This is a genomic window from Klebsiella sp. 1SOBk10mer, assembly GCF_046602535.1.
In the GTDB taxonomy this organism is placed as follows: Bacteria; Pseudomonadota; Gammaproteobacteria; order Enterobacterales; family Enterobacteriaceae; genus Klebsiella; species Klebsiella quasipneumoniae.
In genome coordinates this window covers 57,672-866,010 of sequence record NZ_JBKIUP010000002.1, presented here as the reverse complement: position 1 = coordinate 866,010, position 808,339 = coordinate 57,672, and the positions used below count along the sequence as shown (strand labels likewise).

General features: G+C 58.4%; 738 protein-coding genes, 18 tRNA genes, 2 rRNA genes, 2 other RNA genes, 7 pseudogenes, 1 riboswitch and 1 other annotated feature. Of the genes and pseudogenes, 374 read left to right on the top strand and 393 right to left on the bottom strand.

Annotated features, from left to right (window positions below; translation table 11 throughout):
- The 4 genes from ACLH1I_RS09900 to dkgB form a co-directional block, all read left to right on the top strand.
- Window positions 1-197: ribosomal RNA gene (locus tag ACLH1I_RS09900) — 23S ribosomal RNA — on the top strand; the annotation flags it as partial.
- Window positions 198-291: 94 nt separating this feature from the next.
- A 5S ribosomal RNA gene (gene rrf, locus ACLH1I_RS09895) occupies window positions 292-407 on the top strand.
- 57 nt (window positions 408-464) lie between these two features.
- Window positions 465-541, top strand: a tRNA-Asp gene (locus tag ACLH1I_RS09890).
- A gap of 164 nt (window positions 542-705) precedes the next feature.
- The gene (gene dkgB, locus ACLH1I_RS09885; protein WP_114506522.1) at window positions 706-1,509 is read left to right on the top strand and encodes a 2,5-didehydrogluconate reductase DkgB; all 804 of its coding nucleotides are present in this window, start codon (window positions 706-708) and stop codon (window positions 1,507-1,509) included.
- A 32-nt stretch (window positions 1,510-1,541) separates the two neighbouring features.
- Here dkgB and yafC read toward each other — a convergent pair whose 3' ends face one another.
- Window positions 1,542-2,447, bottom strand: coding sequence for a DNA-binding transcriptional regulator YafC (yafC, locus tag ACLH1I_RS09880; RefSeq protein ID WP_004204612.1), 906 nt, complete (start codon window positions 2,445-2,447; stop codon window positions 1,542-1,544).
- Window positions 2,448-2,551: 104 nt separating this feature from the next.
- Here yafC and ACLH1I_RS09875 point away from each other — a divergent pair, with 104 nt between their 5' ends.
- The 3 genes from ACLH1I_RS09875 (at window position 2,552) to ACLH1I_RS09865 (ending at window position 5,502) form a co-directional block, all read left to right on the top strand.
- On the top strand, window positions 2,552-3,742 hold the full coding sequence (locus ACLH1I_RS09875) for an MFS transporter (RefSeq protein WP_043521489.1): 1,191 nt from the start codon (window positions 2,552-2,554) through the stop codon (window positions 3,740-3,742).
- Window positions 3,743-3,844: 102 nt separating this feature from the next.
- Window positions 3,845-4,642: an endonuclease/exonuclease/phosphatase family protein gene (locus tag ACLH1I_RS09870; RefSeq protein WP_002889629.1), complete on the top strand. Its 798-nt coding sequence runs from the start codon at window positions 3,845-3,847 to the stop codon at window positions 4,640-4,642.
- 89 nt (window positions 4,643-4,731) lie between these two features.
- Window positions 4,732-5,502 carry a class I SAM-dependent methyltransferase gene (locus tag ACLH1I_RS09865; RefSeq protein WP_017901307.1) on the top strand — a complete coding sequence of 257 codons (771 nt, stop codon included), beginning with the start codon at window positions 4,732-4,734 and terminating at the stop codon, window positions 5,500-5,502.
- A 59-nt stretch (window positions 5,503-5,561) separates the two neighbouring features.
- Here the strand turns inward: ACLH1I_RS09865 and mltD are convergent, their stop codons facing one another.
- Both mltD and gloB read right to left on the bottom strand, forming a co-directional pair.
- Window positions 5,562-6,929, bottom strand: coding sequence for a murein transglycosylase D (gene mltD / locus ACLH1I_RS09860; RefSeq protein WP_004204616.1), 1,368 nt, complete (start codon window positions 6,927-6,929; stop codon window positions 5,562-5,564).
- 71 nt (window positions 6,930-7,000) lie between these two features.
- Entirely contained in the window at window positions 7,001-7,756 is a 756-nt protein-coding gene (gloB, locus tag ACLH1I_RS09855) for a hydroxyacylglutathione hydrolase (protein WP_198079537.1), read from the bottom strand.
- Window positions 7,757-7,788: 32 nt separating this feature from the next.
- On the opposite strand from gloB, the gene ACLH1I_RS09850 reads away from it, so the two are divergent.
- Window positions 7,789-8,511, top strand: coding sequence for a class I SAM-dependent methyltransferase (locus ACLH1I_RS09850; RefSeq protein WP_004204619.1), 723 nt, complete (start codon window positions 7,789-7,791; stop codon window positions 8,509-8,511).
- Here ACLH1I_RS09850 and rnhA read toward each other — a convergent pair.
- On the bottom strand, window positions 8,508-8,975 hold the full coding sequence (rnhA, locus tag ACLH1I_RS09845; RefSeq protein WP_004204620.1) for a ribonuclease HI: 468 nt from the start codon (window positions 8,973-8,975) through the stop codon (window positions 8,508-8,510). The two genes, ACLH1I_RS09850 and rnhA, sit on opposite strands and share 4 nt — an antisense overlap.
- A gap of 64 nt (window positions 8,976-9,039) precedes the next feature.
- Here rnhA and dnaQ point away from each other — a divergent pair, with 64 nt between their 5' ends.
- Together dnaQ and ACLH1I_RS09835 are read left to right on the top strand one after the other, a co-directional pair.
- Window positions 9,040-9,771: a DNA polymerase III subunit epsilon gene (dnaQ, locus tag ACLH1I_RS09840; RefSeq protein WP_004204621.1), complete on the top strand. Its 732-nt coding sequence runs from the start codon at window positions 9,040-9,042 to the stop codon at window positions 9,769-9,771.
- A gap of 133 nt (window positions 9,772-9,904) precedes the next feature.
- A tRNA-Asp gene (locus ACLH1I_RS09835) sits at window positions 9,905-9,981 on the top strand.
- 59 nt (window positions 9,982-10,040) lie between these two features.
- Here ACLH1I_RS09835 and ACLH1I_RS09830 read toward each other — a convergent pair.
- Window positions 10,041-10,922 carry a LysR family transcriptional regulator gene (locus ACLH1I_RS09830; RefSeq protein ID WP_012968890.1) on the bottom strand — a complete coding sequence of 294 codons (882 nt, stop codon included), beginning with the start codon at window positions 10,920-10,922 and terminating at the stop codon, window positions 10,041-10,043.
- Window positions 10,923-11,025: 103 nt separating this feature from the next.
- Between ACLH1I_RS09830 and eamB the strand changes: the two genes are divergently transcribed.
- Window positions 11,026-11,616: a cysteine/O-acetylserine transporter gene (gene eamB, locus ACLH1I_RS09825; RefSeq protein WP_004204623.1), complete on the top strand. Its 591-nt coding sequence runs from the start codon at window positions 11,026-11,028 to the stop codon at window positions 11,614-11,616.
- Window positions 11,617-11,644: 28 nt separating this feature from the next.
- Here eamB and ACLH1I_RS09820 read toward each other — a convergent pair whose 3' ends face one another.
- From ACLH1I_RS09820 to fadE, 3 genes are all read right to left on the bottom strand, one after another.
- On the bottom strand, window positions 11,645-12,745 hold the full coding sequence (locus ACLH1I_RS09820; RefSeq protein WP_043521487.1) for an AI-2E family transporter: 1,101 nt from the start codon (window positions 12,743-12,745) through the stop codon (window positions 11,645-11,647).
- Between the two features lie 249 nt (window positions 12,746-12,994).
- A complete protein-coding gene (locus tag ACLH1I_RS09815) occupies window positions 12,995-13,765 on the bottom strand; it encodes an amidohydrolase (RefSeq protein WP_004204628.1) in 771 nt (256 codons plus the stop codon).
- 178 nt (window positions 13,766-13,943) lie between these two features.
- Complete coding sequence (gene fadE, locus ACLH1I_RS09810; RefSeq protein WP_023319786.1) at window positions 13,944-16,388, bottom strand: acyl-CoA dehydrogenase FadE; 2,445 nt, start codon at window positions 16,386-16,388, stop codon at window positions 13,944-13,946.
- Window positions 16,389-16,627: 239 nt separating this feature from the next.
- Here fadE and lpcA point away from each other — a divergent pair, with 239 nt between their 5' ends.
- The gene (lpcA, locus tag ACLH1I_RS09805; RefSeq protein WP_004145825.1) at window positions 16,628-17,209 is read left to right on the top strand and encodes a D-sedoheptulose 7-phosphate isomerase; all 582 of its coding nucleotides are present in this window, start codon (window positions 16,628-16,630) and stop codon (window positions 17,207-17,209) included.
- A gap of 74 nt (window positions 17,210-17,283) precedes the next feature.
- Window positions 17,284-18,051, top strand: coding sequence for a class II glutamine amidotransferase (locus ACLH1I_RS09800; RefSeq protein WP_004204630.1), 768 nt, complete (start codon window positions 17,284-17,286; stop codon window positions 18,049-18,051).
- Here the strand turns inward: ACLH1I_RS09800 and dpaA are convergent.
- Window positions 18,022-18,762, bottom strand: coding sequence for a peptidoglycan meso-diaminopimelic acid protein amidase (gene dpaA, locus ACLH1I_RS09795; protein WP_032455591.1), 741 nt, complete (start codon window positions 18,760-18,762; stop codon window positions 18,022-18,024). The two genes, ACLH1I_RS09800 and dpaA, sit on opposite strands and share 30 nt — an antisense overlap.
- 411 nt (window positions 18,763-19,173) lie before the next feature.
- On the opposite strand from dpaA, the gene ACLH1I_RS09790 reads away from it, so the two are divergent.
- The 7 genes from ACLH1I_RS09790 to nqrM are packed head-to-tail and all read left to right on the top strand — an operon-like array spanning window position 19,174 to window position 25,234.
- Window positions 19,174-20,517: a Na(+)-translocating NADH-quinone reductase subunit A gene (locus tag ACLH1I_RS09790; protein ID WP_048323069.1), complete on the top strand. Its 1,344-nt coding sequence runs from the start codon at window positions 19,174-19,176 to the stop codon at window positions 20,515-20,517.
- Window positions 20,518-20,520: 3 nt separating this feature from the next.
- Entirely contained in the window at window positions 20,521-21,759 is a 1,239-nt protein-coding gene (locus ACLH1I_RS09785; protein WP_198079539.1) for an NADH:ubiquinone reductase (Na(+)-transporting) subunit B, read from the top strand.
- Window positions 21,752-22,546: a Na(+)-translocating NADH-quinone reductase subunit C gene (locus tag ACLH1I_RS09780; protein WP_198079540.1), complete on the top strand. Its 795-nt coding sequence runs from the start codon at window positions 21,752-21,754 to the stop codon at window positions 22,544-22,546. The genes ACLH1I_RS09785 and ACLH1I_RS09780 overlap by 8 nt, the downstream gene beginning before the upstream one ends.
- The gene (locus ACLH1I_RS09775; protein ID WP_002889716.1) at window positions 22,539-23,177 is read left to right on the top strand and encodes an NADH:ubiquinone reductase (Na(+)-transporting) subunit D; all 639 of its coding nucleotides are present in this window, start codon (window positions 22,539-22,541) and stop codon (window positions 23,175-23,177) included. The genes ACLH1I_RS09780 and ACLH1I_RS09775 overlap by 8 nt, the downstream gene beginning before the upstream one ends.
- 6 nt (window positions 23,178-23,183) lie before the next feature.
- Window positions 23,184-23,780 carry an NADH:ubiquinone reductase (Na(+)-transporting) subunit E gene (nqrE, locus tag ACLH1I_RS09770; RefSeq protein ID WP_004177335.1) on the top strand — a complete coding sequence of 199 codons (597 nt, stop codon included), beginning with the start codon at window positions 23,184-23,186 and terminating at the stop codon, window positions 23,778-23,780.
- 12 nt (window positions 23,781-23,792) lie between these two features.
- Window positions 23,793-25,016 (top strand): NADH:ubiquinone reductase (Na(+)-transporting) subunit F, encoded by a 1,224-nt coding sequence (gene nqrF / locus ACLH1I_RS09765; protein ID WP_004204637.1) that lies wholly within the window; start codon window positions 23,793-23,795, stop codon window positions 25,014-25,016.
- A gap of 2 nt (window positions 25,017-25,018) precedes the next feature.
- Window positions 25,019-25,234 (top strand): (Na+)-NQR maturation NqrM, encoded by a 216-nt coding sequence (gene nqrM / locus ACLH1I_RS09760; protein ID WP_004204638.1) that lies wholly within the window; start codon window positions 25,019-25,021, stop codon window positions 25,232-25,234.
- Window positions 25,235-25,470: 236 nt separating this feature from the next.
- Here nqrM and ACLH1I_RS09755 read toward each other — a convergent pair whose 3' ends face one another.
- The gene (locus tag ACLH1I_RS09755; protein WP_198079542.1) at window positions 25,471-26,331 is read right to left on the bottom strand and encodes a glycerophosphodiester phosphodiesterase family protein; all 861 of its coding nucleotides are present in this window, start codon (window positions 26,329-26,331) and stop codon (window positions 25,471-25,473) included.
- A 159-nt stretch (window positions 26,332-26,490) separates the two neighbouring features.
- On the opposite strand from ACLH1I_RS09755, the gene dinB reads away from it, so the two are divergent.
- Together dinB and ACLH1I_RS09745 are read left to right on the top strand one after the other, a co-directional pair.
- The gene (dinB, locus tag ACLH1I_RS09750; RefSeq protein WP_004204641.1) at window positions 26,491-27,546 is read left to right on the top strand and encodes a DNA polymerase IV; all 1,056 of its coding nucleotides are present in this window, start codon (window positions 26,491-26,493) and stop codon (window positions 27,544-27,546) included.
- A 2-nt stretch (window positions 27,547-27,548) separates the two neighbouring features.
- Entirely contained in the window at window positions 27,549-27,995 is a 447-nt protein-coding gene (locus ACLH1I_RS09745) for a GNAT family N-acetyltransferase (protein WP_023319792.1), read from the top strand.
- Between the two features lie 48 nt (window positions 27,996-28,043).
- Here ACLH1I_RS09745 and pepD read toward each other — a convergent pair whose 3' ends face one another.
- Window positions 28,044-29,501 (bottom strand): cytosol nonspecific dipeptidase, encoded by a 1,458-nt coding sequence (gene pepD, locus ACLH1I_RS09740; protein ID WP_004204643.1) that lies wholly within the window; start codon window positions 29,499-29,501, stop codon window positions 28,044-28,046.
- Window positions 29,502-29,758: 257 nt separating this feature from the next.
- Between pepD and gpt the strand changes: the two genes are divergently transcribed.
- The 3 genes from gpt (at window position 29,759) to crl (ending at window position 32,023) form a co-directional block, all read left to right on the top strand.
- Entirely contained in the window at window positions 29,759-30,217 is a 459-nt protein-coding gene (gene gpt, locus ACLH1I_RS09735; protein ID WP_002889733.1) for a xanthine phosphoribosyltransferase, read from the top strand.
- Between the two features lie 105 nt (window positions 30,218-30,322).
- The gene (gene frsA, locus ACLH1I_RS09730; RefSeq protein ID WP_004204644.1) at window positions 30,323-31,567 is read left to right on the top strand and encodes an esterase FrsA; all 1,245 of its coding nucleotides are present in this window, start codon (window positions 30,323-30,325) and stop codon (window positions 31,565-31,567) included.
- Between the two features lie 57 nt (window positions 31,568-31,624).
- Entirely contained in the window at window positions 31,625-32,023 is a 399-nt protein-coding gene (crl, locus tag ACLH1I_RS09725; protein WP_002889793.1) for a sigma factor-binding protein Crl, read from the top strand.
- Between the two features lie 82 nt (window positions 32,024-32,105).
- Here crl and ACLH1I_RS09720 read toward each other — a convergent pair whose 3' ends face one another.
- From ACLH1I_RS09720 to glaH, 18 genes are all read right to left on the bottom strand, one after another.
- Window positions 32,106-32,627 carry a serine acetyltransferase gene (locus tag ACLH1I_RS09720; RefSeq protein ID WP_004204645.1) on the bottom strand — a complete coding sequence of 174 codons (522 nt, stop codon included), beginning with the start codon at window positions 32,625-32,627 and terminating at the stop codon, window positions 32,106-32,108.
- Between the two features lie 11 nt (window positions 32,628-32,638).
- A complete protein-coding gene (locus ACLH1I_RS09715; RefSeq protein ID WP_048326252.1) occupies window positions 32,639-34,054 on the bottom strand; it encodes a DUF4832 domain-containing protein in 1,416 nt (471 codons plus the stop codon).
- Between the two features lie 7 nt (window positions 34,055-34,061).
- Entirely contained in the window at window positions 34,062-34,475 is a 414-nt protein-coding gene (locus ACLH1I_RS09710; protein WP_023319795.1) for a hypothetical protein, read from the bottom strand.
- Between the two features lie 11 nt (window positions 34,476-34,486).
- Entirely contained in the window at window positions 34,487-35,587 is a 1,101-nt protein-coding gene (locus tag ACLH1I_RS09705; RefSeq protein WP_043521483.1) for a glycosyltransferase family 4 protein, read from the bottom strand.
- A complete protein-coding gene (locus tag ACLH1I_RS09700) occupies window positions 35,584-36,798 on the bottom strand; it encodes a glycosyltransferase family 4 protein (RefSeq protein ID WP_048294205.1) in 1,215 nt (404 codons plus the stop codon). Before ACLH1I_RS09700 ends, ACLH1I_RS09705 begins: the two co-directional genes overlap by 4 nt.
- A complete protein-coding gene (locus ACLH1I_RS09695; RefSeq protein WP_004204650.1) occupies window positions 36,779-37,804 on the bottom strand; it encodes a glycosyltransferase family 2 protein in 1,026 nt (341 codons plus the stop codon). The genes ACLH1I_RS09700 and ACLH1I_RS09695 overlap by 20 nt, the downstream gene beginning before the upstream one ends.
- On the bottom strand, window positions 37,797-39,179 hold the full coding sequence (locus ACLH1I_RS09690) for a hypothetical protein (protein ID WP_023319798.1): 1,383 nt from the start codon (window positions 39,177-39,179) through the stop codon (window positions 37,797-37,799). Before ACLH1I_RS09690 ends, ACLH1I_RS09695 begins: the two co-directional genes overlap by 8 nt.
- Window positions 39,170-40,387, bottom strand: coding sequence for a lipopolysaccharide biosynthesis protein (locus ACLH1I_RS09685; RefSeq protein ID WP_048323077.1), 1,218 nt, complete (start codon window positions 40,385-40,387; stop codon window positions 39,170-39,172). Before ACLH1I_RS09685 ends, ACLH1I_RS09690 begins: the two co-directional genes overlap by 10 nt.
- Before the next feature lie 5 nt (window positions 40,388-40,392).
- A complete protein-coding gene (locus tag ACLH1I_RS09680) occupies window positions 40,393-42,480 on the bottom strand; it encodes a GumC family protein (protein WP_080935961.1) in 2,088 nt (695 codons plus the stop codon).
- A gap of 1 nt (window position 42,481) precedes the next feature.
- Window positions 42,482-43,036, bottom strand: a complete 555-nt coding sequence (locus tag ACLH1I_RS09675) for a polysaccharide biosynthesis/export family protein (RefSeq protein WP_004204655.1) — start codon at window positions 43,034-43,036, stop codon at window positions 42,482-42,484.
- Window positions 43,033-44,319, bottom strand: coding sequence for an outer membrane beta-barrel protein (locus ACLH1I_RS09670; RefSeq protein WP_032426060.1), 1,287 nt, complete (start codon window positions 44,317-44,319; stop codon window positions 43,033-43,035). The genes ACLH1I_RS09675 and ACLH1I_RS09670 overlap by 4 nt, the downstream gene beginning before the upstream one ends.
- The gene (locus ACLH1I_RS09665) at window positions 44,309-45,712 is read right to left on the bottom strand and encodes an undecaprenyl-phosphate glucose phosphotransferase (RefSeq protein WP_023319801.1); all 1,404 of its coding nucleotides are present in this window, start codon (window positions 45,710-45,712) and stop codon (window positions 44,309-44,311) included. Before ACLH1I_RS09665 ends, ACLH1I_RS09670 begins: the two co-directional genes overlap by 11 nt.
- Before the next feature lie 299 nt (window positions 45,713-46,011).
- A complete protein-coding gene (gene csiR / locus ACLH1I_RS09660; protein WP_004204660.1) occupies window positions 46,012-46,704 on the bottom strand; it encodes a DNA-binding transcriptional regulator CsiR in 693 nt (230 codons plus the stop codon).
- Between the two features lie 45 nt (window positions 46,705-46,749).
- The gene (gene gabP / locus ACLH1I_RS09655; RefSeq protein WP_004204661.1) at window positions 46,750-48,150 is read right to left on the bottom strand and encodes a GABA permease; all 1,401 of its coding nucleotides are present in this window, start codon (window positions 48,148-48,150) and stop codon (window positions 46,750-46,752) included.
- Between the two features lie 135 nt (window positions 48,151-48,285).
- A complete protein-coding gene (gabT, locus tag ACLH1I_RS09650; RefSeq protein WP_151628451.1) occupies window positions 48,286-49,569 on the bottom strand; it encodes a 4-aminobutyrate--2-oxoglutarate transaminase in 1,284 nt (427 codons plus the stop codon).
- Window positions 49,570-49,581: 12 nt separating this feature from the next.
- Window positions 49,582-51,030, bottom strand: coding sequence for an NADP-dependent succinate-semialdehyde dehydrogenase (gene gabD / locus ACLH1I_RS09645; RefSeq protein WP_004204664.1), 1,449 nt, complete (start codon window positions 51,028-51,030; stop codon window positions 49,582-49,584).
- A gap of 23 nt (window positions 51,031-51,053) precedes the next feature.
- Window positions 51,054-52,322, bottom strand: coding sequence for an L-2-hydroxyglutarate oxidase (gene lhgO, locus ACLH1I_RS09640; RefSeq protein WP_130946059.1), 1,269 nt, complete (start codon window positions 52,320-52,322; stop codon window positions 51,054-51,056).
- Window positions 52,323-52,349: 27 nt separating this feature from the next.
- Window positions 52,350-53,327 (bottom strand): glutarate dioxygenase GlaH, encoded by a 978-nt coding sequence (glaH, locus tag ACLH1I_RS09635; protein WP_004204667.1) that lies wholly within the window; start codon window positions 53,325-53,327, stop codon window positions 52,350-52,352.
- Window positions 53,328-53,790: 463 nt separating this feature from the next.
- Here glaH and ACLH1I_RS09630 point away from each other — a divergent pair, with 463 nt between their 5' ends.
- Together ACLH1I_RS09630 and ACLH1I_RS09625 are read left to right on the top strand one after the other, a co-directional pair.
- Window positions 53,791-54,048, top strand: coding sequence for a YjhX family toxin (locus tag ACLH1I_RS09630; protein ID WP_151628452.1), 258 nt, complete (start codon window positions 53,791-53,793; stop codon window positions 54,046-54,048).
- A 57-nt stretch (window positions 54,049-54,105) separates the two neighbouring features.
- Complete coding sequence (locus ACLH1I_RS09625; protein ID WP_017901319.1) at window positions 54,106-54,855, top strand: SAM-dependent methyltransferase; 750 nt, start codon at window positions 54,106-54,108, stop codon at window positions 54,853-54,855.
- A gap of 40 nt (window positions 54,856-54,895) precedes the next feature.
- Here the strand turns inward: ACLH1I_RS09625 and ACLH1I_RS09620 are convergent, their stop codons facing one another.
- From ACLH1I_RS09620 to ACLH1I_RS09565, 12 genes are all read right to left on the bottom strand, one after another.
- Complete coding sequence (locus ACLH1I_RS09620; protein WP_048323085.1) at window positions 54,896-55,534, bottom strand: glutathione S-transferase family protein; 639 nt, start codon at window positions 55,532-55,534, stop codon at window positions 54,896-54,898.
- A gap of 217 nt (window positions 55,535-55,751) precedes the next feature.
- Window positions 55,752-57,014, bottom strand: coding sequence for a PTS galactitol transporter subunit IIC (locus ACLH1I_RS09615; protein WP_004204671.1), 1,263 nt, complete (start codon window positions 57,012-57,014; stop codon window positions 55,752-55,754).
- Between the two features lie 88 nt (window positions 57,015-57,102).
- The gene (locus ACLH1I_RS09610) at window positions 57,103-58,098 is read right to left on the bottom strand and encodes a 2-hydroxyacid dehydrogenase (protein WP_048294211.1); all 996 of its coding nucleotides are present in this window, start codon (window positions 58,096-58,098) and stop codon (window positions 57,103-57,105) included.
- Window positions 58,099-58,114: 16 nt separating this feature from the next.
- Window positions 58,115-58,876 carry an SDR family NAD(P)-dependent oxidoreductase gene (locus ACLH1I_RS09605; protein WP_004204674.1) on the bottom strand — a complete coding sequence of 254 codons (762 nt, stop codon included), beginning with the start codon at window positions 58,874-58,876 and terminating at the stop codon, window positions 58,115-58,117.
- An 11-nt stretch (window positions 58,877-58,887) separates the two neighbouring features.
- Window positions 58,888-60,426, bottom strand: coding sequence for an FGGY-family carbohydrate kinase (locus tag ACLH1I_RS09600; protein ID WP_040215249.1), 1,539 nt, complete (start codon window positions 60,424-60,426; stop codon window positions 58,888-58,890).
- 20 nt (window positions 60,427-60,446) lie between these two features.
- The gene (locus tag ACLH1I_RS09595) at window positions 60,447-60,998 is read right to left on the bottom strand and encodes a glycerol-3-phosphate responsive antiterminator (RefSeq protein WP_002889866.1); all 552 of its coding nucleotides are present in this window, start codon (window positions 60,996-60,998) and stop codon (window positions 60,447-60,449) included.
- A gap of 14 nt (window positions 60,999-61,012) precedes the next feature.
- Window positions 61,013-61,804: a class I fructose-bisphosphate aldolase gene (locus ACLH1I_RS09590; protein WP_032455606.1), complete on the bottom strand. Its 792-nt coding sequence runs from the start codon at window positions 61,802-61,804 to the stop codon at window positions 61,013-61,015.
- Window positions 61,805-62,314: 510 nt separating this feature from the next.
- On the bottom strand, window positions 62,315-62,566 hold the full coding sequence (locus ACLH1I_RS09585; RefSeq protein WP_004204679.1) for a zinc ribbon domain-containing protein: 252 nt from the start codon (window positions 62,564-62,566) through the stop codon (window positions 62,315-62,317).
- Window positions 62,567-62,742: 176 nt separating this feature from the next.
- A complete protein-coding gene (gene lpdA / locus ACLH1I_RS09580; protein ID WP_151628453.1) occupies window positions 62,743-64,140 on the bottom strand; it encodes a dihydrolipoyl dehydrogenase in 1,398 nt (465 codons plus the stop codon).
- Window positions 64,130-65,665: a 2-oxo acid dehydrogenase subunit E2 gene (locus ACLH1I_RS09575; protein WP_151628454.1), complete on the bottom strand. Its 1,536-nt coding sequence runs from the start codon at window positions 65,663-65,665 to the stop codon at window positions 64,130-64,132. Before ACLH1I_RS09575 ends, lpdA begins: the two co-directional genes overlap by 11 nt.
- A 3-nt stretch (window positions 65,666-65,668) precedes the next feature.
- A complete protein-coding gene (locus ACLH1I_RS09570; RefSeq protein ID WP_017901010.1) occupies window positions 65,669-66,688 on the bottom strand; it encodes an alpha-ketoacid dehydrogenase subunit beta in 1,020 nt (339 codons plus the stop codon).
- An 11-nt stretch (window positions 66,689-66,699) separates the two neighbouring features.
- Window positions 66,700-67,659, bottom strand: a complete 960-nt coding sequence (locus tag ACLH1I_RS09565; protein ID WP_151628455.1) for a thiamine pyrophosphate-dependent dehydrogenase E1 component subunit alpha — start codon at window positions 67,657-67,659, stop codon at window positions 66,700-66,702.
- Between the two features lie 254 nt (window positions 67,660-67,913).
- On the opposite strand from ACLH1I_RS09565, the gene ACLH1I_RS09560 reads away from it, so the two are divergent.
- Entirely contained in the window at window positions 67,914-70,679 is a 2,766-nt protein-coding gene (locus ACLH1I_RS09560; RefSeq protein WP_151628456.1) for a LuxR C-terminal-related transcriptional regulator, read from the top strand.
- A gap of 473 nt (window positions 70,680-71,152) precedes the next feature.
- Here ACLH1I_RS09560 and ACLH1I_RS09555 read toward each other — a convergent pair whose 3' ends face one another.
- The 7 genes and pseudogenes from ACLH1I_RS09555 to proB form a co-directional block, all read right to left on the bottom strand.
- The gene (locus tag ACLH1I_RS09555) at window positions 71,153-72,244 is read right to left on the bottom strand and encodes a hypothetical protein (RefSeq protein WP_074186541.1); all 1,092 of its coding nucleotides are present in this window, start codon (window positions 72,242-72,244) and stop codon (window positions 71,153-71,155) included.
- Window positions 72,245-72,358: 114 nt separating this feature from the next.
- Window positions 72,359-72,925: a hypothetical protein gene (locus tag ACLH1I_RS09550; RefSeq protein ID WP_048981064.1), complete on the bottom strand. Its 567-nt coding sequence runs from the start codon at window positions 72,923-72,925 to the stop codon at window positions 72,359-72,361.
- On the bottom strand, window positions 72,909-73,997 hold the full coding sequence (locus ACLH1I_RS09545) for a hypothetical protein (protein ID WP_064150628.1): 1,089 nt from the start codon (window positions 73,995-73,997) through the stop codon (window positions 72,909-72,911). Before ACLH1I_RS09545 ends, ACLH1I_RS09550 begins: the two co-directional genes overlap by 17 nt.
- A gap of 500 nt (window positions 73,998-74,497) precedes the next feature.
- A pseudogene (locus tag ACLH1I_RS09540) lies at window positions 74,498-74,760 on the bottom strand (Arm DNA-binding domain-containing protein); the annotation flags it as partial.
- A 166-nt stretch (window positions 74,761-74,926) separates the two neighbouring features.
- A tRNA-Thr gene (locus ACLH1I_RS09535) sits at window positions 74,927-75,002 on the bottom strand.
- Between the two features lie 113 nt (window positions 75,003-75,115).
- Window positions 75,116-76,369 carry a glutamate-5-semialdehyde dehydrogenase gene (gene proA / locus ACLH1I_RS09530; RefSeq protein WP_004147253.1) on the bottom strand — a complete coding sequence of 418 codons (1,254 nt, stop codon included), beginning with the start codon at window positions 76,367-76,369 and terminating at the stop codon, window positions 75,116-75,118.
- A gap of 10 nt (window positions 76,370-76,379) precedes the next feature.
- Entirely contained in the window at window positions 76,380-77,483 is a 1,104-nt protein-coding gene (gene proB, locus ACLH1I_RS09525; protein WP_008805306.1) for a glutamate 5-kinase, read from the bottom strand.
- A gap of 289 nt (window positions 77,484-77,772) precedes the next feature.
- Between proB and phoE the strand changes: the two genes are divergently transcribed.
- Window positions 77,773-78,825 carry a phosphoporin PhoE gene (gene phoE, locus ACLH1I_RS09520; RefSeq protein ID WP_004204700.1) on the top strand — a complete coding sequence of 351 codons (1,053 nt, stop codon included), beginning with the start codon at window positions 77,773-77,775 and terminating at the stop codon, window positions 78,823-78,825.
- A 44-nt stretch (window positions 78,826-78,869) separates the two neighbouring features.
- Here the strand turns inward: phoE and ACLH1I_RS09515 are convergent, their stop codons facing one another.
- Window positions 78,870-79,436: a C40 family peptidase gene (locus tag ACLH1I_RS09515; RefSeq protein ID WP_032426068.1), complete on the bottom strand. Its 567-nt coding sequence runs from the start codon at window positions 79,434-79,436 to the stop codon at window positions 78,870-78,872.
- A 411-nt stretch (window positions 79,437-79,847) separates the two neighbouring features.
- On the opposite strand from ACLH1I_RS09515, the gene ACLH1I_RS09510 reads away from it, so the two are divergent.
- On the top strand, window positions 79,848-80,717 hold the full coding sequence (locus ACLH1I_RS09510) for a DMT family transporter (protein WP_060656922.1): 870 nt from the start codon (window positions 79,848-79,850) through the stop codon (window positions 80,715-80,717).
- A 95-nt stretch (window positions 80,718-80,812) separates the two neighbouring features.
- Window positions 80,813-81,478, top strand: coding sequence for an HAD family hydrolase (locus tag ACLH1I_RS09505; protein WP_049002969.1), 666 nt, complete (start codon window positions 80,813-80,815; stop codon window positions 81,476-81,478).
- 583 nt (window positions 81,479-82,061) lie between these two features.
- On the opposite strand, the gene phnE (ACLH1I_RS09500) is transcribed toward ACLH1I_RS09505, so the two are convergent.
- The 4 genes from phnE (ACLH1I_RS09500) to phnC form a co-directional block, all read right to left on the bottom strand.
- Window positions 82,062-82,946 carry a phosphonate ABC transporter, permease protein PhnE gene (gene phnE, locus ACLH1I_RS09500; protein WP_198079544.1) on the bottom strand — a complete coding sequence of 295 codons (885 nt, stop codon included), beginning with the start codon at window positions 82,944-82,946 and terminating at the stop codon, window positions 82,062-82,064.
- Window positions 82,943-83,815, bottom strand: coding sequence for a phosphonate ABC transporter, permease protein PhnE (gene phnE / locus ACLH1I_RS09495; RefSeq protein ID WP_017900974.1), 873 nt, complete (start codon window positions 83,813-83,815; stop codon window positions 82,943-82,945). Before phnE (ACLH1I_RS09495) ends, phnE (ACLH1I_RS09500) begins: the two co-directional genes overlap by 4 nt.
- Before the next feature lie 66 nt (window positions 83,816-83,881).
- A complete protein-coding gene (gene phnD, locus ACLH1I_RS09490; protein WP_032426081.1) occupies window positions 83,882-84,820 on the bottom strand; it encodes a phosphonate ABC transporter substrate-binding protein in 939 nt (312 codons plus the stop codon).
- A gap of 22 nt (window positions 84,821-84,842) precedes the next feature.
- The gene (phnC, locus tag ACLH1I_RS09485; RefSeq protein ID WP_004204921.1) at window positions 84,843-85,685 is read right to left on the bottom strand and encodes a phosphonate ABC transporter ATP-binding protein; all 843 of its coding nucleotides are present in this window, start codon (window positions 85,683-85,685) and stop codon (window positions 84,843-84,845) included.
- An 838-nt stretch (window positions 85,686-86,523) separates the two neighbouring features.
- Between phnC and ACLH1I_RS09480 the strand changes: the two genes are divergently transcribed.
- The 6 genes from ACLH1I_RS09480 (at window position 86,524) to ACLH1I_RS09455 (ending at window position 93,316) form a co-directional block, all read left to right on the top strand.
- Window positions 86,524-87,066, top strand: a complete 543-nt coding sequence (locus ACLH1I_RS09480) for an ECP biosynthesis operon DNA-binding transcriptional regulator EcpR (protein ID WP_004144585.1) — start codon at window positions 86,524-86,526, stop codon at window positions 87,064-87,066.
- A 73-nt stretch (window positions 87,067-87,139) separates the two neighbouring features.
- Window positions 87,140-87,727, top strand: a complete 588-nt coding sequence (gene ecpA, locus ACLH1I_RS09475; RefSeq protein ID WP_004204919.1) for a common pilus major fimbrillin subunit EcpA — start codon at window positions 87,140-87,142, stop codon at window positions 87,725-87,727.
- Between the two features lie 57 nt (window positions 87,728-87,784).
- Entirely contained in the window at window positions 87,785-88,453 is a 669-nt protein-coding gene (locus tag ACLH1I_RS09470; RefSeq protein ID WP_108450660.1) for a hypothetical protein, read from the top strand.
- Window positions 88,454-88,478: 25 nt separating this feature from the next.
- The gene (locus ACLH1I_RS09465; RefSeq protein WP_042939289.1) at window positions 88,479-91,004 is read left to right on the top strand and encodes a fimbrial biogenesis outer membrane usher protein; all 2,526 of its coding nucleotides are present in this window, start codon (window positions 88,479-88,481) and stop codon (window positions 91,002-91,004) included.
- Window positions 90,994-92,637 (top strand): fimbrial adhesin EcpD, encoded by a 1,644-nt coding sequence (gene ecpD / locus ACLH1I_RS09460; RefSeq protein WP_004204915.1) that lies wholly within the window; start codon window positions 90,994-90,996, stop codon window positions 92,635-92,637. The genes ACLH1I_RS09465 and ecpD overlap by 11 nt, the downstream gene beginning before the upstream one ends.
- Window positions 92,606-93,316 (top strand): fimbria/pilus periplasmic chaperone, encoded by a 711-nt coding sequence (locus ACLH1I_RS09455; protein WP_032455613.1) that lies wholly within the window; start codon window positions 92,606-92,608, stop codon window positions 93,314-93,316. Before ecpD ends, ACLH1I_RS09455 begins: the two co-directional genes overlap by 32 nt.
- 3 nt (window positions 93,317-93,319) lie before the next feature.
- On the opposite strand, the gene ACLH1I_RS09450 is transcribed toward ACLH1I_RS09455, so the two are convergent.
- Genes ACLH1I_RS09450 through ACLH1I_RS09435 form a run of 4 tightly spaced genes read right to left on the bottom strand, consistent with a single transcriptional unit; the run spans window position 93,320 to window position 96,377 of the window.
- Entirely contained in the window at window positions 93,320-94,009 is a 690-nt protein-coding gene (locus tag ACLH1I_RS09450) for an amino acid ABC transporter permease (protein ID WP_004204913.1), read from the bottom strand.
- Window positions 93,999-94,751 (bottom strand): amino acid ABC transporter permease, encoded by a 753-nt coding sequence (locus ACLH1I_RS09445; RefSeq protein WP_004204911.1) that lies wholly within the window; start codon window positions 94,749-94,751, stop codon window positions 93,999-94,001. Before ACLH1I_RS09445 ends, ACLH1I_RS09450 begins: the two co-directional genes overlap by 11 nt.
- A complete protein-coding gene (locus ACLH1I_RS09440) occupies window positions 94,748-95,566 on the bottom strand; it encodes an amino acid ABC transporter ATP-binding protein (RefSeq protein WP_004204909.1) in 819 nt (272 codons plus the stop codon). The genes ACLH1I_RS09445 and ACLH1I_RS09440 overlap by 4 nt, the downstream gene beginning before the upstream one ends.
- A 1-nt stretch (window position 95,567) precedes the next feature.
- A complete protein-coding gene (locus ACLH1I_RS09435) occupies window positions 95,568-96,377 on the bottom strand; it encodes an ABC transporter substrate-binding protein (protein ID WP_151628461.1) in 810 nt (269 codons plus the stop codon).
- A gap of 334 nt (window positions 96,378-96,711) precedes the next feature.
- Between ACLH1I_RS09435 and ACLH1I_RS09430 the strand changes: the two genes are divergently transcribed.
- Window positions 96,712-96,882 (top strand): hypothetical protein, encoded by a 171-nt coding sequence (locus tag ACLH1I_RS09430; protein WP_002890108.1) that lies wholly within the window; start codon window positions 96,712-96,714, stop codon window positions 96,880-96,882.
- 116 nt (window positions 96,883-96,998) lie between these two features.
- Here the strand turns inward: ACLH1I_RS09430 and ACLH1I_RS09425 are convergent, their stop codons facing one another.
- The 5 genes from ACLH1I_RS09425 to ACLH1I_RS09405 are packed head-to-tail and all read right to left on the bottom strand — an operon-like array spanning window position 96,999 to window position 101,530.
- Complete coding sequence (locus tag ACLH1I_RS09425; RefSeq protein ID WP_004204908.1) at window positions 96,999-97,694, bottom strand: ABC transporter ATP-binding protein; 696 nt, start codon at window positions 97,692-97,694, stop codon at window positions 96,999-97,001.
- Window positions 97,687-98,469 (bottom strand): ABC transporter ATP-binding protein, encoded by a 783-nt coding sequence (locus ACLH1I_RS09420; RefSeq protein WP_017900983.1) that lies wholly within the window; start codon window positions 98,467-98,469, stop codon window positions 97,687-97,689. Before ACLH1I_RS09420 ends, ACLH1I_RS09425 begins: the two co-directional genes overlap by 8 nt.
- Window positions 98,456-99,505 (bottom strand): branched-chain amino acid ABC transporter permease, encoded by a 1,050-nt coding sequence (locus tag ACLH1I_RS09415; protein ID WP_002890127.1) that lies wholly within the window; start codon window positions 99,503-99,505, stop codon window positions 98,456-98,458. The genes ACLH1I_RS09420 and ACLH1I_RS09415 overlap by 14 nt, the downstream gene beginning before the upstream one ends.
- Window positions 99,505-100,404, bottom strand: coding sequence for a branched-chain amino acid ABC transporter permease (locus tag ACLH1I_RS09410; RefSeq protein WP_002890128.1), 900 nt, complete (start codon window positions 100,402-100,404; stop codon window positions 99,505-99,507). The genes ACLH1I_RS09415 and ACLH1I_RS09410 overlap by 1 nt, the downstream gene beginning before the upstream one ends.
- 19 nt (window positions 100,405-100,423) lie before the next feature.
- Window positions 100,424-101,530, bottom strand: a complete 1,107-nt coding sequence (locus ACLH1I_RS09405; protein ID WP_198079545.1) for an ABC transporter substrate-binding protein — start codon at window positions 101,528-101,530, stop codon at window positions 100,424-100,426.
- Between ACLH1I_RS09405 and ACLH1I_RS09400 the strand changes: the two genes are divergently transcribed.
- Window positions 101,523-101,666, top strand: a complete 144-nt coding sequence (locus ACLH1I_RS09400) for a hypothetical protein (protein ID WP_032426080.1) — start codon at window positions 101,523-101,525, stop codon at window positions 101,664-101,666. The genes ACLH1I_RS09405 and ACLH1I_RS09400 overlap by 8 nt on opposite strands.
- Before the next feature lie 426 nt (window positions 101,667-102,092).
- On the opposite strand, the gene eutC is transcribed toward ACLH1I_RS09400, so the two are convergent.
- From eutC to eat, 3 genes are read right to left on the bottom strand one after another with little or no spacing between them, the layout of a single operon-like run.
- The gene (gene eutC / locus ACLH1I_RS09395; protein WP_004204903.1) at window positions 102,093-102,869 is read right to left on the bottom strand and encodes an ethanolamine ammonia-lyase subunit EutC; all 777 of its coding nucleotides are present in this window, start codon (window positions 102,867-102,869) and stop codon (window positions 102,093-102,095) included.
- Window positions 102,866-104,254 (bottom strand): ethanolamine ammonia-lyase subunit EutB, encoded by a 1,389-nt coding sequence (locus ACLH1I_RS09390; protein ID WP_064150622.1) that lies wholly within the window; start codon window positions 104,252-104,254, stop codon window positions 102,866-102,868. Before ACLH1I_RS09390 ends, eutC begins: the two co-directional genes overlap by 4 nt.
- A 9-nt stretch (window positions 104,255-104,263) precedes the next feature.
- Complete coding sequence (gene eat, locus ACLH1I_RS09385) at window positions 104,264-105,643, bottom strand: ethanolamine permease (protein ID WP_004204901.1); 1,380 nt, start codon at window positions 105,641-105,643, stop codon at window positions 104,264-104,266.
- Window positions 105,644-105,705: 62 nt separating this feature from the next.
- On the opposite strand from eat, the gene ACLH1I_RS09380 reads away from it, so the two are divergent.
- From ACLH1I_RS09380 to tauD, 7 genes are all read left to right on the top strand, one after another.
- Window positions 105,706-105,834, top strand: a complete 129-nt coding sequence (locus ACLH1I_RS09380) for a hypothetical protein (RefSeq protein ID WP_161992934.1) — start codon at window positions 105,706-105,708, stop codon at window positions 105,832-105,834.
- Between the two features lie 82 nt (window positions 105,835-105,916).
- On the top strand, window positions 105,917-107,326 hold the full coding sequence (gene mmuP / locus ACLH1I_RS09375) for an S-methylmethionine permease (RefSeq protein ID WP_004204899.1): 1,410 nt from the start codon (window positions 105,917-105,919) through the stop codon (window positions 107,324-107,326).
- The gene (gene mmuM / locus ACLH1I_RS09370; RefSeq protein WP_017898951.1) at window positions 107,313-108,245 is read left to right on the top strand and encodes a homocysteine S-methyltransferase; all 933 of its coding nucleotides are present in this window, start codon (window positions 107,313-107,315) and stop codon (window positions 108,243-108,245) included. The genes mmuP and mmuM overlap by 14 nt, the downstream gene beginning before the upstream one ends.
- Window positions 108,246-108,485: 240 nt before the next feature.
- Window positions 108,486-109,448 (top strand): taurine ABC transporter substrate-binding protein, encoded by a 963-nt coding sequence (gene tauA / locus ACLH1I_RS09365; RefSeq protein ID WP_151628462.1) that lies wholly within the window; start codon window positions 108,486-108,488, stop codon window positions 109,446-109,448.
- Window positions 109,449-109,459: 11 nt separating this feature from the next.
- Window positions 109,460-110,227 carry a taurine ABC transporter ATP-binding subunit gene (tauB, locus tag ACLH1I_RS09360; RefSeq protein ID WP_151628463.1) on the top strand — a complete coding sequence of 256 codons (768 nt, stop codon included), beginning with the start codon at window positions 109,460-109,462 and terminating at the stop codon, window positions 110,225-110,227.
- Window positions 110,224-111,051: a taurine ABC transporter permease TauC gene (tauC, locus tag ACLH1I_RS09355; RefSeq protein WP_008805332.1), complete on the top strand. Its 828-nt coding sequence runs from the start codon at window positions 110,224-110,226 to the stop codon at window positions 111,049-111,051. Before tauB ends, tauC begins: the two co-directional genes overlap by 4 nt.
- Window positions 111,048-111,899: a taurine dioxygenase gene (gene tauD / locus ACLH1I_RS09350; protein WP_042939275.1), complete on the top strand. Its 852-nt coding sequence runs from the start codon at window positions 111,048-111,050 to the stop codon at window positions 111,897-111,899. The genes tauC and tauD overlap by 4 nt, the downstream gene beginning before the upstream one ends.
- Window positions 111,900-112,073: 174 nt before the next feature.
- Here the strand turns inward: tauD and ACLH1I_RS09345 are convergent, their stop codons facing one another.
- From ACLH1I_RS09345 to ampH, 4 genes are all read right to left on the bottom strand, one after another.
- Entirely contained in the window at window positions 112,074-113,792 is a 1,719-nt protein-coding gene (locus ACLH1I_RS09345; protein WP_198079547.1) for a lysophospholipid acyltransferase family protein, read from the bottom strand.
- A gap of 178 nt (window positions 113,793-113,970) precedes the next feature.
- The gene (locus ACLH1I_RS09340; protein ID WP_074384370.1) at window positions 113,971-114,462 is read right to left on the bottom strand and encodes an REP-associated tyrosine transposase; all 492 of its coding nucleotides are present in this window, start codon (window positions 114,460-114,462) and stop codon (window positions 113,971-113,973) included.
- Window positions 114,463-114,718: 256 nt separating this feature from the next.
- Window positions 114,719-115,693, bottom strand: a complete 975-nt coding sequence (gene hemB / locus ACLH1I_RS09335; RefSeq protein ID WP_004204887.1) for a porphobilinogen synthase — start codon at window positions 115,691-115,693, stop codon at window positions 114,719-114,721.
- A 106-nt stretch (window positions 115,694-115,799) separates the two neighbouring features.
- Window positions 115,800-116,960, bottom strand: a complete 1,161-nt coding sequence (ampH, locus tag ACLH1I_RS09330) for a D-alanyl-D-alanine-carboxypeptidase/endopeptidase AmpH (RefSeq protein ID WP_004204886.1) — start codon at window positions 116,958-116,960, stop codon at window positions 115,800-115,802.
- A gap of 219 nt (window positions 116,961-117,179) precedes the next feature.
- Here ampH and ACLH1I_RS09325 point away from each other — a divergent pair, with 219 nt between their 5' ends.
- The 3 genes from ACLH1I_RS09325 to ACLH1I_RS09315 all read left to right on the top strand — a co-directional run bounded on the left by ACLH1I_RS09325 (window position 117,180) and on the right by ACLH1I_RS09315 (window position 120,155).
- On the top strand, window positions 117,180-117,692 hold the full coding sequence (locus tag ACLH1I_RS09325) for an isochorismatase family protein (protein WP_072096510.1): 513 nt from the start codon (window positions 117,180-117,182) through the stop codon (window positions 117,690-117,692).
- 117 nt (window positions 117,693-117,809) lie between these two features.
- Window positions 117,810-119,030, top strand: coding sequence for a peptide antibiotic transporter SbmA (sbmA, locus tag ACLH1I_RS09320; protein ID WP_004204884.1), 1,221 nt, complete (start codon window positions 117,810-117,812; stop codon window positions 119,028-119,030).
- Window positions 119,031-119,048: 18 nt separating this feature from the next.
- Window positions 119,049-120,155, top strand: a complete 1,107-nt coding sequence (locus ACLH1I_RS09315) for a DUF1615 domain-containing protein (RefSeq protein WP_017898945.1) — start codon at window positions 119,049-119,051, stop codon at window positions 120,153-120,155.
- Here the strand turns inward: ACLH1I_RS09315 and ACLH1I_RS09310 are convergent.
- Window positions 120,152-120,454 carry a YaiY family protein gene (locus ACLH1I_RS09310; protein WP_017898944.1) on the bottom strand — a complete coding sequence of 101 codons (303 nt, stop codon included), beginning with the start codon at window positions 120,452-120,454 and terminating at the stop codon, window positions 120,152-120,154. The two genes, ACLH1I_RS09315 and ACLH1I_RS09310, sit on opposite strands and share 4 nt — an antisense overlap.
- 252 nt (window positions 120,455-120,706) lie before the next feature.
- On the opposite strand from ACLH1I_RS09310, the gene ACLH1I_RS09305 reads away from it, so the two are divergent.
- On the top strand, window positions 120,707-120,910 hold the full coding sequence (locus ACLH1I_RS09305; RefSeq protein WP_004204881.1) for a DUF2754 family protein: 204 nt from the start codon (window positions 120,707-120,709) through the stop codon (window positions 120,908-120,910).
- A gap of 32 nt (window positions 120,911-120,942) precedes the next feature.
- Here ACLH1I_RS09305 and ddlA read toward each other — a convergent pair whose 3' ends face one another.
- Window positions 120,943-122,040, bottom strand: a complete 1,098-nt coding sequence (gene ddlA / locus ACLH1I_RS09300; RefSeq protein WP_004151348.1) for a D-alanine--D-alanine ligase — start codon at window positions 122,038-122,040, stop codon at window positions 120,943-120,945.
- A 99-nt stretch (window positions 122,041-122,139) separates the two neighbouring features.
- Between ddlA and ACLH1I_RS09295 the strand changes: the two genes are divergently transcribed.
- From ACLH1I_RS09295 to ACLH1I_RS09275, 5 genes are all read left to right on the top strand, one after another.
- On the top strand, window positions 122,140-122,823 hold the full coding sequence (locus ACLH1I_RS09295) for an extensin family protein (RefSeq protein WP_198079549.1): 684 nt from the start codon (window positions 122,140-122,142) through the stop codon (window positions 122,821-122,823).
- A 169-nt stretch (window positions 122,824-122,992) separates the two neighbouring features.
- Window positions 122,993-124,192, top strand: coding sequence for a multidrug efflux MFS transporter (locus ACLH1I_RS09290; RefSeq protein ID WP_004204877.1), 1,200 nt, complete (start codon window positions 122,993-122,995; stop codon window positions 124,190-124,192).
- A gap of 301 nt (window positions 124,193-124,493) precedes the next feature.
- Window positions 124,494-124,754, top strand: coding sequence for an anti-adapter protein IraP (gene iraP / locus ACLH1I_RS09285; RefSeq protein WP_004204875.1), 261 nt, complete (start codon window positions 124,494-124,496; stop codon window positions 124,752-124,754).
- Window positions 124,755-124,843: 89 nt separating this feature from the next.
- The gene (phoA, locus tag ACLH1I_RS09280) at window positions 124,844-126,274 is read left to right on the top strand and encodes an alkaline phosphatase (RefSeq protein WP_025999123.1); all 1,431 of its coding nucleotides are present in this window, start codon (window positions 124,844-124,846) and stop codon (window positions 126,272-126,274) included.
- Between the two features lie 91 nt (window positions 126,275-126,365).
- The gene (locus ACLH1I_RS09275) at window positions 126,366-126,683 is read left to right on the top strand and encodes a PsiF family protein (protein ID WP_004204873.1); all 318 of its coding nucleotides are present in this window, start codon (window positions 126,366-126,368) and stop codon (window positions 126,681-126,683) included.
- A gap of 67 nt (window positions 126,684-126,750) precedes the next feature.
- Here ACLH1I_RS09275 and proC read toward each other — a convergent pair whose 3' ends face one another.
- A complete protein-coding gene (proC, locus tag ACLH1I_RS09270; RefSeq protein ID WP_004204871.1) occupies window positions 126,751-127,560 on the bottom strand; it encodes a pyrroline-5-carboxylate reductase in 810 nt (269 codons plus the stop codon).
- Between the two features lie 116 nt (window positions 127,561-127,676).
- Here proC and ACLH1I_RS09265 point away from each other — a divergent pair, with 116 nt between their 5' ends.
- Complete coding sequence (locus ACLH1I_RS09265) at window positions 127,677-128,135, top strand: YaiI/YqxD family protein (protein WP_004204870.1); 459 nt, start codon at window positions 127,677-127,679, stop codon at window positions 128,133-128,135.
- On the opposite strand, the gene ACLH1I_RS09260 is transcribed toward ACLH1I_RS09265, so the two are convergent.
- A complete protein-coding gene (locus ACLH1I_RS09260; protein WP_004204868.1) occupies window positions 128,132-128,833 on the bottom strand; it encodes a DUF2076 domain-containing protein in 702 nt (233 codons plus the stop codon). The two genes, ACLH1I_RS09265 and ACLH1I_RS09260, sit on opposite strands and share 4 nt — an antisense overlap.
- A gap of 329 nt (window positions 128,834-129,162) precedes the next feature.
- On the opposite strand from ACLH1I_RS09260, the gene aroL reads away from it, so the two are divergent.
- The 4 genes from aroL to ppnP all read left to right on the top strand — a co-directional run bounded on the left by aroL (window position 129,163) and on the right by ppnP (window position 131,251).
- Complete coding sequence (gene aroL / locus ACLH1I_RS09255) at window positions 129,163-129,696, top strand: shikimate kinase AroL (RefSeq protein WP_023319827.1); 534 nt, start codon at window positions 129,163-129,165, stop codon at window positions 129,694-129,696.
- Window positions 129,697-129,767: 71 nt separating this feature from the next.
- A complete protein-coding gene (locus ACLH1I_RS09250; protein ID WP_002890278.1) occupies window positions 129,768-129,959 on the top strand; it encodes a YaiA family protein in 192 nt (63 codons plus the stop codon).
- A gap of 249 nt (window positions 129,960-130,208) precedes the next feature.
- On the top strand, window positions 130,209-130,889 hold the full coding sequence (locus tag ACLH1I_RS09245) for an AroM family protein (RefSeq protein ID WP_072096489.1): 681 nt from the start codon (window positions 130,209-130,211) through the stop codon (window positions 130,887-130,889).
- A gap of 77 nt (window positions 130,890-130,966) precedes the next feature.
- Window positions 130,967-131,251, top strand: coding sequence for a pyrimidine/purine nucleoside phosphorylase (gene ppnP, locus ACLH1I_RS09240; protein ID WP_004204865.1), 285 nt, complete (start codon window positions 130,967-130,969; stop codon window positions 131,249-131,251).
- Window positions 131,252-131,323: 72 nt separating this feature from the next.
- On the opposite strand, the gene rdgC is transcribed toward ppnP, so the two are convergent.
- The gene (gene rdgC, locus ACLH1I_RS09235) at window positions 131,324-132,235 is read right to left on the bottom strand and encodes a recombination-associated protein RdgC (protein ID WP_002890285.1); all 912 of its coding nucleotides are present in this window, start codon (window positions 132,233-132,235) and stop codon (window positions 131,324-131,326) included.
- Between the two features lie 91 nt (window positions 132,236-132,326).
- On the opposite strand from rdgC, the gene mak reads away from it, so the two are divergent.
- Window positions 132,327-133,241, top strand: a complete 915-nt coding sequence (gene mak, locus ACLH1I_RS09230) for a fructokinase (RefSeq protein ID WP_004204864.1) — start codon at window positions 132,327-132,329, stop codon at window positions 133,239-133,241.
- A gap of 199 nt (window positions 133,242-133,440) precedes the next feature.
- Here mak and sbcC read toward each other — a convergent pair whose 3' ends face one another.
- Both sbcC and sbcD read right to left on the bottom strand, forming a co-directional pair.
- Window positions 133,441-136,584 (bottom strand): exonuclease subunit SbcC, encoded by a 3,144-nt coding sequence (sbcC, locus tag ACLH1I_RS09225; protein WP_198079550.1) that lies wholly within the window; start codon window positions 136,582-136,584, stop codon window positions 133,441-133,443.
- Window positions 136,581-137,786, bottom strand: a complete 1,206-nt coding sequence (gene sbcD, locus ACLH1I_RS09220; protein WP_135731589.1) for an exonuclease subunit SbcD — start codon at window positions 137,784-137,786, stop codon at window positions 136,581-136,583. Before sbcD ends, sbcC begins: the two co-directional genes overlap by 4 nt.
- Before the next feature lie 182 nt (window positions 137,787-137,968).
- Between sbcD and phoB the strand changes: the two genes are divergently transcribed.
- From phoB to malZ, 5 genes are all read left to right on the top strand, one after another.
- Window positions 137,969-138,658 (top strand): phosphate response regulator transcription factor PhoB, encoded by a 690-nt coding sequence (gene phoB, locus ACLH1I_RS09215; protein WP_004204861.1) that lies wholly within the window; start codon window positions 137,969-137,971, stop codon window positions 138,656-138,658.
- A 21-nt stretch (window positions 138,659-138,679) separates the two neighbouring features.
- Window positions 138,680-139,975, top strand: coding sequence for a phosphate regulon sensor histidine kinase PhoR (phoR, locus tag ACLH1I_RS09210; protein WP_017898936.1), 1,296 nt, complete (start codon window positions 138,680-138,682; stop codon window positions 139,973-139,975).
- Between the two features lie 414 nt (window positions 139,976-140,389).
- Window positions 140,390-141,709, top strand: a complete 1,320-nt coding sequence (gene brnQ / locus ACLH1I_RS09205; protein ID WP_004204859.1) for a branched-chain amino acid transporter carrier protein BrnQ — start codon at window positions 140,390-140,392, stop codon at window positions 141,707-141,709.
- A gap of 86 nt (window positions 141,710-141,795) precedes the next feature.
- Window positions 141,796-143,169 carry a proline-specific permease ProY gene (proY, locus tag ACLH1I_RS09200; protein WP_151628466.1) on the top strand — a complete coding sequence of 458 codons (1,374 nt, stop codon included), beginning with the start codon at window positions 141,796-141,798 and terminating at the stop codon, window positions 143,167-143,169.
- A 151-nt stretch (window positions 143,170-143,320) separates the two neighbouring features.
- A complete protein-coding gene (gene malZ, locus ACLH1I_RS09195; protein ID WP_048294242.1) occupies window positions 143,321-145,138 on the top strand; it encodes a maltodextrin glucosidase in 1,818 nt (605 codons plus the stop codon).
- On the opposite strand, the gene ACLH1I_RS09190 is transcribed toward malZ, so the two are convergent.
- Window positions 145,135-146,037, bottom strand: a complete 903-nt coding sequence (locus ACLH1I_RS09190) for a LysR substrate-binding domain-containing protein (RefSeq protein ID WP_004204855.1) — start codon at window positions 146,035-146,037, stop codon at window positions 145,135-145,137. The genes malZ and ACLH1I_RS09190 overlap by 4 nt on opposite strands.
- A gap of 265 nt (window positions 146,038-146,302) precedes the next feature.
- On the opposite strand from ACLH1I_RS09190, the gene ACLH1I_RS09185 reads away from it, so the two are divergent.
- The 3 genes from ACLH1I_RS09185 (at window position 146,303) to ACLH1I_RS09175 (ending at window position 149,566) form a co-directional block, all read left to right on the top strand.
- The gene (locus tag ACLH1I_RS09185; protein WP_002890357.1) at window positions 146,303-146,944 is read left to right on the top strand and encodes a hydrolase; all 642 of its coding nucleotides are present in this window, start codon (window positions 146,303-146,305) and stop codon (window positions 146,942-146,944) included.
- Between the two features lie 183 nt (window positions 146,945-147,127).
- Window positions 147,128-147,673: an antibiotic biosynthesis monooxygenase gene (locus tag ACLH1I_RS09180; protein ID WP_004204853.1), complete on the top strand. Its 546-nt coding sequence runs from the start codon at window positions 147,128-147,130 to the stop codon at window positions 147,671-147,673.
- A gap of 24 nt (window positions 147,674-147,697) precedes the next feature.
- Complete coding sequence (locus ACLH1I_RS09175) at window positions 147,698-149,566, top strand: amidohydrolase (RefSeq protein WP_053810711.1); 1,869 nt, start codon at window positions 147,698-147,700, stop codon at window positions 149,564-149,566.
- Window positions 149,567-149,624: 58 nt separating this feature from the next.
- Here ACLH1I_RS09175 and fba read toward each other — a convergent pair whose 3' ends face one another.
- From fba to ACLH1I_RS09150, 5 genes are all read right to left on the bottom strand, one after another.
- Window positions 149,625-150,479: a class II fructose-1,6-bisphosphate aldolase gene (fba, locus tag ACLH1I_RS09170; protein ID WP_074186558.1), complete on the bottom strand. Its 855-nt coding sequence runs from the start codon at window positions 150,477-150,479 to the stop codon at window positions 149,625-149,627.
- Window positions 150,480-150,514: 35 nt separating this feature from the next.
- Complete coding sequence (locus ACLH1I_RS09165) at window positions 150,515-151,477, bottom strand: carbohydrate kinase family protein (protein WP_151628467.1); 963 nt, start codon at window positions 151,475-151,477, stop codon at window positions 150,515-150,517.
- A gap of 65 nt (window positions 151,478-151,542) precedes the next feature.
- The gene (locus ACLH1I_RS09160; protein WP_004204848.1) at window positions 151,543-152,934 is read right to left on the bottom strand and encodes a PTS ascorbate transporter subunit IIC; all 1,392 of its coding nucleotides are present in this window, start codon (window positions 152,932-152,934) and stop codon (window positions 151,543-151,545) included.
- A 20-nt stretch (window positions 152,935-152,954) separates the two neighbouring features.
- The gene (locus ACLH1I_RS09155; RefSeq protein WP_017898931.1) at window positions 152,955-153,242 is read right to left on the bottom strand and encodes a PTS sugar transporter subunit IIB; all 288 of its coding nucleotides are present in this window, start codon (window positions 153,240-153,242) and stop codon (window positions 152,955-152,957) included.
- Window positions 153,243-153,247: 5 nt separating this feature from the next.
- Window positions 153,248-153,691 carry a PTS sugar transporter subunit IIA gene (locus ACLH1I_RS09150; protein WP_004204845.1) on the bottom strand — a complete coding sequence of 148 codons (444 nt, stop codon included), beginning with the start codon at window positions 153,689-153,691 and terminating at the stop codon, window positions 153,248-153,250.
- Window positions 153,692-153,746: 55 nt separating this feature from the next.
- Between ACLH1I_RS09150 and ACLH1I_RS09145 the strand changes: the two genes are divergently transcribed.
- Window positions 153,747-153,869, top strand: coding sequence for a hypothetical protein (locus ACLH1I_RS09145; RefSeq protein WP_192796514.1), 123 nt, complete (start codon window positions 153,747-153,749; stop codon window positions 153,867-153,869).
- Window positions 153,870-154,037: 168 nt separating this feature from the next.
- On the opposite strand, the gene ACLH1I_RS09140 is transcribed toward ACLH1I_RS09145, so the two are convergent.
- Both ACLH1I_RS09140 and acpH read right to left on the bottom strand, forming a co-directional pair.
- Window positions 154,038-154,640 carry a peroxiredoxin gene (locus ACLH1I_RS09140; RefSeq protein ID WP_004178733.1) on the bottom strand — a complete coding sequence of 201 codons (603 nt, stop codon included), beginning with the start codon at window positions 154,638-154,640 and terminating at the stop codon, window positions 154,038-154,040.
- A gap of 127 nt (window positions 154,641-154,767) precedes the next feature.
- Window positions 154,768-155,349 (bottom strand): ACP phosphodiesterase, encoded by a 582-nt coding sequence (acpH, locus tag ACLH1I_RS09135; protein WP_128336022.1) that lies wholly within the window; start codon window positions 155,347-155,349, stop codon window positions 154,768-154,770.
- Between the two features lie 88 nt (window positions 155,350-155,437).
- Between acpH and ACLH1I_RS09130 the strand changes: the two are divergent.
- The 8 genes and pseudogenes from ACLH1I_RS09130 (at window position 155,438) to ACLH1I_RS09095 (ending at window position 162,354) form a co-directional block, all read left to right on the top strand.
- Window positions 155,438-155,553: pseudogene (locus tag ACLH1I_RS09130) on the top strand (hypothetical protein).
- 64 nt (window positions 155,554-155,617) lie between these two features.
- On the top strand, window positions 155,618-156,682 hold the full coding sequence (gene queA, locus ACLH1I_RS09125) for a tRNA preQ1(34) S-adenosylmethionine ribosyltransferase-isomerase QueA (RefSeq protein ID WP_004204841.1): 1,065 nt from the start codon (window positions 155,618-155,620) through the stop codon (window positions 156,680-156,682).
- Window positions 156,683-156,792: 110 nt separating this feature from the next.
- On the top strand, window positions 156,793-157,920 hold the full coding sequence (tgt, locus tag ACLH1I_RS09120) for a tRNA guanosine(34) transglycosylase Tgt (protein ID WP_002890395.1): 1,128 nt from the start codon (window positions 156,793-156,795) through the stop codon (window positions 157,918-157,920).
- A gap of 22 nt (window positions 157,921-157,942) precedes the next feature.
- Window positions 157,943-158,275 (top strand): preprotein translocase subunit YajC, encoded by a 333-nt coding sequence (yajC, locus tag ACLH1I_RS09115; RefSeq protein ID WP_002890398.1) that lies wholly within the window; start codon window positions 157,943-157,945, stop codon window positions 158,273-158,275.
- Between the two features lie 26 nt (window positions 158,276-158,301).
- A complete protein-coding gene (gene secD / locus ACLH1I_RS09110) occupies window positions 158,302-160,149 on the top strand; it encodes a protein translocase subunit SecD (protein WP_004204840.1) in 1,848 nt (615 codons plus the stop codon).
- Between the two features lie 10 nt (window positions 160,150-160,159).
- Window positions 160,160-161,131 carry a protein translocase subunit SecF gene (secF, locus tag ACLH1I_RS09105; protein WP_004204839.1) on the top strand — a complete coding sequence of 324 codons (972 nt, stop codon included), beginning with the start codon at window positions 160,160-160,162 and terminating at the stop codon, window positions 161,129-161,131.
- 137 nt (window positions 161,132-161,268) lie between these two features.
- On the top strand, window positions 161,269-161,634 hold the full coding sequence (locus tag ACLH1I_RS09100; RefSeq protein ID WP_004204838.1) for a VOC family protein: 366 nt from the start codon (window positions 161,269-161,271) through the stop codon (window positions 161,632-161,634).
- A gap of 24 nt (window positions 161,635-161,658) precedes the next feature.
- Window positions 161,659-162,354 carry a helix-turn-helix transcriptional regulator gene (locus ACLH1I_RS09095; protein WP_048294246.1) on the top strand — a complete coding sequence of 232 codons (696 nt, stop codon included), beginning with the start codon at window positions 161,659-161,661 and terminating at the stop codon, window positions 162,352-162,354.
- A 42-nt stretch (window positions 162,355-162,396) separates the two neighbouring features.
- Here ACLH1I_RS09095 and ACLH1I_RS09090 read toward each other — a convergent pair whose 3' ends face one another.
- Window positions 162,397-163,281, bottom strand: a complete 885-nt coding sequence (locus ACLH1I_RS09090; protein ID WP_004204836.1) for a nucleoside-specific channel-forming protein Tsx — start codon at window positions 163,279-163,281, stop codon at window positions 162,397-162,399.
- A 300-nt stretch (window positions 163,282-163,581) separates the two neighbouring features.
- Window positions 163,582-164,121: a DUF3251 domain-containing protein gene (locus ACLH1I_RS09085; protein ID WP_004204835.1), complete on the bottom strand. Its 540-nt coding sequence runs from the start codon at window positions 164,119-164,121 to the stop codon at window positions 163,582-163,584.
- 147 nt (window positions 164,122-164,268) lie between these two features.
- Between ACLH1I_RS09085 and nrdR the strand changes: the two genes are divergently transcribed.
- The 6 genes from nrdR (at window position 164,269) to pgpA (ending at window position 168,361) form a co-directional block, all read left to right on the top strand.
- A complete protein-coding gene (nrdR, locus tag ACLH1I_RS09080) occupies window positions 164,269-164,718 on the top strand; it encodes a transcriptional regulator NrdR (protein WP_002890417.1) in 450 nt (149 codons plus the stop codon).
- Between the two features lie 3 nt (window positions 164,719-164,721).
- On the top strand, window positions 164,722-165,825 hold the full coding sequence (ribD, locus tag ACLH1I_RS09075) for a bifunctional diaminohydroxyphosphoribosylaminopyrimidine deaminase/5-amino-6-(5-phosphoribosylamino)uracil reductase RibD (RefSeq protein ID WP_004204834.1): 1,104 nt from the start codon (window positions 164,722-164,724) through the stop codon (window positions 165,823-165,825).
- An 87-nt stretch (window positions 165,826-165,912) separates the two neighbouring features.
- Window positions 165,913-166,383: a 6,7-dimethyl-8-ribityllumazine synthase gene (gene ribE, locus ACLH1I_RS09070; RefSeq protein ID WP_001021161.1), complete on the top strand. Its 471-nt coding sequence runs from the start codon at window positions 165,913-165,915 to the stop codon at window positions 166,381-166,383.
- A 19-nt stretch (window positions 166,384-166,402) separates the two neighbouring features.
- A complete protein-coding gene (nusB, locus tag ACLH1I_RS09065) occupies window positions 166,403-166,822 on the top strand; it encodes a transcription antitermination factor NusB (protein WP_004204833.1) in 420 nt (139 codons plus the stop codon).
- A 71-nt stretch (window positions 166,823-166,893) separates the two neighbouring features.
- Entirely contained in the window at window positions 166,894-167,865 is a 972-nt protein-coding gene (gene thiL, locus ACLH1I_RS09060; RefSeq protein ID WP_004204831.1) for a thiamine-phosphate kinase, read from the top strand.
- Entirely contained in the window at window positions 167,858-168,361 is a 504-nt protein-coding gene (pgpA, locus tag ACLH1I_RS09055; RefSeq protein ID WP_004177266.1) for a phosphatidylglycerophosphatase A, read from the top strand. Before thiL ends, pgpA begins: the two co-directional genes overlap by 8 nt.
- A gap of 45 nt (window positions 168,362-168,406) precedes the next feature.
- Here pgpA and ACLH1I_RS09050 read toward each other — a convergent pair whose 3' ends face one another.
- The 4 genes from ACLH1I_RS09050 to xseB are packed head-to-tail and all read right to left on the bottom strand — an operon-like array spanning window position 168,407 to window position 172,465.
- Window positions 168,407-169,381: an aldo/keto reductase gene (locus tag ACLH1I_RS09050; protein ID WP_017898927.1), complete on the bottom strand. Its 975-nt coding sequence runs from the start codon at window positions 169,379-169,381 to the stop codon at window positions 168,407-168,409.
- Between the two features lie 60 nt (window positions 169,382-169,441).
- A complete protein-coding gene (gene dxs, locus ACLH1I_RS09045) occupies window positions 169,442-171,304 on the bottom strand; it encodes a 1-deoxy-D-xylulose-5-phosphate synthase (protein ID WP_151628468.1) in 1,863 nt (620 codons plus the stop codon).
- An 18-nt stretch (window positions 171,305-171,322) separates the two neighbouring features.
- Window positions 171,323-172,222 carry a (2E,6E)-farnesyl diphosphate synthase gene (gene ispA, locus ACLH1I_RS09040; protein ID WP_048323157.1) on the bottom strand — a complete coding sequence of 300 codons (900 nt, stop codon included), beginning with the start codon at window positions 172,220-172,222 and terminating at the stop codon, window positions 171,323-171,325.
- Complete coding sequence (xseB, locus tag ACLH1I_RS09035) at window positions 172,223-172,465, bottom strand: exodeoxyribonuclease VII small subunit (protein ID WP_004204824.1); 243 nt, start codon at window positions 172,463-172,465, stop codon at window positions 172,223-172,225.
- 181 nt (window positions 172,466-172,646) lie between these two features.
- On the opposite strand from xseB, the gene thiI reads away from it, so the two are divergent.
- Window positions 172,647-174,095, top strand: a complete 1,449-nt coding sequence (gene thiI, locus ACLH1I_RS09030) for a tRNA uracil 4-sulfurtransferase ThiI (RefSeq protein WP_004204823.1) — start codon at window positions 172,647-172,649, stop codon at window positions 174,093-174,095.
- Window positions 174,096-174,161: 66 nt separating this feature from the next.
- On the opposite strand, the gene ACLH1I_RS09025 is transcribed toward thiI, so the two are convergent.
- Genes ACLH1I_RS09025 through panE form a run of 3 tightly spaced genes read right to left on the bottom strand, consistent with a single transcriptional unit; the run spans window position 174,162 to window position 176,157 of the window.
- Window positions 174,162-174,638: an SRPBCC family protein gene (locus tag ACLH1I_RS09025; RefSeq protein WP_048323159.1), complete on the bottom strand. Its 477-nt coding sequence runs from the start codon at window positions 174,636-174,638 to the stop codon at window positions 174,162-174,164.
- Between the two features lie 51 nt (window positions 174,639-174,689).
- Window positions 174,690-175,283, bottom strand: coding sequence for a protein deglycase YajL (gene yajL / locus ACLH1I_RS09020; RefSeq protein WP_004204820.1), 594 nt, complete (start codon window positions 175,281-175,283; stop codon window positions 174,690-174,692).
- On the bottom strand, window positions 175,246-176,157 hold the full coding sequence (gene panE, locus ACLH1I_RS09015) for a 2-dehydropantoate 2-reductase (RefSeq protein WP_065803018.1): 912 nt from the start codon (window positions 176,155-176,157) through the stop codon (window positions 175,246-175,248). The genes yajL and panE overlap by 38 nt, the downstream gene beginning before the upstream one ends.
- Window positions 176,158-176,375: 218 nt before the next feature.
- On the opposite strand from panE, the gene ACLH1I_RS09010 reads away from it, so the two are divergent.
- On the top strand, window positions 176,376-176,867 hold the full coding sequence (locus ACLH1I_RS09010; RefSeq protein WP_002891465.1) for a YajQ family cyclic di-GMP-binding protein: 492 nt from the start codon (window positions 176,376-176,378) through the stop codon (window positions 176,865-176,867).
- Window positions 176,868-176,909: 42 nt separating this feature from the next.
- Here the strand turns inward: ACLH1I_RS09010 and ACLH1I_RS09005 are convergent, their stop codons facing one another.
- The 8 genes from ACLH1I_RS09005 to ACLH1I_RS08970 form a co-directional block, all read right to left on the bottom strand.
- Window positions 176,910-178,274 carry an MFS transporter gene (locus ACLH1I_RS09005; RefSeq protein WP_004204817.1) on the bottom strand — a complete coding sequence of 455 codons (1,365 nt, stop codon included), beginning with the start codon at window positions 178,272-178,274 and terminating at the stop codon, window positions 176,910-176,912.
- 159 nt (window positions 178,275-178,433) lie between these two features.
- Window positions 178,434-179,612, bottom strand: coding sequence for a Gfo/Idh/MocA family protein (locus ACLH1I_RS09000; protein WP_004204816.1), 1,179 nt, complete (start codon window positions 179,610-179,612; stop codon window positions 178,434-178,436).
- A 331-nt stretch (window positions 179,613-179,943) separates the two neighbouring features.
- Complete coding sequence (locus ACLH1I_RS08995) at window positions 179,944-181,305, bottom strand: MFS transporter (RefSeq protein WP_017898923.1); 1,362 nt, start codon at window positions 181,303-181,305, stop codon at window positions 179,944-179,946.
- Window positions 181,306-181,315: 10 nt separating this feature from the next.
- Entirely contained in the window at window positions 181,316-182,134 is an 819-nt protein-coding gene (locus tag ACLH1I_RS08990; RefSeq protein ID WP_017898922.1) for a sugar phosphate isomerase/epimerase family protein, read from the bottom strand.
- A 58-nt stretch (window positions 182,135-182,192) separates the two neighbouring features.
- The gene (locus ACLH1I_RS08985; protein ID WP_048294249.1) at window positions 182,193-183,884 is read right to left on the bottom strand and encodes an FAD-dependent oxidoreductase; all 1,692 of its coding nucleotides are present in this window, start codon (window positions 183,882-183,884) and stop codon (window positions 182,193-182,195) included.
- Between the two features lie 10 nt (window positions 183,885-183,894).
- Window positions 183,895-184,215, bottom strand: coding sequence for an NIPSNAP family protein (locus ACLH1I_RS08980; RefSeq protein WP_004204812.1), 321 nt, complete (start codon window positions 184,213-184,215; stop codon window positions 183,895-183,897).
- A gap of 13 nt (window positions 184,216-184,228) precedes the next feature.
- Entirely contained in the window at window positions 184,229-185,905 is a 1,677-nt protein-coding gene (locus ACLH1I_RS08975; RefSeq protein ID WP_411302771.1) for an FAD-dependent oxidoreductase, read from the bottom strand.
- Window positions 185,902-186,723 (bottom strand): shikimate dehydrogenase family protein, encoded by an 822-nt coding sequence (locus ACLH1I_RS08970; RefSeq protein ID WP_004204809.1) that lies wholly within the window; start codon window positions 186,721-186,723, stop codon window positions 185,902-185,904. The genes ACLH1I_RS08975 and ACLH1I_RS08970 overlap by 4 nt, the downstream gene beginning before the upstream one ends.
- A gap of 152 nt (window positions 186,724-186,875) precedes the next feature.
- Between ACLH1I_RS08970 and ACLH1I_RS08965 the strand changes: the two genes are divergently transcribed.
- A complete protein-coding gene (locus ACLH1I_RS08965; RefSeq protein ID WP_004204808.1) occupies window positions 186,876-187,634 on the top strand; it encodes an IclR family transcriptional regulator C-terminal domain-containing protein in 759 nt (252 codons plus the stop codon).
- Between the two features lie 38 nt (window positions 187,635-187,672).
- Here the strand turns inward: ACLH1I_RS08965 and ACLH1I_RS08960 are convergent, their stop codons facing one another.
- From ACLH1I_RS08960 to ACLH1I_RS08925, 8 genes are all read right to left on the bottom strand, one after another.
- Complete coding sequence (locus ACLH1I_RS08960) at window positions 187,673-188,005, bottom strand: hypothetical protein (protein WP_135711676.1); 333 nt, start codon at window positions 188,003-188,005, stop codon at window positions 187,673-187,675.
- Between the two features lie 248 nt (window positions 188,006-188,253).
- Window positions 188,254-189,141, bottom strand: a complete 888-nt coding sequence (gene cyoE / locus ACLH1I_RS08955) for a heme o synthase (RefSeq protein WP_002891629.1) — start codon at window positions 189,139-189,141, stop codon at window positions 188,254-188,256.
- An 11-nt stretch (window positions 189,142-189,152) separates the two neighbouring features.
- A complete protein-coding gene (locus tag ACLH1I_RS08950) occupies window positions 189,153-189,482 on the bottom strand; it encodes a cytochrome o ubiquinol oxidase subunit IV (protein WP_002891634.1) in 330 nt (109 codons plus the stop codon).
- Window positions 189,482-190,093, bottom strand: coding sequence for a cytochrome o ubiquinol oxidase subunit III (locus ACLH1I_RS08945; RefSeq protein ID WP_002891635.1), 612 nt, complete (start codon window positions 190,091-190,093; stop codon window positions 189,482-189,484). The genes ACLH1I_RS08950 and ACLH1I_RS08945 overlap by 1 nt, the downstream gene beginning before the upstream one ends.
- Window positions 190,083-192,074: a cytochrome o ubiquinol oxidase subunit I gene (gene cyoB, locus ACLH1I_RS08940; protein ID WP_004204804.1), complete on the bottom strand. Its 1,992-nt coding sequence runs from the start codon at window positions 192,072-192,074 to the stop codon at window positions 190,083-190,085. Before cyoB ends, ACLH1I_RS08945 begins: the two co-directional genes overlap by 11 nt.
- A gap of 19 nt (window positions 192,075-192,093) precedes the next feature.
- Window positions 192,094-193,038, bottom strand: coding sequence for a cytochrome o ubiquinol oxidase subunit II (cyoA, locus tag ACLH1I_RS08935; RefSeq protein WP_004204802.1), 945 nt, complete (start codon window positions 193,036-193,038; stop codon window positions 192,094-192,096).
- A 479-nt stretch (window positions 193,039-193,517) separates the two neighbouring features.
- Window positions 193,518-194,993 carry a muropeptide MFS transporter AmpG gene (ampG, locus tag ACLH1I_RS08930; RefSeq protein WP_048323172.1) on the bottom strand — a complete coding sequence of 492 codons (1,476 nt, stop codon included), beginning with the start codon at window positions 194,991-194,993 and terminating at the stop codon, window positions 193,518-193,520.
- A gap of 43 nt (window positions 194,994-195,036) precedes the next feature.
- On the bottom strand, window positions 195,037-195,615 hold the full coding sequence (locus ACLH1I_RS08925) for a lipoprotein (RefSeq protein ID WP_004204800.1): 579 nt from the start codon (window positions 195,613-195,615) through the stop codon (window positions 195,037-195,039).
- A gap of 302 nt (window positions 195,616-195,917) precedes the next feature.
- Here ACLH1I_RS08925 and bolA point away from each other — a divergent pair, with 302 nt between their 5' ends.
- The 9 genes from bolA to ACLH1I_RS08880 all read left to right on the top strand — a co-directional run bounded on the left by bolA (window position 195,918) and on the right by ACLH1I_RS08880 (window position 206,474).
- Complete coding sequence (bolA, locus tag ACLH1I_RS08920; protein WP_002891649.1) at window positions 195,918-196,235, top strand: transcriptional regulator BolA; 318 nt, start codon at window positions 195,918-195,920, stop codon at window positions 196,233-196,235.
- A 345-nt stretch (window positions 196,236-196,580) separates the two neighbouring features.
- The gene (tig, locus tag ACLH1I_RS08915) at window positions 196,581-197,879 is read left to right on the top strand and encodes a trigger factor (protein WP_198079551.1); all 1,299 of its coding nucleotides are present in this window, start codon (window positions 196,581-196,583) and stop codon (window positions 197,877-197,879) included.
- A 308-nt stretch (window positions 197,880-198,187) separates the two neighbouring features.
- Window positions 198,188-198,811, top strand: a complete 624-nt coding sequence (clpP, locus tag ACLH1I_RS08910) for an ATP-dependent Clp endopeptidase proteolytic subunit ClpP (protein WP_002891804.1) — start codon at window positions 198,188-198,190, stop codon at window positions 198,809-198,811.
- 249 nt (window positions 198,812-199,060) lie between these two features.
- Window positions 199,061-200,335, top strand: a complete 1,275-nt coding sequence (clpX, locus tag ACLH1I_RS08905; RefSeq protein ID WP_002891807.1) for an ATP-dependent protease ATP-binding subunit ClpX — start codon at window positions 199,061-199,063, stop codon at window positions 200,333-200,335.
- 183 nt (window positions 200,336-200,518) lie between these two features.
- Complete coding sequence (gene lon, locus ACLH1I_RS08900) at window positions 200,519-202,873, top strand: endopeptidase La (protein ID WP_004151336.1); 2,355 nt, start codon at window positions 200,519-200,521, stop codon at window positions 202,871-202,873.
- A 209-nt stretch (window positions 202,874-203,082) separates the two neighbouring features.
- On the top strand, window positions 203,083-203,355 hold the full coding sequence (gene hupB, locus ACLH1I_RS08895; RefSeq protein WP_002444653.1) for a nucleoid-associated protein HU-beta: 273 nt from the start codon (window positions 203,083-203,085) through the stop codon (window positions 203,353-203,355).
- 214 nt (window positions 203,356-203,569) lie between these two features.
- The gene (ppiD, locus tag ACLH1I_RS08890) at window positions 203,570-205,444 is read left to right on the top strand and encodes a peptidylprolyl isomerase (protein ID WP_017898913.1); all 1,875 of its coding nucleotides are present in this window, start codon (window positions 203,570-203,572) and stop codon (window positions 205,442-205,444) included.
- A gap of 148 nt (window positions 205,445-205,592) precedes the next feature.
- On the top strand, window positions 205,593-205,961 hold the full coding sequence (locus ACLH1I_RS08885; protein ID WP_048294255.1) for a helix-hairpin-helix domain-containing protein: 369 nt from the start codon (window positions 205,593-205,595) through the stop codon (window positions 205,959-205,961).
- Between the two features lie 111 nt (window positions 205,962-206,072).
- On the top strand, window positions 206,073-206,474 hold the full coding sequence (locus ACLH1I_RS08880) for a YbgC/FadM family acyl-CoA thioesterase (protein WP_048323174.1): 402 nt from the start codon (window positions 206,073-206,075) through the stop codon (window positions 206,472-206,474).
- Between the two features lie 128 nt (window positions 206,475-206,602).
- Here the strand turns inward: ACLH1I_RS08880 and queC are convergent, their stop codons facing one another.
- Together queC and ACLH1I_RS08870 are read right to left on the bottom strand one after the other, a co-directional pair.
- Entirely contained in the window at window positions 206,603-207,304 is a 702-nt protein-coding gene (queC, locus tag ACLH1I_RS08875) for a 7-cyano-7-deazaguanine synthase QueC (protein ID WP_032421067.1), read from the bottom strand.
- Window positions 207,305-207,370: 66 nt separating this feature from the next.
- The gene (locus tag ACLH1I_RS08870; RefSeq protein ID WP_048323175.1) at window positions 207,371-209,068 is read right to left on the bottom strand and encodes an SgrR family transcriptional regulator; all 1,698 of its coding nucleotides are present in this window, start codon (window positions 209,066-209,068) and stop codon (window positions 207,371-207,373) included.
- A 127-nt stretch (window positions 209,069-209,195) separates the two neighbouring features.
- Here ACLH1I_RS08870 and cof point away from each other — a divergent pair, with 127 nt between their 5' ends.
- On the top strand, window positions 209,196-210,014 hold the full coding sequence (cof, locus tag ACLH1I_RS08865; protein WP_017898908.1) for an HMP-PP phosphatase: 819 nt from the start codon (window positions 209,196-209,198) through the stop codon (window positions 210,012-210,014).
- A gap of 44 nt (window positions 210,015-210,058) precedes the next feature.
- Here cof and ACLH1I_RS08860 read toward each other — a convergent pair whose 3' ends face one another.
- Window positions 210,059-211,111 (bottom strand): PLP-dependent cysteine synthase family protein, encoded by a 1,053-nt coding sequence (locus ACLH1I_RS08860; protein ID WP_023319850.1) that lies wholly within the window; start codon window positions 211,109-211,111, stop codon window positions 210,059-210,061.
- 115 nt (window positions 211,112-211,226) lie between these two features.
- Here ACLH1I_RS08860 and ACLH1I_RS08855 point away from each other — a divergent pair, with 115 nt between their 5' ends.
- The 5 genes from ACLH1I_RS08855 (at window position 211,227) to amtB (ending at window position 217,173) form a co-directional block, all read left to right on the top strand.
- Window positions 211,227-211,685, top strand: coding sequence for an Lrp/AsnC family transcriptional regulator (locus ACLH1I_RS08855; RefSeq protein ID WP_004204786.1), 459 nt, complete (start codon window positions 211,227-211,229; stop codon window positions 211,683-211,685).
- A gap of 42 nt (window positions 211,686-211,727) precedes the next feature.
- Window positions 211,728-213,500 (top strand): SmdA family multidrug ABC transporter permease/ATP-binding protein, encoded by a 1,773-nt coding sequence (locus ACLH1I_RS08850; RefSeq protein WP_004204785.1) that lies wholly within the window; start codon window positions 211,728-211,730, stop codon window positions 213,498-213,500.
- Window positions 213,493-215,271, top strand: coding sequence for a SmdB family multidrug efflux ABC transporter permease/ATP-binding protein (locus ACLH1I_RS08845; protein ID WP_004204783.1), 1,779 nt, complete (start codon window positions 213,493-213,495; stop codon window positions 215,269-215,271). Before ACLH1I_RS08850 ends, ACLH1I_RS08845 begins: the two co-directional genes overlap by 8 nt.
- Window positions 215,272-215,514: 243 nt before the next feature.
- Window positions 215,515-215,853: a P-II family nitrogen regulator gene (gene glnK, locus ACLH1I_RS08840; RefSeq protein ID WP_002891893.1), complete on the top strand. Its 339-nt coding sequence runs from the start codon at window positions 215,515-215,517 to the stop codon at window positions 215,851-215,853.
- A 33-nt stretch (window positions 215,854-215,886) separates the two neighbouring features.
- On the top strand, window positions 215,887-217,173 hold the full coding sequence (gene amtB, locus ACLH1I_RS08835; RefSeq protein ID WP_004204781.1) for an ammonium transporter AmtB: 1,287 nt from the start codon (window positions 215,887-215,889) through the stop codon (window positions 217,171-217,173).
- Between the two features lie 51 nt (window positions 217,174-217,224).
- Here amtB and tesB read toward each other — a convergent pair whose 3' ends face one another.
- Window positions 217,225-218,088: an acyl-CoA thioesterase II gene (tesB, locus tag ACLH1I_RS08830; RefSeq protein WP_151628470.1), complete on the bottom strand. Its 864-nt coding sequence runs from the start codon at window positions 218,086-218,088 to the stop codon at window positions 217,225-217,227.
- 216 nt (window positions 218,089-218,304) lie between these two features.
- Between tesB and ACLH1I_RS08825 the strand changes: the two genes are divergently transcribed.
- On the top strand, window positions 218,305-218,796 hold the full coding sequence (locus tag ACLH1I_RS08825) for a YbaY family lipoprotein (protein ID WP_002891903.1): 492 nt from the start codon (window positions 218,305-218,307) through the stop codon (window positions 218,794-218,796).
- A gap of 38 nt (window positions 218,797-218,834) precedes the next feature.
- On the opposite strand, the gene ACLH1I_RS08820 is transcribed toward ACLH1I_RS08825, so the two are convergent.
- Window positions 218,835-219,146, bottom strand: a complete 312-nt coding sequence (locus tag ACLH1I_RS08820; RefSeq protein WP_004204778.1) for an MGMT family protein — start codon at window positions 219,144-219,146, stop codon at window positions 218,835-218,837.
- A gap of 66 nt (window positions 219,147-219,212) precedes the next feature.
- Window positions 219,213-219,620, bottom strand: a complete 408-nt coding sequence (locus ACLH1I_RS08815; RefSeq protein ID WP_017898905.1) for a hypothetical protein — start codon at window positions 219,618-219,620, stop codon at window positions 219,213-219,215.
- Window positions 219,621-219,861: 241 nt separating this feature from the next.
- On the opposite strand from ACLH1I_RS08815, the gene ffs reads away from it, so the two are divergent.
- From ffs to ACLH1I_RS08800, 3 genes are all read left to right on the top strand, one after another.
- Window positions 219,862-219,958: signal recognition particle sRNA small type (gene ffs, locus ACLH1I_RS08810), an RNA gene on the top strand.
- 311 nt (window positions 219,959-220,269) lie between these two features.
- A complete protein-coding gene (locus ACLH1I_RS08805) occupies window positions 220,270-220,527 on the top strand; it encodes a hypothetical protein (RefSeq protein WP_004204776.1) in 258 nt (85 codons plus the stop codon).
- Window positions 220,524-220,739, top strand: a complete 216-nt coding sequence (locus tag ACLH1I_RS08800; protein WP_004142688.1) for a hypothetical protein — start codon at window positions 220,524-220,526, stop codon at window positions 220,737-220,739. Before ACLH1I_RS08805 ends, ACLH1I_RS08800 begins: the two co-directional genes overlap by 4 nt.
- A gap of 134 nt (window positions 220,740-220,873) precedes the next feature.
- Here the strand turns inward: ACLH1I_RS08800 and ACLH1I_RS08795 are convergent, their stop codons facing one another.
- A complete protein-coding gene (locus ACLH1I_RS08795) occupies window positions 220,874-222,301 on the bottom strand; it encodes a PLP-dependent aminotransferase family protein (RefSeq protein ID WP_064794533.1) in 1,428 nt (475 codons plus the stop codon).
- 88 nt (window positions 222,302-222,389) lie between these two features.
- On the opposite strand from ACLH1I_RS08795, the gene ACLH1I_RS08790 reads away from it, so the two are divergent.
- A complete protein-coding gene (locus ACLH1I_RS08790; protein WP_198079552.1) occupies window positions 222,390-223,004 on the top strand; it encodes a YczE/YyaS/YitT family protein in 615 nt (204 codons plus the stop codon).
- Window positions 223,005-223,048: 44 nt separating this feature from the next.
- On the opposite strand, the gene ACLH1I_RS08785 is transcribed toward ACLH1I_RS08790, so the two are convergent.
- A complete protein-coding gene (locus ACLH1I_RS08785) occupies window positions 223,049-223,876 on the bottom strand; it encodes a nickel/cobalt efflux protein RcnA (RefSeq protein ID WP_151628471.1) in 828 nt (275 codons plus the stop codon).
- A 164-nt stretch (window positions 223,877-224,040) separates the two neighbouring features.
- Here ACLH1I_RS08785 and ACLH1I_RS08780 point away from each other — a divergent pair, with 164 nt between their 5' ends.
- The gene (locus ACLH1I_RS08780; protein ID WP_004204767.1) at window positions 224,041-224,313 is read left to right on the top strand and encodes a metal-sensing transcriptional repressor; all 273 of its coding nucleotides are present in this window, start codon (window positions 224,041-224,043) and stop codon (window positions 224,311-224,313) included.
- Window positions 224,314-224,375: 62 nt separating this feature from the next.
- On the opposite strand, the gene ACLH1I_RS08775 is transcribed toward ACLH1I_RS08780, so the two are convergent.
- Together ACLH1I_RS08775 and ACLH1I_RS08770 are read right to left on the bottom strand one after the other, a co-directional pair.
- Window positions 224,376-225,935 (bottom strand): EAL domain-containing protein, encoded by a 1,560-nt coding sequence (locus ACLH1I_RS08775; protein WP_064178010.1) that lies wholly within the window; start codon window positions 225,933-225,935, stop codon window positions 224,376-224,378.
- A 235-nt stretch (window positions 225,936-226,170) separates the two neighbouring features.
- Window positions 226,171-227,280 (bottom strand): ABC transporter ATP-binding protein, encoded by a 1,110-nt coding sequence (locus tag ACLH1I_RS08770; RefSeq protein WP_043521496.1) that lies wholly within the window; start codon window positions 227,278-227,280, stop codon window positions 226,171-226,173.
- 354 nt (window positions 227,281-227,634) lie between these two features.
- On the opposite strand from ACLH1I_RS08770, the gene ACLH1I_RS08765 reads away from it, so the two are divergent.
- From ACLH1I_RS08765 to ACLH1I_RS08740, 6 genes are all read left to right on the top strand, one after another.
- Window positions 227,635-228,867 (top strand): maltodextrin ABC transporter substrate-binding protein, encoded by a 1,233-nt coding sequence (locus ACLH1I_RS08765; RefSeq protein WP_017898899.1) that lies wholly within the window; start codon window positions 227,635-227,637, stop codon window positions 228,865-228,867.
- Between the two features lie 62 nt (window positions 228,868-228,929).
- On the top strand, window positions 228,930-230,237 hold the full coding sequence (locus tag ACLH1I_RS08760) for a carbohydrate ABC transporter permease (RefSeq protein ID WP_017898898.1): 1,308 nt from the start codon (window positions 228,930-228,932) through the stop codon (window positions 230,235-230,237).
- A 10-nt stretch (window positions 230,238-230,247) separates the two neighbouring features.
- Window positions 230,248-231,099, top strand: a complete 852-nt coding sequence (locus ACLH1I_RS08755; RefSeq protein WP_004204761.1) for a sugar ABC transporter permease — start codon at window positions 230,248-230,250, stop codon at window positions 231,097-231,099.
- Between the two features lie 4 nt (window positions 231,100-231,103).
- Entirely contained in the window at window positions 231,104-232,306 is a 1,203-nt protein-coding gene (locus tag ACLH1I_RS08750; RefSeq protein ID WP_048294262.1) for an arabinogalactan endo-beta-1,4-galactanase, read from the top strand.
- Between the two features lie 30 nt (window positions 232,307-232,336).
- Window positions 232,337-234,394, top strand: a complete 2,058-nt coding sequence (locus ACLH1I_RS08745; protein WP_004204758.1) for a beta-galactosidase — start codon at window positions 232,337-232,339, stop codon at window positions 234,392-234,394.
- Between the two features lie 65 nt (window positions 234,395-234,459).
- A complete protein-coding gene (locus ACLH1I_RS08740) occupies window positions 234,460-234,774 on the top strand; it encodes a glucose PTS transporter subunit EIIB (protein WP_004204757.1) in 315 nt (104 codons plus the stop codon).
- 136 nt (window positions 234,775-234,910) lie between these two features.
- Here ACLH1I_RS08740 and ACLH1I_RS08735 read toward each other — a convergent pair whose 3' ends face one another.
- Entirely contained in the window at window positions 234,911-236,182 is a 1,272-nt protein-coding gene (locus ACLH1I_RS08735) for a maltoporin (protein ID WP_004204756.1), read from the bottom strand.
- Between the two features lie 270 nt (window positions 236,183-236,452).
- Between ACLH1I_RS08735 and ACLH1I_RS08730 the strand changes: the two genes are divergently transcribed.
- The 3 genes from ACLH1I_RS08730 (at window position 236,453) to ykgO (ending at window position 238,043) form a co-directional block, all read left to right on the top strand.
- Window positions 236,453-237,523, top strand: coding sequence for a LacI family DNA-binding transcriptional regulator (locus tag ACLH1I_RS08730; RefSeq protein ID WP_004204755.1), 1,071 nt, complete (start codon window positions 236,453-236,455; stop codon window positions 237,521-237,523).
- 116 nt (window positions 237,524-237,639) lie between these two features.
- Window positions 237,640-237,903, top strand: a complete 264-nt coding sequence (locus ACLH1I_RS08725) for a type B 50S ribosomal protein L31 (RefSeq protein ID WP_004204754.1) — start codon at window positions 237,640-237,642, stop codon at window positions 237,901-237,903.
- Window positions 237,903-238,043: a type B 50S ribosomal protein L36 gene (ykgO, locus tag ACLH1I_RS08720; protein WP_002892018.1), complete on the top strand. Its 141-nt coding sequence runs from the start codon at window positions 237,903-237,905 to the stop codon at window positions 238,041-238,043. Before ACLH1I_RS08725 ends, ykgO begins: the two co-directional genes overlap by 1 nt.
- Here ykgO and ACLH1I_RS08715 read toward each other — a convergent pair.
- The gene (locus ACLH1I_RS08715) at window positions 238,040-238,738 is read right to left on the bottom strand and encodes a GNAT family N-acetyltransferase (protein ID WP_004204753.1); all 699 of its coding nucleotides are present in this window, start codon (window positions 238,736-238,738) and stop codon (window positions 238,040-238,042) included. The two genes, ykgO and ACLH1I_RS08715, sit on opposite strands and share 4 nt — an antisense overlap.
- 100 nt (window positions 238,739-238,838) lie before the next feature.
- On the opposite strand from ACLH1I_RS08715, the gene ACLH1I_RS08710 reads away from it, so the two are divergent.
- Entirely contained in the window at window positions 238,839-240,296 is a 1,458-nt protein-coding gene (locus tag ACLH1I_RS08710; RefSeq protein ID WP_151628472.1) for a PLP-dependent aminotransferase family protein, read from the top strand.
- Here the strand turns inward: ACLH1I_RS08710 and ACLH1I_RS08705 are convergent.
- The gene (locus ACLH1I_RS08705; RefSeq protein WP_049093338.1) at window positions 240,265-240,735 is read right to left on the bottom strand and encodes a YlaC family protein; all 471 of its coding nucleotides are present in this window, start codon (window positions 240,733-240,735) and stop codon (window positions 240,265-240,267) included. The genes ACLH1I_RS08710 and ACLH1I_RS08705 overlap by 32 nt on opposite strands.
- A gap of 42 nt (window positions 240,736-240,777) precedes the next feature.
- Here ACLH1I_RS08705 and ACLH1I_RS08700 point away from each other — a divergent pair, with 42 nt between their 5' ends.
- A complete protein-coding gene (locus ACLH1I_RS08700) occupies window positions 240,778-240,900 on the top strand; it encodes a hypothetical protein (protein WP_053087189.1) in 123 nt (40 codons plus the stop codon).
- Here the strand turns inward: ACLH1I_RS08700 and maa are convergent.
- From maa to acrA, 5 genes are all read right to left on the bottom strand, one after another.
- Entirely contained in the window at window positions 240,872-241,438 is a 567-nt protein-coding gene (gene maa / locus ACLH1I_RS08695; RefSeq protein WP_049093337.1) for a maltose O-acetyltransferase, read from the bottom strand. The two genes, ACLH1I_RS08700 and maa, sit on opposite strands and share 29 nt — an antisense overlap.
- A gap of 157 nt (window positions 241,439-241,595) precedes the next feature.
- Entirely contained in the window at window positions 241,596-241,814 is a 219-nt protein-coding gene (locus tag ACLH1I_RS08690) for an HHA domain-containing protein (RefSeq protein WP_002892050.1), read from the bottom strand.
- 26 nt (window positions 241,815-241,840) lie between these two features.
- The gene (gene tomB / locus ACLH1I_RS08685) at window positions 241,841-242,215 is read right to left on the bottom strand and encodes an Hha toxicity modulator TomB (protein ID WP_002892066.1); all 375 of its coding nucleotides are present in this window, start codon (window positions 242,213-242,215) and stop codon (window positions 241,841-241,843) included.
- Between the two features lie 484 nt (window positions 242,216-242,699).
- Window positions 242,700-245,846: a multidrug efflux RND transporter permease subunit AcrB gene (gene acrB / locus ACLH1I_RS08680; protein WP_017898892.1), complete on the bottom strand. Its 3,147-nt coding sequence runs from the start codon at window positions 245,844-245,846 to the stop codon at window positions 242,700-242,702.
- A 22-nt stretch (window positions 245,847-245,868) separates the two neighbouring features.
- Window positions 245,869-247,062, bottom strand: a complete 1,194-nt coding sequence (gene acrA, locus ACLH1I_RS08675; protein ID WP_004204747.1) for a multidrug efflux RND transporter periplasmic adaptor subunit AcrA — start codon at window positions 247,060-247,062, stop codon at window positions 245,869-245,871.
- Window positions 247,063-247,204: 142 nt separating this feature from the next.
- Here acrA and acrR point away from each other — a divergent pair, with 142 nt between their 5' ends.
- Together acrR and mscK are read left to right on the top strand one after the other, a co-directional pair.
- Window positions 247,205-247,855, top strand: a complete 651-nt coding sequence (acrR, locus tag ACLH1I_RS08670) for a multidrug efflux transporter transcriptional repressor AcrR (RefSeq protein WP_004204746.1) — start codon at window positions 247,205-247,207, stop codon at window positions 247,853-247,855.
- Between the two features lie 128 nt (window positions 247,856-247,983).
- Entirely contained in the window at window positions 247,984-251,331 is a 3,348-nt protein-coding gene (mscK, locus tag ACLH1I_RS08665) for a mechanosensitive channel MscK (RefSeq protein ID WP_198079554.1), read from the top strand.
- A 35-nt stretch (window positions 251,332-251,366) separates the two neighbouring features.
- Here mscK and ACLH1I_RS08660 read toward each other — a convergent pair whose 3' ends face one another.
- From ACLH1I_RS08660 to priC, 3 genes are all read right to left on the bottom strand, one after another.
- Window positions 251,367-252,278, bottom strand: a complete 912-nt coding sequence (locus ACLH1I_RS08660; protein ID WP_198079555.1) for an Rpn family recombination-promoting nuclease/putative transposase — start codon at window positions 252,276-252,278, stop codon at window positions 251,367-251,369.
- A 67-nt stretch (window positions 252,279-252,345) separates the two neighbouring features.
- Window positions 252,346-252,519 (bottom strand): pleiotropic regulatory protein RsmS, encoded by a 174-nt coding sequence (rsmS, locus tag ACLH1I_RS08655; protein WP_004204742.1) that lies wholly within the window; start codon window positions 252,517-252,519, stop codon window positions 252,346-252,348.
- Between the two features lie 12 nt (window positions 252,520-252,531).
- A complete protein-coding gene (gene priC / locus ACLH1I_RS08650) occupies window positions 252,532-253,059 on the bottom strand; it encodes a primosomal replication protein N'' (protein WP_004204741.1) in 528 nt (175 codons plus the stop codon).
- 69 nt (window positions 253,060-253,128) lie between these two features.
- Here priC and ACLH1I_RS08645 point away from each other — a divergent pair, with 69 nt between their 5' ends.
- The 9 genes from ACLH1I_RS08645 (at window position 253,129) to ACLH1I_RS08605 (ending at window position 262,515) form a co-directional block, all read left to right on the top strand.
- Window positions 253,129-253,506 carry a DUF454 family protein gene (locus tag ACLH1I_RS08645; RefSeq protein ID WP_004204740.1) on the top strand — a complete coding sequence of 126 codons (378 nt, stop codon included), beginning with the start codon at window positions 253,129-253,131 and terminating at the stop codon, window positions 253,504-253,506.
- A 150-nt stretch (window positions 253,507-253,656) separates the two neighbouring features.
- Entirely contained in the window at window positions 253,657-254,208 is a 552-nt protein-coding gene (gene apt / locus ACLH1I_RS08640) for an adenine phosphoribosyltransferase (protein ID WP_004204738.1), read from the top strand.
- 92 nt (window positions 254,209-254,300) lie between these two features.
- On the top strand, window positions 254,301-256,208 hold the full coding sequence (gene dnaX, locus ACLH1I_RS08635) for a DNA polymerase III subunit gamma/tau (protein ID WP_049117061.1): 1,908 nt from the start codon (window positions 254,301-254,303) through the stop codon (window positions 256,206-256,208).
- Window positions 255,541-255,605: a sequence feature (DnaX frameshifting element), on the top strand. It overlaps the preceding gene by 65 nt.
- A gap of 57 nt (window positions 256,209-256,265) precedes the next feature.
- Window positions 256,266-256,598 (top strand): YbaB/EbfC family nucleoid-associated protein, encoded by a 333-nt coding sequence (locus ACLH1I_RS08630; protein WP_002892173.1) that lies wholly within the window; start codon window positions 256,266-256,268, stop codon window positions 256,596-256,598.
- Window positions 256,598-257,203 carry a recombination mediator RecR gene (recR, locus tag ACLH1I_RS08625; RefSeq protein WP_002892177.1) on the top strand — a complete coding sequence of 202 codons (606 nt, stop codon included), beginning with the start codon at window positions 256,598-256,600 and terminating at the stop codon, window positions 257,201-257,203. Before ACLH1I_RS08630 ends, recR begins: the two co-directional genes overlap by 1 nt.
- Window positions 257,204-257,314: 111 nt before the next feature.
- Entirely contained in the window at window positions 257,315-259,189 is a 1,875-nt protein-coding gene (htpG, locus tag ACLH1I_RS08620; RefSeq protein ID WP_004177228.1) for a molecular chaperone HtpG, read from the top strand.
- A gap of 222 nt (window positions 259,190-259,411) precedes the next feature.
- Window positions 259,412-260,056 carry an adenylate kinase gene (gene adk, locus ACLH1I_RS08615; RefSeq protein WP_002892184.1) on the top strand — a complete coding sequence of 215 codons (645 nt, stop codon included), beginning with the start codon at window positions 259,412-259,414 and terminating at the stop codon, window positions 260,054-260,056.
- A 128-nt stretch (window positions 260,057-260,184) separates the two neighbouring features.
- The gene (gene hemH / locus ACLH1I_RS08610) at window positions 260,185-261,147 is read left to right on the top strand and encodes a ferrochelatase (protein ID WP_198079556.1); all 963 of its coding nucleotides are present in this window, start codon (window positions 260,185-260,187) and stop codon (window positions 261,145-261,147) included.
- Window positions 261,148-261,210: 63 nt separating this feature from the next.
- The gene (locus ACLH1I_RS08605; protein WP_032455647.1) at window positions 261,211-262,515 is read left to right on the top strand and encodes an inosine/guanosine kinase; all 1,305 of its coding nucleotides are present in this window, start codon (window positions 261,211-261,213) and stop codon (window positions 262,513-262,515) included.
- A gap of 34 nt (window positions 262,516-262,549) precedes the next feature.
- On the opposite strand, the gene ybaL is transcribed toward ACLH1I_RS08605, so the two are convergent.
- Together ybaL and ACLH1I_RS08595 are read right to left on the bottom strand one after the other, a co-directional pair.
- Window positions 262,550-264,226, bottom strand: coding sequence for a YbaL family putative K(+) efflux transporter (gene ybaL, locus ACLH1I_RS08600; RefSeq protein WP_004204732.1), 1,677 nt, complete (start codon window positions 264,224-264,226; stop codon window positions 262,550-262,552).
- Between the two features lie 225 nt (window positions 264,227-264,451).
- A complete protein-coding gene (locus tag ACLH1I_RS08595; RefSeq protein ID WP_004204731.1) occupies window positions 264,452-265,672 on the bottom strand; it encodes an MFS transporter in 1,221 nt (406 codons plus the stop codon).
- Window positions 265,673-265,940: 268 nt separating this feature from the next.
- On the opposite strand from ACLH1I_RS08595, the gene ushA reads away from it, so the two are divergent.
- Complete coding sequence (gene ushA, locus ACLH1I_RS08590) at window positions 265,941-267,593, top strand: bifunctional UDP-sugar hydrolase/5'-nucleotidase UshA (protein WP_004204729.1); 1,653 nt, start codon at window positions 265,941-265,943, stop codon at window positions 267,591-267,593.
- Window positions 267,594-267,698: 105 nt separating this feature from the next.
- Here the strand turns inward: ushA and ybaK are convergent, their stop codons facing one another.
- The 3 genes from ybaK to copA all read right to left on the bottom strand — a co-directional run bounded on the left by ybaK (window position 267,699) and on the right by copA (window position 271,807).
- Complete coding sequence (gene ybaK / locus ACLH1I_RS08585; RefSeq protein ID WP_048294272.1) at window positions 267,699-268,178, bottom strand: Cys-tRNA(Pro)/Cys-tRNA(Cys) deacylase YbaK; 480 nt, start codon at window positions 268,176-268,178, stop codon at window positions 267,699-267,701.
- A 201-nt stretch (window positions 268,179-268,379) separates the two neighbouring features.
- Window positions 268,380-269,174 carry a TraB/GumN family protein gene (locus tag ACLH1I_RS08580; protein ID WP_023319864.1) on the bottom strand — a complete coding sequence of 265 codons (795 nt, stop codon included), beginning with the start codon at window positions 269,172-269,174 and terminating at the stop codon, window positions 268,380-268,382.
- Window positions 269,175-269,305: 131 nt separating this feature from the next.
- A complete protein-coding gene (gene copA / locus ACLH1I_RS08575) occupies window positions 269,306-271,807 on the bottom strand; it encodes a copper-exporting P-type ATPase CopA (RefSeq protein WP_151628474.1) in 2,502 nt (833 codons plus the stop codon).
- Between the two features lie 106 nt (window positions 271,808-271,913).
- On the opposite strand from copA, the gene cueR reads away from it, so the two are divergent.
- Window positions 271,914-272,324, top strand: a complete 411-nt coding sequence (cueR, locus tag ACLH1I_RS08570; RefSeq protein ID WP_004204725.1) for a Cu(I)-responsive transcriptional regulator — start codon at window positions 271,914-271,916, stop codon at window positions 272,322-272,324.
- On the opposite strand, the gene ACLH1I_RS08565 is transcribed toward cueR, so the two are convergent.
- Both ACLH1I_RS08565 and ACLH1I_RS08560 read right to left on the bottom strand, forming a co-directional pair.
- Entirely contained in the window at window positions 272,321-272,779 is a 459-nt protein-coding gene (locus ACLH1I_RS08565; protein ID WP_151628475.1) for an NfeD family protein, read from the bottom strand. The genes cueR and ACLH1I_RS08565 overlap by 4 nt on opposite strands.
- A complete protein-coding gene (locus tag ACLH1I_RS08560) occupies window positions 272,776-273,693 on the bottom strand; it encodes an SPFH domain-containing protein (protein WP_004204723.1) in 918 nt (305 codons plus the stop codon). Before ACLH1I_RS08560 ends, ACLH1I_RS08565 begins: the two co-directional genes overlap by 4 nt.
- 140 nt (window positions 273,694-273,833) lie before the next feature.
- Between ACLH1I_RS08560 and fetA the strand changes: the two genes are divergently transcribed.
- Together fetA and fetB are read left to right on the top strand one after the other, a co-directional pair.
- Window positions 273,834-274,511, top strand: coding sequence for an iron efflux ABC transporter ATP-binding subunit FetA (gene fetA, locus ACLH1I_RS08555; RefSeq protein WP_004204722.1), 678 nt, complete (start codon window positions 273,834-273,836; stop codon window positions 274,509-274,511).
- Window positions 274,498-275,280 (top strand): iron efflux ABC transporter permease subunit FetB, encoded by a 783-nt coding sequence (fetB, locus tag ACLH1I_RS08550; RefSeq protein WP_004204721.1) that lies wholly within the window; start codon window positions 274,498-274,500, stop codon window positions 275,278-275,280. Before fetA ends, fetB begins: the two co-directional genes overlap by 14 nt.
- A gap of 107 nt (window positions 275,281-275,387) precedes the next feature.
- Here fetB and ACLH1I_RS08545 read toward each other — a convergent pair whose 3' ends face one another.
- The 3 genes from ACLH1I_RS08545 to tesA are packed head-to-tail and all read right to left on the bottom strand — an operon-like array spanning window position 275,388 to window position 277,723.
- The gene (locus ACLH1I_RS08545) at window positions 275,388-276,242 is read right to left on the bottom strand and encodes a co-chaperone YbbN (RefSeq protein WP_004204720.1); all 855 of its coding nucleotides are present in this window, start codon (window positions 276,240-276,242) and stop codon (window positions 275,388-275,390) included.
- 58 nt (window positions 276,243-276,300) lie between these two features.
- Complete coding sequence (locus ACLH1I_RS08540) at window positions 276,301-277,110, bottom strand: SDR family oxidoreductase (protein ID WP_162922366.1); 810 nt, start codon at window positions 277,108-277,110, stop codon at window positions 276,301-276,303.
- Entirely contained in the window at window positions 277,100-277,723 is a 624-nt protein-coding gene (tesA, locus tag ACLH1I_RS08535; RefSeq protein WP_025999119.1) for a multifunctional acyl-CoA thioesterase I/protease I/lysophospholipase L1, read from the bottom strand. Before tesA ends, ACLH1I_RS08540 begins: the two co-directional genes overlap by 11 nt.
- On the opposite strand from tesA, the gene ybbA reads away from it, so the two are divergent.
- Window positions 277,694-278,380, top strand: a complete 687-nt coding sequence (gene ybbA / locus ACLH1I_RS08530) for a putative ABC transporter ATP-binding protein YbbA (protein WP_004146399.1) — start codon at window positions 277,694-277,696, stop codon at window positions 278,378-278,380. The two genes, tesA and ybbA, sit on opposite strands and share 30 nt — an antisense overlap.
- Window positions 278,377-280,791 carry a putative ABC transporter permease subunit YbbP gene (ybbP, locus tag ACLH1I_RS08525; protein WP_411302769.1) on the top strand — a complete coding sequence of 805 codons (2,415 nt, stop codon included), beginning with the start codon at window positions 278,377-278,379 and terminating at the stop codon, window positions 280,789-280,791. Before ybbA ends, ybbP begins: the two co-directional genes overlap by 4 nt.
- On the opposite strand, the gene ACLH1I_RS08520 is transcribed toward ybbP, so the two are convergent.
- On the bottom strand, window positions 280,753-280,881 hold the full coding sequence (locus tag ACLH1I_RS08520; protein ID WP_032426074.1) for a hypothetical protein: 129 nt from the start codon (window positions 280,879-280,881) through the stop codon (window positions 280,753-280,755). The genes ybbP and ACLH1I_RS08520 overlap by 39 nt on opposite strands.
- A gap of 91 nt (window positions 280,882-280,972) precedes the next feature.
- On the opposite strand from ACLH1I_RS08520, the gene ACLH1I_RS08515 reads away from it, so the two are divergent.
- Entirely contained in the window at window positions 280,973-282,118 is a 1,146-nt protein-coding gene (locus tag ACLH1I_RS08515; protein WP_151628477.1) for a porin, read from the top strand.
- 108 nt (window positions 282,119-282,226) lie between these two features.
- Here ACLH1I_RS08515 and mnmH read toward each other — a convergent pair whose 3' ends face one another.
- The 6 genes from mnmH to ppiB all read right to left on the bottom strand — a co-directional run bounded on the left by mnmH (window position 282,227) and on the right by ppiB (window position 286,751).
- On the bottom strand, window positions 282,227-283,303 hold the full coding sequence (mnmH, locus tag ACLH1I_RS08510; RefSeq protein WP_048323211.1) for a tRNA 2-selenouridine(34) synthase MnmH: 1,077 nt from the start codon (window positions 283,301-283,303) through the stop codon (window positions 282,227-282,229).
- A gap of 111 nt (window positions 283,304-283,414) precedes the next feature.
- Window positions 283,415-284,482, bottom strand: coding sequence for a 5-(carboxyamino)imidazole ribonucleotide synthase (gene purK, locus ACLH1I_RS08505; protein WP_004204712.1), 1,068 nt, complete (start codon window positions 284,480-284,482; stop codon window positions 283,415-283,417).
- On the bottom strand, window positions 284,479-284,988 hold the full coding sequence (gene purE / locus ACLH1I_RS08500) for a 5-(carboxyamino)imidazole ribonucleotide mutase (RefSeq protein WP_004204711.1): 510 nt from the start codon (window positions 284,986-284,988) through the stop codon (window positions 284,479-284,481). Before purE ends, purK begins: the two co-directional genes overlap by 4 nt.
- Before the next feature lie 96 nt (window positions 284,989-285,084).
- Complete coding sequence (locus tag ACLH1I_RS08495; RefSeq protein ID WP_017898880.1) at window positions 285,085-285,423, bottom strand: hypothetical protein; 339 nt, start codon at window positions 285,421-285,423, stop codon at window positions 285,085-285,087.
- A 107-nt stretch (window positions 285,424-285,530) separates the two neighbouring features.
- Entirely contained in the window at window positions 285,531-286,253 is a 723-nt protein-coding gene (gene lpxH, locus ACLH1I_RS08490; RefSeq protein ID WP_004204708.1) for a UDP-2,3-diacylglucosamine diphosphatase, read from the bottom strand.
- Between the two features lie 3 nt (window positions 286,254-286,256).
- Window positions 286,257-286,751 (bottom strand): peptidylprolyl isomerase B, encoded by a 495-nt coding sequence (gene ppiB / locus ACLH1I_RS08485; protein WP_004151319.1) that lies wholly within the window; start codon window positions 286,749-286,751, stop codon window positions 286,257-286,259.
- Between the two features lie 175 nt (window positions 286,752-286,926).
- On the opposite strand from ppiB, the gene cysS reads away from it, so the two are divergent.
- Window positions 286,927-288,312, top strand: a complete 1,386-nt coding sequence (cysS, locus tag ACLH1I_RS08480; RefSeq protein WP_135731637.1) for a cysteine--tRNA ligase — start codon at window positions 286,927-286,929, stop codon at window positions 288,310-288,312.
- A gap of 45 nt (window positions 288,313-288,357) precedes the next feature.
- Here the strand turns inward: cysS and ybcJ are convergent, their stop codons facing one another.
- Both ybcJ and folD read right to left on the bottom strand, forming a co-directional pair.
- Complete coding sequence (ybcJ, locus tag ACLH1I_RS08475) at window positions 288,358-288,570, bottom strand: ribosome-associated protein YbcJ (protein WP_004143016.1); 213 nt, start codon at window positions 288,568-288,570, stop codon at window positions 288,358-288,360.
- A gap of 1 nt (window position 288,571) precedes the next feature.
- The gene (gene folD / locus ACLH1I_RS08470; protein ID WP_004143017.1) at window positions 288,572-289,438 is read right to left on the bottom strand and encodes a bifunctional methylenetetrahydrofolate dehydrogenase/methenyltetrahydrofolate cyclohydrolase FolD; all 867 of its coding nucleotides are present in this window, start codon (window positions 289,436-289,438) and stop codon (window positions 288,572-288,574) included.
- Window positions 289,439-289,777: 339 nt separating this feature from the next.
- Between folD and ACLH1I_RS08465 the strand changes: the two genes are divergently transcribed.
- Window positions 289,778-289,854, top strand: a tRNA-Arg gene (locus ACLH1I_RS08465).
- Between the two features lie 15 nt (window positions 289,855-289,869).
- On the opposite strand, the pseudogene ACLH1I_RS08460 reads toward ACLH1I_RS08465, so the two are convergent.
- Window positions 289,870-290,007, bottom strand: a pseudogene (locus tag ACLH1I_RS08460) (integrase); the annotation flags it as partial.
- A gap of 298 nt (window positions 290,008-290,305) precedes the next feature.
- Between ACLH1I_RS08460 and ACLH1I_RS08455 the strand changes: the two are divergent.
- Both ACLH1I_RS08455 and uraH read left to right on the top strand, forming a co-directional pair.
- Window positions 290,306-290,599, top strand: coding sequence for a hypothetical protein (locus ACLH1I_RS08455; protein WP_135731633.1), 294 nt, complete (start codon window positions 290,306-290,308; stop codon window positions 290,597-290,599).
- Window positions 290,600-290,991: 392 nt separating this feature from the next.
- Window positions 290,992-291,393, top strand: a complete 402-nt coding sequence (gene uraH, locus ACLH1I_RS08450; RefSeq protein WP_087774527.1) for a hydroxyisourate hydrolase — start codon at window positions 290,992-290,994, stop codon at window positions 291,391-291,393.
- Window positions 291,394-291,471: 78 nt separating this feature from the next.
- Here uraH and ACLH1I_RS08445 read toward each other — a convergent pair whose 3' ends face one another.
- On the bottom strand, window positions 291,472-291,642 hold the full coding sequence (locus ACLH1I_RS08445) for a hypothetical protein (RefSeq protein WP_023319874.1): 171 nt from the start codon (window positions 291,640-291,642) through the stop codon (window positions 291,472-291,474).
- Between the two features lie 303 nt (window positions 291,643-291,945).
- Between ACLH1I_RS08445 and ACLH1I_RS08440 the strand changes: the two genes are divergently transcribed.
- Complete coding sequence (locus ACLH1I_RS08440; protein WP_032425838.1) at window positions 291,946-292,086, top strand: hypothetical protein; 141 nt, start codon at window positions 291,946-291,948, stop codon at window positions 292,084-292,086.
- A gap of 45 nt (window positions 292,087-292,131) precedes the next feature.
- Window positions 292,132-293,436, top strand: coding sequence for a citrate synthase (locus ACLH1I_RS08435; RefSeq protein WP_023319875.1), 1,305 nt, complete (start codon window positions 292,132-292,134; stop codon window positions 293,434-293,436).
- Between the two features lie 72 nt (window positions 293,437-293,508).
- Here the strand turns inward: ACLH1I_RS08435 and ACLH1I_RS08430 are convergent, their stop codons facing one another.
- The gene (locus tag ACLH1I_RS08430; protein WP_004202384.1) at window positions 293,509-294,375 is read right to left on the bottom strand and encodes a GNAT family N-acetyltransferase; all 867 of its coding nucleotides are present in this window, start codon (window positions 294,373-294,375) and stop codon (window positions 293,509-293,511) included.
- Window positions 294,376-294,883: 508 nt separating this feature from the next.
- Between ACLH1I_RS08430 and ACLH1I_RS08425 the strand changes: the two genes are divergently transcribed.
- From ACLH1I_RS08425 to lysS, 7 genes are all read left to right on the top strand, one after another.
- Entirely contained in the window at window positions 294,884-295,804 is a 921-nt protein-coding gene (locus ACLH1I_RS08425; RefSeq protein ID WP_017898813.1) for a Kdo(2)-lipid IV(A) acyltransferase, read from the top strand.
- Window positions 295,805-295,904: 100 nt separating this feature from the next.
- Window positions 295,905-296,177, top strand: coding sequence for a DUF1471 domain-containing protein (locus ACLH1I_RS08420; protein ID WP_004202387.1), 273 nt, complete (start codon window positions 295,905-295,907; stop codon window positions 296,175-296,177).
- Window positions 296,178-296,466: 289 nt separating this feature from the next.
- Window positions 296,467-298,035 carry a lysine decarboxylation/transport transcriptional activator CadC gene (gene cadC / locus ACLH1I_RS08415; protein WP_017898812.1) on the top strand — a complete coding sequence of 523 codons (1,569 nt, stop codon included), beginning with the start codon at window positions 296,467-296,469 and terminating at the stop codon, window positions 298,033-298,035.
- A 365-nt stretch (window positions 298,036-298,400) separates the two neighbouring features.
- Window positions 298,401-299,735: a cadaverine/lysine antiporter gene (gene cadB / locus ACLH1I_RS08410; protein WP_004202389.1), complete on the top strand. Its 1,335-nt coding sequence runs from the start codon at window positions 298,401-298,403 to the stop codon at window positions 299,733-299,735.
- Between the two features lie 82 nt (window positions 299,736-299,817).
- The gene (gene cadA / locus ACLH1I_RS08405; protein WP_002892486.1) at window positions 299,818-301,965 is read left to right on the top strand and encodes a lysine decarboxylase CadA; all 2,148 of its coding nucleotides are present in this window, start codon (window positions 299,818-299,820) and stop codon (window positions 301,963-301,965) included.
- 59 nt (window positions 301,966-302,024) lie between these two features.
- Window positions 302,025-303,500 (top strand): dipeptide permease DtpD, encoded by a 1,476-nt coding sequence (gene dtpD, locus ACLH1I_RS08400; RefSeq protein WP_004202391.1) that lies wholly within the window; start codon window positions 302,025-302,027, stop codon window positions 303,498-303,500.
- Between the two features lie 319 nt (window positions 303,501-303,819).
- Window positions 303,820-305,337, top strand: coding sequence for a lysine--tRNA ligase (gene lysS / locus ACLH1I_RS08395; protein ID WP_108450641.1), 1,518 nt, complete (start codon window positions 303,820-303,822; stop codon window positions 305,335-305,337).
- Between the two features lie 131 nt (window positions 305,338-305,468).
- Here the strand turns inward: lysS and ACLH1I_RS08390 are convergent, their stop codons facing one another.
- On the bottom strand, window positions 305,469-305,894 hold the full coding sequence (locus ACLH1I_RS08390) for a hypothetical protein (RefSeq protein ID WP_025999107.1): 426 nt from the start codon (window positions 305,892-305,894) through the stop codon (window positions 305,469-305,471).
- Between the two features lie 573 nt (window positions 305,895-306,467).
- Between ACLH1I_RS08390 and iolE the strand changes: the two genes are divergently transcribed.
- From iolE to ACLH1I_RS08375, 3 genes are read left to right on the top strand one after another with little or no spacing between them, the layout of a single operon-like run.
- Window positions 306,468-307,388, top strand: a complete 921-nt coding sequence (gene iolE, locus ACLH1I_RS08385) for a myo-inosose-2 dehydratase (RefSeq protein ID WP_023319878.1) — start codon at window positions 306,468-306,470, stop codon at window positions 307,386-307,388.
- Window positions 307,385-308,557, top strand: coding sequence for a Gfo/Idh/MocA family protein (locus tag ACLH1I_RS08380; RefSeq protein WP_004202397.1), 1,173 nt, complete (start codon window positions 307,385-307,387; stop codon window positions 308,555-308,557). The genes iolE and ACLH1I_RS08380 overlap by 4 nt, the downstream gene beginning before the upstream one ends.
- Before the next feature lie 9 nt (window positions 308,558-308,566).
- Window positions 308,567-309,598: a Gfo/Idh/MocA family protein gene (locus ACLH1I_RS08375; RefSeq protein ID WP_023319879.1), complete on the top strand. Its 1,032-nt coding sequence runs from the start codon at window positions 308,567-308,569 to the stop codon at window positions 309,596-309,598.
- A 242-nt stretch (window positions 309,599-309,840) separates the two neighbouring features.
- Here ACLH1I_RS08375 and ACLH1I_RS08370 read toward each other — a convergent pair whose 3' ends face one another.
- On the bottom strand, window positions 309,841-310,848 hold the full coding sequence (locus tag ACLH1I_RS08370; protein WP_130947775.1) for a Gfo/Idh/MocA family oxidoreductase: 1,008 nt from the start codon (window positions 310,846-310,848) through the stop codon (window positions 309,841-309,843).
- Window positions 310,849-310,951: 103 nt separating this feature from the next.
- Here ACLH1I_RS08370 and ACLH1I_RS08365 point away from each other — a divergent pair, with 103 nt between their 5' ends.
- From ACLH1I_RS08365 to ACLH1I_RS08345, 5 genes and pseudogenes are all read left to right on the top strand, one after another.
- Complete coding sequence (locus ACLH1I_RS08365) at window positions 310,952-311,971, top strand: LacI family DNA-binding transcriptional regulator (RefSeq protein ID WP_198079557.1); 1,020 nt, start codon at window positions 310,952-310,954, stop codon at window positions 311,969-311,971.
- Window positions 311,972-312,400: 429 nt separating this feature from the next.
- Window positions 312,401-313,324: a sugar ABC transporter substrate-binding protein gene (locus ACLH1I_RS08360; protein WP_002892597.1), complete on the top strand. Its 924-nt coding sequence runs from the start codon at window positions 312,401-312,403 to the stop codon at window positions 313,322-313,324.
- 32 nt (window positions 313,325-313,356) lie between these two features.
- On the top strand, window positions 313,357-314,841 hold the full coding sequence (locus tag ACLH1I_RS08355; protein ID WP_004202401.1) for a sugar ABC transporter ATP-binding protein: 1,485 nt from the start codon (window positions 313,357-313,359) through the stop codon (window positions 314,839-314,841).
- A 19-nt stretch (window positions 314,842-314,860) separates the two neighbouring features.
- Entirely contained in the window at window positions 314,861-315,883 is a 1,023-nt protein-coding gene (locus ACLH1I_RS08350) for an ABC transporter permease (protein ID WP_025999105.1), read from the top strand.
- A gap of 184 nt (window positions 315,884-316,067) precedes the next feature.
- Window positions 316,068-316,671 (top strand): annotated as a pseudogene (locus ACLH1I_RS08345) (hypothetical protein).
- 53 nt (window positions 316,672-316,724) lie between these two features.
- Here ACLH1I_RS08345 and ACLH1I_RS08340 read toward each other — a convergent pair.
- The 5 genes from ACLH1I_RS08340 to ACLH1I_RS08320 all read right to left on the bottom strand — a co-directional run bounded on the left by ACLH1I_RS08340 (window position 316,725) and on the right by ACLH1I_RS08320 (window position 323,239).
- Window positions 316,725-317,735 (bottom strand): LacI family DNA-binding transcriptional regulator, encoded by a 1,011-nt coding sequence (locus ACLH1I_RS08340; protein WP_017898803.1) that lies wholly within the window; start codon window positions 317,733-317,735, stop codon window positions 316,725-316,727.
- Window positions 317,736-317,758: 23 nt separating this feature from the next.
- A complete protein-coding gene (locus tag ACLH1I_RS08335; RefSeq protein WP_049117075.1) occupies window positions 317,759-319,159 on the bottom strand; it encodes a sucrose-6-phosphate hydrolase in 1,401 nt (466 codons plus the stop codon).
- A complete protein-coding gene (locus ACLH1I_RS08330; protein ID WP_004202407.1) occupies window positions 319,159-320,529 on the bottom strand; it encodes a sucrose-specific PTS transporter subunit IIBC in 1,371 nt (456 codons plus the stop codon). Before ACLH1I_RS08330 ends, ACLH1I_RS08335 begins: the two co-directional genes overlap by 1 nt.
- Before the next feature lie 104 nt (window positions 320,530-320,633).
- Entirely contained in the window at window positions 320,634-322,151 is a 1,518-nt protein-coding gene (locus ACLH1I_RS08325; protein WP_004202408.1) for a carbohydrate porin, read from the bottom strand.
- A 164-nt stretch (window positions 322,152-322,315) separates the two neighbouring features.
- A complete protein-coding gene (locus ACLH1I_RS08320; RefSeq protein ID WP_151628481.1) occupies window positions 322,316-323,239 on the bottom strand; it encodes an aminoimidazole riboside kinase in 924 nt (307 codons plus the stop codon).
- A gap of 238 nt (window positions 323,240-323,477) precedes the next feature.
- Between ACLH1I_RS08320 and ACLH1I_RS08315 the strand changes: the two genes are divergently transcribed.
- The 3 genes and pseudogenes from ACLH1I_RS08315 to ACLH1I_RS08305 all read left to right on the top strand — a co-directional run bounded on the left by ACLH1I_RS08315 (window position 323,478) and on the right by ACLH1I_RS08305 (window position 325,742).
- Complete coding sequence (locus tag ACLH1I_RS08315) at window positions 323,478-324,119, top strand: Crp/Fnr family transcriptional regulator (RefSeq protein WP_004202412.1); 642 nt, start codon at window positions 323,478-323,480, stop codon at window positions 324,117-324,119.
- A 137-nt stretch (window positions 324,120-324,256) separates the two neighbouring features.
- Window positions 324,257-324,601, top strand: coding sequence for a DUF3302 domain-containing protein (locus tag ACLH1I_RS08310; protein WP_004202413.1), 345 nt, complete (start codon window positions 324,257-324,259; stop codon window positions 324,599-324,601).
- Window positions 324,601-325,742: pseudogene (locus ACLH1I_RS08305) on the top strand (HlyD family secretion protein). The gene ACLH1I_RS08310 and the pseudogene ACLH1I_RS08305 overlap by 1 nt, the downstream one beginning before the upstream one ends.
- A 41-nt stretch (window positions 325,743-325,783) precedes the next feature.
- Here ACLH1I_RS08305 and ACLH1I_RS08300 read toward each other — a convergent pair.
- Genes ACLH1I_RS08300 through ACLH1I_RS08290 form a run of 3 tightly spaced genes read right to left on the bottom strand, consistent with a single transcriptional unit; the run spans window position 325,784 to window position 328,785 of the window.
- Window positions 325,784-326,581, bottom strand: a complete 798-nt coding sequence (locus ACLH1I_RS08300) for an ABC transporter ATP-binding protein (RefSeq protein ID WP_017898796.1) — start codon at window positions 326,579-326,581, stop codon at window positions 325,784-325,786.
- Window positions 326,578-327,606 (bottom strand): FecCD family ABC transporter permease, encoded by a 1,029-nt coding sequence (locus ACLH1I_RS08295; RefSeq protein WP_198079581.1) that lies wholly within the window; start codon window positions 327,604-327,606, stop codon window positions 326,578-326,580. The genes ACLH1I_RS08300 and ACLH1I_RS08295 overlap by 4 nt, the downstream gene beginning before the upstream one ends.
- A gap of 60 nt (window positions 327,607-327,666) precedes the next feature.
- Complete coding sequence (locus tag ACLH1I_RS08290) at window positions 327,667-328,785, bottom strand: ABC transporter substrate-binding protein (protein ID WP_032455661.1); 1,119 nt, start codon at window positions 328,783-328,785, stop codon at window positions 327,667-327,669.
- Between the two features lie 269 nt (window positions 328,786-329,054).
- On the opposite strand from ACLH1I_RS08290, the gene ACLH1I_RS08285 reads away from it, so the two are divergent.
- Together ACLH1I_RS08285 and ACLH1I_RS08280 are read left to right on the top strand one after the other, a co-directional pair.
- On the top strand, window positions 329,055-329,444 hold the full coding sequence (locus ACLH1I_RS08285; RefSeq protein ID WP_002892699.1) for a hypothetical protein: 390 nt from the start codon (window positions 329,055-329,057) through the stop codon (window positions 329,442-329,444).
- Window positions 329,445-329,622: 178 nt separating this feature from the next.
- A complete protein-coding gene (locus ACLH1I_RS08280) occupies window positions 329,623-330,078 on the top strand; it encodes an RcnB family protein (protein WP_004202428.1) in 456 nt (151 codons plus the stop codon).
- Window positions 330,079-330,138: 60 nt separating this feature from the next.
- Here ACLH1I_RS08280 and ACLH1I_RS08275 read toward each other — a convergent pair whose 3' ends face one another.
- Window positions 330,139-330,726, bottom strand: coding sequence for a YSC84-related protein (locus tag ACLH1I_RS08275; RefSeq protein WP_151628482.1), 588 nt, complete (start codon window positions 330,724-330,726; stop codon window positions 330,139-330,141).
- Window positions 330,727-330,959: 233 nt separating this feature from the next.
- Here ACLH1I_RS08275 and ACLH1I_RS08270 point away from each other — a divergent pair, with 233 nt between their 5' ends.
- The 3 genes from ACLH1I_RS08270 (at window position 330,960) to ACLH1I_RS08260 (ending at window position 334,016) form a co-directional block, all read left to right on the top strand.
- On the top strand, window positions 330,960-332,138 hold the full coding sequence (locus tag ACLH1I_RS08270) for a M20 aminoacylase family protein (RefSeq protein ID WP_004202432.1): 1,179 nt from the start codon (window positions 330,960-330,962) through the stop codon (window positions 332,136-332,138).
- 19 nt (window positions 332,139-332,157) lie between these two features.
- Complete coding sequence (locus tag ACLH1I_RS08265) at window positions 332,158-332,934, top strand: lysine/arginine/ornithine ABC transporter substrate-binding protein (protein WP_048323240.1); 777 nt, start codon at window positions 332,158-332,160, stop codon at window positions 332,932-332,934.
- Window positions 332,935-333,062: 128 nt separating this feature from the next.
- The gene (locus ACLH1I_RS08260) at window positions 333,063-334,016 is read left to right on the top strand and encodes an aldo/keto reductase (RefSeq protein ID WP_008805510.1); all 954 of its coding nucleotides are present in this window, start codon (window positions 333,063-333,065) and stop codon (window positions 334,014-334,016) included.
- Window positions 334,017-334,678: 662 nt separating this feature from the next.
- On the opposite strand, the gene ACLH1I_RS08255 is transcribed toward ACLH1I_RS08260, so the two are convergent.
- The 4 genes from ACLH1I_RS08255 to ACLH1I_RS08240 form a co-directional block, all read right to left on the bottom strand.
- Window positions 334,679-335,470, bottom strand: coding sequence for a MoaF C-terminal domain-containing protein (locus ACLH1I_RS08255; protein ID WP_048323242.1), 792 nt, complete (start codon window positions 335,468-335,470; stop codon window positions 334,679-334,681).
- Between the two features lie 25 nt (window positions 335,471-335,495).
- Window positions 335,496-336,272 carry an SDR family NAD(P)-dependent oxidoreductase gene (locus ACLH1I_RS08250; RefSeq protein WP_004202438.1) on the bottom strand — a complete coding sequence of 259 codons (777 nt, stop codon included), beginning with the start codon at window positions 336,270-336,272 and terminating at the stop codon, window positions 335,496-335,498.
- A gap of 86 nt (window positions 336,273-336,358) precedes the next feature.
- On the bottom strand, window positions 336,359-338,092 hold the full coding sequence (locus ACLH1I_RS08245) for an arylsulfatase (RefSeq protein ID WP_004202439.1): 1,734 nt from the start codon (window positions 338,090-338,092) through the stop codon (window positions 336,359-336,361).
- A gap of 45 nt (window positions 338,093-338,137) precedes the next feature.
- On the bottom strand, window positions 338,138-339,325 hold the full coding sequence (locus ACLH1I_RS08240) for an anaerobic sulfatase maturase (protein WP_117137613.1): 1,188 nt from the start codon (window positions 339,323-339,325) through the stop codon (window positions 338,138-338,140).
- Between the two features lie 425 nt (window positions 339,326-339,750).
- On the opposite strand from ACLH1I_RS08240, the gene ACLH1I_RS08235 reads away from it, so the two are divergent.
- The 3 genes from ACLH1I_RS08235 to ACLH1I_RS08225 all read left to right on the top strand — a co-directional run bounded on the left by ACLH1I_RS08235 (window position 339,751) and on the right by ACLH1I_RS08225 (window position 342,856).
- Window positions 339,751-340,434 (top strand): response regulator transcription factor, encoded by a 684-nt coding sequence (locus ACLH1I_RS08235; RefSeq protein ID WP_043519408.1) that lies wholly within the window; start codon window positions 339,751-339,753, stop codon window positions 340,432-340,434.
- A gap of 117 nt (window positions 340,435-340,551) precedes the next feature.
- A complete protein-coding gene (locus ACLH1I_RS08230; protein ID WP_117137612.1) occupies window positions 340,552-341,724 on the top strand; it encodes an MFS transporter in 1,173 nt (390 codons plus the stop codon).
- Window positions 341,725-341,740: 16 nt separating this feature from the next.
- On the top strand, window positions 341,741-342,856 hold the full coding sequence (locus ACLH1I_RS08225) for a class II histone deacetylase (RefSeq protein ID WP_048323248.1): 1,116 nt from the start codon (window positions 341,741-341,743) through the stop codon (window positions 342,854-342,856).
- A 6-nt stretch (window positions 342,857-342,862) separates the two neighbouring features.
- On the opposite strand, the gene ACLH1I_RS08220 is transcribed toward ACLH1I_RS08225, so the two are convergent.
- The 4 genes from ACLH1I_RS08220 to ACLH1I_RS08205 all read right to left on the bottom strand — a co-directional run bounded on the left by ACLH1I_RS08220 (window position 342,863) and on the right by ACLH1I_RS08205 (window position 347,046).
- Entirely contained in the window at window positions 342,863-343,456 is a 594-nt protein-coding gene (locus ACLH1I_RS08220; RefSeq protein WP_151628483.1) for a DUF3156 family protein, read from the bottom strand.
- Complete coding sequence (locus ACLH1I_RS08215; protein ID WP_002892820.1) at window positions 343,434-344,933, bottom strand: APC family permease; 1,500 nt, start codon at window positions 344,931-344,933, stop codon at window positions 343,434-343,436. Before ACLH1I_RS08215 ends, ACLH1I_RS08220 begins: the two co-directional genes overlap by 23 nt.
- A gap of 432 nt (window positions 344,934-345,365) precedes the next feature.
- Complete coding sequence (locus ACLH1I_RS08210) at window positions 345,366-345,731, bottom strand: cupin domain-containing protein (RefSeq protein ID WP_002892824.1); 366 nt, start codon at window positions 345,729-345,731, stop codon at window positions 345,366-345,368.
- 13 nt (window positions 345,732-345,744) lie between these two features.
- On the bottom strand, window positions 345,745-347,046 hold the full coding sequence (locus ACLH1I_RS08205; RefSeq protein ID WP_065802293.1) for an NAD(P)/FAD-dependent oxidoreductase: 1,302 nt from the start codon (window positions 347,044-347,046) through the stop codon (window positions 345,745-345,747).
- A 159-nt stretch (window positions 347,047-347,205) separates the two neighbouring features.
- On the opposite strand from ACLH1I_RS08205, the gene ACLH1I_RS08200 reads away from it, so the two are divergent.
- The 5 genes from ACLH1I_RS08200 to ACLH1I_RS08180 all read left to right on the top strand — a co-directional run bounded on the left by ACLH1I_RS08200 (window position 347,206) and on the right by ACLH1I_RS08180 (window position 353,898).
- Window positions 347,206-348,690: an aldehyde dehydrogenase family protein gene (locus ACLH1I_RS08200; RefSeq protein WP_017900837.1), complete on the top strand. Its 1,485-nt coding sequence runs from the start codon at window positions 347,206-347,208 to the stop codon at window positions 348,688-348,690.
- 246 nt (window positions 348,691-348,936) lie between these two features.
- Window positions 348,937-350,313 (top strand): phenylalanine transporter, encoded by a 1,377-nt coding sequence (gene pheP / locus ACLH1I_RS08195; RefSeq protein WP_032455670.1) that lies wholly within the window; start codon window positions 348,937-348,939, stop codon window positions 350,311-350,313.
- Between the two features lie 187 nt (window positions 350,314-350,500).
- On the top strand, window positions 350,501-351,706 hold the full coding sequence (locus tag ACLH1I_RS08190; protein ID WP_192796515.1) for an MFS transporter: 1,206 nt from the start codon (window positions 350,501-350,503) through the stop codon (window positions 351,704-351,706).
- 16 nt (window positions 351,707-351,722) lie between these two features.
- Window positions 351,723-352,745, top strand: coding sequence for a sugar phosphate isomerase/epimerase family protein (locus ACLH1I_RS08185; protein WP_004202459.1), 1,023 nt, complete (start codon window positions 351,723-351,725; stop codon window positions 352,743-352,745).
- A gap of 1 nt (window position 352,746) precedes the next feature.
- A complete protein-coding gene (locus ACLH1I_RS08180) occupies window positions 352,747-353,898 on the top strand; it encodes a Gfo/Idh/MocA family protein (RefSeq protein ID WP_151628485.1) in 1,152 nt (383 codons plus the stop codon).
- Window positions 353,899-353,916: 18 nt separating this feature from the next.
- Here the strand turns inward: ACLH1I_RS08180 and ACLH1I_RS08175 are convergent, their stop codons facing one another.
- Window positions 353,917-354,333, bottom strand: a complete 417-nt coding sequence (locus tag ACLH1I_RS08175) for an Exc2 family lipoprotein (protein ID WP_004202462.1) — start codon at window positions 354,331-354,333, stop codon at window positions 353,917-353,919.
- Window positions 354,334-354,581: 248 nt separating this feature from the next.
- Here ACLH1I_RS08175 and ACLH1I_RS08170 point away from each other — a divergent pair, with 248 nt between their 5' ends.
- Window positions 354,582-355,562 carry a LacI family DNA-binding transcriptional regulator gene (locus ACLH1I_RS08170; RefSeq protein ID WP_004202470.1) on the top strand — a complete coding sequence of 327 codons (981 nt, stop codon included), beginning with the start codon at window positions 354,582-354,584 and terminating at the stop codon, window positions 355,560-355,562.
- Window positions 355,563-355,564: 2 nt separating this feature from the next.
- On the opposite strand, the gene ACLH1I_RS08165 is transcribed toward ACLH1I_RS08170, so the two are convergent.
- The gene (locus tag ACLH1I_RS08165) at window positions 355,565-356,809 is read right to left on the bottom strand and encodes a mechanosensitive ion channel family protein (RefSeq protein ID WP_004202471.1); all 1,245 of its coding nucleotides are present in this window, start codon (window positions 356,807-356,809) and stop codon (window positions 355,565-355,567) included.
- Between the two features lie 70 nt (window positions 356,810-356,879).
- A complete protein-coding gene (locus tag ACLH1I_RS08160) occupies window positions 356,880-358,307 on the bottom strand; it encodes an MFS transporter (protein WP_065802290.1) in 1,428 nt (475 codons plus the stop codon).
- Between the two features lie 108 nt (window positions 358,308-358,415).
- On the opposite strand from ACLH1I_RS08160, the gene ACLH1I_RS08155 reads away from it, so the two are divergent.
- The 3 genes from ACLH1I_RS08155 (at window position 358,416) to ACLH1I_RS08145 (ending at window position 363,678) form a co-directional block, all read left to right on the top strand.
- Window positions 358,416-359,285 (top strand): helix-turn-helix transcriptional regulator, encoded by an 870-nt coding sequence (locus ACLH1I_RS08155; protein ID WP_004202474.1) that lies wholly within the window; start codon window positions 358,416-358,418, stop codon window positions 359,283-359,285.
- A gap of 532 nt (window positions 359,286-359,817) precedes the next feature.
- Entirely contained in the window at window positions 359,818-360,852 is a 1,035-nt protein-coding gene (locus ACLH1I_RS08150; RefSeq protein WP_049004319.1) for a hypothetical protein, read from the top strand.
- Window positions 360,853-360,948: 96 nt separating this feature from the next.
- Window positions 360,949-363,678: a sigma 54-interacting transcriptional regulator gene (locus ACLH1I_RS08145; protein WP_151628486.1), complete on the top strand. Its 2,730-nt coding sequence runs from the start codon at window positions 360,949-360,951 to the stop codon at window positions 363,676-363,678.
- Between the two features lie 52 nt (window positions 363,679-363,730).
- Here ACLH1I_RS08145 and ACLH1I_RS08140 read toward each other — a convergent pair whose 3' ends face one another.
- The 9 genes from ACLH1I_RS08140 to ACLH1I_RS08100 form a co-directional block, all read right to left on the bottom strand.
- Window positions 363,731-364,717, bottom strand: coding sequence for an SIS domain-containing protein (locus ACLH1I_RS08140; RefSeq protein WP_004202478.1), 987 nt, complete (start codon window positions 364,715-364,717; stop codon window positions 363,731-363,733).
- A 64-nt stretch (window positions 364,718-364,781) separates the two neighbouring features.
- Entirely contained in the window at window positions 364,782-365,843 is a 1,062-nt protein-coding gene (locus ACLH1I_RS08135) for a glutamine--fructose-6-phosphate aminotransferase (RefSeq protein WP_064150539.1), read from the bottom strand.
- A gap of 16 nt (window positions 365,844-365,859) precedes the next feature.
- A complete protein-coding gene (locus ACLH1I_RS08130) occupies window positions 365,860-366,714 on the bottom strand; it encodes a PTS system mannose/fructose/sorbose family transporter subunit IID (RefSeq protein WP_004176976.1) in 855 nt (284 codons plus the stop codon).
- Window positions 366,715-366,716: 2 nt separating this feature from the next.
- Window positions 366,717-367,460, bottom strand: coding sequence for a PTS mannose/fructose/sorbose/N-acetylgalactosamine transporter subunit IIC (locus ACLH1I_RS08125; protein WP_004202480.1), 744 nt, complete (start codon window positions 367,458-367,460; stop codon window positions 366,717-366,719).
- 14 nt (window positions 367,461-367,474) lie between these two features.
- The gene (locus ACLH1I_RS08120; protein WP_004202482.1) at window positions 367,475-367,945 is read right to left on the bottom strand and encodes a PTS sugar transporter subunit IIB; all 471 of its coding nucleotides are present in this window, start codon (window positions 367,943-367,945) and stop codon (window positions 367,475-367,477) included.
- On the bottom strand, window positions 367,938-368,372 hold the full coding sequence (locus ACLH1I_RS08115; protein ID WP_002893017.1) for a PTS sugar transporter subunit IIA: 435 nt from the start codon (window positions 368,370-368,372) through the stop codon (window positions 367,938-367,940). Before ACLH1I_RS08115 ends, ACLH1I_RS08120 begins: the two co-directional genes overlap by 8 nt.
- Before the next feature lie 247 nt (window positions 368,373-368,619).
- The gene (gene nfsB, locus ACLH1I_RS08110; RefSeq protein WP_004202485.1) at window positions 368,620-369,273 is read right to left on the bottom strand and encodes an oxygen-insensitive NAD(P)H nitroreductase; all 654 of its coding nucleotides are present in this window, start codon (window positions 369,271-369,273) and stop codon (window positions 368,620-368,622) included.
- A gap of 119 nt (window positions 369,274-369,392) precedes the next feature.
- Window positions 369,393-369,761, bottom strand: a complete 369-nt coding sequence (locus ACLH1I_RS08105; protein WP_004202487.1) for an MmcQ/YjbR family DNA-binding protein — start codon at window positions 369,759-369,761, stop codon at window positions 369,393-369,395.
- Window positions 369,761-370,342 (bottom strand): TetR/AcrR family transcriptional regulator, encoded by a 582-nt coding sequence (locus ACLH1I_RS08100; protein ID WP_114506107.1) that lies wholly within the window; start codon window positions 370,340-370,342, stop codon window positions 369,761-369,763. Before ACLH1I_RS08100 ends, ACLH1I_RS08105 begins: the two co-directional genes overlap by 1 nt.
- 179 nt (window positions 370,343-370,521) lie before the next feature.
- On the opposite strand from ACLH1I_RS08100, the gene ACLH1I_RS08095 reads away from it, so the two are divergent.
- Together ACLH1I_RS08095 and ACLH1I_RS08090 are read left to right on the top strand one after the other, a co-directional pair.
- A complete protein-coding gene (locus tag ACLH1I_RS08095) occupies window positions 370,522-371,637 on the top strand; it encodes an MBL fold metallo-hydrolase (RefSeq protein ID WP_025999133.1) in 1,116 nt (371 codons plus the stop codon).
- 30 nt (window positions 371,638-371,667) lie between these two features.
- Window positions 371,668-372,009 (top strand): RamA family antibiotic efflux transcriptional regulator, encoded by a 342-nt coding sequence (locus ACLH1I_RS08090; RefSeq protein WP_004202492.1) that lies wholly within the window; start codon window positions 371,668-371,670, stop codon window positions 372,007-372,009.
- A gap of 17 nt (window positions 372,010-372,026) precedes the next feature.
- On the opposite strand, the gene ACLH1I_RS08085 is transcribed toward ACLH1I_RS08090, so the two are convergent.
- Window positions 372,027-372,275: a DUF1158 domain-containing protein gene (locus ACLH1I_RS08085; protein WP_002893037.1), complete on the bottom strand. Its 249-nt coding sequence runs from the start codon at window positions 372,273-372,275 to the stop codon at window positions 372,027-372,029.
- Between the two features lie 501 nt (window positions 372,276-372,776).
- Between ACLH1I_RS08085 and ACLH1I_RS08080 the strand changes: the two genes are divergently transcribed.
- The 3 genes from ACLH1I_RS08080 to ACLH1I_RS08070 are packed head-to-tail and all read left to right on the top strand — an operon-like array spanning window position 372,777 to window position 379,738.
- Window positions 372,777-375,500 carry a cation-transporting P-type ATPase gene (locus tag ACLH1I_RS08080; RefSeq protein ID WP_017899015.1) on the top strand — a complete coding sequence of 908 codons (2,724 nt, stop codon included), beginning with the start codon at window positions 372,777-372,779 and terminating at the stop codon, window positions 375,498-375,500.
- A 52-nt stretch (window positions 375,501-375,552) separates the two neighbouring features.
- Entirely contained in the window at window positions 375,553-376,632 is a 1,080-nt protein-coding gene (locus ACLH1I_RS08075) for an efflux RND transporter periplasmic adaptor subunit (protein ID WP_004202498.1), read from the top strand.
- A gap of 13 nt (window positions 376,633-376,645) precedes the next feature.
- On the top strand, window positions 376,646-379,738 hold the full coding sequence (locus ACLH1I_RS08070; RefSeq protein WP_151628487.1) for an efflux RND transporter permease subunit: 3,093 nt from the start codon (window positions 376,646-376,648) through the stop codon (window positions 379,736-379,738).
- Window positions 379,739-380,086: 348 nt separating this feature from the next.
- On the opposite strand, the gene ACLH1I_RS08065 is transcribed toward ACLH1I_RS08070, so the two are convergent.
- Window positions 380,087-380,806, bottom strand: a complete 720-nt coding sequence (locus tag ACLH1I_RS08065) for a phosphodiester glycosidase family protein (RefSeq protein ID WP_004202500.1) — start codon at window positions 380,804-380,806, stop codon at window positions 380,087-380,089.
- Between the two features lie 47 nt (window positions 380,807-380,853).
- Entirely contained in the window at window positions 380,854-381,969 is a 1,116-nt protein-coding gene (locus ACLH1I_RS08060; protein ID WP_004202501.1) for a YbdK family carboxylate-amine ligase, read from the bottom strand.
- A 326-nt stretch (window positions 381,970-382,295) separates the two neighbouring features.
- Here ACLH1I_RS08060 and ACLH1I_RS08055 point away from each other — a divergent pair, with 326 nt between their 5' ends.
- The 6 genes from ACLH1I_RS08055 to ACLH1I_RS08030 all read left to right on the top strand — a co-directional run bounded on the left by ACLH1I_RS08055 (window position 382,296) and on the right by ACLH1I_RS08030 (window position 389,235).
- A complete protein-coding gene (locus tag ACLH1I_RS08055) occupies window positions 382,296-383,963 on the top strand; it encodes an ABC transporter substrate-binding protein (protein WP_151628488.1) in 1,668 nt (555 codons plus the stop codon).
- A gap of 18 nt (window positions 383,964-383,981) precedes the next feature.
- Window positions 383,982-384,935 carry an ABC transporter permease gene (locus tag ACLH1I_RS08050; RefSeq protein WP_017899019.1) on the top strand — a complete coding sequence of 318 codons (954 nt, stop codon included), beginning with the start codon at window positions 383,982-383,984 and terminating at the stop codon, window positions 384,933-384,935.
- A 2-nt stretch (window positions 384,936-384,937) separates the two neighbouring features.
- Window positions 384,938-385,831 (top strand): ABC transporter permease, encoded by an 894-nt coding sequence (locus tag ACLH1I_RS08045; protein WP_032455678.1) that lies wholly within the window; start codon window positions 384,938-384,940, stop codon window positions 385,829-385,831.
- 3 nt (window positions 385,832-385,834) lie between these two features.
- A complete protein-coding gene (locus ACLH1I_RS08040; protein ID WP_151628489.1) occupies window positions 385,835-386,872 on the top strand; it encodes an ABC transporter ATP-binding protein in 1,038 nt (345 codons plus the stop codon).
- Window positions 386,862-387,872 carry an ABC transporter ATP-binding protein gene (locus ACLH1I_RS08035; protein ID WP_017899022.1) on the top strand — a complete coding sequence of 337 codons (1,011 nt, stop codon included), beginning with the start codon at window positions 386,862-386,864 and terminating at the stop codon, window positions 387,870-387,872. Before ACLH1I_RS08040 ends, ACLH1I_RS08035 begins: the two co-directional genes overlap by 11 nt.
- 94 nt (window positions 387,873-387,966) lie before the next feature.
- The gene (locus ACLH1I_RS08030; RefSeq protein WP_032455679.1) at window positions 387,967-389,235 is read left to right on the top strand and encodes a Zn-dependent hydrolase; all 1,269 of its coding nucleotides are present in this window, start codon (window positions 387,967-387,969) and stop codon (window positions 389,233-389,235) included.
- Window positions 389,236-389,341: 106 nt separating this feature from the next.
- On the opposite strand, the gene ACLH1I_RS08025 is transcribed toward ACLH1I_RS08030, so the two are convergent.
- Window positions 389,342-390,250 carry a DMT family transporter gene (locus ACLH1I_RS08025; RefSeq protein WP_198079583.1) on the bottom strand — a complete coding sequence of 303 codons (909 nt, stop codon included), beginning with the start codon at window positions 390,248-390,250 and terminating at the stop codon, window positions 389,342-389,344.
- A 124-nt stretch (window positions 390,251-390,374) separates the two neighbouring features.
- Here ACLH1I_RS08025 and ACLH1I_RS08020 point away from each other — a divergent pair, with 124 nt between their 5' ends.
- On the top strand, window positions 390,375-391,709 hold the full coding sequence (locus ACLH1I_RS08020; protein ID WP_049116888.1) for a PLP-dependent aminotransferase family protein: 1,335 nt from the start codon (window positions 390,375-390,377) through the stop codon (window positions 391,707-391,709).
- On the opposite strand, the gene ACLH1I_RS08015 is transcribed toward ACLH1I_RS08020, so the two are convergent.
- The gene (locus tag ACLH1I_RS08015) at window positions 391,706-393,169 is read right to left on the bottom strand and encodes a PLP-dependent aminotransferase family protein (RefSeq protein WP_048323295.1); all 1,464 of its coding nucleotides are present in this window, start codon (window positions 393,167-393,169) and stop codon (window positions 391,706-391,708) included. The genes ACLH1I_RS08020 and ACLH1I_RS08015 overlap by 4 nt on opposite strands.
- 240 nt (window positions 393,170-393,409) lie before the next feature.
- On the opposite strand from ACLH1I_RS08015, the gene ACLH1I_RS08010 reads away from it, so the two are divergent.
- The 4 genes from ACLH1I_RS08010 to ACLH1I_RS07995 are packed head-to-tail and all read left to right on the top strand — an operon-like array spanning window position 393,410 to window position 396,384.
- On the top strand, window positions 393,410-394,261 hold the full coding sequence (locus ACLH1I_RS08010; protein ID WP_023319919.1) for a transporter substrate-binding domain-containing protein: 852 nt from the start codon (window positions 393,410-393,412) through the stop codon (window positions 394,259-394,261).
- Window positions 394,262-394,308: 47 nt separating this feature from the next.
- Complete coding sequence (locus ACLH1I_RS08005; protein WP_002893187.1) at window positions 394,309-394,950, top strand: amino acid ABC transporter permease; 642 nt, start codon at window positions 394,309-394,311, stop codon at window positions 394,948-394,950.
- A 14-nt stretch (window positions 394,951-394,964) separates the two neighbouring features.
- Window positions 394,965-395,630 (top strand): amino acid ABC transporter permease, encoded by a 666-nt coding sequence (locus tag ACLH1I_RS08000; protein ID WP_004885631.1) that lies wholly within the window; start codon window positions 394,965-394,967, stop codon window positions 395,628-395,630.
- Window positions 395,623-396,384: an amino acid ABC transporter ATP-binding protein gene (locus ACLH1I_RS07995; RefSeq protein ID WP_004151676.1), complete on the top strand. Its 762-nt coding sequence runs from the start codon at window positions 395,623-395,625 to the stop codon at window positions 396,382-396,384. Before ACLH1I_RS08000 ends, ACLH1I_RS07995 begins: the two co-directional genes overlap by 8 nt.
- Before the next feature lie 53 nt (window positions 396,385-396,437).
- Here ACLH1I_RS07995 and ACLH1I_RS07990 read toward each other — a convergent pair whose 3' ends face one another.
- Entirely contained in the window at window positions 396,438-397,202 is a 765-nt protein-coding gene (locus tag ACLH1I_RS07990; RefSeq protein WP_048323300.1) for an SDR family NAD(P)-dependent oxidoreductase, read from the bottom strand.
- Between the two features lie 180 nt (window positions 397,203-397,382).
- Here ACLH1I_RS07990 and ACLH1I_RS07985 point away from each other — a divergent pair, with 180 nt between their 5' ends.
- Window positions 397,383-398,720, top strand: a complete 1,338-nt coding sequence (locus ACLH1I_RS07985; RefSeq protein WP_069603286.1) for an aspartate aminotransferase family protein — start codon at window positions 397,383-397,385, stop codon at window positions 398,718-398,720.
- A gap of 428 nt (window positions 398,721-399,148) precedes the next feature.
- Here ACLH1I_RS07985 and ACLH1I_RS07980 read toward each other — a convergent pair whose 3' ends face one another.
- From ACLH1I_RS07980 to ACLH1I_RS07960, 5 genes are all read right to left on the bottom strand, one after another.
- The gene (locus ACLH1I_RS07980) at window positions 399,149-399,853 is read right to left on the bottom strand and encodes an ABC transporter ATP-binding protein (RefSeq protein WP_004885642.1); all 705 of its coding nucleotides are present in this window, start codon (window positions 399,851-399,853) and stop codon (window positions 399,149-399,151) included.
- Window positions 399,840-400,676, bottom strand: coding sequence for an ABC transporter ATP-binding protein (locus ACLH1I_RS07975; protein ID WP_023319923.1), 837 nt, complete (start codon window positions 400,674-400,676; stop codon window positions 399,840-399,842). Before ACLH1I_RS07975 ends, ACLH1I_RS07980 begins: the two co-directional genes overlap by 14 nt.
- A complete protein-coding gene (locus ACLH1I_RS07970) occupies window positions 400,669-401,502 on the bottom strand; it encodes an ABC transporter permease (protein ID WP_004885647.1) in 834 nt (277 codons plus the stop codon). Before ACLH1I_RS07970 ends, ACLH1I_RS07975 begins: the two co-directional genes overlap by 8 nt.
- Window positions 401,502-402,524, bottom strand: a complete 1,023-nt coding sequence (locus ACLH1I_RS07965; protein WP_043521729.1) for an ABC transporter permease — start codon at window positions 402,522-402,524, stop codon at window positions 401,502-401,504. Before ACLH1I_RS07965 ends, ACLH1I_RS07970 begins: the two co-directional genes overlap by 1 nt.
- A gap of 120 nt (window positions 402,525-402,644) precedes the next feature.
- Window positions 402,645-404,213: an ABC transporter substrate-binding protein gene (locus ACLH1I_RS07960; protein ID WP_087771307.1), complete on the bottom strand. Its 1,569-nt coding sequence runs from the start codon at window positions 404,211-404,213 to the stop codon at window positions 402,645-402,647.
- Between the two features lie 205 nt (window positions 404,214-404,418).
- On the opposite strand from ACLH1I_RS07960, the gene ACLH1I_RS07955 reads away from it, so the two are divergent.
- Window positions 404,419-405,114 (top strand): GNAT family N-acetyltransferase, encoded by a 696-nt coding sequence (locus ACLH1I_RS07955; protein WP_049004473.1) that lies wholly within the window; start codon window positions 404,419-404,421, stop codon window positions 405,112-405,114.
- A 53-nt stretch (window positions 405,115-405,167) separates the two neighbouring features.
- On the opposite strand, the gene ACLH1I_RS07950 is transcribed toward ACLH1I_RS07955, so the two are convergent.
- The 3 genes from ACLH1I_RS07950 to ACLH1I_RS07940 form a co-directional block, all read right to left on the bottom strand.
- Complete coding sequence (locus ACLH1I_RS07950; protein WP_151628490.1) at window positions 405,168-405,386, bottom strand: YgdI/YgdR family lipoprotein; 219 nt, start codon at window positions 405,384-405,386, stop codon at window positions 405,168-405,170.
- 623 nt (window positions 405,387-406,009) lie between these two features.
- Window positions 406,010-406,810: a PhzF family phenazine biosynthesis protein gene (locus tag ACLH1I_RS07945; protein WP_004885659.1), complete on the bottom strand. Its 801-nt coding sequence runs from the start codon at window positions 406,808-406,810 to the stop codon at window positions 406,010-406,012.
- A complete protein-coding gene (locus ACLH1I_RS07940; protein WP_151628491.1) occupies window positions 406,800-407,468 on the bottom strand; it encodes a transcriptional regulator in 669 nt (222 codons plus the stop codon). Before ACLH1I_RS07940 ends, ACLH1I_RS07945 begins: the two co-directional genes overlap by 11 nt.
- 201 nt (window positions 407,469-407,669) lie before the next feature.
- On the opposite strand from ACLH1I_RS07940, the gene ACLH1I_RS07935 reads away from it, so the two are divergent.
- Window positions 407,670-408,026: a hypothetical protein gene (locus ACLH1I_RS07935; RefSeq protein WP_151628492.1), complete on the top strand. Its 357-nt coding sequence runs from the start codon at window positions 407,670-407,672 to the stop codon at window positions 408,024-408,026.
- A 63-nt stretch (window positions 408,027-408,089) separates the two neighbouring features.
- Here ACLH1I_RS07935 and betA read toward each other — a convergent pair whose 3' ends face one another.
- The 3 genes from betA to betI are packed head-to-tail and all read right to left on the bottom strand — an operon-like array spanning window position 408,090 to window position 411,841.
- Window positions 408,090-409,754: a choline dehydrogenase gene (gene betA, locus ACLH1I_RS07930; protein ID WP_017899036.1), complete on the bottom strand. Its 1,665-nt coding sequence runs from the start codon at window positions 409,752-409,754 to the stop codon at window positions 408,090-408,092.
- 13 nt (window positions 409,755-409,767) lie between these two features.
- Entirely contained in the window at window positions 409,768-411,240 is a 1,473-nt protein-coding gene (gene betB, locus ACLH1I_RS07925; RefSeq protein ID WP_004885669.1) for a betaine-aldehyde dehydrogenase, read from the bottom strand.
- A gap of 13 nt (window positions 411,241-411,253) precedes the next feature.
- Window positions 411,254-411,841 (bottom strand): transcriptional regulator BetI, encoded by a 588-nt coding sequence (betI, locus tag ACLH1I_RS07920; protein WP_017899038.1) that lies wholly within the window; start codon window positions 411,839-411,841, stop codon window positions 411,254-411,256.
- Between the two features lie 128 nt (window positions 411,842-411,969).
- Between betI and betT the strand changes: the two genes are divergently transcribed.
- A complete protein-coding gene (betT, locus tag ACLH1I_RS07915; protein ID WP_004885674.1) occupies window positions 411,970-414,003 on the top strand; it encodes a choline BCCT transporter BetT in 2,034 nt (677 codons plus the stop codon).
- A gap of 45 nt (window positions 414,004-414,048) precedes the next feature.
- Here betT and ivy read toward each other — a convergent pair whose 3' ends face one another.
- Window positions 414,049-414,495, bottom strand: a complete 447-nt coding sequence (ivy, locus tag ACLH1I_RS07910) for an Ivy family C-type lysozyme inhibitor (RefSeq protein ID WP_017899040.1) — start codon at window positions 414,493-414,495, stop codon at window positions 414,049-414,051.
- Window positions 414,496-414,720: 225 nt separating this feature from the next.
- On the opposite strand from ivy, the gene ACLH1I_RS07905 reads away from it, so the two are divergent.
- On the top strand, window positions 414,721-415,977 hold the full coding sequence (locus ACLH1I_RS07905) for a mechanosensitive ion channel family protein (RefSeq protein ID WP_004885681.1): 1,257 nt from the start codon (window positions 414,721-414,723) through the stop codon (window positions 415,975-415,977).
- Here ACLH1I_RS07905 and ACLH1I_RS07900 read toward each other — a convergent pair.
- Window positions 415,974-416,867, bottom strand: coding sequence for a LysR substrate-binding domain-containing protein (locus ACLH1I_RS07900; RefSeq protein WP_004885684.1), 894 nt, complete (start codon window positions 416,865-416,867; stop codon window positions 415,974-415,976). The genes ACLH1I_RS07905 and ACLH1I_RS07900 overlap by 4 nt on opposite strands.
- A 253-nt stretch (window positions 416,868-417,120) precedes the next feature.
- Here ACLH1I_RS07900 and ACLH1I_RS07895 point away from each other — a divergent pair, with 253 nt between their 5' ends.
- Complete coding sequence (locus ACLH1I_RS07895; protein ID WP_004885688.1) at window positions 417,121-417,726, top strand: glutathione S-transferase family protein; 606 nt, start codon at window positions 417,121-417,123, stop codon at window positions 417,724-417,726.
- A gap of 62 nt (window positions 417,727-417,788) precedes the next feature.
- Here ACLH1I_RS07895 and ACLH1I_RS07890 read toward each other — a convergent pair whose 3' ends face one another.
- The 4 genes from ACLH1I_RS07890 to ACLH1I_RS07875 are packed head-to-tail and all read right to left on the bottom strand — an operon-like array spanning window position 417,789 to window position 422,529.
- Window positions 417,789-419,288 carry an FGGY family carbohydrate kinase gene (locus tag ACLH1I_RS07890; protein WP_004885691.1) on the bottom strand — a complete coding sequence of 500 codons (1,500 nt, stop codon included), beginning with the start codon at window positions 419,286-419,288 and terminating at the stop codon, window positions 417,789-417,791.
- A gap of 14 nt (window positions 419,289-419,302) precedes the next feature.
- The gene (locus ACLH1I_RS07885; protein WP_151628493.1) at window positions 419,303-420,721 is read right to left on the bottom strand and encodes an L-fucose/L-arabinose isomerase family protein; all 1,419 of its coding nucleotides are present in this window, start codon (window positions 420,719-420,721) and stop codon (window positions 419,303-419,305) included.
- Between the two features lie 34 nt (window positions 420,722-420,755).
- On the bottom strand, window positions 420,756-421,706 hold the full coding sequence (locus ACLH1I_RS07880) for a transketolase family protein (RefSeq protein WP_044521532.1): 951 nt from the start codon (window positions 421,704-421,706) through the stop codon (window positions 420,756-420,758).
- Window positions 421,699-422,529, bottom strand: a complete 831-nt coding sequence (locus tag ACLH1I_RS07875) for a transketolase (protein WP_004885699.1) — start codon at window positions 422,527-422,529, stop codon at window positions 421,699-421,701. The genes ACLH1I_RS07880 and ACLH1I_RS07875 overlap by 8 nt, the downstream gene beginning before the upstream one ends.
- 311 nt (window positions 422,530-422,840) lie before the next feature.
- On the opposite strand from ACLH1I_RS07875, the gene ACLH1I_RS07870 reads away from it, so the two are divergent.
- Entirely contained in the window at window positions 422,841-423,791 is a 951-nt protein-coding gene (locus ACLH1I_RS07870) for a sugar-binding transcriptional regulator (RefSeq protein WP_004885703.1), read from the top strand.
- Here ACLH1I_RS07870 and ACLH1I_RS07865 read toward each other — a convergent pair.
- From ACLH1I_RS07865 to fepA, 7 genes are all read right to left on the bottom strand, one after another.
- Window positions 423,781-424,764 (bottom strand): Rpn family recombination-promoting nuclease/putative transposase, encoded by a 984-nt coding sequence (locus ACLH1I_RS07865; protein ID WP_048296995.1) that lies wholly within the window; start codon window positions 424,762-424,764, stop codon window positions 423,781-423,783. The genes ACLH1I_RS07870 and ACLH1I_RS07865 overlap by 11 nt on opposite strands.
- Before the next feature lie 153 nt (window positions 424,765-424,917).
- On the bottom strand, window positions 424,918-426,006 hold the full coding sequence (locus ACLH1I_RS07860) for an ABC transporter permease (protein WP_048323328.1): 1,089 nt from the start codon (window positions 426,004-426,006) through the stop codon (window positions 424,918-424,920).
- Window position 426,007: 1 nt separating this feature from the next.
- On the bottom strand, window positions 426,008-427,534 hold the full coding sequence (locus ACLH1I_RS07855) for a sugar ABC transporter ATP-binding protein (RefSeq protein WP_044521535.1): 1,527 nt from the start codon (window positions 427,532-427,534) through the stop codon (window positions 426,008-426,010).
- Window positions 427,534-428,142 (bottom strand): DUF2291 family protein, encoded by a 609-nt coding sequence (locus tag ACLH1I_RS07850; protein WP_004885712.1) that lies wholly within the window; start codon window positions 428,140-428,142, stop codon window positions 427,534-427,536. Before ACLH1I_RS07850 ends, ACLH1I_RS07855 begins: the two co-directional genes overlap by 1 nt.
- A gap of 10 nt (window positions 428,143-428,152) precedes the next feature.
- Complete coding sequence (locus ACLH1I_RS07845) at window positions 428,153-429,094, bottom strand: D-ribose ABC transporter substrate-binding protein (RefSeq protein WP_004178959.1); 942 nt, start codon at window positions 429,092-429,094, stop codon at window positions 428,153-428,155.
- 117 nt (window positions 429,095-429,211) lie between these two features.
- Complete coding sequence (gene entD, locus ACLH1I_RS07840; RefSeq protein ID WP_411302767.1) at window positions 429,212-429,871, bottom strand: enterobactin synthase subunit EntD; 660 nt, start codon at window positions 429,869-429,871, stop codon at window positions 429,212-429,214.
- Between the two features lie 66 nt (window positions 429,872-429,937).
- Window positions 429,938-432,166, bottom strand: a complete 2,229-nt coding sequence (gene fepA / locus ACLH1I_RS07835; RefSeq protein ID WP_151628495.1) for a siderophore enterobactin receptor FepA — start codon at window positions 432,164-432,166, stop codon at window positions 429,938-429,940.
- Between the two features lie 259 nt (window positions 432,167-432,425).
- Between fepA and fes the strand changes: the two genes are divergently transcribed.
- Genes fes through entF form a run of 3 tightly spaced genes read left to right on the top strand, consistent with a single transcriptional unit; the run spans window position 432,426 to window position 437,757 of the window.
- Window positions 432,426-433,634, top strand: a complete 1,209-nt coding sequence (gene fes, locus ACLH1I_RS07830) for an enterochelin esterase (RefSeq protein ID WP_151628496.1) — start codon at window positions 432,426-432,428, stop codon at window positions 433,632-433,634.
- Between the two features lie 27 nt (window positions 433,635-433,661).
- The gene (locus ACLH1I_RS07825; protein ID WP_004885723.1) at window positions 433,662-433,865 is read left to right on the top strand and encodes an MbtH family protein; all 204 of its coding nucleotides are present in this window, start codon (window positions 433,662-433,664) and stop codon (window positions 433,863-433,865) included.
- Between the two features lie 10 nt (window positions 433,866-433,875).
- The gene (entF, locus tag ACLH1I_RS07820) at window positions 433,876-437,757 is read left to right on the top strand and encodes an enterobactin non-ribosomal peptide synthetase EntF (RefSeq protein ID WP_198079559.1); all 3,882 of its coding nucleotides are present in this window, start codon (window positions 433,876-433,878) and stop codon (window positions 437,755-437,757) included.
- A gap of 64 nt (window positions 437,758-437,821) precedes the next feature.
- Here the strand turns inward: entF and fepC are convergent, their stop codons facing one another.
- From fepC to fepD, 3 genes are read right to left on the bottom strand one after another with little or no spacing between them, the layout of a single operon-like run.
- On the bottom strand, window positions 437,822-438,616 hold the full coding sequence (gene fepC / locus ACLH1I_RS07815; protein ID WP_151628498.1) for an iron-enterobactin ABC transporter ATP-binding protein: 795 nt from the start codon (window positions 438,614-438,616) through the stop codon (window positions 437,822-437,824).
- Window positions 438,613-439,605: an iron-enterobactin ABC transporter permease gene (gene fepG, locus ACLH1I_RS07810; protein ID WP_004147521.1), complete on the bottom strand. Its 993-nt coding sequence runs from the start codon at window positions 439,603-439,605 to the stop codon at window positions 438,613-438,615. Before fepG ends, fepC begins: the two co-directional genes overlap by 4 nt.
- Entirely contained in the window at window positions 439,602-440,609 is a 1,008-nt protein-coding gene (fepD, locus tag ACLH1I_RS07805; RefSeq protein ID WP_004885733.1) for a Fe(3+)-siderophore ABC transporter permease, read from the bottom strand. Before fepD ends, fepG begins: the two co-directional genes overlap by 4 nt.
- A 112-nt stretch (window positions 440,610-440,721) precedes the next feature.
- Between fepD and entS the strand changes: the two genes are divergently transcribed.
- Window positions 440,722-441,963: an enterobactin transporter EntS gene (entS, locus tag ACLH1I_RS07800; protein WP_023288782.1), complete on the top strand. Its 1,242-nt coding sequence runs from the start codon at window positions 440,722-440,724 to the stop codon at window positions 441,961-441,963.
- A 131-nt stretch (window positions 441,964-442,094) separates the two neighbouring features.
- Here entS and fepB read toward each other — a convergent pair whose 3' ends face one another.
- Entirely contained in the window at window positions 442,095-443,054 is a 960-nt protein-coding gene (fepB, locus tag ACLH1I_RS07795; RefSeq protein ID WP_004885740.1) for a Fe2+-enterobactin ABC transporter substrate-binding protein, read from the bottom strand.
- A 188-nt stretch (window positions 443,055-443,242) separates the two neighbouring features.
- Here fepB and entC point away from each other — a divergent pair, with 188 nt between their 5' ends.
- The 7 genes from entC (at window position 443,243) to ACLH1I_RS07760 (ending at window position 450,884) form a co-directional block, all read left to right on the top strand.
- Complete coding sequence (gene entC / locus ACLH1I_RS07790; protein WP_004885741.1) at window positions 443,243-444,418, top strand: isochorismate synthase EntC; 1,176 nt, start codon at window positions 443,243-443,245, stop codon at window positions 444,416-444,418.
- 9 nt (window positions 444,419-444,427) lie between these two features.
- Entirely contained in the window at window positions 444,428-446,035 is a 1,608-nt protein-coding gene (entE, locus tag ACLH1I_RS07785) for a (2,3-dihydroxybenzoyl)adenylate synthase EntE (RefSeq protein ID WP_151628499.1), read from the top strand.
- 13 nt (window positions 446,036-446,048) lie between these two features.
- Window positions 446,049-446,900: an enterobactin biosynthesis bifunctional isochorismatase/aryl carrier protein EntB gene (entB, locus tag ACLH1I_RS07780; RefSeq protein WP_017899057.1), complete on the top strand. Its 852-nt coding sequence runs from the start codon at window positions 446,049-446,051 to the stop codon at window positions 446,898-446,900.
- 8 nt (window positions 446,901-446,908) lie between these two features.
- Window positions 446,909-447,655, top strand: coding sequence for a 2,3-dihydro-2,3-dihydroxybenzoate dehydrogenase EntA (gene entA / locus ACLH1I_RS07775; RefSeq protein ID WP_198079585.1), 747 nt, complete (start codon window positions 446,909-446,911; stop codon window positions 447,653-447,655).
- Window positions 447,656-448,069 (top strand): proofreading thioesterase EntH, encoded by a 414-nt coding sequence (gene entH / locus ACLH1I_RS07770; protein WP_017899059.1) that lies wholly within the window; start codon window positions 447,656-447,658, stop codon window positions 448,067-448,069. It abuts the gene before it with no gap.
- 407 nt (window positions 448,070-448,476) lie between these two features.
- Window positions 448,477-450,582, top strand: a complete 2,106-nt coding sequence (gene cstA / locus ACLH1I_RS07765) for a pyruvate/proton symporter CstA (protein WP_198079560.1) — start codon at window positions 448,477-448,479, stop codon at window positions 450,580-450,582.
- Between the two features lie 104 nt (window positions 450,583-450,686).
- Window positions 450,687-450,884 (top strand): YbdD/YjiX family protein, encoded by a 198-nt coding sequence (locus ACLH1I_RS07760; RefSeq protein ID WP_004885759.1) that lies wholly within the window; start codon window positions 450,687-450,689, stop codon window positions 450,882-450,884.
- Here the strand turns inward: ACLH1I_RS07760 and ACLH1I_RS07755 are convergent.
- The 4 genes from ACLH1I_RS07755 to ACLH1I_RS07740 all read right to left on the bottom strand — a co-directional run bounded on the left by ACLH1I_RS07755 (window position 450,881) and on the right by ACLH1I_RS07740 (window position 453,635).
- Entirely contained in the window at window positions 450,881-451,285 is a 405-nt protein-coding gene (locus ACLH1I_RS07755) for a helix-turn-helix domain-containing protein (RefSeq protein ID WP_023319945.1), read from the bottom strand. The two genes, ACLH1I_RS07760 and ACLH1I_RS07755, sit on opposite strands and share 4 nt — an antisense overlap.
- Window positions 451,260-451,562, bottom strand: coding sequence for a type II toxin-antitoxin system RelE family toxin (locus ACLH1I_RS07750; RefSeq protein WP_151628501.1), 303 nt, complete (start codon window positions 451,560-451,562; stop codon window positions 451,260-451,262). The genes ACLH1I_RS07755 and ACLH1I_RS07750 overlap by 26 nt, the downstream gene beginning before the upstream one ends.
- 183 nt (window positions 451,563-451,745) lie before the next feature.
- A complete protein-coding gene (locus ACLH1I_RS07745; RefSeq protein WP_023288792.1) occupies window positions 451,746-452,489 on the bottom strand; it encodes an SDR family NAD(P)-dependent oxidoreductase in 744 nt (247 codons plus the stop codon).
- Between the two features lie 57 nt (window positions 452,490-452,546).
- Window positions 452,547-453,635 (bottom strand): oxidoreductase, encoded by a 1,089-nt coding sequence (locus ACLH1I_RS07740; RefSeq protein ID WP_048323352.1) that lies wholly within the window; start codon window positions 453,633-453,635, stop codon window positions 452,547-452,549.
- A 163-nt stretch (window positions 453,636-453,798) separates the two neighbouring features.
- Here ACLH1I_RS07740 and ACLH1I_RS07735 point away from each other — a divergent pair, with 163 nt between their 5' ends.
- The 4 genes from ACLH1I_RS07735 (at window position 453,799) to ACLH1I_RS07720 (ending at window position 458,751) form a co-directional block, all read left to right on the top strand.
- Window positions 453,799-455,301, top strand: a complete 1,503-nt coding sequence (locus tag ACLH1I_RS07735) for a sugar ABC transporter ATP-binding protein (protein WP_004885779.1) — start codon at window positions 453,799-453,801, stop codon at window positions 455,299-455,301.
- Window positions 455,298-456,296, top strand: a complete 999-nt coding sequence (locus ACLH1I_RS07730) for an ABC transporter permease (protein WP_004885781.1) — start codon at window positions 455,298-455,300, stop codon at window positions 456,294-456,296. Before ACLH1I_RS07735 ends, ACLH1I_RS07730 begins: the two co-directional genes overlap by 4 nt.
- Before the next feature lie 20 nt (window positions 456,297-456,316).
- Complete coding sequence (locus ACLH1I_RS07725) at window positions 456,317-457,381, top strand: sugar ABC transporter substrate-binding protein (RefSeq protein ID WP_004885784.1); 1,065 nt, start codon at window positions 456,317-456,319, stop codon at window positions 457,379-457,381.
- 128 nt (window positions 457,382-457,509) lie between these two features.
- Window positions 457,510-458,751 carry an LVIVD repeat-containing protein gene (locus ACLH1I_RS07720; RefSeq protein WP_151628502.1) on the top strand — a complete coding sequence of 414 codons (1,242 nt, stop codon included), beginning with the start codon at window positions 457,510-457,512 and terminating at the stop codon, window positions 458,749-458,751.
- A 413-nt stretch (window positions 458,752-459,164) separates the two neighbouring features.
- Here the strand turns inward: ACLH1I_RS07720 and mtnK are convergent, their stop codons facing one another.
- Entirely contained in the window at window positions 459,165-460,364 is a 1,200-nt protein-coding gene (gene mtnK, locus ACLH1I_RS07715) for an S-methyl-5-thioribose kinase (RefSeq protein ID WP_004151657.1), read from the bottom strand.
- A 101-nt stretch (window positions 460,365-460,465) separates the two neighbouring features.
- On the opposite strand from mtnK, the gene mtnA reads away from it, so the two are divergent.
- Window positions 460,466-461,494 (top strand): S-methyl-5-thioribose-1-phosphate isomerase, encoded by a 1,029-nt coding sequence (mtnA, locus tag ACLH1I_RS07710; protein ID WP_080841217.1) that lies wholly within the window; start codon window positions 460,466-460,468, stop codon window positions 461,492-461,494.
- 54 nt (window positions 461,495-461,548) lie between these two features.
- On the opposite strand, the gene ACLH1I_RS07705 is transcribed toward mtnA, so the two are convergent.
- From ACLH1I_RS07705 to codB, 7 genes are all read right to left on the bottom strand, one after another.
- On the bottom strand, window positions 461,549-462,817 hold the full coding sequence (locus tag ACLH1I_RS07705) for a histidine phosphatase family protein (RefSeq protein ID WP_004885793.1): 1,269 nt from the start codon (window positions 462,815-462,817) through the stop codon (window positions 461,549-461,551).
- A 26-nt stretch (window positions 462,818-462,843) separates the two neighbouring features.
- On the bottom strand, window positions 462,844-464,202 hold the full coding sequence (locus tag ACLH1I_RS07700; RefSeq protein ID WP_023319949.1) for an MFS transporter: 1,359 nt from the start codon (window positions 464,200-464,202) through the stop codon (window positions 462,844-462,846).
- A gap of 110 nt (window positions 464,203-464,312) precedes the next feature.
- The gene (locus tag ACLH1I_RS07695) at window positions 464,313-465,122 is read right to left on the bottom strand and encodes an inositol monophosphatase family protein (RefSeq protein WP_017899069.1); all 810 of its coding nucleotides are present in this window, start codon (window positions 465,120-465,122) and stop codon (window positions 464,313-464,315) included.
- 121 nt (window positions 465,123-465,243) lie between these two features.
- Window positions 465,244-466,194, bottom strand: coding sequence for a LacI family DNA-binding transcriptional regulator (locus ACLH1I_RS07690; RefSeq protein ID WP_075205470.1), 951 nt, complete (start codon window positions 466,192-466,194; stop codon window positions 465,244-465,246).
- A gap of 145 nt (window positions 466,195-466,339) precedes the next feature.
- On the bottom strand, window positions 466,340-467,578 hold the full coding sequence (gene codA, locus ACLH1I_RS07685) for a cytosine deaminase (RefSeq protein ID WP_032455710.1): 1,239 nt from the start codon (window positions 467,576-467,578) through the stop codon (window positions 466,340-466,342).
- Entirely contained in the window at window positions 467,575-468,810 is a 1,236-nt protein-coding gene (locus ACLH1I_RS07680; protein ID WP_017899072.1) for a PucR family transcriptional regulator, read from the bottom strand. Before ACLH1I_RS07680 ends, codA begins: the two co-directional genes overlap by 4 nt.
- Window positions 468,807-470,069, bottom strand: coding sequence for a cytosine permease (codB, locus tag ACLH1I_RS07675; protein WP_198079561.1), 1,263 nt, complete (start codon window positions 470,067-470,069; stop codon window positions 468,807-468,809). The genes ACLH1I_RS07680 and codB overlap by 4 nt, the downstream gene beginning before the upstream one ends.
- Window positions 470,070-470,520: 451 nt before the next feature.
- Here codB and ACLH1I_RS07670 point away from each other — a divergent pair, with 451 nt between their 5' ends.
- The 3 genes from ACLH1I_RS07670 to ACLH1I_RS07660 are packed head-to-tail and all read left to right on the top strand — an operon-like array spanning window position 470,521 to window position 473,663.
- The gene (locus ACLH1I_RS07670; protein WP_008805607.1) at window positions 470,521-471,129 is read left to right on the top strand and encodes a methylthioribulose 1-phosphate dehydratase; all 609 of its coding nucleotides are present in this window, start codon (window positions 470,521-470,523) and stop codon (window positions 471,127-471,129) included.
- 12 nt (window positions 471,130-471,141) lie between these two features.
- Window positions 471,142-472,638 carry an FGGY-family carbohydrate kinase gene (locus ACLH1I_RS07665; RefSeq protein WP_151628505.1) on the top strand — a complete coding sequence of 499 codons (1,497 nt, stop codon included), beginning with the start codon at window positions 471,142-471,144 and terminating at the stop codon, window positions 472,636-472,638.
- Window positions 472,635-473,663 carry a 2-hydroxyacid dehydrogenase gene (locus ACLH1I_RS07660; RefSeq protein WP_004885809.1) on the top strand — a complete coding sequence of 343 codons (1,029 nt, stop codon included), beginning with the start codon at window positions 472,635-472,637 and terminating at the stop codon, window positions 473,661-473,663. Before ACLH1I_RS07665 ends, ACLH1I_RS07660 begins: the two co-directional genes overlap by 4 nt.
- Window positions 473,664-473,705: 42 nt before the next feature.
- Here ACLH1I_RS07660 and ACLH1I_RS07655 read toward each other — a convergent pair whose 3' ends face one another.
- The 5 genes from ACLH1I_RS07655 to ACLH1I_RS07635 are packed head-to-tail and all read right to left on the bottom strand — an operon-like array spanning window position 473,706 to window position 479,173.
- The gene (locus ACLH1I_RS07655) at window positions 473,706-474,647 is read right to left on the bottom strand and encodes a carbohydrate kinase family protein (protein WP_064178066.1); all 942 of its coding nucleotides are present in this window, start codon (window positions 474,645-474,647) and stop codon (window positions 473,706-473,708) included.
- An 11-nt stretch (window positions 474,648-474,658) separates the two neighbouring features.
- A complete protein-coding gene (locus tag ACLH1I_RS07650; RefSeq protein ID WP_017899077.1) occupies window positions 474,659-475,663 on the bottom strand; it encodes an ABC transporter permease in 1,005 nt (334 codons plus the stop codon).
- Complete coding sequence (locus ACLH1I_RS07645) at window positions 475,660-476,649, bottom strand: ABC transporter permease (RefSeq protein ID WP_049115721.1); 990 nt, start codon at window positions 476,647-476,649, stop codon at window positions 475,660-475,662. Before ACLH1I_RS07645 ends, ACLH1I_RS07650 begins: the two co-directional genes overlap by 4 nt.
- A complete protein-coding gene (locus tag ACLH1I_RS07640; RefSeq protein WP_170921477.1) occupies window positions 476,646-478,148 on the bottom strand; it encodes a sugar ABC transporter ATP-binding protein in 1,503 nt (500 codons plus the stop codon). The genes ACLH1I_RS07645 and ACLH1I_RS07640 overlap by 4 nt, the downstream gene beginning before the upstream one ends.
- 44 nt (window positions 478,149-478,192) lie before the next feature.
- Window positions 478,193-479,173, bottom strand: a complete 981-nt coding sequence (locus ACLH1I_RS07635; protein ID WP_004885820.1) for a sugar ABC transporter substrate-binding protein — start codon at window positions 479,171-479,173, stop codon at window positions 478,193-478,195.
- Between the two features lie 408 nt (window positions 479,174-479,581).
- On the opposite strand from ACLH1I_RS07635, the gene ACLH1I_RS07630 reads away from it, so the two are divergent.
- Window positions 479,582-481,891, top strand: a complete 2,310-nt coding sequence (locus ACLH1I_RS07630; protein WP_198079562.1) for a molybdopterin-dependent oxidoreductase — start codon at window positions 479,582-479,584, stop codon at window positions 481,889-481,891.
- 126 nt (window positions 481,892-482,017) lie between these two features.
- Here the strand turns inward: ACLH1I_RS07630 and ACLH1I_RS07625 are convergent, their stop codons facing one another.
- On the bottom strand, window positions 482,018-482,560 hold the full coding sequence (locus tag ACLH1I_RS07625) for a 1,2-dihydroxy-3-keto-5-methylthiopentene dioxygenase (RefSeq protein WP_004885825.1): 543 nt from the start codon (window positions 482,558-482,560) through the stop codon (window positions 482,018-482,020).
- Window positions 482,557-483,246: an acireductone synthase gene (gene mtnC / locus ACLH1I_RS07620; protein ID WP_151628507.1), complete on the bottom strand. Its 690-nt coding sequence runs from the start codon at window positions 483,244-483,246 to the stop codon at window positions 482,557-482,559. Before mtnC ends, ACLH1I_RS07625 begins: the two co-directional genes overlap by 4 nt.
- A gap of 141 nt (window positions 483,247-483,387) precedes the next feature.
- On the opposite strand from mtnC, the gene ACLH1I_RS07615 reads away from it, so the two are divergent.
- Window positions 483,388-484,533 (top strand): pyridoxal phosphate-dependent aminotransferase, encoded by a 1,146-nt coding sequence (locus ACLH1I_RS07615; RefSeq protein WP_192796516.1) that lies wholly within the window; start codon window positions 483,388-483,390, stop codon window positions 484,531-484,533.
- On the opposite strand, the gene ACLH1I_RS07610 is transcribed toward ACLH1I_RS07615, so the two are convergent.
- The 4 genes from ACLH1I_RS07610 to dsbG all read right to left on the bottom strand — a co-directional run bounded on the left by ACLH1I_RS07610 (window position 484,534) and on the right by dsbG (window position 488,343).
- Entirely contained in the window at window positions 484,534-485,160 is a 627-nt protein-coding gene (locus ACLH1I_RS07610; RefSeq protein WP_004885834.1) for an IbrB-like domain-containing protein, read from the bottom strand.
- Window positions 485,145-486,368 carry a phosphoadenosine phosphosulfate reductase gene (locus ACLH1I_RS07605; RefSeq protein ID WP_017899082.1) on the bottom strand — a complete coding sequence of 408 codons (1,224 nt, stop codon included), beginning with the start codon at window positions 486,366-486,368 and terminating at the stop codon, window positions 485,145-485,147. The genes ACLH1I_RS07610 and ACLH1I_RS07605 overlap by 16 nt, the downstream gene beginning before the upstream one ends.
- 113 nt (window positions 486,369-486,481) lie before the next feature.
- Window positions 486,482-487,414, bottom strand: a complete 933-nt coding sequence (citR, locus tag ACLH1I_RS07600) for a DNA-binding transcriptional repressor CitR (RefSeq protein WP_004885842.1) — start codon at window positions 487,412-487,414, stop codon at window positions 486,482-486,484.
- Between the two features lie 179 nt (window positions 487,415-487,593).
- Window positions 487,594-488,343, bottom strand: a complete 750-nt coding sequence (gene dsbG / locus ACLH1I_RS07595) for a thiol:disulfide interchange protein DsbG (RefSeq protein ID WP_198079563.1) — start codon at window positions 488,341-488,343, stop codon at window positions 487,594-487,596.
- Between the two features lie 410 nt (window positions 488,344-488,753).
- Between dsbG and ahpC the strand changes: the two genes are divergently transcribed.
- Together ahpC and ahpF are read left to right on the top strand one after the other, a co-directional pair.
- The gene (gene ahpC / locus ACLH1I_RS07590) at window positions 488,754-489,317 is read left to right on the top strand and encodes an alkyl hydroperoxide reductase subunit C (RefSeq protein WP_002894394.1); all 564 of its coding nucleotides are present in this window, start codon (window positions 488,754-488,756) and stop codon (window positions 489,315-489,317) included.
- A gap of 242 nt (window positions 489,318-489,559) precedes the next feature.
- Window positions 489,560-491,125 carry an alkyl hydroperoxide reductase subunit F gene (gene ahpF, locus ACLH1I_RS07585; protein ID WP_017899084.1) on the top strand — a complete coding sequence of 522 codons (1,566 nt, stop codon included), beginning with the start codon at window positions 489,560-489,562 and terminating at the stop codon, window positions 491,123-491,125.
- 77 nt (window positions 491,126-491,202) lie between these two features.
- Here ahpF and uspG read toward each other — a convergent pair whose 3' ends face one another.
- The 4 genes from uspG to dcuC form a co-directional block, all read right to left on the bottom strand.
- Window positions 491,203-491,631, bottom strand: coding sequence for a universal stress protein UspG (gene uspG / locus ACLH1I_RS07580; protein ID WP_002894401.1), 429 nt, complete (start codon window positions 491,629-491,631; stop codon window positions 491,203-491,205).
- 188 nt (window positions 491,632-491,819) lie between these two features.
- Window positions 491,820-492,230 carry a nucleoside diphosphate kinase regulator gene (rnk, locus tag ACLH1I_RS07575; protein ID WP_151628509.1) on the bottom strand — a complete coding sequence of 137 codons (411 nt, stop codon included), beginning with the start codon at window positions 492,228-492,230 and terminating at the stop codon, window positions 491,820-491,822.
- Between the two features lie 178 nt (window positions 492,231-492,408).
- Window positions 492,409-493,206, bottom strand: a complete 798-nt coding sequence (gene rna, locus ACLH1I_RS07570) for a ribonuclease I (protein ID WP_004885850.1) — start codon at window positions 493,204-493,206, stop codon at window positions 492,409-492,411.
- 92 nt (window positions 493,207-493,298) lie between these two features.
- Entirely contained in the window at window positions 493,299-494,672 is a 1,374-nt protein-coding gene (gene dcuC / locus ACLH1I_RS07565; protein ID WP_151628510.1) for an anaerobic C4-dicarboxylate transporter DcuC, read from the bottom strand.
- A 337-nt stretch (window positions 494,673-495,009) separates the two neighbouring features.
- Here dcuC and pagP point away from each other — a divergent pair, with 337 nt between their 5' ends.
- Together pagP and cspE are read left to right on the top strand one after the other, a co-directional pair.
- Window positions 495,010-495,528: a lipid IV(A) palmitoyltransferase PagP gene (gene pagP, locus ACLH1I_RS07560; RefSeq protein WP_004885852.1), complete on the top strand. Its 519-nt coding sequence runs from the start codon at window positions 495,010-495,012 to the stop codon at window positions 495,526-495,528.
- A 194-nt stretch (window positions 495,529-495,722) separates the two neighbouring features.
- Window positions 495,723-495,932, top strand: a complete 210-nt coding sequence (gene cspE / locus ACLH1I_RS07555) for a transcription antiterminator/RNA stability regulator CspE (RefSeq protein ID WP_002439184.1) — start codon at window positions 495,723-495,725, stop codon at window positions 495,930-495,932.
- A 67-nt stretch (window positions 495,933-495,999) separates the two neighbouring features.
- On the opposite strand, the gene crcB is transcribed toward cspE, so the two are convergent.
- Window positions 496,000-496,383 carry a fluoride efflux transporter CrcB gene (gene crcB / locus ACLH1I_RS07550; protein ID WP_002894459.1) on the bottom strand — a complete coding sequence of 128 codons (384 nt, stop codon included), beginning with the start codon at window positions 496,381-496,383 and terminating at the stop codon, window positions 496,000-496,002.
- Between the two features lie 89 nt (window positions 496,384-496,472).
- On the opposite strand from crcB, the gene ACLH1I_RS07545 reads away from it, so the two are divergent.
- Both ACLH1I_RS07545 and tatE read left to right on the top strand, forming a co-directional pair.
- A complete protein-coding gene (locus ACLH1I_RS07545; protein ID WP_043521639.1) occupies window positions 496,473-497,261 on the top strand; it encodes a deaminated glutathione amidase in 789 nt (262 codons plus the stop codon).
- Between the two features lie 242 nt (window positions 497,262-497,503).
- Window positions 497,504-497,710 carry a twin-arginine translocase subunit TatE gene (gene tatE / locus ACLH1I_RS07540; protein WP_004885862.1) on the top strand — a complete coding sequence of 69 codons (207 nt, stop codon included), beginning with the start codon at window positions 497,504-497,506 and terminating at the stop codon, window positions 497,708-497,710.
- A 180-nt stretch (window positions 497,711-497,890) separates the two neighbouring features.
- On the opposite strand, the gene lipA is transcribed toward tatE, so the two are convergent.
- From lipA to leuS, 15 genes are all read right to left on the bottom strand, one after another.
- Complete coding sequence (gene lipA, locus ACLH1I_RS07535; RefSeq protein ID WP_004885864.1) at window positions 497,891-498,856, bottom strand: lipoyl synthase; 966 nt, start codon at window positions 498,854-498,856, stop codon at window positions 497,891-497,893.
- 180 nt (window positions 498,857-499,036) lie between these two features.
- Entirely contained in the window at window positions 499,037-499,996 is a 960-nt protein-coding gene (locus ACLH1I_RS07530; RefSeq protein WP_017899088.1) for a YbeF family transcriptional regulator, read from the bottom strand.
- A 130-nt stretch (window positions 499,997-500,126) separates the two neighbouring features.
- Window positions 500,127-500,771 (bottom strand): lipoyl(octanoyl) transferase LipB, encoded by a 645-nt coding sequence (gene lipB / locus ACLH1I_RS07525; RefSeq protein WP_117246404.1) that lies wholly within the window; start codon window positions 500,769-500,771, stop codon window positions 500,127-500,129.
- Window positions 500,772-500,875: 104 nt separating this feature from the next.
- Window positions 500,876-501,139, bottom strand: coding sequence for a DUF493 family protein YbeD (gene ybeD / locus ACLH1I_RS07520; protein ID WP_002894474.1), 264 nt, complete (start codon window positions 501,137-501,139; stop codon window positions 500,876-500,878).
- Between the two features lie 112 nt (window positions 501,140-501,251).
- Window positions 501,252-502,451, bottom strand: coding sequence for a D-alanyl-D-alanine carboxypeptidase DacA (dacA, locus tag ACLH1I_RS07515; RefSeq protein WP_002894539.1), 1,200 nt, complete (start codon window positions 502,449-502,451; stop codon window positions 501,252-501,254).
- Between the two features lie 139 nt (window positions 502,452-502,590).
- The gene (gene rlpA / locus ACLH1I_RS07510; RefSeq protein WP_004885873.1) at window positions 502,591-503,733 is read right to left on the bottom strand and encodes an endolytic peptidoglycan transglycosylase RlpA; all 1,143 of its coding nucleotides are present in this window, start codon (window positions 503,731-503,733) and stop codon (window positions 502,591-502,593) included.
- An 11-nt stretch (window positions 503,734-503,744) separates the two neighbouring features.
- Window positions 503,745-504,857, bottom strand: coding sequence for a peptidoglycan glycosyltransferase MrdB (gene mrdB, locus ACLH1I_RS07505; RefSeq protein WP_004885876.1), 1,113 nt, complete (start codon window positions 504,855-504,857; stop codon window positions 503,745-503,747).
- Window positions 504,857-506,758: a peptidoglycan DD-transpeptidase MrdA gene (gene mrdA, locus ACLH1I_RS07500; protein ID WP_004885880.1), complete on the bottom strand. Its 1,902-nt coding sequence runs from the start codon at window positions 506,756-506,758 to the stop codon at window positions 504,857-504,859. Before mrdA ends, mrdB begins: the two co-directional genes overlap by 1 nt.
- Before the next feature lie 27 nt (window positions 506,759-506,785).
- The gene (rlmH, locus tag ACLH1I_RS07495) at window positions 506,786-507,253 is read right to left on the bottom strand and encodes a 23S rRNA (pseudouridine(1915)-N(3))-methyltransferase RlmH (RefSeq protein ID WP_002894620.1); all 468 of its coding nucleotides are present in this window, start codon (window positions 507,251-507,253) and stop codon (window positions 506,786-506,788) included.
- A gap of 3 nt (window positions 507,254-507,256) precedes the next feature.
- Window positions 507,257-507,574 (bottom strand): ribosome silencing factor, encoded by a 318-nt coding sequence (rsfS, locus tag ACLH1I_RS07490; RefSeq protein ID WP_002894623.1) that lies wholly within the window; start codon window positions 507,572-507,574, stop codon window positions 507,257-507,259.
- Between the two features lie 223 nt (window positions 507,575-507,797).
- Window positions 507,798-508,427 (bottom strand): adenosylcobalamin/alpha-ribazole phosphatase, encoded by a 630-nt coding sequence (locus ACLH1I_RS07485; protein WP_080935909.1) that lies wholly within the window; start codon window positions 508,425-508,427, stop codon window positions 507,798-507,800.
- A gap of 72 nt (window positions 508,428-508,499) precedes the next feature.
- Window positions 508,500-509,150 carry a nicotinate-nucleotide adenylyltransferase gene (gene nadD, locus ACLH1I_RS07480; RefSeq protein WP_017899090.1) on the bottom strand — a complete coding sequence of 217 codons (651 nt, stop codon included), beginning with the start codon at window positions 509,148-509,150 and terminating at the stop codon, window positions 508,500-508,502.
- Window positions 509,143-510,174 (bottom strand): DNA polymerase III subunit delta, encoded by a 1,032-nt coding sequence (gene holA, locus ACLH1I_RS07475; RefSeq protein ID WP_080935908.1) that lies wholly within the window; start codon window positions 510,172-510,174, stop codon window positions 509,143-509,145. Before holA ends, nadD begins: the two co-directional genes overlap by 8 nt.
- Entirely contained in the window at window positions 510,174-510,764 is a 591-nt protein-coding gene (gene lptE / locus ACLH1I_RS07470; protein ID WP_004885890.1) for an LPS assembly lipoprotein LptE, read from the bottom strand. The genes holA and lptE overlap by 1 nt, the downstream gene beginning before the upstream one ends.
- 14 nt (window positions 510,765-510,778) lie before the next feature.
- A complete protein-coding gene (leuS, locus tag ACLH1I_RS07465; RefSeq protein ID WP_151628511.1) occupies window positions 510,779-513,361 on the bottom strand; it encodes a leucine--tRNA ligase in 2,583 nt (860 codons plus the stop codon).
- A 226-nt stretch (window positions 513,362-513,587) separates the two neighbouring features.
- Between leuS and ACLH1I_RS07460 the strand changes: the two genes are divergently transcribed.
- Window positions 513,588-514,070, top strand: coding sequence for a zinc ribbon-containing protein (locus tag ACLH1I_RS07460; RefSeq protein ID WP_004885892.1), 483 nt, complete (start codon window positions 513,588-513,590; stop codon window positions 514,068-514,070).
- A 78-nt stretch (window positions 514,071-514,148) separates the two neighbouring features.
- On the opposite strand, the gene ACLH1I_RS07455 is transcribed toward ACLH1I_RS07460, so the two are convergent.
- From ACLH1I_RS07455 to miaB, 11 genes are all read right to left on the bottom strand, one after another.
- Window positions 514,149-515,942, bottom strand: a complete 1,794-nt coding sequence (locus ACLH1I_RS07455; protein ID WP_198079586.1) for a filamentous hemagglutinin N-terminal domain-containing protein — start codon at window positions 515,940-515,942, stop codon at window positions 514,149-514,151.
- A 67-nt stretch (window positions 515,943-516,009) separates the two neighbouring features.
- Window positions 516,010-517,680 (bottom strand): ShlB/FhaC/HecB family hemolysin secretion/activation protein, encoded by a 1,671-nt coding sequence (locus tag ACLH1I_RS07450; protein ID WP_048323401.1) that lies wholly within the window; start codon window positions 517,678-517,680, stop codon window positions 516,010-516,012.
- A 372-nt stretch (window positions 517,681-518,052) separates the two neighbouring features.
- Window positions 518,053-518,778 carry an amino acid ABC transporter ATP-binding protein gene (locus tag ACLH1I_RS07445; protein ID WP_004885898.1) on the bottom strand — a complete coding sequence of 242 codons (726 nt, stop codon included), beginning with the start codon at window positions 518,776-518,778 and terminating at the stop codon, window positions 518,053-518,055.
- Window positions 518,778-519,452 carry a glutamate/aspartate ABC transporter permease GltK gene (gene gltK, locus ACLH1I_RS07440; RefSeq protein ID WP_002894707.1) on the bottom strand — a complete coding sequence of 225 codons (675 nt, stop codon included), beginning with the start codon at window positions 519,450-519,452 and terminating at the stop codon, window positions 518,778-518,780. The genes ACLH1I_RS07445 and gltK overlap by 1 nt, the downstream gene beginning before the upstream one ends.
- Window positions 519,452-520,192 carry an amino acid ABC transporter permease gene (locus tag ACLH1I_RS07435; protein ID WP_002894709.1) on the bottom strand — a complete coding sequence of 247 codons (741 nt, stop codon included), beginning with the start codon at window positions 520,190-520,192 and terminating at the stop codon, window positions 519,452-519,454. The genes gltK and ACLH1I_RS07435 overlap by 1 nt, the downstream gene beginning before the upstream one ends.
- Before the next feature lie 164 nt (window positions 520,193-520,356).
- On the bottom strand, window positions 520,357-521,268 hold the full coding sequence (locus ACLH1I_RS07430; RefSeq protein ID WP_004885900.1) for an amino acid ABC transporter substrate-binding protein: 912 nt from the start codon (window positions 521,266-521,268) through the stop codon (window positions 520,357-520,359).
- Window positions 521,269-521,622: 354 nt separating this feature from the next.
- Window positions 521,623-523,161, bottom strand: a complete 1,539-nt coding sequence (lnt, locus tag ACLH1I_RS07425) for an apolipoprotein N-acyltransferase (RefSeq protein WP_080847240.1) — start codon at window positions 523,159-523,161, stop codon at window positions 521,623-521,625.
- Window positions 523,162-523,288: 127 nt separating this feature from the next.
- The gene (corC, locus tag ACLH1I_RS07420; protein ID WP_004197606.1) at window positions 523,289-524,167 is read right to left on the bottom strand and encodes a CNNM family magnesium/cobalt transport protein CorC; all 879 of its coding nucleotides are present in this window, start codon (window positions 524,165-524,167) and stop codon (window positions 523,289-523,291) included.
- Window positions 524,168-524,313: 146 nt separating this feature from the next.
- Window positions 524,314-524,787 (bottom strand): rRNA maturation RNase YbeY, encoded by a 474-nt coding sequence (gene ybeY, locus ACLH1I_RS07415; RefSeq protein ID WP_002894722.1) that lies wholly within the window; start codon window positions 524,785-524,787, stop codon window positions 524,314-524,316.
- Complete coding sequence (locus ACLH1I_RS07410) at window positions 524,784-525,830, bottom strand: PhoH family protein (RefSeq protein WP_198079564.1); 1,047 nt, start codon at window positions 525,828-525,830, stop codon at window positions 524,784-524,786. The genes ybeY and ACLH1I_RS07410 overlap by 4 nt, the downstream gene beginning before the upstream one ends.
- Before the next feature lie 153 nt (window positions 525,831-525,983).
- On the bottom strand, window positions 525,984-527,408 hold the full coding sequence (gene miaB, locus ACLH1I_RS07405; protein WP_004885906.1) for a tRNA (N6-isopentenyl adenosine(37)-C2)-methylthiotransferase MiaB: 1,425 nt from the start codon (window positions 527,406-527,408) through the stop codon (window positions 525,984-525,986).
- Window positions 527,409-527,587: 179 nt separating this feature from the next.
- Here miaB and ubiF point away from each other — a divergent pair, with 179 nt between their 5' ends.
- On the top strand, window positions 527,588-528,763 hold the full coding sequence (gene ubiF, locus ACLH1I_RS07400; RefSeq protein WP_151628513.1) for a 3-demethoxyubiquinol 3-hydroxylase: 1,176 nt from the start codon (window positions 527,588-527,590) through the stop codon (window positions 528,761-528,763).
- A 119-nt stretch (window positions 528,764-528,882) separates the two neighbouring features.
- Here ubiF and ACLH1I_RS07395 read toward each other — a convergent pair.
- From ACLH1I_RS07395 to nagB, 12 genes are all read right to left on the bottom strand, one after another.
- Window positions 528,883-528,957: transfer RNA gene (locus ACLH1I_RS07395), tRNA-Gln, on the bottom strand.
- Between the two features lie 76 nt (window positions 528,958-529,033).
- A tRNA-Gln gene (locus ACLH1I_RS07390) sits at window positions 529,034-529,108 on the bottom strand.
- A gap of 47 nt (window positions 529,109-529,155) precedes the next feature.
- Window positions 529,156-529,232 (bottom strand) — tRNA-Met (locus ACLH1I_RS07385).
- Window positions 529,233-529,255: 23 nt separating this feature from the next.
- Window positions 529,256-529,330 (bottom strand) — tRNA-Gln (locus ACLH1I_RS07380).
- Between the two features lie 36 nt (window positions 529,331-529,366).
- Window positions 529,367-529,441: transfer RNA gene (locus ACLH1I_RS07375), tRNA-Gln, on the bottom strand.
- A gap of 23 nt (window positions 529,442-529,464) precedes the next feature.
- Window positions 529,465-529,549, bottom strand: a tRNA-Leu gene (locus tag ACLH1I_RS07370).
- Window positions 529,550-529,558: 9 nt separating this feature from the next.
- Window positions 529,559-529,635: transfer RNA gene (locus ACLH1I_RS07365), tRNA-Met, on the bottom strand.
- Between the two features lie 238 nt (window positions 529,636-529,873).
- Window positions 529,874-531,538, bottom strand: a complete 1,665-nt coding sequence (asnB, locus tag ACLH1I_RS07360; protein ID WP_004885914.1) for an asparagine synthase B — start codon at window positions 531,536-531,538, stop codon at window positions 529,874-529,876.
- A 278-nt stretch (window positions 531,539-531,816) separates the two neighbouring features.
- On the bottom strand, window positions 531,817-532,569 hold the full coding sequence (locus tag ACLH1I_RS07355) for an HAD-IIA family hydrolase (RefSeq protein WP_004885918.1): 753 nt from the start codon (window positions 532,567-532,569) through the stop codon (window positions 531,817-531,819).
- A gap of 119 nt (window positions 532,570-532,688) precedes the next feature.
- Window positions 532,689-533,909 carry a DNA-binding transcriptional regulator NagC gene (locus ACLH1I_RS07350; protein ID WP_004885919.1) on the bottom strand — a complete coding sequence of 407 codons (1,221 nt, stop codon included), beginning with the start codon at window positions 533,907-533,909 and terminating at the stop codon, window positions 532,689-532,691.
- Window positions 533,910-533,917: 8 nt separating this feature from the next.
- Complete coding sequence (gene nagA, locus ACLH1I_RS07345; protein ID WP_004885928.1) at window positions 533,918-535,066, bottom strand: N-acetylglucosamine-6-phosphate deacetylase; 1,149 nt, start codon at window positions 535,064-535,066, stop codon at window positions 533,918-533,920.
- Between the two features lie 113 nt (window positions 535,067-535,179).
- The gene (nagB, locus tag ACLH1I_RS07340) at window positions 535,180-535,980 is read right to left on the bottom strand and encodes a glucosamine-6-phosphate deaminase (protein ID WP_002894749.1); all 801 of its coding nucleotides are present in this window, start codon (window positions 535,978-535,980) and stop codon (window positions 535,180-535,182) included.
- Window positions 535,981-536,295: 315 nt separating this feature from the next.
- Here nagB and nagE point away from each other — a divergent pair, with 315 nt between their 5' ends.
- From nagE to chiQ, 4 genes are all read left to right on the top strand, one after another.
- Window positions 536,296-538,251: a PTS N-acetyl glucosamine transporter subunit IIABC gene (nagE, locus tag ACLH1I_RS07335; RefSeq protein ID WP_017901426.1), complete on the top strand. Its 1,956-nt coding sequence runs from the start codon at window positions 536,296-536,298 to the stop codon at window positions 538,249-538,251.
- Between the two features lie 178 nt (window positions 538,252-538,429).
- The gene (gene glnS, locus ACLH1I_RS07330; RefSeq protein WP_004885933.1) at window positions 538,430-540,097 is read left to right on the top strand and encodes a glutamine--tRNA ligase; all 1,668 of its coding nucleotides are present in this window, start codon (window positions 538,430-538,432) and stop codon (window positions 540,095-540,097) included.
- A 437-nt stretch (window positions 540,098-540,534) separates the two neighbouring features.
- Window positions 540,535-541,938, top strand: a complete 1,404-nt coding sequence (gene chiP, locus ACLH1I_RS07325; RefSeq protein WP_004885937.1) for a chitoporin ChiP — start codon at window positions 540,535-540,537, stop codon at window positions 541,936-541,938.
- Window positions 541,939-541,985: 47 nt separating this feature from the next.
- Complete coding sequence (gene chiQ / locus ACLH1I_RS07320) at window positions 541,986-542,318, top strand: ChiQ/YbfN family lipoprotein (protein WP_065904975.1); 333 nt, start codon at window positions 541,986-541,988, stop codon at window positions 542,316-542,318.
- 51 nt (window positions 542,319-542,369) lie between these two features.
- On the opposite strand, the gene ACLH1I_RS07315 is transcribed toward chiQ, so the two are convergent.
- The 8 genes from ACLH1I_RS07315 to ybfF all read right to left on the bottom strand — a co-directional run bounded on the left by ACLH1I_RS07315 (window position 542,370) and on the right by ybfF (window position 550,028).
- Complete coding sequence (locus ACLH1I_RS07315; protein WP_065904972.1) at window positions 542,370-543,665, bottom strand: MFS transporter; 1,296 nt, start codon at window positions 543,663-543,665, stop codon at window positions 542,370-542,372.
- A gap of 55 nt (window positions 543,666-543,720) precedes the next feature.
- The gene (gene tcuB / locus ACLH1I_RS07310) at window positions 543,721-544,860 is read right to left on the bottom strand and encodes a tricarballylate utilization 4Fe-4S protein TcuB (RefSeq protein WP_004885947.1); all 1,140 of its coding nucleotides are present in this window, start codon (window positions 544,858-544,860) and stop codon (window positions 543,721-543,723) included.
- The gene (gene tcuA / locus ACLH1I_RS07305) at window positions 544,847-546,250 is read right to left on the bottom strand and encodes an FAD-dependent tricarballylate dehydrogenase TcuA (RefSeq protein WP_017901423.1); all 1,404 of its coding nucleotides are present in this window, start codon (window positions 546,248-546,250) and stop codon (window positions 544,847-544,849) included. Before tcuA ends, tcuB begins: the two co-directional genes overlap by 14 nt.
- Window positions 546,251-546,347: 97 nt before the next feature.
- Window positions 546,348-547,274: a tricarballylate utilization LysR family transcriptional regulator TcuR gene (gene tcuR, locus ACLH1I_RS07300; protein WP_151628515.1), complete on the bottom strand. Its 927-nt coding sequence runs from the start codon at window positions 547,272-547,274 to the stop codon at window positions 546,348-546,350.
- Between the two features lie 127 nt (window positions 547,275-547,401).
- The gene (gene fur / locus ACLH1I_RS07295; protein WP_004885952.1) at window positions 547,402-547,854 is read right to left on the bottom strand and encodes a ferric iron uptake transcriptional regulator; all 453 of its coding nucleotides are present in this window, start codon (window positions 547,852-547,854) and stop codon (window positions 547,402-547,404) included.
- 291 nt (window positions 547,855-548,145) lie between these two features.
- The gene (fldA, locus tag ACLH1I_RS07290) at window positions 548,146-548,676 is read right to left on the bottom strand and encodes a flavodoxin FldA (RefSeq protein WP_002894765.1); all 531 of its coding nucleotides are present in this window, start codon (window positions 548,674-548,676) and stop codon (window positions 548,146-548,148) included.
- A 151-nt stretch (window positions 548,677-548,827) separates the two neighbouring features.
- Complete coding sequence (gene ybfE / locus ACLH1I_RS07285) at window positions 548,828-549,121, bottom strand: LexA regulated protein (RefSeq protein ID WP_004885954.1); 294 nt, start codon at window positions 549,119-549,121, stop codon at window positions 548,828-548,830.
- 133 nt (window positions 549,122-549,254) lie between these two features.
- Entirely contained in the window at window positions 549,255-550,028 is a 774-nt protein-coding gene (gene ybfF, locus ACLH1I_RS07280; RefSeq protein WP_032455726.1) for an esterase, read from the bottom strand.
- 183 nt (window positions 550,029-550,211) lie between these two features.
- Between ybfF and seqA the strand changes: the two genes are divergently transcribed.
- The 3 genes from seqA to ACLH1I_RS07265 are packed head-to-tail and all read left to right on the top strand — an operon-like array spanning window position 550,212 to window position 552,925.
- Window positions 550,212-550,760 (top strand): replication initiation negative regulator SeqA, encoded by a 549-nt coding sequence (gene seqA, locus ACLH1I_RS07275; RefSeq protein WP_017901421.1) that lies wholly within the window; start codon window positions 550,212-550,214, stop codon window positions 550,758-550,760.
- Between the two features lie 32 nt (window positions 550,761-550,792).
- The gene (gene pgm, locus ACLH1I_RS07270) at window positions 550,793-552,433 is read left to right on the top strand and encodes a phosphoglucomutase (alpha-D-glucose-1,6-bisphosphate-dependent) (protein WP_002894773.1); all 1,641 of its coding nucleotides are present in this window, start codon (window positions 550,793-550,795) and stop codon (window positions 552,431-552,433) included.
- A 54-nt stretch (window positions 552,434-552,487) separates the two neighbouring features.
- Window positions 552,488-552,925, top strand: a complete 438-nt coding sequence (locus ACLH1I_RS07265) for a hypothetical protein (RefSeq protein ID WP_004885958.1) — start codon at window positions 552,488-552,490, stop codon at window positions 552,923-552,925.
- On the opposite strand, the gene kdpE is transcribed toward ACLH1I_RS07265, so the two are convergent.
- From kdpE to kdpF, 6 genes are read right to left on the bottom strand one after another with little or no spacing between them, the layout of a single operon-like run.
- Window positions 552,907-553,584, bottom strand: a complete 678-nt coding sequence (kdpE, locus tag ACLH1I_RS07260) for a two-component system response regulator KdpE (protein ID WP_002894776.1) — start codon at window positions 553,582-553,584, stop codon at window positions 552,907-552,909. The genes ACLH1I_RS07265 and kdpE overlap by 19 nt on opposite strands.
- Window positions 553,581-556,268 (bottom strand): two-component system sensor histidine kinase KdpD, encoded by a 2,688-nt coding sequence (kdpD, locus tag ACLH1I_RS07255; protein WP_064150456.1) that lies wholly within the window; start codon window positions 556,266-556,268, stop codon window positions 553,581-553,583. The genes kdpE and kdpD overlap by 4 nt, the downstream gene beginning before the upstream one ends.
- A complete protein-coding gene (gene kdpC, locus ACLH1I_RS07250; protein ID WP_004885963.1) occupies window positions 556,269-556,844 on the bottom strand; it encodes a potassium-transporting ATPase subunit KdpC in 576 nt (191 codons plus the stop codon).
- A gap of 10 nt (window positions 556,845-556,854) precedes the next feature.
- Window positions 556,855-558,903 carry a potassium-transporting ATPase subunit KdpB gene (kdpB, locus tag ACLH1I_RS07245; protein ID WP_004885966.1) on the bottom strand — a complete coding sequence of 683 codons (2,049 nt, stop codon included), beginning with the start codon at window positions 558,901-558,903 and terminating at the stop codon, window positions 556,855-556,857.
- Window positions 558,904-558,923: 20 nt separating this feature from the next.
- Window positions 558,924-560,603: a potassium-transporting ATPase subunit KdpA gene (gene kdpA, locus ACLH1I_RS07240; protein ID WP_004885967.1), complete on the bottom strand. Its 1,680-nt coding sequence runs from the start codon at window positions 560,601-560,603 to the stop codon at window positions 558,924-558,926.
- Entirely contained in the window at window positions 560,603-560,692 is a 90-nt protein-coding gene (kdpF, locus tag ACLH1I_RS07235) for a K(+)-transporting ATPase subunit F (RefSeq protein ID WP_020323459.1), read from the bottom strand. Before kdpF ends, kdpA begins: the two co-directional genes overlap by 1 nt.
- 305 nt (window positions 560,693-560,997) lie before the next feature.
- On the opposite strand from kdpF, the gene ACLH1I_RS07230 reads away from it, so the two are divergent.
- Window positions 560,998-561,207 carry a DUF2517 family protein gene (locus tag ACLH1I_RS07230; RefSeq protein WP_004142243.1) on the top strand — a complete coding sequence of 70 codons (210 nt, stop codon included), beginning with the start codon at window positions 560,998-561,000 and terminating at the stop codon, window positions 561,205-561,207.
- 183 nt (window positions 561,208-561,390) lie between these two features.
- Window positions 561,391-562,833, top strand: a complete 1,443-nt coding sequence (gene phrB / locus ACLH1I_RS07225; RefSeq protein WP_094309561.1) for a deoxyribodipyrimidine photo-lyase — start codon at window positions 561,391-561,393, stop codon at window positions 562,831-562,833.
- Here phrB and ACLH1I_RS07220 read toward each other — a convergent pair.
- Window positions 562,805-564,283, bottom strand: coding sequence for an MFS transporter (locus ACLH1I_RS07220; protein WP_004885969.1), 1,479 nt, complete (start codon window positions 564,281-564,283; stop codon window positions 562,805-562,807). The genes phrB and ACLH1I_RS07220 overlap by 29 nt on opposite strands.
- A gap of 267 nt (window positions 564,284-564,550) precedes the next feature.
- On the opposite strand from ACLH1I_RS07220, the gene ACLH1I_RS07215 reads away from it, so the two are divergent.
- The 6 genes from ACLH1I_RS07215 to nei are packed head-to-tail and all read left to right on the top strand — an operon-like array spanning window position 564,551 to window position 569,114.
- The gene (locus ACLH1I_RS07215) at window positions 564,551-565,294 is read left to right on the top strand and encodes a type 2 GTP cyclohydrolase I (protein ID WP_004885970.1); all 744 of its coding nucleotides are present in this window, start codon (window positions 564,551-564,553) and stop codon (window positions 565,292-565,294) included.
- A gap of 14 nt (window positions 565,295-565,308) precedes the next feature.
- Window positions 565,309-565,965: a 5-oxoprolinase subunit PxpB gene (gene pxpB / locus ACLH1I_RS07210; RefSeq protein WP_017901415.1), complete on the top strand. Its 657-nt coding sequence runs from the start codon at window positions 565,309-565,311 to the stop codon at window positions 565,963-565,965.
- Window positions 565,959-566,891 carry a 5-oxoprolinase subunit PxpC gene (gene pxpC, locus ACLH1I_RS07205; protein ID WP_004885976.1) on the top strand — a complete coding sequence of 311 codons (933 nt, stop codon included), beginning with the start codon at window positions 565,959-565,961 and terminating at the stop codon, window positions 566,889-566,891. The genes pxpB and pxpC overlap by 7 nt, the downstream gene beginning before the upstream one ends.
- Complete coding sequence (pxpA, locus tag ACLH1I_RS07200) at window positions 566,881-567,633, top strand: 5-oxoprolinase subunit PxpA (protein WP_017901414.1); 753 nt, start codon at window positions 566,881-566,883, stop codon at window positions 567,631-567,633. Before pxpC ends, pxpA begins: the two co-directional genes overlap by 11 nt.
- A gap of 29 nt (window positions 567,634-567,662) precedes the next feature.
- Window positions 567,663-568,307 carry a pyroglutamyl-peptidase I gene (gene pcp / locus ACLH1I_RS07195; RefSeq protein WP_049116011.1) on the top strand — a complete coding sequence of 215 codons (645 nt, stop codon included), beginning with the start codon at window positions 567,663-567,665 and terminating at the stop codon, window positions 568,305-568,307.
- A gap of 15 nt (window positions 568,308-568,322) precedes the next feature.
- Window positions 568,323-569,114, top strand: a complete 792-nt coding sequence (gene nei / locus ACLH1I_RS07190) for an endonuclease VIII (protein WP_023319990.1) — start codon at window positions 568,323-568,325, stop codon at window positions 569,112-569,114.
- An 89-nt stretch (window positions 569,115-569,203) separates the two neighbouring features.
- On the opposite strand, the gene gltA is transcribed toward nei, so the two are convergent.
- On the bottom strand, window positions 569,204-570,487 hold the full coding sequence (gene gltA, locus ACLH1I_RS07185) for a citrate synthase (RefSeq protein WP_004885983.1): 1,284 nt from the start codon (window positions 570,485-570,487) through the stop codon (window positions 569,204-569,206).
- A 640-nt stretch (window positions 570,488-571,127) separates the two neighbouring features.
- Between gltA and sdhC the strand changes: the two genes are divergently transcribed.
- The 27 genes from sdhC (at window position 571,128) to ACLH1I_RS07050 (ending at window position 592,180) form a co-directional block, all read left to right on the top strand.
- A complete protein-coding gene (sdhC, locus tag ACLH1I_RS07180) occupies window positions 571,128-571,532 on the top strand; it encodes a succinate dehydrogenase cytochrome b556 subunit (RefSeq protein WP_004142216.1) in 405 nt (134 codons plus the stop codon).
- Window positions 571,526-571,873, top strand: coding sequence for a succinate dehydrogenase membrane anchor subunit (sdhD, locus tag ACLH1I_RS07175; protein ID WP_002894949.1), 348 nt, complete (start codon window positions 571,526-571,528; stop codon window positions 571,871-571,873). Before sdhC ends, sdhD begins: the two co-directional genes overlap by 7 nt.
- Window positions 571,873-573,639, top strand: coding sequence for a succinate dehydrogenase flavoprotein subunit (gene sdhA, locus ACLH1I_RS07170; RefSeq protein WP_004179067.1), 1,767 nt, complete (start codon window positions 571,873-571,875; stop codon window positions 573,637-573,639). The genes sdhD and sdhA overlap by 1 nt, the downstream gene beginning before the upstream one ends.
- Window positions 573,640-573,654: 15 nt before the next feature.
- Window positions 573,655-574,371 carry a succinate dehydrogenase iron-sulfur subunit SdhB gene (gene sdhB / locus ACLH1I_RS07165; RefSeq protein WP_002894954.1) on the top strand — a complete coding sequence of 239 codons (717 nt, stop codon included), beginning with the start codon at window positions 573,655-573,657 and terminating at the stop codon, window positions 574,369-574,371.
- A 440-nt stretch (window positions 574,372-574,811) separates the two neighbouring features.
- The gene (sucA, locus tag ACLH1I_RS07160) at window positions 574,812-577,619 is read left to right on the top strand and encodes a 2-oxoglutarate dehydrogenase E1 component (protein ID WP_032455733.1); all 2,808 of its coding nucleotides are present in this window, start codon (window positions 574,812-574,814) and stop codon (window positions 577,617-577,619) included.
- Window positions 577,620-577,633: 14 nt separating this feature from the next.
- Window positions 577,634-578,860: a 2-oxoglutarate dehydrogenase complex dihydrolipoyllysine-residue succinyltransferase gene (gene odhB / locus ACLH1I_RS07155; protein WP_004885986.1), complete on the top strand. Its 1,227-nt coding sequence runs from the start codon at window positions 577,634-577,636 to the stop codon at window positions 578,858-578,860.
- 103 nt (window positions 578,861-578,963) lie between these two features.
- Window positions 578,964-580,130, top strand: coding sequence for an ADP-forming succinate--CoA ligase subunit beta (gene sucC, locus ACLH1I_RS07150; RefSeq protein ID WP_002895039.1), 1,167 nt, complete (start codon window positions 578,964-578,966; stop codon window positions 580,128-580,130).
- Entirely contained in the window at window positions 580,130-580,999 is an 870-nt protein-coding gene (gene sucD / locus ACLH1I_RS07145; protein WP_004885990.1) for a succinate--CoA ligase subunit alpha, read from the top strand. Before sucC ends, sucD begins: the two co-directional genes overlap by 1 nt.
- A gap of 819 nt (window positions 581,000-581,818) precedes the next feature.
- Entirely contained in the window at window positions 581,819-583,387 is a 1,569-nt protein-coding gene (cydA, locus tag ACLH1I_RS07140; RefSeq protein WP_032455734.1) for a cytochrome ubiquinol oxidase subunit I, read from the top strand.
- A 15-nt stretch (window positions 583,388-583,402) separates the two neighbouring features.
- Window positions 583,403-584,542, top strand: a complete 1,140-nt coding sequence (gene cydB / locus ACLH1I_RS07135; RefSeq protein ID WP_004885993.1) for a cytochrome d ubiquinol oxidase subunit II — start codon at window positions 583,403-583,405, stop codon at window positions 584,540-584,542.
- 15 nt (window positions 584,543-584,557) lie between these two features.
- On the top strand, window positions 584,558-584,674 hold the full coding sequence (cydX, locus tag ACLH1I_RS07130; RefSeq protein ID WP_002895051.1) for a cytochrome bd-I oxidase subunit CydX: 117 nt from the start codon (window positions 584,558-584,560) through the stop codon (window positions 584,672-584,674).
- The gene (gene ybgE / locus ACLH1I_RS07125) at window positions 584,674-584,964 is read left to right on the top strand and encodes a cyd operon protein YbgE (RefSeq protein ID WP_002895053.1); all 291 of its coding nucleotides are present in this window, start codon (window positions 584,674-584,676) and stop codon (window positions 584,962-584,964) included. The genes cydX and ybgE overlap by 1 nt, the downstream gene beginning before the upstream one ends.
- 149 nt (window positions 584,965-585,113) lie before the next feature.
- Window positions 585,114-585,518 carry a tol-pal system-associated acyl-CoA thioesterase gene (ybgC, locus tag ACLH1I_RS07120; protein ID WP_002895056.1) on the top strand — a complete coding sequence of 135 codons (405 nt, stop codon included), beginning with the start codon at window positions 585,114-585,116 and terminating at the stop codon, window positions 585,516-585,518.
- Window positions 585,515-586,207, top strand: coding sequence for a Tol-Pal system protein TolQ (gene tolQ, locus ACLH1I_RS07115; RefSeq protein ID WP_004152221.1), 693 nt, complete (start codon window positions 585,515-585,517; stop codon window positions 586,205-586,207). The genes ybgC and tolQ overlap by 4 nt, the downstream gene beginning before the upstream one ends.
- Before the next feature lie 3 nt (window positions 586,208-586,210).
- Window positions 586,211-586,639: a colicin uptake protein TolR gene (gene tolR, locus ACLH1I_RS07110; RefSeq protein WP_002895061.1), complete on the top strand. Its 429-nt coding sequence runs from the start codon at window positions 586,211-586,213 to the stop codon at window positions 586,637-586,639.
- A gap of 99 nt (window positions 586,640-586,738) precedes the next feature.
- A complete protein-coding gene (gene tolA, locus ACLH1I_RS07105) occupies window positions 586,739-588,079 on the top strand; it encodes a cell envelope integrity protein TolA (RefSeq protein ID WP_004885996.1) in 1,341 nt (446 codons plus the stop codon).
- 132 nt (window positions 588,080-588,211) lie between these two features.
- A complete protein-coding gene (tolB, locus tag ACLH1I_RS07100) occupies window positions 588,212-589,504 on the top strand; it encodes a Tol-Pal system beta propeller repeat protein TolB (protein ID WP_004885999.1) in 1,293 nt (430 codons plus the stop codon).
- A 34-nt stretch (window positions 589,505-589,538) separates the two neighbouring features.
- A complete protein-coding gene (pal, locus tag ACLH1I_RS07095) occupies window positions 589,539-590,063 on the top strand; it encodes a peptidoglycan-associated lipoprotein Pal (RefSeq protein WP_002895068.1) in 525 nt (174 codons plus the stop codon).
- Window positions 590,064-590,072: 9 nt separating this feature from the next.
- Window positions 590,073-590,867, top strand: coding sequence for a cell division protein CpoB (cpoB, locus tag ACLH1I_RS07090; RefSeq protein ID WP_004886003.1), 795 nt, complete (start codon window positions 590,073-590,075; stop codon window positions 590,865-590,867).
- Window positions 590,868-591,028: 161 nt separating this feature from the next.
- Window positions 591,029-591,104: transfer RNA gene (locus tag ACLH1I_RS07085), tRNA-Lys, on the top strand.
- Between the two features lie 125 nt (window positions 591,105-591,229).
- A tRNA-Val gene (locus tag ACLH1I_RS07080) sits at window positions 591,230-591,305 on the top strand.
- Between the two features lie 2 nt (window positions 591,306-591,307).
- Window positions 591,308-591,383 (top strand) — tRNA-Lys (locus ACLH1I_RS07075).
- A gap of 52 nt (window positions 591,384-591,435) precedes the next feature.
- Window positions 591,436-591,511: transfer RNA gene (locus ACLH1I_RS07070), tRNA-Val, on the top strand.
- 3 nt (window positions 591,512-591,514) lie between these two features.
- Window positions 591,515-591,590 (top strand) — tRNA-Lys (locus tag ACLH1I_RS07065).
- 146 nt (window positions 591,591-591,736) lie between these two features.
- Window positions 591,737-591,812: transfer RNA gene (locus ACLH1I_RS07060), tRNA-Lys, on the top strand.
- A 134-nt stretch (window positions 591,813-591,946) separates the two neighbouring features.
- Window positions 591,947-592,022: transfer RNA gene (locus tag ACLH1I_RS07055), tRNA-Lys, on the top strand.
- 22 nt (window positions 592,023-592,044) lie between these two features.
- A non-coding RNA gene (locus ACLH1I_RS07050) (RtT sRNA) lies at window positions 592,045-592,180 on the top strand.
- A gap of 59 nt (window positions 592,181-592,239) precedes the next feature.
- Here the strand turns inward: ACLH1I_RS07050 and ACLH1I_RS07045 are convergent.
- Window positions 592,240-592,402: pseudogene (locus ACLH1I_RS07045) on the bottom strand (hypothetical protein).
- A 69-nt stretch (window positions 592,403-592,471) separates the two neighbouring features.
- Here ACLH1I_RS07045 and nadA point away from each other — a divergent pair.
- Both nadA and pnuC read left to right on the top strand, forming a co-directional pair.
- Entirely contained in the window at window positions 592,472-593,515 is a 1,044-nt protein-coding gene (gene nadA, locus ACLH1I_RS07040; protein WP_017899604.1) for a quinolinate synthase NadA, read from the top strand.
- Between the two features lie 35 nt (window positions 593,516-593,550).
- Window positions 593,551-594,270, top strand: coding sequence for a nicotinamide riboside transporter PnuC (gene pnuC, locus ACLH1I_RS07035; RefSeq protein WP_004151689.1), 720 nt, complete (start codon window positions 593,551-593,553; stop codon window positions 594,268-594,270).
- Here pnuC and zitB read toward each other — a convergent pair.
- Both zitB and ACLH1I_RS07025 read right to left on the bottom strand, forming a co-directional pair.
- Complete coding sequence (gene zitB, locus ACLH1I_RS07030; RefSeq protein ID WP_004886012.1) at window positions 594,267-595,211, bottom strand: CDF family zinc transporter ZitB; 945 nt, start codon at window positions 595,209-595,211, stop codon at window positions 594,267-594,269. The two genes, pnuC and zitB, sit on opposite strands and share 4 nt — an antisense overlap.
- Before the next feature lie 118 nt (window positions 595,212-595,329).
- Window positions 595,330-595,707, bottom strand: coding sequence for a YbgS-like family protein (locus ACLH1I_RS07025; RefSeq protein WP_017899606.1), 378 nt, complete (start codon window positions 595,705-595,707; stop codon window positions 595,330-595,332).
- A 316-nt stretch (window positions 595,708-596,023) separates the two neighbouring features.
- Here ACLH1I_RS07025 and aroG point away from each other — a divergent pair, with 316 nt between their 5' ends.
- A complete protein-coding gene (gene aroG, locus ACLH1I_RS07020; protein ID WP_017899607.1) occupies window positions 596,024-597,076 on the top strand; it encodes a 3-deoxy-7-phosphoheptulonate synthase AroG in 1,053 nt (350 codons plus the stop codon).
- Window positions 597,077-597,148: 72 nt separating this feature from the next.
- On the opposite strand, the gene gpmA is transcribed toward aroG, so the two are convergent.
- The 7 genes from gpmA to modE form a co-directional block, all read right to left on the bottom strand.
- Window positions 597,149-597,901 (bottom strand): 2,3-diphosphoglycerate-dependent phosphoglycerate mutase, encoded by a 753-nt coding sequence (gene gpmA / locus ACLH1I_RS07015; protein WP_002895089.1) that lies wholly within the window; start codon window positions 597,899-597,901, stop codon window positions 597,149-597,151.
- A 290-nt stretch (window positions 597,902-598,191) separates the two neighbouring features.
- On the bottom strand, window positions 598,192-599,235 hold the full coding sequence (gene galM / locus ACLH1I_RS07010) for a galactose-1-epimerase (protein ID WP_017899608.1): 1,044 nt from the start codon (window positions 599,233-599,235) through the stop codon (window positions 598,192-598,194).
- Window positions 599,229-600,377 carry a galactokinase gene (galK, locus tag ACLH1I_RS07005; RefSeq protein WP_025999183.1) on the bottom strand — a complete coding sequence of 383 codons (1,149 nt, stop codon included), beginning with the start codon at window positions 600,375-600,377 and terminating at the stop codon, window positions 599,229-599,231. The genes galM and galK overlap by 7 nt, the downstream gene beginning before the upstream one ends.
- A 2-nt stretch (window positions 600,378-600,379) precedes the next feature.
- Complete coding sequence (gene galT / locus ACLH1I_RS07000; RefSeq protein WP_004886023.1) at window positions 600,380-601,426, bottom strand: galactose-1-phosphate uridylyltransferase; 1,047 nt, start codon at window positions 601,424-601,426, stop codon at window positions 600,380-600,382.
- 9 nt (window positions 601,427-601,435) lie between these two features.
- Window positions 601,436-602,452: a UDP-glucose 4-epimerase GalE gene (gene galE, locus ACLH1I_RS06995; protein ID WP_017899610.1), complete on the bottom strand. Its 1,017-nt coding sequence runs from the start codon at window positions 602,450-602,452 to the stop codon at window positions 601,436-601,438.
- A 209-nt stretch (window positions 602,453-602,661) separates the two neighbouring features.
- Window positions 602,662-604,134, bottom strand: coding sequence for a molybdate ABC transporter ATP-binding protein ModF (gene modF / locus ACLH1I_RS06990; RefSeq protein ID WP_198079566.1), 1,473 nt, complete (start codon window positions 604,132-604,134; stop codon window positions 602,662-602,664).
- 67 nt (window positions 604,135-604,201) lie between these two features.
- Window positions 604,202-604,990 carry a molybdenum-dependent transcriptional regulator gene (modE, locus tag ACLH1I_RS06985; protein WP_017899612.1) on the bottom strand — a complete coding sequence of 263 codons (789 nt, stop codon included), beginning with the start codon at window positions 604,988-604,990 and terminating at the stop codon, window positions 604,202-604,204.
- A gap of 152 nt (window positions 604,991-605,142) precedes the next feature.
- On the opposite strand from modE, the gene ACLH1I_RS06980 reads away from it, so the two are divergent.
- The 4 genes from ACLH1I_RS06980 (at window position 605,143) to modC (ending at window position 607,958) form a co-directional block, all read left to right on the top strand.
- Window positions 605,143-605,292 carry an AcrZ family multidrug efflux pump-associated protein gene (locus tag ACLH1I_RS06980; protein ID WP_002895156.1) on the top strand — a complete coding sequence of 50 codons (150 nt, stop codon included), beginning with the start codon at window positions 605,143-605,145 and terminating at the stop codon, window positions 605,290-605,292.
- 142 nt (window positions 605,293-605,434) lie between these two features.
- Window positions 605,435-606,208 (top strand): molybdate ABC transporter substrate-binding protein, encoded by a 774-nt coding sequence (modA, locus tag ACLH1I_RS06975; protein ID WP_004886031.1) that lies wholly within the window; start codon window positions 605,435-605,437, stop codon window positions 606,206-606,208.
- Window positions 606,208-606,897: a molybdate ABC transporter permease subunit gene (gene modB / locus ACLH1I_RS06970; RefSeq protein ID WP_004886033.1), complete on the top strand. Its 690-nt coding sequence runs from the start codon at window positions 606,208-606,210 to the stop codon at window positions 606,895-606,897. Before modA ends, modB begins: the two co-directional genes overlap by 1 nt.
- A gap of 2 nt (window positions 606,898-606,899) precedes the next feature.
- Window positions 606,900-607,958, top strand: coding sequence for a molybdenum ABC transporter ATP-binding protein ModC (gene modC, locus ACLH1I_RS06965; RefSeq protein WP_004886036.1), 1,059 nt, complete (start codon window positions 606,900-606,902; stop codon window positions 607,956-607,958).
- Here modC and ACLH1I_RS06960 read toward each other — a convergent pair whose 3' ends face one another.
- Window positions 607,959-608,777, bottom strand: a complete 819-nt coding sequence (locus tag ACLH1I_RS06960) for a pyridoxal phosphatase (RefSeq protein ID WP_004886041.1) — start codon at window positions 608,775-608,777, stop codon at window positions 607,959-607,961.
- A 227-nt stretch (window positions 608,778-609,004) separates the two neighbouring features.
- Between ACLH1I_RS06960 and pgl the strand changes: the two genes are divergently transcribed.
- Window positions 609,005-610,000, top strand: coding sequence for a 6-phosphogluconolactonase (gene pgl / locus ACLH1I_RS06955; protein WP_017899615.1), 996 nt, complete (start codon window positions 609,005-609,007; stop codon window positions 609,998-610,000).
- A 109-nt stretch (window positions 610,001-610,109) separates the two neighbouring features.
- Here pgl and ACLH1I_RS06950 read toward each other — a convergent pair whose 3' ends face one another.
- From ACLH1I_RS06950 to ycgZ, 3 genes are all read right to left on the bottom strand, one after another.
- On the bottom strand, window positions 610,110-610,376 hold the full coding sequence (locus tag ACLH1I_RS06950; protein WP_004886050.1) for a biofilm development regulator YmgB/AriR family protein: 267 nt from the start codon (window positions 610,374-610,376) through the stop codon (window positions 610,110-610,112).
- A 51-nt stretch (window positions 610,377-610,427) separates the two neighbouring features.
- Entirely contained in the window at window positions 610,428-610,733 is a 306-nt protein-coding gene (locus ACLH1I_RS06945) for a hypothetical protein (RefSeq protein ID WP_023320000.1), read from the bottom strand.
- Between the two features lie 124 nt (window positions 610,734-610,857).
- Complete coding sequence (gene ycgZ, locus ACLH1I_RS06940) at window positions 610,858-611,103, bottom strand: regulatory protein YcgZ (RefSeq protein WP_004151693.1); 246 nt, start codon at window positions 611,101-611,103, stop codon at window positions 610,858-610,860.
- A gap of 327 nt (window positions 611,104-611,430) precedes the next feature.
- On the opposite strand from ycgZ, the gene ACLH1I_RS06935 reads away from it, so the two are divergent.
- Both ACLH1I_RS06935 and ACLH1I_RS06930 read left to right on the top strand, forming a co-directional pair.
- The gene (locus ACLH1I_RS06935) at window positions 611,431-612,642 is read left to right on the top strand and encodes a diguanylate phosphodiesterase (RefSeq protein ID WP_017899618.1); all 1,212 of its coding nucleotides are present in this window, start codon (window positions 611,431-611,433) and stop codon (window positions 612,640-612,642) included.
- 154 nt (window positions 612,643-612,796) lie between these two features.
- Complete coding sequence (locus ACLH1I_RS06930; protein WP_004886056.1) at window positions 612,797-613,531, top strand: MerR family transcriptional regulator; 735 nt, start codon at window positions 612,797-612,799, stop codon at window positions 613,529-613,531.
- A 41-nt stretch (window positions 613,532-613,572) separates the two neighbouring features.
- Here ACLH1I_RS06930 and ACLH1I_RS06925 read toward each other — a convergent pair whose 3' ends face one another.
- The gene (locus tag ACLH1I_RS06925; RefSeq protein WP_049114933.1) at window positions 613,573-614,127 is read right to left on the bottom strand and encodes a helix-turn-helix transcriptional regulator; all 555 of its coding nucleotides are present in this window, start codon (window positions 614,125-614,127) and stop codon (window positions 613,573-613,575) included.
- An 82-nt stretch (window positions 614,128-614,209) separates the two neighbouring features.
- On the bottom strand, window positions 614,210-614,422 hold the full coding sequence (locus ACLH1I_RS06920; RefSeq protein ID WP_004886058.1) for a biofilm development regulator YmgB/AriR family protein: 213 nt from the start codon (window positions 614,420-614,422) through the stop codon (window positions 614,210-614,212).
- A 370-nt stretch (window positions 614,423-614,792) separates the two neighbouring features.
- On the opposite strand from ACLH1I_RS06920, the gene ACLH1I_RS06915 reads away from it, so the two are divergent.
- Complete coding sequence (locus tag ACLH1I_RS06915; protein WP_165718679.1) at window positions 614,793-615,089, top strand: hypothetical protein; 297 nt, start codon at window positions 614,793-614,795, stop codon at window positions 615,087-615,089.
- 53 nt (window positions 615,090-615,142) lie between these two features.
- Window positions 615,143-615,649, top strand: a complete 507-nt coding sequence (locus ACLH1I_RS06910) for a hypothetical protein (RefSeq protein WP_004886059.1) — start codon at window positions 615,143-615,145, stop codon at window positions 615,647-615,649.
- A 16-nt stretch (window positions 615,650-615,665) separates the two neighbouring features.
- Here ACLH1I_RS06910 and ACLH1I_RS06905 read toward each other — a convergent pair whose 3' ends face one another.
- The 3 genes from ACLH1I_RS06905 to ACLH1I_RS06895 are packed head-to-tail and all read right to left on the bottom strand — an operon-like array spanning window position 615,666 to window position 620,779.
- Complete coding sequence (locus ACLH1I_RS06905) at window positions 615,666-616,589, bottom strand: acyltransferase (protein ID WP_074186554.1); 924 nt, start codon at window positions 616,587-616,589, stop codon at window positions 615,666-615,668.
- A gap of 38 nt (window positions 616,590-616,627) precedes the next feature.
- Complete coding sequence (locus ACLH1I_RS06900; RefSeq protein WP_049093526.1) at window positions 616,628-619,693, bottom strand: efflux RND transporter permease subunit; 3,066 nt, start codon at window positions 619,691-619,693, stop codon at window positions 616,628-616,630.
- Window positions 619,694-620,779, bottom strand: coding sequence for an efflux RND transporter periplasmic adaptor subunit (locus tag ACLH1I_RS06895; protein ID WP_048294404.1), 1,086 nt, complete (start codon window positions 620,777-620,779; stop codon window positions 619,694-619,696). It abuts the gene before it with no gap.
- A gap of 534 nt (window positions 620,780-621,313) precedes the next feature.
- Between ACLH1I_RS06895 and ACLH1I_RS06890 the strand changes: the two genes are divergently transcribed.
- Window positions 621,314-621,745: a universal stress protein gene (locus ACLH1I_RS06890; protein ID WP_004886076.1), complete on the top strand. Its 432-nt coding sequence runs from the start codon at window positions 621,314-621,316 to the stop codon at window positions 621,743-621,745.
- A 51-nt stretch (window positions 621,746-621,796) separates the two neighbouring features.
- Window positions 621,797-624,484 (top strand): cation-transporting P-type ATPase, encoded by a 2,688-nt coding sequence (locus ACLH1I_RS06885; RefSeq protein ID WP_049116087.1) that lies wholly within the window; start codon window positions 621,797-621,799, stop codon window positions 624,482-624,484.
- Between the two features lie 76 nt (window positions 624,485-624,560).
- Here ACLH1I_RS06885 and ACLH1I_RS06880 read toward each other — a convergent pair whose 3' ends face one another.
- Window positions 624,561-625,844 carry a putative acyl-CoA thioester hydrolase gene (locus tag ACLH1I_RS06880; RefSeq protein WP_004886081.1) on the bottom strand — a complete coding sequence of 428 codons (1,284 nt, stop codon included), beginning with the start codon at window positions 625,842-625,844 and terminating at the stop codon, window positions 624,561-624,563.
- Between the two features lie 214 nt (window positions 625,845-626,058).
- Here ACLH1I_RS06880 and hutI point away from each other — a divergent pair, with 214 nt between their 5' ends.
- From hutI to ACLH1I_RS06850, 6 genes are all read left to right on the top strand, one after another.
- Window positions 626,059-627,318 carry an imidazolonepropionase gene (gene hutI, locus ACLH1I_RS06875; protein ID WP_072421935.1) on the top strand — a complete coding sequence of 420 codons (1,260 nt, stop codon included), beginning with the start codon at window positions 626,059-626,061 and terminating at the stop codon, window positions 627,316-627,318.
- The gene (hutG, locus tag ACLH1I_RS06870) at window positions 627,315-628,271 is read left to right on the top strand and encodes a formimidoylglutamase (protein ID WP_080935899.1); all 957 of its coding nucleotides are present in this window, start codon (window positions 627,315-627,317) and stop codon (window positions 628,269-628,271) included. The genes hutI and hutG overlap by 4 nt, the downstream gene beginning before the upstream one ends.
- A 57-nt stretch (window positions 628,272-628,328) precedes the next feature.
- The gene (locus ACLH1I_RS06865) at window positions 628,329-629,054 is read left to right on the top strand and encodes a histidine utilization repressor (protein ID WP_017899626.1); all 726 of its coding nucleotides are present in this window, start codon (window positions 628,329-628,331) and stop codon (window positions 629,052-629,054) included.
- A 142-nt stretch (window positions 629,055-629,196) separates the two neighbouring features.
- Window positions 629,197-630,885, top strand: a complete 1,689-nt coding sequence (gene hutU, locus ACLH1I_RS06860; RefSeq protein WP_004886099.1) for a urocanate hydratase — start codon at window positions 629,197-629,199, stop codon at window positions 630,883-630,885.
- The gene (gene hutH / locus ACLH1I_RS06855; protein WP_032455741.1) at window positions 630,882-632,417 is read left to right on the top strand and encodes a histidine ammonia-lyase; all 1,536 of its coding nucleotides are present in this window, start codon (window positions 630,882-630,884) and stop codon (window positions 632,415-632,417) included. The genes hutU and hutH overlap by 4 nt, the downstream gene beginning before the upstream one ends.
- A 98-nt stretch (window positions 632,418-632,515) precedes the next feature.
- Window positions 632,516-633,898, top strand: a complete 1,383-nt coding sequence (locus ACLH1I_RS06850; protein WP_004886104.1) for an amino acid permease — start codon at window positions 632,516-632,518, stop codon at window positions 633,896-633,898.
- A 252-nt stretch (window positions 633,899-634,150) separates the two neighbouring features.
- Here ACLH1I_RS06850 and ACLH1I_RS06845 read toward each other — a convergent pair whose 3' ends face one another.
- Both ACLH1I_RS06845 and bioA read right to left on the bottom strand, forming a co-directional pair.
- The gene (locus tag ACLH1I_RS06845) at window positions 634,151-634,627 is read right to left on the bottom strand and encodes a kinase inhibitor (RefSeq protein ID WP_064183015.1); all 477 of its coding nucleotides are present in this window, start codon (window positions 634,625-634,627) and stop codon (window positions 634,151-634,153) included.
- A 70-nt stretch (window positions 634,628-634,697) separates the two neighbouring features.
- Window positions 634,698-635,987: an adenosylmethionine--8-amino-7-oxononanoate transaminase gene (bioA, locus tag ACLH1I_RS06840; protein ID WP_116397369.1), complete on the bottom strand. Its 1,290-nt coding sequence runs from the start codon at window positions 635,985-635,987 to the stop codon at window positions 634,698-634,700.
- Between the two features lie 85 nt (window positions 635,988-636,072).
- Here bioA and bioB point away from each other — a divergent pair, with 85 nt between their 5' ends.
- The 4 genes from bioB to bioD are packed head-to-tail and all read left to right on the top strand — an operon-like array spanning window position 636,073 to window position 639,721.
- Window positions 636,073-637,113, top strand: a complete 1,041-nt coding sequence (gene bioB, locus ACLH1I_RS06835) for a biotin synthase BioB (RefSeq protein WP_004886109.1) — start codon at window positions 636,073-636,075, stop codon at window positions 637,111-637,113.
- Window positions 637,110-638,267 carry an 8-amino-7-oxononanoate synthase gene (gene bioF / locus ACLH1I_RS06830; protein WP_198079568.1) on the top strand — a complete coding sequence of 386 codons (1,158 nt, stop codon included), beginning with the start codon at window positions 637,110-637,112 and terminating at the stop codon, window positions 638,265-638,267. The genes bioB and bioF overlap by 4 nt, the downstream gene beginning before the upstream one ends.
- Window positions 638,251-639,006, top strand: a complete 756-nt coding sequence (gene bioC, locus ACLH1I_RS06825; protein ID WP_004886115.1) for a malonyl-ACP O-methyltransferase BioC — start codon at window positions 638,251-638,253, stop codon at window positions 639,004-639,006. Before bioF ends, bioC begins: the two co-directional genes overlap by 17 nt.
- Window positions 638,999-639,721, top strand: a complete 723-nt coding sequence (gene bioD / locus ACLH1I_RS06820) for a dethiobiotin synthase (RefSeq protein ID WP_023320010.1) — start codon at window positions 638,999-639,001, stop codon at window positions 639,719-639,721. The genes bioC and bioD overlap by 8 nt, the downstream gene beginning before the upstream one ends.
- On the opposite strand, the gene ACLH1I_RS06815 is transcribed toward bioD, so the two are convergent.
- Both ACLH1I_RS06815 and ACLH1I_RS06810 read right to left on the bottom strand, forming a co-directional pair.
- Window positions 639,663-640,385, bottom strand: coding sequence for an ABC transporter ATP-binding protein (locus ACLH1I_RS06815; protein WP_017900923.1), 723 nt, complete (start codon window positions 640,383-640,385; stop codon window positions 639,663-639,665). The two genes, bioD and ACLH1I_RS06815, sit on opposite strands and share 59 nt — an antisense overlap.
- A gap of 86 nt (window positions 640,386-640,471) precedes the next feature.
- Entirely contained in the window at window positions 640,472-640,684 is a 213-nt protein-coding gene (locus ACLH1I_RS06810; RefSeq protein ID WP_032431208.1) for a hypothetical protein, read from the bottom strand.
- Between the two features lie 410 nt (window positions 640,685-641,094).
- On the opposite strand from ACLH1I_RS06810, the gene uvrB reads away from it, so the two are divergent.
- Both uvrB and ACLH1I_RS06800 read left to right on the top strand, forming a co-directional pair.
- Complete coding sequence (gene uvrB, locus ACLH1I_RS06805; protein WP_004886127.1) at window positions 641,095-643,116, top strand: excinuclease ABC subunit UvrB; 2,022 nt, start codon at window positions 641,095-641,097, stop codon at window positions 643,114-643,116.
- 49 nt (window positions 643,117-643,165) lie between these two features.
- Window positions 643,166-643,390: a hypothetical protein gene (locus ACLH1I_RS06800; protein WP_162489144.1), complete on the top strand. Its 225-nt coding sequence runs from the start codon at window positions 643,166-643,168 to the stop codon at window positions 643,388-643,390.
- On the opposite strand, the gene pmrB is transcribed toward ACLH1I_RS06800, so the two are convergent.
- The 4 genes from pmrB to yvcK form a co-directional block, all read right to left on the bottom strand.
- A complete protein-coding gene (pmrB, locus tag ACLH1I_RS06795) occupies window positions 643,369-644,466 on the bottom strand; it encodes a two-component system sensor histidine kinase PmrB (RefSeq protein ID WP_023288917.1) in 1,098 nt (365 codons plus the stop codon). The genes ACLH1I_RS06800 and pmrB overlap by 22 nt on opposite strands.
- Before the next feature lie 3 nt (window positions 644,467-644,469).
- The gene (pmrA, locus tag ACLH1I_RS06790; protein ID WP_004886130.1) at window positions 644,470-645,141 is read right to left on the bottom strand and encodes a two-component system response regulator PmrA; all 672 of its coding nucleotides are present in this window, start codon (window positions 645,139-645,141) and stop codon (window positions 644,470-644,472) included.
- A complete protein-coding gene (eptA, locus tag ACLH1I_RS06785) occupies window positions 645,141-646,781 on the bottom strand; it encodes a phosphoethanolamine transferase EptA (RefSeq protein ID WP_004886132.1) in 1,641 nt (546 codons plus the stop codon). The genes pmrA and eptA overlap by 1 nt, the downstream gene beginning before the upstream one ends.
- Before the next feature lie 103 nt (window positions 646,782-646,884).
- Entirely contained in the window at window positions 646,885-647,790 is a 906-nt protein-coding gene (gene yvcK, locus ACLH1I_RS06780) for a uridine diphosphate-N-acetylglucosamine-binding protein YvcK (protein ID WP_004886135.1), read from the bottom strand.
- 208 nt (window positions 647,791-647,998) lie between these two features.
- Window positions 647,999-648,137: riboswitch (molybdenum cofactor riboswitch) on the top strand.
- On the opposite strand from yvcK, the gene moaA reads away from it, so the two are divergent.
- The 6 genes from moaA (at window position 648,125) to ACLH1I_RS06750 (ending at window position 651,587) form a co-directional block, all read left to right on the top strand.
- The gene (gene moaA, locus ACLH1I_RS06775; RefSeq protein WP_017900173.1) at window positions 648,125-649,114 is read left to right on the top strand and encodes a GTP 3',8-cyclase MoaA; all 990 of its coding nucleotides are present in this window, start codon (window positions 648,125-648,127) and stop codon (window positions 649,112-649,114) included. Its footprint overlaps the riboswitch before it by 13 nt.
- Before the next feature lie 23 nt (window positions 649,115-649,137).
- Window positions 649,138-649,650 (top strand): molybdenum cofactor biosynthesis protein B, encoded by a 513-nt coding sequence (moaB, locus tag ACLH1I_RS06770; protein ID WP_004886139.1) that lies wholly within the window; start codon window positions 649,138-649,140, stop codon window positions 649,648-649,650.
- A 3-nt stretch (window positions 649,651-649,653) separates the two neighbouring features.
- The gene (gene moaC, locus ACLH1I_RS06765) at window positions 649,654-650,142 is read left to right on the top strand and encodes a cyclic pyranopterin monophosphate synthase MoaC (protein ID WP_004886142.1); all 489 of its coding nucleotides are present in this window, start codon (window positions 649,654-649,656) and stop codon (window positions 650,140-650,142) included.
- Window positions 650,135-650,383, top strand: a complete 249-nt coding sequence (gene moaD / locus ACLH1I_RS06760) for a molybdopterin synthase sulfur carrier subunit (protein WP_004886145.1) — start codon at window positions 650,135-650,137, stop codon at window positions 650,381-650,383. Before moaC ends, moaD begins: the two co-directional genes overlap by 8 nt.
- A gap of 1 nt (window position 650,384) precedes the next feature.
- The gene (gene moaE / locus ACLH1I_RS06755) at window positions 650,385-650,837 is read left to right on the top strand and encodes a molybdopterin synthase catalytic subunit MoaE (protein WP_004886150.1); all 453 of its coding nucleotides are present in this window, start codon (window positions 650,385-650,387) and stop codon (window positions 650,835-650,837) included.
- 45 nt (window positions 650,838-650,882) lie between these two features.
- A complete protein-coding gene (locus tag ACLH1I_RS06750; RefSeq protein WP_057214080.1) occupies window positions 650,883-651,587 on the top strand; it encodes a Bax inhibitor-1 family protein in 705 nt (234 codons plus the stop codon).
- 298 nt (window positions 651,588-651,885) lie between these two features.
- Here the strand turns inward: ACLH1I_RS06750 and ACLH1I_RS06745 are convergent, their stop codons facing one another.
- From ACLH1I_RS06745 to ACLH1I_RS06735, 3 genes are read right to left on the bottom strand one after another with little or no spacing between them, the layout of a single operon-like run.
- On the bottom strand, window positions 651,886-652,851 hold the full coding sequence (locus tag ACLH1I_RS06745; protein WP_017900169.1) for a YbhN family protein: 966 nt from the start codon (window positions 652,849-652,851) through the stop codon (window positions 651,886-651,888).
- On the bottom strand, window positions 652,848-654,092 hold the full coding sequence (gene clsB, locus ACLH1I_RS06740; protein ID WP_004886156.1) for a cardiolipin synthase ClsB: 1,245 nt from the start codon (window positions 654,090-654,092) through the stop codon (window positions 652,848-652,850). Before clsB ends, ACLH1I_RS06745 begins: the two co-directional genes overlap by 4 nt.
- Window positions 654,089-654,850 (bottom strand): endonuclease/exonuclease/phosphatase family protein, encoded by a 762-nt coding sequence (locus ACLH1I_RS06735; RefSeq protein ID WP_017900168.1) that lies wholly within the window; start codon window positions 654,848-654,850, stop codon window positions 654,089-654,091. Before ACLH1I_RS06735 ends, clsB begins: the two co-directional genes overlap by 4 nt.
- A gap of 131 nt (window positions 654,851-654,981) precedes the next feature.
- On the opposite strand from ACLH1I_RS06735, the gene ACLH1I_RS06730 reads away from it, so the two are divergent.
- On the top strand, window positions 654,982-655,392 hold the full coding sequence (locus ACLH1I_RS06730; protein ID WP_012542390.1) for a YbhQ family protein: 411 nt from the start codon (window positions 654,982-654,984) through the stop codon (window positions 655,390-655,392).
- Here ACLH1I_RS06730 and ACLH1I_RS06725 read toward each other — a convergent pair.
- From ACLH1I_RS06725 to ACLH1I_RS06700, 6 genes are all read right to left on the bottom strand, one after another.
- Window positions 655,354-656,460 carry an ABC transporter permease gene (locus ACLH1I_RS06725; protein WP_004886162.1) on the bottom strand — a complete coding sequence of 369 codons (1,107 nt, stop codon included), beginning with the start codon at window positions 656,458-656,460 and terminating at the stop codon, window positions 655,354-655,356. The two genes, ACLH1I_RS06730 and ACLH1I_RS06725, sit on opposite strands and share 39 nt — an antisense overlap.
- A 130-nt stretch (window positions 656,461-656,590) precedes the next feature.
- The gene (locus tag ACLH1I_RS06720) at window positions 656,591-657,724 is read right to left on the bottom strand and encodes an ABC transporter permease (RefSeq protein WP_004886164.1); all 1,134 of its coding nucleotides are present in this window, start codon (window positions 657,722-657,724) and stop codon (window positions 656,591-656,593) included.
- On the bottom strand, window positions 657,714-659,453 hold the full coding sequence (locus ACLH1I_RS06715; RefSeq protein WP_004886165.1) for an ATP-binding cassette domain-containing protein: 1,740 nt from the start codon (window positions 659,451-659,453) through the stop codon (window positions 657,714-657,716). Before ACLH1I_RS06715 ends, ACLH1I_RS06720 begins: the two co-directional genes overlap by 11 nt.
- Entirely contained in the window at window positions 659,446-660,441 is a 996-nt protein-coding gene (gene hlyD / locus ACLH1I_RS06710; RefSeq protein WP_017900166.1) for a secretion protein HlyD, read from the bottom strand. The genes ACLH1I_RS06715 and hlyD overlap by 8 nt, the downstream gene beginning before the upstream one ends.
- A complete protein-coding gene (cecR, locus tag ACLH1I_RS06705) occupies window positions 660,441-661,115 on the bottom strand; it encodes a transcriptional regulator CecR (RefSeq protein WP_085956527.1) in 675 nt (224 codons plus the stop codon). Before cecR ends, hlyD begins: the two co-directional genes overlap by 1 nt.
- A gap of 57 nt (window positions 661,116-661,172) precedes the next feature.
- Window positions 661,173-662,096 (bottom strand): LysR substrate-binding domain-containing protein, encoded by a 924-nt coding sequence (locus ACLH1I_RS06700; RefSeq protein ID WP_049004033.1) that lies wholly within the window; start codon window positions 662,094-662,096, stop codon window positions 661,173-661,175.
- On the opposite strand from ACLH1I_RS06700, the gene ACLH1I_RS06695 reads away from it, so the two are divergent.
- The 8 genes from ACLH1I_RS06695 (at window position 662,088) to ybiB (ending at window position 671,412) form a co-directional block, all read left to right on the top strand.
- Window positions 662,088-662,225 carry a hypothetical protein gene (locus ACLH1I_RS06695; RefSeq protein WP_032431308.1) on the top strand — a complete coding sequence of 46 codons (138 nt, stop codon included), beginning with the start codon at window positions 662,088-662,090 and terminating at the stop codon, window positions 662,223-662,225. The genes ACLH1I_RS06700 and ACLH1I_RS06695 overlap by 9 nt on opposite strands.
- Before the next feature lie 288 nt (window positions 662,226-662,513).
- Window positions 662,514-663,848, top strand: a complete 1,335-nt coding sequence (locus ACLH1I_RS06690; RefSeq protein WP_017900163.1) for an MFS transporter — start codon at window positions 662,514-662,516, stop codon at window positions 663,846-663,848.
- 50 nt (window positions 663,849-663,898) lie between these two features.
- Complete coding sequence (locus tag ACLH1I_RS06685) at window positions 663,899-664,648, top strand: SDR family NAD(P)-dependent oxidoreductase (RefSeq protein ID WP_411302753.1); 750 nt, start codon at window positions 663,899-663,901, stop codon at window positions 664,646-664,648.
- A gap of 13 nt (window positions 664,649-664,661) precedes the next feature.
- Window positions 664,662-665,507: a transketolase gene (locus tag ACLH1I_RS06680; RefSeq protein WP_017900161.1), complete on the top strand. Its 846-nt coding sequence runs from the start codon at window positions 664,662-664,664 to the stop codon at window positions 665,505-665,507.
- On the top strand, window positions 665,507-666,499 hold the full coding sequence (locus ACLH1I_RS06675) for a transketolase family protein (protein WP_017900160.1): 993 nt from the start codon (window positions 665,507-665,509) through the stop codon (window positions 666,497-666,499). Before ACLH1I_RS06680 ends, ACLH1I_RS06675 begins: the two co-directional genes overlap by 1 nt.
- Before the next feature lie 215 nt (window positions 666,500-666,714).
- Window positions 666,715-668,070 (top strand): ATP-dependent RNA helicase RhlE, encoded by a 1,356-nt coding sequence (gene rhlE / locus ACLH1I_RS06670; RefSeq protein ID WP_017900159.1) that lies wholly within the window; start codon window positions 666,715-666,717, stop codon window positions 668,068-668,070.
- 192 nt (window positions 668,071-668,262) lie between these two features.
- On the top strand, window positions 668,263-670,419 hold the full coding sequence (gene dinG / locus ACLH1I_RS06665) for an ATP-dependent DNA helicase DinG (RefSeq protein ID WP_017900158.1): 2,157 nt from the start codon (window positions 668,263-668,265) through the stop codon (window positions 670,417-670,419).
- A gap of 27 nt (window positions 670,420-670,446) precedes the next feature.
- Entirely contained in the window at window positions 670,447-671,412 is a 966-nt protein-coding gene (ybiB, locus tag ACLH1I_RS06660) for a DNA-binding protein YbiB (RefSeq protein ID WP_004886183.1), read from the top strand.
- A gap of 109 nt (window positions 671,413-671,521) precedes the next feature.
- Here the strand turns inward: ybiB and ybiJ are convergent, their stop codons facing one another.
- The 4 genes from ybiJ to ACLH1I_RS06640 form a co-directional block, all read right to left on the bottom strand.
- Window positions 671,522-671,782, bottom strand: coding sequence for a DUF1471 family protein YbiJ (gene ybiJ, locus ACLH1I_RS06655; RefSeq protein WP_004176772.1), 261 nt, complete (start codon window positions 671,780-671,782; stop codon window positions 671,522-671,524).
- A 285-nt stretch (window positions 671,783-672,067) separates the two neighbouring features.
- Entirely contained in the window at window positions 672,068-672,334 is a 267-nt protein-coding gene (locus ACLH1I_RS06650; protein WP_002895824.1) for a DksA/TraR family C4-type zinc finger protein, read from the bottom strand.
- Window positions 672,335-672,354: 20 nt separating this feature from the next.
- The gene (locus ACLH1I_RS06645; RefSeq protein ID WP_025999233.1) at window positions 672,355-672,615 is read right to left on the bottom strand and encodes a DUF1471 domain-containing protein; all 261 of its coding nucleotides are present in this window, start codon (window positions 672,613-672,615) and stop codon (window positions 672,355-672,357) included.
- A 140-nt stretch (window positions 672,616-672,755) separates the two neighbouring features.
- Entirely contained in the window at window positions 672,756-673,370 is a 615-nt protein-coding gene (locus ACLH1I_RS06640) for a flavin reductase family protein (RefSeq protein WP_004886190.1), read from the bottom strand.
- Between the two features lie 96 nt (window positions 673,371-673,466).
- On the opposite strand from ACLH1I_RS06640, the gene rlmF reads away from it, so the two are divergent.
- Entirely contained in the window at window positions 673,467-674,381 is a 915-nt protein-coding gene (gene rlmF / locus ACLH1I_RS06635; RefSeq protein WP_017900155.1) for a 23S rRNA (adenine(1618)-N(6))-methyltransferase RlmF, read from the top strand.
- Here rlmF and ybiO read toward each other — a convergent pair whose 3' ends face one another.
- The 6 genes from ybiO to rhtA all read right to left on the bottom strand — a co-directional run bounded on the left by ybiO (window position 674,382) and on the right by rhtA (window position 680,982).
- A complete protein-coding gene (gene ybiO, locus ACLH1I_RS06630; protein ID WP_004886194.1) occupies window positions 674,382-676,577 on the bottom strand; it encodes a mechanosensitive channel protein in 2,196 nt (731 codons plus the stop codon).
- A gap of 110 nt (window positions 676,578-676,687) precedes the next feature.
- A complete protein-coding gene (gene glnQ / locus ACLH1I_RS06625; RefSeq protein WP_004212183.1) occupies window positions 676,688-677,410 on the bottom strand; it encodes a glutamine ABC transporter ATP-binding protein GlnQ in 723 nt (240 codons plus the stop codon).
- The gene (glnP, locus tag ACLH1I_RS06620; protein ID WP_002895837.1) at window positions 677,407-678,066 is read right to left on the bottom strand and encodes a glutamine ABC transporter permease GlnP; all 660 of its coding nucleotides are present in this window, start codon (window positions 678,064-678,066) and stop codon (window positions 677,407-677,409) included. The genes glnQ and glnP overlap by 4 nt, the downstream gene beginning before the upstream one ends.
- 125 nt (window positions 678,067-678,191) lie before the next feature.
- Window positions 678,192-678,938 carry a glutamine ABC transporter substrate-binding protein GlnH gene (gene glnH / locus ACLH1I_RS06615; protein WP_004886198.1) on the bottom strand — a complete coding sequence of 249 codons (747 nt, stop codon included), beginning with the start codon at window positions 678,936-678,938 and terminating at the stop codon, window positions 678,192-678,194.
- 415 nt (window positions 678,939-679,353) lie between these two features.
- Window positions 679,354-679,857 carry a DNA starvation/stationary phase protection protein Dps gene (gene dps, locus ACLH1I_RS06610; RefSeq protein ID WP_004886200.1) on the bottom strand — a complete coding sequence of 168 codons (504 nt, stop codon included), beginning with the start codon at window positions 679,855-679,857 and terminating at the stop codon, window positions 679,354-679,356.
- 237 nt (window positions 679,858-680,094) lie between these two features.
- Complete coding sequence (gene rhtA, locus ACLH1I_RS06605; protein WP_004886203.1) at window positions 680,095-680,982, bottom strand: threonine/homoserine exporter RhtA; 888 nt, start codon at window positions 680,980-680,982, stop codon at window positions 680,095-680,097.
- A gap of 351 nt (window positions 680,983-681,333) precedes the next feature.
- Here rhtA and ompX point away from each other — a divergent pair, with 351 nt between their 5' ends.
- Window positions 681,334-681,846 (top strand): outer membrane protein OmpX, encoded by a 513-nt coding sequence (gene ompX, locus ACLH1I_RS06600; protein ID WP_004886207.1) that lies wholly within the window; start codon window positions 681,334-681,336, stop codon window positions 681,844-681,846.
- Window positions 681,847-681,942: 96 nt separating this feature from the next.
- Here ompX and ACLH1I_RS06595 read toward each other — a convergent pair whose 3' ends face one another.
- Window positions 681,943-683,523 (bottom strand): phosphoethanolamine transferase, encoded by a 1,581-nt coding sequence (locus tag ACLH1I_RS06595; RefSeq protein ID WP_004886211.1) that lies wholly within the window; start codon window positions 683,521-683,523, stop codon window positions 681,943-681,945.
- Between the two features lie 268 nt (window positions 683,524-683,791).
- Window positions 683,792-683,917 (bottom strand): manganase accumulation protein MntS, encoded by a 126-nt coding sequence (gene mntS, locus ACLH1I_RS06590; protein WP_004886214.1) that lies wholly within the window; start codon window positions 683,915-683,917, stop codon window positions 683,792-683,794.
- Window positions 683,918-684,102: 185 nt separating this feature from the next.
- Here mntS and mntR point away from each other — a divergent pair, with 185 nt between their 5' ends.
- The 4 genes from mntR to ACLH1I_RS06570 all read left to right on the top strand — a co-directional run bounded on the left by mntR (window position 684,103) and on the right by ACLH1I_RS06570 (window position 688,016).
- Window positions 684,103-684,576, top strand: coding sequence for a manganese-binding transcriptional regulator MntR (gene mntR / locus ACLH1I_RS06585; RefSeq protein ID WP_004886216.1), 474 nt, complete (start codon window positions 684,103-684,105; stop codon window positions 684,574-684,576).
- A complete protein-coding gene (locus tag ACLH1I_RS06580) occupies window positions 684,573-685,685 on the top strand; it encodes an anion transporter (protein WP_023320026.1) in 1,113 nt (370 codons plus the stop codon). The genes mntR and ACLH1I_RS06580 overlap by 4 nt, the downstream gene beginning before the upstream one ends.
- A 170-nt stretch (window positions 685,686-685,855) precedes the next feature.
- On the top strand, window positions 685,856-687,232 hold the full coding sequence (locus tag ACLH1I_RS06575) for a glycoside hydrolase family 1 protein (RefSeq protein WP_004886222.1): 1,377 nt from the start codon (window positions 685,856-685,858) through the stop codon (window positions 687,230-687,232).
- 67 nt (window positions 687,233-687,299) lie between these two features.
- Window positions 687,300-688,016, top strand: coding sequence for a GntR family transcriptional regulator (locus ACLH1I_RS06570; protein ID WP_004886227.1), 717 nt, complete (start codon window positions 687,300-687,302; stop codon window positions 688,014-688,016).
- Between the two features lie 130 nt (window positions 688,017-688,146).
- Here ACLH1I_RS06570 and ldtB read toward each other — a convergent pair whose 3' ends face one another.
- Window positions 688,147-689,061 carry a L,D-transpeptidase gene (gene ldtB, locus ACLH1I_RS06565; protein ID WP_004886230.1) on the bottom strand — a complete coding sequence of 305 codons (915 nt, stop codon included), beginning with the start codon at window positions 689,059-689,061 and terminating at the stop codon, window positions 688,147-688,149.
- A 177-nt stretch (window positions 689,062-689,238) separates the two neighbouring features.
- Window positions 689,239-690,154: pseudogene (locus tag ACLH1I_RS06560) on the bottom strand (tyrosine-protein phosphatase).
- Between the two features lie 48 nt (window positions 690,155-690,202).
- On the opposite strand from ACLH1I_RS06560, the gene ACLH1I_RS06555 reads away from it, so the two are divergent.
- Window positions 690,203-691,795 carry an ABC-F family ATPase gene (locus ACLH1I_RS06555; protein ID WP_004886235.1) on the top strand — a complete coding sequence of 531 codons (1,593 nt, stop codon included), beginning with the start codon at window positions 690,203-690,205 and terminating at the stop codon, window positions 691,793-691,795.
- Between the two features lie 376 nt (window positions 691,796-692,171).
- On the opposite strand, the gene ACLH1I_RS06550 is transcribed toward ACLH1I_RS06555, so the two are convergent.
- Both ACLH1I_RS06550 and ACLH1I_RS06545 read right to left on the bottom strand, forming a co-directional pair.
- Complete coding sequence (locus ACLH1I_RS06550) at window positions 692,172-694,535, bottom strand: glycoside hydrolase family 31 protein (RefSeq protein WP_064794456.1); 2,364 nt, start codon at window positions 694,533-694,535, stop codon at window positions 692,172-692,174.
- A gap of 15 nt (window positions 694,536-694,550) precedes the next feature.
- On the bottom strand, window positions 694,551-695,852 hold the full coding sequence (locus ACLH1I_RS06545) for an MFS transporter (protein ID WP_004886240.1): 1,302 nt from the start codon (window positions 695,850-695,852) through the stop codon (window positions 694,551-694,553).
- A 300-nt stretch (window positions 695,853-696,152) separates the two neighbouring features.
- Here ACLH1I_RS06545 and ACLH1I_RS06540 point away from each other — a divergent pair, with 300 nt between their 5' ends.
- Entirely contained in the window at window positions 696,153-697,226 is a 1,074-nt protein-coding gene (locus ACLH1I_RS06540; protein ID WP_004886244.1) for a LacI family DNA-binding transcriptional regulator, read from the top strand.
- Here the strand turns inward: ACLH1I_RS06540 and ACLH1I_RS06535 are convergent.
- The 6 genes from ACLH1I_RS06535 to moeA form a co-directional block, all read right to left on the bottom strand.
- Window positions 697,223-698,488 (bottom strand): DUF1479 domain-containing protein, encoded by a 1,266-nt coding sequence (locus ACLH1I_RS06535; protein ID WP_017900150.1) that lies wholly within the window; start codon window positions 698,486-698,488, stop codon window positions 697,223-697,225. The two genes, ACLH1I_RS06540 and ACLH1I_RS06535, sit on opposite strands and share 4 nt — an antisense overlap.
- A 140-nt stretch (window positions 698,489-698,628) precedes the next feature.
- Window positions 698,629-699,444, bottom strand: a complete 816-nt coding sequence (locus ACLH1I_RS06530) for a Cof-type HAD-IIB family hydrolase (RefSeq protein WP_064794454.1) — start codon at window positions 699,442-699,444, stop codon at window positions 698,629-698,631.
- A 179-nt stretch (window positions 699,445-699,623) separates the two neighbouring features.
- Entirely contained in the window at window positions 699,624-702,056 is a 2,433-nt protein-coding gene (locus ACLH1I_RS06525) for a formate C-acetyltransferase/glycerol dehydratase family glycyl radical enzyme (RefSeq protein WP_004886253.1), read from the bottom strand.
- Between the two features lie 4 nt (window positions 702,057-702,060).
- Window positions 702,061-702,960 carry a glycyl-radical enzyme activating protein gene (locus ACLH1I_RS06520; RefSeq protein WP_064794453.1) on the bottom strand — a complete coding sequence of 300 codons (900 nt, stop codon included), beginning with the start codon at window positions 702,958-702,960 and terminating at the stop codon, window positions 702,061-702,063.
- Window positions 702,961-703,116: 156 nt separating this feature from the next.
- Window positions 703,117-703,872, bottom strand: a complete 756-nt coding sequence (gene moeB, locus ACLH1I_RS06515) for a molybdopterin-synthase adenylyltransferase MoeB (protein WP_064794452.1) — start codon at window positions 703,870-703,872, stop codon at window positions 703,117-703,119.
- Window positions 703,872-705,107, bottom strand: coding sequence for a molybdopterin molybdotransferase MoeA (gene moeA, locus ACLH1I_RS06510; protein ID WP_049115005.1), 1,236 nt, complete (start codon window positions 705,105-705,107; stop codon window positions 703,872-703,874). Before moeA ends, moeB begins: the two co-directional genes overlap by 1 nt.
- 235 nt (window positions 705,108-705,342) lie before the next feature.
- Here moeA and iaaA point away from each other — a divergent pair, with 235 nt between their 5' ends.
- The 5 genes from iaaA (at window position 705,343) to gsiD (ending at window position 711,641) form a co-directional block, all read left to right on the top strand.
- Window positions 705,343-706,284, top strand: coding sequence for a beta-aspartyl-peptidase (gene iaaA / locus ACLH1I_RS06505; RefSeq protein ID WP_023320035.1), 942 nt, complete (start codon window positions 705,343-705,345; stop codon window positions 706,282-706,284).
- Window positions 706,285-706,301: 17 nt separating this feature from the next.
- Window positions 706,302-708,161, top strand: coding sequence for a glutathione ABC transporter ATP-binding protein GsiA (gsiA, locus tag ACLH1I_RS06500; protein WP_198079570.1), 1,860 nt, complete (start codon window positions 706,302-706,304; stop codon window positions 708,159-708,161).
- 32 nt (window positions 708,162-708,193) lie between these two features.
- Entirely contained in the window at window positions 708,194-709,735 is a 1,542-nt protein-coding gene (gene gsiB / locus ACLH1I_RS06495) for a glutathione ABC transporter substrate-binding protein GsiB (protein ID WP_032455764.1), read from the top strand.
- A 72-nt stretch (window positions 709,736-709,807) separates the two neighbouring features.
- Window positions 709,808-710,728, top strand: a complete 921-nt coding sequence (gene gsiC / locus ACLH1I_RS06490; RefSeq protein ID WP_004886274.1) for a glutathione ABC transporter permease GsiC — start codon at window positions 709,808-709,810, stop codon at window positions 710,726-710,728.
- Window position 710,729: 1 nt separating this feature from the next.
- Window positions 710,730-711,641: a glutathione ABC transporter permease GsiD gene (gsiD, locus tag ACLH1I_RS06485; protein ID WP_004886276.1), complete on the top strand. Its 912-nt coding sequence runs from the start codon at window positions 710,730-710,732 to the stop codon at window positions 711,639-711,641.
- A 586-nt stretch (window positions 711,642-712,227) separates the two neighbouring features.
- Here the strand turns inward: gsiD and rimO are convergent.
- Complete coding sequence (gene rimO, locus ACLH1I_RS06480; protein ID WP_004141985.1) at window positions 712,228-713,553, bottom strand: 30S ribosomal protein S12 methylthiotransferase RimO; 1,326 nt, start codon at window positions 713,551-713,553, stop codon at window positions 712,228-712,230.
- A 235-nt stretch (window positions 713,554-713,788) separates the two neighbouring features.
- Entirely contained in the window at window positions 713,789-715,030 is a 1,242-nt protein-coding gene (locus ACLH1I_RS06475) for an oligosaccharide MFS transporter (protein WP_049116963.1), read from the bottom strand.
- A gap of 377 nt (window positions 715,031-715,407) precedes the next feature.
- On the opposite strand from ACLH1I_RS06475, the gene bssR reads away from it, so the two are divergent.
- Complete coding sequence (bssR, locus tag ACLH1I_RS06470) at window positions 715,408-715,791, top strand: biofilm formation regulator BssR (protein ID WP_004201285.1); 384 nt, start codon at window positions 715,408-715,410, stop codon at window positions 715,789-715,791.
- A 115-nt stretch (window positions 715,792-715,906) separates the two neighbouring features.
- Entirely contained in the window at window positions 715,907-717,016 is a 1,110-nt protein-coding gene (locus ACLH1I_RS06465) for a PQQ-dependent sugar dehydrogenase (protein ID WP_004201287.1), read from the top strand.
- 2 nt (window positions 717,017-717,018) lie between these two features.
- Here ACLH1I_RS06465 and ACLH1I_RS06460 read toward each other — a convergent pair whose 3' ends face one another.
- Complete coding sequence (locus tag ACLH1I_RS06460; RefSeq protein WP_017900142.1) at window positions 717,019-717,645, bottom strand: glutathione S-transferase family protein; 627 nt, start codon at window positions 717,643-717,645, stop codon at window positions 717,019-717,021.
- Between the two features lie 255 nt (window positions 717,646-717,900).
- Between ACLH1I_RS06460 and dacC the strand changes: the two genes are divergently transcribed.
- Entirely contained in the window at window positions 717,901-719,103 is a 1,203-nt protein-coding gene (gene dacC / locus ACLH1I_RS06455) for a serine-type D-Ala-D-Ala carboxypeptidase (RefSeq protein WP_004201290.1), read from the top strand.
- 39 nt (window positions 719,104-719,142) lie between these two features.
- On the opposite strand, the gene deoR is transcribed toward dacC, so the two are convergent.
- A complete protein-coding gene (gene deoR, locus ACLH1I_RS06450; RefSeq protein ID WP_048294430.1) occupies window positions 719,143-719,901 on the bottom strand; it encodes a DNA-binding transcriptional repressor DeoR in 759 nt (252 codons plus the stop codon).
- A 102-nt stretch (window positions 719,902-720,003) separates the two neighbouring features.
- Window positions 720,004-720,597, bottom strand: coding sequence for an undecaprenyl-diphosphate phosphatase (ybjG, locus tag ACLH1I_RS06445; protein WP_004201292.1), 594 nt, complete (start codon window positions 720,595-720,597; stop codon window positions 720,004-720,006).
- Window positions 720,598-720,923: 326 nt separating this feature from the next.
- Between ybjG and kdeA the strand changes: the two genes are divergently transcribed.
- On the top strand, window positions 720,924-722,156 hold the full coding sequence (gene kdeA, locus ACLH1I_RS06440) for a multidrug efflux MFS transporter KdeA (RefSeq protein ID WP_043522168.1): 1,233 nt from the start codon (window positions 720,924-720,926) through the stop codon (window positions 722,154-722,156).
- Window positions 722,157-722,194: 38 nt separating this feature from the next.
- Here kdeA and ACLH1I_RS06435 read toward each other — a convergent pair whose 3' ends face one another.
- Both ACLH1I_RS06435 and ACLH1I_RS06430 read right to left on the bottom strand, forming a co-directional pair.
- Window positions 722,195-723,007 (bottom strand): Cof-type HAD-IIB family hydrolase, encoded by an 813-nt coding sequence (locus ACLH1I_RS06435; RefSeq protein WP_017900140.1) that lies wholly within the window; start codon window positions 723,005-723,007, stop codon window positions 722,195-722,197.
- Window positions 723,007-724,209, bottom strand: coding sequence for an MFS transporter (locus tag ACLH1I_RS06430; protein WP_017900139.1), 1,203 nt, complete (start codon window positions 724,207-724,209; stop codon window positions 723,007-723,009). Before ACLH1I_RS06430 ends, ACLH1I_RS06435 begins: the two co-directional genes overlap by 1 nt.
- Before the next feature lie 82 nt (window positions 724,210-724,291).
- Here ACLH1I_RS06430 and ACLH1I_RS06425 point away from each other — a divergent pair, with 82 nt between their 5' ends.
- A complete protein-coding gene (locus ACLH1I_RS06425; RefSeq protein ID WP_004201296.1) occupies window positions 724,292-724,855 on the top strand; it encodes a TetR/AcrR family transcriptional regulator in 564 nt (187 codons plus the stop codon).
- A gap of 178 nt (window positions 724,856-725,033) precedes the next feature.
- Here ACLH1I_RS06425 and ACLH1I_RS06420 read toward each other — a convergent pair whose 3' ends face one another.
- The gene (locus ACLH1I_RS06420; protein WP_198079572.1) at window positions 725,034-726,719 is read right to left on the bottom strand and encodes an aspartate:alanine antiporter; all 1,686 of its coding nucleotides are present in this window, start codon (window positions 726,717-726,719) and stop codon (window positions 725,034-725,036) included.
- A 267-nt stretch (window positions 726,720-726,986) separates the two neighbouring features.
- On the opposite strand from ACLH1I_RS06420, the gene ybjM reads away from it, so the two are divergent.
- Complete coding sequence (gene ybjM, locus ACLH1I_RS06415) at window positions 726,987-727,370, top strand: inner membrane protein YbjM (protein WP_004201325.1); 384 nt, start codon at window positions 726,987-726,989, stop codon at window positions 727,368-727,370.
- A 6-nt stretch (window positions 727,371-727,376) separates the two neighbouring features.
- On the opposite strand, the gene ACLH1I_RS06410 is transcribed toward ybjM, so the two are convergent.
- Window positions 727,377-727,640, bottom strand: a complete 264-nt coding sequence (locus ACLH1I_RS06410) for a GrxA family glutaredoxin (protein WP_002896352.1) — start codon at window positions 727,638-727,640, stop codon at window positions 727,377-727,379.
- A gap of 202 nt (window positions 727,641-727,842) precedes the next feature.
- Here ACLH1I_RS06410 and ACLH1I_RS06405 point away from each other — a divergent pair, with 202 nt between their 5' ends.
- From ACLH1I_RS06405 to ACLH1I_RS06350, 12 genes are all read left to right on the top strand, one after another.
- Entirely contained in the window at window positions 727,843-728,130 is a 288-nt protein-coding gene (locus ACLH1I_RS06405) for a YbjC family protein (RefSeq protein ID WP_004201326.1), read from the top strand.
- The gene (gene nfsA / locus ACLH1I_RS06400; RefSeq protein ID WP_004201327.1) at window positions 728,114-728,836 is read left to right on the top strand and encodes a nitroreductase NfsA; all 723 of its coding nucleotides are present in this window, start codon (window positions 728,114-728,116) and stop codon (window positions 728,834-728,836) included. The genes ACLH1I_RS06405 and nfsA overlap by 17 nt, the downstream gene beginning before the upstream one ends.
- A gap of 114 nt (window positions 728,837-728,950) precedes the next feature.
- On the top strand, window positions 728,951-729,853 hold the full coding sequence (gene rimK / locus ACLH1I_RS06395) for a 30S ribosomal protein S6--L-glutamate ligase (protein WP_004201328.1): 903 nt from the start codon (window positions 728,951-728,953) through the stop codon (window positions 729,851-729,853).
- Window positions 729,854-729,941: 88 nt separating this feature from the next.
- A complete protein-coding gene (locus ACLH1I_RS06390; RefSeq protein WP_017899416.1) occupies window positions 729,942-730,421 on the top strand; it encodes a YbjN domain-containing protein in 480 nt (159 codons plus the stop codon).
- Between the two features lie 348 nt (window positions 730,422-730,769).
- On the top strand, window positions 730,770-731,882 hold the full coding sequence (gene potF, locus ACLH1I_RS06385; protein WP_004201329.1) for a spermidine/putrescine ABC transporter substrate-binding protein PotF: 1,113 nt from the start codon (window positions 730,770-730,772) through the stop codon (window positions 731,880-731,882).
- 161 nt (window positions 731,883-732,043) lie between these two features.
- Entirely contained in the window at window positions 732,044-733,177 is a 1,134-nt protein-coding gene (gene potG / locus ACLH1I_RS06380; protein ID WP_048326271.1) for a putrescine ABC transporter ATP-binding subunit PotG, read from the top strand.
- 10 nt (window positions 733,178-733,187) lie between these two features.
- Complete coding sequence (gene potH, locus ACLH1I_RS06375; protein ID WP_017899417.1) at window positions 733,188-734,141, top strand: putrescine ABC transporter permease PotH; 954 nt, start codon at window positions 733,188-733,190, stop codon at window positions 734,139-734,141.
- Entirely contained in the window at window positions 734,138-734,983 is an 846-nt protein-coding gene (gene potI / locus ACLH1I_RS06370) for a putrescine ABC transporter permease PotI (RefSeq protein ID WP_002896372.1), read from the top strand. Before potH ends, potI begins: the two co-directional genes overlap by 4 nt.
- A 57-nt stretch (window positions 734,984-735,040) precedes the next feature.
- Entirely contained in the window at window positions 735,041-735,529 is a 489-nt protein-coding gene (locus ACLH1I_RS06365) for a YbjO family protein (protein WP_004201332.1), read from the top strand.
- Window positions 735,530-735,570: 41 nt separating this feature from the next.
- Complete coding sequence (gene rlmC, locus ACLH1I_RS06360) at window positions 735,571-736,698, top strand: 23S rRNA (uracil(747)-C(5))-methyltransferase RlmC (RefSeq protein ID WP_017899418.1); 1,128 nt, start codon at window positions 735,571-735,573, stop codon at window positions 736,696-736,698.
- 78 nt (window positions 736,699-736,776) lie between these two features.
- Window positions 736,777-737,493, top strand: a complete 717-nt coding sequence (locus tag ACLH1I_RS06355) for a response regulator transcription factor (protein WP_017899419.1) — start codon at window positions 736,777-736,779, stop codon at window positions 737,491-737,493.
- The gene (locus ACLH1I_RS06350; protein WP_004201335.1) at window positions 737,490-738,962 is read left to right on the top strand and encodes an ATP-binding protein; all 1,473 of its coding nucleotides are present in this window, start codon (window positions 737,490-737,492) and stop codon (window positions 738,960-738,962) included. Before ACLH1I_RS06355 ends, ACLH1I_RS06350 begins: the two co-directional genes overlap by 4 nt.
- Before the next feature lie 83 nt (window positions 738,963-739,045).
- On the opposite strand, the gene artJ is transcribed toward ACLH1I_RS06350, so the two are convergent.
- The 7 genes from artJ to yahO all read right to left on the bottom strand — a co-directional run bounded on the left by artJ (window position 739,046) and on the right by yahO (window position 744,097).
- Window positions 739,046-739,777, bottom strand: coding sequence for an arginine ABC transporter substrate-binding protein ArtJ (artJ, locus tag ACLH1I_RS06345; protein WP_004201336.1), 732 nt, complete (start codon window positions 739,775-739,777; stop codon window positions 739,046-739,048).
- Window positions 739,778-739,960: 183 nt separating this feature from the next.
- On the bottom strand, window positions 739,961-740,629 hold the full coding sequence (artM, locus tag ACLH1I_RS06340; RefSeq protein ID WP_004201338.1) for an arginine ABC transporter permease ArtM: 669 nt from the start codon (window positions 740,627-740,629) through the stop codon (window positions 739,961-739,963).
- Window positions 740,629-741,345, bottom strand: coding sequence for an arginine ABC transporter permease ArtQ (gene artQ / locus ACLH1I_RS06335; protein ID WP_023288989.1), 717 nt, complete (start codon window positions 741,343-741,345; stop codon window positions 740,629-740,631). Before artQ ends, artM begins: the two co-directional genes overlap by 1 nt.
- Before the next feature lie 6 nt (window positions 741,346-741,351).
- Complete coding sequence (gene artI / locus ACLH1I_RS06330; RefSeq protein ID WP_002896390.1) at window positions 741,352-742,083, bottom strand: arginine ABC transporter substrate-binding protein ArtI; 732 nt, start codon at window positions 742,081-742,083, stop codon at window positions 741,352-741,354.
- Window positions 742,084-742,103: 20 nt separating this feature from the next.
- Window positions 742,104-742,832, bottom strand: coding sequence for an arginine ABC transporter ATP-binding protein ArtP (gene artP / locus ACLH1I_RS06325; protein ID WP_004201340.1), 729 nt, complete (start codon window positions 742,830-742,832; stop codon window positions 742,104-742,106).
- A 226-nt stretch (window positions 742,833-743,058) separates the two neighbouring features.
- Entirely contained in the window at window positions 743,059-743,574 is a 516-nt protein-coding gene (locus ACLH1I_RS06320; protein ID WP_064794450.1) for a lipoprotein, read from the bottom strand.
- A gap of 250 nt (window positions 743,575-743,824) precedes the next feature.
- Complete coding sequence (gene yahO, locus ACLH1I_RS06315) at window positions 743,825-744,097, bottom strand: DUF1471 family periplasmic protein YahO (RefSeq protein ID WP_004201342.1); 273 nt, start codon at window positions 744,095-744,097, stop codon at window positions 743,825-743,827.
- 360 nt (window positions 744,098-744,457) lie between these two features.
- Between yahO and ACLH1I_RS06310 the strand changes: the two genes are divergently transcribed.
- Window positions 744,458-745,597, top strand: coding sequence for a GGDEF domain-containing protein (locus ACLH1I_RS06310; protein WP_004201344.1), 1,140 nt, complete (start codon window positions 744,458-744,460; stop codon window positions 745,595-745,597).
- 31 nt (window positions 745,598-745,628) lie between these two features.
- Window positions 745,629-746,459, top strand: a complete 831-nt coding sequence (locus ACLH1I_RS06305; RefSeq protein WP_004201345.1) for an N-acetylmuramoyl-L-alanine amidase — start codon at window positions 745,629-745,631, stop codon at window positions 746,457-746,459.
- Here ACLH1I_RS06305 and ACLH1I_RS06300 read toward each other — a convergent pair.
- The 4 genes from ACLH1I_RS06300 to poxB form a co-directional block, all read right to left on the bottom strand.
- Window positions 746,456-747,469, bottom strand: coding sequence for an NAD-dependent epimerase/dehydratase family protein (locus tag ACLH1I_RS06300; RefSeq protein WP_002896399.1), 1,014 nt, complete (start codon window positions 747,467-747,469; stop codon window positions 746,456-746,458). The two genes, ACLH1I_RS06305 and ACLH1I_RS06300, sit on opposite strands and share 4 nt — an antisense overlap.
- An 87-nt stretch (window positions 747,470-747,556) precedes the next feature.
- Window positions 747,557-748,999: an SDR family oxidoreductase gene (locus ACLH1I_RS06295; protein WP_064794449.1), complete on the bottom strand. Its 1,443-nt coding sequence runs from the start codon at window positions 748,997-748,999 to the stop codon at window positions 747,557-747,559.
- Window positions 749,000-749,009: 10 nt separating this feature from the next.
- On the bottom strand, window positions 749,010-750,011 hold the full coding sequence (ltaE, locus tag ACLH1I_RS06290; protein WP_064794448.1) for a low-specificity L-threonine aldolase: 1,002 nt from the start codon (window positions 750,009-750,011) through the stop codon (window positions 749,010-749,012).
- Window positions 750,012-750,049: 38 nt separating this feature from the next.
- Entirely contained in the window at window positions 750,050-751,768 is a 1,719-nt protein-coding gene (gene poxB, locus ACLH1I_RS06285) for a ubiquinone-dependent pyruvate dehydrogenase (RefSeq protein WP_023320052.1), read from the bottom strand.
- Between the two features lie 151 nt (window positions 751,769-751,919).
- Here poxB and ACLH1I_RS06280 point away from each other — a divergent pair, with 151 nt between their 5' ends.
- Window positions 751,920-752,354, top strand: a complete 435-nt coding sequence (locus tag ACLH1I_RS06280) for a DoxX family protein (protein ID WP_049092393.1) — start codon at window positions 751,920-751,922, stop codon at window positions 752,352-752,354.
- A gap of 206 nt (window positions 752,355-752,560) precedes the next feature.
- On the opposite strand, the gene hcr is transcribed toward ACLH1I_RS06280, so the two are convergent.
- The 4 genes from hcr to aqpZ all read right to left on the bottom strand — a co-directional run bounded on the left by hcr (window position 752,561) and on the right by aqpZ (window position 757,045).
- Window positions 752,561-753,529 (bottom strand): NADH oxidoreductase, encoded by a 969-nt coding sequence (hcr, locus tag ACLH1I_RS06275; RefSeq protein WP_064178110.1) that lies wholly within the window; start codon window positions 753,527-753,529, stop codon window positions 752,561-752,563.
- Window positions 753,530-753,539: 10 nt separating this feature from the next.
- Window positions 753,540-755,192 carry a hydroxylamine reductase gene (hcp, locus tag ACLH1I_RS06270; RefSeq protein WP_004201352.1) on the bottom strand — a complete coding sequence of 551 codons (1,653 nt, stop codon included), beginning with the start codon at window positions 755,190-755,192 and terminating at the stop codon, window positions 753,540-753,542.
- Between the two features lie 143 nt (window positions 755,193-755,335).
- On the bottom strand, window positions 755,336-756,235 hold the full coding sequence (locus tag ACLH1I_RS06265; protein ID WP_004201354.1) for a lysine exporter LysO family protein: 900 nt from the start codon (window positions 756,233-756,235) through the stop codon (window positions 755,336-755,338).
- A 114-nt stretch (window positions 756,236-756,349) separates the two neighbouring features.
- Window positions 756,350-757,045 (bottom strand): aquaporin Z, encoded by a 696-nt coding sequence (aqpZ, locus tag ACLH1I_RS06260; protein ID WP_004201355.1) that lies wholly within the window; start codon window positions 757,043-757,045, stop codon window positions 756,350-756,352.
- Window positions 757,046-757,464: 419 nt separating this feature from the next.
- On the opposite strand from aqpZ, the gene ACLH1I_RS06255 reads away from it, so the two are divergent.
- The 3 genes from ACLH1I_RS06255 to macB all read left to right on the top strand — a co-directional run bounded on the left by ACLH1I_RS06255 (window position 757,465) and on the right by macB (window position 762,322).
- Window positions 757,465-759,123 (top strand): ATP-dependent endonuclease, encoded by a 1,659-nt coding sequence (locus tag ACLH1I_RS06255; RefSeq protein WP_023320055.1) that lies wholly within the window; start codon window positions 757,465-757,467, stop codon window positions 759,121-759,123.
- Between the two features lie 146 nt (window positions 759,124-759,269).
- Entirely contained in the window at window positions 759,270-760,385 is a 1,116-nt protein-coding gene (gene macA / locus ACLH1I_RS06250) for a macrolide transporter subunit MacA (protein ID WP_198079573.1), read from the top strand.
- Window positions 760,382-762,322 carry a macrolide ABC transporter ATP-binding protein/permease MacB gene (macB, locus tag ACLH1I_RS06245; protein WP_064794447.1) on the top strand — a complete coding sequence of 647 codons (1,941 nt, stop codon included), beginning with the start codon at window positions 760,382-760,384 and terminating at the stop codon, window positions 762,320-762,322. The genes macA and macB overlap by 4 nt, the downstream gene beginning before the upstream one ends.
- A gap of 76 nt (window positions 762,323-762,398) precedes the next feature.
- Here macB and cspD read toward each other — a convergent pair whose 3' ends face one another.
- Window positions 762,399-762,620 carry a cold shock-like protein CspD gene (cspD, locus tag ACLH1I_RS06240; RefSeq protein ID WP_002896516.1) on the bottom strand — a complete coding sequence of 74 codons (222 nt, stop codon included), beginning with the start codon at window positions 762,618-762,620 and terminating at the stop codon, window positions 762,399-762,401.
- A gap of 325 nt (window positions 762,621-762,945) precedes the next feature.
- Between cspD and clpS the strand changes: the two genes are divergently transcribed.
- Together clpS and clpA are read left to right on the top strand one after the other, a co-directional pair.
- Window positions 762,946-763,263: an ATP-dependent Clp protease adapter ClpS gene (clpS, locus tag ACLH1I_RS06235; RefSeq protein WP_002896520.1), complete on the top strand. Its 318-nt coding sequence runs from the start codon at window positions 762,946-762,948 to the stop codon at window positions 763,261-763,263.
- 30 nt (window positions 763,264-763,293) lie between these two features.
- On the top strand, window positions 763,294-765,573 hold the full coding sequence (gene clpA / locus ACLH1I_RS06230) for an ATP-dependent Clp protease ATP-binding subunit ClpA (RefSeq protein ID WP_198079575.1): 2,280 nt from the start codon (window positions 763,294-763,296) through the stop codon (window positions 765,571-765,573).
- A gap of 123 nt (window positions 765,574-765,696) precedes the next feature.
- Here clpA and infA read toward each other — a convergent pair whose 3' ends face one another.
- The 5 genes from infA to trxB form a co-directional block, all read right to left on the bottom strand.
- Complete coding sequence (infA, locus tag ACLH1I_RS06225) at window positions 765,697-765,915, bottom strand: translation initiation factor IF-1 (protein WP_001040187.1); 219 nt, start codon at window positions 765,913-765,915, stop codon at window positions 765,697-765,699.
- Between the two features lie 350 nt (window positions 765,916-766,265).
- Window positions 766,266-766,970 carry a leucyl/phenylalanyl-tRNA--protein transferase gene (aat, locus tag ACLH1I_RS06220; RefSeq protein ID WP_053810603.1) on the bottom strand — a complete coding sequence of 235 codons (705 nt, stop codon included), beginning with the start codon at window positions 766,968-766,970 and terminating at the stop codon, window positions 766,266-766,268.
- A 39-nt stretch (window positions 766,971-767,009) separates the two neighbouring features.
- Window positions 767,010-768,731: a heme ABC transporter ATP-binding protein/permease CydC gene (gene cydC, locus ACLH1I_RS06215; protein ID WP_198079577.1), complete on the bottom strand. Its 1,722-nt coding sequence runs from the start codon at window positions 768,729-768,731 to the stop codon at window positions 767,010-767,012.
- Window positions 768,732-770,498, bottom strand: a complete 1,767-nt coding sequence (gene cydD, locus ACLH1I_RS06210) for a heme ABC transporter permease/ATP-binding protein CydD (protein WP_017899437.1) — start codon at window positions 770,496-770,498, stop codon at window positions 768,732-768,734.
- Between the two features lie 114 nt (window positions 770,499-770,612).
- Window positions 770,613-771,581, bottom strand: a complete 969-nt coding sequence (gene trxB, locus ACLH1I_RS06205; protein ID WP_004201366.1) for a thioredoxin-disulfide reductase — start codon at window positions 771,579-771,581, stop codon at window positions 770,613-770,615.
- Window positions 771,582-772,113: 532 nt separating this feature from the next.
- Here trxB and lrp point away from each other — a divergent pair.
- The 9 genes from lrp to ACLH1I_RS06160 all read left to right on the top strand — a co-directional run bounded on the left by lrp (window position 772,114) and on the right by ACLH1I_RS06160 (window position 786,032).
- Complete coding sequence (gene lrp / locus ACLH1I_RS06200) at window positions 772,114-772,608, top strand: leucine-responsive transcriptional regulator Lrp (protein ID WP_000228469.1); 495 nt, start codon at window positions 772,114-772,116, stop codon at window positions 772,606-772,608.
- Window positions 772,609-772,743: 135 nt separating this feature from the next.
- Window positions 772,744-777,009, top strand: coding sequence for a DNA translocase FtsK (ftsK, locus tag ACLH1I_RS06195; protein ID WP_064794445.1), 4,266 nt, complete (start codon window positions 772,744-772,746; stop codon window positions 777,007-777,009).
- 122 nt (window positions 777,010-777,131) lie between these two features.
- Complete coding sequence (lolA, locus tag ACLH1I_RS06190; RefSeq protein WP_004201368.1) at window positions 777,132-777,743, top strand: outer membrane lipoprotein chaperone LolA; 612 nt, start codon at window positions 777,132-777,134, stop codon at window positions 777,741-777,743.
- An 8-nt stretch (window positions 777,744-777,751) separates the two neighbouring features.
- Window positions 777,752-779,095 carry a replication-associated recombination protein RarA gene (gene rarA / locus ACLH1I_RS06185; RefSeq protein WP_004201370.1) on the top strand — a complete coding sequence of 448 codons (1,344 nt, stop codon included), beginning with the start codon at window positions 777,752-777,754 and terminating at the stop codon, window positions 779,093-779,095.
- Window positions 779,096-779,186: 91 nt separating this feature from the next.
- Complete coding sequence (gene serS / locus ACLH1I_RS06180) at window positions 779,187-780,479, top strand: serine--tRNA ligase (protein ID WP_004201371.1); 1,293 nt, start codon at window positions 779,187-779,189, stop codon at window positions 780,477-780,479.
- Between the two features lie 198 nt (window positions 780,480-780,677).
- Window positions 780,678-783,116, top strand: coding sequence for a dimethylsulfoxide reductase subunit A (gene dmsA / locus ACLH1I_RS06175; protein WP_032455782.1), 2,439 nt, complete (start codon window positions 780,678-780,680; stop codon window positions 783,114-783,116).
- Window positions 783,117-783,126: 10 nt separating this feature from the next.
- Window positions 783,127-783,744: a DMSO/selenate family reductase complex B subunit gene (locus tag ACLH1I_RS06170; RefSeq protein ID WP_064794444.1), complete on the top strand. Its 618-nt coding sequence runs from the start codon at window positions 783,127-783,129 to the stop codon at window positions 783,742-783,744.
- 1 nt (window position 783,745) lies between these two features.
- Window positions 783,746-784,609, top strand: a complete 864-nt coding sequence (locus ACLH1I_RS06165; protein ID WP_064794443.1) for a dimethyl sulfoxide reductase anchor subunit family protein — start codon at window positions 783,746-783,748, stop codon at window positions 784,607-784,609.
- A gap of 274 nt (window positions 784,610-784,883) precedes the next feature.
- The gene (locus ACLH1I_RS06160; protein ID WP_064794442.1) at window positions 784,884-786,032 is read left to right on the top strand and encodes an MFS transporter; all 1,149 of its coding nucleotides are present in this window, start codon (window positions 784,884-784,886) and stop codon (window positions 786,030-786,032) included.
- A gap of 158 nt (window positions 786,033-786,190) precedes the next feature.
- Here the strand turns inward: ACLH1I_RS06160 and pflA are convergent, their stop codons facing one another.
- From pflA to ycaO, 4 genes are all read right to left on the bottom strand, one after another.
- Window positions 786,191-786,931, bottom strand: coding sequence for a pyruvate formate lyase 1-activating protein (gene pflA / locus ACLH1I_RS06155; protein WP_002898145.1), 741 nt, complete (start codon window positions 786,929-786,931; stop codon window positions 786,191-786,193).
- Between the two features lie 191 nt (window positions 786,932-787,122).
- Window positions 787,123-789,405 carry a formate C-acetyltransferase gene (gene pflB, locus ACLH1I_RS06150; protein WP_004201379.1) on the bottom strand — a complete coding sequence of 761 codons (2,283 nt, stop codon included), beginning with the start codon at window positions 789,403-789,405 and terminating at the stop codon, window positions 787,123-787,125.
- A 51-nt stretch (window positions 789,406-789,456) separates the two neighbouring features.
- Complete coding sequence (gene focA / locus ACLH1I_RS06145) at window positions 789,457-790,314, bottom strand: formate transporter FocA (protein ID WP_004201380.1); 858 nt, start codon at window positions 790,312-790,314, stop codon at window positions 789,457-789,459.
- Between the two features lie 385 nt (window positions 790,315-790,699).
- Complete coding sequence (gene ycaO, locus ACLH1I_RS06140; RefSeq protein ID WP_025999161.1) at window positions 790,700-792,460, bottom strand: 30S ribosomal protein S12 methylthiotransferase accessory factor YcaO; 1,761 nt, start codon at window positions 792,458-792,460, stop codon at window positions 790,700-790,702.
- A 115-nt stretch (window positions 792,461-792,575) separates the two neighbouring features.
- Here ycaO and ACLH1I_RS06135 point away from each other — a divergent pair, with 115 nt between their 5' ends.
- The 13 genes from ACLH1I_RS06135 (at window position 792,576) to ACLH1I_RS06075 (ending at window position 807,540) form a co-directional block, all read left to right on the top strand.
- Window positions 792,576-793,268 carry a DUF421 domain-containing protein gene (locus tag ACLH1I_RS06135; protein WP_004201382.1) on the top strand — a complete coding sequence of 231 codons (693 nt, stop codon included), beginning with the start codon at window positions 792,576-792,578 and terminating at the stop codon, window positions 793,266-793,268.
- A 188-nt stretch (window positions 793,269-793,456) separates the two neighbouring features.
- Window positions 793,457-794,545 carry a 3-phosphoserine/phosphohydroxythreonine transaminase gene (gene serC, locus ACLH1I_RS06130; RefSeq protein ID WP_004201383.1) on the top strand — a complete coding sequence of 363 codons (1,089 nt, stop codon included), beginning with the start codon at window positions 793,457-793,459 and terminating at the stop codon, window positions 794,543-794,545.
- Window positions 794,546-794,618: 73 nt separating this feature from the next.
- Entirely contained in the window at window positions 794,619-795,902 is a 1,284-nt protein-coding gene (gene aroA / locus ACLH1I_RS06125; protein WP_017899443.1) for a 3-phosphoshikimate 1-carboxyvinyltransferase, read from the top strand.
- Window positions 795,903-796,076: 174 nt separating this feature from the next.
- Entirely contained in the window at window positions 796,077-796,760 is a 684-nt protein-coding gene (gene cmk / locus ACLH1I_RS06120) for a (d)CMP kinase (protein ID WP_004201385.1), read from the top strand.
- A gap of 134 nt (window positions 796,761-796,894) precedes the next feature.
- Entirely contained in the window at window positions 796,895-798,568 is a 1,674-nt protein-coding gene (gene rpsA / locus ACLH1I_RS06115; RefSeq protein ID WP_002898162.1) for a 30S ribosomal protein S1, read from the top strand.
- 151 nt (window positions 798,569-798,719) lie between these two features.
- Window positions 798,720-799,007 (top strand): integration host factor subunit beta, encoded by a 288-nt coding sequence (ihfB, locus tag ACLH1I_RS06110; RefSeq protein WP_002898165.1) that lies wholly within the window; start codon window positions 798,720-798,722, stop codon window positions 799,005-799,007.
- A gap of 202 nt (window positions 799,008-799,209) precedes the next feature.
- Entirely contained in the window at window positions 799,210-801,474 is a 2,265-nt protein-coding gene (locus tag ACLH1I_RS06105) for a ComEC family protein (RefSeq protein WP_411302738.1), read from the top strand.
- Window positions 801,475-801,510: 36 nt separating this feature from the next.
- Window positions 801,511-803,259, top strand: coding sequence for a lipid A ABC transporter ATP-binding protein/permease MsbA (gene msbA / locus ACLH1I_RS06100; RefSeq protein WP_004201387.1), 1,749 nt, complete (start codon window positions 801,511-801,513; stop codon window positions 803,257-803,259).
- Window positions 803,256-804,236, top strand: coding sequence for a tetraacyldisaccharide 4'-kinase (lpxK, locus tag ACLH1I_RS06095; protein WP_017899445.1), 981 nt, complete (start codon window positions 803,256-803,258; stop codon window positions 804,234-804,236). The genes msbA and lpxK overlap by 4 nt, the downstream gene beginning before the upstream one ends.
- 54 nt (window positions 804,237-804,290) lie before the next feature.
- A complete protein-coding gene (locus ACLH1I_RS06090) occupies window positions 804,291-805,520 on the top strand; it encodes a winged helix-turn-helix domain-containing protein (protein WP_064794440.1) in 1,230 nt (409 codons plus the stop codon).
- 63 nt (window positions 805,521-805,583) lie between these two features.
- Window positions 805,584-805,766: a protein YcaR gene (ycaR, locus tag ACLH1I_RS06085; protein ID WP_004201390.1), complete on the top strand. Its 183-nt coding sequence runs from the start codon at window positions 805,584-805,586 to the stop codon at window positions 805,764-805,766.
- Window positions 805,763-806,509: a 3-deoxy-manno-octulosonate cytidylyltransferase gene (kdsB, locus tag ACLH1I_RS06080; protein ID WP_004201392.1), complete on the top strand. Its 747-nt coding sequence runs from the start codon at window positions 805,763-805,765 to the stop codon at window positions 806,507-806,509. Before ycaR ends, kdsB begins: the two co-directional genes overlap by 4 nt.
- Before the next feature lie 137 nt (window positions 806,510-806,646).
- A complete protein-coding gene (locus tag ACLH1I_RS06075; protein WP_004201393.1) occupies window positions 806,647-807,540 on the top strand; it encodes a YcbJ family phosphotransferase in 894 nt (297 codons plus the stop codon).
- On the opposite strand, the gene elyC is transcribed toward ACLH1I_RS06075, so the two are convergent.
- On the bottom strand, window positions 807,517-808,296 hold the full coding sequence (gene elyC, locus ACLH1I_RS06070; protein ID WP_004201396.1) for an envelope biogenesis factor ElyC: 780 nt from the start codon (window positions 808,294-808,296) through the stop codon (window positions 807,517-807,519). The two genes, ACLH1I_RS06075 and elyC, sit on opposite strands and share 24 nt — an antisense overlap.
- Window positions 808,297-808,339 lie beyond the last annotated feature (43 nt).

Genomic DNA, 808,339 nt, shown 5'->3' with positions numbered 1-808,339 from the left:
GGCACTGCCCGGTAGCTAAATGCGGAAGAGATAAGTGCTGAAAGCATCTAAGCACGAAACTTGCCCCGAGATGAGTTCTCCCTGAGACTTTAAGTCTCCTGAAGGAACGTTAAAGACGATGACGTTGATAGGCCGGGTGTGTAAGCGCAGCGATGCGTTGAGCTAACCGGTACTAATGAACCGTGAGGCTTAACCTTACAACGCCGAAGATGTTTTGGCGGTTTGAGAAGATTTTCAGCTGATACAGATTAGTCGATGCGTCCGCAGGACGTGTTGATAAAACAGAATTTGCCTGGCGGCACTAGCGCGGTGGTCCCACCTGACCCCATGCCGAACTCAGAAGTGAAACGCCGTAGCGCCGATGGTAGTGTGGGGTCTCCCCATGTGAGAGTAGGGAACTGCCAGGCATCAAATTGCAGTAAGCCGGGGTGACAACCGGTGGTCATAAAGCGAAAAAATTCGGTGGAGCGGTAGTTCAGTCGGTTAGAATACCTGCCTGTCACGCAGGGGGTCGCGGGTTCGAGTCCCGTCCGTTCCGCCACCTAATAAGAGCCCTGAGCATTTGCTCAGGGCTTTTTTGTTTCATCTGTTCCCGATTATTGCTAAATCAGCAAAAATCCTCTGCATTAATCGCTCTTTTTCCCCTCCACACCATCCGCCATAATTTCATCCGTTAACCGAAATGAACAAATAACGAGGAAAAACATGGCAATCCCTGCATTTGGTCTTGGCACCTTCCGTCTGAAAGATGATGTTGTTATCGCATCCGTAAAAACCGCGCTGGAGCTGGGCTATCGTACTATCGACACCGCGCAAATCTATGACAACGAAGCCGCGGTGGGTCAGGCCATCGCCGAAAGCGGCGTGCCGCGTGATGAGTTGTTCATCACGACCAAAATCTGGATCGAGAACCTGAGCAAAGACAAACTCATCGCCAGCCTGAAAGAGAGCCTGCAGAAGCTGCGTACTGACTATGTTGATCTCACGCTGATCCACTGGCCGTCACCGAACGATGCGGTGGCTGTTGAAGAGTTTATGGCCGCTCTGATGGAAGCGAAGACGCTCGGCCTGACCCGTCAGATCGGTATCTCCAACTTCACTATTCCACTGATGGAGCGCGCGATTGCCGCCGTTGGCGCTGAAAACATTGCTACCAATCAGATTGAACTCTCGCCGTATCTGCAAAACCGTAAAGTCGTCGATTGGGCGCGTGAGCACGGTATCCATATCACCTCTTATATGACCCTGGCCTACGGTAAGGCACTGAAAGATGAGGTGATTGCCCGTATCGCGGCGAAACATAATGCGACTTCGGCGCAGGTTATCCTGGCATGGGCGATGGGCGAGGGGTACGCGGTAATCCCGTCCTCGACGAAGCGTGAGAACCTGGCCAGCAACCTGAAGGCGTTGGATCTGCAGCTGGATGATGAAGATCGCCAGGCGATCGCTGCGCTGGATTGCAACGATCGGCTGGTGAGCCCGGAAGGTCTGGCGCCGCAGTGGGATTAATCTCCCGCTTCCGGCATGCCCATAAGAGGGTACTACGACAGCTCCTTCGGGAGCTGTTTTACGTGTTCGCTTAGAAAATCAATAAACGCCCTGATACGTGTACTGACGGCTCTGTCGCTGTAGTACACCGCACTGAAGGGCATCTCCACCGGCAAGCGTTTGTCGGCCAGTAGTTCAACAAACTCCCCGCTGGCTATCTCTTTATCCACCATATAATCCGACAGACAGGCAATACCGTTGCCGGTCAGACACAGTTGTTTGAGGGTTTCCCCACTGTTTGATGACACCGCCGCCTCAATCTCTAACAACTGACCATCGCAACAGGAGACTGGCCAGGTGTTCAGAGAGACGGGTTCAGTGAAGCCCAGACACTGATGTTGTTTCAGATCTGACGGATGCTGCGGCACACCGTAGCGCGAGACATACGCTGGCGAGGCGACGATCTTACGATAGCTGGTGAACAGCGGTCGGGCGCGCAGGCTGGAATCCGTTAAGGTTCCGGCCCGTATCGCTACATCCACTTTCCGTTCAATCAGGTTAATAAACGTCTCTGAAGAGACGAGCGACAGCGTCATTTCCGGGTAACGCTCGCGAAACGGCTTCACCAGCGGCATGAGAAAATGCAGCATCACCGGCGTCGCGGCATCCACCCGCAGCAAGCCCCGCGGCGTCGTGCGCGTTTCCAGCAAGTCATTTTCTGCCGCCGCCATCTCCTGCAATACCACCTGCATCCGCCGAAAATAGCGCTCGCCTTCCTCTGTCAGACTGAGCTGGCGGGTGGTCCGATTAAGCAGGCTGACACCAAGCTTTGATTCGAGCTTTTTGACTGCCCGGCTGACGGCAGAGTTGGCCTGACCCAGCTGTTCGGCTGCCCGGCTGAAACTCCCGCTTTCCACTACCGCCACAAAGATGGCGATCTCCTCGGATGTGGCTCTCATTATTGCACCTGTAGCAAAATTCTATTGATACTTTGATAGTTTTTGTTATTTATACAACCCTTCATACTACGTGTCATCTTAATCCTGATGCTACGGAGTAAATTATGCCACTAGCGCTATTTGCCTTAACCATCGGTGCCTTTGCAATTGGCACCACTGAATTCGTGATTGTCGGCCTGGTCCCGACGATTGCCCAACAACTCTCTATCTCTCTACCTTCTGCGGGACTGCTGGTCTCTATCTACGCGCTGGGCGTGGCGATCGGCGCCCCGGTGCTGACGGCATTAACCGGGCGTATGCCGCGTAAACAGCTGCTGCTGGCGTTGATGGTCCTGTTTACGGCGGGTAATGTGCTGGCCTGGCAGGCTCCAGGCTATGAAACGCTGATCCTGGCGCGCCTGCTGACCGGCCTGGCGCACGGCGTGTTCTTCTCTATTGGCTCGACAATCGCCACCAGCCTGGTGGCAAAAGAGAAAGCAGCCTCGGCCATCGCCATTATGTTCGGCGGCCTGACGGTCGCGCTGGTGACCGGCGTTCCCTTTGGCACCTTTATTGGCCAGCATTTCGGCTGGCGGGAAACCTTCCTCGCGGTATCGATTCTCGGGGTGATTGCGCTAATCAGCAGTCTGATTCTGGTGCCGAATAATATTCCGGGCCGCGCCAGCGCCAGCCTGCGCGATCAGCTTAAAGTCTTAACCCATCCGCGCCTGCTGATGATCTATGCCATTACCGCGCTGGGCTATGGCGGCGTGTTTACCGCTTTTACCTTCCTTGCGCCGATGATGCAGGAGCTGGCCGGCTTCAGCCCCTCAGCGGTGAGCTGGATCCTGCTGGGCTATGGCGTCTCGGTGGCTATCGGCAACGTATGGGGCGGCAAACTGGCCGATAAGCATGGCGCCGTCTCCGCGCTGAAGTTTATCTTCGCCGCGCTGGTTGTGCTGCTGCTGGTGTTCCAGCTGACCGCCAGCGTTCACTATGCCGCGCTGGCAACGGTGCTGGTGATGGGCGTTTTCGCCTTCGGCAACGTGCCGGGTCTGCAGGTCTATGTGGTGCAAAAAGCAGAGCAGTATACCCCGGGGGCTGTCGACATCGCTTCCGGTCTGAATATCGCCGCCTTCAACGTCGGCATCGCGCTGGGATCGATCGTCGGCGGACAGACGGTCGAGCGGTACGGTCTGGCGCAGACGCCGTGGATTGGCGCGGTGATTGTGCTGGTCGCTTTGCTGTTGGTGGTTCTGAGCGGGCGTTTAGATAAATTGCCGCGCCGTTCGGCAGCGCTTTCTCCCGAAGGCTAAGGGTTTCTCGCAAATTGCATTGAAAGTGTATGGGAAAATCCCTATAACAGAAGAACCAGTCGTCGTCGGGCTGGTTTCTGTTATCGAGGATTAATGCCCAAATTGCGAAAGAACACCTACGCCATGCGCTATGTCGCCGGACAACCTGCGGAGAGAATATTGCCTCCGGGGGCGTTTGCGGGCGTGAGTCCGGTTTATCCCGCCGGCACGCCGTTAAGCAGCGATGAGAAGATCCGCGTGCTGGTGTGGAATATCTTCAAGCAGCAGCGTGCAGAGTGGCAGTCGGTCCTCAAAAATTTCGGCAAAGATGCGCATTTGGTCCTGTTGCAGGAGGCGCAAACCACCCCAGAACTGGTCAGGTTCGCGACTTCAAACTATCTGGCCGCCGATCAGGTGCCGGCGCTGGTATTGCCGCAGCATCCTTCCGGCGTGATGACGCTGGCCTCCGCTCACCCCATCTATTGCTGTCCGCTGCGCGAGCGCGAGCCTATTTTGCGATTGCCGAAATCGGCCTTAGTGACTGTCTATCCGCTGCCCGATGCGCGGTTGTTAATGGTGGTCAATATCCATGCCGTCAATTTCAGCCTTGGCGTCGACGTCTACAGCAAACAGCTGCTGCCGATTGGCGATCAGATTGCCCATCACAGCGGGCCGGTGATCATGGCCGGCGACTTCAATGCCTGGAGCCGCCCGCGGATGAACGCCCTGTACCGCTTTGCACGCGAGATGTCGCTGCGTGAAGTTCGTTTCTCTGACGACCAGCGCCGCCGCGCGTTTGGTCGCCCGCTCGATTTTGTGTTCTACCGTGGGTTAAGCGTGCACGATGCTTCCGTGCTGGTAACCCGCGCCTCGGACCACAACCCGCTACTAGTCGAATTCAGTCCCGGCAAGCCTGATTAATTTAAGGTTGGTCAGGCCTGCCATGGGGCAGGCCTGCGCATGCATGGTGCTGCCTTTTATTACTCAAAAAACCGTAAGGACAAGACAACATGACAACACGCTCTCACCATGACAACGTTGAAAAGCAGTTCAGCTCCCAGGCCAGCGCCTATCTGACCAGCGCCGTACACGCCTCTGGTCGCGATCTGCAGCGGCTGGCGGAACGTCTGGCTGATTTTCCGCAGGCGAAAGTGCTGGATATGGGCTGCGGGGCAGGGCACGCCAGCTTTACCGCGGCGGGACAGGTTGCCGAGGTGACCGCCTATGATTTATCGAGCCAGATGCTGGAGGTCGTTGCCGCCGCGGCACAGGAAAAAGGTTTTAGCAATATCGTGACCCAGCAGGGGTATGCCGAAACGCTGCCGTTCGCTGATGCCAGCTTTGATATCGTTATCAGCCGCTATTCCGCGCACCACTGGCATGATGTCGGCCAGGCGCTGCGCGAGGTGAAGCGTGTTCTCAAGCCGGGCGGGGTGATGATCGTGATGGACGTGATGTCGCCGGGTCATCCGGTGCGTGATGTCTGGTTGCAGACCGTGGAAGCCCTGCGCGATACCTCGCACGTGCGTAATTATTCCAGCGGCGAGTGGCTGACGCTGGCGACGGAGGCGGGGCTGGTGATTAATCGGCTGTTGACCGATCGCCTGCCGCTGGAATTCAGTTCGTGGGTGGCGCGGATGCGTACCCCTGAGCCGCTGGTGGAGGCGATTCGTTTATACCAGCAGAGCGCCTCGGCGGAGGTGAAAGCCTACTTTGAGTTACAGCAGGATGGTTCCTTTACCAGCGATACCATCATGTTTGAAGCGCATAAAGCGGTTTAATACGGACAACAAAAAAGGCACCGGGGGAAGTCGGTGCCTTTTTATCGAACCCTGACGTATCAGGACTCTGGTCGATCGCTGTTTTTCACAAACAGGGTTAGCTGATCGCCAGGCCGCAGATTGTCGGTATCGCTGTTCCAGCGCATGACGTCGCGAATATTAACGCCATGACGTTTGGCGATGCTCGACAGCGAGTCACCTTTGCGAACGCGATAGGTGATGCTATCGCTGTTATTCGCCAGACGCTGCGCGCTGCTGCCGGCGCCGATAACCAGGTTCTGTCCAACCTTCAACCCAGAGCCGCGCAGGTTATTCCACTGCTGCAGATCGCGGGTCGTCACACCGAGACGGGAAGCAATCCCGGAAATGGTGTCGCCGGAACGCACCTTATAGCTTCGGCTGGTCAGCGGCGTATTGTCCGCGAGCTGCGTCGGCTGTACGGCGGCAATGTCGCCAGAGGCCAGCGATTCACGCAGTTGGGCTGCGTGCTTCTGCGGCACCATGACGTACTTTGGCCCGCTAGCGCCCAGCGTTGACCCCTTTACGCCGGCGTTGAAGGTCTTCAGCTTGCTGACCGGCATACCGGCCATATCCGCGAGCTGAGAAATCTCAACCGGACTGTCGAGGCGAACGCGCGCCAGCGCACGGCTTTCATCAGCCGTAGGCAACTTTACGCCGTAACGTTTGCTGTTTTTGAGGATGTCGCTCAATGCCAGCATTTTCGGTACGTAGACTTTCGTTTCATGCGGCAGAGACAGCGACCAGAAATCGGTGGGTTTGCCACGCGAACGGTTCGCTTTCACTGCCTTCATGACCCGACCTTCGCCGCTGTTATATGCCGCGACCGTTAACAACCAGTCGCCGTCGAACATTTTGTTCAGACGTTGCATCATGTCCAGCGCCGCGGTTGTCGATGCGACAACGTCACGACGCGCATCGTAACTGCGGGTCTGTTTTAAACCATAATTGCGCCCTGTGCTCGGAATGATCTGCCAGATGCCTGCGGCATTGGCGCCAGACGTCGCGTGTGGGTCAAAAGCGCTCTCCACTATGGGTAGTAATACCAGTTCCATTGGCATGTTACGTTTCTTAACCTGCCCGGCTATCCAGTACATATACGGCTCTGCCCGTAAAGTTACATCGTGGAGATAGCTCTTATTTCTCAAGTACTTCTGTTTTTGCTCGCGAATCCGGGGGTTATCCGGTATTCCCATCTTTAGCTCGTCGCCTATGGAAGTCCACAGATCCTGGTCTTGCGCGTAGAAGGTTCCATCATCTAACCAGCGCGCTTGACTTGTGAACTTGCCTGCTTCCCCTTGACCAGCCGCAGAAAGGCTCTGTGCTCGCTGTTCGACGGTGCCATCGTGCTTAGACGCCTGGCACCCCACCAGCAGGACAGAGGCGAATAATATCGCTCGTGCCTTCATGTGTGTGTCAATAGTTGCTTAAAAGACGACCAAGGATAACGGCGAAGTTAGCCGATGACAAGAATTAAATGTCAGAATTCGTCTTTCTTTGACCTTAACCACGCAAATCGCGCCACAGAGTGTTGCAATTTTGTTTCTTTGTTAATTTTATCAATTAAATCAACATCATTTACGCGTAAAAATAAATTTATACGCCGCTCGTTTTTCAGAATTACGGGTAGTGTCTTTTGTTTTTTTGCACGTAACTCATTAACTTTATGATAGTAATCGTTTATGTCCCTATCATCAGGCAGGATACTTAACGCAAACTTCATATTCGCTAACGTATATTCATGTGCGCAACATATAATGGTTTCTGCAGGAAGGGCGTTAATTTTCATAAATGATTGATACATTTGCTCTGCGGTGCCTTCGAACAGCCTTCCGCAGCCGCCGGAGAACATTGTGTCGCCGCAAAACAGATAAGGTTCGCTGTAGTAACAGATATGTCCTAATGTGTGACCTGGCGTGGAGAAAATGGAAAAATCGTGACCCAGAATTGACAACCGATCGCCATCGTCTACTACCTGAGTAACCCCCTTATCCTGGGTTTCTGCCGGCCCGTAAACCACCACAGAGGGGAATTTTTCACGTAATTGTTTTACGCCGCCGACGTGATCCTGATGGTGATGGGTCAGTAAAATGGCCTCGGGCTGCCACTGGTTTTCCTCGATTGCCGCCATGACCGGCGCGGCCTCGCCCGGGTCAACGATGATGCAGCGGCCGTGATTCTCAATGAGAACCCAGATGTAGTTGTCCTGAAACGCGGGAATACTGATAAGATTCATAAATTACCTCTAAAGCGTAGCGGAAGGTGGCAATGAAGCCGGCAAGGATACCTCATACAGTGACAGCGCCTGAGCATTGGTCCAGTATGCCGTGGGGCGAATACTATCGCGAAACGCTTGAACAGCAGATGAAGCCATGGCTGGCTAAATTATATGGCTTTCATCTGCTTAAGATTGGCAATCTGAGCGCGGAAATCAATACCGAAGCTTGCGCCATCTCGCACCAGGTGAATGTCTCGCTGGCGGGAAACCCAATGCAGGTCCGGGCCGACCCGCTGCATTTGCCCTTTGCCGAAAAGTCCGTCGACGCCTGCCTGCTGGCGCATACCCTGCCGTGGTGCAGCGATCCGCATCGCCTGCTGCGGGAGGCCGATCGCGTCCTGATCGATGATGGCTGGATGATCCTGACCGGGTTTAATCCGGTGAGCCTGATGGGGTTGCGTAAACTGGTGCCGGTCCTGCGCAAAGGCACGCCGTACAACAGCCGTATGTTTACGCTGATGCGCCAGCTGGACTGGCTGTCGCTGCTCAACTTTGAAGTGCTGCATTATGGGCGTTATCAGGTTTTACCCTGGTCGCGGCATGGCGGCAAACTGCTGAGCACCCATCTGCCAGCGCTGGGCTGTTTGCAATTGATTGTCGCCCGCAAACGGACCATTCCGCTGACGCTCAATCCGATGAAATCCGGTAAAGCGAAAACCCAGCTGCGGCCGGCAGTCGGCGCCACCCGGCAGTGGCGCAAGGGGCAGAATTAGCTCTCCGGCTGGTAGCCGATGTCGTCCTGAGTGGGATGGGAGGCCGCCGCGCGGGCCAGCTCGTCGCAGCGTTCGTTTTCTGGATGGCCGGCGTGGCCCTTCACCCACTCCCATTTGATCTTATGCTGGCCAAGCGCGGCGTCCAGCCGCTGCCAGAGGTCGACATTCTTTACCGGTTTTTTCTCTGCCGTTTTCCAGCCGCGCTTTTTCCAGTTGTGGATCCACTGGGTGATCCCCTGGCGGACATATTGGCTGTCGGTGCTGAGCACCACTTCGCAATGCTCTTTTAACGCCTCGAGAGCGACGATTGCCGCCATCAGTTCCATGCGGTTATTGGTGGTCAGACGGTAGCCGGCGCTAAAGGTTTTTTCGTGCTGGCGGTAGCGCATGATGGCGCCGTAACCGCCGGGTCCTGGATTTCCCAGGCAAGAGCCGTCGGTGAAAATTTCTACCTGTTTGAGCATCTCTGGTAGACTTCCTGTAATTGAAATCGATTTGTAAACGATAAGTCTGACATAAATGACCGCTATGAGCACTGCAATTACGCGCCAGATTGTTCTCGATACCGAAACCACCGGTATGAACCAGATCGGGGCGCACTACGAAGGACACAAGATCATTGAGATCGGCGCGGTGGAGGTGATCAACCGCCGCCTGACCGGTAACAATTTCCACGTCTATCTGAAGCCCGATCGGCTGGTGGATCCGGAGGCGTTCGGCGTGCACGGGATCGCCGATGAATTCCTGCTGGATAAACCCACCTTTGCCGATGTGGCTGATGAGTTTATGGATTACATCCGCGGCGCGGAGCTGGTGATCCATAACGCCTCGTTCGATATCGGCTTTATGGATTATGAGTTCGGTAAGCTGAACCGCGGCATCGGAAAAACCGAGACCTTTTGTAAAATCACCGACAGTCTGGCGCTGGCGCGGAAAATGTTCCCCGGCAAGCGCAACAGTTTGGATGCGTTATGTTCGCGTTACGAAATAGATAACAGCAAGCGCACGCTGCACGGGGCATTACTCGATGCCCAGATCCTTGCCGATGTCTATTTGATGATGACCGGCGGCCAGACGTCGATGGCGTTCTCTATGGAAGGCGAAAGCCAGCAGCAGGCGGGAGAGATGGGCATTCAGCGCGTCGTCCGCGCCGCCAGCCAGTTACGGGTAGTTTATGCCTCTGATGAAGAACTGGTGAACCATGAATCCCGCCTCGATCTGGTACAAAAGAAAGGCGGAAGCTGCCTGTGGCGTGCCTGATAACCACTAAAATGGATTAAAAGTAGGCGGTTGGGCGATTTTTGCAGCAAACGATTCAAAACGGTAGAAAAAGCGTTGACGGGGTAGAGGGGAATCCGTAATATTCGCCTCGTTCCCAACGGAACAACAACGCGGAGCGGTAGTTCAGTCGGTTAGAATACCTGCCTGTCACGCAGGGGGTCGCGGGTTCGAGTCCCGTCCGTTCCGCCACTATTCAGAAAGCCTGAATCAGCAATGATTCAGGCTTTCGTCGTTTTCGTCGCCGAATTTCAGCGCGCCTCTTGTTCCTCCTGCATACACTGCATGAATACCCGCATCGCAGGACTGATTGCTTTCCCGGCGTGATGGGCGCAGAGCGCATGGATCGTCAGCGGCGTCTCGCTGAACGGCAGCTCGACCAGCGTCCCGCGTTTGAGTTCCTCCTCTACCGCAAAGCGCGGCAGGAAGCTCACCCCAAGATTGCCCGCCACGCACTGTTTGATGCTTTCAATGCTCCACAGTTCGATGGTGTTCTCCATGGTAATGCCGCGCTGGCGCAGGGTACTTTCAAAAATCTGCCGGAACACGCACTGGGGCTCGTTGATGATAAAGCTCAATGGGATATGCTGCCGCGGGCGCAGGAAGTCGACCGGCGCCTGATCGACTGACGCGACCAGCGCCAGCGGCTGCGGGCCAAGTTCCATCATGGTGAGTGCATCATCGTTGCCAACCCGGTAAAACACCCCCAGGTCGACTTCGTCAGCGAGCAGCGCATCACGGATGCTGTAGCAATTGAGCGACTGCAGTGACAGGCGGACCTTCGGGGCGCGTTGCTTAAAACGCTGCAGCACCGGCGGCATTTTGTACGCCAGCAGGGTTTCACCAGTGGCGACGCGAAGTTCGCCGCCGGGTTCATCGTCCTGGCGCGCCGCCTGGCGAATCGACGCCATCACTTTGGTCAGATCGTAGACGTGCGGCAGGACATTCTTACCCGCGGCGGTGAGACACATCCGCCGGCCAATTTTCTCAAACAGCGGGATAGCAAGCTCCTGCTCAAGCTGCTGGATATGAAAGGTTACGGTGGACTGGGTGCAGCACAGTTTCTGCGAGGCGCGCAGAAAGGATCCTTCTTCGACAACCGTTTTGAAGGTGATAAAGCGTCGCAGATCCATATTTCCTCTTTATATCGACATTCTCGAATCCAGAATGAAAAAACATTCATTTTTTTAAATTATCAGCTTCGGGTACTGTCTGCCAGTCAAGAGGAGAAAACACGTGACACCTACCCTGATTAGCGCCTTTTTAACTTACACCCTGATCACCGCCCTGACGCCCGGGCCGAATAATATTCTGGCGCTGAGCAGCGTCACCGCGCACGGCTTTCGACGGAGCATGCGGGTTCTGGCCGGCATGAGCCTGGGGTTTGTGATCATCATGCTGATTTGTGCCGGGCTGACGTTCACTCTCGTTACCCTGGATGAGGGGATAACCTCCCTGCTACGCTGGGTCGGCGCGGGGTATATCCTGTGGCTGGCCTGGCACATTGCGCGCAGCGACCCGGCCAGCGGTGGGCAGGAGGAGCGGCCTGTCAGCTTCTGGGCCAGCCTGGGGCTGCAGTTTGTGAATGTAAAAATTATCCTGTACGGCATCACGGCCCTGTCGACCTTTGTTCTGCCGGTGACTCGCGAGCCATTCTGGCTGGTGATGATAAGCCTGTTGCTATCAGTAATAGGCGTTGCCGGCAATCTTTGCTGGGCGCTGGCCGGTCATCTGTTTCAGCCGGTGTTCGAACGCCATGGAAGAGGGTTAAATCTGCTGCTGGCGCTGCTGCTGGTCTGGTGCGCGGTACGAATGTTTATGGAATGAATTAAGGGAGCGTAACGCTCCCCTGCGGTTATTTATCCTGCGGCAGGGCGGGTTGCCCTTCATTTACCCAGGTCATGAAGATCCGATAACCGATGGCCAGCAGGGTGGCGCCGAGGAACATACCGAGAATGCCGTTAGAGGCCATTCCACCGAGGGCGCCCAGCAGCACCACCGGCATTGGCGCATCGACTCCGCGCCCCAGCAGCAGAGGTTTGAGGACGTTATCGGCCATACCGGCGACGATCAGCAGGATGGTGTAGAAGATATCCATTCCGGTACTGTGGGTGCCGAGACTCCACATCAGTGCGATGGCCGGGGCCGTCACCAGGATCACCGGCACCTGTGCAATGCCGAGGATCAGGGCAAGTATAAAGAAGATCCCGACGGCGGGAATGCTGGCCATCAGCATGATCACACCCACCAGCAGCGCCTGGATCAATGCCACCCCGATGACGCCCTGGGCGACCGCGCGGATGGTGCTGGTACACAGGCGGGTGAGGGTCACGCCTTTATTTTCATCGGTAATACGGATGGCAATACGCTGGGCGCTGATGGCGCCCGCGGCGCCCCAGGCCATCATAATGCCCGAGACGATAAACGAAATAATAAAGCCAATCAGTCCGCCGCCCATGCTGGCTAATATGCTGAGGAACTGTTTGGCAATATCGCCGATTTGCGAACGGTAATTGCTGAGCAGTCCCGGGAGATCCACGGAAGCCCGCATCCACAGGGCGCTAAGCCGCTCGCCAACGATCGGTAAAGAGGCAATTCGTGAAGAGGGCGGGGGAATGGTAAAGCTCTGGCTACCCATCTTGTCAATCATGGCGCTGGCGCTTTCCGCCAGCGAGGTGATCATTAGCACCGTGGGGATAACAATCAGTAAAATACCTAACAGCACCAGCACCACCGACGCCAGTCCCTGTTTGCCCGCTAACAGTCTGGCAAAATACTGATGTAAAGGATAGAGCGCCACGGCCAGAATCAACGCCCAGAGCATCATATTGACGAAGGGAGAAAAGACGGTAAAACAGAATGAGGCCAGCGCCAGAATAAGACCGAACCGAATAAACATATCGAGAAAGCGGGTGACCAGCCGTTTTTCTATTAACTGAAGATTATTATTATCCATTTTCCATTACGCTCATTAAATATTCATACGCCAACGCTCAGCCGGGTTCAACAAAACAAGCTGGCAATAGAAAACTCATGATTTACAAAGCAGAAGTGAATTGAAAATGATCTCCGCCCGTTTGGTTGTGGGGTCTTTTAATGAGTGTAGAACAGAAATGAAAGGCGCCCTGTAAATATTCTGTTGGGCGCTGCAAGAGGAAATTCCGCTTTCTTTTCCCGCAGAAGGGGGGAAGAAAGCGGAGGGGGATTAATCCAGAGTAAAAGGATCGGCATCGCGCCAGGCGGGGAATTTTTCACGATATTCCTGGAGGGCGCTCAGCGACAGTTCGGCGTCAAGACGAGTGGCCTGATGCGGATCGGCGGTGGCGACAATCTCCCCCTGGGGACTGATAACCCGGCTATCACCGCGGTAATGATGACCGTTGCCGTCGGTGCCGACCCGGTTACAGCCGGCGACGTAGGCCTGGTTCTCAATCGCGCGGGCGACCAACAGCGACTGCCAGTGCAGCGAGCGCGGCGCCGGCCAGTTCGCCACATACAGCGCCAGATCATAATCGTTAAGGTTACGCGACCATACCGGGAAGCGCAGGTCGTAACAGACCAGCGGCAGGATCCGCCATCCGCGCCATTCAAAGACCACGCGCTTGTCCCCGGCCTCATAGTGATGGTGTTCATCCGCCATACGAAACAGGTGCCGTTTATCATAATGATGAACTGTGCCGTCAGGCTCGACCAGCAGGAAGCGGTTAACGGCCCCGCGCTCAGTTTGCAGCGCGGCGCTACCGGCGATCAACGCCTGGGTTTGCGCCGCCCGGGCATGCATCCACGCCACCACCTCGGCCTCGGGTAAAGACTGTTTTGCCGCTTCCATCGCAAAGCCGGTGGTAAACATCTCAGGTAAAACAATGATATCGCGCCCGACAATCCCTTCCAGTTGGCGATCAAAATGGCGCAGGTTAGCAGGGCCGTCCATCCAGACCAGCGGTTGTTGCAACAGCGTAATTTTCAGGCCAGGCACAATGGTCAACTCCATTCTCATGAGGGGGTTAGGTTAACTGTAACACCTTATCAGCCTCGCGGCGGTCCGCGGAATATTTTGTTAAAAAAATGCTACTAACAGGAACCACGGGTGAAGGCGAGACGAAAAAAAGGCGGGGAAAATTCCCCGCCCGGCCTGTGATGTGGTTGTTGTTTTATTATGCGGCTTCAACGTTGCGAACTTTTTCCGGCAGCTTTACCGGCTGGGTTGCCAGCTCCTCTGGCGCAAAGTCGTCGACGTTAATGCTGCGCAAGCGACTGTGCTCTGCTCGGGTCAGAATGGCGGCTTCATCCTGATTAATTAAGCCTTTCGCCAGGGCATGGGTGGCCAGTTCGTCGAGACGGGTGAACGGCAGATTTTTACCCAACTCTTTACAGATACGCTGGTGGATAGGATCGGCCGCCATCACTTCCAGCAGCGCCTCTTCCAGCAGGCCGACCGGGTTATGCTCGCTCGGCGTCAGGTACTGACCGCGACCGATGCGGGAGCGGGTGGCGCTGGGCACCTGCAGAATTTTAGCGACTTTATGGTCCAGCTTATCCGACGGCGCATGATGATGACGACCGGTCGGGAAGATGACCAGCCGCATTGCGCCAGCCACCAGACGGTTGGGGAAGTTTTTCAGCAGATCGTCAATGGCCTGCTCGGCCTGATGCAGCGCATCCTGCACCCCCCAGTGAACCAGCGGCAGATCGGCTTCGTTGCGTCCTTCATCGTCATAGCGTTTCAGCACCGCCGAGGCCAGGTACAGTTGGCTTAACACATCCCCCAGACGCGCGGAGATACGTTCGCGACGCTTGAGACTGCCCCCCAGCACCGCCATCGAGACGTCTGACAGCAGCGCCAGGTTAGCGCTCAGGCGGTTCATTTGCTGATAGTAGCGGCGAGTGACGTCGCGGGTAGGCGCGCTGCTGGTGCGTCCGCCGGTCAGGCCCAACCAGAAACTCCGTACTTTGTTACTACCGACGTGGCCGATATGTTTGAACAGCAGCTTGTCATAGGCGTTCAGGTCGTTGTTCTGCGCGGCAGCCATCTCCTCCAGCACGTATGGATGGCAGCGGATCGCACCCTGACCGAAGATCATCATGCTGCGGGTCAGAATGTTCGCCCCTTCCACGGTGATGGCGATAGGCGCGCCCTGATAGGCCCGGGCGAGGAAGTTGCCTTCGCCCAGCATAATGCCTTTCCCGCCGGTAATATCCATTGCGTCGATAATGGAGCGCTGGCCGCGGTGGGTGCAGTGATATTTCACGATCGCGGAGAGCACCGCCGGTTTCTCGCCGAGCATAATGCCGTAGGTGATAAGCGACGCCGCAGCGTCCATTACATAAGCATTACCGGCAATGCGCGCCAGCGCCTCTTCAATCCCTTCCATTTTACCGATCGAGATTTTGAACTGGCGGCGAATATGGGCGTAAGCCCCGGTAGCCATAGCCACCGATTTCAGGCCGCCGGTGGAGTTGGACGGCAGAGTAATACCGCGTCCCACCGACAGACATTCAACCAGCATGCGCCAGCCCTGACCGGCCATCCCCGGCCCACCAATGATGTAATCGATCGGCACGAAGATATCTTTGCCGCGGGTTGGGCCGTTCTGGAACGGGACGTTAAGCGGGAAGTGACGACGGCCAATTTCCACGCCCGGGGTGGAGGTCGGGATCAGCGCGCAGGTGATGCCCAGCTCTTCTTCTCCCCCCAGCAGACGATCCGGGTCAGAAAGTTTAAACGCCAGTCCCAGCACGGTGGCGATAGGCGCCAGCGTAATGTAGCGTTTGTTCCATGTCAGGCGCATACCCAGCACCTGCTGGCCCTGCCAGTCACCCATGCAGACCACGCCGGTATCCGGGATGGCGCCGGCGTCAGAGCCCGCTTCCGGGCTAGTGAGAGCGAAGCAGGGGATCTCCTGCCCGCGCGCCAGACGCGGCAGATAATGGTTTTTCTGCTCTTCGGTACCGTAATGCTGCAGCAGCTCGCCCGGCCCCAGTGAGTTCGGGACGCCGACGGTGATCGCCAGAATGCCGGAGACGCCAGAGAGCTTCTGCAGCACCCGCGACTGGGCATAAGCGGAGAACTCAAGCCCGCCATACTCTTTCTTAATGATCATCGCGAAGAAGCGATGCTCTTTCAGATACGCCCACAGCTCCGGCGGCAGATCGGCCATTTCGTGGGTGATGGCGAAGTCGTTGGCCATCCGGCAGGCTTCTTCCACCGGGCCGTCGAGGAAGGCTTGCTCTTCGGCGGTCAGACGCGGCTGCGGATAGTTATGCAGCTTGTGCCAGTCAGGGTTGCCGCGAAACAGATCCCCTTCCCACCAGGTGGTCCCGGCGTCGATGGCTTCTTTTTCAGTACGCGACATCGGCGGCATCACCTTGCGGAAAGCGCGAAACGCCGGTGCGGAAATCATGGATTTACGCATAGGCGCAAAGTTAAACGGCAACAGAATGATCGCCAGCGGCAGCAGCAGCCAGATATTCCACAGACCGGCCGCGCCGAGCGCTGCGGTCCAGGCGAGCAAGATCACGCTGCTGAGCAGCAGGCTGACCCGGTGATAGAAGAGCGCACCGAGTAAAACAACGGTTGCAACAATACTCAAAATCATCATAGAGAAATGCTCCCTGCGCTTGTAGGAGGTCTGACCACTTGTGATGTATTGGTTGTAGTGCATGCTTTTTTATTTAGCAATGTGTTTACAAAATAATTACAACCTTGCTCACATTGTTGTATGCAAAAGCGGCACATAAAATCAAAAGGGCGGGGGATAACGCTGCCTGCTGCTTCTCGCTTCGGCGGCTATCCGGTACACTGCCAGGGTTATTCCACTCATACTGAAGGATTATCCTCATGTACCAGGATCTTATTCGTAACGAACTGAACGAAGCCGCGGAAACGCTGGCTAACTTTCTGCAGGACGAAGCCAATATCCATGCTATCCAGCGTGCCGCTGTCCTGCTGGCGGATAGCTTTAAGGCGGGTGGTAAAGTGCTGTCCTGCGGTAACGGCGGTTCCCATTGCGATGCGATGCATTTTGCGGAAGAGCTGACCGGACGTTATCGCGAAAACCGCCCGGGTTATCCGGCCATTGCGATCTCCGACGTCAGCCATCTCTCCTGCGTGAGCAATGATTTTGGCTATGAGTATGTATTCTCCCGCTACGTTGAATCCGTCGGCCGCGCGGGCGATGTGCTGCTTGGCATCTCCACCTCCGGCAACTCCGGCAACGTTATCAAGGCCATTGAAGCCGCCCGGGCGCAGGGGATGAAAGTGATCACCCTGACCGGTAAAGACGGCGGTAAAATGGCCGGTAGCGCCGATGTTGAAATTCGCGTGCCGCACTTTGGCTACGCCGACCGCATTCAGGAGATCCACATCAAAGTGATCCATATCCTGATTATGCTGATCGAAAAAGAGATGGCGAAAGGCTAACAGGCAGGTGAGTGTGTACTGTTGACGGCGGCCTCGCTTTGGCGCCGTCGTGATTTGTGATGGTGAGGTGATCTATGTGCGAACTGCTCGGGATGAGCGCCAATGTGCCAACAGATATCTGTTTTAGCTTTACCGGGCTGGTACAGCGCGGAGGCGGGACGGGGCCGCATAAAGACGGCTGGGGCATCACCTTCTATGAAGGCAAAGGCTGTCGCACATTCAAAGATCCGCAGCCGAGCTTTCAGTCGCCGATCGCGAAACTGGTCCAGGATTACCCGATTAAGTCCTGTTCCGTCGTCGCGCATATCCGTCAGGCCAACCGCGGGATGGTGGCCCTGGAGAATACGCATCCGTTCACCCGCGAGCTGTGGGGGCGCAACTGGACCTACGCGCACAACGGGCAGCTCAAAGGCTATAAATCGCTGAAAACCGGCAATTTCCACCCGGTAGGTGAAACCGACAGTGAAAAGGCCTTCTGCTGGCTGCTGCACCGCTTAACCGAGCGCTACCCGCGTACGCCGGGCAATATGCTGGGCGTATTTAAGTATATCGCCACCCTGGCGGGGGAGCTGCGTGAGAAAGGGGTGTTCAACATGCTGCTGTCGGACGGACGCTATGTGATGGCGTTCTGCTCGACCAACCTGCACTGGATCACCCGGCGGGCGCCGTTCGGCGTGGCAAAACTGCTGGACCAGGATGTGGAGATCGACTTTCAACGCGAGACCACACCCAACGATGTGGTCACGGTTATCGCCACGCAGCCGCTGACGGCCAATGAGACCTGGCATAAGATCATGCCAGGCGAGTGGGCGTTATTTTGTCTCGGGGAGCGTATAGTTTGAGGCCAGCTGCGGCTGGACAACCTCGTGGCTGAGCGGCTTGCTCACCACATAGCGGCCGTCGGTCACTGATACGATCGGCGGTTTGTGGGTCTGCTGGAAATAATCATAGCCAGGCTTTAGCTGTTTCCAGAAATCCGCATAGTAGGAGTATTTGTGGCGTTCCATATTGGCGTTGGTCATGCGGAACGGATAGATACTCACCTGCACGCTTGGCTGACCGAAGACTAAGGCGCCGGTCACGAACTGGAAGATCTCATCGATCCCGCGGTCGGTCATGGCGTAGCAGCCGATAGAGACGCAGTCGCCGTGGATCATCAGGTATTTCCCTTCATAACCATGGGCGCGATCGTAGGCGTTCGGGAAGCCGATATTAATCGCTTTATAGAAGCGGCTGTCGGGTTTGAGCTGGCTGCGGGTGACGTTATAGAACCCTTCCGGGCTCTTGAAATCGCCCTGGCGCTGTTTCGGGCCCAGGCCACCGGAGTAGTTGCAGATCCGATAGCTGTCGAGGAGCTGGTAGGTCTCACCCATTTTGACGTAAAGGTCGAGCATGCGCTCTTCTTTAAAGATCTCAATGTAAACCGGTGAACCCATTAATTGCTGCTTATATTCTTTGCTAACCGGCGTCGTCGGGCTGTTGCTGCTGAGCAGCCCGGCAAATGACACGCACGGCAGCAGAAGCATCGCAATAAATAATGCGATTTTGCGCATACTGCTTGTTCCTTGATAAAACAAAATAGCCACATTGCCAGGACGGCAAGAGAGACCCGAAATCAGAGTTTTCTGGATTTAGAGCGCTCACATTAGCATCACGGCATTTTTTCGCAAGGGCGACGTGGCGGCGTTTACAATTCAGCCTCACTTTATACCCTGACGGCGACGAAAACACAGTGAGAACTTTGCGCAATAGCTCGCATTTTAGAAGCACTTATCGCCCCTTGCGCTACAGCCGCCGCTCACGAAATGTTACACTTGCGCCGGTTCATCACCAGAGTAAGAAAGGATGCTTCTCTTCCGTCCTGAGCGCTACTGGCGCCGTTTTGCCCTTTCTTCTCTACCATTCTGTCAATAAGCTGGCCCCGGCCTGCGTCGGGGTTGAGGTTACGGATACCTGCTAACGATATGATTAAAATCACGAAAGGGCTGGATTTGCCCATAGCTGGCATGCCATTACAGCAGATTTCTTCCGCGCCAGCGGTGAAGCGCGTCGCGCTACTCGGCGAAGAGTACGTCGGCATGCGTCCCGCCATGGCGGTCAAAGAAGGCGATCGGGTCAAAAAAGGTCAGATCCTGTTCGAAGATAAAAAGATCCCCGGCGTCTGCTTTACCGCCCCGGCGAGCGGGGTCGTCAGCGCGATCCACCGCGGTGAACGGCGCGTGTTGCAGTCGGTGGTGATTGATATCGAGGGCAATGACGCGGTGGCGTTTACCCGTTACGCCGCGGACGCGCTGGCTGAACTGCCGCGCGACACCGTGCAGCAGCAGCTGTTGGCGTCGGGCCTGTGGACGGCGCTGCGCACCCGGCCATTCAGTAAAACACCGCGCCCGGGCAGCGTGCCGGCTGCTATCTTTGTTAACGCCATGGATACCAATCCGCTGGCGGCGGAGCCGCAGCCGATTATTCTGGCCGAACGGGCCGCTTTCGACGCCGGCCTTACCGTGCTGACGCGTCTGACCGACGGGAAAGTCCACGTCAGCCAGCCCAGCGGCGGCAAGCTGGGCGGTCATCCAGCCGGCCAGGTCTGTTTTAACCAGTTCACCGGGCCGCACCCGGCGGGGCTGCCGGGAACGCATATTCACTTTCTGGAGCCGGTGAGCCTGAATAAGCAGGTCTGGCACCTCAATTATCAGGACGCGATCGCCATTGGTAAGCTTTTCCTTGAAGGTGAGTTGAACTGCGAGCGGGTGATTGCGCTCGGCGGCCCGCAGGTGAAGTCGCCGCGGCTGGTTAAAACGACGCTCGGCGCCAGCCTGGACGATCTGCTGGCTGGCGAGCTACAGGAGGGGGAAAACCGCGTCATTTCCGGCTCGGTACTTAGCGGTACCCGCGCCCACGGCCCCCACGCCTTCCTCGGGCGTTTCCATCTGCAGGTGAGCGTGGTTCGCGAAGGTCGGGAAAAAGAGCTGTTTGGCTGGGTGATGCCGGGCAAAGAGAAGTTCTCGATTACCCGCACTACGCTTGGCCATTTCTTCAAGCGCAAGCGCTTTCATTTCTCCACCGATACCCACGGCGGCGAGCGGGCGATGGTGCCGATCGGCAACTACGAACGGGTGATGCCGCTGGATATCCTGCCGACCATACTGCTGCGCGATCTGCTGGCCGGGGACACCGACAGCGCTCAGGCGCTGGGCTGTCTGGAGCTGGATGAAGAAGATCTGGCGCTCTGCACCTACGTCTGCCCCGGGAAGTATGAATATGGCCCGGCGCTGCGCAGCGTTTTAACCCGGATTGAGCAGGAAGGATAAGAGATGGGCTTAAAGCATCTGATTGAAAAACTTGAGCCGCATTTCACGCACGGCGGCAAGCTGGAAAAATATTACCCGCTGTATGAGGCGGCGGCGACCATCTTCTACACTCCAGGCCAGGTCACCCGCGGCGCGGCGCACGTGCGCGACGCCATCGACCTCAAGCGGATGATGATCCTCGTGTGGTTTGCCGTATTCCCGGCAATGTTCTGGGGCATGTACAACGTTGGGCTGCAGACCATTCCGGCGCTGCATAAGCTTTACGGCGCCGAACAGCTGCAGCAGGCGATCGCCAACAACTGGCACTACAGCGTCGCCCAGTGGTTAGGGGTGAGCTTCAGCGCCGACGCCGGCTGGCTGAGCATGATGACCTTAGGCGCGGTCTTCTTCCTGCCTATCTATATCACCGTCTTTATCGTCGGCGGCTTCTGGGAAGTGCTGTTCGCTATCGTGCGCAAACATGAGATCAACGAAGGCTTCTTTGTCACCTCGATTCTGTTTGCGCTGATCGTCCCGCCCACGCTGCCGCTATGGCAGGCGGCGCTGGGGATCTCCTTCGGGGTGGTGATCGCTAAGGAGATTTTCGGCGGCACCGGGCGCAACTTCCTCAACCCGGCGCTGGCGGGGCGCGCGTTCCTGTTCTTCGCCTATCCGGCGCAGATCTCCGGCGACCTGGTGTGGACGGCGGCGGACGGTTTCTCCGGCGCGACGCCGCTCTCCCAGTGGGCCAGCGGCGGCGGTGAAGCGCTGGTTAACGTCGCTACCGGCATCCCGGTGAGCTGGATGGACGCCTTCCTCGGCAATATTCCGGGCTCGATTGGCGAAGTTTCAACGCTGATGATCCTGATTGGCGGCGCGATCATCCTCTTTAGCCGCGTCGCGTCCTGGCGCATCGTCGCCGGGGTAATGATCGGCATGATCGCCACCGCCACCCTGTTTAACGTTATCGGCTCCGACACTAACCCGATGTTCGCTATGCCATGGTACTGGCATCTGGTACTCGGCGGCTTCGCTTTCGGCATGATGTTTATGGCGACGGACCCGGTATCCGCCTCATTTACTGATAAAGGGAAATGGAGTTACGGCGTGCTGATCGGCGTGATGTGCGTGCTGATCCGCGTGGTGAACCCGGTTTATCCGGAAGGGATGATGCTGGCGATCCTCTTCGCCAATCTCTTCGCACCGCTGTTCGATTACCTGGTGGTGCAGGCCAATATTAAGCGGAGGAAGTCGCGTGGCTGAGAAGAAAAGTAACGATAGCATCGGCAAAACGCTGCTGGTGGTGCTGGTGCTTTGTCTGGTCTGCTCCATTGTGGTAGCGGGCTCGGCCGTGGGGCTGAAATCCCGCCAGCAGGCGCAGCGGGCGCTGGATAAGCAGCGTAATATCCTGGCGGTGTCCGGCCTGATGCAGCCCGGCATGGATGCTGATGCGGTCGCCGACACCTTCGCGGCGCGCATTTCGCCGCGACTGGTGAATCTGGCGACCGGTGAGCTGCTGGAGAAAGACCCGTCAAAATTCAATCAGGCCCAGGCGCTGAAGGATCCGCAACAGAGTATGGCGCTGGACGCCAGCCAGGATCCGACCGGGATAAAACGCCGCAGCAACCTGGCGGAAATCTACCTGGTGCGTGACGCGCAGCAGAAGATTGAGCAGGTGGTGTTGCCCATTTATGGCAACGGCCTGTGGTCGATGATGTACGCCTTCGTAGCGCTGGATGTCGATGGCCGCACGGTGAAAGGCATTACCTACTATGACCAGGGGGAGACTCCGGGGCTGGGCGGCGAAGTGGAGAACCCGAACTGGCGCCAGCAGTTTGTCGGCAAGCAGGTGCTGGATGACAACGGCATGCCGGCGCTGAGAGTGGTCAAAGGCGGCGCGCGCGCTGGTGACCTGCATGCGGTTGATGGCTTATCGGGCGCCACGCTGACGTCAAATGGCGTACAGCACAGCTTCGATTTCTGGATGGGTGAACTGGGCTTTGGTCCGTTCCTGAAAAAGGTGCGTGAAGGAGGGCTGAACAATGGCTGAACAGAGCGATATGAAAGAGGTGAAGCGCGTGCTGGTGGGCCCGCTCATTGCCAATAACCCCATCGCCCTGCAGGTGCTGGGCGTCTGTTCCGCGCTGGCGGTCACCACTAAACTGGAAACCGCCTTCGTGATGACCATTGCGGTAACCCTGGTGACGGCGTTCTCCAGCATGTTTATCTCGATGATCCGCCACCACATTCCCAACAGCGTGCGCATCATCGTGCAGATGGCGATCATCGCCTCGCTGGTTATCGTGGTGGATCAGCTACTGCGGGCTTTCGCCTATGAGACTTCCAAGCAGCTGTCGGTATTCGTCGGGCTTATCATCACCAACTGCATCGTGATGGGCCGCGCCGAAGCTTACGCCATGAAGTCGCCGCCGCTGGCCAGCTTTATGGACGGTATCGGCAACGGTCTCGGCTACGGCGCGATCCTGATTATCGTCGGCTTCCTGCGCGAGCTTATCGGCAGCGGCAAGCTGTTCGGGATCACGGTGCTGGAGACGGTGCAGAACGGCGGCTGGTATCAGCCGAACGGCCTGTTCCTGCTGGCGCCGAGCGCGTTCTTCATTATCGGTTTACTGATTTGGGCCCTGCGTAGCTGGAAGCCTGAACAGCAGGAAAAGGAGTAATCGATGATGGCTCATTACATTAGCCTGTTTGTCCGCGCGGTGTTCGTTGAAAACATGGCGCTGGCCTTCTTCCTCGGGATGTGTACCTTCCTCGCGGTGTCGAAAAAGGTCTCCACCGCCTTCGGCCTCGGCGTTGCGGTGACGGTGGTGCTGGGTCTTGCCGTACCGATCAACAACCTGGTGTATAACCTGGTGCTGCGCGACGGCGCGCTGGTGGAAGGGGTGGACCTCAGCTTCCTGAACTTCATCACCTTTATCGGGGTGATCGCCGCGCTGGTGCAGATCCTCGAGATGATCCTCGATAAGTACTTCCCGGCGCTATACAACGCGCTGGGGATCTTCCTGCCGCTGATTGCAGTTAACTGCGCGATTTTTGGCGGTGTGTCGTTCATGGTGCAGCGTGATTACAACTTCCCGGAATCCATCGTCTACGGCTTCGGCTCCGGTATCGGCTGGATGCTGGCGATCGTGGCGATGGCGGGGATCCGCGAAAAGATGAAGTACGCCAATGTGCCTGCCGGCTTGCGCGGGTTAGGGATCACCTTTATCACCACCGGGTTGATGGCGCTGGGCTTTATGTCCTTCTCCGGCGTGCAGCTATAAGGGCGAATAAGTATGGAAATTATTCTTGGCGTCGTGATGTTCACGCTGATTGTGCTGGTGCTATCGGGGCTTATCCTGGCAGCGCGCTCAAAGCTGGTGAACGCAGGCGACGTGGTTATTGAGATCAATAACGAAGCGGATAAGCAGATCCGCACCCCGGCGGGGGATAAGCTGCTGAACACGCTGTCGAGCAACGGGATTTTTGTCTCCTCCGCCTGCGGCGGCGGCGGCTCCTGCGGCCAGTGTCGGGTGACTATCAAAGAGGGCGGCGGCGATATCCTGCCGACCGAGCTTTCGCATATTACCAAACGTGAAGCAAAAGCCGGCTGCCGTCTGGCTTGCCAGGTCGCGGTGAAGCAGAACATGAAGATTGAGCTACCGGAGGAAATCTTCGGTGTGAAAAAATGGGAGTGCGAAGTTATCTCCAATGATAACAAAGCCACTTTCATTAAAGAGCTCAAGCTGCGGATCCCGGAGGGGGAGGTGGTGCCGTTCCGCGCGGGGGGCTATATTCAGATCGAATGCCCGCCGCATAAAGTGGCCTATGCTGACTTCGATGTTCCGGATGAATACCGCTCGGACTGGGACAAGTTCAACCTGTTCCGCTACGTCTCTGAGGTGAAAGAGCCGACCCTGCGCGCCTACTCGATGGCTAACTATCCGGAAGAGAAGGGTATCATTATGCTCAACGTGCGCATTGCGACGCCGCCGCCGAAGGTGCCGGATGCCCCGCCGGGGATCATGTCGTCCTATATCTGGTCGCTGAAGCCGGGCGATAAGGTGACGATTTCCGGGCCGTTCGGCGAGTTCTTTGCCAAAGAAACCGACGCTGAGATGGTGTTTATCGGCGGCGGCGCCGGGATGGCGCCGATGCGTTCGCATATTTTCGACCAGCTCAAGCGCCTGCACAGCACACGCAAAATCAGCTTCTGGTACGGAGCGCGCTCGCTGCGCGAGATGTTCTACGATGATGAGTTTGAACAGCTGGCGCGGGATAACCCGAACTTTACCTTCCACGTCGCGCTCTCCGATCCGCTGCCGGAAGATAATTGGACGGGGCATACCGGCTTTATCCATAACGTTCTGTACGAGAACTATCTGCGCGATCACCCGGCGCCGGAAGACTGCGAGTTCTACATGTGCGGGCCGCCGGTAATGAATGCCGCGGTGATTAAGATGCTGAAGGATCTGGGCGTCGAGGACGAGAATATTCTGCTCGACGACTTTGGAGGCTGACGATGCTGACGGTGTTTGTCGCAACCTTTGTGATTTTTGCGTTGGTGATCCTCGGGATGTCGCTGGGCTACCTGGTGAAGCGCAAGAGCATTCAGGGCAGCTGCGGGGGGATCTCCTCGCTGGGGCTGGAGAAAGTCTGCGACTGTCCTGAGCCCTGCGACGCGCGTAAGAAACGTCTCGCCCGCGAGGCGCAGCGCCAGCAGCGGCGTATTTTGTAATCTTTGGCCATTTTGGCCCGGAGGCGCTGCGCTTACCGGGCCTGCTGCTTCGGTTTTGTAGGCCGGGTCAGGAGCAGCCGCCACCCGGCATAAAGCGGCTCCGTGCCCGGTGGCGCTGCGCTTGCCGGGTCTGCTGCTTCGGTTTTGTAGGCCGGGTAAGGCGCCAGCCGCCACCCGGCAACAACATGCCAGCAATGTGAGGCCGCTTTCGCGGCCTTTTTTCTCCCTTTGCGCCCTTACTGCCAGCTTTTCGCCTGCGCCGGGGAATCAACCATCACGCCGTCAGCGCCCAGCGCCTTCGCCGTGCGGTAATCTTCCGCACTGTTGATGCCGAAGAAGATAATGTGCGCTTTGCCCTGCGAGCGGAAGCAATCCATCGCCTCTTTATCCCAGGTGAGCGTCGCCGGGGAGATCCCTTCTCCAAAGGTGAATTTCTCCACCACCTCTACCTTGCGCTTCAGCTCCAGCCCATACCACTGTTCGCCTTCGCGCTGGCTGGCAGGTTGGCACTGATGGCTGAGCGAAATACTGGCGAGCCTGGTGCGGGTTTCGCTACGGGTGACGAAGCGGGGAATAGCCGGCGGCAGCGCGGCGATATAGCGGTCTTCGGTGGAATAGACCCGTACGCGATTGAGGCTGTGCGTGGCTTTTAACACCGCAAGCAGGCGCTCGCCCATCACGGTCGGGTCGGCATCAGGAGATTTAATGTCGATGTAGAAGAATGTGTGCGGCCATTGCTGCAAAACGGCTTGCAGCGTGGGAATGGTGGCCAGCTTGCCACGCCAGGGGTGGCTGTCATCACCCCATTTCCAGCCGGCATCGACTTTCGCCAGCTCGGCGGCGGTCAAACTGGAAACTTTGCCCTCGCTATTGGTCAATGCGGAAAGATCGCTTGACCGGTAGAGCACCGGCACGCCGTCGCGGCTTAACTGCACGGTGACCCAGATGGCCTCAGCGTTATTCTCCAGCGCCAGCTTGATCGCTGGCAGGGTATTTTCCGGCGCATCGCCGGTGCCGCCGCGGTGGGCAATCAGCTGTGGGGCTGCCCAGGCGCCGGCGGTGGCCAGCAGGCAAAGTGCGGTAAGTATTTTCTTCATGATTACACCTTCCAGATTCATTGGTTAACTTTATGAAAATAAACATAATTCATTGCATTTTTATGTTTTGACCGCTTTTTTAGCCGATGAAATAAAAAAAGCATCAAATTCGCAGCGAGTTTTGCTATGCTGTATGGGTATACAGTGTTGAGTCTGACGATGCGTAAAATTATCCATGTCGATATGGACTGTTTCTTTGCGGCGGTGGAGATGCGCGACAACCCGGCGTTGCGCGATATCCCCCTCGCAATAGGCGGCAGTCGGGTACAGCGTGGCGTGATTAGTACCGCGAACTATCCTGCGCGCAAGTTTGGCGTGCGCAGCGCTATGCCGACGGCGACAGCGCTCAAGCTGTGCCCGCATCTCACACTGCTTCCCGGCCGCTTCGATGCCTACAAAGAAGCCTCGAACCATATCCGCGAAATTTTCTCCCGCTACACCTCGCGCATTGAGCCGCTGTCGCTGGATGAAGCCTATCTTGACGTCAGCGACAGCGTGCATTGTCACGGGTCGGCCACCCTGATAGCCCAGGAGATCCGCGAAACCATTGAACGGGAGCTGCGCCTCACCGCCTCGGCGGGGGTCGCGCCGGTAAAGTTTCTTGCCAAAATCGCCTCTGACATGAATAAACCCAACGGCCAGTTCGTTATCGCTCCCCATCAGGTGGCTGAGTTTGTGCGGGCGCTGCCGCTGGCGAAAATACCCGGCGTCGGGAAGGTATCGGCAGCGAAGCTGGAAAATATGGGCCTGCGTACCTGTGGCGATGTGCAGAACAGCGATCTGGCCATGCTGCTTAAGCGCTTCGGTAAATTTGGCCGTATTTTGTGGGAGCGCAGCCACGGGATTGATGAGCGGGAAATCCATAACGACCGCCAGCGCAAGTCGGTGGGCGTGGAGCGCACCCTAGCGGAAGATATTCACGAATGGCCGGAGTGCGAAGCGATAATCGAAAACCTCTACCCGGAGCTGGAGCGCCGGCTGGCGAAGGTTAAACCGGACCTGCTGATCGCCCGTCAGGGGATTAAACTGAAATTCAATGACTTCCAGCTGACCACCCAGGAACACGTCTGGCCGCGGCTGAACAAAGCGGATCTGATTGCCACCGCGCACAAGGCCTGGGATGAGCGCCGTGGCGGACGTGGCGTGCGTCTGGTTGGGCTCCACGTAACGCTGCTCGATCCGCAGCTGGAAAGGCAGCTTTTATTAGGGATTTAACCATGCACATTCGCCCTTACCACGACAGCGATTTACCACTGCTCTGCCAGATCTTTCTGCGCGCGGTGCGGGAAACGGCCAGCCGGGACTATACCCCGGCGCAGATTGCGGCCTGGGCGCAGGTGGATGAGACGCGATGGCGGCAAAAGCTGGCTGATTCAATCGGGCTGGTGGCGGAAGTAGAGCATCAACCGGTTGGCTTTATCACCGCCATCGGGACGCATATCGATTTACTCTTCGTCTCGCCGGATCATGGCCGGCAGGGTATCGGCGGCGCGCTTATCGAGGCGCTCTGCGCTCAGTATCCTGCGCAAATCCTGACGGTGGACGCCAGCATTACGGCAAAACCCTGTTTTACAGCCCATGGCTTTAAGGTGGTGGCTGAGCAGCGGGTAGCGGCGCGCGGAGAGTGGTTTATTAACTACCGGATGGAAAGCGCGGGTCGCTAAGGTGAGGCGGGTGAAAAACCGGCGGCGGACTGCCGCCGGTGGTGGTGCTTATTTAGCCGGAATGGCTTTCAGCAGCTCGGTCAGCAGCGTCCAGTACTGGCCGACGCTTTCGATATGTACCTGCTCATCCGGAGAGTGCGGACCGGTAATGGTCGGCCCGATGGAGACCATGTCCATTTCCGGATACGGTTTTTTGAACAGGCCGCATTCCAGACCGGCGTGGATGATCTGGATGTTCGGCGTCTTGTTGAACAGACGCTGATAGGTCTCGCGCACCAGGTGCATCACCGGCGAATTGGCGTCCGGTTGCCAGCCAGGGTAAGCGCCTTTGGCTTCGGTTTTCGCCCCCGCCAGCTTACCCAGAGAATCCAGCATGCTGACCACGTAGTCTTTGCCGCTGTCGATCAGCGAGCGGATCAGGCAGTGGATCTGTACGTTGTCATCGGTCATGGTGACGACGCCGACGTTCAGCGAAGTTTCCACTACGCCTTTCGCCACGTCAGAGTTGCGGATAACCCCGTTCGGCGTGGCGTTCAGCAGACGGATGAAAGTGTCGCGGGAAGCCTGAGTCAGCGCCGCTTTGTCGTTATCGACCGCTTCCACGAGCACCACCAGGTTCTTCTCTTTGGCCTCCAGCTCGTTTTTCAGCAGCGCCTGGTAAGTATTCACCAGCGCTTTCAGCGCATCGGCTTTATCCGCGGCGACGGCGACAGTAGCGTAAGCTTCACGCGGGATGGCGTTGCGCAACGTGCCGCCGTTGAAATCGACCAGACGCAGATCCAGCTCATCGGCGTGGCCGGCGAGGAAGCGCGACAGCAGCTTGTTGGCGTTACCCAGACCAAGGTGAATATCACCGCCGGAGTGGCCGCCTTTCAGCCCTTTTAAGGTGACTTTAAAGCTCTGGAACCCGGCCGGAATCGCTTCGCGGGTCAGCGCCAGGTTAGAGGTGAAATCGATCCCGCCGGCGCAACCCATGTAGATTTCGCCTTCTTCTTCGGAGTCGGTGTTGATCAGGATATCGGCCTGCAGCCAGTTGGCCTGCAGACCGAAGGCACCGTCCATGCCGGCTTCTTCGGTCATGGTCAGCAGCACTTCCAGCGGGCCGTGAGCGACGCTGTCGTCGGCCAGTACCGCCAGTGCGGACGCCATCCCGATACCGTTGTCCGCGCCCAGCGTGGTGCCGCGCGCTTTCACCCATTCGCCGTCAATGTACGGCTGAATCGGATCTTTGGCGAAGTCGTGGACGGTGTCGTTATTTTTCTGCGGCACCATATCGAGGTGCGCCTGCAGCGCTACCGGCTTACGGTTTTCCATACCGGCAGTCGCGCCTTTACGAATCAGAATGTTGCCAACCTGGTCGCGTTCCGCGTGTAAGCCTTTTTCTTTTGCCCAACCCATAATGTGCTCGGCGAGCTGTTCTTCGTGATAGGACGGGTGCGGGATGGAGCAAATCTTGGCAAAAATATCCCAAAGCGGCTGCGGGGATAGTTGAGACAGTTCAGACACGGTAAGTCTCCTTACAGACTCCTGCATACAGCGGTTGCAGGACGAGGGTTAGCGTTAAAATACACAACAAGCCCGGGCTTGCGCGATGGGGTTGAGAATACCACTTTCCACCGCCGCAGGTAGTGTAAACAACGCAAAAAGCGTTGCGCAAACCGCTTAACACTGGTTTTTAGTGCGTCAGATCTCTATAATCTCGCGCAACCATTTTCCCCCTCGAACATTATTTAAGCCGTATTACACAGGCTGGGACACTTCACATGAGCGAAAAATACGTCGTCACCTGGGACATGTTGCAGATTCACGCCCGCAAACTGGCCAGCCGTCTGCTGCCGGTTGAGCAATGGAAAGGCATTATTGCCGTTAGCCGCGGCGGACTGGTACCGGGAGCGTTACTGGCGCGTGAACTGGGCATTCGTCATGTTGATACCGTATGCATCTCCAGCTACGACCATGATAACCAGCGCGAGCTGAAAGTGCTGAAACGTGCGGAAGGCGATGGTGAAGGCTTTATCGTTATCGACGATCTGGTGGATACCGGCGGGACCGCTGTGGCGATCCGCGAAATGTATCCCAAAGCGCACTTTGTCACCATTTTCGCCAAACCGGCAGGCCGTCCGCTGGTGGATGATTACGTGGTTGATATTCCGCAGGATACCTGGATTGAACAGCCGTGGGATATGGGCGTGGTGTTTGTACCGCCTATCGCAGGTCGTTAATTCTTCAGGACAGTGCTATTTACCACGCCCGGCTTGCCGGGCGTGGTTTTTTTTATCCTTTAGCAGGTTACAATATCCGTAGTGGCACTACGACGGAGACTGCACATGTCACAGGCTAACCTTAGCGAAACGCTGTTTAAACCTCGCTTCAAACATCCCGAAACCTCTACGCTGGTGCGCCGGTTTTCTGCCGGAAAACCCCAGGCGATGCAGTCAGCGCTGAGCGGCAATCACGTCGATCACTGGTACCGTCTGATCAATCGCTTAATGTGGATCTGGCGCGGCGTAACCCCGCAGGAGATCCTCGATGTCCAAGCGCGCATTGTGATGAGCGAGGCCGAACGAACCGATCCCGAGCTGTTCGATACCGTTATCGGCTATCGCGGCGGCAACTGGATTTTTGAGTGGGCGAAAGAAGCCATGCAGTGGCAGCAAAAGGCCGGGCAGGAAGCCGATCCTTTGCTGAGCGGCCGCCACTGGCTGCATGCTTCGAACCTGTACAGCATTGCTGCTTATCCGCATATCAAAGGCGATGAGCTGGCGGAACAGGCGCAGGCTTTAGCCAACCGGGCGTATGAAGAGGCCGCCCAGCGGCTGCCTGGCGCCCTGCGCGAGCTGGAGTTTACTATCCCTGGCGGCTCGCCGATAACCGGCTTTTTGCATATGCCGAAAGGCGAGGGGCCGTTTCCGACGGTGCTGATGTGCGGGGGGCTGGACTCGCTGCAGACCGATTATTACAACCTGTATGAAAACTACTTCTCACCGCTCGGCATTGCCATGCTGACCATTGATATGCCCTCCATCGGCTTCTCATCAAAATGGACGCTGAATCAGGACACCAGCCTGCTGCATCAGCACGCGCTGCGCCATCTGGAAAATGTGCCGTGGATTGACCATACCCGGGTCGCCGCCTTCGGCTTCCGCTTTGGCGCCAATATCGCGGTGCGTCTCGGTTACCTGGAGCCGCAGCGGCTGAAGGCCGTAGCCTGTCTGGGGCCGGTGGTCCACGGTCTGCTGGTGGATCCCCTGCATCAGGGGCGCGTGCCGGAGATGTACCTCGACGTGCTGGCCTCGCGGCTGGGCATGCATGACGCATCCGATGAAGCGCTGCGCGTGGAGCTCAATCGCTATTCGCTCAAAACCCAGGGACTGCTGGGGCGCCGTTGCCCGACGCCGATGCTCTCCGGCTTCTGGAAGGATGATCCGTTCAGCCCTGAAGAGGAGTCGCGGTTAATCACCTCGTCATCTGCCGATGGCAAACTGCTGGAGATCCCGTTTAACCCGGTGTATCGCAATTTTGATCACGCATTGCGACAGATCGCCCGCTGGATCAATCATAGATTTGGTTAATTTATTGCTAAATTCTATTGGTTTGGTAAAACAGTTGCATCACTAAAGGAGATCGCAATGACGTTACCGAGTGGACACCTGAAAAGTAAGTTGATCAAGAAATTCACGGCGCTAGGGCCTTACATTCGCGAAGAGCAGTGCCATGACAACCGTTTCTTTTTCGATTGCCTGGCAGTTTGCGTCAATGTTAAGCCCGCGCCGGAGAAGCGTGAATTCTGGGGCTGGTGGATGGAAATGGAAGCACAAGAGTCACGTTTCACCTATAGCTACCAGTTTGGTCTGTTCAATAAAGAAGGGTCATGGCAGGCGGTCGACATTGACGACCCGGAAGTGAGCGACAGACTGGAAAAAACGCTGCGCGAGTTTCACGAGCGCGCGGCAGCGCTGCTGACCACCTTTAATCTGAAGCTGGAACCGGCCGACGATTTCAGCGAGCCGGTTCGTCTGCGGGCGTAGGCTATACTCTGGTATCCGCTTCCTGTCCCGGGAAGCGGATGACTCCTCCGAACGTTACGTTGCTGTTACGGTTTACGTACCGTCATTCTTGCATTTCGCGATGAGATGACAACACCCTGAATGGCTGGCCGACCACTACCTGACCGGCGGCCAGATCTTTCGTCACCACGGTCCCCGCGCCAATTTTGACATTATCACCCAATGTTACCGGACCGATGACCACCACGTGGGCGCCGAATTCGACGTTATTGCCAATCACTGGGCTTGGTCCCTCGCGGCCTTCGCTATCCGTCAGGCTGCCAATGGTGGCTCCCTGACGCAGGATACAGTTTTCACCGATTACGGTACCTCGGTTGAGGACGATGCAGTGCGGGTGATACAGCTTCAGCCCATAGCCAATCCGCGTTTGCCAGGGTAGCTCGACGCAAAACAGGCATTCGTTAATCAGTTTATTGAGAATAACGAATGGAATGCCGAGAAGCTTGTAAAACGGATTTCGGCTGCGATACAGCGTCGCGAGGCGATAGAGTAGAATCGCGATTTTCGCCTTCATACTGCCGGTATGTTTGATCTCGCGGCGTACCTGACTGATGGCATTAGACATGAATTCTCCGTTTACTTAATGGAAAAGGTGGTCAGTTGATACCAGCCGTCGGCGGTTTTGCCTTGGTTGGCCAGCAGGAGCCGCGGCTTGCCCTGAGCATCGGTAATGGCTGTCTGCAGCGCGTAATCGCCGGCGGGCAGCGAGGTGGGTAGCGTCAGAGTGACAGTGCTTTGCATATCCCCCGGCAGCCAGCGGCGCACATCATCCTGCGTTTTTAACTGGGTAACCGTAGCGCCGGCAGCGTTGACCACGCGCCACTGTACCAGGTAGAGCAGATAGGCAGGGGCGACGCCATCATTACGCCAGGTGACATTGATCGTTAATGGATTACCTGCCTTAATCGGCGTCGCAAAGGCGAGCTTGTTGACCCGGAAACGGTAGCCGATTCGCAGCAAGGCTTTATCGACAATGTCGCGATATTCCGCCGGAATGGGTCGTGATTTCAGGTTCAAAGTGCTGGCGTGCTGCTGCAGCGCCCAGTCGAAGGTGGCCTGGACCTCTTCGCGAGTGTAGTGCTGCACGCTCTGCCATTCGCTCATGTAACCGCAGATCTCAAGGCTGACCGGCGCGCGTTTCCAGCTATCGACAAACCCCGGTGACTCAGCCTGGGCGGCGGCAAGGCGCTGTGGATAATCATCGCGCATATGGCTCCAGTCGCTGGAGAAGTTATGCCAGTCGCCCCAGCAGTCCGCCCGCCAGCCGGCGCCACGGCGGCTGGCCCATGCCAGCGAATCACCACCGCTAATCAGCATGACTTTCGGCGTTTTCGGGAAGCTATCGAAATGCATATCAACATAGCGATTGAGCTGATCCGGCGTGTATTTCTCCATTAACGGCGGAATATCGCTAAAGTTGGAATTGTGCCATTCGCCCCAGGATCCGACGATACCGATATCGATGAAGGCCAGCTCAGGATTGCCGTCGTAACGCTGACCAAGGGCTTTCAGCAGCCTCTGCGCATAGGTGATAAAAGTTGGATCGCTGAGATCCGGAACGAAGGTTTTGCCGTCGGCTACCCACTGGCCTTTGATCCCTTTGGCGATCAGCCAGTCGGGAATTTTCGATCCCGTTTGCGGATCGTCGAGCACCATCACCCTCAAACCAACGTTCATTGCTGGCTGATGGTTGGCGGCGACGCTAAAGGCGTTATCGATCAGATCGAAATTGTAGACCCCTTCCTGTGGCTCAAGCTCGCTCCAGTAGAAGCGATCGTACTCAAAACCGGTATCGGGGTACTCGGCTCGGGTCGGTTTTTCACCATAGCCATTATGAAAGCTGGCGACGCCGATGCCCGGATTGATCAACAGGCCATCGAAGGGGGGCGGCGTGATGACCATGGGTTGCGCACTCACGGACGCTGTCGAAAAAGCGCTGATCAGTAGCAGAGTGCGAATCCAGGGAGCTCTACGCAGAGATGATATCGCCATACTCATTTCACTTTGTCATGTGGTCATGAAGACTAACAAACCACGTCCAGATACCGACGTGGAAATTCTTAAACACATCAATGCCTAATGCTGATTTCAGCATATAGAGCGCCAGCAGGATCGACAGCAGGCCAAACACCACGCCAAGCGTAATCAGCAGGGTCGCGAAGATGCGCCCGAACAGGGTGCTCTCGCGCGAGACTTTGCGCAGATCCCGACCAAAAAGAAACACCACGAAATAGCGGCGATGCAGGAACGGAAAGCTATGGCGAAAATCGATTCGATGGCGCGATGCCAGATTGGCGCGAACCAGCGCCTGTTCGATTCCGCGTTTTTGCTCCGCGGTTAATGAGGTTTCCACCTCCTCGTCAAGCGCAGCATAGAAGCGCTCAACCACCAGTTCAGATGTAGATTTCGGCACGAGTACCCTGCTTACGTTAAGCGCTGATAGACTTGCGCGGTTTGTGCCGCAATTTCCGGCCAGCGGTACTTCGGCATAAACTGGCTGTAGTCCGCTTTTTGTCCCGCCACCCAGTGTTGCAGTTTTTGCGTCAATGCCGGAACGCTGCCGACGGGGAAGTAGTCCGCTGGCGGCAGGCCTATTTCAAGGTTGGCCGGAATGTCGCTCACCACCACTGGCAGCGACCACGACATGGCTTCCAGCAATGCGATTGGCAATCCTTCATGATAAGAGGGCAGCACGAATAGCCCGGCCTGCGAGAACAGCGTATGCAGCGGCGCGCCGCTGATAAAGCCGGTGAGGATGACGTTTGGCGTCGCAGCAGCCTGCTTTTTCAGGCGTTCGCTATATTCATCGGCGTGGTCGGCATCGCCAATCAGTACCAGCGGTACCGAACACCCGGCGGCGGCATAGGCGGCAACGAGATCGTGCAGCCCTTTCTCTTCGACAAAACGGGCGACGGCAACAATATACTGGCCCGGTTTTAGACCGTACTTATCGAGGATCGCCGCCTGCCGTTTAGCAGGCGGCAGTTCGACCTGGCGCACGCCGTTGTAGATAACATGGGCGTTATGTCGGCCGTGCTTGTGCTTAATCAGATTATTGATAACTTCGGAAATAACGATCACTTCATTGGCGTATTTCACCGCCCATTTTTCGCCAAGGCGCAGCATCTCTTTGGCCATCCGGCCCCATTTCTGTCGATCGTAATCTGGACCATGATGGGTAAAAACGACGCGTTTTCCCAGAAAGCGAAGCAACGGCACCACCAGACCGGGGCCGACGGCGTGAACGTGCACCACGTTCGATCCATCAAATAAAGTACTGAACGCCGCCAGCGTAGAATGGATAATGGCCTCGAATTTACGGCTTTTCGGCGCCCACAGGCTTTTGAGTTTGACGCCCTGATATTCGCTGCGGCGGTAATTCACATACGGCGAGCGGGCAATCACGCAGATGTCCGTGCTGCCCTGGCGATAGATTTCCGGGTATAAGTTCTGGCAATGGGTTTCGACGCCCCCCTGTACATCAGGGATCCCGCGAGTGCCTAACACCGTTACTTTGATAGTCATTTTGTCTCCCCGACAAGTTGCTGATAAAGCGCCTGCAGCACCTGCATGTGGCGGGCGAGATCATATTTTTCTTCCAGCCGCTGGCGGGCGTTAATTCCCATTCTGCGAGCCAGCTCAGGGTCTGCAGCCAGTTTGTCCATTAGTTGTGCCAGCGCGTCGCTATTGCCGGGTTCAACCAGATAGCCGTCGACGCCGTCACGAATCTGTTCCGGAATGCCGCCAATATTGCCGCCGATCACCGGGCGACCAAAAGCCATGGCTTCGAGCACCGACATAGAGCAGTTTTCATAATATTCGGAGGGGACGACCACCGCGCGGGCCCCACGTATGAGGTTATTCAGCTCCTCACCGTGTTTCATGTAGCCGAGGAATTGTGGCCCACTGAAACGCGTGCGCAGATCTTTGCCCAATGGGCCGTCGCCGACAATCTTCAGCGGCATCGTCTCCTGCATTTTCTGCTGTGCCTGCGCCAGCGTCGGCACGCCTTTTTCCCGACTCAGGCGGCCAATATAGAGAAAATAGTCGCCCGCAGTTTCGCCGGGCACGGTGCTATTGGCATCAATACCGTTGACGATCACTTCAATGCGGGCGTCGGGCAGCTTACGCAGCAGAGTCTGGCGCATAAATTCGCTTGGGGCGATGATACAGTCGAGCATGGCGTAATTTTTGGCGAACTTCTGCCAGTAGGCTTCCAACGATAGCAGCAGACTTTTGAAAGTATCGCCCTGCTGGCAGCGGTGACGAAAAGCGTTGATCACTGACCCGGTAAGGCACTCTTCACAGACATGACCATCGCGCAGCATGGTGTACGAAGGACAGACGATTTTGTAATCGTGGGCGGTGAGTACCGTTTTGCAGCCAAAACGTTTCGCCACGCCGATAACGGCAGGCGTAAGCTGGTGATAGATATTATGAAAATGCACAATGTCCGGCCGCTCTCGCAGCAATAGGGTGTTGAGCTTTGCGCAGGCCTCGGCATTATAAATAAAGTCTACTCCGGCTTTGATTTTGCTCATCAGGCCGTGACTGTCGTGATAATCGACGTTATGGACGAAAAATTCCTCCCACGGCGACGGTTTATTTTCTGCGTGCTGCATACTGAAGTCGACCACCTGGTAGCCGGCTTGCAGCATCGCGTCGCGCTCCTGAAAATAAACGGTTTCCGCGCCGCCTTTGATAAAGAAGAATTTGTTAACGAAGAGAATTTTCATTTTCAGTATCAATATGCTGTGGATTCGAGACGGTCACCGCCGGGCGTTTCATCGGATCGCGCACTGAATTCATCACCCCGCGCAGCAGCCCCGCAGAAAATAGCGATAAGTTAATGGCGCTCTGCACGCCATCGCGCAGCGATTTATTTTTAATGGCCTTCAGGCCGATAAACGCCAGCAGCGGCAGCAAAGCAATGGCGATGACTTTGCCGTTAAAGGTGAGCAGGCAGACCAGTAAAACCAGAAGATAGAGAGTGAAGATCAGTTCATTACGCACAATCCGCAGCGCTGCCGGGAAATGGGCTTTCCCCCAGCAGTTACGCAGCAATTCGCCCGGAGCCCACAGGAAACCGTTCTTCCAGCGGTAGGCCAGCATTTTGAAGGTCGGCATGGTGTAAGAGGCGTGGCTGAAGTAGGGCGCCGCCAGGCGATGCAGCTTGTAACCCGCCGCCTGCAAACGAATTCCCAGCTCCGCTTCTTCGTAGCCGTGCAGGTTGAGATTGGTCAGGTAGCCGATTTTCTCGATCGCTTCTCGGCGATACAGGCCGCCGCCGCCCAGATGGTCGGTATCGCCTTGCGGATAGATCAGATGCAGGCGCTGCTTGCGCGATTTGAACTCGTAGTTAGAGGCATCATCCATCTCGACGCTGCCGGCGACGCCCGCGTACTCGGGATGTGTCTCCAGAAATCCGACCGCGGTATCCAGAAAGCCCGGTTCCAGCTCCATATCGCCATCCAGCAGCAGCAGATAATCGCCTTCACTATACAGCCAGCCCAGTTGGTGGCCGATACCGCAGCAGCGGTCGGCGGCGTTATCCAGGCATACCACCATCGCGCCTTTCGCGATAGCCAGTTCGCGGGTGTTATCCGTTGATAAACTGTCGGCGACGATAATTTGATGCGGATACGGTTGCAGCTGTTTGCGCACGCTATCGATCGTTTTCTCGATGCCCTGCGCTTCGTTCAGAGTCTTGATGCTGACGGTAATGGATGGCGTTTTATTCATAGTGGGTACCGGAGTTAAGACGGACAGCGCGGTGGATGACAATCAGCGCCCCAAGGGATAACCATAATAAAAACTGTAGCATGGGAATGATCATCAGGATCTGGCTGTACGGCAGGCTGAGAAGGCAGCCAATGACGAAGACATAGAATGCCGGGGCTGAGCTAAGCAGCTGGAGATCCTCAAGCTTAAGATCGTGGCGCGAAAAGGTCTCTTTAGGCCGCATCGCGACCAGTATTGAGACGATGGTGCCAATGAACAGAATGATGCCGATAATCCCCACTTCCCACAGCAGCATGCTTAGGGCGGTGGAGTCGAGGATCAGGTGATACCAGACGCCGATATAGCCCGGCGAGACGGTGCTGCCGCTGTTGGTGGCGTTAAGGCCGTAACCAAACAGCATGCCGCCCGGGCCGAATAGTTCGTTATGCTGCAGCCAGAAGAAAAGGGTGGTGAACCGTCCCAGCTCGCCGCTTGGCATAATGTAGTTGGTATCGAAAATGTATCCTAGCGAATCGATAAACACCGACAGCGCGCTTTTCGTCGGGTCGCCGCCGAAGGCCGCTGAGTAGTTTGAGGCCAGCACGGTGATAGCGACAAAAATCAACAGCGCCATGCCGGCGGCGATGATCAATAGCGATCGCAGGCTGACTTTACTCACGCCGCTGACGTAGCCGGGCAGGATCCACAGCAGAGCCAGCAGGAACGGTGACAACAGGATGACGAATTTCACTTCGCCGACCACGCAAAGGAAGAACCCGAGTGCGATGTGAATCACCAGCGATTTTAATGAACAGATGCCGTGCTTAAATTCCGACACTTTCAGCAGCATGATTAACAGGCAGAACATGCCCATCGCTGCGGTGTTGCCACCGCCCATCGGATCACCGCCAAAAGTGCCGACCACCGAGTCCCACTTCTCATCTTCGCCGCGAAACGCCACTCGTTTAGGCACGACGAAAATCACCTGATAAATAGCGACCGGGATCTGCACGTAGTAAATCCAGTAGAAAAGCCGGGTCAAACGGTACAGCTGTGATTCGCTAAACATGCCCAGCAGCATGCAGAACATTAACAGCGATAGCGCCAGCTCGTTTTTAAAGCCGACGATGGCGGTCACGATCCCTGACTGCAGCACCGTTGAAACCAGTCCGAGAAGGATAAAGGTGAGATATAGCGCCAGAATCAGCTTTTCACGTCCTGTGAGGACCAGGGGGTGCTGTCGGCTCTGCATCAGGAGCAGTACCGCCATCACCAGTACCAGAAAAAATGGCAGCCACAGCACAGCCGAGATACCGGTGAAATACTGGACCGTACCGCAGAACACCAGCGTCATCAGGGCATAGGCTTCAAGATAGCGGCCGGTGTTTAGCTGCATATTTTCTGCTCCTGTAAAGAAAGCGTTTTCGCCCGCTGATTCATTTTTAGCAAAATGAATAAGTACCGCGCGAAGGTCAGGAACGAGAACGTCAACAGGGCGATTTCATAAGTGACGCCAAAGTACGGCAAGGCGATAAAGGCGATGACGATAATGAGTAACTGCTCAATCTGAATGCGCAGGAAATAGCGGCGGGAACCAAAGATCAGTTCGATCACCGTGAGCGGGCTGACCGCCAGCGCAGCGAACAGATAAGGTAGCATGTAGCGCGAGGTGGGAATCGAATTCAGCCACTCCTCACTAAAGCCAAGGCGCATTACCAGCGGATAGAAAATCCAGATGCCAAGGATGCATACCGCGGCGGCGCCCAGCAGCAGCAGGCGAACCTTTTTATATTCCGGATAGTTAAAGGTGTGGTTGCGGAAATCCATCGACCATTTAGAGAAGATGGAGTTACGCACAGCGTTGCCGATAATCATCACCGGCGACAGGCAGAAACGGCTGACCACCGAAAAGTATCCGGCGACCAGCGGCGAGAACCAGACGTTAATCAGCATTGTCGGCAGATTATTACTGGCCATCGCCAGCACCTCGGCGCTGCCGACGCGGCTGATATGCTGCCAGTGCTCGCGTATAAAACGCAGATTCACTGCAGGTGAAAAGTGGTGCAACGTTAAGCTGCGAAAGTTGAACAGGCGAACCAGGCAGGCGACCAGCAGCAGCAGGATCCCGACCATCCACGCCAGATAAAACAGCGTAGGGTTCGGCATCACCAGCAGCGCGATGGCGACCACCAGCGACACCGCAATGCGCTGGAAGGTGAGGAAAGGATAGTTGCCGCCGCGCAGGGAAAGGTTTTCCGCCACCAGAACCAGCGCATAGCCAAAGGTGAGCAAATAGAGAAAGGCGATATTGAGGTCAAAAATGAGCCCGGTAATCACCGCCCACGGGATCGCCATCAGCAAGCTTTGCAGCAGGCAAAATACCACGTTTTGCTCCAGTTCATGATCCTCCTGGCGAGGAATCAATAGCTGCGAAGCAAAGGTACAGACCTGTGCGCCGATCAGCACATTGCTATAGATCATCGCGTAATGACCGACTTCCGCCATTCCATAACGATGCGAGATAAGCCAGACCGAAAAGGCGCCAATCAGCTGCGAAAGCACTGATGAGCTGGCGATGGATGAAATACTCTTAATCAGATTCATAGGCGCTATTTCGGGGAAATGAGTTCGCGCATCTGGCGATCGAGCAGACGCTTTCCTTCCTGCGTTTCCAGCTGCTCTTCCTGAACCTGGTTGAGTACGCTCGCCACCAGGAGCTCGCCTGTACCTTGCAGACGATGCTCCGCTTCGCGGATGCGTGCCGCCTGCTCGCCGGCTTTCACTACCAGCAGACAGATATCGCTCTGCGCCGCCAGCAGCAAGCTATCCTGTGCCTGGCTGAGTGCCGGGGTGTCGATGATCAGCGTATCGTAACTCTGATGCAGATTGGCCAGTAGATCAGGCAAGCGCTGGGCGGTCAGCAGCAGCAGCGATGATTCCTGAAGATCGCCGCGCGGCATAAAATCCAGTTGCTCATCGAGCTTGACGATTGCCTGTTCTGGCGTACAACAATTATTGAGCAGCTGGCTGAAGCCTTTTTTGTGCTGCGGATACTTCGCGGACAGGCCCTGAGCAGTTTGATAGTCGAGATCAATCAGCAGCGTTTTACGCGATTTACTGGCAGACCAGGCGAGAAGTTCTGAGATTAGCGAACTGCCGGACTGAGATTGCACCGAGGTCACCAGAATGGTAGCGGGTTTGTCGCGCTGATTAAGCAATGCCAGCCGCAGGCTGTGGATCATGTCGGCATAAAGGACGTTATGGGAAACCTGCTTCACACTCTCCAGTTGCGTCAGACGCGGGAATTCTCCACTGGCTTTGAGCCCAGTTTTCGCTTTCAGCTCGCTGAGGCTGTTGACTGATTTATCCAGGGCGGTACTGACGATCAGGTACATGATATACAGCGCGAGGGCCATCATGGTGATCATCACGATCAGCAAACCACGCTGTGGTTTTGAGGGGCGGTCCGGCGGCACCGCGGCGTCATAAATGACCTCATCCGGCACTGAAAAACTCTCTGATAATTTCTGTTCGTTGGCGCGCTGATACAGGGATTTATACAACTCTTCAGTTTTATTCAGCGCGGTGGTCATAGTGTTATACTGGTCGCGCTTAGCACCAAGTGCCTGAAAGTTCGCCTTCTGGTCGTTAAGCAATTTCTGGTAATGCTGCTCATCGTCGAGAGCGATTTGATACTGCTGGCGCAGGCCGTTAAAAAGCTCCCCCAGTACCTGGCCTAGCTGTACGTTGACCGCCTGCAACTGGGCTTGAGCCTGCAAATATTTTGGATGTTGCGGCCCATAATGCTTAGCCGCTTCAGAAAGATTACGCCGGGTCTGAATAAGCGCAATCCGTAAGTCCTGTATTTGTGGGTGCCCGGATATTTCCGGCAGTGAGATAATCTGCTCTACTGGTTTACCCTGCTCGCGACGAACTTTATCCCACACCGTCTGAGCCTTCAGGCGACGCTGGGTGGCGTCGGCAAGATGGTTAATGACGATTCCCATGCGCTCGGTCTCATAGCCATCCATGCTGCGGAACGTCAGCAATCCATTCTGCTTAAGGAAGTTGTCGATGTCCGCCTTTTGCTGATCCATTTTGTGCTTAAGGTCGTCCATCATTTTTTCGTTCCAGCCCTGGGCCTGAAGCAAGGTGTTTTGCTTCTGTTGTAGGCTGTAATCGATAAAGGCCTGGGCAACGCCGTTAGCGATATCGGCAGCCTTTTGCGGCGATTTTGCTTCCATCGACACGGATACCAGTTGGGTAGTACGTACCCCCGATATTGTCAGGCCTCTTTCCAGCGCCTGAATGGCATTATGGATGCGTGTGGCTTCGTCGAGCTTATCACCGCCGTTAAATTCCGCGTCCTGATACAGCTTTAATTTGCGCACGGCGGCATCAAGTACTACTCGTGAACCCATGAGCGCGTACTTGGTTTCATAGTAATCGCTGCGCGTGGAGTCGTAGTTTTCAAGCCGCGGAAGGGGAGAAATGTCTTGTGATTGCGCTTTAAACAGCACGGTAGCAGTCGCTGTATAGCTTGAGGACATAAAGCGCGTCAGGATAAATGATGCCACCGCGGCAACAATAACCACTACCAGGCACCAGATCAGCTTGTGCTTAATTTTGTTGAAATAGGGCGCAAAGTCGATAAAGCCCTCTTTCTTTTTTGCATTTTCGACCAATGAAATTGCCATATCAGAAGAAACTCATGCCAATAATGATAGTGTCTCCAGCCTGAACGGAGGAGTCGGCGGCGACGTTTTCCAACAGCTTACCGCCGTGGGCCTGTCGAATACGAATATCATGACGGTCGGCGCGATCGGTGAAACCACCCGCCAGGGCGATGGCCTTTTCCGCCGTTAAGCCCGGCTCCCAGGCGTAGCCGTCGGGTTTTTTCACTTCCCCCAGTAAATAAATCTTGCGGTATTCAGCGATGCTCACGGTGACCATCGGCGCCTGCAGATAATTGCCGCGCAGCTTATCGGCGATTTCATTGCTCACCTGTTCAGGCGTTTTGCCTTTTAACAGCAGCGATCCGATATAGGGGTAATCAATGCTGCCGCTGTTGTCTATTTTTACCCGCATGGTCAGATCCTGCTCCCCGGAAACGGCAATATTGATTTCATCGCCCTGGTCGAGAAGATAGACAGCATCCGGTGGCGTTTTGATCGTCTGCGGCGGCGTGGAGCAGCCAGCCAGCAGTAGTGCAAGCAGCGGAAGCATCGCCAGTTTTTTATTGAAAAGGATCATATCTGTACCTGCGTCATAAAAATAATGGCCGAATCGTCGTAGCCCAGGGTGCGGTCAACCGCATGCGAGTAGTCAGGGCCAATATAAAAAGTATCCGTATCTTTATTTGAATGCATGGTGTTCCACTGCAGCTTCAGCTTAAAGTTAATCGAGGGACGGAAATCGTAGTTAAAAGTCAGCGACAGAAGATTGCTCTGGTCTTTGCGTTTATTGCTCTGATGCTTATAGTCTTCAGTGATATATGAATAATCGACCAGGGTTGAGAATCGATCCACCAGCCAGTGATGTTCATAGCCAACGCCAAAATTAGATACCAGAATGTAGCCCCCGGAGTCGGTCGGATCCTTAATGCGCTGCGAGCTGTGTAAGTTAAACTTCATCTGCTCCAGCGGTTTCCAGTCGGCGGTGATATCCCAGTTCAGGCCGTTGAAACCCTGGGAGTCCGGGTTATGGATAAAGTCTTTGTACAGCCAGGCAACGTTACCATTGATCTCGGTTTTTCCCGACAGGCGGTTTTTCATGCCAAACAGTAGATAATATTCATTGCTGTCTTTTAGCGGGTTGAGCTCGTAACGGCGCTGGTTTGTGATAAAGCTATAGCGGTAGCGCAGCGTTTTCGCTTTCTGATCGAACAGCTCTGCCACCAGGCTGTTTTCATTCCATTCCTGGTCGTGCATGTAGTAATCAAAGTCATCGCTGGCCGCTTTAATACTATCAAGGTCGCGAAAGCGCAACTGCTTACGCAGTAACGCGACCTCCACTTTACCGCGTCCCTCCGGGGCGCCATAGCTGTAGCGTAGCTCGCTGTTGAAAAAACGGGTGCCGATAGGTTTTTTGATACCAAACTCTTTAAACTGCTCGGGCAAAAAGCCTTCGGTCGTATCCTGACCGCGTTCTTCGTGGCCTAACGTCTCATCAAGATCCAGCGAGAGGCCATGCATTTTGCCGAAGCGCCATTTGCCATTGAACATAAAAAAATGGTTATTACGATTATCCGCGCTATCGTTGGCATAGTTGCGGTAATCGCCGGAGTACATCAGCAGATAGCGGTCTTCATAGCGTTCACCAATGGCTTTAACGATCGGCTTTATGTTCTGGTAGCTGGATCCTATTCTATTCTGGCCATAGCGCTGCCAGGTCACGTTGTCGTTGTAACCGATGTCATAGCCTAGCTGGCTCTCGAAATCGATACCAGCAATACCGGTATGCGCTTTCCCCTGCAGGTCGGCATGGACCCAGGGTATATAAAGCAACACCGTTAGAGCCACCCCTTTAGAACGCATTTTTGCCCACAAAGCCACGGAAGAAAGTCAGAAAGATGATTTTTAAATCCAGTAACAGTGACCACGACTGAATATATTGCAGATCAAACTGGATACGTTTTTCCATTTTATCGAGTGTATCTGTTTCGCCGCGAAAACCATTAATTTGCGCCAGCCCGGTAATGCCAGGCTTAACTTTATGGCGAATCATGTAGTTCTCGACGAGTACGCGATACTGCTCGTTATGTGCGACGGCATGTGGACGCGGGCCGACAATAGACATTCGTCCTTGCAGGACATTAATAAACTGGGGCAGTTCATCAAGTGAGGTTTTCCGCAAAAAAGCGCCGAATTTGGTGATTCGTGGATCGTTACGCGTGGCTTGCGTGACCACCGCGCTGTTCTCCATCACCCGCATGGTTCGAAATTTCCACACCTGGATCTGTTTACCGTTGAGACCGTAGCGGTTTTGTTTAAACAACACTGGTCCTGGCGAAGTGAGCTTAATACCTATCGCCACAAACAGCATCACCGGAAGGCTAAGCAAGGTAAAAAAGAGACCAAGAATAATATCTTCAATACGCTTGAGTACCGCGCCTTCACCTTCAAACGGTGAGGTGAAAATACTGATAGTTTGAATGTTGCCAAACATGCGTAACTGGGAAATGTGTGCACTGTACGAGAAAAGATCCGGCACCAGAAAAACATCCACCGTGGTATCGGAAAATTCGTTCAAAAACTGGCGAATACGCTGTTGGGCCACCATTGGCAGCGCAATGTAAACTTCATCTACCTCACCTTTTTTTGCCAGCGCCAGCAGATCTCGTGAGTTACCCGCCTTATCAATATTGATAAGGCGGCTGTCGCGTTGCACCGCCCGGTCCTCATAGAAACGAATGTCGATACCTTCAGCTGAGAATTCTTTATGCAATTCCTGCAGGATAGCCAGCCCTGCTGGCGTTATGCCCAGAATGGCGACCCTGCGTTTGCTCTTAAAGAAATAGCGACTGGTCACAACACGGATGAAAAACATGCTGATGAAAACAGCAACCGAGCATAGTGCAATGGTTTTGGCTAATACCAGGTGGTGAATCGACAGGGGGCGACTGGCAAGTTGTTCAGCGATAACGATCAATAGGAAAGATAGCAAGCCTCCCAGACACGCGCTTATAAACAGCTTCACGAGAATGGACAAGTATCTACCTTTCATTTGTCCAGAATAGAGCTGAAAATACTCGTTGGTACGTATAAATATTAATGAATAAATAATCCCAAGTAATATAGAAGAAGGGGTAGGAACAAGGTTAAGAACGATAAGATAGACGTAGATAAAGATGTTAACGGAGAAAAAATCCAGCAATTTCATTATGTTGCTATAGCGTGTGCTATAAATTTTAATTTTGCTATCTGTCATTTTTCGCTCATTTTATCGCCAATTAAATAACGTTTTCTTAATATTTAGTTGAGATATAGAAAAATTATTTATTGACATGATTTTGAATAAACTTCCTGTAACTATAGATGAAATGTTATAGGTTGTCGACGTGATAGTTAAAAATATATAGATTTATCAATGAATAAAATAACCATGGATATTGCACTGTTTTGCACTATTTATGGGGCATATTCCAATGTTTATGCAATCCAGGAACGTCGGTTGAGAAAGTGAAACCTTCCTGGCTGCGGCCAGAGTAGCAATCTCCACCGCCTGACTCACACTACCTGCGGCTGCAGCTTGCCGGCCATCGCCTGCTGAATAATCGGGATCGGAGTCAGTAAGTGCTCGCGCATCAGCGCGCTGGCCTGTTCAGCGTCGCGCGCCAGAATAGCGTCCACCAGAGTCTGATGCTGGACATGCTTATCTTCCAGCATCTCCACCGACAGCACAGTGGTGCGCAGCCAGATGAAGCGGTAGCGGGCCGCCAGGTCGAACAGCCGTTCGCGCATCTGCAGCAGATACTGCGAACCGCAGCCGGCGACGATGGCGGTGTGAAATGCCTGATGGCGCTGGTCCCATTCATCGAGTAAGTGCTCACTCGCTTCGCACGACTCCAGCTTGTTGAGCAGATGGGCGCGAGCCAGCAGCTCGGCTTCCCACTCATCGCCGCCGCGCTCAATGGCGAGGCGCACCAGCATGGCTTCCATGTTGGCGCGCGCGTCGAAGATATCGAGAAGCTCCTGTTCCGACATGGGCGCTACCCGATAGCCTTTCTGATTGACCACCGTCACCAGCCGCTCGGCCACCAGCTGCGAAAGCGCCTCGCGCAGCGGACCGACCCCCAGGGCATAGCGCGAGGTCAACAGGCTCATCCGCAGCTTCTCATCGGGTTGGTAGACCCCGCGGATGATGTCGTTTTTTAACCAACGGTACCCGTCAATGGCCGTCGCCTGGGAAATGGCGGTCATGTTCTTACTCCTGAATACTCTTCCCGGCGGGCGCCGGGAAGAGGGTTAACGCGTATTTTGCAGCGGCAGTTTTTGCCACAATACCAGCTTTTTCCAGCGCGACATAATCGGTACCGTACAAATAATTCCCAATGCTAACAGGCCGGTAGAGATCACCTCCAGCTGCTGCGCCGGACGGAACAGCATCACCACCAACACGAAGGTGATAAAGGCGATCACCAGCCAGGTCAGATACGGATAGAGCCACATTCTGAGACGGATCTCGCCGCCTTGCGCCTGAAGGATTTTGCGCATCCGCAGTTGCGAAACGGCGATCACCAGATAGACCAGCAGGGCTATGGCGCCGGAGCTGTCGATGAGGAATTTAAACACCTTGGCAGGCGCGTAGTAGTTCACCACCACGGTGAGGAATGCCGCGCCGGTGGAGAGCAGCACCGCCACGTACGGCGTTTTGCTGCGGTTGGTCCGCCCCATGATGGCCGGCGCATCGCCGCGACGGCTCAGGGAGTAGAGCATCCGCGAAGCGGTATACAGCGCCGAGTTCAGACAGCTGGTGACCGACAGGAGGATCACGCCGTCCATAATCAGCTTGGCATAGGGAATATGCAGCAGCTCGAGCACCGAGCGGTAGGAGCCGATGCTCTTCAGCCCCGGCATATTCCACGGGATGAGGGCGACGACGATAAAGATCGAGCACAGATAAAAAATAGAGATACGCCAGATCACCGAGTTGGTGGCGCGCACGATATGTTTATCCGGAGTATCTGATTCGGCGGCGGCAATGGTGACAATCTCCGCGCCCATAAACGAGAACATGGTGATCAGCATCGCGCTGAGCACCGCGCCGAAGCCGTTGGGCATAAAGCCGCCGTGATCCCACAGCCGCGAAATGCCGCTCACCTCGGCATAGGGATAAAAACCGGTAATGGCGACCGCGCCAAGTACGATAAACGCCAGAATAGCGACCACTTTGCACAGCGCCAGCCAGAACTCGAATTCGCCGTAGTTTTTGACGCTCAGCAGGTTACTGCCGGTGAGGGCGAGGGTGATGACCAGGGAGAACAACCACACCGGGACGCCCGGCACCCATGAATGCAAAATAATCGCCGCGATATTGGCTTCCAGCGGAATAACCAGGACCCAAAACCACCAGTACAGCCAGCCGATGGTATACCCCGCCCAGCGGCCGATGGCTTTATCGGCGTAGGTGGAAAAGGAGCCGGTATCCGGCGTGGCGACCGCCATTTCGGCCAGCATACGCATAATCATCACCACCAGCAGCCCGGCAAACAGATAGGCCAGCAGCACCGCCGGGCCCGCCTCGGCAATGGCGACGCTGGATCCGACAAATAAACTCGCGCCGATCACCCCGGCGATAGATAACATTGTGACGTGGCGCGACTTCAGTCCCGCCCCTAAATCCTGTGATTGCGACAGTTGCCCCATCATTTACCCTCTCGAAGTGTGTCACCTGGGAGAGCGCCCCGACATTCCCGCGCCGGGGCACGCGTATAATTATTGTTTTGCAGGTCTCGTCTTCATTCCCTTACTAACGTACTTCGTGTCCGCATATCTGTTGTTTTATGCCTGTTTCGCCTCGGTAAAGCAGTCGGCGATGATCTTCAGCCCCTGCTCGATCTGCGCCTCTTCGATGGTCAGTGGCACCAGGATGCGCAGTACGTTGTAGTACGGCCCGCAGGAGAGCAGGATCAGGCCTTTGTCGCGCGCGCGGGCGACGATATCCGCCGTGAGTCTTGCATTCGGTCTGCTGTGGTCGCCCTCTTCAAACAGCTCGATGGCGATCATCGCTCCCAGACCGCGGACATCGCCGATCTCCGGATGATTTTCAGCGATCGCCAGCAGGCCCTGGCGCAGGGTATCGCCGAGCTGGTTGGCTTTTTCCAGCAGGTTTTCCTGCTCGAAAATCTGCAATACCGCCAGGGCGGCGGTGCAGGCGATGGGGTTGCCAGCGTAGGTGCCGCCCAGTCCGCCGGGGGAGATGGCGTCCATCACTTCCGCGCGGCCGGTGACGCCCGCCAGCGGGAAACCGCCGGCGATGGATTTGGCGAAGGTGGTGATATCCGCCGCGACGCCCATCTGCTCCATGGCGAACAGGGTACCGGTGCGGCCCGCGCCGCTCTGAACCTCATCGGCGATGAGCATAATGCCGTGCTCGTCGCACAGGGCGCGCAGGCGCTGCATAAAGGCCGGGGAGGCGGCATAGAATCCGCCTTCACCCTGCACCGGCTCGATAATGATGGCGGCGATATCTTCCGGCGCGGCATCGTTTTTGAAGATGCGATGGATGCTGGCGATCGCCTCGTCATCGCTGACGCCGTGCAGCGCGCACGGGTAGAGGGCGCGATAGACGTGGCCCGGCATTAAGCCCATACCGGCGGAGTAAGGGTTCACTTTGCCGGTCAGCGACAGGGTGTAGTGGGTACGGCCGTGATAGGCGCCGGTGAAGGCGATAGCGCCGCTGCGCCCGGTTGCCGCGCGGGCGATCTTCACCGCGTTCTCCACCGCTTCCGACCCGGTGGTGACCAGCAGGGTTTTCTTGGCGAAATCACCTGGCACCTTCTGGTTCATCTTTTCGCACAGCGCCAGGTAGGGCTCGTAGGCCAGCACCTGGAAGCAGGTATGGGACAGCTTTTTCAGCTGGTCCTCCACGGCGGCGACAATCTGCGGATGCAGGTGGCCGGTATTGAGCACCGCGATACCGCCGGCAAAATCGAGATATTCCCGCCCTTCGACGTCCCACACCCGGCAGTTCTCCGCGCGCTCGGCGAAGATAGGATGGATCTGGCCGACGCCGCGCGGGACCGCGTCGCTGCGACGCGCCATTAATGCTTTATTGCTGTTCATCCGACACTCCTGTTAAAGGCCAATACACATGTATTTGATTTCTAAGTAGTCTTCGATACCGTACTTCGACCCTTCGCGGCCGAGGCCGGAGGCCTTAACGCCGCCGAACGGGGCGACTTCGGTGGAGATAATGCCGGTATTGATGCCGATGATGCCGTACTCCAGCGCTTCGCCGACGCGGAACACGCGGCTCAGATCGCGGGCGTAGAAATAGGCGGCGAGGCCGAACTCGGTATCGTTGGCCTGGGCAATGACGTCGGCTTCATCTTTAAAGCGGAACAGCGGGGCCAGCGGGCCGAAGGTCTCCTCTTTCGCCACTTTGGCGCTGTCGGGAACGTTGACCAGGATGGTCGGCTGGAAGAAGTTGCCGCCCAGGGCGTGCGGTTTGCCGCCGGTGACCACCTTCGCGCCTTTGGCGATGGCGTCGGCAATGTGTTCTTCAACTTTGGCGACTGCTTTCTCGTCGATCAGCGGGCCGGTGGTGACCCCGTCCTGCAGGCCGTCGCCAATGCGCAGTTTTTCCACCGCCTGCTGCAGCTTCTCGGCGAAACGGTCATATACCCCATCCTGGACGTACAGGCGGTTGGCGCAAACGCAGGTCTGCCCGGCGTTGCGGAACTTCGACGCCAGCGCCCCCTCGACGGCTTTGTCGAGGTCGGCATCGTCGAAGACGATAAACGGCGCGTTGCCGCCCAGCTCCAGGGAGACTTTTTTGATGTCTTTCGCGCACTGCTCCATCAGCTGGCGGCCAATCTCGGTCGAGCCGGTAAAGGAGAGCTTGCGCACCAGCGGGTTACTGGTCAGTTCGCCGCCGACCGCGCCGGCTGAGCCGGTGACGACGTTGAACACCCCGGCGGGGATCCCGGCGCGATTGGCCAGTTCGGCCAGCGCCAGCGCGGAAAACGGCGTCTGGCTGGCCGGTTTCAGGACCATGGTGCAGCCCGCAGCCAGCGCCGGGCCCGCTTTGCGGGTGATCATCGCCGCCGGGAAGTTCCACGGGGTGATGGCGGCGGTAACGCCGATGGGCTGCTTAATCACCAGCAGGCGCTTGTCGGCCTGGTGGCCAGGAATGGTGTCGCCGTAAATGCGCTTACCTTCTTCGGCGAACCACTCAATAAAGGAGGCGGCGTAGCTGATTTCACCTTTGGCTTCCGCCAGCGGTTTCCCCTGCTCGAGGGTCATCAGACGAGCGAGATCGTCCTGATTCTCCATCATAAGATCGAACCAGCGGCGCAGAATGTTCGCCCGCTCTTTGGCGGTGAGGGCACGCCAGGCGGGAAGGGCGCGGTTAGCGGCCTCGATCGCTTGTCGGGTTTCGTCGGCGCCCATTTTCGGCACGCTGCCGAGCTGCTCGCCGTTGGCCGGGTTGGTCACCGCAATCACGTCGCCGTTGGGCGCATCGCGCCACTGACCATCAATCAGCGCCTGCTGGCGAAACAGAGTCATATCGTTGAGTTGCATAATCGCTTCCTGTCTTCAGGGGGTTAACGGGTAAAAGCGGCGTGTAGTGTCTCCACGCTACGTGCCGCACGCAGCGTGCGTCCGGGATTGCTCTGGCTGGCCAGCAGGGTCTGCACCTTGCTGACGATATGCGCGCCGATCGGGATAGCCGACGTCGCCGCCGGCGACGGCGCGTTACAGGTGTGAATGGAACGCGCGGTGGTGACAAAGAGAAAATCGTCGATCAGTTTGCCCTGCGGCGACACCGCCTGCGCCCGCACGCCGGCCGGCCACGGGCGTAAATCGCTGAGCGTCAGGCTCGGGCAGTATTTCTGCACCAGCCGCAGATAGCCGCTTCTGCACAGCGAATTCTTCATTTCGCCCAGTCCGGAGCGCAGGTTGTTTTGCAGCACCCGGCGGATGCCGGGCGAGGTGAGGATCTCCAGGGTATCGGCCAGCGAGATATCACGCTTGCGATAGCCTTCGCGCTTCAGGGCCAGCACGGCGTTGGGGCCGACGGTGACGCTGCCGTCGATCATGCGGGTCAGGTGGACGCCGAGGAACGGCATCGCCGGATCGGGGATCGGATAGATCAGATGGTTGACGATCTGATTGTGCTGCGGGGCAAGCTGGAAATATTCCCCGCGGAACGGGCAGATGATAAACCCGGGATCGACGCCGAGCATTTTCACCAGCCGATCGGCCATCAGCCCGGAGCAGGTAATCAGCGTCGAGGCCTCATACTCACCGCCCTGACGGGTACGGATCACCACGCCGCTGGCGTGTTCTTTCAGGGCGCTGACTTCGGCGTTGTAGACGATGGCGCCGCCTTTCGATTCGAAGTTCTTCGCCATCGCCGCCGCCACGTCGCGGTAGCTGACGATGCCGCTGGAAGGGACGAATATCCCGCCGAGCCCGGTTATGTTCGGTTCGCGCTCGCGCAGCTCCCCGGCGCTCAGCCATTCCCGCTGCAGGCCGTTGGCGGCGGTGCGATCCCACAGGGCGCGCATCCGCTCCATCTCCAGCGGCGAGGTGGCGACCAGCATCTTGCCGCAGACGTCATAGCGGATGCCGTTCTGCTCGCAAAAGGCCTTGGTAGCGCGGTTGCCGGCGAGGCAAAACTGCGCCTTGAGGCTGCCGGGGGTGTAATACACCCCGGCGTGGATCACGCCGCTGTTGTGGCCGGTCTGATGGCAGGCCGGGCCGGGCTCTTTTTCCAGCAGCGCAATGCGGGCGTCCGGGTAAATCTCAATTAACTGCATGGCGGTCGACATGCCGATGATGCCGCCGCCGATAATCACGAAATCATACATCCGCTCAATTCCTTCGCCTGAAAACCCTTATTGATGAGTCTGGTAATGATTCGTGGAATACGCAAAGTAGCCGCGCTGGCGCATCAGCTCGCGGCGCAGGTCCGGGTGCGGCGTAAAGCGGTCGCGGCCGTGCAGCCAGAACAGGTTGTTAATCAACAGAAATTTGCCTACCGGCACCGGTATAGAAAGAATGTTTTTGCTGGTCTCCAGCGCGTCGGAGAGGCGGCTCAGCCAGGTGCCTTCTTCGAAATCTTTCGGCTGGACGAACTGGTCGATATAGCGCATCACCGGGCGACCCAGCTGGTCGACGTCGAACACCGGGTGGAAAACATCTTTGCTGACGTTTTTGCTCGGCGGCGCGGCCCAGCGCATCGGGCGGCGGGCGAGCGGGTCGCGGAAGAATTCGTCGAGGTGCTCCCAGTCGTCGAGATGCAGCAGCAGGGAATTACCGCCCTGCATGTTCTGCTCGTCGATCTTCATCATCAGCACGTAGTCGGTTTGCTCTTCGACGTAGGTACCGTCGTTGTGCAGCTCCATCACCCGGTGCGGCTGGCGCAGGTAGCTGTCGGAATTATCGACGTTTTTCACCACGAAGCGGGCGTAATACTGGCCGCTCATGGCGTCGAAGTTGGAACGGCCAATCAGGTGGGCGACGGCGGTGGCCAGCTTGACCATCTCTTCGGCCTGGCTGACGTTATCGATCCCTTCGCCGTTGATCAGCAGCGCGCCTTCCGCGCGATCGAGCAATGTTTTGATCAGCAGCGGCTGCAGCTGGTTGCCGCACAGATCGTCGAGGATCTTGCCCACCTGGAAGCGTAAGAAAGATTTGTACTCCAGCGCCTGCACCGGCCACTGCTCGACCTGCTGCAGAAACTGGGTGGTGGTGTCCGCGGAAAAGGTGAGCTCCAGCAGGCGCGGCGACTGGGCGGAAGGGGAGACGGTAAAGCCAGGGTATTGCTGGGCTAACGGCGCGGGTGTCGGTTTTACTGCGGTCAGGGCGTTCATCAGGATCGTTCCTCGCTGTAAGGTCAGGGTGATGTTCATTTCGTAGCCATAAATTAAAAATATCTACATTTTTATAAAATGCGTACGAAATGGCCTTTTTGTTTCCATTTTGTGATCTGACAACAATTATTTAACAATGCGGGAGGGGGATAAGGTGGTGGTGAAAGTTGAGGAGCAGAGCGAGCGGCGGATAGCGCAAAAAATGGGGGGTAGGCTGACGGGAAATCGTAATACCGGTCACAGTTTTTAATCTGCACAATACCCTTACCAGATGAAGGTGTTAATATTCAGCCGGTAAATACCTTTCAATGCTCACCGAGGCTTCGATGCTGGAGAATGTCATTATCAGATAATCAGCTTCCCGACCTGCCCAGGCCGGACTGATTATCGCTGCGCTTAAACCTTACGCACACACCTGCGGGTGTAGGCATGTTTTCGCACATGATAATGAACAGGTTTCAGTATGAATTTATCCCGTCAGGAACAACGGACCTTACACGTACTCGCCAAAGATGGCCGTATTGCGCACGTCCGCGATACCTCCGGCCGCATTACCGCCGTCGAATGCTACACCCGGGAAGGGCTGTTGCTGAGCGACTGTACCCTCGCGGTCTTCAAAAAGCTCAAAACCAAAAAGCTGATTAAGTCGGTGAATGGCCAGCCGTACCGGATCAACACCACCGGTTTGAATAACGTTCGCGCACAGGCGGACAACCGCTGATACAGCGACCCGGGCAGGGTCGCTGCCCGGGCGTATGGCTCTCAAGGAGAAACACCCATGATCGATATCCCTCGCATTTTTACTATCAGTGAAAGCGAACACCGTATTCATAACCCTTTTACCCCGGAAAAGTACGCCACGCTGGGACGGGCGCTGCGAATGGCGCCGGGCACCACCATTCTTGACCTCGGCAGCGGCTCCGGCGAGATGCTCTGTAGCTGGGCGCGCGATCATCAGATCGTCGGCACCGGGGTGGACATGAGTCTGCTATTCAGTCAGCAGGCGGCCGCCCGGGCAGAAGCGCTCGGGGTGAGCGACCGGGTGACTTTCATACACCAGGATGCCAGCGGGTATGTCGCCAGTCAGCCGTGCGATATTGCCGCCTGCGTGGGGGCAACGTGGATCGGCGGCGGAGTGGCAGGCACGATTGCGCTACTGAAGCAGAGTCTTAACCCAGGCGGCATGCTGCTTATCGGCGAGCCATGGTGGCGCAAACGCCCCGCCACGGCGGAAGAGGCGGTTGCCTGCGGCGCGCAGTCACCCGATGACTTCCTGACGCTGCCGGCGCTGGTCGCTCACTTTGGCGAACTGGGCTATGACGTGGTGGAGATGGTACTGGCCGACCAGGAGGGCTGGGATCGTTATGAAGCGGCGAAATGGCTGACGATGCGCCGCTGGCTGGAGGCCAATCCGCACGATGACTTCGCGCCGGAGGTTCGCCAGCAGTTGACCACTGCGCCGCTACACCACGTCACCTGGACCCGGGAATATCTCGGCTGGGGCGTGTTTGTCCTGATGGCGCGTTAACCGGTATGTCGGTAGCGTCAGGAGGCGCTACCGACCATTTTCAGACCTTCAGCTCGTCGTAGCTGACCATGACGTGCTGGCGAAAGGCGGGCCGTGCGGTTAGCCGTGCATAATACGCCGCAAGGTGGGGGAGGGGACGACGGGTGATATCGATGGCAAAGTAGCGGTACAGCACATGACCAAACTGGATATCGGCCAGGGTGAAGGTATCGCCCACCAGATAGCGACTGCCGGCGAGACGTGCCTCGGCAATCGCCAGCTTTTGCTCCAGGGCCGTCACCGCCGCGGCGATGGCCTGCGGATCCCGCTCGGCGGCGGGCGTGCGCACCACGCGCCAGAACACCGGCGCCGTAAAGCCGAGGGCGATATTCTGCTTTGACCACTCGGCCCAGCGATCAACCTCAGTACGAGCCAGCAGTTCGCCCGGCCAGAAGGCGTCGTCGGCGTAGCGACTGGCTAAATAGCGAAGGATCGCGCCGGTTTCCCACAGCGGCGGATTTTCGTCATCCTGCAGCACTGGCACCGTACGATTGGGATTGAGCTGATAAAACGCCTCGCTGTCGGTACCGCCATAGCGATGCCCCACGTCGAACCGGAGATAGTCCAACCCAAGCTCGCCAACACACCACATCAGCGCCTGCACGTTAGAGGAGGTTTTTCGGCCCCAGATGGTCAACATCGGGATCTCCAGAGAATAATGAAAGAAGGAGCATAGCAGGTTGGGTTGAAAACGTGAGGGGGCACAAAAGAAATGAACCACCTCGCCGCGCAGGGGGCGGACGCGCTGGTCAGATGTTCAAACCAGGGGCGTAGCTGAGCCAGCTATTCAGTGCACAGTATAAGAGGAAGAAACAGAGGGCAGCAGTTTGCCCTCTGTTTACTTGTGTGGTCTTGTACTAAGGTGTGGCGCTAAAAAACTCGCCAAACTTGACTGCCAGCCAGCCGACAGGCGTCGTGGCGCCGCCGACGATATTGGTGATCTCGGCCATCCCTTCCGGCACTGGAATATGCGAGTTCACCGCCGCCTGAGTGTATTCTTGCGAAATGTCCGTCCCGACATACAGGATGCAGGTCACGATCAGGGTTCCGGTTATGAACATGCGGAACATATTTCGTTTACAGAACGGCGTGACCATTGCCAGCAGGAACATTAATGAAGCCAGATCGACAAAGGGCAGTACGCGGTTGCCGGGCAGAATGATAGACAGCACCACAGCCATAGGGATTAACAGCAGACCGGTCGCCAGTACCGAAGGTTCACCGATCAGTAACGCCGTATCCATCCCGATGTAAAAATCGCGCCCCGGGAATTTAGCCTTCAGTTTTGCTTCAGCGGCATCACGGACAATCAACAATCCCTGCACCAGAATTTCAATCATTTTAGGCAGTAGCAGCATGGCGGCTGAAACCTTAATGGCCAGTGAAACGGCAGCAGAAACGTCATATCCCGCCAGGAAGGCCAACAGCAGTCCCAGCACAAATCCCAGGGTAAGAGGCTCGCCAAAAACGCCGAATTTTTTATTAATACTTTCCGGATCGAAATTGATTTTATTGATAAGCGGGATCTTATCAATGATGTAATTACAGGCAATGCCAAACGGCACGTAAGCTATACAGGTAAGATGTGGGAATGATATCCCTTTAAGATTATAGTTTTTTTGTAAATATGGAGCCGTTAAATCTGCCGCCAATAGCGTCAACACAAAAATAGCGAATGTAATACCGACCGAAAGCCAGTAATTTCCCGTTCCGGCATAGACCACAGACCCCATGATCAGGAAAATCCAGTAGTTAAAAATATCGATATTCACCGTTTTGGTTAATTTCAACAGAAGCATAGCCAGGTTGATGACGATAAAGCCCACCACGACGGGCAGCATCAGTGGCGAACCCCAGCCAATGGTCGATGCGGTAGGCCAACCGGTATCAACGACCGTTAACTGCAGGCCGATACGCTCAACCATCGCCTGCGATGCGGGGCCCAGATTTGTCAGCAGCAGGCCAATCACCAGCCCCACCCCTTCAAAACCAATGCCTACCAGCATTCCTGCTTTAAATGCCGTACCGATTTTAACACCAAAGCAAAGCGCGATAATAAAGAATATTACTGGCATCATTACTGATGCCCCCAGACTAATAATGCTGTTGATAATATCCATAATGATTCCTTAAAAGGCGGGCGAATTGGGCACGAGTTAACCCGTGCCCATTGGGCCCTGTTAATACCTTTAATGGTTCTTTTAGTATTTAACTGAGTTTCTTTAAAAGGATCTCAGCGAAGAGTTTGGGCGAATTACTGAATGCGTCAATGGTACTCCCGGCAATATGCGGCGTAATGGTCACGTTATTCAGTGTATAGAATGCACTGTCGTCAGGGAGTGGCTCGTCATCAAAGGTATCAAGCGCGGCGCCCATGATTTGCCCGGATCTGAGCGCATCAATCATCTCTTTTTCATTGATTAACCCGGAGCGTGCCGTGTTAACAATGATGGCACTGCGCTTCATCAGCGCGAAATGGTGTGCGTTAATCAGATTTTCGGTTTCCGGCGTCAGGCGAGCATGTAACGAGATAACGTCGGCGCGTTGTACCAGTTCGTCCAGAGAATCGACTTTCTCATAACGTTCATGGCCTGCAACGTACTTATCGTAAAAGATAATCTCCGTGCCAAAGCCGCTGAGAAATCCCGCGACCAGTTGGGCAATATGACCGAGGCCAACCAGCCCCACGACTTTTCCGCCAAGTTCCGGGATCGCCTGATGGTTCGGACTGTCTTTACGCCAGTATTTGTCACGCAGGGCATCGTGTGAACGGGCGATATTGCGCATTTCCGCCAGGATCATGCCGACCGTGAATTCGGCGACGCTGCGAGCGTTACGCCCCGGTGTGTTTATCACCTCAACGCCCCGGGCGTTCGCCACCTGAAGATTCACGTTTTCCACGCCACCGCGGAGCACGCCTACATATTTCAGCTTTGGTAGTTTATCGAACACCGCAGTATTGACGGGGGCAAACTGAGTGATCAGGATGTCAATATCATCCGTTCCCTGAAGCAGCGCTTCCGGTAAGGCCACCGCTTCTGCTCCTTCCTGTTCAACCCGCAGATTATCTTCCTGAAGTTTCTCAACGGAGTCATGTGACCACTCGCGTATTTCCACTTCAATTCCCTTATCCCTGAGCGCTTTCAGGCCTGATTCCATCATCGCTGCATTGATAAACAGATCGGCAATTGCCAGACATTTCATAATGATTCTCCCTAGATTAACGCATCAACATACCGCCGGTAACGTCCAGAGTTGCTCCCGTCATATAGCTGGTCTTAGGAGAAACCATGAAGACTCCGATGTCGGCAATTTCTTGCGGCTGGGCCACGCGGCCCACCGGAATACGACTGACGTAATAGTCAGGGTTTTGCTCAATGTTCTTACGGATCATCGCAGTATCCATGATCCCGACGGCGATATTGTTCACATTGATTTTTTGTTTGGCGACTTCCCGCGCCAGAGAGATAGCAAAGGCGACCAGGCCGGCCTTACTTGCCGCGTAGTGCGCATGTCCCGTCGTGGAGCCGTGGAACGCGGCCTGCGAGGTAATATTCAGAATGCTGCCCATCTGGTCATGCTGCAGGCAGTGATTTACAAACAGCTGGCTGAGATGGAAGATGGCTTTCAGATTGACATTCATCACCAAATCCCAGTCCTGCGGGCTGATCTCGGTGACGTAGCCGCTCAGCCAGATCCCGGCGTTATTCACCAGAATGTCGGCTTTGCCCAGTCTGTCGATACAGGTGGCAAACAGATTTTCCCGGCTCTGCTCGTCAGAGAGATCGGTTTTGACCGCGATGATCTCTACGTTCGCGCTGGCCTTCACCGTTTCGATCAGCCGTTCGGGATGCTCTTCCTCACGCATATAGGTAAAGCAGATATTGACGCCTTCTTTGGCGAGAGAAAGAACAAACTCTTTCCCCAGGCCGGTTGCGCCGCCTGTCACGATGGCCGTACGATTCGTTAAATTCAGATCCATTTTTTCCTCACTTAGTGCGCGATGTAGTTGCTGCAGCTTTTCCACGGCGACTGCATTTCTGATAACAGGTTTTTATAAAGCTGGTATTTGGTCTGGTAGACCCGGTGGTTTTCCGGATTAGGGGAGACGGTGCGTGAGACATGGACCATGTCGTTTGAGGCCGCAAATACCTCTGCAAACCAGCCCACCATAACGGCGGCGGTCATCGCGGTACCCAGGGTCCCGTGCTCTTTGACGTCAACGATTTCCAGCGTGGCCTGGAAGATATCGGCGAATATCTGCAGCCAGACCGGGGAGTTCGTGACGCCGCCAGCAATACGAATAGTGCGGCTTAACTTCGGGTTAATATTGCGTAAGCGCTCGGTGTGGTAGAGATGGCTGAAGGCCACGCCCTCATAAATCGCCCGCAGAAAATGGGCTTTTTTATGGAAACTGTTGACACCGATAAAGCCGGCCGAGGCGTCGGGAATGGTGTTAGAGCCAAACACGAACGGAAAGAACAGCAGGTGACTTTCATCCGGCGTCGTTGATGAAACCAGCTTATTGCACAGGTCATAGACCGACGATCCTTGTTCGGCGGAGGTTTTCCGATCGCTCTCCATAAAGTTGTTAATAAACCACTCCAGGTTGCTCGCGGAGGTGGGGCTGGCCTCGGTGATGAGCCATTTACCTTCAATGGGATAAATGGAGGTCATAAACAGATCTTTATCAATAACCGGGTGGTCGGTAACGTATTCGTTTATGCTCCAGGTGCCGGTGACGATCGCCATCTTATCGAGACTGTTAATCCCCGAGGCAATGGAAGAGGCCGAGATATCAAACACCCCGCCAGAAACCGGCGTACCTGCGCATAAACCGGTCAGACGGGCCACGTCGTCAGTGATTTTTCCGCAGCATTCTGTTGAGCGTTTGATGGGGGGCAATTTGTCCCGCAGTTCATCAAGTCCCCACCATGCCAGTAGTTCATCGTCATACTGGCAGTCACGTACGTTGATCAGGTTGGTCCCTGAGATATCGGTCAGCTCAAGAAAAGCCTCTCCGGTCAGGTAAAAACGGATCAGGTCCTTGACCATAAAAATATAACGCGCTTTTTGCAGCGTCTCGGGCTCGAACTCCTTCAGCCATGCCAGCAGGGCGACAGGTTGTCCGGCCCAGATGGACTGCATTGTTTTTGGCAAAATGTCGGTAAGGAATTCTGGCGAGCGTTGCCATCTCTCAACGTACTCTTTTGCCCGGCTATCGGTGGATATAATGCCGTTACGCACCGGGTGACCTTCTTCGTCGACCAGATACAGACCGTTACCATGACCGGTGACGGCCACTCCTTTTATCTGGCTGGCGTCGATACCTGATTGCGCAATCGCTTTTTTAATCACTTCGACATTAGCGGCCCACAGCTCATCGATACTGCGCTCTGTGTGGAATTCCCTGGGTGTCAGCATCTGTGTGGATTTTGAGGCGATGGCGAGCACCTGTCCTTTACGGTCATAGATGGCTGCCTTGGTGACGGTTCCACCATTGTCGATGCCCATGACGTATTCATCTTTCATTCGCGTGGACTCCTTATTGGTTACCATAAGCCGGGCTCGCTGGTGGTTATCCCTTTAAATCCGGCATGGAATATTTTATCTACAAGGTATTTGCGCTTAACAAAGCCTCCGGCGATGAATACCACATCAAAGCCTTTCAAATTTCGGCTAATCAACTCCAGACACTGGCAGGCATATTCAGCAGGTAAGATTTCAATTGCGTCCGGTGGACTGTGTTTAACAATATCGAGCGACTGATCAAGCGATCGCGAATCGATAAGTAAAACCCGATATACGGTCAGCAATCCCTCCTTTTTGGCGTAGCGTAGCGCGGAGAGATTGGAAGAAATAACACCATCAACCTTGTAATAATTTTTCAGCAGATTGATCCCCGCCTGATCCGGTTTAAAGCCGCCCAGTAATTCAAGGTGAACGAGGACCTTCTTACCGCTTTGATGGCATTTGCCAATCAGCGACTGCAGATTGCCGATATTCGCTTCGGATAGCAGCACATATTCTGACTGGCAGGATAATGCTTTTTCAAAGTATTTATACTTCCTGATGGAAGGGATGATGGTGTTATTCGAAATCATATTAATTTCCGATGTTATTTAGCCATGTAGAGGCTGTATGCATCTTCCGCTGTTGCGTTTTCATGGATGATGGCATTCAGGCCTGCTACCACTTTCGCCGGCTGCGGATCCTGGGTAATGTTTCGTCCCACAGCCACGCCTTTCGCACCCATCTGCATACAGTGCTGAACAAATTTGAAGTAACCGTCGATGCCGGTTTTTGGCCCTCCTAAGGCAAGCACCGGCACGCCAGCAGCTTCAACGATCAGTCGGTCCTCTGGTGAACCGGTAAAACGCGTTTTGATGACGTCCGCGCCCAGCTCCACCGCTGCGCGGGCCGATGCAGCGATGATGGCCGGATTGTTAGAATCATCGCTGGTGACGGGATAACCATACGGGAGCGATTCGACAATCAGCGGTACGTTCCAGCGATCCGCTGCCTGCGCGAGTTGCATCGCCATAATGTGGGTTTTTTCTTCATTGAAGGCGCCGGGGAAGGTCATGCAGACCACGCCCTCGGCAGCGACTTTAAGCGCATCTTCGACGGAAAAAACGGGGGTAGTATCGGGAACGGTATTGTCAAAGATACTGACCGTGCTGTCGACGCGTAAGACAACGGGAACGCTGTTTAATGCTTCCCGATAATTCTTCAACATGCCGTACGTGACGAGCGCACAATCCAGGCCGTGTTCCACCAGAGCAGGGAGCTGATTTATCGTATTATCAATACCATTTGTTTTCGTGGAAAAATAGTAGCCATCCAGCGCTAAGGTCACGGATTTACCATCTTTTGCGAATATTCTTGCGAGACGACGTTCTTTAGACATTTATTTACTCCTGAGATAAAAAAACAAAAAAAAGCCCTCAGAGACTCGCGTCTCTGAGGGCTTTCTGTTCACATACCCTTTTGATAATGGTTCGGGATTCCAAAGCATTATCAATGCAATTTTTTAGCAAAGTGAGAAAGGTTTAACTTTTTTAAATTAAATCTGTTCTCTTGCGTGATTAAATAACTAACACACGCGATAACTTATTGTCCAGTTGGTATCGTTGAAATGAGAGATTCATCACATCAATATGTTGTATTCCATGAGAAGTGCCGGGTTAAATACAGAAACAGAACCTTTAAAAACCAGGCAATAACGCATCCGGTCAAGGGTGAGAACGCCAGGCGTTTATTTCATCCGCATGAAGATCGCATCCATGCATGCCTATGCCTGCAGGTCGTCATCTACAACGCGCATTTATTCCTGTCCGGATGGCGTACAAAAACGCTATAGCAATGTTGTCGGCATGGCGATCTGTCCTTACTGATTTCATCCTGCCGCCCGGGCAAATTACTCGTCCGCTTTGTGCGCCCAGGCAGGCATCGCCGTCAGATAACGTTTTGCCCGTTTCCGTGATTCCGCTACGCCCACCTTTTGCCAGGAGTCGAGAAAAGCCGCCAGACCGGATACGGCCTCTTCCCAGGATTTCAGATTACCGTCGCTGTCGCTGCAATACGCGCAATATTTATCGCTGGCCCCTTGCGCATCAGGTGCGGACATCGGCATTCCGCAGGCCTGGCAAAAACTTTCGTGCTGTGTCATAGATCGCCCCTCCTGTCGTTTGGTTGTCTACTAAACATACAGAATTTACGCATGGCGCTTAGCGTTTCAGATCAATAGATCCTGCCGTAACCGTTGTTGGGGATCTTCTGCCGGGGAGTGCGGGAGGGATAACGGGAACTTACTCCGTATCGCACAGCTATCGCCTCCCTTATTTTTTATTGATGCAACGGTTGATCGCAGGCCGCGAGTATGGATTCATGCATCGCTTCGGAAAGTGTCGGATGCGCAAAGATCATCGACAGGAGACTTTCGTCTGTGGCCTCCAGGTGACGGGCGATGCCAAAGCCCTGGATCTGTTCCGTGACCTGTGCGCCAACCATATGCGCGCCCAGCAACTCGCCGGTTTCAGCATCGAAAATCGTCTTCACAAAACCCTCTGTCTCGCCGCTGGCCAGCGCCTTACCATTGCTCTGATAAGAGAACTTACCGATCCTGACGGGCCGTCCCCTGGCCAGGGCCGTCGATTCCGTCAGGCCCAGACTGGCAACCTGAGGCCGGGCATAAGTGCAACCGGGCACATAGTCGCGATCAAGCGGATGGGCGCCTTCGACACCGGCCAGTGTCTCAACGCAGATCACGCCTTCGTGGCTGGCCTTGTGCGCCAGACACGGCGGGCCGGCTACATCGCCGATGGCATAAAGCCCGAATACGTTAGTGCGACAAGCCGCGTCCGTCTTGATAAAACCGCGGTCTAACTCAACGCCCAGCGCTTCCAGCCCCAGATCTTCAATATTCGGCTGTACGCCGACCGCCAGCAGCACACGTTCGACATCCTGGGAATATTCGCCGCCGGTGTTTTTCAGTGTGCAGCGCACCCCGGTATCGGTGAGCTGTACTTGCGTCACCAGGGTCTGGGTATGGACCTGAATACCGCGTTTTTCGAATGACTTACGCACTGCTGCAGACACCTCGGCATCTTCCACTGGCAAAATCTGCGAAGCTAGCTCGACCAGCGTCACTTTACAGCCCAGATCGTTATAAAGGCTGGCGAACTCGACGCCAATCGCCCCTGAACCGATGATTAAGAGCGATTTGGGTAATAGCTTAGGCCGCAGCGCCTCGAAATAGGTCCAGATATATTCGCCATCTGGCGTGATGCCTGGTAATGCGCGTGGCCGGGCGCCGGTTGCCAGGATCACGTGATCGGCCCGGTAATCGCGCGCTTCACCGCGTGCATCCTCGACCGTGATTTGCCCCTTGCCGCGCAGCCGCGCGGTGCCATCAATGACCTGCACGCCATTTTTCTTCAACAGGTACGCAACCCCTGCGGTGAGCTGTTGCGATACGGTACGGCTAAATTGCACCAGTTTTTGCAGATCGACGTTCACCTCGCCCACGCTGATGCCCAGCTGACTGGCATGGGTGATAGTGTGCGCAACCTCAGCGCCATGCAGCAGCGCCTTGGTTGGAATGCATCCCCAGTTCAGGCAGATGCCGCCCAGATGCTGTTTTTCCACTAATGCGGTACGAAGCCCTAGCTGACCGGCACGGATGGCGGCAACGTATCCCCCAGGACCACCGCCGATGATCAGCACATCGTATTTATCGTGCATAGCTCGTCTCCTGGATAAACATCAAGGTCGGGATTTCAATCAGTCGCTTGAGTTCCCGGAGAAAAGCCGCACCTGCCGCGCCATCGATGACCCGGTGATCGCAGGATAGCGATACCGTCATTTGCTGGCGCGCGACGATTTGCCCGTCGCTTACTACCGCCCGGAGCTCGCCGGCGCCAATGGCGAGGATTGCGCTTTGCGGTGGATTGATGATGGCGTCAAACTGCCGGACGCCGAGCATTCCCAGATTTGACACGCTAAAGGTCCCGCCCTGGAACTCTTCCGGCTTCAGCGTGCCCGCTTTGGCTCTGGTCACCAGCGAGTGAATTTCGTTCGATATGTCGCTAATCGATTTCCGGTTCGCCGAGCGAACAATAGGGGTAATTAGCCCGGCAGGCAGCGCAACGGCCACCGAAATGTCGGCATCCGCAAAGCGGCGGATACTTTGTGTCGCTTCATCAAACTGGATGTTGACGTCAGGCACGGCCACCAAAGCCAGGGCGCAGGCCTTCACCAACAGGTCATTAACCGAAATCTTGACGCCGGGTACTTCGCGGTTAATGTCCTGACGTAACGCTAACAGTCGTTCCAGATCGAGATCGACGTTCAAACGGAAGTGGGGAGACTGTTGCTTGGACGTTTGCAGGCGAGAAGCGATAGCCCGCCGCATACCGGACATCGGGATGCTCTCAAAGGGTGCCGGGGCACTCTCCTGCACAGGGCTGGTCTGCGGTTGCTCGTCGAGTAACAACGCTGCGGCCAGCACATCATCGCGACTCACTCGACCGCGTGAACCGCTGCTTCGGCAGTCATGTAAGTTGATACCCAGTTTGCCGGCCAGACGGCGCGCCAGCGGGGTGGCCGATACCTGGCTATCATCGGCATGCGAGCGGGGCGCTTTGCTGCGACGAACGGGAGGCGTCGGAGAGGCCAGACGACCGCCGGCGGCAACGATCGCGCTTTCCAGATCAGAAACAGAGATACGATCCCCGCGCCCGCTGCCGCGGACTTTTTTCAGGTCGACACCCCAGCGGGCAGACAGTCTTAACGCATGGGGCGTGGCATTAACCTGAGTCACATCGGTCACGCCTTGCAGACTGACGGGGATATCGGTCTGCCCAACAAGGGGCTCGGGGCTGTTGGATGGCGGGGAAACAACGGAAGCTGGCTTAGCGCCTGCCTGTGCCGCTACGCCCGGCGCGGCAGACTCCGGGCCAGGGGCTGCGGGTTTCGCCGAAGCCAGGCTGGCAGCAAATTCGTCCAGTTCAGCATCGCTGACCGACGCGTCAGCCGCCAGGGCCAGCACGGCGCCTACCTGAAGCGTCTCACCCTCGCGGGCGATTATCCGACGTAACGTACCAGCAAAGGGTGCCTCCAGCACATTAACGATTTTACTGGTTTCAATCTCACAGATTTCCTGCCCTGGGGTGAAGCTGTCACCCTCCTGGATTGCCCACCGAGCGAGCAAGCCTTCCTCCATGGAAAGCCCCCACTTTGGCATTTCAAGCGTCTTGATTTCGCTCATCGGTTAATCCTCCAGCACTTGACGAACGGCGGCTTCGATACGTTCTACGCCAGGGATCCAGAGTTTTTCGAGAGCAGGGGAGAACGGGACCGGCGTGTGTGGCGGCGTCACCAGCAGAACGGGCGCTTTGAGGAAATGGAATGCCTGGGACGCAATCAGCGCCGCGACATCATGAGCAAAACCGAAGCGTGCCGCGGATTCGTCGACAATCACGACCCGCCCCGTGGAAGCCACCGATTCCAGAATCCCTTCCTCATCCAGCGGCGAAATGGTTCGCGGGTCGACCACCTCGACCGAGATCCCCTCTTTGGCCAGCTTGTCCGCCACCTGGTTGGCTTTATGCACCATTGCCGACAGCGCAATGATGGTGACGTCCTCTCCTTCGCGGGTATAGTTGGCTACACCTAGCGGGATGGTATAGCTCTCGTCCGGTACCTCGCCCTTGAGGTCGTACAGCATTTTATGCTCGCAGAATACCACCGGGTCGTCGTCGCGAATGGACTGGATTAACAGACCCTTGACGTCATAAGGCGTCGAGGGCACCACCACCTTCAGCCCTGGGGTGGTGGCAAAGATATTATAGGGTGACTGTGAATGCTGGGCCGCGGCGGAAAACCCCGCGCCGATCATCCCTCGCATCACCAGCGGGGCTCTGGCTTTGCCACCAAACATGTAGCGGAACTTAGCCGCCTGGTTGTACAGCGCATCGTGACTCACGCCAAAAAAATCCATGAACATCAATTCCGCGACCGGCCGCAGACCCGTCGCTGCGGCGCCCGCCGCCATACCGATGATGGCCGACTCGGTAATGGGCGTATCGATCACCCGATCGGAGCCGAACTGCGTCCACAGCCCTTTAGTGACGCCGAGCACACCGCCAAAGGCTTCTATCTTCGCCTCTTCGGGCGCATTTCCGCCATGACCGCCACGCAAATCTTCACCGATGAGCACCACGCGTTCATCGCGTTCCATTTCCTGGGCCAGGGCTTCCTTGACCGCTTCACGATAGGTTTTAATCGCCATAGTTATCACCCTCAGTATGAGACGTACACGTCTGTCAGCAGGTTTTCCGGAGCCGGATAGGCAGCGGCGCGGGCCTTCAATACCGCATCGTTGACAAGGGCTTCTACTTCCTCGTCAATCGCCGTTAGTTCTTCCGGGGTGATATGCTGTTTGACCTTAGCGGTGAAAATCTTCAGCGGATCATGTTGTTCACGCAGGCGTTGCACTTCACCTTCCGCGCGGTATAGCGCGGGATCCCCCTCAAAATGACCGTGCCAGCGGAAGGCTTTGGCCTCAATGACGCTTGGGCCACCGCCTTCTCGCGCACGTTTGACCGCCTCTGAAGTGGCCTCATAAACGGCAAAGAAATCGGTGCCATCAACGGTCACTGCCGGCAGGCCGAAGCCAGCGGCGCGTCGGGCGATATCACGCCCACCCACGGCGTAGTCATGACCGGTCCCTTCGCCGTAACCGTTGTTTTCGAAAATAAAGACGGCCGGAAGCTGGAGCACGACGGCCATATTGATGGCTTCAAAGACCAGGCCCTGATTAGAACCCCCATCGCCCGTAAAAGAGACACCGACGTTGCCGGTTTTTAGCGTCTTTGCCGTTAGCGCGGCGCCGATGGCCAGGGGAGGGGCTCCCCCAACGATAGCGTTCGCTCCCAGCATTCCTTTCGACAGATCGGCAATGTGCATCGACCCGCCCTTACCGCGACATAACCCGCTGTCCTTACCGAATATTTCGGCCATCATGCCGTGAATGTCACAACCTTTAGCAATACAGTGGCCATGTCCACGGTGTGTTGAACCAATGAAATCTGCGCTCGTTAAATTTTCGCAGACCCCCACCGCGATGGCTTCCTCGCCGGTGTAAAGGTGAATGAAGCCCGGAATATCACCGCTGGTATTTTCCTGATGCAACCGCTCTTCAAAGGTCCTGATCTCCCGCATCTTGCGGTAAGCCTGCAATAACGCCTGTTTGCTGAGCATCGTTTAATTCTCCTCAATAAAGGTCACCCAGGCGGGGCCAACAGACAGGGCGGATAACCCTGGCCACACCCATGCAATGAATCTACGAGCGGTTAAAGGGAGTGCGAAGCCACCTTCATGGGGGGGTAGGTGGGGGTTTTCATGCTTGAGGTCAAACTTTCTAAATTTTGTGTAGTAATAAAGTTTGGCTGTCCCATGTCATCCCGGGGGCTGGCGTACAATTGAAAAAAAACAAAGCGAGTAGATAACCACGGATGAAGCCATCGGATTTAGAAAGTCGCCAATCACCCTCACTGGTCTCCGGGCCATTGCGGCTGACGCGAGGCTTGCCGCTAATCCTGACCAAATTCGTCCCGCCTCGCTCCTCGATACAATTGCTGGAGCGCCCCCGGCTGCTTCAGCTTCTCAGTCCCGTTCAGCAGTGCCGGCTGGGCGTCGTCTGCGCCGGCGCTGGATTTGGCAAAACCACGCTGTTGGCGCAATGGCATCAGCAGATGGTCGCCCAGGGCGAACGTATCGCCTGGCTGAGCCTCGATGAGGATGATGATGACGTATGGCAGTTTATTCCTTATCTGCTGCAAGCATTGCGTCCACTCTATGCTGACTGGGACGCCGATTTCTGGCGTGACATGGAAGAACAGAAGCTCTCCAGCTCCGAGCAACTGCTGGCCGGGCTCATTAACCAGCTACACTACTGCCCGCATGACGTGTACCTGATTATCGACGACTTCCACGTGATTAACGATCGTGGGGTCTATGAAGCCCTGGGGTATTTAATCAAGCATGCGCCTGCCGCCTTGCATCTGATCATTGGCAGCCGTTTCCACCCGAATCTTGCGCTGAGCCAGCTGCAGGCCCAGGACCAACTGGTGGAGATCTATGATCGAGACCTGCAATTCACGCTCGAAGAAACAAAACACTATTTTAGCCGTACGGTTGCGCTACCCCTCAGCAACCACCATGCACAGCGGCTACAGTCCGTGACAGAGGGCTGGATTGCAGGGATGAAGATCGCTTCATTGTCGGCAGAATTACAGCATGATCCCGAGCATCTGTTGCGCAATATGCATGGAGGAACACGGTCCATTGCCCGCTATCTGAAAGAGGTGGTACTGGACCCGCTACCGGAAGAGGTTCTCGATTTCCTGGTAAAAACGTCCTTCCTCAGCCGGTTAAATGCCGAACTATGCAATGCAGTGACTGGACGTGATGACAGTCAAGCGATGCTGGCATGGATTGAGCGACACAACCTTTTTTTGTCAGCCCTTGACGAACAGGGCTACTGGTTTCGCTACCATCCTCTGTTGCAGGAAAATCTTCGGGCCATGCTGCAGCAGAACAACGCTATTGATCGCAAACAGCTACATGAATTAGCCAGTCATTGGTTCGTCGAACAGAAGCTGTGGTCTGAGGCGGTACGCCATGCGCTCAGCGCAGGCAAGCCGGTGCATAGCCCCGTGCAGGATGGCGCAAGCGCTCAGTCACTGGCGGAAGAAGGGGATATCGATACCCTGATCTCATGGATGCATCATTTACCGCCCAGCACCGATCCTTCGCGCATTGACCTGCAAATTAACCTGGCCTGGGCACTGGCGCATTATTTCCACTTTGATGAGTCGAGGCAGCTGCTTGATAACCTCGATCAGATGGTACTTCATCATCGTGAGGATTTAACTCGCAGCACCTGGTGTAAATTGCGCGTTGTGCGGGCAATTTGCGAAGCCTTTGCGGAAAACATCCCGGAGAGTCTGGCTATTGTTCAGCCGTTGCTGGCCGAAGTGCCCTGCGGCGACACCTGGGTTGATGGTCTGATATGCAATATTCTCAGCTATTGCCATGTTGTTAACCAGCGCTATCACGACGCGCTGGAGGTTCAACAGCATATGCCCTCTCCGGAAAGTCCTTTAGATAATCTGTTTGTCTCGGTTTATCGCGCGTTTATCATTGCCCAGTGCCATCTTTGTCAGGGCGATCTGGGAAAAGCCGGGTGGTATGCAGAGAAAACGTTGCGCCAGGCTGAATGTTATACCGGTACCCAGTCGACCAGTGGCGCGACGCTGGCGCCGCTGCTGGCGGAGATAGCCTATGAATGTCAGAGGGGGGACTCGCCCGAGCATCTGTTAGCCGATCGGCTCGAATTCATCGACCGATTCAGTCCACCCGACGCGCTGAGTCGTTGCTATACCTATCTCGCGCGTCAGGCTCTGGATGGCGATATGCCGTATGAGGCCGAGCGATTGCTGGAGCATGCGCAGCGTCTTGCGGTGTCTCGCGGCTGGCAACGGCTCCAGGCCATGATGTTAGCCGAGCAGGTGAGGGTGCGACTGCAGGGCGGCAATTTCACAGGCGCAGAGCAACTGCAGCGACAGCTTGAACAAATGTCCGCCAGCTTCAGAATGGATGCCGAACATCCCTGCCAACGCGCTATCGTTATGTCTGCATCCCTTAGCCGCAGCCGGCTTCTTCTCGCCAGAGGCCTGGCGCCGCAAGCCTGCATTCTACTGGCTGAGATGGTCTCCGATCAGGAAAGCCGGGGGGACAGGTTAACCGCAGCGCGTCTGCGTACGCTCTGGTCATTAGCCTTGTGGAACAGCGGCAAAACTGCCGCTGCGCGCACGACATTTCAGCCAGTCGTGCAGCTGGCTGAACAACAGCATCTCAAGGGCCTCTTTCTTGACGCTGGCGATACCTTGCAACCTTTGCTTGCCGGTATGAATGAATCCTCTTCGGCTTGGACAGAGGAAAGGGGAGTGCAGGAACCCTGGGCAGACAAGCGCTGGCCTGCAGACAGAACACCGTTTAATAGTGGAAGCCCCGATATTCCTGGGGAGCTCAGCGAGCGAGAGTTTCAGATATTACAGCTGATCGCTGAAGGTCAGATGAACAAAGAAATCGCTCGCTCCCTCGCTATTTCTGCCGAGACGGTCAAATGGCATATCAAAAACATCTACGCGAAGCTTAAAGTGAATAGCCGCACTCAAGCGATGAGTCGGGCGCTGGAGATGAAATTACTGGATTAACGGTTTGAACAGGGGGGGCTGGATACAAAATATTATTAAGACGAGCCACTTTCTTAACGGGGCTATGAGCTATGGATAATCGTGGTACTTGTAAGTCCATGGGGCGCTATCTCTGAACGGTGATGGCTGTTTTGATGCCCTGGCTCAGCGATATGAACATTGGTTTTAAGGAGGCGACGCCAGGGGAAAGTCATCCCAGAGAGGCTTTTGGGGAGTGTTGTCTGTAACGTTTTGATTGAGGTGGTGCGATAATAGGAATCATACTCACACCACAACCACATGAATTTAAAGTGCTTATTGGCGTTTTATTTTTAAGATACCCCCAAAAGTACCCACAAACATGCTTCTAAGATTAAATTCCAATAGCAACTTTCAAAGTTGAAGAATCGAAAAAGATGAGCAACGGCCATTAGGCCACTTGCGAGCTAGTGCTCCCGTAGATGTTGATTGTCAAAGTAATAACTTAGTGAAAATCAGTCATCGTCTTCAGGCCAGGTTTCTCGGTGGCCATCGCAGAAACTACAGCCAGTCATTCCGCTAAACTCATCAACACTAGTACTGTGATAAGAACAATATTCACACTGCTCGACATTTTCGAAAATTCCAAAACAGTAAGTGCATAGGTATTTTTCTCCGAACTCACAGACAGTATCGTTCTGCTCACACTCTGAACATCCTGCAGGGACAGATAAAGTGCAATATTCATCCGGTGAAAAACTACTCGTATCAAAAAGCTCATAACGAGAAGCGGTATGTTGGCACTTACTACATTCAAAGTCCGATTCTTCCCAAGCCTTCAGTATTTGATTTTCATCGCATGCAGGGCATGAAAATTCAACCAATCCGTCCTGTGTAGTACTACATACAAGACAGGAAGATGACTTAAACGAATACTCTTCAAATTCAAACGTGGTTTTAAGAGGTACAGCAACTTTCTTGCATAAATGACATTCAATAACTCGACCGCCCTTACTGACATGTTCCTCTAATATTTTCTTAACCTGCTGAAATTTAATATCTGCATAATAACTGTTATTTATGAGTAATTGAGTTTCTTGACTTGCAAGATAATGACCCAATGCTCCTTCAAAGAGAGATTTCCAATCTTCACGCATCAACCGATTCAGGGCGAACCAAGCATCAGCCTGCTCAATCAGTAGCTTCTCCTTGGCTTGGTCATTTAATGCATCGTGATAAAAATGAACAACTCGATTTCTATGCTGCCTAATTATATCAAATGATGACACAGTGGAAGTATGTAGAGGTTTCTCGAGAACATCCCTCAACCGGTCACATGTCTCTGAAAAAGTTATTGACTGGAAATCACCAGTAAGATATTTCGAACGTATGATTTTTTTTCCGCTACAAACAAGCGACCAATGTTCATGTGCAAGCGGAACTTTGAGTAACAATTCTACAGCCGTCCAAAAACTAACAATAGAATGTGTTGGAGACGTTGCGAATTCGGTCTGAGCCTTTTTTAAAAAATCCATTCCATTATCAAGCAGACCTCTAACTTCCGGTGAAAGCTCAAGCACTTCTCCTTTAAGTGATCGAATAGTCATTAATTTGGCCTTGTAAAAAATTTAATTTCTGATAAAAGATAACGATACATAATTACTCGTCCAATCTAATATCACTTAATATAAAAAACAAAATGCTAACTAACGTCACTTACGCTATTCATCCTTGTTATAATGATTAAAATATTCCTTTTCTTTGTCACTGAATTTATCATCAGCATTCAGCAGCTTGAGTAAAGCTTCTTTCTCTGCATTTTTCTTTCGTCTTATGATTATTGCAGCTTTCAACTCAGAAAGTGATATATCAAAATCACGTAAGGAAATAAATGATAATACTGCTATGAATAACAATGCTATCGTCAGTGATGCTAAGTATCTTGCATATTCAACATCATCCTTAAACACCTGAAGTAGAAAAATAACTCCAGCACTAAAAACGTAAAATAGCATCCAATATCCAATCTTTCTTATAAAGACTGAAATACTTCTACTTAACCTGTCAGTTTGAACCGAATTCAACCCTTCACTTTCAAGAAGCTTTTCAAATTTTGACTTTAGACTCCAAGCGTAGGTAACCAAAGGTGTCAAAACTCCCCCGCCTATAATCAAATGTAACCAACCACTTAAGTTATTTATCCTTTCAGGCTCAGAAAAATAATAAAATGAGCCTGAAAAGATTATTATGGTCAGTATAAACCTGAAAACATTATTCAGCTTCAGCATCTAATTCGCCTAACCGGATTTGTTCAACTAACCATTCTCTAATCTTCATATACATCTCTTCTGGATCTGCTATTCCATTAATAAACTTAAGTTTAATTTTCTTAGAAATAACTAAACTATCACCTTTGATTTTTCCCACCTTATCAAGTGTTAATTCAACATCATCTGGATGGCTATGTCTTAATGCTTGGCTGATATTATTAATTATTGCTTGGGAGGTTTTTTTGGCTTTGTAATTATAGCTTATTTCCACCGAAACGTTAATATTACCTTTATCAATAGCATCACCTGAGAAGACATCATCTGTAAGCCCATAGTTTTCGCGCTCTCTATCAGTAAAAAGAACTTTAATGATATCCAGCCCCAACCCCTTCGGAGTTACTTTAACATGATTTGTTTTTATTGCTTCTGATGTTATCGTTTCTCTTGCGTTCTCAATAGGCATATTACTAAGCGTATCTACCAAAGGCGTACCGATTCTAACCTTCTTGGTATTATTATTCATTATTTTGTCTCTTTGCTGCTTTGGTAACTCAGCATTGAGCATTACAGAACCTTGGGTAATTACCCCTGCTTTTTTTAATAACCACGTAATGTATTTTTCCAACTCTCGAGTTCTTAGAACTGGTGACTGAATTACCACCACATGGTTTCTAAGAAATGCCATGTGCATTATTGAATCAAGAAATTCACGTCTTTTACCATCTACAGAAACCGGCGGCGCTATTTGGTCTATTGATAAGAAAGAAGCGCTTTCATCAATAGTTATAATATTTTTATTTGCGCCATCACTATAGCGAACTAATTCATTGAATAATATACTCCATCTCTCTATTTTATTATTCAAAAATTGCCTTGCCTGTTGAACATCACCATCTTCGCCATCATGGCTGTCAACACTTACAGTCTGGTAACGGTCTTTAACCGCAGAAAGACGATTCAGAGCAACCGCAATCATCTCTTGTAAGGTTTGATCCACATTCTCGCCGATGACTTTTGCAATACGATAATGAAGAGTTTTGTCCTTGTACTCAACCACCGGCTCTTTGATTGCTGTAATTTTTTGAGACATTGAGAAAATCCTTGTTTTTTTCTAAAGAAGTTACTACAAACATGGAAAATCACAACCTTTCTAGAGCTATTAATCCTTATAAACGTTACAACGATAGCAACTTAAGGAAGCAACTGTAACTTAGAGCGCCTACAGCCAAAAATCCCCGCTGGCGGTGCCGGTGAGTGACAAGTTTTGCAGATACATCCAACGAGCTGAACCTGAAGTTTTCTAATGTGATAGCGGTTGACGCTTTACCCTAGTTTTCCCTAGTAAGACATAACAAACCATAACAGGCTGACACCTGCCTTGCTTCGCATCAGGACTAACAAAAGCAAACCGCCGGGCTCAACAAATCTCAACGCCAGCCTTTTACACTTCCGCTGCAACAGCTGTTCGTGGGCGTCAGGATCCGTTAGGTTGGGTTGATACTTTTACCTGTTTCTCGCGAAAAAGTGTCAAGTTTGAGGTGCTGGGGGTTTACAGTTTTTCGCCGTCCAGCAGGCAGAGCGCCCTTAATTCTCTTCCCGTTTTGCTTCCATACGATCGATATCCCCTGCGATACCCCTTTTGGCCTCTTCACGTTTTGCCTGTGTATCGGCTAATGTGACTTCAGGATACACACCCAGCGTTAATAGCTTCTCTTTGCCGGCTACACGATACTTGAGCCGCCAGTATTTGCCATCATCAGGTTTGAGCAGGAGATACAGACCACCACCATCAGCCAGCTTGTAAGACTTCTTTTAGGCTTGCCGGCGTCTACCTGCCGGGCGTTAAGTTTCAATTGCGTGGGAACTCCTTTAGGCCGAACAGCAAACACCCCCATAAGCCCCTCAAACGAATGTAGATTTTAGGGAACTTTAGTAGACGTAGAAATAATAAAAGGGGTGGTAAAACGCAGATTATGAGGGGATTCAGTGAGCTTTAGTAGCCTTGGGGAGACGTTAGAATGGTGCCGATAATAGGAGTCGAACCTACGACCTTCGCATTACGAATGCGCTGCTCTACCAACTGAGCTATATCGGCCCTGCAAGAGGTGTTCACGAGCGTGAATCACGAGGCAAAAGGTTAGAACTTAGCGGGCGATGCGTCAATAGCCAGTGGAATCAACTGCCTATTTTTGCATCGCCCGCTCTCATTTACGCACGAATGGTATCGTCGCCGAAACCAATCCACTTATAGGTGGTTAACGCTTCCAGCCCCATCGGGCCGCGGGCGTGCAGCTTCTGGGTGCTGACCGCCACTTCCGCGCCGAGGCCGAACTGGCCGCCGTCGGTGAAGCGCGTGGAGGCGTTCACATATACCGCGGAAGAGTCCACTTCATTGATAAAGCGGTTGGCGTTACGCAGGGTGCGGGTCAGGATGGCGTCGGAGTGCTGGGTACCATGCTCGCGGATATGGGCGATAGCCTCATCCATATCAGCCACCACTTTGACGTTCAGATCCAGCGACAGATATTCGTCGTCATACTGCTCCGCCTTCACCGGCTCGACCTTCGCAGGGCCGTTTTGCAGCGCGGGGAGCGCGGAAGGGGCGGCGTGCAGGGTGACGCCGCTCTCGGCCATCTGCTTGCTTAACGCCGGCAGGAAGGTGTCGGCGATGTTGCGGTGCACCAGCAGCGTTTCAACGGTATTGCAGGTGCTCGGCCGCTGGGTCTTGGCGTTGACGATGATCTTCAGCGCGGGGGCGATCTCGGCGGTTTCATCAACGAAGATATGGCACACGCCAATCCCGCCGGTGATCACCGGGATCGTGGATTGCTCGCGGCACAGCTTGTGCAGGCCCGCGCCGCCGCGGGGGATCAGCATATCGATGTATTTATCCATCTTCAGCATTTCGCCCACCAGCGCGCGATCCGGGCTCTCAATGGCCTGTACCGCGGCGGCCGGCAGACCGCACTCCTGCAGCGCCTGCTGGATCACTTTCACCGTGGCGGCGTTGGTGCGCCAGGTCTCTTTCCCGCCGCGCAGGATCGCCGCGTTGCCGGTTTTCAGGCACAGGGAGGCGACGTCGACCGTCACGTTGGGACGCGCTTCATAAATGACGCCGATCACCCCCAGCGGGACGCGGCGACGTTCAATACGCAGACCGCTGTCCAGCAGCCCGCCGTCGATCACCTGGCCGACCGGGTCGGCCAGATTGCACACCTGGCGCACATCGCTGGCGATGCCGCTCAGACGCGCCGGGGTCAGCGCGAGGCGATCAAGCATCGCTTCGCTCAGACCATTGGCGCGAGCTTCGGCTAAATCTTCCGCGTTAGCGCGCAGAATATCGTCGGTCTGCGCTTCCAGATAATCGGCGATCTTTTCCAGCACCTGGTTCTTTTCCCGGCTGGAGAGTAACGCCAGCTGCCAGGAGGCCGCTTTGGCGGCAATGCCCATTTGTTCCAGCATTTTCAGCTCCTTAACGGATGATCATATCATCGCGGTGGACGGCCACCGGGCCGTATTCGTAGCCCAGAATGGCATCGATTTGCTGCGAGTGCTGGCCGGCGATAAGGCGCAGCGCATCGCTGTTGTAGCGGCTGACGCCGTGAGCGATGTCGCGTCCTTCGCTATTGCGGATGCGGATCACTTCGCCGCGGGAGAAGTTGCCGCTGACGATTTTGATGCCTTTTGGCAACAGCGAGCTGCCTCTTTCGAGGATCGCCTGGGTCGCGCCCGCATCGACGGTCAGTTCACCGGCCGGCGGCGCGCCGAAGATCCAGCGCTTACGGTTCTCCAGCGGAGACTCCTGGGCGTGGAAGCAGGTGCCTACCGGCAGGCCTTCCATCGCGTGGCCGATGACGTCCGGGCGGTTGCCGGCGGCGATGATGGTATCAATTCCCGCGCGGCAGGCGACGTCCGCGGCCTGCAGCTTGGTGCCCATGCCGCCGGTGCCGAGTCCGGAGACGCTGTCGCCGGCGATGGCGCGCAGCGCGTCGTCGATGCCGTAGACGTCTTTAATCAGCTCCGCCTGCGGGTTGCTGCGCGGGTCGGCGGTGAACAGGCCAGGCTGGTCGGTTAACAGCAGCAGCTTATCCGCCCCGGCGAGGATCGCGGCCAGCGCGGAGAGATTGTCGTTATCGCCCACTTTGATTTCCGCGGTGGCGACGGCGTCGTTTTCGTTAATGACCGGGACGATGCTGTTATCCAGCAGGGCGCGCAGGGTGTCGCGGGCGTTGAGGAACCGTTCTCTGTCTTCCATGTCGGCGCGGGTCAGCAGCATCTGGCCAACGTGAATGCCATAGATAGAAAACAGCTGTTCCCACAGCTGGATCAGACGGCTTTGTCCCACCGCCGCCAGCAGCTGCTTGGAGGCGATGGTGGCGGGCAGTTCCGGGTAACCAAGGTGCTCGCGCCCGGCGGCAATGGCCCCGGAGGTCACGATGACAATACGGTGTCCCATGGCGTGCAGCTGTGCGCACTGGCGCACGAGCTCGACGATATGGGCGCGGTTCAGGCGACGGGACCCGCCTGTTAAAACACTGGTGCCCAGTTTTACCACCAGCGTCTGGCTTTCACTCATGATTCTCTGCCGTTCAAAAGGAATATCGATATCGAGCTGATGTTGTAGCAGGAGTCGGCCCGCTTGCCAACACCCGGGGCGGCGGGCGCGCCATTTTATTGCGCGGGATCGGGCATTATGGAGAGGGAATGTGACAAAAATATGTCAGATACATTTAAATACCCTTTTTTATAAAAAGTTCCATCTTGTCATAAATATTTAATCTTCCGGCGTTAAAAAACCTCCAGTTTTTGATGGGCAAGCGCCCGCAATTGAATAGCGCGTATAAATAAATCACCAGGACTGAATAATGAAAAAGAGTACTCTGGCATTAATGATGATGGGCTTTGTGGCTTCAACGGCGACGCAGGCAGCGGAAGTTTATAATAAGAACGCGAACAAGCTGGATGTGTACGGCAAGATCAAAGCCATGCACTACTTCAGCGATTATGACAGCAAAGATGGCGATCAGACTTACGTGCGTTTCGGTATTAAAGGCGAAACGCAGATTAACGAAGACCTGACCGGCTATGGCCGTTGGGAATCTGAATTCTCGGGTAACAAAACCGAGAGCGACTCGAGCCAGAAGACTCGTCTGGCGTTCGCTGGGGTGAAGCTGAAGAACTACGGTTCTTTCGACTACGGCCGTAACCTTGGCGCCCTGTACGACGTGGAAGCCTGGACCGATATGTTCCCGGAATTCGGCGGCGACTCATCCGCTCAGACCGATAACTTTATGACCAAGCGCGCCAGCGGCCTGGCGACCTACCGCAACACCGACTTCTTCGGTCTGGTGGATGGCCTGGATCTGACCCTGCAGTACCAGGGTAAAAACGAAGGCCGTGAAGCGAAGAAACAGAACGGCGACGGCGTCGGCACCTCGTTAAGCTATGATTTCGGCGGCAGCGACTTCGCCGTCAGCGCAGCCTACACCAGCTCCGACCGTACCAACGATCAGAACTTGCTGGCCCGCGGCCAGGGTTCGAAAGCGGAAGCCTGGGCGACCGGCCTGAAATATGACGCCAACAATATCTACCTGGCGACCATGTACTCTGAAACCCGCAAGATGACCCCGATCAGCGGCGGCTTTGCCAACAAAGCGCAGAACTTTGAAGCGGTGGCCCAGTATCAGTTCGACTTCGGTCTGCGTCCGTCCCTCGGCTATGTGCTGTCGAAAGGGAAGGATATCGAAGGGGTGGGGAGCGAAGATCTGGTTAACTACATTGACGTGGGCCTGACCTACTACTTCAACAAAAACATGAACGCCTTCGTGGATTACAAAATCAACCAGCTGAAAAGCGATAACAAACTCGGCATCAACGATGACGACATCGTCGCGCTGGGCATGACCTACCAGTTCTGATTAACCGCAGAACCACCTGCCGCAGCCCTGGCTGCGGCTTTTTTTTAGCGGCGATTCTTTGCCAGATGTAGGGTGTCGCTGTTCATGGTGATCTGCGCGTTATACTCCTTCGGCAGACGGCGCGCCTGATAGAACGCGGATTCCCAGTAAGGGTTGTCCAGCGAAGAGCGCATCACGCCCTGGCTGCTCGAGGCGTGAAGGAAATTATGATCGGTATCGTAAAAGCCGACGTGCATCCCAGCCCGAGTGCGGAAGAAGACCAGATCGCCGGGGCGTAAATCACGCTTATCGACCCGCACGCCCATGTGCAGTAGCTCGCGGGTGGTGATCCGCTCCATCGGCAGGTTAAAGCGATCCTTCAGCGTGCGCCAGACGAAACCCGAGCAGTCGACGCCGCTTTGTTCAGTACCGCCCCATTCATAGGGGGTTCCCTGCCAGGTGTGCATCTGATCATGCAGAGCCGCCACCACCGGGATCAGATCGTCCGATCCACCGTCAATGGTCATATCCGCATGAGATTTTGTATGTTTTGCCTGTTTCGGTGAGGAGGAGCATCCTGCCAACAGCAAAAAAGGAATTAACAAGAGAGCATGCTTCAGTTTTGGCTTCATATCGTTATTTTCGAAGTAGCAAGCAGACTGCTTTGTTTTATAGCCGATTAAAAAGAACGGCTAAATAAGCTGATGCCGCCTTTACGTTTATTTACGATTAAAAATAAACAACGATGGGATGGATCAGCCATAAAGGGCAGTTGTCACTTCGCAACAGTCTGTGCCAGGATTCTGTCATCAACATCTCACGAGGCATTCCATGACGCATAACGCCATCGCCACCGAGACTTTACCCGGCGCCGCTTTCGACGCGGGGTGGATGACGTCTGCGCCTCATCATTGCTTCGCCACGCTCTGCCCACCGCCTCCCCCTCCAGACCGGGTTGTTTTCGGCGCTTAACGCCGTCTTTCCAGGCGCTTACCTGCCGGTATGACGCTTGATACCTTGTGTTTGACGTTCGGGAGCATGCTATGCACGTTCGCTATTCTCTGCTCGCCTCGCAGGCGACAACGGCCATTTTTGTGCTGCTGTGGGGCAGCGCGGCCATTTTCACCCGCTGGGGACTGGACAATGCCTCGCCGATGGCGCTGCTGGTCTTTCGTTTTCTGATTGCCCTGGTCGCGCTGGCGCCGCTGGCCATCGTCCGTCGGCGCTGGCTGCCCGCACCGGGCACCCGCCTGCAGACCGCGGCCACCGGCCTGATGCTGATTGGCGGCTATTCGGTCTGTTACTTCGAGGCGATGGCCAACGGCGTGACGCCGGGACTTATCGCCACCATGATGGGGATCCAGCCCATCCTCACGCTTTGCGTGGTGGAGCGCCGCCTGCAGGGGCGGCGGCTGCTGGGGCTGCTGCTTGCCCTGGCGGGGCTGGTGCTGCTGGTATGGCGCAGCCTGGCGGCGTCGCCCATGGCGATGGCGGGGATCCTGTTTGCGCTGGCGGCTTTGCTGCTGATGACTTTTGGCGCGCTGTGGCAAAAGCGCAGCCGTCAGTCGCCGGCGGATGTCCTGCCGCTGCAGTACGCCGTGAGTCTGGGGCTGTGCCTGTTGATCGCCCCGGTCAGCGGCTTCCGGTTTACCGTTAACGTCGGGTTGATTATTCCGGTGCTGTTTCTCGGGCTGCTGATTTCGGTGGTCGCCCAGCTGCTGCTGTATCGTCTGCTGAGCGCGGGAAATATCGTCAATGTCACCAGCCTCTTTTATCTGGTGCCGGCGATCACGGCGCTGCTGGATTATCTGCTGCTGGGCAACCGGCTGCCGGCGGCGGCGATGGTCGGTATGGTGGCGATCGTCGGCGGGATCGTATTGGTGTTCCGCACCGGCAAGGTCCGCGCCGGCTGACGACGAGCCGGGCGCTGCGGCGTCCGGTTCATTTTCCTGTCATCTTTTTTACGCATGCTCCCGGCAGCTTATTTTGACCAGTAAGGGAAAGTACCATGGGCAACACGCTGACGATTTTTGATCTCGATAACACCCTGATACAGGGCGATAGCAGTACGGTCTGGAGCCAGTTTATGGTTCGCGAAGGGCTGGCGACGCAGAAGGGGTATCTTGCCCGCGAGGCGCAGCTGATGGCGGATTATGACCGGGGAGAGATGAATATCGCCGATTATGTGGCCCTGATCCAGGCGCCGCTGGCCGGAATACCGAAATCGGACGTTGATGCGCTGGTGGCCCGCTGCGTCCGCGAGGCGATCCTGCCCCGGGTCTATCCGCAGGCGTGGGAGCTCATTCGTCGTCTGCGGGCCGAGGGGGAGCAGATGCTGATTATCTCCGCCTCGGTTAGCCTGCTGGTGCAGGCGGTGGCCGCCGCGCTGGAGATCGATCAGGCGCTGGGCATTGACGTGGCGATGGTCGACGGCGGCTACAGCGGGGTCATTGCCGGGATCCCCAGCTATCAGCAGGGGAAGGTGGCGCGTCTGGCGCAGTGGCGCGAGGCGCATCCGCAGTATGACGGCGAGGTGACGTTCTATACCGATTCCATTAACGATCTGCCGCTGTGCCTGCATGCGGATCGCGTGCGGCTGGTCAATCCCTGTCCGCAGCTGCAGGCGGCGGGTGCCGGATACGGCTGGCCGGTGCTGAGCTGGCGGCTGGAATAGCGGAGCGGATAAATGTTTCTTCGGGTTCAGTCGTTCCAGACCGGATAAGGCGTGTGCCGCCATTCGGCATACAGGCGGCTCCGTGCCGGCGGTCATTGCCCGGCGGCGCTGCGCTTGCGCGGGCCTACGGGGTGTGAGCCTGTGAGAGGGCCCTGTAGGCCGGGTAAGGCGCAGCCGCCACCCGGCGGAATATCGGCGCAACCGGAAATGTCCCTGCTCGCCCTGCGTTTAGCAGGGCTACCACTCCTGGGCTTTTTCCGGGCAGATTGCGCTCCCCATATTTTTTCTGCGCTATGTCACTCATGGTGCCTGGAGCGCACAGGGGGCGGCCAGTCGCCGCCGCCCCCTGTACCTCCGGGCTCCGGCCAGCACCGGCAGTTTCAGTTGCGCAAGTGGGTAAATTAATGACTGGTTGCTCGGGCCGTAGGCCGGGTAAGGCGCAGCCGCCACCCGGCATAAAGCGGCTCCGTACCCGCTGTCATCGCCCGGTGGCGCTGCGCTTGCCGGGCGTACGATGTGTCAGCCAGTGAGAGGACCCCGTAGGCCGGGTAAGGCGTGAGCCGCCATCCGGCACAAAGGTGCGCTAGCGTTCGTCTTGATACAGCGGCACCACGGCGCCGCCGATATAGCGACGGCGCAGCCAGGCGGAGAGGGTATCCATGATCATCACCACCGCCACCAGCAGCAGGGTGATAAACATCACCACATCCCAGTTCCACAGGCGCATATTCTCGGCATAGATAAGCCCAATACCCCCGGCGCCGACGAAGCCCAGCACCGCCGCGGAGCGGGTGTTGGATTCAATCTGATACAGGCTCAACGCGAGGAAGGTCGGGAACGACTGGATAAAAATGCCAAAGCGATGCTTTTGCAGGCCGTTCGCGCCCACGGCGGTCAGTCCGCGCCCGGGGGAGCGGTCCACCGCTTCGTGGCCTTCCGCGTACAGCCGTCCCAGCAGGCCGGTGTCCTGCATGATGATCGCCAGCACCCCGGCCAGCGGCCCGAGGCCTACCGCGCGCACGAATATCAGCCCCCAGATAGCCATGTCGATCCCGCGCAGCACATCAAACAGGCGGCGCATCAGCAGGGCGAGGGTCCCCAGCACCACGCCGCGCATGATGTTGCGGGCGGCGAAGAAGGAGAGCAGCAGCGCCAGCACCGTGGCGGTGAGCGTCCCGGCGAAGACGATAGCCAGAGTGATGCCGATTTGCGTGAAGTAATAGCCGAACGGCCAGTTCCAGAAGTCGTGCCAGACGAACATCCGCGCCAGATAGCGGCCAATCTGCTGTAGGCCGGTGGTCAGCTGTTCGCCGCTGATGCCGAACTGCAGAAAAAACCAGACGTAATAGAGCAGGCAGGCCAGCGCCACCAGTCCGACGTAGCGCAGGTAGCGCCCCTGGACCTGATAGAGCTGCTTATGCTGCCGCCGGCTGGCGGCGAGATCCGGTTGCATGTGCCAGACGCTCATTTCTTACCCTCCAGTACCCACAGGCGCAGACGACCGGACAGCATGTCCAGCGCCGACACCACCAGAATGATCAGCAGCAGGGTGATGCTCACCTGATCGTAGCGGTCGAGCTTGATGTTGGTCATCAGCTCCTGGCCGATGCCGCCCGCGCCCACCAGCCCGAGAATGGTCGACGAGCGGAAGTTGATTTCAAGCCGCATAAAGCCATAGGAGAGAAACAGAGGTTTCACCTGAGGCCACAGGGCGAAGCGAATTTTCTGCAGCGGGGATGCGCCGCAGGCCGCCAGGCCGCGTACCGGTTTGTTTTGCGCGCTTTCCACCGCCTCGTAGAACAGTTTGGTCAGGCTGCCGACGGTATGCAGCATGAGCGCCAGAAAGCCCGGAATCGCGCCGATGCCGAACGCCATCACAAAGATCACCGCCCACGCCAGCTCGGGCATGGTGCGCAAAAACGCCACCAGCACGCGAATGGCAAAGCGCACCGGCGCCGGGGACCAGGCGTTATTGGCGGCAAGAAACGCGAAAACCGTGGCAATGGCGACGGCCACCAGGGTTGAGGCCAGCGCCAGCTGCAGAGTTTCCCAGATCAGCGGCAGCTGGATCGGCAGGCGATAGCCCCACCAGGCCAGCGAGCCTTTGGTCTGCACGTCGGCGAACAGGTTGCCGGCGCTCAGGGGCGGAATGGTCTCTGCCATATAGTCAAAGAAATGGGGCAGCGAGTGCCAGATAGTCAGCAGATTAAATTCCGCGGCGCTGCCGGCGGCAAAATAGAGCGCCAGCAGCAGCAGCGACCAGCAGACGGCATCGCGCTTTTGCCGCGAGCGTACCTGCTGGTAATAGTGTTCAAATTCGGTGTGGGTCGTCTTCATGCGTCGGGGATCTTCAACGTAGCGCCGCCGCTTACCCTGGGGCAAGCAGGCGGCGTTGAGGCAGGATTAACGCGCGCTCACCAGCTCGCGTTTCATATCAATAATCTGCTGGAAGTCAGCCACGCTGCCCGGGCCGATGTGCTGAGTACCGCCCATCGCTTTGATAAAGCAGGCGTGATCCTCAGTATCCAGTTTTTTCACCGCCGCCACGACCTTCGCTTTAAAGTCCGCTGGCAGCGCATTGCTCACCAGGATCGGGCCGTTCGGGATCAGCGGCGATTGCCAGATAATGCGGATCTGCTTCATCAGATCCGGATGATCCATGCGAATCAGGCGGTTGAACGCGCCGGTGGTGTAGCCGGTGTTGTAATCGCCCACCATCGAGGCCCAGGTGACCGCGCCCGCGAACTGGCCATTCAGCACGCCGAGGATGTCCTGCTCGTGGCCACCGGAGAAGGTGACGCTGGAGAAGGTGTTGTTGTATTTGTTGTCGGCGTTACCGCCAAATTTTTCTTTAAACGCATGGTTAGGGATCAGATACCCGGAAGTGGAGTCCGGGTCGGCGAAGCCGAAGGCTTTGCCTTTTAAATCGTCCAGCGTTTTATACGGGGAGTCAGCTTTGACAATCACCACCGAGTGGTAGCCGCGAGACTGATCTTTGTCGTCCACGGCGATACCGACGATATCCACCGCTTTGGGGTTATTAAGATAAACCGAGGCGTAAGAGGAGGGAGACATGCTCAGCACCACGTCGACTTTCCCTCCCAGCAGACCCTGGATCACCCCGGAATAGTCGGAAGAGTTGCGCAGTTTGGTGTCCACGTTCAGCTCTTTATCGAGGAAGGCCTTCACGCACTGGTTATCGCCGATTTGCTGGGTGGCGTTCTGTCCGCCGAGAATGCCCAGATTCAGCTCTTTCGGCTGCGCCGCCGCTGCCTGCCATGCCATCATCATGCCCGCGACCATTGCGGATAAACGAACTGCGCCAGTCATAGATTTTTTCATTATGTTGCCCGTGTGAGTGAAATTAATGCAATTGGCTAACTTCATCGCCGTACAGCCGCTGCAGCACATCCTGCGTCAGCCGGGAGGGGTGATCGTCAAAAATAAGCTGGCCGCTGGCGACGCCGATAACCCGGGTGCAGTAGGTCTTCACCAGCTCTACCGAATGCAGGTTTACCATTACGCTGATGCCCTGCTCGCTAATTTCGCGCAACACATCCATGATGCGCTGGGTGTTTTTCGGATCCAGCGAGGCGACAGGCTCGTCGGCCAGCAGGATGCCGGGGTTTTGCATCAGCGCCCGGCAGATCGCCACCCGCTGCATCTGCCCGCCGGAGAGGTTCTCCGCCCGCTGCAGCGCGTGCGGCAGCATGTTCATCCACTCAAGCAGCGCAATGGCGCGCGCCCGGTCGGCTTCAGGAAAGATTTTAAACAGCGATTTCAGGGTTGAAGTCTGGCTGAGGCGGCCCAGCAGGACGTTGGTGAGCACATCGAGACGGGGCACCAGGCAGAAGTCCTGAAAAATCATTCCGCAGTGGCTGCGCCAGGCATTGAGCGCGCGGCCTTTCAGCCGGGAGACATCGTGCGGGGTACCGACTTCCGGGTAGCTAAGAATTTCGCCGCCGCTGGCGCTGTGGGTGCCGTTGAGGACATGCAGGAGCGTCGATTTACCGGCGCCGGAGCGGCCTATGATGCCAACCATTTCGCCAGCGTGCAGATCAAAGCTGATGCCGTCCAGCACCTTGTGCTGGGCTTGATAAGCTTTACTCAGATTACGCACGCTTAAGACCTTCCGCTGCCGGCCGGCATTGAGTTCGGTGAACGGCTGGAAATCAGTTTCGGCCACCGCGGCAAGAGAGCTGTTCATAAGAGTGTCCAGGTTCGTCATTAACTGGCCACTATTAATAGGTCTTTATGTGAAATTTCGATGACGGTATTGCGAACAAACCGTGAACAGGCGGGAAAGGGCGGCGGTGAGCGGTTCACCGTGCGTGGTACGCTGGCGAAGCGCCGAAAAGCGGCTATGCTTTCGGGAACGCGGAGACTGGCGTCCCCGTGACGGCAGGAACCCATCGGCAAAACTCGTTTTATCTTGCTAATGAGGTCTGTTTAATCGAATAGATAATGCTTCTGCCTTTGTTTAGCATTCATCATTCCGCAAAATTAACATATATATAACTATTTTGTGCGGCAGGTTAATCTATTTATGAGTCTTATGTATTGGTGAATCATCCTGGTTATTGCTGATTTTTAGACTTATATTCTTTATTTTTGAATAAATTTGGTTTATTTGACAACTGCATTCTGCCCTTCATTAAGAATATTCCTAACATAATAGGGTGAAGATCCTGGGTAATATAAAATTCAGCTAAGAATTGAGGGTTATATTGCTAATAACCTTATGAAAATAAATACCTTTTTCTTGCGCTCAAAAATGAGATATTTTCAGTTTTTGTAAATATTGACCTGGGCGCGAAATTCATTGCCTTCCCGCATGTTGACACTCCATAGGAAAAAACTTAAATTCAACGCCAAGCAGAAAATAATTATAGTTTAACCCCGCTTATTCAATATTGATAAGTAATGCGTGTCTTATTTAATGGCGATTTACTAAAGGAATCGAATACGCCAGTAAACTTTATAGGCCTGGCAAGCAGTGACGTTTTAAAAATGATTACTTCAAGGACTATGAGGTTAAAAACTATATGGAATATAAAAGCTGTTCCGATAAGTATATTTGGTCTGCCGATGACTCCTACTTCTATAAAGGATTGTCTGAACTGATTGTAGATATCGACGAGTTAATTTATCTGTCGCTAGAGAAAATCAGAAAAGATTTCGTGTTTATCAATCTCAATACGGCTTCGTTAAACGAGTTTATCAGGCGCGACAGCGAATGGCTATCCGCGGTAAAGGGGAAACAGGTCGTATTAATTGCGGCCAGGAAGTCAGAAGCCTTAGCGAATTACTGGTATTACAATAGCGATATTCGCGGCGTGGTATATGTTGGCCTGAGTCGCGATATTCGAAAAGAGCTGGCCTATGTGATTAATGGCAGGTTTCTCCGTAAAGATATTAAGAAAGATAAAATTACAGACCGGGAAATGAAAATTATCCGCATGACCGCCCAGGGCATGCAGCCGAAATCGATCGCCAGAATTGAAAATTGTAGCGTGAAGACAGTATATACCCATCGGCGCAATGCCGAGGCCAAGCTGTATTCCAAAATATACAAATTAGTTCAGTAACACCCAGGTAAGTTAATTTTTGAATGGTTCACCGGGACATCATGTCCTTAATTCAACTCAGGAAGAAAAAGCGATGAAAAAAAAGGTTCTGGCAATAGCTCTGGTAACGGCGTTTACCGGTATGGGCGTGGCGCAGGCTGCTGACGTAACGGCTCAGGCTGTAGCGACCTGGTCTGCGACCGCCAAAAAAGACACCACCAGCAAGCTGGTGGTCACCCCGCTCGGCAGCCTGGCGTTCCAGTATGCCGAAGGCGTGAAAGGTTTTAACTCACAGAAAGGTCTGTTTGACGTGGCGATTGAGGGTGACGCAACGGCGACCGCCTTTAAGCTGACCTCGCGTCTTATCACCAACACCTTAACCCAGCTGGATACCTCCGGCTCCACGCTGAGCGTGGGCGTGGATTATAACGGCGCAGCGGTGGAAAAAACCGGTGATACCGTGATGATCGATACCGCCAACAACGTTCTGGGCGGCAACCTCAGCGCGCTGGCTAACGGCTACAACGCCAGCGGCCGTACCACCGCGCAGGATGGTTTCACCTTCTCGATCATCAGCGGCACCACCGACGGCACCACCGCCGTGACCGATTACAGCACCCTGCCGGAAGGGATCTGGAGCGGCGACGTCAGCGTACAGTTCGACGCCACCTGGACCAGCTGATCCTTGTGATGCGCCAGCAGGGGGGCTCCCCCTGCTTTTTTCACGGACGGAATTGTTATGAAAAAGCACCTTCTGGCCCTCGGGCTGCTGCTTGCCGGAGTATCGCCGGCGCAGGCGCTGGATGTCGGCGATATCTCATCGTTTATGAACAGCGGCAGCAGCACACTGAGCAAAACGATCAAGAACAGCACCGACAGTGGCCGCCTGATCAATATCCATCTCGAAAGGCTCTCTTCCCCGCTGGACGACGGACAGGTTATCCCGATGGATAAACCGGATGAGGTGCTGCTCACTCCCGCCAGCCTGCTGCTACCCGCCCAGGCCAGCGATGTGATCCGCTTCTTCTACAAAGGCCCGTCGGATAACAAAGAGCGCTACTACCGCATTGTCTGGTTCGACCAGGCGCTCAGCGATGCCCAGCGCGATAACGCCACCCGCAGCGCGGTGGCCACCGCTTCCGCTCGCATCGGCACCATCCTGGTGGTGGCGCCCCGGCAGGTGAACTACCGCTTTCAGTATGCCAACGGCTCCCTGACCAACACCGGGAATGCGACGCTGCGGATCCTCGCCTACGGCCCCTGCCTGAAGGCCGCCGACGGTAAGGAGTGCAAAGAGAACTACTACCTGATGCCGGGTAAATCGCGCCGTTTTACGCGCGTGGACACGGCGGATAAAAAAGGACGGGTTGCGCTTTGGCAGGGTGAGCAGTTTGTTCCCGTGAAATAGACAGCTGTGCAGATGGATAACGACGATGCCTCTACAACGGATTTCCCCAGGACTGAAAACGCGGCTTGCCTTCGGCATGTTTTTTTTGTTCGTTCAGCCCGACGCCAGTGCGGCGGCCCCAGGCGCGCAGCAGATTGGCGGGGTGATTATTCCGCAGGCCTTCAGCCAGGCGCTGCAGGACGGCATGAGCGTTCCTCTTTATATTCATCTTGCCGGCAGCCAGGACACCCGGGACGATCAGCGGATCGGCAGCGCCTTTATCTGGCTGGATGGCGGCCAGCTGCGCGTTCGGCAGATCCGGCTGGAGGACAATGAGGGTAACGCCAGCGTCAGCGAACAGACCCGACAGCAGCTGATCGGCCTCGCCAACGCCCCGTTCAGCGAGGCGCTCACCATTACTCTGACCGAGAGCGCGCAGCTGGATCTCAGCCTGCGCCAGCTGCTGCTGCAGCTGGTGGTCAAGCGCGAGGCGCTGGGCACTGTGCTGCGCTCGCGCAGCGAAGACATCGGCCAGTCGAGCGTCAACGCCCTGAGCAGTAACCTGAGCTATAACCTCGGCGTCTATAACAACCAGATGCGCAACGGGGGAAGCAACACCTCCAGCTACCTGTCGCTGAACAACGTCACGGCGCTGCGTGAGCATCACGTGGTGCTCGACGGCTCGCTGTACGGCATCGGCAGTGGTCAGCAGGACAGTGAATTATATAAAGCCATGTATGAACGCGATTTCGCCGGCCACCGCTTTGCCGGCGGGATGCTTGACACCTGGAACCTGCAGTCTCTGGGACCGATGACCGCTATTTCGGCGGGCAAGATTTACGGCCTTTCCTGGGGGAACCAGGCCAGCTCCACCGTCTTCGACAACAGCCAGTCCGCCACGCCGGTGATTGCCTTTTTACCGGCGGCGGGCGAGGTGCATCTCACCCGCGACGGCCGGTTGCTGAGCGTCCAGAACTTCGCCATGGGCAACCATGAAGTGGATACCCGCGGCCTGCCGTACGGTATTTACGACGTGGAAGTGGAGGTGATCGTCAACGGGCGGGTGGTCAGCAAACGCACCCAGCGGGTCAATAAGCTGTTCAGCCGGGGACGCGGCGCCGGCGCGCCGCTGGCGTGGCAGGTATGGGGCGGCAGTTTTCATATGGATCGCTGGTCGGAGAGCGGAAAAAAGACCCGACCGGCGAAAGAGAGCTGGCTGGCGGGCCTCTCGGCCTCCGGGTCGCTCAGCACCCTGAGCTGGGCGGCAACGGGCTATGGCTACGACAACCAGGCGGTGGGAGAAACTCGCCTGACGCTGCCGCTGGGCGAGGCGATCAACGTTAACCTGCAAAACATGCTGGCCAGCGACAGCTCGTGGAGCAGCGTCGGCAGCATCAGCGCCACGTTGCCGGGGGGCTTTAGTTCAGTGTGGGTCAACCAGGAGAGAACCCACATTGGCGATCAATTGCGGCGCAGCGATGCCGATAACCGGGCGATCGGCGGCACCCTCAACCTGAACGCGCTGTGGTCGAAGCTGGGAACGTTCAGCGTGAGCTACAACGATGATCGCCGCTACAACAGCCATTACTACACCGCGGATTACTATCAGACGGTCTACAGCGGCGCCTTTGGCTCGCTTGGCCTGCGGGCGGGGATCCAGCGCTATAACAATGGCGACAGCAGCGCCAACACCGGGAAATATATCGCCCTCGATCTGTCGCTGCCGCTGGGCAACTGGTTCAGCGCCGGGATGACCCATCAGAACGGCTACACCATGGCTAACCTCTCAGCGCGTAAACAGTTTGATGAAGGCACCATTCGCACCATCGGCGCCAATCTGTCGCGGGCCATCTCCGGCGATACCGGGGATGACAAAACCCTCAGCGGCGGGGCGTATGCCCAGTTCGACGCCCGCTACGCCAGCGGCACGCTGAACGTCAACAGCGCAGCGGACGGCTACGTCAACACCAACCTCACCGCCAGCGGCAGCGTCGGCTGGCAGGGCAAAAATATCGCCGCCAGCGGACGAACCGACGGCAACGCCGGGGTGATCTTCAACACCGGGCTGGAGGACGATGGTCAAATCAGCGCCAGGGTCAACGGGCGGATCTTCCCGCTCAGCGGTAAGCGTAACTATCTGCCGCTCTCGCCTTATGGCCGCTATGAGGTGGAGCTGCAGAACAGCAAAAACTCGCTCGACAGTTACGACATCGTCAGCGGGCGCAAGAGTCATCTGACTCTCTATCCCGGCAACGTGGCGGTGATTGAGCCAGAGGTGAAGCAGATGGTCACCGTCTCCGGTCGTATTCGGGCGGAAGACGGCACGCTGCTGGCGAATGCGCGGATTAACAACCATATCGGCCGTACCCGCACCGATGAAAACGGCGAGTTTGTTATGGATGTGGATAAGAAATACCCCACGATCGATTTCAGCTACGGCGGCAATAAAACCTGCGAAGTGGCGCTGGAGCTCAGCCAGGCGCGCGGCGCCGTGTGGGTGGGGGATGTGGTTTGCAGCGGCCTCTCGTCGTGGGCGGCGGTGCAGCAGACAGGAGAAGAGAATGAAAGTTAACCCATTAATCGCCCTGGCGATCCTCGCGCTGCTCTGGCCGGCGGCTGCGCTCAGGGCGGCGGTGACCAAGACCACCTGGTCGGATGCGCCGGCGCGCGAGTTTGTGTTTGTGGAAAACAACTCCGACGACAACTTTTTCGTCACTCCCGGCGGGGCGCTGGATCCGCGCATGACCGGCGCCAACCGCTGGACCGGCTTAAAATACACCGGCTCCGGGACCATCTATCAGCAGAGTCTCGGCTATATCGATAACGGCTACAACACCGGGCTCAATGCCAACTGGAAGTTTGATATGTGGCTGGAAAACTCGCCGGTTTCGCACCCCTTAACCGGCCTGCGCTGCATCAACTGGTACGCCGGGTGCGATATGGCCACCAGCCTGATCCTGCCGCAGACCACTGACGCCAGCGGGTTCTATGGCGCGACGGTGACCAGCGGCGGCGCGAAGTGGATGCACGGTATGATGTCGGACGCGTTTTATCAGTATCTGCAACAGATGCCGGTCGGCGGCAGCTTCACGATGACCATCAATGCCTGTCAGACCTCGGTGAACTACGACGCCAGCAGCGGCGCGCGCTGTAAGGATCAGGCTTCCGGCAACTGGTATGTGCGCAACGTCACCCACACCAAAGCCGCGAACCTGCGGTTGATTAACACCCACTCGCTGGCGGAGGTGTTTATCAACAGCGATGGCGTGCCAACCCTTGGGGAAGGGAACGCCGACTGCCGGACGCAGACCATCGGCAGCCGTTCAGGATTAAGCTGTAAGATGGTCAATTATACCTTGCAGACCAATGGGTTAAGCAATACGTCGATCCATATTTTCCCGGCGATCGCCAACTCGTCGCTGGCCTCGGCCGTCGGGGCGTATGATATGCAGTTCAGCCTCAACGGCAGCTCATGGAAGCCGGTGAGCAATACCGCCTATTACTACACCTTCAACGAGATGAAGAGCTCAGATGCGATCTATGTGTTCTTCTCCAGCAACTTCTTTAAGCAGATGGTGAATCTCGGGATCAGCGATATCAATACCAAGGATCTGTTCAACTTTCGCTTCCAGAACACCACCTCGCCGGAGTCAGGCTGGTATGAGTTTTCCACCTCCAATACGCTGATTATCAAGCCCCGTGATTTCAGCATCAGCATTATCTCTGACGAATATACCTCGGCGCCGTCGCGGGAGGGGTATGTCGGCAGTGGTGAACCGGCGCTCGATTTCGGCTACATCGTCACCACCAGCGGTAAAACGGCCGCCGACGAAGTGCTGATCAAAGTGACCGGACCGGCACAGGTGATTGGTGGGCGCTCCTACTGTCTCTTCAGCTCCGATGACGGTACGGCGAAAGTGCCGTTCCCGGCGACGCTCTCTTTTATCACCCGCAGCGGCGCGACGCAGACCTACGACGCCGGGTGCGATGACAGCTGGCGGGATATGACCGATGCGCTGTGGCTGACCACGCCGTGGACCGATATCTCCGGCGAAGTGGGGCAGATGGATAAGACCACGGTGAAATTTTCGATTCCGATGGATAACGCCATTTCGCTGCGGACGGTAGACGATAACGGCTGGTTTGGCGAAGTCAGCGCTTCAGGAGAGATTCATGTCCAGGCGACGTGGCGCAACATTAACTAAGGCCCTGCTGACGCTGGGCTGCCTGCTGGCGGCGCCGCTGGCGCAGGCGATCTCGGTCGGCAATCTGACCTTTTCCCTGCCGGCTGAAGCGGATTTCGCCAGCAAACGGGTGGTCAATAACAATAAAAGCGCGCGGCTGTACCGCATCACCGTCAGCGCCATCGACCGCCCTGGCGGCAGCGAAGTGCGCTCCCGGCCGGTGGATGGCGAACTGCTGTTCGCCCCCCGCCAGCTGGCGCTGCAGGCCGGGGAGAGCGAATATTTCAAATTTTATTATCATGGGCCGCGGGATAACCGCGAGCGCTACTATCGGGTCTCGTTTCGTGAAATTCCCACCCGTAACCTGACGAGGCGCAGCCCGACCGGCGGCGAAGTCAGCATGGAGCCGGTGGTGGTGATGGATACCATTCTGGTGGTGCGCCCGCGCGAGGTGCAGTTTAAATGGTCTTTCGATAAGGCGGCCGGGACGGTGAGCAACACCGGCAATACCTGGTTTAAGCTGCTGATTAAACCCGGGTGCGATTCGACCGAAGAGGAGGGCGACGCGTGGTATCTGCGTCCCGGGGACGTGGTTCGCCAGCCGGCATTGCGCCAGCCGGGGAACCACTATCTGGTCTATAACGACAAATTTATTAAGATCAGCGATACCTGTCCGCTGAAGCCCCGCCCCGCGGAGTGAGCCTTATCCGGCGGTCGCGCGGCGGGTAAAGCGCCGGCTGGCCAGCAGGCTCAGACCGCAGCACAGCAGGTAGTACACCGCGCCGGTGAAGACGAAGATCGCCAGGGGATAGATTTGCACCCGGTTGTTGACCTGGCCGGCCACGGTGGTCAGCTCCGGGACGTTGACGATAAATGCCAGCGAAGTGTCCTTCAGCAGGCCGATAAAGATCCCCACCAGCGACGGCTGAACGTTGCGCAGCGCCTGCGGGAGCAGCACCAGGCGCAGCGTTTGCCAGGGGGCGAACCCCTGGGTCAGCGCCGCCTCATACTGTCCTTTCGGCAGCGACTGCAGCCCGGCCAGCACCGAATGCATCACCGAGGCGGCGGTAAACCACGCCAGCGCCAGGGTCACGGTCACCGCGCCGGGCAGATCGCCGCCGGTCAGCATCGGCAGCAGATACCACAGCCAGAAGATGACAAATATCAGCGGGATGCCGCGGATAATTTCCGCCCACAGGAACAGCAGACGTCGCGTCAGCCCGCCGTAGCGCCAGGCCAGCCCCGCCAGCGCAATGCCTCCCGGCAGCGCCAGCAGGGTGGCGCCGATGGCCATCAGCAGGGTCAGGGCCACGCCGCCGGGCTGGCCCTCCGCCAGCCGGCCCCACAGCAGGTAATCAAGATTATCGGCGATCACCGCCAGATTAGCGTTCATGTTGGGCGCTCCGTTGCAGTTTTCTTCCCGGGCCGAGACGCGTTAGCGCCACGCCCATCGCCACCCCCAGCGCCAGATACAGCGCGGTGCCGACGGCAAACGCCTCCAGGGCGTGCGCGTTATAGCTCTCAATCTGCCGCACCTGATAAGTCAGTTCCGCAAAGCCGATGCCGCTGGCCAGCGATGAGAGTTTCATCAGGTTGAGATACTGGCCGACAATCGGCTGCCAGGCGTTGGCCAGTCCCTGCGGCAGGAGGATAAAGCGCAGCTCCTGCCATGGGGTAAAGCCCTGCGACAGCGCGGCTTCCCGCTGCCCGTGGCTGACGGCGCGCAGTCCGGAGACGATCTCTTCCACCAGAAAGGCAGAGGTAAAGACCCCCAGCCCCCACATCGAGCAGAGGAACTCCGGCGTCAGCCACCAGACGTTGCCCGGCAGAATGGACCAGGCGTGCTCGTCGTTTACCACGTCCTTCACCGCCAGCGGCAGCAGGTTCCAGGCGGCAAAGTACCAGAACAGCAGCTGGACCAGCAGCGGAGTATTGCGAAACAGCGAGACCCACGCGGCCACCAGCCCGCGCCCCACGCGGCCGCCGCCGAGACGCAGGGCCAGCAGCAGGACCGCCAGCGCAGTGGCGAGCAGGATCCCGGCGACGCTGACCCAGACGGTGGTGAGAAAACCAGAGATAATCCATTGCAACGGCTGTCCGCTCAGGACGCCGTGCCAGTCAAGCATCGGCGTCACTCGAGGCTCTCCTGGTGCAGCGGATCCAGCACCTTCTGCAGAAAACGCCGCGCGCGGGCATGCTGCGGATGGGCGAAAAACTCAGCCGGCGGGGCGACCTCGAGAATGTCGCCGCCGTCGATAAACACCACCCGGTCGGCAATTTCGCGGGCAAACTGCATCTCGTGGGTCACCACCAGCATGGTGATCCCACTGTGGGCGAGGTTTTTCATCACCTGCAGCACTTCGCCGATCATCTCCGGGTCGAGGGCCGAGGTGGGCTCGTCGAACAGGATAATCTGCGGCGAGGAGGCCAGAGCGCGGGCGATGGCCACCCGCTGCTGCTGGCCGCCGGAGAGCTGCGCCGGCATCTGCTGCGCTTTCTCCTCCAGCCCGACCTGGCGCAGCAGCGCAAGCGCCCGCTCCTGAGCCGCGCTTTTTCCCCAGCCGTGGACGCGCTCCAGCGCCAGCGTGATGTTCTCCTGCGCCGTCAGGTGGGCGTAAAGGTTGAACTGCTGGAAGACAAAGCCGACGCGGCTACGCAGCTGGCGCAAGGCGCTGCCGCTCAGCCGGCTGGTGGGTTTACCGTCGATCAGGATCTCGCCGCCGCTTAAGGATTCGAGCTGGTTGATCAAGCGGATCAGCGTCGATTTTCCCGATCCGGAAGGACCGAGGATCGCCACCACTTCGCCGGGCTCGACCTGCAGGTTGATGGCGTTAAGCACCTGATGATCGCCGTAGCGCTTGGCCACCTCACGAAACGTTATGCTGGCGCGCTGCAGACGTGAAAAATCCGCGGCCGGGGCCGCGGAGTGGGAGAATAAACCCGAGAACATATTATTTCGCTTCTATGGTAAAGGCGCGCGGCTGCGGCGTTTTAGTGGCAGGGCCAAACCAGACATCGTAAATTTTCGCGGCTTCGCCGGTTTTCTCCAGCTTCACTAGCTCATCGTTGACGGCCTTCAGCAGGGCCGGTTCGCCTTTCTTCACGCCCACGCCAATCTCTTCTTTGCTGAGCAGGTCGGGCAGAATTTTAAACTTGGCTTTATCCGGCGCTTCCGCCAACAGACCGGCAAGGATAGTGCTGTCCTGGGTGATGGCCTGGACGTTGCCGTTGCGCAGGGCGGTCAGGGCCAGCGGAATATCGTCATAGGAGAGGACGCGAGCCTGCGGGAAACGCTGGTGCAGGGCCTGTTCGCCGGTGGTGCCTTTCACCGCGCCGATGCGCGCTTTGCTGTACTCATCAAGCTTATCCGGAGAACCGGCCGGCACGAGGAACTGCTGGCCGGTGACGAAATACGGCGTTGAGAAATCAATAACCTGGGCCCGCTCCGGGGTGATGGTAATGTCGGCGACGATCAGGTCGGCTTTGCCGGTCTGCAGCAGCGGAATACGGTTGGCCGGGTTAGTGGCCACCAGCTCGAGTTTGACGCCGAGCGCTTTCGCCAGCGCCTGGGCAAAGTCGACGTCGTAGCCGACGATATGGTGGGTTTTGGCGTCTACGGAGCCGAACGGCGGGTTGGCGTCAAAGGTGGCGACTTTCACGACGCCAGCGGCTTTGATGTCAGCCAGCTGGTCGGCCTGCGCCTGCGAGGCGAGCAGCAGCATACCCAGCGCCAGTGCGATTTTTGTGGTTTTGTTGCGCATAGTTTTTCCCCTGAATCCCTGTTTTGTTTTGTGGACATCACGCTCCCATAAATTGCCCATCGGCGGCAAAGAAGAAAAAATTCTTATCTATAACCAAAAAGAACTTAACAAACCTGTGGGTATTCTTTATGCGCCGCTGGCGTTTTCCCGGTGCGACAACGACCGCCGAACGGTTCCCTCTCCCTCAGGGAGAGGGTTAGGGTGAGGGGAAAAGGACCGGGGGTAATATGCGCCAGCCAGGATTGCAAATTCGGAATTAATATTTCCCGCGCCCGGCCAACTGTGGTTGAAATAGACCCAGGCGATACGCTTCCCGACAGAGGAGAAAACGAAAGTGGCATTGTGGCAACGGTTAACGGGCTGGCTGGCTTTTTTGTCCAACGGTGAAGCCGGACAGCAAGATACCCAACGCGTCATGGAGGCGATCCTGCCGGTGGCCAGCCTTTACGGCGTGGACATTGGCAACGTGGAAACCCGGTGGTTCCGTCATGATAAGACATACTGAGCGCCGCAGGACGCGAGAAGCCTACTGGAACGAGGTGTGCTTTGTGTAGCAAGAGACTGCCTGAGGTTGCGGCCTCGCAGGAGGCGCCGCCGCAGCCCAGGCAGTTTTGACCATGCCTATCCCCCCAGATACATCCGCTTAATTTCCGGATTAGTCAGCATCTCCCGCGCCGCGCCTGACAAGGTGATCCGGCCATTCTCCAGGACATACGCTCGATCGGCGATCGCCAGCGCGGCCGTCGCATTCTGCTCCACCAGCAGCACCGTCATATTCTCTTCGCGCAGTTGCTTAATGATGCCGAACAGCTCGCCGACAATTTTCGGCGCCAGTCCGAGGCTCGGTTCATCCAGCATCAATAACACCGGCTCGCTCATCAGCGCCCGGGCGATGGCCAGCATCTGCTGCTCGCCGCCGCTCATGGTGCCAGCCATCTGATGGCGCCGCTCCTTGAGCCGTGGAAAGAGGGCGTACATGCGATCGCGCAGGCGGGTGTAGCCGGCGAGATTATTGTAAGCGCCCATGCGCAGGTTCTCTTCGATGGTCAGGTTGGTAAAGACCCGGCGTCCCTCCGGCACCAGCGCAAGCCCGCGGCGCACGATCTGGTGGGTCTGGCTGCGCGAGATATCGTCGTTAAGGAAGCTGACGCGCCCGCTGGAGCGCACCAGGTTGACGATCCCATTGAGGGTGGAGGTTTTACCGGCGCCATTGCTACCGATCAGGGTGACGATCTCCCGGTCATAGACGTCGATATCGACGCCCTTCAGCCCCTGGATCACGCCGTAAAAAACCTTAAGTTCCCGGGCGTTAAGCATAATTGGCTTCTCCCAGATAAGCGGAAATGACGTCCGGATGCTGGATCGCCTCGGCCATCAGGCCGCTGAACAATGGCTTACCATACTCCAGGACCATCACCCGTTCGCACAGGCGGTTGACGAAGGGCATATCGTGCTCGATTAACAGGACGCTGAGCTGATAGTCATGGCGCATGCGGAAGATCAGCTCCGCCAGATCCTCGGTCTCCTTTGGGTTCATCCCGGCAGCCGGCTCATCGAGCAGCAGCAGCTTCGGCGCGGTGGCCAGCGCGCGGGCGATCTCCACTTTGCGCTGGTTGCCATAGCTCAGGTTCGTGGCCTGCATATGGGCGAAGTGGGCGATGCCGATATCCTCCAGAATGGCCATCGCTTTGGCCTTCGCCGCCCGCTCGGCCGGAAAGTAGCGGCCAATGTGCAGGGCCGCCTCCAGCAACGAATAGCGGCTGGCCCGGTCGAGCCCGACCATCACATTCTCCAGCACCGTCATAGAGTTAAACAGCCGGATATTCTGGAAGGTGCGAGCGATCCCGGCGTTCACCACCTGGTTGGGCTTCAGCCCCTTCAGCGAGGCGCCCGCGAGGGTGACGCTGCCGCTGGTGGGCTTATAGTTGGCGGTGATGACGTTAAACAGGGTGGTCTTACCCGCGCCGTTCGGGCCGATAAGGCCAAAGATCTCCGCCTCGTCAACATGGAAGCTGACGTTGTCGATGGCCCGCAGGCCGCCAAACTGCATGGTGACGTCCTGCACCTGCAGGATGATTTTATTTTCCGCCATAGCCGCCGCTCCTTCTTCCGGTCTGCCAAATCTCTTTTTTCCCCAGCAGCCCTTCGCGGGCGAAGAGCATGATAATCAGCAGCAGCAGGGAGAAGACCACCATTCTCAGGCCCGGATAGGCGCCGAGATCGTGACCGAAGAACTGCAGCGGCTGGTCGAGAAAGCGCAGCCACTCGCCGCTGCCGACCACCAGCACGGTGCCGAGCAGGGCGCCGGTGGTGCTGCCGAGTCCGCCGAGGACGATAATAATCAGCAGCTGGAAGGTGAGCATAAAGTCGAACAGCCCCGGGGAGATGGTGGTCAGCAGGGAAGCCAGCAGACCGCCGCCGATCCCTTCGAAGAAGGCGCTGGTGGCGAAGGCGCAGGTTTTAATGCGGAAGGTGTTGACCCCCATGGCGATCGCCGCATCTTCGTCGTCGCGAATAGCTTTCATCATCCGACCATACTTCGACCACACCAGCTGAAGGATCATGCCGGTGGCCAGCAGGGCGAACAGCCCGCACCAGAACAGAAGATGCGGCTGCTGCGGAATATCGTTCAGCCCGATGGCGCCGTTGGTGATTTGCGGGTTGTTAATGGCGAGGATCTTGATGATAAACCCGAAGCCGAGGGTGACGATGGCCAGGTAGTCGCCCCGCACCCGGAAGACCGGTACGGCGAGGCACACCGCCAGCGCCGCCGCGCACAGGCCGCTTATCAGCAGGGCGGGGAGGAAACCCGCGTGCAGGCTGAGGATCCACGGGCTGGGGGCGGCCATTTCAAACATGTCTACCTTGCTGTCGCTGGAGAGGATCAGCAGGGCGGTGACGTAGGCGCCCACCGCCACGAAGCCGTTCGGCTCCAGCGACAGCTGGCCGGTCACGCCGTTGATCAGGTTGTAGCTGACCGCGAGGATCATAAAGATAAAAATGGTGCTGATGACGCGAACAATGTAGTCATTGAAAACCACGTTGATTCCGGCCAACAGCGCGATACAGATGACAATAATGGCCAGGTTGCGCAGCTGCGCCCCGGCGGTCGTCGTCGCGTTGAGCATCAGAAACGGCTCCTTTCCAGACGTTCGTCGCCCATAATGCCGACCGGGCGGAACAAGAGGACCAGAATCAAGAACAGGAAGGCGAAAGCATCTTTATAGCCGCCCAGTTCGGGGAAGATCGCCACCGCGACCACTTCGGTAAAACCGAGGATAAAGCCGCCCAGCACCGCGCCGGTGACGCTGCCGATCCCGCCCAGCACGGCGGCGGCAAAGGCCTTCAGGCCGATAAGCACGCCCATCAGGGGATCGATCGTCGGGTAGCTGATAGAGTAGAACACGCCGCCGAGCGCCGCGAGGCTACTGCCGAGGGCGAAGACCAGAGAGATGATCCGGTTGGCGTCAATGCCCATCAGGCGCACGGTGTTGACGTCAAAGGCCACCGCGCGGATCGCCATCCCATAACGGGTGCGGTACAGCAGCCAGAGGATCGCCAGCAGCAGCAGGACGGTGATCAGCGGCACAATCCACGCCACGTTGGTAATGATGACGCTGCCAAAGGCCCGGGTCTGGTTGAAAAAGTCCGGGGCGGAGAAGAAGCGCGAGCTGCCGCCGAACAGCACGTTAAACAGGTTTTCGAGGAAGAAGCTGACGCCGATGGCGGTGATCAGCATGGAGATTTTCGAGGCCTGACGCAGCGGACGATAGGCGACCCGGTCAATTAGCATACCAAACAGGCCGCACAGCCCGAGGGTCAGGAAAACGGCTACCCCGAAGGGTAGCCCAACCGAAGAAAATAAAAACAGCGTACTAAACGCGCCGACCATCATCACGTCCGCATGGGCGAAGTTGATCAGCCGCAGCACGCCATAAACCATCGTATAACCGATGGCAATCAGGGCGTACATGCCCCCAAGACTCATTCCATTGACCACTTGCTGGAGAAAAATGGCGCCGTCCATTTTGTAGCCTCGTCACAACTTAAGGGTTAACCACGGTACGAAACGCCAGCTTGCCATCTTTCACTTCGTTGATGACCGCGCTGCGAATGGCATCGCCGTTCTGTAAGGTCAGCGTGCCGGTCACGCCCTGGAAATCTTTGGTGGCGCGGATTTTTTCATTTACGCAGACCCGATCGTGGGGATCGCTGCACTGGTTCATGGCGTTGACGATGACGTTATAGGCATCCGCCGCCATTGCGCCCCAGGTATGGGTCGGCTGCTGGTATTTGGCTTCCCAGGCTTTGATGAAGGTTTCCCCCGCCGGGGTCTGCTCTTTGGCGTTCGGCGAGTAATAATCGGTGGTCATATAGCCGTTGACCGCGTCTTTACCGACATCGAAGAAGACCTGATCCGCGGCCAGTCCATCGCCGCCCACCACCGGTTTGTTGAGCCCCAGCTGTTTAGACTGCACGGCAATCAGCGCCCCTTCGGTGTAGTAGATCGGCATGTAAATCATGTCGACATTCTTCGCCTTGACGCTCGCCAGCTGGGCTTTAAAGTCCTTGCTGCCGCCCGGGGCCTGGACCTCGATGGGAATGGTGCCGCCGTTTTTCAGGAACTGGGTGCGGAACGCTTTCGCCAGGCCGACGGAGTAATCGTTGCTGCTGTCAAACACGATGGCGGCGGTTTTGGCTTTCAGATCGCGGGAGGCCAGATTGGCCCCGACCACCCCCTGGAAGCTGTCCGAGAAGCAGACCCGGCTGACGTAGGGATGGTTGCGGGTGACGCGGTCGTTGGTGGCGGTGGAGGAGACCAGCGGCGTTTTGCTGTCATCGGCGATCTTGGTCATCGCCAGGGTGTTGGAGGAGGTGACTTCCCCGATAACGGCATCCACTTTATCGCTGGAGACCAGGCGCTGCATGGCGTTGGCCGCTTCGACTTTGTCGCTTTTATCATCGATGACGATAAGCTTGATGGTATCGCCATTTTTTAACGTCGGGGTGATGGCCTGAATAATGTCCAGACCTTTCTGCGACGGCTGGCCATAGCCGCTGAGGGCGCCGCTCAGGGGTAATACCACCCCGATTTTAATTTCCGCTGCCTGCGCGCTGCTGGCGCCGACCAGCGCGGCAACCAGCTTGGCCATTAAAGACGCTTTCCCGGAAAACGATTTCATGGGTATTTCTCCGTCGGTCGATTATTTATCTTTAACCATCAATGACTGCATAACATTGAGGAATAATGCGCCAGCTTATCCGGCGAATTATTGGCTGTTATGTTGAATAGATAACGAGATATATACCCTAAATAATTCGAGTCGCATGAAGGCGGCAAGTGAGCGAGTCCCCAGGCGCTTACAGAAGTAAGTGACTGACAGCCAACGCACATGCAACTTGAAGTATGACGGGTATTTTTAATGCGCTGAATTACCTTACAACGTCCGTTTCGTTTTTACTCATGCAATATTCTTATTACCTGCAGGCAAGGGCATAAGGCTGGCGACCACACGGTTTTTGATACGGTGAACGCATTTTGCCGGGTGGCGACAGGCGCCTTACCCGGCCTGAAAACAGGCAATATACCGGTTAAACGGTTTTCGTCGGCCCGCGCAAGCGAAGCGCCGCCGGGAAATTTCAGCGTGCACCCGAATATAATATTCAGGTGCGCCCGGTAATATTAACAATGTATTCTGCTGCTCACGTGACTTATTATTTTAAAGGGGGCAATGGTTTTATTTTCCCATGCAGCGCCGGATTATCGCTTTCATCTTTCAGGCGCACTCCGGTAAGCCGTCGTAAAAAAGCCTGCTCCAGCAGCCAGGCCAGTTTAAAGGCGGCGGCGTCATGGCTCAGCCCTTCCGGGCGAATATTGGAGATACAGTTGCGCTCCGACTCCAGCCGCTGCCGATGCGGCTGCCAGGTGAGGTAGACGCCGAGGCTGTCCGGTGAGGAGAGACCCGGTCGTTCGCCAATCAGGATCGCCACCGCGCGGGCTTTCAGGGTTTCGCCAATATCATCCCCCAGCGCCACCCGTGACTGATGCGCCAGCACCACCGGCGCCAGGCCGATACCCAGCGTCTGCAGATAGGGCAGCAGGGCGCGGATCAACGGCACCGCCTGGCGCTCTACCGCCCATGAAGAGAGGCCGTCGCCGATCACCAGCAGCAGGTCGGCGGGGCGGACGCCGCTGGCGGCGAGGTCGGCGCGGCTTTCGTCGGCAAGCTGCCTTCCGAGATCCGGACGCCGCAGATAGGTGTGACGGTCCGGCGCGGCGCTGTGCACCGTCAGAGCGTCGAGGCCGAGCGCCGCCAGCGGCGCCACCAGCTGCTGGCTGGCGAACGGCTGATGAATGGCGTCCCGCGCTCTGGCGTGGGCCAGACCAAAGTTGAGGACTTCGCGGGTCGGCAGGCTGGCGCCGCTGCGCCCCAGGGCAATCCGCGCATCGGTAAATTCACGCAGCGGGTTCCAGGCGTCGGGACGGTTCATACGGGGGCTCCTTGCGGCAGGACGGACAGCAGCGGATGGCGGGCGTCGGTGAGCCGCAGCGCGCCGTGCGGATCGATAATTTGCATCTTCGCCAGCCAGTCGGCGAACTCCGGGGCATGCTTTAAGCCCAGCAGGCGACGGGCGTACAGTGCGTCATGGAACGAGGTGCTCTGGTAATTGAGCATGATATCGTCCGCCCCGGGCACGCCGATCAGGAAGGTGAGCCCGGCGGCGCACAGCAGGGTCAGCAGGGTGTCCATATCATCCTGATCCGCTTCCGCGTGGTTGGTATAGCAGACGTCGCAGCCGATCGGCAGGCCCATCAGCTTGCCGCAGAAGTGATCCTCCAGCCCGGCGCGAATAATCTGCTTGCCGTCGTAGAGATACTCCGGACCGATAAAACCGACCACCGTATTGACCAGCAGCGGTTCAAAGTGACGGGCGACGGCGTAGGCCCGCGCCTCACAGGTCTGCTGATCGACGCCGTGGTGGGCGTTGGCCGACAGGCAGCTTCCCTGGCCGGTCTCAAAATACATCACATTGTTGCCGAGGGTACCGCGCCTGAGGCTCAGGGCCGCCTCGCGGGCCTCCTGCAGCATGGCAAGATTGATGCCGAAGCCGCTGTTGGCCGCTTCGGTTCCCGCCACCGACTGAAACACCAGATCCACCGGCGCGCCGCGCTCAATCAGCTGCAGCGTATTGGTGACGTGGGTCAAAATGCAGGACTGGGTGGGAATGGCGAAGCGCTGGATAATATCGTCCAGCATCACGTTCAACTGCGCCAGCACCGGTAAGCTGTCGCTGGCCGGGTTGATGCCGATCACCGCGTCCCCGGCGCCGTACAGCAGCCCGTCGAGCATACTGGCGGCAATGCCTTTCAGGTCATCGGTGGGATGGTTGGGCTGCAGGCGTACGCTGAGGTGGCCGGGCAGGCCGATGGTGTTGCGAAAGCGCGTCACCACCTGACATTTGCTGGCGGCAAGGATCAGATCCTGATTGCGCATTAGCTTGCTTACCGCCGCCGCCATCTCCGGGGTGATGGCGCGGGCGACCCGCTGCAGCGTGGCGGTATCGGTGGCATCGTCCAGCAGCCAGTCGCGGAAATCGCCGACCGTCAGGTGACGCAGGGCGGCAAAGCCCTGCGCATCGTGGGTGTCGATGATCAGGCGGGTCACTTCGTCCTGCTCGTAAGGGATAAGCGGATTGTCGAGGATGTCGGTCAGCGGCACCTCGGCGAGGGTCATTTTCGCCGCCATCCGCTCTTCGGCTGAGTGGGCGATAACCCCCGCCAGGGCGTCGCCGGAGCGGGCCGGCGACGCTTTCGCCATCAGCGTTTTCAGACTATCAAAGCGCCATACCTGGCCCGATAGCGTGGTTTTATACATGCCGCCTCCTCAGGAGACCGTTCGCAGTTGAGGATCCACTGGCGCCCGTTCACGGGCCGCTGCGGTTTTGCGAAACCACAGGTAGCCGCCGAGCATCATCGCCGCGAAAATCAGCGCCAGCAGCAGGTTATACCAAACCATCGCCACCAGGCAGAGCAGCGCCATGCCGAGGGCAAAGGCCGGCGCCAGCGGGTAGAGCGGCGCGCGGAACGGACGGATCAGCTTCGGCTCGCTACGGCGCAGTTTGAACAGCGCCGCCATGGAAGTGATATACATAACAATAGCCCCAAATACCGACATGGTGACGATGCAGGCGGTCAGCGGCATGCCGCTGATGGTGATCAGCGAGTCGGAGAAGATCGCGGCGATGCCCACCACGCCCCCGGCAAGGATCGCCAGATGCGGAGTGCGGGTGCGGCGATTGAGGGTGGCCAGACCGGCGGGCAGATAGCCGGCGCGGGCGAGGGAGTAGATCTGCCGCGAGTAGCCCATAATGATGCCGTGGAAGGAGGCGACGAGGCCAAACAGCCCCAGCCACACCAGCATATGCAGCCAGCCGCTGCCGTTGCCCACGACCGTCTTCATCGCCTGGGGCAGCGGATCGTTAATATTGGACAGCGCGCGCCAGTCGCCGACGCCGCCGGCGAAGACCATCACCCCAATCGCCAGCACCGTCAGCGTCAGAATGCCGCCGCCCAGGGCGCGGGGAATGGTGCGCTGCGGATCTTTGGCCTCTTCGGCGGCCATGGAAGCCCCCTCAATGGCGAGGAAGAACCAGATAGCGAACGGAATGGCGGCGAACATACCCGGCAGCGCCAGGCCGCTAAAGCTTTCCGCGCCCGCCCAGCCGTTAGTGGTGAAATGGCTCCAGGAGAAGCCGGGGGCGACTACGCCCATAAACACCAGCAGCTCGAAGATGGCCAGCAGGGTGACGATCAGCTCGAAGGTGGCGGCGATGCCGACGCCGAGGATATTGAGCGTCATAAAGATCACGTAGGCGCCGCAGGCGACCCATTTCGGATCCAGCGCCGGAAACTGCACGTTGAGGTAGGCGCCGATGGCCATGGCGATGGCCGGCGGGGCGAAGACGAATTCAATCAGAGTGGCAAAACCGGCGATAAAGCCGCCGGTGGGCCCGAAGGCGCGGTAGGCATAGGCGAAAGGGCCGCCAGCGTGCGGGATGGCGGTGGTCAGCTCGGTAAAGCTGAAAATAAAGGCGCAGTACATGGCGGCGACCGCGAGGGCGACGACCATAAACCCCATCGTGCCCGCCTGCGACCAGCCGTAGCTCCAGCCGAAGTACTCCCCGGATATCACCAGTCCGACGGCGATCCCCCATAAACGAAAACTGCCGAGCGTTCTTTTTAAGGTGGTGGTGTGCTCTGTCATACGTGTTGCCTCGCCAGATAGAAAGGTTCTGAACGACAGGCTGCAAAGAGAGTGCCAGAACGTTGTCCGTCGCGATGAGGCGCCAGTTCGGGGAGCGCCCGTCGGCGCTGCGCAAAAATGGGGCAGGCTGCACGCTGTCGGCGCGCGACCTGGTGCAGCGGCTTTGCTTTTTCAGCGGCGGCACGGTATAACACTTCTTCTTTTGGATGTTTAGATGTCTATACGTTTATACGCATCATGACCCGGGCAAGCGGGCTGGCGTGAGAAAATAAAATGCAAAGCACAACACAACAACAAGGTGGGCAACTGAAGCGCACCATGAAAACGCGTCATCTGATCATGCTGTCGCTCGGCGGCGTGATTGGCACCGGCCTGTTCTTTAATACCGGCTATATCATCTCCACCACCGGCGCGGCCGGGACGCTGCTGGCATATCTGATTGGCGCCCTGGTGGTCTGGCTGGTGATGCAGTGCCTCGGCGAACTGTCGGTAGCGATGCCGGAGACCGGCGCTTTCCACGTTTACGCGGCGCGTTACCTTGGCCCGGCGACGGGCTATACCGTGGCGTGGCTCTACTGGCTGACGTGGACGGTGGCGCTGGGTTCGAGCTTTACCGCCGCTGGCTTCTGTATGCAGTACTGGTTCCCGCAGGTGCCGGTCTGGATCTGGTGCGTGGTGTTCTGCGCGGTGATCTTCGGCCTTAACATCATTTCGACCCGCTTCTTCGCCGAAGGCGAGTTCTGGTTCTCGCTGGTGAAAGTGATCACCATCATCGCGTTTATTATTCTCGGCGGCGCGGCCATTTTCGGCATCATTCCGATGCAGGATGGCTCCCCGGCGCCGGGCCTGCGCAATATCACCGCCGAAGGCTGGTTCCCGCACGGCGGCCTGCCGATCCTGATGACCATGGTGGCGGTGAACTTCGCCTTCTCCGGGACGGAGCTTATCGGCATTGCCGCCGGGGAGACGGAAAACCCGCATAAGGTTATTCCGGTCGCCATCCGCACCACCATCGCCCGGCTGATTATTTTCTTTATCGGCACCGTATTTGTGCTGGCGGCGCTGATCCCGATGCAGCAGGCGGGGGTGGAGAAAAGCCCCTTCGTGCTGGTGTTTGAAAAGGTGGGTATCCCTTACGCGGCGGATATTTTCAACTTCGTGATCCTGACGGCGATCCTCTCGGCGGCCAACTCCGGCCTGTACGCTTCCGGGCGGATGCTCTGGTCGCTGTCGAACGAGAAGACGCTGCCGGCCTGCTTTGCCAAAGTCAATAAACGGGGCGTGCCGGTGACCGCGCTGTCAGTGAGTATGCTGGGCGGCGTGCTGGCGCTGTTCTCCAGCGTGGTGGCGCCCGACACGGTGTTTGTGGCGCTGTCGGCGATCTCCGGTTTTGCGGTGGTGGCGGTGTGGTTGAGCATCTGCGCCTCGCACTTTATGTTCCGCCGCCGCCATCTGCAGCAGGGTAAGGCGCTGAGCGACCTGCAATATCGCGCCCCCTGGTATCCAGTGGTGCCGATTCTGGGCTTTGTGCTGTGCCTGGTGGCCTGCGTGGGCCTTGCTTTTGACCCGAGCCAGAGAATTGCGCTGTGGTGCGGGATCCCCTTTGTGGCCCTGTGCTATGGTGCCTGGTATCTTACTCGTTCACGGAAAATGACTCAGGAGCCCCAACATGTCGCAGACTAATCCGTTTACCGCCCTGCTTGCCGCCCAGCCTTTCGTGCTGCTGGACGGCGCTATGGCCACCGAGCTGGAGGCCCGCGGCTGCGATCTGGCTGACAGCCTGTGGTCGGCGAAAGTGCTGCTGGAGAACCCGCAGCTGATCCGCGATGTGCATCTCGACTACTTTCGCGCCGGGGCGCAGGTGGCGATCACCGCCAGCTATCAGGCCACCCCGGCGGGTTTTGCCGCACGCGGGCTGGATGACGCGCAGTCCCGGGCGCTGATCGGCAAAAGCGTCGAGCTGGCGCGCAAAGCGCGCGAGGCGTACCTCGCCGAGAACCCGCAGGCCGGCACGCTGCTGGTCGCCGGTTCGGTGGGGCCGTATGGCGCGTTTCTTGCCGACGGCTCGGAGTATCGCGGCGATTATCAGCGCAGCGCGGCAGAGTTCCAGGCCTTCCACCGGCCGCGCGTCGAAGCGCTGCTGGATGCGGGCGCCGACCTGCTGGCCTGTGAAACCCTGCCGTCATTCGCCGAGATCCAGGCCCTGGCGGCCCTGCTGCAGGAGTATCCCCGCGCTCGCGCCTGGTACTCCTTCACACTGCGCGACGCCGAACATCTCAGCGACGGCACGCCGCTGCGCGAGGTGATGGCCGCCCTGGCGGATAACCCGCAGGTGGTGGCGGTGGGGATCAACTGTATCGCGCTGGAAAATACGCCCGCGGCGCTGGCGCATTTGCACAGCCTGACGGCGCTGCCGCTGGTGGTCTATCCTAACTCCGGCGAGCATTATGATGCGGTGAGCAAGACCTGGCATCATCATGGCGAAGCCTGCGCCAGCCTGGCGGATTATCTGCCGCAGTGGCTGGCGGCCGGGGCGAAGCTGATCGGCGGCTGCTGCCGCACCACGCCGAAGGATATTGCTGAGCTTAACGCGAAGCGCTGAGTTTTTTGCCGGGTGGCGCTGCGCTTACCCGGCCTACACCTTGCGCGATCCGTAGGGCGGGCAAGGCGCAGCCGCCACCCGGCGCCAACCATTTGCCACCAACCCACCGCTCAAAATCAACTATCCTTTCCCGCTTTTGTTCTAAAAACGATTCGCTATTAGCCAGAATTTTTAATTACTTCATCTCCATCCTGATGCCGGAAATACTGCACCTATAACAACTCAGGGGAAGCAGACATTATGGCATTCACATCGCGAATTACTCTTCTGGCGGCGCTGGCCGTCGCCGCCTTCCAGGCGCAGGCGGTCAACGTTACCGTGGCGTATCAAACCTCCGCTGAGCCGGCGAAAGTCGCCCAGGCGGACAACACCTTCGCCAAAACCAGCGGGGCGACCGTCGACTGGCGGAAATTTGACAGCGGCGCCAGCGTGGTGCGCGCTCTGGCCTCCGGCGATGTGCAGATCGGCAATATCGGCTCCAGCCCGCTGGCGGTGGCCGCCAGCCAGCAGGTGCCGATTGAAGTGTTCCTGCTCGCTTCAAAGCTCGGCAACTCCGAAGCGCTGGTGGTGAAGAAAAGCATCACCAAACCGGAAGATCTGATCGGCAAGCGCATCGCCGTGCCGTTTATCTCCACCACCCACTATAGCCTGCTGTCGGCGCTCAAACACTGGGGCATCAAGCCGGGCCAGGTGCAGATTATTAACCTGCAGCCGCCGGCGATTATCGCCGCCTGGCTGCGCGGGGATATCGATGGCGCTTACGTCTGGGCGCCAGCGGTTAATGAACTGGAAAAAGAGGGCAAGGTGCTGACCGATTCCGCGCAGGTTGGGGAGTGGGGCGCGCCGACCCTCGACGTCTGGGTGGTCCGTAAGGACTTCGCCGAGCAGCATCCGGAGATTGTCAAAGCGTTCGCTAAAAGCGCCATCGACGCCCAGCAGCCCTACATCGCCAACCCGGAGGCATGGCTGAAACAGCCGGACAACATCAGCAAGCTGGCGCGCCTGAGCGGGGTGCCGGAAGCCGATGTCCCGGGGCTGGTGAAGGGCAATACCTATCTCACCGCCGCTGAGCAGGCGCAGGCGCTGAACGGGCCGGTCAATCAGGCCATCGTGGATACCGCGCGCTTCCTGAAAGAGCAGGGCAAAGTGCCTGCGGCGGGAACCGATTATCGTCAGTACGTGACTGACCGCTTTGTGAAGTAAAGGAGGCGGCGATGCTGCAAATCTCGCATCTTTCCGCCGACTACGGCGGTAAACCGGCGCTGGCGGATATCAACCTGACGCTGGAGAGTGGGGAGCTGTTGGTGGTGCTGGGGCCCTCGGGCTGCGGTAAAACTACCCTGCTGAACCTGATTGCCGGATTCGTGCCCTATCAGCACGGCAGCATCACTCTCGAAGGTCAGCGGGTGACCGGGCCGGGCGCAGAGCGCGGCGTGGTCTTCCAGAACGAAGGTCTGCTGCCGTGGCGCAATGTGCAGAATAACGTGGCGCTGGGTCTGCAGCTGGCGGGCGTGGATAAAGCGCAGCGCCGGCAAGCGGCGGCGCAGATGCTGAAGAAGGTGGGTCTCGAAGGGGCGGAAAAACGCTTTATCTGGCAGCTGTCCGGCGGTCAACGCCAGCGGGTGGGCATCGCCCGGGCGCTGGCGGCGAATCCGCAGCTGTTGCTGCTGGATGAGCCCTTCGGCGCGCTTGACGCTTTTACCCGCGAGCAGATGCAGACATTGCTGCTGAAACTGTGGCATGAGACCGGCAAACAGGTGCTGCTGATCACTCATGACATTGAAGAGGCCATCTTTATGGCCACCGAGCTGGTGCTGCTGTCGCCGGGGCCGGGACGGGTGGTGGAGCGGCTGCCGCTTGATTTCAGCCGTCGCTTTGTCGCGGGCGAATCCTGCCGCAGCATCAAATCCGACCCGCGGTTTATTGAACAGCGGGAATACATTTTGAGCCGGGTGTTTGACCAACGGGAGGCTTTCTCATGAGCGTGGTACTGAACGACAAACCGCGTCAGACGACGCTGAAATGGCGCTGGCCGCTCTCCCGTCAGCTTACCCTCAGCGTGGCGACCCTGGCGGTGCTGCTGGCCGTCTGGTGGGCGGTCGCGGCGCTGCAGCTGATTAGCCCGCTGTTTCTGCCGCCGCCAGGACAGGTGTTGCAGAAGCTTATCACCATCGCCGGGCCGCAGGGCTTTATGGATGCGACGCTCTGGCAGCACCTGGCGGCGAGCCTGACGCGGATCGTTATCGCGCTGCTGGCGGCGGTGCTGATCGGCGTACCGGTGGGGATCGCCATGGGGCTCAACTCAACGGTGCGCGGGATCCTCGATCCGCTGATCGAGCTTTATCGTCCGGTGCCGCCGCTGGCCTACTTACCGCTGATGGTGATCTGGTTTGGCATTGGTGAAACGTCAAAGATCCTGCTGATCTACCTGGCGATTTTCGCCCCGGTAGCGATGTCGGCGCTGGCGGGGGTGAAAAGCGCGCAGCAGGTGCGGATTCGCGCCGCCCGTTCGCTGGGCGCCAGCCGGGCGCAGGTGCTGTGGCTGGTGATCCTGCCCGGCGCGCTGCCGGAGATCCTCACCGGGCTGCGCATTGGTCTCGGGGTGGGCTGGTCAACGCTGGTGGCCGCTGAGCTGATCGCCGCCACCCGTGGGTTAGGGTTTATGGTGCAGTCCGCCGGCGAGTTTCTCGCCACCGATGTGGTGCTGGCGGGGATCGCAGTCATTGCCATTATCGCCTTTTTACTGGAACTGGGGCTGCGCGCGCTGCAGCGCCGCCTGACGCCCTGGCATGGAGAAGTACAATGAGTGAACGTCTGAGCATTACCCCGCTGGGGCCGTATATTGGCGCGCTGGTGACCGGGGCGGATTTAACCCGTCCGCTGAGCGACAACCAGTTTGAGCAGCTGTATCACGCGGTGCTGCGTCATCAGGTGGTATTCCTGCGCGAACAGAATATCACCCCGGCGCAACAGCGCGACCTGGCGCTGCGGTTTGGCGACCTGCATATTCATCCGGTCTACCCTCACGCCCCTGGCGTGGAAGAGATTATCGTCCTCGATACCCACAACGATAATCCGCCGGATAATGACAACTGGCATACCGATGTCACCTTTATCGACACGCCGCCCGCCGGCGCCATTCTGGCGGCGAAAGAGCTGCCGGCGACCGGCGGGGATACTCTGTGGACCAGCGGCATTGCCGCCTGGGAAGCGCTGTCAGAACCCTTCCGGCAGCTGCTGAGCGGCCTGCATGCGGAACACGATTTCCGTAAATCGTTCCAGGAGTATAAGTACAACCACACGGAAGCCGAGCATCGGCGCTGGCAGGAGGCGGTGGCGAAGCATCCGCCCCTGCTGCACCCGGTGGTGCGTACCCACCCGGTGACCGGCAAGCAGGCGCTGTTCGTTAATGAAGGCTTTACCACGCGGATTGTCGACGTGACCGAGAAAGAGAGCGCGGCGCTGCTGAGCTTCCTGTTTGCCCATATCACCAAACCGGAGTTTCAGGTGCGCTGGCGCTGGCAGCCGAACGATGTCGCTATCTGGGATAACCGGGTGACGCAGCATTACGCCAACGCCGACTATCTGCCGCAGCGGCGGATCATGCACCGGGCGACGATCCTCGGCGATAAGCCGTATTACCGGGCGGGGTAAGGCTTGTAGCCGGTTAAGGCATCAGCCGCGAGCCGCGGAGAAAAGCGGATGCTGCATTGCCCGTAGCTTCCCGGAGGCGGCGCCTGACGCGCCTTTTCCGGGCTACCGATCCGTCGGAAACGGTGAACCGTAGCCCGGCTAAGGCGCAACGCGCCGCAAGCCGGGAAAAAGCTTTTATGCCGATTTTTGCGCACCCAGATGCGCGCCAATATAGCGCTGATAGCGGTTCGCTTTCAGATAGGTCAAATCCACCAGCACCAGACCATCCACGCAGTTATTGAAATCCGGATCGCTGCCGAAATCGATAAACTGCACGCCGCCCGGCTCGCACACTTCCGAGTACTGCTTATACAGCGGCGGGATCGCGCAGCGGAGGTTGCCGAGCAGGGACTTCAGCCGGGCCAGGTCGTCGTTGTAATCCTCCCCGCCAAACTGCGCCAGCACGTCGGGCAGCGAGGCCGGATAAGGGCGACGGGACTCCGCCAGCGGGTGCGTCGCCGGGAACCACAGCCGGTAGAACGCCACCAGCAGATCGCGAGCGGCGGGCGGCAGCCCACCAGAAATCGATACCGGGCCAAACAGATAGCGATAGTGCGGGTAGCGCGCCAGATAAGCGCCGATGCCGGACCACAGGTAGTCCAGCCCGCGTCTACCCCAGTAGCGCGGTTGGATAAAGCTGCGCCCCAGCTCAATGCCGTGCTGCAGGATGTCGTCCATTCGCCCGTCGTAGTGGAACAGACTGGAGCTGTAGATCCCCTCCAGGCCGCGCTTTGCCAGCTGTATGGCCGTCGGCATAAAGCGGTAAGCGCCGACGATCTCGAGGTCTTCTTCATCCCACAGGATCAGATGCAAATAGTCGTCATCATACCCGTCGATATCCCGCCGTTTGCCGCTGCCTTCGCCAACCGCGCGGAAGGCGATTTCCCGCAGGCGTCCCAGCTCGCGCAGCAGCGGCGCCTCCTCCTGACCGTTGCGCTGCCAGAGGTAAATCACTTTGCCATCGGCGGTGCGGCCCAGGCATTCGGCCTTGTGCAGTTCGCGTTTGAGCCGCGCCCGATCTTCCGGGCGGGCGATGGCGCTTTCAGTTTTGAACTGCCCGGGCAGCCCTTTGCGCAGCTGTTCAAGGTGCTGATAGCAGCGGCCGGTAAGTTCGCGAGCGCTGGACTGGGCATCGAACCAGCTCGACCAGGGGATCTGCTGGCCGATACGCACCGGCAAGCTGCTGTTGCGCCGGCGAAACATCTGCTGCATCAGCAGGAGCAGCGGCAGGTTGTCGGAGACCAGGGTGCTGGCGTAAAACAGGGCGCTGTTGTGGGCATGAATCCACGCCGGCAGCAGCGGGGCGCGATATTTCGCCGCCAGCTTAATAAAGCCCGAGTGCCATTTTTTATCGCGAATGCCGCGACGGGTAAGGCGAGAGACTTCCCCCGCCGGGAAGAAAATCAGTACCCCACCGGCCTGTAGCTGCTGGTCCATCTGCTGCAGCGCCGTTTTAGCGGTGCGGCCATGAATATTATCTACCGGGATAAACAGCGAGCTCAGGGGCTCAAGGTGGGTGAGCATGCGGTTGGTGACCACTTTGACGTCGCGTCGCACGCGGGATACCGCATACAGGAGCGCCAGGCCGTCGAGGGTGCCGGTGGGGTGGTTGGCGATAATGACCAGCGGGCCATATTCGGGGATTTGTTCGAGATCGTGCGCCGGGATGGCGCAGCGGATATTGAGGTATTCCAGCACCTGTTCGACCGTATCAAGCCCCTTCAGGTGGCGGTGACGGTCGGCAAATTGTTGAAACTCTTCCTCATAAAATAGCTTTTTTAACAGTTTCTTTTGCCAGGGTGCGGGCCTCGCCTGAGGCCACAGGTCATCGAGTACGTTGTCGAGACTAAACATAGTGGCTCCTCCTCCGTCCTGCCCAGACAGTAGAAGGTAGAGATGTCGTTCAGATTACAGTTGGGTGAAGATTCGGTCGCAGCAAGCGAGGTTTCCCGGATAGCGGCTAACGCCTCATCCGGGCTACGGTTGGCGCCGATTTGTAGCCCCGGTAAGCGTCAGCGCCACCGGGGAGAGGCTATCGGCGTTCACCGCAGCTAAGATCAAAGCTATCGCCAGCCCAATTTGGGGGATATAGCCCGCGCTGGACATCGCGATGAAAGGTTGAAAATGGCCAATCGATCACTCGGGTGACCCAGCCATGCTTAAGTGGATTGATATGGATGTAATCAACGTGTCGGCGGTAATCATCTTCATCGCGTATGGCATGCTCCCAAAAGCGAGGTTGCCAGAGGGGGTGTCGTTTTAACGTTCTGGTAAAACAGCCTTTGATATCTCTCCAGCGTGAAGAAAAATCGTCATCATTATGAGGTAGTGTCCAGATGCAATGCAGATGTTCAGGCAACACCACCCAGGCATCAATAATAAAGGCGCGATGTTGTTTAACTACGGCGACAGAGTAGCGCAATAATTCTATGTTTTCAGTTAGGTGCATGCTTCTACGGTCTTTAAGGTTAACGGTGAAGAACCAGGTTCCCCCTTTAATGTAATAACGTCGATAAGCCACCACAGGATCTCCTGGAATTCGGTATTTATGATGTGGTTTAACACGTTAGAAGGCGAAATCCGGTACGCCAAGAAGAACGCGCAGAAGATGGAAAGCGGCGTGCAAAATTTTAGCTACAGATATTGTTTAGCGCCTGTCCCCGGATAGCGGCGCAAGCGCCTTATCCGGGCTACGGTGTGGTGGTCGCGATAAATACAGCGCACCGGAGATGAGGTTTGGTAGCCCCGGTAAGCGTCAGCGCCACCGGGGAGAGGGAGGCTTAACGGAGGATGTTTTTCTCGGCCAGGTCGAGGGCGAAATAGCTGAAGATCAGATCGGCGCCCGCGCGTTTGATAGCGCCGAGGCTTTCCAGAACCACTTTCTCTTCATCGATAGCGCCCGCCTGGGCGGCGAATTTGATCATCGCGTACTCCCCGCTGACCTGGTACGCGCCGAGCGGCAGATCGCTGCGCTCGCGGATATCGCGCAGAATATCCAGGTAGGCGCCCGCCGGTTTCACCATCAGGCAGTCGGCGCCCTGGGCTTCATCGAGCAGCGACTCGCGAATGGCTTCCCGGCGGTTCATCGGGCTCATCTGATAGGTTTTACGATCGCCCTTCAGCGCGGTACCGGCCGCTTCGCGGAACGGGCCGTAGAAGGAAGAGGCGAACTTGGTCGAATAGGACATGATCGCCGTATTGGTGAAGCCGGCGGCGTCCAGCGAGCGGCGAATCGCCTGCACCTGACCATCCATCGCGGCGGAAGGGGCGATGAAATCCGCGCCGGCGGCGGCAGCGACAACGGCCTGTTTGCCGAGGTTTTCCAGGGTCGCGTCGTTATCCACCCCGTGGTCGCACAGCACGCCACAGTGGCCGTGGGAGGTGTATTCGCAGAAGCAGGTATCGGACATGACGATCATCTCCGGCACCGTGGACTTACAGATCCGCGACATACGCGCCACCAGACCATTTTCATTCCAGGTATCGCTGCCGGTGGCATCGGTGTGATGAGAAATACCAAAGGTCATCACCGAGCGAATGCCGGCATTGGCGATGCGTTCGATCTCGCGCGCCAGATATTTTTCCGGAATGCGCATCACCCCGGGCATCGCCTCGATCGCTTTGTAATCATCAATTTCTTCTTCAACAAAGATCGGCAACACCAGGTCGTTCAAACTCAGTGTTGTCTCTTCAAACAGGGCGCGCAGCGCAGCGGATTGACGCAGGCGGCGGGGGCGAGTGATTAAATCTGTCATGGTTTGCCTGATTTTGTGAAATGAAAGAGGGTAGTGTAACTGAAATGGCATCAGGATGTTTCGCCAAAACGATCGTTATGTCGCATCGGCGAAACCTCCCCCGGGCTTACTGACTGGCCGTCTGCATGTTGGGCTGCATGCCGCTCAGCTCGCTGACCAGATCGTTGATGCCATCGCTCATATTGTTGAAACGGGTTAACGGCGAGCGGGTCACCACCACAAAAGCGCCGACGTTAGCCTGCGGATTCATCGCCATATAGGTGATAAACCCGCCGCCGCCGCCGGTTTTCTGAATAATCCCCGGATGGCCATTCTTCGGCTTCATATACACCCAGCCAAGCCCCAGCGCGTCGGCGCGGCCAGGCACGTCCATACCGATCACCCGAGTCAGCTGGTTACGCTGATAAATCAGCGTCTGCATCCGGTCGGCCTGCTGGCTGCGGGTATAGAAATCGGATGACAGGAACTGCTGCATCCAGCGCATCATATCCCCCGGCGTCGAGTAGACGCCGCCGCTGCCGATCGCCGCCAGAGTGTTGTTACACGGGCTGGCGCCTTTCTCCGGGATCATCAGCCGCTGGCACTGATCCGGCGATGGGGTAAAAGTAGTGTCCTTCATCCCCAGCGGCCGGGTGATCTGCTCTTCAAACAGCTGCGGATAAGGTTTGCCGGCGGCGGTGGAGAGCGCGTCCGCCAGTAAATCGAAGGCCAGATTGGAGTAGGCTGCCTGTGAGCCCGGCGCGGTCTTCAGGGTGGCGGTTGAGAGCCAGTTCCAGCGCTGCTGGCGGGTTGGCCAGACAAACACCGGACGATGAGCGGCGCCGCCAGGCTGCTCGCGCGGCAGGGCGCTGGTATGGGTCGCGAGATTCACCAGAGTGATTGGTTTTCCCTGCCAGTCAGGCACTCGGGCGCCCGGCGGAGCGTATTTGCTCAGCGGATCGTTGAGTTTCACCACCCCCTGGTCGAGCAGCTTCACCAGCATCTCGCTGGTCATCAGTTTGCTGAGGGAGGCGATACGGATCACCGAGTCGAGCTGCGGGTGTTGATTATTCCCCGGGCGGGTTTCGCCAAAGCTGCGAAACACACGCTGATTGCCATCGATCACCACCAGCGCCATGCCGGTGGCGCCGCTGCCGTAGTAGATATGATTGGCGTAACGATCGACCACATCCGAGGCGAAAACCGGGTCAACGGTAGGCTGTGCGGCCTGCGCCGAGGTCCACGACGCCGCGCACAGCGCAGCAAAAATGAGCAAACTACGTTTCAACGGAGATCATCCATTAAATAAATAAAAAAGAAGAGGGTATTTATACTACGAAGTGGCGCAGAACAAAGCGGGATTCACGACATTCCTGCAGGAAAAAGGTAACGGTGCGTAAAAAAGACTTTTTTACGCTTTCGGATACCGGCTTTTTTCGCCGGCGCGTATGATGACCGTTTGGCTGAAGGTTTGCGGGAGAAAACAATGGCGGCTCAACGGGTAGTGATGGTCGTGGATATGCAAAACGGCGTGTTCGCCACGCCGCGTCTGGCGCGCGAGCGCTGCGTCGCGCAAATTAATCGTCTGGTGCGCGCGGCGGATAAAGTGATTTTTATTCAGCATGATGAGGCCGGCGGCCTCGAAGCCGGCAGCGAAGGCTTCGCCCTGCTCCCTGAGCTGGAACAGCCGGCCGGCGCGCTGTATGTCACCAAAACCGCCTGCGACGCCTTCTACCACACCTCGCTGGAGCAGGTGCTGCGGGAACACGACATTCAGCAGTTCGTCATCTGCGGTTGCGCCACCGACTACTGCCTCGACACCACCATTAAAAACGGCGCCAGCCGCGGGTACGGCATTGTTATCGCGGAAGATGCCCACACCACCGCCAACCGCCCCGCCGCGCAGGCCGCGACGCTGATCGCCCACTACAATGAGGTGTGGCGTACGCTGACCGTTCCTGGCAATCCTTTACAGGTGAAACCCACAGAAACAATTCTGCACGCCTGGCAGCAGAACTAAGCTGTTGATATCCGGTCTTATCATCCGTCTTCCCCGCGAGAGCGCTTTCACGCGGCGGCCGACGTATGCGTCGTATACAGCAATAGCAGAACGATAAGAAGTTAGCAGGAGACAATGATGTTTAAATCTTTTTTCCCCAAACCGGGGCCGTTTTTTATTTCTGCCTTTATCTGGTCGCTGCTGGCGGTGATCTTTTGGCAGGCGGGCGGCGGCGACTGGCTGCTGCGGGTCACCGGGGCATCGAAGGATGTGGCGATCAGCGCGGCGCGCTTCTGGTCGCTCAACTATCTGGTGTTCTACGCTTACTATCTGTTTTGCGTCGGCGTGTTTGCGCTGTTCTGGTTTGTCTACTGCCCGCATCGCTGGCAGTACTGGTCGATTCTCGGCACGTCGCTCATCATCTTCGTCACCTGGTTTCTGGTGGAAGTGGGGGTGGCGATCAACGCCTGGTATGCGCCGTTCTATGATCTGATCCAGAGCGCGCTGGCCACCCCGCATAAGGTCAGTATCAACCAGTTTTATCATGAGATCGGCATCTTTCTCGGCATCGCGCTCATCGCGGTGATCATCGGCGTGATGAACAACTTTTTCGTCAGCCACTACGTCTTCCGCTGGCGCACGGCGATGAACGAACACTACATGGCCCACTGGCAGCATCTGCGCCATATCGAAGGCGCCGCGCAGCGTGTGCAGGAAGATACCATGCGCTTTGCCTCCACCCTGGAAGATATGGGCGTGAGCTTTATCAACGCGGTGATGACCCTGATTGCCTTCCTGCCGGTGCTGGTGACGCTCTCCGAACACGTTCCCGACCTGCCCATCGTCGGTCACTTGCCGTATGGCCTGGTGATTGCCGCGATCGTCTGGTCGCTGATGGGGACCGGCCTGCTGGCGGTGGTGGGGATTAAGCTGCCGGGTCTGGAGTTTAAAAACCAGCGCGTGGAAGCGGCCTATCGTAAAGAGCTGGTCTACGGCGAGGACGATGAAACCCGCGCCACGCCGCCGACGGTGCGCGAGCTGTTCAGCGCGGTGCGTCGCAACTATTTCCGTCTCTATTTTCACTATATGTACTTCAATATTGCCCGCATTCTCTATCTGCAGGTGGATAACGTTTTCGGCCTTTTCCTGCTGTTTCCGTCGATCGTTGCCGGTACGATTACCCTTGGGCTGATGACGCAAATTACCAACGTTTTCGGCCAGGTGCGCGGTTCGTTCCAGTACCTGATCAGCTCGTGGACGACGCTGGTGGAACTGATGTCCATCTACAAACGTCTGCGCAGCTTTGAGCGCGAACTGGACGGCAAGCCGCTGCAGGAAGCGATCCCGACATTACGTTAATCAAGACAAGGAAGCAGGATGGCCGCACGTTTATCGCGCATTATACCCGGTTCATTGACGCTGCTGGCGGCCGTGGTGCTCAGCGCCTGTACCAGCCAGCAGGCGCCGGTGCTGAAAGAGGGTGAGAAGCCCGTTGACGTGGCGTCGGTGGTGCGGCAGAAAATGCCCGCCAGCGTCAAGGATCGGGAGGCCTGGGCGCAAGCCATCGCCACCGCCTTTGACAGCCAGAAGCTGGCGCCGACGGAAGAGAACGTCTGCTCGGTGCTGGCGGTCGCGCAGCAGGAGTCCAATTATCAGTCCGATCCGGTGGTGCCGGGGCTGAATAAAATCGCCTGGCAGGAGATCGACCGCCGGGCGGAAAAAATGCACATTCCGCTGTTTCTGGTCCATACCGCGCTGAAGATCACCTCGCCAAACGGCAAAAGCTACAGCGACCGTCTGGACAACGTGAAGACGGAAAAGCAGCTGAGCGCTATTTTTGATGACTTTATCGGGATGGTGCCGATGGGGCAGAAGCTGTTCGGCTCCCTGAACCCGGTGCACACCGGCGGCCCAATGCAGGTCAGCATCGCCTTTGCTGAGCAGCATACCTCCGGCTACCCGTGGAAAATGAACGGTACGGTGCGCCAGGAGGTCTTCAGCCTGCGCGGCGGCCTGTGGTTTGGTACCTATCATCTGCTGAACTACCCGGCCAGCTACAGCGTGCCGTTGTACCGTTTTGCCGACTTTAACGCCGGCTGGTATGCCAGCCGTAACGCCGCCTTCCAGAACGCGGTGGTGAAAGCCAGCGGGGTGAAACTGGCGCTCGACGGCGACCTTATCCGCTATGACAGCGATGAGCCGGGCAGCACCGAGCTGGCGGTACGTCGCCTGGCGGGCCAGCTGGGGATGAGCGACAGCGAGATCCACAGCCAGCTGAAAAAGGGCGACAGCCTGGCGTTTGAGAAGACCGACCTCTATCAACAGGTTTTCCGTCTCGCTGATAAAAAAGCGGGCAAAACCCTGCCGCGGGAGATGTTGCCGGGGATCCAGCTTGAGAGTCCGAAAATCACCCGTAATCTGACGACGGCGTGGTTTGCGAAACGGGTCGATGAGCGGCGGGCAAGCTGTATGGCGCGGCGTTAACGGCGCCGACGCCAGCGTACAATGATCGCCAGCAGCCCGATGAACGCGCAGCCGACCAGGAAAGGGATCAGGCCAAAGAGGGTGCCAACGGCGAGACTGATGTCGACCTGCGGACGGCTGGCGTCCTGGGCCTGCATCAGGCGCTCAAACACCCCCGGGGCGTGGATCAGCATGCTGAGCATCTGCGCGCCGGCCCAGCAGCAGATCAGCACGAACAGCCCGTAGGCGACATGGCTGCCGGTCAGCGCCCCTCTTTTTTTATTTCCCAAAAGCGATTTTGAAAAACTGAATTCAGCCATAGGCCCTCCCACCTCTGTACTGCTGGTTTTTTCTCCAGCTCTATGGCAGGTATTCTGGCAGTGCGACGCCGTCGCCAGTATCAGATTGCTGGTAATTGCCCTCCAGGAATAATCCTGTTTTCGCCGTTGTGTTAACCGCGCCACAGGAAGGGAAAAGGGAGACCGGCGTCGCAATCCAGCAACATTCTCCATATCGCTACAGACCGCCGCGGGCGGCTATGCGAAGATGCGTTTTTTGCTGTTGGAGGCCGCATGAAGCTCACTGATAAAATTCGCCGCGACTGGCACTACTACGCGGTGGCGCTGGGGTTAATTTTTATTCTTAATGGCGTGGTGGGGCTGCTGGGGTTTGAGACGCAGGGCTGGCAATCCTACGCCGTCGGTCTGGTCACCTGGGTGATAAGCTTCTGGATTGCGGGCTTTGTGATCCGCCGCCGCCCGGCAGAAGAGGCCTGAGGCCGCCGCTGCCAGGCGGGGTAAAACGCGTTTTAGTTCATGGAGGTTTTCAGCGCCCGGTCCGCGGCATGGCGCTCCAGCGCCAGCTCAATCAGGCGGGTGATCAGACTGGTGTAATCGAGGCCGCTGGCCTGCCACAGCTTCGGATACATACTGATATTGGTGAAGCCCGGCAGGGTGTTGATCTCGTTGATCACCACCTCGTTGTCGGCGGTGAGGAAGACGTCGACGCGGGCCATGCCGCTGCAGCCCAGGGTCTGGTAGGCCTGCACCGCGATAGCGCGGATCTTGTCGTTGATCTCCGGGGCGATAGCGGCCGGGACCACCACCTGCGCGCCCTGGTCGTCGATATACTTGGTGTCGTAAGCGTAAAACTCGCTGTTGAGGACAATTTCACCGCAGGTGCTGGCCTGCGGATGGTCGTTACCCAGCACCGCACACTCAATTTCCCGCCCTTTAATGCCTTGCTCCACCACCACTTTATGGTCAAATTCAAAGGCCAGGGCCACCGCCTGATGGTACTGCTCTTCGTTTTTAACTTTGCTGACGCCAACCGACGATCCCTGGTTGGCCGGCTTAACGAACAGCGGCAGGCCCAGCTTCGCTTCGACATCGGCAAAGCTGAACTGCGCGCGGTTGGCGCGGGTCAGGGTGATAAACGGTGCGACGGCGAGACCGGCGTCGCGCAGCAGGCGTTTGGTCACATCTTTGTCCATACAGGCCGCAGAGCCCAGCACATCGGATCCGACGAAAGGCAGATTGGCCATGCGCAGCATCCCCTGCAGGGAACCGTCTTCGCCCAGCGTGCCGTGGACGATGGGGAAAATTACATCGATGGCCGCCAGCGGCTGACCGCTTTCGGCGTTAATCAGTTGCTGCGCCTCGCGGCCCGGGATCTGCGCCAGGGTCACCGTTGAAGGGCGCAGGGCGATGCGGGCAGGATCCTGAGCGTTGAGCAGGTAGTTGCCGGCGTCGTTGATGTGCCATAGCCCCTGTTTATCAATCCCCAACAGAACCACATCGAAGCGTGATTTATCAATCGCTTCCACGATATTCTTCGCTGACTGCAGCGACACTTCATGCTCTGCCGACTTACCGCCAAAAACGATCCCAACCCTCATCTTTGCCATTTCAACTTCCATCCAGATTACATCAAAGGGCATAACATACCATGTGAAACCGCCGCCTGCCTGCCATAATATTTACCTGATCAATTGACGGGAGCGGGCGTGAGAGGAAAGACGCTGCTGGTGCTGGCCGGGCTGCTCGGCGCGGGCCTTGTGGGATATCGTTATCTGCCGCCACACCTGAATCCGCTGGCGCCGATGGCCCTTGACGATCCCCCGGGCTGGCTGACGTCGTTCAAGCTGCGCAGCCTGACGGCCGACCAGTGCGCCTCCCTGCTGGCGGAGGCCAACCGCCGGCGGCTCATCGCCAGCCAGCCGGTGGCCGACAGCGAGGGCGCCTGCCCGCTGCGTAACGTGGTGCGGGTGGCTAATTTTGGCTCGGTGCAGTTGAGCAGTAGTTTCCTCGCCAGCTGCCCGCTGGCGCTCAGCAGCGCGCTGTACGTCGAGCAACAGGCGAAGCCGCTAACCCGTCAGCTGATGGCCAGCGATCTGCGCCAGATCGATCATCTCGGCAGCTTCGCCTGCCGCAATATCTACCATCGGGAACAGGCGCGGCGTAGTGAACACGCGACGGCGGATGCCCTTGATGTTAGCGGCTTCCGCCTGACGGACGGCAGACGCATCAGCGTCCTGCAGGGCTGGCGCAGAGCTCGCTCTCACCCCTGGCTGGCGGCGCTGTTAAGCAACAGCTGCCCTTACTTCGGCAACGCGCTGGGGCCGGAGTACAACGCGGCGCACGCCAACCATTTTCACTTTGGAATGCGCGGGCAGGGCTTCTGCTTTTGAGCATAAAGCCCTGTGAGCAGCCTGAATGACCAGAAAATGCTTCGTCAGCCTCTCATGCGCAGTCATAAAACACCAAACTCACCGCCAGCGCATCTATGGTAGTACACCAGTGCAATGAAATTGCTAAGCTAGGTAATAATTGGCAAATCATTAATGTATACGCGTAGTTATGGAATCCTGGAAGGTTAATCTTATCTCCGTCTGGTTTGGTTGCTTTTTTACCGGCCTGGCGATCAGTCAAATTCTCCCCTTTTTACCGCTCTACGTCTCCCAGCTGGGCGTCACCTCGCATGAAGCGCTGTCGATGTGGTCGGGGCTGACCTTCAGCGTCACCTTCCTGGTCTCGGCGATCGTCTCGCCGATGTGGGGGAGCCTGGCGGACCGCAAAGGCCGCAAGCTGATGCTGCTGCGCGCCTCGCTGGGAATGGCGATTGCCATTTTACTGCAGGCCTTCGCCACCAACGTCTGGCAGCTGTTTATCCTGCGGGCGATCATGGGCTTAACCTCCGGTTATATCCCTAACGCCATGGCGCTGGTGGCCTCCCAGGTGCCGCGCGAGCGCAGCGGCTGGGCGCTGAGCACCCTGTCGACGGCGCAAATCAGCGGCGTGATCGGCGGGCCGCTGCTGGGCGGCTTCCTGGCGGACCACGTCGGGCTGCGAATGGTCTTTTTTATTACGGCGATCCTGCTGACCATCAGTTTTCTGGTGACCCTGTTTCTGATTAAAGAGGGCGTTCGCCCGCAGGTCAGCAAAAGCGATCGTCTCACCGGGAAACAGGTCTTTGCCTCCTTGCCCTATCCGGGGCTGGTAATCAGCCTCTTTTTCACCACTCTGGTGATCCAGTTGTGCAACGGCTCAATCGGCCCGATTCTGGCGCTGTTTATCAAGTCGATGGCGCCGGACAGCAACAATATCGCTTTTCTGGCCGGGATGATCGCCGCGGTGCCCGGGGTGTCGGCGCTGATCTCTGCGCCACGGCTGGGTAAGCTTGGCGACCGCATCGGCACCTCACGGATCCTGCTGGCGACGCTCTGCTGCGCGGTGGTGATGTTCTTCGCCATGTCCTTTGTCACCACCCCGCTGCAATTAGGTACGCTGCGTTTTCTGCTCGGCTTTGCCGATGGCGCGATGCTTCCGGCGGTGCAGACCCTGCTGCTGAAATACAGCAGCGACAGCGTCACCGGGCGCATCTTTGGCTATAACCAGTCGTTTATGTATCTTGGCAACGTCGCCGGGCCGCTAATTGGCGCTTCCGTATCAGCGATGGCCGGCTTCCGCTGGGTGTTTATTGCTACCGCCATTATCGTTTTCATTAACCTCTGGCAACTGGCATGGATGCTGCGCCGTACCCGCCGGGCGAATGCCTGAACCTCTGCTGACGGTATTTAACGCAATACCGTCAGCGTTATTCAACGTCGGTCGATTTACCATTACTTTTTGTTATCGCCATTGCGTGAGCGCTATTCCATTTTATTATTTCCGACATCATTTAGTTATAAACAGCCCCGGTTGTGATTAAACAATACTATTTATAGTGGTATTTTGTTGTGGTAAAACGTTTCGCTGTATATTGGGTGTTGCGACGATTCTTATTTTAAGTAATTCTGGGGTCCGTCATCAGGTATGACATCTCAATCGAAAAACAGGCCTCGCATAAGGAACTGGTGCTATGAAGAATCTCATTGCTGAGTTACTGGTTAAACTGGCGCAAAAAGAAGAAGAAGCAAAGGAACTGACGGTGCAGGTTGAAGCGCTGGAGATCGTGGTCACCGCATTATTGCGCCATATGGAGCACGATGCCCAGCAGGCATTGATTCAGGATATTGAGCAGGCGATAGACCAGGTGACGCCTTGTCCGCCGGTCAACGACCAGGATGCCATCCTGCTGCAGCAATATCTAAAGAAGCTGTTGCGGCATCCTCGTAGCTAATCTTTGCGACGCGACAAGGATGCCGTCATTTTTCTGTCATCTCCCTTTTATAAAGTCTCCCACGTTTTGTTTTTTTAAGTATTTTTTACATGGAGATGACAAAAGTGAAATTAAGCGCCCTGTTTATTGCCCTGCTGCCTCTGCTGGGCTCGCCGGTTATTCATGCGGAAACCACGACCGCGCCGGTTCTGGAAAATCGCGCTGCCCAGGGAGATATCACCACTCCCGGCGGCGCGCGTCGTTTAACGGGCGATCAAACCGAAGCGCTGCGCGCCTCGATAATCAATAAGCCGGCCAAAAACATTATCTTGCTGATTGGCGATGGGATGGGCGATTCTGAAATTACCGCTGCGCGAAATTATGCGGAAGGGGCGGGCGGTTTCTTTAAAGGCATTGACGCCCTGCCGTTAACCGGGCAGTACACGCACTATTCGCTGGATAAAAAAACCGGTAAACCGGACTACGTCACCGACTCGGCGGCCTCCGCCACCGCCTGGACCACCGGCGTGAAGACCTATAACGGCGCGCTGGGCGTCGATATTCATGAGAACGCGCATCAGACCATCCTCGAACTGGCGAAAGCGGCGGGACTGGCCACCGGCAACGTTTCCACCGCCGAGCTGCAGGACGCTACCCCCGCGGCGCTGGTGGCGCATGTGACATCGCGTAAATGCTACGGCCCTACGGTTACCAGCGAAAAATGCCCCAGCAATGCGCTGGAGAAAGGGGGCAAAGGCTCCATTACCGAACAGCTGCTGAACGCCCGGCCGGATGTCACCCTGGGCGGCGGCGCGAAGACTTTTGCCGAAACGGCGACGGCGGGCGAGTGGCAGGGCAAAACCCTGCGTGAGCAGGCGGAAGCGCGCGGCTACCAGATTGTGACCGACGCGGCCTCTCTTGCCGCCGCGACGGAAGCCAGCCAGGATAAACCGCTGCTGGGACTCTTCGCCGACGGCAATATGCCGGTACGCTGGGAAGGGCCCAAGGCGTCTTATCACGGTAATATCGATAAGCCGCCGGTAACCTGTACCCCAAACCCGAAACGCGACGCCTCGGTGCCGACGCTGGCGCAGATGACGGAGAAAGCGATTGACCTGCTGAGCCGCCACGAGAAAGGCTTCTTCCTGCAGGTGGAAGGTGCCTCCATCGATAAGCAGGATCATGCGGCGAATCCGTGCGGCCAGATCGGCGAAACGGTTGATCTCGACGAGGCGGTGCAGAAGGCGCTGGAATTTGCCAAAAAAGACGGCAATACCCTGGTGATCGTCACCGCCGACCATGCGCACGCCAGCCAGATCATCCCGGCGGATAGCAAAGCCCCGGGCCTGACTCAGGCTCTGAATACTCACGATGGCGCAGTGATGGTCATGAGCTACGGCAACTCAGAGGAAGAGTCGATGGAGCACACCGGCACCCAGCTGCGCATTGCGGCCTACGGTCCGCATGCGGCTAACGTCGTCGGCCTGACCGATCAGACCGACCTCTTCTCAACTATGAAAGCTGCCCTGAGTCTGAAATAAGTCGCTGCCGGTGGCGAAATCGCGTCACCGGCTGGTTTTTTTTCTATCTGCGTCCAGACTTACAACGATCCACTCACAGAAGGATGGTGCGATGAAAATAACCTTACTGATGACCCTACTGTTTGGCTTGATCTTTATCAGCGCGGTTGGCGCGGCAGAAAAAACGCCCACTCCTCAGCAGCAAAGGATGACGGACTGCAATCAGCAAGCGTCAGCCAAAACGCTGAAAGGGGAGGAGCGCAAAACCTTTATGAGTCAGTGCCTCAAAAAAGAGACCACGACCTCGCAAGGAAAGCCCCTCACGCCCCAACAGCAGAAGATGAGCGACTGCAACAAAGCGGCTTCGGCAAAATCACTGAAGGGCGATGAACGCAGTACCTTCATGAGTAGCTGCCTGAAGAAAGCCTGAAAAAAAGGGAGCGCACGCGCTCCCTTGTTCTTTGACCTCTCAGGGCTTGCAGCCCGCCAGCTCAGCTTCAGGAGCGGCTCAGCTTCTCTGATTTTTCCATGCACTGGCTGATGGCTTCGATCACCGCGGAGCGGAAGCCTTTTTCTTCCAGCACGCGCACGGCTTCGATGGTGGTCCCGCCAGGAGAGCAGACCATATCTTTCAGCGCTCCCGGATGCTCACCGCTCTCCAGCACCATTTTGGCAGAGCCCATCACCGCCTGCGCGGCGAATTTGTAGGCCTGGGCGCGCGGCATCCCGCCGAGGACGGCGGCATCGGCCATCGCTTCGATAAACATGAAGACATAGGCCGGCGCGGAGCCGCTCACACCCACCACCGGATGGATCATCGGCTCGGCAATTTGCTCCGCCTGGCCAAAGCAGCGGAAAATGGTCAACACTTCGGCCACATCTTCGCTGCTCACCAGCGCGTTTGGCGTAACGGAGGTCATGCCGGCGTTAACCAGCGACGGGGTATTGGGCATCGCGCGAATAATTTTGCGATCGTGGCCGAGCGCGCGCGCCAGCTGGTCAAGCGTGACGCCGGCGGCGATGGAGACCACCAGCGACTCTTTATTCAGGCTGGAGGCGATATCGCCCAGCACTTTGGTCATGATCCCCGGCTTCACCGCGCCGAAGACGATATCGGCAATTTGCGCCACTTCCTGGGCGCTATCGGCGGCGTTGATGCCGTACTGGTCGCGCAGAGCCGCAACCTTGTCCGGCGACGGGGTGTAGACCCAAATTTGTCCCGGCTGTACCTGGCCGCTGGCGATCAGTCCACCCAGAATGGCCTTACCCATATTGCCGCAGCCGATAAAGCCAATTTTCTTATCCATCACCATTCCCCTCTGCTTTTTTCGTTACGATCTGATTAGCTTATCATCCTGGCGCTTTCATGGGGGAGAAAAGCAGGTAACATTGGCGACACTTATTGCAGGTAACAGGAGCTGGCATGGCCATTTGGGTGGATGCAGACGCGTGTCCGAACGTGATTAAAGAGATATTGTTCCGCGCGGCAGAGCGGACCCAGACGCCGCTGACGCTGGTGGCGAACCAGCCGCTGCGCGTACCGCCGTCGCGTTTCATCCGCACCCTGCGGGTTGAGCAGGGTTTTGACGTGGCGGATAACGAAATCGTCCGTCAGTGCGCGGCGGGGGATTTAGTGATCACCGCCGATATTCCGCTGGCTGCGGAGGTGCTGGCGAAGGGCGGGGCGGCGCTCAATCCGCGCGGAGAGCGCTACAGCGAAGCGACGATCCGCGAGCGGTTGACGATGCGGGATTTTATGGAGACATTACGGGCCAGCGGCGTTCAGACCGGCGGCCCGGATAGTTTATCGCAGCGCGATCGGCAACAGTTTGCCGCCGAGCTGGAGAAGTGGTTGCTGGCGGTTAAACGTCAGCAGGGTTAAACCCAACTGTCGTCATCGCTGCCAATATCATCATCGCCAAAGCCGGCGTCGAAGTCGTCGTTCCAGGTGTTGTCGGCAAGGAACTGATCGTCTCCCTGACGGAACGGATCGTCACCCGCGGCGGTCTCCTGTGCGGCGGGGGCGTCAGCATCAGGCTGCGGCTTCTCTTCGATGATATTCACAATCTCCTGCGGGTGCGAGCCGCTGAACATACTGGTCAGCATATTGCCCAGCACCACCCCGCCCGCTACGCCTGCGGCCGTTTGCAGCGCGCCCGCCATAAAGCCGCCGCCGCGTGCGGCAGCCTGCGGGGCATAGCTCTGCTGCTGCTGTGGGGCATACTGCGGCTGTGAGCTGGCCTGCGGGCGACCGTATTGCTCCGCGCCCGGGATCGGGTCAGAACCGCGTGACGAGCCGCCGCCGCCAAACAGGCCGGAGAGGAAACCGCCGCTGCTGGGCTTCGCCGCCTGCAGCTGGCTGACCTGGCTCTCCAGCGCCTGGATGCGATCGTTGAGCTGTTTAATCGCGGCTTCCTGGATAAGGATGGTTTGCGCCATATAGTAGGGGGCAGCCGGCTGCGCGCTCACGTGTTGGGCAATCCGCTCCTCGGCGCTGGCATCGCGCGATGCACTGTGCGCCTCAGCCTCTTTCAGCCGGGAAAACAGTCCATCAATAAGGCGTTGTTCTTCAGATTGCATGTTACATTCCTCTGTCACACTGTCGAATAGGCATCAGGGTGCGTCTGAAACACGATGTTGTAAATATGTTGCTTCGTAAAGCTATGCATAAATGTGTTACCGTTTACGCCAGCAGTGGATAAAAAATAACGCCAGGCAGAAAAGTAAAGCTGGTTAAACACCAAATGCAATGATAAGTTTACATCAAGAGCCCTTTGCCTCACTGCGGTGATGGGGTGTAAAGAAGTTGTGTAACGTTTTATTTACGAATACGTTGCGGAACAGACAGCGATAATACGTTCTTTCGTTTTCCTTTTTTTGCGACAGACGGAACCAGGGGGTCTTCGGTTATGACACAGCCAATCTTTCTCATCGGGCCACGCGGCTGCGGTAAAACCACCGTCGGCCATGCGCTGGCGCGAGCGCGACATTTTCAGTTCTCCGATACCGATCATCGGCTGCAGGCCCATGAGCAGCGGACGGTGGCGGAGATCGTGCAGGCGGAAGGGTGGGCGCGCTTTCGCGAGCTGGAGACCCTGTCGCTAAAGGCCGTGACCCTGCCGAATACGGTGATCGCCACCGGCGGCGGCATCATCCTCGCGGAATGTAACCGTCAGTTTATGCGGGAGAATGGCGTGGTGATTTATCTTCAGGCGTCGGTGTCGGCGCTGATTGACCGTCTGGAAGCCTACCCGAAAGCCGAACAACGGCCGACGCTCACCGGGAAACCGGTGCGTGAGGAAGTGGGCGAGGTGCTGGCGCAGCGTGAAGCGTTATACCGTGATGCTGCCCATCATATTGTCGATGCTACAGCCTCCCCGGATCGGGTGGTGGAGCAAATTATGACCATGCTGTGCGGCGCGACGGCAGCTCCGGTAAGTTAAGAATTTACTTACATTAAGGCGGCGAGGGGCGCCTATACTTGATAGTTCTGATACCGGAAGAAGGAAGAACTATGCCAAACAGACCCCCATATCCGAGAGAAGCGCGCGTGGTTGCGGTAGAGAAAGGTCCTCAGGGTCAGACGGTGACCTGGTATCAACTCCGCGCGGACTATCCTGAGCCCGATTCGCTAATCAGCGAACATCCTACCGAGCAGGAAGCCGTGGATGCCAAGCGGCGTTATGAAGATCCCGACAAGTCTTAACCCCTGAGCCCGGATTGCCTGTCCTGCGGGCAATATCGGGCGTATCTCACATTTTTTATTTATCAGTCGTACTAATGAATTTCTAACACACGGATTTTTCAGGCACGCCGCCGCTGCCCGGTAATCTTTACATTCAACCGCGGCGTGGAGCTGCTACGCTTCTCGACGGTTGATTTTTACTCACCAAGGGGGCGAATGCTGTGTGTGGTAAGCCTGTGTTGAAGCAGTGGTAGTGAAAAGGTACATGATATGAGTAGTGCAACGATGGCAATTTTGACCATCGGCGTTGTGCCGCTGGCGGGAGTATTACCGCTCCTGACCGAACATATCAGGGAAGAACAGATCGCTCACATCAGCCTGCTGGGCGAGATGACGCGTGACGACGTGATGGCAGAGTACGCCGTGGGTGACGGCGAACAGGGTCTGTTGACCTTGCTCAGCGATAACCAGCTGGTGATGGTGTCGCGACAAAAAATTGAACGTGATGTTCGCAGCGTGATCGCCATGCTGGATCGACAGCATTTTGATGTGATCCTGCTGCTCAGCTCCGAACAGCTGACCGGTTTTACCACCCACCACGCGATCCTCCTCGAGCCGCAGCGGATCATTCCGCCGCTGGTGGCGTCGATCGTCGATGGGCACCAGGTCGGGGTGATCGTGCCGGTGGAAGAGATCATGCCCATGCAGCGACAAAAGTGGCATTCACTGGAGAAGTCACCGTACTACGCGTTGGCCAACCCGTTTACCGGTAGCGACAGTGAGCTGTTAACCGCCGGTAAAGCGCTGCTGGAGCAGGGGGCCGACGTGCTGGTCCTCGACTGTCTCGGTTACTATCAGCATCATCGCGATGTGTTACAAAAAGCCCTTGATGTCCCGGTTTTGCTGTCGAATGTGCTGGTTTCCCGACTGGCGGCAGAACTATTAGTCTAATGTGTTAATTTCACGTGACAGGGGCAAGGAGCGCCCCCTATATTGAGCCTTTCAACGACGATCAGAAGGGCTTGTTTATGCTTCAAAGCAATGAATACTTTGACGGAAAAGTGAAATCCATTGGCTTCACCAGCAGCAGTACCGGTCGCGCCAGCGTTGGCGTGATGGCGGAAGGGGAATACACCTTTGGTACGGCGCAGCCGGAAGAGATGACGGTGGTCAGCGGGGCGCTGAATGTCCTGCTGCCGGGTGAGACTGAGTGGAAAGTTTACGCCGCCGGCGAAGCCTTCAATGTGCCAGGCAACAGCGAATTCCATCTGCAGGTGGCTGAGCCAACCTCCTATCTGTGCCGCTATCTGTAAGTCAGCGTAACGCCCGGCGCTTGCCGCCGGGTTGTATTTTTCTTTCCTGCCAGGCAGGAAAGAAAGCGGCGCTTAGCGCTGCGCTTCGCCGCCGAGCCCTTCCACCAGGCTTTGGATCAGGGCAGCCAGTTCGCCGGTCATTAAGATAAAGTCGGCGTCAAAGCGCTGGGCGAAATCTTCCCGATCGATATCTTCGTTTTGGTCGCGTAATTCATCGCAGAACTTGAGGCGCTTAATTGACGCGTCGTCGCAGATCACAAACTGAATACGCTGCTGCCAGTCCAGCGCCAGCTTGGTGACGACCTTCCCGGCCTCAATGTGCACAGCGATTTCGTCGCTGACCAGATCCTGCTTCTTGGCGCGGATCACGCCGCCATCTTCCAGCATCGCTTTCAGCTCGGCTTCGTCCAGCAGCTGGAAGCCCTGCGCTACGGTGCCGGAGCGGACCCACTCGGTCAGCGTCAGCTCGATCGGATTCTCCAGGGTCAGCGGCACCACCGGCAGCGAGCCGAGGGTTTTACGCAGCAGGGCCAGGGTATCTTCCGCTTTCTTCGCGCTGGCGCAGTCCACCATGATCAGGCCGTTGACGGTGTCGATCCACATCATCGTCTGGCTGAAGCGGCTGAAGGCGCGCGGCAGCAGCGAGTGCAGCACTTCATCTTTCAGGGAATCTTTCTCAGTCTTCTTCAGCTTGCGCCCCTGATCGGCTTCGAGCTTCTGGATCTTCGCCTCCAGCGCCTGCTTGATCACCGGCGACGGCAGGATCTTTTCTTCTTTACGCGCGCAGATAATGATCTGGCCGTTCGCCGTATGCGTCAGCGCGTCGCTGTGCGATCCCATCGGCGATACCCAACCGGTTTTCGCCATATCCTGGCTGCCACAAGGGGTAAATGTCAGCTCGGCCAGCTGTTTTTCCATCTCCTCGGCGCGCAATTCGATATCGCGGCTGAGACGGTAAACCATTAAATTTTTGAACCACAGCATGATAATTTCCACGGCTTTGTCGTTAAATCAGGCGGGCATGATAGCGAATTGTCGCTATGCTTGCATTGTTAATCGGGGTGAGGAGCTGAGCGTGCGTATTGGTATTGATTTAGGTGGTACAAAAACCGAAGTGATAGCCCTGAGCGACCAGGGAGAGCAGTTGTTTCGCCATCGGTTACCCACGCCGCGGGAGGATTACCGGCAAACCATCGAGACTATCGCTACCCTGGTGGCGATGGCCGAGCAGGCGACCGGACAGCGTGGCACCGTGGGGATGGGGATCCCGGGCTCGATTTCGCCCTATACCGGGGTAGTGAAAAACGCCAACTCGACCTGGCTCAACGGCCAGCCCTTTGACAAGGACCTCAGCCTGCGCCTTGACCGCGAAGTTCGGCTGGCTAACGACGCCAACTGTCTGGCGGTGTCGGAAGCGGTGGACGGCGCGGCGGCGGGGGCGCAAACGGTGTTCGCGGTTATTATCGGCACCGGCTGCGGCGCGGGCGTAGCGCTCAACGGGCGGGCGCATATCGGCGGCAACGGTAACGCCGGCGAGTGGGGACATAACCCATTGCCGTGGATGAACGACGATGAGCTGCGCTACCGTGCGGAAGTGCCTTGCTACTGCGGTAAACAGGGGTGTATCGAAACCTTTATCTCCGGCACCGGCTTTGCCACTGACTATCAGCGGCTGAGCGGCAAGGGGTTAAGCGGCAGCGAGATTATGCGCCTGGTGGGTGAAGGTGACGAAAAAGCCGAACTGGCGCTGAGCCGCTATGAACAGCGGCTGGCGAAATCGCTCGCCCACGTGGTGAACATCCTCGATCCGGACGTCATCGTGCTGGGCGGCGGGATGAGCAACGTCGAGCGGCTTTATCAGACGGTGCCGGACCTGGTGAAACAGTGGGTCTTCGGCGGCGAGTGTGAAACGCCGATCCGTAAAGCGATGCACGGCGACTCCAGCGGAGTACGCGGCGCGGCATGGCTGTGGCCGCTGCAGGGGACCTGAACCACTCCCCTCACCCCGGCCCTCTCCTGGAGGGAGAGGGGGAAGGCGGCGTCGGTGGTTGGGGGTGTGGCAGGAACCCCCGGTCTCTTGCGGGGAGAGGGGTAATCGCAACAGCGTACGAAACGGAAAACCAGCGCCGGACGGTTCCCTCTCCCCCCGGAGAGGGTTAGGGTGAGGGAACATCGTAATGACTCAGACCTCACTCCACCGCAAACGCTCTATCCAGCCGACTGTAGCCCAGGCCATTTATCTTCTTCACTTTGATCTGCACCGGAATGCGATCTTTCATCGCCTCCACGTGGCTGATCACCCCGATAATCTTGCCGCTGGCGTTGAGGGCATCCAGCGCGTCCAGCGCCGTGTCCAGCGTTTCGCTGTCGAGGGTGCCGAAGCCCTCATCAAGAAACAGAGAGTCAATCCGCGTCTTATGGCTCACCAGGTCTGACAGCGCCAGGGCCAGCGCCAGGCTGACGAGGAAACTTTCGCCGCCGGAGAGGGTGCGGGTGTCGCGCACGGCGTCGGCCTGCCAGGTATCGACCACCTCCAGCTCCAGCGCTTCGCTGGCTTTGCGCTGCAGCAGATAGCGCCCGTGCAGGCGGTTAAGCTGCTGGTTTGCCAGCCAGACCAGATTATCCAGCGTCAGCCCCTGGGCGAATTTGCGGAACCGATCGCCGGTGCTGGAGCCGATCAGCGAGTTGAGATAGCCCCAGTCATCCGCCAGCTGCGCCGCCTCTGCAATCTGCCGCCCCAGCGCCTGCTGATGCTGACGGCTCTCTGCGTCCTGCCTGAGCTGCTGACGGATCTCGCCCTGGCGGGTGGTGTTGTCCCGCAGCCGCTGGGCCAGGTCGTGCAGCTGAGTTTGCAGGGCGGGGATGTCCGCGTCCGTCCCTTGCGGACGCAGCGCCAGGTGCGCCTGCTGCTGCCGGGTCGCCTGCTCGCAGAGCGCCGTCGCCTGCTGAAGCTGCTGCTCCAGCGTCTGTTTTAACTGCGTCAGCCGCTGGGCGGTCTCGTCGTCCAGCAGCGCGGCGAGGAACGCCTGCCGATCGTTAAAGCGGCTGGCGGCCAGGGCGGCGGTAAATTGCGCCTGCGACTGGTCCAGGCGCGCCTTCTCTTCGGTCTCCAGCTGCTGCTGGGCGACAAGCTGGCTGTGCAACGCCAGGCACTCTTCGTGGATCGCGCGCCAGTTGTCGGGGATCGCCGGTTCCGCTTCAGCTTCAGCCTCTGCTTCGTCGCTGGCTGGCAACGTCTCCAGCAGCGGCTGCAGGGCGGCAATCTGCTCCTGAATGGCGCCATGCCGGGTCTGTTGCGCCTGCCACTGGGAAAATTCGCTTTCGCGAGCGTTCAGCCAGGCGGATTCTGTCCCTTCTTCCGGTAGGGTCAGCGTCAGGGCCTGCAGGGCGCTCTCCAGCCCCTGGCGCGTGGCCGTCAGCTGCTGCAGAGCCTGGCGCTCCAGCGCCTCCTGATCGTTGAGCTGGCTCTGCAGCATCAGGCGCTGGCTGAGCTGGTAGAGCTGTTGCTCGTAGCGCTCCTGCTCCTGGATCCAGTCGTTTATCTCTTGCGCAATATCCCGCGTGACCTGCAGAGAGGCGCAGGTTTCCTGCCATGCTTTAGTGAGCGCTTGCTCTTCCTCAGCGAGCCGCCCGGCCGCTTCGGTCTCACGCTGGAGCTGCTGCGTCAGGGCGTTGACCTGCCCGAGGATCAGCAGACCTTCTTCTTTTAGCGCGGCGACCTCTTTTTCCAGCGCATCGCGGCGGCGCTGATTATCCGTGACTGTTAGCGAGGCGTATTGCTCAATCGCCGGATGTTCACAGGAGCCGCACAGCGGGCAGGGCTTACCCGCCTCAAGCCGGGCGCGGTAATCTTCCAGATCTTTAATCGTTTCTTCCCGCTGGCAGAGCGCTTTCAGGTCGAGATAGTGCTGGTTTTTGTCTTTGTACTGCGCCCGGCGTTGCGCCAGGGTAGCGTTGAGTTTTGCCTGCTCCGCCTGCGCCTGCTGTACGCTTTCGGCGTTCTGGCGCAGACGCTTGCGCAGCAGCTGATGCTGTTCATGCAGGGAGAGCAGCCGCTGGCGCAGCGGTCGCGACTGGGTTTGCTGCGCTATCGCCGCCGCAACGTCATCGGCGCTCAGCGACAGAGGACTGGCTGGCAGCGCGGTCAGCTTCTGGCGCAGCGCGGCCAGGCGGCTGGTCTGGGCCGTCAGCTGCTGTTTATCCCGCGTTAGCTGCGAAAATTGCGCCCGCCAGCCGGCAATCTCCTGGCCCCACAAGCGGAATCGCTCATGGGCCGCCAGCCACTGCGCCAGATCGGTCAGTTCAGCCTGCCGCTGCTGCTGGGCGTGCAGGGCGCTGCGGCGGATGCGCGCGCGCAGCGCCGTGCTGGCAAGTAAGCGAGCATTTACTTCATTGATTCGCTGGCGGGTTTGCTCCAGGCCTGCCGCGTGCTCCTGATGGCGCTCCCACAGGGGGCGCAGCTTGGCGGCGGGCTGGGCCAGCTCAAGCTTCGCCAGCGCCGGCGCGGCGTCGGTCAGCGCCTGGCGGGCCTGCTCCTGGCCGCTGACCGCCTGCTGCTGCTGCTGCGCCAGCTCGTCGCGGCGCGTTAGCCACTGGAGCTGCTGCTGCTGGTTTTGCTGCTGCGCCAGCAGGCCTTTCTCTTCGTCAGTAAGCACCTGCAAACTTTCCTGCAGCGCCTGCTGCTGGGCCTCCGTCAGCAGGACGATGCCCGCCGCCTGGGCTTCGAACTTCTCCAGCGTATGGCGAGCGGTTTTGTGCTGCTCATAGACCATCGCCGAAATCTGACCGTAGATTTCCGTGCCGGTCAGCTCCTCCAGCAGCTCCGCGCGATCGCTCGGCTTCGCGTTCAGGAAGGCGGCAAATTGTCCCTGGGAGAGCAGCATCGAGCGGGTGAAGCGGCCATAGTCGAGGCCGGTGAGCGTCGCGGTTTGCTCCAGCTTATCCGAGACCTTATCGGCGAGGATTTTGCCGTCGGCGCAGCGCGCCAGCTCGACGCGGGGCGCCTGCAGGTTGCCATCCGGCTGGTTACGCGCCCGGTTCTGGCTCCAGAAGGCGCGGTAGGCGATGCCCTTCACTTCAAACTCCACCTCCGCCAGACACTCGGCGGTATCGCGGGTCATCAGGTCGTTTTGCGACTGGGAGACTTTATTCAGGCGCGGCGTCTCATGATAGAGCGCCAGGCAAATGGCGTCGAGCAGGGTGGTTTTCCCGGCGCCGGTGGCGCCGGTAATGGCGAACAGGCCGTTGCTGGCGAACGGCTCGGCGGTAAAGTCTATCTTCCATTCCCCTTTCAGGGAGTTGAGGTTTTTCAGACGCAGACTGAGGATTTTCATGCGTTTTCGTCCTCCGCGGTGAGCGTATGCAGCGTATGGGCGAACAGCTCGTGCAGCCGGGCGCGCTTCTCATTGTCAATCTCGGTCAGCGCCAGCCGGCGCTCGAACACCTCTTCCACCTTCAGTTCGCTGAGGGTCTCCCGCTGGGCGTTGAGCAGTATTTTCTCGCGCTGCTCGCGGCTGCGGCGCACCAGCAATACTTCCACCGGCAGATCCTCCGTCAGCGCCTGAATTTGACGCTGAATATCGTGCAGGTACTCCTCGGTGGTGATTTCGATATCCAGCCACACCGGCGGGTCCTGTTCAACGCCGCGCCACTGCTCCAGCTGGGCGGTGATACCGGCCAGATCGCCTTTGATGATCGCCAGCGGCTGGGTGACGGGCACCTCGAGGGTTTCCACGGCGCTGAGTCGCCCATCGCTAAAGCTCACCAGATGCACCGATTTCGCTTTGCCGGTTTCATCAAAGCTCAGCGGCAGCGGCGAGCCGCTGTAGCGGATGTGCTCGCAGCCGCCGACCACCTGCGCCCGGTGAATATGGCCAAGCGCAATGTAGTCGGCAGGGGGGAAGTGCTGCGCCGGGAAGGCATCCAGCGTGCCGATATAAATGTCGCGAACGGCATCGCTTTTGCTGGCGCCGACGGTGGTCAGATGGCCGCTGGCAATGACGGGCAGCGGGCGATCGCCGCGCAGCGCGCAGGCCTGCTGATACTGTTCCTGATAATAGTCGCTGATGGCGTGCAGCAGCTGCTGCTGTTTTTCCCGACCGGAGTGGCCGGCCTGGCTGATGACCAGCTCGCGCGGGCGTAAAAACGGCACCGGGCAGAAGATAGCCCCAGGGGTGCCGTCGCGCCGCGGCAGCTCAATGGGCGGGCAGCCGGCGTTCGCCACGACGGTGGTGTGTAAAAAGGCGAGGATATCGCGGGATTCATTGAGCATCGCCACCGAATCGTGGTTGCCCGCCAGCACCACCAGGCGACAGCCGGTCTGCTGCAACTGGACGACAAAGCGGTTATACAGTTCGCGAGCGTAGCTCGGCGGCGATCCGGTATCAAAAATATCGCCGGCCACGATGATGGCGTCGACTTCATGCTCCTGCGCGCGGGCCAGCAGCCAGCTCAGGAAGGCGTCATGTTCGGCCGCACGGCTTTTGCTGTAAAAATTCTGGCCCAGGTGCCAGTCGGAGGTGTGAAGGATGCGCATAAATCTTCCCTAGCGAAAAAAGCATGAGCGGCAGTATATCATTTGTCGGAGAGGGGTAAGTCCGCGTCATGCTTCAAAATACCCGATCATCAGACGGTCATTTTTTTCATAAATCTGTCACAAAAGTGACGCATAATGACGCCGCACTTCTATACTGATGGCTAAAAAACACAGGGTAAATAATGGCGAGAAGAATTCTGGTCGTTGAAGATGAAGCTCCAATCCGCGAAATGGTCTGCTTTGTTCTGGAGCAAAATGGCTTTCAGCCTGTCGAAGCGGAAGATTATGACAGCGCGGTGAATCAACTCAATGAACCCTGGCCTGATTTGATTCTCCTTGACTGGATGCTGCCGGGCGGTTCGGGGCTGCAGTTTATTAAGCTGCTCAAGCGCGAGGCGATGACCCGTGATATTCCGGTGGTGATGCTGACCGCGCGCGGAGAAGAAGAGGATCGCGTTCGCGGCCTGGAGACCGGGGCGGACGACTACATTACCAAGCCTTTCTCACCGAAGGAGCTGGTGGCGAGAATCAAAGCGGTGATGCGCCGTATTTCGCCGATGGCGGTGGAAGAGGTGATTGAAATGCAGGGGCTGAGCCTCGATCCCTCATCGCACCGGGTGATGACCGGCGAAAGTCCGCTGGACATGGGGCCAACGGAATTTAAATTATTGCATTTCTTTATGACCCATCCGGAGCGGGTGTACAGCCGCGAGCAGCTGCTGAACCACGTTTGGGGAACCAACGTCTATGTGGAAGACCGCACGGTGGACGTCCATATTCGTCGCCTGCGCAAAGCGCTGGAACACAGTGGCCATGATCGGATGGTGCAAACGGTTCGCGGCACGGGGTATCGTTTCTCCGCCCGTTTCTGAATTTTGACAGGAGTGTGACCCGTGCTGGAACGGCTGTCATGGAAAAGGCTGGCGCTGGAGCTCTTTTTAGCGTGTATTCCGGCCCTGATTCTGGGGGCGTTTGTGGGTCATTTGCCGTGGTTTTTACTGGCGGCAGTGACCGGTTTGCTGATCTGGCATTTCTGGAATTTGATGCGCCTGTCGTGGTGGCTGTGGGTGGACCGGAGCATGACCCCTCCGCCCGGCCGCGGCAGCTGGGAGCCGCTGCTGTATGGTCTGCACCAGATGCAGATGCGTAATAAAAAGCGTCGACGTGAGCTGGGAAGCCTGATTAAACGCTTCCGCAGTGGAGCGGAATCGTTGCCGGACGCGGTGGTCCTGACCACGGAGGAGGGAGCCATTTTCTGGTGTAATGGCCTGGCGCAGCAGATTTTAAACCTGCGCTGGCCGGACGACAGTGGGCAAAACATTCTTAACCTTCTGCGCTATCCTGAATTCGCCACCTACCTGAAACAGCGTGATTTTTCAAAACCGCTCAATCTGGTGCTGAATAATGCCCGTCATCTGGAAATTCGCGTGATGCCCTACAGCGACAAGCAGTGGCTAATGGTGGCGCGCGACGTGACGCAGATGCATCAACTGGAAGGGGCGCGGCGTAACTTCTTCGCTAACGTCAGCCATGAGCTGCGCACCCCGCTGACGGTGCTGCAGGGCTATCTGGAGATGATGCAGGAGCAGGTGCTGGAAGGGGCGACCCGTGAAAAGGCCCTGCACACCATGCGTGAGCAAACCCAGCGTATGGAGGGGCTGGTGAAGCAGCTGCTCACGCTGTCGCGTATTGAAGCCGCGCCGGCGCTGGCGATGAATGACCGCATCGACGTGCCGATGATGCTGCGGGTGGTGGAGCGCGAGGCGCAGACCCTCAGCCAGGATAAGCAGACGCTGTTTTTTACCGTCGATGAGCAGCTCAAGGTGCTGGGCAACGAGGAGCAGCTGCGCAGCGCCATTTCTAACCTGGTTTATAACGCGGTGAACCACACCCCGCCGGGCACTGAAATTCGCGTCAGCTGGCAGCGAACGCCGCAGGGGGCGCTGTTCAGCGTCGAAGATAATGGGCCAGGCATTGCCCCGGAGCATATTCCTCGTCTGACCGAGCGTTTCTATCGGGTGGATAAAGCCCGCTCCCGGCAAACGGGGGGCAGCGGCCTGGGGCTGGCGATTGTCAAACACGCGGTTAACCATCATGACAGCCGACTGGAAATAGAGAGTACGGTGGGCAAGGGAACCCGTTTTAGCTTCCTGCTCCCGGAACGATTAATTGCCAGAAACGACACCTGAGCGGCGCACTGTCAGCTTATCTTGCCAATGACCAGCTTCGGCTGGTCATTTTCATTGGCAGTCATTTTCCCCTCGCCTATTTAATGAACGTGCGCTGCTTTTTTGTTCGCATGATAAGCCACGGGTTTTCCATCAATATGGTAAATGATTCTGGTGTGAAAAGGATAACCAGCATAATCATCTGCTTTTGCGATCGTGCCTTGCTTTAAAACGTTATAAGCGTTTAAATTGCGCCTGCGCAGTCGATGACAGACTGCTTTTGCGTGGTAATACCAAAAACAATTCTTTCCCACGCCGCTTCGGGAGCATATCTCGCTGAGTTTACCGGCAATCGCCGCTGTATCGTCCCTGAGAGGGTAGCGCGGTATTTTTCCATTTTTTTACAACACCACATCCACAGGCAGTAATGAATTTATGACCCATCAGTTAAAATCTCGCGACATCATAGCGTTGGGCTTTATGACCTTCGCGTTGTTCGTTGGCGCAGGCAATATTATTTTCCCTCCGATGGTTGGCTTACAGGCGGGCGAGCACGTCTGGACGGCGGCGATCGGCTTCCTGATCACTGCGGTGGGTCTGCCGGTGCTGACGGTGGTGGCGCTGGCGAAAGTCGGCGGCGGCGTTGAAAGCCTGAGCACCCCGATTGGTAAAGTGGCGGGTATCCTGCTGGCGGTGGTGTGTTATCTCGCGGTAGGACCGCTGTTCGCGACCCCGCGCACCGCGACCGTCTCTTTTGAGGTCGGGATTGCGCCGCTGACCGGCGACGGCCCGCTGCCGCTGCTGATCTACAGCGTTATCTACTTCGCGCTGGTGATCCTGGTCTCACTCTATCCGGGCAAACTGCTGGATACGGTGGGAAATTTCCTTGCGCCGTTGAAAATTATCGCCCTGATTGTGCTGGCGGTCGCCGCGGTTGTCTGGCCGGCGGGCCCGATCAGCGACGCGATGGAAGCGTATCGTACCGCGCCATTCTCCAATGGCTTCGTCAACGGCTACCTGACCATGGACACCCTCGGCGCGATGGTGTTCGGGATCGTGATTGTCAATGCCGCACGCTCCCGCGGCGTCAGCGAAGCGCGTTTGTTGACCCGCTACACCGTCTGGGCGGGCCTGATGGCAGGCGTCGGTCTGACCCTGCTGTATCTGGCGCTGTTCCGTCTGGGCTCTGATAGCGCCACCCTCGTGGACCAGTCCGCTAACGGCGCGGCAATCCTCCACGCTTACGTGCAGCATACCTTCGGCGGGGCGGGCAGCTTCCTGCTGGCAGCGCTGATCTTCATCGCCTGCCTGGTGACGGCGGTGGGTCTGACCTGCGCCTGCGCTGAGTTCTTTGCCCAGTATCTGCCGTTCTCCTATCGCACGCTGGTCTTCATCCTCGGCCTGTTCTCGATGGCGGTCTCCAACCTTGGTCTGAGCCACCTGATTCAGGTGTCGATTCCGGTGTTGACCGCTATCTATCCGCCGTGTATCGCACTGGTTGTATTAAGCTTTACCCGCAGTTGGTGGCATAATTCGTCACGTGTTATCGCGCCGGCCATGTTTATCAGTCTGATGTTTGGTATCATTGACGGGATTAAGTCATCGGCGTTTGCCGCTATCCTGCCGGCCTGGACCGCGCGTCTGCCGCTGGCGGAGCAAGGTCTGGCCTGGCTGATGCCGACCGCCGTGATGGCAATCCTCGCGGTGATCTGGGACCGTGCCGCCGGACGTCAGGTGACCTCCAGCGCGCACTAACCGGCGTTGAGGACAAGCGTTTAACCACGGGACTTCGGGTTCCGTGGTTTTTTATTTTTTGTGTTAAACGGCATTGAAAAACCACGATGGAAAGTAGTAACAAGCTTAAGCGCGGGCTAAGCACCCGGCACATCCGCTTTATGGCCCTGGGTTCCGCCATCGGCACCGGGCTTTTTTACGGTTCAGCCGACGCGATTAAAATGGCCGGACCCAGCGTACTGTTGGCCTACATTATCGGCGGCGTCGCGGCATATATCATTATGCGCGCGCTCGGTGAGATGTCGGTGCATAACCCTTCCGCCAGCTCATTCTCTCGCTATGCTCAGGAAAACCTCGGCGGACTGGCGGGCTATATCACCGGCTGGACCTACTGCTTTGAAATCCTGATCGTCGCCATCGCCGACGTCACCGCCTTCGGTATCTACATGGGCGTCTGGTTCCCGACGGTGCCGCACTGGATCTGGGTGCTCAGCGTGGTGCTCATCATCTGCGCCGTCAACCTGATGAGCGTCAAGGTGTTTGGCGAGCTGGAGTTCTGGTTCTCGTTCTTCAAAGTGGCCACCATCATCATTATGATCCTCGCCGGGTTCGGCATCATTATCTGGGGGATCGGCAACGGCGGCCAGCCGACGGGCATTCATAACCTCTGGAGCAACGGCGGCTTCTTCAGCAACGGTTGGCTGGGAATGGTGATGTCGCTGCAGATGGTGATGTTCGCCTACGGTGGTATCGAAATCATCGGCATTACCGCCGGTGAGGCGAAAGATCCGGAGAAATCCATTCCACGCGCTATCAACTCGGTGCCGATGCGCATTCTGGTGTTCTATGTCGGCACGCTGTTTGTCATTATGTCTATCTATCCGTGGAACCAGGTGGGTACCGACGGCAGCCCCTTTGTCCTGACCTTCCAGCATCTGGGCATTACCTTCGCGGCCAGCATTCTTAACTTCGTGGTCCTGACGGCCTCGCTGTCGGCGATTAACTCCGACGTGTTCGGCGTGGGCCGTATGCTGCACGGCATGGCCGAGCAGGGGAGCGCGCCGAAGGTGTTCGCTAAAACCTCGCGTCGCGGTATTCCGTGGGTGACGGTGATGGTGATGACCATTGCGCTGCTGTTTGCGGTATACCTCAATTACATCATGCCGGAAAACGTCTTCCTGGTGATCGCCTCGCTGGCCACCTTCGCCACCGTGTGGGTTTGGATTATGATCCTGCTGTCGCAGATTGCCTTCCGCCGCCGTCTGTCGCCGGAGGAGGTCAAAGCCCTGAAATTCAAAGTCCCCGGCGGGGTGGCGACCACGGTTGTCGGCTTGGTGTTCCTGGCGTTTATTATCGCCCTGATCGGCTATCATCCGGACACCCGCATCTCGCTGTACGTCGGTATGGCGTGGGTTGCGCTGCTGCTGCTGGGCTGGGTCTTTAAGACCCGTCGTGAGCGCCGCCTGGCGCAGGCACAGTAATCAACATCGCCCCGGTCAGCATCGCGCGACCGGGGCGGCTTGCCGACCCGCGTCCTCCCCCGTTATCCTCCCCCAAAAAATCCTGTGACGATGAGTTCTGCGCCTGACGGCTATGGCAAGGTGTGCCCATTCTGCACAATGAGGATTCACGATGTTGAAGGCATGGCACCTTCCGGTTGCACCCTTTATCAAGGTGCAACAGGACCGACTGTTTATTACCCTGTGGTTGAGCGGTGAGTCGCTGCCGCAGCGGATCACGCTGCGCGCGGAAGAAGATAACGAAGAGCTGTCGCTGCCGATGCAGCGCCTCCGCCAGGCGCCGAGGCCGGGTGTAGTGGCATGGCGCGGTGAAATCCATCTCGCCAGCGGTCAGCCGCGCCGCCGCTACAGCTTTAAGCTACTGTGGGCCGACCATCAGCGCTGGTTTACGCCGCAGGGCTTCAGCCGTTTCCCGCCGGCCAGGCTGGAGCAGTTCGCCGTCGACCTGCCGGACGCCGGCCCGCAGTGGGTGGCCGATCAGGTTTTCTACCAGATTTTCCCCGATCGCTTTGCCCGCAGCGCTGCGCGTGACGCCGAACAGGATGCGGTCTATTACCATCACGCGGCGGGACGGGAGATTGTGCGCAAGGCGTGGGACGAACCGCTTACCGGCGAGGCGGGCGGGTCGACGTTCTACGGCGGGGATCTCGACGGCATCAGCGAAAAACTGCCTTACCTGAAGCAGCTCGGCGTCACCGCCCTGTATCTGAACCCGGTCTTCGCCGCCCCCAGCGTGCATAAATACGACACCGAGGATTATCGGCGCGTCGATCCGCAGTTTGGCGGCGACGCGGCGCTGCTCCGCTTGCGCCACAACACCCAGCGGGCGGGGATGCGCATGATCCTCGACGGCGTGTTCAACCATACCGGCGATTCCCATCCCTGGTTCGATCGCCACCAGCAGGGCAGCGGCGGCGCCGGCCACCATCCGGACTCCCCGTGGCGCGACTGGTTTACCTTCTCCGGGGAGGGGCAGGCGCACAACTGGCTGGGCTATGCCAGTCTGCCGAAGCTCGACTATCGGTCGACCAGCCTGGTCAACGAGATCTATGCCGGCGAGGACAGCATCGTACGCCACTGGCTGAAGGCGCCGTGGAGTATGGACGGCTGGCGTCTGGACGTGGTGCATATGCTCGGCGAAGGCGGCGGGGCGCGGAATAACCTGCGGCATATCGCCGGCATCACCCAGGCGGCGAAACAAACGCAGCCGGAAGCCTTTGTCTTTGGCGAACATTTTGGCGACGCGCGCCAGTGGCTGCAGGCGGATGCCGAAGATGCGGCAATGAACTACCGCGGCTTCACCTTCCCGATCTGGGGATTCCTCGCCAATACCGATATCTCTTACGATCCGCAGAAGATAGACGCCCAGACCTGTATGGCGTGGATGGATAATTATCGCGCCGGGCTGTCGCATCAGCAGCAGCTGCGGATGTTCAACCAGCTCGACAGCCATGATACGGCGCGTTTTAAATCTCTCCTTGGCAAAGACGTAGCGCGTCTGCCGCTGGCGGTGGTGTGGCTGTTCAGCTGGCCCGGGGTACCGTGTATCTACTACGGCGATGAGGTGGGCGTAGATGGCAATAACGATCCGTTCTGCCGCAAACCGTTCCCGTGGGATCCGGCGCTGCAGGATACCCAGCTGCTGGCGCTGTATCAGCGAATGGCGAAACTGCGTAAAGCCCACCAGGCGCTGCGCTACGGCGGCTGCCAGGTGATTTACGCCGAGGATAACGTGGTGGTGTTTGTCCGCGTCTACAAACAGCAGCGGGTACTGGTGGCGATTAACCGCGGCGAAGCCTGCGAAGTGGTTATCGAGGATTCGCCGCTGTTGGACGTGGGAGCCTGGACGCTGCAGGAGGGCGCCGGCGCCTTCCATGACGGGGTACTGACGCTCCCGGCTATCTCCGCCTGCGTCTGGTCCGGTCGTTAACGATAGAGCTGGCTCAGCAGGTCGTCGCGGAGGAGCGCCTCCCGCCACCAGCGCTGAGCCAGCCCGTCATTCCCGCTGCGCCAGGCCATGTAGGTGATATCTTTTTCCCGCCAGCCGGCGACGCTTTTCTCCACCAGACAGCCTTTTTCCAGCCACGGGCGGGCGATATGACGCGGCAGAAAGCCGCAGCCCAGCCCGGCGCACAGCAGTTCGACTTTGCTGGCGAAATCATCGACGCCGATTTGCGGCTGTTCATCAAGCAGATTGCTGTTCAGCGGATGGCAATAGCGGGCGCTGTCGCGGATCACCACCGCCCGGTGCTGGCTGAGCTGCTTATTGCTGAGCGGCGTTTCCGCTCCGGCCAGCGGGTGGGCCGGGGCGACCACGAAAATGTTATCCAGCGCGCCGAGGGTTTGCCATGACCACTCGGCAGAGGTGGGCGGCTCATTGATGGCGCCGAGGATAATATCCGCGCCATGGTGGGTCAGCTCTTCCCATGAACCGGCGAGGGTGTGATGACTGAAGTTCAGCCGGGTCTGCGGGTTTTGCGCGTAGAACTCGGCGATCAGCGGCAGCAGGGCCGAAAAGGGAAACGAGGCGTCGAGGGCGATCGCCAGCTCTCGCTCCCAGCCCGCGCTCAGCTGCTGGGCCTGCTTTTCCAGATCTCTGGCGGCGCTTAAAAGCTGTCGCCCCTTCTCCAGCATCAGCCTCCCGGTATCAGTAAATTTTGCCCGATGGCCGGAACGATCCAACAAGACGATCTCCAGATCGCTCTCCAGCTTCTGGATCATATAGCTCAGAGCGGCGGGGGTTTTATACAGCGACTCTGCGGCGGTGGCGAAGGATCCGTGTCGGTCCAGCGCATCAAGGATCATCAGAACATCAAAGTTTACGCGCATCAGGAGTTTCCATTCATTAATTTCCCCTTGTTGTACCTAAGCGCAATAATCAATGCCAGTGAATAAATCAGAACAGTTTGCCGTAAAATTTTGATGAACGCTGGCATGAGTAAATACTAACCGCTGACAAAATATAAACCACAAAAAAACTTTAATAACTTGTTAGAAATAACTGGCTATACTCACCATGCTTTATCAGTCAGGATCTACACGACGCATTAACCATCATGTCATCTTTTTAACTAATTGATTAAGAAGGTATTTAATGTCTATTCGTGAACTGCTCGATCCCACTAATTCCGCCCTTATCTTTATTGATCATCAGCCACAGATGTCATTTGGCGTGGCGAATATCGATCGCCAGACCCTCAAAAATAACACCGTGGCGCTGGCTAAAGCCGGCAAAATTTTTAATGTACCGGTGATTTACACTTCCGTAGAGACCAAAAGCTTCAGCGGTTATATTTGGCCGGAATTATTGGCCGTGCATCCTGACGTCAAGCCGATTGAGCGTACTTCAATGAACTCCTGGGAAGACGATGCCTTCGTCGCGGCGGTGAAAGCGACCGGCCGTAAAAAGCTGGTGATCTCCGCTCTGTGGACCGAAGTTTGCCTGACGTTTCCGGCGCTGATGGCCCTGGAGGCGGGATACGAAGTGTATGTGGTCACCGATACCTCCGGCGGTACCTCTGTCGACGCCCATGAGCGCTCCATTGACCGGATGGTGCAGGCGGGCGCGGTGCCGGTGACCTGGCAGCAGGTGCTGCTGGAGTACCAGCGCGACTGGTCGCGCAAAGCGACTTACGATGCGGTGATGGACCTGGTGCGCGAACACAGCGGCGCCTACGGGATGGGCGTGGATTACGCTTATACCATGGTGCATGGCGCGCCAGAGCGTAAAGCTTAAATACACTTCACCCTTCAGGCTGCCTCTTTGTTAGCTGGGTTTGCCCGCCCCGGTCACTGACTGATGTCAGCTCCCGGGACGTGCCGGCTTGCCGCCTCGACGCAGCATGAATGACGTTGTGTATGGTCATCTATGGCTAATGGCGAGAATCATCCTGCCATTCCCCTGAAGCAAGGAATCTTTATGGCGCAGCAAAAATCGGTGACCCTGGTCATCAGCCATCTGCTCGATCCGCAACACGGCCAGCGCTACGAAGAGTGGCTCGGCAAAATCATGCCCATCGCGGCTGAGTTTCCCGGCCATCTCGGGGCGAATGTGATCCGGCCCGCCGCAGGGCAGAATCTGTGGAGCGTGATTATCCGCTTCGACACCCTGGAGCATCTCTATGCCTGGACGCAGTCGGAAACCCGTCGTCAGCTGGTGGCGGAAATTGCCCCGCTGCTGACGGAGGGCGATCGGACGGAGGTGCGGACCGAACCGGCCTTCTGGTTTACCCCGCCGGTCGCGAATGTGCGCCAGCCGCGGCGCTGGAAACAGTTTCTGATCACCCTGCTGGTGATTTTCCCCAGCACCAACCTGGTGCCGACGGTGACCGGCATGCTGTTGCCGTCGCTTAAGGGGAGCCTGCTGCTGCACCTGATCAATGATGCCTGCGTGGTTGCGCTGGTGGTCTGGTTCTGGATGCCAATCGTGACCCGCCTGTTTGCTGGCTGGTTGAAGAAAAACTGAGTCAGCCTCCCCAAGGAGTGTGTTATGTCGCAAACTGCCACACTGATTCTGACCCACGGCCAGATTCATACCCTCGATCGTGCGAATCCGCTGGCGGAAGCCGTGGCCATCGCCGACGGAAAAATTGTTGCCACCGGAAGCCACGATCGGATCATGAGCTTTGCCGCCGAGGGAACGCAGATCGTCGATCTCAAAGGGCATACGGTGATCCCGGGCCTCAACGATTCTCACCTGCATCTGATCCGCGGAGGGTTGAACTACAACCTTGAGCTCCGCTGGGAGGGCGTGCCCTCTCTGGCCGATGCCCTGCGAATGCTTAAGGATCAGGCGGATCGCACACCGTCGCCGCAGTGGGTGCGGGTGGTCGGCGGCTGGAGCGAATTTCAGTTCGCCGAACGACGGATGCCGACCCTGGAAGAGCTAAACGACGCGGCGCCCGATACGCCAGTGTTTGTGCTACATCTCTACGATCGCGCACTGCTGAACCGCGCGGCGCTGAAAGCCGTGGGGTATACCAAAGAGACGCCGGATCCGGTGGGCGGAGAGATCGTCCGCGATAGCCACGGCAACCCGACCGGGATGCTGATTGCCAAACCAAACGCCATGATCCTCTACGCCACCCTGGCCAAAGGGCCGAAGCTGCCGCTGGATCTGCAGGTGAACTCCACCCGTCAGTTTATGCGCGAGCTGAACCGACTGGGGCTGACCAGCGCCATCGACGCCGGGGGCGGTTTCCAGAACTACCCGGAAGATTACGAAATTATCGAGCAGCTGCACGCAAAAGATCAGATGACCGTGCGCATCGCCTACAACCTGTTTACCCAGCGACCGAAGCAGGAGCTGGAGGACTTCGAGCGCTGGACCGATATGCTGAAGCCGGGGCAGGGAACCGATTTCTATCGCGCCAACGGCGCCGGCGAGATGCTGGTGTTTTCGGCGGCGGATTTTGAAGATTTCCTGCAGCCGCGGCCGGATTTGCCGCAAGGCATGGAAGATGAGCTGGAGCGGGTGGTGCGCCATCTGGTGGAACATCGCTGGCCGTTCCGCCTGCATGCCACCTACGACGAGTCCATCAGCCGGATGCTGGACGTGTTTGAGAAGGTGAACCGTGACATTCCGTTTAATGGCCTGCACTGGTTCTTCGATCATGCCGAGACCATTACCGAGCGCAACATTGAGCGGGTGAAGGCGCTGGGGGGCGGCATTGCGGTGCAGCACCGGATGGCCTTCCAGGGCGAATATTTTGTCGATCGCTACGGCAAAGAGGCGGTGAAACATACGCCGCCGGTAGCGAAAATGCTGGAGCTGGACGTACCGGTAGGGTTAGGGACCGATGCCACCCGCGTCGCCAGCTATAATCCATGGACCGCGCTGTACTGGCTGGTCTCCGGGCGCACCGTTGGCGGGATGGCGATGTATGACGACAACAACCGCCTGCCGCGCGATGTCGCGCTGGAGCTGTGGACGGCGGGCAGCGCCTGGTTCTCCAGCGAGCAGGGTAAAAAGGGCCGTCTGGCCGCCGGTCAGCTTGCCGATCTGGTGGTGCTGTCGAAGGACTATTTCAGCGTCGCGGAAGAGGAGATCAAAGGCATTGAGTCGGTGCTGACGGTGGTTGATGGCAAAGTGGTGTACGCCGCCGGTCACTTCTCGCCGCTGGCGCCGCCGCCGATCCCGGTGCTGCCGGAGTGGTCGCCGGTGGTGAAGGTCCCGGGCCATTACCGTTCCGCTCCGCCAGCGGCGGCCAAAATTGGCGCCATAGTGCAGATGCACCAGTGCTGCGGTAGCTGCGGTGTCCACGGCCATCAGCATGATATCGCGCGAAAATCGTCGATCCCGGTCTCCGACGAGCAGGCCTTCTGGGGCGTGCTGGGTTGCTCCTGCTTTGCCTTCTGATGCCTGACGCCTCCGCCCCGGTTGCTAAGGGGCGGAGGTCTCAGCCACCTTTCACGCATCAATAGCGCTGCTGTGAGCCAAAAAGCGCCATGCGGCGGGCAATCATTTCGCGTACTGGCTGCAGTCCCTGGGCGATCACTTTCCGCGGATCGTTCACATCGTGCCCGGTATCGGCAGCAAAGATCGCCTTCACCTGCTGGCACCAGGCGTACATATTTTCGGTATTAACGTTAATCTTGGCGGTGCCGCAGGCAATCGCCCGGCGCATATCCTCATCGGCAATACCGGTGCCGCCATGCAGCACCAGCGGAACCTTCACCCGCTCGGCAATGGCTTTCATCTCGGTAAATCCCAGTCGGGCTTTGCCTTTATACAGGCCATGGGTGGAGCCCAGCGCGGCGGCGAGGCAATCCACCTGGGTTTCTGTCACCAGGGTGTAGCACTCCTCGGGATCGGCGTAGATGACTTCGGAATTGACAATGCCGTCTTCACTGCCGGCGATAGTCCCCAGTTCGGCCTCAACAGAGATACCTTTGCTGTGCGCCAGCGTCACCAGATGGCGAGTAATGGCCAGGTTTTCCCTGAACGGCAGATGCGAGCCATCAAACATAATGGAACTGAAGCCGGCGGCGATCGCCGCTTCGCAGGCCTCCCGGGAGGTGCCATGATCCAGATGCAGCGCCACCGGAACATCAATATGCAAATACTCCATGGCGTTAACTACGATGTCATGAATACATTTTAACCCGAGCATATGCTTAACCGTGCCGCCGGACACGCCCAAAATAACCGGTGAGCGGCACTGCTGGGCAGTGCTTAATACGGCGCCGACCCATTCCAGATTATTAATGTTGAACTGACCGACGGCGTAGCCGTCCCGCAGGGCATGCTGAAGCATGTCCTTCATCGACACTAACATATTCACCTCTTGATATTTATTAAATGCAGTTATTCTTCAAAATATTGCTTTAAGTTTCTCTCGTAGCTATTTAACGAGTGGTGGACGACCGCCAGGTCCGGCATAGATTCCCGTACCCCTTTTTTCTCAATAGAAATGGCGGCGGTCAGGCTGGCAAATAAAATAATATTATCTATGTGCCATGAGTAGTGGACGCCATAGGTGAAGGCGCCGTGAAATACATCCCCGGCTCCGGTGGTATCAACGGCATTGCACAGCCAGGAAGGAACGATCTGCAGCATACCGCTTTTTAAAAAAGCGCAGCCTTTTTCGCCAAGGGTAATAAATGCTTCACCGCGGCAAATTTTATTCAGCTCAATCAGCGCCGCTTTAATTTCTGCTTCGGTGCTCAAAGAGCGATAGCTCATATAATCGCGGGCAAAATGTTCGCTCACTACAAAATAGTCGGTCCAGGCTGCGAGTTTTATATTGCTGGCGCGCAGTGACCCGCCGTCCATCACCACTCTGGCGTTGGGCAGTTTCTTAATTAAATATTCACTGATTTCCGGCTCATGGCCGTCAATTAAAATGGTGACCGGATCCTCGGCGGCAATCAGTCGTTCGGCGAGGTCGTCCAGTTTGAGCTTTTGATCGTAGGTCAGGGAAGGCGGTGTCTGCATCTTGCGGGTAATAATCGTCCGCGAACCCGTTAAGCGATTGACCAGCACCGAGGCCAGCGGGGTGATCATGTCATCGGAGAAAACCACCTGGCTGGTATCCACCCCCGCTTCGGCAAACTCATCGATAATGCGCTGACCGTAAAGGTCCTGATGCAGATGGCCGATGTAATAGACCTCCTCACCCCATAATCCCAGCAGCCAGGCTGCATTGGCCGCCGGGCCGCCGCCGCTTTCTATAAAATCATGACAAAAGTTTTTGGTATTCTCCTTGGGCCATTCATTGAGAAAGAAAAACTGATCGAAACAGGCAAATCCAATGGACAAAATAGCCATAACCACTCCTGATTATTTGTCAGCGGCGGGAAGCGTGACCTTCCCGCAGGGAAAAATGACCTCGCTTATTCATTTTTCTGCTTGGCAGTAAGCTCCTCATAGCTGAGCGTGTTGCCCACTACCCGTACTTGACGGAAGCAGAAAGGCACCAGCAGCGCGACGAGCAGCGCCAGACAAATCAGGTAGATAGTGACCTGGCCAAACTGGGTGAACGCGTTACCAATAATGATGCCCCATACTGCGAAGTCGAAATCGGCGAAGGTGCTGTTTTCAAACCCGAGGTTGCCGAGCGCCGGCAGCAGCATCGCCGGCAGGAAGGCGAGGAAGATCCCGCCGATAAAGGCGGCGATGATACACCCGCGCTTACCGCCCAGCTTGTCGGCAAAGACCCCGGAGGTGCCGCCGCAGAAGAAGTGCGGCACCATGCCGGGAATAATCAGCGCCATGCCCAGTCCGCCGAGCATGAGCATCCCGACCAGACCGCCTACAAAGGAGCTGATGAATCCCACCACCACCGCGGTGGGGCTAAAGGTAAAGAACACCGCGCAGTCAACGGCCGGGATGGAGTCCGGGATCAGTTTCTGGCTGATGCCCTGGAATGCCGGCACCAGATCGCCGAGGATCAACCGCACGCCGTTGTAGACAATGGCTACGCCAACGGCGAACTGCAGACCGGTCAGCACGGAGAAGATCAGCATATTCTGGTCGGTGATGGTGCTCAGGTACGCCGATCCGGCGACAGCGCTGCAGATGAAGTAGATAACAAACATCACGATACCGGTGGTGACGGTGGTATCGCGCAGAAAACCCCATTTTTCTGAAATTTCGGTATCGGCGAAGGAGTTTGCCGGATTGCCGGTCCGGCTGGCGATCCACGCCGAGAGGTAGTAGCCCAGGGAGCCGAAATGGCCCATGGCGATCCCGCCGTCTTCGGTTACCTGCCTGGTGTAACGCTGGCCAATGGCCGGGGAAATGGCCGACCATGAGCCCAACAGGAATCCGCCGATCAGGATCAACATCCAGCCCTGGAACTCCGCCGCCTGCAGGACGGCGGAGAACAGGCAGGCGAGAAAGAACGAATGATGGCCGGTGAGAAAGATATATTTATATTTGGTGCAGCGGGCTATGATCAGGTTGAAAATAAAGCCCAACAGCAAAATACTCATGGTTTCCACGCCCAGCATTTTCTGGGCGACGGAGACAATGGCTTCATTGTTAGGAATAACGCCGCGGATATTAAATCCAGCTTCGATAATACCTCCCAGCGGGTTGAGATTGGCAACGATAACGCCTGCGCCAGCGCTCAGCATCAAATAGCCTAAAATCGGCTTTAATGTGCCGGTAAGGAGTTTGTTGCCGGGGGAGCGCAGCGCCACTAAGCCAACGAAGGCGATAAGCCCCATTAAAAAAGCGGGTTGACTGAATATTTCCGTTAAGAAACTAAGAATAGCCTGCATGGTCGTTCCCTCTATGCTGATTAAGAGTGAGTCGCAGCAATTTTCATCAGCGCGTCGGTAATATCCTCGGCGATTTTTGCTTTATGGACGTAGCTGCGAATAATGGCGACATGACAGTGGGCCGGAAATTGATTTGCCAGTTCTTTGATCGTGACGTAAAGGTCGGCTTTTTCCCCGACGGCGTTAGCAAAATCGACCGAAGCGACGTCCGCTTTGATACCTAATTCTTCACAGATCTTCTTCACATTATTCGCAGCCATCAATGAACTGCCAATACCGTTACCACAAACCGTTCTGATAACTAACATAATGACTACTCCATTTGTTTTTGGATGAAATGTAAGACTGAATTCACGTCATTTTCCTGCTGAAGAAAAGTCACGATATCTGACTCGATCAGCGAGGCAATCAATTGGATCATTTTGATATGACTGTCAGCATCGGCGCCGGCGATCGCGATGACGACGGTAACCGGATCGAACTCATCGTGGCCGAAGGTCACTGGCGTGGCGGTGGTGACAAGCGAAAATCCGGTCTGCAATGCCCCTTTTTCCGGGCGGGCGTGCGGCATGGCAATCCCGTCATCTATCACGATGGCGGCGCCAAAATCCTCGTATACTGTCAGCATCTCGTTGACATATTCGGCGCTGCAAATCTGGCGCCTGGCGAGTAATGAACCCGCCAGTTCGATGGCCTCCTCCGCATGGGAAATATTCTGCTTCAGGGCGATTAACGTCGGGTCAAAAATAATATCCATTCTCTTCTCCTGAACGTATTCCTGTTCATGAGTAAAATCATGAGCAAATACATTGATAAAAATGATGGATGGGATCACATCCGCGGTTTTAAATATTGATGGCGATCACATCGACGGCAAAGTGCTGGCTGAAAATCATATAAATAATTTATTTGTTTTTCAGTGTGTTATGAAATGATTGAGATTTAACGCTGAAATTTGACAGAGAAAAAATGAGAGGCAGAGCGAAATTTATCAGCAGAAGTGTATTGCTGGTCACAAATATCAGCGGGTCATTTTCTTAAATTTTGACGCCGCTAACAAAAAAGGCCCGCTTGAGCGGGCCTTTTATAAAAACGTGTGCCGATTACAGGCTGGAGACGTTTTCGGTCAGGTATTTTGCCACGCCTTCCGGAGAGGCAGCCATACCTTCTTTTCCTTTTTCCCACTGCGCCGGGCAGACTTCGCCGTGCTCTTCGTGGAACTGCAGCGCGTCAACCATGCGCAGCATTTCGTCGATGTTACGGCCCAGCGGCAGGTCGTTAACCACCTGGTGGCGAACCACGCCGTTGGCGTCGATCAGGAAGGAGCCGCGCAGCGCCACGCCTTCGTCCGGATGCTCGATACCGTAAGCTTTCTGGATTTCACGTTTGATGTCGGCAACCATCGCGTATTTAACCGGGCCGATACCGCCCTGGTCTACCGGGGTATTACGCCATGCGTTGTGCACGAACTCGGAGTCGAAGGAAACGCCAACCACTTCCACGCCGCGTTTCTGGAATTCTTCGTAACGTTTGTCGAACGCGATCAGCTCAGACGGGCAAACGAAGGTGAAGTCCATCGGCCAGAAGAACAGAACGGTAGGTTTACCGTTGGTGTGCTGTTTGAAATTGAATTTCTCAACGATCTCACCATTACCCAGCACAGCGGCTGCAGTAAAATCCGGCGCTTGACGAGTGACCAGAACCATTTGATTCTCCTGTAATTACTAAGGTTATTTGGAACGCAACGCGGGCAAGTATAGAGCCTGTCCGCCAATAACACAAAGAGGCGCTGACAATCGTTCAGCCAGCTTTTACCTATCAATGTCGCAGCGATTACAGCTGTTTGTTTTTCGCCTGACGCATCATCTGCGGATAAAAGCGCCAGAACTGCTCCTCCAGCCGGTCGTAGTGAGTATCCAGATCCTGCCAGGAGTCGCGCAGCGCCTCGAGACGCGGGCGGCGGCTGGCCATGCCATTGAGCACGCGCTGAATAAAATCCATCTCCTGATAGCGCTCCAGCCAGCGCTCCGACCACAGGTATTGATTGAGATTGACGAAGCGGGGCGGCGAGTCGGGCAGGATCGGCACGATCTGCCGCTCGGCGTAGCGCACGAACTCGTCCAGCGGCAGGTCAGGGGAGAGTTGCGCCCAGTGCTGCGACAGGAAATGATCCCACATGACGTCGAGGGTGATGGGGGCGACGCGGCGGGTCTGCGGGCGAAACCACTCCCGCGCCTCTTTGACTTCCGCCAGGTTGTCAGTCAGCACGTCAATTCGCCGATGCATATAGATGCCATCGACGATCGCCGCCGGATAGTCGCCCTGCGGGTTGCCGCGCACAAAGTCGGCCATCAGATTGCCGGGCAGCGAACTGTCGGCGAGATGGGCCAGGTGCAGGTGGGCGAGAAAATTCATAGCGACGACATCCTTTAAATACTTTATGGCGAGCAGAGTGAGCGGTGTAGCGCTGCGCGTCGCCCTGAACGGCAGCCCCGGTGCCCGAATGGCGTGCTGTCTGGCCGCGCGCGGCCCTCTGCCACCGGTGATGCATTCGGCTGCCGCATGGCGGCATTCGGAATGATTTGGAATATAGATTATGTCATTCGTCCGGAGGGGTAAAGGTTGCAGGCAGAACGCCCCGGCACTAGACTACCCGCCTCTTTATTCAGTCTGAGTTACCGTCATGCGCGTTACCGATTTTGCTTTTGAACTACCCGAATCTCTGATCGCCCACTATCCGATGCCTGAGCGCAGCAGCTGCCGCTTACTTTCCCTGGACGGGCCGACGGGCGCGCTGACGCATGGCACCTTCACCGACATCCTCGATAAGCTCAATCCCGGCGATCTGCTGGTGTTTAACAACACCCGGGTGATCCCGGCGCGTCTGTTCGGTCGTAAGGCCAGCGGCGGCAAGATCGAAGTGCTGGTGGAGCGGATGCTGGATGATAAGCGCATCCTCGCCCATATTCGCGCCTCGAAAGCGCCGAAGCCGGGCGCCGAGCTGCTGCTGGGCGACGACGAGAGCATTCAGGCCACCATGCTGGCGCGTCACGGCGCGCTGTTTGAAGTGGAATTTAACGACGAGCGCCCGGTGCTGGAGATCCTTAACGGGATTGGCCATATGCCGCTGCCGCCCTACATTGACCGCCCGGATGAAGACGCTGACCGCGAGCTCTATCAAACCGTCTACGGCACCAGGCCGGGCGCGGTAGCCGCCCCGACCGCTGGTCTGCACTTCGACGAACCGCTGCTGGATAAACTGCGCGCCAAAGGCGTTGAGATGGCGTTTGTCACCCTGCACGTGGGCGCGGGTACCTTCCAGCCGGTGCGCGTCGACAGCATTGAAGAGCACACCATGCACTCTGAATATGCGGAAGTGCCGCAGGAGGTAGTCGATGCGGTGCTGGCGGCTAAGGCGCGCGGCAATCGCGTGATCGCGGTGGGCACCACCTCGGTACGCTCGCTGGAGAGCGCGGCGCAGGCGGCGAAAGACGCCCTGATTGCGCCGTTCTTCGACGATACGCAGATTTTCATCTACCCGGGTTATCAGTACCAGGTGATCGATGCGCTGGTAACCAACTTCCATCTCCCTGAATCCACATTGATTATGCTGGTGTCGGCGTTTGCGGGTTATCAGCACACCATGAACGCCTATAAGGTAGCGGTGGAGCAGAAATATCGCTTTTTTAGCTACGGGGATGCGATGTTTATCACGTACAATCCGCAGGCTATTTCTGAGCGTCCCTGAAGAGGCCGGCCCGCCGGCTTTTTGGACGCCATGACGCATTTTTTTAGCCACGGAATCATTCCGTGGCGAGTATGAAAACGTCGGACTGTTTTTCTGACGCAGGAGCAAGCATGAAATTTGAACTGGATACCACCGACGGTCGCGCCCGCCGCGGTCGCCTGGTGTTTGAGCGCGGCGTGGTGGAAACACCGGCCTTTATGCCCGTTGGCACCTACGGCACCGTCAAAGGGATGACGCCGGAAGAGGTGGAAGCCACCGGCGCGCAGATTATTCTCGGCAACACCTTCCACCTGTGGCTGCGCCCGGGTCAGGAGATCATGAAGCTGCACGGCGATCTGCACGATTTTATGCAGTGGAAAGGACCGATCCTGACCGACTCCGGCGGCTTCCAGGTGTTCAGCCTTGGCGATATCCGTAAGATCACCGAGCAGGGCGTGCATTTCCGCAACCCGATCAACGGCGATCCGATTTTCCTCGATCCGGAAAAATCCATGGAGATTCAGTACGATCTCGGCTCTGATATCGTGATGATCTTCGACGAATGTACGCCGTATCCAGCGGACTGGGATTACGCCAAGCGCTCAATGGAGATGTCTCTGCGCTGGGCGAAGCGCAGCCGTGACCGTTTCGATAGCCTTGGCAATAAAAATGCGCTGTTCGGCATCATTCAGGGCAGCGTTTACGAAGATTTACGTGATATCTCGGTGAAAGGTCTGGTAGAGATTGGCTTTGATGGCTACGCTGTCGGCGGTTTGGCGGTCGGCGAGCCGAAGGAAGACATGCACCGTATTCTGGAGCACGTCTGCCCGCAGATCCCGGCCGATAAACCACGATACCTGATGGGCGTCGGGAAGCCGGAAGATCTGGTGGAAGGGGTACGTCGCGGTATCGATATGTTCGACTGCGTCATGCCGACGCGCAACGCGCGTAACGGCCACCTGTTCGTCACCGACGGCGTGGTGAAAATCCGCAACGCGAAGCACAAAAGCGATACCGCGCCGCTGGACGCCGAGTGTGATTGCTATACATGTCGCAATTATTCACGCGCTTACTTGCATCACCTTGACCGTTGCAACGAAATATTGGGCGCGCGTCTCAATACCATTCATAACCTGCGCTACTATCAGCGTTTAATGGCTGGTTTACGCAAGGCTATCGAAGAGGGTAAATTAGAGAGCTTCGTGACCGATTTTTACCAACGTCAGGGGCGCACCGTGCCTCCTTTGAACGTTGATTAATTTTAATAATGAGGGAATTTCAATGAGCTTTTTTATTTCTGATGCGGTAGCGGCAACGGGTGCACCGGCGCAGGGCAGCCCGATGTCTCTGATTCTGATGCTGGTGGTGTTCGGTCTGATTTTTTACTTCATGATCCTGCGTCCACAGCAGAAGCGCACCAAGGAACATAAGAACCTGATGAACTCCATCGCCAAAGGTGATGAAGTGCTGACCAACGGCGGTCTGGTCGGTCGCGTGACCAAAGTAGCGGAAACTGGCTACATTGCTATCGCGCTGAACGATACCACTGAAGTGGTTATCAAACGTGACTTCGTTGCTGCCGTTCTGCCGAAAGGCACCATGAAGGCGCTGTAATCTAACTTTTCCCAAAGGGAACTGCCGTGTTAAACCGTTATCCTTTGTGGAAGTATGTCATGCTGGTCGTCGTCATTGTCGTCGGCCTGATCTATGCGCTTCCCAACCTGTATGGTGAGGATCCGGCTGTTCAAATCACTGGCGCGCGCGGCGTCGCCGCCAGTGAGCAAACGCTGATCCAGGTCCAGAAAACTTTACAAGAAGAAAAAATTACCGCGAAGTCTGTGGCACTGGAAGAGGGCGCTATTCTTGCGCGCTTCGACACCACTGATACCCAGCTGCGCGCGCGTGAAGCGCTGCTTACCGTGCTGGGTGACAAATACGTCGTGGCGCTAAACCTTGCTCCGGCAACCCCACGCTGGCTGGCGGCACTCTATGCCGAACCGATGAAGCTGGGTCTTGATCTGCGCGGCGGCGTGCACTTCCTGATGGAAGTCGACATGGACACCGCGTTAGGCAAACTGCAGGAACAGAACATCGATAGCCTGCGCAGCGAGCTGCGCGACAAAGGCATTCCTTACGCGACCGTGCGCAAGGAAGACAACTACGGTCTGAGCATCGTCTTCCGCGACAGCGCGGCGCGCGACCAGGCTATCTCTTATCTCAGCCCTCGCCATCGCGATCTGGTGATCTCCTCTCAGGGTGACAACAGCCTGAAAGCGGTGATGACCGATGAGCGCCTGAAAGAAGCCCGTGAGTACGCGGTTCAGCAGAACATTAACATTCTGCGTAACCGTGTGAACCAGCTGGGCGTCGCCGAACCGCTGGTTCAGCGTCAGGGCGCTGACCGCATCGTCGTTGAGCTGCCGGGTATCCAGGATACCGCGCGGGCGAAGGAGATCCTTGGCGCGACCGCGACCCTCGAGTTCCGTCTGGTCAATACCAACGTTGACCAGTCCGCCGCCGCCTCTGGCCGCGTACCGGGCGACTCGGAAGTGAAGCAGACGCGTGAAGGCCAGCCGGTGGTGCTGTACAAGCGGGTGATCCTGACCGGTGACCATATCACCGACTCGACCTCCAGCATGGATGAGTACAACCAGCCGCAGGTCAACATCTCGCTGGACAGCGCGGGCGGTAACATCATGTCCAACTTCACCAAGGACAATATCGGCAAGCCGATGGCGACCCTGTTCGTGGAGTATAAAGACAGCGGTAAGAAAGACGCCAACGGTCGGGCTATCCTGGCGAAAGAGGAAGAGGTGATTAACATCGCCAACATCCAGTCGCGTCTGGGTAACAGCTTCCGTATTACCGGTATCAGCAACCCGAACGAAGCGCGCCAGCTGTCGCTGCTGCTGCGTGCCGGCGCGTTGATTGCGCCGATTCAGATCGTCGAAGAGCGGACTATCGGCCCAACCCTTGGTATGCAGAACATCAAGCAGGGTCTGGAAGCCTGTCTGGCCGGCCTGGTGGTCTCCATCCTGTTCATGATCCTCTTCTATAAGAAGTTCGGTCTGATTGCGACCTCGGCGCTGATTGCCAACCTGGTGCTGATTGTCGGCATTATGTCCCTCATCCCGGGGGCGACGCTGACCATGCCGGGCATCGCGGGTATCGTGTTAACCCTTGCGGTGGCGGTCGATGCTAACGTTCTGATCAACGAGCGCATCAAAGAAGAGTTGAGCAACGGGCGTACCGTTCAGCAGGCGATTGACGAAGGTTATCGCGGCGCGTTCAGCTCGATCTTCGACGCCAACGTGACGACGCTTATCAAAGTGATCATCCTGTACGCGGTCGGTACCGGTGCCATTAAAGGGTTTGCGATTACTACCGGTATCGGTATCGCGACCTCAATGTTTACCGCTATCGTCGGCACCCGTGCCATCGTGAACCTGCTGTACGGCGGCAAGCGCGTTAAAAAGCTGTCTATCTGAGGAGTGCGTTGTGGCACAGGAATATACTGTTGAACAATTGAACCACGGCCGTAAAGTCTGGGACTTTATGCGCTGGGACTACTGGGCCTTCGGCATTTCAGGTTTTCTGCTGATTGTGTCGATCGCCATCATCGGCGTCCGCGGCTTTAACTGGGGTCTCGATTTCACCGGCGGTACGGTGATCGAAATTACCCTTGAGAAGCCGGTCGATCTCGACCAGATGCGCGATTCCCTGCAAAAAGCGGGCTTTGAAGAGCCGCAGGTGCAGAACTTTGGCAGCAGCCGCGACATCATGGTACGTATGCCGCCGGTGCATGACGCCAACGGCAGCCAGGAGCTGGGCAGTAAGGTCGTGACGGTGATTAACGAATCGACCAGCCAGAACGCAGCGGTGAAGCGCATTGAGTTTGTCGGCCCGAGCGTCGGTGCGGACCTTGCGCAAACCGGCGCCCTGGCGCTGATTGCCGCGCTGGTCTGTATCCTGATCTACGTCGGCTTCCGCTTCGAATGGCGTCTGGCGGCGGGGGTGGTTATCGCCCTGGCGCACGACGTGGTGATCACCATGGGCGTGCTGTCGCTGTTCCATATCGAAATCGACCTGACCATTGTGGCCTCGTTGATGTCGGTTATCGGCTACTCGCTGAACGACAGTATCGTGGTATCGGACCGTATCCGTGAAAACTTCCGTAAGATCCGCCGCGGTACGCCGTACGAGATCTTCAACGTGTCGTTGACCCAGACGCTGCACCGTACCTTGATCACCTCCGGGACCACCCTGATGGTGATCCTGATGCTGTTCCTGTTCGGCGGCCCGATTCTGGAAGGCTTCTCGCTGACCATGCTGATCGGTGTTTCCATCGGTACGGCTTCTTCTATCTACGTCGCCTCCGCGCTGGCGTTGAAGCTGGGCATGAAGCGCGAGCATCTGCTGCAGCAGAAGGTGGAAAAAGAAGGGGCGGACCAGCCGTCAATTCTGCCGTAATACGGTTCAGTTGAAATGAAGCAATCCCGGCCCAGGCGGCCGGGATTTTTTTTGCCCGCGACAAAACCTGCTGACAGTATGCTGTCAGGAGCCCTCCCATACACTCCTTTTGAACTCAATAACGAGCAGGAGGAAGTATGAATAACGTGATTAATTGGTTTGAAATTCCGGTCGCCGATATGGATCGCGCCGTCGCGTTTTATGAGCCGGTGATGCAGGTGACGCTGCGTCGCGAAACCATGGACTGCGCCGAGCTGGCGGTGTTCCCGCATCAGGACCCGGCCCCCGGCGGCGCGCTGGCCAAATTTGAGGGTATCGCGCCTTCAGCGCAGGGCGCTATTATTTACCTGCATACAGACCATCTTGCCGCCACACTCGACCGCGTCGCCTCGGCGGGTGGGGCGTGTGTTTTCGGGCCGCTGACGCTGCCGAATAATATTGGCACCATCGCGCTGTTTACTGACAGCGAGGGCAACCGCGTCGGCCTGCACCAACCGGCTTAACCTGAACTTTTTGTGAATTGAAACATGACCCGACGCGCCGACCGTTTATTTCAGATTGTGCAGATCCTGCGCGGCAGGCGGCTCACCACCGCCTCGCTGCTGGCGGAGCGGCTGGGCGTGTCGGAGCGCACCGTGTATCGCGATATTCGCGATCTCTCCCTCTCCGGCGTGCCGGTGGAGGGGGAGGCGGGTAGCGGCTACCGGCTGCTGGCGGGCTACGATCTGCCGCCGCTAATGCTGACCACCAAAGAATCCGAAGCGCTGATCGCCGCGATCCGGCTGCTGAAAACCTGGGGCGGCGAGGCGCTGTCGCAATCGCTGGAATCCGCACAGGAGAAGATGCTGGCGATCCTGCCGGAGGCGCGCCGACGCCAGGCGGAGCAGACCCGCCTGTTTGCCCCCGATCTCGGCGCCCATCGCTATGCCAAAACCTTCTTTGACATCATTCATCAGGCGGTCTCCGGCCAGCAGGTGCTGGCGTTGCGCTATCAGGATGAGTCCGGTCGGGTGACCGAGCGCGACGTGCTGCCGCTGGGGCTGTTTTTCTGGGGGGAGCGCTGGCTGCTGGTAGCCTGGTGTGAGCTGCGCAATGATTATCGCAACTTTCGCCTCGACCGCTGTCTGGCGGTCAGGGCGACCGAGCGTCGATTCAGCGAGTGCGCCGACCGCTCGTTAAGCGATTTTCTGCGCAAGGTCCGGTGCGACGTGTGGGAGAAATAAAAACGCCCGGATGGCCCGGGCGCTGTCTTGCCGTTTCAGCAATTAGAAGTTGTAACCAACCACGAAGTAACCACCCCAGCCGGTTGAGCGGACGCTGAAATCGCCATCGCCGAAGTTCAGCTTGGCATCGTCAGCCCACTGGCCGCCGTTATGGAAGTAACGGGCCACTACCGAGTAGTGCCAGTGCGCGTAGTTCAGCGCCAGGATGTGGCTGGAGGCGATGGAGTTGCTGGTGCGCGCGTGCTTCCCGTTCAGATCGTAGAAGTTGTCATCGCCGAGGTCAGAACCCCAGTCGAAGTTGGTGAAGCCGATGTAGCTCAGCGAACCGCCCCACAGGTCGGTCAGCGGCACAAAGTATTTCACTTTGAAGCGGTAGCCGTCCCACTCGTTCTCATTGGACGCGCCGTAGTTCTGCCACTGGTATTTGGCGTAGACGTTCAACGACAGGCTCATCGGCAGGCCGGTGTCGATATCGGTACCCAGACCCATATACCAGGTGCTCTGCTCCTGGGAATCATTGCGGCCCATATCGTAGATATAGTTGTTCGCGAAATACCACTCTTTGAACGGCCCAAAGCTCAGATCGGTGTTGGTCAGCTTGTCGATAGAGAAGCGCGGTTCGATCTCCATAAACAGCGGAGAACCGTTGTTCCAGATACCTTTTGCCGTGCTATTGCCGCCGAAGAACACCGGAGCATCGATATAGCCGTAAAAATCAAACCAGTCTTTTTTGGCGAACGCTTCGTATTCCAGATAGGTATCGTTACGGATCTGCGGTCCGAAACGGGTGTGGTAGCTACCTACCACGTTAACACTCTGGTGCCACCAGTCAGACAGATACTGCGGTTTGTCGTTTTCTGCCGCGCCCGCGGTAAAAGAAGTGGAGAGCGCCACAACCGCACCCGCTGCCAGTAATGTTTTTTTCATAGTAATGCCACTGTTTAAATTGAGCCTGAAGGCGTTAAAAGAAGTGCCGAAGCGTTTCTAAATATTTCGTCTTTCTGTGGGGGTCTATTATAGGAATCATTGCTCACAAAAATACGTGTTGTTTCACATAACCAGAACATGCGTAATCGATTGCGTTCACGATTCTATGCATTTCTTGACAAAATGCTACTGAAAATCGCGATGCAGAACGATTTCTAATGAACTCTTGTGAAAAGTTGTAAGTGGAGAAGAATGACGGGGCAGGATGTCGCCGGGCAGGGGAAAGCCCGGCGCAAAGGCTTACTGTGCGGCGGCGGGCTGGATATCGTGGACGCGAATAAAACCGACTTTGTCCGGCGTCACGTTCAGGCGCAGCGGGATGTTGACATCGCTGGGTGCGAGGATGCTGGCCGGGGCGCTGATCAACTGATCCTGAACATTTACTTCCTGGTAGCTGTGGGTAGTGCCGGTGATCTGTCCGGAGGCGACGGTGGCGGTAAAGGCCGGCAGCGGATCGTTGGATTCGCCCTGAATACGCAACGTCAGGCGTGACCCGTCGCCATCCGGCGTAATGCTCGCCACCGACATGCGCAGGGTGCCGATCTGGCTCTCCAGCCGCGCCGGGGTTTTCGCCTCCGGCAGCAAATAGACGCCGCGGGTAGATTTCGCGTTCAGCGCGTTTTGCTGGGTAATTTTGATCGTTTGCTGATTGAGCTGGGTCATCTCCTGGCTCAGGGTGCTCACGCTCTGGTGCATCTGGCGGATTTCGCTTTGCTGGGCGCAGGCGGTAAGGGTAAACAGGCTGCCCGCGATGGCGAGTTTCAGGTAACGTCTTGTCATGGTCAGGATTCCGTTTGCAGAGGATGCTTAATGGTAGCCAAACCGCCTGTCTCTCCCATAGATCCTTTGTCTCAAAAGCTCTTTCTTTGTAGTCAGGTCACTTCGCGGTAAACTACCCTTCAGTTTAACTACCTGTCAGGACGCGCTATGCATTGCCCTTTCTGTTTCGCCGTGGATACCAAAGTGATTGACTCTCGTCTGGTGGGGGAAGGCTCTTCCGTGCGTCGCCGTCGGCAGTGTCTGGTCTGTAATGAGCGCTTTACCACCTTCGAAGTGGCGGAGCTGGTGATGCCCCGGGTGGTGAAGAGTAACGATGTGCGTGAACCCTTCAACGAAGACAAGCTGCGCAGTGGGATGCTGAAAGCGCTGGAGAAACGTCCGGTCAGCGCCGATGACGTCGAAATGGCGGTCAACCATATCAAAACCCATCTGCGCGGCACCGGCGAGCGCGAAGTGGCCAGCAAAATGATCGGCAATCTGGTGATGGAACAGCTGAAAAAACTGGATAAAGTCGCCTATATTCGCTTCGCGTCGGTCTATCGCAGCTTCGAAGATATCAAAGAATTCGGCGAAGAGATCGCCCGCTTACAGGACTAAGCCATGCAGGACGAAATGTACATGGCGCGTGCGCTTAAGCTCGCCGCCCGCGGTCGCTTTACCACCCATCCTAACCCTAACGTTGGCTGTGTCATTGTAAAAGACGGCGAGATCGTCGGCGAAGGGTTCCACTATCGCGCCGGCGAGCCGCACGCCGAAGTGCACGCCCTGCGGATGGCGGGGGAACAGGCGCGAGGCGCCACCGCCTATGTCACCCTTGAGCCCTGCAGCCACCACGGCCGTACGCCGCCGTGCTGCGATGCGCTGATTGCCGCCGGCATCAGCCGCGTGGTCGCCGCGATGCAGGATCCGAACCCGCAGGTGGCGGGGCGCGGCTTGTACCGTCTGCAGCAGGCCGGTATTGAAGTCAGCCACGGGCTGATGATGAACGAGGCGGAAGCGCTGAACAAGGGCTTCCTGAAGCGGATGCGCACCGGTTTTCCCTGGGTGCAGCTCAAGCTGGGTGCTTCGCTGGACGGCCGCACGGCGATGGCCAGCGGCGAAAGCCAGTGGATCACCTCCCCGCAGGCGCGACGCGACGTGCAGCGTCTGCGCGCACAGAGCCATGCCATTCTGACCAGCAGCGCCACCGTACTGGCGGACGATCCGGCGCTGACCGTGCGCTGGCAGGAGCTGAGCGCCGATACCCAGGCGCTGTATCCCCAAGAGAATTTGCGCCAGCCGCTGCGCGTCGTGATCGACAGTCAGAACCGCGTCACGCCTGAGCATCGTATTGTGCAGCAGGCGGGGGAAACGCTGTTTGCCCGCCTGGGCGCCGATGAGCGCCAGTGGCCGGACAGCGTGCGCACGCTGCTGGTTCCGGAACATAACGGCCATCTCGATCTGGTGCTGCTGATGATGCTGCTTGGCAAACAGCAGATCAACAGCGTCTGGGTGGAGGCGGGGGCCACGCTTGCCGGGGCGCTGCTGCAGGCGGGGCTGGTCGACGAGCTTATCGTCTATATTGCGCCTAAACTGTTAGGCAATGCGGCGCGTGGATTATGCGCGCTGCCGGGGCTTGAAGAACTGAGCCAGGCGCCCCATTTTAAATTCAATGAGATACGTCAGGTTGGCCCGGATGTCTGCCTGCATTTAACCACTGCGTGAGGCTTTCCTGATTATTAGGAAGCAGCGCTCAGAATAATATGATAAAATCCGCCCCCCTTGCGGGGCACATGAACCCGAAGGAAGAGTATGAACATTATTGAAGCTAACGTTGCTACCCCGGACGCTCGCGTCGCCATCACCATTGCGCGTTTCAACAACTTTATCAATGACAGCCTGCTGGAAGGTGCGATTGACGCCCTGAAACGCATTGGTCAGGTAAAAGATGAAAACATCACCGTTGTTTGGGTTCCAGGCGCGTATGAGCTGCCGCTGGCGGCTGGCGCACTGGCGAAAACCGGTAAATATGACGCGGTGATCGCGCTGGGTACGGTGATTCGCGGCGGTACCGCCCACTTTGAATATGTGGCAGGCGGTGCCAGCAATGGCCTGGCGCACGTCGCTCAGGACAGCGAAATCCCGGTAGCCTTTGGTGTTCTGACCACTGAAAGTATTGAACAAGCCATTGAGCGCGCTGGCACCAAAGCCGGTAACAAAGGCGCAGAAGCTGCGCTGACCGCGCTGGAAATGATTAACGTATTGAAAGCCATCAAGGCCTGATTTTTGTAAGGGGAATTCCGTGAAACCTGCTGCTCGTCGCCGCGCCCGTGAGTGTGCCGTTCAGGCGCTCTACTCCTGGCAGTTGTCCCAGAACGACATCGCTGATGTCGAATACCAGTTCCTGGCGGAACAGGACGTAAAAGATGTTGATGTTCTGTATTTCCGCGAACTGCTGTCCGGAGTGGCGACTAACAGCGCGTACCTCGACGGCCTGATGAAGCCCTACCTGTCCCGTCAGCTGGAAGAGCTGGGTCAGGTGGAAAAAGCGGTGCTGCGTATCGCGCTGTTTGAGCTGTCCAAACGCGATGACGTACCGTATAAAGTGGCCATCAATGAAGCTATCGAACTGGCGAAAACCTTCGGCGCTGAAGATAGCCACAAGTTCGTCAACGGTGTGCTGGACAAAGCGGCTCCGGTAATTCGTCCCCACAAGAAGTAAACTGCAGGCCGGGTTTTGCGAGGGTCGTCTCGCAACCCGGCCTTATTTATTATTTTGCTGAGGCATAACGTATGGCATGTGGCGAATTCTCCCTGATTGCCCGTTATTTTGATCGCGTTAAAAGCGCTCGTCTTGATGTCGAGACCGGTATCGGCGACGACTGCGCTCTCCTGAATATTCCCGAGAAAAAAACGCTGGCAATCAGCACCGACACTCTGGTGGCGGGCAATCACTTCTTACCCGATATCGACCCGGCCGACCTCGCCTATAAAGCCCTGGCGGTGAACCTGAGCGACCTCGCAGCGATGGGCGCGGAGCCGGCGTGGCTCACCCTGGCGCTGACCTTGCCGGAGGTGGATGAAGCCTGGCTGGAAGCCTTCAGCGACAGCCTGTTTGTCCAGCTTGACTACTACGATATGCAGCTGATTGGCGGCGACACCACCCGTGGCCCGCTCGCCATGACCCTGGGTATCCACGGCTTTGTGCCGCCTGGGCGCGCCATGAAACGTTCAGGTGCGAAGCCGGGAGACTGGATCTATGTCACCGGTACCCCGGGGGACAGCGCCGCCGGCCTGGCGCTGTTGCAGAACCGGCTGACGGTGGATACGCCGACTGACGCCGACTATTTGCTGGCCCGTCACCTGCGTCCGATGCCCCGCGTGCTGCAGGGCCAGGCGCTGCGCGACCTGGCGACGTCGGCGATCGATCTCTCCGACGGCCTGATCTCCGATCTGGGTCATATTCTCAAAGCCAGCGGCTGCGGCGCGCGTATCGAGCTTGATGCCATGCCGTACTCTGACGCGATGCTACGCCAGGTTGATTCTGAGCAGGCGCTGCGCTGGGCGCTCGCCGGTGGCGAAGACTACGAGCTGTGCTTTACCGTACCGGAACTGAACCGTGGGGCGCTGGACGTGGCCCTTGGCCATCTTGGCGCGCGTTTTACCTGTATCGGACAGATTGCGCCGGAGAGCGAAGGTCTGCAGTTTATCCGCGACGGTAAGCCGGTCACGCTTGATTTAAAGGGATACGATCACTTTGCGTAGTCGAGACGAGGCGCTTAGCCGCCTGAGTATGCGTAATCCATGGCATCTGCTGGCGACCGGTTTTGGCAGCGGCTTAAGCCCGGTGGTGCCGGGCACGATGGGGTCGCTGGCGGCGATCCCGTTCTGGTATCTGATGACTTTTCTCCCCTGGCAGCTCTACTCGCTGGTGGTGATGATGAGCATCTGTATCGGGGTCTATCTGTGCCATCGCACGGCCAAAGATATGGGCACCCATGACCACGGCAGCATCGTCTGGGACGAGTTCGTCGGGATGTGGATCACCCTGATGGCGCTGCCGACCCTGGACTGGCAGTGGGTGGCCGCCGGCTTCGTCATTTTCCGTATCTTCGATATGTGGAAACCGTGGCCGATTCGATGGTTTGACCGCAATATTCACGGCGGAATGGGGATCATGGTGGACGATATCGTCGCCGGCGTGATCTCCGCCGGCGTGCTGTATGTTATTGGCCATCACTGGCCCATCGGTCTGCTTTGACCGCTTCTCCCCGGCAGCGCCATGCTGTCGGGGAAACCACGCCCGTCACTTAAATCCCACCACCGGATGCGGCTGATAGGGCGCCTCCAGTTTGTCGATCTGTTCCGGAGATAGCGTCAAATCCACCGCCTGCAACAGGTCATCGAGCTGTTCCTGACGCGACGGACCGATAATTGGCGCGGCGACGCCGGGCTTGCTTAACAGCCAGGCGAGGGCGACCTGCGCGCGACTGGCGTCGAGCTCTTCCGCCACGTCCGCGAGATTCCCGGCGATCTGCGCGTCGTTCTCTTCGCTGGTGCTGTAAAGCGATTTGCCGAACTCATCCGAGACCAGCCGGGCGGTGGTCTCACCCCATGGGCGGGTCAGCCTGCCGCGCGCTAGCGGGCTCCACGGGATCACCGCTACGCCGTTACGTTGGCACAGGGGCAGCATCTCATTCTCTTCTTCCCGGTAAATCAGGTTGTAGTGATCCTGCATGGTGACGAAGCGCGCCCAGCCGTTCTGCTGCTGAAGCGCCAGCGCCTGGGCAAACTGCCGGGCATGCATGGACGAGGCGCCGATATAGCGCGCTTTGCCGGCTTTCACCACCTCGTCCAGCGCTTCGAGCGTCTCTTCAATCGGGGTGCTGTAGTCCCAGCGGTGGATCTGCAACAGGTCAACATAGTCCATACCGAGACGGCGCAGGCTGTCGTCGATAGAGCGCAGGATCTGCGCCCGGGAAAGCCCTTCCGCCAGATCGCCGACCTGGTGATAGACCTTGGTGGCGACAACCACCTCGTCGCGGCGGGCAAAGTCGCGCAGAGCGCGGCCGACGATCTCTTCGCTACTGCCGTCGGAGTAGCTGTTTGCGGTATCGAAGAAGTTGATGCCGCCTTCAATGGCGTGCTGGATGAGCGGGCGACTGCTCTCTTCCGGAAGCGTCCAGGCGTGTCTGCCGCGGTCCGGCTCGCCGAAAGTCATGCAGCCGAGGCAGAGTCGGGAAACACGTAAGGCAGTATCTCCGAGGGGGATATAGTGCATGGTGCGCTCCTGCTATTCATCAAGGGTATCCCTTAAGCATAGCAGGAGCGGGAGGGGCGATTATGCCAGCCAGTCGAGGATTTTGGCTTCAATACCGGCGGCATCGAGGCCGACGTCGGCGCGGATCTCTTCCTGAGTGCCCTGCGGAATAAAGACGTCCGGCAGGCCAATATTGAGCACCGGTACCGTCCGGCGATGGGCCATCAGCACTTCATTCACGCCGCTGCCGGCGCCGCCCATAATGGCGTTCTCTTCCAGCGTCACCAGAACGTCGTGCTCGCCTGCCAGCTGCAGGATCAGCGCGGTATCCAGCGGCTTCACAAAGCGCATGTCCACCAGGGTGGCGTTGAGTTTGTCCGCCACCGCTGCGGCCTCCGGCAGCAGGGTGCCGAAGTTGAGGATCGCTACCTTCTCGCCCTGGCGTTTCACTACCCCTTTGCCGATCGGCAGCGATGCCAGCGGCTCCAGCGTCGCGCCGGTGCCGCTGCCGCGCGGATAGCGCACCGCGCAGGGGCCGTCGCTGTAGTGGTAGCCGGTGTACAGCATCTGGCGGCATTCATTTTCATCGCTCGGCGTCATCACCACCATATCCGGAATACAGCGCAGGAAGGAGAGATCGAACGCCCCCTGATGCGTCTGGCCGTCTGCGCCGACAATCCCGGCGCGGTCGATGGCAAACAGCACCGGCAGCTTCTGAATAGCCACATCGTGGATTACCTGATCGTAGGCTCGCTGCAGGAAGGTGGAGTAGATGGCCACCACTGGTTTGTAGTCGCCAATCGCCAGTCCGGCGGCGAAGGTGACTGCATGCTGCTCGGCGATGGCGACATCAAAGTACTGATCGGGGAATTTCTTCGAAAATTCCACCATCCCTGAACCTTCGCGCATCGCCGGGGTGATGGCCATCAGCTTGCTGTCTTTGGCCGCCGTTTCGCAAAGCCAGTCGCCGAAGATTTTCGAATAGGAAGGGAGACCGCCGCTGCTTTTGGGCAGTACGCCGCTGGTATGGTCGAACTTTGGCACCGCGTGGAAAGTGATCGGGTCTTTCTCGGCGGGCTCATAGCCGCGGCCTTTTTTGGTCATAATATGCAGGAACTGCGGGCCCTTCAGGTCGCGCATGTTCTTCAGGGTGCTGACCAGACCGAGCACATCGTGGCCATCCACCGGGCCGATGTAGTTAAAGCCCAGCTCTTCAAACAGCGTCCCAGGCACCACCATGCCTTTGATATGCTCTTCGGTCCGCTTAAGCAGCTCTTTAATCGGCGGTACGCCGGAAAAGACCTTTTTGCCGCCTTCGCGCAGGGTGGAGTAGAGCTTACCGGAGAGCAGCTGCGCCAGATGATTATTCAGCGCCCCGACGTTCTCGGAGATCGACATTTCATTGTCATTCAGCACCACCAGCAGGTCGGGTTTGATATCCCCGGCGTGGTTCATCGCCTCAAACGCCATGCCGGCGGTAATCGCCCCGTCGCCAATCACGCACACCGCGCGCCGCTGTTTATCCTCTTTCGCGGCGGCGATAGCCACCCCGATGCCAGCGGAAATGGAGGTGGAGGAGTGACCGACGCTCAGCACGTCGTACTCGCTTTCACCGCGCCACGGGAAGGGGTGCAGGCCGCCTTTCTGGCGAATGGTGCCGATTTTGTCGCGGCGGCCGGTCAGAATTTTATGCGGGTAGGCCTGGTGACCGACGTCCCAGATCAGGCGATCGAAGGGCGTGTTATAGACGTAGTGCAGCGCCACGGTCAGTTCCACCGTGCCGAGGCCAGAGGCAAAGTGACCGCTGGAGCGGCTGACGCTGTCCAACAGGTAGCGCCGCAGCTCATCACACAGCTTCGGCAGGCTCTCTTTTGGCAACAGGCGCAACTCCTGGGTGGAATCTACCAGCGCCAGGGTCGGGTATTTGGCAATATCAAAACTCATCAGAGACTCATTTATTGTTTATTTATCGCGCTGAATAATGTAATTCGCGAGCGCTTCCAGTGCCGAAGTATCCAGAGATTGTGCGGCCAGTTCATCTAACGAACGGCGGGCATCAGCGATCAGGTCGTGCGCTTTCTTCCGGGCTTGCTCAAGACCCAGGAGGGCGGGATAGGTGCTTTTACCCAATTGCTGGTCGGCACCCTGACGTTTGCCAAGGGTCGCAGTATCCCCTACCACGTCGAGAATGTCATCCTGGACCTGGAAGGCCAGGCCGATATTTTCCGCATAGCGATCCAGCGCGGGCAGGGCGGCACGCCCGCGCTCGCCGGCGCTCAGCGCCCCCATGCGGACGGCGGCGCGGATTAGCGCGCCCGTTTTGTGGCGGTGGATACGTTCCAGCGCCTGCAGATTCACCTGCTGTCCTTCCGCCTGTAGATCCAGCGCCTGGCCGCCGCACATGCCCGCCACGCCGCTGGCCTGCGCCAGTTCGGAAACCATCGCCAGACGATCCCGGTCAGGGACGTCCGTCATCGGCGCATCACTGAGTATAGAGAACGCCAGCGTTTGCAGGGCATCTCCCGCAAGAATTGCGTTGGCTTCGCCAAATTTAATATGGCAGGTCGGCAGTCCGCGACGCAGATCGTCATCATCCATCGCCGGCAAATCATCATGCATCAGAGAATAAGCATGAATGCATTCGACCGCGGCGGCAGGGGCATCCAGCGTGGTGCGGCTCACGCCGAACATCTCGCCGGTAGCGTAGACAAGGAAGGGACGCAGGCGTTTACCGCCTAAGAGTGCGCCATAATGCATCGCTTCCACCAGCGGAGTGTTCTGAAAGGGCTGCGGCGTGATAAAACGGCGCAGCGCCTCGTTAGCCTGTTCCACACAGGCCTGCAATTGTTGCGGGAAATCCATTTATTCAGCGTCCGGCGTAAAAGGCGTGGTCGGGGAATCTTCACTATCCGCCAGCAGGATCTGCACGCGCTGTTCGGCCTGCTGCAGCTGGCTTTGCCCCTGGCGGGCCAGCTGGACCCCGCGCTCAAATTCGCTGAGCGCTTCTTCTAACGGCAAATCGCCGCTTTCCAGACGGTTTACGATCTGCTCCAGTTCGCCCAGTGCAGTTTCAAAGCTGGCCGGGGCCTCATTTTTCTTTGGCATAGTGAATATAGACTCTTGTTATTTCGCGACGGCAATACCGGGTATGGTAACGAAGTCACGCGTGTAAGCAAATAACGCGCAATGGTGATATACTCCGCGCCCAGGATGCAGGCACCGGTGTGCGCTGCTTTACAACTTTTGCTTAAAGCCCCGTCGGGCTTGCCAACGAACTATTGTCGCCATGAAGTTTATCATTAAATTGTTCCCGGAAATCACCATCAAAAGCCAATCTGTGCGGTTGCGCTTCATTAAAATCTTAACCGGGAACATTCGTAACGTTCTCAAAAACTATGACGAGACGCTGGCCGTCGTTCGCCATTGGGATCATATCGAAGTTCGCGCGAAAGATGAAAATCAGCGCCCGGCTATTCGCGATGCGCTGACCCGTATTCCCGGCATCCATCATATTCTGGAAGTCGAAGACGTACCGTTCACCTCGCTGCACGATATTTTTGAGCAGACGCTGCCGCTGTGGCGCGAGGCGCTGGAAGGCAAAACCTTCTGCGTGCGGGTGAAGCGTCGCGGCAAACATGAATTCACCTCAATTGAGGTGGAGCGCTACGTCGGCGGCGGCCTGAATCAGCATATTGAAACGGCGCGCGTGAAGCTGACCGACCCGGACGTTACCGTCAATCTTGAGATTGAAAACGATCGCCTGCTGCTGGTGAAAGGCCGCTATGAAGGTATCGGCGGTTTCCCGATCGGCACGCAGGAAGATGTGCTGTCGCTGATTTCCGGCGGCTTTGACTCCGGCGTCTCCAGCTACATGCTGATGCGCCGCGGCTGCCGCGTGCACTACTGCTTCTTTAACCTTGGCGGCGCCGCCCATGAGATTGGCGTCCGCCAGGTCGCGCATTACCTTTGGAACCGCTTCGGCAGCTCTCACCGCGTTCGCTTTGTGGCGATTAACTTTGAGCCGGTGGTCGGCGAAATCCTTGAAAAAGTGGATGACGGCCAGATGGGCGTGGTGCTCAAGCGCATGATGGTCCGCGCCGCGTCAAAAGTCGCGGAACGCTACGGCGTGCAGGCGCTGGTCACCGGCGAAGCGCTGGGCCAGGTCTCCAGTCAGACTCTCACCAACCTGCGCCTGATCGACAACGTCTCCGATACCCTGATCCTGCGTCCGCTGATTTCGCACGATAAAGAGCACATCATCGACCTGGCCCGCGAGATCGGTACGGAAGATTTCGCCCGCACGATGCCGGAGTACTGCGGCGTGATCTCCAAGAGCCCGACCGTGAAGGCGGTGAAGGCGAAGATTGAAGCGGAAGAAGAACACTTCGATTTCAGCATCCTCGATAAAGTGGTGGAAGAGGCGAGCAATATCGATATCCGCGAAATCGCCCAGCAGACGGAAGAGACGGTGGTGGAAGTGGAAACCGTGAACGGCTTTGGCGCCAACGACGCGATCCTCGACATTCGCTCCATCGACGAGCAGGAAGACAAGCCGCTTAAGGTCGAGGGGGTTGAAGTTGTTTCTCTGCCGTTCTACAAGCTGAGCACCAAGTTTGGCGATCTCGATCAGAGTAAAACCTGGCTGCTGTGGTGCGAACGCGGAGTGATGAGCCGTCTGCAGGCGCTTTATTTGCGCGAGCAGGGCTTCAGCAACGTGAAAGTTTATCGCCCGTAACAGGTTGTTATGATGCAAAAGGCCTTCCTTGATGGAAGGCCTTTTTACTATTGGCTGGGGAGTGTATTAGCGCAGGGTCAGCGCCAGGTCATTGAGTTGATCGATGACAATATTCCAGCCCTCGAAAAATCCCATCTGCTCATGCTGCTCGCGGGTTTCATCATCGGCATGCAGCACCGTAGCCGTATAGCGACACCCGCCCTGTTCATCGGCAAAAGTGATGATGGCCGTCATCGCGAAGGGGGAAACGGCGGGGCGATAATCCGCCGTCAGCATCGAGGTCATGACGATTTTTTGTTGCGGGATAACCTCAAGAAAACAGCCGGGGTTATCGCTGCGTTCACCGTCAGGGCCGTGCATCACGGTGTGAAAGGCCCCGCCGGCGCGAAAATCAAAGGTCAGAACCTCGGTTTGCCAGGGCTTCGGGCACCACCAGGTTCGGAGTAATGCCGGGTCGGCCCACGCGCGCCACAGGGCTGCGGCGGGCGCGCTGAGCAGGCGGCTGATAACAAGATCGCGAGAATCGGTTGCGCTACGGGACATGCTACGACTCCTCAGGAAAAGTGGGAGCCAGTCCGCGGCGCGGACCGGCTATCAGGCTTCGTAGTAATTATAGATGCCGGCGGCCATCACCAACTGTGAGGCGACCTCATACGCTTTCTCGCGCCCCACCAGCAGATCGATCATTTTCAGGGCGAAATCAATCGATGTCCCTGGACCCTGGCTGGTTAACAGATTCACCCGCGGATCCCAGACCACCCGCTTATCCTGCCACTGATCGGCGGGGATCTGCGCCTTCAGCGCTGGAAAACCGGTCATGTTGCCGATCGGGAACAGATGATGAGGTACCAGCACGGTCGCCGGAGCGGCGCAGATAGCGGCCACAATGCGCCCAGAGAGATGAAACTGGCGGACGGTTTCCACCAACAGCGGGCTGTCGCGAAAGCACTCCGCTCCCTTGAGGCCGCCCGGGAGGACGATAATATCGAAATCGCCATCGGCCACCTCGACCAGAGGAGCATCCGCCAGCAGCTTGACGCCGCGCGAGCAGACGATGGTCAGGCCGCCGTCGCTGGCGACGCTGGCGGTGGTCACCTTCACCCCGCCGCGGACCAGCAGGTCGATAGTGGTGACCGCTTCGGTCTCTTCGCTACCAGGGGCGAGGCAAATCAGTGCCGACGCGCTCATATTCATTCTCCTTACGCTTGACCAGTTCAAATAAGCGGGCGTTTTCCGGTACGGCAACGCCGTGGGCGCGGGCGCGGTTGAGCAGAAAACCGGTGATATAGTCGATCTCCGTGTGCCGCTGGGCGCGAACGTCCTGCAGCATGGATGAGATATTTTCTGCCGTACTTTCAATCACCTGTTCGACATAAAATAGCAGGTTTTCCGCCGAGGTATGAATACCTTCGCGCTCCATCACTGCCGCCACCTCGCGACAAATGGTCGCAACTTCCTGCGGATAGTCGCGCAGATCGCCATTTTTACACCCTTTTATCGCGGTCAGGGGGTTAATCACGCAGTTAACCGCGAGTTTGCGCCAGGTGGCCGAGAAAATATTGTTGTGCCAGGCGACATCCGGCAGCACGTTCTGCAGCACTTCAGCGAGGTAGCTGTAGTCCTGTTCGTAGTTTTTCGCCGGCCCGATATGCGTGGTGCCCTGGGCGACGTGGATGATGACATTCCCGTCCCGGCGAGCCGCCTGGGTGGTGGAGGCCAGCAGCAACGGCTGTTTCACGCTGCGCAGCTCCTCGACGGTTCCCATGCCGTTATGCACCAGCACAATCGGCGTGGTGTCCGGCAGGATCGCGGCCAGGTGCTTCACCGCGTTTGAAACCTGCCAGGCTTTTAAAGTGACAATCAGCAGCTCGCTGCTGGCAAGAAAATCGGGATCGTTGGCCGTCAGCGACTCGTTGAACACCGAGCCGTCGGTTTCAATGACGTTGACGCTACAGAATGGCTGCGGCACGCGCAGCCAGCCCTGGACTTCATGTCCCTGTTTGCACAACGCGGTCAGCCATAGTTGTCCCAGTGCACCGCATCCCAGTACGGTTACTTTCATTGTTCCTCCTCATCTGCCGCTACCCCAGGCGCTGATGACTAAAGTCTATCTCGTCGCTTTTCGCATCGTCGCACGGAAAGGGGGTTTCGGCGTCGTCGGGCAGCATGGGGAAAATAGCGCGAGCGTTGCGTAATCAGCTAAGCTTCCGGGATAACAAGTTGAGTTATGCCGCGTTGCAGGTATTATGCAACGCAAAAGAAACGGAAGGAGAGGAAAAGATGCCATCTTTCGATATTGTCTCTGAAGTTGATCTTCAGGAAGCCCGTAACGCGGTAGACAACGCGAGCCGCGAAGTCGAGTCGCGTTTTGATTTTCGTGGCGTTGAAGCCACGTTTGAATTAAACGACGCCAACAAGACCATTAAAGTGCTGAGCGAGTCTGACTTCCAGGTGAACCAGCTGCTGGATATCCTGCGCGCCAAGCTGCTCAAGCGCGGCATTGAAGGCACCTCCCTCGACGTGCCGGAAGATATCGTACACAGCGGTAAAACCTGGTTTGTTGAAGCGAAGCTGAAGCAGGGCATTGAAAGCGCGGTGCAGAAGAAGATCGTTAAACTGATCAAAGACAGCAAGCTGAAAGTGCAGGCCCAGATTCAGGGCGAAGAGATCCGCGTGACCGGTAAGTCCCGCGACGATCTGCAGTCGGTGATGGCGCTGGTGCGCGGTGGCGATCTGGGACAACCGTTCCAGTTCAAAAACTTCCGCGACTAAGGCGGCCGACAGACAGCAAAAAGCGGGGAATTCCCCGCTTTTTTATACCCCTTTGATGAGCTGCTCTATCTCGAAGCGGTTGGTGACTTTGCTGTCGATTTTGATATACACCGAACGCTCCTCGGGCACCACCAGCGCCTGATGAACCCCGCTGGCATTCAGCAGACGCGCCTGCAGCGCGCTGTCGACCACCACGCCGTCCGGTACCTCTACCCGCAGGCTGCTGACGTAGGGCGGCTCGCTCATGGTGCTGGCCACCAGCAGCCACAGCATCGCCAGCAGGGCGCCCAGCAGAAACACGGTCTGCGAATCAAAGAAACCATCGACCCAACCGCCAAGGGCGCCGCCAATCGCCACCCCGAGGAACTGGCTGGTGGAGTAGACGCCCATCGCGGTGCCTTTGTAGCCCGCCGGCGACTCTTTGCTAATCAACGACGGCAGCAGCGCTTCCAGCAGGTTAAACGCCAGGAAGAAGAGCTGAACGCCCGCCACCAGTTCCCAGAAGTAGCCTCCTGCGCCCCAGAGGACAATCTCCGCAATCAGCAGGATGGCGACGCAGAGCAAAAAGACGCGCTTCATCTTACGCTTCACTTCGGCGTAGATGATAAACGGCACCACCGAGATGAAGGAGATAACCATGGTGACCAGGTAAATCTTCCAGTGCTCGGCGGCCGGGAAGCCGGCGGCCTCCAGCTGTCCGGGCAGCGCGACAAAAGTGGACATCAGCATGATGTGCAGGCACATGATGCCAAAGTTGAGCTTCAACAGGCGCGGCTCCGCCAGCACCTTGCTAAAGCAGCCCTTCACCATCCCGGATTCGCGGTTAAGCACGTGGTTCTGGCTGTTGGGAACCACCCACAGGGTGAGCAGAATGCCGACGGTCGCCAGGATGGCGATCATCCAGAACAGGGCGTGCAGACCCAGCTGATGGGTAATAATCGGCCCCAGCACCATGGCGATAGCGAAAGTGACGCCGAAGCTGACGCCAATAAACGCCATCGCTTTAGTGCGGTTCTGTTCGCGGGTGAGATCGGAGAGCAGGGCCATGACCGCGGCGGCGATGGCGCCGGAGCCCTGAAGGGCACGGCCAAGAATGATGCCCCAGATGGAGTCGGTGAGCGCGGCGATGACGCTGCCGAGCACGAAAATAAGCAGGCCGCCGACGATCAACGGCTTACGGCCAATACGGTCAGATAACAGTCCGAAGGGGATCTGGAACACCGCCTGCGCCAGACCGTAGATGCCGATCGCCAGGCCAATCAGCGCTTCACTGGCGCCCTGCAATGCCATGCCATACGTGGTCAGAACCGGCAGGACCATAAACATGCCAAGCATGCGCAGGGAGAATACCGTCCCCAAACCCCAGGTCGCGCGCAGTTCCCCTGGCGTCATTTTGTTATCGTTCATTACCACCTCAATATAAAAACTGCGCCTAGTGTAGCGGCGGGGGGTAAGAAGCGTAAATAAATGTTTGTTTAACAGATATTACGGGGCTGTTGCGCGATGCGGCAAGTTGGTAAAAATCAATAAACCAGTGGAGGAGGACTCCACTGGCGAGGGGGAAAATTAAGGTAAAGTAAAGTCAACCCACTGGCTGCCGGCATCAGCCGATTTGACGCATTGCTCGACCCAATAGACACCGTGCAGACCGGCTTCGACGTCCGGATACCAGAAGTCTTGCAGGAAGGCGCGATCGTCACGATCCGTGGCGTCAATCGCCTGCGCATAGCGGCGATAGAGGTTGGCCCAGGCTTCAAACAGCCCTTCCGGATGACCGCCGCCGATGCGATCGTCCGCCAGCGCGTTTGCGCTCAGGTAGGGCATCCCGCGTTCCAGAATGCGCGCCGGCTCGCCCTGCACCTCATAGCTGAGCTGGTTAGGATGCTCATCCCACCATTCGATACTCGCTTTTTCGCCGACGATGCGTACTTTTTGCGAGTGCATGGCGCCGCTGTTCACCGCGCTGGTCCACATCGAGCCAACCGCGCCGTTGTCATATTCCATCAGGACAAAGGCGTTATCTTCCAGCGGCGCGCGAGAGGGAACAAAGCTCTGGCGGGAGCACATCAGCCGTTTGATATTGAGCTGTGGCGCCATGGTTTCGGCGACAAACAGCGGATGGGTGGCCAAATCTCCCAGCACATAGCTGGGCCCGGCGAACTTCGGCGTCACGCGCCAGCGGGTGGATTCTGCCTGCAGCTCGACGGCCTGGTTATGAAAGCCGTGGGCGAACTGCATATTGACGATGCGGATCTCGCCGAGCAGTCCATCGGCAATCATCTGCCGCGCCTGCTGGATCATCTGATAGCCGGCATAGCCGTAGGTGACGCCGACGATTTTGTTCTGTTTTTTACTCAGGTCCACCAGTTCGCGCGCCTCTTCGGCGGTAAAACAGAGGGGCTTTTCACAGATGACGTGGAGGCCCGCTTCCAGCGCCGCTTTGGTGATGGCGAAATGGGTATTATTCGGGGTGGTGACCGAGACGACCTCGATCCCGTCAGGGCGCTGCGCCTCTTCACGAAACAGGGTCTGGTAGTCGGCGTAGCAGCGCTCCGGCGCGATGCCCAGTTGCTCACCGAACGCGCGCCCGCGCTCGGCATCGACGTCAAGCGCGCCGGCCAGTAGGGTGTAAACATTGTCACGCAGCGCCGCACAGCGGTGGCTGTAGCCGATCTGGCTGGTTCCCCCGCCGCCGACCATGCCCCAACGCAGGGAACGGGATAAGGGTTTCAGACCGTTTAACATGGTGCTCTCCTTTTTGAAATCATTCGCACTCTGAGGCGCTCAATGCCGACGCCTGCGGCAACGCGCATCCGGATAGACTGACCTAAACTTAAGGAAATGTTTGTTCTGTTTCAATTGTATTGTGGAATTTATTTTTCATATATGCGAAGGGGATCGAATAAGCAGAAGTTTATTTTCCGCTGGGTTGAAAAGGAGAGGGGAATCAACGGCGACGGGTACAGGCCGGAATGTGGCGGAATGCTTTTCGTTACAGAGCAAGATGAAATAAATTTTCTTTTTAACCTCAACGTGCGGTGCAATCCGCAGATTGCACCGGAGGAAGACGACGACATTACGCTCCGCGCACAGATGCGGGGGCTGGCGAAGCGGCGGGAGGATTACCGGCCGCAAAGATACCCTTCGCCGCCAGGCCTGCGACGGTGAGGGCTGCCGGGATGCCGAGGATCAAAAAGACGCTTTCGAAGGGCAGGTTGAGCGCCATCATCTCAGCGCCAGCAAAGGCGCTGAGGATCGCGCCGATCCGCCCGACGCCGTGCATCCAGCTGGATCCCGTCGCTCGCGCCTGCGTGGGGTAGTAACGGGCGGAGAGGGCGTTCATGCCGGTATTGGCGCCGTTCAGGCAGGCGCCGCTGATAAACGCCAGCATACAGAGCAGGGCAAAGCTGCCCGCCGCGTAGCCCATCGCCATGGTAAACAGGCCGCCGACGGCGTAGATCATCCCCAGCGCGCGATGGGGATTGATGCGGTCCATCAGCCAGCCGGCAAACAGCGAGCCGAGGGTACCTCCCGCCTGGTAGATGGCCGTCATGACGGCCGCCTGGCTGACGGTAAGCCCGACCTCCTTAACCAGCGTTGGCAGCCAGCTGCCGAGAATATAGACGAGGAACAGCCCCATAAAGTAGACCAGCCATAGCATCAGCGAGCCAAAGCCATACTGGCGGGAGAGCACAATGCGCATCGCATTCCCGGCCGCCGGCTGCGCCGGCAGGATAAACGTCACGTTGTCGCTGATTTGTCCGGGATAAAGACGATTGAGGATGGCGCGAATGCGCGCCGCAGGCGCTTGTTTTATCACCAGAAAACGAACCGATTCCGGCAGCCGCCAGATAAGCAGGGGGGCAAACAGCAGCGGCAGAATGCCGCCGAGCGCCATCAGCGAGTGCCAGCCAAACTGCGGGATCAGCCATGACGCGGTAAATCCTCCGGCCGCCGCGCCGAAGGTGAAGCCGCAGAAGATGACGGTAATAATAAATGAGCGCTGGCGTTCCGGAGCGTATTCCGACACCAGCGTCCCGATGTTCGGCATCGCGGCGCCCAGTCCGAGGCCGGTCATAAAGCGGAAGAACATCATCTGCTCAATGTTGTGCGAGAAGGCGGTGGCGATGGTCCAGAAGCCGAAGAAGAAGACGCTGTTGATGATGATCTTCTTGCGTCCCAGCCAGTCGGCGAGCGGGCCAGAGAAAATAGCGCCCAGCGCGAGGCCGATCAGCGCGGCGCTAATCACCAGGCCCAACTGGTGGTTGCTTACCCCCCACTCCAGCTTCAGCGTCGGGGCGATAAAGCCCATGATCGCGATATCAAACCCATCAAGAGCGATAACGCAAAAGCCGAGAAAAATAATCTGCTTTTGAAAGCGGCTCAGAGGATTACGGTTAATTAACTCTCTGACATCCAGGCGTTGAGTCTGTGTCATAGCGTATTCCTTATGCGCAGGAGCGCAGGTAGGGCTGCGCGGCATTGAACAGTAATTGCGCCCGCTGGAGGGGCGGCAGGGCGCCCTGCTCACCGTCCAGCGGCACTTCGAGGGAGACCGGTAGCGTTGCCGGCAGTGCCGCCATCAGACCGTGCAGATCCAGACCGCCTTCCCCCGGCACGTTGCGCGCTGAGCGGGCCTGGCGGATGAGCTCCTGCTCGCTTTCCGGCCGCTGCGCCGCGCCATCGCAGAGTTGCATATAGTTCAGATGATGCGCGGGCAGGCTGGAGAGGGCGGCGAGCGATTCCCCCGCGCGCCAGAAATGAAGGGCGTCCACCAGGATGCCGATATCTTCCCGCCCGCTGGCGGCGATCAGCGCCTGCGCATCGGCGATCGTGCGCAGCTGGGTCCAGGGCATCGGCTCAAGGTTCATGGTCAGGCCAAATGAGCGACCGGCTGCGGCGAGAGTGGCCAGGTTGTCGGCGCTGCGCTGCAGGTTGTCGTCATTCCCGGCGACTAACACCTGTCCGGCGCCAAGCCGCGCGGCGGTCTCCATAAAGCGCTGCAGCCGATCGTCGAGGGTAAACCCCGGGCTGAGGCGGACGATCTCCACGTCCGAGACGCGGATGCCGGTTTCCATCAGCGCGACCAGGGTCGCGCGGACGGCGGGGGTATCGCCCAGCATGTCGTAGTCCGGGTCGGCGGGTGTGGCGGGCAGCAGCCGCAGTCCCACGTGGGTAAAACCGGTTCTGGCCGCTATCCGCACCTGTTCGGGGGGAGGGACATCGAGCAGGCTCAGCGCGGCGAGCGATAGGGTACGCATGTTCATAAAGGGCTCCGGTACAGTTGCAGGTGAAGTTAGCCAGGGGTATTGCCGTCCCTGGTTTTTATTGCTTTGTTTTTATTGTGTTTGCCGCCAGATTTTTGCCCACCAGGTAGCCGAAGGTCATAGCCGGCCCGAGGGTGATCCCTCCGCTGGGGTAATAGCCGCGCATCACGCTCGACATGTCGTTGCCGATGGCGAACAGACCCGGTATCGGCTGCTGCTGCCCATCCAACACCCGAGCGTGCTCGTCGGTTTGTAACCCGCTAAAGGTGCCCAGCGAGCCGGGCAGAATGCGCACCGCGTAGAACGGCCCTTCGCGCAGCGGTCCGAGCGTCACCTGATGGTCACCCTGCGCGCGGTTATAGGCCGATGCGCCGCGGTGAAAATCGATGTCTTCACCGGTGCTGGCAAAATGGTTAAAGCGTGCAACGGTTTCCGCCAGCGCATCGGTATCGATGGCGCACCGCTTCGCCAGCTCGGCAAGGGTGTTTCCTCGCCGCAGATAGCCGGTACGCAGCCAGGCGGTAGGGGAGAATGGAAAGGGCCTGGCGTGGCCCAGGCCATAGCGGCGCAGCGCGCGCCGATCGGCCAGCAGCCAGGCCTGCGGCGTGTCGCCCGCGGGCGTCGCCGCCAGCAGGGCGGCGATAAAGTCGTGATAGGAGTCGGCCTCGTTAACAAAGCGTTTGCCGTTAGGCAGGACGGCGATCACCCCGGGCTTGGCGCGTTCCACCAGATGGGGAAACATCAGCTGCTGGCCGCTGGCGAGGGTGACGCGGGACACCGGCGCCCAGGCCAGCGGGTGGCGCAGGCGGGTATCGAACTGGCCGCCGGCGGATTCGCCAAGGCGGATCCCCTCGCCCTGATTGTCAGGCGGCGCGGCGGAGAAATGGCCGTAACCCTCCGCGGCATGAGGCACCACCTGCGCCAGGCGCTGCCGATCGTGGGGAAAACCGCCGCAGGCCAGCACCACGGCGCCCGCTTCGACGAGTATCTCCCCGCCGTCGCTGCGCAGCACTGCACCGGACACTCCCTGCGGACCCTGCAGCAGTCTGACCGCCGGGGCGTTGAGCTGAAAACGCACCCCGGCGTCGAGGGCGGATCGTAGCAGACGGGCGACCAGCGCATTGCCATTGACCAGATGCAGCCCTCGTCCGGCGCGCAGCCGCTGCCAGCCGTGGCGCAGCAGGCGGCGGGCGGCATACAGCGCAGAGCGCGGCGAGCGGGTAGCGTTGAAAAAATGCGCCATGTCCGCGCCGCCGGCGATGCCCATCCCGGCAAGACTGATGGTCTCCAGCGGCGGGCGCAGTCGGTGGAGCCAGTCGCCGAGCAGGCGGCCATCGTAGGGCTGAGCGGTGACCGACCGCCCACCGTTCGCCGCGCCCGGCGACGCGTGAAAGTCCGGCATGGTGCTGCCCGACAGAAACTTCACCGCCGTCCGTTGATGAAAAAAATCCACCATTTCCGGCCCGTAATGCAGGAAGGTCTGCAAGCGAACGTCGGCGGCTTCTCCCCCCATCTCATGCTGCAGATAGGTCAGCGGGGCATCGGCCGCTTCGTCGATGCCCTCCGCTCGCGCCAGCGGGTTGCAGGGGATCCACAGCCAGCCGCCGGACCAGGCGCTGGTCCCGCCGAGCACTGACGCTTTCTCCGCCACCATGACGCTGGCGCCGTGCACTGCCGCGGTGACCGCGGCAGAGAGTCCCGCCGCGCCGGATCCGACCACCAGCACATCCACCTTCACAGGCCCGCTCATGATGGACTCCTTATTGCAATGGTGAAAAAGCGGTGGGGCGCATCAGCACCGATTCGAGGCGCTCCACGGCGGCCAGTTCGCGGTTTTTCCGCGAGAAGGTCTGCCAGCGCTCGTCCTGGGCCATCCGTGCGCGGCGTACCAGGCGATCGTCCAGGCTTTCGTAAGCCCAGATGTGCACTACCTGATTGACCACGCCGATCTCGGTAAAAAAGAAGCCGATCAGTTTGCCAAGATGGTCAGTTTGCACCGCCAGGGCATCGCTTTGGTATAGCGCCAGCCAGTCGGCCATTTTCAGCGGATTGATGGTGTAGGTGCGTTTTTCGTAGATCATGATGTTTTCCTGATTAGTGGGTGGCGGGTTGCGCCAGATGGCAGGCGGCGAGGTAGCCAAACGTCAGCCCCGGGCCAAGGGTGATGCCGGGACCCGGGTAGGTGCCGGCCATCAGCGAATCCATGTCGTTTCCCACCGCGTACAGCCCCGCAATGGGGTTGCCTTCAGCGTTGACGACCTGGGCATCGGCGGTGGTGACCAGACCTCGAGAAGTCCCCAGATCGCCGGTATAGAGTTTGATGGCATAGAACGGCGCGCTGAGCAGGGGAGCGTTGCAGGCGTCAGGATGACGGCCCGGATCGCCCATCGCCCGGTTATAGCTGTTGCCGCCTTTGGCAAACTCACGGTCCACACCCTGCGCGGCGTCACGATTGTAGCGGGCGACCGTCTCGCTCAGGGCGTGGGCATCCAGCCCAAGCTGCTGCGCCAGCGCGGCCAGGGTATCGGCTCTATGCAGATAGCCAGCGGCGATCAGGGCGTCATTGTTCACCGGCGCCGGGCGCGCCAGCCCGAGGCCATAACGCTTCATCACCTGCGCGTCGCACAGTAAAAAGCAGGGGGCATTCTCCGCTGCACGCTGCATCGCGCTCGCAAAATGGTGATAGGAGCTGGACTCGTTAACGAGGCGTACCGCCCGCTGATTGACGGCAATCACGCCCGGCTTGGCCCGGTCGGTCACCAGGTGGGGGAAGCGCTCCTCGCTACCGTCGGCCCGGGTCAGCACCGATACCGGCGCCCAGAAAAAGTTGGACGCGCGATCGGCTCCCTCGCGAGCGTTGAGTGCCGCCGCGAGACGCAGAGCGGCGCCATCATTGGCTGGCGGCGACATGGTGAAGTGCTCTCGGGTGTGAGGCCGATAGCGCGCCGCCAGCGCGCCAGCGGCAAAGCCGCCTGCGGCTAGCACCACCCCACGGCGGGCGTGTAGCGTCTCTTTTTGCCCCTGATAGTCAATCTCTACCCCGGTGACCGCGCCTTGCGATTCGCACAGCGCCAGCACATTGACATTCAGCCGAAGGCTCATGCCTTTACGCAGCGCCGTGGTCGCCATGCGGGCAATCAGCGCATTGCCCATCGCCAGGCGGGTGCCGCGAGGATATTTCACCCGGTCGCGGGCGTAGCGCAGCAGCAGCCGGGTGCAATGGGCCAGGGAGCGCAGCGAGCGACGCATATCGAGAAAATGTTGAATGTCGACGCGGTTGACCATCATCCCGCCAAACAGCAGCATCCCCGGCGGAGGCGAGCGCAGGTCGCGAAACGCGTCCCCCAGTTCACGGCCGTCATACTCGACCACCTCCAGCGCCCGACCGACGTCGACGGCGCCGGGCTCATCCGGATAGTAATCGGGTGAGAGCGGGCGCAGGCTATATTTCACCGCCCCCTCGCGCTCCAGAAAGGCGAGGGCCTCTCGCCCGGCGCGGACAAACGCCTCGGCGATATCTTCGCGGTAGTGGGCCTCGCCGATAATGGTTCGTAGATAGGTTTTGATCGCTTCGGCGCTACCGCTTTTGCCCTCGGCGCGCGCCTGGTCGGTATCGTGCAGCCACACGGCGCCGCCGGAGATAGCCGAGGTGCCGCCGAACTGACCGGCTTTCTCCAGCATCAGCACCGACAGCCCTTTGCAGCTGGCGGTGACCGCGGCGGCAAAGCCAGCGGCGCCACTGCCGATGACGATCACATCCCAGCTTTTCATGCCGCCGCTCCCTGCGCCGACGGGATGGCGCCGATAAACTGGCCCATCAGCGTCATCTGCGCCAGCGCCATTTCCGGCCCAGTCTGTACCCGGCAGCCGCGGGCGGCGGCGAAGGTGAGCAACGGCGTCATCACCGGAGCGGTGACAACGTCGGCCACGTGGGTGGCGCTGTCGAGCGTCTCCAGCAGCGCCTGGGGTAGGGGCAGTGCATCAAACCCGGCCATGCCGGCCGGCGAGCCATTGATCAGCAGATCGACACCGTGCAGGCTGTCCGGCAGCGTGCTCAGTTGCACCGCCGGAAAGGCCTCAGTCAGAAGATCGTGCAGGCGTTGCCGGGTGGCCGGGTTTTGATCGTGCAGCGCCAGTTGGCGGATCCCCGCCTCGCACAATCCCCAGGCGATGGCGCTGCCGACGCCGCCGCAACCGGAGAGCAGCGCCTGCTTACCTGCCGGCTGAAAACCCTGTGCCTCGGCGGCAAGCTGAAATCCGACGCCGTCCAGCATATCGCCCTGTAACCGGCCATCCGCCAGCTTGCGGATCACATTGATGGCGTTGAGTCGGCGAGCGCGCGGCGTAAGTTCGTCGACCAGCGCGGCGGCGCGTTGTTTATGCGGTACCGTCACCAGCACGCCGCTCATGTTCTGCCAGCCGCGCAGGGCGTTGAGGTAGGCGGCCACCGCGTCCGGGACGATATCCACCGGGATCATGACGCTGTCCATGTGCTGTTCGGCAAAGTAGCGGTTGAAGTTATCCGGTGATTTCACCTGGGCGATCGGATGACCAATCACGGCGACAACCTGGGTAGTTCCACTGACCATTTCAAACCTCATTTGTTAAATGAATGTTGTGAAAGTATTTCAGCGGAAGCTGGGAGCGACAACGCAGAATTCGGACATGTTGGTTGTTAATCGCACCATCGCTGCGATAATCGCAGGAAATCGATAATGATGTTGCAAAAATGTGAGCGAATATGCAAAACACCATTCATCCACGCGATCTGATCGTCGGTTTACAAAAAGGGTTGGCGTTGATCCAGCTTTTTTCCAAAAACTGCCCAAAGCTCACTGTTGCCCAGGCGGCGAAAATGAGCGGTCTGACGCAAAGCGCGGCACGACGTTTTTTGTTGACGCTGCTGCATGATCGTTATTTGCAAACCGATGGGCGCTATTACTGGCTTACCCCGAAGACCCTGCGGCTTGGCCAGGCCTATGTTGATTCGGCGCAGTTTCCACGCATGGTGCGACCGATTGTCGAATACATCGCCAGCCGGACCGAAGAGCACGCCTCGGTGGGGGTGGTGGATGAAGATGAGCTGGTCTATATCGCCCGCAGCCGGCATACGCCGTTTAACTCCACGTCGGTTCGGCTAGGGGAGCGGGTGCCCATCTTCTGTACCGCCGGGGGGCGATTATGGCTGGCTTCGCTGCCGGAAGCAGAGTGTGAAGCGGTTCTGCAGCGCATTACCCGGGAACAACGCACGCCCTATACGGTGACCGACGTCGCGCCGCTGATGGAGAAAATCGCTCAGGTGCGGCGTCAGGGATACGCCACTATTGAACAGGAGTTTGAGATTGGCATGCTGGTGCTGGCGGTACCGTTAACCGACAGGGAAGGAACCTGGTGGGGAGCGCTAAGTCTGACCAGCCATCAATCGCGGACCTCGCTGGAAGCGTTATGCCGTGATCATCTCGATCTGCTCTACAGCGCGCAAGCGATGCTGGTGGGGTAAACAGGGCAGCCGATGCGCTGCCCTCGGCAAGATGTCGCTTAGGCTGATGCTTTGTTCAGGAAACTGCTCCAGTCGCTGGCGGCGTTATCGACAAAGGTGTTCCAGCTGTTGCCGGCGGTATTGACGAAGCTTCCCCAGTTATCCTTACCGGCGGTCACAAAGGTTTCCCAATTTGACTGACCGGTCAGGAAGGAACCAAACGCCATTGTGCTGTCGCAGACGAACGAGGCGAATGCGTTGCCAGAGGTGAGGACAAAGGAGGTGAAACCGATGCCCGAGTTGGCGACGAAGCTGGCGAAGCCGCTGGCCGCGCCGAACAGGTTAAAGCCGCCGGAGATGTAGAGCATTTCGTTCAGTGTTAACTCTTTCATTGCAATTCCTTGTATTGAATATTTCCAAAACGGGCGTAAGCCCGAGGCGAAAGGTAGCACCGTAGAGCTGAACGGGGCGAGCGACGTCGGGCTGGTATAAGCTCATTTTTTCCTCATTTATTAGCGGGTAGCTACGAAAACGGTGTGGGGGAGGGGAGGGAAGTATGAATTGAGAAAGGAAAAAGACATGAAAGAGAAAAGAAAAAGCCCCGTAAAAACGGGGCTTTATATCATACTGGAGCGGGTGATTATCTCACATAAGCCAGCAGACTATGTGAATCCGGCACCATAAAGTCAACGGACATCATCACGGACAGCGCAGTGATGGCGACGATGGAAAAGACGAAGAGCTTACGCGCCCAGACTTTATCATCTGCCACTTTGTAGCCGCGCAGCGCCATGCCCAGCCACCAGACGCTGACCGCTGCCGCTACGACCAGGTATTTGTACCCGGCATAGCCGCCCAGCGAGAGCATCAGGGTCGCAACGGCAAAGGCGACGATGTACAGCGTAATATGGTTTTTGGCGACCGATATACCTTTCACTACCGGCAGCACCGGAATATTCGCCGCCTGATAATCCTTGAAGCGGAAAATCGCGATGGCGTAGGAGTGAGGCATCTGCCACAGGCTAAAAATAGCCAGCAGGATAGCCGCACCGCTGTCGAAATCACCGGTCACTGCGCAGTAGCCAATCACCGGCGGCGCTGCGCCGGAGAGTGAGCCAATCAGCGTGCCATAGACGGAGTGGCGTTTCATGTACAGGCTGTAGACGCCAACATAAACCACGAACCCCATCACCCCCAGCCAGCAGGCCAGCGGATTTGCGCCGAACCACAGCAGCATAAAGCCAGCAATACCCAGCAAGGTGGCGTACACCAGCGAAGCTTCTGGCGAGATCAGCCCTTTGACCAGCACCCGGTTTTTCGTCCGTTCCATCTTACGATCGATGTCCCGGTCGATGTAGTTGTTGAATACACAACCCGAGGCGACCACCAGGGATACTCCAAGGAGCGTCCAGACGAACAGCGGATAGTCGATGTGGCCTTTGGAGGCCAGCAGGAAACCGCCGATCACGGAGATCAGGTTGCCAAAAATAATGCCTGGTTTCGTAACTTGCAGGTATTGCTTAAACATACTCGCCGCTCTTAGTGCATCATCATGTTGTAGTTCAGGTTCCACATAATCCAGATGGAGCCGACAACCACGATCGCAATGATGATTACGGTGAAGATAAATGCGGTCAGGTTCCAGCCTTCATCGGACTTGCTGTTCATATGCAGGAAGTACACGAGGTGTACCACGATCTGCACCACAGCGGTCACCAGAATGGTGCCAAGGATAACCGCATGCGAGGCGGAGCCACTCATCACCATGGCGAACGGAATGACCGTCAGGATGATGGACAGGATAAATCCTGTCATGTAGCTCTTCACGCTGCCGTGAGAAGCGCCGCTATGATCGGTAGAATGACTCATTACATCGCCCCCATCAGATAGACAACCGAGAACACGCAGATCCACACTACGTCCAGGAAGTGCCAGAACAGGCTCAGGCACAGGATACGGGTGCGGTTAGTGCTGGTCAGGCCACGACGTGAAACCTGGAACATCAGCACCGCCATCCAGATAAGACCGGAGGTCACGTGCAGACCGTGGGTGCCGACCAGCGCGAAGAACGCGGACAGGAAGCCACTACGATCCGGACCAAAGCCTTCCATGATCAGGTGATGGAATTCATAGATTTCCATCCCGATAAATCCGGCGCCAAACAACCAGGTCAACGCCAGCCAGGAAACCACCTGGCTCTTGTTGTTTTTGTACATGGCGATAGCCGCCATGCCGTAGGTGATGGAGCTGAACAGCAGCAGTGCGGTTTCAACCAGAACGAACGGCAGTTCGAAAATATCTTTGCCAGTTGGTCCGCCGGCTGTGCCGTTCACCAGAACGGCATAGGTAGCAAACAGCGTAGCGAAGATAATGCAGTCGCTCATCAGGTAGATCCAGAAACCGAATACCTTCATCGGTCCTGTATCATGGTGCCCGTGTTCATGCGCGTGGGCAGTATGCGCAAGAGTATCAGTTGCCATTTTTCAGCCCTGCTTTGTTAATCTCATCGAAATGCTGTTTTTCCAGTTTTTCGACTTCTGCAACCGGTACGTAGTAATCCACGTCCTCGTCAAAGCTCTTAATAATCCAGGTCGCTACGATGCCGATGAAGCTGGCGATCGCCATCCACCAGATATGCCAGATCATGGCGAAACCAAATACCGTAGCGAAGGCGGCAATGACGATGCCGGCGCCGCTGTTCTTCGGCATATGAATTTCTTCATAGTGAGCAGGCTGTTTGTACGCTTCACCTTTCTCTTTCATTTCCCAGAAGGCGTCACGCTCGTGAACCTGAGGAACGATAGCGAAGTTGTAGAACGGCGGTGGAGAAGAGGTTGCCCACTCCAGCGTACGGCCACCCCATGGGTCACCGGTCAGGTCACGGTTCTGATCGCGGTCGCGAATAGAGACGTAGAACTGAATCAGCTGGCACAGGATACCGCAGGCGATCAGCGCCGCACCGCAAGCTGCAACAACCAGCATCGGGTGGAACTGCGGATCGATCTGCTGGCTCAGACGACGGGTCATCCCCATGAAGCCCAGCACGTACAGCGGCATAAACGCCACGAAGAAGCCGATGATCCAGAACCAGAAAGCGCGTTTGCCCCAGGTTTCGTTCAGGGTGAAGCCAAAGGCTTTCGGCCACCAGTAGGTCAGACCGGCGAAGCAACCGAACACCACACCGCCGATGATAACGTTATGGAAGTGCGCGATCAGGAACAGGCTGTTGTGCAGAACGAAGTCCGCGCCCGGTACCGCCAGCAGCACACCGGTCATCCCACCGACGGAGAAGGTGACGATAAAGCCGATAGTCCACATCATCGCCGAGTTGAAGACGATGCGGCCCTGATACATGGTGAACAGCCAGTTGAAGATCTTAACCCCGGTCGGGATCGCGATAATCATGGTGGTAATACCGAAGAAGGCGTTTACGTTCGCGCCAGCACCCATGGTGAAGAAGTGGTGCAGCCAAACGATGAACGACAGAACGGTAATACAGACGGTTGCCCACACCAGAGAGGTGTAACCGAACAGACGCTTACGCGAGAAGGTCGCGGCGATTTCGGAGAAGACCCCGAACACCGGCAGAACCAGGATGTACACTTCCGGGTGACCCCAGGCCCAAATCAGGTTGATGTACATCATCATGTTGCCACCCATATCGTTGGTAAAGAAATGGGTGCCCAGGTAACGATCCAGGGTCAGCAGCGCGATGGTGACGGTCAGAATTGGGAAAGAGGCGATAATCAGGATGTTAGCGCACAGAGATGCCCAGGAGAATACCGGCATCTTGAACATGGTCATGCCCGGGGCGCGCATCTTGATAATGGTCACGAAGAAGTTAATACCGGTCAGGGTAGTACCGATACCGGAGAGCTGCAGCGCCCAAATCCAGTAGTCGACCCCTACGCCAGGACTGTATTCAATTCCCGACAGCGGCGGATAAGCCAGCCAACCGGTCTGCGCGAACTCACCGACGCCCAGAGACAGGTTAACCAGAATCACGCCCACAACGGTGAACCAGAAGCTCAGGTTGTTGAGGAACGGGAAGGCTACGTCGCGTGCGCCGAGCTGAAGCGGAACCACCAGGTTCATCAGACCGATAACGAACGGCATCGCCACGAAGAAGATCATGATAACGCCGTGGGCGGTAAAGATCTGATCGTAGTGATGAGGCGGCAGGAAGCCTGCTTCCCCGGCCGAGGCCAGCACCTGCTGGCTACGCATCATGATGGCGTCAGCAAAGCCACGCAGCAGCATGACGATTGCCACGATAACGTACATGATACCGAGACGTTTGTGGTCGACAGAAGTCAGCCACTCGTTCCATAGGTAGGACCACTTACCGAAGTAAGTGATGGCTGCCAGAAGCGCCAGTCCCCCAATGATAATCGCAGCCACCGTTACCACGATAATAGGTTCGTGGTAGGGCACTGCATCCAGTGTAAGTTTTCCGAACATCGTTTTCTTCCTCGGCCCCTTAGTGAGCGGTTTCCGCGTGGCTCATGTCCATGCCTTCCATCCCGTCGTGAGCGGCATGCTCGCCTTCAGGTTTGGACATGTTCATGCTCTCGTGAGACATGAATTTGTTCACAACATCTTTGAACAGATCCGGTTTCACGTTAGAGAAGTATTCCACTTTGTTGTATTCGCTAGGCACAGCCACTTTCTCGAACGCGGCCATAGAGTCCATGGCGTTCGGAGACTGTTTCGCTTTTTCAACCCACTGATCGAAAGTTGCACGATCCGGGGTAGCAATCGCTTTGAACTTCATACCAGAGAAGCCCGGGCCACTGTAGCTAGCGGAGATACCGTCATAAGTACCAGCTTCGTCAGCAATGAGGTGCAGCTGAGTCTGCATCCCGGCCATTGCGTAGATCTGGCTGCCTAAGCGCGGAATAAAGAACGAGTTCATCACCGAGTTAGAGGTCACTTTGAAGTGTACCGGTACGTTCGCCGGGAAGGCGATTTCGTTAACGGTAGCAATACCCTGTTCCGGATAGATAAAGAACCATTTCCAGTCCATCGATACGACTTCGATGGTGATTGGTTTCTCGTCATGGACAAGCGGTTTGCTTGGCTCCAGTGCGTGAGTGGTTTTCCAGGTCAGAACGGCCAGGAACAGGATGATCAGAATAGGTACCGTCCAGACCACAGCTTCCACTTTATTGGAGTGTGACCAGTTCGGGCTATACTTCGCATCTTTATTGCTCGCGCGATACTTCCAGGCAAATCCTACTGCCATCAAGACGGCCGGAATAACGACAATCATCATCAGGCCGAAGGCCGTCAGAATCAAAGAGCGTTGCTCCAGTCCAATCTGTCCTTTTGGGTCAAGGAGTGCAGAATCACAACCACTGAGTAATACAGTACCTGCGATTAATGACATCCATCCCAAACTTTTATTGTATTTCCTGAGTCTCATTGAACGACCTCAATTCCACGGGATCTGGTGGCGTTTAAAGTGTATGGGCATTTTACGGTAAGGTTGCATTACTGTAAACATGATTGGATCTCTGTCAGTTCTGTGTTAGCGGCTTCTGCTTGGTTTGTCACATATGTTACGTAGTGTTACGTAATCGCTTGCAAAGCCTGATTTTCGTGGGATCGATAACGAAAGGGATAAGAAAAGCTGTACTTAGCGGCGAATGGGCATAACAACCCAAAAATTAGAACAATTGTTTAACATTTAATTATCAAATAAAAGACATTGTGGAAACGTGAAATAAAAACGGCGTAGCTGAATCGGTTAAATTATTTAAAGAATCGAATGAAAACTGTCAATAATTTCCAGAAAACAAAAACGCACAAAACAACAAATAGCGCGGCGGGCAATATAAAAGCGTTAATAAGCCGTTATAATTACGTTTCGTAATTACAACGGCTAATAATGATGCAGCGTCCTTAAATCAGGTGGGTTTTACGCAGCGCCAGGTAGTCGAGCAGGCCGCCGAACAAAATACCGCCAACGGCGGTCAGCGCGGCAACTTCCAGCAGGCCGGACAGGAAGCTGAACGACGTATAATCCAGCGCGTTGAGGATCAGCAGACCCAGCCATACCGCCAGCAGCAGGCAGCCCAACGTCAGGATCCCCAGCGCCAGCGCATAGGCCTGCGGATATTCGCTACGCGGTATAAAGCTTGCCGTGCGTTGGGTATGCTCGAGCGTTTGTCGGCACAGCAGCAGCAGCGCGATCCCCGGCACCGCCGCGACCACGGAGAAGAGATAGAAGGTGGACCAGCCGTGGGCCTCGACAAACCAGCCGGCAATCGGCCCGACGTACACGCGGCCAACCGCGGACAGCGCCGAGAGCAGCGCGAACTGGGTGGCGGAGAACGACTTGTTGCACAGCGTCATCAGCAGCGCCACAAACGCCGCTGTCCCCATTCCCCCGCACAGATTTTCAAAGAATACCGCGGTCGCCATGGAATAGAGGTGCTTATCGGTAATCGACAGCAGCCAGTAGCCGGCGTTGGAAACCCCCTGCAGCAGACCGAAGATCAGCAGCGCCCGGAACAGCGTCAATCGCTGCATCAGGACGCCGCCGTACAGGGCGCCAAGAATGGTGGCGAACAGGCCTAAGGTTTTGTTCACCATTCCCACCTCGCCGGCGTCAAAACCGACGCCGCGGATGAGAAAGGTGGTGGTCAGACTCATGGCAAACGCATCGCCAAGCTTATAAAGAACGATGAGCAGCAGAATCAGCCAGGCGTTGTTACGGCCGAAAAAATCGCGCAGCGGTTCAGCTACCGCCTGCTCCAGCGACCGGGGAACCGGGATAACGTCGCTTGGCTCGGGCGCCAGCAGCGTGGCGATGATGCAGGGCACCAGCAGCGCCGCCATCAGCCAGTACATGCCCTGCCAGCCGAGATAGCGGTCGGCGATCCACAGGGCCAGACCACCGGAGACCAGCATCCCGAGGCGATAGCCCAGCACGCTGATCGCGGCGCCAGCGCCGCGCTCTTCCGCTGGCAGAACGTCGGTTTTCCAGGCGTCAAAAACAATATCCTGCGACGCCGAACAGAAGGCGATCACTACCGCCAGCGCCGCCATCCAGCGCAGCTGGGAGGCAGGTTCGAGAAAACCCATCGCCGCGATGGCCAGCAGAAGCAGGACCTGGGTGGTCACCAACCAGCCGCGACGGCGCCCGAGAAACGGCGGCGTGTAGCGGTCCATCAGCGGGGACCAGAGGAATTTAAAGACATAGGCCTGGCCGACAAGCGAGAAAAAACCGATCGTTTTCAGATCGATGTTTTCCACCGTCATCCAGGCCTGCAGGGTACCGGAGGTGAGGGCCAGCGGCAGACCGGAGGCGAAGCCGAGGATCAGCAAAATCGCTGATTTAGGCTGCTGAAAAATGCGTAAGTAGTGACTGGACATAGCATAAAGCACGAACCCGGCGGAGGCCGGGTTCGTGGTGGCATTAACGCGCGTTTTGCTTGATGAAATCGTGGATGCTGGTGTCCTGCGCCATATCGGCGATGGTATCAGTCAGGACGCTGTTGACGGCATCAGCGATGTTTTTGTTCGAGGCCTGGAAGGCACCTTCAACCGAGTAGCTGGCGCGGTAGTTTTTGGTCATCTTCGTGCCGTTTGCCGCGGTGGCGATGATGGCGATATCGGCTTTGGTGGCGATGTTGTAGCGCACGTTGCCCTGGGAGACGTCAGCGTAGAGTTTGTTGACGATAATCTGCAGATCGACTGCGCCGTTCGGGCCAATCATGTAGCCGCGCGCGGTCATTTGTTTCTCCAGCACTTCCTGCAGCAGGAAGCGCAGATCGCGGGAGGCGGTAAGGGTGACCTGTTGGTTGTCGCGCGTCACTTTCGCCAGCGCCTGGTCCGGACGCTGGTCGGCGCCGTTGATGCTGACGGTCACGCCCATCAGGCTAGGATCCTGCTGCGGCAGCGTGATTTTCGGCGATACTTCAATGGTGGTCGGCGGCGTGGCGCATCCTGCCAGCATAAACATGGCGACCAACGGGAAAAGGATCTTCTTAAGCATGTTCAGGTCTCAACGCATGGTGTTGTTATAAGGAAAATTACCGCCATCATAGCATTGCCAACGGCAAGGGGAAGTGGCAACGCGTGTAAATCCATCGCCCTGGCGGTTTTCTGAGCGTCCCGCCACGGTTAATCGCTCTTTCCCCGGCGGATCTGGCGACCAGAGCCAGTAAACGTGATACTTTTGAATGAAAATATCAGAACAATGCTAATTTTTTGTTGTTTTCTCCTAATGGAAGCGGTAAAAGCGGCTAACATTTAAATGGAGTGGCGGCATCTCAGCGTTGTCGGAGGAGAAAATTCATGATGATACGTGAACAGATCGAAGCAAAACTTAGAGCAGCGTTCGACCCGATGTATCTCGAAGTCGTGGATGAAAGTTATCGTCACAACGTCCCTGCGGGCTCTGAAAGTCATTTTAAAGTGGTGTTAGTGAGCGATCGCTTCACTGGCGAGCGTTTCCTAAATCGCCACCGTATGATCTACGGCACGCTAACCGAGGAGCTGTCAAATACGGTGCACGCCCTGGCGCTGCACACCTACACGATTAAAGAATGGGAAGCGCTACAGGATACGGTTTTCGCCTCGCCGCCGTGCCGCGGCGCGGGGAGCATCGCCTAGAAATCCCATTTGCAACCGCTGGCGCTTTTCCAGTATGTTGCTTGCAGATTTAGCAAAAACGGCCTACGGGCCGTTTTGTCTTGCCTGGAAAATGCGCAAACTCAGCGCTTTTGCGGACAAAATTGAGCGGGAAATGTGAAAAATGCCGCAGCACCAGGCGACAACCGTTCTCGACTCACAAAAGTGATGCCGCTATAATGCCGCGTCTTATATATGAATGTCTTCGGGATGATTCTGACGACAGGGAATGTGTTTCTGATTTGAAGAGGGCATCCCGGTTCTGCGAAGCCACCTACACGCGCTTCCAGAGTTGACCGAGCACTGTGATTTTTTTGAGGTAACAAGATGCAAGTTTCAGTTGAAACCACTCAGGGCCTTGGGCGCCGTGTAACGATTACTATCGCCGCTGACAGCATCGAGAATGCTGTCAAAAGCGAGCTGGTCAACGTAGCGAAAAAAGTTCGCATTGACGGCTTCCGTAAAGGCAAGGTGCCGATGAATGTTGTTGCTCAGCGCTATGGCGCTTCCGTTCGTCAGGACGTGCTGGGCGACCTGATGAGCCGTCATTTCGTTGACGCGATCATCAAAGAAAAAATCAATCCGGCCGGCGCGCCGAACTACGTTCCGGGCGAATACAAACTGGGTGAAGACTTCACCTACGCGGTAGAGTTCGAAGTGTATCCGGAAGTTGAACTGCAGGGTCTGGAAGCGATCGAAGTAGAAAAACCGGTTGTTGAAGTGACCGACGCTGACGTTGACACCATGCTGGAAACCCTGCGCAAGCAGCAGGCAACCTGGAAAGAAAAAGAAGGCGCGGTTGACGCTGAAGATCGCGTAACCATCGACTTCACCGGTTTCGTAGATGGTGAAGAGTTCGAAGGCGGCAAAGCTTCTGACTTCGTACTGGCGATGGGCCAGGGTCGCATGATCCCGGGCTTCGAAGACGGTATCAAAGGCCACAAAGCGGGTGACGAGTTCACCATCGACGTGACCTTCCCGGAAGAATACCACGCAGAAAACCTGAAAGGTAAAGCGGCTAAGTTCGTTATCAACCTGAAGAAAGTTGAAGAACGTGAACTGCCGGAGCTGACCGAAGAATTCATCAAACGTTTCGGCGTGGAAGATGGTTCCGTCGCTGGCCTGCGCGCTGAAGTGCGTAAAAACATGGAACGCGAGCTGAAAGGCGCTGTGCGTAACCGCGTGAAGTCTCAGGCTATCGAAGGTCTGGTTAAAGCTAACGACATCGACGTTCCGGCAGCTCTGATCGACAGCGAAATCGACGTGCTGCGTCGCCAGGCTGCTCAGCGTTTCGGTGGCAACGAGAAACAGGCTCTGGAACTGCCGCGCGAACTGTTCGAAGAGCAGGCTAAACGCCGCGTAGTGGTTGGCCTGCTGCTGGGCGAAGTGATTCGCACCAACGAGCTGAAAGCTGACGAAGAGCGCGTGAAAGGCCTGATCGAAGAGATGGCTTCTGCTTACGAAGATCCGTCAGAAGTGGTTGAGTTCTACAGCAAGAACAAAGAGCTGATGGACAACATGCGCAACGTGGCGCTGGAAGAGCAGGCTGTTGAAGCCGTGCTGGCGAAAGCCAAAGTGTCTGAAAAAGCCACTTCCTTCAACGAACTGATGAACCAGCAGGCGTAATTTCGCCGCGATTGTTCAAGGTTCGGGCAAAAACCCGTTGCCGAAAGGCGGCGGGTTTTTTTTTAGCTAATGATAGCCTCAGGCACGGTGCTAAAACGCATTTACCATGATAGCGTTACAGCAAAAGCTTGTTATGCTTGAAATATGGCAACGCCATCCCCATTACCGAGGGAGGCAACTGCATCCGCAATCGCACGCGTGTTGAAGAGGCGGTGACGCGTTCAGCGGATAGAAACTGTGGCTGATAATCCGTCCGTAAGGTTACAATCAGTGCAGCAGGTATTTTAAAATTACTCCAGGAGACGGAAATGTCATACAGTGGCGAACGAGACAACTTTGCACCCCATATGGCCCTGGTGCCGATGGTCATTGAACAGACCTCACGCGGTGAACGTTCTTTTGATATCTACTCCCGTCTGCTTAAGGAACGCGTCATTTTTCTGACCGGCCAGGTCGAAGACCACATGGCAAATCTGATCGTGGCGCAGATGCTGTTTCTGGAAGCGGAAAACCCGGAAAAAGACATTTACCTGTACATTAACTCTCCGGGCGGGGTGATCACCGCCGGGATGTCGATTTATGACACCATGCAGTTCATCAAGCCGGACGTCAGCACCATCTGTATGGGCCAGGCCGCGTCCATGGGCGCGTTCCTGCTGACCGCTGGGGCGAAGGGCAAGCGTTTCTGCCTGCCGAACTCCCGCGTGATGATCCACCAGCCGCTGGGCGGCTATCAGGGGCAGGCGACGGATATTGAGATCCACGCCCGTGAAATCCTGAAGGTGAAAGGACGCATGAATGAGCTGATGGCGCATCATACCGGCCAGTCTCTTGAGCAGATTGAGCGTGACACCGAGCGTGACCGCTTCCTGTCTGCTGCGGAAGCCGTGGAGTACGGACTGGTCGACTCTATTTTGACCCATCGTAATTGATGCCCTGGGCGTAAGGGTGCCGCTTTACGCTTCATCCTTCTCGCCACGTTTGCTGAGCGGTTGGCATTTTTCCGGACGCTTGCCGGGCAGGCAGGCGGCTGGTCGCTTCGTTACCGCCGCGATGTAGCGCGAAGGATTTTGTGTATATACTAATGAAGGGCGGCACAACGCTATATGGCGGCTTGCGCCTGAGAATGGCATTTGCGTCGTCGTGTGCGGCACAAAGAACTTAAAAAGAGGTTTGGACTCATGACAGATAAACGCAAAGATGGATCGGGCAAATTGTTGTATTGCTCTTTTTGCGGCAAAAGCCAGCATGAAGTGCGTAAGCTGATCGCCGGGCCATCCGTGTATATCTGCGACGAATGCGTTGATTTATGTAACGACATCATTCGCGAAGAGATTAAAGAAGTTGCGCCGCACCGCGAGCGCAGCGCGCTGCCGACGCCGCACGAGATTCGCCACCACCTTGATGACTACGTCATCGGTCAGGAACAGGCGAAAAAAGTGTTGGCGGTCGCGGTATACAACCACTACAAACGTCTGCGCAATGGCGATACCAGCAATGGCGTAGAGCTGGGTAAAAGTAACATCCTGCTGATCGGGCCGACCGGCTCCGGTAAAACGCTGCTGGCGGAAACGCTGGCGCGCCTGCTGGATGTGCCGTTTACCATGGCGGACGCTACCACCCTGACCGAAGCCGGTTATGTGGGTGAGGACGTCGAAAATATCATTCAGAAACTGCTGCAGAAGTGCGATTACGACGTGCAGAAAGCGCAGCGCGGCATCGTCTATATCGACGAAATCGACAAAATTTCGCGTAAGTCCGATAACCCGTCGATTACTCGCGATGTCTCCGGCGAAGGCGTGCAGCAGGCGCTGCTGAAGCTCATCGAAGGCACCGTCGCCGCCGTTCCACCGCAGGGCGGGCGTAAACACCCGCAGCAGGAGTTCCTGCAGGTTGATACCTCCAAGATCCTGTTTATCTGCGGCGGCGCGTTTGCCGGTCTGGACAAAGTGATTTCCCACCGTGTGGAAACCGGCTCCGGCATTGGTTTTGGCGCGACGGTTAAAGCGAAGTCCGACAAAGCGAGCGAAGGCGAGCTGCTGGCCCAGGTCGAGCCGGAAGATCTGATCAAGTTTGGTTTGATTCCGGAATTCATCGGCCGTCTGCCGGTCGTGGCGACCCTGAACGAGCTGAGCGAAGAAGCGCTGATCCAGATCCTGAAAGAGCCGAAAAACGCCCTGACCAAGCAGTATCAGGCGCTGTTTAGCCTTGAAGGCGCAGAGCTTGAATTCCGCGACGAAGCGCTGGATGCCATCGCCAAGAAAGCGATGGCGCGTAAAACCGGCGCCCGTGGCCTGCGTTCCATTGTGGAAGCGGCGCTGCTGGACACCATGTATGATCTGCCTTCGATGGAAGATGTCGAAAAAGTGGTCATTGATGAGTCGGTTATCGCCGGTCAGAGCAAACCGCTGCTGATCTACGGCAAACCGGAAGCGCAGCAGGCATCTGGCGAATAATTAGCCATTTCACTCAAGCAGTTAACAAAAAGGGGGGATTTTATCTCCCCTTTTATTTTTCCTGCATTCCCGCCGTTGAATGTGTGGAATACATCCCCATATACTGGATTACATATTAACGACGATGCAGTGGAGTGTGGCGTCGTCGGCTACCAGGCGGACTTTAAACTAAGAGAGAGCTCTATGAATCCTGAGCGTTCTGAACGCATTGAAATCCCCGTATTGCCGTTGCGCGATGTGGTGGTTTATCCGCACATGGTCATACCCCTGTTCGTAGGGCGGGAAAAATCTATCCGTTGCCTCGAAGCGGCCATGGACCATGATAAAAAAATCATGCTGGTTGCGCAGAAAGAAGCGTCGACGGATGAGCCGGGTGTAAACGATCTTTTCACCGTTGGAACCGTGGCGTCTATTTTGCAGATGCTGAAGCTGCCGGACGGCACCGTGAAGGTGCTGGTCGAAGGGCTACAGCGTGCACGCATTTCTGCGCTGTCTGATAATGGCGAGCATTTCTCGGCGAAAGCGGAGTATCTCGACTCGCCGGCGATTGACGAACGTGAGCAGGAAGTGCTGGTTCGTACCGCTATCAGCCAGTTTGAAGGCTATATCAAGCTGAATAAGAAGATTCCACCGGAAGTGCTGACGTCGCTGAACAGCATCGACGATCCGGCGCGCCTGGCGGATACCATCGCGGCGCATATGCCGCTGAAGCTGGCGGACAAGCAGTCCGTGCTTGAGATGTCCGACGTCAACGAACGTCTGGAATATCTGATGGCGATGATGGAATCGGAAATCGATCTGCTGCAGGTTGAGAAGCGCATTCGCAACCGCGTCAAAAAGCAGATGGAGAAATCCCAGCGCGAGTACTATCTGAATGAGCAAATGAAAGCGATTCAGAAAGAACTCGGCGAGATGGACGACGCCCCGGATGAAAACGAAGCGCTGAAGCGCAAGATCGACGCGGCGAAAATGCCGAAAGAGGCGAAAGAGAAAACCGAAGCGGAACTGCAGAAGCTGAAGATGATGTCGCCGATGTCTGCGGAAGCGACCGTCGTGCGTGGCTACATCGACTGGATGGTGCAGGTGCCGTGGAATGCGCGCAGTAAGGTCAAGAAAGACCTGCGTCAGGCCCAGGAGATCCTCGATACCGATCACTATGGTCTGGAGCGCGTGAAGGACCGCATCCTTGAGTATCTCGCGGTGCAGAGCCGGGTGAACAAAATCAAGGGGCCGATCCTCTGCCTGGTGGGACCGCCGGGGGTAGGTAAAACCTCGCTGGGGCAATCTATCGCCAAAGCGACCGGCCGGAAATACGTCCGCATGGCGCTGGGCGGCGTGCGCGATGAAGCGGAAATTCGCGGTCATCGTCGAACCTATATTGGCTCGATGCCGGGCAAACTGATCCAGAAAATGGCGAAAGTGGGGGTAAAAAACCCGCTGTTCCTGCTGGATGAGATTGACAAAATGTCTTCCGACATGCGCGGCGACCCGGCTTCTGCGTTGCTTGAGGTGCTGGATCCGGAACAGAACGTGGCCTTTAACGACCACTATCTGGAAGTGGATTACGATCTCAGCGACGTGATGTTCGTGGCGACTTCCAACTCCATGAACATTCCGGCGCCGCTGCTGGACCGTATGGAAGTGATTCGCCTCTCGGGTTACACCGAAGATGAAAAACTGAACATCGCCAAGCGTCACCTGCTGCCGAAGCAGATCGAACGCAACGCGCTGAAAAAAGGCGAACTGACCGTCGACGACAGCGCCATTATCGGCATTATTCGTTACTACACCCGTGAAGCGGGCGTTCGTAGCCTGGAGCGTGAAATCTCCAAGCTGTGCCGTAAGGCCGTTAAGCAGCTGTTGCTGGATAAATCGCTGAAACACATCGAAATTAATGGTGAGAATCTGCATGATTATCTCGGCGTGCAGCGCTTCGACTATGGCCGCGCCGATAGCGAGAACCGCGTCGGTCAGGTGACCGGTCTGGCGTGGACGGAAGTGGGCGGCGACCTGCTGACCATCGAAACCGCCTGCGTACCGGGCAAAGGTAAACTGACCTACACCGGATCGCTGGGCGAGGTGATGCAGGAGTCGATTCAGGCTGCGCTGACCGTGGTACGTTCGCGGGCGGACAAGCTGGGCATTAACGCCGACTTCTACGAGAAGCGTGATATTCACGTCCACGTACCGGAAGGGGCGACGCCGAAGGACGGTCCGAGCGCGGGGATTGCCATGTGTACGGCGCTGGTCTCCTGCCTGACCGGCAACCCGGTACGCGCCGATGTGGCGATGACCGGGGAAATTACGCTGCGTGGTCAGGTGCTGCCGATCGGCGGTCTGAAGGAAAAACTGCTGGCGGCGCATCGCGGCGGTATTAAGACTGTTCTGATTCCTGATGAGAACAAACGCGACCTTGAAGAAATTCCGGATAACGTTATCGCTGATTTGGATATCCATCCGGTGAAACGAATCGAGGAAGTTCTGACACTTGCGCTGCAAAACGAACCGTTTGGCATGCAGGTTGTGACCGCGAAATAGTGATTCTGCGCAAATTGCGCTAATAAAAATAGGGCTGGTAAGTCATTTCGGACTTGCCAGCCTTTTTTTGTGTAGCTAACTTAGATCGCTGGCAGGGGGGTCATCGACAACTGCTGTTGTAAGGGCATGACAGTCCTGATATAACTGCTGCGCGGTCGCACTATGAAGGACTCTGGTGCGATATAAATTATAAAGAGAGGAAGAGAACAGTGAATAAATCTCAACTGATTGACAAAATTGCTGCGGGTGCGGACATTTCTAAAGCTGCAGCTGGACGTGCGTTAGATGCTTTAATCGCTTCTGTTACTGAATCTCTGCAGGCTGGGGATGACGTTGCGCTGGTAGGTTTCGGTACCTTTGCTGTTAAAGAACGTGCCGCCCGTACTGGTCGCAACCCACAAACAGGTAAAGAAATTACTATCGCTGCCGCAAAAGTGCCGGGCTTCCGTGCTGGTAAAGCGCTGAAAGACGCGGTGAACTGATCGGCTTTCCCGTCAGGGAATGTGACGAAGTACAAGGGCGCATCGTGAGATGTGCCTTTTTTATTGCCTTTTCAGACCACTTTATGTGTGTTTATCGCCACTTGTGGGCTGACAATCACCCTGTTTTCTTGTCAAAATACGTCCTCACGCGCGGCGGCCATCACGTGCTATGCTGCGCGAGCTAAAGTCATCTACAGCGGAGCGTTGTTACACCATGATGGACAACCTACGCACGGCCGCCAACAGCGTCGTGCTCAAGATTATTTTCGGTATCATTATCGTCTCGTTCATTTTGACCGGGGTGAGTGGTTACCTGATTGGCGGTGGCAAAAACTATGCCGCAAAAGTGAATGGCCAGGAGATTGGCCGTGGGCAGTTTGAAAACGCCGTCGCCAGCGAACGTAACCGTATGCAGCAGCAGCTTGGCGACCAGTTCTCCGAGCTGGCGGCGAACGAAAACTACATGAAAACCATGCGCCAGCAGGTGCTGAACCGCCTGATTGACGAGTCGCTTCTGGATCAGTATGCCCGCGAGCTGGGCCTCAGCATCAGCGATGAGCAGGTGAAGCAGGCGATCTTCCAGACGCAGGCGTTCCAGACGAACGGTAAGTTCGACAACCAGCGTTTCAGCGGTATTGTCGCCCAGATGGGGATGACCACCGATCAGTACGCCCAGGCGCTGCGTAACCAGCTGACCACGCAGCAGCTGATTAACGCCATTGCGGGTACCGACTTCATGCTGCCCGGCGAGTCCGATCAGCTGGCGGCGCTGGTGTCTCAGCAGCGTGTCGTTCGCGAAGCGACCATCAACGTCAACGCCCTGGCGGCAAAACAGACCGCCAGCGATGAGGAAATCAACGCTTTCTGGCAGCAGAATCAGGCCCGTTTTATGGCGCCGGAGCAGTTCCGCGTAAGCTACATCAAGATGGATGCCGCCAGCATGCAGGAAAACGCCTCTGACGAAGAAATTCAGTCATGGTATGACCAGCACAAAGATCAGTTCACTCAGCCGCAGCGTAATCGCTACAGCGTGATTCAGACTAAAACTGAAGCTGATGCGAAAGCGGTACTGGCCGAGCTGCAAAAAGGCGCCGATTTCGCCACGCTGGCAAAAGAAAAATCGACCGATATTATCTCTGCCCGCAACGGCGGCGATATGGGGTGGATGGAAGATGCTTCTACCGTGCCTGAGCTGAAAGACGCCGGCCTGAAAGAGAAAGGCCAGCTCTCCGGGGTGATCAAATCCTCGGTTGGCTTCCTGGTGGCCCGTCTGGACGACGTCCAGCCGGCGCAGGTCAAGCCGCTGGCTGACGTGCGCAATGACATTGCGGCTAAAGTGAAGCAGGAGAAAGCGCTGGATGCTTACTATGCGCTGCAGCAGAAGGTGAGCGATGCGGCCAGCAACGATAATGAATCGCTGGCGGGCGCGGCGCAGGTCGCCGGACTGCAGGTGGTGGAAACCGGCTGGTTTGGCCGCGATAACCTGCCGGAAGAGCTGAACTTTAAACCGGTCGCTGACGCTATCTTCAACGGCGGTCTGGTCGGCGTGAACGGCGCGCCGGGCAGCAACTCCGACATCATTACCGTTGACGGCGATCGCGCCTTTGTTCTGCGTATCAGCGAGCACAAAGCCGAGGCGGTGAAACCGCTGGCCGAAGTGAAGGCGCAGGTCAGCGATATCGTTAAGCACAATAAAGCGGAACAGCAGGCGAAGCGGGATGCCGATAAGCTGCTGGCGGCGCTGAAAGACGGCAAAGGCGATGAGGCGATGAAGGCGGCTGGCCTGAGCTTTGGCGCACCGCAGACGCTTTCCCGTACCGGCCAGGATCCGCTGAGCCAGCTGGCATTTACTCTGCCGCTGCCGCAGCAGGGCAAACCGGTCTATGGCGTTGGCAGCAACATGCAAGGCGATGTGGTGCTGGTGGCGCTCGATGAGGTGAAAGCGGGCAGCATGCCGGAAGAGCAGAAGAAGGCTATGGTTCAGGGGATTACCCAGAACAATGCCCAAATCGCTTTCGAAGCGCTGATGAGCAACCTGCGCAAGGCGGCGAAAATTAAGCTGGGCGACAGTATCGACCAGCAGCAGTAATTTCGCGTCATTTCGCAAAAATACGCAACACCATGTAATCCTCAAGGGCCGCTTTCGCGGCCCTTTCCATTTCTGTGATTTGCCTTTTGTCGGCCATCCGCACTGACGCTATCGTAGCCTTGCTGTCTATACACAAGGAGATATCAGCATGAAATATGGAATAAAAGCACTGATGGCCGCGGGCGTTCTGGTTTTCGCGGTAGGCGCACAGGGCGCGCTGGCTGCCCCCGCCAGCGGCAAAGCGGCGGTAACCAAAGAGCATGTCCAGGCGTCCTCTTCGGCGAAGGCGAAAGCGGAGCCCGGCGAGGCCGACAACGGGGCGACCAAAGTCAGCATTAACCACGCCAGCGCCGAACAGCTGGCGCAGGCTCTGAATGGCGTGGGGTTGAAAAAAGCCCAGGCGATTGTCAGCTACCGTGAGGAGTACGGACCGTTCAAAACCCTTGATGATCTGAAGCAGGTCCCGGGGATGGGCAGCGCGCTGGTGGAGCGGAATTTATCCCATCTGACGCTGTAAATTTTTTGCCAGCGCTTGCACAGCGGTGATTTTTTGCCAGGATAAAGAGGTTGCATCAAGTGGTGTGACCTCTTACCTCATAAACAACAATAACAGAAAGGCATTGATACTATGCAGACACAAATTAAAGTTCGCGGCTATCATCTGGACGTCTACCAGCATGTGAATAACGCACGCTACCTGGAGTTCCTTGAGGAGGCCCGCTGGGATGGTCTGGAAAAGAGTCCGGCGTTTCAGTGGATGACCGAGAAAAACATCGCCTTCGTGGTGGTGAATATTAATATTAACTACCGCCGTCCGGCGGTCCTGGGCGATGTGCTGACGGTGAGCAGCAAACTGGAGCAACTCAACGGCAAAAGCGGCACGCTCAGCCAGGTGGTCACTCTCAACCCCAACGGCGAGGTGGTGGCCGATGCGCTGATTACCTTCGTCTGTATCGATTTGAAAACCCAGAAGGCGCTGCCGCTGCAAGGGGAACTGCGTGAGAAACTCGACCAGATGAACTTGCGCTGACAACCGTCGCGTGCGTGCCGGGCGGTGGCGCGCCTCTACCCACGGAAGGTGATGAACCCCTTGCCCCGGTAAGCGTAGCGCTACCGGGGAAGTTGAACTGAAGCTTTTGGAAGATACCTCTGCGGAGGCTATGCCTGTGTCAGCCCGGTTTTTTGCTTCATCACCGCCATTACCCCGACTTTATCGGCCAGATACTGGTTAAGCCCGTTAGCGCGCAGGTTGCAGGCGGCGCACTGGCCGCAGCCATCGCCCTTAATGCCGTTGTAGCAGGTAAGGGTTTCCCGGCGCACCAGATCTAACTGACCCCAGTAGTCGGCCAGCGCCCAGGTCTCGGCTTTGTTCAGCCACATCAGCGGTGTTTCAAAGCGAATGTCTTTCGCCATTCCAAGGCTGACGGCGTGGTGCAGCGCTTTGACAAACTCATCGCGGCAGTCCGGGTAGCCGGAGAAGTCGGTCTCGCACACGCCGGTGATGATAGCTTCGGCTTTTACCTGATAGGCGTAGATGGCCGTCAGGGTTAAAAACAGAATATTGCGCCCCGGGACAAAAGTATTGGGAATGCCCTCGGCATCAGGCTGATAATCCGGTACCGGAATGTTATCGCGGGTCAGGCTGCTGACCGCCAGTTCATTGAGCAGGGTAACGTCCAGCACTTTATGCGCGACGGCGCCAAGTTTCAGGGCGAGTTCGCGCGCAACGTCGATTTCCGCGCGGTGGCGTTGGCCATAATCAAAAGTGACGCAATGCACTTCATCATACTGTTGCAGAGCCTGCACCAGACAGGTGGTTGAATCTTGTCCTCCGCTGAAGACAACTACGGCGCGTTTCATGGCAATTCCTGACTAAATGAGTAAAGGCGATATGGTAGCGCCAGACGCCCGCCACCACCAGCTCTGTCACGTCGACGCCGGCAGCCAGGCGCTGGCGAAGTCGAACCAGCCGCGGGCGTTGAGGCGCAAGCCATTGACTCCCGGCGGGGCGCTGATCCGATAGTTATATTTAAACAGCGGCGTCATGATGGCGTCTTCCATCAGGCTGTTAAATACGTTGCGCAGCGCATCGTTGCGGCTGCGGGCTTCCGGCTGCGCCTGTACCGCGTCTAATGTCGCCTGCAGATGGGCATATTGCGCCCCGGTCAGCAAATTGGGCCACAGCATATCGCAGCGCAGCCACTGCTCCAGGGCATACTCCGGCGCTTCGCCGATCAGGCGGTCGCCCATCATCAGGTCGGCCTGCCCCAGATGCTGGCAGCCTTCCCAGTTTTTGGCGTCATGGAACAGCAGCGTCAGCTCGCAGCCCAGCACAGCCAGCCGCTGTCTCAGCTGTTCGGCCATGGCGTGGAGTTCGACCGGCAGATGGTAGAGCAGCGTGAGCCTGGCCGGCAGCGGCACCGCGCTGTTTTCCGGCCCCTGCGGGATGGACCATCCCGGCAACACCTCATGGCTTGGCGTAATAAGATCCTCGTCGAGCGGCAGCGTATCCAGCAACGACGAGCAGTGAATTATCGATACCAGCCGCTGGGCCTGCGCTTTGCTAAGCCGAGGGCTGTGACGCAGGGTCAGATAGCAGAAGCCAAGACTGATGCTGTTGCTGACCTGGCGCAGGTTATGCAGCTCTTCGCGATCGCCAATAGTGATCTGCACCGGGTGGCGGCAGCTGGTCCCGAGATCGCGATCGAAGAGCTGGGGGGTGATCCAGTACTCCACCGCCTGGATCAGCGGATGCCGCAGGTGGTAGCGAGGATGGTTCTCCAGGCGGACGAGTTCCGGACTAAACCGCTTCAGGCGGAACGGTCCGCAGCCGATGGCCGGATCGTCAGGATGGGCCAGCACGCTGCAATAGCTGGCGAGGCGGAACGGCAGCCAGTAGTCAGGACGATGCAGCGTGATAGTCAGACACTGGGCGTGAGTGACATCGATGCGGCTGATGCTGGCGAAGAGGGTCCGCAGGGCGGGCAGTTCCAGCAGCAGCAGTAAGCGCTGCCGCAGCTGTGCGGTTTCCACCGCATCGCCGTTGTGCCAGCACAGTGTGGAGCGGATATAAAACTGCCAGCGCAGGCCGTCAGGGGAGACCTGCCAGTGGTGCGCCAGATCGCCGATCGGCATATTGTCACCTTCGTCGAAGCGCGTCAGCCCGGCATAGATCTGCCCGGCCAGATGCTGCTCGGCGCGTCCGGGCAGAAAGCCGGGACGCAGCGGCTCCAGCGGGCGATAGTAGGGAATACGCAGCGTCGGGGTATTGTTTTGCCATTGACCGCCCAGAAAGGGGTGGAGCAGGGCTTTCAGCTCCACCGGGGCCAGCTGCGCCAGCTCCAGCGCGTTTTGCTGCTGACCTTTATGCAGCGCCTGCTCCATCATCTCATTGCGCAGACGTTCCGGCGTTTTGTAAAAAGAGAGCAAGCCGCGCTTGCCGCGCCCGGAGCTGGCCTGCCAGCTTAACCATCCAGCTTCCTGCGCCTGACGCAGTAGGGTACGGACGTGGCGTTCGCTGCAAAAACAGCGTTCCGCCAGCTCGCCGACGGTGACCTGCTGCGGCGCCCCGGCAGAGGGCTGCCACAGCCGCTGGTACTGGTTTAAACGGTGTAAGAGTCTCATAAGCGCTGTCGCCCACCGGGCCGCAATAAACCCGGAACAATTTATATTATCTATTCACTATTACTTCCGTATATCCCAGGTGATACTGCAACACAAGCGAAGCCCATCACACATCGGGGAAAACACCATGGCAAAACTGGCAGCATTTGATATGGACGGCACCTTACTGATGCCGGACCATCGTCTCGGAGAAAAGACGCTCACCGCGCTGAAACGGCTGCGGGAACGCGATATCACTCTGACGTTCGCCACCGGCCGCCATGCGCTGGAGATGCACCATGTGATGGGTGAATTTTCCCTGGACGCATTTCTGATCACGGGCAACGGGACGCGCATCCACTCGCTGGAAGGGGAGGAGCTGTACCGTCAGGATCTCAATCCCGAGGTAGCGGAAGACGTGCTGCATAGTCGATGGGATACCCGGGCCAGCATGCACGTGTTTAATGACGGCGGTTGGTTCACCGGCCAGGCAAGACCTGAGCTGCTGAAGGCGCATGTCTTCAGCGGGTTTCGCTATCAACTGTGCGATCCGAAACGTATGTCGGCGCATCATGTCACCAAGATCTGCTTCTGCGGCGATCATGACGATCTGCGCCGCCTGCGGATCCAACTGAATGAGGCGCTGGGCCAGCGCGCGTTTCTCTGCTTCTCGGCGATGGACTGTCTGGAAGTGCTGCCGGTTGGCTGCAATAAAGGCGCGGCGCTGGCGAGGCTGAGCCAGCACCTGGGACTCTCCCTACAGGAGTGCATGGCCTTCGGCGATGCGATGAACGATCGCGAGATGCTTCGCAGCGTCGGGCGGGGGTTCATCATGGGCAACGCGATGCCGCAGCTGAAAGCCGAGCTGCCGCATCTCCCGGTTATTGGCGACTGCCGGCATCAGGCGGTCTCCCATTTTTTAACGCATTGGCTGGATAATCCTGATCTTCCTTATTCCCCCGAATAGAGAGACCCTTCCAGCAAGCCAGATAGCATTCTATCTGGCTTTTTTTATGTTCTGCCGACCAGCCGGGCGATCTCCGCCTGCCAGGGTGCGATATCGCCGATGTTGGCCGCCACCCACTGCGGGTTGTAATAGCTTTCCAGATAACGCTCGCCGCTGTCGCACAGCAGGGTGACGAGGGAACCCGTGCGTCCTTCCTCGCGCATCCGCGCGGCCAGCTGCAGCACGCCCCACATGTTGGTCCCGGTCGAGGCGCCGACTTTTCGCCCAAGCTGCGTTTCCAGCCACAGAGCAGTGGCCACGCTCGCCGCATCCGGCACGCGCAGCATCTCATCGACAACATCGGGAATAAACGATGGCTCGACGCGCGGGCGGCCGATGCCTTCAATTTTGCTGCCGATCGGGCTGCGCAGGCTGGCGTCGCGGGTCTGCCAGTAATCGAGGAATACTGAATTTTGCGGGTCGACAACCATCAGCTGCGTCTCGTAACCCTGGCTGCGAATATAGCGGCCAATGGTCGCCGAGGTCCCCCCGGTGCCGGCGCTCATCACGATCCACGACGGCTGCGGGTGCGGCTCATGGCTCATCTGGCGGAAAATACTGTCGGCGATATTGTTATTGCCGCGCCAGTCGGTGGCCCGCTCGGCGAAGGTAAACTGATCCATATAGTGGCCGTTCAGTTCACGCGCCAGCGTTTCGGAAGCCGCGTAGATTTCGCAGGCGCTCTGCACAAAATGGCAGCGTCCGCCGTAGAACTCGATCTGTTCGATTTTTCGTCTGGCGGTGCAGGAGGGCATCACGGCGATAAACGGCAGCCCCAGCAGGCGGGCGAAATAGGCCTCAGAAACTGCAGTCGAACCCGAAGACGATTCGATAATCGTGGTGCCTTCTTTGATCCAGCCGTTGCACAGGCCATAGAGAAACAGCGACCGCGCCAGACGATGTTTGAGGCTACCGGTCGGATGCGTACTTTCATCCTTCAGATAAATCGGGATCCCCGGAAAACCAGGCAGCGCCAGGCGAATCAGGTGTGTATCGGCGGAACGCTGATAGTCGGCGTTAATTTCACTAATGGCGTGTTTTACCCAGGCGCTATTCATCTCGGATTCCTGTTTGTCATTTTGTGCCCAGCTTAGCGGATTGTGCGGGAAAAATTGTTGCTATTTGGCCTTTCAATTACAATTGCGGGAGTAAATTATTCTCTCTGGTGGCCTTATGTTAGATAAAATTGACCGTAAGCTGCTGGCGCTGCTGCAGGAAGATTGCACCCTCTCTTTGCAGGCGCTGGCCGATGCCGTTAATCTGACCACGACCCCTTGCTGGAAACGCCTGAAACGACTCGAGGATGAGGGTATTCTCCGCGGGCGCGTCGCCTTACTGGATGCGGAAAAGGTGGGGCTGGGGCTGACGGCGTTTGTCCTGATCAAGACCCAGCATCACAGCAGCGACTGGTATTGCCATTTTGTGAGCGAAGTGACGCAGATGGCTGAAGTGCTCGGCTTCTGGCGGATGGCGGGGGAGTATGACTATCTGCTGCGGGTGCAGGTGGCCGATATGAAGCGCTATGACGACTTTTATAAACGGTTGGTGAACAGCGTGCCGGGGCTGTCGGATGTCACTTCGAGTTTTGCCATGGAACAGATAAAATACACCACCGCCTTGCCTGTCGAATAACGGTATTGCGCCGTAACCCATAACAAATCAGGATCTTACTGCTTGCGATTATTTGCACAACTCAGCTGGTATTTCCGCCGGGAGTGGCGCCGCTATCTTGGCGCAATTGCCCTGCTGGCCATTATTGCCGTCCTGCAGCTTGTTCCGCCGAAGGTGGTGGGCATTGTGGTCGACGGCGTGACGCAACAACATTACACCGCGGAGAAGGTGTGGATGTGGATCGGCGCGCTGGTGCTGATCGCGGTGATGGTCTACCTGCTGCGCTATGTCTGGCGCGTGCTGCTGTTCGGCGCCTCTTACCAGCTGGCGGTCGAACTGCGGGAAGACTTTTACCGGCAGCTGAGCCGCCAGCATCCGGCGTTCTATTTGCGCCATCGCACCGGGGATCTTATCGCCCGCGCCACCAATGACGTGGACCGGGTGGTGTTTGCCGCTGGTGAAGGGGTGTTAACCCTGGTGGATTCCCTGGTGATGGGCTGTGCGGTGTTGATTGTGATGTCGACGCAGATTAGCTGGCAGCTCACCCTGCTGGCGCTGCTGCCGATGCCGCTGATGGCCCTGGCGATCAAACGCAACGGCGATGCCCTTCACGAACGTTTTCGCGTCGCCCAGGCGGCCTTTTCCAGCCTCAACGATCGCACGCAGGAGAGCCTGACCAGCATCCGCATGATTAAGGCGTTCGGGCTGGAGGATCGCCAGTCGGCGCAGTTTGCTGCCGATGCGGCCGATACCGGAGCGAAAAATATGCGCGTGGCGCGAATTGACGCGCGCTTCGACCCTACCATCTATATCGCCATCGGGGCGGCGAACCTGCTGGCCATCGGCGGCGGCAGCTGGATGGTGATCCACGGCAGCCTGACGCTGGGGCAGCTGACCAGCTTCGTGATGTACCTTGGCCTGATGATCTGGCCGATGCTGGCGCTGGCGTGGATGTTTAACATCGTGGAGCGCGGTAGCGCGGCCTATGGTCGTATCCGCACCCTGCTCGAAGAGGCGCCGGCGGTGGACGACGGGACCGAGACGGTGCCAGCAGGCCGCGGCGTCCTGCAGGTCGCTATCCGCGATTTCATCTATCCGCAGGCGAGCAAACCTTCACTGGAACAGGTTAATTTTACCCTTCAGCCGGGGCAAATGTTGGGCATCTGCGGGCCGACGGGCGCCGGCAAAAGCACCATTCTGGCCCTGCTGCAGCGCCATTTTGACGTCACCAGCGGCGAGATCCGCTTTCACGATCTGCCGCTACCGCGTCTGCAGCTCGACAGCTGGCGCGAACGGCTGGCGGTGGTCAATCAGACGCCGTTTTTATTCTCCGATACCGTCGCCAATAATATCGCGCTGGGAAAACCGGACGCGACGCCGGAACAGATTGAGCGGGTGGCGCGGCTGGCCAGCGTGCATGACGACATTCTGCGTCTGCCCCAGGGGTACGATACCGAAGTGGGCGAGCGCGGCGTGATGCTCTCCGGAGGCCAGAAACAGCGTATCTCTATTGCCCGCGCCCTGCTGCTGGAGGCCGAAATTCTGATCCTGGATGATGCCTTATCGGCGGTGGATGGCCGTACGGAGCACCAGATCCTGCACAACCTGCGCCAGTGGGGAGAGGGGAGGACGGTGATTATCAGCGCCCACCGACTGTCGGCGCTGACCGAGGCCAGTGAAATTCTGGTACTGCAGCACGGACATATTGCCCAGCGCGGCCGCCATGAGGCGCTGGCCGTGCAGCCAGGCTGGTATCGCGACATGTATCGCTATCAGCAGCTGGAGGCCGCGCTCGACGAGGTTCCCCAGGAGCAAGAGGAGGTCCTGGATGCGTAGCTTTACCGAACTCTGGCCGACGCTTAAACGCCTGCTGGCCTATGGTTCACCGTGGCGTAAGCCGCTGGCCATCGCGGTGGCGATGATGTGGATCGCGGCGGCGGCGGAAGTGAGCGGTCCGCTGCTTATTAGCTATTTCATCGACAATATGGTGGCGAAACATACTCTGCCGCTGAAGCTGGTGGCAGGCCTGGCGGCAGCCTATATCGGTCTGCAGCTGCTGGCGGCGTTACTGCACTATAGCCAGTCGCTGCTGTTTAACCGCGCCGCGGTTGGCGTGGTCCAGCAGTTACGCAGCGATGTGATGGATGCCGCCCTGCATCAGCCGCTCAGCGAGTTTGATACTCAGCCGGTCGGGCAGCTTATCTCCCGGGTAACCAACGATACGGAAGTCATTCGCGACCTGTACGTGACGGTAGTGGCGACGGTGCTGCGTAGCGCGGCGCTGATCGGCGCGATGCTGGTGGCGATGTTTAGCCTCGACTGGCGGATGGCGCTGGTGGCGATCGCGATTTTCCCGGCGGTGCTGATCGTGATGATCATTTATCAGCGCTATAGCACGCCGATCGTGCGCCGGGTACGCGCCTGGCTTGCCGACATCAACGATGGCTTTAACGAAGTGATCAACGGCATGGGGGTCATCCAGCAGTTCCGCCAGCAGGCGCGTTTTGGCGAACGGATGCGTGAGGCCAGCTACGCCCACTACCTGGCGCGGATGCAGACGCTACGCCTCGACGGTTTTCTGCTGCGTCCGCTGCTGAGTCTTTTTTCCTCGCTGGTGCTGTGCGGGCTGCTGATGCTGTTCGGCTTTAGCGCGGCGGGCACGATTGAGGTCGGGGTCCTGTATGCGTTTATCAGCTATCTCGGACGCCTTAACGAGCCGCTCATTGAGCTGACCACCCAGCAGTCAATGCTGCAGCAGGCGGTGGTCGCCGGCGAACGCGTTTTCGAACTGATGGACCGTCCGCGCCAGGCGTGGGGCGCCGATGACGCGCCGCTGAGCAGCGGTCGGGTGGAAATCGACCATCTCTCCTTCGCCTACCGCGGGGATCGTCTGGTCCTCCAGGATATCACGCTGGATATCCCTTCCCGCAGCTTTGTGGCGCTGGTCGGGCATACCGGCAGCGGGAAGAGTACCCTCGCCAGTCTGATGATGGGCTATTATCCGTTAACCCACGGGGAGATCCGCATCGATGGCCGGCCGCTCGCTTCTCTTAGCCACAGCGCGTTGCGTCGGGGCATCGCGATGGTGCAACAGGATCCGGTGGTGCTGGCGGATACCTTCTACGCCAACGTCGCGCTGGGCCGGGACATCAGCGAAACCCAGGTCTGGGAAGCGCTGGAGGCGGTGCAGCTGGCGGCGGTGGCGCGCAGCATGAGCGACGGCCTGTACACCCAACTGGGCGAGCAGGGCAATAATCTCTCCGTCGGACAGAAGCAGCTGCTGGCGCTGGCGCGCGTGCTGGTGGACACCCCGCAGGTACTGATTCTGGATGAGGCGACGGCAAACATCGACTCCGGTACCGAGCAGGCGATTCAGCAGGCGCTGGCGAAGGTTCGCCAGCATACCACCCTGGTGGTTATCGCCCATCGGCTGTCGACCATCGTCGAGGCGGATACCATTCTGGTTCTGCATCGTGGTCAGGCCGTCGAACGGGGCAACCACCAGCAGCTGCTGGCGGCGAAAGGCCGCTACTGGCAGATGTATCAGCTACAGCTGGCTGGTGAAGAGCTGGCGGCCAGCGCCAGAGAAGAGTCGCTCAGCGCCTGATGCACCACCAGCAGGCAGCGAAGGCTGGGCGGCCTGTCGTGGTGCAAAAACGTTACATCAAATGCACCGCTGTGGTGCATTTTTGCCCGTTAAATGCCTTTACGCCGGCTAATGCCTGACCTCTCGCCTGTTTTTTGCCATCAAAGGGCCGCTCAGCGGCCTTTTTTCATTTCTGGCATAGCCCTTGCTTTATATCCATCGTGTTAGCTGCGGCCATTACCGAATACTGACTGGAGGGGACTTATGAAGCTGGTTACCGTGGTAATCAAACCATTCAAACTGGAAGACGTGCGTGAAGCCTTGTCTTCCATCGGCATTCAGGGCCTGACGGTCACTGAAGTCAAAGGATTTGGCCGTCAGAAAGGACATGCGGAGCTCTACCGCGGCGCCGAGTATAGCGTCAACTTTCTGCCAAAAGTGAAGATTGATGTGGCGATCGCCGACGATCAGCTGGATGAAGTTATCGATGTCATCAGCAAAGCGGCTTACACCGGAAAAATTGGCGACGGCAAAATTTTTGTCGCTGAATTGCAGCGCGTCATTCGCATCCGTACCGGCGAAGCTGACGAAGCGGCACTGTAATTTCCAGACCACACAGTGATGGGGAACGAAACAATGAAAATGGCAACAATGAAATCGGGTCTGGGGGCATTAGCCCTTCTTCCGGGGCTGGCGATGGCCGCGCCTGCGGTGGCGGACAAAGCCGATAACGCGTTTATGATGATTTGCACCGCGCTGGTTCTGTTTATGACTATCCCGGGGATTGCGCTGTTTTACGGCGGCCTGATCCGCGGTAAGAACGTTCTTTCCATGCTGACGCAGGTGATTGTCACCTTTGGCCTGGTCTGCGTACTGTGGGTCATTTATGGCTATACCCTGGCCTTTGGCACCGGCGGCAGCTTCTTCGGCAGCTTTGACTGGGTGATGCTGAAAAATATTGAACTGAAAGCGCTGATGGGCACCTTCTATCAGTATATCCACGTCGCCTTCCAGGGCTCGTTCGCCTGCATCACCGTCGGGCTGATCGTCGGGGCGCTGGCTGAACGTATCCGTTTCTCCGCCGTGCTGATTTTCGTGGTGGTGTGGATGACGCTCTCCTACGTGCCGATTGCGCATATGGTCTGGGGCGGCGGTCTGCTGGCGACGCATGGCGCGCTGGATTTCGCCGGCGGCACCGTTGTGCACATCAACGCCGCGGTCGCCGGGCTGGTGGGCGCGTATATGATGGGCAAACGCGTGGGCTTCGGCAAAGAAGCGTTCAAACCGCATAACCTGCCGATGGTGTTCACCGGCACCGCTATCCTCTACGTGGGTTGGTTCGGTTTCAACGCCGGGTCTGCCAGCGCAGCGAATGAAATCGCGGCCCTGGCGTTCGTTAACACCGTCGTGGCGACCGCCGCTGCTATCCTGGCGTGGACCTTTGGCGAATGGGCTCTGCGCGGCAAACCTTCACTGCTGGGCGCCTGCTCCGGGGCAATTGCCGGTCTGGTTGGCGTTACGCCGGCGTGTGGTTATATCGGTGTCGGCGGCGCGCTGATCGTCGGTATCGCCTCTGGCCTGGCGGGTATCTGGGGCGTGACTGCGCTGAAACGCTGGCTGCGTGTGGATGACCCTTGCGACGTCTTCGGCGTTCACGGCGTCTGCGGCATCGTCGGCTGTATTCTGACCGGTATCTTCGCGGCGACTTCTCTGGGCGGCGTCGGTTATGCGGAAGGCGTCACCATGGGCCATCAGCTGCTGGTGCAACTGGAAAGTATCGGCATTACCGTGGTCTGGTCCGGCGTCGTCGCTTTTATCGGCTACAAAGTAGCGGATATGACCGTAGGGCTGCGCGTGCCGGAAGAGCAGGAGCGCGAAGGGCTGGACGTCAACAGCCATGGCGAAAACGCTTACAACGCCTGACATAAAACCCTTCTCCATGTAGCAAAAAGCCTCCCGTAGGGGAGGCTTTTTTTATGCGTTGCGGTTGCGCATCACCCCTTCCTGCACCGTTGAGGCAACCAGCGTGCCATCCTGGGTGTAGAACTCGCCGCGGACGAAGCCGCGGGCGCTGGAGGCCGAGGTGCTTTCGACGCTGTACAGCAGCCACTCATTGATATTAAACGGCCGATGGAACCACATCGAGTGATCGATAGTGGCGACCTGCATGCCGGGCTCAAGGAAACCAACGCCGTGCGGCTGCAGCGCCACCGGCAGGAAGTTAAAGTCCGAGGCATAGCCCAGTAGATACTGATGAATGCGCAGATCGTCGGGAACGGCGCCGTTGGCGCGCAGCCACACCTGACGCACCGGCTCGGCGATATGGCCTTTCATCGGGTTATGAAACTCCACCGGGCGGATCTCCAGCGGCTTATCGCAGAGGAATTTGTCTTTCACCTGCGGCGGCAGGAGATGCGCCAGCTTGCGGGCAATGTCGGTTTCCGAAGGCAGCCCATCAGGGGAGGGGGCGGCCGGCATCGCTTTCTGATGTTCATAGCCGTGCTCTGGCGCCTGGAAGGAGGCGGTCATATAGAAGATCGGCTTCCCGTTCTGGATGGCGGCGACCCGGCGGGCGCTAAAGCTGTTGCCGTCGCGCAGCACCTCCACATCGTAGACGATCGGTTTTTGACTGTCGCCGGGGCGCAGAAAGTAGCTGTGAAACGAATGCACCAGACGTTCAACGGGCACGGTCTCTTTTGCCGCATACAGCGCCTGGCCCACCACCTGGCCGCCAAAAACCTGGCGCAATCCCAGGTCTTCGCTCTGTCCACGGAACAACCCTTCCTCAATTTTTTCCAAATCTAATAATACCAGCAGGTTAGAGAGTGCCTGACTCATACTTTTCCTCAGTTAACAATGGCGGCGCCGCGCGCGTAATGTGGCAAAGTATAACCTGGAATCGCAAGTGGTCCGATGGGTGTAATAATCTGAATAACAACCGGTCAACAGGAAGAAATCTGCGATCTGTGCCACACTTATTGACGACACGAAAGTTCCTGCCGGCGAAGCGGCGGAACATCCTCCTGGGTATTAAGGGATGATAAGGAGAACATCATGAAATTTGCCTATATGTTTAGTGCCTTAGCCGTCGCCGCGACGCTGACCGCCTGTGCTAATCACCACTCGAACAATTCTTCGACGCAGGCGGCTGCACCCGACCCTTACGGTATTGCGACGCTGAGCGTGGCGCAGCAGCAGCCGAGCGTCACGGGGACGATTAATATCCGCCAGAGAATCGCTTTGCCGCCGGATGCGGTGCTGACGGTGACCCTGTCGGATGCTTCTCTGGCCGATGCGCCAGCCCGCGTATTGTCGCAAAAAGCGGTGCGTACCGAAGGCAAGCAGGCGCCATTCAACTTTGCACTGCCTTACAACCCGGCAGATATTCAACCGAACGCCCGCATTCTGTTGAGCGCAGCGATTACGGTTAACGGCCAGCTGATGTTCATTACCGATACCGTGCAGACGGTGATCAACCAGGGGGGCACCCATGCCGACCTGACGCTGGTTCCGGTTCAGCAGACCGCCGTGCCTGTCGCACAGTAAGCTCGCTAAGCCCCCGAATGGGGGCTTTTTTTTGGTCTTCAGTAAACCCAGCGATAGCGCTGGAGATCGATATGGCCGCCGCCGGAGACCTGCACCCCTTCGGCCAGCAGCGCCTGACGCTGCCGCTGCAGATCGGGGCCGGTGAGGGAGATATCGCCATGGCGATTGACTACCCGATGCCAGGGCAGAGTGGACCCTTCCGGCAGACGCTTCAGCACACCGCCCACCTGGCGCGCCGCGCGCGGCGAACCAGCCAGCCTGGCGACATCCCCATAGGTCGTGACATACCCTTCCGGTATCGACGCCACAATGTGCCAGACACGTTGGGGAAATGTATCGTGCGGATCCATATTCAGTCCTGTTACCCGAAAAACGCCAGCATAAGCGCTGATCTTCAGGCTGTACAGCCTGCCCGATCAGGCGGGCTGTTCGACGGTGAACGTCAGAGCGAGGCCGAGGATCTGCATGCCATGGACATTGTCGGAAGGTGAACTGGCGATGAGGCTCTCAAGGAATTTTAACCGCTGCGAGGTCGCGTTGATGATCAGCTTCGCGCGCAGGCCCGGCATGGTCAGCGACGATATGGGGTATACCACCCGACCGCTGATGTAGACCGGTAGCTTGCGCAGTTCCACCTGGCGCAGGACGCCGACGGTGGAATAGAGCAGCGCCAGCGGCGTGACCGCCCGCACCGGCGCCTGACTGATGGTCACGAAGTCGAGCATTTTTTCAGGGCGCAGATAATTCACCCCCTGAAAGGCGATGGTCATCCCTTCAATGGCGGGTAAAGGCAGAGTGATGGTCTGTGGTGATGAGTCAGTCATTCGATTACCGTCGAGACAAGGTGCTGATGATAAAAGGGGACGCAAGATGGCTAAGTATGGTGGATATCCCGACTGTGTGCTGAGCGCGCGCTCGCAATCTCACAGGTTGAGCGTGAGTGACTGGTTTTATTCGCATTATTGCGCAATAAACCAGCAGGCAGTCGGGGCGTGCTTGCAATTCACCAGGTCAGCAGGGATAATGCGCCAGCGCGTTGGGTAACAACGCTCTCAATGGGGGCTCTGTTGGTTCTCCCGCAACGCTACTCTGTTTACCAGGTCAGGTCCGGAAGGAAGCAGCCAGAGCAGACGACGTGTGTGCCGGGATGTAGCTGGCAGGGCCCCCACCCATTTCGGCCTTCGTAATTTTCCCCTTGTATTTGTGCGGTCTTCTCTGCTGGCCAGAATTTATTCCTAATACAGATCACATATTATTTTTAGTTGCTAAAACACCCTCTACTTATTCCATAATATTTACTTGTCATAAATCTGAAATGCTACTGAAATATTAATGTCATTTGCGTGTCATAAATAAAGCGCATCTTATTGGTGGGAATTTGTTGCCAGATCCATGCTATAAAATATATCTCTGGATCAGCATGTTAACTTCGTGTATTAATTATGATGATTTTATTGCACGGGAAGCGTAGCTATGACCACAGTGGTTTTGAATGTAAAAATTGACGCTGAGTTAAAAGAGAAGTTGCGTCATTATGCGGAAGTGAATAACGAGAACCTGGGTACGGCAACGGAAAAGCTGCTGCAGCTGGCTTTTCAGCTGGAGGCGTCAGCAGATGAGGCGGGGGTGACGGAAGAGGACATTGACAGCCAGCATACCGAAGAGGAAGCGACGCCATTAACCCCTAAAGAAATCAAAGCATTAAGAAAACTTCTGAAGAAGAAAAAATGAAACAACAATTCTCTACAGCCAGCAACTATAGCGAAGCCTGCGATATGTTGCGCTCAGGATACGTGAAACACGTTCGCCTGAACTGGAATATCGGTAGTGATGAGTTCTTTCGCATTGCCTCCGACTGGTGTGACACCGGCGCTAAAATTAAAAAAGATGAAGATGGCTTTATTATTTCCTTGAAAGGGTTTCCTATTCCGCGCCAGCATTAATGAAATTGCCTTATTTCCGTCACCGGGTTGCCATAACCAGATGGCAGGATACCCAGGCAATTTTATAAAAACATCTCATATACCTCATGGATGACGGACTTTTGACGGGCTGAAGCCAGCCCGTCGATATTTTCTTATATTATTTTCCGCAAACGCGCACTTTCCCGCTGTTCTGCAAGGCTGTGCCACAATGGTTGTAGCGTGGAGAAGGCCTGGCGCAATGCTTCATCCGGCAGCGTAAACGGCAGACGTAAATAGCGATCGAACGCGCCCTCCAGACCAAACCGCGTGCCGGTGCCGATATGGATCCCCTGGCTTTCCGCACGCGCAGAGAACAAAGTGGCTAGCATGTCAGGGAGTTCCACCCAAAAAGAGAGCCCGCCTTCCGGTGGCGTAAAGCGCCAGCGGGGAAAATACTCTTTCATCAGCTCTTCGCACATGTCCCGGCGCGCCTTCAGCATCTCCCGTCGCGGCGGCAGCAGCGTGGCGGCGTTTGCCAGCAGCCAGCTGCAGGCCAGCTGCTCCAGCAGCGGCGTACCCAAGTCCAGAGAGTCGCGGGCCTGAATAAGCGAGGCGATTGTTCGCGTGCTGGCGCGGATCCAGCCGATGCGCAGTCCCCCCCAGAAACTTTTCCCGGCCGAACCGATGGTGATCACCGCGGCGTCGGGATTAAAGCAGGCCAGCGGCGGCGGGGGCGGGGCGTTATACCAGAGGTCGACCATGGTCTCATCGATCACCAGCGTTGTTCGCGTCCTGGCCGCGATGTCCGCGACCCGCTGGCGGGTAAGGGCATCCATACAGCGCCCGGTGGGGTTGTGAAAATCCGGCATCAGCCATGCCAGACGCGGCGCGGTCTGCGCAATGATCGCCGCGAATCCATCGCAGTCCCACCCCTGCTGTGGGAGTGCGACCCCAATGGGCCGGCAGGAGGCGCCCTGAATGGCGCTGATGGCCATTGGATAGGTCGGGGCATCAATGACCACCCGGTCACCGGGGCCGGTGAACAGACGCAGGATCAGCGCGAAGGCGCTGAGCGCGCCGTTGACCACCATCACTTCATCGGGCCGCGTCGGCAGGCCACGTTCGCTGTAGCGCCGGGCAATCGCTTCCCGTAGCACCGGGAGCCCCTGCTGATCGTAACCGGTCTGGGCGAGATAGGGCGGCAGCAGGGTCATGGCATGCTGGAAGGCCTGATGGACCTCCGGACCGGCGCTGAGGGCGGCGGTAGAGAGATTGATCGTCGAGGGGGTCGCAGAGGGCGGCGGCAGGTCGGCAGGGCGTTCCGGCAAAACAATGCGCGACCCGCTCCCCTGGCGGCTTTGGAGAAATCCCTCCTCCCGCAGCTGGCCGAGGGCGCTGGCGATAGTCGTCCGGCTGACGTTGAGGGCCGCCGCCAGCTCGCGCTCGCCGGGCAGGCGCGTCTGTAGCGTCAGACGGCCATCGAGGATCAGCAGGCGGAGCGCTTCCGCCAGCTGGCGCCATAGCGGTGTGCGTGAACTGGACTCCTGCCAGTTGCCGAGCAGGCGTACCAGGGACTGTGTTCCAAAGCGTCGGGCTGACATAGCGATCCACTTTTCCAAAACTGGCCATTAATTATCAGTCCATTTTTGCTGATGATGAGGGCATTCGCAATGATGTTGAGGAAAAAATATGCTTCGTCGCCTGCTGCAGTTATATATCGGTCTGGTGCTCTACGGCGTGTCCACGGCGCTCTTCGTGCATGCTAATCTCGGCGCCGATCCGTGGGACGTCTTTCATCTTGGAGTGGCTAAACAGCTGGGGATCAGTTTCGGGACTGTGATTATTCTGACCGGCGCCGCGGTGCTGCTGCTATGGATCCCGATCCGGCAGATGCCGGGGCTCGGCACGGTGAGCAATGTGATCGTGCTGGGGCTGGCGGCGGACGCCACGCTGGCCGTCCTGCCGCCGCTGGAATCGCTGGTGGCGCGCAGTGCTCTGCTGGTGGTGGCGATTGTGCTGAACGCTATCGCCACCGGGATGTACATTGGCGCGGGGTTTGGCCCGGGTCCGCGCGATGGCCTGATGACCGGCCTGCACGCTCGCACCGGCTGGTCATTGCGCGGTATCCGGACGGCGATCGAGCTTTCCGTGCTGCTGATTGGCTGTCTGCTGGGGGGCAAGTTTGGCGTCGGAACCGTCATTTACGCGCTGTCGATTGGACCGCTTATCCAGCTGTGCCTGCCGTGGTTCAGTCAGCCCGTCAACCGCAACGCGGTCAACACTCCCCAGGAGAGCGTCTCCTGAAGGGAACCCGCGCCCTCGTCGTCAAGAAGAGGGCGCTTTGTGGTTTACAGACCGCTCAGGCCATGAAGCATCATGTAGATCCCCACCACAATAATCAGTAAACCTGAGATCCAGGGCGCCTTGCGCGAGAGGTCGTTAAGCCACGGCCAGCGGCGGGCGGCATGTTTCATGCTCAGGGCGGCGATAGCCCCGGAAGCCACCAGCGTCAGCGCCAGACCGACGCTAAAGCCCAGCACCAGCGTGGCGCCCAGCGAGAATTTCTTCAGCTGTAAACAGATAAGCAGCACGGTAATGGACGCCGGGCAGGGGATCAGCCCGCCGGTCAGGCCAAACAGCACGATCTGCCCGGTCGTCACCTGACGGCCATCAAAGCGCCGGTTAATCTCCTGAGCATGGGCCCGCTGATGCGCATCCTGCCACTCTTCCGCCACCAGCGGCGCGGCGGATGAGGACGCATGGTGATGGTCATGGTGGTGATCATGTTCATGGTGGTGCTCATGTTCATGGTGGCGATCATGGTGCGTGTGGGGCTGCGATTCGCGCCAGGTGCGCCAGAGCATCCAGCAGGCAATCAGCACAATGACAATCCCTGAGACCAGCTGAAACCAGGGTTCAGAGATTTGGGCGTTCCAGTCGCGGCCAAACCACAGACCGGCCATGGCGATCAGCCAGACCACCGCCGTATGCGAAACCGTGGCCGCCAGCCCCAGCAGTACCGCCTGTTTTAAGGTTCCTCGCACCGCCACGATAAAGGCGGCCATCATTGTTTTTGAGTGCCCGGGTTCGAGGCCGTGCAGCGCGCCGAGCAGTATTGCGCTGGGAATAAACAGCCAGGCATTGCCCTGCTGCAGAAGGGAAGTGAAATCGTTCATATCGGGATCCTTGCCAAAAGTGCGTTTATCCTACTCCCCCCCAGTAGTAAAATACTACCCCCCAGTAGATAAACCGGCTAATAAAAAGGATCATGGTATGCTGGCAGGCGTTGCTGACCACGCAGGTCGGTAATCCCGGACAGAAAAAAACGGTGGATAGCGTAATGTCACACACAGTGAGAGACAAAAAGAAGTTACTGACCCGGCTGAAGAAAATTCAGGGGCAGAGTACCGCATTAGAGAAAATGCTTAATCGCGAGCATGAGTGCGCTGAGGTGCTACAGCAGCTGGCGGCGATCCGCGGCGCGGTCAATGGCATGATGCTGCAGGTTATCCAGGGACATCTCACCGACCATGTGGTGAAAGAGCCAGACGAGACGCAGCGTGAGGCGGATCTGGAGACGGTGATGCAGGTGATTAAATCCTATCTGAAGTAGCCTCCGGCAGAGGGCGGCGAAGAGGCCGCGCCCGCTGACCTTCTGCGCAGGCCGCCTGCCGCTTAATGCGCATGGAGGTTCTCTTCCGCCCACAGAATAAACGACTCTTTTGGCAGCGCTTTGCTGTACAGCCAGCCCTGGGCGTACTGAACGCCATGCTGTCTCAGCCAATCGCGCTGGCTTACGGTTTCCACCCCTTCGGCGACGGTGGCCAAATTGAGCGCCTTGGCCATTTCAATAATGTGCGGCGTCAGCGGCCGGTACTCGAGCGTATCGACAAAGGATTTATCGATTTTCAGCGTGTCGACGTCCAGCTTCTGCAGATAGCTCAGGCTGGAGTAGCCGGTACCGAAATCGTCAATCGAAATACGGTGCCCGGCCTCGCGGTAGTGTGCGATCACCGGCATGGTGGTCTCCGGGTCAACAAACCCGCGCTCGGTGATCTCAAGGATAATCTGTTCCGCGGCGATCCCCCAGTGCTGCAGCTGATCGTGTAATAGCTTGGGTAGGGTGGGAGAGCGTAAGTCATCCACCGACAGGTTGATGGAGATATGCACTTCCGGCCGCTGCCTCAGCCAGGGACCCAGGTCGGCAAAAATTTTCCTGACGATATCTTCCGTCAGCTGGGTGATCAGTCCGGTTTGCTCGGCCAGGGGAATGAAGATATCCGGCGATAAAAAGGTGCCGTCGGGTTGCTGCCAGCGCGCCAGCGCTTCAGCCCCGGCGATTTTTCCGTCCTGCAATGAAATAATCGGCTGATAGTAAACCTGAATCGCCTGGGAATTGAGGGCGTCCAGCATACTGTTGCGCGGTGAACGCAGGTGTCTCAGCAGGCGCAGCAGCAGCCAGGTGGCAAGCAGGCTGGTGAAGATGCCGACAGGGAGCCAGAAGATCAGCTGCTGGCGAATACGCTGCTGTAGCGGCAGCGTGGATGACCAGGTCACAATGCCGGATCCCAGCTCGGGAATGCGCTGGATCCGGTAGACCGTATTATCCAGGGTCAGCATATTCAGGTGCGGATCTTTAATCCGTTGCCAGACCTTCGCCGGCAGCGGCTGGCTGCTGATCACCATTTTCAGATGGTCCAAACCAAACAGCATGGTATGGATCTTCTCCTCGCTGGCGGGCACCACATCAATGAAGGAGATGGGATCGATCATTACCATATGCTGCCGGCTGGCCATGGCCGTCATCTGGTGATTAAGGCCAAGATCGTTAATCGAGGTCAGCCAGGTGCGATAGCCGTCGGGGGCAATGTGATCCGGTGGCGGGAAGGTCACCGCAACGCTATGGTCTTCCAGGGAGGAGCATTGCGGTACGGAATCTTCCAGCCAGAGCACTTCCTGCACGTAGCGATGGGTATAGGCGATCCGGCGGAGGGCGAGCAGATGCTCCGGGCTACAGGAAGCGGCAGAGTGTGAGTCGGCCTCCCGCAGTGCTTCCCGGGCCTGATCGGCGACCTGCAGCGTGCGGACGACAATACGGTTGGAATAATCATCCAGCTCACGATAGAACTGCATTTTGGCCTGCCGCGCCGCCTGCCAGATGCTGAGCGAGATAGGCAGGATGATGGCCAGTATCAGCACTCCTGTAAACAGCGCCATCAGATGCCGGGTCCTCATGCCTGTATCCTTATCGTTCGCCGGGTGTCATCAGTATATGCGAAAGATAAACCGGGCGCAGCGGGAGAAATCGCGCTGCGTGGGCAAAAAAACCGGCATCACAATAACCTGCGATGCCGGGAGAGAAGGATGATTCCGATGCAGCAGAATAAAAATGAGGGTGTGAATGCCGGGCAGGATGTATTCCGGCATTCAGTCGCAGCATACGCTGCGCAGATGACAGCAATATGTTGGCTTAGTGGGCGTCCGGCGCCGTGATATCGGCGCTGATGCGCAGATCGTTCTCATCAAACACCATGCAGAAGCGGTCATCGAAGGCCAGATTAATCTTCTGCCACGGGCGGAAATGGACGTCGCCGGGCAGCAGAACCTTGACGTTATCGTGACCGTAGCACTGGCCGAACAGGTAGGTATTGTTGCCCAGACGCTCCACCACTTCACATTGAAACTCCACCACGGTACCGGTGGAGACTTCCGGCGTGAGGTGCTCTGGCCGGATCCCCAGCGTGACCGCGGCGCCGGGCTTCAGCGGTTGGGTGGCAACGTTCAGGGTGAGCTGATGGTCCTGGGCGAGGGTGACCGTTAAGCGCTCTGCCTGCCAGTCGCTGACGGTGGCCGGCAAAAAGTTCATCTTTGGCGAGCCGATAAAACCGGCGACGAACTTGTTGACCGGATTGTAGTACAGCGCCATCGGCGAACCCATTTGTTCGACCTTCCCGTAGTTCATGACTACGATTTTATCGGCGAGCGTCATCGCCTCCACCTGATCGTGCGTGACATACACCATGGTGGTCTTCAGCTCCTGGTGCAGGCGGGCAATATGCAGGCGCATATCGACGCGCAGCTCCGCATCGAGGTTAGAAAGCGGCTCATCGAACATAAACACCCGGGGATTACGCACGATAGCGCGGCCAATGGCCACACGCTGCCGCTGGCCGCCGGAGAGCTGCTTCGGTTTACGATCCAGCAGGTGAGAGAGCTGCAGCGTTTTGGCCACCATTTCCACCTGGCGACGGATCTCCGCTTTTGGCACTTTATTCACTTTCAGCCCATAGCCCATATTCTCCGCCACCGTCATGTGCGGATAGAGCGCATAGGACTGAAAAACCATCGCCACGCCGCGGCGGGCGGGGACCACATCGTTCATCACCTCATCGCCAATCAGCACTTCCCCGTCACTGACCTCTTCCAGCCCGGCAATCATACGTAACAGCGTCGATTTTCCACAGCCGGAAGGGCCGACGAAGACCGCAAACTCGCCATCTTCAATATCGAGATTGACCTGGTGCAGCGTCACCGTGCTGCCGAACCTTTTGGTGACATTCCTCAGTCGTATATTGGACATCCACATTCCCCGAAGTGAGTAGCCGTTGTTTGCCGTTGGCGTGTCGCTGATTTGAGTGTGTTTGTATTACGTGTAACAAATCAGCGTGACGATATTCAACAGCGCTAAAATCATGTCCTGACTATAACTTCCGCGGTTTTTGCGCCATACAGCGGCGTTTCATTTCTGCAAGGATGATCACACAACTGGCAGCTTATGGTAGTTTTATCCCCAATCAAAGCGTAGCGTATAACAAAAGCGAACCAGAGTCTGTTTTCTATGTAACAAGGCAGTTTGAAATGATTTTTTTTCTAACTGGCAGACGTAAGTCAAATAAAAACCATTAAATTGTTATACCTTCACATGAGGTTGATAATGAAAAAGAACACGCTTGCTGCACTGATCCTTACCACCCTCGCGGCGGGGCAACTTACCAGCCTGCAGGCGCATGCCGCCGGGCAGCTCAACGTTTGGGAAGACATTAAAAAATCCACTGGCATCAAAACCGCGGTCAGCGATTTTGAGAAGCAGTACAACGTGAAGGTCAATCTGCAGGAGATGCCTTATGCCCAGCAGCTGGAAAAGCTGCGCCTCGATGGCCCGGCGGGCATTGGGCCGGACGTGCTGGTGATCCCGAATGACCAGCTCGGCGGCGCCGTCGTTCAGGGACTTCTCTCGCCGCTCAACGTTGAGCAGGCGAAACAGGATGCCTTTACGCCAGCCTCTATCAACGCCTTCCGCATGGACAACGCGCTGTATGGGATCCCGAAAGCGGTGGAAACCCTGGTGCTTATCTACAACAAGGACCTGATCGACAAGCCGCTGGACAGTCTGCAGGCCTGGCTGGACTACTCGAAGACCCAGCGCGAGCAGAACAAATACGGCCTGCTGGCCAAGTTTGATCAGATCTACTACAGCTGGGGGGCGATTGGCCCGATGGGCGGCTATATCTTCGCGAAGAACGACGGCGGCGGTTTTAATCCGCAGCAGGTGGGGCTCAATACGCCCGGCGCCGTGGAAGCCGTGACCTTCCTGAAAAAATTCTATGCCGAGAAGGCCTTCCCCGCAGGGATCCTCGGCGATAACGGGCTGAACGCCATTGATTCGCTGTTTACCGAGAAAAAAGCGGCGGCGGTGATCAACGGCCCCTGGGCCTTCCAGCCGTATGAAGCCGCCGGTATCAACTATGGCGTGGTGCCGCTGCCGACCCTGCCGGACGGCAAGCCAATGAGCTCCTTCCTCGGCGTTAAGGGCTACGTGGTATCGACCTGGAGTAAAGACAAGGCGCTGGCGCAACAGTTTATCGAGTTCATCAACCAGCCGCAGTATGTAAAAGCCCGCTATGTCGCCACCGGCGAAATCCCGCCGCTGAAGGCGATGATTGACGACCCGGTGATTAAAAATGACGAAAAGGCCAGCGCCGTCGCCGTTCAGTCGGCTCGGGCGATGGCTATGCCGGGCATTCCGGAGATGGGGGAAGTGTGGGGGCCGGCCAATGCCGCGCTTGAACTGAGCCTCACCGGCAAGCAGGCGCCGCAGGCCGCGCTCGATAATGCGGTGAAACAGATCAAGATGCAGATTGAAGCGATGCAGGCCAGCAATCAGTAATTTACCGTCACGTGAAGTCACCGAGCGGGAGGGGGACCTCCCGTTTGTAGAAGGAGTCGAGTGTGAGCATCCATTCCAGCGAAAATTTTAGCGACGCGCGCGGGCCCGGGCGCCATGCGTGGTGCGGCCTGTTGCTGGCAATCGTGCCGGGTTTCGGCCAGTTTTATCATCGCCAGTGGCTGAAGGGGCTGGTCTTCCTGGTGCTGCTGAGCAGCTTTTTGGGTATTTTTTACGATTTCCTGCGCGAGGGGCTGTGGGGGCTCTATACCCTGGGTGAAGAGGTGCCCCGGGATAACTCTATCTTCCTGTTAGCGGAGGGGATTATCAGCGTGCTGATCGTCGCTTTTGGCGTGCTGATCTATTTTCTCTCGCTGCGGGACGCGTGGCTGAACGGCAAAAAACGCGATGAAGGGGTCGCGCTGAACAGCGTGCGTAAGCAGTACCAGATGCTGCTGAGCGACGGCTTCCCGTACCTGATGATCACCCCGGGCTTTATTCTGCTGGTCTTTGTGGTGATCTTTCCCATTCTGTTTGGTTTCGCCATCGCCTTCACCAACTACAACCTGTACCACACGCCGCCGGCGAAGCTGGTGGACTGGGTGGGGCTGAAAAACTTCGTCAATATTTTCACCCTCTCCATCTGGCGCTCCACCTTTCTGGATGTGCTGCAGTGGACCGTGGTGTGGACGCTGCTGGCGACCACCCTGCAGTGTACGGTGGGCGTGCTGTTGGCGATTCTGGTGAACCAAAAAGATCTGCGCTTTAAGCCGCTGATCCGCACCATCTTTATTTTGCCGTGGGCGGTGCCGGGGTTTGTCACTATCCTCGTCTTTGCCGGGATGTTCAATGACTCCTTCGGGGTGATTAACAACGCGATCCTGTCATTCTTCGGCATCAGCCCGAAGGCATGGCTAACCGACCCGTTCTGGACCAAAACCGCGCTGATCATGATGCAGACCTGGCTTGGCTTTCCGTTTGTCTTTGCCATGACCACCGGCGTGCTGCAGGCGATCCCGGACGATCTGTATGAAGCGGCGACGATGGACGGCGCCAGCGCCTTTACCCGCCTGCGCACCATCACCCTGCCGCTGGTGCTGTACGCGATCGCGCCGATCATCATCACCCAGTACACCTTCAACTTTAATAATTTCAACATTATTTATCTGTTTAACAACGGCGGCCCTGCGGTGGCGGGATCTAACGCCGGCGGGACGGATATTCTGGTGTCGTGGATCTATAAGCTGACGATGTCCTCGTCGCAGTACGCCATCGCGGCGACCATCACTATCCTGCTGTCGATCTTCGTCGTCGGCCTGGCGCTGTGGCAGTTCCGCGCCACCAAATCCTTCAAAAATGACGACATGGCGTAAGGGAAGCAACATGGCTCAATCACCCAGTATTAAACGCGAAAAGTGGATCCGACTCTCTCTCACCTGGCTGGTGGTTATCCTGGTCTCGGTGGTGATTATCTACCCGCTGGTCTGGACCGTCGGGGCGTCGCTGAACGCCGGCAATAGCCTGCTCAGTACCTCGATCATTCCGGAAAACCTGTCGTTCCAGCACTATGCCGATCTGTTCAATGGCAATGTGAATTACCTCACCTGGTACTGGAACTCGATGAAAATCAGCTTTCTGACCATGGTGCTGACCCTGATTAGCGTCAGCTTTACCGCTTACGCCTTCTCCCGCTTCCGCTTTAAAGGGCGGCAAAACGGGCTGATGCTGTTCCTGCTGCTGCAGATGATCCCGCAGTTTTCCGCGCTGATTGCCATCTTTGTGCTGTCGCAACTGCTTGGCCTGATAAACAGCCATCTGGCGCTGGTGCTGATCTACGTCGGGGGAATGATCCCGATGAACACCTGGCTGATGAAGGGGTATCTCGACGCGATCCCTAAAGATCTGGATGAGTCCGCCCGCATGGACGGCGCCAGTAGCTTTCGCATCTTTATTGAGATCATCATGCCGTTGTCGAGGCCGATCCTCGCGGTGGTGGCGCTGTTCTCCTTCACCGGCCCGCTGGGGGATTTCATCCTCTCCAGCACCATCCTGCGTACCCCGGATAAATACACGCTGCCTATCGGTCTGTATAACCTGGTGGCGCAAAAAATGGGGGCCAGCTACACCACCTACGCGGCGGGGGCGGTGCTGATTGCCGTGCCGGTCGCGATCCTCTATCTGGCGTTACAAAAATACTTCGTCTCCGGCCTGACCTCGGGCAGTACTAAAGGATAAGCACATGAAAAGATTTACACCCGCATGGCTTGCGGTTTGTCTGGCATGCAGTTTTTCCCTCCCTTCGCTGGCAGCGGACGCGCTTGAAACCCGCGCCTTTCAGGGTATGCCGGCGGACTTTATTAAAGGCGCGGATATCTCCACGCTGCTGGATGCCGAAAAGCACGGGGCAATTTTCTACGACCAGAATAACCAGCGTAAGGATCCGATCGCCATTCTGAAAGAGAACGGCGTCAACTATGTTCGCCTCCGCCTGTGGGTGGATCCGCAATCGGCAAGCGGCGAGGGCTATGGCGGCGGGAATAACGATCTGGCCACTACCCTGGCGCTGGCGAAACGGGCGAAAGCCCAGGGAATGAAGCTGCTGCTCGACTTCCATTACAGCGATTTTTGGACCGATCCCGGCAAGCAGTTCAAACCGAAGGCCTGGGAAAAGATGGATTATCCGCAGCTGAAAACGGCGATTCATGACTATACCCGGGATACCATCGCCCGCTTTAAGCAGGCGGGCATCCTGCCGGATATGGTGCAGATCGGCAATGAGATCAACGGCGGTATGCTGTGGCCGGAAGGGAAAAGCTGGGGGCAGGGGGGCGGCGAGTTCGACCGGCTGGCCGGGCTGCTGAACGCGGCCATTGATGGTCTGAAGGCGAATCTGCGCAATGGCGAGCAGGTGAAAATCATGCTGCATCTGGCTGAAGGGACCAAGAACGATACCTTCCGCTGGTGGTTTGACGAAATAGAGAAACGTCATGTGCCCTATGACGTGATTGGTTTGTCGATGTACACCTACTGGAACGGGCCGATCAGCGCCCTGAAGGCCAATATGGATGACATCAGCAAACGCTATAACAAAGATGTCATTGTCGTCGAGGCGGCCTATGCCTATACCCTGGCTAACTGCGATAAAGCGGAAAACAGTTTTCAGGCCAAAGAGGAAAAGGACGGAGGCTATCCCGCCACCGTGCAGGGGCAATATCGCTATATCCACGATCTGATGCAGGCCGTAATAGATGTTCCCGACCAGCGCGGCAAAGGTATTTTTTACTGGGAGCCGACGTGGATTGCTGTGCCGGGAAATACCTGGGCCACCCCGGCGGGGATGAAATATATCCATGACGAATGGAAAGAGGGTAATGCGCGGGAAAATCAGGCGCTATTTGACTGCCAGGGAAAAGTATTGCCGTCGGTAAAAGTATTTAATTAATTATTTGTCGTTCTTTTCAGGAAGTTTATTATGAATAAATTTGCACCTTTACATCCAAAGGTTAATACGCTGCTGCATGGCGCGGATTATAATCCGGAACAATGGGAGAATGACCCCGACATTATTGATAAAGACATTGCCATGATGCAGCAGGCAAAATGCAATGTGATGTCGGTGGGCATATTTAGCTGGGCGAAACTTGAGCCGCGCGAAGGGGTATTTGATTTCGCCTGGCTGGATACTATTCTCGATAAACTGTATGCCGCCGGCATTCATGTATTTCTGGCCACGCCGAGCGGCGCGCGTCCAGCGTGGATGTCTCAACGCTATCCGCAGGTTCTGCGGGTGGGGCGCGATAGGGTGCCGGCCCTGCACGGCGGCCGTCACAACCACTGTATGTCATCGCCGATCTATCGTGAGAAGACCCTGAAAATTAATAGCCTGCTGGCGGAGCGCTATGCTGCGCACCCGGCGGTGCTGGGCTGGCATATTTCCAATGAATATGGCGGCGAATGCCATTGCGATCTCTGCCAGGCCCGCTTTCGCGGCTGGCTGAAGGCGCGGTATCAGACCCTGGAGAACCTCAACCAGGCCTGGTGGAGCACCTTCTGGAGCCATACCTATAGCGACTGGTCGCAGATTGAATCGCCTGCGCCGCAGGGCGAAACGTCGATCCACGGTCTGAATCTGGACTGGCATCGCTTTAATACCGCCCAGGTGACCGATTTCTGCCGCCATGAAATCGCCCCGCTGAAGGCGGCGAATGCCGCCCTGCCGGTGACCACCAACTTTATGGAGTATTTCTACGATTACGACTACTGGCAGCTGGCGGAGGTGCTGGACTTTATCTCGTGGGACAGCTATCCGATGTGGCACCGCGATAAAGACGAAACCGCGCTGGCCTGCTACACCGCGATGTATCACGACATGATGCGCAGCCTGAAGGGCGGCCAGCCGTTTGTGCTGATGGAGTCCACGCCGGGCGCGACTAACTGGCAGCCGACCAGCAAACTGAAGAAACCGGGCATGCATATTCTCTCCTCGCTGCAGGCGGTGGCGCATGGCGCCGACTCGGTGCAGTATTTCCAGTGGCGGAAAAGTCGCGGTTCGGTTGAGAAATTTCACGGCGCGGTGGTCGACCATGTCGGGCACATCGATACCCGTATTGGCCGTGAAGTCAGCAAACTCGGTGAGATACTGAGCAAGCTACCGGAGGTCCGGGGCTGTCGCACCGAGGCGAAAGTGGCGATTATCTTCGACCAGCAGAACCGCTGGGCGCTCGATGACGCCCAGGGACCGCGCAATCTGGGGATGGAGTATGAGAAGACGGTCAATGAGCACTACCGTCCGTTCTGGGAGCAGGGCATCGCCGTCGATGTGATTGACGCCGACGCTGATTTAACGCCGTACCGGCTGGTCATTGCCCCGATGTTATACATGGTGCGCGACGGCTTTGCCGCGCGGGCGGAGGCGTTTGTCGCCAGCGGCGGCCATCTGGTGACCACTTACTGGACCGGCATCGTCAACGAATCCGATCTCTGCTATCTCGGCGGCTTCCCTGGCCCGCTGCGCAATCTGCTGGGCATCTGGGCGGAAGAGATCGACTGCCTGAATGACGGCGAGTTTAATCTGGTGCAGGGCCTGGCCGGGAATCAGTGCGGTCTGCAGGGCCCGTATCAGGTGCGCCATCTCTGTGAACTGATCCATACCGAAAGCGCGCAGACGCTGGCCACCTACCGGGATGATTTTTATGCCGGAAGGCCAGCGGTGACGGTGAACGGCTTCGGGAAAGGTAAAGCCTGGCATGTGGCCTCCCGCAACGATTTGGCCTTCCAGCGCGACTTCTTTGCCGCCCTGAGCAAGGAGCTGGCGCTACCGCGGGCGATCGCGGCGGATTTACCGCCCGGCGTGGTGGCTACTGCGCGCACCGACGGTGAGAGCACGTTTGTCTTCCTGCAGAACTACAGCGCGCAAAGCCATACCCTGAGCCTGCCGTCAGGGTATCGGGATTGCCTGACCGACGCGGCGGTGTCGGACCCGCTGACCCTGTCAGCATGGGATTGCCGTATTCTCCGTCGCCACGCCTAATCCTTTTTTCTCCACGCCTGCTCTGCCGAGCAGGCTTTTTTGTATCTATTACCCTGGAGTTTATGATGGTGAGTTTAAAATCTTTCCTGCACTATTTCTCTCCTGCACGTCCGGCACAGCCGTTAAGCGAAGCGGAAAAACAGCAAATCGAGGCGTTGGTTCAGGCCTTCGGCGGTGAAGCGAATATTACCCAAGTGGACGCCTGTATTACCCGTCTGCGGGTAACGGTTCGTCATCTGGCAGCCGTGGACTCGGACGCATTACAGCAGCAGGGCGCGCTGGGTGTCATTATTCTTGGCCAGCAGGTTCATGCTATTTTCGGTAAGCAGTCCGATGCGCTACGTCAATTGCTGGATGACCATTTTGCCGCGCGGAAATAAATAAAACGGGATAACCTGAAAACAGGTTATCCCGAAAATAAGACAAAGACAGCAGTGGCAATAATGATTACCGGAGGGAAATTAATGACCTTACAGTTGGAGATATCAATAACGTATTTGTCTTACCAGCGCGATATTACCACCAGGCTTCAACCTGTACGCCGAAATTCCAGGTATTATTCGCCGTCTGGTCTTCAAACGGTTTACCATCTTCGGAATCATTCAGATACGACGCGAAAATACGTAATTCCGGGCGTGACATAAAGTCCGGCCCGTCCGCCAGGCCCAGCGCAATGGTATATTTCTCACCGGCCTGTTTGTAGCTGGTGCCATTGTTATAGCTGTCTTTCTGATAGAAACCGCCGACTTCGCCAATCAGGCGCACGTAGTCGGTGAACTGATACTGCCCGCGGGCGACCAGCGACAGCATCCGCGTTTTATCGGTATAGTCGGTAATGTCATCCGCCGAGCCCCAGGTCAGAACGTGGTTGATGGAGAATTTCTCGGTAATGGGGATCAGACCGGTGTTAATCACGCGATAGCCGGTGGCGTCGTTCACGTAGTTCCACATATCGTACCAGCCGCCGCCCTGGGAGACCATGTTCTGCGCCAGACCTTTGTTGGCATACTGCAGCACGGTTTTGTTATAGCCGCCCAGCATATCCTGACTGATTTCACCGGTCAGCATCACGCCATTTTCGGCATCGTACAGTCCGCCGTAGCTGTCCTGTTTTTTAGTGGTGTTCGGCATGGCGTAGTCGATGCCGAATTCGGTCCACGACCCGGACCACGGCTTCCATCCCGCGTAGCGTAAATCGATATAGTTGATATTGACGTTGCTGTCGCCATCGACGCGATAGTCAACGTCGTTGGCATCGCCGCGGATCCACGCCAGCGAGACGGCGCCCGGGCCAAGGGTGTAGTTTTCCACCCCGGCCCCGGAGCCGGAAATGTTCCAGTATTTAGTATCGATGATGTGCAGGTCGTGACGCTGGTAGTAACGTTTGCCGCCCCAGATCACCGCATTCGGATCGCCCGGGATCAGCCCTTTGATCTGCAGGTTCAGCTGACGTAAGCCGAACTGCGCGTCATCGTTCAGCGTGGTTTCATTATCGTTAGAGCCATCGGAGACCATGCTGACCATGCTGTCGAGATAGAAACTGACATCATCTTTTTTGTAGACCTCGGAGCCTAACTCCAGCTCGCCATAGGTATCCGATTCGTTCCCCAACCGGCCCAGCTTGTTCTTTTGCCATTCCGCTTCGCTACCGTCGCCGGAGACCCCAACCCCGGCACGCAAATAGCCATGAAAATCAACGGTCGGGATCGCAGCGGTAGCCGCAAAGGCGGAAGGGGCGATTAGCGCAGCGGCTAATGCTGTGGAAAGGACGCGCAGTGTCGTATTCATCTCTATCCTCTTATTGTTTTGTATTACGTTCTCATAACTGATGTCATAAAATGCCTAAATGTAACTTCAGGCAAATGAGATATGATTATTGTGTGACTAAGTGCAAATAATAACGCTGGTTTTTGTTGTGATGAGTGAAGTGTTTCACAATTAACCTGGTTGTGAACGTAATACTTTTTGTGGTGTAATTTTGCGATGAGAGGTAGCGGTGAGCGTTTTTTCAAATGGCCCCTGTTACAATCATGGGATAACAACATAAGGAACCGGACCATGAAGTCTAAAAGCGCTACTCTGGAAGACGTCGCTCGTCATGCGGGCGTCTCTTACCAGACCGTGTCCAGGGTACTCAACAAATCTGCCAATGTATCCGAAGCGACGCGCCGCAAGGTGGAGAAATCGATAGAGGCTCTGCGCTATGTGCCAAACCGGCTGGCGCAGCAGCTGGTGGGGAAGGAGAGCCAGACGGTCGGACTGGTGACGATTTCGCTGGCCTGGCATGCCCCCTCCCAGGTGGCGGCGGCGGTAAAACGCTATGCTAATCTGGAAGGTTACCAGGTCCTGATTTCAATGATTGATGAGAGCGTCAACCAAAGCATCCAGGATTCCATCAATGAGCTGAAGTCTCAGCGGGTGGATAAGGTCATTATCAACGTGCCGCTGGAGACCGAACAGGCGCAGAAAATCGCCGCTGACAATGATGATATCGTCTGCCTGTTTCTCGACGTTGATCCCTACAGCTCCGTGTTTAACGTTTCGTTTAACCCGGCGGACGGCACCCGGGCCAGCGTCAAATATCTCTATGAGATGGGGCATCGGGAGATTGCGTTGCTGGCAGGCCCGGACAGCTCCGTATCGGCGAAACTGCGGCTGAAAAGCTGGCTCGAGACCCTGGATGGCTACGGTCTGAAGCCGGTGACCGTCCTGCGCGGCAACTGGGATGCGCAGAGCGGCTACGCCGGCGCGCTGCAGATGCTGCGGGAAACGCCTAATTTCAGCGCCGTGCTGGTGGGCAATGACCAGATGGCGCTGGGGGTGCTCAGCGCCTTCCATCAGCATCAGGTGGCGGTGCCGGGAGAGAAGTCGGTGATTGGCTATGACGATACCTACGAAAGCTCCTTTTTCTATCCGGCATTGAGTACGGTCTCGCTGGACCTCGACCTGCAGGGGAAAGAGGCGGTGCGGCGGATCCTCGCCAGTACCAGCGGTGCGGCGCATACCTCATCCATCCTGCCGGCGCGCCTGGTGATTCGCCATTCCAGCGGCGCCAGAGTCGAGCAGGGGAAAGATCTGCAGGCTATCGCGGAGCAACTTCGCGCTATCGCCCACCGTCTGGCGCCCTGAAGCCAAAGGCGAGGAAACTCGCCTCTTTGTTATTACCCCTGATATGACCATGGTTGATCTTTGTCGTGGAACGGCGTACCTTAATTGTTATGTTATAACATAATGACGAGGTCATGATGAAAGCCCATATCCATCCTCCCTATCGCACGGTGGTGTTTCACGACACCAGCGCCAATGAATATTTTAAAGTTGGCTCAACCATCCGCACCGAACGCGTGATTGAGCTCGACGGTGAGACGTATCCGTATGTGACGATCGACGTCTCCTCGAAATCGCATCCGTACTACACCGGCAAACAAAAAACGTTCGCCAGCGAGGGTAGCGCGGCCCGTTTCCGCCAGCGCTTTGGCGGCTTCATTGATGCAAAAAGGAAGGCATGATGCAGGTCGTTAACTCATTACGCAGCGCCAAACAGCGCCACCCGGATTGCCAGCTGGTCAAACGCAAAGGGCGGCTGTACGTGATCTGCAAGAGCAACCCCCGCTTCAAAGCAGTGCAGGGGCGCAAAAAACGTCGTTAACGGAAGCTTTCCAGGGGACGGCGCTGCTGACCGTCGGCGGTAAAATTGTCGGCGGCCAGCCATTGGCGCATGGCGCTATCCAGCTGCGGCCATTCGCCATCAATCACTGAAAACCAGTCCGTGTCCCGGTTGTGTCCTTTGCTCACCAGCGCCTGACGAAAACGTCCTTCGTACTGAAATCCCAGTCGCCTTGCCGCCCGGCCTGACGGCGTATTGAGGCTATTGCATTTCCATTCATAGCGACGGTAGCCGAGCGTCTCGAACACATACTGCATCAACAGCCAGTGCGCTTCGGTGGCCATAGCCGTTCGGCTTAGCAGCGGAGAGAAATGGACATGCCCCACCTCGACCACGCCATGGGTGGCATCGATGCGCATTAACGCCAGCGAACCGACCGCCGTTCCACGCTGCTGGTCAACGACGGCGAAATGGATCGGATCGGCCAGCGTCGCAACCTGCGCCACCCAGGCGCTAAATTCAGCCAGGCTGGTTTCCGGTTCGCGCAGCAGCCACGTCCAGCTGCGGGCGTCGGGCGCCAGCTGATGGGCAGCAAACAGATCGCTGGCGTGGGCGAGGGTGAGTGGTTCGAGCCGACAGCGGCTGCCCTGAAGTACCTGCCGGGTCGGCCAGGGGCGGGGTTGCCAGTCGGGCAGCGCGGCGCCGAGCGCCTGTCCAAACTGATTGTATTCACACATTGCTGTTTCCTTATTGGGGATGTACAGGCAGCGTACGCGCTGGCTGGTTCCATAAAAAGTGCCATTAGAGTATGTTTTTATGGATCCACGAGGAGGCGACATGAATATACCGGACGATGCGTTTTATGGGTTGGTGACGCAGGGGATGCGGCAGCGAACGGACGAAACCCTGCAGCGTGCCCTTTACCACACTTTGCGCCATGCCATCCTGCAGGGAACCCTGGCGGCCAGCTGCCGTTTGCCAGGATCGCGCGTGATTGCCGGTCGACTGCATCTGTCGCGTAATACGGTGAATGCCGCACTGGAGCAGCTGACGCTGGAGGGATACCTGACGCGAAGCCGTCAGGGGACGCAGGTGGTGCCGCTCGCCGCTAGCCGTCGGCAGGAGGTAATCGCGCCACCCGTTGTGCTGTCTGAGCGGCTGCAGGGGCTGCCAGCCGCTATGCGCCGTGACTCGCCGACGCTGCCGTTTACGCCTGGCATGCCGGCGGTGAACTATTTCCCGCTGCCGCTGTGGCGGCGGTTAATCGATAAGGCATTGCGCGACGAAGGCAGCACGCTGCTGGGCTACGGTGAGGCCGCGGGCGATCCCCAACTGCGGGAGGCTATCGCCCGCCATCTGGCGCTCTCCCGGGGCATCCGGTGCGATATCCGGCAGATCGTCATCACCGAGGGGGCGCTGGAAGGGGTCAACTTATGCGCCTCGTTGTTGACCAACCCGGGCGACAGCGTGTGGCTGGAAGAGCCGGGGTACCTGGGTGCCAGGAGTGGTTTCCAGCGAGCGGGGCTGCGGGTCTGTGGGATGGCCGTCGATGGTGAAGGGATGTGTATCGACAACGGCGTGGCAGAGCCACCCCGGCTGATTTTCACCTCTCCCTCTCATCAGTATCCCCTTGGGAGCGTCATGAGCGCCGCGCGGCGTCTGGCGCTGGTGGAGTATGCCCATCGGCACGGCGCGTGGATTGTGGAGGATGACTACGACAGCGAGTTTCGCCACAGCGGAGAGCCGATCCCGGCGATGCTGGGGATGGTCCCGGATGCCCCGGTGGTCTATCTCGGCACCTTCAGCAAAACCCTGTTTCCGGCGCTGCGTATCGGTTTTATGGTCATGCCGTCCGCGCTGGCGGATGCCGCTCAGGAGGCCATTGGCGCGCTGCTGCGCGGCGGGCACCGCGCTGAACAGCGTGCGCTGGCCAGCTTTATCGAGAAGGGACACTATGCGCGTCATCTGGCAGCGATGCGTCGTCTGTACCGCAAACGTCAGCAACAGCTGCGCGAGGCGCTGGCGCAAGAGATTACCGTGCCGTGCGAAGTCCTCGGTGGGGAAGGGGGACTCCATCTGACGTTGGCCATAGAGGGGATCGACGATCGAACGATTGCGCAGCAGGCGCGTCAGTTTCAGCTGGCGCCCGCTGCGCTAAGTCATTTCTATCTCGACCCGCGGCGGGGGCGGAGCGGGCTGGTGCTGGGGTATGGCAATACTTCGGCTTCCCGCTATCCGCTGGCGCTGCGGACGCTGAATCGTCTTATTGCGCAGTACCGGCGCGGGTCAGCGTAAAGACATCGTAAAAGGAGAGTTCGCCTTTGGTGTCGACCATTTTTTTAAGCTGTGCCTTCTGCTCGCTATCGACGTCCGGCGACTGCAGGATACGGTCGATCAGCTGTCGGGGGACAAAGCGGGTGTTGTACCATTCGCCGTTGTAACACACGCGAAAGTCGAGGACATCGATATCTTCGTAACGATAGCGTGGATAGACGTCAAAGAAGAAAAAAGCGTTGAACAGGATGAACAGCACCACCAACAACCAGACCGAATCCACCAGCGTTTCAGAGCGCATCATGACCACCAGCGTCGCCAGAAACGCGGCATACATGGCAACAAACAGGCCCGGATGGTTGCGGATAAAACTGATGCTAAAACGCGGGCGATTATCGCGTTTTTCCTGCACGTTAAGTTCGTCAATGGTGTGAGTCAGCAGGCGTTGTATTTCTGTCATCTTGGTCCCCGAATTCTGCAATAAGCCCGCCCCTTGCGCCCGATGGATCAGGTGCGGCAGGCTCAGCCTGAAGGTTATTTTATGTTGCAGTATTCTGCGGAGAAAGTAACAGATCAGTTACAGAAAAGCATAACAGTTACGTATTCGGTGGCGGAAGGCGCTTGATGATCTGCGCCGGGTTGCCGCCGACAACGGTACTGGCGGGAACGTCTTTAGTGACCACCGCTCCGGAGGCGATGACCGCATTATCGCCAATGGTCACCCCGGGATTGATCACCGCCCGACCACCAATCCACACATTGTGTCCAATGGTCACCGGTTTGCCATATTCCTGGCCGCTGTTTCGGGCCTCAGCATCCAGCGGATGGGTGGCGGTATAGATATGGACGCCCGGCGCCAGCATGCAGTTATCGCCAATATGGATAGGGCAGACGTCCAGCATCACACAGTCGAAATTGGCATAAAAACCGGCGCCGAGAAAGATATTGTAGCCGTAGTCGCAGCGAAAGCTTGGCTCGATATACGCATCGCCAGCGCGACCGAACAGCTCGGCCAGAATATGCTGACGTTCTTCCTGGGCATTCGGGGCGGAATGATTATAACGGTACAGCAGCTGTCTGGCGCGCAGGCGATCGGCGCGAAGCGTTGGGTCGCCAGATAAATAGAGCTCACCGGCGATCATTTTGCGTTTTTCTTCACTCATTGGTCTTCCTTATACCTGACGTTAGAGGTCGCAACAGTATAAAAAAGAAACCGGTTACAAGTTTGCGTTTGGCTGAATGCTGTGATGACTATCACAAAGATGTCCTGCTGAGGCTGGCGATTACCATCCGGTCAGCAGACCGCGTCGGGCGCACTAATTAGCGGATAAATTTCCAGACAGACGTCGGGATTTTATCGTACAGCTTATTCATAGTCAGTTCAGCCAGACGATGATCGGCGGCTGAGTAAAATACCGCCAGCTCATTATCAGAAAGTTCATATTTGTTTTTTTCAATGACGCGCTCCAGCGTGTCAATTGTCTGGCAACGACGTAAGCGCATCAAATAGTCTGTTTTAGTTAATGGCTTATCAGACATAATTCCACCTTTTGATTGTAATAATCCTAACACGAAAGACTGGCCGGATTTTCCCGGCTGGCGTTGACAAAACAACGAAATAACCGATTACCGGATTTTTTCCACTTTTGCAAATCCGTAGAGTTAATGCCGTAGTTACTGAACAACGTAAATGTGTCGTCCAGATATTCGTCAACCTGAGCGATCAGCTTATTATCCTCAGCGTACTTAATTTTATAATTAAGGGCGAATGTGGCAATGTGCTCGATCAGTTCATTTAACTGGAGATTGACAGCCGATGTCGGGTCGTTGACCCAGCCATGGTTGCTCTCTTCCAGGTTTGCAAGGCAGTCATGATACAGCGTTTCGCAGAGAAAGCGTAGTTGTGCGATATCATGTCTTTTTGGCGAGTATTCGTCCATAACGCATCCCCTTTTGAGTGGTTTAAACGACGACTAACAAACACCGTTGTGGGATGAACACGACTAACTGACCTGACACTAACTAAGTAATCCTGCTGATTTAACTATAATCCACTCTCCAGGAGATTTCATCGTGCTATTACGAAAAATTACAATTATCAGAGAGAAATTATCTTAAAAATAGACGAATTAATTTCTGCGGCCCGGGCGCGCAGCCTGAAAAATAGAGATGTCTTATCAATCATCGGTTTAAGACAGGCAGTCGTCGCGTTCAGAAACCGCCGGCCGTGAATGATGATATTAGGATTATTCCTGGTAAATGAGCGTGAGAAGACCCTAAGGGCTAAACAGCGCGATAGATATAGTCTGCAACACATCAATAGATATTAAATGCAGCGCGAAAAATAAACAATGGCAATATGTGCCCTGTCGGTAATGAACAAAAAAAGGGCCGCGGTGGCGGCCCTTTGTTCAGTAGTGCAGATTAATGATGCTCAACCTGATGGCTGTGCTCAATATCTTCCGTTTTCTTACTAAAGCGGCGACGAACCACCACAAAGAACACCGGCACGAAGAAGATAGCCAGGATCGTCGCGGTCACCATCCCGCCCATTACGCCTGTACCGACGGCGTTCTGCGCACCGGAGCCAGCACCGGAGCTGATAACCAGCGGCATAACCCCAAGGATAAACGCCAGAGAGGTCATCAGGATCGGACGCAGACGCATACGCACCGCTTCAAGCGTCGCCTCAATCAGCCCTTTGCCCTCTTTCTCCATCAGGTCTTTGGCGAATTCAACGATCAGTATCGCGTTCTTCGCCGACAGGCCGATGGTGGTCAACAGGCCAACCTGGAAGTAAACGTCATTGGTTAAACCGCGGAGGGTGGCGGCTAACAGCGCGCCGACCACACCTAACGGTACGACCAGCATGACCGAGAACGGAATCGACCAGCTCTCATACAGCGCTGCCAGACACAGGAAGACGACAATCAGCGAGATGGCATACAGGGCAGGGGCCTGGTTACCGGACAGCCGCTCCTGATAAGACATCCCGGTCCAGTCGTAGCCGATACCCGACGGCAGTTTACCCGCCAGCTCTTCCATCAGGCTCATCGCCTCACCGGTACTCTTGCCTGGCGCTGCCTGGCCAAGAATTTCCATCGATGGCAGACCGTTGTAGCGTTCCAGACGCGGCGAACCGTATTCCCAACGCGAGGTGGAGAAGGCGGAGAACGGCACCATCTGGCCATCACTGCCGCGAACATACCACTTGCCGATGTCTTCCGGCAGCATACGGTATTTCGCTTCGGACATGATGTACACTTTCTTCACGCGGCCGCGGTCGATAAAGTCGTTGACATAGCTTCCGCCCCAGGCAGCGCCCAGCGTGGTGTTAATGTCGCTGATGGAGACGCCCAGCGCCTGGGCTTTTTCCTGATCGATATCGACTTTGAACTGCGGTGTATCTTCCAGACCGTTAGGACGCACGCCGGTCAGCACGTCAGGATGCTGCGCCACCATACCAAACAGCTGATTACGTGCCTGGGTCAGTTTTTCGTGTCCCAGGCCGCCCTGATCAATCAGCTGGAAGTCAAAGCCGGTCGCGGTACCCAGTTCAACGATAGCCGGCAGGTTAAAGGCGAAGACCATCGCGTCTTTAATCTGCGAGAAGTAGCCCATCGCCCGACCAGTGATCGCTTCAACTTTGTTTTCGTCGCCCGGACGTTGGCTCCAGTCTTTCAGCGAGACGAACGCGATACCGGTGTTCTGGCCGCGGCCGGCGAAGCCGAAGCCGTTAACCGCAAACACGGATTCCACGTTGTCCTTCTCTTTGGTGAGATAGTAATTCGTCATCTCATCCAGCACTTTCTGCGTGCGCTCCTGGGTGGCGCCGGCAGGCAGCTGGGCCATACTCAGGAATACCCCCTGGTCTTCGTCCGGCAGGAACGAGCTCGGCAGACGAACGAACAGCCACGCCATGCCCACTACGATGATCAGATACAGCACCAGATAGCGACCGGTGCTGCGCAGAATGTTGCCTACGCTGTCGGTGTAATGGTGCGTGCTCTTATCGAACATGCGGTTAAACCAGCCGAAGAAACCGGTGGTCGCGCCGTGGCTGCCTTTCTGGATAGGCTTCAGCATCGTGGCGCACAGCGCCGGCGTCAGGATCAGCGCGACCAGTACCGATAGCGCCATCGCGGAAACGATGGTGATGGAGAACTGGCGATAGATGGCGCCGGTTGAACCGCCGAAGAATGCCATCGGGATAAATACCGCCGACAGCACCATGGCGATACCTACCAGCGCGCCCTGAATCTGCCCCATCGATTTACGCGTCGCTTCTTTCGGCGGCAGGCCTTCTTCGGCCATGACGCGCTCGACGTTCTCGACCACCACGATGGCGTCATCCACCAGCAGGCCGATGGCGAGCACCATCCCGAACATCGTCAGGGTGTTTATCGAGAAGCCAAACGCCGCCAGCACCGCGAAGGTCCCTAACAGGACCACCGGCACCGCGATGGTCGGGATCAGCGTGGCGCGGAAGTTCTGCAGGAACAGATACATCACCAGGAAGACCAGGATGATCGCTTCCACCAGCGTTTTAACCACTTCGTGAATAGAGATTTTCACGAACGGGGTGGTGTCATACGGGTAAACGATTTTCATCCCCGACGGGAAAAACGGCTCCATCTTCGCCAGTTCAGCGCGGATCGCGTTGGCGGTATCCAGCGCGTTCGCGCCGGTAGCCAGTTTAATACCCAGACCGGACGCTGGCTGGCCGTTATACTTCGCCACCACGTCATAGCTTTCGCCACCAAGCTCAATTTTGGCGACATCACGCAGACGAACCTGGGAACCATCCTGGTTCACCTTCAGCAGGATGTTGCCAAACTCTTCCGTATTGGTCAGACGCGTTTGTGCGACGATGGACGCGTTGAGCTGCTGACCTTTCACCGGCGGCGTACCGCCTAACTGACCAGCGGCTACCTGGGCGTTCTGCGCTTTCAGAGCGCTGATCACGTCCACCGGCGTGAGCTGGAAGTTATTCAGTTTATTCGGATCCATCCAGATACGCATCGCGTACTGGGAACCGAAAAGCTGAACGTCGCCGACGCCGCTGGTACGGCTGATCGGGTCCTTCATGTTGGCCGCCACGTAGTCCGAAATATCGTCCTGGTTCATGGTGCCGTTGGTGTTAATAACGCCGACAACCATCAGGAAGCTGCTGGACGCTTTCTCAACGCTGATCCCTTGCTGCTGTACTTCTTGCGGCAGCAGAGGGGTGGCCAGGGCCAGCTTGTTCTGAACCTGAACCTGGGCGATGTCCGGATCGGTACCGGATTCGAAGGTCAGGGTGATGGTCGCCGTACCGGTGGAGTCGCCATTCGAGGACATGTACATCAGGTGATCGATACCGTTCATATTCTGTTCGATAACCTGAGTCACGGTGTTCTGCACGGTTTCGGCGTCAGCACCGGGGTACATGGCGGTAATGGAAATTGCTGGCGGCGCAATCGTCGGATATTGCGCCACCGGCAATTTGAGGATCGATAATCCCCCAGCCAGCATGATGATGATGGCGATCACCCATGCAAATATGGGGCGATCGATAAAGAAATTAGGCATGTCTTAACGGCTCCTGTTTAAGTTAAGACTTGGTTTGTTCTGATGGCGCGTTGCCTGCGGCTTGCTGTTTATCATCAGAAGCTACTTCCTGCGCTTTTACCTGCACGCCTGGTTTGATTTTTTGCAGGCCGGTGACGATAACGCGATCGCCGGATTTCAGACCGTCAGTGACCAGCCATTTATCGCCAATCGCTTGAGAAGCAGTGACCTGGCGGACTTCGACCTTATCGCCTTCACCCACTACCATGACGCTGGCATCGCCGCGCGGCGTACGGGTGACACCCTGTTGCGGTACCAGCAGGGCGTCAGGGTTAACCCCTTCTTCCAGACGGGCACGGACAAACATCCCCGGTAGCAGGGTGTGATCCGGGTTAGGGAAAATAGCGCGCAGCGTGATAGAGCCGGTGGTCTGATCGACGGTGACATCCGAGAATTCCAGCGTGCCGGCCTGCGGATACTTAAGACCGTCGTTAGTCACCAGCTCCACTTTCGCTTTCCCGTTTTCCTGTTTCAGACGGCCATCGGCCAGCTCCTGTTTCAGGCGCAGGAAATCATTGCTCGACTGGGTGACGTCGACATAGATCGGATCCAACTGCTGAACGGTTGCCAGGGCGGTTGTTTGACCATTTTGCACCAGCGCCCCTTCGGTTACCGCGGATTTACCAATGCGACCGCTAATCGGCGAGGTGACTTTGGTGTAGGCCAGATTGATGCGCGCGGTTTCAACGGCTGCTTTCGCCGCGACCACGGCCGCATTGCTCTGCTGCGCCGTCGCGACGGCGGTATCGTAGTCTTGTTGACTGATATATTTAGTGCCTAACAGTTTCTGATAACGCTTGACCGTCAGTTGATCCATGTTTGCCGCCGCCTGGGCTTTTGCCAGGTCGCCTTTGGCGCTGTCATAGCTGGCCTGATAGGTGGCTGGATCGATCTGATACAGGGAAACGCCGGCCTGGATATCGCTACCTTCCACGAAGTTACGTTTTAAAATAATGCCACTGACCTGAGGACGAACTTCCGCAATGCGATAGGCGCTGGTGCGGCCTGGCAGTTCGGTGGTTATTTGTAGAGGTGCGGATTTGAGCGTCACAATACCGACTTCCGGCATGTGCTGGGCTCCTTGTTGAGCCGGTTTATCGTCACATCCTGTTAGCGCTAAGCTGCCTGAGAGCATCAGAACGACCGCCAGAGGCGTTAACCCTCTGTTTTTGTTCATATGTAAACCTCGAGTGTCCAATTTCAAAATGTTCAGTGGCTCAAACAACCACAAACCCACTACAGTCTTTCTATTATGGTCGTGCTATGGTACATACATTCACAAATGTATGTAAACGTAACCTCTGTAAAGTCATTAACCTATGGCACGAAAAACCAAACAACAGGCACGTGAAACCCGGCAACTGATTCTGGATGTTGCTCTGCGTCTGTTTTCGCAGCAAGGCGTATCATCTACCTCGTTGGCAACAATTGCAAAAGCTGCGGGTGTAACGAGGGGGGCTATCTACTGGCATTTCAAGAATAAATCAGATTTATTCAACGAAATTTGGGAGCTGTCAGACGCCAGTATTAGCGATCTCGAAATTGAGTATCGGGCAAAATTCCCCAACGATCCACTCTCAGTTATCAGGGAGATATTAGTGTATGTTCTTGAAGCGACAGTGACAGAAGAGCGTCGTCGGTTGATGATGGAGATTATCTTCCATAAGTGTGAATTCGTCGGAGAAATGACCGTAGTGCAGCAGGCCCAGCGGCAGCTCTCCCTGGCGAGCTACGAGCGTATCGAGCAAACCTTAAAAGAGTGTATTGCGGCGAAGCTGTTGCCTGCCAATTTACTCACCCGGCGAGCGGCGATTTTAATGCGCAGCTACCTTTCAGGCCTGATGGAGAACTGGCTGTTTGCTCCCGACTCGTTCGACCTGCATGCGGAAGCGCGTGACTACGTCGCCATCCTGCTGGAGATGTATCAATTCTGCCCCACGCTTCGCGGCCCGGAGAGCCTGCCAGCTTAACGAAGCGTGCGGATGAGCGTGAATTTTTAGCGCGGTCCGCCGCTATTCGCCAGCGATGAGAAGTGCTATTCTGCGCGCTTGCGACGACCCCCGGTATTCTCCGGCATTTGCATTCATTCATATTAACTATGCTGCACACGATCTCCAGGCAACGCGCCACGTTCATCTTTACCATTATACTGCTCTGTTTTATTGGCCTTTTCAGTCCAGTTCAGGGCCGCGCCGCGGACCTCCCTGACCGGGCGGAGGTGCAGAGTCAGCTCAATACATTAAACAAGCAAAAAGAACTGACTCCGCAGGATAAACTGGTCCAGCAGGATTTGACCCAGACCCTGGAAACGCTGGATAAAATCGATCGCATCAAGAGCGAGACGATGCAGCTCCGCCAGCAGGTCGAGCAAGCCCCGGCGAAGCTGCGCCAGGCGGTGGACAGCCTTAACAATCTGAGCGATGTCCCGAACGACGACGCGACGCGCAAAACGCTGAGCACGCTCTCCCTGCGTCAGCTGGAATCACGCGTCACCCAAACGCTGGACGATCTGCAGAATGCGCAAAACGATCTGGCGACCTACAACAGCCAGCTGGTTTCCCTGCAAACGCAGCCGGAACGGGTGCAAAATGCGATGTACAACGCCTCCCAGCAGCTGCAGCAGATCCGCAATCGTCTGAATGGCACCTCGGTGGGGGATGAGACTCTGCGTCCGACCCAGCAGGTGCTGCTGCAGGCCCAGCAGGCGTTGCTTAACGCGCAGATCGAGCAGCAGCGCAAGAGCCTCGAAGGCAACACTATCCTGCAGGATACCCTGCAGAAGCAGCGTGACTACGTCACCGCCTGGAGCAACCGGCTGGAGCATCAGCTGCAGCTGCTGCAGGAGGCGGTGAACAGCAAGCGGCTGACGCTGACTGAGAAAACCGCCCAGGAGGCGGTCACGCCGGATGAAACCACGCGTATTCAGGCCAACCCGCTGGTCAAGCAGGAGCTGGATGTTAACCACCAGTTGAGCGAGAAGCTGATCCAGGCGACGGAGAATGGCAACCAGCTGGTGCAGCGCAATATCCAGGTAAAGAACTGGCTCGACCGCGCTCTGCAGTCTGAGCGGGATATTAAAGAGCAAATTTCCGTGCTCAAGGGCAGCCTGCTGCTGTCGCGCATTCTTTATCAGCAGCAGCAGACGCTGCCGTCGGCGGATGAGCTGCAGGATATGACTAATCGCATAGCCGACCTGCGGCTTGAACAGTTTGAAGTTAACCAGCAGCGCGACGCCCTGTTCCAGAGCGATGCCTATGTCGCTAAGCTGGAAGAGGGGCACAGCGCTGAAGTAACCGATGAAGTGCACGCCGCGCTGCTGGAAGTGATCGACATGCGTCGCGAGCTGCTTGACCAGTTCAATAAACAGCTGGGGAACCAGCTGATGATGGCCATCAACCTGCAGATCAACCAGCAGCAGCTGATGAGCGTCTCCAGCAGCCTGAAAGAAATCCTGACCCAGCAAATTTTCTGGGTGAACAGCAATAAACCGATGGACTGGGAGTGGATTAAGGCCTTCCCGGAAGCGCTGAAAGGTCAGTTTAAGGCGATGAAAATCACCGTGAACTGGGAAAAAGCGTGGCCGGCGGTATTTATCGCTTTCCTCGCCGGATTACCGCTGCTGCTAATTGCCGGCCTGATCCGCTGGCGTTTGCAGTGGCTCAAGGATTATCAGGCGAAGCTGGCTTCTCAGGTAGGCCAACTACGCAATGATACCCAACTGCATACGCCGAAGGCGATCTTTATCGACCTGATCCGCGCCTTACCGGTGGTGCTGGTGATTCTGGCGATTGGCCTGATCTTACTCACCATGCAGTTAAATATCAGCGGACTGCTGTGGGCGTACAGTAAAAAACTGGCGATGTTCTGGCTGGTGTTTGGCCTGTGCTGGAAAGTGCTGGAAAAGAACGGCGTGGCGGTCAGCCACTTTAATATGCCGGCGCAGTTGACCAGCCACTGGCGGCGGCAGATTGTCCGCGTCAGCCTGGCGCTGCTGCCGCTGAATTTCTGGTCGGTGATTTCCGAGCTGTCGCCGCTGAACCTGATGGACGATGTGCTGGGGCAGCTGGTGATTTTCTTCAACTTACTGCTGATCGCGGTGCTGGTCTGGCCGATGTGCCGGGAAAGCTGGCGCGATAAAGAGTCGCACAGCCTGCGCCTGCTGACGATCACGGTGCTGTCTATCGTTCCGGTGGCCCTGATGGTGCTGACGGCGACCGGCTACTTCTACACCACGCTGCGCCTGGCGGGACGCTGGATCGAGACGGTTTATCTGGTAATGATCTGGAACCTGCTGTACCAGACCGTGCTGCGTGGCCTGAGCGTGGCGGCGCGGCGTATCGCCTGGCGCCGGGCGCTGGCGCGCCGTCAGCATCTGGTGAAGGAGGGCGCGGAAGGCGCTGAGCCGCAGGAGGAGCCGACTATCGCTCTCGAACAGGTTAACCAGCAGACGTTGCGCATCACCATGCTGGTGATGATCGCGCTGTTCGCGGTCATGTTCTGGGCGATTTGGTCGGATTTGATCACCGTTTTCGCCTATCTCGACAGCATCACCCTCTGGCATTACAACGGCACCGAGGCGGGGGCCAGCGTGGTGCGCAGCGTGACGATGGGCAGCCTGCTGTTTGCCATTGTGGCGTCGATGGTTGCCTGGGCGCTAATCCGCAACCTGCCGGGGCTGCTGGAGGTGCTGGTCCTGTCGCGGCTCAATATGCGCCAGGGGACTTCCTACGCCATCACCACCATTCTTAACTATGCGATTATCGCCATTGGGGCGATGACGGTATTCGGATCGCTGGGCGTCTCCTGGGACAAACTGCAATGGCTGGCGGCCGCGCTGTCGGTTGGTTTGGGTTTTGGTCTGCAGGAGATCTTCGGTAACTTTGTCTCCGGCCTGATTATTCTGTTCGAACGTCCGGTGCGCATTGGGGATACGGTGACTATCGGCACCTTCTCCGGTACGGTAAGCAAAATCCGTATTCGCGCCACCACCATTACCGACTTCGATCGCAAAGAGGTGATCATCCCGAACAAGGCGTTCGTTACCGAGCGCTTGATCAACTGGTCGCTCTCCGACACCGTGACCCGCGTGGTAATCCGCCTCGGCGTCGCCTACGGTTCCGACCTGGATAAGGTGAAGGAGGTGCTGCTGAAGGTGGCGCACGATCATCCGAAAGTGATGCAGGAGCCAGCGCCGGCGGTCTTCTTCACCACCTTCGGCCCCAGTACGCTGGATCATGAACTACGCCTGTATGTCCGTGAACTGCGCGATCGCAGCTACACGGTGGATGAGCTCAACCGCGCCATCGACCGTCTGTGCCGGGAGAATGACATCAACATTGCCTTTAACCAGCTAGAAGTCCATCTGCGAAATGAAAAGGGTGATGAAGTCACGGAAGTGAAGCGGGATGGAAAGGGCGACGATTTAGCTCCCTCCGTCGCGTCTTAACTGAAGAGGGGCGGCGCAACGCCGCCCCTGCTGCATCAGGGCGCCAGCGCGGCGAGCTCCTCGTCGCTAAGCCCGGTGAGTTCCCGCACGATTTGTCGTTCGAGGCCGCGCGCCAGCATTCTGGCGGCGATGCTGCGAGTGGCGGCTTCTCGACCTTCCTGCTCGCCCTCCTGCTGCCCCTGTTTACGGCCTTTCTCTTCCAGCCATTCGGCAATGGTCATCATCAGCTCCTTATGCCTGGGCGACTGCGCCGCCAGCGCGCGGATCAGCGCCCCCGGATGTTCCGTTGTACCCGCCTGCAACATATAGCGCAGCAGCGTATTCAACTGCGCTTCTGTCAGATAGCCTTGCGTCATCAGCGCAATCAGCGGCACCTGCAGCTCGGCCAGATCGCGATGGCGGATATGCTTTTGCAACAGCTCCAGCATGGCCATTCGCCGATGACGGACTATCTGATTATCTGGCATAACGGTGAGGTCCACCAGCGGAAAATCACCGCTATAGAGCGCCTTCGACAGCGCCGGTTCGGCGAATAGCTGTTGCCAGTTGCGGGGCCAGGGCCAGGGGCTGACCTTGCCGTGATAAAACAGAATCGGCACCACCAGCGGCAGCGTGTCGTGGCCAGCGTCCAGATGACGCTGCATGGCGGCCAGCGCGTAGCGCAGCAGGCGAAACGCCATCAGCTTGTCCGGGGTACTCTGGTGCTCAATCAGCGCGTAAACATAGCCCGGTCCGTGGCGGGTGCGCAGTGAGTAAAGGATATCGGAATAGCTGGCGCGCAGGTCCTCTTCAACAAAGCTACCGGAGACCAGCTGCAGCGACTCCAGCTCGCAGATTGCCAGAAACGGCGCGGGCAGATACAGCTGCAGGAAATCCTTCGCCACCGCATGATGCATCAGCATCTGGCGAAAAACCGCATCGTGCGGGGTTTGACTGACCTTTTCCATCAATATTGCCTCCATCGGCGTCATGCGCAGAGGACCACTCTGCCAGCACTCCGCCGTGGGCAACATCTTACTTCTGCGGCGTTTGCGAGGCGCTTTCCGCGTTTTTTAACTTGTTTGCATAATCCCGCCTGACAATTTCCAGCGCGTCCAGCACGGTTTGCGCCGGGATCTGATGTGATTCCAGCAACATGATTAAATCGACGGCCAGTTTGACCTCATCGGGGGCATTTTCCAGCGACATCGGACTCTCCTGTTAGCGCGTCAGCCGCGCCAGTACGTTTTCAATCTTATCCAGCGCCTGTCGGCAGCGCGCCAGCCGTCCACTGTAGACCTCGACTTCCCTGGCCAGCCGCTGCTGCTCGTCGAGGCTGGTAGCCTGCGTCAGCTGGCGCTGGCGTTGGTCGCGCATCGCCAGCAGGCGGCGCTCATACTCCTGATGCTGTAGGCGACGGCGCTGCCAGCGGCTCAGCGTTGGCGAGGCATGGTCCCAACTGCGCAGCGACCAGGTGGCGGTTTCGCGACGCAGCGCAGCGATTTGCGCCGCCAGACGCTCGGCGATCCAGGCTACCTGCGGCAACTGCTGGCGCTCGACGGCCTGGCGGAGCTGGTGAAAGTTGTGTTGGGCTTCCGCCAGATAGGCCTGCATCAGCGTGCTGCGGGTGTGGAAGAGCTGGCGGTCAAAGCGCGGGCTGAGGGTCGCGTGCTCCGCCAGCGGCGCCACCTGCGCGGCCAGCTCGCTGAGCTGATTGTTCAGCGTTTGTAAAAGTTGAGCTGTTTTCACCAACCCCCTCCATTCTCCATCAGCCAACTGTGCTACAGTAGCCGTATCTGTTTGATAACGATTCGCATTATGCCACCTGTTATTTTAACCATTATCGGCTGGCTGGCGGTAGCGCTGGGTACGCTGGGCGTCTTCTTACCGTTGCTGCCGACGACGCCGTTTATTCTGCTTGCTGCCTGGTGCTTTGCCCGCTCATCGCCGCGCTTTCACCAGTGGCTGCTGTATCGCTCATGGTTCGGCGGCTATCTTCGCCACTGGCAACAGTACCGCGCCATGCCTCGCGGCGCCAAACCGCGCGCCATTGCCATGATCGTGGCGACTTTTGCTATTTCGCTGTGGCTGGTTAAGCTTACGTGGGTGCGCATCATGCTGTTGGTCATTCTGGCCTGTCTGCTGATCTTTATGTGGCGCATTCCGGTGGTTGACGCAAAGCAACAAAAGCACTGATGCGCAATAATGCCTGTTGCAATTGTTGCTGACAGCCAGTAAATTCTGGCGTTTTCGAGCGCGGGTAAGCCTGGTCAAAGGTTAAACAAATGTTTCTTTGGCCCCTTTTGCACGCCCGTGGGTAACACCGTTTCAATCAGGCATACACTTATGACCGCAACTGCACAGCAGCTTGAATATCTGAAGAACAGCATCCAGAGTATCGAGGATTATCCAAAACCGGGCATTCTTTTCCGCGATGTCACCAGTTTACTGGAAGACCCGAAAGCTTACGCGCTCAGCATTGAACTGCTGACCGAGCGCTACAAAGACGCGGGAATTACCAAAGTGGTAGGGACTGAGGCGCGTGGCTTCCTTTTCGGCGCACCGGTTGCGCTGGCGCTGGGCGTGGGCTTTGTTCCGGTACGCAAGCCGCGTAAGTTGCCGCGTGAAACCATCGCTGAGAGCTATGAGCTGGAATACGGCACCGATCAGCTGGAGATCCACGTTGACGCCATCAAACCGGGCGACAAAGTGCTGGTGGTGGACGATCTGCTGGCGACCGGCGGAACCATCGACGCGACGGTCAAACTGATCCGCCGTCTCGGCGGCGAAGTGCAGGATGCCGCTTTCATTATCAATCTCTTCGATCTGGGCGGCGAACAGCGCCTGGAGAAGCTGGGGATCCACTGCTTCAGTCTGGTGCCGTTCCCGGGCCACTAAGCAAATCCCTCCACATAGCCTCGCCGATCGGGCGGGGCTGTGATAGCATGACCCCTTCGTGATTTCACCTTCCAGCGTTTCAGAGCCAGCCCATGAGTTATCAGGTCTTAGCCCGTAAATGGCGCCCACAAACCTTTGCTGACGTCGTCGGCCAGGAACATGTGCTGACCGCACTGGCGAACGGCTTGTCGTTAGGGCGCATTCATCACGCTTATCTCTTTTCCGGTACCCGCGGAGTCGGTAAGACCTCCATCGCCCGCCTGCTGGCGAAAGGGTTAAACTGTGAAACCGGCATCACCGCCACCCCCTGCGGCGTGTGCGATAACTGCCGGGAAATTGAACAGGGGCGCTTTGTCGATCTGATTGAGATTGACGCCGCCTCACGCACCAAAGTCGAAGATACCCGCGACCTGCTGGATAACGTCCAGTACGCGCCGGCCCGGGGCCGCTTCAAGGTCTATCTCATCGACGAAGTTCATATGCTGTCGCGCCACAGCTTCAATGCGTTATTAAAAACGCTGGAGGAGCCGCCGGCGCACGTCAAATTCCTGCTGGCGACGACGGATCCGCAGAAGCTGCCGGTGACGATCTTATCCCGCTGCCTGCAGTTCCACCTGAAGGCGCTGGACGTTGAACAGATCCGCCATCAGCTGGAGCATATTCTTGGCGAAGAGCAGATTGCCTTCGAGCCCCGCGCGCTGCAGCTGTTGTCGCGCGCCGCCGACGGCAGCCTGCGCGATGCCTTAAGCCTGACCGATCAGGCTATTGCCAGTGGAGAAGGGCAACTGACGGCGGCGTCGGTGAGCACCATGCTCGGCACCCTCGATGACGATCAGGCACTGTCGTTGATTGAAGCCCTGGTCGCCGCCGATGGCGAGCGAGTCATGGCGGGCGTCAATGACGCCGCCGCGCGCGGCGTTGAATGGGAGGCGCTGCTGGTGGAGATGCAGAGCCTGCTGCACCGCATCGCCATGGTTCAGCTGTCCCCTTCGGCGCTGGGCACCGACATGGCCGCGGTCGAAGTGCGGATGCGCGAACTGGCGCGCACCGTACCGCCGGGCGACGTTCAGCTCTACTACCAAACGCTGCTGATTGGCCGCAAAGAGCTACCCTATGCCCCGGACCGGCGGATGGGCGTCGAAATGACGCTGCTGCGCGCCCTGGCGTTTCATCCGCGTAAGCCGCTGCCGGAGCCCGAGGTGCAGCCGGCGCAGGCCGCCGCGCCCGCGCCGCGCCAGCCGGTTTCCCCCGCAGCGCCGCCGCCACAGCCGCCGCAGAGTTTGCCGCCGACCACCAGCCAGGTGCTGGCGGCCCGCAGCCACCTGCAGCGCAGCCAGGGAGCAACCACCCCAAAAAAGAGTGAACCGGCAGCCGCTTCCCGCGCGCGGCCGGTGAATAACGCTGCGCTGGAGCGACTGAGTTCGATTACCGAGCGCGTCCAGGCTCGTCCGGCCGCGGCGGCGCTGGAGCAGGCCCCGGCGAAGAAAGAGGCTTATCGCTGGAAGGCGACGACGGTGGTTGAAGAGACCAAAGTCGAAGTCGCCACGCCTAAAGCGCTGAAAAAAGCGCTGGAGCATGAAAAAACGCCTGAGCTGGCGGCCAAGCTTGCCGTTGAAGCGGTCGAGCGCGACAGCTGGGCGGCAGAAGTGAGCCAGTTGGCAGTACCGAAGCTGGTCGAGCAGGTGGCGCTCAACGCGTGGAAAGAGCAGGAGGGCAATCGCGTCTGTCTGCATCTGCGCTCCAGCCAGCGCCACCTCAATTCCGCCGGCGCACAGCAAAAGCTGGCTGAAGCGCTGGGGGTGTTGTACGGTACGCCCGTTGAATTGACCATCGTGGAAGACGATAATCCCGCGATGCGCACGCCGCTGGAGTGGCGGCAGGCTATTTATGAAGAGAAGCTCGCGCAGGCGCGCGAAGCGATTATTGCGGATAATAACATTCAGACCCTGCGTCGTTTCTTTGACGCCGATCTGGATGAAGAGAGTATCCGCCCCATTTGACTGCAAGTTTGACTTGCAGTCAGTACCTTTAATGATGACTGACTGAGAGAGAAGCCTATGTTTGGTGGAAAAGGCGGCCTGGGTAACCTGATGAAGCAGGCCCAGCAGATGCAAGAAAAAATGCAGAAGATGCAGGAAGAGATCGCTCAGCTGGAAGTGACCGGCGAATCCGGCGCGGGTCTGGTGAAAGTGACCATTAACGGCGCGCACAACTGCCGCCGCGTGGAGATCGACCCAAGCCTGCTGGAAGATGACAAAGAGATGCTGGAAGATCTGGTGGCTGCCGCGTTCAACGACGCTGCGCGCCGTATCGAAGAGACTCAGAAAGAGAAGATGGCTTCCGTCTCTGCCGGTATGCAGCTGCCGCCAGGCTTCAAGATGCCGTTCTGATGCAAACCAGCCCGCTGTTAACTCAGCTTATGGAAGCACTGCGCTGTCTGCCGGGCGTCGGCCCGAAGTCGGCGCAGCGCATGGCGTTTACCCTGCTGCAGCGCGATCGCAGCGGCGGGATGCGTCTGGCGCAGGCGCTGACGCGCGCGATGTCGGAGATCGGCCACTGTGCCGATTGCCGCACCTTCACCGAGCAGGAGGTGTGCAATATCTGCAGCAACCCGCGTCGCCAGGAAAACGGCCAGATCTGCGTGGTGGAGAGTCCGGCGGACATCTACGCCATTGAGCAGACCGGGCAGTATTCCGGCCGCTACTTCGTGCTGATGGGGCACCTGTCGCCGCTCGACGGCATCGGGCCTGATGACATCGGGCTCGATCGCCTGGAGCAACGGCTGGAGGCGGAGTCGATCACCGAGGTGATCCTTGCCACCAACCCGACCGTTGAGGGCGAGGCGACAGCCAACTATATCGCGGAGCTGTGCGCGCAGTATGGCGTCGACGCCAGCCGAATCGCCCACGGCGTGCCGGTGGGCGGCGAGCTGGAGATGGTCGACGGCACCACGCTGTCCCACTCGCTGGCCGGTCGCCACAAGATTACTTTCTGAACAAATGGAGGCGGCTATCGCCGCCTCCGCTTGAAAAATTTCCCCACTGTCCCCATCTCCCACTCAACGGTTTTTTACCCATTTAAAATGGCATTGTTGAGGTTGAATCAGATGAAAGGACAAGAAACTCGTGGTTTTCAGTCAGAAGTAAAACAGCTTCTGCACCTGATGATCCATTCCCTCTATTCCAACAAAGAAATCTTTCTGCGTGAGCTGATTTCCAACGCCTCTGATGCGGCCGATAAGCTGCGTTTCCGCGCGCTGTCGCAGCCGGATTTGTATGAGGGAGACGGCGAGCTGCGCGTGCGGGTTTCGTTTGATAAAGACAACCGTACCCTGACCATTGCCGATAACGGGATCGGTATGAACCGGGAAGAGGTTATCGACCATCTCGGCACCATCGCCAAATCCGGCACCAAAGCGTTCCTCGAATCGATGGGTTCCGACCAGGCAAAAGATAGCCAGCTGATTGGCCAGTTCGGTGTCGGCTTCTATTCGGCCTTCATCGTGGCGGATAAAGTGACCGTCCGTACCCGTGCGGCAGGCGATAAACCTGAGAACGGCGTGTTCTGGGAATCCGCCGGCGAAGGGGAATATACCGTGGCTGACATCACCAAAGCCGATCGCGGGACCGAAATCACCCTGCATCTGCGCGAAGGTGAGGACGATTTCCTCAACGACTGGCGCGTGCGCTCCATCATCAGCAAGTATTCCGACCATATCGCGCTGCCGGTTGAGATTGAGAAACGGGAAGAGAAAGACGGCGAAACCGTTATCAGTTGGGAAAAAATCAACAAGGCGCAGGCCCTGTGGACTCGCAGCAAGTCTGAAGTTAACGACGACGAATACAAAGAATTCTACAAGCACATTGCCCATGACTACAGCGACCCGCTGACCTGGAGCCACAACCGCGTGGAAGGTAAGCAGGAGTACACCAGCCTGCTGTATATCCCGTCGCAGGCGCCGTGGGATATGTGGAACCGCGATCATAAACACGGCCTGAAGCTGTACGTCCAGCGTGTGTTCATCATGGACGACGCCGAGCAGTTTATGCCGAACTACCTGCGCTTCGTACGCGGCCTGATAGACTCCAACGATCTGCCGCTGAACGTCTCCCGTGAAATTCTGCAGGACAGCAGCGTGACCCGCAACCTGCGCACCGCGCTGACCAAACGCGCGCTGCAGATGCTGGATAAGCTGGCGAAAGACGACGCCGAAAAATATCAGACCTTCTGGAAACAGTTCGGCCTGGTGCTGAAAGAGGGTCCGGCGGAAGATCCGAGCAACCAGGAGGCGATCGCCAAACTGCTGCGCTTCGCGACCACCCATACTGACTCCTCCGCGCAGACCGTGTCGCTGGAAGAGTACGTCTCGCGCATGAAAGAAGGTCAGGAGAAGATCTACTACATCACTGCCGACAGCTATGCGGCGGCGAAGAGCAGCCCGCACCTCGAGCTGCTGCGTAAGAAAGGGATCGAAGTGCTGCTGCTCTCCGATCGCATCGACGAGTGGATGATGAGCTACCTGACCGAGTTCGACGGCAAAGCGTTCCAGTCTGTCGCTAAAGCCGACGAGTCGCTGGACAAGCTGGCGGATGAAGTGGACGAGTCCACCAAAGAAGCCGAAAAAGCGCTGGAGCCGTTCGTTGAGCGTGTGAAAAACCTGCTTGGCGACCGGGTCAAAGAGGTGCGTCTGACCCATCGTCTGACCGATACCCCGGCGATTGTCACCACCGATGCCGACGAGATGAGCACCCAGATGGCGAAGCTTTTCGCGGCTGCGGGCCAGGCGGCGCCGGAAGTGAAATACATCTTCGAACTGAACCCGGCGCATCAGCTGGTGAAACGCGCAGCCGATACCCAGGATGACGCGCAGTTCGGCGAATGGGTGGAACTGCTGCTGGATCAGGCGCTGCTGGCCGAGCGCGGCACGCTGGAAGATCCGAACCAGTTTATCCGCCGTATGAACCAGCTGCTGGCTTCCTGACGCGAACCTGAACGAGTAGCCCGGCCGAGCGACGCGACGCCGGGAACGGGATAAATGCCCCGTCTGAGCGATTTGCTCAGACGGGGCATTTCACATTGGATTGCATAAAATATCTCACCATTAACCGTTTCAGCCGCACCGCCTTCCTTGAGCCATCGCCGTTCTGGTGGTATGGTTTAGCGTTTTTGAAAAATTGAATCGACTTTTGAGGGGATTTTCGTAATGCGTATTATTCTGCTTGGCGCTCCGGGCGCGGGTAAAGGAACTCAGGCTCAGTTCATCATGGAGAAATACGGTATTCCGCAAATCTCCACCGGCGATATGCTGCGCGCTGCGGTAAAGTCCGGCTCTGAGCTCGGTAAGCAGGCGAAAGACATCATGGACGCCGGTAAGCTGGTGACCGATGAGCTGGTTATCGCGCTGGTTAAAGAGCGTATCGCCCAGGAAGATTGCCGTAACGGCTTCCTGCTGGACGGTTTCCCGCGCACTATTCCGCAGGCTGACGCCATGAAAGAAGCGGGCATTACCGTTGATTACGTGCTGGAATTCGACGTGCCGGACGAACTGATTGTCGACCGTATCGTTGGCCGTCGCGTTCACGCGGCATCCGGTCGCGTATACCACATCAAATTCAATCCGCCGAAGGTGGAAGGCAAAGACGACGTGACCGGCGAAGAGCTGACCACCCGTAAAGACGACCAGGAAGAGACCGTGCGTAAGCGTCTGGTGGAATATCATCAGATGACGGCGCCGCTGATCGGCTACTACACCAAAGAAGCGCAGGCGGGCAACACCAAATATGCCAAAGTTGACGGCACCAAAGCGGTGGCTGACGTGCGCGCCGAACTGGAAAAAATCCTCGGCTGATAAAGCCTTTTCTCATCCTGCTGCGGCAGGATGAGAACTCCTCTCATTCCTACCTTTTGCTATGATTGGTTCCGTTTAGCGCCATTTCAGCTACAATTGGCTGCGATTCAAATGGTTAAGAGGCGGTAATGCATCAGACGAAAACAGGTATCTTGCTGGCCAATTTAGGCACTCCCGATGCGCCCACCCCCGGTGCGGTGAAGCGTTATCTGCGACAATTCCTCAGCGACAAACGGGTGGTGGATACGTCTCGTCTGCTATGGTGGCCGCTGCTGCGCGGCGTCATACTGCCGATTCGCTCTCCCCGCGTGGCTAAATTCTATCAGTCCGTCTGGATGGAAGAGGGGTCGCCGCTGATGGTATACAGCCGTCGCCAGCAGCAGGCGCTGGCCGCCAGACTGCCGGATACCCCGGTGGCGCTGGGCATGAGCTATGGAACGCCGTCGCTGGCCAGCGCGGTGGATGATTTACTGGCGCAAGGGGTGGGGCACATCGTGGTGCTGCCGCTGTATCCGCAATATTCCTGCTCGACGGTGGCTGCCGTCTGGGATGAGCTGGCGCGGATCCTCGCGAAAAAACGCGCCATTCCCGGTATCTCGTTTATTCGCGATTACGCCGGGCACCCGGACTATATCCATGCTCTGGCGGCCAGCGTGCGCGCCTCGTTTGCCGTTCATGGGGAACCGGATCTGCTGCTGCTTTCCTATCATGGGATCCCGCAGCGCTATGCCAACCAGGGAGATGATTATCCTCAGCGCTGTCGTGATACCACGCGGGAACTGGTCTCCGCGCTGGGGCTGCCACCGGAGCGGGTGATGATGACCTTCCAGTCGCGCTTTGGCCGGGAACCCTGGCTGACGCCGTACACCGATGAGACGCTGAAGATGCTCGGCGAGAAAGGGACGAAGCATATTCAGGTGCTGTGCCCGGGCTTTGCCGCCGACTGTCTCGAAACGCTGGAAGAGATCGCCGTCCAGAACCGGGAAATCTTCCTCGAAGCGGGTGGCAAGCAATATGAATACATTCCGGCGCTTAACGCGGACGCCGCGCATATTGAGATGATGGTCAACCTGACCGCGCCTTATCGCTGATCGCGCGCAGGGCGGGGAATATGCTACTATTTCCCGCTTGTTCCCTGTTATTTAAGCGCCACTATGAAATTTCCCGGTAAACGCAAATCCAAACACTATTTTCCCGTTAACGCCCGCGACCCGCTGCTACAGCAAATTCAGCCGGAGAATGAATCCAGCGTCTCCTGGGTGGTGGGTATCGACCAGACGCTGGTGGATATCGAAGCGAAAGTGGATGAGGCGTTTATCGTGCGCTACGGCCTGAGCGCGGGCCACTCTCTGGTGATTGAAGATGATGTCGCCGAGGCGCTGTACCAGGAGCTGGTGCGCAATAATCTTATTACTCATCAGTTTGCCGGCGGCACGATCGGCAATACCATGCACAACTACTCGGTGCTGGCGGACGATCGCTCGGTGCTGCTTGGCGTCATGTGCAGTAATATCGAAATCGGCGGCTATGCCTATCGCTACCTGTGCAATACCTCCAGCCGTACCGATCTGAACTATCTGCAGGGCGTTGACGGCGCCATTGGCCGCTGCTTCACCCTGATCAGCGATAGCGGCGAGCGCACCTTCGCCATTAGCCCGGGTCATATGAACAAGCTGCGCCCGGAAAGCATTCCGGAAGCGGTGATCGCTGGCGCCTCGGCGCTGGTGCTGACCTCCTACCTGGTACGCTGCAAGCCGGGCGAGCCGATGCCGGACGCGACGATGAAAGCCATCGAGTATGCCAAAAAGCATGATGTGCCGGTGGTGTTAACTCTTGGTACCAAATACGTGATTGCCGATAACCCGGCGTGGTGGCAGCAGTTCCTGCAGGATCATGTCTCGATTCTGGCGATGAATGAAGAGGAAGGGGAAGCGCTGACCGGTTTTGCCGATCCGCTGTCGGCGGCGGACAAAGCGCTGGACTGGGTCGACCTGGTGCTGTGCACCGCCGGACCGGCGGGGCTATATATGGCGGGCTTCACCGAAGAAGAGGCGAAGCGTAAAACCCAGCATCCGCTGCTGCCGGGGGCGATCCCGGAATTTAACCAGTTTGAATTCAGTCGCGCGATGCGTCACCAGGACTGCGTCAATCCGCTGCGTATTTATTCGCACATCGCGCCGTATATGGGCGGCCCGGAGAAGATCATGAACACCAACGGCGCAGGCGACGGCGCGCTGGCGGCGCTGCTGCATGACATCACCGCCAATAACTACCATCGCAATAACGTACCCAACTCCAGCAAACACAAATGCAAATGGCTGACCTACTCCTCGCTGGCGCAGGTGTGTAAATATGCCAACCGCGTGAGCTATCAGGTGCTGAACCAGCACTCGCCGCGTTTAACCCGCGGCCTGCCGGAACGTGAGGACAGCCTGGAAGAGGCGTACTGGGATCGATAAGCGAGTCCCTCTCCCGACGGGAGAGGGCTGTACATCAGCCAGTGACCACTTCACCGGCGGGTGGCGTTTCCAGAAGCTGCAGCATGGCGCGGGCAATTTCCCGCTCGCCCATCACCACCTGATTGGCCCCACGGTCGATAATGTAATCCACTTCATCATCGTAATGGGCGCGGGCGATAATCTCGATATTCGGACATTTTTCCCGTGCGGAGGCGACAATCTCGCCGGCCTCATAGCCGTTGGGAATGGTCAGCAGCAGCCAGCGAGCGCAGTCGAGATGCGCCAGCTCCATGATCTCTTCATTGGCGGCATTGCCCAGCACCGCGCTGATCCCGCGCTCGCGTAGCTCATCCACGCGGGTGCGCGAGGTTTCAACCACCACCAGCGGGATCCCCTGGGCCATCAGCTTCTCGCCCAGCAGGCTGCCGACGCGGCCGAAGCCGACCAGCAGCGCGTGGTTGCAGATATCGACCGGCACCTGCTTCTCGTCTTCCAGCACCTCTTCCAGGGTCTGCTCGTCGAGGGTTTCGGTTTTATCGAGATATTTTTCCAGCAGGGTAAACAGCACCGGGTTGAGCATAATCGAGATGATCGCCCCGGCCAGCACCAGGTTTTGCCCGGCCTGCGGCAGCAGGTTAAGCGCCATCCCCAGGCCGGCGAGAATAAAGGCAAATTCACCAATCTGCGCCAGGCTGGCGGCAATCGTCAGTGCGGTACGCGGCGAGTGGCCAAACATACGCACGAGGAAAAAGGCGGCTGCGGATTTACCAAAGATAATGATCGCCAGCGTCGCCAGCACCGCCAGCGGCTGCTGGACCAGCACCATTGGGTCAAACAGCATGCCGACGGAGACAAAGAACAGCACCGCGAAGGCGTCGCGCAGCGGCAGGGTGTCATGGGCGGCGCGGTGGCTCAGCTCGGATTCATTAAGCACCATGCCGGCAAAGAAGGCGCCGAGGGCGAAGGAGACATCAAACAGCTCCACGGCGCCGAAGGCGATGCCCAGCGCCAGGGCCAGCACCGACAGGGTGAACAGCTCGCGCGAGCCGGTGGCCGCGCTGCGGGACATGATCCACGGCACCAGCCGACGGCCGACCAGCATCATGATGGCGATAAAGGCCACCACTTTGCCAATGGTGATCCCGAGGTCGAGGGCGAGGGAAGCGAAGCCAACGTTGCCTTTCTCCGCCATACCGGCCACTGCCGGCAGCAGGACCAGCGTCAGGACCATCACCAGGTCTTCCACAATCAGCCAGCCGATGGCGATCTGCCCGCGCTGACTGTCAATCAGCTGTCGTTCCTCCAGGGCGCGCAGCAGCACCACGGTACTGGCGGTGGAGAGACACAGGCCAAAGACGATGCCGGTCATCAGCGACCAGCCAAGGGCGGCGGAGAGCGCCATACCCAACAGCGTCGCCACAGCTATCTGGGCGATGGCCCCGGGAATGGCGATCGACTTTACCGCCATCAGATCCTTGAGGGAAAAATGCAGCCCGACGCCGAACATCAGCAGGATCACGCCGAGTTCCGCCAGTTCCGGAGCCAGTTTGGTGTCAGCAACAAAGCCAGGGGTGAAAGGTCCGGCCAGCACGCCCGCTAAGAGATATCCCACCAGAGGAGAAATACGTAGCTTATTGGCAATCATGCCGAGAATAAAGGCGAGCACGAGGCCGCCGACAATGGTGGTGATTAGCGGTGTTGCGTGGTGCATTCCGTCTCCTTTCCAGTGGTGAATCGGTCCATTTTGCTACCCTGTCCGCGTAATAGTTTATGACAAAAACGTTCACTTTGTTTATGAATAATTCTTGAATTGTGCAAAAAAATGCAATTAGGGGATGAAAAGGCACAGAAGGGAAAATCGAGGGAGGAATGCGCGCATCAGGCCGATGGCGCAAGGGGTAACGGCGGCCAACGTTACACTTTGGCCGCCGGATAATCAGGCTTTTTGCCGGTTATCAGGAAGAAATATCGTCAGGAATCCCAGCAGCGGCAGGAAGGCGCAGATTTTATACACCAGGTCGATACTGGTATGGTCCGCCAGCAGGCCCAGCACCGCGGCGCCAAGGCCGCCCATGCCAAAGGCGAAGCCGAAAAACAGACCAGAAACCATACCGATACGTCCCGGCAGCAGCTCCTGGGCATAGACCAGGATAGCGGAGAAGGCCGAGGCGAGGATAAAACCAATGATCACCGTTAAAATCCCGGTCCATTCAAGGCTGGCATAGGGTAAAACAAGGGTGAAGGGCGCCACGCCGAGGATAGAGCCCCAAATAACATATTTTCGCCCAATCTTATCGCCAACGGGCCCGCCAATCACCGTCCCGGCGGCCACCGCGAACAGGAAGGCAAACAGATGCAGCTGGGCATTTTGCACCGATAAGCCGAATTTATGCATCAGATAAAACGTGTAATAGCTGCTGATGCTCGCCATATAGAAATATTTCGAGAAAATCAGCATCAGCAGAATACCTACCGCCAGAATCACCTTATTGCGCGGCAGCGGATTGACGATCGCCGGCTTCGGTTTGCCCTTATTCATCCGGTGCTGTGCGGCGTACCAGCGGCTGATTTGCGACAGCACGACGATAGCCAGCAGGGCGGCCAGTACGAACCAGGCGACGTTGCCTTTACCATACGGGGCGATGATCACCGCCGCCAGCAGCGGACCAAGCGAACTGCCGAAGTTGCCGCCGACCTGGAACAGCGACTGGGCCAGGCCGTGACGGCCGCCGGAGGCCATCCGCGCTACGCGGGACGATTCCGGATGGAAAACCGAGGAGCCGGTACCCACCAGCGCGGCGGCCAGCAGCACCATACCGAAGCTACCGGCCAGCGCCAGGAGGATCAAACCGCAGAGGGTAAAGCACATGCCCACCGGCAGCGACCACGGCATCGATCGTTTATCGGTAATATAGCCAATCACCGGCTGGAACAGCGATGAGGTGAGCTGGAAGGTGAGAGTGATCATCCCGATCTGCACAAAGGTAAGGGAGAACTCGGCCTGCAGCAGCGGGTAGATCGCGAGAATGAGCGACTGGATCATATCGTTAAGCAAATGGGACAGGCTGATCGCGCCTAAGATGCCAAACGAGGTGCGCGCTTTTTGCGGCGGCGCAGCGGGGCCGGACACGGGTTGAGCGGTCTGATTGATTGCCATAGGTTCACGTCACTTTTTTATATAGCTTTCGTTATTTGTACGCCATGCGACTGCCCTGATTTTCCCGGCTACTGCATGGGAAATATGACGAACGGGCTAACGCACTGCCATACAACGCGAAGGCGTATAGAGGATGCAGGTGGAATTATTATCCAACTAACATACCTGCTGACAAGGTTTGAAGGAAGTCGCAATTCTGAAAACATATTTGTCAATGCGACTAACTCGCTATACTTTCGGCACTTGGGATTAAGTCAGGGAGTGAAGCATGCATTGTTTAAAACACAGCGTGGCGCTGGCGTTATTCGCCGCGTTATCGCTGGGCAGCCTGTCCGCGCAGGCCTATGAGCAGGATAAAACCTATAAAATTACCATCCTGCACACCAACGATCACCACGGCCATTTCTGGCGCAATGACTACGGCGAATATGGCCTCGCGGCGCAGAAAACGCTGGTGGACGGTATTCGTAAAGAGGTGGCGGCTGAAGGCGGTAGCGTTCTGCTGCTGTCCGGCGGGGATATCAATACCGGGGTGCCGGAGTCTGATTTACAGGATGCAGAGCCCGATTTTCGCGGCATGAACCTGATCGGCTACGACGCGATGGCGGTGGGGAACCACGAGTTTGATAATCCGCTGAGCGTGCTGCGCCAGCAGGAAAAGTGGGCGAAGTTCCCGTTCCTGTCGGCCAATATTTATCAGAAAAGCACCGGCGAACGGCTGTTCAAACCCTGGGCGCTGTTTAAGCGCGGCGGGTTAAAAATCGCGGTGATTGGCTTAACCACTGACGATACGGCCAAGATTGGCAATCCAGAATATTTCACCGATATCGAATTCCGCAAACCGGCGGAAGAGGCGAAGCTGGTGATCCAGGAGCTGCAGCAGAATGAAAAGCCGGACGTGATCCTGGCCACCACCCATATGGGCCACTATGACAACGGCAACCACGGCTCTAACGCGCCGGGGGATGTCGAGATGGCGCGGAGTTTACCCGCGGGCTCGCTGGCGATGATCGTCGGCGGTCACTCGCAGGATCCGGTGTGCATGGCGTCGGAAAATAAAAAGCAGGTCGACTATGTGCCAGGGACGCCGTGCGCCCCAGATCGTCAGAACGGCATCTGGATCGTCCAGGCGCATGAGTGGGGCAAATACGTCGGCCGCGCCGATTTTGAGTTCCGCAACGGCGAGATGAAGCTGGTGCACTATCAGCTGATCCCGGTCAACCTGAAGAAAAAAGTGACTTACGATAACGGCCAAAGCGAGCGGGTGCTGTATACGCCGCAGATCGCGGAGAACCCGCAGATGATGTCGCTGCTGACGCCGTTCCAGAACAAAGGTAAGGCGCAACTGCAGGTCAAGATCGGCAGCGTGAATGGTCATCTGGAGGGCGATCGCAGTAAAGTGCGTTTCGTGCAGACCAATATGGGCCACCTGCTGCTGGCGGCGCAGATGGCGCGCAGTAATGCGGATTTCGCGGTGATGAGCGGCGGCGGGATCCGCGACTCCATTGAGGCGGGCGATATCACCTACAAGGATGTGATGAAGGTCCAGCCGTTCGGCAATGTGCTGACCTATGTCGATATGAGCGGCAAGGAGGTGGTGGATTACCTGACCGCCGTCGCGCAGATGAAGCCAGATTCCGGCGCCTATCCGCAGTTTGCCAACGTCAGCTTTGTGGCCAAAGACGGCAAGTTGAACGATCTGAAAATCAAAGGCGAACCGGTGGATCCGTCGAAGACCTATCGGATGGCGACGCTGAGCTTTAACGCCACCGGCGGCGATGGTTACCCGAACATCGCCGATAAACCTGGGTATGTGAATACCGGCTTTATCGATGCCGAAGTGCTGAAAGAGTATATCGAGAAGAACTCGCCGCTGGATGCCGCCGCCTATGAGCCGAAAGGCGAGGTGAGCTGGCAGTAAGCCTGGGTTTCGGGTGAGCTATTTCCACGGTGGCGCTACGCTTACCGTGGCTATGAGTTGGGGAGCCCGGATAAGGCGCGTGCGCCGTTATCCGGGATAGTGTTATCAATCGCGGCGGGCGATATCGGCGAACTTCGCATCCAGAAGCTGCGCCAGATCGCTGGCCGCCAGCTCAATATCCAGCCCGCGTTTGCCGCCGGAAATATAGATAGTGGCAAATTCCTGCGCCGGGGAGTCAATCACCGTCGGCAGGCGCTTCTTCTGCCCCAGCGGACTGATACCGCCCACCAGATAGCCGGTGATACGCTGCGCCACCATCGGGTCGGCCATGTCGACTTTCTTGGCGCCCAGCGCTTTCGCCACTTTCTTCAAATCCAGTTGCCCGGCGACCGGGGTGACAGCGACCGCCAGATGCTTCATATCGCCATTAACGGCGACCAGCAGGGTCTTGTAAACCTGATCGGCATTGAGGCCGAGCTTGCGCACCACTTCATCACCGAAGTTGGTCTCATTGGGATCGTGATCGTAACTGTGGATCTGAAAGGGAATTTTGTTTTTTTCGAGTAATTTAACGGCGGGAGTCATAGCTATCCTTCTTACCAACCGGTTTTGCGTGACGTCAGAATACGCCCGCAGGTTGTCTAAAAAATAGTACCATCTTGCGCAATAGTGTTGGCAGTGATGGTCACTTTGAGCGACAATCAGACGATCCGGGATACAAATCCCGGGATAATAATAATGATGAAATTCCTCTTTGACGGGCCAATAGCAATATTGGCCATTTTTTTATGTCAGCATATCCGGCAGATTCCCTTCGCCATACAGATGCAGCGCGCCGACGGCGACCACGTAGCGCCCCGGCGGCAAGGCCAGCAGCGTCTCGCGCCAGGCGAGATTGCGCTGATGCATCAGCACATCATATAAAGACTGGCTGAAGGTCGTCGGCAGCGATACCGCACCGCGCGACGGCGGTTGCTCCAGCCACCAGCCGATCATGACCTGCAGTAAACGGGCGTTGGTGCGCCAGTGGGTCAGCGTATCTTCCAGCAGCGCCATTCCGCCATCGGGCAGGTCGCGCAGCAGCGCGATCTGGCTGTCGGCGCCTTCCAGCTCCATCACCGCTATGTTGCTCTCGCGGGCGGCCATCAGCAACTGATAATCGATACCGTAATCCGGCCGCAGCCCCAGCTTCTGCGCCTGGGTGGCCTGCAGAACCATCGCCACCTGCCACAGCGGCTGGCTGTCGAACAGCTCGACCGACAGGCCCAGCTCGCCGGCTCGCGCTTGTAGCTCGCTCAGCTGCGCGTCGCTCAGGCGCTCCGCCAGCGGCGGATAAGCGGGGAGATTGCTAAACGGGGTTTCATTGCCGCTGATATCGGCCTCGACGATTAACGCATCGGCCTGACGTATTTTTTTCAGCAGTTTCGCTGGCGGCGGCGCCATGTCGCGGGTGCCCATATGGATGCTGCCGACGAGGTGCAGATAGCGTTCGCCGGGCAGGACGATATCCATCGCAGGCCAGGAATAAGACGAGCCGACGGCGGCTCGCCACAGCATTTTTATCCGGTTTAACAGGCCCATACGCGCTCCGAAGTGTGAGGCATTCATGCTAGCGCATATGGTGATACACGTCACCCTTCCGGCGGGCTTTTCTTGTCCCGGAAAAAAAGCGGGCGCCGATCCTGTCAGCGTCCGCTTTCCTGCAGCAGCGTTTACTCTTTTGGTTTAAAGCGCAACAGGCGGTTAGCGTTACTCACCACGGTGATCGACGATAGCGCCATCGCCGCGCCGGCGACCACCGGATTGAGCAGCGTGCCGGTCAGCGGCCAGAGGATCCCGGCGGCAATCGGGATGCCCAGCGAGTTGTAGACAAAGGCCCCCAGCAGGTTCTGCTTCATATTGCGTAAGGTCGCCTTCGAAATCGCCAGCGCATCGGCCACGCCGTGAAGACTATGGCGCATCAGGGTGATCGCCGCGGTTTCAATAGCGACATCGCTGCCGCCGCCCATGGCGATCCCGACATCCGCCTGCGCCAGCGCGGGGGCATCGTTAATCCCATCGCCAACCATCGCCACTTTGTGTCCCTGGCTCTGCAGACGCTTAATGGCGTCGGCTTTACCGTCCGGCAGCACGCCGGCAATCACTTCATCAATGCCGGCTTCTTTGGCGATGGCATTCGCGGTAGTGGGGTTATCCCCGGTGAGCATCACCAGGCGGTAGCCCTGACGATGCAGGCGCGCCAGGGCGTCGACGCTGTCTTCGCGCAGTGGGTCACGGATGGCGAACAGCGCGGCCGCCTGACCATCCACCGCCAGCAGCACCGGCGTAGCGCCGCGCGAGGCCTGCGCCATCATCTCGCTTTCTATATCGCTGGTGGCGATATGCTGCTCGTTGAGCAGCGCCTGGTTGCCGAGCAGCAGGCGATGACCTTCCGCCTCACCGCTGACGCCAAGGCCGCGCAGGGTGCGGAAGCCGCTCACTTCCGGCAACGGGCTGTCTCCGGCTTTATCGAGGATCGCTCGCGCCAGCGGATGGCTTGAGCCCTGCTCGAGCGCGGCGGCAAGACGCAGCGCGGTAATCTCATCAACGCCAGCGAAAGTTTTCACCGCCACCACCTGCGGCTTGCCTTCGGTCAGGGTGCCGGTTTTATCGAACACCAGGGTGTCGAGTTCACTGGCGCGCTGCAGCGCATCGGCGTCGCGCACCAGTACGCCGTATTCCGCCGCCCGGCCAACGCCGGAGATGATCGACATTGGCGTCGCCAGCCCTAAGGCGCACGGACAGGCGATAATCAGCACCGTGGTGGCGATCACCAGGGTATAGACGATCTGCGGCGCCGGGCCGAAGAAGTACCAGATCGCCGCGCTAATCAGCGCAATGGCGACCACCGCCGGGACAAACACCGCGGAGATTTTATCCGCCAGCTGGCCGATCTCCGGCTTGCTGCTCTGCGCCTGGCGCACCATGCGAATAATACGTGCCAGCGTGGTCTGGCTGCCGACGGCGCTGGCGGTGAACAGCACGCTGCCGTCCTGCACCACGGTGCCGGCGTGAATGGCATCGCCATCGCCTTTTTGCTGTGGTACCGGTTCGCCGGTGAGCATCGCTTCATCAAACCAGGCTTCGCCCTGGCTTATCACACCGTCAACCGGAACGCGATCGCCAGTGGTCAGGCGCAGCGTCATGCCGGCCTGAACTTCAGCGAGCGGCAGATCCTTTTCTCCCTCAGGGGTCACCACGCGGGCTGAAGGCGGCGTCAGGTCGAGCAGTTTTTCCAGCGCTTTTGAGGAGCGCTGGCGGGCGCGGGCCTCCAGCATATGGCCGAGGTTAATCAGACCGATAATCATTGCGCTGGCTTCGTAATAGAGATGGCGGGCTTCCATCGGGAACCACTGTGGCCACAGGTTGACGCTCATCGAGTACAGCCAGGCGACGCCGGTACCGAGCGCCACCAGCGTATCCATGGTGGCGGTGCCGTTTTTCAGGCTTTTCCACGCACTGCGGTAGAAGTGCCCGCCGGCGAAGACCATCACCGCAAGGGTGACGAGGCCGATGACCAGCCACAGCGAACGGTTGTCGTCGCTGACCATCATGTTATCGCCGATCATGCCCCAGACCATCACCGGCACGCCGACCAGCAGGGCGACAATCGCCTGCCAGCGAAAACGTTTCATGGTGGCGATGGCGGTTTCCTGCTGACGTTCGCGGCGTTCCAGATCGTCCTCGATCGCCTCCGCGCCGTAGCCCGCTTTCTCCACCGCCTGCACTAATTCTGCGGCGGACGCACTGCCCATCACCAGCGCCGTGCGTTCCGCCAGGTTAACCCGCGCCTGTGAGACGCCCGGCACCGCGACAAGCGCGTTCTGTACCCGGGAGACGCAGCTGGCGCAGCTCATGCCGTTGATCAGCAGCTGTTGACTGTCATCTTCGTCATGGGCTGCCGGAAGCTCAGGAGTGGCCGCTGTCAGTGCTTCCGACGGGATTGATGATTCTGCCAGCGGTTTAGCCTTTGGGTGGCTGAGCTCCGCGCCGTATCCGGCTTGTTTAACGGTTTCAATCAGCGCTTGTGCGCTGGCGCTGCCCGTCACATGGGCTTCAGTGAGGGTGACTTCCGCTTGCTCAACGTCAGGACGCTGCTCCAGACTCTCTTTCACGCGTTTGACGCAGTGGCCGCAGGAGAGGCCATCCAGCGTCAGGTCGATAGTGTTAGACATAAATAACTCCTGAATAATTTTCCGGTCAACGATTGACCAGAACCACTCTTTCATCGAGTATTAAGAAGGTTAAACCTTCCAGCAAGGGGAAGGTCAAGGAGAAAAAATGAATATCAGCGATGTGGCGAAAAAAACCGGCTTAACCAGCAAAGCGATTCGTTTTTACGAAGAAAAGGGGCTGGTGACGCCGCCGTTGCGCAGCGAAAACGGCTACCGCACCTACGGTCAGCAGCATCTCGATGAACTGACGCTGCTGCGCCAGGCGCGGCAGGTGGGGTTTAACCTGGAAGAGTGCCGCGAGCTGGTGGCCTTGTTCAACGACCCGTCGCGGCACAGCGCCGATGTGAAAAAACGCACGCTGGAGAAAGTGGCGGATATCGAGAACCATATCCGCGAGCTGCAAAATATGCGCGCGCACCTGCTGGCGCTGGCCGAATCCTGTCCCGGCGACGACAGCGCGGAATGCCCGATTATCGATAATCTTTCCGGCTGCTGTCATCGCAAGGCGCAGGCTTAACGAACGACGGGTCTGATCCGTAGCGTAATCCCTTCCACGGCGACCACTTCGACTTGACTGCCTGGGGTGAGGTCCTCGTCAGCCATCACCGGCCATGAGCTGTCGCCAACGCGCACGTGGCCGCGGCCGTTTACCAGCGGGGCATCCAGCGTCAAACGGCGGCCTATCAGCTGCTGCCCGCGCTGGTTGAGTTGAGCATCGGCAGGACGCTGCAGTTTGACGCGCTTGCGCAGCCACTTCGACCACAGCCACGCCGCCAGCAGAGTGAGGACGGCAAACAGCGTGCCTTGCCATTCCCAGCTCAGCGGCAGGAGCCAGGTCAGGGCGCCGGTCACCACGCCGGCGACGCCGCTCCACAGCAGGTATCCGCTGCCGCCCAGCATCTCGGCCGCCAGCAGCAGCCCGCCGAGGCTTAGCCAGAACAGATGAGGGTGGGCGAGGATCATGTCGATCATGATTTTTTCCGATCGCCAGCGCCTTCTTTGATCAGCTCGCTGATCCCGGCGATCGATCCCATCAGGCTGCTGGCATCCAGCGGCATCAGCACCACTTTACTGTTGTTGGCGGCGCCAATCTGCTGCAGCGCATCGGTGTATTTCTGCGCCACGAAGTAGTTGATCGCCTGAATATCGCCTGAGGCGATCGCCGAGGAGACCATCTGGGTGGCGCGGGCTTCCGCTTCAGCGGAACGCTCGCGGGCCTCCGCCTGCAGGAAGGCGGACTGCCGCTCGCCCTCCGCCTTGAGGATCTGCGACTGCTTTTCCCCTTCCGCTTTCAGAATTTCCGCCTGACGCACCCCTTCGGCCTCAAGGATATAGGCGCGTTTGGTACGTTCGGCTTTCATCTGGGCATTCATCGAGGCGATAAGCTCCGCCGGTGGGCGAACGTCGCGAATTTCGACGCGGGTGATTTTCACCCCCCACGGGTTGGTGGCGTCGTCAACGATATGCAGCAGGCGGGTGTTAATGCTGTCGCGCTGGGAGAGCATTTCATCCAGCTCCATCGAGCCGAGCACGGTACGAATGTTGGTCATCGTCAGGTTGACGATCGCCTGCTCAAGATTGCTGACCTCGTAGGCGGCCTTTGGCGCGTCAACCACCTGAATAAAGCAAACGGCGTCGATGGTGACGTTGGCGTTATCTCTGGAGATAACCTCCTGTGAGGGGATGTCGAGCACCTGCTCCATCATGTTCACTTTGCGGCCGATGCGGTCCATAAACGGCACGACTAAGCTTAATCCCGGCTGCAGCGTCTGGGTAAAACGCCCGAAGCGCTCCACCGTCCACTGGTAGCCCTGCGGGACGATTTTCACCGCCGCGGCCACAATGACCAGCGCGACGAAAATAAGGATAGGAATAAAAATCAGCATCAAAAACCTCCTGTCTTGTTGCCTGGTGAAGCGCTACAAAGAAATAGCGCGTGTTTAAACTGAGTATATCTTTCTCCACCACCGGGAGAAAGGAAAGTGCGGTAAACTAGCGGTGTTTCAGAAAATAATCAGGAAGCCTCATGAAGGAAAATAACGCGCTTTTGCGTCTCGAGGGTGTGGGATTTAAGACCGACGACGCAGTTATTTTACACAATATCAATCTTGAGCTCAGACCCGGGGAATTTAAGTTGATTACCGGGCCTTCCGGCTGCGGGAAAAGCACCTTGCTGAAAATTATCGCCTCGCTGCTCAGTCCGACCTCCGGACGCCTGTTTTTCGACAATGCCGATGTCGCGACGCTGTCGCCGGAAAGGTATCGCCAGCAGGTCTCTTACTGTGCGCAGACGCCGGCGCTGTTCGGGGATTCGGTTTACGATAACCTGATTTTTCCGTGGCAGATCCGCAATAAACAACCGGATCCGCAGGCGCTGGTGGCCGACCTGCAGCGCTTTGGTCTTGGCGAAAATATGCTGGAAAAATCGATTAATGAACTATCCGGCGGGGAAAAGCAGCGCGTCTCGCTGATCCGCAATTTACAATTTCTGCCGCGCGTGCTGCTGCTGGACGAAATTACCAGCGCGCTGGATGACAGTAATAAACAGAATGTGAATGACATTATTCATGGCTATGCGACGGAAAAGCAGGTCGCTGTTCTGTGGGTCACCCACGATCGCAACGAAATTTCGCATGCCGATGAAGTGATTACCTTGCAGCCTGCCGGCGGAAACATGCAGGAGGTACGGCATGAACGGGCATAACATTACGAACGAATCGCTGGCGCTGTCGATGGTGCTGGTGCTGATCGCTATTCTGGTGAGCTATCGGGAAAAGCTGGCGCTGGAAAAAGATATTCTCTGGAGCATCTGCCGGGCGATCGTGCAGCTGATTATCGTCGGCTATGTATTGAAATATATCTTTAACGTCAATCATGCGGTTCTGACGCTGTTGATGGTGCTGTTTATCTGCTTTAACGCGGCGTGGAATGCCAAAAAGCGCAGCAAGTATATCGATAAGGCTTTTGTCTCGTCATTTATCGCCATCACCACCGGCGCCGGGCTGACGCTGGCGGTGCTGGTGTTCTCTGGATCGATAGCCTTCGTCCCGATGCAGGTGATCCCGATTGCCGGGATGGTGGCCGGGAACGCCATGGTAGCGGTGGGACTGTGCTACAACAATATGGGCCAGCGCTTCAGCAGCGAGCAGCAGCAGATTCAGGAGAAGCTAAGCCTCGGCGCGACGCCGAAAATGGCCTCGGCGCGGCTGATCCGCGACAGCATTCGCGCGTCATTGATACCCACCGTCGATTCAGCGAAAACGGTCGGCCTGGTGAGCTTGCCAGGGATGATGTCGGGGCTAATTTTTGCCGGTATTGACCCGGTAAAGGCGATTAAGTACCAGATCATGGTGACCTTTATGCTGCTGTCGACCGCCAGCCTGTCGACGATTATCGCCGGCTATCTGACCTACCGGAAGTTCTTCAACGCCCGCCATCAGCTGGTGGTGACCCAGCTGAAAAAGCGCCCGTGAACGATCCCGGGTTGCGGCGTTCACGCCTCACCCGGGCGACTAAGGCTACGTTCCGCATCGTTCGCGTAGCCCGGATAAGCGCAGCGCTATCCGGGGCTGGCAACGGATTAGTACAGCAGCGAATAGAGCTGACGGCGGTATTTGGCGGCCAGCGCATCGCCGGTACCGAGGGCGGCGAGGATCTCCTGCAGCATCTTGCGCGCCTGGCCGTCGCCAGCGCCTAAATCCTTCTGCAGATGGCTGAACAGCAGCGCCAGCGCTTCTTCGTTACGCCCGACCTGATGCAGCTGTAGCGCCAGCTGGGAGGCCAGCTGCGCGTCCTCCGGATTCTGTTCCACCTGCTGCTGCAGCTGCTGGATTTCCGGCGTGTCGGCGGCCTGTTTGAGCAGCTCAATCTGCGCCACCAGACCCTGATAGTGGGTATCCTGATCCTGCAGCGGAATAGTCTTCAGTACATTTTCCGCTTCATCGGAACGGTGCAGAGCAATCAGCGTTTCCGCCAACAGCAGGCCAATCTGGCTGTCCTGATTCGACAGCTGCCAGGCCTCCTTCAGCAGCGGCAGGGCATCGGCGTATTTTTCTTCCTGCATCAGGGCCAGGGCCTGCTGCGCTTTCAGCTCCTCTTCGCGGGGCAGGACTTTATCCAGCAGGGCGCGGATCGCTTCTTCCGGCTGCGGGCCTTCAAAACCGTCCACTGGTTGGCCGTTCTGGAACAGATAAACCGTAGGGATGGCGCGCAGACCAAACTGTGAAGCGAGCATTTGCTCGGCGTCGCAATCGACCTTTGCCAGCGTAAACTGGCCGTTGTATTGAGCGGCCAGGCGCTCAAGAACCGGGGTCAGCTGTTCGCAGTGCTGGCTGCGGGCAGACCAGAAGTAAAACAGCACCGGGACGTTCATGGACTGCTGTAGCGTCTGCTGCAGGTTCGCTTCGCTAATGTTGACAATATTCTGTTCGGACATGGGCATTTCTCGTTAGTCGATTTCTGTTTTACATGGGGGCGGCATGCCGCGCTTCAACTCAGCCGTGGATAATTTTGTCCATCGCGCGGGCTGGCAGCAGGCGTTTGAGCAGCGCCACCGCGTGGGTGACCAGGGTGACCGGGTAGCGCAGCTTCGGCTTATCGCTGATAAAAGCGTGGCGCACTTTTTCCACTACCGCCTCCGGCCCGAGGGTAAAACGGGCGGCGATGCCCGGGTTTTCAACGGGCTTGTCGCTTTGCGTCTGGTTGACGTTATCGGTAAAGCGGGTGCGGATCGGGCCCGGCTCAATCAGGCTGACCTTGATACCGCTGTGACGCAGCTCCATGCGCAGCGCGTCGGACCATGCCTCGAGGGCGTATTTACTGGCGGCGTAGGCGCCGCGGCCGGGGCTGGCGATAAGCCCCATCACCGACGAGGTCATCACGATGCGACCTTCGCCGTGCGGCGTCATCGCTGGCAGCAGCAGCATGGTGAGCTGATGGGCACCGAAAAAGTTAGCGGAAAACTGCTGTTCCATCTGCTGGCGGCTGATGGTGTTCAGCGGGCCATAGACGCCGTATCCGGCGTTATTGAACAGGCCGTAGAGACGATCATCGGTCAGCGCAAGCACCTCCGCCGCCGCGCGCTCCACGCTCTGCGGGTCGTCCAGATCGAGCAAAATACCGGTTAGCCCCAGCTCCTGCATCCGCGCCACGTCCTCTGCCTTGCGGCAGGCCGCCAGCACGCGAAAGCCCTGGCGGGTTAAATCCAGTGCGCTTTCCAGACCAATTCCGCTGGAACAGCCTGTCACTAAAACCGTTTTTTGCATAACTTTACCTGTCAGCGACCCCTGGCGTTCAGGAGTCATGATTAACTAAGGGAGCCAGCCGGTTCGCCATCCACTCGGCGATAAACGGCTGCGCGTCGCGATTCGGGTGAATGCCGTCGTCCTGCATCCACTGGGGTTTCAGATACACCTCCTCCATAAAAAAGGGCAGGAGAGGAATAGCGAACTCTTTGGCCAGGGCCGGGTAAATCGCGCCGAAGGCTTCATTATAGCGGCGGCCATAGTTCGCCGGCAGGTGAATTTGCATCAGCAGCGGCTCGGCGTTGGCCGCTTTGATATCCTTAATAATGGTGCGCAGCGTCTGCTCGGTCTGCTGCGGCGGAAAGCCGCGTAGCCCGTCATTGCCGCCGAGCTCAACCAGCACCCAGCGCGGCTGATGCTGTTTAAGCAGCGCAGGCAGACGGGCCAGCCCTTGCTGGGAGGTATCGCCGCTGATGCTGGCGTTCACCACTGGCGTTTTCGCCTGCCACTTCTCATTGAGCAGCGCAGGCCACGCGGCGTTGGCCGCCATCCGATAGCCAGCGCTCAGGCTGTCGCCGAGGATCAGCAACGTATCCGCCGCCATCGCGCGGCAGGTAAACAGGAACAAAAACAGGAAAGGCACATGCCAGCGGAAAACATACTTGAAGTTCATCATCTTAAGAAGTCCGTCGGTCAGGGGGAGCATCAGCTCTCCATCCTTACCGGAGTTGAGCTGGTTGTCAAACCGCGGCAGACCATCGCCCTGATCGGCGAGTCGGGCTCCGGTAAATCGACCCTGTTGGCGATCCTCGCCGGCCTGGACGATGGCAGCAGTGGGGAAGTATCGATGCTGGGCAAACCGCTGCATCGGATGGATGAGGAGGCGCGGGCGGCGCTGCGGGCGCAGCACGTCGGTTTTGTCTTTCAGTCGTTTATGCTGATCCCGACGCTCAACGCCCTGGAGAACGTCGAGCTGCCGGCGCTGCTGCGTGGCGCCAGCGACAGCCAGAGCCGGGGCGATGCCCGCGCGCTGCTTGAGCAGCTGGGGCTTGGCAAACGCCTGCACCACCTGCCGGCACAGCTCTCCGGCGGTGAACAGCAGCGGGTCGCGCTGGCCCGGGCCTTCAATGGTCGTCCGGCCATTCTGTTCGCCGATGAGCCCACCGGCAACCTCGATCGCCAGACCGGGGATAAAATTGCCGATCTGCTGTTCTCGCTTAATCGCGAACACGGCACCACCCTGATCCTCGTCACTCACGATCCGCTGCTGGCGGCGCGCTGCGACCGTCGTCTGCGCCTGGTGGATGGCCAGCTGCGGGAGGAAGCATGATCGCCCGCTGGTTCTGGCGCGAATGGCGCTCGCCGTCGCTGCTGATCGTCTGGCTGGCGTTAAGCCTCGCCGTGGCCTGCGTGCTGGCCCTGGGGTCGATAAGCGATCGGATGGAGAAAGGCCTCAGCCAGCAAAGCCGTGAGTTTATGGCAGGCGACCGCACGCTGCGCAGTTCGCGCGAGGTGCCTGCTGAGTGGATCGCGCAAGCGGGCCAGTCAGGGCTGAGCGTCAGCGAACAGCTGAGCTTCGCCACCATGACCTTTGCGGGCGATACGCCGCAGCTGGCGGACGTCAAGGCGGTGGATGACCGCTATCCGCTGTATGGCACTCTCGAGACGCAGCCGCCGGGGCTGAAGCCCCAGGCGGGCAGCGTGCTGCTGGCGCCAAGGTTGATGGCGCTGCTGAACCTGAAAACCGGCGATACGATTGACGTTGGCGACGCCACGCTGCGCATTGCCGGGGAAGTGATTCAGGAGCCGGATGCGGGGTTCAACCCCTTCCAGATGGCGCCGCGGCTGATGATGAATATGGCCGACGTGGCAAAGACCGGCGCCGTGCAGCCCGGGAGTCGCGTCGCATGGCGCTATAAGTTCGCCGGCGACGCTGAACAGCTGGCCAATTATGAGCAGTGGCTGCTGCCGAAACTCGGCCCGGAGCATCGCTGGATTGGTCTTGACCAGGACGACAGCGCGTTGGGCAAATCCCTCGAACGCTCGCAGCAATTCCTGTTGTTATCCGCGCTGCTGACGCTGCTGCTGGCCGTCGCGGCGGTGGCTGTGGCGATGGGCCACTACTGCCGCAGCCGCTACGATCTGGTCGCCATACTCAAGACGCTGGGCGCCGGACGGGCGCAGCTGCGCAAGCTGATTGTCGGCCAATGGCTGCTGCTGTTGACGCTGTCGCTGATAACCGGCGGGGCAGCAGGGCTAGCGCTGGAGCGCCTGCTGCTGCTGGTGCTCAAACCGGTTCTGCCCGCCGCGCTCCCGCCGGCCAGCGGCTGGCCGTGGCTGTGGGCGGTGGGCGCGACCGGCGTGATTTCCCTGCTGGTGGGCCTGCGCCCCTATCGGCTGCTGCTGGCGACCCTGCCGCTGCGGGTGCTGCGCCAGGACGTGGTGGCTAACGTCTGGCCGCTGAAAATCTGGATCCCGACGGTCAGCGCCGTGGTGGTGGGCCTGCTGGCGTGGCTGATGGGCGGCAGCCCCCTGCTGTGGTCGGTGCTGGCCGGGGCGGTGGTGCTGGCGCTGCTGTGCGGCCTGGTGGGCTGGGGATTGCTGTGGCTGCTCAAACGCCTGACGCTCAGCGCCTTGCCGCTGCGTCTGGCGGTGAACCGCCTGCTGCGCCAGCCGTGGTCGACCCTCAGCCAGCTGGCGGCGTTTTCCCTGTCGTTTATGCTGCTGGCGCTCCTGCTGGTGCTGCGCGGCGATCTGCTCGACCGCTGGCAGCAGCAGCTGCCCCCGGAGAGCCCAAACTACTTCCTGATCAATATCGCCCCTGAGCAGATAATGCCGGTGAAGACTTTCCTCGCCGAACACCAGACGCGGGCGACGGAATTTTATCCGATCGTCCGGGCTCGTCTGACGCAGATCAACGGCCACTCCACGGACGGGAACAAAGACGAAGCGCTGAATCGCGAGCTTAATCTCACCTGGAGCGAACAGCGTCCGGATCATAATCCGCTGGTGGCCGGCAGCTGGCCGCCGAAGCCGGGCGAGGTATCGATTGAGGAGGGGCTGGCGCAGCGGCTGGGGGTGAAGATCGGCGATACGGTGACCTTTACCGGCGATACTCAGGACTTCAGCGCGAAGGTGAGCAGCGTGCGCAAAGTTGACTGGGAGAGCCTGCGGCCCAACTTCTTCTTTATTTTCCCCTCCGGGGCGCTGGACGGGCAGCCGCAGAGCTGGCTCACCAGCTTCCGCTGGGATAACGGTCCCGCGATGTTGACCCAGTTGAACCGCGAGTTTCCTACAGTCAGCCTGCTGGATATCGGCGCCATCCTGCGTCAGGTCGGCCAGGTGCTCTCCCAGGTCAGCCGGGCGCTGGAGGTGATGGTGGGCCTGGTCACGGCCTGCGGCGTGCTGCTGTTGCTGGCGCAGGTCCAGGTCGGTATGCGCCAGCGGCATCAGGAGCTGGTGGTCTGGCGCACGCTGGGGGCCGGAAAATCGCTGCTGCGCGCCACGCTGTGGGCGGAGTTTGCCCTGCTGGGGCTGGTTTCCGGCCTGGTGGCGGCGATAGGCGCCGAAGTGGCGCTGGCGATGCTGCAGACGAAAGTCTTTGATTTTCCCTGGGCGCCGGACTGGCGGCTGTGGGTGATGCTGCCGCTGACGGGGGCGGTGTTGTTATCCCTGTGCGGCGGCGGGCTGGGGCTGCGTTTGTTAAAAGGGAAAGCGTTGTTCCGTCAGTTTAGCCAGTAAGATTATTGCATTTTGATGATGCGCCGCCGTTTTTGGTGGCGCTTTTATTTTAAGCGCACAAATTGATAACTCGTTGATTTTTAAGCGCACAAAACATTAAAAAACCGACAACACGCTGTACTGATTCGCGGTTAATATTCAGCTGGTAAATATAAGGTTGCTTATTAATCAAGGAAAAACTATGGCACATAAAATAAAAGCGCTGGCGATCTCGATCGGCGCAACACTGGTGTTCATTTCATTTGCTTCTCACGCGGAGATCACGCTGCTGAAACAAGATCCGCAGGCGGGCGATCCGTTAAGCCGGCTTAACTTTACCGTCGGCGGGAGTATTCGTCCGCAATTCAACATGATGACCGGCGATGGCGATAAAGGCTCCTATAAGCGTAACGGTTTCGACGGCGGCACCCGTTTCCGCTTCGCGGCGGATTACTACCTGTTCGATGATATTAGCTGGATCAGCTACTACGAACTGGGGGTGAACATTCCGGCGCTGTTCGACTGGGATAATCACTACGCGGAAGGGGCGAACAATACTACCCGCCGCATGCTGTATACCGGCCTGAAAAGCGATACCTGGGGGACGTTAACCTACGGTCAGCAAAACAGTATTTACTATGATGTGGTGGGGGTGAAAACCGATATCTGGGACTACGACATGATCGGCCAGGCGCCGGGCAACGGCATTAACGGCGATTACGATGGTTCTTATCGTTCACGTAATATGCTGAAATATAAGAAAACCGTTGGCGATGTCGATCTTTACGGCTCTTATCTGTTCGAAGACAGCGAATACCTGCCGGGTAACGGTCTGCGCTATAAACGTAAAGGCGGCGGTTCTGTTGGCGCGGACTACCACATCATGAAGGATCTGACCTGGGGGACCGCATGGAACTACACCCGCGCCGAAATGCGCGACCCGTCAACTTCCGACAGCAAAACCTATGACCAGAACATCGTCGGTACTGCGCTGAGCTGGACCCCGGATAACTGGACCTTCTCCTTCGGCGGCGGCTGGTATCAGAACTTCCTCACTACCAAAAAAACCGATGTGCATAATTACTTCGCCGGCGACGCCTGGGGGATTGAATATTTTGCGGGCTATAAATTCCCGATCAATCAATACGCTGTTAAATCTATTCAGCCGTACTTTATGGGCGATCGCCTGCAGTACGTGAATGGCCGCAACTACCAGCGTATCGATAACGGTCTGGGGATTAGCTTCCAGCTGGATTACGGTTTCCGCGTTGACTACGAGCACGTGTTTACCTCCAGCACCGACAATCTGGGCGATATGAACCTGGTGCGTCTGCGCTACGACTTCTAAGCGGTCACATCTCCCCGGTCGCGATGCGCTCACCGGGGCTACAAATCGTGCCGACCGGTAGCCCGGCTAAGGCGTTTACGCCGCAAGCCGGGACAATCGAGCATGCGATTACTTCGCCAGCCAGGCGGCGACCTCCTGCCAGCTGCCGCGAAAAATAATCTTCCCGGCTTTTTTCCCCAACTGATAGCGATACATCGGGTCGTAGTATTCTTCCAGTAGCGGCACCAGCCAGGCGAAGTGCGCCTCGGTGCTGGCGGTGCGCTGCTGCTGCGCCAGCGCCTCATCGAGGCGTTCAGTGAGCTGGGCAAAACGCTGCAGCCCCAGGCGACGGCGGATGGCAAACAGGCCGTGATGCAGATACTCGCCGTATGCCTGCCAGCCTTTCTCTTCGCCATACGCGGCGATAAAGTCGCGATACATGCGATCGAAATACTCCTCGCGCAGCCGTTCGAGGCGAACGTCAAACGGATCTTCCACCACCGCCAGCGGCGATTGCGCCATGCGGATGCGCAGGCACTCCGGCAGATGGTTGGCGCCGATCATATGGCCTTCATCTTCCAGCACCCAGCGCGTCTGCTGTTCGGCTTTTTTGAGCAGGCTGACCGCCAGGTGGTTTTCAAAGGTGGCTTGCGGATGCTGCGGCTGTAGCGTGCGGCCAAACGAAGAGCCGCGGTGGTGGGCATGGCCCTCCAAATCGATACCGTCCGGTCGCGAGCAAACCAGCTGGGTTTTGCCGTTGCCGGTGCAGCCGCCAATCAGCACGATCGGCCGCTGTACCAGCGCGTCGGTAGCCTGGATCGCCGCCTGGCGCAGCGCTTTATAGCCGCCGACGATCAGGGGGTAATCCACGCCAGCTTCTTTCAGCCACTGCTGGACAATATGCGAGCGCTGGCCGCCGCGGGCGCAGCACAGGTAACCGTGCGGGTAACGGGCGCATGCTTCCAGCCATGACCGGATCCGGCTGGCGCGCAGATCGCCCTGAACCAGCTTATGGCCGAGCGCCAGCGCCGCTTCCGGCCCCTGGCGCTTATAGCAGGTGCCGACTGCGGCGCGCTCTTCATCATTCATCAGCGGCAGGTTGATCGCCGCCGGCATCGCGCTTTGGCTAAACTCCACCGGGGCGCGTACGTCAATCAGTGGCGTATCGCTGGCGAGAATGGCGCGATAATCCGTCCCATTGGTCATGGGGTATCCTCTGAAGTCAAAACAGAAATGGGCTTTACAGCAAGGGGGGGATTGTACGCGCCTCAAGGTGTGCCGGGGAAGGGGATAGATCAAATCCCCGGCACGAAGAGTTTAGCTGAGCTGCGATTGCGCCCAGAACAGACCGCTGGTGTACTCCGCTGGCAGCAGCGGCTTGATCGCTTCCAGCGTCGCGCTCAGACGGTCAGTATCGCTGTCGGTCAGGTTCAGGTGGCCGACTTTACGACCCGGGCGCACCTCTTTATCGTACCAGTGCAGGTGGACCAGCGGCAGCTTCAGCCAGTCGTAATTGAGATCGGTGCCGATCAGGTTGATCATTACCGACGGGCTGTTAACCACTGGCGGCGGCAGCGGCAGGCCGGTAATCGCTCGCAGATGCAGCTCAAACTGGCTGATGGAGGCGCCATTTTGCGTCCAGTGGCCGCTGTTGTGCACGCGCGGCGCCAGCTCGTTGATCAGCAGTCCCTCGGCAGTGACGAAGCACTCCATCGCCATCACGCCGACGTAGTTCAGCTCGTTCATGATCGCCGTCAGCATGCTTTCCGCTTGCTCCTGCTGGCGGACATTGGCCTGCGGGAAGGCGACGCTGGCGCGCAGAATACCGTCCTGATGCAGGTTGCGGGTCAGCGGGTAGAAGACGGTGCTGCCGTCATGGGCGCGGGCACCCACCAGCGACACTTCGCCGGAGAAGTTAATCCCCTGCTCGACGATGCACTCGCCGTAGTTATCGGCCGGTAGCTGATCGATCTCGTTTTCCCGCAGACGCCACTGGCCGCGGCCGTCGTAACCGCCAACGCGACGCTTAACGATCGCCAGTTCGCCAAGGCGGGCAAACACCGCCGGCCACTCGCTTTTATCCGCCAGCAGCTGCCACGGGGCAGTGGCGAGACCAAGCTTGTCAAACAGCTGCTTTTGCGTCAGGCGATCGGCGATAATCGGGAAGACGTCGCGGTTGACGAACGCCGGGTGGCGGGCCAGCTCGCGGGTGAGGGCGGTTTCCGGCCAGCGTTCAATTTCTGCCGTGATGACGCTCTGCTGGAATGGCACCGCTTCCGGATCGGCTTCCAGCCCCACCGGCCAGACGGCGATACCCAGCGGCTCGCCGGCCTGGCGCAGCATACGGCCTAACTGGCCGTTGCCGAGTACGCATACCTGTTTCATGCCGCACCCCGCGGGTCCGGGTTATCCAGCACTTCATCGGTTTGCGCCTGGCGCCAGGCGCTCAGGCGCTGGTGGAGTTCAGCATCATGCTGGGCGAGGATCTGCGCGGCGAGCAGACCGGCGTTCGCGGCGCCGGCTTTGCCGATGGCCAGTGTGCCGACCGGAATACCGCGCGGCATCTGAACAATGGAGTAAAGACTGTCGACACCGCTTAAGGCTGCGCTCTGAACCGGTACGCCGAGCACTGGCACCAGGGTTTTCGCCGCAATCATGCCCGGCAGATGCGCCGCGCCGCCTGCCCCAGCAATAATCACCTGATAGCCATTGCTTTCGGCGCTTTCAGCGAAGCTGAACAGCTTATCGGGCGTGCGATGGGCGGAGACCACTTCGACATGGTACGGAACGTTCAGGGCATCAAGAATTTCTGCGGTAAATTGCATGGTAGCCCAGTCGCTTTTGGACCCCATCACGATGGCGATACGCGCCGAATTATTGCGGGAAGACATGCGTCTTAAAACTCCTGTGGGTGTGTTTCACACTGCTTTAGAGGCCACAGAGAATAGCATGAACTGCCGGCAAGGAAAACGGTTGCGTGTGCATGGTTAGCCGTCTTTTGTCTCACTCTGCGATGACGACGATCGCGGCTTAATGGCCTTGATCTCATTCATGCAACAAGTGATAAGCAGTACTAACCCCCAGGGGAGCATCAGGGTGCCCATCATCAGTAAATAGATTTGTACCAGTCGGCTCTCGTGAGGGCGGGTACAGAGCAAATAAATGGCATAGAAATAAATAGCCCACGCCAGCATCGCACACCAGACAAACGTCAGCGTGTTGCCGAGAGCGATGCCGATTAAGGCGATATAACTTATCCCTAACGGATTGAGGATCGCGATGATCATTCCCCAGATCAGCGGCTGGCTCCACTTTTTCCTGCTCATGCTCGTTCCTTGAGAGTGATGTTGTGGAAGACTAGCATGCGCAATGCCGGCAGGAGCATACCTCCGTCCAGGCAAGAGGGGATTTCAGAATTGTGCTCGCGCAGGAATTAGAACGGGAAATGGATCAGTTCGACGTCGTCCGGCGTCACCTTCACCATCGAACCTTCGCTGTGCCAGGCGCCGAGTACCACGCGCCATGCGGGCTGGCCGTTGGCCTGCAGGTCATGGACCGCCGGGCGATGGGTATGGCCGTGGATCAGCCACTGCACGTGATGCCGCTCCATGGCGTTAACCACCGCCTGTGGATTCACATCCATAATTTCCATTGATTTGCTGCTGTTGGCGGCTTTGCTGTCGGCGCGCATGCGGGCGGCGATGCGGCGGCGGACAAACAGCGGCAGAGCCAGGAACAGACGCTGGATCCACGGGGTGTGGACTTTCGCGCGAAACGCCAGATAGCCTTGGTCATCGGTGCACAGCGTGTCGCCATGCATAATCAAGACGTCACGGCCATAGAGGTCCAGTCGCTCTTCTTCGGCGAGCAGGATCATCCCGCTCTGACGGGCGAAGCGCTGGCCGACGAGAAAATCGCGGTTGCCGTGAATGAAGTAGCAGGGCACGCCGGCGTCGACGACGGCTTTGATTGCCGTAGCGATTTGCTGATGCAACGGGTTGGGATCGTCATCGCCGATCCACGCCTCAAACAGATCGCCAAGGATATACAGGGCGTCCGCCTGACGGGCTTCCCCCTGTAAAAAACGCAGAAAACCGGCGGTGATCGCCGGTTCTTCTGTTTGCAGGTGCAAATCTGCAATAAAAAGTGTCGCCACGAATTACTCGCTGACGGTGACGCTTTTGATGATCACATCGTCTTTCGGCACATCCTGGTGCATGCCGCTGCGGCCGGTGGCAACCGCTTTGATTTTGTCAACCACGTCCATGCCTTCAACCACTTCCGCGAAGACGCAGTAGCCCCAGCCCTGCAGGCTTTCGCCGGAGAAGTTCAGGAAGTCGTTGTCAACCACGTTGATGAAGAACTGCGCGGTGGCAGAGTGCGGCGCCTGAGTACGGGCCATCGCCAGCGTGCCGCGGGTGTTTTTCAGACCGTTGTTCGCTTCGTTCTGAATCGGAGATTTGGTCGCTTTTTGTTTCATGCCAGGTTCAAAACCGCCGCCCTGAATCATGAAGCCGTTGATAACACGGTGGAAAATGGTGTTGTCGTAGAAACCTTCGCGGCAGTAGTCCAGGAAGTTTTTAACTGTTTCCGGCGCTTTGTCGTCAAACGTTTTGATTACGATATCGCCATGATTGGTGTGGAAAGTAACCATTTTTGCATCCTGTTCCGATGAGTGTGGTGCCAGCACCCGGTGTCGGGTGAGATATAGGGGGGTGTTATAGCATAACCGCGGGGGTCGATGCACCTTGCAATGTGTGCTGCGTCCTGTCTGAATTATGGGTATTATAGAGGCTTCATTACCCACACACGTCTACACGGAATCTTCGATGTTAAAAATTTTTAATACACTGACGCGCCAGAAAGAGGAATTTAAACCTATCCATGCCGGGGAAGTCGGCATGTACGTGTGTGGTATTACCGTTTACGATCTCTGTCACATCGGCCATGGGCGTACCTTCGTCTCTTTTGACGTTGTGGCGCGTTATCTGCGTTTTCTCGGCTATAAGCTGAAGTACGTGCGCAATATCACCGATATCGACGACAAAATCATTAAGCGCGCTAATGAAAACGGCGAAAGCTTTGTCGCGCTGGTCGATCGGATGATCGCCGAAATGCACAAGGATTTTGACGCCCTGAATATTTTGCGTCCCGACAGCGAGCCGCGCGCGACGCATCATATTGCGGAGATCATAGAGATTACCGAGCAACTAATCGCCAAAGGCCATGCCTATGTGGCGGATAACGGCGACGTAATGTTCGATGTGCCGACAGACCCGAACTACGGTTTGCTGTCGCGTCAGGATCTCGATCAGCTGCAGGCGGGGGCGCGCGTCGACGTGGTTGACGTCAAGCGTAATCCGATGGACTTCGTCCTGTGGAAGATGTCGAAAGAGGGCGAGCCAAGCTGGCCGTCGCCGTGGGGCGCAGGCCGTCCGGGATGGCATATCGAGTGCTCGGCGATGAACTGCAAACAGCTGGGCAACCATTTTGACATTCACGGCGGCGGTTCCGATCTGATGTTCCCGCATCACGAAAACGAAATCGCTCAGTCCACCTGCGCCCATGACGGCGAGTACGTTAACTACTGGATGCACTCCGGCATGGTGATGGTCGACCGCGAGAAGATGTCGAAATCGCTGGGCAACTTCTTTACCGTCCGCGACGTGCTGAAGTATTACGATGCCGAGACCATTCGCTACTTCCTGATGTCCGGCCACTATCGCAGCCAGCTGAACTATAGCGAAGAGAACCTCAAGCAGGCGCGTTCGGCGCTGGAGCGTCTGTACACCGCGCTGCGCGGTACCGACAAATCCGTCGATGCGGCGGGCGGCGAAGCCTTCGAAGCACGCTTTATCGAGGCGATGGACGATGACTTCAACACCCCGGAAGCCTACTCGGTGCTGTTCGATATGGCTCGCGAAGTGAACCGTCTGAAAACCGAGGACGCGGCCGCGGCGAACGCCATGGCGGCCCACCTGCGTAAGCTTGCGTCGGTGCTGGGGCTGCTGGAGCAGGAGCCGGACGCCTTCCTGCAGAGCGGTGCGCAGGCTGACGACGCGGAAGTGGCGGAAATTGAATCGCTTATCCAGCAGCGTCTGGACGCGCGTAAAGCGAAAGACTGGGCGGCGGCGGATGCGGCGCGCGATCGTCTTAACGAGATGGGTATCGTGCTGGAAGATGGCCCGCAGAGCACCACCTGGCGCCGGAAGTAAGCCATAAAAAAACGCCCGCTTAAGCGGGCGTTTTCCTTTTCGCGGTCAGGCCGTGACGGTCACGCTCTGGCCTTCAAAGCTCACTGTCTGACCGGCGACGATTTTGCAGCGTTTGCGAGTTTCCACCGCACCGTCGACTTTTACCAGCCCGTCGGCGATGGCGATCTTCGCCTGGGCGCCGCTTTCGCTCCAGCCTTCGAGTTTCAGCAGATCGCACAGCTCAACGTGCGGGTGTTTTCCTAAGGAAAATGTCGCCATCTCAGGCCTCCTCAACGTCGTGGTACTCTTCGCACGCCTGCAGCGTGTTCTGAATCAGAGTGGCGACGGTCATCGGGCCAACGCCGCCGGGAACCGGGGTGATGTAGGAGGCGCGTTCAGCGGCATCTTCATACACCACGTCGCCGACCACTTTGCCGCTTTCCAGACGGTTAATGCCGACATCGACCACAATCGCCCCTTCTTTGATCCATTCGCCAGGAATAAAGCCCGGTTTACCCACCGCGACGATCAGCAGGTCGGCGTTTTCGACATGATGGCGCAGGTTTTTGGTAAAGCGGTGGGTGACGGTGGTGGTGCAGCCGGCCAGCAGCAGCTCCATGCTCATCGGGCGGCCAACGATATTGGAGGCGCCAATGACCACCGCATTCAGGCCGTAGGTGTCGATATTGTAGCGTTCCAGCAGCGTCACGATACCGCGTGGGGTGCACGGACGCAGGCGCGGCGCCCGCTGGCACAGGCGGCCAACGTTGTAAGGATGGAAGCCGTCAACGTCTTTATCCGGCGCGATGCGCTCAAGAACTTTGACGTTATCTATCCCTGCAGGCAGGGGCAGCTGAACCAGAATACCGTCGATGGTCTTATCGGCATTCAGGGTGTCGATAAGCTCCAGCAGCTCGGCTTCGCTGGTGGTTTCCGGGAGATCGTAAGAGCGGGAGACGAAGCCCACTTCTTCACATGCTTTGCGCTTGCTGCCGACATAAATCTGCGAGGCCGGGTTGCTGCCGACCAGCACGACGGCCAGCCCAGGGGCGCGTTTTCCGGCCGCAACGCGAGCCTTCACTTTTTCCGCAACCTCAGAGCGTACCTGCTGCGCAATCGTTTTACCGTCAATAATTTTTGCTGCCATCAGAGAGAGGATTCCATCTGTATCTTTACGAAAGGGGGATGAGGATATTTTGTCAGAAGCCGGCCTCGCTGTCAGTCCTCGTTTGCTGTTTTATCCTGTCCGGGGCGAATTTAGCCTGTTTTGACCCTGGTTATTACATGGTTATTGGTGCGTTGCGCCTGGCCACTCAGTCGATTTACTGGCGTAAGAGCCCCGCTGGTACGCTTCTTGTACAGTTGGTGGAGGATATTTCGCCAGCGTCGTATAAGCTCCACAGTTTCCTGGCAAAATGGATTGACTCAACCGACGTGGACCGTATAATTCCAGGCGTTTCACTCCGCGAAGCACTCGCTTCTCAGGGCGCCCTTAGCTCAGCTGGATAGAGCAACGGCCTTCTAAGCCGTAGGTCACAGGTTCGAATCCTGTAGGGCGTGCCATTAAAAAACAATAAGTTATGTCAGTTTTAACCCAGCCTGATTTCCTCCTTGTGTCGTATTTGTGTCGCTAGCGACAAAAATGGCCTCAATTTTCCGTGCGTGTTCAGTCAGGTGGTTCGGCGCCAGGTGAGCATATCGACGGACCATTTCGATGATTCTAATGTCTTGCAGTATCTGTCGGACGATGGCCAGTGAGAGTACAGCATTACGGCTCTGTAATATCGAACAGAATGGTTAATGCTGGTTATAGCTGAGTGCAGAATAAGCGCTCTGCAGGAATGTGAAAATATGTTGCCGGTAACAGGCTAATAGTCATTATAGCTTTAGGTTATGTCTGACTGGGTTAAGTATCGCATTTTAAGCTGGCGTGAAGTACAGTTGTTAAAGATCAATATTGAACACTATTTGAAAGCATACCCTCGATGTTCATCCACTGCCTGGAAAGATCCAAATGAACATCAAATTCGTCGTCATCTCCGTATTCGCTGTTGTGTGTGTCTTTGCATCAGATATTTCCATCGCCAAATCGAATTCCTTAAGCGATGATCAGGTCAGGCAAAGAATTATTGATGACTCTGTCGCATCCTATCCCGGTACCTGTGCCTGTCCCTTCAATACCGCCCGGAACGGCAGCTCGTGCGGTGGCCGCAGTGCCTGGAGCAAAGCTGGTGGGTACGCACCTATTTGCTACAAGAAAGAGGTAACAAAGGAGATGGTGAAGGCGTGGCGACAAGAGAATCAATGATACTAATCATTATCTGAACCAGGTGATTACTTACACTGGAATAGTAGGTTAAATAATATTAAATGATTATTTCGAATACGGCAGGCCATTTGCAGTAAGCACTGTTCTGTTAGAGGCGGCAGAGGCCACGGCATATATTATTTAACCTTGTGATATTTGACCCCAGCTAATCTTTTCCCCTCTCTGACGGATTAAGTGCCACGTATCCTGTTACGAAGAGCACCGGATTACTCACACATCAGATACTCCCTCTTCTCACGACAAAACCGGTTCAGCGTGTTGTGTGTGGAGACAGTACCCATCAACTCAATCTGATAACAAAAAGTTTAATTTTTTTCCCCGCCGCCCTGACTATAGTTAGGGCACTTTCACTTGCCCAAAAGGTCACGATTATGAAATTAGTTATCGCCTCCGTAATTTCCCTTCTCAGCTTCAGCGCGCTGGCGGCGCCAGAGGGCACGCTCAGCGTACACATTCTTAATCAGCAAACCGGGCTCCCTTCGCCGGGGGTGCAGATTGAGCTGGATAAGCAGCAAGGGGAGAGCTGGCAGCATATCGCCACCGGCAAAACGGATGCCGATGGGCGGATTAAATCGCTCTATCCGCAGGCGGAAAATATGGATCCGGGGGTTTATAAAGTGACGTTTAAAACCGGTGACTATTTTAAAAGCCAAAACATGAATACGTTCTTCCCGGTGATTCCGGTTATTTTCAATGTCACAAAGCAAAATCAAAAACTGCATATCCCGCTGCTGCTCAGTCAGTACGGATACTCTACCTACCGCGGCAGCTGATGACCCAAGCCGCTATCCAGCCAACGCCTGCGCGTCTCCCGCAGGCGTCACCCTTTCCCCGCACAACGACCTCCATGCCTAACGCTCGGGCTCTTTCTCTTTAAAGTGTTTAACGGCTTCGTCGTATATCGCCAGCAGGCCGGAAATATCGCCTTCATATTGCGGCACGCGCTGGGCGCGAACCAGCTCAATCAGCAGCGCATAGGCTGCTTCTTCCGGGGCCGCATGTGGGTTGATCAGTCCAGACATATCACCTCCTTAACAGTGGGCCTTTAGCCTACTCCTGGGTGGAAAAACGCAACAGCCTGATATGCAACCAGTGCTTCTTGTCTGGCTCTGGTGAAACCTCAGCGGTGAAGACCACGGCGGAAGGGGGGCGTTTTCCAGGCCACTGGGGGGGCGGTTAGACCGGCAGGAGGCTCATCATCAGCCAGGCGATGGCGATGCAGATAAGCGTCATCGACAGCACAAAATTCATGGTAGCTCCTCTTCATCCTTTCTGTACTCAGCGTAAATTTTGACAGCGCTGATCGCCTTTATCCTTGGCGATTTGTGCCGCTATCCGACGATGGGGTGGGGAAAGATGGCCTGTTTCCCCGGAAAGGCCAGCAAAATATCCTCTTTGTCAGAGTTATAGTGATGACATCAATGAATAAGCTGCATCACATTGGTTATGTTGCTCTTTCCGCCTGAAGAATGACTTCAGGTCGCTGATAAGCTGCTGGGGGAACTGACAGGATGAGCACCACACCGTTAACGCTTTCTATTGCCGGGCAACCGACGCCCATCACCCTGCCGCAGGTGCCGGGAACCCGGGGCCATGTGGGAGTCGACATACGCGAGCTGAATCACTCCGGATTCTGCAGCTACGACCCTGGCTTTGCCAACACCGCCGGATGCCAGTCGGCGATCTCGTGGATCGATACGGAAAACAGCGTGCTGCTGCACCGCGGCTATCCGGTGGATCAGCTGGCTCGCCAGTGTGATTTTCTCGAGGTGGCGTACATCATGCTGCGGGGCGACGCGCCGGATGAGGCCAGCTATCAAACGTTTCGCGAGACCATCACCCGCCATACCCTGGTGCACGAGCAGATAGCCCGCATGTGTAGCGGCTTTCGCCGCGATTCGCACCCGATGGCGCTGATGTGTGCTCTGGTGGGGGCGCTGGCGGCGTTCTATCATGATGTTCTGGACGTGGAAAATCCGCAGCATCGGGCGCTGGCCGCCACGCGGCTGCTGTCGAAAATGCCCACTATCGCCGCCATGAGCTACAAGTACACCATTGAACAACCCGCCGCCTATCCGCGCAACGATCTCTCCTATGCCGGAAATTTCCTGCAGATGCTGTTTGCTATCCCGGCCGAAAAGTACGTCCTCAATCCGGTTATCGAGCAGGCGATGAACCAGATCCTGGTCCTGCATGCCGATCACGGGCAGTGCGCCTCCACCACCACGGTGCGCGCGGCGGGCTCCTCCGGAGCGAACTTATTCGCCTGCGTCGCCGCCGGGCTGGCATCATTATGGGGACCGATGCACGGCGGCGCCAATGAGTCGAGCATGCGGATGCTGGAGGAAATTGAAAGCGTCGATCAGGTTCCGGCGTTTCTGCGTCAGGCAAAGCGCGACCCGCAGGCATTTCGCCGCCTCGGTTTTGGCAACTCACGCTACCGTCACCGTGACCCGCGCGCCGATATCCTGCGTGAAACCAGCCATCGGGTCCTGGCGGAGGTAGGCATGTCTGACCGTCTGCTGCAGGTGGCGATGGCCCTTGAGGACGTGGCGCTGACCGATCCCTACTTTGTGGAAAATGGCCTGTCGCCGAGCGTGGATTTTTATACCGCGGTGATCCTCAAGGCGATGAATCTGCCTTCGTCGATGTTTGCGGTGGTCACCGCGGTCGGCCGGACGGTCGGCTGGGTGGCGCACTGGAACGAGATGCACCAGGCGCCGCTGACCATCTACCGGCCACGGCAGATTTACGTTGGCGAGGAGTATCGGGATTACGTCTCACGACGTAGCGAGCAGCCGACCGGATCGCGGTGACAGCGGGTGAGGCGAACGCCAGCGCGACCTTCGTGGTGACCTATAACTGATCGGCCTGACGGCGCGGCGCCGTCAGGCATGCGCCAGCAAAGGAAACATCAACTTCCTGTCTTTAAACAAGTTTTCCTTCTGGTCATAGACAAAGAGGATATCTTCTCCCTCAATCTTCTCGTACTCGCCGAGCCGGTCTTCATTGGGGGTAAAGCCGAGGATAGCCTGGTAAACATGGTCATCGGCCAGCTCGTTGACCAGCGTCGACAGGCTTTTGCCCGCATCGCAGAACAGGTCAAAGCAGATCAGCACCGGACCGTTTTGCATGGCGATAACCACCGCCTCATTTTTTGCCGAATAGTAAACGAAATGCTTCATAAAGGCTGAGCAGTAAAACATCAGCAGGCCAAAGTTGTGCTCCACCCGCAGCGGTGAGAACGGGTTGGATTTTTCATAGTAATGGCGGAGCAGGGCGACATCGTCAGCGCTGTCCATATCCAGTTTGCGAAAATCACCGGCGCGCGGAGCGACCGGCATAATATATTGATGCTCTTCGCTGCGGGTGAAACCAAATTTGGGGTAAAAATCCACCGTGGTGGGATTGGCAAATAAAAAGAAGGCGTCCGCCTCCTGCTGCCAGTCCTGCAGAATATGGTGGATAAGCTGGCCGGCTAATCCCTTATTGCGGTGGTCCGGTTCGGTCATCACGGTACCAATCTGAATATACCGCCGGGGCTCGCCCTGCCAGCGCAGATCGATGATGTTGGCCGAGGCGTTAGCGATAATTTTATTACGTTCGACAAAGGCGTAGGGGATATAGGCGTCAGTCCAGTAACCTTGCTGATACCACTCTTCAAAAGACAGGTCGAAAGTCTTAACGGCAAGGTCAATGAAGCTTTTTCTTAATATGTTATTTTCTCTGACTTGCTTCACTAATTGATAATTCATTGTCATAGTTCCTTCTCACTATGGCTTCTGAAAGCGACGACGTCGGCAAAGGCACTTGCGTCGAATGAGCGCTGTAAACGTAGCATATCTGGGAAAAGGATCCGCAATGTCGATGCTTAACCTTTGCCCGAGTCACAAATAACCGCATGAAGGCGTCACAAATGACGTTGAACATCCCGCCGCGCAGCACGTTATCTCCGTGCTGCAGAGCAACCACGGGGCCAATGCAACAGGCGATGAGAAAATATGCTGTTTGTTTTTTGGGCAACCAGTCGCGCTGTAGAGGTCTGGTTTATTTTTTTATGCATAAAAAAGGAAGTTTTACGCGATGTGGCTAATAATAGAGTAGCCGCAATCGCAAGACTGAAATTAGTGATTGAACAACGTATAATATCGTGCTTTGTGTCTTAGTGTTACCGCACGAATTGGAAAAATACAACCGGCAGGATCCGCTACTTTATTTCGCGGTTTTTGCTCAGCTATTATTGAGTGAATTAACAGGATTACTATGTCAAATTTACCCAAATTTTCCCGCGCGCTATTGCACCCGCGTTACTGGCTATTATGGCTGGGAATTGGCCTCTTATGGCTGCTGGTGCAATTACCGTATCCAGTGATCTACCGACTGGGCACAGCGCTCGGGCGGCTGGCAATGCGGGTGATGAAAAGCCGCGCACGGATTGCCAGACGTAATCTCGAACTCTGCTTTCCCGCGATGAGCGTCGCCGAGCGTGAGGCTCTGCTGGTGAAAAACTTTGAATCGCTGGGCATGGGGCTGATGGAGACCGGCATGGCCTGGTTCTGGCCGACGCACCGGGTGGCGCGCTGGACCGAGACCAGCGGCGTAAACGAGGTGGTCGAACTTCTGGAACAAAAGCAGGGCATCTTACTGATCGGTATCCATTTTCTGACCCTCGAGATGGGGGCGCGAATGTATGGCATGTTTACCCCGGGGATCGGCGTCTACCGGCCCAATGATAACCCGCTGATTGACTGGCTGCAGACCTGGGGACGCTTGCGCTCGAACAAGACCATGCTGGATCGAAAAAATCTGAAAGGCATGGTCAGGGCGCTGAAAGAGGGAGAGATCCTCTGGTACGCGCCGGATCATGATTACGGGCCGGCCAGCAGCGTTTTTGCGCCGCTGTTTGCTGTCGAGCAGGCGGCGACCACCACCGGCACCTGGATGCTGGCGAAGATGTCCGGGGCGACGATTGTGCCGTTTGTTCCGCGACGCAAACCCAACGGTATGGGATATGAGCTGATCTCCCTGACGCCGGAGCGCACGCCGCCGCTGGCCAGCGCCGAGGTTACCGCGGCGTGGATGAACCAGATTATCGAACAGTGCATCCTGATGGCGCCTGAACAATATATGTGGCTGCACCGGCGCTTTAAGACCCGCCCGGAAGGGGTGCCGCCGCGTTACTGAACGCTGCGGCCAAAAAATCAGCGCACCGGTAGCACGCTTATTAAATCGCCGTCTATACTGAAAGAGCCTGATCTAAGGCCCATTCCAAGGAGATTGCAGGATGAAAAAAGTGATAGTCGCGTTAGCCCTTTCCGCCGTTGCGTTTGGCGCGTCCGCCGCGCAGTTGATCACCAAAGAAGAAGCTAAACACTTTAAACTGACCAAGGTCGGACCGATCTCGGTGGGGCCGTCAGGTGGGCAGTTCTCTTCACCTTCCGATCTGCACGATCAGCTCTCCAAGCTGGCCGATGAGAAAGGCGGAAAGTACTACGTGATTACTGCTGCGCGTGAGCATGGTCCTAACTTTGAAGCCACAGCGGAAGTGTATAAATAATCGATTCTTCCGCGTGCCATAACGGCACGCCACTGACTGAGCCTGGAGCGCATTACGCCTCCGGGCTTATTTTTTTCCGCTGCCCACGTTCCGACGGCTAAGCGGAAGCGAAAACGTTTTTTATCGCTATATATGAATTTGATGATCACGATGTTAATGAAATATTGCTTTTTATTGTCGCTAAAAGGCGAATTCCAACCTAATGCCTGAGGGAGTGACCCCTGGCAAAAATAGGTAGGACAAATGTGTTATCATCGCGCCTTTCCCTTTTTGTCTGGGGCTTTCTTGTATGCTACAACCTGTTGTTCGCGTCGGTGAATGGCTGGTAACCCCCTCTGTAAACCAAATCAGCAGGAAGGGGCGCCAGCTTACCCTTGAACCGCGTTTAATCGACCTTCTGGTCTTTTTCGCTCGCCATCCGGGGGAAGTGCTTAGTCGGGACGAGCTTATCGAAAACGTCTGGACCCGGAACGTTGTGACCAGCCACGTCGTCACGCAGAGTATTTCTGAACTGCGCAAGTCGCTCAAAGACGGCGACGACGTTAGCCTTGAGTACATCGCGACGGTACCCAAACGGGGGTATAAGCTCACGGTGCCGGTGATCTGGTGCACCGAAGAAGGGGAGGAACTCGCCCCACAGATGGAGGCGCTGACGCCTTCGCCTTCGGTCGCCGCGACCGCGCCGCCGGCTGCCGGTGCGCCGCCCGATGCGCCCGTCTCCGCCGCCGATCCCGCCGTGCCAGCTCCCGCTCCGACAGTGGCCAGTGCGCCGTCAGTGCGTAAACGGCTCACCACCGCCCTGGTGTGGGGACTGTTCCTGTTGGCGCTGGGCACCTGCGTGGCGCTGGTGGCGCTGTCGAGCATGGAATCGCGGCCGCCGGTCAACAAGGCGCGCCTGTTGCTTAATCCGCGCGATATCGATATCCACCTGGTGAATGGTAACTCCTGCACCAACTGGTCGTCGCAGCACTCCTACGCGGTCGGCCTGGCCAGCCTGATCACCACCTCGCTGAACACCTTCTCGACCTTTATGGTGCATGACAAAACGGACTACAACATCAATGAGCCGAGCAGTTCCGGTAAAACGCTAACCATTGAGTTCGTCAATCAGCGCCACTACCGGGCGCAGCAGTGCTTTATGTCGGTACAGTTGGTGGATAATGCCGACAGCTCGACGATGCTCGATAAGCGCTACTTTGTGACCAATGACAACCAGCTCACCATCCAGAACGATTTGATGAACAGCCTGTCGGATGCCCTGACGCAGCCGTGGCCGGCGCGGATGCAGGCGATGCTCAGGCAGTATCAACCCTCGCAAAGCGTGGCGTTAACCTATTTCTACCAGTCGCATCAGCTGTTAATGAAGGGCGATGTTGACTCATTAAGCAAGGCCAGCAGCCTGCTGGATGACGTGATTAAACGGGCGCCTGATTTTATTTATGCGTATGCCGAAAAGACGCTGGTGGATGTATTACGCCATTCGCAACAGCCGCTGGATGATAAACAGCTGGCAGCCCTCTACAGCGAAGTTGAGCGGGTAGGGGAGATGCCAGGTATTAAAGACATGGCGATTTATTATCAAATAAAAGCGGTGGATTTGCTGGGGAAGGGCAAAGTCGATGAAGCGAATACCGCGATTAACAGTGCGATCGATTTAGAGATGTCGTGGCTGAATTATGTGCTGTTAGGCAAAGTCTATGAGATGAAAGGTGAGAACCGGCTGGCAGCAGATTCTTACATTACGGCGTTTAATTTACGCCCCGGGGGAGACACATTGTACTGGATTGAAAACGGGGTTTTCCAGACGTCGGTCAACCGGGTGGTTCCGTATCTCGATAATTTCCTCTCTTCAGAATAAGTAAACCCTCATCCTGTACAAGGTTTTGGGCATGGTGAGGTTAAATTTATGTTTCTCATGAAGCCTCTTGTTGTTATTTATATTTAGCATTCAGGAGGCTTTAAATAACAGTTCGGCAACACACTGAATCTGGTTTAAGTGCATGTAAAACAACAATGTTTATCTTTTTATGACACCCTGTTGTCATGTTTATATGTTAAGCGAAAAAGGTCAAAATATCATTTGTCTGATGTTTGTTGTTATTTCACTTTATCTTTAGGACTTATCTCGTACAAATCAGTAATCTTGTTGGCAGTTGGTCGGGTCAATTAATGGTTCTGTATCATGATCTGTACCTCCCAAATAAACTTAGGAGAAAAACAACCATGAGTTCTGCCAAGAAGATCGGGCTATTTGCCTGTACCGGTGTTGTCGCCGGTAATATGATGGGGAGCGGTATTGCATTATTACCTGCGAACCTGGCCAGCATCGGTGGTATTGCCATTTGGGGCTGGGTGATTTCAATTATTGGTGCGATGTCTCTGGCTTATGTTTATGCCCGACTGGCCACTAAAAACCCGCAGCAGGGTGGCCCAATTGCTTACGCAGGGGAAATATCTCCGGCATTCGGTTTCCAGACCGGTGTGCTTTATTATCATGCAAACTGGATTGGTAACCTGGCTATCGGGATTACCGCGGTTTCTTATCTGTCTACGTTCTTCCCCATTTTAAATAACCCGGTGCCAGCAGGGATTGCCTGTATTGCCATCGTGTGGATCTTTACTTTCGTTAATATGCTCGGCGGGACCTGGGTCAGCCGTCTGACCACTATTGGTCTGGTGCTGGTGCTTATTCCAGTGGTGATGACCGCGGTCGTCGGCTGGCACTGGTTTGATGTCGCTACCTATCAGGCGAACTGGAACACCTCCAGCACCACCGATAGCCACGCGGTCATTAAAAGTATCCTGCTCTGCCTGTGGGCCTTCGTTGGCGTAGAATCCGCCGCCGTGAGTACCGGGATGGTGAAAAACCCGAAACGTACCGTACCGCTGGCTACCATGCTGGGTACTGCGATGGCCGGTATCGTCTATATCGCCGCGACTCAGGTTATCGCCGGTATGTATCCTGCTTCTCAGATGGCCGCGTCGGGTGCGCCGTTCGCGATTAGCGCCTCTACTATTCTCGGCGGCTGGGCTGCGCCGATGGTATCCGCTTTCACCGCCTTTGCCTGCCTGACTTCTCTGGGCTCGTGGATGATGCTGGTTGGCCAGGCCGGTGTCCGCGCCGCCAACGACGGCAACTTCCCGAAAGTGTATGGCGAAGTTGATAGCAACGGTATCCCGAAAAAAGGCCTGCTGCTGGCCGCAGTGAAAATGACCGCGCTGATGGTGCTGATTACCCTGATGAACTCCGCCGGTGGTAAAGCCTCTGACCTGTTCGGCGAACTGACCGGTATCGCGGTACTGCTGACCATGCTGCCTTACTTCTACTCCTGTGTTGACCTGATTCGTTTTGAAGGCATCAACATCCGTAACTTTGTCAGCCTGATTTGTTCGGTACTGGGTTGCGTGTTCTGCTTCATCGCGCTGATGGGCGCAAGCTCCTTCGAACTGGCCGGCACCTTTATCGTTAGCCTGATTATCCTGATGTTCTACGGTCGCAAAATGCACCAGCGCCAGAACAACACATCGGATAGCAACAGCCCCGCTAACGCGCACTAATCAGTAACCCTTTTTCCTGAGGCTCCTTCCATCACCTGTCATAGCGCGACGGGAGGGGCTTTCTACATCTGGAGATTTGACTATGAACGTTATTGCAATCATGAATCACATGGGGGTTTACTTCAAAGAAGAACCCATCCGTGAACTGCATCGTGCTCTCGAACGCCTGGACTTCCGCATTGTCTACCCGAACGACCGTGACGACTTATTAAAACTGATCGAAAACAACTCTCGTCTGTGCGGCGTGATCTTCGACTGGGATAAATACAATCTCGAGCTGTGCGAAGAAATCAGCAAAATGAACGAGTACATGCCGCTGTATGCGTTCGCTAACACCTACTCCACGCTGGACGTTAGCCTGAACGATCTGCGCATGCAGGTTCGCTTCTTCGAATATGCGCTGGGCGCTGCGGAAGATATCGCGAACAAAATCAAACAGAACACTGACGAATATATCGACACCATTCTGCCGCCGCTGACCAAAGCGCTGTTCAAATATGTGCGTGAAGGCAAATACACCTTCTGTACCCCGGGCCACATGGGCGGTACCGCCTTCCAGAAAAGCCCGGTAGGCAGCATCTTCTACGATTTCTTTGGCTCCAACACCATGAAATCCGATATCTCGATTTCGGTTTCTGAACTGGGTTCCCTGCTGGACCACAGCGGCCCGCACAAAGAAGCGGAAGAGTATATCGCTCGCGTATTCAATGCTGAACGCAGCTATATGGTGACCAACGGCACCTCTACCGCCAACAAAATCGTCGGTATGTACTCCGCGCCGGCCGGCAGCACCGTATTGATTGACCGTAACTGCCACAAATCGCTGACTCACCTGATGATGATGAGCGACATTACGCCGATCTACTTCCGTCCGACCCGTAACGCCTACGGCATCCTCGGCGGTATCCCGCAGAGCGAATTCCAGCACGCGACTATCGCCAAGCGTGTGAAAGAGACGCCGAACGCGACCTGGCCGGTACACGCGGTGATCACCAACTCGACTTACGATGGTCTGCTGTACAACACTGACTTCATCAAGAAAACCCTGGATGTGAAATCCATCCACTTTGACTCCGCGTGGGTGCCTTACACCAACTTCTCGCCGATCTATGAAGGCAAATGCGGGATGAGCGGCGGCCGCGTCGAAGGGAAAGTGATTTACGAAACCCAGTCCACGCACAAACTGCTGGCGGCGTTCTCTCAGGCGTCGATGATCCACGTGAAAGGCGACGTTAACGAAGAGACCTTTAACGAAGCCTACATGATGCACACCACCACCTCTCCGCACTACGGGATCGTGGCGTCCACCGAAACCGCGGCAGCGATGATGAAAGGCAACGCCGGTAAGCGCCTGATCGACGGCTCTATCGAACGTTCCATCAAGTTCCGTAAAGAGATCAAACGTCTGAAAGGCGAGTCTGACGGCTGGTTCTTCGACGTATGGCAGCCGGAACATATCGACGGCCCTGAATGCTGGCCGCTGCGCTCCGACAGTGCATGGCACGGTTTCAAAAACATCGATAACGAACACATGTACCTCGACCCGATCAAAGTCACGCTGCTGACTCCGGGGATGAAGAAAGACGGCACCATGGATGACTTCGGTATTCCGGCAAGCATCGTGGCGAAATATCTCGACGAACACGGCATCGTGGTGGAGAAAACCGGTCCGTACAACCTGCTGTTCCTGTTCAGCATCGGTATCGACAAAACCAAAGCGCTGAGCCTGCTGCGTGCGCTGACCGACTTCAAACGCGCGTTCGACCTGAACCTGCGGGTGAAAAACATGCTGCCGTCGCTGTACCGTGAAGATCCTGAATTCTATGAGAACATGCGTATTCAGGACCTGGCGCAGAACATTCACAAACTGATTGAGCACCACAACCTGCCGGACCTGATGTTCCGCGCCTTCGAAGTGCTGCCATCGATGGTGATGACCCCGTATGCCGCGTTCCAGAAAGAGCTGCACGGTCAGACGGAAGAAGTGTACCTCGAAGAGATGGTCGGCCGCGTCAACGCCAACATGATCCTGCCGTATCCTCCGGGAGTGCCGCTGGTGATGCCGGGTGAAATGATCACCGAAGAGAGCCGTCCGGTGCTGGAGTTCCTGCAGATGCTGTGCGAAATCGGCGCCCACTACCCGGGCTTCGAAACCGATATCCACGGCGCCTATCGTCAGGCGGATGGTCGTTACACCGTTAAAGTGCTGAAAGAAGAGAATAACAAGTAATAGACGCACACCAGGGAAGTGGCTTGCCACTTCCCTTTTTCACGCTGCAAGGAGAACACATGAAAACACCCTCACAGCCGCGCGCGATTTACTACATCGTTGCGATCCAGATCTGGGAGTACTTCAGCTTTTACGGCATGCGCGCCTTACTCATCCTCTACCTCACCCACCAGCTTGGCTTCGACGACAGCCACGCCATCAGCCTGTTCAGCGCTTACGCATCTCTGGTTTACGTTACCCCTATTCTCGGCGGCTGGCTTGCCGACCGTCTGCTCGGCAACCGCACGGCGGTGATTGCCGGGGCGCTGTTGATGACTCTCGGCCACGTGGTGCTGGGCGTTGAGTCGACCTCCGCATGGAGCCTGTACGTCGCGCTGGCGATCATTATCTGCGGCTATGGCCTGTTCAAATCCAATATCAGCTGCCTGCTTGGCGAACTCTACGCCCACGACGATCCGCGTCGCGACGGCGGCTTCTCGCTGCTGTACGCCGCCGGCAATGTCGGCTCCATCGCCGCGCCCATCGCCTGCGGGCTGGCGGCCCAGTGGTACGGCTGGCATATCGGCTTCGCCCTGGCGGGAATCGGTATGTTCATCGGACTGATGATTTTCTTAAGCGGCAGCCGCCATTTCCGGCATACCCGCGGCGTCGATAAACCGGCGCTGCGGGCGGTGAAATTCGTGCTGCCGACCTGGGGCTGGCTGCTGGTGATGCTGTGCCTGGCGCCGGTGTTCTTCACACTGCTACTGCAAAACAACTGGTCCGGCTATCTGCTGGCGATCGTCTGCTTGTTTGCCGCCCAGATGGTGGCGCGGATCATGATCAAAGCGCCCGAGCATCGTCGCGCGCTATGGCAGATCGTCCTGCTGATGCTTGCCGGGACGCTGTTCTGGGTGCTGGCTCAGCAGGGCGGGAGCTCGATTAGCCTGTTTATCGACCACTTTGTTAACCGCCGCCTGCTGAACTGGGAGGTGCCGACGGCGCTGTTCCAGTCGGTTAATGCGGTGGCGGTGATGGCGGCCGGCGTGGTACTGGCGTGGCTGATGCGCCCGGAAGGCAGCGTACGTTCGGTGCTGCGCGTCTGGTTGAAATTCGCTTTCGGCCTGCTGCTGATGGGCGGCGGCTTTATGCTGCTGGCGCTTAATGCCCGCCACGGCGCCGCTGACGGTCAGGCCTCGATGGGCATGATGGTCGCCGGGCTGGCGATGATGGGCTTTGCCGAACTGTTTATCGACCCGGTGGCGATGGCGCAAATCACCCGCCTGAACATGCCCGGCGTCACCGGGGTGTTGACCGGGATCTACATGCTGGCCACCGGCGCGGTGGCCAACTGGCTGGCGGGCGTGGTCGCCCAGCAGACCACCGAATCGCAAATCAGCGATACGGCGATTGCCGCCTATCAGCATTTCTTCTCGCAGATGGGGGAATGGACCCTCGGCTGCGTGGCGGTGATGGTGATTATCGCCTTTGCCGCAGCCTGTAGCGTCGGCAAACGCCGCGCGGCGGCTGGCGAACTTCCCGGCGGCGGCGCCTGATGCGCGTCCCGGCGGGCTATCGGCCAGCGCGATTTATCGCCCCGGTAAGCGCAGCGCGACCGGGGGTATCCCATCAACAGCGGAGCGCAAAGCCGCTCCTTGCACAGCGTAGTGAACAGGAGGAGGATATTCTGGCAGGCGCGGAAGCCAACGATAAAAAATACCGTTAGTGAAGGCATAGCTGAGTGAGATCAGCTTGAAGTGAAGCCAGATTCGTTACTCTTGTTCTTCGGTGTAAAGCCGGAGACAGGCCGCGCGGAAGGGTGACCTGGTTCAATTTATCGAAGCTAGTTTGAAAGCAAGGTTATGAGGAACCCATATGTCTGAACAACAAGCACAAGGTGCCGATGAGGCCATTGACCTTAATAATGAACTGAAAACTCGTCGCGAAAAACTGGCTGCGCTGCGTGAGCAGGGCGTAGCTTTCCCCAACGATTTCCGTCGCGATCATACCTCTGACCAATTGCACGCTGAATTCGATGCGAAGGATAACGATGAACTCGCTTCCCTGAACGTTGAAGTTGCGGTGGCCGGCCGGATGATGACCCGCCGCGTGATGGGCAAAGCCTCCTTCGTCACCCTCCAGGACGTCGGCGGCCGTATCCAGCTGTACGTGGCCCGCGATGACCTGCCGGAAGGCGTCTACAACGAACAGTTTAAGAAATGGGATCTCGGCGACATCATCGCCGCCCGCGGCAAGCTGTTCAAAACGCAAACCGGCGAACTCTCCATCCACTGCACCGAGCTGCGCCTGCTGACCAAAGCCCTGCGCCCGCTGCCGGATAAATTCCACGGCCTGCAGGATCAGGAAGTCCGCTATCGCCAGCGCTATCTGGATCTGATCGCTAACGAAGAGTCGCGCCATACGTTCCGCATCCGCTCGCAGATCCTCGCGACCATGCGTCAGTTCATGGTGGCCCGCGGCTTTATGGAAGTGGAAACCCCGATGATGCAGGTGATCCCCGGCGGCGCGTCCGCCCGTCCGTTTATCACTCATCACAACGCGCTCGATCTCGATATGTACCTGCGCATCGCGCCGGAACTGTATCTGAAACGTCTGGTGGTCGGCGGTTTCGAACGCGTGTTTGAAATCAACCGTAACTTCCGCAACGAAGGGATCTCGGTACGTCATAACCCAGAGTTCACCATGATGGAACTGTACATGGCGTACGCGGACTACAAAGACCTGATCGAACTGACCGAGTCGCTGTTCCGCACCCTGGCGCAGACGGTTCTGGGCAAAACCGAGGTGCCGTATGGCGAGCAGGTGTTTGACTTCGGCAAGCCGTTTGAAAAACTGACCATGCGCGAGGCGATCAAAAAACACCGTCCGGAAACCAACATGGCGGATCTGGATAACTTCGACGCGGCGAAAGCGCTGGCGGAATCTCTCGGCATTCAGGTAGAGAAAAGCTGGGGTCTGGGGCGCATCGTCACCGAAATCTTCGATGAAGTGGCGGAAGCGCACCTCATCCAGCCGACCTTCATCACTGAATATCCGGCAGAAGTCTCCCCGCTGGCGCGCCGCAACGACGTGAACCCGGAAATCACCGACCGCTTCGAGTTCTTCATCGGCGGCCGCGAAATCGGTAACGGTTTCAGCGAGCTGAACGATGCGGAAGATCAGGCGCAGCGTTTCCAGGATCAGGTCAACGCCAAAGCGGCGGGCGATGACGAAGCGATGTTCTATGACGAAGACTACGTCACCGCGCTGGAGTACGGCCTGCCGCCGACCGCCGGTCTGGGCATCGGTATCGACCGCATGGTGATGCTGTTTACCAACAGCCATACCATCCGCGACGTAATCCTCTTCCCGGCCATGCGTCCGCAGAAGTAATCTGTTGCACTTCCTCCCGGCCCGCGCCGGGAGGTCTCCCCGCATGAGTCACATCACATTGCTTGCCTGGCCGGACGAACCGGTCACCGCAGTCTATCGGCATGGTGTGCCCCCGCCGGGGAGCAGGGAGTTTACTCTATTTTTTGCAACGTGCCGCGCTGGCTGCCGTTTGTCCAGTTGCCGTTAAAGGCGTCGTTGAGAGTAAAGGTTGAGTTTTTCACCCGGAAAGTCAGCTTACCCTGGCTCGCTTTCGCGTCCTCCACCAGATGACCATGAGTTTTCACCGTTTTAGCGGTGACGGTAATCTCATCAATTTTATCGCCATATTCAGTATAAACATACCAGGTGCCCAGCCAGGGGCCGAAGCCGCTGCTGGCCTGCTGCGCGGCGGCGGCATTCTCGGCTTTGGTTTTATGAATATCGCAGGTGGTCCCGTCGGTCATCTGCGTACAGCCGGAGCGTTCAAGCTGCTCCCGGTATTTCGCGCTAATGGCGTGGGCCGGCGCGGCGGCGACCAGCGCCAGGGTGAGGGTGGTGAAAAGCCAGGTCTTATTCATCTTATTGTTTCTCATTGCGATAGCGGCGCGCATTGTCATAAAGGTTGATACACATTGGTGTATTCTCCGGGGGCGTCAGAATAAATATAACCGCAGCCATTCCTGACAAATAATGATCAGAAAGGCGAAGGGTTATTTATTTGTAAAAACATCATTACCCTGATTTTATTTATCACCGTATCTTCCCGCTGCTTGTCATATTATTGCAGAGAGAATGTTAAGTAATTGATGTTTTAAAAGCGATTATTTGTCACTTACGCAAATAACAGCAGGCCAGGCCTGGGCGCAGGGCTAAAGCCCGCGCTGGTGCGGTATTGAGTTTTTTTCATATTGCTATCATCATATTTCGAATGAAAGGGATAACCTCTGAAACGGGTTATTAAGCCAGTAATTTTTATCTGCAAAATAAGCCTGCGGCAAGCATTATTTCCATTAATTTTTCAGGGCTACTGGCGACAACGGATATTCCGCCCGCGGCAATGATGGATTTCCATCATTTCTCCGTTTTCATCGCTGGTCGTCGCCTGCTTATAGTGACGGCACACCAGACGACTGGCTGAAAAGGAGATAAACATGGCGACAGAGCACCTGCAGTGGGGCATTAGCCCCCTGTGCTGGACCAACGATGTGCTGGAGGATTTAGGCGGCGATATCCCTCTCGACACCTGTCTGCGCGAGGCGCGGGAGGCGGGATTTCAGGGCATTGAGTTAGGGCGCAAGTTTCCCCGCCAGGCGGAGACGCTGGGGCCTCTGCTGGCGGCGGCTGACCTGCGGCTGGCGTCCGGCTGGTACAGCGGCTTACTGGCTGACCGCAGCGTGGAAGCGGAGCTGGAGGCGGTGCGGGGCCACGCGCAGCTCCTGCAGCAGCTCGGCGCCAGGGTCATGGTCTATGGCGAGTGCGGGCAACTGCCCGGTGAAACGCCGCTTGATGAGCCGATCTCGCTCTCACCGCCGTTAAGCCGCGTCAGTCTGACGGCGTATTGCCATAAGCTGAATACCTTTGCCGACCTGCTGCTGCGGGACTACGGTCTGCGGCTGGCCTATCACCATCACCTGATGATGCTGGTGGAGCACGACGACGAGCTGGAGCGGTTTCTGTCACAGACCCATGACAACGTCGGGCTGGCGTTTGATACCGGACACGCCTTCGTCGCCGGGGTCGATATCCCGCGCGTGCTGGAAAAATATGGTCACCGTATACGCCATCTGCATCTGAAAGACGTCCGTCCGCAGGTGCTGGGGCGCCTGTATCGCGAAAACCTGAGCTTTAACGAGGCGGTGCGCGCCGGGCTGTTTACCATCCCTGGCGACGGCTGCATCGACTATGCGCCGATCCTCGACTTTGCCCGCGACAGCGACTACCGCGGCTGGCTGATTATCGAAGCCGAGCAGGACCCGGCGATGGCGCCGCCGTTGGCCACCGCCCGCCGCGCCTTCGCCTGGCTGGCGCACCATTTCTCGTCCCCTTCATCATCAGAGGAGCACGCATCATGAGCGCACGGTTAAATATTGGTCTCATTGGCTCCGGTTTTATGGGCCAGGCGCACGCCGACGCTTACCGTCGCGCGGCCATGTTCTATCCCGATCTGCCGAAGCGCCCCTATCTTTACGCGCTGGCGGATCAGGATCAGGCGCTGGCCGAACGTCATGCGGTGAAGCTGGGGGCAGAGAAGGCTTACGGTGACTGGCGCGAACTGGTGAACGATCCGCTGGTGGACGTGGTGGATATTACCTCGCCGAACCATCTGCACTACACGATGGCGATGGCGGCGATCGCGGCGGGTAAACATGTCTATTGCGAGAAGCCGCTGGCGGTTAACGAGCAGCAGGCGCAGGAGATGGCGCAGGCGGCCCGGCGCGCGGGGGTGAAGACCATGGTGGCCTTTAACAACATCAAAACCCCGGCGGCGCTGCTGGCAAAGCAGATTATCGCCCGGGGCGATATTGGCGAACCGGTGCGCTTTCGCGGCACCTTTGATCAGGGGTTTTATAACGACCCGAACCTGCCCTGGTCCTGGCGCTGCTCGAAAACCCTCGGCGGCAGCGGGGCGCTTGGCGACCTCGGCGCCCATACCCTGTCCGTCGCCCAGTTTTTGATGGGCGGGATCCGTGAAGTGACCGCCAGCGCGCAAACCTGTCTGCGCCAGCGTCCGGTACCGCAGACCGATGCCGGGTATGCCAGCCGGGTCGCGGCCGATGCCGAGTGGCGGGAAGTGGAAAATGACGATCAGGTTCAGTGTCTGGTCAATTTCGACAGCGGCGCCGCGGGGGTGATTGAAGCCTCGCGCATCGCCGCCGGGCGCATCTTCGGCGTGTTCTGGGAGGTCTCCGGCACCGAAGGCACGCTGTATATGGACGGGGAGCGCTTTAACGAACTGCAGGTCTATCGCTTCCGCGATGACAAACACGACCGCGGCTTTAAAACGCTGTATGCCGGGAGCCAGATCCCGGCCTATGCCGGCTTCTTCGGCTTCGATTTTGGCGGCGGCGGGCTGGGCTATTTTGACGTCAAGGTGATTGAAGTGCATGACCTGGTGCAGGGTATTTGCGGGGACGACGACTGCTATCCCAGCTTTGAATTTGGTTTACAGAATCAGCGCGTGCTGTCGGCGATTGAAGCCTCAATGGTCAGCCGTCGCTGGGTTAACGTGGTTAAGGATTAAGGAGCCGTTATGTTTCCCTCACAATTACCGACCCCGCGCCGCCCGGCGGCGCAGAGCATTCCCTCCCTGCGCTGGGGCATCATCGGTCCAGGCTGGATCGCCGAGCGCTTTGTGCACTCATTGAAAACCCAGAGCCGGCAGCAGGTGGTGGCCGTTGCCTCCCGCAGCCAGGCGAAGGCCGACCGGGTAGCCGCGGAATGGGGGATCCCCCAGGCTTACGGCCATGTGGCGGAGATGCTGGCGCGTCCGGATATTGATGCGGTGTATATTGCGACGCCGCACAACCATCACTTTCCCGACGGCATGCAGGCGCTGAAGGCGGGCAAACACGTGCTGATTGAGAAGCCCTTCGCGCTCAACCTTGGCGAAGGACGTGAACTGCAGGCCGAAGCCGCCCGCCAGGGAAAACTGGCGCTGGAGGCGATGTGGTGCGATTACGCGCCGAAGTATGATGTGATCCGTCAGCTGCTGGAGGATGGGGTACTCGGCGACCTGCATACTCTGCTGGCCGATCACGGCGAGTATTTTACTACTGACCACCGCATCTTTAATGCCGACCTTGCCGGCGGGCCGATGATGGATCTCGGCAGCTATCTGACCTCGTTTGCGCTGATGGTAGGCGGCATGCCGCAGGAGATAGTCGCCCGCGGCAGCGCGACGGCGGAGGGGCTTAACGGTCAGACGTCGATGCTGTTCAGCTGGCGGAACGGGATGCAGGGGCTGTTAAACACGACGTTGTTCAGCAACACGCCGGGCGGGGCGGTGGTGGCCGGACGTCAGGCGACCCTGACGATCGACGGTCAGTTTTACGCCCCCGGCGGGTTCACCCTCGCTGCCAGCCAGGGTGGGCAGGCGCTGCGCTGGGAAGAGCCGCGCAATCGCTACGACCAGCTGTTCTGGCAGGCGGAGCATTTTGCCTGGTGCGTCGGTCAGGGGCTGCAGGACTCGCCGCTGCGGCCGCTCAGTCGGGTGCTGCAGAATCTGCAGGTGATGGATGAGGTGCGGCGCCAGGTGGGCGCGGTGTTTAACGAAGAACGCTAAGGGGCCGGCCGGGCTTTGGTTTGCAGGCCGCACGAGCGTGTCCGCCATTGCCCGGCACCGGGACGCGCACGGTGCCCGCCGTCCTTGCCCGGCGGCGCTGCGCTTGCGCGGGCCTGGGATATCTATGCAACCGTTTGATATTAAATCGGATTAATGCCTGTGTTATGTAGGCCGGGCAAAGCATCGCCGCCGCCCGGCATAAAGGCAGGTTCAGAGCCTGATAGCTGGTGCCACGCAACCCCTCACCGACAGTCGTCGACGGCGACAAACTGGCCGCGCTTCAGAGACTGAACCGCCGCTTCGGCAATCGCCTGCGCCTGCAGGCCGTCCACCAGGCCGGGCAGGTCGGCCACGGTTTCGCCATTCAGAGCGCGGATAAAGGCGTCAAGATGCTGGTAATAAGATCCTTGCACCCGGCTGAACCAGTCCGGCCACAGGCCTGGCTCAATGCGCTGATTGCCGCGCCACAGGGTAGGGCCCGCCGGCGACTGGCTGCCGGACTCCAGCGCGCCCTCTGCGCCCAGCAGGGTGATCCGTTCATCATACCCGTGGCCGGTGCGGCGGGTGTTGTCCAGCTGCGCCAGCGCGCCGCCGCGCATCTGCATCATCAGGATGGAGGTGTCAACATCGCCAAATTCGGCGATTTCCGGCAGGGCCAGCGCCGCGCCCATCGCCGCCACGGTATGCACTTCATCGCCGGTGAGAAAGCGCAGAAGGTCGAAGAAGTGAATCGCCTGATCGCGCATCTGACCGCCGGAGCTGCGCAGATAGTCGAGCGGCGGCATGCTGGAGGCGCGGCAGACCATCTGCACCAGCTCCACCCGACCGATCGCGCCCTGCTCCAGCTGGCGGCGGAGCTGCTGATGGCTGCTGTCGAAGCGCCGGTTAAAGCCGACGGTGACCGGCACGTTCAGGGGAAGCACCCGCTCCACCACCTCGCGGGCGCGCGCCAGGGAGAGGTCGATCGGTTTTTCGCAATAGACCGCCTTGCCCGCCCGGGCGGCGGCTTCCAGCAGTTCGGCATGCGACGGGGTTGAGCTGGCGATCAGCACAGCGTCGATGGCGTCGCTACGGAGAGCCTCGCTCACCGTCACCGCCCGGGCGCCATAGCGGGAGGCCAGCGACTGGGCGCGCTCCGGCGCGACATCGGCTACCATCGTCAACTCGCTCCCGTCATGACGGGCGAGGCTGGCGGCATGAACCTGACCGATAAAACCACTGCCTACCAGGGCAAAACGTTTGCAATTCATTATTTTTCTCCAGAATGGCGAAGGGAAGGTGCCACCATAATCGGTTTGCTAAACTCACTGACACTGCCGTTTTGATGTATTTCCATCATTGAAGAGAGGGGCGATGAAAAACATGTCACTGGCGATGCTGGCCAGACAGATTGGCGTCGGCGTGGCCACTGTGGACCGGGTGCTGAACGAACGCGGCGGCGTATCGCCGCAGACCACGCGCAAAGTGCTGCAGGCGGCGCGGGAGGCGGGGCTGAAGCGGATCCTGCCGGAGGAGCACCGCTTTCCCTGGCAGATTGAGCTCTTTCTCAGCAGCAATGACTCGTTCTTTTTTCCGCAGCTGGCGCAGGATTTCGCCGCCGTCGCGGATAGCCTCGGCTATCGCCGTCTGACCCTGCACCGCACCTTTGTCCCGGAGTTGCAGCCGGCGACCCTGGCCCGGCGCATTATGCGCAGCTGCCAGCAGCGTCAGGGGATCATCGTCTTCGGCAATGACCACCCTGTGGTGCATGACGCGCTGCGCCGCTGCCGGGAAGCGGGCGTCCCCGTCATCACCCTGGCGACGGATCTGCCCGGCGCCGACCGGCTCTGCCACGTCGGGATCAATCAGCTGCAGGCTGGCCGCACCGCGGGGTTAATGATGGGGAGAATGACGCCGCGGCCCGGGGAGGTGCTGATGGTGAGCGGCCGGGAGGATTACAGCGCGCATCGCCTGCGCATCCAGGGGTTCCGCGAGGTGCTGAGCCAGCGCTTTCCCCACCTGCAGCTTAATGAGGTGCTGGCGGGCGAGGAGCGGCGGGAGCAGATCACCCGCCTGCTGGAGCAGGCCCTGTGCCGCAGCCGGCATATTGTCGGGATCTATAACACCGGGCTTGGCAATACTCAGATTGCCGAGGCGCTGGCTCGCCACCGCCGCGAAAGCGACGTCTGCTGGATCACCCATGAGCGCTACAATACCACCCGCCAGCAGCTGGCCCGGGGCAGCCTGGCGTTAACGCTCGATCAGAACACCCGCCAGCACGCCCAGCTGGCGATCGACCTGATGCTGCGCCATCTGGAGTCCGGCTATCAGCCGCAAACCTATGCCGACGGGAAAGTCGACTTTATCCTCTACAGCGCCGAGAACGTGGACTAAGGCGTGCGGCGCCTCCCTTCCTGACAACACGGATTTCCCCGGCGGGTAAATGCCAACCCCGCCGGGGGCGATCGCTTTAAAGCGTTGTCTGCCTCTCATTTTTCGCTCATTTATGCAGCAATGTTAGATGTCTGTCAAAATTCTGTTACTGCATAGTTTTAAAATTTTCATTTCAGTTATTTACTTATAAAAGTTTCAAATGTCTTGTTAATGAAATAAATGGTCTGGAATTCACGGTGTGGCATAAATGGACTGATGTTTCAAAAAAGTGATGATAAAACAGCCATTATTTGTGATTCCGATCACGACGAAATGCGGAAAACCCCGCAGCGCCGTCGCCGTCACAACAGACATTTGTCGCAACCTGACTGAAATTAATTTTTCATTTTGTTTCATTCACCGGCGTACCTACAAAATCAAGGATCAACTATGAATATTAAGAAAACGATTGTTGCCTCTTTGTTAGCCTGCATGCTGCCTGCGGTGGTTATGGCAAAAGATGTCTCCATTGGCGTCTCGATGGCGCTGTTTGACGATAACTTCCTGACGATCCTGCGTACCTCGATGCAAAAAGAGATGAAAAAAGATGGGGTGAAATCGCAGATCGAGGATGCGAAAGGGGATGTCTCCCAGCAGCTGCAGCAGGTGCAGAACTTTATCGGCCAGGGGGTGGACGCCATTATCGTTAACCCGGTGGATACCAATGCGGTGAAACCGATCATGGATCAGGCCACCAAGGCCGGGATCCCGCTGGTATTTGTGAACCGTCGCCCGCAGGCGGAGCTGACCGACAAGATGGCCTATGTGGGGTCGGACTCGATTCTCGCCGGCCGTCTGCAGATGGAAGCGCTGGCGAAGGCGATGAACGGTAAGGGCAATGTGGCGATACTGCTCGGCGACCTGGCGAATGAATCTACTCGCGACCGCACCAAAGGGGTGGAAGAGGTCGTCGCCAAATACCCGAACATCAAAATCGTGCAGAAGCAGACCGCGAAATTCACCCGCAATGACGCCGTGGACGTGGTCAGCAACTGGATGACCAGCGGCGAGGATATCCAGGCCATCGCCTCCAACAACGATGAAATGGCGATCGGCGCCCTGCAGGCGCTGGGTAAAAATCCGAACCATATTCTCATCGCCGGCGTGGATGGCACCCCGGATGCGCTGCAGATGCTGAAGAGCGGCAAGATGATCGCCACCATCTTCCAGGATGCGAAAGGCCAGGGTGAGGGCGCCGTAGACGCGGCCATCAAGCTGGCGAACGGTGAGAAAGTGGAGAAAATCATCGACGTGCCGTATCAGCTGATCACCAAAGAGAACATGGCTGAATTTACCAATCGTAATCAGAAATAATCCTGGCCAACCCGCTGTACGGAGGTGGATGTATGAACGCTTTTGCCCTTGAAGCCGAAGGTATCAGTAAGTTCTTCCCCGGCGTGAAGGCGCTCGATAATGTCTCATTACGCGTGCGCCCGGGAACGGTGCACGCCCTGATGGGTGAGAACGGCGCCGGTAAATCCACGCTGATGAAGTGCCTGATCGGTATCTATCGCCCGGATAAAGGATCGATTCGCGTGAAAGGTGAGCCGGTGGAGTTTACCGACACCATGGATGCGCTGCGCTCGGGGATATCGATGATCCACCAGGAGCTGAATCTGGTGCCGCATATGACGGTGGCGGAGAATATCTGGCTGGGGCGCGAGCCGATGAAGTACGGCTTTGTCGACCACGGCCAGCTGACCCGCCAGACCCAGGCGCTGCTGGATAAGCTGAATATTCGCTTAACCGCCGACCGGCTGGTGGGGGACCTGAGCATCGCCGCCCAGCAGATGGTGGAGATTGCCAAAGCGGTCTCATGGAACGCGGATATTGTGATCATGGATGAGCCCACTTCGGCGCTGACCGAAGGCGAGGTAGCTCACCTGTTCACCATCATCCGCGACCTGCGGGCCCAGGGCAAAGCGATCATCTATATCAGCCATAAAATGGATGAGATCTTCGCTATCACCGATGAGATCAGCGTCTTTCGCGATGGGACCTGGGTGGGGAGCAAAAACACCACCGAATTTACCCGCCAGTCGCTGATCACCCAGATGGTGGGCCGCGAATTAACCCAGCTGTTCCCGAAATTTAATAACACCATCGGCGAAGAGGTGCTGACGGTGCGCAATCTGACGCGCCAGGGCGTGTTCCATGATGTCAGCTTTACCGTGCGTCGCGGCGAGATCCTCGGCGTGGCCGGGCTGGTGGGCGCCGGGCGCAGCGAGGTGATGGAAAGCCTGTTTGGCATGGAACGCTTCGACAGCGGCGAAGTGCTGATCGACGGGGCGCCGGTGACCATTGATTCCCCCTCCGTGGCGATTGAAAAGGGAATGGCGTTATTAACCGAAGACCGTAAAAAGTCGGGCCTGTTTCTGGTGCTGTCGGTGCTGGAAAATATGAGTATCGTCAAAATGCCGGAATATATCGGCAAGAGCGGTTTTGTCCAGCACGTGAAAATGGCCGAAGACTGCATGGAGCAAATCCGTCGGCTCAATATTAAAACGCCGACGATGGATCAAATTATTAATAACCTCAGCGGGGGGAATCAGCAAAAAGTTCTGATTGCGCGCTGGCTGTTAGCGCAACCGAAAATCTTAATTCTCGATGAGCCGACCCGCGGCATCGACGTCGGGGCGAAGGCGGAAATTTATCATCTTATCAGTGAACTGGCGAACCGGGGGGTGGCGGTCATTATGGTCTCCTCTGAGCTGCCGGAAATCCTTGGCATGAGTGACCGGGTCATGGTGATGCATGAAGGCCGTATCACCGGCATCCTGGAAAAAGACGAAGCCGACCAGGAAACCATTTTGTCGTTGGCATCCCATTGAGGCACAGAGAATGAGTAATATGAAATTAACGGCGGCTCCGGCCAGCGAGGGTTCCTCCTTCTTCGCTAATTTGCGGCATAAAATGCCGAAAGATACCGGCATCTTTGTGGTGATGCTGGTGATTGCCCTGACCTTTGAAATCGCCGGCTGGTATGTTCGCGACCAGTCGTTCCTGCTCAATACCAACCGCCTGGTGCTGATTGTGCTGCAGGTGGCGATCATCGGCATCATCGCCGTCGGCGTCACCCAGGTGATCATCACCACCGGGATTGACCTCTCCTCCGGCTCGGTTATCGCCCTCGCGGCGGTGGTGGCGGCGAGCCTGGCGCAAACCTCCGACAGCCTGTCGCCAATGTTCCCGGCGCTGGTCAACCTGCCGGCGGTGATCCCGATTTGCGCGGGGATCGGCGTCGGCCTGCTGTGTGGGCTGACCAACGGTTTCCTGGTGACGCGAACCGGCATCCCGCCATTTATCGCCACCCTCGGGATGATGGTCTCGGCGCGCGGTCTGGCGCAGTATTACACCCAGGGCAATCCGATAAGCTTCCTCTCCGACAGTTTTACGGCGATAGGCCAGGGGGCGATGCCGGTGATCATCTTCTTCGTGATTGCCGCAGTGTTTCACATTGCGCTGAAGCATACCCGGTATGGCAAATATGTGTATGCCATCGGCGGCAACATGACCTCGGCCAAAGTGTCCGGCATCAACGTGAATAAATACCTGGTGATCGTCTACACCATCGCCGGGGCGCTCTCCGGGCTGGCTGGGGTAGTGCTGGCGGCGCGCGTCAGCAGTGGCCAGTCGAGCATGGGGATGTCCTACGAGCTGGACGCGATTGCCGCGGCGGTGATCGGCGGCAGCAGCTTAATGGGTGGGGTGGGGCGCATTACTGGCACCCTGATTGGCGCGATGATCCTTGGCCTGATCAAGAGCGGCTTTACCTTTGTCGGCGTCGATGCCTACGTGCAGGATATTATTAAAGGGATCATTATCGTCGCGGCGGTGACCATCGACATGCGCCGCAACCGGAAAAAACGCTAATCTTATCAACTGGCGGCAACGGCGAAGCGCGTCGTTACCGCCAACCCTGTCCAGAAATAAACAAAATACGTCCCGCCAGGCGCCGGCTGTCTGTTTTTCCCGCGCTGCGCATCCTGTACAGTTTCGCGACTTTTGTTGTCCATTCGCCAGGGGGCCACGCCTTGCCCCCTGTTTCTGGAGTCGTATGAATACACCATCCTTAATCAAATCCTCGCCGCTCTCGCGACCGGGGAGAAGGGGCATTATCGTCAGCCTGCTGGCGGGACTGGCGATCCTGATCCTCAGTCGGGGCGTGAACCTGCCGGCCAGAGAGGTTTACCGTGAGATGCATACCCGGCAGCTGGAGGAGGATGCGCGGTGGGTGGCGGAACGCCTTGAACAGCGGATGAACACCCCCGCTCCGCAGCGGGAAGCGACCTGGCCGCTGGCGGTGATGCGCGCCGATCTGCATACCCTGGCCCGGCAGCGGCATTATCGGCTACTGCTGGTGAATGGCGACGGGCATCTGCTGGCGGCATCGCATGCGCTGCCGGCCAGCGTGCTGGCCCAAGTGCAGGCACAGTTCCCGCGGGAGATGCAGCCGCCGCTGTTCGGCAGCCATTACCAGACCATTCAGCCCTTCGCCCCGCATCAGCGGATGTTAAGCCGGGCGCTGAACGGCAATGCCGGCCTGGCGGGCTGGAATCTCGTGATGCTGGCGCCGGACGGCGGATTGCCCTCGCTGCTGATGGCTTACCGCTGGCAGGTAACAATTGGCCTCGGCGTGGTGCTCGCCAGCGTGCTGCTGACGCTGAGGCAGGCGGCGCGCGCCCGGCGAAAACGCTAATCGCCGCCGGCGCCGTCAGGCATGGCGAAACTGCAGGGTAGCGGGCAGATAGCGCTGGAGCGGCTCCGGCGCCTGGCCGTCGATCAGCTGGCTGAGCAGATCGTAGCAGTGCCAGGCCAGCTGGCGATTATCCTGCTGCACGGTATCAATGCGCAGGGAAAGTGAATCGTACAGATAGTGATCGTCGAAGCTGGCGAGATGAATATTGGAGTCCAACAGATGGTGCTGGCTCATATAGCGCAGGACCCCTTCCAGCAGGCCGCAGGCCGCGGTGAACAGCGCCTTCGGCGGCCGTCCCAGCCGCGCGCAGAGCGCGGCGAACATCTCGTAGCCGGAGCTGGGGTGATAGTTGCCGTTGATCACCCATTCGGGACGCAGCGTAACCCCCGCCTGAGCCAGGCCCTGGGTGAATCCCGCCAGCCGGTCGCGCGAAGGCGATAGCCGCGGCTGGCCGCCGAGAAACCAGAACTCGTCCGCATGCTGAGGGGCGATGCGGGAGATCAGTTCGGCCGTTGGGGTGACCGAGTCAGTCATCACCAGCGGCAGGGCGCTGTCGCTGGGGGAGCGGTCAAACAGCACCACCGGCAGCTGTTCGCTGAGCTTCAGGTAGTCGGCATCGCTGTGCATGCACGAGGCGACGATCAGGCCGTCGACCTGGCGGGCAATCATGTTATTGACCACCACGCTCTCCTGGCCGGGGTTTTCGTCGGTGCAGGAGATAAGCAGCTGCACGCCGGCTTCCCGGCAGAGCGTCTCAAGCTCATGGGAGAAAACGGCAAACCCGTAGTTGGTGATTTCCGGCACCACCAGGCCAATGGTATGGCTGCGGTTATCACGCAGCGAGCGCGCGTGAATGCTCGGCTGATAGTGCTGCTCGCGGGCGATCGCCAGCACGCGCTCGCGCGTCTCCTGCGCCACGCGCAGCTCTTTGCCACGACCGTTGAGTACCAGGCTGGCGGTCGCTTTGGAGACGCCCGCCAGTTCGGCGATATCTTTGATAGTTACGCGTTTGGTTTTCATCAGCACCCGGGAGCCTGAAAGCAAAACGCTTATTCTACCATGCATGGCCGCAGCAGCCAGCGGCAGAATGCCACCGGCGTCGCACCGCTGAAGATGAGCTGCCCCGGATAGCCCGGGAAGAAGCGGCTGCTCATTACCCCTTCGCCATCGTTGATGAAAATTTCCACACTGGAGCGGTCGATAAAGATCTGCAGCCGCCGCGCCTCGCCGCGCCAGTAGCGATGATGCATCTCCGCCGTCTGCAGGCCGCGGCGCGACAGGCGCAGGCCGTCGCGGTTGACGGTGAGCTGTAGGGCGCCGGCAAAATCCAGCCCCAGCGTGCTGTTGGGGGCGATGTCAAAGGCCAGCTCCATCGGGGCGAGGGGCAGGGTCTGCCCGCGCCAGCCCTGGGCTTCCCCGCGCAGGGCGGTCAGTTCGCGCAGCGGACGCTGATACAGGGCACCCGACTGCCACGCCAGTTCGCGCACGCAGGTCATCTGGTGGATCCATCCCTGCGCGCGGGTGGGCTGATGCATCTCTTCCCCGTCCGGGACGCCCATCCAGCCGACCAGCAGGCGGCGGCCATCTTCGGCCAGCATGGTCTGCGGCGCGTAGAACTCAAAGCCGCTGTCCAGCTCGTGCAGCGGGCCATGGTCGAAGGCGCCGCGTTCGGCGTCGAAACGGCCTGCCATCCACACCGCAGGATAGGTATTGAGAAAACGCTGAGCTTCGCGGGCCAGCCCCTGCGGGCAGCAGATCAGCAGGTGGGTGTCCGCCAGCGGAAACAGGTCCGGGCACTCCCACATGTAGCCACCGTTCGCCAGGCCGTTAACGTCATGCCCGGCTATCTCGCCCACCAGGCGCCAATCCCGCAGGTCGCTGGCGGTAAACAGCAGCACTTTGCCGCGCTGTTGCACATCCTGCGCCCCGAGGACCATGTACCAGCGCCCGTCCTGGCGCCACACCTTAGGGTCGCGTACATGGCCGGTATAGCCTTCCGGCAGCGGCAGTACCGGCCCCAGCTTGCTGAAGGTGCCATCGGCATTTTCCGTCGCCAGACATTGCCAGGCGGTGCGCCCGCCGTCGGGGAACTTCACGTTGCCGGTGTAGCACAGGGTCAGGGTACCCTCGAACTCGACTGCGCTGCCGGAGTAGCAGCCGTTGCGGTCATACTCTTCATCCGGCATCAGGGCGATAGGTTCATGCCGCCAGTGCAGCAGGTCGGCTGAGCTCCAGTGTCCCCAGCACTTATAGGTGTGGTCGCAGGCGAGCGGGTTCCACTGATAAAACAGGTGGTAACGCCCGGCGACCTGGCAAAAGCCGTTGGGATCGTTCAGCAGTCCGCTGACCGGCGCCAGATGCCATTGCGGGTAATGGTCGTCGGCCAGCGCCTGCGGCTGGCCCTGCATAACGGCCTGCAGGATCGCAGGCAGGCGTGACGGTAATGACATTATTCAGCGTCCGTTTTGTATTTCAGCGTCAGAGAGAGTACGAATGCCACGGCGAAGGCGATCGCCATCCCGATAATGTAGTTCAGCAGCGAACTGGCCTGCACGATGGCCATTCCCGGGATCGCCGTCAGGCCCACCGCGGTCATGTAGACGTGCATCGACACCACCCAGGCGCCGCCGGCGGCACCGCCCACCAGTGCGGCGATGAACGGTTTCACAAAGCGCAGGTTAATCCCGAAGATCGCCGCCTCGGTGATCCCCAGCATCGCCGAAAACGCCGACGGCAAGGTAATGGCTTTGATTTTGGCATCTTTGGTTTTAAACCACACGGCAAAGCAGGCGCCGCCCTGAGCGACGTTGGCCATCGCCCAGATAGGCAGCAGGAAGTTGACGCCGATTGACGGATTGCCGAGCAGACCCGCCTCAATGGCATGGAAGCTGTGATGGATACCGGTAATGACGATCACCGAATAGAGGCCGCCGAACAGCAGGCCCGCCAGCCAGCCGGCATGGCTGATAAGCGTGCTGAGGATAAACGAAATGCCGTCGCCGAGCGCGCGCCCGGCCGGGCCGATCAGCAGTAGGGCGATAAAGCCAGAGATAATCACCGTCAGGAACGGCGTGAGGATCAGATCCAGCGCGTCAGGAATAACGCGGCGCAGCCGTTTTTCGACAAGGCTCATAAACCACACCGCCAGAAGCACCGGGAAGACCGTACCCTGATAGCCGATCATCGCCACTTCGATGCCGAAGAAATTCATGGTGTGGAAGCCGGCGGCGACGCCCCAGGCGTTGGTCAACGCCGGGTGGGTGAGGATCCCGCCGAGGGTCGCGCCCAGATAAGGGTTGCCGCCAAATTCGCGGGCGGCGGTAAAGCCGATCAGGATCGGCAGAATAATAAACGCCGCCGAGCTGCACATATCCAGCATGATATAGATAGCGTTGCCCGGGTCGACCCAGCCGTAGGTTTTCACCATCCCCAGCAGGCCCATCAGCAGGCCGGAGGCGACGATGGCGGGAATAATCGGCACAAAGATGTTGGACAGCAGGCGGGCAATGCGCTGGAACGGGTTCAGCTTTTTCGCCGCCAGGTCGGCGGCTTCGGATTTGCTCGATTCGCTGATACCCGCCGCCTGGATAAAGGCAGCATAGACTTTATTGACCACCCCGGTGCCGAAGATGATCTGCATCTGTCCGGCATTACGAAAGCAGCCTTTCACGCCGTCGATTTTGCCAATCGCCTGCTGGTCGGCGAGCGCGTCGTCGACCAGCACCAGCCGCAGCCGGGTGGCGCAGTGCGCGGCGCTGGCGATATTTTCCTTGCCGCCCAGCAGGGGAAGCAGTGAGCGGGAAATCTGTTCAAAATCCATAGTACCCTCTGAATGCATGATGATATGGCGTGGGCGGCGCCGGCCATGGCTGGCACCGCGAACCTTATATTTATGTTTTACTTACCCTGTCGCCCGGGTTCACGTCAGAACCAGGTCTCCATTTGCATACCGAACGACCATTCGCCGCCCGATTTGAACCCGTTGCTGCCTAACGCGTCGTCGTTGGCGTAGTTATCCAGCTTTTTGCTCCAGTCCATCCACGATGTATAAAAGCGGATCTCCGGGCGCGAGAAGAAGTCGCCGATGCTGCCGACCTTGAAGGTCGGGGCGAAGGTCAGCTTGTAGAAGCTGCCATTGACCGCATGGCGATCGTTGTAGCCTTCAGGCTGCAGATCCATGTACTGATAGCTGCCCTCCCAGGCGAGGGCGAAGTTCTGCGTCACTTCCTGAATCAGACGCAGGTTGAGAGTGGCCCACTGATAGCTGTCGCCATCGACATAGCGATCTTTACTGCTCTGCGCCAGCACGGCCGGGGCAATAAACCAGCGATCGCTCAGCGGGGTGGTGCCGTAGCTGGCGAAACGCCAGGTGTTGGCTCCCGGACGCAGCGCGCCGTCGGAGCCGATGCCTTTGACCTCGGCGCCCAGGCCGTGACCGTACAGCAGGGCCGTTTTGCTGGTCCCGTCGCGCAGGCCATAGAAGCTCTCATTGTGCAGACCTAGCAGGGCATGAACCCCGGTGTTAGCGGCATCGCCTTTCACCAGATTGCCGTTTGCGTCCTGGCGGTCGTCATTATCTTTCGCCCGCATCCCGCTGACCATCATCTGCACCGGGCCGGCAAAGTTATTCATGCTGACGATATAGTTCTGCACGCTGTTGCTGCTGTCGGCGATATCGCCAAAGTTGCGGCCGTATAACGAGAAGTTGCTGCGCAGGCTGTCGTTCCACTTCACGTCGTAGATCCCGCCGCCGGTCCCGGCGAGGAACACCACATCCGAGTCAATCCAGTGGATATCGAAGTTGTCGCGGTCAAAGCGCTTCCCGGCCCACAGGGTCGAGCCTTTGAACGGACCCTCGAAGGTCGGCAGGTTGCCCAGCTCGACGAACGCCTGGCGCACGTTCAGGTCGCTGCTGCTCGCCGTCCAGTCGTTATAGGTGGTTTGCCCATCGGCCACCATCACTTTGAACCGGGTGGTCGCCCCGTTGTCCAGGGTCTGCTTATGTTCGAGGTTCATTTCCACATAGGTGTCGGCCTGGTTGCCCAGACGACCAATGGCGCCGCCGGTTTCCCCGGCGGGGGTCATATAGGCCCCGGATTTCGTGCTGGCGGCGGAGTCGTTCATGATCACCCCGGAGCGGGCGTAGCCGTGGAACTCAAAGCCGCCGGGCCGTTCGGCTTTTTCTTCCAGTTGGGTGGTGCGTTTGGCCACCTGCTGGGTGGTGGCCTGGGTTTGTTGCTGCTGCTGGGTTAGCTGCTGAACTTTCTGCTCCGCCGAGGCGGCGCGGCTTTCGGCAGTGCTGGCGCGAGTCTCGGCATCCTGCAGACGTTTTTCCAGGGCGGCGAGACGCGCTTCAATGCTGTTCAGGTCTGTCTGCCCATGGGCGGCGGCGGCGCCGGTTAGCAAAGCAATAAGAATGGCTAACTTCCGTTTTTTATACATGTTGGTGACATCCAAAGGTAAATCAGTGAGTGTGCTAACGTTTGCTAAACCGGTTTAGTTAATATGGTAAACATGTCGGTAATGCGGTGAAAATAAAAATTGCTAAACCGGTTTAAGAATTGTGATGTCGCCAGCAAAGTGGGCCGTTAGCCGGCCCAACGGGATCACAGCGAGCGCTGAAGATCGTCCCTGTAGGGCAGGGCGGTCATGGCGCCTTTGGCGGTGGTGGCCAGCGCGCCGCAGGTTTGCGCCAGCGTGAGGTCGGGAGCCAGGGCGGCGAGGTTGTCAGGGATACCGTGGGCGGCGAGTCCGGCGAGCAGCCCGGCGACAAAGGCATCGCCGGCGCCGGTGGTATCGACGACGACCACCGGGCGGGCAGGGAAGTGGCTAACCTGCCCGCGCAGCGCGGCCTGCACCCCCGCTTTGCCCTGGGTCACCAGCAACAGCGTCGGCTGGAAGCGGGCGTTCAGCCGGGCGATGCCGCTGACGATGTCGTCGCTGCCGCTGATAAAAGCCAGCTCCTCTTCCGAGAGTTTTATGGCGTCGGCGAGGGCCAGCGCCCGGTCGAGACAGTCGCGCAGTTCCTGTGGATCCTGCCACAGGTCGCTGCGGATATTGGGGTCGAAGCTGACATAGCCCCCGGCGCGCTTTATCGCCTCCATCGCCGCGAATGCCGTGCTGCGGCTCGGCTCCGCGCTGAGAGCGATAGAGCAAACGTGCAGCCACTGACCGGCGGCAAACGGCGGAAGATCCTCAGGCGCAAGAAACAGGTCGGCGCTCGGGCGGACCATAAAGGTAAAGGTGCGCTCACCGTGGCGATCGAGATCGACCACCACCGTGGAGGTGCGCTGCGCCGCATCGAGGCGCATATAGTTCACATCCACCTTCTCCTGCGCCAGGGTGTGACGCATAAAGCGGCCGAAGGGATCGTCGCCGACGCGGCCGATAAACCCGCTATCGCCGCCGAGCCGCGCCACGCCGACCGCGACGTTGGCCGGCGCGCCGCCGGGGCATTGCAGCAGGCGGCCCTCTCCGTCGGGCAGGAGATCGACGACCGCATCGCCGAGTACCCAGATTTTACCATTCATAGGACTAGTTCCTCTTAGCTAAACTTTGTTAAACCGTTTTAGCTAATTAAAGCACAGCCTGGCGGCAAGCGGAACGATTGGCGGACGAAAGGGCGGGTCGAGGGTGAAAAATGTGAGCCAGGCGGAATATTTCGCCACTCCAGATCTGGACTTTTCCTTCCTGACCCGCTTAGGTATAGTTCCACAGGCCGCGGTTAGCCCCGCCGCGGTGATAAAAGGTGAAGGAGTGCGTAGCGCGATGAACCCCAGTTTTGGCGATATTTACGATCGGTACCAGAAGCTGACGCTGACCACGCACCTGCCGGCGGTGATCGCCTGCAGTGAAACCCTGAGCCTGAGTAAAGACCAGCCGTTTCTGCCGCAGCCGGGCTATCTCTATTTTTTGCTGCAGGGGCAAATGACGCTGGCCTTTGGTGACGAGCAGAACCTTATTGGGATTGTTATCGCGCATATGCCGTTAGGGTTGCTGGAACATTATTGTCCGTCGGTGGCGCTCTATTATCAGTGTCTGGGCGAATGCCAGCTGGCGAAAATATCCGCCAGCGATTTTGAACGGATATTCTTTCATTCGTCGCCGGGCTATATGCAAGAGCTGACCACGATCCTGGCCTATATGGGTATATTTGCCCTTGATGCCCACTATGAACGCGGCAGCCAGACTAGCTTTCAGACTATTAAGTCGATGCTGTCGCGCTATTTATATCGCGGTGAAATCGATGGCGGGCAACATGAAAGTCTGTCGGCATTTATTATTAAACGGACCAATCTCTCGCGCAGCTATGTTTATCAGGTGCTGGCCGCCCTGCGCGAGGGGGGATATATCACGGTGAAAAAAGGCAAACTGATTTCCATCGACCGCTCTATTCCTGAGAAATTCTGATTCAGATTCGTCGGCTCCCCGACATAACGTCGCTAAAATCCGCCCGGGGAAAGCGCTAAGCGCGCGTTTTCTCCCGGCCCTGCTACGCCTGAATCTGGCCGTTTTATTTATTTAACCTTGCACTCTGGAGTTATTTTATGACCCTGGACTATGTGGCGCTGGCGATTCTGATCGCCGTGGCCTTAATACTTTTTTATGGCGTGATTGTTATTCACGATATTCCTTATGAAATCGCCAAAGAGCGGCGCCATCCTCATCAGGATGCGATTCATTATGCCGGCTGGGTCAGCTTATTTACCCTGCATGCCCTGTGGCCCTTGTTGTGGATCTGGGCGACGCTGTGGCGCGAAGACCGCGGATGGGGGATGCGCCGCATCGCTGACGACCAGCAGGTGCTGCATCAGCGTCTGGAAACGGTGGTCCAGCGGCTGGAGCAGGTGCAGCGCGAAGTGGACCTTCTGAAAGCGAAGGAGGCAAAATAATGGAAACGTTAATGTTGCTGACCTACGCCGCGCTATGCATCGTGGTGTTTAAAGTCTTCCGCATCCCGCTCAATAAGTGGACCGTGCCGACGGCGGTGCTCGGCGGTATCGCCCTGATTGGCGCGGTGATCTTCGGGATGAATTACAACTTCCCCTATACCGACGTCGGCAATCAGGTGTTTCGCACCGTACCGATTGTGTCGCAGGTGCGCGGTCGGGTGCAGAGCGTACCGGTGAGACCTAACCAGAGGCTGCATAAGGGCGATGTGCTGTTTACTCTCGACCCGACGCCGTTCCAGGCAAAGGTGGACGATCTGCAGGCGCAGATTAAAGCGGCCAGCCAGGATGCGCTCTCCCTCAACGCCGCGTTAAGCCAGGCGGAGGCCGAGCTGAGCAGAGCGGTGGCTCAGCGCGACCAGTCGCGGCGGGAGTATGCCCGCTTTCGGGAGGGGCATGCCCAGGGCGCCTTCTCCGATCAAATGGTCGATACCCGTCTGCAGACGTGGAAAGCCGATGAAGCCAGCGTCAGCGCGGCTCAGGCGAAAGTGGTTCAGGCGCGAACGCGCTGGACTCGGTGGTGAAGGGCAAAAATACCACCGTGGCCTCCCTGCTGGCGCAGTTGCAGAAGGCGCAGTTTCAGCTGGATAACACCGTCGTCCGCGCCCCGGAAGACGGCTATGTCAGCACCGTCGGCTTACGCCCTGGTACCATGTCCACCGCGCTGGGAATGCTGCCGCTGATGACCTTTGTGCCGGTGGAGGGCGACGCCTCGCGGGAGTATGTCGCGGCATTTCGCCAGAACGCCCTGCAGCGTCTGTACAAAGGCGAGCCCGCGGAGCTGATGTTTCCGGCCATCCCGGGCACCGTCTTCCGCGGGGAAGTGGCCGATGTGCTGCCGGCGATTGGCGAGAGTCAGTTTCAGGGCCAGGGCAAACTGCTGACTACGGACGCGCTCAATACCCATGGCCGGGCGCTGGTGGTACTAAAGGTGACCGATCCACGTTTTGCCGAATACGCCCTGCCGCAGGGTGCTACCCTCGAGGCGGCGGTCTACTCAGATCACCTGAAAGAGCTGTCGCTGATCAGGAAGATCCTGATCCGCATGAAGAGCTGGGAAAACTACATCTATCTCGATCACTAAGCCGGCGGGCGCGGGGAGGACCAACCATCCCCGCGCCGCGGTCAGGCCTCGCGGTCCACCAGCCCGTCAATAATCACCTGCCGCACCCCCTGCGAACAGGGTTCAATACGGCCGCGCACGCCATAGACGGCCGCCAGGGTCTCAGGGGTGATGACCGTGGCCGGGGTGCCGTCGCCGAGCAGCTGGCCCGCTTTGAGCATCAGCACGTGGTCGGCGTGACGCAGGGCAATATTGATGTCGTGCACCACCACCAGAGTCACGATGTTGCGCCGCCGGGTCTCCCGGCGCACCAGATCCATCACGTGAAACTGGTAGTTGAGGTCAAGCGCGCTGAGCGGTTCATCGAGTAGTAGCAGGCGCGGCTGGCGAATCAGCGACTGGGCGAGACCCACCAACTGTTTTTGCCCGCCGGAGAGCTGATCGAGGTAGCTCATCGCCAGGTGGGCAATTCCCAGCTGTCGCAGCAGCGCCATCACCTCTTCCTGCTGCTGGGCGCTGTGGCGTCCCCCGGCGGCGCGCTGGGCCACGATAATCGACTCCAGCACATGCAGATGCACGCCGGCGGGCAGCGTCTGCGGAAGATAGACCACCTGTTCTGCGCGACGTGAGAACGGCTGCGTCAGCAGATTTTCTCCCTCCAGGCGCAGCTCGCCGCGGCAGGGGCCCAGTCCCGCCATCGCTCGCATTAACGTCGATTTACCGCTGCCGTTTGGCCCCAGCAGCGCGGTGATTTTCCCCCGCGGCAGATGGGGAACCGTCAGGTTCTCGATCACCTTACGTCTGGGGTAGCCAGCGCTGAAGTGAGACAGCGACAGCCCGGATAACGTCTGGTCGCTCATACTTGCCCCCGGTGACGTAAAATAATGCTCAAAAAGAACGGGACCCCTACCAGGGAAGTGACGATCCCCACCGGAATAATGGCCCCCGGTATCAGGTTCTTCGAGGCGATGGAGGCCAGGGAGAGCACCAGGGCGCCGATCAACGCGCTGGCGGGCAGGTAAAAGCGATGATCTTCGCCGAAGAGCATCCGCGCAATATGCGGCGCCACCAGGCCGATAAAGCCGATTGGCCCGACAAAGGCCACCGAAAGCGCCGACAGAATGCTGATCCGCAGCAGCGTGCTCAGGCGCAGACGGCGAACGTTAATGCCAAAGCTGATGGCCCGGTCCTCGCCCAGCCTTAGGGCGGTCAGCGCCCACGCGCTGCGCAGCGACAGGGGCATCACCAGCGCCAGGGCGACCAGCAGGATGGCGACTTTGCTCCAGGAGGCGCGGTCGATGCTGCCCATGGTCCAGAACACCAGCCCCTGCAGAGTGTCTTCATTGGCGATGAACTGCAGCATCGAGACCAGGGCGTTAAAGGTAAAGACCAGCGCGATGCCGAACAGAATGACGCCGGAGGTAGCCACCTGGGTCCAGCGGGTAATGCCATCCAGCAGCAGGGCCGCCAGCAGGGCGAAGATAAAGGCGTTGGCCGAGATAAACCACTGGCCGGGAATACCGGGCAGACCAATACCCAGCACAATCGCCAGCGCGGCGCCAAACGCCGCAGCCGAGGAGACGCCCAGGGTAAACGGGCTGGCCAGCGGGTTATTGAGGATGGTCTGCATTTCGGCACCAGCCAGTCCCAGCGCCAGACCGACGATAATCGCCATCACCGCATAGGGTAGGCGGATATCCCAGACGATGGCGCGAATGCCCGGATCGGCGCTGGCCGGATCGGTTAACGTCTGCCACAGGCTCTGCAGCGGCAGTCCGGAAGGGCTGAGCATAAAATCGAACAGCAGTGAAGCGACAATCAACAGCGCCAGCAGCAGCAACAGCAGCAGGCGGCGACGCACGATATGGCGATAATGATCCATCACGCCAGAAGTCCCGGCGGGCAGCTCGTCGAGCACGGAGTCGGAGGTTAAACGCATGCCGGATTACTCGCTCTGCTGCCAGGAAAAGACGAACGGCTGGTCCGGCAGGTCGGTGAAGTGACGCACGATATAATGGTAAGTCTCATCGGGGTTGAGATCGCGGAAGGCCTGCGGATAGATATCTTTCGCCAGATATTCCATGCCGACAATATTCCACGGATGGTTATAGAAGTGGTGATAGACGCCATAGGCCCGCTTTTCCTGCACCGCCGGGATCTGGCTGACCCCCGGTCGCGCCAGCAGCGTCTGCGCCTGGGCTTTCACCGCCTCCGGCTTAACCTCATAGCCGAGGGGCAGCACCTGGCTGTTTCCGCGCTTCGAGCCGGTCATTATCCAGGCGTCGGGCTTCATGCTGATGATTTTCTCCAGCGAGACGAACCCGGAGGCGCCCGGCAGCAGCTGCGAACCGATATTGTTCGCCCCGACCGCCTCCACCAGCCCGCCCCAGCCGCTGTGGCCGTGAGTAAAGCAGCAGGCGTCGCTGTTGCCGGCCAGCGCTTCCACGAAGACGTTGGCCTTCGGCGTGATGGTCGCGGTTTTCTGGCGAATCGACTGCAGCTGCTGACGATAGTAATCGGTAAAGGCTTTGGCCTGGCTCTCGCGGTTGAGGACTTTGCCCAGCAGGTCGATGCTGGGAGCGGTATCTTTCGCCGGGTCGATCTCATAGTCGACAAACAGCACCGGAACGTGCAGGGCGCTGAGCTTGTCGATGACGCCGCTCTCCATCAGCGCTGGCCTGGCGCGCAGCTGGGCGATCATCAGATCCGGCTGGCGGGCGATGACGCTTTCAAGATCGACGTTCCCTTTGTCGCTGAAGCCCATGTCTAGGATCGTAGCCGACTGCGGCCACGTCGTTTTCAGCATCTGCCAGGTGGCAACGTCCTGCTTTTTCGCCAGATTATTCCATGCCACCAGCCGCTTAAACGGATTGTCCCGGTCCAGCAGGGCGAGGGTCATAATGTCGCGGCCATCCTGCAAAATAATACGCTGCGGCTCTTTAGCCAGGGTGACCTGCCGGCCGTCAAGGTCGGTAACCGTCAGAGGATATTGGGTCGCATAGCTGAGGAAGGGAGTCGCGATCAGCGCAGTAAGCAACAGCGATCTTACTGATTTTCTTGCCATAAAATGAGTTCCGTTTGCTAATTTATAAATATAATGATTCTGAGAATTATTCTCGAGTAAACGTCAACGGCAAGTATATCAAGCGCAAATTTCACGAAATGTAACAAACATGTTGGAAATTATGCCAACGCCGACAGGGCGCGCAGCGGCAGCATTTTCTGCCATGGTTGCAGGTCGAAGACGTTTTTCAGGCTAATTCCTAATGTCATCCCCGGTTCGTTGTGCCATCCTGAATGCGACTCATAACACGACACGTGAGAGAGGATATTATGAAAAAAGCAATGATTGCGTTATCGGCTATTCTGGTTGCGGCTCCGGTTTTTGCTGCGACAACACATGCAACAGATGATACCGTCGCGGCGGCCAATGCCAACGCCAACACCGCTAAAGAGAAGCTGCACCAGGCCCAGCACGAGGGCGAAGAGCAGCAGCTGAAGGCGAAACATGCGGCCGAAGGCAAACAGGATAGCGTCGGCAGCCAGGTGAGCGAAGGCGCGCAGAAGACCTGGAACAAGACCAAAGAAGGAACTGAGAAAGGTTGGGATAAGACCAAAGAGGTCAGCGAAAAAGGCTGGAACGCCACCAAATCCGGCGCAGAAAAGGGCTGGGATAAAACCAAAACCGGCGCTGAAGAGTTAAAAAATAAAGTGACTGAGTAAGTCCTGATATCAGTCTGAATAAAGGTCGCGAGAGCGGCCTTTTTTATTGCTCGTACTCCCCCATAATGCCTTCCCCGACAGTAGAAACCCCAGATGCCAGGAATCGTCCTGGTTAAGCGGATACTCACTCTTTCTTCACATTTTCCCGATACAAAGAACTTCAATCAGGAGGTGTACGATGAAAAAGATGATTTCTCTGGCGGTAATATTATCCACTGTGCTGAGCGTCCAGGCCTTTGCCGATGGCCCAAACGACGGCCATCGTCCGGGGCAGCCAACGGTGTGGCAGAACGGTTCGGATCATCATGGGCATGCGCCGCAGGGCGGACCTGACGCGCATCGTCAGGGTGACCATGACCAGCGTGGCCCGGATCGTGACGGGCATGACAAGCGCGATCAGGCACGGCATGAGCAGGACCATTTCGCCTGGCGCGGTAACGATTTCCGCAAAGGCCATCCGGCCCCGGCGCCGTTCCGTGGCGATGAATATCGCGTCCGCGACTGGAGCGACCGCGGCCTGCCGCCCCCGCCGGAGGGCCATCACTGGTCCTATATCGACGGTAACTATGTGCTGATCGCCGCGGCGACCGGGATCATTACCTCGATTCTGGTGAGCGGCGCCCTCAGCCACTAAATGCGCGTCTCCCAACGCCGGGCAGGGAACACCTGATCCGGCGATGGATCACCGTCGGGGTTACGGGTTCAGTTTGTCATCCGGCCAGTATTTATAGCCATTGACCATCGCCTGAGCGGCCAGCCCTTTGTCGGTGATTTCATAGACGTTCACTTTTGACGGCAGCGAGGAGGTGTCTTTCGCTACGCCGTTTGCGGAGGTGGCGATCGGCGCGATGCCTTTGTCATCATATTTTGCCGCGGCGTTCGCATCGGCGCCGACCATATATCCCTGGCGGATAAAGGTCTCCAGGGCCGCTTTATCATGGAAAACCAGCACCGTGCGTTGCTGTTTAATCCCCATCCCCAGGCCGGCGCCGCCCTGGGCCATTTTCATATAGGTGTCCTTCCCGGTGGCCTTATCCCGCACCACGCCGTAGCCGCTGCCAAATCCGAACAGCAGGATCTTGCTGCTGTTGTTGGCGAAGACCGCATAACCCTTCGCATGCTGAATATCGCTGCGGGCCTCGGGCTGCAGGGTGTAAAGTTTATTGAGGGTTTCGTTGCGCATCTTCTGAATACTGGCCCGCTGCTGGCTGGCGGTATCCCCCTGCGCGCTGCAGCCCGCCAGCGCGGTCATGGCGACGAGGAAAAGCGTCTGTAATCTCATAGAAGTCTTTTTATTTAAATCTGAATACGGCCGGAAATAGTAGGGTAAATAACGGTTAATCCTCCATAAAATAAACATTTATTTTTAAATTTCACCGTTTCGAATGCTTTTTACACTGCCGTGAACGCATTATTAAATAAGATGCCGTCATTTCCGATATTAGAAATCCTGCTTGCATAAAGTTTTCACCACGATACCGTGTTAAGTCCTTACGATATTTCCCGGAGAGCGGCATGAGTGATTATGTAATTCCAGAAATTAAAGCGACGGAAGCGGAAATGATTTCTCTGCGTCATTATTTACATGCCAATCCGGAATTAAGTCTGGAAGAGTTTAATACCAGCGAACTGGTCGCCAGCAAGCTGACCGAGTGGGGCTATCAGGTGACGCGCGGCCTTGGCAAGACCGGGGTGGTCGGCAGCCTGAGCAAAGGCGATTCGCCGCGCACCATCGGCCTGCGCGCCGATATGGACGCACTGCCGATCGAGGAAACCACCGGTTTACCCTGGGCCAGTACGGTGTCGGGGAAAATGCACGCCTGCGGTCATGACGGCCATACCACCATTCTGCTGGCGGCGGCGAAATACATCGCCTCGCCGGCCTGTCAGTTCAATGGCACGGTGCATCTGATTTTTCAGCCGGCGGAAGAGGCTATCGGCGGCGCCGATTTAATGATTAAAGACGGCCTGTTTGAGCAGTTCCCCTGCGAACGCATTTTCGGTCTGCACAACATGCCGGGGTTGCCGGTGGGCAAGCTGGGCTTCTACGCCGGCAACTTTATGGCCTCGGCGGATACCGTCAAAATCACCCTTACCGGCTACGGCGGCCACGGCGCCCATCCGGAGCGCACCGTCGACCCGATTGTCGCTGGCGCGGCGCTGGTGATGGCCCTGCAGAGCATCGTGGCGCGCAACGTGCCGCCGGGCGAAACGGCGGTGGTCAGCGTCGGCACCTTCCAGGCTGGTATCGCCTCCAACGTCATTCCGGAGAGCGCGGTGATGGAGCTCAGCGTGCGGGCGATGAAGCCGGAAATCCGCGACCTGCTGATCAAACGTATTCACGAGCTCAGCGAATTTACCGCTAAAAGCTATGGCGCCAGCAGTGCGGTGGAGGTTTACGACTCCTACCCGGTATTAACCAACAGCCCTGAAGAGACTGACTTCGCCCGAGCGCTGGCTCTGGAGGTGTTTGGCCGCGAAGGGGTGCTGGAGTCGGTCTCGCCGATGAACGCCAGCGAGGATTTCGCTTTTATGCTGCGCGAACGTCCGGGCTGCTACTTCCTGCTGGGCAACGGCGAGAAGGGGGAGAAAGGCGGCTGCATGGTGCATAACCCCGGCTACGACTTCAACGATGACATTATCACCACCGGCGCGACGCTGTTCGCCCGTCTGGTGGAAAAGCACTGCCGTTAACCTCTGGAGAAGAACTGGAATGAAAAAATCACTACTGCTATGGCTGGCGTTAATGGCGTCGACGTCGGCGCTGGCCGAAGGGGGAAAGGCGATCCGCTTTGGCGTCGACCCGACCTTCGCGCCGTTTGAATGGAAGGATCCGCAGGGCAAGCTGGCGGGGTTTGATATCGATTTAGGCAACGCCATTTGCCAGCAGCTGCAGGCGAAATGCGTGTGGGTGGAAAGCAATTTCGACGGCATTATCCCGGCGCTGAAGGCGCGGAAATTCGACGCCATCCTTTCCGGGATGTACATGACCGAGAAGCGTAAAGCGCAGATTGCCTTTAGCGACAAGCTGTATAACGGGCCAGTGTTCCTCGTGGCGCGTAAAAATACCCTGAAAGGCAATACGCCGGACCAGCTGAAGGGCAAAACCATTGGCGTCGAGCAGGGCTCGGCGCAGGAGACTTACGTTAATCAGCACTGGCGTCCGCAGGGGATCAACATTGTGGCCTACCAGGGGGCCGATAGCGTGGTGCGCGATCTGGAGTCCGGGCGCATCGACGGCGCGGTGCTCTCCGGCATGATGGCCGACTACAGCTTCCTGCAGCAGCCGCAGGGTAAGGAATTCGCCTTTGTCGGCGGCCATCTGCAGGATGATACGCTGTTTGGCGCCGGGGCGGCTATCGGCTTACGTAAAGACGATGAGGCGCTGCGTCAGGAAATAAACGGCGCGATTGCGAAGATCCTTGCCGACGGCACCTATAAAAAATTAGCCAGCAAATATTTTAGCTTTGATGTTTATTCCGGGACATAATGTCTGAGTGTACCCGCGGGCATGGATCGCCCGCCGTAAGATTCCTTTTCTGATTATCCAATCGACCTCCTCTCCTGACCATTGTGGTTACCTGAGGGAAGCAGAATATAAGCTAAGGAGTACTCGGCATGATGACACGTCCCTTGGGCAAAACCGGATTTTCCATCGCCCCGTTAGTGTTTGGCGGTAACGTCTTTGGCTGGACCATTGATGAAAAAACCAGTTTTGCCCTTCTTGATGCTTTTGTTGACCACGGCTTTGACGCTATCGATACGGCGGATGTTTATTCCCGCTGGGCAGAGGGCAACCAGGGCGGCGAATCCGAAACCATTATTGGCCGCTGGCTGCAGGCGCGCCCCGGCATGCGCGATAAAGTCAAAATTTTCACCAAAGTCGGCTCCGATCTCGGCCTTCCCGGCCATAAGGGACTCAGCAAAGCCTGGATCCAGCAGGCGGTAGACGACTCCCTGCGCCGCCTCAATACCGACTATATCGACCTCTACTTTTCCCACTGGCCGGATCCGCAAACCCCGGTAGCGGAAACGCTGGAGGCTTTCCACAGCCTGCAACAGGCGGGGAAAATTCGCGCGATGGGGGCCTCTAACCTCGATGCAATGCAGCTGGCGGGGGCGCTGGAGGTAGCGCGCAAGGGCGGCTTGCCTGCCTGGCAGGTGCTGCAGCCGGAATATAACCTCTATCACCGCTCCGCGTTTGAAGGCGCGCTGTGCGATCTCTGCGTCAGCCGCGATATCGGGGTGGTGACCTACTACAGCCTGGCCTCGGGATTCTTAACCGGTAAGTACCGTCAGCCGTCGGACCTGGCGCAGAGCCAGCGCGGAGGGGGGATTGGTAAGTACCTGAATCCGCGCGGGATGCGGATTATCGATACCCTGGTGGCGGTCGCGGATGAGCAGGGGGCGAAGCCGGCGGAAGTGGCCCTCGCGTGGCTGATCGGCCGCGAAGGGGTGACCGCGCCGATCGCCAGCGCCACCAGCGTGGCCCAGGTGGAAAGTTTTGCCCGCGCGGCGGCGCTGAGCCTGAGCGCGGAGCAGGTGGCGCGACTGGACAGCGCCAGCGCCTGAGTCACGCCCTCTTCCCGGCGGGGAGAGGGTGGACAAATGGCGCGGACCGTAGGCCGGGTAAGGCGCAGCCGCCACCCGGCGAAATAACGGCACAATCGTCAATTTCCCTGTTTGCAATGCGCCTGGCAGGGCTACAACTTCTATGTGATTTCCGGACAGATTGCGCTCCCGATATGTCTTCTGCGCTATGTCTCTTATGGCGCTGGGAGCACACAGGGGGCGGCCAGTCGCCGCCGCCCCCTGTACCCCCGGGCTCCGGCCAGCAAAATCGCCGCTGCGCGGTCCCTTCGACTTATCCCTGCAGGCTCCGGGTCGGGCCGAGGCAGCGTCCGTGCAAAACACGGCCCTCAGCCCGCATCCATGCGGGCTGCCCCGGCCTTCCGGGAACGTCTCAGCGATTTTGAGGCCGTCAGCACCGGCAGTTTCAGTCGTGCAAGTGGGTAAATCAAGGACAGGTCGCACGAACCCTGTAGGCCGGGTCAGGCGCAGCCGCCACCCGGCATAAAGCGGCTCCGTACCCGCTGTCATCGCCCGGCGGCGCTGCGCTTGCCGGGCCTACGATGTATCAGCCTGTGAGAGGACCCCGTAGGCCGGGTAAGGCGTAGCCGCCACCCGGCAACATGACGGGCAGGGGGCCTGAAAGCGTGCCCGGCGGCGCCCCTTTATTCCTGATGGCGGGTGAGGTTGAGGATCTTCGCGCTGGCGCCGACCGGGAAATTGCTGAGGGCGCCGAAGTCGCTGCCCTGATAGCCCATGATCTTGCCGTCGGTGCGCATCTGCTGAAGATCGATCAGGATCACCCCCAGCGTGGGAATGATTTTCTCCCGCCAGACGAACAGATAGAGATCCTCCGCCACCTGCACGTAGTGGCAGCGGTCGACATCCGCCAGCCCCTTTTCCACGCCGTCCAGACACTGCCAGGCGTAAAAATTATCGTTGAGATAGATGTGCTCATAGCGCTCAGTCGGGCTGTAGGTGTACTGATTGCGCATGCCGACCAGCGCAGTGGTAAAGCCCGGCAGCGGCCCCGGCTGCGCATCCAGGCGGGCGAAGACAAAGCGCGTTTCTACCGCGGTCAGCGGCAGGCCTCGCTCCACCCGGCTGAAAGCGTCCAGCCGCGCGGCGGCTTCGTCCGGCAGCTGGCCGTAGACCAGGGTGGCGTTGCGCTGCGTCAGGTTGCATACCGCGCTGACGCTGGCGTTATCCCGCTCCGGGTCAAGGAAGTCGATAAACAGAATATCCGGGCGCAGGGCGGTCGCCCGCCAGGGGGCGCGCTTGCCGTTCCAGCTTAGCGTCTGCTCATCTTCGATAACCAGCTGCTGCGGCTCACTTCCGGCGACATAAAAGGTAAAGCGCTCGCCTGCGGGCAGGCTGGCGGTGGCGAGTAAATTACCGTGTGGCGCAAAACCATCGGCCAGCGCGCCGACCTGGATAAATACGGCTTCTGAAGTCATAGGGGCTCCTGAACAGAGTAGGGCGTTAGGCAAACGCCAGAGTGGGAACATCGACGATACTGGCGCCGCCGTCGGCGACCAGCGTGGCGCCGCTGATGATGGCGGCCTGCGGCGAACAGAGAAACTGACAAGCCTCGGCTATCTCCTCGGGGCTGGCGGGGCGGCGCAGCGGAACGTCGCGACAGACTCGCTGATAAGCCTCAGTCAACGATAGCCCTTCCGCCTGCATCAGCGGGAGCATCTCTTCATCCGCCATCGGCGTGGTGACCCAGCCGGGGCAGACGGCGTTGGCGCGCACCCCCTGGGGACCGTAATCGCGGGCGACGGAGCGCATCAGGCCGATTAAGGCGTGTTTGGCGGTGACGTAGCCGCAGGCCTGCGGACCGGCGGCCAGCGAGGCGATGGAGGCGACAAACAGCACGTTGCCACGGCGGGTAATCAGCGAGGGCAGGCAGGCGCGAACGCTGGCGAAGGCGCTGGTGAGATTGCCGTCCAGCGCCTCGCGCCACTGGCGGTCGCTGGTCTCGGCGGCGGGGCTGTTGCCCATCCCGCCGGCGCTGCAGATGAGGACATCAACACCGCCGCTCTGGTCGAGAATGGCCGGCAACAGCCGCTGGCGCCACACCTCGCCGTCGGCGGCATCGCCCATCAGCGCCGTGGCGCCGGTCTCATCGGCGACAGCCTGCAGCGGCGCCTCGCGCCGTCCGGTAATAAACACCCGGTCGCCCGCGGCGCGCATCAGCCGCGCGCAGGCGGCGCCAATTCCGGTTCCGCCGCCGGTGATCACCACGACTCTCGCCATTCGCTCTCTCCTGTAATGGGGTTTCCGATTACCTTAAAAAGCGCGTCAGCTCCCGGCTATCGCCCGGAAGAACGATAGCCGCGGGGTTAATGGATCTCGCTCACCGGGATCGCCTGCGGCGCCGGAACCGGCTTCATGGTGGCGGGATCGACCGCCAGATAGCGTCCAGTTTTGCTGTCAATACCGACGTAATCGATCATCTTGCCCTGCGCCCTGGTGACCATGGTGCGTCTGGCGAACGCCTCGTAGGCCTCGCTCATCGCTTTGACCCGATCGGGATGTTGGGCCGCGACGTCATGGGTCTCCAGCGGGTCGTCGTGCAGATTAAACAGCTGCCACGGCGCGTCACCGGCGGTGAGGCCCCGCGGCACCAGCCGCCGCAGCTTCCATTCACCATCGACCCACGCCGCCTGATGGTGCAGCTCAACGCCGTATTTCCCGCGCGGCGGCGCCTGTACTTCGCCGGTGAGATAGCGCTTAAAGCTGACGCCGATCATCGGCAACACCGGCTTCTTCGCCAGCGATTTGTTCGGATCGATACCGGCGAATTCATACAGGGTCGGCGCTACGTCGTACACCGCCATCGTCGAGGCGTCGATGTGACCGTGGCGCGTGATCCCGGGACCGGCGATCATAAAGTCGGTGTTAATCCCGCCCTGGGCGCTGGTGGTCTTATGGTAGTTGGCGTAGGGAGCGTTGCTGACGTTGGCCCAGTGCGGGCCGTAGGAGACAAACGAGCCTTTGCGGCCGATGTTGTCATAGCGGTTATCGAACTGCTTCCAGAATTCCGGGGTAGATTCGTAATAAAAACCCTGCGCCGGGTTGGCGCCGTTATCGGTTAAAAAGACCAGCAGGGTATTTTTATCGCGCCCGGTTTGTTTCAGCGTCTCCATCAGGGTGCCGATTTGCGCGTCCATATTGGCGATCATCGCCGCATACACCTGCATCACTTTCGCCGTATATTTCTGCTGCTCTGGCGTTAGCGCCTCCCACTCTTTATCCAGCTCCAGATGCGGCAGCGGGGTATCGTCATGGATAATTCCCAGCGCTTTCAGGCGGGCGATGCGCTGGCGATAGACCTCGGCGTAACCCTGCTCATACTGGCCTTTGAAGCGCTTAATCCACTCGTCCGGCGCCTGCAGGGGATCATGAGGGGCGGTGAAGGCCAGCCAGGCGAAGACCGGCTGTTCCTTCGGCGTCGCTTTAATCCAGCTGTTCATCTGCCGGGCGTAGGCTTCGCTGGAGTAAAAATCATCCGGTAGGGAGACGCGCTCGCCGTCGCGGGTGTAGTAGGTGTGGAAGGCTTCAACGGTCCCCAGGGGTATCGCGTCGTTAAAGTGGCTGGTGCCGCCGCCCATAAAGGCGAAGGCGTGATTAAAGCCGCGATCTTTCGGCGTGGCGCCGGGAACAAAACCGAGGTGCCACTTGCCGGCCATCAGGGTGTTATACCCCGCGTCTTTAAAGCGCTCGGCCATGGTGGTGACGCGGTCGGTCAGCCGCAGCTCGTAGCCCTCCTTGCCAATGGTGCTGTCGTACCACCACATACCGCCCATCCCGGCCTGCTGGTTGCTGTTACCGGTGAGCAGCATCGAACGCGCCGGGGCCGACATCGGCGAGGTGTAATACTGGCTCATGCGCATCCCCTGCTCGGCCATCGCCTGCAGGTTGGGGGTGGGGATTTCGCCGCCGAAGGGGCTGATGTCAGAGTAGCCCATATCATCGGCGATAATCACGATGACGTTCGGACGCTCTTGCTGGGCGGCGTGCGCGCCACCGGCGAGGATCACACTGACCGCCGCGGCCATGGCTGTTTTATTCACAACGGATTCTCCTGTTTCTGCGGGTATCACTTTCAGAGCAATGGGCTACGCCGGATGCGCGGCCCCGACAAACGCGGCCCGCCAGGCTTGTAGCCCTTGAAGGTCGCGGGAAAAGGGGCGCACGGGCGCCAGAATTTCGCTAAAGAAGCGGTAGTAGCCGCCGCAGAGGCGGTTGTTGCCCGCGGCGTTCAGATGCGCCGGGCAGCCGCCCTGGCAGACCATTTTGACCGCACAGGTCTGGCATTCGCGGCGCAGGCTTTTCTGCTGACCGAAAGGCAGCTGCACCGAGGCGTCAACCGCGTGCGCCAGCGTCATGTCGTCAAGGCGGCCCAGCCGATGTTCGGCGTTGATCAGATGGTCGCAGGCGTAGAGCTCTCCGTCGGGCTCCATCACCAGATTGCTGCCGCAGCGGGCGCTGTGCACGCAGCTGCCGCTGGTGTGAGTGAAGTACTGCGCCCACGCCTGCTCGATATTGATGACGAACACCCGCCCCTTGTCGCAGCGCTTCTGCCACTGCCGCCAGATGCCGACCATAAAACGCCCCCAGTTATCGGCACTAAGCTGATAGCCCTCGCGCAACGCTGCGCCTTCGCTCATCAGCGGCTGAAACTGTAGATAGCGCGCGCCGAGGCTGACCAGCCGGTCATAAATCGCCGCCGCGTGGGCCGCCATCTCGTTATGCACCACCACCAGCAGGTTAAAATCCACCTGATGCTGGTGTAGAAAGCCGATGCCGCGCAGTGCCGCCGGCCAGCTGGCCCGGCCGCGTTTATCCGGACGATGCTGGTTCTGTAGCGCTTCGCTGCCTTCGAGGCTCAAGCCGATAATAAAGCGATGCTCGCGGAACAGCCGGCACCAGGCGTCGTTGATCAGCGTGCCATTGGTCTGCAGACTGTTGCTGATGGTGACGCCGTCGGGGGCATAACGCGCCTGCAGGGCGAGCGCTTTTTTGTAAAAGCTCAGGCCGGCCAGCAGCGGCTCACCGCCCTGCCAGACAAAGTTGATTTCCCGCGCGCCGACGGGCTGGGCCGCGATGTAGCGGCGGATAAACTGCTCCAGCCGCGCCTCGTCCATCTTGTTGACCGGCGTTTCATCCTGGGGGTAATAGCAGTAGCGGCAGGCGAGATTGCAGGCGGGGCCAATCGGCTTCATCAGAATATGAAACGGCACCGGCGAGCGCGGCTCAGCGGCCAGCGGAATTTGCTGCTGGCGCAGGGCGGCGATATTCAGCATCGGCTTATCCTCGGTTAATGACCGGCGCTGTTGCTATGATTTTGGCAACAGAGGGTCAGGCGTAATCACATGATTAAGCCGCGGCGAAAATTAATGGCATCCTGTTAAGGGTATAAGTGAAAAAAAACAGAAATCCATCGTTCTTAAGGATGAGAGAGACGCGTCCGGGATAGGGTTTTTTTATCACCAGAGGCAGGTACGCCGGGTATTAATCTTTTTTGTTTATGTTTTAACGCCGCTATCGTAAGGCATGGCGAGTGTGTTTTTTAAATGCTTTATATAACAATGCATTGCTGAAAATTTTGTAACGGCTATCACATTGTTAATATGTTAATGATTGTGTTACTTAAATGTGAAATGTATGCTTCAATTATCGGTAGTCATCCATGTGTCATGCACCATCATCTCGACGGGGAGGCCCTATCATGTCTGCTTTGTTAAAAGCCAGCCGTAATGATGCGATAATAGCCCGTTGTTTACAGACTATTTCTCAGTTAATTCCACTGACTTCAGCGGTGTTTTATCGAGTAAATAACCGGTTAAAACCCGAAAACTATATATTGCATAATATTTCCGATAATACGCACCAACAATATCTGGAAAACTTCCAGCCGCTGGATCCGCATTTACCGGCGCACTTTAGCCACCAGAACACCACCGTGGCGGCGATGACGCCGCGGCTCTGCGATCGCAACCGGCATTATTATCATGAATTTATGTTGCCGAATAACGTGCGTGACATGACCGAGATCTTTATCCGCCGCGAGCGGCGGATCATCGCCGGTATCTCGCTGATGCGCGACGTGCCTTTCTCCAGCGAAGAGCGTCATCGGGCCCAGGCGGTGCTGCCGCTGGTGGAGCTGGCGATCCGCGACTGCCTGCAGGAAGAAGATGACCTGCCCGCTATCCTGACCGCCAAAGAGCGGGAAATCGTCGGCATGGTGCGCGAAGGGGCCAGTAATAAGCTGATTGCCCGCCAGCTGGATATCTCGCTCTCGACGGTGAAAACGCACCTGCGCAATATCTTCGCCAAGACCGAAGTGGTCAATCGTACCGAACTGGTTTCCCGAACCTGGATGCCGGCTGCTCAGCGTTCGCTGAATCTGTGATCTGACTTTCACATCCCGCGCGCGCCGTGGCAACACGGCGTTTTCCTGATGCCTGTGGGTATCACTCCCTGGAGGATCCTCCGGGGGGAGGCTTTTTTGACCGGAGCACGCCCTACGATGTCGAGTACACCTGTCACTGATAATGCGCTTTCCCGGCCCGCCGGGCTGGTGGTGTCCCTGCGTTTGCTGGCGGCTATTGTGATTTTTGCCGCTATTGCGCCGGGTATTCTGATGACCGCGCCGGCGGTGGCGGCGCAGCTGGCCAGCGAATGGCAGCTAAAACCCAGGCAGGTAGGCTGGCTGTTCTCAGCGGAGCTGGGGGCGATGAGCCTGGCGACGCTCCCGGCGTGGTGGTGGATGAGTCGCCTCGACTGGCGGCGGGTCGCCCTGATGGCCGGGGCGGTGTTTCTGACCGCCAACCTCGCCTCGGCGGTGGTCACCCAGTATGAGACGCTGCTGGCGGCGCGCTTTATCGCCTCGCTGGCGGGCGGCACGCTGATGATTCTGTGCATCAGCTGCGCGGCGGGAACGCCGAACCCGTCGCGGGTCTACGCCTTTTGGGTGCTCGGGCAACTGCTGTTGGGGATGCTTGGCCTGCTGGCGCTGCCCGGCCTGTTCGCGACCTTTGGCCTGAAGGTGGTGTATCTGATCCTCGCCGCCATCATGCTCTGCTGCCTGCCGCTGGTGTCCGCTTTCCCGCCGCGCTTTCAACCGCTCTCTGCCTCCCGCCAGCAGCCGTCGACGGCGCTGTGGCGTCAGGCGCTGGCGGTGCTGGCGGTGCTCACTTTCTATATCAGCCTCAGCGCAGTGTGGACCTTTATCGGCACCATCGGCAGCACGGCGGGGCTGAGCCCGACGCAGGTGGGGCTGGTGCTGGCGGCGGCGACGGTTTGCGGCATTATCGGCGCCGGCGGCGCGGCCCTGCGCGGCACCCGGCGCGCCGATCGCTTACCGGTGTGGCTGGGCTATGGGCTGCTGATCGTCAGCGTCGGGCTGCTGGTTGGCCAGCCGCTGCTGGCGCGCTACGCCATCGCGGCGCTGCTGTTTAAGTTCACCTGGACCTTCGTGCTGCCCTTTATTCTCGCCCGCGTCGCCGGGCTCGATAACAGCGGTCGGCTGATGAACAGCATCAATCTGGTGATCGGCGGCGGCATGGCGGCCGGCCCGGCGCTCGCGGGGGCCTTACTGCAACGCTTCGCCAGCGCCGACCCGCTGCTGGCGGCGGCAGGTGTCTGCGCGCTGCTGTCACTGATTTTAATTGTGGCGGCTTCCGCCGCCGGGAAGGGTTAGCCCACGGGAGGATAGAGTGAAAAGAAAAACCGGTTTCTTCTTTGATGAACGTTGTTTCTGGCACAGTACCGGGCTGCACGCAGTGACGCTGCCGGTGGGCGGGTGGGTACAGCCACCCGCCGGCGGCGGTCATGCCGAATCGCCGGAGACCAAACGGCGGATGAAAAACCTGATGGATGTCTCCGGGCTGACGCCGCAGCTGGCGCTGCGCAGCGCGGCGCCGGCGAGCCTTTCGGACCTGCGGCGGATCCATCCCGACAGTTATCTGGAGCGCTTCAAGGCGATAAGCGATAACGGCGGCGGCATGCTCGGCAAAGAGGCGCCGCTGGGGCCGGGCAGTTATGAAATCGCCTGTCTTTCCGCCGGGCTGGCCTGCGCGGCGGTGGAAGCGGTGCTGAAGGGGGAACTGGATAACGCCTATTCGCTGTCGCGTCCGCCCGGACACCACTGCCTGCCGGACCAGTCGATGGGCTTCTGTTTTCTTGCCAATATCCCCATTGCCGTGGAGCGAGCGAAAGCGCTGCTCGGGCTCGGCAAGGTGGCGATCATTGACTGGGACGTTCACCACGGCAACGGCACCCAGCACATCTACCTGCAGCGCGACGACGTGCTGACTATCTCCTTGCATCAGGACGGCTGCTTCCCGCCGGGCTACTCTGGCGAGGAGGATCGCGGCGTGGGGGCGGGGGAGGGTTACAACATCAATATTCCGCTGCTGGCCGGCGCGGGGGATGACAGCTGGCGCTATGCGCTGGAAACCATCGTTATTCCGGCGCTGGCGCGCTTTGAGCCGGAGCTGATTATCATCGCCTGCGGCTATGATGCCAACGCCATGGATCCGCTGGCGCGCATGCAGCTGCACAGCGACAGCTTCCGGGCGATGACTGAACAGGTCCAGCAGGCGGCGGATCGCCTGTGCGGCGGGAAACTGGTGATGGTGCACGAAGGCGGCTACGCCGAATCCTACGTGCCGTTCTGCGGCCTGGCGGTGATGGAGGCTCTGAGCGGCATCCGCACCGAGGTCCAGGATCCGCTGCGGGAATTTATTCAACAACAACAGCCGCGGGCGGAGTTTGCGCAGTTCCAGAGGCAGGCTCTCGATCGGCTGGCGCAGCAGTTTGGCCTGCTATAAAACGCCTCAGCTTCCCCGCGGTGATGGCGGGGAAGTCAATGCTTTCTCTTCTACGATTTCACTGCGCATCCACTGACTTACTGCCTGATCGATCATCGCCAGCACGCTGAGCAGCAGCATCCGCTGCTGCGCTTCCAGCCGCAGATAACGGCGCAGCGGCGGCATTTTACAGACCACTTCGCTGGCGGCCCAGGGTTCAATGCTGCAGCGCCAGCCGCGACCGTCAAAGGTCAGCGAAAAGCGGCGGTAGTCCAGCTCGCTTAAGGTCTGCTGGAGATTAGGGAAACCATTGAGATAGCCGGCGAGTGCCTCGCTGCCTTTGCCGCCGATAAAGCGGATCGGCTGGCGTTTCCACCAGCCGGATTGATGGGCGTGAATGTTACCGCGTACGGGCCGGGTCACCGGCCCCTCGACGACAAACTCGCAGCTGTGAATGCTGGCCATAAACAGCCGCTTCTGACGCACGCTGAAGGTCACAGCGGTGGTGTTGTTCAAGCGCAGCAGCGCGCTGCGCTCGCTCAGCTTTTCGCAGGGCCAGCCGGCCAGATCGCGCTGCACCGCGTTCATTAACGGCGTTTCAAACCAGGGGACGGAGGACATCTGGCGTCATCTCCCCGCGGGTCTGTTTTTCGTAGTTGTTGATGGCGCGCTCCACTACCTCTTCCACCACCAGCGGCTTGAACGGATTGACGCGCTGCACGCACACCGTCCAGAACAGGGCGTAGGCGGCGGTCAGGCCGAGCATAATGCCGAACGGCACCAGCACCTGGCGACTGTCCATCCCCGGCGGGGTGATATTGACGATAGCGATGATAATGCCGACGCTGGAGATAATCTGCGGCAGTGGGAACCACGGCGAGCGGTAGGCGCGCGGCAGGTCCGGGCGGCGAATGCGCAGCATCACCACCGACAGCGTCACCAGCAGATAGGCGACGCCCCAGGCGCAGACCGCGGCGAGGATCAGCGGCACGATGCGGTCCAGATCGCCGTTCAGATACCAGGCGTGCAGGCAGGGGATCGCCACCCCGATGGCGATGGCGATTACCGGCGTTTTAAAGCGCGGATGCAGCCAGGTCAGGAAGCGGGGCAGCGCGCCGTCCAGCGCCATACCGTAGATAATGCGCGGCACGGCGGCCATCAGCGTATTGATGGTGGCGCAGCCCGCCAGCAGCAGCCCGACCCCCAGCCAGTACTGGCCGGCGTGGCCCATCACCCGCTCGGCGAAGGCCGGGATCGCCATCGGCGTATCCAGCAGATGGACGTTGTTGGCCGCGTCGAGCACGGTATTCTCCACCTGGCGGTTGATCGCCGCACCGTAGATAAACATGCAGCTGGCGACCCCCAGCAGGCCCAGCGCCATCGCCCGCGGTATGGTGCGGTGGGCCTGTTTGATCTCCGGCGCCATCGGCGTCACCAGTTCGCAACCGACGAACATAAACATCGCCATGCCGATATAGCCGAACAGGCCGTTGATATCGCTAACGTTCAGCGGCGTGCCGAACCAGCCGGAAAGATGAGTCACCGGCGCCATAAAAATGCCGCACAGGCCGAAAATGGTCAGCGTGGTCCACATGCCGAAGGTCAGCACCACTTCGACCTTGCCGAAGATTTCCACGCCGATGGCGTTCAGCAGGCCGAAAATCACCACCATGCCGACGCCCACCATCCAGGTGTTTTGGTGAGCGGCCATCTGGGCGTTGATCGATTCGAAGTTCACCAGCGCCATAATGCCCGCCAGGATCGTCTCCGCCGTCCCGGCGAAAATATGGACGATCAGATAGGCGCACAGCGCGCCGGTGATAGCGAAAAAGCGGCCCATGCCGCAGGAGATATAGTCGTACACCGAACCGGTGGTGGGAATGAGCGTCGCCGCCTCGGCAAAGGTGGTGACCTGCGCCTGCATCATAATAAAGGCCAGCAGCACCGCCAGCGCGAAGGTGTCGCCGCCCATGCCGAAGCCGCTGGTCACCGTCAGGATCACCGGGCTGGCCATAATCAGCCCGACGGAGCTGGCGAGGGTGGTCGGGAAGCCGACGACGCCGCGCTCAAGATGGCTGGCAAGTCTGTTACTAAACATAGTCAACCTCTGCACAATAATGGGGTAGGGCAGGGAATAGCCAGCGCCACTCCCGGATAGTCATAATTTAGGCGGGCATCCTGCTCAACGAATATCGTCCGGAAGGTGGAGGGTGGCGCATGATTCTGTGACGCAGTCCATGAATGTGAGGGTGGATAAACAAGATGACCCCGAAAACCGGGGCCATCCGTCTTGCCACGTTGCGCCTGTTTCTGCCGGGTGGCGGCTGCGCCTTACCCGGCCTACGATCCGCGCGGCCTGCCTTTAATTTATTCACCATGCTGACTGAAACTGCCGGTGTTGGCGGCCTCAAAACCCCCGGTGACGCTGCCGCTTACCGGGGCTACAGCGCTGTGCGATTTGGTAGCCCGGAGAAGGCGCAATGCGCCGCCTCCGGGGCCCCCCCCTGCGCCGCCGGGCAGTATCAGCGCGTTAGCGCGTCTCGACGTTCGCCAGGTAGTGCTTCACAAAGCGCGGCGTCAGGATTTTCCACTCCACTTCGGTGCCCTGTTTAACAAACCAGCTATCGCCCGGCGCAAAGCGCTGCGGTTCACCGCCGGCGACGGTCAACTCCACTTCGCCTTCCAGCACGGTGGCGTGTTCGGTAAACGGATAGGTCATGGTAAAGCTCCCCTCAGTGGACGAAAACAGTCCGCAGGTAAAGGCATCCTGCGGCTCGCCGTAGATCATCGCCCCGGCCACCTGCGGGTCGCCGGCGGTCGGCGTCGCGCCGAGCAGGCTGACGCTGCCGATTGGCTGCAGGTCGGGCACCGGGTGTTTAAGTTTAAAAGCGTGCATAGCGTTCTCCTGGTTAACTCCGGCCTTTCCAGAAACCGGCGGTTTGATGCATCAATTTTCCGGCGGTGACCAGCAGCAGGCGCAGGCTGTCACGGCCGTGGATGGTCGCGTGGGGGATGCTGCTCAGCAGACGATAGCGGTCTGAACCGCCGTTGATCCCTTCGGCGAGGATTTTGCACACGATGTGCGATGGGGTGACGCCGAAGCCGGAGTACCCCTGGACGTAAAAGACGTTGTTGTGATCGCGTAGCGTGCCGATCTGTGGAAACAGGTTGGCGCTACAGGCCATTGGCCCGCCCCAGGCGAAATCGATCTTCACATCCTTCAAATAGGGGAAGACCTCCGCCAGCAGGGTGCGGTTCCAGGCGGCGAAATCGTTCGGCGTATACTCCACAAAGCGGGTGGCGCTGCCGAACAGCAGGCGGTTTTCCCGGGTGACGCGGTAGTAGTTAATCACCGGGCGAATATCGCTGAAGGCGCCGCGCAGCGGGCTGATGCGCTCGATCAGTTCATCGGAGAGCGGCTCGGTCGATACCTGATAGGAGTAGGTGACCAGCGTTTTGTTGTAGATCTCCGGCTCCATATTGTTGAGGAAGCTGTCGCAGGCCCACAGCAGTTTGGCGGCTTTGACGCTGCCCATCGCGGTACGTACCCGCACCTGTTTGCCGTAATTCACCTCCACCACCGGCGAGGATTCGAAGATCTTCACTCCCAGCGAATGGGCGGCCTCCGCCGAGCCGAGGAGCATATTGAGCGAATGGATCTGGCCGCCGCCCATATGTTTCAGCGCGCCGCAGTAGACCTCGGAGCCCACCACCTGCTGCACCTCTTTCCCGGTATACAGCTCGATCTCTTCATCCGGGGTGGCAGCCTTAAACTCCTTCTCCCACTGGCGCAGCGTTTTCAGTTGCCGCTGGTTATAAGCGAGATAGCCATAGCCGGGGACGAAATCGGCGTCGATATTATATTTGCGGATGCGTTCGCGAATGATGCCCGCGCCAAGGTTGGCGATTTTAAACAGCGTTTCCAGCCCCTCTTTGCCGACGTGCTTTTTCACCGCTTCGATGTCGTGACCGATACCGGCCATCACCTGGCCGCCATTGCGCCCGGTGCCGCCATAGCCGAGATGGCGCGCTTCCAGCACCACCACATTGGTGATGCCCTGTTCCGCCAGCTCAAGGGCGGTGTTAATACCGGAGAAGCCGCCGCCGATAATCACCACGTCGGCTTCAATATCTTCCCGCAGCGCCGGAAAATGGAGGTGGTATTTCTTCGTCGCGCCGTAGTAGTTCAGCGCATCGATTTTGATGTTCATCGCGTTACCCTGTGGTCTTGCCTCGCTCAAGTGCCTCATCACAGCACGCCGCGCGGGCGTTGAATATCGTCCGGAAGAATGACGTTCTTTAGAACGATAGGCGGCGGCGGGAAGCCGTGCTGTGATGGGCCAACGTTGCTGAAAAAACGGGTACTGACGATGAGCGAGATAACCTTACTGGCGGAAGTGACCGCCTTTTTACGCCAGCCGCACGGGCAGTTTATCGCCGGTGAGCGAGAGGCGGGCCGCGGCGCGCCGTTTGCGGTGATCAACCCGGCCACCGGGCGGGCGATCGCCGAGGTCACCGCGGCGGATAGCGACCAGGCGGATCGCGCGGTAGAGAGTGCCCGCCAGGCGTTTAATCAGTGGCGCGAAATGCCGACGCTGGCGCGCGGAACCTTGCTGCTGAAGCTGGCGGATGCCCTGGCTGAGCATCGCGAAGCGCTGGCGCAGCTGGAAAGTCTCTGCTCCGGCAAGACCATCACGCTGGCGCGCATGCTCGAGCTGGATCAATCGGTCGCTTTCCTGCGCTACTTCGCCGGCTGGGCGGGGAAAGTCACCGGCGAAACCCTGAATGTGTCGCTGCCGTCGATGGCCGGGGAGAAATATACCGCCTTCACTCGCCGTCAGCCGCTGGGGGTAGTGGTGGGCATCGTGCCGTGGAACTTCTCCATCATGATTGCCGTCTGGAAGCTGGCGGCGGCCCTGGTCTGCGGCTGCACCATTGTTCTCAAGCCGAGCGAGTATACGCCGCTGACGCTGCTGCGCGTGGCGGAGCTGGCAAAAGCGGTGGGTATTCCGGACGGGGTGATTAACGTGGTCAACGGCGCCGGCGGCGAGATTGCTCAGCGGCTGATTACCCACCCGGCCTGCGCCAAGGTGAGCTTCACCGGCTCGGTGGCCACTGGCGAGAAAGTCCAGCAGTCGGCCAGTGCGTCAGGTAAACGGGTGACCCTTGAGCTGGGGGGCAAAAACGCCGCGCTGTTCCTGGATGATCTGACGCCGGAGGCGATGGTCAACGGCATTCTGGAAGCCGGCTACCTGAATCAGGGGCAGATTTGCGCCGCCGCGGAGCGCTTTTATCTGCCGCAGGGTAAACTGGATGCGGTGCTGGCGCTGCTGAAAGATAAGCTCAGCGCCTTCGCGCCGGGATCGCCGCTGGATGAGCGCACGCTGATGGGGCCGCTGGCCAACCGCCAGCAGTATGACAAAGTGTTGCGGCTCATTCAGACCGCGCGCGACGAGGGCGATACCATCGTCTGCGGCGGCGAAGCCCTGCCGGGGGAGGGCTATTTCCTGCAGCCGACGGCGGTCAAAGTGCGCAGCGAAGAGAGCACCCTGATGCGCGAGGAGACCTTCGGCCCGGTGTGCAGTTTTATCGGTTATCACAGTGAAGACGAGGCGCTGGCGCGGATCAATGCCTCGCCGTATGGCCTGGCGGCCAGCGTCTGGTCGGATAATATTCGCCTGGCGCTGCGCTACTCGGAGGCCATTGAGGCCGGCATCGTGTGGGTCAATATGCATACCTTCCTCGACCCGGCGGTACCGTTCGGCGGCATGAAGGGCTCGGGCATCGGGCGCGAATTCGGCAGCGCGTTTATCGATGACTACACGGAGCTGAAGTCGGTGATGGTGCGCTATTAAGTTTTGTCGGTGGAGGTAGCCTTAACCGGGCTTCAGGCGTCTGCGTAGGCCCGGTAAGCGCAGCGCCTCCGGGCAAGGACAGCGGATGGACAGCCGCGAATGTGCCAGGCGACGACGGCGCCTTGCACGGCCTGAGTCCGTGCAAGCGAAGGTTAATGTCGCCGCCGCCATAACCCCTCGCAACTTGCGACAATCCCCCCTTAGTGATAAAAGGTGCCCCTTCGCAAAAACACACAGGGGAACGACGTGAAAGACGCGTCAACGTCGTCGGATGCCGTAGAAGAGAGCGGCCCGACGCTTCATCGCGGTTTACAGAACCGACACATTCAACTTATCGCCCTTGGCGGCGCGATTGGCACCGGGCTGTTTCTCGGCATTGGTCCCGCTATCCAGATGGCCGGTCCGGCGGTATTACTGGGCTACGCCGTCGCCGGGATTGTCGCTTTTCTGATCATGCGCCAGCTGGGCGAAATGGTGGTGGAAGAGCCGGTATCCGGCTCCTTTGCCCACTTTGCCTACAAATACTGGGGCCCGTTCGCCGGCTTCCTTTCCGGCTGGAACTACTGGGTGATGTTCGTGCTGGTGGGAATGGCGGAGCTGACCGCCGCCGGGATCTACATGCAGTACTGGCTGCCCGACGTCCCGACCTGGATCTGGGCGGCGGCCTTCTTCCTTATTATTAACGCCGTCAATCTCGTCAACGTGCGCCTGTATGGCGAAGCGGAGTTCTGGTTTGCGCTGATAAAAGTGCTGGCGATTATCGGCATGATTGCCTTTGGCCTGTGGATGCTGTTTGGCGGCCACGGCGGCAGCAAAGCCGGGTTCGATAATCTGTGGAAACACGGCGGCTTCCTCGCCACCGGCTGGCACGGTCTTATCCTGTCGCTGGCGGTGATCATGTTCTCCTTCGGCGGGCTGGAGCTTATCGGCATCACCGCCGCTGAAGCGCAAAACCCGGAAAAGAGCATTCCAAAAGCGGTCAACCAGGTGGTTTATCGTATCCTGCTGTTCTATATCGGTTCGCTGGTGGTGCTGCTGGCGCTCTACCCGTGGGTGGAGGTCAAATCCGACAGTAGCCCGTTCGTGATGATTTTCCATCATCTCGACAGCAACCTGGTGGCCTCCGCGCTGAACTTCGTCATTCTGGTGGCCTCGCTGTCGGTGTATAACAGCGGCGTGTACTCCAACAGCCGGATGCTGTTCGGCTTGTCGGTGCAGGGCAATGCGCCGACGTTCCTCGCCCGCGTCAGCAAGCGCGGCGTGCCGGTGAACTCTCTGCTGCTCTCGGGGATTATCACCTCACTGGTGGTGGTGCTGAACTACCTGCTGCCGCATGAAGCGCTGGGACTGCTGATGGCCCTGGTGGTGGCGACGCTGCTGCTGAACTGGATCATGATCTGTATGGCGCACCTGAAGTTCCGCGCCGCCCAGCGCCGCAAAGGGCGTGAATCGAAGTTTAAAGCGCTGCTGGCGCCCGCCAGCAACTACTTCTGCATTGCTTTCCTTGGGCTGATTCTGGCGCTGATGTGCACTATCGACGGGATGCGCCTGTCGGCGATCCTGCTGCCGGTGTGGATCCTGTTCCTGTTTATCGCCTTCAAACTGCTGCGCCGCCCGGCGTAAGCGAGATGCCCCGCCGTCCGGCGGGGCTGCCTGGCTTTTTATTGTGATCCTCTTCGCAGGTGGGGCATTTGCCTGGCGATCTTCTTTTTGTAATCGATTACTTTTGTTTGGAGCGATTTTGTAATCGATTACTTTTCTGAGGGCGAGCAACATGGTCACAACAACAGAAGGTCGGGAAAGTGTCCGCGTGAGCCACCGTTTTCTGGTGCCGCGGCTGTCGTTAATGATGTTTATGCAGTTCTTTATCTGGGGCAGCTGGTCGGTGACCCTGGGGCTGGTGATGACCCGCTATGAGATGTCATTGCTGATCGGCGATGCGTTCTCCGCCGGGCCGATCGCCTCCATCCTGTCCCCCTTTGTGCTAGGGATGCTGGTGGATCGCTTTTTCGCCTCGCAGAAGGTGATGGCGGTGATGCACCTGGCCGGGGCGGCGATCCTGTGGTTTGTCCCCCAGGCGCTGGTGGCGCAGAATGGCGCGCTGCTGATTGGCCTGCTGTTCGGCTATACGCTGTGCTATATGCCGACCCTGGCGCTGACCAATAATATCGCCTTCCACAGCCTGGCTAACGTCGATAAAACCTTTCCGGTGGTCCGCGTGTTCGGCACCATCGGCTGGATTATCGCCGGGATCTGCATCGGGGTGACCGGCATCTCTGACACCACCGGCATCTTCACCGTGGCGGCGCTCTGTTCGGTGGCGCTGGCGATCTACAGCCTGACGCTGCCTCACACCCCGGCGCCGGCCAAAGGCATGCCGGTTCAGTTTCGCGATCTGCTGTGCGCGGACGCCTTCGCGCTGCTGAAAACCCGCCATTTCCTGATTTTCTCCCTCTGCGCCACCTTAATTTCCGTGCCGTTAGGCACCTATTACGCCTATACCGCGTCGTATCTGGCGGATGCCGGCGTTAAGGATGTCAGCACCGCGATGTCCTTCGGCCAGATGTCAGAGATCGTCTTTATGCTGGTGATCCCGCTGCTGTTCCGTCGCCTCGGGGTGAAATACATGCTGCTTATCGGCATGGCGGCGTGGTTTATTCGCTATGCCTTTTTCGCCCTCGGGGTCAGCGAAGAGGGGCGCTTCCTGCTCTATCTCGGCATTTTGCTGCACGGCGTGTGCTATGACTTTTTCTTTGTCGTCGGCTTTATCTACACCGACCGCGTGGCGGGCGAGAAGGTCAAAGGCCAGGCGCAGAGCATGATTGTGATGTTCACCTACGGGATCGGCATGCTGCTGGGCTCGCAGATCTCCGGCGCGCTGTATAACCATCTGGTGGCCGGCCAGAGCGTGCCGCAGGCCTGGGTGACCTTCTGGTGGATCCCGGCGGTGGCCGCCGCGGTTATCGCGCTGATTTTCCTTTTCTCTTTCCAGTACAACGAGAAAGAGCCGCACTAATTTTACAGGAGGGGGTATGAAAACGATCAAGGGACCGGGCATTTTTCTGGCGCAGTTTATCGGCCCGCAGGCGCCGTTCAACACCCTGGCGGGGATGGCGCAGTGGGCCGCCGGCCTGGGGTACAAGGCATTGCAGATCCCCTGCAACCACCCGGCGATTTTCGATGTCGAGCGGGCGGCGGCGAGCCAGACCTACTGCGACGAGGTCCGCGGCACCCTGGCGGAGCATGGGCTGGTCATCAGCGAGCTGTCCACTCATCTTGAAGGGCAGCTGGTGGCGGTGCATCCGGCGTATGACGCGGCGTTTGACGCCTTCGCCCCGGCGGCGCTGCACGGCGATCCGCAGGCGCGCCAGCGCTGGGCGGTGGAGAAAGTGCGCCAGGCGGCGGTGGCCTCCGGCCGCCTGGGGCTGCAGGCGCATGCGACCTTTTCCGGGGCGCTGGCATGGCCCTTTTTTTATCCGTGGCCGCCGCATAATCAGTCGCTTCTGGATGAGGCCTTTGCCGAGCTGGCCCGGCGCTGGCGGCCGCTGCTGGACCTCTTCGACGAGCAGGGGGTCGATGTCTGCTACGAGATCCACCCCGGCGAAGACCTGCACGATGGCGTGACCTTTGAGCGTTTTCTCGCGCGGGTGGATAACCATCCGCGCTGCAATATGCTCTATGACCCGAGCCACCTGCATCTGCAGCAAATGGATTACCTGACCTATATCGATATCTATCATGCGCGTATTAAAGCGTTTCACGTCAAGGACGCCGAATTTCGCCGCAACGGGCGCAATGGCGTCTACGGCGGCTATCAGCCCTGGCAGCAGCGGGCTGGCCGTTTCCGCTCTCCCGGCGACGGGCAGATCGACTTCAAAGGGGTGTTCAGTAAGCTGACCGAATATGATTTTGACGGCTGGGCGGTGCTGGAGTGGGAGTGCTGCCTGAAGGATGCCGAGACCGGCGCGCGCGAGGGCAGCGAGTTTATTCGTCGCCATATCATTCCCGTTGCCGGACGGGCCTTCGATGACTTTGCCGCCGGTGGGAGGGAATAACATGATTCAGGTTGCGATTATTGGGGCTGGGTTTATTGGCCCGGCGCATCTGGAGGCGCTGCGGCGGCTGGGGGATATCGAGGTGGTGGCGCTGTGCGACAGCAGCCTTGAGGCGGCGCAGCGCAAGGCGCAAGCGTTGAATATTGCCCATGCCTACGACAGCGTGGAAGCGCTGCTGACCCATCCGGGGCTACAGGTGGTGCATAACTGTACGCCGAACCATCTGCATGCCCAGATTAACCGGCAGATCCTCGCCGCCGGGCTGCACGTCTTCTCCGAAAAACCGCTGTGTATGACGGCGGAGGAGGCGCGGGAGCTGGTGACGCTTGCCGCCCGGGCCGGCGTGGTGCATGGCGTCAGCTTCGTCTATCGCCAGTTCGCCATGGTCCAGCAGGCGGCGGCGATGATCCGCCATGGCGAGGTCGGCAGGATCTTCGCGGCGCACGGCAGCTATTTACAGGACTGGATGCTGCTGGAGACCGATTACAACTGGCGGGTTGATTCGGCGCAGGGCGGCACATCGCGGACGGTGGCTGACATCGGCTCCCACTGGTGCGATACCGTGCAGTTTATGACCGGTCGGCGGATTGTCGAGGTGATGGCGGATCTGTCTATCGTCTGGCCGACGCGTAAAGCGCCGGTCAATGGCAAAACGACCTTCAGCGCCGTTCACGAGGCGCAGGGATATGAAACCCGGCCTGTCGATACCGAGGACTTTGGCTCGGTGCTGTTGCGTTTTGACGATGGCAGCAAAGGCAGCTTTATGGTCTCTCAGGTGAGCGCCGGGCGGAAAAACCGTCTGGCGGTGGAGGTTAACGGCAGCCGCTGTTCTCTGGCCTGGGATCAGGAAGTGCCCCAGCGGCTGTGGATCGGCCACCGCGAGCAGCCGGATCGGCGGCTCAGCGACGACCCCAGCCTGCTGCGGCCGGAGATCGCTGACAGCGCCCATTACCCTGGCGGCCATATTGAGGGCTGGCCGGACGCCTTTAAGAATATGATGGAGCATTTTTATCAGGCGGTGCGCGCCGGGAAGATGCCGGAGGCCGGGGCCCGGCGCTTCGCCGCTTTCGACGACGGCGCCGATGTGATGTACATCATCGAGGCGATCGTCAAAAGCCATCAGCAGCAGCGCTGGGTGAGCGTCGAACGCTGAGGGCGGGGGAGCGAAGGATTATTTCACCCCAAGATAGCCGTCGAGATAGGCACCGGAGAGTTCGTTGCCGAACAGGACGGCATCTTTATTTTCCATTGCATTATCCCATTTGTCGCTGGCGTTGCCGGTAAAGGCGTGCTCGGTGCGGGTGCCCTGCGCCGCCTGCTGTTTGATGGCCTCCGCGGTGCGGCGGGCGTCGCTTTCGCTCATGCCAGCGGCTTTATCCTGCTGGCCGCGGGCGTACATCGCCGTGAAGGTCGGCAGGTTTAAACGGTAATTTTCCTGACGGTTGACGGTGAAGTTGCCGCCGACAAAATCGGAGCGGTGGGCGACGAACGCGTAGGCGTGGCGTTCCGGTGACGATTTTGACGAGGTGCAGCCGGTGATCGTTGCCAGGGCACAGCTGAGGGCGAGAATCGCGGTGGAGAGCCTCATGGGGATATCATCCTTAATCATAAAATAACAAATGGGGCGCAGGCGGTCTGTTGCGCCTCCTGCGCTAATGAGAATATGAAACGGCAAAAGGATGCGCGTTATCGGGGCGGGAGAGAAGCCCTGATTATTAATAGTGTCCCGAGACGCCGTCTCACTGAGCCACGCTTTCGCGCCAGGCTGGCAGGCCAACCAGAGCTCATTTATGATAGCCTGCAGGATCCACCTCTATCGCAGGAAGTGCAGGGTTTATGTCTATTCAGAAAATTGCTCGTCTGGCCGGCGTCTCGGTGGCCACGGTGTCGCGGGTGCTGAACAACAGCGATACGGTAAAAGCCAAAAACCGTGAGCGCGTGCTGCAGGCGATCAAAGAGAGCAACTATCAGCCGAACCTGCTGGCGCGTCAGCTGCGAACCGCCCGCAGCAATATGATCCTGGTGATGGTGTCTAATATCGCTAATCCTTTTTGCGCCGAGGTGGTGAAAGGGATAGAAGAAGAGGCGGAGAAGAACGGCTACCGCATTTTGCTGTGTAATTCCGGGTCGGATCTGGCCCGCTCGACCTCGGGCCTGCAGCTGCTCTCCGGCAAAATGGTCGACGGCATTATTACCATGAACGCGCTCTCCAGCCTGCCGGAACTGACCACCATGATTGGCGATGCACCCTGGGTGCAGTGCGCGGAGTATGCCGACACCGGCAGCATCTCCTGCGTCGGGATTAACGACGTCGAGGCGGCCCAGGGGGCGGTGTCCCGGCTGGCCGACGCCGGCCGCCGTCGCATCGCGCTCATTAATCACGACCTCAGCTATCGCTACGCCCGCCTGCGCGAGCGCGGCTATAAAAGCGTGCTGCACGTGCACGGTCTGGCGTATCAGCAGGTGACCTACGCGCAGGATCTTAGCGCGGCGGCCGGTAAACGGGCGATGGAGCAGCTGCTGTCGCAAGACGAGAAGCCCGACGCGGTGTTTGCCGTTTCGGACTCCCTTGCCGCCGGGGCGCTACGGGCGATTGACCAGGCTGGACTGCGGGTGCCGGAGGATATCGCGGTGATCGGCTTCGACGGCACCGAGCTGGCGGAAGTGGTCTCCCCGCAGCTGACCACCGTCGAACAGCCCTCCCGGGCGATCGGCCGCACGGCGGTGGATCTGTTAATGAAACGCATCGACGATCCCGACGCTGCCGTCGAGCGGGTGATGATGGACTGGCGCGTGATAGCCCGCGCCAGCGCCTGAGGTCAGCGGGAGAAGGCGCCCGCCAGCGCGCGAATGTCGTTGCCGGTGGGCGTCTGATGAATGCGTAAGCCAAACTCCTCCACCACGGCGAAGACATGATCGAAAATATCCGCCTGGATCCCCTCATATTCCGCCCACACCACGGTGTTGGTGAAGCAATAGATCTCGATCGGCAAGCCGTTGGCATCCGGCGCCAGCTGGCGCACCATCAGGGTCATATCCTGGCGGATGCGCGGATGATGACGTAAATACTCCTGCAGATAGGCGCGGAAGGTGCCGACATTGGTCATTCGCCGCTCATTGAGAACCGACTGTTCCCCGGCATACTGCTGGTTCCAGGCGCTAATCTCCTCGTGGCGCGAATCCATATAGGGTTTAAGCAACTTCGCCCGGATCAAGCGCTGCTGCTCCTGTTCATCGAGGAAATGAATGCTGGTGGTGTCGATGTTGAGGCTACGCTTAATGCGGCGGCCGCCGGAGGCCGACATGCCGCTCCAGTTTTTAAACGAGTCGGAGACCAGCGACCAGGTCGGAATGGTGGTGATGGTATTATCCCAGTTACGTACCTTGACCGTAGTGAGGCCGATATCGATCACCGCGCCGTCGGCGCCGTATTTCGGCATCTCCAGCCAGTCGCCAAGCTTGAGCATATCGTTGGCCGAGAGCTGGATACCGGCCACCAGGCCAAGGATCGGATCTTTAAATACCAGCATGAGCACCGCGGCCATGGCGCCGAGCCCGCTAATCAGGATCGCTGGCGACTGGCCTATCAGCAGGGAAATAATCAGGATGCCGATAATAATCGCCGTCACCAGCTTAATTCCCTGGAATATCCCCTTCAGCGGCAGCTGAGAGGCGGCGGGAAATTTCTGCGCCAGCTTTAAGATCACATCCAGCAGTGAGAAGAAGGACAGCATGGCATATATCATCACCCATAGCTGAGCCACGGTGGTTAATATTTCCGCGGCCTCGCTGCCTTTTTGCAGCCACAGCACCGCCTGCACGTTGACGATGATCCCCTGCAGGGTAAAGGCCAGTCGGTGAAAGAGTTTATTCTGCGTGATGATTTGCAGCCACAGATGGCTGCTGGCCAATGCCCGTTTTTCAAAAGCGCGAAGCACCACTTTATGCAATATCAGATGCACGACGACGGCGGTGAACAAGATAATGCCGAAGATAATCATCAGCGAGCGGGTGGGAGTTATTTCGATTCCTAAGGCGGCAATTTGCGATATTAATTCCTGCATAACGTCTCCTGAATATCCAGCGGGTATGATGACCGCTGGATAACGATTATGCAAATCACCGCCGCCGGTATTACGACGCTACCGTCGCCGGCTGTCGGTTGAGATGATGACGCAGCCACAGCGCGATGGCCGCCAGCAATAGCATCATAGCCACCTCGACCAGCAGAAAATCAATCAGCGCCTGCGGATAGTTTCCGCCGCCGCGACGGGCCAGCGCCAGGAACAGCGAGCCGAGGATAGCCGGCCCAAGGCCGAGAGTCGCCTGCTGCAGGGTACTGAGGATGGCGCTCCCGGCCCCGGCGTCGCTGGCGCTGATATCGCGCATACCAATCCGGTAAAAGCTGTTGACGATCAGCGCCTGGCCGTAGCCGATCAGCGCCGTGGCGGGGACCAGCGTCAGGGCGGTGGTGGCGATCCCGAAGCGGGAGAAGGTGGCGCACAGCAGCAGTAGACCGGCGATCTGCACCGCCAGACCGGTCAGCAGGATCCGCCCCATGCTGTAGCGGGCGATAAGCCGCGGGGCATACAGCGCCGAAATAAAATAGGCCACGCCGAGGGCGATAAAGCTATTGCCGGACTGCCACGGCGCCATCCCCAGCCCCTCCTGCATGGTCAGCGCCATGCAGAACATAAAGCCGGACCAGGCGCTGAAAAACAGCAGGGCGATGGCCATCCCGAAGCGGATGCTGGTCAACTGCAGCAGACGCGGCGGCAGCAGGGGATGATCGCCACGCTGTTGCTGGCGCAGGGCGCTCTGACGCATGGCGAACAGCAGCGGCAGGACCGCCACCAGCATCAGCTGCAGCCACAGCGGCCAGCGCAGCTCCGGACCGAGGGCCATCGGGAACAGCAGGCAGCAGAGGATGAGGGCGAGGTACAGCGTGCCCTGCCAGTCAATCCGCGACGGCGTCTCACGACGGGTTTCCGGCACATAGCGGCGGCTCAGGGCCAGCACCAGCAGGCAGATCGGCACATTGATAAAAAAGGCGTTGCGCCAGCCCAGTCCGGCGATGTCCGCCGATACCAGCCAGCCGCCGCCCATCTGTCCGACAATAAAGGCGATCCCGCCGATCCCGCCATACAGGCTAATAGCCCGGGCGTGGGCCGGGCCTTTGAGGGTGACGTGCAGGGTGGCGAGGATCTGCGGCACAATCAGCGCCGCACCGGCGCCCTGCAGAGTGCGGGCGGCCAGCAGGGCGCTGATGCTGTTCGCTATGCCGCACAGCAGGGAAGCAATGCCAAAGAGCGCGACGCCCCACATAAACAGGCGCCGGCGGCCATAGTTATCGCCAAGCTTACTGCCCATCGCCAGGCAGACGGCAAAGGCGACACCGTAGAGCGCGACGATAAGTTCCAGCTGCGTGGCGCTGGCCGCCAGGGTATGGGTGATGGCGTCCAGCGCCACATTGGTGATCGAGGTATCAATAAGCGGCAGCATCTGGCCGCCCAGCAGCAGCAACAGACCGGCGCGGCCGGGTGAAACAGCAGACGTTTTCATGGGAATCTCCATTGCGTCATTCAGCAGACCGACGTAGCATTACCGATAAATTAAACGGGTACCAGTTCCTGTCTATACTGGTACTGGAACTACCATGCTGGAGGGGTGATGACCACGATGCCGCAACGGGAGTCGACGTTCGCCGTGCCGGACGATCGGCGCAAACAGCTGGGGGCGTTTCTGCGCGCCCGCCGTGAAAGCCTCGATCCGCAGCGCCTGGGGTTACCCCGGGTGGGCCGCCGACGCACGCCGGGTCTGCGCCGGGAAGAGGTGGCGATGCTCGCCGACGTCGGCGTTACCTGGTACACCTGGCTGGAGCAGGGGCGGGAGGTGAATCCGTCGGAGGCAGTGCTGGTGGGGGTGGCGAATGCCCTGCAGTGCAGTCCGCTGGAGACCCGGCATCTGTTCGTGCTCGCCGGGCTGACCCCGCCGGAAGCCACCCAGGTGACGGCGTGCGAAGGCATCAGCCCCGGCACCCGCCGCATGCTGGACAGCCTGATGCCGCAGCCGGCCAGCATTCAAAAACCGAACTTTGATATTGTGGCCTGGAACGACAGCTTCTGCCGCCTGATGGGTGTCGATTTCGCCACCCTTGCGGAAGAAGATCGCAACTGCATTTATCTGTATCTGACCCATGAGACCTGGCGCAGCCGGATTGAAAATCGCGATGTGCTGCCGACTTTTGTCTCCTATTTCCGCGCCGCGATGGCCGAGCACCGTGGCGATCCGGCATGGGAAAACAAACTGGCGCGCTTTTTCGCCGCCTCGTCGGAGTTTGAAGCGCTGTGGCATCAGCGCTACGAGGTGCGCGGCGTGGAAAACCAGATTAAACATTTTAACCACCCGCAGCTCGGGCGATTCAGCCTGCAGCAGATGTACTGGTATTCGGCGCCGCGCAATGGTTCGCGTCTGCTGGTCTACCTGCCGATGGACGAGGCGGGCGAGCAGGCGCTGACGTGGCTGGACCAACATTCATGACAAGGACTCAGATGGTTGAGAATGTGCCATCTTCGGGTATTGCCCGGCCGGGCTGCTGGACGGTTCCCTCTCCCTCCGGGAGAGGGGCAGGGTGAGGGAAAGCACTGCAGGGAAGTCTTTTATGTTATCTGCGACTTCAGCGCACATTGCGCTCCCGGTTAGTCTTCTGCGTTATATCTCTCATGACGCAGGGAGCGCACAGGGGGCGGCCAGTCGCCGCCGCCCCCTGTACCCCCGGGCTCCGGCCAGCAACATCGCCACTTCGTGGTGCCTTCGACTTATCCCTGCAGGCTTCGGGTCGGGCCGAGGCAGCGTCCATGCAAAACACGGCCCTCAGCCCGCATCCATGCGGGCTGCCCCGGCCTGCCGGGAACGTCTCAGCGATGTTGAGGCCGCCAGCACCGGCAGTTTCAGCAGCCCCAGGACCCGCGGTGATTTGGGTTTGTAGGCAGGGTAAGGCGTACGCCGCCACCCGGCAAAAAGGCGAGCATATTAGCGAAAACAGGTTTGTCATCAGTCTCAAGGAATGCCTATGAACGTAACCCGAAAAGAGCAGCGCATTATTCAGCGCGCGCTGAATGCCTGGCAGGCCAGCGGGGAGTTAACCCCGGCGGACAGTCAGCGGCTGGCGCACACGCTGCGCGTCTCCCCCTTCGACTGGCGGCGCCTGAGCCGCTATGCCTTCTGGACCGCGCTGGCCTGCGTGCTGATTGCTCTGGGCAGTCTGTTTGCCGACAGCGAACTGGTGGCGTGGCTGCTGAGCCTGTTCAGCCACTCGGCGCTGACGCGGATCCTGCTGCCTGCACTGCTGGCAGTCGCCTGCTACGGCTGGGGTTTTCGCCGCCAGCAGCGGGAGACGCAGTGGCACTACAGCACCGAGGCGATTTTGTTTCTGGGCGTCGTCTTTACCGCGTTGGCGCTATGGCAGTTGGGTGAACGGCTGGATAACGGCAGCGGCCATATCGCGCCGCTGTTTCTGGCCGGATGCATGATTTACGGCGCTATCGGCTATGTAGCCCGCTCCGGGCTGGTGTGGCTTTTTTTTCTGCTGGCGCTGGGCAACTGGTTTGGCGCAGAAACCGGCTATGTCTCGGGGTGGGGCGCCTACTGGCTGGGCATGAACTACCCGATTCGCTTCGTCCTGTTCGGCGGCGCGCTGCTGGCGCTCTGCTACGGCGCGCAGTCCTTGCTTCGCCAGCGTCAGCTGTTTACCGTCAGCAAGGCGATGGGCCTCACGTACCTGTTTATTGCGCTGTGGATCCTGTCGATTTTCGGCAATTACGACGCTGACAGCTGGTACAACGTAAGCCAGGCGCGACTCCTGCCGTGGGGGCTGCTGTTTGCCGCGGCGGCCGGCGTCTGCATTTTTATCAGCCTGAAAACCGATGACGCCATGCTGCGCGGCTTTGGGTTAACCTTCCTGGCGATCAATCTCTATACCCGCTTCTTTGAGTTTTTCTGGAACGGGATGCACAAAGTGCTGTTTTTCCTGATCCTTGCCGTCTCGCTGGCGGTGATTGGCCGCTATGCCGAGCGCATCTGGCACGCGGGGAACGTTAAGCCATGAAAAATTAAGCGCTTTTAAAGAAGTGTGGCTGACGGCAGCGACGTCCTGCGCGAATTGTCGTATAAGCGAATTTTACGCTTTTGACAGGGGAGCGAGATGAACAAGGAGTCGATTTTTCGCCAGCTAGAACAACGGATCGCCGGGCGAGCGCTGACGGCGGAAGCGCTGGGCGAGTTTAACGCTATGGCCATTGCCGATAGCTTGAAGCAAAAACGCAGCATCATCAGCCATCATCTGAATAATCTCCATCGCGAGCAGCGGGTGGTCAAAGTGAATGGTCGCCCGGTGCTGTTTTTACCCGTTACCGTTCTGCGCGATCATCACCGCCTGGCGGTTCGGCACGGCGAATACGCCTCCATTCAGGCGCTGTGCGCGGAGCGTCAGGATAGTCTGGCGCAGCTGATTGGCGCGCAGGGCAGCCTGCAGGAAGCATTGCGCCAGTGCAAGGCTGCCATCAGCTACCCTGGCGCAGGTCTGCCGCTGCTGCTGCGGGGCCCTACTGGCACTGGGAAAAGTTTTCTAGCTCGCCAGCTCTGGCACTACGCAATAGATGAAGGCATTTTACCTGCCGATGCGCCTTTTACCGTATTTAACTGCGCCGAGTACGCGAATAATCCAGAACTACTGACCTCGAAGTTATTTGGTCATGCGAAGGGGGCCTTTACCGGCGCCGATAAAGCCGTTCCTGGTCTTATCGAGACCAGCAACGGTGGGGTGTTGTTTATCGATGAGGTTCATCGGCTGCCGCCCGAAGGTCAGGAAAAGCTGTTTCATTTTATGGATAACGGTAGCTGGCGCCGGCTGGGGGAGAGCACCGACGAGCGCAGCGCCACGGTGCGGCTAATTTTTGCTTCAACCGAGGATTTGGAAAAACACTTCCTGGCGACCTTTATTCGCCGTATTCCGGTCATTGTAAAAATTCTGCCGATCGCTGAACGCGGCCAATTCGAGCGGCTGGCGTTTATCCACCACTTTTTCCGCCGTGAAGCCCAGCGTTTGAACCACGATCTGGCGCTGGATGGCGAAATCGTCAGCCAGCTCATGCGTGAAACGCTTGAAGGAAATGTCGGTGGGCTGGAAAATTTGATTCGCAATATTTGCGCCAGCGCCTGGACATTTGGCGAACGTGATAGCGGTCTTTTACACATAAAAGCGGGTTTGCTGCCCGACCGATTACTGGCGGATGCGCCTTTTTCCCTTCAGCAAAATAGCGAGCGGGTTATGATTTACCGCGATGGCGACGCGCAGCCTCTTTTTTCTGGTCGTCACCATGAATACCAACGGCTAACGGAAAATATTTGTAGCCTGTGCGAGGAGTTGGCTCAGGATAATATTAGCGTGCGGACCTTTGAAAAGCTTATTTATCAGAACGTGACGCTCTATCTTGATGCGCTGATGAATCAGGAGAGTACGGTCTCTCTGCAGGACAAACGGCTGCGCTTTATTGAAGATGTGGGCAAAGCAATCGCTGTCAATTATGACCTTCAGCTAAATGTCGAATTCGCTTATCTTACCGGCCGCTACCTCACCAGCCTCCCTCTGGCGCCGCGTAGCGTTGCTGAGCCCGTGCGTCTGGTGATGCAGCGCTGGCTGGACTCCTCGGCGGGGCTGGCGCAGCGTATCGCAGAGAAACTACTGGATGTCGTCAATAATAAATACGATCTGCTCATCGATACGCTTGACCGACTGGCGGTTGCCGCTATCGTCAGCAATGCGATTGATGCGACCAGCGGCGGAAAAGTGAAAGCGCTGATAATCGCCCACGGTTATTCGACCGCCAGCAGCATTGCCGGCGTTGCCAATCGCCTGATTGGCGAGAAGATCTACCAGGCCATGGATATGCCGATGGAGGTGGCGTTTAACGATGTCAGTCGCGCCGTGGTTGATTATCTCCAGCATACGGACACGCGTGCGGGTGTGATGGTGCTTATTGATATGGGCTACACCAAGGAAATTGCCGATGCGCTTTTGTCGGTGATTCACGGCCCGCTGGTGGTGGTGGATAACGTCACGACCCGCATGGCGCTGAACGTTGCCAGCGAGATCGCGCTGGGAAAAAACATCGAACAAATCGCCGAAGAGATCGTGCCGCTTAATCAGTCGCGTTGGGATGTGTTCTGGCCCGCAGAAAAAAAAGAGCGTGCGCTGTTGGTGACCTGTATTACAGGTATCGGTACCGCATTTAAATTTAAAAATCTGATGGAGAAGAGCCTGCTCAACGATTTTGATATTAACATCATCGCCTGCGAGTATACGCGCTTAAAAAACAGTCGTACGGCGGTATCGTTGCTCCACCAGTATGAAGTTATTGCGGTCGTGGGTACCCACGACCCGCAGCTGGCCGGAGTGCCCTGGGTTGGCATTGAGGAACTACTTGGCGAGCAGGGGCATCGACATCTGAGTCAGCTCTTAAGTGGCTATCTTAATGAAAAGCAAATTGCGCTGATTAATAAAAATATGGTTCGTGAGTTTTCGCTGCATAACGTTGTCAACTCTCTGACGATACTGAATGCCGGAAAAACCATGGGCCATATCGAAACCATTATCGCTGAGTGGCAAAATACGCTTGGTTTTCATTTTAATAATAACTTAATTATCAGTTTATATGTGCATCTCAGCTGTATGATTGAGCGTCTGGTAATGCGTAATGAAATTAGCCATTATAAAGATATTGAGCAATTTACCCGCCAGCATGGCGAATTTATTGCCATGGTGAATCACTCGTTTCAGCGTCTGAAAATACTCTATAACGTGGCGCTACCGGTAGCGGAAATTGGCTATATTCACGATATTTTTGAATTGCGTATTGAAGATTTTAGCTGGTAATTCTCAACGCAGCCCCGGAGAATTACGCCGGGGCTGGCAGGCGGTTAGCGAATCAATATTCGACTTTCCACATATAGCGGCGGGTGGTCAGCGGGTGGTTGCGGGCTGTGGCCAGCGCCAGGTTGTAAACATCCAGTACGCAGTTGTGCAGCAGGCCGCAGAAATATTCGCGCACGCTGGCGTGCAGTGTGTCGATTCCCACCTTTTCCACGTCAATAATCTGCAGTTTTCCCTGGTAACGTTCGATAAAGCGGATCGCGCGGTCATCCAGCGGGCGTGTGCGGCCGCTGCTTTTTAATAAAATAAACGGCGTTCCCGCTTCGGTAATCTCAAAGGGACCGTGGAAATACTCGCCGCTATGGATGCTCGCGGAGTTAATCCACTGCATCTCCAGCAGAATACAGATGGACTCCTGATGCGCGGCGCCGAATGAGGGGCCGCTGCCCATCATGTAGATGACCTTTTCGCTCTTCCAGGCTTCGGCAAAATGGCGCGCATCCGCCTGAACCTGCTGCTGAGCGCCGCGTACCACGGATTCAAAACTGGCAAAGGCGCTGACCATCTCATCGTAATGGGCGTATCCCTCAGTTTGCGCAAGCACTTCCAGCGCCAGCCACAGGCTGTATGCCGCTTTTTGCTGCGTCGGATCAACGGTTTCGGGATAGCGCGCCCAGCAGTATTCAATAGTGTAATCGCTGTGTTCGCACAGCGGCGTGCCGGGGGTATATACCAGTCCAATAGTGGCGGCGCCTTTCTGACGCGCGATGCGGGCGGCTTCCACCGTTTCAGCGGTGTTGCCCTGCTGCGAGGCGAGGATCACTACGCTGTTTTTACCTAACGCGTTCGGCGTCGCGTGGACAAATTCATTACTGGTAACATAGCCGACGGCCAGCTTTTTAGCTTCACAATCGAGAAAATATTTCCCCGGCCAGAAACCGGTTAATGAACCACCGCAGCCAACAAACCATACGCGCTCAATGTGCTGCTTAGATAAAATATCGCGAATAATAGTATGTGCGTTTTTATGAGCTATAGACATATTGGTCTCCTTGAGATGTAACGGGTCCTCCGCTGAATAGCGGATAACTTTTACTATGCGTCAATTAATTGGGTTGTTTACTTTTCATTTTCTGGTGGAACTGCGGATCCTTCGGTATCGCGGGATCGATGCCCTTCACTGGTGGCAGTCGGGCACAAACCATTTGTAACGGAATGATATATTCAAAGACCGCAAAGTCGGGATCGTTAATAAATGCGAAGGGCATATTTTTGCCGTTATTTTCGACTTGTGGACCAATGCGATAAATATGCTGAGTCCAGCCGCCAAGTATTTCAGCCAGGCGATCCTGACGCTCATCGGGAAACGGATCGAGCATGATCAGGGTAGAGCGCTCGTCGAAGGCGTTATAGATCCCGTGGATGAACTCCTCAAATTCATAACCGGCAACCGGACAGCGTAGCGTTTCAAGCATCTTTAGCGCACCTTCCTGAACGGTGCCAAACAGCCTTGCCGGACCGGTCAGGCGAATGTCCGCGCTGTCGATAAGCGGTCGGGCATGATTGAGAACCCACGCCTGCGAGGCCTCAATGAGCGTCGGCAAATGATTAAACGTGGTATCCATGCGGATGAGTAGCGCTTTGCGCTCCTCATCGCTCAGGCGCCGCTGGCGACTGGCGACAGCAAGCGCCAGCAGCATCAGATTAAGTATGGTGCAGTGATACCCTTTGGTTTTAGCGCCAGCCCGCTCTTCTCCACAGGGTACTGTTAAGACCAAATCTGCCGCCCGGTCGATAACGGCTGGCGCTTCCCCGGCCATGGAAGCGGTGAGATGCCCGGCTGCCCGGGCGCGTTCCATTGCGGCGAGGGTAGAGAGGCTGCCGCCTCCCTGAGAAATGCCGATGACCAGCGCTTTGTCGCTGAGGGTCAGCGCCGAATCATCCAGCAGAAAAGGCCAGTAGACATCAACGGGTAGCCCGCACCACTGCTGCATAAACGAGCGGGCGGTCAGCGCGCCGTGATAAGAGGTACCGGAGCCGGTCAGGATAATACGCGTGACGCCGCGCTCCGTTAGCGCTTTCGCCGCCTGCCAGAGATCTTCCCGCGTCTGCGTCAGCATAGCGAGCAGACGGGCGGGTGTTTCATTCATATAGTCTTCTACGTGCATGGGGATATTCCTCTTCTTAAAGCAGGCCTAGCGCGCTGGCCGCCATGCCAAACGCGACGGTTCCTAGTAGGATCCAGTTAATATTGACTCCCTTACGGATCAACTTGTACATCCCGAGGGTGAAAAGCAGCGGCAGCAGCGAAGGAAGAATTTTGTCAATAAACTCCTGCGCCTTCATGGTGGTCTGCCCGGCGGTAAAGCTGAGCGGGGTGGTGATATCTATCATGCTGGCGGTCATCGCGCCGACGACCATGAGGCCAACAATTGATGCGATATAGGTCACCCGGTCCATAAGGCCGCTTTGGTAAATTCTCATCAGCCAGGTCGTACCCGCCCGGTAGCCGAGCTTCAGGCCATACCAGCGGCACAAAAGATGCGGCAGGTTATAAACTAACAGCGCCAGTATCGGTCCCAGCAGGCTGCCCTGCTGGGCGAAATAGATACCCATCCCGGCGGCGATAACCTTTAATGATCCCCAGAAAATGGAGTCGCCGATGCCCGCCAGCGGTCCCATCAGGCTGGTTTTAATCGCGTTTATCGACTCCTCATTAAATTCGGGGTTACGCTGGTTCTCTTCTTCCATGGCAATCGACAGGCCGAAGATAAAGGTCGAGAGATGGGGCGTGGTGTTAAACAGCACCAGATGACGCTGCAGGGCGCGCCCCAGCTCCGTTGGGTCCTGATAGATACGCTTCAGGGCTGGCGACATGGCAAAGGCGTAGCCCATATGCTGCTGGCGCTCGTAGTTCCACGAGCCCTGTAGCGTAAAGGAGCGCCAGAACACGCTGCGTAAATCGCGGGCGGTGATGCGGCTTGCGTCATCGCTTTGCGGCTGGGTAGCGCCAGTCACAGTTTGCGTCATTTCGCTCATGATTAGCTCTCCTGCTGCTTAAGATTAAGGAACTGGCTGATGATAAATGCCAACACCACAGCGAACAGCGCAATGGCGATGATATCCAGTTTGGTATATGCCGCTATCAGAAATCCCAGACCGAGGTACGGCATCAGTTTGCTGCTGAGCATCATGCTGATCAGCAGGGCGAAGCCGAGCGCTGGCAGGATCTTACTGGCGACGATCAATCCGTTGGTTATCACCGGTGGAATGGCCTCCAGGAACCAGCTTACCGCCGAAGAACCAAGCAGAATGGCAAAAAAAACCGGTAGAAATCCGTTTAAAAAATAGAGTAGCGTCGGACCGGCGAGGTGCATCAGGCCGACCATTCGGGTATTACCCCGTGCCGCATAGCGATCCGCCAGATGACCAAAGCGGGCGTTCACCACGCGCACCAGGATGCCCAGCGTCTGCGCCAGCATTGAGACAGGGATGGCGATGGTGAGCGCAGCCTCCGGACCGCGGCCGGACATGATCGAAAACGCGGTGGCCAATACGGAGCCGGTCACGATATCTGGCGGGTGCGCGGCGCCGATGGCGACGTTGCCGAGGAAAATAAGCTCCAGCGTAGCGCCAATCAGAATCCCCTCATGCAAATTACCGCAGACCAGACCGGTGAGGGCGCACATCACCAGCGGTCGATCGATCATTGATACCCCAAGCAGGCGGCCATCAAGTATCCCCAGAGCGGCGATCAGGCCGAGTAACGTTGCGGTGAGCAACATAGTGACCTCCGAAGTTAAAGTTGGTCGTTAAGGAGTTCAGCCGAGTGGGCGGGTACCTGACGCATCTCCAGCCGAATGCCTTTTTCTTTTAGCGCTCTGCTATGGGCGATTTCCTCGTCGGTCAGATAGATGGCCTTGCCGAATTGTCTTGCCCCTTCCTTCTGTGGCAGACCACCGTAATTAATTGCGCTAATTTCCGGGATTTTTTCCACTAGCGCGAGGGTTTCCGCAGTATTGCCAAGGACCACCATGACTTTTTTATGATCCAACTTGCCGCTGTTAAGCTTTTCCGCCGCTTGTTCAACGGTGGCGATGTCCAGCGTGACGCCCGCTGGCTTTGCCAGGTTAAGCGACATCGTAATGAAGGCATCCGCCGCGGCTTTGGCGTTGGCGACGATGATATGGTCGATATCCAGCGCTCGGGTCCAGGCAAAAACCACCTGGCCGTGCAGCAGCCGATAATCAATGCGCACGAGTTTAATCATGAGATTCTCCCTGTGGGTCAGAGGATGGTTGTGTTATTAGAGGATTGATGAAAACAATGGATTCACGCGCCGCGCTGGTGGCGTAGATAATCGCGGCCTCGGTAGTGGCTTCTTCGCACAGCAGAAACTCCAGCAGCAGAGTCAGATTGATGCCGGCGACCACGAAAACGTTGCGATGTCGCATCAAGACGCTCACGGCGCTATTGTTAATACTGCCGCCAAGCAGGTCGGTGAAGATCACCACTTCATCACCATTCGCCTGGACGATGAGATGCTCCAGGGTTTGCTCCAGCTGTTCGGTGGTCACGATATCTTCGTCATAGGCACAGACCGGGATAACGCCGTGTTCATCGCCAATCAGCAGCGACAAACTGTTCACCAGTCCGCGAGCAAAATGGCCGTGGCTGGCCACATAGATATGTTTCACCTGGTTTCTCCTTCATCCAGATAGCGGTATCTGTTAAGAGCAAAGGGCGTGCCAGAAATAAAAAATATTATTTATCAATTAATTAAATCAGCTGGTTCACACTAAAGGCGTTATTCCTGGCACAAGCGGGCTCATTAGCGCCAGAAACCTGGCACAAACGGCAGAAAAAGAGGGGAAAGAGTGGGGGAAGAAAGTCCCGGGCGAGACGCTGCTGCGCCATGGCCCGGGCGTTCCCGGCAGAAGGGAATTAAATCTCGGTAATGGTCGTCGACTGCGGCAGACGCGACTTCGGCAGGGTAGCGTTGAAATCTTCCACGCTATGGTGGCCAACCGGGACCACCACCAGGCTGGTGTAGCCCTTGGCTTTCAGGTCAAACTCCTCATCGAGGATCGCAAAATCAACCCCTTCGATCGGCACGGCGTCGAGGCCCATCGCCGCTACGCCCAGCAGGAAATTGCCGACGTTGAGATACACCTGCTTCGCCATCCACTGATCGTCATCTTTCAGCTCTTTGCGGTGCATATCGGCAAAGAAGGTGCGACCCTTGTGGTTAGCGGCTTTTGCGTCAGGAGTGGCGAAACGGCCATCGGCCTCTTCCTGATCCACGACGCGCTGCAGCCAGGCGTCGTCCATCGCGGTTTTCGCGCAGAACACCACCACGTGCGAGGCGTCAAGAATTTTACGTTCGTTGAACACGTAGGTACCGCTGGCGGCTTTCGCCACGCGGGCTTTGCCTTCATCGGTGCTGGCAACGATAAAATGCCACGGCTGGGAGTTGGTGCTTGACGGGCTGTACTGCAGCAGCGTTTTCAGCTGTTCCGCTTCCCCGGCAGTCAGCTTTTTCGTGGCGTCAAAGGCCTTGGTGGAATAGCGCTTCAAAGCGACCGATACGATATCCATAACTCTTCCTCACAGTTTACAGCACCTTACCGGTGCGTTCAGGAGAGGAAGAGTACAGCGAAGATCGCAAAATGATAAGGGTGAAAAATGCGATAACACTTATCGCGTTTGGCTGAAAATCAGCGCGGACGCAGGCGCTGCTGCGCCTTTTTGCTCAGCTTGTTCACCACCTGGTGCCACGAATCGTCAATCAGCTCGGCCAGCAGATCCTCGCTGATGTCGTCGCCCGGCACCACCGTGATCCAGTGTTTCTTGTTCATATGGTAGCCGGGTTCGATACTGCGATAAATTTCCTGATTGAGCAGCGACTTCTGCGGCTCGGCCTTCAGGTTGACCAGCGCCCGCCCGCGAATGGTCATGGTGATCATAAAGATGCGGCCGTCGACCTTAAACACATCGTACTCCGGCCCAAAGGGCCAGCAGTGTTCGGTAAACGGGTAGGTCAGGGCGATACGGTGAGCGCAGGGATGCAGTGTTTCCGGCGTCATTAGGAGTCCGCCTCATGCAGGGCGTTCCACATGGCTTCAAAACCGAGGGCGATAATCTCCCGGGCGCGCTGCGGATCGTGGCTGGCGAATTCGATGGTGGTTTCCGCCAGCGACAAAAACAGGGCGTCGCCAAAGGCGCGATACGCCTCGCTGAGGAATATCTCTTTCACCGACAGCTGGCACATTTCGTTGAGCTCCGGAAAGCTCTCTTTCACCTGGCGGCGGGTTTCGTCAGTGATGCGCTCGCTGAGCGCCATTCGGCGGATCGCCTTGTGCTCCATCGGGTTGCGCACGCCCCAGTCGATATAGCTGTTCCAGATATTGCGCGCGTTCTCTTTCGGGCGCTTCTCGTCCGGATCCAGCCCGGCGATCATGGTGCGCACCAGGCGCAGCTTAATGGCGAGGTAAAGTTCGTTGAGCAACTCATCCTTGGTAGCGAAATAGCGAAACAGCGTCCCCTCGGCCACACCGGCGCTGCGGGCGATGGCCGACGTCGAGGCGGCGATGCCGGACTGGGCGAAAGCCGCGGTGGCAGCTTCCAGTAACGCTTGCTTTTTATCTTCACTCTTTGGACGAGCCACTACTTTTTTCCTCACGCAGGTTTAAACAAACCGCCGATCTTTGCACGTCTGACCTGGTTGCTGCAACGGCGGAACGCAAAAATTGAAAATCGTCTTGACGACTTTCATCACATTCCTAATAATGAGTGCGTACTCACTCATAATCAAGTTATATCATAAAGCCTCCGGGATGGGGGCTTTTGTCTGGTCAGGATATGAACCGTGTCACTTTCAGCGTGGTCGCCATCATGTTACTCGCAGCAGCAACGACATTGCCGTTTGTCCTCAATGCCGGTTTTGGTAAGGCGCCGCAGGGGGCACAGCTTAGCCAGGTGGAAGCGTCCCCCCACTACCGGGATGGCCAGTTCCATAACCAGCTGCCCACGCCGGGGTTCACCGGGCAAAAAAATATGCTGGCGGCATGGTGGGATTTCCTGATGACCAAACGGGAAAACGCCCGTCCCGCGCAGCCGCTGCCGCTGGTGAAGACCGATCTGGCGACGCTGCCCCTCGGGCAGGACGTGATGGTCTGGCTCGGCCACTCCTCCTGGTATCTGCAGCTGGCGGGAAAACGCATCCTGATCGACCCGGTGTTCAGCGATTACGCGGCGCCGTTCTCCTTTATTAATAAAGCTTTCCCCGGCGACTATCCGTGGCGGGCGGAAGGGATGCCGGAGATCGATCTGCTGATCATCTCCCACGATCATTACGACCATCTGGATTACGCCACCATCCGCGCTCTGCTGCCGAAAATTAAGCGGGTCATTACGCCGCTGGGGGTTGGCTCGCACCTGCGTTACTGGGGGATGGACGGGGCGCTGATTACCGAAGCGGACTGGCAGCAGGCGATTCCGGTTAACGACGAGCTCACCGTCCACGTCCTGCCGGCGCGGCACTTTTCCGGCCGTGGGCTGAAGCGCAACCAGACGCTGTGGGCCAGTTTTCTGTTCGTTACCCCGCAGCAAAAGATTTATTACAGCGGCGACAGCGGCTATGGGCCGCACTTTAAAGCGATAGGCGATGAATTTGGTCCGGTCGATCTGGCGATCATGGAGAACGGGCAGTATGACCAGGACTGGAAATATATTCACATGATGCCGGATGAAACAGCTCAGGCCGCCGACGACCTGCGCGCTCGCGCGGTGCTGCCTGGGCATGCAGGACGATTCGTTTTGGCGAAACACAGCTGGGATGAACCGTATCAACGGCTGGCGGCTGCCAGCGAAGGAAGGGCCTGGCGTCTGCTGACGCCTGTGCAGGGCGAGCCGGTGTGGGTCGCCGATAAGACGCAATCATTTAACGCCTGGTGGCGCTAAGCGCCAGTGCAGTATCAGAGGAGAGAGCATATGACGATTTCCGCTCAGGTGATTGATACTATCGTCGAGTGGATTGATGATAACCTGCATCAACCGCTGCGTATTGATGATATCGCTCGCCATGCCGGGTATTCGAAATGGCATCTGCAACGGCTGTTTTTACAGTATAAAGGGGAGAGCCTGGGGCGCTATATTCGCGAAAGGAAGCTGCTGCTGGCCGCCCGCGATCTGCGTGACACCGATCAGCGGGTCTACGATATCTGCCTGAAGTATGGCTTCGATTCGCAACAGACCTTTACCCGCGTCTTCACCCGGACCTTCAATCTGCCGCCGGGCGCCTACCGTAAAGAGAACCACAGTCGCGCCCACTGAGGCGCGCCCTTCCTGGTTTAGCGTTCGAGCGAAAACCAGCGACGCCACACCCAGCGCAGCACCAGATACTCAATGGCGCCCAGTGCTAAGAACCACAAACAAAACAACACCGTATAAAGCTGGTTGAGATCCATCATATGGAATGTCTCAACCAGCTTTTGCGCCAGCGTCAGGCCCAGCGACGGCGCGGGCAACAGCAGACAGGAGAGCAGAGCCAGGAGCAGGATCCCGGCGGCGGAGAGGAGCGTTTCCAGCGGATGTTTCATGTCATGTTAATCATCAGTTAAAAAACATATTGTCCGGCAAAATAATCCCTAACGCAATATGCTTTGTATTTTACTCGCCTTAATGCGCTTCTGTTTAATATTATGGCCTGCCTTTTATTCCCATGTTAATTAATCTGAAATAATTTGTAATTAAATTAAAATCAGCCTCCTGTAAATTACTGTCATTATTATGCCAGCGCTTTTACAAAACTATAAGTGCTATATCCCACCAGCGTGGCAGCGATGATGGCCAGCAAGATGTACAGCGCCAGACGGCGTCCGCGGTAGATTCCAAACATATTTAACCTCGTTTAGTTTTGGTTTATTAATATTCTGTAATAGTTGTCTCGTGGAATTAACTTACCACATATTTTTTATTTTGCGAAAAATTTAGGCTTGTATTGGTTCACATTTTTATCGGCTTTTTCGCCACCTTTTACTGCATTGGCCAGGAATGATTTCAGGCTTTCCGACTCACGGAATTTATAAGGAAAATGTAATTTGACCAAGATGAATAACCCAAAGTTTACGACGCCCTCGGGCGACACCGCGCCACGGCAGGTCTGGCAGCAGACCGTTGACGCAGTGCTGGCGCAGACCAAAAGCCAGGCCGCTGGGTTAAGTTCCGCAGACGCCGCCGAGCGCCTGAATAGCTGTGGGCCGAACGCGCTGCCGGAAAAGAAAGGGAAACCGGCCTGGCTGCGCTTTCTTGCCCACTTTAACGACGTACTGATTTACGTGCTGCTGGCCGCCGCGGCGCTGACCGCCATCATGGGGCACTGGGTCGATACCCTGGTGATCCTCGGCGTGACGGTGATTAACGCCCTGATCGGCCATATCCAGGAGAGCAACGCCGAAAAGTCCCTGCAGGGGATCCGCAACATGCTCTCCAGCGATGCCCGCGTCCAGCGTAACGGCAAACATGAGACTATCCCGACGCGCGACCTGGTTCCGGGAGATATCGTTATCCTGCGCGCCGGCGACCGCGTGCCGGCGGACATGCGGCTGATTGAAACGCACAACCTGCGGGTGGAAGAGGCGATCCTCACCGGCGAGTCGACGGTGGTGGATAAAATCACCGACGCGCTGGAAGGCGACCTGCCGTTGGGCGACCGGGTGAACATGGTCTTCTCCGGGACCACCGTCAGCGCCGGCGGCGGCGTCGGCGTGGTGACCGCCACCGGCGCGCAGACCGAACTCGGCCACATTAACCAGATGATGGCGGGCATTGAGAAGCACCGCACCCCGCTGCTGGTGCAAATGGATAAGCTCGGCAAAGCGATTTTCGTCATTATTCTCGCCATGATGGTGGCGCTGTTTATCTTCAGCCTCGCGCTGCGGGATATCCCGATGGGCGAGCTGCTGCTGTCGCTGATTAGCCTGGCGGTGGCCGCGGTACCGGAGGGGCTGCCGGCGATCATTTCAATTATTCTGTCGCTCGGCGTGCAGACGATGGCGCGCAAGCGGGCGATTATTCGTAAGCTGCCGACCGTGGAAACCCTCGGCGCCATGACCGTGGTTTGCTCGGATAAAACCGGCACCCTGACAATGAACGAAATGACCGTCAAGGCGATCATCACCGCCGACTGCTGCTACCGGGTGGAAGGCGACAGCTATGAGCCGCAGGGGCGGATCTTCCTTGAGGGGAGCGATGAGCCCGTGCAGGTTCAGCCGGGTACCGTGCTGGAGACCTGGCTGCGCACCATCGACCTGTGCAACGACAGCCAGCTTATCCAGGATGAGCGCGGCCTGTGGGGGATCACCGGCGGGCCAACCGAAGGGGCGCTGAAGGTGCTGGCGGCGAAAGCGCAGCTCCCGGCGGTGGAGGCCCGTCTGGTGGCCAAGATCCCCTTTGACTCGCAGTACAAATATATGTCCACACTGCAGCACATCGATGGCGATGCCCGGGTGTTAATCACCGGTGCGCCGGACGTCATCTTCGGCATGTGCCGTGAGCAGATGAGCCGCCAGGGCGCGGTGCCGTTCGAGGCGCAGTACTGGGAAGAGGAGATGGCGCGCTTCGCCCGTCAGGGACTGCGCATGGTGGCGGCGGCCTGTAAGCCGGCCAGCCTTGATGCCACCACGTTGAACCATGAGGATCTGCAGGAGGGACTGATTTTCCTCGGCATAGCCGGGATGATGGATCCGCCGCGTCCGGAAGCCATTGACGCTATCCACGCCTGCCAGACCGCCGGCATCCGCGTGAAGATGATCACCGGCGACCACCCGCAGACGGCGATGAGCATCGGCCAGATGCTGGGGATCACCAACAGCAGCCAGGCCATGACCGGCTACCAGCTGGAGCACATGGACGATGCGGCGCTGGCGAAGGCGGCGGTGGAGTACGACATCTTTGCCCGCACCAGTCCGGAGCATAAGCTGCGCCTGGTGAAAGCCCTGCAGGATAACGGCGAAGTGGTCGGCATGACCGGCGACGGCGTCAACGACGCGCCGGCGCTGCGCCAGGCCGACGTGGGTATCGCGATGGGTATCAAAGGTACCGAAGTCACCAAAGAGGCGGCTGACATGGTGTTGACCGATGATAACTTCGCCACCATCGCCAGCTCGGTAAAAGAGGGGCGCCGGGTCTATGACAACCTGAAGAAGACCATCCTCTTCATCATGCCGACCAACCTGGCGCAGGGGCTGCTGATCATCATCGCCCTGCTGGCGGGGAACATGATTCCGCTGACCCCGGTGCTGATCCTGTGGATGAACATGGCGACGTCGGCGACGCTCTCCTTCGGCCTGGCCTTTGAGGCCGCGGAGCGCAACGTGATGAACCGCCCGCCGCGTAAAACCGGCCAGCACGTGATGGATGGTTTCGCCGTGTGGCGGGTGGCTTTTGTCGGGTCTATGATTGCTATTGCCGCCTTTATCCTTGAGGCCTGGCTGGCGCCGCGCGGCCACAGTCCGGAGTTTATCCGCACCGTGCTGCTGCAGATGCTGGTGACGGCGCAGTGGGTCTACATGATCAACTGCCGCAGCAGCGACAGCTTCTCCCTGAGCATGGGCCTGCTGCGCAACAAAGGCATCTGGCTGGTGACCGGTGTCCTGCTGCTGATGCAGCTGGTGATTATCTATGTCCCGCTGATGCAGAACATGTTTGGCACGGAAGCGCTGCCGCTGCGCTACTGGTTTGTCACCCTGGTCATCGGCATCGCCATGTTCCTGGTGGTGGAAATCGAGAAGCGTCTGACGCGCCGGTTCCGCAAAACGGCCTGATCGATCTCGCGCGCCTCGCCGCAGGCGCGCGTTACTGTCGCAAGGATCCCCTATGATTAAAACCTTCCGCTTTGCGCTGCTGGCTAGCGCCCTGGCCAGCAGCGCCCTGACGGCCACCGCCGCGCCGGCGGTGCCGGTCCGCGTCGCCACGGCCGAACTGGCTCCTCATGCTGAAGAACGCGCCATCCCCGGACGGGTCGAGGCAATCCGCGCCGTCGACATTCGCGCGCGCACCGAAGGGGTGATTGTTCAGCGCCACTTCCAGGACGGGCAGTATGTGACCGAGGGCGACCTGCTGTTTACCCTCGACGACGCACAGCCCCGCGCGGCGCTGGCCCTGGCGCAGGCCGAGCTGAAAAGCGCAGAGGCCTCATTACGCCAGTCGCAACAGCTGCTCACTCGCTACGAGCGACTCATCAACAACCACTCCATCAGCCGCAACGACGTCGACACAGCCCGGATGCAGCGCGACGTCGCCGCCGCCGCTGTGCAGCAGGCGAAAGCCCGCGTCGAGGCCCAGCAGATTGTGCTCAGTTATACCCGGATTGCGGCGCCGGTGACCGGACGGGTGGGCCACAGCGCCTTTCACGTCGGGACGCTGATTAACCCATCCAGCGGAGTGCTGGTGGACATTGTGCAGCTGGATCCGGTGCGGGTGTCGTTCGCCCTCGACGAAGCCGCGTTTTTCAGCAAAACCGGCCAGCATGCCGACATCCACGCTCTGAAGCAGGCGTGGCTGGCGCAGATTGACGTGGATGGCAAACGGCGCGATGGGGTGTTGACCTCCATCGATAACCGGATTGACGCCCGCACCGGCAGCGTGGCGGTGCGGGCCGAGTTTGCCAATCCGCAGCACCGTCTGCTGCCGGGGGGCAGCGTGACGATCCTGTTCCGTCCGCAAGAGCTGCAGTCACGGGTGATGATCCCGGCCGCCGCCGTGCAGCAGGATCCGCAGGGCTTTTTCAGCTGGGTGCTGAAGCCGGACCATACCGCCGGGCAGCGTCGTCTGACCCTCGCCGGGCAGCAGGGGCAGCAGTTTGCGGTTGAGAAAGGGCTGCAGGCGGGCGAGCAGGTGATCACCGACGGCGCGCAGCGTTTACGCGAAGGCGCCGCGGTACAGGTGCTGAACTAAGTAAGGAGAAGGGATGCTGACCTTTTTTATCCGTCGTCCGCGATTTGCCATGGTGATCGCGCTGCTGCTGACCTTTGTCGGCGCGGTGTCGCTGAAGCTGATCCCGGTGGAGCAGTATCCGGCGATCACGCCTCCGGTGGTGAACGTTACCGCCAGCTGGCCAGGCGCCAGCGCGTCAGACGTGGCGGAGGCTATCGCCGCCCCGCTGGAGACCCAGCTCAACGGCGTCGATCATATGCTGTATATGGAGTCCACCAGCTCGGATGAGGGAACGTACCGTCTGAGTATTACCTTCGCGGCGGGCACCGACGCCGACCTGGCGGCGATCGACGTGCAAAACCGGGTGTCGCAGGCGCTGGCTCAGCTCCCGGCGGAGGTGCAGCAGAATGGGGTCCAGGTACGCAAGCGCGCCAGCAACCTGCTGATGGGGGTGAGCCTCTACTCGCCGCTGGGCACGCTGTCGCCGCTGTTTGTCAGTAACTACGCCAGCACCCAGGTGCGCGAGGCGCTGGCGCGCCTGCCCGGCGTCGGCGAGGTGCAGATGTTTGGCGCCCGGGATTACAGTATGCGCATCTGGCTGCGTCCGGACCGCATGAACGCCCTCAACATCACCACGGATGACGTTGCCCAGGCGCTGCGCGAGCAGAATGTGCAGGGCGCGGCGGGGCAGGTGGGCACCCCGCCGGTATTCAACGGTCAGCAGCAGACGCTGACCATCAACGGGCTGGGGCGTCTGAACGAGGCGGCCAGCTTTGGCGAGATTATCCTCCGCCGCGGCGCGCAGGGACAGCTGGTGCGCCTCACCGACGTGGCGACCATCGAGCTGGGCGCCCGCAGCTACAGCTCCGGCGCGCAGCTCAACGGTAAAGCGTCGGCCTATCTGGGTATCTACCCGACGCCCACCGCCAATGCCCTGCAGGTCGCCAGCGCAGTGCGCGCTGAGCTTAACCGCCTGCACACCCGCTTTCCGGCGGATCTCACCTGGGAGGTGAAGTTCGATACCACCCGCTTTGTGGCGGCGACGATCAAAGAGATCGGCGTCTCGCTGGCGCTGACCCTGCTGGCGGTGGTCGTGGTGGTGTCGCTGTTCCTGCAGAGCTGGCGGGCGACGCTGATCGTAGTGCTGGCAATCCCTGTGTCACTGATCGGCACCTTTGCGGTGCTCTATCTGCTGGGCTACAGCGCCAACACCCTCAGCCTGTTCGCGATCATTCTCGCCCTGACGATGGTGGTGGATGACGCCATTGTGGTGGTGGAGAATGTGGAAACCAAAATGGCGGAAGGGCTGGATCGCCTGCAGGCCACCGCCCAGGCGCTGCGGCAGATCGCCGGGCCGGTGATCGCTACGACCCTGGTGCTGCTGGCGGTGTTTGTGCCGGTGGCGCTGCTCCCGGGGATCGTCGGCGAGCTGTACCGGCAGTTTGCCGTGACGCTCTCCACCGCGGTGGCCCTGTCGAGCCTGGTGGCGTTAACCCTAACCCCAGCCCTCTGCGCGCTACTGCTGCGCCCGCGTCCCGCCCGGCCGGCGGCGGTGTGGCGGGCGTTTAACCGTCTCCTCGACGGCACCCGCGACGGCTTTGGCCGGCTGGTTGGCTGGATGAACCGCCGCCCCTGGCTGGCGCTGGCGGCGACGGTCGCGGCGGGCGCGCTGGTGGCGTTCAGCTTTAGCTCAATGCCGAAAGGCTTCCTGCCGCAGGAAGATCAGGGTTACCTGTTTGCCAGCGTGCAGCTGCCGGAGGCGGCGTCGCTGGAGCGTACCGAAGCGGTGATGGCCCAGGCGCGCAAGCTGCTGATGGCTAACCCGGCGGTGGAGGATGTGATTCAGGTGTCCGGCTTCAACATTCTCAACGGCACCAGCGCCGCTAACGGCGGGTTTATCTCGGTAATGCTCAAGGACTGGCATCAGCGGCCGCCGCTGGATGCGGTGATGGCGGATATCCAGCGCCAGCTGCTGTCGCTGCCGGAGGCGACGATCATGACCTTCGCGCCGCCGACCCTGCCGGGCCTGGGCAATGCCTCGGGATTTGACCTGCGCATCCTGGCGCAGGCCGGTCAGTCGTCGGCGGAGCTGGAGCAGGTGACGCAGGAGATCCTTCAACTGGCGAACCAGCATCCGCAGCTGAGCCGGGTGTTTACCACCTGGAGCAGCAACGTGCCGCAGCTGACCCTGACGGTCGACCGCGATCGGGCGGCGCTGCTGGATGTGCCGGTGGCGCAGATCTTCAGCAGCCTGCAGACGGCGTTCGGCGGCACGCGCGCCGGTGATTTCAGCCTTAACAACCGTGTCTATCATGTGGTGATGCAAAATGAGATGCAGTGGCGCGAGCGGGCTGAGCAGATTAGCGAGCTGTACGTCCGCAGCCGCGACGGCGAGCGGGTGCGGCTGAGCAATCTGGTCACCATTACGCCGACGGTGGGGGCGCCGTTTATTCAGCAGTACAACCAGTTCCCGTCCGTGTCGGTGAGCGGTTCAGCGGCCGAGGGGGTCAGCAGCCGTACGGCGATGGCGGCTATGGAGCAGATTCTGCAGGCCCATCTGCCGCCGGGGTATGACTACGCCTGGAGCGGCATCTCCTGGCAGGAGCAGCAGACCGGCAATCAGGCGGTGTGGATCGTGCTGGCGGCGGTGGCGATGGCGTGGCTGTTCCTGGTGGCGCAGTATGAGAGCTGGACGCTGCCGGCGAGCGTCATGCTTTCGGTGCTGTTCGCCATCGGCGGAGCGCTGCTCTGGCTGTGGACGGCGGGCTATGCCAACGATGTGTATGTCCAGATAGGACTGGTGCTGCTGATCGCCCTGGCGGCGAAGAATGCGATTCTGATCGTTGAGTTTGCCCGCAGCCGGCGCGAAGAGGGATTGTCGATAGTCGACGCCGCGCGCGAGGGCGCCACCCGCCGCTTCCGCGCGGTGATGATGACCGCGGTGTCGTTTATTATCGGCATCATGCCGATGATGCTCGCCACCGGCGCCGGGGCGCAGAGCCGGCGGATCATCGGCACCACGGTGTTCAGCGGAATGCTGGTGGCGACGATGGTTGGCATCCTGTTTATTCCTTCGCTGTATGTTCTGTTTCAGCGTATGCGCGAGTGGGCACATCGGCGGGGGTAAGCGCGGCGTTACCGGTCGGTAACGGGGATACTCCAGGCTGCAACGACTACCGGGCGGTCCCCTCTCCCTTAGGGAGAGGGGGAGGGTGAGGGGGGGGGTCGCGTTCACGTTGCGTTTGGGCGTGAGCCCCGCCTTATCTGCCGACCTCCGGTTAGCCGATTTCAGCGGGAATCGGCCCTGCTGCACGCCCGTAGATTTCAGGGGCCATATCATAGCGAACAGACTCTGTAGGCCCGGTAAGCGCAGCGCCACCGGGCAAGGACATCGGGCACGGCGGCAATACCTTGCCCGGCCTGCCGTTAATTTATTCACTCTCCTGGCTGGAATGGCCGCCCCCAAACGCGCCCGCTATTTCCTCTCCACCGTTATCATGGTCACGAACGGATGATATTGCCACGGCACGCTGCCGCCTTTGCGGTACATCTTCGACAGGGTGCCGTCGAGATAAAGCATCTGCCGCACCCCAAGCTTTGACTGCGCATAGCAGGCAAAATCATAGAAGTTGGTCTCGCGATCGCTGAGCATAAACACCACCCGGCCTTGCTTATCGATGCCAACCCCGTTGCGCAGTTTGCGCGAGCTGGCGGAGGGCTTCAGCCGCCAGTTGATGACGCCATTCTCAATCAGCATCGGGCCGGACTGCACCGCATAGCGGATGGCGGGAGAGCGTTTGTACGCCGGCAGCGGCACGATTTTTGCCCGGCCGTTCTCCACCAGGAATACGCCGCCGGGGCGGATAAAGAAGTTCCCGCCGCCGGCGGAGCGGTTTACCGGCGTCAGGCGTTTGCCGTCTTCGATATACAGCCCCAGCGGCGCGTAGGCCTTATCGTAAATGCCGCCGTTCATCGCCATCTGCACCCGGCCATCGCCATCGATACCCGCCAGCAGCGAACGCAGGGAACCCCAGGCTTTACCGTGCCGATCCAGCCAGTACATTGCAATGCGCTCTTTCTGCGCATCCACCCGATAGCTCTGCAGGGTTAGCGTCGGGTCGGTGAGGGTACAGGCGGCGCTGGCGACGGCGGCCAGGGGCAGCAGCGCCAGGGGGAGCAGGCAGCGTAATAACATGGGCAATCCTTTCTATGGTCTGCGCCGAGTATACCCGCCTCGCTGTCTTATGCCGCCCAAATCTCACAGTGTTTTTGCACCAGCCCGGAAAGCGAACCGCCGTTGGCGATAAACTCGCGCATCTGCTGCGCCTCGCTGTGCGGCGATTTCGCCTGGCGAACCACCGCCTCCAGCGCCGCCGTCGCCTTCAGCTGATGGGCGAAAGGAGCCAGCCGGTCGGCGAGCTGCAGGATCTCCTGGCGGATGCTGCGCTGCTCCCCGCTGCGCACGTCGGTAAGGGTCCCGTCCAGCCCGTAGCGGCAGGCCTGATAGCGGTTAAAAGGGTACAGCAGATAATCATCAGGCTGGTGCTTAAAGGGGCGCTCCGTCAACAGCCAGCAGGCCAGGGTCTGTATAAAGCCGGCGATATGGATCGCCTGGGCGAGGGTCAGAGGAGTGTCCATCACCCGCACCTCGACGGTCCCAAACTGCGGGCTGGGGCGAATATCCCAGTGCAGATCCTTCATGCTGTCGATCATGCTGGTGTAGCTCAGCTGGCGGAACAGGCGACGAAACCCCTGCCAGTCGGCCACCCACGGCATCGGACCGTTGTCGGGATAAGAGGAGAAGCGGTTGAGGCGCGAACAGGCGAAGCGGCTGTCGGTGCTGTCGAACCACGGCGAGGCGGCGTTGAGGGCGATGAAGTGCGGCACAAAGCGCGACAAGCCGTGCAGCAGATAGATGGCGTCGTCGCCGCTCTGACAGCCGACGTGCACATGCTGGCCAAAGACCGTCGCCTGCTGCGCCAGATAGCCAAAATGCTCGACGGTTTTGACATAGCGCGGATTGTCGCTGATCTGCTGGCGCTGCCAGGCATGAAAGGGGTGGGAACCCCCGCCGCAGATCTGCAGATGATGATGCAGCGCCGCGCGCTGGACCGCCTGCTGGATGGCGCTGAGCTGGATTTGCGCATGGCTGATGTCGCGGCACACCCCGGTGGCGATCTCCAGCATGCTCTCGGTGATATCGTGCTTGGCTTCTCCCACGGTCAGCTCATGCTGGACGTCGGCAATCAGCGTCGAGGCATCCTGGCTGAGGTCGTAACCCGGCGGGTTCACCACCTGCAGCTCCAGTTCGATACCGAGGGTAAAAGGATCGGAGCGGTGAAAATCGGCTAAAGGCATAGTCTCTCCCGGTCGATGTGTTCCCTGAAGTATAGAAGGGATTGATCCCGAGGGAGAATACGCGGCGGCGGAGGACGGGGATGAATAAAAAAGTGACGCAGAGTGATTATTTGAAATTTGCCATATAGCGGCTGGTGCAATTCTGCAACATATTTCCCGCTGGCGGTGCGACGGAATAAGGTGCAATTATTTTCCCATAATTATCATGGTGATAATATAAGTCCTTCTTATTTTACCGGTCGGTTTTGGCCTATTATCGCCCGCGTAAGAGCTGGTACGCATTTTGCCTGTTAATCCGTGACACTTTATTTAACAGGGATCATGTGATGCACAAAAAGACGTTATTTTCGCGTGCCGGTCGTCTCGCCGTGGCGGTGAGCGGCGCACTGGCCCTGGCGGGCGCCGCCTTACCTGCCAACGCCTCCACGCTGCGGATCGCCATGACCGCCGCGGATATTCCGTTAACCCTCGGCCAGCCGGATCAGGGCTATGAGGGCAACCGCTTTACCGGCATCCCGCTGTACGACGCGCTGGTGGAGTGGGATCTGTCGCAAGGTGAAAAGCCCAGCGGTCTGGTGCCGGGGCTGGCGACCGAGTGGCACATCGATCCGCAGAACACCAGCCGCTGGATTTTCACCTTGCGTCCGGGCGTCAGGTTCCATGATGGGACGGAGGTGAACGCCGACGCCATCGTCTGGAACGTGGATAAGGTGCTGAATAAAGCGGCGCCGCAGTACGCCCCGGGGCAGATCGGCAACACCCTGTCGCGGATGCCGACCCTCACCGGCGCGGAGAAAATTGACGGCCACACCGTGGCGCTGACCACCTCGGAACCGGACGCGCTGCTGCCGTACAACATCACCAACCTGTTTATTGTCTCGCCCACGGCGTGGCAGAAGCAGTATGACGCGGTGCCGGCCAGCGCGGGGGATAGCGCCGCGCGCAGCAAACAGGCATGGACCGCCTTCGCCGCCCATGCGGTGGGCAGCGGCCCGTTCAAACTGGAGAAGCTGGTGCCGCGTCAGCAGCTGATCCTCGCGAAAAACCCCGACTACTGGAACAAAGATCGCATTCCCCGGGTGGATAAGGTGGTGCTGATCCCTTTGCCGGAGGCCAACGCCCGCACCGCGGCGCTGCTGTCGAAGCAGGTGGACTGGATTGAAGCCCCGGCGCCGGATGCCATCGATCAGATCAAGTCTCAGGGTTTTCACCTTTACGCCAACACCCAGCCGCACCTGTGGCCCTGGCAGTTCTCCTTTGAAAAAGGATCGCCGTGGCAGGACATTCGGGTGCGCAAAGCGGCCAACCTGTGTCTGAACCGCGCCGAGCTGAAAAGCTACCTCGGCGGCTACATGACCGAGGCCACCGGGGTCTACGAGGCCGACAGCCCGTGGCATGGCAAACCCACCTTCCAGATCAAATATGACCCGGACGCCGCCCGTCAGCTGATGACCGAGGCTGGATACAGCGCCGGCAAGCCGCTGCACGTCACGGTGGCCACCTCGGCCTCCGGCTCCGGGCAGATGCAGCCTTTGCCGATGAACGAGTATATCCAGCAGAGCCTGAAGAGCTGCTTCTTCAATGTGGATATTAAAGTGGTGGAATGGAACACCCTGTTCACCAACTGGCGCCTGGGCGCCCGGGATCCCTCGGCAAAAGGGATCGACGCGATCAACGTCAGCGCCGCGGTCAATGATCCCTATTTTGGCCTGATCCGCTTCTCGACCGCCAAAGCGTTTCCGCCGGTGGCGACCAACTGGGGCTACTTCGCCACCCCAGAGACGGAAAAACTCGCCGCCGCCGTCAAGCACGCCTTTACCCCGGAAGCGATGAATAAAGCCGCCGGCGATCTGCACGCCGCGCTGGTGGATCAGGTGCCGTTCCTGTTTGTCGCCCACGACGTCGGGCCGCGCGCGATTTCGCCCGCGGTGACCGGAGTGGTGCAACCGCAGAGCTGGTTTATCGACCTCAGCCTGGTGAGCAAAAAAGAGTAATCGCGAAAGGGGCAACCGATGATCAATACGCTGCTATACCGCATTCTGCTGGCTATCCCCACCATGCTTGGGGTGGCGGTGATCTGTTTCATGCTGGTGCAGATCGCGCCGGGCGACCCGCTGGTGTCGGTGATGCCGCCGGACGCCTCGGAGGCGCTACGCCAGACGCTGATGCAGGCCTACGGCTTTGATAAGCCGCTGCCTCTGCAGTTTATCCACTGGCTGTGGCGGGCACTGCACGGCGACCTCGGTATGTCGGTCGCCACCGGCCGCCCGGTGATAGACGAGGTGATGACCGCAGTGGCTTACTCCCTGCGCCTGGCGCTGCTGGCGACGGCGATCGGCTTCGTCCTCGGCAGCCTGTTTGGCTTTGTCGCCGGCTATTTTCGCAACAGCGTCATTGACCGTCTGGCCTCGGTGTTGTCGGTGTTTGGCGTCAGCGTGCCGCATTACTGGCTGGGGATGCTGTTGGTGATCCTCTGCAGCGTCAAGTTCGCGCTGCTGCCGGCCACCGGCGGCGGGCCGATAGGCGAGGTGGGCTGGCAATGGGACTGGGCGCACCTGCAGTTCATGCTGCTGCCGGCCATCACGCTGTCGGTGATCCCGACCGGGATTATCGCCCGCACCGTGCGCTCGCAGGTAGCCGATATCCTCAGCCAGGAGTTTATCGTTGGCCTGCGCGCCCGCGGCCTTAACGAATCGCGCATCTTTGTCCACGTCATGAAAAATGCCGCGCCAACCGCGCTGGCGGTGATGGGGCTGCAGGTGGGCTATCTGATGGGCGGCTCGATCCTCGTGGAGACCGTCTTCTCCTGGCCGGGGACCGGGCTGCTGCTCAACACCGCCATCTTTCAGCGCGACTTGCCCCTGCTGCAGGGCACTATCTGGGTGCTGGCGCTGTTTTTCGTGTTGCTCAACCTGTTGGTGGATATTCTGCAGGCCACCCTCGACCCGCGCATTAAGAGGAGCTGACCATGGTGGATACGGCAACGACGAAAGCGGTCCCGGCCGCGCCGGCCAACGCTTCCCGGCAAGGTTACTGGCGCGGCGTGCTGCGCCGCTTACTGCGCGATCCCGGCGGCGTGGTGGTGGGGGTAGTGATCCTGCTGCTGCTGGCCCTGGCGCTGTTAGGGCCATGGCTTATCGTCAAAGACCCCTATCAAACGTCAATGTTCCTGCGCCTGAAGCCCATCGGCAGCGACGGCTTCCCGCTGGGCTCTGATGAGCTGGGGCGCGACATGCTGTCGCGACTGATTCTCGGCACCCGGCTGTCGCTGTTTATGGGGATTGTCCCGGTGGTGTTCGCCTTTTTTATCGGCGGCGCCATCGGGATCATCGCCGGCTACATGGGCGGCAAAATCAATACCGTGATTATGCGCACCGTGGATGTGTTCTATGCCTTTCCCTCGGTCCTGCTGGCGATTGCGCTGTCGGGGGCGCTGGGGGCGGGCATCGGCAATGCGCTGCTGTCGCTGACCCTGGTGTTTGTCCCGCAGGTGGCGCGGATTGCCGAGAGCGTGACCGCCCAGGTACGGCATATGGACTATATCGACGCCGCCCGGGCCACCGGCGCCAGCGCATTGACCATTATCCGCGTCCAGGTGCTGGGTAACGTGCTCGGGCCGATCTTCGTCTTCTCCACCGGGCTGATTTCGGTGTGCATGATCCTCGCCTCCGGCCTGTCGTTTCTCGGCCTCGGCGTGCGGCCGCCGGAGCCCGAGTGGGGGCTGATGCTCAATACCCTGCGCACGGCAATCTATACCCAGCCGTGGGTGGCCGCCCTGCCGGGCCTGATGATTTTTATCACCTCCATTTCGTTCAATATCCTCGCGGACCGCCTGCGTGCGGCAATGGCGATTAAGGAGTAAGCGATGCAACCCTTTATCAATATCGATCTCGGCGGGCCGGCGCAGCCGCTGCTGAAGGTCAATCATCTGCTGAAGTACTTCCGCGGCGGCAAAGGCCGGGAGGTGGTCCTGGCGGTGGACGATATCAGCTTCACGGTGATGAAAGGCGAAACCCTGGGGGTGGTCGGCGAGTCGGGCTGCGGCAAATCGACCACCGCCCGGCTGCTGATGCAGCTGCTCACCCAGGACAGCGGCGAACTGATCTTCGACGGGCTGGAGGTTGGCTCGTCGCGTCTGCCCATGAAAGCCTACCGTCGCCAGGTGCAGATGGTTTTCCAGGATAGCTATGCCTCGCTCAATCCGCGCATGACCATGGAGGAGAGTATCGCCTTCGGCCAGCGCGTCCACGGCGTCAGCGCCAGAGAGGCCAGCGAATACGCCCGCTATCTGCTGGCGCACGTCGGCCTTGAACCGGCGCGCTTTGCCGACCGCTACCCGCATGCGCTCTCCGGCGGCCAGCGGCAGCGGGTGAATATCGCCCGCGCGCTGGCGATGAAGCCGCGGCTGGTCATTCTTGATGAGGCGGTATCGGCGCTGGATAAATCGGTGGAAGCCCAGGTGCTGCAGCTGCTGCAGGAGCTAAAACGCACCCTCGAGCTGACCTATGTGTTTATCAGCCACGATCTGCACGTGGTTCGCTGGCTGTCGGATCGGATCCTCGTTATGTACCTTGGCGAAGTGGTAGAGATCGGCCCGGCGGAGCAGCTGTTTACCGCCTCCGCCCACCCCTATACCCGGGCGCTGTTAAGCTCCATGCCCTCCATGGACCCGGAACACCGCACCCTGACCTCGCCGCTGAGCGGCGATCCCCCCAGCCCCATCGCGCCGCCGAGCGGCTGTCGCTTTCACACTCGCTGCCCGCATGCGAAGGCGGTCTGCGCCGAAGTGAAACCGCGGCTGGAGGCGGTCGGGGAGGGGCACCAGAGCGCCTGCCTGATGGCGCAGCCGGCCTCGCTCTGGCATCAGAGCATCCCCCTTAAGGAGGTCAGCCATGTCGGATAACGCCTTTGTCCATGTGCGCGACCTGCGGGTCGTCTTTCGCCGCGACGGGCAGACCATCAACGCGGTCAACGGGGTCTCCTTTGACGTACAAAAGGGGGAGGTGATGGCGCTGATTGGCGAGTCGGGTTCCGGCAAGAGCGTGACCCTGCGGGCGCTGATGCGCCTGCACCCGCCGGGGAGCAGTGAGCTCTCCGGCACCCTGCGGGTGGGTGACGACGCGGTGCTGACGATGAGCGCCAGCCAGCTGCGGCGCTACCGCGGCGGGCGCTGCGCGATGATTTTTCAGGAGCCGCTGCTGGCCTTCGACCCGGTCTACACCGTTGGGCAGCAGATTATTGAAGGGCTGCGTCGCCACGAAGGGCTGTCGCGCCAGGCGGCCCGGGACAGGGCACTGGAGGCCCTGCGCCAGGTGCGCATTCCCAGCCCCGAGCGGCGGCTGGACGCTTACCCGCACGAGATGTCCGGCGGGATGCGCCAGCGGGCGATGATCGCCCTCGCGCTCTCCTGTAACCCGCAGCTGCTGCTGGCGGATGAGCCGACCACCGCCCTCGACGCCACGGTGCAAATCCAGATCCTGATCCTGCTGCGCGAGCAGCAAAAGCAGCGCGGGCTGTCGATCGTGTTTGTGACCCACGACATCGGCGCCGCGGTGGAGATCGCCGACCGGGTGGCGGTGATGTACGCCGGGCGGATCGTCGAGGAGGCTTCTATGAGTGAGATCCTGCGCCACCCACGCCATCCTTATACCCGGGTGCTGCTGGGCAGCCGGCCGAAAGAGGGGCTTAAGAAAGGCGATGCCCTGCACTGCATTCCCGGCGCGCCGCCGGATCTGGCGCGCTTGCCGCCCGGCTGCGCCTTTGCCGAGCGCTGCCCGCACCGTCGCCCGGTCTGCGAGCAGAGCCTGCCGCCGACGGAATCCGTCGCGGAGCGCCACGCGGTGAGTTGCCACCGCTGGCGCGAGCTGGCGATTGACGCCAACGCGCAGGCCCTGGCCGTCTGACCGGCGGCAACACACCACGATGAAGACCAGGCGCTGATGCCTTCTTTCCCACCGCCGGTTGCGCTGGCGGCGACCTTGATGTCAGGAGACCACCATGAGCTGTGATGTACTTTTTACCCCCGCGACCGACACCACCGGCTGGCGCATCAATGGCGACCGCCTGTGGGCGTCGTTAATGGATCTCGCGCAGATCGGCGCCACGCCGAAGGGCGGCTGCCGCCGTCTGACCCTCACCGACCTCGACCGTCAGGGGCGGGACCGGGTGATTGGCTGGGCGCGGGAGGCCGGGATGAGCGTCACCATCGATAAAATCGGCAATGTGTTTATGCGTCGGGAAGGGCGCAACCCCAGCCTGCCGCCCATCGTCTCCGGCAGCCATATCGACACCCAGCCCACCGGCGGCAAATTTGACGGCAACTACGGCGTGCTGGCGGCGCTGGAGGTGGTGCGCACGCTCAACGATCTGCAGATTGCCACCGAGGCGCCGATTGAGGTGGTGTTCTGGACCAACGAAGAGGGGTCGCGCTTTGTGCCGGTGATGATGGGCTCCGGGGTCTTTGCCGGGGTCTTCCCGCTGGAGGAGACCTGGGCCGTCACGGATAAAGAGGGCGTCAGCGTCGGCGAGGCGCTGGCGCAGATCGGCTATATCGGCGAGCAGACCCCGGGAGAGCATCCCGTCGGCGCCTATTTTGAGGCGCACATTGAGCAGGGGCCGATTCTCGAAGATGAAGCGAAAACCATCGGTATCGTGCAGGGCGTGCTGGGGATCCGCTGGTACGACTGCGTGGTGACCGGTCAGGCGTCGCATGCCGGGCCCACGCCGATGCGCCTGCGTCAGGATGCCCTGCAGGTGGCGACCCGCATTATGCAGGAGGTGGTAGCCATTGCCGGACGCAGCGAAGAGGGACGCGGCACCGTCGGCAGCGTGCAGGTGTGGCCCAACAGCCGCAACGTGGTGCCCGGAGAGGTCACCTTCTCCATTGATATGCGCAATCTCAGCGATGCGCTGGTGGATGAAATGGATCGCCAGCTGCGGGCGTTTATCGCGGAGGTTGAGCGGGAAAGCGGTCTGCAGGTGGCCCTGAAGCAGGTGAGCCACTATCCGGCGGCGCCCTTCGATGGCGAATGCCAGCAGGCCATTGCCGATGCCGCGCAGCGGCTGGGCTACCCGGCGCGGCCGATCGTCTCCGGCGCCGGGCATGACGCAGTGTATATGAGCTACCTGGCGCCGACCGGGATGATTTTTATCCCCTGCAAGGATGGGATCAGCCATAACGAAATGGAGTATGCCTCGCCGGAGCACGTCGCCGCCGGCGCCAACGTGCTGCTGCAGGTGATGCTCCAGTACGCGCGGCCGCTGTAGGCGGTCGCCATCCCCGGCGGGGCGACCTGTTTCCAGCCGTTTGTCATGCGGTAGCCCGGGTCAGCGGTTACGCCGCCGAAACCCGGGACGGCGGATGTAGGGGCGGTCAATCACTGCTCCTGCTCTCTGCGCTAACCCGCCGGCGGCCACATTTGCGCGAGCCCACCACGCACAGCACCACGCCGAGGGTAACCGCCAGCATCAAGGGGCTGACGGTTTCGTGCAACAGCGCCGCCGACAGGCCAAGCCCGAAGAACGGCTGCAATAGCTGGAGCTGGCCGACGGCGGCGATCCCGCCCGCGGCCAGCCCTTTGTACCAGAAGATAAAACCGATCAGCATACTGAAGAGCGACACATAGCCGAGCGCGGTCCAGGAGGAGGCCGATATGGCATGCCAGGACGCAGGCTGAACCATCAGCGAGGCGGGGAGCATCAACGGCAGGGCAATCACCAGCGCCCAGCAGATCACCTGCCAGCCGCCGAGCTCCCGCGTCAGCTTCGCCCCTTCCGCATAGCCGAGGCCGCAGGCGATAACTGCCGCCAGCATCAGCAGATCGCCGCTGAGCGACGTCGCCGCACTTTGCGTCAGGGCGAATCCCATCACCAGCAGACTGCCCAGCAGCGAAAAGATCCAGAAAGCGCGCTGAGGACGCTCGCCGCCGCGCAGCACACCAAAAATAGCGGTCATCAGCGGCAGCAGACCAATAAACACAATCGAATGCGCCGAGGTGATGCGCTGCAGGGCCAGCGCCGTGAGCAGGGGAAAGCCGATCACCACCCCTGATGAGACGATGATCAAGGGCACAAGCTGCGCCAGGCGCGGGCGTTTCTGGCGAAAGCCGACCAGCAGGGCGATGGCAAGCAGTCCGGCGATGGAGGCGCGCAGAAAGGTCAATAACAACGGATCCATATCCTGCACCGCCAGCCGCGTCGCGGGCAGGGAACCGCTAAAAATAATCACCCCCAGTAAACCATGAAACCATCCGGACCAGGGGCCGGGCGGCGATTTATCCAATATTGAATCTACCACGTTAACCTCGCGTTATCTGATTGGGCTGCGCCCGCTTGAGCATCGTCAGTGGCGATGGTAATGTGGCCAATCTGATACAATCAAATTATTGTCATAGATACATTTTACGATGAAAGCTCGATACAAAGCCGTTGTCGACCGATACGCGCAGGCGATCCGCAGCGGGCAGCTGCCCGCCGGCAGCCGTCTGCCAACGCACCGTACCCTTGCCGCCGATGAACGCCTCTCGCTGGCCACCGCCACCCGCGTCTACCGTGAACTGGAAGAGATGGGGCTGGTTAGCGGCGAAACCGGCCGCGGCACCTTCGTGCGCGACCTCGCGCTGCCGCCGGGGCATGGGGTCGATCAGCAGGTGGTGGCCGCTGACGTCGTGGATCTTAACTTCAACTACCCTTCGCTGCCGGCGCAGGGCGATGCGCTGCGCGAGGCGCTCAGGCAGCTGGCGATGGCGGGCGATATTGATTCGCATCTGCGCTATCAGCCTCACGCCGGGCGGCTCGCCGAGCGGGACATTATCGCCCGCCATTTGACCTGCCGACACTTTGCGCCGGCCGCGGAAAATGTCCTGATCGTTAACGGCGCACAGCACGGGCTGGCGGTGACCGTTATGGGGCTGTTACGTCCGGGCGATGTGGTGGCGGTTGATGCTCTGACCTATTCGGGCTTCAAGGTTCTGGCGGCGCTTTATCATCTGGAGCTGGCGGCCATCCCCTGTGGGGCCGAGGGGCCGGACCTGCAGGCGCTTCATGCGCTGTGCCAGCAGCGGCGAGTGCGGGCGGTGTATACCATGCCGACGCTGCACAATCCGCTGGGCTGGGTGCTCAACGCCGGGCAGCGGCAGGCGCTGGCCGACCTCGCGCGCCAGCACGATCTGCTGATTATTGAAGATGCGGCTTACGCCAGGCTGGTGAGCCGCCCGCCGCCGCCGGTGGTCAGCTATGCGCCGGAAAGAACGGTGTATGTCACCGGATTTTCGAAAAATATCGCCACCGGGCTGCGCGTGGGGGTGGTGATTTCTCCGCCGCGCTATCGGCCGGAGATTGAGCGCGCCATCCGGGCCACGACGTGGAATACGCCGACGCTGATAAGTTCGCTGATTTGCGCCTGGATTGAAGATGGCACGGTGGCCCGCTTTGAAACACAGAAACGCCAGGATGCGCGACAGCGGCAGCAGGTGGCCCGCGAGGTGCTTTGTGGGCTTCCCGTTGTCAGTCATCCCGATTCGTATTTCGTCTGGCTGCCTCTGGGGGAAGAGAGCCGGGCCGATCGGCTGGCGAACGCGCTGATGGAACGGCGTATTTCGGTGTCGACCGCCGAGCCGTTCTGCGTCTCCGCCACGATTCCACAGGCGCTGCGCGTTGCGCTCGGATCGGTGCCTTTCGACAGTCTGCGCCCGGCGCTGCTCAGCGTGCGCGATGCCGTTGAGTACGAACAATTTCGCTAACCCATCTGCTCCAGCTGGCCGCGCAGGACCTCCACCCCCTGGGCGATGGCGTCGGGGTTAATGGCGTGGAAACCCATGCGAAAGTAGTTATCCGGCGGCGCGGCGCTGAGAAAATGGCGCGCCCCGGGCTCAATCAGCACGCCGGCGTGGGCGGCGCGCCAGGTGAGCTGCTGGGTGTTGATCTGCGCCGGTGTCTGCAGCCAGAAGGCGTTAGCGTGTTCGCTCCCCGCCAGCGCGCGGCACGACGGCAGATAGCGCTGCAGGGCGGCGTGCAGGCGCTCCCAGCGCTGGGCGGAGTCGTAGTGGTAGCGCCGCAGATGGGTTTCATAATGGCCCTGGGCGAGGAAATGGGCCATCTGGTACTGAATGTTGGTCGGCGGATGGCGATAGACCAACCGGCGCAGGGCGCGCGCCTCGTCGATCAGGTCCGGGTCGGCGACCATAAATCCCAGCCGCAGCCCCGGCGACAGCGCCTTTGACAGGCTGCTGACATACACCACCCGGCCGCTGCGGTCGCTGGCCTTCAGCGCCGGCAGCGGGTTGAGGGTAAAGTTACTTTCCGAGTCATAATCATCTTCAATGATCACCGCGTCATGGCGGGCGGCATGATCCAGCAGCTGGCGGCGGCGCGCGCTGCTCATTGCCACCCCGGTGGGCACCTGGTGGCCGGGGGTGACATAGTAGTAATCGCAGGGACGTTCGTTAAGCACGATCCCCTCTTCATCCACCGGGTGCGGCACCACCTCGGCGTCGGCGAGCAGAAAGGTGTTGATGGCTTCGCGAAAGCAGGGGTTTTCGACGCCAATGCGGGTGGTGGAGGAGAGCAGCAGCCGGGTCAGCAGGTAGAGGGCGTTTTGCGAGCCCAGGGTAATGAGAATTTCGTCCGGGGCGGCGACAATGCCGCGCTTGGGCAGCACCCGGGTGCGGATCTGCTCGATGAGCATCGGCACATCCTGGTCAATATGGTCGATGACCCACGCCGGGTCGCGCACCCCGCCGTGCAGCCAGTTCGCCGCCGAGCGCCAGGTGGCCAGCGGGAACTGCCGGGTATCGGGCTGGCCGTAGATAAACGGGTAGCGGTAGTGCATCCAGCCCGCCGGTTTGAGGATCGACTCCTGCTGGCTGGGGGTCATCTGCAGCCGGTCGCCCCAGCGTGGTGCAGCCGCTTCGCGCTGCGGTGCACTCTCGACCGCGGGCGGCGAAGCATCGTGATAGTCGGGGTGCAGGTAGTAACCACTTCGCGGGCGGCTAATCAGGTAGCCCTCGTTGACCAGGCTTTCGAACACCAGGGCGGTGGTGTTGCGCGAGACGCGCAGCTGGCTGGCCAGCTGGCGGCAGGAGGGCAGCGGGGTGTCGGCGGCGAAGATCCCGCTGAGAATGGCATTCACCAGCGTCTCTCGCACCTGTTCCTGCAAACCGCGGCCAGGCTCAAAATCAACGTGTAACAGGTGACGGATCATACGGGGCTCCTCTGGCAATAACGCATCGCGACCACCCGCTAAGCTCAGCAAATTCCATACCACCCTTCCGTCATCTGACACAGCGATGCGGCCCATCTGGCTCTATACGGAATTGCAAAACGCTCCCACATTAAAAACGCATTCAGCCGCCGCGGATCGGAACCTCCCGGCCTCTATTTTGCATAAACCTTTTCGCGTTCTGGAAAGAACCCGTCTGGCCAATCCATCAGGGGTGAAATAATGAAAAAATCATTGGCATCAATATGTCTGAGCGCTGTATTAACGGTTGCTTTTTCTTATCACGCCGTCGCGGCCGATCTGCCGGAAATAGAAAAATCCGGCACCCTGAAAGTGGCGACGGAAGATGATTATGCGCCGTTTAACTTTATGAATAATGGCCAGGCCGATGGCTTTAACAAAGATATGCTTGAGGAATTACGTAAATACGCCAAATTTCATGTCGACCAGAGCATATTACCGTGGACCGGATTATTAGCGGCTGTCTCCACCGGACAATACGATATGGCCTTAACCGGGGCGGTTATTACCGATGAGCGGCTGAAGGTTTTTGATTTCACCCCGCCGTGGGCCTCCGCGCAGCACTATTTCGTCAAACGCGCTGGCGATACCTCGCTAAATACCATTGCCGATCTCAGCGGCAAAAAAGTGGGCGTGCAGGCAGGCAGCGCGCTGCTGGCGCGTTTGCCGGAGCTGAAGGCGATGCTGGAGAAGACCGGCGGCAAGCTGGGACCGGTGGTGGAGTACCCCTCCTATCCGGAAGCCTACGCCGACCTGGCGAATAAGCGGCTGGATTACGTGATTAACGTGGTTATCTCGGTAAACGACCTGGCGAAAGCCAAACCGAAGGTCTTCGCCAAAGGGCTGGCCGTCTCCGGACCGGGCTATATGGCGTGGCCGATCCCGAAAAACTCGCCGCAGCTGCTGGCCTATATGACCAAGTTTATGAACCACATGAAGGAGACCGGCAAGCTCGCCGAGCTACAGAAAAAATGGTTCGGCGAAACCTATGACAACCTGCCCACCGAGGCGATCACCAGCCCGGAACAGTTTCATAAGCTTGCCGGTCTGTAATGTTCCGCGGCGGGCGACCGCCGCCTGTTGCTGAGAAGGAGGGCCTCATGGATGCAATTTCCTGGCAGTTATTAATCGAAGGCGCATGGACGACCCTCTGGATTTCGGCCATCGCTATCGCCTTCGGGGTGGTGGCGGGGCTGCTGATCGCCCTGGTGCGGATGTTGCGTCTGCCGGTTATCGACCAGCTGCTGGTGGTCTATATCAGCCTGGCCCGCGCGACGCCGCTGGTGACGCTGGTGCTGTTTCTGTTTCTTTCGCTGCCCACGATGGGTATTAACCTCGACAAGAACGTGGCCGCGATTGTGGCGCTGACGCTTAACACGTCGGCGTTTAACGCTGAGATCTGGCGCAACGCCTTCCGTACCTTTCCGCGCGAACAGCGGGAGGCGGCGGAGTCGGTGGGAATGCGCCGCTGGACCTACTTCCGCTACATCATGCTGCCGCAGATGTGGATCGAGAGCCTGCCGGCGCTGGTCAATGAGATGTCGTTTTTGATCAAAGGTAGCCCGGCGATCGCCGTGATTGGCGTGGTGGATCTTACCCGGGTGACCAACCGTATCTCCTCGGTCACCTACGAGCCGCTGTCGCCGATCCTCGCCGCCGGCCTGCTGTATGTGGCGATCATCGGCTGTTTGTTGAAGCTGCAGGGGATCGCGGAACGGAAAGCCAGGCGCCTGGCGCGCTAGCAACGGGAGGTATTATGAATCAGTGGGGCGTTATCTGGTCGGTACGCGATAGCTTTATTGCCGGGTTATTCGCGACCCTCGAACTGTTTATTACCGCCGCCCTGGCGGCCCTTATTATCGGTATTGCGCTGTGCTATTTGAGTGAATATCAAAAGAAAGTCCTTAACCGGGTTATCATTGGCTTTGTCAGCCTGATGCGCGCGATCCCTTTTTTGATCCTCGCCTATCTGCTGTATTACGGACTGCCGCAGCTCGGTATTAGCATGGAGCCGTGGACCGCCGGTTTATTGGCCCTGATTATTTATCATGGCGCCTACTTCTTTGAAATATTGCGCAGCCAGCGGCGGGTATTTTCCGGCGGGTATATTGAAGCGGCGATTGCTCAGGGCTTTTCTCGCTATGCCATTTTTCGGCGGATTATTTTACCCAATATCGTCTCTTCCGCCTTACCGCTGATCGGCAATCAGCTGATTATCTGCCTGAAGGACACCGCTTTCCTGAGCATTATTACCGTTCAGGAGATCACCGCCGCCGCCAACAGCGTCCAGGCGACCTATTTTATTCCGTTTAACGCCTTTATCGTCGCCATTGGGCTTTACTGGGCGATCAGCATTCTGCTGGAGCTGCTGATTAAGCGCCTGACCGCCTGGGGAGCCAAACGAGGAATGAGCCATGCCTGAGTCTATTGCCGTAAGCGTCAAAAACGTCTCCAAGCAGTTCGATAATGTGGAAGTCCTGCGGGATATTAACCTGACGGTGGAGAAGGGGACCGTGGTGAGTATTCTCGGCTCGTCCGGGTCGGGAAAATCCACCCTGCTGCGCTGTATGAACTGGCTGGAACAGCCGGACCGCGGTGAAATTCATATCGGCGGTCAGCGGCTGGGGATTGATGAACAGCGCGGCCGGGCGATGTCGCACCGCCAGCTGGCCAAAATCCGCGAGCGGGTGGGGATGGTGTTTCAGAGTTTTAACCTGTGGCCGCATCTGACCGTGCAGCAGAACGTCAGTGAGGCGCTGCTGCGCGTTAAGGGCATGAAACGAGACGAGGCGAAGGCCATGGCCATGCAGCAGCTGGAGAAAGTCGGCATGGCGCACAAAGCCGATGTCTACCCGATCACCCTCTCCGGCGGGCAGAAGCAGCGGGTGGCGATCGCCCGTTCGCTGGCGATGTCGCCAGAAGTCATCCTCTTCGATGAACCGACCTCGGCGCTGGATCCGGAGCTGGTGAACGAGGTGTTAGGAGTGATGAAAGCCCTTGCCGCCGAGGGCTACACCATGGTGGTGGTGACCCACGAGATGGATTTTGCCCGCCAGGTGTCCAATGAGGTGGTGTTTCTGGAGAAGGGGCTGCTGATTGAGAAGGCGCCGCCGGAGAAGTTCTTCACCCAACCTGACTCCGAACGCGTCAGGCAGTTTCTGCAAAGCAGCCGCTAGACCGGCCTGTACCCCCTGCCGGCAGCGCCGGCAGGGGAAACGTCAGACTTTACTTAATCCCGGTCGATGGCGAACGGCTGCCACGCCTGACGCACCGGCATCACTTCTACCCGGTTAATGTTCATATGCGCCGGCAGCGTGGCGATATAAAACATCTGCTCGGCGATATCGCGCGCGCTCAGCGGCGTGGTGCCGCGATAGAGCTTATCCGATGCCGCTTGGTCGCCCTTAGTGCGCACCAGGGTAAATTCGGTCTCGGCAATCCCCGGCGCCAGATCGGTGACTCGCACGCCGGTGCCAAGCAGATCGCAGCGCAGGTTATAGCTGAACTGTTTCACGAAGGCCTTGCTGGCGCCATAGACATGGCTGCCGGGATAGGGCCACTGTCCGGCGATCGAGCCGATATTGATAATGCTCGCTCCGGTGCCATGGCGAATCAGCGTCGGCAGCAGGGCGTGGGTGACCGTCACCAGACCGGTGACATTGGTGTCGATCATCGTTTTCCAGTCCTCCAGCGCCACCTCCTGCGCCGGCAGCGGCGACAGCGCCAGCCCGGCGTTGTTGATCAGGGTGGTGACATCGGCGAAATCGGCGGGCAGCGACGCCACGGCGGCAGCCACTGCCTCGCTGTCACGAACGTCAAGCTCAATAATATGCACCGGCACCTTAGCGGCGAGGCTGTCCTGTAAGGCCTTCAGTCGCGGATAGCGGCGCCCGCTCAACACCAGCGACCAGCCCGCGTCGGCAAACACCTGCGCTGCCGCTTCGCCAAAACCCGAGGTCGCCCCGGTGATAAACACTACGTTGCTCGTTGCCATCTCATTCTCCTGTGCGGTTGTCCCTTCACTATAAAAACGCCGGACGGCAAGGCACAGGGCCAGACGACGGGCGGGGATGTGACACCGTGTCACATCGTTTTGCGCGCACTGGCTCTATCCGATTTGCGCGGCCGCGGCCAATGATGAAGCCAACCACTACGACATGAGAGAGGGCAGGGTATGAAGCTGGCAATTCACAACGAGGTCGCGGTAAGCAATGACGAAGTTCGGCAATTGGATCGCGCCTATGTGTTTCATTCATGGTCGATGCAGGGCAATCTCAACCCGCTGGTCATCGCCGGGGCGCAAGGCTGCGAGCTATGGGATTACGAGGGGAATACCTGGCTCGATTTCAGCAGCCAGCTGGTGAACGTCAACATAGGCTATCAACATCCCCGGGTGCTGGCGGCCATGAAGGCGCAGCTGGAGACCCTGGTCACCATCGCGCCCGCCACCGCCAACCTTGCCCGCGGCGAAGCGGCGAAGCGCATCGTCGACCTGGCGCCGGCGGGCTTCAGCAAGGTGTTCTTCACTAACGCCGGGGCGGATGCCAATGAGAACGCGATTCGCATGGCGCGGCTCTATACCGGGCGCGACAAGGTGCTCTCGGCCTATCGTTCCTACCATGGCAACACCGGCAGCGCGATCGCCGCCACCGGCGACTGGCGCCGGGTGCCGAATGAGTTCTCCCGCGGCCATGTGCACTTCTTCAACCCCTACCTTTACCGCAGCGAGTTCAACGCCGCGACTGAGGAAGAGGAGTGCCAGCGCGCGCTGGCGCATCTGCGGCGGATCATTGAATGCGAGGGGCCGACGGCCATCGCGGCGATCCTGCTGGAGTCCATCCCCGGCACCGCCGGGATCCTCGTGCCGCCGGCAGGCTATATGCAGGGCGTGCGCGCTCTGGCCGACGAGTTTGGCATCGTGCTGATCCTCGATGAGGTGATGGCCGGCTTTGGCCGCACCGGCAGCTGGTTCGCCTTCGAACAGGATGGCGTGGTGCCGGATCTGGTGACCTTTGCCAAGGGGGTTAACGCCGGCTACGTGCCGGCGGGCGGGGTGCTGATTAGTGAGCCGATTGCCCGCTACTTTGATGACCACTTCTTTGCCGGGGGGCTGACCTACTCCGGCCATCCGCTGGCGATGGCGGCGATTGTCGCCACCATCGACGCGATGAAAGAGGAGAAGGTGGTTGAGAACGCGGCCTATATCGGCAACGAGGTGCTGCGACCCGGCCTCGAGGCGCTGGCGGAGAAGCACGCCATTATCGGCGAGGTGCGCGGTCGCGGCCTGTTCCAGGCGCTGGAGCTAGTAAGCAGCCGTAAACAAAAAACGCCGTTGACCGCCGCCGACATGGCCGCGATCAAAGGGGCCTTAACCGAGGCCGGACTGCTGGCCTTTGTGGTGGAAAACCGCATTCACGTGGTGCCGCCGTGCACCATTACTGCTGAGCAGGTGGCGCAGGGGCTGGCGATTTTTGATGCGGTATTCGCCCGCTTTGCCAGCCTGGCGAAGTAGGGGAGGGGGCCGTATACTGTTGCCCGGCGGCGCTGCGCTTGCACGGGCCTACGGGGTGTGAGCCTGTGTGTGGATCCTGTAGGCCGGGTAAGGCGCAGCCGCCACCCGGCGAAATAACGTCACAACTGAATATTTCCCTGTTCGCGCTGCGTCTGGCAGGGCTACAGCTTCTGTGTTAATTCCGGGCAGATTGCGCTCCCAATATTTCTTCTGCGTTATGTCATTCATGGCGCAAGGAGCGCACAGGGGGCGGCCAGTCACCGCCGCCCCCTGTACCCCCAGCCTTCCGGGAACGTCTCAGCGATTTTGAGGCCGCCAGCACCGGCAGTTTCAGTCGCCGCAAGTGGGTAAATTAACGGCAGGTCGCACGAATCGTAGGTCGGGTAAGCGAAGCGCCACCCGACAAAACAACCGCGCATCCGCTGACTTCACCTCATTCGGTGTTCTCCGTTGACCAGCGCGTCGCGATCGAAAAAGCGCTGGATCACGCCCTCCGCCATAAACGCTGCCCGATCGGACATATGGGCGATGACGTCGGCATCATGGCTGACCAGCAGATAGGTCATGCCGTGCTCCTGTTTCAGGCGGTTAAGCAGATTGAGGATTTCCGCCTGTACCGACATATCCAGTGCCGAGGTCGGCTCATCCAGCAGCAGGAGCTGCGGGCGCAGCAGCAGGGCGCGGGCAATGGCCACGCGCTGCCGTTGACCACCGGAGAGCTGATGCGGATAGCGGCGCGCGGCGTCGGCGGCCAGACCCACCTGCTCAAGGGCGGTGGTCACCCGCGAGGCAACGTCGCGGATGCCGTGGATCTGCAGCGGCTCCGCCAGGGTGCGCCACAGGGTATGGTTGGGATGCAGCGAAGCATACGGATCCTGAAACACCATCTGCACGTTGCGCCGCAGCTCGCCCTGAAAGCGGGCGCCCGGCGTAATGGCCTGGCCGAGCAGATCCACGCTGCCGCGCCATTCGCGCTGTAATCCGGCGAGCACGCGCAAAATCGTCGATTTACCGCAGCCCGAGGCGCCGATCAGGCTGAAGGTTTCCCCGGCGTCGACACGGAAACTGGCGGCGGAGACCGCCGTCTTCGCGCCGAATGTTACCTGTAAATCCTGAAGATTAACGATCGCCATGGGCCGTCTCCGTAAAGTCCTGAGTTCTGTCGAGGGTCGGCAGCATCTGGCCGTAAGTATGCGCATTCGGCCGGCAGGTCCACAGGGTGCGGGTATAAGGGTGCGTCGCCGTCGGTAGCGCTCGCGCTGGCATCTCGTCGACCTGTCTCCCCTGGTACATCACCAGCACGCGATCGCAATGCGCGGCCACTAACGGCAGATCGTGGCTGATCAGTAACATGGCCATCTGCCGCTGCGCGCACTGCTCCACCAGCAGCTCGAGGATCTGGTTGCGCAGGCGGGCGTCAAGGGCTGAGGTCGGCTCGTCGGCTATCAGCACCTTCGGGTTATTGAGCAGCGCGAGGGCGATCATTACCCGCTGCCCCATCCCGCCGGAGAGTTCGCCGGGATAGCGGCTGAGGACCGGGAGATCCAGACCGACGGCGGCGATAGCGTCTTTGACCGCCTCGGCGCGCCCGCGGCGGCTGAGACGCTGATGCAGGGTTAACGCCTCTTCCAGCTGCGTCTGAATGGATTGCACTGGATTCAGCGCATAGCGCGGGTCCTGCAGCACCATAGCGATATCGTTGCCGCGCAGCTCGCGCCAGCCGCGGGCGCTAAGGGTCAGCACATCACGCCCCAGCACCTCCAGCCGTTCGGCGCTCACTATCCCGGGCTTGCGCACCAGGCCCATCAGCGCCCGGGCGGTCATGGATTTGCCGGAGCCGGATTCGCCCACCAGCGCCAGCCGCTCGTTGCCGAGGGTGAAGCTGACGTTGTCCACCACCCGGGCGGTGGGGTAGTCGACAGCGAGTCCCTGCACGGTCAGTCGGATGTCAGTCATGTTGCGGCTCCAGAATATCGCGCAGGCCATCGCCCAGCAGGTTAAACGCCAGGCTGGCGAGCAGGATCGCCGCGCCGGGGATGGCAGCGATCCACCACTGGTCGAAAATCACCTGCATCCCGTCGGCAATCATCGCTCCCCACTCCGCCATCGGCGGGCGAGCGCCAAGGCCGAGAAAGCCGAGCCCGGCGGCGGCGAGAATAATACCCGCCAGATCGAGCGCCAGCCGGACAATTGCCGACGGCAGACATAGCGGCAGAATATGGCCGACCAGCAGCCGCCCGCCGCGGATGCCCAGCATCTCCGCCGCGGCGAGATAGTCGCTATGGCGCAGGCGCTGAATTTCGCTGCGCGCCTGACGGGCGTAGGCCGGCCAGGTAGTCAGGGCTAACGCCAGCGCGCCGTTGACCAGCCCCGGGCCGAGCATCGCCACGAACGCGAAGGCGAGGATCAACCGCGGCATCGACATCACCACGTCGGTAAACCGCATCAGTATTCGCTCCAGCCACCCGCCATAGTAGCCGGAGAGGATACCCACCAGCAGCCCGACGGGCAGGGTAATGGCGGTTACCAGCGCCACCAGACCCAGCGCCGGACGTGCGCCGTAGAGCAGGCGCGACAGCAGGTCACGGCCGTAGCTGTCGGTGCCGAGCCAGTGCCCCGCGCCAGGTCCCTGCAGACGGGCGGCGGCATCCTGCCAGTTGGGATCGTGCGGCGCCAGCCACGGGGCGAACAGCGCGGTCAGCACCAGCAGGATCACCAGGGCCAGGCCGCTGAAGGCGGCGGGTGATCGGCGCAGACGGCGTAAAAACAGATAAGTCGGCATCAGCGCACCCTCGGGTCGGTTAACCGCACCAGCAGGTCGGTCAGGTTATTGATCAGCACAAAACTCACGCCAATCAGCAGCGTGCCGCCCATGATCGCCGTGGTATCCCCGGCGAACAGCGCGGTGGTGAGGTAGCGGCCGATCCCCGGCCACGAGAAGACGGTTTCGGTGAGCACCGCCCCTTCGAGCATCGAGGTCCAGGCGAGGGCGGTCACCGTCAGCAGAGTGCCGCGGATATTGGGCAGGACGTGGCGCAGCAGAATTGTCATCTCACCAGCCCCTTTGGCCCGCGCCAGCAGAATGTACTCTTTGTTCATCTCGCTCAGGCAGGCGGAGCGGGTCAGGCGGGTGATGCTGGCCAGCGAGTAATAGGCCAGCACCAGCACCGGCAGCAGCAGATGGCCGATGGCATTTTTAAACGCCGCCATATCGCCGGAGAGCCAGGTGTCGATCAGCGCAAAACCGCTGCGCGGCTCGACGGTGTACTGATAAATATCGTCGAGGCGACCTGGGCCCGGCGCCCACTGTAGCCGGGCGTAAAACAGGGCCAGCATCAGCAGGCCGAGCCAGAAAATGGGCACCGAGTTGCCCAACAGGGTAAAGGTGCGCACCGCCAAATCCCACGGCGAACCGGCGTAACGGGCGCACAGCACCCCGGCGACGATGCCCAGTACCGCGCCGACGATCAGCGCCAGGGTCGCCAGCTCAAGGGTTGCCGGAAAGACCGCCAGCAGGTCGTGAAGCACCGGCTGGCCGGTGGCGCTGGCGATGCCAAGATCGCCATGGGACAGGTTGACCAGGTAGTGCCAGAACTGGACCGGCAGCGGTTGGTCGAGACCCAACTGATGACGAACCTGGTCGTAAGTCGACTGACTGGCATGGTCGCCGACGATCTGCAGCACGCGGTCGACCGGCGACAGCGCGGAGAGCGCGAAGGTGACCAGCAGCAGCCCGAACAGCGTCAGCAGCAGGGTAAACAGCCCCTGCAGCAGGCGGGTAAGATGAGTGGAAAACGATGGCATGGAAAATGGAAATTCCTGGTATATCAACATGGTTCCCGGCGGCGCGACGCCCACCGGACCCGGGTGGCGAAACGGTCATCCGGGCAGGGCGAGGCCGCCATGCCCGGTGACATAACCCGCTTACTTGGTGACGTTATCGTACCAGACCATATCGGCGTTCAGCCCCTGCTGATAGCCCTTCACGTTGTCGCGCACCACGATCTGGGTTTTCCCCTGGTCAATAAAGACGTATGGCGAATGCTGCAGCAGGGTTTCCTGCATCGTTTTGTACAGGTCGAGGCGTTTCGCCGGGTCCGGCTCCGCCACCGCGGCGAGGGTGGCTTTATTCAGCTCAGGGATCTGCCAGCCGTTGAGCCCGGCCACGGTGCTGGATTTACCATCGTTCCATGCAAAGGCGCTGGCGTTGGAATGGGCATCAAAGTAGTCCGGGATCCACAGGCGGATCGCCGCCTGATGCTGCTTCGCGCGCACCCGGGCATAGACCTGGCTGCCGGCGGCCGGCAGCAGATCCACCTTCACCCCGCCCTGGGCAAAGCTGGCCTGCAGCGACTGGGCGATGGTGATGAACGGCGGTTTGTTCTCCACGTCGAGGGTGAAGTGGGCATCCTTAATGCCCGCTTTATCGAGGATAGCCTTAGCTTTTTGCGGGTTGAAGGTGAAAGGATTGGTCTCTAGCGCCCCCGGCAGTCCGGCCGGCAGGAAGCTTTGATGAATAAAGTACTGTCCTTTCAGCAGATTCTTGGTGATGCCTTCATAATCGACCAGCCAGCGCGCCGCCTCCCAGAAGGCCGGATTATTCAGCAGCGGGTTGGCGCTGTTGGCGGTATTAAACACCAGGTAGTTTTGCTCGGCGGACGGGATGCTCAGCACCTTCACGCCGGGTTTATCCTGCAGGGCGGCTATCTGGTCAGCGCCGAGGTCGCGGGCCACGTCGGCATCCCCCTGCTGGATCAGCAGGCGGCGGGAAGCCGGGTCGGGGACGTTTTTAATAATAATGCTCTTGATCTTCGGCGCGCCGGTGGGGGAGCTGGCGTTGGCCTCCAGCACAATGGCCTGATGCGGCTGGTAGATGCGCATTTTATAGGCCCCGCTGCCCGCCGAGTGCATCTTCAGCCAGTCGTTGCCGAAGTCGTTATTTTTCGCGTTCGGCGCCACCTGTTTTTCATCAACGATGGAGGCGATGGGGGTGGAGAGAATATTCAGCGCCACCGCCGGGCTGACGTCGGCGGTCCAGTGCAGCGTCAGGGTATGATCGTCAACTTTTTTCAGCTGGCTGGCGATGTTGTCCGGCTGCCAGCCGAGCACGTTAAGAATAAACGCTGGCGATTTATTCAGCGTCACCGCGCGGGTGTATGAGAAAATCACATCTTCCGGGCGCAGCGGATTACCGGAGGCGAATTTGGCATCCGGCTTCAGTTTAATGGTCAGGGTTTTCGCCGCCGGATCGGCCTGCCAGCTTTCGGCGAGAATCGGTACGATTTTTTCAGGGTTGTTGCGGTCCGGCTGCACCAGACGCTGGTAGAGGCTGGGGACCGTCTGAATGCTGGAGAGTTCGTTTGCTTCCGCCGGGTCGAGGCTGACGATATCGTCGAGACCCTGGGCGACCACCAGCGTGTTGGGCGGCGTGGCGGCATGTGCGGCGGTGGAGAGCGCCGTCAGTACCAGTAAAGGCAACAGTTTTTTGGTCATGTGCAATCCCTGAAAAATGGTTATTTTAATTTTTTATGCCTCGCTACGTTAGGCCGCTTGCGAAAAGGCGTAAAGTCAAAATAAGGATATCCTTATGCTAAAAACGCATAATCAAGAACGACAGGTTATTGCCGGTCGCGCAGAAGCGCCTTTCTCCGCTGCGGGCTTCTTGCTATAACGCATTGTCTATTGCGAGGAGGTGGGTGTGCCGGAAATCAATGAGTTTGGCCAGCAGGTGAACGACCTTGTCCCAGGCTGGCAGGGGGCGCGCGTCCTGCGACGGACGGCGTTAAATGGCCGTTTTTGTCGACTGGAGCCGCTGGACGTTGACCGTCATGCGGCGGATCTGTTTGCCGCCTATGCGCTCGGTGACAACAGCGACTGGACGTGGCTGGCGTCTACGCGGCCGGAGAGCGTGGCAGCGACCGCCCACTGGATCGCGGGCAAGGTGAATGATGATGCCCTGGTGCCGTATGCGGTGATTGACCTGCGCAGCGAGCAGGCGGTAGGCATCGTCAGCTATATGGCGATCGAACGGGAAATGGGCACGGTTGAGATCGGCCATGTCACCTGGTCGCGACGGATGAAAAACACCCCGCTGGGTACCGAAGCGGTCTGGCTGCTGCTGAAGAACGGCTTTGACCATGGCTATCGTCGGCTGGAGTGGAAATGCGATTCGATGAATGTCGCCTCGCGCCGCGCCGCCGAACGGCTGGGCTTTAGCTGGGAAGGACGTCTGCGGCAGAGGCTGGTGCGTAAAGGGCGGACGCGCGACAGCGATATGCTGTCCATCATCGACGGCGAGTGGCCTGCGCGCGATGCGGCGCTGCGGGCGTGGCTGGCGGCGGAAAACTTTACTGCCGACGGGCAGCAGATCAAACGCCTGGAGGCGTTTCGCTAACTCTGCAAAGTGAATGGGCAGAGCGCATCACGCCAGCCCTGCCCATACAAAGGCTATTTCTCGATCATCTGAATAATTTGAACCCGGTTAATGGCATGTTCATTTCCCGCGATATCCTCATAGGTGATTAACCCAGTATCGTCATCGACCTCCGGTTTTCCGTGGGTGATAATCATCTCACCATTTTTTTTCTCTAATACATAATCGCTGGAACACCCCGCAACGGTGAACGTTAATAATGCCAAACCGAATACTGCAACGAACTTTTTCATTGTGCTACCTGTTGTAAGAAAGCCACGGTGGGCCGCAGAATATGACAGACTAACCAGTTATCGAAAGTGGGTCATAATTAACACCGAATAAAGTATTAACATGGCGACTAACGTAATAACCACAATACGACGCTCAAGGGGCGTGGCCTTTTTCTTAGATTCATCATCTGGTTTTGTTAACATAATATTCTCTCTGTTAGCCCTGTCAGTGCTCCCGATTCCGACACCGGCAGAGGTGAGTTCTCGGCAATATTGTCGGGATGAACGACTTGCTAGTTGTTATTTAATACCCAGAGTTAAAGTAACGATTCCAGTGATAACCATTCAAAGGCCCGTTCAGGCATTTTTGGCTAACACAACATTAAAAATCTCATTTTTATGGCTGAAGCTGGCTATGCCTGCCGCAGACTCTGTTGCGCAGGCAGCACGCTTATTATCTTTTCGCACGTAACGGATAAAAATAGCTGTTATTATCAATGCTCCGGGGCTGGAAACGGCAAACCCCGGATGACGTTATTAAATGATTCTCACCAAAATATTAAAAAGGCCTATTTAAGATGATGAGAATCACAATTCGCCATTAAGCTAATATAATTTTGCAAATAAACTATAGATTCGTCGGTTTACAAAATAAAGGTACCTTCAATAACCAGACAGGCTTCGCCTGAGAGTTCAACACGTCCGTTATCTTTGATGTGGCAGAAGAGTTCTCCCTTACGGTTACCACCTTGCTGGGCATGAAGCGTTTTTTTCGCCAGTTTCTCACTCCACAGCGGCGCCAGAAAAGTATGTGCCGAACCGGTGACCGGATCTTCGTTGACTCCCACCTGCGGACCGAACCAGCGAGAACGAAAATCGAAGGTCCGTGATGCGGCGGTGACCACCACGCCACGGGTGTTGAAGGCATTCAAGGCGTTAAAGTCGGGTTTAAGCGCGTCCAACAGCGCTTCGTCATCAATGACGACAATAATATCGGAGGCTTGCCAGGTTTCACCTGCGTCTTCAGCCAGTCCCAGCGCCTTGAACAATCCTTGCGGCGCGGCGATGGGTGACGGAACAACCAGCGGAAAATCCAGGGTATATTTTCCGTCATGCAACGTGACGTCCAGCGCGCCGCTGCGGGTGAAAAAACGCACCCGATCGCGCGCTTGTTGATTGAGCAGCACGCTGGCCGCAGCCAGCGTGGCATGACCGCAGAGATCGACCTCGACGGCTGGGGTAAACCATCGCAATCCGAAACCGTCAGGCTGCCTGACAACAAAGGCCGTTTCCGACAGGTTGTTTTCCGTCGCAATGCGCTGCAGCACGCTATCTTCAGGCCACGCCTCCAGCAAACAAACCGCGGCGGGATTGCCGGTAAAGGGGCCTTTTGAGAAAGCATCGACCTGATAAAAGCGAATGCGCTGCTGTGAATTATTTTTCATTCATCACCTCAAGGTCATTATAAACCGTATATCGTGTTACCCCCAGGGCCTGAGCCGCCTGCTGCACGCCCCCGCGCATTTTAAAAATACCTTTCGTATGCATTTCAGCGACAATTTTCAAACGCTGCGCTTTTTGTATTTTTTTACCCGGCACTGAATATTTATCAATGATTTCCTGGATTGACTGATCGATCAATCCGCCTAAATTAAGATCGACCGCCTCTGCGGCCTCCGCCGGCGATGGCAGCAGCGCGTCAAGGCTCTTGCGTATTTGCTCAAAAGGCGAGGGGTCGACATTAATACAGAAGGCGATAAGCGGATATCCCTCTTCGCTGTAATAAATTGTCGATGCGCTATTGAGCGTTTTCCCTGAAGCGGTGACGGTTTTATAATCGCTTATGGTTCTCGGCTTGTTGTTATTCGTCTTCTGCAGAAGCAGCGCAAAACCGGTATCTTTTTCCGGGCCGGCTAATAAATGATCGCCATTACCCCTGCCGCTAACATGACCGTTAATAATTTTGATAATGGAATGTTCAGGGGTAGTGAGATTATGCAACACCACCTCCTGATTCGCTGATAACGTTCCCGCCATGGCGTCCATGGCTGCTTTAAGCGGCCCGGCGATCTGTGCAACCTGCTGTGTGTACTCTGATGTCATGGATGATCCTCTGCTGGAATCGTGGTCAGGAAGCGACCCCGGAACGCCATTTTACCATGGGAGATACGCTGACAGGATTAAGTTATACGCACAATGTTTAATTATCAACAAAAAGTTGAATTTTTAGTGCTGGCAGCGTAAATTCCGCTGCGCAAAGCGTCAGCGCTCATGTCGGGTGCGTCTTTATGTTATGGAAATATAATGAGAATTTTTGGCTTGATAGTCATTGCCGTTCTGCTGGTGGCCTGCGGAGTCATTCACCCCTTCGGCGACAAAACCATCTATCAGACTTATTCGGTATCCGATCGGCTGGGGCTGCACTGGCGCTATGACTGCATACGCAGCACCCTGAAGCCGCATGGCTATGAGGTTGAGCGCATCATCCCCGAGCAGAATGCGCCAAACTTCTTTGATATTTCGCAGCATGGCACACGAGTCGCCCAGATCGATATGTATCAGGTGGCTGGGGCGAGGGCGATAAGTATCACCCTGATATCCGGTGCAAAACAGGTGAATGCTGCTGTTGATAGCATTATTCAGCTGTGCCTTGAGCGCTAAGGGATGCTGGAAAGGTGAGGAGTGTCCTTTCCGCACGGGAAAGGACAAGCGTGGCCTAAACGGTTAGCGGCGAACCGGCGCGTCGCCAGCGACATAATACGCCGCGGTGCTGCGCGGCAGCGGCTGGCGGCCGCGAATAGCGTCAGCCATCTTCTCGCCGATCATAATGGTGGTGGCGTTCAGGTTGCCGGTGATGATCTGCGGCATAATCGACGCATCGATCACCCGCACGCCTTCCAGACCGTGGACCCGGCCTTCGCCGTCGACCACCGCCATCTCGTCGTAACCCATCTTACAGGTCCCGCATGGGTGGAATGCGGTCTCGGCGTGGTTGCGCACAAACTCATCCAGCTCGGCATCGCTCTGGCAGTCAATACCCGGGCTGATTTCGCGGCCGCGATACTTATCCAGCGCCGGCTGGTTCATGATCTCCCGGGTGATGCGAATGGCGTCGCGGAACTCCTGCCAGTCCTGCTCATGGGACATATAGTTAAACAGGATCGCCGGGTGGGCGTGCGGGTCGCGCGACTTCAGGCGCACGTGGCCGCGGCTCGGAGAACGCATCGAACCGACGTGGCACTGGAAGCCATGCTCTTTCACCGCGTTGGAGCCATTGTAGTTAATCGCCACCGGCAGGAAGTGGTACTGAATGTTCGGCCAGGCGAACTCGGCGCGGCTGCGGATAAAACCGCCCGCTTCGAACTGGTTACTGGCGCCGATCCCGGTGCCGCCGAACAGCCACTCGGCGCCGATCTTCGGCTGATTCCACCACTGCAGCGCCGGGTAGAGCGACACCGGCTCTTTGCATTCATATTGTAGATACATCTCCAGATGGTCCTGCAGGTTCTCACCCACGCCGGGCAGATCGTGCACCACCGGGATATCGAACTGCCTGAGCAGCTCGGGATTGCCGACGCCGGAGCGCTGCAGGATCTGCGGCGAGGCAATCGCCCCGGCGCACAGCAGTACCTCTTTGTTGGCCGTCGCTTTTGACGGGATAGTGCTTTCCCCCTCCAGCCACTCGACGCCCACCGCGCGCTTGCCGGCAAAAATAATGTGATCGGTCAGCGCATGGGTGCGGATGGTCAGGTTGGGGCGACCGCGCGCCTGGTCGAGATAGCCGCGGGCGGTGCTGGCGCGACGGCCCTGCGGCGTCACGGTGCGGTCCATCGGACCAAAGCCTTCCTGTTGGTAGCCGTTGAGATCGTCGGTGCGCGGATAACCCGCCTGCACCCCGGCTTCAACCATCGCCTCGAAGAGCGGATTATTGCCCGGCTTCGGCGTGGTGACGCTCACCGGGCCATCGCCACCGTGGTAGTCGTTGGGCCCGATATCACGGGTTTCCGCTTTCCGGTAGTAGGGCAGGCAGTCGAGATAGCTCCAGTGTTCCAGCCCTGGCGCGGCGGCCCAGTTATCGAGGTCCAGGGCGTTGCCGCGTATGTAGCACATGCCGTTGATCAGCGACGAGCCGCCGAGCCCTTTGCCGCGTCCGCACTCCATGCGGCGATTGTTCATGTACGGCTCAGGTTCGGTCTCGTAGGCCCAGTTGTAGCGCTTGCCCTGCAGCGGATAAGCCAGCGCGGCGGGCATCTGGGTGCGGAAATCGAACCGGTAGTCCGGGCCGCCGGCTTCCAGCAGCAGGACGGTGGTGTTTGGATCTTCAGTCAGTCGTGTCGCCAGAACGTTGCCGGCGGAGCCGGCGCCAATAATGATGTAGTCAAATTGCAAAAAAACCTCCCGGTTAAAATATGGACTGGAATTTACCCATCTCAACCTGGATGGACTTCACCTGGGTGTAACTCTGCAGGGTCATCACGCCGTTCTCGCGGCCAATGCCGGAGTGCTTATAGCCGCCGACCGGCATCTCCGCCGGGGATTCCCCCCAGGTGTTGATCCAGCAGATACCCGCTTCGAGCTGATGAATGGCGCTGTGGGCGCGGTTCAGGTCGGCCGTGACGATACCCGCCGCCAGACCGTAGTCGGTATCGTTGGCGCGGCGGATCGCTTCTTCATCGGTGTCATAGGTGAGGATGGACATCACCGGGCCGAAGATCTCCTCGCGCACGATGGTCATCTCATCGCTGCAGTCGGTAAACACGGTCGGGGCCACCCACGCGCCGTTGTCAAAGCCTTCGCCCTTCAGCACGTCGCCGCCGCACAGCAGGTTCGCGCCTTCTGCTTTGCCTTTGGCGATGTAGCGCAGCACATTGTCACGGTGCGGGAAGCTGACCAGCGGGCCAAAGTTGGTGCGTTCATCGAACAGATCGCCCGCACGGATGCGGCCCACGCGCTCAACGATTTTCTGCTCAAACGCCGCCTTAACCTTCGCGGGGACGAAGACCCGGGTGCCGTTGGTGCACACCTGGCCGGAGCTGAAGAAGTTGGCCATCATGGCGATGTCGGCGGCGAGATCGAGATCCGCATCGTCGAAAATAATCAGCGGCGATTTGCCGCCCAGCTCCATCGTCACCTCTTTCAGGGACGAGCCCGCCGCGTTGGCCATCACCTTTTTGCCGCTGGCGACGCCGCCGGTAAAGGAGACTTTAGCGATACCCGGATGCTCGGTCAGGTACTGGCCGGTCTCCGCGCCCACACCCGGCAGGACGTTAAACACGCCGTCCGGCAGACCCGCTTCGGTATAGATTTCGGCAAGTTTCAGGGCGGTGAGCGGGGTCACTTCGCTCGGCTTGAAGATCATCGCATTGCCGGCGGCCAGCGCCGGGGCGGATTTCCACAGAGCGATCTGGATCGGGTAGTTCCATGCGCCAATCCCGGCCACCACACCCAGCGGTTCGCGGCGGGTGTAGACGAACGACGTCTCGCGCAGGGGGATCTGACTGCCTTCCAGCGCCGGGATCAGCCCCGCGTAATACTCCAGCACGTCCGCGCCGGTGACGATATCCACGGTTGAGGTTTCGGAATACGCTTTACCGGTGTCGAGGGTTTCCAGCTTTGCCAGCTCGTCGTTCCGTTCGCGCAGGATATCGACGGCGCGACGCAGGATGCGCGAGCGTTCCATGGCGGTCATCGCCGCCCAGATTTTTTGCCCACGCCGCGCGCTCTCGACGGCGCGGTCGACATCCTCGCGTCCGGCAGCCTGTACGCTTGCCAGGACTTCACCGTTGGCCGGGTTAATGGTCTCGAAGGTGCGACCGCTGGTGGCGGATGTATAACCACCATGGATATAAAGCTGCTGTTCTGCCATTCGGGACATAAATTCTCCTCGGTTATTCGGTCGGTAAATGCTGGCTGATGAAGTGGCTGGTCAGCGACTGCGCCAGCGTCTTATCCAGCGGTTTGCCGCTCAGGGCGGCGCGCAGCCACAGGCCGTCTATCAGCGCCGCCAGCCCGTAGCCGGCCTCCTGGGCCTGCTGGCGCGGCAGCTCCCGGCGGAACTCGTACACCAGGTTCGACAGCAGGCGGCGGCTGCTCACCTGCTGCAGGCGGTAGAGCATCGGCTGGTGCATGCTGCTGGCCCAGAAGGCCAGCCAGGCCTTCATCGCCGCGCTGCTGATCTGCGTCTCATCAAAGTTGCCGCCGACTATCGCCTGCAGGCGCTCTCCGGCGCTGCCGTCCGGCAGAGCGTGCAGACGGTTGAGCACCGCGTCGCGTAGCTGGCTGGTGATGTCGCGCATGGTCGCCTCCAGCAGACCATTTTTGTCTTTGAAATAGTGACTGATGATCCCCGTCGACACGCCCGCCCGCCGGGCGATCTGCGCGATGGTCGCGTCGTGCATTCCGACTTCATTTATTGCGTCCAGCGTGGCGTCGATCAGTTGCCTGCGCCGGATTGGCTGCATCCCCAGTTTGGGCATTTTTGCCACTCCATTCATCAGCGTTGGTTAACTATTAAAGCGGTTTTTGATTGGACGTTCAATATAAAATGTGTCTTAATTGTTACGTGATTGAATTTTAATAGTTACAAAAACAGTGGGGATACTGGATGACAGATCTTTCGCAAAACAGAGAAAAGGACAAAATCAATCCGGTGGTTTTTTACACCTCTGCCGGACTGATTTTGTTGTTTTCCCTGATGACGATCTTTTTTCGCGATTTTTCTGCCGAGTGGATTGGACGCACCCTGGGCTGGGTGTCGAAAACCTTCGGCTGGTACTATCTGCTGGCGGCGACGCTGTATATCGTCTTCGTCGTCTGCATTGCCTGCTCGCGCTTCGGATCGGTGAAGCTCGGGCCGGAGCAGTCCAAGCCCGAGTTCAGCTTGCTGAGCTGGGCGGCGATGCTGTTCGCCGCCGGGATCGGCATCGACCTGATGTTCTTCTCCGTGGCCGAGCCGGTGACGCAATACATGCAGCCGCCGGAAGGGGCGGGGCAGACCATCGAGGCGGCGCGCCAGGCGATGGTCTGGACCCTGTTTCACTATGGCTTAACCGGCTGGTCGATGTATGCCCTGATGGGCATGGCGCTGGGATACTTTAGCTATCGTTATAATTTGCCGCTGACCATCCGCTCGGCGCTGTACCCGATTTTCGGCAAACGGATCAATGGGCCCATCGGCCACAGCGTCGATATCGCGGCGGTGATCGGCACCATCTTCGGCATCGCCACTACCCTCGGCATTGGCGTGGTGCAGCTCAACTACGGTCTGAGCGTGCTGTTCGATATTCCGGACTCGCTGGCGGCGAAAGCGGCCCTGATTGCGCTGTCGGTGATCATCGCCACCATCTCGGTCACCTCCGGGGTGGACAAGGGCATCCGCGTGCTCTCTGAACTGAACGTCGCCCTCGCGCTGGGGCTGATCCTGTTCGTGCTGTTCATGGGCGATACCTCCTTCCTGCTCAATGCGTTAGTGCTCAACGTCGGCGACTACGTCAACCGCTTTATGGGCATGACGTTGAACAGCTTCGCCTTCGACCGCCCGGTAGAGTGGATGAACAACTGGACGCTCTTTTTCTGGGCGTGGTGGGTGGCCTGGTCGCCGTTCGTTGGCCTGTTCCTGGCGCGCATTTCGCGCGGGCGCACCATCCGCCAGTTTGTGATGGGCACCCTGATCATTCCGTTCACCTTTACCCTGCTGTGGCTGTCGGTGTTCGGCAACAGCGCGCTGTATGAGATCATCCACGGCGACGCGGCCTTTGCCGAGGAGGCGATGCTCCACCCGGAGCGCGGCTTCTACAGCCTGCTGGCGCAGTATCCGGCGTTTACCTTTAGCGCCTCGGTGGCGACCATTACCGGTCTGCTGTTCTACGTCACCTCCGCCGACTCCGGCGCGCTGGTGCTGGGGAATTTCACCTCGAAGCTGAAGGACATTAACAGCGACGCCCCGAACTGGCTGCGCATCTTCTGGTCGGTAGCTATCGGCCTGCTAACCCTCGGGATGCTGATGACCAACGGCATCTCGGCGCTGCAGAACACCACGGTGATCATGGGGCTGCCGTTCAGCTTTGTGATTTTCTTCGTGATGGCCGGACTGTATAAATCCCTGAAAGTGGAAGATTACCGTCGGGTCAGCGCCAGCCGCGACACCGCCCCGCGCCCGATGGGCCTGCAGGACCGGCTGAGCTGGAAGAAGCGCCTGTCGCGGCTGATGAATTACCCGGGCACACGCTATACCAAACAGATGATGGAGACGGTGTGCTACCCGGCGATGGAGGAAGTGGCCCAGGAGCTGCGGCTGCGCGGCGCCGCGGTGGAACTGAAGAGCCTGCCGCCGGAAGAGGGCGAGAACCTTGGCCACCTCGACCTGCTGGTGCACATGGGCGACGAGCAGAACTTTATCTACAAGATCTGGCCGCAGCAGTACTCGGTGCCGGGCTTTACCTATCGGGCGCGCAGCGGGAAATCCACCTATTACCGGCTGGAGACCTTCCTGCTGGAGGGCAGCCAGGGTAACGACCTGATGGACTACAGCAAAGAGCAGGTGATCACCGATATTCTCGACCAGTACGAGCGGCACCTGAACTTTATCCATTTGCACAGGGAAGCGCCGGGGAACAGCGTGATGTTCCCGGATGGCTAGCCAGGGAGCCCCCGTCGGCGAAAGACTGACGGGGGCGACGGGCGGTTACTGGTAGTTAAAGGCGTCCGGATGGTTGTCGAGGCTACCGCTGAGGGCGGCAAACAGCACGGTTTTGCCATCGATGGACAGGGCGTCGCTGACGTTAAGCCAGGTCAGCTTCTCCTGGTCGGTTTTTTCATCGACCACCGAGTAAACGCCTGACATCTGTTTGCTTTTCTCCGACCAGATCACCGCGATACGCTCGTGGCCGCAGTCGTGGGGTTTGCAGGCGCTTAACACCTGCCAGGATTCGCTGCCCAGCTTCACCGTCTGCGCCGGCGAACCGGTGCCGCCGGTGGTCACCCAGGCGGGCAGCTGATGGCCTTTGACCATCTGGTTAAACGACGCCCGGGTGGCGCTATCGTGGGCCAGACTGTTCAGCGTGACGTCGCCTTGCGCCATAACGCTGGCGGAGGCGGCTAAGGCGATAATAGCGGTAAGCGTTTTAAACATGTTTCCTCCTGGACTTATTCCGTCCTGATAACAAGCCTCTTTATAGTGAGCGTAGATAATGATTAATGCAAACTTTGACATATATCTCGTGAATGATTAGCGGCGGTGCGCGCATGGACGTTACGCTAAGCGATATGCCATGATGCGGATTGATTAACTTTTTCCAATATATGCCCTTGTGATAAAGCAGTTAGCGAAATGGCATAGTTATTCAGGCGATAAAGCATGGCGTATGTGAATCATCTACTGACGTTTATTGAGAGTAATCCGGCGCTGGCGGTGGGATTTAACCTTATTCTGCTGCTGCTCTCCGGCATATTTGCCCACCTTTTATGCAAGTTCTTGCTGATTAAAGTGGTGCGTAAGGTCTTCTTTGGTAGCCATAAACAGGACGTGCCGCTGGAGAAGGATCGACGCATCGCCGAAAAGCTGTCCAATTTCATTCCGGTTATTATCGTCTATTACGTTCTGCAGTTTATGCCGGCGATGCCGGCATCGCTGGTGACGGCGATTAATACCGTCTGCGGGATCTTGTTTTTTATTTTTATGTCGGTGTTTTTCAACGAGATGCTGGATATTGTTAACAGCTCTTATCTGCGAAAAACCAAACGTAAAAATCATTCCATTAAGGGCTATATCCAGATAGGCAAAATCTTAGTTCACATCCTGGCGGCGATTATGATCCTCGCCGTGATGTCGAATAAATCGCCGATTATTATTATCTCCAGTTTGGGGGCGGTGGCGGCGGTGCTGATGATCGTGTTCCAGCATACCCTGCTGTCGCTGGTGGCGAACGTTCAGCTGTCGTCCAACGACGTGCTCCAGCTGGGGGACTGGATTGAAATGCCTGACAAGAACCTCAGCGGCGAGGTGACGGATATCGCGCTGCACACCATTACCATCCGCAACTGGGACAATACCATCTCCCGTATTCCCACCAAGAATTTCCTCACCGAGACCTATACCAACTGGCAGGCGATGTTCTCCTCCGGGGCGCGGCGGATCATGCGCAGTATCGCCATCGATCAGCACTCGGTGCGTTTTCTCGACCAGGAGATGCTCTCCTCGATGCTGGCCATCCGCGGGGTGAATGAGCCTTTGACCACGTTGCTTGACGGCCGGGATCCCGGCGGCGTGGCGGACCGCTGGTTTGTCGATAACGGCCTGACCAACCTGACTCTGTTTCGCCACTACCTGATGCACTATCTCGCCGAGCGGCCGGATATTATTAAGGAGATGTACATTGTGGCGAGAACGCTGAAACCGTCGCCGTCGGGTATCCCACTGGAGATTTACTGCTTCACCTCCTCGACGCTGTGGAAAGACTACGAAAACACCCAGTCGGCGATATTTGAGTACATTACCGCGGTGGCCGGGCAGTTCTCCCTGCGACTTTATCAGTATCCCGCCGGGCACGATTTCTGGCGTCTCTCCCAGGAGCACGCCGCCCGGGCGGGCCTGCCGCCGTCGGCCGAAGGCTAAGCGCTGATCTGCTGGCGCCAGAGGGCGATCTCCTCTTCCAGCCAGGCGATGAACCGGGCGATTTCCGGCCGGTTCTCCGCCTGCGGGGAGACGGTCAGCCAGTAGTGCCAGGGGTAGGGGACGGTGACGGCGGTGAGCTGCACCAGCTCGCCGCGGGCTATGGCTCCCGCCACCAGCGAGCGCCGCTCCAGCGCCACGCCGGCCCCCAGGCGAACCGCCTCCAGCACCAGGTTGGAGTCGTTCAGGCGCAGGCCCGCGGGGACGATGGTCTTTTCCAGTCCCGCCTGGCTGCACCAGGCGTGCCACGACTCCATGGAAAAAACGATATCGCTGGCGGCGATCGCCTGCGGGGTGGTCGGCAGGTCGCCGCCGCGATAGTGCGGCGCGGCCACCACCAGCTGTTCATCGGCAAACAGATGCCGGCTTTCCATCCCCTCCCAGTCGCCTTGCCCCATGCGAATGGCCAGATCGATACCCTCCTGCTGCAGGTTGACTACCGCCAGGCTGGTCAGCAGGCGCACCGCGATCTGCGGATGTCGCGCCTGAAAGCGCGCCAGCCGCGGCAGCAGCCAGTGGCAGCCAAAGGAGGGGAGGGTCGCCAGGGTCAGTTCCATGGTGCGGGGTTTGATCTGCACCATCCGCGTGGCGTCGGCGATGTGCTGTAACGCCTCGCGGATTTGCAGGGCATAGAGCCGCCCCTCTTCCGTGATGCGCACCCCGCGGCCGTGGCGGACAAACAGTGAGACGCCGACCAGGGCTTCCAGCTGTTTGATGTGCTGGCTGACCGCCGAATGGGTCACGCTCATTTCGTGGGCGGCCTGCGTCACGCTGCCGAGGCGCGCCACCGCCTCAAAGCTGCGCAGGCTGGCGACAGGGGGAAAATCTGCCATGGTGATCTCTCAGTCAGTGAGTCGATACGTTAACGTTACTACCGGGTTAGCGGGTTTTATAGCCGCCGTGAACAGGCTGTCGAGGGGATGCAGGCTGTCTCAGTCGGTATAGCACAGGGGAGACAGGCGGACTACCCCGTGGCGCCAGTTTGTTAGTTTTCCTAACCATTGCGGTAAGCATCCCCTGATATTCGCGGGGCGGGTTTTCCAGTAAGGTAAGCCAGCAACCCCTTTATCGCAGGCAGGAGTGACGATGAAACTCATTGGTATGATGGATTCACCTTATGTAAGACGCGTGGCGGTCTCTCTGGCGCTCTATGGCGTGGAATTTGAGAGCCTGCCTCTATCGGTCTTTAGCGGCTTTGACGAATTTTCCCGTATTAATCCGGTGGTCAAGGCGCCGACGGTGATTCTTGATAACGGGACGCAGCTGATGGACTCCACGCTGATCCTCCATTATTTCGAAACGGCCAACCCCGCCGGGCGTCGGCTGCTTCCCGCTCATCCCGAGGCGCTGGCCCACGACCTGCACCTGCTGGGGGTGATCCTCGCCGCCAGTGAAAAAGCGGTCCAGCATGTTTATGAGCACCGTCTGCGGCCGGAAGAGAAGCAGCATCAGCCGTGGATAGCCCGGGTGACCGGCCAGCTGCTCGCCGCCTGTCGGGAATGGGACGCCCGGCTGGCAGACCGCGCTGTCGCCGCGCATCCGGACCAGGTGATGGTCACCAGCACGGTGGTCTGGTCCTTTATCCAGTTGATGATCCCGGCGGTGGTGCCGGCAGCGGAGTTTGCGCATATTCGCGCGCTGGCGCAGAAGGGGGAGGCGCTGCCGGCGTTTCAACAGTATCCGCTGAGTTAACGGCGGGGATGGCGCGTTGGATTGCAGCCGGACGAAGACGTTATCGCCCGGCTGGGTTGCGCTCAGCGTCTTGCCAGCGTCACCGCGTGTTGCCAGGACTGCCATCGCTGCACAAGCCGATGATGCCGGAGCGGGTCTGGCGCATAAGTGATGTGTTCTGGCAAAAAGGGCTGAAGCTCTGCCACCGTCAGCTTGTGCAACGCTTTACGCGCCAGCAGTGCCGCACCGGTCGCTGACAGCTCGGCCACATCGCTGCGCATCACCGGACAACCCAGCAGGTCGGCCTGGTACTGCATTAACCAGTCGTTTTTGGTGGGGCCCCCATCCACCAGCAGCGTGTTGAGCGTAAAGCCATGATGGGCACGCATCGCAGTGATTACATCGGCAATCTGGTAGGTAATAGACTCGAGCGCGGCACGAATGAGATGGGCACGCTTCACCCCCCGGCTTAACCCATGGATCAGTCCGCGGGCATTCTCGTCCCACCAGGGCGCCCCCATGCCGGTGAGGGCAGGTACAAAAAAGACGCCTAAGGTGGAGTCTACCGAGCGAGGCAGAGCATTCAGCGCCTGGGCCAGCTCAACGGGAGAGAGTTCGCTCAAGCCCGTACTGTCGGCCATCCACGCCACCGCATCGCCAGTATGGGGAATATTCCCCTCCAGTGCATAGACCAGCTTTTCTCCGTCGTGCCAGGCCACCGTGGTGGCGAGATTGCTGACGTGACACGCCACCGAATCGACGGGCGCCATCACCGAGGTTCCTGTACCGTAAGTAGCTTTAACGCAACCGGCGGCGCCCAGACCGTGGGCGAAAAGGGCGGCATGTGAATCGCCAATCATCGCCATTACCGGGATCCCATCAGGGAGGGTGGCTAAACCAGCGGTGTAACCAAAAAGGCCGCTCGATGGTTTTATCACCGGGAGTGCTGCACGCGGAATGCCAAACAGGGCGAGCATATCGGTATCCCAGTCCGCTGTTTGCAGATTCATGAGCTGCGTACGAGACGCGTTCGCGTAATCACAACAAAATTGCTGGCCTTGCGTCAGGTGCCAGAGTAGCCAGCTATCCACCGTACCGAGGCAAATCTCGCCATCTTTCGCCCGGTTGAGGCCATCCGGCGTGTGGTCCAACAGCCAGCGCATTTTCGAGGCGGAAAAGAGCGGGGCGATTGGCAGACCGGTTACCGCCTTGATCTGCGGCTCATGGCCTTGTTCACGCAGCGAGCGGCAAAATGTGGCGCTACGTGAACATTGCCAGCTCAGGGCGGGCGCTATGGCCTCGCCCGTTTCCCGATACCAGCCCACGACGGTTTCGCGCTGGTTGCTGATCGCCAGGGCCGCCACACGCTCCGCGCCAACAGCGGCCACTGTGCGAGAAATCACCTCCAGCGACGCGGCAAGCAGAAGCTCCGCTGACTGTTCTACCCATCCTTCCTGAGGCGTAGCGATCTCAAGCGCGCGGGAAAATTGCGCGATCACCCGCCCGTGGCTATCGAAGGCAACGGCTTTGGCATTGGTCGTGCCCTCATCGAGGGCAATAATAATATCCTTGTTTACCGACATAGCGGCCTCCGGCCTTACTGGTGGAGATAGGTCGACACGCCCAGGTATCGCGTAAACGCCTCGTGCAGAATTGAAGCACTGGCAGAATGGTTCATCGCGACATGGTGCTCAAAGCCGTTACGGCAGATCCACGACAGCAGATTTTCCAGGTGGGGAACCTGAATGACCGCCCGACAGCCTACCGTATCCAGGGGATCGTCAACCGATTGGCCTTCGCCGACGTAGGCCTTGATTTCGCCAGTCAGGTCGTCAGTGCTGAGGCGAAAATAGGTCAGCGCGCCGCTTTTCATGCGACCATGCACGGCACCGCAGGTGTTTTCTTTGCCGACGGTGGTGCCGATAATATCGGCCGTTCCCATGTGCGGCGACTCGAGACTGGCCGAGGCAAAGTTCCCGCAATGGAACAGCACACATTTATCGCGATCGTCGCCGAAGTTATTATTCCAGTCCGCGATCGAGGCGGGGCTCAGGTTGCTGCTGGCGAGCGCATACATGGAGAGCGCACCCATGACATCGACTTCACAGGCGCTTGGCATCAGTTGTCCGGACATCACGCTCATGATGGAGCAGACGTTAATCCCCAGATTTTCCTGTAGCGAGGTCCAGCACTGAATCGCGGTGGTGTCGATATCGTTGGCAACAATCCACTCGCTCAGGACCACAAACAGTTTTGCCATAGTGATCAGTTTATCTGCCGGAATACCGCTGGCGTCGGCATTATCGATCAGCAGGCGGCGCTTCTCATCCACACGAATATCGTCATCACGCAGGCACTTAATCCGGGTAAATACCTCGGATAGATCTAACGTTTCCACTGCGATGCCCAAACGTTCGAGCAGTTTTTCGCTGTAGCGCACGGTGTTAAAGCCCGCAGGACGGGCGCCAATCGCGCCAACGCGTACACCGCGCATACTGTTTACCACGCGACATATCTGCGTGAAGCGCCGGAGATCCTGCTCAAACACCTCGCCGCTAAGTGCGCAAACGTGCTGGGTGGTCAGCGTAAACGGGATACCGTACTGGCGCAGGTTGTTGCAAAGGGAAATTTTGCCGCAGAAGCTATCGCGGCGCGTCGACAACCCCATTTTATCCAGATTATCCTCTTCGGCCTGAATAAGCACCGGGACGTTGAGACCGGAGAGGCGCAGCGTCTCGGCGATGGCTTTTTCATCACCAAAGTTGGGTAACAGCACCACGACACCGTGAATGTTGTCGCGGTGGGTGCGGAACAGCTCGGCGCAAATTTTGGCATCCTGCCGGGTTTCCACGCCACCCAGTTCCGTCTGGGATGGATCAAGCATAATGGTGTTAATCCCAAGGCGGCTAAACAGGGCTACCGCCTGTTCGCGCGCTTCGGCGACCAGATAGCTGGGGAAAAATCCCCGATTGCCAATAATGACGCCCACGGTGAGTTGTTGAGGAATACGGGACATTGCGTTCTCTCCAGTAAGATGTTCTTGTTATTTTTCAGGATGCTTTTTTTGTGTGCAGCTTGCGGGCGTGCTTCGCCACCCCGGCGGCATCGATTTCATGGCGCGCGCGCGTGGCGGCGCGATCGGCGGCAATGGCGTATTGCCCGTCAGGGATACCTAAGCGTTTCAAAGGGATAGCGCACCCGGCCTCGGCCAGCACTTCCGCCACCAGACTCCCGACGCCGCCGTTGACGTTGTGTTCTTCCACCGTGATCGCGACCGGACAGGACTGTATTGCCTTTAGTAGCGCCTGGGTATCACAAGGACGAATAGATGGGACACTGATAACGGTGGCGTCAATACCTTCTGCAGCGAGTTGTGCGGCGGCTTCCACTATTTCATGTACCGTTGAGCCCATAGCAACCAACGCAACATCGCGCCCCGAACGCAGCACATCAATGTTGCCCGGAATAAACCGGTAATGTTCGTCATGCAGTTCCGGTAGCGCTTTACCATCGAGGCGGATATACACTGGCCCGATGTGGGCAAGGGCATAATCGATAATCTGTCGGCACTCGCCGGGACTGGACGGCGCGTAAATTTCAATATTGCCAAAACCGCGCAGAACGGCGATATCGTCAATGCTATGGTGAGTGCTGGCCAGCGGACCGTAGCTGGCGCCCGCGTTCAGCCCGAACAGTTTGACGTTGGTGTTGTTGTAGCAAACGTCGACCTTAATCTGCTCATTGGCACGTGAGATAAGGAATGGCGCCGCGTTGCAGGTCACGGCCACTTTACCCCCCAGCGCCAGGCCGGCGGCAGCGCCAACCAGCGTCTGCTCGGCGATGCCGACGTTGACCAGCCGGCCAGGGAATCTTTTGATAAATGGGGCAATTTTCGCCGTTGAGGTGGAGTCAGCCACTACTGGCACCAGATCCACGCCGCGGTCTACGGCATCAATAAAGGCATTCACCATCACCGTGGCGAGATGTTCGCTATTACTCATCTTTCAGTTCCTCCAGCGCCAGTTCAATTTCTTCTCCTTTCGGTACCCGGTGATGCCACTCGGGCCTTCCCTGAATAAATGAAATACCTGCGCCTTTGGTGGTATTGGCAATCACGACGTGTGGTTTCCCGTTCGGCTGCAAGCGCTCAAGGGTGGCGACCACCTCCGCCATATCGTTGCCGTTGCACTGTGTGACCTCCATGCCGAAAGCGCGCCATTTTTCATCCAGCGGGTCGGTATTCATGATCTCTTTGGTCGCACCGGCCAGCTGCAGATTATTTTTGTCGTTGATAATAATAAGGTTATCCAGCTGGTAGTGGGCGGCGACCAGCGCGGCCTCCCAGTTGCTGCCCTCCGCCAGTTCGCCATCGCCGGTGACGACAAATACGCGACGCGGGTTGTTATCGCGTTTCGCTGCCAGCGCAATGCCTACCGCCACGGGCAGACCATGGCCCAATGCGCCGGTATTGAGCTCAATACCCGGCGTCTTGTGCTTCACCGGATGTCCAGGCAGATGCGAGTCGGCGTGTTGATAGGTTGCCAGCCAGTCAAGGGGGATAAAGCCTGCCTCGGCTAACACGCAGTAGTAACCGCCGACAGCGTGCCCCTTCGATTGAATATAAATATCGCGCTCGTCGCTCTTTTCTAGCGCAGGAGAGCAGTTAAGGATGCGAAAGTAGAGGGCGGTCAGAAGTTCGACTTGTGACAAATCTGCACCGGTGTGGCCGCCTGCCGGGCTTTCCGCATTTAAGACGATGATGCGGCGGCGGATGGCGCGTGCTTTTTGTTCTAACTCCTTAACGGAGAGTGAAAACGGATTCATAAAACACCTCTTGAAAGTAAATTCTTGTATGAATAAATATTCCAGCAGGGTAAAAAAACACTTTCCATCCTGACTACCTTTTATCGTCGACAAAACAAGGTATTAATAAGTGATTGAATATATATTCGATACTGATTTATTATTCACATAGGTAAGATATGCCCTGCGACGGGGTTTGTCCACGATTTGTACGGCCTATTTTCTAAAAAAGGAGAAAACGATCACATTTGGATCGTCGGGAAAAGGGCGCTGCGCTTGTTATCTATTCAATGATGCATAAAAATAACGAGCAGAAAACAGAGGGGAATGCCATGTCGAAGCAGGATGAACAGCGGTTGCTGGTGAAGATCGCCACGCTTTACTACAGCGAGAATAAAAAGCAGTCCGAGATCGCCTCGCTGCTGCATCTGTCCCAGTCTTTTGTTTCACGGGCGCTTACCCGCTGCCAGAAAGAGGGGCTGGTGAAAATTACCGTAGTCCAGCCGACAAACATTTTTGTCGATCTGGAAAAGGCGATTGAGGAGCGTTTTGGCATTCGACAAGCGATAGTCGTGGATGTGGGCGAGAATGCCAGTTACAGCCAGGTAAAGCATGCCATCGGCAGCGCGGCGGCGCACTATGTCGAAACGCGGCTGCGGCCGGAAGACCTCGTGGGGATCTCGTCCTGGAGCAGTACGATCCGCTGCATGGTGGATGAGATGCATCCGCAGAATATTCGCGCCGCCGGGGTGATTCAGCTGTTGGGCGGTGTCGGTCCCAACGGCAACGTGCAGGCTACCATTTTAACCCAGCAGCTGGCGGCGCATTTAGGCTGCCCGGCGTGGCTGTTGCCGTCGCAGAGTATTGAGCATTCCGTGGAGGAGCGCAGCCGTCTGGTAAACAGCCCGGACGTCGCGGCGGTGGTGGCGAAATTTGCCGAAGTGGATGTGGCCATCGTCGGTATTGGTGAACTGGAGCCTTCTCAGCTGCTGAAAAACTCCGGTAACTATTATAATGAAAGCATGCTCCAGCTGCTGGCGGAGCGCGGCGCGGTGGGGGATATCTGCCTGCATTACTATGATGCGGCGGGCAAACCGGTACTGAGCCAGGATGAGGATCCGGTGATCGGGATGGAGCTTGAGCAAATTCGTCGCTGTCCGCAGGTGATTGCGCTGGCCGGCGGCGTGGACAAAGAGAACGCCATCCGCGGCGCGTTGCAGGGCGACTATATTGATGTCCTGATCACCGACTTCCCGACCGCGCGCGCGTTAATTAAGGGCTAAGCGGGGGTGGAGACTGGCGTGCTTGGCGTGCCAGCGTCGCCAGTTCGTCCGCGCTGAGGCGAGTCATCCGCAACACGGTTTCAGTGTCCATACCGTTCTCTAACATCATCAGCGCGATGCGGCAGGCTTCGCGATGCTCACCCGCCTGTAAACCTTCCTGAAGCCCCTCTTGCTGGCCTTGCTGTAACCAGCGTTGTTTTCCCTCTTCGCGACCTTTCTGCTTCAGGTACTCGGCAATCGTCATCAGGGTATCCTCATATTGCGGCAGACGTTCGACCAACTGGTCGATAAAGTTATCCGGGTCGGCGCTATTACCATGCAGCGACATATAGGTAAATAACGTTTTGAACTGCTGGTGGTCAGTGTATCCCATCAGCACCACCTCCACCAACTGCTGGAGGATATGGCTAAGATCGCGTTGACGGATGTGTTTCTGGACCAGTTCCAGAAGCGCGATCCGCCGATGCTGTAATATGGCGTCGTCGGGAATATCGGTCACATCGACGAGCGGAAAGGCCCCGAGATAAAGCTGTTTTGCCGGTGAGTCAGGTGGAAACTCATCCAGCCAGCACAGTGAAAAGGGATAGGGAGAAATGCTGCCATGATAAAACAGCATGGGAATTACCAGCGGCAGCGCTTTATGGCCGCGATCAAGATGCTGTTGCATGGCCGCGAGGGCATAGCGCAGGAGTCTGAATGCCATATGGCTGTCCGGGGTGCTCTGATGCTCAATGACCACATAGATATAGCCCTCTCCCTTGCTGGTCTGCAGAGAGTAGAGAATATCGGAATAGCTGGCGCGCAGGTTGTCCTCAACAAAGCTCCCGGATTCCAGGTGCAGAGTGCTTAAGTCGCACAGTTGCCGCAGCGCGGGCGGCAGATGAATATCCAGAAAATCGCGTGCGGTTTCGCTGTCGCGCAGAAAGCGCTTAAACAGACTGTCGTGCGGGGTCGAGTGAGGACGTTTTTTCATGGCTTCCTTGCCTGGCAGAGCAGAGTGGCGGGATGCTACCACCGCTTGCTGTCGGGCAGGATTTTTCGATGAGGTTTTGCGAAGCGCCTCGGAGAAAGGCGCATCGTGAGTCAGTCTCGCCTCCTGTGGTCTGAGCCACAGGAGGTCTTGCGGTTACTTATTCTCCATGACCGTTTTCTGGGCGACCACCGCCGCCTTCTGCTGCATCCGGTTTTGCATCTGATCGATAATGACCGCCACAATAATCACGATCCCTTTGATGACCATCTGCCAGAACTCGCTCACCCCCATCATCACCAGCCCGTCGGCGAGAAAACCGATGACAAACGCACCAATCAGCGTACCCAGGATGGTTCCCCGGCCGCCGGCCAGTGATGTTCCGCCCAGTACGACGGCGGCGATAGCATTCATCTCAAAAGCGGTACCGTTAGCCGGATGGCTGGCCAGCAGCTGCGCGGAGACCACTATCCCGGCAATGGCGGCGCAAAAACCGGACAGCGTGTAGACCAGCACTTTAATTTGCTTCACTTTCACGCCGGAGAGCTCGGCGGCGCGCTCGTTGTCACCGATCGCATAAACATGGCGGCCAAAGGGCAAACGCCGCGCGATATAGGCGATGATCAGCGCCAGCAGGATCATCAGCCAGATGGCCCACGGGATGCCAAAGAGCGCACCTGCGCCAATTTCATCGAAACCCGTGTTGCCCAGCTGCGGATTGCCCGCGAGCCCGGGGAAGGTTTGGCCATCAGAGGTCAGCATCGCGGCTCCGCGGAGCACATACATGGTACCGAGGGTGCAGATAAACGGCGCCACATTGTAGCGGGTAATGATCCAGCCATTAGCGGCGCCAATCAGCGCGCCTATCAGCAGCACCAGGGGCACAATGACCCACACGCTTGGAAAAATGGCGATGCCGAACATCGGCAAGACGATCCCTTTGGTGATAAGCCAGCCGGCTATCATTCCGCAGAGACCGAGCGTAGCGCCAATCGAAAGGTCGATACCGGCAGTGATAATGACAAAGGTGATCCCCAACGCCAGAAAGGCGTTAATCGCAATGTGTTTAATCATAATCACCATGCTGCCAGCGGATAAAAAACCGGGCACGGTCATCGTGAAGAAGCCGACAATCAGGAACAGCGCGATAAAGGTGCGCAGTTTTAATAACAACAGCAGGATATTTTCACGGGAGAGAGAGGCTCCGCCGCGCGGCGCCAGTGCGACCGATTGTGTCATTTTCATCTTAGAACCCCTGAGCGCTTGCTGAAACCAGCGCCGACTCTTCGGCCTGGTCACGAACGATATCGGCGGTCAGTTTGCCGCCTGACATCACCAGGATACGGTCAGAGACCGCCATGATTTCTTTTAAATCGGAGGTGGAGAACACCACCGCCATTCCCTGCTGCGACAATTGCACCATCATGCGAAACACATCCCCCTTGGCGCCGATGTCGATTCCGCGCGTAGGCTCGTCAAGAAACAGCACCTTCGGATTGGTTAACAGCGAACGGCCAATAACCACCTTTTGCTGATTGCCGCCGCTGAGCGCCTGGATCTCGACCTCTGGTGATGAGACCTTAATGGAGAGATTGCCAATCGTGCTGGCGACGACGGCCTCTTCCTTTTTAGTGGCAATGGTTAACCCGCGCTGAAGACGACGCCACAGGCTGGCAATGGTCAGATTGCTGGCGACTGACGAGATGGGAAAAATCCCGGTCCGCTTACGATCTTCCGGCACCAGACTCATGCCCATGCGGATACGTTCGGCCGTGGTTAACCGCTGGGGAACCGGTTTGCTGTCCAGCCAGATCTTGCCAAAGTAGTGGCGCGCTGTCCCCAGCAGACATTCAAACAGCTCGGTTCGCCCGGCGCCCATCAGACCGTAGATCCCAATAATTTCACCGGCATGTGCTTTAAAACTGACGTTATCCACCACCGTATTGCCCGCGGCATTCACGCAGGTCAGGTTCTCCACTTCCAGCAGTGGGGCGCCGAAGCGGCGATCCGGGGGAAGAAAATGGCTTACCGGATCGCTGCCCAGCATTTCACGGACGATCCATGGCACATCAATTTCACTCACCCTGGCCTCCGCCTGGAATTTGCCGTCACGCAGTATGGTAATGACGTCGCCGATGGCCATCAGCTCCTCCAGACGGTGTGAGATGTAGATAATGGACACCCCCTGACGCGTCAGTTCGCGGATGACCCGAAACAGGATATCCACCTCGGTTTTGCTTAAGGCTGAAGTGGGCTCATCAAGGATCAGAATGTCCGCATTTTCCGCCAGCGCTTTGGCTATTTCGACCAACTGCTGCTGACCGACCTTCAGGTTACCCACCAGCTCCCGCGGCGAGATCGGCTGATCGAGTCGCTGCAACAGCTCCGCGGCTTGTCGTTCCTGCTCTGCTTCGTTAATTGGCGTCAGCCCGCGCTGTAGCTCGCGACCAAGAAAGATATTTTCCGCGACGCTAAGATTTTCAAACAGGTTCAGCTCCTGGTGGACCATACCAATGCCGTGGGCGGCGGCCTCGCGGGTGCTGGAGAAATGGACTATGTTGCCGTTGAGCTCCATTTCACCCAGGCTCGGCTGTTGCACACCGGCGAGAATTTTCATGAGCGTTGATTTACCGGCGCCATTTTCGCCGATGATCACGTTAACTTTGCCGCGCCAGACGTTGTAGTCGACGTTATCCAACGCCACCGTGCCGGGGAACAACATCGAAATACCACGGGTGCGTAAAATGATATCCTCTGCGGGTGAACTGGCCATCAGCGCACCTCCTGTTTTAGCTGAAGAGCGGCCGCATCCTGCAGACTGCCGTTAATAACCGTGACCGCAAAGAGAATATCGACAGGCTTGCCTGTCCAGCTCGCGTCCACTTTCGGCAACTGTTTAATAGCCTCTCGATTGTAGGCGCGTGAAAGCTGCGCAAACTGCACCTGGTTGGTAAAGTCTTCAAATTTGAAACCGCTGGCATCGCGGATGGCATTGCCTCGCATGACAGGACCTAATTGCACGACCAACGGCTGGCCGTGTAGCGTAAGTTTGAGCTTTTGCTCGCGTGGGTTGCCGACGTCAATCCCGGTCACCTCGCTGTTCAGGTGGACAAAGACGCTCTGTGGCGTAGCGCCAGACGCCTGGCGCACTTTTTCCAGCGCAGTCGCGTCCAGCGCATGTTGGTTCGCTGCGTCAATCACACGAGATTGCCAGGTTTGTTGCGCGATCTGCTGCGGGGTGAGATGGTCGAAGCTGGGTTTCGCGTTCGGGTCGGCAGGCAGCACTGGCTTGCCATTCTCATCTAAGTCCACCACCGTGCAGGCCGTCAGCAACAGGGCGGCGCAGCCCATCAGCACGGCGCCCCATTGTTTTAACCGCATCATTTCCGCCTTACTCGCTGAGGTTGAACATGTTGAGTTTTTTCGCATTGCCACTATCGATGAGGATGCAGTCCATCAACTGCTTCTCTTCTTTCTGGGCTTTCCCGTTCTTGAGGAAAAAGTCCGCCTGTTCCACGGCCATTTGCGCCTGCTTCCAGCCAGGCTGGAGAACCGTGGCTTTAATGTTGCCCTGCTTGAGTATCGAGTCGCGCGTGTAGTCGCTGCCGTCGAAGCCGACGACAATCACGTCGTTTTTACCTGCGGCTTTCAGCGCCGCTTCCGCCCCCAGCGCCATGGTATCGTTGCCGGAAATCACACCGACGATATCCGGATTCGTCTGCAGAATAGCTTCCATACGGGTAAAGGCTTCCGTCTGGCTCCAGTTCGCCGTCTGCTGGGCGACCATTTTCATTTCCGGATAGTCGTCCAGCACATCGTGATAACCCTGCGAGCGGACGCTGGCGTTGGTGTCGGACTGACGACCTAACAGTTCGACATACTTGCCTTTACCGTTGAGGAGGCTGGCGAATTTTTCTGCGCCAAGCTGGGCGCCCTGATAGTTGTTAGAGACGATTTGCGCCACGGCGACGCCGGTTTTATTGATCTCTCTGTCGATTAAAAATGCCGGCACACCTGCCGCTTTTGCTTTTTCCAGCGGGCCGACGGTGGCATCCGCGCCAGCGTTATCCAGGATGATGGCTTTGGCTTTCCGCGCAATAGCCGTTTCAATCAATTGGTTTTGTTTGTTGACGTCATCGTCGTGCGAGGCGACCAGGGTGCTGTAACCCAGCTCTTTCGCTTTCGCCGCTGCGCCGTCAGCCTCGGCTTTAAAGAACGGATTATCATGTGAAGGGGTAATGATTGCGATCAGGCCATTATCGGCGGCGAAAAGTGAGCCAGATGCGGCCATCATGGAGGCAAACAGAACAGACTTTATCAGGGTAGTTTTCATTATTATCTCCGCATTGAATATATATTCAGCAATGATTTATTATTCAATGTAACCATAAAGCGGACAGCCAGAACTGTCTACGGTTTGCACAGGTAATTTCTTAAAAAGCGAAAAGGATCACGCTTCGCGAGGCGGGCAGGTACAGGTAATAACGAAATCGTCTTTTATCAGATGGTTGATTTGCAAGGTGAAATGAGCAAGCTGTACGGAGAAGCTGGCGGTAAAACGTAAATGGATCTGCTGCGCAGTGAGTGCCACAATCCGGGCGCTGTGGAAGCCGGGCAGGGCTAAAGCGTGAGAGGACCAGGCCTTAAACCCACTCTCTTTCGCCGAAAACGCCAGCGTCAGCGCCAGCGGGAAGGGCAGGCCGCTGTGTAACAGCACCTTTTTTTCCACCTCGTTGATAATGCTGCTCTCCAGCTCCGCCGCCAGCGGTGGCGTAAACTGGCGCTCGATATCGACGCCCACCGGCCGGTCAGTCACTACCGCCAGCGCGCGCTGGCCGCAGTGGCTGATGCTGCCGAACCAGGGCGCGGGCCACAGCGGCTGGCGCCGATCGCCGATGGCGGGAGGCTGTTTTTCCCCGACCTCGCGCAGGGCGTACACCGCGGCGATGCGCCCGGCCAGGTGCTCCGCCTGCCGCTTGCGGCCCCAGCCGCTCAGGCTGGCGTGGTAGGGCAGCCACAACAGATCTTCAGGCTGGAAAGTCGCCGGGTCGAAATCGATCTGCTGCATCGTATAGCCGGCCAGCGGCAGGGTGGCGTGATGGATGCGCATAGGGCAAGAATACCGTGGTTGTCCCCGCCCTTTGTCCTGCAAGGGCGGGGCAGGGAGAACCCGCTATCAGAAGTGGGTGTTGACGCTCAGGTACCAGGTGCGGCCCGATTCGTTGTAGGTCTCGGCGCCGGCGCCGTACATCGTGCCGGTGGCACCCCCAGTGGTCTGGGCGTTGCCCGCGCGCCAGTGGCGCTTGTCGAAGACGTTATCCACGCCGCCGGTCAGACTAACGTATTTGGTGACGTCCCAGGTCGCGCTCAGGCCGAGGATGCTGTAGGGGCTGACCTCGTTCTTCTCGCTGCCGGTAACCGGTTGACCCTTATAGTTGTACTTTTTCGGCTCCTGTTTGCCGTACCAGGTAAAGGTCGATTGCAGCGAAACATCATCGCGTACCTGCCAGCTCAACGTGGAGTTTAGCGTGTATTCCGGGATTATCGACAGACGATCGCCGGTCTCTTTGTTCTTACTCTGCAGCATATAGGTGATGTTGTTGGTCCAGTTGACGGTCTCGCTCACCGGGACGTTGAGCGTGCCTTCCAGGCCTTCCACTACCGCTTTCGGCACGTTTTCCCACTGGTAGAGATCGGTACCTTTACCGTTTTGATAGACCGGAACATAGCCTGCCTCAATCTTGTTGCGGTAATCGTTGCGGAACCAGGTCACGCCCGCCAGCCAGCCGTCGCGTTTAAACTCAAGGCCAATCTCTTTGTTGATGCTGGTCTCGGCTTTTAAATCTTCATTCCCCTGCAGATAGCAGCCGTCTTTGCTGGCGTAGCAGCCCTGGCCTTTGCTGTAGAGAATGTAGTTCGGGTTGGTCTGATACAGGCTCGGCGCTTTATAGGCGCGGGCGATGCCCATCTTCAGCGTGAAGTCGTCCCACAGCCCTTGGGACAGGTTAAGGGACGGACTCCAGTTGTTGCCGACGATGCTGTGGTGATCGAAACGCAGCGCCGGGGTCAGCATGGTGGTGTCGGTCAGCTCCATGTTGTTCTCAGCAAACAGGGAGAAGATCTCCGCCTGCGAGTACGGGCTGCGGCCGGTGCTGTCGTAGCCCGGAATTTCTCCTCCCGACAGCGCCTGGGTATTGGAGGCATTATCCTTCATCCGCTGCTGGTTCCACTCGCTGCCCAGCGTCAGGTTCTGATTAACCAGATAGTCGAACGGGATGCTGACTTCGCTGTGCAGCATCACATCCGCCAGATCGATATCGGTGAACTGGTTGCTGTTGAAGATCCCCTCGGTACCCCCGGCCAGACCTTCGCCTTTGCGCGAGTTGCGGGTGCGTTCGTACTGCGCCCAGTTGCTGGTAGTCACGCCGTTGTCCCAGGCGCCGTTCCAGGTGACCGAGTAGGTGTTGCGGTACAAACGGTTGGTCTCTTTGCCGTAGTTCTCTTTCACCAGGTCGTTGGAGTTGGTGTTCTGAGTGTCGCCGGCATAGAGGTTCCCCTGGCGGCTGTAGCCGGCCTCAAACTCCAGCGACTGCATCGGGGCGAATTCCCAGCGCACCAGACCATCGATGTTTTTATTTTTTACCCCTTCGCGCCCGGCCGGCAGGGTGTCGGCATAGATCCCGGTGCGTTCGGACTGATGACCCTGGTTGATGTCCCAGGCGTCGGCCTGCGTTTTGTCGAGGTTACCGAACAGGCGGAAGCTGAAATCGCCGCCCAGCGGGCCGCTGAGGCTGAAGTTGGTGCGCTTGGTGGAGCCTTCGTCTTTGTGCTCCGGGGCGTTCATATAGGTGTTCCAGGAGCCGTGCCACTCATCGCCGGTTTTTTTGGTGATGATATTCACCACGCCGCCGGCGGCGCCGTTACCGTAGCGGGCGGCGGCCGGGCCGCGAATCACTTCGATGCGTTCGATCATCTCCGGCGGCACCCAGCTGGTGTCGCCGCGGGTGTCGCGCTCGCCGCGCCAGCCGAGACGCACAGAGTTGCGGCTGGTGACCGGCTTGCCGTCGATCAGGATCAGGGTGTTTTCCGGGCCCATGCCGCGGATATCAATCTGGCGGTTATTGCCGCGCTGGCCGCTGGTGGAGTTGCCGGTCAGGTTGACCCCCGGCATGGTGCGAATGATCTCCGAGACGTCGCGCGCCGGCGGACGCTTGCGGATCTCATCGGCGGTGATGGTGGAGACGCCCGGCGCCTGCAGGTTCTGCTCGGCGGCGGTGACCACCATGGTCTCTTCCGCGGCGCTGTTTTTATCGTCGGTGGCGGTTTCCGCTGCGCTTAACGGAAAAGCAACCCCGTAAATTCCCAGATTGACCAGCAAGGCCAGGGATTTGATCCTGTTATTCATTGTTATTCCTGCTTTTTTGTCGCCACGTTCCCCAAACGCCCCTTCCCACCGGGAGGGGAGGCGGCATAAATGTTGCCGGAAGAGGGCAAAGGCACTCCGTCGCTAGCTGAATAAGCTCTCTTCGACATGTGTTGTGAAAGACGCGCTTCCCACGGCGCGCTAATACGCTATTGCAAATGCAAATAGTTATCAATAATATTATCAATAAAGAATTACAATTAATTAAAAAAGTCACGCGATACATAGGGTTAATGACAGAATGTTAAGGACAGGAAGCGAGGAGTGGTGGCGAACCCTGCAGGGTCCGCAGTCCCGGGCGGTGGATGACGCCATCGAGGTGACGTTCTGGTGGCGGGATCCGGCAGGGGATGAAACGCGTTCTCCACGCCGTCGGGTATGGCTCTATATCACCGGCGTGACCGACCACCATCAGAATGCGCGGCCGCAATCGCTGCAACGTCTGCCCGGGACCGACGCCTGGTGCTGGCGAACCACGCTGTCGCCGACCTGGCGCGGCAGCTACTGCTTTATTCCCTCCGACCGTGACGATGATTTTTCCCCTGAGGTGTTCAGCGCTGATAAGCCGGACCGCGCGCTGCTGCGTGAAGGCTGGCGCAAACTGCTGCCGCGGGCGATAGCCGATCCGCTGAACCCGCACAGCTGGCGGGGTGGACGCGGCCATGGGGTCTCGGCTCTGGAGATGCCGCAGGCGCCGGCGCAGCCCGGCTGGGACCAGCTTAATGCAGCGCATCCTCCCGCTCGTTGCCTTGAGTGGCGCAGCGCGCGTCTGGGCAACCATCGCCGGGTCTGGATCTACACCCCCGGCGAGGCCGTCGATCCGCAAACACGGCCGCTGGCGATCCTGCTTGACGGCCAGTTCTGGGCCGAAAGCATGCCGGTGTGGTCGCCACTGGCCGCGCTGACCCGCGAGGGGAGACTGCCGCCGGCGGTCTACCTGCTGATCGACGCGATCGATAACCAGCGCCGCGGGGTTGAGCTGCCCTGTCATCGCGATTTCTGGCTGGCGGTGCAGGAGGAGCTCCTGCCCCTGGTCCGCGGCCATGCCCCGTTCAGTGACCGCCCGGATCGGACGGTGGTGGCCGGGCAAAGCTTCGGCGGCCTGGCGGCGATGTTCGCCGCCCTCAACTGGCCGCAGCGATTTGGCTGCGTGCTCAGCCAGTCAGGCTCCTACTGGTGGCCGCATCGCGATGGCCGCGGGGAGGGCTTTATCGGCGAACGTCTGCGCCAGGGCGAGGCGTCCGCGGCCGGGCTGCGCATCTGGCTGGAGGCGGGCCAGCGTGAACCGATTATTTTTCGCGCCAACCAGGCGCTGCTGGCGCAACTCACCACCACGCAGCAGACAATTTTCTGGCGTCAGGTTGACGGCGGGCATGATGCGCTCTGCTGGCGAGGCGGGCTGACGGCAGGGCTTATCCAGCTCTGGCAGCCTCTGCTGTCGCCCCCTTAGCACAGCGCTTTACGACAGGAGTTTGATATGCAATTCAGTAACCCCTTCGACAATCCGCAAGGGCAGTTTTACATTCTGCGCAATGATCAGCAGCAGTACAGCCTGTGGCCGGGGCACTGCGCGCTGCCTGCCGGATGGACGGTAGTGTGCCCTCCGCAGTCGGTTGAGGCGTGCAACGCCTGGCTGGCGGATAACTGGCCGACACTGACCCCCGCTCATCATGCGGCATAAGGAGCTGACCATGACCACTCGTTTACCGCTGGTTGCCGCGCAGCCGGGGATCTGGATGGCCGAGCGCCTCTCCACTCTGCCAGGCGCCTGGAGCGTGGCCCACTATGTTGAACTGCGGGGCGCGCTCGACCCGGCGCTGCTGGGTAAGGCGATTGTCGCCGGTCTGCAGCAGGCAGACACCCTCAGCCTGCGCTTTGAGGAACAGGAGGGGGAAGTCTGGCAGTGGGTAGCGGCGGAGCGCACCTTTGCCGAACCGCCCATCATTGACCTGCGTACGACGCCGGATCCGCATCGTGCCGCCACGGAGCGGATGCAGGCAGATCTGGCGCAGGATCTGCGCGTCGACGGCGGTAACCCGCTGGTGTGCCATCAGCTGCTGCGCGTCGGCGACGACCGCTGGTACTGGTATCAGCGTTATCACCATTTGCTGGTGGATGGCTTTAGCTTCCCGGCGATAACCCGGCAGATCGCCGCCATCTACCGCGCCTGGCAGCGCGGGGAAGCCACTCCTGAGTCGCCTTTCACCTCCTTCGCCGAGGTGGTGGACGAGTACCAGCGCTACGCCGGCAGCGAGGCCTGGCAGCGGGATAAAGCTTTCTGGCAGGCCCAGCGTCAGGCGTTACCGGCTCCCGCCTCACTCTCTGCCGCGCCGCTGGGCGGACGCGCCGCCGGGAGCGATATCTGGCGGATGAAGCTGGAGATGAACGCCGACGCCTTCCGCCGCCTGGCCAGCCATGTGCCGCAGTGTCAGCCCGCTGATCTGGCGCTGGCGCTCACCACGCTGTGGCTGGGCCGCCTGTGCAACCGGATGGACTACGCGGCGGGCTTTATCTTTATGCGCCGGATGGGCTCAGCGGCGCTGACCTCGACGGGGCCGGTGCTCAATGTCCTGCCTCTGGCGGTGCATATTGACGCCCAGGAGACGCTGGCGGACCTGGCGATGCGCCTCGCCGCTCAGCTGAAAAAGATGCGCCGCCATCAGCGCTATGACGCCGAGCAGATCGTCCGCGACAGCGGCAAAGCGGCAGGGGACGAACCGCTGTTTGGCCCGGTGCTGAACGTCAAAGTCTTTGATTACCAACTGGATATCGACGGCGTCGAGGCGGTGACCCATACTCTCGCCACCGGCCCGGTCAACGATCTTGAGCTGGCGCTGTTCCCCGATGAGACCGGCGGCCTGTCGCTGGAGATCCTCGCCAACAAGGCCCGGTATGATGAAGCCGAGCTGCGTCGCCACATGGCGCGACTGACCGCGCTGCTGGCGCAGTTTGCCGCCGATCCGACGCTGCGCTGCGGCGACGCGGAGATGCTCTCCGCCGACGAGCTGACCCGGCTGGCGGCGGTCAACGATACCGCTATGCCGCTGCCCGCCACCACCCTCAGCGCGCTGGTGGCCGACCAGGCGCGGAAGACTCCTGATGCCCCAGCGCTGGCGGATGCAAACTGGCAGTTCAGCTATCGCGAGATGCGTCAGCAGGTGGTGGCGCTCGCGCAGCTGCTGCGTCAACGCGGCGTGAAGCCGGGCGACAGCGTGGCGGTGGCCCTGCCGCGCTCGGTGTTCCTGACCCTGGCGCTGCACGGCATTGTCGAAGCGGGGGCAGCCTGGCTGCCGCTGGACACCGGCTACCCGGACGACCGTCTGCGGATGATGCTGGAAGACGCCCGGCCGTCGCTGCTGATCGCCTCGGAGGATCAGCTGGCCCGCTTCAGCGATATCCCCGGGCTGGAGAGCCTCTGCTACCAGCAGCCGCTGGCCGTTGCGGAGGACGCGCCGCTGGCGCTGTCAAAACCGGACCATACCGCCTACATCATCTTTACCTCGGGCTCCACCGGGCGGCCGAAAGGGGTGATGGTCGGCCAGACCGCCATCGTCAACCGCCTGCTGTGGATGCAGGATCGCTATCCGTTATCTGCCGACGACGTGGTGGCGCAGAAAACGCCGTGCAGTTTTGACGTTTCGGTGTGGGAGTTCTGGTGGCCGTTTATCGCCGGCGCGCGGCTGGTGATGGCCGAGCCGGAGGCGCACCGCGACCCGCAGGCGATGCAGCAGTTCTTCGCCCACTACGGCGTGACCACCACCCACTTTGTGCCGTCGATGCTGGCGGCGTTTGTCGCCTCGCTGGATGCCGACAGCGTCGCCGCCTGCCGCACGCTGCGGCGGGTATTCTGCAGCGGCGAAGCGCTGCCGACGGAATTGTGCCGCGAGTGGGAGCGCTTGACCGGCGCGCCACTGCATAACCTGTACGGCCCGACGGAAGCGGCGGTGGACGTCAGCTGGTATCCGGCCTGCGGGCCTGAGCTGGCGGCGGTGACCGGCAGCAGCGTGCCGATTGGCTGGCCGGTATGGAACACCGGGCTGCGCATTCTCGATGGCGCAATGCGCCCGGTGCCCCCGGGGGTGGCGGGGGATCTCTATCTCACCGGCATCCAGCTGGCGCAGGGCTATCTGGGGCGTCCTGACCTCACCGCCAGCCGCTTTATCGCCGACCCGTTTGCCCCCGGCGAGCGGATGTATCGCACCGGCGACGTGGCGCGCTGGCTGGCGAACGGCGCGGTGGAGTATCTTGGCCGCAGCGACGACCAGCTGAAGATCCGCGGGCAGCGCATCGAGCTTGGCGAGATTGACCGGGCGATGTCGGCCCTGCCGGACGTGGCGCAGGCGGTGAGTCACGCCTGCGTCTTCAACCAGGCGGCGGCGACCGGCGGCGATGCCCGACAGCTGGTGGGCTATCTGGTCTCTGACTCCGGCCTGCCGCTGGATACCGCGGCGCTGAAAGCGCGGCTGGCGGAACAGCTGCCGCCGCATATGGTGCCGGTGGTGCTGATGCAGCTCGCTGACCTACCGCTCAGCGCTAATGGCAAACTGGATCGCAAAGCGCTGCCGCTGCCGACCCTCGGCGGCGAGCGCAGCGGCCGGCCGCCGGAGCCCGGCATGGAAACTCTTGTCGCCGCCGCCTTCAGTCAGCTGCTGGGCTGCGAGGTGAATGATATCGACGCTGATTTCTTTGCCCTCGGCGGCCATTCGCTGCTGGCGATGCGCCTGGCGGCACAGCTTAGCCGCCAGCTGGCGCGACAGGTGACCCCGGGGCAGGTGATGGTGGCCTCGACGGTGGGCAAACTGAGCGCGCTGCTGGCCGCCGATCTCAGCGATGAGCAGGCTCAGCGCCTGGGCCTGGATGCGCTTCTGCCGCTGCGCGAGAGCGACGGTCCGACGCTGTTCTGCTTCCATCCGGCCTCCGGCTTCGCCTGGCAGTTCAGCGTGCTGGCGCGCTATCTCAGCCCGCGCTGGTCGATTACCGGTATTCAGTCGCCGCGCCCGCAGGGGCCGATGGCCAGCGCCGCCAGCCTCGACGAGGTGTGTGAGCATCATCTGCAAACGCTGTTGGCGCAGCAGCCGCACGGTCCTTATTACCTGTTCGGTTATTCGCTCGGCGGCACCTTAGCCCAGGGCATTGCCGCCCGCTTGCGCCAGCGCGGCGAAGCGGTGGCCTTCCTCGGCCTGCTGGATACCTGGCCGCCGGAGACGCAAAACTGGGCGGAGAAAGAGGCTAACGGGCTGGATCCGGCGGTGCTGGCGGAGATTGCCCGCGAGCGGGAGGCGTTCCTCGCCGCCCAGCAGGGGCAAGCCTCCGGCGAGCTGTTCAGCGCCATCGAAGGCAACTATGCCGACGCGGTGCGGCTGTTAACCACCGCGCCCAGCGCGAAGTTTGACGGCAAGGCGACGCTGTTCGTGGCGGAGAAGACGCGGCAGGCGGGGATGGATCCGCAGGTCGTATGGGGCCCGTGGGTGGGCGAGCTGGAGGTGTTCAGCCAGAACTGCGCCCACGTCGACATTATCTCCCCGCAGGCCTTTGAAGCCATCGGCCCGGTGGTCAAGGAGATTCTGGGATAACGGTTGAGTTCGGGCTACAGCAGGTAGCCCGGCTCAGGGTAGCGCAAGCCGGGGAAAGGGAGAATTACCGGCGCCCCAGCGGCACCACCAGCGGCGTATGCGCCACCGGATCCTCAATGATCGTGCAGCGCAGGCCGTAAATTCGTTCAATCAGTTCCGCCGTGACGATCTCCTTCGGCGCCCCCTCGGCGACGATCTTGCCGTCGCGCAGGGCGATCAGGTGGGTGGCGTAGCGGCAGGCCTGGTTCAGATCGTGCAGCACCGCCGCCAGGGTATAGCCCTTCTCGCGATTCAGCTCGCTCAACAGCTCCAGCAGGTCGATCTGATGGCTGATGTCCAGCCAGGTGGTCGGCTCATCCAGCAGCATAATCGCCGTCTCCTGGGCCAGCACCATCGCAATCCACGCCCGCTGCCGCTGGCCGCCGGAGAGCGTATCGACGCTCTGCAGCGCCAGGTCGCTGATCCCGGTGGCCCGCATCGCATTATTCACCGCCGCTTCATCTTCTTTGCGCCAGCGGGTGAACAGCGGCTGGTGCGGGTAGCGCCCGCGGGCCACCAGCTCCTGCACCGTAATATCGCCAGGAGTGGTGGCATTTTGCGCCAGCAAGCCGATGCGGCGGGCGACCTCTTTACTGGCGTACTGCTGGATCTGCGCGCCGTCGAGCCAGACATGGCCGCTGGCCGGCGTCATCAGACGGCTGAGGGTGCGCAGCAGCGTCGACTTGCCGCAGCCGTTGGGGCCGATAATGGCGGTGAAGTGGCCGTCAGGGATGGTCACGTTCAGCGACTCGGCGATGGTCTTGTTCCCGTAGGCCAGGGTTAACTGCTCGCCGCGCAAACGGGAGGGGACAGCACTCATTTTTTGCGGGACTCCTGAATCAACAAAGCAATAAGGTAAATACCGCCGAGGCTGACGGTTAGCACGCCCACCGGCAGTTGCCAGGGCATAAACAGCCGCTGGGCGCCGTAATCGGCCAGCGCCAGCAGCAGCGCGCCGCACAGGGCAGACTGGGTTAATCCCCAGCGGGCCGTGCCGCTCAGGCGGCGGGCGATATGCGGCGCCACCAGCGCGATAAATGAGATTGGCCCGGCCAGCGCCGTCGAGGCGGCGGTGAGCACCACTGCCACTAGCATCAGCAGCAGGCGCGAGCGTTCGACCTGCACCCCCAGCGCGCAGGCGGTATCGTCGCCCATCTCCAGCAGCCGCATCCGACGAACCAGCAGGGCGCTGCCCACCAGCATCAACAGGATCAGCGGCGCTGACGGCCAGGTTTTACCCCACGTCAGGCCGTTAAGCGATCCGGCGTTCCACAGGCCCGCAGAAAGGGCGGTCTCCAGCGAGGCGCGCAGCAGCAGCCAGGTGTTGAATGCCACCAGCATGGCGCGCACGCCGATGCCGATAATGATCAGGCGGAAGGTCTCGATCCCGTTGCGCCAGGCCAGCAGCCAGACCACCAGCGAGGTCAGCACCCCGCCGGCCATCGCCGCCAGGGCGATCGCCGTCAGGTTCTGGCCGAAGAGCACCATCGCCACCAGCACGCCGCTCCAGGCGCCGGTGTTAAAGCCCATCACGTCCGGGCTGCCGAGCGGGTTACGGGTCAGCGACTGGAAAATGGCGCCGCTGACGCCGAGCGCGGCGCCGATGAGCAGCGCCATTAACACCCGCGGCAGACGCCATTCGTTTACCACCATCGCGACGTTGCGCGGCGCGTCGCCGAACAGCGCCGAGAACACCTGGTCAATCGTTAGCGGCACCGGGCCTTGCGCCAGCCCGAGCAGGGAAATCAGCAGGCTGGCGGCCATCAGCAGCAGACAGCTGGCTATCAGGCGGCGGGACGGGGCAATCACAGGCCACCTCCCCGCGGCTGGCGGCGCACCAGCCAGATCAGCACCGGCGCGCCGAGAAAGGCGCTCACCACCGATACCCGCAGTTCGCCGGGCACCAGCAGGCGGCCAATCACGTCGGCAAACAGCAGCAGCGCCGGGGTGGCGAGCAGGGTGACCGGCAGCGACCAGCGATGATCGGCCCCCACCAGCCAGCGCGCCATATGCGGCATCATCAGACCGATAAAGGCGATAGGGCCGACGACGGCGGTGGCGCTGCCGCACAGGACGGTGATAACGATCAGGCCGATCAGCTGGGTGCGGGCGACGCGGCTGCCGAGGGCGGTGGCGGTATCGTTGCCGAGGCTCAGGCTGTTAAGCGCCCGGCTCAGCAGCAGGGCGGCGATCCCCGCCACCACCACCGGCAGCAGGACAATTTTCAGCGTCTGCAGGGTGCGGATATCCAGCGAACCGGCCTGCCAGAAGCGCAGCTGATCGTAGACGTCGGGGTTGAGCAGGGCGATGCCGTTGGACAGCCCTTCCAGCACCGCCGCAAGGGCGACCCCGGCGAGGGTGAGGCGCACCGGGCTCAGCTGGCCGCCGCCCTGGCTGCCGGTGAAGGCCACCAGCAGCGAGGCGCAGAGCGCGCCGCAAAACGCCAGCAGCAGCTGCTCCTGTGGAGAGGTGATCCCGAACAGCGCCGCGCCGAGGACGATGGCGAAGCTGGCGCCGGAGTTGACCCCCAGCAGGCCGGGGTCGGCCAGCGGGTTACGGGTGAGCGTCTGCATCAGCGCGCCGGCGAGACCGAGTGCGATGCCCGCCAGCAGACCGGCCAGGGTGCGCGGCAGGCGCGCATCCAGCACGATGGTGCAGTCGGCGCTTTGACAGGTTCCGCTAAAGGCGGTGAATACCGTGCCGATCGGCAACGATTTGGCGCCGATGGTCAGGCTAAGCGCGGCGGCTAAGGCGAGTAGTAGCAACAATCCGGGCACGGCGACAGAGCGTACCGCGGTCGTAGAAAACGACATAACTGACATCCCTGATATGATAATGATAGTAATTATCGTTATCGATTTTATTCAGCTATGGTAGCATGACCCACAGGAAAAAGGGTATTAAAAATAACGACAAGGCGCTGTAATGAACCGACAATCCTGGCTGCTTAACCTCAGCCTGCTGAAAACTCACCCGGCGTTTCGCGCCGTTTTTATCGCTCGCTTTATCTCTATTCTGTCGCTTGGTCTGCTGGGCGTGGCCATCCCGGTGCAGATCCAGATGATGACCCATTCGACCTGGCAGGTCGGGTTGTCGGTGACCTTGACCGGCGCGTCGATGTTTATTGGCCTGATGGTGGGGGGCGTACTGGCTGACCGCTATGAGCGCAAACGCCTGATCCTGCTGGCGCGCGGCACCTGCGGCGTGGGCTTTGTCGGCCTGTGTCTGAACGCCCTGCTGCCGGAGCCGTCGCTGGCGGCGATTTATCTGCTGGGGATCTGGGACGGTTTCTTCGCTTCTTTAGGCGTGACCGCGCTGCTGGCGGCGACCCCGGCACTGGTGGGGCGGGAAAACCTGATGCAGGCCGGGGCCATCACTATGCTGACGGTGCGCCTGGGCTCGGTGATTTCGCCCATGATCGGCGGCCTGCTGCTGGCCTCCGGCGGCGTGGCGTGGAACTTCGGCCTGGCGGCGGCGGGGACGTTTATCACCACCTTAACCCTGCTGCGTCTGCCGCAGCTGCCGCCGCCTCCGCAGCCGCGCGAGCATCCGCTGCGTGCCCTGCTGGCGGGGCTGACCTTCCTCTGTCAGAGCCCGCTTATCGGCGGGATTGCGCTGCTCGGCGGCCTGCTGACCATGGCCAGCGCGGTGCGGGTGCTCTATCCGGCGCTGGCCGGGAGCTGGCAGATGTCGGCCGGACAGATTGGCCTGCTGTACGCCGCGATTCCGCTCGGCGCGGCGCTGGGGGCATTGACCAGCGGGCAGCTGGCCCAGACCGTGCGGCCGGGCGCGCTGATGCTGGCGACGACGGTGTGCTCCTTTGTCGCCATTGCGCTGTTCAGCCTGATGCCGCACTGGGCGTTGGGTGCGCTGTGCCTGGCGCTGTTTGGCTGGCTGAGCGCTATTAGCTCGCTGCTGCAGTACACCCTGATCCAGACCCAGACGCCGGAACATATGCTCGGGCGGATTAACGGTCTGTGGACCGCCCAGAACGTCACCGGCGACGCCATCGGCGCGGCGCTGCTCGGCGGGTTAGGGGCGGTGATGACGCCGGTCGCTTCTGCCAGCGCCAGCGGCTGGGCGCTGGCCCTCGTCGGCGTGCTGCTGGTGGGACTGCTACGCGAGCTGCGCCGCTTCCAGCGCCCGGAAATCGTCAACGAAAGTTAAGTAGGGGGCGATTGCCCGGTGGCGGCTGCGCCTTACCGGGCCTGGGGGGGCGGGCATTGTAGGCCGGGCAAGCGCAGCGCCGCCCGGCAAAGCGTTCAGGCTGGGTTCCCGTCCTGATGGCACAGCCCGCGCTAGCCGAACAGGCTGGAGAGACGCTGGAGCACCAGCAGGGCGCTGTAGTAGTCAAGACGGAAGGTCTCGGTGCCCAGCGGGTAGACGCGTTTCCCTTCGACCGCCGGGAGATGCGCCAGCAGCGGATTGGCGTAGATGGCATCGACATCTTTCTGGTCGCCAGCGAACAGGAACAGGCTCTGGCCGTTCAGTCCGGCCGCCAGGTTCTCCCCGCCCAGCTGCACGATATCGTGGCGTTTGCCCTGGCTGTGGCTGGCAGGCAGGCCGCCTGGCAGCGTCGCCAGACTAAAGCCCAACTGCTGGAGCATCTGCCCCTGGGCCGATTCCGGCGTCCAGATATTGGCGCTGTGCGCGGCCGCGGTATAGACGAGGGCGGTGACCGGCTGCGGCGGCAGCTTCATTTTTTCTTTTAACGAAACGAGCTGTTTATTGAAGTCGGCGATGCGCGCGCTGGCCTGCTGCTCATGGCCGGTGATCTGCCCCAGCTGGGTGAGCAGCGTTTGCCAGCTTTTATCGTCATAGTTGATGACCAGCGTTGGGGCGATCGTTTTGAGCTGATCGTACAGCGGCAGTGCGGAGTCGCCGCCGGTGGCGCTCACCAGGATCAGATCCGGCATCTGGGCGGCCACCGCTTCCGCGCTCGGTTCGCCGATATACAACCGCGCCAGCTTGCGGGCTTTGGCGACCTCGCTCCACTGGCGCAGAAAGCCCTGGCTATCGGCCACGCGGTTGTTCGGGGTGGTGGCGCCGCTGGCGACCACCGGCGCGTCGATCGCCAGCAGCGAGCCGGTGAGGGTCACGCTGGTGGAGACAATGCGCAACGGCTGGCTCGGCAGGGTGTGTGTCCCGTAGCTGTCGGTGACCTGGCGCGGCCAGTCCGCCGCCTGGGCTGAGGTAATTCCTAAAAACAACAGCATGCCGGTCAGCGCACCGCGGCGGCAAAAAGAAGAGAAGTTCACGTCATCGCATCCTGATTCGAAGGGTAATAAATGCGTCTCATTTTCAACTTTGCGTTGACAGGATGCAAGCCAAAGTGGCGGCGCGATGACGTAACGCGGTTGACATGGCGGGCAATACCTTTTAGGTTAGCCAACCAAAATACAAATGATAATTATTCGTAATATATTTATCGTTTTTGGAGGATGATATGGAAACGTCACTGGCTGAGGATGTACAGAAACCTACCCGGACCTTGTCGCCGGACAGCTTCTTCTTTATGTCGCCGTACCGCAGTTTTAGCACCTCAGGCTGCTTCCGCCGCCTCTCAGCGCCCGCTGTCGGCGGCGATGCGCTGAACGGCGAGTTCCAGCAGCAGATGGCCGCCGCCTTTGCCGAGGCCCGGGCGGCGGGGATCCGCAAGCCGGTGATGGTCGGGGCCATCCCGTTCGACACCTGTCAGCCTTCCGAGCTTTATATTCCCGAGCGCTGGGAAGCGTTCTCGCGACCGGAAAAACAGCGTTCCGCCCGCTATGCCGCGCCGCTGGAGGCGATGGCGGTGGTGGAGCGCCGGGAGATCCCGGAGCAGGACGCGTTTCTAGCCATGGTGGAACGCGCCGCCGCGCTGACCGCCACCCCGGAAGTCGACAAAGTGGTGCTATCACGACTAATCGATATCACTACCCGCGATCCTGTCGATAGCGGCGCCCTGATGGAGCGCCTGATCGCTCAGAACCCCGCCAGCTTTAACTTCCATGTGCCGCTCGCCGACGGCGGTGTGCTGCTGGGCGCCAGCCCGGAGCTACTGCTGCGTAAAGAAGGGGCGCATTTCAGCTCACTGCCGCTGGCCGGCTCCGCCCGCCGCCAGCCTGACGATGTGCTGGACCGCGAAGCGGGCAACAGGCTGCTGGCGTCCGGCAAAGATCGCCATGAGCACGAGCTGGTGACCCAGGCGATGAAGAGCGTGCTGGGCCCGCGCAGCAGCCAGCTGTCGCTGCCGTCATCGCCGCAGCTAATCACCACCCCGACGCTCTGGCATCTGGCGACGCCGATCGAAGGCACGGCGCTGGCGGAAGAAAACGCCATGTCGTTGGCCTGCCTGCTGCACCCGACTCCGGCGCTGAGCGGCTTCCCGCACCAGGCGGCGAAGCGCCTGATTGCCGAACTGGAACCCTTCGACCGTCAGCTGTTCGGCGGCATCGTCGGCTGGTGTGACGATGAAGGCAACGGCGAATGGGTGGTGACCATCCGCTGCGCGCGTCTGCAGCAGCGTACGCTGCGCCTGTTTGCCGGCGCGGGCATTGTTCCGGCCTCCTCGCCGCTGGGCGAATGGCGCGAAACCGGCGTCAAACTGACCACCATGCTTAACGTATTTGGCTTGAATTAAGAGGCAAGGATGATTGCATTTACCCGTTGGCCGGATGAGTTCGCGGCCCGCTATCGTCAAAAAGGCTACTGGCAGGATCTGCCGTTAACCAATCTGATCACCCGTCACGCAGAAAACGACGCCGTGGCGATTATCGATGGAGATCGACACATTAGCTACCGCCAGTTTAACCAGCGGGTGGACAACCTTGCCTGCTCTCTGCAGCGTCAGGGACTGAAGCGCGGAGAAACCGCGCTGGTGCAACTGGGCAACGTCGCCGAGTTTTACATCACCTTCTTCGCGCTGCTGCGCATCGGCGTCGCGCCGGTGAACGCGTTGTTCAGCCACCAGCGCAGCGAGCTTAACGCCTACGCCGCGCAGATTAAGCCGGCGCTGCTGATCGCCGACCGCGAGCACGCGCTGTTTGCCGACGATAGCTTCCTCCATGCGTTTATTGCTGAACATGCTTCCCTGCGCGTGGCGCTGCTGCGTAACGACGGCGGCGAGCGCGATCTGGCGACGGAGATTAACCGCCCGGCGGATAACTTTATCGCCAACCCAACCCCTGCCGACGAAGTGGCCTTTTTCCAGCTCTCCGGCGGCAGCACCGGGACGCCGAAGCTGATCCCGCGTACCCATAACGATTACGACTACAGTATCCGCCGCAGCAACGAGATCTGCGGGATTAACGCTAAGACGCGCTACCTCAACGCGCTGCCGGCGGCGCATAACTACGCGATGAGCTCCCCGGGGGCGCTGGGCGTTTTCCGCGCCGGCGGACGGGTGATCCTCGCCGCCGACCCGAGCGCTACCCTCTGTTTCCCGCTGATTGAAAAACATCAGGTCAACGTCGCCTCGCTGGTGCCGCCGGCGGTCAGCCTGTGGCTGCAGGCCATTCACGAATGGGGCAGCAACGCGCAACTGCAATCGCTGCAGCTATTGCAGGTCGGCGGCGCGCGCCTGTCGGCGACCCTTGCCGCGCGCATTCCGGCGGAAATCGGCTGCCAGCTGCAGCAGGTGTTCGGCATGGCGGAGGGGCTGGTGAATTACACCCGCCTTAACGACAGTCCTGAGCGGATCATCCATACCCAGGGCTGCCCGATGTGCCCGGACGATGAAGTGTGGGTGGCAGATGCCGAGGGCAACCCGCTGCCACGCGGCGAAGTGGGCCGCCTGATGACCCGCGGGCCCTACACCTTCCGCGGCTACTACAACAGCCCGCAGCATAACGCGGAGGCCTTCGACGCCGAGGGTTTCTACTGCTCCGGCGATCTGATTTCGATCGATGAAGACGGGTATATCACCGTTCAGGGCCGGGAAAAAGATCAGATCAACCGCGGCGGCGAGAAGATCGCCGCCGAAGAGATCGAAAACCTGCTGCTGCGCCATGAGGCGGTGATCCACGCCGCGCTGGTCAGCATTGAAGACAATCTGCTGGGCGAGAAGAGCTGCGCTTACCTCGTGGTGACCTCGCCGCTGCGCGCCGTCGCGGTGCGCCGCTTCCTGCGCGAGCAGGGGGTGGCTGAATTTAAACTGCCGGACCGCGTGGAGTGCGTTGCCGCGCTGCCGCTGACGCCGGTGGGCAAAGTCGATAAGAAACAATTACGTCAGTGGCTGGCCGAAGGCAAGCTGGGCTGAAGGAGAACAGAAAATGGCAATCCCTAAATTACAGGCTTACGCGCTGCCGGAAGCCAGCGATATTCCGGCGAACAAAGTCAGCTGGGCCTTTGAACCTTCCCGCGCCGCGCTGCTGATCCATGATATGCAGGAATACTTTCTCAATTTCTGGGGCGAAAACAGCGCGATGATGGAAACAGTGGTGGCCAATATCGCCGCCCTGCGCGACTTCTGCAAACAGAACGGTATTCCGGTGTACTACACCGCCCAGCCGAAAGAGCAGAGCGATGAAGACCGCGCCCTGCTGAATGATATGTGGGGGCCGGGGCTGACCCGTTCGCCGGAGCAGCAGCAGGTGATTGCCGCCCTGGCGCCGGACGAAGACGACACCGTGCTGGTGAAATGGCGCTACAGCGCGTTTCATCGCTCGCCGCTTGAAGAGATGCTTAAAGAGAGCGGCCGCGACCAGCTGATCATCACCGGCGTTTACGCCCATATCGGCTGCATGACCACCGCCACCGACGCCTTTATGCGCGATATCAAACCGTTCTTTGTCGCCGACGCGCTGGCGGACTTCAGCCGCGAAGAGCACCTGATGGCGCTGAAATACGTCGCCGGCCGTTCCGGCCGCGTGGTGATGACCGAAGAGCTGTTGCCGCTGCCGGCCAGCAAAGCGGCGCTGCGCGCGCTGATCCTGCCGCTGCTCGACGAATCCGACGAACCGCTGGATGATGAAAACCTGATCGACTACGGTCTGGATTCGGTGCGGATGATGGCCCTCGCCGCCCGCTGGCGCAAAGTGCACGGCGATATCGACTTCGTGATGCTGGCGAAAAACCCGACCATCGACGCCTGGTGGGCGCTGCTTTCCCGCGAGGTGCAATAATGGCGGCGCTGGATTTTCGCGGCCAGACCGTGTGGGTGACCGGCGCCGGTAAAGGCATTGGCTATGCCACCGCGCTGGCTTTTGTGGAGGCCGGGGCCAACGTCACCGGTTTCGACCTCGCCTTTGACGGCGAACGCTACCCGTTTGCCACCGAAACGCTGGACGTCGCCGATGCCGACCGGGTACGCGAAGTGTGCAGCCGCCTGTTGGCGAACACCGAGCGATTAGACGTGCTGGTGAACGCCGCCGGGATCCTGCGCATGGGCGCCACCGACCAGCTGAGCGCGGAAGAGTGGCGGCAGACCTTCGCGGTCAACGTCAGCGGGGCGTTTAATCTGTTTCAGCAGACGATGGCCCAGTTCCGTCGCCAGCGGGGCGGGGCCATCGTCACCGTCGCTTCCGATGCCGCGCATACGCCGCGTATCGGCATGAGCGCCTATGGCGCCTCGAAAGCGGCGCTGAAAAGCCTGGCGCTAACCGTCGGCCTTGAGCTGGCGGGCAGCGGGGTGCGCTGTAATCTGGTGTCTCCGGGCTCTACCGATACCGATATGCAGCGCACGCTGTGGGTCAGCGACGATGCGGAGCAGCAGCGGATCCGCGGTTTCGGCGAGCAGTTTAAGCTCGGCATCCCGCTGGGTAAGATTGCCCGCCCACAGGAGATCGCCAATACCATTTTGTTCCTCGCCTCTTCTCACGCCAGCCATATCACCCTGCAGGATATCGTGGTAGACGGCGGCTCGACGCTGGGGGCGTAAATGACCTGGAAACGAGCGCTCACGCTGGCGGCGCTGAACGCCAGTAGCGAAAACACCCTGGTGGCGCATCTGGGGATCGTCTACACCCGGCTGGAAGCTGGGCTGCTGGAGGCGGAAATGCCGGTGGATGCCCGCACCCATCAGCCGTTTGGCCTGCTGCACGGCGGGGCCTCAGCGGCGCTGGCGGAGACGCTGGGGTCGATGGCCGGCTGGCTGATGACCGAAGAGGGGCAGTGCGTGGTGGGCACCGAGCTGAACGCCACCCATCACCGGGCGGTCTCCAGCGGGAAAGTGCGCGGCGAGTGCCGCCCGCTGCATCTTGGCCGGCAGAGCCAGAGCTGGGAGATTGTGGTGTATGACGAGAAGGGGCGGCGCTGCTGCACCTGTCGTCTGGGCACCGCGGTGCTGGGCTAAGGAGCCGCTGTTTCCCCGGCTCGCGCTACGCTTAGCCGGGCTACGGTTTTGACGCCCGGCGGCGCTGCGCTTGCGCGGGCCTACGGTCTGCCCCGGCCTTCCGGGAATGTCTCAGCGATGTTGAGACCGCCAACACCGGCAGTTTCAGTCAGCATCGATGCCGTTGTAGGCCGGGTCAGCGCAGCGCCACCCGGCAAACTCACGGCGTAACTGGACCGATTCGGTCATCGACTGGCAACCCGCATAATCCTTTCATTCATTTTCCTGCCTTAAGTGATCTCGCTAGCAATGTGAGACAAATCTCTGTGGGTGGACGGCATCTGCGCTGTTTCGATGTTGTTAAATTCTGCGTTGTGATCTAGAAACAAAATGTAACATCCTGATTACCCTACCGGTGGACCACAACAATGAATAATTCAGGGAAATACCTTATCTGGGCACTGCTCTCCGTGATCGGAGCCTTTGCCCTCGGCTACATTGCTTTAAACCGGGGTGAGCAGATCAACGCGCTGTGGATTGTCGTCGCGGCAGTCTGCGTTTATCTGATCGCGTATCGTTTTTACGGCCTGTATATCGCCAAAACCGTGCTCGGCGTCGATTCGACGCGCATGACGCCCGCGGTGCGGCATAACGATGGCCTCGACTATGTCCCGACTGACAAAAAAGTGCTGTTCGGACACCATTTTGCCGCCATCGCCGGCGCGGGGCCGCTGGTGGGCCCCGTGCTTGCCGCGCAGATGGGCTATCTGCCGGGGATGATCTGGATCCTCGCCGGCGTGGTGCTGGCCGGGGCGGTGCAGGACTTTATGGTGCTGTTCGTTTCCACCCGTCGCGACGGCCGTTCGCTGGGCGAACTGGTGAAAGAGGAGATGGGGGCGACCGCCGGGGTGATTGCCCTGGTGGCGACCTTTATGATCATGGTGATCATCCTCGCGGTGCTGGCGATGATCGTGGTGAAAGCGCTGACCCACAGCCCGTGGGGAACCTATACCGTGGCCTTTACCATTCCGCTGGCGCTGTTTATGGGGATCTATATTCGCTATCTGCGCCCGGGGCGCATTGGCGAAGTGTCGGTGATTGGCCTGATATTCCTGGTGTTCGCCATTATCTCCGGCGGCTGGGTAGCGGAAAGCCCGACCTGGGCGCCGTTCTTTGACTTTACCGGCGTCCAGCTCACCTGGATGCTGGTGGGCTATGGCTTTGTCGCCGCGGTGCTGCCGGTCTGGCTGCTGCTGGCCCCGCGCGACTACCTCTCCACCTTCCTCAAAATCGGCACTATCGTCGGTCTGGCGATCGGCATTCTGATTATGCGTCCGACCCTGACCATGCCGGCGCTGACCAAATTTATTGACGGTACTGGCCCGGTATGGACTGGCAACCTGTTCCCGTTCCTGTTTATCACTATCGCTTGCGGCGCGGTGTCGGGCTTCCACGCCCTGATTGCCTCCGGTACCACGCCGAAGATGCTGGCGAATGAAAATCAGGCCTGCTTTATCGGCTACGGCGGCATGCTGATGGAATCCTTCGTGGCGATTATGGCGCTGGTCGCCGCCTGTATCATTGACCCGGGCGTCTACTTCGCGATGAACAGCCCGATGGCGGTGCTGGCGCCGGCGGGAACCACCGATGTGGTGGCGTCGGCGGCGCAGGTGGTGAGCGGTTGGGGCTTTGCGATTACCCCGGAAACGTTGACGCATATCGCTAATGAGGTGGGCGAGCAGTCCATCATCTCCCGCGCCGGCGGGGCGCCTACGCTGGCGGTGGGCATGGCCTACATTCTCCACGGCGCGCTGGGCGGGCTGATGGACGTCTCGTTCTGGTACCACTTTGCCATTCTGTTTGAAGCGCTGTTTATCCTGACGGCGGTGGATGCCGGCACCCGTGCGGCGCGCTTTATGCTGCAGGATCTGCTGGGTGTGATCTCCCCGAACCTGAAGCGTACTGATTCGTTACCGGCTAACCTGCTGGCGACGGCGCTATGCGTGCTGGCGTGGGGCTACTTCCTGCATCAGGGGGTGGTCGATCCGCTGGGCGGTATTAACACCCTGTGGCCGCTCTTCGGTATCGCCAACCAGATGCTGGCGGGGATGGCGCTGATGCTCTGCGCAGTGGTGCTGTTCAAGATGAAACGTCAGCGCTATGCGTGGGTGGCGCTGGTGCCGACGGCCTGGCTGCTGATCTGTACCCTCACCGCCGGCTGGCAGAAAGCCTTCAGCCCGGACAATAAAGTGGGCTTCCTGGCGATTGCCAACAAGTTCCAGGCGATGATCGACAGCGGCAAAATTCCGGCGCAGTATACCGAGTCGCAGCTGGCGCAGCTGGTGTTTAACAACCGTCTCGATGCCGGGCTGACCATCTTCTTTATGATCGTGGTGGTGGTGCTGGCGCTGTTCTCGATTAAAACCGCGCTGGCGGCGCTGAAGGAGAATAAAGCGACGGCGAAAGAGACACCCTATGAGCCAATGCCTGAAAACCTGGACGCGATGGTGACCCAGGCGAAAGGGGCGCATTAACCTGTGTGCCGGGTGGCGGCTTCGCCTTACCCGGCCTGTCTTTCTGATCCTCCCTCTCCCTTTGGCAGAGGCTCGGGGTGAGGGAAACAAAAGAGAAATGACTTATGTTTGACACCCTTTCCAAAGCAGGTAAGTACCTGGGCCAGGCCGCCAAAATGATGATCGGCGTGCCGGATTACGACAACTACGTCGAGCACATGCGCGTCAACCATCCGGATCAGACGCCAATGACCTGGGAAGAATTTTTCCGCGAACGCCAGGACGCTCGCTACGGCGGCAAGGGCGGGGCGAAGTGCTGTTAACCCTCTTTCGGCAGATAGAGGCTGATCTGCTCCTGCTTACAGCCGTAGAGCGCCGCCAGCTTTTCGCGGGTGCGCTTCTGCGGACGGGAGTCCAGCGCTTCCAGCTGTGACACGGCGGACTGGCTGATACCGAGTTTCTCCGCCACCTCCTGCTGGGATAACCCACGCAGGATACGCCACGCGGCCTGCAGGCTGACGTTCTCGCTATGCATGATGTCGCACACTTCACCCGGTAAACCTACGTTATCGTAGATATCTGATTCGTAAGGGATGTCTTCCCAGTCGTTTTCATCATCGTCATCATACTCAAGCATGGCTAAACGCATGCGAAAATATTCACCGTAGGGAATGACAACATACTGTTTTTTTCCTTCTTCATCCTTGATGAACTGAATAGTCATATTCCGTATGCTCCTCATGAAGGTAGGTGGTGGTTGTCCGACGTTTTACCGCCACTACGTAACAGGTATCACCCGGCGGGTCTCCGAAGGTGTAAATGACGCTGTAATCACCTAATCGCAACCTGTAGTGGTTTTCGGGAGAAGATAATTTCTTGATATCCGCGACAGGTGATGTTTTATCATCCATCTTCTCCAGCCTGAATTTAATGCGGTTCTGATATCGCGTATCGATTTTAGAAAATTGCTTCTCTGCTGTTTTTGACCAGACAATCTTCATCCGTACCTCCACTGTACGCCCACACAGAATATAAGGAAATAATAAGACTATTAGATAAATTCCGAATTTCTTATGGGGTAGGGTAGAGCGGAGAAAAAACGCAGGTAAGCGGCAAAACGCAACCCGTCGAGGCGGCTCGAAAAGACCTCTGCCGGGCGACAGAGGCTTGCAGAAAATGTGCGATCAGGCGTTCAAACCGCCATCCACGTCCAGCCCGGTGCCGGAGATCTGCCCGGCGGCCGGGCTGGCGAGGAAGGTGACCGCCGCGGCGATGTCTTCCGGCTGGCCGTAGTGACCTAACGCAATAAGTTGACGCTGGGCATCGGCCTGCTCGCCGTCTTCCGGGTTCATATCGCTGTTGGTCGGGCCGGGATGGACGAGGTTAACGGTGATACCGCGGGGGCCTAAATCGCGCGCCAGGCCGCGGGTCAGGGAGTTGAGAGCGGACTTGGTCATCGAGTAAACCGCGATGCCCGGCTGCGCCACGCGGTTAGCCAGACAGCTGCCGATGTTGATGATGCGGCCGCCGTCGGACATATGCACCAGCGCCTCCTGGATAGCGATAACCACCCCACGAATATTGACGTTAATAAGCGCGTCAATGTCCGCCAGCGTCATGGACTCCAGCGGGCCGCCGCGCGCGATCCCGGCGTTGTTGACCAGAATGTCCAGCCCGCCGAGGGAACGCGCCGCATGGGTGACGGCATCCTGAATCGCCTGCGCGCTGGCGCTGTCAGCCTGCACCGCTTCACCGTGCCGGCCCAGCGCTTTTATTTCGTCGGCGACCGCCTGGGCTTTATCGGCCGATTTTTCATACGTAATAACCACATCGGCGCCGGCGCGCGCCAGCGACAGGGCGATAGCCCGACCCAACCCACGGCTGGCGCCGGTAACCAGCGCCTTCTTACCTGTTAAATCGATCTGCATGATGACCTCGTTGCGAGAGTGGTGAGAATCATCATTAGGTATAGACGGTCGGGGTGATTAACGGCTGAAGTATTCCACCTTCTCAAACGCCGCGCGCAGAACCCCAGGGGTTAAGGTCACCGGTAAATAATGAATCGACTCGCCCGGGCGCAGGGTATGGGCAATGACCCGGTCAAGCTCTGCGCGGTTATTGATATCAACCTCCAGCGCCGCCAGCGTCGCCGGCAGGTTAAAGCGCTGCCAGGCCTGCACCAGCTGCGCCAATACCTCATCCTGACCGAGCAGGGCGCTTTGCACCAGAATGCCGTAGGCCACCTTGGTGCCATGGAGGAATTTATCCGTCTGCGGCAGCACCGTCAGCCCGTTGTGCACCGCATGGGCGGCGGCGACCCGGGTGTAGCGTTCCCCCAGCCCGCCAACCATCCCGCCGCCGGCGATAACTGCATCCACCACATCGCGAAACGCCTGGGTCAGCTCGCCGCGGCGCTGGTCCGCCAGCGCCGTTTCGCTGCTGTCCAGCAGCACGTCGCGGATCGCCAGCGCGCCGTTAATCCCCAGCCGCACGGTGAGCGGCAGAGCCTCCGGCTGCGGCGCCAGTACCACGGCCTCATACCATTTGGCTAAGGTGTCGCCAATGCCCGCCAGCAGGTACTCCGCCGGGGCGTTGAGAATGATGCGCGGCTCGACCAGCACCAGGAAATTCGCGTCATCGAACATCTCAAAATTCAGCGCCTGTCCGGCGTCGCTGTACCACACCGACAGCGGCGTCCACGCCGCGCAGGTGGCGGCGATGGTCGGGATGGCCACCAGCGGAACCCCCAGGCGGCGGGCCAGCACTTTCGCGCTGTCGAGCAGCGCGCCGCCGCCGACGCCAATCACTACCGCCCGATCGTCACCTGAGGCCTGCACCAGACCCGCCACGTCGCGTTCGCTGCAGTGGCCGGTAAAGCGGATCTTTTTCGCTTCCGGCAGGTGGAAGGCCGCCGGCAGAAAAGGCTCGGCGCCGGCCAGGGCGCGCTCGCCATAGACCCACACCGCCCGCGACAGCTGGTCGGCGTTAAAAAAATCGCTCAGCCGCTCAAGGCTGCCAGGATGGGAGAAATAGTTGGCCGGACCGGGCACGACGCGGATATCGCTGTTGCTCATGGGTGCTGTCCTTATTGGTGTTGGGCTAACCTGATGTTATGTCTGGACATCCAGATGGCTAATATTATTTCGTTGTATCTTATGCTTTTTACGCAGTTGTCAGCCAGCGGCGGCTATGAAAAATTCGTTAAATCAGAAGATTAATTGCCGCACGGGAGCAGTGATGAGCGCGAATCGCCTTGAGATGCATAACATTAGCCTGGCCTTCTCCGGCTTTCAGGCGCTGAACAAGGTGGCCTTCACCCTTTATGGCGGGTCGGTGCATGCCCTGACCGGCGCCAACGGCGCGGGTAAGTCGACGCTGATGGCCGTGTTGTGCGGCACCCACGCCCACTATGAAGGCGAGGTGACGATCAACAACCAGCCGGTCACCATTCGTTCGCCGCGGGATGCCAAACAGCTGGGGATCCACCTGGTGCAGCAGGAGGTGGACGTGGCGCTGGTGCCGGGCCTGAGCATTGCCGAAAACATCATGCTGGACAGGCTGGCTGAGCCGGGGACGACCTTCCGCTGGGCGCGGGTTCGGCAGCTGGCGCGCGAGGCGCTGGCGCAGCTGGACGTGGCGCTGGACGTCAGGCGCTCTATTGATAGCTGCACCCTTGCTGAAAAACAGCAGATCCTGCTGGCCCGCGCCCTGTCGCACCATTGCCGCTTTTTGATTCTGGATGAACCCACCGCGCCGCTGGATCAGCATGAAAGCGAACGCCTGTTTGCGGTGGTGCGCCGTCTGCAGCAGCAGGGGATCGGGGTGGTGTTTATTTCGCACCGTATTCACGAGCTGAAGGCGATCTGCGACACCCTGACGGTGCTGCGTGACGGGCGGTTGATTGAGAGCGGCCCGATGGCGCCGCTGAGCGGGGAACAGATTGTCGAAAAGATGCTGGGCCACGAGCTGAGCGATATCTTCCCGCCGCCGCGACCGCCGCACGGTGAAGAAGTGCTGCTGCAGGTAGAAGGGCTGCACGATGAGGCGCTGCTGCAGGATATCTCGCTGCGCCTGCGCAAGGGGGAAATTCTTGGTATCGCTGGGCTGGCCGGCGCGGGCAAAACTGAGCTGTGCAAAGCGCTGTTCGGCGCCAGCAAAAGCCGGGTACAGCGCGGCGAGCTGAACGGCCAGCCGTGGCGGCCGCGCGATCCGGCCGATTCGGTAGGGCGCGGCCTGGCGCTGGTCCCGGAGGAGCGGCGCAAAGAGGGCATTTTCATCGAAGAGCCGATCGCGATGAACCTGGCGGTCAGCGCCGATAACAGCTTTTCGCGCTGGAGCCTGTTCGGCCATCGGCAGGCCTGGCGCTGGGCGGAGGAGGTGATTGCCCGCCTCGGCGTGCGCGCCACCGGTCCCGGTCAGACGCTGCGCCGTCTGTCCGGCGGCAATCAGCAGAAAGTGGCCATTGGCAAATGGCTGCGCAGTCATGCCAATGTTTTGATTTTTGACGAACCGACCAAAGGTGTCGATGTGAAAGCGAAAACCGATCTGTTCATGCTGATCGATGGTCTGGCACGGGAAGGCAAAGGGGTGATTTATGCCTCGGGTGAATTCGCCGAGCTGGTCGGTTTATGCGACCGCATCTGCGTACTGTGGGACGGACGGATCGTGGCGGAGATCCCCGGCGCGGAAGCCCGGGAAGAGACACTGCTTTATTATTCAACCGGAGGAGCGGCAGCGTGAGCAAGGCCCTGGCAGTGAACGCGACGGTATCGGGCCGTCAGCGATTTTTTGATTTTCTCTATAAGTGGGGCATGTTGCTGACCGTGGTGCTGCTGGTGGCGGTCTTTGGCCTCGCCTCGGACAATTTCCTTGACCCGTTCAACATCATCAACATTCTGCGCTCGATTGCCATCGTGACGGTGATTGCCATTGGGGTGTCGATTTCCCTCACCATCGGCGGCTTCGATCTGTCCGTCGGATCGACGGCATCGCTGGCCAACGCCCTGGTGATCTCCCTGTTCGTCTGGCATGGCCTGGGGACCACCGAAGCAATCCTGATCACCCTCGTGCTCTGCACTCTGGTAGGACTGTTTAACGCCTTTCTGATCGTGGTGCTGCGCATCCCCGACATGCTCGCCACCCTGGCCAGCCTGTTTGTGATTCAGGGGGTGGCGATGACCTACAGCTACGGCGGGTCGATTACCGAAAACATGGTGCTGCCGAGCGGCGAGATGGCGGAAGGCACCATCCCGGCGGCGTTTGGCGCGCTGGGCCAGGTGCCGACAATCGTCATCATCATGCTGGTGGTAACGCTGGTCGCCCAGCTGGCGCTGTCGTTCACCACCCACGGCCGGCGGATGTACGCCATCGGCGGCAACCCGGAGGCGGCGCGGCTCTCCGGCCTGCGGATCACGCGTTATAAAGTAGCGGCGTATGTGATTGCTTCGCTGCTGGCCGGGCTGGGCGGCATTCTGCTGGCCTCGCGCATCGGATCCTCGCAGGTTAATGCCGGCGGCGGCTATCTGATGGACGCGGTGGCGGCGGCCTGGATCGGCTTTTCGCTGGCCGGTTCCGGGAAACCGAACGCCCTGGGGACGCTGGTGGGGGCGGTGATCCTCGGCGTGCTCTCCAACGGCCTGGTGATGCTCTCGGTGCCGTATTACGCGATGGACATTATTAAAGGGCTGGTACTGGCTGGCGCGCTGGCACTGACCTATTTTCAGCGCCGTACTTAACATTTTACAGGGTAAACCGCATGAAAAAGATCGCACTCTCTCTCATTACGCTGGGTCTGCTGCAGTCGACGGCGGCGCTGGCCACCGCCCCGACGCCGGTGCCGGCGGCCATTGCCGAACACAACGGCCCGATCCGCATTGCCGTGATCCGCAACCTGGGGTCTGACGATAACACCACCCAGTTTGTCGCCGGGGCGCTGCAGGAAGGCAAAAAGCTCGGTTTCAAAATCAGCACCTTCCTGAGCAACGGCGATGACGCCAAGTTCCAGGACTTCGTCAACCAGGCGATCAGCCAGAAATATGACGGCATTATTCTCTCCCAGGGGCGTGACCCCTATTCGACGGCCCTGGTGAAGAAGGCGGTGGACGCCGGGATCAAAGTGGCGGTGTTCGATACTGCGGTGAGCGGTGAGATCCCGGGAGTGACGGTCAGCCAGCAGGATGACGCCTCACTGACCGAGCTCTCCTTTGGCCAGCTGGTGAAAGACTTCAACGGCAAGGCCAACATCGTCAAGCTGTGGGTGGCGGGCTTCCCGCCGATGGAGCGCCGTCAGGCGGCTTACCAGACACTGCTGAAGCAAAATCCGGGAATTAAAGAGCTGGAGTCGATCGGCGCCGTTTCATCCGATGTGCAGGGCGACACCGCTAACAAGGTGGGGGCGATCCTCGCCAAGTATCCGAAAGGGAAAATCGACGCTATCTGGGGCACCTGGGATGCCTTTAGCCAGGGGGCCTATAAAGCGCTGAAAGAGAATGGCCGCACCGAGATCAAACTCTACAGCATTGATATTTCCAACCAGGATCTGCAGCTGATGCGCGAAGCCGGCAGCCCGTGGAAGGTGAGCGTGGCGGTGGATCCGAAGCTTATCGGCGCGACCAACGTGCGGCTGATCGCTAATAAGATCGCCGGCGAGCCGACGCCAGCCACCTACGACTTCAAGGCGGCGGCAATCCCGCAGGCGCTGCTGGCGGCCCAGCCGGGGGCGGTGAACGTGGCCTCGCTGGGGAAAATCATTCCGGGCTGGGGCCAGACGGAAGACTTTATCGCCCCGTGGTTCGCGACGCTGGAAGCGAAAAACAAATAAAACGAAGCCGGGTGGCGGTGGGGCGGTCTGGTGCCCTCACCCCGGCCCTCTCCCGCAGGGAGAGGGGGAACACCAACTGCACCCGTAGGCCCGGTAAGCGTAGCGCCACCGGGCGTAAGGAATCCACTATGTCAGCATTACCTTCCCCCGAATACAGCCGCAATATGCGGCTGATTGGCCATAGCGACCAGGGCGGTCGTCCGGACGGCGTGCAACTGATGGTGCACCGCGGATTCGCCTATATCGGCCATATGGTGTCGCAGGGTTTTTCCGTGGTCGATGTTCGCGATCCGACCCGGCCCACTACGGTCAACTATATTGCCGCGCCGTCGGGCACCTGGAACGTGCACCTCCAGGCGCATGACGATCTGCTGCTGGTGATCAACGCCCGGGACCTGTTTGCCGACGCCCGTTTTGCCGATGAGAAGGTGTACTACACCCGATCGGTGGGTGACACAGTCAGCGATGTGCAGGACAAAGGCTGGAGCGCCGGGCTGCGCGTGTTTGATATCTCCACGCCGGATAAGCCGCGTGAAATTGGCTTTCTGTCGCTTAACGGCATCGGTATTCACCGCATCTGGTACGTCGGCGGCCGCTGGGCGTATGTGTCCGCGCTGATCGACGGTTTTACCGACTACATCTTCCTGACCATCGATCTGGCCGATCGGCGTAAACCGCAGGTTGCCGGGCGCTGGTGGCTGCCGGGGATGCACCAGGCAGGCGGCGAAACACCGGACTGGCCGCAGGGCAAACGCTACGCGCTGCACCACGCCATTATTGCCGGGGATACCGCCTACGGCAGCTGGCGCGACGGCGGCCTGACGCTGCTGGACGTCAAAGACAGAACCCAGCCGACGCTGATTAGCCATCGCAACTGGAGCCCGCCGTTCGGCGGCGGAACGCATACCGCGCTGCCGCTGCCGGATCGCGATCTGCTGGTGGTGCTGGATGAAGCAGTGCTCGACAACCAGGAGGACGGCGAGAAGCTGATCTGGCTGTTTGATATCCGCGAGCCGGCGAACCCGGTGAGTATCTCGACTTTCCCACAGCCGGATGAAATCGACTATGTGGCGAAAGGGGCGCATTTTGGCCCGCACAATCTGCATGAGAACCGGCCGGGGAGCTTTGTCAGCTCAACGCTTATCTTCGCCACGTATCAGAATGCCGGCGTGCGGGCGTACGACATTTCCAATCCTTATCGCCCGCTGGAGACCGGGGCGCTGGTGCCGGCTGCTCCTGAGAGAATGATGGATACCCGTCCCGGCCGCCCGCGGGTAATTCAGTCCTGCGATGTGTTTGTCGATGCCCAGGGAATTATCTACAGCACCGATTACAACGGCGGGCTGTCGGTGATTGAGTATCTGGGGTGAGGGCAAGGTAAAAGCAAAATTGTGCTTGCATTTCTGCCGGGTGGCGGCTTTCGCCTTACCCGGCCTACGAAAGACTGCAAGATCAAATCGTTATGCGGTTATCTGTAGGCCCGCGCAAGCGCAGCGCCGCCGGGCAATCTCAGAAAATTGCACTTTTTAGGGCTTGCTCCCTCTCCCTGTGGGAGAGGGCCGGGGTGAGGACAAGGTAAAAGCAAAATTGTGCCCGCATTTCTGCCGGGTGGCGGCTTTCGCCTTACCCGGCCTACGAAAGACTGCAACATCAAACCGTTATGCGGTTATCTGTAGGCCCGCGCAAGCGCAGCGCCGCCGGGCAATCCCAGAAGATTGCACTTTTTAGGGCTTGCTCCCTCTCCCTGTGGGAGAGGGCCGGGGTGAGGGAAAACAGGCCGCACTCAGCTGTACTGGCGCACCCGCGCCAGCAGCTCGTCGACGCTGTCGATACGCTCGGCCAGCACGATCAGCGCTCTGCCGAGGGTAATGGCGTGGCGCAGGCACTCATGACGCATGGCGTCGTCCTGGATAGTGTCGATATCCGCGACGTGCGACAGTCCGACGCTGCGGCGGATCAGTTCGCTGCCGCAGAAGCCGACCGCGTCCGCCCACACCTTTTTCAGAAAGGCGGAGGCATAGCCGGGGTAAGCCAGCGCCGCGTCGCGGGTTTTCTCCGCCGCCAGCGCCTGGAAGCGCTCGGCAAAGGTGGTCCACAGTTGGTGGATGTCGTTCAGCCGCTGCTCGCGCGCGGCGGCGGCATCGCGAATGCCGAGCTGGCCCGGCAGGCCGCAGTAGTTCAGCAGCAGGTTGCCGATAGCGGTGCCGATATCGAAGCCGATGGGGCCGAAGTAGCCGAACTCGGCGTCGATGGCCTTCAGGCTGCCTTCGGCAACGAAGATCGACCCGCTGTGGATATCGCCGTGCAGCAGCGCTTCCGCATGGGCAAAGAAACGGTGCTTCAGCGCCGCCACCGCCAGCTTAAGCTGGGCGTCGTCGCGCAGGGCGGCGACATCGGCCTCCAGCTCCGCCGGGTAGTTATTGCGCTCGTGGATCTGATACGGGTCGTTAAAGAACAGATCCTCGGTGATCTCGCACATCGCCGGGTTAATAAACTGCGCTACCTGCGCTTTTTTCTCGTGGGGATGAAGATAGAAATCGCTGGTGTGAAACAGCACCTGCGCCAGATAGTCGCCAAGCTGACGGGCCGCCTGAGGGTAGTAGACGTTAGCGATAAGCTCCCCGCGCCAGATGCGGTGGTCGGAAAGATCTTCCATCACCATCACCGCCAGCTCGGGATCAAAGTGATGGATTTTTACCGTGTGCTGCGGGCTGTGCTGATAGTGGGCGACCAGGGTCTGCGCTTCGAGACGGGCGCGGTCGAGGGTCAGCGGCCAGGATTCGCCGACGCAGCGCACGTAGGGCAGGGCCTGTTTGACGATCGCCCGGCTGACGCCCTGGCGATCGAACACTTTAAACACCAGATTGAGGTTGCCATCGCCCACTTCCTGCGCGCTGACCAGCTCAGATGGGTTGTCGATGCCGGCGAACTGCTGCGCGTAAGCCACGGCGTCATGGGCGGTGAAGGTATGGTATTGCGACATTGCCTCGATCCTCGAATTCTGATTAAGCCGTTCAGACGTCTATACTTCTGGATTCCATCCTGACACAATGTGATACAACAACGCAACAGGGATTTAACGACATGCAGACATTACAGACCACCAGCCTGCGGGTGAGTGAAAATCAGCTTTTTATTCTCGACCAGCAGGCCTTGCCGCAGGAAAAACGCTGGCTGGCGGCGGATAACGTTGCGCTGCTGGTGGACCATATTCACGCCCTGCGGGTGCGCGGCGCGCCGTTGATTGGCCTGTCCGCCAGCCTGCTGCTGGCCCTGCTGGCCCAGCGCGGCCTGAGCCGGGATGAACTCCAGCAGGCGCTGGAGACGCTGCGCGCTGCGCGGCCGACGGCGGTCAACCTGATGAATAATCTGGATCGCATGAAGCAGGTGCTGGCCCGGGAGGATTATCCGCAGGCGCTGGAAGCGGAAGCCTTGCGTCTGGTCGAAGAAGATAAACAGCTGTGCGACCGCATCGCTGAGGCGGGCAGTGCGCTGGTGAAGCCCGACAGTCGACTGCTGACCCACTGCAACACCGGTGGCCTGGCGACCGCCGGGGTAGGTACCGCCCTGGGGGTCATTGCGCTGGCGCATCAGCAGGGAAAAGTGGCCAGCGTGTGGGTCGATGAAACCCGACCGCTGCTGCAGGGCGGTCGTTTAACCGCCTGGGAGCTGGGCGAGCTGGGCGTGCCCTATCAGCTGATCGCCGATTCAATGGCCGCCAGCCTGATGGCGCAAGGGAAGGTGGATGCGGTGTGGGTCGGCGCCGACCGCATCGCTGCCAACGGCGACGTGGCGAATAAAATCGGCACCTATTCCCTGGCGGTATTGGCCCATTACCACCAGATCCCGTTTTACGTCGCTGCGCCGCAGACGACCCTCGACCGCCATTGCCCGAACGGGGCGGCCATTCCCATTGAGCAGCGCGCCGCGGCCGAAGTGACCGGAGTGGCGGGCAGCTTTGGCGCGGTACAGTGGGCGCCGACCGGGGCCGCCGTGTACAATCCGGCGTTCGATGTCACGCCTGCTGGGCTGATAAGCGGCTGGGTGCTGGACAGCGGGGTGGTCACCCCGGCGCAGGTCTCCGCCGGGGCGTTTGCGCCGGATAACGGATAACGGACGCCGTGCCGGGCCTGGAAAAAACGGCTTTCCCGGGCCCGGCAAACGCCGCTACGGCAGGACCATCGCTACCGTCGGGGCGGAGGGCCGATCGATACGCTGACCCAGCGCGGTGATGGCCGCCTGGAAGGGGCACAGCGTACCGACGTCGGTCTGACGGCAGCCCGGCTGACGCCACTCCTGACGCAGCATCGGGTGCTGCGCGTCCGGCGTCTGCAGACGACGCAGGTCGTCGAGGCCTTGCGCCTGGAAATAGACCCGCAGATAGCGTTCCCCGCTCTTCGCGTCGCGCCAGCGCTCCAGCACCAGGCTACTGCCCGGCGGGATATTCCCCCGGCTGTAGCCCGGCAGCTGCCAGCTAAAGTTCATCAGCGTGCGCACCATGGCGATGTTGGTGTCATGCGCCACCAGCAGCAGCCAGCGTACGTTCGGACTCGCCTCTGGTTTGACGCCGTCGAGCATGGCGTTGAGCAGCACCGACCCGCGTTTTTGCGCGGTATACAGCACGTCGTTACTCAGATCGTAGTTTTCCGTTAACAGCGGCAGCAGGGCCGTGATCTGACTGGCCTGGGCGATCTTGCCCCACGCCAGCTGGCTGAGAGGCAGGTTTTCACTCCAGCCGAGACGCAGCGTTTCCACCATATTGGCCATCACGCTCAGTCCGCTAATGGTGGTCTTCCCGCTTTTGCTCTGCTCGACCTGCCATGGGGTATCGAAGATCGGGCAGGGCTTATCGGCCTGGCAAACCGCCTGTTTCAATAGCTGGATAGTCGGCGCCAGCGCCTGCCGACGCTGCGCCAGATCCCCGGCCTTCTCTTTTACCGCCGCCAGCTGGCGGGCGGGGTCGGTTTGCGTGGCGGCGAACTTGTCGGTCTGAAACAGCGGATCGGCATCCCCGCTGACGTAATGGATAGCGACGCCACAGCCGGGGAAGGCGCCATCCACCAGCGCCTGGGCGGTCGCCCGCGTCCGCTGCAGCGGGCTGGCGCGCACGTAAATCGACTCCGCCGTCGGGCATCCCGCCTGCAGCAGGCCGAGCTGGCGATAGTGCTGGCCTTCCTCACGCCCTTTGTTGACCACGGCGGCATAGCCATGACCGGTGAGCTCGCCGTCATGGGTGGTCCACTCGGTCCATGGGCGTCCGGTGGCGGCCTCGATGGCTTCCCGGTTGCCGGCCGTCGGCGGACGAATGCCGTGGCGGCTAAGCTCCACCACTTTCTCCAGCTGCCAGTCTGCGGCGGCGGCTGATTGCAACGCCAGCAGCGGCAGCGCGCAGGCGATAAACAGGCGTAACAGCCCCTGATGTCTTGCAGGCATCATATCTTCTTCCTTAATTCGTTAATCGGTTATGAGGAGAACGAGGTCTGCCGTTCGACGGCATGGCGCCGGGCGACGATGGCGGCAGTGGTAAAACAGAGTAGCGCGGAACCCAGACCGGTACCCACCCAGAACAGCGCCAACGTGCTGAAATCATACAGCGTTTTGCCGTTCTCAAGGATAGCTGTTTTATCAATAATGATCCCGGTGAGAAACTCGCCCAGGCCGGCGCCGGCGTAGCTGGCGATGCCGATGGTGCCGAGCGCGGCCCCCGCCGCTTTGCGCGAGGAGATATCGACGGCGATCAGCCCGCCGAGGAAGCAGGTCAGAGCACCAATGGTGGCCCCGAAGATAATCATCGCCAGAATATCAGTGTAATAATTGTGCGGCGACCAGAGCATCAGGGCGAAGCCGGCGGTGTTCAGCAGGCTGATAAACCCGGCCATCACGCTGCGGTTGCGCGGGAAAAAGCGGTCGGAGAGCATGCCGGCAATGATGGTCCCGGCGATGCCGGCGATGGCGTTGACGCCGATAATCCCGGATGCCTCCAGCGTGGAATAGGCTTTATCCTGCTCGAGGAAGAAGATCCCCCAGGAGTTGACGGCGTAGCGGTCGATGTACATAAAGGCGGAGGCGAGGGCGAGGGTCCACAGCGCCGGGTTGCGCAGCGCCAGCAGCTGGTTTTTAAACACCGAGCCGCGGGCTTCGACCTCCTCCTGCGGTTCATCGCGGATGACGTTGATGGACGGGAAGCCGCTGCTCTGCGGCGAATCGTGCATGAACAGCACCAACAGCACCACGCCGGCGGCACCGAGCGCGGCGGTGGACAGGTAGCCCATCTGCCAGCCAAACCCGGCGATCACCGCGGCGATCACCATATAGGTGACGGCCTCGCCGATATTATGCGCCGTCGACCAGATGCCATAGAAGGTGCCGCGCTCTTTAACGCCGTACCAGCGCGCCAGCGAGACCGCGCAGGGGCCGACGCCCATCGACTGCGCCCAGCCGTTGATCCCCCAGAAGATGGCCAGCAGCAGGGCGTTGGTGGTCATCCCCATCATCAGGTTCATCCCGGCGCTGAGCAATAAACCGAGGCTCATATAGCGCACCACGTTGGCGTGATCGGCGATAAAGCCATTGACCAGCTTGCCGATGGCGTAGCTGAAGAACAGAGTGGAGCCGATCATGCCGAGCTCCGTCGGGGTGATCCCCAACTCCACCAGCGCGCTTTTGGCGACGGTGAAGGATAACCGGCAGACGTAAAAGGTGACGTAGGCCAGGGTCATGGCGATAAAGGTTTGCCAGCGCACCCGGCGAAAACGCTGTTCATCAAACGCGGCGCCCGCTTTCGGCGGCGACGCCCGGAAAAAAGCGATAATTCCAGACATAGGTGGTTCTCCGCAGGTCGGAGGCCTGACTGATTGATGTGGTTCGTCCGTGAATGAAGTTATCGTTACTGTGTAGAGTACATAATCAGAAATAGCCTGACCCGTAAGGGTTAATGTAATGGTTGTGGGATCATCTTTTTCAGCTGCGGGTAGAGCGTTGAGCTGGCCAGCAGCAGCGGGTTGCCGCGCTGGATCCCCTCCTGCGCCAGAAAATCGTTGCTGGCGCCGCCCGCTTCGCGCATCAGCACCAGCCCCGGCAGGGCGTCCCACGGGTTCATGTGCGGCTCGTAGTAGCCAATCAACCGGCCTGCCGCCGCCCAGGCGCTCATCAGCGCGCCGGAGCCGTTGCGGATAAACATGCCGCCGTCGCTGAGCAGCGCCTGCAGAAACGGCAGAAAGTCCGCCGGGGTGACGCGATGCGAGGTGCCGACGCCCATCACTCCCTCCCTGACCGTCGCCGCGGGGTGCGGACGGATCGGGGCGTCATTGAGCCAGGCGCCATGACCCCGCAGGGCGTGAAACAGCTCGCGATGGTTGGGGTCGTAGACCACGCCGATGACCGGTTCGCCGTCGGCGACGATCGCCAGCGACAGGCACCAGGTGTGCAGGCCGTTGAGGAAACAGCTGGTGCCATCGATGGGGTCGACCACCCACAGCACTTGCGCGTCGGGCAGGCGGGCGCCGCTCTCTTCGCCGAGAAAGCCATCCTCCGGAAACGCGCTCTGAATACGCTGTTTCACAAAGGCCTCCACCCGCTTATCGGCCACGCTGACCACGTCCTGCAGGTCGTCGCCTTTATGGTCGACGGTCAGCGCTTCGCGTTGCTGATAGTATTCAAACGCCAGCTCAGCCCCTGCTTTCGCCAGCTCGCAGGCCAGGCGGTAGCGGGCCTGTAGCGCTTCTGATTCCTGAGATTGCATATTGACTCCCTATTTTGCACACGTGTGCATTTTGCGTGAAAAAAACAGCCCCGAAGGGCCGAATGAGTGTGGCCGGGTTTCGCAGAAGATTCTGTGATCGCTCCAGCATAAAATGATTTTTTCATTTCGTACTTTGACGAATAATTAATTTCACCGGCACTTCGCGATGGCGCGAGGGCAGGCTGAAGCGGGCGATCCGCGTCATTAACAGATCCACCGCGTGGTGGGCCAGCAGGGCGGTATTCTGCTGAATGGTGGTAAGCTGGTAGGGTTGCCAGTCCGCCTGCGGGATATCGTCAAAGCCGACGATGGCCGGCAGCGGGGCAGCGGCGTCCCGCAGGCCGTCCTGGGCGCCCAGCGCCAGCATATCGGTAGCGCAAAACAGCGCTTGCACCCCGGGGTTTTCAGCAACGATTTCTCTGGCAGCCTGGTAGCCAGCCTGATAGCCGCCGCCGTCGCAGAAGCGGCTGGTCACCGTCATGCCCGACGTCTGCGCGATGAAAGCGTCATAACGCTGGCGGGTGCTAAAGTTCTCGCGATTTTCGCCTATAAAGCCAACCTGCCGCCAGCCTCGACGACTGAACAAGTCCGCCACCAGCTTCGCCCCCTGGGCGTTATCGCTGCACACCCGGTCGCAGCCGGCGAGATCCGCATGACGGTTGATCAGGGTGACGGGGATCTTGCGCGCCAGATACTCTTCCGCCAGCGACAGCGGCGGCGCGCCGGAGGTGATGATCACCCCGGCGACGTGGTAGCTCAGCAGCTGCTTAAGCGAAGGGGCGAGCTGCTGCGGATCGTCAGCGTTCATCAGCAGCGGCATAAAGCCGTTGAGCGCCAGCTGATGGACCAGCGGCGCCAGCAGTTTGCTGCGAAACGGGTTGTCGAAACCGGCGGTGACGATGCCGATAAAATTACTGCTGCCGGTGATCATCGTCCGGGCGATGATATTCACCTGATAGCCCAGAGCTTCCGCGGCGTTCAGCACCTTCTGCCGGGTCTTCTCCGACACCGAGGCGCCGGGGGTGAAGGTGCGGGAGACCGCCGAGCGCGAGACCCCGGCCAGTCTGGCCACGTCCTCGGCCTTAATCCATTTTTTATCGCTCATCGTCGTTTCGCGCCGTCTGTTTTCCAGGAAGCCAACGCCCGGACGGGCGTCGGTCACGCACACTGCCTGAAAAGGTATCACAGAAAGGCGCCGACGCGCAGCGCCTTGCGCCTTATGCCGGATAGCGGATGTGCTCCACCTCACGCTGCAAAATCACCTTGCCGTGGCGAATGGAGGTCAGCACCCGCGCCTGGCGGCGGACGGCCTCGTAGTCGTTTTCCGCATCAAGGATCAACAGGTTAGCCGGGCGGCCTTCGGCGAGGCCGTAGTTATCGCCCAGACAAAGCGCCCGGGCGCTGTTGTCGGTGACGAAGTCGAGACAGCGCTGTAGATCGTCATAGCCGAGCATATGGCAGATGTGCAGTCCGGCATCCAGAATGCGCAGGATATTGCCATTCCCCAGCGGATACCACGGATCCTGAATCGAGTCCTGAGCAAAGCAGACGTTGATGCCGGCGCGATCCAGCTCCGCCACCCGGGTGACGCCGCGCCGTTTCGGCCAGCTGTCAAACCGGCCCTGCAGATGAATGCTTTCGGTCGGGCAGGAGATAAAGTTGATCCCCGAGGCTTTCAGCAGGCGAAACAGCTTCGAACAGTAGGCGTTGTCATAAGAGCCCATCGCGCAGGTGTGGCTGGCGGTGACCTGCGCCCCCATACCGCGCACCCGGGCCTCTTCCGCCAGCACTTCGAGGAAACGCGACTGCGGATCGTCGATTTCATCGCAGTGGACATCCACCAGGCGGCCATAGCGCTGGGCGAGGTCCATCAAAAACATCACCGAGCTGACCCCTTTGTCGCGGGTATTCTCATAGTGCGGAATGCCGCCCACCACGTCGGCGCCCATCTCGATGGCGCGCGTCATCAGCTCCCGGCCGTTGGGATACGATTCGATCCCCTCCTGCGGAAAGGCGACAATCTGTAGATCGATGAGATCGGCGGCCTCTTGTTTCACCGCCAGCAGCGCCTGCAGGGCCGCCAGCGACGGGTCGGTGACATCCACATGGGTCCGGACGTGCTGAACGCCGAAATCGCGCAGCATGCCGATGGTTTTCAGCGCCCGCTGGCGGGTGTCCTCCGGGGTAATGCTCGCTTTGCGCTGGCTCCAGCGGGTGATGCCTTCAAACAGGGTGCCGCTGCGGTTCCACTCCGGCTCGCCCGCGGTTAGGGTGGCGTCAAGATGGATATGCGGCTCGACGAAGGGCGGGATCGCCAGCCGACCCTGGGCGTCGATATCCCCGGTGTCGGCGGTCCGCATCGCGGTTTGGGCGGTCATGCCGCGAATGATGCCGTCCTGCAGCTCAAGGGTAAACAGCGCCTCCTGGCGGCGCAGGCGGGCGTTAACAATTTTCATGGTTGGTCCTGTAAATGGTTTTGCGATAAACGCCAGATCACCAGCGCGACCGAGGCGTTGAGATGAAACTGAGGGTGGCTGACCGGGTAGCCGGTCAGTTTTTCAATACGCTGGATGCGCTGATGCAGGGTGTTGCGATGGAGACCCAGCCGGTCGGCGGCTCGCACAACGTTGCCGTTCTCCTGCAGCAGCGTCTCGAGGGTCTCCAGCAGCAGCCACGGAGCTTTACGGCCCGGCTCGATCAGGCAGCCCAGGGTGTCGTGCATAAAATCGTTGAGCAGCGCCGGGTCGCTGACCGCGGACAGCAGTTTGATAAACCCCAACTGCTGATAGTCGCTGATGCGCTGGGTCGGCCGCAGGGTTTCGCACAGATCCAGCGCCTGGCGCGCCTGCGACAACGCCCGCGGGTAGCCCTGCAGCTGCCTGACCGGCGCCGAGAGGCCGCAGAGCAGCGACAAACGCTCTTCCCCCTCCGCCAGCGTCTGCAGCCACTGCTGCAGCCACTTTTTCTGCTGAAAGTCTTCCCCCTCCTCATCCGGCAGCAGGAAAAGGAACATGTTGCTGCGTTCCAGAAGCGGGAAGGGGTTGCCCTGCTGGTTGAGCTGCTGCTGCAGTTGCTGGCGCACGCTGCGGTGGGCCTGCTGCAGCCAGGCTTCGGCCTGTTCGGGCGGGTACTGGCGAAACAGGCGGGACAGTCCCTCCAGGCGCAGCGCCGCCAGCCGCAGCGGGCGGGTAAAATCGAGCTGCTGGTGGAGGGCGCGCTGGTGAAGCATCTGCAGGTCCGGATAGTCGCCGGTGACCAGCTGCATCAGGATGTCGCGCTGCGACTGAAGGGCGTTTTCGCTGCGGACCAGCGCGGTGCCGACCCGCTCGGTGACAATCACCATCTTCAGCAGGTAGGGCTGCTCGATCAGCGGAATGCCCAGCTCGTCGGCGAGGGCGATCAGCGTGGCGGGAATGGCGTGGATATAGGCCTCGCCGGTGAGGATCACCATCCCGGCGATGCCGCGCTGTTTGCCCTCCATCAGCAGCTGGATCAGGTTGGCTTCATCCCGGGGATGGTTGATGCCGGTGATAAAGACCAGCTCGCCGCCCATGATCCACTCGGCGATATGCTCATTTTCCGCCACGTAGTACCAGCGTACCGCCCGCTGCAGCCCTTGCTTTCCCGCCCGCAAACGCAGGGCGGAGAGTCCCTCAAGGGCCAGCAGTTCGCTGACCGTCAGGCTCATGACTCTTGCTCCGCGACGGCGGCAGGCTGACGTTTGCTGACCATGGTCAGGGCGATATAAACCAGCGCGGAGACGGTGATCCCCACCAGCGGCGCGATCCACGGTGACAGATAAGCCACCACCGCGCCGGCGGCGTAGGCGCCGAGTCCCAGCCAGTTAAAACGCGGCAGGCGGGCGTTCTGCAGCAGGGGATAGCGCCCGCCGCGGGCGAACCAGTAGTCGGCGAGAATCACCCCGCCGATGGGCGGGATAATACTGCCCAGCAGCACAAGGAACGGGATCAGCATTTCGTACATCCCGCCAATGGCCAGCACAATGCCCACCCCGGCGGCGGCGAGGGTCAGCGTGCGGCGACGTTCGCTGCGCAGCAGATGGCAGGCGGCGGCGGAGACGTTATAGATGGTGGGGCCCTGGATGGTCAGCAGGTTGAGACACAGCATGATCACCGCGGCGACTGATAGCCCCTGCAGGATCAGCACTTCGACGATATCGGCCTGTTGATAAACGATGGCGCACCAGGCGCCGGCGACGATCATCAGCCCGTTGCCGATGAGGAAGCTGCCCATGCTGGCGAGAATGGCGGTCCGGCTGGAGTTGGCCAGCCGGGTCCAGTTTGTCGCCTGGGTGGCGCCGCTGGCGAAAGTGCCAAAGACCATGGTGATGGCCGCCGACCAGGTCATGGTGTCGCTCGGCGCAATGCGGGTCATCGCCTGCCAGCCGCCGGCGTGGTGCAGCGCCAGATACATGGAGACCACCAGCAGCACGAACATCAGCGGCACCGACAGGCGCGACAGCGCGTCCAGCCCCTTGTAGCCCACCAGCGCGGTGACGCAGAACAGCATGCCAAACAGCACCATCAGCGGCTGGGTCAGCGCCTCGGGCAGGGCGAGGATCTTCACCAGCGAGATAGCGACCGTGGCGGTCCCCCAGGCGTACCAGCCCAGCTCGGCAAAGCCAAGGATAAAATCGGCCAGCTTGCTGCCGATCTCCCCGAAGCAGAACCGGCCCATCAGCACCGTATTCAGGCCGCTGCGCGCGGCAATCCAGCCCAGCGATGCGGCATAGAGAGCCAGCAAGGCGTTGCCGACGACGGCTATCCACAGCAGATTAACGATGGAAAAGGAGACGCCGAGTTTGCCGCCGGCAAACATCGTGCCGGTGAAAAAGGTAAAACTGAATAACACCATGGCGATGGAAAATACGCCTTTACGTCCGGCGGTGGGCGCTTCGACGAGGGGAAAATCATTGCTGTTTGACATCCTGGAACCTCTGGCTGGTAGATGAGCGGTGATTGCCGGAAGTAGCAAGAGATGTGCCAGGAAAAACCGGGCACGGGGAATAGCGCGCGGTGTGCAACATGCACAGTTATTGAAAGATCCAGGAGGAGTAATGCCATTTTAGTGTGCATCCTGCCAGGTTTTGCACCAGTCCGGGGCAGAGGAGGGCGGCGACGGCATGCCTGGCGCAGAAGGAGAATTTCAGCCAGCACAATCCGCCAGCGTTGTGGCGCCAGGCAGCAGGGGATCGTAGCGGATTCACTGCGGTTGGTTAAATTGCTGTGAATAAAGGTTATTTAATATGCATTTATGATATAACCATTTGTCTTATGTGTGTTTCCTGAAATATTGTTCCCTCCGGTTAGCGGTGTTAGTATCGGATAAATAGCCATTTAGACGGCTAAAAAAATCATCGCTAACCTAAGGAACTGCTATGTGGCAAGAAAGACTCGCGCAACTGGTCACCACCTGTCATTGGATCGGCGCGAAAGGCTGGGCGCCGGCGACCGGCGGCAATATGTCGGTGCGTCAGGATGATACCTGGTGCTGGCTAAGCGAGTCGGGCCGCGATAAAGGCAGCCTGACGACCGAGGATTTTCTGCAGGTGGAGATCGCCACCAATCAGGCCCCTTCCGGACGGAAACCGTCGGCGGAGACCGGCCTGCACACCCTGGTCTACCGCCTGTTCCCGGAGGCCAACGTGGTGCTGCATGTGCATACCGTCAACGCCACCGTGCTGTCGCGCATCGAAAAAAGCGACACGCTGGCGCTGCAGGGGTATGAAATGCAGAAAACCCTTAGCGGGCAGCACAGCCATCTCGATACTGTTCCGGTCGCCATCTTTGATAATGACCAGGATATTGACGCCCTGGCGGCGCGGATTGCCGATTATGCGCAAACGCGCCCGCTGCGCTACGGCTTTCTGCTGCGCGGCCACGGCCTGACCTGCTGGGGGAAAGATATTCAGGAGGCCCGCCGTCAACTGGAGGGGCTGGAGTTCCTGTTCGAGTGCGAGCTGATGCGCCGCCGCTACGAGCCCTGAGCCGGAGCAGGTATGGATTTTTATCTTGGGATCGATATCGGCACCTCGCGGGTGAAAGCGGTGCTGTTTGATCAGCATTTCACCGCCTGCGCCAGCGCCGCGGAAAACACTTTACCCCGCCTGTCGGCCAATGGCTACGCGGAACAGGATATGACCCAGCTGTGGCATTCGGTGCTGGCTATTCTGCGCCAGATTGCCCGCCACCCGGCGCTGCAGGCGGGGCGGCTGCGGGCCATCGGCCTCGCCGGGCAAGGGGAGGGGGTCTGGCTCAGCGATGAGCAGGGCGAACCGGTGGGCCCGGGGATCCTGTGGAGCGATACCCGCAGCCACGAGCTGATGAGCGACCTGCTGCGCCGACCCGGCTTCGACCGCCGCTATTTCGCCGATACCGGCACCCACCTGCAGCCCTGCAATACCAGCCTGCAGCTGTACTGGCTGAAACACTATCAGCCGGAGCGGCTGGCGGCCGCGCGCTATCTGTTTTTCGCCAAGGACTGGATCCGCTTTCGCCTGACCGGCGTGGCGGCGCTGGAGCTGACGGACGCCAGCAGCTCGTTACTCAATCAGCAGACCGTCAGCTGGTCCTCGGTGGTGATGAATGAGATGGGGCTGAACGAACTGCTGCCGCTGTTTCCCCCGCTGCTGGCCCCGGATGCTCCGGCCGGCACGCTGAGCGATGCGGTGGCGGCGCTGACCGGGCTGCCCGCCGCGACGCCGGTGGCCGCCGGGGCGCTGGATGTCTGTAGCGCCGCGCTGGGCTGCGGCGCGGTCAACGAAGGGGATATCTACACGATCCTCGGCACTACCTGCTGCACCGGGATCGTCTGCCGCGGCCCGCAGACGGTGAACGAGGCGACGCGCTTTGTCACCCATACCGAAGCCGGGCAGGTGATCTCGCTGTTTCCGATGCAGGCCGGTACGCCAAACATTGACTGGCTGCAGCAGCATATTTCGCTGGACGCCGATCTGGATCGGCTGGAGCAGGCGATCGCGGAGGTGGAGCCAGGCAGCGGCGGCGTCTTCTGGCAGCCGTACCTCAATGGCGAACGCGCGCCGTTTTACAGCCCGGACGCGCGGGCCGGCTTTTTCGGCATTAGCCCGCACACCACCCGCGCCGAACTGCAGCGCGCGGTGTTTGAAGGCCTGGCCTTCGCCATTGTCGATGCGCTACAGGGTTATCCGCAGGGCGGCGAGCTGTATCTGACCGGCGGCGGCGCAGCCTCGGCGACCTGGCTGCAGATTATCGCCGACTGTACCGGGCGTACGGTGGTCTCCAGCGCCTTTAACGAACTGAGCGCGCGCGGCGCGGCGATTCTGGCGGCCCGCAGCGTCGCGGCGCTGGCCGAGACGCCTCCGCTGGCGCAGACCCGCTATCAGCCGCGCCCTCAGGCGCATGCCCGCTACGCGGCGCTGTATCCCGTTTACCGCCTGCTGCGTGAGCAGATGCTGCCGGTATGGCAGGCCAGGCAGGCCGCTCTTCAACGTCTTTCTCAGGAAGTACAACCATGAAAATCGTTTTTACCGCCGAGCATGCTGGCGACCTTAGCGCCTTCCACCAGCTGGGTGAGCTGCTGGTGGAGGGGTGGGCGCTGGGCAAACCGAAACTCAGCGCCGGTCAGCTGATTGAGCTGGCCCACGACGCTGAGGTGCTGGTGACCAGCTATGATGAGGTGACGGATGCGGTGATGGCCGCCTGTCCGCGCCTGCAGGTGATCGCCTGTACCCGCGCGAATCCGGTGAATATTGATACCCAGGCCGCGCAGGCGCGCGGCATCCGGGTACTCTACACCCCGGGGCGCAATGCCGATGCCGCCGCGGAGCTGACGCTTGGCCTGATGCTCAGCCTGGCGCGCCATATTCCGCAATCCCATGCGGCGCTGAAGCGGGGGGAATTCACGCAGGCTGACAATGCCGCCGCCGCCACCCAGCAGGGGCTGCGCCGGGATGTGGTCTGGGACGTGAGTCCGGAAAGCCCCTATGAAGTGTTTAAGGGCAGTGAACTGCGCAATAAAACGCTGGGCCTGGTGGGGTATGGCAACATTGGCCGCCGGGTGGCGCGTATCGCCCGGGCGTTCGGCATGGCGGTGCGGGTGGTGGATCCGTTCGTCGCCGCAGAGGATATCAATGAGCCAGGGCTACAGAAAACCACCCTGGAGGCGCTGTTCCGAGAGGCGGATATCGTCAGCCTGCATCTGAGCAGCGGGCCGCACAGCGACGGGCTGGTGAATGCGGCGCTGTTAAACAGCATGAAGCCCGGCGCGCTGCTGATCAATACCTCCCGCGCGGCGGTGGTCGACGAAGCGGCGCTGATTGAGGCTCTGCGTCACGGCCCGTTGGGCGGCGCGGCGCTGGACGTGTATCATCGCGAACCGCTGTGGCGCGATCACCCTTTTGTCACCGAGTTCGATAACGTGATTATCACGCCGCATATCGCCGGGGCCACCCGGGAGAGTATCGCCAAACACACGGCGATGATTGCCGCCGATCTTCAGCGCTATGTCGCCGGGGAGCCGCTGCTGTACCAGTGGCGTTAAGCCGCTTGCGCCGCCGCGTCCTGCAGCGGCGTGGGTCCAACGTCAGGGGCGATGGGCCGCCATAAAAGCCTGGGTCTGTTCCCAGTCTACCACTCCGGCATCCGATCCCATCCCGGTCGCCACCAGCGCGGCCACCGCCGAGGCGACGTCGCACGCCGCTTTCACGCTGAGCCCGCGCGCCAGCGCGGCAATAAACCCGCCGCAGTAGCTGTCGCCGCAGCCGGTGGTATCCACCGCCTCGACGGGCCACGGCGCAATATGCTCCAGCGCGCCATCGCGGCCGATAAGCCAGGAGCCGTTCTCGCCGTCTTTCAGAATGCAGGTGCCCACACCCAGCGCGAAGAAAAAGCGGGCGATGGCCTCCGGCTGCGTCTCCCCGGAGAGAAAGGCGGCTTCCTCCAGCGAAGGCATAAAATAATCCACCGACGGCAGCAGGGGCCGCAGCAGTTCCAGGGTGTGTTCATTCGGCGCGATAAGGTCAAAGCTGGTGGTGACTCCACGCGCTTTGGCCGCCTGCAGCAGCCGTGCGCTCTGTCCCTGGTCCATTGCCGCCAGCAGTCCGCTCCCGCCGTGATGCAGGAAGCGACAGTCAAGGACGGCGTCAAATTCCGCTTCACTGACGAACAGGGCGTCAGACGCGCCCCGGCAGTGCAGGGCCGGACGTTCGCCGTTGGGGCGAATCGGCAGGATCGTCGCCGAGGTCTCCTTCAGCGCGGTGCGCTGGATAAGCGAGCAGTCAATGCCCAGCCGGGCATAGCTGGCGAGGATAAAGTCGGCCTTTTCATCTTCGCCCAGGCAGGCCACCGCCGCGGTGCGGATCCCGAGCTTCGCGGCGTTAATATTAGCCCCCGCGGCGGTGCCGGCGGGGTTGAGGCGAATTTGCTCAATAAAAGCGACGCCACCGCGCGGTGGGATCGCCACCACCGGGCGCCCGGCGATATCCAGAATAGTCAGGCCGACAAATACGGCGTCAAAGGTTGCCATCGTTCTCCCGTTTAGCGATGCGTTTGGCGCAGACGCGCCTGCCAGAAGGATAGGGCGAGGGCCACCACCAGAATCACGCCGACCAGCGCGTCCTTCACCAGATAATTGAGGCCCATCAGGTTCAGACCATTATCAATAATGGCGAGGAACAGCACGCCGCCGAGGGTGCCGGCGATGCTAACCCGGCCCAGACGGTTAAAGGCGGTACCGATAAACACCGCCGCAATGGCGTCCATCAGGTAAGACTGCCCGGCCAGCGGGGTAAATTGCCGCAGGTTGGCGGAGAGGATCACCCCGCCGACGGCGCAGAGGGCTGAGGCGGCCACCAGCACGCCGAGCATGGTCAGGCGATCGCGGATCCCGGCGATGCGCGCCGCTTCGCTGTTCTGACCGATGGCGCGGATATATTTGCCCCACAGGGTGCGCTCGGTGACCAGCCAGGCCGCCAGCCACAGCGCCAGCACGATCGCTACCGGCGTGGGGATCCCGCCAAGGTTACCCACCGCCAGGTCGTGATACTCAGGAGCCATCCGCCGATAGGCTATCGCGCCGCCGCCATCGGTATAGATACGTTCGGCGCTGCTGGCGATAAACCAGGTGCCGAGGGTGGCGAGGAAGGGGCGGATCCGGCAGATAAGGATCAGAAAGGCATTGAGCAGGCCAATCAGCACCCCGCCGAGTAGGGCGCAGCCCACCGCCGCCTGCCACGGCAGATGCCAGGTTTTCAGGGCGACGAGGGCGAAGGCGGCGCCGAAATCGAGCGCGACGCCCACCGACAGGTCAATCGCCCCGGCGCTGACAATCAGGGTCATCGCCATCGCCACAATCAGCAGGATCGCGCTGCCCTGCAGCAGGTTGGCCCAGTTATCCACGGTTAAAAATACTGGATTCGCCCAGCCGAACAGGGCGATGGCCAGCAGGGTGATGATGCCGAATCCGGCCCGCGACAGCCAGGCCAGCGGGCTGCTGGCCGTCTGTTCCGCAGGAGCTGGAGTTTTCAGGGTGATTTGGCTCATGCCTCGCCTCCTTTGTGTCTGACCGCCGAGGCCGCCAGTACCACCAGGATCAGGCCGCCTTTAATGGCGCCCATCCAGAAGATATTGACCCCCAGCAGGCCGAGCCCGTTAGAGAGGGCGTTAACCAGAATCGCCCCCAGCAGCGCGCCCCAGATGGTGACCACCCGACGGCGGGAGAAGGCGGCGCCGATAAAGGTCGCGAGCACGGTTTCCAGCAGCAGCGGCGTGGCCGTTCCGCTGGAGCTGCCGGAGCCCTGGCTGAGCAGCGGCAGAATAGCCAACCCGGCGGCGATGCCGGCTAACAGCCAGACCTGCAGGGTTAAGCGGCGCACGTTCAGGCCGCTCATCTGCGCCATATCGCGATTGCCGCCCACCGCCTGTACATGCTGACCGAAGCGGGAGTGATGGAGCAGGAACTGGAACAGGATAAATACCCCCAGCAGATAGACCAGCGGCCAGGGCAGGCCGAGGAGGCTGTTATCGCGAAAGGCGACCATCAGCGGATCGCTGACCGCGATGCGCCGCTGGCCGGTCAGCAGGTCCGTCAGGCCGGTAAACGCCACGGAGGTCGAGAGGGTAGCCAGCAGCGGCGGCAGGCCGGCCGCCAGCACCAGGAAGCCGTTGATCGCCCCGCAGAGCAGGCAAACCGCCGCCAGCAGCGCCAGCAGCAGGAGATACGGCGTCTGCCATTCGGCCAGCCCGAGGCTCAGCAGCGCGACGCCGAGCACCGCCGTCGCCGGCAGGGAGAGGTCGATGCCGCCGGAGACCACGTCATCTCCGCCAACGGCGATGACGCAGACCAGGCCGAAACAGAGGATCGCCAGCGGAACGCTCTGGACCAGCATCAGGCTGATATTTTGCCAGCTGAGGAAGTAGGGCGACTGCACGCTCAGCCACACCAGCAGCGCCAGAAACAGGATCAGGGGGAATTTTTCAACAAGCGTCGCCAGGCCCGGACGGCCGCGACGCTGGATAGCGGTATTCATGGTGAAGGCTCCTGTCCGCCGTTGATCGCCACCAGCAGGGCGTCGAGGGTCAGCCCGCGGGTGGGCAGATTCGCCGCCAGCGCACCGCGCCAGAGGACGAGGATCCGGTCGCATAGTCCGAGCAGTTCGATGGCGTCGCTGGAGGAGACCAGCACCGCCCGCCCTTTATCGGCCAGCTGGCGCGTACGTTGATAAATATCGCGGCGGGCGCCGATATCAACCCCGAGGGTGGGTTCATCGAGAATAAACAGCCGGGCATCGGTGCCGAGCCAGCGGGCGAGGATCGCTTTTTGCTGGTTGCCGCCGCTCATGTAGCGTACCGGCAGCGCCGGGCGACCCGGGCGGATCGCCAGCTGTTCTATCCAGTCGCGCGCTTTCCTCTCGGCGATCCCCCGCCGCTCCCAGCCAAAGGTGGCGGTCTCCGGCAGCGAGGCGAGATTAATATTGTCGGCGGTGGTGAAGGACAGGATCAGCCCCTGATGGCGGCGGTCGCGCGGGACCAGCGCCATTCCGGCGCGGATCGCCTGCTTTGGCGTACGGATTCGTCGCGGCAGGCCGTCGAGATGGATAGTGCCGCGCTCCGCCGGACGCAAGCCGTAGAGTAAGTCCACCAGCACATCGCGCCCGGCGCCGAGCAGGCCGGCGACGCCGACGATCTCCCCCGGGTGAATATCAAAAGAGAGATCCTGCAGCTGCCGTCCGTCGCTCAGCTGGCGCACCGAGAGCAGCGGAGCCTCCCCGTTGTCTGCCGCCGGGCGCTGGCGCGGAGTATACAGCTGGTCGATTTCCCGGCCGACCATCATGGCGATCAGCGCCTCGGTATTCTGCAGCAGGTCGCGGTCGGGATAACCGACCACTTCCCCGTTGCGCAGCACAGTGCCACGGTCGCAGAGGCTGGCTATCTCATTGAGATAGTGGGAAATATACAGAATGGCAATGCCCTGGTCGCGCAGGCGCAGGATGGCGGAGGTGACCAGACTGGCCTCCTGGGCCTCGAGGGGGGCGGTGGGCTCGTCGAACACCACCAGCCGCGCCGCGCCGTCGATCAGCGCGCGGGCAATCTGCACCAGCTTGCGCTCGGCCAGGCTCAGGTCTCGCACCAGACGTTCGGGGTCGATCGCCAACTGCCAGTTTTGCTGGAAAAATTGCGCCGTGGCGGCCTTCATCCGTCGGCGATCCAGCGCCCCCCAGCGGGTGCGATACTCCTGGCCCAGAAACACCGATTCCGCGACGGTAAAGTGCGGGATCAGGTTGAGCTCCTGGTGGATAACGCGGATGCCGGCGGCTTCGATGGCTGCCGGGTTGCCGAGGGGTAGCGGGCGACCGTCGAGGGTCGCGCTGCCGCTGTCGGCCTGATAAACGCCGGCGAGGATCTTGATCAGCGTCGATTTACCGGCGCCGTTCTCGCCAATCAGGCCATGAATCTCCCCCGGATTGAGGCGCAGGGTAACCGCATTAAGCGCCATTACGCTGGCAAAACGTTTGCCGATCTGGTCCATGACCAGACCCGCGGCGGGGCGCTCCCCGCCAGGGTGTTGATTTATCACTGCAGTTCGCCGTATCCCAACTGTTTATACACCGCTTTCGCTTCCTGCGGACCTTTCACCGGTATCACCGGGATAAAGGTTTGCACCGGCAGTTTCTGACCGGCAAAGTAGCGGGCCACGTTGTCGGCGGAGGTCTGGCCGATCAGATGCGGCTGCTGCGCGACGTTAGCCACGAAGGGACTGCCGGGCTCCGCCATGATCTCCAGCGTTTCCGGACCGGCGTCGATGGCCGTCACTTTCACGTCCTTATCACGGCCGGTCTCTTCCAGCGCCTGGACGATACCGATGGCCGGTTGATCCCAGCAGGCGACATGGATGGCATCCAGTTTGCCTTTCGGATACTGGCTGAGTAATTCGAGGGTTTTCTTCCGCGCGTCTTCCGGCGAGTTGGCGAACTGTTCCGCGAGCTCGGGCTGGATAATATGAATATCCGGGTAATCCTTAAGGACATATTTCCACTGATCGTAACGAATTCCGCAAATACGCAGCGCGCTGGAGAACGCGTTAAATACGGCCACATTACCTTTACCGCCTAATTCGTCCGCCATGTAGCGACCGATGGTGGAGCCCAGAGTGTAGTTATCGGAGGTGGTATTATTGACCGAATATTGTGAAACATGATCCACGGTGAATACCGGGATACCAGCATCACGCAATGCTTTAAATTTGGGTTCGACGGCGCTGTCGCCGAGAATACTAATTACCGCATCCACCTTGCGTGACAGTAAAATATCGTGATTATTGGCATGAACCTGATTATCCCGGCCGCCATCGACGCCAATGACTTTGCCTCCCAGTTTCTCCACTTCCTCTGTCGCGCCTTTAAAAGCTTCGCGATCCCAGAAATGCTGGGTGCCTACTACGGCAACGCCAATGGTTTTTCCCTGTAAGGAGAGGGTATCAGCGGCAGTGACGCTCAGCGAGGCAAGGGAAAGCAGTCCCAGCGCGGCAGGCAATAATTTTCTCTTCTGCGACATTGTTATTATGATCCTGTGATGAAGGTGGTTGCGGACCGGTAGCATGACAAGAAGCACCTCGCCACCTCAAATACAAAATAAGTCTAAGTTATGCCGGCAATGTTATATCGCGGAAACGCCAGAGAAAAAGTTTATTTTGTCATGAAGAACCTGAAAATATTTCATGATGGCGGATAGGCCTTTTTATTTTGTGGTTTTATTTTTGGCTTATTCCGTGTTTATTTAGCAGATAAAGACAATTTTCTGTTTATTATGAGTGTATGGGAAATACGGCATCTACAGAGAAAAAGAGAAGATTGCGCGGGCTAAAGCTTTTTTTAGCAGCGCAATGTCTGGCCGGGTAAGCAATATTACCGCATTTCCCCGCTTTATTTTAACGAACCTTAGGCTGAGAAGAACGCGGGCGCTATGAAGAAACAGCATAATTATACGGTGATGCACTGGGGAACCTGGCAGGTGGAGAGCCGCGAGGGCGAGATCGTGGCGGTTAAGCCGGTGCCCTGGGATAAAAACCCTTCACGCATCGGTCAGTCGCTCCCCGACGCGGTGACCAGCCAAACGCGCATTCGTCGCCCGGCGGTACGCGCCGGCTATCTGCAGCACGGGCCGGCGTCACGAGAAGGGCGAGGCAAGGAGCCCTTTGTCGAAGTCAGCTGGGAGGTGGCCCTGGACCTGGTGGCTCGCGAGCTGCGCTCGGTCAAGGCGCGCTGCGGCAATGAGGCGATTTACGGCGGCTCCTACGGCTGGGCCAGCGCCGGGCGCTTTCACCATGCGCAGAGCCAGCTGCACCGTTTTCTTAAGGGCTTTGGCGGGTATACCGCCAGCACCAATACCTATAGCAGCGCCGCGGGCGAGCGTATTCTGCCGCATATCCTTGGGCCGCTGAGCCCGCTGCATCGTCAGCATACCCATTTTTCCGAGCTGGCGCGGGAGTGTCAGCTGTTTGTCGCGATTGGCGGCCTGCCGCTGCGCAATGCCCAGGTCAACGGCGGCGGCGCCAATGACCATATGTTGCCGTACTGGCTGGATAAGATGCAGGCCAACGGCACGCGGTTTATTAATATCAGTCCGGTGCGCAATGACCTCAGCGCGGTGCCCGACGCCGAGTGGCTGGCCATTCGGCCGGGCACCGATACCGCACTGCTGCTGGCGCTGAGCTATGTGCTGATCGCTGAGTCCCTCTACGACCAGGCGTTTATCGCCAGCCATACCGTCGGGTTTGCCCCTTACCGCGCGTATCTGTTGGGCGAGCATGACGGCATAGCGAAAACACCGGCGTGGGCGGCGGCAATTACCGGCCTTGACGCCCAGCGCATCGCCGAGCTGGCGCGGGAGATGGCCCGCCACCGGACGATGGTGAATATCTCCTGGTCCATCCAGCGCGCCCGTCAGGGGGAGCAGGCCTACTGGGCGACGGTGGCCCTGACCGCGCTGCTGGGACAGATCGGCACGCCGGGCGGCGGCCTCGGGTTTGGCTATGCCTGTACCAACCTGGCGGGGGCGGTGCGAAAAGCGTTTTCCGGCCCGCGCTTGCCCGCCGGCGAAAATGCGGTGGACAGCGTTATCCCGGTGGCGCGGCTGTCCGATATGCTGCTGCACCCGGGAGAAGCCTATGAGTTCGACGGTCAGCTGCTGCATTATCCCGACATCCGTCTGGTCTACTGGGCGGGAGGCAATGCGTTTCACCATCACCAGGATATTAACCGACTGTGCGAGGCCTGGCGCCGTCCGGAGACGGTGGTGGTGCATGAGCAGTACTGGACCGCGCAGGCCAAATTCTCTGACATCGTTCTGCCGGCTACCACCTCGCTGGAGCGAGAGGATATCGGCAGCGGCGGTCATGACGGATTTATGATTGCCATGAGCGCGCAGATCCCGCCGGTGGGCGAGGCGCGTGATGATTACGCTATTTTCCGCGATCTTGCCGGGCGGCTGGGCTTCGGAGAACTGTTCAGCGAGGGGCGGGACGCCGGGCAGTGGCTGCGCCATCTCTATGAGGAGTCAAGGCCGCGGGCGCAGGAGGAGGGCATTGCGCTGCCCTCGTTCGAGGATTTCTGGCAGCAAGGGGTGCTGGAATACAGTGCGCCGGAGCGGCCGCAGGTCTTTCTCGCCGATTTTCGCGCCGATCCGCAGCGCTATCCGCTTTCCACGCCCTCCGGCAAGATTGAACTCTTTTCCTCTACCGTCGCCGGGTTTGGCTATCGCGAATGCCCTGGCCATCCCTGGTGGGATGAGGAAGAGGCTGCCCGGCAACGACTGGAGGCGGCGCGCTGGCCGCTTCATCTGCTCTCCAGTCAGCCACGCGCCCGCCCGCACAGCCAGTACGACCACGGCAGCGTCAGTCGGGCGACGAAAATTCAGGGACGCGAGCCGCTGTGGATGCATCCGCGGGACGCGCAGGCAAGAGACATCCGCGAAGGCAGCGTGGTGAAGGTGTATAACGACCGCGGGGCGATTCTGGCGGGCGTGCATTTGAGTGAACAGATTTTGCCGGGGGTGGTACAGATGTCCACCGGCGCCTGGTATGACCCTCTGGATCCGAATGAAAAAGGAACCCTCGATAAGCACGGTAATCCCAACGTGTTAACCGCGGATCGCGGCAGTTCGCGCCTGGGGCAGGGCTGTAGCGCCCAGAGTTGTTGGGTGGAAATCGTCCCGTGGCGAGAGGAACTGCCGCCGATCACCGCCTTTGACCCGCCGAAGTTTATTGCGGTTTAAGCGTGGGAGGATCGCCGGCGGCGGGGCGGGTAGCCCGGAGAAGGCGCAGTATGCGCCGCCTCCGGGAAAGCGCGGTCCAGGCAGTTTAAGGCTCCTGACCAGGCGGTAATGGATGACAGGACGACGTTACGCCAGCCGTGGGTAGGCGCTGGCGATATCGTCGCCGGTAAACTGGGCGATCCAGCCTTCCGGGTTATCAAAAATGCGAATGGCGGTGAAGTTCGGTTCTGATCCCATATCAAACCAGTGCGGAGTGTGGGCAGGAACCGAAATCAGATCGTTCTTTTCGCACAGCACCTGGAACACCTCGTCGCCAATGTGCAGGCAGAACAGACCGGCGCCCTCGACAAAAAACCTGACCTCGTCTTCGCCATGGGTGTGCTCATTCAGGAATTTTTCCCGCAGCGCCTCTTTCTGCGGGTTATCGGCGCGCAGGCTGATGACGTCCCAGCTCTGATAGCCCTTTTCGGCGACCAGTTTGTCAATCGCATGCTGATAGGCGGCAATCACCGTTTCTGCGCTGGGGTCTGCGCCGAGGTCGCGGTCGGCCTGCCAGCGTTCGAAACGGACGCCTTTGGCGTTAAGCTGCTCCTGAATCGCTTTGGCGTCGGTGCTGTGCCAGACCGGCGTTTGCGGATCGGTCACAGAAAATAGGGTTAATGCGCTCATGCTGGGATCTGCTCCGGATGAATGTCGTCAAAACGCTGAACCTGAGGGTGGCGGCTTGCCGGGTCGCGATCGCCGCGTACCAACTGGACAGTGCGCAACCCCGCGGCTTCGGCAGCGTCGAGTTCCTGATGGATATCCGACAGGAACAGGATGGCCCCGGGGGCGTGGCCCAGGTGTTCAGCAATGTTGCGGTAGGACTGCGCTTCGCGTTTAGCGCCTACCAGGGTATCGAAATAGCCCGTAAACAGATGAGTAATATCACCTTCATCGCTGTAGCCAAATAACAATTTCTGCGCTGCCACGGAGCCAGAAGAATATACATACAAATCAATGCCCTGTGCTTTCCACTTCTCCAGCGCCGGCAGCACGTCCGGGTAGAGATGGCCGGTAAAGTCGCCGTTGAGGTAGCCATCGCGCCAGATGATCCCCTGGAGTGCCTTCAGCGCAGTGGATTTACGGTCTTCGTCCATAAAGGCGAAGAGGGTAGCAATCAGGTCGGCGGTGCTGGCGGCGGGGGAGTCTGTCTCTCGGCGCAAGTTGTCGAGAATCGTTCTCACCGGCTCAGCGTGCTGTTGAGCGGTCACAAAGCCGGCCAGTCGTTCGCGGGCGTAGGGGAACAGCACGTTATGCACGAAGCGGATATCGCTGGTAGTGCCTTCGATGTCGGTCACGATGGCGCGGATCATGGTTTCTCCAGAGTGGGCGTAGCGTGGAATAACATTAGCATTTAGACGTCTAAGCGTCTTGATTGCCAAATATTAACATCGTGTTATAGTGGCTTCAACAACAGCATTACAATCGGTAAAACAAGAATGAGCAATAACCCGTTGATTCCAGAGAGTAAACTCCCGGCGCTCGGCACCACCATTTTTACCCAGATGAGCGCCCTGGCCCAGCAGCATCAGGCCATCAACCTGTCTCAGGGCTTTCCCGATTTTGACGGCCCGCGCTATCTTCAGGAGCGTCTGGCGTACCACGTGGCGCAGGGGGCGAACCAGTATGCCCCGATGACCGGCGTGCCGGCGCTGCGCGAGGCGATCGCTGACAAGACGGCGGAGCTGTATGGATATCGACCCGACGTCAACAGCGATATCACGGTCACCGCCGGGGCGACGGAGGCCCTGTACGCGGCGATCACCGCCCTGGTGCGCCGTGGGGATGAGGTGGTCTGTTTCGATCCCAGCTACGACAGCTATGCCCCCGCGGTGGCGCTGGCCGGCGGCGAATTACACCGTATTGCGCTCCAGCCGCCGCATTTTCGCGTCGACTGGCAGCAGTTTGCCGCGAAGCTGAGCGACAAAACCCGGCTGGTGATCCTCAATACCCCGCACAACCCCTCGGCCACGGTCTGGCAACGCGAGGATTTTGCCGCCCTGTGGCAGGCGATAGCCGAACGTGAGATCTATGTTCTCAGCGACGAGGTCTATGAGCATATCAACTTTGCCGAAGACGGCCACGCCAGCGTGCTGGCGCATCCGCAGCTGCGCGAGCGGGCGGTGGCAGTCTCTTCGTTTGGCAAAACCTTTCATATGACCGGCTGGAAGGTTGGCTACTGCGTGGCCCCGGCGGCCATCAGCGCGGAGTTGCGTAAGGTTCATCAGTATCTGACCTTCTCGGTGAATACCCCGGCGCAGCTGGCGATCGCCGATATGCTGCGCGAGGCGCCAGAGCACTATCTCGAGCTGCCGGCGTTTTATCGTGAACGCCGCGATCTGTTTATTGAGGCGCTGCGCCCCAGCCGGCTGGAACTCCTGCCCTGTGAGGGCACCTACTTCCTGCTGGCGGACTACAGCGCCCTCTCCGATCTTGACGACGTGAGCTTCTGCCGCTGGCTGACGACAGAGGTTGGGGTGGCGGCGATCCCGCTCTCCGTCTTCTGCGCTGACCCGTTCCCGCACAAGCTGATCCGTTTGTGCTTCGCTAAACAACCGGAGACCCTGCTGGCCGCGGCGGCGCGTTTGTGCCAGCTATAGTTATTTAATGGTCCATGCCTGAGAGAACTGGCGGCCGGCGAACATTTCCGTCAGGCCGCTGATTTGCTTCAGACGCAGTACCTCATCGGCATCCATCCCCAACTCTTTGCCGATCTTTTGCGGTGTCCAGCCGAGCCGGGTCAGCTCGCGCACAATCTCCGACATGGCGTGGATTTGGTGACGTCCCCGCGCCCGGTTGTGGCGTATGGTTGCCGCCATCAGCCCATCGCGGGAGGCGGTTTCATTCGGCAGACAGGTCACCGGCAGATAGCCATGCAGGGCATTTTTCAATGACGCTTTGCTGCAGGCCAGTTCATGACGGTGAAAACCATCGACAATGGTATACGCCTGCGGACCCTGGCGGATGACCACCACCGGCTGGGTAAAGCCATCGGCTTCCAGCGAGGTCTGCAGCAGACGTTTTTCCGGCGGCGCCACGTTGTTCGGATTGTAGTCATTGGGGGCGACTTGCTCCTGTTTGACCCACAGCACGCAGTCAACCGGCTGGGAGCGGAAGGGGCTGCGCTGGTGGAGCACATGGCGAAACGCGTTGATAGCCTCGATGCGCGCTTCATCATCCAGCGTTTGCAGGAAAGCGTCCAGCGCCTGCGTTAGTTGTTGTTGCATAATATCCCCCATTGTTGACGATGTTTTTCCATACGTTTTCGGTAGCGCTGATAGTGACTGCTTTTGGTCGGACTGAACGAGAGCTGACGGCACCAGTAGTCGTTATTGAGCAGCACTTTGCAGACTCGTCGCCAGGAGGGGATATCCTTTGTGCCAATGTCCCCGGGCTGGGTGTCGGGAATATCTTCCATCCCTTTTTTCTGATACCAGCGCAGGTAGACGGCGATTTTATTGCGATAGTGCTCGGCGGTGGTTTCCGGCATGCTGTCGAGCAGGAAAAGAGCATAGCTTTTCCATGTCAAATGGTCGGGTTTGTCGATTTTTCGGTGACCGTAGAACTGATTGTCATGCCCGGCATAGACGCCGCCGCTGTGCGCGCCGCTGACCCGCTGACACATCGCGGCCCAGCGTTCCGGCTCCAGCACATGGTACAGCCACAGCCCCTGGCGCTGCTCCGGACCGAAGGGTTCGCAGATGCGCATGTAGCGCAGCGGCACCCCGGCCTGATACATCAGATCGTACAGCGGGTTATAGGGCTGGCCGCTTCTGGCAAACCAGGTCCAGATATCGGCGGTTTTCCAGTCATAGAGCGGGTAGATGTACCAGGCGTGTCCCCCCGGCGCCGAGGTGGTCCACGGTTTATCGTCAGCGAAGCGTTGTTTGCGCTGGGAAGAGATGGTCATAAAGCGATTCAGCGACTCATCAGCCCGAATGCCCACCAGCACGGCGGCGGGCCGCCGCTGGGAAAACCACTCGGCAAAATGGCTGACGAAAGCCTCAAAGCTCATTCCGGGTTGGTAGAAGGGGAAATAATCCGGGTGGGCGATCGCCCCTGGCGGCGGCTGGCGGACCCAGCGGGTTCCGGGCTCCCAGCATTGCCATTGCGGCTTATACTGCGTCAGGGCATTTTGGGTAGTGAGCGGCAGGGCGACCCAGTAAAAGGTGTCGATGACATCCTGATACAGGGCGCGCAGTTTTTCACAGTGGGCGATGGTGCAAGAGAACTGTGCTTCCCAGTCAATAAACAGTACGCTGATTTTCTTACCCTGTAACCGAGCTGCCTGCGCGGTTAAATGCAGCATAACGGTGGAGTCTTTTCCGCCAGAGAAAGAGACGCAAACGCGTGAAAAATTATCCAGAACCCATTGGATCCGCTGCTCCGTCGCCTGCAGCACCGACTCCGGTAAGGGATATTTAATAAACGACATGACCATTAATCCTTTAATACGAGATATTCCCATTTGGTCAGTATAAACGATGAGGGCCGGGAGTTTAATGGTCGTTTTTTTATTCGGACAATGTGGGGTAAATAGTGGATATGTTATCCATTGTTATTAATTTGTGGTTGTGATGCTACTCTATCATCCATTAGAATGCTGATTAATTCAGATAAGAAATGATTCTGCGAAGATGAATGATGGTGGTTAATGTATATTGTGATATCCGGGAAGAGATTGTCTATATTAATGACGTGAAGCTGCATAGTGGGTGAAATAAAATCAAATAAATAGGAAGGAACGAAGCCAATTAAGTCGGTTTTACTGATCATATTAAGAATGGTCATAAACGAGTCACTGCGAAAGGCGATATTGTTCGGGTTCAGCCACGGCATGCTGCTCTGCTGAACGCGCTGAATCACGGGATCGTTGGTGATGTAGTGGGTAAAAAACTCCTGCGCCAGCGCTTCAACCGATGTGAGTTCCTCACGCCGCGGATGGTCCCTCCGGCACAACGCCAGCGTCTGCACCGTCTTATAGGGCTGACAAATAGTAGCGCGGTTGTTGATGGGCATTCGGGTGAATACCAGATCCGCCTGGCGATACGCCAGCAACTCCTCCGCCGATTCCGTGGTGGTCAGGTTATGGTGCTCAATCTGTAAATTAGCCTGATGACAGAGCTGGTTAATCATAAAATGGCTGTTTACTGAACAGAACAGCGGCGGGCCATATATCACAATACGCTTTCGCAGTTCGGTGCGTTTATTGAGATTGATTGTTTTTTCCAGTTGTTCAAGGTTTTGTTGCAGATGATAATGAAGATTGACGGAGGCGGTGGTGGGCGTCATGCCTTTCCCGACCCGAACAAATAGCGGATCATTTAATTGTTGGCGCAGACGCTGCAATGACTGACTCACCGCCGACGGGGTGATAAATAACGTCGCCGCCGCTTTGCTGATGCTTAAATGTTGATATATACACTCAAAAATAACCAATAGGTTTAAATCGAACTTTTTCAGGTCGTAAAGATTTGCCATTAATGCAGTCCTGTGTATTATCAGTGCGAATTGAAATATTCATAATAAGAATGTTGAATGGCTTAATATGCGTGGTGTGAATTTATTTTTGGCCAGTAATATTAAGCTTTGCTTAATATATCTTATTGTCGATAGCGGCGCCAGCGGTGGTTGTTGTCTGGCGCCACTCCACAATAAGATTATTTCTTTTCACCCATCATAATTTGTAGCTTCTCTTTATCCGGCAGGCCGACCACCTGCTGCAGCATATTGTCCTTATTCATATAATAAATGGCTGGCGTGACGTTGGCCCCCAGATCGTCCATCAGCTGCTGATTGACGTTGAGCATTTTCATTTTCTCGGGCGGGATAGCCTTCGATATCGTCAGGGCCATTTTGCCGTTCGATTGCTCGTAATCGTGCCAGGTTTTCGCCGGATCTTTACTGGCGAGAATCGCTGCGGCAGTGACCGGGCTCTCCGGCTTGATCACGCCCACCAGCAGGGTGCGGATCTGCACTTTACCGGCGTCCACCCAGGGACGGGACTGCTGCCAGAACTGTTTGCAGTAAGGGCAGAAGGGATCGGCAAAGACATATAGCACGATGGGGGCGTCTTTGTTGCCATCCTGCAGCCAGTGGGCGCTGGCCATCTTCTTCCACATCTCTTGTCCCGCCGGCGTGTAGAGCTCTTTTTGAAACAACTGCTCGCTGAGGTTGTTGCCGTTCTCGTCATACATATAGCCGGAAATGGCATGTTTGCCGTCTGGCGTGAGGTAGATGGCGACGCCCATATCCTGGTATTTACCCAGCCAGCCTTTCATTCCCCCCGGCGCGTCAAAGGGTTTGATGATAGTAATGCCTTGTTTTTCAATAGCTTTTACCGGGGCGGGTAGTTCTTCCGCATAGCTGCAAAAAGGCAAAAGGCTGAGCAACAGCAGACGTTTTAACATGAGTATTCCTTGTAAAATCAGCAGGAAAGGAAGAAAGATTGCCAAACCTATTACAGTTATAGGCAGGATCAGCAGAACGACGGATTGCCCTTTCCTGGCGTGGGTGATGTAATCCTGGATGCTGTTACATTAAGGTAATGTAGAGCGCAACACATAGCCAGTCTGACTGGCGCTGAACCTACCTTCGGGTATTTCAGGTAACGGGGCCGCCTGAAAAGGTGGCCTTTTTACTTTTGTCGCGGCAAATGATGCGAAAAACAGCGAACAGCGCTGAACGCGTCGCCAGGTTCACAAAGTTGTCTTGTTCCGGTTGTTAGATAACGCTTATTGATTCGATAATGTAAACGCATTGGTCGGGTCAGGAAAAATTCGTTAACTTAGACCTCAACGAAAACACGGAGGAAGTATAGATGTCCTTAATTAACACCAAAATCAAACCGTTCAAAAACCAGGCATTCAAAAATGGTGAATTCATCGAAGTCACCGAGAAAGACACCGAAGGCCGCTGGAGCGTCTTCTTCTTCTATCCGGCTGACTTCACCTTCGTCTGCCCGACCGAACTGGGCGACGTGGCTGACCATTACGAAGAACTGCAGAAGCTGGGCGTAGACGTTTACTCTGTTTCTACCGATACCCACTTCACCCACAAAGCGTGGCACAGCAGCTCTGAAACCATCGCGAAAATCAAATACGCGATGATTGGCGACCCGACTGGCGCCCTGACCCGTAACTTCGACAACATGCGTGAAGATGAAGGTCTGGCTGACCGCGCCACCTTCGTGGTTGACCCGCAGGGTATCATCCAGGCAATCGAAGTTACCGCTGAAGGTATCGGCCGTGATGCGTCTGACCTGCTGCGTAAAATCAAAGCGGCGCAGTATGTTGCTTCCCACCCAGGCGAAGTGTGCCCGGCGAAATGGAAAGAAGGCGAAGCGACGCTGGCTCCATCTCTGGACCTGGTCGGTAAAATCTAAATTTCCGTCGCCTTTCACGCTATAGCGGCGTTGGCGTTGCCTGCTCACCCCGGTCACTTACAGGTGTAAGCTCCCGGGGATTCTCAGGCTAGCCGCCTTGCTCTGGCGCGAAATGCTTAGGAAATTGCGTAGATTATCAGGGCGCTTTGGCGCCCATTTTATTCCAACACCATGATGCAAGCGCATTCAGGCAGCCTGACAAGGCCGCTTGCATGATGATGTTTTAAGCCCAGGAGATAACAATGCTCGACACCAACATGAAAACCCAGCTCAAGGCCTATCTTGAGAAGCTGACTAAGCCTGTTGAGCTGATTGCCACGCTGGATGACAGCGCTAAATCGGCAGAAATCAGGGAACTGCTGGCTGAAATTGCTGAACTGTCAGACAAAGTCACCTTTAAAGAAGACAACACGCTGGCGGTACGCAAGCCATCGTTCCTGATTACTAACCCAGGTTCCGACCAGGGCCCACGCTTTGCGGGCTCCCCGCTGGGCCACGAGTTTACCTCGCTGGTGCTGGCGCTGCTGTGGACCGGCGGTCATCCGTCGAAAGAGGCCCAGTCTCTGCTGGAGCAGATCCGCGATATCGATGGCGACTTTGAGTTTGAAACCTACTACTCGCTCTCCTGCCATAACTGCCCGGACGTAGTCCAGGCGCTGAACCTGATGGCGGTGCTCAACCCGCGTATCAAACATACGGCGATTGACGGCGGGACGTTCCAGAATGAGATCACCGAGCGCAACGTGATGGGCGTGCCGGCGGTGTTCATGAACGGCCAGGAGTTTGGTCAGGGACGGATGACGCTGACGGAAATCGTCGCCAAAGTGGATACCGGTGCGGAAAAACGCGCAGCGGAAGAGCTGAATCAGCGTGACGCTTACGATGTGCTGATCGTCGGTTCCGGCCCGTCCGGCGCGGCGGCCGCGGTTTACTCTGCGCGTAAAGGGATTCGTACCGGCCTGATGGGCGAACGCTTCGGCGGCCAGGTGCTGGATACCGTGGATATCGAAAACTACATTTCGGTGCCGAAAACCGAAGGCCAGAAGCTGGCCGGGGCCCTGAAAGCGCACGTTAGCGACTATAACGTCGATGTGATCGACTCCCAGAGCGCGACCAAACTGACGCCGGCGGCGACAGAGGGCGGCCTGCACCAGATCGAAACCGCCTCCGGCGCGGTGCTGAAGGCGCGCAGCGTCATCATTGCCACCGGGGCGAAATGGCGCAATATGAACGTGCCTGGCGAAGATCAGTATCGCACCAAGGGCGTAACCTACTGCCCACACTGCGACGGTCCGCTGTTTAAGGGCAAACGCGTGGCGGTAATTGGCGGCGGTAACTCCGGCGTGGAAGCGGCTATCGACCTGGCGGGCGTCGTGGAGCACGTGACCCTGCTGGAATTCGCACCGGAGATGAAGGCCGACCAGGTGCTGCAGGATAAAGTCCGCAGTCTGAAGAATGTCGATATCATTCTCAATGCGCAGACTACGGAAGTGAAAGGCGACGGCAGTAAGGTCACCGGTCTGCAGTACCGTGACCGGGTGAGCGGCGATGAGCATCATGTCGCGCTGGCGGGGATTTTCGTGCAGATCGGCCTGCTGCCTAACACCACCTGGCTGGAAGGCGCGGTTGAGCGTAATCGTATGGGTGAGATCATCATCGATGCGAAGTGCGAAACCAACGTCAAAGGCGTATTCGCCGCCGGTGACTGCACCACTGTGCCGTACAAGCAGATTATTATCGCGGCAGGGGAGGGGGCGAAAGCGTCGCTGAGCGCCTTTGACTACCTGATCCGCACGAAAACCGCATAACAAGTCAGACAATAGACCTGCATAACCAAGAGGCTACCCTGGGGTAGCCTCTTTTTTTATGCTCTTTTTCCTCACCCTTACCTGACGACCATCACCGGGATATGGGCATGACGGATGACGCTCGAGGCGTTGGATCCCAGCAAGTGGGTACTGATGGAGGGATTGCGTGAGCCAATCACCACCACGTCGGCGTTTATTTCACTGGCCAGTTCGTTGACCATATCGCGCACGCTGCCGAAACGCACATGCAGCTTGATACGTGAGGGGTCAATGCTGAAATGGCTGACCATGGTCTGCAGGCGGGTTTCCGCCTCGTGCTGCAGATGCTCCTCAAAACGCCGAAGGTCGGCGGTAAACCGGCTCATGGTGAAGCTCGCTGAACCGGGTAATACGTGGAGCAGATGGATCACCCCGTCCTGCTGGGCCAGAAACTCCGCGTGCCGGACGGCTTTATCGCTCAGCGCCATCTCAAAGACATCAACCGGCATAATGATAGTCTTATACATATGCAATCCTCCTTGTTCGTTTGCGTCTATATCAACATATTATATGCGGATATTGTGTCATTCAGGTCGCAAAACTGTCAGTCAGGCAGGCGCAAAGCGTAAAAAAAGGTTAGCGGGGGGCAAGACAGCAGAAAGAGGATGTGTGGACATCCTCTGAATAAAGCGCGATACGCCTCAGGCAGCGGAGATTAGCGGTGGAATTCGCCAGCGGCTTCCGGCTGGTACAGCAGCGCCAGCACTTCCAGGTGCGTTGACGCCCCGCCCGGCAGCTTCCAGTGAATGGTGCTGCCGACCTTGAGGCCGAGCAGAGCGGCGCCCACCGGCGCGAGGACCGAGAGCTGGCTGGCGCTGTCGGTCACCTGCGACGGAAACACCAGCGTCCGCACGCGCTCTTCGCCGCTGGTTAAATCGCGGAATTTAACCGTACTGTTCATGGTGACGACATCGTGCGGCATCGCTTCCGGCGCCAGCATTTGCGCGCGGTCGAGCTCGTCGTTCAGGGCATCGGCAACCGGCGAGCTGGCGAAAGCTGGCTGCTCCAGCAGCCTGTCGATACGTTCGGCATCCAGTTCGTTAATGATGATTGCGGGTCTGGTCATTGCATACTCCATGTTATCCAGGAACCTGTCCGTAAAAGAAAACCCTCGCCGAAAAAGGCAAGGGTTAAGGTTCTCCCATCATACTGAGAGTTGCCGGCAGTTTGAAGTGATGAAACGCACAATCAGCGCGCAACGACCCCCGGCGAACGACGTTTTCTGGTCAGCACGCCGCGTCGCGCTAGTGGCCAACCTTATCGAGGATAAACTGCGCGCCGCAGTTACCTGGGTGAGGCTGAGGCAAAAAGGCGGAAGTGGCCAGCGGGGCATTGATGGTCGCGGCGTTGAGCGAGATTTGCATCTCGGTCAAATAGGCCGGATTACCGTTACAGGTTAATTTAAACGCCTTCACGCTCTGCGGACCCCAGGCGCGGGCCACAGCGGCGTCGAAGTCGGCGCGGCTAACGGTTTGGCCATAGTGTTTGGCAAGGAAATCGCCCACCGGGCTGCGCTTAATTTCTCCATTCAGGCGCACCATGGTGCCAAAATAGCTGTCGGGATCGAAGCCGAAGCAGACGCCATGTTTGGCGTATTCGTAACGTTCGAGGCAGGAGGTGCCGCCCGCGCCCGGCATCACGCTATTCAGTTTGTTGGCCATCTCCAGCGACAACCCGGTCTCCGCCGCCTGACATTTGCGGTTCGCTTTCACCTCCGGCATGTCGGGCACCGGGCGCGTGGCGCAGCCGTAGCGCATCCAGCGTCGTTCATCCACTCCGCGCGCGGCAATGGACTTTGGCAGCCCGGGCCACAGGCCATGCACGGTCAGAAAATCGGCTTTATTCGCGGTTTCCTGCTGCAGGCGACACTCTTCCGGTTCATTGCGGTTACGGTCATACATGCTCTGACAGAATCCGGTTTGCCAGGAGAGGGCCAGGACATAGCGGTCAAAATCAGCGTATCGCGTCGCGGTGAGCGGTTCAGCGCCGGCCTGAGTGGCGGTAAGCACAAGGGCAAGCGCGGCGAATTCCTTCCTGAACATGTTTATTCCTGATTGTGGATGGCAAAAGATAACGGGGAGTTATTAAAGCATAAAAAAGGCGCCTGCTGGCGCCTTTTCACGTGGTTAGACCATTAGTGGACCGCGCTGCCGGGGACGAGGAGCTCGGTCGCGACGATCACCACCAGCAGGCCAACCATCACCGGCACCGAGGTGCGTTTGACCACTTCGAACGGGGAAATCTTCGCCATCCCGGCGACGGCCACCACCACGCCAGAGACTGGCGATATTGTGCGGCCAAGGTTTGAAGCCTGCAGCATCGGGATCGACAGATAGGCCGGATTGATACCGGAGGAGTGCGCCAGCTTGGGGATCATCTCGACAAAGGCGTAGAACGGGGCATTGCCGGAGCCGGTGGTCATCGCCGCCAGCATGGTCAGGATCACCAGCACCAGCATCAGAATAATACTGGCCGAGCCGAAGGAGGTGGCGATGGAGATCAGACCATTGATGAAGCCGATGGTGCTTAATCCCTGAGCAAAAACGCCGGCGGCGACCAGCAGCATCACCACGCCGGCGAAGGCGTCAGCCATCCCGCGGTAGGCGACTTCCAGTCCGCTGAAGACGTTTTTGGTGTTGAACCCGCGCAGGAATTCGAGGATCGCCGCCAGCAGCATGCAGCCGACGAGGATGGTAATAATGTGCAGTTCCGGTCCCCATTTGCCATCGAAGATCAGCACGCCAATAATCGGCGTAAACGGCAGGATGGCGTACAGCGCCGGAGCGTTGGTGGTGATCTCGTCGACGTCGAGCATTTCGTGGGAAATGTTCTCTTTTTTATCCAGGTAGCGCTGCCAGAAGAAGTGGGCGATCGCCATGCAGATGATAGCGGCGATGGAGATCGGCAGCGTGGTCTTAAAGGCAAAGTCGATCAGCGGCATTTCGGCCGCTTTGGCCGCCAGCACGACGTCGCCCGAGGTGGGCGAAAGGATAATCGCCGCCGGCGAGGCGCAGATGGCCGCCGCCGCCCCGCGGCTGATACCGACGTTTACCATCACCGGGAACAGGGTCGCCATCAGCAGCACGCCGAGGCCGGTCGCGGAGGAGACGGCCAGTGACATCAGGCAGGCGACAAAGTAGGCGGCAATCATCAGCAGATAGGGCGAATTGATATAGCGCAATGGCTTTGAGGCTAATTTCACCACCATATCATTGGCGCCAATATGAGTCATATAGGTGGCGAAGCCGCACAGCATCATGATCATCATACCCAGATCGCCGCCACGGCTCATGAGGAGAATCTTAATGTATTCAATAATGTCAGTGGCGGAGTAACCGGTGCCCGCGGTATTGCCTGGTAAGACTTTATGTCCCAGCAGGGCGCTGACGATCAATAAGATTAAGCCCCCGACGAACAGCACCCCGGTGGCCGAGTAGCCTTTGATGATATAGCGGGCGACGCCCACAATGACCACGATCCCGATCAGGATCTCAATAAACGTCAGCATTTATTACCCCTAAGCCCAAAGAATATGTAGTGAAAAAGCGTCACACCAAATTTTAATGTGCGAATGTGCCGAAAAAACGGACGAAACTCGCTGATGCAAATCAATAAAGCGACAAGAACTACGCGTCCCCGTTACGCCTGGATATAATCACCAGATGGATAGTTAAGTGGTTCTGATGGTCAGCGGGAGAAAATCAGGAGTTTGCCTTATTTCGTTCAACCTGTATTGAGACTATCTTTGCTATTTTAGGTGGCTTTTAAATGAAAGTGGTAATAGAAAAGTGTTGATGTTACGTCGTTTTTCATTGTTTTCTCTTGGTTTTTTAGGATGGTTATTGGTGTCCGGAAACGCCAGCGCGTCGTTTTCATCGACCCTTAGCGAAGGTTACCATACCTTAAGTAATAACGTTGCGCAGACCTGGAATGAGCCAGAGCACTATGATCTGTACGTTCCAGCCATCACCTGGCACGCGCGCTTTGCCTACGATAAGGAAAAGACGGATAAGTATAACGAACGTCCGTGGGGGGCCGGTTTCGGCGTCTCCCGCTGGGATGAGAAAGGGAACTGGCACGGCCTGTACCTGATGGCGTTTAAAGACTCTTTCAATAAGTGGGAGCCCATTGGCGGCTACGGCTGGGAGAAAACCTGGCGCCCGCTGACGGATCAGAACTTCCGCCTCGGTCTCGGCTATACCCTTGGGGTGACGGCGCGCGATAACTGGAACTACATTCCGATTCCGGTGATCTTGCCATTAGCGTCAATAGGTTACGGTCCGGCAACGTTCCAGATGACCTACATTCCCGGCACCTACAATAACGGTAACGTTTACTTCGCCTGGGCTCGCATACAGTTTTAATTCGCTAAGTCTTAGCAATAAATGAGATAAGTGACGCGTCTTGTGGAAAAACAAGGACTAAAGCGTTACCCACTAAAAAAGATAGCGACTTTTATCACTTTTTAGCAAAGTTGCACTGGACAAAAGGTACCACAATTGGTGTACTGATACCCGACACAGCATTAGTGTCGATTTTTCATATAAAGGTAATTTTGATGTCTAAGATTAAAGGTAACGTTAAGTGGTTTAATGAGTCCAAAGGATTCGGTTTCATTACTCCGGAAGATGGCAGCAAAGATGTATTCGTACACTTCTCTGCAATCCAGTCCAATGGTTTCAAAACTCTGGCTGAAGGTCAGCGCGTAGAGTTCGAAATCACTAACGGTGCCAAAGGCCCTTCTGCTGCAAACGTAATCGCTCTGTAAGCAACGCGTCAGTAGAATATAAAAACCCGCTAAACAGCGGGTTTTTTTTTGCCTGTTGATTACGCCTTTAGCGGCTGGCGGCCTGCGAGAAGAGCCAGAAGGCGACAGCCGTCATGGCAAACGAACCCAGCAAGTTCACCGCAACGTTGAGGAGCGCCCAGCTCACTCGCCCCTGCTGCAGAAGAAACACCACTTCCGCAGAGAAGGTGGAAAAGGTGGTCAACCCGCCGCAGAAACCCGTGGTGATCAGTAGCTTCCACATCGGGTCAATGCCGGTCAGTCGATTAAACCACGCCAGCCCGGCGCCGATCACAAAGGCGCCTAACAGGTTGGCGGTCAGCGTTCCAATAGGGATAGCATGGTGCACAGGATTAAGCTTCATGCCGAGCCACCAGCGCAAAACGCTGCCGGTGCCGCCGCCAATAAAAACGGCGCAAAGAAGTTGAAACACGGTCGTTTCCTGCTATTTGATGTAAGAGAGTGTCAAGTGTAGCGCGCAACGGGCGCAATTGGCTATTCATAACCTGACGGGAGAAAAACATGCGGGTAGCGGCAGGGCAGTTTATCGTCACGCCAGTATGGCAGACGAATGCGCACACTTGTGTGGCGATGATGCAGCAGGCGGCGCGTGAAGGGGCGGCGCTGCTGGTGCTGCCGGAGGCGTTGCTGGCACGTGATGACAACGACCCGGATCTGTCGGTGAAATCGGCCCAAACGCTGGATGGGGCGTTTTTGCAGCTGCTGCTGGCCGAGAGCGCGCGTAACGGCCTGACGACGATCCTGACGCTGCATGTGCCGTCGGGGGAGGGAAGAGCAACCAACACGCTGGTGGTATTGCGTGAAGGGAAAATCATTGCCCATTATCACAAACTTCATTTATACGACGCCTTCGCAATGCAGGAGTCCCGGCGGGTGGATCCCGGCCGGCAAATTCCCCCGGTGATTGACGTGGCGGGATTTCGCGTTGGCCTGATGACCTGTTACGATCTGCGTTTTCCGGAACTGGCGTTGTCGCTGGCGCTGAACGGTGCGCAGCTGCTGGTGCTGCCCACCGCATGGGTGAAAGGGCCGCAAAAAGAGCATCATTGGGCGACGCTGCTGGCAGCGCGCGCGCTGGACACGACCTGCTACGTCGTGGCGGCAGGCGAATGCGGGACGCGTAACATCGGGCAGAGCCGCATCATCGATCCGCTGGGGACCACCGTGGCGGGCGCGGGGAGCGAGCCGCAGCTGATCTATGCCGATATTTCCGCAGACTACCTTACGCGGGTTCGCGAGCGTTTGCCGGTGCTGCAGAACCGACGGTTTGCGCCACCGCAATTATTGTGACGTTTTTTTAAACAAGGCTTGATTCACCTTGTTACAGATTGCTATTGTGTCCGCGCGCCAAATACCCGTATTGTTTATCCCAATAATTCGCTGTGCACGTCAGGACGGACACCCCAGCGCTCACTCCCGGAGGGGAGGCCTCGGGCTGAATCACGCGGCCCGCGCACAGGTGGATTACAATATGACGGATAAATACGTGTATGATGGCGTATTCGCAGCTTGTATAGAGAAGAAGGTTAGCTATGGGTGAGATTAGTATTACCAAACTGCTGGTAGTTGCAGCACTGATTATCTTAGTGTTTGGTACCAAGAAATTACGTACGCTGGGCGGCGACCTGGGTTCGGCTATCAAGGGCTTTAAAAAGGCCATGAACGAAGATGACGATAGCGCGAAGAAAACCACCGCTGAAGACGAAGTACCGGCGCAGAAGCTCTCTCATAAAGAGTAATTCTCCGGCTGCGTCCCCTGGCGGGATGCGGAAGGTTCGGCGAAGAGGCCGCGACGTTTACGTTGCGGCCTTTGTCGTTTTTATCGACGCCGCTCAGGAAAGATGCAACTAATTGTTACGGGAAGGCGAAGCGGAGAGCGCCGCTGCGCCGGGAAGTGACGCAGCGGGAGAAGCGGCAGGTTATTTAACTTCCATCCCTTTAGCCTGCAGGTCGGCATGATAGGAAGAGCGAACGAAGGGGCCGCAGGCGGCGTGGGTGAAGCCCATCGCCATGGCTTCTGCTTTCATCTCTTCAAACTCTTCCGGGCTAACGTAACGCTGCACTGGCAGGTGGTGACGGCTCGGCTGCAGATACTGGCCTAACGTCAGCATGGTGACGCCATGACGGCGCAGGTCGCGCATGACTTCGATGATCTCGTCGTTGGTTTCGCCCAAGCCCACCATCAGGCCGGATTTTGTCGGGATCTCCGGGTGCGCTTCTTTAAAACGCTCCAGCAGCTTCAGCGACCAGTTGTAATCCGCGCCCGGACGCACCTGACGATAGAGGCGCGGTACGTTTTCGAGGTTGTGGTTGAAGACGTCCGGCGGGGTCACCGTCAGAATCTCCAGGGCGCGATCCATGCGGCCGCGGAAATCCGGGACCAGCGTTTCGATTTTAATCGTCGGGTTTTTCTCGCGAATGGCGCTGATGCAGTCGGCAAAATGCTGTGCGCCGCCATCGCGCAGGTCGTCACGGTCCACCGAGGTGACCACCACGTAGCGCAGCCCCATATCGGCGATAGTTTGCGCCAGCTTCTGTGGCTCGTTCGCATCTGGCGCGACCGGGCGGCCATGCGCGACGTCGCAGAATGGGCAACGGCGGGTACAGATCGCGCCGAGGATCATAAAGGTCGCGGTACCGTGGTTGAAGCATTCTGCAAGGTTCGGGCAGGAGGCCTCTTCGCATACGGAGTGCAGGCCGTTCTTACGCATCGCTGCTTTGATTCCCTGGATACGGGACGAGTCTGCCGGAAGTTTGATTTTCATCCATTCCGGTTTTCTGAGCAGAGCTTCACGCTCAGTTGCCACGTTCTTCACCGGGATAAGGGCCATTTTATCGGCGTCGCGGTACTTAACACCGCGTTCCATCACAATGGGTTTACTCATAGCGTGCGTGTTCCAGTTGCGAGTCACGAAGGAAAGCGAATTAATTCAATGAAATGTTGCAATTATCAACTATTTTTGAATCAAGAGCAGGCAGTATACCATTGAAAAGGGGCAGAAAGCAGCCTGCCTACCCAGCAAATTGTAAAATAGTTGTTGTTTTATCCTTTTCCCTTCCGTGCGCTACGCCTTAAACGCCTGGATCACGGTCTCAATGATCTCTTTCAGCAATGGCTCTTTCCCGCTCTGCTTATTGAAGTGCAGCGCAACATCAATCTGTTCTTCCCGCAGGGAGGGAACATCCAGGGTTTGCAGCGGCCAGAGACGGGATACCATGGCGAACAGGCGCTCGGTGGTTAGCCCCAGCATATCGCTCTCGGCGATCATTGCCGCCTGGGTCAGCAGGTTGAAGGTGCTGAAACCGCAGCGGCGCTCGCCCATCTCCTCCTGCAGTCGACGATGCAGCGTAGGGTAGCGCTGGCCTTCAGGCAGCAGCAGCGCAAACTCGTATTGCGCGAGGGCGGATTCATCTTGTGGACCGTCCAGCGCAGGATGCCCAGCGCGGCAGTACATCTGCACCCGATCCTGATACAGCACGTGATGGCTTAGCGCCTGACCGCTGTGCAGATGGGTGTCGATTAACAGATCCACCTGGCGCTGGTCGAGCTGCCGCGCGGCGTCGGTAAGGGCGATGTTGTGCAGCAGTATTTGCGGAAAGGCCGGCTTCAGCGCGCTGGCCAGGCAAGGCATCAGCAGCGCCCCCATGGCTGGCGTAGTGGCGATAGTGATCACCCGCTGCTGGTCCGGGCTGCCGGTGATATCCAGCGCGCTAAGGAAAGCCTCCATACCGCGGCTGATGTACTGGTGAAGGTGGGTGGCATAGGCGGTGGGCGTCACGCCCTGGCCTTTGCGGATAAACAGCGGATCGGGGAACAGCGCCCGCAGTTTGTTAATTGACTGGCTAATGGCCGACGGCGTGATATTGAGTATCTTCGCGGCATTGACGATACCTTTGTGTACATACACGGCTTCGAAGATGGTCAACAGATTGAGGTCAATATTACGCAGGATGCGAAACATCTGACGGTCGTAACGTTCGTCCTGTCTGTCAGGAGATTCTGACGGCGGCGTATTCTCTGGCACGCGATGAGTCCGGTTGGGAATGATAGGCCAAGTATAGCGGCCCGCGGCGTTGCCGTGCGTGACAATTGATTGCAAAAATAATGTGTTACTTGTTCAGCCCCCCGCCGTAAGCGGGGCGCTGATCTGCCGCTTAACCCTGAGGCAGGTATTCGTGCGGGGGATGGTTCAACAGCGCCAGCAGATTGGCGACCAGCCGCGGAGCGACAGTCTCCGGGGTGGCTTCCGGTAGCCACTGACGCATTTGCGTCATCTCCATACCGGCATAGCCGCAGGGGTTGATACGCAGAAACGGCGTCAGATCCATCGCGATATTGAGCGCCAGGCCGTGGAAAGAGCAGCCTTTACGGATCCGCAATCCCAGAGAGCAGATTTTGCGATCGCCGACGTAGACGCCAGGGGCATCGGCGCGGGGGTGCGACTCAATCCCATATTCGGTAAGGGTATTGACGACCGTTTGCTCCAGCAGCGTCACCAGTTCACGCACCCCCAGCTTGCGGCGCTTGAGGTTCAACAGGACGTACATTACCTGCTGTCCCGGGCCGTGATAGGTTACCTGGCCGCCGCGATCGCTTTGGATCACCGGAATATCACCGGGCATCAGCAGGTGTTCCGCTTTGCCGGCCTGACCCTGGGTAAAGACCGGGTGATGTTCTACCAGCCAGATCTCATCGAGGGTATCTTCATCACGGGCGTCGGTAAATTCATGCATCGCCTGCGAGACGGGTTCGTAAGGTTGCAGGCCAAGCTGCCGGATTAGAATTTTATTGTGCTGCAAAACAACATCTCCGCCGGGAAGAGAGAATTCAGGTCGGGGAGTATATCACAGCCGTGTGAAAGGGAATGAGAAGACCCGGCACGGCGGCCGGGTCAGGGAAAGGGTTACAGCACCATCCGAACGATATCGATATTGCCTAACTCTTCGTACAGCGTTTCCACTTGTTCAATGTGGGTGGCGTTGATGGTGATGGAGACCGAGTGGTAGTTACCTTTGCTGCTCGGTTTTACTGACGGCGAGTAATCACCAGGCGCATGGCGCTGTACCACTTCCACCACCTGATCAACCAGCTCAGGCAACGCCTGCCCCATTACTTTGTAAGTAAATGGCGTAGGGAATTCAAGCAGTTCGTTAAGTTTGGTTTTCATGTCAGCTCCGGTGTTACGACAAAATAATAACTCCCACCAAGGGCGGGAGTTATCAGGTTACTTGGATGAATAGTATATGGGGATGGAAATCACACTTTCAAGCGTTCGATTTTTAACCAAACCAGTGGTGGAACATTAATTTAATGTAATCAATAATTTTACCGAAGAAATTACCTTCCGGAATTTCCTGCAGCACCACCAGCGGGCGCTGGTCAATGGTTTTACCATCCAGCTGGAAGTTAATGGTGCCGACGACCTGGTTTTTCTGCAGCGGGGCATGCAGCTCAGTGTTATTCAGCACGTAGCTGGCTTTCAGATCTTTCATCCGGCCGCGCGGGATGGTCAGGTAGACGTCTTTATCCACCCCCAGCGAAGCGCGATCGCTGTCGCCGAACCAGGCTGGTTCGGATGCAAACTCTTTGCCGGCTTTAATCGGGTTGACGGTTTCGAAGAAGCGGAAGCCCCAGGTCAGTAGTTTTTTGCTTTCCGACTCACGCCCTTTGAACGTCCGGCCGCCCATTACCGCCGAGATCAGACGCATCTGGCCTTCGGTGGCGGAAGCGACGAGGTTGTAGCCTGCTTTGTCGGTGTGGCCGGTTTTGATGCCGTCGACGTTCAGGCTGTTATCCCACAGCAGGCCATTACGGTTCAGCTGGCGGATGCCGTTGAAAGTGAACTCTTTCTCACGATAGATCGAGTATTCGTTCGGCACATCGCGGATCAGCGCCTGGCCAATCAGCGCCATGTCGCGCGCCGAGCTGTACTGGCCGTCAGCGTCGAGGCCGTGAACGGTCTGGAAATGGGTGTTTTTCAGGCCGAGGGCGTTGACGTAGTTGTTCATCAGGCTGACGAAGGCATCCTGGCTGCCGGCGACATAGTCGGCCATCGCCACGCAGGCATCGTTACCGGACTGCAGGTTGATACCGCGGATCAGCTGGGAAACCGGCACCTGCATCCCCGGTTTGAGGAACATCAGGGAAGAGCCTTTGAATACCGGGTTGCCGGTGGCCCAGGCGTCGTTGCCGACGGTGACCAGATCGGACTCTTTGAATTTGCCCGCTTTCATCGCCTGACCAATAACATAGCTGGTCATCATTTTGGTCAGACTGGCCGGGTCGCGGCGGGAGTCGGCGTTGTTTTCAGCCAGCACCTTGCCAGAATTGTAATCGATAAGGATCCAGGATTCGGCGTCAATCTGCGGGGCGCCTGGGATCATCGTTTTGATATTCAGGTCATCGGCGCGGGCAGCGGAGGAGAGCGCTGCAACGGAGAGCGCCGTGATGAGTAAACGAGCGGTGAAAGAGGTCTTCATGGTCAGAACAACGGCATCCGTGATGGAGTTAAAAAAAGTGCCTTACTATAGCAAATGCTCTGCGGGCCAGCATCCGACATTGCGCATGAGTTTGTTAATGACTTTTACATGCGCAAGGTGAACGGGCTGCCCGCGGCCTTTAGTTGGCGCGAGTAATAAAGGACTGCAGCTGCGCTTCGCTTTGCAGGCGCTGCTGAACGGCGCTGGCCTGCGCCTTGTCGGCAAATGGTCCCAGCTGAATACGCCACACCGCGCCGTTTTGCATGACCCGGCCTGGCACAGAGAACTGCTGGCTCAGACGCTGCTGATACTGCTGCGCCCGCGCCTGGTCGCTCACTGCGCCCACCTGGACGACAAAGTTACCGCTGGCGCTGGAGGTGGCGGAAGAGGAAGCGGCAACGGCGCCGGCGGCTGCGGCCGCTGCGGGCGCGACGCTACCCTGGATGGAGCCGGGGGCGGTCACCGGCGCTGCTGGCGTGGCGCCGGCGGCAGGTGCGGTCGCGGTGGCGGCCGCGGGTTCGCTGCTCTCCAGCACGCCGCTGTTCAGCGGCGTCGGGGCGCCGAGGAAACCGCCGCTGTTCACCGGAGCGCCAACGCTATCTTCCGGCTTCAGCGTGCTGTTGCTGATCGGGCGAACGTCAGTGGGCGCAGGCTGGTTCATGCCAGCAGCGTCACCGCCGTCCAGATTCGGACGGGCGGGCAGAGCGTAAGTCTGTTTGGCGACGGTGGTACAAGCCATTCCCGGGCCGGAAAGCGAACCGTCAGGCGCGACGATGATGGGGTCGATACGCACTTTGGTGTTGTTCGAGGTGTTCAGGCGGTCGGCGGACGCGCGCGAGAGCGAGATAACCCGATCGTTGCCGTAGGGACCGCGATCGTTAATCCGCACGACGATCATGCGCCCGTTGGCGAGGTTGGTGATCCGCGCATAGCTCGGGATCGGCAGCGTCGGGTGCGCCGCGGTCAACTGCGTCGGGTCGAAGGTTTCACCGCTGGCGGTCAGGTTGCTGTTGGGTTCCGCGTCATAGATCGCCGCGAAACCGGCCTGAGTAAAGTTTGCCGGATCCTGGACGATTTTGTAGCGCTTACCGTCGCGCTCATAATCCTGATTCGCCGTCGCGTTCGGCGTTTCATACTGCGGATCGGCGCCGCTGATCTCAACCGTCGGGCCATTACAGACGGCCGGCTGTGGAGTACTGACCGTCTTTTGTTGCACGTCATCACTCGAACATGCCGCCAGCAGCCCCGCTGCTATGCAGATCCCCAGCCATTGCTTACGCATTGCGAACCCCTTTAAACGCTTTTCGACAACATTTTTCTGTGGGTATGGATCGACATCACGATACCAAACCCGGCCATCAATACGATCAGGGCGGAGCCCCCGTAGCTCACCAGCGGCAACGGTACGCCCACCACCGGTAAAATACCACTCACCATACCAATATTTACGAAGACATAAACGAATAAAATCAACATTAAACCACCGGCCATGACCCGGCCAAAGGTGGTCTGCGCCTGAGCGGCGATCCACAGTCCGCGCATGATCAGCAGAATATAGAGCGCCAGCAGGATCAGCACGCCAATCAGGCCCAACTCTTCGGCGAGAACGGCGAAGATAAAGTCGGTATGGCGTTCCGGCAGGAACTCCAGCTGCGACTGGGTGCCGTGCAGCCAGCCTTTGCCGCGCAGACCGCCAGAGCCAATGGCAATTTTAGACTGAATAATATGATACCCCGCGCCCAGCGGGTCGGTTTCCGGATCGAGCAGCATCATCACGCGCTGGCGCTGATAGTCGTGCATCAGGAAGAACCACAAAATCGGGATAAAGGCGGCGACCAGCACCACCGCAATGCCGATCAGTCGCCAGCTGAGGCCGGAGAGGAACAGCACAAACAGACCGGAGAGGGCGATCAGAATCGAGGTCCCGAGGTCAGGCTGCGCCGCCACCAGCAGCGTCGGCAGAAAGATCAGCACCAGGGCAATACCGGTGTTCTTCAGCGAAGGGGGGCAGACGTCGCGGTTAATAAAGCGCGCCACCATCAGCGGCACGGCAATTTTTGCAATCTCCGACGGCTGAAAGCGGACGATACCGAGATCCAGCCAGCGCTGCGCCCCTTTGGAGATGGCGCCGAAGGCGTCGACGGCCACCAGCAGAATAATACAGAAAATATAGAGGTAGGGCGCCCAGCCTTCATAGACCCGCGGCGGGATCTGCGCCATGACGATCATGATCACCACGCCCATGGCGATCTGGCCGATTTTACGCTCCATCATGCCGACGTCCTGACCGCTGGCGCTCCAGATAACCAGTGCGCTGTAGGTCAGCAGCGCCAGCAGGATCAGCACCATGGTGGGGTCAAGATGGATCTTATCCCACAGCGATTTTTTGTTCGGATTATCCGTCATTATTGATCCTCCCCTGCGGTCACCGCCGGGTTTTCGCTTGGTAGCGTGGTGTTGTTATCGCCCAGCATGATGTGATCGAGGATTTGGCGCATAATCGTACCGACCGCCGGGCCGGCACCGCCGTTTTCCAGGATCATCGCCACGGCAACCTGCGGGTTGTTATAAGGCGCAAACGCCGTCATCAGTTTATGGTCACGCAGACGCTCAGAGATTCGGTGCGCGTTATAGGTTTCGTTGGCCTTCAGGCCAAACACCTGGGCGGTACCGGACTTGGCCGCGATTTTATACGGCGCGCTGGCGAAATACTTGTGCGCGGTGCCGTTGCCGCGGTTGGCCACGCCGAACATGCCGTCTTTGGCGATTTCCCAGTAGCCGGAATGAATGTCGCCTACCGGCGGCTCATGAGGCTGGACCCACGGAACGGGCTTGCCGTCTTCCACGGTGCTTTGCAGCAGGTGCGGCACTTTCACCACCCCGTCGTTAATCAGGATCATCAGCGCTTTGTTCATCTGAATCGGCGTGGCAGTCCAGTAACCCTGGCCGATGCCCACCGGAATGGTGTCCCCCTGGTACCAGGGTTTCTTAAAGCGTTTGAGCTTCCATTCGCGGGTCGGCATGTTGCCCGAGCGCTCTTCGGCGAGGTCGATACCGGTATAGTGGCCGTAGCCGAACTTGCTCATCCACTCCGCGAGGCGATCGATGCCCATGTCATAGGCGACCTGATAGAAATAGGTATCCGCGGACTCCTCAAGCGCTTTGGTGACGTTCAGGTGGCCGTGGCCCCATTTTTTCCAGTCACGATAGCGTTTTTCCGAGCCGGGCAGCTGCCACCAGCCCGGGTCAAACAGGCTGGTATTGCGGGTGATCACCCCGGCGCTCAGCGCCGAGACGGCGACGTACGGTTTGACCGTCGATGCCGGCGGATAGACCCCTTGCGTCGCACGGTTGACCAGCGGCGTGTTGGGATCGTTGAGCAGGCCGGAGTAATCTTTGCTGGAGATGCCGTCGACGAACAGGTTCGGGTCGTAGCTCGGCGTCGAAACCAGCGCCAGAATGGCGCCGGTACGCGGGTCGGTGACCACCACCGCGGCGCGGCTACCGGCCAGCAGCGTTTCGATATACTGCTGTAGCTTGAGGTCGAGGGTGAGGTAGATGTCGCGTCCGGCCTGCGGCGGCACCTCTTTGAGCTGACGAATCACGCGGCCGCGGTTGTTTACTTCAACCTCTTCGTAGCCGGTCTGACCGTGCAGGACGTCCTCGTAATAACGCTCAATACCCAGCTTACCGATGTCATGGGTCGAGGCGTAGTTGGCCAGTTTGCCCTCTTTATCGAGGCGGTCGACGTCTTTATCGTTAATTTTCGACACGTAGCCGATGACGTGCGTCAGCGCCGAGTTATAGGGGTAGTAACGGCGCTTGTAGCCTTTGACTTCCACGCCGGGAAAGCGGTACTGGTTGACGGCAAAGCGGGCCACCTGCACTTCGCTGAGGTTGACCTTGACCGGAATCGAGGTAAAGCGATGGGAGCGGGCGCGCTCCTTTTTGAAACCGGCGATATCATCGTCGGTTAAATCGACGACGTCGCGTAGCGCATCCAGCGTCTGCTGCACATTATCGACTTTCTCCGGCATCATCTCCAGCTGATAAATGGTGCGGTTAAGCGCCAGCGGGGTGCCGTTACGATCGTAAATAATGCCGCGGCTCGGCGGGATCGGCACCAGCTTGATGCGGTTTTCGTTCGAGCGCGTCTGATAGTCGTCGAAGCGAACGATTTGCACATTGTACAGGTTGGCGATCAGAACGCCGGTAAGCAGCAAAATCCCCAAAAAAGCGACCAGCGCCCGGCGCACGAACAGCGAGGATTCAGCCGTATAGTCGCGGAAAGAATTCTGTAATTTCATTCGCTGCTCAGTCTACCCTGATCATCATTACTCACGGTGGTACGGATGGTTGGTGGTAATGCTCCACGCCCGATACAGGCTCTCGGCCACCAGTACGCGCACCAGCGGGTGAGGTAAGGTGAGGGTGGAGAGCGACCAACTCTGTTCCGCCGCTGCTTTACAGGCTGGAGAGAGGCCTTCCGGGCCACCGACCAGCAAACTGACGTCGCGCCCGTCCTGTTTCCAGCGTTCCAGTTCGCGCGCCAGCTGCGGCGTATCCCATGGTTTACCCGGAATATCCAGGGTCACGATGCGGTTTTTACCGGCAGCGGCTAACATCATCTCGCCCTCTTTTTCGAGGATGCGCTTGATATCAGCGTTCTTGCCGCGCTTACCGGCAGGGATCTCCACCAGTTCGAACGGCATATCTTTGGGAAAACGGCGCAGATACTCGCTAAAGCCGGTCTGTACCCAGTCCGGCATTTTGGTGCCAACGGCCACCAGCTGCAACTTCACGCATTAACTCCAGAGTTTTTCCAGCTCGTACAAACGACGGCTCTCTTCCTGCATGACGTGAACCATCACGTCGCCGAGGTCGACGACGATCCAGTCGGCGGCGGCTTCCCCTTCAACGCCCAGGGGCAGCATGCCGGCGGCGCGGGATTCCTGAACCACGTGGTCGGCGATGGACATCACATGACGCGTGGAGGTGCCGGTGCAGATAATCATGCAATCGGTGATGCTGGATTTGCCATGTACATCAATGGCAACGATGTCCTGACCTTTCAGGTCATCAATTTTGTCGATAACAAAATCCTGGAGTGCTTTACCCTGCAAGTGTTCCCCCTGGGTGCGTGAAGATTGATAATCATAAAGAGCCTGACAGTATACCTGAACTGATGAAAAAGTCGGGTGAAATGTCTGTCGGCAGGCGTTCGCGGCGGGGTATCATCCCATCCCTCGCCGAGGATTGCATCGCCATTTTTGTAAAACAATTTTCTGCAAAGCGGCTTTGGCGGATGCTGCCTGGCAGCGGAGAATAGCAGCCTGCTCTGGCCTGTCAATGGTTCGGCGGGAATTCTTCTTCCGACTGCCAGACGGCCTGGCTATTTAATACCCGCAGGGTGGTGAAATCGTGGCGGATTTCGAGCAGGCTCCAGGCGCCATGGGCTATCGGAAAGTGCCACATCGCCGCGGCGGGCATCTGCAACAGCAGGGCGGTCAGCAGGCTCAGAACGCCCTGATGGCCGACGATCAGCAGATGGTCAAGATGGCGGCAGTCGGTCAGCGTGGGGATAAACTCGCTGACGCGGCGGGCAAAACGCTGAAAGCTTTCGCCGTTAGTGGGTGCCGCGTGCTGCCAGTCAGCACACCACGCGGCATAGTTTTGCGCATCTTCTCGTTGAAGGTCGCGATGATGACGCATCTCCCAGTCGCCGAAAAACATCTCATTGAGCGCGGCATGGCATTCGCGTGGGATAGCGCGATCGCCAAGCAGCAGATCGGCCGTTGTCCAGGTCCGCGCCAGCTCGCTACAGAAGACTTTATCGAAAGGCACCGCGCGCAGCCGTTCGCCGAGCGCTCGCGCCTGAGCGACGCCTCGCGGCGTCAGGGGCGTTGGGGCATGGCCGCTGTATAACCCGGCAACGTTGGCTTCGGTTTCGCCATGGCGAACTAACCATAATTTCATGTACAGGCTCTGACAGGCGATGGAGAGGTGGCGTTACGATAGCGCTTTTTTCGCGTCAGGCCCAGCGCGGGGTCAGCAATAGAGACCCTGCTCGCGGATGTAGTCCAGCACCGCGGCCGGCAGCATCTCGGCGCAGGACTCGCCGCGCTCGAGGCGCTGGCGAATGATCGTCGCCGAAATATCGAACCACGGTGTCTCAGCCAGGTAGATTACGCCGGAAGGGCGGCGATGCAGAGATTCCACATCGTGGGTTAAATGGCGATCCAGCCAGCGCTGATCGGCCTCATGGGCCATGGTCAGTGGGTAACCCGGCCGGCGGCAGACAATCAGGTGGACATTGTCGAGGATGGTTTCATAGCGGTGCCAGGTGGGAAAGGTGAGCAGCGAATCCTGGCCAATGATAAACGCCAGCGGCTTGTGCGGCCCCTGCTCCTGGCGCCACTCCTGCAGCGTTTGCGCTGTCCAGGAGGGGGTATCGCGCCGCAGTTCGCGTTCATCGAGCGTGAACAGCGGCTTATCGGCAATCGCCAGCTTCAGCATGTGCACGCGCTGGGCGCTGGTGGCTTCCGGCTGGGGACGGTGCGGCGGGACGTTATTAGGCATGATGATGACCTTGCTCAGGCCAATCTGATTCGCCAGGATCTCGACCGGCTTGAGGTGACCATAATGCACCGGATCGAAGGTGCCGCCATAGATTGCCTGTAAGTGAGTCATATCAACCATCAATAAAAACGTCCGCCAGGGCTTTGTGGCAGAGCAACAACGAAAGACTTTCCAGTTCGGGCCAGACGTCGTACCCGTAATCCTGTTTAAAGGTCAGTTCCGCGCGGGTCAGAAGAGTCACCGCCTGGCGAAGCTGTTCGCCGCTCAGTCGGGCGAGGGCGTCGCTGAGCAGCTGACGGCGGTTTTGCCAGACCCGATGTTTATCAAACAGCGAACGCAGCGGCGTCTGTGCCGACTGGCGCTTGAGGGTCACCAGCAGCAGCAGCTCCCGCTGTAGCGTACGCAGCAGGATCGCCGGCTCGCAGCCTTCAAGACGGAGCTGCTGCAGGACGTGCAGCACGCGCTTACTTTTGCCTGCCAGTAGGGCATCGACCCAATGGTAAGGGGTAAAGTGCGCGGCATCGTTCACCGCCTGCTCAACGCGGGGCAGCGTCAGCTTACCGTCCGGCCAGAGTAGCGCCAGACGCTCCAGCGCCTGCGCCAGCGCCAGCAGATTGCCTTCGTAACAGTAGCACAGCAGCTGGCTGGCCGCGTCGTCGAGCTGCAGCTGATGCTGTTTGGCCCGGGCGGCAAGCCAGCGCGGCAGCTGCGCGTATTCCGGCGTCTGGCAGCTGACCTGGACGGCGCGCTGCGCCAGCGCGGTGAGCCACGCGGCATTCTCCTGGGCTTTGGTCAACTTACTACCGCGAACTATCAGCAGCAGGTCGTCGTGCAGCAGACCGACCAGCGTCGCCAGCTGTTCGTTGATCGCCGCGTTGGGGCCATTCTCTGGCAGGATTAGCAACAGGGTTTGCCGGCTGGCAAACAGGCTCATCGCCTGGCTTAAGGCGAAAAGCGCCTGCCAGTCGGTGCTGTTGTCGATAGAATAGGTATGGTGTTCGGTAAAGCCTTGTGCGGCAGCGGCTTCGCGAATAGCGTCCTGGCTTTCCTGCAATAGCAAAGGATCGTTGCCAAGCAGCAGATAGGCCGCGCGCAGCCCTTCAGTGAGCTGCGCGCGGAGCTGTTCCGGGTACAACCGAATCATCATTGACCCAGCGTGGTGGAGACGCGGTTACCCGAGGACGCCGGCGCGGTGCTGCCCGCGACCGGTTTTTCTTCCTGCTGGGTGGCTTCAACATCCGCTACCTGAACGCTTGGTAGTTTACGAATCAGCTGTTCCGCCGCTTTATCGTACATTTCCTGGATAATCATATCCTGCTCGGCGTCTTTGGCTAACGCCGCCTGCGGGTTATCAAAGAACGAACGATAGACCTTAGTGGTTATCGGATAGATATCGTGACCCGGGATCAGAACGCTGGCATGGACGGTCATGACCATCTGATATTCCGCCGTACGACCGTCCTGGAACACCGAGGCCGTATCTTTCTGAATCGACGAACCATCGAGGCGCAGAGAAGGGACATCTTTACGCAGCGTGCTGGCGTCGATCAGTTCCACGCCGTTAAGACGCAGCTGATTGCGCACCGCGCGGCTTAATGGGCCATTCGGATCGCTCGACTGGAAAATCATGGTTTTCATGGTGGTGGGCACCTTGGTAGTGCTACGCAGATGCCAGCCACAGCCGGCGGTGGCAAGCACCGCCAGAGATAACAACATTGTTACCAGATATCGCACGCTTCCTCCCGCGCTTAGCCAACGACCAGATTGAGCAGTTTACCCGGGACGTAAATCACTTTACGCACGGTTTTGCCGTCGAGATATTTCGCCACCAGATGCTCCTGGCCGGCGCGCTCGCGGACCTGCTCTTCAGTTGCGTCTACCGCAACGGTAATTTTACCACGAACTTTGCCGTTGACCTGGACGACGACGAGGGTGCTGTCTTCCACCATCGCGCTTTCATCCGCCACCGGCCACGGCGCGTTGTCGATATCACCTTCGCCGTTCAGCTCACGCCACAGGGTGAAGCTGACGTGCGGGGTGAACGGGTTGAGCATACGCACTACCGCCAGCAGGGCTTCCTGCATCAGGGCGCGATCCTGCTCATCTTCTTGCGGCGCTTTTGCCAGCTTGTTCATCAGCTCCATGATCGCCGCGATGGCGGTGTTGAAGGTCTGACGACGGCCGATGTCATCGGTCACTTTGGCGATAGTTTTGTGGATATCGCGACGCAGCGCTTTCTGATCTTCACTCAGCGCCGCCACGTTCAGGGCCGCAACGTCCCCTTTGGTGGTGTGTTCGTAGACCAGCTTCCAGACGCGTTTCAGGAAACGGTTCGCCCCTTCGACGCCAGATTCCTGCCACTCGAGGGTCATATCCGCCGGGGATGCGAACATCATGAACAGACGGACAGTATCCGCGCCGTAGCGCTCAACCATGACCTGCGGATCGATGCCGTTGTTTTTCGACTTGGACATCTTGCTCATGCCGGTGTACACCAGCTCGTGGCCCGCCGCGTCTTTCGCTTTCACGATGCGGCCTTTTTCGTCCCGTTCAACGATGGCGTCAACCGGGGAGACCCAGTTACGTTCGCCGTTTTCGCCCACGTAGTAGAAGGCGTCAGCCAGCACCATGCCCTGGCACAGCAGCTGTTTCGCCGGCTCATCGGAGTTGACCATCCCCGCGTCGCGCATCAGCTTGTGGAAGAAGCGGAAGTAGAGCAGGTGCATGATCGCGTGTTCGATACCGCCGATGTAGATATCGACCGGCAGCCAGTAGTTGGCCGCTTGCGAATCCAGCATCCCTTCCTGATACTGCGGGCAGGTGTAGCGCGCATAGTACCAGGAAGATTCCATAAAGGTGTCGAAGGTGTCGGTTTCGCGCAGCGCCGGCTGGCCGTTAACCGTGGTCTTGGCCCATTCAGGATCGGCTTTGATCGGGCTGGTGATACCGTCCATGACTACGTCTTCCGGCAGGATCACCGGCAGCTGATCTTCCGGGGTCGGCAGCACGGTGCCGTCTTCCAGGGTAACCATCGGGATCGGCGCGCCCCAGTAGCGCTGACGGGATACGCCCCAGTCACGCAGGCGGTAGTTAATTTTACGCTCACCTACGCCCATGGCAGCCAGTTTGTCAGCAATAGCGTTGAAGCCCGCTTCATAATCGAGGCCGCTGAATTCGCCGGAGTTAAACAGGACGCCTTTCTCGGTCAGCGCCTGCTGGGAAAGATCCGGCTCGGAGCTGTCGGCGGCGAGGATCACCGGCTTGATGTTCAGCCCGTATTTGCTGGCGAACTCGTAGTCGCGCTGGTCGTGGCCCGGAACGGCCATCACCGCGCCGGTGCCGTATTCCATCAGCACAAAGTTAGCCGCCCATACCGGAATTTCTTCGCCGGTCAGCGGGTGGATAGCTTTAAAGCCGGTATCAACGCCTTTTTTCTCCATCGTCGCCATGTCGGCTTCCGCCACTTTGGTGTTGCGGCATTCGTCGATGAAGGTGGCCAGCGCCGGATTGTTCGCCGCAGCCTGCTGCGCCAGCGGGTGACCCGCAGCGACCGCCAGGTAGGTACAGCCCATAAAGGTGTCCGGGCGGGTGGTATAGACGGTCAGCTTGTCGGCGTAGTTGTTGACGTCAAAGGAGATTTCCACCCCTTCAGAACGGCCGATCCAGTTGCGCTGCATGGTCTTCACGGTGTCCGGCCAGTGGTCCAGCTTATCCAGATCGTTCAGCAGCTCATCGGCGTAGGCGGTGATTTTAATAAACCACTGCGGGATCTCTTTACGCTCGACTTTGGTGTCGCAGCGCCAGCAGCAGCCGTCGATAACCTGCTCGTTGGCCAGCACGGTCTGGTCGTTCGGGCACCAGTTCACTGCGGAGGTTTTTTTGTACACCAGGCCTTTTTTATACAGCTCAGTGAAGAACTTCTGCTCCCAGCGGTAGTATTCCGGGGTGCAGGTTGCCAGCTCGCGGCTCCAGTCATAGCCGAAGCCCAGCATTTTGAGCTGGTTTTTCATGTAGGCGATGTTGTCGTAGGTCCACGGCGCTGGCGCGGTGTTGTTTTTTACCGCCGCCCCTTCCGCCGGCAGACCGAACGCATCCCAGCCAATTGGCTGCAGGACGTTTTTACCCAGCATGCGCTGATAGCGGGCAATCACGTCGCCGATGGTGTAGTTACGCACGTGACCCATGTGTAGTCGACCAGAAGGATAAGGAAGCATCGACAGGCAGTAATACTTCTCTTTGCTCTCGTCTTCAGTTACTTCAAATGTACGATTTTCGTCCCAGTGAAGCTGGACTTTCGATTCTATCTCTTCCGGGCGGTATTGCTCTTGCATGGCAGCCAGTGGTCCTGTTTTCAATACAGCTACAAAATGTAGCCAATGGATGTGTTATTTCAGATCGGCATAGCATAGCCCAAACGCTAACGTCAAAACAGCCTTTCACACATTTACAGAGAGGAAAGCGGTGGAGAATATTTCGCGACTCTGTGGCTTGGCTGGCAGAGCTATCCGCAGATAACGGCTATCATAAGAAGAAGTTAACCACACCGGAGGCGAAAAGATGAACAAGGTTGCTCAGTTCTACCGAGAGCTGGTGTCGACGCTCAGCGAGCGGTTACGCAATGGAGAACGTGATATTGATGCGCTGGTGGAGCAGGCCAGGGTCAAGATTAGCCAGTCCGGCGAGTTAACGCAGAGCGAAATCAACAATGTGATCCGCGCTGTTCGACGCGATCTGGAAGAGTTCGCCCTCAGTTATGAAGAGAGTCAGGACGAGCTGACTGACAGCGTCTTTATGCGGGTGATCAAAGAGAGTCTCTGGCAGGAACTGGCGGATATTACCGATAAAACTCAGCTTGAATGGCGCGAGGTGTTTCAGGATCTCAACCATCACGGTGTCTATCACAGCGGCGAAGTGGTGGGGTTGGGTAACCTGGTGTGTGAGAAATGCCATTATCATCTTCCGGTGTATACGCCTGACGTACTGCCGCGTTGCCCAAAATGCGGTCACGACCAGTTCCAAAGGCGGCCCTTTGAGCCATAATGAGTAAACGCTTAGCCCGGGAATCTACTGCTGGTGCAGTCGACGCCAGCAGTAGATGTCATTTTAGTTGTTTAACACTTACTTGAGCGTGTTAATTTCTGTCGATTTAAAGTACTGACTTCCACCGATTTCGCTCGCGTAGTTATGATAAGCGTTCACGACCAATTTATTGCCGCTGAGCGTTCCTTTTTCACAGGTCATCAGACCCAGAAATCCGCATTTATAACCGCCATTAACAATCTTTTTGGCATTTAACGTCATGGTTCCGTCAGCGTGGATAAGACCACAATTGATAATATTGCCATTATTGTTGGTGTCAATGGTCATATCGCCAAAAGATTGAATCAGCCATTCATTAAGAAAATCTGATTTAGTGCTGATGTTGATAGTCCCGCCAATAATTTCTCCGCTATTTTGTATGCCACTGTGGGTAAAGTTCATGACTGCATTATCGCCACGAATGGTACCGCCTTTATTATTAAAACTCTTACTCTCTGCCGTTAGGTTATCTGTGACAAGAAGTTGGCTACCTTTATTTAATATGACATTCCCCTTTGTCTTGATGGCGATATTACCTCCTTTGATGGTCCCTGAGCTGCCGATCGCGCCAGACGAAATCTCTTTGTCTTTAATCGATTGAATGGTGAGGGTTTCGGTTCCGTGGATGTTTCCCGTCACATTGAGCGAGCTGCCGCTAAAAGAGACAGTAGTGTTTTTTGCACGAGTAGAACCGCCGTTATCGATATTCCCGAGGGCGCCTACCACTAATTGGTTGTCTGAAAGCAGATTGGAACCGTAGGAAGTTTTCAAATTGCCGTTAGTGGTTACGCTTAACGCCGTTTTGCTTGAGATGGTGCCGTTATTTTCCAGATTTCCCGAGGCGTTAACCACCAGCTGCCTGGTGCCTGTGATAGTCCCGTTGTTAGTCAGGGCCTGTAAGCTATTAATTGCAGTCGCACTGGTTGTTGATATGCTACCCGAGTTATTAAAGTTCCCCGCCGAAACGATCTGCGTGAGCATACCATTGCCGGTGATCGAACCTTCGTTGACCAATTCTCCGCTGCTGACCATCGACAACATGCTGTTAGAAACAATACTGCCTTTATTGCGCACGCCCAAACCATAATCGTTACCCATCATACTGATGCTATTGGCTTTAATTCCGCCAAGACTGCTGATGTCGATACTGTATTCAGGAAATAGCATCTGCAATAAGCTTGGGGTTTTACCTGCGGAAGTCATCTGTCCTGTCGTGTTATCAAAGGTAAAGCTTCCCGCGCCTAATGAGGTGTTGGCAGCGCTGAGCGAGCCATTGATAGCAATGGTTTCCGCCAGCAGCAGGGCATAGTTGTTCGAGGCATCCATACCTTTGTTGCCGATAGTGATCTTGCCTTTACTGACGGTATAGGACCCGATCCCTCCGTTATCGTTAAGTTTCACCTGCCCGGTCGTTAATACTGCTGAATTGGTATTAATGAAGCTGCAGCCTGAGCAGGAGATACCGTTCGGGTTAGCGATAATAACATCGGCTTTTTGACCCGCGACTTCTATAAATCCGTTGAGGGAACTGGACTTATTTGAGGTCACTTCATTGAGAATAACGGATGCGCTGCCGTTGGTTAAATTATTATTCCTGGCAATATTGCCAAATTTGTCATGGGTAAGATCGTCGCCGCTGTTGTTCAAAATCACCCCGTTGCTGCCGACGTTAAAATCACGGTACATATTGTGAGATACGCCAGCCGCGTTAGGTTTTTCAATATCAACAACGGTTGTGCCTGATGAGTGCGTCCATGTGTTTGGGTCGGCATAGACAAACGATGAGCTAAGGGCTGCCGCGAGTGCGACATAAGTTAAATTAAATTTGAACATCATATTTATTCCTTTAATTAAGAGTGGTTAAGAAATTTAAGCCTTATGTTTTTTGTTATTTTTGAAGTTAATACCTCCATTGTAATGAGAAGCCCAGGTTAAGAGCATCGCTATGGAAACGAACGGGTTTGATTAAAGGGGTACTCATGAAAAAGTCATACTGCGTGGCGAGCAGCGAGCCACGAATACCGCTTACTGCGCCAGAAAGCGTTTTTCCCCTCTGGTTTTGCTCGTTTCCTGTTATACGACCTATATCTACACCAAAATAAAATTGGCGGTCAGGCGTCGGGATATCCCAGATAAAATCATTGCGCCAGTACCATCCCTGATTGCCGGACAGGCTGTTTTCCCCGTCGAACCCGCGCACGGTCCAGCGGCTGCCAATATTGAATTTATTATCCGAGGAGAGTGGGTCCGGGCTGAACTGCGCGCTCAATCGGGGCGCCCAGGTAAATGCGTCGCCAGCCGCGTCAAATTTCATCATCGCCTGCAGGTTCGCATGGACGATCCGCGACAGCGGGCTGTACATCCCGGCTTTCTCCTCCGGCGTTGCCGTTGAGCTGAGCCACGGCAGGCTGCGCTGGATGCCAATGCTGGCGTCGACGATTTTTTTATTAAAATAGTGCTGATGGTTGAGGGTAAGCTCCCATGATGGCGTTTGCTTGCGCATGACCTGCAGTTCGCTGCCGCCGAAGTAATAGTGCGAGGTGCTCTTGGCAATTCGGAGGTCGGCGGTGGTTTTTTGCTGGCGGGTGTGGGAGAGCAGTCGGCTCAGCGTGGCGCTGTAGTAACGATTCTTGCTCTTATAATCCATCGTTGACCAGTTGCCGTTGAACTGCTGGCGATACTGGCTATATGCCCCGTAGGCGCTTAGTGACCAGTAGCCAAAGGGGATGGAGTAGTACAGGCTACCGTTATGGTTGCCGTCATTGTGTTGGTTGAATTCAATATCGCCCCCGCCGGAAATATACAGAATGTCGTTAAGAGTGGTCAGATCATAGAGATAGAGGGCGCCACCGGCCTGATAGCGGCCGCTGGCTTTGCTGCCGGCGTCGTCAAGCCAGGCGCCAAGCTGCCATTTTTTCTCCAGGCTGCGGGCGATCTGAAGATCGCTTTCCCCCTCGCGCTGGCCAGGCAGCAGTTTCATGTGCGCCGTAGAACCCGGCAGGCGCTGCAGATTGGCCATACCCTGCTCAAGGTCGCTTAAACGCAGGATAGCGCCGGGAGACAGGGGCAGTGAATTCCACAGACGGGTGATGTCTGATCCGCCGGCATAGTCGATAGCGCCCACTTTGCCATACTTCAGTGTCAGCCGGAGGATGCCTTGCTCCAGCGACTGGGAGGGAACATCAATCAGAGAGGTGATATAGCCTTGCACGATCAGTTCGTTTTGAAGCCTATACGCCAGCAGGCGTATACCCTCGCTACCCAGACAGCGGCCCTGTGCCTGCTGCGCGGTTTTCGCCAGTAATTTCCGGGTGAGCGCCTGGTTATCGGAATCGATGTCGACTTTATTGATTAATCTGCAATGTGCTTCCACAGGAAAGTGGATACCCTGTGGCGCCCCGCGCTGTTGTGAGGACTGAAACTCCTGTTGCTGCGGGGTCAGCGCCTCCTGGCGAGCTTTATCCTGCTCGGTCTGATGAGCTGAGGTGGTCAATTGCGCAGCACTGACGGCAGAGGCGCCAGCCAGCGTTATAAACAGCAGCCCGGTGAGCGAGCGAGATCGAATTAACATGAAGCAATATCCATTTGTTTCATTGGTTCGGCGACGCATCAATACCATTACCTCTGGCAAAATGATTGATGGCCTTTATTTCGGCGCAGGCAAGGTCAGGCAAGAATATTATATTTAATCAATACCATAATCATGCGACGAACCTGTTACGAGGCGTTATATGCTAGCGGTGGTGGAAATACCGGTCCACGAATTCATTAGTGATTTTTTTATGAATTGATCGATTTAATAAATAAGTTCAGTTTGTCTCGCTGAAATGTATTTATTATGTAAATGATATTGGCGGTAATGGCGCGCACAAATAATATTGGCGAATAATATGGCGGGAAAGATAAACTGCGCATACCGGGTGGTATGCGCAGCGAATAACGATTAATGCAGAATTTTGGCGAGGAAATCTTTAGCGCGATCGGATTGTGGATTGGCGAAGAAGGCCTCTTTATCGGCATCTTCGACTATCTTTCCTTCATCCATAAAGATCACCCGGTTGGCCACCTTGCGGGCGAAGCCCATTTCGTGGGTAACCACCATCATCGTCATCCCTTCGTTGGCCAGTTCCACCATGACGTCCAGTACCTCGTTGATCATCTCCGGGTCGAGCGCTGAGGTGGGCTCATCAAACAGCATAGCGATCGGGTCCATACACAGGGCTCGGGCAATGGCCACGCGCTGCTGCTGGCCGCCGGAGAGCTGCGCCGGATATTTTTCCGCGTGCGCCGCCAGGCCAACGCGCTCCAGCAGCTTGAGACCCTTCTTGCGCGACGACGCTTTGTCACGATTGAGAACCTTAACCTGCGCCAGCGTCAGGTTGTCGATAATCGACAGGTGCGGGAACAGTTCAAAATGCTGAAACACCATTCCGACGTGCGAGCGCAGTTTGGCAAGATTGGTCTTTTTATCGTTAACCACGGTGCCATCGACGATAATCTGCCCCTGCTGCACCGGCTCAAGGCCGTTTACGGTTTTAATCAGCGTGGATTTACCGGAGCCTGACGGCCCGCAGACCACCACGACTTCGCCTTTTTTCACTTCCGTGGAGCAATCGGTCAGCACCTGAAAGTGACCATACCATTTTGAAACGTTTTTCAGGGTAATCATTACACAGTCCTTTTCTTCAACCAGCTGACCAACAGCGAGGCGCTGAGGCTAATCACAAAATAGACGCCGCCCGCGAACAGGATCATTTCGACCTGGGTCCCGTCACGCTCGCCAATCGTGGAGGCGGTACGGAAGAAGTCGGCGAGGCTCAATACATACACCAGCGAGGTATCCTGGAACAGGACGATCCCCTGGGTTAACAGCAGCGGCACCATGGCGCGGAAGGCCTGCGGCAGGATCACCAGCCGCATCGACTGCCAGTGGGTCATTCCCAGCGCCAGCGCGGCGCTTGACTGGCCGCGGGAGATGCTCTGGATACCGGCGCGGATAATCTCTGAATAGTAGGCGGCCTCGAACATCGAAAAGGCCACCATCGCCGAGATCAGGCGAATATCCGTTTTCGGCGACAGTCCCAGCACGTTCTGCAGGAAGCCCGGGACAATCAGGTAGAACCACAGCAGAACCATCACCAGCGGGATAGAACGGAACACGTTAACGTAGGATTTAGCAAACCAGGCCAGCGGCAGAAAGCTGGACAGGCGCATGACCGCCAGCAGGGTGCCCCAGACGATGCCGACCACGATGGCGATCACCGTAATCTTCAGGGTGATCACCAGCCCTGCCAGCAGGTAGGGCATGGAGGGAACGATCGAACTCCAGTCAAAATCGTACATTATTTGCCTCCCATATTGCCAGGCAGGCGAACCTTACGCTCGACCACATACATAATCAGCATAATCACCGCGTTGATGAAAACATAGGCCAGGGTGATGGCGGTAAAAGACTCCCAGGCATGAGCTGAGTAGTCCAGCAGTTTGCCCGCCTGCGCGGCCATATCGGCCAGACCGATGGTGGAGGCGATGGCCGAGTTTTTCACCAGGTTCATCATCTCCGAGGTCATCGGCGGCACGATAACGCGATAGGCGTTCGGCAGCAGCACGTAGCGGTAGGTTTGCGGCAGGGTCAACCCCATCGCCAGACCGGCGTTCTTTTGCCCGCGCGGCAGCGACTGGATAGCGGCGCGTACCTGCTCGCAGACGCGAGCGGCGGTAAACAGCCCCAGGCACAGCATGGAGGAGACAAAGAACTGAATGTTTGGGTCCAGCTCCGATTTAAACCACATGCCGATATTTTCCGGCAGGAATTCCGGCACCACCAGGTACCAGGTAAAGAACTGCACGATCAGCGGCACGTTGCGAAACAGTTCGACATAGCAGGTGCCAATGCCCGAGAGGAAGCGATTGGGGACCGTGCGTAAAATGCCGAACAGCGAGCCGACGAGAAAAGCGATGATCCAGGCCGAGATGGAGAGGGCGACGGTGATCTGAAAACCGCTCCACAGCCAGCCCAGGTAGGTAGTGTTGCCGAAGGGGGCCTGTTGCAGGAATATCCCCCAGTTCCAGTCTATTGACATACATGACTCCTGGAAAAAAAAGGGTAGCCATTGCTACCCTCGAAGACGGTTGTCCAGCTTGTTTCGGTATTCGCGGCGGCTGGGGAACGACCAGCCGCCGTATAGTCTGTCCGTGCTGTGACAATCATCGGGAGGGCAGGATATCCCGCCCCTGGTTGTTATAATTAGTTCAGTGCTTTGTCATTAGGTGATTTGAACAGCGCTTTCATGTCGTCCGACAGCTCGAAGTTCAGGTTAAGATTTTTTGGCGGAATCGGGTTTTTGAACCATTTGTCGAACCACTTCGCCGCTTCGCCAGAGGTCTGGGCCTGGGCAACGGTTTCATCGACCAATGCCTTGAAGGTCGGATCGTCCTTACGCAGCATGCAGCCATAGGCTTCTTTCGACTGCGCGGTGCCGACGATTTCCCAGTTATCCGGTTTCTTCGCCTTGGCGCGTTCGCCGGCCAGCAAAGCGTCATCCATCATAAAGGCCACCGCGCGTCCGCTTTCCAGAGTACGGAAAGAGTCGCCATGATCTTTGGCGCTGATGATGCGCATATTCATTTTTTTCTCATCGTTCAGCTTATGCAGCAGGATCTCAGAGGTGGTCCCGGAGGTGACGACGACCGCTTTATCCTTCAGGTCCGGGAAATCTTTGATCGGGCCGCCTTTCTTCACCAGCAGACGGGTGCCGACGACGAAGATAGTATCGGAGAAGGCCGCCTGTTTCTGGCGCTCGAGGTTGTTGGTGGTAGAGCCGCACTCGAAATCAAAGGTGCCATTCTGCAGCAGCGGAATACGATTCTGCGAGGTGACCGGGATCAGTTTGACCTGCAGATCGGGTTTGTTCAGTTTTTTCTTGATGGCATCGACGATGGCGTTGGAGTAGTCCTGAGAGTAACCCACAACCTTCTGTTGGTTATCGTAGTAAGAGAAAGGGACGGAAGATTCGCGATGGCCGACAACGATAACGCCATTTTTCGCGATCTTATCCAGAGTGCTCTGGCCAGCCGCCGGGGCAGCATCTTCCGCCTGCGCCAGACCAGCGGTCATTCCCATTACCAGCATTGCCGTGGCCAGTTTACGTAATTGCATATCCAACTCCTTATCCGCAGCGTCACCGACGCTATTGATACCCATTGTGATTGTGTGTGTTGTTATTAGGGGCACGCATCCACGTGCCGCATTTGTATGTGTTTGTTAGCATTTAGTTTGGCTTAATGTAAATATTTTGCTGCTTTATTGTTTATTTTTGCGAAGCGCTCCGCACCAATGGGAGGCAAATATCTTCCATTGCACCAAAATAGCGCGACCACCGATCGTTTATGGTGCAACCCGGTTGCACTGGGCCGGAGGACGGCGCTACCCGATTAAATAAAGCAATGACTGTGCCAGGGTGGCAAATGACGGGAAGAAAAAAGCCGGCGACGGGCGTCGCCGGTAGAGAACTTATCGGCGACGCTGACGCAGGCTCATCAGCAGCGCACCGAAGCCGAGCAGCGCCGTCAGCGCCCACAGCGGCCAGTTGCCAGTGCGAGCGTAAGGGGTCATGCCGCTGGTGGGCGTCACGGTGGTGGTCAACACCTCACGGGTAAACTGCGGGATCATCTTCTGGATCTCGCCGCGCGGGCCGATCACGGCGGTAATGCCGTTGTTGGTACTGCGCAGCAGGGGGCGGGCCAGCTCCAGGGCGCGCATCCGCGCCATCTGGAAGTGTTGCCACGGGCCGATGGACTTGCCGAACCAGGCGTCGTTAGAGATGGTCAGCAGGAAGTCGGTATCCGGACGGAAGTTATCCCGCACCTGTTCCCCGAGGATGATCTCGTAGCAGATGGCCGCGGTCAGCTTCAGGTTATGCGCCATCAGCTGCGGCTGCACGTAGGGACCGCGGCTGAAGGAGGACATCGGCAGGTCGAAGAATGGCGCCAGCGGACGCAGAATCGACTCCAGCGGTACAAACTCGCCGAACGGCACCAGATGGTTCTTGTTGTAGCGGTTGGTCGAGTCGTAGCGGTACGGGTTATCTTTGCCGAGGGTAATGATGGTGTTGTAGGTGTCGTAGCGATTCTGCTTATTAAGACGCGCGTCGACGATGCCGGTGATCAGCGAGCTGTCTTTTGCGCGCAGCAGATCGTCCATCATGCTGAGGAACTGCTGCTGGTTGATCTCCAGATCCGGGATCGCCGATTCAGGCCAGATAATCAGCTGCGAGTGGCCGATATGCGGCTGGGTCAGCGCCAGGTAGGTTTTCAGGGTATTAACCAGCTGGTTCTCGTCCCACTTCATGGCCTGCGGGATATCGCCTTGCACCAGCGAGACCTGCGTCGTGCGCTCCGGCAGCAGCTGATACCACTGGATATAGCGCAGCGGGAACGGCAGGGCGAACAGCACCGCGGCGATCACCAGCGCCTTCCCGTTGCGCTGCACGAGGGCCAGAGCCAGCAGGCCGCTAACCATCATCAGCAGGAAGTTGATCGCCTCAACCCCCATCACCGGCGCCAGGCCTTTCAGCGGGCCGTCGATCTGGCTATAGCCGAACTGCAGCCACGGAAAGCCGGTCAGCACCCAACCGCGCAGGAACTCGGTGATCTGCCAGACGACGGGAGCGGCGATCGCCACCCGTAGCCAGCTGGTTTTGGGCCAAAGCCGGGCGAGCAGGCCGGCAAACAGGCCGGTGTAGAGCGACAGATAGGCCGCAAGCAAAACGACGAGGAAGACGTTAACCGGACCCGGCATACCGCCAAACTGCGCAATACTGACATAAACCCAGTTGATTCCCGTGCCGAACAGGCCAAGTCCCCAGAAATAGCCGATGCCGGCGCTTTGCAGCGGGCGGCGGTTAAGGGTTAACGCCTGCAGACCGACCAGTGAAATAATCGCTGCTGGCCAGAAGTCGTAAGGTGAAAAAGCCAGCGTTCCGCTGGCTCCGAATAGCAGCGCCAGCAGCAGACGTACGCGCTGGCGTTCAAGAAGAGAGGCAAATACCATTTAGGCTAATCGTCCCGTAAATTAACGCCTGTTGCCACAGGCTATGCTGTTTGCCAGCCGGGGGAGGGGACAACCGAGTATCGCCACGGTCTGTCTCCCGGCTGGCCGTGACCTTCAGCGCCGCCGCTTACTCTTCCAGCTTCGGCTGGGGAGCATCATCCGGCAGCTTAACATGCACCTGAATGATACGACGACTATCTGCCATTGCTACCTTGAATTGGTAACCATCAATGTCGATAGATTCGCCGCGAGCCGGCAGGTGGCCAAAGGCCTGCATTACCAGCCCGCCAATGGTATCCACTTCTTCATCGCTGAAGTGCGTATCGAAGGCGTCGTTGAAGTCTTCGATGGAGGCCAGGGCGCGTACCGTCCAGGTATGGCGGCTCAGCTGGCGGAAATCGATATCTTCTTCTTCGTCGTACTCGTCTTCAATTTCCCCGACGATGAGCTCAAGGATATCCTCGATGGTCACCAGACCGGAGACGCCGCCGAATTCGTCAATAACGATCGCCATATGGTAGCGCTGTGAGCGAAACTCTTTCAGCATGCGGTCGACCCGCTTGCTTTCCGGAACGACAACCGCCGGCCGTAACACTTTTTCCATGCTGAAGGCTTCGGCGTCGCTGCGCATAAACGGCAGCAGATCCTTGGCCATCAGAATCCCTTCGATGTGATCTTTATCTTCACTGATGACCGGGAAGCGCGAGTGAGCGGATTCGATGATGACATCGAGGCACTCGTCCAGCGTCTGATTGCGTTTCAGGGTAATCATTTGTGAACGGGGGATCATAATGTCGCGGACCCGCTGGTCGGCGATATCCATTACCCCTTCGAGCATGTCACGCGTATCTTCATCGATAAGGTCGTTCTGCCCGGAATCACGGATCAGCGCCAGCAGTTCATCGCGGTTTTTCGGTTCCCCGTGAAAGAGCTGGCTGAGTAACAGGGAGAAAAATCCCTTTTTGCTGTTTACTGTGTCACTACTGTGTGAATTGTCGTCGCTCATGGCGTCGTTTGGGTTCTCATGTTGATTTAATGTCGCTCGTCGCGCGTAAACTCAGCGCCGGACGGCATGGGTTGCCTGACGTTCAGGCGGGTAAAATGCATGAACAGCGGCCGGATGAGGCGCAAGCGCCACGATCCGGCAGGGGGCTATTCAGCAATCTTCTCGGAAATGTACGGGTCCTCATAGCCCAGAGCAAGCATTATCTCTGTTTCGAGGCCTTCCATCTCTTCCGCTTCGTCATCTTCGATGTGATCGTAGCCCAGCAGATGCAGGCTGCCGTGCACCACCATATGCGCCCAGTGCGCCTCCAGCGGTTTACCTTGCTCGCTGGCTTCCTGCTCCACCACCTGACGGCAAATGATCAGATCGCCGAGCAGCGGCATTTCAATCCCCGGCGGCGCTTCAAACGGGAAAGAGAGGACGTTGGTCGGCTTATCCTTGCCGCGATAGGTCAGGTTCAGCTCATGGCTTTCTGCAACGTCGACCAGACGAATCGTTAACTCTGACTCCTCCTGAAACGGCGGAATGACGGCGTCGACCCAGCGTTGAAAAAGGGCTTCGTCCGGCAGGCCGCTGGTCTCTTCGCAGGCCAGCTGTAAATCGAGGATCACCTGACTCATTTTTGCTCCTGTTCCTGGGCTTCGCGTTTGCGCTCGGCGGCCAGTTCTGCTTTACGTTTTTGGTCTGCGGCTTCCCATGCCTCATAGGCGTTCACGATGCGGGCGACCACCGGATGGCGGACCACGTCTTCGCTATGGAAGAAGTTAAAGCTGATCTCATCGACTTCCGCCAGCACTTCGATGGCGTGGCGCAGACCGGATTTGGTGCTGCGCGGCAGGTCAATCTGCGTGATATCGCCGGTGATCACCGCCTTGGAGTTAAAGCCGATGCGGGTCAGGAACATTTTCATCTGCTCGATGGTGGTGTTCTGGCTTTCATCAAGAATGATAAAGGCGTCATTCAGCGTCCGTCCGCGCATATAGGCCAGCGGGGCCACTTCGATGACGTTACGCTCAATCAGCTTTTCCACCTTCTCAAAGCCGAGCATCTCGAACAGCGCGTCGTACAGCGGGCGCAGATACGGGTCGACCTTCTGGCTCAGATCGCCGGGCAGGAAGCCGAGCTTTTCACCCGCTTCGACGGCCGGACGGGTCAGCAGAATGCGGCGGATCTCCTGACGCTCCAGCGCATCAACCGCCGCCGCCACCGCCAGATAGGTTTTCCCGGTACCCGCCGGACCCACGCCGAAGGTGATGTCGTGATCGAGGATATTGGCGATGTACTGCGCCTGGTTCGGCGTACGCGGTTTGATCACCCCGCGCTTGGTCTTGATATTGACGGCTTTTCCGTACTCCGGCACGCTCTCGGCGCTTTGCTCAAGCACGCGCGCCTCTTTGATCGCCAGATGGATCTGCTCTGGTTCAATATCCTGAATCTGACCGCGCATCGGCGCCGTGTCGACATACAGGCTGCGCAGAATATCGGCGGCGGCGTGTACGCACAGGGCGCGTCCGGTCAGCTTAAAGTGATTGTCGCGGCGGTTAATCTCAATGCCTAACCGACGCTCCAGCTGTTTGATGTTGTCGTCAAACGGGCCGCACAGGGCTAACAGGCGTGTGTTATCCGCTGGCTCCAGGGTAATTTCACGAGTGTCTATGTTCAAACTGTTCCTCTTTACGCAGGTGGCCGGACGCGGCGCGTGGCCGGCTAATCAGGAAATTATTTACGTCACAGGAAAATGGCGCAAGCATTGCTGTAGATATAGGGACGGAGAGAGGAATTACAAGGCCTGCCGGAACCGACAGGCCTGAAGAGATCACGGCTGATAGATACCCACGCCAAGATCGTTCTCTTTACGGGTGCGGGCAATCACTGATTCGGGTGATTCAGCGATACGCAGACCCATCTCCGCTTCGGTGCGCACGATTTTGCCGCGCAGCGAGTTGGTGTAAACATCGACGATTTCGACATCGACAAACTTGCCGACGAGGTCCGGGGTGCCTTCGAAATTGACCACCCGGTTGTTCTCCGTACGCCCGGAGAGCTCCATGATGTTCTTGCGCGACGTGCCTTCCACCAGGATGCGCTGTACCGTGCCGAGCATGCGACGGCTCCAGGCCATCGCCTGCTGGTTGATGCGCTCCTGCAGAATATACAGACGCTGTTTCTTGTCTGCATCCGGCACGTCGTCGACCATATCGGCCGCCGGGGTGCCCGGACGGGCGGAGAAGATAAAGCTGTAGCTCATATCGAAATTGACGTCGGCGATAAGCTTCATCGTCTTTTCGAAATCTTCCGTGGTTTCGCCGGGGAAGCCGACGATAAAGTCTGAGCTTATCTGAATATCCGGACGCGCTTCACGCAGCTTACGAATAATCGCTTTATACTCCAGCGCGGTATGGGTCCGTCCCATCAGGTTCAGCACGCGGTCGGAACCGCTCTGCACCGGCAAGTGCAGGAAGCTCACCAGCTCCGGCGTATCGCGATAGACGTCGATGATGTCGTCGGTAAATTCGATCGGATGGCTGGTGGTGAAGCGAATGCGGTCGATGCCGTCGATAGCGGCCACCAGGCGCAGCAGATCGGCAAAGCTGCCGGTGGTGCCGTCGTAGTTCTCACCGCGCCAGGCGTTCACGTTCTGGCCCAGCAGGTTGACTTCACGCACGCCCTGCGCCGCCAGTTGGGCGATTTCAAACAGGATATCGTCGCACGGGCGGCTGACTTCTTCACCGCGGGTGTAGGGCACCACGCAGTAGGTGCAGTATTTGTTGCAGCCTTCCATAATCGAGACAAAGGCGGTCGGGCCTTCGGCGCGCGGTTCTGGCAGGCGATCGAATTTTTCAATTTCCGGGAAGCTGATATCAACCACCGGGCTGCGGTTGCCGCGCACAGAGTTAATCATCTCCGGCAGGCGGTGCAGGGTTTGCGGCCCGAAAATAATATCGACATAGTGCGCGCGCTGACGAATATGGTCGCCTTCCTGGGAGGCCACGCAGCCGCCAACGCCAATAATCAGGTCCGGGTTCTTCTCTTTCAGCAGCTTCCAGCGTCCAAGCTGATGGAAAACTTTTTCCTGGGCCTTCTCACGAATTGAGCAGGTATTGAGCAACAGCACATCTGCTTCTTCCGCCACTTCGGTCAGTTGATACCCATGTGTCGCATCCAGCAGATCGGCCATCTTTGATGAATCATACTCGTTCATCTGACAGCCCCAGGTTTTAATATGGAGTTTTTTTGTCATTGACTTGCTCATGCTCAGTAATAGATATCCAAAACGCGGGGATATATACAGGGTGAATTTCGCATTCCAGGGCGCGTATTGTAATGCTTTGGTCGCCCCCTGACCAGTGCGAGCGTTATCACCGCAAGAGGGCGAAAAATCCGGTAAACTTAACGGATTCTGCTTTAAGGATAATAGCCATGACAATTCACGCAACAGATGTCGCCATCGTGGGCGGCGGCATGGTCGGCGGCGCCCTGGCGTTAGGGCTGGCGCAACAGGGATTTACCGTGACGGTGCTTGAGAAAACGGCGCCCCCGGCTTTCGATCCGGCATCCGCCCCGGATGTGCGGATCTCGGCGATCAGCGCGGCCTCGGTCGGCCTGCTGAAAAGCCTTGACGTCTGGGATGCCGTGCGGGCGATGCGCGTCCACGCTTACCGTCGTCTGGAGACCTGGGAGTGGGAGAGCGCGCACGTCGCCTTTGACGCCGCAGAGCTCAAGCTCCCAGAGCTGGGCTATATGGTTGAGAACAAGGTCCTGCAGTGGGGCCTGTGGCAAGCGCTGGCGGCGCACGAAGGGGTTACCCTCCGCGTTGGCGGCGAACTGGAGGCGATGCAGCGCGGCGAGGCGCAGACGGCGCTGCGTTTACGCGAGGGGGAGACGATCCACGCCCGGCTGGTTATCGGCGCCGACGGCGCCAGCTCTCAGGTGCGGGAGATGGCCGGCATCGGCGTGCATGCCTGGCAATATCAGCAATCCTGTATGCTCATCAGCGTCCAATGCGCCGACGATCCCGGCGACAGCACCTGGCAGCAGTTTACCCCCAGCGGACCGCGCGCCTTCCTGCCGCTGTTCGACAACTGGGCCTCGCTGGTGTGGTATGACGCCCCGGTGCGGATCCGTCAGCTACAGGGCATATCCATGCCCCAGCTTCAGCAGGAGATCGCCCGCCATTTCCCGGCGCGTCTCGGACGGGTGACGCCGCAGGCGGCCGGCGCCTTCCCGCTCACCCGGCGTCATGCGCTGCAGTATGTTCAGCCCGGTCTGGCGCTGGTGGGCGATGCGGCGCACACCATTCATCCACTGGCGGGGCAGGGGGTTAACCTTGGCTATCGCGATGTCGACGCCCTGCTGGAGATCCTGGCGCAAGCGCGCGGCCGAGGCGAAGAGTGGGCCAGCCTGCCGGTGCTCAAGCGCTACCAGGCGCGGCGGCGGGCGGATAATTTTATTATGCAGTCGGGGATGGATCTGTTTTACGCCGGATTCAGCAATGACCTGGCGCCGGTGCGGATGCTGCGTAATATTGGCCTGATGGCGGCCGAACGCGCCGGGGTGCTGAAGCGTCAGGCGCTGAAGTATGCGTTAGGCTTGTAACTCCGGCTTCCCGGGCGGGGGCGTAGTGGAAAGCGCCTGCCCGGCAGTCAGTAACGCGCCAGGATGGCTATACGCCAATAGCAAAAAAGCCCACCGAGGTGGGCTTTTTTGCATTTAAGTGGCTGGGGTACGAGGATTCGAACCTCGGAATGCCGGAATCAGAATCCGGTGCCTTACCGCTTGGCGATACCCCAATTGTCTGTTGCGCCTGACCGTCACTATCCCGGTTTAAGAGCAACAGTGCGTTCATTGCTGAACGACTTTTTAATTTGGCTGGGGTACGAGGATTCGAACCTCGGAATGCCGGAATCAGAATCCGGTGCCTTACCGCTTGGCGATACCCCAACAAATTGTTTGCGGATTTATCGATGTGTATCGATACGTCCCGAATATGGTGGCTACGACGGGATTCGAACCTGTGACCCCATCATTATGAGTGATGTGCTCTAACCAGCTGAGCTACGTAGCCAAATTGTCTTACTGTTTCTTCGATGGCTGGGGTACCTGGATTCGAACCAGGGAATGCCGGTATCAAAAACCGGTGCCTTACCGCTTGGCGATACCCCAATACCGTCGCGGTGACCCGCAAATATCGAAGAAATATGGCTGGGGTACCTGGATTCGAACCAGGGAATGCCGGTATCAAAAACCGGTGCCTTACCGCTTGGCGATACCCCATCCGTACAACGCTGACTGGTGAATGGTGCGGGAGGCGAGACTTGAACTCGCACACCTTGCGGCGCCAGAACCTAAATCTGGTGCGTCTACCAATTTCGCCACTCCCGCAAAAAAAGATGGTGGCTACGACGGGATTCGAACCTGTGACCCCATCATTATGAGTGATGTGCTCTAACCAGCTGAGCTACGTAGCCATCTTTTTTTTCGCGTAACCTTATCGGCGTTGCGGGGCGCATTATGCGTATTGGGCCTGCGAGCGTCAACCTCTTTTTCAAGGAAAATCGTTGTAATGTGACTGTTTGGTTAGGTTGCGAACAGCTCGCTGCAATAATCGGCAATTATTGGTTATTTATCGTTTTTCAGCGGCATAATTCCCGCAAAAAGAAAACGGACCCCGGAGGGTCCGTTTCGCGTATCAACGCCTGTCAGGGCTTATTTATAGGCCGACTGGTGGACGCCTACCGCGCGGCCTGACGGATCGTTCATGGTTTTGAATGCTTCATCCCACTCAATGGCTTTAGCAGAAGAGCAGGCCACCGACGGACCGCCAGGGACACACTCCGCCGCGCTTGGCAGCGGGAACAGCTCTTCGAAGATCTCGCGGTACAGATAGCCTTCTTTGGAGGTCGGCGTGTTGTACGGGAAGCGGAAGCTTGCGGTTTCCAGCTGCTGGTCGCTGATCTGTTTCGCGGCCACTTCTTTCAGCGTATCGATCCAGCTGTAGCCGACGCCGTCAGAGAACTGCTCTTTCTGGCGCCAGGCAACGCTGGCCGGCAGATAGGATTCAAAGCATTCGCGCAGCACGTGTTTTTCCATTTTGCCGTTGCCGCACATCTTATCCTGCGGGTTGATGCGCATCGCCACGTCGAGGAACTTCTTGTCAAGGAACGGTACGCGGGCTTCCACGCCCCAGGCGGACATCGCTTTGTTGGCGCGGGCGCAGTCAAACATATGCAGCGCCTGCAGCTTACGTACCGTCTCTTCGTGCAGTTCTTTGGCGTTCGGCGCCTTATGGAAGTAGAGGTAGCCGCCGAACACTTCGTCCGAGCCTTCGCCGGAAAGCACCATTTTGATGCCCATGGCTTTAATTTTCCGCGACATCAGGTACATCGGCGTCGAAGCGCGAATAGTGGTCACATCGTAGGTTTCGATGTGATAGATAACGTCGCGGATCGCATCCAGCCCTTCCTGGACGGTAAAGTGAATTTCATGGTGCACGGTGCCGAGGTGGTTAGCCACTTCCTGCGCCGCTTTCAGGTCAGGAGAGCCTTCCAGACCGACCGCGAAGGAGTGCAGCTGCGGCCACCAGGCTTCGCTACGCTCCTGATCTTCAACGCGACGGGCGGCAAATTTCTTGGTGATGGCGGAGATGACCGAAGAATCAAGGCCGCCGGAGAGCAGCACTCCGTAGGGGACGTCGGACATCAGATGGCTTTTCACCGACTCTTCCAGTGCCTGGCGCAGCTCGTTCTTATCGGTAACGTTGTCTTTTACCGCGTCGTAATCGAACCAGTCGCGCTGATAGTACTGGCGAATTTCACCGTCTTTGCTCCACAGGTAGCTCCCCGCCGGGAACTCTTTAATGGTGCGGCACACCGGCACCAGGGCTTTCATTTCAGAGGCGACATAGAAGTTGCCGTGTTCGTCATGGCCCATATACAGCGGGATAATGCCGATATGGTCGCGGCCGATTAAGTACGCGTCTTTTTCGCTGTCGTACAGGGCGAAGGCGAACATCCCCTGCAGGTCGTCGAGGAACGCCGGGCCTTTTTCCTGATACAGCGCGAGGATCACTTCGCAGTCGGAGCCGGTCTGGAACTGATAGCGGTCGCCATATTCCGCGCGCAGCGCCTGATGGTTGTAGATTTCACCGTTAACGGCCAGCGCATGGGTTTTTTCGGCGTTGTACAGCGGCTGAGCGCCGGCGTTGACATCGACAATCGACAGGCGCTCGTGCGCCAGAATCGCTTTGTCGCTGGCATACACGCCAGACCAGTCCGGACCGCGATGGCGCATCAGGCGGGAAAGCTCCAGCGCCTTTTTACGCAGCTCACCTGCGTCAGTTTTAATATCCAGTACGCCAAAAATAGAACACATAGCCTTCTCCATTACCCTGTCGTGTTTGATGTTGTGCTGGCTTCGTCTCGTGGCGAAGCCTGAGTGCGTGCTTAAGAAAATGCCGTAAAGGGGGAGCAGGCGCAAGGGTTTTACGGCCGGAAAAAGAAAAAACGCAACTGCGATTGTTGAATAGTAAAAAAAGAGTATCTTTTGAACGGCTTCATTGAAGAATACGCAATTTTAAGCCGTTTTTATTAGATATGGTACTTTTGGCAGGCGTCAAAAATGAACAACCACGTCCTGAGACGTGGCTGACATTAGAAAATATCGATTTCCGCGACGGAGGGGTAGATCCACGACGGGCGGAACGGCATGCTGTCGATGTCGTCGAGGGTTGAGACTCCGGAGAGCACCAGAATGGTCTCCAGCCCCGCCTGGAAGCCAGCAAGAATGTCGGTACGCAGATTGTCGCCGACAATCACCGTCTGTTCGGAGTGGGCCTGCATTTTGTTCAGCGCTGAGCGGATGATCCACGGGCTGGGTTTACCGACGTAAAACGGCTTACGGCCGGAGATCTTCTCGATCCCGGCGCACAGGGCGCCGCAGGCCGGGTAGAAGCCGCGACCGTGAGTATCCGGGTTAGTGGCAATGAAGCGGGCGCCATTGGCGACAAAGAAGGCCGCCTTATGCATCATCTCCCAGTTAAAGGAGCGGGTTTCCCCGACGATGACAAAATCCGGGTTGACGTCGGTAATGGTAAAGCCGGCTTTGTACAGCTCGTGGATCAGCGCCCCTTCACCCACCACATAGGCTTTCTTACCTTCCTGGCGGCGCAGAAAATCGGCCGTCGCCATCGCCGAGGTGTAGAAGGCGCTATCCGGAACCTCAATCCCGGCGGTGGCGAAACGGTTCGCCAGATCCTGGCCGGTTTGCGACGGGTAGTTGGTCAGCATCACCAGCGGCATGCCTTTCTCGAGGATGCGCTTGATAAACTCGGCAGCGCCGGGAACGGCGACGTTATCGTGCATCAGCACACCGTCAATATCACAAATTATGTTTTGAATGGTCATGGTGGGTCCAGAATCATTATCAAAGACGAAACTATACGCGTCATTGATGAGGTTTCACACCTCTGACGGGCGATGCCCGCCAACGACAGAGCGACGCGCTTATCAATAAAGGGGGGCGGTTAGCTCTCAAGCAAGCGCTGCAGCAGCGTGCCATTGAGCATGGCGCGTTTGACCAGCGCGAAGGCGCCAATCGCTGAGCGATGATCGAGGGTGGAGCGCACCACCGGCAGGTTCTTACGAAACGCCTTCAGCGCCTGGGCGTTAATGCAGCCCTCAATGGCCGGGAGCAGCACTTTCTCGGCTTCCACAATTTCGCCGGCGATGACGATTTTTTGTGGATTGAATAGGTTGATGGCGATGGCGATCGTTTTTCCGAGGTGACGCCCTACGTACTCGACCACTTCGCAGGCCAGGGCATCGCCTTTGTTGGCCGCTTTGCAGATGGTTTTGATCGTGCAGTCATCGAGGGTCAGACGGCTCTGATAGCCCTGCTCCAGCAGGTGGCGAACGCGATGTTCGATGGCGGCATTAGCCGCGACGGTCTCCAGACAGCCAAAGTTGCCGCAGTGGCAGCGCTCGCCCAGCGGGTCGACCTGAATATGGCCGATTTCGCCGACGTTGCCGTTACGGCCGATAAAAATGCGTCCGTTGGAGATGATCCCCGCCCCGGTGCCGCGGTGCACGCGCACCAGAATGGAGTCTTCGCAATCCTGGCTTGCGCCAAAATAGTGCTCGGCCAGCGCCAGGCTGCGGATATCGTGTCCGACAAAGCAGGTAACGTTGAAGCGTTTTTCCAGCGCCCCGACCAGGCCCCAGTTTTCCACCGCAATGTGCGGCATATAGCGGATCACCCCGCTTTCCGGATCCACCAGCCCCGGCAGGATCACCGAGATGGCGATCAGCTCGCGAATTTTGCGCTGACAGTTTTCAATAAAAGTGGCGATGATATTCAGCAGGGCGTGTTCCAGCGTTTCCTGGGTGCGCTCGGGCAGCGGGAAATGCTCCTCTTCCAGGGTCTTGCTGCTTAAATCATAGAGGGTGAGAGTGGCGTCATAGCGGCCAAGGCGCACGCCAATGGCGTTGAAGTTGCGCGTCTCCGCAATGATGGAGATGGCGCGGCGCCCCCCGGTGGAGGCCTGCTGATCGACTTCTTTGATCAGGCCGCGCTCAATAAGCTGACGCGTGATTTTGGTCACGCTGGCAGGGGCAAGCTGGCTTTGTTCCGCGATCTGAATGCGCGAGATAGGCCCATGCTGGTCAATCAGGCGGTACACGGCCGCGCTGTTCAGTTGTTTTACGAGGTCAACGTTACCAATTTGAGCTTGTCCGCCTGCTGTCATACTTTTACTTACTCAGTGACGACCTCGTTACCATTAACGATGGTCTTGGTGATTTTATAATCGCGTGTAAAGGCGGTCAGGTTAGCGACCATACCCGGCGCAATACTGCCGAGCTGCTTGTCCACACCAATGGCGCGCGCGGGATAGAGCGTCGCCATGCGCAATACTTCGTCCAGCGCCACACCGCAATGCTCAACCAGATTACGCACCCCTTCAATCATGGTCAGGGAAGATCCGCTGAGGGTGCCGTTTTCATCTACGCACAGCCCGTTGCGGTAGTATATTGTTTTCCCGGCAAAAATGAACTGGTCAATATTCGCCCCCGCCGGCGCGGTGGCGTCGGTGACCAGGCACAGTTTGTCGCCTTTCAGGCGCTTGGCGTTGCGCACGTTGGCGTAATCGACGTGCATCCCGTCGACAATAATACCGCAGTAGACATCCGGCTCGTCAAAAATCGCCCCGGCCAGACCCGGTTCGCGGCCAGTAATGTACGGCATTGCATTATACAGGTGGGTGGCGAAGGTAATGCCTGCGCGGAAGCCCACTTTCGCCTCTTTCAGCGTGGCGTTGGAGTGGCCCGCGGAGACGACGATCCCGGCGGCGACCAGTTTGCGGATCACTTCCGGCTCAACGCGCTCAGGGGCGAGGGTCACTTTGGTGATCACATCGGCGTTGTCGCACAGGAAATCGACCAGCGCCGCGTCCGGTTTACGCACATAGTCCGGGTTGTGGGTGCCTTTCTTGACGATATTCAGCCACGGTCCTTCAAGATGCAGACCCAGCGCCTGGTTCGGGTGCTTTTGCAGGTATTCGCGCATCACGCGCACGCCTTGCTTCATCAGATCGTCGCTGGAGGTAATCAGCGTCGGCAGGAAGCTGGTGCAGCCTGAGCGTTCGTTGGCCTTCTGCATGATCTCCAGCGTGTCGACAGTGACCGCGTCAGGGCTGTCGTTAAACTGCACGCCGCCGCAGCCGTTGAGCTGGACGTCGATAAAACCGGGGGCGAGGATGGCGCCGTTGACTGAGCGCTGCTCGATGTCAGACGGCAAATCTGCCAGCGGACAAAGACGTTCGATAAGGCCATTAGCGATAACAACCGCATGGTCATCAAGAATTTCATGACCGGTATAAACCCGGCCCTGGGTTAATGCATACATTACGACCCCCGGTATATACGCCTCATCAGGCCCGGGTACGTTCGTTTGCCGCCGGCATGATGATGCATACAAAGAAAAAGATGGTCCCGCGCAAATCGCGGGACACGACTACATTACAGACCTTTAATATTTTCAGCTTCTAATTCGTTGAAATATTTCAGTGTCTTCACTTTCAGCTCCATGGTAGACGGTTCGTCACAGACGATCACCGCCTTCGGATGCAGCTGCAGACAGGTAATGGTCCACATGTGGTTGACGTTACCTTCTACCGCCGCCTGCAGCGCCAGCGCTTTCTGATGGCCCAGCACCAGAATCATTACCTCTTCTGCATCCAGCAGGGTGCCCACGCCGACGGTTAGCGCATATTTCGGCACCAGATCCACGTCGCCGTCGAAGAAGCGGGAGTTCGCCACGCGGGTTTCATGGGTCAGGGTCTTAATACGGGTACGAGACGCCAGAGAGGAGGCCGGTTCGTTAAACGCGATGTGACCATCGTTGCCCACGCCGCCCATGAACAGGTGGATTTTACCGTAGGAACGAATTTTTTCTTCATAGCGACGGCATTCCGCATCGATGTCCGGCGCGTTACCATTCAGCAAGTTGATATTTTCTGCCGGAATATCAACGTGGTCAAAGAAATTACGGTGCATGAAGCTATGATAGCTTTCCGGATGCTCTTTCGGCAGGCCAACGTATTCATCCATGTTGAAGGTGACGACGTGTTTGAAGCTAACCTGGCCTGCTTTATGCATTTCAACCAGCGCCTTGTAGGCGGTGAGTGGGGTGCCGCCGGTCGGCAGTCCCAGGACGAACGGACGGTCCGCGGTTGGTTTAAATGCATTAATGCGGTTAACGATATGGCGGGCAGCCCATTTACCGACCTGCTCAGCGGTTACCAGGGGGATCAGTCTCATTCTTCACCTCTATAGTTAAAGTAGATTCTGGCGGATTGGCGCCAGCACTCTGAGGAGAGTATTGCAGCAACTGCGCCGACCGGGGTCAATCCGTGTTGATTTTTTGAATGATAAAATAAGTTTTCGATGTTAGCCAGTGTAAGGGAGGGGGAAATACGATATTTGGTGATAATTATCACAAAAAATACCCGTTTAATTTGCGATACGAATTAATTTTTCACACACTTTGCCGGTAAGTGATAAAACCGACCTTGTTACACAATAAAAAAGTGGCTTTGAAAATGAGCCTCATCGGGGTCTCATAGGGGGAATAAGATGAATATTTTAGGTTTCTTTCAGCGGCTGGGTAGGGCGTTACAGCTCCCTATCGCAGTGCTGCCGGTCGCAGCATTGCTGTTGCGTTTCGGGCAACCAGACCTGTTGAATGTACCCTTCATCGCGCAAGCGGGTGGGGCTATCTTCGACAACCTGGCGCTGATCTTTGCTATCGGTGTGGCGTCAAGCTGGTCCAAGGATAACGCCGGTTCTGCGGCGCTGGCCGGGGCAGTAGGTTATTTCGTGATGACCAAAGCGATGGTCACCATCAATCCGGAAATTAACATGGGCGTACTGGCCGGTATCATTACCGGTCTGGTAGCAGGGGCGGTGTACAACCGCTGGGCCGGCATCAAGCTGCCGGACTTCCTGAGCTTCTTTGGCGGCAAACGCTTCGTGCCGATCGCCACCGGCTTCTTCTGTCTGATTCTCGCGGCGATCTTCGGCTACGTCTGGCCGCCGGTGCAGCACGCTATCCATGCGGGCGGCGAGTGGATCGTTTCCGCAGGGGCACTGGGTTCCGGTATCTTCGGTTTTATCAACCGTCTGCTGATCCCGACCGGCCTGCATCAGGTGCTGAACACCATCGCCTGGTTCCAGATTGGTGAGTTTACTAACGCCGCAGGCGCCGTGTTCCACGGCGACATCAACCGCTTCTACGCCGGCGACGGCACCGCGGGGATGTTCATGTCCGGCTTCTTCCCAATCATGATGTTTGGTCTGCCGGGCGCGGCGCTGGCGATGTATCTGGCCGCTCCGAAAGCGCGTCGTCCAATGGTGGGCGGTATGCTGCTGTCTGTTGCCATCACCGCGTTCCTGACCGGGGTAACCGAGCCGCTGGAATTCCTGTTCATGTTCCTGGCTCCGCTGCTGTACCTCCTGCACGCGGTACTGACCGGTATCAGCCTGTTCATCGCAACGGCGCTGGGCATTCATGCAGGCTTCTCCTTCTCCGCCGGCGCCATTGACTACGTGCTGATGTACAGCCTGCCGGCCGCCAGCAAAAACGTCTGGATGCTGCTGGTGATGGGCGTGGTCTTCTTCTTCGTCTACTTCCTGCTGTTCAGCGCGGTGATCCGCATGTTCAACCTGAAAACACCGGGTCGTGAAGACAAAGCCGCTGACGTGGTAACGGAAGAAGCCAACAGCAACACTGAAGAAGGCCTGACCCAGCTGGCGACCAGCTATATCGCCGCGGTGGGCGGAACGGACAACCTGAAAGCGATTGACGCCTGTATCACCCGTCTGCGTCTGACCGTGGGCGATTCGGCGAAAGTGAACGACGCCGCCTGTAAACGTCTCGGCGCATCCGGGGTGGTGAAACTGAATAAGCAAACCATCCAGGTTATCGTCGGCGCGAAGGCAGAGTCTATCGGCGATGAGATGAAAAAAGTGGTTACCCGCGGCCCGGTAGCGGCAGCGGCAACCGCACCGGCTGGCAACGTCGCCACCGCAGCGCCAGCGGCTAAACCGCAGGCGGTAGCGAACGCGAAGACCGTTGAGTCGCTGGTTTCGCCGATTACCGGTGACGTGGTGGCCCTCGAACAGGTGCCGGACGAAGCCTTCGCCAGCAAAGCCGTCGGCGACGGTATCGCGGTGAAACCGACCAGCAACATCGTTGTCGCGCCAGCGGCGGGTACTGTGGTGAAAATTTTCAACACTAACCACGCGTTTTGCCTCGAAACCAACAACGGTGCGGAAATCGTCGTCCACATGGGTATCGACACCGTGGCGCTGGAAGGCAAGGGCTTCAAACGTCTGGTTGAAGAGGGCACGGACGTGAAGGCGGGCGAGCCGATTCTGGAAATGGATCTGGACTTCCTCAACGCCAACGCGCGCTCGATGATTAGCCCGGTCGTCTGCAGCAATAGCGATGACTACAGCGCGCTGGTGATACTGGCGAGCGGTAAGGTCGTAGCCGGCCAGACGCCGCTGTATGAGATTAAAGGCAAGTAAGGCTCCTGAGTCGAGTTTATGCCTCAGCGGCGAAGGGAAACCTTCGCCGCTTTTTTTTCCAGCAATCGGCCCCATAATCCTCTTCTGATACCTATTTTACGTAACTAATAGTTGTCACTACGCCCTGCTTGTAAGATCATGTGCCGTTATACGTTGTTTACGCTTTGAGGAACCCGTGATGAGTGAGGCAGAAGCCCGCCCGACTAACTTTATCCGTCAGATCATTGATGAAGATCTGGCTACCGGTAAGCACACCACCGTTCACACCCGCTTCCCGCCGGAGCCGAACGGTTATCTGCACATTGGCCATGCGAAATCCATCTGCCTGAACTTCGGCATCGCCCAGGATTATCAGGGCCAATGCAACCTGCGTTTCGATGACACCAACCCGGTGAAAGAAGATATCGAATACGTGGAGTCGATTAAAAACGACGTGCAGTGGTTAGGTTTCCACTGGTCCGGGGACGTTTGCTACTCGTCTGATTACTTTGATCAGCTGCATCAGTATGCGGTTGAGCTGATCAACAAAGGCCTGGCCTACGTTGATGAACTCTCTCCTGATGAGATCCGCGAATACCGCGGCACCCTGAAAGCGCCGGGTAAAAACAGCCCGTATCGCGACCGCAGCGTGGAAGAAAACCTGGCGCTGTTCGAAAAAATGCGCAGCGGCGGCTTCGAAGAGGGCAAGGCCTGCCTGCGCGCGAAGATCGATATGGCGTCGCCGTTCATCGTGATGCGCGATCCGGTGCTGTACCGCATTAAGTTCGCTGAGCATCATCAGACCGGCAACAAGTGGTGCATCTACCCGATGTACGACTTCACCCACTGCATCAGCGATGCGCTGGAAGGCATTACCCACTCGCTGTGTACCCTGGAGTTCCAGGACAACCGTCGTCTGTACGACTGGGTGCTGGACAACATCAGCATCCCGGTTCACCCGCGCCAGTACGAATTCTCGCGCCTGAATCTCGAATACACCGTGATGTCCAAGCGTAAGCTGAACCAGCTGGTGACTGAGAAGCACGTGGAGGGCTGGGACGATCCGCGGATGCCGACCATCTCCGGTCTGCGTCGTCGCGGCTACACCGCCGAATCCATCCGCGAATTCTGCAAGCGTATCGGCGTGACCAAGCAGGACAACACCATTGAGATGGCGTCGCTGGAGTCCTGCATTCGCGAAGATCTCAACGAAAACGCGCCGCGCGCGATGGCGGTGATCGATCCGGTGAAACTGGTTATTGAGAACTACCCGCAGGGCGAAAGCGAAATGGTGGCGATGCCGAACCATCCGAACAAGCCGGAGATGGGCAGCCGCGAAGTGCCGTTCAGCGCGGAAATCTGGATCGACCGCGCGGACTTCCGTGAAGAAGCCAACAAGCAGTACAAGCGTCTGGTGCTGGGCAAAGAAGTACGTCTGCGCAACGCCTACGTCATCAAAGCGGAACGCGTGGAGAAAGATGCCGAAGGCAATATCACTACTATCTTCTGCACCTACGATGCCGACACCCTGAGCAAAGATCCGGCTGACGGCCGCAAGGTCAAAGGCGTGATCCACTGGGTGAGCGCGGCGCATGCGCTGCCGGTAGAGATCCGTCTCTACGATCGCCTGTTCAGCGTACCAAACCCGGGTGCAGCGGAGGATTTCCTCGCGGTGATCAATCCGGAATCGCTGGTGATCAAACAGGGTTACGCGGAGCCGAGCCTGGCGCAGGCGGAAGCCGGTAAAGCTTACCAGTTTGAGCGTGAAGGTTACTTCTGCCTCGACAGCCGCTATGCAACCGCAACCAGTCTGGTGTTTAACCGCACCGTCGGTCTGCGCGATACCTGGGCGAAAGCGGGCGAATAGCATTTTCCCTACCGTCAAAGCGCCGCTCTCTGCGGCGCTTTTTTTTGTTTCAGAATCAGCCAATTACTCTTTTAATTTTCGCGAAGCGAATTAATTCTGTTTCGCTCCGGAAATAAATAACGCTTCTGATGTTTCCTGTCTCATATAAAAAACCAATGTAATCGCTTTCAGTCTTCGAATTTTTCCCTGATTTAGCAATGACTTCCATGACAAAATCATCAGAGATAAGACTGTAATAAAACGACATAAATTATGTGCGCTTTGTCATAATCTTAAGCTTTGCCTCACGAAAAACATTGATAATTCGCGTCACGAAAAATAGTCTATCTACAGTGGTTTCGCGGCCTTTTTCGCCGCCCCACATTTTTCAGTTTTATTTATTTTTTAGCGAATGACCTCTGGTCTTCGCCTTTTAAAACGTCAAAGAGGATATGCACATGCGTACGTTTAGTGGCAAACGTAGTACGCTGGCGCTGGCTATTGCCGCCGTCACCGCGATGTCGGGCTGGGTTGTGATTCCGCAGGCCAGCGCAGCAGGCTTTATCGATGATTCTACTTTAACCGGCGGTATCTATTACTGGCAGCGTGAGCGTGACCGTAAAGATGTGACCGACGGCGACAAATACAAAACCAATCTTTCCCACTCCACCTGGAACGCCAACCTGGACTTCCAGTCCGGCTATGCCGCCGATATGTTTGGCCTTGATATTGCGGCGTTTACCGCGATTGAAATGGCGGAGAACGGCGACAGCGGCCACCCGAACGAAATCGCCTTCTCGTCGCGCAACAAAGCCTATGATGAAGACTACTCCGGCGATAAGAGCGGCATCAGCCTGTATAAAGCCGCCGCGAAATTCAAATACGGTCCGGCGTGGGCGCGCGCGGGCTACATCCAGCCAACCGGTCAGACCCTGCTGGCACCGCACTGGAGCTTCATGCCGGGGACCTATCAGGGGGCGGAAGCCGGGGCCAACTTCGACTATGGCACCGCGGGCGCGTTAAGTTTCTCCTACATGTGGACGAACGAGTATAAAGCGCCATGGCATATCGAAATGGATGATTTCTACCAGAACGATAAGAAGACCAAAGTTGATTATCTTCACTCCGTCGGCGCCAAATATGATTTCAAAAACGACCTGGTGCTGGAGGCGGCATTTGGTCAGGCTCAGGGCTATATCGATCAGTACTTTGCTAAAGCCAGCTACAAGTTTGACGTCGCCGGCGCACCGTTGAGCACCAGCTACCAGTTCTACGGCACTCGTGATAAGGTCAGCAACGGCGGGGTCAACGACATCTATGACGGCACCGCATGGCTGCAGGCGTTAACCTTTGGCTATAAAGTGGCGGATGTGCTGGATCTGCGTCTGGAAGGGACCTGGGTGAAGGCCGATGGCCAACAGGGCTACTTCCTGCAGCGTATGACCCCGACCTACGCCTCCTCCAACGGTCGTCTCGATATCTGGTGGGATAACCGTTCCGACTTCAATGCCAACGGTGAAAAAGCGGTCTTCTTCGGCGCGATGTATGACATGAAAAACTGGGATATGCCGGGCTGGGCGTTTGGCGCGTCTTATGTGTACGCCTGGGATGCGAAGCCTGGCAGAATGGCTTCTCCGGATGCGTACTATGACCCTGACTATCGCCTGAAAGAGTCGGCCTATAGCCTCGATGCCATGTATACCGTGCAGGAAGGCCGGGCGAAGGGCACGCTGTTTAAACTGCACTTTACCCAGTACGACAACCATTCCGATATTCCGAGCTGGAGCGGCGGCTACGGCAATATCTTCCAGGATGAGCGCGACGTGAAGTTCATGGTTATCGCCCCGTTCACCATTTTCTGATGCCTGCGCGGCGGGCGTGAGCCTGCCGCACCTCTGGGAGAACGACTATGAAAAAAATGCTGCTTATTGCCATGATGGCATCGGCTCTGGTGGCCTGCACCACGTCCCCGGCTCCGAAAGAAGACACCAAACTGAAAGATGCCTATAGCGCTTGTATTAATACGGCGGAAGGCAATCCGGACAAGATTGAAGCCTGCCAGAGCGTACTGAATGTTCTGAAAGAGGATAAACAGCACCAGCAGTTTGCTAACCAGGAGAGCGTCCGAGTGCTGGATTACCAACAGTGTATCCAGGCTACCCGCACCGGCAACGATCAGGCGGTAAAAGCGCGCTGCGACCAGATCTGGAAAGAGATCCGCAGCAATAATTCGCCCCATTAAGCCAGACGGCAGCGGCAAACGGGCGGAGCATATCTCCGCCCGTTTGCTTTTTTAGCGCTGACTCTCCGCCGGCTGATAGCCGCGACTCAGGCGCACAAACAGCAGCGCGGTGGCAATGAAGCCGCACAGCGCAGCGCACATTAGCCACCATCCCGGCGCGCTTTTATCGCCGGTAAGCTCGACCAGGGCAGTGGAGATAGCCGGCGTCAGGCCGCCGAAGATAGCGGTGGCGAGGCTGAAGGCCAACGAAAAGCCCACGGTGCGGACATAAACCGGCATCACTTCGGTGAGCGCCGCCACCATCGCGCCGTTATACATGCCAAAGAAGAACGAGAACCACAGCAGGACCAGCGTCATGCGGGTGAAATCCGGCGCGGCGGTAAGCCAGTGCATCACCGGCCAGGTGGTGAGCAGCGCCAGCACGGTGACCCCCATCAGCACCGGGCGACGACCGATCCGGTCAGAGATGGCTCCGCCAATCGGCAACCAGATAAAGTTGGAGATGCCCACCAGCATGGTTACCAGCAGACTGTCGCGGGCGCTGAGGTGCAGCACCGCTCTGCCGTAGGTGGGCGTATAGACGGTAATAAAGTAAAACGTGGTGGTGGTCATCGCCACCAGCAGGGTCCCCGCGGTAATAATGCGCCAGTTCCTGGCGATGGTGGTCAGGATCTCTTTGGTATCCGGGCGATGTTTACGCTGCAGGAATTCCTCGGTTTCCTGCAGTGAGCGGCGCAGCACGAAAATCAGCGGAATGATCAGGCAGCCAATAAAGAAGGGGATGCGCCAGCCCCAGGCGGCGATCTCCTCATGTTCCAGCGTGGCGTTCAGCGCATAGCCGATCAGCGCCGCCATGATGATAGCCACCTGCTGGCTGGCGGACTGCCAGCTGGTATAGAAGCCTTTATTGCCCGGCGTGGCGATTTCAGAGAGATAGACCGACACTCCGCCAAGCTCGACGCCCGCCGAGAACCCCTGCAGCAGACGGCCCACTAACACGAGGATCGGCGCCAGCACACCGATAGTCTGATAGCCAGGGACCAGGGCGATGAGTAGCGTCCCGCAGCCCATGATCGCCAGGGTGACCATCAGCCCTTTGCGGCGACCGATTCTGTCGATATAGGCGCCGAGCACCACCGCGCCGATGGGACGCATCAGGAAGCCCGAGCCAAATACCGCAAAGGTGAGCATCAGCGCCGCGAACTCGCTCTCCGCCGGAAAGAAGGTGCGGGCGATATAGGTGGCGTAAAAGCCAAACAGGAAGAAGTCGAACTGTTCGAGAAAATTACCGCTGGTCACGCGGAGGATAGCGCCGACGGTGCCGGCGCGGGTGGGTTGTTGGGTCATAGGGGGTGCTCTCCATTGTCTTTATCTTGTTGTTATCGGGTGCAGAGGGGGTAAGTCAGTCGCCGGCGACGCCCACCTGTTTTCCGCGGCGTTTCTCAATCGCCCACTTGAGTAACGCCGCACAGCGATAAAATCCGTGGGCAAATTTTCCATACGGCAGGGTTAAGAACAGGGCCATCACCACCCCGAGGTGGATGGCGAGCAGGATGCCCATCCACGAGGTATCCCGCCCCGCCAGCAGCGCCAGGCCAGTGAAGCTGGTCAGCAGCAGCAGCAGAATAAATCCGCGATCCATCGGCTTCTGCCGCGCGTCGCCGTGCAGCGGCGAGCGGCGCAGGTTCAGCCACAGCAGGCCCGCCGGGCCGACCAGCAGGCCGATGCCGCCGAGGGTGCCGAGCAGCACCGGCAGGCTGAAGAACGGGTAGGGGGCTTCCCGGCCGGCGATATAGTGATAGCCCGTGGCCACCACGGTGGCGGCGAAGCAGAGCATAAAACCGTAGAAGGTGCAGTGGTGGAATCGGCGGCGCAGCAGGGTGAAGGCGTCATCGGCTTCGTTGCAGCCTTTCCCGTGCCCGCCGTCGAGATATTTCAGCGTCAGCGCGTCATGGGATGCCTTCGCGATATCAATCGGTTGCGGCTGGCCAGGGGAGATCTCGCGCCAGAAGCGGATCACCCCGGTCATCAGTAAGCCAATCGCCAGCACAAAGACCGAGCCAAACATCCACGCCAGCAGGTTATGGGGGAATATCTGGTAGAAGTCGCCCGCCAGCGGCGGATGAAGCAGCGAGCCTTTGAGCCCCATCGCCAGCAGCAGAAAGATAATCAGGCCGCCGACCAGCGCCAGCACGGTGGTCATGCCGGCCCGGCGGTACAGGCTGCCAAAGGCGGCGGGCTGGGCGTAGTGTTGATAGGTCTCGAGCCGGACTTCGGCCATCGCCTTCGGCACGTTAATGGCAAACTCGTGCGGTGGCGCGTACTGGCAGGCGTGCAGGCAAGCGCCGCAGTTATGGCACAGGTTAGCCAGATAGTTGATATCCGCCTTGCCAAAGGCCAGGCGCTGGGTCATCGCCGGGAACACGGCGCAAAACCCTTCGCAGTAGCGGCAGGCGTTACACACCTGCATCACCCGTTCGACTTCCGCTTCCGGTTCGGTGATGATCTGCGCGTCAATGATCAGCTTTTCAAGCGACTTCATGGTGTTTCTCCTGCTGCGCCGCCCGGGCGGCTTGCTGGCCGGCGATGCGGCCGAAGGTGGTGCCGATCGACATCCCAACGCCGGCGGTGTAGCCCTTGCCCAGCACGTTGCCAGCCATCATTTCCCCGGCGACGAAGAGATTACGGCTGGGTTGACCGGCGAAATGGACGGCGGCGGTGTCGTCGACGTATAGCCCAAGGTAGGTGAAGGTGATCCCCGGACGCAGGGCGTAGCCGTAGTAAGGCGGCGTATCGATGGGGCGCGCCCAGTGAGTTTTCGCCGGGGTGAGGCCGGAGGTCGCGCAGTTATCCAGGCGGGTGTGATCGAACTGACCCGGCGCGCAGGCGGCATTATAGTCGGCGATGGTTTGCGCTAAGCGTTCGCCGTCCAGCCCCAGCTGGCGGGCCAGTTCCGCGATGGTATTGGCCTGAGCGCCGGGAAAGACCGGGGGCATAAAGTGGCCGATGGCTTTGCTGTCGATGATCGAGTAGCCGATCTGGCCGGGCTGGTGGGCGACCAGTCGGCCCCAGATGGCGTAGCGTTTAGGCCAGAAATCTTCCCCTTCATCATAAAAGCGCACGGCATCGCGGTTGACCACCACCCCCAGCGAAACGCAGTCGACGCGGGTGCAGATCCCGCCGTCATAGAGCGGCGCCCGGGCGTCAATGGCGACGCAGTGGGACTGAGAAGGATCGCCGATGATATCGGCCCCGGCGTCGATCATAAACTTGAGCAGCACCCCCTGGTTGAAGCGTGTGCCGCGGATGAGAAAGTTATCGGCGGGCCATTCGCCGCGGTCATTTTGCCCCCAGGCCTCGCGCAGCCACTCGCGGTTGGATTCAAATCCGCCGGCGGCGAGAACGCAGCTTTTCGCGACAATCCGTTCCTCGCCCGCCAGCGCGGCGACAAATTCACCGTTGCGCAGTTCCAGGGCCTGTACCGGCGTGTTGTAGCGGATCTGCACCCCCATTTGCTCTGCGCTGCGGTAATAGGCATTGACCAACGCTTTGCCGCCGCCCATAAAAAAGGCGTTGGTGCGGGCCACGTGCAGGGCGCCGGAGAGCGGCGGCTGAAAGTTAACCCCGTGCTGGCGCATCCAGTCCCGGCACTGGGATGAGGTGCGGATCACCAGCCGGGCCAGCGCTTCGTTGGTGTTCCCTTCGGTGACGCGCAGCAGATCCTGCCAGTACTCCTCTTCCGGGTAGCTGTCGACCAGCACGTCCTGTGGCGCATCGTGCATACAGCGCAGGTTACGCGTGTGCTGCGAGTTGCCGCCTCGCCACTCCCGCGGCGCCGCCTCCAGCAGCAGCACCGAGGCGCCGGCTTCCCGGGCGGTTAAGGCGGCGCATAGCGCGGCATTGCCGCCGCCAATGACCAGTACATCCACCATTATCGGTTCCCTTGTAATTTAATTAATTGTTAAATTTGTAATGGGAATGTAGGCGGTAACGGCGGCAGGGCGCTATGGTGTAGCGCTAAAGAGGGGTTTAGTTAACGTAAAGGGTAGCACCTGGCCAGCGATCGGACTCCACCAGCTGGCGCATGACTTTGCTCAGTATTACCCTTGCCGCAAGGCCTGCCGGGGTGAGCTCATCATCCGACAGGCTGACCAGAAAGTTGGGGCGGCTGAGGACCGGATTAGCGATGCCGATCACCCTCAGCGCCTGATGGTCGAGATGGGAAATGGCGGCCCCGGGCTGCAGGGTGGCGCCCAGCCCGCTGCGCACGGCCTGCATCAGCAGGGCCAGACCGTCAATGTCCGCCACCACCTCAACGCTGAGGTTGTGCTGCTGGCAAACCGCCTCCAGCCTGCCGCGCAGGCCGTGGCCCTGGCTTGGCATAATCAGCGGCAGGGTGGTGAGCTGGTCAGGGGAAACAGGGTCATCCGGCAGCGAGGCCAACAGCGCATGGGTGCCAATCAGGAACAGGCGCTCTTCGAGCACCGGTCTGGCGCTCCAGCGCAGGATCTTCTCCTGCTGGAAGACGATGGCTAAATCCAGCTGGCGGGTGTTGATCATCCGCTCCAGATTCCCGGAGAGGCTTTCCACCAGGTGCAGGCGGACGTCGGGGTAGCTCTCGCGCATCGCGTTGATGAACGGAACGCCAAGAACGGAGGCGGTACTGGGGGCCATGCCGACGCTGACGTGGCCCGACAGCCGCGCCTCGCGGGCGGCGAGGATGGCATCATCGGCATGACGCAGCGCCAGCTGCGCCTGTGAGTAGAAAGCGAGGCCCGCGCTGGTGGGCGTCACGCCGCGGGAGGTCCGCTGCAGGAGGCGAATGGCCAGCTCATTTTCCAGACGCGCGATCTGCTGGCTGAGCGCCGAGACGCCGATATTCAGATCGAGCGCGGCGCGGCCCATGCCGCCGGTTTCAACAATGCGCGCAAAATAGCGTAGCTGGCGAAGTTCCATATCAACTCTCCGGACAAAGCGGGGACTCGCGAGGGTCACCGCCGGGACGTGAGCGGGAAGCGCGGCAGAAGCGCCCATAAAAAAGCCAACCGACTGGTTGGCTTTTCAGAGCAGGCGAAGCGGGGAATTACTTTTCCACCGCGTCGTGGGCGTGTTCGTCCTCGCGGCAATCACCTTCCGCACAGTGGCCGTACAGATACAGACTGTGGTTGGTCAGGCGGATGCCGTGACGGGAAGCGATTTCACGCTGGCGCGCTTCGATAGAGTCATCACTGAATTCGATCACTTTGCCGCAGTCGAGGCAGATCAGGTGATCGTGGTGATGCTGCTGAGTCAGTTCGAAAACGGATTTACCGCCTTCAAAATTATGACGAGTCACGATACCGGCGTCATCAAACTGGTTGAGGACGCGGTAAACGGTCGCCAGACCAATCTCTTCGCCCATGTCGATCAGGCGTTTATATAAGTCTTCCGCACTGACATGATGGTTATCCGGTTCCTGCAGCACTTCAAGGATTTTCAGTCGAGGAAGTGTGACTTTCAGGCCAGCCTTCTTTAATGCGGTATTGTTGTCAGTCATGCGGAATCTGTCCTGTTGCTAAACGATCTACTTCCTTCAACGGAAGTCATACAGAAATTAACCCGACGTAATGCGTCTCATTATAGAACTGCCACTGGTAAATGAAAACTGCAAGTATCGGGCCTGGTTTGCTGTCAAAAACGAGGCACCAGCTACAAACTGCGTCACGTGCCTCGTAGAATCAGAGGACATTGTACAGATATGTGATTAAAAGTTAAAAACTTGTAGCTATTAGTTTGATTGCTTTTGGCTATTAATGCGACGCAACTCAATGATTGCGCCGCTTAATCATCAGGCGTTTTTGATTTCTTCGAGGTGCAGCTCTTCGGCCACCTGCTTCACCCACTTCTCAACGCGCTCGTTGGTCAGCTCCGGCTGGCGGTCTTCATCAATGGCGAGGCCGACGAAGTGGTCGTCATCCGCCAGGCCTTTAGAGGCCTCGAAGTGATAGCCGGCAGTCGGCCAGTGGCCAACGATGGTCGCGCCGCGTGGCTCAATGATGTCGCGGATGGTGCCCAGCGCATCGCAGAAGTACTCGGCGTAGTCTTCCTGGTCGCCGCAGCCGAACAGCGCCACCAGTTTGCCGTTAAAGTCGATCTCTTCCAGCGTCGGGAAGAAGTCGTCCCAGTCACACTGCGCTTCACCGTAGTACCAGGTCGGGATGCCGAGCAGCAGGATGTCGTGGGCTTCCAGATCTTCTTTGCTGCTTTTGGCAATGTCGTGAACATCAGCAACATCTTTACCAAGCTGCTTTTGAATCATTTTTGCAATATTTTCGGTGTTGCCGGTGTCGCTGCCAAAAAAGATGCCGATGATTGCCATGACTAAAATAACCTCTTGAAACTTAAATGATGTGGTAGGGACGCGATGCCCACAGATAACGGCAATCATAGCAGAACAGGCAAGGGCGCGGAAACAGCAATCACGCCCGACTGCACACTCTGCTACATGAATGCGGATTTTTCGCGGAAAGTTAGAGTTTTCCCTGGCTGCGCAGGGCGGTTAATTGCGTCATCAGCATCTCTTCAATGAGATCGCTGCGGCTCATATTACGCGCTTCCGCCAGTTCGTTAAGCGCATCGACCGCGTCGGCGTTGAGCTTTAGCTCCACGCGCTTCAGCCCGCGCACTTTATCGCGTTTCAGCTGATTACGTTTGTTGATGCGCAGTTGTTCATCGCGCGACAGCGGATTGGTTTTCGGTCTTCCCGGGCGACGCTCGTTTGCGAACAAATCTAATGTCGTACGGTCCGTTTGTTCTTTTGCCATGATTCTGAGTGACTTCGGGGAAACAAGCTGCCGGGCTCTAGCCGGCGCAGATAGCGCGCCATCATACATCAGGCGAACGGCTGCGCCAACGACCGCGGGCATTCTGCGGCGCGGTCGGGCATATTTTAGCCAATCAGGCGGCTATGCTCGTCAGATAGCGGCGGATCGCGCGCAACACCGCCTCGGGTTTCTCGGCATGGACCCAATGTCCGGCGCCGGCAATGACGTGGGCCCGAGCCTGCGGGAACTGGGCCAGCAGCGCGTCGCGGTAGGCGTCGGTCACATAGGGGGAGTTGCCGCCGGGAATAAACTGCGTTGGGTGCGGCCAGGCCGGGATGGTTTCCCAGCCGACGATATGCGGGTACTGGTCCCACAGCACCGGGACGTTGAAGCGCCAGTCGCCGTCGACGAAAGATTTCAGCAGGAACTGAATCACGCCCTCTTCCTGCAGATGCTCGCGCATCACCTGCGCCGCCTGCTGGCGAGTGCTGGCGGCGGATTCGCTGACGGCGCGAATAGCGGCGAAGATCTCATCATGGCGGCGAACGTGATAATCCACCGGCGCGATATCAATAGCCACCAGACCGCTGATGCGCTCCGGGGCCAGGGCGGTCAACGCCATCACCGCTTTGCCGCCCATCGAATGGCCGATAAAGGTGGCCCGTTCAATCTGATGTGCATCGAGCGTGTCGAGCAGATCCTGCGCCATCGCGGGGTAGGTCATCTCTGGCGACCGCGGCGACAAACCGTGGTTGCGCATATCGACCTGCAGAATATCGTGGTCGGCGATCAGGTCGCGGGCGAGGATGCCCAGGTTGTCCAGGCTGCCAAACAGACCATGGACCAGCACGATCGGGGAGTGGTTGTGCGGATTCTGTGCAGATTGCGCTCGGCTATTTAATTTCATGGCAAAGTTCTTTTTTTCGCTCCGTCGGGTTAGGGTATTATGTTGGACATTCTGCCATCCGGCTGCAAGACCCAGAAGTTTTCTGAGTTTTACCGCCATCCTGGTTTGACGCTATCCGCGGTTGGGATTTGTACTTATAATCCCAACGATTTGTATTCAGAAAAGATATCGCACTGGATTAAGATGAAAACAATTGAAGTTGATGATGAACTCTACCGCTATATTGCCAGCCACACTCTGCATATCGGCGAGAGCGCATCCGACATTTTACGGCGTATGCTGAAATTTTCCGCCGTTTCCCAACCGGCTACACCGGTCAGCAAAGCCGCGCCGACGCTGGCGCCCACGCCTGCCGCTGAGGTGAAACCCGCTAACCCGGTGAAAGATAAAGTCCGCGCCATGCGCGAGATGCTGTTATCTGATGAATACGCCGAGCAGAAGCGCGCGGTGAACCGTTTTATGCTGGTGTTGACCACCCTCTATTCCCTGGACAGTAAAGCATTTGCCGAGGCCACTGAGTCTCTGCACGGCCGCACGCGCGTTTACTTCGCGGAAGATGCGCGTACGCTGCTGAAAAGCGGTAATCAGACCAAACCGAAACAGGTTCCTGGTACACCGTGGTGGGTGATCACCAATACCAATACCGGCCGTAAATGCAGCATGATTGAGCACATCATGCAGTCGATGCAGTTCCCTGCGGAGCTGATTGAAAAGGTTTGCGGCACGATCTAGCTTTTTAACATTTGCACCAGAAGGATCAGGCAATGGCAATCGATAAACGTGCGGGGCAGCCTGCGCAACAGAGTGATTTGATTAACGTCGCCCAACTGACTGCTCAGTACTACGTGCTGAAGCCTGAAGTCGGTAATGCGGAGCATGCGGTCAAATTCGGCACCTCCGGCCATCGCGGCAGCGCGGCGCGTCACAACTTCAACGAACCGCATATCCTGGCCATCGCCCAGGCTATTGCGGAAGATCGTGCGAAGAACGGGATCACCGGTCCGTGCTATGTCGGTAAAGATACCCACGCCCTGTCCGAGCCGGCGTTTATTTCGGTGCTGGAAGTGTTAACCGCCAACGGCGTTGACGTTATCGTTCAGGAAAACAACGGCTTCACCCCGACGCCGGCGGTCTCCAACGCGATTCTGGTGCATAACAAAAAAGGCGGTCCGCTGGCGGACGGCATTGTGATCACCCCGTCACACAACCCGCCGGAAGATGGCGGTATCAAGTACAACCCGCCAAACGGCGGTCCGGCTGATACCAACGTCACCAAAGTGGTGGAAAACCGTGCCAACGAACTGCTGGCCGCTGGCCTGCAGGGTGTGAAACGCATTTCTCTGGACGCGGCGCTGGCTTCCGGCCACGTCAAAGAGCAGGATCTGGTGCAGCCGTTCATTGAAGGCCTGGCGGACATCGTCGACATGGCGGCGATCCAGAAAGCGGGCCTGACGCTGGGCGTCGATCCGCTGGGCGGTTCCGGTATCGAATACTGGAAGCGCATTGGCGAGCACTACAAGCTCAATCTGACCATTGTGAACGACCAGGTGGACCAGACCTTCCGCTTTATGCACCTCGATAAAGACGGCGCCATCCGCATGGACTGCTCCTCGGAATGTGCGATGGCGGGCCTGCTGGCGCTGCGCGATAAGTTCGATCTGGCATTTGCCAATGACCCGGATTACGACCGTCACGGGATTGTCACCCCTGCCGGGCTGATGAATCCGAACCACTACCTGGCGGTGGCGATTAACTACCTGTTCCAGCATCGTCCGCAGTGGGGCAAAGAGGTGGCGGTCGGTAAAACCCTGGTCTCCTCGGCGATGATTGACCGCGTGGTGAACGATCTGGGCCGCAAGCTGGTGGAAGTGCCGGTGGGCTTTAAGTGGTTCGTTGACGGCCTGTTCGACGGCAGCTTCGGCTTCGGCGGCGAAGAGAGCGCCGGGGCCTCCTTCCTGCGCTTCGACGGCACGCCGTGGTCCACCGATAAAGACGGCATCATCATGTGCCTGCTGGCGGCGGAAATCACCGCAGTGACCGGGAAAAACCCGCAGGAGCACTATAACGAGCTGGCGGAACGCTTCGGCGCGCCGAGCTACAACCGTCTGCAGGCTTCCGCGACCTCCGCGCAGAAAGCGGCGCTGTCTAAGCTGTCACCGGAAATGGTCAGCGCTGACACCCTGGCGGGGGATCCGATCACCGCTCGTCTGACCGCGGCGCCGGGCAACGGGGCGGCGATTGGCGGCCTGAAAGTGATGACCGACAACGGCTGGTTTGCGGCACGCCCGTCAGGCACCGAAGACGCCTACAAGATCTACTGCGAAAGCTTCCTCGGCGAAGAACATCGCAAGCTGATTGAAAAAGAAGCGGTAGAGATTGTCAGTGAAGTGCTGAAGAACGCTTAACGGCGCACGATCATCAGGCCCCTTGCGGGCCTGATTTTTTTCGCAAGGATAGCGATGAAAATACAACGGAAGTCCCTGTTTTTGTTCTGGGCGTGGATGGATCTCTTTTTCGTCCTGCAATTCTTATGGTGGAATATTGCCCACCGCCGACTCCCTTTTTACGACGACCTGCTGGCTTATCTCCAGCTGCTGCACACCTGGGGCTCTGCGGCGGTCTGGCTCTATCCGCTAAATGTGCTGCTGATTATCAGCATCCCGTTGTCGATGATCCTCTTTTTCCGTCAGAGCCGCTATGGGCTGTGGCTGGCCTGGGGGCAGGCGCCGCTCAGGCTGGTGTTTATGCAGCCTTCGCTTTCTTTGGGTCTGTGGCTGATTCAGGCCGCCGGCGTCAGGCATTTAGCGATCCTGGCAGGCTTCCTGCTACTCTCTGAAGGGCTGAAAATCACCAGCCTCTGGTACTGCAGAGGCGGGGCTCAGGGCATAAAGCGATAGCCAATCCCGGTTTCGGTCAGCAGATGCTGAGGGCGCGCCGGATCGGCCTCCAGCTTTTGCCGCAGGTGACCCATATAGATCCGCAGATAATGGCTGTGCTCCACGGCGTTAGGTCCCCACACTTGATTCAGCAGCTGGCGCTGGGTAAGCACTTTGCCGGGATTATTCAATAGCGCCGCCAGCAGGCGAAACTCGATGGGCGTCAGGTGGATCTCTTCGCTGCCGCGCAGGATGCGGCGGGCGGGGATATTGACCTCCAGGTCGGCGAAGCGCACCACCGGCTCGTCGGCCTGCGCCGCGCCGTGGCGACGCAGCGCGACGCGCAGGCGGGCCTGCAGCTCGCCGATGCCAAAGGGTTTACTTAAGTAGTCATCGGCGCCGGCATCCAGGGCGGCAATTTTGTCATGCTCTTCGCTACGCGCTGACAGGACGATAATCGGCATCTGACTCCACTGGCGCAGGTCGCGAATAAAATCAATGCCGTCACCATCCGGCAGGCCGAGATCGAGGATCGCGAGGTCGGGCTTACGGGTGGCGGCTTCGATCAGCCCGCGCTGCAGGGTTTCCGCTTCAAATACGCGCATGCCGTCGGCTTCCAGCGCGGTGCGCAGAAAGCGACGGATAGCGTGTTCGTCTTCGATAATCAGAACGTTAATCACAATTCCTCAGATAGCTCTTCCAGTTCAGGGGGCGTTTCTCCCGGCAGTGTAACACGGAATGAGGCGCCGCCCTCTGGCCGGTTGCTGGCGGAGATGGTCCCGCCGTGGACGTCGACGATGGCCTGACAGATGGCAAGGCCCAGCCCGACGCCGGGGATCGCCGATTCTTTGTTGCCGCGGGCGAATTTATCAAAGATAGCCTGTTCCTGGCCCGCCGGGATCCCTGGACCATTATCCCATACCTCCAGCGACAGCTGCCGGGCGTCCGCTTCGGCGCGAATACCGATGTCCGCCCGGGCGCCGGCATACTTATGGGCATTCTCCAGCAGATTGATCAGCACCCGCTCGAACAGCGGCCCGTCAACATGCACCAGCTGCAGCGGATCGGGTAAATCCAGTTGAACGTGCTGGCCGCCGAGGCTCGGTTCGAGCATGCGCAGCGCGCTGCCGACCACCTCCTCCAGCGTCAGCCACTCCTTGTGGAGGTTAAAGCCGCCGGACTGGATCCGCGCCATATCCAGCAGGTTGTTCACCAGCCGGGTGGTGTTGAGCACATGCTGGCGGATTTCGTTGGCCTGCGGGGCATGCTTCGAGCCCTCGCTGGCCAGATCGAGGGTCAGGATTTCCGCCTGGCCAAACAGCACGGTCAGCGGGGTACGCAGATCGTGCGACAGGGCGGCGAGCAGCGAGTTACGCAGGCTTTCGCGCTCGCTGGTCAGTCGGGCCTGCTCTTCGCTGGCGGTCAGGGTGAGACGCTCCAGGGCGCTGGCCACCAACAGGGTGAAGGTCTCCAGCAGCCGCTGTTGCTCCGGGATCATCAGCTGGCGCAGATTCGCCGGCTCCACCACCAGCAGGCCCCAGGTGCGGGCGGCGCTCTTCAGGGGCAGGATCTGATACGGCACGCCGGGCAGGGTATCGGTGCCGGCGCCGGCGGGTTGACCCTTATCAAAGCTCCAGCGGGCGATGGCGTCATCCCACGGCGTCAGCCCGGGCTGGTGGGTTAAGGGCAGCAGTTTCCCCTGGGCGTCCGGGAGCAGCAGCTGGCTGCGGGCCTGAAAGGTGGAGGCGATAAACCGCTCGCTGGTGGTGGCGATATCCTGCTGGCTACGACCCACCGCCAGCGCTTTGGACATCTCATACAGATGGCGGGTACGCCGCTCACGGTAGCGCGCCACCCGCGCCTGGTAGCGCACGCCGGCGGTGAGGTTACCGATAAGCAGGCCCACGGTGAGCATCACGCCGAAGGTGAGCAGATACTGGACATCGGACACCGCCAGCGTGCCGCGCGGGGCGACAAAAAAGAGATCGAAGCTGATAACGTTGATCACCGTCGCCAGGACCGACGGCCAGCGGCCGTAGAGCAGAGCGATGATCACCACCCCCAGCAGATAGAGCATCACCAGGTTGGCGGCTTCGAAGGCCATCAGCCACTGCATGGCCACCAGGGTAATGATGGCGCATAGCGCCACCGCCACCGCGCAGCCCTGCAGCTGTAGCCGCCATTTCTCCAGCGCCGGACGGCTGTCGCTGGCGCGCGCCTGAAGGGGGAAGGGCTTTTCATCCAGAGCGATGACCACCAGATCGAGGTCCGGCGCGTGGCGAGCCAGACGGTCGGCAAAACCGCTACGATCCCACCAGCGGCGCTTGCTCTGGCGGCCGATGACAATTTTCCCAAGGTTGTGTTCGCGGGCGTAATGGAGAACCGCTTTCTCTTCTGACGGGTCGGAGAGGGTGGCGGTTTCGGCGCCCAGCTCCTGGGCCAGACGCAGCGCGGCGAGGATGGCCCGTCGCCGGGCTTCCGGCAGGCGGTGCAGGGAAGGCGTTTCGACATACACCGCATGCCAGACGCTGCCCAGACGGGCGGCGAGGCGGGCGGCGGTACGCACCAGCTTTTCGCTGCCGGTGTTGTGCCCGATACAGAGCAGGATCGCGTCGCGGGTGTGCCAGACTTTCTCCTGGCCCTGGCGGTCGCGCCAGGCGCGCATCTGCTCATCGACGCGATCGGCGGTGCGGCGCAGGGCCAGTTCACGCAGCGCAATCAGGTTCCCTTTGCGGAAAAAGTTCTCGATAGCGCGCTCGGCCTGGCCGCCGATATAGACTTTGCCCTCATTGAGCCGCTGGCGCAGATCGTCAGGGGGCAGATCCACCAGCACCACGTCGTCCGCGGCGTCAAAGAAGGGATCGGGGACGGTCTCTCGCACCTGCACGCCGGTGATCCCGCTGACGACGTCATTCAGACTTTCCAGATGCTGGACGTTAACGGTGGTGAAGACGTCAATCCCGGCCTCCAGCAGTTCGTCCACATCCTGCCAGCGCTTTGGATGGCGGGAGCCGGGGGCATTACTGTGCGCCAGCTCATCCACCAGAATCAGCGCCGGACGGCGGGCGAGGGCGGCGTCGAGATCGAACTCATACACGTAGCGCCCGCGGTGGGCGAGCCGCCGAGGCGGCAGGGTGCTCAGGCCCTGCAGCATCGCGGCGGTCTCTTTCCGGCCGTGGGTCTCCGCCACGCCAATCAGAATATCCAACCCCTGCGCCCGGAGCCGCTGCGCTTCCGCCAGCATCGCCCAGGTTTTCCCCACCCCGGCGCAGGCGCCGAAGAACACTTTTAGTTTGCCGCGATGCGGGGCGGCGGTGTGCTGCAGCAGGCGGTCAGGGTCCGGACGCAGCGGCTCGTCACTCATTTACTTATCCTTCAGGGCATCCAGCGCCATATTGAGTTGCAGTATATTGACCACCGGCTGGCCAAGGAAGCTCAGCAGCGGCTTTTGTGTGGCCTGGTTAACCAGCGCGGTCACCTGGTCGACGCTCAGCTGGCGCGCTTTGGCCACCCGCGGCGCCTGCCACAGCGCGGCGGCCGGGGTCAGGTTGTTATCGAGACCGCTCGCCGAGGTGGTGACCAGTTCGACCGGCACACGCGGGTCGGCATCCGGGTTTGCGGCGCGCAAGGCCTGCACCCGCTCGCTCACCGCCTTATCCAGCGCCGGGTTGCTGGCGGCGAGGTTGCTGCCGCCAGAGGCCATCGGGTTATCCGCTGTCTCCGCGGTGGCTGACGGGCGACCCTGGAAATAGCCTGCGGCGGTAAAGTTCTGGCCAATCAGCGCCGAGCCGCGCACCTCGCCGTTCATGCGGATCAGCGAGCCGTTGGCCTGTGAGTTAAACCACCACTGCCCCAGGCTGGTGGTCAGCAGAGGATAAACGCCGCCGGTGAGCAGGGTTAACAGAATAAATAGCACAAGTGCTGGACGAATCAATGACATAGTTTGTTCCTCACACCAGACCGCTCAGGGTCAGCAGCAGGTCGATGGCTTTAATACCGATAAAAGGCACCAGCAGACCGCCGAGGCCGTAGATCCACAGATTGCGGCGCAGCATCGCCGAGGCGGAGAGCGGGCGATAGCTCACCCCTTTCAGGGCCAGCGGGATCAGGAAGACGATGATCAGCGCGTTGAAGATAACGGCGCTGAGGATCGCCGACGATGGCGAATGCAGGCCCATCACGTTCAGCATGGCCAGCTGGGGATAGACCGCGGCAAACGCCGCCGGAATAATGGCGAAATATTTCGCCACGTCGTTGGCAATACTGAAGGTGGTCAGCGAGCCGCGCGTCATCAGCATCTGTTTGCCGATATGGACCACCTCAATCAGCTTGGTGGGGTTGGAATCCAGATCGACCATGTTGCCCGCCTCTTTCGCCGCCTGGGTGCCTGAGTTCATGGCTACCGCCACGTCGGCCTGAGCCAGCGCGGGCGCGTCGTTGGTGCCGTCGCCGGTCATCGCCACCAGCCGACCTTCCGACTGATACTGGCGGATCAGCGCCAGCTTGGCTTCCGGCGTCGCTTCGGCGAGGAAATCGTCGACGCCGGCCTCGGCGGCGATCGCCGCAGCGGTCAGGCGGTTATCGCCGGTGATCATCACCGTTTTAATGCCCATTTTGCGCAGCTGGGCGAAACGTTCTTTGATGCCGCCTTTGACGATATCTTTGAGTGAAATAATCCCCAGCACCTTTTCCCCTTCGGCGACCACCAGCGGCGTGGCCCCCTGGCGGGCGACCTCTTCCACCTGCTTCTCGACATCGGCAGGGAAGTGGCCACCGTTGGCCTCTACGTGGCGGCGAATGGCGTCCACTGACCCTTTGCGGATCATGCGCTGATCGATATTGATGCCGCTCATCCGCGTTTGCGCGGTAAAGGGGACAAAGGTGGCGTGCAGCGACTGCAGATCGCGTTCGCGCAGGTTAAAGCGCTGTTTCGCCAGCACCACGATGCTGCGTCCCTCAGGGGTTTCGTCCGCCAGCGAGGAGAGCTGGGCGGCATCGGCGAGGGTTCGCTCTTCCACACCGCGCGCCGGCAGGAAAGCGGAGGCCTGGCGGTTGCCGAGCGTAATGGTCCCGGTTTTATCCAGCAACAGCACATCAACGTCGCCTGCCGCTTCCACCGCGCGGCCGCTGGTGGCGATCACGTTGGCGCCCAGCATACGGCTCATCCCGGCGACGCCGATGGCCGACAGCAGACCGCCGATGGTGGTCGGGATCAGGCACACCAGCAGCGCCACCAGTACGGTGACGCTGACCGCATTGCCGCTCCACGCCGAGAATGGCCAGATGGTGGCGGTGGCCAGCAGGAACACCAGCGTCAGGGCGATCAGCAGGATCGTCAGGGCGATTTCGTTCGGCGTTTTACGGCGCTGGGCGCCTTCCACCATGGCGATCATCCGGTCGAGGAAGGTTTCTCCCGGGTTAACGCTGCAACGGATCACCAGCCAGTCGGAGAGGATGCGCGTCCCGCCGGTCACCGAGGCGAAATCACCGCCGGATTCGCGGATCACCGGAGCAGACTCGCCGGTAATGGCGCTTTCATCCACCGAGGCGCCGCCTTCGATGACTTCACCATCGCAGGGGATAATATCCCCTGCTTCCACCAGCACCACGTCGCCTTTGCGCAGGTCTTCCGCCGGCACGTGGTCGACCGTCGCGTCATGCTGCGGGGCGCGCAGCTTACGGGCGAAGGCCGTTTTTTTCACCCCTTTCAGGCTATTGGCCTGGGCTTTGCTGCGGCCTTCCGCCATCGCTTCGGCAAAGTTGGCGAACAGCACGGTAAACCATAGCCAGATACTGATGGCGGCGGTAAAAGTGGCGCTGCCGGTCAGGGCGCCGCCAGCCATGGCGATGGCCAGCAGAGTGGTTAACAGGCTGCCCACCCAGACGATAAACATCACCGGATTGCGCCACTGCACCATCGGGCTGAGTTTTTTCACGGCATCCAGCAGCGCCTGGCGCACCAGCGTCGGCTCCAGCAGGGCTAATTGTTTGCGACTCATAACAGGGTGCTCCGCATCGCTCAAAGTAAGGAAAAGTGTTCGGCCAGCGGGCCAAGCGCCAGCGCAGGAATAAAGGTCAGGGCGCCAACCAGCAGCACGGTGCCGATCAGCAGACCGATAAACAGGGCGTCGTGGGTGGCCAGGGTGCCGGGGCTGGCCGGTTGAATTTTCTTCGCCACCAGCGAGCCGGCGATAGCCATCACCGGAATGATGACGGCGAAGCGTCCAGCCAGCATGCAGAACGCCAGCAGCAGGTTCCAGAATGGCGTCGCCGCGCCCAGGCCGGCGAAGGCGCTGCCGTTGTTATTGGCCGCCGAAGTGACGGCGTACAGCACTTCGCTAAAGCCGTGCGGTCCGGGGTTGAACATCCCGGCGCGGCCGGCCTCGGTCATCATCGCCAGCGCCGTGCCGAGCAGCACCAGCGTCGGGGTGACCAGAATGGCCAGGGCGATCATTTTCATTTCCCGGACATCGATTTTCTTTCCGAGGTACTCCGGGGTGCGGCCGACCATCAGGCCGGCGATAAACACCGCCAGCATAACGAACAGCAGCATGCCATAGAGACCCGAGCCGACGCCGCCGAACACCACTTCGCCAATCTGCATCAGCCACATCGGCACCATCCCGCCCAGCGCGGTGAAGGAGTCATGCATGGCGTTGACCGCGCCGCAGGAGGCGGCGGTGGTGATCACCGCGAACAGACTGCTGGCGAGAATACCGAAGCGGCTCTCTTTACCTTCCATATTCAGGCTGCTGTCGGCGCCCAGCGTCATCAGGTGCGGGTTGCCGCGGGTTTCCGCCCACATCACCACGGCGACGCAGAGGATAAAGATCAGCGTCATCGCCCACAGGATGGCGCGCCCCTGGCGGCGATCGCTCACCACCTCGCCGAAGGCGAAGCACAGCGCCGCCGGGATCAGGAAGATGGCCAGCATCTGCACGAGATTGGTCAGCGCCGTCGGGTTTTCAAACGGATGGGCGGAGTTGGCGTTAAAGAAACCGCCGCCGTTGGTGCCCAGCAGCTTAATCGCTTCCTGTGAGGCGACGGGCCCCATCGGCAGCAGCTGGTGCGCCCCTTCGAGGGTGGTAAAGGGCTGGTAGGCCTGCAGGTTCTGCGGCACGCCCTGCTGAATAAAGAACAGGGCCACCAGCAGAGAGAGCGGCAGCAGCAGCCACAGGGTAATGCGCGTCAGGTCGACCCAGGCATTGCCGAGGGTGGACATTTTCTGCCGGGCGAAGGCGCGGGTCAGGGCGAAGACCACGGCGATGCCGGTAGCGGCGGAGAGGAAATTCTGCACCGTCAGCCCCACCATCTGGCTGAGATAGCTCATGGTGCTTTCGCCGGCGTAGGCCTGCCAGTTCGTATTGCTGACAAAGCTGACCGCGGTGTTGAGCGCCAGATCCCACGTCAGCCCCGGCAGGTGCTGCGGGTTAAACGGCAGCACGCCCTGCAGCATCAGCAGGGCAAACAGCGCCAGGCCGCCGAGGGCGTTGAACAGCAGGAGCGCCAGCAAATACTGCAGCCAGCCCATCTCTTCGGCGCGGATCCCGGCCACGCGCCACAGGACGCGCTCGATCCCGGCCAGGCCGGGAAGCGGGATGTCATTCACCATTCTTGCCAGACACATCCCCAGCGGGCGCGCCAGCACCAGCAATACCAGCAGATAGCTGGCTAATAATAAAAATCCCTGGGCAGCCATCAGAATGCCTCCGCATGTATCAAGGCATAAACCAGATAAGCCAGTAACAGGAACACCAGCCCAACGCCAGTGAGTACGCCTGCAGTCACAATCCACCTCCGGGTGTGTTTTTGATTTACCAGGAGAATAGAAATTACGGCGCAAAGATTTCGCAAAAATCCGCGGGCGCGGTGTAAAAAAAGTATAAAAATGACAAAGGCATAAATTAACTAATGGTTAGTATTAATTTAACTTTTTTGTAACTAATTTACGTGGAGAATGTAAATTAAGTATAAATACGTGCTTTTTAGTGGTCGGATGAGTAGTAAAATTACAACCAGAGCGGTATTATTTTGCTCAGACAAACATGATTAATTTTCCGGCGCTGCTTGCCGGCCTGACAAAGGGGAGAGAAATGATGGCGTTGTACAAAGCTTATCCTGCTCATATTATTTTGCTGCGTCGTGCTTTCGCCGTCGTGGCTGGCGTCGCGGCGCTGCCGGTGATGCTGTTCTGGAAGGATCGCGCCCGCTATTACAGCTGGCTGCACCGTGTATGGTCGAAAACCAGCGAGCAGCCGGTGTGGATGGCGCAGGCGGAAAAAGCCGCGCACGACTTCTACTAATTCGCCCTGCTGCGAGGAAAACCACTAACCGCCGGTTGCCCCCGGCGGTTTTTTTTCGGCGCTTGTCTACACTCGTTTTCAGGCGCCGCAGCGGAATTGGCAGGTGCTTATTTTGCCTGGGCGCGCTATTTTTGCCGGCTTAGATCATAAGATGAGTTTTGCTGACGGAGAGTGAGGAGTGATATGGCCACCCATCTGGTCTGGTTACGCACGGATTTACGCATTCACGATAACCTGGCGCTGGCCGCCGCCTGCCGCGATCCGCAGGCGCAGGTGCTGGCGCTGTATATTGCCACCCCGGGGCAGTGGCGCGAACATCACCTGGCCCCGCGGCAGGCCGCTTTTATCGCCAGCCATTTGCGCAGTCTGCACGCCGCGCTGGCGGAGCGGGGCATACCGCTGTGGGTAGAAGAGGCGGACGATTTTAGCGCCAGCGTCGAGCGGCTGGCCCATTTCTGCCAGCAGCACCAGGTCAGTCACCTGTTCTACAACTATCAGTACGAATTCAATGAACGCCAGCGCGATGCCGCCGTTGAGAGCTCCTTGAGCGAAGTGATTTGCCAGGGATTTGACGACAGCGTCCTGTTGCCGCCCGGCAGCGTACTGACCGGCGGCGGCGAAATGTATAAAGTCTTCACCCCGTTTAAGAACGCGTTTATTCGCCGGCTGCGGGAAGGATTGCCGGCGTGCGTGGCCGCGCCAAAGCCGCGCCAGGCGCCCGCTCGCCTGGCGCCGCCGGTGCCGGAGCTTAACTATCCGCAAACGCCGTTCGATGGGCTGCTGTTTGCCGCGGATGAAAAAACGGCGCTGGCGCGGCTGCGCGCGTTTTGTCAGCAACCGGCGGCGGATTATGAGGGGCAGCGCGACTTCCCGGCCGTGGAAGGGACCAGTCGCCTGTCGCCCTGCCTGGCCATCGGGGTGCTGTCGCCGCGCCAGTGCCTGCATCGGCTGCTGACGGAACACCCCGCCGCACTGGATGGCGGGGCAGGCGCCACCTGGCTTAATGAGCTGATCTGGCGCGAGTTTTACCGCCATCTGATGGTCTACTATCCGAAACTCTGTAAAGGTCGGCCGTTTGTCGCCTGGACCGATAAGGTCGCCTGGCGCGAAGAGGATGGCGCCCTGCAGGCCTGGCAGCGCGGGGAGACCGGCTTTCCGATTGTCGATGCCGCCATGCGCCAGCTTAACGCCACCGGCTGGATGCATAACCGGTTGCGCATGATTGTCGCCAGCTTCCTGACCAAAGATCTGCGCCTCGACTGGCGGGCAGGGGAGCGCTATTTCATGAGCCAGCTGATTGACGGCGACCTGGCGGCGAACAACGGCGGCTGGCAATGGGCGGCTTCGACGGGCACCGACGCCGCGCCCTATTTCCGCATATTTAATCCCACCACCCAGGGCGAGAAGTTTGATAAGCAGGGGGTGTTTATGCGTCGCTGGCTGCCGGAGCTGGCAAAGGTGCCGGAGAAGGCGCTGCATCAGCCGTGGGTGTGGGCGGATAAACAGGGGGTGACGCTGGATTATCCGCGCCCGATAGTCGATCACAAGCAGGCGCGACAGGAGACGCTGGCGGCCTGGGAGGCCGCCAGAAAGGGGATTATTCCACCGCCAGACGGCGGGTCCTGACCTTCAGCGAGTGATACAGCCAGATAACCAGCACTACGCCGACGCAGGCCAGCGCGCCCCAGGTGATCTGGCTGAAGACGTTGATGTAGGCGTCAATGGAATAGTTCACCGCCCCGGCGACGTCGAATGACGCCTGCGAGGTCTGGTCGGCGATAACGCCGGCCAGATAGTTGGCGATGGCCCCGGAGAGCAGCATATAGATGCCGGTCAGCACCCCGGTCACTCCCGGGATCTCAATGCGGGTGATTTGCGACATCGCGACCGGGTCGATAAACAGTTCGGCAAAACCCATCACCGCCAGCCCCAGCACCATCAGCGGCATGGACGACTGGCCATAGGCCGCCGACCAGCGGGCGCTGAGGGTCAAAATGCAGAACCCGGCGCTCATCAGGCCCAGACCGAGGGCAAATTTCCCCCAGATGCGCACGGTGCGGTTACCGCCGACGCTCTCTTTCACCAGCCACGCCAGCACCATGCCGCAGAGCATCACCGCAAAGGCGTTGATCGACTGGAACATAGCGGTAGGGACTTCGTAGCTCATGATATGGCGGTTAACGAAGCGGTCAATATACAGGCTGATGGAGCTGCCGCCCTGTTGGGCGAAGGCCCAGAACAGCAGGCTGAAGGCGGTCAGGACGACGATCAGGCGCAGATCCTTGCGCTGTTTATCGGTCTCGGCACGCAGGTAGATCCGCGCCAGCACCGCGAGGCCAATGGCCGTGGCCACGATCAGGGCATACACCGACCACTCCTGCCAGAACAGCACGGCAATCAGCAGCGGCGCGATGACCAGCAGCACCAGCAGCCAGCCCCAGTTCGGCAGCAGGAAGCGGCGGGCGCACAGCGCCTGGCGGTTCACGCCGGCGGTATGCTGGAAATGACGGTTGCCGCAGAGGAAAATCACCAGTCCCGCCACCATGCCGATGGCCGCCAGGGCAAAGCCCATCGCCCAGCTATACTCCTCCTGAACGTAGCCGCAGGCGATGGGCGCGATGATCGAGCCGATATTGCCCGCGGCATACATCAGCGAGAAGCCGCCATCGCGACGCGGATCGGCGGGTTCGTACAGTTCGCCCAGCAGACAGCTGACGTTGGATTTAAACAACCCGTAGCCGCAGACGATGATCGCCAGCGACAGGTAGAGGAAGGCCGGGGCGGTTTCGCTGGCCCCGAGCACCAGATGGCCAATGGCCATCAGCAGCGCGCCGAGCATGACCGCCATCCGGTTGCCTAACAGCTTATCGGCCAGATAGCCGCCGAGGATCGGCGTCACATAGACCAGCGAACAGTAGGCGCTGAACAGGGCGTAAGCGTGGTTATCATCATATTTGAGCTGATTGGTGAGATAGAGGATCAGCAGGGCGCGCATGCCGTAGAAGCTAAAATATTCCCAGATTTGCAGCGCCACGACGTAGTAAATCGCCCGCGGTTGCGATGATGTTGTCTTCATGAGAAGTGTGTTTCCTGGCCTAAAGCGAAAGTCGATCGTTCTGCATGAATAGCGTTTAATTAGTCATATTCATGGCTTGAGGGGCTTTCTGATTATTTAATATGCTTTATTAGTGCATAAATATACACGAATGCGCGGCGGGGTGAATAGACAAATTGCGCTATTCGGTAAAAAGTCATCGTCAGTGTCGGAGGCGGACTATCGACGACCCGAATGGATCTGGTTATGTTATGCCTTTGTATACCCTGATTATCTGCTGGAGTGGCGATGAAAAATAGCGAACTGGAACAACTGATAAACGACAAGCTCAATAGTGCAGCCATCAGTGACTTCGCCCCTAACGGTCTGCAGGTGGAAGGGCGCGACACGGTGCACAAGATCGTCACCGGAGTGACGGCCAGCCAGGCGCTGCTGGATGAGGCCGTTCGTCTTCAGGCGGATGCGGTGATTGTCCATCACGGCTATTTCTGGAAAAACGAATCGCCAGTGATCCGCGGTATGAAGCGCCGGCGCCTGAAAACCCTGCTGGCCAATGATATCAATCTCTACGGCTGGCACCTGCCGCTGGATGCCCATCCCGAGCTGGGCAATAACGCGCAACTGGCGCATCTGTTGGGGATTAACGTGCTGGGGGAAATCGAACCGCTGGTGCCCTGGGGCGAACTGTCGATGCCGGTTTCCGGCCTTGAACTGGCCTCATGGATTGAAGCGAGGCTGGGGCGTAAGCCGCTGTGGTGCGGCGATACCGGGCCGGACACCGTCAGCCGCGTCGCCTGGTGTACCGGCGGCGGCCAGAGCTTTATCGACGCCGCGGCGCGCTTTGGCGTGGACGCGTTTATCACCGGCGAGGTGTCGGAACAAACCATCCATTCCGCCCGCGAGCAGGGCCTGCATTTTTATGCCGCCGGCCACCACGCCACCGAGCGGGGCGGTATTCGCGCCCTCAGCGAATGGCTGACGGAAACCACTGACCTGGACGTCACCTTTATTGATATTCCCAACCCTGCCTGACGGGAGAGAGAAAAGTGCAGCGAGCGCGTTGTTATCTGTTAGGAGAAACGGCCGTCGTGCTGGAGCTGGAGCCGCCGGTCACCCTTGAGAGCCAGCAGCGGATCTGGGGCTTAGCCCAGCGTCTGGCGAACCATGAGGAAGTGATTGACGCCATTCCCGGCATGAACAATATCACTGTGGTGCTCCGCCGCCCGCAGGAGGTGGCGTGGGAGGCGATAGACCGTCTGCAGCGCTGGTGGGAGGAGAGCCTCGCGATCGAGCCGGAGTCGCGCTCGCTGACCATTCCGGTCGTCTACGGCGGCGAGGCCGGACCGGATCTCGGGGTGGTGGCGCAGCACAGCGGCCTCAGTGAAAAGCAGGTCGTGGAGCTGCACGCCTCGGTGGAGTATCTGGTCTGGTTTATTGGTTTTCAGCCGGGATTTCCCTACCTGGGCGGGTTGCCAGCGGCGCTGGCGACGCCGCGTCGCGCCGAACCGCGCGTGCACGTCCCGGCCGGGTCGGTGGGTATCGGCGGCGCGCAAACCGGGATCTATCCGCTGGCGACGCCCGGCGGCTGGCAGCTGCTGGGGCGGACCTCGCTAACGCTGTTCGACCCGTCGCGGAAGGAGCCTGCGCTGCTGCGCGTGGGCGATAAAATTCGCTTTGTGCCGCAAAAGGAGGGGGTATGTTGACTCTGATCCGCGCCGGCCTGTACACCTCGGTACAGGACGGTGGACGAGAAGGCCTGCGCCAGTCTGGCATCAGCCGCTGCGGCGCTCTGGATTATCCCTCGCTGGTGATTGCCAATCTGCTGGTTGGCAACGAGGCGAATGCCGCCGGGCTGGAGATTACCCTCGGCCAGGTGGAGATCGAATTTGCCCGCAGCGGCTGGTTTGCGCTGACCGGCGCCGCCTGCGAAGCGACGCTGGACGGTAAAGCGGTCTGGGTGGGCTGGCGCACCGCCTACCGGCCCGGGCAGCGCCTGGTGCTGAAAACGCCGCAGCATGGCATTCGCAGCTATCTGGCGGTGGCGGGCGGGATTGCGGTTCCCGAGGTCCTTGGCTCGCGCTGCACGGATCTCAAGGCGGGGATTGGCGGTCTGGAAGGACGCCGCCTGCAGGACGGCGACAAGCTGAAGCTCGGGAAAGCCGCCCGCCGCTTCACCACCCCGCGCGGCGTCAAGCAGCTGCCGCTGGGCAACCGCATTCGTGCGCTGCCCGGGCCGGAGTACCACGAATTTGACGCGGCCTCGCAGGCGTCATTCTGGCGCGCCCCCTGGAAGCTCAGTCCGCAGAGTAACCGCATGGGGTACCGCCTGCAGGGGCAGCCGCTGAAACGCACCACCGATCGCGAAATGCTGTCGCACGGCCTGCTGCCGGGCGTGGTGCAGGTGCCGCACAACGGCCAGCCCATTGTGCTGATGAACGACGCGCAAACCACCGGCGGCTATCCGCGGATCGCCTGCATCATCGATGCCGATATGTACCAGCTGGCGCAGATCCCGCTCGGGCAGCCGATCCATTTCGTGGCCTGCTCGCTGGAGGAGGCGCTGAAGGCGCGGGCCGATCGTCAGCGTTATCTTGAACAACTGGCGTGGAGACTCCACGATGATGATTGATCTCAATGCCGATCTCGGGGAAGGCGGGGCGAACGATAGCGCGCTGCTCCAGCTGGTGTCGTCGGCGAATATCGCCTGTGGTTTTCACGCCGGCGACGCCGGGCTGATGGTGCAGAGCGTGCGCGAGGCGCTGAAGTACGGCGTGGCGGTGGGCGCCCATCCGGGATATCCCGACCGGGAAAATTTTGGCCGCACGGCGATGGATCTGCCGCCGGAAACGGTCTATGCCCAGACGCTGTATCAGATTGGCGCTCTGGCGGCGATCGTTCAGGCTCAGGGCGGCGAGTTGCAGCACGTAAAGCCGCACGGCATGCTCTACAACCAGGCGGCCAAATCGCCGCCGCTGGCCGACGCGATCGCCCGCGCGGTCCGCGATGTTAACCCGCAGCTGGTGCTGGTGGGTCTGGCGGGCAGCGAACTGATCCGCGCTGGGCAACGCTATGGCTTGACGACGCGTCAGGAGGTGTTTGCCGATCGCGGTTATCTGGCCGACGGCAGCCTGGTGCCGCGCACCGAGCCTGGCGCGCTGATTGACAGCGAAGAGCAGGCCCTGGCGCAAACCCTCGAAATGGTGCAACACCACCGGGTGCGTAGCGTCAGCGGCGAATGGGCGAACGTGGTGGCGCAGACGGTATGTCTGCATGGCGATGGTTCGCATGCCCTCGAATTTGCCCGCCGTTTGCGGGCGGCGTTCGCCGGGCGCCATATTATGGTCAGCGCTCAGCCAGAGGCTGAGATATGACAATCTGAAGGACCGCGAAGGAGAAGACGATGGCGGGCGTATTACTCACCGGTTTTGAACCCTTTGACGGCGAGACGGTGAACCCTTCCTGGGAAGTGGTGCAGCAGCTTGACGGTACAATGATTGCTGGTCAGCCGGTGATTGCCAGGCCGCTTCCCTGCGTGTTTGGCGAGGCGCTGTCGGCGCTGGACGCGGCGATTGAAGACCTGCAGCCGAAGCTGGTTATCGCGGTGGGACAGGCCGGCGGCCGGGTCGATATCAGCGTCGAACGTGTGGCGATTAACGTCGATGATGCGCGTATCCCCGATAACAAAGGCCAGCAACCCATCGACACGCCGATCGTCGACGGCGGGCCGGCCGCGTGGTTCAGCACCTTGCCGATCAAAGCGATCGTCAGCGCGCTGCGCGATCGCGGGATCCCGGCCTCAGTGTCTCAAACCGCCGGCACCTTCGTCTGCAATCACGTCATGTACGGTCTGCTGCACAAGCTGCAGGGACAGAATGAGGTGAGGGGCGGGTTTATCCATATTCCCTGGCTACCGGCGCAGGCGGCGGCCCATCCCGGCGAGCCGAGTATGGCGACCGCCACCGTGCGGGAAGCGCTGGAGACGGCCATAGCCGTAGCCCTGCACCAGCCGGTGGATAGTAAACTGGGCGGCGGCGCCACCCACTAACAGAAGGATGACAGTATGCCGGAAGGTCCGGAGATCCGCCGCGCGGCGGATACACTGGAGGCAGCAATCAAAGACGAACCCTTAACCGACGTCTGGTTCGCTTTTCCCCGGTTGCAACCCTATCAAACCGAACTGATTGGTCAGCGGGTTACCCATATCGACACCCGGGGCAAAGCCCTGCTGACACGCTTCTCCGGCGGCCTGACCCTGTACAGCCATAATCAGCTGTACGGCGTTTGGCGCGTGGTTGAGGCCGGCGAACAGCCTGCCTCTAACCGGGTGTTGCGCGTCAGGCTACAGACGACCAGCAAGGCGATTTTGCTCTACAGCGCGTCGGACATCGAGATGCTCACGGCGGAGCAGGAGGCCAACCATCCGTTCTTGCTGCGCGTCGGTCCGGACGTGCTGGATATGACGTTAACCGCGGAGCAGGTGAAAGCGCGACTGCTGTCGGCCAAATTCCGCAATCGTCAGTTTTCCGGCCTGCTGCTGGATCAGGCTTTTCTTGCCGGTCTGGGTAACTATCTACGGGTGGAAATCCTCTGGCAGGTGGGGCTGACCGGGGGGCATAAGGCCTCGGAGCTTAATGAAACACAGCTGGATGCGCTGGCGCACGCGCTACTCGATATCCCGCGGCTTTCTTATCGCACTCGCGGCCAGCCCGATAACAACAAGCACCACGGCGCGCTGTTCCGCTTTAAGGTCTTCCATCGCGATGGGGAAAAGTGCGAGCGCTGCGGGGGCGTGATTGAGAAGACCATGCTCTCATCGCGGCCGTTTTACTGGTGCCCGCACTGCCAGCATTAAGCCGGCAGCAGGCAGTGTCAGCGCCAGGCTTCATCGTCAGGCATAAAAAACGCGCCAGCAGGCGCGTTTTTATCATCCGGACAGCGAGATTAACGCTTGATGTCGGACTGGAAGTCGCGTTTGGCGTAGCCGGTGTACAGCTGACGCGGACGGGCGATCTTCATGCCGTCGCTGTGCATTTCGTTCCAGTGCGCAATCCAGCCCACGGTACGCGCCATGGCGAAGATAACGGTAAACATGGAGGACGGAATACCCATCGCTTTCAGGATGATACCGGAGTAGAAGTCGACGTTCGGGTAGAGCTTCTTCTCGATGAAGTACGGGTCGTTCAGCGCGATATGCTCCAGCTCCATGGCCACCTGCAGCAGGTCGTCTTTGGTGCCCAGCTCTTTCAGCACTTCATGGCAGGTTTCACGCATCACGGTGGCGCGCGGGTCGTAGTTTTTGTAAACACGATGGCCGAAGCCCATCAGGCGGAATGAGTCATTCTTGTCTTTCGCACGACGAACAAATTCCGGAATGTGTTCAACGGAGCTGATCTCTTCCAGCATTTTCAGCGCCGCTTCGTTGGCGCCGCCGTGCGCCGGTCCCCACAGAGAGGCGATGCCGGCTGCGATACAGGCGAACGGGTTAGCGCCGGAAGAGCCCGCGGTACGTACCGTCGAGGTCGAGGCGTTCTGCTCGTGATCGGCGTGCAGGATCAGAATACGGTCCATGGCGCGCTCGAGCACCGGATTGACTTCGTACTCTTCGCACGGCGTGGCGAACATCATGCGCAGGAAGTTGCCGGCGTAGGAGAGGTCGTTGCGCGGATAAACAAACGGCTGGCCGATAGAATACTTGTAACACATAGCTGCCATGGTCGGCATTTTGGACAGCAGGCGATAGGCGGCGATTTCACGGTGACGCGGGTTATTCACGTCGAGGGAGTCGTGATAGAACGCCGCCAGGGCGCCGGTGATCCCGCACATAACGGCCATCGGGTGAGAATCGCGACGGAACGCATGGAACAGACGGGTGATCTGCTCATGGATCATGGTGTGACGGGTCACGGTGGTTTTGAATTCGTCATATTCGGCCTGGGTTGGTTTTTCACCGTTCAGCAGAATGTAACAAACTTCAAGATAGTTTGATTCGGTCGCTAACTGGTCGATCGGGAAGCCGCGGTGCAGCAGGATCCCCTCGTCACCATCGATAAACGTAATTTTAGATTCACAGGAAGCGGTAGATGTGAAACCTGGGTCAAAGGTAAATACGCCTTTTGAACCAAGACTACGAATATCAATAACATCCTGACCGAGCGTGCCTTTTAGCACATCCAGTTCAATAGCAGTGTCACCACCCAGGGTGATTTTTGCTTTAGCATCAGACATTTATGGTCTCCTTAGCGCCTTTATTGCTTAAGACTGCCGGGTGGTGGATTTGCTTTCGGCCCACGCCCGTATACGTTACCAGTTTGTTATGTTGCACACAGCTCTGCGTCAGCGAAAAGGGCAGGGTACAGAGCAACGGCGCTTGATGGCACGTTCTTCAGGGCTGCGGTGAAACAACAGCAAATCAGCGTTTTAGCAGTCCGAATATTAAAACCTGTATACCACTAATAACTGTCCTGATTACATCGGTCAATACTGACACACTGTTACATAACTTATTCTCAGGTGAAAGAGTGACCCCATAACTTTTGAGCATTATTGCATTTAACTGGTAATGGTTGTAACAAGAATGTTTAATATTTGTCAAATCAGGTGATTAAAAATTAAAAAAATGTTGTTATCGTGACCTTGATCACTGTTCCGGAGAAAACCCAACAAACTATATGTAGGTTAATTGTAATGATTTTGTGAACGGCCTATACTGCGGCCAGGTCTCCGGAACACCCTGCAATCCCGAGCCACCCAGCGTTGTTTAGTGATGTTTTAATGCCTGAAAAGACGTTTTAACATGACTTCTGGTTATAGAAAGGACGCTGTCTGACCCGCAAGCAGACCGGAGGAAGGAAACAATAAGAACAGCATGTGGGCGTTATTCATGGTAAGAAATGTGAAAAAACAAAGACCTGTCAATCTGGATCTACAAACGATACGGTTCCCAATCACGGCGATAGCGTCCATTCTCCATCGCGTTTCCGGTGTCATCACCTTCGTGGCGGTCGGAATTCTGCTTTGGCTGCTGGGCACCAGCCTCTCCTCCCCTGAAGGTTTTCTGACGGCGGCCTCGATCATGGATAGCTTCTTTGTGAAGTTCATCATGTGGGGCATTCTCACCGCGCTGGCCTATCACGTCGTTGTCGGTATCCGCCATCTGATGATGGACTTTGGTTACCTGGACGAAACCCTCGAAGCAGGGAAACGTTCCGCCAAGATTTCTTTTGTTATTACTGTCGTGCTTTCACTTCTCGCAGGAGTCCTCGTATGGTAAGCAACGCCTCAGCACTGGGACGCAACGGCGTACATGACTTTATTCTGGTCCGTGCTACCGCCATCGTTCTGACCCTCTACATCATCTACATGGTTGGCTTCTTCGCTACCACCGGTGAGATCTCATGGGAAGTGTGGACCGGATTCTTTGCCTCCGGCTTCACTAAAGTCTTTACTCTGCTGGCTCTCGTTTCCATTCTTATCCATGCCTGGATCGGGATGTGGCAGGTGTTAACGGACTACGTTAAACCACTGGCTCTGCGCCTGGTTCTGCAGCTGGCTATCGTTGTGGCGCTGGTGGCTTACGTTCTTTATGGATTTGTTGTGGTGTGGGGTGTGTAATGAAATTGCCAGTCAGAGAGTTTGATGCTGTTGTCATCGGTGCCGGCGGCGCAGGTATGCGCGCGGCGCTGCAAATTTCCCAGAGCGGACAGACCTGTGCGCTGCTCTCTAAAGTCTTCCCGACCCGTTCCCATACCGTGTCAGCGCAGGGGGGTATCACCGTCGCGCTCGGTAACTCCCATGAAGATAACTGGGAATGGCATATGTACGACACCGTAAAAGGGTCGGACTATATCGGTGACCAGGACGCCATCGAATATATGTGTAAGACCGGCCCGGAAGCGATTCTCGAGCTGGAGCACATGGGCCTGCCGTTCTCCCGTCTTGACGACGGCCGTATTTATCAGCGCCCGTTCGGCGGCCAGTCGAAGAACTTCGGCGGCGAGCAGGCGGCGCGCACCGCGGCGGCGGCTGACCGTACTGGCCACGCCCTGCTGCACACCCTGTACCAGCAGAACCTTAAAAACCACACCACTATTTTCTCCGAATGGTATGCCCTCGATCTGGTGAAAAACCAGGACGGCGCGGTGGTGGGTTGTACCGCCCTGTGCATCGAGACCGGCGAAGTGGTCTACTTTAAAGCCCGCGCCACCGTGCTGGCGACCGGCGGCGCAGGCCGTATCTATCAGTCCACCACCAACGCCCACATCAACACCGGTGACGGCGTCGGGATGGCCATTCGTGCCGGCGTGCCGGTGCAGGATATGGAAATGTGGCAGTTCCACCCGACCGGCATCGCCGGGGCAGGGGTTCTGGTCACCGAAGGTTGCCGCGGCGAAGGTGGTTATCTGCTCAATAAACACGGCGAACGCTTTATGGAGCGTTATGCCCCGAACGCCAAAGACCTGGCGGGTCGTGACGTGGTGGCGCGTTCCATCATGATCGAAATCCGCGAAGGTCGCGGCTGCGATGGCCCGTGGGGCCCGCACGCGAAATTGAAGCTGGATCACCTGGGTAAAGAGGTTCTGGAATCTCGTCTGCCGGGTATCCTCGAGCTGTCCCGTACCTTTGCTCACGTCGATCCGGTGAAAGAGCCGATCCCGGTTATCCCAACCTGCCACTACATGATGGGCGGTATTCCGACCAAAGTGACCGGCCAGGCGCTGACCGTCAATGAGAAGGGCGAAGACGTGGTGATCCCGGGCCTGTTCGCGGTAGGCGAAATCGCCTGCGTATCGGTCCACGGCGCTAACCGTCTTGGCGGCAACTCGCTGCTCGACCTGGTGGTCTTCGGCCGCGCGGCGGGCCTGCATCTGCAGGAATCCATCGCCGAGCAGGGCACGCTGCGCGACGCCAGCGAATCCGATATCGAAGGCTCGCTGGACCGCCTCAACCGCTGGAACAACACCCGTTCCGGTGAAGATCCGGTGGCGATCCGCAAAGCGCTGCAGGAATGTATGCAGCATAACTTCTCGGTGTTCCGCGAAGGCGATGCGATGCACAAAGGTCTGGAACAGCTGAAAGTGATCCGCGAGCGCCTGAAAAACGCCCGTCTCGACGATACCTCCAGCGAGTTCAACACCCAGCGCGTTGAGTGCCTGGAGCTGGATAACCTGATGGAAACCGCGTACGCGACCGCCGTATCCGCTAACTTCCGTACCGAGAGCCGTGGCGCCCACAGCCGCTTCGACTTCCCGGATCGTGATGATGAAAACTGGCTGTGCCATTCCCTGTATCTGCCAGAGTCGGAATCCATGACGCGTCGTAGCGTCAACATGGAACCGAAACTGCGTCCGGCATTCCCGCCGAAGATTCGTACTTACTAATGCGGAGACAGGAAAATGAAACTCGAGTTTTCAATTTATCGCTATAACCCGGATGTTGATGACGCTCCGCACATGCAGGATTACACCCTCGAAGCGGAAGAAGGTCGTGACATGATGCTGCTGGATGCGCTGATCCAGCTGAAAGAAAAAGATCCGTCGCTGTCGTTCCGCCGCTCCTGCCGTGAAGGGGTTTGTGGTTCCGATGGCCTGAATATGAACGGGAAAAACGGTCTGGCGTGCATCACGCCGATCTCCGCGCTGAATCAGCCGGGCAAGAAGATTGTTATCCGTCCGCTGCCAGGATTACCGGTTATCCGTGATTTGGTGGTGGACATGGGGCAATTCTATGCACAATATGAGAAGATTAAGCCTTACTTGTTGAATAATGGGCAAAATCCTCCGGCTCGCGAGCATCTGCAGATGCCTGAGCAGCGTGAGAAACTCGATGGTCTGTACGAGTGTATTCTCTGCGCATGTTGTTCGACTTCGTGCCCGTCGTTCTGGTGGAACCCGGATAAGTTCATTGGCCCGGCTGGCCTGTTGGCCGCGTATCGCTTCCTGATCGACAGTCGCGATACCGAAACCAGCGAGCGTCTGGACGGCCTGAGCGATGCTTTCAGCGTATTCCGCTGTCACAGCATTATGAACTGCGTCAGTGTGTGTCCGAAGGGGCTGAACCCGACGCGCGCCATCGGCCATATTAAGTCGATGCTGCTGCAGCGCAGCGCGTAAGAAACCCGGTGTATCCCGGATGGCGCTACCGCTTATCCGGGCTACCAAAAGCAGTAACCCCGGTAGCGTTTGTGCTACCGGGAAATGAATACCCTAAATAATTCGAGTTACAGGACAACGTACATGTAACTTGAAGTATGAAGGGATAGCAGGAAATCTTTAAAAACCGCCACAAGATGTACCAGTAATCAAGGCGTTCAGTGCGAGGTAAGGCGGCAACTGAACGCATCCCCGGGAGCATAGCGAACTATGTGACCGGGGTAAGTGAAGGCAGCTAACGCAACCGCAGCCTGAACGCCGAAGATTAATGGCAGTTTTTAAAGGTTCCTTAGCGGATAGAAACCACAACTCGTCCGCAACAAGTGAACCCCGGCACGTGCACTCGGTGTGCGTGGTAGTTTCTACGGCGAAATAAGCATATGAATGCTTAAGGGATCACGATGCAGAACGGCGCAATGAAAGCCTGGCTGGACTCTTCTTACCTCTCTGGTTCGAACCAGAGCTGGATAGAACAGCTCTATGAAGACTTCTTAACCGATCCTGACTCTGTTGACGCCAACTGGCGTTCAATGTTCCAGCAGTTACCTGGCACCGGAGTTAAACCGGATCAATTTCATTCCAAAACGCGTGATTATTTCCGTCGACTGGCGAAGGATGCCTCACGTTACACTTCTTCGATTTCCGACCCAGACACCAATGTGAAGCAGGTTAAAGTCCTGCAGCTCATCAACGCATACCGTTTCCGTGGCCACCAGCATGCGAATCTCGATCCGCTGGGGCTGTGGAAGCAAGAGAGAGTGGCGGATCTCGATCCGGCCTACCACGATCTGACCGAGGCCGATTTCCAGGAAAGCTATAACGTAGGTTCATTTGCCATCGGTAAAGACACGATGAAGCTGGGCGAGTTGATTGCCGCCCTCAAGCAAACCTACTGCGGCTCCATCGGCGCGGAATACATGCATATCACCTCTACCGAAGAAAAACGCTGGATCCAGCAGCGCATTGAATCGGTAGCTGGCAAAGCGAGCTTTAGCGCGGAAGAGAAAAAACGCTTCCTCAGCGAACTGACCGCCGCGGAAGGCCTGGAGCGCTACCTCGGCGCCAAATTCCCGGGGGCGAAGCGCTTCTCGCTGGAGGGTGGCGATGCCCTGATCCCGATGCTCAAAGAGATGATCCGCCATGCGGGCAAGAGCGGCACCCGCGAAGTGGTGCTGGGCATGGCGCACCGCGGTCGTCTCAACGTGCTGGTCAACGTGCTGGGTAAAAAACCGCAGGATCTGTTCGACGAGTTCGCCGGCAAACATAAAGAACATCTCGGTACCGGCGATGTGAAGTACCACATGGGCTTCTCATCCGATATGGAAACCGAAGGCGGTCTGGTGCACCTGGCGCTGGCGTTTAACCCGTCGCACCTCGAGATCGTCAGCCCGGTGGTTATCGGTTCCGTACGCGCCCGTCTGGATCGTCTGGACGAGCCGAGCAGCAACAAGGTTCTGCCGATCACTATCCACGGCGACGCCGCCGTCACCGGTCAGGGCGTGGTTCAGGAAACCCTGAACATGTCGAAAGCCCGCGGTTACGAAGTGGGCGGTACCGTGCGCATCGTTATCAACAACCAGGTGGGCTTCACGACCTCTAACCCGCTGGATGCGCGTTCGACCCCGTACTGCACCGACATCGGTAAAATGGTGCAGGCGCCGATTTTCCACGTCAATGCCGACGATCCGGAAGCGGTCGCGTTCGTCACTCGTCTGGCGCTGGATTTCCGCAATACCTTCAAACGCGATGTTTTCATCGATCTGGTGTGCTACCGCCGTCACGGCCATAACGAAGCCGATGAGCCGAGCGCAACTCAGCCGCTGATGTATCAGAAGATCAAAAAGCACCCGACCCCGCGCAAAATCTATGCTGACAAGCTGGAGCAGGAGAAGGTGGCGACTCTGGAAGACGCGACCGAGCAGGTTAACCTCTACCGCGATGCGCTGGATGCCGGCGAATGCGTGGTGCAGGAATGGCGTCCTATGAACATGCACTCCTTTACCTGGTCGCCGTACCTCAATCATGAGTGGGACGAGAGCTATCCGGATAAAGTGGAGCCGAAGCGTCTGCAGGAGCTGGCGAAACGCATCAGCACGGTGCCGGAAGGTATCGAAATGCAGTCCCGCGTAGCGAAAATTTACGCCGACCGCCAGGCGATGGCGGCAGGTGAGAAGCTGTTCGACTGGGGCGGCGCCGAAAACCTGGCCTACGCCACGCTGGTTGACGAAGGTATTCCGGTGCGTCTGTCCGGGGAAGACTCCGGTCGCGGCACCTTCTTCCATCGTCATGCGGTGATCCATAACCAGACCAATGGTTCAACTTACACCCCGCTGCAGCATGTCCATAACGGTCAGGGCCAGTTCCGCGTTTGGGACTCGGTGCTGTCTGAAGAAGCCGTACTGGCGTTTGAATATGGTTACGCCACCGCTGAGCCGCGCACCCTGACCATCTGGGAAGCGCAGTTTGGCGACTTCGCCAACGGCGCTCAGGTGGTGATCGACCAGTTCATCTCCTCCGGTGAGCAGAAGTGGGGCCGGATGTGCGGCCTGGTGATGCTCCTGCCGCACGGCTATGAAGGCCAGGGTCCGGAGCACTCCTCCGCGCGTCTGGAGCGTTATCTGCAGCTGTGCGCTGAGCAGAACATGCAGGTCTGCGTACCGTCCACACCGGCGCAGGTGTACCACATGCTGCGTCGTCAGGCGCTGCGCGGTATGCGTCGTCCGCTGGTGGTGATGTCGCCGAAGTCGCTGCTGCGTCATCCGCTGGCAGTCTCCAGCATGGATGAGCTGGCGAACGGCACTTTCCTGCCGGCCATCGGTGAAATCGATCAACTTGATCCGCAGGCTGTGAAGCGCGTTGTGCTGTGCTCTGGTAAGGTTTACTACGACCTGCTGGAACAGCGCCGCAAAAACGAGCAAAAAGATGTCGCTATCGTTCGTATCGAGCAGCTCTATCCGTTCCCGCATCAGGCGGTGCAGGAAGCGCTGAAAGCGTATGCGCACGTGCATGATTTTGTCTGGTGCCAGGAAGAGCCGCTCAACCAGGGCGCATGGTACTGCAGCCAGCATCACTTCCGTGAAGTGATTCCGTTTGGGGCCTCTCTGCGTTATGCAGGCCGCCCGGCCTCCGCCTCTCCGGCGGTAGGGTATATGTCCGTTCACCAGAAACAGCAACAAGATCTGGTCAATGACGCGCTGAACGTCGATTAATTAAAGGATACACAATGAGTAGCGTAGATATTCTGGTTCCCGACCTGCCTGAGTCCGTAGCTGACGCAACCGTCGCCACCTGGCACAAAAAACCGGGCGACGCGGTCGTCCGTGACGAAGTCCTGGTCGAAATCGAAACTGACAAAGTGGTACTGGAAGTACCGGCATCAGCGGACGGCATTCTGGATGCAGTGCTGGAAGACGAGGGCGCTACCGTCCTGTCTCGCCAGATCCTTGGCCGCCTGCGCGAAGGTAACAGCGCAGGTAAAGAAAGCAGCGAAAAAGCCGATGCGAAGGCGTCCACGCCGGCGCAGCGTCAGCAGGCTTCTCTGGAAGAGCAGAACAACGACGCGCTGAGCCCGGCGATCCGTCGTCTGCTGGCTGAACACAACCTCGACGCAGCGGCCATCAAAGGCACTGGCGTCGGCGGCCGTCTGACCCGCGAAGACGTTGAGAAACATCTGGCGAAAGCCCCGGCGCCGGCAGAAGCCAAAGCGCCAGCCTCCGCCGCGGCAGTCGCGCCGGCGCCGCAGCTGGGCAATCGTTCTGAAAAACGCGTCCCGATGACCCGCCTGCGTAAACGCGTGGCCGAGCGTCTGCTGGAAGCGAAAAACTCCACCGCCATGCTGACCACGTTCAACGAAGTCAACATGAAGCCAATCATGGATCTGCGTAAGCAGTACGGTGAGGCGTTCGAAAAACGTCATGGCATCCGCCTGGGCTTTATGTCCTTCTACGTGAAAGCGGTAGTGGAAGCGCTGAAACGCTATCCGGAAGTGAACGCCTCCATCGATGGCGACGACGTGGTGTACCACAACTACTTCGACGTCAGCATGGCCGTATCCACCCCGCGCGGCCTGGTCACCCCGGTTCTGCGTGACGTCGACCTGCTGGGCATGGCGGATATCGAAAAGAATATTAAAGAGCTGGCAGTGAAAGGCCGCGACGGCAAGCTGACCGTAGATGACCTGACCGGCGGTAACTTCACCATCACCAACGGCGGCGTGTTCGGCTCCCTGATGTCCACGCCGATCATCAACCCACCGCAGAGCGCCATCCTGGGTATGCATGCCATTAAAGACCGCCCGATGGCGGTGAATGGCAAGGTAGAGATCCTGCCGATGATGTACCTGGCGCTCTCCTACGATCACCGTCTGATCGACGGACGTGAGTCGGTAGGCTTCCTGGTGGCGATTAAAGAGCTGCTGGAAGATCCGACCCGTCTGCTGCTGGACGTGTAGTCAGCAAGCGTATTACCTACCGTAGGCCGGATAACACGCGTTAGCGCCGTTATCAGGCCTACAGGTTTAAAGATAATTACACCCTGAAGGATGGACTGAACACATGAACTTACATGAATATCAGGCAAAACAACTTTTTGCCCGCTATGGCTTACCGGCGCCGGTGGGTTATGCCTGTACTACTCCGCGTGAAGCAGAAGAAGCCGCTTCAAAAATCGGCGCGGGTCCGTGGGTAGTGAAATGTCAGGTTCACGCTGGTGGCCGCGGCAAAGCGGGCGGTGTGAAAGTGGTGAAGAGCAAAGAAGAGATCCGCGCATTTGCCGAGCACTGGCTGGGCAAACGTCTGGTGACCTATCAAACAGATGCGAACGGCCAGCCGGTTAACCAGATCCTGGTTGAAGCGGCGACCGATATTGACAAAGAGCTGTACCTGGGCGCGGTCGTTGACCGTAGTTCCCGTCGCGTGGTGTTCATGGCCTCTACTGAAGGCGGCGTGGAAATCGAAAAAGTGGCGGAAGAGACCCCGCACCTGATCCACAAGATCGCCATCGATCCGCTGGCTGGCCCGATGCCTTACCAGGGCCGTGAACTGGCGTTCAAACTGGGCCTGGAAGGTAAGCAGGTTCAGCAGTTCACTAAGATTTTCATGGGCCTGGCGACCATTTTCCTGGAGCGCGACCTCGCGCTGATCGAAATTAACCCGCTGGTGATCACCAAGCAGGGCGACCTGATCTGCCTGGACGGCAAACTGGGCGCTGACGGCAACGCGCTGTTCCGCCAGCCGGATCTGCGCGAAATGCGCGACCAGTCTCAGGAAGATCCGCGTGAAGCGCAGGCGGCGCAGTGGGAACTGAACTACGTCGCGCTGGACGGCAACATTGGTTGCATGGTTAACGGCGCGGGCCTGGCGATGGGTACCATGGACATCGTTAAACTGCACGGCGGCGAACCGGCTAACTTCCTCGACGTGGGCGGCGGCGCCACCAAAGAGCGCGTCACCGAAGCGTTCAAAATCATCCTCTCTGATGACAACGTGAAAGCGGTGCTGGTTAACATCTTCGGCGGTATCGTACGCTGCGACCTGATCGCTGACGGTATCATCGGTGCGGTAGCGGAAGTTGGGGTTAACGTTCCGGTGGTGGTTCGTCTGGAAGGTAACAACGCCGAACTGGGCGCGAAAAAACTGGCTGACAGCGGCCTGAATATTATTGCAGCGAAAAGTCTGACGGACGCAGCACAGCAGGTTGTTGCCGCAGTGGAGGGGAAATAATGTCAGTTTTAATTAATAAAGATACCAAGGTTATCTGCCAGGGCTTCACCGGTAGCCAGGGGACCTTCCACTCTGAACAAGCGATCGCTTACGGTACGCAAATGGTTGGCGGCGTGACGCCAGGCAAAGGCGGCACCACGCACCTGGGCCTGCCGGTGTTCAACACCGTGCGCGAAGCCGTTGAAGCGACCGGCGCTACCGCGACCGTGATCTACGTTCCGGCGCCGTTCTGCAAAGATTCCATTCTGGAAGCGATTGACGCGGGCATTAAGCTTATCATCACCATCACCGAAGGTATCCCGACCCTGGATATGCTGACTGTGAAAGTGAAACTGGACGAAGCGGGCGTGCGCATGATCGGCCCGAACTGCCCAGGCGTGATCACCCCGGGCGAATGCAAAATCGGCATCATGCCGGGTCACATTCACAAGCCGGGTAAAGTGGGCATCGTTTCCCGTTCCGGTACCCTGACCTATGAAGCGGTTAAGCAAACCACCGACTACGGCTTCGGCCAGTCTACCTGCGTCGGTATCGGCGGCGACCCGATCCCGGGCTCTAACTTCATCGATATCCTGAAGCTGTTCCAGGAAGACCCGCAGACCGAAGCTATCGTCATGATCGGTGAGATCGGCGGCAGCGCGGAAGAAGAAGCGGCTGCCTACATCAAAGAGCACGTGACCAAGCCGGTTGTCGGCTACATCGCGGGCGTGACCGCGCCGAAAGGCAAGCGTATGGGCCATGCGGGCGCCATCATCGCTGGCGGTAAAGGTACTGCTGATGAGAAATTCGCAGCCCTGGAAGCAGCCGGTGTGAAAACCGTTCGCAGCCTGGCCGATATCGGCGAAGCGCTGAAAGCGATCATCAAGTAAACCCTCTCTGCTTGTCCGCAAGCAGAAATCTGTCCGATTTCGACATGGTTGGCCACCGTCAGGTGGCCTTTTTTTTGGCCGTTATCCGCTTCTCCCGAAAGCCGCTGAGCCAGCAAACCCCGCGTTTGGCGAAAACCTTATCTATCATATTGATTTTAAGAATTATTTCATAAATATTCTCGACGTGCGGTTGTCGGAAAGGAAAATATGCCCTGGCCGTACCGGAGGGAAGCAAAACAGACACTAAAAAAAGAGTGGGGGAGGGGATAAGAAAACAGGAAAAAATACTGTGAGCGGTCTAACATTAATCGGATCGGCTCTTTTTTTTCCTGCGGCGTTAAATAATATTACCTATGATTCTCATCTCTCCCTTTTTAGTAACCAATCAAAGTATACTTTAAACACAGTATTAACATTAAGTTTACCAATATTCTTTATTGGGCTACATAATTAACACGTAGAGTAAAAATTGATTTATATCAATACTTAATGCTTGGAAAAATCCTTCAAAAAACGTTAAATTGTCTCAAGTCAAATTGGCCTAAACTGGCCATCTTCGCTATATATTGATCACCGTCGAAAAATGTAAAACTGGAACAATAAAAACATATTTATTGTAAGGTTATTGCGGCGTAATATATTGGGGAATCAATTGGGTTTTTCGTTAACGTATTTGTAACCTTGTCCTGGCGTGGTTTCACTTTCGGTTGAAACCCGCTCCGGGCGGGCGACAAATAAAAATTTGTATTGGGGCATGCGTATGAGCCAGAGCTTCTCGGTTCATTTTCGGAGTCTTCATGCGATGAGCAAGGAGTCATGATGTTAGATATAGTCGAACTGTCGCGCTTACAGTTTGCCTTGACCGCGATGTACCACTTCCTGTTTGTGCCACTGACGCTCGGTATGGCGTTCCTGCTGGCCATTATGGAAACGGTCTACGTCCTTTCCGGCAAACAGATTTATAAAGATATGACCAAATTCTGGGGCAAGTTGTTTGGTATCAACTTCGCGCTGGGTGTGGCGACCGGTCTGACCATGGAGTTCCAGTTCGGGACTAACTGGTCGTATTACTCACACTACGTGGGGGATATCTTCGGTGCGCCGCTGGCCATTGAAGGTCTGATGGCCTTCTTCCTCGAATCCACCTTTGTAGGTCTGTTCTTCTTCGGTTGGGATCGTCTGGGTAAAGTTCAGCACATGGCCGTCACCTGGCTGGTCGCACTGGGCTCCAACCTCTCCGCGCTGTGGATCCTCGTCGCAAACGGCTGGATGCAGAACCCTATCGCATCGGACTTCAACTTTGAAACCATGCGTATGGAGATGGTTAGCTTCTCCGAACTGGTGCTCAACCCGGTTGCTCAGGTGAAATTCGTTCACACCGTGGCGTCTGGCTATGTCACCGGTGCGATGTTCATCCTGGCTATCAGCTCCTGGTACATGCTGAAAGGCCGTGACTTTGCCTTTGCTAAGCGCTCCTTTGCCATCGCAGCCAGCTTCGGTATGGCAGCGATCCTCTCCGTTATTGTGCTGGGTGACGAATCTGGTTACGAAATGGGCGACGTGCAGAAAACCAAACTGGCGGCTATCGAAGCAGAGTGGGAAACCCAGCCTGCGCCGGCGGCCTTTACCCTGTTTGGTATTCCCGATCAGAATGCGCAAACCAACCACTTCGCCATCCAGATCCCTTACGCGCTGGGCATCATTGCCACCCGCTCGGTGGATAAGCCGGTTATCGGTCTGAAGGATCTGATGGTTCAGCACGAAGAGCGTATCCGTAACGGCATGAAGGCCTATGCGCTGCTGGAGCAACTGCGCGCCGGTTCCACCGACCAGTCCGTTCGCGACCAGTTCAATAACGTGAAGAAAGATCTTGGCTATGGTCTGCTGCTGAAACGCTATACCCCGAACGTCGCTGACGCCACGGAAGAGCAGATCGCCAAAGCGACCAAAGACTCTATTCCAAGCGTCGCACCGCTGTACTTCGCCTTCCGTATCATGGTGGCGTGCGGCATCCTGATGCTGTTGATTATCGGCGCCTCCTTCTGGAGCGTGATCCGTAACCGTATCGGCGAGAAAAAATGGCTGCTGCGCGCCGCGTTCTATGGCTTGCCGCTGCCATGGATTGCCGTGGAGTCGGGCTGGTTTGTTGCCGAATACGGCCGTCAGCCGTGGGCGATTGGTGAAGTCCTGCCGACGGCGGTGGCCAACTCGTCGCTGACCGCGGGCGATCTGATCTTCTCTATGTTGCTGATCTGCGGCCTGTACACGCTGTTCCTGGTGGCTGAACTGTTCCTGATGTTCAAGTTTGCCCGCAAAGGACCTAGCAGCCTGAAAACCGGCCGCTATCACTTTGAACAGTCCTCTGCGGCTATTCAGTCGGCACGCTAAGACAGGAGTCGTCAAATGATCGATTATGAAGTATTGCGTTTTATCTGGTGGCTGCTGATTGGCATCCTGCTGATTGGCTTCGCCGTCGCCGACGGGTTCGACATGGGGGTGGGCATGCTCACCCGCTTCCTCGGCCGTAACGACACCGAGCGTCGGATTATGATCAACGCCATCGCCCCGCACTGGGACGGTAACCAGGTGTGGCTGATCACCGCCGGCGGCGCGCTGTTCGCTGCCTGGCCGATGGTCTACGCCGCGGCGTTCTCCGGTTTCTATGTGGCGATGATTCTGGTGCTGGCCTCGTTGTTCTTCCGTCCGGTCGGTTTCGACTACCGTTCCAAGATCGAGGACACCCGCTGGCGCAACATGTGGGACTGGGGCATCTTCATCGGCAGCTTCGTGCCGCCGCTGGTGATTGGCGTGGCCTTCGGCAACCTGCTGCAGGGCGTGCCGTTCCATGTCGACGAATACCTGCGTCTTTTCTATACCGGTAATTTCTTCCAGCTGCTGAACCCGTTTGGTCTGCTGGCCGGTATCGTCAGCGTGGCGATGATCCTGACCCAGGGCGCGACCTACCTGCAGATGCGTACCGTAGGCGAACTGCACCTGCGCACCCGCACCGTCTCCACGGTGGCGGCGCTGGTGACGCTGGTCTGCTTCGCGCTGGCGGGCGTGTGGGTCTACTACGGTATCGACGGCTATGTGGTGAAATCGGTGATTGACCATACCGGCCCGTCTAATCCGCTGACCAAAGAAGTGGTGCGTGAAGCTGGCGCGTGGATGGTGAACTTTAACAATATGCCAGCGCTGTGGGCGATCCCTGCCCTGGGCGTGGTGCTGCCGCTGCTGACCGTCGTTTCGACCAAAGCGGATAAAGGCGCCTGGGCATTCCTGTTCTCCTCGCTGACCCTGGCCTGCATCATTCTGACTGCCGGTATTGCGATGTTCCCGTTCATCATGCCGTCCAGCACTATGCTGAACGCCAGCCTGACGATGTGGGACGCGACCTCCAGCCAGCGGACGCTGAATCTGATGACCTACGTGGCGATTGTCTTCGTGCCGATCATTCTGGGCTACACCAGCTGGTGTTACTGGAAAATGTTTGGCCGCATCACGCGCGAAGACATCGAAAAGAACACCCACTCGCTGTACTAAGGTAAGGAGCTATATATGTGGTACTTCGCATGGATTTTGGGAACGCTTCTTGCCTGTGCCTTTGGGGTGATTACCGCGCTGGCGCTTGAGCACGTGGAAGCCACCAAAGCCGGGAAGAAAGAAGAAATCTGATGAAATTTATCGCTACTCTGTACGCGATAATGGACAAGCGCCCGCTCCGGGCGCTTTCCTTATTGATGGCGCTGCTGCTGGCAGGCTGCATCTTCTGGGATCCGTCGCGCTTTGCCGCGAAGACCAGCGAGCTGGAAATCTGGCATGGTTTCTTGCTGATGTGGGCAGTTTGCAGCGGCGTTATTCACGGCGTGGGCTTCCGCCCGCGTGCCGTTCACTGGCAGGGGATTTTTTGTCCGCTTATCGCTGATATCGTGCTCGCTTTAGGTCTCTTCTTTTTCTTCTTTTGAATAAGAGATCTCTGTTAATGCTATGGGCTTGCATAAGCCCATAAAAATTTACGCCCCGTTTACTTTCCCCCATTCCAAACCACCTTTCCCGCGCGTATAGTAGCGAAGTTTGAAAGCTCTAACCTTTTTTTGCATTACCGGGATGTAAAGTGAATACAACGCTGTTTCGATGGCCGGTTCGGGTCTACTACGAAGATACCGACGCCGGTGGTGTGGTTTACCACGCCAGTTACGTCGCTTTTTATGAAAGAGCACGCACAGAGATGCTGCGCCACCATCACTTTAGTCAACAGGTTCTGTTGGCTGAACGCGTTGCCTTCGTGGTTCGCAAAATGACGCTGGAGTATTTTGCCCCCGCCAGACTCGACGACATGCTCGAAGTCCAGACGGAAATTACCTCGATGCGCGGCACCTCTTTGGTTTTCACGCAGCGAATCGTCAACGCCGAGAATACAGTGTTAAACGAAGCTGAGGTTCTCATTGTGTGCGTTGATCCACTCTTAATGAAGCCACGTGCGCTTCCCAAGTCTATTGTCGCGGAGTTTAAGCAGTGACTGACATGAATATCCTTGATTTGTTCCTGAAGGCGAGCCTTCTGGTTAAACTTATCATGTTGATTTTGATTGGTTTTTCTATCGCTTCCTGGGCTATCATTATTCAGAGAACGCGTATCCTTAACTCGGCCGCGCGCGAAGCTGAAGCGTTCGAGGACAAATTCTGGTCCGGGATTGAACTGTCCCGTTTGTATCAGGAAAGCCAGGGGCGTCGCGATAATCTGACCGGTTCGGAGCAGATCTTCTACAGCGGCTTCAAAGAGTTTGCGCGCTTGCATCGGGCCAACAGCCATGCGCCGGAGGCGATCGTCGAAGGGGCATCGCGCGCGATGCGTATTTCGATGAACCGCGAGCTGGAAACGCTGGAGACCCATATTCCGTTCCTCGGCACCGTAGGCTCCATCAGCCCGTATATCGGTCTGTTCGGTACCGTTTGGGGGATCATGCACGCCTTTATCGCTCTTGGCGCGGTGAAGCAGGCCACCCTGCAGATGGTGGCGCCGGGTATCGCCGAAGCGCTGATCGCCACTGCGATCGGTCTGTTCGCTGCTATCCCGGCGGTCATGGCGTATAACCGCCTGAACCAGCGCGTGAACAAGCTTGAACTGAATTACGACAACTTTATGGAAGAGTTCACCGCCATTCTGCACCGTCAGGCTTTTACCACCAGCGAAAGCAATAAGGGGTAAGCCATGGCCAGAGCACGTGGACGCGGACGTCGCGAACTGAAGTCCGAGATCAACATCGTTCCGCTGCTGGATGTCCTGCTGGTGCTGTTGCTGATCTTTATGGCAACGGCGCCGATCATTACGCAGAGCGTGGAAGTCGATCTGCCGGACGCCACGGAATCGCAAGCGGTGAAAAGCAATGACGATCCGCCGGTGATTGTGGAAGTCTCCGGGGTAGGGCAGTACAGCGTGAAAGTGGGGCAGGAGACGCTGTCCCAGCTGCCGCCGGAGCAGGTGATTGCCGAAGCGAAGCGTCGTCTTGAAGCCAATGAGAAAACGGTATTCCTGATCGGCGGTGCGAAAGACGTCCCTTACGATGAAATTATTAAAGCGCTGAACCTGTTGCATAGTGCAGGGGTTAAATCGGTCGGCTTGATGACCAAACCTATTTAATCGCTTCAGGTAGGTGCGTCCGCGCGGCGTTCGGCGGCGAGTATCGCTCGCCGTCGGTGCGCATCGCGGGTACAGGCGAACAGTTTTTGGGAACCGATAGTGTCAAAGGCAACCGAACAAAACGACAAGCTTAAACGAGCGATCATCATTTCAGTCGCGCTGCACATCATACTGATCGCGCTGCTGATCTGGAGTTCGTTTGACGAGCATCTGGATGCCTCTGCCGGCGGCGGCGGGGGATCGTCGATTGATGCCGTCATGGTCGATCCGGGGGCGGTGGTAAATAACTATAACCGTCAGCAACAGCAGCAGGCCAGCGCACGTCGCGCCGCTGAACAGCGCGAAAAACAGGCGCAGCAGCAGGCGGAAGAGTTACGTGAGAAGCAGGCGGCGGAACAGGAACGGCTGAAACAGCTCGAACAGGAGCGGCTGCAGGCGCAGGAAGCGGCGAAAGAAGCGAAGGAACAACAGAAGCAGGCTGAGGAAGCCGCAGCCAAGGCTGCCGCGGCGGCGAAAGCCAAAGCGGATGCGCAGGCTAAAGAAGCGCAGGAAGCAGCGGCCAAAGCGGCCGCCGAGGCGAAAGCGAAGGCGGATGCCCAGGCGAAAGCGGCTGAGCTGGCGGCAGCGAAAGCGGCTGCTGACGCGAAGAAACAGGCCGAAGCCGCCGCCGCGAAAGCAGCGGCCGATGCGAAGAAACAGGCGGAAGCCGAAGCGGCGAAAGCCGCGGCAGAGGCGCAGAAGAAAGCAGAAGCTGCAGCGGCGAAGAAAGCGCAACAGGAAGCGGAGAAGAAGGCCCAGCAGGAAGCGGCTAAACAGGCAGCGGCTGAAAAAGCGGCTGCAGAAAAAGCCGCCGAAAAAGCAGCTGAGAAAGCGGCCGCGCAAAAAGCGGCCGCGGAGAAGGCCGCCGCCGAGAAAGCCGCCGCAGCTGAAAAAGCAGCGGCAGCCAAAGCGGCAGCTGCTGAGAAGGCGGCGGCTGATAAAGCGGCCAAAGCGGCAGCAGCAAAAGCCGCGGCAGCGAAGAAAGCGGCTGCAGCGAAAGAAGCGGACGGCGTTGACGACCTGCTCGGCGATCTGAGCTCTGGTAAGAATGCGCCGAAAGGTAGCACCAGCGGTAGCACAGGTGGCTCTTCACCTGCTAAAGGAAGTAAACCGGGGCAGGGCGGTGCATCTCAGGCGGAGATTGCCAGCTATATTTCGCAGGTGCAGGCCGCGATTAAAGGACATCTCTATGACTGGGATACGTACAAGGGTAAAGTATGTACGTTGCGCGTAAACCTGGCTCAGGATGGAACGTTGTTGAGTGTGAAATCGGAAGGCGGCGATCCGGCTTTCTGCCAGCAAATGCTGGCGGCTACCAGTCGGATGAGCAAATTCCCTAAACCGCCGTCGCAGGCTGTTTATGAAACGTTCAAAAATGCGCCACTGGACTTCAAACCTTAAGCGCTTTTTCTCCCCGCGTTAGCGGGGGGAAAGAAAATAGGGCGGTCATGGGTTTTGGTAGTTTTGTGTATTTGAGTTTGTTAACATTCTGCTAAATTATCGTGGGCTTTCCGCCCGGATAAGGGAGATATGATGAAGCAGGCATTACGAGTAGCATTTGGTTTTTTAATGCTGTGGGCGGCGGTGCTGCACGCAGAAGTACGTATCGAGATCACCCAGGGGGTGGACTCGGCGCGCCCCATCGGCGTGGTACCGTTCCAGTGGGCCGGCCAGGGCGCTGCACCGGAAGATGTTGGCGGTATCGTGGCAGCTGACCTGCGCAACAGCGGTAAATTCAACCCGCTGGATCGCTCGCGTCTGCCGCAGCAGCCGACCAGTCCCCAGGAAGTGCAGCCTGCGGCCTGGTCTGCGCTGGGTATTGACGCCGTGGTCGTCGGTCAGGTGACGTCAAACCCGGATGGTTCTTATCAGGTCGCGTATCAGCTGGTGGATACCGGCGGTGCGCCGGGCACAACGCTGGCGCAAGGCTCTTTCAAAGTCACTAAGCAGTACCTGCGCTATGCAGCGCACACTGCCAGCGATGCGGTATTTGAAAAGCTGACTGGTATCAAAGGCGCCTTCCGTACCCGTATCGCCTACGTGGTGCAGACCAACGGCGGTCAGTTCCCGTATGAGCTGCGTGTCTCCGATTATGATGGCTACAACCAGTTCGTGGTTCACCGCTCCTCCCAGCCGCTGATGTCCCCGGCCTGGTCTCCGGACGGTTCAAAACTGGCTTACGTAACCTTCGAAAGCGGTCGTTCTGCGCTGGTGGTGCAGACCCTGGCGAACGGCGCAGTGCGTCAGATTGCCTCCTTCCCGCAGCACAACGGCGCGCCGGCGTTCTCGCCGGATGGCTCTAAACTGGCTTTCGCGCTGTCGAAAACCGGTAGCCTGAACCTGTACGTGATGGATCTGGGCTCGGGTCAGATTCGTCAGGTGACCAACGGTCGCAGCAACAACACCGAACCAAGCTGGTTCCCGGACAGCCAGAACCTGGCCTTCACCTCTGACCAGGCCGGTCGTCCGCAGGTGTATAAAGTCAATATTAATGGCGGCACGCCGCAGCGTATCACCTGGGAAGGTTCGCAGAACCAGGACGCTGACGTGAGCGCGGATGGTAAAACGATGGTAATGGTCAGCTCGGCCGGCGGCCAGCAGCACATTGCCAAACAAGATCTGGAAGCGGGTGGTGTACAGGTTCTGTCATCAACGTTTTTAGACGAAACGCCAAGTCTGGCACCTAACGGCACTATGGTAATCTACAGCTCTTCTCAGGGGATGGGATCCGTGCTGAATCTGGTTTCTACAGATGGGCGTTTCAAAGCGCGTCTTCCGGCAACTGATGGACAGGTAAAATCACCTGCCTGGTCGCCGTATCTGTGATAATAAATAATTGATTATTAAAGGAATCAAAGAAATGCAACTGAACAAAGTGCTGAAAGGGCTGATGATCGCTCTGCCGGTTATGGCAATCGCGGCATGTTCTTCTAACAAGAACGCCAGCAACGACCAGAGCGGTGAAGGCATGCTGGGTGCCGGCACTGGTATGGACGCTAACGGTAACGGCGGCAACATGTCTTCTGAAGAGCAAGCTCGTCTGCAGATGCAGCAGCTGCAGCAGAACAACATCGTTTACTTCGATCTGGACAAGTACGATATCCGTTCTGACTTCGCTGCCATGCTGGACGCGCACGCTAACTTCCTGCGCAGCAACCCGTCCTACAAAGTGACTGTAGAAGGTCACGCGGATGAGCGCGGTACGCCGGAATACAACATCGCGCTGGGTGAGCGTCGTGCTAACGCCGTTAAGATGTATCTGCAGGGCAAAGGTGTTTCTGCCGATCAGATCTCCATCGTTTCTTACGGTAAAGAAAAACCAGCAGTACTGGGTCATGACGAAGCGGCATATGCCAAAAACCGTCGCGCCGTACTGGTTTACTAAGAGAATTGCATGAGCAGTAACTTCAGACATCATTTATTGAGTCTGTCGTTACTGGTTGGCATAGCGGCCCCCTGGGCCGCTTTTGCTCAGGCGCCAATCAGTAGTGTCGGCTCAGGCTCGGTCGAAGACCGTGTCACTCAACTTGAGCGTATTTCCAATGCTCACAGCCAGCTTTTAACCCAACTCCAGCAACAACTCTCTGATAACCAGACTGACATTGATTCTCTCCGTGGTCAGATCCAGGAGAACCAGTATCAGCTGAATCAGATCGTTGAGCGTCAAAAGCAGATTCTGCTGCAGATTGACGGGCTGACGAGCGGGGGTGGCGCAGCAGCGGCTGGCGCCCAGACGTCGTCTTCCGGCGATCAGAGCGCGGCTGCTACCAGCGCAGCGCCAGCGGCCTCTTCAGGCGCTCCGGCGATGACCGGCGATGCGAACACCGATTACAATGCGGCCATTGCCCTGGTGAAGGATGCTTCACGCCAGGATGACGCCATGGCGGCGTTCCAGAACTTCGTTAAAAAGTACCCGGATTCGACTTATCAGCCGAACGCCAACTATTGGCTCGGACAGTTGAACTACAATAAGGGGAAAAAAGACGATGCGGCGTTTTACTTCGCCTCGGTGGTGAAGAACTACCCGAAATCGCCAAAAGCGCCAGACGCCATGTTTAAGGTCGGCGTGATCATGCAGGACAAAGGTGATACCGCGAAAGCGAAAGCGGTTTACCAGCAGGTGATCAACAAATTCCCCGGCACCGACGGTGCGAAACAAGCGCAAAAACGACTTAATGCCCTTGGTTGATTACGGCATGACCAGAAATCGCATCATTTCTGGTCTTGTCGCCTGAATCGCCAGCAGTTAAGTGATCTTTATCGAAATTTTAGTTGCGCTGAATTCTGAAATCAGTAATATATGCCGCCGTTGCCAAGGGATATCAAACAAGCCCAAAGCGACGCCAGAGTGGGTCGTTAGCTCAGTTGGTAGAGCAGTTGACTTTTAATCAATTGGTCGCAGGTTCGAATCCTGCACGACCCACCAATCGTTCTGGTGGAACGCGATAGTAAAACGTGAAGGATAACGTTGCGACAGCAACGGCCCATAGGGCGAGGCAAAGCCGAGTCATCCTGCACGACCCACCAATTAGCAGTATCCAGCGTAGTATCGGGTGATTAGCTCAGCTGGGAGAGCACCTCCCTTACAAGGAGGGGGTCGGCGGTTCGATCCCGTCATCACCCACCACCGGGTCGTTAGCTCAGTTGGTAGAGCAGTTGACTTTTAATCAATTGGTCGCAGGTTCGAATCCTGCACGACCCACCATTATAATGATGGGGTCGGTGGAGGCAGTATCAGTAGTATCCAGCGCAGTTTCGGGTGATTAGCTCAGCTGGGAGAGCACCTCCCTTACAAGGAGGGGGTCGGCGGTTCGATCCCGTCATCACCCACCACTCGGGTCGTTAGCTCAGTTGGTAGAGCAGTTGACTTTTAATCAATTGGTCGCAGGTTCGAATCCTGCACGACCCACCAATTTCAGCATTTAACTCAGATGTTGAACGTGAAGGATAACGTTGCGTCAGCAACGGCCCGTAGGGCGAGGTGAAGCCGAGTCATCCTGCACGACCCACCAATTTTAATATTGGTGTCGAGTGAAATTATTCAGGTAGTACCAGAGCGGGTCGTTAGCTCAGTTGGTAGAGCAGTTGACTTTTAATCAATTGGTCGCAGGTTCGAATCCTGCACGACCCACCAATCTTTAATGATGGTAACTGGTAGAAAAGTGAAGGATAACGTTGCGTCAGCAACGGCGCCGAAGGGCGAGGCGAAGCCGAGTCATCCTGCACGACCCACCATCCTGAATGATTACAGTAGCAAAATCCCGCAAGGGGTCGTTAGCTCAGTTGGTAGAGCAGTTGACTTTTAATCAATTGGTCGCAGGTTCGAATCCTGCACGACCCACCAATGTAAAAAGGCGCCCTAAAGGCGCCTTTTTGCTATGCGCCGAACTCAACGATTCGAACCTGCAGCAGGTTCGGGTCGAACGCAGTGAGACAACGGAGCCGCTTGCGGCGACGGCCCGAAGGGCGAGGCGAAGCCGAGTCATCCTGCACGACCCACCAATGTAAAAAGGCGCCCTAAAGGCGCCTTTTTGCTATGCGTCATTCTCCACAATCCTACTTCAGCATGACCCCCTGCCGCCGCTTACCGTGACGCCATAAGGCACGAACCGGTAGCCCGGGAAGATGCGTAGCATCGTCCCCGGGGAATAGGTGCTCATGTACAAAATTCATCACGACTTTTTGCTCGTAATCCGCTATCTTGTTTAGCATATAAAACACCATGACCGTGTTAAGGCGCAGACAGGCCATAGTGACGGTCTTAGAGTTAAGCCAGTAAAACGAGATTGCATGATGAGCGTAATGTTTGATCCTGAAACGGCGATTTATCCCTTCCCACCGAAACCGCAGCCGCTGACCGTCGACGAAAAGCAGTTTTACCGCGAGAAAATCAAGCGTCTGCTGCGCGAGCGCGATGCCGTGATGGTGGCGCATTACTACACCGATCCTGAAATTCAACAACTGGCGGAAGAGACCGGCGGCTGTATAGCCGACTCGCTGGAGATGGCGCGCTTTGGCGCCCGCCATTCGGCCTCCACGCTGCTGGTCGCCGGGGTGCGTTTTATGGGGGAAACCGCCAAAATCCTTAGCCCGGAAAAGACCATTCTGATGCCGACCCTGAACGCCGAGTGTTCGCTGGATCTGGGCTGTCCGATTGAGGAATTCAACGCCTTCTGCGACGCCCATCCCGATCGCACCGTGGTAGTCTATGCCAATACGTCCGCCGCGGTGAAGGCTCGCGCCGACTGGGTGGTGACCTCCAGCATCGCCGTGGAACTCATTGACCATCTGGATAGTCTTGGTCAAAAGATCCTCTGGGCGCCGGACCGCCATCTTGGCCGCTATGTTCAGCGTCAGACCGGCGCAGACGTGATCTGCTGGCAGGGGGCGTGCATCGTGCACGATGAGTTTAAAACCCAGGCACTGACGCGTATGAAGGCCCTCTATCCTGAAGCTGCTGTACTGGTCCATCCCGAGTCGCCGCAGGCAATCGTCGAGATGGCCGATGCCGTAGGTTCCACCAGTCAGCTGATCGCGGCGGCGAAAAGCCTGCCCCAGCGCCAGCTGATCGTGGCGACCGATCGCGGTATCTTTTATAAAATGCAGCAGGCGGTGCCGGAGAAAACGCTGCTGGAAGCGCCCACCGCTGGTGAAGGGGCGACCTGCCGCAGCTGCGCGCATTGTCCGTGGATGGCGATGAACGGCCTGAAAGCCATTGCCGAGGGGCTCGAGCAGGGCGGCGCTGAACATGAAATCCACGTCGACGAAGCGCTGCGGACCGGCGCATTAATTCCCCTTAACCGGATGCTGGATTTTGCGGCTACACTACGGGGATAACCTATTGCCGCGTCATCTGACGCTGAGAGGATAAAATGGATTTTTTTAGCACGCAGAATATTTTAGTACATATACCCATCGGCGCCGGGGGGTACGATCTCTCCTGGATAGAGGCCGTGGGGACCATCGCCGGGCTGCTGTGTATCTGGCTGGCGAGCCTGGAGAAGATCAGCAACTATGCATTCGGTCTGGTCAACGTCACGCTGTTCGCCATCATCTTCTTTCAGATCCAGCTGTACGCCAGCCTGTTGCTGCAGCTGTTCTTCTTTGCCGCTAACGTTTATGGCTGGTATGCCTGGTCGCGGCAAAGCAGCAATCATGAGGCTGAGCTGCAGATCCGCTGGCTACCGCGCAGTAAAGCCCTGGGCTGGCTGGCGGCCTGCGTGGTGGCGATCGGCTTGCTGACCCTGTTTATCAATCCGTTTTTTGCCTTCCTGACGCGAATCGCGGTCAGCCTGATGCAAGCGCTTGGTTTGCAGGTCACGATGCCGGAACTGCAGCCGGATGCCTTCCCGTTCTGGGACTCCTGTATGACGGTGCTGTCGGTAGTGGCGATGATCTTAATGACCCGCAAATACGTTGAGAACTGGCTGCTGTGGGTCATCGTCAACGTCATAAGCGTGGTGATTTTTGCCCGTCAGGGCGTCTATGCTATGTCGCTGGAATATCTCTTGCTGACGTTCATTGCGCTGAACGGCAGCCGAATGTGGATAAACAGCGCGCGTGAGCGAGGTTCTCACGCGTTTTCTGGCTAATGATGGTGGTGATGATCGTGCCCGGCGTGCATCGTGTTGAGATGGCACTCCGGGCCGCTGCAGGGCTGGTACTCCATCTGCACCGTGGCATGCTCAATTTCATATTTATGTTCCAGGAAATGCAGGATGCGGTTGAGTAACGCATCATGATCGTGCGGCGGGACCACCTGCACATGCAGCGTCATCACCGGTTTTTCCCCCACCAGCCAGACGTGAACGTGGTGAACATCGCGCACCTCCGGGATAGAGCGGCGGATATCCCGCTGTAGGGCCGCCACATCCAGCGAACGCGGTGCGCCTTCCAGCAGCTCATTCAGACTCTCCTTCAGCAGCCGCCATGCGCTACGTAGCACCAGGCAGGAAACCAGCACGGAAAGGATCGGATCGACAGGCGTCCAGCCGGTGGTGAGGATCACCACGGCGGCCACAATCGCGCCAACCGAACCCAGCAGATCGCCGAGCACGTGTAGCGCCGCGGCGCGCACGTTGAGATTCCGCTCTTCGCTGCCACGATGTAGGATCCAAAACGCCAGCACGTTGGCTAGCAGACCGGCGACTGCAATGACCATCATCGTCACCCCGGCAACCGGCTGCGGATGCTGGAAGCGCTGAATGGCCTCCCAGACAATCAGCATGGTGATCACCACCAGAGCAATGGCATTGAGAAACGCCGCCAGGGTGGTCAAACGCAGCCAGCCAAAAGTATGGCGGGCGTTCGGGGGACGGCTGGCGAAGCGAACCGCCAGCAGCGCAAACAGCAGGGCGGCGGAGTCGGTGAGCATATGGCCGGCATCCGCCAGCAGGGCCAGCGAGCCGGAGATCGCGCCGCCGATGGCTTCTATCAGCATAAAACCGGCGGTGACGATGAACGCCCAAAGTAGCCGGCGAGCGTTGCCGTTATCCGGAGCCTGGGCAGGGGAGTGCGAATGCGAATGCGCCATGGTGTCGTCCCTTGATAGTTATCATTATCACGCTATGACAGCATAAACAGAGAACGATAACAAACAGAGAAAAGGCGAGCCCAGCTCGCCTTTTCTCTGTTTGCACTCACCGCATCAATTACTGGGTGGTGCCGTCGGTTTTGCTGTTGTCATGGTTCATGCTGTCGCCGTTGTCCAGTTTCTTACCGGTATCCGGACAGCGGCCGTCTTTACACATCGAGTTTTTATGTACCTCATCGCTCGACATATTGTCCTGGCTCATCGTCGAGCCGTCAGGATGAAGCATGGTGCCGCCAGAGCCAGAGTTAATTTGGCTATTATCCACGTTATTCGGCGCCACGTTTTCACGGGCATCCGGCGCCACCTGGCCGGCATCAGCGGAAGAGTTGGCCTGGCCATTGTTGGACTGGGCGCCGGTGTCTGCCGCCAGGGCCGCGCCGCTGGCAAGACTTAAGGTGGCGGTGAGCAAAAGGGTCGTCAGTTTTTTCATGTTCATCGGATACTCCTGTTGGGTCGGGAAGCGGTAAAAAACGCCTCCAGCGGTAAGTGTGCCAGGGATCTGACTCGCTATGGTTTAAGACTCCGCAGACGATCGCAGTGTCACTATATAATCCTGAAACGTAAGACTTAATTAGCTTTAACAGTTAAATATTGTAGTTCATGAGCCTGGGTTCGCTACTTTATGGCGTATTTTTGCCTATTTCCAGGATTATTCCATCACTACTGTAAAATCACGTTTACACTATTTCAGCGAAGAGATAGATTGGAGGGATTGCATTTCATTGAATAAGTATGGCAACGCTGGAAAGAAGATGAATTATCAGAACGACGATTTACGCATTAAAGAGATCAACGAATTATTACCTCCCGTTGCGCTCCTGGAAAAATTCCCTGCTACCGAAAATGCTGCAAACACCGTTGCACATGCTCGCAAAGCGATCCACCAGATCCTCAAAGGCGATGATGACCGCCTGCTGGTGGTGATTGGGCCTTGTTCTATTCACGACCCGGCGGCGGCGAAAGAGTACGCTTCCCGTCTGCTGACCCTGCGCGAGGCGTTGAAGGGCGAGCTCGAGATCGTCATGCGCGTCTATTTTGAGAAACCGCGAACCACCGTCGGCTGGAAAGGGCTTATCAACGATCCCCATATGGATAACAGCTTCCGCATCAACGACGGGTTGCGCATTGCGCGCAAACTGCTGCTGGACATTAACGACAGCGGTCTGCCGGCGGCGGGGGAATTCCTCGATATGATCACCCCGCAGTATGTCGCCGATCTGATGAGCTGGGGCGCCATTGGGGCGCGTACCACCGAATCTCAGGTTCACCGCGAGCTCGCCTCGGGGCTCTCCTGCCCGGTGGGCTTTAAGAATGGTACCGATGGCACCATCAAGGTGGCTATCGACGCGATTAACGCCGCCGGCGCGCCGCACTGTTTCCTGTCGGTCACCAAGTGGGGCCACTCCGCTATCGTTAATACCAGCGGCAACGGCGACTGCCATATTATTCTGCGCGGCGGCAAAGAGCCGAACTACAGCGCGAAGCACGTGGCGGAAGTGAAAATCGGTTTGGCGAAAGCGGGTCTTCCGGCCCAGGTAATGATCGACTTCAGCCATGCCAACTCCAGCAAGCAGTTCAAGAAGCAGATGGAAGTGGGCGCCGACGTATGCCAGCAGATTGCCGGCGGCGAGCGCGCCATTATGGGCGTGATGATTGAAAGCCATCTGGTGGAAGGCAACCAGAGCCTCGAGAGCGGTGAACCGCTGACCTACGGCAAGAGCGTCACCGACGCCTGCATCGGCTGGGAGGATACCGAAACGATCCTGCGTCAGCTGGCGGAAGCAGTGAAAACCCGTCGCGGCTAAGCTACTCTGCGTTAGCGCAGGTCATAAAAAAAGCGTGGAGATTTCCACGCTTTTTTGTTTTGACCGGGGAAATTACTTCGCTTTACCCTGGTTGGCGACGGCAGCCGCTTTCGCCGCGATCTCTTCCGCATTGCCCAGATAGTAATGTTTGATCGGCTTGAAGTTTTCATCGAACTCATACACCAGCGGTACGCCGGTCGGGATGTTCAGTTCGAGGATCTCGTCTTCGCCCATGTTGTCGAGGTATTTCACCAGCGCGCGCAGGGAGTTACCGTGAGCGGCGATGATCACGCGCTCACCGCTTTTCAGGCGCGGCAGAATGGTTTCGTTCCAGTAAGGCACGACGCGGTCGATGGTCAGCGCCAGGCTTTCAGTGGTCGGCAGTTCGGCGTCGGTCAGTTTTGCATAGCGCGGGTCGTGGCCCGGGTAGCGCTCGTCGTCTTTGGTCAGCTCCGGCGGAGTGACAGCGAAGCCACGACGCCACTGTTTAACCTGCTCGTCACCGTATTTCTCAGCGGTTTCCGCTTTGTTCAGGCCCTGCAGCGCGCCGTAATGACGCTCGTTCAGCTTCCAGGATTTCTCAACCGGCAGCCAGGCCTGATCCAGTTCGTCCAGTACATTCCACAGGGTATGGATGGCACGTTTCAGCACGGAGGTATAAGCAAAATCAAAGCTGAAGCCTTCAGCCTTCAGCAGTTTACCTGCCGCTTTCGCTTCGCTAACGCCTTTCTCGGACAGATCAACGTCGTACCAACCGGTGAAGCGGTTTTCGTTGTTCCACTGGCTTTCGCCATGACGAACCAGTACCAGCTTAGTTACAGCCATTCTCTTACTCCTCTCTACACGCCATCCCTCGCGCCGCGAACGGTGCGCTGAATATGTTGGTGTATGTGTTATTGATTGATAACTATTCTCATTATATTGCCGTGATTTGGCTCACGGCAATGCTTATCCCTAACCATAGCGAAAATAGTGGCTCAGTGTAAGGTGCTTGTAAAACACAGGTTATTTTTTTGCCCTTTGGTGACGGAAAATAGAGCAGGTTGCTGAAAAAAGAGGCGCCAGAGAGGAGGGCGGGGACGAAAAGCAGCGCCCCCGGCGGAGGGCGCTGGCGATTATCGGGCGATAAACTGATATTCCGTCAGGCTGACGTACTCCTGGCCCGGACGTAACACACAGTCCGGCTGCGGCCATTCCGGATGATTCGGCGAATCCGGGAGGAATTCGCTTTCCAGCGCCAGCCCCTGCCAGTCGGCGTAGGGCTCTGTCGTCTGCGACGGGGTGCCGCCGAGATAGTTGCCGGAGTAAAACTGCAGCGCCGGAGCGGAGGTATAGACCGTCATCTGCAGCTTACCGTCCTGCGACCAGACCTGCGCCGCAGGCTGACTGGCGTCGCCTCCGGCGTCCAGCAGGAAGGCATGATCGTATCCTTTCACCTTTTGCTGATCGGCGTCGGCGAGGAAGTCGGCGGCGATGGTTTTCGGCTGGCGGAAATCAAAGCTGGTGTTAGCAACATCTTTGAGTTCACCACCCGGGATACCGTCGCTTTCCACCGGCAGATACCTCTGGGCGAGGATCTGCAACTGGTGCTGGCGCACGTCGCGCTGTTCACCGTCGAGGTTGAAATAGACGTGATTGGTCATGTTCACCGGGCAGGGTTTATCCACGGTGGCGCGATAGGTAATCGCGATGCGGTTATCGTCGGTCAGACGATAGTGCGCGGTGGCCTGCAGCGTGCCGGGAAAGCCTTGATCGCCATCGGGCGAGGTCAGGGCGAAGAGCACTTCCTGCTCGTCGGCGCGGACGATGCGCCAGCGACGTTTATCAAACCCTTCGGGGCCGCCGTGGAGCTGGTGGCCCGCGTCGTTTGACGGCGTGACGTTGACGAGCTGGCCGTCAAGCGGGAAGCGGCTATTGCCGATGCGGTTGGCGTAGCGGCCTACCGAGGCGCCAAGAAACGCGGCCTGGCGGGCATAGTCCTCCAGCTTCGCGCAGCCCAGCAGCGGGCGGCGCAGGCTGCCATCGGCCAGCGGCACCTCGGCGCTGAGCAGCGTTGCGCCCCAGTCCGCCACGGTGACGGTCATCCCCGCCTTATTGCGCAGGGTTACCTGCTGCCATGGCTGGCCGTCCGGCGCCAGCGCGGTGGTTTGCGTTACCATTGGCCAGCCCCCTGTGACGGTTTGCAGACATAGAACGTCTCTTTAATTCCGGTTTTCGCTTCATACTCGTTGGCAACGGCCTGCTGCACGGTATCGACCAGATCTTCCGGGACCAGCGCTACCACGCAGCCGCCAAAGCCGCCGCCGGTCATGCGCACGCCGCCTTTATCGCCGATTGTCGCCTTGACGATCTCCACCAGGGTGTCGATCTGCGGGACGGTGATCTCGAAATCATCGCGCATCGAGGCGTGGGATTCGGCCATCAGCTCGCCCATCTGCTTCAGGTCGCCTTTTTCAAGGGCGCTGGCGGCTTCTACGGTGCGGGCATTCTCCGTCAGCACATGGCGTACCCGCTTCGCGACGACCGGATCCAGCTCATGGGCGACGGCGTTGAATTGCTCAAGGGTGACATCGCGCAGAGCGGGCTGCTGGAAGAAGCGCGCGCCGGTCTCGCACTGTTCACGACGGGTGTTGTACTCGCTGCCGACGAGGGTGCGCTTAAAGTTGCTGTTGATGATGACCACCGCCACGCCTTTCGGCATCGAGACGGCTTTGGTGCCCAGAGAACGGCAGTCGATCAGCAGCGCATGGTCTTTTTTGCCCAGCGCCGAAATCAGCTGATCCATGATGCCGCAGTTGCAGCCGACGAACTGGTTTTCCGCCTCCTGGCCGTTGAGGGCGATTTGCGCGCCATCCAGCGGCAGATGATAGAGCTGCTGGAACACGGTGCCGACGGCGACTTCCAGCGAGGCTGAGGAGCTTAACCCCGCACCCTGCGGCACATTGCCGCTGATCACCAGATCCGCGCCGCCGAAGTGGCTGTTCCGCTGCTGCAGATGCTTCACCACGCCGCGGACATAGTTCGACCACTGCTGGCTGTCGTGGCTGATAATCGGCGCGTCGAGAGAGAATTCATCGCTCTGATTGTCGTAATCGGCGGCAATCACCCGCACGGTACGATCGTCGCGCGGCGCACAGCTGATCACCGTCTGGTAGTCGATAGCGCAGGGCAGCACAAAGCCGTCGTTGTAATCGGTATGCTCGCCGATCAGGTTGACGCGGCCTGGCGCCTGAATGACATGGCTGGCCGGGTAACCGAAGGCCTCAGCAAACAGGGTTTGGGTTTTCTCTTTCAGACTCATCATTACACTCCGGATTCACGAAAATGGACGTCGCTGACGGCGCGCAGTCGTTCGGCAGCTTGCTCGGCGGTCAGATCGCGCTGCGTTTCGGCCAGCATTTCGTAGCCAACCATAAACTTGCGGACCGTCGCGGATCGCAGCAGCGGCGGATAAAAGTGGGCGTGGAGCTGCCAGTGGTTATGGTTTTCGTCGTTAAACGGCGCGCCGTGCCAGCCCATGGAGTAGGGGAATGAGCACTGGAACAGGTTGTCGTAACGGCTGGTCAGCTTTTTCAACGCCAGCGCCAGATCGCTGCGCTGGGCGTCGGTTAAATCGGTAATACGCTGCACGGGCGCTTTCGGCAGCAGCAGCGTTTCAAACGGCCACGCGGCCCAGTAGGGCACGACCGCCAGCCAGTGCTCGGTGTCGACCACGGTGCGGCTGCCGTCGGCCAGTTCGCGCCGGGCATAGTCCAGCAGCATTGGCTGGCCCTGGCTGGCGTAATATTCTTTCTGCAGACGGTCTTCCCGTTCCGCTTCATTGGGCAGGAAGCTGTTGGCCCACACCTGACCATGCGGGTGCGGGTTGGAGCAGCCCATCGCTGCCCCTTTATTTTCAAAGACCTGTACCCACGGATAGCTTTTTCCAAGGTCCGCGGTCTGTTCCTGCCACGCTTTAACCACGCCTTCCAGCGCTTCAAGGCTCAGCTCCGGCAGCGTTTTGCTGTGGTCTGGCGAGAAGCAGATCACCCGACTGGTGCCGCGCGCGCTCTGGCAGCGCATCAGCGGATCGTCACTCTCCGGGGCGTCCGGGGTGTCGGTCATCAGGGCCGCAAAGTCGTTGGTAAACACGTAGGTACCGGTGTAATTCGGATTCGTGTCGCCGGTGACCCGGGTGTTGCCCGGGCACAGGAAACAGTCCGGATCGTGGGCCGGCAAGGTCTGTTTTGCCGGCGTTTCCTGCGCCCCCTGCCAGGGGCGCTTGGCGCGATGCGGAGAAACCAGAATCCACTGCCCGGTTAACGGGTTATAACGACGATGCGGATGGTCAACGGGGTTAAATACGCTCATGAAGGTTCCTTAGTCTGGATAACCCTGCGGATGGCGGGACTGCCAGTGCCAGGTGTCCTGCGCCATTTCGTCCAGGTTGCGCGTCACGCGCCAGTTCAGCTCGCGGTCGGCCTTGGCGGCATCCGCCCAGTAGGCCGGGAGGTCGCCATCGCGGCGCGGCGCGAAATGGTAGTTAATCGGTTTGCCGCAGGCCTTGCTGAAAGCATTGACCACGTCGAGCACGCTGCTGCCGACGCCGGCGCCAAGGTTGTAGATATGGACCCCGGCTTTGTCAGCCAGTTTTTCCATGGCCGCGACGTGACCGTCGGCGAGGTCCATCACGTGGATATAATCGCGCACGCCGGTGCCATCTTCGGTCGGGTAGTCGTTACCAAACACGGCCAGCGATTCACGACGACCAACGGCGACCTGGGCGATGTAGGGCATCAGGTTATTCGGGATCCCCTGCGGGTCTTCCCCCATGTCGCCCGACGGGTGGGCGCCGACCGGGTTGAAGTAGCGCAGCAGGGCAATGCTCCACTCCGGCTGGGCTTTCTGCAGGTCGGTCAGGATCTGCTCCACCATCAGTTTGCTTTTACCGTAGGGGCTTTGCGGGGTGCCGGTCGGGAAGCTTTCGACATACGGGATTTTCGGCTGGTCGCCGTAGACGGTGGCGGAGGAGCTAAAGATGAAGTTCTTCACGCCCGCGGCGCGCATGGCGGAGACTAATTTCAGTGTGCCGGTGACGTTATTGTCGTAATATTCCAGCGGTTTGGCGACGGACTCCCCGACGGCCTTCAGCCCGGCGAAGTGGATCACCGCTTCAATGGCGTGGTCGTGGAGGATCTCGGTCATCAGCGCTTCATTACGAATATCGCCTTCAATAAAGGTGGCTTTTTTGCCGCCGAGACGCTCAATCACCGGCAGTACGCTGCGCTTGCTGTTGCAGAGATTGTCGAGGATCACCACCTCATGCCCCTGCAGCAGCAGTTGAACGCAGGTATGACTTCCAATGTAACCGCTACCACCTGTAACCAGAACTTTCATGATTCGCTCCATTCGGCTTATCGTGTATGAGGAAGATAGCATATCAAAGAAGTGAAAAGTGTGACACAGAACAAGTTAGTGGAATCGTTTACACTTGAGGGTGAAACGACATCATTTAATTTATTTTGTTTTATATACAATTGGTTATATGAGGTTGGCGCTATTTTTCTGAAAAATACCAGGGATCTTTCGATCCCCGGCAGGAGGCGTCAGGCCACGGGGCCGAGCTGATAAGTGTAACCGTCTCCACTGGGAACGAATACCAGGCGATGGGTAATACAGTCCGGGGCATCTTCCGCATGGTGCGAGACAAACAGCAGCTGCGTGGCGCCTTCGCCAATCAGGACGTCGACAAAGCGGCGTACCAGCTGGCGATTGAGGGGATCCAGCCCCTGCAGCGGTTCATCGAGGATCAGCAGGGTTGGATGCTTGACCAGCGCGCGAACGATAAGCGCCAGCCGCTGCTGGCCCCACGACAGGCTCTGAAACGGCGCGTCGGCGGTGCGCTTATCGATGCCGAGAATATCCAGCCATTGCTGCACCAGCTTATGCTGTTTATCGGACACCGCCTGATAAATGCCGATCGAGTCAAAATAGCCCGACAGAATAACGTTGCGGACGTTGGTGCTGACCCGGTAGTCCAGATGCAGGCTGCTGCTGACGTAGCCGATATGCTTTTTAATATCCCAGATGGTCTCGCCGCTGCCGCGGCGGCGGCCAAAGAGGGTGAGATCGTTGCTGTAGCCCTGCGGATGATCGCCGGTGATAAGGCTCAGCAGCGTGGATTTACCGGCGCCGTTGGGGCCGACGATCTGCCAGTGTTCGCCCGGGCTCACGGTCCATGAGAGGTGGTTGATGACCGGACGATCGTTGTAGGAGACCATGCCGTCATTGAGCACGATACGCGGCGCCGAGTCTGCCAGCGCATGACGGGCTGGTGGTACATCTGGCTCAGGCAAGGTGATGCCGTCCAGTTTTTCACTGTGCGCCAGCTGAGCGACCAGCGCCTGCTGCAGAAGAGCGCGCTTCTCGCCGGTCTCGCTGAGGAGGCAATCAGCCAGCACGCCGGCGTATTGCACAAACTCCGGGATCTCATCGAAGCGGTTGAGCACCAGCACCAGGGTGAGGCCGGCGCGATGCAGGTCGGCCAGCAGCGCGGCCAGCTGCTGGCGGGAGTTGACGTCGAGGCCGTCGAAAGGCTCGTCGAGGATCAGCAGCTGCGGATCGCTCATCAGGGCCTGGCACAGCAGGGTCTTACGCGTTTCGCCAGTGGACAGATACTTAAAGCGGCGGTCCAACAGGGCGCTGATGGCAAACTGTTCGGCAAGCTGCGCGCAGCGGGCAGGATCTTTCACCTCGTCCTGAATAATCTCCGCAGTGGTGCGGCCGGTATCTTCTTCTCCGGGGCTAAGCAGGTCGGTGTTATTGCGCTGCCACTCGTCGCTGACCAGCTTCTGCAGCTGTTCGAAGGAGAGGCGGGTTACGCGGGAGAAGTGGCTTTCGCGCTGGCCGCTGAGCAGGGTCAGGTCGCCGGCCAGGGCTCGCGCGAGGGCGGATTTGCCGCTGCCGTTGCTGCCGACGAACGCCCAGCTTTCACCCGCCGCCACGCTCAGGTGGTCTATTTTTAAGGTTTTTGTATCGCTCAGGCGAAACGTGCCTTGCGAAATTTGCAATGATGACATGATGTATCCCATTTTTTGCAGCGATGTGCATCAGGGATACGACTTCAGGCGCGTAATGTCAATGGGGTCAGCATAACGTAGCGAGAATGATGCGATCGGCGTTGAAGTAAGCGATCGCCTCCGTCCCTTCCGCCAGGCCAGACGTCTGCGCCTGTGGCAGAGTGGCGCACAGGGTCTGGCCGTCCGCGAGGGTCATCAGCACTTCGCACTGCCCGGAGCCGCATTCGATATGGCTGATACGACCCGACAGCTGGTTCTCGGCCTGGCGGGCCACCGCCGGGTCGAGGGTGATGCCGACCCAGGGCGCTTTCAACAGAACCAGCACCTCCTGGCCCTCATCGAGCCCCAGCTTTTCAGCGCTCTGGGCGGTAATGGCGACGTTCAGGCGGGTTTGCCCGTCGGCCAGCAGCACCTCGACGTGCTGCTGCACCTGCTGGCGATCGCGGCCGGTAATGGTGCCGAACCACTGGTTGCGGGCGCTGGTCTGCAGGGAAAAGCGCGAGATGGCCGCCAGCAGGCTGTCCAGTGGCAGGGCGTCGTCATCGCTGAGGACATCAAACGCTTTCTGCTGGATCTGCGCCAGCAGATCGTACAGTTGGATCAGACGCTGCCCGTAGCGGGTCAGCACCGCGCCGCCGCCGCCTTTGCCGCCGGTGGCGCGATCCACCAGCGGCTGTTCGCTGAGCTGGTTCATCTCGTTGATGGCATCCCACGCGCTTTTATAGCTGATACCCGCGTGCTTCGCCCCCTGGCTTATCGAACCGGTCTGGTCAATCTGTTTGAGCAGGGCGATCCGCCGGGGGTCGGCAAACAGGCGCTGCTGTAGCTTAAGGGTGAGAAGAATTTCGGCCTGCATAATCGTTTCCTGACAAAAAAGCGTATTGTGACCGATAGTCACCCAGTTGCAAAACCTCTCTGCGCGGTTTGTCATTAACCACCGCACAAATGGGGCGTGTTTTTTCGGCTGAAACCGTTACAATCAGGGAATCATACTATCTGGAGTGAACCATGTTAGAGCTTTTGAAAAGTCTGGTTTTTGCGGTCATCATGGTACCGGTGGTGATGGCGGTCATCCTGGGATTGATTTACGGTCTTGGCGAAGTGTTCAACCTCTTCTCCGGCGTAGGCCACAAAGATCGCAGCCAGCAAAATCATTGATTTCCCGGCGCCCGGTTTAACCGGGCGCTGTGCTATTTCCCTCCTGTATCATTTCCCTTCGTTTTATTGTCCTGTGTCACTATAAAAATGCTCTGCATATCGTTATATTGTCGAATACATAACGCATTGACAGGAGATTCAGATGGCAGGTTCTTGGTTACGCGGGGTTATCGGGGTATCACTCACGCTGTGCGTCGCGGGTCAGGCGCTGGCGGCAGAGGGGAAAGTGACCGTTTTCGCCGCCGCATCGTTAACCAACGCGATGCAGGATATCGCCCAGGCGTATAAGAAAGAGAAAAACGTCGAGGTCGTCTCGTCGTTTGCCTCGTCGTCGACGCTGGCGCGGCAGATTGAAGCAGGCGCCCCGGCGGATCTGTTTATCTCCGCCGATCAAAAGTGGATGGACTACGCGGCTGACAAAAAGGCCATCGATCCGGCGACCCGCGCCACCCTGCTTGGCAACAGCCTGGTGGTGGTGGCGCCGAAAGCCAGCGCGCAGGGTGCGATTACCATTGATGAGAAAACCGACTGGACCAGCCTGCTGAAAGGGGGCCGTCTGGCGGTGGGCGATCCGCAGCACGTTCCGGCAGGGATCTACGCCAAAGAAGCGCTGCAGAAACTGGGCGCCTGGGAGACCCTGTCGCCGAAGCTTGCGCCGGCGGAAGACGTGCGCGGCGCGCTGGCGCTGGTGGAGCGTAGCGAAGCGCCGTTGGGCATCGTCTACGGATCGGATGCTGTGGCCAGCAAAGGGGTGAAAGTGGTGGGCACCTTCCCGGAGGCGTCGCATCAGAAAGTCGAATACCCGCTGGCGATTGTCGATGGCCATCGCAATGCGGCCGTGAGCGCTTTCTATGACTACCTGAAAGGGCCGGAAGCGTCCGCGATTTTCCAACGTTACGGATTTACCACCCGCTGATGTTTCTGAGCGAACCCGAATGGCAGGCGGTGCTGCTGAGCCTGAAAGTCTCCTCCCTGGCGGTGGCCTTGAGCCTGCCCTTTGGCATCTTTTTTTCCTGGCTGCTGGTCAGGCGCACCTTCCCCGGCAAGGCGCTGCTCGACAGCCTTCTCCATCTGCCGCTGGTGCTGCCGCCGGTGGTGGTGGGATATCTGCTGCTGGTGGCCATGGGGCGGCGCGGGTTTATTGGCAGCTGGCTGTATGACTGGTTCGGCATCAGCTTTGCCTTCAGCTGGCGCGGGGCGGTGCTGGCGGCGGCGGTGATGTCTTTCCCGCTGATGGTGCGCGCCATCCGCCTGGCGCTGGAGGGGGTGGACATCAAACTGGAGCAGGCGGCGAGAACCCTCGGGGCCAGCCGCTGGCGGGTATTTTTCACCATTACGCTGCCGCTGACTCTGCCGGGAATTATTGTTGGCACGGTGCTGGCCTTCGCCCGCTCGTTAGGGGAATTTGGCGCGACCATCACCTTCGTCTCCAATATTCCCGGCGAAACGCGTACCCTGCCTTCGGCGATGTACACCCTGATCCAGACTCCGGGCGGGGAGGGGGCGGCGGCTCGTCTGTGCCTCATCGCTATCGGCCTGGCGCTGGTCTCGCTCTTGATATCAGAATGGCTGGCCCGCGTGAGCCGCCAGCGTATAGGAGGATAATGATGCTGGAGCTGGACTTTACCCAGACCCTCGGCAGCCACTGTCTGCAGATCCGTGAAACGCTGCCCAGCAGCGGGATCACCGCCATCTTTGGCGTCTCCGGCGCCGGGAAAACGTCGTTGATCAACGCTATCAGCGGCCTGACCCGGCCGCAGGCGGGGCGGATCGTGCTCAACGGCAGGGTGCTGAACGACACCGCGCAGCGTATCTGCCTGGCGCCGGAGCAGCGGCGGATCGGCTATGTCTTTCAGGATGCGCGCCTGTTTCCCCACTATAAAGTGCGCGGCAATCTGCAGTACGGCATGGCGAAATCCATGGTCAGCCAGTTCGATAAGCTGGTGGAGCTGCTGGGGATCGCTCCCTTGCTGGATCGCCTGCCTGGCCGGTTATCCGGCGGCGAAAAGCAGCGTGTAGCCATCGGCCGCGCTTTGCTGACCGCGCCGGAGCTGCTGCTGCTGGACGAGCCGCTGGCCTCGCTGGATATTCCGCGCAAACGCGAACTGTTGCCCTATTTGCAGCGACTGGCGCAGGAGATCCATATTCCGATGCTTTACGTCAGCCACTCGCTGGACGAGATCCAGCATCTGGCCGATCGCGTGCTGGTGCTGGAGGCCGGTAAGGTGAAGGCTTTCGGTCCGCTGGAGGAGGTCTGGAGCAGCAGCGTGATGCACCCCTGGCTGCCGGCGGAACAGCAGAGTACGATCCTCAGCGCCACCATCGCCGCGCAGCATCCGCAGTACGCGATGACCGCGCTGACGCTGGGGGATCAAATGCTGTGGGTCAACCGGCTCGAACGTCCCGCAGGTGATACCGCGCGGATCCGCATTCAGGCGTCGGATGTTTCGCTGGTGCTGGCCCAACCGTCCGCCACCAGCATCCGCAACATCTTGCGCGCCGAGGTGGTTCAGTGTCTGGAGGTCAACGGACAGATCGAGGTTCAGCTCAGGGTGAGCGGCCATCCTCTGTGGGCTCGAATCAGCCCGTGGGCGCGGGATGACCTGGCGATAGCGCCAGGCCAGCAGGTGTTTGCCCAGATCAAAAGCGTGTCGATCGCCGCCTGATCACAGCAGCTGACGGTAGATAAACTCGGCGATGCTGGCGGACTCATTGTCCCCGATGACCACGTTGGCGCGGGCTTTGACCTCGTCCACCGCATTGCCCATCGCCACCCCGGTGCCTGCTGCTTCCAGCATACTCAGATCGTTGTAGTTATCGCCGAAGGCCACCACATTCTGCATCGACAGCCCCTGGTCAGCGACCCACTGCGCCAGGCGTTTGCCTTTGCTGTTGCCGGCGCGGGCAATATCCACCTGGTCGTGCCACGACCATTCGCACGCCAGGCCCAGCGTCTCGCCGACCTCCTGCGCAAAGCGCTGCAGACGGGGAATGTCATCGTCGGTGAGGGCGAATTTCCATACCGCCTTGACCTCGCGGACCGCCTGCGCCAGCGAGTCGACCTGGCTGAAGACCGGGCGCTGATCCTCCGGTAGCGCCTGCGCCCAGTTGCGGGTGCGGATCACATGCCCGGTGGGCTGTTCGTAAAGCATCGCGTCATCCACATAGGCCAAACCGTGGATCTGCTGTTCGGCGAGCATGGCGGTGAGGCTTACCGCGTGTTCCACCGACATAGGATCGGCCGCCAAAACCTTTTTTGCGTGATAATCATACAAATAAGTGCCATTACAACAAATTGCAGGTGTATCGAGGGCCAGTGCCTGATAAAAAGGATGAATAGCGACGTGATGACGTCCGGTAACGACGATCACCTGGTAGCCCGCCTCTCTGGCGCGGGCCAGCGCTTCCAGCGAAGCGGGCAGGATGGTTTTTTTGCTGGTAAGCAGGGTGCCGTCTAAATCCAGGGCAATCACGCGTGTTGTCATGTGTTATTTCCGGTTGATGTTGAAAAGTACCTGGCCATGATGGTACACCGCCGTGGCGTCAGGACCAATTTTTCCACATCTGCCGTGAATGTCTGTATGCCCTTTGTGCCGCCTTCCGTCGGTAATTCGGTCGGCGATGCGAGTATCATGGGCGGATGTCTTATAATTTTCAGGGTGCTGTTATCCTGAAAATGAAAAATCCACGTGCAGTGAGGGAAGGAGTAGTCATGAAACAAACCGTTTATACCGCCAGCCCGGAAAGCCAACAAATCCACGTCTGGAGTCTTGAAGCGGACGGCAAACTGACGCTGGTGCAGGTGGTTGATGCCCCGGGTCAGGTCCAGCCGATGGTGGTCAGTCCCAATAAGGAGTATCTGTACGTTGGCGTTCGTCCGGAGTTTCGCGTGTTAGCTTATCGCATCACGCCGGATAACGGGGCGTTGACCTTTGCGGGAGAAGCGGCGCTGCCGGGCAGCCCGACCCACATTTCTACCGATCATCATGGCCGCTTTGTCTTCAGCGCCTCCTACAATCAGGGCTGCGTCAGCGTGACCCCGCTGCAGGATGGCCTGCCGGCTGAAACTATCACCGTGGTGGAAGGGCTGGAAGGCTGCCACTCGGCCAATATCTCCCCGGACAACCGTACCCTGTGGGTGCCGGCGCTGAAGCAGGATCGCATCTGCCTGTTTACCCTCAGCGAAGATGGTTTCCTCTCCGCCCAGGAGCCAGCGGAAGTCACCACCGTCGAGGGGGCGGGTCCGCGCCACATGGTGTTCCATCCGAACCAGCAGTATGGTTACTGCGTCAATGAGCTGAACAGCTCAATTGACGTTTGGGAGCTGAAAGACCCGAATGGCAACATCGAATGTGTACAAACTCTGGATATGATGCCGCCTGATTTCACCGGCGTGCGCTGGGCGGCGGATATTCATATCACTCCGGACGGGCGTCATTTGTACGCCTGCGATCGTACCGCCAGCATCATCACGGTGTTCAGCGTGTCGGAAGATGGTAGCGTGCTGGCGGTGGAAGGCTATCAGCCGACCGAGACCCAGCCGCGCGGCTTCAATCTCGATCACAGCGGTAAGTATCTGATTGCCGCCGGGCAGAAGTCGCACCATATCGCGGTGTACGAAATTACCGGCGAGCAGGGGCTGCTGCAGGAGAAAGGCCGCTATGCGGTCGGGCAGGGACCGATGTGGGTGGTGGTCAACGCTCACTGATCCGTCAGGCGGTAAAAGAAAAAACCTCGCGTGAGCGAGGTTTTTTTGATCAGAGCGGACAGGCTCTGTAGGGAAGGTGTTGCCCTGGTAGACCTGAAGCGTGATGGCTTTAGATATCGTCCATGGTGTAGCCGACGACAATCTCCAGCGTTTTACGGATCACGTCTGCGGTCACCACGTCATCGGTGCTTTCCAGCGCCTGAATCAACCATAAAATAATGGCCTTATTGTTCAGGTGACCCTCGGACTGGAGAATACTGTTGATGGCCAGCGACATCACGGCGGACTCATCAACCAGCTTATCACCGGCGTTACGGAAATAGTCGGAGAGCGCGGTGTCCTGCAGTCCTGCGTAAATATCGGGTTGCTGATGCATAGTCTGTCTCATCACATTCTCACTCTGTGTTATTCACCATGGTTGGGAGACTCAGTGGATCTTTTTACCTTCCAGCGCCATGGCGCTTTGTGTCGGCGAACCTCGGGTTTCCCAACGGCCATTGATTTTCTTTACCTGCAAAGGCGCTTGCTTGCGCTGACGGGCAAGCTTCGCGCAAATTTCTTCGATCACGGCAGCGATGACCTTTCTTCGCTGTCGGTCTGACTCTGTCGCCTGCATCAACCGAAGTCGCACCAGCAGGGTCGGAGTGGTAATCGGGCGATTCGTTTTCAGAAGCGCGAGCACCGCCTCGCCGATGATCTCATCGGTGATTTCCTCAGTTTCACTGCTATTCATAACCGTCTCTCTGCATGCCACTCTCTCCCTGAATCTGCGAACGGGCATTCAGGTCAGCAGCAGGTTTGTGGAAGCGATCGCCCCTCATCTGCTACTGCGGCGCAACAGGCGACGATCGATGACGTTATTCCTGACCGGCAAACAGCAGACCAATTAAGGTCTGATAGTGACTCTCTTCCTCTGGGGCACGGGCGCGGTCGAGGCGGCTCAACAGTTTGGTGCACAGCGCTTTGCGGTTGAGATGACGCCCTTCGTTGAGAATATCCATCACAATCTGACCCAGCGTTTCCTGCTGGGAAGGTAACGATGCTTTGTTGAAATACTGGGCAATTGCGTTCGCTGTATCTGGAATGTAACCATTCTGCTGCATATGTGCTCCTTTCATTTCATTCATCTGTTAACTGCCATTAAACTTATACAATATTTACTAACCTGTACACACAAAGTTGCACAGAAATGATTCAAAACGTGTTAACATTTTGATTTATAATCGGTTAATTTTTTATGTTTGGTGTGTTTCTGGCTTGTGAAGGTAGGGTTTAGCGTTGCATGTTGTACAAGAAAAGAAAAATGAAAAAGCCTTGCACAAAAAAGGGATTTTTAGTGTATCTTTTTTGTTAAGACAAAACGTAGTTTTACAAGACGATTAGCCTGATAACTGCTACTGTGAATGCTTACCCTCCCATCTGGAATCACTATGCTAACCACCATCATTTATCGCAGCCATATCTGCGACAATGTCTCATTCAAATCGATCGAGGCCATGGTCGCCAGGGCAAACGAAAGAAATGGGCAGGCGGACGTCACCGGTATTTTACTTTTTAACGGGACGCATTTTTTTCAACTCATTGAGGGGCCTGAAGAAAAGGTTCGGGATATTTATCAGCATATTTGCCGCGATCCCCGCCACTATAACCTGGTGGAGCTTCTGTGCGACTATGCGCCGTCCCGCCGTTTCGGTAATGTCGGCATGGAACTGTTTGATTTACGCGAACATGATCGCGAGGAAGTGCTGCAGACGGTGATGGACCGCGGGACCTCAAAATATCAGCTCACCTATGACGACCGGGCACTGCAATTTTTCCGTACCTTCGTCGAATCAACGGAAAAAGCGAACTATTTTGAGATTCCTTCCGCTGACAGCTGGGTATTCATCCCCGATCAGAATACTTTCTATCCTGATACCCCGATAATTGATAATAAGGAAAGCTGGTCCTTTGCCTTCCAGCCGATCGTCGACCCTTTCGCCTGCGAAATTATTTCGTGGGAAGCGCTGTTACGCACACCGGACGGCCAGTCGCCTGGCGCCTATTTTGCCGGGCTTTCCGGGGACGACATTTATCTCGCCGATCTGCACAGTAAACGGGTGGCGCTGTCGCTGGCGGGGAAATTAGGCTTACGCAATAAGGCGTTAAGTATTAATTTACTACCGATGACGCTGGTTAAAGCGCCGAACGCGGTGGGTTTCCTGCTCGATCAAATTCAGCGGAATGATCTTATTCCTGAGCAGATTATTGTCGAGTTTACCGAGCGGGAAGTGATTTCGCGGATGGATGATTTTACCGATGCGGTGCGAAAGCTAAAGGGGGCGGGCATCAATCTCGCCATCGACCACTTCGGCGCCGGGTTTGCCGGGCTGTCACTGCTGGCGCAATACCAGCCCGACAGAATTAAAATCGACCATGAGCTGATCCGCAATATCCACCAGGATGGGCCGCGCCAGTCGATTGTACAGGCGATTATCAAATGCTGTTTTTCACTGGAGATTGCGGTCTCAGCCGTCGGCGTTGAGCGCGCTGAAGAGTGGATGTGGCTGGAATCAGCCGGTATTTCGCAGTTTCAAGGGAATTTGTTCGCCAGCGCGCGTCTGGGAGGCTTGCCCGCCGTCGCCTGGCCAGAGAAAAAATGATCCATCTCGAAATCAGCTAATTATTTTTTCATCTTTTTCCCAAGCGCTGTGAGCCACAACCTGATATCTTTATCTGTACAAGAAAATAGAGTTGTACAGGATGCCTGAATTCGTTAGTTTAGGTATTAAAGTATCAGATTGATGTGAGGCTGCTATGGCGTTTTACAGTATCGGTGAGGTAGCCGAACGTTGCGGAATCAATCCGGTCACACTGCGCGCCTGGCAGCGTCGTTACGGTCTACTGAAACCGCAGCGTAGCGAAGGTGGGCATCGACAATTTGATGAAGAAGATATTCTGCGCATTGAAGAGATCAAGCGCTGGATAGAGCGCGGTGTATCAGTAGGGAAAGTTAAAGCGCTGCTGGAGGATAACCTGCCGGCGGCGCGCGACGAATCCGCGCATCTTCAGGAAGAGATGATGTCCATTCTGCGTTATATGCAGCCTGCCAGAATCCGTGCCAAATTACTGGCGCTAAGCCATCAACACCCCGTCGACACGCTCATCGACAGCCTGTTAGTGCCGGTACGTCAGCGTCTGAAGCTCGATCAGAATACCTCGCTGGTGATTAGCAGTATGCTGGATGGTCTGTTGATTGACTGCGTGGCGCTGTTTCTTGCCGAAGCGCGTAAGAAGAACGGCAGGGAGACGCTGCTGGTGGGCTGGAGCAATGAGGACAGGACCCGTCTGTGGCTGGAGGCATGGCGTCTTTCCCAGCGTGGCTGGCACGTCAACGTCCTCGCCGAACCGCTGGAGTCGCCGCGGCCCGAGCTGTTTCCCGGCCAGCATATCTTCGTCTGGACCGGACGCGCTGCCACCCCTCTGCAGGAAGAGCTGCTCAGCCACTGGCAAGAGCAGGGCTTCAGCATCCATTTTCACGGTAATAATTAATCGCCCCGATCCGCAAAGCAGACCGGGGCTAACGCGCCGGGTTACAGGTGGATCTGGCTCCAGGATTTAAAGGTTTCGCTGCGGCTGATATTAAAAAAATCGGTCCTACCGCTACAGCCGAGCTTTTTAATCAGATTCAGCCGGATCTGATAAATGGTTTTAATATGCAGATTCAGCGACCGGCCAATGCTGGCGACCGCTTCGCCATTGCTGATAAGTTGAATCACTTTCTTTTCCCGCTCGGTAAACTGCACCGAGGCGCCCGGCGCCGGGTGGGTTTTATAGTAGCGGGTGGGCTGGTGCAGAAATATCTTTAACTCTTCCGGCGTTGAATCGGCCGGTAAGCGCAGCATAGGCAGTTCACTCAGAAAATTAAGATCGTTGCCTTCGGTTAAAAGAATAAATAACGTATCCCGACGGTTATAGTTGTGCTGCAGTACTGCGAAATAATTGTCGCTGGTAAAGAAAACATGTTTTTTGCGAAAGTAAGATGCCGGCAGACTATTCAGGATCAGCGACATCCCGTAGAGAAGAAAACGATTATCAAACCACAGATCGTAATGTTCAGTACGATAGCAGGTATTATGGTGTGACATTTTATTTGCCTCAGTTAGCCGATAGAGACCCAGGCGTGCCGGCACCGCAGGGTTGAGCCTGCTGCCAGCTCCGCGGGGTTAATTAATGATGAGGTTTGCTGGACAGCATATCCAGCGCCTGCAAATAGAGGTCGGAAAGTATTTCATTACTTTCCGTTTGCAGGCGATGCTGGATTTCCGTAATCATCCGCTCATTATTTATCGTTCTGTGCTGCTTAATGAGCGTATTTTCAATATTCTTCATCAGGGCCGAATTGAAGACAAACTCTGCTGGAATGGTATTTTTAATATGCATAGCTCGAACTCTCCCACGTATAACGCAAACTGACAATAAAAGTCGCTACGTACCATTGGTACGCGCTAAGTCACGAACAGGAAATGCAAAACCAGGAACCACCGCCTGACTTGCCGCGCCACCGTTAAACATCCCCGCTTCGTTGCGCAACAAGCAGTTAACACTCCAAAACTATAGACGGTGATTCTGCTATGTACAACTTTTTTCAGGACTATATGTACAACGGAACGACTTATTTTTGTATTTTGTATTAATCGATTGATTTTAAAGAATTTTGTTGTCTGCATTACTTGTACATAAAATCCGGTTTGTGCAAGATACCTTTGTAAAACTGGCGGGAAGAGGCTGACGATAATGAGAAGGTGATGTTTTGACCGGCGTGCTGGATGAAATAGCGCCGACGCAGGAAGGGGTACACAGCAACTCTGTCGTCGACAGGTGGCTTTCTTCCGCGTCGGACGCTGATCATAACGAAAAGCAGGTGAGGTTTTGTCTTTTTTTTGCACAATTAGGTAAAGGGAAACACATCGGTCATTTCGTTGTCGGTTTGCTCAGTTTGTTGGCGGATAAGGGGTGTGCTACGCTTTTTAATAACGATGTGGCGGTTGGGCATCGTTATCTTTCCCCCATTCCCCTCTCGGGCTTTTCCCCTTGTCCCGACGGATAAATATGGCAGAAGCTATCTGTCCATGGACAGGCCTTGAAGACTGAGGAGGGAAAATGCGCGGTAGAACCGTAATGCTCCTTGCCGGGTTAGCGACTCTCGCGCAGGCGAAAGAGATTAACCTCTATTCGATGAATACCGGTTCCTATGTTTACCATTTGACCAATAACCATGGGCAATATACTGAGAATTTCGAAAACCACTTTTTCTCAGTGGAACGTAAATTCTCAGAAGACTCGAAATACAGTCTGCTGATTGGCACTATGAATAATAGCTTCGACGATCGCTGCCTGGCGCTGGGCGTGAGAAGAGACTGGTACCACAACGGCAGCGGATGGACCTTCAAAGGCGTTTACGGCTATACCGGCGAATTCTTCTTCGACGCCTTCGAGCATTGCGGCGATCATGGCTCCTATAAAGATTTTAAGGATGCCACCGGGATCGGCTTTTCACCCTATATTTACCATGCTATCCAGTACAACTTTACCGACTATTTCGCTCTTGAGAGTGGCATCATTATTCCCAGCGTGTTTGTGATCAGCATTCAGTGGAGCTTCCGCTAAATCGCCGCGTTGTCGGTTACAGGGTTATCACCTTCTTGAGCAGCGTACTGGAGAGCGCGGCAAGGGAAATGAGCACCGACAGGACAAACGTTAGCGCAATCACTCCCAGCTTGGTGGCTAACGAGTGTATAGGGATCAGCATCACCAGCAGGTGAAAAACGGAGTAGTGCAGAATATAGACCCCGGTCATCGCTTTGCTAACCGTCGCCAGTACCGCCTCCTTCAGTTCGCGGTTCTTTTTAAACTGCACGGCGTTAGCGGCGATCACCAGCAGGACGATCAGAATATAAATCTGCGACCCCGTCAGAATGAACGCATTGCGATCGGCTTTAAACAGCGCGAAGAAAAAGTGGCGCTCATAAAACCAGGTAAATAAATAGACAAAGGGCAGGGCGATAATCGACCCTTTAATGACCCGCGGGTCGCGTATCCACTCCGTGACTCGCGGATCGTTAAACAACTGCCCGGTTAAATAAAAAAGTAGCCATGTCCACAGACGATACTGCGGCGCCAGGCTGAAAAGATGTCTTTCCGGATAGAGCACTGAGAGCAGGTCGTAACCATAAGAGCAGCACAGCAGCGTCAGGACCACGGTGAAAAACAGGCCGCGCCGCTGACTGAGCCAGGCAATCAGGGGATGGAAGGTATAGATGACGATCAGGGCGAAAATAAACCAGGGCTGGATCAGGTAGCCGCGCTGATAAGGCTCCCAGACATAATAGACCGTCATCCAAAACAGAAAGACGATCACCACGCTTTTGATTTTGCCAATTTGCCAGTTGGCGTCGTGGCGCGTCTGCGCGTCAAGATAGCCGGCTACCACAAAAAACAGCGGCGTGGCGATGGTCGAGACGAAGGTCAGCAGCCCGAGGATCCAGTGATAGTCATAATCAAAGCGATCCCAGGTGTTATAGATGGTGAAAAAAGTCACCGCTGTCATACAGCCGAGTGTCTTAATAATGCTCAGACCGGTACTGTTCATCGTTGAGGCGTCATATCCTTATGGTGAAAGCAGGCGTAAATCACCGGCAGAACCAGCAGCGTCAGCACGGTGGCGAAGGCCAGACCGAACATAATCACCACCGCCATACTCTGGAAAAAAACATCGCGCAGCAGCGGGGCAAGGCCAAGCACGGTGGTGAAGGCGGTCAGCAGGATTGGCCGCAGACGGGATGTTGCCGCATCAATGATCGCTTGTCGTTGATCTTTCTCTTGTTTTTGTTGCTCTATCTCTTCCACCAGCACAATGCCGTTGCGGATCAGCATGCCGCTGAGGCTGAGAAGGCCGATTAAGGCCATAAAGCCGAAGGGAATGCCGGTCAGCAAAAAGCCGGGCGTGACGCCGATCAGCGCCAGCGGCACGGTCAGCCAGATGGCGACGGCGTTTTTTAGCGAACTGAACATCAGCACCGTAATGATAAACATCACCAGATAGCCAAGCGGTAGGGTCGTGAACAGCCCTTGCTGCGCCTCACTGGAATTCTCCGCATCGCCGCCCCATTCGATACGGTAGCCATGCGGCAGCGTCAATGCGTCAATGCGTGGTTTCACCCGGGCGAGAATATCACCCGAGGTTTGGCCGCTTGGCGGACTGGGGTCGGTCTGGACCGTCAGCACCCGGGTGCGATCCCGGCGGAGAATCAATGGATCTTCCCACTCCAGTGAGAAGCCATGGATGACGTTACTCAACGGGATATACTGCTGGCGGCTCTGGCTCCAGACCAGCACGTTATTCAGGTGGTTGGCATCCTGTCGCTCCGTTGCCGGCGGCCGGACGATCACCGGCAGCAGATCGGCGCCCTCGCGATATAACCCGGCGCGACTGCCGGAGAAATTCATCTCCAGCGCATGATCAATGTCCTGTTTATCCACCCCCAGCTCGCGCCCCAGCGCCGGGGAGTACTGCGGGCGGATCACCTTGCTGCGGTTCTGCCAGTCGTTACGCACGCTGTCGGTGGCCGGATCTTCGGCGAGAATATCGCTCACCTGACTGGCCAGCGCGCGCAGCGTATCCGGGTCAGGGCCCTTAATGCGCACTTCAATTGCGCTATCCCCGGAGGGGCCGAACATAATGCGTTTAGTGCTGGCGTTCACCTGCGGGTAGTTTCTGGCGATCCAGGCTTCCACGTGGCGGGTGACGGGGGCGATGCCGCGCTGGTCGTCCATCCGCACCATAATTTGCGCGTAGTTGCTGTACTGCCGCTGGCCGCTGTAGGTAAGAATAAAACGCATACTGCCCTGGCCAATGGTGGCGACGGTGGTGACTACCCCCGGCTGGCCGGCGATCGACCGCTCAATATCGCGGGTCATCTGCTCGGTGGCGTTAATATCGGTACCGTAGGGGAGCCACAGGTCGACAAAGAAAATGGGCGTATTCGATGACGGAAAGAAATTCTGCCGAACGAAGGTGAAGCCCCAGATAGCCGCGGCCAGCAGGGCGCCCATCAGCACCAGGGTCACGGTCTTTTGCTGCAGCAGTATTCGCAGCGTCTGCTGATAGCCGCGATAAAAGCGGCCGCGGTATGGATCGGCTTTTTCCGCCGACGCGGCGGCCGACGGGGCGTGTTTAAACAACCACCACTTAATGAGTACCGGCGTGATGGTCAGGGCGGAGAACCAGCTTAGCATCAGCGAGATCAGCAGCACCTGGAACAGGGATTTGCAATACTCCCCGGTGGAGTCCTGCGAGAGGCCAATCGGCGCGAAGGCGAGGATGGCGATGATCGTGGCGCCGAGCAGCGGCAGGGCGGAGCGGCGGATCACATAGTTAATGGCGCCCAGCAGCGGCGAACCTTGCTGGCGGGCGATCAGCACCCCTTCGACAATAACGATGGCATTGTCCACCAGCATACTCAGGGCGATGATCAGCGCCCCGAGGGAGATCCGCTGTAACTCTATCCCCCAGATATACATGATAAGCAGGGTGCCGAGAACGTTGAGCGCCAGCGACAGGGCGATAATGATCCCGCTGCGCACCCCCATGAACACCAACAGCACGCCGACCACGATCGCCAGGGCCATCAGGAAGTTGGTAATAAAGCCATTGACCGAGTGGGCGACCTCTGCCGCTTGATCGTAAAAAATGGCGATGTCGATCCCCGCCGGTTTGTCGGCGGCCATCTGCTGGAGGCGGGCTTCAAGGGCGTGCCCGACGTCAATGACGTTGACGCCAGGAATAAAAGAGACCCCCATGGTCACCGCCTGGCGGCCGTTGGCATGATAGATACTGGACGGCGAGTCGGTCAGCCCGCGCGACAGTGTGGCAATATCCCGCAGTCGGGTGGTGGCGCTGGCGCCGTGAGGGCTGACCAGCAGATCCCCCAGCTCATCGATGCTCTGAAACTCCCCGGTGGGGTGAAGGCGGATCGATTCGCTGCCAACGCGGATCTCTCCGGCGCTGGACACCACGTTGAGCCGGGTCAGGATAGCGGCGAGCTGGTTGAGCGTGATCCCGCGCGCCGCCATCTTCGCCAGCGAGATATCAACATTGATCTGTTGCGGAATGACGCCGCCGATAGCGACTTTACCGACCCCAGGAACCAGCACCAGCTCCCGACGCAGCTGTTCGGCATAGCGCACCAGTTCGGGGTTGGTAAAACTGTCGCCCGAGATGGCGAAGAAAAAGCCAAACACATCGCCAAAGTCGTCATTGACGAAGGGGGTCACGACGCCAGGCGGGAAAAGTCGGCTGGCGTCACCGACGCGGCGACGTAGCTCATCCCAGATTTGCGGCAGCTCGCTGGAATGGTACTGCGAAGCGATATTCACCGTAATTTGCGATAAGCCATTTGAGGAGATGGAGCTGACGTTATCCAGTGAGGGAAGCTGCTGAATCGCATTTTCCAGCGGCAGGGTCACCTCCTCCTCCACCTGCTGAGCGGACGCGCCAGGGTAGTGGGTGACGATCACCGCCGTTTTAATGGTGAAGGCCGGATCTTCCAGACGGCCGATATTGAGCAGGGCGAACAGACCCCCCACCCCCAACAGCAGAATGGCTAACCAGACGCGGGTCGGGTTATTAATAAACTGACGGGAAATGTCCATTTATAATCCTCGTTCACGCGTCCAGATCCGCACCGGCTGCCCGGCATGCAGCTCGCTCACGCCCGCCGCGACCACCTGCTCACCCGCGTGGAGACCGTCGGTGATGGTCACTCCCTGCGCGGTCACCTCGCCGACGGTGACTTTGCGCTCTTCAAGAAACCGATGCGCATTGTCGCCTTTCACCACCCAGACGATGGGTTCATTCTTCGGCCGGTTATCCGGGTTAAACACCGCCTCCACTGGCACCACGAGGGTTTCCCTTCCGGCGCTGGCCGGTAAATTGCCGAGGTTGACCGTCACGGTGCCGCTAACCCCGCCGACGGTGGGAAAATCATCCGGCCGCGGCATGGTTAAAATGATCTGCCAGGTGAGGGTGCTGTTATCGCTGCTGCCGGTATGCTCTTTGTATTCCGCCGTAAATTCGCGGCCCGGCAGGGTATTGATCCTGACGACGGGACGGTAGGCGGTATTACGGATATCCAGGGAGGTGAACAGATTTTCGGGAATGCTGAAGACTACATCCAGCAGGTCGGTCCGCGTCAGGGTGATCACCGGCTGGCCGGCGGCGACCACCTGATGGTTGCGGATATGCACGCCGGCGGCAATCCCGCCGAAGGGCGCGGTGAGGCTCATTTGCGCCAGCTCTTCACGGGCGATTTTTAAGGCCGCGTTGGCGGCATCGCGATTGGCGCGCTGCACGTCCATTTCCGCCTGGGAGATGGCCTGACGTCCCGCCAGGGTCTGGAAGCGGTCGAACTGACGCTGGGCGAGGGTGGCCGCCGTTTGTCGCTCATTGACCCGCTGTTGGGCCTCGCGGGCATTCAGGCGCGCCAGCGTTTGTCCCTGGGCGATGGTCGCCCCCTGGCGAATATCCAGCGATTCCACCTGGCCCCCCCGCTTAAACGACAGCTCGGTGGAGTCGCCAGACTCGATACGTGCGGGAAACGTTCGCTGCTGGGTATTGCCCACGGCGGTCACCTGCGCCACCTTGACCATGCGCGGGGCGGACTCGACGGACGGCGATTTCTGATCGCAAGCGGTTGCCAATAAAATAACAACCGGGATGAGAGAAAAATAACGGTTCACAGTATTCCCCTCAGATTCAGGATTTATTTTACATTTTTATTACGCGGCGCACGCTTATTCGGCGAGGGCGGCGACAACCAGATAGGTGAATAGTCCCACCAGCGTGCAGGCGACAATGGCCAACGCGACAAAGAATCCCAGACGTAACAGGCTATAACCAAACATGATTTTCTCCCTTAACACCCACCCGAACCGCAAATGTCATTTAATTCGGCCCTCGCTGTGACCACTGGACATTCGGAGCGGCACTCCTGCTTGTAATCAGCATAGTCGGAGAAAAGGTGAAGTGTTAAAAAAGTGAATACCCCGAGCGTTGGCGACATCGTTGGGGAAAGGGCAGGAGATTCGCAGGTGATAAGAGCTTTTTATAATATTTTTCAGTCTATTAATCCGTCATTTTCTAATGTTAATTTTCCTGTGCTACGTTTAATAACATCTATTCTGCTCGCCGCTTCTGTTGTTGAGATTTCGTTCCTCCCCAAGTATGGGGTTATTCATCACTACGCATTGTATTGGTAATAAAAGGATTATCTCATGTATAAAAATATCGTTGTTCCCGTTGACGTTTTTGATGCAGGCCTGGCCGACAAAGCGCTCTCTCATGCAAAATTCCTTGCCCAACATTCTGCCGGGCAAATTCATCTTGTCCATGTCATTCCGGCATTCTCTCCGGTGTTAACGCGTGGATTTATCTCTGATGCCCGAAAGATGGAAGACCATTTGATTACTACCGCTAAGGAAAAACTGACCGAGCTGGTTAAAAAAAATGGCCTGGCGGAAGACGCCAGCCATCTTTATGTGCGCAGTGGCAATGTTCGCGATCAAGTGATCGCCCTGGCCGATGAGCTAAAAGCGGACGTAGTGATTGTCGGTTCACGCAATCCGGGGATCCAGACTCACCTGCTGGGCTCGGAAGCGGCCAATATCGTGCGCTATGCCCATGTACCGGTTTTCGTTGTGCGCTGATGACGGCGGGATGTCGTCCTGACTTCCGCTTCATAAATCGAGGGAGAGAGTATGAATACAGATAAACCGGGGGCGCCCTACTATCAGCGCTCCGTCGAGGAGACGCTCGCCAGCGTGCAGAGTTCGCCGGACGGGATTAGCGGAACAGAGGCGGCCACGCGCCTGCAGCAGTATGGCGAAAACGCCCTGCCGCAGAAGCCGGGTAAACCCGCCTGGCTGCGTTTTATTGTGCATTTTAACGATGTGCTGATCTACGTCCTGCTGGCGGCGGCGCTGCTCAAGGCGGTAATGGGCCACTGGATCGACATGTCAGTGATCCTCGCGGTGGCGGTGGTCAATGCGCTGATCGGCTTCATTCAGGAGAGTAATGCGGAAAAATCGCTGCAGAGTATCCGTAATATGCTCTCCAGCGAGGCGGTGGTGATCCGCCAGGGCAACCATGAAACCATCCCCACCACCTCGCTGGTACCCGGCGATATCGTGGTGATCCGCGCCGGCGACCGAATCCCCGCCGATTTACGGGTGATTGAGGCGCACAACCTGCGGGTGGAAGAGGCGATCCTCACCGGCGAGTCGACGGTGGTGGAAAAAACCACCGAGCCGCTAAGCGGTGATTTGCCGCTCGGCGATCGCAGCAACCTGGTGTTTTCCGGGACCACCGTCAGCTCAGGGGCGGGGAAAGGGATCGTGGTGGCCACCGGCGGCGATACCGAGCTGGGCCACATCAACCAGATGATGGCGGGCATTGAGAAACATCGCACGCCGCTGCTGGTGCAGATGGATAAGCTGGGCAAAGCCATTTTTATCCTCATTCTGGTGATGATGGCGGCGCTGTTCGTCTTTAGCCTGCTGTTCCGCGATATGCCGGTCTCCGAACTGATGCTGTCGTTAATTAGCCTCGCGGTGGCGTCGGTCCCGGAAGGGTTGCCGGCGATTATCTCGATTATTCTGTCGCTTGGCGTGCAGGCGATGGCCCGTCAGAAAGCGATTATCCGCAAGCTGCCGACGGTGGAAACCCTCGGTGCGATGACCGTTATCTGCTCGGATAAAACCGGGACCCTGACCATGAACGAAATGACGGTGAAGGCGGTGATCACCGCGGACAGCGTCTATCGGGTGGAAGGGGACAGCTATGAGCCGGTCGGTAAAATCCATGCCATCGACGACCCGACGCCGATCGCCGTGGCGCCAGGATCGCTTCTTGAGCGCTATCTGCGCACCATCGATCTGTGTAACGACAGCCAGCTTATCAAAGAGGAAGGCGGGCTGTGGAAAATTACCGGCGGCCCCACCGAGGGGGCATTGAAGGTGCTGGCGGCGAAGATAACCCTGCCGCCGCAGCCCAGCGAGCTGCGTAGTAAAATTCCTTTTGATTCGCAATATAAATACATGTCGACGCTTTACCGGCTGGGCGAAGAGGAGGTGGTGCTGGTCACCGGCGCGCCTGACGTTCTGTTCCGCCTGTGCCAGTATCAGCAGAGCGACAACGGACTGCAGCCGCTGGATCTCCCGTACTGGGAAAGCAAAATTGAAGAGTACGCCCGGGAGGGGCTGCGCATGGTGGCCGCGGCCTGGAAGCCGGCTGCCGCAGGCCAGACCGAGCTGACCCATCAGGATCTGCAGCAGGGGGTCATTTTATTAGGGGTTGCCGGGATGATGGATCCGCCACGTCCGGAAGCGATCACGGCGATTGCCGACTGCCTGCAGGCCGGGATTCGCGTGAAGATGATCACCGGCGACCATCCGCAAACGGCGATGAGCATCGGCAAAATGTTGGGGATTGGCAATGCGGGTAACGCCATCACCGGGCGCGAGCTGGAGGTGATGGACGACGCGCAGCTGAGCGTCGCCGCGCAGCAGTTCGATATCTTCGCCCGCACCAGCCCGGAAGATAAGTTCCGTCTGGTGCAGGCTCTGCAGAGCAAGAAAGAGATTGTCGGCATGACCGGAGACGGGGTGAACGATGCCCCGGCGCTGAAGCAGGCTGACGTCGGCGTGGCGATGGGGATCAAGGGAACCGAAGTCACCAAGGAAGCCGCCGATATGGTGTTGACCGACGACAACTTCGCCACCATCGCCAGCGCGGTCCGCGAGGGGCGCCGGGTGTATGACAACCTGAAGAAAACCATTCTTTTTGTCATGCCGACCAACCTTGCGCAGGGTTTACTGATCGTGATCGCGCTGCTGGCAGGCAACGTGCTGCCGCTGACGCCGGTGCTGATCCTGTGGATGAACATGGCCACCTCCGCCACGCTGTCGTTTGGTCTGGCGTTTGAAGCCGGTGAGAAAAATATTATGCGGCGGCCGCCGCGCGACCCGAAAATTCACGTCATGGACGGGTTTGCCATCTGGCGCGTGGCGTTTGTGGGGTCGATGATTGCGGTCAGCGCCTTTATTCTCGAAGCCTGGCTGCAGCCGCGCGGCTATTCGCCGGAGTTTATCCGTACCGTGCTGTTGCAGACCCTGGTCACCGCCCAGTGGTTCTATATGCTGAACTGCCGCGTGTCGGATGGTTTCTCGTTAACCAAAGGTCTGCTGGCTAACAAGGGGATCTGGATCGTCAGCGGCGTGCTGCTGGTGCTGCAGCTGCTGATTATCTATGCGCCGTTTATGCAGATGCTGTTCGGCACCACCGGGCTGCCGTTCCGCTACTGGGTGATCACCTTTATCATCGGCTTCGCCATGTTCCTGATCGTGGAGCTGGAAAAACCGCTGACCCGCAAATGGCGAACCGCCTGACGGCGTGAAGCGCTGAACGAAAAAGGAAAGAGGGGGCATCGCCCCCTCTTTTATTATGCTTCACGCTTGTTGCGCTTTACTGTTTCGGCTCGGCGACCACGCTGCTTCCCACGCCGCGGTTGTTATATTCCCACATGCGGTTGAAGCTGTTGTCGTTGAGGTTGCGCTGCAGATTGCCTTTGTCATCCGCGCTGCCGGTGTTGCCGCTGAACGGACGGCCGGAGCCTACCGCTGCCGCCCACGGCTGGGCGATATTAAAGCCTTCGTTGATGGCGCTGTCGCGGATCACGACCTGACCGTTGCTGTTACCGTCAACATCCAGCGCGCGGCCGAGCTGCGCGACGTTATCCCCGGAGGCGGTGAAGCGGCTGTTAGTCGCCAGGAAGCCGTAGGTCACGCTCTTCAGGGTGGCCGGCGCGAAGACATAGGCTTCTTTCTGAGTACGGGAGTTCACCACGCGGAAGTCGGTGTTATCAAACACCACGGCGCCACGGCCAGAAACGATATCCACGTCGCCTTCAATATAGCTGTTGGTTACCAGGGTGCGAGTCTGACGGTTGTCCTGCAGACGGTTCTGCACGCCGCTGTTGGTCACGAAGAAGGTGTTCTGGCGGCCAAGAATGTTCACCTTATCGATCTGCACCTGGTCGCCATCGCTGCGCAGGGCAACGGCCTGGTGGGTACCGGCATCGACGCTGTCGCCAAGGTTGTTGGCGATGGTCAGGTTCTGCAGCTGCAGGCCATTATTCTGCGACCAGAAGACCGCGGAGCACATCACGCCGACGGTGGCAGTGGATTTGCTCTGGCAGCTGTCGAACATATACCACGCCGGTTTGCCCGGCATGTATTTGCCACCCGGGTTGACCAGACGACGCCAGGTATTGCGATCCATTTCAGAATCAATGGCTTCGCTGATTTTTACGTCAATCGGTTTATCGCCGGTACCATACAGAGTCAGGGCGCCCGGCGCCGCCGGAACGTAGACGGTGCCCGGGTATTCGCCCGGCATGATGGCGATAAACAGGCGACGGTTAGAGTGGCGGGCAATTGCCGCATCCACCGCTGCCTGGACGGTGGTATGGGTCACGCCCTGGGTTCCCGCCGGGCCGACGATAAAGTCAGGTTGCGCCGGCAGGCTGATGGCGGACGGCGTCCAGGCCGCGGCATTGGGGTTCAGCGACTGGAAATAGGCCGCCGGGGTAAAGTTTTTCGCTTCATCGGCGTTCAGAATGGGACGCGCGGTGGTGCCCGGTGCAGTCTGCGTTGAGGGCTGTTGATCGGCAGGCGTCGAGCTACAGGCGGACAGCGTCACGCCGAAGGCCAGCGCCAGCGCCAGACGGGAAACGGAATATGTGTTCATGTTGCTCCGGGCAAAATTAAGCGTAGTGAAATACCCCGGCTGAGACGCCAGGGTATAAGTCCTTTAAAACCTGCTGTTTTATACTAACTTGAACGAAACGGGAAGATGCGGGCTGAAAAACTTACCTTCTTTACGCAATGAACGCTTTCCCGGGACGGTCCCTAGTCACAAATAAATAACATTTAGTCGCGCTTTTGTTGACATTCCCGGCGTTATGAAAATAAATGTCTATACAACCCATGACAAGTTAAGCGCTATGACTGAAGCTACCTCCGAATTCGTTATCTGGCGAAACGCCCGTCTCGCCACCTTGAACCCCGATCACGCTCAACCATACGGTCTGCTGGAGCGCCACGCGCTGCTGGTCCGCGACGGTCGCATTGCGGCGATCGTCGCCGAAGATGACCTTCCCAGCGGGCGCAGGATCGATCTCGAAGGCCGGCTGGTCACGCCGGGATTAATCGACTGCCACACCCATCTCGTCTTCGGCGGCAGCCGGGCCCAGGAGTGGGAGCAGCGTCTGAACGGCGTCTCCTATCAGACCATCAGCGCCAGCGGCGGGGGGATTAATGCCACCGTGCGCGCCACCCGCGACAGCAGCGAAGCCGAGCTGCTGGCGCTGGCCCAGCCGCGGCTGGCCCGCCTGCTGCGTGAAGGGGTGACCACTCTGGAGATCAAATCCGGCTACGGTCTCGATCTGCAAAACGAGCGCAAAATGCTGCGGGTCGCCCGCCAGCTGGCCGACGACAATGGCGTCGAGCTTTCGGCGACGCTGCTCTCTGCCCACGCCACGCCGCCGGAATATCAAGGCGACGCCGACGGCTATATTACGCTGGTCTGCGAGACGATCCTGCCGACGCTGTGGCGGGAGGGACTGTTTGAAAGCGTCGACGTCTTCTGCGAAAACGTCGGTTTCAGCCCGCAGCAAACCGAGCGGGTGTTTCAGGCGGCGCAGGCGCTAGGCATCCCGGTTAAAGGTCACGTTGAGCAGCTCTCTTCGCTGGGCGGCGCGCAGCTGGTGAGCCGTTATCACGGACTGTCCGCCGACCATATCGAATATCTGACGGAAGAGGGGGTGGCGGCGATGCGCGAGAGCGGCACCGTGGCGGCCCTGCTGCCCGGCGCGTTCTACTTCCTCAATGAAACCCGCAAACCGCCGGTGGAACTGTTGCGCAAGTACCAGGTGCCGATGGCGGTGGCGACGGATTTCAACCCCGGCACCAGCCCCTTCGCCAGCCTGCATCTGGCGATGAACATGGCCTGCGTCAAATTTGGCCTGACGCCGGAAGAGGCGTGGGCCGGCGTGACGCGCCATGCCGCGCGGGCGCTGGGGCGGCAGAACAGCCACGGCCAGCTGGCGGCGGGCTTTGTGGCGAACTTTGCCATCTGGGATGCTGAGCATCCGGTCGAGATGGTGTATGAGCCGGGGCGCAGTCCGCTCTGGCAGCGTGTGGTACGAGGAGAACTACAATGATGCTGTGGCAAGCTACCCCCGCTAACCTTTGGCAAGGTCGCGACGACAGCGCGGAAGCGCCGAATGCGCTGCGTCTGTTCCAGACCATTCCCCGCGCCGAACGCTTCGCGCCGCAGGAGATGCCCGGCGATATCGCGCTGCTCGGCTTCGCCTGTGACGAAGGCGTCCGGCGCAACAAAGGGCGTACCGGAGCGGCTGACGGCCCGGCGACCCTACGCCGGGCGCTGGCCAATATGGCCAGCCATCAGGGCCACGACCGCTGCGTGGATATGGGCACGATTAGCGTCGAAGGCGACCAGCTGGAAGCCGCGCATCAGGCGCTGCGCGAGGCGGTGACCGCCTGCCAGCGCGCCGGCAAACGCACGCTGGTACTGGGCGGTGGCCACGAGACCGCCTTTGGTCACGGCGCCGGGATACTGGATGCCTTCCCCGGCGAAAAAGTGGGCATTATTAACCTCGATGCGCATCTGGATCTGCGCTTTGCCGAGTGCGCCAGCTCCGGGACGCCGTTCCGCCAGCTGGCGCTGGAGTGTGACGCGCAGCAGCGCGGTTTTCACTATACCTGCATCGGGGTAAGTCGGGCGGCCAACACCCAGGCGCTCTGGGAGGAAGCGGCGCGGCGCGAGGTGGCTATTGTGGAGGATCTACAGGTATTAGAGGCCTTCGAAACCCGGGTGCGGGCGGAGCTTGAGCGCAATATCGCGCAATTCGACCGTCTGTATCTGACTATCGATCTCGACGTGCTGCCGGCGCGCGAAATGCCGGCGGTATCCGCGCCGGCGGCGCTGGGCGTGCCGCTGGCGACCCTGCTGCGCATCGTAGAGCCGTTGTGCCGCAGCGGTAAGCTGCAGGCGGTGGATCTGGTGGAGTTCAACCCGCAGTTTGACATTGACGGTCAGGGCGCCCGCGCGGCGGCCCGTCTGGCATGGCAAATCGCCCATTGGTGGCAGTAGCCATTCCGGTATATTCTGGGTGTTTCGCCGCCCATTTTGCAAAAGGAAAGCCAGGCTATGTTTTCACAGCAACCCCGTTCCGCGCCCGCGCCTTTTTATGAGAAGGTGAAGCAGGCTATCGGTGAAAAAATTCACAGCGGCGTCTGGCGACCGCATGACCGTATCCCTTCGGAAGCGGAGCTGGTGGCCCAGTTCGGCTTCAGCCGGATGACCATCAACCGCGCGCTGCGCGAGCTAACGGATGAAGGCCTGCTGGTCAGGTTGCAAGGGGTGGGGACCTTTGTCGCCGAGCCGAAAGGGCAGTCGGCGCTGTTTGAGGTGCGCAGCATTGCCGAAGAAATTCTTGCCCGTCACCATCAGCACCGCTGCGAGGTGCTGCTGCTGGAGGAGACCCGGGCGGATCATATTCAGGCGACGGCGCTCAGCGTAGCGGAAGGCACCCGCATCTTTCACTCGCTGATGGTGCATTACGAAAACGAGGTGCCGGTACAAATCGAAGATCGCTGCGTCAATGCCGCGGTGGTGCCGAACTATCTCCAGCAGGATTATACCGCCACCACGCCCCATGATTATCTGTCGCTGATCGCCCCGTTAACCGAAGGTGAACATATTGTTGAAGCGGTGCAGGCCACAGCGGAAGAGTGCGCGCTGCTGCATATTCACGCCCACGATCCCTGCCTGCTGATCCGTCGCCGCACCTGGTCGACAACCCATATCGTTTCCCACGCGCGCCTGCTGTTCCCCGGCAGCCGTTATCGTCTGCAGGGCCGCTTTGGCTCCTGATCCACTCTGGCGTCAGCAAAACGTGATTGCTGACGCAATATAACAAAATTGTATCATTTCTGTTAAATCCTGCCTTGCGCATGCTTGTATAGACAAGTATATGTATCTACGTAAACAACGTTCATTGTCAGGAGAAACCCCGATGTCGCAAAGCAAATATCGCCAGCTGGACGTCCGTGCGCCAAGAGGCACGACGCTGACCGCGAAGAGCTGGTTGACCGAAGCCCCGCTGCGTATGTTAATGAATAACCTCGATCCCGATGTCGCCGAAAACCCGCACGAGCTGGTGGTCTATGGCGGTATTGGTCGCGCAGCGCGCAACTGGGAATGCTATGACGCTATCGTGAAGGCGCTGAAGAACCTGGAAAGCGACGAAACCCTGCTGGTCCAGTCCGGCAAGCCGGTGGGCGTTTTCAAAACCCATGAAAACTCGCCGCGCGTGCTGATCGCTAACTCCAACCTGGTCCCGCACTGGGCGACCTGGGAACACTTCAACGAGCTGGATGCCAAAGGGCTGGCGATGTACGGCCAGATGACCGCTGGCAGCTGGATCTACATTGGCAGCCAGGGCATCGTGCAGGGCACCTACGAAACCTTCGTCGAAGCCGGTCGTCAGCACTATCAGGGCAGCCTGAAAGGCCGCTGGGTGCTAACCGCCGGGCTGGGGGGCATGGGCGGCGCGCAGCCGCTGGCCGCGACGCTGGCCGGGGCCTGCTCGCTGAACATTGAATGCCAGCAGAGCCGCATCGATTTCCGTCTGCGCACCCGCTATGTGGACGAACAAGCTACTTCTCTGGATGACGCCCTGGCGCGCATCAAGAAATACACTGCCGAAGGTCGCGCTATCTCCATCGCCCTGTGCGGCAACGCCGCGGAGATCGTGCCGGAGCTGGTGAAACGCGGCGTGCGCCCGGATATGGTCACCGACCAGACCAGCGCCCACGACCCGCTGCACGGCTATCTGCCGAAAGGCTGGAGCTGGGAAGAGTATCAGCAGAAAGCCGAATCCGATCCGCAGGGCACCATTCTGGCGGCGAAACGCTCGATGGCCGACCACGTGCAGGCGATGCTGGCCTTCCATGAGATGGGGGTCCCGACCTTCGACTACGGTAACAACATTCGCCAGATGGCTCAGGAAGTGGGCGTCAGCAACGCCTTTGATTTCCCGGGCTTCGTGCCGGCCTATATCCGCCCGCTGTTCTGTCGGGGTATCGGACCGTTCCGCTGGGTAGCGCTCTCCGGCGATCCGCAGGATATCTACAAAACCGACGCCAAAGTGAAAGAGATCATTAAGGATGATAAGCATCTGCACCACTGGCTGGATATGGCGCGCGAGCGCATCAGCTTCCAGGGGCTGCCGGCGCGTATCTGCTGGGTCGGTCTGGAATGGCGGCAGAAGCTGGGCCTGGCGTTTAACGAAATGGTGCGCAGCGGCGAAGTCTCCGCGCCGATCGTCATTGGCCGCGATCACCTTGACTCCGGCTCCGTCGCCAGCCCAAACCGCGAAACCGAAGCGATGCGCGACGGCTCTGACGCGGTCTCCGACTGGCCGCTGCTCAACGCCCTGCTCAACACCGCCAGCGGCGCGACCTGGGTGTCGCTGCACCACGGCGGCGGGGTAGGCATGGGCTTCTCGCAACACTCCGGGATGGTTATCGTCTGCGATGGCACCGATGAAGCGGCGGCGCGTATCGCCCGCGTCCTGCACAACGACCCGGCCACCGGTGTGATGCGTCATGCCGACGCGGGGTACGAGATTGCCATTGAATGCGCAGCAGAACAGGGTCTCAATCTTCCGATGGTCGCGGCAACGCAGGGGAACGCGAAATGAAATCTTTAACTCTGATCCCGGGTCAACTCAGCCTGTCGCAGCTCCGCGACATCTACAGCCACCCGGTGAATATTACCCTCGACAGCGGCGCGTTTGCCGCCATCGATGAGAGCGTGGCCTGCGTCAACGCCATCCTTGCCGAAGGGCGGACCGCCTACGGCATTAACACTGGTTTTGGCCTGCTGGCGCAGACCCGGATCTCGACGGAAGATCTGGAGAACCTGCAGCGTTCGCTGGTGCTGTCCCATGCGGCGGGCGTTGGCGAGCCGCTGGACGATGACCTGGCGCGCCTGATTATGGTGCTGAAGATTAACAGCCTGTCCCGCGGTTTCTCCGGGATCCGCCTGAGCGTGATCCAGGCGCTGATTGGCCTGGTGAATGCCGGCGTGACGCCGTGGATCCCGGCGAAAGGTTCCGTCGGCGCCTCCGGCGACCTCGCGCCGCTGGCGCATATGTCGCTGACCCTGCTTGGCGAAGGCAAAGCGCGGGTACGCGGCGGCGAATGGCTGCCGGCCACCGAAGCGCTGCGTCAGGTTGGGCTGGAGCCGATTACCCTGGCGGCGAAAGAGGGGCTGGCGCTACTCAACGGCACCCAGGCCTCGACCGCTTTTGCCCTGCGCGGTTTGTTCGAAGCCGAAGATCTGTTCGCCTCCGCGGTCGTTTGCGGGGCGTTAACCACCGAAGCGGCGCTGGGTTCGCGTCGTCCGTTCGATGCGCGTATTCATGAGGTACGCGGCCAGCGCGGGCAGATTGATGCGGCGGCGCTGTATCGCCATCTGCTGACCGACGATAGCGCGATCTCGCAGTCGCACCATAACTGCAGCAAGGTGCAGGACCCGTACTCCCTGCGCTGTCAGCCGCAGGTGATGGGCGCCTGCCTGACCCAGATCCGCCAGGCGGCGGAAGTGCTGCTGGCCGAAGCCAACGCGGTCTCTGATAACCCGCTGGTCTTCGCCGCCGAAAATGACGTCATCTCCGGCGGCAACTTCCACGCCGAACCGGTGGCGATGGCCGCGGATAATATCGCGCTGGCGATCGCCGAAATCGGCTCGCTCTCCGAGCGCCGCATCGCGCTGATGATGGACAGCCATATGTCGCAGCTGCCGCCGTTCCTCGTGAAAAATGGCGGGGTGAACTCCGGGTTTATGATTGCCCAGGTCACGGCGGCAGCGCTGGCCAGTGAAAACAAAGCGCTGTCGCACCCGCACAGCGTCGACAGCCTGCCGACCTCCGCCAACCAGGAAGACCACGTCTCGATGGCGCCGGCGGCCGGTCGCCGCCTGTGGGCGATGGCCGAGAACACCCGCGGCGTATTGGCCGTTGAGTGGCTGGCGGCGGTGCAGGGGCTGGATATGCGCGAAGGGCTGACCACCAGCCCACTGCTGGAAGAAGCGCGTCATCTGCTGCGCGAACGTGTCCCTCATTATACGCAGGATCGCTACTTCGCCCCGGATATCGATAATGCCATTGCGCTTCTGGCGGCCCGTCACCTGACGCGTCTGCTGCCTGCCGTACTGCCAGGCCTGCACTAATCACCGTTGTTCTCTGTACCCGCGTCGGGGGAAGTCATTCCCCCGACCGCCCTACATCGCATATTTGTCGTCATATAAAAAAACCAGGACACCTGTATATGCAACAACAACACAAGCCACATCTGCTGCGCGGGCTCAATGCCCGACACATTCGATTTATTGCGCTCGGCTCCGCTATCGGCACCGGGCTGTTCTATGGCTCGGCCTCCGCCATCAAGGCGGCGGGCCCGGCGGTGCTGCTGGCCTATCTGATTGGCGGCGCGGCGGTGTTTATCGTCATGCGCGCGCTGGGCGAGATGGCGGTGCGCAACCCGGTTTCCGGCTCCTTCGGCAGCTACGCCCGCCAGTATCTCGGGCCGCTGGCCGGGTTTATTACCGGCTGGACCTATACTTTTGAAATGGTGATCGTCGCCCTGGCCGACGTCACCGCCTTCGGCATCTATATGGGATTGTGGTATCCCGATGTCCCGCGCTGGATCTGGATCCTCAGCATCATCTTCTTTATCGGCGCCATGAACCTGTGCAACGTGCGGGTGTTCGGCGAGATGGAGTTCTGGCTGTCGCTGGTGAAGGTGGTGGCGATTATCGCCATGATGCTGGCGGGCGCCGGGATCATCTTCTTTGGCTTCGGCCATAGCTTCCCGGCTACCGGTCTGGAAAATCTGTGGAGCCACGGCGGCTTTGCTCCTAACGGCTGGCAGGGCGTTATCGCTTCGCTTGGCATCGTGATGTTCGCTTTCGGCGGGGTGGAGATTATCGGCGTCACCGCCGCGGAAGCGAAAGATCCGAAAAAGGTCATCCCGCAGGCCATCAATACCATTCCGCTGCGTATTATCCTGTTCTACGTCTGCACCCTGGCGGTGCTGATGGCGATTTTCCCGTGGAACAGCTTTGGCGAGCAGGGGAGTCCGTTTGTGCTGATTTTCGACGGTCTGGGGATCCCGGCGGCGGCGACAATCCTTAACATCATCGTGATCAGCGCCAGCATTTCGGCGATTAACAGCGATATCTTCGGCGCCGGGCGCATGATGTACGGCATGTCGAAAGAGGGGCTGGCGCCGAAAAGCTTCCAGCGCATCGCCAGCAACGGCGTACCCTGGATGACGGTGGTGGTCATGGGCGGCGCGCTGCTGGCGGCGGTGGTGCTGAACTATCTGATCCCCGAGCAGGTCTTTGTGCTGATTGCTTCGCTGGCGGCATTCGCCACGGTGTGGGTGTGGCTGATGATCCTGCTGTCCCATTTCGCCATGCGCCGTAGTTTGTCTGCCGAAGAGCGCAGCCAGATTGCCTTCCCCGTCCCGTTCTGGCCAGTTGCGCCGCTGTTGACGCTGCTGTTTATGGGGCTGGTTATCGCGGTGCTGGGGATGTTTGCTGAGACGCGGATGGCGCTGATTGCCGGCCTGGTCTGGCTCGGGCTGCTGACGGTGGTGTGGTACGCGCGGGTGCGTAAAACGGCGCTGCAGGTAGCCACTGAACAGTAAGGCCAATTTCCCCGGTGGCGCTGCGCTTACCGGGGCTACGAGGTGTGAGGCTGGGAGAGGCCCCCGTAGGCCGGGCAAGGCGTCAGCCGCCGCCCGGCATAAAAGCGGCTCCGTGCCCGCGGCAATCGCCCGGCGGCGCTGCGCTTGCGTGGGCCTGGGGGTATTGTAGGTCGGGTAAGCGCAGCGCCACCCGAAAAACAAATGGCGCCGCAAGTAGCCCGGATAAGGCGACAGCCGCTATCCGGGGGGAGATTAACTGAACAGGGCGGTGATGGAGGCGCTGGCGAGGGAATGGAAATGGACGTTAAAGCCGACCATTGCGCCGCTGGCCTCGGCACCCACTTCAATTTTCTCGACGTCCAGGGCGTGGACGGTAAAGATATAGCGGTGGGTTTCGCCCTTCGGCGGCGCTGCGCCGCCGTATCCCGCCTTGCCAAAATCGGTGCGGGTCTGAACGGCCTCTTCCGGCAGCTCCGCCTGACCGGAACCGGCCCCCTGGGGCAGGACGCGGGTATCCGCAGGCAGGTTAGCCACCACCCAGTGCCACCAGCCGGAGCCGGTCGGCGCATCCGGATCGTAGCAGGTCACCACAAAGCTTTTGGTTCCTGCGGGCACATCATCCCACATCAGATGCGGCGAAATATTGTCGCCATCGTAGCCCATGCCGTTGAAGACGTGACGATTAGGCAGCTTACCGCCGTCCTGGAGATCGTGACTGATCAGTTTCATGCTTCATCCTCATTGATAATGCGCTGATTAACCTGGAAGTGTAGCCTGCACCACGACGCAATTCCGCTATTTATTCGCTAAAAAATGTTTCGTCCTGCACCGCCAGGTTAACGGCGCGGGTCAGGCGGGACAGCTGTTCAGGCGCGATGATATACGGCGGCATCAAATAGATCAGGCGGCCAAACGGGCGGATCCATACCCCCTGCTCGACGAAAAAGCGCTGCAGGGCAGCCATATTGACCGGGCGACGGGTTTCAACCACGCCAATAGCGCCCAGCACGCGGACATCGGCGACCAGGGCGGATCCCCGCGCCGGCGCCAGCTCGGCCAGCAGCTGGGCTTCAATCGCCGCCACTTGCCGCTGCCATTCGCCGCTCTCCAGCAGGCTCAGGCTTTCGCTGGCCACCGCGCAGGCCAGCGGGTTGCCCATAAAGGTCGGGCCGTGCATAAAGCAGCCGGCTTCACCGTTGCTGATGGTTTCCGCCACCTCGCGGGTGGTCAGCGCGGCGGAGAGGGTCATGGTGCCGCCGGTCAGCGCCTTGCCCAGACACAGTATGTCGGCGGTAATCCCGGCGTGTTCACAGGCGAACAGCTTGCCGGTGCGGCCAAAGCCGGTGGCAATCTCATCGGCGATCAGCAGTATCCCTTCCCGGTCGCACATTTTACGCACCCGCTTCAGCCACTCCGGATGGTACATCCGCATTCCGCCCGCGCCCTGTACGATCGGTTCGAGGATCACCGCGGCGATGTCGTGACGGTGCGCGGCCATCAGGCGGGCAAAGGGCACCATATCCATTTCATCCCACTCGCCGTCAAAGCGGCTCTGCGGCGCGGGGGCGAACAGGTTATCCGGCAGATAGCCCTGCCACAGGCTGTGCATCGAGTTCTGCGGATCGCAGACCGACATCGCGCCGAAGGTATCGCCGTGATAGCCATTGCGGAAGGTCAGGAAACGTCGACGCGGTTGGCTTTTCGCCTGCCAGTACTGCAGCGCCATTTTCATCGCCACCTCAACCGCCACCGAACCGGAATCAGCGAGGAAAACGCACTCCAGCGATTCCGGAGTCATTGCCACCAGCTGGCGGCACAGGGCCACCGCCGAGGGGTGAGTGATCCCGCCGAACATGACGTGCGACATCTGGTCGATTTGCGCTTTCATCGCCGCATTAAGACGCGGGTGATTGTAGCCGTGGATTGCCGCCCACCAGGAGGACATACCGTCAACCAGTTGTTCGCCGCCGGCGAGGGACAGCTCGCAACCGTGGGCGGAAACCACCGGGTAGACCGGCAGGGGGGAAGTCATAGAGGTGTAGGGGTGCCAGATGTGGCGCCGATCGAAGGCGAGATCGTCCAGGGTCATAAGCGACTTGTAAACCATTTTGAAAACATTTAGGTTTACGAGTATAAACCGAACCGTAAATTAACAAAACCCTTTGGAGAAGCCAATGGCTCACCACGTACGTTGGACAATGTCGCAAGTAACTGAATTATTTAATAAACCACTCATCGATCTGTTATTCGAAGCGCAGCAAATCCACCGGCAACACTTTGATCCGCGCCAGGTGCAGGTCAGCACCCTGCTGTCGATCAAAACCGGCGCCTGCCCGGAAGATTGTAAATATTGTCCGCAGAGCGCGCGCTATAAAACCGGGCTCGAAACCGAGCGCCTGATGGAAGTCGAGCAGGTGCTGGAATCAGCGCGTCAGGCGAAAAACGCCGGCTCGACCCGCTTCTGCATGGGCGCGGCGTGGAAAAACCCCAATGACCGCGATATGCCGTATCTGGAGCAGATGGTGAAAGGGGTGAAGGCCCTGGGGCTGGAGTCGTGCATGACGCTTGGCACTCTGACCGACAGCCAGGCGCAGCGCCTGGCCGAGGCGGGCCTCGATTACTACAACCACAACCTCGATACCTCGCCGGAATTTTACGGCAACATCATCACCACCCGCACCTACCAGGAGCGCCTGGATACCCTGGACAAAGTGCGTGACGCCGGGATCAAAGTCTGCTCCGGCGGTATCGTCGGGCTGGGGGAGACCGTGAAAGACCGCGCCGGCCTGCTGCTGCAGTTGGCTAACCTGCCCACGCCGCCGGAAAGCGTACCGATCAACATGTTGGTGAAGGTCAAAGGTACGCCGCTGGCGGATAACGACGATGTCGACGCTTTCGATTTTATTCGCACTATCGCCATCGCGCGCATCATGATGCCCACCTCTTACGTGCGTCTCTCCGCCGGCCGCGAGCAGATGAACGAGCAGACCCAGGCGATGTGCTTTATGGCCGGGGCGAACTCGATTTTCTATGGCTGCAAACTGCTGACGACGCCTAATCCGGAAGAAGATAAAGACCTGCAACTGTTCCGCAAGCTGGGGATCAACCCGCAGCAGACGGCGGTGCTGGAAGGTGACAATGAGCAGCAGCAGCGTCTGGAGCAGGCCTTACTCACCCCGGACACTGAGGAATACTACAACGCGGCGGTGCTATGACCTGGCGGCAGCGAATCGATCGGGCGCTGGACGAGCGACGGGGGGCGGATGCTCTTCGCCGCCGCCTGCCGGTGACGCACGGCGCCGGGCGCTGGCTGGCGCGGGAAGGGGAGCGCTGGCTTAACTTCTCCAGTAATGACTATCTTGGCCTGAGCCAGCATCCGGCGATTATCGCCGCCTGGCAGCAGGGGGCGGAACGTTATGGCGTCGGTTCCGGCGGTTCGGGACACGTAAGCGGCTATAACGAGGCCCACCGCGCGCTGGAAGAGGAACTTGCCGACTGGCTGGGCTATCCGCGCGCATTGCTGTTTATCTCCGGCTTTGCCGCCAATCAGGCGCTGATCGCCGCCCTGGCGGATAAAGAGGATCGGATCGTGGCCGACCGCCTGAGCCACGCCTCCCTGCTGGAGGCGGCAAGCCTCAGCCCGGCGCAGCTACGCCGTTTCGCCCACAACGATCCGCAACACCTCGCGCAACTGCTGGCTAAGCCGCTGGCGGGCGAACAGTTGGCGGTCACTGAAGGCATTTTCAGCATGGATGGCGACAGCGCACCGCTGGCGGCCCTTCACGCCGCGGCGCAGGCCGCCGGGGCGCTATTGCTGGTGGATGACGCCCACGGCGTCGGCGTGGTCGGCGACGAAGGACGCGGGAGCTGCGCCGCGCAGGCGGTGCGCCCTGAGCTACTGGTGGTTACCTTCGGCAAGGCGTTCGGCGTCAGCGGCGCGGCGGTGCTGTGCGATGAAGCGATGGCCGATTATCTGCTGCAGTTTGCCCGCCATTTGATCTACAGCACCGCGATGCCGCCCGCCCAGGCGGTGGCGCTGAGCGCCGCGCTACGGGTGATTCGCAGCGATGAAGGCCAGCGCCGCCGCGACATCCTGGCCGCCCGCATCCGGCAGTTCCGCAAGGGGATGGGCGAGGTGTCGCTGGGGTTGACCGACTCCGTCAGCGCGATCCAGCCGCTGATCGTCGGCGATAACGGCCGGGCGCTGAGCCTGGCCTCACGTCTGCGCGACGCGGGCTGCTGGACGACGGCGATCCGTCCACCGACGGTGCCGGTCGGCAGCGCTCGTCTGCGCCTGACCCTGACCGCCGCCCATCAGGCTGAGGACATTAACCGTTTACTGGAGGTGCTGCATGGCCACGGTGAATAAGCAGGCGGTGGCCGCGGCGTTTGGCCGGGCGGCCGGCGGCTATTCGCAACATGATGAACTGCAGCGGCGCAGCGCGGAATTGCTGCTGCGCCAGCTGGCGCGTCGCGATTTTCCCCGGGTGCTGGATGCTGGCTGCGGCCCCGGCGGCATGAGCCGCCGCTGGCGTGAGGCGGGCAGCGTGGTGACCGCGCTGGATCTCTCCCCCGGGATGCTGGCCGAGGCGCAGCGTAACGACGCCGCTCAGTATTACCTGCTGGGCGACATTGAGGCGCTGCCGTTGCCGGACGCCTGCGTCGATCTGGCGTGGAGCAATCTGGCGGTGCAGTGGTGCGACGATCTGCGCGCCGCCCTTGGCGAGCTGTACCGGGTGGTGCGCCCCGGCGGCAGGGTGGCGTTTAGCACGCTGCTGGCCGACTCGCTGCCGGAGCTCAATCAGGCGTGGCAGGCCATCGACGACCGGCCGCATGCCAACCGTTTTCTCAGCGAAGCGGCGGTGCGCGCGGCGCTGAGCGGCCTGCGGGCGTCCGGCGAGGTGCATCAGATTAGCCTGCCGTTCGCCGACGCGCTGAGCGCCATGCGATCGCTGAAGGGCATCGGCGCCACCCATTTGCACCAGGGGCGGGCATCGGCCCCGCTTGGCCGCGGCAAACTGCGCGAGCTACAGCTGGCCTGGCCGCAGCGGCAGGGCGTCTGCCCGCTGACGTATTCTCTTTTTACAGGAGTCATTGAGCGTGACTAAACGTTTTTTTGTCACCGGGACCGATACTGAAGTCGGGAAAACCATCGCCAGCAGCGCCCTGCTGCAGGCGGCGAATCAGCTGGGTTTTCACACCGCTGGCTACAAGCCGGTGGCTTCCGGCAGCGAGCTTACCGCCGCAGGGCTGCGTAATGAAGACGCCCTGGCGCTGCAGCGTCATAGCCGGGTCGCGCTGCGCTATGAACAGGTTAACCCGTATACCTTCGCCGAGCCGACCTCACCGCACATCATCAGCGCCGACGAAGGGCGGCCGATCGCCGCGGCGAGGCTCTCCAGCGGGCTGCGCGAGTTAGAACGCCTCGCCGACTGGGTGCTGGTGGAAGGGGCCGGCGGCTGGTTTACGCCGCTGTCGGAAACCCTGACCTTTGCCGACTGGGCGCAGGCGGAGCAGCTGCCGGTGATTCTGGTGGTGGGCGTCAAGCTCGGCTGCATCAATCACGCGATGCTTACCGCCCAGGCGGTACGCCAGGCAGGGCTGCCGCTCGCGGGGTGGATCGCCAATGACGTGCAGCCGCCGGGCAAGCGCCACGCCGAGTATCTGGCGACGCTGAAAAACCGGCTGGCCGCGCCGTTCCTCGGCGAAATACCGTGGCTTGCCGATATCGCGCAGCGCGACGATCTCGGCCAGTATCTGGATCTCAGGGCGCTGGATCCGGCGTCATCCACTGCGCCAGCAGCGGTTCATCCAGCGCCATAATATCGCCTTCGGCGACGTTACGGCCCCGGTGCAAAACACAGAAACGATCCGCTACCCGGCGGATAAAGGGCAGGTGCTGCTCGGCGAGCAGCACCGTCAGGCCGATATCGCGATTCAACCGCAGCAGCAGATCCGCCAGCTTTTGCAGACAGCGCGGCCCTCTGCCGCGCGAGGGTTCATCAAGGATCAGCAGCCGTGGCTGGACAATCAGCGCCCTGGCCAGCGCCAGTTGGTACTGATCGTCGTCGCTCAGCGAGGCGCCTTTGCGCTGCCGTAGGGCATAGAGTTCGGGAAAATGTTCATAGATCTCGCCGCCGCTGGCGTTAGCCCCGGGTTTCCCGGCTGCGAGGGCAATATGCAGATTCTCTTCCACGCTGAGCTGCGAAAAGATGCGTTTATCCTGCGGCACATAGCCGATACCGATGGCGCTGCGCGACTGGGCCGACAGGGGCGTGAGATCCTGCGGCGGGGCGCCAATGTCATGCCAGGTCATCCGGCCGCTGGCCACCGGCAGGTGCCCGGCAATGCAGTTAACCAGGGTGGTTTTTCCCATGCCCTCGCGTCCCAGTACGCCAATGCACTCCCCCGGGCGTAGTTCAAGATCGACATTCCACAGCGAATGCTGGTTGCCGTAAAAGTGATTTACTGCCTGTAAATTCAACATGGACGTTTTCTCCTTATCCTGGCGTCAGGGCGACAGAAAGATGCTGCAAAACTCTTGCCAGGAAAAAGAACGCTCGGAAAAAAACGCTAAATGCCGATACCATCAGGCACAGCCAGCGCCGGGGCTGCACTTTTCCGGTGCCCGACGCTAAAGGGTGGTGCAAAAAGCAGCAAAAATCGAGCGGCTTTAAGCGGATAGTTATCAAAAATAGTTCGATAAAAATTTTTCGCCACGTGATTTAGGCCGCCAGACGATTTGCGCCGGGCGGCGGCGGTCTTGGGCTGCAGACAGTTATCCACTATTCCTGTGGATAACCTTGTGTATTAGAGTTAGAAAACCTGCGGTAAGCTAGAGCGTACGCGGCTTGCGGCTGAATTGGCGCGAAAGGCGTCTTTTCTTTAAAAGCATTAAATATCAGCTTGTTAGATAAAATCAATGGGTGTAAGAAAAGCGTCATCTGCTGCCATAAAACTTTCACCCGTCCGCTTGACAAATGTTAAAAGGTAAAAATTTCTGGGGATAACCCTGACGGCCGGAGGATTATTCCGCCCGGCGCGCGTTTTATACCCTGCTTACCGGCAAAAAAGGCCATATTGTGGCGCTATCATAAGCATGCACTGTTTAAATATCCAGTATAATTTATTGGCAAAAAACGGCCCGGGGGGTAGAATTAAACACCGGCCGCTAAATCTTTTTCAGGTTCTGATTGATGAGTAAATCGTTTGTTCTGCATTCCGCCTTTCGCCCCTCCGGAGACCAACCGGAAGCCATCCGCCGCCTGGAAGAGGGGCTGGAGGATGGGCTCGCGCATCAAACGCTGCTGGGGGTCACCGGCTCCGGTAAGACCTTTACCATCGCCAACGTGATTGCCGATCTGCAGCGGCCGACGATGGTGCTGGCGCCAAACAAAACTCTGGCGGCCCAGCTCTACGGCGAGATGAAAGAGTTTTTCCCGGAGAATGCCGTCGAGTATTTCGTCTCCTACTACGATTACTATCAGCCGGAAGCTTATGTCCCCAGCTCAGATACCTTCATTGAGAAAGATGCCTCGGTAAACGAACATATCGAGCAGATGCGCCTGTCAGCCACCAAAGCGCTGCTTGAGCGGCGCGATGTGGTGGTGGTGGCCTCGGTCTCGGCTATTTACGGCCTCGGCGACCCGGACCTGTATCTGAAAATGATGTTGCATCTGACGGTGGGGATGCTGATTGACCAGCGGGCGATCCTGCGCCGCCTGGCCGAACTGCAGTATACCCGCAACGATCAGGCCTTCCAGCGCGGCACCTTCCGGGTGCGCGGCGAGGTGATCGACGTCTTCCCGGCGGAATCGGACGATATCGCCCTGCGCATTGAGCTGTTTGACGAAGAAGTTGAGCGCCTGTCGCTGTTCGACCCGCTCACCGGCCATGTGGAATCGACGGTGCCGCGCTACACCATTTATCCCAAGACCCACTACGTGACGCCGCGGGAACGCATTGTCCAGGCGATGGAAGAGATCAAGCTGGAGCTGGCGGAGCGGCGTAAGGTGCTGCTGGCCAACAACAAGCTGCTGGAAGAGCAGCGCTTAACCCAGCGCACCCAGTTCGACCTCGAAATGATGAACGAGCTGGGCTACTGCTCGGGCATTGAAAACTACTCGCGCTTCCTCTCCGGGCGCGGGCCCGGCGAGCCGCCGCCCACCCTGTTCGACTACCTGCCGGCAGACGGCCTGCTGGTGATTGACGAATCCCACGTCACGGTGCCGCAGATCGGCGGTATGTACCGCGGCGACCGGGCGCGCAAAGAGACGCTGGTGGAGTACGGCTTCCGCCTGCCGTCGGCGCTGGATAACCGGCCGATGAAGTTTGAAGAATTCGAAGCGCTGGCGCCGCAAACCATCTACGTGTCGGCGACCCCCGGCGCCTACGAGCTGGATAAATCCGGCGGCGAGGTGGTGGATCAGGTGGTGCGGCCGACCGGTCTGCTGGATCCGATCATCGAAGTGCGGCCGGTGGCCACCCAGGTCGACGATCTGCTGTCGGAGATCCGCCTGCGCACGGCTATCAACGAGCGCGTGCTGGTCACTACCCTCACCAAGCGGATGGCGGAAGACTTAACCGAGTACCTTGAGGAGCACGGCGAGCGGGTGCGCTATCTGCACTCGGATATCGACACCGTCGAACGTATGGAGATTATCCGCGACCTGCGTCTTGGCGAGTTTGACGTGCTGGTGGGGATCAACCTGCTGCGTGAGGGGCTGGATATGCCGGAGGTGTCGCTGGTGGCGATCCTGGATGCGGACAAAGAGGGCTTCCTGCGCTCCGAACGCTCGCTGATCCAGACCATCGGCCGCGCGGCGCGCAACGTCAACGGCAAGGCTATCCTGTACGGCGATAAGATCACCCCCTCGATGGCGAAAGCCATCGGCGAGACGGAGCGTCGACGGGAGAAACAGCAGCGCTATAACGAAGAGCACGGCATTGTGCCGCAGGGGCTCAACAAGAAAGTGGTGGATATCCTGCAGCTGGGCCAGAGTCTGGCGAAAACCAAAGCCAAAGGGCGCGGTAAAGCGAAGGCCGTCGAGCCTGCCGGGCTCAGCGGCGTGGATATGACGCCAAAAGCGCTGCAGCAGAAAATCCACGAGCTGGAAGGGCAGATGATGCAGCACGCGCAGAACCTCGAGTTCGAAGAGGCGGCGCAAATTCGCGACCAGCTGCATCAGCTACGCGAACTGTTTATCGCCGCCTCCTGAGTGCCGGCGTGTACTGCCGGGAGGTGGACGTGCGGGAAGCAGACAAGGCGTGGCCCTTATCGCCCTGTTCCGCAGCCAGATAACCATTCGCGGTGAAGAAAAAAGGCCGCAAAGCGGCCTTCTTAATGTTTGCTTAATCTCGCCAGGCGACACTATCCTCAACCTGATGAGGATAGCGCCCATGCAAAAAATCAACTTCCGTGAATATCTGGCGGTCGCCACCGCCCTGGTCATTATTGTTGCCTTCTTCCATCAGTGGGTGCTGACGTTCTGACCCGCGCGCCGCGGGAATAACACCCACGCGCGGACCCCTGGCCCCGGCTGGCGGTTATGTAAAAAGAACTGGGCGTCATGCAGCTGAGCGATGCGCGTGACGATGCTCAGTCCTAGCCCTATACCGCCGTAGCGACTGTCCATGCGCACGAAGGCCTTACTGAGTTCGCCGCTTTTCGCCTCATCAATCCCCGGTCCTTCATCTTCCACTGCCATCACCGGCATCAGACCCGCTTTCACCGACACGCGGATCGTCGACCCTTGCGGGCTGTAGCGATGGGCATTCTCCACCAGATTGCGCAGAATGACGCGGATGAGCGTCGCGTCGCCAGAGACGACGGCCTCGCTTTCGACATCCGTCAGCAGCAGCCGTTGCTGGCGCTCGGCCAGCATGGTCTCCAGCTCATCCTGCAGCGGTTTGACCACGTCATCCAGCAGCAGCACCTGCTGATAGCTGCCGGCGGAAAAGGACTGACCGACGCGCGCCAGCTGCAGCAGCTGCGAAATGCTGGTGGTCATCTGGTCGAGCCGCTGGATCAGCGGGTCGACGCCCATGCCGTGCACTTTCGCCAGCAGCTCAAGGTGCAGCCGCAGCCCGGCCAGCGGGGTGCGCAGCTCGTGCGCCACGTCGGCGGTAAACAGCCGTTCGCGATCGAGAGTCAGATTGAGGCGGGAAACCAGCTGATTCAGGGCGGTGGTCACCGCCGTCACCTCGGGCACCGATTCGCTGAGCACGATGGGGGTGAGGTTGTCCGGGGTACGACTCTCCAGCTCGCTTTGCAGACGTGACAGCGGGCGGGTGATTTTGCGTACCGCCAGCATGCTGATATACAGCGCCAGACCCACGATCAGCAGGCTCGGCACCAGCAGGCTGGCGACCGCTTCCCGAACCTCATGCTCCACATGCTTCTGGTTGTTGTGCCCTTCGATGGCGCTGGCCACCAGCAGCTGGATCTGCTCTTTGCTCTCATGCCATAGCCAGAAGACGCTGATCAGCTGGCAGACCACCAGAATGGCGCCGATGGTCAACAGCAGCCGGTGACGCATGGTCCAGTTTTCGGTTGCAAACAGAGCCATGGTCTATTCCGTATCGATGTGGTTAGCCAGCATATAGCCGAAGCCCCTGACGGTGCGGATCCGCGATTTGCCAATCTTATCGCGCAGGTTATGGATATGCACTTCCAGGGTATTGGTCGCTGGCTCATTGTCCCAGCTGTAGATATCGTTGTAGAGGATCTCACGATGTACCGGGCTGCCGGCTTTCATCATCAGCCGCGACAGCAGGGCATACTCCTTCGGCGTCAGATCCAGCGCCGTCTCACCGAGCCACACCTGACGGCGGGTGACGTTGAGGCGCAGATCGCCGACGCTGATTTCGTTATCGCCCTGATTATTATGCCGACGGAGCAGGGCGCGAATGCGCGCGTTTAGCTCTTCCAGGGCAAAGGGTTTCACCAGATAGTCATCCGCGCCGGTGTCGAGACCGCTAATGCGATCCTCAAGGGTATCGCGGGCGGTGAGGATCAGCACCGGCTGGGTCATTTTCTCCCGCCGCATACGGGCGAGAAAATGTAGGCCGTCTTCGTCCGGCAGGCCGAGGTCGAGTACGATCAGGCTGTAGTGATTGCTGGCCAGCGACAGCGCCGCTTCGTGCGCCGTGGAGACGCCGTCGCACACGTATCCTTCACTTTGCATCGCCAGTATCAACCCCTGCAACAGCAGCGCATCGTCTTCAATGACTAAGATTTTCATCAACCAGCCTCTCTACATGGCGTTAAAATATCATCTGCCGCCTGGTACTCGTGGGTGCTGACGCCGAGCAGGCCGAGCAGGGTGGAGAACAGATTATCTTGTGAATAATCCTTCGTCTTAGCCTGTTGTTGCAAACACTGGCTGGAAACACCGTAACGTTGCTGGTAATCCGGCGACAGCCACAGCAGCATGGGCACGTGCTTTTGCGTATCCGGCGCAATGGAGTACGGCAGACCATGCAAATAGACGCCATTTTCGCCCAGCGATTCGCCGTGGTCGGACAAATAAACCAGGCTAGTGGTGAATTTGTCCTGTTTAGATTGCAGTAGTTTTATCGCTTTATCAACGACATAGTCGACATACAGAATGGTGTTATCGTAGGTATTGGTCAACTGTTGTTGCGTACAACTTTGGATTTCATTGGTATCGCAGGTTGGGGTGAATTTTTTGAACTCAGCCGGATAGCGATTGTAATAGGTTGGGCCGTGGCTGCCGATGGTATGCAGCACAATAATGCCATCCTGTTGCAGGTTATCGATATAGCTGTCGAGATTATGGAACAGCACGTCGTCGTAGCACTCGCCGTCGATGCACTGTCCGGTTAGCTTCAGATCGGTCACGTTCTGATGCGGTACCCGATCGCATGCCCCCTTGCAGCCGCCATCGTTGTCGTTCCACAGCACCTGGATGCCGGCGCGCTGCAGAATATCCAGGACGCCTTCCTGGTGATGGGCCAGCTCTTCGTCATAGCGCGCGCGCGGCATATTGGAGAACATGCAGGGCACGGAAACCGCAGTTGCTGTGCCGCAGGAGGTGGTTTTCGGGAAGTACACCACGTTGTCCTGTTGCAGGCGCGGGTTAGTCTCCCGATCGTAGCCGCCCAGTGAGAAGTTATCCGCTCGCGAAGTCTCGCCGAGCACCACAATCGTCAGGTTCTTACGGGGACCGTTATGCATCACCGGTTTCTGCGTGGCATCTTCGCCAATCTTCACCAGCGGCAGGTTGTCCATGCGATGGTGCGCATACCAGGAGTTCAGCGCCACAATGCTGTTGGAGGGGCTCAGGGATTTCACCAGCTCTTTGTTGTTACGGAACACCGAGGCGTAATCTTTGTAGAACAGCGCGGCCACCAGAATTATCAGTAGTGCCGAAACGGCGATATTGAGCAGACGCATCGCCGCGCCGCGCCAGAAAGAGGCAGGTTTACGAACTTTAATCCACCAGGCCACCAGAACCATCAACAGGCCGGAAACTCCAAGCACGATGACCATTTTCGTCGACAACAGAGCGAAGCTTTCCGCCGGTGTGGTATCGAAGATATTGGCGATCATCGAACGGTCAATCACCACGCCGAAGGACCAGATAAAGTACTGAGCCGAAGCGCTGAGTAGAATAAAAAGGCTAATCACCAGCCGGTCCAGCTTCAGGAACGAGGCGAGGGTGGTGAGGATATTCATCACGCAAATGGCCACGATTGGCATACTGAGGAATACCAGCCAGTTATGCAGGCTATTTACCGGCAGTAGCGGGAAAACCTGGCGATAAAAAGCCAGGTTGAGAAAGATACCGATATAGCAAGCAAAGAGAATCAGATACGTTGTGCGGCTGAGAACGGGCCGACGCAGAGGCAATAAAGACATAACACCTACCTACAGAAAGAGATATGGGTATAATGCCAGCTCTGTTTTAAGACAACCTTAAGATTTTAAGGTGCGCCGAAAGCCGATCCTCCGGCGCGCAGGATCAGCCCGGCAGCTGGAGCGCTTTCTCCAGCGCCCCTCGCAGCAGCGCCCGGTCATGGCGATAGGGAACGTCGCTGGCTTCCAGCGGCGTCTGAATTACCAGCCGGTTGTCGATGCCGCTGATATCGGCTTTTGGGCCGGCGATGACCGCATCCACCACCCGCTTGCCCACATAGCGCTCCATAATCGCGATGCGCTCCGCCAGCGACAGCCTCGCGGCCGGGCTGTGCTCTTTGCCGAGGTTATCGATAAACACCATCGGCGCCGGAGTGCGACGCAGCGCCTGGGCCATCTCGTCAAGCAGCAGGATTGGCAGCAGGCTGGTATAGAAACTGCCCGGGCCGATAAGGATCAGATCGGCTTCGGCGATGGCCTCCACCGCCTCACGGGTGGCCGGTACCGGCGGGGTGAGCATCAGCTCCTGCGGCACGCTATCGAGCTGATCGATATTGACTTCACCGTAAACTTCATGGCCTTCATGATCGAGCGCCATCAAATCCACCGGTTGTTCCGACATCGGAATAAGAAAAGCGTCCACTTTGAGCAGGTTTCTGATCAAATTGATCGCTTCCAACGGCCGCACGCTGAGGTGATCCAGCGCCTTTAACATCAGATTTCCCAGGTTATGGCCGGAAAGCTCGCCATTGCCGCTAAAACGGTACTCAAACATCGCCGACGCCACGCTCGGCTCGGCGATTAACTGATTGATGCAGTTGCGCATATCGCCCCAGGCAATGCCGCCTTCCGAGCGGCGGATCCGCCCGGTGGATCCCCCGTTGTCGGTGGTGGTCACAATGCCAGTCAGCCGTGAGCCCAGCGAGGAGAGGGAGGACATTACCCGACCCAGACCATGCCCGCCGCCGAGCGCCACCACCCGATCCAGGTCAGCGAATGTACGATTGCGCATAGAAATTCCTTATTTCACATAAACGGCCACACACTACCCGATCTACCCCTAAAAGACGATGGGAGGAGCCCGACAAACTGACCGATATCAAGGCAAAAAGATGATTTATGGCTATTCTGTAGCGAAAATGCACGAAGGTAGCGATATATACAAGAATATATAGCGAAATCGCAAATGGCGAAACCGTCTGGAACGCGCTACTATCGGCATAACCTGTTAACACTCTAGCCTCTTCGCCTGTGTCAAAAGATATGGCGGTTTGGCCGCGACGCCGCCGGTTGTCGCCAGGGCGTGGGAAGAAATGACCGCGTCTCCCGTATTTGGAAAGGTGTATATGGCCTCACAGCTTACCGATGCATTCGCGCGTAAGTTTTATTACCTGCGTCTGTCGATTACCGATGTGTGCAATTTCCGTTGCACCTACTGCCTGCCGGATGGCTACAAGCCCGGCGCCGTCAATAACAACGGCTTTCTTAGCGTAGACGAAGTGCGCCGGGTCACGCGCGCTTTCTCCGCGCTAGGCACTGAAAAAGTTCGCCTCACCGGTGGGGAACCCTCCCTGCGCCGTGACTTCACCGAGATCATCGCCGCCGTGCGTGAAAACCCGGCGATCCGTCAGATTGCCGTCACCACTAACGGTTATCGCCTGGCGCGCGATGTCGAACGCTGGCGCGATGCCGGGCTGACGGCGATCAACGTCAGCGTCGATAGCCTCGACGCCCGCCAGTTCCATGCCATCACCGGCCAGGATAAATTCCACCAGGTGATGGACGGGATTGACGCCGCCTTCGCCGCGGGCTTTGACAAGGTGAAGGTGAATACCGTACTGATGCGCGATGTTAATCATCATCAGCTTGATACCTTCCTCGCCTGGATCCAGCCGCGTCGTATTCAGCTGCGTTTTATTGAGCTGATGGAAACCGGCGAGGGCAGCGACCTGTTCCGCCGTCACCATCTCTCCGGCATGGTGTTGCGCGACGAGCTGCTGCGTCGCGGCTGGATCCACCAGATCCGCCAGCGCAGCGATGGTCCGGCGCAGGTCTTTTGTCATCCGGACTACGCCGGCGAGATCGGCCTCATCATGCCGTACGAAAAAGACTTCTGCGCCACCTGCAACCGTCTGCGCGTCTCCTCCGTCGGCAAATTGCACCTGTGCCTGTTTGGCGAAGGCGGCGTCGACCTGCGCGACCTGATGGCCGATGATCGGCAGCAGGCCGCGCTGGAAGCGCGGATCGCCGAAGCCTTAACCCATAAAAAGCAGACCCATTTCCTGCATCAGGGCAACACCGGTATTACGCAGAACCTGTCCTATATTGGCGGATAATCGTTTTCGAAAGGAGCATTCAGATGAGCCAGGCTAGCGCTGAGTTTATTCCGACCCGTATTGCTATTCTTACCGTTTCCAGTCGTCGCGGCGAAGCGGACGACACTTCCGGCCACTGGCTGCGTGAGGCGGCGCAGGAGGCGGGGCACCATGTCGTCGATAAGGCGATAGTCAAAGAGAACCGCTACGCCATCCGCGCCCAGGTATCGGTGTGGATCGCCAGCGATGAGGTTCAGGTGGTGCTGATCACCGGCGGGACCGGGTTCACCGAAGGGGACCAGGCGCCGGAAGCGCTGCTGCCGCTGTTTGACCGTGAGGTGGAAGGTTTTGGCGAAGTGTTCCGCATGCTGTCGTTCGAAGAGATCGGCACCTCGACGCTGCAGTCCCGGGCCGTGGCCGGCGTCGCTAACCACACGCTGATCTTCGCTATGCCGGGCTCGACGAAAGCCTGCCGCACGGCGTGGGACAACATCATTGCCCCGCAGCTGGATGCCCGCACCCGTCCTTGTAATTTTATTCCTCACCTGAAGAAATAATGTATGTCACAACTGACCCATATTAACGCCGCGGGCGAAGCCCATATGGTGGATGTCTCCGGCAAAGCGGAAACGGTACGCGAAGCGCGCGCCGAGGCTTATGTCGAGATGCAGGCGACAACCCTGGCGATGATTATCGACGGCAGCCATCATAAAGGCGACGTTTTCGCCACGGCGAGGATCGCCGGGATTCAGGCGGCCAAGCGCACCTGGGAGCTGATCCCGCTGTGTCATCCGCTGATGCTCAGCAAAGTGGAAGTCAATTTGCAGGCGCAGCCGGAACATAACCGGGTGCGCATCGAATCGCTCTGCCGCCTGACCGGCAAAACCGGCGTCGAGATGGAAGCCCTTACCGCCGCCTCGGTTGCCGCGCTGACCATTTACGATATGTGCAAGGCGGTGCAGAAGGATATGGTGATTGGCCCGGTGCGCCTGCTGGCGAAAAGCGGCGGCAAGTCCGGCGATTTTAAGGTGGACGAACGCCATGATTAAGGTTCTGTTTTTTGCCCAGGTGCGCGAGCTGGTGGGTACTGATTCGCTGACTCTCGACGCCAGCGAGCTGGCCACCGTTGAGGCTGTGCGTCAGCAGCTTGCCGCTCGCGGCGATCGCTGGGCGCTGGCCCTGGAGGAGGGCAAGCTGCTGGCGGCGGTTAACCAGACGCTGACCGCCTTTGACCATCCTGTCGCCAGCGGGGATGAAGTGGCGTTCTTCCCACCGGTCACCGGGGGCTGACATGACGCAAACTCGTATCGTCGTTAGCCCGGCGCGCTTTAGCGTTGGCGAGGAGTATCTCTGGCTGGCCGAACGCGATGAAGACGGCGCGGTGGTTACCTTCACCGGCAAAGTGCGCAATCACAACCTCGGCGACAGCGTGAAAGCGCTGACTCTTGAGCACTATCCGGGGATGACCGAGAAATCGCTGGCGGAGATTGTCGACCAGGCGCGCGAGCGCTGGCCGCTGGGCCGGGTGACCATTATCCATCGCATCGGCGAAATGTGGCCGGGGGAAGAGATTGTGTTTGTCGGCGTCACCAGCGCCCACCGCGGCAGCGCCTTCGCCGCCGGCGAGTTTATGATGGACTACCTGAAAACCCGCGCGCCGTTCTGGAAACGCGAGGCGACACCGGAGGGCGAGCGCTGGGTCGATGCCCGCGACAGCGATCGTCAGGCGGCAGAGCGCTGGTAGTGTGATACGCTTACAGAGTGAAACTTTGTTAATCAGGAGAGAGTCATGGACAGATATCCGCGTTCCGATTCAATAGTGCAGGGCCGCAGCGGCCTGCAGACTTATATGGCGCAGGTGTACGGCTGGATGACGGTCGGCCTGCTGCTGACGGCGTTTATCGCGTGGTTTGCGGCGAATACCCCGGCGGTGATGATGTTCGTCTTTTCGAGCAAAATCACCTTTTTCGGGCTGATCATCGCCCAGCTGGCGCTGGTGTTTGTGCTGTCGGGGATGGTGCAGCGGCTGAGCCCCGGGATGGCGACCACCCTGTTTATGCTCTATTCGGCGCTCACCGGGTTGACGCTGTCGAGCATTTTTATCGCCTACACCTACTCCTCCATCGCCAGCACCTTTGTGGTCACCGGCGGGATGTTCGGGGCGATGAGTCTGTACGGATACACCACCAAGCGCGACCTGAGCGGCTTCGGCAGCATGCTGTTTATGGGGCTGATTGGCATCGTGTTGGCGTCGCTGGTTAACCTGTGGCTGAAGAGCGAGGCGCTGATGTGGGCCGTGACCTACATCGGGGTGGTGCTGTTTGTCGGCCTGACCGCCTACGATACCCAGAAGCTGAAAAACATCGGCGAGCAGATTGATACCCGCGACAGTGCCAATCTGCGTAAATACTCGATCCTCGGCGCCTTAACGCTGTATCTGGATTTCATCAACCTGTTCCTGATGCTGTTGCGTATTATGGGCAACCGCCGCTAACCTCTTTATATCAAAAGGTTGCATCCCCTACCGCCCGGCAAGCGCAGCGCCGCCGGGCGAGACGTCAGGCGCGGTACCCGTGGTATTGCCGGGTGGCGGCTGCGCCTTACCCGGCCTACAGGCTCCTCTCGCAGGCTCAGACCCCGTTGGTCCGCGCAAGCGCAGCGCCGCCGGGCGAGACGTCAGGCACGGTACCCGTGATATTGCCGGGTGGCGGCTGCGCCTTACCCGGCCTACAGGATCCTTTCACAGGCTCAGACCCAGTAGGTCCGCGCAAGCGCAGCGCCGCCGGGCGATTTCATTCGCGGGCCAGCTTGCGCTGGTTCTTTTGCCGCAACTTTTTCGCCCGACTCTCCAGCAGCAAATAGGCCACCGTCGCTAGCAGCAGCGGCAGGAAATAATAGAGCGCGCGCCAGGCGAGGAGAGCGGCGATGATCGCTCCCTTCGAAATCTCTTCCCCGGAGAGCATGGCGATGAACACCGCCTCCAGCACGCCAATCCCGGCCGGAATGTGGATAATCACCCCGGCGATACTGCTCACCAGCAGTACCCCCAATACAAGGAAATAGTTAATCTCGCTGCCCAACAGCAGCCAGATGATCGCCCCCATCGCCATCCAGTTCGCCGCCGAGACCCCCATCTGCAGCAGCGCGAATCGCCAGGAGGGCAGCACCAGCCGCTGACCTTTGATCGTCAGATGACGGCGTTTGGCGAAGGCGCAGCCAAACAGATAGCACAGCGTGAGAAACAGCATCACTCCGCCGATAATGCGCAGAGTGGTCTGACTGATGTACCAGTGCGGCGGCAGCTTCACCAGATCCGCTGTAAATATCACCCCACCGAGCAGGATATAGCCCAGCCAGTTGGTGGTGATGCTTAATGAAAAAATACGGGTGATGGTGCCGCCGTTGAGCCCCAGCCGCGAGTACAACCGGTAGCGCATGCCGATGCCGCCGACCCAGGTGCTGAGGGTCAGGTTGAAGGCATAGCAGATAAACGACACCAGCATCACCTGGCGTTTCGCCAGCTTATGCCCACAATAGGCCCGGCCAAGCAGATCGTAGCAGCCGTAGATCAGATAGCTGACGATGACCAGCGCAATGGCGCTGAACAAGGCCAGCCGATCATAGCCGCGGATCACCTTCCATACTTCCTGCCAGTCGACCTTCTGCGCGTAAATCACCAGCAGGACGATCACGGCGATAAAAAAGAGTACGGTCAGCACTCTTTTTGCCATCCGCCAGCGAGGGTGCGATTTGCTCATAGTGGATTATCCCTGGTAGGTGACTCGACGCGATCCTGAGTTTCAATCTCCGGCTGCACCGGCGGGCTGACCCTGGCCAGCCGCGGAGTATGGGCCGGCAGCCAGCCGACCCACGCCGGAAAGTGGCGCAGAAAGTGGAAGGCCATCACGCTCACCCCCAGCCGCCACCAGTTGCGTTTCGGCAGCATCGTTTTATCGATCCGCTGACAATCCCGGGCGATAAGCCCGTTAAGATTATCGCGCAGCGTCTGGTTAAACACCCGGTCGTGGATGATCAGATTGGCTTCCAGATTCAACGACAGGCTGAGCGGATCGAGGTTGCTCGACCCGACGGTGGCCCAGTGGTCGTCCGCGAGGGCGACTTTGCCATGCAGCGGACGGCGGCGATATTCGTAGATCTGCACGCCGCCTTTGACGAGGTAGTGGTAGAGCAGGTGGGCGCCGAACTTCACAATCGGAATATCCGGTTCGCCCTGGACGATCAGCTTCACCCGCACCCCGCGCCGCGCGGCATTGCGCATCGCATGCAACAGACGGTAGCCGGGGAAAAAATAGGCGTTCGCGATTATCACCTCCCGGCGGGCGCTGGTCAGCATCTTCAGGTAGTGGCGTTCGATATCGTCGCGGTGATCCTGGTTATCGCGCCAGACGAACAGCGCCTGCGCCTCGCCGGGGGTCTGGTTGATCTCCGGCTGATGGCGACGACGGCGCCACCAGCGGCGGGCGGTTTCGCTGTTGGGCAGATTCTCCAGTTCGAACTGCAGAATATCGAGCACCACCGGCCCTTCGACCTGCACCGTGTAATCCTGTTTGGCCTCCGGGCCATAGTCGCTCATATGTTCGGCGGAGTAGTTGATGCCGCCGACAAAGGCGGTGGTGTCGTCGATCACCACGATTTTACGGTGCATGCGACGGAACAGGTTGGTACGCATTCCCATCAGCTTAGGGCGCGGGTCGTAATAGCGGAAAATCACCCCCGCGGCGGTCAGTTCACCGACAAACTCATCGCTAAGATCCGGCGAGCCGTAGCCGTCAAGCAGCACTTCCACCTGGATGCCGCGGCGGGCTGCCTTCAGCAGAACCGCGTGCAGCCGCCAGCCGACCTCATCTTCAAACCAGATAAAGGATTCGAGGATCACCCGCCGGCTGGCGCGACCGATGGCCGCAAACAGCGCCGGGTAATACTGGTCGCCGTTCTCCAGTAGCGTAATGCGGTTGCCTTCCTGCCAACGACATTTCACAAATGAATCTCCACGCTAAGGGGTGCATGATCGGACAGATGCCGCCACTGTTTGAGGGCCAGCGCCTTCGGGCGGCTGGCGTGGGCGTTCTTGACGTAAATGCGATCGAGGCGCAGCAGCGGAAAACTGACCGGAAAGGTGCGCGCCGGCCGTCCGCGGGCGCGGGTAAAGATCTCTTCCAGCCCTGCCTGGACCTTTAACGGCTGGTTAGCCTGCTGACGCCAGTCGTTAAAATCTCCGGCCACCACCACCGGCTCGCCGGCGGGCAGGGTATTGACCCACTCCGCCAGCATCGCCAGCTGCGCCTGCCGCTGGTCGGCACGCAGTCCGAGATGGACGCAAATGACGTGAATCGTAACGCCGCTCTGCGGCGGTACGATGCGGCAGTACAGCAGGCCGCGTTTCTCCCCGTTGCCGACCGAGATATCGCGATTTTCATAGTATTCAATCGGGAAGCGCGACAGCACGGCATTCCCGTGGTGACCTTCCGGATAGACCGCGTTGCGCCCATAGGCGTAGTCGCTCCACATAGTGTCGGCAAGAAATTCGTAATGGGTCTTATCTGGCCAGTTTTCGATATGCAGCGGGTGAACTTCGTGAGCGCCCATCACTTCCTGCAGGCAAACTATGTCAGCGCTGACGCTGCGAACGGCTTCGCGCAGCTCGGGCAAAATAAAACGCCGATTAAACGCCGTAAAGCCTTTATGGGTGTTAATTGTCAGCACGTTCAACGAAAATCCCGACGTTGGCTCAGCCATAATTCTCCAGTAAATGTCACTTTCCTGAATAAAATAGTGTAGTAGACGTCACAAAAAGATGCGGTGATACGGAATTTTCCGTAAAGTGCGGTACTCTGAGTAGCAGAGAAAAATCCTTCAGGAGAGAAGCCATGAAGTGGCAACAACGTGTACGCGTCGCAACAGGTCTTAGTTGCTGGCAGATTATGTTGCATCTACTGGTCGTGGCAGTGCTGGTGATGGGATGGATGAGCGGCGCGCTGGTGCGCGTCGGATTAGGGCTGTGCGTCCTCTACAGCGTCACGCTGCTGGCGATGCTGTTTCTGCAGCGTCACCATGAGGCGCGCTGGCGCGATGTGGGAGACTTCCTTGAGGAGCTCACCACCACCTGGTACTTCGGCGCCGCCATGATAGCGCTGTGGTTGCTGTCGCGCGTGCTGCACAACAACCTGCTGCTGGCCCTCGCCGGGCTGGTGATACTGGCAGGCCCGGCGGTGGTCTCGCTGCTGGCGAAAGATAAAAAATTACGCAATCTTTCTTCGGAACATCGCATACGCCGCTGAGCCGGTGGTGGCCGCTATGACCAGTAGCGGCCACAAACTTCCCCACACAATCTCCAGACTCGCATCCTTCAAATAAATTTGCTTGGTGATATCGGTAAAGTGGCGGATCGGGTTTATCCACGTCAGATCCTGCAGCCACTGCGGCATGTTTTCCACCGGTGAAACATAGCCGGAGAGAAGAATCGCCGGCATCATAAAGACGAACACGCCAATAAACGCCTGCTGTTGCGTTGAACATAGCGATGAGATCAATAAGCCAAATCCCACCAGCGACAGACCGTAAATCACCATGGTGAAATAGAACAGCAGCAGCGAGCCGGCAAAAGGGATCTGATAGGCCCAGATACCAATCGCCAGCACGATAGTCGCCTGCAGGGTGGCGACGATCAGCGCCGGTACCGCTTTACCGACAAAGATTTGCCAGGTGGCGAGGGGCGAGACCAGCAGCTGATCGAGGGTGCCCTGCTCGCGCTCGCGGGCCACCGACAGCGAGGTGACGATCATCACTCCGATGGTGGTGATCATGGCGATGAGCGACGGCACCACGAACCATTTGTAGTCGAGATTCGGGTTATACCAGTTGCGCACCACCAGTTCGCTGTTGTTCGGCTTCGCTTTGTCCTCCAGCAGTTCCTGCTGATAATTTTTCACGACCTGTTGCAGATAGTTGGCGGCGATTTGCGCGCTGTTGGAGTTGCGCCCGTCGAGCAGGAGCTGCAGCGGGGCGGTTTGATAGTTGTCGAGGTTGCGAGAGAAATCCGCCGGGAAGCGCACCACCAGCAGGGCTTTTTGTTCATCGATGGTCGGCTGGATCGCCTGCGGGCTTTTCAGCAGCAGAACGTGGGTAAAGGCTTTGGCGCGGGCGAAGCGCTGAGTGAGTTCCACCGCGTGGCGACCGCTGTCTTCGTTGTAGATGGCGATGGTGGCGTTGGTCACCTCCAGCGTCGCGGCAAAGGGAAACAGCAGCACCTGAATCAGCACCGGCATGATTAAAATTGCCCGCGTCTGTGGTTCGCGCAGCAGCGACTGCAGCTCTTTGCGAATCAATGTCCATAAACGGTGAAACATAATAGCTCCTTTGGCCCATTCAACAACGCCGGGCGGCACTGCGTTTGCCCGGCCTGGGAGGATCGGCGAACCGTATAATCGATGTTGGTTAAACCGTAGGCCCGGTCAGCACAGCGCCACCGGGCAAAACCTAATCCAGACGCCGCTTGGTTTTCAACCATGTCAGACCGATAAACATCACCGCCGAAGCAATCAAAAACAGCACATTCACCAGCAGTACCACCGGAATATTGCCCGCCAGAAACAGGCTTTGCAGGGTGTTGACGAAATAGCGCGCCGGGATCACGTAGGTCACGGCGCGGATCACCGCCGGCATACTATCTATCTGGAAAATAAACCCGGACAGCATAATCGACGGTAAAAACGCGGCGTTCAGCGCCACCTGCGCGGCGTTAAACTGGTTGCGGGTAATGGTTGAGATAAGCAGCCCCATCCCCAGGGTGCTGAGCAAAAACAGACTGGTGATGACAAACAGGATCGGCAGCGAACCGCGATAGGGCACGCCGAGAATAAATACTGACACCAGCATACACAGCAGCATCGCCAGCATGCCGAGGAAGTAGTAGGGAATGAGCTTGCACAGCAGCAGTTCGGCGCGGGTGATCTCCGTCGACAGTAGCGCCTCCATGGTGCCGCGCTCCCATTCCCGCGCCACCACCAGCGAGGTCAGTATCGCGCCGACTACGGTCATGATAATGGTGATCGCCCCGGGGATAATAAAGTGCTGGCTGATAGCCGCCGGGTTAAACCAGTAGCGCATCTGCACGTCGATCAGCGGTTCAAAGGTCTCGCCGCGATCTTCCGCCCGCTGCTGCTGCCAGATCTGCCAGATCCCCTCCACGTAGCCCTGGGCGAAGTTAGCGGTATTGGGCTCGCTGCCGTCGGTGATGAGCTGGAGCGGCGCGCTGGCGCCGGGGCGGGCCATCTGGCGGTCGAAGTCCACCGGAATGACCACCATGGCGCGGATGCGACCGGCCTGCATCAGCTGAATTAACTGCTGGCGATTATCGCTGACGGTGGCGTCGATGTAGGGTGAGCCGGTCATGGTATGGACGAAATCCAGCGCCTCTTCGCTCTGCTGCTCCAGCAGAACCCCCACCCGCAGCTTGCTGGAGTCGAGGTTAATGCCGTAGCCGAAGATAAACAGCAGCAATAGCGGGATCACCACCGCAATCAGCCAGCTGCTGGGATCGCGGACGATCTGCCGGGTCTCTTTCACGCACAGGGCGCGGACCCGTCGCCAGGAGAGAAGGTTACTGCTCATGGCCATTCTCCTTATCCCAACGGTTAATCAGGGTAATAAACGCCTGCTCCATGGTCGGGTCCGTCTGGTTGTCATCCGCCGCCTGGGCCTTCAGCGCGTCCGGGGTGCCGCTGGCGATAAGCTTGCCGTGATAGACCAGCCCAATGCGGTCGCAATACTCCGCCTCATCCATAAAGTGAGTGGTGACCATCACCGTCACCCCTTTATCCACCATGCTGTTGATATGCAACCAGAATTCGCGACGAGTGAGGGGATCGACCCCGGAGGTGGGTTCGTCGAGAAACAGAATGTCTGGCTCATGCATCAGCGAGCAGGCCAACGCCAGCCGCTGCTTATAGCCGAGCGGCAGCTCGTCGGCGGCGTGGCGGGCAATGCTGTTCAGACCGAAGGCATCGCTCATGCGGGCGATTTTGTCATTTTGCGCCCGACCGCGCAGGCCGTAGACGCCGGAGAAAAAGCGCAGGTTCTGCTCGACGCTGAGGTTGCCGTACAGCGAAAATTTTTGCGCCATATAGCCCAGATGCTGACGCGCCTTGCCGGAGCTGACCTTAAGATCCATCCCCAGCACCAGCGCTTTGCCGGAGGTGGGCACCAGCAGGCCGCACATCATTTTGAAGGTGGTGGATTTACCGGCGCCGTTGGGGCCGAGCAGGCCGAAGATCTCGCCGCGCTTGACCTGGAAATCGACGTGGTCGGTGGCGGCGAAATCGCCAAATTTTTTCGTCAGCGACTGCGCCTCAATCACCGTTTCGTCTTTACTGCCGTCAACGCGATGGATAATCGCCCCCAGCGGCGATTCGGCGGTGCCGGCGCCGCCAAGCAGGTCGATAAAGGCGTCTTCAAAGCGCGGCGCGGTGTCGGCCACCTGCAGCGGCGGCATATCGTCATGTTCCTGAACCTCATCGATGCGGGCCTCCTTTTTCAGGATCAGACGCACCGATTTGCCCTGAATCACGCCGTCGCTAACCTGCGGCAGCTTCAGCGCCCGCTGCAGCAGGCGGCGGTTGTTCTCCTGCGGGCTGGAGACCAGAAAGCTGCGCCCGGCCATGGTTTGCGTCAGGGCCGTCGGCTCTCCTTGATAAAGCAATTTGCCTTCGTTCATCAGCAGCACATCGCGACACTGCTCGGCTTCATCGAGATAAGAGGTGCTCCACAGGATCAACATGCCGTCGCCGGCCAGCTCGTGCACCATCTGCCATAGCTCGCGGCGGGAGATCGGGTCGACGCCGACGCCGGGTTCATCCAGCAGCAGCACCTTCGGGTCACCCACAAGGGTACAGGCGAGCCCCAGTTTTTGCTTCATACCGCCGGAGAGCTTGCCCGCCAGCCGTTCGGTGAACGGGCCAAGGGCGGTAAAATCCAGCAGGCGGTCGAAAATTTTCTTCCGTGCCTCGCCGGTGACGCTGCGCAGGTCGGCGTACAGGGTCAGGTTTTCCATCACCGTCAGATCTTCATACAGGCCGAACTTCTGCGGCATATAGCCGAGCACCGCGTGCAGAGCGCTGTCGTCTTTTAGCGGATCAAAGCCGATCACCCTGGCGCTGCCCTCATCAGGCTTGAGCAACCCGGCGAGCATCCGCATCAGGGTGGTTTTCCCTGCGCCGTCGGGGCCTACCAGCCCGGTGACGTAGCCGGCGCGGATCGTACAGGTCAGCGGCGCCACCGCTGGCCTGTCCATCCCGGAGAAACGGCGGCTCAGGCCGTTTAAGGCGATGACGGCCTCACTCATGTCCGTTCCCGTGGTTAAAGGAGACGGTCACCGGCATCCCCTGGCGCAGGGCGCCGTCGGCATCGGTCACCACAATACGCAGACGATAAACGAGGTCGGTACGCAGATCCGGCGTTTCAACGGTCTTCGGCGTGAACTCAGCGCTTGGCGAGACAAAGCCGATTTTGCCGTGATAGGGCTTATCCGGCCGGCTGTCGGTATAGAGCAGCACCTCTTGTCCCGGCTGCGCCTGGCCGAGGTTTTTCTCATCAACGTAGGCCCGGACCCATACCGGATGAGTTAATGACAGCGTCAGCACCGTGCTGCCGGCGTTGAGCATGGTGCCGGGCTCGACGGCGCGGGTCATCAGCGTGCCGTCGGAAGGGGCGGTCAGCACCGTATCGTGCAGGTCCAGTTTGGCCTGCGCCAGCGCCGCCTGCGCCTGTTCGAGGCTGGCTTTGGCCTGGGCTATCTCCTGCGGACGGTTGCCGGCGCGGTATTGACGCAGTTTATCCTGCGCTGACTTCAGCGTTGCCTGCGCCTGGTCGCGCGAGGAGCGGGCGTTCTCCAGATCGTTGGCGGAAATGGCGCTGCTGGCGCGTAAACCCAGCTGGCGCTGATAAAAGTTTTGCGCGTAGTCGTAAGCGGCCTGCGCCTGATTTACCGCCGCCGCGGCCTGGGCAATCTCTTCCGAGCGGTAGCCGGCCATCATCAGGTCATACTGCGCCTGGGCGGTGGAGACGTTGGCCTGCGCCTGCAGCAGGGCGTTTTCATAGGGAGCTCGGTCAAGCGCGCCGAGGGTTTGCCCGGCGCGGATGCTGTCGCCTTCGTCGACGGTCAGCGAGGCCAGCCTGCCGCCGACGCGGAAGCTCATATTGACGGTGCGGATATCGACATTGCCATACAGGGTCAGCGGCTGCTGCCGGCTGCTCTGGTACCACCACCAGCCGCCGCCCAGCGCGGCGAGAAGAATCACGATCAGCAGAATGACGACGACGGGTTTTTTCATCAGCCCAAACTCCTTTGCGATAACCCATGCAGGATGAAATCGATATGACAGGTAATGACCTCAAAAATCTGTTCGGTTTTTTGCGCGTCAAACTGCGTCCAGCCGGTGCGCAGCAGGATAGTTTCACGCCCGAGACGGAAAGCGAGCACCTCGCCCAGCAGGGCGTGGGTATGAAGGATCATTTGCGTATCACCGGCATCGCGGCCGGTCCAGGCGGCGATTAGCCGGGTGAGATAGTGGTGCAGGGGGGCGATCACCTGCTGGTGGATCAGATGGTACGCGGCGGTGGGCGCCAACTGTTCCCGGGAAATAAATTTGCTCAAGTTGACCGTATCCTCCTGGGTCAGCAGCAGGATCATGTTATGGCAGGCGCTGAGGATAAGGGCGCGGATCGCCTGGCGATCCGGCGACTCTCCGGCGAGCAGGGCCTCCGCCGCTTCGGCGTGCGGGCGAAAATTGTCACCGATAAAATCGGCGATCCACTGGCCGCAGGCGAGATACAGGTCGTCTTTCGAGCCAAAATAGTAGGTGATAGCGGCGATATTCTGCCCGGCCTGGGCGGCGATGTCGCGGGTGGTGGCGTGCTGGCCGTACTCGCCAAACTGGGCGATAGCGGCCGCGATAAGCTGACTTTTTGCCTGTTCGCCTTTACTGGTCATCGCGCTCTTAAAAATTAATCAATCGATTGATTAACTTTAGGCGTCGACTGGCGCTTTGTCCACCCGCCAGGGCTAAATATGAAAGCCGTCTTCCTCTAGCTCCCCGGCGACCCAGGCGAAGAAGCGCTGGACCTTCTCCTTCTGTTCATTAGCGTGGGGAAGGACGAAGTGGTGCGCGCCGACCGGCATGCTCCGCTCGTCGGCAAACACCGGCGTCAGCTGCCCCTGGCGCACATGGCCGCCGGCCAGCAGATTGCTTTCCAGGATCACCCCCATCCCCATCCGGGCCGCCTCGATGCTCATGTACGACCGGTCGAAATTAAAGATAAAGTTTTTGTGCCAGCCGCGGACCTTGTGCCACGACAGCCAGTTGCTCCAGTTAATTAAGGTGCTGTCGGAATGGATCAGATCGCAGGCCAGCAGATCTTCCGGGGCGCGAACCGCATGGCGGGTTAAATAAGAGGCGGCGCTGTAGGGCAGGACGCACTCATTTTTAATGGTTCTGACCAGCAGCGTCGGCCACTGCGACAGCCCGTGGCGAATATCGATATCAATATTATCCCGGGAAAACTGAATGCTTTCGTAAGAGCAGGTGAGGCTGATTTTCAGCTCCGGCCAGGCCTGACGGAATTTATCCAGCCGCGGCATTAGCCACAGCAGGCCGAAGCTCGGCGCCGAGTGAATGCGTAAATAATCCTGATGAATATCGTTGATCACCTGGCTGGTGGCCTGGCCAATCATATTCAGCGCTCCGGAGACCTCTTTGAGATATTTTTCTCCCACCGCGGTTAACATCACGCCTTTGCTGCTGCGGGAGAACAGTTTTTTTCCCAGCAAGTGCTCCAGACTGGCTATCTGATGGCTGACCGCCGAGGCGGTAATGTTGAGATTCTCTGCCGCCAGGTTGAGGCTGCCGGTCGCGGCGACTTCAATAAAAGCCTGGATATTGCGTAAAGAGGGCATCGGCAGATTTTTATTGGGCAGTGGTTGACTCATGGCGGCATCCTGCGCGGGGCGCGAATAAAAGAAAATGGCGAACAGCGTGGCGCAGCCGTGATGAACAGCCCAGGGAAAAGCGAAAAAACCATTTTAATTTGTGATGGGCTTAACAATTTATCTCGTTAAAAGCACGCCTCTCAGTAAATGCTAAAAATTTGCGGGGAGTCACTAACTCAATTTTTCTCAATCATAATTGAGCTTTTTTGAATACCGTTTCATTTTTGGGTTGTTATATTCCCCTCACAGGCCTGATCACAAACTGCGATGCGCTTGGATCGCAATAATAAAACACCTAACCACCTGTTTCGCTGTGCAAAAAGACATGTCTCTCTTGTTGCGCCGGGGCGCGTGAAACGCGGCGACCCAGACGGCAACCTACGGCGAAGTGGATGAGGTATAAGATGAGGAAACCCTATGTCACGTATAGATACGCTGGTCTGTACTGACGCCAGGAAAACAAAATATCGTTTTGTGGTTTTGACGATGATTTTCCTGGTGTATGCCATCAATTACGCCGACAGAACGAATATCGGCGCGGTACTGCCTTTCATCATTGATGAATTTCATATCAATAATTTTGAGGCCGGAGCGATTGCCAGTATGTTTTTCCTCGGCTATGCGGTCAGCCAGATCCCGGCCGGCTTTTTCATCGCCAGACGCGGCACCCGGGGGCTGGTTTCACTATCCATTTTCGGCTTCTCCGCCTTTACCTGGCTGATGGGCACGGTGAGCTCCGTGTTTGGCCTGAAGCTGGTGCGGCTGGGCTTGGGGCTGAGCGAAGGTCCCTGCCCGGTGGGGCTGGCGTCGACGATAAATAACTGGTTTCCGCCGAAAGAGAAAGCCACAGCAACCGGCGTTTACATCGCGGCGACCATGTTTGCGCCGATTATCGTGCCGCCGCTGGCGGTGTGGATTGCGGTGACCTGGGGCTGGCGGTGGGTCTTTTTCTCCTTTGCCATTCCCGGGATCGTGGCGGCGATAGCGTGGTACCTGTTGGTCAAGTCAAAGCCCGCGGAGAGCGGATTTGTATCTCAAAGCGAACTGGCAGAGATCAACGCCGGGCGCGACAGCCATCATAACGACGGTGTACGCGAAAATATATTAATCGCCGATCGCTTCACCTGGCTGGATAAAATTATTCGGGTGAAAAAAATGGCGCCTGTGAATACGGCGAAGGGCTTATTTACCTCAAAAAATATTCTCGGAGACTGCCTGGCCTATTTTATGATGGTCAGCGTGTTATATGGGTTATTAACCTGGATTCCGCTGTATTTAGTGAAAGAGCGCGGTTTCGATGTGATGAGTATGGGCTTCGTGGCCAGTATGCCGTGCATTGGCGGCTTTATTGGCGCGATTGGCGGCGGATGGATTTCGGATAAATTATTAGGCCGCCGGCGTAAACCAACCATGATATTCACAGCGGTATCAACCGTAGTCATGATGTTAATTATGCTAAATATACCGGCAAGCACCCTGGCGGTCTGTATTGGTTTATTCTTTGTCGGTTTCTGTTTGAATATCGGCTGGCCGGCTTTTACCGCCTACGGTATGGCGGTTTCGGATACGAAAACTTATCCCATTGCCTCTTCTATTATAAATAGCGGCGGTAACCTCGGCGGATTTGTAGCGCCGATGGTGGCCGGTTTCTTACTGGATAAGACGGGGAGCTTTAATTCTGTATTTACCTATTTTGGTATCTGCGCCGCATTGGGTTTGGTGGTGATTCTTTTCCTCGATGAGCCACAATAACGAAAATAGATCCTGTTAATTAATATGACGTAATGTCATGGAGTAAAACTATGTTATTAAAAGATAAAGCCGCCATTATTACTGGCGCGGCCTCCGCACGCGGTTTGGGTTTTGCGACTGCGAAATTATTCGCCGAAAACGGCGCGAAAGTGGTCATTATCGACCTCAATGGCGAAGCCAGTAAAACCGCCGCGGCGGCACTGGGCGAAGGCCATCTCGGCCTGGCGGCGAACGTCGCCGACGAAGTGCAGGTGCAGGCGGCCATCGAACAGATTTTGGCGAAATACGGCCGGGTCGATGTGCTGGTCAATAACGCCGGGATCACCCAGCCGCTGAAGCTGATGGACATCAAGCGCGCCAACTATGACGCGGTGCTCGATGTCAGCCTGCGCGGCACGCTGCTGATGTCGCAGGCGGTGATCCCCACGATGCGGGCGCAAAAATCCGGCAGCATCGTCTGCATCTCGTCCGTTTCCGCCCAGCGCGGCGGCGGTATCTTCGGCGGTCCGCACTATAGCGCGGCAAAAGCCGGCGTGCTCGGCCTGGCGCGAGCGATGGCGCGCGAACTTGGCCCGGATAACGTCCGCGTTAACTGCATTACCCCAGGGCTGATTCAGACCGACATCACCGCCGGCAAGCTGACGGACGAGATGACGGCCAATATTCTTGCCGACATTCCGATGAACCGCCTCGGCGACGCGGTGGACATCGCCCGCGCCGCGCTGTTCCTCGGCAGCGACCTCTCTTCCTACTCCACCGGTATCACCCTGGATGTTAACGGCGGCATGTTAATTCACTAAGCGAGGCACAGAGATGAAGATCACCGAATCACAAAAAGTCGCTGCGGCGGCGTGGCGTATCCGCCGCTACGCCCTGCAAATGGGGGAAGTGCAGGGGCAGGGCTATATTGGCCAGGCGCTGGGATATGCCGATGTGCTGGCTACCGCCTTCAGCCACGCCATGACCTATCGCCCGGAAGATCCTGAGTGGGAGGGGCGCGATCGGTTCCTGCTTTCTCATGGCCATTACGCTATCGCTTATTATGCCGCGCTGTTGGAGGCGGGCATTATTCCGGAAGCGGAACTGGAAACCTACGGCTCCGACGACAGCCGCCTGCCGATGTCCGGCATGGCGACCTACACGCCGGGGATGGAGATGTCCGGCGGCTCGCTGGGGCAGGGGCTGTCTATCGCCGTCGGCATGGCGCTCGGGCTGCGGCAGAAACAGAGCACAGCCTGGGTCTACAACTCGATGTCCGATGGGGAGCTGGACGAAGGTTCGACCTGGGAAGCGGCGATGTCGGCGGCTCACTATGGCCTGACCAATCTGATTAACCTTGTCGACGTCAACAAACAGCAGGCCGACGGCGATTCACGCAAGATCCTCGGCTTTGAGCCGCTGCAGGATAAATGGGCCGCCTTCGGCTGGTACGTACAGCGCGTAGACGGTAACGATCTGCCGGCGGTGATGGCCGCCTTTGACAACGCGAAAAGTTATTCCGGCAACCAGCCGCGGGTCATTTTATGCGACACGCTGATGGGCAAAGGGGTGCCGTTCCTCGAAACCCGCGATAAGAACCATTTTATTCGCGTCGATGCCGACGAATGGCAAAAAGCGATTGCGGTGCTGGACGCTAACAAACCGGAAGGAGTGCTGTAATGAGCCAGAGTAAACCCCGTTTAAAAACGTCGGCGATGATTGCTTCGATTGCCGATGAAGGCCAGGCGACCGTCTCTGCGCCCTTTGGCGTCGCGCTGTCGAAACTGGCGGCGCAGCGCCCTGAAATCGTCGGTATGACCGCGGACCTGTCAAAATATACTGACCTGCATATTTTCGCCCAGGCCTTCCCGGATCGTTTTTTCCAGATGGGAATGGCGGAGCAGCTGCTGATGGCGGCGGCGGGAGGCATGGCGAAGGAGGGATTTATTCCCTTCGCCACCACCTATGCCGCCTTTGCGACCCGTCGCGCCTATGATTTTATTCATCAGGTGATCGCTGAAGAACATCTGAACGTCAAGATCTGCGCGGCGCTGCCGGGCCTGACGACCGGCTATGGCCCCAGCCATCAGGCCACCGAAGATCTGGCGATCATGCGCGGTATCCCCGGCATGGTCATCGTCGATCCCTGCGATGCGCTGGAGATTGAGCAGGCGGTACCGGCCATTGCCGATCACCAGGGGCCGGTGTATATGCGTCTGCTGCGCGGGAAGGTGCCGCTGGTGCTGGATAAATACGACTATCAGTTCGAACTGGGCAAAGCGAAGCTGCTGGAGGACGGCAACGACGTGCTGATTATCTCCTCCGGGCTGATGACCATGCGCGCCCTGGAGGCGGTTGAAAAGCTGCGGGCCGATAATATCAGCGTGGCGGTCCTGCACGTGCCGACCATCAAACCGCTGGATGAAAAAGCGATTATTGAACAGGCGTCGAAGCCGGGTCGGCTGGTGGTCACCGCCGAAAACCACACCGCTGTCGGCGGGTTAGGGGAGGCTGTGGCCGCCCTGCTGATGCGCAAGGGGGTTCGCTGCGAGATGGATACCGTTGGTCTGCCTGACGCGTTTCTGTTGGCCGGCGCGCTGCCGACCCTCCACGATCGCTACGGCATCTCCACCGCGAAGATCGTCGAAAAGATTAAGTATCGTCTGCGTTAACCGCGCTGCGGCGACGCGCCTGGCCGCTGAGCGCTCTCAGCGGCCTTCTTCCTCCCGCCAGCCAGGCGCGGCATTCTTTTACAGATTTTATGCGGCCTGTCACAAAATCTGCTAGACTGCGCCCCTTCATGGCATTGTGGTTTTTGCCATCTCTTATCGCAATAATCTCCCTGAAAACTACGCCCTTCACCGGGCCGGGGCGGTTCGGAGTTGTTATGTCTTTTGATTCCCTTGGCCTGAATCCCGATATCCTGCGCGCTGTCGCTGAGCAGGGCTACGTTGATCCGACCCCTATCCAGCAGCAGGCGATCCCGGCGGTACTGCAGGGCCGCGACCTGATGGCCAGCGCCCAGACCGGCACCGGTAAAACGGCGGGCTTTACTCTGCCGCTGCTGCAGCGCCTGATCCAGAACGAGCCGCACGCGAAGGGCCGTCGTCCGGTGCGCGCGCTGATCCTGACCCCGACCCGCGAGCTGGCGGCGCAGGTGGGCGAGAACGTGCGGGATTACAGCAAATATCTGAATATTCGCTCGCTGGTGGTGTTCGGCGGCGTGAGTATCAACCCGCAGATGATGAAGCTGCGCGGCGGCGTCGATATCCTCGTCGCCACCCCGGGCCGTCTGCTGGACCTCGAACATCAGAACGCCGTCAGCCTCGATAAAGTGGAAATCCTCGTACTGGATGAGGCGGACCGCATGCTGGATATGGGCTTTATCCATGACATCCGCCGCGTACTGGCTAAACTGCCGCCGCGTCGGCAGAACCTGCTGTTCTCGGCGACCTTCTCCGACGAGATCAAAGGCCTGGCGGAGAAACTGCTGCACAACCCGCTGGAAGTGGAAGTGGCGCGTCGCAACACCGCCTCCGAGCAGATCACCCAGCACGTCCATTTTGTTGATAAGAACCGCAAGCGCGAACTGCTGTCGCAGCTTATCGGCGAAGGCAACTGGCAGCAGGTGCTGGTCTTTACCCGCACCAAGCATGGCGCCAACCACCTCGCGGAGCAGCTCAACAAAGACGGCATCCGCAGCGCGGCGATCCATGGCAACAAGAGCCAGGGGGCGCGTACCCGCGCGCTGGCCGACTTTAAATCCGGCGGCATTCGCGTGCTGGTGGCGACCGATATCGCCGCCCGCGGACTGGATATCGAAGAGCTGCCGCACGTGGTGAACTACGAGCTGCCGAACGTGCCGGAAGATTATGTCCACCGTATTGGGCGTACCGGTCGCGCGGCGGCCACCGGCGAAGCCTTGTCGCTGGTGTGCGTCGATGAGCACAAGCTGCTGCGCGATATCGAGCGCCTGCTGAAAAAAGAGATTCCGCGCATCGCGATTGCCGGCTATGAGCCGGACCCGTCGATTAAAGCCGAACCTATCCAGAACGGTCGCCAGCAGCGCGGCGGCGGTCGTGGTCAGGGGCAGGGACGCGGCGGCCAGGGGCAGGGGCGCAGCGGACAGCCGCGCAGCCAGAGCAGCGCCCCGCGTCGCCAGGACGGCGAGGCGCCGAAAGCGCGCACTCAGGACGGCAAACCGCCGCGCCGCCGTCGCCCGCGTAAGCCGGCTGGCGAATAACAGGCTGATGCCCGGGCCGCGATAACGCGGTTAAGCACGGCTCAGGCCCGTCTGTCCGCTACGCGGCGGCGGGCCTTTTTCTTTCCATTACACTATTTGTCGAGCACGCTTCCACACACAGCAGAAAGCAATACCTCCGGACGGGTAAAAATGGCACAATAGTGGCTGTTTATACAGTATTCAGGTTTTCTCATGGCTTTGACCGCTGCGCTGAAAGCGCAAATCGCCGCCTGGTATAAGGCGCTTCAGGAACAGATCCCGGACTTTATTCCCCGCCCCCCGCAGCGGCAGATGATCGCTGATGTGGCGAAAACCCTCGCCGGGGATGAGGGCAGGCATCTGGCTATCGAAGCGCCGACCGGCGTCGGTAAAACGCTGTCATACCTTATCCCTGGCATTGCCATCGCCCGTGAGGAACAAAAAACGCTGGTGGTCAGCACCGCCAACGTCGCCCTGCAGGATCAAATCTACAGTAAAGACCTGCCGCTGCTGCGCAAGATTATCCCCGACCTGCGCTTCACCGCCGCCTTTGGTCGCGGACGCTACGTCTGCCCGCGCAACCTGGCGGCGCTGGCCAGCACCGAGCCGACGCAGCAGGATCTGCTGGCTTTCCTCGACGACGATCTCACCCCGAACAACCAGGCGGAGCAGAAACTGTGCGCGACGCTGAAGCAGGACCTTGACAGCTATCGCTGGGACGGCCTGCGCGACCATACCGACAAACCCATCGACGATGGACTATGGAGCCGGCTGAGCACCGATAAGGCCAGCTGCCTGAACCGCAACTGCCACTATTATCGCGAGTGTCCGTTCTTTGTGGCGCGGCGGGAAATTCAGGAGGCGGAAGTGGTGGTAGCCAACCATGCGCTGGTGATGGCGGCGATGGAGAGCGAGGCGGTGCTGCCGGAGCCGAAAAACCTGCTGCTGGTCCTTGATGAAGGCCATCATCTGCCGGACGTCGCCCGCGACGCGTTGGAGATGAGCGCCGAGATCACCGCCCCCTGGTTTCGCCTGCAGCTGGATCTGTTTTGCAAGCTGGTGGCTACCTGCATGGAGCAGTTCCGCCCGAAAACCACGCCGCCGCTGGCCAATCCGGAGCGGCTCGCCGGCCATTGCGAAGAGCTGTTCGAGCTGATTGCGTCGTTGAATAATATTCTCAATCTCTACATGCCCGCCGGTCAGGAAGCGGAGCATCGCTTCCCGATGGGCGAACTGCCGCAGGAGGTGATGGAGATCTGCCAGCGGCTGGCGAAGCTCACCGAGACGCTGCGCGGGCTGGCGGAGCTGTTTCTTAACGATCTCAGCGAAAAGACCGGCAGCCATGACGTGGTGCGTCTGCATCGGGTACTGCTGCAGATGAACCGCGCCCTCGGCATGTTTGAAAGCCAAAGCAAGCTGTGGCGTCTGGCGTCGCTGGCGCAGTCCTCTGGCGCGCCGGTGACCAAATGGGCGACGCGGGTAGTGCGAGACGGCCAGATCCACGTCTGGTTCCACTGCGTCGGCATCCGCGTCAGCGATCAGCTTGAGCGGCTGCTGTGGCGCAGCGTGCCGCATATCGTGGTGACGTCAGCGACGCTGCGCTCTCTTAACAGCTTCTCGCGCCTGCAGGAGATGAGCGGCCTGAAGGAAAAAGCGGGTGACCGCTTCGTGGCGCTGGATTCGCCGTTCAACCACGTGGAGCAGGGGAAAATTATTATTCCTCAAATGCGCTATGAACCGTTGATAGATAACGAAGAGCAGCACATTGCCGAGATGGCGGCCTATTTTCGCCAGCAGGTGGAGAGCAAGAAGCATCTCGGGATGCTGGTGCTGTTTGCCAGTGGGCGAGCGATGAATCGCTTCCTGGAGCATGTGACCGACCTGCGTCTGATGCTGCTGGTGCAGGGCGACCAGCCGCGCTACCGGCTGGTGGAGCTGCATCGCAAACGGGTGGAAAGCGGCGAGCGCAGCGTGCTGGTGGGCCTGCAGTCCTTTGCCGAAGGTCTCGATTTAAAAGGCGATCTGTTAAGCCAGGTACATATCCATAAAATCGCCTTTCCGCCCATCGACAGCCCGGTAGTGATCACCGAAGGCGAATGGCTGAAAAGCCTCAATCGTTATCCCTTCGAGGTACAGAGTTTGCCCAGCGCCTCCTTTAATCTTATTCAGCAGGTGGGGCGTTTGATCCGTAGCCATCACTGCTGGGGAGAGGTGGTGATTTACGATAAGCGTCTGTTGACCAAAAACTACGGCGCGCGTCTACTGAACGCGTTACCTGTTTTTCCCATTGAGCAGCCGGGCGTTCCGGAGGTTATAGTAAAACGGAAAGCAAAACAGACAGCAAAACAGACAGGCCGCAAACGTCGCTGACGACGGCGCGTTGCACCAGGGGGAGCCATGGAGTACAGCAAAATTATAAAAGAGGTGGGCCGCGGTAAGAATCATGCCCGCGACCTGGATGAAGAGACCGCCCGTGCGCTCTACGCGCGGATGCTGAACGGCGAGGTGCCGGAGCTGGAGCTGGGAGGAATATTAATCGCCCTGCGCATCAAAGGCGAAGGCGAAGCGGAGATGAAAGGCTTTTACGCCGCGATGCAGCAGCATACGCTGCGCCTGACCCCGCCGGCAGGCAAGCCGATGCCGATCGTTATCCCCAGCTACAATGGCGCGCGCAAGCAGGCGAACCTGACGCCGCTGCTGGCGATGCTCCTGCATAAGCTGGGGTTTCCGGTCGTGGTTCACGGCGTCAGTCACGATCCGACCCGGGTGCTGACCGAGACCATTTTTACCCTGCTGGACATTCCGGCTACCCGGCATGCCGGTCAGGCGCAGGCGCAGCTGGAGGGGCATGAACCGGTGTATATCCCGGTGGGCGCCTTCTGCCCGCCGCTGGAGAAACAGCTGGCGATGCGCTGGCGGATGGGCGTACGCAACAGCGCCCATACGCTGGCCAAACTGGCCACGCCGTTTGGCGAAGGGGAGGCGCTACGCCTCTCCAGCGTGTCGCATCCGGAATATGTTCCCCGGGTGGCGGGCTTCTTTCGCGAGACCGGTGGCCGCGCGCTGCTGATGCACGGTACCGAAGGCGAAGTGTACGCCAACCCGCAGCGCTGCCCGCAGATCAGCCTGATTGATGACCAGGGCGTGCGGGTGCTGTGCGACCGCCAGACCGAGGCGGCGGCGGAAGTTATTCTGCCGGCCTCGAAAGATCCCGAAGTGACCGCGCGCTGGATCGAGCGCTGCGTCGCCGGCGTCGAACCGGTACCCCACTCGCTGAAGATCCAGCTCGCCTGCTGTCTGCTGGCCTGCGGCGAGGTCTCAACCCTGGAGCAGGGTCTCAGCCGCGTCAACGACTGCTGGTGAGCGGATCGGCAGGATAAAAAAAAGCCCGTCCGGTGGCTCGGACGGGCAAGGCAAGGGTATTAAAGGTCTTTTCAGGGTTAATTCAGTGGCTTACAGGGTTGAGTTGCGATTATTTATAGATAACCGCGGTACCGCTCAGTTTGTTGTTGGTGTTAGCGGAAGTGATGCTATAGCCGGTTGCGCCAGCGGCTTCGGCTTTAGCAGCCAGTTTCGCTTCCAGACCATCTAACGTGGTTGCGCCTTGCGCAGACACCACACCGATCTTATTCATGCTTTCAGCCTGAGCGGGGGTAACCGGCTCGGCGGCAAAGGCGCCGAAGGAAAGGGCGGTCAGTGCGATGGCAGCGGCAGCATATTTGATGTTTTTCATAGTTAATCTCTCGCAGGTTGTTCTGTTCAGGGGACGATGTTCCGTCGATGTGATAAGTATCACGCTTTTTTGCGGGAGATAAAATCGAAGGAAATTCACAGTCTTCATCGATTTTTTTGAATGACTAATAATTTACTGATTATTAATAAATTATTTCTGATTCTTTTCGTCTGATGGCGGAGCGAGGGAGACCGGCACGCTTAAGGGCACATATTGCGACATTTATCGCCAAAAAGTGTGCGCGAAAAGATAATGCGAAAAGCTGTCATGAACGGTAAAGGAAAGTCAGCGTAGCTGGCTATCCTTGGAACCACGGCGATTATATCCTGAAAATGTATTGTTATGTAAATCTTTCTCCTGTTGGCACTTCACGCAGTATCTGACGCCAGGAATAGCCTGTCGGCGAGCCTCCGGAATCGGTTCTCCGCATTCATCACAAAATTTGTTGCTTTCGCCGCGTGGAAGCTCGCGGCGGGCGCGAGCCACCGCATCGTCAATGGTGCTGTCGATCTGATCCTGAACGGCGCCGTCGCCTGCCCAACCTGATGCCATCGTCTGCCTCCTGTAAAAGGTTATTGATAAATTATAGCTGAACCGTACAGCCGGTTACCGCTGCTGGCGGCATTGACCCGCCAGGCTATCGCCCCACGGCGGTGGGCCTTATCCGCGAGGGCAGCAACCAGGTCGTCAAGGGTAGGGGCGCCGGAGGCGGAGACGGTGCCGACAGGGCGCAGTGGCCCGTCATAGGGCAGTTCAGGTGTCAGCGGCAGGGAAGAGGCCGCATTGGCCTGAGCGGCAAGCGCAGCGGCAAACAGCAGCGAGGTGATTTTCATCAGCATATCCTCATAAACAGCATGGGACATAGCTTAAGTGTAGGCCTTTCCAGACCGCGCAGCAGGGAATTTTTTATGCAAAAACAAGGCGTTTTGCATGCTACCGGCGCAGGGTAGCGATACTCTGGCCGGTAAATTATTTAGCGGGCGTCCGGGCGGATCATGTCAAAACGCAGGCTGTCATCAATACTGTAATAGGCGCTCGGACCTCCGGCGCGCAGGATCGGCTGAGCGCGGGCGGTTTGATAGATGCCGTTATCCAGCAGTGATTCATCGATATGCACGGCGACCACTTCGCCGAGCACCAGCCATGTATCGACAAGATTGCCGTCGGCGGTGGCGAGCTGAATACATTGCGACAGGCGGCACTCAAAGTTCACCGGGCTCTCCGCCACCCGGGGGGCCTTGACCAGGCGGCTGGCGGCGGCGGTGAGCCCGGCGCGCACGAATTCATCCTCATGGTGCGGGATCGAGGCGGAGGTTTCGTTCATCGCTTCGGCCAGCGGGCGCGTCGCCAGGTTCCAGACGAACTCCTTCGTTTCGACGATATTTCGCACGCTGTCTTTCCAGCCGCTGCTGGCGAAACCAATGATCGGCGGACGATAGTTAAAGCAGTTAAAAAAGCTGTATGGCGCCAGATTATGCTGGCCCTCGGCGTCCTGCGAGGCGATCCAGCCTATCGGGCGAGGCCCGATTATCGCGTTCAGCGGGTCATGCGGCAGGCCGTGGCCCTGCGAAGGTTGATAAAAGTACATGCTGCACCTGTCACGGATAAAGGAGATATCCAGACTCCCTTATTTACCGCGCCGCCGTCAACGGGTATCTTACGCGGCTGTTCAAAGGAGATTGTCATGAAAGCCCAGAAACCGGGGTTACACCCGCGTAACCGCCACCATCAACGCTACGACCTGCCCGCGCTCTGCCAGGCTCATCCTGACCTGCAGGGATACATTACGCTCAATCCGCGGGGTGAGCAGACCATTGATTTTGCCAATCCGCAGGCGGTTAAGGCGTTGAATAAAGCGCTGCTGGCGCATTTCTACGCGGTCAAACACTGGGACATTCCTGACGGTTTTCTCTGTCCGCCGGTGCCCGGGCGGGCCGATTATATTCATCATCTGGCGGATCTGCTGGCCGGGGACAGCGGCGAAGTGCCGAAGCAAGCCACGATCCTCGATATTGGCACCGGCGCCAACCTCATCTATCCCCTGATCGGCGTTCACGAATATGGCTGGCGCTTTACCGGCAGCGAAATCAGCCCGGAAGCCTTCGCCAGCGCGCAGGCGATTGTTAATGGCAACCCGGGATTGACCCGGCAGATCCGTCTGCGTCGGCAAAAAGAGAGCCAGGCCATCTTCCACGGCGTGATCCACAAAAACGAGACCTATGACGCCACCCTGTGCAATCCGCCGTTCCATGACTCCGCAGAGAGCGCCCGGGCGGGCGGCGAGCGCAAGCGCCGCAATCTCGGACTCGGCGCCGACAGCGGGCTTAACTTTGGCGGTCAGCAGCAGGAGCTGTGGTGCGAGGGGGGCGAAGTGGCCTTTATCTCGCAGATGATCCGCGAAAGTCAGGCCTTCGCCCGCCAGGTGAAATGGTTTACCTCGCTGGTGTCGCGCGGCGACAATCTGCCGCCGCTCTACCGCCTGCTGACCGAGGTCGGGGCAGTGAAAGTGGTGAAAAAAGAGATGGCCCAGGGGCAAAAGCAGAGCCGCTTTATCGCCTGGAGCTTTATGGACGACGCCAAACGCCGCCGTCCGTTCTAACTACTCCACGGCCGGGCTGTCGGCGCCCGGCATCGGCAATTGCTGCCAGGTCTGTACCGGGGCGCGAACCCCGGCGCGGTCGAAGTGCTTTTTCACCTGGGTATCAAGGGCAAAGCGCACCGTCCACTGCTTCAGCGGCAAGGTGGTGAAGCTGACGCGCAGCGTAAAGGCGGTATTGCTCAACCCCACCAGCCCGGCGAACGACGGTTCGCCAATGATCAGGCCGCGGATCTCCTCCTGGGCCAGCAGATCGTCCACTGCCGCCTTCAGCGCCTGGCTGGCTTTATCCAGATCCTCATGGCGATCGACGTCATAGTTAGCCACCACCGAGCCAATGCCGCGCACGAAGTTGGCAAAGGTGGTGATCGAGGACCAGGGAATAATGTGATAGGCGCCGGTATCCTGGCGCACCCCCACTGAGCGAATCGACATCCGTTCCACCGTGCCGGTCAAAGGCCCGATGGTGACCAGGTCGCCGGTATTCATCCCGTTCTCAAACTGGATAAAAATGCCGGTGATAATGTCTTTAACCAGGGTTTGCGCGCCGAACGAGATGGCCAGCCCTAACGCCCCGGCGCCCGCCAGCAGCGGCGCGATATTAACCCCAATCTCCGAGAGCAAAATCATCACCGTGATGGTGCTGATCACCACCGCCAGCGCGTTGCGAAACAGGGTTAGCAGCGTACGGGCCCGCGCGCTGGGCAGCGGACGGCCATGGATATCCGAGGCCAGACGGTTTTCGATCAGGCTGGCCAACACCGTCCAGCCGATAGCGGAGAAGAAGAGGATAAGAGCGATACGGATCAGCACATCCACCGTTTTTTGCCCGGCATCGTTGTGCAGCCATTCGCGGAAGTCAAACAGCCCCCAGGCGCTCAGGAGCAGCATTATGGCGACACAGACGGTGAGAATGCGCGCTGCCTTCAGCGAGGCGGAGATCCAGCCGTTCAGCCGCTTTTGCAGCTCAGGATAGTTGCGCTGGGTGGCAGGGGAGAGAGTGATGGTTTTGGCTATCCAGCGCGACAGGATGCCGGACACCAGCGCCGCGCCGCCGATAATCGCCAGGCTGCGCAGGGTGGCGCCCATCATAAATTTCAGGCTGTTGCCTGGGTCGAACAGGGAAAAGAAGAAGAGCACCACAAAGTAGGCGCAGGCCAGCCAGTGCCAAATCAGGGCGAAGGCGCGGATAAACAGGCTAAAAAAGGAGAGCGAGCGGTCAGCCAGATGGATCAGCCCCTGCGTAATCACCGCTTTGTTATGAAAAATCAGATACAGCGCCCACAGCGTAATGCACAGCATGATGATGACGTTAGCCAGCGCGCCGACCTGAACATTCACCTGGTTAGAGATAATCGGCACCGCGACGATCAGGCCGTAGCCGATCAGGCTGCTGAGGGCGCTCAGGCGCAGACTCCAGTAGGAGGCGGCCTCGTCGCTGAGGTTAAAGGGCCTGAGCGCTGGAATGCGCGGGCAGAAAATGAGCCGCAGGATGGCTTTAAAGAACTCGATCAGCGCGAAGGCGTTGAGGAAAAGGCTCTGCTGAAAGGCGATAGTGGGGTTGTTGCCATCCAGACGATCGCTCAACAGCTGACCGACAAACAGGGTCAGCGCCAGCAGCAGCAGATCGATAATAAACGCCCCGGCGATGGTCAACGGCAGCTGGAGCCAGTTTCCGCGATCGCGGTTTTTATGCCGTCCCCATTCGCCCATTTTACGATACAGCGGCAGCGCCGCGAGGCGTACCAGCCACCAGAAGGCAAACACCAGCCCGGCCAGCAGTAAAAAATGCCAGGCGGCGCTGGTAAAGGTTTGTGGATTAAAGGGCTTATGCGGCGAGCCGGTAATATTGCGCCACAGCTGGGAAAAGCGCGATGAGAGCTCATCGCCATATTCCCGGCTGATCTGCGTGACGTTCTCCAGCACGGTGGTCTCTTCTTTCACCGCCGGCGGCGTCAGCGTCGGGGTGCTGTCGGGCGGCGGCGTGGCGGCCGCTTTACGCAGCTGGTCAATGAGCTCCTGGCGGGCGGCGTCGTTGGCCAGCACGTCGGCCAGCGCGGCATAGGCTGCTCTTTTCTGTTCTACATCGGGTTCGCTGGCGCTGGTTTTATCGGCGTTAGCGGTCGGCACACCGGGCAGGGCGGCGGCGGAAAGCGGGGCAGTAAACAGCGCAGCGAGCAAAAGCAGGATCCACGGCATGGGCACCTCCGTTGCAACGTAAACGGGTAAGTATAGAAGCCGCTGGCGGAAGGGGAGGGAAGAGGAATCTGGAAAGCGGCTCTCTCCGCGAGGGAGAGAGCCGTTGTGGGTCAGGCGACGTGCTGCAGGAATTCGCGCAGACGCGGGCTTGGCGGGTTGTTCACCAACTCCTGTGGATTGCCGTCTTCGGCAATTCGTCCTTTGTCGATAAAGATCAGTCGCGAGGCCACTTTTTCGGCAAAGCCGATTTCGTGGGTCACAATCACCATCGTCATACCCTCTTCCGCCAGATCCTGCATCACCTTGAGCACTTCATGGCGCAGTTCCGGGTCGAGCGCGGAGGTGGGCTCATCAAACAGCATCATCTTCGGCTTCACCGCCAGCGCGCGGGCGATGGCCACACGCTGCTGCTGGCCGCCGGAGAGTTCAGACGGATAGTGATGCGCGCGCTCAGCCAGACCGACTTTCGCCAGCAGATCTTTCGCCAGCTTCTCCGCCGCCTGTTTGCTGGCGCCGCGTACCCGCAGCGGGCCAAACATCACGTTTTCCAGCGCCGTCAGGTGCGGGAACAGGTAAAACTGCTGGAACACCATTCCGGCTTCCTGACGAATCAGACGTTCGTCCACCTTTGGATCGTTGACCTTCAGGCCATCGACAATCAGATCGCCGCTGGTGATCTCTTCCAGTTTATTGATACAGCGCAGCATCGTCGATTTACCGGAGCCGGACGGGCCGATGATGACCACCACTTCACCCTGATTGATTTTCAGAGAGATATCGTGCAGCACCTGGGTTGGGCCAAAGTGCTTGGAGACGTTTTTAAATTCAATCACAGGATTTTCATCCTTCTTTCAAGACGACGCAGAATAAAGCTCAGGACCAGGGTGATGATCAGGTAGATCACGGCAACGGCGCTCCAGATTTCCAGCGCGCGGAAGTTGCCGGCGATGATCTCCTGTCCCTGACGGGTCAGTTCGGCGACGCCGATGACGATGAACAGCGAGGTATCCTTGATGCTGATGATCCACTGGTTGCCCAGCGGCGGCAGCATGCGGCGCAGCGCCAGCGGCAGGATCACGTGGCGAATGGTTTCGCGACGCGACAGGCCGAGCGCCAGGCCCGCTTCGCGGAAGCCTTTATGAATGGAGAGCACTGCGCCGCGGGTAATTTCCGCGATATAGGCGCCCGAGTTAATCATGATGGTCACTACCGCCGCGGAGAAGGGGTCAATGCGCAGATCGCTAAAGGCCATCGGCAGCGCAAAGTAGATGAACATAACCTGCACCACAATCGGGGTGCCGCGAATGATTTCAATAAACACCAGCGCGATGTGGTTGGCGATCCAGCCGCCGAAGCAGCGGGCGAAACCGGCCACCAGACCGATGATCAGGCCGCCGGCCAGGCCGAGGACGGAAATCCACAGCGTCATTTTGGCGCCTTCCAGCAAAATCGGAATGGCGGGCCAGATGGCACTCCAGTCAAACTGCATAATACGTTCCTGTTACCGTGTCGAGAGCAGAGGAAAGCCTCCGCCAAAATACGGTCTTCCGCAGCGTCTGTGCCGGAAGACCGTTGTGATGTCGCCGGGCCTGCGCCCGGCGAAGGACATTTTTATTATTTTGGTTCAGTGCCGAACCATTTTTTATAAATTTCGTTGTAGGTGCCGTTCTCGCGCAGCGTTTTCAGCGCACCGTTCACTTTCTCACGCAGCTCGTCGCTGCCTTTCGGGAAGGCGATACCGTAGTTTTGCGCTTCCAGTGATTCACCTACCGCTTTGAATTTGCCGTTGCCCGCAGTTTTGATGAAGTAGAGGATGTTCGGCGTATCGTGCAGGACGGCATCCGCGCGGCCGGTACCCAGCTCCATATAGGCGTTATCGATGTTCGGGAACTGACGCAGATCTTTGGTTTTGATATTAGCTTTGGCGTAGTCAACGGAGCCGGTGCCGCTCTTCACCGCGACCACTTTGCCGTTCAGATCTTTCACATCTTTGATGTCGTTATTATTGGCGTTGACCATCACCAGCAGGCCGCTTTTGTAGTAGCCGTCAGAGAAGTCGATGGCTTTTTTACGCTCGTCGGTAATGGTGATCCCCGCCAACGCCAGATCGATATTTTTGGTTTGCAGCGCCGGGATAATGCCGCTGAAGTCCATCGGCTTCAGGGTGTAGTCGAGCTTCAGCTCTTTGGCGATGGCCGCCCACAGGTCAACGTCAAAACCCACATACTTATCGCCTTGCTTAAATTCGAACGGGACGAACGCCGTATCGGTGGCGACAACCAGGGTCTTATTGGCGGCATGGGAAGAAACCGCAAAAGCCAGGGTCAGTGCAGCCAGTGAAACTTTAAATACAGACTTCATAGCATTTCCTTTTATATCCACGGGACGATCCCCTGCGAGAACGACTAGCCTAATGAAAAAATCGTGCCACTTTTACAACCTGTTGTTTTTAAACAAACGAAGCGGTAGCCGCTGCACAATATCGATCATTTCAGGCAAAGAGTGCACCATAACGGGGCGTTATTTTGGTGCATCCTGAGGTCGCTGAATAACGAGCCCATTTTTAGCGCAAACCCTGATGGGAAAACAATCTCGGTGTAACGATTGTGTGAGGTGATTATTACAATTGTTTTACTTTTGTGCGCATTTTCATCAATTTGACGCCCTGAAATGGTGCAAGGACAGCGGGTGAGGGAAAGGCGGAGGGGAAAAACAGCAAGGGTTGGGATGGGAAAGCAAAGGCGCCGTCGACCGCGCTACGGCCGACGGCAAAGCCTTACTCGATGTTCGCTTCAATAAACCACAGGAATTTATCCAGGTCGCGGGAAGCGGCGGTGAAGATATCTGCGGTATCTTCGTCTTTGGCTTCACCGATCGCTTTGCGCACATCGTTCGCCACTACCGCGTAACGGTCCGCCAGCGCTTTCAGGTGATCCTGAACATGATGGATATCCAGCGGATAGCTCTGCAGCGGGGTTTTGCTGTTGATCACCTGAGTGGTGCCCAGGGCGACGCCGCCCAGCTGTACGGCGCGCTCCGCCATGGTATCCAGATGCTCAGTGAGCGCGGTACGGAAGCCATCCAGCATTTCGTGCACGGCGATAAAGTTCGCACCGCGCATATTCCAGTGTGCCTGCTTGGTGATAAGGGACAGGTCAATGAACTGGATCACCTGGCGATTCAACAGCTCAATGGTCGCTTTCTTTTCGCTGTCAGCGACATCGTTGCGGGTATAGACCAGATTAGATGCTTTTGATTTAACCAGTTTAGCGGTACTCATCGTTTCATATCCTCTTGATATTGATGCTCGTCACACTTCAAAGCTGAATGATGTGGAGCGTTGTCCCAGGTAACTTCGGGACTAAGTATAGCAAGGGTTTTAAAGTATGAGGCATCGGCAGGCCATATTACTCCGATAGCGTAAAGTGGTTGGCTATTTGAAAAAGCAAGCTAAGTCAGAAGGTTAGCGGAGGCTGGCGGGCCCGTAACTCGCGCGGGCCGCCGCCGTAACAGAATGTTAATTGATATCGACTTGCTTAATTTTGCTCTGCCGCTGCATGGTCAGCGTGGCGCCCATTGAGGCGATGATAATAGCGCCCAGCGCCAGGGTCTGGGAGAGATTCAGGGTTTCGCCGAGGAAGACCATACCGGACAGGGCGGCTAGCGCCGGCTCGAGGCTCATCAGCGTGCCGAAGGTGCGCGTCGGCAGGCGCGTCAGGGCCATCATCTCCAGGGAGTAGGGGAGTGCAGTGGAGAGAATGGCAATCCCCAGCCCCAGGGGCAGCAGCGACCATTGCCACAGCGTATCGGTAGCTTGCGCCATGCCTAACGGGACAAAGACCAGCGAGGCGATAAGCGACCCCATCGCCACCGTGGCTGGACCATGCTCCTCGCCCGCGCGCTGGCCGGTCAGAATATAGACCGCCCAACAGGCTCCGGCGCCGAGAGCGAACAGCGCGCCGGTTAAATCCACCTGCGCCACGTTCTGGCCCAGCGGCAGGAGATACCACAGCCCGAGGATCGCCAGCGCCACCCAGACAAAATCCAGCGGGCGGCGCGAGCCGAAAAGCGCCACCGCCAGCGGGCCGGTAAACTCGAGGGCTACCGCCACGCCGAGCGGAATACGCTGCAGGGATAAATAAAACAGATAGTTCATCGCCCCGAGCGCCAGGCCGTATAGCAGCAGCGGCACGCGCTGGGCCGGAGAGAAACGCAGCCGCCAGGGCTTGAACACCACCACCAGGATCAGCGTCCCGAGCGCCAGGCGCAGGGCGGTAACCCCCGGGGCGCCGACCACCGGGAACAGCGATTTGGCGAGCGATGCGCCGCTCTGAATCGAGGTCATAGCGATTAAAATCACCACTATTGGCAACCATGCCGCCGCTTTTCGGGATGGACCGGGCATCCTTTCTCCTGTCAGTTTTTGTCAAAAGGGGTAAAAGTTCCAGTGTACTGGAATTAGCTGCTGACGGTTGAGCTAATGTTGAAAAAAACACGGGCAAAAACAGTACAATGGCGAACGTTGCTGAGAAATTCACCAAGTGATTAGGATTAATCTGGATGCTTGCGAATTTCTTAATGAGCGTTAAACTGTAAGTTAACGCCAAAAACTGTTGTTTTCCATATTGTTATAGAAATATGGAAACTTTTGGTTACATGAAAAAGTATGTTAGACAATGTAAACTCCAAAGAGTTTCCCAAAAGTTTTTGATATATTTAAGGCTTAGGACTTATTAGAAACACATTTGAGGTGGTTATGAATAAAATTGCACGTCTTTCAGCACTGGCCGTTGTTCTGGCTGCATCCGTAGGTACCACTGCATTTGCTGCAACTTCTACTGTAACCGGCGGTTACGCGCAGAGCGACATGCAGGGTAAAGCGAACAAAGCTGGCGGTTTCAACCTGAAATACCGTTACGAGCAAGATAACAACCCGCTGGGTGTTATCGGTTCCTTCACCTACACCGAGAAGGATAACAACAGCAACGGTACTTACAACAAAGGTCAGTACTACGGCATCACCGCAGGTCCGGCTTACCGTCTGAACGACTGGGCAAGCATCTACGGCGTAGTGGGTGTTGGTTACGGTAAATTCCAGAACAACAACTTCCCTAATAAATCCGATATGAGCGACTACGGTTTCTCCTACGGTGCTGGTCTGCAGTTCAACCCGATCGAAAACGTTGCCCTGGACTTCTCCTACGAGCAGTCTCGTATTCGTAACGTTGACGTCGGCACCTGGATTGCTGGCGTGGGTTACCGCTTCTAATCACTCCGGTGATATAAAAAATCCGCCTCCCGGGGCGGATTTTTTTTGCCTGGCGATCGCCAGCCCGGCCGGTTGGCCGGCGCTGATCGCGTCGTTTTAGTTGATGGTGAACTCATCGCTGCCGAGGTGTGAATAGTCTACCTTCTGCAGCTGGAAGTTGGTGATATACACCGGGCCGGCCTTCTGCTCAGAGATAAACCGATAGCGCGGGGCGATTTCCGCCGCCTTGATTCCGGTCCATTGCGAGAAGAAGCTGAGGAAATCATTCGCCGAGCGCTGCGCCTTAATCACTTTATGCGCTTTGTCATCGCTGGAGAGCACCATAAACGGCACCTGGAAGTTCTGCTGGAACTTATCGTCGTGCGCCAGATACTGCACCTCTTTGCCTCGCTCCTTGAACGCCAGACCATGATCGGAAAAGTAGGTCAGGGAAAAGGTGGCGCCGGAATTTTGCAACTGACTGTAGAGCTTAGCCAGCAGGGTATCGGTTTGCGTCATGCTGTAGAGATAGCAGGAGGTCTCTTTCGACTGGACGAAAACCGTGTATTTGCCTTTGGTCCGGTCGCAGGCCTGCGGGTGCGAGCCCATCAGGTGCAGAACAATCAGCTGCGGCTGGGTGCGCTGGGTGGAGAGCACCTGCTCGGTCAACTTGAGTAACTGCTCGTCCTGGGTGTTTTTATTGGCTTCGAAATCGCCGTTTTTCAGGAACTGCACTTCATCCGCCCGTTTGGCGATACTGGCGATAGCGGTGTCGTACTCGCCGATCTGTCCCTGATTGGAGAACCACCAGGTCTGGAAACCGGCGCGATTGGCGAGGGTGACAAAGTTATCCTGAAACTGCGGTTTGCCATCGACCACCCGGTTAAGCGTCAGGCCGAGGGATTTTTGCGTCGAGCCGCTGGCGGCGACGTAGTTGTTAAACAGATACCCGTTCACCGAACTGGCAAACGGCGTGTTGTCCCAGTGGCCGCCGAAGGCGCCGAGGGCGTCGCGGCGGGCGCTTTCACCGATCACCACCACATAGAGATGGTACTTCGGCTTCACCGCCAGCACGTGCCAGCTGTCTTTCATGCCGGCCAGCTGCGCCATCCGCGCCTGCTCGTCCAGCACCTCGTTATTATTCACCACCACGTCTTTGACAAAACGGAAGGCCGGGTAACCGGTATCGATTACCTTGAATACCCCGCCCCAGGCGAGATTTTGCACCGGCTGGAGAAAGAAGATCCCGATGCTGAACAGCAGGCCCAGGGTCTCCATTTTTCCCCAGCGGGTCTGCTCGACGATCCTGCGGCGGACCGCAATGATCCCCAGCGCGAAAATAAATACCGCCAGCAGATAGTTGTACCACGGGAAGATAGTGAGAATTTCGGTGGACTCTTCCACGTTGGTGGCGTGCAGCGCCAGCAGGGTGTTGAAGTTGGGCGCGCCGTAAGCCTGGCCAAACGGGTAGTAGAGGGCCGCCAGCAGAGAATAGGCGCCGACCACCCCTTTCTGCACGCGCGGAAAGGCGCGCCACAGAAGATGTAACACGCAGGTAAATGCCACGGTATAGAGCAGGCTAAATTCATAGCCCAGCGCCAGGTTAATCAACAGCGATTGTAAAAAGTAGAATCCTGTCCATGGGTTCAGTGCCAGTCGGCGGGCGACCAGCGTATCTTTCAGGGTGGTGACATTCATAGTAAACAATCAAAAAGAGGCCATGCGCATCCCCTGGCGTCAAGGGGTAAAACCTGCTGGACAGTGCGTGAAGAGGGTCTCTGCGAGCCGCGAATGTGGCAGGGCTGTGCAAAGATAGGGCTTGTAAATGGTAAGGTCAACCAGACATAACAGATTGTTTTGCGAGGGCGCTTACAAAACTTGAAAAAAGGTGGGAGGAACGGGATAAACCGGTCAGTTTAGCGGCGGATGATGACAGAAAAATGAAGCGGCGTACCGCGACGCCGCCTCAGGAATGGGGTTTGTCCTGCTGCGGTTTACCGTTGATCATCTCGCACAGCATACCGAGCAGCATTAAGCGTACTTTAAAGGGGGAATGACTAAACACGTTTAAGCACCTCTTGAATTCGTTCATCTGCTCTCCTCCTGCCTGTTCGCTCCATCATTCCCTGATGGATGTTTGCATTATATACAGATATAGCACAGGCTATATTTTATAGCTATGGCTAAAACGTTAATTTTTTGTGCTCTTGGCGCAATCCATTACAATGTGGATCTTTTTATATGATGCTTGACGCGTCACACGAATGAGGAAGCACAATGAACCGTCGCGCAGGTAAGCCAATAACAAAAAAAGTGACGCAGTTAGTAAATGTTGAAGAGCACGTTGAAGGGTTCCGTCAGGTGCGGGAAGCGCATCGACGCGAGCTGATTGACGACTATGTTGAACTGATTTCCGATCTCATCCGCGAGGTGGGCGAGGCGCGTCAGGTGGATATGGCCGCCCGGCTGGGGGTCTCGCAGCCCACCGTCGCCAAGATGCTCAAACGGCTGGCCAGCGTCGGCCTTATCGAACAGATCCCGTGGCGCGGCATATTCTTAACGGCGGAGGGTGAGAAGCTGGCCCAGGAGAGCCGCGAGCGCCATCAAATCGTGGAGAACTTCCTGCTGGCTATCGGCGTCAGCCCGGAGATTGCCCGCCGCGATGCGGAGGGAATGGAGCATCACGTGAGCGAGGAGACGCTGGCGATGTTCCTGAAATTTACCCAAACACAGGGATCTCAGGAAGCATGACTCTTCCCTTCGTCCAGTCGCTGCTGCGCGACCGTTTTCTCCATCTGCTGCTGATTATCGCCTGCGTACTCAGCGTGATGGTGCCGTTTGTCCCGGCAAGCTGGCCGGCGGCCATTGACTGGCATACTATCATCACCCTCAGCGGCCTGATGCTGTTGACCAAGGGGATTGAACTGAGCGGTTATTTTGACGTGCTGGGGCGTAAAATGGCCCGCCGCTTTGTCACCGAGCGCCAGCTGGCTATGTTTATGGTGCTGGCGGCGGCGCTGCTATCCACCTTCCTCACCAACGACGTCGCGCTGTTTATCGTGGTGCCCCTGACCCTGACGCTGAAGAAGTGGTGCGCCATCCCGGTGAACCGGCTGATTATTTTCGAAGCGCTGGCGGTGAACGCCGGGTCGCTGCTGACGCCGATCGGCAACCCGCAGAATATCTTACTGTGGGGACGCTCCGGTCTCTCTTTCCCTGGATTCATCGGCCAGATGCTACCGCTGGCGGCGGCAATGATGCTGACCCTGCTGGCGCTGTGCTGGTTCTGTTTCCCGGCAAACCGGCTCAACTACCAGAGTAGCGATAAGGCGCCATCGTGGCAGCCAAAGCTGGTCTGGAGCTGTCTGGGATTGTATCTGGTGTTCCTGACCGCGCTGGAGATGAATCAGGCGCTGTGGGGGCTGGCGCTGGTGCTGCTGGGCTTCCTGATACTGGCCCGGGCGGTGATCGTCCATGTAGACTGGTCGCTGCTGCTGGTGTTTATGGTGATGTTTATCGACGTCCATCTGCTGACCCAGCTTCCGGCGCTGCACCAGGTGCTGAGCGGGGTCGGGGCGCTCTCCGGCGGTGGACTGTGGCTGACCGCCATCGGCCTGTCGCAGGTGATCAGCAATGTGCCCTCGACCATTCTGCTGCTCAACTATGTCCCGCCGTCGATCCTGCTCGCCTGGGCGGTTAACGTGGGCGGCTTTGGTCTGCTGCCGGGCTCGCTGGCCAATATCATCGCGCTGCGCATGGCAGGCGATCGGCGGATCTGGTGGCGTTTCCATCTCTACTCCATTCCCATGCTGCTGTGGGCGGCCCTTACAGGCTATTGGCTCTTCAAACTCTGCGCCTGATTTCCGCAGCGGTACGCCGCCCTCCACGCCGTTCGACAGGATCGCCCCTCGGGGCGATCTTTTTTTTGCCCGGCTCACAGAAAACGATCCCTGGCTTTGCGCATCCGTTCGCTTTTCGGTATATGACTAGTCATGAAATTTAAATGACTAGTCATATACCGAGGCGCAGGATGAAGAACAGACTACCGGCAGATTTCTTATGGGGTAATTCCGTCTCCAGCATGCAGACGGAGGGAGCATGGAACGAGGGCGGCAAGGGGATGTCGGTGTACGATATCCGGCAACCGGCGGAATTCGCTTCCGACTGGAAGGTGGCGACCGACTCCTATCATCGCTATCGGGAAGATTTCGATCTGATGCAGGATCTGGGCATGAACTGCTACCGTTTTCAGATAGCCTGGAGCCGGGTGTGTCCTGAGGGAGACGGCGAATTTAATGAAGAGGGCATCGCCTTCTACCATCAGTTTATTGATGAACTGATCGCCCGCGGCATCGAGCCGATGATCTGCCTGTACCACTTCGATATGCCGCTCTCGCTGGCGGAGCGCTACAACGGATTCACCGACCGCCGGGTGATGGACGCCTTTATTCGCTATGGCCAGAAGATGATCGCCTGCTATGGCGACAAGGTGAAATACTGGCTCACCTTTAATGAACAGAATCTGTACCATTCGCCGGAAGCGTTTCTGATTTCCGGCTACCTGCAGGGGGAGAAGACCCTGCGCGAGCTGTATCTGATCCAGCATCATGTGATGATGGCGCACGTCCATCTGACCGATCACCTGCATCAGACGAAGCCGCAGTGTCTGATGGGCGGAATGCTGGCCCACGCCCTGGTTTATCCGGCGACCTGCAAACCGCGCGATATCCTGTGCGCCCAGCAGCTGGACGAGTTTTTAAACCAGAACCTGCTGCGGGCTTACGCCGGGGAGGGCTACAGCCCGGAAGTGATGCATTTTGTCGCCGCTGAAGGGTTCGATGATATCTATCGTCCTGAGGATCTGGCGCTGATGGCGACGGTGAAGGTCGATTATCTGGCGTTCAGCTATTACGCCAGCCGGACGCTGAACAGCGACACCATCCCGGCGGGAACGGCGGTTAACAACTATATGCTGTTTGGCAATCAGGATAACCCGTTCCTGAAAGCGACAGAATGGAACTGGCAGATCGATCCGCTGGGCTTCCGGACCATCATCACCCGCTATTATAACGACTGGCGCCTGCCGGTGTTCCCGATTGAAAACGGCATCGGGGTGATTGAGTCGTGGGACGGTGAACATCCGGTTGCCGACGATTACCGCATCGCCTACCATCGCGACCATATCAACGCCATGAAAGCGGCCATGTTTGAGGATGGGGCGCAGGTGATCGGCTATCTCGGTTGGGGATTAATCGATATCCTGAGCTCGCAGGGTGATATGCGTAAGCGCTACGGCGTGGTCTACGTCAATCGCGAGAACCATGACCTCAAGGATCTGCGGCGGGTGCCGAAGAAGAGCTATGCGTGGCTGAAGCAGGTGATCCACAGCAACGGCGACGTGATGTAACGATGTTCTGGCGGTCAGGTCTAGTATGCTGCCCGCCAGTCACTCACAGAATGTAAAAGGACCGGGAATGACGGCGAAGTATCTGCAAATTGCGCGGGAAATAAAAAAACGCATCATCAGCCAGCAGTATCCTGCCAGCGCGCCGCTACCCGACCAGTTTGCGCTGGCGGCGGAGTTCAACACCAGCCGGATGACCATCCAGCAGGCGATGCGCCAGTTAATCGTCGAAGGGCTTATCTATACTCGCAAAGGGCAGGGCACCTTTGTGCGGAAAAATTTCCTTCAGCTGTCGCAGTGGGAGCTGCCCGGTAGCGACTATTTCGGCGCCACCAAAACCTGGGAACATCTTGGCGAGGTGCAAAGCGAAGTGGTGCGCTTCGAGGTGCGTTTTCCCACTGACAAGGAGCAGAGTTCGCTGCTGATCGACGCCGATGCCCCGGTGTATGACTTTGTCCGCCTGCGGCTGCTCAACGGCGAGCCGGTGTCGCTGGATTTGACGGTCATGCCGGTGGGGCTGGTGCCGGGGTTAACCAAAAGCCATCTTGAGGGTTCGGTGTTTCGCTACGTGCAGGAGACGCTGGGGCTGAAGCTGATGGGATCTTACCGCGTGGTGCGGGCGATGAAGCCGGACGAACTGGATAAACAGCATCTTCACTGCGAGGCCACCGATCCGGTGCTGGAGGTGGAACAGGTTATCTATCTGGAAGACGGCACGCCGCTGGAGTACGCCCACTGCCACTATCGCTACGACCACGGCGGGATTATTCTGGTGAATAACGGCTAGACCGGGGGAACCTGCCGGCGCAGCGCTCAGCAGGGCCACGGTGTTGTCAGGTTTAGCCAGCCGCAGCCCGGGACAATACAGATAAAAAAACGGCGGGCATCAGGCCCGCCGTTTTTGCTGTCATGCTGACTTAGTTCAGACGCACCGGCATACCGGAGCGGTTCTGGATAGCCTGCTCAACCACGCTCTGATCGACATCAGACTGGCTTGTGATCGCCTGTACCGGCTGAGTCAGGGTAATAGGCACGATCTCGCCGCCCTGGAACTGGGCTTCGGTGGTCGACAGCGGGTTATGAACCTCGATGTAACGGCTGCCGTCCGGCTCGGTGGTGGCTTTTACCGGCTCATCGATAAACTGCACGCGGGTGCCGACCGGCACGTTCTCAAACAGGAATTTGATGTCATCGTTGCGCAGACGCACGCAGCCGTGGCTCACGCGCAGGCCGATACCGAAGTTAGCGTTGGTACCGTGGATGGCGTACAGGCGGCCGATATACAGCGCGTACAGACCCATCGGGTTATCCGGACCGGCCGGTACGACGGCAGGCAGCGGGTTGCCGGCGGCAGCGTATTCCGCATGCATCTTGGCGGTCGGGGTCCAGGTCGGGCCAGCCTTCTTACGTTCGACTTTGGTGGTCCAGTTGATTGGCGTATCTTTACCCAACTGGCCGATGCCGATCGGCAGAACGATCACGGTATTGGTGCCTTTCGGGTAGTAGTACAGACGCATTTCCGCGCTGTTGATGATGATCCCTTCATGCACGGTATCCGGCAGGATCAGCTGCTGAGGGATGTTCAGGACGCTACCGCCCTTCGGCAGATAGGTATCCACCCCCGGGTTGGCTTCCAGCATGTTGGAAAGCCCCATCTGATATTTGGCCGCGAAGTATTCCAGCGGCTGCTTGTTATCATCCGGAATGGTGATGACCTGGTTCTGACCAACCAAACGGCTGCCATCGGTTGGCAAAGGATAGGTGACAGCAGACGCTGTATTGCAAAAGCCTACGATGGCGAAGGCTGCCGCTAAGAGTGTAGATAATTTCATAGTTTTTAATGTCGTGTGCGAAATCAACGCCACACAGGCCTTTGTTAATGATTGAGACAGTAGATGGGAGCGCATTATATGTGCATTCCGCTGAACAGGTAAATCAGATGTGTACGAAATCACATTTTTTTCCCTGTCGCCTCGGCTGCCGCGCCCTGGCGTTGGGGGCGACAGGGGTTAGTCTTCCAGCAGCCGGGCCTGCAGCGCGACGCGGGCCGGGGCGGTGAGCTGATACTCTTCCGCCAGCCAGGCGTCGACATTGCCATAGCGCTGCTGAATGGCCGACAGCGCGGCGGCGAGATAGGACTCTTTCACCGTCAGGATGTCCGCCAGGCTCTGGCGCCCCTGGGCCGTCAGGTCGTTGCCGAGCATCTCCAGCATCCAGGCCTCCACCTGCGTCAGCATGCCATGGGTGAGGAGATACTCCTCCATCACCGTCTCGCTGTCGCATCCGACGGCGAACAGGGTTAACGCGCAGCCGACGCCGGTGCGATCTTTTCCGACTGCGCAGTGTTGCAGCAAGGCGCCGTCGAAAGGGGTCGTCAGCCACGCGGCGAGCTGGCGATAGGCCGGGTTGTTAAACGGCAGCTGGCGATAGAGTTGCAGCATAAACTGCTCGCCGTTCAGCGCATTAAGGGTGGCGGCATTCAGCTCGGTGACCTTCGCATTGACCTCGCCGAGCGGCGGATTGGCCGGCGCGTTGAGATAGTGGGTGAGCGGGCTCAGTTTGTCCGGGGTGCGCTGCACTTCACCGGGGTCGCGGTAGTCGAGCACCCGGCTGAGCGGCAGGGTATCCAGGTGGTTGAGATCCTCAGCCGTAAGCCGGTTTAGCGCGCCGGAGCGCAGCAGCTTGCCGCTGCGTACCCGGCGTCCGTCGGCGGTGCGCTGGCCGCCCAGGTCGCGAAAATTGATGCCGCCCTGCAGGGATAAAAAGGCCGGATGTCGCGGTAGGCTGGTGGTCATGGGACTCCTCATCATCACGTACAGAATAACGGTTTGCGCGCAGGTCTCTGGCGCATCTGACAAAGACCATAGCACAAGCGCCGCGGCGGAATTTACCGCAGACCGTGAAAAGTGCGTCATTTACTGGCATAATGTCTGCTGTATCACACCCCTCATACTCTTTTTTCAGGATATCCCCGTGCTAGTATCCAGCAACGTTACCATGCAGTTTGGCAGTAAGCCGCTGTTCGAAAATATCTCCGTTAAATTTGGCGGCGGCAACCGTTATGGTCTGATCGGCGCCAACGGCAGCGGTAAATCGACCTTTATGAAGATCCTCGGCGGCGATCTCGAACCGACGCTGGGCAACGTTTCTCTCGACCCGAACGAGCGCATCGGTAAGCTGCGTCAGGATCAGTTCGCCTTTGAAGCGTTCACCGTGCTGGATACGGTGATCATGGGCCACAGCGAGCTATGGGAAGTGAAGCAGGAGCGCGATCGCATCTACGCCCTCGCAGAGATGAGCGAAGAAGATGGCTATAAAGTGGCCGACCTGGAAGTTAAATATGGCGAAATGGACGGCTACTCTGCTGAAGCGCGCGCGGGCGAACTGCTGCTGGGCGTGGGCATTCCGGTTGAACAACATTACGGCCCGATGAGCGAAGTCGCCCCGGGCTGGAAGCTGCGCGTCCTGTTGGCGCAGGCGCTGTTCTCTAACCCGGACATCCTGTTGCTCGACGAACCGACCAACAACCTGGACATCGACACCATTCGCTGGCTGGAGCAGACGCTGAACGACCGCGACAGCACGATGATTATCATCTCGCACGACCGTCACTTCCTGAACATGGTCTGTACGCACATGGCGGATCTGGACTACGGCGAGCTGCGCGTCTATCCGGGCAACTACGACGAATACATGACGGCGGCCACCCAGGCGCGTGAGCGTCTGCTGGCGGACAACGCCAAGAAAAAAGCGCAGATTGCTGACCTGCAGTCCTTCGTTAGCCGCTTCAGCGCCAACGCCTCTAAATCGCGTCAGGCCACCTCGCGCGCGCGTCAGATTGACAAGATCAAGCTGGAAGAGGTTAAAGCCTCCAGCCGTCAGAACCCGTTTATCCGCTTCGAGCAGGACAAGAAACTGTTCCGTAACGCGCTGGAAGTGGAAGCCCTCACCAAAGGCTTTGAAGAAGGTCCGCTGTTCAAAAACGTCAACCTGCTGCTGGAAGTGGGCGAGAAGATTGCCATTCTGGGCGCCAACGGCGTGGGTAAATCCACGATGCTGAAAACCCTGGTGGGCGAACTGCAGCCCGATAACGGCACCGTGAAATGGTCTGAAAACGCGCAACTTGGCTACTACGCGCAGGATCATGAATACGAGTTCGAAAACGACCTGACGGTCTTCGAGTGGATGAGCCAGTGGAAACAGGAAGGCGACGACGAGCAGGCGGTGCGCAGTATCCTTGGTCGACTGCTGTTTAGCCAGGATGACATCAAGAAGCCGGCGAAAGTACTGTCCGGTGGTGAGAAGGGGCGGATGCTGTTTGGTAAGCTGATGATGCAGAAGCCAAACATCCTGATCATGGACGAACCGACCAACCACCTGGATATGGAATCCATCGAATCGCTGAACATGGCGCTGGAGATGTATCAGGGTACCCTGATATTCGTCTCCCACGACCGTGAGTTCGTCAGCTCGCTGGCCACCCGCGTGCTGGAGATTACCCCGGAACGGGTGATCGACTTCAGCGGCAACTACGAAGACTACCTGCGCAGCAAAGGTATCGAGTAATCCCTCTTCGTTACCCGGGTAGCGGCTATGCCTTACCCGGGCTACGCCTGGCATGGGATCTGTAGGCCCGTGCAAGCGTAGCGCCACCGGGCAATAACCGCGGGTAAAGAGCCACTTTCGCGCCGGATGGCGGCTGCGCCTTATCCGGCCTACGGTCGGTGCTATTGTGAGCTTAAGAGCCCTATCTTGTACCCATGGTTACTGGAACTGTCCGTTACCGAGGCTACCAAACCGCACAGTGCTGTAGCCCCGGTAAGCGGTAGCGCCACCGGGGGTTTTGAGGCCACCCGTTTGTAGCCCGGATTAGCGTAGCGCAATCCGGGAACATCATTAAATCCAGGCCGGGCAAGGCGTAAGCCGCCGCCCGGCATATCGCTTAGCGCCTCCACTCCGCTCCTTCAACGCCATTCACCAGCAGTTTGCGTTTTTCTCCCGCCGGTAATGACAGCTTCAGCGCTTTCCACGCCGGGCGATAGTTGCCGCGGGCGTTGACCTTCAGGTTGATGGTGCTGCTGTCGCACGCCATTTCCCACTCCAGCCATAGCGCATCGCCCTGTTTATAGCCCCAGCTTTCGCCGTCATCCTCAAACAGCAGACCCGAAGAGGTCCCGACGCCTTTCAGCGGGAACAGCTGCAGTTCGCGACGATCGTCCTGTTGCGCCGCAACATGACGGATGCGCTCGCTGAGCGGCAATCCGGCCCCGGCGCGGACCAGCAGCGGCAGCTTTTCCAGCGGCGCGTCGAGGGTGACCCACTGGCCGCCGGCGAACCACTGGTGGCTGTAGAAATCATACCAGCCGGCCTGATTATCCGGCAGCCACACCTCACGCTGACGGGCGCCAGGCTCGACCACGCTGGCCACCAGCAGGTCGCGCCCCAGCAGGAAGTCATCGCATTCGGCGAAGGTCTGCGCGTCGTGTTGATGATCGAGGAAGGTCGGGCGCAGCATCGGCTCGTCGTCAGCATGCGCCTGCCACAGCAGGGTATACAGATAGGGCAGCAGGCGGTAGCGCAGCTCAATCGCGGAACGAATGGCCGGGGTAACGGCCGGATACATCCAGGCTTCGTTGACCGTCTGGTCGTCATTCCATGAGTGAATGGTAAAGCGCGGGTGCATCACGCCGTTTTGTACCCAGCGCACAAACAGCTCCGGCTCCGGTTTATCGCCGGAGAAACCGCCGACGTCGTGACCGACGTTAAACAGCCCGGAAAGGCTCATGCCCAGCCCCATGCGGATGTTATAGCGCAGCGTATCCCAGTTGGTTCGGTTATCGCCGCTCCAGGTCTGGACGTAGCGCTGCATACCGGCGCAGCCGGAGCGAGAGATGAGATACGGGCGCTTTTCCGGCGCAAAGCGCTGCTGGGCTTCCATCGAGGCGCGCATCATCAGCAGCGGCATCACCGGGCGAATATGCTTGATGGCGATTTCGCGGCCAAAGCCGTAGCAGCGCGCTTCGCCGTCCCACACCTCATACTCGTTATTATCGTTCCAGGTCGAATCTATGCCCATCTCCAGCAGCTGGCTGGTGACCCCTTCCTGCCACCAGGCCACGGTTTGCGGATTGGTGAAGTCGAGGTGCGATCCTTCATCGTCCCAGAAGCTGGAGCGCTCCGGAGCGTCGGTTTGCGAATCGCGAACGAAAAGGCCGCGCTCCGCCACCTCGCCATAGCGCGGATGGTCCTGCAGCAGGCAGGGTTTGATATTGGCGGCCAGCTTCAGCCCGGCGTCGTGAAACGACTGGCTCATCACTTTCGGCTGCGGCACCTTGTCGTAGTTCCAGTTAAAGACGTAGCGCTTGCCGTTAATCGAGGTATAGCCGGATGAGAGCTGGAACGAATCGCACGGAATAGCGTGCTCATCGCACAGGCGGATGAAGTTCATCAGCTGATTTTGCGCATCCGGCGCGTCGGTGTAGTGCATGGTCGAGCCGCTGTAGCCGAGGCTCCATTTTGGCCCGAACAGGGTTTTACCGGTCAGACGTACAAAGGCTTTGGTGACATCCAGCACCTGTTTATCGGTGAACAGGTAGTAATCGATATCGCCGGCTTCCGCCTGCCAGCGGCGGTAGGCGGTGTGGTAGTTGTCGATTTCGTTACCCAAATCCAGCCAGCAGCTGCTCAGGTTGTCGTAAAACAGACCATAGCTGACGTCGCTGCGCTGGGTGATGGTGAACGGAATATGTTTATACAGCGGGTCGGTGCTGGCGGCGTTGTAGCCCATGGCGTCGAGGTTGCGCATCTCATAACGCTTACCGGTGCGCTGCAGATCGCCGGCCTTTTCGCCCAGACCATAGAAACGCTCGTCTTTCCGGCGGCTCAGATAGTGGGCGACGCCGTCGCCGTGGGCATTGGCCAGATAGGCGCTGGTGGGGCGGTCGTTAGCAAGCTGCTGCCATTCCCCGGCGTCGTCGCGATAGCTCCACTCCAGCCACAGCGGCTGATGGACGGTGACGCGCAGCTGGCGGGTGGCGATGGTCAGCGTATCGGCCTCCTGTGTCAGCTGCCAGGCCGGGAGACTAAAACCGCTGAGGTCATCCCGGGCGCGGCCTTCCCACGGCACATCCTGCTGCGGAGCGATACTCCAGGTGCGATCCAGCGCCAGCTGGCCCTGGCGTTTCAGCAGCACGCGGAATAAATTCTCTTCCAGTACGTACAGGCACAGGGTGTGCTGGCCATCGACCGTCAGTTCAACGTGATGCTCCAGCTGTTGATGTAAACTCCAGTGTTTCAACGTTTTCATATCTTACATCCACTCTCAGGCGCGCTTGGCGCGACGTTCAGCAATAAATGCCACCAGGAAAACGGCGCCAATCAGGTCAAAGAAACCCATGGCGATGAACAGCGGGTTGAAGCCAATTTTGTCGGCGGTCACCCCGATTAATAACGAGAACAGGAAGCTGGCGATCCACGCCGCGGATCCGCGCATACCGTTTACCGTCGCCATTTGTCCCTTGTCGAACGACTCCACCACCAGCGCGCTGAGCATGCAGGAGATGATCTGATGTCCGAAGCCGCCAATGGAGATCAGGACGATGGTGATATAGGGATCGCGGGTGATAGCGACGAGGGCCAGGGAGATCATCAGAAATGCGCCGGTCACCGAGCTGGCGATCACTGAGTTGACTCGCGTACAGCCGAACCAGCGAACGTACAGGCGGGTGAGGTAGCCGCTGACCACGCTGCCGAGGTCGGCGGCGAGGAAAGGCAGCCAGGCGAACATGGCGATCTGCTTGAGATCCATGCCGTGCTCTTTGGCCAGGTACAGCGGTACCCAGAAGCTCAGCACCGCCCAGGCGGGCTCGGCCATAAACGCGGGAATGGCGATCCCGTAGAAACGTTTATTCTTCGAGACGGTTTTGAGTGCGGTAAAGAAGGGCTGTTTCACCGGCGGCGCTTCGTTATCCTGCTTGATGTACTCCAGCTCGCTTTTGCTGAGGTTGGGGTGCTTTTCCGGGTTCTGATAGAAGGCCCACCACAGCACCACCCACAGCAGGGCCAGCGCGCCGGTAAACATAAACGCCCCCTGCCAGCCGAAGGAAGCGTGGGCGAAGTAGATAATCGGCGGGGCGAGCATTGCGCCGATAGAGAACCCGACGCCAGCCCAGCCGGCGGCGATTGGCCGTTCAGACTTCGGAAACCACTCGCCGATGGTTTTGGCGTTGGCCGGGGTGGCGGCCGCCTCGGCCCCGCCCATAAAGAAGCGCAATATCGCCAGGTGCAGCCAGCTGCCGGCCCCGGCGTGGGCGATACAGGCCAGCGCCCACAAGGTGGCGCAGATCATAAACCCGAGCTTCAGGCCGATGACGTCGATAAGCCAGCCACAGAGCGGCTGGAAAATCGTGTAAGCCAGCTGAAACGCGCCGACGATCCAGGAATATTGTTCGGTGGTAATGCCGAGCGTCGCTTTCAGTTCCGGGGCGATAATCCCCAGCGAGTTGCGTGTGATGTAGTTGACGGTGACGCCAAGTAAAAACAGGACCAGCACCCACCAGCGCAGGTTTTTTACCACCCGGCGCGTTTTGCTGACCGCGATATCATTGTTGAGGCCTTGACTCATAGCACACTCCACATGACGTTAGTAGGGGGAAAGTGACGACCTCAATCCTTGAGTGGCCACGTAGTGTTATTAACTATTTGAATAGTCTATTTTTTTATCTCAACATCATTGGTATAACTAGTATGGGAGATGTTGGACCAATTCAGGCTAAGGGAGAAAAAACGGCGGGCAAAGTGCTATTTATGCAAGTTTTTTCATGAAATGACCGGGATCTCAAATTTTGCTCTGTCATTTGCTTACAGGGAGCGCTTTGGCGATTATGAAAATTCTTTCATTTTCCAATCGGAGCTGGATCACAAAATGGATAAAAAGCTGCGCGTCGCCGAAATCGCTGCCCGCACTGGGCTGTCGGCCAGTACCGTTTCGCGCGTCCTGGCCGGAAAGGCGAATACCAGCGACAAGGCGCGCCGGGCGGTGCTGGAGTGCGCCCGCGAGCTGGGGGTCATGCAGGGGCTGGCCGCCGGGCGTCTGCTGCTCAATAATCTGCTGGTGTTTGCCCCGCAGCGCGCCTTCGATGAGCGGTCGGATATCTTCTACTACCGGGTGATCCAGAGCATTAATAACGCGCTGGCGGCGCATGAAGTGCGCCTGCGCTACTGCGCGCTGGACGAAAACGACAGCGACGCCAATCTGTTTCTTGCCCGCATGAACGAAGCGGAAACCCAGGCCGCGGTGCTGCTGGGGATCGACGATCCGCATATTCATGGCCTGGCGGCGGATCTGGGTAAACCCTGCGTCTTGATAAACTGTCGGGATGAAGGGATGCGGTTGCCGTCCATTGCCCCCGATCATCGTTTGATTGGCCAGTGCGCCGCCCGCTATCTGTTTGATATGGGGCATCGGGTGGTGATGAACGTCATGTGTTTGCGCCGCTATACCATGGAGCTGCGGCTGGGGGGGATCGAGGAGGCGTGGCGCGCGCGCAATTTGCGCTTTACCGCCAGCCGGGATCTCATCAGCGTCGCCAACTTTAGCGCCAGAGAGACCGAAGAGCAGGTGGGGGCCTGGCTTGATGGCTTACAGGGCAGGCCGTTGCCCACCGCCTTCCTGGTGGGCGGCGATTTCATGGCCGCCGGCACGGTCAGCGCATTGCAAAAGCGCGGCCTGCGGGTGCCGCAGGATGTCTCGGTGATGAGCATCGACGGGTTTAATCTGGCGGCGATCCAGGAGGTGCCGCTGACCGCGGTGCATGTGCCGCGGGATGAACTGGGCAGCGAGGCGGTGCATCTCCTGCAGCAGCGCCTGCTGCGCCCGGAGGCGCCGCACGGTTCGCTGCTGCTGCACGGCACGCTGGTGGTGCGCGATTCGGTACGGCGGATCCGGCCGGGCAAAGGCCATACGGCCGTGGAGCCGCAGGGGCTGTATGACGATTAAACCGGGATACCCAGCGCCCGCTTGCCGTGGATGTTCAGATCTTCCAGAGTGAAGCGCCCCTGCCAGCTGGCCTCATAGTCCTCGCGCGGGAAATCCCCCGGCGAGGCCCCTTTTTCCAGAGCAATTTTCACTTTCTGCGCGTAGGCGAGGTTCTTTTCGCACATCGGCGCTGCCGGAATGTACATCACATTGCCCCAGCCCTGCTGATTTTCCACCGGCGCCACCGAGTGAATGACGTCGCAGTGCCACCAGACGGAATCGCCAGCGTTCAGCGCCGGAATCGAACTGAGGGCTTTGATCAGCAGCGGGTGCCACTGCTCAGAGATCGGCAGTACTCTGCCCGGCGCGACGCCGCACAGCTCATCTTCCGGCACATCGTCAAGCAGTGGGCGCAGTAGAACATAAGCCATCGCCTCGGGGATCGGCACCACGTGCAGTAGCCCCTGACCCGGGATCATGTCCGACAGCGCGGTCCAGCCCTGGAAAGTGCGGAACACTGAGCATTTGGTGGTGTTGTCGACGGTGTACTCTTCCACTTCCGTACGGTGCGCGGCGTCCCACGGATCGTAAGCGTCGACATGACCGTTAAACACGTTGGCGAAGACCTGCTGGTAGGCGGGGAGCAGCCAGCGCTCCAGCGCACCGGAATCGGTATGCGCGCCCAGCCCCTTCGAGGTGGTTCCCGGCGGACGGCGGCGAATGCGGTCAGGGTAAATGACGCTGACGTCCGGATCGAACCAGCGCTTGCCGTCCTGCTCAAAGCGCCACAGGCGGTTGAGGAAGGACTGCGCCGCGGCCATTTCATCGCTCTGGCGGGCCTGCATTTGCGAGGGCGACCAGTAGATGGGATAGATTTCCGGCCGCGAAGCCTCCAGCGTACCGAAGAAGCTGTCGCCTGGCCCTTTGTAGACCTCGTCGAAATGGTTCAGATCCAGATATTCCAGCATCGCGGTATCCCAGGCCAGCGCCTGTTCGCGCGGAAAGTGGCCTTTGATCACCGCGCAGCCCCGACGCTTAATGGCCGCGCGCTGGGCATCGCTCACGGTTCCCTCGGCGATATCGCGGAACGGAATGGTTGGCCAGACCTCCTGGCCTGCGGCTTTCAGCGTCTCAATTTCCTGCAGGCGCTCGCTGATGCGCGCTGAGAGCTTATCGAACACCGCCTGGACGTCGCCGATTTGCGCCCGCAGCGCCTGCTTCATCTGGCGAATCGCCGCTTTGTGGTCGGCGGGGAGTGTTTCGTGGGTCGGGAGAGCAGCCATAATAACCTCGCTGTATCTTTCATTCGAAAGTATTAAATCTTACAAACGTTAATTTAAGTTAAAATGGAGTTAATGCAAGTTTAAAATCTTGCTGCGGCGCACAAAATGGACAAGCCGGGGCGTGCAGCCCCGGAGAGAGGTCAATCGTTGAAGGGAGCGCTGTTATCGAGGACGGCCTGAATGACGTTCAGCGCGCCGTCATGGTTATTATCGTCGGTCGCGTATCCGGCGATAGCCTTAATGCTGTCGGCGGCGTTACCCATGGCGAAAGCGTATTTCACCAGCTTCAGCATTTCGGCGTCGTTGCCGCTGTCGCCGATGGCCACGCACTGCTGCGGCGACAGGTTCCAGCGCTTGAGCAGGCGGCTGATGCCGTTGGCTTTATGCAGGCCGGGAATAATCAAATCGACAAAGCCAAAGCCGCTGGTGACCGGCTTCATAATGCCGTCGAGCGACACGTGCAGTTTATCGATCAGCTGCGGGATCTCACTGTCCGGCAGGTTCAGAGAGAATTTGAACAGCGTATCGTCGATGGCGTGATAGTCGCTTACCCGCTGCAGACGGTGGTAGTGCTTTGACATCAGGTCGACGAAGGCATCCGGGGCGTTATCGCTGACGTAAGCGCTCTGCAGGCCGCAGGCGACGAAGTTCAGCTGCGGATCTTTGAGTAATTCGCCAATCGCCACCTGCGATTCGTGGCGGGTCAGTTCGCCGTGGAACAGCTGCTTACCATGCGCAAAGACCAGGGCGCCGTTTTCGGCGACGAATGAGATCTGCTCGCGGATCTCCGGGAAGAAGGAGATCAGCTGATAGTACTGGTTGCCGCTGGCGACAACGAATTCAATGCCGCGCTGCTGCAGCTGGGCGAATTGCGCCAGAAACCGTGCGCGATCGTAGGTTTTGGCGTCATTGAGAAAAGTTCCGTCCATATCGGTGACGATAACTTTAACGGTCATAAGGGGGTGCTCCTGGCTTAACTTCGACCAGTAACATTCTAATTACAATGTGATGGGGAGCACAAATTTATTTCGAATGAAAGTTCATGCATTCAGAAAATGCCGGGAGGCGGCGTTGCCTTTCCCGGCCTGCAGGACAGGGAAGGCCCGCTAAGCGTAGCGCCAGCGGGCCTGAGGGGTTACAGCGTATGCTCGGTACGGGCGATGATATCGTCCTGGGTATCCGGCGACAGGGCGGTAAAGAACGCCGAGTACCCGGCGACGCGCACCACCAAATCGCGGTACTGGTCGGGGTGTTTCTTCGCCTCCAGCAGCGTGTCGCGCGAGACAATGTTGTACTGGATATGCCAGCCTTTATGCACCTCGAAGAAGGTGCGCAGCAGCACCATCAGCTTCTGCTTATCGGACTCGTTCTCCAGGGTGGACGGATTCAGCTTCTGATTAAGCAGCACGCCGCCGAGGATCGCCCCGGTGGGCAGTTTACCCACCGAACTGATGACCGCCGTCGGCCCCAGATGGTCGGTTCCGGAGGCCGGGCTGGCCCCTTCCGCCAGCGGGGTGTGCGCTTTACGGCCATCCGGCGTCGCCATGGTCTGCGCGCCGAACGGCACGTTGGCGGAGATAGACGACGTGCCGGCGTAATAGTTGCCGCCGATCGGGCCGCGGCCATAGCGCGGGTTGTGATACTGCTTCAGCTCGTCGATATAGGTCTGGTAGGCCCGCGCCAGCAACGTGTCCACGCTGTCATCATCGTTACCGTACTTCGGCGCGCCGTTGATCAACCGCTGGCGCAGCTGCTCGTGGGTCAGGCCGTCGAAATCTTCCGCCAGCGCCTTCGCCAGTTCCTGCTGGCCGATAACGCCCTGATCGAAGACCAGCTTTTTCACCGCCGCCAGGCTGTTGCCGAGGTTGGCGATGCCCACCTGCAGACCGGACACCCAGTCATATTTCGCGCCGCCTTGCTTGATACTCTTCGCCCGTTCGATGCAGTCGTCCACCAGCGCCGAACAGAGAATATCGTGGACGTTCTCTTCCAGCATGGTATCGACCACGTACTCAATCTCAATCGACTTACGGGTGTAGTAGCGGATCTGGCGGTCCCAGTCGGCCAGTACCTCGTCGAAGTTAGCGAAGTTGCCTTTCGACAGGGCGTGCTCCTGCGGCAGAAACACCTGGCCGCTGGTGGCATCGCGGCCGCCTTCCAGCGTCGCCAGCATCACCCGCGCGAAGTTGATAAAGCTCATGCCGGTGCAGCGATAGCCCCATTTGCCGCCGACCGCGGTTTCGATACAGCCGATGGCCGCATAATCGTAGGCGTCCTGCGGCTCAATACCCAGCTTGATAAATTCCGGGATCACGATTTCGTCGTTATTAAACGCCGGCATACCGAAGCCGCAGCGGATCACCTGGACGCAGGCGTCGAGGAAGTCGTTGCTCATTCCGGCGTGGTAGCGCACGCTGAGGTTCGGCTGGGTGGAACGCAGACGACCGCAGGATTCCAGGATGGCATACGACAGCGGGTTGACCGCGTCCTGGGGCTGGCCATCCACCAGGTTCTGGCCGCCGATGGTGACGTTCTGGTACAGCGGGCTGCCAGCCGAGGCCTTGGAGTGCGAGCCGGAGCGGATCTTGTTAACCTCCAGCAGCTTCAGCCAGCAGCTGTGCAGCAGCTCAATGGCCTGTTCGCGATCCAACGATTGCTGCAGCTCAACGTCGCGGCGGTAGTACGGATAGAGGTACTGGTCCATGCGGCCAAACGAGACCGAGTGGCCATTGGATTCAATCTGCAGGATCAACTGAATGAAGTAGCACAGCTGCAGCGCCTGCCAGAAGGTCTTCGGCGGCTCATGGGCGATGATGTCGCAGTTTTCGGCAATCGTCAGCAGCTCCTCGCGGCGTGCGTCACGGGATTCTGCCGTCGCCATCTCGCGCGCCAGCGCGGCGAAGCGTTTGCTGTGGTCGCTGACCGCCGCCAGCACAATATCAATCGCTTTCAGGAACTGTTCGCCGTGCAGGTCTTCCAGCACCGTCAGATTGATGCGCGACCGGCGTTCGGCGACTTTTGCACGCAGGCCGTCCAGGCCTTTCTCCAGCAGCAGCGGGTAGTTGACCGCCAGGTGGGCGTCGCCGGAGGTCATATTGCCCTCTGCCTTAATAATGCCGGTGGCGAGCAGCGCTTTCTGCTCATCGGTAAACATGCCGTAGCAGCGGTCCTGTACGGTCTGGCCGCGCCACCACGGGCACACTTCATGCAGCACGCGCTTGTTCTCTTCGCTGACCGCGAAGCCGGCGCCGGGGCGGTCGGCGAGATCGTCGATCTCTTTCTCGATCCAGCTGACGGTGTATTCCGGGAAGATCGGCGCGGCGCGCACTTCGCTGGCCTGGTTGCCGACGATCAGCTCATCGTGCTTGATCCAGATGGTGCGCTCGGCAAGGTGATGCGCCAGCGCCAGGGCACGACGCACCGGGATTGGCTTATCAAGATGCTGCTGATACATCTCGGTGTAGTGGCGGGCGCGTTCGGTACAGACCGGTGGCTTGACGATATGCACCAGCGCCATTTTATGGGCCTGGATGCGGGCGCTGAGGGTGTTGAGTTTCAGGGTAGTCATAGGGTTATCCTCGTAAGATCGCCGTTAGCCCCTTGCTCCACGCATAATCCTGCGCAAAGGCGAGCAGCTCGGGAGCATCCAGCGGTTTATCCGGTGCGGTGTAGGGCTGACTGAGTAACTGGTATTTATTCATTCCCAGCGTGTGGTAGGGCAGGAAATGGATTTCGCTGACCCGCAGGCGGTCGGCGGCAAAATCAGTGATGGCGGTGATGTCGGCTTCGCTGGCGTTGAATCCCTGGATTAACGGCACGCGAATGATCATGTTTTTCCCCGCCTGCGCCAGACGCTGCAGGTTGTCCAGCACCCGGCGGGCGCTACCATCGGTCCACTGCCGGAAAACGGCCTCGTCGACATGCTTCAGGTCGGCGAGAAACAGGTCGACGAAGGGTAAAGCCGGTTCAATGTATTTCCACGGCACGTGCAGGCAGGTTTCCACGGCGGTGTGAATGCCTGCCTGATGACTGGCTTCGAACAGCGCTTGCGCCAGCGTTGGGTTCATAAAGGGTTCGCCGCCGGAAAGAGTGATGCCGCCGCCGCTGCGATCGTAGAATGGTTTATCACGCAGCACCGTCGCCATGATCTCCTCGACGCTCTTCTCCTCGCCGCACACCGTGAGCGCGGTGGTGGGGCAGCAGTCGCGCAGAGCGGCGATATGGCTGTCGTTAACGTGTTGCCGGTGAATGATCAGGCCATCGAGGGTGCGGGTGATAACCGCCGGCGCCGCCTGCTGGCACAGCTCGCAGCCGGCCAGGCACAGCCGCGAGTCATACAGCAGATCTTCGCTACGGGCGCGGCTCTCCGGGTTCTGACACCAGCGGCAGCCCAGCGAGCAGCCTTTCAGGAAGACGACGGTGCGGATCCCTGGGCCGTCATGGGTGGAATAGCGCTGGATATTGAAGATCATGGCTTACCCTCTTTTTTGTGTATGAATATAAAAACACTTTCGAATGAAAGTTATATTGACGCAAATCAACAAGCGGGATGGGGATAATCGCCAGGGGATAGAATAACGGCAGAGGTCACAACCTCACCGGCGACGATCCTCGCCGGTGGTTGAACGTTAGCGCGTACCGCATACCTCGCACTGCGGGTGGCGCATCAGCTTCATTTCACGAAACTGGCAGGTCATGGCGTCGTACATCACGATTTTTCCGCTGGCGGGCGTGCCGTAGCCGGTCAGCAGCTTAATGGCCTCCATCGCCTGCAGGGAACCGATAGTGCCCACCAGCGGGGCCATCACGCCGGCTTCGACGCAGGTGAGGGCATTTTCGCCAAACAGGCGGCTCAGGCAGCGGTAGCAGGGTTCGCCCTGCTGATAGGTGAAGACGCTGATCTGCCCCTCCATGCGGATCGCCGCCCCGGAAATCAGCGGGGTTTGGTGGCGGAAGCAGCCGGCGTTGAGCTGGTTACGGATGGCGACGTTGTCGGTGCAGTCGAGCACCAGATCGTGCCCGGCAATCTGCGCCGCCAGCGCCGGTTCGTCCAGTAAGGCATTGAGCGGCACCAGATGAACGTGCGGATTAATGCGCGCCAGCGCCTCGCGGGCGGAATCCACCTTAGGCTGGCCGAGGGTGGCATCGCTGTGCAGCGTCTGGCGCTGCAGATTGGAGAGCGAGACGGTGTCGAAATCGAGCAGGGTGAGCTGCCCCACCCCGGCGGCGGCCAGATACTGCGCGGCGGCGCAGCCAAGCCCGCCGAGGCCGACCACCAGCACCCGAGCGGCCTTTAGCCGCTCCTGGCCGTCAAAATCAAAACCGCGCAAAACAATCTGCCGGTTATAGCGCAGCATCTCTTCATCGCTCAGCTCCACGGCCATTACAGCCCCCCAAACAGATGGCTGAACGGTTCGACCTCGACCCATTCGCCCGCTTCAACGTGGCCGCGCTCGCGCTCCAGCACGATAAAGCAGTTGCCGAGGCTGAAAGAGCTGAAAATGTGCGAGCCCTGATGGCCGGTGGTGGTCACCACCAGCTCGCCGTCCGGGTTGCGCTGCAGAATACCGCGTTGAAAATCGAGGCGGCCCGGCGACTTTTTCAGTCGTGTGGCGGCGCGTACCCGCAGGCGGGTTGCCTGAAGCGGGCCGTACTTGCCCGAGAGCTTCGCCAGCAGCGGCTGCACCAGCTGACAGAAGGTGACGGTGGCGGAAACCGGGTTGCCCGGCAGGCCGCAGAACCAGCTGCTGCTGAGCTTGCCGAAGGCGAAGGGTTTGCCCGGCTTGATCGCCAGCTTCCAGAAGCCGATCTCCCCCAGCTCTTCAAGAATGGTTTTGGTGTAGTCGGCTTCGCCCACCGAGACGCCCCCGGAGCTGATGACCACGTCGGCCTGCTGGTCGGCGGCGATAAAGGCCTCACGCAGTTGCGCCGGATCGTCAGGAATAATGCCGAGATTAATGACCTCGCAGCCCAGCTGTTCGAGCATCAGATGCACCGCCAGGCGGTTGGTATCGTAAATCTGGCCGTCGCCGAGCGGTTGACCCGGCAGCTGCAGCTCATCGCCGGTCGAGAAGACCGCGACGCGAATCTTGCGCACCACCTCGACGTCGGCAATGCCCAGCGAGGCCAGCACCGGCAGCTCGGCTACCGTCAGCGGCGTTCCCGCCGGGAAGACCACCGCGCCATGGGCGATATCTTCTCCGCGGCGGCGAATATGCTGCCCGGCTTTCACCGGCGCGGTAAAGCGCACGCCGGCGTCGGTCTGTTCAGTCTCTTCCTGCATGACTACCGCGTCGCAGCCTGCAGGCACCGGCGCGCCGGTCATAATGCGGATACAGGTGCCGGTGGGCCAGGCGTCGTGAAACGGCTGGCCGGCGAAGGCCTTCCCGGCGACCGGCAGGGCCGCGCCGTCGCGAAGGTCGCTCAACCGGACGGCATAGCCATCCATCGCCGCGTTATCAAAGCCGGGGACATCCAGCGGGGAGATAATGTCATGGGCGGTAACGCGCGCGAAGGCCTGCAACAGCGGTACAGTTTCCGTGGCGCTCAGCGGCGTAATACGATCGAGCATCTGGGTGAGGGCTGTGTCGAGCGGCATCAGTCCGGCGGTAAAATCCATGGGTCACTCCTGCGGGCAAAACGGCGAAAACGCCTATTATGGCAGAAAAGCGGCGCGGGCTGTATGCCACCTGGGTACGAGGCTTTACATCGCCCGCCGCTCTTTCTATATTCAAAAATTGTATAAGACATTCAGCAATATAATGATATCAATACCCTTATTCCTGACGTGACCGGCGCCGCGACGCGCTACGACAGGGCGGGGGCTATCCACTTCATCGTTAAGGACTGGCGAAATGGGCAAGGCGGTTATAGCAATTCACGGCGGCGCAGGGGCGATTTCTCGCGCGCAGATGACGCCGGAGCGGGAGCGGGAGTACGTGGCGGCGCTGTCGGCTATCGTCGAAAGCGGACAGAAAATGTTGGCTGCGGGCGCCAGTGCGCTGGATGCCGTGACCGAGGCCGTCCGTCTGCTGGAGGAGTGTCCGCTGTTTAACGCCGGGATCGGCTCGGTATTTACCCACGATCAAACCCACGAACTGGACGCCTGCGTGATGGACGGCTACAGCCTGCAGGCGGGGGCGGTGGCCGGGGTCAAACATTTACGTAATCCGGTGCTGGCGGCGCGTCTGGTGCTGGAGAAGAGCCCGCACGTGCTGCTGATCGGTGAGGGGGCGGAAAATTTCGCCTTCTCCCACGGAATGGCGCGCGTCGATAACGATCTCTTTTCCACCCCCGAGCGCCTGCTGCAGCTGCAGGAGGCGAAAGCGGGTGGGGAGATCATCCTTGACCACCATGCCGCTCCGCTCGACGAACGCCAGAAAATGGGCACCGTCGGGGCGGTGGCGCTCGATCTGGCCGGCAATCTGGCGGCGGCGACCTCCACCGGCGGCATGACCAACAAACTGCCCGGACGCGTTGGCGACAGCCCGCTGCCGGGCGCGGGGTGCTACGCCAACAACGCCAGCGTGGCGGTCTCCTGCACCGGCACCGGCGAAGTCTTTATGCGTACTCTGGCGGCCTACGATATCGCCGCCCTGATGGAGTACGGTCAGCTCAGTCTCTATTCTGCCTGCGAGCGGGTGGTGATGGAGAAGCTGCCGGCCCTCGGCGGCAGCGGCGGACTGATTGCCGTCGATCGCGAAGGCAACGTCGTTTTACCGTTTAACAGCGAAGGCATGTACCGCGCCTGGTGCTATGCCGGCGATACGCCGACCATTGGCATTTATCGCGAATAGAACAAGGGAGAGGGAGAGTGCCGCAAACTCACGAAACGGATACCTGCGAAGTACTGGTGGTGCGCAACCTGAACGTGGCGTTTCGCCAGCAGGATGCGCCAGAGGTGCAGGCCGTGCGTCAGCTTTCCTTCAGCCTGCGCCGCGGCGAGACGCTGGCGATTGTCGGGGAGTCTGGTTCGGGAAAATCGGTCACCGCTCTGGCGCTGATGCGTCTGCTTGACGCCGCCAGCAGCGAGGTGAGCAGCGAGGGGCTGTGGCTGCGACGGCGCAACCGGCAGGTGATCGCGCTCAATGAGCAATCGGAGGCCGAAATGCGCCGGGTACGCGGCGCGGACCTGGCGATGATTTTTCAGGAGCCGATGACTTCGCTGAACCCGGTGTTCACCATCGGCGAGCAGATCGCCGAATCCCTGCGTCTGCACCAGGGGCTGGGGCGCGAAGAGGCGCTGCGCGCGGCAAAAAAGATGCTCGACCAGGTGCGTATTCCCCAGGCGGAAGAGATGCTCTCACGCTATCCGCTCCAGCTCTCCGGCGGCATGCGCCAGCGGGTGATGATCGCCATGGCGCTCTCCTGTCGGCCGGCGGTGCTGATTGCCGACGAGCCGACCACGGCGCTGGATGTCACCATCCAGGCGCAAATTTTGCAACTTATCGCCGTCCTGCAAAAGGAGATGGCGATGGGGGTAATCTTTATCACCCATGACATGGGGGTGGTGGCCGATATCGCCGATCGGGTGCTGGTCATGTATCGCGGCGAGGCGGTGGAGACCGGCAGCGTCGAGGAGATTTTCCGTTCACCGCAGCACCCTTATACGCAGTCCCTGCTGGCGGCGGTCCCCCGGCTGGGTGAGATGCGCGGTCGGGATCTGCCGCGCCGCTTTCCGCTGCCGGGGCAGCCGCTGGCGGAGACAGAAACGCCAGACACGGTGGTGGCGGGGGAGCCGATTCTGCAGGTGCGCGATCTGGTGGCCCGTTTCCCGGTGCGCGGCGGGCTGCTCAATCGCGTGACGCGCGAAGTGCATGCGGTGGAGAAGGTGAGTTTTGATCTCTGGCCGGGAGAGACCCTCTCTCTGGTGGGGGAGTCCGGCTGCGGCAAGTCGACCACCGGCCGGGCGCTGCTGAGGCTGGTTGAGACTCAGGGTGGCACCATTACCTTCGACGGTCAGCGGATCGATACCCTCTCCGGCAGCAAGCTGCAGTCCCTGCGGCGCAATATTCAGTTTATTTTTCAGGATCCTTACGCCTCGCTCGATCCGCGCCAGACGGTCGGCGATTCGATTATGGAGCCGCTGCGGGTGCATGGCCTGCTGGACAGGGAGGCGGCGCGCGAGCGGGTCGCCTGGCTGCTGAAGCGCGTGGGGCTGCAGCCGGAGCATGCCTGGCGCTACCCCCACGCCTTTTCCGGCGGCCAGCGGCAGCGGATCTGCATTGCCCGCGCGCTGGCACTGAATCCGAAGGTGGTGATTGCCGATGAGTCGGTGTCGGCCCTGGATGTCTCCATTCGTGCGCAGATTATCAATCTGATGCTCGACCTGCAGCGCGAGATGGGCATCGCGTTTCTGTTTATTTCCCATGATATGGCGGTGGTGGAGCGCATCAGCCACCGCGTGGCGGTGATGTATCGCGGCCGGATTGTCGAAATCGGCCCGCGCCGCGCAGTGTTTGAAAACCCGCAGCACCCCTATACCCGTAAGCTCATGGCTGCCGTACCGGTGGCCGACCCGGCCTACCGTCATCCGCAGCGGGTCCTGCTGTCTGATGACGTCCCGGGCAATATTTATAAGCGGGGCGAGGAGATCGCCAGCCCGCCATTGCAGCAGGTTGGGCCGGGCCACTTCGTCGCCCGCGACGCCGCCGACGTGCTGGGCAGAACATAACAACACATAACGCACCTTTTCAGGAGAACACGATGACACAACCTGTTTCACGCAAATGGTGGCTGGCGCTGAGTATCGCGGCGGCCCTGGCGAGCGCCCCCGCTTTTGCCGCCAAAGATGTGGTGGTGGCGGTCGGGTCTAACTTCACGACGCTCGACCCCTATGATGCTAACGATACTCTGTCGCAGGCGGTGGCGAAGTCCTTTTATCAAGGCCTGTTCGGCCTTGATAAAGAGATGAAGCTGCAAAATGTCCTTGCCGAGAGCTACACCGTGTCGCCGGATGGCCTGGTGTACACCATCAAGCTGCACAGCGGGGTGAAATTCCAGGATGGCACCGACTTTAACGCCGAGGCGGTCAAGGCTAACCTCGACCGCGCCAGCAACCCGGAAAACCATCTCAAGCGCTATAACCTGTATAAAAATATCGCCAGCACCGAGGCGGTTGATCCGACCACGGTGAAAATCATCCTTAAACAGCCGTTCTCGGCGTTTATTAATATTCTCGCCCATCCGGCGACAGCGATGATTTCGCCGACGGCGCTGAAAAAATATGGCAAGGATATCGGCTTCCACCCGGTGGGCACCGGGCCGTATAAGCTCGATACCTGGAACCAGACCGATTTCGTGAAGGTCAGCAAGTTCGATGGCTACTGGCAGCCGGGGCTGCCGAAGCTGGATTCCATTACCTGGCGACCGGTGGTCGATAACAATACCCGGGCGGCGATGCTGCAGACCGGCGAGGCGCAGTTTGCCTTCCCGATCCCCTATGAGCAGGCGCCGCTGCTGGCGAAAAACAGCAAACTGGAGCTGGTGGCCAGTCCGTCGATCATGCAGCGTTACATCAGCATGAACGTGACGCAGAAACCGTTCGATAATCCGAAGGTGCGCGAAGCGATCAACTACGCCATCAACCGCCAGGCGCTGGTCAAGGTGGCGTTTGCCGGCTATGCCACCCCGGCGACCGGCGTGGTGCCGCCATCGATTGCCTACGCTCAGAGCTACCCCGCGTGGCCTTACGATCCGGCGAAAGCGCGCCAGCTGCTAAAAGAGGCCGGCTACCCCAACGGGTTTAGCACTACGCTGTGGTCGTCACATAACCACAGCACCGCGCAGAAAGTGCTGCAGTTTACCCAGCAGCAGTTGGCGCAGGTGGGCATAAAGGCGCAGGTGACGGCGATGGACGCCGGTCAGCGGGCGGCGGAAGTGGAAGGTAAAGGGCAGAAAGAGAGCGGGGTACGGATGTTCTATACCGGCTGGTCCGCCTCCACTGGCGAAGCCGACTGGGCGCTGTCGCCTCTGTTTGCTTCCCAAAACTGGCCGCCGACCCTGTTTAACACCGCTTTTTACAGCAACCCGCAGGTTGATAGCGCGCTGAGCGAGGCGCTGAAAACCACCGATCCGCAAGAGAAAACCAAACTCTACAAAGCGGCGCAGGATATTATCTGGAAAGAGTCGCCGTGGGTGCCGCTGGTGGTGGAGAAACTGGTCTCCGCCCACAGCAAGAACCTCACCGGCTTTTATATCCAGCCGGACACCGGCTTCAGCTTCGAACAGGCAGATTTAACACCGTGAAGGTCGAGATGATGCCCTCCGGCGCTAGTGGGCGGAGGGCGGTTTTTCCGCGGGGCGGGTTGTGGAGGTACGATGCTCAACTATGTGATTAAGCGCCTGCTGGGGCTGATCCCCACCCTGCTAATCGTCGCGGTGCTGGTGTTTCTCTTCGTCCATATGCTGCCCGGCGACCCGGCGCGGCTGATTGCCGGACCAGAGGCCGATGCCCAGGTGGTGGCGATGGTGCGCCAGCAGCTGGGGCTTGACCAGCCGCTGCACGTCCAGTTCTGGCACTACATCACCAACGTGCTGCGCGGCGATTTTGGCATGTCCATGGCCTCGCGGCGTCCCGTTGCCAGTGAGATAGCCAGCCGCTTTATGCCCACCCTGTGGCTGACGCTGGCCAGCATGAGCTGGGCGGTGCTGTTTGGCATGGCGGCGGGGATCGCGGCGGCGGTGTGGCGCAATCGCTGGCCTGACCGTCTGGGAATGGCGCTGGCGGTGAGCGGTATTTCGTTTCCGGCCTTTGCCCTCGGCATGCTGCTGATGCAGGTGTTTTCGGTTGAGCTGGGCTGGCTGCCGACGGTGGGCGCCGACAGCTGGCGGCACTATATTTTGCCGTCGCTGACCCTCGGCGCGGCGGTGGCGGCGGTGATGGCGCGCTTTACCCGCGCGTCGTTCGTCGATGTGCTGCATGAAGACTATATGCGTACCGCCCGGGCGAAAGGGGTGAGCGAAACGCGGGTGGTGCTCAAGCATGGTCTGCGCAATGCGATGATCCCGGTGGTCACCATGATGGGGCTGCAGTTCGGTTTCCTGCTCGGCGGCTCGATCGTCGTGGAGAAGGTCTTCAACTGGCCGGGGCTGGGGCGACTGCTGGTCGATTCGGTAGAAATGCGCGATTACCCGGTGATTCAGGCGGAAGTGCTGCTCTTTTCGCTGGAGTTTATTCTTATCAATTTAGTGGTGGATGTGCTGTACGCGGCCATAAACCCGGCTATCAGGTATAAGTAAGGTGCGATTGCTTAACTGGAGAAGGCAGGCGGCGCTGAACGCCATGCCGGGCATCAGGCCCGGCGAGATCCATACCCCCTGGCATGAGTTCTGGCGGCGCTTTCGGCGTCAGCCGGTGGCCATGGGCGCCGGTATTTTCGTGCTGTTGCTGATTGCGGTGGCCATCGTCGCCCCATGGATAGCGCCGTACGATGCGGAAAATTATTTCGACTACGACCGGCTTAACGAGGGGCCTTCGCTGGTGCACTGGTTCGGTGTCGACTCTTTGGGGCGCGATATTTTCAGCCGGGTGCTGGTGGGGGCGCAGATCTCGCTGGCCGCGGGGGTGCTGGCGGTGCTGATTGGCGCGGCCATCGGCACGGTGCTTGGGCTGCTGGCCGGCTACTATGAGGGCTGGTGGGACCGGCTGATTATGCGTCTGTGCGACGTGCTGTTCGCCTTTCCGGGGATCCTGCTGGCGATCGCGGTGGTCGCCGTCATGGGCAGCGGGATGGCCAACGTGATTATCGCCGTGGCGATCTTCTCTATCCCGGCGTTCGCCCGGCTGGTGCGGGGCAACACCCTGGTATTAAAGCAGCAGACTTTTATTGAATCGGCGCGCAGCATTGGCGCCAGCGATGCCACCATCCTCTTCCACCACATCCTGCCGGGGACGGTGTCGTCGATCGTGGTTTATTTCACCATGCGCATTGGGGTATCGATTATTTCGGCGGCCAGTCTGTCGTTTCTCGGTCTCGGCGCGCAGCCGCCCACGCCGGAGTGGGGCGCGATGCTCAACGAGGCGCGGGCGGATATGGTGATGTCCCCGCACGTGGCGCTGTTTCCGGCGGTGGCGATTTTCGTGACCGTGCTGGCGTTTAATCTGCTGGGGGATGGCCTGCGCGATGCGCTGGATCCGAAGTTAAAGGGGTAGGGGACGTCGGGTGACGGTCTGGCGCACGACGGGGGGATAAGCTGCATCGGTTGCCACTTTCTCTGCCCGGGAAAAGCGTTTATCACGTGTGGCGTCAGCGCACATTGCGCTCCCGGTTAATTTTCTGCGTTATGTCTGGCTTGGCGCAGGGAGCGCACAGGGGGCGGCCAGTCGCCGCCGCCCCCTGTACCCCCGGGCTCCGGCCAGCAACATCGCCACTTCGTGGTGCCTTCGACTTATCCCTGCAGGCTGCGGGTCGGGCCGAGGCAGCGTCCGTGCAAAACATGGCCCTCAGCCCGCATCCATGCGGGCTGCCCCGGCCTTCCGGGAACGTCTCAGCGATGTTGAGGCCGCCAGCACCGGCAGTTTCAGCGGCCCCATGTCCGGCGGCGATTCACATATTGGGACTGGACCCCGTAGGCCGGGTAAGCGTAGCGCCACCCGGCAAAATAACGGCGCAACAGGGTTGCCTGGAAGGTCATCAACGCTTGCCCGGCGGCGCTGCGCTTGCGGGGGCCTGGGGGGGAGCCTACGGGAGGACTCCGTAGGCTGGGGAATGCACTAAGCCGCTATCCGGGAAGCTGGACTAGACCCGGGTTCCCCACAGGTCGTATTCGTCGGCGTGCTCGACTTTCACCCGCACCACGTCGCCCGGCTTAACGCGGGTTTCGCCGTTCAGGTAGACCGCGCCGTCGATTTCCGGGGCGTCGGCCATGCTGCGGCCAATGGCGCCTTCTTCATCAACTTCATCCACCAGCACCAGGATTTCGCGACCCACTTTTTCCTGCAGACGCTCGGCAGAGATCTGCTGCTGCAGCTGCATAAAGCGGTTCCAGCGCTCCTCTTTCACCTCTTCCGGCACCTGATCCGCCAGCTCATTGGCGGTGGCGCCTTCAACCGGGCTGTACTTGAAGCAGCCGACGCGGTCGAGACGCGCCTCTTTCAGGAAGTCGAGCAGCATCTGGAAATCTTCTTCCGTTTCCCCCGGGAAGCCCACGATAAAGGTGGAGCGCAGGGTCAGATCCGGGCAGATTTCACGCCACTGCTTGATGCGCGCCAGCTGACGGTCAGCGGAACCTGGACGCTTCATCAGCTTCAGGATGCGCGGGCTGGCGTGCTGCAGCGGAATATCGAGGTACGGCAGAATTTTGCCTTCTGCCATCAGCGGGATCACATCGTCAACGTGCGGGTACGGGTAGACATAGTGCAGGCGCACCCAGATGCCGAGCTTCGCCAGCTCTTCGCACAGGCTGACCATGCTGGTCTTCACCGGCATACCGTTGTGGAAACCGGTGCGGTGCTTGACGTCGACGCCGTAGGCGGAGGTGTCCTGCGAAATCACCAGCAGCTCTTTCACGCCAGCGTCAGCGAGGCGTTTGGCTTCCGCCAGCACTTCGCCAATCGGACGGCTCACTAGGTCGCCGCGCATGGACGGAATAATGCAGAAGGTGCAGCGATGGTTGCAGCCTTCAGAAATTTTTAAGTAGGCGTAGTGGCGCGGCGTCAGCTTAACGCCCTGTTCCGGCACCAGGCTCAGGAACGGGTTGTGCTTCGGCTTTGGCGTATAGTGGTGGACGTGCTCCAGCACCTGCTCATAGCTGTGCGGACCGGTGATCTCCAGCACCTTCGGGTGCACTTCACGGATCTGATCCTCTTTTGCGCCGAGACAGCCGGTGACGATCACCTTGCCGTTCTCTTTCAACGCTTCGCCGATCGCTTCCAGCGATTCCTGCACAGCGCTGTCGATAAAGCCGCAGGTATTAACGATCACCATATCGGCGTTGTCGTAGGTAGGGACGACGTCATAACCTTCGGTGCGCAGTTCGGTCAGGATACGCTCTGAGTCCACGAGGTTTTTCGGGCAGCCCAGGGAGACGAAGCCGATTTTCGGCTGGTGCGTGACATTGCTCATAGCTTAAAAAGTGTTCAATTATTGGAATGGTCAGGGCAGGAATTCTACAGATCTTTGCGAAAAAGAGTATAGCTCCGTCACGGTTAATGGTGAAAAAGCGCACCCAGCCCTGCCTTTCATGCCCCTGCCGCTAAAGCGGATCCCGCACGCCCCGGAGCAGAGGGGCGGGAAACGCTTCCGGCAAGCCGTGCGCGCAGGCGGCGATTCACGCCCGGCGTTGCTGCCGGGCAGAGACTTATTGCGCCGGGGTGACGGCTCCGGAGGGGGCGGCGCCGGGCTTTTTCGGCTCGCGCTTATCCTGCAGCGTGAAGACAGAGATCAAAGTAAATAGTCCGGCGATGCCGCCGAGGATCAGATAGGTGTCGGCGAAGCCAATGGTATCGTACAGATAGCCAGCCAGCGGGGAGTAAATGGCGGTGGCGATCGAGGCGACAAACAGCACCAGTAAATAGACTGTCGAAGAGAGCTTGTGGTCGAAGTTGGCGGCGATGAATTTAAAGACCGACACCAGAATTAACGGTTTCTCCAGGGCATGCATCATTTTTACTGCGCCAATCCACACCGGTCCGAGAGGCACCGCCGAACCAACAATACGTACCGACATGATCAGCCCGGCAATGATCAGCGCCCACTTGGCGCCGGTCCGGTTAACAAACCACGGCATCAGGCATAAGAACAGCGTTTCGCCGCAAACCTGAATGGAGGCGAGGATCCCATACCAGCGGTTGCCTTCCTCCGGCGTCGGGAACTGTTGCGAGAAGTACTGGGCAAACTGCTGATCGTAGGTGTCATAAATTTGCGTGACGAACAGGGTAAAGAGCAGCAGCATCCAGAACTGACCGTTCTTCGCCAGCTCGAGGGCATGGGAGACCTTCAGCGATTCGCTTCGCGCCACATCAGCGTCGGTTAATTCAATTTTGGTCAGCATAAAGCAGATGGCGGCGATGACGATGGCGAGGCTGGCGAGCCAGAAGGCCAGATTAGGATTGCTGTCGATATATTTACCCACAATCCAGGCCGCCGCTGCCCAGCCTAACGAGCCCCACATCCGCACCCGACCGTATTCGAACTGGTAGCGACGGGAAATCTTATCGATGTAAGAGTCGATCACCCCGCAGCCGGAGTTAAAGATGATCCCCAGATAGATCCCCCCCAGCAGCGCGCCGAACCAGAAATTGTGCACCAGCAGCGGCGCGTAAACATAGATAAAGAAGGGGCCCACCGGCAGGAGCAGGGCGACCAGCAGCCAGATAAGCCGTTTTTTCAGGCCGAACTTGTCGGAGATAAAGCCGAAGAAAGGTTGCATCAGCAGGGCGATAAAGGCGTTGACCGAGTAGAGCAGGCCGGTCTTCGTGGCGCTGATGCCAAGATGCTGGGTGGTCCAAATGACAAAGAAAGCCATGGTCGACGACCAGGCGAACAGGTAGAGGAAATCGAATAGACTCAACAGAAGGTAGTTTCTTTTACCGGGCGTCATGGTTCAGTTCCTTGCAAACGGGCAGAGAGATTATCAGCGAACCGCGGCCGCGGTCGCTGTTTTTATTAAATGTTATACGTATTACATTAATGATTTGTTATGGCATTCTGTCTTACGATCGTGCAATAGCGTCTGCGATATAATGTGATCATTGCAGCACTATTTTGGCCACTTAATGGCGATTATGGCGATTTTGTTTCTTTGCGAAATTAAATGTGATCGTGTGACATTATTTTTGTTGTAGACCTGACAAAGCGGCAAGGTTGTCAAATTGTAAAGGGTGTTAAAGTCTTGGGAATAATTGACCTGGCGCATCATTTTGTACAAAAAATAACCGTATTATGGATAGGGTAAAGGACGACAGAGGAGGAACCGTGATGACCGTTGACAGACTATACCGCCACCTTTTGCAGAAGCTCATTAACGCCAATATCGATATTGACGCCTATCTGCAGCTGCGGAAGGCCAAAGGCTACATGTCAGTCAGCGAAAATGACCATCTGCGTGAAAACTTGTTTGAGCTTTGCCGTGAAATGCGTGCCCAGGCGCCGCGCCTGCAGCATGTCATTTCACCGGAGGAAAAGGATGCCCTTCGTTTGGCCGGCGAGTCCGTCGCCGCCGCTGCAGTATGCCTGATGAGCGGGCATCATGATTGTCCGCTGTACATCGCTGTTAACGTAGAGAAGCTAGAACGCTGTCTGACAGGATTGACTTCAAATATTCATAAATTGAATAAATTGTCGCCAATTCCTCATGCCTGATCGGCTGAAACCCAGGGGAAGTGGATGCTTCCCCTGTTAAAGGTTATGTAAAAATCCCCGCGCAAATTTCCCCGCTGGCTACCCTTTAGCGCAGAGCTGACGAAAGGAGAATGCCATGCGTCCGATCCCGCTGCTGTTGCTATTGAGCGCCCTGTCGCTGCCGGCCCTGAGCCAGGCCGCGGCGCGGGTGGAGGTATTGCAGAACCGGCTGGCCCATCCGTGGAGCCTGGCATTTCTCCCCGGCGACCAGGGCATGTTGATCACCCTGCGTGGCGGCGAGCTCAAGCGCTGGCAACCGGGTAAAGGCCTGTCGGCGCCGATAGCCGGCGTGCCGCAGGTGTGGGCCAACGGCCAGGGGGGCTTACTGGACGTGGCGCTGGCCCCGGATTTCGCGCAGTCGCGGCGGGTGTGGCTAAGCTATGCGGAAAGCGACGCCAGCGGCAAAGCGGGCACCGCGGTGGGCTACGGGCAGTTGAGCCAGGATGCCACCCAACTGACGAATTTCACCGTGGTGTTTCGCCAGCAGCCGAAACTCTCCGTCGGCAATCATTTTGGCGGCCGGCTGGTGTTTGACGGCAAAGGGCATCTCTTTATTGGCCTCGGGGAGAACAATCAGCGTCCCACCGCTCAGGATCTCGACAAGCTGCAGGGAAAAGTGGTCCGCCTGACGGAGAACGGGGGTGTGCCGCCGGATAATCCCTTTGTTGGCCGGGCCGACGTGAGGCCGGAGATCTGGGCCTACGGCATCCGCAACCCGCAGGGAATGGCGATAAATCCGTGGAGCGGGGCGCTGTGGCTGAACGAGCACGGCCCGCGCGGCGGGGATGAAATTAATATCCCGCAGGCGGGAAAAAACTACGGCTGGCCGCTGGCGACGCACGGCATTAACTACAGCGGCCTGCCCATTCCGGAGGCCAGGGGCAAAACGGTTCCGGGAACCGAGCCTCCCCTGTATGTCTGGCCGGTCTCGCCCGGGGTAAGCGGGATGGCCTTCTACGCGGCGCAGACCTTTCCCCAGTGGCAACATAAGCTGTTTATCGGCGCGCTGAAGGAGACGTCGCTGATTGTTCTGGCGGTGGACGGCAATCAGGTCCGCGAGGAGGGGCGCCTGCTGGAGGCGCGCGGGAAACGCATCCGCGACGTTCGCGTGGGACCCGACGGCTATCTGTATGTGTTAACCGACGAGTCTAACGGCGAGCTATTGCGGCTGAGTCCGGAGAAGTAGCGTCAGGTGACCGGGATCTGCACCACTTCGCGCCAGGCGGGACGCTGGCTAATCTGCTGATACCAGCGCTGCAGATGGGGCCGCGGTTGCCAGCTGTCGAGGATCGACAACAGGTTGTAGACGAAGGGGGCGACGGCAATATCGCCAAGGCCGAACTGCTCGCCAGAGAGCCACGGCATTTTGGCCAGTTCGTCATCCAGCATGGCGAATAGCGCTTCGCAGGCGCTGATCCCCGCGGCGATCGCCGCCGGGTCGCGTTGCTCCGGCGGCGTCCTCACCAGGCCCATTAACACCGGGCGATGAGCGGGAGAGAGGGTGCCGTTGGACCAGTCCATCCACTTTTCGCCTTGCGCGCGCTGCGCCGGCGCGGCCAGCCACAGACGGTCAACGCCATACTGGGCGGCAAGGTAGCGAATAATCGTATTTGATTCCCACAACACCACCCCGGTGGCATCGTCCTTTAACAGCGGCACCAGCCCGTTGGGGTTCATCGCCAGATATTCCGGGTCATGATTGAGACCAAACTCCAGCCCGGCGAGGATCTGCTCATACGGCAGATCCAGCTCCTCCAGCACCCAGCGCACTTTCTTCACGTTGGTCGAATTATTACGTCCCCACAGTGTAATCATTTTCGCTCCTGAGTTTGTTTCACTGCCGTTGCAGCGCGATCGGCGATCATGTTGGGATAAAGTTAATATTTAGGCAATCACGATCAAAAAAATTGTTCTGATTAAAGCACGGCGGCATGTTATTGCGTAAACTTTAAAAACTTTACCAACTCGCTGTTTCTTTAAGGTCATTTGTACGCTTTACTCACCGGTTGCTGCGGCGCGGTCAGAGTGGCGCGGCATATTTTGTTTGGAAAGGATACTTGGGTGGCTCTTATGATGCATGACGCTTTTTCCCTTCGCGGCCTCGCGGCAGGTTGCGCGCTGTTATTTCTTGTCGCACCTGCGGTGCAGGCTGCAGAACAACTCCCCGACGCCCCTTCGATTGACGCTCGCGCCTGGATCCTGATGGACTACGCCAGCGGGAAGGTGCTGAGCGAAGGCAATGCCGATGAAAAACTCGACCCGGCCAGTCTGACGAAGATCATGACCAGCTACGTGGTGGGGCAGGCGATAAAAGCGGGAAAAATTAAACTGACCGATATGGTGACCGTCGGGCGCGATGCCTGGGCGACCGGCAACCCGGCGCTGCGCGGCTCATCGGTGATGTTCCTCAAGCCCGGCATGCAGGTTTCCGTGGAAGATCTGAACAAAGGGGTCATCATTCAGTCCGGTAACGACGCCAGCATTGCCATTGCGGACTACGTGGCGGGCAGCCAGGACGCTTTCGTCAGCCTGATGAACGGCTACGCCAAAAAAATGGGGCTGACCAACACCACCTTTATGACCGTTCACGGCCTTGATGCGCCGGGGCAGTTCAGTACCGCTCGCGATATGGCGTTGTTGACCAAAGCGATGATCCACGATGTACCGGAAGAGTACGCGGTACATAAAGAGAAAGAGTTCACCTTTAATAAAATTCGTCAGCCAAACCGTAACCGTCTGCTGTGGAGCACCAACCTCAACGCCGATGGCGTGAAAACCGGGACCACCGCCGGGGCCGGCTATAACCTGGTTTCTTCGGCCACGCAGGGCGATATGCGTCTGATTGCCGTGGTGCTGGGGACCAAAACCGACCGCATTCGTTTTAACGAGTCAGAAAAACTGCTGACCTGGGGCTTCCGCTTCTATGAAACCGTGACGCCGATTAAACCGGATGCCACCTTCGTCACTCAGCGCGTGTGGTTTGGCGACAGCAGCGAAGCGAAACTGGGTGCTGGCGAAGCGGGCTCTATCACCCTGCCGAAGGGGCAGTTGAAAAACCTGAAAGCCAGCTACACCTTAAACCAGCCGCAGCTTACCGCGCCGCTGGAGAAGGGGCAGGTGGTCGGGACTATCGACTTTAAGCTGAATGATAAAACCATCGAGCAGCGCCCGCTGATCGTCATGGAGCCGGTGAAAGAGGGCGGTTTCTTCAGCCGGATGATCGACTTCGTACTGATGAAATTGCACGGCTGGTTCGGCAGCTGGTTCTCCTGATGTCATGACCGCGCCCGGCGGGGCGCGGTCCGTTCATGTTCAGTACAGCAGCGAAATCTGCTGCGCCTTCGCCAGCGCGACCAGCTCGTCATCCGGGCAGATATCGCTGGCGATCACATCAAACTTCGCTAACGCCCCCATGCGCGCCGGACGCACTTTGCCAAACTTGCTGTGGTCTACCACCAGCACGTGGTAGCGCGCGTGTCGCATCGCCCAGTGCTTGACCGGCAGTTCCTCCAGGTTATAGCAGGTTGCCCCTTGCTCGCAGTCAATGCCCGCCGCCGAGTAAAAGGCGATGTCAGGGCTCAGATGGCTGAGGGTATCCTCAAGGCTCAGCGGCATAAAAATCGCGTTGCTGGCATGAAATTCCCCACCGCACAGGACCGCGCGGCACTGGGGCTTTTCCTGCAGGGCCAGAAAGGTGTTCAGGGAGTAGCAGACGCCGGTGAAGGGCAGAGCGTCGTCAATGGCGTCGATGATCCACGGGGTGGTGGTCCCGCAGTCGAAGAAGGCCATCTGATGGGCCTCCAGCAGCGCGGCCGCATGGCGGGCGGCGCGGCGTTTTTCATCGACCAGCCGGGTTTTTTGGTCGCTGAGCAGGTAATGGGTGGCGCTGCGCGGCTCCAGCACAATGTATCCGCCGAGCAGCACGACCGGACCGCTGTGTCCGTTGAGGTCGCGACGAATGGTCATTTCCGACACCCCGAGCAGGGATGCCGCTTCTTTCAGATGCAGCTTATCGCTGCGCTTGAGTGCCTGAATGAGCTGACTGATGCGTTCGTCACGGCGAGTTTCCATATTCCCTCTGCGCTAAAATCGCCCTGCGGAGGCAGGGCGTTAGCGGGATTTTACCTGTCGCTTGCGGGTTAGTCACGCGGTCGCCACCGCGACGGTCGGCGTTTAGCCGCGCACCCAGCCTTTGCGGATCGGCAGGGAGAAGCAGAGGCGATAGAGGCGCTGCAGCTGACGGTACAGCGCCGAGCCGACAGTATGCCAGATTAGCGCCGCGCCAAGGCAGCCGCACATCCCGGCCAGCAGGCCGCCGACCATATCCAGCGGCCAGTGGACGCCGAGATAGACGCGGGACCACGCGATGGCGGCGGCAAGGGCCATCAGCAGGGCGCCGGACCAGACGCGGTGCCAGAACAGGAAGGCCAGGGCAAAGGTAAAGCTGACGGTGCCGTGGTCGCTGGGGAAGGAATCGTCCGCCGCGTGGTGCAGGAAGTTATAGCCCACGCCAGCGACAAACGGCCGATCGTGCGGATAGAGGTGGCCGATCGCCCATGAGACGGTCAGGCTGATGCTCAGCGCCAGCATCAGCTTAAACACCATCTGCCGCTGGGCAGGCCCCCACAGCCACAAGGTCACCACCAGCAGGGGCACGATCAGAATCAGATCTTTAGCGATGAAAATCGCCACCTCAATGGCCCACTGCGGCGAGGCCGGGGTCGCGTTGAGCAGGGCGAACAGCGCGTAGTTAATATTTTCCAGCATAGACTTCCAGGCTCGTTGGTCCGATAGCAAATAAGCCGCTTACCCTAAATAAAAGCGGTGCGGAGATAAAGCAGTATTGTCTTAAATATCAGGTTGTTAAGAAATGTCGCCTTCTGAGGTGCGGCGCTAACCCCCTGAAAAGCGTCAGTATATCCTTTGTCACATGGCTGAAACATAAACGGAATATATACGCAGAGTGAATTGCTAAGGCGAGCCCTGACGCTGGCGCGCAACTCGCAATATTGTGCGGTGTCACCCACAATTCACTATCTCCGCGCCGGGAGTTTCATTACACTTTGCGCGATTTTTGATAGATAAGAGATTTCATGCAAAATTATTCGCTTTCAGGTCGCCGCCTCGGAAGGCAGGCGCTGCTGTTCCCGCTATGTCTGGTGCTGTACGAGTTTTCCACCTATATCGGCAACGATATGATCCAGCCGGGTATGCTGGCCGTGGTTCAGGAGTTTCAGGTGGGCAACGAGTGGGTACCCACCTCGATGACCGCTTATCTGGCCGGCGGCATGTTTCTACAGTGGCTGCTGGGGCCGCTGTCGGACCGTATTGGCCGCCGTCCGGTGATGTTGACCGGGGTGGTGTGGTTTATCGTCACCTGCCTGGCGACGTTGCTGGCGCAGACCATTGAACAGTTCACCCTGCTGCGCTTCCTGCAGGGGATCAGCCTGTGTTTTATCGGCGCGGTCGGCTACGCGGCGATCCAGGAGTCCTTTGAGGAGGCGGTGTGTATTAAAATCACCGCCCTGATGGCCAACGTGGCGCTGATTGCCCCGCTGCTGGGGCCGCTGGTGGGCGCCGCCTGGGTGCATATCCTGCCGTGGGAGATGATGTTCGTGCTGTTCGCCGTGCTGGCGGCTATCTCGTTTGTCGGCCTGCAGCGGGCGATGCCGGAAACCGCGACGCGACTGGGTGAAAAGCTGTCGGTCAAAGAGCTGGGCCGCGACTATCGGCTGGTGCTAAAGAACCTGCGCTTCGTCGCCGGCGCGCTGGCTACCGGCTTTGTCAGCCTGCCGCTGCTGGCGTGGATCGCCCAGTCGCCGGTGATTATTATCAGCGGCGAACAGGCGACAAGCTATGAGTATGGCATGCTGCAGGTGCCGATTTTCGGCGCGCTGATTGCCGGCAACCTGGTGCTGGCGCGCCTGACTTCGCGCCGTACCGTGCGCTCGCTGATTATCATGGGCGGCTGGCCTATCGTGTTTGGCCTGCTCCTCTCCGCGGTGGCGACGGTGGTCTCTTCCCACGCCTATCTGTGGATGACCGCCGGTCTGAGCTTCTACGCCTTCGGGATTGGCCTGGCGAACGCCGGCCTGGTGCGCTTAACCCTGTTCGCCAGCGAGATGAGCAAAGGCACGGTTTCGGCGGCGATGGGGATGCTGCAGATGCTGATCTTCACCGTCGGCATCGAGCTCAGCAAACATGCTTACGAGCTCGGCGGCAACGGGCTGTTCAGCCTGTTTAACCTGTTGGGCGGGGTACTGTGGCTGGGGCTGATGATCTACTTCCTGAAAGATAAAAGCGTCGGCAATTCGCAGCAGGGATAACCGGTTGAAAACCCGGATGCGCTCGCATCCGGGTCTTATCAGGCGAATGGCGCTTCGCGATCCAATACCTTATCGATAATCTGCAGAACACCCTCTTCGTTATTGTGCGGCGCGTGATAGCGGGCGACGGCTTTGACGTCTTCCCGGGCGTTGGCCATGGCGAAGCCAAATCCGGCGTGCTGCAGCATTTCGATATCGTTGCCGCTGTCGCCGAACGCCACCACCTCGTGATCTTCAATACCCCAGCGCTGCTGCAAAATACGCAGGCCGTTGGCTTTGTGCACCCCCGGGATAATTAAGTCGATGCTACCGTAGCCGGTGGCTACCGCGGTCACCATGTCCCCCAGCGCCGCGTGCAGCTTCGGCTGAATTTCCGGGATCAGGCGGTCCGGCACGTTGAGACCAAATTTGAGGATGGTGTCATCGAGATGGTTAAAATCATCCACCAGTTCAAGGCGGTGATAATACTTCGCCGCCACCGTCTTCAGCGCGTCGTTGTAGCGGTTGAGGGTGTAGGCGCTGCGCTTCCCGCAGGCGATGATTTCGATATTCGGCAGCGTCTGCAGATGGTCGACCACGGCGTTGAAATGGTGAACCGGCAGCTGGCAGTTGAAGACGTCTTCATTGTCGCTCACCACCCAGCCGCCGTTTTCCGCCACGAAGGCGATTTGGTGGGCGATCTCCGGGAAGAAGGAGATCAACTGGTAGTACTGGTTGCCGCTGGCGACCACGAAGCGAATGTTTTGCTCGCGCATTCGCTGATACTGGGCGAGGAAGCGCGGCCGGTTGTAAGTTTTGGCATCGCTTAAAAAGGTGCCGTCCATATCCACCGCAATCAGTTTGATGCTCATTAGCTGTTCTCCATAACGGGTTCAGACTGTGGCTTAGCCACCGCGCGGGCGACCAGCGCCGCCACCATCACCAGGCCCAGCACCACCATCATGGCGCTGCGCAGGCCGAAATGCTCGCCGAGGAAGCCCAGCAGCGGCGGCCCGACGAGGAAAGCAAGATACCCGGTAATCGCCACCACGCTGACGCGCTTAGGGGCATCCGGACCGGTATCGCTGGCGGCGGAGATGGTCAACGGGAAGCCGAGCGAGGCGCCAATGCCCCACAGCAGCACCGAAATGCCCGCCACCCAGGGGTTGTCGACGAAGATAATCAGGCCAATGCCCAGAGCGCCCATCACCGCGCTGCCACGAACCACCGTCACCCGGCTGTAGCGATCGATAAACCAGCCGCCGGTAAAGCGGCCCAGCGTCATGCCGAGGGTGAAGCCGGCATAGATCAGCGAGCCGGAGGTGGGGCTAAAGCCGTGGCCGTCCACCATCAGCAGCGGCAGCCAGTCATTGGCTGAGCCTTCGGCGAAGGCCATCGCCAGGACGATGACCCCGATAAGCAGCAGCTGCGCATCGCGCCATACCGGCAGACCTTTCGCCTCGCCGTGGGCGGCTTCGGCGGCATTTTTACCGGTACCCTCCGGAATGGCGCGGATAGCAATGGCGATGGGCAGGATGGCTACCAGCGCGGCCGCCAGGATATGCGGGGCGGCGGGAAGGCCGAACCCGGTCACCGCCATGCCCACCCCGGCGCCGAACAAGGTGCCAAAGCTGTAGAAGCCGTGCATCATCGGCAGCACCGTTTTATTCATCTCCCGCTCAACCGCCGCGCCTTCGACGTTAATGGCGACCTCTGCCGAGCCAAAGCTGGCGCCAAAGATGGCCAGACCGAAGGCGAACAGCGGGGCGGAGGCAAGCCACAGCGCCAGGCTGAGCACCAGCATGCCGAGTACGGCGAAGGACATGGTGGTGCGGATGACCTTGCGGGTGCCGAAACGCTTCACCAGCCACGCCGAGCAGAGAATACCGCTCATCGACCCCACCGACAGGCCAAACAGCACGACGCCCATCTCTGCGGTAGAAAGCGCCAGCAGATCGCGGATCGCCGGCGTGCGGGTGGCCCAGGAGGCCATTAACAAGCCGGGGATGAAAAAGAACATAAACAGCGCCCACAGTCGAAGCTGGAGCGCTCTGCGCGAAGATTGCGTCGTCATCCGTAAACGCCTTAAAGGAGAAGAGTGAAGACAACAGTAGCAAGCATGTGTACATTTGTACATAAACCGGAAGAGGAAAATCATGGCCCGTAGACCGAACGATCCGCAGCGCCGCGAGCGCATCCTGCAGGCGACGCTGGACACCATCGCGGCGCACGGCGTCCATGCGGTGACGCACCGTAAAATCGCCACCTGCGCGAATGTGCCGCTGGGGTCGCTGACCTACTATTTCAGCGGCATCGAGGCGCTGATCGAGGAGGCGTTCAGCCTGTTTACCGCCGAGATGTCGGCGCAGTATCAGCAAAGCTTCGCCGGGGTAGCGAACCGGCAACAAGCCTGCGATGCCATCGCGGAGCTGATCTTCAGCGCCCAGGTGACCACGGCGCGCAATATGGAGCTAATGTACCAGCTGTACGCGTTCTGTAGCAGCCAGCCAGCGCTGAAGGCGGTGATGCAGAACTGGATGCGGCGCAGCCAGCAGACGCTGGAGCAGTGGTTTGCCCCTGACACCGCCCGCGGCCTCGACGCCTTTATTGAAGGGATGACCCTGCACTTTGTCACCGACCGCGCGCCGCTGTCGAAGGCGGCGATCCGCATGATGGTCGGGCAGCTGGCGGGGGAGAGGGCGCAGGAAGAGGGGAGCTGAGGCGGTGTTTCACCCGGAATGGCTAAACGCAGGCAACAAAAAACCCATCAACCTTGAACCGAAGTGGCGGGGTTGATGGGCTCCACAAAATGGGGACATCAAAGAAAAGCAGTGGCATTACTTATGACTGATGCCCTGAGAAAAAGTTCTGCCTGTGGCGGCTTTTTTCGCAAAAAATTTATTGTAGCCCCGGCCAGATGATCACGATGAGCGTCCCGGCGAGGGTGAGCAGCACGTTGGCGATGGCGTAGGTGCCCGCATAGCCGAGCGCCGGAATGTTGCTGCGCGCGGTATCGCTAATGATCTCCATCGCCGGGGCGCAGGTGCGCGCCCCCATCATGGCGCCGAACAGCATCGCCCGGTTCATGCGCAGCACATAGGCGCCAAACAGGAAGCAGATCACCACCGGCACCAGGCTGACGATAAGCCCTGCCGCCAGCATCTGGCCGCCGACGGCGCCCAGCCCGTTATTGATCCCGGCCCCGGCGCTGAGCCCGACCCCGGCCATAAACACCATCAGGCCAAACTCTTTCACCATGTTCAGCGCCCCCTGCGGGATATAGCCGAAGGTTGGGTGGTTGGCGCGCAGGAAGCCAAGCATGATGCCGGCGAACAGCAGGCCGGCGGCGTTGCCGATGCCGAAGCTGAAGGAGCTGAACTGGAAGGTGATCATGCCGATCATCAGGCCGACGATAAAGAAGGCGCAGAAGGCCAGCAGGTCGGTCACCTGGCTGTGAATGGAGATAAAGCCGATGCGATCGGCAACGGTCTTCACGCGGCGGGCGTCGCCGCTGACCTGCAGCACGTCGCCTTTGTTCAGCACCACGTTGTCGTCGATAGGCATCTCGATCTGGCTGCGAATAACCCGGTTTAAGAAGCAGCCGTGGTCGGTGAGCTTGAGCTGCGCCAGGCGGCGGCCGACGGCGTTGTGGTTTTTGACCACAATCTCTTCGGTGACGATGCGCATGTCGAGCAGATCGCGGTCGAACACCTCTTTACCGTTGCGGAAGCTCGGGTCGAGGCGAGCGTGCGCGTCCGGGTAGCCCACCAGCGCAATATCGTCGCCCATCTGCAGCACCGCGTCGCCGTCCGGGTTGGCCAGAATGCCGTTGCGGCGGATGCGTTCGATATAGCAGCCGGTCTGGCGATAAATGCCCAGCTCGCGCAGATTTTTGCCATCCGCCCACGCCACCAGCTCCGGGCCGACGCGATAGGCGCGGATCACCGGCAGGTAAACTTTACGTTTGGAATCGGTATCGAGGCCGCGCTCGCGGGCGATTTGCTGGGCGCTGGTCTGCAGATCCTGATGCTGCAGCTTGGGCATATAGCGGGCGCCGACGATGAGGCTCACCAGACCAACCAGGTAGGTCAGGGCATAGCCGAGGCTCAGATGGTCAAGCGACTGCGCCAGCTGATCGCTGGGCAGGCCGAAATGGCGCAGAGTGTCACCCGCGCCCACCAGCACCGGGGTGGAGGTCATCGCCCCCGCCAGCATACCGGCGGTGAGCCCGATATCCCAGCCGAACACTTTACCCAACACCATGGCGATCAGCATCGCGCTGCCGACCATCACCAGCGCCAGCATCAGATAGTTTTTCCCGTCACGGAAAAAAATCGAAAAAAAGTTAGGACCGGCTTCCACGCCGACGCAAAAAATAAACAGCATAAAGCCGAGATTAAGGGCATCGGTGTTAATCGCGAAATGCTGCTGACCTAATAATAGAGAAACGACTAAAACGCCAATGGAATTACCAAGTAGTACTGAGCCGAGACGCAGTTTTCCCAGGCATAGTCCTAATGCAAGTACAACGAATAATAACAGGATGTAATTCCCGTTTAACAAATCTGCGACGTTTATATTCACGAAAGCCAACTTCTCGTTTACTAGTAAGTTGTTGAAGGAAATGGTTATTTGGTCTAAGGTTGCTCAGGCGTTCGCGTTGTCGCGAACCTATTCTGGCACCCTGTTATAACCAGCAAAAATATACCCGCTAGTTTAATCCTTCCTGGATGCGGCGGCTAGTGACAATCGTTTTCAGGCTGGCAGGGGAGTTATTGGCATGGATTGCCGAAATGCTTTATCTGACTGGGCGACGTGGACGTGAGTTAGAGGCAACATCAGGAGGATACGGTGAAATCTGAGCGTAGTTGGGCCGGCATTATCTGTGGCTTCGTTCTGTTCATTGTGGTGTGCTTATCGTTGTTGTTACATATGAAAGGGGCCTTTCGCGCCAGCGGCAACCCGGAGCTGGGCCTGCTCTTCTTTTTGCTGCCAGGAGCGGCGGCGAGCTGTCTCTCTCCCGGTCGTCGGGTGCTGCGTCCTTTGCTCGGCGCGATGCTGGCGGCGCCGGTCTGTATGGTGACGATGCGGCTGTTTTTCGTCACGCACCGGACGTTCTGGCAGGAGATGGCGTGGGTACTGAGCGCGGTGTTCTGGTGTGCGCTGGGGGCGTTGTGCTTTTTGTTTATCTGCGCCTGGCTTGATACCTGGCGCAGTCATTCATCGAGCAAATAAATTTACTCAGGCAAACAGGCCAAGGTTCTCTTTCGCCCAGGCTTCGAAATCGGTGCAACCGCCGATGTGTTTCTGGTCGACGAAAATCTGCGGTACGGTTTCAACCGGTTTGCCGACGGTTTTTTCCAGGTCAGCTTTGCTGATGCCTTCGGCGTGAATATCCACGTAACGGTAGTTAAAATCATCACGCTCGTTGGTCAGTTTTTCGGCCAGCTCTTTGGCGCGAACACAGTAAGGGCAGCCTGGACGACCAAAAATAACGGTAAACATTGCTTCTCTCCTTAAACCTCAGCCGGATGGCGAATGGCGCTTATGATGCCTGCATTGGTCGGTGAGGGAAAGCAGGTTCTGCCTTTTGCTTCGATGGTTTACGGCTATGTTTGATAAATGTCGTACTATCAAAACCCGTATACTGACCCGGCGGCGCGGCGGCATTGGCTGGCGCGTTGCGTTTATCAACCGGAGAGGCGTGATGCGAAAATTTGCCCCGTTGCCGAAAAGCATTCTGCTGGTTGAGATCCTCGGGATGGGGCTGTTAACCCTTGCCTGGCTCTCACTTAACCAGTATGTCCAGCTGCCTGCGCCCATTGCCAGCCCGACCGCGGCGCTGGTGATGCTCTTTGCCGGGATCGTGCTGATGATCCCTGCCGCCATCGTCGTGATGTGGCGGATGGCGCAGATCGTGGCCCCGCAGTTAACCCACTCTCCTGAGCCTGAATCCTTGTCTGACAGAGAAAAACGAAATGACGCCGACCATTGAGCTGCTGCGCAGCCACCGCTCTATCCGCCACTTCACCGATGCGCCCGTGAGCGACGAACAGCGCGCGGCGATTATCGCCAGCGCGCAAGCGGCATCTACCTCGAGTTTTTTACAGTGCACCTCCATCATTCGTATTACTGACCCGGCCCTGCGTGAACGTCTGGTCCCGCTGACCGGCGGCCAGCAGCATGTCGCCCAGGCAGCGGAGTTTTGGGTCTTCTGCGCCGACTTTAATCGCCACCTGCAGATCTGCCCGCAGGCGGAGCTGGGGCTGGCGGAACAGCTGCTGATCGGCGTTGTCGATACGGCGCTGCTGGCGCAGAACGCGCTGACCGCCGCCGAGTCCCTCGGGCTGGGCGGCGTCTATATCGGCGGGTTGCGCAACAGCATCGAGGCAGTGACCGAGCTGCTGGAGCTGCCAAAGCACGTCCTGCCGCTGTTCGGCCTTTGCCTTGGCTGGCCGGCGGATAACCCGGACATCAAGCCGCGGATGCCGGCCGCCATGCTGGTGCATGAGAACCGCTATCAGCCGCTGGATAACGCGCTGTTGGCGGAGTATGACGACCAGTTGGCGCACTATTATCTGTCGCGCGGCAGCAACGCCCGCCGCGATACCTGGAGCGATCATATCCGTCGCACTATCGTGAAAGAGAGTCGTCCGTTTATTCTCGACTATCTGCATAAGCAGGGGTGGGCAACGCGCTGATTACGTGTACACTGCTGCTCCGGCCAGGCGGTATCCACCGCTGGCGGCAGGAAAGGTGAAAATGTGTTCGATAGCTGAGGCCCGCCAGAGCGGGTCTTTTTGCAGAGGTGCAGGATGAAAATTGCCATATTATCCCGGGATGGAACGCTTTATTCATGTCGACGCCTGCGCGAAGCGGCGCAACAGCGCGGGCATCAGGTCGAGATCCTCGATCCGCTTTCCTGTTATATGAACGTCAGTCCGGTGGCCTCGTCGATCCACTACAAAGGTCGCCAGCTGCCGCACTTTGATGCGGTGATCCCGCGCATTGGCTCAGCGATCACTTACTATGGCACCGCGGCCCTGCGACAGTTTGAGCTCCTGGGAAGCTATCCGCTGAACGAATCGGTCGCTATTACCCGCGCTCGCGATAAGCTTCGCTCGCTGCAGCTGCTGGCGCGCCAGGGCATCGATCTGCCGCTGACCGGCATCGCTCACTCCCCCGATGACACCAGCGATCTGATCGCCATGGTCGGCGGCGCGCCGCTGGTGGTGAAGCTGGTGGAGGGCACCCAGGGGATCGGCGTGGTGCTGGCGGAGACCCGTCAGGCGGCGGAGAGCGTGATAGACGCCTTTCGCGGGCTGAACGCCCACATCCTGGTGCAGGAGTACATTGCCGAGGCAAAAGGCTGCGATATTCGCTGCCTGGTGGTCGGCAATGAGGTGGTGGCGGCGATCGAACGGCGGGCGAAAGAGGGCGATTTTCGCTCTAACCTGCACCGCGGCGGCATGGCCTCAGTGGCGCAGATTAGCGACGAGGAGCGGGCCATCGCCATCAAGGCGACGCAAACCCTGGGGCTGGACGTCGCCGGTGTCGATATTTTACGCGCCACCCGCGGGCCGCTGGTGATGGAGGTAAATGCCTCGCCCGGGCTGGAAGGGGTGGAAACCACCTCCGGTGTGGACATCGCCAGCAGGATGATCGCCTGGATCGAGCGCCAGGCGACACCGGAATTCTGTTTGAAAATAGGCGGCTAACCGCCGGATGCAAGACTGTCATGGTATGCGGCGCTTTTTTTGCGTAAGCTATGGCGTCGTTTTTCCACTGTAAGAGGTCACAGGCACTATGGATTCACTGGTCGTTCCGGGTCTGGATACGCTACGTCGCTGGCTGGATGAGATCGGCATCAGCTTTTTTGAGTGCGATTCCTGCCAGGCATTGCACCTGCCGCATATGCAGAATTTCGACGGTATTTTTGATGCCAAAATTGACCTGGTGGACAACGTGGTGCTCTTTTCCGCCCTGGCGGAGGTGAAGCCGACTGCTCTGTTGGCGCTGTCAGCGGATCTCTCGGCCATCAACGCCAGCTCGTTAACCGTGAAGGCGTTTATCGACATTCAGGACGATAATTTGCCCAAGCTGGTGGTCTGCCAGTCGCTGTCTATCGGTCCTGGGGTGACCATGGAGCAGTTCGCCTGGTTCTTCCGCCAAAGCGAGGAGCAGATCTCGATGGTGATCCTCGAAGCCGGCGCCAATCAGCTGTTGTACAAAGGCGAAGAAGAAGAGCCGGCCGCGGAAAACGTGCAATACCATTTTCTTCACTAAACCTGCCTAAAATTAGCGCAGCCACTACCGCAGCGGCTGCGTATTACCCGCTTTTATTCTGTATTTAACCTTCCTTTAAAGCATTATTCACCGCCATTCAGGCCGTTTTGGCTTATCACGTAGACCGTTACTGCATAAAAATTTGATAAAAGGCGTTTTTTTACCTGGGCTATAGCCTCTTATTCTGGCTACAGTTATTCTGGCGATGCTTCCAGTTGCGAGCAACCACTCCGGGAGAGATCCGCTCTCCTTTTCTCAGGCAATGAAAAAATATGCATGATTTTTGCATGCGTAGAAATGCGTATATTTGAGCCCGTAAGTTAACGGGCGTTGAGAAGGAAAAGAGATATGACCGCCTTTGGTAAAAAATGGTTAACAGGTCTGGTTACGGGTGCGCTGATGGCCGTCTCTGCCGGTTCGCTCGCCGCCGAACAAAAAACCCTGCATGTCTATAACTGGTCTGATTATATTGCGCCGGACACCGTGGCCAATTTCGAAAAAGAGACCGGGATTAAAGTCGTGTATGACGTTTTTGATTCCAATGAAGTGCTGGAAGGCAAATTAATGGCCGGCAGCACCGGTTTCGATCTGGTGGTGCCGTCGGCAAGCTTCCTTGAGCGCCAGCTGGCGGCGGGGGTGTTCCAGCCGCTGGATAAGAGCAAGCTGCCGAACTGGAAGAACCTTGATCCCGAAGTGCTGAAGCTGGTCGCCAAGCATGACCCGGATAATAAATACGCTATGCCTTACCTGTGGGCGACGACGGGCATTGGCTATAACGTGGATAAAGTGAAAGCCGTCCTCGGCAAAGATGCGCCGGTGGACAGCTGGGATCTGGTGCTGAAGCCGGAGAACCTTGAAAAACTGAAAAGCTGTGGCGTCTCCTTCCTCGACGCGCCGGAAGAGATTTTCGCCACTGTGCTGAACTACCTTGGCAAGGATCCGAACAGCAGCAAAGCGAATGATTACACCGGTCCGGCTACCGATCTGCTGCTGAAGCTGCGGCCGAACATCCGCTACTTCCACTCTTCGCAATATATTAACGACCTCGCCAATGGCGACATCTGCGTGGCGATCGGCTGGGCAGGGGACGTCTGGCAGGCGGCAAACCGTGCGAAAGAGGCCAAGAACGGCGTCAACGTCTCTTACTTTATTCCGAAAGAGGGCGCGCTGGCGTTCTTTGACGTCTTTGCCATGCCGGCCGACGCCAAAAATAAAGATGAGGCCTATCAGTTCCTTAACTATCTGATGCGCCCGGATGTGATCGCCAAAATCAGCGACCAGGTGTTCTACGCCAACGGCAACAAGGCTTCCACGCCGCTGGTCAGCGAGACTATCCGTAACAACCCGGCGATTTATCCGCCAGCGGATGTGTTCGCCAAACTGTTCACGCTGAAGGTGCAGGATCCGAAGATCGACCGCGTGCGTACTCGCGCGTGGACCAAAGTGAAGAGCGGTAAATAAACTCTGACGGCCCGGTAAGCGGGCCGAATCAGAACGGCACTCGCCGGGAAATGGCAGCGCGCCCGGCGAGCAGAAGCACCAGGATGGTGCACATGCACTGTTAAGCACGAAGTATGGCACCGGACCATATGGTGATCGTTTTTTTGCCGGAGAGCACCCGATTGAACGACGTAACGCCCCGCCCACAGGCGAAAGCCCCCAAAGCGCTGACCCCGCTGCTGGAAATCCGTAACTTAACCAAGTCGTTTGACGGCCAGCATGCTGTCGACGATGTCAGTCTCACTATTTACAAAGGCGAAATTTTTGCTCTGCTGGGCGCATCAGGTTGCGGGAAATCGACCCTGCTGCGCATGCTGGCGGGCTTTGAGCAACCGACCGCCGGACAGATTATGCTCGACGGCGTGGATCTGGCGCGCGTGCCGCCCTATCAGCGGCCTATCAATATGATGTTCCAGTCCTACGCCCTGTTTCCCCATATGACCGTTGAGCAGAATATCGCCTTCGGCCTGAAACAGGATCGCCTGCCGAAGGCGGAAATCACCGCCCGGGTGCAGGAGATGCTGGCTCTGGTGCACATGCAGGAGTTCGCTAAACGTAAGCCGCACCAGCTCTCTGGCGGCCAGCGCCAGCGTGTCGCGCTGGCGCGCAGTCTGGCGAAACGACCTAAGCTGCTGCTGCTCGACGAACCGATGGGGGCGCTGGATAAAAAGCTGCGCGATCGCATGCAGCTGGAGGTGGTGGATATTCTTGAGCGCGTTGGCGTGACCTGCGTGATGGTGACCCATGATCAGGAAGAGGCCATGACCATGGCGGGCCGTATCGCCATCATGAACCGCGGCAAGTTTGTGCAGATTGGCGAACCGGAAGAGATTTACGAACACCCGACCACCCGCTACAGCGCCGAGTTCATCGGCTCGGTGAACGTCTTTGAAGGACTGGTGAAAGAGCGCCTCGAAGATGGCCTGGTGCTGAGCTCGCCGGGCCTGATGCATCCGCTGAAGGTTGACCCCGACGCCTCGGTGGTGGACAACGTGCCGGTATGGGTGGCGCTGCGTCCGGAGAAGATCATGCTGTGCGATGAGCCGCCGGCGGATGGTTACAATTTTGCCGTCGGCGAGGTGATTCATATCGCCTATCTGGGGGATCTCTCTATCTATCATGTGCGCCTGCAAAGCGGGCAGATGATCAGCGCCCAGCTGCAGAATGAGCACCGCCATCGGAAAGGGACGCCCACCTGGGGTGACGAGGTGCGTTTATGCTGGGATGCGGACAGCTGCGTTGTACTGACGGTGTAAGGAGAGGGCGATGAGTACCGTTGAATCCCCGTCAGGGGCGAAAAAACCGGGCGGCTTCGCGCTGTGGGTGGCGCGCCTGCAGATGGCGCATGGCCGCAAGCTGGTGATCGCGCTGCCCTATCTGTGGCTGATCCTGCTGTTTATGCTGCCGTTCCTGATCGTGTTCAAGATAAGTCTTGCCGAGATGGCGCGGGCGATCCCTCCCTACACCGATCTGATGGAGTGGGCGGATGGCCAGCTGACGCTGACCCTTAACTTTGCCAACTTCCTGCAGCTGACCGACGATCCGCTCTATTTCGAGGCTTATCTGCAGTCGCTGCAGGTGGCGGGCATCTCGACGCTCTGCTGCCTGCTGCTGGGCTATCCGCTGGCATGGGCGGTAGCGCACAGCAAGCCATCGACGCGCAATATTCTGCTGCTGCTGGTGATCCTTCCGTCGTGGACGTCGTTTTTGATCCGTGTCTATGCCTGGATGGGACTGTTGAAGAGCAACGGGGTGTTGAATAACTTCCTGCTGTGGCTAGGGGTTATCGATCAGCCGCTGGAGATCCTGCACACCAACCTGGCGGTTTATATCGGTATCGTCTACGCCTATCTGCCGTTTATGGTGCTGCCTATCTACACCGCGCTGACCCGCATCGACTATTCGCTGGTGGAGGCCTCGCTGGACCTCGGCGCCCGGCCCCTGAAGACCTTCTTTCAGGTGATCGTTCCGCTCACCAAAGGGGGGATTATCGCTGGCTCCATGCTGGTGTTTATCCCGGCGGTGGGGGAGTTCGTGATCCCGGAGCTGCTGGGCGGGCCGGACAGCATTATGATTGGCCGCGTGCTGTGGCAGGAGTTCTTTAACAACCGCGACTGGCCGGTCGCCTCGGCGGTGGCGATTGTTATGCTGCTGTTGCTGATTGTGCCGATCATGTGGTTCCACAAGCACCAGCAAAAACAGATGGGGGAGCAGGGATGAACGACTTGCCTGTAGTACGCTCGCCGTGGCGCATTCTGATCCTCGTGCTCGGATTCACCTTCCTTTATGCCCCGATGCTGATGCTGGTGATCTACTCGTTCAACAGCTCGAAGCTGGTGACGGTCTGGGCCGGGTGGTCGACGCGCTGGTATAGCGAACTGTTCCACGATGACGCGATGATGAGCGCGGTGGGGCTGAGCCTGACTATCGCCGCCTGCGCGGCGACGGCGGCGGCGATCCTGGGCACCATCGCCGCGGTGGTGATGGTGCGCTTTGGGCGTTTTCGCGGCTCCAACGGCTTCGCGTTTATGATCACCGCGCCGCTGGTCATGCCGGACGTGATCACCGGGCTCTCGTTGCTGCTGCTGTTCGTGGCTCTGGGTCACGCCATCGGCTGGCCGTCTGATCGCGGGATGTTGACCATCTGGCTGGCGCACGTCACCTTCTGTACCGCCTACGTGGCGGTGGTGATCTCCTCGCGCCTGCGCGAGCTGGACCACTCGATCGAAGAGGCGGCGATGGATCTGGGCGCCGCGCCGCTGAAGGTCTTCTTCGTCATCACGCTGCCGATGATTATGCCGGCGGTGATCTCCGGCTGGCTGCTGGCCTTCACGCTGTCGCTGGATGACCTGGTGATCGCCAGCTTTGTCTCCGGTCCCGGGGCCACGACCTTGCCGATGCTGGTCTTCTCCAGCGTGCGCATGGGGGTCAACCCGGAGATCAACGCCCTGGCGACGCTCATCCTCGGCGTGGTTGGTATTGTTGGTTTTATCGCCTGGTATTTGATGGCCCGCGCAGAAAAGCAGCGAGTGCGCGATATCCAGCGTGCAAGACAAGGCTGAACCACCTAAAATCGGTACAGCAGCCTCCGGTCGGCGCCACCCTGTGGCGCCGTTTTCATGGAAGACATTACGTTGGGATTGTTTACGAAAACTCGCTCATCGCATGCCCGCCTTAACGTCCCTGCGCTGGTGCAGGTGGCGGCCTTTGCGATTATTTTGATTCGCGGTTTGGATCTGCTGATGATCCTCAATCTGTTGGGCCTGCAGGGGCTGAACGAATTCATACACCGTAGCGTCCAGACCTGGAACCTGACGCTGGTCTTCCTCGGCAGCCTGGCGCTGGTGTTTATCGAAATCTGGTGCGCCTTCTCGCTGGTGAAAGGGCGCAACTGGGCGCGCTGGGTCTATCTGCTGACGCAGATGATAGCCGCCGGCTACCTGTGGGCGGCGTCGCTGGGCTACGGGTATCCGGAGTTGTTCAGCATTCCCGGCGAATCCAAACGGGAGATCTTCCACTCGCTGGTGATGCAAAAACTGCCGGATCTGCTGGTCCTGACGCTGCTGTTTGTGCCTGCGAACTGCCGCCGGTTTTTCCGCCTGCAATAACGGTGATACAATCCCCGCCCCTGGAATTTTGAAGGTCAATTATGCATTGCGCACTCTACGACGCCGGCCGCTGCCGCTCCTGTCAATGGCTGGAACGGTCGGTTCCGCAACAGCTCGCCGATAAAATGGCCGACCTGCGCACGCTGCTGGCGGCGATCCCTGTCGCCGACTGGGGCGAGCCGGTCAGCGGGCCGGAGGCGGCATTCCGTAACAAGGCCAAAATGGTGGTCAGCGGCAGCGTTGAGCGTCCGCTGCTGGGGATGCTGCACCGCGACGGCACCCCGGTGGATCTCACCGACTGCCCGCTCTATCCCGCCGAGTTTGCGCCGGTATTTGCCGTCCTGAAGCCCTTTATCGCCCGCGCCGGGTTAACCCCCTACAACGTCGCGCGCAAGCGCGGGGAGCTGAAATATCTGCTGCTAACCGCCAGCCAGCAAGGGGAGATGATGCTGCGCTTCGTGCTGCGCTCAGAGGCCAAGTTGGCCCAGCTGCGCGCCGCGCTGCCCTGGTTACAGGCACAGTTGCCGCAGCTTAAGGTGATCACGGCGAATATCCAGCCAGTGCATATGGCTATTATGGAAGGCGAGCAGGAGATCTTCTTCACTGAACAGCAGGCGCTGGGGGAGGTCTTTAATGAGGTGCCGCTGTGGATCCGTCCGCAAAGCTTCTTTCAAACTAACCCGACGGTAGCCAGCCGGCTGTACGCCACCGCCCGCGACTGGGTGCGCGCGCTGCCGGTCCAGCATATGTGGGATCTGTTTTGCGGCGTCGGGGGTTTTGGCCTGCACTGCGCGACGCCGGCGATGCGCCTGACCGGTATAGAGATTGCCCCGGAGGCGATCGCCTGCGCCAGGCAGTCTGCCGCGCAGCTGGGGCTCAGCAATCTGCATTTTCAGGCGCTGGACTCCACGCAGTTCGCCACGCATGAAGCGGATATCCCGCAGCTGGTGCTGGTCAACCCGCCGCGTCGCGGCATTGGCGCCGAACTGTGCGACTATTTAAGCCGCATGGCGCCGCCCTATATTATCTATTCCAGCTGTAACGCCCGCACCATGGCGACCGACATTGCTCTTCTTAGCGGCTATCGCGTCGAGCGGGTCCAGCTATTTGATATGTTCCCCCACACCGCCCACTACGAAGTGCTGACCCTGCTGGTCCGCGAAGTTTAAACAAAATGTGAAGGCTTTGCGTCGCAGAGATCGGGTAAGCTTGACGCAGCATGTTTTGTTATTGGTGGGGGGAATCTAATGGCCAAAACCATTCTGCTGGTGGAAGATGATGAGGATATTGCCACGCTGCTGCGGCTCAATCTTCAGGATGAGGGCTATCAGATTGTGCATGAGGCCGACGGCGGCCAGGCTCTCGCCCGGCTGGAAACGCGGGTCTGGGATGCGGTGATCCTCGATTTGATGCTGCCCGGCGTCGATGGCCTGGAGATCTGCCGGCGTATCCGCCAGATGACCCGCTATCTGCCGGTGATCATCATCAGCGCTCGCACCAGCGAAATGCACCGCGTGCTGGGCCTGGAGATGGGCGCCGACGACTATCTGGCGAAACCCTTTTCGTTGCTGGAGCTTATCGCCCGCGTTAAAGCGTTGTTTCGTCGCCAGGAGGCGATGGGGCAGAACCTGTTGATGGACGCCGGGCGCCTGTCCTGCCATGGTCTGAGCATCGACCCGCTGTCTCGCGAAGTGAGGCTGCGCGGCGAGTTGGTGGACCTCACGCCGCGCGAATTCGAGCTGCTGTATTACTTTGCCCGCCATCCCGGGGAGGTGTTTTCGCGGCTGGCGCTGCTGGAGCAGGTCTGGGGATATCAGCACGAGGGCTATGAGCACACGGTCAATACCCATATCAACCGCCTGCGCAGCAAAATCGAACGTGACCCGGCCGAGCCGGACATCATTCTGACCGTCTGGGGCAAAGGCTATAAGTTCGCCCCGGTGACGCAAGAGGCCGCCCCGTGATCCGCCGCCTGAGCCTCAGCCAGCGGCTGGCGCTGGTGGTGGTCTCCCTGCTGATACTGTGCGCGGCGGCGGTGTGCGTCGTTCAGTTACACAGCAGCGCGCAGTATGGCAACGCCATGGTGCAGCGCCTCTCCGCCGGGCTGGCTCAGCAAATTGTGGCCCGCGAACCGCTGCTGGACGCCCACGGCGAGGTCAACCGGCAAACCCTGAAGTCTCTGTTTGACCGTCTGATGACCTTTAATCCCAGCGTGGAGCTCTATCTGCTGTCGCCGGATGGCGACCTGTTGGCCGATGCGGCGCCGCCGGGACATATCCAACGCCAGCGGATCGACATGGCGCCGGTGCAGGTTTTTCTCACCGGCAGTACGTCGCCGGTGTATGGCGACGATCCCCGCAGCCTTGACGGGCGAAAAGTCTTCAGCGCCGCCCCGCTGCGCGTCGACGGCCAGCTGCGCGGTTACCTGTATATCATTTTGCAGGGGGAGACCTTTAATCAGCTGGCGGCCGACGCCTGGCAAAAAACGCTGTGGAGCATTGTTCTGTGGACCCTGCTGCTGGTGACTCTGTTTGGCCTGCTGGCGGGAGGCCTGGCATGGTTCTGGGTGACCCGGCCGGTCCGCCAGCTCACCGCCCAGGTGGCGGCGAACGATCGGGACAGCATCAGCGCCATCAAAACCCTGGCGGCCCGCACGCCGGAGCCCCATCCCGGTAACGAGGTGGCGGTGCTCGAAAATCGCTTTATTGACCTTGCCCGGCAGATAGCCGGTCAGTGGGATCGGCTGGCCGACAGCGACCGCCAGCGCCGCGAATTTGTGGCCAATATTTCCCACGATTTACGTACGCCGCTCACCTCGCTGCTGGGGTATCTGGAAACGCTGACCCTGAAGGACGAACGGCTGACCGCCGAGGAGCGCAGGCAGTATCTCACCATCGCCCTGCGCCAGGGCAACAAAGTGCGCCATCTTTCGCAGCAGCTGTTTGAGCTGGCGCGACTGGAGCACGGGGGCATTAAGCCGCAGCGCGAGCGTTTCGCGATGGGGGAGCTGATTTCCGACGTGGCGCAGAAGTTTGAATTAACCGCCCGCACGCGCGAGGTGAACCTGCAAATTGATGTGCCGGGGCCGCTGCCGCTGGTTAACGCCGATGTGTCGATGATTGAGAGGGTGGTGACCAATCTGCTCGACAACGCCATGCGGCATACTCCCGTCGGCGGGGAGATTCGTCTGGCGGTCTGGCAGGAGAATCAACAGATCCAGGTCGAAGTGGCTGACAACGGAACGGGCGTCGATGCCGCGCTGCGCGACGATCTGTTCCAGCGGCCGTCGGCGTTGTCTGCCCAGGCGTCGCGGGAGGATCGCGGCGGGTTAGGGCTGCTGATTGTGAAACGAATGCTGGAGCTGCACGGGGGCGGGATCAGGCTGGTGGAGTCGGTAAGCGGGGCGCGGTTCAGGTTCTTCGTGCCACTTTGAGAAATTGCCGGGTGGCGGCTACGCCTTACCCGGCTACGGGGAAAGTGTAGGCCGGGTCAGCGCAGCGCCACCCGGCAAAAAAGTTACTCCGGGAACCACTGGTTGCTGATTTTCTGGTAGGTACCGTCGGCTTTAATCGCCTTCAGCGCCGCGTTCAGTTTCTCCAGCAGCGCCTTGTTATCCGGGCGCACGGCAATCCCAAGGCCGGTGCCGAAGTATTGCGGGTCGGTCACTTTCGGCGTGGCTGCCCCCAGCTGCGGGTTGGTTTTCAGCCACTCGTTGACCACCGCCGTGTCGCCGAACACGCCGTCGATACGGCCATTTTTCAGATCGATAATCGCGTTCTGGTAGCTGTCATAGGCGACGGTCTTCACCTCAGGATGTTTATCCTGCAGATATTTCTGGTGGGTGGTGCCGTTTTCCATGCCGATCCGTTTGCCTTTCAAATCATCGAACGAGTGGAATGCGTCTTTTTTGGCGATCACCAGCGCGGAGTTGGCGTAGTACGGGTCGGTGAAGGCGACCTGCTTGCTGCGCTCCGGCGTAATATCCATTCCGGAAATCACCGCGTCATACTTCTTAAACTTCAGCGCCGGGATCAGGCTGTCAAACGCGTGGTTGGTAAAGGTGCATTCTGCCTGCATTTGTTTGCACAGCGCATGGGCCAGATCGATATCAAAGCCGACAATCTGGTTATTAGCGTCCATCGATTCAAACGGCGGATAGGTCGCGGACACGCCGAAGCTGATTTTCTCCGCGGCGGCGGCGCCGAAGGTGAACGTGGTGAGCAGTGCAGCCAGAACTAACTTTTTCATCGTGGAACTCCCGTCTGTCAATCTTATGATTATTCGCGTGTCTGCGGCATAGGGTGACAATGCCATTAAATGAATTTATATGCAATAAAAATGATTAAGTATTTTATTTAATATAAAAAAAGACGGACAGGTATTAGACTTGTCCGTCTTGTTGTTCACTTATTATGCAAAATACGCCAGGCGCTAATTACGCCGCTCGAAGGCTAGCGCTTTGCGCTCCACCAGCCGCATCAGCAGCGTCAGCAGCCCGTTGACGATGAGATAGATAATCCCGGCGGCGCCGAACACCATCACGTCGTAGGTCCGTCCGTACAGCAGCTGGCCGTGGCCCATCACTTCCATCAGGGTGATGGTGTAGGCCAGAGAGGTACTCTTAAAGACCAGCACCACTTCGTTGGAATAGGACGACAGCGCGCGCTTAAAGGCATACGGCAGCAGGATCGCCAGGGTATCTTTTTTACTCATCCCCAGCGCGCTGCACGACTGCCATTGCCCGTCGGGGATCGCCCGGATGGCGCCATAAAACAGCTGGGTGGTATAGGCGGCGCTGTTGAGCGAAAGGGCGATCAGGGCGCACAGCCACGGCTCGGAGATAAGATGCCACAGCCAGGGATATTCCTGTAGCGAAGGAAACTGTCCTGGGCCGTAGTAGATCAGGAAGATCTGCACCAGCAGCGGCGTACCGGTAAACAGCGTGATGTAGCCGCGCACTATCCACACCAGCCCCGGCGTCTTCAGCGTCAGGATAATGGTAAAGATCAGCGACAGGATCAGCGCCACGATAATCGACGCCACGGTCAGCGTCAGGCTGGTATGCAGTCCTTTCAGCAGTTCGGGTAAGTAGTCGAGCATCAGCCTGGTCTCCGTTCGAAGCGCGTCGCACGCTGGTCAATCCGCTTAAGGATGTATTGACTCAACAGGGTGATGACGAGATAGATTGCCGCGGCAATGATATACCAGTTAAAGGGCTCCTGAGTGCGGGTGGCGATGCTTTTAGTCTGCAGCATCAGATCGTTGACGCTGATAAGGCTCACCAGCGCGGTGTCCTTCAGCAGCACCAGCCACTGGTTGCCGAGACCGGGCAGCGCATGGCGCCACATCTGAGGCATCACCAGGCGGAAGAAAATGGCCGCTTTCGACAGCCCGAGCGCCTGGCCGGACTCCCACTGACCCTGCGGAACGGCTTTCAGCGCGCCGCGCAGCGTTTGCGAGGCGTAGGCGGCATACAGCAGCGACAAGGCGATCGCCCCGCAGAGGAACGGACTGACGTCAAAGTTCTCAATCTGCATCTGCACCGGGATCTGGGTGAACCCGAGCGGGATGGTAAAACCGTCAGAGAGCGTCAGCAGCAGCTGGGACGAGCCAAAATAGATAAACAGCACCACCAGAATTTCAGGTAGTCCGCGCAGGATGGTCACAATGCCGGTTGCAAGCCAGGCTACCGGGCGCCATTTCACTGACTCCAGTACCGCGAAGAGCATCGCCAGGACGAGGCCGATGGCGAGCGCGCAAACGGCAAGGCCGACGGTCATCCCGGCGGCGCTTGCTAATGGAAAAATTTCGTTCATTCAGTCTTACTTCTGGAACCATTTGTTATAGATGGTCTGGTAAGTGCCGTCTTTCTTCACTTTTTCCAGCGCAGCGTTAAATTTCTGCTGCAGGTCGGTGTTGCCCTGACGCACGGCAATGCCCAGCCCGGTGCCGAAATAGGCTTTGTCGGTCACTTTATCGCCCACGGCCGCCAGCTTCGGATTGCTCTTCAGCCATTCGGTGACCACGGCGGTATCACCAAAGACCGCGTCAATACGACCGTTCTGCAGATCCAGCTTCGCATTCTGGTAGCTGTCGTAAGGGACGGTAGTGATTTCCGGATGTTTATCGGTGATAAATTTCTGGTGCGTGGTACCGTTCTGTACGCCCACTTTTTTGCCCTTCAGCTGATCAATGCTGGTGAACTTGCCCTGCTGACCGACGAACAGCGCCGAGTTGTCATAATACGGGGTGGAGAACAGTACCTGCTTTTCACGCTCAGGCGTGATGTCCATCCCGGCCATGACCGCGTCGAAACGGCGGAATTTCAGCCCCGGGATCAGGCTGTCAAAGGCCTGGTTGGTGAAGGTACAGGTGGCATCGATCTCTTTACACAGCGCGTTAGCCAGATCCACATCGAAACCGACGATCTGGTTGTTGGCGTCCACCAGCTCAAACGGAGGGTAGGAGGCCTCGGTGGCGAAACGAATGGTCTGCGCGGCGGAAGCGGAGAGGCTCATGCCTGCGAGCAGGGCGGCAATCAGTACTTTTTTCATCGTCATTTCCCCGAAAAACATCAATGTGAAAGATAGTTTTTAAACGCGTCAGTTTGCGGATGCGTGAAGCAGGAGGCATCCCCTTGCTCGACGACATGGCCATTTTCCATATACACCACCCGGCTGGCCGTCTTGCGCGCCACTTCAACTTCATGGGTGACGATAACCTGGGTGATGCCGGTTTCAGCCAGCTCGCGGATGATGCTAACGATCTGGGCGGTGATTTCCGGGTCGAGCGCCGCGGTAGGCTCATCGAACAGCAGAACCTGCGGCTCCATCATGAGCGCGCGGGCGATCGCCACACGCTGCTGCTGGCCGCCGGATAAATGCAGCGGGTAACGATCGCTGTAGGGCTTCAGACGCAGGCGCTCCAGCAGCTTCTCGGCGCGAGCCAGCGCCTGATCCTTGCTTAACCCCAGTACGCGACAGGGGGCTTCGATCAGGTTCTGCTGTACCGTCAGGTGCGGCCACAGGTTGTACTGCTGAAAAACCATGCCGACGTTCTGCCGCAGTTCGCGAATCGCTTTATCGGACGGCGCTCTGGTGAAGTCGAAATGGTTACCGGCGATGGTTAACGAACCGGAACGCGGCATCTCCAGCAGGTTGAGTACGCGCAGCAGCGAGCTCTTCCCGGCACCGCTGGGGCCGAGCAGCACCAGCGTTTCCCCCTGCGGGCAATCCAGCGTGATGTCGAACAGCGCCTGGTGCGCGCCGTAGAAGCAATTAATGCCGTTTAGTTTAATACTCATCTGGGCAGTCTGATACGAATAGCTATTGAGGCCGCAAATAGTACCTTTGGCAGAATAGTTATGCAATATTTATGCGTTAAAAGTTAAATCTAAACCACGTTTAGCTTTAAAGTTAGCACAAAATATTGCCTGGTGGGTGAGGGGGGCGTAAATGTCGGCATTCTCGGGGCGAATACCGACATTTTACCGGGGTTATCGTTTCAGCGGCGTCGCTTCAACTCCCGAACTAGCGTTTCTCCAGACTCTGTCGCAACGTTCCGGCCGGCGCGTGGCTGTTGTTGCCGAGATAGCGAACGTCATCGACGGCCCAGCACTGGCCTTCCTGGATCATCAGCACTTCGTCTTTCCAGTTCTGGGTTCCCTGTTTCAGCTCCACGCGCAGCGGAATGTTGCGCGCATCGCGATTAGGGATGGTTGAGGCGCTGGCGACGACGGCGCTGTCCGCGGGGGTGCTGCTGCTGGAGAACGGGTTAGCCTGCAGCAGCTTGCTGTTGGCGGGATCCTGACGGGCGTCATTGAGTAACTTCGCCAGGCCGTCGCTGAGATAGGGGCGCAGCGACGCCGGATCCTGAGTACGGTTCTGGATCTGAATGTCATAGAATTTTTGCGCTACGTCGTCAGGGCCGCCTTCGACACAAGGGCCGCTGCGGGTGCCATTATCTTTATAGGCCGGGGTGACGGTCGTACAGGCGCTGAGCGCCAGCGCGCAAGGGAGAAGTGCTGCAAGAAGTTTGTAGCGCATGATGATTTCCTTATAAGCGAACTACGTTTTCAGTTTCCGTTAAAGCATAGCGTATAGCGTGCGGATTGTACTTGACGCAAAGAGCTAAGACCTTGATGTGGCTACAGCCTTAGGGCTGGAAATCAGCAGGGGGATGACGGCGGTTTTCAGGCAGAAAAAATCACGGCGGGATAAAAATAAATTATGGCTTTGCATAAACAAGAAACACTACCCCGGAAACAGGGTAGTGTTTCTTGAGAGATAAGATTAGTTATTTCTTCTTATAGATATTAGCGGAAATGTGCAGTTTTTTATCCGTGTTCCCGGAAGAGAGCACGATAACATCCGCGCCTTTTTCATCAGCTTTTTTAATCAGCTCTTCACGAGCATCGCTCGGTGCGGTCTGGCCGGTAGAAGAAATGGTGCCGATCTTGGTGTATTGCGTATGGACCTTATCAAAAGCTTCTTTCGATAAAATCTCAGCGGAGAAGGCGTTCGCCGTTAAAAACAATGCCGCACCTGCCACTAAAGCTGCATATTTCATATTTTTAGACTCCATTGTTTATCTTGCTATCATCATGCTCTTGTTTTAACTCACCAATGAGCGATTTCAGATTGTACTAACACTGCTTTTTTTTCAAGCAAAATACTGCAATTTTATGACGGCTAGTTAACTCTTTTTTAAAGAAAAGATGACAGAATTCGCATTGATAATGCTTGCTTTTTTTTGCCGGTTACACATCGTGAACGGAGCATACCAATTTCTACTGACATTAGCTGAAAATCAGCTTAAGAGGCCGGGGCAGGGGAGACAGCGCGCGGACAGACATTCCCGGAAACATAGTTTATCATATAGACAAGCAGGGGCTGCGCCTATGGTCATGCAGGTCACCAGGGAGATAAGATGTTAACAAATAAGCGAGAGCGCGCCCGGCAGCAGCGAACCGCGTTGTGGGCCACCAGAGATGATGTCCAGCGCCATGCGCTGTCAATGAGTCTGCCCTGGCTGGCTTTTGTAAATATCGCGTTTGCGTTAATGATTTTCTCCCGCAACTTTATTTTTACCTATTTTGATAAGAAGCTCCTGACTCACCAGGCGGTTATTCCTTATATCGAAATAGCGCTGATTGCGGTTATTATTATTTCGGCCATTTTAGTGATTATTGCCATCACGCCGCGTCTGGCGCAGGGGCGTTATACGCTGAATATCATCACCGCGCTGCTGCTGGTGCTCAGCCTGTGCTGGTCCCTGAGTAATTACTGTTTTATCTTTTTCTGGGCTTTGCCCTTCGCCTGGCCGCTGCTGGTTATATTGTTGACCACTGGCCTCACTGCGTTGTATCACCATTGGCCGGGCATTATCGCTTTTATGCTGCCGCTATGGGGGACGGCCTTGCTAGCGGGAATTCAGATCCACTATCACGCTGAAATTCGCTTTTTGATCCTGTGGACCATCTTTACGGCGATTTTGCTGTATGGACGACGTATTCTCCAGCGCTGGTACGATGAAGCCTGGGATACGCATCAGGAAAATATGCAGCTTATTCAGCGGCTGGAAAGTATTGCCAACCAGGATGCATTAACCGGGACCGCTAACCGCCGGGCGCTGAATGCGTATCTGGCGGAGATCTGGCAGCAAAACACGCCGTTGTCGCTGATGATGATCGATGTCGATTACTTTAAACGCTATAACGATCGCTATGGTCATCAGGCTGGTGACGAGTGCTTATCTTCTGTCGCGCAGGTGCTGAAAATGGCGGTCCGGGCCGAAGATGATCTGGTTGCTCGCTATGGCGGCGAGGAATTTGTGGTGGCGTTGCCTAGGGTTCCCCTGGTGCATGCCACCGCGATTGCCGAGCGCATTCAGCAGAAAATTCACGAGGCGGCGCTTCCTCATGAGGCATCAGAGGTGGCGTCGGTGGTGACCGTCAGTATCGGGATCGTCGATTCCGATGGCACGGTCCCGATGGAGACGCTGATCGCCCGGGCGGACAGTGCGCTGTACCAGGCGAAAAATAAAGGACGTAATCAATGGTCTTATTAACCCGGAGACGCTGCCGGGCAAGGGAGAAGGGATGAAACGGATTGCCTATGTACTCCTGTTGGCGCTACTGCTGGCCGGCTGCGCGGGGGAAAAAGGCATCATCGATCGCGACGGATATCAGCTGGACACTCGCCATCCGGCGCAGGCGGCCTATCCGCGCATAAAAGTGCTGGTTATCCACTATACCGCAGATAATTTTGATGTCTCCCTGGCAACCCTGACTGATAAAGAGGTCAGCTCCCACTATTTAATTCCTGAACAGCCGCCGCGCCACCATCATAAACCGCGGATCTGGCAGCTGGTGCCGGAAGAGGATCTGGCCTGGCACGCCGGGGTGAGCTACTGGCGCGGCAGCACGCGCATCAACGATACTTCCATTGGTATTGAACTGGAAAACCGCGGCTGGCAGAAGACCGCGGGGGGTAAAAGCTTTACCCCCTTTCACCCGGAGCAGATCGCGGCCCTGATCCCGCTGGCGCGCGATATTATCACCCGCTATCACATCGCGCCGCAGAACGTGGTAGCCCATGCCGATATCGCCCCGCAGCGCAAAGACGATCCGGGACCGTTGTTCCCCTGGCAACAGCTGGCGCAGCAGGGGATTGGCGCCTGGCCGGACGAGCAGCGGGTGGCTTTCTATCTGAACGGGCGCCCGGCCAGTGAGCCAGTGGACCCTGAGGTAGTACTGGATTTGCTGGCGCGCTACGGCTATCAGGTCACGCCGGAGATGACTCCCGCGCAGAAAAAACGAGTGATTACCGCCTTCCAGATGCACTTCCGCCCCCAGCGCTGGGATGGCGTAGCAGATGCGCAAACCGAAGCGATAGCCGAGGCGCTGTTAGAAAAGTATGGTCAGGGTTAGCGGTGAAGTTTACCGTGGTCGCGCAGCCAGGCGGCGGTACGCACAATCCCGTCGTCCAGCGTCACCACCGGCTGATAACCCAGCTCATCCTGCGCGCGAGTGATATCGAGCGTAAAATCAAAATTCAGTTTCGAGACGCCGTAGTGGGTAAAGGCCGGCTCTTTGGCCGTTTTATCGCCAAAACGCTCCATGCTGCGGGCGATAATATCCAGCATCGGGTAGGGGACTGAGCGGATCCGGCATTTGATACCCAGCTCGTCGATCAGTTTCTGCACGATACTGCGCAGGGTGCGCGGTTCGCCGTTGCTGATATTCCACGCGCGGGCGGAGGGAAGATGATCGCACGCCGGCTGGCTCGCCAGCCACATCGCGTGGACGGCGTTTTCATAATAGGTCATATCGACCAGCGCGCTGCCGCCCCGTGGCAACAGGACGCTGCCATAGTGTTGCATCATTTGCGCCAGCCGGGGAATAAAGACTTTATCGTGCGGCCCGAACAAACTCTGCGGGCGCAAAATGGTAAAACGGGTGTGCGGGTTGGCCTGCGCCAGCAGGTTGATCACCTCTTCGCTGGCTGCCTTGCTGCGGGCAAACTCGTTGGCGAAGCGGTGCGGGCGGAAATCTTCCTGAATATCGCGATGGTGGTGATAATCAAAATAGAGCGAGGGCGAAGAGATATGAACGAAATTGCGTACGCCCCATGCTACAGACCACTCGCCGAGGCGACGGGTGGCGCGGACGTTAGCGAGATCGAAAGCCTGCTGCGTGCCCCAGGGCGAGGTAAAGCTTGAGCAGTGCCACAGGGTATCGATACCGGCGAGCATCACTTTAGCCTGCGAAGAGACCAGCTCGGTTAAATCCGCCGGGATGAATTCCGCCCCCATTTTGCTCAGAAGCTTACCCATCGCTTCGTTGCGCCCGGTCGCTCGCACGCTGATGCCCTTGTTGCGCAGATATTCCACTGCGTTGCGGCCTAATCCGCTGGTCGCACCGGTAACCAGTACCTTCATATCACTCTACTGTCCCAGAAAAGAATTTCGTGCGCATTTTTCCGTGATTCTCCCGACTATGCAATGAGAATCATGAAAGAATAATGCTTATCCTTCGACTCTGCCTGAGATTTGTTCGGCCAACCGGGCGATGCGTTGCGCCATACCGCGGAAAATAAACAGGTGCGCCGGGATCATCAGCAGCCAGTAGACCAGGCCCGGCATACCGTGCGGGTGCCACCAGGCGCGGACGTCCAGTTCACGACGATCGCCTTTATCGTTAATGGTAAAGCTTAACCGGCCCAGCCCCGGCGCTTTCATGCCGAACAGCAGAGTGAGCTGTTTTTCTTCCTCCACAATAATCACCTTCCAGCTGTCGACCGTATCGCCGGTCTGCAGATAGTCGCGCTGCGGTCGCCCTTTGGCCAGCCGGTGGCCGACCAGCAGATCCATCGCGCCGCGGGTTTTCCACAGCAGATTGCCGAAAAAATATCCCTCTTTACCGCCGATTTGGTTAACAACCTGCCACAGGGCTTTGCGGCTCGCCGGAGTGGCGACGGTGCAGCCTGCCTGTTTCGGATAGTAGCCATACTCCGGTCGCCAGCGGGCGAAAGCCTGGGCGTCGTAGCCCCAGTCGCTGGAGTTTACCAGCTGCTCTTCTTCTTTCAGGGTGCGGCGAACCGCCTGATCGAAGGGGATCAGCGTTTGCGGGATCAGCGCCCGCAGCGTCCGGTCATCGGCGATCAGATCGTGCTTCAACCCCTGAATCAGCGCTTTGGCGATGGTCGGCGGCACCGAGGTGATGACATTGAGGAACCACACCGAGATCCAGCGCGTCGGCAGGGGAATCGGAATAAGCGGGCGGTGTTTGCCGCTGACGGCCATAAAGCGAATGAACTGCTGCTGGTAGCTTAACACCTCCGGACCGGCGGCTTCGAAGACGCGGTGCGCGTCGGAAGGATGATTCAGCAGCTCAACGAGGTCAACGAGCAGGTTTTCCAGCGCGACAGGGGTGGTACGCGAACGCACCCAGCGCGGAGGAGTCAGCACCGGCAGGTTATAGACCATGTCGCGCATCACCTCGAAGGCGGCGGAGCCGGCACCGACGATAATTCCGGCCCGCAGCTCGGTTACCGGCACACCCGACTCGCGCAGGAGATCGCCGGTGACCTGACGAGCGCGCAGATGGTCGGACTGCTCCTGCGCTGGTGCCTGCAGCGAGCTGAGAAAGATAATCTGACGCACCGGCGTCTGGCGCAGGGCATCGCGAACATGCGTCGCCACCCGACGCTCATGGACGATAAAATCGCCGCCTTCGCCCATGCCATGTACCAGATAATAAAGCGTATCGATACCCGTGAGCAGCGCAGGCAGAATCTGCGGCTGATTGAGATCGACGGACCGGCAGGTGACGCCGGGCAACGCGAGTTTTTGCAGTCGGTCGGTATGGCGCGCCGCCGCCAGCACCGGATATCCCCGCGCGCTTAACTCGCGGACTAAATGCTGACCGATATAGCCGCTGGCGCCGAGCACCAGAACAGATTGCGACACGCCTGACTCCTTAGCGTTGTAAAAAAGCCTGCCAGTGGGCGACCACCTCGCTCAACTGCTGACGGTCGACATCCAGGTGAGTGACCAGACGGACGACTGGCGAAGCGTTGATCAGCACGTTGCGCGCCTGCATAAACTCGCCGAGCGCCCGGGCCTGCTCATCACCGACGCGAACGAACAGCATGTTGGTATCGTGACGAGTAACGTCGGCGCCGATGGCGCGCAGCTGATCCGCCATCCACGCGGCGTTATCGTGATCCTCCTGCAGGCGCTGGACATTATTTTTCAGCGCGTACAGTCCGGCGGCGGCCAGAATGCCCGCCTGGCGCATCCCGCCGCCGACCATTTTCCGCCAGCGAACGGCGCGGCGAATGTACGCCTCACTACCGATCAGCAGCGAGCCTACCGGGGCGCCAAGCCCCTTTGACAGACAGATGGTGAAGGAGTCGCAGTATTGGGCGATATCGCGTAACTCGCAGCCGTAGGCCACCACGGCGTTAAAGATGCGCGCGCCGTCGACGTGCAGCGCCAGATTGCGCTGGCGGGTAAACGCCCAGGCTTCCTGCAGATAGTCGCGAGGCAGCACCTTACCGTTATGGGTGTTTTCCAGACTCAGCAGGCGGGTCGGGGCAAAATGGATATCGTCAGGTTTGATTTTTGCTGCGACTTTATCCAGCGGCAGCGAACCGTCCGCCGCGGCGTCAATCGGCTGCGGCTGAATACTGCCGAGAACCGCCGCCCCGCCGGCTTCGTACAGATAGTTATGCGCCCCCTGGCCGACGATATACTCTTCGCCGCGCTGGCAATGGCTGAGCAGGCCGACGAGGTTGGCCTGGGTGCCGGTGGGCAGAAACAGCGCCGCCTCTTTGCCGGCCAGGTCGGCGGCGTAGCGCTGAAGTTCATTGACGGTAGGGTCGTCGCCATACACATCGTCCCCGACCGGGGCGGCCATCATGGCTTCCAGCATGGCGCGCCCGGGGCGGGTAACGGTATCACTGCGCAGATCGATCACGGCTATTCCTTGTTCTGGTTCAGAGTATTGCTTCTGTTTTACCTGAGCCAGTTGGTTTTCGCCAGTTCGATGACTTCATCGCCGCGCCCGCTGATGATCGCCCGCAGCATATACAGGCTAAAGCCTTTAGCTTGCTCCAGCTTGATCTGCGGCGGGATCGCCAGCTCCTCTTTGGCGACCACGACGTCGACCAGCACCGGACCGTCGGTGCGGAACGCGGTCTGCAGCGCTTCATCCACCTCGGAGGCTTTCTCAACGCGAATACCTTTAATCCCGCAGGCTTCGGCGATGCGGGCGAAGTTGGTGTCGTGTAGCTCCGTGCCGTCAGTGAGATAGCCCCCGGCCTTCATCTCCATCGCCACGAAACCCAGCACGCTGTTGTTAAAGATGATAATTTTCACCGGCAGCTTCATCTGCGCCAGCGACAGAAAATCCCCCATCAGCATGCTAAACCCGCCGTCGCCGCACATGGCCACCACCTGACGCTCCGGCGCGGTGGCCTTGGCGCCAATGGCCTGCGGCATGGCGTTGGCCATGGAGCCGTGATTGAATGAACCCAGCAGGCGGCGTTTGCCGTTCATCTTGAGATAGCGTGCCGCCCAGACGGTCGGGGTGCCGACATCGCAGGTGAAAATGGCGTCTTCATCGGCAAAATGGCTGATCTGCTGCGCCAGATATTGCGGGTGGATCGCCTTCTCGCTGGGCTTCGCCAGATCGTCGAGTCCTTTTCGCGCGTCGCGATAGTGCTCCAGCGCCTTATCGAGGAAGCGGCGATCGGTTTTCTCTTCCAGCAGCGGCAGCAGCGCCTTCAGCGTTGATTTAATGTCGCCCACCAGCGCCATATCGACCTTACTGTGCGCGCCGATGCTGCCGGGGTTAATGTCGATCTGAATAATTTTGGCGTCGGTCGGATAGAAGGCGCGATAGGGGAACTGGGTGCCGAGCAGGATTAGGGTGTCGGCATTCATCATGGTGTGGAAGCCAGAAGAGAAGCCAATCAGCCCGGTCATGCCCACATCATACGGGTTGTCATACTCCACATGCTCTTTACCGCGCAACGCATGGACGATGGGAGCTTTAATTTTCGCCGCGAACTCCACCAGCTCCTGGTGGGCGCCGGCGCAACCGCTGCCGCACATGAGCGCGATATTGCTGGAGTAGCGGATCAGCTGGGCCAGCTTGCGCAGCTCTTCTTCCGCCGGGGTGACCGTCGGCAACGGCGCATGATACCACTGGCTGCTGGCGCTCTCCGGGGCCGCCTTCAGCGCCACGTCGCCGGGCAGCACCACCACCGAAACGCCGCGGTTGATCACCGCCTTGCGCATCGCCACCGCCAGCACCTGCGGGATCTGCTCCGGGGTGGAGACCAGCTCGCAGTAGTGGCTGCATTCGCGGAACAGCTCCTGGGGATGGGTCTCCTGGAAATAGCCGCTGCCAATCTCGCTGGATGGGATGTGGGCGGCAATCGCCAGCACCGGGACATGGTTGCGGTGACAGTCAAACAGACCGTTGATCAGATGCAGGTTACCCGGTCCGCAGGAACCAGCGCAGACCGCCAGTTCACCGGTCAGTTGCGCCTCCGCGCCGGCGGCGAAAGCGGCAACCTCTTCGTGCCGGGTGGCCATCCAGTCGATGGTGCCCATGCGGTTCAGGCTATCGCTCAATCCATTGAGGGAATCGCCGGTGACGCCCCAGATACGTTTCACGCCGGCCTGTTCCAGCATTTTGGCAATGTATGCGGCCACGGTTTGTTTCATGATCTCCATCTCCTTTTTTTGATAACGCCTTCAAGCTTAGATGAAACTGCAGCTTACGTTGCCGATTGCCCTCAATTTTTTGCTGGTTTTATTGCTGAAGCATTGGGCATACTCTGGGATCTCACAGGGTGTAAAACAGGAAGCACATCAAATGGTTAAGGGATTGTTAAACGCAGTAAACAGAACGCTGTCGCATGAAGACGCCGGTAAACTCTTGTTACGACTCGCCGTCGGCGGGTTAATGCTGTTTCACGGTTTGCACAAGCTGCTGGATGGCGTGGATGGCATTAGCGGGATGCTGGTGGCGAAGGGGTTGCCGGGGTTTATCGCCTACGGTGTGCTGGCGGGGGAAGTGGTCGCCCCCTGTTTGTTGATTGTCGGCATCCTGACGCGCCCTGCGGCGCTGGTGTTGGCTTTCACCATGGTGGTGGCGTGGCTGATGGTCGGTCTCGGCAAGACATTTGCGCTTGATGCGGTGGGGGCGTGGGCGATCGAGAATCTGGTCTATTTCTTTGTTGGCGCGCTGGCGATTGCGCTTTTGGGCGCCGGGCGTTACTCGCTGGCCGGTCAGTCGGTCTGGCGGTAAAAATGCCTCATTCGTCCTGGGGCGTAAAGTCGATACTGTTGTCGGTTTGCCGCTTTTCAGTCCGGGAAAGCGTTTATCTCATGTCGCCTGAGAGTTTATTGTCGCCAGGGGTTTTCCCGGAGGCGGCGCATTGCGCCTTCTCCGGGCTACCAAATCGCACAGCGCTGTAGCCCCGGTAAGCGGTAGCGCCACCGGGGATTTTGACCTCAGGCGAGAACCAGATCGCTCTGCGGGCGACAGGAGCAGGCCAGCACATAGCCGTCGGCGATTTCATCTTCGGTCAGCGTCATGGTGCTGGTGACGCTATACTCCCCGGAAACGACTCTGGTTTTGCAGCAGCCGCAGACGCCGGCGCGGCAGGCGACGGTCACCGGCACCTGATTGCTCTCCAGCGCCTCGAGCAGGGTGGTGCCCACCGGCGCGTAAAACTCTCTCGCCGGCTGCAGTTTGGTGAATTTCAGCCCGCTGGTGGCGGCCTCTGCCACCGGTGTGAAGAACTTCTCCTTAAAGAAGCGGGTGACACCCAGGGCGGCCACGTCCTGCTCAACCTTCTCCATATACGGCGCTGGCCCGCAGGTCATCACGGTGCGGCTGGCGATATCCGGCACGCTCTGCAGTAGCTCCAGGGTCAGACGGCCGGCGACAAAACCGTGCGTTGCGTTGTGCTCCGCCACCAGGGTAACCGGATAGTTGCGCCACTCCTCGGCAAAGATCACATCCTCCGGCGAACGAACGCTATAGATCACTTGCACGTCTGCCAGCGGGCGGTACTTCGCCAGCCAGCGGCGCATCGACATTATCGGCGTCACCCCGCAGCCGGCGGCCAGCAGCAGGAATTTATCTTCTGCTTTATCGTCGCAGATAAACTCGCCCATCGCATCGGACAGCCAAAGATAATCGCCGCGTTTGACCTCGTGGGTTAACCATTGTGAACCCGCGCCCTCGTTAATGCGGCGAACGGTCAGCGTAATATACTCGCTGACCCCCGGCGTGGAGGAGAGGGTGTAGGCGCGCAGCGTTTCCGCGGAATCACGCACGCTGACCAGGGCGTACTGCCCGGCGCGATACGGATAGTAATCGTGGCACAGCAGCGAAAGGGTCCACACGTCCGGGGTTTCCTGGTGAATGTGGTGAACCTGCATCCGCCACGGGCATTGCGAAGTTGGCATGGTCATCAGGGACTCCTTACGCGCTCAGCAGCTGCTGCATATCTTGTTCCACGGTGGTCACGGAACGCAGACCAAACTTCTCATTGAGGACAGCCAGCAGATCCGGAGTGAAGAAGCCTGGCGCCGTCGGGCCGGTGACGATATTTTTCACGCCGAGAGACAGCAGCGTCAGCAGGATGACAATCGCTTTCTGTTCGAACCAGGAGAGCACCAGCGACAGCGGCAGATCGTTGACGCCGCAGCCCAGTTTTTCCGCCAGCGTGACCGCCAGAATAATCGCCGAATAGGCATCATTACACTGACCAGCGTCGACCAGACGCGGTAGGCCTTCGATATCGCCGAAATCCAGCTTGTTAAAGCGGTATTTACCGCAGGCCAGCGTCAGGATCAGGCAGTCATCCGGCACGCTGGTGGCAAAATCGGTGAAATAGTTACGTTCCCCGCGCGCGCCGTCGCAGCCGCCGACGAGGAAGATATGGCGCAGTTTTTCACGGCTGACCAGATCGATCAGCGTATCCGCCGCGCCGAGCAGGGTCTGACGGCCAAAGCCGACGGTGATCAGATGCGGGATTTCGCTGTACGGGAAGCCCGCCATCTGCTGCGCCTGGGCAATGACCGGGGAGAAGTCTTCGCCTTCCAGGTGGTTCACGCCCGGCCAGCCGACGATGCTGCGGGTCCAGATGCGATCGTCGTAAGCGCCGACGGTGGGATCGATGATGCAGTTAGAGGTCATCACGATGGGGCCTGGGAAGCGGGCGAATTCCACCTGCTGGTTCTGCCAGCCGCTGCCGTAGTTGCCGATCAGATGTTTGAATTTACGCAGCTCCGGATAGCCGTGCGCCGGCAGCATTTCGCCGTGGGTATAGACATTGACGCCGGTGCCTTCCGTCTGCTCCAGCAGGTTATAGAGATCTTTCAGGTCGTGGCCAGAGATCAGGATACATTTACCTGCGGTGGCTTTTACGTTGACCTGAGTCGGCGTTGGGTGGCCATATTTGGTGGTTTCGCCGGCGTCAAGGATGCTCATCACTTTGAAGTTCATCTGGCCGATTTCCATCGAACATTCGAGCAGCGCATTCATATCCGCAGGCCAGGTGCCCAGCCACGCCATGATCTTGTGGTACTGGGCATAAATGGCGTTGTCGTACTGGCCGAGCACGTGCGCGTGTTCCATATAAGCTGCCGCGCCTTTCAGGCCGTACAGGCACAGCAGGCGCAGGCCGAGGATATTCTCGCCGATAGCGGCTTTATCTTTATTCGGGGCATAGTCTGCCGCCTGACGCTGCAGGTCACCCAGATCGTCGCCGACCAGCTGCAGGTCGGCCACCGGGCTGTCAACTTTGGCGCTGGCATCAAGGTCCAGGCACTGCGCTTTCAGCGCCTCACGCATGGCAATCGCCTGACGGGCATAGCCGACGATGCGCGGAGAATCGAAATTGACGTTAGTTAGCGTAGAGAAGAAGGCGCGGGGGGCGAAGCTGTCGACCTCATGATCGATAATGCCATATTCGCGGGCCTTAAGCGCCCAGGCGGAGAGGCCTTGCAGTGACGCAATCAGCAGATCCTGTAGATCGGAGGTTTCCGCTGTTTTACCGCACATCCCCTGCGCGTAAGAGCAGCCGTTGCCGGCCGGGGTACGAATGGTTTGTTCACATTGCACACAAAACATGGTCACACCTTTAAAGTTATATTTGATATACATGTTTAAGGTTATGCCCGAGCGCGTGAGGAGAAAAGGTATTTCTGATACAACTTAAAGGGAGATTGATTTAGCGCAAAATTGGCGGCAGGAAGTCTGCCGCCAGCGCCTACTCAGGCGGCAAAAAAGGCGATCAGGATCGGGACCAGCAGGCTCAGCAGAAAACCGTGTACGATGGCGGCAGGGACGATCTCCACGCCGCCGGAACGCTGCAGCACCGGTAAGGTGAAGTCCATGGAGGTGGCGCCGCACAGACCCAGCGCCGTGGAGCGGCTTCGGCGAATCAGGCCCGGAATTAACATGATGGCCAGCAGCTCGCGGCACAGGTCGTTAAAGAACGCCGCGCTGCCGATTACCGGGCCAAAGGATTCGGTCAGTAAAATACCGGAGAGTGAATACCAGCCGAAGCCGCTGGCCATCGCCAGACCGGTCTTTAGCGGCAAATCCAGAATAAAGGCGTTGAGGATGCCGCCGAGTAATGAACTGATCGTGACCACCACGGCGACGATCATTCCCCGGCGGTTAAGGACTATTTGTCGCAGACTCATTCCATTATTGCGTAATTGAATACCGACGAGGAACAGGAGAAAGATCAGCGTATATTCGCTGGCTTCGGTGGCGTGTTGTAAAAAAGGCAGGCCGGTCAGGCCAAGCAAAAAACCGAGGACCACCACCCCGCACAGCTGGAGTGATTCCAGGGCCATGGCCAGGCGCGAGGGTAATTTCTCCTGACGATGCAGACTGCGCCAGGGCATTTTTCTTTCCAGCCACAGCAGAGCGGTAATATTACACAGTAAAATGATGACCACGCTCACCGCGGCGTAATGCAATATCGCCAGCAGATTGCTGGCCAGATTGTCGAGAAACGCCAGGCTGATACCCATAAAAAAGAGGATCACATAGACAATCCAGCTCAGCATCCGGTGAATCAGTTTTAGCGCAGAGGAGTGACGAAGAGGCAGTAAATAGCCGACGACCAGCGGCAACAGAATGATGAACAGTCCCGAGAACATGAACGATGCAGCCCTTGCATGATGAGAATAGCGCTCATGACACTACCCAAATAGCCGGGCCGAGTAAAGCTGTCGCCAGAAAGAAAAAGCCCGGAGACCCGGGCTTAGAAAGGATTAATCGCGTTTTTCCAGCAGAGTGCGGTACAGCACGCCGCCAAGGATCCCGCCGACGATCGGCATGACCCAGAACAGCCACAGCTGCTGCAGCGCCCAACCGCCCTGGAAAATCGCCACCGCGGTGCTGCGCGCCGGGTTGACGGAAGTGTTGGTGACCGGAATGCTGATTAAATGGATGAGAGTCAGCGCCAGGCCGATAGCGATCGGCGCGAAGCCCGCCGGCGCGTGTTTGTCGGTCGCGCCATGGATAACCAGCAGGAAGCCGCAGGTCAGTACGATTTCAATAACGATAGCCGACAGCATAGAGAAGCCGCCCGGGGAGTGTTCGCCATAGCCGTTTGAGGCAAAGCCGCTGGCGGCGGCATCAAATCCGGCTTTACCGCTGGCCACCACGTACAGCACCGCGGCGGCAATAATTCCGCCGACCACCTGGGCGATAATATAGCCAATGACCTCTTTCGCCGGGAAACGACCACCGGCCCACAGGCCTAAGGTTACCGCCGGGTTGAAATGACCGCCGGAAATATGGCCAACCGCATACGCCATGGTTAATACGGTTAAACCAAATGCCAGCGCCACGCCGGCAAAACCGATACCCAACTCGGGAAATGCTGCGGCAAGTACGGCGCTACCGCAGCCGCCAAATACAAGCCAGAAGGTGCCGAAGCATTCGGCTGCTAATTTTCTGAACATAACCACCTCAATTTAAATGTATACGCGCACGAGCGGACCGTGCCGGTCTTTATTTATCGTGATAAGGGACGACGATAAAAATAAAGCGGCGTTATTCTAGAGATAATCGCCATCCCAGAGCCAGTTAAATATATTGATATTATTTGATTTAGGGCAAGGTGAAGGGATTGCGTTTGCCAGTTTAACTCTTCCTATATCCATCCAAGATTATCAATAGTGTAGAACATAACGTCTGAAATAAAACTATTTTGTTTGATGAATAATCAATAGCCGTTAATAGACGATAAGTGCGTAATTTTATGAATATATTTAATCTCCTGAATAGGATGCGCAGAGGTGATTAAGCGGAGTGTCATCTTGCCGCCGCCCTCGCTATACTGTTGATTACTGAAGGAGAGTGGTGGTGTAGCGGAGGGGATATGCTTCTTGAGCGCGTAGAAATCGTCGGTTTTCGCGGTATCAATCGTCTGTCGTTGATGCTGGAGCAAAATAACGTCCTGATCGGGGAGAACGCGTGGGGGAAGTCCAGTCTGCTTGATGCGCTGACCCTGCTTTTGTCGCCAGAGTTCGATCTTTATCACTTTGTCCGCGATGACTTCTGGTTTCCCGCAGGCGACATCCAGGGGCGCGAGCACCATTTGCATATTATTCTGACCTTTCGTGAAACCGAGCCGGGGCGCCATCGGGTGCGGCGTTTCCGTCCGCTTCAGCGCTGTTGGGTGCCCTGTGATGACGGGTATCACCGGGTGTTCTACCGCCTGGAAGGCGAACTCGCCGATGACGATAGCGTGATGACCCTGCGCAGTTTTATCGATGGCGAAGGCGAAGCGCTGGCGCTGGAGGATATCGATGAGCTGGCCAGACACCTGGTGCGTTTGATGCCGGTGCTGCGCCTGCGCGACGCGCGCTTTATGCGGCGCATTCATAACGGGACGGTACCGCACTCGCCGCAGATAGAGATCACTGCCCGCCAGCTGGATTTTCTCTCCAGAGAGCTGGTCAGCCATCCGCAAAATTTATCCGACGGTCAGATCCGTCAGGGGTTGTCGGCCATGGTGCAGCTGCTGGAGCATTACTTTGCCGAGCAAAGCAGCGCCCAGACGCGACATCGCCTGATGCGTCGACGTTCCCATGATGAGCAGCGTAGCTGGCGTTACCTGGATATTATCAACCGGATGATCGACAAGCCCGGCGGGCGCAGCCATCGGGTGATCCTGCTGGGGCTGTTTGCTACCCTGCTGCAGGCGAAAGGGACGGTGCGCCTCGATCGCGACGCGCGGCCGCTGCTGTTGATTGAGGATCCCGAGACCCGCCTGCACCCGATCATGCTCTCCGTCGCCTGGCATCTGCTGAATTTGCTGCCGTTGCAGCGTGTGACCACCACCAACTCCGGAGAGCTGCTGTCCCTGACGCCGGTGGAGCAGGTTTGTCGGCTGGTGCGTGAATCGGCGCGGGTGTCGGCATGGCGGCTGGGGCCGGGCGGAATGAATGCCGAAGAGAGTCGACGCATTGCCTTTCACATCCGCTTCAATCGCGCCTCATCGCTCTTCGCCCGCTGTTGGCTGCTGGTGGAGGGGGAGACGGAAACCTGGGTTATCAACGAGCTGGCCCGCCAGTGCGGCCATCATTTTGATGCTGAAGGGGTGAAAGTGATTGAATTCGCCCAGTCGGGCCTGAAGCCATTGATCAAATTCGCCCGCCGGATGGGGATCCAGTGGCACGTGCTGGTGGATGGCGATGAGGCAGGAAAAAAATATGCCGCGACCGTACGCGGTCTGCTGAATAACGATCGCGAGCTGGAGCGCGACCATCTGACCGCTCTGCCGGCGCTGGATATGGAACACTTTATGTATCGTCAGGGATTTGATGACGTTTACCACCGGGTGGCGCAGATCCCGGATAATGTGCCCATGAATATGCGGCGGGTGATCACCAAGGCCATCCATCGCTCATCCAAGCCGGACCTGGCGATTGAGGTGGCAATGGAAGCCGGCCGCCGTGGGGTGGACGCTGTGCCGACGCTGCTGAAAAAAATGTTCTCGCGGGTACTGTGGCTGGCCCGCGGTCGCGCTGATTAATCTCTTCGCCGTCGGGAATTTCGGCGGCGCAAAGCTCTCCGGCAGCTAAACAAAACATCATTGGCGCGAAAAATGGGTGTCCTGTTGCCGACGGGTTTCGATAGAATCACCGCCTGGAGCGGCAGGGAAACAGCAGGAATCGGAATATGAAAGTGAAGGGAAAACGCAGGACCGTCTGGTGGCTGTTGGCGATCGTTGTGCTGGGTCTGGCTGTCTGGGGATGGCGGATTCTCAATGCGCCGCTACCGCACTACCAGACGCTGGTGGTGCGCAAAGGCGATCTCCAGCAGAGCGTGCTGGCCACCGGCAAGCTGGATGCCCTGCGAAAAGTTGACGTCGGCGCCCAGGTCAGCGGACAGCTGAAGACGCTGCACGTGAATATCGGCGATAAGGTCAAAAAGGACCAACTGCTGGGGGTTATCGATCCTGAGCAGGCGCAAAACCAGATCAAAGAGGTGGAGGCGACGTTGATGGAGCTGCGCGCCCAGCTCAATCAGGCGCGCGCGGAGAGTAAGCTGGCGCAGGTGACCCTGGCCCGTCAGCAGCAGCTGGCGCAGCGCCAGCTGGTCTCGCGACAAGACCTCGATACCGCGGCCACCGACCTGGCGGTGAAACAGGCGCAAATCGGCACCATTGAAGCGCAAATTAAGCGCAACCAGGCAACGCTCGACACGGCGAAGACCAACCTCGACTACACGCGGATCCTGGCGCCGATGGCTGGTGAAGTGACGCAAATTACTACCCTGCAGGGACAGACGGTGATCGCTGCCCAGCAGGCGCCGAACATTCTGACCCTGGCGGACCTCAGCACCATGCTGGTGAAAGCGCAGGTCTCCGAAGCGGATGTCATCCACCTCAGACCGGGACAAAAGGCGTGGTTTACCGTGCTGGGCGACCCGCTAACTCGCTATGAAGGCAAGCTGAAGGACATTCTGCCGACGCCGGAAAAAGTCAACGACGCCATCTTCTATTATGCCCGCTTCGAGGTCCCGAACCCGCAGGGAATTCTGCGCCTCGACATGACCGCGCAGGTGCATATCCAACTGGCCGAGGTGAAGAACGTGATCACCATCCCGCTGAGCGCCCTGGGTGATGCGGTCGGTGATAACCGCTACCACGTCCGGCTGTTGCGTACCGGCGAGGTCAAAGAGCGTGAGATTGTCATTGGCGCGCGCAATGATACCGACGTCGCGGTGGTGCAGGAACTTGAAGAGGGGGATGAGGTGATCGTCGGCGAGAGCGCGAGCGGGGCGGCAAAATGACGGCCCTGCTCGAGCTGCGTGATATTCGTCGCAGCTATCCTTCCGGCGACGGCAGCGTTGAGGTCCTCAAGGGGATCACCCTCAGTATCCATGCCGGGGAGATGGTGGCGATCGTGGGCGCCTCCGGCTCGGGTAAATCAACGCTGATGAACATCCTTGGCTGCCTCGATAAACCCACCCGCGGCACCTATCGGGTGGCGGGAACCGATATTGCACAGCTGGATGGCGATGCGCTGGCCCGTCTGCGGCGGGAACACTTTGGCTTTATCTTTCAACGCTATCACCTGCTTTCGCATCTGACCGCCGCGCAGAACGTCGAAGTGCCGGCGGTGTATGCCGGCAGTGAACGGCGGGCGCGCCTGGCGCGCGCGCATGAGCTGCTGGCGCGCCTGGGGCTTGGCGATCGCGCCGACTATCAGCCGTCGCAGCTGTCCGGCGGCCAACAGCAGCGGGTCAGTATCGCCCGCGCCCTGATGAATGGTGGGGAAGTGATCCTCGCCGATGAGCCCACCGGCGCGCTGGACAGCCATTCCGGCGAAGAGGTGATGGCGATCCTGCATCAGCTGAAAGCGCAGGGCCATACGGTTATCATTGTCACTCACGATCCGCAGGTTGCCGCTCAGGCGGAGCGGATCGTCGAGATCCGCGATGGCGAAATCGTCCGCAATCCCTCCGCCAGCCGCCAGGGCGGTGGGCTGCGCGCCCGTCAGCAGGAGGAGCCCTCGGCGTGGCGTCAGTTCACCAGCGGCTTTCGCGAGGCGCTGGTCATGGCCTGGCGGGCGATGGCGGCGAATAAAATGCGCACCCTGCTGACCATGCTCGGCATTATTATTGGGATTGCCTCGGTGGTGTCGATCGTTGTGGTGGGCGATGCCGCCAAGCAGATGGTGCTGGCAGATATTCGCGCGATAGGCACCAATACCATTGATGTGTATCCTGGTAAGGATTTTGGCGATGACGACCCGCGCTATCAACAGGCGCTGAAGTATGACGACTTGCTGGCGATCCAGAAACAGCCGTGGGTGCGTTCCGCTACGCCGGCGGTGTCAAAAAGCCTGCGCCTGCGCGCCAACAATATTGACGTTGCCGCCAGCGCGGAAGGGGTCGGGCCGCAGTACTTTAATGTTTACGGCATGACCTTCAGCGAGGGCAATACCTTTAATGAACTGCAGCTCAACAGCCGGGCTCAGGTGGTGGTGCTCGACAGCAATACCCGTCGCCAGCTGTTTCCCAATAAAGCGAAAGTGGTGGGCGAGGTGATCCTGGTGGGCAATATGCCGGCCACGGTGATTGGCGTTGCGGATGAAAAGCAGTCGATGTTCGGCAGCAGTAAAATTCTCCGCGTCTGGTTGCCTTACACCACCATGGCGGGAAGAGTGATGGGCCAGTCGTGGCTGAACTCCATCACTGTGCGCGTTCATGAAGGCTACGACAGTGAAACCGCAGAGAAACAGCTGCTGCGTCTGCTGGAGCTGCGGCATGGTAAAAAAGATGTATTCACCTGGAATATGGACAGCGTCTTGAAAACCGCCGAAAGGACCACACATACCTTACAGCTGTTCCTGACACTGGTGGCGGTGATCGCCCTGGTGGTCGGCGGGATTGGGGTGATGAATATTATGCTGGTGTCGGTGACCGAACGGACGCGGGAGATCGGCATCCGCATGGCGGTTGGCGCGCGGGCCAGCGATGTGCTGCAGCAGTTTCTCATCGAGGCGGTGCTGGTTTGCCTGGTCGGCGGCGCGCTGGGGGTAACGTTGTCGCTGATGATCGCGTTTATTCTTCAGCTGTTTCTCCCGGGCTGGGAGATCGGTTTTTCGCCGCTGGCGCTGGTGACGGCGTTTCTCTGTTCGACGTTAACCGGGGTGCTGTTTGGCTGGCTGCCGGCGCGCAATGCGGCGCGGCTCGATCCGGTGGATGCCCTGGCGCGGGAGTAGTCGGGATGAGAAATAAAAATGCCAGTCAGAAGGACTGGCATTTTATTAGCAGGATGTACACAATGAAGCAAAAGAGTTATGCAGCCGTTTCCGCTTCCACAGGGACGATCACGCTGGCGTGGTTGCCTTTTGGCCCCTGGTGAACATCAAACCGAACGGCTTGTCCGGCTTTTAGCGTTCTGTAACCATCCATCTGGATGGTGGAGTAATGGGCGAAAATGTCTTCGCCGCCGCCCTCAGGGCAGATAAAACCGAACCCTTTGGCATTGTTGAACCACTTAACAGTACCCATTTCCATACTTCGACATCCTTCGTAAATCTTTATTAGTAAGATGGAATGAACCGGTGGTGGAGTGACGAGTTGTTCAATTGCTCGCCAACTCTCGCCACTACAATTTAGAGAAATACGAAAACGCGTCAAGCGATTGAGGAGGGGGAACGGCGAAAAATGCGTCAAAATTTGAAGCAGTTAACGCTATTGCCGGGGAATGTGACAGCCGTCGCGGATAGAAGCGATAGATGATAGTTATCTATGATCTGTTGTAGATTTGTGATGAGCATAACCTCTGGTCATCGACAGGCCTCCGCCTGTTGGCAACAGCAACCGATGATGAACACTGACGATGAGTAAGAGAGATTGGCTGGACTTCGAGCACCTGGTTGACGACGAAGTTCGTGATGCGATTAAACCGCCATCTATGTATAAAGTGATATTGGTCAATGATGACTACACTCCAATGGAGTTTGTTATTGACGTGTTACAAAAATTCTTTTCTTATGATGTTGAACGTGCAACGCAACTGATGCTCACGGTTCACTATGAAGGTAAGGCGATTTGTGGCGTGTTTACCGCGGAAGTGGCGGAGACCAAAGTCGCTATGGTGAATCAGTACGCGAGGGAGAACGAGCATCCATTGCTGTGTACGCTGGAAAAAGCCTGAATTCAGGCATGAAAATTGGGGGAGGTGCCTATGCTCAATCAAGAACTGGAACTCAGTTTAAATATGGCTTTCGCCAGAGCGCGCGAGCACCGTCATGAGTTTATGACCGTCGAGCACTTGCTGCTGGCTCTGCTAAGCAACCCCTCGGCCCGTGAGGCCCTGGAAGCGTGTTCAGTGGACCTGGTGGCATTGCGTCAGGAACTTGAAGCCTTCATCGAACAAACCACACCCGTCCTGCCAGCCACGGAAGAAGAGCGCGACACCCAGCCGACGCTGAGCTTCCAGCGTGTGCTGCAGCGCGCCGTTTTCCACGTGCAATCTTCTGGCCGCAGCGAAGTGACCGGCGCCAACGTGCTGGTGGCCATTTTCAGCGAGCAGGAGTCGCAGGCCGCCTACCTGCTGCGTAAACATGAAGTGAGCCGACTCGATGTGGTGAACTTCATTTCTCATGGTACACGCAAAGATGAGCCGAGCCAGTCTTCCGATAACAGCGGAAGCCAGCCTGGCAATGAAGAGCAAGCCGGCGGGGAGGAACGTATGGAAAACTTCACCACCAACCTCAATCAGCTTGCTCGCGTTGGCGGCATCGATCCCCTGATCGGCCGTGAAAAAGAGCTGGAGCGCGCCATTCAGGTGCTGTGCCGTCGGCGTAAAAATAACCCGCTGCTGGTGGGGGAATCCGGCGTCGGTAAAACCGCCATCGCCGAAGGCCTTGCCTGGCGTATTGTGCAGGGCGATGTGCCGGAAGTCATGGCTGACTGCACCATCTACTCGCTTGATATTGGTTCTCTGCTGGCCGGGACGAAATACCGTGGCGATTTTGAAAAACGCTTTAAAGCGTTGCTGAAACAGCTGGAGCAGGATACCAACAGCATCCTGTTCATTGATGAGATCCACACCATCATCGGTGCGGGAGCGGCGTCTGGCGGCCAGGTCGATGCGGCTAACCTGATCAAACCGCTGCTTTCCAGCGGCAAGATCCGGGTGATTGGCTCCACCACTTACCAGGAGTTCAGCAACATCTTTGAAAAAGATCGTGCGCTGGCCCGCCGTTTCCAGAAAATCGATATTACCGAACCGTCGGTGGAAGAGACCGTCCAGATTATCAACGGCCTGAAGCCGAAGTACGAAGCGCACCACGATGTGCGTTATACCGCCAAGGCGGTGCGTGCGGCGGTTGAGCTGGCGGTGAAATACATTAACGATCGCCATCTGCCGGATAAGGCGATTGACGTAATTGACGAGGCGGGGGCGCGGGCGCGCTTAATGCCGGTCAGCAAGCGTAAGAAAACGGTCAATGTGGCGGATATCGAGTCCGTGGTGGCGCGCATTGCGCGGATCCCTGAGAAGAGCGTCTCCCGCAGCGATCGCGATACGCTGAAAAACCTTGGCGATCGACTGAAAATGCTGGTCTTTGGTCAGGATAAGGCCATCGAGGCGCTGACGGAAGCCATCAAGATGGCGCGCGCCGGGCTGGGCCATGAGCACAAGCCGGTGGGTTCATTCCTGTTCGCCGGGCCGACCGGGGTGGGGAAAACCGAAGTGACCGTGCAGCTGGCGAAGGCGCTGGGTATTGAGCTGCTGCGTTTTGATATGTCCGAATATATGGAACGTCATACCGTCAGTCGTTTAATCGGGGCGCCTCCGGGCTACGTCGGCTTCGACCAGGGCGGGCTGCTGACCGATGCGGTGATAAAACATCCGCACGCGGTGCTGCTGCTCGATGAGATCGAAAAAGCGCATCCGGACGTGTTCAACCTGCTGCTGCAGGTGATGGACAACGGCACGCTGACCGATAACAACGGACGTAAAGCGGACTTCCGCAACGTGGTGCTGGTGATGACTACCAACGCCGGGGTGCGGGAAACCGAGCGTAAATCGATTGGCCTTATCCAGCAGGACAACAGTCTGGACGCAATGGATGAGATCAAGAAGATCTTTACGCCGGAGTTCCGTAACCGTCTCGACAACATCATCTGGTTCGATCACCTCTCCACCACGGTGATCCATCAGGTTGTCGACAAGTTTATCGTCGAGCTGCAGGTTCAGCTGGATCAGAAAGGTGTCTCCCTGGAAGTCAGCCAGGAAGCGCGCGACTGGCTGGCGGAAAAAGGCTACGACCGGGCAATGGGGGCACGTCCAATGGGACGCGTCATTCAGGACAACCTGAAAAAACCGCTGGCGAACGAGCTGCTGTTTGGCTCGCTGGTCGACGGCGGGCAGGTGACGGTCTCTCTGGACAGCGCGAAAAATACGCTGACCTACGACTTCCAGAGCGCGCCGAAGCACAAACCGGAAGCCGCCCATTAAGGCGATATCTTCAATGTAAAAAACCGGCCAGGGGCCGGTTTTTTTTTGCCAACTGGCGGTAGAAATGAAAAGACCGGGAATTATCCCGGCCTTCAGCATCTGACGCCTTAAGGGCGAAAACAATCAGCGACTACGGAAGACAATGCGGCCTTTGCTCAGGTCGTACGGGGTCAGCTCAACAGTCACTTTGTCGCCCGTCAGAATGCGGATGTAGTTTTTACGCATTTTACCGGAGATATGCGCGGTTACCACGTGACCGTTTTCCAGTTCTACGCGGAACATAGTGTTAGGCAACGTTTCAAGTACGGTGCCCTGCATTTCAATATTGTCTTCTTTGGCCATCTAGTCCTCTGGGGTATCACTACCGTAGTTTTGAACCGGCAAGATAATGCCGAAGTTCATCATGTAAGTAAAGTTTTACGTGTCTACCCTGAATCATTCACCTTGCCGCAAGGCGCGCAGTCAGCACGCCGGCAATGGAAATATGACGGGTATGAATCGCCGAAGTAGTTTTGGCGCATTGCCCGGGACACACACGGCCATGCCGCGTGACAGGCGCAAACGTAAAGGGGAGTGACAGAACGATGGGCGTTATCTGACTCTTATTATTCCCAAACGGCAGCGGGGCAACAGGCAGAAGCTACTCTACCGCGCAATTATACCATCCTGACGCAAAATGTGCTGAAAACATTTTATTGTCCGCCCGGAAATAGCACCCGCGGTACCCAAAATCGCTCGGGCAGACGGTAGCTGCGTAATACTGACAGATAGTCCAGATAATCGCGGCGGGGAATATCCACCGCGCCTAATGATGCGGTATGGTTGTTCAGCACCTGACAGTCAATTAATTTACCGCCGCTCTGCGCAAAGTCCTGGCAAAATACCAGCAGCGCGGTTTTGGAGGCATTTTCCGCCCGGCTGAACATCGACTCACCGCAAAACAGCGCCCCCTGTGCCACGCCGTACATTCCCCCCACCAGAGTATTCTCCTGCCAGACTTCAATGGAGTGGGCATGCCCCAGCTCATGCAGCTGGTGGTAGGCGCGAACGATGCTGCTGGTTATCCAGGTGCCTTCGTCACGATCGCTGGCGCAGCCCTCAATCACCTCGCCAAAGGCGTGGTTGAGCGTGACGCGGTAGGGCGAACGCTGATGAAAGCGCTTCATGCTGCGGCTGAGATGGAACTGTTCCGGCCAGAGCACCGCGCGGGGATCGGGCGACCACCAGAGGATCGGGTCGCCGGGGGAAAACCAGGGAAAAATACCACGCTGATAGGCCATCAGCAGGCGCGCGGGGCTCAGATCGCCGCCGAGCGCCAGCAGGCCGTTAGGTTCACGCAGGGCGCCTTCCGGAGAAGGGAAGGCGATAGAATGCCGGGAGAGCTGAACCAGACGCATTTTAACCTCAATACGCATCAGCAAAAATTAGATAATAGCCTACAGACGCTGTTTAAACTGGAAGTACCGGCCCTGTTTAGCGAGCAGCTCCGCGTGACTACCTTGCTCAATTATCTGGCCGTTGTCCATGACTATTATCTGATTAAAACGCGCCAGGCCTCGCAGGCGGTGGGTGACCATCAGCACGGTTTTCTCGCGTAAGACTTCCGCCAGCAGATGCAGGATCTGGCTTTCGGTGGCCGCATCCAGACCTTCTGTCGGTTCGTCCAGCAGCATCAGCGGCGCATCGTGGAGCAGCGCGCGGGCAATGGCCAGCCGGCGCAGTTCGCCGCCGGAAAGCTGGCGTCCGCCTTCGCCCAACCAGCCGTTGAGCCCGCCATCTTCCAGCAGTTTTTCCAGGCCTACCTTCTCAAGGGTGGCGCAGAGCAGAGTGTCATCAGCCTCAGGCGCCGCCAGCAGCAGGTTGTCGCGCAGGGTGGCGCTGAACAGGTGCACGCGCTGCGGCACCACGCTCATTGACTGCCGCAGGGTGGCTTCGCTGAGCCCGGACAGCGGCTGGTCGTTGAGCAATATTTCACCCTGTGTCGGATCCCATGCGCGGGTGAGTAACTGCAACAGCGTCGACTTTCCGCAGCCGGTTCGGCCAAGAATAGCAATATGTTCCCGGGCGGCAATCTGCAGGGAGATGTTCTCCAGAGCGGGGGAGGGCTGCTGCGGGTAGCGGAAGGTGACCAGCCTGAAATCTAAGGCCACCTGCGCAGGCTTGCAGGCCTCGCCCTCGACGAAGGAGACTTCCGGCTGCTGGTCAGTGATCTGCGAGATCCGCAGCGCGGAGGCGATCACCTGACCTAAATGCTGGAAAGCGCCGGTGACGGGCGCCAGGGCTTCGAAAGCCGCCAGGGCGCAGAAGACGAACAGGGCGATCAGCGCCCCGGGCTGACTGTTGCCGCCGACGCCATCTGAGGCCAGCCAGAGCATGGCCACCACGGCGATACCGCCGATCAACAGCATCAGCGCCTGCGAAAGCGCGGTCAGCTCGGCCTGGCGACGCTGCGCCTCCTGCCAACTGAGCTCGGTCTTTTCCATTTGCGCGCGATAGCGGTCGCTGGCGTTAAACACCATCAGCTCCGCCTGGCCCTGCAGCCAGGCGGTAAGCTGTTGCCGATACTGGCCGCGCAGCTGGGTCATACTCTCTCCGGCCGGTTTACCGGCGCGATAGAACAGCGGCGGCATAACCAGCACGGTCACCAGCATGATACCGCCGAGCGTTAGCGCGAGGGTGACATCGAGCAGGCTTAATCCGCAGGTCACCACCACAATCACCACCAGCGCGCCGACCAGCGGCGAAATGACCCGCAGGTAGAGATGATCCAGGGTGTCGACGTCGGCTACCACGCGGTTGAGCAGTTCACCCTGGCGAAAGCGCGCCAGCCCCGCCGGAGAGAGGGGGAGTAGTTTGCTGAAGGTGAAGACGCGCAGGTGCTGTAGCACGCGGAAGGTGGCGTCGTGGCTGACCAGACGCTCGAAGTAGCGTCCGGCGGTCCGGATAATCGCTGCGCCGCGAACGCCCGCGGCGGGCAGCATATAGTTAAAACTGTAGATCCCGGCGACGCCCACCACCGCAGAGGCGGAGAGAAACCAGCCGGAGAGCGTCAGCAGGCCGATACTGGCCAGCAGGGTCACAATAGCCAGTACGATGCCGAGCAGCAGCATCCATTTGTGGCGTTTGTACAGTGCCAGATAGGGTAAGAGCGCGCGCATTTAAATCTCCTCCTGACGATGGGCCAGCAGCGCCGAGAAGACCCCGCCGGCGCGGGCCAGCGTGGCGTAGTCGCCTTGTTCGATAATCTGTCCGTCCTGCATCACCCAGACGGCATCCCAGTCCGCCAGTCCCTCAAGCTGATGGGTAACCAGCAGCGTGGTTTGCTGGGTGGAGGCGTGGGTCAATGCCTGCATGACCCGTTGTTCGCTATGGGCGTCGAGGCTGGCGGCGGGTTCATCCAGCAGCAGCAGGCGGCACGGCACCAACAGCGCGCGGGCGACCGCGATACGCTGCGCCTGGCCGACCGACAGACGGCCCGCCTGATCGCCCACGGCGGTATGGATCCCATCCGGCAGCAGAGCGATAAACTCGCTCACCCAGGCCTTGTCCAGCGCCAGTCGAAGCTGGGCATCGCTGGCTTCCGGCCACGCCAGCAGCACATTTTCCCGCAGCGTGGCGGCAGGAAGCTGGGGATTCTGCCCCACCCAGCTTAACAGGCGACGCCAGCGATCGGCGTCCAGCTCTCGCAGCTCCACGCCATTGACCTTCAGCGAACCCTCATAGGGCAAAAAGCCGAGCAGGGTGTTCAGTAGTGAACTTTTCCCTGAGCCGCTCTGCCCCACCAGCACCACCCGCGCGCCTGCAGGCAGTGAAAAGGTCAGCGGCCCGGCGAGGACTTTCCCTTCGGGAGATTTAATCAGCAGATCGCGCGCTTCCACGCCAATCAGATCGTTGTCATTTAAGGTTTTTTCGCCACGCTCCACCTGGGTCAGCGGGGTTTCCATAAACGTTTTCAGACTGTCCGCAGCGCCGACGGCCTGGGCTTTGGCATGGTAGAAGGTGCCCAGGTCACGTAATGGCTGGAAAAACTCCGGGGCGAGGATCAGCGTCAGGAAGCCCGCCATCAGCGTGACGCCCGCGCCATAGTGGCCGAAGTTAAGCTCGCCAAGGTATGAGAAGCCGAAATAAACCGCTACCAGCGCAATGGAGAGCGAGGTGAAAAATTCCAGTACCCCGGAGGAGAGGAACGCCAGGCGCAGGACTTCCATGGTGCGTTGGCGAAAATCCTGCGAGGCGTCGCGAATATTATCCGTTTCGGCCTGACCGCGGTGAAAAATACGCAAGGTTTCCATGCCGCGCAGGCGGTCGAGGAAGTGGCCGCTGAGGCGGGCCAGCGCCTGGAAATTACGCCGGTTGGCATCGGCGGCGCCCATCCCAACCAGGGCCATGAACAAGGGGATCAGCGGCGCAGTGCCGAGGAGGATCAGCGCGGCGGCCCAGTTTATCGGGAAAATAGTGATGACGATCAGCAGCGGCACGCAGGCCGCCAGCGTCATTTGCGGCAGGTAGCGGGCATAATAGTCATGCATATCGTCGATCTGCTCGAGGATAAGCGTAGCCCAGCTGCCAGCCGGTTTGCCCTGGATCCACGCCGGGCCCGCCTGCTGGAGGCGGTCGAGCACCTGGCGGCGAATTTCATAGCGAATATGCTGCCCGGCCTGAAAGCCGACCCGTTCACGCAGCCAGACCACCCAGGCGCGCAGCACAAAGGTCAGCACCAGCAGGGTTAGCGGCAGCAGCAGGGCGGTCGCAGGAATATTCTCCATCACCATCCGATGCAGGATCCGCGCCAGGAACCAGGCCTGCGCCACGATCAGCAGACCGCTCGCCACGCCAAGGAGGCGGGAAATCATCAACCAGCGACGGGAGATAATGCTTTGCTGTTTTAACCAGCGGGTTAACTCTTGTTGACGGGTTTTATTCATTGCGCGCTTTGCAGGTGTCGTTATCGGAATATTGGGCACGGCAATGTTACATCGCGGCAAAAATAAAGGCGACTTTTCGTCGCCTTCTTTACCTTTGTTACTGACTTGTAAAGATTATTTGCAGGCGTCAGCCAGACCGTCGAGGTAACGTTCAGCGTCCAGCGCCGCCATGCAGCCGGTGCCGGCGGAGGTGATAGCCTGACGATAAATATGGTCCATCACATCGCCGGCGGCGAACACGCCCGGGATGCTGGTCTGGGTCGCATTGCCATGGATACCGGACTGCACTTTGATGTAGCCGTTCTCCAGCTCCAGCTGACCTTCAAAGATGGCGGTGTTCGGGCTGTGGCCGATGGCGACAAACAGACCGGCTACTTCCAGGGACTCGACGTTGTCGCTGTTTTTGGTATCGCGCAGACGCAGGCCGCTGACGCCCATCTGGTCGCCGGTCACCTCTTCGAGGGTGCGATCGGTATGCAGCACGATGTTGCCGCTTTCCACTTTGTCCATCAGGCGTTTGATGAGGATTTTTTCCGCACGGAAGGAATCGCGACGGTGGATGAGGTGTACCTCAGAGGCGATGTTTGACAGATACAGAGCCTCTTCAACCGCGGTGTTGCCGCCGCCGATCACCGCCACTTTCTGGTTGCGATAGAAGAATCCGTCACAGGTGGCGCAGGCGGAAACGCCGCGGCCCTTGAAGGCTTCTTCGGAAGGCAGGCCCAGGTAACGGGCGGAAGCGCCGGTGGCGATAATCAACGCGTCACAGGTGTATTCGCCGCTGTCGCCGGTCAGACGGAACGGCCGGTTTTGCAGATCGACGCGGCTGATATGGTCGAAAATAATCTCGGTTTCAAATTTCGTGGCATGCTCGTGCATGCGCTCCATCAGCAGCGGACCGGTCAAATCGTTCGGATCGCCTGGCCAGTTTTCCACTTCCGTCGTGGTGGTCAGCTGACCGCCTTTTTCCATCCCGGTGATCAGCACCGGCTGCAGGTTGGCGCGTGCGGCATAGACCGCCGCGGTGTATCCCGCAGGTCCAGAACCAAGGATAAGCAGTTTACTGTGTTTGGCTGTGCCCATGAGATCCCCATAATAATTGGCATACATTGGGCTGGGATTGTAGGGAATTTGTTGTCGTAAAAAAAGAGCGCAGCGATTTTGTTAACGATGTGTGCAATAGAAGCGGCCGATGAATTGGCGATTTTCCCGGCAAGGAATATAACTATTTCTACTGTTGGCGGGACAATTATAAGACGAAAAAATGAGAATCAACCAGGGTAGATGATGAATATCTGGCATCTTGTACTAAAAATCGATGTTTTGCTTTGACAATCCCCTGTGCTTTTGCGAAAACATTCAAGGAAGAAGAAAAGCAGTATTTGGCGTGCGGCGAATTTTCATGCACGCAAATGCCATTTTTATCCGGGTTAACGAAATCTACGCATGGTGTGGACAGACGCCATGCGTGATGTCGGTGACTGCCGTCAGGCAACGGGCTTCTCACGTACCCCTGGGTTACCCAATGTCGTACGGGTAATAACAGGATGGGCTCTGGCAGTGAAGGCACAGAGCCGGAACAGGAGTAGGGAAGGAATACAGAGAGACAATAATAATGGTAGATAGCAAGAAGCGCCCTGGCAAAGATCTCGACCGCATTGATCGTAACATCCTGAATGAATTGCAAAAAGATGGGCGAATTTCTAACGTCGAGCTTTCTAAACGGGTGGGACTTTCTCCGACGCCTTGCCTTGAGCGTGTGCGTCGTCTTGAAAGACAGGGTTTTATTCAGGGCTATACGGCGCTGCTCAACCCGCATTATCTGGATGCATCACTTCTGGTATTTGTTGAGATTACTCTGAATCGTGGCGCACCGGATGTGTTTGAGCAATTTAACGCCGCAGTGCAAAAACTTGAAGAAATTCAAGAGTGTCATCTGGTTTCCGGTGATTTCGACTATCTGTTGAAAACCCGCGTACCGGATATGTCAGCGTATCGTAAATTACTGGGCGAGACCTTGCTGCGCCTGCCGGGCGTTAACGACACCCGTACCTATGTGGTAATGGAAGAAGTCAAGCAAAGTAATCGTCTGGTTATTAAGACGCGCTAACACGGAACAGGTGCAAACTCGACGTAGTTTGATTACACTCCTGTTAATCCATACAGCAACAGTGCCGGGGAGACCCGGCGCTGTTGTCCGTTTTAGCAGCAGGCAGGAAACAGCCTGATACCTGGAGAGCCTTTCTTGAGCCAGGAATACACCGAAGACAAAGAAGTCAAACTTACCAAACTCAGCAGCGGGCGCCGACTCCTCGAGGCGATGCTCATCCTTTGCTCCCTCTTCGCCATCTGGCTGATGGCGGCATTACTGAGCTTTAACCCCTCGGACCCAAGCTGGTCGCAAACGGCATGGCATGAGCCTATCCATAATTTAGGCGGCGCCCCCGGCGCGTGGCTTGCCGATACCCTCTTTTTCATTTTTGGCGTCATGGCCTACACCATCCCGGTGATCATCATCGGCGGATGCTGGTTTGCCTGGCGGCATCAGGAAAATGACGAATATATTGATTATTTCGCCGTTTCGCTGCGCCTCATCGGTGCGTTAGCCCTGATCCTGACCTCCTGCGGTCTGGCGGCGATTAACGCCGATGATATCTGGTACTTCGCCTCTGGCGGGGTGATTGGCAGCCTGCTCAGCACCACCCTGCAACCGCTGCTGCACAGCAGCGGCGGCACCATCGCGCTGTTGTGCATCTGGGCGGCCGGCCTGACGCTGTTTACCGGCTGGTCGTGGGTCAGCATTGCGGAAAAACTGGGCGGCGGCATCCTGTCCGTACTCACCTTTGCCAGCAATCGTACCCGTCGGGATGATACCTGGGTCGATGAAGGCGAATACGAAGACGACGATGAAGAGTACGACGACGAAGAGGCGGCAACCCCCCAGGAGTCGCGTCGCGCCCGTATCTTGCGCAGCGCACTGGCGCGGCGTAAACGTCTCGCTGAGAAGTTTACCAACCCCATGGGGCGTAAAACCGACGCGGCGCTTTTCTCCGGCAAACGGATGGATGACGGGGAAGAGGCAGTGCAGTACAGCGCCAGCGGTGCGCCTGTTGCCGCCGACGATGTACTGTTTTCCGGCGCCAGCGCCGCGCGTCCCGCAGAGAATGATGTGTTGTTCTCCGGCGCCAGCGCCGCGCGCCCGGGCGATTTCGACCCTTACGATCCGTTGCTGAACGGCCAGAGTATCGCTGAGCCGGTGGGCGCAGCGGCGGCGGCCACTGCCGCGCCGCAGCCGTGGGCCGAATCACCGGCTGGTCATCAGGGCGCTGCGCCGGTTTATCAGCCGGAAGCTGGTTACCCGCCGCAGCCCTACCAGCCAGAGCCGGCACCTTATCAGCAGCCTGCTTATGCTCCTCATGCCGGTCAGCCGGCACCGCAGGCGTATCAGCCTGAGCCAGTGCAGTATCAGCAGCCGGTTTACGATCCGTATGCCGGCCAGCCTGCGCCGCAGGGGTATCAACCCGAGCCTGCGCCGTATCAGCAGCCGGTTTACGATCCGTATGCCGGCCAGCCGGCTCCGCAGGGGTATCAACCCGAGCCTGCGCCGTATCAGCAGCCGACTTACGATCCGCATGCCGGTCAGCCTGCGCCGCAGGCGTATCAGCCTGAGCCTGCGCCGTATCAGCAGCCGGTTTACGATCCGCATGCCGTCCAGCCTGCGCCGCAGGGGTATCAGCCCGAGCCGGCGCCGTATCAGCAGCCGGTTTACGATCCACATGTTGCTCAGCCTGCGCCGCAGGGGTATCAGCCAGAGCCGGCGCCGTATCAGCAGCCGGTTTACGATCCACATGTTGCTCAGCCTGCGCCGCAGGGCTATCAACCCGAGCCTGCACCCTATCAGCAGCCGGCTTACGATCCGCATGCCGGTCAGCCTGCGCCGCAGGCGTATCAGCCTGAGCCCGCGCCGGTACCTGCCGCGCAGCCAGAGCCTGAGGTCGTGCAGGAAGAAGTGAAACGTCCGCCGCTCTATTATTTCGAGGAAGTGGAAGAGAAGCGGGCGCGCGAACGCGAGCTGCTGGCTTCCTGGTATCAGCCTATTCCGGAGCCGGAAAGTCCGATCGCCACCAAACCGCTGACGCCGCCCGCCTCGCCGTCCAAACCGCCCGTGGAGTCAACCGTAGTTTCTGCGGTGGCGGCCGGAGTGCATCAGGCAACGGCTGCCAGCGGCGGCGCAGCCGCTGCGAAGACGGCGACCGCCGCGTCCGCAGCGACAGCGCCATTGTTCAGCCCGGCCTCCAGCGGACCGCGGGTCCAGGTGAAAGAGGGCATTGGTCCAAAACTACCGCGGCCAAATCGCGTTCGTGTCCCGACGCGTCGGGAACTGGCCTCCTATGGCATCAAGCTACCGTCGCAGCGGGAAGCTGAACAGCGCGCGCGGCAGGCCGAGCGCGACCCCCATTATGATGATGAGCTGCTCTCGGATGAGGAAGCGGATGCTATGGAGCAGGATGAGCTGGCTCGCCAGTTCGCCGCCACTCAACAGCAGCGCTATGGCCATCGCTGGGAAGACGATAACGCGACTGATGACGATGACGCCGATGCCGCGGCGGAAGCGGAGCTGGCGCGCCAGTTTGCCGCCACCCAGCAGCAGCGCTACGCCTCCGAGCAGCCGCCGGGCGCTAATCCGTTCTCGCCGGCGGATTATGAATTCTCGCCGATGAAAACGCTGGTCAATGAGGGTCCGAGCGAGCCGCTGTTTACGCCGACACCGGAAGTACAGCCGCAGCAGCCAGCCCAGCACTATCAACAACCGGCCGCCGCTCCGCAGCAGGGTTATCAACCTGCGCAGCACCAGCCGGTACACCCTCAGCCAGTGCCGCAGCAGCCTTACCAGACTGCGCCGCAGCCCGTGCAGCAGCAACAGCCGGTTGCCCCACAGGGGCACCAGCCTGCCGCGCCTGCGCCGCAGGAGAGCCTGATCCACCCGCTGCTGATGCGCAATGGCGATAGTCGACCGCTGCAAAAGCCGACAACGCCGCTGCCGTCGCTGGATCTGCTCACGCCGCCGCCCAGTGAAGTCGAGCCGGTCGATACCTTTGCTCTTGAGCAGATGGCACGACTGGTGGAAGCGCGACTCGCCGATTTCCGCATTAAAGCGGATGTGGTGAACTACTCGCCGGGGCCGGTGATCACCCGCTTCGAACTGAATCTGGCGCCTGGCGTCAAAGCGGCGCGAATCTCTAACCTGTCACGGGATCTGGCGCGTTCGCTTTCCACGGTCGCCGTGCGCGTGGTGGAAGTGATCCCGGGTAAACCGTATGTCGGGCTTGAGCTGCCGAATAAAAAGCGCCAGACCGTCTACCTGCGTGAAGTGCTCGACAACAGCAAGTTCCGTGATAACCCGTCGCCGCTGACCGTGGTGCTGGGTAAAGACATCGCCGGCGATCCGGTGGTGGCCGATCTGGCGAAAATGCCGCACCTGCTGGTGGCCGGTACCACCGGTTCCGGTAAGTCAGTCGGCGTCAACGCCATGATCCTCAGCATGCTCTACAAAGCGCAGCCGGAAGATGTGCGTTTCATTATGATCGACCCGAAAATGCTCGAGCTGTCGGTCTACGAAGGTATTCCGCATCTGCTGACGGAAGTGGTCACCGACATGAAAGACGCCGCCAATGCGCTGCGCTGGAGCGTCAACGAGATGGAGCGTCGCTACAAGCTAATGTCGGCGCTGGGCGTACGTAATCTGGCGGGCTATAACGAGAAGATTGCTGAAGCGGCGCGCATGGGCCGTCCGATCCCGGATCCATACTGGAAGCCAGGCGACAGTATGGACGCCGTGCACCCGGTACTGGAAAAGCTGCCGTACATAGTGGTGCTGGTGGACGAATTCGCCGACCTGATGATGACCGTCGGTAAGAAGGTGGAAGAGCTGATCGCTCGCCTGGCGCAGAAAGCGCGTGCGGCGGGGATCCACTTGGTGCTGGCGACGCAGCGTCCGTCGGTGGATGTCATTACCGGTCTGATTAAGGCCAACATTCCGACGCGTATCGCCTTTACCGTGTCGAGTAAAATTGACTCGCGTACCATTCTCGATCAGGGCGGTGCGGAATCGCTGCTCGGGATGGGGGATATGCTCTACTCCGGGCCGAACTCCACCACGCCGGTGCGCGTCCATGGGGCGTTTGTTCGCGACCAGGAAGTCCACGCTGTGGTTCAGGACTGGAAAGCCCGCGGTCGTCCGCAGTATGTTGACGGCATTACCTCCGACAGCGAAAGCGAAGGCGGCGGCGGCGGTTTCGACGGCGGTGAAGAGCTGGATCCGCTGTTCGATCAGGCGGTCAGCTTTGTGACCGAGAAGCGTAAAGCGTCGATTTCCGGGGTGCAGCGCCAGTTCCGCATTGGCTATAACCGTGCCGCGCGTATCATCGAACAGATGGAAGCGCAGGGCATTGTCAGCGAGCAGGGCCATAACGGTAACCGCGAAGTGCTGGCGCCGCCGCCCTTTGAATGAGTGCAAAGTTGGGTAAATAAGCGCAAAATCAGCCAATTCTTCTGTCCCGCCGCCGTCGGCGGTCCTACATTAGGGGCAGAAGAGGCTCCCGCGTCGGGAGTGACGCACATTAAGGAAGAACAATGAAAAAACTCGCAATCACCTGTGCATTACTGTCTGGTATGGTCGTCAGCCAGGTCTGGGCAGATGCGGCCAGTGACTTAAAAAGCCGTCTTGATAAAGTGAGCAGCTTCCATGCCAGCTTCACGCAAAAAGTCACCGACGGCAGCGGCAACGCCGTGCAGGACGGACAGGGCGACCTGTGGGTAAAACGCCCGAATCTGTTTAACTGGCATATGACCCAGCCGGATGAGAGCGTCCTCGTTTCGGATGGTAAAACCCTGTGGTTCTATAACCCGTTCGTCGAGCAGGCCACGGCGACCTGGCTGAAAGACGCCACCAGCAACACGCCGTTTATGCTGATTGCCCGCAACCAGTCCAGCGACTGGCAGCAGTACAATATCAAACAAAACGGCGATGATTTTGTGCTGACGCCGAAAAGCGGCAGCGGCAACCTGAAGCAGTTCACGATCAACGTCGGTCGGGACGGCACCATCCATCAGTTCAGCGCCGTCGAGCAGGACGATCAGCGCAGCAGCTATCAGCTGAAATCGCAGCAGAACGGCGCCGTCGACGCATCTAAGTTCACCTTTACGCCGCCGAAAGGGGTGACGGTGGACGATCAACGTAAGTAGAGGCGAAAGTGAGCAATCTGTCGCTCGATTTTTCCGACAACGCGTTTCAACCTCTGGCCGCTCGCATGCGGCCAGAAAATTTAGCGCAGTATATTGGCCAGCAGCACCTGCTGGCGCCGGGCAAACCCCTGCCGCGGGCGATCGAAGCCGGGCACCTGCATTCGATGATCCTCTGGGGGCCGCCGGGTACCGGCAAGACTACCCTGGCGGAAGTTATCGCCCGTTATGCCAGCGCCGATGTCGAAAGGATCTCGGCGGTGACCTCCGGGGTGAAAGAGATCCGCGAGGCCATTGAGCGCGCGCGGCAGAATCGCAACGCCGGCCGACGAACGATTCTGTTTGTTGACGAAGTGCATCGCTTCAATAAAAGCCAGCAGGATGCCTTTCTGCCGCATATTGAAGATGGCACTATCACTTTTATTGGCGCGACCACCGAAAACCCTTCCTTTGAGCTTAACTCAGCGCTGCTCTCCCGCGCCCGCGTCTATTTACTGAAATCGCTCACTACCGACGATATCGAGCGGGTGCTTGACCAGGCGATGAACGATAAAACCCGCGGCTACGGCGGCCAGGATATCGTTTTGCCGGATGAGACCCGCAGGGCCATCGCCGAACTGGTGAACGGCGACGCGCGGCGGGCGCTGAATACCCTGGAAATGATGGCCGATATGGCCGAGAGCGATGATGCGGGCAAGCGGGTGCTGAAGGCGGAACTGCTGACCGAGATCGCCGGCGAGCGCAGCGCGCGCTTTGATAATAAAGGCGACCGTTTCTACGATTTGATTTCCGCCCTGCATAAGTCGGTGCGCGGTAGCGCGCCGGACGCGGCGCTTTACTGGTACGCGCGGATCATCACCGCCGGGGGCGATCCGCTGTATGTTGCCCGCCGTTGTCTGGCGATTGCCTCGGAAGACGTCGGCAACGCCGATCCGCGGGCGATGCAGGTGGCCATATCGGCGTGGGACTGCTTCACCCGCGTCGGGCCGGCGGAAGGCGAACGGGCGATAGCCCAGGCTATTGTCTATCTGGCCTGCGCGCCGAAGAGCAATGCGGTCTACACCGCCTTTAAAGCGGCGCTGGCCGATGCGCGAGACCGTCCGGACTATGACGTTCCGGTGCATCTGCGCAATGCGCCGACGAAGCTGATGAAAGAGATGGGCTACGGGCAGGAGTATCGCTACGCTCATGACGAACCTAACGCCTACGCCGCCGGCGAGCAGTACTTCCCGCAGGAAATGGCGCAAACGCGCTATTATCACCCGACAAACCGGGGGCTTGAGGGCAAAATTGGCGAAAAGCTCGCCTGGCTCGCTGAACAGGATCAAAATAGCCCGATAAAACGCTACCGCTAATTGAGGCGTTGCGGTAAGGTTATTACACTATTTCCGTGGCCGTAGCCTGCGGCCACTTTTCTTTTTTTAATTCGATAAGCACAGGATAAGCATGCTCGATCCCAATCTGCTGCGTACCGAGCCAGACGCAGTCGCAGAAAAACTGGCACGCCGGGGCTTTAAGCTGGATGTAGATAAACTTCGCGCGCTTGAAGAGCGTCGTAAAGTTCTGCAGGTGCAAACGGAAAACCTGCAGGCGGAGCGCAACTCCCGATCGAAATCCATTGGCCAGGCGAAAGCGCGCGGGGAAGACATCGAGCCATTACGCCTGGAAGTGAACAAACTCGGCGAGCAGCTGGATGCCGCAAAATCCGAGCTGGAAGCGCTGCTGGCGGAAATCCGCGATATCGCGCTGGCGATCCCGAATATTCCTCACGATGACGTGCCGGTTGGCCGTGACGAAAACGACAACGTTGAAGTCAGCCGCTGGGGCACGCCGCGCCAGTTCGATTTTGACGTGCGCGATCACGTGACGCTGGGTGAAATGCACGGCGGGCTGGATTTTGCCGCCGCCGTTAAGCTCACCGGTTCGCGCTTCGTGGTGATGAAAGGCCAGCTGGCCCGTCTGCACCGTGCCCTGGCGCAGTTCATGCTGGATCTGCACACTGAACAGCATGGCTATAGCGAAAACTATGTCCCGTACCTGGTAAACCAGGACACCCTGTATGGCACCGGCCAGCTGCCGAAATTCGCCGGCGACCTGTTCCATACTCGCCCGCTGGAAGAAGAGGCTGACAGCAGCAACTACGCGCTGATCCCGACGGCGGAAGTGCCGCTGACCAACCTGGTGCGTGATGAAATTATCGATGAAGACGATCTGCCGATCAAAATGACCGCCCATACGCCGTGCTTCCGTTCCGAAGCGGGTTCTTATGGTCGCGACACCCGCGGTCTGATCCGTATGCACCAGTTCGATAAAGTTGAGATGGTGCAGATTGTCCGTCCGGAAGACTCCATGGCGGCGCTGGAAGAGATGACCGGACACGCCGAGAAAGTGCTGCAGCTGCTGGGCCTTCCGTACCGTAAGGTTGCGCTGTGCACCGGCGATATGGGCTTCAGCGCCTGCAAAACCTATGACCTCGAAGTGTGGGTCCCGGCGCAGAACACCTACCGTGAGATCTCTTCCTGCTCCAACGTCTGGGATTTCCAGGCGCGTCGTATGCAGGCTCGCTGCCGCAGCAAGTCCGACAAGAAGACCCGTCTCGTTCATACCCTGAATGGTTCTGGCCTGGCGGTCGGTCGTACCCTGGTGGCGCTGATGGAAAACTATCAGCAGGCCGATGGCCGTATCGAGATCCCGGAAATCCTGCGCCCGTATATGCGCGGCCTCGAATATATCGGTTAATTTTTACCTTCTCCCTTAAAAGCGCCTGCGGGCGCTTTTTTTACACCCTTATTGATACCGGGCAATAATCCCTTCCGCGAATGCAGTGATACTCCCTTTGGATTAAATCAGCATAAAAAACCAATAATATTTCAAAGCATTATATATATGACTATATAGCGCTTATCAGTTTATTGTGAGCAACCAAAGCGAGTATCCATGAAAATTAAAGCCCCCGATGCTTTACTGGCTGCTGAGGTAAGCCGCCGTGGTCTGATGAAAACCACGGCAATAGGCGGCCTGGCGCTGGCCAGCAACGCACTAACATTACCCTTTACCCGTATGGCCCATGCCGCCGACACGCCAGCCCCGGCCAGTGAGAAGGTGGTCTGGAGCGCATGCACCGTCAACTGCGGTAGCCGCTGCCCGCTGCGCATGCACGTGGTGGATGGCGCGATTAAATACGTTGAAACCGATAATACCGGTGACGATAACTATGACGGCCTGCATCAGGTGCGCGCCTGCCTGCGCGGACGTTCTATGCGCCGCCGGGTTTATAACCCCGATCGGCTGAAATATCCCATGAAGCGCGTAGGTAAACGCGGTGAGGGTAAATTCGAGCAAATCAGCTGGGAAGAGGCTTTCGATATCATCGCCAGCACGACGCAGCGGCTGATTAAAGATTACGGCAACGAGTCCATCTATCTGAACTACGGCACCGGCACGCTGGGTGGCACGCTGACCCGCTCCTGGCCGCCGGGGAAAACCCTGATTGCCCGTCTGATGAACTGCTGCGGCGGGTATCTCAATCATTACGGCGACTATTCATCCGCGCAGATTGCTGCCGGGTTGAATTACACCTACGGCGGTTGGGCAGATGGCAACAGCCCGTCGGATATTGAAAACAGCCAGCTGGTAGTGCTGTTCGGCAACAACCCCGGGGAAACGCGGATGAGCGGCGGCGGGGTGACCTACTATCTTGAGCAGGCGCGCCAGAAATCCAATGCCAGGATGATCATTATCGATCCGCGCTATACCGACACCGGCGCCGGACGCGAAGATGAATGGATCCCGATTCGCCCCGGCACCGATGCGGCGCTGGTATCGGGTCTGGCGTGGGTGATGATCACCGAGAATCTGGTCGATCAGCCGTTCCTCGATAAATACTGCGTGGGATACGACGAGAAAACGCTGCCCGCCGGTGCGCCAGCCAATGGTCATTACAAAGCTTACATTCTTGGCGAGGGCACTGACGGTATCGCCAAAACGCCGGAGTGGGCCTCGACCATTACCGGTATTCCGCGCGAACGCATTGTTAAACTGGCGCGGGAAATTGCCACCGCTAAACCGGCCTATATCAGCCAGGGCTGGGGGCCGCAGCGTCATGCCAACGGCGAAATCGCCACCCGGGCTATCGCGATGCTCGCCATTCTGACCGGTAACGTCGGGATCAACGGCGGCAATAGCGGTGCGCGCGAGGGCTCCTACAGCCTGCCGTTTGAACGTATGCCGACGCTGGAGAATCCGGTTCAGACCAGCATCTCGATGTTTATGTGGACCGATGCGATTGAGCGCGGCCCTGAAATGACCGCCCTGCGCGATGGGGTGCGTGGCAAAGATAAGCTCGATGTGCCGATCAAAATGATCTGGAATTATGCGGGCAACTGCCTGATCAACCAGCACTCTGAGATCAACCGCACCCACGAAATCCTGCAGGACGATAAGAAGTGCGAGATGATTGTGGTCATCGACTGTCATATGACCTCGTCAGCGAAATACGCCGATATTCTGCTGCCGGACTGCACCGCCTCTGAGCAGATGGATTTCGCGCTGGATGCCTCCTGCGGCAACATGTCCTACGTCATCTTTGCCGACCAGGCCATCAAGCCGCGTTTCGAATGTAAAACCATCTATGAGATGACCAGCGAGCTGGCGAAGCGCCTTGGCGTCGAGGAGAAATTTACCGAAGGCCGTACCCAGGAAGGCTGGATGCGCTATCTGTATGAGCAGTCGCGCAAAGCGATTCCCGACCTGCCGGATTTCGACACCTTCCGTCAGCAGGGCATCTATAAGCAGCGCGATCCGCAAGGTCATCATGTGGCCTACAAAGCCTTCCGTGAGGATCCGCAGGCTAATCCGCTGACCACGCCTTCGGGCAAGATCGAAATTTACTCGCAGGATCTGGCGAAAATCGCCGCCACCTGGGAGCTGCCGGAAGGGGATGTTATCGATCCGCTGCCGATATACACCCCGGGCTTCGAAAACTACAACGATCCGCTGACGGCAAAATACCCGCTACAACTGACCGGTTTTCACTATAAATCACGCGTTCACTCAACCTACGGCAACGTTGATGTACTGAAAGCCGCCTGTCGGCAGGAGATGTGGATTAACCCGATCGATGCCCGCCAGCGCGGCATTGCCAACGGCGATCGCATTCGCATCTTCAACGACCGTGGGGAAGTGCATATCGAAGCGAAGGTGACCCCACGCATGATGCCCGGCGTGGTCGCGCTGGGGGAAGGGGCATGGTATAACCCGGACGCCTCGCGTGTGGATCAGGCGGGCAGCATCAACGTGCTGACCACCCAGCGCCCCTCGCCACTGGCGAAGGGAAACCCGTCGCATACCAACCTCGTCCAGGTTGAGAAGCTGTAAGGAGTAACCGATGACAACTCAGTATGGATTTTTTATTGATTCCGCCCGTTGCACCGGTTGCAAGACCTGCGAACTGGCCTGTAAGGACTACAAAAATCTGACCCCGGAGGTCAGCTTCCGCCGCATCTATGAATATGTCGGCGGCGACTGGCAGGAGGATAACGGCGTCTGGAATCAGAACGTGTTCGCCTATTACCTCTCCATCGCCTGTAACCACTGCGAAGATCCGGCCTGCACCAAGGTCTGCCCGAGCGGTGCGATGCACAAGCGCGAAGACGGTTTTGTGGTGGTCAACGAAGAGGTCTGCATTGGCTGCCGTTACTGCCATATGGCCTGTCCGTACGGCGCGCCGCAGTATAACGCCGATAAAGGCCATATGACTAAGTGCGACGGCTGCCACGAGCGCGTCGCCGAAGGGAAAAAGCCGATCTGCGTCGAGTCCTGCCCGCTGCGGGCGCTGGATTTCGGGCCGATTGCCGAACTGCGCGCTAAGCACGGCCAGCTGGCGGCGGTGGCGCCGCTGCCTTCGGCGCACTTTACCCGGCCGAGCATCGTGATCAAACCTAACGCCAATGCCCGGCCGTGTGGCGATACCACCGGTTACCTGGCGAACCCGAAGGAGGTGTGAGATGGGAAACGGATGGCATGAATGGCCGCTGATGATCTTTACGGTCTTCGGCCAGTGCGTCGCGGGCGGCTTCATCGTCCTGGCGCTGACGCTGATGACGGGTAAGCTTCCCCGTGAGCAGGAGCAGCGCGTGGTGGGCAGCATGTTCGGCCTGTGGGTATTGATGGGGATCGGGTTTATCGCCTCGACAATGCACCTCGGTTCGCCGCTGCGGGCCTTTAACTCGCTCAATCGCGTGGGGGCCTCGTCGCTGAGTAATGAGATAGCCAGCGGGGCGATCTTCTTCGCCATTGGCGGGATTGGCTGGCTGCTGGCCGTGTGCAAAAAGCTGCCTGCCGGACTGCGTAGCCTGTGGCTGGTAGTGACCATGGCGTTGGGGGTGATCTTCGTCTGGATGATGGTGCGGGTCTATAACACCATCGACACGGTGCCGACCTGGTATACCGTCTGGACGCCGCTGAGCTTCTTCCTGACGCTGTTTATCGGCGGCCCGCTGCTGGGCTACCTGCTGCTGCGCGTCGCAGGCGTCGACGGTTGGGCGCTGCGCCTGCTGCCGGTGGTCACTTTGCTGGCGCTGCTGGCGAGTATTGTGGTGGTCCTGATGCAGGGGAGTGAACTCGCCACTATCCGCAGCTCAATTCAGCAGGCCTCCGCCCTGGTGCCGGATTATGGGCTGCTTATGGCCTGGCGCGTGGTGCTGCTGGCGCTTGCCCTGGCCTGCTGGTGCGTGCCGCAGATTCGCGGCCGCAAGCCGGCGGTCTCGCTGCTCGGCCTGGCGTTTGTTCTGGTGCTGGCGGGAGAGATGATTGGCCGCGGCGTATTCTATGGTCTGCATATGACCGTCGGGATGGCTATCGCCAGTTAATCAGCGTCATCATGCCGGCGCAGGCGTGCCGGCATGATGAAAACGTGCTGTTGATAGATGAAATTTTTCGACTGAAATTAACGCCGGGATTTATTAATAAATTAAGAAAAACAATAGCGTATTATTTGTTGCCTCACCTTTCCCCCTTCTGTGGATAAAAAACTTCTATCGTGCCCTGCAAAACCGCGTCAGGCCTGATTTCAGGTGGATTGACAATGTTTTTAGCGGTGGCATGATGCGCTCGCGATCTGAACATTCCTCACGGTTTTTACCCATGACCATCTACACCCGGCCAGTGCAAATGCTGCTCTGTGGCCTGCTTTTACTGACCCTGGCGATAGCGGTGCTGAATACGCTCGTCCCGCTGTGGCTCGCTCATGAAAATATGCCAACCTGGCAGGTCGGCATGGTGGGGTCATCTTATTTTACCGGCAACCTGGCCGGTACGTTGCTTGCCGGCTGGGTGATCAAGCGCCTGGGGTTTAACCGCAGCTATTATCTCGCGTCGATAATCTTTGCCGTCGGCTGCGTAGGGCTGGGGATCACCGTGGGCTTCTGGACGTGGCTGAGCTGGCGGTTTATCGCCGGCGTAGGCTGCGCGATGATTTGGGTGGTAGTGGAAAGTGCGCTGGTCTGCAGCGGCACTTCTCGCAGCCGCGGTCGTCTGCTGGCGGCGTACATGATGGTTTATTACGTTGGTACCGTACTCGGCCAACTGATGGTCAGTAAACTACCCACTGATTTAATGAGCGTCCTGCCGTGGGTGACGGGCCTGGCGCTGGCGGCGATCCTGCCGCTGCTGTTTACCCGCATTATGGGGCAGGCCGAAGAGCCGCATGAAACGGTACGGATCTGGCCGATGCTTAAGCTGCGCCAGGCGCGCCACGGGGTCAATGGCTGTATTATCTCGGGGATTGTCCTCGGCTCGCTTTATGGTCTTATGCCGCTGTGGCTAAACCATCAGGGCGTCAGCGACGCCGGCATTGGCTTCTGGATGGCGGTGATGGTGAGCGCGGGGATCCTCGGCCAGTGGCCGGTAGGGCGGCTGGCAGACCGCTACGGTCGCCTGCTGGTGCTGCGGGTGCAGGTTTTTGTGGTGATTCTGGGATGTATGGCGATGCTCAGCCAGGCGGCGATGGCGCCGGCGCTGTTTGTGTTGGGCGCTTCGGGCTTTACCCTCTATCCGGTGGCGATGGCCTGGGCCTGTGAGAAAGTGGAGCACCATCAGCTGGTAGCGATGAACCAGGCGCTGCTGATGAGCTATACCATCGGCAGCCTGCTGGGCCCGACGCTGACGGCGATGCTGATGCAGAACTTCTCGGATAACCTGCTGTTTATCATGATCGCCAGCGTGTCGTTTATCTATCTGCTGACCCTGCTGCGCAAAGCCGGGCATCATCCAACGCCGGTGGCGCACGCCTGATCCTGTAACGCGCAGCGCATGCTGCGCGTCATCCGCTTCAATTACCTAAGCTTGCTGCTGCACAGCCAACCTGCCGCTTTGCATGAGAAACGGCTGGACGGACACGGCTTCCCACGCCGTTGCAGGCCGGCATAGGTGCTTCACCGGCCCGGGTGGGATTAGTACATCACTTTATGACCATACTGCTCAAGGATGCCTTTTACCCGCTCCATGGTCTCTTTCTTCGGCGGATGGACGCCGTCCAGCTTGTATTCTTCGCCCATCGCTACCCATTTGTGTTTGCCCAGCTCATGGTAGGGCAGCAGCTCGATTTTTTCGACATTGCCCATATCGCGGGTAAATTCGCCCAGGCGGTGTGCGGAGTCATCATCGTCTGACCAGCCCGGAACCACCACGTAGCGGATCCAGACATTGATATTCTTCTTCGCCAGATACTGGGCGAATTCCAGCGTACGATGGTTAGAGACGCCGACCAGGTTCTGGTGAATCTCATCATTCATCTGCTTGAGATCCAGCATCACCAGGTCTGTTACCTCCAGCAGTTCGTCGATAACCGGATCGTAGCGACGGACAAAGCCGTTGGTATCGAGACAGGTATGAATACCTTCTTTCTTACAGGCGCGGAACCAGTCGCGAACAAACTCCGCCTGCAGGATCGCCTCACCGCCGGATGCGGTGACGCCGCCGCCGGAAGCATTCATAAAGTGACGATAGGTCACCACCTCTTTCATGAGCTCTTCAACGGTGATTTCTTTGCCGCCGTGGGTATCCCATGTATCACGGTTATGGCAGTACAGGCAACGCATCAGGCAGCCCTGGAAAAAGGTAATAAAGCGGATGCCCGGGCCATCAACGGTGCCACAGGATTCAAAGGAGTGAATGCGACCAATAACTGACATTGCGGTGTTTTCTCCAGATGTGGCCCATCCGGGGCCGTGTTGGTGCACAGCTCAGCGGCTGTGTCGAGTCTGTTTTGACAGATACCCAAAGTATAGATAACTGGCAAAGCAGGCTAGGGCGGGGATTGCTTGTTAAAAAGGCCCCACTGATGTGGGGCCTTTATTGTACGCTTTTTCAGTCAGACAGGGAATTACATGGTCTGAGTGAAGGTACGGGTAATAACGTCCTGCTGCTGTTCTTTAGTCAGGGAGTTAAAACGTACAGCGTAGCCAGATACGCGGATGGTCAGCTGCGGATATTTTTCCGGGTTTTCCATCGCGTCGAGCAGCATTTCGCGGTTCATCACGTTCACGTTCAGGTGCTGACCACCTTCGATGGACGCTTCGTGGTGGAAGTAACCATCCATCAGACCCGCCAGGTTGGTCTTACGAACTTCGTCATCTTTACCCAGTGCGTTCGGTACGATAGAGAAGGTGTAAGAGATACCATCTTTCGCGTAAGCAAACGGCAGTTTCGCTACGGAGGTCAGAGAGGCAACAGCGCCTTTCTGGTCACGACCGTGCATCGGGTTAGCACCTGGTCCGAATGGCGCGCCAGCGCGACGACCGTCTGGGGTGTTACCGGTTTTCTTACCATATACCACGTTAGAGGTGATGGTCAGAACAGACTGAGTCGGGATCGCGTTGCGGTAGGTGTGCAGTTTCTGAATTTTCTTCATGAAACGTTCAACCAGGTCAACGGCCATATCATCGACGCGAGCATCGTTGTTACCAAACTGCGGATATTCGCCTTCGATTTCGAAGTCAACAGCCAGACCGTCTTCGTCACGAATCGGTTTAACTTTCGCATATTTGATAGCAGACAGGGAGTCAGCAGCAACGGACAGACCCGCGATACCACACGCCATGGTGCGGATAACGTCACGGTCGTGCAGCGCCATCAGAGAGGCTTCGTAGCTGTACTTGTCGTGCATGTAGTGGATGATGTTCAGCGCAGTGACGTACTGTTTAGCCAGCCAGTCCATGAAGTGATCCATGCGCTCCATGACTTCGTCGAAGTTCAGGACGTCGCCTTTGATCGGTTCAGATTTCGGACCCACCTGCATTTTCAGTTTTTCATCCACGCCGCCGTTGATAGCGTACAGCATGGTTTTCGCGAGGTTGGCGCGAGCACCGAAGAACTGCATTTGCTTACCAACAACCATCGGGCTTACGCAGCATGCGATAGCGTAGTCGTCGTTATTGAAGTCCGGACGCATCAGGTCATCGTTCTCATACTGCAGAGAAGAGGTATCGATGGACACTTTAGCCGCGAATTTCTTGAAGCTCAGCGGCAGTTTTTCAGACCACAGGATAGTGATGTTCGGCTCCGGAGACGGCCCCATGGTGTACAGGGTGTTCAGGAAGCGGAAGCTGTTTTTGGTCACCAGAGTACGGCCGTCAACGCCCATACCGCCGATGGATTCCGTTGCCCAAATCGGGTCGCCGGAGAACAGTTCATCGTATTCCGGGGTACGCAGGAAGCGAACCATACGCAGTTTCATGACCAGGTGGTCAACCATTTCCTGCGCGTCTTGCTCGGTGATTTTACCCGCCTGCAGGTCACGTTCGATGTAGATATCCAGGAAGCTGGAGGTACGACCGAAGGACATTGCCGCGCCGTTCTGAGATTTCACGGCAGCCAGGTAACCGAAGTAGGTCCACTGGATAGCTTCCTGAGCGGTGGTTGCCGGACCGGAGATGTCGTAGCCATATTTAGCCGCCATCTCTTTGATCTGGCCCAGCGCACGGTGCTGTTCAGCAATTTCTTCACGCAGACGGATGGTCGCTTCCAGATCTTCGCCGCTTTCCAGTTTCGCTTGCAGAGAGTTGAACTGGGCGAATTTGTCTTTCATCAGGAAGTCGATACCGTACAGCGCAACGCGACGGTAGTCACCGATGATACGACCACGGCCGTAAGCATCCGGCAGACCGGTCAGTACGCCGGATTTACGGCAGCGCAGGATGTCCGGAGTATAGACGTCGAAAACGCCCTGGTTGTGAGTTTTACGGTACTCGGTGAAGATTTTTTTCAGCATCGGGTCCAGTTCGCGATTGTACGCTTTGCAGGAACCTTCAACCATTTTAATACCACCAAACGGGATGATCGCACGTTTCAGCGGCGCTTCGGTCTGCAGACCAACGATTTTTTCCAGACCTTTCTCGATATAGCCTGCGTCGTGAGAGGTGATGGTGGAAGCCAGGGCAGTGTCAAAATCAACAGGCGCGTGAGTGCGGTTTTCCTGTTTTACACCTTCCATTACGGTGTCCCACAGCTTGGTGGTCGCTTCAGTCGCGCCAGCCAGGAAGGATTCGTCGCCTTCATATGGGGTGTAGTTTTTCTGAATAAAGTCACGGACGTTGACTTCATTCTGCCAGTCACCTTTCGCAAAACCTTCCCAGGCTGTGGCTAACTTTTCATTAAGCTCGGACATGTAACACCTACCTTCTTAAGTGGATTTTTTATTTACTGCCTGAAACAACCCTTAGTGATGGTCGTTGCCACGCAGGTAAATGACCCAGTATGTCAACCCGACCAGCAGACCCCCGCCGATAATGTTCCCGATAGTTACCGGAATCAGGTTATCAGTGATGAAGTTCATAACGGTCAAGTGAGAGAAACTTTCCGGAGTCGAACCGATTGCGGTCCAGAATTCCGGGCTTGCAAAGTTGCGGATTACGATACCCATCGGGATCATAAACATGTTGGCGATGCTGTGCTCAAAGCCGCTGGCAACGAACATCGCTACCGGCAGGACCATGATCATCGCTTTATCCATCAGGCTACGACCGGAATAGCTCATCCATACGGCGAGACAAACCATCAGGTTAGCGAGGATACCCAGGCTCACGGCCTCCACAAAAGTATGGTGCATTTTGTGGTCAGCGGTCTGCAGGACATTAAGCCCCCAACCGCCGTTGGCAGTCATATATTCGCCTGATAACCACATCAGCAGCACAAACAGCAGTGCGCCCACCAGGTTACCAAAATAGACGTTGAGCCAGTTTTTTGCCAGTTGCCCCCAGGTAATTCGACCGCTGGCTTTCGCCACCACGATCAATACCGTAGAGGTAAAGAGGTCAGCGCCGCAGATAACGCACAGAATCAGACCCAGGGAAAAACAGACCCCACCGATAAGCTTGGCAATCCCATAAGGCATCGCGGCAGTGCCGGTGGTCGCGGTGATATAGAATACGAAAGCGATGGAGATGAAAACGCCAGCGGTGATCGCCAGATAAAAGGTCTTCATCGGATGCTTCGTTGCTTTATAGACACCTGCTTCTTCGGCGACTTTCGCCATCGCGGCAGGGAGCAAAAGATCAAAAGGGTTGTCAGCTTTCACACTAACTCTCTCTTTATATAAGTTGGCGGTGAGATACTAACAAAGCATTATAGAAGGGAAATTGATATAGATCATATCTCACCGGAACTATATGCCTTTTTAGTGTGTGGTTTTTGTGATTTATTGAATTAACTGATTGAATATTATGAGGAAAATAAATTTTAAAATTTATAAATTATGTTGAATTTTTTCGTTTTCACGCCATTTCTTGAGTTAATTAATATGGAGTATTTTATTTAAAATTAACGAATGGTAAATGTTATAAGCGCGTTATTTACTATTAATTAACTTTACAACTACAAACTATAGTGGCCACCTCGTTAGGTGAAATCAACGGAGCCACATTGGGCTCCGTTGTTGGCAACGACGATGGCGCGCTTAGGGCTTATTTTGCCCAGAACGCCGCCTTCGCCCGCTGCAGTTTTTCATAAGCCTTCAGTAGCGACTGATGGGCCGGGAAGGCCTGCAGATCGCTGTCGACAGCCTGGAGGCCATAGAACGGCGCTTCCCCGCTCAGCGCCGCGCTGGCGGCTTCGACCGCCTCGGCGCCGTACATACGGATGAAGGCGTTCAGGTATTGCAGCGGCTGACGCTCCTCTTCCTGGCTCAGCAGCAGCAGGGTCTGCAGGCAGCGATAGTAGTTAGCACGTTCGGCGCTGAAGACCGAAGCGTTGAATTCCATGGTCCACTCGGTCCAGACCAGCGCCTGCTCCAGATCGCCGCCGGCCAGGGCCAGCATGGCTTTCAGCTCCCCGACGCGCAGGGTATACCAGCCGTTGTCTTTGCCGGTGGCGAGGCCCAGCAGTTCGCGAACGCGGGTGAAATCATCCAGACCCTCATCGTCCATCTGCTCGATCAGCGCCAGGTAATCTTCTTTTTCCCACTCGCTGCCCGGCAGGGACAGAATGGTGTCGCGCAGATGAGCGCCCATGCTGTTGTTCGCCAGCCACAGATCTTCCGCTGGGTAAATATCCGACATCCCCGGGACGATGATACGGCAGGCGTAAACGCCCAGGTGCTCGTAGTCGGCGATATATACTTCTTTATCTTCGGCCTTGAAGATGGCCATCAGGGTGGCGAACTCTTCTTCTGTGGTGCCGGAGAAGCTCCAGTCCACGAACGGATAGTCGGCATCCTGCTTGAACATATCCCAGGAAATCAGGCCGCTGGAGTCGATAAAGTGGGTTTCGAGGTTAGCGTGCTCGGCGACTTCTTCATCGTCGAAGGTCGGCGGCGTGAAGACGTCGAGATCTTTCAGGCTACGGCCCTGCAGCAGTTCGGTGACCGTACGCTCCAGCGCCACGCCGAAGTCCGGGTGGGCGCCGAAAGAGGCGAAGCAGGTGCCGTTTGCCGGGTTAAACAGCACGACGCAGATAACCGGATACTTGCCGCCCAGCGAGCCATCATAGGCAAAGATCGGGAAACCTTCGGCTTCCAGTTTGGCGATCGACTCCACGACGCCCGGATAGCGCGCCATGACCTCCGCCGGGATCTCCGGCAGGCTGATGCTTTCGGCGATGATGCGATTTTTGATGTGGCGCTCAAAGACTTCGGACAGGCCCTGCACGCGAGCTTCATTACGGGTGTTGCCGGCGGACATGCCGTTGGAGACATACAGGTTGCCGACGATATTCATAGGAATATAGACCGTTTCGCCGTCGGACTGGCGGGTAAAGGGCAGGCCGCACACGCCGCGCTCATCATTACCGGATTGCAGATCCACCAGCATGCTGGCCGTCAGCTGATCGTCCGGATCGTAGAACGCGCGCAGACGAGCATCCAGCAGGCCTTCCGGGACCTCGTCGTCTTCGGTCAGCGGGAACCACTTTTCGTTCGGGTAGTGAACGAACGGGCCATTAGCGATAGTGTCGCCTAACCAGAAGTCAGCGAAAAAATAGTTGGTGGACAGGCGCTCGAAATATTCGCCCAGCGCGGAGGCGAGGGCTGCCTTTTTGGTGGCGCCTTTACCATTAGTAAAGCACAGCGCGCATTCCTTATCGCGAATGTGAACGGACCACACGTGCGGCACCGGGTTCAGCCACGAGGCCTCTTCGATATCAAATCCGAGGTCGAGCAATTTTTGCTGGAAGCGAGCGATGGAATCTTCCAGGGCGGCATCTTTGCCGGGAATAAACGTTTGGGTCATGGCGATCACTTTTGTCGTACGGAAAGCGCGCAATGATACGGCTTTTATCTGACAGGTGCTATCTCCATCATCTGGCTATGCTTAGAGACATCTTTTAATGCTCAGGGAGATGATAATGAAAGCCTTTGACTGGCAGCGGATGGCGCTCGATAAAGTGCCGGTGGAATTTCTCGGCGAGGTGGCGCTGCGCAGCCTCTACACCTTCGTTCTGGTCTTTATTTTCCTCAAAATTACCGGACGGCGCGGCGTGCGGCAGATGTCGCTGTTTGAGGTGCTGATTATTTTGACCCTCGGTTCGGCGGCGGGGGACGTGGCGTTTTATGACGATGTCCCGCTGTTGCCGGTGCTGGTGGTCTTCGTCACGCTGGCGCTGCTTTATCGCGGCATCATGTGGCTGATGGGGCATAGCGAAAAGCTGGAGGATCTGCTGGAGGGGAAACCTATCGTGGTGGTGGAGGAGGGGCAGTTGGCCTGGGAGAAACTGCATGCGGAAAATATGACCGAATTCGAATTTTTTATGGAGCTGCGGGTCAACAGCGTCGAGCAGCTCGGCCAGGTGCGGCTGGCGATCCTTGAAACCAACGGCCAGATCAGCGTGTTTTATTATCCCGATGACGAGGTGAGGGCCGGGTTGTCGATCCTCCCGACGCACTGCACCACGCGCTATACCACTATTCCTCAGGAAGGGATCTACGCCTGCGTACGCTGCAGCATCGTGATGGCGATGCAGGCGGGAGAAAAGCGAATATGTCCCCGCTGCGCAAATGCAGAATGGTCGAAGGCCAGCCGGGCGAAACGGCTCACCTGACAGCAAATATGTCGGTTTTATTACGTCAAGCCGATAGATTCTGTTGTGTGACGGCCGCCGCGTTTTGCCGTCGGCGAGTTTTAGCCATTGCGGACCGTGTCACTGAATGATAAAACCGATAGCCACAGGAATAACTTATGCCCGCGGCGGTTCGCGGGCAAAACAACATAGCAACGTGGTGAGGGGAAATGGCTCAGGTCTATAACTTCAGTTCGGGCCCGGCAATGCTGCCGGCGGAAGTACTCAAACTGGCTCAGCAGGAACTGTGCGACTGGCACGGTCTGGGTACGTCGGTCATGGAAATCAGTCACCGTGGTAAGGAGTTCATCCAGGTGGCAGAAGAGGCAGAACAGGACTTCCGTTCTCTGCTGAACATCCCTTCCAACTATAAAGTGTTGTTCTGCCATGGCGGCGGCCGCGGCCAGTTCGCCGGGATCCCGCTGAACATCCTCGGCGATAAAAACGTCGCTGACTATGTGGACGCCGGCTACTGGGCGGCCAGCGCGGTCAAAGAGGCGAAGAAATACTGCACGCCTAACGTCATCGACGCGAAAATCACCGTCGACGGCAAGCGCGCGGTCAAGCCAATGAGCGAGTGGCAGCTGACGCCGGGCGCGGCGTATCTGCACTACTGCCCGAACGAAACCATTGACGGTATCGCGATTGACGATACGCCGAACTTCGGCGACGACGTCATCGTGACCGCCGATTTCTCCTCCACTATTCTGTCTCGCGAAATTGACGTCAACCGCTACGGCGTGATCTACGCTGGCGCGCAGAAGAATATCGGCCCGGCAGGGTTGACGCTGGTTATCGTGCGTGAAGATCTGCTGGGTAAAGCCAGCGTGGCCTGCCCGTCAATCCTCGACTACACCGTGTTAAGCGAGAATGACTCGATGTTTAACACGCCGCCGACGTTCGCCTGGTATCTGGCCGGTCTGGTGTTTAAGTGGCTGAAACAGCAGGGCGGCGTCGCCGCGATGGACAAGATCAACCAGCAGAAAGCCGAACTGCTGTATGGCGTGATCGATAACAGCGGCTTCTATCGTAACGATGTGGCGCAAGCCAACCGCTCCCGCATGAACGTGCCGTTCCAGCTGGCGGACAGCGCGCTGGATAAACTGTTCCTTGAAGAGTCGTTTGCCGCCGGGCTGCACGCGCTGAAGGGCCACCGGGTGGTGGGCGGCATGCGTGCCTCCATCTACAACGCGATGCCGCTGGACGGCGTGAAGGCGTTAACCGATTTTATGCTGGACTTTGAACGCCGCCACGGTTAATCGCCCGTTCCTTTCTTCCTCCCCGCGGCCTGTCTGCGGGGTTTTTATTCTGTTTGTTTGAGAGTGAAGTTTGATGGAATCCCTGACGTTACAACCCATCGCACGCGTAGAGGGCACCGTGAACCTGCCAGGTTCGAAAAGCGTCTCCAACCGCGCGCTGCTGCTGGCCGCCCTGGCCCGCGGCACGACGGTGCTGACCAACCTGCTGGACAGCGACGATGTGCGCCATATGCTGAATGCCCTGAGTGCGCTGGGGGTTCAATACACCCTGTCTGCTGACCGTACCCGCTGTGAAGTGACCGGCAACGGCGGCCCGCTGCATGCCGCAGCGGCTCTGGAGCTGTTCCTCGGCAACGCCGGTACCGCGATGCGCCCGCTGGCGGCAGCTCTGTGCCTTGGCAGCAACGATATCGTGCTGACCGGCGAGCCGCGAATGAAAGAGCGCCCGATTGGCCATCTGGTGGATGCCCTGCGTCAGGGCGGCGCTCAGATCGACTATCTGGAGCAGGACAATTATCCGCCGCTGCGCCTGCGCGGGGGGGTCCAGGGGGGCAACGTCGACGTTGACGGCAGCGTCTCCAGCCAGTTCCTGACCGCGCTGCTGATGGCCGCGCCGCTGGCGCCGCAGGATACCGTAATTGCCATTAAGGGCGATCTGGTGTCGAAACCCTATATCGACATCACCCTGCACCTGATGAAAACCTTCGGGGTTGAGGTGGACAACCAGTCTTATCAGCGCTTTGTGGTGCGCGGCAAGCAACAGTATCAGTCACCGGGGGATTACCTGGTGGAAGGGGATGCTTCATCGGCCTCGTATTTCCTCGCCGCTGGCGCCATTAAGGGCGGCACGGTGAAGGTCACCGGTATTGGCCGCGGCAGCGTACAGGGCGACATTCGTTTCGCCGACGTACTGGAAAAAATGGGCGCCACCGTCACCTGGGGCGACGATTTCATCGCCTGCACCCGTGGCGAGCTCAAGGCTATCGATATGGATATGAACCATATTCCGGACGCCGCGATGACCATCGCCACCGCCGCGCTGTTCGCGCAAGGCACTACCACGCTGCGCAATATCTACAACTGGCGGGTCAAGGAGACGGACCGTCTGTTCGCCATGGCGACAGAACTGCGTAAAGTAGGCGCCGAGGTGGAAGAGGGTGAAGATTATATTCGCATCACCCCGCCGGCGACGCTGAAGTTTGCTGAAATCGGCACCTATAACGACCACCGGATGGCGATGTGCTTCTCGCTGGTGGCGCTTTCTGATACGCCGGTGACTATCCTTGATCCCAAATGTACGGCGAAAACGTTCCCCGACTATTTTGAGCAACTGGCGCGGATTAGTACCCTTGCCTGAGTAAAACTTTGTCATCCCGCGGGCTGATGTCCTGTCAGCCCGCTATAATTGCGCAAAACTTCTGCTTTTCATTTCCTGTAGTCCGTAATTTACAAGCAATGCTCACTTTCCGGCGTATTGATGCGTATAATGCGCGGCGTTTATATTCCATGCGCCTTGCTGAAGGAGAAAAAGATGACGGCGAATATTCCGGTAATCACCATTGATGGGCCTGGCGGTGCGGGTAAAGGTACGTTGTGCAAGGCAATGGCGGAAGCGCTGGGCTGGCATCTGTTAGATTCAGGCGCGATCTACCGCGTTCTGGCGCTGGCGGCGCTACATCATCATGTTGACGTGGAGTCCGAAGAGGCGCTGGTGCCCCTGGCTGCCCATCTTGACGTGCGCTTTATTTCTACTGACGGCAACCTGGAAGTGGTGCTGGAAGGGGAAGATGTCAGCGGCGAAATTCGCACCCAGGAGGTCGCGAACGCCGCCTCGAAGGTGGCGGCTTTCCCTCGTGTTCGCGAAGCGCTGCTGCGCCGCCAGCGCGCCTTCCGTGAACTGCCGGGGCTTATCGCCGACGGGCGAGATATGGGCACGGTGGTTTTCCCGGACGCGCCGGTGAAAATTTTCCTCGATGCATCGGCCGATGAGCGAGCGCATCGCCGCATGCGGCAGTTGCAGGAAAAGGGCTTTGATGTTAACTTTGAACGTCTTTTGTCCGAGATAAAAGAGCGTGACGATCGCGATAGAAATCGCGCCGTGGCGCCGCTTGTCCCGGCTGCCGATGCATTAGTTCTCGATTCAACCGAACTAAACATTGAGCAAGTGATTGAAAAAGCGCTACAATATGCGCGCGAAAAATTGGCCGTTGCGTAAGCCTTAACCGGTAACGCGCCGAAGCCTCCGAATTATAGCAGTACCCCCGCGGCAATGGATGGTCAGCGGGTATGTGAAACAACCCCATCCGGCACGGAGCCAGGTGGACGTTAATATTAACCTGAAGATTAAACATGACTGAATCTTTTGCTCAACTGTTTGAAGAATCCTTAAAAGAAATCGAAACCCGCCCGGGTTCCATCGTTCGTGGTGTTGTTGTTGCTATCGACAAAGACGTAGTACTGGTTGACGCCGGTCTGAAATCTGAGTCCGCCATCCCGGCTGAGCAGTTCAAAAACGCCCAGGGCGAGCTGGAAATCCAGGTTGGTGACGAAGTTGACGTTGCTCTGGATGCAGTAGAAGACGGCTTCGGTGAAACTCTGCTGTCCCGTGAGAAAGCTAAACGTCACGAAGCTTGGATCACGCTGGAAAAAGCTTACGAAGACGCTGAAACTGTTACCGGTGTTATCAACGGCAAAGTTAAAGGTGGCTTCACTGTTGAGCTGAACGGTATTCGTGCGTTCCTGCCGGGTTCCCTGGTAGACGTTCGTCCGGTGCGCGACACGCTGCACCTGGAAGGCAAAGAGCTTGAGTTCAAAGTCATCAAGCTGGACCAGAAGCGTAACAACGTTGTTGTTTCTCGTCGTGCCGTTATCGAATCCGAAAACAGCGCAGAGCGCGATCAGCTGCTGGAAAACCTGCAGGAAGGCATGGAAGTCAAAGGTATCGTTAAGAACCTCACTGACTACGGTGCATTCGTTGATCTGGGCGGCGTTGACGGCCTGCTGCACATCACCGATATGGCCTGGAAACGCGTTAAGCATCCGAGCGAAATCGTAAACGTTGGCGACGAAATCACTGTTAAAGTGCTGAAGTTCGACCGCGAGCGTACCCGTGTATCCCTGGGCCTGAAACAGCTGGGCGAAGATCCGTGGGTAGCTATCGCTAAACGTTATCCGGAAGGTACCAAACTGACCGGTCGCGTGACCAACCTGACCGACTACGGCTGCTTCGTTGAAATCGAAGAAGGCGTTGAAGGCCTGGTTCACGTTTCCGAAATGGATTGGACCAACAAAAACATCCACCCGTCCAAAGTTGTTAACGTTGGCGACGTAGTGGAAGTGATGGTTCTGGATATCGACGAAGAACGTCGTCGTATCTCCCTGGGTCTGAAGCAGTGCAAATCTAACCCATGGCAGCAGTTCGCGGAAACCCACAACAAGGGCGACCGTGTTGAAGGTAAAATCAAGTCTATCACTGACTTCGGTATCTTCATCGGCCTGGACGGCGGCATCGACGGCCTGGTTCACCTGTCTGACATCTCCTGGAACGTTGCAGGCGAAGAAGCAGTTCGTGAATACAAAAAAGGCGACGAAATCGCAGCAGTTGTTCTGCAGGTTGACGCAGAGCGTGAGCGTATCTCCCTGGGCGTTAAACAGCTGGCGGAAGATCCGTTCAACAACTACGTTGCTCTGAACAAGAAAGGCGCTATCGTTGTTGGTAAAGTCACTGCAGTTGACGCTAAAGGCGCAACCGTAGAACTGGCTGACGGCGTAGAAGGTTACCTGCGTGCTTCTGAAGCATCCCGTGACCGCGTTGAAGACGCAACTCTGGTTCTGAGCGTTGGCGACGAAGTTGAAGCGAAATTCACTGGCGTGGATCGTAAGAACCGCGTAGTGAGCCTGTCTGTACGTGCGAAAGACGAAGCGGAAGAAAAAGACGCTATCGCTACCGTGAACAAGCAGGAAGACGCGAACTTCTCCAACAACGCCATGGCTGAAGCGTTCAAAGCAGCGAAAGGCGAGTAATCTTTGTCATTCAGGTAATAACAACCTGAATAGTGACGAGTTTACTTGACAGATTGCAGGATTCGTCCTGTAATCAAGCACAAAGGGCGGCTACGGCCGCCCTTGTTTAAGCTGTTAGCTAATTTTTGCCTTGAAGGAAACCGGAGGAATAATGACCAAGTCAGAATTGATTGAAAGACTTGCCAGCCAGCAATCTCACATTCCGGCGAAAGCGGTGGAAGATGCTGTTAAAGAAATGCTGGAACATATGGCCTCAACGCTTGCTCAAGGTGAGCGCATTGAAATCCGCGGTTTCGGCAGCTTCTCTCTGCACTATCGTGCACCTCGCACCGGACGTAACCCGAAAACTGGTGATAAAGTCGAACTGGAAGGTAAGTACGTTCCGCACTTTAAGCCCGGGAAAGAATTACGTGACCGCGCCAATATTTATGAAGGGTGAGTTGCACGACGTGCAACCGGCCTGACGATAAAAGCACCTTCGGGTGCTTTTTTTGTGCCCGCCATTTACGTCCCGCTTCGCAAAAAAAAAGCGCCTGACTGCAAACGTGACGATTGTCTGGAACGCTGCACGCGCGCCTGAATTCTGCCCGAGGACGTCAGCTTCGCTTTGCGTAACACTGCCCGCTCACAGGGAGGTGTTTATGCGTCTACCATGGCTTGCCGGATGCGCCATCATCGCGATACTGCCGCTACTCTGGCTACCCGCGTTGCCGGGCCCGGGCATTCTGGCGTTCGCCGGCGTACTGGCGCTGTTGCTGACCCGTCTGCGCGGGACGGTCATCGCCGTTGTGGCGATGACGCTTCTGCTGATGGTCTGGGGAGTATTGAGCGCATATCAGGCGCTGTGGCCAACGCAGCACCTCACCGGCGCCGCCCGGCAGGCGGAAGTGTTCCTCCACGAGACGGATGGCCAGACTCTGCACCGCGGACAGATTGTGCGCCTGGCGGACCGCTTCCTGTTCCCCCCGGTTGGCGTGACGTTATACGGGGAACTTGCACCAGCCCCCGTCTGTGCGGGGCAGCGCTGGATAATGACGCTGCGCCTGCGGCCGGTGCATGGGCAGCTCAATGACGGAGGCTTCGACAGCCAGCGCTATGCGCTGGCCCAGCATCGGCCGCTGAGCGGGGGGATCGTCGCCGCTTACGCGTTGGATACCCGCTGCAGTCTGCGCGCCCGCTACCTGGCGTCGCTGACCCGGCGATTGCAGACTTATCCCTGGCATCCGGTGATGCTGGGCCTGGGGATGGGGGAGCGGCTGGCGCTGCCGGCGGAGATCAAAGTCCTGATGCAGAACACAGGCACCTCCCACCTGATGGCTATCTCCGGTTTGCATATTGCTCTTGCGGCTTCCCTGATCGTGCTCCTGCTGCGCGGTTTACAGTCCCTTTTCCCGGGGCGCTGGATCGGCTGGCGGATACCGCTGCTGGCTGGGCTGGCGGGCGCAGTCGGCTATGCCTGGCTGACCGGTATGCAGCCACCGGCCCTGCGCACTTGCGTAGGGCTTGCAGTCTGTTGTGCTTTACGTTTGTCGGGTCAACGCTGGACGGCGTGGCAGATGTGGCTCTGCTGTCTGGGGGCGATTCTGGTTGCCGATCCGCTGGCGGTGTTGTCGCAAAGCCTGTGGCTATCCGCCTTTGCGGTGGCGGGGCTGATCTTCTGGTTCCAGTGGTTACCGCTGCCTGACAGTCGCTGGCGCTGGCCGTGGAAAGCGCTGTTCGCCCTCGTGCATTTGCAGGCTGGCGTGACGCTGCTGCTGATGCCGCTGCAGCTGCTGCTCTTCCATGGCATAAGCCTGACGTCGATGGCCGCTAATTTGCTGGCGGTACCGTTAGTGACCCTGCTGGCGGTGCCGCTCATTCTCGCCGGAATGCTCCTGCATCTCACTGGACCGGAGGTGGTGGCGTCGCTGATCTGGCTGGCAGCCGATCGCGTGCTGGCGGTGTTGTTCTGGGGGTTACGACGTTTACCGGACGGCTGGCTGACGCTGGATGCCCGCTGGCTCTGGATCAGTAGCCTGCCGTGGCTGCTGGTGATGGGCTGGCGTTTTCAGATCTGGCGGTATACTCCGGCGCTGTGTCTGAGTGTGCTGTTTTTGCTGGCGCGGCCATTCAGCCGGCAACCGCCCGCGGATCAATGGCGGGTGACGATGCTGGATGTCGGGCAGGGGCTGGCGATGGTGATCGAACGTCACGGCAAGGCGTTATTGTACGATACCGGGCCGGCATGGCCGCAGGGCGACAGCGGTCGACAGGTGATTATCCCTTGGCTGCGCTGGCACCATCTGCAGCTGCAGGGGATTATGCTGAGCCACGAGCATCTTGACCATCGCGGCGGCCTCGAATCCGTGCTGCAGGCATGGCCGCAGGCGTGGGTGCGCAGCCCTTTAGGCTGGGCGCGTCATCTGCCGTGCCATCGCGGCGAACGCTGGCAGTGGCAGGGACTCACTTTCCAGGCGCTGTGGCCGCTGCCGGGCAGCGCGGCAAAGGGAAACAATCACTCCTGCGTGGTGCGAATCGATGACGGTCGCTCCAGCATCCTGCTGACCGGCGATATAGAACGTCAGGCGGAGCAGGCGATGATCAGCCGCTACTGGCAGCATCTGGCGTCTACACTTATTCAGGTTCCCCATCACGGCAGCAACACCTCTTCCAGCGAACTGCTGGTCCGGCGGGTGGATGGCGCGGCCGCGCTGGTTTCCGCTTCGCGCTACAATGCGTGGCGGATGCCCTCGCACAAGGTCGTTCAGCGCTATCGCCAGCGGGGGTATCGCTGGTTCGCCACGCCGCAGCAGGGGCAGATAACGGTGGTTTTTTCTGCAGAAGGGTGGCAAATCCATAGCTTACGGGATCAAGTTTTACCTCGTTGGTATCATCAGTGGTTTGGCGCGCCCGCCGATAACGGGTAGAATATGCGGCTATTTCAACACAAGCTGGTTTATTGAATGCAGAACGATAAAGATCTCTCCACGTGGCAGACCTTCCGCCGACTTTGGCCGATTATTGCACCGTTTAAAGCCGGGCTAATCGTAGCGGCGGTGGCGTTAGTGCTTAACGCGGGCAGTGACACCTTCATGTTATCGCTTCTTAAACCGTTATTGGATGATGGTTTTGGTAAAACGGATCGCTCAGTGCTGCTATGGATGCCGCTGGTGGTTATCGGGCTGATGGTGCTGCGTGGGATCACCAGCTACATCTCGAGCTATTGTATCTCCTGGGTTTCCGGCAAAGTGGTAATGACCATGCGTCGTCGCCTGTTCGGCCACATGATGGGCATGCCGGTGGCTTTCTTTGACAAGCAGTCTACCGGGACGCTGCTGTCACGTATCACCTATGATTCTGAACAGGTCGCTTCCTCCTCTTCCAGCGCGCTGATCACCGTGGTCCGCGAAGGGGCATCGATTATCGGCCTGTTCGTGATGATGTTCTATTACAGCTGGCAGCTGTCGTTGATCCTAATTGTACTGGCGCCGATCGTGTCGGTAGCAATCCGCGTGGTCTCCAAGCGTTTTCGCAATATCAGTAAGAATATGCAGAACACGATGGGGCAGGTCACCACCAGCGCTGAGCAGATGCTGAAAGGGCACAAAGAGGTGCTGATGTTTGGCGGCCAGGAAGTGGAAACCAAACGTTTTGATAAGGTCAGCAATAAAATGCGCCTGCAGGGGATGAAAATGGTTTCCGCCTCGTCTATCTCCGACCCGATCATTCAGCTTATCGCCTCCCTGGCGCTGGCCTTTGTCCTGTATGCCGCCAGCTTCCCGAGCGTGATGGACACCCTGACCGCTGGGACCATTACCGTGGTCTTCTCCTCCATGATTGCGCTGATGCGTCCGCTGAAGTCTCTGACCAACGTCAATGCCCAGTTCCAGCGCGGGATGGCGGCATGCCAGACGCTGTTTGCGATCCTCGATTCCGAGCAGGAGAAAGACGAAGGTACCCGCGTCATTGAGCGGGCGAAAGGCAATCTCAAGTTCGAGAACGTCACCTTTACCTATCCGGGTCGCGAAGTGGCCGCGCTGCGCAATATCAATCTCGATATCCCGGAAGGGAAAACTGTGGCGCTGGTGGGACGCTCCGGTTCGGGTAAATCGACCATCGCCAGCCTGATCACGCGATTCTACGATGTCGACGATGGGCAGATCCTGCTGGATGGCCATGACTTGCGCGAGTACAAGCTGAGCTCGCTGCGCGACCAGGTAGCGCTGGTTTCACAGAACGTGCACCTGTTCAATGATACCGTCGCCAATAACATTGCCTATGCCCGTACTGAAGAGTACAGCCGCGAGCAGATTGAAGAGGCTGCGCGAATGGCCTACGCCATGGACTTCATCAACAAGATGGACAATGGCCTGGATACCATCATCGGCGAAAATGGCGTGATGCTGTCCGGCGGCCAGCGCCAGCGTATTGCTATCGCCCGTGCGCTACTGCGTAACAGCCCGATCCTGATCCTCGATGAAGCCACCTCGGCGCTGGATACCGAGTCCGAGCGTGCGATTCAGGCGGCACTGGATGAGCTGCAGAAAAACCGCACCTCGCTGGTTATTGCCCACCGTCTGTCAACCATTGAGCAGGCTGATGAGATTGTGGTGGTTGAAGACGGGCGGATCGTGGAGCGCGGAACGCACCATGACCTGCTGGAGCATAAAGGCGTATACGCCCAGCTGCATAAGATGCAATTCGGCGAATGATCGCGCGCATCTGGTCCGGTGAGTCGCCGCTGTGGCGCCTGCTGCTGCCGCTCTCCTGGCTGTATGGCTTGGTGAGCGCGTTGATTCGCCTCAGCTATCAGCTGGGGTGGAAAAAAGCCTGGCACGCGCCGGTGCCGGTGGTGGTGGTCGGTAACCTGACCGCCGGCGGCAACGGTAAAACGCCGGTGGTGATCTGGCTGGTGGAGCAACTGCAGCAGCGCGGCATTCGCGTTGGGGTGGTCTCTCGCGGCTACGGCGGTAAAGCCGAACGCTACCCGCTGGTATTAACTGACCGGACCAGTACGGCGCAGGCAGGCGATGAACCGGTGCTCATCCATCAGCGCACCGGCGCGCCGGTGGCGGTCTCTCCGCTGCGCAGCGACGCGGTGAAAGCGCTGCTCAGCGCGCACGAGCTGCAGATTATCGTCACCGACGATGGGTTGCAGCACTATAAGCTGGCGCGGGACCGGGAAATTGTCGTCATCGACGGCGTGCGCCGCTTTGGCAACGGCTGGTGGCTGCCTGCCGGGCCGATGCGTGAGCGGGCATCGCGCTTGCAAAGCGTTGATGCGATTATCGTCAACGGCGGCGTGGCGCGTCCGGGAGAGATCCCGATGCAGCTGCGTCCCGGGATGGCGGTCAACCTGCTTACCGGCGAACGTCGCGATGTCTCTACCTTCACTAACGTAGTGGCAATGGCCGGCATCGGCCATCCGCCGCGCTTTTTCGCCACCCTCGAAAGCTGTGGTGTCCAGCCGGTCAAAACCGTGGCGCTGGCGGACCATCAGGCGCTGAGCCAGGCCGATGTCGCCGCTCTGGTAACCGCCGGGCAGACGCTGCTGATGACCGAGAAAGACGCCGTGAAATGTCGCGATTTCGCCGCTGCGAACTGGTGGTATTTACCGGTCGACGCCATAATGGCCGATGAACGCGCACAGCGGTTGCTTGCGGACTTAGCGACGTTGGCGCAACGTTAACCGACGCGCCGGCTTTGCTCGCCGCTGTGCTGGAATTCCTGACGGAGAACCTGCATGTCGGTATTGCAACTATCGCTTAATGAGGCGCGCCACCTCCATCTCGCGGCGCAGGGGTTATTAAAAAAGCCCCGGCGTCGCGCTCGCCCGAATGACATCCTTTCCACCATCCAGCAGATGTCGCTGCTGCAAATCGATACCATCAACGTGGTGGCCCGCAGCCCCTACCTGGTGTTGTTCAGCCGCCTCGGCAGCTATCCGCAGCACTGGCTGGATGAGTCATTACGCAGCGGCGAGCTGATGGAATACTGGGCGCATGAAGCCTGTTTTCTGCCGCGCAGCGATTTCGCCCTTGTGCGCCACCGAATGTTGAACCCCGACAAGATGGGCTGGAAATATCATCGCGCGTGGATGGAAGAGCATGCCGGAAGTATTGCAGAGCTGCTGGAGCATATCGGACAAAACGGACCGGTTCGCTCGGCGGATTTTGCCCACACACGCAAAGGCGCCAGCGGCTGGTGGGAGTGGAAACCGCATAAGCGCCACCTGGAAGGGCTGTTTACCGCCGGTGAAGTGATGGTGGTGGAGCGGCGCAACTTTCACCGCGTGTATGATTTAACCCGGCGGGTGATGCCGCACTGGGACGACGAGCGCGATGCGCTGCCCCGCGACGCTGCGGAGGCCATCATGCTGCGCAACAGCGCCCGCAGCCTCGGCATCTTTCGCCCCCAGTGGCTGGCGGATTACTATCGTTTACGTCAGCCGGCGCTACCGGGTTTGCTGGCGGCCTGGCAGGAAGAGGGCCTGGTTGTGCCAGTCGACGTGGAGGCGCTTGGCGAGATGTGGCTGCATCGCGACGCGCTGGCGCAGCTGGAGTCCGCGCCCGGCGGTAAACTTACCGCCAGCCATAGCGCCGTGCTCTCGCCTTTCGACCCGGTGGTCTGGGATCGGAAGCGCGCTGAGCAACTGTTCAACTTCAGCTATCGCCTGGAGTGCTATACCCCGGCGCCGAAGCGTCAGTATGGCTACTTCGTACTGCCTCTGCTGCACCAGGGGAAACTGGTCGGGCGGATGGACAGTAAAATACATCGCAAAAGCCGGGAGCTGGAGATCTTCGCCCTGTGGCTGGAGGATGAGGTGAAGATCACCCGTGGTCTGGAGCAGGGGCTGCGCCGGGCGATCAACGACTTCGCACGCTGGCAATCGGCAGACCGGATCCTGTGTCGACGCCTGCCGGAAGGGCTGTTTGTCGGCCAGGAGCAAGGGTGGGAAATCGATGCCGATTGATCCCGGCGCCGACCTTCCTGTGTTATGCTGCTGAGAAATCTATCCGGTCCATCAGGAGGAAACATGGATCACCGTTTACTTGAAATCATCGCCTGCCCGGTCTGTAACGGTAAGCTGTATTACAGTCAGGATAAGCAAGAACTTATTTGCAAACTTGATAGTCTGGCGTTTCCACTGCGCGACGGTATCCCTGTGCTGCTGGAGACAGAAGCGCGTCCGCTGGCGGTAGAAGAGAGTCACTCATGAGTTTCGTGGTCATTATTCCTGCGCGTTTCGCCTCCACGCGCCTGCCGGGAAAACCACTGCAGGACATTAACGGCAAGCCGATGATTGTCCATGTGCTGGAGCGCGCCCGCGAATCCGGCGCGGATCGCATTATTGTCGCCACCGATCACGAAGAGGTCGCCCGGGCGGTTGAAGCCGCCGGCGGCGAGGTCTGCATGACCCGCGCCGACCATCAATCCGGCACCGAACGGCTGGCGGAGGTGGTGGAGAAGTGCGCGTTCAGCGATGACACCATCATCGTCAATATCCAGGGCGATGAGCCGATGATCCCCCCGGCTATCGTCCGCCAGGTGGCGGAGAATCTGGCTGCCAGCACCAGCGGAATGGCGACGCTGGCGGTACCGATCCACGATGCGGAAGAGGCGTTTAATCCAAATGCGGTCAAAGTGGTGATGGATGCGCAGGGCTATGCGCTCTATTTCTCCCGCGCCACCATTCCCTGGGATCGCGATCGCTTTGCCCACTCCCGCGACGCCATTGGTGATTCTCTGCTGCGCCACATCGGCATCTATGGCTATCGCGCCGGCTTTATTCGCCGCTATGTCAGCTGGGCGCCAAGCCCGCTGGAGCAGATAGAAATGCTCGAGCAGCTGCGGGTGCTGTGGTATGGCGAGAAGATCCATGTCGCCGTGGCGGCCGAAGTGCCCGGCACCGGCGTCGATACCCCTGAAGATCTGGCGCGCGTCCGCGCTGAACTGCGTTAGTCCTCTGTCCCCTCCTTGCAGGAGGGGATATCCCCACCGGTTTTATGCTTTTTTTGCCCATTTTTGATCTTATCCGATGACAACCCAGGTGCGGGCGCTCATTATGAAATCAGTAGTGTTCATAGGGGTAATCGACAATGGAACAGTTGCGAACCGAACTGAGTCACCTGCTTGGCGAAAAGCTGAGCCGGGTGGAGTGTGTCAGTGAAAAAGCCGCTACGGCGCTGTGGTCCCTGTATGACGCGCAGGGAAATCCGATGCCGCTGCTGGCGCGAAGTTTCACCACCCCCGGCGTGGCGCGGCAGCTGGCCTGGAAGATCTCCACTCTGGCGCGCAGCGGTACGGTGCGCATGCCGGTGGTCTATGGCGTGATGACGCATGAAGAGCATCCCGGGCCGGACGTGCTGCTGCTTGAGCGTCTGCGCGGCGTCCCGGTGGAGGCGCCCACCCGCACCCCGGCGCGCTGGGAGCAGCTGCAGGAGCAGATCGTCGAGGCGCTGCTGGCCTGGCATCGTCAGGACAGCGGCGGCTGCGTGGGGATGGTCGATAATACCCAGGACAATCTGTGGCCGAACTGGTACCGGCAGCGGGTGGCGATGTTGTGGAGCACCCTGAACCTGTATCAGGACACCGGTCTGACCATGCAGGATAAGCGGGTTTTGTTCCGCTCCCGCGAGTGTCTGCCGGAGCTGTTCCGCGATTTCAATGATAATGCCGTACTGGTGCACGGCAATTTCACCCTGCGCAGCATGCTGAAAGATCCGCGCAGCGATCAGCTGCTGGCGATGGTTGGTCCGGGGATGATGCTGTGGGCGCCGCGGGAGTACGAACTGTTCCGTCTCGCGGAGGGGGGCCAGGCCGAGCAGCTGCTATGGCGTTACCTGCAGCAGGCGCCGGTCTCCGAGGCCTTTGTCTGGCGGCGCTGGCTTTATCTGCTGTGGGATGAGGTGGATAGCCTGGTCAATACCGGGCGCTTTGACCGCGCCCGTTTCGACCTCGCCGCAAAATCACTCCTGCCCTGGCTCGCCTGAGCTGCCTTTCAGCCATTGCCAGACGCGACCAAGCGTTTCATAGCCGACCCGGTCGCTGTGCATCAGCCACACCGGTGAAGGAATGACCCGCTCCCACGGATTGAGCGGTGATGTGACCGCCATCTGATTAGCCGGCGCGGGCAGCGGATCCAGACCGGCATGGCGAAAGAAGATCATCGCCCGCGGAAGATGCGACGCCGAGGTGACCAGCAGGAAGGGGGCGTCGCCGATAGCGCCCTTCACCGCCAGCGCTTCCTCTTCCGTATCTTTCGGCTTATCGAGCACGATGATATCGCTGCGCGGTACGCCGAGGCTCTCCGCCACTCTCGCCCCGGCCTCCGCCGTGCTGACGGGGTTGGTTTTTGCCGCCGCGCCGGTAAAGATCATTTTCGATCCCGGATTCTCCTGCCACAGGCGAATGCCCTCCGTCAGGCGCGGCAGGCTGTTGCTGATAAGGTTAGAGCTAGGCGCCCACTCCGGGTTCCAGGTATAGCCGCCGCCCAGCACCACCACGTAGCTCACCGGCTGCTCGCCGCGCCAGGTGGGATAGCGATCTTCTATCGGTTTAAGCAGGCTGTCTGCCACGGGCTGCAGGCTCAGCAGCGTCAGCAGCAGCCAGCCGAGGCTCACGCAAAACTTCCCGGTACGTTGAAAGCGGCTGAACCATAACAGGGCGATCCCGATACCGATCAGCAACAGCAGGGCAGGAAGCGGTAGCAGCAGACCGCCGACGATCTTTTTTAGCGTGAAAAGCATGCCAGATGGTTCCTTTTTTAACCATATAACCAAAGTTATGTTC

Bases quoted from the DNA above. Each gene is read 5' to 3' on its own strand.
- ACLH1I_RS06950 (WP_004886050.1), bottom strand. From the start codon at position 610,376: ATGCATCAGCAACCCGATATTTACGCAGGACTGCAGGACACCGCGCTC.
- ACLH1I_RS08795 (WP_064794533.1), bottom strand. From the start codon at position 222,301: ATGTCAGCCCGACGCTTTGGAACACAGTCCCTGGTACGCCTGCTCGGC.
- phrB (WP_094309561.1), top strand. From the start codon at position 561,391: ATGGCCACCCATCTGGTCTGGTTACGCACGGATTTACGCATTCACGAT.
- ACLH1I_RS07990 (WP_048323300.1), bottom strand. From the start codon at position 397,202: ATGGCAACGAGCAACGTAGTGTTTATCACCGGGGCGACCTCGGGTTTT.
- ACLH1I_RS08445 (WP_023319874.1), bottom strand. From the start codon at position 291,642: ATGTCTGGACTGATCAACCCACATGCGGCCCCGGAAGAAGCAGCCTAT.
- proY (WP_151628466.1), top strand. From the start codon at position 141,796: ATGGAAAGTAGTAACAAGCTTAAGCGCGGGCTAAGCACCCGGCACATC.
- glnK (WP_002891893.1), top strand. From the start codon at position 215,515: ATGAAGCTGGTTACCGTGGTAATCAAACCATTCAAACTGGAAGACGTG.
- ACLH1I_RS08545 (WP_004204720.1), bottom strand. From the start codon at position 276,242: ATGTCCGAACAGAATATTGTCAACATTAGCGAAGCGAACCTGCAGCAG.
- ACLH1I_RS09260 (WP_004204868.1), bottom strand. From the start codon at position 128,833: ATGCAATCTGAAGAACAACGCCTTATTGATGGACTGTTTTCCCGGCTG.
- ACLH1I_RS08790 (WP_198079552.1), top strand. From the start codon at position 222,390: ATGCTTCGTCGCCTGCTGCAGTTATATATCGGTCTGGTGCTCTACGGC.
- ACLH1I_RS09450 (WP_004204913.1), bottom strand. From the start codon at position 94,009: ATGAACGCTAATCTGGCGGTGATCGCCGATAATCTTGATTACCTGCTG.
- ACLH1I_RS07875 (WP_004885699.1), bottom strand. From the start codon at position 422,529: ATGAATCCGTTTTCACTCTCCGTTAAGGAGTTAGAACAAAAAGCACGC.
- ACLH1I_RS08320 (WP_151628481.1), bottom strand. From the start codon at position 323,239: ATGAATGGTAAAATCTGGGTACTCGGCGATGCGGTCGTCGATCTCCTG.
- ACLH1I_RS07215 (WP_004885970.1), top strand. From the start codon at position 564,551: ATGAAAAATAGCGAACTGGAACAACTGATAAACGACAAGCTCAATAGT.
- cyoE (WP_002891629.1), bottom strand. From the start codon at position 189,141: ATGTTTAAGCAATACCTGCAAGTTACGAAACCAGGCATTATTTTTGGC.
- mltD (WP_004204616.1), bottom strand. From the start codon at position 6,929: ATGAAGGCACGAGCGATATTATTCGCCTCTGTCCTGCTGGTGGGGTGC.
- ACLH1I_RS08565 (WP_151628475.1), bottom strand. From the start codon at position 272,779: ATGATCGACATGATCCTCGCCCACCCTCATCTGTTCTGGCTAAGCCTC.
- ACLH1I_RS06570 (WP_004886227.1), top strand. From the start codon at position 687,300: ATGACGGCGAAGTATCTGCAAATTGCGCGGGAAATAAAAAAACGCATC.
- ACLH1I_RS06300 (WP_002896399.1), bottom strand. From the start codon at position 747,469: ATGAAGGTACTGGTTACCGGTGCGACCAGCGGATTAGGCCGCAACGCA.
- cadB (WP_004202389.1), top strand. From the start codon at position 298,401: ATGAGTTCTGCCAAGAAGATCGGGCTATTTGCCTGTACCGGTGTTGTC.
- hemH (WP_198079556.1), top strand. From the start codon at position 260,185: ATGCATCAGACGAAAACAGGTATCTTGCTGGCCAATTTAGGCACTCCC.
- tgt (WP_002890395.1), top strand. From the start codon at position 156,793: ATGAAATTTGAACTGGATACCACCGACGGTCGCGCCCGCCGCGGTCGC.
- lnt (WP_080847240.1), bottom strand. From the start codon at position 523,161: ATGGTATTTGCCTCTCTTCTTGAACGCCAGCGCGTACGTCTGCTGCTG.
- ACLH1I_RS08365 (WP_198079557.1), top strand. From the start codon at position 310,952: ATGAAAAACATGTCACTGGCGATGCTGGCCAGACAGATTGGCGTCGGC.
- ACLH1I_RS07950 (WP_151628490.1), bottom strand. From the start codon at position 405,386: ATGAAAAAGTTCGTTGCAGTATTCGGTTTGGCATTATTAACGTTCACC.
- ACLH1I_RS08805 (WP_004204776.1), top strand. From the start codon at position 220,270: ATGACCACAGTGGTTTTGAATGTAAAAATTGACGCTGAGTTAAAAGAG.
- macB (WP_064794447.1), top strand. From the start codon at position 760,382: ATGACGGCCCTGCTCGAGCTGCGTGATATTCGTCGCAGCTATCCTTCC.
- ACLH1I_RS08180 (WP_151628485.1), top strand. From the start codon at position 352,747: ATGATTCAGGTTGCGATTATTGGGGCTGGGTTTATTGGCCCGGCGCAT.
- ybaL (WP_004204732.1), bottom strand. From the start codon at position 264,226: ATGCACCACGCAACACCGCTAATCACCACCATTGTCGGCGGCCTCGTG.
- ACLH1I_RS06305 (WP_004201345.1), top strand. From the start codon at position 745,629: ATGAAACGGATTGCCTATGTACTCCTGTTGGCGCTACTGCTGGCCGGC.
- citR (WP_004885842.1), bottom strand. From the start codon at position 487,414: ATGGCAAATCTTTACGACCTGAAAAAGTTCGATTTAAACCTATTGGTT.
- lysS (WP_108450641.1), top strand. From the start codon at position 303,820: ATGTCTGAACAACAAGCACAAGGTGCCGATGAGGCCATTGACCTTAAT.
- ACLH1I_RS06700 (WP_049004033.1), bottom strand. From the start codon at position 662,096: ATGAGTCAACCACTGCCCAATAAAAATCTGCCGATGCCCTCTTTACGC.
- ACLH1I_RS07680 (WP_017899072.1), bottom strand. From the start codon at position 468,810: ATGAGCCTGACGGTCAGCGAACTGCTGGCCCTTGAGGGACTCTCCGCC.
- ACLH1I_RS06075 (WP_004201393.1), top strand. From the start codon at position 806,647: ATGGAACAGTTGCGAACCGAACTGAGTCACCTGCTTGGCGAAAAGCTG.
- purE (WP_004204711.1), bottom strand. From the start codon at position 284,988: ATGTCTTCCCGCAATAATTCGGCGCGTATCGCCATCGTGATGGGGTCC.
- ACLH1I_RS06390 (WP_017899416.1), top strand. From the start codon at position 729,942: ATGGATTCACTGGTCGTTCCGGGTCTGGATACGCTACGTCGCTGGCTG.
- ACLH1I_RS06575 (WP_004886222.1), top strand. From the start codon at position 685,856: ATGAAGAACAGACTACCGGCAGATTTCTTATGGGGTAATTCCGTCTCC.
- rnhA (WP_004204620.1), bottom strand. From the start codon at position 8,975: ATGCTCAAACAGGTAGAAATTTTCACCGACGGCTCTTGCCTGGGAAAT.
- ACLH1I_RS09575 (WP_151628454.1), bottom strand. From the start codon at position 65,665: ATGAGCGAAATCAAGACGCTTGAAATGCCAAAGTGGGGGCTTTCCATG.
- ACLH1I_RS09470 (WP_108450660.1), top strand. From the start codon at position 87,785: ATGAAAAAGCACCTTCTGGCCCTCGGGCTGCTGCTTGCCGGAGTATCG.
- ACLH1I_RS06255 (WP_023320055.1), top strand. From the start codon at position 757,465: ATGCTTCTTGAGCGCGTAGAAATCGTCGGTTTTCGCGGTATCAATCGT.
- ACLH1I_RS07890 (WP_004885691.1), bottom strand. From the start codon at position 419,288: ATGTCGGTAAACAAGGATATTATTATTGCCCTCGATGAGGGCACGACC.
- dcuC (WP_151628510.1), bottom strand. From the start codon at position 494,672: ATGCTGACGTTTATTGAGATCCTGATCGGGATCGTGGTCATTGTGGGC.
- ACLH1I_RS06545 (WP_004886240.1), bottom strand. From the start codon at position 695,852: ATGAGTCAAGGCCTCAACAATGATATCGCGGTCAGCAAAACGCGCCGG.
- ACLH1I_RS08630 (WP_002892173.1), top strand. From the start codon at position 256,266: ATGTTTGGTGGAAAAGGCGGCCTGGGTAACCTGATGAAGCAGGCCCAG.
- dsbG (WP_198079563.1), bottom strand. From the start codon at position 488,343: ATGTTAAAACGTCTGCTGTTGCTCAGCCTTTTGCCTTTTTGCAGCTAT.
- codA (WP_032455710.1), bottom strand. From the start codon at position 467,578: ATGAAAATTGTTAACGCCCGCCTGCGCCGCCAGGAGGCGCTGTTTACC.
- cueR (WP_004204725.1), top strand. From the start codon at position 271,914: ATGAATATCAGCGATGTGGCGAAAAAAACCGGCTTAACCAGCAAAGCG.
- ACLH1I_RS09415 (WP_002890127.1), bottom strand. From the start codon at position 99,505: ATGCTCAACGCGACGACGACCGCCGGGGCGCAGCTGCGCAACCTGGCC.
- sucD (WP_004885990.1), top strand. From the start codon at position 580,130: ATGTCAGTTTTAATTAATAAAGATACCAAGGTTATCTGCCAGGGCTTC.
- cstA (WP_198079560.1), top strand. From the start codon at position 448,477: ATGAATAATTCAGGGAAATACCTTATCTGGGCACTGCTCTCCGTGATC.
- modB (WP_004886033.1), top strand. From the start codon at position 606,208: ATGTTTCTGAGCGAACCCGAATGGCAGGCGGTGCTGCTGAGCCTGAAA.
- ACLH1I_RS08495 (WP_017898880.1), bottom strand. From the start codon at position 285,423: ATGAGCAGGAAAAAGTGGAGCCAGCCGCTGATCTGGGGAATGATCATC.
- ACLH1I_RS07605 (WP_017899082.1), bottom strand. From the start codon at position 486,368: ATGTCGTTTATTAAATATCCCTTACCGGAGTCGGTGCTGCAGGCGACG.
- ACLH1I_RS06090 (WP_064794440.1), top strand. From the start codon at position 804,291: ATGTCGGTATTGCAACTATCGCTTAATGAGGCGCGCCACCTCCATCTC.
- queC (WP_032421067.1), bottom strand. From the start codon at position 207,304: ATGAAACGCGCCGTAGTTGTCTTCAGCGGAGGACAAGATTCAACCACC.
- ACLH1I_RS06135 (WP_004201382.1), top strand. From the start codon at position 792,576: ATGAAAGCCTTTGACTGGCAGCGGATGGCGCTCGATAAAGTGCCGGTG.
- artQ (WP_023288989.1), bottom strand. From the start codon at position 741,345: ATGAACGAAATTTTTCCATTAGCAAGCGCCGCCGGGATGACCGTCGGC.
- rlmC (WP_017899418.1), top strand. From the start codon at position 735,571: ATGCATTGCGCACTCTACGACGCCGGCCGCTGCCGCTCCTGTCAATGG.
- cpoB (WP_004886003.1), top strand. From the start codon at position 590,073: ATGAGCAGTAACTTCAGACATCATTTATTGAGTCTGTCGTTACTGGTT.
- gltK (WP_002894707.1), bottom strand. From the start codon at position 519,452: ATGTACGATTTTGACTGGAGTTCGATCGTTCCCTCCATGCCCTACCTG.
- entC (WP_004885741.1), top strand. From the start codon at position 443,243: ATGGAAACGTCACTGGCTGAGGATGTACAGAAACCTACCCGGACCTTG.
- ACLH1I_RS09405 (WP_198079545.1), bottom strand. From the start codon at position 101,530: ATGGCCAAGCTGGTTGCCGCGCTGGTCGGCGCCAGCAGCGCGCAGGCA.
- ACLH1I_RS09155 (WP_017898931.1), bottom strand. From the start codon at position 153,242: ATGTTAGTTATCAGAACGGTTTGTGGTAACGGTATTGGCAGTTCATTG.
- ACLH1I_RS08975 (WP_411302771.1), bottom strand. From the start codon at position 185,905: ATGAAAAGCTGGGATGTGATCGTCATCGGCAGTGGCGCCGCTGGCTTT.
- ACLH1I_RS06715 (WP_004886165.1), bottom strand. From the start codon at position 659,453: ATGAGTGAGGCCGTCATCGCCTTAAACGGCCTGAGCCGCCGTTTCTCC.
- ACLH1I_RS08980 (WP_004204812.1), bottom strand. From the start codon at position 184,215: ATGATCTACGAAAAACGCACCTACACCATCAATCCGCTGAAAATGGCC.
- gsiB (WP_032455764.1), top strand. From the start codon at position 708,194: ATGACACAACCTGTTTCACGCAAATGGTGGCTGGCGCTGAGTATCGCG.
- cydB (WP_004885993.1), top strand. From the start codon at position 583,403: ATGATCGATTATGAAGTATTGCGTTTTATCTGGTGGCTGCTGATTGGC.
- ACLH1I_RS07665 (WP_151628505.1), top strand. From the start codon at position 471,142: ATGGATTTTTATCTTGGGATCGATATCGGCACCTCGCGGGTGAAAGCG.
- ACLH1I_RS08325 (WP_004202408.1), bottom strand. From the start codon at position 322,151: ATGTATAAAAAACGGAAGTTAGCCATTCTTATTGCTTTGCTAACCGGC.
- ACLH1I_RS08870 (WP_048323175.1), bottom strand. From the start codon at position 209,068: ATGAGACTCTTACACCGTTTAAACCAGTACCAGCGGCTGTGGCAGCCC.
- copA (WP_151628474.1), bottom strand. From the start codon at position 271,807: ATGTCTAACACTATCGACCTGACGCTGGATGGCCTCTCCTGCGGCCAC.
- ACLH1I_RS06520 (WP_064794453.1), bottom strand. From the start codon at position 702,960: ATGATCTTCAATATCCAGCGCTATTCCACCCATGACGGCCCAGGGATC.
- ACLH1I_RS09160 (WP_004204848.1), bottom strand. From the start codon at position 152,934: ATGCAGGCTATTCTTAGTTTCTTAACGGAAATATTCAGTCAACCCGCT.
- ACLH1I_RS08065 (WP_004202500.1), bottom strand. From the start codon at position 380,806: ATGTTATTACGCTGCCTGCTCCCCCTGGCGCTGCTGCCCCTGGCCGCC.
- ACLH1I_RS08815 (WP_017898905.1), bottom strand. From the start codon at position 219,620: ATGACTGACTCATCACCACAGACCATCACTCTGCCTTTACCCGCCATT.
- ACLH1I_RS06580 (WP_023320026.1), top strand. From the start codon at position 684,573: ATGACTCTTCCCTTCGTCCAGTCGCTGCTGCGCGACCGTTTTCTCCAT.
- ACLH1I_RS08280 (WP_004202428.1), top strand. From the start codon at position 329,623: ATGAAAAAGATGATTTCTCTGGCGGTAATATTATCCACTGTGCTGAGC.
- serC (WP_004201383.1), top strand. From the start codon at position 793,457: ATGGCTCAGGTCTATAACTTCAGTTCGGGCCCGGCAATGCTGCCGGCG.
- ybaK (WP_048294272.1), bottom strand. From the start codon at position 268,178: ATGACTCCCGCCGTTAAATTACTCGAAAAAAACAAAATTCCCTTTCAG.
- ACLH1I_RS08215 (WP_002892820.1), bottom strand. From the start codon at position 344,933: ATGTTTAGTAACAGACTTGCCAGCCATCTTGAGCGCGGCGTCGTCGGC.
- ACLH1I_RS09620 (WP_048323085.1), bottom strand. From the start codon at position 55,534: ATGTTGACCATCTGGGGCCGAAAAACCTCCTCTAACGTGCAGGCGCTG.
- ACLH1I_RS09590 (WP_032455606.1), bottom strand. From the start codon at position 61,804: ATGTCTAAAGAACGTCGTCTCGCAAGAATATTCGCAAAAGATGGTAAA.
- iaaA (WP_023320035.1), top strand. From the start codon at position 705,343: ATGGGCAAGGCGGTTATAGCAATTCACGGCGGCGCAGGGGCGATTTCT.
- ACLH1I_RS08120 (WP_004202482.1), bottom strand. From the start codon at position 367,945: ATGATTAAACTCGTGCGCATTGATTATCGGCTGCTGCACGGCCAGGTG.
- crl (WP_002889793.1), top strand. From the start codon at position 31,625: ATGACGTTACCGAGTGGACACCTGAAAAGTAAGTTGATCAAGAAATTC.
- yafC (WP_004204612.1), bottom strand. From the start codon at position 2,447: ATGAGAGCCACATCCGAGGAGATCGCCATCTTTGTGGCGGTAGTGGAA.
- ACLH1I_RS06980 (WP_002895156.1), top strand. From the start codon at position 605,143: ATGTTAGAGCTTTTGAAAAGTCTGGTTTTTGCGGTCATCATGGTACCG.
- ACLH1I_RS08745 (WP_004204758.1), top strand. From the start codon at position 232,337: ATGAATAAATTTGCACCTTTACATCCAAAGGTTAATACGCTGCTGCAT.
- ACLH1I_RS08455 (WP_135731633.1), top strand. From the start codon at position 290,306: ATGAACATCAAATTCGTCGTCATCTCCGTATTCGCTGTTGTGTGTGTC.
- cydC (WP_198079577.1), bottom strand. From the start codon at position 768,731: ATGCGCGCGCTCTTACCCTATCTGGCACTGTACAAACGCCACAAATGG.
- cysS (WP_135731637.1), top strand. From the start codon at position 286,927: ATGTTAAAAATTTTTAATACACTGACGCGCCAGAAAGAGGAATTTAAA.
- gloB (WP_198079537.1), bottom strand. From the start codon at position 7,756: ATGAATCTTATCAGTATTCCCGCGTTTCAGGACAACTACATCTGGGTT.
- ACLH1I_RS08735 (WP_004204756.1), bottom strand. From the start codon at position 236,182: ATGAATACGACACTGCGCGTCCTTTCCACAGCATTAGCCGCTGCGCTA.
- sucA (WP_032455733.1), top strand. From the start codon at position 574,812: ATGCAGAACGGCGCAATGAAAGCCTGGCTGGACTCTTCTTACCTCTCT.
- pgm (WP_002894773.1), top strand. From the start codon at position 550,793: ATGGCAATCGATAAACGTGCGGGGCAGCCTGCGCAACAGAGTGATTTG.
- glaH (WP_004204667.1), bottom strand. From the start codon at position 53,327: ATGAACGCCCTGACCGCAGTAAAACCGACACCCGCGCCGTTAGCCCAG.
- lpdA (WP_151628453.1), bottom strand. From the start codon at position 64,140: ATGCACGATAAATACGATGTGCTGATCATCGGCGGTGGTCCTGGGGGA.
- potF (WP_004201329.1), top strand. From the start codon at position 730,770: ATGACCGCCTTTGGTAAAAAATGGTTAACAGGTCTGGTTACGGGTGCG.
- holA (WP_080935908.1), bottom strand. From the start codon at position 510,174: ATGATTCGGTTGTACCCGGAACAGCTCCGCGCGCAGCTCACTGAAGGG.
- ACLH1I_RS08700 (WP_053087189.1), top strand. From the start codon at position 240,778: ATGGATCAGGTGCGGCAGGCTCAGCCTGAAGGTTATTTTATGTTGCAG.
- ACLH1I_RS09715 (WP_048326252.1), bottom strand. From the start codon at position 34,054: ATGGCGATATCATCTCTGCGTAGAGCTCCCTGGATTCGCACTCTGCTA.
- ACLH1I_RS08960 (WP_135711676.1), bottom strand. From the start codon at position 188,005: ATGAAAGAGTTAACACTGAACGAAATGCTCTACATCTCCGGCGGCTTT.
- deoR (WP_048294430.1), bottom strand. From the start codon at position 719,901: ATGGAAACTCGCCGTGACGAACGCATCAGTCAGCTCATTCAGGCACTC.
- ACLH1I_RS08170 (WP_004202470.1), top strand. From the start codon at position 354,582: ATGTCTATTCAGAAAATTGCTCGTCTGGCCGGCGTCTCGGTGGCCACG.
- tauC (WP_008805332.1), top strand. From the start codon at position 110,224: ATGAGCGTGGTACTGAACGACAAACCGCGTCAGACGACGCTGAAATGG.
- phoA (WP_025999123.1), top strand. From the start codon at position 124,844: ATGGAGATGACAAAAGTGAAATTAAGCGCCCTGTTTATTGCCCTGCTG.
- hcp (WP_004201352.1), bottom strand. From the start codon at position 755,192: ATGTTTTGTGTGCAATGTGAACAAACCATTCGTACCCCGGCCGGCAAC.
- fepD (WP_004885733.1), bottom strand. From the start codon at position 440,609: ATGTCGTTTTCTACGACCGCGGTACGCTCTGTCGCCGTGCCCGGATTG.
- lpxK (WP_017899445.1), top strand. From the start codon at position 803,256: ATGATCGCGCGCATCTGGTCCGGTGAGTCGCCGCTGTGGCGCCTGCTG.
- ACLH1I_RS07865 (WP_048296995.1), bottom strand. From the start codon at position 424,764: ATGAAAAAACGTCCTCACTCGACCCCGCACGACAGTCTGTTTAAGCGC.
- thiI (WP_004204823.1), top strand. From the start codon at position 172,647: ATGAAGTTTATCATTAAATTGTTCCCGGAAATCACCATCAAAAGCCAA.
- ACLH1I_RS07230 (WP_004142243.1), top strand. From the start codon at position 560,998: ATGATGGCGTTGTACAAAGCTTATCCTGCTCATATTATTTTGCTGCGT.
- ACLH1I_RS07900 (WP_004885684.1), bottom strand. From the start codon at position 416,867: ATGGCAGATTTTCCCCCTGTCGCCAGCCTGCGCAGCTTTGAGGCGGTG.
- ACLH1I_RS06850 (WP_004886104.1), top strand. From the start codon at position 632,516: ATGCAACAACAACACAAGCCACATCTGCTGCGCGGGCTCAATGCCCGA.
- ACLH1I_RS09785 (WP_198079539.1), top strand. From the start codon at position 20,521: ATGGGCTTAAAGCATCTGATTGAAAAACTTGAGCCGCATTTCACGCAC.
- mtnC (WP_151628507.1), bottom strand. From the start codon at position 483,246: ATGATCCGCGCCATCGTGACCGACATCGAAGGCACTACCAGCGATATC.
- rna (WP_004885850.1), bottom strand. From the start codon at position 493,206: ATGTTCAGGAAGGAATTCGCCGCGCTTGCCCTTGTGCTTACCGCCACT.
- sdhB (WP_002894954.1), top strand. From the start codon at position 573,655: ATGAAACTCGAGTTTTCAATTTATCGCTATAACCCGGATGTTGATGAC.
- ribD (WP_004204834.1), top strand. From the start codon at position 164,722: ATGCAGGACGAAATGTACATGGCGCGTGCGCTTAAGCTCGCCGCCCGC.
- betB (WP_004885669.1), bottom strand. From the start codon at position 411,240: ATGTCCCGAATGGCAGAACAGCAGCTTTATATCCATGGTGGTTATACA.
- potH (WP_017899417.1), top strand. From the start codon at position 733,188: ATGAGTACCGTTGAATCCCCGTCAGGGGCGAAAAAACCGGGCGGCTTC.
- xseB (WP_004204824.1), bottom strand. From the start codon at position 172,465: ATGCCAAAGAAAAATGAGGCCCCGGCCAGCTTTGAAACTGCACTGGGC.
- ACLH1I_RS09505 (WP_049002969.1), top strand. From the start codon at position 80,813: ATGGGCAACACGCTGACGATTTTTGATCTCGATAACACCCTGATACAG.
- entF (WP_198079559.1), top strand. From the start codon at position 433,876: ATGACCACTCGTTTACCGCTGGTTGCCGCGCAGCCGGGGATCTGGATG.
- ACLH1I_RS07970 (WP_004885647.1), bottom strand. From the start codon at position 401,502: ATGCCGACTTATCTGTTTTTACGCCGTCTGCGCCGATCACCCGCCGCC.
- sbmA (WP_004204884.1), top strand. From the start codon at position 117,810: ATGTTTAAATCTTTTTTCCCCAAACCGGGGCCGTTTTTTATTTCTGCC.
- yvcK (WP_004886135.1), bottom strand. From the start codon at position 647,790: ATGCGCAATCGTACATTCGCTGACCTGGATCGGGTGGTGGCGCTCGGC.
- eutC (WP_004204903.1), bottom strand. From the start codon at position 102,869: ATGAACCGTCCCGACGCCTGGAACCCGCTGCGTGAATTTACCGATGCG.
- ppnP (WP_004204865.1), top strand. From the start codon at position 130,967: ATGCTTCAAAGCAATGAATACTTTGACGGAAAAGTGAAATCCATTGGC.
- aroL (WP_023319827.1), top strand. From the start codon at position 129,163: ATGACACAGCCAATCTTTCTCATCGGGCCACGCGGCTGCGGTAAAACC.
- ACLH1I_RS06845 (WP_064183015.1), bottom strand. From the start codon at position 634,627: ATGAAACTGATCAGTCACGATCTCCAGGACGGCGGTAAGCTGCCTAAT.
- msbA (WP_004201387.1), top strand. From the start codon at position 801,511: ATGCAGAACGATAAAGATCTCTCCACGTGGCAGACCTTCCGCCGACTT.
- ACLH1I_RS08995 (WP_017898923.1), bottom strand. From the start codon at position 181,305: ATGACACAGACTCAACGCCTGGATGTCAGAGAGTTAATTAACCGTAAT.
- ACLH1I_RS09250 (WP_002890278.1), top strand. From the start codon at position 129,768: ATGCCAAACAGACCCCCATATCCGAGAGAAGCGCGCGTGGTTGCGGTA.
- odhB (WP_004885986.1), top strand. From the start codon at position 577,634: ATGAGTAGCGTAGATATTCTGGTTCCCGACCTGCCTGAGTCCGTAGCT.
- ybgE (WP_002895053.1), top strand. From the start codon at position 584,674: ATGAAATTTATCGCTACTCTGTACGCGATAATGGACAAGCGCCCGCTC.
- ACLH1I_RS06905 (WP_074186554.1), bottom strand. From the start codon at position 616,589: ATGACAGCGGTGACTTTTTTCACCATCTATAACACCTGGGATCGCTTT.
- ACLH1I_RS06885 (WP_049116087.1), top strand. From the start codon at position 621,797: ATGAATACAGATAAACCGGGGGCGCCCTACTATCAGCGCTCCGTCGAG.
- ACLH1I_RS08540 (WP_162922366.1), bottom strand. From the start codon at position 277,110: ATGACTCCTGAACGCCAGGGGTCGCTGACAGGTAAAGTTATGCAAAAA.
- ACLH1I_RS06435 (WP_017900140.1), bottom strand. From the start codon at position 723,007: ATGAGCATCAAACTGATTGCGGTGGATATGGACGGCACCTTTTTAAGC.
- ACLH1I_RS08315 (WP_004202412.1), top strand. From the start codon at position 323,478: ATGAACCCCAGTTTTGGCGATATTTACGATCGGTACCAGAAGCTGACG.
- tcuR (WP_151628515.1), bottom strand. From the start codon at position 547,274: ATGGAACTTCGCCAGCTACGCTATTTTGCGCGCATTGTTGAAACCGGC.
- ACLH1I_RS07610 (WP_004885834.1), bottom strand. From the start codon at position 485,160: ATGCAACAACAACTAACGCAGGCGCTGGACGCTTTCCTGCAAACGCTG.
- clpP (WP_002891804.1), top strand. From the start codon at position 198,188: ATGTCATACAGTGGCGAACGAGACAACTTTGCACCCCATATGGCCCTG.
- ACLH1I_RS07430 (WP_004885900.1), bottom strand. From the start codon at position 521,268: ATGCAATTACGTAAACTGGCCACGGCAATGCTGGTAATGGGAATGACC.
- ACLH1I_RS06430 (WP_017900139.1), bottom strand. From the start codon at position 724,209: ATGACGACGCAATCTTCGCGCAGAGCGCTCCAGCTTCGACTGTGGGCG.
- ACLH1I_RS08855 (WP_004204786.1), top strand. From the start codon at position 211,227: ATGTTAGATAAAATTGACCGTAAGCTGCTGGCGCTGCTGCAGGAAGAT.
- lrp (WP_000228469.1), top strand. From the start codon at position 772,114: ATGGTAGATAGCAAGAAGCGCCCTGGCAAAGATCTCGACCGCATTGAT.
- ACLH1I_RS06675 (WP_017900160.1), top strand. From the start codon at position 665,507: ATGAGCCAGAGTAAACCCCGTTTAAAAACGTCGGCGATGATTGCTTCG.
- moeB (WP_064794452.1), bottom strand. From the start codon at position 703,872: ATGGCCGTGGAGCTGAGCGATGAAGAGATGCTGCGCTATAACCGGCAG.
- ACLH1I_RS09545 (WP_064150628.1), bottom strand. From the start codon at position 73,997: ATGTCTCAAAAAATTACAGCAATCAAAGAGCCGGTGGTTGAGTACAAG.
- ACLH1I_RS09315 (WP_017898945.1), top strand. From the start codon at position 119,049: ATGGCCGCACGTTTATCGCGCATTATACCCGGTTCATTGACGCTGCTG.
- clpA (WP_198079575.1), top strand. From the start codon at position 763,294: ATGCTCAATCAAGAACTGGAACTCAGTTTAAATATGGCTTTCGCCAGA.
- ACLH1I_RS08755 (WP_004204761.1), top strand. From the start codon at position 230,248: ATGGCTCAATCACCCAGTATTAAACGCGAAAAGTGGATCCGACTCTCT.
- iolE (WP_023319878.1), top strand. From the start codon at position 306,468: ATGGCGACAGAGCACCTGCAGTGGGGCATTAGCCCCCTGTGCTGGACC.
- lhgO (WP_130946059.1), bottom strand. From the start codon at position 52,322: ATGTATGATTTCGTGATTATCGGCGGCGGCATCATCGGCATGTCGACC.
- lon (WP_004151336.1), top strand. From the start codon at position 200,519: ATGAATCCTGAGCGTTCTGAACGCATTGAAATCCCCGTATTGCCGTTG.
- nei (WP_023319990.1), top strand. From the start codon at position 568,323: ATGCCGGAAGGTCCGGAGATCCGCCGCGCGGCGGATACACTGGAGGCA.
- ACLH1I_RS09305 (WP_004204881.1), top strand. From the start codon at position 120,707: ATGAAGCTCACTGATAAAATTCGCCGCGACTGGCACTACTACGCGGTG.
- ACLH1I_RS06405 (WP_004201326.1), top strand. From the start codon at position 727,843: ATGCGAAAATTTGCCCCGTTGCCGAAAAGCATTCTGCTGGTTGAGATC.
- fur (WP_004885952.1), bottom strand. From the start codon at position 547,854: ATGACTGACAACAATACCGCATTAAAGAAGGCTGGCCTGAAAGTCACA.
- cof (WP_017898908.1), top strand. From the start codon at position 209,196: ATGGCAAAACTGGCAGCATTTGATATGGACGGCACCTTACTGATGCCG.
- ivy (WP_017899040.1), bottom strand. From the start codon at position 414,495: ATGTTTAAAACGCTTACCGCTATTATCGCCTTAGCCGCCTCCGCCAGC.
- ACLH1I_RS08000 (WP_004885631.1), top strand. From the start codon at position 394,965: ATGAATCAGTGGGGCGTTATCTGGTCGGTACGCGATAGCTTTATTGCC.
- cspD (WP_002896516.1), bottom strand. From the start codon at position 762,620: ATGGAAATGGGTACTGTTAAGTGGTTCAACAATGCCAAAGGGTTCGGT.
- rlmF (WP_017900155.1), top strand. From the start codon at position 673,467: ATGAAAGCCCAGAAACCGGGGTTACACCCGCGTAACCGCCACCATCAA.
- galT (WP_004886023.1), bottom strand. From the start codon at position 601,426: ATGAGCGTATTTAACCCCGTTGACCATCCGCATCGTCGTTATAACCCG.
- mnmH (WP_048323211.1), bottom strand. From the start codon at position 283,303: ATGACCAATGGGACGGATTATCGCGCCATTCTCGCCAGCGATACGCCA.
- ACLH1I_RS07315 (WP_065904972.1), bottom strand. From the start codon at position 543,665: ATGACCCAACAACCCACCCGCGCCGGCACCGTCGGCGCTATCCTCCGC.
- hemB (WP_004204887.1), bottom strand. From the start codon at position 115,693: ATGACAGATTTAATCACTCGCCCCCGCCGCCTGCGTCAATCCGCTGCG.
- dkgB (WP_114506522.1), top strand. From the start codon at position 706: ATGGCAATCCCTGCATTTGGTCTTGGCACCTTCCGTCTGAAAGATGAT.
- ACLH1I_RS09675 (WP_004204655.1), bottom strand. From the start codon at position 43,036: ATGATCCTTTTCAATAAAAAACTGGCGATGCTTCCGCTGCTTGCACTA.
- ACLH1I_RS06745 (WP_017900169.1), bottom strand. From the start codon at position 652,851: ATGAGCAAATCGCACCCTCGCTGGCGGATGGCAAAAAGAGTGCTGACC.
- ACLH1I_RS08150 (WP_049004319.1), top strand. From the start codon at position 359,818: ATGAACGTAACCCGAAAAGAGCAGCGCATTATTCAGCGCGCGCTGAAT.
- ACLH1I_RS08160 (WP_065802290.1), bottom strand. From the start codon at position 358,307: ATGAAAACGTCTGCTGTTTCACCCGGCCGCGCCGGTCTGTTGCTGCTG.
- ACLH1I_RS08055 (WP_151628488.1), top strand. From the start codon at position 382,296: ATGCACAAAAAGACGTTATTTTCGCGTGCCGGTCGTCTCGCCGTGGCG.
- tolB (WP_004885999.1), top strand. From the start codon at position 588,212: ATGAAGCAGGCATTACGAGTAGCATTTGGTTTTTTAATGCTGTGGGCG.
- cspE (WP_002439184.1), top strand. From the start codon at position 495,723: ATGTCTAAGATTAAAGGTAACGTTAAGTGGTTTAATGAGTCCAAAGGA.
- ACLH1I_RS08970 (WP_004204809.1), bottom strand. From the start codon at position 186,723: ATGGTCAGTGGAACTACCCAGGTTGTCGCCGTGATTGGTCATCCGATC.
- rnk (WP_151628509.1), bottom strand. From the start codon at position 492,230: ATGACCAGACCCGCAATCATCATTAACGAACTGGATGCCGAACGTATC.
- glnS (WP_004885933.1), top strand. From the start codon at position 538,430: ATGAGTGAGGCAGAAGCCCGCCCGACTAACTTTATCCGTCAGATCATT.
- ybcJ (WP_004143016.1), bottom strand. From the start codon at position 288,570: ATGGCGACATTTTCCTTAGGAAAACACCCGCACGTTGAGCTGTGCGAT.
- gsiC (WP_004886274.1), top strand. From the start codon at position 709,808: ATGCTCAACTATGTGATTAAGCGCCTGCTGGGGCTGATCCCCACCCTG.
- ACLH1I_RS09625 (WP_017901319.1), top strand. From the start codon at position 54,106: ATGATCGATATCCCTCGCATTTTTACTATCAGTGAAAGCGAACACCGT.
- pgl (WP_017899615.1), top strand. From the start codon at position 609,005: ATGAAACAAACCGTTTATACCGCCAGCCCGGAAAGCCAACAAATCCAC.
- ACLH1I_RS06525 (WP_004886253.1), bottom strand. From the start codon at position 702,056: ATGACTACCCTGAAACTCAACACCCTCAGCGCCCGCATCCAGGCCCAT.
- tolR (WP_002895061.1), top strand. From the start codon at position 586,211: ATGGCCAGAGCACGTGGACGCGGACGTCGCGAACTGAAGTCCGAGATC.
- ACLH1I_RS09720 (WP_004204645.1), bottom strand. From the start codon at position 32,627: ATGTCTAATGCCATCAGTCAGGTACGCCGCGAGATCAAACATACCGGC.
- ACLH1I_RS06925 (WP_049114933.1), bottom strand. From the start codon at position 614,127: ATGTCACACCATAATACCTGCTATCGTACTGAACATTACGATCTGTGG.
- tig (WP_198079551.1), top strand. From the start codon at position 196,581: ATGCAAGTTTCAGTTGAAACCACTCAGGGCCTTGGGCGCCGTGTAACG.
- galK (WP_025999183.1), bottom strand. From the start codon at position 600,377: ATGAGTCTGAAAGAGAAAACCCAAACCCTGTTTGCTGAGGCCTTCGGT.
- apt (WP_004204738.1), top strand. From the start codon at position 253,657: ATGACCGCAACTGCACAGCAGCTTGAATATCTGAAGAACAGCATCCAG.
- kdsB (WP_004201392.1), top strand. From the start codon at position 805,763: ATGAGTTTCGTGGTCATTATTCCTGCGCGTTTCGCCTCCACGCGCCTG.
- ACLH1I_RS08885 (WP_048294255.1), top strand. From the start codon at position 205,593: ATGAAATATGGAATAAAAGCACTGATGGCCGCGGGCGTTCTGGTTTTC.
- ACLH1I_RS08020 (WP_049116888.1), top strand. From the start codon at position 390,375: ATGAAAGCTCGATACAAAGCCGTTGTCGACCGATACGCGCAGGCGATC.
- queA (WP_004204841.1), top strand. From the start codon at position 155,618: ATGCGCGTTACCGATTTTGCTTTTGAACTACCCGAATCTCTGATCGCC.
- ACLH1I_RS07650 (WP_017899077.1), bottom strand. From the start codon at position 475,663: ATGAGCCAAATCACCCTGAAAACTCCAGCTCCTGCGGAACAGACGGCC.
- ACLH1I_RS09085 (WP_004204835.1), bottom strand. From the start codon at position 164,121: ATGACAAGACGTTACCTGAAACTCGCCATCGCGGGCAGCCTGTTTACC.
- ACLH1I_RS08825 (WP_002891903.1), top strand. From the start codon at position 218,305: ATGAAATTTGCCTATATGTTTAGTGCCTTAGCCGTCGCCGCGACGCTG.
- ACLH1I_RS06105 (WP_411302738.1), top strand. From the start codon at position 799,210: ATGCGTCTACCATGGCTTGCCGGATGCGCCATCATCGCGATACTGCCG.
- ACLH1I_RS08330 (WP_004202407.1), bottom strand. From the start codon at position 320,529: ATGGATTTTGAACAGATTTCCCGCTCACTGCTTCCCCTGCTGGGCGGC.
- ACLH1I_RS09275 (WP_004204873.1), top strand. From the start codon at position 126,366: ATGAAAATAACCTTACTGATGACCCTACTGTTTGGCTTGATCTTTATC.
- rsmS (WP_004204742.1), bottom strand. From the start codon at position 252,519: ATGTCGCTGGAAAATGCCCCCGATGAGGTCAAACTGGCCGTCGATTTA.
- pcp (WP_049116011.1), top strand. From the start codon at position 567,663: ATGGCGGGCGTATTACTCACCGGTTTTGAACCCTTTGACGGCGAGACG.
- modA (WP_004886031.1), top strand. From the start codon at position 605,435: ATGGCAGGTTCTTGGTTACGCGGGGTTATCGGGGTATCACTCACGCTG.
- ACLH1I_RS07975 (WP_023319923.1), bottom strand. From the start codon at position 400,676: ATGACTGACATCCGACTGACCGTGCAGGGACTCGCTGTCGACTACCCC.
- sdhD (WP_002894949.1), top strand. From the start codon at position 571,526: ATGGTAAGCAACGCCTCAGCACTGGGACGCAACGGCGTACATGACTTT.
- ACLH1I_RS08085 (WP_002893037.1), bottom strand. From the start codon at position 372,275: ATGAAACATCCGCTGGAAACGCTCCTCTCCGCCGCCGGGATCCTGCTC.
- ACLH1I_RS06425 (WP_004201296.1), top strand. From the start codon at position 724,292: ATGGCCCGTAGACCGAACGATCCGCAGCGCCGCGAGCGCATCCTGCAG.
- ACLH1I_RS09610 (WP_048294211.1), bottom strand. From the start codon at position 58,098: ATGAAATGTCTGGCAATTGCCGATCTGTTTATCAATGCAGCGATGATG.
- ACLH1I_RS07860 (WP_048323328.1), bottom strand. From the start codon at position 426,006: ATGAAAATGACACAATCGGTCGCACTGGCGCCGCGCGGCGGAGCCTCT.
- mscK (WP_198079554.1), top strand. From the start codon at position 247,984: ATGCTGCACACGATCTCCAGGCAACGCGCCACGTTCATCTTTACCATT.
- ACLH1I_RS06960 (WP_004886041.1), bottom strand. From the start codon at position 608,777: ATGACAACACGCGTGATTGCCCTGGATTTAGACGGCACCCTGCTTACC.
- ACLH1I_RS09480 (WP_004144585.1), top strand. From the start codon at position 86,524: ATGGAATATAAAAGCTGTTCCGATAAGTATATTTGGTCTGCCGATGAC.
- acrB (WP_017898892.1), bottom strand. From the start codon at position 245,846: ATGCCTAATTTCTTTATCGATCGCCCCATATTTGCATGGGTGATCGCC.
- ACLH1I_RS09565 (WP_151628455.1), bottom strand. From the start codon at position 67,659: ATGCTCAGCAAACAGGCGTTATTGCAGGCTTACCGCAAGATGCGGGAG.
- rimK (WP_004201328.1), top strand. From the start codon at position 728,951: ATGAAAATTGCCATATTATCCCGGGATGGAACGCTTTATTCATGTCGA.
- ampG (WP_048323172.1), bottom strand. From the start codon at position 194,993: ATGTCCAGTCACTACTTACGCATTTTTCAGCAGCCTAAATCAGCGATT.
- ACLH1I_RS09745 (WP_023319792.1), top strand. From the start codon at position 27,549: ATGCACATTCGCCCTTACCACGACAGCGATTTACCACTGCTCTGCCAG.
- fadE (WP_023319786.1), bottom strand. From the start codon at position 16,388: ATGATGATTTTGAGTATTGTTGCAACCGTTGTTTTACTCGGTGCGCTC.
- entB (WP_017899057.1), top strand. From the start codon at position 446,049: ATGGCAATCCCTAAATTACAGGCTTACGCGCTGCCGGAAGCCAGCGAT.
- aat (WP_053810603.1), bottom strand. From the start codon at position 766,970: ATGCGTCTGGTTCAGCTCTCCCGGCATTCTATCGCCTTCCCTTCTCCG.
- ACLH1I_RS06460 (WP_017900142.1), bottom strand. From the start codon at position 717,645: ATGATTACACTGTGGGGACGTAATAATTCGACCAACGTGAAGAAAGTG.
- cydA (WP_032455734.1), top strand. From the start codon at position 581,819: ATGTTAGATATAGTCGAACTGTCGCGCTTACAGTTTGCCTTGACCGCG.
- yahO (WP_004201342.1), bottom strand. From the start codon at position 744,097: ATGAAATATGCAGCTTTAGTGGCAGGTGCGGCATTGTTTTTAACGGCG.
- ACLH1I_RS09510 (WP_060656922.1), top strand. From the start codon at position 79,848: ATGCACGTTCGCTATTCTCTGCTCGCCTCGCAGGCGACAACGGCCATT.
- ACLH1I_RS09550 (WP_048981064.1), bottom strand. From the start codon at position 72,925: ATGCTGAAGCTGAATAATGTTTTCAGGTTTATACTGACCATAATAATC.
- ACLH1I_RS08300 (WP_017898796.1), bottom strand. From the start codon at position 326,581: ATGAGCGACCAGACGTTATCCGGGCTGTCGCTGTCTCACTTCAGCGCT.
- ACLH1I_RS06640 (WP_004886190.1), bottom strand. From the start codon at position 673,370: ATGTACTTTTATCAACCTTCGCAGGGCCACGGCCTGCCGCATGACCCG.
- ispA (WP_048323157.1), bottom strand. From the start codon at position 172,222: ATGGATTTCCCGCAACAATTGCAGGCCTGTGTGGAACAGGCTAACGAG.
- uvrB (WP_004886127.1), top strand. From the start codon at position 641,095: ATGAGTAAATCGTTTGTTCTGCATTCCGCCTTTCGCCCCTCCGGAGAC.
- miaB (WP_004885906.1), bottom strand. From the start codon at position 527,408: ATGACAAAAAAACTCCATATTAAAACCTGGGGCTGTCAGATGAACGAG.
- glnP (WP_002895837.1), bottom strand. From the start codon at position 678,066: ATGCAGTTTGACTGGAGTGCCATCTGGCCCGCCATTCCGATTTTGCTG.
- ycaO (WP_025999161.1), bottom strand. From the start codon at position 792,460: ATGACCCAAACGTTTATTCCCGGCAAAGATGCCGCCCTGGAAGATTCC.
- ACLH1I_RS08090 (WP_004202492.1), top strand. From the start codon at position 371,668: ATGACGATTTCCGCTCAGGTGATTGATACTATCGTCGAGTGGATTGAT.
- chiQ (WP_065904975.1), top strand. From the start codon at position 541,986: ATGAAAAAAATGCTGCTTATTGCCATGATGGCATCGGCTCTGGTGGCC.
- ACLH1I_RS09310 (WP_017898944.1), bottom strand. From the start codon at position 120,454: ATGGCTGAATTCAGTTTTTCAAAATCGCTTTTGGGAAATAAAAAAAGA.
- fldA (WP_002894765.1), bottom strand. From the start codon at position 548,676: ATGGCAATCATCGGCATCTTTTTTGGCAGCGACACCGGCAACACCGAA.
- ribE (WP_001021161.1), top strand. From the start codon at position 165,913: ATGAACATTATTGAAGCTAACGTTGCTACCCCGGACGCTCGCGTCGCC.
- ACLH1I_RS07720 (WP_151628502.1), top strand. From the start codon at position 457,510: ATGTCAGCATTACCTTCCCCCGAATACAGCCGCAATATGCGGCTGATT.
- ACLH1I_RS06645 (WP_025999233.1), bottom strand. From the start codon at position 672,615: ATGAAAATCACCTCGCTGCTGTTTGCCGCTGCGCTTGCCGCTCAGGCC.
- ACLH1I_RS09685 (WP_048323077.1), bottom strand. From the start codon at position 40,387: ATGAATCTGATTAAGAGTATTTCATCCATCGCCAGCTCATCAGTGCTT.
- ACLH1I_RS07485 (WP_080935909.1), bottom strand. From the start codon at position 508,427: ATGAAATTATGGTTAGTTCGCCATGGCGAAACCGAAGCCAACGTTGCC.
- proB (WP_008805306.1), bottom strand. From the start codon at position 77,483: ATGAGTGAAAGCCAGACGCTGGTGGTAAAACTGGGCACCAGTGTTTTA.
- ACLH1I_RS08725 (WP_004204754.1), top strand. From the start codon at position 237,640: ATGAAAGCCCATATCCATCCTCCCTATCGCACGGTGGTGTTTCACGAC.
- ACLH1I_RS09595 (WP_002889866.1), bottom strand. From the start codon at position 60,998: ATGATTTCGAATAACACCATCATCCCTTCCATCAGGAAGTATAAATAC.
- ACLH1I_RS09290 (WP_004204877.1), top strand. From the start codon at position 122,993: ATGGAATCCTGGAAGGTTAATCTTATCTCCGTCTGGTTTGGTTGCTTT.
- ACLH1I_RS06160 (WP_064794442.1), top strand. From the start codon at position 784,884: ATGACCATCTACACCCGGCCAGTGCAAATGCTGCTCTGTGGCCTGCTT.
- ACLH1I_RS07630 (WP_198079562.1), top strand. From the start codon at position 479,582: ATGAAGAAACAGCATAATTATACGGTGATGCACTGGGGAACCTGGCAG.
- ACLH1I_RS08950 (WP_002891634.1), bottom strand. From the start codon at position 189,482: ATGAGTCATTCTACCGATCATAGCGGCGCTTCTCACGGCAGCGTGAAG.
- acpH (WP_128336022.1), bottom strand. From the start codon at position 155,349: ATGAATTTTCTCGCCCACCTGCACCTGGCCCATCTCGCCGACAGTTCG.
- fepA (WP_151628495.1), bottom strand. From the start codon at position 432,166: ATGAATAACAGGATCAAATCCCTGGCCTTGCTGGTCAATCTGGGAATT.
- ACLH1I_RS08130 (WP_004176976.1), bottom strand. From the start codon at position 366,714: ATGAGCGAAATGACGCAAACTGTGACTGGCGCTACCCAGCCGCAAAGC.
- bssR (WP_004201285.1), top strand. From the start codon at position 715,408: ATGACCGTTGACAGACTATACCGCCACCTTTTGCAGAAGCTCATTAAC.
- ACLH1I_RS08060 (WP_004202501.1), bottom strand. From the start codon at position 381,969: ATGCCTTTAGCCGATTTTCACCGCTCCGATCCTTTTACCCTCGGTATC.
- rlpA (WP_004885873.1), bottom strand. From the start codon at position 503,733: ATGCGTAAGCAATGGCTGGGGATCTGCATAGCAGCGGGGCTGCTGGCG.
- ACLH1I_RS06910 (WP_004886059.1), top strand. From the start codon at position 615,143: ATGCGCGGTAGAACCGTAATGCTCCTTGCCGGGTTAGCGACTCTCGCG.
- ACLH1I_RS08580 (WP_023319864.1), bottom strand. From the start codon at position 269,174: ATGGGCCTGTTAAACCGGATAAAAATGCTGTGGCGAGCCGCCGTCGGC.
- ACLH1I_RS09090 (WP_004204836.1), bottom strand. From the start codon at position 163,281: ATGAAAAAAACATTACTGGCAGCGGGTGCGGTTGTGGCGCTCTCCACT.
- yajC (WP_002890398.1), top strand. From the start codon at position 157,943: ATGAGCTTTTTTATTTCTGATGCGGTAGCGGCAACGGGTGCACCGGCG.
- hutG (WP_080935899.1), top strand. From the start codon at position 627,315: ATGATGCTGTGGCAAGCTACCCCCGCTAACCTTTGGCAAGGTCGCGAC.
- ACLH1I_RS09100 (WP_004204838.1), top strand. From the start codon at position 161,269: ATGAATAACGTGATTAATTGGTTTGAAATTCCGGTCGCCGATATGGAT.
- ACLH1I_RS08945 (WP_002891635.1), bottom strand. From the start codon at position 190,093: ATGGCAACTGATACTCTTGCGCATACTGCCCACGCGCATGAACACGGG.
- ushA (WP_004204729.1), top strand. From the start codon at position 265,941: ATGCATTGTTTAAAACACAGCGTGGCGCTGGCGTTATTCGCCGCGTTA.
- aroG (WP_017899607.1), top strand. From the start codon at position 596,024: ATGAATTATCAGAACGACGATTTACGCATTAAAGAGATCAACGAATTA.
- ACLH1I_RS06355 (WP_017899419.1), top strand. From the start codon at position 736,777: ATGGCCAAAACCATTCTGCTGGTGGAAGATGATGAGGATATTGCCACG.
- moaE (WP_004886150.1), top strand. From the start codon at position 650,385: ATGACGCAAACTCGTATCGTCGTTAGCCCGGCGCGCTTTAGCGTTGGC.
- ACLH1I_RS06935 (WP_017899618.1), top strand. From the start codon at position 611,431: ATGCTAACCACCATCATTTATCGCAGCCATATCTGCGACAATGTCTCA.
- ACLH1I_RS09790 (WP_048323069.1), top strand. From the start codon at position 19,174: ATGATTAAAATCACGAAAGGGCTGGATTTGCCCATAGCTGGCATGCCA.
- ACLH1I_RS07265 (WP_004885958.1), top strand. From the start codon at position 552,488: ATGAAAATACAACGGAAGTCCCTGTTTTTGTTCTGGGCGTGGATGGAT.
- ACLH1I_RS07445 (WP_004885898.1), bottom strand. From the start codon at position 518,778: ATGATTACCCTGAAAAACGTTTCAAAATGGTATGGTCACTTTCAGGTG.
- ybfE (WP_004885954.1), bottom strand. From the start codon at position 549,121: ATGGCAAAAGAACAAACGGACCGTACGACATTAGATTTGTTCGCAAAC.
- dps (WP_004886200.1), bottom strand. From the start codon at position 679,857: ATGAGTACCGCTAAACTGGTTAAATCAAAAGCATCTAATCTGGTCTAT.
- ACLH1I_RS08925 (WP_004204800.1), bottom strand. From the start codon at position 195,615: ATGCTTAAGAAGATCCTTTTCCCGTTGGTCGCCATGTTTATGCTGGCA.
- ACLH1I_RS08990 (WP_017898922.1), bottom strand. From the start codon at position 182,134: ATGAACATGCGTACCCTATCGCTCGCCGCGCTGAGCCTGCTCGATGTC.
- ACLH1I_RS08845 (WP_004204783.1), top strand. From the start codon at position 213,493: ATGCGTAGCTTTACCGAACTCTGGCCGACGCTTAAACGCCTGCTGGCC.
- pflB (WP_004201379.1), bottom strand. From the start codon at position 789,405: ATGTCCGAGCTTAATGAAAAGTTAGCCACAGCCTGGGAAGGTTTTGCG.
- ACLH1I_RS07355 (WP_004885918.1), bottom strand. From the start codon at position 532,569: ATGACCATTCAAAACATAATTTGTGATATTGACGGTGTGCTGATGCAC.
- artI (WP_002896390.1), bottom strand. From the start codon at position 742,083: ATGAAAAAAGTACTGATTGCCGCCCTGCTCGCAGGCATGAGCCTCTCC.
- acrR (WP_004204746.1), top strand. From the start codon at position 247,205: ATGGCACGAAAAACCAAACAACAGGCACGTGAAACCCGGCAACTGATT.
- leuS (WP_151628511.1), bottom strand. From the start codon at position 513,361: ATGCAAGAGCAATACCGCCCGGAAGAGATAGAATCGAAAGTCCAGCTT.
- ACLH1I_RS07635 (WP_004885820.1), bottom strand. From the start codon at position 479,173: ATGTCGCAGAAGAGAAAATTATTGCCTGCCGCGCTGGGACTGCTTTCC.
- mtnA (WP_080841217.1), top strand. From the start codon at position 460,466: ATGCAGACATTACAGACCACCAGCCTGCGGGTGAGTGAAAATCAGCTT.
- artJ (WP_004201336.1), bottom strand. From the start codon at position 739,777: ATGAAAAAGTTAGTTCTGGCTGCACTGCTCACCACGTTCACCTTCGGC.
- ACLH1I_RS07965 (WP_043521729.1), bottom strand. From the start codon at position 402,524: ATGCCATCGTTTTCCACTCATCTTACCCGCCTGCTGCAGGGGCTGTTT.
- bioC (WP_004886115.1), top strand. From the start codon at position 638,251: ATGGCCACGGTGAATAAGCAGGCGGTGGCCGCGGCGTTTGGCCGGGCG.
- tauB (WP_151628463.1), top strand. From the start codon at position 109,460: ATGCTGCAAATCTCGCATCTTTCCGCCGACTACGGCGGTAAACCGGCG.
- fetA (WP_004204722.1), top strand. From the start codon at position 273,834: ATGAAGGAAAATAACGCGCTTTTGCGTCTCGAGGGTGTGGGATTTAAG.
- pmrA (WP_004886130.1), bottom strand. From the start codon at position 645,141: ATGAAAATCTTAGTCATTGAAGACGATGCGCTGCTGTTGCAGGGGTTG.
- mmuM (WP_017898951.1), top strand. From the start codon at position 107,313: ATGTCGCAGACTAATCCGTTTACCGCCCTGCTTGCCGCCCAGCCTTTC.
- dxs (WP_151628468.1), bottom strand. From the start codon at position 171,304: ATGAGTTTTGATATTGCCAAATACCCGACCCTGGCGCTGGTAGATTCC.
- ycaR (WP_004201390.1), top strand. From the start codon at position 805,584: ATGGATCACCGTTTACTTGAAATCATCGCCTGCCCGGTCTGTAACGGT.
- nqrM (WP_004204638.1), top strand. From the start codon at position 25,019: ATGCTGACGGTGTTTGTCGCAACCTTTGTGATTTTTGCGTTGGTGATC.
- poxB (WP_023320052.1), bottom strand. From the start codon at position 751,768: ATGAAACAAACCGTGGCCGCATACATTGCCAAAATGCTGGAACAGGCC.
- ACLH1I_RS06720 (WP_004886164.1), bottom strand. From the start codon at position 657,724: ATGAGCAGTAACCTTCTCTCCTGGCGACGGGTCCGCGCCCTGTGCGTG.
- ybiO (WP_004886194.1), bottom strand. From the start codon at position 676,577: ATGCCGTGGATCCTGCTTTTGCTCGCTGCGCTGTTTACTGCCCCGCTT.
- ACLH1I_RS08075 (WP_004202498.1), top strand. From the start codon at position 375,553: ATGATTAAAACCTTCCGCTTTGCGCTGCTGGCTAGCGCCCTGGCCAGC.
- sbcD (WP_135731589.1), bottom strand. From the start codon at position 137,786: ATGCGCATCCTTCACACCTCCGACTGGCACCTGGGCCAGAATTTTTAC.
- clpX (WP_002891807.1), top strand. From the start codon at position 199,061: ATGACAGATAAACGCAAAGATGGATCGGGCAAATTGTTGTATTGCTCT.
- ACLH1I_RS09465 (WP_042939289.1), top strand. From the start codon at position 88,479: ATGCCTCTACAACGGATTTCCCCAGGACTGAAAACGCGGCTTGCCTTC.
- ACLH1I_RS09755 (WP_198079542.1), bottom strand. From the start codon at position 26,331: ATGAAGAAAATACTTACCGCACTTTGCCTGCTGGCCACCGCCGGCGCC.
- ACLH1I_RS07460 (WP_004885892.1), top strand. From the start codon at position 513,588: ATGAACAAGGTTGCTCAGTTCTACCGAGAGCTGGTGTCGACGCTCAGC.
- ACLH1I_RS07845 (WP_004178959.1), bottom strand. From the start codon at position 429,094: ATGAAAACTACCCTGATAAAGTCTGTTCTGTTTGCCTCCATGATGGCC.
- ACLH1I_RS08335 (WP_049117075.1), bottom strand. From the start codon at position 319,159: ATGTCATTACCGTCACGCCTGCCTGCGATCCTGCAGGCCGTTATGCAG.
- kdpD (WP_064150456.1), bottom strand. From the start codon at position 556,268: ATGAGTGACGAGCCGCTGCGTCCGGACCCTGACCGCCTGCTGCAGCAC.
- dinB (WP_004204641.1), top strand. From the start codon at position 26,491: ATGCGTAAAATTATCCATGTCGATATGGACTGTTTCTTTGCGGCGGTG.
- ACLH1I_RS06880 (WP_004886081.1), bottom strand. From the start codon at position 625,844: ATGAACACATATTCCGTTTCCCGTCTGGCGCTGGCGCTGGCCTTCGGC.
- lpcA (WP_004145825.1), top strand. From the start codon at position 16,628: ATGTACCAGGATCTTATTCGTAACGAACTGAACGAAGCCGCGGAAACG.
- ACLH1I_RS08165 (WP_004202471.1), bottom strand. From the start codon at position 356,809: ATGCAGGAATTAATATCGCAAATTGCCGCCTTAGGAATCGAAATAACT.
- ACLH1I_RS08660 (WP_198079555.1), bottom strand. From the start codon at position 252,278: ATGGAAAAGGTCAGTCAAACCCCGCACGATGCGGTTTTTCGCCAGATG.
- ppiD (WP_017898913.1), top strand. From the start codon at position 203,570: ATGATGGACAACCTACGCACGGCCGCCAACAGCGTCGTGCTCAAGATT.
- ACLH1I_RS09325 (WP_072096510.1), top strand. From the start codon at position 117,180: ATGGTCGTGGATATGCAAAACGGCGTGTTCGCCACGCCGCGTCTGGCG.
- kdpA (WP_004885967.1), bottom strand. From the start codon at position 560,603: ATGGCTGCCCAGGGATTTTTATTATTAGCCAGCTATCTGCTGGTATTG.
- folD (WP_004143017.1), bottom strand. From the start codon at position 289,438: ATGGCAGCAAAAATTATTGACGGTAAAACGATTGCGCAGCAGGTACGC.
- ACLH1I_RS06900 (WP_049093526.1), bottom strand. From the start codon at position 619,693: ATGGACATTTCCCGTCAGTTTATTAATAACCCGACCCGCGTCTGGTTA.
- tatE (WP_004885862.1), top strand. From the start codon at position 497,504: ATGGGTGAGATTAGTATTACCAAACTGCTGGTAGTTGCAGCACTGATT.
- entH (WP_017899059.1), top strand. From the start codon at position 447,656: ATGACCTGGAAACGAGCGCTCACGCTGGCGGCGCTGAACGCCAGTAGC.
- ACLH1I_RS07695 (WP_017899069.1), bottom strand. From the start codon at position 465,122: ATGCAATCTCAGGAATCAGAAGCGCTACAGGCCCGCTACCGCCTGGCC.
- ACLH1I_RS07980 (WP_004885642.1), bottom strand. From the start codon at position 399,853: ATGGCGATCGTTAATCTTCAGGATTTACAGGTAACATTCGGCGCGAAG.
- frsA (WP_004204644.1), top strand. From the start codon at position 30,323: ATGTCACAGGCTAACCTTAGCGAAACGCTGTTTAAACCTCGCTTCAAA.
- ihfB (WP_002898165.1), top strand. From the start codon at position 798,720: ATGACCAAGTCAGAATTGATTGAAAGACTTGCCAGCCAGCAATCTCAC.
- ACLH1I_RS09345 (WP_198079547.1), bottom strand. From the start codon at position 113,792: ATGTTTAGTCTCGACAACGTACTCGATGACCTGTGGCCTCAGGCGAGG.
- ACLH1I_RS08705 (WP_049093338.1), bottom strand. From the start codon at position 240,735: ATGACAGAAATACAACGCCTGCTGACTCACACCATTGACGAACTTAAC.
- ybeD (WP_002894474.1), bottom strand. From the start codon at position 501,139: ATGAAAACCAAACTTAACGAACTGCTTGAATTCCCTACGCCATTTACT.
- ACLH1I_RS06265 (WP_004201354.1), bottom strand. From the start codon at position 756,235: ATGTTCTCGGGACTGTTCATCATTCTGTTGCCGCTGGTCGTCGGCTAT.
- ACLH1I_RS08740 (WP_004204757.1), top strand. From the start codon at position 234,460: ATGGTGAGTTTAAAATCTTTCCTGCACTATTTCTCTCCTGCACGTCCG.
- phoE (WP_004204700.1), top strand. From the start codon at position 77,773: ATGAAAAAGAGTACTCTGGCATTAATGATGATGGGCTTTGTGGCTTCA.
- ACLH1I_RS08370 (WP_130947775.1), bottom strand. From the start codon at position 310,848: ATGAATTGCAAACGTTTTGCCCTGGTAGGCAGTGGTTTTATCGGTCAG.
- eptA (WP_004886132.1), bottom strand. From the start codon at position 646,781: ATGTCTTTATTGCCTCTGCGTCGGCCCGTTCTCAGCCGCACAACGTAT.
- glnH (WP_004886198.1), bottom strand. From the start codon at position 678,938: ATGAAGTCTGTATTTAAAGTTTCACTGGCTGCACTGACCCTGGCTTTT.
- moeA (WP_049115005.1), bottom strand. From the start codon at position 705,107: ATGGATTTTACCGCCGGACTGATGCCGCTCGACACAGCCCTCACCCAG.
- ACLH1I_RS08045 (WP_032455678.1), top strand. From the start codon at position 384,938: ATGGTGGATACGGCAACGACGAAAGCGGTCCCGGCCGCGCCGGCCAAC.
- moaA (WP_017900173.1), top strand. From the start codon at position 648,125: ATGGCCTCACAGCTTACCGATGCATTCGCGCGTAAGTTTTATTACCTG.
- ACLH1I_RS08240 (WP_117137613.1), bottom strand. From the start codon at position 339,325: ATGCTGAATATCGCCGCCCTGCGCCAGCAGCAAATTCCGCTGGCCGCT.
- ACLH1I_RS08260 (WP_008805510.1), top strand. From the start codon at position 333,063: ATGATGACACGTCCCTTGGGCAAAACCGGATTTTCCATCGCCCCGTTA.
- ACLH1I_RS07945 (WP_004885659.1), bottom strand. From the start codon at position 406,810: ATGAAAAATAATTCACAGCAGCGCATTCGCTTTTATCAGGTCGATGCT.
- galE (WP_017899610.1), bottom strand. From the start codon at position 602,452: ATGAAAGTTCTGGTTACAGGTGGTAGCGGTTACATTGGAAGTCATACC.
- ecpA (WP_004204919.1), top strand. From the start codon at position 87,140: ATGAAAAAAAAGGTTCTGGCAATAGCTCTGGTAACGGCGTTTACCGGT.
- ACLH1I_RS09425 (WP_004204908.1), bottom strand. From the start codon at position 97,694: ATGCTTAACGCCCGGGAACTTAAGGTTTTTTACGGCGTGATCCAGGGG.
- aqpZ (WP_004201355.1), bottom strand. From the start codon at position 757,045: ATGTTCAGAAAATTAGCAGCCGAATGCTTCGGCACCTTCTGGCTTGTA.
- pal (WP_002895068.1), top strand. From the start codon at position 589,539: ATGCAACTGAACAAAGTGCTGAAAGGGCTGATGATCGCTCTGCCGGTT.
- acrA (WP_004204747.1), bottom strand. From the start codon at position 247,062: ATGAACAAAAACAGAGGGTTAACGCCTCTGGCGGTCGTTCTGATGCTC.
- amtB (WP_004204781.1), top strand. From the start codon at position 215,887: ATGAAAATGGCAACAATGAAATCGGGTCTGGGGGCATTAGCCCTTCTT.
- uraH (WP_087774527.1), top strand. From the start codon at position 290,992: ATGAAATTAGTTATCGCCTCCGTAATTTCCCTTCTCAGCTTCAGCGCG.
- ACLH1I_RS08515 (WP_151628477.1), top strand. From the start codon at position 280,973: ATGGCACATAAAATAAAAGCGCTGGCGATCTCGATCGGCGCAACACTG.
- ACLH1I_RS09820 (WP_043521487.1), bottom strand. From the start codon at position 12,745: ATGGATAATAATAATCTTCAGTTAATAGAAAAACGGCTGGTCACCCGC.
- uspG (WP_002894401.1), bottom strand. From the start codon at position 491,631: ATGTATAAGACTATCATTATGCCGGTTGATGTCTTTGAGATGGCGCTG.
- hutI (WP_072421935.1), top strand. From the start codon at position 626,059: ATGAAAATAAATGTCTATACAACCCATGACAAGTTAAGCGCTATGACT.
- ACLH1I_RS07760 (WP_004885759.1), top strand. From the start codon at position 450,687: ATGTTTGACACCCTTTCCAAAGCAGGTAAGTACCTGGGCCAGGCCGCC.
- ACLH1I_RS06170 (WP_064794444.1), top strand. From the start codon at position 783,127: ATGACAACTCAGTATGGATTTTTTATTGATTCCGCCCGTTGCACCGGT.
- nfsA (WP_004201327.1), top strand. From the start codon at position 728,114: ATGACGCCGACCATTGAGCTGCTGCGCAGCCACCGCTCTATCCGCCAC.
- ACLH1I_RS06945 (WP_023320000.1), bottom strand. From the start codon at position 610,733: ATGAATAGCAGTGAAACTGAGGAAATCACCGATGAGATCATCGGCGAG.
- dnaQ (WP_004204621.1), top strand. From the start codon at position 9,040: ATGAGCACTGCAATTACGCGCCAGATTGTTCTCGATACCGAAACCACC.
- ycgZ (WP_004151693.1), bottom strand. From the start codon at position 611,103: ATGCAGCAGAATGGTTACATTCCAGATACAGCGAACGCAATTGCCCAG.
- ACLH1I_RS08430 (WP_004202384.1), bottom strand. From the start codon at position 294,375: ATGAATTATCAATTAGTGAAGCAAGTCAGAGAAAATAACATATTAAGA.
- yajL (WP_004204820.1), bottom strand. From the start codon at position 175,283: ATGAGCGCGTCGGCACTGATTTGCCTCGCCCCTGGTAGCGAAGAGACC.
- malZ (WP_048294242.1), top strand. From the start codon at position 143,321: ATGTTGAAGGCATGGCACCTTCCGGTTGCACCCTTTATCAAGGTGCAA.
- mntR (WP_004886216.1), top strand. From the start codon at position 684,103: ATGAACCGTCGCGCAGGTAAGCCAATAACAAAAAAAGTGACGCAGTTA.
- artM (WP_004201338.1), bottom strand. From the start codon at position 740,629: ATGCTCGACTACTTACCCGAACTGCTGAAAGGACTGCATACCAGCCTG.
- ACLH1I_RS09005 (WP_004204817.1), bottom strand. From the start codon at position 178,274: ATGAACGATAACAAAATGACGCCAGGGGAACTGCGCGCGACCTGGGGT.
- ACLH1I_RS09665 (WP_023319801.1), bottom strand. From the start codon at position 45,712: ATGACAGATAGCAAAATTAAAATTTATAGCACACGCTATAGCAACATA.
- rhlE (WP_017900159.1), top strand. From the start codon at position 666,715: ATGTCTTTTGATTCCCTTGGCCTGAATCCCGATATCCTGCGCGCTGTC.
- ACLH1I_RS09390 (WP_064150622.1), bottom strand. From the start codon at position 104,254: ATGTATAAAACCACGCTATCGGGCCAGGTATGGCGCTTTGATAGTCTG.
- ACLH1I_RS07745 (WP_023288792.1), bottom strand. From the start codon at position 452,489: ATGCAGATCGATTTAACAGGTAAGAAGGCGCTGGTTACCGGCGCCAGC.
- ACLH1I_RS08380 (WP_004202397.1), top strand. From the start codon at position 307,385: ATGAGCGCACGGTTAAATATTGGTCTCATTGGCTCCGGTTTTATGGGC.
- bolA (WP_002891649.1), top strand. From the start codon at position 195,918: ATGATGATACGTGAACAGATCGAAGCAAAACTTAGAGCAGCGTTCGAC.
- ACLH1I_RS08560 (WP_004204723.1), bottom strand. From the start codon at position 273,693: ATGCTGATTTTTATTCCTATCCTTATTTTCGTCGCGCTGGTCATTGTG.
- nagE (WP_017901426.1), top strand. From the start codon at position 536,296: ATGAATATTTTAGGTTTCTTTCAGCGGCTGGGTAGGGCGTTACAGCTC.
- ACLH1I_RS09420 (WP_017900983.1), bottom strand. From the start codon at position 98,469: ATGGCGGAAAATAAAATCATCCTGCAGGTGCAGGACGTCACCATGCAG.
- ACLH1I_RS07025 (WP_017899606.1), bottom strand. From the start codon at position 595,707: ATGAACATGAAAAAACTGACGACCCTTTTGCTCACCGCCACCTTAAGT.
- ACLH1I_RS08275 (WP_151628482.1), bottom strand. From the start codon at position 330,726: ATGAGATTACAGACGCTTTTCCTCGTCGCCATGACCGCGCTGGCGGGC.
- nagA (WP_004885928.1), bottom strand. From the start codon at position 535,066: ATGTATGCATTAACCCAGGGCCGGGTTTATACCGGTCATGAAATTCTT.
- fes (WP_151628496.1), top strand. From the start codon at position 432,426: ATGTTAAGGACAGGAAGCGAGGAGTGGTGGCGAACCCTGCAGGGTCCG.
- ACLH1I_RS07870 (WP_004885703.1), top strand. From the start codon at position 422,841: ATGTCGAAGCAGGATGAACAGCGGTTGCTGGTGAAGATCGCCACGCTT.
- ACLH1I_RS09605 (WP_004204674.1), bottom strand. From the start codon at position 58,876: ATGGATCTGAATTTAACGAATCGTACGGCCATCGTGACAGGCGGCGCA.
- ACLH1I_RS06930 (WP_004886056.1), top strand. From the start codon at position 612,797: ATGGCGTTTTACAGTATCGGTGAGGTAGCCGAACGTTGCGGAATCAAT.
- ACLH1I_RS08985 (WP_048294249.1), bottom strand. From the start codon at position 183,884: ATGAGCGGGCCTGTGAAGGTGGATGTGCTGGTGGTCGGATCCGGCGCG.
- tesA (WP_025999119.1), bottom strand. From the start codon at position 277,723: ATGAACTTCAAGTATGTTTTCCGCTGGCATGTGCCTTTCCTGTTTTTG.
- ubiF (WP_151628513.1), top strand. From the start codon at position 527,588: ATGACAATTCACGCAACAGATGTCGCCATCGTGGGCGGCGGCATGGTC.
- ACLH1I_RS06365 (WP_004201332.1), top strand. From the start codon at position 735,041: ATGGAAGACATTACGTTGGGATTGTTTACGAAAACTCGCTCATCGCAT.
- ACLH1I_RS09865 (WP_017901307.1), top strand. From the start codon at position 4,732: ATGACAACACGCTCTCACCATGACAACGTTGAAAAGCAGTTCAGCTCC.
- ACLH1I_RS07670 (WP_008805607.1), top strand. From the start codon at position 470,521: ATGTGGCAAGAAAGACTCGCGCAACTGGTCACCACCTGTCATTGGATC.
- ACLH1I_RS09630 (WP_151628452.1), top strand. From the start codon at position 53,791: ATGAATTTATCCCGTCAGGAACAACGGACCTTACACGTACTCGCCAAA.
- sdhA (WP_004179067.1), top strand. From the start codon at position 571,873: ATGAAATTGCCAGTCAGAGAGTTTGATGCTGTTGTCATCGGTGCCGGC.
- ACLH1I_RS08175 (WP_004202462.1), bottom strand. From the start codon at position 354,333: ATGAGGCTCTCCACCGCGATTCTCGCCCTCAGCTGTGCCCTGGCAACG.
- pxpC (WP_004885976.1), top strand. From the start codon at position 565,959: ATGTTGACTCTGATCCGCGCCGGCCTGTACACCTCGGTACAGGACGGT.
- ACLH1I_RS09560 (WP_151628456.1), top strand. From the start codon at position 67,914: ATGAAGCCATCGGATTTAGAAAGTCGCCAATCACCCTCACTGGTCTCC.
- ACLH1I_RS09455 (WP_032455613.1), top strand. From the start codon at position 92,606: ATGTCCAGGCGACGTGGCGCAACATTAACTAAGGCCCTGCTGACGCTG.
- ppiB (WP_004151319.1), bottom strand. From the start codon at position 286,751: ATGGTTACTTTCCACACCAATCATGGCGATATCGTAATCAAAACGTTT.
- ompX (WP_004886207.1), top strand. From the start codon at position 681,334: ATGAATAAAATTGCACGTCTTTCAGCACTGGCCGTTGTTCTGGCTGCA.
- ACLH1I_RS09025 (WP_048323159.1), bottom strand. From the start codon at position 174,638: ATGTCCCGTAGCGCAACCGATTCTCGCGATCTTGTTATCAGCCGCCTG.
- elyC (WP_004201396.1), bottom strand. From the start codon at position 808,296: ATGCTTTTCACGCTAAAAAAGATCGTCGGCGGTCTGCTGCTACCGCTT.
- pnuC (WP_004151689.1), top strand. From the start codon at position 593,551: ATGGATTTTTTTAGCACGCAGAATATTTTAGTACATATACCCATCGGC.
- hlyD (WP_017900166.1), bottom strand. From the start codon at position 660,441: ATGAAAAAACCCGTCGTCGTCATTCTGCTGATCGTGATTCTTCTCGCC.
- ACLH1I_RS06815 (WP_017900923.1), bottom strand. From the start codon at position 640,385: ATGTTGAATTTACAGGCAGTAAATCACTTTTACGGCAACCAGCATTCG.
- ACLH1I_RS07755 (WP_023319945.1), bottom strand. From the start codon at position 451,285: ATGACTATTCAGTTCATCAAGGATGAAGAAGGAAAAAAACAGTATGTT.
- ACLH1I_RS07940 (WP_151628491.1), bottom strand. From the start codon at position 407,468: ATGACATCAGAGTACACACAGCAGGTTGCACAGATCGCCGGGCCGCTT.
- phnD (WP_032426081.1), bottom strand. From the start codon at position 84,820: ATGAAAAAATCTATGACTGGCGCAGTTCGTTTATCCGCAATGGTCGCG.
- ykgO (WP_002892018.1), top strand. From the start codon at position 237,903: ATGCAGGTCGTTAACTCATTACGCAGCGCCAAACAGCGCCACCCGGAT.
- kdpB (WP_004885966.1), bottom strand. From the start codon at position 558,903: ATGAGTCGCAAACAATTAGCCCTGCTGGAGCCGACGCTGGTGCGCCAG.
- csiR (WP_004204660.1), bottom strand. From the start codon at position 46,704: ATGACCGCCATTTCCCAGGCGACGGCCATTGACGGGTACCGTTGGTTA.
- nadA (WP_017899604.1), top strand. From the start codon at position 592,472: ATGAGCGTAATGTTTGATCCTGAAACGGCGATTTATCCCTTCCCACCG.
- ACLH1I_RS07700 (WP_023319949.1), bottom strand. From the start codon at position 464,202: ATGTCTGGAATTATCGCTTTTTTCCGGGCGTCGCCGCCGAAAGCGGGC.
- ACLH1I_RS08285 (WP_002892699.1), top strand. From the start codon at position 329,055: ATGAAAAAAGCAATGATTGCGTTATCGGCTATTCTGGTTGCGGCTCCG.
- ACLH1I_RS06730 (WP_012542390.1), top strand. From the start codon at position 654,982: ATGAAGTGGCAACAACGTGTACGCGTCGCAACAGGTCTTAGTTGCTGG.
- dinG (WP_017900158.1), top strand. From the start codon at position 668,263: ATGGCTTTGACCGCTGCGCTGAAAGCGCAAATCGCCGCCTGGTATAAG.
- ACLH1I_RS07705 (WP_004885793.1), bottom strand. From the start codon at position 462,817: ATGATGCCTGCAAGACATCAGGGGCTGTTACGCCTGTTTATCGCCTGC.
- ACLH1I_RS09585 (WP_004204679.1), bottom strand. From the start codon at position 62,566: ATGACACAGCACGAAAGTTTTTGCCAGGCCTGCGGAATGCCGATGTCC.
- ACLH1I_RS08050 (WP_017899019.1), top strand. From the start codon at position 383,982: ATGATCAATACGCTGCTATACCGCATTCTGCTGGCTATCCCCACCATG.
- ACLH1I_RS08775 (WP_064178010.1), bottom strand. From the start codon at position 225,935: ATGAGGACCCGGCATCTGATGGCGCTGTTTACAGGAGTGCTGATACTG.
- ACLH1I_RS09150 (WP_004204845.1), bottom strand. From the start codon at position 153,691: ATGGATATTATTTTTGACCCGACGTTAATCGCCCTGAAGCAGAATATT.
- ACLH1I_RS09615 (WP_004204671.1), bottom strand. From the start codon at position 57,014: ATGGATATTATCAACAGCATTATTAGTCTGGGGGCATCAGTAATGATG.
- cyoB (WP_004204804.1), bottom strand. From the start codon at position 192,074: ATGTTCGGAAAACTTACACTGGATGCAGTGCCCTACCACGAACCTATT.
- dacC (WP_004201290.1), top strand. From the start codon at position 717,901: ATGATGCATGACGCTTTTTCCCTTCGCGGCCTCGCGGCAGGTTGCGCG.
- ACLH1I_RS09050 (WP_017898927.1), bottom strand. From the start codon at position 169,381: ATGCACTATATCCCCCTCGGAGATACTGCCTTACGTGTTTCCCGACTC.
- modE (WP_017899612.1), bottom strand. From the start codon at position 604,990: ATGCAGGCCGAAATTCTTCTCACCCTTAAGCTACAGCAGCGCCTGTTT.
- recR (WP_002892177.1), top strand. From the start codon at position 256,598: ATGCAAACCAGCCCGCTGTTAACTCAGCTTATGGAAGCACTGCGCTGT.
- entS (WP_023288782.1), top strand. From the start codon at position 440,722: ATGAACCGACAATCCTGGCTGCTTAACCTCAGCCTGCTGAAAACTCAC.
- cadA (WP_002892486.1), top strand. From the start codon at position 299,818: ATGAACGTTATTGCAATCATGAATCACATGGGGGTTTACTTCAAAGAA.
- ACLH1I_RS08220 (WP_151628483.1), bottom strand. From the start codon at position 343,456: ATGTCCTCCGTCCCCTGGTTTGAAACGCCGTTAATGAACGCGGTGCAG.
- modC (WP_004886036.1), top strand. From the start codon at position 606,900: ATGCTGGAGCTGGACTTTACCCAGACCCTCGGCAGCCACTGTCTGCAG.
- ACLH1I_RS07735 (WP_004885779.1), top strand. From the start codon at position 453,799: ATGAGCGCGAATCGCCTTGAGATGCATAACATTAGCCTGGCCTTCTCC.
- pmrB (WP_023288917.1), bottom strand. From the start codon at position 644,466: ATGGCTCTGTTTGCAACCGAAAACTGGACCATGCGTCACCGGCTGCTG.
- ACLH1I_RS07750 (WP_151628501.1), bottom strand. From the start codon at position 451,562: ATGAAGATTGTCTGGTCAAAAACAGCAGAGAAGCAATTTTCTAAAATC.
- ACLH1I_RS08200 (WP_017900837.1), top strand. From the start codon at position 347,206: ATGAGCGAGATAACCTTACTGGCGGAAGTGACCGCCTTTTTACGCCAG.
- ACLH1I_RS07905 (WP_004885681.1), top strand. From the start codon at position 414,721: ATGGCGTATGTGAATCATCTACTGACGTTTATTGAGAGTAATCCGGCG.
- gabT (WP_151628451.1), bottom strand. From the start codon at position 49,569: ATGAACAGCAATAAAGCATTAATGGCGCGTCGCAGCGACGCGGTCCCG.
- phnE (WP_198079544.1), bottom strand. From the start codon at position 82,946: ATGAGCGTCTGGCACATGCAACCGGATCTCGCCGCCAGCCGGCGGCAG.
- artP (WP_004201340.1), bottom strand. From the start codon at position 742,832: ATGAGTATTAAACTAAACGGCATTAATTGCTTCTACGGCGCGCACCAG.
- ACLH1I_RS08070 (WP_151628487.1), top strand. From the start codon at position 376,646: ATGCTGACCTTTTTTATCCGTCGTCCGCGATTTGCCATGGTGATCGCG.
- adk (WP_002892184.1), top strand. From the start codon at position 259,412: ATGCGTATTATTCTGCTTGGCGCTCCGGGCGCGGGTAAAGGAACTCAG.
- fepC (WP_151628498.1), bottom strand. From the start codon at position 438,616: ATGAGTGCTGTCCCCTCCCGTTTGCGCGGCGAGCAGTTAACCCTGGCC.
- ACLH1I_RS08595 (WP_004204731.1), bottom strand. From the start codon at position 265,672: ATGGCAATCAATCAGACCGCTCAACCCGTGTCCGGCCCCGCTGCGCCG.
- ACLH1I_RS07855 (WP_044521535.1), bottom strand. From the start codon at position 427,534: ATGGCCAGTTCACCCGCAGAGGATATCATTTTACGCACCCGTGGTATT.
- potI (WP_002896372.1), top strand. From the start codon at position 734,138: ATGAACGACTTGCCTGTAGTACGCTCGCCGTGGCGCATTCTGATCCTC.
- ACLH1I_RS09515 (WP_032426068.1), bottom strand. From the start codon at position 79,436: ATGAAGCCAAAACTGAAGCATGCTCTCTTGTTAATTCCTTTTTTGCTG.
- phnC (WP_004204921.1), bottom strand. From the start codon at position 85,685: ATGAACAGCTCTCTTGCCGCGGTGGCCGAAACTGATTTCCAGCCGTTC.
- rimO (WP_004141985.1), bottom strand. From the start codon at position 713,553: ATGAGCAATGTCACGCACCAGCCGAAAATCGGCTTCGTCTCCCTGGGC.
- cyoA (WP_004204802.1), bottom strand. From the start codon at position 193,038: ATGAGACTCAGGAAATACAATAAAAGTTTGGGATGGATGTCATTAATC.
- ACLH1I_RS08310 (WP_004202413.1), top strand. From the start codon at position 324,257: ATGACCCTGGACTATGTGGCGCTGGCGATTCTGATCGCCGTGGCCTTA.
- ACLH1I_RS08390 (WP_025999107.1), bottom strand. From the start codon at position 305,894: ATGAATAAGACCTGGCTTTTCACCACCCTCACCCTGGCGCTGGTCGCC.
- tesB (WP_151628470.1), bottom strand. From the start codon at position 218,088: ATGAGTCAGGCACTCTCTAACCTGCTGGTATTATTAGATTTGGAAAAA.
- ACLH1I_RS06750 (WP_057214080.1), top strand. From the start codon at position 650,883: ATGGACAGATATCCGCGTTCCGATTCAATAGTGCAGGGCCGCAGCGGC.
- ACLH1I_RS07625 (WP_004885825.1), bottom strand. From the start codon at position 482,560: ATGAGCGCATTAACCCTATTTTCTGTGACCGATCCGCAAACGCCGGTC.
- kdpC (WP_004885963.1), bottom strand. From the start codon at position 556,844: ATGTCATTGATTCGTCCAGCACTTGTGCTATTTATTCTGTTAACCCTG.
- ACLH1I_RS09850 (WP_004204619.1), top strand. From the start codon at position 7,789: ATGAAGCCGGCAAGGATACCTCATACAGTGACAGCGCCTGAGCATTGG.
- moaB (WP_004886139.1), top strand. From the start codon at position 649,138: ATGAGCCAGGCTAGCGCTGAGTTTATTCCGACCCGTATTGCTATTCTT.
- ACLH1I_RS07885 (WP_151628493.1), bottom strand. From the start codon at position 420,721: ATGTCCCGTATTCCTCAACAACTCACCGTGGGCGTCATTATTGGCAAT.
- pxpA (WP_017901414.1), top strand. From the start codon at position 566,881: ATGATGATTGATCTCAATGCCGATCTCGGGGAAGGCGGGGCGAACGAT.
- ACLH1I_RS08145 (WP_151628486.1), top strand. From the start codon at position 360,949: ATGAACAAGGAGTCGATTTTTCGCCAGCTAGAACAACGGATCGCCGGG.
- nqrE (WP_004177335.1), top strand. From the start codon at position 23,184: ATGGCTCATTACATTAGCCTGTTTGTCCGCGCGGTGTTCGTTGAAAAC.
- ACLH1I_RS09775 (WP_002889716.1), top strand. From the start codon at position 22,539: ATGGCTGAACAGAGCGATATGAAAGAGGTGAAGCGCGTGCTGGTGGGC.
- ACLH1I_RS06530 (WP_064794454.1), bottom strand. From the start codon at position 699,444: ATGACCGTTAAAGTTATCGTCACCGATATGGACGGAACTTTTCTCAAT.
- aroA (WP_017899443.1), top strand. From the start codon at position 794,619: ATGGAATCCCTGACGTTACAACCCATCGCACGCGTAGAGGGCACCGTG.
- ACLH1I_RS09700 (WP_048294205.1), bottom strand. From the start codon at position 36,798: ATGAAAATTCTCTTCGTTAACAAATTCTTCTTTATCAAAGGCGGCGCG.
- ACLH1I_RS08040 (WP_151628489.1), top strand. From the start codon at position 385,835: ATGCAACCCTTTATCAATATCGATCTCGGCGGGCCGGCGCAGCCGCTG.
- bioB (WP_004886109.1), top strand. From the start codon at position 636,073: ATGGCTCACCACGTACGTTGGACAATGTCGCAAGTAACTGAATTATTT.
- dtpD (WP_004202391.1), top strand. From the start codon at position 302,025: ATGAAAACACCCTCACAGCCGCGCGCGATTTACTACATCGTTGCGATC.
- ACLH1I_RS08230 (WP_117137612.1), top strand. From the start codon at position 340,552: ATGTCGAGTACACCTGTCACTGATAATGCGCTTTCCCGGCCCGCCGGG.
- hutH (WP_032455741.1), top strand. From the start codon at position 630,882: ATGAAATCTTTAACTCTGATCCCGGGTCAACTCAGCCTGTCGCAGCTC.
- hcr (WP_064178110.1), bottom strand. From the start codon at position 753,529: ATGACCATGCCAACTTCGCAATGCCCGTGGCGGATGCAGGTTCACCAC.
- ACLH1I_RS06535 (WP_017900150.1), bottom strand. From the start codon at position 698,488: ATGGCTGCTCTCCCGACCCACGAAACACTCCCCGCCGACCACAAAGCG.
- ACLH1I_RS08710 (WP_151628472.1), top strand. From the start codon at position 238,839: ATGAATATACCGGACGATGCGTTTTATGGGTTGGTGACGCAGGGGATG.
- cydD (WP_017899437.1), bottom strand. From the start codon at position 770,498: ATGAATAAAACCCGTCAACAAGAGTTAACCCGCTGGTTAAAACAGCAA.
- rpsA (WP_002898162.1), top strand. From the start codon at position 796,895: ATGACTGAATCTTTTGCTCAACTGTTTGAAGAATCCTTAAAAGAAATC.
- ACLH1I_RS07935 (WP_151628492.1), top strand. From the start codon at position 407,670: ATGAGAATTTTTGGCTTGATAGTCATTGCCGTTCTGCTGGTGGCCTGC.
- ACLH1I_RS08360 (WP_002892597.1), top strand. From the start codon at position 312,401: ATGAATATTAAGAAAACGATTGTTGCCTCTTTGTTAGCCTGCATGCTG.
- ACLH1I_RS09190 (WP_004204855.1), bottom strand. From the start codon at position 146,037: ATGCGCGTAAACTTTGATGTTCTGATGATCCTTGATGCGCTGGACCGA.
- proC (WP_004204871.1), bottom strand. From the start codon at position 127,560: ATGGATAAGAAAATTGGCTTTATCGGCTGCGGCAATATGGGTAAGGCC.
- ACLH1I_RS06725 (WP_004886162.1), bottom strand. From the start codon at position 656,460: ATGTTTCACCGTTTATGGACATTGATTCGCAAAGAGCTGCAGTCGCTG.
- bioF (WP_198079568.1), top strand. From the start codon at position 637,110: ATGACCTGGCGGCAGCGAATCGATCGGGCGCTGGACGAGCGACGGGGG.
- ACLH1I_RS06165 (WP_064794443.1), top strand. From the start codon at position 783,746: ATGGGAAACGGATGGCATGAATGGCCGCTGATGATCTTTACGGTCTTC.
- lolA (WP_004201368.1), top strand. From the start codon at position 777,132: ATGAAAAAACTCGCAATCACCTGTGCATTACTGTCTGGTATGGTCGTC.
- ACLH1I_RS09245 (WP_072096489.1), top strand. From the start codon at position 130,209: ATGAGTAGTGCAACGATGGCAATTTTGACCATCGGCGTTGTGCCGCTG.
- ACLH1I_RS08155 (WP_004202474.1), top strand. From the start codon at position 358,416: ATGACCACGATGCCGCAACGGGAGTCGACGTTCGCCGTGCCGGACGAT.
- cmk (WP_004201385.1), top strand. From the start codon at position 796,077: ATGACGGCGAATATTCCGGTAATCACCATTGATGGGCCTGGCGGTGCG.
- ACLH1I_RS08290 (WP_032455661.1), bottom strand. From the start codon at position 328,785: ATGGCAAGAAAATCAGTAAGATCGCTGTTGCTTACTGCGCTGATCGCG.
- phoB (WP_004204861.1), top strand. From the start codon at position 137,969: ATGGCGAGAAGAATTCTGGTCGTTGAAGATGAAGCTCCAATCCGCGAA.
- nagB (WP_002894749.1), bottom strand. From the start codon at position 535,980: ATGAGACTGATCCCCCTGGTAACCGCTGAGCAGGTCGGTAAATGGGCT.
- ACLH1I_RS09830 (WP_012968890.1), bottom strand. From the start codon at position 10,922: ATGGATCTGCGACGCTTTATCACCTTCAAAACGGTTGTCGAAGAAGGA.
- gabP (WP_004204661.1), bottom strand. From the start codon at position 48,150: ATGGGGCAACTGTCGCAATCACAGGATTTAGGGGCGGGACTGAAGTCG.
- lipA (WP_004885864.1), bottom strand. From the start codon at position 498,856: ATGAGTAAACCCATTGTGATGGAACGCGGTGTTAAGTACCGCGACGCC.
- ACLH1I_RS09695 (WP_004204650.1), bottom strand. From the start codon at position 37,804: ATGAATAAAACGCCATCCATTACCGTCAGCATCAAGACTCTGAACGAA.
- gltA (WP_004885983.1), bottom strand. From the start codon at position 570,487: ATGTCTGATGCTAAAGCAAAAATCACCCTGGGTGGTGACACTGCTATT.
- galM (WP_017899608.1), bottom strand. From the start codon at position 599,235: ATGGTAACGCAAACCACCGCGCTGGCGCCGGACGGCCAGCCATGGCAG.
- ACLH1I_RS09680 (WP_080935961.1), bottom strand. From the start codon at position 42,480: ATGGCAATTTCATTGGTCGAAAATGCAAAAAAGAAAGAGGGCTTTATC.
- ACLH1I_RS08355 (WP_004202401.1), top strand. From the start codon at position 313,357: ATGAACGCTTTTGCCCTTGAAGCCGAAGGTATCAGTAAGTTCTTCCCC.
- ACLH1I_RS06865 (WP_017899626.1), top strand. From the start codon at position 628,329: ATGTTTTCACAGCAACCCCGTTCCGCGCCCGCGCCTTTTTATGAGAAG.
- ACLH1I_RS08015 (WP_048323295.1), bottom strand. From the start codon at position 393,169: ATGATCCGTCACCTGTTACACGTTGATTTTGAGCCTGGCCGCGGTTTG.
- ACLH1I_RS09185 (WP_002890357.1), top strand. From the start codon at position 146,303: ATGTCTATTCGTGAACTGCTCGATCCCACTAATTCCGCCCTTATCTTT.
- ACLH1I_RS07960 (WP_087771307.1), bottom strand. From the start codon at position 404,213: ATGACCAAAAAACTGTTGCCTTTACTGGTACTGACGGCGCTCTCCACC.
- ACLH1I_RS07455 (WP_198079586.1), bottom strand. From the start codon at position 515,942: ATGTTCAAATTTAATTTAACTTATGTCGCACTCGCGGCAGCCCTTAGC.
- rdgC (WP_002890285.1), bottom strand. From the start codon at position 132,235: ATGCTGTGGTTCAAAAATTTAATGGTTTACCGTCTCAGCCGCGATATC.
- ACLH1I_RS09570 (WP_017901010.1), bottom strand. From the start codon at position 66,688: ATGGCGATTAAAACCTATCGTGAAGCGGTCAAGGAAGCCCTGGCCCAG.
- entE (WP_151628499.1), top strand. From the start codon at position 444,428: ATGATTGCATTTACCCGTTGGCCGGATGAGTTCGCGGCCCGCTATCGT.
- ACLH1I_RS07645 (WP_049115721.1), bottom strand. From the start codon at position 476,649: ATGAATACCGCTATCCAGCGTCGCGGCCGTCCGGGCCTGGCGACGCTT.
- ACLH1I_RS08265 (WP_048323240.1), top strand. From the start codon at position 332,158: ATGAAAAAATCACTACTGCTATGGCTGGCGTTAATGGCGTCGACGTCG.
- ecpD (WP_004204915.1), top strand. From the start codon at position 90,994: ATGAAAGTTAACCCATTAATCGCCCTGGCGATCCTCGCGCTGCTCTGG.
- ACLH1I_RS09555 (WP_074186541.1), bottom strand. From the start codon at position 72,244: ATGACTATTCGATCACTTAAAGGAGAAGTGCTTGAGCTTTCACCGGAA.
- proA (WP_004147253.1), bottom strand. From the start codon at position 76,369: ATGCTGGAACAAATGGGCATTGCCGCCAAAGCGGCCTCCTGGCAGCTG.
- ACLH1I_RS06595 (WP_004886211.1), bottom strand. From the start codon at position 683,523: ATGAATGTCACCACCCTGAAAGATACGCTGGTCGCCCGCCGACTGGCA.
- ACLH1I_RS06690 (WP_017900163.1), top strand. From the start codon at position 662,514: ATGTCACGTATAGATACGCTGGTCTGTACTGACGCCAGGAAAACAAAA.
- ACLH1I_RS06550 (WP_064794456.1), bottom strand. From the start codon at position 694,535: ATGAAAACGTTGAAACACTGGAGTTTACATCAACAGCTGGAGCATCAC.
- ACLH1I_RS08125 (WP_004202480.1), bottom strand. From the start codon at position 367,460: ATGTTGCTCACCGCAACGTTACTCGGCCTGATCGCCGCTCTGGGGATA.
- mrdA (WP_004885880.1), bottom strand. From the start codon at position 506,758: ATGAAATTACAGAATTCTTTCCGCGACTATACGGCTGAATCCTCGCTG.
- fetB (WP_004204721.1), top strand. From the start codon at position 274,498: ATGAACGGGCATAACATTACGAACGAATCGCTGGCGCTGTCGATGGTG.
- gpt (WP_002889733.1), top strand. From the start codon at position 29,759: ATGAGCGAAAAATACGTCGTCACCTGGGACATGTTGCAGATTCACGCC.
- serS (WP_004201371.1), top strand. From the start codon at position 779,187: ATGCTCGATCCCAATCTGCTGCGTACCGAGCCAGACGCAGTCGCAGAA.
- nrdR (WP_002890417.1), top strand. From the start codon at position 164,269: ATGCATTGCCCTTTCTGTTTCGCCGTGGATACCAAAGTGATTGACTCT.
- ACLH1I_RS07825 (WP_004885723.1), top strand. From the start codon at position 433,662: ATGCAATTCAGTAACCCCTTCGACAATCCGCAAGGGCAGTTTTACATT.
- betI (WP_017899038.1), bottom strand. From the start codon at position 411,841: ATGCCCAAACTGGGGATGCAGCCAATCCGGCGCAGGCAACTGATCGAC.
- ybeY (WP_002894722.1), bottom strand. From the start codon at position 524,787: ATGAGTCAGGTGATCCTCGATTTACAGCTGGCCTGCGAAGAGACCAGC.
- ACLH1I_RS06410 (WP_002896352.1), bottom strand. From the start codon at position 727,640: ATGTTTACCGTTATTTTTGGTCGTCCAGGCTGCCCTTACTGTGTTCGC.
- ACLH1I_RS07545 (WP_043521639.1), top strand. From the start codon at position 496,473: ATGCGGGTAGCGGCAGGGCAGTTTATCGTCACGCCAGTATGGCAGACG.
- dnaX (WP_049117061.1), top strand. From the start codon at position 254,301: ATGAGTTATCAGGTCTTAGCCCGTAAATGGCGCCCACAAACCTTTGCT.
- ACLH1I_RS07880 (WP_044521532.1), bottom strand. From the start codon at position 421,706: ATGAGTAATAGCGAACATCTCGCCACGGTGATGGTGAATGCCTTTATT.
- ACLH1I_RS08005 (WP_002893187.1), top strand. From the start codon at position 394,309: ATGGATGCAATTTCCTGGCAGTTATTAATCGAAGGCGCATGGACGACC.
- ACLH1I_RS08770 (WP_043521496.1), bottom strand. From the start codon at position 227,280: ATGTCCAATATACGACTGAGGAATGTCACCAAAAGGTTCGGCAGCACG.
- ACLH1I_RS07660 (WP_004885809.1), top strand. From the start codon at position 472,635: ATGAAAATCGTTTTTACCGCCGAGCATGCTGGCGACCTTAGCGCCTTC.
- ACLH1I_RS08010 (WP_023319919.1), top strand. From the start codon at position 393,410: ATGAAAAAATCATTGGCATCAATATGTCTGAGCGCTGTATTAACGGTT.
- macA (WP_198079573.1), top strand. From the start codon at position 759,270: ATGAAAGTGAAGGGAAAACGCAGGACCGTCTGGTGGCTGTTGGCGATC.
- corC (WP_004197606.1), bottom strand. From the start codon at position 524,167: ATGAGCGACGACAATTCACACAGTAGTGACACAGTAAACAGCAAAAAG.
- ACLH1I_RS09010 (WP_002891465.1), top strand. From the start codon at position 176,376: ATGCCATCTTTCGATATTGTCTCTGAAGTTGATCTTCAGGAAGCCCGT.
- ahpF (WP_017899084.1), top strand. From the start codon at position 489,560: ATGCTCGACACCAACATGAAAACCCAGCTCAAGGCCTATCTTGAGAAG.
- ACLH1I_RS07640 (WP_170921477.1), bottom strand. From the start codon at position 478,148: ATGGACCAGATCGGCAAACGTTTTGCCAGCGTAATGGCGCTTAATGCG.
- ybbA (WP_004146399.1), top strand. From the start codon at position 277,694: ATGCCAGCGGAAAACATACTTGAAGTTCATCATCTTAAGAAGTCCGTC.
- bioA (WP_116397369.1), bottom strand. From the start codon at position 635,987: ATGACCCTGGACGATCTCGCCTTCGATCGGCGCCACATCTGGCACCCC.
- ACLH1I_RS08250 (WP_004202438.1), bottom strand. From the start codon at position 336,272: ATGGCGAGAGTCGTGGTGATCACCGGCGGCGGAACCGGAATTGGCGCC.
- moaD (WP_004886145.1), top strand. From the start codon at position 650,135: ATGATTAAGGTTCTGTTTTTTGCCCAGGTGCGCGAGCTGGTGGGTACT.
- ACLH1I_RS08035 (WP_017899022.1), top strand. From the start codon at position 386,862: ATGTCGGATAACGCCTTTGTCCATGTGCGCGACCTGCGGGTCGTCTTT.
- maa (WP_049093337.1), bottom strand. From the start codon at position 241,438: ATGAGTGAAGAAAAACGCAAAATGATCGCCGGTGAGCTCTATTTATCT.
- asnB (WP_004885914.1), bottom strand. From the start codon at position 531,538: ATGTGTTCTATTTTTGGCGTACTGGATATTAAAACTGACGCAGGTGAG.
- ACLH1I_RS06320 (WP_064794450.1), bottom strand. From the start codon at position 743,574: ATGCGCTACAAACTTCTTGCAGCACTTCTCCCTTGCGCGCTGGCGCTC.
- tomB (WP_002892066.1), bottom strand. From the start codon at position 242,215: ATGGACGAATACTCGCCAAAAAGACATGATATCGCACAACTACGCTTT.
- nqrF (WP_004204637.1), top strand. From the start codon at position 23,793: ATGGAAATTATTCTTGGCGTCGTGATGTTCACGCTGATTGTGCTGGTG.
- pflA (WP_002898145.1), bottom strand. From the start codon at position 786,931: ATGTCAGTTATTGGTCGCATTCACTCCTTTGAATCCTGTGGCACCGTT.
- ACLH1I_RS08420 (WP_004202387.1), top strand. From the start codon at position 295,905: ATGAAAAAAGTGATAGTCGCGTTAGCCCTTTCCGCCGTTGCGTTTGGC.
- cadC (WP_017898812.1), top strand. From the start codon at position 296,467: ATGCTACAACCTGTTGTTCGCGTCGGTGAATGGCTGGTAACCCCCTCT.
- dacA (WP_002894539.1), bottom strand. From the start codon at position 502,451: ATGAAGACCTCTTTCACCGCTCGTTTACTCATCACGGCGCTCTCCGTT.
- thiL (WP_004204831.1), top strand. From the start codon at position 166,894: ATGGCATGTGGCGAATTCTCCCTGATTGCCCGTTATTTTGATCGCGTT.
- ACLH1I_RS08820 (WP_004204778.1), bottom strand. From the start codon at position 219,146: ATGGATCCGCACGATACATTTCCCCAACGTGTCTGGCACATTGTGGCG.
- ACLH1I_RS08140 (WP_004202478.1), bottom strand. From the start codon at position 364,717: ATGTCTATAGCTCATAAAAACGCACATACTATTATTCGCGATATTTTA.
- ACLH1I_RS08645 (WP_004204740.1), top strand. From the start codon at position 253,129: ATGCCACCTGTTATTTTAACCATTATCGGCTGGCTGGCGGTAGCGCTG.
- ACLH1I_RS06465 (WP_004201287.1), top strand. From the start codon at position 715,907: ATGCGTCCGATCCCGCTGCTGTTGCTATTGAGCGCCCTGTCGCTGCCG.
- rhtA (WP_004886203.1), bottom strand. From the start codon at position 680,982: ATGCCCGGTCCATCCCGAAAAGCGGCGGCATGGTTGCCAATAGTGGTG.
- ACLH1I_RS07895 (WP_004885688.1), top strand. From the start codon at position 417,121: ATGAAACTCATTGGTATGATGGATTCACCTTATGTAAGACGCGTGGCG.
- ACLH1I_RS09180 (WP_004204853.1), top strand. From the start codon at position 147,128: ATGGCGCAGCAAAAATCGGTGACCCTGGTCATCAGCCATCTGCTCGAT.
- ACLH1I_RS09670 (WP_032426060.1), bottom strand. From the start codon at position 44,319: ATGCGTTCTAAAGGGGTGGCTCTAACGGTGTTGCTTTATATACCCTGG.
- ACLH1I_RS06310 (WP_004201344.1), top strand. From the start codon at position 744,458: ATGTTAACAAATAAGCGAGAGCGCGCCCGGCAGCAGCGAACCGCGTTG.
- ACLH1I_RS09705 (WP_043521483.1), bottom strand. From the start codon at position 35,587: ATGACTATCAAAGTAACGGTGTTAGGCACTCGCGGGATCCCTGATGTA.
- dmsA (WP_032455782.1), top strand. From the start codon at position 780,678: ATGAAAATTAAAGCCCCCGATGCTTTACTGGCTGCTGAGGTAAGCCGC.
- eat (WP_004204901.1), bottom strand. From the start codon at position 105,643: ATGACAGAGCACACCACCACCTTAAAAAGAACGCTCGGCAGTTTTCGT.
- ACLH1I_RS09410 (WP_002890128.1), bottom strand. From the start codon at position 100,404: ATGGACGGCGCCATTTTTCTCCAGCAAGTGGTCAATGGAATGAGTCTT.
- codB (WP_198079561.1), bottom strand. From the start codon at position 470,069: ATGTCAAACAGCAATGATTTTCCCCTCGTCGAAGCGCCCACCGCCGGA.
- ACLH1I_RS09095 (WP_048294246.1), top strand. From the start codon at position 161,659: ATGACCCGACGCGCCGACCGTTTATTTCAGATTGTGCAGATCCTGCGC.
- ACLH1I_RS09875 (WP_043521489.1), top strand. From the start codon at position 2,552: ATGCCACTAGCGCTATTTGCCTTAACCATCGGTGCCTTTGCAATTGGC.
- ACLH1I_RS08210 (WP_002892824.1), bottom strand. From the start codon at position 345,731: ATGCACGCTTTTAAACTTAAACACCCGGTGCCCGACCTGCAGCCAATC.
- dpaA (WP_032455591.1), bottom strand. From the start codon at position 18,762: ATGCGCAAAATCGCATTATTTATTGCGATGCTTCTGCTGCCGTGCGTG.
- ACLH1I_RS08765 (WP_017898899.1), top strand. From the start codon at position 227,635: ATGAAAAAGAACACGCTTGCTGCACTGATCCTTACCACCCTCGCGGCG.
- sucC (WP_002895039.1), top strand. From the start codon at position 578,964: ATGAACTTACATGAATATCAGGCAAAACAACTTTTTGCCCGCTATGGC.
- ACLH1I_RS08880 (WP_048323174.1), top strand. From the start codon at position 206,073: ATGCAGACACAAATTAAAGTTCGCGGCTATCATCTGGACGTCTACCAG.
- nadD (WP_017899090.1), bottom strand. From the start codon at position 509,150: ATGGTTGATATGACTCACTTACAGGCAATCTATGGCGGCACCTTCGAT.
- ACLH1I_RS06650 (WP_002895824.1), bottom strand. From the start codon at position 672,334: ATGGCATCAGGTTGGGCAGGCGACGGCGCCGTTCAGGATCAGATCGAC.
- tcuA (WP_017901423.1), bottom strand. From the start codon at position 546,250: ATGGTGGATGTACTGGTCATTGGCGGCGGCAATGCCGCGCTATGCGCC.
- htpG (WP_004177228.1), top strand. From the start codon at position 257,315: ATGAAAGGACAAGAAACTCGTGGTTTTCAGTCAGAAGTAAAACAGCTT.
- ACLH1I_RS06280 (WP_049092393.1), top strand. From the start codon at position 751,920: ATGGTTAAGGGATTGTTAAACGCAGTAAACAGAACGCTGTCGCATGAA.
- ACLH1I_RS07220 (WP_004885969.1), bottom strand. From the start codon at position 564,283: ATGAAGACAACATCATCGCAACCGCGGGCGATTTACTACGTCGTGGCG.
- purK (WP_004204712.1), bottom strand. From the start codon at position 284,482: ATGAAACAGGTATGCGTACTCGGCAACGGCCAGTTAGGCCGTATGCTG.
- hutU (WP_004886099.1), top strand. From the start codon at position 629,197: ATGTCGCAAAGCAAATATCGCCAGCTGGACGTCCGTGCGCCAAGAGGC.
- ACLH1I_RS08860 (WP_023319850.1), bottom strand. From the start codon at position 211,111: ATGAATAGCGCCTGGGTAAAACACGCCATTAGTGAAATTAACGCCGAC.
- ACLH1I_RS08205 (WP_065802293.1), bottom strand. From the start codon at position 347,046: ATGAACATCAAAATCGATGCGCTGAACTACTACGGCGCGACGAAGAAA.
- iraP (WP_004204875.1), top strand. From the start codon at position 124,494: ATGAAGAATCTCATTGCTGAGTTACTGGTTAAACTGGCGCAAAAAGAA.
- ACLH1I_RS08435 (WP_023319875.1), top strand. From the start codon at position 292,132: ATGAGCACCACACCGTTAACGCTTTCTATTGCCGGGCAACCGACGCCC.
- ACLH1I_RS07740 (WP_048323352.1), bottom strand. From the start codon at position 453,635: ATGAGCAACAGCGATATCCGCGTCGTGCCCGGTCCGGCCAACTATTTC.
- ACLH1I_RS09435 (WP_151628461.1), bottom strand. From the start codon at position 96,377: ATGCGCAACAAAACCACAAAAATCGCACTGGCGCTGGGTATGCTGCTG.
- ACLH1I_RS08135 (WP_064150539.1), bottom strand. From the start codon at position 365,843: ATGCACGTAGAAGACTATATGAATGAAACACCCGCCCGTCTGCTCGCT.
- ACLH1I_RS08690 (WP_002892050.1), bottom strand. From the start codon at position 241,814: ATGTCTGATAAGCCATTAACTAAAACAGACTATTTGATGCGCTTACGT.
- cydX (WP_002895051.1), top strand. From the start codon at position 584,558: ATGTGGTACTTCGCATGGATTTTGGGAACGCTTCTTGCCTGTGCCTTT.
- ybfF (WP_032455726.1), bottom strand. From the start codon at position 550,028: ATGAAATTAAATAGCCGAGCGCAATCTGCACAGAATCCGCACAACCAC.
- ACLH1I_RS09000 (WP_004204816.1), bottom strand. From the start codon at position 179,612: ATGTTAAACGGTCTGAAACCCTTATCCCGTTCCCTGCGTTGGGGCATG.
- tauA (WP_151628462.1), top strand. From the start codon at position 108,486: ATGGCATTCACATCGCGAATTACTCTTCTGGCGGCGCTGGCCGTCGCC.
- modF (WP_198079566.1), bottom strand. From the start codon at position 604,134: ATGTCATCATTGCAAATTTCGCAAGGCACGTTTCGCCTGAGCGATACA.
- ACLH1I_RS07350 (WP_004885919.1), bottom strand. From the start codon at position 533,909: ATGACAGCAGGCGGACAAGCTCAAATTGGTAACGTTGACCTCGTAAAA.
- ACLH1I_RS07850 (WP_004885712.1), bottom strand. From the start codon at position 428,142: ATGCGGTTAAAACAATGGGGCGCCGTGCTGATGGGCTGCGCCGCCCTG.
- ACLH1I_RS09440 (WP_004204909.1), bottom strand. From the start codon at position 95,566: ATGTTCTCGGGTTTATTCTCCCACTCCGCGGCCCCGGCCGCGGATTTT.
- ACLH1I_RS09690 (WP_023319798.1), bottom strand. From the start codon at position 39,179: ATGCAGCTAAACACCGGCCGCTATCTTGAAGCCTATGCCCTGATGACG.
- ACLH1I_RS08105 (WP_004202487.1), bottom strand. From the start codon at position 369,761: ATGACGCCGGAAACACTGCATCCCTGCGCTCACCGTATCGCCCTGACC.
- ACLH1I_RS07725 (WP_004885784.1), top strand. From the start codon at position 456,317: ATGAAAAAGATCGCACTCTCTCTCATTACGCTGGGTCTGCTGCAGTCG.
- ACLH1I_RS06475 (WP_049116963.1), bottom strand. From the start codon at position 715,030: ATGACGCCCGGTAAAAGAAACTACCTTCTGTTGAGTCTATTCGATTTC.
- phnE (WP_017900974.1), bottom strand. From the start codon at position 83,815: ATGAAGACGACCCACACCGAATTTGAACACTATTACCAGCAGGTACGC.
- infA (WP_001040187.1), bottom strand. From the start codon at position 765,915: ATGGCCAAAGAAGACAATATTGAAATGCAGGGCACCGTACTTGAAACG.
- mmuP (WP_004204899.1), top strand. From the start codon at position 105,917: ATGCAAAGCACAACACAACAACAAGGTGGGCAACTGAAGCGCACCATG.
- betT (WP_004885674.1), top strand. From the start codon at position 411,970: ATGACAGATCTTTCGCAAAACAGAGAAAAGGACAAAATCAATCCGGTG.
- entD (WP_411302767.1), bottom strand. From the start codon at position 429,871: ATGCGCATCCATCACGCCACCCTGCCGCTGGCCGGCTATACGATGCAG.
- ACLH1I_RS08750 (WP_048294262.1), top strand. From the start codon at position 231,104: ATGAAAAGATTTACACCCGCATGGCTTGCGGTTTGTCTGGCATGCAGT.
- ACLH1I_RS09265 (WP_004204870.1), top strand. From the start codon at position 127,677: ATGGCCATTTGGGTGGATGCAGACGCGTGTCCGAACGTGATTAAAGAG.
- ACLH1I_RS08785 (WP_151628471.1), bottom strand. From the start codon at position 223,876: ATGAACGATTTCACTTCCCTTCTGCAGCAGGGCAATGCCTGGCTGTTT.
- ACLH1I_RS08425 (WP_017898813.1), top strand. From the start codon at position 294,884: ATGTCAAATTTACCCAAATTTTCCCGCGCGCTATTGCACCCGCGTTAC.
- ACLH1I_RS08730 (WP_004204755.1), top strand. From the start codon at position 236,453: ATGAAGTCTAAAAGCGCTACTCTGGAAGACGTCGCTCGTCATGCGGGC.
- ACLH1I_RS08605 (WP_032455647.1), top strand. From the start codon at position 261,211: ATGAAATTTCCCGGTAAACGCAAATCCAAACACTATTTTCCCGTTAAC.
- ACLH1I_RS08030 (WP_032455679.1), top strand. From the start codon at position 387,967: ATGAGCTGTGATGTACTTTTTACCCCCGCGACCGACACCACCGGCTGG.
- ACLH1I_RS08780 (WP_004204767.1), top strand. From the start codon at position 224,041: ATGTCACACACAGTGAGAGACAAAAAGAAGTTACTGACCCGGCTGAAG.
- chiP (WP_004885937.1), top strand. From the start codon at position 540,535: ATGCGTACGTTTAGTGGCAAACGTAGTACGCTGGCGCTGGCTATTGCC.
- ybiB (WP_004886183.1), top strand. From the start codon at position 670,447: ATGGAGTACAGCAAAATTATAAAAGAGGTGGGCCGCGGTAAGAATCAT.
- zitB (WP_004886012.1), bottom strand. From the start codon at position 595,211: ATGGCGCATTCGCATTCGCACTCCCCTGCCCAGGCTCCGGATAACGGC.
- clpS (WP_002896520.1), top strand. From the start codon at position 762,946: ATGAGTAAGAGAGATTGGCTGGACTTCGAGCACCTGGTTGACGACGAA.
- ACLH1I_RS08965 (WP_004204808.1), top strand. From the start codon at position 186,876: ATGCAAAACACCATTCATCCACGCGATCTGATCGTCGGTTTACAAAAA.
- ACLH1I_RS06735 (WP_017900168.1), bottom strand. From the start codon at position 654,850: ATGGCTGAGCCAACGTCGGGATTTTCGTTGAACGTGCTGACAATTAAC.
- ybjG (WP_004201292.1), bottom strand. From the start codon at position 720,597: ATGCTGGAAAATATTAACTACGCGCTGTTCGCCCTGCTCAACGCGACC.
- kdeA (WP_043522168.1), top strand. From the start codon at position 720,924: ATGCAAAATTATTCGCTTTCAGGTCGCCGCCTCGGAAGGCAGGCGCTG.
- ybbP (WP_411302769.1), top strand. From the start codon at position 278,377: ATGATCGCCCGCTGGTTCTGGCGCGAATGGCGCTCGCCGTCGCTGCTG.
- ACLH1I_RS06540 (WP_004886244.1), top strand. From the start codon at position 696,153: ATGGATAAAAAGCTGCGCGTCGCCGAAATCGCTGCCCGCACTGGGCTG.
- ACLH1I_RS07435 (WP_002894709.1), bottom strand. From the start codon at position 520,192: ATGTCAATAGACTGGAACTGGGGGATATTCCTGCAACAGGCCCCCTTC.
- tcuB (WP_004885947.1), bottom strand. From the start codon at position 544,860: ATGAAGTCGCTTGAAAAGCTGATCATTGACGCGCAGATCATCACCGAA.
- ACLH1I_RS08350 (WP_025999105.1), top strand. From the start codon at position 314,861: ATGAAATTAACGGCGGCTCCGGCCAGCGAGGGTTCCTCCTTCTTCGCT.
- ACLH1I_RS06680 (WP_017900161.1), top strand. From the start codon at position 664,662: ATGAAGATCACCGAATCACAAAAAGTCGCTGCGGCGGCGTGGCGTATC.
- ACLH1I_RS08715 (WP_004204753.1), bottom strand. From the start codon at position 238,738: ATGTGTGAATACAATCAGTTTGGACAGGCGCTCGGCGCCGCGCTGCCC.
- mtnK (WP_004151657.1), bottom strand. From the start codon at position 460,364: ATGTCGCAATACCATACCTTCACCGCCCATGACGCCGTGGCTTACGCG.
- ACLH1I_RS06890 (WP_004886076.1), top strand. From the start codon at position 621,314: ATGTATAAAAATATCGTTGTTCCCGTTGACGTTTTTGATGCAGGCCTG.
- ldtB (WP_004886230.1), bottom strand. From the start codon at position 689,061: ATGAAATTATCTACACTCTTAGCGGCAGCCTTCGCCATCGTAGGCTTT.
- sbcC (WP_198079550.1), bottom strand. From the start codon at position 136,584: ATGAAAATCCTCAGTCTGCGTCTGAAAAACCTCAACTCCCTGAAAGGG.
- ACLH1I_RS06685 (WP_411302753.1), top strand. From the start codon at position 663,899: ATGTTATTAAAAGATAAAGCCGCCATTATTACTGGCGCGGCCTCCGCA.
- ybiJ (WP_004176772.1), bottom strand. From the start codon at position 671,782: ATGAAAAACATCAAATATGCTGCCGCTGCCATCGCACTGACCGCCCTT.
- mntS (WP_004886214.1), bottom strand. From the start codon at position 683,917: ATGAACGAATTCAAGAGGTGCTTAAACGTGTTTAGTCATTCCCCCTTT.
- ACLH1I_RS06920 (WP_004886058.1), bottom strand. From the start codon at position 614,422: ATGCATATTAAAAATACCATTCCAGCAGAGTTTGTCTTCAATTCGGCC.
- panE (WP_065803018.1), bottom strand. From the start codon at position 176,157: ATGAAAGTAACCGTACTGGGATGCGGTGCACTGGGACAACTATGGCTG.
- sdhC (WP_004142216.1), top strand. From the start codon at position 571,128: ATGTGGGCGTTATTCATGGTAAGAAATGTGAAAAAACAAAGACCTGTC.
- ddlA (WP_004151348.1), bottom strand. From the start codon at position 122,040: ATGGCAAAGATGAGGGTTGGGATCGTTTTTGGCGGTAAGTCGGCAGAG.
- ACLH1I_RS07655 (WP_064178066.1), bottom strand. From the start codon at position 474,647: ATGGCAACCTTTGACGCCGTATTTGTCGGCCTGACTATTCTGGATATC.
- ACLH1I_RS09140 (WP_004178733.1), bottom strand. From the start codon at position 154,640: ATGGTTCTGGTCACTCGTCAAGCGCCGGATTTTACTGCAGCCGCTGTG.
- ACLH1I_RS08375 (WP_023319879.1), top strand. From the start codon at position 308,567: ATGTTTCCCTCACAATTACCGACCCCGCGCCGCCCGGCGGCGCAGAGC.
- ACLH1I_RS09165 (WP_151628467.1), bottom strand. From the start codon at position 151,477: ATGGCTATTTTGTCCATTGGATTTGCCTGTTTCGATCAGTTTTTCTTT.
- ACLH1I_RS08270 (WP_004202432.1), top strand. From the start codon at position 330,960: ATGAGTGATTATGTAATTCCAGAAATTAAAGCGACGGAAGCGGAAATG.
- ACLH1I_RS07450 (WP_048323401.1), bottom strand. From the start codon at position 517,680: ATGTTAATTCGATCTCGCTCGCTCACCGGGCTGCTGTTTATAACGCTG.
- ACLH1I_RS09800 (WP_004204630.1), top strand. From the start codon at position 17,284: ATGTGCGAACTGCTCGGGATGAGCGCCAATGTGCCAACAGATATCTGT.
- mrdB (WP_004885876.1), bottom strand. From the start codon at position 504,857: ATGACGGATAATCCGAACAAAAAATCGCTGTGGGATAAGATCCATCTT.
- brnQ (WP_004204859.1), top strand. From the start codon at position 140,390: ATGACCCATCAGTTAAAATCTCGCGACATCATAGCGTTGGGCTTTATG.
- ACLH1I_RS08235 (WP_043519408.1), top strand. From the start codon at position 339,751: ATGTCTGCTTTGTTAAAAGCCAGCCGTAATGATGCGATAATAGCCCGT.
- gabD (WP_004204664.1), bottom strand. From the start codon at position 51,030: ATGCAACTCAACGATATGACTCTGTTTCGCCAGCAGGCGCTGATTGAT.
- seqA (WP_017901421.1), top strand. From the start codon at position 550,212: ATGAAAACAATTGAAGTTGATGATGAACTCTACCGCTATATTGCCAGC.
- ACLH1I_RS07985 (WP_069603286.1), top strand. From the start codon at position 397,383: ATGAAGCTGGCAATTCACAACGAGGTCGCGGTAAGCAATGACGAAGTT.
- moaC (WP_004886142.1), top strand. From the start codon at position 649,654: ATGTCACAACTGACCCATATTAACGCCGCGGGCGAAGCCCATATGGTG.
- ACLH1I_RS09600 (WP_040215249.1), bottom strand. From the start codon at position 60,426: ATGAAAGATGAATACGTCATGGGCATCGACAATGGTGGAACCGTCACC.
- ahpC (WP_002894394.1), top strand. From the start codon at position 488,754: ATGTCCTTAATTAACACCAAAATCAAACCGTTCAAAAACCAGGCATTC.
- gpmA (WP_002895089.1), bottom strand. From the start codon at position 597,901: ATGGCTGTAACTAAGCTGGTACTGGTTCGTCATGGCGAAAGCCAGTGG.
- ACLH1I_RS08255 (WP_048323242.1), bottom strand. From the start codon at position 335,470: ATGACTTCAGAAGCCGTATTTATCCAGGTCGGCGCGCTGGCCGATGGT.
- tauD (WP_042939275.1), top strand. From the start codon at position 111,048: ATGAGTGAACGTCTGAGCATTACCCCGCTGGGGCCGTATATTGGCGCG.
- ACLH1I_RS09175 (WP_053810711.1), top strand. From the start codon at position 147,698: ATGTCGCAAACTGCCACACTGATTCTGACCCACGGCCAGATTCATACC.
- trxB (WP_004201366.1), bottom strand. From the start codon at position 771,581: ATGGGCACAGCCAAACACAGTAAACTGCTTATCCTTGGTTCTGGACCT.
- ACLH1I_RS08185 (WP_004202459.1), top strand. From the start codon at position 351,723: ATGAAAACGATCAAGGGACCGGGCATTTTTCTGGCGCAGTTTATCGGC.
- nfsB (WP_004202485.1), bottom strand. From the start codon at position 369,273: ATGGATATCGTATCGGTCGCTTTGAAGCGCTATTCCACCAAGGCCTTT.
- ACLH1I_RS08800 (WP_004142688.1), top strand. From the start codon at position 220,524: ATGAAACAACAATTCTCTACAGCCAGCAACTATAGCGAAGCCTGCGAT.
- ACLH1I_RS07995 (WP_004151676.1), top strand. From the start codon at position 395,623: ATGCCTGAGTCTATTGCCGTAAGCGTCAAAAACGTCTCCAAGCAGTTC.